Here is a 911,970-nt window from a genome sequence, read left to right as displayed (position 1 = left end):
CCCGAGGCACGCCGACCGCCGGCCCCGAACGTTGCAACGGATCGAACTGCAGGATGCTGAACGCCGGCAACGGCCGCATGTAGTTGGGCCACAACAGATGCATCAACGAATGGCTGAGCTCCGGCAGCTCGTCATCGAGCTTCTGCCGCAAACGCCCGGTGAGAAAGGCAAAGCCCTCCAGCAACCGCTCCACATCCGGGTCCCGCCCGGCCTGCCCGAGAAATGGAGCCAGGGCCGGACTACGCTCGGCGAAACGCCGCCCCAACTGGCGCAGCGCGGTGAGTTCGCTTTGGTAGTAGTGGTTGAAGGACATGGTTTACCTGCCTGGGATCACTGTTGAAGGGGCGAGCACATGAAAACCCTGACTGAGGTCATTGCTCAGATTCGACGCGTGTTACTTGAAACCGTAAAACGACCGCGTTCTACAGCCGGACAATGGCGCAGAAATTCAGATACCCAACGACTGATGATTTCAGCGCCCAACTTTAAGCAACCACTTTTCCAGCCAGATCCGGAGAAAAACCGCCAACATGATCAGCCCTCCCTCAAGTAGCGAATACACGATCGCGCGCACGGGATAACGCGGATAAAAATAAAAAAATATCGAAATCATCAACAAAAAAATCACCACAAGCTTCCACTTGAAACCTGAAATACAAAAAACTACAAAATTCATGAAAGCAAAGAGGTAAAACATCAAGCCACTGGTCATGGCGATAGCGATACCTCGGGACGTAAACCCTCCATAAAACGAAACATAAATACCGACAAGACAGTCATGCAAAAATATATAAATCACACAAAACAAAAGGTGTACACCAACGCCCAGACCTTGCCTGACACTCATCCCTGCCAAACTCCATACCCGCTATTGCATCCCTGGACCAAGACATAAAAGCATCCAGCCTAATCTTTAAATTGGGCACAAGGCGTAGTGCTTACAAATATATTCATCCAGCGTTCCCATTCCGGCATGAAAATGGCAATCAGCCTTCTCCATCAGCCAAACTTTATCCAGCCCCCTACCTCATGATCATTTTCAAATACCCGCAGAAAAAAGACTCTAAATGCCTTCCCCAACACAACAGCGACTAGAACTGTTCGGCGAAGCCTTTTACTCCGGAGCATATTTATCGTTGTGCTTAACGACACTCCGCGACAGTCCACCCCTCCCAACCCTCGGACCCAGGATATAGCGCGGAAGCACCATTAAATTCCGGAGCAATATTTTCACTTCCTTCTCTCATCCATAAATACCATTCCGACGTTCTAAGCATCTCCCCCTCCTTGGTATAAACCCGATAAAAATTCTTGCTGCTGAACAATTCAAAAACGCGTCCAACCAACCCCATCGATCGGTATTCCGGAATATATGTTGCTATATAGCATTTGCCCGACTCGTTCCAATCCTTCACTCTGGGTTGAGCCAGCCACGCACCTCTTAACTTGAGCCCTAGGGTGAGCAACAGTAGAAGCACAACTACCGAAACAATGAAAACCACTAACCCTCTTTTAGTTTTCAGCATGACTCACTCTATGAAAGCCCTCTCTGAATACCAAAATCCTCAACGACACTCTGTAACCGTCCAGTACTCCCAACCCTCAGTTCCCGGGTAAAGCACAGTAGCGCCAGAAAATTCGGGGGCAACCTGCTCATTTCCCTCCCTCATCCAGAAAAACCATTCGGATGTCCTAAGCAGTTCATCATCTTTGGTATAGACACGATAAAAATACCGACTACTCAATAACTCCAGCACCCTGCCAACCAGGCCGATCATCTTGTAGTCAGGCTCATACTTGGAGATATAGCAACTACCCGAATCGCTCCAATATTTTTTTAATGGCTGAGCTACCCAAGAGCCATATACCTTCAGCCCAAGCAGAAACATCAATAAAAGCCCAACGATCACAAACAAAATAGATCGCGCCACGCCAATAAATTTCCTCATTGAAAGCTACGCCCTTTGGGTCCGATGCAAGAACTCACCAAAATCGGCATCCGACAGATAGATGAGAATCGATACCGGGACCTTCTTCACGCTGGAGTAGACAAATAGGTCACCTCCTCTGCGATGCTGCGCCCGATAACAGTTAAAGCTATCGTTGGTCACTTTAAAATAACGCACCGACCCACGCACAACATATTCGGGCTCAGCCAGATACTCAATAGGATCTGGCTTAACAACACCTTGAGAGTTCCAATACCCTAACAGTTGATCTTCATCAGCATTCAAAAACTCATACGTATCACGCACATAACAACCAACTTCATGAATTTTCAATAACGCCGCACTCCCCTTGGTTTTGGGTAGCGTGGAAAACTTGGTTATTGCAATCTTTAGGGTAAAACCGCCCAACGCACCATAAACGTCGTCCAGCGGATTAAGGACTTTGTCGAGTCGGCCTGTAGAAATCTCCCTAAAATTTGCCTGTGTAGTAGTCTCCAGCCCAACGGCATTCAATTGACTATAGTCATGAAAACCGGCAATCAGATCCTGCCCCTCTACATCCAGAATATTGAGGTTTTGCATTCGCCGCATAAACTGCAAAAGCCCTTTTGTCAGTTGCTCTACCCCACCTCTCTTACGTCCAAAAATCTCGTTGTATTGGCTAGCACTGGATAGCTTCCCTAGCAGTTCGTCAACAAGAACTCCAGTGTGCGAGGAAGCACTCGATAACCAATCAAAATCGAGATCAACAAACAGTTTCTCTTGAGTAATTCTGTCTACTGCTAATCGTCCCCTTTTCTCCTCCGGACTCATGACGAAAACCTCGCCATCAAACCAGCGTTGCATGATCCGGGCAGCCTCCACCCAGCCGAGCGTGCGCATCACCGCAGGGATATCGGTGATCTGGAAATCCTCAACCGTCGTTTCTGCACACTTCATGTCGGCCGAGGCCGTGAGCTGAGCGGTTATCGGAGCCGAATCAGACATATGCATGCCTCACGCAATCACAAGAGAAGATTGGGGCTCAAACACAAGCGTGACGCTTTCAGCCGACTGCGCAGCAATCTTTGCGGTTTTCCCCTGCCCATCGGTAACCCCCTTGATCTCCTTGCCCGAGGCAGTGAGCAAGGTGTAGGCACGCCCTGTCAGCGGAGCTCCCGATCTAGAGCGCACCACGAACTGCTGGTCGAACGGCCAATTGATCTGCACCGGCAACGGCGCCACAAACGGTGCCGGGACATGGGTATCGCCAATGATCACCGTCCCTGATCCGCCTATCACCGTGTTGCCATGACTGCCCAGCGACCCCAGGGTGGCGGCTGGCCGACCATTGATGAACACGGTGCTGCTCAAGGCGCCGCTCAGGGCACCGCCACAGGCCGACACGTCACCTTGGCGAGCCGCCGGCAGGCCGTCGAACAGCACATCCGCCGAGCCACTGGCAATGGGATTGACCCCATGCCCGGGAATCGGACAGGCCGTTGGGTCGCTGAGCCGTGCCGCAGGTTTTCCAGACATCCTTGTTCACTCCTTACTTGATCCGTACCTGCCCGCTGCCATCCAGCCGCGCGGCGAAGCTCACCTGGCGCCTGACCCCTTCCACCTCCAGCAGGCCTTCGATGCTGAAGGCCAGCTTGAGGGGATCGTGGTCCCGAGGCAGTGGCTTGACTCGCACGTTGGACAGCCTGGGCTCATAGGTCTCGATAAAGCCTTCGATGGCCTCTCGCGCCTGACTCAACGCGTCGTGCAGGCTCAGGCGCATGTCGTTGAGATCCGGCAGCCCGTAGTCGGACAGTGTCTGCACACTGCCCGCCCGGGTGCTGAGCATCTTCGCCAGATGGGCAGCCACCGACGCCATGGCGGCCACTTCGCGACTCCAGCCGACGCGCTGTTCGGCCTCGCCACCGAGGCGTTCGAAAAGGCTGCCGTATCGACGCATGGCTCGGCTCCTGCCCTATTCCTTGTCCAGCTTGCCCACCAGCGACAGGGTGAAGTCCGCCCCCATGTACTTGAAGTGCGGCCGCACGTTGAGGCTGACCCGGTACCAGCCCGGTTCGCCCTCGACGTCGCTGACGATGATCTGCGCCGCACGCAGCGGACGCCGGCCACGCACTTCGCTGCTGGGGTTCTCCTGGTCGGCCACGTACTGGCGGATCCACTTGTTGAGTTCCAGCTCCAGGTCGGTGCGCTCCTTCCAGGAGCCCAGCTGCTCGCGCTGCAGCACCTTCAGGTAATGGGCCAGGCGGTTGACGATCATCATGTAGGGCAGCTGGGTGCCGAGCTTGTAGTTGAGCTCCGCGGCCTTGCCCTCGGCGCTGATGCCGAAGAACTTGGGTTTCTGCACCGAACTGGCGGAGAAGAACGCGGCGTTGTCGCTGCCCTTGCGCATGGTCAGGGAGATGAAGCCCTCCTCCGCCAGCTCGTACTCGCGCCGGTCGGATACCAGGACCTCGGTGGGGATCTTGGTTTCGATCTCGCCCATGCTCTCGAAGTGGTGCAGGGGCAGGTCCTCCACCGCGCCGCCGCTCTGCGGGCCGATGATGTTCGGGCACCAGCGGAACTTGGCAAAGCTGTCGGTCAGGCGGGTGCCGAAGGCGTAGGCGGTGTTGCCCCACAGGTAGTCTTCGTGACTGTTGGCAACGTTTTCCTTGTAGACGAAGGATTTCACCGGGTTTTCTTCCGGATCGTAAGGATTGCGCAACAGGAAACGCGGCAGGGTCAGGCCGATGTAGCGCGCATCCTCGGACTGGCGGAAGCTCTGCCACTTGGCAAATTGCGGGCCTTCGAAGTGGTCCTTCAGGTCCTTGAGGTCCGGCAGCCCGGTAAAGCTTTCCAGGCCGAAGAACTTCGGCCCCGCCGCGGCAATGAACGGCGCGTGGGACATGCAGGCCACGCTGGACACGTACTGCATCAGCTTCACGTCCGGCGAGCTGGGGGACATGAAGTAGTTGGCGATGATGGCCCCCACCGGCTGGCCACCGAACTGGCCGTATTCAGCGGTGTAGATATGTTTGTAGAGGCCGGCCTGCATCACTTCCGGAGAGTCCTCGAAGTCGTCCAGCAGGTCCTGCTTGGAGACGTTGAGGATCTCGATCTTGATGTTCTCGCGGAAATTGGTCCGATCCACCAGCAACTGCAGGCCACGCCAGGCCGACTCCAGCGACTGGAAGTCGGGATGGTGGAGGATCTCGTCCATCTGCTGGCTGAGCTTGGCGTCGATCTCGGCAATCATCCGATCGACCATGGCCTTCTTCACCGGCTCGCCGCTGTTCTGCGGTTTCAGCAACTCTTCGATAAAGGCCGAGACCCCGCGCTTGGCGATGTCATAGGCCTCGTCATCCGGGGTCAGGCGCGTCTCGGCAATGATGCTGTCGAGGATGCTGTATTCACTGCTGTCCTGGTGCTTCTGCTGTGCGGCACTGCTACTCATGTTCTAGCTTCCTTGGCGGTTGAGGGCTCAGTCTTGCAGGGCGGGGGCGGCGTTCAGACCCAGTTCACCCAGGACCCGGTCCCGGGACTGCTCATCGGCCAGCACGCCTTCGATGGCTTTGCGAAAGGCCGGCGCGTTGCCCAACGGCCCCTTGAGCGCCACCAGGGCGTCGCGCAGCTCCATGAGTTTCTTCAGCTCCGGAACCTGCTCCACCAGGCTTGCGGGATTGAAGTCCTTCATCGAATCAACCCGCAGCTGCACCGCCAGCTCGTCGCTGCCGCCGTCATCCTGCAGGCGATTGGGCACGCTCAGGGTCAGGCGCAGTTCCTGCTTGGCCAGGACCTCGTCAAAGGTCATCTTGTCGATGCTGATGGGTTTGCGATCCTCGACCTTGCGCTCGTCCAGGCGCTGGGTGTAATCGCCGATCGCCAGCAGTTTCAACGGCAGTTCGATCTCTTCCTGGGCGCCGCCGGTGGCGGGCTTGAACGTGACGTTGATCCGTTCCTTGGGGGCTACAGAGCCTTCTTTGGCCATGACACTTCTCCTTGGGTTGTTGGCCCTGGGGCCTATTCGAGTACCACCTCGAGATCGAGATGGCACAGCCTGCGATAAACCTCTTCCTTGCGTTCGCGCACCGCGTGGTTTTGCGGCAACAGCTCGCAGCAGTTGTGCAGCAGCTGCAGTACCTCCAGCGCCAGCTGCGGCTCCCAGGCCTGCAGGCCCGAGTGCTGCAGCTGCTGGTCGAGAGTCTCCAGCTGGGTCTTGGCCAGTTCGTACTTCTTGGCCGTGAAACACAGGCGCGCCAGGCTCAACTGCCAGAAGAACCGCACCCGCCCACCCTGGGCGTTCTGCAGTCCCTGCTTGAGCACCTGCACCGCGGCCTTGAGGCCGTCCTTGCGCAGGATCGGCAGCACCTCCTCCAGGGCCTCTTCCCAGGCCGGCAGCTGGCTGTCCGCTTCGACCTTGCGCGGCACGTCGGCACTTTGCAGATGGGGCAGGACCTGGGCGCTGACCCAGGCGCGGGTGGCCGGATCGGCAAAGGCCACGCCGTCATGGAAACGCAGCTCGATCAGCCCGGGCAGGCGTTGCAGCAGCAGGGCGAAATGGAACTCCACCTCGCGCATGGCCGACTCGGCATTGAGCTCCTGCAGGCACTCCCAGACCATGCGCTGACCGTCGAACCAGAACGGCGCCCGGGCCAGACTCGCCTCCAGCTCCACCAGCAGATCGGCGTACTGGCCCTGGGCGAAACGTTCCTGGTAGTGACGCAGCTTGTCCGCCGGCAGCCCGCGCAAGGCGGTGACCTGCTCGGCATTGCGCTCGGGCACCGCATCGATGGCCAGCCACATCAGGGTGCGATTGAGGCGCAGGGCCCGTTGATCGGTGGCCTTCTGCCGCAGCCACCAGGCGCACAGCGGCCGGGCGTTGTCCTGCTGGTCACGCAGGGCCTTGTGCGCATCCTTTTCGTTATCGATGGGTGAACCGGGGGTGAACAGCTGCGCCGCCGCCTGCTTGACCTGAGCCACCACGCTGCCCACGGCGCCGGGTTCCGGCTGCTGGTCCGCGGCCCGGGTGACCATGCCCTGCAGACGCCGGCAGATGGGCAGCAGCAAGGGCGCTTCGTCCCCCAGGTGCCCGGTCAGGATGCCGTCCAGCCCCTGAATCTGCTCCACCAGGCGGCGGAACAGCGGCAACTGCTCCTTGATCGGCACATCGTCGTCGAGGGCTTCCTGCAGGCGCGGCACCAGCCAGGCGACCGCCGCGGCACGGGTGCGCGGCTTGGCCGGATGCACCTGCTCCCAATGGTGTTCGCACAGGTGGCGCAACAGCCCCAGGCCCGCCAGCAGGCCTGGGAAAGACTCACGCTGATGCAGGGCCCAGGTCAGCCAGGCGGCGACCCGCAGATCCTTGGATTGATGATGCAACAGGGCTTCGCTTTGCTCCTGGACCTTCAGCCAGTCGACCTGACCGTTGGCATGCAGCGACTGGGCTTTGCCCAGCTCGTTTTCCAGGGCTTCGTACTCGTTGGAGAAGCGTACGTCTTCGCCGGCGAAACTGTGCTCGTGCACAGGGGACTGGGCGAGTTTGAGGTGATGGGAATACAACTTGCGGGAGTAGCTCATGGCTGGCCACTTTCCATGCCCGCCACGCCGCTCAGACAAAAGCGCTGATTACGCTCTTTGAAGAAAAGTCTGACAAAGGTGGGAAACAAAGTGCGCACTGGAACTACCGGATATCCATTCAGGTGGCAAAACCCTAACGGAACACCCCAGGCAAAAATATAGGATTTTTCCTATATAGACTGATAAACCTCTAATACAAATATATTTAAGTTCTTATGCGCAACTTCTTGCACAGTTGTATTCAGTTTTATGCAACAAGTGGTATTAATCGCGCCGCCCCGCCTGGCTCGCTCACCCCTGCCGCACCGAGCGCCGTCAATGGGCCGCCGACTTATCCGCGCTCAGCACTTTGCGCAATTGCAGGTAGATCACCCCATCGCCGTCGAATGCGAGTACTTCATTGACGCTCAAAGTTTCACCGTCGCGCCCTTCATATTTAAGCCAGCCCTCATCCCACAACTGACCACTGTCATAACGCACCTGCACAAAGTAATAAGGCGGCTCGGTGCGGGTGATTTCAATGTAATGCCCACCATCGGCCGCGCCCTGCCACAGGGCATTGGGGTGCTCGGCCAGCCCACGTGCCGGCGCCTTGGTGAAGTCCATCAAGGCCACGTACAGTGCAATCAGCACCAGCGCCAGCCCGCCCATCGCCATCAGAAAACGCTTCAACCAGATCAATCCCTAATCTCCAGCACATGGCCCATTCACCGGCGGCCCGGTCGGGCCGGGGGGCATTCTGTGCCCCTGCCGTGCAACAGCGCAATAAAAAGCCTCGGGCAACTTGCCAGGCGCTGCCGCTCCCTGCAGCCTTGTCGCCTGACCGGTCCATGGACCGCGCGCCCTTGCCTCTCGACAACGGAAACACCTGACATGCGCATCACCCTCACCGCCCTCCACAGCGACCCGTCGTCAGCATTGTGGGTCGACTTCAGCTGTGCTTTCGGTGAAGGCCGGGGCCAATGGCTGGGAGCCCCGCCCCAGGTTGCCCAGGAGCACGAGGTGGAGCTGAGTCTGGAGGATGAGTTCCGCTGGCAGCACAACCTGTGGGCCGGCACCGGGCCTGAGCCGCGAATGGCTCGGGACAAGGACGGACTGCACATCACCGGGCAATTGCTCCAGGTGGACGAGGACGGTGGCGCGGCCCTGGCCATGGGCGCCTCCATCATCCTGCTGAGCGTGCAGGGACGCACCCCGCCACGGCCGGGATTCGTCAGCCTGCTGGCCCGTCAGGTGAGTCTGCAACCGCTGGCACTTTGAGCGTCGCTCGGGCGAAACCGAAGAAGGCGCAAGCAAGGAAGGATGAAGCAGGAACATCGCCGAGCGCGACAGGGAAAGGTGTCCGCCCAGTGCTCTGGCCTTGGCAATCCATGCACCGGTAAAGAGCCCTTGCACCGGGCGAACGCTTGGCATTCTAGTGCAACTACCCGGGAATGTCCGTGGGCCGAATCTGAATAAAACTGCAGCGATCGGCACTGCCACCCGCCGCGCCGGCGCGAGCCGGCCACCCTCAATAGCCGGTCATCTCCAGATAGCCGCTGCCGCCGTGGCTGCCCTCCAGCGTGACCGGCCCTTCCCAGTAGGGAATGCTCAGTTGCATCCAGGACTGGGGATTCAAGGCCCGGGTCCTGATGTCCAGCCCCTTGTCGGGGATGTTCAATTGCCAGGCGATCGGCAGGCGCCGTCCCTCGACCAGGGCAGTGTCCAGCGCCGTCATGCGGATCTGCTCCCGTCCCAGGCTCTGGGTGCTGCCGTCGGCATTGATCCAGGTGCCGGTGATATAGGGCGCGTGACCGTCCTGCCGGACCCGGAACAGCATCAGCCGCTCGCCGCTGTCCAGATGCAGGGAAAACCAGTCCCAACCGCTCTGGTCGGCCGCCAGGGGCTGACTGCTCCACTCGCGGTCGAGCCAGGCCGGGCCGCTGACCTCGTAACGCTGGCCATCGATCTGCAACTGACCCGTGGCCTGGAAAAACGGCTGGCTGTAGTAATAGGACGCCTGCCCCTGATCGGATTTGCGGCTGTAGCCACCCTCGCCCTGCAGCACCAGGGGCCGGCTGCTGGACAGTTGCAACCGATAGGCAAACCCCGGTCCGCTGGCCTGCACCTGCATCCGTGCCAAGGGATTGTCGCTGCTGGACAGGCTGTCGAAGCGCCAGTCATCGATCCAGGCCTGGAACGGCTGCGCCGTGACCCCGGCCTGCCCCACCCCGCCCCGGGCATAACGCTCGGCGGCATGATGGCTGCTGGCCGAAGTGGCCGCCGCGTGCCCCAGCCAGACCAGCGGCGCACTCCAGCCGGGCTGCTCTGGCGCGGCGCGCAAGGCGCTGCGAAACAGCGTCCACTGCACACCGAAGCGTCGCCCCTCCGCGTCCTTGAGGTCGGCGGTGAGGTACCACCACTCGATGCGAAAACCGTCGTGGGGACCATGATCGGCAGGAAAGCTGAACCTGCGCCCCGGCAGCACCGGGGCGAAGGCCGCGGCCTCATTGCCCAGCCCGGCGAACCCCTGGGGCGCCGCGGCGTCCTGGTCGCAACCGGCCAAGGACAACACCAACCACAGCGCAAGCAGGCCGCGGCACACGGGCTCAGTCTTCATGGGCAAAGCTCCTCAGCAGATCCGCCGGTTGCGCACGGTACAGGCGAAGCAGCGGCCAGGCCGAAGCCAGCAGGGTCGCCAGCATCGCCAGCCCCAGCAATTGCAGCAACTGCCCGGGAAACACTCGCAACGGCAGGCGCCAGCCAAAGGCCTGGACATTGATCACGCTGTCCAGGCACCAGGCCAGGACGATGCCCAAGGGCAGCGCCAGGACCAGGGTGAGCAAGGCCAGCAGCCAGGTCTGGGCCAGGTTCAGCAGCAGCAACTGACGCCGCCCCACACCCAGGGCCCAGAGTGGCGCCAACTGGCCCAGGCGGCTCTGGCTCTGGGTCAGCAGGCTGATGAACAACGCCACCCCAGACACCCCCAGGGTCAGGCTGTTGAGGGCCGCAGTGGCGGCAAAGGTACGCTCGAAGACCTGTTGCGACCAGCCCTTGAGCCGGGCCTGATCGATGACCCGACTGTCATCCAGGTGAAATTGCCGTTGCATCTCGCCGATCAGCGCCGGCACCGCCGCTGGCGCAAGGCGCAGGTTGAAACGGTTTGGCGTCAGGTCCGGCCAGTGCCGCAGCAGGTGCTCGACGTTCACCAGCAGGTGCCCCCGGGGATTGCCGTAATCGGCGTAGATCCCCACCACCTGCGGTGCCCACTGCCCTTGCGGCACCGGCAGTTCCAGGCGATCGCCGACCCGCAGCCTGAGCCGCCGGGCCAACTGCTCGCTGAGCATCAGGCTGTCCTGGCTCGCCAATTGCGCCCAGGGATCGGCGCCCGCCGCCTCCAGCAACGGCCAGTGCTCACGGTAGCTGTCATGCTCGACCACCCCGTACAGGTCCGCCGGCCAGCCCTGGATCTGCAACGTCACTTGCCAGCTGGGCAACAGCGCCGTCACCTGGGGCTGCTGCGCCAGCCAGTCGCGCAGTTGCCGGGCCTGCTCGGGGGATTGCGGATTGACGTAGAGCTCGGCGCTCAAGCGCTGCTCCAGCCAGTCAGTGAAGGTCTGGCGAAAACCGGCGGTCATGCTGCCGGCGCCGATGTTCGCCGCCAGGGCCAGGAGCAAGGCCATCAAGGCTAGGCTCAGGGCTGGCAACTGCTGCCGGCAATCGGCGAGAAACCACTGCGCCAACACCCCGCGGCTGCGCCCCAGCAAACCGCCCAGCACCGCGTTGAGCAGCACCGGCAGGCCCAGGGCGGCCGCCAGCAGCAAGGCCGCCATCAGCACGAACCCACTGCCCAGACTGTCGCCCCAGCGCCACGCCAGCAGCGCCACCAGCAAGGCCAGGCAAGCGATCCAACCCTGGCGCCGCAACCAGCGAGCATGGGCCTGGTGCCAGGCCTGGGGATTGGCCAGGGCCAGCAGCGGCAGGCGCGCCGCCCGCAGCAGGCTGGCGCCACCGGCCAGCAAGGCGCCCAACAGACTCAGGCCGATACCGCTGAACCACCACCCGGGACTCAGGCTCAACTGCCCCGCCACTTGCGCGCCGTACAAGCCCCGCAGGCTGGCGGCCACGTCCGGCAGCAACACACCGGCCAGCAGGTAGCCGCTGACCACCCCCGCCACTCCGCCCAGCAGCGCCAAGCCGCCCAGTTCGACGCTCAGGCAGAGGATCAGCACACGCGCACTGACCCCGCAGGCCCGCAAGGTGCGCAGCAAGCCACGCCGCTGTTCCAGGGCCAGGCCGATGGCGGCATGCACAATAAACAGCCCGACCACGAAGGACAGGAACCCCAGGGCATCCAGGTTCAGGTGAAAGCTCTCGGTCAGGCGCGCCAGATCGCTCTGTGCCTGCCCCTGGCGCAACACCAGTTGCCCCCTCAGGGCCTCGGGCAACGGCGGCGCGCTGGCGGCAAACGCCTTGGGCAGCAACAGCCGGCTCAACTGCCCGGGCTGGCCCAGCACCTGCTGGGCAAAGCCGATGTCCATCAACAACACGCCCGGGGCCATGTCCGCCTGCACCCGCAGCGGCGGCAAGCGCTGGCCGTTGAGTGCCGAGGGTTGCTCGCCCGGTTGCCAGCCCAGGCTGGCCAGGGTCTGCGGCGCCACCCAGGTCATCCCTGGCGGGCTGATGAATTCGACCCTCTGCTGCAGCGCCAGCGTCTGCCCGGCCACCGCAGCACCGGCAGGCAGCGACAACGGCTCGATGCCCAGCACTTGCAGGGACAGGTCGTCATGTCCCGGCACCTGCAGGCGCCCCTGCAGCACCGGCGACACCGGCCAGCCGGCACGACGCAGGTCGACGAACCACTGCTGGGCGACACTGGCTCCACTGGGGCTGCTCAGGCTGGCCTGGGGCTCGCCGCCGATCAGCTGGCTGGCCCGCGCATAACTGTCCCGGGCCTGACTGTTGAGGGCCAGCACGCCGGTCAACAGGCTGGTGGCCAGCCACAGCCCGGTGAGCACGCTGAAGAACTGCACCGGATGCTGGCGCCAATGACTCAGCAACGCCTGCAGGGCCGTCACCAAGACCCGCATCTCAACCCCCGACCGGGTCGGCCAGACGGCCGCGATGCAGCACCACCGTCTGTTGCAGGCGGCTGGCCACTCGCTGGCTGTGGGTGACCATCAACAGGCTGGTGGGGCTGTCGGCCAACAGCTCCAGGAGCAAATCCAGCACCTCGTCGCTGGTGGCCTCGTCGAGGCTGCCAGTGGGTTCGTCCGCCAGCAGCAACCCGGGTTTCGCCGCCAGGGCCCGGCCCAGGGCAACCCGTTGCTGCTGGCCGCCGGAGAGCTGCTCCGGATAGCGCCGCAGCAGGTCCCCCAGGCCCAGGCGCGCCACCAGCTGCGCCTGCCACAGCGGATCGAGGCGCCCGGCCAGGCGCGCCTGGAAGCTCAGGTTGTCTTCCACCCGCAGGCTGCTGATCAGGTTGAACTGCTGGAACACCAGGCCCACTTCAGTGCGTCGCCAGTCGGCGCGCTGGCCCTCGGTCATCTGCTCCAGGTGCTGCCCGCCGATGCGGATGCTGCCGGCGTCGACCCGGTCGAGCCCGGCGATCAGGTGCAGCAAGGTGCTCTTGCCACTGCCCGACTCGCCCATCAGCGCCAGGCTGCTGCCGTGCCGCAGCTGCAGGTCCACGCCCTGCAGCACCGCCAGCGGGCCTTGGGGCGTGGGGTAACTCTTGAAGACGCCTTGTACCTGCAGCATGGGCTGATTCGTCCGAGTAGAGAGGGAGCCAAGGATAGCCTGAGCAGCACCGCCCCTATCGGCCCGTGCCGGTGAAATATAGTATTGCGCCACTTTCTTCATGGCAGGACGCACAGATGAACTACACCCAGGCCCAATTGAAGTACCGGCTGCAGATTGGCGCAGGCGCATTGATGTTCACCGGCGCACTGATCTCCACGCTGTTCTCCACCCTGAAAATGCTCCACTGGCGCCTGGACAGCTACACCGCCATGGCGAGCACCATCAACCGCCCGATTCAGCAGTTCACCCTGATGGTCTCGGAAAACACCCGGGCCCTGGACTGGTTCTGGGACAACAGCCCGACCCCCAGCTTCATCGACCTGAGCTACTCCTCCCACTGGAAATTCCTGGTGATCTACCTGCTGATCTTCGTCGGCGCCGCCCTGTTCGCCTCGGGCCGGACGCTGATGCGCAAGGTCGAGGCCGTGGAACCGCTGATCGAGGCCCAGCTCAACGCCCCGGTCGAGGACGGCGTGCCCGCCAGAACCCTGCAACAGCTGGAGGAGTCGACCCGGGTGGAGCCCGCGCCAGCGTTCTTCAGCCAGACCCGCCTGCTGGTGGTCTGGCCCCTGGGCGGCGCCGCGGTCTACCTGGGCCTACTGTGGATGCTGGGCATCATCTGAGCCCGGCGCCGGCTGATCGAGCAGCGCCTCGGCCACCGGGTACTTGACCAGCACCCGGTTGCGATACAGGCACTCCTGGCGCAGCAGCTGGGCGTCCTGGCCCTTGGTGCGAATGTCGCGCCAGATCTGGTTTTCGCGGTACACCCGGGCGCCCTCGCGCACAAAGCGATGGGCCCGCTGGTAGACGTGATAGCGATACTCCCGCGGCCGCTCGCAGAGCAGCTCGCCCTCCAGTTGCTGCGCGCCGACCAGCAGCTTGAGCTGCAAGGTCTGCGGCCCGGGGTTGTACAGCACCAGATCGATGTAGTTGTAGAAGATCGCCGCACCGGAACCGAAGGGCAGCACCCGGCCCTCGTCGGGGAACGGGTCGAAGCTGTGGTTGGCCCGCTCCACCACCTCAAGCGGCGAATGCAGCGCCATCCAGTGAATCAGGTTGCTCAGTTGGCAGATGCCACCGCCGATGCCGCTGCGGGCCTCGCCGAACGACAGCTCCATGCCTTCGACAAAACCGCGCCGGCGACTGGGTCGGCCCACCAGCTTGCAGAAGGAAAAATACTCGCCGGGGGCGATGCGCACGCCATCGATGCAGGCCACCGCCAGCTTGAGGTTGATCACCTTGTTGTGCTGCAGCGCCAGGTCGGAGTCGCCCAGGGTGCGGATCAGTTTCGAAGTGTGCTTGATCAACCGATGGGGCAAGCGCGGGCTGCCGGCCTCGGGCCGGGCGTAACGGCGCCCGGAACAGCGCCAGGCCAGGTGGCGCATCAGGCGCTTCTGGCGCACCCGCAGCCAGTACAGCAGCGGGTGATACGAGGACAGGGGTTTCATCGATGGGTCAACGGCGGCCCGGCGCGCTGGCGCAGGAGCCGGCTTCGTCCTTGAAAAAAAGAGCGGCATCTTAGCCGCAAGCCTGCCCCCATGCCAGAAGCCCCGCACCCGAGCGCCCCCTCCTCGGATGCCCCATGGAACCGGCCCGGCCCTAGCCCAGCAACTGGCTGAGCACGGCCCGCAGCTTGCCCGGCTTCACCGGCTTGTTGAGCAACGGCGCGCCCAGTTGCTGCAAGGCCCGGCGACACTGGTCGCTGCGGTCGGCGGTAATGATCACCGCCGGCAGCGGCTGCTGGAAGTGCTCGCGCAACTGCTGCACCACCTGGCAGCCGGTGACCCCGTGATCCAGGTGAAAATCCGCCAGGATCAGCTCCGGCGCCCGGCCCTGAAGCACCGCCAGGGCGGCCGCCTGATCGGTGGCGGTGAGCACTTCGCAGCCCCACTGCCCGAGCAGCGCGGCCATGCTCTCAAGGATGTTCAGCTCGTTGTCCAGCACCAGCAGACGCCGCCCCGGCAGCGGGTTGCCGGTGCCCGGCTGCGGTGCCTGCAAACTGATGGGCAATGGCACCCGGTCCGCCAGGGGCACCTCGATGCTGAACCGCGAGCCCCGCCCCGGCCGCGACTGCACCTGCACCCGGTAACCGAGAATCTTGGCGATGCGCTCGACGATCGCCAGCCCCAGGCCCACCCCTTTGCGGTCGGCGGCACGGCCCACGTCCAGCTGATTGAATTCGAGGAAGATCGATTCCAGGCGGTCGGCGGCAATGCCGCGCCCGGTGTCCCACACCTCCAGCCGCAGCTGATCGCCGCGACGCCGCGCCGCCAGCAGGATGCTGCCGCGCTCGGTGTAGCGGCAGGCATTGCTGAGGAAGTTGCGCAGAATCCGCGTCATCAGCCGCAGGTCGGTGAACAGGGCAAAGTCGCCAAAGCGCACCCGCAGCTCCAGGCCCGCCGCCTCGGCCACCGACTGGAACTCCGAGACCAGCGGCGCGAGCAACTCATCCAGGCGATAGACCGCAGGGTCCGGCTTGACCGCCGCCTGGTCGAGCTTGGAGATGTCCAGCAGATCGGTGAGCAGGTCCTCGGCGCCTTCCAGGGCCTGGTGGGTGCGCTCCACCAGCAGTTGCTCGGCCGCCGGCAGGCGCCGCTCGCGCAAGGTGGAGATCAGCAGGCGCGCGGCATTCAAGGGTTGCAGCAGGTCGTGGCTGGCGGCGGCCAGGTACTTGTCCTTGCTGCGATTGGCCGCCTCGGCGGCGTCCCGGGCCTCGCGCAGGTCGCGCTCGATGCGCTCGCGCCGGGCGATCTGCTGTTGCAGGTTGCGGTTGGCCTCCAGCAGCTCATCGGTGCGCGCCGCCACGCGCTGCTCCAACTGGTCGTTGAGCTGCTCCAGGCGCTGCTGGGCCAGCTTGCGTTCGGTGATGTCGGCGACAAAACCTTCCACCAGCCCATCCTGATCCGGCTTGAGCAGCAGGTTCATCAGCACGTCGATGCTGCTGCCGTCCTTGCGCCGCAACTGGGTTTCATAACCCAACAGGCTGCGCTGGCGCTGCAGCTGCTCGCCGATGGCGGCCAGTTCCGCGGCACCGCCCACGAACAGATTGCCCGCCAGGTCGGCCAGGGAGAACAGCACTTCCTGCGGGTCCTGATAGCCCAGCATGCGCGCCAGGGCCGGGTTGGCCGCGCGCAGGCCGGCCTGCAGGCTGGCCTGGAAGATCCCGTGCACCGCATGCTCGAACAGCCACTTGTAGCGGTTGCGCTCGGTTTCCAGGTCTTCCAGGCGCGCCGCCAGTTCCGGGTAGTGACTCTTGCGCGCCGAGTGATTGCCCAGCCCCAAAAGCCCCGCCAGGGCCCGTTGCTGTTCGTCAGAGGGCCTCGCCATACACCACCTCGACATCACGCTGGCTGGATTCGCGAGGGTTGGTGAGGATGCACGGATCGTCCATCGCATGCTGCGAGAGGAACGGAATGTCGCTGCTGCTGACCCCATGCAGGCTCAGGGTTTCGTGGAAACCGATGGCGTGCTTGAGGGCGATCAGGTGCTCCACCAGGCGCCCGCAGATCTGCCGCTGGTTGAGCCCGCGGCAGTCGATGCCGAAGGTCTCGGCAATTACCTTGAAGCGCTCCGGCGCCGAGCTGTAGTTGAAGGCCACCACATGCTCCACCAGCACCGCGTTGCACAGCCCGTGAGGCAGGTCGAGAAAGCCTCCCAGGCTGTGGGACATGGCATGCACCGCGCCGAGAATCGCGTTGGAGAACGCCAGCCCGGCCTGCATGCTGCCGAGCATGATCTGCTCGCGCAGGGCGATGTCGCCGGGGTTGGCGATCATCTGCACCAGGTTGCCGTTGATCAGGCGCATGGCTTCCAGGGCATGGGGATCGGTGAGCGGCCCGTGACCGGTGGAAACAAAGGCCTCGATGGCATGCACCAGGGCGTCGATGCCGGTGCAGGCAGAAAGAAACGGGTCCATGCCCAGAGTGGTTTCCGGGTCGATCAGCGACACATCCGGCACCACCGCCTTGCTGACGATGGAGAACTTCATCCGTTCCTGCTGGTTGGAGATGATCACGAACTGCGAGACGTCCGCCGAGGTGCCGGCGGTGGTGGGAATCATGATCAAGGGCGGGCTCGGCACGCGGATCATGTCCACCCCTTCGAACTCCAGGATGCTGCGCCCGTGGGCCACCACGATGCCGATGCCCTTGCCGCAGTCCATCGGGCTGCCGCCGCCGACGGCGACGATCACATCGCAGGCGTTTTCGCGGTAGACCTCAGCGCCCTGCATCACCTCCTCCACCCGCGGGTTGGGCGACACCTGGCTGTACAGGCAATAGTCGACACCCTGGGCCTGGAGACTGGCCTCGACATCGGCGACCCAACCGGCGGCGATCACCCCGGGGTCGCTGACCACCAGGACCTTGCGCGCGCCGAAGGTCTTCGCATAGTTGCCGACGTTATGCCGGCAACCGGCACCAAAGATGATTTCCGGAGACACGAACTTGCGCAGCAGACTGAGATTCTGGCTCATGACGGAAGCCTGTTTTCTTATTGTTCTGAAAGGAGAACGCCAGCCTAAAGCATCCGTTGCTGAAAGCAATCCGACCATCGGCGGACTTCGCAGCCTCGCAGGCCCTGTAGCCGCTGCCGCAGGCTGCGAACGGCACGAAGGGCCGCAGCGCCCTTGAGGCCGCTGCGGGTGTGGCGGGAGATCGCCAGGCAAGGTCCTGCGGACCTTTGCGCAGCTTCGCCGTGGCTCAGCAGCGGCTACAGGGCTACAGGGCCAGTGCCGATCCGAGGTTGGTGTAGCCGCTGCCGCAGGCTGCGAACGGCACGAAGGGCCGCAGCGTTCTTGAGGCCGCTGCGGGTTTGGCGGGTGATCGCCAGGCAAGGTCCTGCGGACCTTTGCGCAGCTTCGCCGTGGCTCAGCAGCGGCTACAGGGCTACAGGGCCAGTGCCGATCCGAGGTTGGTGTAGCCGCTGCCGCAGGCTGCGAACGGCACGAAGGGCCGCAGCGCTCTTGAGGCCGCTGCGGGTGTGGCGGGAGATCGTCAGGCAAGGCCCTGCGGGCCTTTGCGCAGCCTCGCAGGCTCGGCAGCGGCTACAGGGACCGGGTGGCGTCAGAGATGGATGTCCAGGCCGTCATGCGCCACTTCGATGCCGCGGCGGGTCAGCTCGGCGCGTTCGGCGGAGTCTTCGTCGAGGATCGGGTTGGTGTTGTTGATGTGGATCAGCACCTTGCGCGCCCGGGGAAAGCGCTCCAGCACCTCGAGCATGCCGCCGGGGCCCCTTTGCGCCAGGTGGCCCATCTCGCTGCCCAGCTTGTCGCCGACGCTACAGACGCGCATTTCATCGTCGCGCCACAAGGTGCCGTCCACCAGCAGGCAGTCGGCGCGGTCCATCCATTCCAGCAGCGCCTCATCCACCTGCCCCAGCCCCGGGGCGTAGAACAGGCTGGCGCCGCTGCGCCGGTCCTCGATGAACAGGCCGATGTTGTCCCCCGGGTGCGGGTTGCCACGGTGGGGCGAGTACGGCGGTGCGCTGCTGCGCAGGGCAATGGCCCGCAAGGCGAGGTCTGGGCAGGCCGGCAGGCTGAATTCGCGGCCATCGAGGTGGATGGGCTGCCACTGCAAGCCACCGTTCCAGTGGCTGAGCATGGTGAACAGGGGGAAGCCGCTGCACAGGTCCTGATGGACCATCTCGGTGCACCAGACCTGATGCGGGCAGCCTTCGCGCAGGCTGAGCAGGCCGGTGCAGTGGTCGATCTGGCTGTCCAGCAGGATCACCCCAGCCAGGGCGGTGTCGCGCAAGTGCCGGGCCGGTTGCAGCACCGGGAAGGACTCCAGCTGTGCGCGAATGTCCGGCGAGGCGTTGCACAGGATCCAGTCGTTGCCGTGGTCGCTCAAGGCGATGGACGACTGGGTACGGCGCTGGGCGCGCAGGCTGCCGTCGCGCACCCCGGCGCAGTTGCGGCAGTTGCAGTTCCACTGGGGAAAACCGCCGCCGGCCGCGGAACCGAGAATGCGGATATGCATGACGTGCTCCTGAAGGGCAAAAGACTCCGGCCAACACCAGGAGCGGCCGGAGCGGGACGGCTCAGCGGTTGGCGAAGTACATGGTCACTTCAAAGCCAATGCGCAGATCGGTGTACGCGGGTTTATGCCACATGGGGTCAATCCTCTTGTTGTGCCGGACGATTCCGGTAGAGGCATTAATGCACGGGGCGCGCGACGGCCGAATGCTACTTTGGGACGAGCCGGCGGGGTGCGTTGGTAGGGGCTGGGCGCACGTGTAGCCGCTGCCGCAGGCTGCGAACGGCACGAAGGGCCGCAGCGGTCTTGAGGCCGCTACGGGTTTGGCGGGGGATCGCCAGGCAAGGCCCTGCGGGCCTTTGCGCAGCTTCGCCGGGGCTCAGCAGCGGCTACAGGGCCGGTGTCGATCCGAGGTTGGTGTAGCCGCTACCGCAAGCTGCGAACGGCACGAAGGGCCGCAGCGTTCTTGAGGCCGCTACGGGTTCGGCAGGGGATCGTCAGGCAAGGCCCTGCGGGCCTTTGCGCAGCTTCGCTGGGGCTCAGCAGCGGCTACAGGGCCGGTGTCGATCCGAGGTTGGTGTAGCCGCTGCCGCAGGCTGCGAACGGCACGAAGGACCGCAGCGTTCTTGAGGGCGCTGCGGGTTTGGTGAGGGATCGTCAGGCAAGGCCCTGCGGGCCTTTGCGCAGCCTCGCCGAGGCTCGGCAGCGGCTACAGGATGGCGCAAGTTGAGGGGATCGGGGTCTCTAAAAAAAACGGCGCGACGTCCACCCAAGACGTCGCGCCGTTGCCACACAAAGCGGGGCAGCACCCAACTACCCCGCCCTTTCTTGCCCTTAGAAGAAGCCCAGGGGGTTGATGTCGTAGCTCACCAGCAGGTTCTTGGTCTGCTGGTAGTGGTCGAGCATCATTTTGTGGGTCTCGCGGCCCACGCCGGATTTCTTGTAGCCACCGAACGCGGCATGCGCCGGGTACAGGTGGTAGCAGTTGGTCCACACGCGGCCGGCCTTGATCGCCCGGCCCATGCGGTAGGCGCGGTTGATGTCGCGGGTCCACAGCCCGGCGCCCAGGCCGAACTCGCTGTCGTTGGCAATCGCCAGGGCTTCGGCTTCGTCCTTGAAGGTGGTCACGCCCACCACCGGGCCGAAGATTTCTTCCTGGAACACGCGCATCTTGTTGTGGCCCTTGAGCAGGGTCGGCTGGATGTAGTAACCGCTGGACAGGTCGCCTTCCAGGCGCTCGGCGGCGCCACCGGTGAGCAGCTCGGCGCCCTCCTCCTGGGCGATCTGCAGGTAGGAGAGGATCTTCTCGTACTGCTGCTGCGATGCCTGGGCGCCGACCATGGTCTCGGTGTCCAGCGGGTTGCCGCGCTTGATCTTGACGATCTTCTTCATCACCTCGGCCATGAACGGCTCGTAGATCGACTCCTGCACCAGGGCGCGGGACGGGCAGGTGCAGACTTCACCCTGGTTGAAGAACGCCAGCACCAGGCCTTCGGCGGCCTTTTCGATGAACTTGGGTTCGGCCTGCATGATGTCTTCGAAGAAGATGTTCGGCGATTTGCCGCCCAGTTCCACGGTGGACGGAATGATGTTCTCGGCGGCGCATTTCATGATGTGCGAGCCCACCGGGGTCGAGCCGGTGAAGGCGATCTTGGCGATGCGCTTGCTGGTGGCCAGGGCCTCGCCGGCTTCGCGGCCAAAACCCTGGACGATGTTCAGCACACCGGCCGGCAGCAGGTCGGCGATCAGCTCGGCGAAGATCATGATCGACAGCGGGGTCTGCTCGGCGGGCTTGAGCACCACGCAGTTGCCGGCTGCCAGGGCCGGGGCCAGTTTCCAGGCGGCCATCAGCAGCGGGAAGTTCCACGGGATGATCTGCCCGACCACGCCCAAAGGTTCGTGGAAATGGTAGGCGGTGGTCAGTTCGTTGATCTCCGCGGCGCCGCCTTCCTGGGCGCGGATGCAACCGGCGAAGTAACGGAAGTGGTCGGCGGCCAGGGGCACGTCGGCGTTGAGGGTTTCGCGCACCGCCTTGCCGTTGTCCCAGGTCTCGCTGACCGCGAGGATCTCCAGGTTCTGCTCGATGCGGTCGGCGATCTTCAGCAGCACCAGCGAACGGTCCTGGGCGCTGGTCTTGCCCCAGGCATCGGCGGCGGCATGGGCGGCGTCCAGGGCCTTGTCGATATCGGCGGCGCTGGAACGGGGGAATTCGGCGATCACTTCGCCGTTGACCGGCGAGGTGTTGGTGAAGTACTGGCCTTCCACCGGCGGCACGAACTGGCCGCCGATGAAATTGCCGTAGCGTGGCTTGAAGGACACGACGGCGCCTGGGGTTCCGGGTTGTGCGTAGATCATGCTGAGCCTCTGCTGGTCGAGGCCTGTCCGACGACAGGCGATGGACCGATGGTAGAGAGCCTCGGGGGCCGGACGAATGCATCGTTGGCAGGGGGGGCTCTCGTCATTTGGTCGTAGGTTGATTGCCCTGTGCGGGAGCCGGCTTGCCGATGAAGGCGCTCTTGCGGGCCTCTTCGCCAGCAAGCTGGCTCCTACGGTCGGCAGGGATATCCCGGGCTTTGTAGGAGCCGGCTTGCCGGCGAAAGCGGTCGTGCGGGCGCCTTCGCCAGCAAGCTGGCTCCTACGATTAGCGTTTGCTCACCAGGTCCTTGGGCAGCTTGAAGGTCCAGAGCATGCCGCCCTGGTTGAAGTCCTTGACCCGCTTGGCCACTTCGCCGCCCCACAGCGGCACCGCGCCGCCCCAGCCGGAGAGCACCGAGACGTACTGCTCGCCGTCCATTTCCCAGGTCACGGGCGAGCCCAGCACCCCGGAGCCGGTCTGGAATTCCCAGACCTTCTCGCCGGTCTTGGCGTTGAACGCCTGGAGGAAGCCTTCAGGCGTGCCGGTGAACACCAGGTTGCCCTTGGTGGTCAGTACCCCGCCCCACAGCGGCGCGAAGTTCTTGTGGCGCCAGACTTCCTTGCCGCTGATGGGGTCGATGGCCCGCAGCACGCCGATGTAGTCCTCGTTCAGCGGCTTGATGGTGAAGCCCGCGCCGAGGAACGCCGCGCCCTTCTTGTAGGCGATGCCTTCATTCCAGATGTCCATGCCCCACTCGTTGGACGGTACATAGAACAACCCGGTGTCGCGGTTGTAGGCCATGGGCATCCAGTTCTTGGCGCCGAGGAAGGCCGGAGCGACAAACACCGAACTGCCCTTGGCTTCGCTGCCCGGGGCGCCGGGACGGCTGGCCTCGTTGTAGATCGGCCGGCCGTTCTTATCCAGGCCGGTGGCCCAGGTGATCTTGTCGACAAAGGGGAAACCGCGGATGAACTTGCCGTTGGTGCGATCGAGCACGTAGAAGAAGCCGTTGCGGTCGGCGGTGGCGGCGGCCTTGATCTCCTTGCCGCCCTCCTTGTAGTTGAAGGAGATCAGCTCGTTGACGCCGTCGAAGTCCCAGCCGTCGTGGGGGGTGCTCTGGAAGTGCCACTTGATGGTGCCGTCGTCCGGGTTCAGGGCCAGGCGCGACGAGGAATACAGGTTGTCGCCAGGGCGCAGGTGGGAGTTCCACGGCGCCGGGTTGCCGGTGCCGAACAGCAGCAGGTTGGTTTCCGGGTCGTAGTAGCCGCCGAGCCACGGCGCCGCGCCGCCGGTCTTCCACAGATCGCCCGGCCAGGTCTTGCCCGCCTCGCCGCCGGAGATGCCGTTCTCGATGGCCTTGCCGTCCTTGTACACATAGCCCATGTGGCCTTCCACGGTGGGGCGCATCCACAGCAGCTCGCCGTTTTTCGGGTCGTAGGCCTGGATCTTGCCGACCACCCCGAACTCGCCGCCGGCGACCCCGGTGATCAGCTTGCCGTTGACGATCATCGGCGCCGCGCTGATGGAGTAACCCTCCTTGTGGTCGGCGACCTTCTTGCTCCACACCACCTTGCCGGTGTCCTTGTTCAGGGCCACCAGCTTGGCGTCCAGGGTGCCGAAGAACACCAGGTCGCCGTACAGCGCCACGCCGCGGTTGATCACGTCGCAGCACGGGCGGATGTCATCCGGCAGGCGCGCGTCGTACTGCCAGAGCTTCTTGCCGGTACGCGCATCCACCGCGAACACCCGCGAGTAGGAGCCGGTCATGTACATCACCCCGTCCTTGATCAGCGGCTGGGCCTGCTGACCGCGCTGCTTCTCGCCGCCGAAGGAGAAGGCCCAGACCGGCCGCAGCTCCTTGACGTTATCGACGTTGAGCAGGTCCAGCGGGCTGTAGCGCTGGCCCTGGACACCCAGGCCGTTGGTGACGATCTGCTGCGGGTTCTTCGGGTCCTGGAGGATCTCTTCATCGGTGACGGCGGCCAGGGCCGCGCTGGACAGCAGCATGGCGCTGAGCACCAGGCTCACGGCGAAAAAGGGACGACGTGGGGGTTGGGTCATGACGGCTACCTCGGCGGTTATTGTTGTTCCCGGGAAATTTTCCCGGTCTGCCGGGAATTCTTGGTCCCGGCCTGTTTGCCAACAATTGCCCGCAGTGCGGAGTTTTCTAGTTCCTTGGTACTGGAGGGGCAGAGGCAAGCTTCAAGCAACAAGCGGCAAGCAGGCGCCATGCCCCCGCACTGTAGGAGCTGGCTTGCCAGCGAAGGGGCCCGCAAGATCGCCTTCGCCGGCAAGCCGGCTCCTACAAGGCTCCACGCTATGTACCTGCCTCCCGTAGGAGCTGGCTTGCCAGCGAAGAAGCCCGCAAGATCGCCTTCGCCGGCAAGCCGGCTCCTACAAGGCTCCACGCGATGTACCTGCCTCCCGTAGGAGCTGGCTTGCCAGCGAAGAGGCCCGCAAGATCGCCTTCGCCGGCAAGCCGGCTCCTACAAGGCTCCAAGCGATGTATCTGCCTACCGTAGGAGCTGGCTTGCCAGCGAAGAAGCCCGCAAGACCGCCATCGCCGGCAAGCCGGCTCCTACAAGGCTCCACGCGATGTACCTGCCTCCCGTAGGAGCTGGCTTGCCAGCGAAGGGGCCCGCAAGACCGCCATCGCCGGCAAGCCCCCACAAGATCCCTCGCCACAAGGGTCAGTGATCGTCGATACGCTGCAGGCGCTGGCGCTCGTAACGCGGGTACAGGTGGCTGACGCTACGGATCAGCTCGTAGCGGGTCAGGCTGATGCCGGCAAAACGCTCGGGGATCGGGCGGCGGATCATCTCCGCCATGTCGTCGCCTTGGGCGGCGCCGTCGCGCATCAACCCGTCCAGCCAGCCCAGGTAGTCACGCATCTGGGCAAAGGGCCGGGCATCCGTCGCCACCGGGCCATGGCCTGGGACGATCAGCTTCCACGGCAGGGCCTGCAAGGTGTCCAGGTCCTTGAGCCAGACACCGAGCCCCGGGCTGTTGGGGGTGGTCAGCGCGCGTTCGTAGAACACCAGGTCACCGGCAAACAGCACCCCGGTGTTCTCATCGAGAATCGCCAGGTCGGCACCGGTGTGCCCACTCAAACTGAGCAGGCGCAAGCGATGCCCGCCTACCTCAAGCACCCCGGGCTCCAGCACCCGGGTCGGCAGCACCACCTCGGTGCCGCGCATCCAGTCGCCGACCATGCGGTACAGGTTCTCGGCCATGGCGTCCCCCTGCTGGCGCAGCAGGTCGGCTGTGCCGGCCAGGGCGCCGATGGGCACATCGCCAAAGGCCTGATTGCCCAGCACATGGTCGGGATGATGGTGGGTCAACAGCAGCTGGATCACCGGCTTGTCGGTGGTGGCGGCAATCGCCCGGCGCAAGGCTTCGCCGTAGCGTTTCGACGGCCCGCTGTCGATCACCACCACCCCGCTGTCGGTGACGATGAACCCGGTGTTGACGATGTTGCCGCCGTTGGCCTTGGCGAAATTGTCGGTGCTGCCTTCCAGCAGCCAGGTGCCCGCGGCAATCTGCCGGGGCTTGAGTTGATAGTCCAGGTCGGCCCGGGCCGGCAGGCCCAGGCATAGCAGCAACAGCAGGATCCAACGCATGGTGCGCCTCGGCTCGGGTGGGTCAAAGGATGCGCTCAGGGCAGCTTGGCCTCGAACTGGTTGCCGCTGTTGTCGCGCAACAGCAAGCGGGTCTGCCCCGTCCCCTGGATGTCGAACCCCAGGTTGGGGTTTTCGCTGACCGCCGGGAACAGTTCGAGGCTGGCCAGAAGCTGATCGTTCGGGTCGCGCAGTTCGGCGTGGTTGAGAAAGAACTCGGGGATGCCGCTGACCAGGCCGTTGTCCATCGGGTGGGACACTTGCAGGCGCAGACGGCTGGCATCACCCCGGGGGTAACGCCCGCCCAGCACCTCGCCGATGTGCTCTTCCCAGCCCGGCTGGGTGCGCACCACGCTGGGGGCGGTGCAGCCGCCACCGGCGGCATCGATCAGGGTCGAGCCCACGTGCCACAGGCCGTCGCGGGTCTGCACCGCGGCGCGCAGCGGCGTGGCCTGCTCGATGCGGATGCGGATCGACAGCCAGGGCAGCACCCGCTCCCCCGGCACGAAATCGACAATGCGCGGCAAGGGGTTGAGCTCGGCCCAGGCGAGGATGCGCACCACGTCGCCGCTGAAGGCCCGGGCGTCGATCTCCAGCGGCACCTGTCGCGCATCCTCGGCAAAGGGCGGCGCCAGCAGCTTGACCCGGTCATCGAAGACGAACGCGGCATCGCCCAGCAATTGCTTGTGGTAGAAGGCCCACATCACCGAGGGCACCGGGTCCGCGCCCGGGGCCTGGGGATCGGCGGCCAGCGCCGGGGTCGCCAAGGGCAGCCAGCACGCCAGCAGACAGGTCGCTCGCCAGTTCATCGCAGCTCCTATTGATACATCTCCGGGACCTCGTAACGCAGGCCATAACGGGCGTACAGCGCCTGCAGGCGACCGTCGCGGATCAGCCCTTCCAGGGCCTCCTCCACGGCATAGGCCAGCTGGCGGTTGCTTTCATGCACCGCCATGCCGATCTCCCATACCTGCTTGCCCATGTTCGGGTAGGCGTTTTCCGCCAGGGCCAGCTGCGGGTCGGCGGCCTGGTGCAACTGCCAGTCGATCTCGCCGCGCATGGCCATCACCGCGTCCACCTGCCCGGCCCGCAAGGCACCGAAGGCCTGCTGCACGCTGGGGTAATGATGGGTCTTGGCACTGAGCATGCCGTTGAACACCGAGGTCAGGTAGAACGAGGGCACGCTGTCCACCTCGACCCCGATCGGGTGCTCCTGGAAAACCGCGACGCTGGCCACCGAGTCCAGCCGGCGGCGGTCGAACGCCACCTGCCAGCGCTCCTCCTGATAGGGGCCGAACATCACCACGTGATCGTTGGCCAGCTCCCCCAGTTCGTTGCGCTTTTGCGCGTAGTCGTGGTCGTAGGGCACGCGCATCATCAGGTCGGCCAACTGCTGGTGGCGCAGCGGGCTGCCGCGCCAGATGTAATCCCGCAAGTCGTCGTCGAGCTTCTCCCCAGGGGGCGCCCAGATCAGTTGCAGGCGCACCCCCAGGGTCTCGGCCAGGGCTTGCGCCAGCTCGACGTCGACGCCCCGGGGCTGGCCCTGGTCCTCGAAGCTGTAGGGGGCAAAATCCTGGTACACCGCCACCTTCAGCTCACCGGAGGCGATCATCGTGTCGTAGTTGCGCACCCCGGCCTGCGCCGCCGCGCAGCACAGCAGCAAGCCACTGAGAAACAGCGCCAGGCGGCCCATGGCAATCACTCCTCGACGCGCACGCTGTCCAGGTAGGTGCGCACCGCCCACAGGGCTTCCTGGCTCAGGTAGTCGGCCATCTTCGGCATGTACACCCGGCCATCGCGCACCGCGCCGTGGCGCACCCGCTCGACGAACCATTCATCCCCGGCTTCACCGGCATCGAGCATGCGCAGGTCTGGAGCGATACCGCCGGACTTGGCTTCCAGGCCATGGCAGGCGGCGCAGTTCTGGTTGTAGGCCGAGGCACCGATTTCCACTGCCTTGTCGTGCTCGGGCGAGGTGCGGTACGGGTTGACCGAAGCCCAGCCGTCGCCATCGACGCTCACCCCGGCGTCCTTGATCGGCGTCAGGCCCTTGGTTTCCACCGCCTGGGGCACCACGTTGCCATGAGCCCATACAGCACCGGTGGCCAAGGCACCGGTCAGCAGCCCTACCGCGAGCAAGGCGTTGCGTTTTGTTGTCATTGTTATGCCCTCAAGATTGCACGCAAGACCTCGCTACAGAGGCCATGGCGCCATCTTAGGAACAGCCGGCGGACGGCCGTATGCTGCTTTGGTGGTCGCGCCCTACTCCCTTGGTAGTAGGGCTTGTGGCGCGGGCCTAAATCAGGTGCCGCCCGGGAACTATTCCCGGTAAGGGCGGGACTTTTTCCGTATCTCAACACCCGCCCCGGGGCAGACCCTAGTCAGGCCAAAACCTCCACTGGGAACTGCAACCATGACAATAAGATCGCTACCCGCCCTTTCCCCCCTGAGCCTTGCCGTCCAGGCCCTGCTGCTGGCCGGCAGCCTGTCCCTGGGCACGGCGGCCACAGCGGCCACCGCCCCGGCGGCACCTGCCAGCAAGAACGTCACCTGGGAAGACATCGCCAACGACCACCTGACCACCCAGGACGTGCTGCAGTACGGCATGGGCACCAACGCCCAGCGCTGGAGCCCCCTGGCCCAGGTCAACGACAAGAACGTGTTCAAGCTGACCCCGGCCTGGTCCTACTCCTTCGGCGACGAGAAGCAGCGCGGCCAGGAATCCCAGGCCATCGTCAGCGACGGCGTGGTCTACGTCACCGGCTCCTACTCGCGGGTGTTCGCCCTCGACGCCAAGACCGGCAAGCGCCTGTGGACCTACAACCACCGCCTGCCGGACAACATTCGCCCGTGCTGCGACGTGGTCAACCGCGGCGCGGCGATCTACGGCGACAAGATCTACTTCGGCACCCTCGACGCCCGGGTCATCGCCCTGGACAAGAACACCGGCAAGGTGGTGTGGAACAAGAAGTTCGGCGACCACAGCGCGGGCTACACCATGACCGGCGCCCCGGTGCTGATCAAGGACAAGACCAGCGGCAAGGTGCTGCTGATCCACGGCAGCTCCGGCGATGAATTCGGCGTGGTCGGCCAGCTGTTCGCCCGCGACCCGGACACCGGCGAAGAGGTGTGGATGCGGCCCTTCGTCGAAGGCCACATGGGCCGCCTGAACGGCAAGGACAGCACCCCCACCGGCGACGTCAAGGCACCGTCCTGGCCGGATGACAAGACCACCGAAACCGGCAAGGTCGAAGCCTGGAGCCACGGCGGCGGCGCCCCTTGGCAGAGCGCCAGCTTCGATGCCGAAACCAACACCATCATCGTCGGCGCCGGCAACCCCGGTCCCTGGAACACCTGGGCGCGGACCTCGAAAGACGGCAACCCCCACGACTACGACAGCCTCTACACCTCGGGCCAGGTCGGCGTCGACCCGAGCACCGGCGAAGTGAAATGGTTCTACCAGCACACGCCGAACGATGCCTGGGACTTCTCCGGCAACAACGAACTGGTGCTGTTCGACTACAAGGGCAAGGACGGCAAGGTGGTCAAGGCCACCGGCCACGCCGACCGCAACGGCTTCTTCTACGTGGTGGACCGCAACAACGGCAAACTGCAGAACGCCTTCCCCTTCGTCGACAACATCACCTGGGCCAGCCACATCGACCTCAAGACCGGCCGCCCTGTAGAGAATCCCGGCCAGCGTCCGGCCAAGCCGCTGCCAGGTGAAACCAAGGGCAAGCCGGTGGAAGTCTCGCCGCCGTTCCTGGGGGGCAAGAACTGGAACCCCATGGCCTACAGCCAGGACACCGGGCTGTTCTACATCCCCGGCAACCAGTGGAAGGAGGAGTACTGGACCGAGGAAGTGAACTACAAGAAAGGCTCGGCGTACCTGGGGATGGGCTTCCGTATCAAGCGCATGTACGACGACCACGTCGGCACCCTGCGCGCCATGGACCCCACCACCGGCAAGCTGGTGTGGGAACACAAGGAACACCTGCCGCTGTGGGCCGGCGTCCTGGCGACCAAGGGCAACCTGGTGTTCACCGGCACCGGCGACGGCTTCTTCAAGGCCTTCGATGCCAAGACCGGCAAGGAGCTGTGGAAATTCCAGACCGGCAGCGGCATCGTCTCGCCGCCCATCACCTGGGAACAGGACGGCGAGCAGTACATCGGCGTGACCGTGGGCTACGGCGGTGCGGTGCCGCTGTGGGGTGGCGACATGGCCGAACTGACCAAGCCGGTGGCCCAAGGCGGCTCGTTCTGGGTGTTCAAGATCCCGAGCTGGGATAACAAGACCGCCCAGCGCTGACCGACTGGTGGCGAGGCGCTGGCGCCCGCTGGGCCGCGCAGCGGCCCCGAACCCTGCCCACGCGATAGCTCAGGCCTACCGCGTGGGCCGGGTTCACGACGGCTACGCCCCCGGGGCGCCGGCCGGTCCAGCGGGCGCCAGCGCCCTCGCCCCACCCGCCTTCACTCCCGCCTGGAGAACCGCACCATGAACTACCTGCCCCTGGTCCTGCTGTTGGGCCTGTCTCCCGCCTTCGCGGTGAACGTCGACGACGACGGCAACGATGTACCCCTGACCATCAATGGCTGCCTGATTGCCGAATCCAGCCAATGCCCGGGCGCCAACCTGCGCGGCGCCAACCTGGCCAACCAGGACCTGCGCAAGATGAACCTGGCCGGCGCCGACCTCTCCGGCGCCGACCTGCGCCATGCCCAGCTGGACCTGGCCAATTTGGAAAAAGCCCGCCTGCAAGGCGCCAACCTGACCCGCGCCAGCCTGCAACAGAGCAACCTGCGGCTGGCGGACTTCAGCGACGCCAAGCTGATGGCCATTCAGGGCTGGGGCCTGTTTGCCCAGGGCGCGCAATTCGAGAACGCCAACCTCAGCGCGGCCTACCTGCAATTTGCCCGGCTGTCCGGGGCCAAGCTGCACCGGGCCAACCTGCAAGCGGCGGATCTGGAAATGGCCTGGTTGAACAAGGCCGATCTGCAAGGGGCCAATCTGAGTGATGCCAATCTGCAAGAGGCCAAGTTGGGTGAGAGCAATCTGGAACGCGCCGATTTGCGCGGGGCGCGGCAGCATTATGGGAATTTTCAGGATGCCAATATGGAGGGGTGCCAGGGGTGTCCGGGGACGTGGGATAAGTAGAGGGTTGGGGGCATAGCCGGTGCTGGGGGTGTGGCCACCTGGGGGGCGCTCTTTCAGCTAGTGGGACGGGGTACATATCCGTTGCTGCGGGTGCGGCCACTTAGGGTTTCGCTCTTACAGCGAGTGGGAGGGGGTACATATCCATTCCTGCGGTCACGGCCACTTAGGGTTTCGCTCTTACAGCGAGTCACTTTGAAACCCGGAATGCCGGCCAGCCCAAAGTAACCAAAGGCTCCTGCCCCTCCACTCGGTGCCTCGCTGGGGCTCGGCATGCCCGAACGAAGGCATTGATCCGTGGGCCGCCGCAATGGGCCATCCATGGCCCAGTGCGGCTAACCCGGCGTCCTGCCGGGTTACCCACGGCTCAATGCCTGCGTTCGGCCATCGTGTCTAAGGGGGCAGTAAGATCAAAAGCAAGATCAAAAGCAGAATCTGACGGCGGCCTACCGGCCGGCCTGTTTCATTGCCGTTCGCGTTAATGTAGCCGCTGCCGAAGGCTGCGACCGGCTCCGCAGGAGACGCTAAACCTGCCTCCCCGATATTCCTGACCTATCGCTCCGCCTGGTTTTGCGAGCGCGAGCGCTCGTTCGCAGCCTTCGGCAGCGGCTACAAGGAACCAGCCTGCGCACCTGGGTTTTGGCGTTGACTTTTGATCTTGATCTTGATCTTCCGGCCCCTTCCCAGCCGGCCGAGCGCAGGCGTTGCGTAGGGGGCAGCTCGGCATGGATGCCGAACTAGCCGCCACCCGGCCATGGATGGCCGGTTGGCGGCGGGCCCCCGGAGCAATGCCGGAGAGAGGGAACCCCGAGCCCCAGCGAGGGGCCCATGGAGGGGCAAGCGTTTTTGGTTCCTTTTTAGGCGTTTGTAAAAAGGGACTCGCCGTAAGGGCGAAACCATAAGGGGCCGTAACCGCAGCAACGGATATGTACTCCGTCCCCCATCGCCGTAAGGGCGAAACCCTAAGTGGCCGCACCAGCAGCAACGGATATGTACCCCGTGGCACAGCCCCCTAAAGACGAAACCACCAGCAGCCACACCCTCAGCAACGGATATACACCCCGCCCCTTCACCACAAAAAGCCCCCAACATCCCCCACCACTACCGGAAAACACCTTCAGCCAACCACTCAGGAAAGTCACGCATACCATGCAAAACCCGCCATACATCGATGTGGTCATCGCGTTCAACGTAGAACACCAGATAGGGATAGCGCTTAAGCGGCCAGCAAAGCACCCCCGGCAGATCCAGCTCGTGGGCGTAGCGAGACATACCCGAGGCCGGATGGCGGCCGATATGTAGATAGGGCTTTTCAAAGCATCGATAAAACCGAGCGCAGCCTGCTCGGCCTGTTGGTCAAGGTAGTAGTTGATAACGCCTTCCACATCCTGGCTGGCAAGGGCGCTTGGCATGACCGGCTTGGCTTTCATCTTCGCGCCTTGTGAACCCTGGCACGCAGGGATTCGAAATAGTCACCCTGCACAGCAGTGCCCGGCGCCGATTGAGCACCGGCCAACAACAGGCCACGCAGATGTTGCCGATCCTGATCCTTGCGAATCAGCTCACGCACATATTCACTGCTGGTGCTGTAGCCGCGCTGGCTGACTTGATCATCGACAAAGGACTTGAGAGCGTCCGGTAGGGAAATGTTCATGGTGCTCATGGCTTTGTCCGCCTTTGACAAAATTTGCCAAACCATACCCCCTCACCCCGCCACCCGCACCACCCCCATATCAATCCCCAAATGCACCAACTCCGCATGGGAGCTGACCTGCAGCTTGCTCTTGAGCAAGGTCAAATGGTTCGACACAGTCTTGGCGCTGATGCACAGCTGCTCGGCAATCACCCGCGCCGGGGTGCCCTTGGCCAGCATCACGAAGATCTCCAGCTCGCGCTGGGTCATGCTCTGCAAGCGCGGGTCGCTGGCGTTCTGCGCCGGGGTGCAGGCCAGTTGGGTGGCCAGGGGCTGTTCGATGTAGGCGTGTCCGGCCAGCACCCGGTGCACCGCTTCGATCAGCACCTGGGGCGCGGAGTTCTTGGTCAGGTAGCCCGAGGCACCAGCCTCCAGGGCCTGGCGCACCAGGGGCAGTTCGTCGTGCATGCTGAAAAACAGCACCCGCAGTTGCGGCAGGCGCTGGCGCAGGCGGCGGGTGGTCTCCAGGCCACTGATGCCCGGCAGGCCGAAATCCATGATCACCAGGTTCGGCACTTCTTCGGCGACCCGGGTCAGGGCTTCTTCGCCGCTGGCCGCTTCGCGCACCTGCATCGCCGGCAGCACTGCCCGCAGCAGGCTGGCGTAACCCTGGCGAACCACGGCGTGGTCATCCACCAACAAGATGTTCATCAGGCCTCCACGGGCATGTTCAGGGGCATGTTCAAGGCCAGCGCCCAACCGGCGCCGGGACGGCTGAGAATGTGCAGTTCGCCCCCCAGGCTGCGGGCCCGTTCGGCCATCGAGTGCAGGCCGACACCGGGGCGCTGGGGCTGGCGCGCGCCGCATCCGTTGTCGCGCACCAGCAGGCGCAGGCCCCGGGCGCTGCGTTGCAGGCGCACCCGCACCTGGCTGGCGCCGGCGTGCCGGGCGACGTTGGTCAGCGCCTCTTGCAGCAAGCGGTAGAGGTGGGTCTTGCTGGCGTCGGGCAACGCCGGCAGGTCGGCGCCGACCCGCAATTGGCAGTCGATGCCCTGGCTGTCCTGCCATTGGCTCACCAGCAGGCCAAAGGCTTCGGCCAGCGGCAGGTGCTGCAGCACCACCGGGTACAGGTCCTGCACCAGGGCGCGAAAGCCCTGCTGCAAGCGTTCGCAATTGAGTTCCAGGGCCTGGGCCGTGTGTTCCACCACCGTGGGCTGGCCGCTGACCATGCGCAGCAGGCAGACCTGGGCGCGGATGCCCGCCAGGTATTGCCCGAGGTCGTCGTGCAGGGTCTGCGCCAGGTAGGTGCGTTCGCGCTCCTGCACCGCCAGCAGGGCCTGGGTCAGTTGCGCGTTGTCGGCCCGGGTCTGCTCCAGGGTCGCGGTCATGCGGTTGAAGTGTCCGGCCAGTTGTCGCGCTTCTGGCAGGCCGGCCTCGCGCAGGCGCACCGCCAGTTGCCCGCCGGACACCTGCTGCAAGGCCCGCAGCAAATCATCCAGCAAGCCCATGCCCCGACGTACTGCCCAGCGGATGGTCAGCAGGCTCAAAAGCAGGGCCAGGCCGCACAGGCTCAACAGCTGTTGCAGGGAATCCCAGACTTCATCGATCTCATCCCGCGCGTCCACGGCGATCAGCACCCGGCGGCCGTCGCCCAGGTCCAGTTCGCGGGCGCTGTGGCGGCGGTCGCTGAACAGCTGGCGGCCAAGCCAGGCGTCCAGCCCGGCCTGCTCGGGCATGCGCGCCGCCTCGTCCGGCCCCAGCCAGTGCACCCGCACATGGCGCAGGCTCTGGGTGAGATGCGGTTGCAGGCCCGCCGGGTTGCGCTCGGCGCTGTCGCTCAAGTACTCCACCACCGCTTCGGCGGACTGCAGTTCACGCTCGACATCGGCCACCGCCTGATGCAGCAGCAAGCCGGCGCAGGCCAGGGTCACCACGGCAAAGAACGCCGTGACCCACAGGTTGATCCGCCACAGCGCCGACATGCCTAGCGCCCCGGAACCAGCGGCACCGCCAGGGGCACGACCGGGCGCGGGCCGTGCAGGCGATCGACGCCGATCAGGCTGAGGATCAGCAGCAAGGGCAGGAGCAGCACTTTGATGATGCGCATGGGCGTCGCTCTCAAGGTTCGGGCTCAGGGTTCGGGGCAGATTCAGGCCAGGATCGAGGCCGCTGGGACCATGCTAAGACCGCCGCGCCCGCGCCGGGTTACTACCTTGGTACTGCCCGGGCGCTACTTTCTGCATATTTCCCCGCCCCGACGCTGTTCCTATGCTGGCGCCACCTGCCGTGGAGCGCCCTATGCACAAGCCTGCCCCGCTTATCCCGACTTGCCTGCTGGTGCTGGCCTCGCTCCTGCTGCCCCTGAGCGCCAGCCAGGCCAGCGAGGACCCCTTGCAGGTGCGCATCGGCTACCTGGGCTATCGCCCCGACCCCGGCCCGCTGCTGTCCAACATCATCCCCGAGCCCACCGACGCCGGTCTGCAAGGCGCCCAGTTGGCGATTGTCGACAGCAACAGCACCGGGCGCTTTCTCAAGCAGCAGTTCCAGCTCGACAGCGCCAGCGTCGACAGCCCCGAGGCACTGCTGCAAGCCGCCAGGGCCCAGCACGACCAGGGCCTGCGGCTGTTCGTGGTGAATGCCCCGGCGGCCAGCCTGCGGGAGTTGTCGGCGGCCCTGCCTGACAGCCTCTTGTTCAACGCCGGCAGCCCCGACGACGCCCTGCGCAGCAGCCAGTGCCTGGGCAACGTGCTGCACAGCCTGCCCGGCCGGGCGATGCTGGCCGACGCCCTGGTGCAGTTCATGGTGCTGCGCAAATGGCAGCGGGCCTTGCTCATCGTCGGCCAGACCGAGGACGACCGCGCCTACGCCGACGCCTTGCGCCGGGCCATGCAGCGCTTCGGCCTGAAGATCGTCGCCGAGAAAGCCTGGAGCTTCGACAACGACCAGCGCCGCAGCGCCCAGGCCGACATGCCGCTGTTCACCCAGACCGCCGAATACGACGTGGTGCTGGTGGCCGACGAGCGCGGCGATTTCGGCGAATACCTGCCCTACCAGACCTGGTACCCGCGCCCGGTGGCCGGCACCCAGGGCCTGACCCCCACCGGCTGGCACAAGAGCGTGGAAACCTTCGGCGCCGCACAGCTGCAAAAACGCTTCGAAGCCCAGGCCGGGCGCTGGATGAACGACCGCGACTTCGCCGCCTGGATGGCCGTGCGCAGCGTCGCCAGCGCCGTGAGCAAACTGCGCCAGGCCGACCCGCGGGCCTTGCAGGCGCTGCTGCTCAGCGACCAGCTGCCGCTGGACGGCTTCAAGGGCCGCAAGCTCAGCTACCGGCCGTGGAACGGCGAACTGCGCCAGCCGATTCCCCTGGTGCAGCCCCGAGCCCTGGTCAGCACCTCGCCCCAGGACGGTTTCCTGCACCCCTTCAACGAAATGGACAGCCTGGGCTACGACCGCCCCGAAGTGACCTGCCGCTACCCCTGATCCGATCACCACAACAACAAGGAATCCGCCATGCGCCGCCCTCTTCTCTGCCGCTCTGCCCTCTGCGCGGCCCTGCTGCTCGCCGCCGGGCACGCCATGGCCGCCACGGCCTGGGTCTCCAACGAAAAGGACAACAGCCTGAGCCTGATCGACCTGCAGACCCTGGAAGTCACCCAGACCCTGCCGGTGGGCCAGCGCCCGCGCGGGCTGCTGCTGTCCCATGACAACAAGCTGCTGTACATCTGCGCCAGCGATTCGGACCGGGTCCAGGTGATGGACGTGGCCACCCGCAAGATCATCAAGGAGCTGCCCTCCGGCAAGGACCCCGAGCAGTTCGCCCTGCACCCCAACAACCGCTGGCTGTACGTGTCCAACGAGGACGATGCGCTGGTCACGGTGATCGACACCGAGACCGCCAAGGTCCTCGGCCAGATCAACGTCGGGGTCGAGCCCGAGGGCATGGCGGTGAGCCCCGACGGCAAGTGGGCGGTCAACACCAGCGAAACCACCAACATGCTGCACTGGATCGACACCAGCACCCAGACCCTGGCCGACAGCACCCTGGTGGATCAGCGCCCGCGCTTCGTCGAGTTCAACCAGGACGGCTCAAGGCTCTGGGCCTCGGCGGAAATCGGCGGCACCGTGACCATCCTCGACGTGGCCACGCGCCAGGTGCTCAAGACCCTGAACTTCAAGATCAAGGGCGTGCACCCGGACAAGGTGCAGCCGGTGGGCATCAAGCTCAGCGCCGACGGCAAGTACGCCTTCGTCGCCCTGGGCCCGGCCAACCACGTGGCGGTGATCGACGCCAAGACCTACGAGATCCTCGACTACCTGCTGGTGGGGCGCCGGGTCTGGCAGCTGGCATTCACCCCGGACCAGAGCCAGCTGCTGGCCACCAACGGGGTCAGCGGCGATGTCTCGGTGATCGATGTCAACAGCCTCAAGGTGCTCAAGTCGGTGAAGGTAGGGCGCTATCCCTGGGGCGTGGTGGTGACCCCATGAACGCTTTGGAGGTCAGCCAGCTGAGCTTCGCCTACGGCCCGCGCCAGGCCCTCGATCAGGTCAGCCTGAGCCTGGCTCCCGGGCGTTTTGCCGCCCTGCTGGGGCCCAACGGCGCCGGCAAGTCGACCCTGATCGCCCTGCTCACAAGGCTCTACGACCTGCAGCAGGGCGACATCCGCGTCGGCGGCTGCTCCCTGCGCAACGCCGCCCGGGCCGCCCTGCGCCAGCTCGGCGTGGTGTTCCAGCAAAGCACTCTGGACCTGGACCTGAGCGTCGAGCAGAACCTGCACTACCACGCCGCACTGCACGGCCTGTCGCGGCGCCAGGGGCAGGCGCGGATCGACGCCGAACTGGCGCGCCAGGGCCTCACCGAACGGCGCCGGGAGAGCGTGCGCGCCCTCAACGGCGGCCACCGCCGACGGGTGGAGATCGCCCGCGCCCTGCTGCATGAACCGCGCCTGCTGCTACTCGATGAAGCCAGCGCCGGCCTCGACCCGGCCAGCCGCCTGGCCCTCAACCGGCACATTCGCCAACTGTGCCAGGAACAGCGCCTGAGCGTGCTGTGGACCACCCACCTGCTGGACGAAGTGCAGGCCGACGACCAGTTGCTGATCCTGCATCAGGGGCGCCTGGTGGCCAGTGGCGTGGCCAGCGCCATCAGCCAGCAACAGGGCGGCGACCTGGGCATGGCCTTCTCCCTCCTGACCCAGAATCCCCAGCCGCGCCCGGCGCCGATCGGAGAACCGCTCGCATGAACGCCTACTGGCAGTGCCTGCGCGGCATCGTGCTGCGCGAATGGCTGCGCTTCGTGCTGCAGCGCACACGCTTTCTCAGCGCCCTGGTGCGGCCCCTGCTGTGGCTGCTGGTGTTCGCCGCCGGCTTTCGCGCCGCCCTGGGCATCGCCATCATCGAACCCTACAGCACCTACATTCCCTACGAGGTCTACATCGTCCCGGGGCTGGCCTGCATGATCCTGCTGTTCAACGGCATGCAGGGCTCGCTGTCGATGGTCTACGACCGGGAAATGGGCAGCATGCGCGTGCTGCTCACCAGCCCCCTGCCCCGGGCCTTCCTGCTGGCCAGCAAGCTGCTGGCCACCTCGCTGATCTCGCTGCTGCAGGTCTACACCTTCCTCGCCGTGGCCTGGCTGTATGGCGTGCAGCCGCCGGCCATGGGCCTGCTGGCCGCCCTGCCGGCCCTGCTGCTGGTGGCCCTGATGCTCAGCGCCCTGGGGCTGCTGCTGTCCAACGCCATCCGCCAACTGGAGAACTTTGCCGGGGTGATGAACTTCGTGATCTTCCCGCTGTTCTTCCTGTCTTCGGCGCTGTACCCGCTGTGGAAGATGCTCGAAGCCAGCCCCTGGCTGTACTGGCTGTGCGCCCTCAACCCCTTCACCCACGCCGTGGAGCTGGTGCGCTTCGCCCTGTATCAACGCCTCAACCTCCTGGCCCTGGCGGTGTGCCTGGGCCTGACCCTGGTGTTCTCCCTGCTGGCGGTACTGACCTTCAACCCGCAACACGCCGCCCTGCGCAAAAGCACCGCCTAAACATCTCCAGATAAAGAGCCTCTGTAGCCGCTGCCGAGCCTTGGGCGAGGCTGCGACAAGGGCCGAAGGCTCTTCCAGCGATGCAAAGACCGACACATAGCTGTGAAGAGAACCCGGAGGACTGTCCTGATGGACCGCGTCGGCAGGTCTGGCGTCTCCTCCGGAGCCGTTCGCAGCCTGCGGCAGCGGCTACACGGAACCTGGCGCGCCCTGCAATCCCTGTAGCCGCTGTCGAGCCTACGGCGAGGCTGCGACAAGGGCCGCAGGCCCTTCCAGCGATGCAAAGACCGGCACATAGCTGTGAACAGAACCCGATGGACTGTCCTGCTGGACCGCGCCAGCAGGTTTAGCGTCTCCTCCGGAGCCGTTCGCAGCCTGCGGCAGCGGCTACACGAAGCCCTGCAATCTCCGCAATCTCTGCTTCGCCTGTAGCCGCTGCCGAGCCTACGGCGAGGCTGCGACAAGGGCCGAAGGCCCTTCCAGCGATGCAAAGACCGGCACATAGCTGTGAACAGAACCCGGTGGACTGTCCTGCTGGACCGCGTCGGCAGGTCTGGCGTCTCCTCCGTCGGAATGCCGCCCAAGCCGTTCGCAGCCTGCGGCAGCGGCTACAGACAACTACAAGAGCGTCACCCAGCCAGGACCTACGACTTTGGTACTGCTTTTGCTGTCGATGGTCGCATTCACAAATGCCCCCGCGCTGGCATGTAATGGGCGCATAACAAGAAGGACAACTCCCTTATGCCCCGTGCCCTGCAGACCCTGGCCCTGCTGTCCCTGAGCCTGACCCTGGGAATGGCCCAGGCCGAGACGCCGCTGTTTTCCGCCGACGGCTATCGCACCAGCCTCTACCGCAGCCCGACGCCCACGCAGATCGAGGTCGCGCAGATCATCGACACCCAGGGTTTGCAGGCCCTGCTCCAGGCGCAACCCAAACCCCTGCTGATCGACGTCTATCGCCGGCAATGGCTGCAAGGCCGCTTCATCGACAGCGAGCCCCACGCCAACCTGCCCGGCAGCCACTGGCTGGCCAATACCGGCGACGGCGAGCTGAGCCCCGAGTGGCAAGGCTACTTCAGCCGCTACCTGCAGCAGCTCAGCGCCGGCAACCTGCAACAACCGCTGGTCTTTTATTGCCGCGCCGATTGCTGGCTGAGCTGGAACGCGGTAAAACGCGCCGCAGCCCTGGGCTATACCTCCCTCTACTGGTATCGCGACGGCCTGGACGCTTGGGAGGCCGCCGGCTTGCCCGTGGTGGCGGCCCAGCCGGAAGCCTTTCCCTGAAGCCGCCAGCGCGCCCCCGCACAATCACAATAACGAGGTGAAAGGCCATGTATAAAATTCTGATAGCCGACGATCACCCACTGTTTCGCGAAGCCATTCACAACGTCATCAGCGACGGATTTCCCGGCAGCGAGGTGATGGAAACCGCCGACCTGGACAGCGCCCTGGCCCTGACCCAGGAGCACGACGACCTCGACCTGATCCTGCTGGACCTGAACATGCCCGGCATGCACGGCCTCAACGGCCTGATCACCCTGCGCAACGAAGCGCCGACCATTCCGGTGGTGATCGTCTCCGCCGAGCAGGACAAGCAGATCGTGCTCCAGGCCATCACTTACGGCGCCGTCGGCTTCATCACCAAATCCTCGGCGCGCTCGCAGATGACCGAGGCCATCGAACAGATCCTCAACGGCAACGTGTACCTGCCGCCGGACATCATCCGCACCCAGAAAAGCCAACCGGGGCGTCGCAGCAGCGAGACCCCGAGCTTCCCCCCGGAACTGCTCCAGGCCCTGACCCGCAAACAGCTCCTGGTGCTGGAACGCATGACCAAGGGCGAGTCCAACAAACAGATCGCCTACACCCTGGACATTGCCGAAACCACAGTGAAGGCCCACGTCTCGGCGATCCTGCGCAAGCTCAACGTGCACAACCGGGTGCAAGCGATCCTCAGTGCCGGGGATATCGATTTCGGCGCCTACCTGCGCCGCTAACCCCTGTAGCCGCTGCCGAGCCTTCGGCGAGGCTGCGACAAGGGCCGAAGGCCCTTCCAGCGATCTGAAGATCGGCGCATTCATCCCGACCAACGCCGTGGCGGTGAATCGGGTCACGCGGGGTGTTCTGGTGGACCGCGTTGCCAGGTTTGGCGTCTCCTGCGGAGCCGGGCGCAGCCTGCGGCAGCGGCTACATGAAGCCTTCCGCGCCCTGCAGGTCCTGTAGCCGCTGCCGAGCCTTCGGCGAGGCTGCGACAAGGGCCGAAGGCCCTTCCTGCGATTCTGAAGACCCGCGCAATCATTGCGACCAACGCCGTAGCGGTGAATCGGGTCACGCGGGTTGTTCTGGTGGACCGCGTGGCCAGGGTTGGCGTCTCCTGCGGAGCCGGGCGCAGCCTGCGGCAGCGGCTACACGGGGGGCATCAGGAGGTGGCTGATGGCGGTCTTGAGTTTCATCGGGCGCACCGGTTTGTGCATCAGGGTGTGGCCCAGCTGCCGCAGTTGCTGTTTGAGGTCGTTGCTGTAGTTGGCGGTGATCATCATCGCCGGGATCGCCAGGGCACGGCGGGCGTTGATTCGTGCCACGGCGTCGATGCCGTTCTGCTGGTGGTCCAGGTGGTAGTCGGCAATCAGCAGGTCGGCGTCGGCGCGGTAGTCGTCGACCTGGCGCGCCAGGTCTTCTTCGGACAAGGCGGTGATCACCTGGCAGCCCCAGCCTTCGAGCAGGGTGCGCATGCCGGCGCAGATCGCCGCGTCGTTATCCAGCACCCAGATCCGCGCGCCGTGCAAACGTTCCAGCAGGGCTTCCCCCAGCTCCGGGCGCGACGCCGGCAAGGGCGCGCTGGCGCTGATGGGTACTTGCACGCTGAACACCGAGCCGCGTCCCGGCCAGGAGCGCACGCCGATGCGGTGGCCGAGGATCCCGGCAATCTTCTCGACGATGGCCAGCCCCAGGCCCAGGCCGCGATCCTGGTCCGGGCGCTGTTCTTCGCCGCGCTTGAATTCCTGGAAGATTTCTTCCAGGCGTTCGGCGGCGATGCCCATGCCACTGTCCCAGACTTCGATCGACAGCCAGTGCCCCTGGCGCCGGCAACCGAGCACCACGCGGCCCTGGCGGGTGTAGCGGATGGCGTTGCTCAGCAGGTTGCGCAGGATCCGCGCCAGCAGCTGGATGTCGCTGCGCACCAGGGCCGAGCAGGCCACGAAGTGCAGTTCCAGGCCTTCGCTGCGGGCCACCTGGGCGTACTCGGCGGCAAGGTTTTCCAACAGTTCGCTCAAGGCGAAAGGCGCGATGTCGGCCTTGATCACCCCGGCATCGAGCTTGGAGATGTCCACCAGGGTGCCCAGCAGGTTTTCCACGTCTTCCAGGGAGTTGCTGACATTGCGCACCAGGGCGCTGCTGGCCTGGGGGTCGCGGCGCTCCAGCAAGGCGCTGGTGAACAGCCGCGCGGCGTTCAGGGGTTGCAGCAGGTCATGGCTGACCGCGGCGAGGAACTTGGTCTTCGACAGGTTGGCTCGCTCGGCCTCGCTCTTGGCCTCGCGCAAGCGTGATTCGACCCGGCTGCGCTCTTCGATCTCGCGCAGCAGCTGCTGGTTGAGGGTGGTCAGTTCGGCGGTGCGTTCGCGCACCCGCAGCTCCAGGTTCTGGTAGGCCTGATGCAAGGCCTCGGCGGTGCGCCGGCGTTCGGTGATGTCGCGGATCAGCACGAAGATCCCCACCACTTCGCCATTGGCCAGGCGGTTGGGCACGTAGGAGCGCAGCATGTAGCGCTCCTGGTTGTTGACGTTGGTTTCGGCGAACTCGAAGGTCACGCTCTCCCCCGCCAGGGCCCGCTCCACATAGCTTTCCAGGCGCTGGTAGTGCTGTTCGCTGTGCACCTCGCGCAGGCTCTGGCCGAGCATCACGCCCCGGGGCCAGCAGTACCACTCCTCATAGACCTTGTTGGTGAACTCATACACCAGGTCGGCATTGAGGTAGGCGATCAGCGCCGGCACATGGTCGGTGATCAGGCGAATCCAGCGTTCGCTCTCGCTCAGGGCCTCGGCGTGCTGGTAGCGCTCGGTGATGTCGGTGAAGGTGTTGACGAAACCGCCGGTGGGTAGCGGATGGGTGCGGATCTCCAGGACCCGGCCGTCGCTCAAACGTTGCTCGCACTCGTGGATCACTCGGCCATTGCCGTCGCGGCTGGCGGGGGTCAGCAGGCTCAGCTCACTGTCGCCGATCACCTCGGCAAACATCCGATGGGCGGCCACCGGGGCCAGCCCGCTGAGCTCCAGGAAGCGCCGGTTCCACAGTTCGAGAATGCCCTCGGCGCTGACCATGGCCACGCCCTGGGACAGGTTGTCCACCGCCCGTTGCAGCAGGTGCGACTTTTGCGCCACCGCCTGCTCCCGACGCAGGGTTTCGCTGTGCTTGACCTCGGTGATGTCGGTGAACAGGATCACCCGCCCGCCCTCCCGGGTCGGCCGTTCGCTGACCTGCAGCCAGCGGCCGTTGTGCAGGCGATACAGCGGTTGTTCGTCGGCGCCGCTGCGCGGTTCCTCGCTGAACAGCCCGGTGCTGGTCATCAGCCGGCGCACTTCCGACAGGCGCATGCCGGCCATGATCCGCACCCGGCCGTGGGTCCAGAAGGCGCGGAAGCGGCTGTTGAACAGGACGATGCGCTGCTCCTGGTCGAACAGCACGAAGGCGTCGGAAATACTCTCGATGGCGTCGATCAGGTGCTGGTGCGCCGTCTCGGCCCGCAGCCGCGCCTCGCTGAGCAGATGGTTGCCGGCCTTGAGCTCGGCCATGGCCTGGTTCAGGGCGTCGGTGCGTTCGCGCACCTGCTCGGCCAGCACCACCGAATGCTGGAACGCCGCATAAGGGTCGTTGCCGCGGGTGATGCCGGATTCGACCCGTTCGATCAGCGCCTCGTTGATCCGCCGCAGCTTGCGGTTCTCGCGCTGCAGGCAGTCGAGCTGCGCTTGCAGCTCAGCGGCGGGCCGGAGTTCGACTGCGGGCAATGGCGACCCCGGTGAAGGTCTGGTTGATGTGCATGCCATTGAACTGTTCTCCGTAGGTGTTGAAACCCATCACCCGTTGATCCCGCAAAAAGGCCCCGATCTGGTCCAGGCTGCCGCGATCCTCCAGCTCCAGGCGACGCAAAAAGCAGTCACAGCCGATGGTCAGCAACAGGCTGCCCAGGCGCTGCTGCAAACCGTCGAACAGCTGTTGCAGGTTGGGCAGCAAAGGGCCGGGGGTCATGGCGGTGAGGACGATGCCGTTCTCCACCGCGCAGTAGAAACTCAGGCTCAGGTCCGGGTGCACCTGCTGCACCGCGCGCACGTAGTAGTGCTGGTTGATGCGCACCGCCAGCGGGTGGGCGGCGAACACCCGATGGTCGAGCTGCGCCAGGGGCACGCCGATCAACCGTGCGTACTCCTCGGCGGCCGGTTCCGCGTTCAGTTCATAGACCCGGCGCGAGGCGCTGTCGGCGCCGGTGACCACCAGTTTTTCTTCCCGGGGCTGGATGTGGTGGGTGGTGAACACCTCGAAATCCAGCCAGGTGTTGACCAGCACCACCACCGCCGCGCCGCTGTGGAACTCGCCGCCGTAATACACGTGGGTGTGGGTCAGGTAGTTGTCATCGCCGGCCGAACCGCCGAAATGGGGAATGTCCCCCAGGGCTGCGCTGAGGGCGGCCAGGACCATTTCCTCGCGGCTCGACAGGCCGTCCAGCAGGGTCAGGGCGAAGCTGTTGCCCTTGATCGGCGCCAGGGTGTTGCTGCGGCAGCGGCCCACCAGGCGTTCGACCATCTGCTGGGCGTCGATCAGGCTGAAGTGCTCCATCTGGTCGATCAGCTCGGCGGCGATGGAAAAGTGCCGGTGATCGAAGCCGATGGCGGTCACGCAATTGCGCCCGTAGCCCAGGGGGGTGATTTCCCCGGCGCTGGTACAGCCCACCAGGGGGATGCCGCCAAAGCTCTGCTGCAGGGCCGGGCCCAGGGTGTGCAGGGGGTATTCGGCGGAGCAGAAAAACAGCACGAAGCCCAGGTGCGGATGCAGCAACTGGCTGGCCAGGTCCTGGGCCACCTGCTGCGGATCGACGGCCTGGGACATGGCACTGACCACGCCCTCGCTCTGGGCTTGCTGCATCGTCGCCTCCGGCGCCGGTTGTCTGAGCAATGAGTGTACGAAGCCGACCCCGGGGCACGAATGCTACTTGGGTAGCGGGTAGCCGGTTCCATGGGCGTAGGAGCTGGCTTGCCAGCGAAGGCGTCATCCGGGCTGGTGCAAGGCTGGCGGGCCTCTTCGCCGGCAAGCCGGCTCCTACGGGGAAGGCGCCAATGCGGAAAATAGGCGGGGAATGCGGCGCGTCACCTCCGTAGGAGCTGGCTTGCCAGCGAAGGCGTCATCCAGGCTGGTGCAAGGCTTGAGGGCCTCTTCGCCGGCAAGCCGGCTCCTACGGGAAATGCGCCAATGCGGAAAATAGGCGGGGAATGCGCGGCACGACCTCCGTAGGAGCTGGCTTGCCAGCGAAGGCGTCATCCGGGCTGGTGCAAGGCTTGAGGGCCTCTTCGCCGGCAAGCCGGCTCCTACGGGAAATGCGCCAATGCGGAAAATAGGCGAGGAATGCGCGGCGCGACCTCCGTAGGAGCTGGCTTGCCAGCGAAGGCGTCATCCGGGCTGGTGCAAGGCTTGAGGGCCTCTTCGCCGGCAAGCCGGCTCCTACGGGACATGCGGGAGATATGGGGAATGGAGGGGGCGCCGGCCCGGGCGCGATGCGCACGCCAGGGCCGGCGCTGGGGTTACCAGGTCAGCACCGCACCCACGGCGAAGGTGTCGGTGTTTTCGTTTTGCGCATTAGTCTGGTGGCCGTCGATCTCGAACTGGTTGTACTCGGCCACCAGCTTGAGGTTGTCGTTGATGTCGTGGAACAGCGCCACGCCCCGGGTCTGGTAGTCGGCGCCGCTGCCGACCACGCCGTTGCCGTCGTCCTTCGTCTTGCCGTAGGACAGCGCCAGGCGGTTCTTGCCCAGTTTGTACGAGCCCTGCAGCAGGTAGCCCTTGCTGTCCACGTTGCGCAGGGTGGCTTCGCCGGCATTGTTGGTGAAGAACGGGTTGATGCCCTTGGCCTGAAACCCGGAGCCGGTCAGGGACAGGCCGCCCATCTTGGCCTGCAGGCCATAGCCCAGGCCCTTGGACGTCACCGACTGCACGTTGGGGTCGGTGTTGTCGGAAGTCTGGTAGCTGCCGTTGAGCCAGCTGTAGAACTTGGCCCCGCCAAGGTCGAACTGGTAGGTGATCTCGCTCTCGGTGCGCGGGTTCTTCTGGTAGGCCTTGCCCAGGGCGCTGCTGTCGTTGGTGTCCACCGGGTCGAGGATGCCCACCGCCACCCGCAGGCCGTCCATCATCGGGCTGCGATAAGTGATCTGCGAAGACGGAAAGGGATAGGGATAACCGCTGCCGATGTTGCCGAACGACACCCCGCCGCCGTCCACCAGCCCCAGGCTGTCGCTGACCTGGCCGTACCCGGCGAGCATTTCATCGAGCAGGATGTTGGAGCGGGCGAACAGGCCGAAGTCCTTGCCGATCAGCACCTCGCCCCACTCCGGGTTGGCCACGGTGCCATAGAACTGGCGCACGTCGATGGCGGTGTCGGTGCCGTTGGTTTCGCTGTCGTTGATGGTCACCCAGAACGAGGCCCGGGCGCCGAGCTTGAGGTCGTCCACCTGTTTGCCCATGTTGAAGCCCAGGTAGTTGGGCAGAAAGCCCATCTTCACCCGCGCCTGGCGGCGGTCGTACTGCTCGCCGGCGCGGTCGACCTTGCTGTTGACGTAGAAGGCGTTGATGTAGCCGTCGGTGGAAAAGGTGGTCTGGTCCTTGTCGTACAGCATGATCTCGGCTTCGGCGACAGTGCCCAGGCCAAGGGTCGACAGGCCGACGAGCAGGGCCGGAATCAGGGGGTACTGGCAGTTCTTATTGTTATGCATGGCGCGCTCCGCAAACGGGGGACGAAATGTCGGAGGCGATTATCGAAAGGGCCCCAGGGCACTGACAGGCTGCCTTGGAGGCAGATTGCCAGTGCTTTGGAGGGGCTGGCAGGGAGCGGCAAATCCGATCCACGACCGGCCCGCTACCGGGCCCACTACCTGGAGTAACACCAAGGGCTCATGGCCCCGGGTGCGAAGGGATGAAGTCCTTAAGTCGTCGGCCGTTCAGTCGTCGCCCGTCTTATCGTCGCCCGCGAGCGCGCGCAGCCGCGCCAGCTCGGCGGTAGCCAGGGGAATGCCGTGCTCCAGCGATTTGGTCCGGGTGCGGTAGCGCCGGTCCCCGGGCATGCGCTCCAGGCCCACGGCCTGCATCTGCCGCACCAGCTCGCCGCTGCGCTGGGCAAAATGCCCGCCGCCCAGGTGGTTGGGGTCGATGACGATCAGCAGCTGTCCGGTCCAGGGCGTTTGCGCCCCGGGGTGTTGCGACCAGTCGAACTCGAAGGAGAAGTTGCCGCCAGTCAGCGCCGCCGCCAGCAGCTCCACCATCATCGACAGCGCCGAGCCCTTGTGCCCGCCAAAGGGCAGCAAGGCGCCGCCGTCGAGAATCGCCGCCGGATCGCAGGTGGGCTGGCCATCGCGGTCCACCCCCATGCCCGGCGGCAGCTGCTGGCCCTGGCGCTTGGCGATCTGCACATCGCCGTGGGCGATGGCGCTGGTGGCCAGGTCGAAGACGATGGGCTCGGCGCCCTCGCGGGGGGCGGCGAAGGCAATCGGGTTGGTGCCGAACAGCGGGCGCTGGGCGCCATGGGGCACCACGCAGGTCATGCTGTTGACCAGGCTCAGGGCCACCAGGCCTTCTTCGGCGAAGGGCTCGACATCCGGCCACAGCGCCGCGAAGTGGTGGGAATTGCGAATCGCCAGCACCGCGATCCCGGCGCTGCGGGCCTTGCTCAGCAGCAGCGCGCGGGCCGCGGCCAGGGCCGGCTGGGCAAAGCCGCCGCCGGCGTCCACCGCCACCACGCCGGGGGCCACATCCTCCACTTGCGGCACGGCCTGACCGTTGACCCAGCCACTGGCCAGGGACGACAGGTAACCGGGGATGCGGAACACCCCGTGGCTGTGGGAGCCGTCGCGCTCGGCCCGGGCGCAGTTGTCGGCCAGCACCCGGGCCACCTCGGCAGAGGTGCCGTGGCGAAGAAAAATCCGTTGCAGCAAGTCGGTCAAGGCCGGCAGGTCGAGGTACTCGGCATCAGCCTGCGCCACGGTCGCGTGGTTCGCGTCGGTCATTGCAGCTCCATTGGAATTGTTATTGGAAGGGGCCTGACTATCGCGTCACGCCAGTTAACTGTCAAATGTTGACTTCATGACAGAAAACCTTCATTTTCCGTTTCCAGCGGTCAATAAAAACAAGGAGCGGCCATGAGCCAGCCCATCAAACAACGCCTTGAAAGCAGCTTGTCCAGCGCCACCGCGTCGGGCCGGGCAATTGCCAGCTACATGCTCGCCAACCTCTACGAGCTGCCCTTCCAGACCGCCGCCGACATCGCCGAAAAACTCGGCGTCAGCGAATCCAGCGTCGGCCGGTTCTGCCGCGCCATCGGCTACAGCCATTTCAAGGATTTGAAAAACGACCTGAAGAACGACCTAGGCGAAGGCCCGTGGCTGGTGGGCGACCGCCTGCAGGAATTTCGCCAGCAGCCCAACCCGGCGGCCCAGGGCCTGCCCCGCAGCTTCGAGCTGGAAGTGGCGGCGCTGGTCAAGGTCTACGAATACAGCCTGACCCCGGCCTGGCAGACCGTGGTGCAGCGCCTGGCCAGCCGGCGCCGGGTGTACGTGGCGGGGTTCCAGACCGAGCGCGGCATCGCCGCCTCCATGGTCCACCTGCTGCAATACCTGCGCGACGGCGTGCACCTGGTGGACGGCTCTGCCGGGCATTTCGCCGACGTACTGCTCAGCCCCGCCGAAGACTGCGCCCTGGTGGTGTTCGAGGCCCGGCGCTATTCGCGCCACGCCCTGACCCTGTGCCACAAGGCTCGCGAGGCGGGGATTCCGGTGACCCTGGTCACCGACACCTTCTGCGACTGGGCCGAGCAGAACGCCGACGAGGTGTTCCGCGTGCCCACCGAGTTCAACCTGTTCTGGGAATCCACCGCGGCCATGCTGTCGCTGGTTCACCTCTTGATCAACGAGGTGTGCAAGCACCTGGGCCCCGAGGTGGAAAAACGCCTGGAAGCCACGGCCGCCCTGCATAACGAATTTGTTGGCTACACATCGTCCACCCGCGCAAAACAATAAATAACCGAGGTGCTCCATGAACAACGTCGTCCGCTTCGCCAGTGCCTGCGCCCTGGTCTTCGCCGCCTCCGCGGCCCAGGCCGAAACCCTGAAGATCGCCACCGAAGGCGCCTACCCGCCCTTCAACTACGTGGACTCCAACAACCAGCTGCACGGCTTTGACGTGGACATCGCCAACGCCCTGTGCAAGCAGATGCAGGTCGAATGCCAGATCGTCGCCCAGGACTGGGAAGGCATCATCCCGGCGCTGCTGGCGAAGAAATACGACGCGGTGGTGGCCTCGATGATCGCCACCGACGAGCGCAAGAAAAAGATCGCCTTCAGCAACCACTACTACCGCACCCCGCTGTCGGTAGCCGTGGCCAAGGACTCGGACATCACCGACGCCCAGACCAACTTCAAGGGCCGCACCGTGGGCGCCCAGGCCTCCTCGACCCAGGCCATCTACGCCGAGGACCACTACGGCCCGGCCGGCGCCGACGTGAAGTTCTACCCAACCCTGGACGAAGCCAACAGCGACCTGGCCGCCGGACGCGTGGACGGGGTGATTGCCGACAAATTCCCGCTGCTGGCCTGGGCCGAAAGCGCCGGCAAGGACTGCTGCAAGATCATCGGTGACGTCAACGGCACCACCGCCGACGCCTCGATCGCCGTACGCAAGGAAGACAACGCCCTGCGCGAGCGCCTGAACAAGGCCCTGGACGCGATCGTCGCCGACGGCACCTACAAGCAGATCTCCAGCCGCTACTTCGCCTTCGACATCTACTGACCGCCCGCCTTTGCCGCTGCCGTTGCCCCGCGTTCCCCCGAGCGCGGCGGCGCCCTGCACGGTTCAATTTTCCTGAGGGTTCGCGCATGTTCGAACAGCTGTCACTCCTGTCCTTTGCCAGCGGCGGCTGGGGCTCGGCCCTGCTCGCCGGGGCCCTGGTGACCATCGCCCTGGCCCTGGCCTGCGTGCCCATCGGCCTGCCCCTGGGCTTGCTGGTAGCCCTGGCCGCGCGCTCGAAAAACCGCTGGGCGCGGGCCTGGGCCACGACCTTTTCCACGGTGTTTCGCGGCCTGCCGGAGCTGTTGACCCTGCTGATCATCTACTACGGCTGCCAGATCGCCGCGCAGAAGATCCTCGGCGCCCTGGGCTACCCCGGTGAAGTGGCGATCAACACCTTCGTCGCCGCGATGATCGCCTTCAGCCTGGTGTTTGCCGCCTTCTCCAGCGAGATCTGGCTGGCCGCGTTCAAGACCCTGCCCAAGGGCCAGTACGAAGCCGCCAGCGCCCTGAGCCTGTCGCGGCGCACCACCTTCAGCCGGGTGCTGCTGCCGCAACTGACCCGCATCGCCCTGCCGGGGCTTTCCAACAACTGGCTGTCGCTGCTCAAGGACACCTCCCTGGTGTCGACCATTTCCCTGGTGGACCTGATGCGCCAGACCAACCTCGCGGTCAGCGTGACCAAGGAACCCATGCTGTTCTACAGCGTGGCCTGCTTGGGCTACCTGTTCTTCTCGGCGCTGTCGGGGCACCTGTTCAGCTTTCTTGAACGGCGCTTCAACCGTGCGCAACGGAGCCTGCAACCATGAGCCTGGATGACCTGCTGAACCTGTTCCTCAACCAGGACCTGCTGGAACGCTACGGCCCGCGCTTTATCGACGGCCTGCTGGTGACCGCCAAGCTGGTGGCGATTTCCTTCAGCCTGGGCGCCGTGCTCGGCCTGCTGATCGCCCTCGGGCGGTTGTCCAGCAATCAGTTCCTGCGGCGCTTCACCGGGGCTTATGTGTACTTCTTCCGTGGCTCGCCGCTGCTGGCCCAGCTGTTCATGCTGTATTACGGCCTGGGCTCGTTCAAAGGCTTCTGGCAGGACGTGGGCCTGTGGTGGTTCTTCCGCGACGCCTGGTTCTGCACCCTGCTGGCCTTCACCCTGAACACCGCCGCCTACCAGGCGGAGATCCTGCGCGGCAGCCTGCTGGCCGTGGCCCAGGGCCAGCGCGAAGCCTGCAAGGCCCTGAGCCTGTCGCGCTGGACCGCGTTTCGCAAAGTGATACTGCCGCAGTCGCTGCTGATCGCCATCGGGCCTCTGGGCAACGAGCTGATCCTGATGATCAAGGCCAGCGCCATCGCCTCCCTGGTGACCATCTACGACCTGATGGGGGTGACCAAACTGGCCTTCTCCCGCAGCTTCGATTTCCAGATCTACCTGTGGGCCGCGGTGCTCTACCTGCTGATCGTCGAAGTGGTACGGCGCAGCCTCAAATACCTGGAAGGCCGCCTGGGCCGGCACCTGAACTGAACCCTTTAGCGGGCCGCCGCGCGGCCCCTGTCATAAGGACCGAAACATGCATTGCCAAACCTTAGTTCTGGGCGCCGGAATCGTCGGCGTCAGCAGCGCCCTGCACCTGCAGGCCCGCGGCCGCCAAGTCGTGCTGCTGGACCGTCAGCCTCCGGGCAACGGCACCAGCCACGGCAACGCCGGGCTGATCGAACGCGCCAGCGTGATTCCCTACGCCTTCCCCCGGGAAGTGACCAAGCTGGTGCGCTACGGCCTCAACCAGCAATCGGACGTGCGCTACAGCCTGCGCCACCTGCCCAAAGCCGGCCCCTGGCTGCTGCAATACTGGCGCCACTCCTCGCCCAAAGGCCTGGCTGCCGCCACCCGCGCCATGCTGCCGCTGATCGAACGCTGCGTCACCGAACACCTGGCCCTGGCCCGCCCGGCCAACATGCTGGAGCTGATCGCCGACGGCGGCTGGCTCGAAGCCTTCAACGACCAGCAAGCCTTCGACTTCGCCCAACGCGCCGCCGCCGACCTGCGGGACTACGAACTCAACTACCGGGTACTGGACCGCGCCGAACTCTTGGCCCTGGAACCCGGCCTGCACCCCGACATCGTGGGCGGCCTGCACTGGCTCGACCCCAAGACCGTGATCGACCCCGGCGGCCTGACCCGCGGCTACGCCGAACTGTTCAAGCAACGCGGCGGCCAATTCGTCATCGGCGATGCCCTGACCCTGACCCAGATCGAAGGCGGCTGGCAGGTGCAGAGCGAACTCGGCCCGATCACCGCCCAGGAAGTGGTGGTCGCCCTGGGCCCGCAAGCCAGCGGGATCTTCGAGCCCCTGGGCTACCGCATTCCCCTGGCGATCAAGCGCGGCTACCACATGCACTACGCCGCCCTGCCCGGCACCCGCCTGCAGCACCCGATCCTCGACCCGGTGGGCGGCTACGTCCTGGCACCGATGGTGGGCGGCATCCGCCTGACCACCGGCATCGAATTCGCCGACCGCGACGACCCGATCAACGAAATCCAACTGCGCCGCTGCGAAGCCCTGGCCCGCAGCTTCTACCCCCTGGGCGAACGCCTCGACGCCGAACCCTGGCTGGGCCGCCGCCCGTGCCTGCCGGACATGTGCCCGGTGATCGGCCCCGCCCCGCGCCACCCCGGCCTGTGGTTCAACTTCGGCCACGCCCACCACGGCCTGACCCTGGGCCCGGTGAGCGGCCAGCTGCTGGCGCAGCTGGTCACCGGCGAAACCCCGTTCACCGACCCCACCCCCTACCGCGCCGAGCGCTTCAACTGACCGACGGAGAACCGCCATGCAGACCCAGACCGCCCCGCTTCCCGCCGCCTCCCAAGCGCCAGCCCGCCCCGCTGCCGACCCGCGCGAAGTGGTGATCGATATTGCCGGGGTGAACAAGTTCTACGGTGCTTTCCATGTACTGCACGACATCGACCTCAAAGTGCGCCAGGGCGAACGCATCGTCCTCTGCGGGCCTTCCGGCTCCGGCAAATCCACCCTGATCCGCTGCATCAACCGCCTGGAGATTGCCGAAAAAGGCCAGATCCTGGTGGACCGCACCGACCTCTCGCAAAACACCCGCGAAGCCGCCCAGGTGCGTAGCCAAGTGGGCATGGTGTTCCAGCACTTCAACCTGTTCCCGCACATGAGCGTGCTGGACAACTGCACCCTGGCGCCGATGACCGTGCGCGGCTTGTCGCGGAAAAAGGCTGAAGAACTGGCCCGGGGGTTTCTGGCCAAGGTGGGGATCGAGAACCAGGCGGATAAGTACCCGAGCCAGCTTTCAGGTGGGCAGCAACAGCGCGTGGCGATTGCTAGGGCGTTGTGCATGGAGCCGAAGATTATGTTGTTTGATGAACCGACCTCGGCGCTGGACCCGGAGATGGTGAGTGAGGTGTTGGATGTGATGGTGAAGTTGGCGGGGAGTGGGATGACCATGTTGTGTGTGACCCATGAGATGGGGTTTGCGCGGCAGGTGGCGGAGCGGGTGTTGTTTTTGGATGGGGGGCGGATTGTGGAGGATGCTCCGCCTGAAGAGTTCTTTGGGGCACCCAAGAGCCCGAGGGCTAAGGCGTTTCTTGCGCAGATTGTGCATTGAGGTTGGGGAGCTGATTCGTTGCTGCGGGTATGGCGGCGCACTGCAACGAATCTGCTTGGAACGCCACAGTGAGCAAGGGGCTCAGCGAGCTTACTGTGGCGAGGGAGCTTGCTCCCGCTCGGCCGCGCAGCGGTCGTAAAACCTGAGTTTGCGGTCTTTTTTGTGTACATATCCGTTGCTGCGGTCACGGCCACTTATGGTTTCGCTCTTACAGCGAGTCACTTTGAAAAGCCCAAAGTAACCAAAGGCTCCTGCCCCTCCACTCGGTGCCTCGCCTAGGCTCGGCATGCCCGAACTCCGGCATTGATCCGTGGGCCGCCGCCACAGGCCATCCATGGCCTGGGGCGGCTAACCCGGCGTCCTGCCGGGTTACCCACGGCTCAATGCCTGCGTTCGGCCATCGTGTCTAAGGGGGCAGGAAGATCAAAAGCCAAGGCAACAGCAGACGGCGGCCTACCGGCCTGGTGCTGCGAACCCGGACTGTGCTTTGCAGGGGCAAATGACAGCGTTACTTGAGCTTACCGCGCAGCCAGCTCATTACCCGCATCAAGAGATTCAGCTTGTGATAGAAGCTATCCGCGTCGACCAAGAAGCCCAGTTTCTTGCGTAGCTGGGCCATTTCGCTCGTGACGGCCCTATGCGCTTCGGTGCCAACGAGGCCCGCTGCAACCATGCCCTGGTCACCCTCATGCAGTAGGTGGTACCAAGCAATATCGGCTGCGTGACGCTCGAAATAGCGGTGATTGAGCACACGGTGCTTACCGAGCAGAAACAGGTAAGCGCCAAAGCCCGCAAGAAAGATCTGCAACATACTGGTCTCCCCTCCCTGAGCGTTCAGAAACTGAGCGATTTGTGGGGTTCGCCAGCAACCGAGCGCGAACAAGGCAGGCCATAGGGCAATGGCGAACAGCGCTTCGTTCGTGTGGGGATAGCGTGTCATTTGAATAACGATGAAACGGAGACGGCTCATGGAAACTCCTGGTGGAAGGCTATCCTGGCACGAGGGGCCAGGACTCACTCAAGCTTCCGTTTTTGCCTAGGTTCGACGCAACTCAAGTGGATACATTTGGTATCCATCACCAAGAAGAAGGGCGAATTCAATAGCTAGTCAGAGCGACACTTCACCCTTGAGAGGCCAGCCCTCGGGGACCAACGCCGGAGGCTTGCTCCAAGGTACCTCGACCAGAGACTTCTGGAACCAGTTATCCCTTAGATTTGCGTGCTCCGTGACGATGATCTGGAAGCCTGGTACGTCTTCGACCGTGAACTGGTAAAGCAAGTTGAACAGCTTGCGTACCGAGTCCATGTCGGCATCGGATTGTTCAGTGTTCAATACCGTACCGTCGACCGCCTTGTAGCACTCCTCTGAGGGGAAATACACTTGGGTCAGCTGATCGATCACCAAGAAGCGCGGCATGGGTCGATTACTCTTGACGCAGTACCGACGCCTGTAAACTCCCGTTCAACGCTGACATCAGTAGACGGAGCTGGCTCGCAGTGTGGATTACCGCTCGATGAAGGGCTATACGACATCATGTTCCTCGCGCTCCCTGTTCCAGAACTTGCACTCCCAGGGGAGATATAGTCCTCTAGCCGCCGCTTGGAACGAACGCACGACGAATTTTTTGGCCACCGAAAAGGAAGGTTTGGTTTGGCGACAAGAGCTGGCTCTCATGCGGGACGTGGGTTCCGATATCAGGATGCAGTTGCGGTATGCCTTGCTGTGGGCAGCTTTGTCGGCAAGCTTGGGTACGGCAGCGTTGTCCCTGAAGGGGGCGACGATCTTGAGCTCCGGACGGCCAGCGCTAGAACATTTGCGCAGGTCAAGTCACGACGCGACCACATGGGCCCGTTTTCAGCTCGCTCAGTGGCAGGCTTCGTCATGAAAATGTGGGACGGAAAGGGGCTTCAACCTGACGATCAATTTATGCTGGTGCTCGAAAGCAATGTTGGTGAACGCCGCACTGCCATCCGCCAGCTGCAGGATCTTTCCGCCTATCCGAGCGTCGTAGTCCAGCTGAAGGGACGCAAGGGGCTGGATGGCCTCATTGCGCGAACCAAGGTGCTTGTGCTGCCTGACCCTCGCGGAAGTGCAGTGGCCCAGATTTCGGCCAGGCAGGCCTGCACCTCCTTCGAAGCCGAGATGTACTTCGCGGACCTCCTGGGTGTGGTGGGGCATCTTTCTGATGACAACGGCACACGTGCAGCGAATGCATATCTTGGACTTGCCGTATCTGATGTTCAGCAGCGGTTCGACGCGCTACAGCCGCTTTTGACATCAGCGGTAGTCGAGGCAGCGATAACCGAGGGTTTGTGTTCAGCTGTGGATTTCCTAACGCCCGATGAGGATCCGCTGTTCTACCTGGGTGTCGATGCGCAGGCATCGCACGTAGCCGCAGGACTCGTTGTGGAACGGCCTGAGCTCCGTGCAGCCGTTCTAGTGGGACTGGAGAATCGCAGAAACGCGCTCATTCACGGTGCTTCCGGCTCAGGAAAGTCAGCAGTCCTTTGGGAGGCCGCGTACGCCAGTCGCCACGCAGTGCGTTGGTTTCAAGTTCAACGCCTGCCGCCGACAGCCATTGCGTCACTTGTCCAGCTTGCGCGCTCCAGACGAGCGACTGCAGACGCGCCCGTCGGCTTCATCATCGATGACGTGGGTCGAGGGTTCTCGGAGGGTTGGACCGCGTTGACTGCGGAGGTAAATCGCACTCCCGGGCTGCTGCTCTTGGCATCTGTACGAGAGGAGGATCGCTATCCGCTGGTAGATAGCCGTCACGCTGCCCAGGTCAAGGTTGAGGGTGACGACACTCTGGCTGAACGAGTGTGGCGAGAGTTGAGAGATAGAGGGCAAACCGCTTGGCAAGGATGGCGAGAACCTTGGGCGCTGGCAGCTGGCCACCTGCTTGAGTACACCCACGTGCTTACCCAGGGGCATCGATTGAGCGAGACGCTGCACGCTCAGATTGCGGCGCGGATGAACGACGTTACTCGACACGACGAGCTGGATGTCTTGAGGATGGTGGCTTGTGTGAACGCCGCGGGTTGCGGTGCCGATGTGTCAGAATTGCCTCGCGTCTTGTCCAAGCCCCCAACCACGGTCTCGCTCGCGCTGACCAGACTCAAGGATGAGCACTTGGTTCAAGACGCACATGACGACAGGATCGTGGGGCTGCATGAGTTGAGATCTGCAGAGCTCCTTCGTCTATCTCACGAGTTCCCACCGCCCTTGTTGTCGACTACGACCGCAACTGCGGTTTGGCTGGTGCCGGCATCCGAGATGTCTCGGTTCCTCGAGCGCACGCTCTCTAGGCACGAGGGATGCGATGACGAGGTAATTGAAAGTCTGGCGCTTAGATTGGAGGCAGCACCGACACCGGCGCTCCTCAGCGCGATTCTGACGGGGCTGGACCGCACGAATGCGCATCGGGTGATCGAACGATGGCTCCAGACCGCCGAAGCACAAGCGATGCCAAAGTCATTGCAGGGAACGCCTGCTGGACTCGCGATTGGCGACATCGAGCCACCGGATATTGGTCCGATGGTACCTGCATCCCGACGCTTTACTGAAATCAGGACTGAGGTCATCACTTCAGGTTTGACCGCTCGCTTTTTGGCTCGGTTAGCTCCAAGCGATCTGCGCCGCGCGCTCCAGGCGGCGAGCAGCATGGGAGACTTGACCCGGCTCATGGCTTCGCTACTCGGTCAAGTCATCCCGGCTTCGCACTTGGGTGAGCTGTCCACGCTTTCCCCCCCGCTTATCGACGCGGACTTTCAATCCGTAGTTTCGCTACTCAAAGTCACAGCAAAGGTCGACAGGGCGCTGGCGATCAGCTGGGTCAATGCAGAAGGGCAAGAGGCGTTGTTCCAGCGCTTCTCCGACCATGTGGCTTGGGCTGAGGCACCGAGTCTGAGCCCATGTGAGGAAGGTCGAGAGGTTCACTCAGACATCTGGTTTGTAGCAACCTCCGTTCAGACCGACCTTAACCACGAGGTGTATCAGACTTGTGAGACCTTGCTGGCGCTGACACCTGCAGCAGATATTGTGTCCAGCAACGCGCTCGGAGCTGACGAGGCCATCGTCCCGTCCACAGTCGAAGACTACCCACTCGCTCGCAAACGCATGCCCAGGGCGAATGTTCCCGTACCCGAACAGGTCGCCCGCAATCGTGCGTGGCTGGCCATACTCAACGCGCACTTGGCTACTGAGAATTACACCGCCTATCTAGCGCAATGCTTGGATCTGCTCAATCTGCTCGTCCCGAACCTCAGAGCGCTTCTTGACGGGCAGTTCAGAGGGAAGACAGATACCACGGCGCTGAACGTCTTGGGGCGCGTATACGACGCAGCTATCTGCTTGGTGGCGCCACAGGAGGAGGAGCCAGCTGCTGAGGTCCAGAGGTGGTCGAGGCTGCCATCGATACTGTCCAGTTGCTCCACAGATCTCGTCCGGAGGTTTCTCGCGCTGCCGCAGGGTGCTCCGGCCTACATGGGCTGGCTTGCCGACATCCAGAAGAGCATCGCGACTGCTGCGTCCGAGGAGTCATGGGATGTGTTGTCGATCGAGGCACCAAAAGAGTTGGATGAGCTACGGCGCCTCGTGGAAATGTTGCAGACAATGGCCGGTGAGTCTGAGAAAAGAGGGCGGCAGCCGTTCCTCACCCACCGTTGTCGGACGGCACCAAAGGGGAGTGCACTTGGCAAGGCGGTACTCGCCGCGCGCCGATATCGCGAAGCCGAGTTCAACAACTTGGAAAGTAGACTAAGAACCGAGCTGACCGCAATTAGCCCTGGCATCGGCGTTCATCTGCTGGCTGAGGCCACCATTCCCGAGGTGTGGCCGCCTGCAGATGTGCTGGTCACCTTGCCTGTAAACACCGATGGAACAGGTGTGAACCTGGCGAGTGGCTGGCCAGCCTGGCGTGCTCTCGTTGAAGACGGGCGCAAGATTTGCGTCCTTCCCGTCATGAACAGGCTCGGATTGACGAACCTCGCTACATCTGGCTTCGACAGGCTGCTCCCGGTTCTACCAAATGAACTGGCGCAACCCTGGTGCGCCGCCGCAGGACTCGAGGCAGCTCCGCTGGACTCGCTAAACATATTTACTCGTCTCACCAACTCGTTGGCAGAGCTCCAGGGCATTGATGCGTACTGGAGCAGCAAGGGAACCAGAACACCCGAGGAGGAGCGCATTTATCGGGCGGTCTCCGAGACTCTCGACGAAGCGAGGGACGCTTGGAGCAACTTGGCGCTCACGGATGACATCAAGGAGGCTGCCCTGCAGCTCGTGGATGCCGCTCTTCAAGGCGAGTTCCCGATTGCGAATGCCGCCGCAAGGCTGCTGCACGGCGAGCGGATCCAAACTATCGAAGTCATCGAGTCATTCGTCCTAGGGCTTACCTTGTTCGACTGTCAGCGCACAGCTAAGCGCAGTGCAAAAACTCGGCAATGACAACCATGATCTACATCCACGTGCTCAAGGTGGGTGGTGGCGCGGCGGAGCCCTTTGGGTTCCTGCCCAGGACTGATCTGCCGCAAAGCAGCCATTGCTGAACTTCCGACTTCCGCCTTACCGCCTAAAGCTGTCGTCAGGAAGGCTGCACTGGAGGACTGCTTCTGGCCGATTTCCGCCGGTGGCTAACGATTTCTGGCATGTAGAGATTTAAAACATGAGGGTGATTAAAACCTCATCACATGCCTGCATGTGACCACTGCTATCGCCATGACACACCGCCTCAAATATCCTCACCGACACATGGTTGTACTGCGCAAACTCTCCCCTTATAGTTCGCCCTCGCGGCAAAATCCGCGAACGACCTTGGCCGGTCGAATTACAACGACGCATCAGCGTCCAAAACACCATTGCAGACGCTTTTTTTGTGCCTGCGATTCTGTGTTATGGCGGCTGTGTGCGGGACACCTTCGGGTGTGCCGGTGTCGTTGTAACCGGTCGGCCAACCCTCGCACAGCTGCCACCCTCAATTTGCTTGGCCGCAAACGGTGGAAGCTCTACAACGAGTAACGACCATGGACGATCAATCGATTTCCCGCTTCTCCCCCGTCGACACCCACGACGCAAACCAAGCCGTTTTCTACCTCGACACCCAAGCCTCTCTGAGCGATCTGGCCAGCAGTGCGGCCCATCGTTTCACCGTGGTACGGGATCTGATGGACACGCTGTCCACGCTTAACCTGAAAGACATTGCCGACTGCGACCTGACACGGGTCACCCGAGGGGTGCATCTGCTCACCCGGGAGGGTTGCGCGGTGCTGGAGGTGATTCAGTGGCGAACAGCGCAAGAGGCCTGAAGGCCATTGAACTGAAGACGCGCGTAAAACGCGCTTGGCTTTGCCCCAGCCGTTGATCTGCTTTGGCTTTGGCCTTTGATCTTGCTTTGGCTTTTGATCTGCCTGCCCCTTCAGGAGGCCGAACGCAGGCGTTGCGTAGGGGGCAGCTCGGCATGGATGCCGAGCTAGCCGCCCCAGGCCATGGATGGCCTGTGGCGGCGTGCCCCCGGAGCAATGCCGAAGTGAGGGAACGCCGAGCCTAGGCGAGGGGCCGGATGCGGGGGCGGGAGCCCTTTGCTTACTTTGGGCTGGGCCGGCATTCCGGCTTTTCCAAAGTGAGTCGCTGTAAGAGCGAAACCGTAAGTGGCCGTGACCGCAGCAACGGATATGTAAACAGAACCGTATGCAGCTAGGTGAAAAGCATCGGCAGGTTTGGCGAGGACTGCGTCCTCGTGCGCAGCCTCGCTGCGCTCGACAGCGGCTACAGGTTTCGAATGATGAGAGGCAGTGATCAACAAGCAGCTCATTCAACCGCGACACGGTACTCATCAACTACCCTCGCCCCTTTAACCTTGGGCCCATAGCCAGGGCCCTATTTGCAGCGATGCGCATGAGTAACGAAAGTAACGCAGCATCACCGAGCACCAAGGCTTTTCGTACAAAGCCTAGGGAAAGCGGACACTCGATCCAGAGGCTGCTGCCGACATGACCGCGTTACGCACGGGCAAAGGGGCTTGCTCGGGATGTTGCTGCAAAAAATGCCTGATCGCTTGATCCTGGCGATCCACCACGCATACGTTCACGTTAGGGCTAGGGACGGTGCATTCTCCAAGCGCGAGGGCCCCGCAGTTCAATACGCCGTACACCGCAGCCGGTTGCGCGACGGCCGAGCAGCCGTAGACCATCTCGCCAAGGTAATTGAGCTGCCCTTGGGTGACGGTAAAACGCAGCGGTTTGGAGTAAGCCCCCATGGCCCCGCGACGGTGACCCAGGCGGCTCACTTCATAGTCACCGGCAGGTAGCCATGCCGAGTAGTCATCCTTGGGCCCCCAGCCATAAGTCTTGCCGCTCTTGATATCGCGAAACTCAAGGTAGGTTCCGTAGGGGCCGCCTTCCAGCAGCGCGCCGACCACTAGGCCCGCGTTTTGCGCGTTGTAAACAGGCGAATTCAAGGCCATTTCAGTTGGCATTGACGAACAACCAGCCAGTAATCCGATCAGGCCAATTGCAAAGATGTTGCGCGAGCCAAACATTCCGCTACCTCGGTGGGAGACAAAGAAAATCCCCAGAAAATTCAGGGACGACAGGCGCGCTGGACGGCGGCGACTGCCTTCTTTAGCATGATGGCCTTTCGCCCACTCGTGCATCAAGGACGATCTATCAACATGTTCTGTTTTTCCCAATGGCGCGTGCGTGGCGCTGTAAGCATTGCTGCGCTGGTACTTGGCGGGTGCAGTTTCAATGGCACCTACCCGGACGCCAGTGCCCCCGATGCGGCGAAGCTGCGCTTTATCAGCAGCAGTGACAGCTCGACGCTCGACTTGTTCGATGCCGAACACTGCGGCGGCCAAACCACGGGGCTGCTCAATAACCTGTTCAGCGCCAATACCCGGCGACGGGCAGCCATGAGTGCCGCTGCCCCCGAGGATGCCAAGGCCTACTTGGAAGTGCGGCTGCAACCGGGCCATGAGCTATTCGCGCGAGCCAATACCTTGAGCACCGGCAGCGTGTGCACCGTGGGGTTCAACTTCACCCCGCAGAGCGGCGGCGAGTACGAAGCGGACTTCCGCAAAGTAGGTCGCACTTGCCAGGTCACCCTTAGCCGTCTGCGCCAGATCGATGGCAAGACTGTGCGCACGCCGATCGTGCTGACCAACAAAGGCCTGCCCGCCTGCGCCGGCCACAACCCTATTTTCCCCAAGCCCACCGAAGCACAACCGCAGTCAGCGGAGCGTGCAGCGCTGATCGCGCAGATCGTCGACGCGAGTGTCATCGCGAAAATGCAGCCCGACGCCGAGGACTCCCCTTCGGTCCAGAAAACACTGCTCGACAGATCCGTAGCGGAACGCAAACAGCGCCTCGACTTCAGCCTGCCCGATGCCTATTGGACTGAATATCAGCAGAACCTGGAGCAGTTCTCCAATGAGATGAGGGGCACCAAGGCCCGTTCATTGCAGTTGTACAAGGATTACTACACCAACCGTCTGGGCCTGCTCGACACCCCTGCGATCAAGGAACTTTTGCCCGACAGCGAAGCGGCCGACCGTAGCAAGGCGATGTCGACCAATAATGAAATGCTGGAGTACTACTACCGAGCCCAGCAAGCACTGCTGAAGGAAACACTGAGCGCACATCAGGCACGCATGGCCGATCTGGATCAGCGCTTTGAGGTGTGCAAGCGTTTCGCGGCCTGCTGGCAACGTTGAAGCGGAGTGCGGCTTGAAAATACTGGCCGACGCATGTATGCCGCCTTCGCCCTGAGCAGGGGGCAGCTGGGCATGGATGGCCTGTGGCGGCGTGCCCCCGGAGCAATGCCGAAGTGAGGTAACGCCGAGCCTAGGCGAGGCGCCGGATGCGGGGGCAGGAGCCCTTTGCTTACTTTGGGCTGGGCCGGCATTCCGGCTTTTCCAAAGTGAGTCGCTGTAAGAGCGAAACCCTAAGCAGCCGTGACCGCAGCAACGGATATGTCCACAGAACCGTATGCAGCCAGATGAAAAGTATCGACAGGTTTGGCGAGGACTGCGTCCTCGTGCGCAGCCTCGCTGCGCTCGACAGCGGCTACAGGTTTCGACGGCCAAATAGCTGCATCACCTGACTGCATTGAGACGACCAGTTACACCACAGTTCCAATCACGGGCTAGCTCTCTTTTGCTCCCTCTACTCAACCGAAAATGATGAGAAGTAAAATGACAACTTATTATCTTCAAGATCGACCAACTGATAACGCATCCGGTCAAAACCCGAATCCAACTGACTCACGGTCATATGCATCAACTGAGTCAATCCGCCACCAATATCACGGGACGCAAAATGACTGATATCAATAAATCTGATACACACGACATCAGCCCCTGTCTTTTCAGAGTCCGAAATTGATAGAGATAAATCATAAGCCACACCATCTTCGTTCAACTGAATACTAATGGCATGCAAGCAGTTGTGAGCGACGAGCAACTCATTCAGCCGCAGAACCCTAATCATTATTCTTCACTATCTCTTTTCCCTAGGGAACATAGGTGGCGCTTTTGGCGATGACAACGCCTTTGTCCAAATCGCACCACACTCATTTCGAACACGAGCAAACCTGCTCTAACTTAAACTCTTTATCAACGCAGCCTTGCAAGCTTCCACTGCATATCTGGCGCACAAATACTACTCAATACCCCTGAAAACCTTTCAATAAGCATATCTATATTTTTCTCATACCTATGAGGCAACAAGCTAAGCACATCCTCTAGTTCACAACATTCAAGTACAAGATCGCAAATAACAGAAGAGACACCTTTATCTCTTAAGACCTTCTCAGTTCTCGGTGTAAAAAGAATTTGCTCAGCCTCCTCTAGCGACATCAAGCCAGAGCGAACCGAAGCTAACAAACCAATGGACAGTGCAGAAATGACCCTGCAAACTTCATCAGCCCCAAAAACCTCTACAATCAACGAAAAATCTTTCATCAAAACATTACTCCTTTAGTTCTATCACCTCGTCCTATTGCAATCATATTTTTACACCGAGCAACTTACCACCTTCACTATTAAAATAGTGCACCGATAGCTTTTTTCAGTCCAAGAAGCCATCTTTGTAATCCTTCAGCCATTTGCCGGGCTCTACAGCGAAAAAAGCTTGATCGTCGTACTATTTAGGTTTTTACGAAAAATAGGTGTAGGTAGAATTGCTGCCATGATTGGCTGGCTAATAGAGAACTACAGAATAGACACCCGCTACGAAAACTGACCAAGAGCTTTGCAGCTAGGGTCACCTTGGCTTCCAAGCCTACGTTGAATACGGCAGTACTTTTCGTACAAAACCTAAGTTCCTCATGCTTAGTGGACCAGTTCTTGCCCCGCCACTTCTTAACCCAACTCCCAAATATTCTGCTTTTCGCAAAAGTTCAAGAATTGCCACTACAACATCAAAGCAACTAGCCCTCCCAACATCAAATATCTGTCCAATTCAATAACTTTTACCTGTTACCGCGCCCCCATAACGATTGGGCTCAACATTTCCGCAACCAGATTTTTACAGACCGTCTCTGACACTACCGCCGAAACTAGAAAACTCCTTTTCCCGATTTTAGCCAGACATTAATTTCTCTATAAAACTGACAGCCTCTAATTTAAAACCCCCACCACCAAGTTCATACTCCTCTCTTAAATCACTAGAATTATACATATCGATCGCAAAAAAACACTTGACAGATGCTCGCTTAGGCCGACCATATCCCTTTGAAGGAAATTATTATCGCGCTCTATTTTCCAAAACTCCATATATGCCTCAGCAAAAATTTCAGCAGATAGTCTTCCCGCCACAAATCACTTGGAAAACTCTAGAATAATAAAACCCGTCTCGATACACCATTTTAAAAAATTTAAGTTGCCGAGCATCTAGATGCCAACTTAAAACCCGCTACAAAGTTTCCAGCACTATCAAGAATAACCGCATTACTTCCAGCATAACTAAAGAGCACTTTCGAATCTCTTACAAATCCATACACCCCTTACTGAACAGTAAAAGACGATGTCATATACGTTTTGATTGCCGCTTGATACTGAGCAAGCGTTTGGGAGTTTTCTTTGTTGTCACCACATCAAAATCTGAAGCATGCTTGAATTTTTTATCCAACTTTTTCTGAGCAACCCCAGCTAGCTCCCCAGCAACACCAGCTCCTATTTTACCTAAATATCAGCGCCGCCCAGTTTCATATTTAAGCAAACCCTGCTCCTCACGCGCTTGTAAATAATTGGCCATGCATTGCGCTTCAATCCCATCAGAAAGGCTAAGTGCAAGCAGATTCTCTGAAGACCATTCCATTAATGGGTTCATGGTCTCAATCTCTAGCATCAATGCTTCGCGTGTAGCTTTATTATGGCCACCAAACCAGACCCTGAAGGTGGTTTGTCCTCCATGCTGAACAACTCGTTGGACTACAAAGTCAACATCCGTTTCTACTTCGTCGCCTAGAGCAATGTCTTGAGCAAAGAAAGGAATACAGCACAGAATGAATTTGTGAGTGGCTGTTTTCTGCCCCCATAACTGTTCCCATTCGTTACTTCCATCCTTAGTTCCAAGATGAGCGACAAATATGAAATTGGCACGATCACGCCAAACAGGCGCTTGATGAACAGCTTCATATTCTCCGGTCTGATACTTCATATATATCCTCTACTAATTCACCAGTGGGAAGGGGGCCATTCACCACGATACCCTGACGGGGGATTGACAGGAAAGTCTCGTGCGCCTTTTGAAGCATTGCAGTGTGGGCACGCCATTTGAGCATTTTCCAGTGTAGCGTCTCCCCCTCTAGCCTTTGGAATCGCATGATCAACTTGTGTTCCAGTTCCTTCAATACGACAGTACACGCATGTTGAGCGTGGATTCTCTGCTTTGGCAGCATCCTTTACAGATTGCGGGAAGGCCTTACCTGCTGTTTCACCACCGGCAGCGCCAGGCTTGATTTCAGGCACAGCATTTTTTGTACCAACAATTCCATTTTTTATTCCAGTTCCAACAGCTCCCGGTTTACCGACTGTCGATGAGAAGATATCCGCCCCAGGACTCAGTCCCCCCATCGCAAAGTCCGCAGCAGCGGCTGCAAGATTACCATCCGTCGACCGAACACCTTCCGAAATATTTATATAGATGGCTTGTTGATTTCTTTCCATTGTGGCCAGGTGCGCAATGGAACGTCCAAACTGATCTTTCGCACCCGACTTTCTTATAGTCTCCGCCAACTCCCAATTGGAGGCAGTCTCATCCCTGAGCCTTTCATAAATCTGTTCGCACATGGTTGGATTATTACGGCATAAATCTGGAAACGCCTTATTACGTGCGACATCCAACTTATCGTAATACTCTCGCACCCCTTGGCATTCATCTTCAGAAGTACACGCATTAAGCTTGCGTTCTTTCTCAAGGAGCTCTTCATGAAATAGGTAGTTGAAGGTAGTCGCTTTCTGTGCAATTACCGCACCGGTATTAAGATCACCCCCAACAGCAGCAGCTCCAACCAATCCCGTCAGTTGGGAAAAGACCAGATGCAACTCTTCATTCTTGCCGGCCATATCGGCCATGACATTAATCAAGGCTTCGTTCAGGCCAGCAGCGGCTGCACCGGTCTTGAAATCACTCCCTGTCAGCTCTGCCAATAGGCCGCCCATGATTGCGTGGGCAGCAATCTTTTGAACGCCTCCATTTGGAAAGGTGATTTGGTCTCCGACCCAGTTAAAGCCCGTGGCCATGGCCATATTGCCCGCCTCTCCCATCAGGGCGGCGTTGAAGTTACTACCGAAACTGCCGCCACCAATGGCAGAGGAAACGCCACTGGAAATTAGCGCTCGCCCTACGGTGCGAGTCGCCGCATCCGTTGCGTTGCTCCAACGGAAAATATCTTTGGATGAGTTGGCGGTGCTTAACGTTGAACCATCTGCAGGTTGAATCCCCTGAGTGGCGGTACTGGCACCCTCTGCTGCCGTAAACCAATTTTTGTCAGCATAATCCAGGAACCCAGCTGTAAATCCTGCAATCGCAGCGCTCTTCAGACTCCCCGTACTGAACGTATCTTTCACCGCCAGACCAAGGTTGCCCTTGTTATCAATGGTGCTAGTGACCGCAGTCGTGCTCAGGCTGGCAGCAACTGCCAGGTTTGACCCGCTCAACCCCAAACCAGCGGGGCCGAGGATGAAAGACATCAGAATAGCGATGGCAATCTTGGCGCCAGCGCCGAGGCCAGAAGACTCGTACTTGAAGCTGTCGTGAATTTCTTTGACTTGGCGCCAATCGATATCACCACGGGCCTCCGCCTGCTTCATCCAAGCCAGGTTGGGGTCCGCTTGCACCATCGCATCGATGGTTTGGCTAACGCTCTGTTGATCGACCTGCTTGATATCGATACGAATGCCTTCGGCAGCTTTGATCACCAGCTTGCCTTGAGCGACCAGGGCGCTTTGTCGAAGGGTCTCATCGGTTTTCCCTTCGCCCTTCATCTTGTACCAAGCCAAATCGCCCTTGCTCTTGGTATGGCTCTCGTCGTGGAAGTCCTTCACGCCCTCAAACACGATGCGGCCACCGCTGTCCAGCGTCAGGTCCTTACCGCTGTCCAGGGTTGCCACTTGGTAACGCTGGTCCCCGCCGCTCTTGAGCGTGAGATCACCGCCCGTCTTGATTTCACTGCCGACGTTAGTGTGCTGCGTCACTTCATCGCGTTTCGCCGCGTTGCTCCCCCAACTGCCTTTTTTGCTCATGTCGTAGAGGGAGTAGTCGCGGTTGAGCTCAGCCATCAAATTCAACTGCTTACCGGCCACCAGATAGGCCTCGTTACCGGCGTTGATTTTGCTGGCGACCATCGTCAGGTCTTGCAGCGCCGCAACCTTTACATCACCACCGGCCTCAATCGTCGTGCCCTGCTGGCGAACATGGTCTTCTTCCTGCTTGATCTTCTTGCCGCTGCGCTTATAGCGGTACTCACTTGATTCTTCGTTGGCAGCCGCAAGGAGGCTCACATCCTTGCCCGATAAATTGACGTCGCCGCCTGCCTTGACATGGCTGGCAACCATCGTCAAATCGTTCGTCGCCACAACATCAAGATTCCCACCGACCTTGATCTCACTGGCATGCTGCACCGTCTGGCTCTGCGCCCAGAAATGCCGTTTGTCCTGGCGCGTCGAGCCGGTTTCCTCGCGAGCCGCCGCAATCACCACGTCGTTACCCGCGCTCAGCTCAGCGTTCTTGCCTGCGGTAATGGCCCCGCCGACATTCAGCAAGTCCCGCGCTGCATGCATCGTCAGGTTGTTCTCGGCCTCAACCCGCGCGGCGCTATCGACGACTGCCGTCTTGGAGCTGAAGCCCTTCCCACTGTTTTCAATCGTGGTGATGGTCCGGTCATTGCGGATATCCCCAGTCAAGGTGCTCAGGTCAACATCCTTACCCTTGAGGATGCCGCCTTGCATGTTCACCAGGTCCTTGCCCGCCACCAGCTTCAGCTTTTCACCGGCCTGCGCGAGCCGCGTATTGACGAGGTTGTTCCCCGCTGCTGCCGAAAGGTTTTCGCTGGCGCGCAACGTACCGGAGTTCTTCAAATCCGCACCGGCAATCAAGGTGACGTCCTTGCCCTGAATCAACGCCCCATCCGCCGTCAGGCGGTTGTTCGCCTGGGCCATGTACAGCACGGGCACCAGCACGTGCTGGCCATTGATCACCTGGTCTTCCATCCAGACGATGTCATGGGTCAGTGCGGCGACTTGCTGCGAGGTCAAAGTCACGCCAACGGATAGGTTGAGTTGCTCCTTGCTGGCGATGGCGTTGTTCATCAGGTACTTGAACATGCCTTCGTCGGTGTTCTGGCCGGCGATAAAACGCTGACCTGTGCGCGCGGTGACGGCTTGTTGAATCAGGCGTTGTTCATAGAGACCATCACCCAGGCGCTTCCAGCTGGTTTCAGGGTCGTAGCCCAGCTTGCCCAGCAGGTAGTCCGAGCTCATGAACTGCTTGAGATCGGTGAAGGCGGAGTTGGTTTCGACCAGATATTTGGGGCCGACGAACACCCGGCTGGCGTCCGAGCCCTGGATGTTGGCTTGGCTCAGGTCCTGGCTGTTTTTGGCAACAGCGGCGCTGTCGACCACGTGAAACAACCCGTTCGTACCGCTCGGCAGGGCGAAGCCCGGCATGCTGGTCGGGTTGACTTGTTGCTGTGCCAGGTCCGGTGGCAGTTGCGGGTTCAGCACCACCACGGCGGGCTTGGTCACGGTCGTGGCGCCGCCCTTGTCCGCGACGGGCGTAGGCGGCGTGAACTGCACGATGCTGCTGTTTTCCAGCTGCTGGGTCGCCTGGATGCTGATGTTGCCGCCCGCCTGGATCACCGAGGCAATGGGATCGCCCGGGGTCACGGTGGTGGTGTCGCCCACCAGGTTGAAAGAGTTGAGCGCGCCCACCGGCAATACCTTGGGGTTGGGTTGGGCGTTGTAGGGGTAGATCCAGTTGGCGCGGAAGCGCTCATCCGTACCGTCGGTAACGCGGCCCGTGTTCCAGGTGCGTGTGCGTGTGCTGGTACCGGTGGTAGCGCCGATGTTGGCGAAGTTGTCGGCGGTGATCAGCAGATCCGCGCCCGAGGCCATGGTGCTGTATTTATTCAGCACGCTGGATCCATCGACGGTCAGCTTGGCCCCACTTTGGATAGATGAGCTGGCCGAATCTGTCGCGACCACACTTTTGGAGACTTCGTTGGCAATGTAATCGACGTTGTGGTGGTCACCACTGCAGTCGTAGCACCTCACATTCAGGCTGCCCGATACCAGTTGGTCGACAGTGCTGAACACGTCCTTGCGGTTGATTACGCTGTCGCTGCGCACCAGCACATCGTTGGCGGCTTCGATATGGCTGGAGATGTTTTCCAGTGACGCACTGCGAGCCACACCGTCGCGGGCCATCATGCTCAGGCCGCCGAGGCTGTAGATGTCGGCGTAGTAGTTGGTCAGGTTCTTGAAGCGCAGCGCCATGTCGGTGCCGCTGAAGATCAGACCGTGATCGTTGCGCACCGCTTCGGCGTTCAGATCGACCTTGCCGGCGCCGCCGAGGGTGCCGGTGTTGGTGACATTGGCGGCGGTCAGGGAGAACGCTCCGCCGCTGGTGATGCGTCCGGCATTGGTCCAGCTGTCGCCCTTGGCGGTGAAGCTTTGGCTGGCGGCAAGTTTGCCGGTGGCTGCCTGGTTGAGCTGGCCTACGGTGACATTCAGCACATCCGCCTGAACATCCGTGCTGTTGTCCCAGGTGGCGGCGTCGACGGTCAGCGTGCCGGCAGTGGCGACACTTCCGCCGATGTTGCTGAACTTCGCCAGATCGACCCCAAAAGTGCCCGTGCCGACGTGACGGACATTGCCGTCGGTGTTCTTGAAGCTGGCCATGCGCAACGAGACGTCATGGTTGGCGGCTTCGATCATGCCGCTCTGATTATCCAGCAACCGCGCGCTGGCTACGCTGGCGGTGCCCTGTTGACCGAGGGAGCGCAGTTTGCCGTTCTGGTTATTGATGGACGCGGCGTCAATCAGCAAAGCGCTGGCGCCTTCGACCAAGCCAGATTGGTTGTTCAGTTCGCCGGTCAGGCCAAAATCGATGGCATCTGCGGCAGCTCGGCCTTGGCTGTTGTTGAGATGGGTAGCGCGTACGTTCAGGGCTTGCTTGGCCAGCAATGCACCGTTCTGGTTGTCGAGGATCGTGCTGGTGATCTGGGTATCGCCGCTCAGGGCAGCAATCTGGCCGCCATTGTTCAGTAGCGATTGTTGCGCGCCCAGGTTGATCGACTGGGCCTGGATCAGCCCCGCTTCGTCAGCTGCGGTGAGCGATTTCCCGTTATCCAGCACGGTCGCCGAGGTGGCCTTGAGCTTTCCCGCAACACTGGCCAATACACCGCCACGGTTATCAACGTTGTGGGCTTCGATGGTGAGGTTTTCGGTCTGGGTGATGACGCTGCCATCTTGGTTATTCAGCCCTGCGCCCAAGGTCGCGGTGATGCCGCTCTGGCTGAGCAGGCTGCCCGTGGTGTTGTCCACCGCACCGCCGTTGATTGTCAGGCCCTGCTGGGTGCTGATGATGCCTTTACCGGTGTTGATCAGTTGCTGATGGGCAATGAGGCCCATGGCATTGACGGAGGCGATGTAGCCGTCGAGGCTGTTGTCGATCGTGTCAGCGGTCAGGCTGAGCTGGCCTTGGCTGATCAGTTTGCCGCCTTGCTGGTTGAAGGCTTTGGCGGTGGCGAGGATGTCACCCTGACTGGTGATCTGCCCCTTAGCGTTGTCGACGGTGGTGCCATCCAGGGTCAACGTGCTTTTGGCGGTGATCTTAGCGCCGCTGTTATCGAGGCTGGCCACGTCCAGGCCAAGGGTATCCTGGCTGCTGATGACCCCGTTGGTGTTCTTCACCGCTGCCGCTTTCAGTGTCTGCTCACCGCCGCTGGCGAGGGTACCGTTGGCGCGGTTATCGAGCTGACCACCGAGGGTAGTTTTGAGCGTGCCCTGGCTGGTCAGGGTGCCGCCGCGATTGTCGATGTCCTGGGCGTTGAGGGTCATCCCGGTGTTCGCCGACAGCGTGCCGGCGCGGTTGTCGAGGGTCTCGCTGACGGTTGCCTTGAGGTCGCGACTGGCGATGACGCTCTGGCCACGGTTGTCGATGTTCTTGGCGGTGAGGGTCACATCACCGGTTTGGTTGCGGGTGCTCTGTGGGGTGACACCGGCCTCGATCAAGCCAAGGTTGTTGAGCTGACCTTCACTGGTCAGCTTGACGCTGTCCCGAGCGGCGATGGAATGGCGGTTGGTCAGTGTGCCTTGGGTGGTTGCGTCGACACGGGTACCGGCATAGACCGCGCCCTGGGCATCCAGGCTCTTGGCATTGATGACAACCGCTTGCGCCGCCGTGGCCTGCGCCAGGCTCAAGTGACCATTGGCATCCAACTGCATATCGCCGCCACTGGCGAGCATGTTGCCGTCAAGCTTTACGCCGACACCGGCTTCACTGCTGACCAGCTTGATCGCCCCGGCGTACATGCCGCCCAGGGCCGAGGAGTCGATGGCCAGTTGAGGGGCCGTCGCCGGGTCGGTGGCACGCGCAGTCGCGTTCAGGGTCTTGGCATCAACATCATTGGCGCCGGCAATGATTGTCAGGTTCTTGGCCTGGATTTCGGCATTGAGCTTGGCTGAGCGGGTGATGATCTCGAAGCGGTCGATGTTGTTGACATTGAGCCCGGCCCCTTCAATAACAACGCTGCCCTGGTCCACCTGATACCGCTGAAGCTGGCCGTTTTCGAGCACAGGCTTGCCGGTGGTCAACGTCGCTTGCGGGGTGTTGATAAAGCCGCAGCCGTTGCAGGTAACACCATACGGGTTGGCCACGATCACATGGGCCGACTGCCCCGCCACTTCGGTAAAACCGCGCAGTTGGCTGGGGCTACCGCCGTTGACCTCGTTGAGGATCACCCTGGCAGCCGTACCGTTGAGATTCTGGTTGCCGAGGATGATCCCGCCCAACTGCGTGGACTGAGTGCGGCTGGTGGCGTTGTTGAGGATCACTCCCTGTTGGCCGACGTTGTAGTCCTGGAACTGGTTATGCGACAGCCCGCTGCCATTGGGTGCACTGATGTTGACGATAGGCACACCATTCGCCGCCTGGCCCAGGCTGGTGCCCGGTGCGCTGACCACAATCCCCTCCGCCTGCACCAGCAACGGTTGCCAGAACATGACGTTCGCCAAAACAAACGCCAACCCGCGTTTGGGCAAGCCCATGAAGTGGGAGCGGCTTTTCAGGGATGCAGAAGGTTGGCGCGCAAGGAAGGCGAGCTGTTGAACGTCCATGTCATGTCTCGATGCCCAAGGGCGGTAAAAATTTAGAGAAAGAAATCCAGGCGGAAATAGATCGGCGCTTCACGCTCAGTGATCGGCGCCGGTCGTTCCAAAGAGTGGGCAAAGGTCACGGTAGCGGCGACGTTCTGGCCACGTGCAAACAGCTCCACCGAGTTGCTGGTCATGCGCCCGTGCTGTTCGGCGTTATAGCGATCGCGGCGGATCACGCCCTGGTCATACCCCAGGCTGGTGCCGTACTCGCTGAACACCGGCTGCATCCAGTCCCAGGTCACCGGGCGGCTCCAGCGCAGGTCATTGCGCCAGTAACCGCCGCTGTCACCAGCCAGGCTTTGATCCTTGTAGCCGCGAATCGACGACTGCCCACCCAGGCTCATGCGCTGAGGGCTGAACAGAACATCTTCGCTGCGCTGGCCGGTCATCAGACTGCTGAAACTGAACGACTCGCCCCACAGCTTGAACGGGTACAGGTAGCTCAGGGTCGCGGTGTATTTGCGATAGCGCGCATCGGCCTGGCCGGGGCGTGGGTTGTGATTGGCCTGGGCGTCGAACGCACCGATGCCGTCCTGCATGCCCAAGTCGATGTTGAGGAATGAGCCTCCAATGCGGCGGCCATGGTTAATGCCGAACTGGGCTTCGCTGAGACGGTTGCTGCTCAACGCGAGCTTGCTGTCCTCGATGAAGTTGTTGGTGCGCAGGTACGCCACGCCGGTGCTGAGGGATGTTTTGCTCAGGGCATCGCGATGGATCACGCGCTCCAGGCGCAACTGATGATTTTGGCTGTCGCCCGATTGCTTGAAATTGAAACCGCTGGCCTGGGCCAAGGAGCGATATTCGGTTTCGCTGTAGGTGTAATTGAGGTTCCACCAGCCGAACGGCAGGCTGTAGTTGAGCATCGAGTTGCTCGAGTTTTTTTTGTGATCGCTTAGCGCATCGTGGCCGCCCCGCAGCGAGAGTTGATCAGCCAGGCCGAGAGGGTTATCCCAATCCAGACTGGCACCCCACTGCTGCTCTCCCGTGCTGCGCTGGCCACCGTTGTGGCGCGACAGGCCAACGCGCCAGGGCTTTTGTGGGGTATTTTTGACCAGCACTTCGCTGCCGCCAACGGCTTTGCCCGGTGCCAATTCCATCTGCGCCTGGTTGGAAGGCAAGCGGTTCAGTTGATCAACCATCTGCTCAACTTCCCGCAGATTGAGCAGATCGCCCGTTTTGCCAGGGAAGCTCATAAACAGCTGGCGGTCGGTGACACCACTGTTTTCTGCGCCCTTCATTCCCTCCAATCGACCCTCGACCACCTGCACCTTCAAGTTGCCGCTGGAAAGGTCTTGCTGTGGCAAGTACGCACGGCTGGTGACCAACCCTTTGGTCATGTATTGGTCGGTGATGACCTTGAGCAATTCATTGAGCTGGGGCACACCGAGGCATTGGCCGATGTAAGGCTTGAGCAAGTTGCTGCGCTCGCGCTCGGACAAGGCATCGGCACCACTGAGGTCGACGGTTTTGATGGTGAAGCAACGAGTGTCGGTGGGCGCCGCCTGCTGGCTAGGCGCTACGACTTTTCCGGGCAGGTCCTTGAGTTCTTCAAGGCGACGTTGTTGCTCTTCGAGCAAGCGATCCTGGCGGTCCCGGATCAGGTCGGTGACGCCTGGAGCATTCTGCAGGGGCGCGGACTCGGCCATCCCGACGGTGCCCAGGCAAAAAAAAGCGGACAGCAGGCTGAGCCTGGTCCGACGTACCAAACGCCACATTTCTAGATCCCTCTACATGGCTTTGTGCCATTAAACGGCGGCGATCTTAGGTTGGCGTTTTAATGACGTCAATTAAACGTATTGATTTATTTCAATCTTGGTACAAGCGCTATCACTTTTGCGCTCGTCGACAGTGAGTGGCCGTCAAGGCAAAACGGCCAACAGCCCACCACCTCACCCAGTAACCCGCCCCAACCGCACCGCCACACTCACCGCCTGCTCCGCACTGCCCACATTGGTAAACCCCATCACCAACCCCTGCCTCCCCCCATCCCCCAGATACCACTGCGACAACGGCTCCACAGCAATCCCCTCCCCCCGAGCCCGCCGGGCAATCTGCACATCGTCCCCCTCCCCCAGCCCAGCCACCACATGCATGCCCCCCGCCTGCGGGTCTATCTGCAAACGCCCACCCACCTGCTGGTGCAACGCCTCCACCAGCCATTGCCGCCGACGCGCATACAGGCCCCGCATTTTGTTCAGGTGCCGGGCAAAGTGCCCCTCGTTGAGAAAGGCCGCGACCGTCGCTTGCAGCAGGTGCGGGCAGTGGTTGTGCAAACGATCCGCCTGGCGGGCGAATGCTGGGGTCTGTTCGGCGGGCACCACCAGGTAGGCCAGGCGCAGCCCTGGAAACAGCACTTTGCTGAAGGTCCCGGTGTAGAGCACGCGGCCCTGCTGGTCGAGGCTCTTGAGGGCCGGCAAGGGCTTGCCCTGGTAGCGGTATTCGCTGTCGTAATCGTCCTCGATGATCCAGCTGCCTTGGCGGTTGGCCCAGTCCAGCAGGGCCAGGCGCCGTGGCAGGGACAGCGACACCCCCAGCGGGCTCTGGTGGGTCGGGGTGACCACGGCAAAGCCGGCCTCTGGGGCGTGGGCGATGCCTTGGGCGACGTCCAGGCCTTGATCGTCCACGGGCACCGGCACCAGCTGCGCGCCGGCTTCCAGCAGTGCGTTCCTGGCCATGAAGTAGCCGGGCTCCTCCAGCCAGCAGGTGGCGCCTGGGCGCATCAAGGTGTGGCTGATCAGGTCGAGGCAGGCGCGGTAGCCGGCGCAGACGAAAATCTGCTCCGGGTGGCAGGTGATGCCGCGGGAAATCCCCAGGTAGGAGGCAATGGCCGCCCGCAACGGGGCGTAGCCGCGCGCGTCCGGGTAGACCAGGCCTTCGACGCCCGCCTGGCGCAGTTGCCGGCCCGCCAGGCGGGTCCAGAGTTTGCGCGGAAAGGCGTCCAGCGCTGGCAGGCCCATTTGCAGTGCCAAGGGCGAGGTGCCGGCATGGGTGCTTTGGTGGGTCGTTGCAGCCATCGGGGCGCGCTGCGTGGGCGCGGAAATCGGCGCCAGTTGCGGGGTGACAATGGTCCCGGCGGCCCCGCGAGCAATCAGGTAGCCCTCGCCTATCAGCAGCTGGTAGGCGGCTTCCACGGTGCCCCGCGCCAGGTTCAGCTCCGCGGCCAAGGCGCGCACCGCCGGCACGCGGTCCCCCGGGCGCAGACGGCCATCGGCGATGGACTCGCGAAATCGCTGGTACAGCTGGCGATAGATCGGCGCCGTCTGGCTGCGGTCCAATTCGAAAGGAAGGATCATGGCCTAGTCATTTATGCATTTTTTGGCCCTGTAGCTTAAGCCATCGGCCTTCTACAGTGGGTCATCTCTTTGCAGCGGATGACGGACATGCCCTACACCCTTCAACACCTCGATAGCGAGGCGGCCCTGGCGGCCAGTTTCGACGTGATGCGTGTCTTGCGCCCGCACCTCACCCACCCGGCGGCCTATGTCGCCCAACTGGCCCGGCAAACCGAACAGGGCTACCGCTTGCTCGCCGCGTGGGACGCCGGGCGCATCGTCGGCCTGGCCGGTTACCGCGAGCTGGAAAACCTGCTCTACGGACGTTTCATCTACGTCGATGACCTGGTGGTGAGCCCGGAGCTGCAGCGCAGCGGCCTGGGAGCGCGGCTGTTGAGTGCGGTGCGGGATGAGGCCGTGCAGCGTCAATGCGATCACTTGGTGCTGGATACCGGCCTGCATATGCCTCTGGCCCAACGCTTCTATTTCCGCCAGGGGTTGCTGGCCCGGGGCATGCACTTCACCCAGCGGCTTCGCGGTGGGGAGCCGGCATGAACACTGTCCTGTTGATCAACGCCAGCCCCCATGGCCAGGTTTCCCAGGGGCACCGGCTGGCACTGGAGCTGCTGAGCTCCCTGCGCCAACGCTATCCGCAGCTCGAACTGGTCGAGCGCGATCTGGGGGCGCAGCCGTTGCCACCGCTGGGCCTGGACTACGCCCACGCCCTGACCACCGCCACGCCTTTCGACGCGCCGTTGTTCGAGGTGTCCGAAGGGCTGATTCGTGAGTTGGAGCGCTGCGATGTGCTGCTGATTGCCACACCCATGCACAACTTCACCCTGCCGGCGGCGCTCAAGCTGTGGATCGACTACGTGCTGCGCATTCACCGCACCTTCAGCTCCGGCCCGGAGGGCAAGGTCGGCCTGCTCAAGGACCGCCCCGTGCATGTGCTGGTGAGTTCCGGCGGCTTTCACCAGGGCCCGCGGGCACGCCAACCGGACTTTCTCACGCCTTACCTGCGCCAGGTGCTGAACACCCTTGGCCTGTTCGACCTGCAGTTCACTTATCTGCAGGGCTTGGTGTTCGGTGACGAAGCGGTGCGCGCAACCCTCGACGAGGCCCGCAGCGCACTGTCCTTGCAGCCCCTGTTCAACCCCCTCGTTTGTGCCTGATCACTTTTTTCCATATCGGAGTTTCACCATGAGCCAACTCAGACTGCCCTTTGCCACTTTGTCGCCGGCCGCCTATCAAGGCCTGCTCGCCACCAACACCGCCCTGGCCGCCAGCCCCCTGGGCCTGCCCTTGCTGGAGCTGGTGTATTTGCGCGTGTCGCAGATCAACGGCTGCTCGTTCTGCCTGGGCAAGCACTCACAGACCCTGCGCGAATGTGGAGTCGCCCAGGACAAACTGGATTGCCTCGCCGGCTGGCGCGTCAGCGAACTGTTCAACGACCGCGAGCGCGCCGCCCTGGACTGGGCCGAAACCCTCACCTACGTCCACGACAAGGGCGCGCCGGACGCACTGTACGAACCGCTGAAAGCGCACTTTAGCGAGGTCGAAATTTCCGACCTGACCTTGGCCGTGTCCTTGATGAACGCCTTTAACCGGCTGGCGGTGGGCATGAAGCTCTGAGAGTGAGGTCGCCGTTGACGGTGTTGGCTTTGCTTTGGACTTTGGCTCTTGATCTTCCTGCCCCTTCAGAAGGTCAAGCGCAGGTATTACGCAGGCGTCAGCCAGGGCGATGGATGGCTTGCGGGCCAATTCGCCGGCAAGCCGGCTCCTACGAAAGCGCGTACAACGCGCTTGGGCTTTTGATCTTGATCTTGCTTTTGATCTTTCTGCCCCTTCAGGAGGCCGAGCGCAGGCGTTGCGTAGGGGGCAGCTCGGCATGGATGCCGAGCTAGCCGCCCCAGGCCATGGATGGCCTGTGGCGGCGGGCCCCCGGAGCAATGCCGGAGCGAGGGAACGCCGAGCCTAGGCGAGGCGCCGGATGCGGGGGCAGGAGCGTTTTGCTTACTTTTGCGCTTTTCAAAAGTGAGTCGCTGTAAGAGCGAAACCGCCAGCCGCCGCACCCGCAGCAACGGATATGTAAACCAGCCGCCCCCAACTGCACTCGGTAAGAAGGTGCCTGCGCGTCATCGTTGGCGAGCTTCGCTGGCAAGCCAGCTCCTACAGGGGATCGGTTGCAGGTGGGCGATATCAGGTCGGTCGTGGGGTCGCCGTTTGGCACCCCCTCTCTTTATCCGAGGAAAGCTCCGGTGGCGCCAGCATCCGCCAACGCAAACAACAACCCCTCCACCGCTTCTCCAGGGGCCGACCCCAGATCAATCTTGACCCTGTACCCCTCCTCCGTGGCCTCCGGGTCCGACACGAAATGCACCACCCCTTGCAGCCCTTCTTCGGTTGGCGGGTTTTCATCTTCGCCATCGAACCACTCAAAGAACCACCCCCGAATAACCTCGCATGCCTGTTCCAGGCTCAACCCCCGCACCTCCAGCGGCAACCAGTCCCAGCCAAAGGGCGAGATCCCCACCGCCATCTGCTCGATCGCAAACCTCACAGGCTCAAAACCCAGCTCAGCTTCGGCATCGACCTGCACCGGCTCCCCGCTCTCGGCCGCGATCACATCCACCCGACAAGGCGTGCCCATGGCCCCTTCAACCGCCAGCGAACCATCGCTGTTGCGGTACGCGGGCTCGACATGCGCCGCCCCTTCTGCGGCAACACGCGCCAGGGTTTCAACATAGGGTTTACGAATGGCGACAAGCAGTTCGCTGACGGTCATGGATCTGATGACTTCCTTGGCATGAACCCGCCGATGGATCGGCCTTCGACGGGGGGAGATGGGTGACTGAAAATCCGCGGCCATAGTGCAGTGGCGGCAATGGCACGTCCATGAAAAACCGAGGGGACTTCTATGTAGCCTGCGACCGCCCAGCACACCGGGCCCTGCTGAACGACACCCCTTGATACATAACTCCAGACACACAATTCAACCTGCGTTATCATGCGCCTGGAGTTATAAAGCGCCTCTCACCCCGACAAGGAGATGGAGGTGCAAAGCAGACAGTTGATCAAGGAGCTTGAAGCCGCGGGATGGATGCTGGAGCGAGTCACTGGCAGCCATCATCTGTTCCAGCATCCCTACAGGCCCGACACCGTTCCAGTGCCTCACCCGAAGAAGGATCTGCCCCGGGGAACGGTCAGGGCCATCAGGAAACTGGCCGGGCTGCTTTAGCTCCCATCATTCTTCGCACCTGTATTGAGGAAATCCCCGTGCAATATCCCATCTGCATCGAGTGGGGCGACGAACACACCGCCACCGGCATCCAGATTCCCGACATCCCCGGCGCCGTCACCGCCGGCGACACCTTCGAGGCCGCCTACAGCGCCGCCATCGAGATTGCCCACGTCATGCTCGAAGAACGGGCCCGAGCCGGGCAGGCCATTCCCCTGCCCTCGCCCACCGGCAAACACCGCACCCACCCCGATTTCGCGGGCATGGGCTGGGGCATGCTGGAGATCGACATCACGCCTTACCTGGGCAAGACCGAGAAGGTCAACGTGACCTTGCCGGGGTATGTGATTCAGCAGATCGACCGCTTCGTCCGCGAGCACAACATCAAGAGCCGCTCGTCCTTCCTGGCCGATGCGGCAATGGAAAAGCTCGGGCGCTAAGCACAGGCTCAAGCGGGGAACAGGGCCAATGCAGAACGCCGTCAGGTTGGAGAATCGCCCCCAGGCCGCCTGTCGTAAGATGTTGAGTTGATCCGGCCCTGGTTTTGGCTTTTGATCTTCCTGCCCCTTTAGACACGATGGCCGAACGCAGGCAGTGAGCCGTGGGTAACCCGGCAGGACGCCGGGTTAGCCGCCATCCGGCCAGGGACGGCCGCTGGCGGCGGTCCACGGATCAATGCCGGAGTGAGGGCCTGCCGAGCATTAGCGAGGCACCGAGTGGAGGGGCAAAGCCCTTTGGTGACTTTGGGCTGGGCCGGCATTCCGGCTTTTCCAAAGTGACTCGCGGTAAGAGCGAAACCATAAGTGGCCGTAACCGCAGCAACGGATAGGTACGCAGAACCCTATGCAGCCAGGTGAAAAGCATCGGCAGGTTTGGCGAGGACTGCGTCCTCGTGCGCAGCCTCGCTGCGCTCGACAGCGGCTACAGGTTTCAACGGTCAGGGCCATAAGGAAACTGCTTGCTTTTGCGCTGTTCAAAAGTGAGTCGCTGTAAGAGCGAAACCGCCAGCGGCCCTGGCCGCAGCAACGGATATGTCCCCCACCCCGCGCCCTCATTGACAAGCTTCGCTGGCAAGCCAGCTCCTACGGAGGAACCAGACCACCGTAGGGCAAAAAACCGCGCTCAAACCTTGAACCGTGCCACCAGCCGGTTCAACTCGATCGCCAGATTGGCCATCTCCCCGCAGGCACTGGCCGTCTGGCTGGCCCCCGCCGAGCTCTGGATCGACAGCTCGCGAATGCTGGTCAGGTTCTGGTCCGCCTCGCGCGCCACCTGGGCCTGCTCTTCCGAGGCGGTGGCGATCAGCAGATTGCGTTCGTTGATCTGGGTGATCGCCTGAGCAATCTGCTTGAGCGACACATCAGCGTTCTGCGCCACCGAGATCGAGCTGTTGGCCATCTCCGCGCTGACATTCATGGCACTCACCGCCTGGGTCGAATCGGCCTGGATCGCGCTGATCATCTGCTCAATTTCCTGGGTCGACTGCTGGGTGCGGTGGGCCAGGGCCCGCACTTCATCGGCCACCACCGCAAAACCCCGGCCCTGCTCACCGGCGCGGGCGGCTTCGATGGCGGCGTTGAGGGCCAGCAGGTTGGTCTGCTCGGCAATCGCGCGAATCACTTCCACCACTTTGCTGATGTCCTGGGCCCTGCCGGACAGCGCCTTGACCTGCTCGCCGGTGCTGGCCACGTTGCCGGCCAGGCCTTCGATGGCCTTCAGGGTCTGGGCCACGTTCTCGATGCCGGAACGGGTGAACTCCATGGACTCGCGGGACGACTGCGCGGCCGCTTCGGCGTTGCGTGCCACCTCGTCCACCGCGGCGCTCATTTCAGTCACCGCGGTGGCTGCCTGGCTGACTTCATCGTTCTGCCGCACCAGCCCGCGGCTGGCGTCTTCGGTCACCGCGGTCATTTCTTCCGAGGCCGAGGCCAGTTGGGTCGAAGAGTCGGCGATGTGGGCGATGGTTTCCCGCAGGTTGCTCTGCATCTTGGCCAGGGCGGCCAGCAGGCGGCCGGCTTCATCGCGGCCATTGACCCCGATCTCCCGGGACAGGTCGCTGCCGGCGATGCGCTCGGCCACCGCCAGGGCATCGCCGATGGGCGCGGTGATGCTGCGGGTCAGCACGGTGGCCAGCACCACGGTGAGCACCACCGTCACCCCCATCAACACCAGCACCAGCGTCAGGCCGCTGTTGTACACCGACGAAGCGGTGATCCCCGCCTGCCTGGCGCCCTCGTCATTGAAGTCCGAGAGCTTGTCCATCTTCTCCTGCATGGCGTTGGTCATGGGGCTGATGCGGGTGTTGATCAAGGTGATGGCCGCGGCGTTGTCACCGCTGCGCAGCAGCGGCTCCAGCTCGTCCACCAGCTTGAAATAGGCCTGCACATCGGTCGCCACCGCCTGGTACAGCTCACGCTCCGCCGGCCCGGTGATCAGGGGGACGTACTGGCTGATGGTGTTCTGCAGGGTGCTTCGGTAACCGCTCAAGGAGGCGATGCGGGTCTGGCGCTGTTGTTCGTCGGTGGTCACGGTGATGCGGATGCTTTCCAGGCGCAGGCGCAAGATGCCGGTCTTCATCTTGCCGATCTCGCGAATGCTGGCCATCCAGTTGGTCTCGACATCCTGCTCGGAGTCTCGCAGCTTGCCCATTTGCAGCACCGCGACCATGCCCAGGGCGAACACCACCAGGACAATGAGCGAGAAAAAGGCGGCAGACCTTGGAGCAAGATTCATTGTCCTGACGTTCATGGTTTATCTCTCTAATAGAATGGTCGGTACTTCCCTGCTGTCATTCCACGCTATCGACTGAGTGTCAGAGAGCTACAAACAAGCCGACGACTGGGGTAGCGGCCCACTCGGCACGGCAACGTCGATACTCACTCGGGTCAATCCAGGCCTGTCGGGATTGCAGGCCACACTCCGTCCTCCTGCGCCCACGAACCGCCTCCCGGGCGGGTGAGCATCAGTTAAGTCGAATAACGCGGCCCGCGCTGTCTCGATGCTTCGGGGCAATGGCACCTGGAGCCCGGCGTCTATCCACCGGGGGGCCTAACAAGCCATAGCAGATGATGGCATTTTGTCACTGCCGTCGATCCGACCGCTCTTGAAAACCGCTCGGCCAGGTTGCGCCTGGACGGGGCAAAAACCGACTGCCCACTGAAGAATCCAGCCGCTACGGCATACAATCCCGCCCTCAACCGCCTGAAGGATCAGCCATGTCCATCACCAACCCAACAGTCATCGATATCTGGGCAATCCCCAAATCCGCGCCCGACAGCCTGCTGTTGATCATGGTCGACCCTCTCGAATGGGGTGACGAAGCGGCGCACAGCGAGCACCTGCTCCTGCTGCAGGAGAAGATCAACACCTACATCACCTTTATCGAAAGTGAGGAGATCTACAGCGAAATTCCCGATGCCCGCGGCAAGCAGCTGATGATCCGGGTCCTGGGTTTGCACGAGCTGCCCGGGCAGGTCGATTGGTTTTTCAAACGCATTGGCGAGATCCTCAACGAGCGCGGCATCGGCTTTGATTTCGAGCTGAAAGTGACCGAACAGGCTCCCGGCCTGTAGCCCGCCAGCTGCGCGCTGCCCCTCGGTCGAGCAGCGCGCAGCACCACTTTATGCCGGCAGGATCAGCGCCCGGTTAAGCGCAATGAAATCCACATGCCGCTCATGGGAAAAGCCCTCGATCACCTCTTGCAGGTGCACATGCTCCAGGCCATCGGCCGCCATGTCAGTTGCAGCCTTGATCAGGAACTCACCCAGCGCCCTGAGCGTGTCCGGCTCGGCGAGAATCGAGATCTCGTCCAGCTGGATGCTCTGCTCACTGCCCACCGCGGTTCCCTGAACGCTAAAGCGTTTCAACGTTGGCAAAGGTCGAACTCCTGTACCCGAAGGTCATGCTCAAATCGAGGTCATGAGCAAGGTTTGACCCATCCCCACTACTGCAAGGGCACATAAATATCCGTCAGCCACTGCTCCAGTGGGGTCTGCGGATAAATACTCAGGTATTCAAAGAACATCGGCTGATCCCGCAGTTCCTCGCCACTGCCCGGCAGCCAATCGCGGTAGATCGGGTAGATGCTTTCACCGATGTGATCCGGCGAACCCACATGCCGCACCACCGCATAGCGGCCACCGGCAATCTGCATCTCGCCAATACCCACCTCATTGGCCACCACCGCCTCATGAATCTCGCCGCAGATGGCAAAGCGGAATTCCTGCGGCGCCGTGGTATCGGGGTTGTTGAAGGGAATGCCAAAACTGCGACTCGATGCCACCGGCGACTGCCCGCTCTGCATCCGCCAATCGATAAACCTGCGCACGCTTTCATTGACCAGCTCGGCAGGCCCGCAGTGCTCCAGCGCTGCAACCCGGGTGTCGGCAAAGTCCACGATTCGTACCTGCATGATGATGCTCCTGGAAAAATGAGGGATGGCAAATACCGCATTCCAGACCTGCCAGTTCGGCTGCTTCCTGAACGCACTCGGGCTCATGCCGAACGCCCGCCTGAACGCCCTGGAAAACGCCTCGGGGCTTTCGAAACCAGCGCCGAGCGCGGCCTCCAGCACCGAGTAGTCCGCCCGGGACACCAGGCGATGGGCCGCACCGCGCAAGCGCATCAGTTGCACATAACGTGCAACCGGCACGCCGACGAAGGCGGTGAATTGCCGATGGAAGTGAAACTCGGAGAAGTTCGCCACCCGGCTCAACGTCCTCACCGACAGATCGCCTTCAAGGTTCTCATTGATGTAGGCCAGTACCGCGTTGAAGCGTTTGGCATAGGCGGCGTTGATCGACAGGTCAGGCACTGGGCAAAGGCTCCGGGAATAACGGTAGGCACAGGATCGGCTATCCCGGCAGGCACGCGCCTAGCCGCTCTTGCTCAAGGTGCACCCGGGTGGTTCGTGACAGCCGCCCGGGGAAAGGCCTTGAATCACCCCGCGCCGTGATTGTCCTCATCATTCGACAGCAAGCCAATGGCCTGGCGCGCCAGCAACACAGAGGCGCTCCTGTTTGATAACGGCAGCGGCGCCGACCGAGCGACCGCTTGACCTCACTGGCCACTACCCCACACCAGGCCGCTCGAATGATGGTTTATGGCGTCGCCGCCAAAGAACGGATATTTTGCAGCCCCCGTTCAGCGGGAGCTGTACTCACACCTCAACACAAGGACTTGCAATGGGCATCTCGCTCCCCCTCTGGCTCATTCTCACGGCAATGACCGCTTACGCGGCCAGTACACGTGGGCGCTCGGGGCCAAGATGGTTTGCAATCGGGCTGTTCTTTCCGGGTGTCGCCCTGCTTGCCCTGTGGTTGATGCCCCGGCTGGCAAAGACCGGCGTTGACGCGCTGGTGCATGAAGATCTGCGCCCTTGTCCTGCCTGCGGCCAGGACATCAAGGCCAACGCCTCACGATGCAAGCGCTGCGGTGCCGACGTGGAGCCTATCGCCTTGAGGGATCGCAGCGGATGGGTGGCCCGCATCACCCCGCAAACCGATGAAGACTTTGCGCGCATGGCGGCCCAGATGGGGCTCATCGATATACCCACGGTTCTCGATGAACCACCGCACCTTTTTGCCGGCCCCTTCGAAGAAAAGGCCGAGGCACAGAACACCCTCAACTACCTGAAGTCCGAGCATGGCCTGGAGGGGCTGGTGACCTGGCGCTCAGTGACCCGGTAAATGAAATGCTTGCCAGCCGACCTCGTTAAGGATCAGACGTGTCCATCACCAATCCAAAAGTCATCGATTTCTGGGGCATCTCCAAGGAGGCGCCCAACGACCTGCTCCTGGTCATTACCGACCACCTGGAATGGGGGAACAAAGCAGCGCAGGGCGAGCACTTGCTATTGCTGCAAGAGAAAATCAACGCCTACATCGCCTTCATCGAAGGTGGCCAGATCTACACCGAGATCCCCGGCGCCTATGGCAAGTACCCGATCATTCAAGTCACGGGCTTGTATGAACTGCCCGAGCAAGCCGAATACTTCATGGCCCGCGTGACCGAAACCCTGAATGACGTGGGCATTGGCTTCAAGTTCGAACTCAGGGCCGACGAGCGGATTCGCAACATGTAGCTAGGCCGAACAATGCGCTGCCTCAGGCAGGCTTGATCAGCGCCCGGTTGAGGGCAATCACATCTACATGCGCCTGGTGCGAGAAGTGCTCGATCACGTCTTGCAGGTGCACGTGCTCCAGGCCATCGGCCGCCATGTCAGTTGCAGCCTTGATCAGGAACTCACCCAGCGCCCTGAGCGTGTCCGGCTCGGCGAGAATCGAGATCTCGTCCAGCTGGATGCGCTGGTCACTGCCCACCGCGGTTCCCTGAACGGTGAATGTCTTCAGCTTTTTCAAAGGTTGAATGCCTGTACCCGTGGATCATTGTTGAGGGGGCCCGTCTGCAGCGAAAATCAGCACCTGCGGCCAAGGCCTTGGCCCTACTGCACCGGCAAGAAATTCATCAGCAACAGGCTCTGCGCATAATTGAACCCCACCCGCCGATAGCGCTCATCCAGAATCTGCGTCAGCAGATCCAGGCGCGCGACGATCTTGCCAAACTCCACGGCAAAACTCAGGTTGCTGCCCTCCTCGGAAATCTCGTTGGAGAACAGCAACAGCACGCCGTTGGCATCCTGGCGCTGGCTCAGCAGCCAGGTGGCTTTTTCAATATTGCGCGCCGCATTGCTGATGAACTGCGGATCGATGCTATCGGTCATGTAGAACTCGGTCCGCCCGCCATGGGCGGTCACCAGCATGCTGCCAATGGCATAGATAAAGGCACCGACCCGATCCCCCTCAAACTCCGGGCTCAAGGAATAACTCAAGGCCGCCAAATCACGACGATCGCCGAGGGCCGGCAATGGCTGGCGCTTTTCGATGGCGTTGCGGATCTCGCGCTGGGCCGTGGTGCCGTCGGGGAAACCAGACTTGCGCCACTGGCTGGGATTGCGCAGGTAGAGCTTGCCCATCAGCAGGTACAGGCTCTGCAGGTTGTCGCGCATGCCGATGGTGGCCATGCGATCGACACTGGTCTGGAAGAATTCGTCAGGCTTGCCTTCACGGAACTGTTTGGCCAGGTCGCGGCCTTGCTGCTGGGTGCAGGCCGTGGCGCCAAACAACAGCAGCGCCACCAGGAACAGGCGCGCAAAGCGGGTTTGCATCATGCAAGAAGAGGGAGCGTAGGCCATCGGCACCGGGTCGAAATTCACGGGCTGCGGCGGGGATCGGCGCGGCCAGGCCTGGTGATAGAACGCAAAACTGTAAAAAAGTGCGATGGCCGCCGCCGGCCATCGCCAAAGAGCGCCCCTTAAGGGCGTCGCAACTGACCGGGGGACACGATGATCTTGACGTTGTGCTCCTTGTTGTTGACCAGCTCCTCGAAGCCCTGGCCGACGATCTCTTCCAGCTGGATGCGCCCGGTCACCAACGGCGCGATATCCAGCCGGCCATCGGCGATAAAGGCGATCACATCGGCGAATTCACCGTTGTAGGCCAGGGCCCCGAGCACCTGTTTCTCGGTGGCCACCAGCTCGAAGAAGTTGAACTCGCTGGGCTCTTCGAAGATCCCCACCAGCACGCATTTGCCGGCCTTGCGGATCAGGTCGATGGCCAGCTTGGCGGTGTGCTTGTTGCCGATGCACTCGAAGCTGACATCGGCCCCCAAACCGCCGGTGAGACGCTTGACCTCGGCCAGGGCGTCGCATTCCTTGGGATCGAGCACGTGGGTCGCGCCCACCTCCAGGGCCTTGGCCTTGCGCGCGCCGGACATTTCCAGGGCGATCACCTGGGCCGCGCCGGCGGCCTTGGCGCACATGATGGTGCACAGGCCGATGGTGCCGGCGCCGACCACCACCACGTTCTGCCCCAGCAGGCTGCCGGCCTTTTTCACCGCGTGCATGCCCACCGCCAGCGGCTCGATCAAGGCCCCGGCCTCGGCGGGAAAGTTCTCCGGCAAGGCGTACAGCAGGTTGGCCGGCACGTTGACCAATTCGGCGAAGGCGCCGTTGTTCATCAGCCCGGTAAAGGCCAGATTTTCGCAGATGTTGTACAGGCCGTGGGTGCAGTAGTAGCAGGTGCCGCAGTGCTGGCAGGCGTCGGCGGCCACCGGCTGGCCGACACTGAACCCCTGGACCCCTTCGCCCAGGGCGACGATCTCGCCGCAGAACTCGTGGCCGAGGATGCACTGGCCCTTGATCCCGGTCAGCGGGTGCGGCGCGTCCACCGGAATGAACACCGGCCCGGCCACGTATTCGTGCAGGTCGGAACCGCAGATGCCGCACCAGTCGACGCGGATCTGCACCCAGCCGGCAGGCGGCGCGTCGGGCAGCGGTACGTCTTCGACGCGGATATCGTGGCGGCCATGCCAGACCGCGGCGCGCATGCTCGGAACGGACTTGAGGGAAACACTCATCTTGGCTTCTCCATATTCTTGTAGGACTGCGACGGCCCCCTGGCCGCCGCAGCACACCTCAGTGCTGGCGGATAAAGTCGAGGATCAGGCGGTTGACCTGCTCCGCCGCTTCCATCTGCAGCATGTGCCCCTGCCCCGGCAGCACCTCGATCTGCGCCTTGAGATCGGCACTGTGGCTCGCCGGAATGATCCGGTCGTCGCTGCCCCAGATCACCAGCACCGGCTGCGCGCCGTCCTGCACCACCGGGCGCAGGTCGGCCTGCTGGCGGCCGTCGGCAAACAGGTTGCCGGCCAACTGCCCGAGGGCGTCCTGCACCCCTTCCAGGCGCTTGTACTTGAGCATGTCGTCGAGCATCTGCCGGTTCACCAGCTCGGCGTTGGAGAACAGCTGCACCAGCTGCGGCTTCAGCGCATTGCGGTTGCCCGCCTCGACAAAGCCTTGCAGGTAGTCGCCGTTGATCTCGCGGCCCAGGCCGGCGCTGCCGATCAGGGTCAGAGAACGCACCCGCTGCGGCGCCAGCCGCGCGGTGTTGAGGGACACCGCGCCGCCCATGGAGTGGCCCACCAGATGGGCCACGGGAATCTCCAGGTGATCCAGCAGCGCCAGCAGCACCTCGCTCAACTCATCCAGGTCGCCCCGTTGCAGGGCCTTGGCCGATTCGCCGTGGCCCGGCAGGTCGAGGGCGATCACCCGGCGCCCGGCGGCCAGGGCCTCGTGGTTGAACAGCCAGTTGTTGAGGTCGCCGCCAAAGCCGTGCACCAGCAGCAGCGGCGTGCCACCTTCGCCGCGCTCGAAATAGCGGATCAGCCGACCGCCCAGTTCGACCTTCTGCGGCGCCGGGCCGCTGTCTTCGTCGGCGCTGTCACCGGGCACGAAGCTGGCCTGGAACTGCGCGATCACCGCGTCGATCTCGGCGTCGCTGGCCTCGCCTTCGACCACGATGCCCAGCAGCGCGCCCACTGCCAGGGTCTCGTCCTGGCGGGCGATCTGCCGGCGCAGGACACCGGAGAACGGCGCCTCGACACTGCTGGAGATCTTGTCGGTCTCCACGTCCAGCACTTCATCGCCCTTGCTGATGCTCTGGCCTTCTTCCTTGAGCCAGGCGTCGACCCGGCCCTCGGTCATCGACAGGCCCCACTTGGGCATGGTCAGGGTATGGATCTGGCTCATCAGCGGCTCCACTCAATCACGGTGAGCACGGCTTGTTCGATCTTCGCCGCGTCGGGGATGTACAGGTCTTCCAGGGCGTCGGAGAACGGCACCGGCGTGTGGGGCGCGGTGACCATTTCGATCGGTGCCTTCAGCGACGCGAAGGCTTTCTGCGCCACCAGCGCCGAGATGTCGGTGGCCATGGAGCAGCGCGGGTTGGCTTCGTCGATCACCACCAGGCGCCCGGTCTTCTCCACGCTTTCCAGGATGCTGTCTTCGTCCAGCGGGCTGGTGGTGCGCAGGTCGATCACCTCGCAATCGATGCCGCGCCCGGCCAGGCTGCGCGCCGCGTCCAGGGCGGTGTTCACCGTGCGCCCGTAGGACACCAGGGTCACGTCCTTGCCGTCACGCAGGAAGTTGGCCTCGCCGAAGGGAATCGCGTAGGACTCTTCCGGCACGTCGCCCTGCAGGCTGTAGAGCATTTTGTGCTCGCAGAAGATCACCGGGTCGTTGTCGCGGATCGCCTGGATCAGCAGGCCCTTGGCGTCGTAGGGCGACGACGGGCAGACCACTTTCAGCCCGGGGATGTGGGTCCACAGCGAGGTGAGCATTTGCGAGTGCTGGGCCGCGGCGCGCAGGCCGGCGCCGACCATGGTGCGGATCACCAGCGGGGTCTGGGCCTTGCCGCCGAACATGTAGCGAAACTTCGCCGCCTGGTTGAGGATCTGGTCCAGGCAGCAGCCGGCGAAGTCGACGAACATCAGCTCGCACACCGGGCGCACGCCACGGGTGGCGGCGCCGACCGCGGCACCGACGTAGCCGATCTCCGACAGCGGGGTGTCCAGCACCCGCCCGGGGAATTGATGGTAGAGGCCCTTGGTCACCCCGAGCACACCGCCCCAAGCGTCGTTGTCGCCGGGGGCGCCGGCGCCGCCCGCCACGTCTTCACCCATGATGAACACGCTGGGGTCGCGGCGCATTTCCTGGGCCAGGGCTTCGTTGATGGCCTGCTGGTAACTGATTTTTCTCGCCATGATGGTGATCTCTTGTTGTTCTATGGGGCGTTATGGGTAGGCGACGTAAACGTCGCTGAGCAGGTCGGCGGGGCTCGGCTTGGGATCGGACTTGGCCTTGCGCACCGCGTCCTCGATCAGCGCGTCCACGTCGGCATCGATCTGGTCCAGCTGGCTGGCCTGCACCCGGCCCGAACGGGTGGTGCGCTCGCGGAACTGCATCAGGCAGTCGTTGTGCTCGCGGTAATGCTTGACCTCGTCGGGGGCGCGGTAGGTCTGGGCGTCGCCCTCGAAGTGGCCGTAGTAGCGGGTCAGCTTGACCTCGATCAGCGACGGCCCCTCCCCGGCCCGGGCGCGCTCCACGGCGGCGCCGGCGGCTTCGTGCACGGCGAAGAAATCAAAACCGTCCACCGTCACCCCGGGCATGCCGAAACCGGCGGCGCGGTCGGCGATGTGGTCGCACGCCACCGACCAGTTGGAGGCCGTGGCCTCGGCGTAACCGTTGTTCTCGGCGATGAACAGGCACGGCAGGTTCCACACCGAGGCCATGTTCATGGCCTCGAACACCGCGCCTTCGTTGGAGCCGCCGTCGCCGAAGAACACCACCGACACGCCGTCGGTGCCTTGCAGCCGGGCGGCCAGGGCCGCGCCCACCACCAGCGGCGCCCCGGCACCGACGATGCCGTTGGCACCGAGCATGCCCTTCTCGAAATCGGCGATGTGCATGGAGCCGCCCTTGCCCTGGCAGACCCCGGTCTTCTTGCCGTAGATCTCCGCCATCATCCCGTAGACGTCCACGCCCTTGGCGATGCAATGGCCGTGGCCGCGGTGGTTGGAGGCGATGCAGTCGTCGTCGCGCAGGTGGGCCATGACCCCGGCGGCGGAGGCTTCTTCCCCGGCATAGAGGTGGACGAAACCGGGGATCTCGCCGGTGGCGAATTCCACGTGCAGGCGTTCTTCGAATGCGCGGATGGTGCGCATCACCCGGTAGGCGTGGAGCAACTGGTCAGTGGTCAGGGGTGTCGACATTTTTATTCTCCAGGGTGTCTTCGGACTGAAGGTTCACGGGGTGTTGCCGGTGATGGCGGTCGATGGCCAGCAGGCGCTGGCGCGCCGCGTGGGCCAGGACCACGTTGACGTCGATGCTCAGCGGGCCGCCGGCATCCAGGGTGACCGTGGGCCGGTCGTGGGGGTTGAATTCGATCTCGCGCTCGCCATCCAGGGCCAGGGTGCCGGCGCTCAGGCACAGCGGCTGGGGCTCATTGGGTTGCAGATAACCAGCCTCCAGCACCCCGCAGCCCTGCAGCAGGCCGGGGGCCAGGGGCACCAGCAGCGCTTCGGGGGATTGCGGGTCCAGGCGCATCCAGGCGCCGTGGGGGTCCTGGCGGGTCACCGGCAACCACAGCCCGCAGAGCGCGGAAATGCCGATGGACTGGGGTTCGGCGAAGGTCACGAAGACCTGCGCCAGGTCGCTGCCACGGCTGATGGCCCGGGCGCCGACGAAGGCCAGGGGCGACACCGCCACGTCCACCAGGGCCACCTCGCAAAGGCCCCGGGACGGTTCGCGCACCAGCAGGCGCTTGTTGCGCCGCAGGGCGATCTCGGCCGGCACCCGGCCGCTGGCGTAGAGCCCGCCGGCCAGCCCGGCGCTGGTGGCTTCGCGCAGCTCCGGAAAGGCGTTGTTGGTGCCGGTGGACAGGGTCAGCAGCGGGATGTCGCCAACCTCGGCGGCCACCGCCTTGTGGGTGCCGTCGCCGCCAAGCACGGCGATCAGCGCCACCCCGCGCTCGGCCATCCAGCGCGCGGCCTGGCGGGTGTCCTCGACGCTCTGGCGCAGGGTCAGGTCGAGGAACTCCAGGGCCGGCCAGTGCTGCTCCCGGGCCTGGCGGCTGCGGCTGTTCTTCTGCACCGCGGCGGCGATGCCGGTCATGTCGGTGGGCATCAGCACCTGCTCGATGCCGGTGGCGCCAAAGGCCGCCAGCAGACGCTGGATCACCGAGACCTTGTCGGTGCTGGAGAACAGCCCGGCATTGGCGGTGAGGCGGCGCACATCACGGCCCGAAGCCGGGTTGGCGATGATGCCGACGGTCAGGGGGCGGCGGTTCATGGGCTCACCGCGGGCGGAGCACAGGCAGGAGAAAACATTGGGCACCTCGTTCTTATTCTTCGATGGGCCAGTCGACGCGGGTTGCCGGGGACTGGTTGCCAAGGGCCAGAGCAAGGCCGGTGCCAGTTGTCGGAAAATCTCTGAAAAAGGCCGTTCCAGAGCGGCTGACAGGCTTGCTGCGACGCGTTGAAGCCAGCCGCCCGTGAGACGTCGCATGTCAGGCTGCACGGGGCCTGGGCGAGACCTTGAGACGTTGCGTCTCACTGCCGTCCCGGCGGCGTTCGGTGCTTGTCCAGGGCGGCGGATCGGCGCTTAATGCGCCGACAACGATAAGAAGCTGCAACCGGAGGCCTTCATGCTTTCCGCACATTCCAAAGCCCATGTGGACTGCGTCAGCCGGGTCCTGAAAAACGCCGCGCACCTGCCCCAGGCGCCGGTGCCGAGCCTGATCCTCGACTCCTGGCGGCGCTCCATGGAGCAGCACCAACTCGACCCCGGTTCGCTGCAGGGGCCGCGCATCCTCTCGGAAAACGTGCTCAAGGAATGCCGCGAGCGCTCCGAGTTGTTCCTGCGCATTGCCAGCGAAGAAGTGGCGCGCCTGCATGGCCGGGTGCGCGACGCCGACTACTGCGTGCTGCTCACCGATGCCCAGGGCCAGACCATCGACTACCGGGTGGAATCCACCCTGCGCAACGACTGCCGCAAGGCCGGGCTGTACCTGGGCACCTGCTGGTCGGAGGGTGAAGAAGGCACCTGCGGCGTGGCCGCGGTGCTCACCGCGCGCACGCCGATCACCGTGCACAAGCGCGATCATTTTCGTGCCGCCTTCATCGGCCTGACCTGCTCCGCCGCCCCGGTGTTCGATCCCCAGGGCGAGCTGCTGGGGGTGCTGGACGTGTCGGCAGTGCGCTCCCCGGATGACCGCCGTTCCCAGCACCTGATCCGGCAGATGGTGGTGCAGAGCGCGCGGGAGATCGAACAGGCGTTCTTCATGAACAGCGCCCAGGGCTACTGGGTGCTGCGGGCCCATGCCAGCCCGGGTTATGTCGACAGCCAGCCGGACTACCTGCTGGCCTGGGACGACGACGGCTGCCTGCGGGCCCTGAACCCGGCGGCGCGTCATTACCTGCTGCGCCGCTATGGCCAGTTGCCGCAGCACATCACCCAGGTGTTCGACCCGCAACTGTTGCAACGCGCCCGAGACGAGGTCCTGTGCCCGCTGTCCGCCGAGCTGCATGGCCGCTTGCAGGCGCCGCGCCGGCCGCCGAGCCGCCCGCGCCTGAGCCTGGCCGGCGAGTCGCTGGACCCGCGAGTGGAACAGAGCCTGCGCCTGGCGGTGCGGGTCAAGGACCGGCATTTGCCGGTGCTGATCCAGGGCGAGACCGGTTCCGGCAAGGAAGTCTTCGCCCGCCAGTTGCACCAGGCCAGCCAGCGTCGGGACCGGCCCTTTGTCGCGGTGAACTGCGCGGCGATTCCCGAGAACCTGATCGAGAGCGAGCTGTTCGGCTATGTCGCCGGAGCCTTTACCGGAGCCTCGAACAAGGGCATGCAGGGGCTGCTGCAACAGGCCGATGGCGGCACCCTGTTCCTCGATGAAATCGGCGACATGCCCCTGGCCTTGCAGACCCGCCTGCTGCGGGTGCTGGCCGAGGGTGAAGTGGCGCCCCTGGGGGCCGCGCAACGCAAGGCAGTGGACATCCAAGTGATCTGCGCTACCCACCGCGACCTGGAAGCCCTGGTGGCCGAGGGCAGCTTTCGCGAGGACCTGTATTTCCGCCTCGGTGGCGCGCGCTTTCAACTGCCGCCGCTGCGCGAACGCAGCGACCGGCTGGCACTGATCACCCAGATAGTCGAAGAAGAGTCCAAGCGCTGCGGCGCGCCGGTGCAACTGGGCAATGCGGCGCTGGAGTGCCTGTTGGGCTACCGCTGGCCGGGCAACGTGCGGCAACTGCGCCACGTGCTGCGCTACGCCTGCGCCGTGTGCGAAGGGCCGCTGATCCAACTGCATGACTTGCCCGAACAACTGCGCGGCACAGCAGCCGAAGGCGCCCTGCCCGCCCAGGAAAGCGCCACCAGCCCCGAACGCCAGGCCCTGCTGGATGCCCTGGTGCGCCACCGCTGGAAACCCGTGGCGGCGGCCAAGGCCCTGGGCATCTCCCGCGCCACCCTGTACCGCCGCGTGCAGCAGCACGGCATCCAGATGCCCGGCCGCAGCCCGGTCTAACCCCAATGAAAACCTGTAGCCGCTGCTGAGCCTGCGAAGCTGCGCAAAGGTCCGCAGGACCTTGCCTGGCGATCTCCAGTCGAATCTTCAGCGCCTTCAAAATCCCCGCGTCTCCTGCGGAGCCGTTCGCAGCCTGCGGCAGCGGCTACAGGACGCGGCCCTGCGATCCCTGCGGTCTGTGTAGCCGCTGCTGAGCCTTGGCGAAGCTGCGCAAAGGCCCGCAGGGCCTTGCCTGGCGATCTCCAGTCGAATCTTCAGCGCCTTCAAAATTCCCGCGTCTCCTGCGGAGCCGTGCGCAGCCTGCGGCAGCGGCTACAGGAACCGCCCCTGCGATCCCTGCGGTCTGTGTAGCCGCTGCTGAGCCTTGGCGAAGCTGCGCAAAGGTCCGCAGGGCCTTGCTTGGCGGTCTCCCGGCGAATCTTCAGCGCCTTCAAAATCCCCGCGTCTCCTGCGGAGCCGTGCGCAGCCTGCGGCAGCGGCTACAGGGTGGGGTTGAGGCGGGCGCGGTAGCGCCCGGGGCTTTCGCCGGTCCATTTCTTGAACGCGCGGTGGAAGGCGCTGGGCTCCTGGAAGCCGGTCAGTTCGGCAATCTCGCTGATGCTGACGTGGGTGCGGCGCAGCAGTTCGACGGCGACGCCGCGGCGCACTTCGTCCTTGATCTCCTGATAGGAGCCGCCCTCGCGCTCCAGGCGCCGGCGCAGGGTGCTGGCGCTCATCTGCACTTCGCGGGCAAAGGCTTCCAGGGTCGGCCACTGGCTGTAGTGGCTGCCCCGCAGGCGTTGGTGCACCTGGCGGGTCAGGCCGTGCTGGTTGCGAAAACGGATCACCAGCCATTGCGGGGCGCTGCGCAGGAAGACCTTGAGCGAGGCCAGGTCCTGGACCACCGGCAGGCGCAAGAAGCGGCTGGCGAATTCGATCTCGGTGCGCCCGGCATTCCAGCTCAGGTTGCTGCCCCACAGCAGCGCATCGTCGCTGAGGCTCAGGCGGGAATGGCGAAAGTCGGCGCGGTCGATGGGGATCCGCCGCCCACCCAGCCAGCACAGCAGGCTGATGATCAGCACCAGCAGGGTTTCTTCGGCGTAGTGGCCGCGCAGCGGGTCGGCGCAGTGGCTTTCAACGCTGATCACCGCGCGCTTGCCGCGCACGCTGAGGTGGGCGCCGACGTCCCGTAAAAACAGGCCAAAGTTGTTCAGGCACTGGCGCAGGGCCTTCTCCAGGTTGGGTTCCTGGATCAGTCCGCGGCAGATCAGGGCAAAGGCCCCCGGCGGCATGCCACGGGAGTCGAGCTGGAAGAATTCGTCCTGCAATTCGCGGATCTGGATCAGCCACAGCGCGGCAAAGGCGCTGCCGGGCACCCGCGCCCGAGGCTGGTCGAGCAGCGCCGGGTCGATGCCGGCCTCCCTCAGTACCGCCGCCAGCCGCTGCGGCTGCTCACGCAGGGCGTGGGTCATCACCCGGACAAAGTAGACCGCGACCGAATCCGTTTCACGCATGTAGAGGCTGTGCTCCCGTAGCAGGACCTATGGCAAAAAACGCCAGCACCCTTGACCGCTTTCGGCATAGGCCGGCCACCGTGTGCGGCTCTAGACTCGCGCTGGATAACGCGCTGGGCAAGGCAACCGCGCCATGCTCCGCGAAGGCCATGAACAAAGGAAGAGCTGAAGATGAATCTTGCGAATATCGGGGTGATCGGCGCCGGCACCATGGGCAACGGCATTGCCCAGGTCTGCGCCCAGGCGGGCTTTGACGTGACCCTGCTGGACATCGCCCAGGGCGCCCTGGAAAAGGCCCTGGCCACCATCGGCAAGAACCTCGACCGGCAGGTGAGCAAGGGCACCCTGAGCGAAGGCGACAAGCTCGCCGCCCTGGGTCGGATACGCATCAGCACCGATTACAGTGCGCTCAAGGACGCGCAGCTGGTGATCGAAGCCGCCACCGAGAACCTCGACCTCAAGCTCAAGGTGTTGCAGCAGATCGCCGCCCGGGTCAGCGCCGAGTGCGTGATCGCCTCCAACACCTCGTCGCTGTCGATCACCCAGCTGGCCGCCAGCGTCAGCGCGCCGGAGCGTTTCATCGGCCTGCATTTTTTCAACCCGGTGCCGGTGATGGGCCTGATCGAGGTGATCCGCGGCCTGCAGACCAGCGACGCGACCCACGCGTTGGCCATGAATATGGCCGAGCGCCTGGGCAAGACCGCGATCACCGCCGGCAACCGCCCGGGTTTTGTGGTCAACCGCATCCTGGTGCCGATGATCAACGAGGCGATCCTGGTGTTCCAGGAAGGCCTGGCCAGCGCCGAGGACATCGACGCCGGCATGCGCCTGGGCTGCAACCAGCCGATCGGCCCGCTGGCCCTGGCCGACCTGATCGGCCTGGACACCCTGCTGGCGATCCTCGAAGCCTTCTACGACGGCTTCAACGACAGCAAGTACCGCCCCGCGCCGCTGCTCAAGGAAATGGTTGCCGCCGGTTACCTGGGGCGCAAGACCGGTCGGGGTTTCCATCACTATGGCTGAGCGCTGCTCACGCTTTGCCGAAAGCCGCGACAAGGCCCTGGAGCTGTTCGCCAGCAAGGGCTTCGGCCAGGTCGGCATGCGTGAGCTGGCGAGCCATCTGGGGCTGACCCCGGGCTCGCTGTACCACCATTACCCGAGCAAGCAGCACCTGCTGCTGGACCTGATTGAAGAGTTCTTCGATGAGCTGCACAGCACCCTCAAGCGCCTGCAAAGGCGCAAGTTGCAGGGCGACTGCCTGCCGGCGCTGATTCGCGCCCACCTGAAGCTGCACCGGGAATTGCCGCGGCATTTTCGCCTGGTGGAACGTGACAGCGGCTGCCTCAATCCCGACCAGCAGGTGCGGGTCGGGCAATTGCGCGAGCGTTACGAGCAACAGCTGCTGCAACTGCTGGGCACCCCGCCCGGCCTCGGCCCGGCGGCCCAGCGCGCCGCCGCCCATGCCCTGGCCAACCTGCTCAACAGCGCCCCCAGCTGGTTCAGCGAGCAACCGCTGGCCGAGCGTGAACGTGAGGCGCTGCTGGAAAACCTGCTCAGCGGCGCCATCGAGCGCCTGCTGGGTGGCGCACCGCTGCACAGCGCGGTGGCATGAGCCTCAGCGCAGTTGCAGCGGGTCCACCAGGCCGGCGGCAATCGCCATGCCCACCAACTGCGGCAGGTGCTCGGCCTGCATGCGCTTCATCACCCGTGAGCGATACAGGTCGATGGTCTTGATGCTGACCCCCAGCTGTTCGGCGATCTCGCGGTTGCTGTAGCCCTGCACCAGGGGCAGCAGCACGTCCTTCTCCCGCGGCGTCAGGCTCTCCAGCAGCGCCTGCACCCGGGCCTGCCCGGCGCTCTGGTGCTGATGGCGGTCGGCGCGGCTCAGGGCCTGCTGCACGCTGTCCAGCAGCAGCTGTTCGTTGTAGGGCTTCTCGATGAAATCCACCGCACCGGCCTTGAAGGCACGGACCACGATGGGCACATCGGCGTGGCCGCTGACAAAGATCAGCGGCAGGTGGATATCGCGCTGGCGCAGCTCTTCCTGGACATTCAGGCCGCCCATGCCGGGCATGCGCACATCCAGCAGCACGCAGGCATTGAGGCTGGGGTCGCAGTGTTCGAGAAACTCCCGGCCGCTGGTGAAGGGCACGGCCTTGAGCCCCACCGACTCCAGGAGCCAGACGGTGGAGTCGAGCATGCCCGGGTCGTCGTCGACCACGTACACCAGCTGCTGCGCCTCACTTGTCATTGCCTTGCTCCTGTCGTTGCGGGGGAAGTTGCCTGGGAAGTTGCCGGGGGGTCGGCCGGGGCGCTGGCCGGCAGCCGGCAGCACATGCGCAGGCCCACCGCCTGGGGCTGGGCCTGCAAGTCGCCGCCAAAGCCCTCGACGATGCTGCGGCTCATGGACAGCCCGAGCCCCAGGCCGTTGGCCTTGCTGGTGTAGAACGGGGTGAACAGCTGCGGCAGTTGCTCGGCACAGACCCCGGGGCCCTGGTCGCTGACGCTGATCTGCACCCCGCCTTCGCTCCTCGCCTCGGCCGCCAGGACAATGTGCGAGCCCTGCTGCCCATGCACTTCACGATTGGCTTCAATGGCGTTGCGCAGCAGGTTCAGCAGCACCTGCTCCAGCAGCACCCGGTCGGCGTACACCGGCGGCAGATTATCCGCCAGGTGCAAGTCGATCGTCACCTGGCTGGCCTGGGCTTCCCAGGCACACAGGCGCACGGTTTCCCGGGCCACTTCGGCGAGGTCCAGGGCCTGCACCCGGCGCCCGCCCTTGCGCAGGAAGGCCCGCAGGCGCTTGATCACTTCGGCGGCGTGGGTCGCCTGTTCGGCGATTCGCTCCAGGCCCTGGGCGACCTTGTGCGCGGCTTCGGGCTGGGTGTCCAGGGCTTGCAGGTAACGTTGGCTGGCATTGGCGTAATTGACCACTGCGGCCAGGGGCTGGTTGATCTCATGGGCGATGCCCGAGGCCAGTTCGCCCAGGGTCACCAGCCGCGCGCTGTGGGCCAGTTCGTCCTGGTGATGGCGCTGCTGGGCCTCGCGCAGTTCGCGCTCGCTCTGGTCGTGGGCCACCAGGGAATAGAAGCGCTCGCCACTGGCCGCGCGGTGGGCCAGGAGCATCAGCGACACCGGCACCGAGGCGCCGCCGGCCGGCGGTTGCAGGCGCGCCTCGATGCTCCAGCGGCCGCTGCGCTCGGCGCGCTCCCAGCCCTCGCGCTGCAGGCTGTCCAGCACGTGCGCGCTGAGTATCGAGGCCAGGCCGGGCATCGCCTGATCGGCCGCCAGCCCCAGGGTGCGCCGCGCCGCCGGGTTGAGGTAGGTCACCGCGCCGCCGGGCTGGATGAACAGCACCGGGTCGGGGTTGGCCTCTACCACTTCGGCCAGGCGCCGTTTGTTCTCCTCGGCCTGGACCCGGGCGGTGATGTCCCGGGACACCGCCACCACTTCCACCACGGTGCCGGTGTAGGTGTCGCGGATGCCCCGGCAGGCGGTTTCGAACCACAGGTAATGACCGTCGCGATGGCGGATGCGGTAGGTCATGGTGTGGTAGCCGTCCTGCTCCAGGGCGTCGCGGGTGCGCTGCATCAGCCCGGCCAGGCCCTGGCTGTGGAACAGGCTGCGGGCCAGCAGGCCACGCAGTTGTTCGGGCCAGTAGCCCAACAGGGTCCAGGACGCCGGCGAGGCATCGAGGAAGCGGCCGTCCGGGGTGTGCCGGGAAATCAGGTCGGTGGTGTTCTCGGTGATCAGCCGGTACAGGCGCCGGGCCTGGGCCGAGTCGCGCTCGGCCTGGACCTGGGCGGTGGCCTCCTGACAGCGCGCCAGCACCCGCTGGTGCAGGGGGTCGGGAATGAAGCTCCAGAGCAGGATGCGTTCGCCCCACTGGGCTTCCACCTGTTCGATGGCACGCTGCTGCTCCAGGCAGGCGCGCACCAGGGCCGCATGGTTGATCGGCAGCAGCGCCGCGAGATCGCCAGTGGCCGCATCGTCCAGCCACTGGCGCAGTGCCGGATTGAGGTCCAGCGGCTGCGCCCGGGCGTCCAGCAGCAGGCTCGGCTGCGGGTCGTGGCCCAGCCAGGGCGAGTCCGGCAACTGGCCTTGGCGCTGTAGCTGCAACCAGCGGCTCAGGTGGGTGGAGGTGGGCATGGTCGATCAACCTGTGGGTGGCAACAGCGTTTTTTTTAATATAGTACAACTACTATACAACTCAGGTAGTACTTCCATATCAATCGACAAACAGTATATAAAAGACCCCGGATAAGTCACCGAGCTTTCGCTGGGTGTGCTGTGTACCTGTAAGGAACGCCTGATAAGGATCGCCTGACCGTAGGAGCTGGCTTGCCAGCGAAGGGGCCCGTAAGAGCGCTTTCGCCGGCAAGCCAGCTCCTACGGGCCAGGGTGTTCTTGAGATCGCCTTCGCCGGCGAGCCGGCTCCTGCAGTGGGTGTCCCTCAGGTACACAGCACGCGCCACCCAAGCCTCGGCCAATAGAGCTAATAATCAGCCACCGGGTACCCGAACCATGTCCATCTACGAGCAAGGCCTCGCGCCGTCTGCCGTCAACCATATCGCCCTCTCCCCCTTGAGCTTCATCGAACGCACCGCTGCGGTTTACCCCGAGTATCCGGCGGTGATCCACGGTTCGATTCGCCGCACCTGGGCCCAGACCTACAGCCGCTGCCGGCGCCTGGCTTCGGCCCTGGCCGGACGCGGCATCGGCAAGAACGACACGGTGGCGGTGATGCTGCCGAACATCCCGGCGATGCTCGAAGCGCATTTTGGCGTGCCGATGATCGGCGCCGTGCTCAATGCCCTCAACGTGCGCCTGGACGCCGAGGCCATCGCCTTCATGCTGGCCCACGGCGAGGCCAAGGTGCTGATCGCCGACCGCGAGTTCCACGGGGTGATCCACGCGGCCGTGGCCATGCTCGATCACCCGCCGCTGGTGATCGATGTCGACGATCCGGAATACGGCGAAGGCCAGGCGGTCAGCGACCTGGACTACGAGGCTTTTCTCGCCGAGGGCGACCCGGAGTACCCCTGGCAGTGGCCGGAAGACGAATGGCAGGCCATTGCCCTGAACTACACCTCGGGCACCACCGGCAACCCCAAGGGCGTGGTCTATCACCACCGCGGCGCCTACCTCAATTCCCTGGGCAACCAGATGATCTGGGCCATGGGCAACCACCCGGTGTACCTCTGGACCCTGCCGATGTTCCACTGCAACGGCTGGTGCTACCCGTGGATCGTCACCGCCCTGGGCGGGGTGCATGTGTTCCTGCGTCGGGTCGATCCGCAGAAGATCCTCAACCTGATCCGCGAGCACCAGATTACCCACCTGTGCGGTGCGCCCATCGTGCTCAATGCCCTGGTGAACATGCCGGAATCGGCCAAGGCGGCCATCGACCACCCGGTCAACGCCATGGTCGCCGGGGCCGCGCCACCGGCCAAGGTGATCGGCGCCGTGGAGGAGATGGGCATCAAGCTCACCCACGTCTACGGCCTGACCGAGGTCTATGGCCCGGTGACCCTGTGTGCCTGGCACGCCGCCTGGGACGAGCTGCCGCTGGAGCAGCGGGCGCAGATCAAGTCGCGCCAGGGCGTGCGCTACCCGACCCTGGAAGGGCTGATGGTGGCTGATCCGAAAACCCTCGACCCCACGCCCCGGGACGGCCAGACCATCGGCGAGATCTTCATGCGCGGCAACACCGTGATGAAGGGCTACCTGAAGAACCCCAGCGCCACCGCCGAAGCCTTCGAGGGCGGCTGGTTCCATACCGGCGACCTGGGGGTGACCCACCCGGACGGCTATATCGAAATCCGCGACCGGCTCAAGGACATCATCATTTCCGGCGGCGAGAACATCTCCACCATTGAGCTCGAAGGCGTGCTCTATCGCCACCCGGCGGTGCTGGAAGCGGCGGTGGTGGCCCGGCCCGACGAAAAATGGGGCGAAACCCCGTGCGCCTTCATCACCCTCAAGGCCGATCACCAGGACGTGGGCGAAGCCGAGATCATCGCCTTCTGCCGCGAACACCTGGCGGGCTTCAAGGTGCCGCGTACCGTGGTCTTCAGCACCTTGCCCAAGACCTCCACCGGCAAGATCCAGAAGTTCGTCCTGCGCGACCTGGCGAAAAACCTCTAGCCTGAATACACCGATCCAGCCCCCGTAGGAGCTGGCTTGCCAGCGAAGGCGCTCTCACCGGCCCATCCCTCGTAGGCGCTGCCCGGGCGGCGCTCCGCTTGCCAGCGAAGGCGTCGGCCAGGGCGATGCATGGCTTGCGGGCCTCTTCGCCGGCAAGCCGGCTCCTACAAGGGGGCGGGCTTGGCGTTTTCGATTCATGCGGCCACGGCCGCTCAACCTCCCCTTTTGCCCGAGGTTCCTGCAATGCCCGAATTCAATGCTCCGCTGCGCGATATGCGCTTTGTCCTGCATGAAGTGTTCAACGCACCCAAGCTCTGGGCGCGCCTGCCGGCCCTGGCCGACACCGTGGACGCCGACACCGCCGACGCGATTCTCGAAGAAGCGGCCAAGGTCACCGGCAATCTGATCGCCCCGCTCAACCGCAGCGGCGACGAGGAAGGCGCCAGCTGGCACGCCGGGCAGGTGCGCACCCCGGCCGGCTTCAAGGAGGCCTACCGCACCTACATCGAGGGCGGCTGGGTCGGCCTGAGCGGCAACCCGGCCTACGGCGGCATGGGCATGCCGAAGATGCTCGCGGTGCAGTTCGAAGAGATGCTGTACGCCGCCAATTCCAGTTTCGCCCTGTATTCGGCCCTGAGTTCCGGGGCCTGCCTGGCCATCGACGCCCACGCCAGCGAGGAGCTCAAGCAGCGCTACCTGCCACCGATGTACGAAGGCCGCTGGGCCGGTTCCATGTGCCTGACCGAGGCCCACGCCGGCACTGACCTGGGGATCATCCGCACCCGCGCCGAACCCCAGGCCGACGGCAGCTACCGGATCAGCGGCAGCAAGATCTTCATCACCGGCGGCGAGCAGGACCTGACCGAGAACATCATCCACCTGGTGCTGGCCAAGCTGCCGGACGCCCCGGCCGGGCCCAAGGGCATCTCGCTGTTCCTGGTGCCGAAGATCCATGTCGACGCCCACGGCCACCTCGGCGCGGCCAACGCGGTGAGCTGTGGCTCCATCGAACACAAGATGGGCATCAAGGCCTCGGCCACCTGCGTGCTGAACTTCGACGGCGCCAGCGGCTGGCTGATCGGCGAGGCCAACAAGGGCCTGGCGGCGATGTTCACCATGATGAACTACGAGCGCCTGTCCATCGGCATCCAGGGCATCGGCTGCGCCGAGAACTCCTACCAGAACGCCCGCACCTACGCCCGCGAACGCCTCCAGAGCCGCTCCCCGGCCGGCCCGGTGGCCAAGGACAAGATCGCCGACCCGATCATTGTCCACCCCGATGTGCGGCGCATGCTGCTGACCATGAAGGCCATGACCGAAGGCGGCCGGGCCTTCGCCAGCTACGTCGGCCAGCAGCTGGACCTGGCCAAGTTCGCCGACCAGCCCCATGAGCGGCACAACGCCGAAGCCCTGGTGGCGCTGCTGACCCCGGTGGCCAAGGCGTTCTTCACCGACACCGGGCTGGACAGCTGCGTGCTCGGCCAGCAGATCTTCGGCGGCCACGGCTACATTCGCGAATGGGGCCAGGAGCAACTGGTGCGCGATGTGCGCATCGCGCAGATCTACGAAGGCACCAACGGCATCCAGGCCCTGGACCTGTTGGGGCGCAAGGTGGTGGGCAACGGCGGCGTGGCCCTGCGCCTGTTCACCGGCGAGATCCGCGACTATGCCTACCTGCCCGGCGCCGCCTACGCCGCCGAGCTGCTGGACGCGGTGCAGCGCCTGGAAGACCTCAGCGACTGGTTGCGCGAGCAGGCGGCGCAGAACCCCAACGCGGTGGGCAGCGCCTGCGTCGAGTACCTGCAGCTGTTCGGCTACGTGGCCTACGCCTACCTATGGGCGCGCATGGCCCAGGTGGCCGAGCACCAGCGCTCCGAGGACGACGGCTTCTATGGCGCCAAGCTGGCCACCGCGCGGTTCTATTTCAGCCGCCTGCTGCCGCGCATCCTCAGCCTGGAGCAGAGCATTCGCGCCGGCAGTTCCTCCTTGTTCGGCCTGGACGCCGAGCACTTCTGAGCATCCGGGCAGGGCGCCTGCCGCCCTGCCCCGACTCCAGCGCCTAGCGCCAAGCGCCAAGCGCCAAGCTCAGGCAACAGCACACCCCACGGATGCAAAACCTCAAGCGGCCCGGCATACTTCGCACCCGGACACCGCCCAAGGAAGAAACGTGTTGGCCCCCGCCCTGATCGTCGCCAGCTCAGCCATCGTGCTGCTGCTCGGCAGCCTGCACCTGATCTACACCTTCGCCACCGACAAATTCCAGCCCCGTGATCCGGCCCTGGCCGAACGCATGCGCCAGGTGTCGCCAATGATCACCGGCCAGACCAGCCTGTGGCGTGCCTGGGTCGGCTTCAATGCCAGCCATAGCCTGGGGGCGATGTTGTTCGGCCTGGTCTATGGCTACCTGGCCTGGCTGCACCCGGCCCTGCTGCTGGAAGCCCGCGGCCTGCTGCTGATCGGCCTGGGCTTTCTCGCCAGCCTGTGGCTGCTGGCGATCCGTTACTGGTTCCGTATTCCCCTGGCGGGCATCAGCCTCGCCCTGGTGCTGTTCGCCGCAGGAACTACGCTGCTTTTCAGCTGACGGGTACCCGTTGCCCAACCGCTCCAGCCCTGCCCGACCTGAATAAATTCCGGAGTTCACATGGAACGTCAAACCCCCAACGAAGGCGCCGCCGCCCTGCGTCAACCCGGCAAACGCCCCTGGTATATCTACCTGATGGCGATCTGGGCCCTGATCGGCATCGGCGGCCCTCTGAGCCAGCTAGCGCGAAGGGTGTTCGCCGATGAGCCGCTGCTGTTGCAAGTCAGTTCGGTGCTGATCCTCGGCGGCGTACTGCTGCTGATCATCAACCTGATCAAGCTGAAACCGCAGTACATCGTGGCCTTTGGCGTGCTCTGCTGCCTGGAAGTGGGCCTGCAGCTGTTCGGCATCATCGACCGCCTGTACAGCGGCGACACCCTGGCCCACGCCGCGCTGCTGCTGATCTATCTGGTTCCGGCACTGGCCTTTGCCCTGCTGGCCCTGCGCACGAAACTGCTGAGCCGGGCCAGTGAGTACCGCCAATCGGTCGACCTGCAGAACCGAATCGCCTTTGCGATGAAACACAACAAACGCTGAACCTGCCGGCCTGGCGCCCAGTGGCGCCGGGCCGGATACCCGCTGCCCAATCGAGTCCCTTCATGTCCCGTCTGTACACCCTCTGTTCCTGGCTCTACCTGCCGCTGTGCTGGATCGCCGTGGCCGCGCCCCTGGCCAGCATGATCCATTGCAACCTGAACCTGATCGTGCCCCGGGAGGTCGGCGGCACCTTGTTCGGCGGCTCCATGGGCTTTGTGATGTACCTGGGCGGCTGGGTCCTCAGCGTCCTGGGCCTGGTGCTGGCGCTGCTGACCCGGGTGCCCGGCGCGCGTCTGGCCTGGATCGTCGCCGGGCTGGCGCAGTTGCTGCTGGGCCTGTGGTGGCGGATCAACTACCCGGATGATTTCGACGGCAACCTGCTCTTCAGCATCCAGCCCCGGGAGCTGGACTATGTGATGGTCTTCGGCTTTGCCCTGGTCTACAGCGGCATCTACCTGTTGCGTCAGCAACGGCTCAAGCCGCGTCCACCCGCCACTGGCAACCGGCTCGCGCTGCGCACCCTGTGGGCCCTGGTGCTGGGGGCGGCCTTCATCCTTCCACCACTGCAGGCCATCACCCGCAAGCCACTGCCCTATTGCGCCTTCGACCGGGCCGGCAATCAGTTGAGCGTATGCCTGGGCCCGGGCACCCGGGTGATTGTCGACTGAATGGCCCCCTGACTTCATTCCTCCTTTTCTTGACCTTGATGAGTGTGCCCATGTCTCGCCTGTTTACCCTGTGGTTGTGGCTGTACCGCCCCCTGTGCTGGATCGTCGTCGCCATCCCGCTGTCGGTGATGCTGTTGTGCGACGTGCAAATGATGCAACCGCGGGATGTCAGCGGCACGCTGTTCGGCGGCGCCATGGGTTTTCAGTTGTACCTGTTTGCCTGGGTGCTGTGCCTGATCGGCATGGTCCTGGCCCTGCTGACCCGGATGCCCGGCGCGCGCCTGGCGTGGCTGCTGGCCGGGCTCGTGCCCTTGCTGCTGGGGGCCTGGTGGCGGCTCACCTACCCGGATGATGAAGATGGCAGCCGCTCCTTCAGCCCCCAGGACTGGGAACTGGACTACATGATGGGCATCGTGTGCCTGTTCGTTATCAGCGGCCTGTACTTCTACTGGCGCCGACGCCTCGTCTCACGGCCCGCCGCCACCAGCGCCGATGTGCTGTTTCTGCAAACCCTGTGGGCGCTGGTCCTGGCGGCGGCGTTCATCCTGCCGCCGCTGAGCTTCATCAAGCAGCAATCCCTGCCCCGCTGTGCGTTCAACAAGGCCGGGGAGCAATTGACCGTGTGCCTGAGCGATGATCCGAACGAACCGGTCATTGTCGACTGACCCGGCGCTCGCAGCAGCCCGGACAGAAAAAAGCCCCGATCGGTCCGGGGCTTTTTTCTGTCGGCTGCTATCGATGTTGGGTGGCCGGTGATGCCCTGCGCACCGGCAAGGCGGCGGCGAAAGCCATGGCCTCTTCCCGGGTGCCGAAAGTGGCGAGCCGATCACCCGCCGTACAGACCTTCCAGGGCCCGTGGTTGACGCTCAATACCTGATAACCGTTGATCTGCAGCTTGTTCAGCAGCGGCGTACTCATGGACACCTCCCTTGTTCTCCGCGTGCCTGGGGCTTGGGCGTTTTACCTTACACCCGCAGAACCATCCGGCGACGGCCGCATGTCGGCGTGACGCGCTCATTTCCTCAGGTTGGCCAGAGGGTCGTAGGCCCGCGAGCGCTTGCGCCGGTGCTCGGGTTCCGGCTGATCCAGGGGCGCCCTGGCCGGCCCCACCGGATCGATCTGGGGATCGGCGAGGTCCGGCGAATCGGGGTCGAAACCCGGGTCGCGGTGATTCGAGGCGTGCTCGGACGAGCGCGGCCCCGTGGGGGTCTTGGCAGCCATGGTCAGCTCCTGTGCTAGCCCGCAAAAGGACGGGGACAGCCGTTGGATCGCGATCCGTTCCCAGGGTGCCGGCCAGCGGACCAATGGCCACCGGCAAATTGCATTGCACGGCGCAGCGTCGCAGGATGACGCCCTGATCCACAACCGCTGAAAAGGAAGTGCTGATGACGATTCGTGCCGTGGTTTTCGATTTTGGTGGCGTGCTGTTCGACTGGAGCCCGCACCACCTGTACCGCCAACTGATCCCCGACGACCAGCGTCGCCAGTGGTTCCTCGACACCGTCTGCACCCAGGCCTGGAACACCCAGCAGGACGCCGGCCGGCCCCTGGCCGAAGCCACCCGCAGCCTGGTGGCCGAGCATCCCGAGCATGCGCCGTTGATCGAGGCCTATTACGGACGCTGGCCGGAGATGCTCAAGGGGACACTGGACGAAGGCGTGGCCCTGCTGGAGGAACTGCACCAGGCGCAGATGCCGCTGTTCGGGTTGACCAACTGGTCCCAGGAAACCTTTCCCTATGCCTGGGAACACTACCCGTTCTTGCAGAAGTTTCGCGACATCGTGGTGTCGGGGCAGGAGCGGCAGATCAAGCCGGATGCCGAGATCTATCACACGGCCTTGGGGCGCATTCGCGCGCATGTGCCGGGGGTGGCGCCTGAGGAGCTGGTGTTCATTGACGACCATGCGCCGAATATCGTCGCGGCCAGGGCGTTGGGGTGGCGGGCGATTCATCATGTGGCCGCGGGGGAGACGCGGCGGCAGTTGGGGGAGTTGGGGGTGGTTTGAGGTTTTTTTTGGGGGGGGGTGGAGTGTACATATCCGTTGCTGCGGTCACGGCCACTTAGGGTTTCGCTCTTACAGCGACTCACTTTTGAAAATCCGGAATGCCGGCCCAGACAAAAGTAAGCAAAACGCTTCTGCCCCTCCACTCGGTGCCTCGCCTAGCGAGGCATGCCCGAACGAAGGCATTGATCCGTGGGCCGCCGCACTGGGCCATCCATGGCCCAGTGCGGCTAACCCGGCGTCCTGCCGGGTTACCCACGGCTCAATGCCTGCGTTCGGCCATCGTGTCTAAAGGGGCAGGAAGATCAAAAACCAGATCAAAAACAAAATCTGAATGCGGCCTGCCGGCCAACCTGTTTCATCGCCGTTCGCATTACATGTAGCCGCTGCCGCAGGCTGCGAACGGCTCCGCAGGAGACGCTAAACCTGCATCCCCGATATTCCTGACCTATCGCGCCGCCTGGTTTTGCGAGCGCTAGCGCTCGTTCGCAGCCTGCGGCAGCGGCTACAAGGAACCAGCCTGCGCACCTGGGTTTTGGCGTTGGCTTTTGATCTTGATCTTGATCTTCCGGCCCCTTCCCAGCAGGCCGAGCGCAGGCGTTGCGTAGGGGGCAGCTCGGCATGGATGCCGAGCTAGCCGCCACCCGGCCATGGATGGCCGGTTGGCGGCGGGCCCCCGGAGCAATGCCGGAGCTCGGGCACCCCGAGCCCCAGCGAGGGGCCGTATGGAGGGGCAAGACTTTTTGCTTACTTTTGTGTCGTTTGACAAAAGTGAGTCGCCGTAAGGGCGAAACCCTAAGTGGCCATGACCGCAGCAACGGATATGTACTCCATCCCACTCGCTGCAAGATCGAAACCCTAAGTGGCCGTGACCGCAGCAACGGATATGTACACCGCCCACCGCTGTAAGAGCGAAACCCTAAGCCACCGTGACCGCAGCAACGGATATGTACACCGCCCACCGCTGTAAGAGCGAAACCCTAAGCCACCGTGACCGCAGCAACGAATATGTACCCCGCCCCACTCGCCGCAAGATCGAAACCCCAAGCCACCGTTACCGCAGCAACGGACATGTACCCCACCCACCGCTGCAAAAGCGAAACCGCCAGCCCCCCCCTCTATCGCCATCCGCACTCACCTCCCCCTTGCATATCGCCCTTTGGAATTTCCACAAAATCAACCCCTTACCCCCGTGAATCCACCCGTCGGAAACCCACAAAATCAATGTGCCATTACCCCGCCAACTCCCCCCGCGCTGCTTAACTGCAAGGGCTGCCAAGTACCGCAGCCCCCCCTAAACCCCACGGAAGGCACACACCATGAGCCCCACCTCGCAACACACGGTTGTTCCCTACGGAGTCGCGATCCAGTCGGCCATCGCCGAAGGCCAGCTACCCCAGATGAAAGCCCTGCTGGCCAAGCGCGATCCGAAGGGCGACGAACCCAAGGATCTGAAAAGCGCCTACGAGCGGCTGGCCAAGGAAGTCGCCCGGCTGGAGCAGCACTGATCGCTGTTTCCCCGTCATTGAATGGAGGCAAAGCATATGTCCGGTTCCAATTCCCACGCCGAAGGTCTGTTCCCCCTGAGCTATCGCATCGGTACCGATAAGCCCGGGGCGCCCAGTCTGATTCTCAACCTGCTGGTCTACACCCCCGACCACAGTGTCCGCGGCGGTTCGACCATCACCCAGGCGCTCAACCCGCCACCCGACCTGCACAGCGATGTCTGGGGTCAGTACACCTACCTCACGGTCATGCACCCCACTACCAGCAAGATCCTCATCACCGCCCAGGGCAATCAGGGCGGCCCCGGCTCCAACGCCATCATCACCTTCAAGCTGCACCTGGTGGTCGGCGACGACTGGAAGGAAGGCATCGCCAACTACCAGTACTTCAACGGCCACGACTGGGTTTCGGTCAATCAGGCCCCCGCCCGCCTGCAGGAGACGGTGCAGTCCAGCAGCCTGTCGACGCCAGAGCACTCGGGCCACTACAGCGCGGTGAACAGCACCAGCGCCGCGCTGTACGGCGGGCCGATCCACGGCGCCATCGCCAGCGGCGATCTGGCCCAGATGAAGAACCTGCATCGGGTGGCCACCCAGCAACTGGAGCAGCTGCCGCTGATCCGCACCGCGCTGGACGCCGCCAAGGCCGAGATCAAGAAGCAGGAACGCCGCTGATCAAGGCCATTCATCGCACCTGATGCCTTCTATCCAGATAAGGAGTTGCAGCATGACAATCGGACTGTTCCATACCCGCATCATCGTCGCCAATCCTGTGATCGGAGCGCCGGTGCTGACCCTCGACCTGCTGGTCAACACCCCGCAGAAAAGAGTCAGCGGCGTGGCCCGGATCACCCAGAGCACCTCGCCACCGCTGCAGTTCCGGGCGGATGTCTGGGGCGACTACTCCCAGGTCAAGCTCGATCCGTCCAGCGAGGGCCACATCATCCTCAGCCTGGCCGGCAACCCCAGCGGTCCCACCAGCCAGATCGCCGAGACGTTCCATCTGCAGGGCATCCTCGGCCTCGACTGGGCCAGCGGCTTCGCCAGCTACAAGTACCAGTACCAGGGGCATTGGCATGTGGTGCAACACGCCGCCGTGAGCCAGGCACCGGTGGAGCAGAAACAAGGCGAACGCGCAGTCCAGGCCGGCCAGCCCGCCATGCATCCCCACCCGCTGTACGCGGTAGCGCTGCAGGAGGCCCAGACCAGCGGCGACCTGGCGCGGCTCAAGGCGCTGGTGGTCCAGGGCGAGCAGCAGCTGGCCAACAGTGAAAACCTGAGCCAGGCGGTGCAGCAGCTGCAGGCGGAAATCAGCCGCCTGGAGCGCCGCTGAGTCCAGGCCAGCGGGGCCGGCCGTCAGCGGACGGCCCCGACTTGGGCCAAACCGATCGCGCCCGTACCGCACACCCGAGGCGCGCCTGTTTCGATGGCTTGCTGCCGCGCACCGCTGGGTGCGCAAGGATCTTTCATGTCAGACCGTCTCCCCGCCCGCTACCTCAGCGAAAACGACCTCAAGCGCTATGTGCCGGTGCACGTGGTCTGGGAAATCACCCTCGCCTGCGACCTCAAGTGCCTGCACTGCGGCTCCCGCGCCGGGCACCGGCGCCCCGGGGAACTGAGCACCGAGGAATGCCTGGCGGTGATCGATTCACTGGCCGCCCTGGGCACCCGGGAAATCACCCTGATCGGTGGCGAAGCCTATTTGCGCAAGGACTGGACGCGACTGATCCAGGCCATCCACGACCACGGCATGTACGTGGCGATCCAGACCGGCGGACGCAACCTGACCCCGGCCAAGATGCAGGCCGCGGTGGACGCCGGGCTCGATGGCGTCGGCGTGTCCCTGGACGGCCTGGCGCCGCTGCACGACGCGGTGCGCAATGTGCCGGGCTCCTTCGACAAGGCCCTGGACACCCTGCGCCGGGCCAGGCAGGCCGGGCTGAAGATCAGCGTCAACACGCAGATCGGCGCCGCCACCCTGCCCGACCTGCCGGCCCTGATGGACCTGATCATCGACGCCGGCGCCAAGCACTGGCAGATCCAGCTGACGGTGGCCATGGGCAACGCCGTGGATCACCCGGAACTGCTGATGCAGCCCTACCAGCTGCTGGAGGTCATGCCGCTGCTGGCGCGCCTGTACCGCGAAGGCAACGAGCGCGGCCTGCTGATGAACATCGGCAACAACATCGGCTACTACGGCCCCTACGAACACATGTGGCGCGGCTTCGGCGACGACCGGGTGCACTGGACCGGCTGCGCCGCCGGGCAGACAGTGCTGGCCCTGGAGGCCGACGGCACGGTCAAGGGCTGCCCGTCCCTGGCCACCGTCGGGTTCTCCGGCGGCAACGTGCGCAACATGAGCCTGCACGACATCTGGCACTACAGCGAAGGCATTCATTTCGGCCGCCTGCGCTCGGTGGACGATCTGTGGGGTTATTGCCGCAGCTGCTACTACAACGACGTCTGCCGCGGCGGCTGCACCTGGACCTCGCACTCGCTGCTGGGCAAGCCGGGCAACAACCCCTATTGCCACTACCGGGCCCTGGACCTGCAGAAAAAAGGCCTGCGCGAGCGTATCGTCAAACTCGAAGACGCCGGCCCGGCGTCCTTCTCCGTGGGCCGCTTCGACCTGATCACCGAGCGCATCGACACCGGCGAAGCCGTGGCCAGCGTCAGCGACAGCGGTCAGGTGATCAAGCTGGCCTGGGTCAACCAGGGTCAGGCAGCCCCCGCCGAAGGCCGCATTCCGCCGCGCCTGGCCCTGTGTCGCAGTTGCCTGGAGTACATCCACGCCGTCGAGACCACCTGCCCGCACTGCCACGCCGATGTCGCCGCCGCCGAAGCCCGGCACCAGGAGGACCGGCTGCGCCAGCAGGCCCTGATCAACACCCTGCACCAGTTGCTGGGCCTGCCCCCGGAGCAGCCGCGCCTGTAATCACCGCCCGTTGCGCCGCCGCCCCCCCCGACGCGGCGGCGCTGATATCGATGCCGCCGCCCTGGCGCGGACGTTGCCCGCCGTCCACTGCGCAAGATTTTGCGCCTATCATCGAACAGCCGGCAGAACCCTGTACTAGGATACGAGGCGATCCTTTGTCGATCGGAACCAGAACGGAGATCAATCAGCGATACTCGAACTCGTTGCTATAACGCTGTCCTGCCACACCTTCACATTCATGGATGAAATGATGAACGCACAAGTATTGTTTCCACGCATCGGCAAGGTCATTGCCAGCACCGGCAGCCGCCATTTTCCACGCATGCTCCACGACCTGATCCTCACCCAACTGCCGGTGGACGCCACCCACATCACTCGACTGCCGGTGGACCCGCACCAGTCGCCCGAGCACAGCGAGCAGCCGCAGCTGCAGAGCCACTACCCGCTGCACAGCGACGCCCACTGCGGCGACGAGCCGCTGTTGCAGGCCGGTTTTCCCGAGCCGGCCGGCACGCCCGAGGCCCGGCAACTGCCGCCGCGCCGCGAGGGTTGCGCCGAGACGGCACAACTGCACCTGACCGGCCGCAAGGATGCCTACCATTACGTGCTCTCGGTGTACCGCAGCAATCAGGCCGAGAGTTTCTCCCCCCAGGAGCGCCTGCTGCTGGAGGACTTCTCGCCCCTGCTGTTGCCAATGGTGGAAAAGCACATCAGCGCCCTGCAGCCCCAGGCCGCCTCCACGGAGCAGGACGGCGCCACCCTCGAAGGCCTTCAAACCCTGCGCCTGCGCTTTAACGAGCGTCTGGCGCAGTCCGGGCTGAGCCTGTCCAACCGTGAGTTGGAAGTCTGTGTCGGGCTGCTGGCCGGGCGCACCGCGCCGCAACTGGCCGAACAGCTCAGGCTCAAGGTCAACACCGTCGAGAGCTACCTGAAACGCGCCGCCATCAAGCTGGGCATCAGTGGCCGCCATTCGCTGCTGCGCTGGATGTACTCGCCCCAGCCCTGAGCCGCGTCCCCAGGCCCTGGCGAGGCCTGTGTGTCCCGGTTTTCCCCTACAGACGCACAGAGCTCGCCCGGGCTTAAATCCAATGCCGGGAACCGCTACAGGTTCAAGGAGCCTCTGCCACGGACCGCCGTGGCAGTCGCGTTTCGAGCAGCGATTCGTCTCGATCAAGGATGATATGGATATGAATCAGACCCGCAGTATCGCCAACATGCCAACCTCGCATTTCTACTTCGAGCTGGGGCAGTTGATCTCCAGCACCGGCCATGCCCGCTTCGCCAAGGACATGCTGCAACTGGTGAACCAGCTGGTGCCGGTGAACCAGTTGCAGCTCAGTGAATGGACCCTCGACGAATGCCAGGCCAGTTCCCTGGAGATCACCCTGCTGGGACGCGCCGGGTTGCAGGATGACCTGCCCCTGCCGGAGCCCCCGCGACGCCATGACCCGCTGCTGCAAAAGATGCTGGAAATGGACGACTCGCTGCTGATTCAAATGAATGCCCAGGGCAGCCCCTCTCGCCCGACCCCGCACCAGTGCCACCTGGTGTCGCGCAAAGCCAGCCGGCGCTGTGTCATCGCCCTCTACCGCGACCCTGCCCAGGGCGGCTTCACCCTCAGCGAACTGTCATTTCTCAAGAGCCTGTCGGCGACCCTGCTGCCGCTGCTGGAACGCCACGCCCAGTTGCATCGGCAACAGGCGCTCAAGCACCTGCGCAACTGGAGCCTGCGACCTCTGGATGCGCGTCGGCAGACGCCGCTGCAACGGGAGTTCGACGAGCGCCTGTCACTGGGAGACATCAACCTCTCAGCCCGGGAGAAAGAGGTCTGCCTGGGGCTGCTGACCGGGGGCACGGTGCCGGAAATGGCCCAGCGCCTGAGCGTCAAGAACAGCTCCGTGGAAACCTACCTCAAGCGCGCCGCCGCCAAGCTCGGGGTCAGCGGCCGCCACGGGCTGGCCAAATGGATGGTGGGCGCCTGAGAGCGGCCCCAGGTCGCAGGTTCCGGGCCAGCAGCCTCCTCCCGCAGGGCACCTCCTCCGTCCTCGGCTGACCGCTGCCGCGCCACCCGGCCAGCGGCTTGCGCAGCCCCGGCTCAGGGCCGTGCCTCGGCGCGGTCCTGCGCGGTGACTGAGGTGAGGCGCGCCAGGCGCGGCGCCAGCCAGCGCTTCAGGTCGTCCATGCAACTGAAGACCACCGGCACCAGCACCAGGCTCAGCAGGGTCGAGGTGATCAGCCCGCCGATCACCGCCACCGCCATGGGGGCGCGGAACCCGGCGTCGGCGCCGCTGCTGAGCAGCGCCGGCACCATGCCCGCGACCATGGCGATGGTGGTCATGATGATCGGCCGGGCGCGCTCGGCCCCCGACTGGATCAGGGCCTGGTGCCGGGGCATGCCAAGGCGACGCTTCTCGAGGGTGAATTCCACCATCAGGATCGAGTTCTTGGTGACGATGCCCATCAGCATCAGCAGGCCGATGACCACCGGCATGTCGATGGCGGCGCCGTACAGCAACAGGCCGCCAATCGCCCCGCCGACGGACAACGGCAGTGCGCTGAGGATGGTCAAGGGCTGCAGGAAATCGCGGAACAGCAGCACCAGCACGGCGAACACCATCATGATGCCCAGGCCCATGACCACGCCGAACTTGTCGAACATTTCATTCATGTATTCGGCATCGCCGTACTCGACACGGCGCACGCCGTCGGGCAACTGCTGCAGCGCCGGCAACTGGCCGATGGCTTCCAGGGCCGTGCCCAGGGTGATCCCGGCCAGATCGGCATCCACCGACACCCGGCGCAACCGGGAGAAGCGCTCGATCCGCGCCGGCCCGCTGCCATAGCCGATATCGGCCACCGCGCTGAGGGGCAACACCGTCCCTCTGTCGGTGCTGACGCCGAGGTTGCTCAGGGCATTCAGGTCGCCCTGCTCGATGGCCGGCAGCAGCACCCGGATCGGCACCTGGCGGTCATGGAAATTGAAGCGCGCCGAACTGGCGTTGATTTCGCCCACGGTGGCGATCCGCGCCACGCTGCCGATGGCCTGGGCACTGACCCCGGCCCGGGCCGCTTCGTCCACCCGCGGCTGGATCAGCAGCTCCGGACGCGGCAGCGGCTCGTTGACCTGGACGTTGGCGATGCCCTGGAGCGCCCGCATGTCGCGTTGCACGGCATGGGCGGCGCGGCTCAACGCCGGCCCGTCGGGCCCCACCAGGATGATCGAGATATCCCGCGCCGCGGTTTCGCCACGAAAGGCGTAGCGCAGGTCGGCAAAGCCGTTGAGCAGCGGCCGCAGGGACTGTTCGAAGGCCTTCTGGCTGAGCTCGCGCTGGTCCGCCGGGAGCAATCGCACCAGCAGTTGGCCGGTGGCCACGTCGGTGGCCCCGGAGGCATCCTCGCCGCCGGCGGTGACGAACACCGAGAGCACCTCGGGCCGCTGGCGAATCTGCCGGGCCATGTCGGCCAGCACCTTGTCGGTCCGCACCAAGGGCGTGCCGGGCGGCAGGGAGACGTCGATGCGCGACAGGCTGAGGTCATTCACCGGCATGAACCCCGAAGGCAACAGCGGCACCAGGGCGAACGAGCCGACCAATAACAGCCCGGCCAGCCCCAGGCTCAGGCGCCGGTGCCGCAGCGCCCACTCCAGCAGCTTCAGGTAGCGCCCCAGCAGGCCGCCGGGCGCCATCGGCCGCGGCTCATGGCCCGCACCCGGGGCCTTGGGCTTGAGCAGATAGGCCGCCATCAACGGCGTGACCAGGCGCGCCACCAGCAGCGAAGCCAGCACCGCCGCCGAGACGGTGATGCCGAACGGGGTGAAGTACTGGCCGATGAAGCCACCGATGAAACTCACCGGCAGGAACACCGCGACCAGGGTGGCGGTGATCGCCACCACGGCAAAGCCGATGGCGTCGCTGGCGTCGATGGCCGCCTGGTAGGGACGCTTGCCCTGGTCCAGATGCCGTTCGATGTTCTCGATCTCGACGATGGCATCGTCCACCAGGATGCCGATCACCAGGGTCAGGGCCAGCAGGGTGATGCTGTTCAGCGAATAGCCGAACCCGGCCATGACGGCGAAGGTCGGCAGGATCGACAGCGGCAGGGCAATGGCCGCCACCAGGGTGGCGCGCCAGCTTCGGAGGAACACCAGGACCACCAGGACGGTCAGCAGCGCGCCTTCGACCAGGGTCATGATCGCCGCGTCGTAACTGGCCAGGGTGTAGTCCACCGAAGAGGAGATCTGGCGGATCTCCAGGTCCGGGCGCTGTTGCTGCAGACGCTGGATGACCGCCTCGACGCCGGCCGCCACCCGGGTGTCGCTGGAACCCTTGGCGCGAAACACCGCGAAGCCCACCACTTCCTCGCCGTCCAGACGCGCCTGGGAACGGGCCTGGCTGGCGCCGTCATGCACCCGGGCCAGCTCCCCCAGGCGCGCCCAGCGCCCCTCGCCCAGGGCAATCGGGGTCTGGCTCAGGGCCTCCACCGTCAGGGCGCTGCCCAGGGTGCGGATCGACTGTTCGCTGTGGCCCAGCCGGGTCCGCCCGCCGGGCACGTTGATATTGCTCTGCACCAGTTGGCCGTTGACCTGCTCGGCGGTGAGGCCCAGGGCTTGCAGGCGCTCGGCCATGAGTTCGACCTTGACCTCGCGCTCGACCCCGCCCAGGCGCTGCACCTTCTGCACCCCGGGCACCGCCAGCAGTTCGCGGCTGAGCTGGTCGTCGACGAACCAGGAAAGCTCCACCAGGCTTCGCGTGGTGCCCTTCACGGCGTAGTTGAGGATGGCCCCGCCCTCGACGTCGATGCGGGTGATCATCGGTTCCTCGATGGTCTGCGGCAGGTCGGCGCGGATCAGCGCGATGGCGTCGCGGATGTCGTTGGCGGCGCGCCCGGGATCGACTCCGAGCTGGAACTCCACGGTGGTCACCGAGATCCCGTCGGCCACCGTGGAGGTGATATGGCGGATGCCGGCCAGGCCGGACACCGCGCGTTCCACCCGCAGGGTCACCGCGTGTTCGAGCTCGGTGGGTGCCGCGCCGACCTGGGACACCAGCACCGTGATCACCGGGAACTCGACCCGCGGGTTGGCGTTGATCGGCAACTGCAGGAAGGACAACCAGCCGCCCACACTGAGCACCAGGAACAGCACCAGGGTCGGAATCGGTCGACGGATCGCCCAGGAGGACAGGCGCAGGCTCATGGTTCCAGCTCCTCGTCTTCAGCCGGCCGGACCCGGTCGCCCTCACGCACGAAGGCCGAGGCCCGGGCCACCACCCGCTCGCCTTCCGCCAGCCCGGACAGCACTTGCACCTGGATGCCGTCACGCCGGCCGACGCGAACCTGCCGCAGACTGGCCTTGCCCTCCGGGTCCAGCACCACCACCGCGGCCTGTTCGTCACTGGTGAACGTCAGGGCGCGCTGCGGCAGCACCAGGCTCGGGCCCTGGGCCGGCAGTTCCAGGCTACTGGTGGCAAAACTGCCGGCGCGCAGCTCGGGGTCGGCCGCCAGGGTAATGCGCACCCGACCGCGACGGCTCGCGGGGTCGACTTTCGTCGCCAGCAGGCGCACCTGGCCTTGCACCGGGGTCGGCAGGCCCGTTACCTGGACCGCCAGCCGGGTGCCGACCTGCAAGGCGCGCAGGGCGCTTTCAGTCACCTCGCCGTCCAGCTCCAGGCGGTTGTCGCGGATCAGCCGGAACAGCGGCTCGGAACCGGCGAGGGCGCCAACCCGGGCATGCCGTTCGGACACCACGCCGGCCACCGGCGCTCGCAGCGTGGCTTTCTGGCGTTGCGTCCGGGCGTCCGCCAGTTGCGCCCGGGCCTGGGCCTGCTCGGCCCGGGCCGCCGCCAGGGCAGCCTGGGTGGCGCGGGCCTGGGCCCGTTGCTGGTCGACTTGCTGGGCGCTGGCGGCACCGATGCCGCCCAGTTGTTCCAGGCGCTGATGGCTGGTCCGGGCCTCGACGCTCAACGCCTGCTGCTGACCAATCAACGCCGTCGCTCGCTCCAGCGCGGCCTCGGCCTGGTGCACCTGAGCATCCAGGTTGTGGGTTTCCAGCTCGGCGAGGACCTGCCCGGCACTGACCCGGTCGCCCTCCTCCACCCGGACCGAGGCCAGGCGCTGATCCTGCAGGGCGGTGCCGACGGCAATCTCTTCCTGGGGCACCAGGGTGCCGCTGATGAAGATGCGCTGCCCGACATTGCCGGTACGGACCTGCACGCTGCTGACTTTCAGCGCGGGCGGTGGTTCCTGGCCGTGGCTTGCCGGCAACTGGGTCTGCGGCAACCACAGGGCCAGCAGCGTGCCCACCAGGGTCAGCAGCGTCACCAGCAACAGCCTGGGGGTATGTTTGGCCAGGCGCCGCAAGCGCTGGCTGCGACATTGCTCGGGAGTGGGATCGATCGAGTTCATGTGTCGGGTACTCAAGGATTCATCGGCGCCCGGAACACGGGCACGCTGCCCCGGAGCCGGCAAGCGGCCCGAGACGCCATGACGCAAGCAGGGCAACGGCCACAGAGCCGTTGCAAGGAGGCAGTCAGCCGGGTTCGGGCTGCTGGGGACGCAGGAAGCGGCGAATGATCAGGCGCAGCATCGGCTGGTGGGCCAGGGCCTGGAAATCCGCCTCCATCACCACCCGGGCGATGGCGCCTTCCGTCAGCGCCAGCAGCCACACCGCGGCCATGTCCGGGTCCAGCTGCGGGTCGATCTGGCCGGCGGCCATGCCGCGCCGGAGTAACGCCGCCAGGTCGGCCTTGACCCGCGCTTCGTTGGCGGCGAACAAGGCCCCCATCTGCGGGTTGCGGGTGGCCTCGGCCGCCACCTCGATACTGATCCGCGCGTGCAGCGGCTCGCTGCAGGCCTGCATCATCGCCAGGGCGATGTGCTCGACGGCGTCCAGGGCGTCCTCGGCTGCGTCCCACTGGGAGAACAGGCGCGTCATGGCCTTGCGGTCTTCCTCGGCGATTGCGGCAATGATCGCCGCCTTGCTCGGAAAGTAATGGAACAGGTTGCCCGGGCTCATGCCGGCGGCCGCGCAGATCTGCGCGGTACGGGTGGCGTGAAAGCCGTTCCGGGCGAAGCAGGTCAGCGCCGCGTCGAGGATCTGCTGGCGCCGGGCTTCCATCTTGTAGGGGTCTACCGTTCTCATTGCCCACCCTGGCGCCACAGGCCTTGCCGGCGCGATTCATAGACTGACTGATCGATCCAGTATTGAGCCGCAGTCCGGTCACTGTCCGAAGCCGTCGAAGCGCTTCGATGCCGGTACATGCCGCGATCACAGGCTAGCGCGAGGGTTTTCCGAGAGCTGTAAATCTGTGTGAAAAATAGTGCAGGACTGCATAAGGCATCCAACCGGGTTCGGCGGGACGCGGGACGGATGCCGGAGCAATGCCTGGAGGGGATAGGAGCCAACCCGGCCAGCCAGGGGCAGTAGGCGGTACAACGAAGGCCGGGCGGGCGGATGCCGCGATGTTGCAGCCCGCCCTGACCAGGCACCGCCATGTTGCGGTTCACTGTGATACCTGGCCGGGCGAACGGGGGCCATTCTAGGCATCGGTCCGAACCGCGTATGTAAGAAAATTCTTATTCCTCAACGGCCTGAATCCCCTGCCCCACCAAGACGAAACAGGCCATTTTCAAGAACGCCGCGATCAACGGGTACCCGGCACCAGATCGAGAATCTCGTCGATGCCCAGGCAACGGGGCTCCACCTCCAGGGTCCTTCCGTGTTCGAGGATGCCCACCGCCACGTCGCGCATGGCCATGTAGGCGCTGCGCAACATGTGGTTGGCGTAGATCACCGCGTTGAAGCCGGCCCCTTCCAGCTCGTCGAAACTCAGGTGGGCATAGCTGGTCGGCACGCAGATCAGCGGCACCCGCGGGCAGTGGCGGCGGAACAGCCTGGCGAACTCGAGGATCTCCAGGCCGTCCTTTTTCCGGCTGTGAATCATGATCCCGTCGGCGCCGGCGGCGACATAGGCCAGGCAGCGTTCGATGGCGTCGTCCATGCCCTTGTCGAGGATCAGGCTTTCACAACGGGCGATGATCAGCAGGTCCTCGTGGCTGCGACTGCTGCAGCCGACGCGGATCTTGTCGCAGAACTCCTCGATGGAGTCCTGAAGCTGGCTCACGGCGTTGCCGAACAGCGAGTTCTTCTTCAGCCCGCACTTGTCCTCGATGACCACCGCCGACACCCCGGCCCGATCGAGCATCTTCACGTGGATCGCGAAATGCTCGGCCTTGCCGCCGGTGTCGCCGTCGAAAATCATCGGCAGCGAACAGACATCGAAGATCTCGCGAATGCCGTGCAAGCGATTGCTCGGCGAGAGGATCTCGATGTCCGGCAGGCCCTTGTGGGTCGAGTCGGTCAGGGAGCTGGACCAGATGGCGTCATAGCTCAGGCTGGGCCCGGCCCCGCGCTCCAGTCGGGATTGTTGGGCCAGCAGCGCCGAGATCGGGCTGTGGGCTTCAAGCACCCGCAGACAGCGCTTGCGGCGCAGCAACTGGCTGAGGTTGGTTCGGCGAATATCAGCGTCCTGCATGGGATTCACGCGCCTCTTGTGGTTGGGGAACTCCGGGTTCGCGGCGGCCGGGCCGCCTCAGGGGTGGGTCATGTCGAGGGCCACCACGTAACGGTCGAAATCCGCGGCCGAGACGTAGCCCAGCTGTTGCGCCACTTCCCGCAGGGACTTGCCCTGATGGTGGGCGGTCTTGGCGATGATGGCCGCCTTGTCGTAGCCGATGTGGCGGTTGAGGGCGGTCACCAGCATCAGGTTCTTCTCGATGTTGGCCTCGATCCGCGCCCGGTTCGGCTCGATGCCCAGCGCGCAGTGGTCGTTGAAGGCACGGCAGGACTCGGCCAGCAAGGTGATGCTTTCCAGCACGTTGTGCACCATCACCGGTTTGTAGACGTTGAGCTGGAAGTTGCCCTGGCTGCCGGCGAAGGCCACGCAGGCGTCGTTGCCGAAGACCTGGGTGCAGACCATGGTCAGCGCCTCGCACTGGGTCGGGTTGACCTTGCCCGGCATGATCGAGGAGCCCGGCTCGTTCTCGGGAATATCGATCTCGCCGATGCCGCAGCGCGGGCCGCTGGCCAGCCAGCGCACATCGTTGGCGATCTTCATCAGGGCCATGGCCAGGGTGCGGATCGCCGCCGAGGTGTTGACCAGCGCGTCGTGGGCCGAGAGCGCGAAGAACTTGTTGCTGCACGACTTGAACGGGTAGCCGGTGAGCTCGGCGATGACCCGTGCGCATTCGTCGCCGAACTGCGGATGGGAGTTGAGCCCGGTGCCCACCGCCGTGCCGCCGATGGCCAGGTCGTAGAGGCCGCCGAGGTTGAGCTGGATGGCGCCCAGGGCGTAGTCGATCTGCTCGACCCAGCCGCCAATCTCCTGGCCGAGGGTGATCGGGGTGGCGTCCTGCAGGTGGGTACGGCCGACCTTGACCACGTCGCGGAACTGCTCGGCCTTGTCGGCCAGGGTGTCGCGCAGGACCGCCACCCCCGGCAGCAGGGTTTCGTGGATCTCGCTGACCACCACCATGTACATGGCCGTGGGAAAGGTGTCGTTGGACGACTGCCCACGGTTGACGTGGTCGTTGGGGTGGATGGGTTTCTTGCTGCCCAGTTCGCCACCGAGCATCTCGATCGCCCGGTTGGCGATCACTTCGTTGGCGTTCATGTTGGACTGGGTGCCGGAGCCGGTCTGGAACACCACCAGCGGGAAATGATCGTCCAGTTGCCCGCTGATGACTTCGTCCGCGGCCTTGACGATCGGCAGGGCGATGGCTTCCGGCAGTTCGCCGAGCGTGAGGTTGGCCAGGGCCGCGGCCTTCTTCAGGATGCCCAGGGAGCGGATCATCGGCGCGCCCCACTGGAAGCGCGAACGGCCGATGGGGAAGTTGTGGATGGAACGCTCGGTCTGGGCGCCCCAGTAGCGGTTGGACGGTACGGCGATGGTCCCCATCGAGTCGGATTCATGACGCATGTTCAAGGTGCTCCAGTGGTAGGCGCAAAGCGCAATCAGGTCGGGGTTGCCGGGCAGGCGCGTCCTGCCCGGCGTGGTGCAGGGGCGCCCTACTCCTTGAGTACGGAGGCCATTTTTTCCAGGTGCGCGCAGGCCCGCACCACGTACTCGTCGGACAGCGCGGCGATGCGCCGGTAGTCGATCTGCTGGCCGGTGGCCTGGGTATAGAGCCGCAGGGCCTCGGTGGCGTGGCGGAAGTGCCGGGCCTCGACGGCGCCGCAGTGAACGCTGAGGAAGCCGGCGATGCGGTTGGCCTCCCCCGCCGGATGCCCGCAGGACTCGCGCAGCCAGTTCTTCCACAGCGGGGTCATGAGGTTGTATTCGCCGGTGTTGAACAGTTCGGTCAGGGCCATCATCTCCAGGGCCTCCACCAGGTTCGGCGCCAGGGGGCGCTTCTGCCCGACCCAGGTGGAGAACTCCTTGGTGATGGGGTTCAGGTACTTGTCCTGCAGGCGCCAGTTGTCCGAGCCGCAGATGGCCGAGGCCATGCGGTGATAGAGCTTGGAGTGATGGGGATGGCCATGCATTTCACCGAGGCCGACGTCCTCGACGATGATCTCGCCACAGTGCCGGGCGGCTGCCAGCAGCTTGAGCTTGTTGTCATCGCCGGGCAGCTCCGCGGACTCCTGCAGCAGCCGCACGATGATGCTCGACACCGCATGGGCGGCGCCGTCGGGGCTGCGCCAGCCGCAGAAAAAGGTGCACAGCGAATCCACGGACCAGCGGCGGGAAGTCATGCGCTGGTAGGTCAGGCAATAACCGTCCAACAGGCCGGGGTTGTTTTCAAAGCCGGTGAGCAGGGCTTCCACCAGATTCCGATCCTCGACATCCACCAGTGCCTGATGCACATAGCCGATGAACGCCTCGCGGGAACTCTCCATGTTTCTCTCCTGTAGTGACTCTTGGGTTCACGGACAACAAGCCAGGCGTCGCCACCCCGGGCCTCTGGACGGGCTCGGGAACCGGAACAACGCGGTGGCAGATGCGGGTGACGGCAGCGCTAATCCATGACGATCGCCGACATGAACTGGGCGAAGCGGCTCAGGCCTTCGATCAGCTCCTGGTACTCGACGGCGTAGGAAATGCGGATGCAGTGAGGGTCGCCACAACCGGAACCGGGGACCACGGCAATGTGCGCCTCGGTCAGCAGCAGGTCGGCGAGGTGGTCGACGTCGCGGATCGGCTGGCCGCGGTAGTAGCCGCCCAGGCGCGACGCGATGTCGATGTACAGGTAGAACGCCCCTTCCGGCGGCGCATAGCGGATGCCTTCCAGGCGATCCAGGTAGGTGCGCGCGGCGTGCAGTTGTCGCTGCAGGAACGGATTGACCTGGTCGGCGAACTGCGTCGAGTCGGCATTCAAGGTATTGAGCGCGGCGTATTGCGACAGGCTGCTGGGGTTGGAGGTGGTGTGGCCCTGGAGGTTGTGCATGGCCGCGATCACTGGCGCCGGGGCGCAGGCGTAGCCGACCCGCCAGCCGGTCACCGCCTGGCTCTTGGAGAAGGAATCGATCAGCACGGTCTGGGCCTTCAGCGCCGGGAACAGCGCCAGGATGTTGTGGTGCTCGTGGGGTTCGCGCACCAGGCCGCGATAGCACTCGTCGAACATCACCCACAGCCCGCGCTCGAAGGCCAGCTGGGCGATCGCCAGCAGTTGCTCCCGTTGATAGACAGTACCGGTGGGGTTGTTCGGGGTGTTGATGACGATCATCCGCGTGCGTTCGCTCAGCGCCCCCTGCACCGCTTCCAGGGTCAGCCGGTAGTCGTCGTCGCGGGTCTGCACCAGCACCGGGGTGGCGCCCGCCAGGCGGATCTGGGTGGGAAAGGTTTCCCAGTACGGGCTGGGCACTATCACCTCGTCACCGGGGTTGAGCAGCACCATGCAGGCGTTGTACAGGGCCTGCTTGGCCCCGGCGGTCACCGCCACTTCATTGGCCGCGAAGGTCACGCCGGTGCGCTGGCTGACCCGCTGGGCGAGCTTCTCCCGCAGCGCCGGCAGGCCGATGGGCGGGGTGTAGCGATTGCGCGCGTTTTCAATGGCTTCGATGGCCCCGGTGCGCATGTCCTGGCAGGCATCGAAGGACAGTTCACCGGCGGCGAAATTGATCACCTTGACCCCGCTTTCCTTCAGGGCGTTGGCTTTGCTGCGCATGCTGGATGTGCCCGGCGCGCTGAGGCCGAGGGCACGGTTGGACAAAGACAAGCGGCTTGCAGTGGCTTCGCTGTTATTCATGTTGTTACCTGCGAAAACGATCTGGAAGCAAGGCGCCCCGGAGTCGGGAAAACACCTTGCACAGCCCACCTGGCCAAGGCCCCCAGCCAGGTCTTCTTACATTCTGATGACAGTCGCAAACACCGGCCAATACCGTTTGCGTCGTGATTGATACTGGAAAAGTAAGAACTATCCGAAGGCGCCGCGAGCCGCGCACAGAATGCATCAGGCCCGGGCAGAACAGCCCCGGGCCTGATGGTTTATGGCTCGACAACGGTCTTCAGGCGGCGCCGGAGACTGACCTCGCGTCGGCGTCCATGCCCCGCTGCACGTACCAGGACAGGGGCAGCGTCAGCAGCAGCGTGGCGGACAGGGCCATCACCGCCAGGGGAATCCCGGTGACGTCACCCAGGCCACCGAACAGCACCGGAGCCAGGGCCCCACCGCCGATGGTGCCGGTGTAGAACAGCGAGAACGCCTGCTCGCGCTTGCCGGCACCGGCCAGGTCCGGCACCGCGCCGTACAGCACCGAGGACGTGCCATTCAGGGCCAGGCCCAGCAGCGGCAACATCAGCATCAGGCCGGCATAGGGCAGGAACACCGCCAGCACGATCAGGCTGGCGGTGGTGAACTCGGTGATCCACACGGTTTTCATCATGCCGATGCGCGCGCCGAGGTAACCGCACAGCAACTTGCCGAAGGCGCCGCCGACGAACAGCAGGGTCAGGGCCAGGCCGATACCGGCGGTGCCGGCGCCCTTGGCCTTGAGCAGGAACGGCAGGAAGGTCAGAAAGCCCATGCGCACCGCGCTGTCCAGGGTGCCGGTGAGGATCAGCGCACGCATCCCGCTGGCCGAGCCCTGGCCCTTGACCGTCTTGGGCGCTTTCTCGCTGATGGCCTTGGTCACGGCCCGGGAGGGAATCAGCCACCACAGCAGCACCGCGGCGGCCAGTCCCAGAAGGCCGATCAGGGTGACGCTGGCGCGCCAGCTGATCAGGGTCAGCAACAGGCCCACCAGGCCCGGGACCAGGGTCTTGCCGATATCCCCGGCGAAGTTGTACTGGGACAGGGCCTCCTTGACCCCGCCGCCGGCTTCATGGGTATCGGTGATCAGCGAGGAGGCCAGCGGGTGCTGGGTACTGGCCCCCAGGCCACCGAGCAGCAGGGCCAGGAGCAGCACGCCCAGGCCTCCGGCCTGCCCCGCCAACAGGTAGGCCAGCCCGGCCAGGGCGGTGCCGCCCACCAGCAGGCGCTCACGCCCCCAGCGCCGCGCGGCGCGACTGGCCAGCAGCTGGAAGCCGGCCATCATTCCGGAATAGACCCCGCGCAGCAGGCCGATCTGGGCATAGCTCATGGCGAACTGCGCCTGCCAGATCGGCAGCAGCACGTAGATCACGTCAGTCAGGCCGTCATGCACCGCATGGGCGCTGCAACCGGCGAACAGGGAGCGACGACGCACGCTGGCATCCGTCATCGGCGCGGCCTCCAGGGAGGCGCTGTGTTTCAGATCATTCATCGTCGGCCAGGTTGCGAGGTGGGAAAGGAAGCGGATCAGTCACAGGATAGGCAAGCCGGAGCCGGCCACAAGCCCCGCTTGCGGGGCCGGGCCGGCGACCCTCAGCGCAGCGCCTGGGCGCAGTCGCGCATCACCCGGGCCTTGCGCTGCAGGTATTCGGCGAAGATGTCCCGTGCGGCCTGCGGGTCGACCTGCACCTGCATGGCCTCGACGAACTCGTTGACCGCCGCCACGGCATGGGCGAAGTGGTTGCTCTCGGTGCCGCCGGTGTGCACGGTGACCCAGGCCACGGTGGTCCGGGCCTTCTCCGCCGGCACGCCCATGTCGCGGACGAACCACTGCTTGTACAGCGGGTGGATGTACTCCACTTCGCCGTGGGTATAGACCTCGTGGACCAGGGTGGTCAGCAAGCCTTGCAGCAGGTCCCGGTCGCGCAGGCGGCGGAAGTCGGTCCAGTCCTTGAACGCCTGCGCCGAAGGCAGGCAGTTTTCCTTGAGCAGCCACTGATCGTCACCGCAGATGGGCGTGGCCATGTTGTAGAACAGGTCCGAGTGCAGGGTGTTGCCCAGCGCGCCCAGGTCCTCGTCGGTGATCCGCTGCAGGCTGCCGCAGGCCCGGTAGAGGCCCTCGGCGGCTTCCGAACCCTGCTCGGAACGGGCCAGTAAGGTGATGCGGTTGGCCAGGCCGGAGACGCTGGTGGCGGAGTTGTTGGTCTTCGACCAGCTGGCGAAGAACTTGCGCAACACCGCAGGCGGGTGGCGGCGCGAGGTGAGTTTCTCGAAAGCATTCTCGATGTCCACCAGAGCGTTTTCCTCGCTCCAGAAGGCTTCGAACAGGGCATGCTTCAAGACACTGGCCGGCATGTCGTTCAACACAGGTTCGACGATCTTCAGCAATTGGCTCTGCCGGGTCAGTACGTTATTCATGGTCACCTCACGTATTCCTTGTTGGATGATGAATCAAGCGGGTTGAGCGGCCGCATGGCGGCCGGCGTTTCGGGTTTGAGGGGCTTCCAGCCGCCCCAGGCGATCAACAGCGACAGCAACTGGAAGACCACGATCAACGCCACGCAGCCCGGCCAGCCCCAGTGACTCCAGAGCAAGGCCGGGATTACGGCGCCGAAACTGCCTCCCAGGTAATAGAACGTCAGGTACAGCCCCACCGCGCCGGCCTTGTTGTGGCCGGCGGTGGCGGTGGTAAAGGAGTTGGCCGCGGCCTGGGCCAGGAACACCCCGGTGGAGCTCAGGGCCAGGCCCAGCACGATCAGCCATAGCGAGGGCAGCAGGGTCAGGGCCGAACCACAGACCCCGAGCAGGGCCGCGGCGACCAGCAGCTCGGCCTGGGGCCGGGACCGGCTCAGGCGGCCGGCAATCGGGATCACCACCAGCGCCAGGAGGAATACGCTGTAGATCGCCCCCAGGGCGGCGGCCCCCAGGTCGAACGGCGGCAGGCTGAGGTAAAGCCCGGCGTAGGTGAAGGTGGCGACTTGCGAGAACAGCACGCAAAAGCCCACGCCGTAAGCCGCCAGCAACGGCCGGCTGCACAGTTCGCGCAGGGCGCCCAGGCGGCTCGGCCGGCTTCTGGCAACCGGCGACGGGTTGGCCGGCAGCAGGTAGTGAATGGCCACGCCGATCAGCAGGCTCAGACCCGCCAGCAGGGCGAAGGCCTCGCGCCAGCCGACGTATTCGGTCATGAAGCCGGTGACGAAACGTCCGGCGAACCCGCCCAGCACGGTGCCGGCCACATACAGGCTGGTGACTTCGGTGACGGTGCCGCCACTCCAGCGATCACCGATGTAGGCCACGCTGGTGGCGAACACAACCGGGATCAGCATGCCTTCGATGAAGCGCCAGACCAGCAACTGGGCAAAGCTGCCGGCACAGGCCGCGAGCAGCGCCGGCAGCGCCAGCAACAGGGACGCCAGGACAATCACCGAGCGCTGCTGGAACCGGCCGGTGAACCGACTGACGAAGGGCGCGGTGATGGCCACCGCCAGAGTGGTCACGGTAATGCTCCAGCCGGCCTCCCTGATGCTCACCGCAAAGCTCTGGGAGAACTCCTGGAGAATCCCCTGGGTGGCATACAGGTTGAGAAAAGCCGCACAGCCACACAAAAACAGGGCAATGCGAGCACAATGCTGGCGCGAGTTCATGAAACCTCTCGTTTTCTGACGAAAGGCCTTTATAAAATACGCCGCCGATCCAAGACCAATACCGATTTACGACCGATCAATACCCAGGGAACCGGATGCTCGATCTACGCAGATTGCGTTACTTTTTGACCGTCGCCGAAGAGCTGCACTTTGGCCGCGCCGCCCTGCGCCTGCACCTTGCGCAACCACCGCTGACGCGGCAGATTTCGGCACTGGAAGCCGAGCTCGGGTTTCGCCTGTTCGATCGCACCAGCCGCACCGTCAGCCTCACCGCCCAGGGCCGGCACTTCCTGCCTTATGCCCGGGCGGTGCTGGAGCAGGTGGACCTGACCCAGGTCATGGCCGGCAAGCTGGCCAAGGGTTGCGCCGGACAACTGGCCCTGGGCTACGCCAGCTCCATCGCCCTGTCGGACCTGTTCAGCCAGGCGATCCAGGCCTTCGCCCAGCGTTTTCCCGACGTGCAACTGACCCTAGTCGAAGGCGCCTCGGTCAGCCAGTGGTCGCAGATTGTCGACGGCCGGATCGATATCGGCATGGGCCGGATGCGGCCGCCCTGCGAACAGAGCGAAATCCAGGCCCTGTCCCTGGGAGACGAACCCCTGGTGGCGGCCATCTCCAGCGACAGCCCCCTGGCCGCCCAGGATCAGGTGACCCTGGCCGAGCTCAGCGAGCATCCATTGATTCTGTTTCCCGCCGACTACGGCTCGGGGCTCAACGAAGCGATCGAACAACTCTACCGGCGCAACAGCCTGCCTCTGCGCCCCGGCCCCAGCGGTCGGCAGATCACCTCGATCATCGCCCTGGTGGCGGCCGGCCAGGGCATTGCCCTGGTGCCGCGCTGCACCCAGACCCTGGCCAAAAAGGGCGTGACCTACCGCCCGCTGACGGACCCCGGCGCCACCGCGCAACTGTTGGTACTGACCCGCAGGCAGGGGCGCAGCCAACTGGTGGAAGCCTTCATGGGGGTGCTCGACGAATTGCTGCAGGCGCAGCCGGAGACGGCCGGGCGCTAGTCCGGGCGCGCCGGGCCCGGGGCGGCCCCGAACCCCATCGGCCGCATGACTGGCGCTCGGCGCCGGCCAGCGCGCCGCTATCCGCCCCCGCTAGCGGCAGACCACCCGGGCCTCTGCCCTCCCCTGGGCAATCATCAGGTCGTTGCCGTTGGCGTCGTTGCCGACAAACTCATTGCTCTGGGCATACACCTGCCGATAGGCCTGGCCGTCGTAACGGTAGTAACTCAGGTATTGCTCCCCGGCACTGACCCGGGCCTGGGTCATCAGGTCCGGCAGGCCGTTGCAGGTGGTTGTCAGCACCGCCACCGGGCCGTCTTCGACCGCCAGCAGCGGCTCGGGAGGCGTCTTGCGCGCCAGGAACAGCCATTGATCCGAATTGACCTGATTGCCGCTCAGGCCACAGCTGACCAGCAGCATCGGGCCCTGGGGGCCGCGGCACGTCTGGGCATTGACCTCGCTCTCGGCACAGGTCGCGCTGATGGCCCTGGCGGCGTCGGCCCCCAGCAGCGCCAGTGCCTTGCTGGCGGGCGTCTCCCGCGGGTCGGCGCTGCACAGCCCCTTGCCGCTGGGCCATTGCCGCCGGGCACCGAGGTACAGCGGCGCCAGAACGGCAATCACCCGATCCAGCTCCCGCGCCAGGCACTGCGTATCCCGGCAGCGACCGATGGCCCGCTGCTGCCGGGCGATCTGCTCGTCGAGCTGCCACGGGGTGTAGACCACCGCGAGAGTGGCGTGCTGAAGAAACCGTGCCTTGAACAGCTTCTCCACCAGGGCCCCATCCTCACAGGTGCCCGCCGGCAGGGCCTGGCGCGCTTCCACGGCGCTGCGCTGCGCGGTCTCGTCGTCCGCGAACCCCAGCGCGTCGATATCCGCACAAGGCTTGAGCAACAACTGCGAGGAGAGGTAACCGCCAGTGGCTTGCTCACTGTGCGGTATCAGCCGCTTGCCGTCGGCCCAGGCCGGTGCGGCCAGCGCCAGCGCACAGGCCAACAACATCATGTTGCGTTTCATTGCGGCATTACCGTCCATTGATTTGACAAGCGCCTTGGCGCGGCTTGAACCGGCCCCGCGGCCGGGTGCCCGATGCAGCGGCGAGTGGCGGCTAGAGGCGCGTCAGCCGGGCAGCGAAGCGCCACCATCGAGTGTGCGAGCCAGGTCCAGGTGCGTGGCGAAGCATTCGCCGACATCGATCATCGCGCGGTGGCTGTGCTGGACCGAACCCTCCCGAGTCCAGAGAAACGGGTAGAAGGAAAAGCACTGATCGGCACTCAATGCCTGCACCTCAGCCTGCCAGCCATCCCAACGCAGGTCCTGGTAGAAAACGGCCAACTGGTCGCTCAGGGCCCAGGCGAGAAAGTCGCTGTAGCCCACCTCCAACGGCTCCCATTGCAGCGTATCGGGCGCCCAGTAGTACATCGCCCCCACATCAGCGCCCAGGCCGCCACCGTTGATGGCAAAGAACCCTCCTACGGCGTCATCAGCCACCAGCAAGGCCCCCTGTACGCGACCCTCATTCCAATCGGCAAGATTGCGCGACAAGTGCCCATGCCCCGAACCCAGCACCCGCAGCCAGCCGTGATCGATCAACAGCCCGCCGGTTTCGTAGGCCATCGCTCCCAAGGTTGATCGAGTCGTGACTTGCAGCGCAGACAGCACCCTGGCGTTTGCGCTGGATGGGGGCAGTAGCTGATGGTCCAGACGGGTTTCTTCCAGCATCGTCTTGATCAAAGGCAACGCAGAATCGCCGCTGTTTATCAGATCTTCCAAGCTTCTCATCGACCGTTCCCTGGAAAAAGGAACGGATTATATCCACCTGGATGCTAGTGCGGAGCGGGTCATTGCGCTGGGTTGTCGACGCGGCGCCAGCGCCTGGTGCCGATCTGCCCGCTCTCCTCGGCGGGCAGCCGTGCAAAGCATTTTTTGAAACCTTTCATCACTGCCCGGAATTGCCTGAAACTGCTTCAGGCGCTTGTTCAACTGCCTTTGGCGGTTTTGCGCCAACTGCCTCCGGCGCTTTTGGAGACTGCACAGGCACTTGCTCCTGCAAGACCCTGGCGCTCTTGCGCTGCTCCTGGGCTTCAATCCAGTAAGGCAGCGTCACCATCATCACCTTGATGGCCTCAAGCCCAGCCATCCCGCCCGCCAAGTGGACGGGTTGCTTGTCGACATCTTTCATCGCCAGTTTTTGCTGCTGGCGCTCTTGCGCCCTCACCTGCCGCAGATTCTCCCGGTAGTCCTTGTAGTCAAGCGAGTAAGGCAACGTCGCAAGTAGAAGGTTTGCAGAAGGCCAACCCGCAATCACAAGCATCAAGAGGCAGGCGACGAACATAGGCATACGACCACGAAAACGCAGGATCAACATTGAGATCGACATGAAACACAAGGTATAGAGCTGGAACGGAACGAGAAGAATGGCCAGGGATTCGCAACTTTCCCAATGGCACAAGACCCACAACGTCATTAACACCGATCACTCTCCATCATCTGAACACCACGTAAATCCAGAGACTGCCGGGCGGGCTGTTCCACCCAGCAGCAAGCATCAGTACGCCTTTCAAAGGGCAGGTACTGGATTCTGAACGTTGTGCATAAACGGCCGATCATTCCTTTTGATCTCCTTGCAATGGGCCGCGGATCTTAGCGCATCTGCAAAGCAGGCATCGGGCAGCTTGCAGCGCAAGACGCTTGTGAAGGCTGCACAGAGATGACACTCAACGTCAGAACTCCTTTAGCAGCTTGCCCTGGCGTCTACCACGCGGCGCGCCCGGTCGCACCGCCGCGGTTGCCCACGATCCCAATGCAGCGCAAATCTGCCCGCCGAAAGCCAAAACAGGCACAACCACAAGATCCGTGGACCCAGGTTGAACACTCAAAGGGGCCAGGAAGGCTTCTGATGGAATGATGAAGAGACGCGGGGATGACATGGACCCAGGGCGCAATCGTTGCACCTGTAGCCAAAGACCGGAAAGGATGATCAGAAAAGCGCGCGGATGCGCGATGGAGAAGGTAACGAGAAACGGCCGGAGGTCATCAGCCTGAAATCTTCGGCCCGGAGGCAGTTCCAGACCTGAACATCAGAGAAATCATCTGATCGCCTTGCGCGGATTTTGCGCATACCCAAACGAAAAAAGAGATCAAGCCGCTACGTGCTTGATCTCTCTTTGAAATATGGTCGGGACGGAGTGATTCGAACACTCGACCCCTAGCACCCCATGCTAGTGCGCTACCGGACTGCGCTACGCCCCGACTAGGCGTGAAACCTGTTTCACTTCTCATGAAACGTTGAGGAATATACCGCAAGCTTTTGAAAAGTGGAAGTATTTAAAACAGAGAATTACTTCTTAAGCACCACAAGCACGTCTTCCAATTCGGAAATCATCTGACGGATCAGTTGCTTGTACTGGGTGGTGTCGTCTTTGGCCTCATCACCGGATAGGCGCAAGCGCGCACCACCGATGGTGAATCCCTGATCGTAGAGCAGCGCGCGGATCTGCCGGATCATCAGCACATCCTGACGCTGATAATACCGGCGATTTCCGCGGCGCTTGACAGGGTTGAGTTGAGGAAACTCCTGCTCCCAATAACGCAGCACATGCGGTTTGACCGCACAGAGCTCGCTGACTTCACCGATGGTGAAGTAGCGTTTACCCGGGATCACCGGGAGCTCGTCGTTATGACTTGGTTCCAGCATATGCCTCAACTCGGGCCTTCAACTTCTGCCCTGGACGAAAGGTGACCACACGGCGAGCCGTGATCGGGATTTCTTCACCCGTTTTCGGGTTGCGGCCAGGACGCTGGCGTTTATCCCGAAGGTCGAAGTTACCGAAACCGGACAATTTGACCTGTTCGTTATCTTCGAGAGCATGCCTGATTTCTTCAAAGAACAGCTCGACCAATTCCTTGGCCTCGCGTTTATTCAGGCCTAGCTCTTCGTAGAGACGTTCGGCCATTTCAGCTTTCGTCAGAGCCCCCATACGTCACTTCCTTAACGTGGCGTTCAACCTTTGTTCGAGCGAGGTGAGGATATTTTGCGTCGTGGAGTTCACCTCATCGTCATTAAGAGTGCGCGATGGATGCTGCCAGGTCAAGCCGACGGCAAGGCTTTTTCTATGCGGATCAATGCCTTTACCCTGGTACACGTCAAATAGCCTGAGGTCTGTCAGCCATTCACCTGCATTTTCACGGATTACGTCCAGAACGGCGCTCGCCGCAACATCACGATCTGCCAGCAACGCCAGATCTCGACGCACTTCTGGGAAACGGGACAACTCGTGGAACTTCGGCAAACGCCCCTGAGCCACTTCGCTCAGAACCAGCTCAAACACATAAACCGGACGATCAAGGCCGAGGGTCTTTGCCAACTCTGGGTGAATCGCCCCCAAATAGCCGATCTCGCGACCATCGCGCTCGATACGCGCAGTCTGGCCAGGATGCAGCGCTGGATGCTTGCCCGGAACGAAAGTGAATGTATCCAGAGCCCCTGCAATCCCCAACACGGCCTCAACGTCCGCCTTGACGTCAAAGAAGTCCACGACATCGCGGCCTTGTGCCCAGCCTTCAGGCAAGCGACTGCCACAAACGACGCCCGCAAGCATTGGCTGCTGCTTCAACCCCTCCAACTGGCCAACGAAACGCAAGCCGCTTTCAAACAAGCGGACACGATCCTGTTGACGGTTCAAGTTGTGCTGAAGTGCCTTGACGAGCCCAGGCCACAAGGAAGAACGCATGGCCGCCATGTCGGCCGAAATCGGGTTCGCCAGCAGTAGCGGTTCGACACCCGGATTGAACAGTTCAAAGAGTTTTGGATCGATGAAGCTGTAAGTGATCGCTTCCTGGTAGCCACGAGCAACCAACAAACGCCGCAATGCGGGCAGATCACCTTGCGCTTCCGCCTTGGCCTGCGGAGCCAGACGAGCCTGCGGATAGCGAACCGGCAGACGGTTGTAACCATAGAGACGCGCCAACTCTTCGATCAAGTCGACTTCAAGACTGATATCGAAACGATGGCTCGGCACTTCAACACGCCATTGCCCTGCTCCATCGGCCGTCACTGCCAGGCCAAGCCCGGTGAGCAGACGCTCAACCTCAGAACCATCCATCGCCATGCCCAACATCTGGGTAATGCGTTCAGCGCGCAAGGTCACAGGCGCTACAGACGGCAAGTGCTGCTCACTGACTGTTTCAATGATCGGGCCGGCGTCACCGCCAGTGATCTCCAGCAGCAGACCGGTCGCACGCTCCATAGCTTCGCGAGCCAGCTGCCAATCCACACCGCGCTCATAGCGATGGGATGCATCAGTGTGCAGACCATAGGAACGAGCCTTCCCGGCAACTGCGATCTGATCGAAGAACGCGCTTTCCAGGAATACATCACGCGTGTTGGCGGTGACGCCACTGTGCTCACCCCCCATCACACCGGCGATTGCCAGGGCGCGGGTATGGTCAGCGATCACCAGGGTATCGCTACGCAGTGTCACTTCCTGGCCATCGAGAAGTACCAGCTTCTCGCCCTCTTCTGCCATGCGCACGCGAATGCCACCATTGATCTCAGCGAGATCAAAAGCATGCAACGGCTGACCCAGCTCAAGCATCACATAGTTGGTGATGTCCACCGCAGCATCGATGCTGCGTACATCGGCGCGACGCAGGCGCTCAACCATCCACAGTGGGGTCGGCTTGGAAAGATCGACGTTACGGATGACCCGGCCCAAGTAGCGTGGACAGGCGGCCGGAGCCAGGACTTCCACAGGGCGAACTTCCTCATGGGCGGCAGCCACTGCTTTCACTTCAGGGCGCTGGACTTTCGCCGCGTACAGCGCGCCGACCTCACGGGCCAAGCCGGCCAGGGACAGGCAGTCACCGCGGTTTGGCGTCAGATCAACCTCGATACTGGCATCGTCAAGATTCAGGTAGGCACGAATGTCTTCCCCCACCGGTGCATCAGCCGGCAACTCCATCAGACCGTCATTGCCTTCGCCGATCTGCAGTTCTGCCTGCGAACACAACATGCCGTTGGACTCAACGCCACGCAGCTTGGCTTTCTTGATCTTGAAGTCGCCCGGCAGCTCGGCGCCAATCATCGCAAATGGGATCTTCAGCCCTGGACGCACGTTGGGTGCGCCGCAGACCACCTGGAAGGTTTCCGCGCCATTGCTGACCTGGCATACACGCAGCTTGTCGGCATCCGGGTGCTGCTCGGTGCTCAACACCTCACCCACTACTACCCCACTGAAATCTCCGGCGGCTGGCGTTACGCTGTCAACCTCAAGACCGGCCATCGACAGACGAGCAACCAACTCGTCGCGACTTACTTGCGGGCTAACCCAGCCACGCAACCATTGTTCACTGAATTTCATCCTGCTCTCCTAATAGATTCGTTACGGACGCGCGACTAGCGAAATTGCGCAAGGAACCGCAAGTCGTTGTCGAAGAACAGGCGCAAGTCATTGACACCGTAACGCAGCATGGCCAGACGCTCGGCGCCCATGCCGAAGGCAAAGCCCTGGAACTCTTCCGGGTCGATCCCGGACATACGCAGCACGTTCGGGTGAACCATGCCGCAACCCATCACCTCCAGCCAGCCAGTCTGCTTGCAGACACGGCAGCCTTTACCGCTGCACATCACGCATTCCATATCAACTTCAGCGGAAGGCTCGGTGAACGGGAAGTAGGAAGGACGGAAACGTACGGCCAGTTCTTTTTCAAAGAACACCCGCAAGAACTCTTCAATGGTGCCTTTCAGGTCGGCGAAGTTGATATCGCGGTCGACCAGCAGGCCTTCGACCTGGTGGAACATTGGTGAGTGGGTGATATCGGAGTCGCTACGATACACACGGCCCGGGCAGACGATGCGAATCGGCGGCTGCTGCGATTCCATGGTGCGGACCTGTACCGGCGAGGTGTGGGTGCGCAACAACATGTTCGCATTGAAATAGAAGGTGTCATGCATCGACCGGGCCGGGTGATGGCCTGGGATGTTGAGCGCCTCAAAGTTGTGATAGTCGTCTTCGACCTCAGGACCTTCGGCAATGCCATAGCCGATATGGGTGAAGAACTGTTCGATACGTTCCAGGGTCCGTGTAATCGGGTGCAGACCACCGGAGGTCTGGCCACGGCCCGGCAGGGTTACGTCAATGCATTCGGCGGCAAGCTTGGCGCTGAGTTCCGCCTCCTCGAAAGCGGCTTTGCGCGCATTGAGAACCTCTGTCACACGCTCCTTGGCCACGTTGATCAGCGCACCGACTTGCGGGCGCTCTTCGGCAGGGAGATTGCCCAGGGTCTTCATCACCTGAGTCAGCTCGCCCTTCTTGCCAAGGAAGTGAACCCGGATCTGCTCCAGGGCATTGATGTCTTCAGCGTGTTGCACGGCCTCAAGTGCTTGAGAAACCAGCGCATCCAGGTTTTCCATGTACAGACTCCAGATACAAAATAGGGGAAGAGCTTGAAGGCTCTTCCCCTATTTATGACGTTTAACACCAGAGCCCACGATAGGTGAGCCCGGATGACTGTCGGGGGTACTTAAGCCAAGGTGGCTTTAGCTTTCTCGACAATCGCAGCAAACGCCGCTTTTTCGTTCACTGCCAGATCAGCCAGAACCTTACGGTCGATCTCGATGGACGCCTTTTTCAGGCCAGCGATCAAACGGCTGTAAGACAGACCGTTGGTACGAGCACCAGCGTTGATACGAGCGATCCACAGAGCGCGGAACTGACGTTTTTTCTGACGACGGTCACGGTAGGCGTATTGGCCTGCCTTGATTACCGCTTGCTTGGCAACACGGAATACGCGCGAGCGAGCGCCGTAGTAGCCTTTAGCAAGTTTCAGAATTTTTTTGTGACGTTTACGGGCAATGACGCCACGCTTTACACGAGCCATGAGTTACTTCCTCTATTCTTGATCCAAAAATTAACGAAGGCGCAGCATGCGCTCGACTTTTGCCACGTCAGACGGATGCAGCAAGCTGCTACCGCGCAGTTGACGCTTACGCTTGGTCGACATTTTGGTCAGGATGTGGCTCTTGAAAGCGTGCTTGTGCTTGATACCGTTAGCAGTTTTCAGAAACCGCTTAGCAGCACCACTTTTGGTTTTCATCTTTGGCATGTTCGGATACTCCGCATTCAGTTGATAAACATAATCAGAAGGCCTGCCGTGCCCTGTTGATTACTTCTTCTTTTTCGGGGCGATGACCATGATCAGCTGGCGTCCTTCCATCTTAGGATGCTGTTCGACCGAACCGTACTCTTGCAGGTCAGCTTCAACCCGCTTGAGGAGTTCCATCCCCAGCTCCTGGTGGGCCATCTCACGGCCGCGGAATCGCAAGGATACCTTGGCCCTGTCCCCGTCACTCAGGAAACGTACCAGGTTGCGCAGTTTTACCTGGTAATCCCCTTCCTCCGTCCCTGGACGAAACTTGATTTCTTTAACCTGAATCTGCTTCTGGTTCTTCTTCGCAGCGGCAATCTGCTTCTTCTTCTCGAAGATAGACTTGCCGTAATCCATCACCCGGCAAACAGGTGGGACTGCGTCGGCGGAAATTTCCACCAGATCCAGCTTGGCTTCTTCAGCTATACGAAGCGCTTCATCAATCGAGACGATGCCAATCTGCTCGCCGTCAGCGCCAATTAACCGAACCTCGCGTGCCGAGATATTCTCGTTGATCGGGGCTTTCGGTGCAGCTCGTTTATCTTGTCTCATATCACGCTTAATAATAATTACTCCGAATCTTGGCGACCACGCCGGGAAACCGCTTGTGCGAGGAACGCCGAGAATTGGTCCACAGGCATCGAGCCCAGGTCTTCACCTTCACGGGTACGCACAGCGACAGTCTGCATCTCGACCTCCCGATCTCCAATAACCAAGAGATAGGGAACCTTGAGCAAAGTATGCTCGCGGATTTTAAAGCCGATCTTTTCATTTCTCAAGTCGGACTTGGCACGAAATCCGCTTTGATTGAGTGTTTTTTCCACTTCGAGGGCAAAATCTGCCTGTTTATCAGTGATATTCATCACCACGGCCTGAATCGGAGCCAGCCACGCAGGGAACGCACCCTCGTAATGCTCAATCAGAATCCCGACAAAACGCTCGAAGGAACCGAGGATAGCCCGGTGCAACATCACCGGATGCTTGCGGCTATTGTCTTCGGAAACGTATTCAGCGCCCAAACGAATAGGCAGGTTGAAGTCAAGCTGCAAGGTACCGCACTGCCACACACGCCCCAAGCAGTCCTTCAACGAAAATTCGATTTTCGGACCGTAGAACGCACCCTCACCCGGTTGCAGATCGTACGGCAAGCCTGCGCTATCCAAAGCGGCAGCCAAGGCATTTTCGGCGCGATCCCACAAGTCATCGGAACCCACGCGTTTTTCAGGACGAGTGGAGAGCTTCATTTCGATGTCTTTAAAGCCGAAGTCGGCATAGACATCCATGGTCAGCTTGATGAAAGCAGCAGACTCGGCCTGCATCTGATCTTCGGTACAGAAGATGTGCGCATCGTCCTGAGTGAAGCCCCGCACGCGCATGATGCCGTGCAACGCACCTGACGGCTCGTTACGGTGGCAGGCTCCGAATTCGGCCAGGCGCATCGGCAGCTCGCGGTAGCTCTTCAACCCCTGATTGAACACCTGCACATGGCAGGGGCAGTTCATTGGCTTGATCGCGTAGTCGCGGCTTTCCGACTCGGTGGTGAACATGTTCTCGGAATAGTTGGCCCAGTGTCCGGACTTTTCCCAAAGGCTACGATCGACCACTTGGGGCGTCTTGATTTCCAGGTAGCCGTTTTCACGCTGCACCTTGCGCATGTACTGCTCAAGCACCTGGTACAGAGTCCAGCCATTGGGATGCCAGAACACCATGCCCGGCGCTTCTTCCTGGGTATGGAACAGGCCCAGGCGCTTACCGATCTTGCGATGGTCGCGCTTCTCGGCCTCCTCGATACGCTGGATGTAGGCGGCGAGCTGCTTCTTGTCCGCCCAGGCGGTACCGTAGACCCGCTGCAACTGCTCGTTCTTGGCATCACCACGCCAGTAGGCGCCCGAAAGCTTGGTCAGCTTGAAGGATTTCAGGAAGCGCGTGTTCGGCACGTGCGGGCCGCGGCACATGTCGACATATTCTTCGTGATAGTACAGGCCCATTGCCTGCTCATTCGGCATGTCCTCCACCAGGCGCAACTTGTAGTCTTCGCCGCGGGATTTGAACACTTCGATGACTTCGGCTCGCGGCGTAACCTTCTTGATCACGTCGTAGTCTTTCTCGATCAACTGCTGCATGCGCTGCTCGATGGCAGCCATGTCCTCAGGAGTGAAAGGCCGTTCGTAAGCGATGTCGTAATAGAAGCCTTCATCGATGACCGGACCGATGACCATCTTGGCAGTCGGGTACAACTGCTTGACCGCATGCCCCACCAAGTGAGCGCAAGAGTGGCGAATGATCTCCAGCCCCTCTTCGTCCTTTGGCGTGATGATTTGCAGGGTTGCATCGCTGTCGATCACATCACAGGCGTCGACGAGCTTGCCGTTGACCTTGCCGGCCAAGGTGGCCTTGGCCAAACCGGCACCGATGGATGCGGCGACCTCAGCTACGGAAACCGGGTGATCGAATGAACGTTGACTGCCGTCGGGAAGAGTAATAGTGGGCATGGCGCCTCCTCTCCTAGTGGTGACCCCTACCAAAGGTCACGTGGGTTGGGATGAGCCAGTACGCGATTCAGTCCAGCCGTTCTGTAACAAACGCCTGCCTCACAGTGGCAAGAGCCTTGCGGCCAACCGGGAAACCGAACCAGAGTGACTGGGGTTCACATCAAAAATTAATGAGGCATAGACTGCGAGGGAAGTGAGATACCCAAAGCTTGAAAACACCCAAGCCGGGCATGCTAGCACAGATAAATCCCAGCATCGCGCGGCATGTTTCACGCCAGCCACTTTCCAGCCTTTTGTCGGCAGGAAAGTGAACTTGCGATGTACGCCGAGCCTCAAATACATCGAGAATCGTCGTCCTAGCCATCGACCTCAGGAGAACCCGCCCCATGCGCCTCAACCAACTGCTCGCCCTCGCCGCCCCGCTTGCCCTGCTTCTGCCGTTGAGCGCCCAGGCTGCCTGGCCTGCCGGAGCTCGCGCCGACTACATGAAGGACTGCACCGCCGCAGCCAGCCAAAACATCGATGCCAAAAGCGCCGAGAAGCACTGCGCCTGCGGTGCAGACAAGCTGAATGAAAAATTCACCACGGAAGAAATCAAGGAGCTGATGAGCAAAACCAAGCAACCCAGCGCAGAACTCAGAACCCGAGCGCTGGACGCCATCGCCGCGTGCCGAGTGGTCAAATAACTCGCACGCGCCGGAAATAGGCCGTGTCCCGACTATTCAACGAGCTTGAAACGCGGCTTTTTTCACAATTTACACAGCTTTTACGGGTTTTTTTATCACCATTTGTTTTCCGCAAAAGCCGCTTAAACCGCGGCCTGCAGCCAACTTGGAGAGCAAAATACAGCGGCACACCAGGCAAAGAACTCCTACAGGGGGCTCCCAAGTCGAACATTTCGACTATGATAGCTCGGTGTGCCCAGTTGGCCTGAGCAGCACAGTACTACTGAAAATATATGTTTCTTGGAGATACACCATGTCTAATCGCCAAACCGGCACCGTAAAATGGTTCAACGATGAAAAAGGCTTCGGCTTCATCACTCCTCAAGGTGGCGGTGACGACCTGTTCGTACACTTCAAAGCTATTGAAAGCGACGGTTTCAAAAGCCTGAAAGAAGGCCAAACCGTTTCCTTCGTGGCTGAGAAAGGCCAAAAGGGTATGCAAGCTGCACAAGTTCGTCCTGAGTAATTTCTCAGCGAGCTAAAAAAACCCCGTACATGTGACGGGGTTTTTTGTGGGCGGGTAAAAAGCTACTCAGCCACAATTGACCCGATTCACCACCAGGCTAGCGTCCGTGTTGAGGTTCAAGCGGTCGGAGCGGTATTCCAGCGTGATCATGTCGTTCGGCTTGAGGAAGCGCGCATATTGCGCCCCAGAACGACTGCGAGCCTGCTCCAGCAGCTCTGGAGAAGCCTTCTTACCGATGGCGAATTCGGCAGCCGATGCTTCACAACGCGTGTGCCCGGACTCAGAGGCCACAGGTTCCTTTGTCGACCCGGCGGTGCTGCATCCACTGAGGACAACGGCGGCCAACAAGGTTCCGAATGAAGCGAGCTTCCAAGGCATGAAGCCTCCTTTTCAAAATTAAGCAGAGTTCGTGCGACAGTCGATTTCACGTTTGGTTTCAAAAACCAATGGCCTTTTGCCCTGCCCCACGGCTGGCGGACAAGTCTGCCTCAGCCATCGCCCCACTTTCACAGGACAATCGTCACTGAATATGAACGGCACTCAATAGATGTCGATATAGTCAAACGCCGGCTTCGGCCAGTTCTGCTTGAGCGCATTGAAGATCTGCATCACCCAGACCTCATCGCTGGCCGCCACGTTGCCGACATAACCGGATCCCGCCGCCCAGGTTTCCAGGCGAAACAATAGGCCCTCGATCTCGGCACCACCCACTACCCCCGAAGAGATGTAAGCAATTCCGCCCTTGGTGACACGCAACTGGGTATGCACGCTGTCACTGGCCGAAGCCAGAAGCTGACGCACCGCCTCCAGGGTCAGGGCATCAGGCTGGTTCAAATCGATTTGCACGGTGGCTTCCTTGAGCGCAGGAAAAGCGCCAGTGTCGCACAGCACCTGCCTGATGCCTAAGTCGCAGTGCCAAACACCCGGCAACATGCTTAACTCTGCGCCGTAGCAAACACCAGCCCAGGTCCGGACCTGAGGCCCGCCTTATCCGAATTCGTGAGACCTTCATGGCAACCGTGAGTATTGACGCCGACATCAAAGCCAAATGGCCCCAGGGCCAGTGCTCCTATAGCCCGGGAAGCCCGGAAGAGTTGGCAATCATTGGCATAGATCTGCTGGTCAAGGAGCTGGGAACCCAGTCCGCCCGTGCATTCATCGCGCAGGTATTCGAGAAGTACCCTGCCGACCACCTGGGCGCCCAGGCCCCGGAACGGGAATAGAGCCCCGCAGGTCACGCCTGCGGGGCGCGACTTACTTGAGACGGGCCAGACGCTCGGTGAGCAGATCGAAGAAGCCCTGAGCATCGCCATTCTCAACCCAGAACACGTTCTTTTCCTGCTTCAGGCCGTCGTACCAGTCGACGATGGTCTGGCCGAAGGTCGGCCCTTCGCGACTGTCGATGACCATGTTGGCCTGGCGCCCGGTGAACAACTCGGGTTTCAGGAGGTAGGCGATCACGGTAGCGTCATGCACCGGGCCACCTGGAATCCCGTAGTGCTCCATATCCCCCTTGACGTACTCGTTGAGGATATCCCCCACCACTTTGCTGGCATTGTTGTTCAGGGCCGCGATTTTCTGCAGCCGCGCATCACTGGTCAGCACCTTGTGAGTCACATCCAGGGGCAGGTAGGTCAACTTGACGCCACTCTTGAGCACCACTTCAGCGGCCTGCGGGTCGGCGAACAGGTTGAACTCGGCCACCGGCGTGATGTTGCCGCCGTTGAAATGCGCACCGCCCATGACCACCACTTCCTTGATGCCCTGGGTGATGTCCGGAGCCTGGATCAGCGCCAGCGCCAGATTGGTCTGCGGACCGAGCATGGCGATGGTGATGCTGTGAGGCTTGGCCGCGCGCAGGGTGTCGATCAGGTAGTTGACCGCATTGCCCTTGGCCAGCGGCGCCTTGGGCTCGTGCACGGTCACCCCGGAGATGCCCTCCTTGCCGTGGATATTCTCGGCGTAGATCGGCGTGCGCAGCAGCGGCTTGGGCGCTCCTGCATAGACCGGCACTTCATCACGCCCCGCCCACTCACGAGCCAGTCGGGCATTGCGCGAGGTCTTGTCCAGGCGCACGTTGCCCGCCACCGTGGTCAAGGCACGGATGTGCAGCTCTTCGGGCGAAGCCAGGGCGAACAGCAGCGCCACCACATCGTCGGCCCCCGGATCGGTATCGATGATCAGATCGATTTTTTCCGCCGCCTGAGCGCCGGTAGCAGTGAGCAGAGACAAAAGCAGCAGACTCCGGAACCAGTGATTGAATAGCTGAGCATAGCGGTGCATGGCGCACTCCTTGTGCAGGGTATGAAAAGGCCTAGAAGGTCACCCCGGCAACCAGGGCGATGTTGCAATAGGGCTGGCACTCTCCCGTGCGGACCACCGCCCGGGCCTGTCGACAGAGCACCTTGAAATCCTCATGACTGAGCAGTTTGCGCGCCCCCAGCTGGCCACCGAGGTTCAGCTCATCGAGCCCCGACAGAGGCTGCGGCCGCTTGAGCAGAATCTCCTCGGCCAGCACATGACTCTCCACCTGCATCTCACTGAGCAGCACCTTCAGCGTGCCGAGAAAATCGGGAACGCCATGGGTCAGGGCCAGGTCGATCAACTCGACGCCCGGAGGGACGGGTAAACCGGCATCACCGATCACCACGATGTCGCCGTGCCCCAGGGAGGCGATCAAGCGTGACAGGGCAATGTTGAGCAAAGGGGTCTTTTTCATGAGGGAACAAACGCCTGAACGTCGGACAGCGTGGGAATGGAAGGTTGTGCGCCAGCCCGGGTCACCGACAACGCCGCGGCGGCCTGACCAAAGCGGATCGCTTCGACCTCGCTCTTGCCGGCAGCCAGGGCCGCGGCAAAACCACCGACAAAGGTATCCCCCGCGGCCGTGGTGTCGACGGCCTTGACCTTGGGTGCCGGGAAATACTCACAGCTGCGGCCATCGGCAAACAGCGCGCCCTGCGCGCCCAAGGTAATGATGACCTTGCCGGCGCCGGCGGCGATCAAGCGCCCGGCCGCCGCCTCGGCGCTCTCCAGGGAGTCCACGGTCACCCCGCTGAGTGCCGAGGCTTCGCTTTCATTGGGAATCAGGTAATCGATCGAGCCATACCACTGGCCCGGAAGCGGCGCGCTGGCCGGCGCCGGATTGAGAATCACTGTCTTGCCCAGCTCGCGCCCGCGCTTGAGCGTGTAGCCCACCGTCGCCATGGGCACTTCCAACTGACAGATGATCACCTCGGCCTCCTGCAGCACCCGATCGAATCCTGCGACCTTCTCGGGACTGAGCAGACCATTGCCGCCAGCGACAATGACAATGGCGTTCTGACTGCTGTCATCGACCACGATCAGGGCCACGCCGCTGGAGCCCTCGACCACGCTGACGGCCTGGCAATCGATCTGCTCGGCGAGCAAGGCGCCACGCAGTTGCTCGCCATAGGCGTCATCGCCGACACAGCCGACCATCGAGACCTGCGCCCCGAGCCGGGCCGCGGCCACCGCCTGATTGGCCCCCTTGCCACCGGACACCGTGGCGAAGGACTTGCCAATCAGCGTCTCGCCCCCACGGGGCAGGCGCTCGGCCCGGGTAACCAGGTCCATATTGAGGCTTCCCACTACCACTACTTTTGCTGGCATACATCGATACTCAATCATTTGGGTTCAGCGGTATTCGGCAAAAGCGCCGCCAAGCGGCGCCGTCGATTCCCGCAAGACAATATTCGGCGTCACGATGCGCTGGTCGACCGGCAACTCCCGCGAGGCGATCCGGCGCAGCAGCAACTCTGCCGCGGTCTCGCCCAACTGCAGGATCGACTGGCCGACCGTGGTCAGCGCCGGGTAGACATAGCGACTCATGAGAATGTCGTCGAAGCCAATCACCGAGAGCTGGCCGGGCACGCGGATATTGCGCTCCGCAGCCGCCCGCAACACACCGATACCCATCATGTCGTTGCCGGCGAAGATCGCGCTGGGCCGGTTCGGGCTATCGAGCAGTTGCGCCGCCGCGAGATAACCGCCAGTGCTGCTGAAATCACTCTCCAGAAGGCGCGAGGCAGGGACTGCAACCCCCGCCTCGCCCAACGCCTGATGAAAACCCGCCAGACGCAACTGCGCCACGCTGGTCTGGGCCGGCCCGCCAATGCAGGCAATGTCACGATGCCCCAGGTCCAACAGGTGCCGGGTTGCCAGGTAGGCACCGTATTGGTGATCGATGCGCACCAGGTCGGCATCCACGCCCTCCAGCCCGCGGTCGACAATCACCATCGGCGTGCGCACCCCGGCCAGGCCCTGGGCCAGGCCGCTGTCGCCTCCGGCGGAGGTCACGATCAAGCCGTCGATGCGTTTTTCCAGCAACACCCGCAGGTAGTTGCGCTGCTTCTCCGGGTTGTCGTCGGAGTTGCAGAGAATCACGCAATAACCGTTGCGCTCGCAGTAGTCCTCGATCCCCCGCGCCAGCTCGGCGAAGTACGGGTTGAGGCTGTTGGGCACCAACAGGCCGATGGTCGCCGTGGTCTTGGCCTTGAGGGAGCGGGCCACCGCACTGGGCACGTAGTCCAGGCGCTTGATCGCCGCCTCGACCTTGACCCGTACCTCTTCACTGACCGGGCGCGTCTTGTTCAGTACATGGGACACCGTGGTGTAGGAAATCCCCGCCAGCGCCGCCACATCCTTGATTGTTGCCATGAATCAAACCCGCCGATTGGCGCGCTGGCTGCGATAGGTGTCCAGCACCACGGCAATCACGATGACTGCACCGGTGATGATGCGCTTGGTCGGTTCGGATGCGCCGATTTGCGCCAGGCCTGCAGCCAGCACGGAAATAATCAAGACGCCGAAGAAGGTGCTGATCACCGAACCGCGTCCGCCCATCAGGCTGGTGCCGCCGATCACCACCGCGGCGATGACCTGCAACTCCAGACCGGAGCCCGCATTCGGATCCGCCGCTTCCAGGCGAGAAATTTGAAACAGTGCGGCGATGCCCGCCAACAATCCCATCAGACTGAACACCAGAATCTTGTAGGGCTTGGGGTTGATCCCCGCCAGGCGCACCGCCTCTTCGTTGGTACCGATGCCGATCAGGTAGCGGCCGAACACCGTGCGCGTCAGCACCGCCTGGGCCAGAAAGATAATCAGCAGGGCAATGATAAACGACGGCGAAATGCCGAAGGCAATCGGATTCGACAGCCAGGCAAAGGCGTCGCCGATATAGGCCGTGCGCGAGCCGGTCATCTGGTAGGCCACGCCCCGGGCCATTTCCAGCACGCCCAGGGAAACGATGAACGACGGAATGCGCCAGGCCACGGTGATCGATCCGGTGACGGTTCCCGCCAGCGCCGCACACGCCATGCCCAGCAACGCCGCAGGCACCACGCTCCATCCCCAGCCGAGGATCGCCACACTGACCGTCGAGGCGGCCAGGGCCAGCACCGAGCCGACGGACAAATCGATGCCGCCGATGATCAGAACAAAGGTCATGCCCACCGCCAGCACCATCAGATCGGGAATCTGGTTGGCCAGGGTGCTGAAAGTGTCATAGGAGAGGAAGTGGCTGCTGAGCAGGGAGAACAGGACGATCATCCCCAACAAGGCCCCCGCCAGCCCCAGGTAAGTGCCGAGGCCGTAGTAATGGCCGCCTCGCTTGCCGCTTGCAGGTGCAGTTTTCATGGTGCATTCCTAGGCGCCGCTTCATTGAGCAGCGCATCTCGTTTCTGATAGCCGGCAAAAGCGGCGGCAAGCAATTCGTCCTGGGTCCAGCTGTCACGCTCGAAGGTGTCGATCAGACGTCCCGCAGACAGCACGCCGATCCGGTCGCAGATCAGCATCAACTCGCGCAAGTCGCTGGACACCACCACCAGAGCCTTGCCCTGGCGGGTCAACTCGCCCAACAAACCGTAGATATCGAACTTGGCTCCGACATCGATGCCGCGTGTGGGCTCGTCGAACAGCAGCACCGAACAGTCACGCTCCAGCCAACGACCGATCACCACTTTCTGCTGGTTGCCACCGGACAGTTCGCTGACGGGTTGCGCCGGGCTGGAACTGCGGATACGCATCGCGTCGATCTGCCGCTGGGCCAGCTGTTCCTCGTCCTGGCCACTGACCAGGCCGCGGCGGGAAATGGCCGGCATGTTGCCCAGGGCGATGTTGGCGCTGATCGACTGGGTCAGCAGCAGGCCTTCACCCTTGCGATCCTCGGTAATCAGGGCGATACCGTTGGCCACGGCATCCACCGGCGAGCGAATGCTCACGGGCCGCGCCGGGGTCCCCAGGGCGATGCTGCCGCTGTCGGCCAGGTCGGCGCCGAAGATCAGGCGCAGCAGCTCGGTACGCCCTGCCCCGATCAGCCCGGAAATGCCGAAGATCTCGCCACTGCGCACCTCAAACGACACATCGCGGACCTTGTCCGAACGGCAGAGGTTGCTCACGGTCAGCGCCGGAGCGCCGATCTTGCGCTCGCCCAGATCGATATGCTCGCCCAGCTCGCGCCCCACCATCAGGTTCACCAGCTGTTCGCTGTTGTAGTTGGCCATGGGTTCGACACAGACCAGGCAACCATCGCGCAATACGGCAATGCGCTGGGCGACCCGGGCCAGCTCTTCCAGGCGATGGGAGATATAGATGATCGATACGCCCCGGGCCTGCAGACGAGCGATCTGCTCAAAAAGCATCTCCACCTCGCGAGCCGTGAGCATGGCCGTGGGCTCATCGAGAATCAGCACATGGCAGTCGCCGATCAGGTTGCGCGCAATCTCCACCATTTGCTGGTGACCGATGCCCAACTCACCCACCAGGGTGTCGGGATCGATGGCGTCCAGGCCGACCTGGGCCATGGCCTCGATCGCCGCCTTGCGCAGTTGCTTGCGGCTGATCCAGCCGCCGTTACTGGGCAGGTTGTCGAGAAACAGGTTTTCGGCCACCGACAGGGTTGGCAGCAAGTTGAGCTCCTGCATGACCATGCGGATACCCAGGTCCTCGGCCTGGGTGCGGCTCGCGGGGCGATAGTCCTGCCCGTTGAACTGCATGTGCCCGGTGGTCGGACTGACCAGACCACCGATAATCTTCGACAGGGTGCTCTTGCCGGCACCGTTTTCCCCGGTCAGGGCCAGCACCTCCCCGCGCAGCAGCGTCAGGTCGATGCCGGTCAATACCGGTTGTGCATAGGTCTTGCCGATACCGCTGACCGAAAGGACAGCGTTCGCAGCGGAAACTGACATAGGAAACTCTCCATGCGCTCACCCTTGAGGGTGAGCGCCGTTGTGCCGTCGCAACGACTACTTGGTGACCAGCTCAACCGGAGTTTCGATCACGCCATTGGCACCGCTGTCGACCTTCTCGCCCTTGAGGATCTTCAACGCCGTCTCGATACCGAACACCGCCTGCTTGGCGGCGAACTGATCGGCAGTGGCCAGGACCCGGCCATCCTTGAGCATCGGCTTGATGGCGTTGATATTGTCGTAGCCCACCACCTGGACCTTGCCCGCCTTGCCGGCGGCCCGCACAGCGGATACGGCCCCTACCGCCATGCTGTCGTTGCCGGCCAGCAATGCCTTGAGATTCGGATACTCGCTGAGCATGGCCGAGGCGACGCGGTTACCGGCGTCTATCTCCCAATCGCCCGATTGCAGCGACACCACCTTGATCTGCGCGGCCTCCATTGCGTCCTTGAAGCCGGCGGTGCGCTGTTGCGCGTTGGTGGTGGTGGAGACGCCTTCGATGATGCCCACTTCATCCCCGGCCTTGAGTTGCTTGGCCAGGTACTCGCCCACCAGGCGTGCGCCCTTGCGGTTGTCGGGCCCGACGAATGGCACGCTGAGGTTCTTGCTCTTGAGCACCCCGGGATCGAGCTGGTTATCGATGTTGATCACCGTGATCCCGGCGTCCACCGCCTTCTTGATCACCGGCACCATCGCCTTGGAGTCGGCGGGCGCGATCACCAGGGCGTTGACCTTGGAAACAATCATCTGCTCGACGATACGGATCTGGTTGGCGGTATCGGTTTCGTCCTTGATGCCGTTGGACACCAGGTCGAAATCGCCGGAGTGCTCTTTCTGATAAGCCTTGGCTCCGTCTTCCATGGTCAGGAAGAACTCGTTGGCCAGGGATTTCATGACCAGGGCGACCTTGGGTTTCTGAGGGGTGTCGGCCAGAGCCGAAGAGAGAGGAAGGGCGGCGGATGCAGCGGCCAGAACGGCGACAGCGAGTAGACGTCCAGCAAAGGGCAGCTTCATGGGTTCACTCCGATCTTATGATTATTGTGAGCAGCGTTCGCCCGGCGGGGCCACCAGGTTTCCAGCGGCGCTGGCCGGCGCCATGCCGCGGAAAGATAGACGATCATCGCTTCCCGAGCACCGCGCAAACGTTTGCGTAAAACGAACTATGCGAACCTCGCCAGAGTTTGTCAACGCTGTTCAAAGTGCGATCAGAGAGAGTGAGCAGCCATCCGCAGCCGGCCGCTTGGAGAGAAACCTGCCCGGGAAATGCGCCCGGACAGGCTGATGGTTCAGGCGGTGGTATTCACCAGGCCACCGGAGGAGGACGACTCCTTGGCCAACTCCCGCACCAGGTTGCCCGAGACCTCTGCCAGGGCACCGTTGGTTTCGGCGATCTGCCCTTGAATGGCCATGACTGTCGTCTGCTTGGCCTCGGGGGTTGGGTAGTTGGCGGCCTGGGCGGCAGCCAGCTGCTGTTGCTGCTCCCGAAGTTGCTGCTGCAATTCCTGCATGCGCTTGAGCAGCATCTTGACCACGATGCTGTGGTTGTCTTCGCTTGCGCCTTCGCTTTCAGACTGTTCGGCCTGCTTGCTGGAACCGACCCGCAAAGCGCCCGACTCGTCGGTGCCCAGCGCGCTAGACGCCTGCTCGGCGGTGGCGTCGCTCAATGCATCGATGGTTGCGGGGGTCTTACCATTGATCAGAATGGCTCCTGCCCCTGGAAATCCGACTGACAGTGACATGGGAACTCCTGGTGAAAAATCCTAGAAGGATCATCGACCGCCGCAGAACATTCTTTAATGAAAGTGCAAGAAGCCGCGCCAGGACCGGCGACGAGCACTTTCGGATTGCCGAACACGGTGCTGCACAAATGTTCGGAAACCCGGACGCCGCTTGACTCAACGCGACCATAAACAGAAATAAAATTGATATAAATCAGTAACTTAAAATACTTATCCGACCAAGGTAGTGCTGGTACAGATCCTGCTCAACCCTCGCTGCCTCGGCGCAAACAGATCTGCCGCCGTGGTGTTTCTAGATGAACCTGCATCAGCACCGTCTCACTACTAGAGAGAAAATAATGAAATCTGCCTTCAAATCCTTCGCCCCGGGCGCTTTGGCCCTCCTCCTGCTTCTGCCTGCCGCCCTGCAGGCCAAAGAAGCTGAAACCCAGCAGAAACTCGCCAACGTCGTGGTCCTCGCCACCGGCGGCACTATCGCCGGTGCCGGCGCCAGCGCAGCCAACAGCGCCACCTATCAGGCGGCCAAGGTCGGCATCGAGCAACTGATCGCCGGCATCCCGGAATTGAACCAGCTGGCCAACGTGCGTGGCGAGCAGGTCATGCAGATCGCCTCGGAAAGCATCACCAACGAAAACCTGCTGCAACTGGGTCGCCGCGTTGCCGAACTGGCCGACAGCAAGGACGTTGATGGCATCGTCATCACCCACGGCACCGACACCCTGGAAGAAACCGCCTACTTCCTCAACCTGGTGGAAAAGACCGACAAGCCAATCGTAGTGGTCGGCTCCATGCGCCCAGGCACCGCGATGTCGGCCGACGGCATGCTCAACCTGTACAACGCCGTCGCCGTCGCCGGTAGCAAGAATGCTCGTGGCAAAGGCGTACTGGTGACCATGAACGACGAAATCCAGTCCGGTCGCGATGTCAGCAAGATGATCAACATCAAGACTGAAGCCTTCAAGAGCCCATGGGGCCCGCTGGGCATGGTGGTGGAAGGCAAATCCTACTGGTTCCGCCTGCCGGCCAAGCGCCACACCATGGATTCGGAATTCGACATCAAGAACATCAAGAGCCTGCCTGACGTAGAAATCGCCTACGGCTACGGCAACGTCAGCGACACCGCCTACAAGGCCCTGGCCCAGGGCGGCGCCAAAGCCATCATCCACGCCGGCACCGGCAATGGCTCGGTGTCTTCCCGTGTGGTCCCTGCCCTGCAGGAACTGCGCAAGAACGGCGTACAGATCATTCGTTCTTCCCACGTCAATGCCGGTGGTTTCGTGCTGCGCAACGCCGAACAGCCTGACGACAAGTACGACTGGGTCGTGGCTCATGACCTGAACCCGCAGAAAGCCCGCATCCTGGCCATGGTCGCCCTGACCAAGACTCAGGACAGCAAGGAACTGCAACGCATGTTCTGGGAATACTGACAGAACCCCGCTCGACCGGCCCCGGTCGAGCGGTTTTGCAACCACTCGCCCGCCCGGGCGGGTGGTCCCGATACCGCCTCCTTCCTCCCAGTAAAAATATCTGCTCGCCTCGTGAGACAAATGCGTAAAGCGTTGTCAGAGGAACTTCTTGAATTTTAAGCAGTTGCGAAATGTCTTACAGTTAAATACTGTATGCACGTACAGCTTAATAAGGAATGTTCCGTGGCCAACACTCAAACACCCCTCAGCTCCTACGAACGCCTGGGTGTACGCATCCAGAAAATCATCAACTCCCCCACCGCACAGAAAGCCAAGGCCGCGCTGATCTTCCGCCTCGCCGACGAACCTCAGGACGAGTGGGAGCGCCTGCTGGAAGAAATCGCCGAAAACGACAACGTCACCCTCGCCTATCGCGACGATGGCGGCGTGCAGATTTTCTGGGTTGTGCCGAAGGAAGACTGAGTCAATGAGTGTTCGTTGTTTTGCCCTGCTGTTGCTGTTTCTCGCCTGTACCGCCCAAGCCGATGCGCCCCGTACCTTCAGCGAAGCCAAGAAAGTCGCCTGGAAGCTCTATGCCCCCCAATCCACCGAGTTCTATTGCGGCTGCAAGTACACCGGCAATCGGGTGAACCTGGCGGCCTGCGGCTATGTACCGCGCAAGAACGCCAAGCGCGCCGAACGCATCGAATGGGAACACATAGTGCCGGCCTGGCAGATCGGCCATCAGCGTCAGTGCTGGCAGCAAGGCGGACGCAAGAATTGCACGCGCACCGATGCGGTCTATCAGCGCGCCGAAGCCGACCTGCACAACCTGGTACCGAGCATTGGCGAAGTGAATGGCGACCGCAGCAACTTCAGCTTCGGCTGGCTGCCGGAGCAATCGGGCCAGTACGGTTCGTGCCTGACCCAGGTCGACTTCAAGGCCAAGAAGGTCATGCCACGACCGTCGATTCGCGGCATGATCGCCCGCACCTACTTCTACATGAGCAAGCAGTACGGCCTGCGCCTGTCGAAGCAGGACCGACAGCTCTTCGAAGCCTGGAACAAGACCTACCCGGTGCAAGACTGGGAACGCCAGCGCAATCAGAGCGTGGCCTGCGTCATGGGGCGCGGCAATGAATTCGTCGGCGCGGTCAACCTCAAGGCCTGTGGCTGAAAGCAGATCGCCCGCTGAACGCGGGCGATCCTGGATCCTGTGCAAACAGGTTTATTGCGCGGCTTGATGCTCGATGACAGTGACGTCGATATCGCGCTTCTTGGCCTTGACCAGCTTTTCAATCACTTCATTCTTCTTGGCCTCGGCTTCGGCCTGGGAAGCAAACGGGCCGACCACCACCAGGCGCTTGCCCTCAACGGTCACCACGTTGGAAATGATCCCGTGCTCGATCAGCCAGCCGGTCAGATCGCTTACCGCCTGAGGCAACTCGCTGCCCACCAGCACATCCCACTGCGGTGCACTGGAGGCCTGAACCGGTTGGACCTGCGCTGCCGCGGTCTTGTTCGCTTCGACCCGTTTGCCTTCGCCGCATCCGGCCAAGGCCAACACCGCCATCATCATCGCTACTGTGCGCACAACCCACCCCTAGAAAGTCTGAGGCGGCGATTTTAGCACTCCAGCCACGAGAGACCTCGTCACAAAATCAGGCCGAAACAGGAAGAATGATATTTATTGCCTCTGTATAGTTGCGCCTTGGGAATTAATAGATCGTCTGCGCGTCAGAAAGAGGCACCCACTCAGTGGAACTTCGCACTAATCTATACCTAAGACCGACCTCTGCACTGTTTGAATCTGGTGCCCTACAAAGCTATCAAGGAGAAGATCATGCTGATACTCACCCGCAAAGTCGGTGAAAGCATAAACATCGGTGACGACATTACGATCACCATTCTCGGCGTCAGCGGCCAACAGGTCCGCATCGGAATCAACGCGCCAAAAAATGTCGCGGTACACCGTGAAGAAATCTATCAACGCATTCAGGCCGGACTCACTGCCCCGGACAAGCGCGAAACCCCTTGAACACAATCAGCACCCGCTCCTCGCCTGCACCCCAAGGCTGGTGTGGCGCGTGCCTTGTTCAACCCGAGCTTCTCCCACAGAACCTTCGCCTGTCCTCAATGGATAGCGGCTACAGCAGATTCCCGCGCACCGGATGTTCGTCACCCACTGACTAACGCCCCTTTCTGGCATCCCATCCTACCGCTGCCTCCCGGCACGCGGCGCCGCAGCAATGCAGGCGTCGCCCCCCGGGCACAGCGGTCAGGCGCCTGCTGACGGCTCCGCCGGCTTGAACCCCAAGTCCTCGGTAAACCGCAGCAGGTAGCCATCAGGATCCTGCACCAGCAGATTCAATTCACCATGCAGCAACTCATCATGGCGATACCAGCATTCCTGTATGTCCCTGCGCAAGGCGATACCGGCCTGCTTCAGCGACGCCGCCAGCTGGCGAATATCCGGGCACTCGATGGACAGGTTCATGCCGCGACCAAAGGGTGCCTGCAAGGGACCTACCCGCCACTCCGACTCCTCCCGATCATCCTGTTCCAGCATCAATTGCCCGCCGTTGAATGAAAGAAAGGCAAAGAAATGTTCGGGACGCTGATACTCCACCTTGAAACCCAGGGTATCGCGGTAAAAAGACAGACTGCGCTCCAGATGACTGACCAGCATTTCCGGAACCAGGTTATTCATTTGAAACATCGCGGGCTTTCCTTGCTCATGTAATCGAGCCGCGAGCCTACTACCAAGCCAAGCCCAAAAGCAGCATCGCTTACCAATGATTACAACTGAGCCAAGCTCACGCGGGGCAACAGACCGGCGGCGATGACCCGCACCAGCGTCTGCACAGGCGTGATACCAACCAACGAGGCAACCCGAGCAGCCCCGGAAAAACCCAAAAAGCGGCCCGCATTCGGATCGACAACATCCGCGCGGACCGCCCCATCATGCCCTCAGGCACTGACCTCTAGATCTCAAGCATGACGCTCCAGCAGCACCTTGCTCCACAGCGTGAATGCCACGGAAGGCGTCCACCCCGGGTTGGAGGTGTGCTCCTGAAGGCAGAGATAGCGATTGCCCTCATAAGTCACGCCCTCCTCCCTCCTATAGCGCTGGCTGGTACGCCACTCGGGAAAGCTCGGGTCGACCACGCCTCCCGCGGTCCTGACACTCAGGCTGCGACTGGGCAAGGATTCCCGGCCCTGGGTGTCTGTGGCCGTGACGAAGTAGCTGTACTGAGTATCCGCATTCAGCCCCTTGTCCTCATAGGCCGCAGTCGCGGTCTTGCCCACCGCATTGCCATCGCGGTACAGGGTATAGAACTCCACCGGTCGCCGGCCGCCGGAAGCCCCCCAACTCAAGCTGACACTGCTGCGAGTGGTCCCCTGCACCAGCAGATTGCCCGGCGCCCCGGGCCTCTCCGGCTCGCCGCCATCGCCATGGATCAACGGCGCATAACGGTTGCGGAACTCCCAGTCGTAATGCACGCCCTGCCGATTGATTCCGGCATCCCAGTTCACCGACCAGGTCATCAAGCCCTTGATGGCGTGCCCACTCTCCTGCAAACGCTTGAACGCATTGTTCAACGCCGCAGGCTCGATGACATAACCGGTGGCTGCCGCATCGACGTTGCTCGGCAAACCGATCACCAGCTTGTCCGCGACAATCCGGGTGTAGCCACGGGTACCCGAGGCCAGGCTGTCGGTCAGGTAGAACAGAAAGTCCTCCTTCATTGCGTCGTTGTTCTGGGCGATCCACGCCCCCTGCCCGCCATTGGCCTCCTGTACCCAGAGCCCATCGCCCCCCTGGTTGTAATACTGCGGCGCGACAAAGTCGTAGTAGCCCTCCAGGGCCTGCAGGTACGCCACGTATTTGCCATTGCTGGTCAGGTACGGAAACTCGGGCGCCATGCTGATGATGAAGTGCTTGCCCTGGCCGGCGTAATGATCCTTCACCAGCTTCAGCGCGGCCGGCAACACGCTCTTGTTGTCAGCGAAGTCGATAGCGCTCTGCTCCAGATCGATATCCAGGCCATCGAAACCGTAAGTCTCGACCAGGCGGATGATCTCGCTGGCCAGGGGTTGCTCGTTGCCCTTGTGCAATTCGATATGCGCATCGGCACCGCCCAGGGAGATCAGCACAGCCCGCCCCTGGCTGTTGAGCACGCCCACCTGACGCCGGAACTCTTCATCCGTCAGGTTGTAAGGCTTGAACGTAGGAATGCCGTGCCCCTTCATGAAGGCTACCGCCACCACGTTATATTCCTTGGGCACATCCAACAGATTGAGATTGGCAAACTGTCCCTGCTGGTAACCGTCAGCGGGACCGGCGGCCCAGTTGTGCCAGAAGCCCATGAGGATCTTCTTGCCGGCAATGCTCGGCATCAGGGATGCGGCATCCGCGGGCTGACTCTTGATCGATGTGAAGTCGATTTTATTCATGTTCTAATCCTTGAGAACGGATAAATAACTTTGCAAGCCCGCAACTTACTTGAAGTCCAGATCGAACGCCTGATAGAACCCATTGCCGGTATTGGCAACTATCCACACCAACACCACAACATGATGGCCTTTCTTGTTTTTCGGCAGTACAACTTCATGATGGGTCTTGGCCTTGAGCACCGAACCAAACTTGTCGAACGGGACTTCAGTATAAAAGTCCTGATAAAAAGCCTGGGGCTCCAGTTGTGCACGGCTGATACGCTGCTTCGGGTCCCAGCCATCTTTGGTGATGAACCAGCTGTAACCACGGGTGACGTGAGGCGCGGTGTATTCCCACTGCACGCGAAAGACCTGACCCGGATCGACACTGAGCAGCGGCCAGTTGAATGCACGGTTGAGCTTCTTCGACATCTCATCGTTGGTGAAGTTGATGCAGTCGCGCTCATCAACCTTGCCACCGCTGAGAATATGGCCGTCTGCGGGTGGTACGGCGCTTGCCACATCGCTGTCGTAGGGTTTCGGGAAGGGACCGGCGACCAGGGACGGGAAGTTTTTCCCCCCTTCCATCTCATTCACCTGCCAGGTCCCCAGCAGCCCCAGTTCCACCGCGACCGAGCCACGACTGGAAGGCGACACGATGCGACCATGTTTAAGTTGAGCTTGTGGCTTATTCATATCTTTCACTCCATTGATTAATTAAGTTCGCTCCTCGTTGAGCACCTTTAACTTAGCGCACTTTTATCGACTTGTTTCACGCACCCGCAAACTAACCAATCAGGACAATATGCAAAAGCCTGCGCCAGCCCTATTAAACCCTGGACTTTCCGATTTGAACTGACAACTTGAAGAGTCAATGTATTACACGCTTTTCTACAGCAGGACTTGTTCTTTCACTTTATGAAAAACCCCAAACAGCCCAACTAACACCGAAAAAGCGCCCAGCAGAAAAAACAAACCCGGCCATTGCCGGGTTCGTCCTGAAAAACACCTGAAGCCATCCATTGTCTATAGGCAGGTTGCCAACGCCGCGAGACGGCGCTTCGAGACCGCGTTGTCCTCGACTGCATAGTAGTGAATGGCGGTTCCAGAAGGCTCGACCTTGATGTCCACGAAGGATTCGGCGGCGCGGGTATACACCGTGTAGCCACCGCCCTTGCCCGGCTGCAGATAAGCCGCAGCATCAACACCGAAAACCGCTTCATCCTGCCAGGCGAACTGTACGCACTGCGCCACCAGTTGATCGGCCTTGGCCGAGCTCAGGGTCTTGTTGGGCGTTCTGGCCCGAGCGTCGTCCATGATGGAACCCGCACAGCCGGCCAACAAACCCGCAACCATCACCGCCATCAACACCCGCATGCTGCCACCTCGTCCATAAAACGCGAGAGTATCGCTCAGGCGACAGAAAAAAGGCGTCAGACAGAAGAAAAAACCTACTGCAAGGCAAGCGCCATCCTGACCGCCCTCAACCAAGGCCTGCAGCAACGGCCTCGCCCCCCAGGCCATGGCTTTAACGGCCCTGCCACAAGGACCGGCGTTGTTTATTCGGGACTCCCCATTGTCATGGTCCAGCCGAAGGTTTAACCTTCGCGCCCCTTCCCACACTTTTGCCAAGGAGATCCACCATGCAACAGCTGATCACCCCTTGCAGGACGTGCCTGGTTTAAACGCTGTATCCGCTACCCGCTAGCGCCTTCGCTTAATCCCGCTTCGTCCTGCCACTACCTGACTACTTTTTTTCCAATCAGGAATTGGACATGGACACTTGCATCCGTCATTTGTCGAACGGCGTCTCACTGATCGCCTCAGACACCACCTGGATCGAAGATAAAGCGCTCCAACAACTGCAAACCACCGCTCAACTGCCCGGCATGCGCCAGGTGGTCGGCATGCCGGACCTGCACCCAGGCCGAGGCTACCCCGTGGGAGCAGCATTCTTTTCCACCGAGATGGCCTACCCGGCCCTGGTGGGCAACGACATCGGCTGCGGCATGACGCTGTGGCAAACCGACCTCTCCTGCAGCCGCCTCAACCTCGACAAGCTGGAGAAGAAAATCGACAACATCGACCTCCCCCTGGATGAACAGTGGGATGAAGAGCGAGCGCAGTTGGGACTGCCCATCAACGGTCATGAACACTCACTGGGCACCATCGGTGGCGGCAATCACTTCGCCGAGCTGCAACAGCTCGATCAGGTGTACGACGCCAGCGCCCTGCAGGCCCTGGAGCTGAATCCCAAAGCCTTGTTGCTGCTGGTGCATAGCGGCTCCCGGGGCCTGGGAGAAGCCATCCTGCGGCGTCATGTGGACCAGCACGGGCACAACGGCCTGGTAATGGCCAGCGCCGCCGGCGCCCAGTACTTGCAAGAGCACGACGCCGCCCTGCGCTTCGCCGAGGCCAACCGGCGATTGATCGCCGAACGCCTGCTGTACAACCTGCGGGCCAAGGGACGCTCGATACTGGACATCAACCACAACCTGGTATCGCCAGCCAATGTCGACGGTGTTACGGGCTGGCTGCATCGCAAGGGCGCTACGCCGTCGGACCAGGGGCCGGTGGTCATCCCGGGCTCCAGGGGCGACTACAGCTATCTGGTTCATCCGATACCGGCCACTGCCAGCCTCTACTCCCTGGCCCACGGCGCCGGGCGCAAATGGCTGCGCAGCGATTGCAAGGGCAGGCTGGCGGCGCGCTTCAGCTTCGACCAGCTCAAGCGCACTCAACTGGGCAGCCGGGTGATCTGCGAAGACCGCGGATTGATGTACGAGGAAGCCCCTGAAGCCTACAAGAGCATCGACAGCGTGGTCGGCAGCCTGAGGGATGCCGGCCTGGTGCAGATCATCGCGCGGCTCAAGCCGGTGCTGACCTACAAACGCCGGGGGTGCTGCTGATGCTGCTGTTACAGCTGTCTTCCGCTCAGGGACCCGTCGAGTGCGAACTGGCGGTGACCAGGGCCCTGCAACTCTTGTATCGCGAAGCCGAGGCACAAAACGTGCGCGCCAGCCTCGTCGAGCAGGTGGCCGGCCAGGGCCGCGGCACCTGCAGGTCGGTACTGGTCAGCCTTGATGGGGAACAGGCTGCGGGACTGGCCGAACGCTGGACCGGCACCCTGCTCTGGACCTGCAAGAGCCCTTATCGCCCCGGACACAAACGCAAGAACTGGTATTTCGCCGGCCAACTGTTCAAGGCTCAAGAGGACAGCATGGACAGCGCCATCCGCTTTGAAGCCATGCGTGCATCAGGTCCGGGCGGGCAACACGTGAACACCACGGACTCTGCGGTGCGCGCCACGCACCTGGCCAGTGGCATCAGCGTGAAAGTGCAGTCAGAACGCAGCCAGCACGACAACAAGCGCGTTGCGCGCCTGCTGATTCTGCAACGCCTGGCTGAGCGGCAACAGCAATCTGCCGAGGCGCTGCGCCTGCAACGCCGCGATGCCCACCACAGCGTGGAGCGCGGCAACCCGGTGCGCAGCTTCCACGGCGACCGGTTCACTCCTCAGAACTGATCATCCCTCCCCGGGGAGTCGTGCCTGACCACGACTCCCCGGCGCGGAACTGACGAGCACAACGCTGAAAAGACCAGAGCGCACGTAAAAGATCTTCAACCCGCCCGGTAACCGGCTCCACAGCAGGACGGGCGCTTGCAACAGCGCCAACGACAAACAGCAGAACCTTTGAAGGCGAGGACCAACAGGAGTATCGGCAACCCCAGCTCCAACGCTTCGAAAGCGGCCGAGAATCAACGGCATAGAAACGGGTGGATCAACCCACAGGACAATCCACAAACGCCAGGATGGGCGCCGCATGAAAAGGCCTCTCTGAATGCACCGAAGGAACTGATGCGACGAGCAACCAGCAACATCGCCAAGCCGCTGATCAAGAATGGGTAGGCGTTCTGCCAAATGCCCTGACGCTTCATCCCCGACCTGGCCTGCGCACTCTGGCCTGCCCCGTGCTGAGTGGACACTGACTTAAGGTGGATAATCTCCACCGCAAGGAGTGTTCATGACCCAGACTAGACGACGTTTTCCCGAATCCTTCAAACGCGAGGTGGCAGACCAGGTGCTTGCCGGTACGCCGCTTCGTCATGTAGCCGAGACGCTGGGCATCTCTGAAAGCCTGTTGGGCAAATGGAAGCGCCAGTATGAGCAGCAAGGTGACGATGCCTTTCCGGGCAACGGCAAGTAGCGGGGCGAGAACGCGGAGCTTCGTCGCTTACGTCAGCAGTTGCCGCAGGTCACCATGGAACGCGATGCATTAAAAAGGCACTCGCATCTTCTCGCAGCCCACGAAGTGAAGCTTCGTGCCATTGAGGCGTTGGCCGGTCGCTATCCCGTAGCACCGATGTGCCGGCTGCTGCAGGTATCCCGCAGCGGTTTCTATGCCTGGCAGCAGCGGCTTCCCTCGGCGAGAGAGATGGCGAATTGGCGTCTGAGCAAGGAGATCCGCAGCATCCACCACGAGGTGAAGGGGATCTATGGCCATCGCCGAATCAAGGCAGAGTTGGCGGCCATGGGGCATGCGTGTGGCCGACGCCGAGTCGCTCGACGGATGCGCGAAGCCGGCCTGCGTGTTCGTTCGCGCAAGCGTTGGCGACTGGTTTCCAGCAGTCGTCATGCTCTGCCGATTGCCCCGAATCACCCGGATCGCCAGTTCGCCTCGGATCGCGCCAATCGGCACTGGGTCTCGGACATGACCTAAGTGCGAACGGCCCGAGGATGGCTGTATCTGGCCGTCGTGCTTGATCTCTATTCACGCGCTGTCGTCGATTGGGCGATGCACTACCGGATGCAGCTGGCCCTAGTGCATGCTGCTCTGGAGATGATTGTTGTACGCAGACAGTCGAAAGAACAAGTGTTGCTGCACTCGGATCGTGGCAGCCAATACTGCGCGTACGATTACCAGGCCTTGCTTCGGTGACATCGAATCGTGCCCAGCCATTCACGTCCTGGGAACTGCTGGGACAACGCCGCGATGGAGAGTTTCTTCCGTTCGCTGAAGGCTGATCGGGTGTACCTGACTCGCTACGGCAGCTACCAGGAGGCAAAAACCGACCTGTTCGACTACATCCGCTTTTACAATCACCGCCGTCGCCACTCGACGTTGGGCTATCTCAGTCCAATGGAGTTTGAGCTGCGAAATGCGAGCAGTAGCTCTTAATTGCCTGTCCATCAGGTCCGGGACATGCCACTTTTCTGTTACCTATGTGGTTGTCCCGTTCAAAGGGGTGCACCTATCGGTGAACCCCTTCTAGACCGCCCAGCAGAGCGGATTTTGTTTGGAAGGCGCGATTGGACTCGAACCAACGACCCCACCATGGCAATGTGAGTGCGGAACCTATACATGTGATTGATATAAAAGGAAGGCATATCCATTTCATCTGCCTCCGAAAACGCAGAATTTTTATAACAATCAATAACCTGGCGTTGGATAGTCCTACAGTATTTGCCGTACCCGCCGTCCCGCCAACAAACATCATTCCCAAATTTGACGCGCCTCGAACACTGCTTGTGCATACAGTATTCGAGTTAACCCATCATGAATATCGATGAAGAAACCTCCGCGTGGCGCGAATGTCTTACGCCCCTCAAAATTTACAAGTATTAGCGCGCCATACTCGAAGAAAAACTCACCTAGTATCAAGCGCAGTTGAACAATGCTCGAAAGAATATCGCTGGCATTGTCCAAATGAGCAATGCACTAGCCATAGGAAAAGCCTCCGCCAAGACAGCACTCAGAAAGGCGCTCGCCTATGTGTGGGCAGGCTCAACCGGCACAACTCAGAGTTGGATGCGGATAGATGGCCCGAGTCCGTACTGGATCAGTCTAATCAGACGCTCAGGGATTACCATCTGCTGCTGAGGGAGTTAAAGGGAGAACAATTAACCCGACATGAGCCTGGCACGCCCTTAGTGCGAGCAGTCCTTGGTAGCGGCAATAATTCGTTAAGTATGTACTGGGTCAAGTTTCGCTCACTCGACTCCATGAACCATGCCACAGATGCCAGGTCAGCAAGCATTTAGCAGCCAACAACTGAATCAGCGGCGTCGAGAAGGGTTCACAGGTGAGTATAAGAAGTGGCAAGGCGATCGAGTAGAGCACCCTGGTTGCATGATCATCGGGTAATTCGCTGGTGTGTTGTTGCTCCTGAACGCGAGCTATTGCTCGGTGGCACGGTGCTTTTCCTGCTCGACAAGCTTCGCGCCCGTGCGGCAATCCTGCACCACCAAAACCAATGGTATCGCTAGTAGTATCCTGACCAGGATCTGCCAGGGCGCCATTATTGCTCACACTCCCAACTGGACAGGTCAATGCCTAATACGCCAACTTGTGTGCGCAGTCACCGCGGAACTGAATGCGGCTATAGGTCGCGATCGAATGGCAAAATCTTGGGACGTCCGACCAGTTGTATCTTGACCAGAACGTACGGCGTAAATGTAGTAGCCTCAGTGCTTCAGTTTTACCCCCAACACACGCCTGAGCAGGCGACATTGGAAATGCCGCAAACCATTTCACCTCCCGGACACTCAAAAAAAGTCCCCTTCCTTGGCCTAAACCAGAATCCAACACCCGGAAAACCTGATAAAGCCCGTGCCGCTCACACCAGAACCTTCAATGCCCCCCGGTATAGCGCCTGGCGGTTGGCAAGGTCGTTGACTCCCTTGATACAGTAGTGATCTTAAGGAAGCCCCCTGGCCTACGTGCATGTTCTAGCGTTTCGTGGACCAAGCCAAACCGCCGACATCGGCGACTTACTAAGCAGCTCCAGGTTCAATACCCCTCTTCTACGCGGCGTAGTTCGTCCCGCTACTGATCTGGATCAGATTCCGACCACAATAGTTGGAGCCGTCCCCCATAAAAATGACTGATACGAATCATGTTCATGTGTACAATCCGAAAACCTGTGACTCGTCCACTTGAAATACTGAGTACAACTTATGCAAAGCAAAAATACTGTCTATCGACCGGATATTGATGGCCTGCGCGCAATTGCCGTCATTCTAGTCATTCTCTTCCATTATGAACTTGGAGTTCCAGGTGGCTTTATTGGAGTTGATGTATTCTTCATCATATCAGGTTTTTTAATCACCGATGTAATCATAAATGCGATAAGAGAAAGTAGATTTTCATTTTATGACTTTTATACAAAGAGACTACTAAGACTTCACCCAGCACTTATCGCAACTATATCTATTTCGCTAGGCGTCGGCTACCTGATAATGGACCCAGCATCGTTAAGCAACCTAGCCAGATCGGCCCAGCACTCAATCTTCGCAACATCCAACTTCTATTTCTGGCTAAATCAGGGATATTTCGATGCGGCCGCTCAGACTCAACCGCTACTACATACATGGTCTCTTGCTGTCGAATGGCAGTTTTACATAATCTGGCCATTTATGGTCTGGATGGCATTACGAGTGTCGGAAAAATTTTTCCTACGAGCTCTCCTCGCAACAACAATAATTTCATTAATCGCATCGCAACTAATGCTCCATCGCCATGCTTCCGCATCATATTTTATGATGCCCTTCCGTTTTTTTGAACTTTCCATTGGTGCAATTTTAGTTTTTTTCGTCCGACATCGAGCTAACAACGCCATTGAGTCGGCGATTACAATTTTCGGAATTACTCTAATTATAAGTGCCGCACTAACCTTTGATAGTAGCTCCCCTTTCCCCGGCCTGCGAGCATTAATTCCTTGCCTTGGAGCGGCGGCATGCATCTATGGCGCCCGTTCCAGAGTTGGGGCCGTACTGCGATCCTGGCCAATGGTAAAAATCGGTGTTATTTCTTATTCAATCTACTTGGTTCATTGGCCCATACTTGTATTTTACAAATATTACACTTTTGAAAAAATAGTAACAACAGAAAAAATATACCTCCTTTTTTTATCAATAGCTTTCGGAGCCGTATTATACACATCTATTGAACGCTTATTCATAAAAACGAAAGCCCGGATTAACCTCGCGGGCATTACAGCGATGATAACTTCAATAGCGCTGCTATCTTATGGAAACCACTTAATCATCGAAAGCAAGGGCGCCTCATCAAGGATACATAAAGAGCTTCTAACCCCAGGACTTCTAAAAGTGGTGTCAGACCCTATAGAATTTCATATCAATAATTACGGCGGGCACGGTTACGAGCTAGATAATACTTTAGGAGAAATAAGCGGTAAAAAAATTGCAGTCATGGCCGGAGATAGCTTCGGGCTTCAATATGCAAGCGGTATGGACAAAATTCTACATGATAGAGACGAGTACATATCCGGCTTTTTCAGGCATGGCTGCATAATGTCAACCAGATATACAAGATTAATGAATAACACCCCCAGGCAAGCCTGTAAAGACGCTTACAAATTGGCGTTATCCGAACTAAAAGACAACAATCTTCCACTAATACTAGCTCATAGTTGGGAGGACTACAGTAACATTATCGCCAACAGCGATGGCATTAATAGCCAACAAAATGGAACAAGCTATTTCGAAGTCATAGAAGACATACTGACAAGCGCCAGACATGAAATAGGCAATCGAAAATTATTTATAATTGGAAGCCAGCCATATATGCGCGCAACAATGGGCTCCGCACTTTGCATTCTGCGCCCAACCTACATTGCTCAGCCGTGTACAAAATGGCTAAAATACCCAATTGAACTCTCTACTGCCTACAAAACAAACAAGCTACTTAAAAAGTTTGCCGACACTCACCCAAATACGTTCTATATTGACGCGACCCCCACCCTATGCAAGGCTGGAATCTGTACTACCATACTAGATGGAAAGCTTATGTACTCGGACGCGAGTCACTTATCAATTGCTGGATCAGTCCTCACATCAAAGCAAATACTAGACAACATTAAAAATTCAAAATAAACACTAAAAAGTCATAAAAAATATGAACGCTATTTTTTAAGATAATGTAGCATACCACCAACAGTATGTCCTCGAAAAATTTTAGCGTATAAATATAAAGGCCTGACCTTATAACTCATGGGTATCACTCTCAAAAAATCTTCAGACCTTGTGATAATTTCTGGGAGCTCCGGCTGACTTTGAGTTCTACTTACTGTCACCCGGAATTACCTCCCAAAGCTTTAGATCGACGACACCTACATCAATTCAATAGGACCCTGTAGTAGCGTGATGCATATTGCTGCATTCGAAGAACAACTTATCAAAGTTTATTCGATATTCAACCAGCAGATTTTCTTTCGTTTGCGACAGAGCAATTACTTGGATAGGGGCGTTACCACAACACACGACCCCCTTTAAATTTTTTGCCAGATCAATTGATCTATGCTTCTCTCAACAGCGCAACTCATACACTATCCTCCTACCCCTCTTTGACAACCTGACCCGAACCAGAAGCAACATCTACCACCCAATAAATATTCAAGCATTCAAGTAGGATGCTAGAAAGTGTGATTTATGTGCCTATCCTGAATTACCCTAACCTGAGGAGGTTGCTGGATATCTGACATTTGGATACACCCCGGAGTTTGAGCTGCGGAGTGTCGATAATTTGGACCACATCATCTAAATTGCAATCACAGCTAGAGAAAGCACTGCGCAAGTAATGTTTTTTGCAATTGAACCACTTAAAAATAGGGCTTTACCCAATAAAAGCTAGGAAATCGAGCTCAGCACTGCGGTAATTTTGTAGCTCAGCCACTATCCGGGCCGCCCAATATAGCTCATCAGGTATTTATTGGCTGCAGCACACCCACCTCACCTAGCCAATCCCAGCCCTGCACCTATAACCAGAAGATATGATCGGTGCCTTAGAGCAAGGAGACAAAAGCGTAGATGTAGTAGTACCGTCCTATATCACCCTAACGCTGTAGCACGTGGAGATGGTTGAATCGCCCCGGTTTTTTTAGACACCCTGCAAGCTCATTGCGTAACGCTTTTCAAACTCTACCGGCGACAGCTGATTGTTGAAACCATGACGACGTTTCGCGCTGTAGAACATCTCGATGTAATCAAACACATCACTACGTGCACCTTCCCGTGTGGGGTAGATTTTCCGCTTGATCCGTTCCCGTTTCAGAAGCTGGAAAAAGCTCTCGGCCACGGCATTGTCATGACAGTTGCCTCGACGACTCATGCTGGCAACCAAATTGTTCGCCTTCAAAAAGCTGCGCCAATCGGAGCTGCTGTATTGGCTGCCTTGGTCGGAGTGAACCATCAGCTCCTGTTTCGGTTTACGCCTCCAAACCGCCATCAATAACGCATCAATTGCCAAATCACTGGTCATCTGCGACTTCATTGACCAGCCAACGACCTGACGAGAAAACATATCCAGCACCACTGCCAAATACAGCCAGCCTTCATACGTACGAATGTAGGTGATGTCGGTGACCCAAACCTTGTTGGGTTCTACGACATCGAACTGGCGCTTCAGCAAATTGGGTGAGGCTACCGCTGGCTTACCGCCGTACTTTCCAGGGCGACTTCGATACCCTGTCTGAGAGCGCAGCCCTTCAAGACGCATCAGCCTCGCCACACGATGGCGACCACAGTCTTCTCCGACCTCGCGCAGATCATCATGGATTTTTCGATACCCATAAACGCCGCCGCTCTCCAGCCATGAGTGCTTGATCAAACCCAGCAGTCGCTGATCGTCTTTAGCTCGTGCAGATTGCGGCTCAGACAGCCAGGCGTAATAACCGCTGGGATGGACTTTCAGCGTCAGGCAAAGCCGTCGAATCGAATAGTCGCCCGTGCGCTGTTTGATAAAGGCGTACTTCAGCCGCACTCCTTGGCAAAGTACGCGGCGGCCTTTTTTAATATGTCTCGCTCTTCAGTCACCCGCTTGAGTTCCGCTCGAAGACGACGCAGCTCAGCGTGCTGATCATCATCCTGCTGCCGTTCTTCTTGAGGTTTGCTGTAGCGCTTTATCCAGGCATAGAGGCTATGCGTCGACACGCCGAGACGAGCCGCTACATCAGCGACAGGCAGCTTCTTTTCGGTCACTTGATTGACCGCTTGGATTTTGAATTCTTCGGGGTAACGCGGGTTGCTCATGGCACCTCCTAATTGGCCTCAGTTTAAGGCAAAGAGGTGTCTAAGAAACCCGGGGCGATTCAACCACCTAGACAAGATAGTGAACGAGCCATGTATATCAATGGGTTAGGTAGAGTCGTTCACAAATCTGAGTGTGAATAGGGGGTAGATGCAAGTGTACGTTCACATTACCTATGTGTGAACGAAGCCTATAATTTGTGAACGTTTTCTTAGGCAAAGAAAAAGGGGAACCCTTTCGGATTCCCCTTCACACCGCCCAGCAGAGCGGATTTTGTTTGGTAGGCGCGATTGGACTCGAACCAACGACCCCCACCATGTCAAGGTGGTGCTCTAACCAACTGAGCTACGTGCCTGCTGTGAGGCGGCATTCTACGGAATTCCAAAGGGGTGTCAACACCTTTTTTGCAGCTAAGCCTATGAATATGCGAATTTTTTAATTTCGGCGCCCGGAAGAAGTTTTTCCTTCTGTCTGGTAGCGCTTTTACAACTCAGGTAGCATCGACGCACTCGTAAAATATATTAAACACATGAGGTCGCAGGATGGCGCATATTCCCTACCCACAGTCCTACTACGCCGCATCCGCCAATGCAGCTCCGGAACGCCCGCTGCTGCAAGGCGAAGTGGAAACCGATATCTGCGTGATCGGTGCGGGTTATACCGGTCTGTCCAGCGCCCTGTTTCTCCTGGAAAACGGCTTTCGCGTAACAGTGCTGGAAGCTGCCAAGGTCGGCTTTGGTGCCTCCGGGCGCAATGGCGGACAGATCGTCAACAGCTATAGCCGCGACATCGACGTGATCGAGCGCAGTGTCGGGCCCAAGCAAGCACAACTGTTGGGGCAAATGGCGTTCGAGGGCGGCCGGATCATTCGCGAGCGGGTAGCCAAGTACCAGATCCAGTGCGACCTGAAAGACGGCGGCGTGTTCGCTGCACTGACCAGCAAGCAGATGGGCCACCTGGAGTCGCAGAAGCGCCTGTGGGAGCGCTACGGCCACACTCAACTGGAATTGCTGGACGAGCGACGGATTCGCGAAGTCGTGGCTTGTGATCAATACAAGGGCGGCATGCTCGACATGAGCGGCGGCCACATCCACCCGCTGAACCTGGCACTGGGCGAAGCGGCGGCCGTGGAATCCCTGGGCGGCACCATCTATGAACAATCCCCGGCAGTACGCATCGAGCGCGGGGCCAATCCCGTCGTCCATACTCCACAGGGTAAAGTCCGCGCCAAGTTCATTATCGTCGCCGGCAACGCCTACCTGGGCAATCTGATCCCGGAACTGGCCGCCAAATCCATGCCTTGCGGCACTCAGGTGATCACTACCGAGCCCCTGGGCGACGAACTGGCAGCCAGCCTGCTCCCTCAGGACTACTGCGTCGAAGACTGCAACTACCTGCTGGACTATTACCGCCTCAGCGGCGACAAGCGCCTGATTTTCGGCGGCGGCGTGGTCTACGGCGCTCGCGACCCGGCCAACATCGAGGCGATCATCCGACCGAAGATGCTCAAGGCGTTCCCGCAACTGAAAAACGTCAAGATCGACTACGCCTGGACCGGCAACTTCCTGCTGACCTTGTCGCGCCTGCCCCAGGTGGGCCGCCTGGGCGACAACATCTACTACTCCCAAGGCTGCAGCGGCCACGGCGTGACCTATACCCACCTGGCGGGCAAAGTGCTGGCCGAAGCCTTGCGCGGCCAGGCAGAGCGCTTTGACGCTTTCGCCGACCTGCCCCACTACCCCTTCCCTGGCGGTCAGCTGCTGCGCACGCCATTCACCGCCCTGGGCGCCTGGTACTACAGCCTTCGCGACAAGCTTGGCTTCTGATAGCCCGAGTTTTTCGCAGCCACAAAAAAACCGCCGAACAGGCGGTTTTTTATGCTCAAACAACAGGTATTGCAAAAAGGCAAATTCCGAAAACAAAAAACCCCGGTCTTTCGACCAGGGCCTTTGCTATCGATGCGAACCAAGCCTGTAGCTTGCTTCGTTGCTTCAAGGCGTTCAGTGGTCCTTGAGGCTGATATGGCGCAGCGGACGGGACTCGAACCCGCGACCCCCGGCGTGACAGGCCGGTATTCTAACCGACTGAACTACCGCTGCGTATCGCTTGGACTTGCGTCCATGTGAATCGTTTAAATCGTCTGAAAGAAGAGCTTCGAGGCTTTTCGATCTCAAACCAGGCGAGCCTGGCTTGGAAAATATGGCGCAGCGGACGGGACTCGAACCCGCGACCCCCGGCGTGACAGGCCGGTATTCTAACCGACTGAACTACCGCTGCGCGTCGGTTGGAGGCTTCCGTGGAAGCTTCCGTCTTTCTTGCGAAAGACACTCAGGAATGGTGGGTGATGACGGGATCGAACCGCCGACCCTCTGCTTGTAAGGCAGATGCTCTCCCGGCTGAGCTAATCACCCTTTGCTTCGCTTAGGCCGCGAAATTTACGCAGGTAACGAAGCTAAGTCAATAGCAGGCTTGAAGTTTTTTTAAAAAAACAGCGGAAGCGCCCAACTGTCAGCTGCAAGAAAAAAGCGGCTGGCACGCAACCGCACTACCCACTTGCCGCTTAAAGCCTGGCGCAGCCCTAGGCCTGATAAATCATTTTCTTGGTCATGCCACCGTCCACCACAAACTCTTGGCCGGTGACAAAACCCGAATTACGCGACAGCAGCCAGGCCACCATGGACGCCACATCCTCCACCGTCCCTACCCTGCCCGCAGGATGCTGGGCGTGATCGGCATCGGATAAGGGCTCGGCACGCCGCACCGCGGGATCACGCGCGTCGATCCAGCCAGGGCTCACGGCATTGACCCGGATCTCCGGCCCCAGACTGATGGCCAGGGCATGGGTCAGGGCCAACAGACCGCCCTTGCTGGCCGCATAGGCTTCGCTATCGGGCTCCGATTGCCGAGCCCGGGTCGACGCCAGATTGACAATGGAACCGCCATGGGCGCGCAGATACGGCGCGCAATGCTTGGCCAGCAGCATGGGACCACCGAGATTCACCGCCAGCACCCGACTCCAGTAAGCCAGATCCAGGCTTTCCAAAGTGATGTTGTGCGGATCAGCCACCGCGGCGTTGCACACCAGAGCGTCCAGGCGCCCGAACTGCCCCAGCACCTCGGCCACGCCCTGCGCCACCTGCTCCTCATCCGCCACATCCATGGTGATGAACCAGGCATTCTCGCCCATCACCCTGGACACCTTGGAGCCGCGCTCCCGGTCCACATCGGTCAGCACCACCTGCCAGCCTTCGCTGATCAGCCAGGCAGCGATGCCCAAGCCAATGCCCCGTGCCGCACCAGTCACCAGCGCAACACGTCCGTTGCCGCCACCCTGAGGCGTGGACAACTCGATCACAAGGCTGCCAACCCACGAGCCAGGTCGGCCTGCAGATCAGCCACGTCCTCCAGGCCGACCGCAATACGGATCAGACTGTCGCGAATACCGGCCGCTTCACGCTCCTGCGGCGCCAGGCGGCCGTGGGATGTGGTGCTCGGATGGGTGATGGTGGTTTTGCTGTCACCCAGGTTGGCGGTGATCGAAATCAGCCGAGTGGCATCGATAAAGCGCCAGGCGCCCTCTTTGCCACCCTTGACCTCGAAGCTCACCACCGCACCGAAACCACGCTGCTGACGCTTGGCCAGTTCGTGTTGCGGGTGGCTGGCAAGACCGGCGTAGTGCACCTTCTCGACACCGTCCTGCTGCTCAAGCCACTGCGCCAGGGCCAGAGCATTGGCACAGTGGGCACGCATCCGCAGGCTCAGGGTTTCCAGGCCCTTGAGGAAGATCCAGGCATTGAACGGACTCAGGGTCGGCCCCGCAGTGCGCAGAAAGCCCACCACTTCTTTCATCTGCTCGCTGCGTCCAGCGACCACGCCCCCCATGCAACGACCCTGGCCGTCGATGAACTTGGTGGCCGAATGCACCACCACGTCCGCGCCCAGCTTCAAGGGTTGCTGCAGGGCCGGGGTGCAGAAGCAGTTGTCGACCACCAGCATCGCACCCTTGGCATGCGCCAGTTCAGCCAAGGCGGCGATATCCACCAGCTCGGCCAGCGGATTGGAGGGGGATTCGACAAACAGCAGCTTGGTGTTGCTCTTGATCGCCGCATCCCACCCGGACAGGTCCGCCAGGGGCACGTAATCGACTTCAACACCAAAACGCTTGAAGTACTTCTCGAACAAGCTGATGGTCGAGCCGAACACGCTGCGCGATACCAGTACGTGATCGCCGGCACTGCACAAACTCATGACCACCGAGAGAATGGCCGCCATGCCGGTGGCCGTGGCGACCGCCTGTTCAGCACCCTCCAGCGCCGCGATGCGCTCTTCGAACGAGCGCACCGTAGGGTTGGTGTAACGCGAATAGACGTTGCCCGGCACTTCGCCGGCGAACCGTGCAGCCGCGTCGGCGGCTGTGCGGAACACATAGCTGGACGTGAAGAACATCGGATCACCGTGCTCGCCTTCCGGCGAACGGTGCTGGCCGGCGCGCACCGCCAGGGTATCGAACGCTACGCCTTCAAGGTCGCTGTCCAGCCGACCGGCATCCCAATCCTGACTCATGCCGCCTACTCCTAATGTCTTCTTAAATGCTCTGGATCAGTTGTTGTACAGATCGATGATGGCGCTGACCGCCTGGGTCTTGGCCTTGGACGCATCGTTGCGAGCGTTCTCGATCTTGTTCAGATAGGCCTCGTCGACGTCGCCGGTGACGTACTTGCCGTCGAACACCGCGCAGTCGAAGTTCTCGATCTTGATCTTGCCGCCACCGACCGCCTCGATCAGGTCCGGCAGGTCCTGGTAGATCAGCCAGTCAGCGCCGATCAGGTCAGCCACGTCCTGGGTCGAGCGATTGTGAGCAATCAACTCGTGGGCGCTAGGCATGTCGATGCCGTAGACGTTCGGGTAACGAACTGCCGGAGCCGCCGAGCAGAAGTAGACGTTCTTCGCGCCGGCTTCACGGGCCATCTGGATGATCTGCTTGCAGGTGGTCCCGCGAACGATGGAGTCGTCCACCAGCATCACGTTCTTGCCGCGGAACTCCAGCTCGATGGCATTGAGCTTCTGGCGCACGGATTTTTTCCGCGCTGCCTGGCCCGGCATGATGAAGGTACGGCCGATGTAGCGGTTCTTGACGAAACCTTCGCGGAACTTGACCCCCAGGTGGTTGGCCAGCTCCAGCGCGGCGGTACGGCTGGTGTCGGGAATCGGAATCACCACGTCGATATCGTGCTGCGGACGCTCGCGCAGGATCTTCTCGGCCAGCTTCTCGCCCATGCGCAGCCGCGCCTTGTACACCGAGACACCGTCGATGATCGAGTCGGGACGGGCCAGGTAGACGTGTTCGAAGATGCATGGAGTGAGCTGCGGATTGGTCGCGCACTGGCGGGTGTAGAGCTTGCCCTCTTCAGTGATGTAGACCGCTTCGCCCGGAGCCAGGTCGCGAATCAGGGTAAAGCCCAATACATCCAGGGAAACGCTTTCCGAGGCGATCATGTATTCCACGCCCTCGTCGGTATGACGCTGGCCGAAAACGATCGGGCGGATGCCGTGGGGATCACGGAAACCGACGATGCCGTAACCGGTGATCATGGCCACCACCGCGTAACCACCGACGCAACGGTTGTGCACGTCAGTCACCGCAGCAAACACGTCTTCCTCGGTCGGTTGCAGCTTGCCGCGCTGGGCCAGCTCGTGAGCGAACACGTTGAGCAACACTTCGGAGTCGGAGTTGGTGTTGACGTGGCGCAGGTCGGACTCGTAGATCTCCTTGGCCAATTGTTCAACATTGGTCAGGTTGCCGTTGTGCGCCAGGGTGATGCCATAAGGCGAGTTGACGTAGAACGGCTGGGCCTCGGCCGAGGTCGAGCTGCCCGCGGTTGGATAACGCACATGACCGATACCCATGTGACCCACCAGGCGCTGCATGTGCCTTTGCTGGAACACATCACGCACCAGGCCATTGTCCTTGCGCAGGAATAACCGGCCATCATGGCTGGTCACGATACCGGCAGCGTCCTGGCCGCGGTGCTGGAGGACGGTTAGCGCGTCATACAGCGCCTGATTGACGTTCGACTTACCGACGATACCGACGATGCCACACATGCGACGCAACCCCTACTTAATGAAACTGAACTGAACCCATCTTACTGAGGCGTTTTGGCCGGTAAGAGGTGCTCCTTGAACGGTATTTCAGCGGGTACGCTGATACCGCTGGCCAGCCACTGACTGCTCCACCCCAGGATGAGGTTCTTGGACCAGTCTGCAACCAATAGAAATTGTGGCACCAGCCGCGACTGCTGCCACCAGGAATCCTGCTGTACCGGCCCCAGGCTCAAGAGCCCGACTGCCACGACCACCAGCAGCGCGCCACGCGCCGCGCCGAAGGCCATGCCGAGGAATCGATCGGTCCCGGAGAGGCCGGTGACGCGAATCAATTCGCCGATGAGATAGTTGACCATTGCCCCCACCAGCAAGGTGGCGACAAACATGATTGCGCAGCCCGCGATCACGCGAGCCGAGGGAGTTTCGATATAACCGCCGAGGTACTCGGACAGTGAGCCACCAAACATCCAGGCAACGACTCCTGCGATGATCCAGGTAAGCAACGACAAGGCTTCTTTGACGAAACCGCGGCTCAAGCTGATCAAAGCGGAGATGGCGATTATTGCAACGATCGCCCAGTCAACCCAGGTAAATGGCACAGTGCAGCCTACAGACGGATAAGGCGGCGCATTTTAACAGAGCGCTTGGCTGTCGGTAAGCTGCGATTCACTGTGCTTTTGAAATCAGCCAGATAGCCTCAGCCACGCTCCGGCTGGAAGCGCACCACAAACCCCTTTAGGTTGTGCTGACGACCCAACAGGTCACGCAGACGATCAGCCTCGGCCCGCTCGATCAGCGGCCCGACGAATACCCGGTTCTTGCCTTCGGCGGAACGGATATATGCGTTATAGCCCTGACTGCGCAGGGTTTTCTGCAGGTTTTCCGCACCTTCCCGACTCGACAGGCTAGCCAGCTGTACCGACCAGCTGATAGAGAGGCCATTGGCATCGATCCGGCTCTGACTGGTGTCAGGCTTGGCGGCGGCAATCGGCTGGGCTGGCGCCGGGGTCGGCACAGGCGCAGGCGCAGGCTTTGGCACCGGCTTGCTCGCCACGGCAGGCGCCGGAGCCACCGCCGGCGCACTCGGGGCAATCGGCATGGAAGGCGCAACCTGCTGCACCACCGGCTCCTCGACAGGCACCGGCTCCTGAGGCAAGGCCTTGGGCTCAGGAACCACCACCGGCTCAACCTGAACCTGCGGCATGGCCGAGGCCTGCGGCACAGGTGGCGCCTCAACTGCTACGTGGCGCTGCTCATCCTCGCGCGAAAACAGCATCGGCAGGAAGATCACGGCCAAGGCCACCAACACCAGTGCTCCAACCATTCGCTGCTTGTAGACGTTATCCAGCATTGCCATGTGCAGCTTCCTCCGTGGAGCGCCGGGCGAGCCACTCAAGCGCCTCGGCGACACAATAAAAAGATCCGAACAGCAGAATTTCATCATCCGCGGTCGCTTGCGCGCATTGCGCTTCCAATGCCGCTGCAACACTGGCGTAGGACGCTACCGAAGCGCCAAGGCTCTCCAGCGCGACCTGCAGATCCTGCGCCGGGCGCGCCCTGGGCGAATCCAGCGGTGCCACCGCCCAGCTCTGGACCGAAGACTGCAGACACCCCACCACCCCCGGCAGATCCTTGTCCGCCAGCAGGCCAAATACCACCAGGCGCCGACCGTTCAGCGGTCGACGTGCCAGGCGCTCGGCCAGATACTGCGCGGCGTGGGGGTTGTGCCCCACATCCAGCAGCAGGTTCAGGCGCTTGCCCTGCCATTCGATCTGCCGACGATCCAGACGACCGGTTACCCGGGTCCGCTGCAGAGCCGCGCCAATCTGCTCAGGCTGCCAGGGCAACCCGGTAAGCAGGTAAGCCTGCAAGGCCAGTGCCGCGTTCTCCATGGGCAGATCGAGCAGCGGCAGATCCCGCAGCTCGACCTGATGACCCTGGGCATCCAGGCCGCGCCACTGCCAATGCTCTTCGGTCAGCGCCAGATCGAAATCCCGTCCCCGGAGGAAAAACGGACACCCCAGTTCCCGCGCCTTATCCAGCAGCGGTTGTGGCGGATTCAGGTCGCCACACAACGCGGGTGCACCGGCACGGAAGATCCCGGCCTTCTCAAAGGCCACCGACTCCCGGGAGTCCCCCAGGTACTCGATATGATCGACACCAATGCTGGTCACCAGCGCCAGGTCGGCATCCACCAGATTGACCGCATCCAGGCGCCCGCCCAGACCGACCTCCAGCACCACCGCATCCAGCGCCGCCCGCTGGAACAGCCAGAACGCCGCCAGCGTGCCCATTTCGAAATAGGTCAGGGAAGTGTCACCGCGTCCCGCCTCTACCGCCGCAAAGGCTTCACACAGCTGCTGATCGGAAGCCTCAAGACCATTGATCTGCACCCGCTCGTTGTAACGCAGCAGGTGCGGTGAACTGTAGACCCCCACCTGCAAGCCCTGGGCTCGCAGCAGGGAGGCGACAAAGGCACAGGTAGAGCCCTTGCCGTTGGTTCCGGTGACCGTGATCACCCGAGGCGCCGGCTTGCCCAGCCCCATCCGGGCCACTACCTGTTGCGAGCGCTCCAGCCCCATGTCGATGGCCGAAGGGTGCAACTGCTCAAGGTAGGCGAGCCAATCGCCCAGGGTGCGCTGGGTCATAGGTTTGCTGGAGCCGGCGGAACCACAATAGGTTCAACGGGTGCCGCGACAAACTCGGGCGTCGGCAGCCCCATCAGTTGAGCCAGCAGATTGCCCAGGCGCGGACGCAACTCCTGACGGGAAATGATCATGTCGATCGCCCCATGCTCCAGGAGGAACTCACTGCGCTGGAAGCCCTCGGGCAGCTTCTCCCGCACGGTCTGCTCGATGACCCGCGGACCGGCAAAGCCCACCAGGGCCTTGGGCTCGGCGACAATCACGTCACCCAGCATGGCCAGGCTGGCGGATACCCCACCGTAGACCGGGTCGGTCAGCACGGAGACGAAGGGAATGCCCTCTTCGCGCAGGCGCGCCAGCACCGCGGACGTCTTGGCCATCTGCATCAGGGAAATCAGCGCTTCCTGCATCCGCGCACCACCGGAGGCGGAGAAGCAGATCATCGGGCAACGGTTTTCCAGGGCGTAGTTGGCCGCACGAACGAAACGCTCGCCGACGATCGCCCCCATGGAGCCGCCCATGAAGGAGAACTCAAAGGCCGAGACCACCACCGGCATGCCCAGCAGGGTGCCGCTCATGGAAATCAGCGCGTCCTTCTCGCCAGTCTGCTTCTGTGCCGCGGTCAGGCGGTCCTTGTACTTCTTGCCGTCACGAAACTTCAGGCGATCCACTGGCTCCAGATCGGCGCCCAGCTCGGCACGCCCCTCGGCATCCAGGAAGATGTCGATGCGCGCCCGCGCGCCGATACGCATGTGGTGATTGCACTTGGGGCAAACATCCAGGGTCTTTTCCAGCTCCGGACGATAAAGCACCGCCTCGCAGGACGGGCACTTGTGCCACAGACCTTCAGGCACCGAGCTTTTCTTCACCTCGGAACGCATGATCGAAGGGATCAGTTTGTCTACTAACCAGTTGCTCATGCTTTCTTTCTCCAGTACCGGCGGCCCGAACGCTCTGGTTCGCAACCCCGCGTATGCCCTTGAGCTAAATTCATGTGTGCGGCGATGTTCACTTCGCTACCGCGGTCAGCACCGGGCTCGACCTGCCTGCAACGAAACGTTCCTCAGCCATCCCGACAACCCGCAATAGAGCGGTTGCCACTCGATTCCGGCCTCGCCTGAAGGCGACGCCTGCCTGTTTTGTACAGTGGTGTTATGGACGGCGGCAGACTGCCAGCCGTCACATCGACTCACTGCTGCGACGCACGGCCTGCATAAATGCCCGGATCTTGGCCGGATCCTTGATGCCCTTGCCCTGCTCGACTCCGCCGCTGACATCCACCGCATAAGGACGAACCTGGGCAATGGCCTGGGCAACGTTCTCCGCACTGAGGCCGCCGGCCAGGATGATAGGCTTGCTCACTTCCCGAGGAACCAGTGACCAGTCAAAAGCCTCGCCAGTTCCCCCCGGCACGCCCTCGACATAGGTATCCAGCAGAATTCCGCTGGCCTGCGGATACGCCAGGCAGGCCGCGGCAATATCATCTCCGGCCTTGACCCGTAGCGCCTTGATATAGGGACGGTGATAGCCGGCGCAATCGGCCGCCGACTCATCGCCGTGAAACTGCAGCAGATCCAGCGGTACGGCATCGAGGATCTCCCCCAGCTCGCAACGACTGGCATTGACGAACAGCCCGACCGTGGTCACGAACGGCGGCAGGGCGGCAATGATCGCCCGCGCCTGTTGCACCGACACCGCCCGCGGACTTTTGGCATAGAACACCAGACCAATGGCGTCAGCCCCCGCCTCCACGGCCGCCAACGCGTCTTCTATGCGGGTAATCCCACAAATCTTGCTGCGAACAGCTGACATGTCGTGTGAACCTCGGGGGCAAATTCGGAAAGTTCCGGATGGTAGCAAATGCTTTTCCGGGCGTCAGCCGTCAAGTTCAGGCCAACCGGTAAGGAAATGTGGCCCGATGTAGCGTTCTGGCAGCGCAAACTCGTCCTTGTACTCGACCTGAACCAGGTACAGGCCAAAAGGATGGGCGGTGACCCCGCCCGCGCGGCGAACCCGACTCTCCAGTACTTCCCGCGCCCACTCCACCGGGCGCTCGCCGGCACCAATGGTCATCAAGACCCCGGCAATATTGCGCACCATGTGATGCAGGAAGGCACTGGCACGAATGTCCAGGACGATCATCTTGCCGTGCCGGGTCACCCGCAGGTGATGAATCTCCTTGATCGGCGACTTGGCCTGGCACTGCCCCGCCCGAAAGGCACTGAAATCATGGGTGCCCAACAGAAACTGTGCGGCCTGGGCCATGCGCTCGGTATCCAGGGGGCGATGATTCCAGGTGACCTCTTCATTGAGATGAGCCGGACGGATCTGATCGTTGTAGATCACATAGCGATAACGCCGGGCTATGGCCTTGAACCGCGCATGGAAATGCGCGGGCATTTCCTGAGCCCAACTGACGCTGATGTCATGGGGCAGGTTGATATTGGCCCCCATGACCCATGCCTTCATCGAACGCACGGCCTGGGTGTCGAAGTGCACCACCTGACCGCAGGCATGTACACCGGCATCAGTGCGCCCCGCACAGGACACCAGCACGGGAGAGTCCGCGACTCTGGACAAGGCTTTCTCCAGAGTTTCCTGGACGCTGGGCACACCCGTGGCCTGACGCTGCCAACCGCGATAGCGCGACCCCTTGTATTCAACACCCAGAGCAATGCGGGAAAAGCCTTCGGCTGCCATTTCGGCTGCCGGGTTATCTATATTTGCCAAGAACTTACAGCCTGCTGATATGCGCAAAGGCGCTCATTATAAGGCCGCCGGGGGCAGACGCCATGCACCGCCACGGTTTAGTTGAAGATTGAGCGCATCGACCGCCATTTCATCGCCCTCCTCGCTCAACACCGGACAAAGAGAGCAACGCCACGCCCGAGCAAAGCGCTCCGATTCGAACAGCCCAAAAAACGGCACCAACAAAAACGGCAGCCTCATCGGCTGCCGTTCTGGTCAAGCGGTATTGGCTTCAGGCCAGTCGCGCCAGCATTTCCTGGGCTTCACTCTTCTGCCCTTCACTGCCTTCGCTGAGCACTTCGCCAAGGATGTCCCGCGCGCCATCGTTGTCTCCCATATCGATATAGGCCTGAGCCAGATCGAGCTTGGTAGCCACTTCATCGCTGCCGGACAGGAAGTCGAAGTCGGCCTCTTCAGGCGCCGCCGCTGCATCTTCAGCCGTGAAACTCGGTACGGCCGGCTCAGGCTGATCCAGACTCTGAGCCAGACGATCCAGCTCGGCATTGACATCATCCAGCTCGGAAGCGAACGCATCCTTGGGCTCGGCGGCCGCATCCATCTCATCGGCCAGGGACAGATCGAAATCCGCCGACAAGTCCAGATCATCCAGAGCCGCCTCCGTAACCGTAGGCACATCGCCGGCCGGCACATCCTTGAGATCATCCTCAAGGCTCAGCAGGAAATCTTCATCGTTCTGGGTCGCCGCGGGCAGATCAGCCCCCAGGTCCAGATCGAAGTCCCCCAGGTCATCCAGGCTTTCCTGAGCGGCGGTCTGCTGCTCCAGTACCGAACCGAAACTCAGGTCGTCATCCAGCGGGAAGTCTTCCAGCTCGATCGCAGGCTCGGACGCCACGACCGCAGGCGAAGCCGCCTCAAGATCGTCCAGGCTCAGGTCGAAATCCGCATCCAGCCCCTCGACAGGCGCCGCAGGCTCAGGGGTTTGCGGCTCGTCCAGCAGCTCCTTGACGTACTGGGCATCCAGCTCAGCCGCCACCGCAGCCGCCGCCAGACCGGCCGTCGCAGCCACTGCGACCATCGCCGGGAAACGGCTTTTGAGTTGCTCGACCTGGGCATGGTTATCACCATTAGCCACCAGTTGCCGCTCCTCGGCGACAAAGGCGCTGCGATCACCCTGATGCGCGTAGACCTCCATCAACTTGAGGCGCAGATCACTGCGCTGCGGCTCCAGCTTGACTGCCTCTTCAAGCAGCGCAGCGGCCTGGTTCAGACGACCGGCGTCGATATGATTCTGTGCCTGGCCCAGCACGTCCGTGGCCCGCTCCACCGGTGCCGCCGGGATGGGTGCCACCACCGGAGCTGGAGCTGGAGCTGGAGCTGGAGCTGGAGCTGGAGCTGGAGCTGGAGCTGGAGCTGGAGCTGGAGCTGGAGCCAGCTTGACGCTGGGCGGTGGAACTTCAAGACCTTCGAAACTGCCTTCCGGCAATTCCAGCTCCTCGGTGAAGTCATTGCTTTCCTCGGACAAGGCCCGCGCCATGCGCAGGTGCTTTTCCGCTTCCTGCTGGGCCTTGCGGCGACGGGCAAGCAACAGCAACAGCAACAGCACGGCCGCTACCGCACCGCCGCCTACCAGTCCCAGCAGGATCGGATTGGTCAGCAGATCGCCATATTTGTCTTCGTCGGTCTTGGCCAGCTCATCCACTGCCGGAACGGCAGCCGGTTCACTGACTGGCGCCGCAGGAGCCACTGGCGCCACCACCGGGGCCGCAGCCTCAGGCTTGGCCACCAGCTCGGCCGGCATCGCCGGTACAGGCTGAGCAGCCGGCGCCGCGCCCTCGGCCTGCAGCTTGGCCAACTGGTTGTTCTTCAGTTCGATCAGACGCTGCAGCTTGTCCAGCTGACTCTGCAGATCCGCCATGCGCTCCTTGAGCTCGGCGTTGTCGCGACGGGTCGCGTCGAGACTTTCCTGGGTCACCGCCAGCTTGTTGTTCAGCGCCTTGCTGTCGCCTGCCGCCCCCTTGCCCCGCGCCTTGCCGCTTTCTGCCGAGACCAGGCTCAAGTTGTCCTTGGTATTGACCTGCTTGGGTGCCTTGTCGGCACCGGCACGACGGGTGGCATCCACCTGCTGCTGACTGCGGGCCCCGGCCCGACGCCCCTGGCGCCAGGCCGCGTTTTGCGCAGCCACCTCGGCAATGGCCTTGGGCTGTGCCAACGCAGTGCTCTGCACTACGTCAGGCAGACGCAGGACCCTGCCAGCCTTCAGTCGATTGATGTTGCCATCGATAAAGGCATCCGGGTTCAACGCCTGGATCGCGAGCATGGTTTGCTGGATCGAGGCGCCATTGCGATTCTTCGCGGCGATTTCCCACAGCGTGTCACGGGCCGCAGTGGTGTATTGCGCAGGCTTGCTGACCTTGTTGCCACGGGTAACCGGGGCATTCACCGCGGGACCTGCGACCGGAGCAACCTGGGCAGCAGCGGCGGCTTGCGGGGAAAACTTCGAAGGATCCAGCAGCACGCTGTAATCGCGCAGCAGGCGGCCGTTGGGCCACATCACCTGCACCAGAAACTTGACCATCGGCTCAGACAGCGGCTGACTCGAAGTCACCCGCAGCACACTCTTGCCGCCGGGATTGAGAACGGGGGTAAAACTCAGGTCATTGAGAAAGGCCTGGCGATCGACGCCGGCCTTGGCGAACTCTTCTGCCGGGGCCAGGCTGGGCACCACTTCAGCGGCAGTCAGGTCCTTGATATCGAGCAATTCGATTTCGGCTACCAAAGGCTGGTTCAGACTCGACTTCAGGGTCAGCTCCCCAAGCCCAAGCGCCTGCGCCATACCGGAGGACAGCGCCGAGGCGGCCGCTATTGCTAACACCAGTTTGCGAACTTGAACCATAGCCTCATCCTTTGTTTGAACTTTCCTCGGCCAGCGAGAAGGTTTTGTAGCGGCTGCCATAAGGCACTGCGCGGAGGCCACGACCACCACGCGGGATTATTTTCTGCATGCCCCGGGAGCACCTGACGGCCACTCACCTCCAGCAACTTGCCAAGCATAGCGCCCGGCTAGATTCATTCTGCAAATTGTTGCCAAGTATCTTTTACAGCAGGTCTTTTATCAACAATTCAGCCAGCTGCACAGCGTTCAAGGCCGCACCTTTGCGGACGTTGTCCGAGGTCAGCCACAGATTCAGTTCCGTCGCATCATCGATGCCGGAACGAACCCGCCCCACATAGACTACGTCCTGGCCCACGGCGTCACCCACAGCGGTGGGATAATCACCGGCTTCCACCAGTTCCAGGCCCGGAGCGGCCTCCAGCGCCGCGTTTACCGCCGCCAGATCGACATCGGCGCCCGACTGCAGAGTCACGCTATAGCTATCGCCAAAAAACACCGGCGCTTGAATGCAAGTGACAGAAATCTTTAATAAAGGCTGCCCCAGCACTTCACGCAGTTCCCTGACCAGACGCTTTTCCAGCAGGGTATGACCCTGGGCATCCGGCGCGCCAACCTGAGCCAGCAGATTGAAGGCCACCTGGCGGTCGAAGAAGCGCGGCTCCAGTGGACGCACATTCAACAACTCGGCAGTTTGTCGAGCCAGTTCGCTGACCGCCTCACGCCCCTGGCTGGAGATGGCCAGACTGGCGGTCAGGCTCACCCGCTGGATGTCCAGCAAGCCCTGCAAAGGTGCCAGAGCCACTGCCAAAGCGGTGGCCGCGGCACTGGGACTGCTCAGCTGCACGGGCTTGCTCAAACCGGCCAACACCTGGGCGTTGGCCTCAGGCACGACATTGGGCGCCTGGGCCGACGGCAAGGCGCCGGCAAGGTCGATCACTGCGCAGTTGGCCGCGGTGGCACGGGGCGCGAAACTCAGGGTGACCGCTGGACCTGCGGCAAAAAATGCCAGTTGCACCTTGCTGAAATCGAATTCGTCGACCTCACGCACACGCACGTTCTTGCCGCGAAACGGCACCGAATGACCGGCCGACTCGCTGCTGGCCAGCAGGTGCAGGTTGGCAATCGGGAAATCGCGTTCTTCGAGTACCTGCACCAGGGTTTCGCCAACGGTACCGGTGGCACCGATCACGGCAATATCAAAGGATGGAGTCATGGCGCTACCTCAGGTGAAACGGGGGAGCGGCACTTTACCCGGCACGGGGTGACGAGGCAATTCGCGAGGGCCAGCAGCAGGAACGGGCCTCTTCGCCGGCCAGCCTGCCCCTGCGAAGGCAAGCATAAAAAAACCCGCGTCCTGGTTCGGGCGCGGGTTCTTTCAACCACTCAGCGGATCAACGCTCCAGAAGGATCCGCAGCATGCGCCGCAGCGGCTCAGCCGCGCCCCACAGCAACTGGTCGCCCACGGTGAAGGCACCGAGGAACTGCGAACCCATGTTCAGCTTGCGCAGACGGCCAACCGGGATATTCAGGGTGCCGGTGACCTTGGTCGGGCTCAGCTCCTGCATGCTGATGTCACGCTGGTTCGGCACCAGCTTGACCCAGGGGTTGTGCTGACTGATCAGCCCTTCGATATCGGCGATCGGCACGTCCTTGTTGAGCTTGATGGTCAGCGCCTGGCTGTGGCAGCGCATGGCACCGATACGCACGCAGATGCCGTCCACCGGAATCGGGTTCTTGAAGCGCCCGAGGATCTTGTTGGTTTCGGCCTGGGCCTTCCACTCTTCGCGGCTCTGGCCGTTGGGCAGTTCCTTGTCGATCCACGGAATCAGGCTGCCGGCCAGCGGCACGCCAAAGTTCTCGGTCGGGTAGGCATCGCTGCGCATGGCCTCGGCCACCTTGCGGTCGATATCGAGGATGGCGCTGGCCGGGTTCGCCAGGTCATCGGCAACGGCCGCGTGAGTCGCGCCCATCTGCTTGATCAGCTCACGCATGTTCTGCGCGCCGGCACCGGAGGCCGCCTGGTAGGTCATGGCGCTCATCCACTCCACCAGGCCGGCTTCGAACAGGCCGCCCAGGCCCATCAGCATCAGGCTGACGGTGCAGTTGCCGCCGATGTAGTTCTTGGTCCCGGCATCCAGCTGCTGGTCGATGACCTTGCGGTTCACCGGGTCGAGGATGATCACCGCATCATCCTGCATACGCAGGCTGGATGCGGCGTCGATCCAGTAGCCCTGCCAGCCGGCTTCGCGCAGCTTGGGGAAGACTTCACTGGTGTAGTCGCCACCCTGGCAGGTCAGAATCACGTCGAGGGTTTTCAACTCTTCAATGCTGTAGGCGTCCTTCAGCGGAGCAATATCCTTGCCCACCGACGGCCCTTGGCCACCGACATTGGAAGTGGTGAAAAACACCGGTTCAATAAGATCGAAGTCCTGCTCTTCCAGCATCCGCTGCATGAGCACGGAACCGACCATACCGCGCCAACCGATCAGACCTACACGTTTCATCGCAACTACACCTTTACAAAAGTGGGCCACTGTCTATGCAGTGGGCCCGAAAGATTACAGATTCCGCAGCGCGGCGACTACTGCATCGCCCATTTCCTGCGTACCGACTTTGGTGCAACCGGCCGACCAGATGTCCCCGGTGCGCAAACCCTGATCCAGCACCCGGCTCACCGCCTGCTCGATGGCGTCCGCCGCCTCGGTCAGGTTGAAGCTGTAGCGCAGCATCATCGACACCGAGAGGATGGTCGCCAGCGGGTTGGCGATGCCCTGCCCGGCGATGTCCGGCGCCGAACCGTGGCACGGCTCGTACATGCCCTTGTTGTTGGCGTCCAGGGACGCCGACGGCAGCATGCCGATGGAGCCGGTGAGCATCGAGGCTTCATCGGAAAGAATGTCGCCGAACATGTTGTCGGTGACGATCACGTCGAACTGCTTCGGCGCACGCACCAGTTGCATGGCGGCGTTGTCGACATACATATGGCTCAGCTCGACATCCGGGTAGTCCTGGGCGACTTGCTCGACCACTTCACGCCACAGCTGGCTGGAGGCCAGGACGTTGGCCTTGTCCACCGAGCACAGCTTCTTGCCGCGCACACGGGCCATGTCGAAGCCGACCCGGGCGATGCGGCGGATTTCACTCTCGCTGTAAGGCAAGGTGTCGTAGGACTGGCGCTCGCCGTTTTCCAGCTCGCGGGTGCCACGAGGGGCGCCAAAGTAAATGCCGCCGGTCAGCTCGCGAACGATGAGGATGTCCAGGCCGGAAACGATCTCCGGCTTCAGGCTCGAGGCATCCGCCAGTTGCGGGTAGAGAATCGCCGGACGCAGGTTGCCGAACAGGCCCAGTTGCGCGCGGATCTTCAACAGGCCGCGCTCAGGGCGAATATCGCGCTCGATCTTGTCCCATTTCGGCCCACCCACCGCACCCAGCAACACCGCATCGGCGGCACGGGCACGATCCAGGGTTTCGTCAGCCAGAGGCACGCCATGCTTGTCGATGGCCGCGCCACCAATCACATCGTGGCTCAGCTCGAAGCCCAGGCCGTACTTGTCGTTGGCCAACTCCAGCACCTTGACCGCCTCGGCCATGATTTCCGGACCAATGCCATCACCTGGGAGAATCAGAATCTGCTTGTTCATGCGTTCCTCGTTTGCTCTGTCGGCCGGCCCCTGGGCGCAACCGGAAAAGTTCTATCGCTCGGCCCACAGCACCAGTACATCTGTACTGAACGAACCATCGGCCTCAATCTCAAAATATTCGCGCACTTCGTTGCCCATCGCCTGCTGCAGCTCGCGGATCGCCACCCGCAGCGGCTCGGGGGTGCGCATGCGTTCGACCCAGGAGTGGTACTCCAGGCGCAGTCTTTGTCGAGCGGTGCTGCGGGTGTGCAACCCGGCCTCGCTGACCTGGCGCAGCCATTCACCCGCCGAATAATCGCGTACATGACTGGTGTCACGCAGCACTTCGACGCTTTGCAGGTAAGTGTCCAGCAGCGGACTACCCGGCGACAAGACATCGATGAACGCCGCCACGCCACCGGGCTTGAGCACCCGACGCACTTCCCGCAGGGCCAGGCCCAGGTCGCTCCAGTGGTGAGCCGAGTAGCGACTGAAGACGAAATCGAACTCACCGTCGGCAAACGGCAAGCGTTCGGCAGCCCCTTTCACGCTGCGGATGTTGTGCAGATTACGCTCCTGGGCGGCTGCCGACACCACATCCAGCATCTGCTGGGAGAGGTCGTAGGCCACCACTTCCCTGACCAGCGGCGCGACATGGAAGCTGACATGGCCGGCACCGCACCCCAGGTCGAGGACCCGCGCCTGCTCCTGGCCCGCCACCTCGGCCTGTAGCAGGGCGAATTCGGCGCCTTGAGCGTGTACAGCGCTGCTCAGGTAGGCCGAAGCCTGTTCACCAAATTGCTTCTGTACTACCTGGCTGTGGGCGTTGCTGGTCATGGCACGATCCTTCTGGACAAGGGAAACAGCGTTCGCTGGCAAGCCAGCTCCTGCAAGGCCGGCACCTGCGCAATTTCGCAGGCACCGGCTTGCCGGCGGTCAGGCGTCGCGAAACAACCAGGGCTGGCTGGCCCGGTGCTTGGCTTCAAAGGCGGCGATGGCGTCGCCGTCCTGCAAGGTCAGGCCGATATCATCAAGACCGTTGAGCAGGCAGTGCTTGCGGAAGGCATCGATCTCGAACTTCAGCACCTTGCCGTCAGGACGGGTCACGGTTTGCGCCTCAAGGTCGATATGCAACTGGTAACCCGGGGTGGCTTCGACCTGCTGAAACAGTTCATCGACTTCCGCATCGCTGAGGATGATCGGCAACAAGCCGTTCTTGAAGCTGTTGTTGAAGAAGATGTCGGCATAGCTCGAGGCGATGATGCTGCGAAAACCGTACTCTTCCAGCGCCCACGGCGCGTGCTCGCGACTGGAGCCGCAACCGAAGTTCTCCCGCGCCAGCAACACGCTGGCACCTTGGTAACGCTCGGCGTTGAGAACGAAATCCTTGTTCAACGGACGCTTGGAGTTGTCCTGGTACGGCTGCCCCACATCCAGGTAACGCCACTCGTCGAACAGGTTGGGGCCGAAGCCGGTGCGCTTGATCGACTTGAGGAACTGCTTGGGGATGATCTGGTCGGTGTCGACGTTGGCACGATCCAAAGGCGCGACCAAACCATTGTGCTGGGTGAAAGCTTTCATGCTGCGCTCCTTAGATCAATTCACGGACGTCGACGAAACGACCGCTGACAGCGGCGGCGGCGGCCATGGCCGGGCTCACCAGGTGGGTACGCCCACCCGCGCCCTGGCGCCCTTCGAAGTTGCGGTTCGAGGTGGAAGCGCAATGCTCACCGGACTCCAAGCGGTCCGGGTTCATCGCCAGGCACATCGAGCAGCCCGGCTCGCGCCATTCGAAACCGGCCTCGAGGAAGATCTTGTCCAGGCCTTCCGATTCGGCCTGGGCCTTCACCAGGCCCGAGCCCGGCACCACGATCGCCTGCTTGATGGTGGAAGCCACTTTGCGGCCCTTGGCGATGACCGCGGCGGCGCGCAGGTCTTCGATCCGCGAGTTGGTGCAGGAGCCGATGAACACCCGGTCCAGCTGAATGTCGGTGATTGCCTGGTTGGCGCTCAAGCCCATGTATTTCAAGGCGCGGACGATGGAGTCGCGCTTGACCAGGTCCATTTCCTGGGCCGGATCCGGCACCCGCTGATCCACGGCCAGGACCATTTCCGGCGAGGTGCCCCAGCTGACCTGCGGCTTGATCTGCGCCGCGTCGAGCTCGACCACGGTGTCGAATTTGGCGTCGGCATCCGACACCAGATCCTTCCAGGCCTCGACCGCCAAGTCCCATTCGGCGCCTTTGGGGGCGAACGGACGGCCCTTGACGTAGGCCACGGTCTTGTCATCCGCCGCCACCAGGCCCACACGAGCACCGGCTTCGATGGACATGTTGCAGATGGTCATGCGGCCTTCGATGGACAGGTCGCGAATCGCGCTGCCGGCGAACTCGATGGCGTGCCCGTTGCCACCGGCGGTGCCGATCTTGCCGATAACCGCCAGAACGATGTCCTTGGCGGTCACGCCGAAAGGCAAGGTGCCTTCCACGCGCACCAGCATGTTCTTCATCTTCTTGGCCACCAGGCACTGGGTGGCGAGCACGTGCTCCACCTCGGAGGTGCCGATACCGTGGGCCAGCGCGCCGAACGCGCCATGGGTCGAGGTATGGGAGTCGCCGCAGACCACGGTCATGCCCGGCAAGGTGGCGCCCTGCTCCGGACCGATCACGTGGACGATGCCCTGGCGCACGTCGTTCATCTTGAATTCGACAATGCCGTATTCGTCACAGTTGTCATCGAGGGTCTGCACCTGCAGACGGGAAACCTGGTCGACAATCGCTTCGATCCCGCCCTTGCGCTCGGGGGTGGTCGGTACGTTGTGGTCCGGGGTGGCGATGTTGGCATCGATGCGCCAAGGCTTGCGCCCGGCCAGACGCAGGCCTTCGAAAGCTTGTGGCGAGGTCACTTCGTGGATGATGTGACGATCGATATAGATCAGCGCCGAACCATCGTCGCGCTGCTTGACCAAATGCGAATCCCAGAGCTTGTCGTAAAGCGTCTTACCGGCCATCGGACCATTCCTCATCAGCTTGTTTCTATGCCCCGGGCCCTGATCGCGAGCCGATCAATAACCCCTTGGCTTGTGAGGCTGATGCTATGGCGTTAGATTAAATAACTCAAATTCATATTTTTCATGCTTTGGATAACCAACTGGAATGTGACCATGGACCTGGCCAACCTCAACGCCTTTATTGCCATTGCCGAAACCGGCAGCTTTTCCGGCGCCGGTGAACGCCTGCACCTGACCCAGCCCGCCATCAGCAAACGCATCGCCGGCCTGGAGCAGCAGCTCAATGTGCGGCTGTTCGACCGCCTGGGCCGGGAAATCGGCCTGACCGAGGCCGGACGCGCCCTGCTGCCCCGGGCCTATCAGATCATCAACGTGCTGGACGACACCCGCCGCGCCCTGACCAACCTCAACGGCGAAGTCAGCGGCCGCCTGACCCTGGCCACCAGCCATCACATCGGCCTGCATCGCCTGCCGCCGCTGTTGCGGGCCTTTACCCGGCGCTACCCGCAAGTGGCGCTGGACATTCAATTCCTCGATTCAGAGGTGGCCTACGAGGAAATCCTCCATGGCCGGGCCGAGCTGGCAGTGATCACCCTGGCGCCAGAGCCCCACAGCCTGATCAGGGCCAGCGCCGTCTGGGACGACCCGCTGGACTTCGTTGCCGCCCCGGAGCATCCGTTGGTCAGCAATGGCCAGGTCAGCCTGGCGGACATCGCCCTGCATCCGGCGGTATTTCCCGGCGGCAACACCTTTACTCACCACATCGTCCAACGCCTGTTCGAAGCCCAGGGCCTGACACCGAACATCGCGATGAGCACTAACTATCTGGAAACTATAAAGATGATGGTGTCCATCGGCCTGGCCTGGAGCGTGCTGCCGCGCACCATGCTCGATGATCAGGTGGCGCGCATCCCTTTACCGGGCATACAACTGCGACGCCAGCTAGGCTATATCCTGCACACCGAACGGACGCTGTCGAACGCTGCGCGGGCTTTCATGGCCCTACTGGATGCACAAGTCGATTGGCCAGGGAACCCGGCATAGCTTTTCCGGGTAGTGCCCGTGCCACGCCGCACCGCCATGAGTTCCTCGCGTAAAACGAATGACTCAGCTCAAGGCCTGACCCCCATGCCAAAACCCGCTGATCGTATTCCACCCATGCCGCGCATCCATGCCATCGACCCAAAGGAGTCGGAGCAAAGCTGGGAAAGCGCGCCACAACTGCTTGCCGCCCTCAATGGTGCTCGATTGGGGGCCTGGTATTGGGATATTGAAAGCGGGCAGATCAGCTGGTCCCGGGGCACCCAGGCGCTGTTTGGCTTCGACCCGCGCCAGCCGCTGCCGGAAAACCTCGAATACCTTGACCTGTTGCCCATCGAGGACCGGGCCAGGACAGTGCGCGCCTTTCATTCGGTGCTGGCGGGCGCCCCGCTGGAACACGCCATGCACCACCGCATTCGCTGGCCCGATGGCAGCCTGCACTGGCTGGAGATCAACGGCAGCGTACTGCCGGACAAGCACGGCAAACCCCGCATGATCGGGGTGATCCGCGAGATCACCCACCAGCGCCAACGCGAGGAAGCCCTCAGCAACTCGGAAAAGCGTTTCGCCACCCTGTTTCACCTGTGCCCCAATACGGTGCTGCTGACTCGCCTGGAGGATGGCCTGATCAGTGAGGCCAACCAGTACTTCGAAAGCCAGTTCGGCTGGCCCGCCGAACATGTGATCGGCCGTACCACCCTGGAGATCGGCCTGTGGGTCAATCCCGAGCAGCGCGCCCAACTGATCAAGGCCGTCCAGAAGAAAGGCCAGGCCGCCAGCCTCGAAGTGCAGTTCCGCGCCAGCAACGGCCAGATCCACGACGGCATCCTCAGCGCGCAGAAGATCGAACTGGAAGGCAAGCCCTACCTGCTCAGCACCTTTCTCGACACCAGCGAGCGCAAAAGGGCTGAACAGGCGCTCAAGGACAGCCAGGAACGCCTCGACCTGGCCCTGGACTCGGCACAACTGGGCACCTGGGACTGGCACATTCCCAGCGGCATGCTGTACGGCTCTGCGCGGGCCGCGCAATTGCACGGCCTGGCCCCGGCGCCCTTCCACGAATCCTTCGAGGCCTTTTTCGAGGGCGTACCCACCGAAGAGCGCGACAGCATGCGCGATGCCTATCGCAGCCTGCGAGAAGGCCCGGCGGGCAACTACCAGCTGACCTACCGGGTGCAACTGGCGGACGGCAGCTCGCGCTACCTCGAAAGCCGCGCCCGCCTCTATCGCGACGACTCGGGCAATCCCCTGCGCATGGCCGGGACGCTGCTGGACATTACCGAGCAGGTGGAGCGCGAACAGCGCTTGATCACCTCCGAGGAGAAATTCGCCAGTCTGTTCCAGGTCAGCCCGGACCCCATCTGCCTGACCCTGCTGGAAACCGGCCAGTTCATCGAGATCAATTCAAGCTTCACCCAGACCTTTGGCTGGACCCAGGACGACGTGATCAACCGCAGCGCCGAGCAGATCGGCTTCTGGGAGGATCCTGCCCCGCGCCTGCGGCGGATCGAGCAGGTGATTCGCGAACAGGCGCTGAACAACGTGGCGGTGATGGTCAACCACAAGGACGGCCATTCGCTGACCTGCATCATTTCCAGCCGCCTGATTACCGTCGACAAACAGCCGTGCATCGTCACCACGCTGCGGGACATCACCCAGCAGCAGCGCTCCGAGGCCGCCCTCAAGGCCAGCGAGGAGAAGTTTGCCAAGGCCTTCCACTCCAGCCCCGACGCCATCACCATCACCGAACGCGAGACCGGCCGCTATCTGGAGGTCAACGACGGCTTCTGCCGCCTGACCGGCTACCGCACCGATGAAGTGCTCGGCCACACTATGTACCAGGTCGGCATCTGGGCCGAAGAAGGCCAACTCGCCACGCTGCTGGCGGAACTCAGACTCAAGGGGCGCGTGCACCACCTGGAAATGCTCGGGCGAAACAAGCGCGGGGAAATCCTCACCCTGGAGGTGTCGGTGGAGCCGATCATCCTCAACGAAACCCCGTGCCTGCTGCTCACCGCCCGGGATGTCAGCCTGCTGAAGAATGCCCAGGCGCAGATCCGCCACCTGGCCTACCACGACCCGTTGACCAACCTGCCCAACCGCGCCCTGCTGATGGACCGCCTGAGCCAGCAGATCGCCCTGCTCAAGCGCCACAACCTGCGGGGCGCCCTATTGTTCCTCGACCTGGACCACTTCAAGCACATCAACGATTCCCTGGGCCATCCGGTGGGCGACACCGTGCTGAAGATCATCACCGCCAGGCTGGAAGCCAGCGTGCGCATGGAGGACACCGTGGCGCGCCTGGGCGGCGATGAATTCGTGGTGCTGCTCAGCGGCCTGGAAGGCTCGCGCAACGAGGTCAGCGAACAGGTACGGCACCTGGCGGGAACCCTGCGCGAACTGCTCTCGGAACCGATGTTCCTCGACGGCCAGCGCCTGCAGGTCACCCCCAGTATCGGCGTGGCGCTGATTCCCGATCACGGCTCGACCCCCACCGACCTGCTCAAGCGCGCCGACATCGCCCTTTACCGGGCCAAGGACTCCGGGCGCAACACCACGCAGATGTATCACAACACCATGCAGAAGGCCGCCAGCGAGCGCCTGCGCATGGAAACCGACCTGCGCCTGGCCCTGTCCCGCGGCGAATTCAGCGTGCACTTCCAACCCCAGGTCGACGCCCGCGACAACCGCATCGTCGGCGCCGAGGCCCTGGTGCGCTGGCAGCACCCGGAACTGGGCGCCCAATCACCGACCGAATTCATCAAGGTGCTGGAGGACAGCGGCCTGATCCTTGAAGTCGGCACCTGGATTCTCGATGAAGCCTGCCTGGCCTTCAGCCAACTGATGGAAGAGGGTCTGGTGGATCCTTATCACTTCAGCCTGTGCGTCAACATCAGTCCGCGCCAATTCCGCCAGACCGACTTTGTCGAGAAAATCGAACACAGCCTGACCGAGTACGCTTTGCCCTCATCGCTGCTCAAGCTGGAAATCACCGAAGGCATCGTGATCCAGAACCTGGACGACACCATCAGCAAGATGCGCCGCCTGAAAAAGCTCGGCGTCAGCTTCGCCATGGATGACTTTGGCACCGGTTATTCGTCCCTGACCTACCTCAAGCGCCTGCCGGTGGACACCCTGAAGATCGACCAGTCCTTCGTCCGCGACGCCACCCATGACCCCAACGATGCGGAAATCATCCGCGCCATCGTCGCCATGGCCCGCAGCCTGAACCTGAAGGTCATCGCCGAAGGCGTGGAAACCCCGCAGCAACTGGAGTTCCTCCAGGGGCTGGAATGCCATCTTTACCAGGGCTACCTGCACAGCCGGCCGCTGCCTCTCGGCGAATTCAAGAAACTGCTGAAATGACGGGCACGAAAAAGGGCGCCACCAGGGCGCCCTTTTTTTGCAGCGGTCTTAGTGTTGCAGAGCCGGCTGCTGCGCACCGTTGATCGGGATGCGCTTTGGCTTGGCCTCTTCCGGCACAACCCGCAGCAGGTCGATGTTCAACAGACCGTTGCTCAGGGCCGCGGCCTTGACCTCGATATGGTCGGCCAGGCGGAAGGACAGCTTGAATGCACGCTGGGCAATGCCCTGGTGCAGGTAGGTGACACTTTCATTGGCATCACGCTTGCCACCGCTCACGGTCAACACGCCTTTCTCCACTTGCAGTTCCAGGTCTTCTTCCTGGAAACCGGCAGCCGCGATGACGATGCGGTATTGGTCGTCGGCGTGTTTTTCAACGTTGTAGGGTGGATAGCTGCTGCCCGGCTCATTGCGCAACGCCGATTCGAACAGGTCGTTGAAACGGTCGAAGCCAACAGAGGAACGGAACAGTGGAGCCAGGGAAAATGCAGTACTCATGGGTCTATCTCCTGATATTTCAGCGAGTGGTTATCTCCGCGACCCGAATTCGGCGTCGCGTACCCAAGAGATAGGGATCGGCCCTGGCATTTCAAGAGCCCTTTTTTGAATTTTTTTACGCCGCCTCGCTGCGCGGTACACCCAGCAGGCGCCCCACCTGGTCCAGGTCGGTTTCCCGGCGCAGAGCGGTAAACAACTCCACCGCCTCCGGGTAGTTGCGGGTCAGCATGGCCAGCCACTGCTTGAGCCGCCCCGGCGCCGAACGCGGCGTCAATTGCACCACCACCTGGGCCCAGAAGTCCTGGAGCAGGGGCTGCAGATCGGCCCAGGACATGGCCACCACCTCTTCGCCCGCCCGGGCAGCGGCGATCTGTCGTGCCAGGTCCGGACGCGACACCAAGCCTCGGCCGAGCATGATGTCCTCGACACCACTGATCTCCCGGCAGCGCCGCCAATCCTCGACGCTCCAGATATCACCGTTGGCGAACACCGGCACCTTGACCACCTCCTGGACCCGGGGAATCCACTCCCAGTGAGCCGGCGGCTTGTAGCCATCGACCTTGGTCCGGGCGTGAACCACGATATGCTCGGCACCGCCCTCGGCCAACGCGGTCGCACATACCAGCGAGCCGTCCGGACTGTCGAAACCCAGCCGCATTTTTGCCGTGACCGGAATGTGCGCCGGCACCGCACGCCGCACATGCTCGACGATCTGGTTCAGCAGCTCGGGCTCCTTGAGCAGCACCGCGCCGCCCCGGGACTTGTTGACGGTCTTGGCCGGGCAACCGAAGTTCAGATCGATGACCTCGCTGCCCAGCTCACAGGCCAGCGCGGCGTTCTCGGCCAGACACACCGGATCCGAACCCAGCAACTGCACGCGCAACGGCACACCGGCAGCGGTATGCGCACCGTGCAGCAACTCGGGAGCGAGCTTGTGGAAATAGGCAGGCGTCAGCAGACGGTCGTTGACGCGGATGAACTCGGTGACACACCAGTCGATCCCGCCAACACGAGTCAACACATCCCGCAGGATGTTGTCGACCAACCCTTCCATGGGCGCCAGGGCAATTTGCATGAAACACACTCAACGAAAAAACGGGCGAAAAAACGTCCGCCAGTTTACTGGGTTTCGCCCTTGAGCAGGAGTTTTGTAGGGGCCTGCAGGTCGCGAACGAGCCTTGGTGGACGCCTTCGTTACGCTACGGGCACAGGCAGGCGTCAGGCGCCTTGCAGGGCCGGGCCGTAGCCTTCGAGGAACTCGGCGGGCATGCGCTTGGGTTTGCCGCTGGACAGCTCGATGCAGACGAAGGTGGTCTGAGCCCGCAACAAGGTGCTGCCATCGCTCGGGCGAACCAACTGGAAACGCCGGGTCATCTTCAGACGCTGATCCCAATCGACGATCCAGGTGGCCAGTTGCAACTCATCCCCTTCGTAAGCCGCAGCCAGGTAGTCGATCTCGTGTCGCACCACGGCCATCGCCCGATCCAACCGGCGATACTCCGCCAGGTCCAGCCCCAGGCGCTGGGAGTGCCGCCAGGCACAACGCTCCAGCCACGAGACATAAACCGCGTTGTTGGCGTGCCCCAGTCCATCGATATCCTCGGCCGCCACCTGCAGATCGATGACGAATGGCGTTGCCAGATCCCAACTCATGCCCGACTCCCGGTCAGATTTTTGACCGGGGCAGTGTAACGGATGCTCAGGCGGATTGGCGCGCTTGCAGATGACGCCCCGCGACCAGGGCAATCACCGCTTCGACCACCCGCGGATCGGCCAGCACCCGCTGATGACCGCCCTCGCTCAAGCGCAACAGGCGACTGTCGAACCAGGCTTGATGGATCAGCTCCGACTCCTTGACCGGCACGAAGCGATCATCCTCCGCGTGAACGATCAGGCCAGGCATGTCCAGTTGATACTGGGCCACATCCAGGCTTGCCGCGCGCATGCCGACCTCTTTCTCCACCTGACGAATAAAGGCCGAACGCGCCCTGGGCGGCAAGCCCATGAATCGGGCGAAACCTCGCAATACGCCGAGGATGCGGGCGGGCGCGGCAATGCTGACCAGGGTTTCGCTACGCAGCCCCAATTGCACCGCGAGCATGGCGCTGGCCCCCCCCATGGAATGGCCGATCACTGCACGCAACGGCGGCAACTCTGCGGCGGCCTCCAACATCGCTCGGGCGAACAGCACCACATTGGCCTCATCCCCCGGAGAGCGACCATGGGCCGGCCCCTCCAGCGCCACCGCGGTATAACCGGCCGCCACCAGCGCCTCGATCAGGCTGGCGAACTGGGTGGGTCGCCCTTCCCAGCCATGCATCAGCATGACCGTTGGCCCCTGCCCCCAACGCAAGGCAGAAAGCCCAAAGCGCAGGGTCAGTCGCTCGGCGCGCTCCAGCAGCGGCAGCTCCCATTCCCGCGGCGGCAGCTCGCGAGGCGTCATGAACAGCTGGCGCATCCGATTCGCCGCCCATTGAGGCGCCACCCAGCCAAGGGTGCCGTTGACGCCACGAATCCAGCTCAATCCGTTCATCTCTCGCTACCTCGCAACCGAACTTCAGGTCATTGAATTGCCGACTTGGCGGCACGCAACAAACGATCGGACAACTCCCCCGGGCCCAGGGCCCGCGCCAGGGATAGCCCTCCCACCATCAACGCCATGTCCGCCAGAGCCTTGTCCGTGTCCTCCGGGCAAGTGGCCAACTGCGCCACCATCAACTCCATGTGTTCAGTCAAGGCCTTGCGGAAACTCTCGGGCAAGCGCCCAAATTCGCCCACGGATGCCGGAATCGGGCAGGCCTGCTCCGTGGAGTCGCGATGCTTGCGCGACAGGTAGAAAGCCGCCGTCAGCGCCCTGCGCTCCTCGCCACTGAGGCTTGAGTCCATCTCGTCGAGCAAGCCGCGACGATGGGAGAGCAATTGGGTGAAGGCTTCGAGCATCAACGCATCCTTGCTCTCAAAGTGCGCATAGAAGCCGCCCACGGTCAGCCCGGCCGCGCCCATGACTTCCCCCACACTGGGCTCTGCCGGGCCCCGCTGAATCAGCGCGGAACTGGCGGCCTGGAGAATGCGTTCGCGGGTTTGAGCTTTTTTGTCGTTCATCGTTGCCTCCGAATATTACGGAAAAAATATTATACTCATAATAATTTTCCGCAAGTCGCCAGTGTGACCATCGGTCAGAAGTACAGGTTCAGGAAGAAAGCGGGAGCTGGCTGGGCGCCAGAAAAACAAAAGGGCCATTCAATAATTGAATGACCCTTAAAAATCCCGCAGAGCGGGTAATCGTGGCGTCCCCTAGGGGACTCGAACCCCTGTTACCGCCGTGAAAGGGCGGTGTCCTAGGCCACTAGACGAAGGGGACACAAACCTTCTGACAGAAGACCAGCGCTGAGTACTGGTCGATTCAAGGCCGGTGTGGCCAGACCTTGAACTGTAAAATTGGTGGAGCTAGACGGGATCGAACCGTCGACCTCTTGCATGCCATGCAAGCGCTCTCCCAGCTGAGCTATAGCCCCGGATTTTCGCCTCGCGGCGCAGCGACATCTTGCAACATCGCTTGTGTGAAACTGGCGTCCCCTAGGGGACTCGAACCCCTGTTACCGCCGTGAAAGGGCGGTGTCCTAGGCCACTAGACGAAGGGGACGCAAACCCTTCTATACAACTGACCAGCGCTGAGTACTGATCGATTCAAGGCCGGTGTGGCCAGGCCTTGAACTGTAAATTGGTGGAGCTAGACGGGATCGAACCGTCGACCTCTTGCATGCCATGCAAGCGCTCTCCCAGCTGAGCTATAGCCCCTCGTCGGTGAGGACGGGGCGAATCTTAAGGGGGGATCTGAAGGCTGTCAATTTTTTTTCCGCTTTTTGAAAAAAAATTTGCCGGGATAACAACCACTTACCGCCCCGCCCCGAAAACCCTGGCTTTTGCGGCCTTGTCGACCCGCATCAACCCCCGCAAAAGGTTCGTTACAGGCCGACAGAAAACGCCAAGGGCGACGATCAAACCGTCTGCGCCTGGATTTCAAGCGTAGCCGAAAAGATCGCCGCCCTTGGCGCAACCGTCCCGCAAAGGCGTCTTAGCCGATGGCGCCCAGCAGTTTTTCCCATTCCTTGTTCTCTTTCTTCGACACACCACCGAGCAGATCGATGGCCTGACGCAGACGGAAACGCGTCAGGTCCGGCCCCAGAATCTCCATGGCATCGAGTACCGATACCGAACTGGCCTGGCCAGTGATGGCCGCGAACATCAGTGGCATGGCGTCGCGCAGCTTCAGTTCCAGGGATTCAACCACTGCCTGAATGGTCGCGGTGATGCTGTCTTTCTCCCACTGACGCAGGCTTTCGAGCTTCCACAGGATCAACTGCATCAGCTGCCGCACCTGATCACCCGAAAGTTTCTTGGATTCGAACAACTTGGCATCCGGGGTCACGCCACCCGCGAAGAAGAAGCCGGCCAACGGTGCGATCTGGCTGAAGGTCTCGACCCGGCCCTGCACATGGGGCGCGATCTTCATCAGGTACTCGGGGTTCAGCGCCCAGGTCTGGACCCGGCTGGCGAACTCTTCCACCGGCAGATCCCGCAGCCACTGGCCATTGAGCCAGGACAGCTTCTCGATATCGAAGATCGGCCCACCCAGGGATACCCGCGACAGGTCGAAGTTATCGACCATTTCCTGCAACGAGAACTTCTCGCGCTCGTCCGGCATCGACCAGCCCATGCGCCCCAGGTAGTTGAGCATGGCCTCGGGCATGAAGCCCATGCGCTCGTAGAAGGTCACCGAGGTCGGGTTCTTGCGCTTGGACAGCTTGCTCTTGTCCGGGTTGCGCAGCAGCGGCATGTAGCACAGCTGCGGCTGCTCCCAACCGAAGTACTCGTACAGCAGGATCAGTTTCGGCGCCGAAGGCAGCCATTCCTCACCACGCAGCACGTGGGTGATGCCCATCAGGTGGTCATCGACCACGTTGGCCAGGAAGTAGGTCGGCAGGCCGTCGGTCTTCATCAGCACTTGCATGTCCATGCGATCCCACGGGATCTCGACGTCGCCACGCAACATGTCCGGCACCACGCAGACGCCTTCGGTCGGCACCTTCATGCGGATCACGTGGGGCTCACCGGCCGCCAGGCGCCGGGCCACTTCTTCCTTGGACAACAGCAGCGCACGGCCGTCATAACGCGGGGTTTCGCCACGAGCCATCTGCTCGGCACGCATCTGGTCCAGCTCTTCGGCGGTGCAGAAGCACGGGAAGGCGTGGCCCAGGTCCACCAGTTGCTGGGCGTACTTCTGGTAGATGTCACCGCGCTCGCTCTGGCGATACGGGCCGTGAGGGCCGCCGACATCCGGGCCTTCACTCCAATTGATGCCCAACCAGCGCAAGGCGTCGAAGATCTGCTGCTCGGACTCGCGAGTCGAGCGCAACTGATCGGTGTCTTCGATACGCAGAATGAACTCACCGCCATGCTGCTTGGCAAAGCAGTAGTTGAACAAAGCGATGTAAGCGGTACCTACGTGGGGGTCCCCGGTAGGCGATGGCGCGATGCGCGTGCGAACGGTGGTCATGGCTGGTCTCGAACAGATAGAAAAACGAGGAATAAAACAGGGGGCGAATGGTAACAGGCGACACCAGCACCGCTCCAGTGAGGAGGGCATTTAAGCCAAGGTTGCGACTACAGGCCGCTGCCAGCCCGCTGAATGGCCAATAATCAACAAGCGGCATTTACCACCCAGTGGCTATATGCCAGATTCGCCGGCTGATAGATTTCCTTACACTTTTCTCGACTACAGTCTGCCCATGCCTGCCCAACTCAAGCGTCGCCTGTTTGTTTTTCTGTCTCTGGTCCTGCTGATCGCCCTGGGACTGCTCGCCCATTGGTGGTTCCACGGCCGTTTTTATGAAACCACCGACAACGCCTACGTCCAGGGCGAAATCACCCGGGTTTCCAGCCAACTCAGCGCACGGATTGAAGAAGTGCGCGTGCAGGACAACCAGCACGTAGAGCAAGGCCAATTGCTGATACGCCTGGAAGGTCAGGACTTCCAGCTGGCGGTGGACCGCGCCCAGGCCGCCCTCGCCACCCGCGAGGCCGAACGCCTGCAGGCCCAGAGCAAACTGACCCAACAAGCCAGCCTGATCGCCGCCAGCCAGGCCCAGGTGGCATCGAGCCAGGCCAGCCTCGGTCGCTCGCAGATCGACCTGTCCCGGGCCCAGACCCTGCGCAAGCCCGGTTATGTCTCCGAAGAACGGGTCACCACCCTTTCCGCCGACAACCACATCGCTCGCTCCCAAGTAGCCAAGGCTGAAGCCGACCTGCAAGGCCAGCGCCAACAGGTCAACGCCCTGAACGCCGAGATCAAGCGCCTCGACGCACAGATTGCCAATGCCCGGGCCGACCTGGCCCAGGCGCAATTGAACCTGAGCCGCAGCGAAATCCACGCCCCCATCAGCGGCATCATCGGCCAGCGTGCAGCGCGCAACGGCCAGGTGGTACAGTCCGGCGCCTACCTGCTGTCGATCGTTCCGGACCAGGACATCTGGGTTCAGGCCAACTTCAAGGAGACTCAGATCGGTCACATGCAACCCGGACAACAGGCCGAGCTGACCTTCGACGCCTACGGCGACACCCCGATCCAGGCCCGGGTCGACAGCCTATTCGCCGCGTCCGGCGCACAGTTCAGCCTGCTGCCACCGGACAACGCCACTGGCAACTTCACCAAGGTGGTACAACGCATTCCGGTAAAGCTGACCTTCGCCCCCGACAATCCCCTACAGGGCAAGATCCGTCCGGGCATGTCGGTCACGGTCAAAGTGAACGTCAAAGACCCTGTCGATGGCCGGTGATCAACTGCTGCGCCCGCTGGCGGAGCCCAGCCGGCGCGACTGGATAGCGGTCATGAGCGCCATGCTCGGCGCCTTCATGGCGGTGCTCGACATCCAGATCACCAACTCCTCGCTGAAGGACATCCAGGGCGCCCTCTCCGCCACCCTTGAGGAAGGCTCGTGGATCTCCACCTCCTACCTGGTGGCGGAGATCATCATGATCCCCCTCACCGCCTGGCTGGTGCAGCTGCTCTCGGCCCGGCGGCTGGCGACCTGGGTTTCGGTGGGTTTCCTGATCGCCTCCCTGCTCTGCTCCATGGCCTGGAGCCTGGAAAGCATGATCGTGTTCCGCGCCCTGCAGGGCTTTACCGGCGGCGCGCTGATTCCCCTGGCATTCACCCTGACCCTGATCAAGCTCCCCGAGCACCACCGGGCCAAGGGCATGGCCATGTTCGCCATGACCGCCACCTTCGCCCCTTCCATCGGCCCAACCCTGGGTGGCTGGCTGACGGAAAACTGGGGCTGGGAATACATCTTCTATATCAACGTGCCGCCGGGCCTGCTGATGATCGCCGGCCTGCTGTACGGCCTGGAAAAGAAGGAAGCCCACTGGGAACTGCTCAAAAGCACCGACTACACCGGCATCCTGACCCTCGGCCTGGGCCTGGGCTGCCTGCAGGTGTTTCTTGAAGAGGGCCACCGCAAGGACTGGCTGGAGTCGAACCTGATCGTGACCCTGGGCAGCATCGCCCTGGTCAGCCTGATCACCTTCGTCATCGTCCAGGTCTCCAAGCCCAATCCACTGATCAACCTGGGCATCCTGCGCAATCGCAACTTCGGCCTGTCGAGCATTTCCAGCCTGGGCATGGGGGTTGGCCTGTATGGCTCGATCTACCTGCTGCCGCTGTACCTGGCGCAGATCCAGAACTACAACGCCCTGCAGATCGGCGAAGTGATCATGTGGATGGGGATACCGCAGCTGTTCCTGATTCCGCTGGTGCCCAAGCTGATGCAGTTCATCTCGCCCAAATGGCTATGCGCCCTGGGGTTCGGCCTGTTCGGGCTGGCGAGTTTCTCGTCAGGCGTGCTCAATCCGGACTTCGCCGGACCGCAGTTCAACCAGATCCAGATCATCCGCGCCCTGGGCCAGCCGCTGATCATGGTCACCATCTCGCTGATCGCCACGGCTTACATACAGCCCCAGGACGCGGGCTCGGCGTCGAGCCTGTTCAACATCCTGCGCAACCTGGGAGGCGCCATCGGCATCGCCTTGCTGGCGACCCTGCTGGATGCCCGCACCAAGACCTATTTCGACTACCTGCGTGAAGCGCTGGTGCCCAGCAACCCGCAGGTGGCGGAACGCCTGGCGACCCTCACCGACAAGTTCGGCAGCGAGTCCGCGGCCCTTGGCAAGCTCAGCGAGATCACCCACCAGCAGGCGCAGATCATGGCCTACAACGACGCCTTCCATTTTGTCGGCATCGCCCTGGGCATTAGCATGCTGGCGGTACTTTTGACCAAGGCCCTGCCCAAGGGCTTGAAGGCAGGAGAAGCCCACTGACCCACGAATTGCCTGTAGGAGCTGGCTTGCCAGCGAATAGGCTCCCAGCCCTTGCACAGGATTTGAGGGCCTCTTCGCCGGCAAGCCGGCTCCTACGAGGGATCGAGCGTCGTTAGACGGTCAGCAGGCGCTCGCGCAGCTTGGCGATTTCGTCGCGCATCTGCGCCGCGGCCTCGAACTCCAGATCGCGGGCCAACTGGTACATCTTCTCTTCGAGCTGACGGATGCGCTTGCTGATTTCGCTCGGCGAACGCAGTTCGTTTTCGTAGCGGGCACTTTCCTCGGCCGCCTTGGCCATGCCCTTGCGCTTCTTGCTGCGCGAGCCCGGCACGGTGGCGCCTTCCATGATGTCGGCAACGTCCTTGAACACCCCTTTGGGGGTGATGCCATTGGCCAAGTTGAAGGCGATCTGCTTGTCGCGCCGACGCTCGGTTTCGCCAATCGCCCGCTCCATGGAGCCGGTGATGCGGTCGGCATAGAGAATCGCCCGGCCATTGAGGTTGCGCGCAGCCCGACCGATGGTCTGGATCAATGAGCGCTCGGAGCGCAGGAAGCCTTCCTTGTCGGCGTCGAGAATCGCCACCAGGGACACTTCCGGCATGTCCAGGCCTTCACGCAACAGGTTGATCCCCACCAGCACGTCGAAAGTGCCCAGGCGCAGGTCGCGGATGATTTCCACCCGTTCCACGGTGTCGATGTCCGAGTGCAGGTAGCGCACGCGCACGCCGTGGTCGGCCAGGTAATCGGTCAGGTCCTCGGCCATGCGCTTGGTCAGGGTAGTGACCAGCACCCGCTCCTCCAGCGCCACGCGCTTGGTAATTTCCGACAGCAGGTCGTCCACCTGGGTCAGGGCCGGGCGCACTTCCACTTGCGGGTCCACCAGGCCGGTGGGGCGCACCACCTGCTCCACCACGCGCCCGGCGTGTTCCGCCTCGTAGTTGCCCGGAGTGGCGGAGACAAAGATGGTCTGCGGGCTGACCCCTTCCCACTCGTCGAAGCGCATCGGCCGGTTATCCAGCGCCGACGGCAGACGGAAGCCGTACTCCACCAGGGTTTCCTTGCGCGAACGGTCGCCCTTATACATGGCGCCGACCTGGGGCACGCTGACGTGGGATTCGTCGATCACCAACAGCGCGTCCGCCGGCAGGTAGTCGTACAAGGTAGGCGGCGCGGCCCCGGCGGGACGGCCCGAGAGATAGCGCGAGTAGTTTTCGATACCGTTGCAGTAGCCCAGCTCGAGGATCATCTCCAGGTCAAAACGGGTGCGCTGCTCCAAGCGCTGGGCTTCTACCAGCTTGTTGTTGGAGCGCAGGTATTCCAGGCGCTCCTGCAGCTCCACCTTGATGCCCTCGATCGCATCCAGCAGGGTTTCCCGCGGCGTCACATAGTGGCTCTTGGGATAGAAGGTGAAACGCGGCAGCTTGCGGATCACTTCGCCGGTCAGCGGGTCGAAGGCGCTGATGCTTTCCACCTCGTCGTCGAACAGCTCGATGCGGATCGCCTCAAGGTCGGATTCCGCCGGATAGATATCGATCACGTCTCCCCGCACGCGGAAGGTGGCACGGGCAAAGTCCATGTCGTTGCGGGTGTATTGCAGGTCCGCCAGGCGGCGCAGCAAGGCACGCTGGTCGAGCTTGTCGCCGCGGTCCACGTGCAGAACCATTTTCAGGTAGGTTTCCGGGCTGCCCAGGCCATAGATGCAGGACACCGTAGTGACGATGATCGCGTCCTTGCGCTCCAGCAGCGCCTTGGTCGCCGACAGGCGCATCTGCTCGATGTGGTCGTTGATCGAGGCATCCTTCTCGATAAAGGTATCCGAGGAGGGCACATAGGCTTCGGGCTGGTAGTAGTCGTAGTAGGAAACGAAGTACTCCACCGCATTGTTCGGGAAGAACGCCTTGAACTCGCCGTACAACTGGGCTGCCAGGGTCTTGTTCGGCGCCAGTACCAGGGTCGGGCGCTGCACCTGGGCGATGACGTTGGCGATGCTGAAGGTCTTGCCCGAGCCGGTCACGCCGAGCAGGGTCTGGTGGGCCAGTCCGGCCTCGATGCCTTCGACCAGCAGGCGGATGGCTTCCGGCTGGTCGCCGGCGGGCTGGAAGCGAGTGACTAGCTGGAATTCGGACATATCTACCTCTGGGATCATTCATGCGCGGCCATACCGTACAGGAACGAGAAACACCGCGTACGACCCATGTCGCCGAGGAAAAAAACCGGAATGAGCTGGATGTGGAGGCAGATACCACGGCTTTCAAGGTAAAGGTCTTACACCCGTTAACACCCGGAAGGTTGCAATAAGACTAACGGTCGAAAAATAAAGCGAAAAACTTGTCGCAAAAGGTGAATCGGCTGTCGCCCCCCGCGATGATGGCCTCTATACTAGCTCCCCGTTTGTGCACCGCTCTAGTGCATTCGGCTGGAGCGCGACACGTCCCTCCACACTCCATTCAGAGCCGCCGTAAAAATGAGCCTGTTCTCCGCTGTCGAAATGGCACCACGCGATCCAATCCTGGGCCTCAACGAAGCATTCAACGCCGACACCCGTACCAACAAGGTCAACCTTGGAGTGGGCGTGTACTGCAACGAGGAGGGACGCATTCCACTCCTGCGCGCCGTTGTCGAAGCCGAGACAATTCGCGCCGCTCAACACGCTTCCCGTGGCTACCTGCCGATCGACGGCATTGCCGCCTACGATCAGGCTGTACAAAAGCTGCTGTTCGGCAACGACTCGCCACTGCTGGCCGCTGGCCGCGTGGTCACCACCCAGGCCGTTGGCGGTACTGGCGCCCTGAAAATCGGTGCCGACTTCCTCAAACAACTGCTGCCCAACGCCGTGGTCGCCATCAGCGATCCGAGCTGGGAAAACCACCGCGCACTATTTGAAACAGCCGGTTTCCCAGTGCGGAACTACCGCTACTACGACGCCGCCACCCACGACGTGAACCGTGCCGGCCTGCTGGAAGACCTCAACGCCCTGCCGGCCCAGTCGATCGTGGTGCTGCACGCCTGCTGCCACAACCCGACCGGTGTCGACCTGAGCCCGCAGGACTGGAAAAACGTCCTGGAAGTGGTCAAGGCGAAAAACCTCGTGCCATTCCTCGACATGGCCTACCAGGGCTTCGGCGACGGCATCGATGAAGACGCCGCGGCCGTGCGCTTGTTCGCCGAGTCGGGCCTGACCTTCTTCGTTTCCAGCTCGTTCTCCAAGTCGTTCTCGCTGTACGGCGAGCGCGTTGGCGCCCTGTCCATCGTCAGCAGCTCCAAGGAGGAAAGCGCTCGCGTGCTGTCCCAGGTCAAGCGCGTGATCCGCACCAACTACTCCAACCCGCCGACTCACGGTGCAACCATCGTCGCCGCGGTGCTGAACAACCCGGAACTGCGCGCCCAGTGGGAGCAGGAACTGGCGGAAATGCGCCTGCGGATTCGCGGCATGCGCACCCAGATGGTCGACTTGCTGGCCAAAGGCGCCCCTGAGCACGACTTCAGCTTTGTCGGTCGCCAGCGCGGCATGTTCTCCTACTCCGGCCTGACCGTCGAGCAAGTGACCCGCCTGCGCAACGAGTTCGGCATCTACGCCCTGGACACCGGCCGCATCTGCGTTGCCGCGCTGAACCAGAGCAACATCGAGGCAGTGACCAAGGCCATCCTCCAGGTGATCTGATCCGCACCCGTAGTAAAAAAAGGGAAGCCAGCCGGCTTCCCTTTTTTGTGGGCGCTCAGCTATTGCCCGGCCCTGCACCCTCTAGACTGTGACCTTGTTTCCCCTGCTGATCGAGAAACCGATGAAAAACGATGACCTGCGGGCCGACCGCGACGAACTTGAGCACTATCTGCCCCGCTCGCAGAAACGCGAGAAGAGCCTGGTACTGCAAATTGCCCTCGGCGTGTTTCTCGGCGGGCTGGCCCTGTGGCTGGTGCAACTGGCGGCCACGTCGCTGATGGCCAAACTGATGCTCGGCAGCCTGACCTTCGGCGGTTGAGCTGCCTCAGCCCGTCAGTTCAGCCAAGCGTTGACTGGCGGCATCATCAAACGCCACGTACAACGCCTCGGCCACCTGGCTCTTGATGGCCTTGGCGCTTTCCAGCCCGAGGACAAAACCTTCGGCCTTGCCGCCGGCACGCTGCAGATCGGGCGCCGACCCGGCCTGGGTGATGGCGTCCAACAGCTTGCTGGCCTGAGGCCCTACCCCTTTGGGCAGGCTGATCTGCTCGATGCTCATGACAGTACCCCGCAGCAAGGCGGGAACAACCGGGAAGGAACCTGGGATAAATCGAAGCGGATCATAAAGGCTTACCTGTGCGACTGGAGGCCGGTAGCGCGTGAAACCACTTCCGGGCAGCCATGGTAGCCCCTATCGGCTCACGTATCGGTCCGCCAGCCGATAAAACCCTCGAAGTCATGCCGGCAGTTGATTCAGATTCGCGCCGTGCTTAAAAAAATCTCCCAAGCTTGTTGACTTCCCTTTTTGAATCAGTAAGATACGGCGCATTCCGCGATAGCTCAGTTGGTAGAGCAAGTGACTGTTAATCACTGGGTCCCTGGTTCGAGTCCAGGTCGTGGAGCCATCTTCCTGCACTGATTTGCCTCACACCCAACAAGAGCGCCCTGCTCTTGCGGCAAATCAGACCAAGCGCATACCCCCTGTTAGTTTCCCGACCCGCATGTCAGTCCGGCATGCGGGAAAAGTGCGTTGCCGGACCGAATGTGTCATGCCAAGGTCTGGTTGCCTTGGCGCAATGGCCTGACGTAGGCTGTGCGCCTACTTTTCCGGCCAGTCAGACCACGATGTTCCTGCCAGCACAGTCCCCGTGCCTCTCCCCTTCGATGAGCCCTTCGGCAACCCTGGCCGTTGCCCAGCATGATTGCGCGATCAACCGTCGACGCCGCAGCGTCCTGTTCGCCTTCACCTTCTCCCCGCACCTGGGACGTCGCTAACCGCGATTGAGCCCGGTGCCGCCGGCCGAATCTGGCTGACCAGCAAAGACGTCTCGAAGTGCCCCCACTTCATTGAGCGCTTCGCCTGCAGCCGGCCCCGACGCCAAGGGCCCAGGCCCGGCTATCGCCCATATCTCGGCGGATGCTGTCACGCGGCATCCGCAACACCTGTATTTTTTCAGCGCCTGAAGTTGCCGGCGCAGGTCTTGAACATGAACAAAGCCTTGTTAGCCGCCCTGATCCTGGGCATTTCCATTGTCGGCCTGAGCATAGGTTCCACGGTGCCGATCCTTGCCCTGCGCCTGTATCAGGCCGGCGCTTCGAACAACCAGATCGGCATCATGTCGGCACTGCCCGCGGCGGGCATGATGCTCTCGGCCTTTCTGGTCAATGCCCTGGGCCAGCGCCTGACCCGACGCCAGATCTATCTGCTGTGCTTCAGCCTCTGCGCGCTGAGCGTGGCCGCCCTGGAACTGCCCGACGCCAGTCTCTACAGCCTGGGCCTGGCCCGGGTCGCCATGGGACTGGGTGCCGGGCTGATCATCATTCTCGGGGAAACCTGGGTCAATGAAATGGCCGAGGACACCAGTCGCGGACGACTGGTGGCGGTCTACACCACTTGCTTCACTTTCTTCCAACTGCTGGGCCCAGGGCTGGTGTCTTTGCTCGGCACCGAGGGGCCGGCGGTACTGGCGATCGTCAGCGTCGGCTACGCCATCGCGATTGCCGTGGTCTGGCTGACCCTGCCCCAGACAGACGCCTCGGACGTCCATGAGCAAAGCCGGAGCTTCTCGGTTCTGGGCTTTATCCGCATCGCCCCGGCCTTGTGCGTGGGCATCCTGTTCTTCGCCTTTTTCGACAGCGTGGTGCTGTCGCTGTTTCCGGTGTACGCAGCCGGCCACGGCTACAGCATCAAGCTGGCGGCGCTGATGGTGACCATCATTCTCCTGGGGGATACGGCGTTCCAGTTTCCCCTGGGCTGGCTCTCGGACAAGCTGGGACGCCCCGGCATCTACCTGGGTTGCGGCTGCATCGCCCTGCTGATCGGCCTATGCCTACCACTGCTGATGAGCGCCCCCGGCCTGCTCTGGCCGAGCCTGGTCATCCTGGGAGCGGCGGCAGGCGGTATCTACACCCTGGCCATCGTGCTGATCGGTCAATCCTTCAGCGGCGCGGACCTGGTCACCGCCAATGCCAGTGCCGGCCTGCTCTGGGGCATCGGCAGCCTGCTGGGCCCTCTACTCAGTGGCGCGGCCATGAGCGGTGGCAGCTATGGCCTGCCCCTGACCCTGTCGGTGGCCGCTGCGGTGGTCGTGGGGTTTGCCGTATCCCTGGTGCGCCAGGAACAACTCGATAACGTTGCGCAATAGCAGGACGGTCCTCTGCCGACGCGGCCCTGGTCATTCCCAGGCCGCGTTTTTGTCATTACCATCGCGCCCTTCGAATCCCCCCAACGGATAACCCTGCAATGGACCGAGCCCTGCGCCTCCTGCCTCTGTGTGGACTGCTGTCACTTCTGCCGCTGCCGGCCATGGCCAGCCCGCCGGTGGATTGCGCCGCCCTGAGTGACAACGCCTCCCTGGAGGCCGGCCAATACCGCCCACCCCTGGAGGCCAAGGTCATCGGTGAAGGACGGCTGCACTTGCACAGCGGACCAGACGCCGCCTGCATCAACAAGAAACTCTATGTGATCCCTGGCGACGGCCTGACGGTGTACGCCTCCAGCGACAGTGGCTGGGCTCAAATCATGTACATCGCCAAGGACGGCGAGGACTACAGCGGCTGGGTCGAGGAAAAGCGCCTGCAACTGGGCAGTCATTACGGCGGCCCACAACTTCCCGGCGAGGTCACGACCTTTATCCAGCGCCACGAGGATTGCCTGCACTTTGCCGGCGAGGAGGCCTACGACGAAGAGCGCCGGGCCGAACTGGAGAAGGCCGTCAATGAAGTCTGCGTCGGCCACGATCGCCAACTCGCCGCCCTGCGCAGCCAGTACCAGGACAACCCGGAGGTCCTGCAAGCCCTGGAGCCCCTGGAAAACCTCGAATAACCACGCCTCGATAAAAAACGGCGCCTTCAGGGCGCCGTTTCTTCATGTCGCGACACTGGCACTCAATGCGTGACCTCGGCACTGCCGCGGGCATGGCTTGGCGCAGAACCGTCTCCGGGCTGCGGCGATGACTGGCCGGCAACCTCAGCCACCAGCGGAACCTCATTGCCTTCGGCATCGTGCAGCTTGCCGCCGCTGAAATAGTCCCCTTCACGCAACGCAGCAATGTCCTGGAAGCGCAGGCTGCGCTCGGTGCCGGCAACGAACACCGACTGCTGGTCGGAGTTGCCTGCAGTGAAGTGGTTGAACGCCAGGTTGAGCACGATCGCCATGATCGCCGAGGAGCTGATGCCCGAATGGAAGATCGTCGCGAACCAGCTGGGGAAATGGTCGTAGAAGCTTGGTGCGGCAATCGGGATCATGCCGAAGCCGATCGAGGTGGCAACGATGATCAGGTTCATGTTGTTGCGGTAGTCGACCTTGGACAAGGTGCGGATGCCACTGGCAGCCACAGTGCCGAACAGGACGATACCGGCCCCGCCCAGCACCGAGGTCGGCACCGCGGCAATCACCCGCCCCATGAACGGCAGCAGACCGAGAACCACCAGGAACAGCCCGCCAGTGGCGACCACGAACCGGCTCTTGATCCCGGTGACCGCCACCAGCCCGACGTTCTGGGCAAAGGCGCTCTGAGTGAAGGAGCCGAAGATCGGCGCGATCATGCTCGACAGCATGTCGGCACGCAGGCCGTCGCCCAAACGCTTGGAGTCGACTTTGGTGTGGATGATTTCACCCACCGCAAGGATGTCCGCCGAGGTTTCCACCAGCGTCACCATGACCACGATGCACATCGACAGGATCGCCGCGACATGGAAGGTCGGCATGCCGAAATGGAAAGGCGTGGGCAGCCCGAACATCGGCCCCTGGGTGACGCCGGAAAAGTCCGCCATGCCCAGGAACACCGCGACCACGGTGCCGATGATCATGGCCAGGAGAATCGACAGCCGGGAAATCGCCGCACTGCCGATCTTGCTCAGCAGCAGCACCAGGGCCAGCGTCAGGGCCGCCAGGCCGATGTTCGACATGCTGCCAAAGTCCGCCGCGCGACTGTTGCCGCCCATGGCCCAGCGCGCCGCGACCGGCATCAGCGTCAGGCCGATGGTGGTGATGACAATGCCGGTCACCAGGGGAGGAAAGAACTTGGTGATCCGGGAGAACACCGGGGTGATCAGCAGACCGATGAGCGAGGCGGCGATCACGGCCCCGAGCACCGACTGGAAGCCGCCTTCCCCGGTACTGGTGACAATCGCCACCATGGTTGAAACACCCGCAAAGGACACCCCTTGCACCAGCGGCAACTTGCAACCGAAAAACGGCACGCCGAGGGTTTGCAGCAAGGTCGCCAGCCCCCCCGCGAACAACGAGGCCGCAATCAGCAGGCCGATCTCCGCCGGCGACAGACCGGCCGCCTGACCGATGATCAAGGGCACTGCAACGATACCGCCGTACATGGTCAGCACGTGTTGCAGGCCATAAGCCATATTCGCGCCAATACCCAAATTTTCATCTTCGGGCCGTTGCTGTGAAACCTGGGGCGTATTCATGGTGTGGGGTTCCCTGTTTTTGTTATGCGCACACTGTATGCAACATCCAAGACAACTGTCCATAGGATTGTATACAGTTTGCCCTTCAGGATTTCCGCCGCCCCCGTCAACGGGCAACCCGCGCAAAGCCCTCGACCGTCGCCCCTCCACCCGCCTGAAAAGCCGCCCCAGAGCCGTCGCTCAACTCAGCGCCGGCCAGGAGCGGCACCCGCTCGCAGGTTTTTTTCACGCCGTTCCAGGGATTGAAAAACAGCATGAAAAAAGCCGATCCGCTGGCCGGATCGGCTCGGGCCTCGCACCCGAGGAACAATTACTGGGCCGGAACCCGGATCTTGTACACATTGGGTGCGACACGAACCCACTGATCACTGACCAGTGGATAGACCTTGGTCCGCGCCGACAGGCGCAGCAATTGCGAGTTGATGGTGGCCAGGGTCTTGACGTTGCCATCACGCGTATAGCTCAGCATGTTGTCCCGCAGATTGACGATGGTGTTCCAGGTGTCCGTGTTGTTGATGATGTACTGGGCGTTGCGTTCAAACGCCTCGCCCGGGTCATCATTGCGGCCGTTTGGCCCGAGGAACAGGTTCCACGGCATCCAGGTGTAGAAACCGTGGAAGGTGTCCCAACCCAGGGGCCGTGGCGGCACGCCGGCGTTGGCCCGTACCACGCCCCGGCCGATCTCTTCAAGCAGGGTCTTGGCCTGGTCGTAGTCGGCCTGTACCGCCGGGGTGACATTGACCTGGTTGTCCCGTCCATAGCTGGGCAAGCGCCCGCCAAAACCGTCCCAGAACCCTTTCAGCTCCTTGAGGTGCCCGCGCTGCACCACGGACATGTAGAAATCCCGCAGTTGGTTGTAGGCAATGATGTGATGGCGACTGACCGGGACGGTATACGCCGCGCCAACACCGGAAGCCGTGAGATCGGCGTTGTAGTTGTTCGACGGTGGATAGGGTGAGCCGGCACGGGCGTCCATGCTCAGGTTGTAGTTGCCGTCGGGATTGGGTGCGGCGTAGCTGGCGCTGGAACACAGGCCGAGCACGACCAGCAGGGCTGCGAGCAGCCCTGCCTGGAATCGCCTCAGCGCGGCACCAGTGCTGTCGAACAGGCTTGAACGGGGTGTTTTGTGCATGATTCTCTCCTTGAGAAATGACCGGCTTGCCGGTGAAGTCTAAGGAGCAGGACCCTGCATATTTAACCGGGAATCGATTCCGCAGCGGCCCTGGCGGGCACCGTAAAGCCGGGAAAATCAGGACTCGAGCAATTGCCCGATCACCCGCGGCAACTCGGGATGGTTGGGCAGGCGCAAGGCGAACTCGTCCTGCAGCAGGCTCATCAGTTCCCCGGCCTCGGTGATCTCCCGTCGCTCGCTGGACTGTCCCATGCGATGCAGGGCGTAGCTGCCGTTGTTCAGCGTGCGGCGCACTCCCGGCCCTATCAGCGCCACCTTCAATTGGCCAAGGAAGGGTGAATCCGGGTGGGTGGAGACATACCAGTTGCCCATCTCGTAATCCACGTCGCCCTGCACCTGCAGATCGAAGACATAGAGAGCCCGCCATTGCTCCGCGACCTTGGCGCGCAGGGTGTAACTGCCCTCACGCCGGGTGATGCAATAGGGCTCATGGGGCGTGACCTGCTCTGCCTCGGTGTCCAGCAGCAAAGGCGTGGTGGGTACCATGCCGCCAAAGCCGACGTCGGCGATGTAGCGTTGCCCGTCCAGATGCAACAGGGTCAGCCGATGGCTGCGAGCGGTGAGCGCATCCTCCGGCCCTCCCATCACCACCCGCCCGGTGATGCCCCGGGCCTCGTAGCCCAGGTGTTGCAGCAATGCCAGGAAGCTCTGGTTGAGTTCGTAGCAGTAGCCGCCGCGGCCCTCGTGGAGAATCTTGCGCTCCACGGATGCCAGATCGATGGGCACCGGCACCCGCAACAGGGTCGAAAGGCTTTCGAAGGCAAAACGACAGACATGACGCCATTGCAGCTCCCGCAGGCTTTCCAGGGTCGGCGCCGGGGCGCGCAGGTAACCGAGTTGCTGCAGGTACAGGTCAAAGTTCATCAGGTGCGGCTGGCTCATGCACAAATCCTTGAAATGAGGGTCGCCCAGGGCCACAACCAACCCTGGCAGGTCGGGGTTATGTATAAGCCAGAAGCGGGGAATCCAGACAATGAATTCGCTCGATATTTTTTATTGCATTGGCCGTGGATTGGCCCTTGCCAGGCGCCTGGAACGCCCCTGTAATAGGCCCCCTTGGTGAGGCTGCGCAGCTTCTTCAACACCACCATGCCTTTGCACACATGGCCCCAGTGACGACACTCCGCCAGCACCTGCAACAACGCCTCAACCGATCCTGAACCCTCAATCCAGCCCCGTTTACAAGGATGTAGCCATGCCGGTCGATTTCACTCTACGCCACGCTGAGCGCGGGGATGCGCTGTGCATCAGCGGCCTGGCCACCCAGGTCTTTCTCGACACCTACGCCACCGATGGCATGCGCAGCGACCTGGCCGAGGAGGCCCTGAGCGTCTACGCCCCGGAGCAGTTCCGCCAGCGCCTCGAAGATCCCGCCAGGACCCTCTTGCTGGCTGAGCGCAACGGGCACCTTCTGGGGTTCGCCGAATTCAACCGCCAGGCCCGAGCGCCGCTCCCCGAGTTATCCGATGCCGTGGAACTGGTGCGCCTCTACGTGCAACGTCACGCTCACCGGCAAGGCGTTGGCCAGGCGCTTCTGCAACAGGTGGAAAGCCTGGTGAAAAACAGCGATACCCCCTGCCTGTGGCTCGCCGTGTGGTCAGAGAACCACCGGGCACAGGCCTTTTATCAGGCCCAGGGATATGCCTGCGTCGGCCACACCGCCTACGAGTTTGCGGGCAACGCCTACGCCAATCAGGTGTTCTGCAAGCGTTTCTAGCCCCCTCAACGATCGGAGCGCTGCAAGAGCTCCCCGGCGCGCTCCGCTGGCAAGGCCATGACACGGTTGCGGCCCATGGCCTTGGCCTGGTAGAGCGCCTCGTCCGCGCGCTCGATAAACATCTCGATACTGTCGCGCCCGGTGGGCACGAAGGAATAACAGCCCAGGCTGACCGTCACGCACCCCACCGGGGACCCGGAATGGGCAATGTCGCGCTGCATGACACTGCAGCGAATCTGCTCGGCCATGGCCAGCGCGCCATGGATATCGGTATCGGGCAGCAACACCGCAAACTCTTCACCGCCGTAGCGCACAGCCAGATCGGCCTTGCGCTGGCAGCAGCCCTTCAGGGCCTGGGCCACTTCCATCAGGCAGTGATCGCCCGCCACATGGCCATAGGTATCGTTGTAGCGCTTGAAATAATCGATATCGACCATGATCAGGCTCAACGGGCTGTGTTGCCGGGCACCCCGGCCGAACTCGATCATCAGGGAGCGCTCGAACAAACGTCGATTGGCCAGGCCGGTGAGGCTGTCATGGGTGGCGATCACCTCCAGCGCCTCCTGGGCATTGCGCAGGTCCGTCTCGATCCGCTCGTTGTTGCGCACCTGACTGACGAACACCCAACCGAACAGCCCCACCCCCAACAGCACCAGAGCGACGATGGCCGAGGATTGATAGGCCGAGGCGTACCAGCCCCTGAGAATCGAATCCTTGGAGTTTGCCGCAGCCACCACCAGCGGGTAGGCCTGCAACTGGCGATAGCCGTACAGGCGTGTCACCCCATCGACGATCGAGGTGATCATGGCATTGCCGGAAGTGGCCTCGGGCAGGTACTTGCTGAAGATCTCGCCGCGGGACAGGGACGCGCCGATCTGCCGCTCCTCGAATGGCCGCCGCGCAATCAGGGTGCCATCGGACAGGGCCAGGAACATCGCGCCCTGCTCATCGATATTGAAGCTTTTGAAGAACTGATCGAAGTACGCCAGCTTGATACCGGCCATCAGCACGCCCTGGAAATTGCCGTCCCGGTCATTGATCCGGCGCGAGATGGGGATGATCCACTCACCGTTGGCGCGACTGCGAATCGCCGGGCTGATATGGGCCTGCAGCGAGACGTTCTGCTGGTGAAAGCGGAAGTAGTCGCGATCGGCAACATCCTTGCCGTGGGGCGAATCGTTGAACGAACTGACCACCCACTGGCCTTGCTTGTCGTAGAGAAAGACCCCGCTCAACTGGGTCAGGGCCTGTACCCGCCGGGCAAAGATCTGCTGCAGGCGCGGGCGCTGCCGGGGCCCGTCCCCCAGGGCCTGGATCCACTCGGACAGGCTCATCAACACCAGGTCGGCCTCCATGAAGGTGTCCTCGGCCTGCTGGGCAATGGCCCGGGTCAGGTTGGTGGAGTTGACCTCGGCCTGAGCCAGGTCATGACGCCAGGACTGCTCCAACTGCAGGAACAGCAAACCGCACAGGCACAGGAATACCGTGGCAATGAAGGCGACCGCGGCCTTGAGCAGCGGCAGACGCTTGAGGTTGCCACCGGGGGCATGCTGAGGATCGTAGATGGGGACAGGCAATAGTGTCTTCCTGACGGGAAAGGCCTTTGCAACAAGGCACATCCCTGATTGTTTTCGAGACTGGCGCAACGGCCAGCACCCTGCGAAGCATCATTTGCGTGACGTTTGAACACAGGCAAGGCTCCGACGCAAGTGCATGTAGCCTGCCCCACGCAGGGGTTATCGGCCGCAAAGGGCGATGCATGAAGCGCGCAACGTCGACTGCAACAACATTCGATATTTCCCCGACACAGGACCGCCATCAGCGCCCGATCCGCCCTGAGCCCCCTGAACGCGCGAAACCGGGCATCGGACAGCGGCGGCGATATTACTCGGACAAAACCCGGCCAGCCGCCATGGGGGAGCACCGCGAAGCCTGATAGCCCCCCACGCCGAATGTCCGCAGAAGAGCGTAGTCGTAAGCTAGGCGACAAATACACGACTGCTTTTCAATGGCATTACCACTGGACGCGCGGCTAAACAGTTAGTACGACCAAGCCTTCCGTGCCGTAAAGGCCCGCATGAAGAAAAAGCAGAGACTCAAGGCATACGCAAATGCCCACAGTCCAGCCATGGCCTGGTGACATGGCGCTCCGGAATGAGATGGCAAGCAACCTCAATCGCACGTCCCCGACACAAACAACCTCAACGGCCGGTTTTCGGGCGAAGGTTTGAGTCTCTTGGTAAACTCGCGCCCATAGCAAACCACACTTGACTGTGCCGAATGGCCGACGCGGCCATCGGTGCGTTGGCGCCCCTGATCATGACAATCGCCTTGTAATACAAGCGAAAAGCCATTGCCGCTTGAACCAACGCCCTTCAGAAAGCGCCCACTTATCCCCTAGAACACGCCTTAAACACGTAGAGCAAAATGGTCCAGAATTCAGCTACAGCCCCAGTAAACTCAAGCCCTACGCTGTCCCGGCGGTTTAGCGTTGCACCGATGATGGATTGGACGGACCGCCACTGCCGCTACTTCTTGCGCCTGCTGTCCAAGCACACCCTGCTCTATACCGAAATGGTCACCACCGGTGCGCTGCTCAATGGTGATCATGAGCGTTTTCTGCGCTACCACCAGAGCGAGCATCCGTTGGCGCTGCAATTGGGGGGCAGTACTCCGGGGGATCTGGCGGCCTGTGCACGAATGGCCCAGGAACATGGCTATGACGAGGTCAACCTGAATGTCGGCTGCCCTAGCGATCGGGTGCAGAACAATATGATCGGCGCCTGCCTGATGGGGCACCCGGCTCTGGTGGCCGATTGCGTAAAGGCCATGCGCGATGCGGTGTCGATTCCAGTGACCGTCAAACATCGGATCGGCATCAACGGCCGTGACAGTTATGCCGAGCTGTGTGATTTCGTCGGCCAGGTCCATGAGGCCGGTTGCAACAGTTTTACCGTGCATGCGCGCATTGCGATCCTTGAGGGGCTGTCGCCCAAGGAAAACCGGGATATTCCGCCGCTGCGCTACGATGTGGCTGCGCAATTGAAGGCGGACTTCCCGCAGTTGGAGGTGATACTCAACGGCGGCATCAAGACCCTGGAGGCCTGCCATGAGCATCTACAGACCTTTGACGGGGTGATGTTGGGGCGTGAGGCCTATCACAATCCCTACCTGCTGGCCCAGGTGGACCAACAGTTGTTCGGCAGCGGCGCGCCGGTGATTTCCCGTGCCGAGGCGCTGGCGCAATTGCGGCCCTATATCGCCGAACATCTGGCAAGCGGCGGCGCCATGCATCACATCACTCGCCATGTACTGGGACTGGGGACCGGCTTCCCCGGAGCACGCAAGTTCCGCCAGTTGTTGTCGGTGGATATCCACAAGACCCAGGACCCATTGGGCCTGCTGGATCAGGCCGGGCAACTGCTTGAGGGACGTTAACCGTCAACCGGATTGAACCTGATGCGGCTTTTGATATCTGAATAACCTGAAATCTGTCCCGCATTCAGACAGCTGTTTTCAGGTCGCCGCCCCCGGCGGCACCACAAGCCTTTCGCGCCCTTGAGCGCCTGCCAGCGCTCGGGTAATGTCACCAGACCCATAGGACAGAGCACGCTCATGACTTCCAAGCTGGAACAACTGAAGAAAATCACCACCGTGGTGGCCGATACCGGCGACTTCGAGGCCATTGCCCGGGTCAAGCCGGTGGACGCCACTACCAACCCCTCGCTGCTGCTCAAGGCCGCGGCCATTCCTGGCTATGCCGATCTGCTGAACGCCTGCGTCAGCGATTGCAAAGGCGATGTCGGCCTGGCCAGCGATCGCTTTGGCGTAGCGGTAGGCCAAGAGATCCTCAAGGTCATTCCCGGCCGCATTTCCACCGAAGTGGATGCCCGCCTGTCGTTCGACACCGAGGCCATGCTCAAGCGTGCCCATCGCCTGATCGAACTCTATGAGAAAGCCGGTGTGGGTCGCGAACGGGTACTGATCAAGATCGCCTCCACCTGGGAAGGTATCCGCGCCGCCGAGCAACTGGAACGCGAAGGCATCCAGACCAACCTGACCTTGCTGTTCTCCTTCGCCCAGGCCGTTGCCTGCGCCGAAGCCGGCGTGTTCCTGATCTCGCCATTCGTGGGACGGATCTACGACTGGTACAAGAAAGCCACCGGCAACGATTACCTCGGCGCCGACGATCCTGGCGTGCAGTCGGTTACCCGCATCTACAACTACTACAAGGCCAATGACTACAAGACCGTGGTCATGGGCGCCAGCTTCCGCAACCTGAACCAGATCGAGCAACTGGCTGGCTGCGATCGCCTGACCATCAGCCCGGACCTGATCGAGAAGCTGGCCGCCGACACCGGCAAGCTGGAGCGCAAGTTGAGTCCGAGCAAGACCGGTGAGGCCCGTCAGAGCCTGAACGAAGCGCAGTTCCGCTGGGCTTCCAACGAAGACGCCATGGCCACCGAAAAACTGGCCGAGGGCATTCGCCAGTTCGCCCGCGACCAGGAGAAGCTCGAAGCCCTGCTGGCAGCCAAGTTCTGATAGCTTCGCAGCAATGCAAAAAGGGCGAACCCTCACAGGTTCGCCCTTTTTTCATGCGCGAGCGCCTCAGTCGATCAATGACGCTCCAAAGCGTTCACCAGATCATGGAACGCTTCGCGATTGGAGTCATTGAGGCCCATGAGGATCTTGTGCGCCTCCAGGACCTTGATCCGCACCACTTCCTCGGATTGGTCCTGGGACGGCAAGTCGGTCAGACATTCCGGGCAAGGTATCGGACGATCGACGATGTTGAACACCTGATCAAAGCCCATGGACTGCAACAGCCGGGTAATGTCTTCGTGGGTGGTGACGACAGTGGGCAACAGACCGACTTTTTGCCGTGACAGGATCGACAGCTTGGCCAGCAGGCCCAGGGTGGTGCTGTCGATGCTACGGGTTTCGGTGAGATCGATGACGATCGCCGAAAAATTCAGCGCAGTGAAAATCCGCTCAATAGTCGCATCCAGCGCCGAACACAGGGTCAGGCGCACTTCACCGATGAACTTCAGGACGAAGGTGCCATCCTGCTCGGCGAACTGGATTCTACCGGTACTCATTAAAGGTTCCTGCTCAACACTAACAGGGCGATATCATCCGGCATCTCCCCTAGCGTGGCCAATCCAAAAACTTGCCGCAGACCATCCAGGCTGCCGCCCGCCGCTCTCACCCGTTCGGGCAAGGCCGCTTCTTTTTCTTTGAGTGTAGGCTCGGACAAAAGGTCCAGAATCCCATCGGACATCAGCGTCAGGCTGAACACCGGCGGCAACTCCAGAACATGGTCCTCATAGGTCGCCTCGTTGAACAGGCCCACCGGCAAACCACGCCCTTCCAGATAACGCACACTGTCCGGGGTGTACAACACCGGCAACGGCAAATGCCCGCCAATGCTATAGGTCAACAAACCGGTCTCCTCGTCGATGACTCCACCGACCATCGTGACGTGTTTGCCCAGCTTACAGCTGATCAGGCCACGGTTGATATGGCCCAGCACTTCCGAAGGCTTGAATTCCGGCAAGGTGCCGTTGCGCTTGGATTCGAACAACAGCCGCGTGGTCATGAACTTCAACAGCACGGTGACAAAGGCTGATGAGGCGCCATGACCGGAAACATCCGCCAGATAGAAGGCGACGCGACGCTCATCGACACGGAAGTAGTCGACGAAATCCCCCGACAGGTACAGCGACGGGATGATCTGGTGCGCAAAATTGAACTCGTCGATCGACCAGGGGCTGGTGGGCAGCATGTTCATCTGCACTTGGCGACCGGCATTCTGGTCTTCCTGAAGCAAATTGAGGCTTGCTTCAAGTTCGCGATTAGCGGCTTCGAGCTTTTCCCGATAACGCTGGTTTTCCAGGAGCAGGCGCGCTCGATCAAGGGCCCGGCGCACAGAGTGCTCGAGCACGGCCAGATCTTCCAGCGGCTTGATCAGGTAGTCAGCCGCCCCCAGACGAAGGGCTTCGACTGCATCGTTCATCACGCCCGCGCCCGAAACCACAATCACCGGGGTTTGCGGAGACTGCTCGGTTACTTGACGGATCAGTTCGAGACCGCCCATCTGCGGCATGCGCAGATCGCAGATCACCAGATCGGGATGGTCGTGCTGGAATACCTGAAGACCCTGCTGGCCGTTGGCAGCCTGCAGTACGCTGAAGCCACTGTCTTCCAAATAGGCCGCGAGACTTGCGCGTACTACTTCGTCGTCATCGATTATCAGCAGCGTGGCACTGGTTTTTTGCATGTGGGCAAACGGCGCCAGAATTAGGTTGGCGTAGCTGGCTTGGCCTGGGGCCTGGCGCACGCTACTGGATTCGCTTTCTAGCCACTCTGGAAATGCAGCCAGGACCTTCAGCCCTGCACGCCCGCCTACCAGAGGTGCCCTTCTAAGGCGCAGACGGTACTCCCATCCGCGGGGCGTTTCAAGCTCATGCCGATGGTCGCCTGACGTCTTTACATCGCAAATCACCGGGAGTTATAAAAACCGCCAAAACCGCAACTCAATCGCAGGATGGAACCCATGAATCAAAACCAGCGTGACTACAGTGAAAAGCGCGATTACATCCGGATGCGGGTGGATGCCGAGGTCACGCTAATCCACCAGGGACAGGTGATTGAAGCGGTCTGTATCGACCTTTCCAGCAGCGGCATGCAGGTTCAGGCGCCCCGCTCATTCCAGGTCGGTGATCGCTTGAGCGTGCGTATCGACTCCGAACATGCAGCCTTGAGAGGACTGGAAGCAGAGACCGAAGTGGTCTGGGTCAATGGACTGGAGGGAGGCGGTCAGAAACTTGGGCTTACAATCCTTAAAATGAAGTAAAAGTCTCCCCCATGAAAAAGGCGGCCCAATGGCCGCCTTTTTAGTTGCTACCGGACAGCTGCTCGATCAGAAATCGTCTTCGACCTTACCGTCCTTGACCTTGAATTCACGATTCTGCAGGTAGGCATTACGAATGAACGTGTACTTGTCGCCACGTATCAGCTTGTCCGCGGACAGCAGACTGGCACGGGTATCGATGATGTCCACACCAATAGTGGTGTTACGCGCAGGGATATCATTCATGTAGCGATAGGGTTCGGTGTAGCTGTCGACATACTTGGCTGGCGCGTCACGCAAAGTGCTTGGGCCCAGGAACGGCAGCATCACGTAAGGGCCGCTGCCCAAGCCCCAGTAACCGAGGGTCTGGCCGAAATCTTCATCGTTGCGCTGCAGGCCCATCTTGGTGCCAACGTCAAAAAAACCCGCGACTCCCAGGGTGGTGTTCATCAACAGGCGCGCCGTATCCACACCGGCTGCACGCGGCTTGGCCTGAAGGATGTCGTTGGCCAGGTTGCCGACGTCACCGAGGTTGCGGAACATGTTGTGGATGCCGTCTTCAAGAAACTGCGGCGTGACTGCCTGGTAGCCCTGGGCCAATGGCTTCAGGGCATAAGTGTCGAGGGTATCGTTGAAGGTGAAGATGGGACGGTTGATGCTCTCCCACGGATCCTCTTCAGCCGCCTGGGCGACCAGGGGAGCCAGCGTCACACCGGCACTCATACATAGCGGAACTAGATAACGGCTCCAGCGCATAGCAGGAAACTCCTTGGGTTGTTCTCTCTTGGGGCTATGCCCTGAGGTTAGGCTCGGGAGTATAAATCGGATACGCCGGTTTAGGCAGCATCACTGCAATCAGGCTGAACGCGCCGGACCGCCAGTACCGCTCACGTTCACCCGACTGTCACCTGCATGTCATCTTGTCCCGCTAGCCTCGCCGGGTATTTCAAGGACGTTGATATGCCCCAAGCCGACGCCTCACCCCAGACTGCCACGCCCTTGACCGCCGTACTCTTCGGCCTCAGCGGCTGCCTGGTGGATTTTGGTGCGCGTACGCGCCTGCACAGCTCCAACAGGCCCGGCCCGGAACAGGCCCAAGCCACACCGGGCGCCCTGGCAACCCTGCAGCACCTGCAACAGCAAGGCATTCCCTGCGCATGGCTGGAGCAGCTACCGCCTGCCAGTACCCGCGAGCTAGCCGCAGCCCTGCCGGATTGGATCAAGCCCACCCCTGCCGTCCCCGCTCACTGGCCTGCACCCGATGCCTGCTGGCAGGCGCTGATGTCGCTCAAGGTGTCGCGCCTTGAGGGCTGCGTGCTGGTCAGCGGCGAACCACAGCTGCTGCAGTCGGGGCTCAACGCCGGCCTCTGGACCATAGGCCTGGCCTCCTGTGGCTCGCTGTGCGGCATGACGCCCAGCGAATGGCGGGCACTGAGCCAACAGGAGCGCGAGCTCAAACGGGGCAAGGCCACGGTGCAGCTGTTCGGCCTGGGCGTGCACTCGGTGATTGACCACCTGGGGGAATTGCAGACCTGCCTGGCGGACATCGAACAACGTCGACTCAAGGGTGAAAAGCCCTGACATAAGCCTGTTGATCAGGATCATGCACAGTGCCTGGTAGTGGATTACTCTAAGCCGTGGGCATGGATCTTTGCTTCAATCGCGCGGTCCATCCCTGTGCCTATCAATGAAGGGAGAACGCCATGCCTGCCCGCGAACTGCAAGAACAACTCGATACCCTGCGCGAGCAATTGGAGCAGAACCCACCGCTTTCGGAAGCAGAGCGCGCCAACCTGCATGACCTGATGCAGCAGATCGAGCTGCAACTCAAGCTGGAGACCAGCACCCATGACGCCAGCCTCGCTGACGGCGTCAATCTGGCGGTGGAGCGTTTCGAGCTGGAACACCCGGCCATCGCCGGAACCCTGCGCAACATCGTCCAGACCCTGGGCAACATCGGCATCTGAGCAGCGCCCGATAACACCCTCCCCTTGAAACCAAAGCCCCGCACGGTGTGCGGGGCTTCTGCTTACTGGCGAACCAGTCGCTGATTGGCGAAATCCGCCGTTTCAGTGCTGCGGTACGGGTTGATATCCAGCCCGCCACGACGCACGTATCGCGCGTAGACAGTGAGCTTTTCCGGCTTGAGCAGACGTTGCAGGTCCAGGAAAATCCGCTCCACGCACTGCTCATGGAAATCCGAGTGCTGACGGAAGCTCACCAGATAGGCCAGCAGGCTGGCGTGATCCAGGGCCGCTCCCCGGTACTCCACCACCACGCTGCCCCAATCCGGCTGGCTGGTCACCGGGCAGTTGGACTTGAGCAGATGGCTGTGCACGCTTTCCTCAACCACTCGCGAGGCATCACACCGCAGCAGCTCCGGACGCGGATGCTCATAGCTGTCGACGCTGATGTCCAGGTCGTCGATGCACACCCCTGGCAGAGCCACCACACCTTCCGCCTCGACCTCACCCAGGCTGCGGATACGCACAGCCACCGGCTTGCCTGCCGCGGCGGAAAGGTCCTCGCGCAAGGTCGCTTCAAGCGCCGCCCGATCGACGAACGGCGTCTGGTTCAGCGAATTGAGGTAGAGCTTGAAGGACTTGGACTCGATGATATTCGGCGAATCCGCAGGAATACTGAACTCACCGATGGCCACCACCGGCTTGCCCGACGGCAGCAGCCAGGACAACTCGAAGCAATTCCAGAAATCCACACCTTTATAAGGCAGGGTATCGGCGCTCAAGCCCAGCTCGGCCCATTTCGCCGCCCGAGGAATCGGGAACAGCAGGGACGGAGTGTATGTGGAGACGTATTCACTGGACTTGCCCAGCGGCGAATGTTCGGCTGCGGGATGCATGGCGGAAACCTGACTGAAGAATCAGCGGATTCTACCAGCCTTTGCTCCCGCCTTTGAGCCCCCGACCCTCAGGGAGTGACCGTCAGCTTGCCGACCATCCCGGCTTGATAGTGCCCGGGAATGTTGCAGGCGAACTCCAGGCTGCCGCTCTTGGTAAAGGTCCAGGTCAACTCGGCCTGCTTGCCCGGCTCCACCAGCACGCTGTTGGGATCATCATGCTGCATTCCATGCTCCATGCCCGCCATCGAACCGTGCCCCATGGCAGAGTGATCCATCGCCTGCATCGCGGTGGGCGTGAGCATCCCGCTTTGCTGCATCTTGAGCATTTCCTGCTGGTGCTCGGCATGCATTGCCGCATCACCCAGGTTGAACTCGTGCAGCAACTGGCCCTTGTTGATTAACACAAAACGCACGGTTTCGCCCGCCTTGACCGCCAGAGCCTTGGGACTGAACGACATATCGCCCATCACCACCTCGACGGTGCGGGTGGCCGTGGCTGCCGCTGCCGGCCGCCCAAAATCATAGGACGCCGCCGGCGAGGCCCAGAGCGGCGCACTCAACAACATCAGGCAGCCGCCGAGAATCGAGCGGCTTCGCAACAGCAGATTTTGCGCTTTCATTATCAGACTCCAAAAACCGGTTTGAGCATATGGCACACTCTGGCGAGCCACCGCTGCCAGTCAGCTGACAGCCAGATTACAACTTTGTCAGCTTGACCTGCCCGGCCTCCCTGCACGGTATAAAGCCCGGGTTCCATAAGCCATGAGTCGCGCCATGAAACTGCTGATCGTCGAAGACCAACCGAAAACCGGCCACTACCTGCGCCAGGGCCTGAGCGAAGCCGGCTTCAATGTCGAACTGGTGGCCGATGGCGACACCGGCCAGCACCTGGCGCTGACCGGGGACTACGCCCTGCTGATTCTCGACGTGATGCTCCCAGGGCGCGACGGCTGGCAGATCCTTCAGGCGGTACGCGGTGCCGGCCTGGAAATCCCGGTGCTGTTCCTGACCGCCCGAGATGCCGTGGAAGACCGGGTGCATGGCCTGGAGCTGGGGGCCGACGACTACCTGGTCAAGCCCTTCGCCTTCTCCGAACTGCTGGCCCGGGTCCGCAGCCTGCTGCGGCGCGGCAGCAGCGGCGCCCAGGAAACCGCCCTGCAACTGGCGGACCTGCGCCTGGACCTGATCCGCCGTCGGGTGGAACGCGGTGGCCAACGCATCGACCTGACCGCCAAGGAGTTCGCCCTGCTGGAGATGCTCCTGCGGCGCCAGGGCGAAGTGCTGCCCAAATCGCTGATCGCCTCCCAAGTCTGGGACATGAATTTCGACAGCGACACCAACGTCATCGAAGTGGCAATCCGCCGTCTGCGCCTGAAGGTCGATGACGACTACCCGAACAAGCTGATCCACACGGTGCGCGGCATGGGCTACGTGCTCGAAGAGCGCCAGGCCTGATGCGCCGCCTGTCGCTGAGCGGACGCCTGGCGCTGCTGTTCGCCGCCTGCACCGCGGCGGTGTCGCTGGTGGCCGGCGTACTGTTCAGCCGGGCCAGCGAGGCCCACTTCATCGAACTGGACCAGCAATTGCTGGACAGCAAACTGATCGCCCTGCGCAGTGTGCTGCAGGATGTCCAGCAGGCCGCGGACCTCCCCCGGCTGCAGGGCCGACTGCAACACGAACTGAGCCGGCAGCCGGACCTGGCGTTGCGGATCCACGGCGCCGACGGCCAACTCTGGTTCGACAGCGCCCCCGGCCTGCCCGCCGCTCCGGCCGACACCAAGGGCCTGCACAGCCTGAGCCGGGGCGACGCCGCCTACCGAGTCTACGAAGTAGCGCTGAGGCCCGAGCGCAGCGACTCGCCGCAACTGACCTTGCTGCTGGACATCACCCACCATCAGCACTTCCTGCAGCGCATGCAGTACCTGATCTGGCTCACCGTTGGCCTGTCGGCCCTGGCCACTGCCCTGCTGGGCGCCTGGGCGGCCCGCAGCGGCCTGCGGCCATTGCGGCGCATGAGCGCGGTGGCCGCCGGCGTATCGGCCAACTCCCTGACCCAACGCTTGCCCCAGGAACAGATGCCGGCCGAACTGGCAGAACTGGCCAGCAGTTTCAACGCCATGCTCGCGCGCCTCGAAGAGTCGTTCCAGCGCCTCTCGGCGTTTTCCGCCGACATTGCTCATGAACTGCGCACGCCGCTGTCAAACCTGCTGACCCACACCCAGGTCACCCTGACCCGACCCAGGCCGCTTGAGGATTACCGCGAAGCCCTGCACAGCAACCTCGAAGAACTGCAGTGGATGGCGCAATTGGTCAACGACATGCTCTATCTGGCCAAGGCCGACCACGGCCTGCTGAACCCCAGGCGCGAAGCGCTGGAGCTGGCTCAGGAGATCGACATGCTGCTGGAGTTCTATGCGCCGCTGGCCGAAGACGTCCAGGTCGAACTGACCCGCGAAGGCCATGCCGGCTTTGCCGGCGACCGCAGCATGCTGCGCCGCGCGCTGTCCAATCTGCTGGACAACGCCCTGCGTTTCACCCCGGCCGGAGGCTCGATCAAGGTGCGGATCGACGACAGCGCCCAGTACGTGAGCCTGAGTGTCGAGAACAGCGGCGAAGGCATTGCCCAAGAGGCCCTGCCACGCCTGTTCGACCGTTTCTACCGGGCCGACCCGGCGCGGCGCGAAGGCAGCAGCGAACATGCGGGATTGGGACTGGCGATCACGCAATCGATCATTCGCGCCCATGGCGGGCAGATTCGTTGCGAATCGGCGCTCGGTTGGACGCGCTTTGTGATCGAGTTGCCGAAAAGAGATTGAGGGCCTGTTCGCCGGCAAGCCGGCTCCTACACTCATCAGGCAGGAGCCGGCTTGCCGGCGACAGCGAATATCAGGAGTAGCGCAAGGCGTGGGCCGGCTCTACCTTGGATGCGCGCCAGGCTGGATACACGGTGGCCAGGAAGCTCAGGACAAAGCCGGCGCCGCAGATCAAGGCGACATCGCCGCCCTGCAACTCGGAAGGCAGGTTGCTGACGAAATACACGTCGGAGCTGAAGATCTGCTGACCGCTGATCCGCTCCAGCCAACCCACCAGTTCGCTGACGTTCAACGCCGCAATCACCCCCAGCACCCCGCCGATCAGGGTGCCGACAATCCCGATTACCGTGCCCTGGACCATGAAGATCGCCATCACCTGCCGCGGCGTGGCGCCGATGGTACGCAGGATCGCGATATCCGCGCCCTTGTCGTTCACCACCATGATCAGGGTGGCGATGATGTTGAACGCCGCCACTGCAACGATCATCAGCAACAGCAGGCCGATCATGGTCTTTTCCATCTTCATCGCGCTGAACAGGCTGCCCTGGGTGTGGGTCCAGTCATCGGCGCGGAAATCCGCGCCCAGGCCCTTGGCGATGTCCGCCGAAACCTGCGGCGCGGCATACAGGTCCTTGACCGCCAGGCGCACGCTCTGCACCTGGTTCGGCTGCCAGTGCTGCATCTCGGCGGCATCGGCCACGTGGATCAGGCCCATGGAACCATCCAGCTCGGCACCGACCTTGAACACACCGACAACGTTGAGACGCTGCATGCGCGGGGTAATGCCTCCTGGCGCGCTACTCACCTCAGGCACGATCAGGGTCAGTTTGTCGCCGACATTCAAGCGAAAGCGCCGGGCGGTGATCTCGCCAATGACCACACCGAACTCACCGGGCTTCAGGTCCTGCAGGCTGCCCTGGACAATGTGCTGGGTGACGATGGAGACCTTGCCTTCCTGGGCCGGGTCGATGCCGCTGATCTGGATCGGTTGCATCGCGCCCTTGTAGGAGAGCATGCCTTCCATCTCGGTGAAGGGCACTGCCGCGGTAACTTCCGGGTTCTTCAGGGCCGCTGCGGCCACCGGCTGCCAGTCGTCGATGGGCTTGACCCCGACGATGGTGGCGTGCGGCACCATGCCGAGAATCCGCGAACTCATCTCCCGCTGGAAGCCGTTCATCACCGACAGCACCACGATCATCGCCAGCACGCCCAGGGCGAGGCCGATCATCGAGGTCATGGAAATGAACGAGACAAAACGATTGCGCCGCTTGGCGCGGGTGTAGCGCGTGCCGATAAAGATCGATAAGGGTCTGAACATGGGCAAGGCACCCTGGAAAAATTAATGACCCGGCGTCGGCGGGCCAGCCGCCAACGCCGCGTGCGGCCGCATCAGATGGCGACCAGGTGACCTTCTTGCAGGTGCAGGACGCGGTCCATCTGCCGGGCCAGGTTCATGTCGTGGGTCACCACCAGGAAGGCGGTACGCATCGACGTGCTGAGTTCCAGCATCAAGTCCTGAATCCCCTGGGCGGTGTGCGAGTCGAGGTTGCCGGTGGGCTCGTCGAGCATCACCAGCCCCGGCTTGTTCACCAGGGCCCGGGCAATGGCCACCCGCTGGCGCTCGCCGCCGGACAGTTCGGCCGGTTTGTGTTCCAGGCGATGGCCAAGGCCGACCCGCTCCAGCAGCGCGGTCGCACGCTGACGGGCTTCGGGAATCGGTGTCCGGCCGATCAGCAGCGGCATGCAGACGTTCTCCAGCGCGGTGAACTCCGGCAGCAGGTGGTGGAACTGGTAGACGAAGCCCAGGGCGCGATTGCGCAACTGACCGCGAGCCTTCTCGCCCAGGGCCGAGAGCTCCTCGCCAGCCAGCCAGACGCTGCCCTTGGACGGCGTATCCAGGCCGCCCAGCAAGTTGAGCAAGGTACTCTTGCCGGAGCCGGACGTACCGACGATGGCCACTCGCTCCCCCGGATGCAGTTCCAGTTGCAGGCCGGACAGGACCACCACCGATTCCGGGCCTTCCTCGTAGGACTTGCCCAGGTCACGGCAGCTCAGGATTGCTTTTTCACTCATGCCCAACTCACTCATAACGTAGCGCCTCCGCAGGCTGGGTGCGCGCCGCACGCCAGGCTGGATACAGGGTGGCGAGGAAACTCAGGACCAATGCCGCGCCGCAGACCATCAACACGTCCTCGGCCATCAGTTGCGACGGCAGGTAGTCGATGAAGTACACATCGGCATTCAGGAATTTATGGCCGATCAGGCCTTCGAGGGCGGAGATCGCGGCACTGACATTCAACGCTGCGAGCATCCCCAGCACCGCGCCGATCAGGGTGCCGACCACGCCGATCACCGTGCCCTGGACCATGAAGATCGCCATGATGGTGCCCGGAGTGGCACCCAGGGTACGGAGGATGGCGATGTCGCCCTTCTTGTCGTTCACCACCATCACCAGGGTCGAGATGATGTTGAACGCAGCCACCGCGACGATCAGCAGCAACAACAGTCCGATCATGGCTTTTTCCATGCGGATGGCCTGGTACAGGTTGCCGTGGGTACGGGTCCAGTCGCGGGCGTAGAAATGGTTCTCCCCCAGCTGCTGGGCAATTTCCCAAGCGGTGCGCGGGGCCTGGAACAGGTCGTCGAACTTCAGCCGCAGGCCCTGGACCTGATCCGGCTTCCAGCGGTGCAGGCGGCCCAGGTCTTCCAGGTTGGTCAGGCCCAGGTAGCCGTCAATCTCGCCCGCGCCGACGTGGAAGATGCCCACCACGGTGAAGCGCTTCATGCGCGGGAACATGCCGGCCGGGGTCACCGTGACTTCCGGCGCGACGAAGGTCAGCTTGTCGCCGAGGCCGACGCCCAGCTTGGCGGCCGCCTTGTCGCCGATGACGATGCCGAAACTGCCGGGCGCCAGCGCATCCAGCTGCCCCTGCTGCATGAAGTGGTCGATGATCGACACCTGCCGTTCCTGCGCGGGGTCGATGGCATTGAGCAGCACTTTCTGCACCTGGCCGTTGTTGGTCAGCAGCCCCTGCATCTGAGTGAATGGCGCCACCGCCAGCACTTTCGGGTTCTGCCTGACCTTGTCGGCCAGGCTCTGCCAATCGCTGATGGGCTCGCCGGACTCGATGGTGGCGTGGGGCACCATGCCCAGCACGCGGGTGCGCATTTCATGATCGAAGCCGTTCATCACCGACAGCACCACGATCATCACGATCACGCCAAGGGCGAGTCCGATCATCGAGGTCAGGGAAATGAATGACACAAAATGATTGCGACGCTTTGCACGGGTATAACGCGTGCCGATAAAAGCAAACAGAGGTCTGAACATGTCGGGGCTTGTGCAGAGGAAAAGAAGACGTCCTTGTGGCGGGGCCTGGTAAGCAGCTTTACACTCAGACCACTGCCTCTACCATGGGTTCGCCATGTCGACATTAGATGAAGAAGATCGCCGCGAATACTACCGTATCGAGGACGCGATCGCACTGGAAATTAGCCCCTTGTCCGCCCACGACGCGGCGAGCAAGGAAGTGTTGCAGGATGAGTCCCCGCTGTTCAATCTGCTCAGCGAACTGCACCTGAGCGAATTCGAATCCCAGCACCTGCTGCGCCAGGTCAGCGAGCGGGATCGCACCCTGGCCAGCTACCTCAAGGCCATGAACAAGCGCATCGACCTGCTCAGCCAAGTGGTGGCACAGACCGTGTTCGGCAAGTTCGGCGAACCACAGCGAGTGATCCTTTCCGAGGGTGGCATCGAGTTCAACCACCACCTGAGCTACGCCAAGGGCAGCCACCTGGCCGTGAAACTGCTGCTGATGCCCCAGGCCCTGGGCCTGCTGCTGCGGGCCAAGGTCATCCACTGCGAGCCCCAGAGTTTCGGTACCTTCGAGATCGGCACCGAATTCGAAGCATTGACCGACGCCCAACGCCAGCTGCTGGCACGCTATATCCTGCAAAAACAGGCCCAGCAACGCCGCCAGGCCCGGGAGCAGAGCGACCCCGCCGCCGGTTGAGCAACACGCCCGCCCCACCTCTTGTGAAACAACATCCGTGAAGGAGCAATTGTGACCCTGATCTATGGCCATCGCGGCGCTAAAGGCGAAGCACCGGAAAACACCCTGACCAGCTTTCAGGAATGTCTCAAGCACGGCGTGCGCCGTTGCGAGCTCGACCTGCACCTGTCCATGGACGGCGAGTTGATGGTGATTCACGACCCGACCCTCAAGCGCACCACCGACCGGCGCGGCAAGGTGGTGGAGCATTCCGCCGCCGAGCTGGTGACCTACGACGCGCGCAAGGGCGGCCCGGGCTGGGTCAGCCCCTGCCCCATTCCACGCCTTGAAGAGCTGTTCGAGAAATGCGACTTCGAGCACTGGCAGCTGGAAGTCAAGAGCGCCTCGCGCACTCGCGCCGCCACCACTGTGCTGGCGATTCGGGAAATGGCCCAGCGCTTCGGTCTGCTGGACAAGGTCACCGTGACCTCAAGCTCGCGGGAAGTGCTGAAAGCCGCAGTCGAGCTGACCCCGGATCTGTCTCGCGGACTGGTCGCCGAGTACGCCTGGCTCGACCCGTTGAAGGTTGCCCAGAGCTACGGCTGCGAGATTCTTGCGCTGAACTGGACCCTGTGCACCCCGGAGCGTCTGCAGCGAGCACAGCGTCAGGGCCTGCATGTGTCGGTGTGGACGGTCAACGAGCCCGCGCTAATGCGCAGGCTCGCCGACTTCGGCGTAGATAGCCTGATTACAGACTTTCCCGGTTTGGCCAGCGCCACTCTCGAGAATTACTGAAATCGGTCTCCCCGGCCGGCTCAGGCCACCGGCCGGAGCCGCTCAAAAAAGCCGGTTGAGGCCGTCGTATGCCGCTACCCGATAGGCTTCGGCCATGGTCGGGTAGTTGAAGGTGGTGTTGACGAAGTACTTCAGGGTGTTGTGCTCACCCGGCTGACTCATGATCGCCTGGCCGATGTGGACGATCTCCGAAGCCTGGTAGCCGAAGCAGTGCACGCCGAGGACTTCCAGGGTTTCCCGGTGGAACAGGATCTTCAGCATGCCTTGCGGCTCGCCGGCGATCTGCGCGCGGGCCATGCCCTTGAAGAACGCCTTGCCCACTTCATAGGGCACCTTGGCCTGGGTCAGTTCCTGCTCGTTCTTGCCGATCGAGCTGATCTCCGGAATGGTGTAGATCCCGGTCGGCACGTCGTTGACGAAGCGCCAGCTACCGTTGTCGACGATGCTGCCGGCGGCGGAGCGACCCTGGTCATGGGCGGCACTGGCCAGGCTTGGCCAGCCGATCACGTCACCGGCACCGTAGATGTTCGGCACGCAGGTGCGGTAGTTCTCGTCGACCTCGATCTGGCCGCGGCTGTTGACCTTGACCCCGATGTTCTCCATGCCCAGCTTGTCGGTGTTGCCGGTCCGGCCGTTGCACCAGAGCAAGGCGTCGGCCTTGATCTTCTTGCCGGATTTCAAGTGCAGGATCACCCCGTTGTCGACGCCTTCAACCCGGTCGTATTCCTCGTTGTGACGCACGGTGATGTTGTTGTTGCTGAAGTGGTAGCTCAGGGCCTGGGAAATCTCCGAGTCCAGGAAGCTCAGCAACTGGCCACGGTTGTCCACCAGCTCCACCAGCACCCCCAGACCACTGAAGATCGAAGCGTATTCGCAGCCGATGACCCCGGCGCCGTAGACGATGAGTTTGCGCGGGGTATGGCCGAGGCTGAGGATGGTGTCGCTATCGTAGATACGCGGGTGGCTGAAATCGATGTCCGCCGGGCGATAGGGGCGCGAGCCGGTGGCGATGATGATGTGCTTGGCGACCAGCTTTTCCACCACGCCGTTGGCGCAGACCACTTCCACGGTCTGCTCGTCGGCGAAGCTGCCAGTGCCGAAGAACACGTCGACCCGGTTGCGAGCGTAGTAGCCGGTGCGCGAAGCCACTTGCTTGGAGATGACCTTCTCGGCGCTCTTGAGCACGTCCGGGAAGGAGAACCAGCGCGGCTCGCCGATGGCCCGGAACATCGGGTTGGTGTTGAACTGCATGATCTGCCGGACCGAGTGACGCAGGGCCTTGGACGGAATGGTACCCAGGTGGGTGCAGTTGCCGCCGACCTGGCGACGGCTATCGACCATCGCCACTTTGCGTCCTGCTTTCGCGGCGTTCATCGCCGCACCTTCTCCAGCGGGGCCCGAGCCCAGCACCACTACGTCGTAGTTGTAGACAGCCATGCGTACTCCTCAGAACAGGCCGAGATGCCCTTCTGGCATCTCCGGCTAAATCATGCCGCGGCCAGCGGCATGAAGGATCAATTTGGCTCGGTTACGAACCCGGGCACAGTCTATAGAAGCGTCAACGCCGCGCACATTAACCCTTGGTCGCGTCGTAGGCTACTTTTGCCTGCACTACAGCGTTCGTGAAGCGTGCCGGTTTATTGTTTTGCCCCCGCCGACAACGCATCGAAGGCCGGGTTGCTGCGTGTGACGAAGCCTGTATCGGCACGCATCACAAAAAATGCGGCGATCCGATGTTTTTCCGCGTACTCCCAACCCGCCTCGGGGCCGAGAATCAGCAACAGCGTCGACAGGCCATCGGCCATGAGCGCCGAAGGATGAATCACCGTCACCGACGCCAGCCTGTGGTTTATGGGCCTGCCGATTCGCGCGTCGAAGGTGTGGGAGTAGCGCCGCCCATCCTGCTCGAAGTAGTTACGGTAGTCGCCGGACGTGGATACACCATAACCATCCAGCGCCAACACCCGCTGGGCCACTTGCCGGTCATCCCGGGGCTCTTCCAGGGCGATGCGCCAAGGTGAGCCGTCCGGCTTGCGCCCAACCGCCTTGATTTCACCGGTGGCCTCAGCCAGGAAACTGTCGACCCCCAATTGCACCAGCCGGGCAGCAATACGATCCACGGCATAGCCGGCGGCGATGCTGTTGAAATCCACCTCCACTGCCGCGTCCTTGCACAACTGCCCAGCGTCGATATGCAGGTGGCCATGCCCGACCCGCTGCCGCACTTGCGCCAGCGCCGGGGCGCTCGGCACCTTTTCCTCGCGCCCCTGGGGACCAAAGCCCCAGAGATTGAGCAGCGGCTCCACGGTCAGATCAAAGGCGCCATCACTGTCACGAGACAACTGCTCCCCCACACGCACCAACTGCAGTACCGGCTCGGGCATCGGCTGACAGCTGTTGGCCGGCAAATCGTTGAAGCGCTCGATATCCGAGTCAGCGCGATAGGTGGACATCTGCCGATCGACCTCGGCGAGAATGCCCTCGACTTCGCTCTTGACCCGAGACGCCGTCGGGCCATTGGCGTGCCGCACATACTGCACCGAATAGGTACTGCCCATGGTCGGCCCGGAAACACTCTCCACGCGCTCGCCCCCACAACCGGCCAACAGCGCTGTCGCCGCCCACAACCCGGCGCCCCGCCAGAAATGGCTTGCCCACACAATCCGCTCTCCCAATCAAGTGCCCCGCAGGGCTACGTCACGATGCAAAACGCCATTATGTGACAGACGACGGCCGCCCACCCACCCGGAGCCCCGTCTCGCTCACGGCCAGAACCCCGTTCCAGAGCCTGCGCGGCCCAACCAAGAGATTTAGTTGCCTGACAGCCTTCATACACATATCGTTACAAAACTGTTCAGCGTGCAGCCTCGTGCCCCGACTTTGCAGTAAGGGACGCATAACGACCAGGGATTGCTAACAAGACAGCCAAAGTGAGTGAAAAAAATGTCCACGACCACGGGCAAAGGCAAGGCGATCTTTCGCGTTGTCAGCGGCAACTTCCTCGAGATGTTCGACTTCATGGTCTACGGCTTCTACGCCACGGCAATCGCCAAGACCTTCTTCCCTGCCGACAGTGCTTTCGCCTCGCTGATGCTGTCCCTGGCGACCTTCGGCGCCGGCTTCCTGATGCGCCCCCTGGGAGCGATCTTCCTCGGTGCCTACATTGACCGCCACGGTCGTCGCCAGGGCCTGATCATCACCCTGGCGCTGATGGCCGCAGGCACCGTACTGATCGCCTGCGTGCCGGGCTACGCCACCCTCGGCGTGGCCGCGCCCCTGCTGGTGTTGCTGGGCCGGCTGCTGCAAGGCTTCTCCGCGGGCGTCGAACTGGGTGGGGTATCGGTGTACCTGGCCGAAATCTCCACTCCGGGCCGCAAGGGCTTCTTCGTCAGCTGGCAGTCGGCCAGCCAACAGGCGGCGGTGGTGTTCGCCGGCTTGCTGGGTGTGGGCCTGAACCACTGGCTGAGCCCCGAGCAGATGGGTGACTGGGGCTGGCGCGTGCCGTTCCTGGTGGGCTGCATGATTGTTCCGGCGATTTTCATCATCCGCCGCTCCCTGGAGGAAACCCCGGAGTTCCAGGCCCGCAAGCATCGCCCTTCGCTGCAGGAGATCGTCCGCTCCATCGGTCAGAACTTCGGCATCGTCATCGCCGGCATGGCCCTGGTGGTCATGACCACCGTGTCCTTCTACCTGATCACCGCCTACACCCCGACCTTCGGCAAGGCCGAGCTGCACCTGTCGGATTTCGACGCCCTGCTGGTGACCGTGTGCATCGGCCTGTCGAACTTCTTCTGGCTGCCGGTGATGGGCGCGCTGTCGGACAAGGTCGGGCGCAAACCGCTGCTGCTGGGCGCGACCATCCTGGCGATCTTCACCGCTTACCCGGCGCTGTCCTGGCTGGTGGCCAACCCCAGCTTCAGTCACCTGCTGATCGTCGAGCTGTGGCTGTCCTTCCTCTATGGCTCGTATAACGGCGCCATGGTGGTGGCCCTGACCGAGATCATGCCAGTGGAAGTGCGCACCACGGGCTTCTCCCTGGCCTACAGCCTGGCGACCGCAACCTTCGGCGGCTTCACCCCGGCGGCCTGTACCTACCTGATCCACGTCCTGGGCAACCAGGCAGCTCCGGGCATCTGGCTCAGCGGCGCGGCGGTACTGGGACTGATCGCCACCCTGGTGCTGTTCCGTGGCAACCGCCACGAACTGCGTACCGCGCAAGCGGCTGGCGGCGCCTGAGACAAAGCGTCGCCGGCAAGCCGGTGCCGCCCCGGCTGACCGGCGAAAGCCACAAACAAAAACGCCCCGACGAGTCGGGGCGTTTTCATTTCAGCTATCGCTTAGCGTGGGAACGCTGGCGGGTTGACCCCGGCCATGTCTTCCATCACGCGCACGACCTGGCAGCTGTAACCGAACTCGTTGTCGTACCAGACATACAGAACAACGCGGTTGTCCTGAACGATGGTGGCTTCAGCGTCGACCACACCGGCGTGACGCGAACCGACGAAGTCGGTGGAGACCACTTCCTGCGAATTGACGAAGTCGATCTGCTTGTGCAGGTCGGAGTGCAGCGCCATGTAGCGCAGGTACTCGTTCATCTCTTCACGGGTGGCGGCTTTCTCGAGGTTCAGGTTGAGAATGGCCATCGACACGTTTGGCGTTGGAACGCGGATCGCGTTGCCGGTCAGCTTGCCGGCCAGCTCAGGCAGGGCCTTGGCAGCAGCAGTGGCAGCGCCGGTTTCGGTGATAACCATGTTCAGCGCGGCGCTACGGCCACGGCGATCGCCCTTGTGGAAGTTGTCGATCAGGTTCTGGTCGTTGGTGTACGAGTGAACGGTTTCGACGTGACCGTTGATGATGCCGAACTTGTCATTCACAGCCTTGAGCACCGGCACGATGGCGTTGGTGGTGCAGGAAGCGGCGGACACGATCTTGTCTTCAGCGGTGATTTCGTTGTGGTTGATACCGTGAACGATGTTCTTCAGCTTGCCTTTGCCAGGCGCAGTCAGAACCACGCGGTCGATACCCGGGCAGGCCAGGTGCTGGCCCAGGCCGTCGGCGTCACGCCATACACCGGTGTTGTCCACCAGCAGCGCGTTCTTGATCCCGTACTGGGTGTAGTCCACCTCGGTCGGGTTCTTCGCGTAGATCACCTGGATCAGGTTGCCGTTGGCAGTGATGGTGTTGTTTTCTTCGTCGATGGTGATGGTGCCGTTGAACGAACCGTGTACCGAGTCGCGACGCAGCAGGCTGGCGCGCTTGGTCAGGTCGTTTTCGGCGCCTTTGCGCACCACGATGGCCCGCAGGCGCAGGCCGTCGCCGCCACCGGTTTTCTCGATCAGGATGCGCGCCAGCAGGCGGCCGATACGACCGAAGCCGTACAGGACAACGTCAGTGCCTTTGCGGGCCGAAGCGTTTTGCTGGCCAACCACGTCAGCCATTTCTTCACGCACGAACTGCTCGGCGCTGCGGCCATTGCCTTCGTTGCGGAATTTGAACGCCAACTTGCCCAGGTCTACCGAAGCCGCGCCGAGCTTGAGCTCGCTCATGGCCTTGAGCAGTGGGAATGTTTCGTGGACGGAGAGTTCGCTGTCGTCGGAGGAGCGATGGCGAGCAAAGCGATGAGCCTTGAGAATCGCGATGACAGACTGGTTGATCAGGCTGCGGCCATAGATCGAGCTCACCACATTGTTATTGCGGTAGAGCTGACCGATAAGCGGAATCATCGCTTCTGCGAGTGCTTCACGGTCGATCCATTCACCAAGACACTGGTCGGGCTTCTGAGTCACGGGAACCTTCCACATGTAGGGGCAGAAAAAAGGGGCTACATTATGCCGCCCTGTTCTTGTCGTAGCAATGCGCGCCTGTCGTGCGGAACGTAACAAAAAGCCCTTGCAAAAAAACACCACTGTGCTGGAGGCCAGTAAAACCGCGGCTTCCAGCAGCGTCAATTTTTTGGACAGCTCAACAGGCTGTCTGTAACCCTCCGTAACACCAGCCGGATTCGGCACTACATTTGCGCCCAAAAAGCACATTTTGTTGTCATAGCCACTACATTTGCCCGGACCGGCGTAATAGACGCATCAGCCACTGACAGTGGCCACCCGGGGCCGTTACAATTACCGACTTTCGTCGCAACGCTTGGAGCTTGACCGTCCGTGCCCGTCCTGCGTCTACCGCTACTCCCCGCCGCCGCCGGTAAACAGCATTGGGGCAACCTGCCCGGTGCCGCCCTGAGCCTGGCCATCGCCGAAGCCGCCAGCGCTGCCAAGCGCTTTACCCTCCTGCTGACCGCCGACAGCCAAAGCGCTGACCGGCTGGAACAGGAGCTGAGCTTCTTCGCCCCGGACCTGCCGGTGCTGCATTTCCCCGATTGGGAAACCCTGCCCTACGACCTGTTCTCGCCGCACCAGGACATCATTTCCCAGCGCATCGCCAGCCTCTACCGGCTGCCGGAGCTGGAGCACGGCGTGCTGGTGGTGCCGATCACCACCGCCCTGCATCGCCTGGCGCCAACCCAGTTCCTGCTGGGCAGCAGCCTGGTGCTGGATGTCGGCCAGAAGCTCGATGTGGAACAGATGCGTACGCGTCTGGAGGCCAGCGGCTACCGCTACGTCGACACGGTCTACGAGCACGGCGAATTCACCGTGCGCGGCGCGCTGATCGACCTGTTCCCCATGGGCAGCAAGCTGCCGTACCGCATCGACCTGTTCGACGACGAAATCGAAACCCTGCGCACCTTCGACCCGGAGAACCAGCGCTCCATCGACAAGGTCGACTCGGTGCGCCTGCTGCCGGCCAAGGAATTCCCCCTGCAGAAAGAAGCGGTGACCCGTTTCAAGGCACGCTTTCGCGAACGCTTCGACGTGGACTTCCGCCGCTGCCCGATCTTCCAGGACCTGAGCAGCGGGATTACCCCGGCCGGTATCGAGTACTACCTGCCACTGTTCTTCGAAGAGACCTCGACCCTGTTCGACTACCTGCCCCAGGACACCCAGGTGTTCTCCCTGCCGGGCATCGAACAGGCCGCGGAAAACTTCTGGAACGATGTACGCAACCGTTACGAAGAGCGCCGCGTCGACCCTTCGCGCCCACTCCTGCCGCCGGCCGAACTGTTCCTGCCGGTGGAAGACTGCTTCGCCCGCCTGAAGAACTGGCCACGGGTGGTGGCCAGCCAGCAGGACATCGAAACCGGCGTCGGTCGCGAGCGCTTTCCGGCCCACGAACTGCCCAACCTGGCCATCGAAGCCAAGGCCAACCAGCCGCTGGCGGCGCTCTCGGGCTTCCTCGACGAGTTCCCCGGCCGGGTGCTGTTCACTGCCGAATCCGCCGGCCGCCGGGAAGTGCTGCTGGAGTTGCTGGAACGCCTCAAGCTGCGCCCCAAGACCGTCGACAGCTGGCCGGACTTCGTCGCCAGCAAGGAACGCCTGGCGATCACCATCGCGCCCCTGGACGAAGGCCTGGTGCTGGACGATCCGGCCCTGGCCCTGGTGGCCGAGAGCCCACTGTTCGGCCAGCGGGTGATGCAGCGCCGGCGCCGGGAAAAACGCGCCGACGCCAATAACGATGCAGTGATCAAGAACCTCACCGAGCTGCGTGAAGGCGCGCCGGTGGTGCACATCGACCACGGTGTCGGCCGCTACCTGGGCCTGGCTACCCTGGAGATCGACAACCAGGCCGCCGAGTTCCTGACCCTGGAGTACGCCGAGGGCGCCAAGCTCTACGTGCCCGTGGCCAACCTGCACCTGATCGCCCGCTACACCGGCAGCGACGACGCCCTGGCACCGTTGCACCGCCTGGGCTCGGAAGCCTGGCAGAAAGCCAAGCGCAAGGCCGCCGAGCAAGTCCGCGATGTGGCCGCCGAGCTGCTGGACATCTATGCCCGCCGCGCCGCCCGCGAAGGTTACGCCTTCGCCGATCCGAAGGCCGACTACGCCACCTTCAGCGCCGGCTTCCCCTTCGAGGAAACCCCGGACCAGCAGAGCACCATCGAAGCGGTGCGCGAGGACATGCTCTCGGGCAAACCGATGGACCGCCTGGTGTGCGGCGACGTCGGTTTCGGCAAGACCGAAGTGGCCATGCGCGCCGCGTTCATTGCGGTCCACGGCGGCAAGCAGGTGGCGATCCTGGTGCCCACCACCCTGCTCGCCCAACAGCACTACAACAGCTTCCGCGACCGCTTCGCCGACTGGCCGGTGACCGTGGAAGTGATGAGCCGCTTCAAGTCGGCCAAGGAAGTGAACGCCGCGGTGGCGGACCTGGCCGAAGGCAAGATCGACATCGTCATCGGCACCCACAAGCTGTTGCAGGACGATGTGAAGATCAAGAACCTGGGGCTGGTGATCATCGACGAAGAACACCGTTTCGGCGTGCGCCAGAAAGAACAGCTCAAGGCCCTGCGCAGCGAAGTCGACATCCTCACCCTGACCGCCACGCCGATCCCGCGGACCCTGAACATGGCAGTCTCGGGCATGCGCGACCTGTCGATCATCGCCACCCCGCCGGCCCGCCGCCTGTCGGTGCGGACCTTCGTCATGGAGCAGAACAAGAGCACGGTCAAAGAGGCCCTGCTGCGCGAACTGCTGCGTGGCGGCCAGGTGTATTACCTGCACAACGACGTGAAGACCATCGATAAATGCGCCGCCGAGCTGGCCGAACTGGTGCCCGAAGCCCGGATCGGCATCGGCCACGGGCAGATGCGCGAACGCGAACTCGAACAGGTGATGAGCGACTTCTACCACAAGCGCTTCAATGTGCTGATCGCCTCGACCATCATCGAGACCGGGATCGACGTGCCCAGCGCCAACACCATCATCATCGAGCGCGCCGACAAGTTCGGCCTGGCCCAACTGCACCAGTTGCGCGGCCGGGTCGGACGCAGCCACCACCAGGCCTACGCGTACCTCTTGACGCCACCGCGCCAGCAGATCACCCCGGACGCGGAAAAGCGCCTGGAAGCCATCGCCAATACCCAGGACCTGGGGGCCGGCTTTGTCCTGGCCACCAACGACCTGGAGATCCGCGGCGCCGGCGAACTGCTGGGCGACGGCCAGAGCGGGCAGATCCAGGCGGTGGGCTTCACCCTTTATATGGAGATGCTCGAGCGCGCGGTAAAAGCCATCCGCAAGGGCGAGCAGCCGAACCTCGACCAGCCCCTGGGCGGCGGGCCGGAAATCAACCTGCGCCTGCCGGCGCTGATTCCCGAGGACTACCTGCCGGATGTGCACGCGCGCCTGATTCTCTACAAGCGCATCGCCTCCGCCACCGACGAAGACGGCCTGAAGGACCTGCAGGTGGAAATGATCGACCGCTTCGGCCTGCTGCCCGAGCCGACCAAGAACCTGATCCGCCTGACCCTGCTGAAGCTCCAGGCCGAGACCCTGGGGATCAAGAAGGTCGATGGCGGCCCGCAAGGCGGGCGTATCGAATTCGCCGCGGACACTCCGGTAGACCCCTTGGCGCTGATCAAGCTGATCCAGAGCCAACCCAAACGCTACAAATTCGAAGGCGCAACCCTGTTCAAGTTCATGGTGCCGATGGAGCGCCCGGAAGAGCGCTTTAATACATTGGAGGCACTGTTTGAACGCCTCACCCCGAAAACTGCTTGAAGGACGCCCCATGCGCCTGTTCCGCTCCCTGACCCTGCTCCTGACCCTGGTCGCGCCCCTGGCTTTTGCCGACGACCTGTATCAGGTGGAAATGATCCTTGTCCGGCAGAACGCCGAGCCGCAGATCCTCAGCCGCGCCGCTCCCGAAGACTGGGCCGCCGGCGCTCAACACCTGAGCCCCGACAGCCAGCGCACGCCCGCCCTGGGCGGGATCGTCGACAAGCTCAACGCCAGTGGCAACTACAGCGTGCTGCTGCACAAGGCCTGGCAGCAGACACTGGGGGAAACCCCGGTCAAGGTGGCCCTCAGCGACGGTCCGGAACAGTTCGGCCAGTTCCCCATCGAAGGCACCCTGAACCTCAAGCTCGGGCGCTTCACCGATGTCGACGCGGACTTCTGGATCAACCAGATCGACAGCAATGGCCTGGTCACCCGCAGCGAACGCCTGAAACAGCAAAGCCACACCAAGAACGGCCAGCTCAACTACCTGGACAACGGCCATCTGGCCCTGCTGATCAAGATCACCTCGCTCACCGCACCGGCACCTCGCCCCGCTCCAACTGAAATACCGGACTGATCGAAGTCCCTATGAGCCCGCCCCTGACCAAACCCCTGGCCCCGTCCTGGGTCAACCGCTTCAAGGAACAAACCTTGGAGCGCGGCCGGCGTTATGCCCTGGAAAAGCGCGTGCGCATCGTCAGCGCCGCAGACAGCGCTATCACCGCCAGCTGCGAGGGTTCCAGTGGCAATGTCTACCGGCAGAGCATCAACTTGCGCGAGTCGAGCAAGGGCAGCCTGCTGCTGATCGACACCCATTGCACCTGCCCGGTACGCAGCAACTGCAAACATGTGGTCGCCGTCTTGCTGCAAGTGGAAGAAACCCTGGCCTACCCGGCGGCAGCCAAGGACGCCGAACTGCTGGAGAAACTCTCTGCCGTGCTCGACAGCCGTCGCCCCGCCGCCCTGCCCCAGGTGCTGCTGGAGGACGTGCGTCCAGTGCCGCGCCTGTGGCTGGCCAGCATCGAGTTCAGTGCCTTCGAACCGCGCAACGGCAAGATGCAGCGCTACATCCAGCACCGCGCCGCGCTGTCGTTCAACTACGGGGGCGAGTACGTCAGCGGCCCGAAGAATGCCGATGTGATCATCCGCCAGGAACACCAGAGCCTGCGCATCAAGCGCCAGCCAGAACTGGAGCAAGGCTGGCGCGAACAGTTGCGCAGCCTGGGCTTCAAGATCGCCACCCGGCAGAGCAAGGCCCTGCCGGAAAGCGCCGGCGAACTGTTCGAGATGGTCAACGACAGCGCCTGGCTGACCTTCACCCTCAATGAACTGCCCAAACTGCGCAGCCAGGGCTGGGAACTGCAGATCGACGATGGCTTCGGCTTCGACCTGACCGCGGTGGACGACTGGTATGCCAGTGTCGACGAAGCCCCCGGGCGCGACTGGTTCGACCTGGAACTGGGGATCATCGTCAATGGCGAACGCCTGAGCCTGCTGCCGATCCTGCTCAACCTGATGCGCTCCCACACCGAGATCCTCAACCCTGAACGCCTGGCCAAGCGCCGCGATGACGAGCTGATCCTGGTGAACATTCCCCACCGCCCCAACTCCTTGCACGGCACGCTGCAAGTGGCGCTGCCCTATGGGCGCCTGAAGCCGGTGCTGGCCACTCTGGGGGAGTTCTACCTGCAAGAGCCCGGCGAAACCACCCTGCGCCTGAGCAGCGCCGACGCCACCCGCCTCAACCCGCTGCAGGACCTGCCGCTGCTCTGGGAAGGTGGCGAGCATATCCGCACCTTTGCCCAGCGCCTGCGCGACATCAAGGACTACTCGGCGCCGGTGCCAGAGGGGTTGAATGCCACCCTGCGCCCCTATCAGCAGGAAGGCTTGAGCTGGATGCAGTCCCTGCGCCAGCTGGAAGTGGGCGGCATCCTCGCCGATGACATGGGCCTGGGCAAAACCCTGCAGACCCTGGCGCATATCCTCAGCGAGAAGAATGCCGGGCGCCTGGACCGGCCGTGCATGGTGGTGATGCCCACCAGCCTGATTCCCAACTGGCTGGACGAGGCGGCGCACTTCACCCCGCAACTCAAGGTTCTGGCGCTGTATGGCGCGGGGCGCAAGAAACACTTCGCGCAACTGGCCGACTACGACCTGCTGCTGACCACCTACGCGCTGCTGCCCAAGGACGTCGAACTGCTGGCCGCGCAACCCTTGCATGTGCTGATTCTCGATGAGGCGCAGTACATCAAGAACCCGTCGAGCAAGGCCGCCCAGGCCGCTCGCGAACTCAATGCCCGGCAGCGCCTGTGCCTGTCCGGCACGCCTTTGGAAAACCATCTGGGAGAGCTCTGGTCACTGTTTCACTTCCTGTTGCCGGGCTGGCTTGGCGATGCCAAAAGCTTCAACCGCGACTACCGGGTACCGATCGAAAAGCACGCCAGCGACGTGCGCCTGCAACACCTCAACGGTCGGATCAAACCCTTCCTGCTGCGCCGCACCAAGGAGCAAGTGGCCACTGAGCTGCCGCCCAAGACCGAGATCATCCACTGGGTCGAACTCAACGAGGCGCAACGGGACGTCTACGAAACCATGCGCCTGGCCATGGACAAGAAAGTCCGCGACGAAATCACCCGCAAGGGCGTGGCCCGCAGCCAGATCATCATCCTCGAAGCCCTGCTCAAACTGCGCCAGGTGTGCTGCGACCTGCGCCTGGTCAATGACTCGCCACCGGCGCGCGGCAGCTCCTCGGGCAAGCTGGACAGCCTGATGGAGATGCTCGAGGAGCTGTTTGAGGAAGGTCGACGCATTCTGCTGTTTTCCCAGTTCACCTCGATGCTGAGCCTGATCGAGGCCGAACTGAAACGACGCAACGTTGCCTACGCCCTGCTCACCGGCCAGACCCGGGATCGGCGCACGCCGGTGCGGGATTTCCAGAGCGGCAAGCTGCAGATCTTCCTGATCAGCCTCAAGGCCGGCGGCGTAGGCCTCAACCTGACCGAGGCCGACACCGTGATCCACTACGATCCGTGGTGGAACCCGGCGACCGAGAGCCAGGCCACCGATCGCGCCTACCGCATTGGCCAGGAAAAGCCGGTATTCGTCTACAAGCTGATCGCCCGCGGCACTGTGGAAGAGAAGATCCAACACCTGCAACAGGAGAAATCGGACCTGGCGGCAGGCGTGCTGGACGGGCGCACGGCCGGCGACTGGAAGCTGCAGAGCGAAGACATCGAAGCCCTGTTCGCGCCCTTGCCGGACAAGAAAACCGGCCGCTGAGGCCGGTCAATGCACGGGCACCGGGCAACATGCGGTGCCGTGCCATACCACCTCAATCGATCAACTGCGCGGCCTTCAGCGCTTCAAGAGCCGCGAGCCAGCGCGGGTCCTGCTTGTATTCGAGATTGGCGAACGCCTGGCCGCGCATCCGGGCCAGACGTGGCGACGGCTGCACCTTCAGGCGCTGGGCGGCGCTCAGGGCCAGCTCGGCCGCGGCGCGATCGTTGCACACCAGCCCCATGTCACAACCGGCCGCCAGGGCCGCCTCGATCCGGCTTGCCGCATCGCCGACGACATGGGCACCGGCCATGGACAGGTCGTCGCTGAAGATGACCCCGTCGAACTGCAACTCGCCACGCAGGATGTCCTGCAGCCAGCGTCGGGAGAAACCGGCCGGCTGCGAGTCGACCTGCGGATAGATCACATGGGCCGGCATCACTGCCGCCAACTGCTTGCTCAAGCGGGCGAACGGCAGCAGGTCCTTGGCGCGGATCTCGTCCAGGCTGCGCTCGTCATTGGGAATCGCCACATGGGAGTCGGCCTCGGCCCAGCCATGCCCGGGGAAATGCTTGCCGGTGGCCGCCATCCCGGCGCTGTTCATGCCGCGGATAAAGGCACCGGCCAACAGCGCCGCGCGCTCCGGATCGCCCTCGAAAGCCCGGCTGCCCACCACCGCGCTGCGCTGGTGATCCAGATCCAGGACTGGGGCAAAGCTCAGGTCCAGGCCCACCGCCAGGACCTCGGTGGCCATGATCCAGCCACACTGTTCGGCCAGGTACTCGGCATTCGGGTTGTCGGCCAGGGCACGCATCGCCGGCAGACGGACAAAGCCCTGACGCAATCGCTGTACCCGGCCACCTTCCTGATCCACCGCCAGCAGCAGGTCCGGGCGGATCGCCCGGATCGCCGCACTCAGTTCGCGCACCTGGCGTGGGTGCTCGATATTCCGAGCGAAAATGATCAGCCCGCCCACCTGCGGCTGACGCAGGAGTTGGCGATCTTCAGCCGTCAGCCAGGTACCGGCGACGTCCACCATCAAGGAGCCTTGCAGGCCAGCGGTCATAGAAATTCCTTAAGCACTACGATGCCTTCCAGGCAACGCCGACGAGGCCACACCCACGGGGATGCGGCCGGGGCAAGCAGCGTCGGCACAAGGAAGGCACGGGGATATGAAACGAGAATCGGCATGGGCGGCTAGCTTAGCGGATGTAAGCAGTCGCGCCCACCCGTGGGATCACGCCTTGGCAGCTGCCGGAGCGGTTTTGCTGCGCGGCTTGAGCTGGGCGCTGGCCATGGCTTCGTCGGTGACGCCAGTTTCGGCACGCATGCCGGCAGCGAGGAAAGGCACCATCAAGCGCATCACCTGTTCGATGGAGGTGTTGACCCCGAAATCGGTTTCGGCAATCGCCCGCAACGCCTTGATTCCGGACATGCTGAACGCCGCGGCACCCAGCATGAAATGCACGCGCCAGAACAATTCGATGGGCGGAATACGTGGCGCCGCCTCGTTGACCAGCAGCATGTAGCGGCGAAACACCTTGCCGTACATGTCTTCCAGATAACGCCGCAGATGCCCCTGGCTCTGGCTGAAAGCCAGCCCCAGCAAACGCATGAAAATCGACAGGTCGTTGCCGCTGCGTGGCTGCACCACCAACGCCTGCTCGACCAGGATCTCCAGTAGTTCTTCCAGGCTCGGCTTGCTGTCCGGCTTGGACTGACGCCGCTCCAGCTCACGATCGAGACTGACGCAGAACGGCCCGAGGAAGCGCGAGAACACCGCCTGAATCAGGGCCTTTTTGGAACCGAAATGATAGTTGACCGCTGCCAGGTTGACCCCGGCCTTGCTGGTAATCAGCCGCAACGAGGTTTCGGCAAAACCTTTTTCCGCGAACAACTGCTCGGCAGCATCGAGAATGCGTTCAACGGTTTCCGACTGGGCCATGGCTACTCCGCCTGACAAACACTTGTTTGAAACATACGTTTCAGGCTCATCAATGTCAAGTCCGCGCGCCCCTGCGAAGGCCGTCCGGCGCGCTATTTAATCATACCTGCCGCGGTCTGTAGCCAGCCTTGAGTGCTGGATTGCTACCCCGCAATGACAACCGCCCGGCTGACCACGGCAAATGGAGGATTGCCAAGCGACGTTCACTGTATATAATCCCAGTCACTGTATAAAAAGACAGAGCGATCGACATGCTAAAACTGACGCCACGCCAAGCTGAGATTCTGGCTTTTATCAAACGCTGCCTTGAAGACAACGGCTATCCGCCCACCCGCGCCGAGATCGCCCAGGAGCTGGGTTTCAAGTCGCCCAACGCCGCCGAAGAACACCTCAAGGCCCTGGCCCGCAAAGGCGCCATCGAGATGACCCCTGGAGCCTCTCGCGGCATCCGCATCCCGGGCTTCGAAGCCAAGCCCGACGACACGCTGCCCATCATCGGCCGCGTTGCCGCTGGCGCCCCCATCCTCGCCCAGCAGCACATTGAAGAATCCTGCAACATCAACCCGACCTTCTTCCATCCGCGCGCCGACTACCTGCTTCGGGTCAACGGCATGAGCATGAAGGACATTGGCATCTTCGACGGTGACCTGCTGGCAGTGCATACCACCCGCGAGGCCCGCAACGGCCAGGTGGTGGTGGCACGCATCGGCGATGAAGTCACGGTCAAGCGCTTCAAGCGCGAAGGCAGCAAAGTCTGGCTGATCGCCGAAAACCCTGATTTCGCCCCCATCGAAGTCAACCTGAAAGATCAGGAGCTGGTGATCGAAGGCTTGAGTGTCGGCGTCATTCGCCGCTAAAGGAGGCTCCATGCAGTTCCCCCATACACCACAGCAAGCCCAACTGCCGTTGTTTGAAGCGTTCCTGGCCCAGCCATTGGCGCCTGCGCTCAAAGAAGTGGCCGAGTCGCCCTGGAATAAAGATCCAGAGGCTTTCAGCGAACTGTCGTTACGCGGCGCCGCCGGGAACTGCCTGAACCTCCTGGCCCCCATCCTCAGAGAGTTGAGCCAGGAGCAGGACGCCCGGTGGCTGACCTTGATCGCCCCACCCTCAAGCCTGACCCAAAGCTGGCTGCGGGATGCCGGCCTGAATCGCGAACGCATCCTGCTGCTTCACCCCCGAGGCTCTCAGAGCCCACAGCAACTGGCTTGCGAAGCACTGCGCCTGGGGCGCAGCCACACAGTGGTCAGTTGGCTGAACCCATTGAGCACTAGCGCACGGCAACAGTTGATCAGCGCCGCACGCACGGGCGATGCGCAAAGCCTGAATATTCGCCTGGGATAAACACCGGGAAGTCACTGCACAATGCGCTTGAAAAGCACGAGGCTTCTCCAGGATTGAGAAGCCGAGAAAAATATGACGAACAACCGGAAGAAAACCGATAAACGGGCTTAGTGAAGAACCCGCGGACCGTCTTCCTTGTCGATTTCACCCTCCACCAGGCGTCCGGCCATCTGCACACCGACGCTCAACATGGCCTTGGCCACCTCGACATGCTGACCTTGCAAAAAGGCTTTGGCATCCTCGGAGAAATCCAAAGTAACCAGAGAACCCTCGTCCTCAGCTCTGCGCAGCTCGATACGGCCGTCTGGCAACTCGACAATTTCTAGAAAGGACGTTGGCATAAAGGTCTGGTCTCCACGAAAGGCGGGGATTATATCAGTCATCACCCCCGCCCCGCTCAGGATCTTGCACCAGACGTGGCGCCGTTCAACAGGCATGAGCCCCTGTTCCCTTCAAGAAATGCGGCACTTCAGCCCTCAAAACACCGTGCCAGCCCGCCTCAGAAATTCGGCTTGTATTCAAAACCCGCCGAAGCCTGGCTGTCGGAAAATGGCGTGATCAGCGACTTGTTCAAGCTCAACCGATTAACCAAGGAACCGGGGAACATCTGAATGGAGTTGTTGAAATGCTCCACATTCAGGTTGAACAGGGTGATGGCTCCGCCGATATTGCCTTCCTGCTCGGCAACCTCACGCATCAGGTTGCTCAACAGGGTGGCGGACTTGAGATCCGGATAGGCCTCAAACGCCAGGTTCAAGCCCCCCAACAGGGCTTTGCTGCCCTCGTCGACCGACTTCAACGCATCGCCATCGGCAGCAGATGGCAAGCTGCCAATGGCGCTACGCAAGCCAACGATCTTCTCCAGCAGTTGGCTCTCATACGCCTGAAAACCGGCCACTTGCGGTTCCAGCAGATCCAGCACCTTGATTCGCTGCCGCTGGTAGGTCAGCACGTCCGACCAGGCTCGCTGGGCGCGGTTGTGTGCGCTGACGATCTTGTTGTAGTGCACATAGGCCAGAACGCCCAAAGCGATCGCAATGACCAACAACAACTCCATACCCTATTGCTCCCTTTCATCAGCGACCTTCATCGGAAGGTCGAAATTGTTGTCATGCAATTCCGCCAGTTCATGCACCAGCGCCAGCACCGGAAACAGACCTGGCAACTCCAGTCCCTGCTTGATATTGGCGTAGAAGCCCGATAAGTCCTCGAAGGTTCCAGGATCCTTATAGGCCATGACCTCGGCGTCATCGAAGCTCAGGCACAGACGCCCCTCATTGGAAAATTCCAGGTTCACCTTCTTCAGCCGCCGGCACAGCCTCAGCAAAAAAGCCAGGGTGGTAGGGGTCGCGAACTTGGCACAGGCCAGCTCACTGTCCCCGGTAAAAATGAAGTTTCTGTTGAAGTCATCAGAAGTGGTCTCGAAGACTTTACGCTTTGTACGCTTTTTCTTCGGCAGATCACTGCACACCATCACGCCCGTGACCCAGGGAAAATCCACCACCAGGCTGAAACGATCGAAGCTCTCGTAAACCCGTTCACTTTCGCCATCGGATTTGGATTTGTAGTGGGAATTCACATAACGCAAGTGGTGAAAGACAAAGGGCAACTGATGGCGCGCACCCTGGTAGGTTCCCCCGGCGGAGTCCACGATGCGGCGGCTGTCGTTACCGCGTTCATAGTCCTCGAACTCGCCGCTCAGTTGCGTGAAACGCTCTTCAGCTGTTCCACCCGGGTCCGAAAGGCCATTACTGAGGAATGAACATCGGCGAGCGATCCTCATAGGCAACTCATCAACAGCGGCTTTACGACTCATCCAGATGATCAGACTGGCAACGCCTAAACACGCCGCGATGAACCACATCACCACCACGCCTGCCATGGCCGGGATCGCCGCAACAATCGCCAGCATCACCAGCACCAGGGGCTGGGCATGATCGAACTTCAAGCCGCCCTTGAAGGATTGGAGCCTGCCGATGACCTGCAACAGGTCGTCGTTGGTCCTGGCCCGCGCCACCTCGGCGTCGCAAGTGGCCAACAACCGGACCAGCTCGGCATCATGCTTGAGAAACTGCATCACTCTTCCTTGATCAATTCGCTGGAGTCCACAACCTGTGGGACGACAGCAGCAACAGCATGACCGTCGTGCTGCCAGGCCAGTCGCTCTATCAACCCCAACAGCGGATACAGCTTCGGCAACTCGATGCCCGCCTCGATCCGCTCACGAAAGACCGTCAGATCACTCAACGCCCCCGGATCGGCATGGGCCATGATGTCTTCGTTGTTGAAGCTCAGGCAGAGCCGTCCCTGGCCAGAGAACTCCAGATTGACCCCATGAAGCTGACGCGAAAGTTCCAGCAGCAGGTCCAGCGTCGCAGGCGTGGCGAAGCGTTCACAAGAGGCCGGGTCATTGCCGCGCAGCACAAAGGTCTGATTGAAATCCTCGCGATCGGTCTTGAAGGGCTGCCCCGACAGCTGTATTTCCAGGGGGCTGGATCGAAGTGCAATCTCTCTCACCCAGGGAAAATCCACCACCAGACTGTAGCGCTGGTAGTTCGTGTAAACCGTCTTGAGGTCTCCACCGGCCCCGCGCTCCCAACTGGAGATCACATATCGCAGCTGGTGATACTCGAATGCCAGCGAATGTCGCTCTCCTCGATATACTCCTTGGAGCGAGTCCAGGATACGGCGCCGCTCACTCTCGCTGCCCCGACGGTAATCGGTGAATTCATTGTCCAGTCTCTTCAGGCGCCAGTCGGCGCTACTGTCGAATTCCCTCAAGTCATTGCCAAGCATCATGCACTTGCGGGTAATGCTCGCCGCCAGATCGGTCGATACCCCAGAGATACCTTTGCTGACCCGATAGCTGAAGAAACACAAAGCCACAAACACCCAGAACATCCCGCCCATGCCGTCCATCAGCAACGCAGCCGCAAGCGAAGCAAACGCCAGCACCAGAAGCGTTATTGACTGCGCATGATCGAACGCCAGGCCGCCGGGGAATACCTCCAGCCGGTCAAGCACCTCAAGCAGGTCCGCCTTGGACTGAGCGTTGATGACTCGCATCTGGCAATCGCCCAGCAGGCGTACCAGCGCCTGGTCACGCAAGAAGAACAACATGCATCTTCCTTGATCAATTGAAGGCGCCGCCCGTCAAGCGACGCTCAGGCTCAACACTCGTTCAAGCCATCTCGAAAACGAATGGCCAGGGCCTTGAGATTCTGCCGCCAGCTCTCCAGTTCTTCCCGGCTCAGTTCCGGCGCCGGCTCCGGCTCGTCCAGATTAACCGCCACAATCAGCGGCTGGGTCACGTCACCCTTGGGCTTGTGCGGCGCTCGCGGCGGTTGAAACAGCTCGTTGTAAGCGGACAACAGTTGCGCCAGCCAGGTCTGTGGACTCTGCGCCAGCTCCAGCAGTTCCGCCAGTTCGGGAATGGCAATGCTGTCCAGCACCTCACGATTAAGGATCTGCTCGACCCGGGCAGCACTGGCCTGTGGCAGACGGTAGAACCCGGCGATCTCGTGGCATAGCCCCAGCAAGGCACCGTAGAGATGGAACAGCACCGACTCGCGCCCCGCCTGGACCAGCGCCTGGGCATTCATCGCCCGCCCCTCTTCGGCCCGAGCCAGGGCTTCGAGCGCCAGGCCGGCAAAGTAGATTTTCTGATTGGTACGGGTATAGAGCTCGTGGGCCATGTAGGCAGCCTCCACTACAAGAAGAGAACCAGATGCGGATGGCACAGTTTCAAGGATCACTCCCGCGCACCGCAAGGCAAAAAAAAGGCCGCATGACTCCCAGCGGAATCATGCGGCCCTGTACGGCGCCAATTCGAGGAGCAAGCAAGCCCCTCGACACAATCAGTGCCTAGCGCTTGTCTTCGACCTTCCAGGTGCCACCGTCGTAGAACGCGCGCCAGCCGGTAGGCTTGCCATCAACCTCGGTCTGCACGTACTGCTCCTTGGTCTTGCGGCTATAGCGCACCACCGCAGGACGCCCCTCTGGGTCCTTCTTCGGTGCTTCGCAGAGGAAGTGGTACTTCGGATCAATCTCGTCCTTGTGCGGGATCAACTCCAGCACCAATGGCGCCCGGGTTTCACGGTTTTTCGGGAACTGGCTGGCAGCCAGGAACAGGCCCGAAGCACCGTCGCGCAGGATGTAGGTGTCGTTGACCTTCTCGCATTTCAGCTCAGGCATCTTCACCGGATCCATCTTCGGCGGCGCCGCATCACCGCTTTTCAGCAGCTTGCGGGTGTTCTTGCAAGTGGCGTTGGTGCAACCGAAGAACTTGCCGAAACGACCGGTCTTGAGCTGCATCTCGCTGCCGCACTTGTCACATTCCAGGCTCGGGCCCTCGTAGCCCTTGATCCGGTAGCTGCCCTCTTCGATCTCGTAGCCGGCGCAGTCCGGGTTGTTGCCGCAGATGTGCAGCTTGCGCTTTTCATCCAGCAGGTAAGCGTCCATCGCCGTGCTGCAGATCGGGCAACGGTGCTTGCCACGCAGTACCAGGGATTCGGATTCGCCCTCGTCGTCCGCGGCGATCTCGTCGCCCGGCACCAGGTTGACGGTGGCCTTGCAACGCTCCTTGGGTGGCAGGCTGTAGCCCGAGCAACCGAGGAACACACCAGTGGAGGCGGTGCGAATCTGCATCGGCCGACCGCAGGTCAGGCATGGAATATCCGTCATGACCGGCTGGTTGGCGCGCATGCCGCTTTCGGCGCCCTCGGCCACTTCGAGTTTCTTCTTGAAGTCGCCGTAGAACTCATCAAGGACGTTCTTCCAGTCGCGCTCGCCCTGGGCCACGTCATCGAGGTTCTCTTCCATGCCGGCGGTGAAGCCGTAGTCCATGAGATTGGAGAAGCTTTCGGAGAGACGTTCGGTGACGATGTCACCCATCTTTTCCGAATAGAACCGACGGTTGTGCAGGGTTACGTAGCCGCGATCCTGAATGGTCGAAATGATCGCCGCATAGGTCGAAGGACGACCGATGCCGCGTTTTTCCATTTCCTTCACCAGGCTGGCTTCGGAATAGCGCGCTGGCGGCTTGGTGAAGTGCTGGCTTGGGTCGAGCTTGATCAACTTCAGCACTTCGCCCTGGGCCATGTCCGGCAGCACATCGTCATCACCTGGCTTGCTGATCTGCGGCATGACCCGGGTGTAGCCGTCGAACTTGAGGATGCGGCCCTTGGCGCGCAGCTCGAAGTCCCCAGCAGCCACGCTGACGGTGGTGGACAGGTATTGCGCCGGCAGCATCTGGCAGGCGACGAACTGGCGCCAGATCAGCTCGTAGAGCCGCTCAGCGTCACGTTCCATGCCCGACAGTTTGCTTGGATGGGTGTTGACGTCGGACGGACGAATCGCTTCGTGCGCCTCCTGGGCCCCTTCCTTGCTGCTGTAGACGTTGGGCGAGGCCGGCAGGTACTTGTTGCCGAACTCGTCTTCGATATAGGTCCGCGCCATCGCCACGGCATCAGCCGAGAGGTTGGTGGAGTCGGTACGCATGTAGGTGATGTAGCCGGCCTCATACAGACGCTGGGCCATCATCATGGTCTTCTTCACCCCGAAGCCCAGGCGGTTGCTCGCGGCCTGCTGCAGGGTGGAGGTAATAAATGGCGCTGACGGCTTGCTGCTGGTGGGCTTGTCTTCACGCTTGGCGACGCTGTAGGCCGAAGCCTTGAGCTTCTCCAGGGCAGCCATGGCCTGGGTTTCGTTGAGCGGCTTGAAGGCTTCACCGTTCTCGCGAGCCACTTCGAAGCGCACCTTCGAGCCCTTGGCAGTGCCCAGGTCGGCGTGGACTTCCCAGTACTCTTCCGGAATGAAGGCGCGAATCTCACGCTCGCGCTCCACCACCAGCTTCACGGCTACCGACTGTACACGACCGGCGGACAGGCCACGGGCAATCTTCGCCCACAGCAACGGGGAGACCATGTAGCCCACCACACGGTCAAGAAAGCGCCGGGCCTGCTGTGCGTTGACCCGATGAATGTCCAGCTCGCCCGGCTGGGAGAAGGCTTCCTGGATCGCCTTCTTGGTGATTTCGTTGAACACCACGCGCTTGTAGCGGCTGTCATCACCGCCGATGGCTTCCCGCAGGTGCCAGGCAATGGCCTCCCCTTCGCGGTCCAAGTCCGTTGCGAGATAGATGGTGTCGGCATCCTTGGCAAGGCGGCGCAGCTCTTCGATGACCTTTTCCTTGCCAGGAAGGATTTCGTACTTGGCCTTCCAGCCGTGCTCGGGGTCGACGCCCATGCGCGACACCAGCTGCTTGCGCGCTTTTTCCTTCGGCGACAGGGCCGCAGTTTCGCCCGCAGCGGCCTTGCCACGCTTGGCGGCCGGCTCTTTGGCGGCACTGGCCGAACCGCTGGTGGGCAGGTCTCGGATATGGCCGATACTCGACTTCACCACGTATTGGTTGCCCAAGTACTTGTTGATGGTCTTGGCCTTAGCCGGGGATTCCACAATGACCAGCGATTTGCCCATGGATCGGAAAATTCCTGAATTCGAGAAGAGAAAGGCGGTTGGCGCCTGACGCGGCCCCGCTATATATAGTGGCAACAAGGTGAGGTCAAGCGCAGGGTACTGCGCGACTGGCACTTATGCCGGTGAAAAAAGACTGGGTTCGGCCTGCACCAAAGCAAAGCGTGGGACCTGCTCGCCGTCAACTTCGACCGACTCCAGGAACATGCTCAAGGGGCGTACCCAAAAACCGTAATCCCCATACAGGGCTTGATAGAACACCACTTCTTCTTCCGTTTCCGAGTGCCGCGCCACGCTGAAAACGCGGTACTGCGGCCCCTTGTAATGCTGATAGAGCCCGGGTTGTAACTGCATGCTCTGGCCCTCGTGCAATTCTTTTCAAAATAAAAACAAATAAATCCGCAGAAAAACAAAAACCGGGGCACAGGGCCCCGGCTTCCATCCACCCAACGCTTAAACGCGTTCGAAGACGGTCGAGATGCCCTGGCCAAGGCCGATGCACATGGTGGACACACCGAAGGTGCCGCCATTCTGCTTCATGACGTTGAGCAGGGTCCCGGAGATACGTGCACCGGAGCAACCGAACGGGTGACCCAGGGCGATCGCGCCGCCGTGCAGGTTAACCTTCTCGTTCATCTTGTCGAGCACTTTCAGATCTTTCAGCACTGGCAGGGCCTGTGCGGCGAAAGCTTCGTTGAGCTCGAAGAAGTCGATGTCGTTGATGCCCAGGCCTGCGCGCTTCAGGGCTTTCTGCGTGGCCGGTACTGGACCATAGCCCATGATCGCCGGATCCACACCCGCCACGGCCATGGAACGGATCACCGCCATCGGCTGAATACCCAGATCCTGAGCCCGCTGGGCCGACATCACGATCATGCACGAGGCACCGTCGGTGATCTGCGACGAAGTACCGGCAGTCACGGTACCGCCCTTGGGGTTGAACGCCGGCTTCAAGGCCGCCAGGCTTTCCAGGGTGGTTTCGGGACGAATGGTTTCGTCGTAGTCGAACAGTTTCAGGAAACCGTTCTCGTCATAGCCCTGCATCGGGATGATTTCGTCCTTGAACTTACCTTCCACGGTCGCCTTGTGGGCGAGCTGGTGGGAACGCAAGCCAAAGGCGTCCTGCTGTTCGCGGGTAATGCCATGCATCTTGCCCAGCATTTCGGCAGTCAGGCCCATCATGCCCGAGGCTTTCGCCGCGTACAGGGACATGTGCGGGTTCGGATCGACACCGTGCATCATGCTCACGTGGCCCATGTGCTCGACGCCGCCCACGACGAATACGTCACCGTTGCCGGTCATGATCGCCTGCGCTGCAGTGTGCAGCGCACTCATGGACGAACCGCACAGACGGCTGACGGTCTGGCCAGCCGAAGTATGGGGGATCTGGGTCATCAGCGACGCCATGCGCGCGATGTTCCAGCCTTGTTCCAGAGTCTGGTTGACGCAGCCCCAGATCACGTCCTCGACTTCCGCCGGATCGACCTTGGTGTTGCGCTCCAGCAGTTTGCTGATCAGGTGCGCCGACATGTCTTCGGCGCGGGTGTTGCGGTGCATGCCGCCCTTGGAGCGGCCCATCGGAGTACGACCGAAGTCGACAATCACGACGTCTCTAGGATTCAAGCTCATATGTTCACTCTCGCTCTAGTGTGGGCGCTTAACCGAAGAAGCTCTGGCCGTTCTTGGCCATTTCACGCAGCTTCGCGGTCGGGTGGTACAGCGCGCCCAGATCGGCGTACTGGTCGGCCAGGGCAACGAACTGGGCAACACCGATGGAATCGATGTAGCGCAGCGCACCGCCACGGAATGGAGGGAAACCAATGCCGTAGACCAGGCCCATGTCCGCTTCGGCAGCGGTTTCGACGATGCCGTCTTCCAGGCAACGAACGGTTTCCAGGCACAGCGGGATCATCATCCAGTTGATGATGTCTTCGTCGGTGACTTCACGCTGCTCGTAGACAATCGGCTTGAGCACTTCCAGTACCGATGGATCGGCAACCTTCTTCTGCTTGCCCTTCTTGTCGGTTTCGTAGGCGTAGAAACCCTTGCCGTTCTTCTGTCCCAGGCGCTTGGCCTCATAAAGCACGTCCACGGCCGAGCGGCGGTCGTCCTTCATGCGATCCGGGAAACCTTCAGCCATGACGTCGCGACCGTGGTGGCCGGTGTCGATACCGACCACGTCCATCAGGTACGCCGGGCCCATTGGCCAGCCGAATTTTTCCATGATCTTGTCGATGCGCACGAAATCCACACCGGCGCTGACCAGCTTGGCGAAGCCGCCGAAATACGGGAACAGCACGCGGTTGACCAAAAAGCCCGGGCAGTCGTTGACCACGATCGGGTTCTTGCCCATTTTCTTGGCGTAGGCAACGGTGGTGGCAACGGCCAGCTCGCTGGACTTCTCGCCACGGATCACTTCCACCAGCGGCATCATGTGCACAGGGTTGAAGAAGTGCATGCCGACGAAGTTTTCCGGACGCTTGAGGGCCTTGGCCAGCAGGCTGATGGAAATGGTCGAGGTGTTGGACGCCAGGATGGTGTCTTCCTTGACCTGAGCTTCCACTTCGGCCAGCACGATCTGCTTGACCTTGGGGTTCTCGACCACGGCTTCGACCACCAGGTCGACGTTGCCGAAATCGCCGTAGGACAGGGTCGGACGAATGCCGTTGAGCACTTCAGCCATCTTCGCGGCGGTCATGCGACCCTTGTCAACGCGGCCCACCAGCAGTTTCGCGGCTTCCGCCAAACCCTGCTCGATACCGTGCTCGTTGATGTCCTTCATCAGGATCGGCGTGCCTTTGGACGCCGACTGGTAGGCGATGCCGCCCCCCATGATGCCGGCGCCGAGTACGGCGGCCTGCTTCACGTCCTTGGCGATTTCGTCGTAGGCCTTGGCCTTTCTCTTCAATTCCTGGTCGTTGAGGAACAGACCGATCAGGCTTTGTGCGGCCGAAGTCTTGGCCAGTTTGACGAAACCGGCTGCTTCCACTTCCAGGGCTTTGTCGCGACCGAAGTTGGCCGCTTTCTGGATGGTCTTGATCGCTTCGACCGGTGCCGGGTAGTTCGGGCCGGCCTGGCCAGCCACGAAGCCCTTGGCGGTTTCGAACGCCATCATCTGCTCAATGGCGTTGAGCTTGAGTTTTTCCAGCTTCGGCTGACGCTTGGCCTTGTAGTCGAACTCGCCGGAAATGGCGCGCTTGACCAGGGCCAGAGCGGCATCCTTGAGTTTCTCGGGTGCAACCACAGCATCCACGGCACCGACTTTCAGCGCGTCTTCGGCACGGTTTTCCTTGCCGGCGGCGATCCACTCGATGGCGTTGTCGGCACCGATCAGGCGCGGCAGGCGCACAGTACCGCCGAAGCCCGGGTAGATGCCCAGCTTGACTTCCGGCAGACCGATCTTGGCGCTGGCGGCCATGACGCGGTAATCCGCTGCCAGGCACATTTCCAGGCCGCCCCCCAGGGCGATGCCATTGATCGCGGCAACGGTCGGCACATTGAGGTCTTCGAAATCGCTGAAGATCTTGTTGGCTTCGAGGTTGCCAGCCACCAGCTCGGCATCCGGCAGCTTGAAGTTATCGACAAACTCGGTGATGTCGGCGCCGACGATGAACACGTCTTTGCCACTGCTGACGATCACGCCCTTGATCGAAGCATCTGCCTTGATGGTGTCAACAGCCTGACGCAGTTCGTTCAGGGTTAGACGGTTGAACTTGTTGACGGACTCACCCTTGAGGTCGAAATTCAATTCGACGATGCCACTTTCAAGAGCCTTAACCGTGATGGCTTTACCTTCGTAAATCATCAACTGATCTCCACGATATGGAAGCTGAACAGTACACGTCGGACGCTGACTTCTGGCTTGGCACTAACGTCACCGTCGATGCTAACGCCATTCCGCCAGGCACACCCGCCAACGCGATAGTCGGGATTCTGTACAGAGCCGCCTGCGATGCAAACGCTCATTTCATACGCCCGTTTGATTTGGGTACGCCACATTCAGGGAAAATCCGCCAATTGTCAATCGTACAAAACACTGTTTGAAACGCGACTTTGCGGTCACTTCATCGCTCCCCGGACCTTCAACACGGCCCCGCATTCAAGGCCATTCATAGGATCAATATTTAGAAAAATCGCCCTAAATCCCCCGACCTCAAGGAGCAAGTACGACTAAGCTGGGGATATATCTGAAGAAATGACCAGAAAACATTTATCGAATAAAGCCACTGCCCAGACAGCAAAAAGCCACCCGAAGGTGGCTCCAACCCGATTACCGGCCTGCCTGGCCATCCCGCCCGATGTTGAGTCGGGCTTTTTATTGCCCAGCGCCCAGCCCCACCCTGCCCCGGACGCGCGCCTCGAAGGCCTCAGGCCAAGGCCTTGAGCACCGAGGCGATGTTCTCCAGGACACCGACCTCGCCACGCTCGTTCCAGTACAGGGCAATCAGCTGCTTGTCCGCTTCAACCTTGAACACCCCGGACGGCAACGTCTGCAGGTGCTGGAGAAGCAGCTCGTCGACACAAGGCTCACGCCATTGATTGACCCAGCAACCGGGAGCTGTCTGCCAATAACTCCAGCAGGCCGATTGCGCGCTACGCCGCGGGCGGTGGTACTGCGGGCACGGATTGGGGGGCTCCTGCCCCAACCAATGTGGCCACTCCTGAGGCGCCAGCTGCATGGCCAGGCCCATGCGCCGCGCCTCCATGCGCAGGGCGATCAGGCCGCTCTGGCGGCGCGAGGGACGCAACCACGCCAGCGGACTCAGAACCACCGCAAGGATTGACACCACTATCCAGACCGTCATATCAGTACTCTCGATTTTTTGATGAGCGGGGCCTGGGCAAAACCAACCCGCTTGAAAGCAGCCATACTTGAAGCTATTGCAATCCTCAGGAGGAGCGCCTCATGTCCTACCACCATATTCTGGTCGCCGTAGATCTAACCGAAGAGTGCGATCCTGTTATCCACCGCGCTCGCGAGCTGTCGGTGAGCAATGGGGCCAAGCTGTCCCTGGTGCATATCGTCGAACCCATGGCCATGGCCTTCGGCGGCGATGTCCCCATGGACCTTTCGCAACTGCAGCAGCAACAGTTCGACCAGGCTCGGGAGCGCCTGGATCGACTGATCCACAAGTACCCGGAGCTGACCAAGGAATACAGCCACCTGACCTACGGACAGCCGCGCCAGGAGATTCACCACCTGGCCAAGGAGCAGGAATGCGACCTGATCGTGGTCGGTAGCCATGGCCGCCACGGCCTGGCGCTGTTACTGGGCTCCACCGCCAATGACGTTCTCCACGGCGCGCCTTGTGACGTGCTGGCGGTGCACCTGGTCAAGCGCTGAATACCGCCACCGGCACGCCAGCGGCCTCGACAAAAAGCCCGACTCTGAAGTCGGGCTTTTTTTATTGCTCAGCGGTCATTCAGGCATCCAGCTCGGCCCAGCGCTCGACCATCTGCTCCAGCTCGGCATTCAACTGCTCCAGCCGGGCGATGACCGCAGCGGTTTCCGCCACCGGGCGCTGATAGAAACCGGCATCGGCCATTTCCGCCTCGACCCCGGCAATCTGCTGTTCCATCGCTTCGATCTGCCCTGGCAACGCCTCAAGCTCGCGTTGCAACTTGTAGCTGAGCTTCTTCTTCGCCGCCGGAGCCTCCTGCGCGGGGGCCGGCGCCGCGGCTTGTACCGGCGCCACCACGGCGGAATTCAGCTCGGCCTTGCCGGACTTGTTCTCGGTCACGCCCAGCAACCGAGGCGAACCGCCCTGACGCAGCCAATCCTGATAACCGCCAACGTACTCGCGAACCTTGCCCTCGCCTTCAAAGACCAGGGTGCTGGTCACCACGTTGTCGAGGAACGCCCGGTCGTGGCTGACCATCAGTACCGTGCCCTGGAAAGTCAGCAGCACTTCCTCCAAAAGCTCGAGGGTTTCCACATCCAGGTCGTTGGTCGGCTCATCGAGCACCAGCAGGTTGGCCGGCTTGCTGAACAACTTGGCCAGCAACAGACGGGCACGCTCACCACCGGACAGCGCCTTGACTGGCGTACGGGCACGTTGCGGGCTGAACAGGAAATCACCCAGGTAGCTGAGCACGTGACGGCTCTGGCCATCGATCTCGATGAAGTCGCGACCTTCGGCGACGTTGTCGATCACGGTCTTTTCCAGGTCCAACTGGTGGCGCAACTGGTCGAAGTAGGCCACGTCGATCCGTGTACCCTCTTCCACCTTGCCGCTGCTGGGAACCAGGCCACCGAGCATCAGCTTGAGCAAGGTGGTCTTGCCAGTGCCGTTGGCGCCCAGAAGGCCGATACGGTCGCCGCGCTGCAGGACCATGGAGAAGTCCTTGACCAGGAACGGACCATCCGGGTGAGCGAAGCTGACGTTCTCCAGCACCATCACCTGCTTGCCGGACTTGTCTGCGGTTTCCAGCTGAATATTGGCCTTGCCGGTACGCTCGCGGCGCTCACTGCGCTCCACGCGCAGCGCCTTGAGCGCACGCACGCGGCCTTCGTTACGGGTACGCCGGGCCTTGATGCCCTGGCGAATCCACACTTCTTCCTGGGCCAGGCGCTTGTCGAACAGCGCGTTGGCGGTTTCTTCCGCCGCCAGCATGGCTTCCTTGTGCACCAGGAAGCTGGCGTAGTCGCCGTTCCAGTCGATCAGGCCACCGCGATCCAGTTCGAGAATGCGAGTGGCCAGGTTCTGCAGGAAGGAACGGTCGTGGGTAATAAAGAGGACCGCGCCCTGGAAATCCTTCAGCGCCTCTTCCAGCCAGGCAATGGCGCCGATGTCCAGGTGGTTGGTCGGCTCGTCGAGCAGCAGCAGGTCCGGCTCGGACACCAGGGCCTGGGCCAGCAGCACGCGACGACGCCAGCCGCCGGACAACTCGGCGAGGGTCTTGTCGGCGGGCAGTTGCAGACGGCTCAGGGTGCTGTCCACCAGTTGCTGCAGGCGCCAGCCGTCACGGGCTTCGAGGTCGTGCTGGACGTGCATCAGTTTTTCCAGATCGGCGTCGGTGACGATGTTCTGGCTCAGGTGGTGGTACTGGGCCAGCAGCTCGCCGACACCGTCCAGGCCCTGGGCAACCACGTCGAACACGGTCCGCTCGTCGGCCACCGGCAATTCCTGGGGCAACTCGCCGATCTTCAGACCGGGTGCGCGCCATACGGAGCCGTCGTCGGGCTTCTGATCGCCCTTGACCAGCTTCATCATGCTGGATTTGCCAGTACCGTTACGGCCGATGATGCACACCCGCTCACCACGGGCGATCTGCCAGGACACCTTGTCCAACAACGGCATGGCGCCGAAAGCAAGGGACACATCGCTGAATTTGAGCAGGGTCATGTTCTTCTCCAAAAACCGGGCGCGCATTCTACCTGACTTGAGCCCGCAGAAGGCCGGCTATTTCGCCGCCGGCCACCCCTGAGGCACTTTTGTTGCCAACTGATGCCAAGGGTTCGGCAAAGCTTTCACCGGTTGCTGGCAAAAGGCTAAGCTAGTGAGCAATCAGTGTTGGCCTTGTCGGCACTTGTCATGATTTCTCTGCCCGGATGTCTCATGCGCAGTCGCCTTTTCAGTGTTTTATCTTGCCTGCTTCTCACCGCCGCAGCCGTCCAATCCGCCCAGGCGGCAGACCTGACTCTACAACGCCAGTATTACGATGAAGCCAAGCGCGCCCTGGCCAAGGGTGATTCCGGCCCCTACTTCCGTTACGCCGATGCGCTGCGCGACTACCCGCTGGAACCCTACCTGGCCTATGACGAGCTGACTGCCCGGCTGAAATCCGCCAGCAACGCCGAGATCGAGAAATTCCTCGCCGAACATGGCGATCTGCCCCAGGCCAACTGGATGAAACTGCGCTGGTTGCGCTGGCTGGCCGAACGCGGCGATTGGGCGACCTTCACCAAGTACTACGACCCGAAACTCAATTTCACCGAGCTGGATTGCCTCAACGGCCAGTACCAGCTGGGACACAATCTCAAGGCCGAAGGCTACGCCGCCACCGAAAAGCTCTGGCTGACCGGCAAATCCCAACCGGCCGCCTGTGACGCCTTGTTCGCGCAATGGGCCGCCGAAGGCCAACTGACCGAACAGAAACGCTGGCAACGGGCCAAACTGGCGGCCGAAGCCCGCAACTATCCTCTGGCCAACAGCCTGGTGAAGAGTATGACCAGCCTGGCGCCTCAGGGTCGCCTGCTGGTCGACGTGGCGCAAAAACCCGAACTGCTGAGCCAGCCCTCGCGCTTCCAGCCGGCCGATGAGGCCATGTCCGATGTGGTCGGCCTCGGCCTGCGCCGACTGGCACGCCAGGACCCTGACAAGGCCATGGCCCTGCTGGACGGCTATGCCAGCAGCATGCACTTCTCCCGCGACGAAAAAGTGGCGATTGCCCGCGAAATCGGCCTGACCCTGGCCCGGCGCTTCGACAGCCGCGCCCTGGACGTGATGACCAAGTACGACCCGGAGCTGCGCGACAACACCGTGTCCGAATGGCGCCTGCGCCTGCTGTTGCGCCTGGCACGTTGGGAGGATGCCTATCAGTTGACCCGCAAGCTGCCTCAGGACCTGGCCAGCACCAACCGCTGGCGCTACTGGCAGGCTCGCAGCCTGGAGCTGGCCCAGCCGCAAAACCCTCAGGCCCAGGCGCTGTTCAAGGGGTTGGCCCGGGAGCGGGACTTCTATGGCTTCCTCGCCGCCGATCACGCCAAGGCCCCCTATCAGCTGAACAACCAACCGCTGATGCTGAGCCAGGCGGTCATCAACAAGGTCCGCAATACCCCGGGCGTGCGTCGCGCCCTGGAGTTTCATGCCCGAGGCCAGATCGTCGACGGGCGCCGCGAGTGGTACCACGTCAGCCGACACTTCAACCGCGACGAAATGGTGGCCCAGGCCAGGCTGGCCTACGACCTGAAGTGGTACTTCCCGGCCATCCGCACCATCAGCCAGGCTCAATACTGGGATGACCTGGACATCCGTTTCCCAATGGCTCACCGCGACACCCTGGTGCGCGAAGCCAAGGTCCGCGGCCTGCATTCCAGCTGGGTGTTCGCCATCACCCGCCAGGAAAGCGCCTTCATGGACGACGCCCGCTCCCACGTCGGCGCCAGCGGCCTGATGCAACTGATGCCCGGCACCGCCAAGGAAACCGCGCGCAAGTTCAGCATCCCCCTGGCCTCGCCCCAGCAAGTGCTGGACCCGGACAAGAACATCCAGCTGGGCGCCGCCTACCTGAGCCAGGTGCACAGCCAGTTCAACGGCAACCGGGTGCTGGCCTCCGCGGCCTACAACGCGGGTCCCGGGCGGGTGCGCCAATGGCTCAAGGGCGCCGATCACCTGAGTTTCGATGTGTGGGTGGAAAGCATCCCCTTCGACGAAACCCGCCAGTACGTACAGAACGTGCTGTCGTACTCGGTGATCTATGGGCAGAAGCTCAATTCACCGCAGCCGCTGGTGGACTGGCATGAGCGCTACTTCGACGACCAGTGACCCCGCCCCTCCACAAGCCCGCAACGATGCGGGCTTTTTATTGGGCCAGCTCCTGGCTCGCCCGCGAAGAAACCGTCGAACTGGGCGCCAGCCTGTTGGACGCTTTCGCCGGCAAGCCGGCTCCTACACCGCTGCCTGAGGGCCGTCGCTGAATTGCAGGGCCGCCAGGCGCGCATAGAGCGGACTGTTGGCGATCAGTTGCTGATGAGTACCCACCGCCACCAGCTTGCCCTGATCCATGACCGCAATGCGGTCGGCATTCTTCACCGTGGCCAGGCGATGGGCGATCACCAAGGTGGTGCGGTCCTTCATCAGGCTGGGCAAAGCCTGCTGAATCAGATGCTCGCTCTGCGCGTCCAGGGCGCTGGTGGCTTCATCCAGCAACAGGATCGGTGCGTCCACCAACAATGCCCGGGCGATTGCCAGGCGTTGCCGCTGGCCGCCGGAGAGCCCCAAGCCGCCATCTCCCAGATGGGTCCGGTAGCCATCGGGCATCTGCTCGATGAACTCGTGGGCATAGGCGATCTTCGCCGCGTCCTGAACCTCGGCCAGGGTCGCGTCAGGCTTGCCGTAGCGGATGTTCTCTTCGATGCTGCCGTAGAACAGCGCCGGGTTCTGCGACACCAGGGCAAAGCAGCGGCGCAGATCCTGCGGGTCGAGCTGGGTCAGGGGGACGCCGTCCAGCAGGATCCGTCCCCGCTGTGGATCGTAGAAACGCAGCAACAGGTCATAGAGAGTGGATTTGCCCGCGCCCGAAGGCCCCACCAGCGCCAGGGTTTCCCCGGCCCGCACCGTCAGAGTCAAACCGTCGACGGCATAGCGATCCGGTCGCGACGGGTAGGCGAACCCCAGGTCCTCCAGTTGCAGCTCACCACGCACCCGCGCCGGCAGGCTCACCAGCCCGCTGTCGGGCGGTTGGATGCGGCTGTCCGCCCGCAGCAATTCGGCAATGCGTTCCGCCGCCCCCGCGGCCCGCTGCAACTCGCCAATCACTTCACTCAAGGTGCCGAAGGCACTGCCGACGATCAGGCTGTAGAAGACGAACGCTGCCAGCTCACCGCCGGAAATGCGCCCGGCAATGACATCCATGCCGCCGACCCAGAGCATCACACCCACCGCTCCCAGGACCAGGACGATCACCAGGGTAATCAGCCAGGCACGCTGGACGATGCGCTTGCGCGCCGTATCGAAGGCTTCCTCCACTGTCACGGCGAAACGCTGCTCGTCCTGGGCCTGGTGGTTATAGGCCTGGACCGTCTTGATCTGGCCGAGGGTTTCCGAGACGTAGCTGCCAACATCGGCGATCCGGTCCTGGCTCAGGCGCGACAGGCTGCGGACCCGGCGACCGAAAATCAGAATCGGCGCCAGCACCAGCGGCAAGGCCACCACCACGATACTGGTGAGCTTGGGGTTGGTGACAAACAGCAAGACAATACCCCCCAGCACCATCAGCGCATTGCGCAGGAACAACGACAGCGAGGAGCCGATCACCGACTGCAGCAAGGTGGTGTCCGCCGTCAGCCGCGACTGGATCTCCGAACTGCGGTTGTTCTCGTAAAAGCCGGGGTGCAGGTAGATCAGGTGATTGAACACCTGGCGCCGGATGTCCGCCACACAGCGCTCGCCAATCCACGACACCAGGTAGAAACGCACAAAGGTGCCCACCGCCAGGGCCAGGACCAGCAGCAGGAACAAGCCAATGGACTGATTGAGCAAATGCGGCGACTGGGTCATGAAGCCCTGGTCCACCAACAGCCGGATGCCCTGCCCCATGGACAAGGTGATGCCGGCAGTGACAATCAACGCCAGCAAGGCGCCCAGCGCCTGCCAACGGTAAGGAGCAATGAAGCGGCTGGCCAGATGCAGCGCCCGGCGGTGACGAGAAGAGAGCATGCAGTTCATCCATTGACGCGCCGGCGACTGATCCGCTGCAGCGGCGGCAACGAGATGAATTCGCAGGAACTTTGCTAAATCACAATGAGTCAGGTTGATTATGACCGCTGACACTAGAGCCTAGAGATTATCGGTCTAATCTGTGGCTGGCACTCCCTGGACATTTCTGGTGGAGTGAAGTGGCCGGGCCAGTCCTGGTGGCGGTCTGTAACAGCTTGGTCACCCGGCCATTCTAAAGTAAGCACACAACCTGATGAGGAGACAGGCCATGTCCTTGCAACACAGCAGCAATGACAAGATTCAAGTGATCCGTACCCAGCCGAACCAGTCTCTAGGGTGTGCCATCATCGACGCTCAGGGTCGCGAAGTACCTATTACTGAAGACATGATCCAGAACGCCTGCCGCGAACTGGAAAAGCGACTGGTCAAGCCTGCTCGGCAAGATTGACACACAGCCTCACGTCCTCTTGACCCGGCCTTATGGCCGGGTTTTTTATGCCCGCGCCCTGACTGCGAACCGGGTTCAGACTTGGCTGGCGCCCAGGGCCCTGACGATCCGGCTCAGCACCGGCGACTCCCCTTGAATCCGCACTTGCAGGCCGTCAACTTCGCGGCGCTCCGGGTAATGCTTGCGCAAGCCATCAAAAGCACTGCGCTGCCGGGCGACATCGTCCACCAGGCTGCGGCGCAAATCCGCATCATCACGGCGCGGGTCGTACACCGCCCGACAGATCATCGCCAAGGCCCAGGCCGGGTCGGCATTGGCATTGAGGCTCACCTGCGGCACCCAGGGCGCCGGCAGCAAGCTGGCCAGGCTGACCTGTTCGGCCTGACCGAGGAAGCGGCAATAAGCCTGGTAGATCTGTGCCGTGCCACGCTGCTTGCCGTCCAGGCTGTAACCGGCGATATGGGGCGTGGCCAGCACGCACAGGTCCGCCAGTTCGCGGTCCACGGTCGGCTCCTCTTCCCAGACATCCAGCACCGCCTGCAAATCCTCACGCTCAAGCAGGACTTCACGCAGCGCCCGGTTATCCACCACCGGACCGCGGGCGGCATTGATCAGCCAGGTGCCCTGCTTGAGCCGGTCCAGGCGCTGCCGGTCCAGCAGGTGCCAGGTGGCATGCTCGCCGTGGCGGGTCAGCGGGGTATGCAGGCTGATGACGTCGCAACGCTCGATCAACTGCTCCAGGCTGACATAGTCGCCGCCTTCTGCCGCCTGGCGTTGCGGATCACAGACCAGCACCTGCCAACCCAGGCCGCGCAGGACCTTGATCAGGCGCCCGCCAACTTCACCGGCCCCCACCACGCCATAACAGCGTTGCGCCAGGTCCGCCCCTTCGATCTCGGCCAGGGTCAACAGGCTGCCCAGCACATAGTCCACCACGCCCCGGGCATTGCAGCCCGGGGCACTGGACCAACTGATCCCGGCTTGCTGGAAGTAGTCCAGGTCCAGGTGATCGGTGCCAATGGTGCAGGTGCCGACAAAACGTACCGGACTGCCTTCCAGCAGTTGACGATCGACCTGGGTCACCGAGCGCACCAGCAGCACATCGGCCTGCTCCACGGCCGCCCGATCGATGGCGCGCCCGGGGAAGCGCCGAATCTCGCCAAAGCCGGCAAAGAACTCGTCAATCAGGGGAATATTTTCGTCGGCAACAATCAACATGGCAGGCTCCTCGTGCGGAGCCGCAGTGTAGGCGCAGATGCCAGGGCGAGCCAGCACCGCTTGAAGTCCAGCGCCCGTTTGCAGCGCAGGCGCCCTTACAAATCCACAACACTGGATTTTTTCCTGACCACCATGTCAACGAGTAGACTGTCGCGTCCTGCGCAACACACCTATGGACGCTCCGCCCCGTGAATTCCGTGACCGACACCCCTTCCAACACCGCCATCAGCCGCCCTGCCCGGGTCGGCCGTGAACTGCGGGACCTGCTGCAACTGGCCCTGCCCATCATGATTGCCCAGGTGGCCACCACCGCCATGGGCTTTGTCGACGCTGTGATGGCCGGCCGGGTCAGCTCGCGGGACCTGGCGGCCGTGGCCCTGGGCAACTCGATCTGGATTCCGGTGTTCCTGCTGATGACCGGCACCCTGCTGGCCACCACGCCCAAGGTGGCCCAGCGCTTTGGCGCCGGCAAGCTGCACGAGATCGGCCCGGTGGTACGCCAGGCCCTGTGGCTGGCCGTGGTGGCCGGGATCTCGGCGACCCTGATGCTGGTCAGCGCCGAACCGATCCTGCACCTGATGAACGTCGATCCCGAACTGATCAAGCCCTGCATGGGCTATCTGCACGGCATCGCCAGCGGCCTGCCGGCGGTGGCGCTGTACTACGTGCTGCGCTGCCTGAGCGACGGCCTGGGGCGCACGGTGCCGAGCATGGTCATCGGCCTGTGTGGCCTGGCCCTGAACATCCCCATCAACTACATCTTCATCTATGGCCACTTCGGCGTGCCGGCCATGGGTGGCGTGGGCTGTGGCTGGGCCACGGCCATCGTCATGTGGGCCATGATGCTGGGCATGGCCGGCTGGATTGGCTGGGCGCAGGCCTATCGCAAGATCCAGCTGTTCAGCCAGTTCGATTGGCCGCAAGGGGCAGTGATCGGTCGCCTGCTCAGCGTCGGCCTGCCCATTGGTATCGCGGTATTCGCCGAGTCGAGCATCTTCGCGGTGATCGCCCTGTTGATCGGCAGCCTGGGAGCCACGGTGGTGGCCGGACACCAGATCGCCCTCAACGTCAGCGCCCTGATGTTCATGATCCCCTACTCCCTGGCCATGGCCGTGACCGTGCGGGTCGGCCAGTCCCTGGGACGCCAGCAGCCGCGTGACGCACGCTTCAGCGCCGGGGTCGGCATGGGGGCGGCCCTGGCTTATGCCTGCCTGTCGGCGAGCCTGATGTTTCTGCTGCGCGAACCCATCGCCTCGATCTACACCAACGACCCGCTGGTGATCCAGGTCGCCTCGATGCTCATCGTCTACTCGGCGCTGTTCCAGTTCTCCGACGGCATCCAGGTCACCGCCGCCGGCGCACTGCGGGGCTATCAGGACACCCGGGTGACCATGATCCTGACCCTGTTCGCTTATTGGGGGATTGGCTTGCCGGTCGGCTACGCCCTGGGCCTGACCGACTGGTTCGGCCCGGCGCGTGGACCGAGCGGCTTGTGGGAAGGCTTGATTGCCGGCTTGACCTGCGCCGCGCTGATGCTGCTGATCCGCCTGACCCGCAGCGCGCGCAAGCAGATCCGCATCAGCCGTTCGGCCGGTTAGTCGAGCTTCTTGCGAATCCAGTAGAGATAGGTCCCGGCCTCTTCCTGCTGCGCCACCAGTTCGTGGTCGAGAAACACACAGAACTTGGGAATGTCACGGCGGGTGGAGGGGTCGGTGGCGATCACTTTCAACAGCCCGCCTGCCGGCAGGTCACGGATGTGCTGATGCAGCATCATCACCGGCTCGGGGCAATTGAGGCCGGTGGCGTCAAGGGTGCCGTCGACCGGCGTATCGATGATTTGACTCATGGTTCACTCCTGAAACAGGCGGGCATTGTCGCGCAATGGCGCCATAGGGTCATCTGTTGCCGTCGTTCCACAGCCCCGGTCCGTAGGAGCTGGCTTGCCAGCGAAGGCATCCTCACGCCTTGCACAGCTGTGGGGCCTTTTTCGCCGGCCAGCCGGCTCCTACCTGGAAGCGGGCGGTGTTGCGGGTACTACGCCGACTTGGGCTTTTTCACATCCAGGCGCCGCAGGTGGCAGGTCACTTCCTCGCGGTCGTGATACAGCTGCTTGCAGCCAATCGCCACGCGAATCCCCCGGGCCTTGAAGCCTTCTTCGATCCGCTCCAGCAGACGCTTCACTTCGGCGTAACGCTGCTTCATCGGCAGCTTCAGGTTGACCACTGCTTCGCGGCAATGGCCCTCCCCGATCCAGGTTTCCAGCAGCGCCGCGTTGCGCGCCGGCTTCTCGACGATGTCGCAGACCATCCAGTCCACCGGCTGCCGTGGCTTGAAGGTAAAGCCGTCCGCCATCAAGTGCTGCACCAGGCCGGTATCCATCAGGCTTTCGGCCATCGGACCATTGTCGACGGCAGTCACCAGCATGCCGCGATTGACCAGTTGCCAGGTCCAGCCTCCCGGCGCCGCCCCCAGGTCAACCCCGGTCATGTCGCTGTGCAGGCGCTCGTCCCATTGATCACGGGGGATGAAGTGATGCCAGGCCTCTTCCAGCTTCAGGGTCGAGCGGCTCGGCGCTTCCCGGGGGAATTTCAGCCGCGGTATGCCCATCGGCCACATGGCCGAGTTGCCGGCATCCGCCAGGCCGACAAAGACCTCGCGACCGCTCTTGAAGGTCAGCAACAAGCGTGGCTTGGCGGCATCCTCCACCAGCTTGCCGGCGGCGCTCAGGGCCTTGCGCAGCGGCCCTTCGAACTTCTTGCAGAAGTTAGACAGCTCCTTGCCGTCATTGGTATCCACCACTTCCAGCCACAGGCTGCCGCACTGGGGAAAAGCGGCCAGATAGGCCAGGATCACGCTGATGCGGTCGGTTTCCGGCAACTCGATGAAGCCGCCACGGGCCCACTGCCGGGGAAAGATCAGTTCCGAGAAACGCAACCCCTGCATCAGGCGCTGGGCGCCGTCGTCCTCGGTGCAGATGAACTCGGCGCAGGCGCTGCTGGGTTTGGCCTTGGCGTAGCCGGCGACATTCAAGCGAGCGGCGTGATCGGCGATCTCGGAGCAGACCTCGCCCTCGAAACCGGGCCGGCAGTGGATAAACAGGGTGTTCATTGAATCTCCTGGGCAAATGGCGACGAATCGATGCGCAAACCTGCCCTGTAGCAAAGCCTGTCACGAAAACCGGCGCATCATAACCGAGTTCGGAACCTTGGACTTGCGCCAGCAGTCCAGTGATTAGCCATAAGCCCCAAACAGAGCTAGGTTAACTCTCTGTCCGTATCACAGGCCCGTAGCCGTGCGGGCCACAAGGAGTCATTCAATGCCATCCCTCGATAGCCTGAAAACCCTTAAGACCCTGAAGGTCGATGACAAGACCTATCACTATTTCAGCCTGCCGGACGCCGCCAAAAGCCTGGGCGATATCGATGCCCTACCCATGTCGCTGAAAGTCCTGCTGGAAAACCTGCTGCGCTGGGAAGACGACAAGACCGTCACCGGCGCCGACCTCAAGGCCCTCGCCGCCTGGCTCAAGGAGCGCCGCTCCGACCGCGAGATCCAATACCGCCCGGCCCGGGTGCTGATGCAGGACTTCACCGGCGTGCCGGCGGTGGTCGACCTGGCCGCCATGCGTGCCGCCATGGCCAAGGCCGGCGGCGACCCGCAGCGGATCAATCCGCTGTCGCCGGTGGACCTGGTGATCGACCACTCGGTGATGGTGGACAAGTTCGCCAGCAGCAGCGCCTTCGAACAGAACGTCGACATCGAGATGCAGCGCAACGGCGAACGCTACGCCTTCCTGCGCTGGGGGCAGAGCGCCTTCGACAACTTCAGCGTGGTGCCGCCGGGTACCGGCATCTGCCATCAGGTCAACCTGGAATACCTGGGGCGCACGGTCTGGACCAAGGACGAGGACGGCCGCACCTACGCCTTCCCCGATACCCTGGTGGGCACCGACTCGCACACCACCATGATCAATGGCCTCGGAGTGCTGGGCTGGGGCGTGGGCGGCATCGAGGCAGAAGCGGCGATGCTCGGCCAGCCGGTGTCGATGCTGATTCCGGAAGTCATCGGCTTCAAGCTCACCGGCAAGCTCAAGGAAGGCATCACCGCCACCGACCTGGTGCTGACGGTGACCCAGATGCTGCGCAAAAAGGGCGTGGTGGGCAAATTCGTCGAGTTCTATGGCGATGGCCTGGCCGACCTGCCCCTGGCGGACCGCGCCACCATTGCCAACATGGCACCGGAATACGGCGCCACCTGCGGTTTCTTCCCGGTGGACGACATCACCCTGGATTACCTGCGCCTGTCCGGGCGCCCTGCCGAGCTGGTGAAGCTGGTGGAGGCCTACAGCAAGGCCCAGGGCCTGTGGCGCCTGCCGGGCAAGGAGCCGGTATTCACCGACAGCCTGGCCCTGGACATGGGCAGCGTCGAAGCCAGCCTCGCCGGACCGAAACGGCCGCAGGACCGGGTGGCGCTGCCCAACGTGGCCCAGGCTTTCAGCGACTTCCTCGACCTGCAGTTCAAACCCACCAGCAAGGAAGAAGGCCGCCTGGAAAGCGAGGGCGGCGGCGGTGTCGCCGTGGGCAACGCCGATCTGGTGGGCGAAGCCGATTACCTGGATGCAGGCCAGACCTATCGCCTGAAAAACGGCGCGGTGGTGATCGCCGCCATCACCTCCTGCACCAACACCTCCAACCCCAGCGTGATGATGGCCGCCGGACTGGTGGCAAAGAAAGCCGTGGAAAAGGGCCTGCAACGCAAGCCCTGGGTCAAGAGCTCCCTGGCTCCTGGCTCCAAGGTGGTGACCGACTACTACAAGGCCGCGGGCCTGACGCAATACCTGGACCAGTTGGGCTTCGACCTGGTGGGTTATGGCTGCACCACCTGCATCGGCAACTCCGGACCGCTGCAGGAGCCGATCGAAAAAGCCATTCAGCAGGCCGACCTCACCGTGGCTTCGGTGCTGTCGGGCAACCGCAACTTCGAGGGCCGGGTCCATCCTCTGGTCAAAACCAACTGGCTGGCCTCGCCGCCGCTGGTGGTGGCCTATGCCCTGGCCGGTACGGTGCGCATCGACCTCAGCAGCGAGCCCCTGGGGCACGGCAAGGACGGCCAGCCGGTATACCTGCGGGACATCTGGCCCAGCAGCCGGGAAATCGCCGACGCCGTGGCCCAGGTCAACACCCGGATGTTCCACAAGGAATACGCCGAAGTGTTTGCCGGTGATGCGCAGTGGCAAGCCATCGAAGTGCCGCAAGCGGCCACCTATGTCTGGCAGGACGACTCGACCTATATCCAGCACCCGCCATTCTTCGATGACATCGCCGGCCCGCTGCCGCAGATCACCGATGTCAGCGGCGCCCGGGTCCTGGCCCTGCTGGGGGACTCGGTGACCACCGACCACATCTCCCCGGCCGGCAATATCAAGGCCGACAGCCCGGCTGGCCGCTACCTGCGGGACAAGGGCGTGGAACCGCGGGACTTCAACTCCTACGGCTCACGGCGTGGCAACCACCAGGTGATGATGCGCGGCACCTTCGCCAACATCCGCATCCGCAACGAAATGCTCGGCGGCGAGGAAGGTGGCAACACCTTGTACATCCCCACCGGCGAGAAGCTGGCGATCTATGACGCAGCCATGCGCTACCAGGCCGACGGCACGCCGCTGGTAGTGATCGCCGGCCAGGAGTACGGCACCGGCTCCAGCCGCGACTGGGCGGCCAAGGGCACCAACCTGCTGGGGGTCAAGGCGGTGATCGCCGAAAGTTTCGAACGGATTCACCGCTCCAACCTGGTGGGCATGGGGGTCTTGCCCTTGCAGTTCAAGCTGGATCAGAACCGCAAGAGCCTGAAGCTCACCGGCAAGGAAACCCTGGACATCCTCGGTCTGAGCGATGTGGAACTGACACCGCGGATGAACCTGCCCCTGGTCATCACCCGCGAAGATGGCAGCCAGGAGAAAATCGAGGTGCTGTGCCGCATCGATACCTTGAATGAAGTGGAGTACTTCAAGTCCGGAGGGATCCTGCACTACGTGTTGCGGCAATTGATTGCATCCTGATCCGCCACGAAAACAGACACCGCCTCCGGGCGGTGTTTTTCGTCGGGCTGTCGAACAAAACGCAGCTGGTTATACTTGCCGCCCGCCGGAACTGACCCACCGGTCGCAAAAACGACTACAGATCCGGCGCTGGACGACGTCTCTGCAATACCCATTCTTCGCAACAAGGATTCCACATGACCGCTCTGCCATGGATGTATCTGGCACTCCTTTCTATTGGCTACGCACTGGCCCTGAGCTATGGCCAATTGGGACTGCTGGCTGTCCTTTCGATCCTCCTTCTGCTCTGTGCCGGCCTTGCCGTGCGCCAGCAACGCAGCCGGGTCGGCCAGTATCTGGGCCACGGCCTGTTCGTGGTGCTCGCCCTGGCCCTGGCCATGCACTGGCTGCCCGGCTTCTACAACGGCCGGGCCATCGACCCGCAACGTTTTACCGATGATGCCGTGCCGTTTTCCATGTACCTGAACCAGGACAAGCCGCTGATCGGTTTCTGGCTGCTGCTGGTGTGCCCGTGGATCGTTGGCCGACGCTCGTTGCGCCTGTCGCTGTATGCCACCGCCGTGGCCCTGACCCTGTGCGCCGTGGCTGCGCTGGGTGGCGCACTGCTGCTGGGGATCATCAGTTGGGCGCCGAAATGGCCGGATCAGGCCTGGCTGTGGGTGCTCAACAACCTGCTGCTGGTGACCCTGGTGGAGGAAGCGCTGTTCCGTGGCTATATCCAGGGCGGTCTTAGCCGACGCTTCAAGGCGCTGCCCTACGGCGAGAACCTGGCGCTGCTATGCGCAGCCCTGCTGTTCGGCCTGGTCCACCTGGGCGCGGGGTGGCAATGGACCCTACTGGCGGGCATCGCCGGGGTCGGCTACGGTCTGGCCTATCGTTTTGGCGGCCTGAGCGCGGCGATTGCCACTCATTTCGGTCTCAATCTGCTGCATTTCGGCTTGTTCACCTATCCGATGCTGGCCGGATAAGCGGCCGGTTATTTAGCCAAACCAGTACTTCAGAAGTATTGACTGCCAAGGAAGAAGGTCAATGATTAGCCCCTCGCCAACGCCTGCTGAAACCCGCAGGCGTTTTTTGCAAGCGACACATTCTGCCAATAAGACCCAGAGCCGATTATTGAAAAATAATTTCAATAATCGGTTGAAGCGGCCGACAACCCATCAAAGCCTTGCGGATTGAAAAACCATGCGTAATAACCAGCCTGTCACTCAGCGCGAACGTACCTTCCCGGCTCAACAACGGTTGATTTCCACCACCGACGCCAAAGGCGTGATCACCTACTGCAACGACGCCTTTGTCGAGATCAGTGGGTTCTCCCGTGAAGAACTGGTTCGCGCACCGCACAACCTGGTACGTCACCCCGATGTGCCGGCGGCGGTGTTTGCGCACATGTGGGGCACCTTGAAACAAGGCTTGCCATGGATGGGCATCGTCAAGAACCGCTGCAAGACCGGCGACCACTACTGGGTCAACGCCTATGTAACGCCGGTGTTCGAAGGCAACCAGGTGGTGGGCTACGAGTCGGTACGGGTGAAACCCACCGCCGAGCAGGTACGCCGCGCCGAAGCCCTCTACCAACGCATCAACACCGGCAAGTCAGCCATTCCCAAGCGTGACAAGTGGTTACCGGTGCTGCAGGACTGGCTGCCGTTCATTCTGGTCAGCCAACTGAGCTTCATGATCGGCGCCTGGCTCAACTCCCATTGGGGCTTTGCCCTGGCTGCGGCGCTCTCGGTACCGCTGGGCCTGCTGGGCCTGAGCTGGCAGCAACGCGGCCTCAAGCGCCTGTTGCGCCTGGCCGAGCAGACCACTTCCGACCCGCTGATCGCCCAGATGTACACCGACAGCCGCGGCGCTCAGGCACGCCTGGAAATGTCGATCCTGAGCCAGGAAGCGCGCCTGAAGACCTGCCTGACCCGCCTGCAGGACACCGCCGAGCATCTCAACGAGCAGGCTCGTCAATCCGATACCCTGGCCCACAACAGCTCCAGCGGCCTGGAACGTCAGCGGGTCGAGACCGAGCAGGTGGCTACTGCGGTCAACCAGATGGCCGCCACCACCCAGGAAGTGGCCAGCCACGTGCAACGCACCGCCGACGCCACCCAGGAAGCCAATCGCCTCACCGGTCGTGGCCGGGACATCGCCGGGGAAACCCGCGAAGCCATCCAGCGCCTGTCGGTGGTGGTGGGCGAAACCGGCCTGACCGTGACCCAGCTGGCCAAGGACAGCGACGAGATCGGCGGCGTGGTGGACGTGATCAAGGGCATCGCCGACCAGACCAACCTGCTGGCATTGAACGCGGCCATCGAAGCGGCACGCGCCGGAGAAATGGGTCGCGGCTTTGCCGTGGTCGCCGATGAAGTGCGCCAGTTGGCCCAGCGCACCAGCGAGTCCACCGGGCAGATCCACACCCTGATCGCCAAGCTGCAGCAAACCGCCGCCACTGCCGTGCAGACCATGGACGCCGGTCATCGCCAGGCCGAAGAAGGCGTGGCCCGAGTCCTGGAAGCCGACCAGGCGCTGGTGGGCATCAGCGAAGCGGTCGCCAATATCACCGACATGACCACCCAGATCGCTGCCGCCACCGAAGAGCAAAGCTCGGTGGCCGAAGAGATCAGCCGCAATATCAGCACCATCGCGCAACTGGCGGACCAGACTTCGGAGCAGGCCCAGCACTCGGCCGCACTCAGCGAAGCCCTGACCCTCACCGCACACACCCAGTACTCGCTGGTGGAGCGTTTCAACCGTTAAGCCCGCCCGGGCTGGCGAGAAAAACCGCAAGCTCCGGCTTGCGGTTTTTTTATGCCCGCGAAGCCGCCCAACGACCGTGGGAGCGAACTTGCTCGCGATAAGTCTTCAGAGGTTCGAGGGCCGGGTTCGCGAGCAAGCTCGCTCCTACAGGATCAGGCCAGTGTTTGCAGGAACGCCGCGACCTTGGCCGACGCAGACTCCAGATGCTGCTCATGGGTGAAGCCTGAGGCCTTCAGGGGCTTGAGATCGTGATCAGCGGCCGCCAGCCAGTACAGCTCGATACTGGGCGCCAGCGAGTAGGCTTCGACCGCCTGGCGATTGCCCAGGGCATCACGCTCGCCCTGCACGATCAGGCTCGGCGTCGCCAGTTCGGCCAGGTGCGCCACCCGCGGCTTCTCCGGCTTGCCCGCGGCATAGAAGGGATAACCCAGGCACACCAGGGCGTCGGCCGCCAGTTCGTCGGCCAGCAGGCTGGCCATGCGCCCGCCCATGGACTTGCCGCCCAGCGCCAGGACCCCAGTGACATAAGGTCGCACCAGAGCATGCACCTCACGCCAGCATTCCAGGAGTTTGCTCGCCGGGTTGGGCGGCCGCTTGCCGCCGTCCAGGCGCCGCTGGGCCATGTAGGGAAACTCGAAGCGCAAGACGTTCACCCCATGCCCGGCAAGGCGTGCAGCGATGTCGTTCATGAACCCGCTGTCCATCGGCGCGCCGGCACCGTGGGCCAGGATCAGCGTCGGTGCTTGCAACGGGTCGGCAACAGCGGCGACCTCCCATAACCAGCCGCGCTCCTGCACGCACTGCGCCCATTGATCCCCGTCAATACTGGCCTTGTGCTCATTGCTCATGCTTGCCTCGCTTTTAGTCTGCCTATAACTCCAGACGAAGTGAGCGCGCCTTGCCGTGCGCAGTCGCTTTCACTTCAGCTGAACCGTGGATGGGGAACCATGAACACTTCTATCAGTACCGCCTACAACTACAAGGTGGTCCGCCAATTCGCCATTATGACGGTGGTGTGGGGCATCGTCGGCATGGGGCTCGGGGTTTTTCTCGCTGCCCAGTTGGTCTGGCCTGAACTCAACTTCGACCTACCGTGGACCAGCTTCGGCCGTCTACGTCCGTTGCACACCAACGCCGTGATCTTCGCCTTTGGTGGCTGCGCGCTGTTTGCCAGCTCGTTCTACTCGGTGCAACGCACCTGCCAGACTCAGCTGTTCGCGCCGAAAATCGCCGCGTTCTGCTTCTGGGGCTGGCAACTGGTCATCCTCCTGGCGGCCATCAGCCTGCCATTGGGCTACACCAGCTCCAAGGAATACGCCGAACTGGAATGGCCGATCGATATCCTGATCACCATTGTCTGGGTGGCCTACGCCATCGTGTTCTTCGGCACCCTGATGCAGCGCAAGACCAAGCACATCTATGTGGGTAACTGGTTCTTCGGCGCCTTCATCATCACCGTGGCCATCCTGCACATCGTCAACAACCTGGAACTGCCGGTCAGCTTCACCAAGTCCTACTCGGTGTATGCCGGTGCGACCGATGCGATGGTGCAATGGTGGTACGGCCACAACGCCGTGGGCTTCTTCCTGACCGCGGGCTTCCTGGGGATGATGTACTACTTCGTACCCAAGCAGGCCGAGCGTCCGGTGTACTCCTACCGCTTGTCCATCGTGCACTTCTGGGCATTGATCACCCTGTACATCTGGGCCGGTCCGCACCACCTGCACTACACCGCGCTGCCGGACTGGGCTCAGTCGCTGGGCATGGTGATGTCGCTGGTACTGCTGGCGCCAAGCTGGGGCGGCATGATCAACGGCATGATGACCCTCTCGGGCGCCTGGCATAAGCTGCGCAGCGACCCGATCCTGCGCTTCCTGGTGGTGTCCCTGGCGTTCTACGGCATGTCGACCTTCGAAGGTCCGATGATGGCGATCAAGACCGTCAACGCCCTCTCGCACTACACCGACTGGACCATCGGCCACGTACACGCCGGCGCTCTGGGCTGGGTAGCGATGATCTCCATCGGCGCCCTGTACCACCTGATCCCGAAAGTCTTCGGCCGCGAGCAGATGTACAGCGTCGGCCTGATCAACACCCACTTCTGGCTCGCCACCATCGGCACCGTGCTCTACATCGCCTCGATGTGGGTCAACGGTATCGCCCAGGGCCTGATGTGGCGTGCGGTCAACGAAGACGGCACCCTCACCTACTCCTTCGTCGAAACCCTGGTGGCCAGCCACCCAGGCTTCATCGTGCGACTGGTCGGTGGTGCGATCTTCCTCAGCGGCATGTTCCTGATGGCTTACAACACCTGGCGCACCGTGCGTGCCGCAGTGCCAGCCGAAGTTAACGCCGCTGCGCAGATGGCCTGAGGAGTCCGCAATGAAACACGAAACGATTGAAAAAAACGTCGGCCTGCTGATGCTGCTGATGGTCTTCGCGGTGAGCATCGGCGGTCTGACCCAGATCGTCCCACTGTTCTTCCAGGACGTCACCAACAAGCCGGTGGAAGGCATGAAGCCCTACACCGCGCTGCAACTGGAAGGCCGCGACATCTACATCCGCGAAGGCTGCGTACAGTGCCACTCGCAGATGATCCGTCCGTTCCGCGCCGAAACCGAACGTTATGGCCACTACTCGGTGGCCGGTGAGAGCGTCTGGGACCATCCGTTCCTGTGGGGCTCCAAGCGTACCGGTCCGGACCTGGCCCGAGTGGGCGGCCGCTACTCCGATGACTGGCACCGCGCGCACCTGTACAACCCGCGCAACGTCGTGCCCGAGTCGAAGATGCCGGCTTATCCGTGGCTGGTGAACGCACCGGTGGATAGCAGCCATACCGAAACCAAGCTCAAGGTCATGCGCACCCTGGGTGTGCCGTACACCGACGAAGACATCGCCGGCGCTACCGCCACGCTCAAGGGCAAGACCGAGATGGACGCCCTGGTGTCCTACCTGCAAGTGCTTGGCACTGCGATCAAGAGCAAGAGGTGAGCCATGGGTTTTGAACTCGATAGCGGCATGATCCGCGGGCTCGGGACCCTGGTGGTGATGATCGCCTTCGTCGGCCTGTCGATCTGGGTGTTCAACTCAAAACGCAATCCCGAGTTTGCCCAGGCACGCCTGCTGCCCTTCGCCGACGACCCGATGCCGGGTACGGCACCGGCCGGCAACACAACTGATGACGCTCAACCTCAAGAGCCTGCAACAAGGAGCATTCGGCCATGACCACCTTCTGGAGTACGTGGATCTGCGTACTGACCATCGGCAGCCTGATCGGCCTGACCTGGCTGCTGGTCGGCACCCGCAAGGGTGAAACCAAGGGCAGCGTGGACCAGACCATGGGCCACGCCTTCGATGGCATCGAGGAGTACGACAACCCCCTGCCGCAATGGTGGTTCCTGCTGTTCGCCGGGACCCTGGTGTTTTCCGTGGGCTACCTGATCCTCTACCCGGGTCTGGGTAACTGGAAAGGCATCCTGCCGGGCTATGAAGACGGCTGGACCCAGACCAAGGAATGGGAAAAGGAAATGGCCAAGGCCGACGTGAAATTTGGGCCGATCTTCGCCAAATTCGCGGCCATGCCCGTGGAAGAAGTAGCCAAGGACCCGCAAGCACTGAAGATGGGCGGACGCCTGTTCGCGTCCAACTGCTCGGTGTGCCACGGCTCTGACGCCAAGGGTGCCTTCGGCTTCCCCAACCTGGCAGACGACAACTGGCGCTGGGGCGGCAGTGCCGACACCATCAAGGCCACCATCATGGGCGGCCGCATGGCGGCCATGCCGGCCTGGGGTGACGTGCTCAAGGAAGCAGGCGTGAAGAACGTAGCGGCTTATGTCCGTCACGAACTGGCCGGTCTGCCCCTGCCTGCCGACAGCGATGCCGACCTGGTAGCCGGACAGCAAGCGTTCAGCACCACCTGCGTAGCCTGCCACGGCGCCAACGGCAAGGGCACCCAGATCATGGGCGCGCCCGACCTGACCCAGCCGGCCGGCTTCATCTACGGCACCAGCCTCGCGCAACTGCAACAGACCATCCGTCATGGTCGCCAGGGCCACATGCCAGCGCAGAGCGAATTGCTCGGCAATGACAAGGTGCAACTGCTGGCCGCCTACGTGTACAGCCTGTCCCACAACAGCAGCAACAAGCCACAAGCTGAAAGCGACAAGTAAGGGATCAACGGCAAGCTGCGAGATTTCACTTGCAGCTTGCCGCTTGAAACTTTCCCCCCGCCTCTTTGCGACCAAGTGTCGCACCCTCTCTCCCCCCTTCGTTTGCACTCATCCGATTCAGGTCTAAGCTTGCCCCGATGGGGACTGGCAAGGGCTGGTCACAGGCCAACGGTATCCGTGACGTTCGAAGCTTCTGCTCGATGACAGGCCGCAAAGGCTGGTTTATACCGGCTGTCGACTCGCTTACCGCCTGTCAGCTGATCCATCAGCTTCCACACACCCGGTTACAACCAACCTGACACCCCCCGAATCCTGTCCACTGCGACAGTCTGTCCGAGGGCATTTTTTGTCCCTACTCGGCATAGGGAAAGGCCGCAGAATCAGGCATGGAACGCATTGACCCAGGTCATGGCGCGTTGCAATGACCCCCTGCTTTCTCCATACTTGCGGCCGATTTTTATCCCTAATAAAACACCCAAACCGTGGAACCTTAGAATGAGCACAGCAATCAGTCCGACTGCTTATAACTATAAGGTAGTCCGCCAGTTCGCCATCATGACGGTGGTCTGGGGGATCCTTGGCATGGGGCTCGGTGTCTTCATCGCGTCGCAACTGGTCTGGCCGGAGTTGAACTTCGGTCTGCCATGGACGACCTTTGGACGCCTGCGCCCGCTGCACACCAACCTGGTGATCTTCGCCTTCGGTGGATGTGCATTGTTTGCCACCTCTTACTATGTCGTGCAGCGAACCTGCCAGACGCGACTGATTTCCGACAGCCTCGCGGCCTTCACCTTCTGGGGCTGGCAAGCGGTGATCGTCGGTGCGATCGTGACCCTGCCCCTGGGTTACACCACCACCAAGGAATACGCCGAACTGGAATGGCCCCTGGCTATCCTGCTGGCGATCGTCTGGGTCACCTACGGCCTGGTGTTCTTTGGCACCATCACCAAGCGCAAGACCAAGCACATCTATGTCGGTAACTGGTTCTACGGTGCCTTCATCGTGGTGACCGCGATGCTGCACATCGTCAACCACGCTTCCCTGCCGGTCAGCTTCTTCAAGTCCTACTCGGCCTACGCCGGTGCGACTGACGCGATGATCCAGTGGTGGTACGGCCACAACGCCGTGGGCTTCTTCCTGACCACCGGTTTCCTGGGGATGATGTACTACTTCGTACCCAAGCAGGCCGAGCGTCCGATCTACTCGTATCGCCTGTCCATCGTGCACTTCTGGGCGCTGATCACCCTGTACATCTGGGCCGGTCCGCACCACCTGCACTACACCGCGCTGCCGGACTGGGCCCAGTCCCTGGGCATGGCCATGTCGATCATCCTGCTGGCTCCGAGCTGGGGCGGCATGATCAACGGCATGATGACCCTCTCGGGCGCCTGGCATAAGCTGCGCACCGACCCGATCCTGCGCTTCCTGGTGGTGTCCCTGGCGTTCTACGGCATGTCGACCTTCGAAGGTCCGATGATGGCGATCAAGACCGTCAACTCGCTGTCCCACTACACCGACTGGACCATCGGCCACGTACACGCCGGCGCTCTGGGCTGGGTAGCGATGATCTCCATCGGCGCCCTGTACCACCTGATCCCGAAAGTCTTCGGTCGTCAGCAAATGCACAGCATCGGCCTGATCAACACCCACTTCTGGCTGGCTACCATCGGTACCGTGCTGTACATCGCCTCGATGTGGGTCAACGGCATTACCCAAGGCCTGATGTGGCGCGCCATCAACGACGACGGCACCCTCACCTACTCCTTCGTCGAAGCGCTGCAAGCCAGCCACCCGGGCTTCATCGTCCGCGCTCTGGGCGGTGCGTTCTTCGCCACCGGCATGCTGATCATGGCGTACAACGTGTTCCGCACCGTTCGCGCCTCGAACCCGGCTGAAGCTGAAGCCGCCGCTCAGATCGCTGTAGTTGGAGCTCACTGATGAAGCACGAAGTAGTCGAGAAGAACATTGGCCTGCTGGCCTTCTTCATGGTCATCGCCGTCAGCATCGGCGGCCTGACCCAGATCGTCCCGCTGTTCTTCCAGGACGTCACCAACAAGCCGGTGGAAGGCATGAAGCCGCGCACCGCGCTGGAACTGGAAGGCCGCGACGTGTACATCGCCAACGGCTGTGTCGGCTGCCACTCGCAGATGATCCGTCCGTTCCGCGCCGAAACCGAACGTTATGGTCACTACTCGGTGGCCGGTGAAAGCGTCTGGGACCACCCGTTCCTGTGGGGCTCCAAGCGTACCGGTCCGGACCTGGCCCGAGTGGGCGGTCGTTACTCCGATGACTGGCAGCGTGCGCACTTGTACAACCCGCGCAACGTCGTCCCCGAGTCGAAGATGCCGGCTTATCCGTTCCTCGTAGAAAACAAGCTCGACGGCAAAGACACCGCGAAGAAAATGGAAGTCTTGCGCACGCTCGGCGTCCCTTACACCGACGAAGACATCGCCGGCGCCAAGGATGCTGTGAAGGGCAAAACCGAAATGGACGCGCTGGTGGCCTATCTGCAAGGCCTGGGCACCATCATCAAAAGCAAACGGTGATCTAGATGGATATCGGGATGATTCGTGGCCTGGGCACCCTTGTTGTGATGGTGGCCTTCATCGGTTTGGCGCTCTGGGTGTTCAGCCCCAAGCGCAAGTCCGAGTTTGAAGACGCAACCTTGCTGCCGTTCGCGGATGATCCCGACGCCATCAAGCACGTCGAGCAAGCTTCTAGGAGTAACAAAGAATGACTACGTTCTGGAGTCTGTACGTCACAGTCCTCAGTCTGGGTACCATCTTCGCCCTGACCTGGCTGCTGCTGTCGACCCGCAAGGGCCAGCGCGCCGAGCAGACCGACGAGACGGTCGGCCACTCCTTCGACGGGATCGAGGAGTACGACAACCCGCTGCCGAAATGGTGGTTCATGCTGTTCGTCGGCACCATCGTCTTCGCCCTGGGTTACTTGGTGCTGTACCCGGGCCTGGGCAACTGGAAAGGCGTCCTGCCGGGCTACAACTACCTCGATAACGAGAAGCAGACCCCATTCGCCAACGGCCAGTCCGGCTGGACCGGCGTGCACGAGTGGGAAAAGGAAATGGCCAAGTCGGACGCCAAGTTCGGTCCGATCTTCGCCAAGTACGCTGCCATGCCTATCGAGGAAGTCGCCAAGGACCCGCAAGCCCTGAAAATGGGCGGTCGCCTGTTCGCTTCCAACTGCTCGGTCTGCCACGGCTCCGACGCCAAGGGCGCCTACGGCTTCCCCAACCTGACCGACGCCGACTGGCGCTGGGGCGGCGAGCCGGAAACCATCAAGGCCACCATCATGGGCGGTCGCCACGCGGTGATGCCGGCCTGGCTGGACGTGATCAAGGAGCAAGGCGTCAGCGACGTTGCCGCCTATGTCCTGACCAACCTTGATGGCCGCAAGCTGCCGGAAGGCATCAAGGCCGACCCGGTCAATGGGCAGAAGCTGTTCGCCGCCAACTGTGCGGTCTGCCACGGTCCGGAAGGCAAAGGCACCCCTGCGATGGGCGCGCCTAACCTGACCCACCCGGCAGCCTTCATCTACGGTTCGAGCTTTGCGCAACTGCAGCAGACCATTCGTTACGGCCGCCAGGGCGTGATGCCTGCGCAGGAACAACTGCAAGGCAACGACAAGGTTCACCTGCTGGCCGCTTATGTCTACAGCCTGTCCCACGGTGACAAGCAGGCCGACGCCGAGTAAGACCGACGCCTGAAAGCAACACCCGACGGCCCCGCCAATGAGAATTGGCGGGGCCGTTTTGTTTACGCCTTACATCGGTTTGCCCCGGCAGAAGATTGCTCCTGGCAGCAACCAGGTAGTAACGCTCCTACATTGAGTGCTTCAAGCAGGTGCCCGGCATGACCATCACCACCCTTTCCAGCCGCGAGTTCAATCAGGACACAAGCGGTGCCAAAAAAAGCGCGCTTACAGGCCCGGTCATCATCACTGACCGTGGCAGACCGACCCATGTACTGCTAAGCATTGAGGCGTACCAGAAACTCAGCGGCCTGAACCTGAGCATCGTCGAGATGCTGGCGATGCCGGAAGCCAAAGACATCGAGTTCACCACGGAGCACGCAGTAAACACTCCACGCGAAACAGATCTGTCCTGATGTTCCTGCTCGACACCCACGTCATCTCCGAGCTGTGCAAACCCAAGGCCAATCATGGGGTCAAGGCCTGGGCCCACGGCATCGCGACCACCAGCCTGTTTCTCTCGGCGATCACGGTGCTAGAGCTGGAAACGGACATTCTGCTGGTGGGGCGGCGCGACCCGGATCAGGGCACCCTACTGCGCAACTGGCTGGAGCGCCGGGTTCTTCCCGTCTTCGCCGGCCGCATCCTGGCCATCGACCGTGCCGTGGCCTTGCGCTGCGCCCAACTGCATGTCCCGGACCGCAGCAATGAATGCGCTGCACTGATTGCCGCAACCGCCCTGGTCCATGGCGTGACCGTGGTTACCCGCAACGTGAAGGACTTCAAGACCTGTGGCGTACGCCTGCTCAACCCATGGAAGAATTGAACGGCGCGACGTGCAAAAGGGTCCATAATCCACAAGTCAATTGATTCAAGTCATTACACCATCAGTTGATTTCCCCCAACGCGACCAAAGGTCGCACCCTTGCGCTAGAGCTACAGGCGTATCATTGCGCCACTGCAACACCTCTTTTGACCGCGGTCGGCATGTACTGACCGAGGCATTTTTCCACTGCCGTGGGATGCAATGATGAGCAACCAGATTCCCGTACAAGACGTTACCCCGCCTGCCAAAAACGCGACCAACAGCGTCGATCTCTACGCCTCCAGGGAAAAAATCTACACCCGCGCCTTCACTGGCCTGTTCCGCAACCTGCGCATGCTCGGCGGCGCCGGATTGTTCCTGCTGTACTTCGGTACCGTCTGGCTCAACTGGGGCGGCCACCAGGCCGTCTGGTGGAACCTGCCAGAGCGCAAGTTCTTCATTTTCGGTGCCACGTTCTGGCCCCAGGACTTCATTCTGCTCTCGGGCCTGCTGATCATTGCCGCCTTCGGCCTGTTCTTCATCACCGTCTATGCGGGACGTATCTGGTGCGGCTACACCTGCCCGCAGAGCGTCTGGACCTGGATCTTCATGTGGTGCGAAAAGGTCACCGAAGGCGACCGCAACCAGCGGATCAAGCTGGACAAGGCGCCCATGAGCGCCAACAAGTTCCTGCGCAAGCTGAGCAAGCACAGCCTCTGGCTGCTGATCGGTTTCGTCACCGGCATGACCTTCGTCGGCTATTTCTCGCCGATCCGCGAACTGGTCATCGACTTCTTCACCGGCCAGGCCGATGGCTGGTCGTATTTCTGGGTCGGTTTCTTCACCCTGGCCACCTACGGCAACGCCGGCTGGCTGCGCGAACAAGTGTGCATCTACATGTGCCCCTACGCGCGCTTCCAGAGCGTGATGTTCGACAAGGACACCCTGATCGTCTCCTACGACCCGCGCCGTGGCGAAAGCCGTGGTCCACGCAAGAAAGGCGCCGACTACAAGGCTCAGGGCCTGGGCGACTGTATCGACTGCACCATGTGCGTCCAGGTCTGCCCGACCGGCATCGACATCCGCGACGGCCTGCAGATCGAATGCATCGGCTGCGCCGCCTGCATCGACGCCTGCGACAGCATCATGGACAAGATGGAATACCCCCGCGGGCTCATCAGCTACACCACCGAGCACAACCTCTCCGGGCAGAAAACCCATAAACTGCGCCCACGCCTGATTGGCTACGCCCTGGTGCTGCTGGCCATGATCAGCCTGCTGATCAGCGCATTCTTCATGCGCTCGCTGGTGGGTTTCGACGTCAGCAAGGACCGCGTGCTGTACCGCGAAAACGCCGAAGGGCGGATCGAGAACGTCTACAGCCTGAAGATCATGAACAAGGACCAGCGCGATCACACTTATGTGCTTGACGCAGCCGGCCTGCCGGATCTGAAACTGCAGGGCAAACGCGAAATCCACGTGGCGGCCGGCGATATCGTCAGCATGCCGGTGGAGCTGTCGATTGCTCCGGATCACCTGCCCTCGACCACCAACGAGGTGAAGTTCATCCTTGAGGATGCCGACGACAGCAGCGTCCACGTTGAAGCCAAGAGCCGATTCATCGGCCCACAAATCCGTTAAGAGCCAAGAGAAGTGATCATGCCCGCAGCTACCGCCACCAGCCCCTGGTACAAACACCTCTGGCCCTGGATCATCATTGGCATTCTCGCCTGTTCGGTGACCCTGACCCTGTCTATGGTGACCATTGCCGTGAACAACCCGGACAACCTGGTCAACGACAACTACTACGAGGCCGGCAAGGGCATCAACCGCTCCCTGGATCGCGAGCTGCTGGCCCAGACCCTGAAGATGCGCGCCAGCGTGCATCTGGACGAGCTGACGGGCGAAGTGGAGCTGCGCCTGAGCGGCGACAGCCAGCCCAAGACCCTGGAGCTGAACCTGATTTCGCCGACCCAGCCGGAGAAAGACCGCAAGATCACCCTGGCCCGCAGCGAAAGCGAACACGGTCGCTACATCGGCCAGTTGAACGACCAGGTCGAAGGCCGACGCTTCGTCGAGTTGCTGGGCGTCGAAGGCGACAAGACCTGGCGTATGTTCGAAGAGGAACAGGTCAGCCACGACAAGGACCTGCTGCTGGGTGACGAGCCGCTGCAAGGCGCGGAAGACCTGAACTGATTCACCCCCGTCATCCATCGCCGGTCCGCCGCCTCCGACCCTTTTTCCAGGACTGGAGTCGAGCGGCCGGCGATGAGTTTTTCCCCGACCACAAAGATCGCCGATGACCACGCCACTGCCCTGCTACCACTGCGCCCTGCCGGTTCCCGCCGGCAGCCGGTTCACCGCCGTCGTGCTCGGCGAATCCCGGGAGTTCTGCTGTCCGGGCTGCCAGGCAGTGGCCGAGGCCATAGTCGCCGGCGGTCTGGAGCACTACTACAGCCATCGCAGCGAAGCCTCGGCCAACCCCGAAGCCCTGCCCGTGCAGTTGATTGACGAGCTGGCACTGTACGACCGTGCCGATGTGCAACAGCCTTTCGTCCGTCACCAGGGCGAACTGGCCGAAACCACCCTGCTCATGGAAGGCATCAGTTGCGCCGCTTGCGGCTGGCTGATCGAAAAACACCTGCGCAGCCTGCCGGCCGTGGCCGAGGCCCGTCTCAACCTGTCCAACCACCGCCTGCACGTGCGCTGGGCCGACAGCCAACTCCCGCTGAGCCAGGTGCTCAGCGAACTGCGTCACATCGGCTACGCGGCCCACCCCTACCAGCCGGACCGCGCTTCCGAACAACTGGCCAGCGAGAACCGCCTGGCCCTGCGCCAGCTGGGGGTCGCCGGGCTGCTGTGGTTCCAGGCAATGATGGCAACCATGGCCACCTGGCCGGAATTCAATATCGACCTGAGTCCGGAACTGCACACCATCCTGCGCTGGGTCGCGCTGTTCCTCACCACCCCGATCGTCTTCTACAGCTGCGCGCCCTTCTTCAAAGGCGCCATGCGCGACTTGCGCACCCGTCACCTGACCATGGATGTCTCGGTATCCCTGGCCATAGGCGGGGCCTACCTGGCGGGAATCTGGACCGCCATCAGCGGTGTCGGCGAACTGTACTTCGACGCTGTCGGCATGTTCGCCCTGTTCCTCCTCGCCGGCCGCTACCTGGAACGTCGGGCCCGGGAACGCACCGCAGCGGCCACCGCGCAGCTGGTCAACCTGTTGCCTGCCTCCTGCCTGCGCCTGGGCCAGGACGGCCAGAGTGAACGCATCCTGCTCACCGAACTGCGCCTGGGCGACCGGGTGCTGGTGCACCCCGGTGCGGTGCTGCCGGCCGACGGCAAGATCCTCGATGGCCAGTCGAGCATCGACGAATCCCTGCTCACCGGCGAGTACCTGCCACAGCCACGCAGCCTGGGAGATAGCGTCACTGCCGGCACCCTGAACGTCGAAGGCGCGCTGACGGTGGAGGTTCAGGCCCTGGGCCAGGACACCCGGCTGTCCGCCATCGTCCGCCTGCTGGACCGGGCCCAGGCGGAAAAACGCCGGCTGGCCGAAGTGGCCGACCGTGCGGCCCAGTGGTTCCTGTTGTTTTCGCTGATCGCGGCTGCGGCCATCGGCCTGCTGTGGTGGCAACTGGACGCCTCGCGAGCCTTCTGGATCGTCCTGGCCATGCTGGTCGCCACCTGCCCTTGCGCGCTGTCCCTGGCCACCCCGACCGCCCTGACCGCCGCCACCGGCACCTTGCACAAGCTTGGCCTGCTGCTGACTCGCGGCCACGTGCTGGAAGGCTTGAACCAGATCGACACAGTGATTTTCGACAAGACCGGCACCCTGACCGAAGGACGCCTGGCATTGCGCGCCATCCGCCCCCTGGGGCGCTTGTCCAGCGATGACTGCCTGAGTCTCGCTGCCGCCCTGGAGAACCGCTCCGAACATCCGATCGCCCGAGCCTTCGGCCGCGCCCCGGTGGCCGCGCAAGACGTCACCAGCAGCCCGGGCCTGGGCCTGGAAGGCCTGGTGGGCGAACAGCGCCTGCGCATCGGCCAGCCGACGTTCGTCTGCGAACTCAGCGGCTGCCCGGTGCCGAGCATGCCCGACGAAGCCGGGCAGTGGCTGTTGCTGGGGGACAGTCAGGGCGCCCTCGCCTGGCTGGTGCTCGATGACCGGCTGCGCAGCGACGCCCCCGCGCTCCTGGCCGCCTGCAAGGCTCGCGGCTGGCATACCCTGCTGCTGTCCGGAGACAGCTCGCCGATGGTCGCCAGCGTCGCGGCCGAGCTGCAGATCGATGAGGCCCGGGGCGGTCTGCGTCCGGACGACAAACTGCAGGTATTGCAACAACTGCATCAACAGGGCCGCAAAGTGTTGATGCTCGGCGATGGCGTCAACGACGTCCCGGTGCTGGCCGCCGCCGATATCAGCGTCGCCATGGGGTCGGCCACCGACCTGGCCAAGACCAGCGCCGATGCGGTGCTCCTGTCCAATCGCCTGGACGCGCTGGTGCAGGCCTTCAGCCTGGCGCGCCGGACCCGTCGGGTGATTATCGAGAACCTGCTCTGGGCCGGACTGTACAATGGCCTGATGCTGCCATTCGCCGCCCTCGGCTGGATCACCCCGGTGTGGGCCGCGGTCGGCATGTCCATCAGTTCCCTGACCGTGGTGCTCAATGCCCTGCGCCTGACCCGCATGCCGCGGTCGGCCGCCAGTGCCAGCACCCCCGAACCCCGCCCGTTGCCGGCCTGAGCCGCCGGGCCTGGAGTCCAGATGCCAGCTCTTTACGTGATGATCCCGGCCGCGCTGCTGATCGTGGCCATCGCCATCTACATCTTCTTCTGGGCCGTGGACAGCGGTCAGTACGACGACCTCGACGGTCCGGCCCACAGCATCCTGTTCGACGATCAGGACCCCAGCCACACCGCCGCGGTGGACGAAGCCAAGGGCCAGCCCGACGCCCCCACCGAAGCCACCCGCAAAACGGAACCACCCCATGCTTGAACTGGCGCCCCTGCTGGTTTCGGCAGTGATACTGGGCCTGCTGGGCGGCGGTCACTGCCTGGGCATGTGCGGCGGCCTGATGGGCGCCCTGACCCTGGCGATCCCCCGGGAGCAGCGCAGCCGGCGGTTTCGCCTGTTGCTGGCCTACAACCTGGGCCGCGTCCTCAGCTACGCCCTGGCCGGCCTGTTGCTGGGCCTGGCCGGCTGGGCGGTGGCCAACAGCCCGGTCGCGCTGTTCATGCGGATACTGGCCGGGCTGCTGCTGATCGCCATGGGCCTGTACCTCGCCGGGTGGTGGAGCGGCCTGACCCGCATCGAAGGGCTTGGCAAAGGGCTATGGCGGCATATCCAGCCCGTGGCCAGTCGTTTGTTGCCGGTTTCCAGCCTGCCTCGTGCATTGCTCCTGGGGGCGCTGTGGGGCTGGCTGCCTTGCGGCCTGGTGTACAGCACCCTGCTGTGGTCGGCGAGCCAGGGCAATGCCTTCGACAGTGCCCTGTTGATGCTGGCCTTCGGCCTGGGCACCTGGCCGGTCCTGCTGGCCACCGGCCTGGCGGCGGAACGGGTCACGGCCCTGTTGCGTCGACGCAGCGTGCGCCTGACCGGCGGCCTGCTGGTCATCCTCTTCGGCCTCTGGACCCTGCCCGGCCCTCACCAGCACTGGCTGATGGGCCACTGACCCCGGGGCACTGCCCGGCAACCGGGCCCACACGCCCCGCCGGCGCTAGCCCGGCAGCTCCCGAACACCCTTGATACAAGTCAAGATGGCCGCGCCCCTAACCTCCTAGACTCGCGAACACTGCCAGCCTATCCGGGGGAATTCCCGCATGCTCGACGCCATTCGTTGGGACACAGATCTGATCCGCCGCTATGACCTGGCGGGACCGCGCTACACCTCGTACCCGACCGCCGTGCAATTCAACAGCCAGGTCGGTGCCTTTGATCTGCTGCACGCCCTGCGTGACAGCCGCAAGGCCCAGCGCCCGCTGTCGCTGTACGTGCACATCCCGTTCTGCGCCAACATCTGCTACTACTGCGCCTGCAACAAGGTCATCACCAAGGATCGCAGCCGAGCCCTGCCCTACCTGCAACGCCTGGAACAGGAGATGCAACTGATCGCCTGCCACCTGGCGCCCAACCAGCGGGTCGAGCAGCTGCATTTCGGCGGCGGCACCCCGACCTTTCTCAATCACGACGAGTTGCGCCAGCTGATGGCGCTGCTGCGCAAGCATTTCAACCTGCTCGAGGATGACTCCGGCGACTACGGCATCGAGATCGACCCTCGTGAAGCGGACTGGTCGACCATGGGGCTGCTGCGAGAGCTGGGCTTCAACCGGGTGAGTATCGGTCTACAGGACCTGGACCCGGCGGTGCAGCGCGCCGTCAACCGCCTGCAGAGCCTGGAGGAAACCCGAGCGGTGATCGAAGCGGCTCGCACCCTGCAATTTCGCTCCATCAACATCGACCTGATCTACGGCCTGCCCAAGCAGACCGCGGAACACTTTGCCCGCACCGTGGAAGAAGTCATCAGCCTGCAGCCCGACCGGCTCTCGGTGTTCAACTACGCCCATCTTCCCGAGCGCTTCATGCCGCAACGACGGATCAACGGCAGCGAGCTGCCGGCGCCGGCGGAGAAACTGGAAATGCTGCAACGCACCATCGAGCAACTGACCGCCGCCGGTTATCGCTACATCGGCATGGATCATTTCGCCCTTCCCGATGATGAATTGGCGATCGCCCAGGAAGAGTCGACCCTGCAGCGCAACTTCCAGGGATACACCACCCACGGTCATTGCGACCTGATCGGCTTGGGCGTTTCCGCGATCAGCCAGATCGGTGATCTGTATTGCCAGAACAGCAGTGATCTGACGCACTATCAAAATGCTTTGGCAGGCGCACAACTGGCCACTAGTCGCGGCCTGGTCTGTAATGCCGACGACCGTCTGCGCCGTGAAGTTATTCAACAACTGATCTGCAACTTTAGTCTTAAATTCGAAGATATAGAGCAAGCCTTCAATATCGACTTTCGCGGCTATTTCAATGAACTATGGCCAGACTTGCAGGAAATGGACGACGATGGACTGATTCAACTAAGCCCCGAGGCCATCACCGTACTTCCGGCGGGACGCCTGTTGGTGCGTTCGGTATGCATGATCTTCGATGCCTACCTGGGGCAGCAGAATCGCCAGCGTTTTTCCCGGGTCATCTAGGATTTCATGAGCAAAGCAGAGGCTTTCACCACCTGCTCGGGACTCAAGCCGGCCTCCCTCATCGCCTTGGCCAATGAGGCGTTGGCGGTCAGCAATCCGCTGTTGAGGGCCGCCAGGGCCGATTGCAGGCTACCGATCCTGGCCTTGGCCTCCTCCGGCCCCAGGTGCTTGTCGGCCATGACGGCCTGAAGCTGAGCCAGCTTTTCAGCAATCTGTTGTTGCAATTTTCTGATCATTTTGAGGAGTTGTTGAATATTTTCGGGCAGGCCGCTTTCCTCGATGTCACTGTCATCGCCCGCAGCACTGGAGGATTTCTTCAGTCCGGCCCCCGACAGCGACACTTTGACGCCCTCTCCAACCATAGGTTCTGCAACTAACGGCGAACCCCTTAGTTCATCCGCATCGTTGCTTTTCGAAGATTCAGAAAGTGGCTGCAAGTTATTGCTGCCATTAGTAATACCGCCAACAAAGGACATAGTTGCGGCGCTCCAAGTTGTTTTCGTTAACAGGTTATCGACCCACAAAAGGATTGCTTTACGACTCACAGTTAATACGGCACGGACTGGCCGGAACCTCCTCCCGTGAGTTACCCTTACGGCTTATGTGTGTTTTCCCACAAGGATTCTAGAATGTCCGAGCCAGTTAAACTGCGCGCTCATAACCAGGCCCATTGCAAGGATTGCAGCCTGGCCCCTCTGTGCCTGCCACTTTCCTTGAATTTGGAAGACATGGACGCGCTGGACGAAATCGTCAAACGTGGCCGCCCATTGAAAAAAGGCGAATTTCTGTTCCGTCAGGGTGACGGCTTCGACTCGGTGTATGCCGTGCGTTCGGGCGCCCTGAAAACCTTCAGCCTCAGCGACAGCGGCGAAGAGCAGATCACCGGTTTCCACTTGCCCAGCGAGCTGGTGGGGCTGTCCGGCATGGACACCGAAAGCCATCCGGTTTCGGCCCAGGCCCTGGAAACCACTTCGGTGTGTGAAATCCCCTTCGAACGTCTCGACGAACTGGCCCTGCAACTGCCGCAACTGCGCCGTCAGTTGATGCGCGTCATGAGTCGGGAAATCCGTGACGACCAGCAGATGATGCTGCTGCTGTCGAAAAAGACCGCCGACGAACGCATTGCCACCTTCCTGGTCAACCTGTCGGCCCGGTTCCGCGCTCGCGGCTTCTCGGCCAACCAGTTCCGCCTGAGCATGTCGCGCAATGAAATCGGCAACTACCTGGGCCTGGCGGTGGAAACCGTGTCCCGGGTGTTCACCCGGTTCCAGCAGAACGAACTGATTGCCGCCGAAGGCAAGGAAGTGCACATCCTCGATCCGATCCAGCTGTGCGCCCTGGCCGGGGGCTCGGTGGAAGGCTGATCCACGGTGCTCGCGACTGAGCCAAGCCGCTCGGTCGCGGCTATACTGGCGCGGCCCAAATTGCCCGCCAGGACACCCGCAGATGGCCTTCGACTCCTTTGACATCAAATCCCTGATCCGCCCCGTCATCGACTTCCCGAAACCCGGGGTAATCTTTCGTGACATCACTCCCCTGTTCCAGTCTCCCCGGGCCCTGCGCCTGGTGGCCGACAGTTTCGCCCAGCGTTATGTCGAAGAAGACTTCAGCCACATCGGCGCCATGGATGCCCGAGGCTTCCTGATCGGCTCGATCATCGCCTACCAGTTGAACAAACCCCTGATTCTGTTCCGCAAACAGGGCAAGCTTCCGGCCGATGTACTGGCCGAGGGTTACCAGACCGAGTACGGCGAAGCCTTCCTTGAAGTGCATGCCGACAGCCTGTGCGAAGGCGACTCGGTGTTGATGTTCGATGACCTGATCGCCACCGGCGGCACCCTGATCGCCGCCGCCAACCTGGTACGACGCATGGGCGCGAAAATCTACGAGGCCGCCGCCATTATCGACCTGCCGGAACTGGGAGGCTCGCAGAAGCTGGAAGACATGGGCATCCCGACGTTCTGCCTGACCCAGTTCTCCCTGAGCGAACGCTAGAGCCCCATCTGCTTGCTGATGATTTCGTTCATCACTTCGCGGGTGCCGCCGCCAATGGAGAGGATGCGGTTATCCCGGTACAGGCGCTCCACCAGACTGTCGCGCATGTAGCCCATGCCGCCGAGTATCTGCACCGCATCGTGGGTGATGCGGTCGGCGGTGTCGGTGGCGAAGTTCTTGGCCATGGAAATCTCCTTGATCACGCTTTTGCCGGCAGCCATCTGTGCGGCCTGGCGATAGGTGAACTCCCGGGACACCTCCAGGGCCGTGGCCATTTCCGCCAGACGATGCTTGAGCACCTGGAACCTGGCGATGGGCTTGCCGAACGCCTCGCGCTCCCGGGCCCACTTCAGGCTCTCCTCCAGCGCCATCTGCGCGGTCATGTTGGCCATCAGCGCCAGGGCCAGGCGCTCGCTCTGGAAGTTGCCCATGATGCAGGCGAAGCCCATGTTCTGGGCACCGATCAGGTTGCCCACCGGCACCCGACAATCTTCGAAAAACAGCTCGGCGGTGTCCGAGGCCCACCAGCCCATCTTTTTCAACTGCCGGCCCACCGTGAAACCGGGACTGCCCTTCTCGATCAGTAGCAGGCTGATGCCGCCATAGCCCGGTTCTCCGGTACGCACCGCGACGGTGTAGTAATCGGCGCGCACGCCACTGGTGATGAAGGTCTTGCTGCCGCTGACCCGATAATGATCGCCGTCGCGCACGGCGCGGGTCTGCAGGTTGGCCACGTCCGACCCGCCACTGGGCTCGGTCACCGCCAGCGCGCAGATCTTCTCTCCGGACAGCACCTGGGGCACAACCCGCTCACGCACTTCGGGGCGGGCCCATTTGACGATCGGCGGCAGGCCGATATCCAGCGACCCCAGCCCTGCCACCAGGCCGCCGGAACCGCTGCGCATCAACTCTTCGCTGGCGGCGATCTTGGCGAACAGATCACCTTCGTGACTGCCGCCCAGGGCTTCGGGATAGCCGATGCCGAGAATCCCGGCGGCACCGGCCTTGAGATACAGCTCACGGGGAAAGCTTTCAGCCTCCTCCCACTGTTGGATCTCGGGGAGAATTTCGCGCTCGACGAAGCGTCGCACGCTGTCGCGGACCAACTGGTGGCTGGGGTCGAAGTATTCCTGGCAGGCAGACATCGGCAAGCTCCTCTGAAGGGTCGAGGGAACTTACCAAGCGCTTGCTTGGTTTTCAAGGCGATCCGTATCTCCGCCCCCGCCGGTACGCCGGCGCCGGCCCACCAACGCTACAGGGCTATGGGTTTGCGACCGGCAAAGGAGTGAGCAAGGGTGCCGCCATCCACCAGCTCCAGCTCGCCACCCAGCGGTACGCCATGGGCGATGCGCGAAGTGATCAGGCCTTTGTTGGTCAGCAGCTGGGCAATGTAGTGGGCCGTGGCTTCGCCCTCCACCGTGGGGTTGGTGGCCAGGATGACCTCGGTAAAGCTGCCCTGCTCCTCGATCCGCGCCAGCAACTGCGGAATGCCGATGGCTTCCGGACCCAGGCCATCCAGAGGCGACAAGTGGCCTTTGAGCACGAAGTAACGACCGCGATAGCCGGTCTGCTCCACCGCATAGACATCCATCGGACCTTCCACCACGCACAGCAGCGTGTCATCACGGCGTGGATCGGCACATTGCGGGCACAGTTCGTCTTCGGTCAGGGTCCGGCATTGACGGCAGTGCCCGACCCCTTCCATGGCCTGGCTCAGGGCCTGGGCCAGGCGCAAGCCGCCACTGCGATCACGCTCGAGCAGTTGCAAGGCCATGCGCTGGGCGGTTTTCTGACCCACGCCCGGCAAAGTGCGCAGGGCGTCGATCAGTTGGCGAATCAGGGGGCTGAAGCTCATGGGCAAAGGTCCGACAAAACGACGAGACGCGGTTTATACCCGCGCCTCGGGATAGCGTCAAATGCTCGCGTCCGGCGCAACCTTGACCACCAGCTTGCCGAAGTTGCGCCCCTCCAACAGACCGATGAAGGCTTCAGGGGCCTGCTCCAGGCCCTGCACCACGTCCTCCTTGAACTTGACCTTGCCTTCACGCACCCAGGGCGCCATGGCCTTGATGAATTCCGGGTGGCGGTCGCCGTAGTCGTCGAAAACGATAAAGCCCTGCATCCGCACCCGCTTGGTCAACAAGGTGCGCTGCAACAGCGGCAGGCGATCCGGCCCCGGTGGCAGCTCCTGGGCGTTGTACTGGGCTATCAGCCCGCACAGGGGAATGCGTGCCCGGGGATTGAGCAGGGGGACTACCGCATCGAATACCTGGCCGCCGACGTTCTCGAAATAGATGTCCACCCCCTTGAAGCAAGCCTGGGCCAGTTCGTCGGCAAAATCCGCACGCTTGTGATCGACACAGGCGTCGAAGCCCAGTTCTTCAACCACATACCGGCATTTCTCGGCGCCACCCGCCACACCTACCACCCGCAGCCCCTTGAGCTTGGCCACCTGCCCCACCACCGAGCCCACGGCGCCGGAGGCCGCGGCTACCACCAGCGTTTCCCCGGCCTGGGGCTGGCCGATGTCCATCAACCCCATGTAAGCCGTCATCCCGGGCATGCCCAGCACGCCCAGGGCCATGGAGGGACTGGGCAGGCCGGAAGGCACGGGAATCAGGTTGCGGCCATCACTGATGCAGTGGCTCTGCCAGCCGGTGGCGCCCACCACCAGATCGCCTTCCTGAAACTTCGGATTCAGCGAGCGCTCGACCCGACTCACCGCGCCACCGGTCATGACCTCATCGATTTCCACCGGAGCGGCATAGGACGGCGCGTCGCTCATGCGTCCACGCATGTAGGGGTCCAGGGACAGGTAGAGGGTCTTGAGCAGAACCTGGCCGTCGGCCAGCTCCGGCAAGGCCACCCGTTCCAGGCGGAAGTTCTCCGGGACCGGCGCGCCCTGAGGGCGCGAGACCAGCACCACGCGCTGGTTGAGGGTCAATGTTTGCGGCATCACAGACACTCCTGTTTCGAGGATGGAAGAGGACGGTATAGGGTGCAGACCCCGAAGGGACAATGACGTTCGATCTTTCCAACCAGGGGATGCCTGCACAGCGGGGCTGATCGACGGCACAAAAAAGCCAGGCTCGAGGCCTGGCTTGTGTGCGTCCATCCGAAGCGCCGGGGCGAATCAGAACGGCAGCTTCATGCCTGGAGGCAGTTGCATGCCGGCGGTCATGCCGGACATTTTTTCCTGGCTATTGGACTCGATCTTGCGCACGGCGTCGTTGACCGCCGCGGCAAACAGGTCTTCCAGCACTTCACGGTCATCTTCGCTGACGCCTTCGAGCAGGCTCGGGTCGATGCTCACGCGCTTGATGTCATGACGGCCGGTCATGACCACAGTGACCATGTCGCCGCCGGCCTTGCCGGTGACTTCAGCGTTGGCCAGTTCTTCCTGCATCTTGGCCATTTTTTCCTGCATCTGCTGTGCCTGCTTCATCAGGCCGGCCATGCCACCTTTCATCATGGGAATTACCTCAAAGTACGGGGATGGAAACAGCGCCCGGCCAGCGGCCCGGCGCCCTTTAAGCAATCAACCCTGCGCGGCCGGGGCCTCGACAGGTTCAATAGTATCGTGGCGCACCAAGGCGCCGAACTCCTGGACCATCTGCTGGATGAACGGATCACCGTGGATCGAATCCTCCGCCTCGCGCTGACGGTCGGCGCGGCGCCGTGAAGCCGCCTGGGCCGGGGTTTCCTGCTCGGGCTTGATCAGCTCGATGGCCAGGTTCAGGGTGCGGCCATGGTACTGGTTCAACGCGTCGTTGAGACGACGCTGCTGAGTGGCGTTGAACAGGGCGCTATGGGCCGGGTCCAGGTGCAGCAGCCAATTGTCGCCATCCACCGCCATCAGGGTGCAGTTGGCGGCGATGCTACCGGTCATGCCGGAAATCGGCAGCTTGGGAAACAGTTCCAGCCACTCCAGGGCCAGGCCGGTGGCCGGCTTGGCGGCGGGCTCCGGCTCGGGTTCCGGGGCCGGTTCGGCGGCGTGCTCGCTGGCCAGTTCGTCGAGGTAGCTGTAGGCCGAATCCATGTCCGGCTCGATGTAGTCCTCGTCCAGGGGCGGTTCGTCGTCCAGGTCGATTCCCGGTGTGGCGGCATCGACCTCGGCCACACTCGGCTCGGGCACCGGCGCACTGACCCACTCCGGCGCGTCCGGCACCACGCTGTCCGGCGCAGGAGTCGGCATCGGCGTCAGCTCGGGCTGTTCGGCAACCACGTCCAGCAGCGGCTCCACAGCGGCCTGCTGCTCGACCGGCGGCTCTACCGGATCATTCCAAGGCAGGTCGATCACTTCTTCAGCGACCGCCGGCTCAGGTTCAACGACCAGCGCTTGGGCCACCTCCGGCACGACAGGTGCTGGAGCGGCCGCCGGCGCTGGAACGGGCGCGGCAGCCGCAACCGGCGCGCTGGCAATCGGCGCAACGGCAGCCACAGGCACAGCAGGAGCTGGTGCCGCCACGGCTTGGGCGGAATCAACTGTGGCCTGGCTGATCCCCACTGGCTTTAGCGGCTGTCTCGGCGCATCCGCCGTATCCGCCGGGCGGAAGGCCAGCATCCGCAGCAGGACCATCTCGAAGCCCCCCCGCGGATCCGGCGCCAAGGGCAGGTCGCGGCGGCCGATCAGGCCCATCTGGTAATAGAACTGCACATCTTCGGCCGGCAGCGCCTGGGCCAGGGCCAGCACCCGATCGCGGTCGCCATGACCGTTGTCGACCCCTTCCGGCAGGGCCTGGGCGATCGCTACCCGGTGCAGCACGTTGAGAATTTCCGAGAGTACGCCGTTCCAGTCCGGACCTTGCTCCGCCAGATGACGTACCGCTTCCAGCAGCGCCTTGGCATCGCCATTGATCAAGGCATGCAGCACGTCGTAGACCTGGCCGTGATCGAGGGTGCCGAGCATGGCCCGCACATCGGCGGCCATGACCTTGCCCTCACCGAAGGCGATGGCCTGGTCGGTCAGGCTCATGGCGTCGCGCATCGAGCCGTCGGCGGCGCGGCCCAGCAGCCACAGCGCATCGTCCTCGAACGGCACGTTCTCCACGCCCAGCACATGACTGAGGTGCTCCACCACCCGCTCGGGGGTCATGTTTTTCAGGGAAAACTGCAGGCAGCGCGACAGGATGGTCGCCGGCAGCTTCTGCGGATCGGTGGTCGCCAGGATGAACTTGACGTAGGGCGGCGGCTCTTCGAGGGTCTTGAGCAACGCGTTGAACGAGTGACTGGAGAGCATGTGCACTTCGTCGATCAGGTAGACCTTGAAGCGCCCGCGGCTCGGTGCGTACTGCACGTTGTCCAGCAGTTCACGGGTGTCCTCGACCTTGGTCCGGCTCGCGGCGTCGATCTCGATCAGGTCGACGAAACGCCCCTCATCGATCTCGCAGCACACCGAGCAGGTGCCGCACGGCGTGGAAGTGATGCCTGTTTCACAGTTCAGGCATTTGGCAATGATCCGCGCGATGGTGGTCTTGCCCACCCCGCGGGTGCCGGTAAACAGATAGGCGTGGTGCAGCCGCTGGCTGTCCAAGGCATTGATCAGAGCCTTGAGCACATGGGTCTGGCCGACCATTTCGCGGAACGAGCGCGGACGCCATTTACGTGCAAGAACCTGATAACTCATCGAAAACCGTCGCAACTGGAAAGCGGAAGCCGGTAATGCTAGCGGAGCAAGGGCGAAATTGCATCCGGCGCGCTTGTCTAATCTGTCTAAGCTGCATTTTGCCAAGGATGGCTCGGCCGTTTGAACCGTGGGAGACCGTATGCGTTTGACTTGGGGCGCCCTGCTGCTGTTGAGCGCCAGCCTGGAAGCCGCCGAAGCGCCTTTGCGCTTTGTGATTGCCGACAGCTGGGCCATGCCGACCATCGAGATCGAGGACGAGCAACCCACCGCCGGCATCCTTTACGACACCATGAACAGCCTGGCTCGCCACCTGGGCACCCGCGCCGAGTTCCACGTCCTGGCCCGGGCCCGGGTGCAGAACGCCATGGCCCAGGGCGAGGTGGACGTACGCTGCTTCGCCGCCCAGGCCTGGCTGCCGAACCTGTCCGGGGACTATCTGTGGAGCGTGCCGCTGTTCGTGCAACGCAACCTGCTGGTGAGCGACCGCCCGCATCCGACACCGCTCAATCCCCAGGACTTGCCCACCCAGCACATCGGCACCGTGCTGAGCTACACCTACACCTCCCTGCAAGCACTGTTCGACAGTGCCCGGCTGATTCGTGACGATGCGCGCAACGAGGAGCAGGTCCTGCAAAAACTCCAGGTCGGGCGCTATCACTACGCAATCGCCAGCCAATGGACCCTGGACTGGTTCAACCAGACCCAGGCCTCCGGCAAACCGCTGTACCGCGTCGCCCTGCTGCAGGAGCAGGCCGTGAGCTGCTACGTGCGTAACGACCCGGCGGTGCCGGCCCGGCGCATCCTGCGCGCCCTGCTGCAGATGAAAATGTCCGGGGAAATCGACGCCATCGTCCAGCGCTACGTCGCACCGCCCTCCAGCGCCAGCACCTACGACGCCGCCGCGCCCTGAACTGCGCCCTGGCGCCATGCCTGCGGGGGCTGGAAAGCGCCCACCCACTGCAGCACCGCATCGGCCGGCATGGGCTCGGCGATGAAGTCGCCCTGAGCCACCTCGCACCCCAGATCCATCAAGCGCTCTCCGTGGGCCAGGCTTTCCAGGCCCTCGGCCACCACTTGCCGACCAAAGGCCCGGGCCAGCCCAATCAGGGCCTGGATCAGCGCCTGATCGTCCTGGTCGTGCAGCATGTCGCGGACAAACAGACGATCGATCTTGATGGTCTGGGTGCGCAGGCGCTTGAGGTAACTGAGGGACGAATGCCCGGTGCCGAAGTGCCCCAGGGAGAACTGCACGCCCAGGGCCTGACAGGCATCGAGGCAATCGCTGACCCGCTGGATGTTCTCGATGGCCGCCGACTCGACAATCTCCAGCTCCAGCAACGCTGGCGAAACCTGCGGGTATCGTTCGAGCATCTCCTTGAGCCGCTCGACAAAATCCGGGCGCTGGAAATGCCGGGCCGCGACGTTCAGGCTCACCGACCAACCATGGCCTGCCACCTGCCAGTCCTGCAGGCGCGTCATCACCTGATCCATGACCCATTCGCCGATGTCGACGATCAGGTCGGTCTCCTCCACCTGAGGCAGAAACTCGTGGGAGCCGAGCATGCCCCGTTGCGGGTGCTGCCAGCGCAGCATCGCCTCGAAGCCCACCACCGCGCCGCTGCGCATGTTGACCTTGGGCTGGAAGTACAGCTGCAACTCACCGGCGTTCAGCGCCTGGCGCACCTGTTCGACGGTCTGGTAGGTGACCATGACCTCACGATCCCGCAACACATCGAACAGATGGAAACGGTTGCGCCCGCTCTGCTTGGCCACGTACATGGCCTGATCGGCATGGCGCAGCAGGGTGTCGGCGTCGTGGTTATCGTTGGGAAACAGGGTCACGCCGATGCTGGCAAAGACATTGATGTCCTTGCCCTGGATCGAATAGGGCTGGGAGATGGTGGCCAGCACCCGTTGCAACGCCGCACGCAGCTCCAGCATGTCACGCACATAGCGCAGGATCAGCACAAACTCGTCGCCGGCCAGACGCGCCACCACATCCTCGCCACGAATGATCGAACGCAGACGTGCCGCCACTTCCACCAGCAGCAAGTCGCCACAGGCGTGCCCGTAGCCATCGTTGACGGCCTTGAAGCCGTCGAGGTCAAGCATGCACACCGCCAGGGGGATGTCCTCACGGCGGGAGAACTCCAGGGCCTGATGCAGCAGGTCGGAAAGAAAGGCCCGGTTGGGCAGGCCGGTGAGCACGTCATGTCCGACCCGCCATTGCAGCGAATGCAGCAACTGGCGCTTTTCGCTGACATCGAAGCGAATCGACACGTAGCGCATCACCTTGCCGGAACGCTGATCCATCAGGGGCACCATGGTGCTGTCGACCCAGTACAGGCTGCCATCCTTGGCCCGATTACAGATCTCGCCCTTCCACACCCGGCCCTGGGAGATGGTCTGCCACAGCTCGTTGAAGAACTCCGGCGGGTGCAGCCCCGAGCTGAGCATCCGGTGGTTGGCCCCGATCAGCTCATCGCGGCTGTAGCCCGAGATCTGGCAGAACAGGTCATTGACATAGGTGATGCTGCCGCCGAGATCAGTCTCGGAGAAGATGGCGGCGGCATCGACGGCCCTGCGATATTTCTCATCCATGAGTCGAGATCACTGTCGCTAGCGGTTGAACCGCTCGACCAGGGCACGCAGCCCGGAAGAGATGTTTTCCAGCTCGGTGCCGCGGACCACCCCGGCGCTGGCGTTATTGGCGGTGCGCTGCACCGTGGCGGCGACGCGGTTGATCTGTTCGGACACCGACTCGGCCACATGGGATTGCTCCTGGGAGGCCGCCGCCATCTGCTGGCTCATGTCGGTGATGCGCTCCACCGCAGCGCCGATGCCATGCAGGGCCTGTTGCGCCTGCAACACCTGCTGCACACCCTGCTCCGCCTCTTCGATGCCGAGGTTGGCGATCTGCACCGCCTCGTCGGCACCGGCCCGCAGGCTCTGGATGATGCCCTGGATCTGCTGGGTCGATTGCCGGGTCTTGCCCGCCAGGGCCCGCACTTCATCGGCCACCACGGCAAACCCCCGTCCCTGCTCGCCGGCTCGTGCGGCTTCGATGGCAGCGTTCAGGGCCAGCAGGTTGGTCTGGTCGGCAATCGCCTGGATCATGCTCGCCGCCACCATGATGTCCTGGGTCTGCCCGGCCAGGTCGCCCACCGCCTGGTTGATCTGGGTGACCGTGCGAGCCAGCAACTGGATGGCATCCCGGGAAGAACCCGCCACCTGGCTGCCTTCCCGGGCCAGGAGGTTGGCGGTGTGAGCCTCGCTGGCGGTGTGCTGCACGTGCTCGGCAACCTCGGTGATCGAGGCGGCCATCTGGGTCATGGCGGCGGCCGTCATGTCGGTCTCGGCCCTCTGCTCCAGCAGGGCGGTCTCGGTGCGGCTAGACAGCTGGCTGGAGTCGGAGGCAGCCGTGGCCATCTGCCGGGCCAGATCGCTGAGGCGCGTCAGGGCAGTTTTCAGCCGCGCCTCCTCACTGATCAGGATCATCTGTAATTGCCCCGCCGGCCCCAGCGCTTCGCTGTAGGCCAAGGCACAGATCGGATCGGCGAAGGTATTCGGGGTGCTGCTGAGGATGTGCTTGAGCTGCTGTCGCAAACGGCGCTGGGCCGACAGTCCGACGGCAATGAAACCGGCGACGGTCAGGCCCTGGGCCGCCAGCGTCGGCAGCCAGCTGAACGCGCCCAGGCACGCCACTGCCAGGGCCGCCGGCAACAGCAATGGCCGGGCTCCGGCCTCCAGCCGACGCCAAGCGCTGACCGGCGACTTGTTGGCGCGCATGCGGGCATACAAGGCTTCGGCACGACTGACCTGCTCCCGGGTCGGCTTGACCCGGACCGACTCGTAGCCCACCAGTCGCCCTTCCTCCAGAATCGGCGTGACATAGGCGCTGACCCAATAGAAATTGCCGTTCTTGCAGCGGTTCTTCACCACCCCCATCCAGCTCTGACCGGCCTTCAGATACCTCCACATCGACTCGAACACCGCCGCAGGCATGTCCGGGTGGCGCACCAGGTTGTGGGTGCTGCCGATCAGTTCGGCCTGGCTGAAACCACTCATTGCAGCGAACTCGGCATTGCAATAGGTGATATGGCTGCTGGTATCGGTGGCGGATATGAGCCGCTGCTGGTCGGGAAAGGTCTGCTCAACAGAGTTGACCGGCAAATTGAGACGCACTTTAGAACTCCATAGACAGCCTGCGATCAACAGTACCGGGAGGCCGGCAGCAGGCTGATTCGCGATGTACTTTCCTGGCGGTACGACTCAATCGGAAGGTTCGCCCTGATTGCAGCCGTACAGCGGTTTGCGCGGCAGATGACCGTCGATTCGACGAGGATCAACTAGGATCAGATAAGGCGTCAGGTGGGGACGGCGGACGGAGCGTTGGCGGGATTTACGAGACGTTCGAGCCTCTGCCAAGCCCTCGGTTTAGGTGAACAAGGGAAATGCAATGATTTCTTGTTTCATAAACCTGCCTGCTGAAACTAGATCACCAAATACCTGTCCGAAGCGCCGATTCTACGAAATGCATCACATTTTGCAAAGCAAGGTGATGAACCATGGTGTTGTCTAATGCCAATATTTATCGTTAAGTTCTTGATTCTAAATGGGAATTGAGCGATGCAAATTTCAAGTTTGGGTGCAGCCATCAAGCGTTATCGAAAGGTAGCGGGGCTTACTCAGGCTGAACTAGGTGAAAAAACCGGTTTTGACCCAAAAACCATCAGCCGCTTCGAAACCGGCACCTACACCCCCAGCGTTGAAGCTCTATTTCTGCTAGCCGAAGTACTGGGAGTGAAGCTGAAAGCCTTCTTCGCCGATCTGGGCGATGAAGAGGAACAGCGGGCTTATTTGTTCGGTGTCATTCACAAAGCCACCCCTAAGGATCTGGGAAAGCTGATAGCAGCGGTAGACCAGGCCTTGTCCAAGCCTTGAGCCCCGCAACAAATCAATCGGAAGAGGCCTGCTTATCGAACCCGACAAGCAGGCCTCTTTGTCCATTCACGACTCCTGACAGGATCTGACAGACCCGGCACATAAGCTTGTGCCCACAGCACACAGCCCTTTGGAGTCGTCATGACCAGCAACACCTACTTCCTGCTTTATGTAGACAGCCCGGCCATCAGCGCGCAGTTCTACAGTCGCCTGCTGGACAAGCAACCGGTGGAATCCTCCCCCACCTTCGCGCTGTTCATCCTCGACTCGGGGATCAAACTCGGCCTGTGGTCGCGCCACACGGTCGAGCCCAGCGCCCAGGCGACCGGCGGTGGCGGCGAACTGGGCTGGGCCTTGGACAGCCGCGAAGCCGTGGACGACCTGCACCGCCACTGGCAGAGCCTGGGCCTGACCATCGCCCAGCCACCCACTCAGATGGATTTCGGCTACACCCTGCTGGCCCTCGATCCGGACGGACACCGCCTGCGCGTGCTCTATCTCAGCGTCGACTGAACTTGCCTGCGCCGCCACCCCACAGAGAGAGCGGCGCTGTCACCAGCGCCCTCCTCGCTCCTGTTTTGAAATAAATAGAAACGTCTCATTGAGCCTCCAGGCACTCATCGCTATCCTGCCCGCCGACTTGTCACAATTTGTAAGGGAATACGATGAAGTACCTGCGTCTATTACTGGCGATGGCCATCCTCTGTGCCACGCCATTCTTTGCCTGCGCCGCCACACCGAGCCAAGGCAAGGACAGCGAACCCCAGACAGCCGAACAGTTTCTCGCCTCGCTCTCGCCACGCCATGGCCAGGTCAAGCTGCCCGGGGATATCGCCAGCCTCGACCTGAGCCAGGAGTTTTACTACCTCAACCCCAAGGACACCGAGAAGCTGCTCACCGAAGGCTGGGGCAACCCGCCCGGCTTCACCACCCTGGGCATGATCGTGCCCAGCGCCGTCAGCCCGCTGTCTGCCGAAGGCTGGGGCGTGATCATCAGCTACAAGAATGATGGGCACATCTCCGACGACGACGCGGCGAAGATCGACTATCAGGACCTGCTCAAGCAAATGCAGGAAGCCGACGAGCAAGACAACAAGCAGCGCAAGGAACAGGGCTATGGCGCCATCCACCTGCTGGGCTGGGCCGAGCAGCCCAGCTATGACGCCCAGACCCACAAAATGTACTGGGCCCGCGAACTCAAGGCCGAAGGCGCCGAGAGCAACACCCTGAACTACAGCATCCGCGTGCTGGGTCGCGAAGGCGTGCTGGAGCTCAATGCGGTCGCCTCCATGGACGACCTGGCCACCATCAAGCGCGAGATCCCCAAGGTGCTGGCCTTCACCAACTTCACCGACGGCAACCGCTACGCCGACTACAACCCAAGCACCGACAAGCTGGCGTCCTACGGTCTGGCCGCGCTGGTGGCCGGAGGCCTGGCCAGCAAGGCCGGGTTGTTTGCCAAGCTGGGGGTACTGCTCCTGGCCGGCAAGAAATTCATTGTCATCGGCGTCCTCGCCCTGGCCGCATTCGTCGGCCGGCTGTTCAAGAAAAAAGGCTGATCCCCGAGCGCAACGCCCCTGCCTGACGAGGCGTTGCACCTCACGAATCACCCAGCTTCACCCGCCCACCCCGCTCCAGCCCAGGCAGGATCCTCGATCGCCCGAGACGCCATTGCCGCCAGCGCCCCTCCAACTGCATCGCCATCACGCTCCCCAGCACCACCGCCGCCCCCAGCAGCACGGCAGACTGCACCACCTCCCCCAGCACAGTCGCCGCCAGCAACATCGCCACTGGCGGTATCAGGTACAGGGCCATCGACGCCCGACTGACCTCCACCCGCGCCAGCACATAGGCCCAGGCCAGATACGCCAGCGCACTGGGAAACAGCCCCAGCAACAGCACCGCCAGATTCACCCGCCACGGCGCCTGGACGACCTCCCGCGCCAATCCCGGCGCATACACCGACAACAGCAAGGTGCCGCCCCAGACCATGTAGCACACGGTGGTCAGCACCCCGTAACGCCCGGACAGACGCCGCTGCAAGACGAAGTACAGCCCCCAGGAAAAAGCCGCCAGCAACACCAGCAACCCGCGGGGCTCGATCGACCCCAGCCCCTTGTCGGCCACAACCACCAGCACGGCACCAAACAACCCCAGCACCACGCAGCCCCAGCGCCAGGCACTGACCGCCTCCCTGAGCCAGAAGCAGGCGATCAGCGTGCCAAATAACGGCGCCGTCTGTGCCAGCACGCTGGAAGCGCCGGCACTCAAGCCCTGCTGACCATAATTGAGGCTGACGTGATGCAGGGCGATGGCAAAGAACCCCAGCACCAGCAGCCCGGGCAAATCGCGCCAACGTGGCAGGGATATTTTCAGCACCACAGCCATCGCGGCCATCAACAGCGAGGCAACCAGGAAACGCAACAACGCCAGATGCCCGGGACTGTAGCCCTCAAGGCCAATGTGAATGCCCACCGGCGAATAGGCCCAGCACAAAATCACCGCAGCGGTAGCCAGCAACAGTTTGAATCCTGATGAATGTTTCACGGCACAGGCGCCCGGACAGAGAGAGGAAACCCAGTCTCTCGCCCTCCACAACTCACCACAACTGACCGATACTGAGGCCATTCCTCACTGGAAATGAGCAATGGAACTGAGCCAACTGAAAATGCTGAACGCCGTGGCCCGCACCGGCAGCATCGCCCGCGCCGCCGAACAACTGCATTGCGTGCCCTCCAACATCACCAACCGCCTCAAGCAGCTGGAAAGCGAACTGGGCACCCCGCTGTTCACCCGGGTCGGGCGCGGCCTGAAGATCAGCGCCGCTGGAGAAATATTCTTAGGCTACAGCGAACGCATTCTGGCGCTGGTCGATGAGGCCAAGCGCGCGGTGGACGACCAGGCGGAGCCCAGCGGCCTGCTGCGCCTGGGCGCCATCGAGTCCTGCGCTGGCGGGCGCCTGCCACCGCTGCTGGCGCAATATCACCGACGCTACCCCAAGGTGAGCGTGGAGCTGGTGACCGGCACCTGGTCGCAGCTCTTTACAGAGCTGCAACACCAACGCATCGACGGCGCCTTGGTGGCCATCGACACCTTGCCACCCAGGCTCAAGCAGACGGTGCTCTACCACGAGCCCCTGGTACTGATTTCCAGTGCCGGCAGCGCTCCCATCCACAGCGCCAGCGATCTGCAGGGGCAAAACCTGTTCATGTGGCCGCAGGGCTGCCCCTATCGCCGCGCCCTGGAAAACTGGCTGGCCAGGCACGGCCTGAACCTGCCCATTACCGGGTACGCCAGCTGGGGCACCATCATCGGCTGCGTCAGTGTCGGGGCCGGCGTGTCGCTGATTCCGGAGGGCGTATTGGAACGCTATGCACAGTCGGCGACCCTGAACATCCAGCGTTTCAGCGACCTGCTACCGGTGGACAACCGCTTCGTCTGGCATCAGGACGTACAGCGACACAACGCGCGGGATGCGTTTGCCCGGCTGTTGCAGGAGCATCTGGGAGCATGACGACCGCCTCGTCGAACCAGCGAGCGTTTAGGCACAATCCTCGAGCGCCACGGCACAGCACCCGGGTCTGCCCGCCCATAGACTGGCCCTTCATTCCCACCAGCCAGACCAACCCGCCATGAACAACCGTCTTTTTCTTAGCGCACTGTCCTTGAGCCTGAGCCTTGGCGCCCATGCCGCCGAGTTCAGCATCAGCAGTCACGACATCCGCGATGGCCAGCCCTTGAGTCAACGGGAAGTATTCCGCGGCTTCGGCTGCGAAGGAGACAACACCTCTCCTGAACTGTCCTGGAAAAATGCTCCGCCGGGCACCCGCAGCTTTGCCATCACCGTCTATGATCCGGACGCCCCCACCGGCAGCGGCTGGTGGCACTGGACCCTGGTCAACCTCCCCAGCACCACCCAGGGCCTGCCCAGGGGCGCCGGCAGCCCCAATGGCGAACAGCTGCCGCCGGGAGCCGTCCAGGGACGCACCGATTACGGCCAACCCGGCTTTGGTGGCGCTTGCCCGCCAACGGGCGACAAACCTCATCGTTACCAGTTCACCGTCTGGGCGCTGAAGGTGGATAAACTGCCCCTCGACACCCAGGCCAGCGGAGCGATGGTGGGCTACATGCTCAACGCCAACGCACTGGCCAAGACCACACTGACCGCCACCTACGGACGCTGACGATGAACGCACCGGCTGGCCTGCAGCATCACGAAAGCCGTATCGACGCTTGCGTCATCCGTGCCAGGCAAGCCCACGCCCTGCAACGAGTACCGATTTTCGTCAGCGCCCTGTGCCGGGTGCGCCAGGGCGAAAAACGCATGGCCTGGGACGATCGCGAAATGCGCGTGGGCGGCCAGCACCTGATCCTGCTGCCGGCCGGGCGCGAAGTGGGCATCAGCAACTCTCCAGGGGCGCAAGGCCACTACATCGCCGATGTCGTGACCTTCCCCGCCCCGGCCTTGCGCGCGTTCAGCCTGCGCTACCACCCACAGATCGTCGCCCGCCCCGGACGCAGCGGCGCAGACCTGTGCGTCCCCCTGGAGCGACACACGGCCCAGGCCTGGGACAACCTCCTGCAATGCATCGCCAGCGATGCGCCGGATGCCCTGCGCAACCACTACGGCGAGGCGGTGCTGCTGGCCCTGGCCCTTGGCGGCTGGGCCGGCCCTTTGTTGCTGGACCGTCACGACCCACTGTGCGAACGGGTGCAGCAGGTCCTCATGAGCAATCCGGCGCGGGACTGGACCGTCGCCTGCGTCGCCGAGCGCCTGAACCTCGGGGCTTCGACATTGCGCCGCCAGCTGGCGAACGAGAACGACAGCTTCAGCAACATTCTCGAAAACGTCAGGCTGGGCATGGCCCTGCAATGGCTGCAAACCACGCCACGCCCGATCGGCGAAATCGCCGCAGCCAGCGGCTATGCCTCGGCTTCTCGCTTTGCCGTGCGCTTTCGCAAGCATTACGGGCTGTCGCCCCGAGAGTTGCGCGCCGCGATCTAGCCCTGGCGCGCCATCACGGCATCGATGAAGGGAGCCTTCTGCGCGAGATACTCGCCAATCCCCCCGCGATTGTCGGCTTCAAGCGCCAGCTTCAGATCCTGGTATTGCTGGCGCAGATCGCTGTCTTGCCGCAGCAGATCGCGAAAAACCAGCATGCGCCCGATCTGCTCATGACCACAGATGCAGACATGCACTTTATGGGTGCGCACGCCCTCGACATCGCGGCGGTAAAAGTGATGCCCCGGGGATAGATTGCTGCCTCGGACATAGCCCAGGGTCGCCATGAAGGCATTGCGCGCCGCCTCATCCCGATGCTCCACGACCACCAGCAAAAGATCGATTTCCGGCTTGGCCGCCAGCCCCGGAACAGCCGTGCTGCCCACGTGATGAACAGCCATCAGCTCGTCGCCGAAGCCCTGGACGATGCGCGCTCGCTCGGCACTGAAGGCCGCAGGCCAGTGATTCTCGTAAGCACAGATTTTACTGGTCAGCGCCATTGGCACTCCGTCCCTGGTAGAAAAAGCGCGAGAGCTTAACCGCGATAGGCATTGGCGTACCACAGCTACGCCGCCGGAGTATTCATGAGGAACGCGAGACGCACGACGATTCGCCCGCTTTAGACCGGCTTGCGAGACAACAACAGATAGAAGAAGAGAAATCGACACGGCTGTCTCACGCCTTGTACCACCGCGTGGCAGCTGCTGCCCTCCGGATCTGACCAGGTTCACGGGTAATCGTTGCGGGGGGGGGGAGGACCGATGGGACCACCATAACGACGCTCGCCTGTCGGCTTCTACTAGGGCGCCACCGGATTCTTCACCATCACGCGAATGTGAATTTGGGTTCACTGTACGCTGGGTATAAGGATGCTTGGCCGGGTGTTTGCCTGCCTTTTGTACCACCTGAAGGCGCCCTCTCGACGAAATCCCCAGCAAACCCGGTCATCGCATGGGCAATGTGCTTTACAGACCGCCCGCTCTCTTTCGATCCCGAAAAAAGGAAGTATTCAGTGATGCGCTGGGCTACTGTTACTTGCGCAAAATACACCGACGCACCTATTCAAGGATTGAAATGAAAGCCACATTGCTTATGTTATCCGCCCTCTTCCTGCTCTATGGCTGCACCACGCCGCTCACCTCCGACATGTCTAGTCCGTCAATTGCCGACACCAAAACGGTGATGTTCGGCGGCAAGGCGTTCGTCCTGAAATTCCAAAAACCGGGCTTGTGGGAGTATTTCCCTGCCGAGGAAAGCATGGATGCCTGGAATGAAATGGTGGACTTTATCGTCGTGCCTCCCGAGATGAATCACATCAAACCCCTCGACCTCGCCAAACGCGCCATCCAGCTTCATCAACAAGAAAACCCGAATATGCCGGCAGTCCTGCTGACCGACAATAAAACCGGAATCGATTACGCGATGATGTTTCATCCCAATTCATTGCGTAAAGACGGGCAATTCTCGGAGATCAGCTATTTCAAGTATTACAAGGATGGCGCCTCCGGCCAGACCATCATCTTTCACTTCGCCCGGAATATTCCAAAACCGAGCAACCCCTCTGAAAGCGCAGCAGAGATAGGCCAGGAGATACCACCGCTAATGGAAGCATTCCCGCTTTATCGGCCGTAATGCCGCTAACCGGACTTGATTCGAATGGCTGAACAACCGCGGGCACTGCCACGACGGATGCCACAGCAGGAAGCTGAAGAGCACCTACGAACCGTTCTGGCGCTAGTGAAGGCACAGGAATCGCGGCACCTATCAACTGCTGCTGTCGCAGCCACGACGCCCAACTAGCGAGACGCTTTCCGCCCACTTCCCAGGCCCCGCGAATGAACTCAAGCGAGGGCCTAATCCCCTGGAACGCTTGCGTAAACAGCCCCTGGACTTGGGCCAAAATATCCCGCCCACGAATCAGTGCCTCCCGTTTGCAACGGGTTTGCAGGGAGCGACGAATTTCTCTTTGGGGGAACAACGGGCGAATGACATCCGGCACCACGATTCGGAAGTAATAGACCGAGTGGCGGGACAACAAAAGGTAGGACGGGATGGTCGACACGGATGTATCACTCCTTGTACCACCATGTGGCAAAGGGTGAAAAACCGTTAAGAATCAATCGCTTGAAAGATTGGAGGCAACCCCACCAGCCACACCCCGGCACACAATGTTCCCGCTGTGGCTGCTTCCTTCCGGATCTGACCAGGTTCACGGGTAATCGTTGCGGGGGGACCGATGGGGTCACCATAACGACGTTCGCCTGGGGCTTCCAGAGGAGCATCGCACGATTCTTCACCATCACGCGGATATGAATTTGGCGTCATTGTAGGCCGGGGCCATAGCTGCTCCGCAAGCCCCTATGTATCACCGACTTGTACCCCTTATGGACCACTTTTGTACCACTTGGAGCGCAGCCAAAGTCCCCCTGAACGGGCTGGGAGATAACGAAAAGATGTGGAAACAAAAAAGCATCGAACGCCGATACGATTACTTACTACCGGCCTTCAACACTACCGCTGTGACCGCTGCGGCAAAGATATCAGGACTAGATGCCTCTAGGATGATCAGCGGAATCCCGAGCTCATCGCACACTAGCTGCGCCTGAGAGCGCTCCGCTGCGATGAAGTTGACTATGTGGTCGAAATCCATATTCTGGCCATCCCGTTCCCGAATGCGGACTGCAATCGTATGAGCATCCGCCTCAAGAAGCACCACTCCATCGAGGTTCAGTGCCTTGAATACGTCCGTGCCCAGAGGTAAAAACTCGTACTGGGTATCCAGTAACACGAAATGCCCGTCTAGTAGTAACCGAGTGCCGGCCTTGTTATGGCGCTTGACTGCTTCTGCCAGTGCGACCTGATTAGCATCTACGTCGCTGACCCGCTTATCCGCCCCCCAGCTATGGAGCGCACGCTCCTCCTTTATCAGCTTGCTGGCTGAGGTGTGTATCAGACCTAGGGTTCTAGGTAGCTGAGAGGCCAAGTAGGTTTTGCCAACGCCGTGTACGCCGGCGACAAAGATATTCATACGGGGGCCTGCGATGGAAACATGGCGCACATTACGCGCGGGAAATCGCTCGGACCGAGATAAAGAAACGACTGAGGTGGAGTGAAGTTGGGGAAGATATCCTTGGGATTGACCTGAACCTCCGCAATCTTGACACGCTCAATCATCACACCGAAGGCGGTCCTTTTGCCTTTGACATAAGCCTTAAGCTCGTCATAGGTCACCCCGCCGCCGTTGGCGTCTGCCAAGATCCATAGGTTCTCGAAGTCGCATTCTTCGATTCGATCGATAAAAGCGACACCGACTAGCCTCTGTATCGGCGCCGACGAATACAACACCATCACACCAATATCGTTGGACGGCCAACTACGACGCAACTCTACGCGCTTCGTTCCTGCAAGGATCAGATCAGCGTATTTTGGCTTGATAGACAGCAAGACCGCCCTACCGCTCGGTTGCTCGGAGGATTCGGGAAAAAGACTCATCAGATATTTTCGTGATTGATTGAATGGGCCCCTTTACGATCCGCAAGCGTTTAAGCGTCGCATACTCTAGGGGGGGCTCGAAGTGGCATATCAGTCGGAACAGCATGACTTTTGTCTCTGCCTGCGCCATCTCCTCTATTTGTAGGTCAGAGTACACTGTTCTACGGCTAACGATCCGTGCGATCTTGTCGGCCGATCCCGACCACTCATAACTCTCAACTACACCCAGCGTCGTCAAAGCGCGCATGTCGCGACTGCGATAGAACAGTACGACATCACCGGCGCGGGGCTGTTTATTGGGTGTACGACAGAGGTAAGCCAGCTTGATCGCGTTACCGACATGGCGCTGAGGATGGTCATCAGGCAGTGCATGTCCTGGAGCCTGATAGTCCGGAAACAAAACGTCATGAAACTGTGGCTGAATCGGAACCAGAAACTTTTGGACGTCGTCGCCGCTAAGGTAATGTGGATAAAAGCGCTGAACATACTGGAACGGATCCATCAGCAGCGCAGGCGGATTAATTGGGTGAGCTTTCACATAGACGGCGTCTCCCCTGTAGACACCCAAGTTGCGAAAACCGAAATCCTCAATCAAGGTTGTCAGTTGCGTTTGCTGACCGTTATTTGCATGAAGGAAGACTGACTCGCATTGGTGGCTTGTTGCGTACTTAAAGGCCGCTCGAAGGAACAGCTCGCCGACCTTGCGTCCGCGCACGGCTTCGCCCACCTTGAATGTGCATAACTTCAGTGAGTCGCCGGCAAGCACCTCCCCGCTGTCTGTGACTACCTCGTCGGTCTGGACCGCGTAGATGCAGATGGCGGCTATCGCCTGCTCCGCACCATCGCGATAGACCCAAGCGCGGCGACCCTCCATGGCCTTGCGACGAAACCAGTCGTTAAAGCCATCGTAGCCTGCTCGTATGCTGTCGAAGAATGGTTCGGCCAGCTGGTGGGTCAGCGTATGTATCTCGACATCGTCAATGTTGGGTAGCAGTACATCGCCAGGCTCATGCAGTCGGCACAGCCAGTCATTGGCAGTCTGAATGAAATACACGCGGCTGCTAAGCCCGCGCTCACGTGCCTTCCGATGCAAACCCTGGTCTTCGGTCACCAGTGCATGCGCGGCATCGTTCTCCAAAGCGTAGAGAATCTCATTGTCGCACGCGTCGTTTACCGACGTCTGAGGCGTGTTCCACGGGCAGGCTGGCCCCGCTTGTAGCTGGGTGTACTGGCCGAGCCTAGCCAATGTACGATTGCGACGATCCTCGTTGGAATCACGCCGGATGTCCGCAACTGACGCGGGATGGTAAAGCAGTTGGTGGCCGTGCGAATTGCACAGCCTCACGAAGTTTGTGAGGCTGGGCTGCAATACCACCATTGAGTCCTGAAGAGGAATCAGGATATTGGTATCCAACAAAAAACGAAGACGCAGTGCCAAGGCTCCCTCCGGTTGGCGATCTCTTATATACGACATTCGCAGCCAAACGCGAGCTTACGCCCGTTGGCATTTCTTTCCCGTTCAAACCCGCCTGGTATCGCCACTGGACTGATGTGATTTAGCCATAGAGTCTATGCGGGGAGCCTGCATACCACAATGCAGATTGCTGCGGAGCTGCACAACCACCTAGACAGAACGGAGCTCAAGAGTTTCGACAACGGCCGCTTCGGGTCGTCTGCAGCCGGCCACCACTATCCGACGGCCCACCAAACAGCGTAACGACGCATAACAACCGAATGCAGTCGGCCGCCCAATCGAGGCAGCCCTCCCCATCTCAAAACTAGCGCCTTATTTGGTCCGAAAAATCTGAGCGGGCTTGTATAAGTAAGGAGCCGGCCGTCTTCCCCCCCTGGCCGGGCCTCGGCTTTCTATTCCCGCAGCAGAACTGGCGAAAGCACGCATCATCGTCTATGCCTGCACGGCAACAGCCCACCTCAGCAAGCGCGCGCCTGCATAGAGACCCAACTGATGCCCAACAGCAATAAAGACCTCCCAGGTGCCCTCTACACGCCAGGCCCTCCTTCCTCGCGAAGTGACTGGCGGATGAAGGCTTGCAACGGGATAGCTTATGTCGCCACCAACTCTGCTAATGGAAAGCAATACGTAGGCGTCACACGGCGAAAACTCAAAGAGCGAGTGAGTGCGCACCTCGATACAGCTCGCCGTGGAAAAGGCGGCCCACTTTCAATCTGGGAAGCCATTCGAAAGTACGGCATACAGGCGTTCAACTTCTACGAATTAGCCCGCGCTTCGACCTTGGGTGAACTTTCCGACATCGAGCGCGACCTCATCAGTCGCTTAGGCTCACTTGCACCTGACGGGTATAACCAAAACCGTGGCGGAGCAGTTGCTCCTTGCGGTGAAGTTTATTTTCTTGAGGGTCGCGAGTTTTGGGGGCTATCAGAGGTAGCGGATTACTACGGCCTAGTTGAAATCACGGTTCACGTCCGAGTGCGCGCTGGATGGAGCTTGGAGCAGGCCGCTGGAATAACACCGCCGCCGAAACGCACCAGAAGTGGTAAATCCTTCCAGGTTGCAGGGCTTACTTTCCCCTCAGAGAAGTCGTTGTGTGATTACTTCGGTGTAGACCCTTGCACCTTTCGTCAGCGAGTCCAATGGTGCAACTGGGGCGTGGACGAGGCTCTCGGACTCGTTGAGCGAGACAATCCACATAAGCTTGTACTCGCTGACCAAGAGTACGACGGCCTAGCCGATGCCTGTCGCTCACTGGGTAAACCCCTGGAAAAGGTCAGGTCGCGCCTAGCATCAGGGTGGAGTCATCTGGAGGCATTTGATCTGGAGCCCCGTGCCCCCCTTCAACAACAACCTGTAGTGCGGTCAAGACGCAAGGACGATTTTTTCCCGGTACTAATCGCTGGAGAACAGTTTTGCAGTGGAGTTCAAATCGCGAGACATTTTGGACTAGAGGTCGCGACTGTCTCGTACCGTATTCGCAGAAGCTGGACCCCAGAAGAAGTTGCAGGTATTCGACCCCGAGAGGCACTGAGCAGTAGATCGAAGCAAGTCGAAGTTGCTGGCGTACATTACCCTTCTATGGCAATTGCCTGTAGAACACTTAAGGTACAGCTAAGGACGGTCAACTCACGATTGCGCTATGGCTGGAGCATCGAAGCCGCGTTCGGATTTAAAGAACACGTTGTTATCCAACATGTTTATGTCATCACGCATCCAGACCAAAGCGAATCAGTGACGCATAATCTGGTTGATTTTTGCCGGACGTATGGCATTCCCAACCAAGGTAATCTTGCGCTAACGATCGATACTCCAGGCCGTCGGTGCTTTGGTTACAAGGCGCGACGCGCTTCAGTCGAAGAAGTTACTCGCTACGTCGACCGACTTCGTGAGTCTCCAGAGCTTGAAGTGGTCTATGAGAACGCCCCCCTTGCCTAACCCGTACCCCCCCTTGATGCACAGCTATCAGGCTGGCTCATAAGATACACCTTATGAGCCAGCCTCGCCGGCCATGTCCGTGGGTGGAGGAATGCGGCCTGTAGGGTGGATCGCAAGTGTTGACTTGATATGAGCCAGGCTGTAACTTTGCGAGCCTACATTGTGAGCCATGAAGCTTCGACCATGACCGCCATCATCGCCTACACCCGCGTCAGCACCGACGGCCAGTCCATCGAGTCGCAGCGCCACTCCATCGGCCACCGCTTCAACGTATCGGAAGATGGCTGGTTCACAGACGAAGCCACCAGCGGAACTACCAAGGCGATGCAGCGGAAGGGGTTCGCAGCCCTCTTTAGCTATGCCAGGAAAGGGGACACCGTTGTCGTCGCCGCCATCGACCGACTGGGCCGTAATACCATCGACGTCCTAGAGACAGTTGAGGCGCTGAAAGCGAAGGGTGTCACTGTCGTCTCGATGCGCGAGGGCTTCGACCTGTCCAATCCCACGGGGAAACTCATGCTGACACTATTGGCCGGTGTCGCGGAGCTGGAGCGGGAGAACATTAAGGCGCGGCAGATGGCGGGAATCAACAAGGCCAAGGCCGACGGTCGCAAGCTGGGCGCTCCCAAGCAGCACGACGACGCCGCTATTGCCGCGTGGAGGAAGGAGACCAGCTCCAGCATCAAGGCCACTGCTGACCACTGGGGTGTATCAACGGCCACCGTGAAGCGGGCCTGCAACGCAGTCCTGGATTGACTACTGACCAGCACCTGAACGTCGACCGTGGCGCCCTACCCCATGCTGCACGCCCATTTTTCAGCCCCGCCAACGCGCCTGTAACCCCTGGCCCTGCTGGGCTTGAGGGCTAAAAACCGTAATTAACGCCAGTCAGGGAGAAAGGCACCTGTCGCCTCCCCTCAAGCGGCGCCACGGGAATTACTGCCAGTCTTTGTATAACCGCACCCAACATCCCGTCAGGTGCGCCTCAAGCATCCCACTTCCTGCAACCCATCAACCCTGCCTGGGCAACCACGGCGGGGCATTTGCGTTTGCTATCACTGGACTTCAATCCCATGAAACAGCCCATGCGCCTTGTGCGCCTCAATCTACACCTACGTGCGGACCACCTTGACCGCCTGACCCAACTTGCCAGCGCCATCAGTCGGCGCAAAGGGCGTGACACAAGGCTTGCAGAAGCCCTAGAGCTGGCACTGGTCAGCGGCCTCACGTGGACCAACACCGACATGCTCGACCTTCTCAAATCTGACCTGGAGGTGCCTTGCTGGCTTGCCCTGGGCCCAGTCGTGCATCCAGGGGGGAACCGCCCGTGACTATCACTGTCGAGCAGGAGCAAGAAATACGCCGGTTGCTAACCGCTAATGTATCAGAGCGCCGTATTCAAGAAAGCGTGGGCGCTTCCCGTCGCCAGGTGCAGAACATCAAGAAGATGATCTCGAAAGAGGAAGACCATAACCCCCTTGCTTCTGACCTAGGACGAACAATGACTCGGACCGACGCTATCAAGGCATTGCTCGCTCTAAGTACTCGCCCTGAAGGTGTTCGCTACTCGGAAATGTGGCCGACTCTTCGAGCCTTGTTCGGCATGTGTAAAGACGACAAGACAGGAGTATTCAAGCTCAACATGACCGACGATCAACTTCGCTACTTGAAGAAGCAGACCGGAGAAGCAGCGGAAGCTATGGGCAAGGAGGCGTTATTTATCCCTGAGTGGCTTCCACGACAAGCACCAGTAGCTGCAAATGACATGTTGGTCATGCTAGCTGGAAACCTTCAAGACCGAGCCCAGGAGTACGCCTCTGACTTCATGTCATGCTTCCCCGACACCTCAAGCAAACACATCTTCAATGAGCTGATATGTTTGGCCTTCGCCAGGGCAACCCCTGAGCCAGTTGAGACCAGGTGTAATCGGAATGCAGCAACTGCCCAAGCACTTCAACAGCGTCTCGGGCACCGTCCTGGCTACCAAGTTGCCAATGAGCCATTCCCTGACATTCCTGAACTTGACCAGCTCTGCATCTGAACTCGCCCTTCTAGGGCAGGCGTGAGCCGGACAGTAGCGCAGCTGCTGTTTGGGTCCAGCGAGCCTGACCAATAATCCCGACCACATAAGGGGAAAAGGTTGTTTGTTTCCAACCAAAGTAAAAACTCAGTCTTTCTTTGTATGGGTTTGACTACGAACACTCACCTCTAAGAATTTATTACTTGTTGGTCGTCCTCGTTGGGCACCCGACAGCAGCTTCGCTACTGCCGTCTACCACGGCCGCCCCTGACTGCCCCCCCCCCCAACGACAACTTGGTCTTTCGCCATAGCGGACCACCTATACCTATGTCGGGAATTGGTCCGGTGCGCTTTGGCCCTCAATGCAAAACCCCTCGCTAGTAGCAATCGACCTCCCCGGTCGCTCCAAAACCCTATTATCAAAGGACATCAATCCATGACCACGTACATTGCTTACGTCGACGGCGCCTGCCCGAACAACGGTAAACCCAACGCCAAAGCCGGCTGGGGTGCCTACATCACTAACCCCGAGGGCAAGACACTGAAGCTTGCCGCTCCAGTCCCCATTGGCCAGCCCCAGACCAACAACAGAGCCGAGCTGCTGGCGGCCCTAGAGGCGCTGAGGCGGTGCAACAAGCCAACGCCTATCACGCTCTACAGCGACTCAGAGTTCGTGGTCAAAGGGGCAAACGAATGGCTCACCAACTGGAAGGCCAAGGGCTGGAAGAACAGCAAGAAGAAGCCGGTTGAGCACCGCGACCTGTGGGAGCAAATCGACCAGTTCATTCAGCAACGGGAAGTGACATTCATTTGGGTCGAGGGTCACACCGGCAACTTGGGCAACGAGGAAGCCGACACCCTGGCCTGCCGGGGAGCTAACGGTGAGTGCGTTTTTGAACTGACCATGGCTAACACCGCAAGCTAATAGCTGATGGGGTGGATGGAGCTTGTACATCCATCCCCCTGTCGTTTTAGCGGGTACTTCAGCAAACGGAGCCTCCGTATGAAAGCCTTCAACAACATCCTGAAGGGCTTCCAGAAGGTGGTCCAGCAGCTGGAAGACCTGGATGACCAGGCGAACGCCCTACGTGACGAAGCCAAAGCCGCCGAGAAGGCCGCAACCAACATTCGCGGGCTCCTGGAGGGCAAGGTATGAACCGTCGCACGGAGCAAATTCTGGAGCTGTTCCAGGAGCTGGCCATCAGAGCCCGGGCCGAACTGGAACTGGCCGGCGTCTTCCCTGCTACCATCGGAAAACAAGAACTGACCGGAGCTAAACATGCACCACATTGACTACGCCGAGCTGGAGGCCAATTTCGAGCAGTACGTCGAGCGGGCATACAACGGCGAAGAAGTTGTCGTCACCCGTGACGGGGAGCCGTTGGTGAAACTTGTCGCGTTCCAACCGACGTTGCCACGCATTGGTGCCTTGAAAGGTCAGCGCACCTTAGACGCCCAAGCCTCCAGCGCGATGGATAAAGAGCTTGAGGATCTGTTTTATGCTGGCGAAATATTCCCTGAAGGCAGCTCTGTCGCAGGGCCAGGAGCGGCCAAGTCCGGGGGTAGCGAAAACGACTGACAGTAGACCGGCTTCGCGGGCAATGCTCGGCAGACTTTCCAACTATTGGCGAAGCAAGGCTGCCCCTCCGAACTTGCGACTGCCTTATCGAGGCAATTCGTCGAGGCAAGCCAAGGGTTTCCGACAGTCAGTAAGTCGTCAAGAGCGCTATGGGATAACTACCAGGTTGGAAATCTAGGGACTGGCGTTTCCGGGTTTTCATTACGCGAACCCTCGAAGGCATCCTGAAGGGCTTCACCAAAGGCCATCCAGCAGATTGCGAATTCTTCGTGAGCAAACCGAGGAGGCAGTCGAATGAATTCAATCAGTAACCATGTGACTCGCGGAACCCCTGATAATTGTGGTACTCGATCCATTCCACCACATCGTAAGGAACGTAAAGCTGCTGCTTTGCGCGAGAGATTGCGATGTACACGGCACAGATTCTCTGATCGAACTCATAAGCATCCTTGAACTTCACGTTGGTGAGCAACTCAGGCGTCAGCAGGACCTGATTGAACTCCATCCCCCCCGCCTCTTCTGCCATCATCAACATGCAGCGCTTACCAGAGCGACCGACCATCCTGTTCAATCGGGTCAAATCAGCAACCTTAAAGCCTTTTTCCAGCTCAGCCTCCACCCATAGAAACGACTCATCGAACAGGTTGGCGACCCGTACCTGCTGCCAATCGGACATGTCGTTGAAGTAGGGGTGCGGCCCCATTTCACTGTGTTCAGGATTGTAGAAATCCGGCTTGAACAATGCGATAGCAGTGCTCATGAAATGCCTGAGATCGTCCTGTGCCTTTTTGTCCGACAAACTGAACGCGCAGTTGGAGTCGTGCAGGTGAATGGCCCACTTTGCCGTATCCCACGGAGACGCAGTCAGCACCACACAACCTTCAGGCGGCACGAAGCCCTCGGGATACATTTCAATGCCAACATCAGCATTACGAGCACCTTCAAAGGGGACCTTACCCTTCTGAGAATGCAAGGATATCAAGGGATTGAGTAGTCGCTCGACATTGCGCCCAGAGCGCACGGAGTAGCTGACATTACTTTGCCGAACGTCGCGCTTTCTTTGAACCTGCACACTGCCTGCTTGCTGATACTCGTCCCCCAGGGTTATCAACACCTGACGCCCCCGTTCGATAATCTGCAAAAGCGACTCGGGAACGTCCTGACTTTCGTCAATGAGTACATGCGTATAACGAGCAGGCACCACGCAGCCCGCTAGGCTCGCCCGCTTTATCGTTAGCAATGCCTCGAACCCGGTCTGGCTACCCCAACCTGGGTTTGCCTCAAGATAACTCCATAACCGGCTCGAATACTCAAGAAGCACCTTGGCATCTAGGTTGGATAAGGGCTGCTTGAAATGAGGCAGATGCTTGGCCGACAGACTATATCCCCTGGAGCGGCAAAAACCCTCGATCACCTTGAGGCAAACATCAAGGGTCGCTTGCGCGTCGTAGCTACGAAAACCGAGGATATTCAGCTCCTCCGCTAGCGTCTGCTTGCCTGGGATCCTGGCAGGCGTAATTGCGGGTTGAGTCCTGGGGCCATGCAGTAGTCTTTGCGCAAAGCTCCCAAACGTCCAACCTGCTTTCCTATCACGCGCCCCTCCCATGCGCTCACGGAGGGCCTCCAGTTTCCCGGGCGTGTGCGCCAGTAATAACGTTTTATCCGGCCGCAGATACTCCATTAAGGCACCAAGCATGTGGCTCTTGCCTATCCCCGCGTAACCCTGAACATGCAGGTCTTCGTCTAAATTTGCGCGAAAAATCCTGACCAGCTTGTCTTGCGCAGCGCTCAGCCAACGCTCGCGATGTATGGGTGTAACCACCTGCTCGCTGAATGGGTGATTACTTCTGCGATGGCGGACCTTGTACGCTACATCCCACTTACCATCTGGCAGCAGGTAATCCTTCGCCGATACTTCATCAGCTAGAAGAAAGCGCAGATTCAAGCCTTTGACGGCGTTCAGACCGAAGTACAACTTCCGTGGATCGAACAACCGCTGCGCTTCTGATAACAACCCTGAAGCCGCTGACCGTCGGGAATCGACCGCCCACGCAATGAGTTTGGACAAAACGGTCTCAGCCGCACCAGAGTTGAGGTCTTTCTCTGCTGCCTGAGCTAGATTCTGGATAACCAACACTGCCGCCAGTTCTGGATCAGTCAAGGCATTAAGTGCGCCTACACCCTCGATAGCCAACAAGCCAGCACAGGTTTCCTCTGTGATGGGCAAGAACACAGGGCCAGATAAATCAAAATGTTCCGGGAGCATAAAACCTCATAGACAAGAAAGAACAGGACTAATCACAAGATCAATCCCGGTCATACTCTTCGCTCATATCGGGGCCATCCCCTTCATCCTCCTCATCGGAATCCAGTGCCCACGGTGCAATCCTTTCAACTACTCGCCTGACATTATTCTGAATGGGCAAAGAGCTACGGACGTCGTTAAGCCAGCCCAACTCAACCAATCTGGAACGCACCAAAGATATAGGCGCACCGAGACTGATACTTAAATCCACGAGCAGCTGGTGCACAGTGGAGATGTTGCAATGCTGATGGTCGATATAGATGAGCCCGTGCCCACGGCATTTAACATCGTGATGCTTAAGCAGCGGTACCAAATGGTCCGCCAAGGTTTCGGCCGCCATCCATTGCAATTGCACAACCTTTTCTTCGCTTGCGTCACCCATTACTGAGCGCTCCCCTGAGGCCGGGCTGAAAGCAATAGCCATCCAATGCGCCCGACACACCTACAAAGTAGAACCTATGTTCGCCCATCAACACAGCCCCCATCACATCGACCAGTCCTTGAAACCCGATGACTGTCACTTCGAACAGTCTATGCTTGCCCCCCGCAACACTATACGCCAAGTTCAAGACCATCCTGTTCGACGGGATGTCCAACCCAAAGGTGTACTCCAAGGTCATCGCTCTGAAAGCTAGTCGATGACAGCAAGGGCATCTGACAGAACACACAAGCACATTTGAGCAGTATCCAACCAAAAGTGCTCTAGAATGACTCAAGGGTCACCAACTCAATTACAGGCGCCAATACATCAGGCCTGAAGTCCTTCCCATAGCGACCAAATGTGATCCCCCCCGTCTGATGCCCCAGCAACCCACCGACCAATGCCTCAGCAACGCCCTTTTGTTTCAGGTGGTCGGCCAAGGTGTGGCGGAAGCTGTGAAAGTCCTTCTTGGCAGCATCATCGCGGAAGCCTAATTGCTCACGTACCCGGGTGAACCACTTCGAAGGAGCCGCACTGTAGCCATGCTTTTTATGGCAGGTCAGCTCCGGGAATAAACGCTCACTCCCCGCCTCCCGGACCTTCTCCACATACACCAGGAACCCCAGCTCCAGAAGCTTGGAGTGAAGCGGTACAAGTCGTTCAGACGAAGCCGTTTTCAGCTTCTGGTCTGACCTTGTAGCTCGTATATGGATGCAGGCAATGCCGTCGATGGTCACTACGTCGTCGGTGTACAGCTGGCACAACTCGTTGAGCCTAGCGCCCGTGTAGAGCCCCAGGAGGGGCAGCCAATATTGATTCGGCTTTTGGCCGTGGGCCGGCGCATATGTCGCCCGGTTAAACAACAGCTTGAGGTCTTCCGCACTGAAAGCACTGCGCTCCTCGCTCACCTTACGCCGCTGACGCACGCGCAGACCATCAAACGGGTTGCGACTGCAGTAGCCCTCCCTGACCGCATACGAAAAGAAGGTCGTCAGGTTCTTCACGTAGTTGTTGAAAGTCGTCACGCTGATGGTCGTGGTCGCCTCCGCGATGGACTGCTCCAGTGGTTGGTCCGGCAACTGATGAAGTCGCGGCGGAAGCTTCAGCGCCGTCTCCCGGAACAGGTGTGCGTCCTTGCGGGTTATCTGGTCGATGGGCATGTCACCGATGATTCGGGTCAGCAGCACTGCTACCGCACGCTTGTCGTCCAGCGACTTGACCGCGACGCCCTCTCGGCGCTGCTGGACCAGTTGCTCATCCACCACAGCAAGGAAGCCGGGTGATTGCTGCACAGCCCCCTTTGCTATCACGGAAAGCGGGGCTGTAGGGGCATGTACGGTGACTGGGGGCGTTTCCCGCAAGACTTCAGGCAAAGGCATAGCGGCACCTATCAACTGCTGCTGTCGCAGCCACGACGCCCAACTAGCGAGACGCTTTCCGCCCACTTCCCAGGCCCCGCGAATGAACTCAAGCGACGGCCTAATACCCTGGAACGCTTGCGTAAACAGCCCCTGGACCTGGGCCAGAATGTCACGCCCACGAATCAGCGCCTCCCGCTTGCAGCGTGTCTGCAGGGAACGGCGGATTTCTCTTTGGGGGAACAACGGGCGAATGACATCCGGCACCACGATTCGGAAGTAATAGACCGAGTGGCGGGATAACAAAAGGTAGGACGGGATGGTCGACACGGATGTATCACTCTTTGTACCACCACGTGGAAAAGAGTGAAAAACCGTTATGAATCAGCTACTTAGGTAACTGGAGGCAACCCCACCAGCCACACCCCGGCACACAATGTTCCCGCTGTGGCTGCTTCCTTCCGGATCTGACCAGGTTCACGGGTAATCGTTGCGGGGGGACCGATGGGGTCACCATAACGACGTTCGCCTGTCGGCGAGCCGCGCCATTGTACCTATCTGAGTCGAACTTACAACCGCTCGTTGCAGATTAAAAAATCCGATGAGCTTCAAGCACTTGGATGTGTTCCGGGATACAAGCGCCATCCAACCGCCGCTACCGCCGAAGCACGCCGGTTCGCGGGGCAGGCGCTGCGCCGGATCAGGTACATCGCCCTGGCAAGCTCGCTCCTGCAGGACGGGGGATCATCCGTCCAGGGACAGCGCTTCTTCGGCGCGACCGCCTTCCTGCTGGATCACCAGGTGGATGAAGTGCAATTTGCCGATCACCGCCGGCGGCAGGATAAAGGGATAGAAATCCGGCTGTCCCATGCTGCGGGACAGTTCATTGAGCATGCCCGCCAGTTCGATCCAGGCATTGACGAAGGCCAGGAACGCCGGACCGCCGGGATGCTGCGGGTCGTAAAGACTGCTCAGGGGAAACGGCTGGTAATCGAGATCGACGTCTCGGGCACTCATGCCAAAGCCCAGGGCCGTATCCACCGCGTCCATCATGTGCAGGTAGTGAGCCCAGGTTTCCGCCCAGTCTTCCCAGGGATGCATGGTGGCGTAGGCGCTGATGTGGCTTTGCTGCCAATCACTCGGTGCGCCTTGCTCATAGTGGCGCTCCAGGGCCTGGGCATAGCTGCCTCGCTCATCGCCGAACAGGCGGCGAAACGGCTGCAGCCAGGAGCTGTCGGCAATCAGCCGATCCCAGTAGTAGTGCCCCACTTCATGTCGGAAGTGCCCGAGCAGGGTGCGATAGGGCTCACGCATCTGCGTTCGCACCTGTTCGCGATGGGCATCGTCGGCCTCCTTGATATCCAGGGTGATCAGGCCACCGGCGTGCCCGGTCATGGGCGCCCTGCCCTGGAGATCGACACCGATAAAATCGAAGGCCAGGCCCCGCTCTTCATCGTCACTCTTGGGCAGCAGTTGCAGCCCCAGGGCAAGCAACTGCGCCACCAGGCGACGCTTGGCGATTTCCACCTTGCGCCAGCGCTCAGGGTTCTCGGGGACGGACAGGTCGGGAATGGTGCGATTCAAGCGGCAGGCGATGCACAGGCTGCCTGTCAGGTGCGCGGGCAGCAGCCAGTTACAGGCCGCCGCCGTATGCAGATTGGCGCAGCGCTTGAACGCGCCGGCCTCGGGCCTGGCATCGAGCACCCAGGTTTGCGCCACAGGTCCCGGCCGCAGGGAAGACAAGCTGCCCAATTGCGGCGCATAACCGAGCACGGCCGCACAGGCCAGGCATTGGCTGTTGCGAAAGAACAGCGACTGCCCGCAGCGACAGGCCCAGAGCTTGCCGCTGCGTGAACGATCACCGACAAAGGGCGCGGCGATGCGGGAACTGAGCTGCTCGAAGAAACGGTACATGGCGCATCCTCCGTGGGGCCTGCCAAGACTAGATCATCCTGGCGGCCCCATCGTTCCCTCGGCCCGGCAGGAGCCCGCCGGCCGGTTTGCCATCACTGGCAGGTCGGCGGCCACGCATCACGCAGGGAGGGGGACACCATGCTCACTGAGAAAGGCCACGAAGGCAGCTTCGTCCAGAACCTTGAGCCCCAGCTCATTGGCCTTGGCCAGCTTGGAGCCGGCGCCGGGCCCCGCCACCACGCAGTGGGTTTTCGCCGACACGGACCCTGCCACCTTGGCCCCCAGGCTTTCCAGCTTTTCCTTGGCCACATCGCGACTCATCAGCTCCAGCGAGCCGGTGAGCACCCAGGTCTTGCCAGCCAGGGGCAGGCCTTCGACCACTTTCTTCTCACTCAGCCAGTGCATGCCAAACGCCGTGAGCTGGTCTTCAATGGCCCGGGCCAATTGGGCATTGGCCGGGTTGTCGAAGAACTCGCGCACCGCCTTGGCCTGCTTCTCCGGCAGGGCCTGGCGCATGTCCAGCCAGTCCGCGTCGATCACGCCCTGCAGGGAGCCGAACTTGTCCGCCAGCTTCTGCGCGGCTCCTGGGCCCACCGAGGGGATATTGAGCTTGTCGAGCATGCCGCCCAGGGTGGTACTGGCGGCGAACTCGGCCCCGAGCTCGCCCTGATCCTGCAGTTGCAGGCCACATTGGTCCGCGGCCAGCAAGGCACCGATCACCTGGCGGTTATGGCTGTCCTGGAAAAAGCTGTGGATCTCGTGAGCCACCTCCAGCCCCACATCCGGCAGGTAGGTCAGGACCTGCGGCAAGGCCTGCTGGACACGCTCAAGGGTGCCCAGGGAGCGCGCCAGGACCTTGGCCGTTTCCTCGCCGACATCGGGAATGCCCAGGGCATAGATGAACCGTGCCAGGGCCGGACGCTTGCTGTCCTCGATGGCCTTGAGCAGCTTGTTGCTGGAGACTTCGGCGAAGCCTTCCAGGTCGATGATCTGTTCGTACTTGAGCTGGTAAAGATCCGCGGGCGAAGCAATGAGCTGTTCGTCCACCAGTTGCTCGATGGTCTTGTCCCCCAGGCCTTCGATGTCCATGGCGCGACGGGAGACAAAGTGAATGATCGCCTGCTTGAGCTGGGCGCCGCAGGCCAGGCGACCGACACAGCGATACACCGCGCCCTCGCTCACGGTTTCCCGCCCCTTGCTGCGCTTGACCAGTTGGGTGCGCTCGACATGTGAACCACAGACCGGGCAGCTTTCGGGAATCTGCACCGGTCGGGCGTCCTGCGGACGGCGCTCGACGACCACCTGCACCACTTGCGGGATCACATCGCCGGCACGGCGGATGATCACCGTGTCGCCGATCATCAGCCCCAGCCGCGCCACTTCATCCATGTTGTGCAAGGTGGCGTTGGACACCGTCACGCCCGCCACTTTCACCGGCTTCAGACGGGCTACCGGGGTAACCGCACCGGTGCGGCCGACCTGGAACTCCACATCCAGCAGCTCGGTCAGCTCTTCCATGGCCGGAAACTTGTGGGCAATGGCCCAGCGCGGCTCGCGGGCACGGAAGCCCAGCTCGCGCTGGGAGGCGATGCTGTTGACCTTGAACACCACGCCGTCGATTTCATAGGCCAGCGCGTTGCGGCGGTCGCCGATTTCACGGTAGTAATCCAGGCACTCGTCGATGCCCTTGGCCAAACGCAACTCGCGGCTGATGGGCAGCCCCCACTGCTTGAGCTGCTGCAGATTGCCGATGTGGGTGTCGGCGATGTCGGCGCTGACCTGGCCCAGACCGTAGCAGCAGAACTCCAGGGGCCGACTGGCGGTGATCTTCGAGTCCAGCTGACGCAGGCTGCCCGCAGCGGCGTTGCGCGGGTTGGCGAAGGTCTTGCCGCCCGAAGCCAGTTGCGCCTCGTTCAATCGCTCGAAGCCGGCCTTGGACATGAAGACCTCACCCCGCACTTCCAGGGTCGCCGGCCAACCGCTGCCTTGCAGCTTGAGCGGGATGTTGCGCACGGTACGCACATTGACACTGATGTCTTCGCCCGTGGTGCCGTCGCCACGGGTGGCACCGCGCTCCAGCACGCCGTCCTGGTACAACAGGCTCACCGCCAGGCCATCGAGCTTGGGCTCGCAGCTGTACTCCACTGCGGCGCCAGCACCGAACAGGTCGCCCGCCGGCAGGTCCAGCCCCTCGACGACCCGACGATCGAATTCGCGCATGTCGACTTCTTCGAAGGCGTTGCCCAGGCTGAGCATGGGGATCTCATGGCGTACCTGGGTGAAGGCCGAGAGCGCCGCACTGCCGACCCGCTGGGTTGGAGAGTCGCTGGTGACCAGCTCTGGATGCTCGGCCTCCAGGGCCTTGAGCTCGTGGTACAGGCGGTCGTACTCGGCGTCCGGAATGCTCGGTTCGTCCAGTACGTGGTAGCGGTAGTTGTGTTGATCCAGCTCGGCGCGCAGCTCAAGAATGCGGGTTTCAGCGGCGGTCATGGGGTTCTCTCATAAAGCAAAAGAGCAGCCTAGGCTGCTCGATCTGAAATGGGGGCGTGGGCCTCGCTGGCAAGCCAGCGCCTGTACAAGCCAGCTCCTGAGGAAGGAGCTGGCTGTTGAAGCTTAGCGCTTTTGGGTCAGGGCGCGACGTTCGAACTCGACGATGCGCTGACGGTAGTGCTCGATGGTCTGGGCAGTCAGAACGCTGCGCTGATCATCCTTGAGCTCACCATTGAGCTCCTGGGACAGCTTGCGCGCCGCGGCCACCATCACATCGAACGCCTGTTTCGGGTGACGCGGGCCTGGCAAGCCGAGGAAGAAGCTCACTGCCGGGGTGCTGAAGTGGTCGATATCGTCCAGGTCGAACACCCCCGGCTTGACGGCGTTGGCCATGGAGAACAGCACTTCGCCGTTGCCGGCCATGCTTTCGTGACGGTGGAAAATATCCATCTCGCCAAACCGCAGGCCGCTTTCGAGGATGTTCTGCAGCAACGCCGGGCCCTTGAAACCGGCGGCATCACGGCAGATCACGCTGATCACCAGCACCTCTTCGGCTTGCGGCTGCTCTTTGTCGCCGTGACTGGCCGCCTTGTTGCCTTCCTCAGCCGGGAAGTCATCGTCGCGGCTGCTGAAGCTTGGGCCGTTGTCCAGGTCCAGATCCAGGTTGAGGTCGCCCTGGTGAGGCTCGCCGCCACGCTTGCCGCGCTTGGAAGACGAACTCTCCCGAGGCTCGCGGGCCGACATGCTCACCGACGGCAGGTCATGCTCGTCCAGTTGTGGCTCTTTATGAGTATCCAGCACCCGGGGCGGACCCAGGAGTTCGGCACTGCCTTCGTCATCCGGCAGGTTGGACAGACTTCGATCAAGACGGAACTTCAACTTCCCCTTGCCGCCGCGCATACGCCGCCAGCCATCAAAAAGAATACCGGCGATAACAATAATGCCGATGACGATCAGCCACTCGCGCAGACCGATTTCCATGTAATCCCGTGCCTCTATGAAAAATGCTGAAAAATAAGGGGTTTACAATCTGCAAACCGCTTTAAAACGTGGCGCCAACTCTATGTTCTGAATGGCGTTTTGCCCACGCATAGGAAAAATTGACATTAAACTAGCACGACCAAAGGCAACTTTACACCGTCTGTCGCAACGGTTACGGCCAATATGCCGGCTGGCCAGGTTGGCAAAAGGGAAAATTCCCCGACTTGCCCCCAACTAGCGCCTCAGTCGCACGGACTCAAGCGTCCACCATCGCCATCGCCTCCTCGACATCCACGGCTACCAGGCGCGAACATCCGGGTTCGTGCATCGTCACACCCATTAACTGATCAGCCATTTCCATAGCGATCTTGTTGTGGGTGATATAGATGAACTGCACTGTCTGCGACATTTCTTTAACCAATCTTGCGTAGCGTCCAACGTTAGCGTCATCCAGCGGGGCGTCAACTTCGTCGAGCATGCAGAACGGCGCCGGATTCAACTTGAAGATGGCAAATACCAGGGCCAATGCAGTCAATGCCTTTTCGCCACCCGAGAGCAAATGAATGGTGCTGTTCTTCTTCCCCGGAGGACGAGCCATGATCGTTACCCCTGTATCGAGTAGATCTTCGCCCGTCAGTTCCAAATAAGCGCTGCCCCCACCGAAAACTTTTGGAAAGAGTGCCTGCAGACCGCCGTTGATCTGATCAAAGGTATCTTTGAAGCGATTACGGGTTTCCTTGTCGATCTTGCGGATCACGTTTTCCAGGGTTTCCAGGGCCTCCACCAGGTCGGCATCCTGGGCATCCAGATAGCGCTTGCGCTCGGACTGCTGCTGGTACTCGTCGATGGCCGCGAGGTTGATCGCGCCCAGGCGCTGGATCCGCGCGGCAATACGCTCCAGTTCCTCTTCGGCGGCCTGTTCGCTGGCTTCCGCGGTCAGGGTCGCCAGCACGCCGTCGAGGTCATAGCCATCAGCCAGTAGCTGCTCCTGCAAGGTCTTGCGGCGCACGGTCAGGGCTTGCCACTCCATACGCTGCTGTTCCAGCTGACCGCGAATCAGCTGCGATTGCTGCTCGGCCTGGTTACGGCGCTTCTCGGCGTCACGCAGCTCGCGGTCGGCATCTTCCAGGGCGATCTGCGCAGTCTTGAGTTCGACATCCACGGTCATGCGCTTTTCCAGCAGCTCTTCGAGCTTGAGACGCAACTCCTCCAGAGGCGCCTCCCCCTCCTCCAGATTGAGGCTGAGCTGCTCGCGCTTTTCGGTCAGGCGCTCGGATTGCAGCTCCAGGCGCTCCAGGGCCTGACGAGTGGAGTCGTGCTGGGCTTTGAGGGAGCCCATGCGGACTGCCAGTTGATGAGCGTGATCCTTGTGCTGACGCGCCTCCTGGCGCACCCGATCAAGGCGCTCGCGCAGGCTGTCGCGCTGGGCCAGCAGCAGCTCACGCTGCTCGGTATCCAGGGCCATGCTGTCGAGGGCTTCCTGCAACTGCAGGCGCGCCTCGCCGACCTGTTCGTGCTCCAGCTCACGCTGCTCACCCAGCTCGATCAGCTCTTCATCAAGACGGGTGCGCCGCAGGTTCAGTTGTTCGGCCTTGGCCTTGCCGGCGGACAGCTTGGCTTTCAATTCACCCTGCTGGCGGGCTTCGTCCTGCAACAGGCGGCGCAGATGTTCACGACCGTTCTCCTGCTGACGCTGCTGGGCCCGCAGGTTGAGCAACTGGCTTTCCAGGGCCTCGACACTGGCTTCGCGCTCATCGCGCTCCAGAGTCAGTTGCTGGATTTCCTGGCCCCGCGCCAACACGCCACTTTCCGCTTCGCTGGCGCGACGCACCCGCAAAAAATGCCGGCCAACCCAGTAGCCATCACGGCTGATCAGGCTCTGTCCGGCACTCAGTTGCCCACGCAAGGCCAGGGCCTGTTCCAGGCTGTCCACCGGCTTGACCTGGCCCAGCCAGGGCGCCAGATCGACCTGGGATTCAACCTTGTCCAGCAGGCTGCCAGGCATGCGCGAAACATCCCCTTGCAGGCTCAGCAGACGCAGATCGCCCTGCTGAAAACCGGCCAGATCGATGCCGGAAAAATCGTCCACCAACACCGCTTGCAGATCGGCGCCTAGCACGGTTTCCACCGCCAGTTCCCAACCCGGTTCCACGTGCATGCCATCGGCCAGGCGCGGACGCTCGGCCAACTGCTGCTCGCGCAACCATTGCGCGGTACCGGTGCCCGGGTCGAGTGCCGCTTGCTGCAAGGCCTCCAGGGAAGCCAGGCGACCATTGAGCCGCTGCAGTTCACCCTGGGCCTGCTGCTGAGCCTGGGTGGCCTGCTGCAATTGCTGACGCAGCTGTTCCAGGCGCTCGACCTGTGACTCTTCGCTGGCCTGCAGGTCTTCCAGGGTCGCTTCGCTGGCGGCCAGTTGCTCGTTGAGTTCGAGAATCGCCGCATCTTCCGGGTCCGCCGAGAGCAGCTCGCGCTCCTCGGCCAGACGCCGCTGACGCTCGGACAGGCGCTCCATGCTGCCTTCGAGCTGCTGGATGCGCGACTGCTGCACTTCAGCCTGGCGTCGCGGCTCGGCGGAACTCAGGTTGAAGGCGTCCCACTGCTCCTGCCAGCCGTGCATGGTGGTTTCGGCTTCTTCCAGGGTCGCGGCTGCTTCCTCGGCCGCGGCGGCGGTGACTTCCTGCTCGGGTTCGAGCATGGCCAGCTCTTCCCCCAGGGTCGCCAGCAAGGTGCGGTCGTGGCCCAGGTGGGACTCGGTCTCCAGGCGCGCGCGCTCGGCTTCCTTGAGGTCGTCCTGCAACTGCCGCAGACGCTGCTGCCCATGCTGGATGCTCTGCTCGACCCGGGCGATATCGCCGCCCACCGAATAGAAGCGCCCCTGCACCAGATTGAAGCGTTCGGACAGTTCGTGATGCCCATCGCGAAAGCGCTCAATGGCGGCATCGGCGTTGCGCTGCTCGGCCACCAGCGCCTCGAAGCTGACTTCCTGGCTGCCGATCACCGACTCGCGCTGGCCCACCTGCTCATTCAATGCCTGCCAGCGCAGGGCCGACAGCTGCGCCTTGAGCTGACGCTCCTCGGCCTTGTATTCCTGATACTTCTCGGCGGCCTGGGCCTGGCGATGCAAGCGTTCGAGCTGGCGCTCCAGCTCTTCGCGCAGGTCGGTCAGACGGGCGAGGTTCTCATGGGTGCGGCGGATGCGGTTTTCCGTTTCGCGCCGACGCTCCTTGTACTTGGAGATGCCTGCGGCTTCTTCGATGAAGTTGCGCAGGTCCTCGGGCTTGGCCTCGATCAGCTTGGAGATCATGCCCTGCTCGATGATCGAGTAGCTGCGCGGCCCCAGGCCGGTGCCAAGGAAGATATCGGTGATGTCCCGACGGCGGCACTTGGCGCCGTTGAGGAAATAGCTGTTCTGGCTGTCGCGGGTCACCTTGCGGCGGATGGAGATTTCCGCATAGGCCGCGTACTCCCCCACCAGGGTGCCGTCGGAGTTGTCGAACACCAGTTCGATGCTGGCCTGGCTCACCGGCTTGCGGCTGGTGGAGCCGTTGAAGATGACGTCGGTCATCGACTCGCCACGCAGGTTCTTCGCCGAACTCTCGCCCATCACCCAGCGCACGGCGTCGATGATGTTCGACTTGCCGCAGCCATTGGGCCCGACCACCGCCGCCATGTTACTGGGGAAGTTCACCGTGGTCGGATCGACGAAGGACTTGAATCCCGCCAGCTTGATGCACTTGAGTCGCACGTTTACGCATCCGCCAACGCAGACACCACCAGATCGCTGCTGCGCTGGGCGTAGGCCGTCAACACCTGGCGGATCTCCGGCAGATCACGAGCCAGTACCGCAGCCAGCAACTGTTCGAACAGCGCCAGGTACTCGCTCATCGAAGCCTTGCGCTGCTCCAGTGCCAGGTAATAGGCCCGGCTCATCGCCGGCTGCAGGTTCTCGACGGTTTCCTGCAGGTACGGGTTGTTGGCAAAGGGATAGGCCGCCCGCATCACGCTGAAGCTGTCTTCGACGAAGGCGCGGATGTCCTGGCGCTCGTAGGCACTCTCCAGACGCTGCTGGATCTGCAGGAACGGCGCCATGTCGCTCTGCTGCACCCAGCCGCTAGCCACGGAATTGCCCAGCAGGATGTACAGCTCGCTCATCAGGGTGCACAGGCTGCGGACCTTGTGCTCGGTGAGCTCGGTCACATGCGCGCCGCGACGCGGCAGGATGGCGATCAGATGGCGACGCTCGAGAATCAGCAAGGCCTCGCGGACCGAACCACGGCTGACATTGAGGGCCAAGGTGACCTTCTGTTCCTGGATACGCTCCCCAGGCTTGAGATCCCCGCGAATGATACGTTCGGCGAGGTGGTGAGCAATCTGCTCGGCGAGGCTGTCCGGCGCCTTGAACGTCATGGTTTTCCTTCAAAATCTTTAAACGGCACAAGCGGCGAAGTGTAGCGCAATTGCTACATCATCGCGGAGTGCCTCGACAGGGGAATTTGGCATGAAACAAGCAGAAGGATGCCAATCAAGGGGTTTCTCGAATGCCGTTCATACTTGGAATGTTGAGCATGGAAAATTCCTGACCTGAAAGTCAGAAAATCGTTGACCGAAAAGTCAGACATGACTAAATTCGGCTCAGTTCGCTTAACAACAATAAAGAGTCTGCGAGGCCTTCCGTGATCCAGTTTTTATTCAACCAGGAACTCCGTAGCGAGCACGCCCTGGACCCGAACCTCACCGTGCTCAACTACCTGCGCGAGCACCTGGGCAAATCCGGCACCAAGGAAGGCTGCGCCAGCGGCGACTGCGGCGCCTGCACCGTGGTGGTGGGCGAGTTGCAGACGGATGCGCAAGGCCGCGAAAGCATCCGCTATCGCAGCCTCAACTCGTGCCTGACCTTCGTCTCCTCCCTGCACGGCAAGCAACTGATCAGCGTCGAGGGCCTCAAGCACCAGGGGCAACTGCACAGCGTGCAGCAGGCCATGGTCGACTGCCACGGCTCGCAATGCGGCTTCTGTACCCCGGGCTTCGTCATGTCGCTGTTCGCCCTGCAAAAAAACAGCAGCCAGCCCGACGCCCACAAGGCCCATGAAGCCCTGGCCGGCAACCTGTGCCGCTGCACCGGCTACCGGCCGATCCTCGCTGCCGCCGAGCAGGCCTGCTGCGGCGGGCAGAGCGACCAGTTCGACGCGCGCCAGGCCGAGACCATCAGCCGCCTCAAGGCCATCGCCCCCAAGGACACCGGCGAGCTCAACAGCGGCGACAAGCGCTGCCTGGTGCCGTTGACCGTAGCCGACCTGGCCGACCTCTACGACGCCTATCCACAAGCGCGGTTGCTGGCCGGCGGCACCGACCTGGCCCTGGAAGTGACCCAGTTCCACCGCACCCTGCCGGTGATGATCTACGTCGGCAACATTGCCGAGATGAAGCGCATCGAACGCTTTGACGATCGTCTGGAAATCGGCGCCGCCACCGCCCTCACCGACTGCTACGACGCCTTGTGTGCCGAATACCCGGACTTCGGCGAATTGCTGCAACGCTTCGCCTCGCTGCAGATCCGCAACCAGGGCACCCTGGGCGGCAATATCGGCAACGCCTCGCCCATCGGCGACTCGCCGCCGCTGCTGATTGCCCTCGGCGCGCAGATCGTTCTGTGCAAGGGCGAAGTGCGGCGCACCCTGGCCCTGGAAGACTATTTCATCGACTACCGGGTCACCGCCCGCCAGGAAAGCGAATTCATCGAGAAGATCATCGTGCCCCGGGCCAGCGCCGAGCGACTGTTCCGCGCCTACAAGGTGTCCAAGCGCCTGGACGATGATATTTCCGCGGTCTGCGCCGCCTTCAACCTGCGCATCGACAACGGCGTGGTCAGCGATGCGCGCATCGCCTTCGGCGGCATGGCGGCCATTCCCAAGCGCGCCCGTAGCTGTGAAGCGGCGCTGCTGGGCGCGCCCTGGAACCAGACCACGGTCGAACGCGCCTGTGCCGCGCTGGCGCAGGATTTCACACCGCTTTCGGACTTTCGAGCAAGCAAGGAATACCGCCTGTTGAGCGCACAGAACCTGCTGCGCAAATACTTCATCGAACTGCAAACACCGCACATCGAAACCCGGGTGACCGCTCATGTCTAATCATCACAAGGTCGAGAAGACTCAAGCCGAACTGACCGCCCTGTTTCAACAGGACCTGAGCACCGGCGTCGGCCGCAGCGTCAAGCACGACAGTGCCGACAAGCACGTGTCCGGTGAGGCCGTGTACATCGATGACCGCCTGGAATTCCCCAATCAGTTGCACGTCTACGCGCGGCTGTCTGACCGGGCTCACGCCAAGGTCATCAGCATCGACACCGGCCCCTGCTACGCCTTCGAGGGCGTGCGCATCGCCATAACCCACGAAGACATTCCCGGCCTCAAGGACATCGGCCCGCTGCTGCCCGGCGACCCGCTGCTGGCCATCGACACCGTGCAGTTCGTCGGCCAGCCGGTGCTGGCGGTTGCCGCCCGTGACCTGGAAACCGCGCGCAAGGCGGCCATGGCCGCGGTCATCGAGTACGAGGACCTGGAGCCGGTACTGGATGTGGTGGAAGCCCTGCGCAAGCGCCACTTCGTGCTGGACAGCCACACCCATCAGCGCGGCGACTCGGCCGGCGCCCTGGCCAGCGCCGAACACCGTATCCAGGGCACCCTGCATATCGGCGGCCAGGAGCATTTCTACCTGGAAACCCAGATTTCCTCGGTAATGCCCACCGAGGACGGCGGCATGATCGTCTACTGCTCGACCCAGAACCCCACCGAAGTACAGAAGCTGGTGGCGGAAGTGCTCGACGTGTCGATGAACAAGATCGTGGTCGACATGCGTCGCATGGGCGGCGGTTTCGGTGGCAAGGAAACCCAGGCCGCCAGCCCCGCCTGCCTCTGCGCGGTGATTGCCCGCCTCACCGGCCAGCCGACCAAGATGCGCCTGCCGCGGGTCGAAGACATGCTGATGACCGGCAAGCGCCACCCCTTCTACATCGAATACGACGTGGGCTTCGACAGCCACGGGCGCCTGCACGGCATCCAGCTGGAACTGGCCGGCAACTGCGGCTGCTCGCCGGACCTCTCGGCGTCCATCGTCGACCGGGCGATGTTTCACGCCGACAACGCCTACTACCTGGGCGACGCCACCATCAACGGCCATCGCTGCAAGACCAACACCGCGTCGAACACCGCCTACCGCGGCTTCGGCGGCCCGCAAGGCATGGTCGCCATCGAGGAAGTGATGGACGCCATCGCCCGCCACCTGCACCTGGACCCGCTGGCGGTGCGCAAGGCCAACTACTACGGCAAGACCGAACGCAACGTCACCCACTACTACCAGACCGTCGAGCACAACATGCTCGAGGAAATGACCGCCGAACTGGAAGCCAGCAGCCAGTACGCGGAACGCCGCGAAGCCATCCGCCTGTACAACGCCAATAGCCCGGTCCTGAAAAAGGGCCTGGCGCTGACCCCGGTAAAGTTCGGCATCTCCTTCACCGCCAGCTTCCTCAACCAGGCCGGAGCGCTGATCCACGTCTACACCGACGGCAGCATCCACCTGAACCACGGCGGCACGGAAATGGGCCAGGGCCTGAACACCAAGGTGGCGCAAGTGGTGGCCGAGGTGTTCCAGGTGGACATCGGGCGGGTACAGATCACCGCCACCAACACCGACAAGGTGCCCAACACCTCGCCTACCGCCGCGTCCAGTGGCGCCGACCTCAACGGCAAGGCCGCGCAGAATGCCGCGCAGACCATCAAGAACCGCCTGGTGGAATTCGCCGCGCGCAAGTATCAGGTCAGCGAGGAAGACGTGGAGTTCCACAACGGCCACGTGCGGGTTCGCGAGCAAATCCTGACCTTCGAGGAACTGATCCAGCAGGCCTATTTCGGCCAGGTGTCGCTGTCCAGCACCGGCTTCTACAAGACCCCGAAGATCTACTACGACCGCGCCCAGGCCCGGGGCCGGCCGTTCTACTACTACGCCTTCGGCGCCGCCTGTGCCGAAGTGATCGTCGATACCCTGACCGGCGAGTACAAGATGCTGCGCACCGACATCCTGCATGACGTCGGCGCCTCGCTGAACCCGGCCATCGACATCGGCCAGGTCGAGGGCGGCTACATCCAGGGCATGGGCTGGCTGACCACCGAGGAGCTGGTGTGGAACGCCAAGGGCAAGCTGATGACCTGCGGCCCGGCCAGCTACAAGATCCCGGCGGTGGCGGACATGCCTGCGGACCTGAGGGTCAAGCTGGTGGAAAACCGCAAGAACCCGGAAGACACGGTGTTCCACTCCAAGGCCGTGGGCGAACCGCCGTTCATGCTCGGCATTGCCGCCTGGTGCGCGATCAAGGACGCGGTGGCTAGCCTCGGCGACTACCGTCACCAGCCCCAGATCGATGCACCGGCGACTCCCGAGCGGGTGTTGTGGGGCTGCGAGCAGATGCGCCGCTTGCAGGTGAGCAGGGGCACGGATCAGCACGTCGAGCTGGCACCGCTGTAATGGCCGCCGCGGGCTGGCCCGCTCCTGCAACAGCCGTGGGAGCGGGCCTGCCGGCAAAAGACTCGGACAGACCACCAAGATGTCGAGGTGAACATGTACAACTGGATCAGCGCCCTCGCCGACCTGCAGACCCAGGGAGAGCCCTGCGTGCTGGTGACCATCATCGAAGAACTCGGTTCGACGCCGCGCAATGCCGGCTCAAAGATGGTCGTCAGCGCCACTCGGGCGTTCGACACCATCGGCGGCGGCCACCTGGAATACAAGGCCATGCAGATCGCCCGGGAGATGATCGCCGCCGGCAAGCAGGCCACCCACCTGGAGCGCTTCAGCCTTGGCGCCAGCCTTGGCCAATGCTGCGGCGGTGCCACGGTGCTGCTGTTCGAGCCCATGGGCCAGGTACAGGCGCAGATCGCCGTGTTCGGCGCCGGACACGTCGGCCGCGCCCTGGTGCCGCTACTGGCGAGCCTGCCTTGCCGGGTGCGCTGGATCGATTCCCGGGAACAGGAGTTCCCGGAACAGATTCCCCCGGGCGTGCACAAGATCGTCAGCGAAGAGCCGGTGGAAGAAATCGACAACCTGCCTCCTGGCAGCTACTGCATCGTCATGACCCATAATCATCAACTGGACCTGGAGCTGACCGCCGCCCTGCTCAAGCGCAACGACTTTGCCTATTTCGGCCTGATCGGCTCGAAGACCAAACGGGTCAAGTTCGAACACCGCCTGCGCGACCGCGGTTTCGACGCCGCCACCCTGCAACGCATGCGTTGCCCGATGGGCCTGGGCGAAGTCAAAGGCAAGTTGCCTGTGGAAATCGCCATCTCCATCGCCGGTGAGATCATTGCCACCTATAACGCCCATTTCGGCCAGCCCAGCGCCAGCGCCGAACCCATTGCCAAACTGCTGCCGGCTTCGCGCCGCAGTCAGGCTTCGAACTGAAACGCCACACACCGAGAATCCCCATGCCTTTAACTCGCAAAGCCTACCGAGCCGCCATCCTGCACAGCATCGCCGACCCGGCCGAAGTCGGCATCGAAGCCTCCTACGAGTATTTCGAAGACGGCCTGCTGGTGGTCGAGGACGGCCGGATCAGCGCCCTCGGCCACGCCAGCGAACTGCTGGCCAACCTGCCCGCCCAGGTGCAGGTCGAGCACTATCCGGATGCCCTGATCACCCCCGGCTTCATCGACACCCATATCCACCTGCCCCAGACCGGCATGGTCGGTGCCTACGGCGAGCAACTGCTGGACTGGCTGAACACCTACACCTTCCCCTGCGAAAGCCAGTTCGCCGACCAGGCCCACGCCGATGAAGTGGCGGACATTTTCATCAAGGAACTGCTGCGCAACGGCACCACCACCGCCCTGGTGTTCGGCAGCGTGCACCCGCAGTCGGTCAACGCATTCTTCGAAGCCGCCGAGAAACTCGACCTGCGGATGATCGCCGGCAAAGTGATGATGGACCGCAACGCCCCGGACTACCTGACCGACACCGCCGAATCCGGCTACCAGGAAAGCAAGGCGCTGATCGAGCGCTGGCACGGCAAGGGCCGCCTGCACTACGCCGTCACTCCACGCTTCGCGCCGACCAGTACCCCGGAGCAACTGACCCTGGCCGGCCAGTTGCTGACCGAGTACCCCGACCTCTACATGCAGACCCACATCAGTGAAAACCTGCAGGAAATCGAATGGGTCAAGGCACTGTTCCCGGAGCGCAAGGGCTACCTCGACGTCTACGACCACTACCAGTTGCTGGGTGAGCGTTCGGTGTTCGCCCACGGTGTGCACCTGTGCGACGAGGAATGCGCACGCCTGGCGCAGACCGGCTCGGCCGTGGCCTTCTGCCCGACCTCGAACTTCTTCCTCGGCAGCGGCCTGTTCAACCTGCCGATGGCGGAAAAGCACAAGCTCAACGTCGGCCTGGGCACCGACGTCGGTGGCGGCACCAGCTTCTCGCTGCTGCAGACCCTCAACGAGGCCTACAAGGTCATGCAATTGCAAGGCGCGCGCCTGAGCCCGTTCAAGTCGCTGTACCTGGCAACCCTGGGCGGCGCCCGGGCCCTGCGTCTGGAGGACAAGATCGGCACCCTGCACCCGGGCACCGACGCCGACTTCGTGGTCCTCGATTACCACGCCACACCGCTGCTCAGCTACCGCCTGAAGCAGGCCAAGAGCATCGCCGAAACCCTGTTCGTGCTGATGACCCTGGGGGATGACCGCACCGTGCTGCAGACCTACGCCGCCGGCCGGCAGGTGCACCAGCGCTGACCTTGCGAAAATGAAAATCCCCTGTTCGACAGCGTCGCACGGGGGATTTTTTGTCTGCACCCTGGAGCGGGTTGCACGGAACCTAGAAGGTCACTTCCAGGTTCAGGGTGGGCGCCGAGGTCCGCGTGCCACGTCCGCCGTCCACCCCGAACTTGTTATGCCAGTACTCGTAGCCAACCCCCAGGTACAGGTTGGGCTTGACGTTCTTGCCCGGCAGCACGGCCACCATCAGCGAACTGCGCAGCAGGGTTTCCGGAGCGGTGTCGCGGTAGTTGTAGTCGTGGCCCTTTTCCCCGGTGTAGTTGATGAAACCCTGGAACTTGGCCGCGTGACTGCCGACTTCGAAAGGTCGCATCCAGGCCAGGTTGAGCAGGTAGGTGTCATCGAAGGTGTGGTCCGGATCCTTGGCCCCGGGGATCCCCGAATGGTTGTTTTCCTTGTAGTACAGCAAGCTCAGGTCAAGGACGCCGACGGTGTTGAACTTGAGGGTCGGACCGAAGACCAGGGCGCGCTTCTTCGCCGATCCCAGGTTGTTGTTGCGGCTGGCGTCAAACCCCAGGGTCAGCGCGTAGTCCTTGATCAGGCCGGTGCCCAGAGGCGTATCCAGGACCCGGGAGGCAAAGAGCTGGTGACGGTAGACACCGTAGACTTCGCTGCTGCCCTTGTCGGTGCCCTTGCGCGGATCGTCGCTATCGGAAAGCAGCACGTCCAGGTGCAGGTAGTTGCTGCCGTACTGGTAGCCGCTGGCGTGGGTGAAGCTGTAGATGCGCTTGCTGATGTAGTGCGGGTTGTTCGGATTGGTGAACTCCTTGCCGTACCGAAAGCCGACGCTGTTGTTCATCCACTCCAGGGCGGCCGCTTCCCCTGCTCCGATCAACGTCATCAGCAGGGTTGCGCCTTGTAATGCCTTTTTCATTTTTATTATGTCCTGTGGCGGTGTGGCGTTAGGCAGCTTCGCTGGCTGCCGACGGCACGCAGTATCGGCACAAGCGCCACAGGGCCCAAAGAACAGAATATCGACCAGGGCGCTGCCAAAACGGCAACAGCGCCTGTAACCATGGACTCAGAGCACCGGCTGGCCAAAGACCCGCTCGGCCCGTTCACGAATGGCGATCTCTTCGCTGAGCAGATGGGCCAGCGCCTCCACCGCGCTGGGCAGTTCGCGCCCGCTGCGGGCGTAGAGTCCCAGGTCGCTGTAGATCCCGCCCTGATCGCTCAGGGGGATGTGCACCAGTTCGCCCTTGCTCAGATCGGCCTCCACCCCGACCCGGGTCTGGAACGCCACGCCCATGTTGTGCCGGGCCATCTGCCGCGCCAGTTCCATGGAGTTGCTCTGCAACGGCGGCTTGTCCAGCAGCCCCAGGCGCTTGTGCAACGGCGCCAGCAGGTGATGGATCGACAGCTCGCTCTTGGCCAGGATCAGGCCGTGCTCGGCACAGGTGGCGAAGTTGACGCTGCCCCGCTCGGCCAGGGGATGGTCGGGACTGACCAGGGCCCCCAGGCGAAAATGCCCGACACTCAACGGGCGAATCTCCGGGGCGCGGGGCAAGGCGAAGGCCAAGCCCAGGTCGGCACGACTGTTGATCAAGGCCAGGGGAATCGATTGCGACCCCTGCACCGTGACGCCGATGGTCACCTGCGGATAGTGCTCGCGCATGCGCTTGAGCACCGAGGGCAGCAGGTCCACGGTGGCGCCTTCCACGGTGGCGATCTCGACGTGCCCGCTGCGCAAGCCACGCAGAGCGTCGAACTCCAGGCGCACCCGCTCCAGGTCCTGCAACACCAGATTGACGTGGCGACTGAGGATCTCCCCGGCCAGGGTCAGGCGCAGGCCACCGGGCAAGCGCTCGAACAGCGGCGCCCCGATTTCGTCCTCGATCTTCAGAATCTGCCGGTTCACCGCCGAAGACGCGACATTCAGGCGCCGGGCCGCCTCGCGAATCGAATGGCAGCGCCGCACCATGTCGAAGTAATGGATGGCGGAGGAATGAATACGTAGCGTTCTGCCGCTCATGCCGCAGGCTCCTTGCGCAGGACCAGAGGCGCACGGACTCGCCTGCCATGCGCATTGAAGCAGGCACTGTATACAATACTTGCACAAAGTTAAAACAATCTGCCGGACGCGCCGGCCAACCTGAGGCCAAACAAAAATCCCCCGCTGCGCGAGCCGCGCGGCGGGGGATTTTCAGAGCGGATCCAGGCTTACAGCTTGGCGCTGGGCCGTCCCGGCTTCTTGGTCTGCAGCAGGTGCGAGAACACCGCGTGCAGGTCGTCCGAGGCGCTTTCCTCGTCGAGATTGAGCTTGCTGTCGATGTGATCCATGTGATGCATCATCAGGTTCACCGCCAGCTCGCCATCCCGGGCTTCGATGGCGTCGATCAGTTGAGTGTGCTCATCGTAGGAACAATGGGAGCGGTTGCCACTTTCATACTGGGCGATGATCAGCGAGGTCTGGGACACCAGGCTGCGCTGGAAGCTGATCAGCGGAGCATTCTTCGCCGCCTCGGCCAGCTTCAGGTGGAACTCCCCGGACAGGCGGATGCCGGCGCCACGATCACCCCGGGAAAAGCTGTCGCGTTCCTCGTTGACCATCTGCCGCAACTCCAGCAGTTGCTCGGCGGTGGCATGCTGCACCGCCAGCTCGGTGATGGCCCGCTCCACCAGGCGCCGGGCGAGGAATACCTGACGGGCTTCCTCGACACTCGGGCTGGCAACCACCGCCCCGCGATTGGGCCGCAGCAGCACCACGCCCTCATGGGCCAGGCGCGACAGGGCGCGACGGATGATGGTCCGGCTGACTCCGAATATTTCTCCCAACGCCTCCTCGCTCAACTTGGTGCCGGGCGCCAGGCGCTGCTCGAGGATGGCCTCAAAGATGTGCGCGTAGACAATATCGTCCTGGGTTCCGCTGCGACCGGCTTTGCCTGCTCGCGGTTGTTTCTTGAGAGGTTGCAACTGTTCGTTCATGGGCACTCGGGTCGGGAGGACTGCGGCGATTTCGGCGTGACTGTAATACGTCACGGTGGGTCGCTGGCAAGTATCGCGTTAAAACAGGGGCACATTGTACACAACCACTGGGGATCATTAGTAAAAAGTGTTAATGGCCCCCACACTCTTTCAGCGACTGTACGGCTATTTGTAGTCACGGCTGTATTGCAATGCAAAGTTGCTTTTAAGTTTAGGCTTGAACCCTGACCCCCTTCACCGGCCCATTGCTCGCGCATGATTCGAGCGATGTTCGCTGGACGTGGGTTTTGTGTCTTTCAAGAACAAGGAATAGCAGTAATGTCCGACGCCACACCCGCGCAATTACGCCCCCTGGCGGACACTTCGCCCTCAGCCATCGTGGCCGGTTTCATCGCCATGATGACCGGCTACACCAGTTCGCTGGTGCTGATGTTCCAGGCCGGACAAGCCGCCGGCCTGACCAGCGGTCAGATTTCTTCGTGGATATGGGCCATTTCCATTGGCATGGCGATCTGCAGCATCGGCCTGTCCCTGCGCTATCGCACCCCGATCACCATTGCCTGGTCGACACCGGGCGCCGCCCTGCTGATCACCAGCCTGTCCGGCGTCACCTACGGCGAAGCCATCGGCGCCTACATCACCTGTGCCGTGCTGGTTACCCTGTGCGGGCTCACCGGCAGCTTCGAGCGCCTGGTGAAAAAGATCCCGGCTTCCCTGGCAGCGGCCCTGCTGGCGGGGATCCTGTTCAAGATCGGCAGCGAGATTTTCGTCGCCGCCCAGCACCGCACCGGCCTGGTCCTGGGGATGTTCTTCACCTACCTGGTGGTCAAGCGCCTGTCGCCGCGCTACGCGGTGCTGGCCGCGCTGCTGATCGGCACGGCCCTGTCGGGCGCCATGGGCCTGCTGGACTTCAGCGGCTTTCACCTGGAAGTGGCGACACCGGTCTGGACCACGCCACACTTCTCCCTGGCGGCCACCATCAGCATCGGCATTCCCCTGTTCGTGGTAGCCATGACCTCGCAGAACATGCCCGGGATCGCCGTACTGCGGGCCGACGGCTACAAGGTTCCGGCCTCGCCGCTGATCACCGCCACCGGCTTTGCCTCGCTGCTGCTGGCGCCATTCGGCTCCCATGGCATCAACCTAGCGGCCATCAGCGCCGCCATCTGCACCGGGCCCCACGCCCATGAAGATCACGGCAAGCGCTACACCGCGGCGGTGTGGTGCGGGATTTTCTACGGCATTGCCGGGGTCTTTGGCGCCACCCTGGCCGCGCTGTTCGCGGCCCTGCCCAAGGAGCTGGTGCTGTCCATCGCCGCCCTGGCACTGTTCGGCTCGATCATCAACGGCTTGAGCATCGCCATGAGTGAAGTGAAGGAGCGCGAGGCCGCGTTGATCACCTTCATGGTCACGGCCTCGGGGCTGACGCTGTTTTCCATTGGCTCGGCGTTCTGGGGAATTGTCGCCGGGGTGATCACCTTGATGATTCTGAATTGGCGCAGTGCCTGAAGGGCTTTGCCGGCCAATAGCGCCCACGACGAAACCCGGGGCTGGCCCGTGGCAGTGGCGAGAAACACAAGGGAAAATTCGACAGGCCGCCCAAGCAGGACAGCAACGCATGAGCGGCCCGGACGGGCCGCTCATGCATGACATCACGCGACTGGGTTGATCGCGTTGTCCGGGTACCAGACGTCCAGCAGCGGGCTGACTTCAACGTTGGTCAGCTCGGTGCGTGCCTTGAGCCAGGCTTCAACGGTGGCGCGCTGCTCTTCGCTCACGGAACCGCGCTTGCTCAGGCAAACCAGACCGAAGTCGTCGCCGCCTACATAGCCCAGGCCGTTGGCTTCCATCGCTTCTTTGAGGAATGCGTCGAGGAAAGCGTCAATAGCTTCGTCAGCCAGATCTTCTTTGAAATCCAGGTTCAGCTCAAAACCCAGCTCCTGAAATTCATCTACGCAGAGTTTTTTGCGCAGACGGCGGGAACGGTTAGTGGCCATGGAACAATCCTCATAAGTAATAACGGGCGGCACTTTACCAGTTTAGGCGGGCGATTGCCTGACTCTATGAGGACGCGGTCGTGCCATTGGTAAAAAAAATACCGCCCCGGCGGGCCGTGGCACGGCACAAGCCGCTATACCTTGGGGCATAATGCCGACACTTTCATGACCACTGAGGGATTTTATCTGCATGCCCTCGCCTTTTTTCCCCTCGACTGCAGGGTTCAATTTCATATGATCAAATCGTTGCGTCCTCTTCTGCTGGCCAGTGTTTTCCTCCCCCTGGCCTTCCCCGCCTCCGCGGCCCCGGTCAACACCACCCTGACACCCAAGGTTCAACAAGCCCTCAAAGCCAGCAAACTCCCGGACAACGCCCTGTCGCTGGTGATGATTCCGCTGAACGGCCCGGGCACCCCGACGATTTTCAACGCCGATGTATCCGTCAACCCGGCCTCCACCATGAAGCTGGTCACCACCTACGCGGCCCTGGAAATGCTCGGCCCGACCCACCAGTGGAAGACCGAGTTCTACACCGACGGCACCCTCAGCGGCGGCATCCTCAATGGCAACCTGTACCTCAAGGGCGGCGGCGACCCCAAGCTGAACATGGAAAAGCTCTGGCTTTTGATGCGCGACCTGCGAGCCAATGGCGTGCAGCAAGTCACCGGCGACCTGGTGCTGGATCGCAACTACTTCGTGCAACCGCAACTGCCGGAATTCAATGACGACGGCAATGACGAGAACAAACCCTTCCTGGTCAAGCCCGATGCGCTGATGGTCAACCTCAAGGCCCTGCGCTTTGTCGCCCGCAACGATTCCGGGCGCGTACTGGTGTCGGTGGAGCCGCCGATCGCCAAGATCCGCATCGACAATCAGGTCAAGGCGGTCAACACCAAGCAATGCACCGGTGACGTGCGCTACAACCCGGTCACCCAGGCCGATGGCAGCGTAATCGTCACCGTCGGTGGCCAGTTGGGCGATGGCTGCAGCTCCCAGACCTACCTGTCGCTGCTGGACCACGCCACCTACACCGCCGGCGCGGTGCGGGCGATCTGGAGCGAACTGGGCGGCAGCATCCAGGGCCAGGACCGCCTGGCGGTGGTGCCCAAGGACGCCAAGGTGCTGGCCCGGGCCTTCTCTCCGGACCTGGCGGAAATCATCCGCGACATCAACAAGTACAGCAACAACACCATGGCCCAGCAGTTGTTCCTGAGCCTGGGAGCCAAGTACCGCAATGAAGCCGATGGCGATGACGCCAAGGCCGCCCAGCGCGTAGTGCGCCAGTGGCTGGCGAAGAAAGGCATCACCGCGCCGCACCTGGTGATGGAGAACGGCTCCGGCCTGTCCCGTGCCGAACGGGTCAGCGCCCGGGAAATGGCCGGCCTGCTGCAAGCGGCGTGGAAGAGTCCCTACGCCGCCGAGTTCATCAGTTCGATGCCGATTGCCGGCATGGACGGCACCATGCGCAAGCGCCTCAAGCGCACCGCCATGTCCGGTGAAGCCCACATCAAGACCGGCACCCTGAACACCGTCCGCGCCATTGCCGGCTACAGCCGCGATGACAACGGCAACACCTGGGCGGTGGTTGCCATCCTCAACGATCCACGGCCGTTCGGTGCCTCTTCGGTGCTGGATCAGGTGCTGCTGGATCTGTATCGCCAGCCCAAACTGGCCACCAGCGCTTCGCCGCTGTAACGCCCCGGGCCGACGGCGGCGGCCCCGCGTCGCCGTCGCCGTTCAGGGAAACTCGGCCTGAACCCGGTCGCGGCCGGCCTGCTTGGCGGCATAGACCCCGGAGTCGGCCCGCAACAGCAAGCCATCGGCCCCCTCGCCCTCGCGCCAGCTGGCGATACCGAAACTGGCGGTGACCCTGCCCACCGGCGCGATCGGCGAACTGCGCAAGCCTTGCCACAGCTCCTGGGCCAGGATCAGCGCCTGGCGGGCGCTGGTGTCCGGGCACAGAACCATGAACTCCTCGCCCCCCAGACGGCAGAACACATCGGTGCGTCGCAGCCGCCGGCCAATGCGCTCGCACAGCCCGCGCAGCACCTGGTCCCCCACGCCGTGGCCGTACTGGTCGTTGATCCGCTTGAAGTGGTCGACATCCAGCATGATCACCGCCATTTCACCGCCACCCCGCTCCAGGCGCTGCATTTCGCTCTGCAACTGCTCCTGGAAATAGCGCCGGTTGTGAATTCCGGTCAGCGAATCGGTGACCGACAAGGCCCGCAGTTCTTCCTCGACCCGCTTGAGATCGGAGATATCCGAGATATAGCCGTGCCATAGAACCCCACCACCACTCAGGCTTTCCGGGGTCGCCGCCCCGCGCATCCAGCGCAGCCCCCGTTGCGGCAGGCAGACCCGGTATTCCTCGCGCCATGGACTCAACTGCTGGGCGGAAATCCGGATCGACTCGCGTACCCGTTGCACATCCTCGGGATGGATCCGCCCAAACACCGCCTCGGCATCCTCCTGCAGCAACTGCGGCTCGATCTCGTAGATCTCGCGAATGCCATCGCTGGCGTAGGTAAAGCTGGCATGGCCATCGGCGTCCAGCTTGAACTGATAGATGCCGCCGGGAACATGGGCACTGAGCCTGTTCAGCAACCGGTTCCTGGCCGCCAGGGCTTCATGCACCCGCTTACGCTCGGTGATATCGATGCAGATCGCCAGGTGGCCGATCCACAGCCCCTGATCGTCCAGCACCGGGGTCGCCAGCATGTTCACTTGCAGGTGGCTGCCGTCGCGTCGCACCAGGGTCCATTCCCGGGCCTCATGCCCACCGGCCATGCCCTCTTCCACCAGCATCGCCCGGGACACCTCGATGGGCTTGCCATAGCGCTGGCTGAGGCTGTGGGCCCATGCTTCCAGCTCCTGGGGCAGGTGCAGGCTTTCCAGGGTCAAGTGGCCCACCGCCTCGCTGCTGCGGTAACCCAGCATCTGCTCGGCGCCGGCGTTGAAGGTGCTGATGACCCCGCGCAAGTCGGTGGCGATGATCGCCACCTGGGTGGCGGCATTGAGCACGCTGCGCAACTGACTGTGGGTCCCGCGCAGCTCCTGCTCGCGACTGCGCAGCTCACCGGTGCGCTGTTCGACCAGGGCCAGGGCCCGTTGCCGCTGACTCACCAGCACGTAGAGCAAGGCGCTGAGCAGCAGGCTGAGCAGGCTGCCGAGGATCACCAGGCTGGTCAATGAAGAATGATTGGCATGCAGGAACGCCGCGCTGGGGCGGATTTCCACTTGATAATCCCGATCCGCCAGCCGCAGCAGACGGCTGGCACTCAGGTGACTGGTGACCGGCAGGTTGTTCGATTCATACAGCACCTCATGCTGGCCCTCGGCGGACAGATCGAGGATCCGCACCGACAGGTTGTCACTGGCCGAGGCCGGCAAGCCGTCCGCCACCAGTTGCCGCAGGCTGATCACCGCCAGCACATAGCCATAGGGCCTGCCCTGGGGCGATGGGTCATCCAGGGCGCGCCTGACCGGCGCCGCCAGCAGCACCCCGCGGGCATAGGCCGGATCCACCGCCACCAGATGCATCGGCGGCGAAACCGCCAGGCCATTGAGCACCCGGGCACGCTCCAGCGTGGCCCGACGCAGCGGCTGGGCCAGCAGGTCATACCCCAGGGGCGAGCCCAAGGGGCTCTGGGTCTGGCTGTAGAGCACCGGCGCGTACTCATCCTGGTCACCGGCCGGCTCCATCTGCCCCGCCGCGTTCAGTTGCACGATGGCAAATCCCGGCTGTCCCTCACGGCGCACCGCCTGCTCGAAATCCGCCCGCTGGGCACGACTGATCAGCGGCGCAAAGGCATAGGCCTGAGTACGACGCAGCAGAGGCTTGGCGTACCCCTCGAAGTCTTGGCGAGTCACATGATCGGAATTGACAAAGAAACGCCGCAAACCGTCCAGGCGTTGCTCCTGGTCTTGAAAGCGCTCTTCGATGCGGCTGTAGCGTTCGCTGACCAGCAACTGAAAGCGCTGGCGCAACTGCTGCTTGTTCAGGTTGTAGGTGGACCAAGCCAAGAGTCCGGTGAGAATGCTGCCCGCGAGCAACACCAGCACCGCCACCAGCCAGGCCGAGACCTCTTCACTAATGAAACCCAGGATTTTCGGGCGTACCACATGCAACGGCATAAGTAGAACTCATCACGCCAGCGAGTTTGGGTGTCATCCGGATCAAGTGAGAGTTATAGCCATTAGCCATTAATTTGACCAGCGCTAAACAGCCTCCAAAGCCCGAAAAATCGGGCCTTGGGGGACTTATCCGGCCATCAGCGGGCGGTGATTTTCCAGGCCCGGTGAATCTTGCTGTTGCGGGCAAAATCCGGGTCGATGGTTTTTGCCGTGATCTCTTCGACCTGATAACGCGTCGCGAGGTTCTCATCCAACTGGAACTTGCGGAAGTTGTTGGAGAAGTACAGCACGCCACCCGGGGCCAGGCGCGCCATGGCCAGGTCCAGCAACTGCACCTGGTCGCGCTGCACGTCGAACACCCCTTCCATGCGCTTGGAGTTGGAGAAGGTCGGCGGGTCGATGAAGATCAGGTCGAACTCGTCGCGGCAGCTGTCCAGCCAGGCCATCACGTCGCCCTGCTCCAGACGGTTCTTGTCGGAGAAACCGTTGAGCGAGAAGTTGCGTCGCGCCCAGTCCAGGTAGGTTTTCGACAGGTCGACACTGGTGGTGCTGCGCGCCCCGCCCTTGGCCGCATGCACGCTGGCCGTGGCGGTGTAGCAGAACAGATTGAGGAAGCGCTTGCCGGCGGCCTCCTGCTGAATCCGCATGCGCATCGGCCGGTGATCGAGGAACAGCCCGGTATCCAGGTAGTCGGTGAGGTTCACCAGCAGCTTGACCCCGCCTTCGCGGACTTCGGTGAACTGGCCCTGGGCACTCTGGCGCTCGTATTGCTTGGTGCCGCTCTGACGCTCGCGACGCTTGATCACCACCCGGCTCTTGTCCACGTTCAGCGCCTGGGGAATCGCCGCCAGGGCATCGAACAGACGGGCCTGGGCCTTCTCCGGGTCCACCGACTTGGGCGCCGCGTATTCCTGCACATGCACCCAGTCCTGATACAGATCGATGGCCAGGGAGTATTCCGGCATGTCGGCATCGTAGACCCGGTAGCACTCGACGCCTTCGCGCTTGGCCCATTTGCCCAGCTGCTTGAGGTTCTTCTGCAAGCGGTTGGCGAACATCTGCCCGCCTTCGCTCAAGCGTGCCTGTTCGACCACCGGGGCCGGAGCCGGTGCCGGCTTGATCGGATTGCCATTCTTGTTGAACTGGCGCACTGGTGCCTCGTCCACGGCGGCCTGGGCCTGCTCGCGTTCCACCTGACGCTGTTCGGCGGTGCGCCGCTCGCCGGTGACGAACTGATCCGGCAGGACCTTGATCAGCAACAGCTTGCACGGCAAGGCGCCGTTCCAGAACGAGTACTGCTTGTGGCTGCGGATGCCCATGCGCTTGCCCAGGTCCGGAGCGCCGGTGAACACCGCCGCCTCCCAGTTGAGACAGGCCTGACGCAGGCGCTCACCGAGGTTCTGGTAGAGGTACAGCAGGCTGGCCTCATCACCCAGGCGCTCGCCGTAGGGCGGGTTGCAGATCACCAGGCCTTTCTGGTTCTGGTCCGGACGCGGTTCGAAGGTGCCGACTTCACCCTGATAGATCTTGATCCAATCGCTCAGGCCGGCACGCTCGACGTTGTTGCGACCCGGCTGGATCAGGCGCGGATCGGCCTCATAACCACGGATCCACAACGGCGGCCTGGCCAGGCCGGCCTGGGCCCGGGCCAGCGCTTCGTCATGCAGCTTGCGCCACAGCGCCGGCACGTGGCCGAGCCAGGCGGTGAAGCCCCACTGCTCGCGCTTGAGGTTGGGCGCGATGTCGGCGGCGATCATCGCGGCTTCCACCAGGAAGGTGCCGACACCGCACATCGGGTCGGCCAGGGCGCCGCCCTGGGCGGCAATACGTGGCCAGCCGGCACGGATCAGGATCGCCGCCGCCAGGTTTTCCTTGAGCGGCGCGGCGCCTTGCTGCAGACGATAGCCACGCTGGTGCAGGCTGTGGCCGGACAGGTCCAGGGAGAGAATGGCTTCGCCGCGATCCAGGCGCAGGTGGATGCGCAAATCCGGGTTGAGCTTGTCCACCGAAGGACGCTCGCCGGTCGGGGTGCGCAGTTTGTCGACGATGGCGTCCTTGACCTTCAACGCGCCGAAGTGGGTGTTGTCGATCCCCGAACCATGGCCGCTGAATTCCACCGCCAGGGTGCCGTCAGCCAGCATGTGGTCCTGCCAGTCGACGTCCAGCACGCCGTGGTAGAGGTCCTCGGCATCCTTCATCGGGAAGCGCTTGAGCACCAGCAGCACCCGGTTGGCCAGGCGCGACCACAGGCACAGGCGATAGGCCGTCTCCATGTCGGCCATGCCGCGCACGGCAGAAGTGTGCTCACGCGCTTGCTCAAGGCCAAGCCCGACGGCTTCCTCGATCAGCAGGCCTTCAAGGCCTTTGGGGCAGGTGAGGAAGAGTTCGTAACGATCCGACATGGGAGTACCAGGGCCTTTGGCAATAAGTGAACGGGCAACGCATCGCCCGCTCGGTTTTCAATCAAGCGCTTTTCTTCAAGAGCGCTCGTGTGGCACGAAACTGTGCCGTCCCACCCCGGCAGGCAGGCTTTCTTGCAGGGCAAAAGAGCTTTGAGGCCGGGACAGATAAAAAGTCAGGGCAACAAAATGACATAAGTCGACCCTTCGTCGAATAGTAGTTGAGTGCAACCGTTCGACATTCTCACTAAAGCATTAACCTCATCATCTAGTCAGAGGCTGATCACACCGGGCTTCGCCTGACAAACAGGCGACAAAACCACTCCCGGCTTATGGCCTGGACAGCAATATCGTTACGTCCTTATGACAAAACGATCATTCACTTGCTGTGACCTATTGGTTAGAACTCACCACAGGTTGACGCCGCAATGACGTCAACATCAAAGCTCGCCACGCCGGCAGCGAGCACCAACGGCAGAGACATTCTGCCCGACCTCAGAAGAAGGTCGACGGGACATAAAGCAGTCAACAAGTGAGGGAAACACCCTATGAGAAGACTAAAGCGTGATCCGTTGGAAAGAGCATTTTTACGCGGATATCAGTATGGCGTTAATGGCAAGTCCCGTGAGCTTTGCCCATTTACTCTACCGTCGGTACGCCAAGCCTGGATCAACGGCTGGCGCGAAGGACGCGGCGACAACTGGGACGGTATGACAGGCACTGCGGGCATCCACAGACTCAACGAACTTCGCGCTGTCGGCTGATCAGGGCACATTCCGACACCTACAACTTGAATAGATGACGACTTAACCACGCACGCCCCATCCGGGCGGCGGGCTTCGGCCCAGGGGCTCCTTCGAGGAGCCCTTTTTTATGCCTGCCGTCCTTCCCCTCTCAGCCCATGGCCGCGATAGCGTCCACCGACTCGCGAATCAACGCCGGGCCCTTATAGATGAAGCCCGAATACAGCTGCACCAGGCTGGCACCCGCGGCGATTTTCTCAGCCGCGTGCTTGCCTTCGGTGATGCCGCCCACGGCAATGATCGGCAAACGGCCGGCCAGCTCGGCGGCAAGCACCTTGACCGTGTGGGTGCTCTTGTCGCGCACCGGCGCGCCAGACAGCCCGCCCGCCTCATCACCATGCTCCAGGCCTTCGACGCCTTCGCGACTCAAGGTGGTGTTGGTGGCGATCACCGCATCCATGCCGGTTTCCAGCAAGGCCCGGGCCACTTCCACGGTTTCTTCGTCACTCATGTCCGGAGCGATCTTGATCGCCAGCGGCACCCGCTTGCCGTGGATAACCGCCAGCTCCTGCTGGCGCCGGCTCAGGGCCGCCAAAAGCTGCTTGAGCGACTCGCCAAATTGCAGGCTGCGCAGCCCCGGCGTGTTGGGCGAGCTGACGTTGACCGTGACATAGCTGGCATGGGCGTAGACCTTGTCCAGGCAGATCAGGTAGTCGTCCACCGCCCGCTCCACCGGGGTATCGAAGTTCTTGCCGATATTGATCCCCAGCACGCCCTTGTATGACGAAGCGGCAACCCGCGCCAGCAGGTTATCGCCCCCCAGGTTGTTGAAGCCCATGCGATTGATGATGGCTTCGGCCTGGGGCAGGCGGAAGATCCGCGGCTTGGGGTTGCCCGGCTGCGGACGCGGGGTGACGGTGCCGATCTCGACAAAACCGAAACCCAGCTGGGCAAAGCCGTCGATGGCCGCACCGTTCTTGTCCAGGCCGGCGGCCAGCCCCACCGGGTTGGCAAACTCCAGGCCCATGACCTTGACCGGCAACTGGGCCGGCGCCTTGCACAGCAGACCGTTAAGCCCCAAACGCCCGCCCGCACCGATCAGGTCCAGGGACAGATCGTGGGAGGTTTCCGGGGAGAGTTTGAACAGCAGCTGGCGGGCCAGGGTATACATGGGCGGGATGAACTCGGTTGGCGGCGAAATTGGCCGCCGATTATAGCCGCGCCCGGGGCTTGCAGGCGAGGCGCACAAGCAAATCCCCGGCAATGGCATATGCCTTGCACCCCTTTTGCGCATCAAACCCGAGCCAATGGCGGCCCGGGCTCAAGGACAACGGCGTCGTCACCTGCGCGGGCTTGGCCCGGCCTGCGGGTACGACGCTTTTTTATGCAAGGTGCCCCGTCATGACTGAACGCCCCAACACCCCGCTGGCCTGGGTCAACGGCAGCGATGCCCCGGAAAAGTCCGCCATCGACCTGGGCTTCATGGCCCTGACCGATTGCGCCTCGGTGGTGGTTGCCGCCACCCAGGGCTTCGCCCAGCCCTACGGACTGACCCTGAACCTCAAGCGCCAGAGTTCCTGGGCCAGCCTGCGGGACAAGCTGGTGAGCGGCGAACTGGATGCCGCTCACAGCCTGTACGGCCTGATCTACGCGGTGCACCTGGGCATCGGCGGGACCAGCCCCTGCGACATGGCGGTGCTCATGGGCCTGAACCAGAACGGCCAGAGCATCAACCTGTCCCGCGAGCTGCAGGCCCTCAAGGTGACCAGCCCTGAAGCACTCGACCGCCACGTGCACCAAAGCCGGGCGCGCCTGACCTTCGCCCAGACCTTCCCCACCGGCACCCACGCCATGTGGCTCTACTACTGGCTGGCCAGCCAGGGCATCCACCCGCTGCAGGATGTCGACAGCGTGGTGGTGCCGCCGCCGCAGATGGTCGCCCACCTGCAGGCCGGGCGCATCGACGGTTTCTGTGTCGGCGAGCCGTGGAGCGCCAGCGCGGTGCAGCAGGACCTGGGCTTCACCCTGGCCACCAGCCAGGCGATCTGGCCCGACCACCCGGAAAAGGTCCTCGGCTGCACCCGCGCCTTCGTCGAGCAATACCCCAACACCGCCCGCGCCCTGGTGATGGCGATCCTCGAAGCCAGCCGCTTCATCGAGCAAAGTCCGGAAAACCGCCGCAGCACCGCCCAGCTCCTGAGCGCCGCCGACTACCTGAATGCCCCGCTGGCCTGCATCGAACCGCGACTGCTGGGGGACTACGCCGACGGCCTGGGCAATCGCTGGCAGGACCCTCATGCCCTGCGCTTTCACCAGCACGGCACCGTCAACCTGCCCTACCTGTCCGACGGCATGTGGTTCATGACCCAGTTCCGCCGCTGGGGCCTGCTACGCGAGGACCCGGACTACCTCGGCGTCGCGCGCCAGGTGCAACAGCTGGAGCTGTACCGCGAAGCCGCTGGCGCGCTGGGCATCGCCGCCTGGGGCCAGGACATGCGCAGCAGCCAACTGATCGACGGCAAGGTCTGGGACGGTTCACAGCCTGCCGCCTATGCCCGCAGCTTCCGTCTGCACGCCCTCAACGACTCACCGTCCCTTGTCGCCCAGCGCTGACCGGAGCCCGCCACCATGCTGCGTATCCTGCTGATCAACGACACCGCGAAGAAAGTCGGCCGGCTCAAGGCTGCTCTGAGCGAGGCCGGCTTCGAGGTGATCGACGAATCCGGCCTGACCATCGATCTGCCCGGACGCGTCGAAACAGTGCGTCCGGACGTGATCCTGATCGATACCGAGTCACCCAGCCGCGACGTCATGGAGCAAGTGGTGCTGGTCAGCCGCGACCAGCCCCGGCCCATCGTGATGTTCACCGACGAACACGACCCGGGGGTGATGCGCCAGGCGATCAAGTCCGGGGTCAGCGCCTATATCGTCGAAGGCATCCAGGTCCAGCGCCTGCAACCCATCCTCGACGTGGCCATGGCGCGCTTTGAAAGCGACCAGGCCCTGCGCGCGCAACTCCAGGCCCGGGACCAGCAATTGGCCGAACGCAAGCGCATCGAACTGGCCAAGGGCCTGCTGATGAAAATGAAGGACTGCGACGAAGAACAGGCCTACACCCTGATGCGCCGCCAGGCCATGAGCAGGCAGCAGAAACTGATCCAGGTGGCGGAACAGATCATCGCCATGCAGGAACTGCTGGGCTGACCTGCGCCCCGTAGGAGCCGGCTTGCCGGCGAATAGGCCTCTGAACCTTGTGCCAGTCTTGAGGGCGCCTTCGCTGGCAAGCCAGCTCCTACAGCGAGCCTGCCCATGCCAGCCAACATGGCCGCCGGTTGGCTCGGCTCTTGCTGTCAAATCCACAACGGTAACCAACGGCGGTTGCCCACCTACGACAAAGACGTCGCGCGCCCTGCTCGCCCACCGCGAGCCGGACGCCGACGTCTTTGTCGTTCTGGCCCCACTGAACGGGGCCGGTGGCGCGGCTGCACGGCGCTCCACCTGCAAGCTCATGACGGCTCCAACGACCCCTATCAGCTGAGGTGCGCGATGAATTCAAGCTTCTGGAAATCCGGCCATACCCCGACCCTGTTTGCAGCCTTCCTGTATTTCGACCTGAGCTTCATGGTCTGGTACCTGCTGGGCCCTCTGGCGGTGCAGATCGCCGCCGATCTGCACCTGAGCACCCAGCAACGCGGCCTGATGGTGGCGACGCCAATCCTCGCCGGTGCGGTGCTGCGCTTCATCATGGGCCTGCTGGCCGACCGCCTGTCACCGAAAACCGCCGGCCTGATCGGCCAGGTGATAGTCATCGGCGCCCTGTTCGTGGCCTGGAAACTGGGCATCCACAGCTATGAACAAGCATTGTTGCTGGGGGTGTTCCTCGGCATGGCCGGTGCTTCCTTCGCAGTGGCCCTGCCCCTGGCCTCGCAATGGTATCCGCCGCAACACCAGGGCAAGGCCATGGGCATCGCCGGTGCCGGCAACTCCGGCACCGTGTTCGCCGCCCTGATCGCCCCGCTGCTGGCGGCGGCTTTCGGCTGGAGCAATGTCTTCGGCTTCGCCCTGATCCCGCTGATCCTGACCCTGGCGCTGTTCGCCTGGCTGGCGCGAAACGCTCCCGAGCGCCCTCGCGCCAAGTCCATCGGCGACTACTTCAAGGCCCTGGGCGACCGTGACAGCTGGTGGTTCATGTTTTTCTACAGCGTGACCTTCGGCGGCTTCATCGGCCTGGCCAGCGCCCTGCCCGGCTACTTCAACGACCAGTACGGCCTGAGCCCGGTGACCGCCGGCTACTACACCGCCGCCTGCGTCTTCGGCGGCAGCCTGATGCGCCCCCTGGGCGGCGCCCTGGCCGACCGCTTCGGCGGCATCCGCACCTTGCTGGCGATGTACGGCGTGGCCGTGGTGTGCATCGCCGCCGTGGGTTTCAACCTGCCCAGCTCCTACGCCGCACTGGCCTTGTTCGTCTGCACCATGCTGGGCCTGGGCGCGGGCAATGGCGCGGTGTTTCAACTGGTGCCGCAGCGCTTTCGCCGGGAAATCGGGGTCATGACCGGGCTGATCGGCATGGCCGGGGGCATCGGCGGTTTCGCCCTGGCCGCGGGCATGGGCGCCATCAAGCAGAGCAGCGGCAGCTACCAACTGGCCCTGTGGCTGTTCGCCAGCCTCGGAGTCCTGGCCTGGTTCGGCCTGCATGGGGTCAAGCGCCGCTGGAGAACCACCTGGGGCTCCGCTGCCGTCACCGCGGCACGGGTCTGAGCAGGTCATGGGCCTGCAACTGAGCCACGCCGAGGCCAGCGCCAGCGGCCCGCGGGCGGAGAACCAGGACGCCCTGCGCCGGGTCACCCCGGCGCCGGAGCTGGCCGCCAGCAAAGGGCTGCTGTTCGCCATCGCCGATGGCGTCAGCCAATGTGCCGATGGCGGCCTCGCAGCGCGTTCCAGCCTGCAGGCCCTGGCCCTGGACTACTACGCCACCCCGCAGACCTGGGCCGTGGCCGAAGCCCTGGAACGCCTGCTGAGCGCGCAGAATCGCTGGCTCCAGGCCAATGGCGGCGGCCAGCCTCTGCTCACCACCCTCAGCGCCCTGGTGTTGCGAGGGCAGCGCTTCACCCTGGCCCATGTCGGCGACTGCCGGGTCTATCGCTGGCACCAGCAGCAACTGCAACGCATCAGCCAGGACCATGTCTGGGAGCAACCGGGCATGCAGCATGTGCTCAAGCGCGCCCTGGGCCTGGACCAGCACCTGGTGGTGGATTTTCTCGATGGCGAACTGCGCCAGGGCGAATGCTTCCTGATGCTCAGCGACGGCGTCTGGGCCACCCTGGGCGACAGCGCCATCGCCGCCATCCTGCGCGACCAGCCGGACCTGGACCGCGCGGTGGCCACCCTGGTCAGTGCCGCGCACCTGGCCGGCAGCCAGGACAATGCCAGCGCACTGCTGGTGCGGGTCGACGCACTGGGGGAACGCAGCATTGGCGATGCCCTGCTGCACCTGCGGCAATGGCCCCTGCCACCGCCGCTGAAACCGGGGCAGCAGTTCGAGGGCTGGCAGGTCGAGGCACTGCTCAACCACAGCCGGCAAGCGCTGCTGTATCGGGTGCGTGACGAACAGCAACAGGCCTGGCTGCTGAAAACCCTGCCGGCGGCCCTGCACGACGACCGGGCGGCCTGCCAGGGGTTGCTCTCCGAGGAGTGGCTGCTGCGCCGCGTGGCCGGGCGGCACTTTCCCCAGGTGCACGGCGGCACGGCGCGCCAGCACCTGTATTACCTGATGCGCGAATACCCCGGGCGCACCCTGCAACAGCTGTTTCGCCACAGCGGCCCTTTGCCCCTGGACCAGTGGCAATCCCTGGCCGAGCGCCTGTTGCGGGCCGTTGGCCTGCTGCACCGGCGGCAGATCCTGCATCGCGACATCAAGCCGGACAACCTGCTGCTGGGGGACGACGGCGAACTGCGGATTCTGGATTTCGGCCTGGCCTACTGCCCGGGCTTGTCGGCGGACCCGGCGCACCTGCTGCCCGGCACCCCGGGCTACATCGCCCCGGAAGCCTTCACCGGCGAACCTCCGAGCCCGCAACAGGACCTCTATGCGGTGGGCGTCAGCCTGTATTACCTGCTGACCGGGCACTACCCCCACGGCGAGATCGAAGCCTTCCAGCGCCCGCGCTTCGGCACCGCGGTGCCTCCCAGCCGCTATCGCCCGGACCTGCCGGAATGGCTGGAGCAAAGCCTGGAACGCGGAGTCTGTGCCGACCCGGCCCAGCGCTATGAAACGGCGGAAGAATGGCTGCTGGCGCTGGAACAGGGTGAACGCCGCAGCCTGAGCCCCCGCCCGCGGCCCTGGCTGGAACGGGAGCCGCTGAAGGTCTGGCGAGGCATCGCCCTGCTCGCCCTGCTGCTGAACCTGATGTGGCTGCTGGCCCTGCTGCATCGCTGACGCCACCGGGTGGCGGGCACAACCTTTCAATCTCCCGATAACCTCCAGCGTACTCAGCCCCACCTACGCCTCCTGCGGAGCCGTTCGCAGCCTGCGGCAGCGGCTCCCCCCCTATTGGCAGCAGGTGTAGCCGCTGTCGAGCCAAAGCGAGGCTGCGAAACGCTCCGCAGGACTTGCCTGGCGCCCCCCCACCCAGCAGCCGCCGCAAAGAGCCGAAAGAGGGCGTGACGCCTCGATTCGGTGCGCCAGCCGGACTCGGTCGGCACAGAATCGTCACCAGGACCCGATAAAACCGCGCCCTCGACAACCTGGCACAAGCGCTGCATGACATCAGGCAACAGACATCAAGCCTGGCCTTCAACGACGAAGGCCGGCTTCCCGAGAGAACGGGATCGGACAAAGGCGTCCTCGTCAGGCCACTGACGGGACGCCTTTTTTGTTTGCGCGCAGTTTGTCGAGCCAGGCCCCACTGAACCTGCCTGGCCCCGGAGAAGCCCATGAAAAAACTCAAACTGGTGATGATCGGCAACGGCATGGCCGGGGTCCACACCCTGGAAGAACTGCTCAAGCTGAGCGACGAGTTGTACGACATCACCGTGTTCGGCGCCGAGCCCCACACCAATTACAACCGCATCCTGCTGTCGCCGGTGCTGGCTGGCGAGCAGACGTTCGAGGACATCGTCCTCAACGACCTGGACTGGTACCTGGAGCACAACATCAAGCTGCTGCTCAATCGCAAGGTGGTGGAAATCGACCGGATCAAGCGCCGGGTGATCGCCGACGACGGCAGCCAAGCCGAGTACGACCGCCTGCTGATCGCCACCGGCTCCACGCCCTTTATCCTGCCGATTCCCGGCAAGGACCTGCAGGGCGTGATCGGCTACCGCGATATCGCCGACACCCAGGCCATGATCGACGCCGCCAGGACCCACCAGCACGCGGTGGTGATCGGCGGCGGCCTGCTGGGCCTGGAAGCCGCCAACGGCCTCAAGCTGCGGGGCATGGACGTGACCGTGGTGCACATTGGCCAGTGGCTGCTGGAGCGGCAACTGGACCAGACCAGCGGCCAGTTGCTGCAGAGCGCCCTGGAAAGCCGCGGCCTGAAATTCCGCCTGAGCGAGCAGACCCAGGCGCTGATCGATGCCGGCAACGGCCGGGTCGGGTCGGTGCAGTTCAACAATGGCGACATCATCCCCGCCGACCTGGTGGTGATGGCTGCCGGGATCCGCCCCAACACCGAGCTGGCGGAACGGGCCGGCCTGCCGTGCAACCGCGGGATCCTGGTCAACGACACCCTGCAAACCTTCGACCCGCGCATCTACGCCCTCGGCGAGTGCGCCAGCCACCGCGGCATCGCCTACGGCCTGGTGGCGCCGCTGTTCGAGCAGGCCAAGGTCTGCGCCAATCACCTGGCCCAGCTGGGCTTCGCCCGCTACCAGGGCTCGGTGACCTCGACCAAGTTGAAGGTCACCGGCATCGATCTGTTTTCCGCCGGGGATTTCATGGGCGGCGACGGCACCGAAACCATCACCCTCGCCGACCCCATTGGCGGGGTGTACAAGAAGCTGGTGATCAAGGACGACGTGCTGGTGGGCGCCTGCCTGTACGGCGACACCGCGGACGGCGGCTGGTACTTCCGGCAGATCCGCGAGCAGCAGGCCATCGGCGAAATCCGCGATCACCTGATGTTCGGCGAGCAGGCGCTGGGCGATGTCGGCCATCAGGGCCAGGACAAGGCCATGAGCATGGCCGACAACGCCGAAGTCTGCGGCTGCAACGGGGTGTGCAAGGGCAGCATCGTCAAGGCGATTCAGGAGCACGGGCTGTTCAGCGTCGACGAGGTCAAGAAACACACCAAGGCCGCCAGTTCCTGTGGTTCCTGCACCGGCCTGGTGGAACAGATCCTGATCAATACCGTGGGTGGCGCAGCGGACGTCAAGCCGAAAAGCGAAAAAGCCATCTGCGCCTGCAGCGACCTGAACCACGGGCAGATCCGCCAGGCGATCCGCGAGCAGCACCTGCTGACCATAGCCAGCACCATGAGCTACCTCAACTGGCGCACCGCCAACGGCTGCGCCACTTGCCGCCCGGCGCTGAACTACTACCTGATTTCCACCTGGCCGGGGGAAGCCCGGGACGATCCGCAATCGCGGCTGATCAACGAACGGGCCCACGCCAATATCCAGAAGGACGGCACCTACTCGGTGGTGCCGCGGATGTGGGGCGGGGTGACCAATCCCTCCGAACTGCGGCGCATCGCCGACGTGGCCGACAAGTACCAGGTGCCCATGGTCAAGGTCACCGGCGGCCAGCGCATCGACCTGCTGGGCATTCGCAAGGAGGACTTGCCCGGGGTCTGGAAGGACCTGGACATGCCGTCCGGCCACGCCTATGGCAAGTCCATCCGCACCGTGAAGACCTGCGTCGGCAGCGAGTTCTGCCGCTTCGGCACGCAGAACTCCACCCAGCTGGGCATCGAGCTGGAGCACGACCTGTTCAACATGTGGTCGCCGCACAAGGTCAAGCTGGCGGTGTCCGGCTGCCCGCGCAACTGCTCGGAAGCCGGGATCAAGGACGTCGGGATCATCGGCGTCGATTCCGGCTGGGAGATGTACATCGGCGGCAACGGCGGGATCAAGACCGAGGTGGCGCAGTTTTTCGTCAAGCTCAAGACCGCCGAAGAAGTGCGCGAGTACAACGGTGCCTTCCTCCAGCTGTACCGCGAAGAGGCCTTCTACCTCGAACGCACCGTGCACTACCTGCAACGGGTCGGCATGGAGCACGTGAAAAAGGCCGTGCTGGAGGACCCCGAGCGGCGCAAGGCACTGAACGAGCGCTTGCAGTTCGCCCTGTCCTTCGAGCAGGACCCATGGCAACAGCGTCTGGCCGAGCCGCAGCTGAAAAAAGAGTACGAGTCGATCCCCGTGAAACAACTGGAGGTGCCGGCATGAACTGGCTGGATATCTGCGCCCTGGAAGAGATCAATGCCCTGGGCTCACGTGTGATCAAGGGGCCCCGGGGCGATATCGCGATTTTTCGTACTGGCGACGATCAGGTCTTCGCCCTGGACGATCGCTGTCCGCACAAGGGCGGCCCGCTGTCCCAGGGGCTGATCTACGGCAAGCGCGTGGCCTGCCCCCTGCACAACTGGCAGATCGACCTGGAGTCCGGCGAGGCCCAGGCACCGGACATCGGTTGCGCCCACCGGCATCAGGCACGGGTGGAAGCTGGCCGGGTGCAACTGATCCTGCGGGATGCCGGGTGATGTCGCGCCAGAGCACGGCCTCGACCTGTTGCTACTGCGGAGTCGGCTGCGGCGTGCTGATCGAGCATGACGGCCGGCAGATCCTCGGGGTCAGCGGCGATCCGACGCACCCGGCCAACTTCGGCAAACTGTGCAGCAAGGGCGCCAGCCTGCACCTGACCGGCGACCCCGGTGCCCGCGCCCTGTACCCGGAGCTGCGCCTGGGCAAGGATCTGGCCCGCAGCCGCTGCGACTGGGACAGCGCCCTGGAACATGCCGCCGGGGTATTTGCCCAAACCATCGCCGAGCACGGCCCGGACAGCGTGGCGTTCTACATCTCCGGGCAGTTGCTGACCGAGGACTACTACGCCTTCAACAAGCTGGCCCGGGCCCTGGTGGGCACCAACAATATCGACAGCAATTCGCGGCTGTGCATGTCCTCGGCGGTGGTGGGCTACAAGCGCAGCCTGGGGGCCGATGCACCGCCCTGCAGCTATGAGGACCTGGAACTGAGCGATTGCGTGATGATCGTCGGCAGCAACATGGCCTACGCCCATCCGGTGCTGTTCCGACGCCTGGAACAGGCCAAAAGCCGGCGCCCGCAGATGAAAGTGCTGGTGATCGACCCGCGTCGCACCGATACCTGCGACCTGGCCGACCTGCACCTGGCGATCCTGCCCGGCACCGACGTGGCCCTGTTCCACGGCCTCCTCCATTTACTGCTGTGGGAAGACTGGATCGACCGCGACTTCATCCGCGAGCACACCGAGGGCCTGGCCGAGCTCAAGGCCCTGGTCCGCGACTACACCCCGCCGATGGTGGCGCAGCTGTGCGGGATCAGCGTCGAGCAATTGCAGCAATGCGCGCAATGGATCGGCAACGCGACGAGTTTTCTGTCCCTGTGGTGCATGGGTTTGAATCAGTCCAGCGCCGGCAGCGCAAAAAACAGCGCGCTGATCAATCTGCACCTGGCCACCGGGCAGATCGGCCGCCCCGGCGCCGGCCCCTTCTCCCTCACCGGTCAGCCCAATGCCATGGGCGGGCGCGAAACCGGCAGCCTGAGCAACCTGCTCCCCGGGCACCGGGAGGCCGCCGATCCCGAGCATCGCGCAGAAGTCGCCGCCTACTGGGGCGTGGAGCAGTTGCCCGCTCGCCCCGGGTTGAGCGCCATCGAGTTGTTTGAACAATTGCGCAGTGGGCGGATCAAGGCCCTGTGGATCGCCTGCACCAACCCGGCGCAATCGCTGCCGGACCAGAATACGGTGCGGGCGGCGCTGCAAGCCTGCCCTTTCGTGGTCCTGCAGGAAGCTTTTGCCACCACGGAAACCGCGGCCTTTGCCGACCTGCTGCTGCCCGCCGCCAGCTGGGGGGAGAAAGAAGGCACGGTGACCAACTCGGAACGCCGGGTTTCTCACGTGCGCCAGGCGGTGCCCGCGCCCGGCGAGGCGCGGCCTGACTGGGCCATTACCCTGGACTTCGCCCAACGCCTGGAGCGCCGCCTGCGTCCCGGCCAGCAGAGCCTGTTTGATTTCAATTGCGCGGCCCAGCTGTTCGATGAGTACAAAGGCCTGACTCAGGGCCGCGATCTGGATCTGTCCGGCCTCAGTCACCACCTGATCGACCGCCTCGGCCCGCAGCAATGGCCCTTTCCCGCCGGTGCGACACAGGGCACGCCACGCTTGTATGGCGACGGCGTGTTTCCCACCGCCTCTGGCCGTGCACGCTTTATCGCCGATCCCTATGTGGCCGCCAAGGAACAGCGAGACGCGCGTTTCCCTCTGACCCTGATCACCGGCCGGCTGCGGGACCAGTGGCACGGCATGAGTCGCACCGGCACTGCGGCGCAACTGTTTGGCCACGTCAGCGAGGCGCTGCTGAGCCTGCACCCGGACGAGTTGCGCCGGCAACGCTTGCGCGAGGGCGATCTGGTGAGCCTGAAAAGTCGGCGTGGCGCTGTGATTGTCGCCGTCGCCAGTGATGACGGCGTGCGCCCCGGCCAGGCGTTCCTGCCGATGCACTGGGGCGATCGCTTCCTCAAGGGCGGGGTCAACGCCGTGACTCAACCGGCCTTCGATCCCCTGTCAAAACAGCCGGAGCTCAAGCACAGCGGCGTGCGCCTGGAACCGGTGCAGTTGCCCTGGCAGTTGTTCGCCCTGATCGAAGGCGAGGTACAGGCCCACTTCAAGGTTCTGCGCCCCCTGTGCGAAGCCTTTGCCTATGTCAGCTTCAGCCTGAGCGGTCGCGAGCGTCCGGCCCTGGTGATCCGCGCCGCCCACCAGGAGGCGCCGCAGCCGGCATTGCTCAAGCTGATCGACCAGCAGTTGGGGCTGGAAGGTGGGCCGGTCCTGGCCTACGACGATCCGCGCCGAGCCATCGGCAAGCGCGTACGTATCGAACAAGGACGGATCACCGCGATCCGACTGGCCGGGGAAACCCTGGCCCAGCACTGGTTGCAGCAGTTGTGGCTCGAAGGCCGCGCCGATGAGCAACTGCGCCGCTGGCTGCTGGCGCCGATGAGCGCCCCGCCGGAAGCCGGCGGCCTGGGCGGGACACGGGAACGGACCCTGTGCAACTGCAAGAACGTTGGTTATCGGGCGGTCTGTGCCGGTGTCGCTGAAGGCTTGAACCTTGAACAACTGAAACAGCAATTGGGTTGCGGTAGCCAATGTGGCTCCTGCGTGCCGGAGATCAAGCGCCTGCTGGCGGCGGCAGTGCAACCTGCCAGCGTCCCTGGGTGAGGAGTGAATATGAGTGCAAAAGTCTGGCTGGTTGGCGCAGGACCGGGTGATCCGGAGCTGTTGACCCTCAAGGCGGTGCGTGCCCTTGGCGAGGCCGAGGTGGTACTGATCGATGATCTGGTGAACCACGCCGTACTGGTGCACTGCCCCGGGGCACGGGTCATTGCCGTCGGCAAACGGGGAGGATGCCGCTCTACCCCGCAAGCCTTCATTCATCGCCTGATGCTGCGCTATGCCCGGCAAGGGCGCTGCGTGGTGCGCCTCAAGGGCGGCGATCCGTGCATCTTTGGTCGCGGCGGCGAAGAAGCCCAGTGGCTCAGGGAACGGGGCATCGAGGTGGAACTGGTCAATGGCATCACCGCTGGGCTGGCGGGCGCCACGCGCTGCGAGATTCCCCTGACCCTGCGCGGCGTCGCCCGGGGAGTGACCCTGGTCACCGCGCACACTCAGGATGACAGCCGCCTGAACTGGCAGGCCCTGGCGCAAGGCGGCACGACCTTGGTGATCTACATGGGCGTGGCCAAGCTGGCGGAGATTGCCGGGCAATTGCGTGAAGGCGGCCTGGCGGCCGATACGCCGGTGGCGATGATTGAAAACGCCTCGCTGCCTGAACAGCGGGAATGTCGCAGCGATCTGGCGGGGATGGAACGGGACGCCCAGCGCTTTGCGCTCAAAAGCCCGGCGATCCTGGTGATTGGGGCTGTGGCGGCCACGGCGTCCGCCCTTGAAGTCTGCGTCGGCCAAGCCTGAGTCGAGGCTCTGGGCGGACAAATCGCAGGCAAAGAAAAACCCGGCCTAGGCCGGGTTTTTCCAAGCTACAAGGCTAATTACTTAGCTTGAGCTTCAACCGAGGCTTCTACGCGACGGTTGATAGCGCGACCAGCTTCAGTTGCGTTGTCGGCAACTGGGCGGGACTCACCGTAACCAACGGATTGAACGCGGTTAGCGCCAACGCCGTACTGGTTGACCAGAACTTGTTTAACGGCGTTTGCACGACGCTCAGACAGCTTCTGGTTGTAAGCGTCAGGACCGACGGAGTCAGTGTGACCTTCAACAACGGTGGTGGTCTGTGGGTACTGCTTCATGAAGTCAGCGAGGTTCTTGATGTCAGCGTAGCTGTTAGGCTTGACGACCGACTTGTCGAAGTCGAACTTCACGTCCAGCTCAACACGAACAACTTCAGCAACTGGAGCTTCTGGAGCTGGTTCTGGAGCTGGAGCCGGTGCTGGAGCAGGAGCTGGAGCAACTTTGCCGCCGCTGCCACCGAAGTTCACACCCAGGCCGATAGTAGGAGCGTAGTCCCACTTGCCGTTGTCCAGCTTGTAGTCAGCTTCAACGCCGGCACGAGCGAACAGGTTGTCGGTGAAGTAGTACTTAACACCAGCGCCTGCAGTCAGGAAAGTCGACTGGTCGCGGCCGCTGTGACCGTCAGCGATCACGTTGGTCATGCTCTTGTGAGCAACACCGCCGGAAACGTATGGACGCAGAGCGTCACCCACGGTACCAAAGTGGTACTGAGCGTTCAGGCCGAAGTTGTCGCCTTTGATCTTCTGGTTACCAGTACCGTCGTTAGAACGGGTGTGGTTGGTCTTGTCGTAGGTAGCGTTCAACGACAGGTCGTCGGTCAGGAAGTAACCGATCGATGCGCCTGGGTTGAAGCCGTCTTCAACGTGATTAACGCTGTCGTTGTACTGTTTTTTGTAAAACAGTTCACCCTCGACCGCGCCTTGGCCTTGCGCCAGAACGCCGAACGAAGTCACGGCAACAATAGAACCAATGGCAATGCCCAAGGTGTTTTTCAGTTTCATCCGTTAAATCCCCATCTGGTGATTGTAAAGCAGTCCCACATACCGGGGGACAACTCGGCGGTAAGTCTATCAGAACTCACCTAGACGTAAGAGATATTTGCGCCGAACTAAGTTTCAGCAATGCCTGCAAATTTCTCACGCAATTTATCAAGAGCACGTTTGTAACGCATTTTTGTAGCACTCAACCCCATGTGCATGATGTCTGCGATCTCCTGGAACTCCAGCTCTGCGACAAATCGTAGCACCAGAATTTCCCGGTCAATCGGGTTCACATGCACCAACCAGCGGTCAAGTCCGCCCTTTTCCTCTGGTTTTGGCGCCTTCTCTTCAGAGGCCTCCTCGAGGGGGTCAAGACTTAAAGCGTCCATCAACCGACGCTTGCGCCGCTCCTTGCGATACTGCGTGATGCATTCGTTGTACGTGATGCTATATAGCCATGTCTTGAACTTCGATTTACCCTCAAAGTTCTTAAGGCCATACAGCACCTTCAACATCACTTCCTGACAGACATCATCCGCATCCCGATCGTTCCCCAGATAACGTGCACAAACATTAAATAGGGTCCTCTGATAGCGTCGCATCAACTCTTCATAGGCGCGTGTTACGTGAAACAGCTCCGTATGTGAGCGCGCAACCAACTCCTCATCAGAGAGCTCACGGGGGTCATAGCGCGTGGATAGCGATTGGGTTTTATTCAAAACGAGTCGTGCCGACAGTCAGGTCAATGTCCGCCGCTACCCGGTGAGGGCATTTTGCGGCGGCATACATTAGCAGGGTTTGCCGGGTTAGCGGCTACTTACATGCTGCTCCAGCAGGATCCGATTGGACAGAGAGACTAGCTCACCCTCCTCGGTCAGCAATGTAGTTTTAACCGTGCCAATCTCTTCGATCTGGCCTTCGACCTCACCAACACGTACTTGTTGCCCAACCTGGTACAACTCACGCACATAGATTCCCGCAAGAATCTGCCCGGCAATTTCCCGGCTTCCCAACCCCATGGCCAGCGCAACGGCCAGACCAACGGTAATCAATACGATGACGATCACATGGTTGAGCAGGTCGGTTTTGACCTCCAACTGACTGATCGCCACGGAAATACTGATGATGATCACCAGCCCCTGGGCAATGCGCCCCAGGCCACTGGCGTAATCCAGACCTACGCCTTCCGCTGCTCCGCGCACCAGGCCGTTGGCCAGTTGCGCCAACAGAACCCCCACCAACAGCACCAGTGCAGCACCGAAAACCTTCGGCAAATACAGCGCAAGCATGTCGAGCGTAGCCGAAACTCGCTCAAGGCCCAGGGATTCAGCAGCAGATACCAGAAATATAAGCAGGACGAACCAGTAGACAATCTTGCCGATCAAGGTGGAGATCGGCACCTGCAGTCCCGCGCGGGACAGCAATTTGGTCAAGCCGGTACCGCCCATCAGACGGTCCAGACCCAGCTTGGCCAGCAATTTCGACAACAAGGTGTCCAGCAGCTTGGCCACCACGAAGCCCAGCAACAGCACCACCAACGCGCCGAACAGGTTCGGAATGAAGTTCGCCACCTTGGTCCACAAGGCAGTCATCGCCGTGACGAGGCTCTGCGTCCAGAGATCAAGTTCCATATTCAATCAGCCTTATCAGCAGTGCGAGCAGAAGGTTTACGACGGGATACCGGCGCGATATGGGCCGATCCATTATTCAAGGCGATCATCAGCGCCGGCAGCCAGCGGCCCAGCAAGCTGAACAGATCCCCCGCCCCCACCTGGCGGTTGGCGGTTTTCAGTACGCGGCCCAGGCAGGCGTCATCATCGCGGCTCGATGGCGAGGCTTTGAGCATGTCACGCAAAGACTGTTCAAACGGATCGTGCATACGCACCTCTGGTGATGTCTGGAAAAGACGCGGTCAGTTTTATTCGGGTCACATGACGCATCATCACACCCAGCGCAAACGGCGGAACAACCACCATTGTCCGAGGGCCACCGCCACCAGCAGCAGGCAGGCGATGATGAATCCATAGGGGCTCGCGGAGAACGGAATCCCGCCGACGTTGATCCCCAGAAGACCGGTGAGAAAACTCATGGGCAGGAAGATCCCGGTGATGATCCCGAAGCGGTACATGGTGCGGTTCATGCGCACGCTCAAGCGCCGGTCTTCGGCCTCCAGCACAAGCCCCACGCGCTCTCGGGTCAGTTCCAGCTCTTCCAGGTAGCGGGTCAGGCTGTTGTGCAACTCATTCCAGTAGTCACCATCGTCGACGGCAAACCAGGGCAGTTTTATCCGACTCAACTGGGCAAAAATATCCCGTTGCGGAGCCAGGAACCGCTTCAGCCCGGCAGCCCGGCGTCGTATCTGCAAAATGCTGCCGTGCTCCGGGGTATACCGTTCGTCGGCATCCAGTTTTTCTTCTTCGACATCGACCACTTCAGACAAGTCGCTGACCAGATGCTGCACTTTATGGGTCAGATACTCGGCCATATAAAGGAGCAGTTCGGCAGCGGTTTTCGGCCCCTTGCCTTCGGTCAGTTGCAGCAAAAGCTCGTCAGTGGCGCGCAAAGGCCGCAGACGCAGGGAAATCACCCGCTGGGAAGAGGCGAAGATCCGCACCGACACCATATCCTCAGGCTCGGCCCCCGGATTGAGATTGATGCCGCGCAAGAACAGCAGCAACTCCGAGTCGGGCAAGGACAGCAGGCGCGGCCGGGTATTTTCCTCCAGCAGCAGATCACAGCTGAATTCGCTCAGGCCGCTGGAGCGGCGCAGCCAGGTCTGGGTTTGCGGATGACTGCGATCCCAGTGCAGCCACAGGCTTTCATGGGCCTGCAGCTGCAGATCGTCGAGCTCAGTCCGGGCTATCGAACGCGCACCACCTTCACCATCCAGCACCAGGGCATGCACCAGCCCCCATTGCGCGTTGTCTTCCTCGAACATCCTCATCCCTTGTCAGGCCAATGGTTTATTCAGGCATCTTCAGTGGGCTTGGCGAGACGATCACGCCGTTGTTGTCGGCGTAGACATATTCACCCGGACGGAAAGTCACACCGGCAAAGGTCACTGCCACATTGAGATCGCCGATGCCGCGCTTGTCGGTCTTCATCGGATGACTGGCCAGGGCCTGAACCCCGAGATCGGTCTGGGCGATGACATCCACATCACGGATGCACCCGTAGATCACCAGGCCTTCCCAGCCATTTTTCGCCGCCTTCTCGGCCAGCATGTCTCCCAGCAGCGCACGGCGCAGGGAACCGCCGCCATCGACCACCAGCACCTTGCCGTGTCCCTTGAGCTCCACTTGCTCCTTGACCAGCGAGTTGTCCTCGAAGCATTTGATGGTGACGATTTCACCACCAAAGGAATCGCGACCGCCGAAGTTGCTGAACATGGGTTCAACCACCTGCACCAGGTCCGGATAGGCGTCGCACAGGTCGGGAGTGAGGTAATGATTCATCGAGAAACTCCTGTAGCAGAAAGAACACGATCGAAGGTATCGGCCATTTCAGGGGGCCATTCTGGACATACGATTCCGGCAAGCCGAGGTTTAACCTGCCCCTCAAAGCAGCAGATCAGCCTGTCGCGCATCTGCAGCCCTGCCACCTGAACGGAAAGTCGACTCAATAACTGAATGTGACCAGAACAGCACAATGCGTCATATCTTAGCCGCAAGCGCTATCCAACGAAATGCCCTTGTCAGAGCCCTCGCTTCAAACCTCAGCCACCTGTTCGCCAGCAGAAGCCAGCAACGGCGTCTGCTGATCCTGGAGCCAGCGCGCCACCAATGGCCAGACCTCGGCCTGCGCCGGCTTGCTCACCAGCATCTCGACATGGCCGAAATTGCTACTGAACCCTAGCTCACGCCCCAGGCAGATAAATTGTTTCTGCTCACTGGCCAACTGATCGAACAACTTGCGACAGGCCCAGGTCGGATCCTGATGATCCCCGGCGGCACTGACCGCCAGTACCGGCACCGTCACCTGCGCCAGCCCGGCCCACCAGTCCTGGTCGGCATCGCCAAAGCGACCGAACAGGCCGTGCCAGCGCATGCTTTCCAGGGCCAGGCCAATAGGCTCGTCTTCCGGCCCGCGCTTGAGACGAGAACCGGACAATTGGGCAAAGCGCTTGATGAGCAGGCGCCCGCCCCATTCCACCATGGGGATTTTCAGCGGCCAGTAGGTCCGACTGATCTGGGTTCCGAAAAACGCCGCCGAAGCCACCCCCGCCTCACCCAGGTACTGCCCGCCCAGCGCCGCCGCCAGGGTAGTGCCCCCCAGGGAATGACCGATCCAGTGGGGAATCTGGGCGCTTTGCTCACGGACAAAGGCGGCAATCGCCGGCAGATCGTAGCGCGCATAGTCGGCCACCCGGTTCTTGCGGTAGTCGGCATTGCGGCGCGACAAGCCATGGCCGCGCATCTCGGGAATCCACACATCGAAACCGGCACGGGCCAGGTAGGCGCCAAGGCCCACGCCCTTGGGCGAATACCAGAAGCGCCGGTTGGAAAAGCTGCCGTGGAGCAGAACCACAGGCACGCCCCGGGCTTGCGGCTCATCCGCCAGCCCCAGGCGGGTCACGGCCAGTTCGACCGAAGGGTCCGGACTGTTGCCGGGTTTCAAGCGATAGACATCTTCGCTGAGGTCGCCTCGACGCTCGGCACTGATCAAGGCGACGGGAAATAGGTTGCTGCTGCTTTGCATATTCTTCTTGCACAAAAAAGGGCGGCATCCAGAAGAAGCACGCCCTGCTTGAATCTTCAAGAGCCGGTCCGCCCAGGGGCGCGACCGGCTCTTCGTTCACCGATTACGCCGCGCCCTGACCTTCGGCCAGGAAGAACCAGGTTTCCAGCACCGAGTCCGGGTTCAGCGAGACGCTTTCAATGCCCTGCTCCATCAGCCACTTGGCCAGGTCCGGGTGGTCCGAAGGTCCCTGGCCGCAGATGCCGATGTACTTGCCGGCCTTGTTGCAGGCGGCGATGGCATTGGCCAGCAGCTTCTTGACCGCAGGATTACGCTCGTCGAACAGGTGGGCGATGATCCCCGAGTCACGGTCCAGGCCCAGGGTCAGCTGGGTCAGGTCGTTGGAGCCGATGGAGAAACCATCGAAGTACTCGAGGAATTCCTCAGCCAGGATGGCGTTGGAAGGCAGTTCGCACATCATTATCACGCGCAGACCGTTTTCGCCGCGCTTGAGGCCATTTTCAGCCAGCAGATCAACCACTTGGCTGGCTTCGCCCAAGGTGCGCACGAACGGCACCATGATTTCGACGTTGGTCAGGCCCATCTCGTTGCGCACGCGTTTCAGCGCACGGCATTCGAGTTCGAAGCAGTCACGGAAGGATTCGCTGATGTAGCGCGAGGCGCCACGGAAGCCCAGCATCGGGTTCTCTTCTTCCGGCTCGTAGAGCTTGCCGCCGATCAGGTTGGCGTATTCGTTGGACTTGAAGTCCGACAGACGCACGATGACCTTCTTCGGAGTGAACGCCGCAGCCAGGGTGCTGATGCCTTCCACCAGCTTGTCGACGTAGAAATCCACAGGATCGTGGTAGCCGGCAATACGCTTGTCGACGCTGTCCTTGATCTCTTGCGGCAGCCCGGCGTAGTTCAGCAGCGCCTTGGGGTGCACGCCGATCATGCGGTTGATGATGAACTCCAGGCGGGCCAGGCCCACGCCGGCGTTCGGCAACTGGGCGAAGTCGAAGGCGCGGTCCGGGTTGCCGACGTTCATCATGATCTTGAACGGCAGTTCCGGCATGGCGTCTACCGAGTTCTGCTTGATGTCGAAGCCCAGTTCGCCTTCGAAGATCAAGCCGGTGTCGCCTTCGGCGCAGGAAACGGTCACGCCCTGGCCATCCTTGAGCAGCTCGGTGGCGTTGCCACAGCCCACTACCGCCGGAATCCCCAGTTCACGAGCGATGATCGCCGCGTGGCAGGTACGACCGCCACGGTTGGTGACGATGGCGCTGGCGCGCTTCATCACCGGCTCCCAGTCCGGGTCGGTCATGTCGGAAACCAGTACGTCGCCGGCCTGGACCTTGTCCATCTCGGAAACGTCCTTGATGATCCGCACCTTGCCGGCGCCGATGCGCTGGCCGATGGCACGGCCTTCCACCAGGACGGTGCCGGTTTCCTTGAGCAGGTAGCGTTCCATGACGTTGGCCTGGGTACGGCTCTTCACGGTTTCCGGACGGGCCTGGACGATGTACAGCTTGCCGTCGTCGCCATCTTTGGCCCACTCGATATCCATCGGGCACTGGTAGTGCTTCTCGATGATCATCGCCTGCTTGGCCAGCTCGCTGACTTCGGCGTCGGTCAGGCAGAAACGTGCGCGATCGGCCGCGTCCACGTCCACGGTCTTCACCGAGCGACCGGCCTTGGCCTCGTCGCCGTAGATCATCTTGATCGCCTTGCTGCCCAGGTTGCGGCGCAGGATGGCCGGACGGCCGGCTTCAAGGGTGTTCTTGTGGACGTAGAACTCGTCCGGGTTGACCGCGCCCTGGACCACGGTTTCACCCAGGCCGTAGGCACCGGTGATGAACACCACGTCACGGAAGCCCGATTCGGTGTCGAGGGTGAACATCACGCCGGCAGTGCCGGTTTCCGAACGCACCATGCGCTGCACACCGGCAGACAGGGCCACCAGCTTGTGGTCGAAACCCTGGTGTACGCGGTAGGAAATGGCGCGATCGTTGAACAGGGAGGCAAACACTTCCTTGGCGGCACGGATCACGTTGTCCACGCCACGGATGTTGAGGAAGGTTTCCTGCTGGCCGGCGAAGGAGGCATCCGGCAAGTCTTCGGCGGTGGCCGAGGAACGCACGGCCACGGCCATTTCCGGGTTGCCGGCCGACAGCGCGGCGAAGGCGGTACGAATCTCGGTGTTCAGGCGCTCGGGGAACTCGGCTTCCATGATCCATTGACGGATCTGCGCGCCGGTCTTGGCCAGGGCGTTGACGTCATCGACATCCAGCGCATCGAGGGCGGCATGGATCTGGTCGTTCAGACCGCTCAACTCAAGAAAATCACGATAAGCCTGAGCTGTCGTGGCAAAGCCACCAGGGACCGATACGCCCGCACCTGCGAGGTTGCTGATCATCTCGCCCAGGGATGCGTTCTTGCCCCCCACATGCTCAACATCGTGTTTGCCGAGCTTATCGAGGGAAACTACGTACTCTACCAAGGTGATCTCTCCACTAACTGTGTTGGAAAAGCTCAGAAGCCGGCTGCTCGGGGGAGCGTTTGCCCGCTATATGGCCTGGACCTGGAAAATAAGTGAGAATGCGGGCCATTCCCGGCCGACAAATCGCGCCTATCATATCCAAGAATCGTCACTAGCTTAAGGCCCAAGCCGCAAATGAAACGATCTGCTTTCTTTATTTCCGACGGTACCGGTATCACAGCGGAAACCCTCGGCCAGAGCCTGTTGGCGCAGTTCGAAAACATTACCTTCAGCAAATTCACGCGGCCGTACATCGACAGCATGGAAAAAGCGCGGGCCATGGTACAACAAATCAATATGGCCGCCGAAAAAGACGGCCATCGGCCGATCATTTTCGACACCATCGTCAATCAGGACATTCGTGAGATTCTCGCGACCTCCAATGGTTTCATGATCGACATCTTCTCGACCTTCCTCGCGCCCCTGGAACAGGAGCTCAGCGAGCACTCCTCCTACTCCGTCGGCAAGTCCCATTCCATTGGCCACAACTCCAACTACATGGAGCGGATCGAGGCGGTGAACTTCGCCCTGGACAACGACGACGGCGCCCGCACCCACTACTACGACAAGGCCGACCTGATCCTGGTGGGCGTGTCGCGCTGCGGCAAGACCCCAACCTGCCTGTACATGGCCATGCAATTCGGCATCCGCGCGGCCAACTACCCGCTGACCGAAGAAGACATGGAGCGCCTGCAACTGCCCAATGCCCTGCGCGCCCACAAGCACAAGCTGTTTGGCCTGACCATCGACCCCGACCGCCTCACCGCGATCCGCAACGAGCGCAAGCCCAACAGCCGCTACTCCAGCTACGCCCAGTGCGAGTTCGAAGTGCGCGAAGTGGAGAACCTGTTCCGCCGCGAAAACATTCCCCATATCAACTCCACGCATTTCTCGGTGGAAGAGATCTCGGCCAAGATCCTCGTGGAAAAAGGCGTGGAGCGCCGCTTCAAGTAGGCCGCGCCACGGCTTCAGCCCGCCCGATGTGGCAAGGAATCGTCCCTGCCACAAGGCTTGCCCCCATCACCCCGTCACCACCCCGGCAATCCGCGCTCCTGGCGTAACGCCGTCGCCAGGGCAGCAAAGCCCTCAGTCAGCTTCCGATCATCGGCCGTGGTGTTGCAGACACTGGCACGAATGAACTGCGGCACCGCCGCCTGACCCACGGCAAAGGTCTCGGCAGTGGCCACCAGATAGTGCTGCTGCTTCAGGTGCGCCTCGATCTCCGAGGCCCGCCAGGGCTCGGGAACGCGGATCCAGAAATGCGGGCAGGCCTCTGGACTGCGCCATTGCAACCCCTGTAGCAGCCCCGCCACCAACCCCTTGCGCCGGGTGATCTCGAGCATTTGCTGCTGACGCAGGCGTTCGGCAATACCGTTGTCGATCCAACCGGCAGCCAGCTCCAGGGCGAGCGGCGTGGCCATCCAGCAGGTCGCCCGCAGCGCGGCGGCCAATCGTCCCACCAGCGGCGCCGGCCCGCACAGGAAACCGACCCGCAACCCCGCGGCCACGGCCTTGCTCAAGCTGCTGATCAGCACCGTGCGCTCAGGGGCAAAATGCGCCAGCGGCGCCGGCCGCCGGGCCATCAGCACCGCGTGGGTTTCGTCCTCCAGAATCAACAGGTTGTGCCGCCGGCAGACGTCGGCGATCGCCTCCCGGCGCGCCGCGGTCTGCACCGCGGTGCTGGGGTTCTGCAAGGTCGGCGTGCAATACAGGGCCGCCAGCCGATGATGCCGGCACGCCTCTTCCAGCGCCTCGGGCAGCAGCCCCTGCTCATCCATGGGCAGGCCCAGCAACTTGATCCCCTGCATCCGTGCGGTACTGATCAGGCCCGGATAGGTCAGGTGCTCGGTGGCCAGGGTATCCCCGGCCTTGAGCAGCGCCAGCAGGGCGATATGCAAGCCGTGCTGGGCGCCGTTGACGCAAATCACCTGCGAGGCATCGACCTGCAACCCTGCCTGGGTCAGCCAGCGCGCGCCGGCCTCGCGATAGCGCGCCAGCCCGGCCTCCGGGCTGTAGCGAGCCACCTCCAGCAGCCCTTGGGGATCGTCCGCCAGCGCCCGCAGGCCCTGAGCGAGCAAACGGCTCTCCGCCCCGGGAATATGCGTATTGCGGCTCATGTCGAACAGCGCGGGCGACTCGTCCCCAACATGACGAAACCCGGCGTCGCGCGAACGCTGCAAGCCGTCCTGACGCACGTAGGTGCCATCACCGACCCGCGCCACCACCTGCCCCATGCGCTCCAGCTCGGCATAGGCGCGACTGATGGTGCCAATGGTCACCCCCAGTTGATCGGCCAGCTGGCGATGGGGAAACAGCTTGCTGCCAGGGGCCAGCAGCCCCTGGTCAATGCCCTGATCCAGTGCGTCGGCCAGGCGCTTGTACTTGGGCCCCGCCCCTTCGTGTAAGGCGGAACGCAACATTGACACCATGTCAATACTTACTTTGACAGCCATCATTTACCCCAATAACGTGCTTTACAGGTTCAATCACCGGAAATGACCCGCTCAATATAGGGGTCAATTACCGATCACGAAAGGAGTGTCAGCGTGACCACAACCACCACGGCAGCACCGACCGCTCAAGTGCCTGCGCGCCACTGGCTCGCCACCCTGGTGACCTGCACCCTGTTCCTGATTGTCTGCCTGAGCTGGGGCACCACCTGGCTGGGGATCAAGGTGGCCGTGGCCAGCACGCCGCCCCTGACCGCGGCGGGGCTGCGCTTCTTGATCGCCTTTCCGCTGTTTGCCTGCTTTGCCTGGCTGCGCCGCGAGCCGCTGATGTTCCCCAAGGGCAGCCGCGGTTTCCTGCTGTTCGTCACCCTGTGCTACTTCAGCCTGCCCTATACCTTGCTCAACTATGGCGAGGTGCACGTGTCCTCGGGACTGACCGCCCTGCTGTTCAGCTGCATGCCGGTGTTCATCCTGATCTTTTCCGCTCTGCTGCTGCGGGAAAAAATCCACCTGGCGCAGGTACTCGGCATCGCCGTCGGCTTTGCCAGCCTGTTCCAGATCATCCGCGGCCAGGGCCTGCTCAACGATCACAACGAACTCTCGGGAGTGCTGGCGATTCTCGGCGCGGCGCTGCTGCATGCCTTGTGCTACGTCGTCACCAAAAAACACGGGAGCGCCATCAGCGTCATCACCTACAACGCCCTGCCCATCGGCATCGCCGGCCTGCTGCTGTGCCTGGCCGGCCTGTGGATGGAAAACCCGGATTACTCGGCCATCAGCCCCCGCTCCTGGGGCGCCCTGCTGTACCTGGGACTGGTCGCCTCGGTGGGCGGGTTTATCGTCTACTTCTTCCTGCTCAAACGCCTGAATCCGGTGATCCTGTCCTTCGTCTTCATCATCTTCCCGGTGTTCGCGGTGATCATCGGCGCCTGGTACGAAGGCCTGAGCCTGTCCAGCGATCTGCTGCTGTATGCCTCGACCCTGCTCGGCGGCTTCGCCATCACCAAATTGCCGCTGGATAAATGGCTGTCCAAAACAGCCGCCCAACCCCAGGAAAATCCGTAGGAGCGTGCTTGCTCGCGATGCTTCTGAGGGCACCCCGTTCGCCCGGCAAGTCCGCGTCATCCTTGACATGCTTCGCGAGCAGGCTCGCTCCTACAAGGGAGGGAACGGCCTCAGATCACCAGCAGGTCGACGAACCGGTGCACCGGCGTCGCCTGCAGCCGTGCCGGGTCCTTGCACAGCTGGAAAATCTGCGTCGCGCGCTGGGCGGTGAAGCGCGTGGCCAGGTTGGCCTTGAACTTGTCTTCCAGCAGCGGGATGCCTTCGGCGCGGCGGCGCCGGTGGCCGATGGGGTATTGCACCGCCACCTGTTCGGTGCTGGAGCCGTCCTTGAAGAACACCTGGATCGCGTTGGCGATCGAGCGCTTGTCGGCTTCCAGGTATTCCCGGGTGTAACGCGGGTCCTCGACGATCTGCATCTTCTCGCGCAACTGGTCGATGATCGGGTGCGCGGCGTGAAAGTCGTCCTCATAGTGCTCGGCCACCAGGGTGCCGAAGGCCAGGGGCACGGCGGTCATGTATTGCAGGCAGTGATCGCGATCGGCGGCATTGGCCAGCGGCCCGACCTTGGAAATGATGCGGATCGCCGACTCATGGGTGGTGATGACGATGCGGTCGATTTCGTGCAGGCGATTGCGCACTTTCGGATGCAGGATCACCGCCGCCTCACACGCGGTCTGCGCATGAAACTCCGCCGGGAAGCTGATCTTGAACAGCACGTTTTCCATCACATAGCTGGCGTATTCCTGCGCCAGCTTGAACTGCCGCTGGCCCTCGGGCTTGAGCGCCAGGTCCTTGTTGGTATGGCTGAACAGCACGTCATAGAAGCCCCACTGCGGCGCGCTGAGCACCCCGGGAATGCCCATCTCGCCGCGCAGGGCGATATCCGCCAGGCGCACTCCGCGACTGGTTGCATCCCCCGCCGCCCAGGATTTGCGTGAACCGGCATTCGGCGCATGACGGTAGGTGCGCAGCGCCTGGCCATCGACGAAGGCCTGGGACAGCGCCGCCAGCAGTTGCTCGCGATCGGCCCCCATCAGTTGGGCGCAGACGGCGGTGGAGGCGACTTTCACCAGCAGCACATGATCGAGCCCGACGCGGTTGAAGGAGTTTTCCAGGGCCATCACGCCCTGAATCTCATGAGCCATGATCATCGCCTTGAGCACATCGCTCATGGTCAGCGGCGCCTCGCCATTGGCCACGCGCTTTTGCGACAGGTGATCGGCCACCGCCAGAATCCCGCCGAGGTTGTCCGAAGGATGCCCCCACTCGGCCGCCAGCCAGGTGTCGTTGTAGTCCAGCCAGCGCACGATGCAGCCGATGTCCCAGGCCGCCTTTACCGGGTCGAGGCGGTAGCTGGTGCCGGGCACCCGCGCACCAAAGGGCACCACGGTGCCTTCGACGAACGGCCCCAGGTGCTTGGTGCATTCGGGAAAACGCAAGGCCAGCAGGCCGCAGCCCAGGGTGTCCATCAGGCAGTTGCGAGCGGTGTCGAGGGCTTCTTGGGAGTCGATGGAATAGGTCAGGACATAGTCGGCGATGTCCTGCAGGACCTGGTCGTACTCGGGACGGTTGTTCAGGTCTACGTTGGCGCTCATGAGGGCTTCACTCCTGTTGCAAGGTTGTGGGTAGCGGTGATTCCTCAGGTACAGGTCAATAACGGCATCGCAGGTCTGCGCCTGCTCAGCGATTCAATAACAACGTCACGCTTGGCGGTGGTGGCGAGGGAGCTTGCTCCCGCTGGGTGGCACAGCCGCCCCAAAGGCGGTCCATGCGTTGCAACAGGTCAATCGCGAACTCAGGGCTTACGACCGCTGCGCGGCCGAGCGGGAGCAAGCTCCCGCGCCACCTTAAGCCCCGCCACCACCACCGACACGACTCTGCTTAGAAACTGTCGCCGGGCACGCGCACCCAGCCTTCCATCAGCACCCGCGCGCTGCGGCTCATGATGGCCTTGACCACGGTCCAGTCATCGCCGTTCCGGGTGGCTTCGGCGCCAACGCGCAAGGTGCCCGAAGGGTGGCCAAAACGCACCGCGCTGCGCGCACCACCACCGGCCGCCAGGTTGACCAGGGTCCCCGGAATCGCCGCCGCGGTGCCGATGGCGACTGCGGCAGTGCCCATCATCGCGTGGTGCAGCTTGCCCATGGACAGGGCGCGCACCAGCAGGTCGACGTCCCCGGCCTTGATCGCCTTGCCGCTGGAGGCCTGGTAATCCGCCGGCGGCGCGACAAAGGCCACCTTCGGCGTGTGCTGGCGCTGGGCGGCTTGGTCCAGGTGCTGAATCAGGCCCATGCGCAAGGCACCGTGGGCGCGGATGGTCTCGAACATCGCCAGGGCCTTGGGGTCGCCATTGATGTCGCCCTGCAGTTCGGTGCCGCGATAACCGATGTCCGCCGCGTTGACGAAGATCGTTGGAATCCCGGCGTTGATCAGGGTCGCCTTGAAGGTGCCGACACCGGGCACTTCCAGGTCGTCCACCAGGTTGCCGGTGGGGAACATCGAACCGCCGGCGCCCTCCTCCTCGGCCGCCGGATCGAGAAACTCCAGTTGCACTTCGGCCGCCGGAAAGGTCACGCCGTCCAGCTCGAAATCACCGGTTTCCTGAACCTCGCCATTGGTGATCGGCACGTGGGCGATGATGCTCTTGCCGATATTGGCCTGCCAGATACGCACCACCGCCACGCCGTTCTGCGGAATGCGTGCCGGGTCCACCAGGCCGCTGCTGATGGCGAACGAACCGACCGCCGCCGAGAGGTTGCCGCAGTTGCCGCTCCAGTCGACGAAGGCCTTGTCAATGGCCACCTGGCCGAACAGGTAGTCGACGTCATGATCGGCCTTGATGCTCTTGGACAGGATCACCGTCTTGCTGGTGCTGGAGGTGGCGCCGCCCATGCCGTCGATCTGCTTGTCATAGGGATCGGGGCTGCCGATCACCCGCAGCAGCAGGGCATCGCGGGCCGCGCCCGGCAGCTGGGCCGCCTCGGGCAGGTCCTTGAGGTTGAAGAACACGCCCTTGCTGGTGCCGCCACGCATGTAGGTGGCGGGAATCTTGATCTGCGCTACAAATGCCATGAATTTCAGGTCCCGATAATGACCGGGGGCGGTGCCTTGCGGCCCGCCCCCGGTACGTTGCTTAGCTGGCTACGGCCGATTCCAGGAAGTCCTGGGCGAAGCGTTGCAGCACCCCACCCGCCTCGTAGATCGACACTTCTTCGGCGGTGTCGAGGCGGCAGGTGACCGGCACCTCCAACCGCTCGCCATTGCGGCGGTTGATCACCAGGGTCAACTGCGCCCGTGGCGTGCGTTCGCCGATCACGTCGTAGGTTTCAGTGCCGTCGATGCCCAGGGTCTTGCGGTCGGTGCCTGCGAGGAACTCCAGCGGCAGCACGCCCATGCCCACCAGGTTGGTGCGGTGGATGCGCTCGAAGCCTTCGGCGACGATGGCTTCCACGCCCGCCAGGCGCACGCCCTTGGCCGCCCAGTCGCGGGACGAACCCTGGCCGTAGTCGGCGCCGGCAATGATGATCAGCGGCTGCTTGCGCTGCATGTAGGTTTCAATGGCTTCCCACATCCGCGTCACTTTGCCTTCCGGCTCGATCCGCGCCAGGGAGCCCTGCTTGACCTTGCCGTTTTCCTGGACCATTTCATTGAACAGTTTCGGGTTGGCGAAGGTCGCACGCTGGGCGGTCAAGTGGTCGCCACGGTGGGTCGCGTAGGAGTTGAAGTCCTCTTCCGGCAGGCCCATTTTCGCCAGGTACTCACCGGCCGCACTGTCGAGCATGATGGCGTTGGACGGCGACAGGTGGTCGGTGGTGATGTTGTCCGGCAGCACTGCCAGCGGGCGCATGCCCTTGAGGCTGCGCTCCCCGGCCAGCGCCCCTTCCCAGTAAGGCGGACGGCGGATGTAGGTGCTCTGCGGGCGCCAGTCGTACAGCGGCTCGACTTTCGGGCCGGTGTCTTCGTGGATGGCGAACATCGGGATGTAGACCTTGCGGAACTGCTCCGGCTTGACCGCTGACTTGACCACGGCGTCGATCTCTTCGTCGCTCGGCCAGATGTCCTTGAGGCGGATTTCCCGGCCGTCGGCATCCAGGCCCAGCACGTCCTTCTCGATATCGAAGCGGATGGTGCCGGCAATCGCGTAGGCCACCACCAGCGGCGGCGAAGCCAGGAACGCCTGCTTGGCATAAGGGTGGATGCGCCCGTCGAAATTGCGGTTGCCCGACAGCACGGCGGTGGCGTACAGGTCGCGATCGATGATCTCTTTCTGGATCACCGGGTCCAGGGCGCCGGACATGCCGTTGCAGGTGGTGCAGGCAAAGGCCACCACGCCAAAGCCCAGCTGCTCCAGCTCATGGCCCAGGCCGGCTTCTTCCAGGTACATGGCCACGGTTTTCGAACCCGGGGCCAGGGACGACTTGACCCACGGCTTGCGGGTCAACCCCAGCTTGTTGGCGTTGCGCGCCAGCAGGCCGGCGGCGATCACGTTGCGCGGGTTGCTGGTGTTGGTGCAACTGGTGATGGCGGCGATGATCACCGCGCCGTCGGGCATCTGCCCCGGCACTTCGGACCACTGCCCGGCAATGCCCTTGGCCGCCAGGTCGCGGGTGGCGACCCGAGCGTGGGGGTTGCTCGGCCCGGCCATGTTGCGCACCACCGACGACAGGTCGAACTGCAGGCCGCGCTCGTAACGCGCGCTCTTCAGGCTGTCGGCCCACAGGCCGGTGTGCTTGGCGTAGCTCTCTACCAGACGCACTTGTTCGTCTTCACGACCGGTGAGCTTGAGGTAGTCGATGGTCTGCTGGTCGATGTAGAACATCGCCGCGGTGGCGCCGTATTCCGGGGCCATGTTGGAGATGGTGGCGCGGTCGCCCAGGGTCAGGGCCGCGGCGCCTGCGCCGAAGAACTCCAGCCAGGCCCCGACCACTTTCTGCTTGCGCAGGAACTCGGTCAGCGCCAGCACCATGTCGGTGGCGGTGATCCCCGGTTGCAGCTTGCCGGTGAGCTCGACGCCGATGATTTCCGGCAGGCGCATCCACGAAGCGCGACCGAGCATGACGTTCTCGGCTTCCAGGCCGCCGACGCCGATGGCGATCACGCCCAGGGCATCCACGTGGGGGGTGTGGCTGTCGGTGCCGACGCAGGTATCAGGGAAGGCCACCCCGTCGCGCACCTGGATCACCGGGGACATTTTCTCCAGGTTGATCTGGTGCATGATGCCGTTGCCCGGCGGGATCACGTCGACGTTCTTGAAGGCCTTCTTGGTCCAGTTGATGAAGTGGAAACGGTCTTCGTTGCGCCGGTCTTCGATGGCGCGGTTCTTGTCGAAGGCGTCCGGGTCGAAACCGCCGCATTCCACGGCCAGGGAGTGGTCGACGATCAGCTGGGTCGGCACCACCGGGTTGACCAGGGCCGGGTCACCGCCCTGGTCGGCGATGGCGTCGCGCAGGCCGGCCAGGTCCACCAGCGCGGTCTGGCCGAGGATGTCGTGGCACACCACGCGGGCCGGGAACCACGGGAAGTCCAGGTCGTCGCGGCGTTCGATCAGTTGCCCGAGGGAGGCGTTGAGGGTCGCCGGATCACAGCGACGCACCAGGTTTTCCGCCAGTACGCGGGAGGTGTAGGGCAGGCTGTCGTAGGCCCCGGGCTGCAGCGCATCGACCGCCGCACGGGCGTCGAAATAGTCCAGCTGGCTGCCGGGCAGCGTCTTGCGAAATTCAGTGTTCATGGTCAGGGGACTCGATCACGGTAGTTTCAAAGGGAGCGTCCGGCACGGGGCTGAATGGGCATCCATCCCTTGTGGGGCGAGCTTGCTCGCGATGACTGAATCCGATCCGACATGGCTGTCGGCTGATCCATCGCGATCGCGAGCAAGCTCGCTCCAACAGGTGTGGAGCATTCAAGCCACAGCGCCGGCGCCCTCCCGGTCAGCGGCGTTCGATTGGCACGAACTTGCGCTGTTCAACGCCGACGTACTCGGCGCTTGGACGGATGATGCGGTTGTTGCCCCGCTGCTCGAACACGTGGGCGGCCCAGCCGGTCAGGCGCGAGCAGACGAAGATCGGGGTGAACAGCTTGGTGGGGATGCCCATGAAGTGGTACGCCGAGGCGTGGTAGAAGTCGGCGTTGGGGAAGAGTTTCTTCTGCTCCCACATGGTCTTGTCGATGGCTTCGGACACCGGGAACAGCACCTTGTCACCGACTTCGTCAGCCAGCTTCTTCGACCAGCCCTTGATCACCTCGTTGCGCGGGTCGCTGTCTTTGTAGATCGCGTGGCCAAAGCCCATGATCTTGTCCTTGCGCTCCAGCATCCGCAGCAGTTCGGCGGTCGCCTCCTCAGGGCTGTGGAAGCGCTCGATCAGCTCCATGGCCGCTTCGTTGGCGCCACCGTGCAGCGGGCCACGCAGCGAACCGATGGCGGCGGTGATGCACGAGTACAGGTCCGACAGGGTCGAGGCACAGACCCGGGCGGTGAAGGTGGAGGCGTTGAACTCGTGCTCGGCGTAGAGAATCAGCGAGACGTTCATCACCTTGACGTGCAAGTCGCTGGGCTTCTTGCCGTGCAGCAGGTGCAGGAAGTGGCCACCAATGGTCTGCTCGTCGCTGACGCAGTTGATGCGCACGCCTTCATGACTGAAGCGGTACCAGTAGCACATGATCGCCGGGAAGGCCGCCAGCAGGCGGTCGGTGACATCGTGCTGCTGGGAGAAGTCCTTCTCCGGCTCGATGTTGCCGAGGAACGAGCAACCGGTGCGCATCACGTCCATCGGATGGGCCTGGGCCGGAATTCGCTCCAGCACTTCCTTCAGGGCTTGCGGCAGATCCCGCAGCTTGCTCAGCTTGGCGCTGTAGGCGGCCAGCTGTTCCTGGGTCGGCAGGTCGCCGTACAGCAACAGGTAGGCGACTTCCTCGAACTGCGCATCGGCCGCCAGTTCGCGCACGTCATAGCCGCGGTAGGTCAATCCGGCACCGGCCTGGCCCACGGTGGACAGCGCGGTTTGCCCGGCGACCTGGCCGCGCAGACCTGCACCACTCAATACTTTTGCTTCGGCCATTGCTCTCTCCAATCTTGAATTTGTTAGGGACTTGGCAACTTCGTTGGTCGGGACTCACCCCGACACTGTAGGAGCGAGCTTGCTCGCGATCCAGGCCCGCGCGCCCCAGCGAGTCAGGGGCTGCGCGTCAGCGTTGACGGCCGTCGCGAGCAAGCATTCATTCAACCTTTCTTCTGTGCGAACAGCGCGTCGAGCTTCTGTTCGAAGCTGTGGTAGTCGATGCGCTCGTAGAGCTCCATGCGGGTCTGCATGGTGTCGATCACGTTCTGCTGGGTGCCATCGCGACGGATCGCGGTGTAGACGTTTTCCGCCGCCTTGTTCATGGCACGGAACGCCGACAGCGGGTACAGCACCAGGGAAACATCCACGGATTTCAGTTGTTCGGTGGTGTACAGCGGGGTCGCGCCGAATTCGGTGATGTTGGCCAGGATCGGCGCCTTCACCCGGTCGGCGAAGATCTTGTACATCTCAAGCTCGGTGATGGCTTCCGGGAACACCATGTCGGCACCGGCCTCGATGCACGCCGCGGCGCGCTCCAGGGCCGACTCCAGGCCTTCCACCGCCAGGGCGTCGGTGCGCGCCATGATCACGAAACTGTCGTCGGTGCGGGCATCCACCGCGGCCTTGATGCGGTCGACCATTTCCTGCTGGGAGACGATCTCCTTGTTCGGGCGGTGACCGCAGCGCTTGGCGCCGACCTGGTCTTCGATATGGATCGCCGCGGCGCCGAACTTGATCATCGACTTGACGGTGCGGGCCACGTTGAAGGCCGAGGAGCCGAAGCCGGTGTCCACGTCCACCAGCAGCGGCAGGTCGCAGACGTCGGTGATGCGGCGCACGTCGGTGAGGACGTCGTCGAGGCCGGTGATGCCCAGGTCAGGTACGCCCAGGGAGCCTGCGGCGACCCCGCCACCGGACAGGTAGATAGCCTTGAAACCGGCGCGCTTGGCCAGCAGGGCGTGGTTGGCGTTGATCGCGCCGACCACTTGCAACGGCTGTTCGCTGGCGACCGCATCGCGGAAACGCTGGCCTGGAGTGCTCTTGTTGGAACTCATGACTCACCTCGTGGAGTGGCTGTCTGATGGGCGCTGTCCTGGTAGTGACGCGCAATATTGCGTTTCGAGGCGCCGATGTGGCGGCGCATCAACAACTCGGCCAGTTCGCCGTCGCGATCGGCAATGGCATCGAGAATCCGGTGGTGTTCGGCAAAGGCCTGGTGCGGGCGGTTGGGGGTCGCGGAAAACTGGATGCGGTACATGCGCACCAGCTGATACAGCTCGCCACAGAGCATCTGCGTGAGGGTGCGATTGCCCGCGCCCTGGATGATCCGGTAGTGGAAGTCGAAATCCCCTTCCTGCTGGTAGTAGCCGACGCCGGCCTGGAACGCCGCATCGCGCTCGTGGGTATCGAGCACCCGGCGCAGTTCGTCGATCTCCTCGCCGGTCATGCGCTCCGCCGCCAGGCGACAGGCCATGCCTTCCAGGGATTCGCGGATTTCGTAGAGTTCGATCAGTTCGGCGTGGCTCAGGGACACCACCCGGGCGCCGACATGGGGCACCCGCACCAGCAGGCGCTGGCCTTCCAGGCGGTGGATGGCCTCGCGCAACGGGCCACGACTGATGCCGTAGGTTCGGGCCAATTCCGGTTCGGAGATCTTGCTGCCCGGGGCGATCTCGCCCTTGACGATGGCGGCCTGGATACGCCGGAAGACGTTTTCGGACAGGGTTTCAGAATCGTCCTGCGCCGGCAGCGGATGTTCCAGTTGATCCAGCATATTGTCGACACCTTGAAAATCAATGAGGCAAAAACTAGCCAATACCCCGAAAACAGTCAAAGGAAAAATTGAGATTGTCGACAATCGTCTAATAACCCTTTGCACCAAAACGAGACAAAAGGCCCGCCCCCAGCCCTGGCGCGGCAAAACCAGCATGCTAGAATGCCGCCCGCATTGGCCTGTCATCTTTTTATGGCACGCACACGAGGGAGCTTGCGCAGCAATGCCGGTCGCCTTGAATTGAAGAACCCATGCCCATCAGGATCTATGAGACTCAAGGCCCTCCCCCCCCTCCTCTGCCTGCTTGCCCTTCCCGGCATCAGCGCCGCCGCCGGCAAGACTGTCTACGGTTTGAATGAATACGCACGGTTGTCGGACATTGACCTGGAAGTCGCGGCCAAGCTCGACACCGGCGCCAAGACCGCGTCCCTGAGTGCCCGCGACATCAAGCGTTTCAAGCGCAATGGCGAATCCTGGGTGCGTTTCTACCTGGCCATCGACACCGCCCACAGCCACCCCATCGAGCGGCCTCTGGCCCGGGTCAGCAAGATCAAGCGCCGCGCCGGCGACTATGACCCCGATGAAGACAAGAACTACACCGCCCGGCCGGTGATCGCCCTGGATGTGTGCATGGGCAGCGCCTTGCGCAGCATCGAAGTGAACTTGACCGACCGCAGCGCCTTCCAATACCCGCTGCTGATTGGCTCCGAAGCCCTGAAACGCTTCGATGCCCTGGTCGACCCCAGTCTTAAATACGCTGCTGGCAAACCCGCCTGCGCCACCGACGCTCATACCGCAGAGTAATTCCAATGCGCTCTCTTACCCTTCATCTGAAAGTCCTGATCGCCATCCTGGTGGTGCTGGGCATTTCGATCACGGCCTATCAGATCTTCGTGCTGGGCATTCCAGTGACCGAAGACGCCACCGACGATCTGTGGAACATCGATGCCAAGGTCGAGTTCGTCGCCAACGGCAAGGACCCGATCAAGATCCAGATGTTCGTGCCGCCCCTGAGCCGCGACTACGTGAGCCTCAACGAGAGCTTCATCTCCAACAACTATGGGGTGGCGGTGAACCGCGTCGACGGCAACCGCAAGGTCACCTGGTCGGCGCGCCGGGCCAAGGGCAACCAGACCCTGTACTACCGCCTGGTGCTGACCAAGCGCTACAGCGCCGAGAAATCCAAGATCAAGGGCCCGACCTTCCGCGACAGCATGGCCGTGGAAGGCCCGGAAAAGATTGCCGCCGAAGCCTTGCTGGCGCCGATCCGCCAGCACTCGGCGGACGTCGAGACCTTCATCAGCGAAGCCATCAAGCGCGTCAACAACGCCAATGACGACAACGCCAAGCTGCTGCTGGCCGGCGACACGTCCAGCGCCAACAAGGCCAAGATCGTCGAGCTGCTGCTGTCCATTGCCCATGTGCCGATGGAGAAGGTCCACACCATCCGCCTGGTGGCCGACCAGCCGCAGACCCCGGAGCTCTGGCTGCGCAGCTTCAATGGCACCGACTGGCTGTACTTCAACCCGGAAACCGGCGAGCAGGGCATGCCCAGCGACCGCCTGCTGTGGTGGACCGGTGACGACAACCTGATCACCGTCGATGGCGGCAAGAAAGCCAACGTCACCTTCAGCCTCAACAACAGCGAAATGAACGCCATTCGCCTGGCCAAGCTGACCGACGAGAACACCGACGCCAACTTCCTCGAATACTCGCTCTACGGCCTGCCGCTGCAGACCCAGCAGACCTTCATGATCATGGTGATGATCCCCATCGGCGTGCTGGTGATCCTGGTGTTGCGCAACCTGATCGGCCTGCAGACCCTGGGCACCTTCACCCCGGTACTGATCGCCCTGGCGTTCCGCGAAACCCAATTGGGCTTCGGTATCGTGCTGTTCACGGTGATCACCGCGCTCGGGCTGTCCCTGCGCTCCTACCTGGAACACCTGAAACTGCAGATGCTGCCGCGGCTGTCGGTGGTGCTGACCTTCGTCGTGGTGCTGATCGCCGCCATCAGCCTGTTCAGCCACAAGCTGGGCCTGGAGCGCGGCCTGTCGGTGGCGCTGTTCCCGATGGTGATCCTGACCATGACCATCGAACGCCTGTCCATCACCTGGGAAGAGCGCGGCGCCGGCCATGCGATGAAAGTCGCCATCGGCACCCTGTTCGCCGCGTCCCTGGCGCACCTGATCATGAGCGTGCCGGAGCTGACGTACTTCGTCTTCACCTTCCCGGCGATGCTGCTGATCCTGGTGGGCTTCATGCTGGCGATGGGTCGCTATCGCGGCTACCGCCTGACCGAACTCGTGCGTTTCAAAGCCTTCGTCAAGGCAGACTCCTGATGTTCGGCCTGTGGAAGACCTGGAAAGCCCTGGAAGCGCGGGGAATCATGGGCATCAACCGGCGTAACGCCGACTACGTGCTCAAGTACAACAAGCGCAGCCTGTACCCCATCGTCGATGACAAGATCATCACCAAGGAGCGGGCGATCAAGGCCGGCATCCATGTGCCGGAACTGTACGGGGTGATCTCCACCGAGAAGGAAATCGACAAGCTCGACGCGATCATCGGTGAACGCAACGACTTCGTGATCAAGCCGGCGCAAGGCGCCGGCGGTGACGGCATCATTGTGATCGCCGACCGCTTTGAGGGCCGCTATCGCACGGTGTCGGGCAAGATCATCAGCCACGAGGAAATCGAGCACCATATCTCCAGCATCCTCACCGGCCTGTACTCCCTGGGCGGCCACCGCGACCGCGCGCTGATCGAGTACCGGGTGACCCCGGACCAGATCTTCAAGAGCATCAGCTACGAAGGCGTGCCGGACATCCGCATCATCGTGCTCATGGGCTATCCGGTGATGGCCATGCTGCGCCTGCCGACCCGCCAGTCCGGGGGCAAGGCCAACCTGCACCAGGGCGCCATCGGCGTCGGCGTCGACCTGGCCACCGGCCTGACCCTGCGCGGCACCTGGCTGAACAACATCATCACCAAGCACCCGGACACCACCAACGCCGTGGACGGCGTGCAACTGCCCTACTGGGACGGTTTCATGAAGCTGGCGGCCGGTTGCTACGAGCTCTGCGGCCTGGGCTACATCGGCGTGGACATGGTCCTGGACCAGGACAAGGGCCCGCTGATTCTCGAACTCAACGCCCGTCCCGGGCTGAACATCCAGATCGCCAACGACTGCGGCCTGACCCAGCGTACCCACGCCATCGAAGCCCACCTTGAGCAACTCAAGACCCGCGGCATCGTGGAAAGCGTCGAAGAGCGGGTGCGCTTCGCCCAGGAGCTGTTCGGTCATATTCCGCCGGTGGAAGGCTGATAACGGCTGCCGCGGGGTGCGAAGGCAACTTTCGCCGCCTGCGGCAGCGGCTACAGGTCGGTGAATGCGCCGTGAATCAGGCAATCGCCGACATCCCCTCTAGGAGCAACTCCTGCACAGGCATACAATCGCCAACCGCGCTCCGATGGCTGATTTGCCCCGCATGTTGACCTGTTCCGTACACCCGCTCCCCTATCGCGCCAACCCCGCCGAGTATTTCGCGGCAATCGAACACGCTCCCGGCGCCGTGCTGCTGGACAGCGGCCGGCCCACTGCCGAGCGCGGTCGCTACGACCTGCTCAGCGCCTGGCCGCTGGCCGAGCTGACGGTGGCCGCCGACGAAAGTGGCGGCGACTTCCTCCAGCGCCTGCGGCACAACCTGCAGCAACTGGGTCCGGCCCAGGTCCCGGCGCCCTATGAACTGCCCTTCGCCGGCGGCCTGATCGGCTACCTCAGCTACGACTTCGGCCGCCATCTGGAACGCCTGCCGAGCCAGGCCCGGGATGACCTGCACCTGCCGGACGCACGCTTTGGCCTGTACGCCTGGGCGCTGATCAATGACCACCAGGCAGGCACCAGCCAGTTGCTTTTCCACCCCAGCCTGGAAGAGGCAGAGCGTCGGCGCCTGATCCAGCTGTTCAGCCAACCGCCCGCCACGGCGGCAGGCTCGTTCACACTCAGCCGGCCCATGCAGGCCGACCTGAGTGCCGAGGATTACCGTCAGGCGTTCCAGCGCATCCAGCATTACATCCAGGCCGGCGACTGCTACCAGGTGAACTTCGCCCAACGCTTTCGCGGCCAGTACCAGGGCGAGCCGTGGGTCGCCTACTGCGCGTTGCGCGCGGCGTGCCCGACGCCCTTCTCGGGCTTTCAACGCCTGCCGGACGGCGGCGCGGTGCTCAGCCTGTCGCCGGAGCGCTTCGTCCACGTCAGCCAGGGCCGGGTGGAAACCCGGCCGATCAAGGGCACCCGCCCGCGCGGCCGGGATGCGGCCGAAGATGCGGCCAACGCCGCCGAGCTGCTGTCCAGCCCCAAGGACCGCGCGGAAAACCTGATGATCGTCGACCTGCTGCGCAACGACCTGGGGCGCACCTGCCGCACCGGCTCGGTGCGCGTGCCGGAGCTGTTCAGCCTGGAAAGCTACCCCAACGTGCACCACCTGGTGAGCAGCGTCACCGGCGAACTGGCACCCGGCAAGGACGCCCTGGACCTGATTGCCGGCAGCTTCCCCGGCGGCTCGATCACCGGCGCGCCGAAGATCCGCTCGATGCAGATCATCGACGAGCTGGAGCCCACGCGACGTGCCCTGTACTGCGGCTCGCTGCTGTACCTGGACGTGCGCGGAGAAATGGACAGCTCGATCGCCATCCGCAGCCTGCTGGCCAAGGACGGGCAGATCTGTTGCTGGGGGGGCGGCGGAATCGTCGCGGATTCGGACTGGCAGGCGGAGTACCAGGAATCCATCACCAAGGTGCGGGTGTTGCTGGAAACGTTGCAGGGGCTCTGACCCCCTGTAGCCGCTGCCGCAGGCTGCGATCGACTGCGAAGCAGGCGTCGCCCTTGAGGCCTTGAAGCCCCTGCGGGGCTTGTCGCAGCCTGCGGCAGCGGCTACAGGTGCGCTTTACAGACTCAGGGGGCGGTTGGAAGCCTTGATGAATTCCTGCTTCAACTCAGCAAAGCTGTGCACCGCGGGGAACTGCGGGAACTCGCGGATCACGTTGTCCGGGGCATGGAACAGGATGCCGGCATCGGCCTCGCCGAGCATGGTCGTGTCGTTGTAGGAATCCCCCGCGGCGATCACCCGGTAGTACAGGCTCTTGAAGGCCAGCACCGATTGACGCTTGGGGTCCTTCTGGCGCAGCTGGTAACCGGTGACCCGACCGCCGTCATCGGTGATCAGGCGGTGACACAGCAGGGTCGGGAAACCCAGCTGGCGCATCAGCGGCTGGGAAAACTCATAGAAGGTGTCGGAGAGGATCACCACCTGGAAGCGCTCGCGCAGCCAGTTGACGAACTCCACCGCGCCCTCCAGGGGCTTGAGGGTGGCGATCACTTCCTGGATGTCCGACAGCTTCAGGCCGTGTTCGTCGAGAATCCGCAGGCGCTGCTTCATCAATACGTCGTAGTCGGGAATATCCCGGGTGGTTGCCTTGAGGGATTCAATCCCGGTTTTTTCGGCAAAGGCGATCCAGATTTCCGGGACCAGTACACCTTCCAGATCGAGACAGGCAATTTCCACAAGACACTCCCATTGGTTCTGATTATTGACGTTGAGCGAGCAAAAGGACTGCCGAACTCTAGCGACTCGCCTGCGCAGGCGCAACGCAGAGGAGCGCGCCAGGGCCGGGTGGATTTTGTTAAGATCGCCCCCCTATAGAGCGCACAGCGCCACCGACCTGTAGGAAACCGCCCTGATGAACCCATCGTTCGACGTCGCTGAACTCGCCGCGACCTATGCCAACAAATCCGCCCAGGACATTCTCAAGCTGGCCTTCGCCCAGTTTGGTGACGACCTGTGGATCTCCTTCAGCGGCGCCGAGGATGTGGTGCTGGTGGACATGGCCTGGAAGCTGAACAAGAACGTCAAGGTGTTCAGCCTCGACACCGGGCGCCTGCACCCGGAAACCTACCGTTTCATCGATCAGGTGCGCGAACACTACAAGATCGACATCGAACTGATCTCGCCGGACCACAGCAAGCTCGAACCCTTCGTCAAGGAAAAGGGCCTGTTCAGCTTCTACAAGGACGGCCACGGCGAATGCTGCGGCATCCGCAAGATCGAGCCACTGCGACGCAAACTGTCCACCGTCAGCGCCTGGGCCACCGGCCAGCGCCGCGACCAGAGCCCAGGCACCCGCAGCCAGGTGGCGGTGCTGGAGATCGACAGCGCCTTCTCCACCCCCGAACGCCCGCTGTACAAGTTCAACCCGCTGGCGCAGATGAGCAGCGAGGAGATCTGGGGTTACATCCGCATGCTCGAACTGCCGTACAACAGCCTGCATGAACGCGGCTTCATCAGCATCGGCTGCGAGCCCTGCACTCGCCCGGTACTGCCCAACCAGCACGAGCGCGAAGGCCGCTGGTGGTGGGAAGAAGCCACCCAGAAGGAATGCGGCCTGCACGCCGGCAACCTCATCAGCAAAGCCTGACCTCCCTTCTTCTGCCGGCGCCAGGCTCCTCACCCCGAGGACGCCTTGGCTGACAAAGCGAACGCGCCCAGCCCACGCCAACAACAAAGATGTACACAGAAATGTCACCATCAGTGCCATTTTTGTGTGCACTTTCAGAACCCGCCGCCCCAAAAGGTTACAGGCCTTTCTCCCACCGGATTTCGTGGCATGCACTGTCGCGCCCGAGAAAAAATAAATACCTGTTCAATCGGTCAATTTTTAATCCCGCTGTTTCATGCAGTTAGGCGCAACTCATAACAAAACGAAATCAGCAGCCGATTTCATAGCTGCAAAATTGGCACAGAAGTGGCTTTAGTCGACTTATGTTTTGTATACAAAACAAGCAAAACATACATACACTAACCATCCGCACGCCTGACCCACGACTCAAGCTGCAGATGCCCCGAACCCAGTGATTCCTCCCCTGCGACGAAGATTGTCGAGCCTTGCGCTCAAGCACAGTCATCCAGGGCTGGAGTCAGGAGCATGCCGGAATGCGTACCAGCCCTTCCAACCACATCGCACTGGATCTGCCCTCCTCGCTGCATTCGCCCAACGCCCAGCACCCCGTCGCCGATCCCCACCCGCACCCTATTGTCCTCAGCCCGCGCCTGCACAACCGCGACCTGGCACCGACCAAGGTCGAGGGTCGGCGCTGGGGTGGCTACAGCATCTTTGCCCTGTGGACCAACGACGTGCACAACATCGCCAACTACTCCTTTGCCATCGGCCTCTACGCCCTGGGCCTGGGCGGCTGGCAGATCCTGCTGTCGCTGGGGATAGGCGCGGCGCTGGTGTACTGCTTCATGAACCTGTCCGGCTACATGGGGCAGAAGACCGGCGTGCCGTTCCCGGTGATCAGCCGCATCAGCTTCGGCATCCACGGCGCGCAGATACCGGCGCTGATCCGCGCGGTGATCGCGATCGCCTGGTTCGGCATCCAGACCTACCTGGCCTCGGTCGTGTTTCGCGTGTTGCTGACCGCGATCCATCCCGGTTTCGCCGATTACGACCACGACTCGATCCTCGGCCTGTCGAGCCTGGGCTGGGCCTGTTTCGTGGTGATCTGGCTGGTGCAGCTGGTGATCCTCGCCTACGGCATGGAGATGATCCGCCGCTACGAAGCCTTCGCCGGGCCGATCATTCTACTGACCGTGGCCTGCCTCGCCGGGTGGATGTACACCCAGGCCGACGGGCAGATTGCCTGGTCGATCCGCGAGCCGTTGAGCGGTGGCGAAATGTGGCGGCAGATCTTCGCCGGCGGCGCGCTGTGGCTGGCGATCTACGGCACGCTGATTCTCAACTTCTGCGACTTCGCGCGCTCCTCGCCGTGCCGCAAGACCATCAAGGTCGGCAACTTCTGGGGCCTGCCGGTGAACATCCTGGTGTTCGCCACCATCACCGTGCTGCTGTGCGGCGCGCAGTTCCAGATCAACGGCCAGGTCATCGAAAGCCCGACCCAGATCATCGCCTCGATCCCCAATACGCTGTTTCTGGTGCTGGGCTGCCTGGCCTTCCTGATCGTCACCGTGGCGGTGAACATCATGGCCAACTTCGTCGCCCCGGCCTTCGTCCTCAGCAACCTGGCGCCCAAGTACCTGACCTTCCGCCGCGCCGGGCTGATCAGTGCGGCGCTGGCGGTGCTGATCCTGCCGTGGAACCTGTACAACAGCCCGCTGGTGATCGTGTACTTCCTCTCCGGCCTGGGCGCCCTGCTCGGCCCGCTGTACGGGGTGATCATGGTGGACTACTGGATCCTGCGCAAAGCCCGGATCCACGTGCCGCAGCTGTACAGCGAAGACCCGCAAGGCGCGTACTTCTACAGCCGCGGGGTCAATCTGCGGGCGCTGGCGGCCTTCGTGCCCGCGGCGCTGATCGCCATCGTGCTGGCCCTGGTGCCGGGCTTTGCCAGCGTCTCGCCGTTTTCCTGGCTGATCGGTGCCGGTATCGCCGGCCTGCTGTACCTGATCATCGCCAAGCGCCAACCCGGGTACGCCGATGTCAGCGGCGAATCCATCGCCGTGGACAACGTCAGTCATTGAACCTGAACGGCCCGGTACGCCGGGCCTTGAACTGCCCAACCAGTAAGGAACCCCCATGCGCATTCTCGTGGTCAACGTCAACACCACCGACTCCATCACCCAAGCCATCGCCCGCCAGGCGCAAAGCGTGGCGGCGCCGGGAACGGAAATCGTCGGTTTGACCCCCTACTTCGGCGCCGAATCGGTGGAAGGCAACTTCGAAAGCTACCTGGCGGCCATCGCCGTGATGGATCGGGTGCTGGCCTACGACCAGCCCTATGACGCAGTGATCCAGGCCGGTTACGGCGAGCACGGCCGCGAGGGCCTGCAGGAGTTGCTGAATGTGCCGGTGGTGGACATCACCGACGCCGCTGCCAGCACCGCGATGTTCCTTGGCCATGCCTACTCGGTGGTGACCACCCTGGATCGCACCGTGCCGCTGATCGAGGACCGGCTCAAGCTGTCCGGCCTCTACGAGCGCTGCGCCTCGGTGCGGGCCAGCGGCCTGGCGGTGCTGGAGCTGGAGGAAGACCCGCTGCGGGCGGTGGAAGCCATCATGCGCCAGGCCGAATTGGCGGTAACCCAGGACAAGGCCGAAGTGATCTGCCTGGGCTGTGGCGGCATGGCCGGGCTGGATGAACAGATCCGCCAGCGCACCGGGGTGCCGGTGGTGGATGGGGTCACGGCGGCGGTCACCGTCGCCGAGTCCCTGGTGCGTCTGGGGCTGTCCACCTCGAAGGTGCGGACCTACGCGACGCCGCGGCCGAAACGGGTGGTTGGCTGGCCGCTGCGCCTGGGACGCTGAGGCCGGCGGCGCCCGGGTTCGCCGGTGAGCCGGCGGCTATAGGGCGCTGAAGGTTTGCGCCAGGCCTTGCTCGGCGAATTGCTCGATGACGAAGTCGACGAACGCCCGGGTCTTGCCCGGGAGCATCTTGTGCTCGGCGTAGTAGATCGAGGTGTAGCCATCATCCACGTACCAATCCGGCAAGACACGTTGCAGCGCGCCGGAACGCAGGTAGTTGACGGCAAACGGCATGCTCACCAGGGCCAACCCCAGGTCCTGGGCGGCCGCCACGCAGGCGGCTTCGGAATCGCTCATGGTCATGCTGGCCTTGAGCTCCAACGGGCGCACGCCACCGCCGCGCCCGCTGAGTTGCCAGGGACGGATGCGGCCGGTCTGCGGAGAACGGATCAGGATTCCCCGGCAATGCTGCAGGTCCTCCGGATCACGGATCGGCGCTCGCCCCGCGAGGTAGGCCGGGCTGGCCACCAGCACCCGATGGGCCGGGGACAGGCGCCGGGCGACCACCCCTTGCGGCAACTCGAAACCGCCACCGATGGCGGCATCGAAGCCCTGGCCGATCAGGTCCACCTGGCGATTGTCGAAATGCCAGTCCGGCTGGATATCCGGGTAACGCTGCAGGAAGCTGGCGAGCATCGGCACGATGTAAAAACAGCCAAATACCGTTCCCATGCTGACCTTGAGCGTGCCTGCCGGGCGCCCCTGGACGGTGGACAGGCTGCTCACGGCATTCTGGATGGTCTGCAGGCTGTCGCTGACTTCCGCCAGGAACAAGCGCCCGGCCTCGGTCAGGGTCAAACGCCGGGTACTGCGCTGGAATAGACGTACACCCACCCGCGCCTCCAGCTTGGCTACGCTTTTTCCCACCGCGGCAGGGGTCAATCCCAGGCGTCGCGCCGCCTCGGCAAAGCTGCCGACTTCAGCGCTGCGGACAAAACATTCGATACTGCCGAAAGCTTCCATCACCGGTCATTCCATACTTTTGGTTTACACAGAGTATAGGAATTACCCGCTACACAGCGGCCAATCGACAATCAATACTCGACGCCAAGCACAAGGCACCCGGCCTTGAACCTCTGGAGAAGCACATGAGCAAGCACAACCTCAGCGGCAAAGTGGCCTTGATCCAAGGCGGTTCCCGCGGTATCGGCGCCGCCATCGTCGAGCGCCTGGCCGCCGAAGGCGCCAGCGTCGCCTTTACCTATGTCAGCTCGGCGAGCAAGGCCCAGGCCCTGCAGGACAGCATCCTCGCCAAGGGCGGCAAGGCGTTGGCCATTCAGGCCGACAGCGCCGACGCCGACGCCATTCGGGAGGCCGTGCAACGTACCGCCCAGGCCTTCGGCGGCCTCGACATCCTGGTCAACAATGCCGGGGTACTGGCAATGGCCCCGCTGGACGAGTTCAAGCTGGAAGACTTTGACCAGACCCTGGCCATCAACATCCGCAGCGTGTTCATCGCCACCCAGGAGGCTGCGCGGCACATGGGCGAAGGCGGACGCATCATCAATATCGGCAGCACCAACGCCGAGCGCATGCCCTTCGCCGGTGGCGGCCCCTACGCCATGAGCAAGGCCGCGCTGGTGGGCCTGACCAAAGGCCTGGCGCGGGACCTGGGACCACGGGGCATCACCATCAACAACGTCCAGCCCGGCCCGGTGGACACCGACATGAACCCGGCCGACGGGGCCTTTGCCGAAAGCCTGCTGGATCTCATGGCCGTGCGCCGCTACGGCCGTGCCGAAGAGATCGCCGGTTTCGTGGCCTACCTGGCCGGCCCAGAAGCGGCCTATATCACCGGTGCCAGCTTGAGCATCGACGGCGGCTTCAGCGCCTGAAAACCGCGAGCAGAAAAAAGCCGGGCCACCCATCTGAGGTGGCCCGGCTCCCGAGCTTGCGGCTTGCGGCTGGAAACAACCTGGCAGTGCCTTATTCCAACAGGCGAACGCCGCTCTCGCCCGTTCAGTCCCAGATCAGATGGGGCAAACCACAGGTCGCAGGCTCGAAGCCCTTGAGCGAACGCAGAATCCTGTCGGCATGGGCAAACTTGGCATCGGCCATGGCCGGATCGGGGACCGCGATCACGCTCATGCCCGCGGCCCGGGCAGCGGTCACGCCGAACGGCGAATCCTCGAAGACCAGGCACTCCTGCGGCGCCACGCCCAAGCGTCGGGCGGCGGTGAGGAAGATGTCCGGCGCCGGCTTGGCCGCCGTCACTTCCGGATCATCGGCGGTGACGATGGTGTCGAACAGGGCGAACCATTCGCCATGGCGGGTGGTTTTCTCGCCAAAGGACATCTGTGACGAACTGGTGCCCACCGCAATGGGGATCCGGTGATCCTTCAAGTGGCGCACCAGTTGCTGGGCGCCCGGCATGGCTTCGGCGCGGGGAAAGCGCTCGCGCATCAACGGCTCGCGCATGACCAGGAACTCCTCGGCGCTGATGGGCAGGTCCAGGGCCTGCACCACGTAGCGCGCCAGATCAGCGGCCCCGCGACCGATGATGTTCTGCTTGATGGTCCAGTCGTAGGTGCGGCCATAACGCTCGGCGATCAACTGGGTGATCTCGGTGTAGATGCCCTCGGTGTCGAGCAGCAGGCCATCCATGTCGAAAATCACCGCCTTGATCGGCCCCAAATCATTCAACTGTGCATTCATCGCATCGGATCCGTTAGCAAAAGTACATTCCAGGGAGCGGCTCGGATACGGCCCGTGTTCTTGGCAACGCGTCAATTAAAGGGTTTGGCAGCATAGCGGCGGGGCTGGGTCAGGAGCAACCAAGGGGCATGGCCAGGGTTGCACGGGACGGCATCAGGCATCGTCCGAGGATTCGTCCTCCTGCGCTTCAGGTGCCTCTTGCAACGGCACTTGCGCATCGTCCATCAAGGAGCCCGGATCTTCGTTGCCCGGGTCGTTGATCACCTGCGGTTCGACGGAGGGTGGCTGGGTAGTGCCTGGAGTCTCGCGGGGCATGATCGTCTCCTGGGATATCGGGGCTGGCACTGTTGAGTATGGTGAAGCCAGAACCGACGCGCACAAAAAACCCGGCACAGGGCCGGGTTTCTTTGCAAACAACAACGATCAATGACGCTTCTTGTGGCCCATGCTGCTGCCCAGGGCTCCGCCCGCCGCGCCGCCGATACCGGCCCCCACGGTGGAACCGGTGCTGCCGCCCAGACGGTTGCCGATCAGCGACCCACCTGCCGAACCCAGGCCGCCGCCAATCGCCGCTTTGGCCCGGCTGCCCTTGCGCGCACCCGCTGCACTGCCGGCCGCCCCGGCCACACCGGCACCAATGGCTGCCCCGGTGCTGCCACCGAGCTGCTGGCCGACCACGTTGCCCAGCGCACCGCCGAGGCCGCCACCGATGGCTGCGGTGCCATCACCGGCCATGGCGCCTTGAGCCAGCAGAAGTCCCACAACCAGGGCAGGTAAAGTTGAACGCATGACTTGAACCTCAAAAAAAGACTGTGGAACCGACTTGTAAGACCAGCGCCGCGCCGCCCGAGATGCGGCGTCACGGCAACACCGGGTTGCTCTCCGGTGGCTTGGACAGCTGATTTTAAAAGAGTTTTATCACCGCGCAAAAAAAAGCCCGCTGGGGAACGGGCTAGGGGTATTGCGTTTAACGGATGGTTTGAGCGTACTCAGGCAGATGTGAAGATTCTGTGAAAAGACCCTACCGCTGGGAGCAACAGCGGCAGATCCTTCAACTCACAGATCCCGAGGCAACTTCAGCTCACCTGACTGAAGATGTTCAGGCCAGATCGGCAGCCCGCAGCCCCTTGGAAGACTGCCGCCGCACGATCCGGCCTCCACCCAGGACGCTCATGCGCAGCACGAATCAACGAATGCTGCGGATGTTGCCTTTATTGCCTTTGACCGTGACCGAGACTTTCTTGAAGACAAAGTAGTTTTCTTCGTTCACTTCATAACGCGGGGCAACGATCAGGTCGGCGCCCGACGACTTGACGGCCTTGTAGGCCGCAGCGGACTTGACCGAGCTGACCGGGTCCAGGCCCAGGCCACCCAATGCACCGCCACCATCACCGCCGTAAGCCACACCGTCAGCGAACTGGCTATCGCCGCCAAACTGCAGGAAGCCAAACAGGATGTTCACCGACGATTGACCCGAGATCGCCTCGCCCACTGCCACGTCCGCCTTCAGGTCAGCCTTGACCTGACTGTCGATAGGCGCCGATGGCTGGCTGATGTTGTAGCTGGTGCAACCGGTGGCAGCGGCTACAAGCGTGGACAGGGCGAGGAGTTTGAAAATAGCTTTCACGTTTATTTCCTTATCGCTTTTCATATAGAGGCATCATCGCTGGATGCACAGCCCCGCTTTAATCGGGATAAGGAACATATCGTCAGTTATAGCCAATTGAGATAAGAAGATTCCCAAATCACAACAGAACCTTCTTTACTGAACTCTTCGCACTGGCGATAAACAATTAATACGGCTACTCAAAATCAATCAAAAATTTAATACACAAACTGGCTCACCCCTGCCGCATGCTCCTGACCCGCAACACCACTGAACCCCACCTAACAATGGCACTTGCCCACGGCACCACAGCCCCCGGAAAACGCCGCCTGACCCCGGGAAACAGCTTATCCGCCCTGCCCTGGGCAACCTCGCGCCCTGAACACACTTGCCGTCCCCTCCATTGAAACGCCGGGCCTTCCAACATCTGTCATCGATAACCTGCGGACAATAAAAAACCCCGCATCTGGCGGGGCTCTTATAACTGAACTTTACTTTCTCTTCGGCAATGCCTTGGGGAAAAACATCGTATTACTGGCTACCGGCAGCGGTGCAGTTTTTTTCCTGTTACTCACGCTGACCCGGGATTGATCTTCCACTTCAAATGCGGCCTGACCGCAACGCACCAAGTTGTTGATTGGGAACTCATCCCCGTTGTCTTCGATATAGGCAAGACTCCTCATCTCCCAGCTCCCTCCAACAACCGATCAGTACCGGCAAGCTCCTGATTGCCTGGAAAATACTGATCGCCACGGCAGATCAGACTAGACAGTCATTTACCGACCTGCCGTTCAAAATCGCCAGACACCGACGAGCGGCCAAGGCACCAGGAGGAAAGCTGATCCAGGACAATCTTTCGCGCACAACCGGAGCGGCGGCAGAACCTGTCGACAAGACCCACAACAATCATCAACGGCCACAGGGCCTGATCAAGCCTGCACGCACCAGCCACAACAGGCACCGAGCCTAGGGTCAGAATGCAAAAAACCCCTGGCTTCTCGCGGAAACCAGGGGTTTTCTGTACATCGAATTTGGCGGTGAAGGAGAGATTCGAAACTACCCGCAAAGCTACTTTCATTATGCAAGTACACGGATTACAAGGGCTGCAGCTCGATTGCTTTCGTAAAAATCGAGGTTCGCCAGTCCCATGGCAGTCCCATGGGTTTGTCAGCCAGGATGCTGCGAGGGGCCAAAAATGCCATTTTCCCCGATTTATGTTGAGCCCTGGGAAAAAGGTAATTTTGGTAATGCGCTGTCAGAAACTCAAGAAAATTCAATAAAATCAGGTACTTATAGAATACCTCAAGAGGTAATAAAGAGGTAAGTAATTGGTTAGAAAATTACCTTCAGCCTGAGTAATGCCTGACAGCCCCAAACCCCAGCAAAATAAGGGCTTGAACAAAATATTACCTTTCTTATTACCTAAAATTACCCTCCAAGGTAATGTCTGAAAGCCACGTTCCATAAGGGCTCCAGCCCGTTTTGACCCATCGATTACCAAAATTACCTTTTTCCCAGCCCTCATCTGAAAAACGGTCCTGAATCATCAGTCCAGGTACTTTTTCACGTCTTCTATATAGGCCCTGCAAAGCACCACGCTCATGGCGGTGCTGTGCAATGCTGCAGAACATCAGATAGCCCCGCCGGCTGGGCCTCACAGCTGTTTTGATAACACGCTGGCCGGTGACTTATGCGCCCCTGGAGCGAACGACACCAAAAACGAAAACCCAACCTTCCGCGGCTTTTCGCAACTGACGTCCTTGTAAACTGGGCGTCTCCCCTCCCCGCCCAACTCGCCAGCCCCGCATACAACTGTGCAAGGCCGCTACACGTCTTCACAAAACCTTGCACACCGTGCAATCACCAAACACCCGACAGACCCCGCAGCGGGCCTGAGCGGGGGCATGGTTTGCACCACCACCTGGCTTTGCACAAAGAAGTGACGCAGAGCCCGTCGGCGGGAGGGGGATAAGTGCTTTTTTTCAAGTTTTTTCTTCAATGATCGTTGTTCGCACGCTGATTGAGATCATTGGAGTCAACAATCCAGCGCCTCGTGTGATACCACGCTCCGCAACTTTCCCGTGATTGATCAACACAGCCCTAACGTATCGCCTTGACGAGCTTCCTTTTAGGTAAGCTCGGGAACATGAGCCTAAGCATGGCCCTGATGGCTCCGTGTGAAAGGAGTTGAACTGTGAGCCATGGCACTGCTCAGCTAAAAACCCGGCTACTCTTCCACCTGACAAAAACTGCACTTCGATTAATAACCGAGTAAATAGCATGGGACCAGCTTTGGTGGAGGCACTTCTTAGCAAATTTCCAGACCATGAGGACGACGAATTCTCAAAGTTCATAGAAAACAATAACCACAATGGAAAGTGGTTAATTTCCTCGGACTTTTGTATCAATGCTCCCAACCATCCAAACAGAACTTGGGCGATTAGCATAATCCCAATGGATGACGATCCAGAAAAAATATCTGATCGTATAAGTCTCGCAATCCCCAAAGATTTGAAGCACGTAAAAAATATAAGTCAGCAAGCCATAGATCTATTCAAAAACACTCAAATGTTTCACTTCGCCTTCATACTGAAAGGGCATCAAAATATCATTCCTTATGCTACCGGAATTAAAGACCCCGAGGCGACCAAGAATTATATATCCTTATTAATTAGCAGCCTAAATAATTCAGATTGCCCGCGGGAAAGATTAAAGCCATTTAAACTCTTACTCGAAACATCAAGAGCAAAAGGATTCAACCACAAATTATTTGCCGACATGATAGCCACTGCCAGCTTACTAAGCTTTATCTCAGTCAAACTAATAAGAAGAGGCGCTCACCTGATTGGGCTTTTCCCAGACAGAGACAAAATGACTTCATGGTGTGATGGCGTATATTCAGATTTTGTACAACTGTATATAGCTGGCGTGCTCGAAAAACACAAAGAACAAACAAGCTGCTATGAAATAAAAAAAGCAGTCCCAGCGGCCACTCAAAACAATGGCACTTGGTATGATGACTTTGTCAGACTCCCAGACTACCTTGCGGGAGTCATTGCAAAATGGGATATCGACAGCAATATAATTGACAGCGAAAAACAAAAGTCATTTTTTATAAATAACATTGTTGACGCAAAAAACATAGCAACTATACGGATTACTTTCGATCGCGAGCTACTAATAGAAAAAATTATTGCGAAGCGCCGCTAACAAGATGGTTTTACGGCCCCATATCGAAGGATTGAAATAGTGACCACTATAAGCCCGAGCGAATTTAATAAAATCCCATACTTAGACACCGAGAACGTATGCGGCCGCATTTTTACCTGTCTTACGTTCTATGACGATGGCGAGTGGCGGTTATGGGTAGCAGCAGGAGAAAAATTACTAGAAATGAACGCCTGGCCTTGCGAAGCGTTTTACTTCTCAAAAGAACCGGCAGCTCCCGGAGACTTTTTTTCGCACTTTCTAAACTTTATGGTGCAGCGCGCCAGCTTTCCACAAATGATAAAACCTCTAAACGGCCTTCAAGACGACTTTTATAATTTGTCGGCCATATTTGGAAAGCTAGAAATTTTTCGAAAAATGAGTTTATCCACAAGAGATGGTTTGTCTCGCATTATCGTAACGGAGGTAGAATATCTATTCTCCGTTTGCAGAAGTATTTTTGATCTGCTTTACGAAATTCATAAGAAGATATGGAATAACATTTTAATAAACGGAGAGAAAAACAAGAAAAATCTTCCAACAAAACTATCCAAGCTAATGCTAAATGACACCAAACCTTCTAACGCAAAAATCATGATGGAAAAATACAACTTGCCTTTAGCTTGGGCACAGTTTTATGAAAGCCACTTAGAGTTCTTTCTATCCCTGAGATATTATCGAGACAATATTGTTCACCATGGCTCGCAGTTAAGTTCGATTTTCATAGGCGACGGCGAGCTATCCGTTTCCCAAAACAGCAGACCTTTTAATGAAATTAATATCTGGCACGATCACGAAGTAAAAGAAAACAACATAGTCCCGCTAGTTCCAGCGCTTGCATTTATCGTGCATCAAACACTAGCTGCCTGCGAGAACTTCACTGTAATGCTCGAATCCACTATAGAGTTCCCTCCTCCACTAGTACCTGACATGTTTTTATATGTTCGAGGAAATCATACCGAGCTATTTTTTGAAACCATATTAGACATCACAACTCGCCTTCGAGCACGGCAAGAAAATCTAGAAGGAAATCCACAGATTTAATATGTTACTGACTTCAACTTATTTGCGAGAGACAATACTTTTGAAGCATTAGCCGTAAATTGACCAGCATTCCCAGGAACAGGAGAGGTTCCATGCACGTGTGTGGCTAATTGCAAGTTCATTTTTTCCACAACATCCAGAAGTTCACAAAGTACCTGTAGGACGTTGACCGACTCCGACCCGAGCCAGGTCTTGGGCGCCTGCAGGCGCTGACTGATCCCGGCAACGCTCTTGCGTAGGCCGTGGATCTGCTCCTGCAGGTCGCCGCCCACTGTGGCGTTGAGCTTCTGCCCCACCACCAGGTTCAAGTCGCGGCCGGTGGCCTGGTGCAGGTCATCCACAGCCGCCAGGCTGGCGGAGCCGCCTGAAAGCAGCTTGAGCGCGCCCATGGCCTCGATCTTCTTAACCCCTCCCACTGACTCGGTCGAATGGTCGTCCACCGTCCTGGTGTGATTCTGGAAGCGCTCGGCGTTGTCCAGGGCTTCCACCTCGCGCTCGATCGCCTTGTCCTGGATCTTTCCATCGGTCTGGCGCAGCCAGTTGCCGTCGGCATCGACCCGCTGCTGGCAGGCCTCGCTGTGTTGCCACACCTGATCACCTCTCGGCACCCGGGGTAGGCTCAGGCCGTGCGGCAGGATCTGCTGGATGAATGGCTTGTGCGGCAGCCCGTAGGCGAAGCACACCACCACCGTGGTGTTTTCCTCGGGGAAGCCAAACATGCCGGCCTCTTGGCCGCCCATGGGCGCCGGCAGCGGCAGGCCCGCCAGGATCGGCAGATCCGGGTCGGGCTCGCCATCCGGCAGCAGTACCTGGACGTCCACGCCGTAGCGCGGCCGGAAGTCGTCGCACAGCCCGGGCGCCGCCGGCGCATCTGGCACCGCGACCACACGGCCGAAGCGTGGCAGGTGATAACCACCGGTGAGTTCGGGGAATTGCCGCTCTACGCTGCGGCGGATTGCGTCTTCCATTTGATGGCCATCTGATTGCCGGCGAGCGTCACGCTGGTGACCCGCTCGCCCTGGTTGAAGGTGGCGCCCGGGCGCAGTCCTGGAAGAACCGCGATCATGGCGCTCTGATTGCCCTGGTAGCCGTCGAACAGCTCGACGGGCAGCTGCATCGGTGCACGGGTGCCGAAGAAGCTATCCGCCCAACTGCCCACGAACACCTCGCCGTCGCCCTGCTGCTGCCAGATAAAGTCGGGGATGCTGAACACCTGGGCCAGGCTGTCCATGGCCAGGTATCCGCTGGCCAGGCTGTAGAAGAACGGGGCCTTGGTCTGGGCATAGGACTTTTCCGGCACCCGGAAGCGCAGCCCGGTCTGGCTGCTGATCGCCGCCAGGACGCCCCGCAGATCGACGTGGCGCAGGTTCAGCGGCAGCGGGTTGGCCAGGATCGCCGCCAGTTCGCGGCAGACCAGGATCTGCTGCACGCCGTTGACCGCGGTCGATCGCTCCACGTAGCCGATGAAATGACGCTGCAGTGTGCGCTCGTTGTAACCGATATCGAACGTCACCAGACCTTTGACCGGCGCCCCGGCCTGGACAGTGAAGGTGGCACGGCCCGGGCTCTTGGCGTCCAGCCGTACCTCGTCCTTGACCAGGTCGTAAGGCTTGCCGCCGATGGTCAGCACCTTGTGCAGTTTCACGACTTGCCCCCCAGGTAGTCGTCCACCCGTTTCAGAACCGATTCAAAGCCTGTCAGCTCCTGGCCAGCCTCGCCGCCGCCTTCGCCTCCCACGCCTAGCCCAGGCGCCGATTGCGCGCTGACGCCACTGCCTGCGCGGCGCTTCTCGACTTTCTCCGGGTTCGACAGTTTTTCGGACAGCGTGAACTGCACCAGCCAGGCGGCCAGCGAATCATCCTCGCGGGCGCTCACGCCTTCGGAGAACTGCACCTCGCGGATGCCGAAAGCAGCGGCCGTGTCGTTGACGATCCGGTACAGCTTGAGCCGCCCGCCGCCGGTGGTGGCCTCGGCCAGGCGCATCAGGTCGCGCAACTGGCCCTGGTTGACGTAGGGGATCATCAGGGCAACCGTCAGGGTCTTGGGCTTGAAGCCCTTGTGGGCGGTGTCGGTGTTACTGGTCTGCCCTGACAGGTCGTCGCTTTCGATCCGCAGGTTTGCGGTGATCTTCATACGCTTGCCCAGCACCTGCTGGCCATCGAGTAGCAGCGTCATAGGCCCACCAGTTCACGAACGAAGCTCAGGCCCTCCAGCGAGCCCACCAGCAGCACCCCGGCACATAGCACCCACTCATGCCCCGGTGCCTCGCCTTCCAGCAAGGCCCGCCGCAGGTCGCCCGGGCCACCCGGACCAAGCAACCGGACGCGCATGCTGTGATCGGCATTGCCACCGGCCAGCAAGGCTTTCAGGTCGTCCAGCTGCTGATCGCGGCCTTTCTGCTGGGCGGCCTTGCGCTTGGCCAGGGCCGCCAAGTCCCCCATGGGCGAGCTGTCGGCCGCGTAGCCCTCCAGGACGGCGATCTGGCCCGCCATGGATTGCTTGGCCGCCTTGATCAGGGTGCAACGCTCCAGGGGCAGATCCGCCCAGCGCGGCAGGGTGCCGGCCGTGGGCATCACCCACTTTTCCATCTCCAGCTTGGCCAGGTGATCGGCGCGGCGCTCAGCGCGCACCAGGTCAGGGATCGGCAGCAGTGCGTTGAAGCGTGCCAGGGTCTTGGCCAACTGCTCGTAGCGCGTGCCCAGGAACATCACCGACAGCGCGTAGTGCTGGCCGATCGGCAGGCCGCCGTCGGCACTGTCGCCCAGCTTGAGGGCCAGCTGCTGCAGCAGGTTGGGGGCCGAAAGGTAGAGCTGATTCCCCCGCCCAGTGCCCACGCCGCTTTGAAACGGCGTGACGGCCAGGCAGGCCGGCGCTTGTCCCATCTGGCTGGTAAGGGCAGCTCTGCCGGCGGCGATCGCCTGTTCAGCTGCAGCACCAACCGGCCCGGGGTTGGTACTGGTCATGCCATCCAGTCCCGCCAGGCGTTCGGCCGTGCTGGCCAGCTCGCCGCCGGCCAGCGCCTTGGCCGCTGACAGGTCCCCCATCCAGCGGGTGGCCTGCTCTGGCCAGCGCATGGTCACCGGTGCCCAGGTCATGGCTCTGCGCTCTCCCAGGTCACTGCCTCAAGCGCGACCAGGTCACCGCTGGCCAGAGCCTGGTCCAGCCGTTGCTTGAGCACGTTGGCGCGCTGCAGTGGCTGCAGCTTGAACACGGTGAAGTCATCACCCACCTTTCGGATCTGCTCGACGGTGTGTGCCCGAAACTCCTTGGCGCCGGCCTGGTCGCGGCAGGCATAGAGCGTGTCGAGGCCCGCGAGAATGACACCGGTCAGGTTCAGTTGATCATCCAGCTGGCTGCTGTACTTGTGAGGGGCGCCCAGGGCGCTGGACCAAAAGCCCCCGGTAATCGCCGCTTCACAGGCCGCGTTCACCTGCAGGGTGCATTCGGCGTGCCGGCGCTTGAGCAAGACCGGGATATCGTCCACCCATTCGCCGTTGCGCCAGACCTGACCAGGCCCCGGAACGCTCAGCGTGTAGCCAGACGGCAGTTCGCCCACCTGGTGGATCTGCAGTGGCTCACCGGTGGCCGTGCTGTAGGCCGTCAGCCCCTGGAAGGACCGCACCAACTGCCAGCGCTTGCCATTCCAGTGGGGCACCTGGTGTTGACCTGGTGCAGGTGGTTCAACCTCGACGCAGCCACCCGGAATCAGCCAGACGCCCGGTTCCAGGGGCGACTCGTCCGCTGTGACCGGCCCTATGTAGAGGCCGAATTGATCGGTTTGATAAACGGTTTTTGTCTTCATGCAGCACCTCAATACTTGATGCAATACAGCAGCGCGATGTTGCGGGGGCGCGCTTCAGCGCCGCCGGATGCATCGACGGTGATGGCGTGCGAGTGGGCGCCGTCCTGGGGCACAGTGACGCCGTGAGCGTGCGCCCCGGCGCTGTCGATGTTCAGGCCGTGGGTGTGGTCCCCGGCAGCTTGGATACGGTTGTCTGCCGTCCAACCTAACGCCGAGTAGTGCAGGGCCGCACCGACACCGGGCCGGTCCGCTGACGTCGGTGTATTGATGTGGTTAAACAAGTGGCTGTGATTGCCGTTCTGAGTGGTACTACCTGTGTGGGTGTGGGCACCATCTGAGGAAGTCGCAGCGCCTGGGTGGCTGTGCAGACCGCTTACAGCGGCCGACGCGGTATGTACGTGCGAGGCGTTCTGTCCTGCTTGAACAGAGCCCAGGCCACGGTTAGGGTCCAGGCCCCGGGCATCATCCCAACCCCGGACAAACTCACCCCGCAAGTCAGGCAGTCCGAAAGTCGTTACCCCGTCTCCGGCGCCATATCGCGTCCCGATGCGATCGAAGAGCTGGGCAAAGGCTTTGCGTGAAACGGCCGCGCCGTTGCACTTGAGCCAGCCTGCAGGCGCCGCGGGCATCGCAAACGGGGCGACCATGCCGGTCATTGAATCCCCGACTTGTTGTTTCAGGTTGTTCAGCGCGGCGGTCGTCGCCAGGATCTCGCTACTGTTGGTGCTCGGATCGTCGCTTTTGGCGTTGGGCAGGTTGCCCAGTTTCACGTCTTCTTTTGTCGTGGCCCGGGCCCGCAACTTCGCGTAGTCACCTACCCGGGCGGCGAAGTGCTCCACCAGGGGCCCGTCGATTGGTTCCGCATAGCGGGCATCCAACAGCGTGTTATCAAACCAGTTGGCCAGCATTACGCGGAAATGGAGCGCGCCGGCCTCATCGACGTGATCCGTTTTGTCCGGGTTGGTAATGAACTGCCAACTGGCAATCACGTTGCTCAGGTGCCGCTGCATCGACACGTCCAGCCAGAAGCTCGTTGGCTCAGCCGGCACAGGAAAGTCGATCGCCGTAGGCTGCACAATCCGGATGCCCTCAACGTAAGCGGTGCCGGGTTCCAGCCTGAAAACGTTGCCCACGCGCTTTAGGCTCATCGAAGGCCCGAAGTAGCAGGCGCGGCCGAACATCTCCCTGTTTGCCATACGCTGGCGCTCATCGATGCCGGCCAGCCTGACGGTGAAGTCATGCTGCCAGGTGCTGGCATCCACGGTGACCCCCGTCAGGGCCTTGGCCCCGTCGAACATCAGCAGGAAGTTACGGGTGACGTTGTTGCCGATCTGCTGCGGTAGCTGGTTCCGGCGTTTCTGCTGCAGGGGCACATAAGCCACCATCAGCAGCACGCCATCGACGGTTTCCAGGCCAATCCAGTTCCAATCAAAGTCCCCGATATCGCTGCCCAGCATCACGCTGTAGACGACCTGGTTAGGGTTTACATAGCCGGCCTGGGTCACGTTGAAGGCGCCGACGATCTGCGCCACTGGCGGCTTGCCGGCCGCACGATCAACAGGCTTTTCAGGGTCGAGCCCTGGCACGTTGGCCAGGATGAAGCGGGCGGCGTTGAGGATCTGCTTTGCAGCTTGTTTCTGTGCAATCAGGCTTTCGCCCGCCAGGGTGATAGTGGCCCCCATGGGGATCTCCTACAGAGAGGCAACCAGCGTTTGCTGGTCGTCGTTGAAATCAAGCGCAGCGACCTGCAGGGTCACCGGTGTGACACTTTCGAAGTCGTAGCGCCGGCAGGTCCGGCCGTACTGCTGCACCAGGACACGCAATAGATCCGCATTGACTGACAGTTGGGAGTCGGAAAGCCGCAGCAGGACTACGTCCCAATCGCGCCCAGGTTGGCGTTCCTCGATCTCGATGTAGCCGACCCCGAGGCGCTGCAGAATGCGTTTCATGCCGGCGGTACTGCCGGCGTCCACGGCGTTGATGAAGGCGTATTTCACCCGGAGCCGGAAAAGGCTCTCGGGCTCACCGACAAAGCGCGTCACGTCGCGTTGCCAGGCCCACAGCTCCAGGATGCGCAGGTGGCAGGTGTCGGGGTCGAGCTGGTCATAGGGCCACATCAGCCAGCCGCTGACGGTTTCCCACCAGCGCTGGGCAGCGGCCATCAGCTTGGAAAGTTCGGTGCCTGCGAGCCAGAACGGCAGCTTGAGCTTGATCATGTCACCGCCACCTGCAGGCTTTTGATACGGGGAATATCCAGGCCACTGAGCAAGTCAATGCGGGCCGAGAAGCGAAACGACTCGACGTCGAGGAACTGGCGGTGCAGTTCCTCGGTCAGCCGGCTGAAACTGAACCGCGACTGTGGATAAGTCAGGGTCGGTTTGTAGTCGCGGGACGTGCTTTCACGGAAGGCCGCGCGCACGAACAAATCGATCTCTTTCTGCAGCTCCGCTATGCGTTCGGCGCTGGTGTTGGCTCTGGTCACGACCACAAGCGAAAAGCTGTACTCCTTTTCAGGCATGGCCATCGCCACCAGGTCATCGCCATGGCCGTGGTTTCCCTGGTCGCGGATATGAGCGTTGATCTGATCCAGATAGGAGTCCGCTGGCACGCCTGCTTCAAACAGCACGTAGGCATTGGCAGTGCCTGGCCCACGCGGGGCTCCATGCTCGAAATAGACGCCATCCGGCCGCACACCCGGGAACGATGAAATCATTGCGCGATAGACCGCGTCGGTGTGCCACTGATTGACCGCCGAGAACTGGTTACGCACCCGCAGACGCAACTGTTCATCGGGCTCTGGATCCGCACCGGGCGATTCCAGCCAGCTTTCGGCGTTGATCACCTGGACAATGCCGGCAATGGGTTCCGGCAGGATGGCGTAGTAACCCGGGGCCAGGTTGTACCCGCTGCCGGTAGCGTCTGCCTCGATCGGCACGCTCAATTGCAGTTGGCCATCGGCGAAGGCCACGGCCTCGGTGGTGCGCAGCTGGTAGACGTGACCGTTAATCGGTGGCGACTGCACCAGGACACCCGCCGGCAGCTCCAGGGTGCCGGCGGTATTGGCCCGGGTGAACAGGATCTTGCCCTTGGCCCGGGTGGCGCCCTTGCGCTCGACGTTCACGGCCCAGGCCAGCATATCCAGCCACTTGCCGCCGGCGGTCTTCACAAAGAAGTTCGGCAGGACCGACTGGACGACGAAGTCCAGCAGCCACAGCACCGGCTTGGTCACCAGGGCAGTGACCACACGCCAGAACGGCGAATAAGCGCCGGTATTGCTCAGTTTGGCGCCCTGGGCGGCCACTTCCTTCTCCCAGGCCTGGCGCAGGCCGGCCTCGGTGGTTGGAATGCCGGCATCGCTCAGCGCCTGCTTGAAATCCACGTCGCTCACAGGGTCACCTCTACGTCACCGAATTTCAGGGTTTTGGCCGTGACCAGGTACTGCCCAGGCTGCAGCTGGGTGATCTGCGCCGTACCGGGCACCAGGCGTTCGTCGGCCTCCACCAGCAGCTCCAACCGCTGGATGCAGTCGCGTTGCTTCAGACGGTCGCGTTCGGCGACCAGGGTCACCAGCAGGCCGCTGTCGCGGATCATGTGAGCAATGTCCTGGGCGATGCTGGCCCGGTCGGCGATCAGCAGCGGCTGACGGGACGGGTCCAGCACCAGGTCGTTGTCGACGATCCATAGGTCTATGTATTCGCTCATCCGGACACCGCCATGCCCATCATGTTTTCCAGTTCCAACGGGGTCATGGCCTTGCCGGTGTGGATGTTCACGTTCTCCACATGGGTTCCTTTGTTCTGGTTGCTGGTGTTCTGAATGCTGGTCAGCAGGCCGCCAGGCGGCACCGCGTTAGGCCGCGTGGGAGCAATTGAGGGGATGGCCGCGCTGATGGTCTGTTGCGCCTTCTGCGCGGCGCTGGCGACGTCTGCGGCGTTGGTCGCCTGCTCGGCGCCGGGGATCGTCGGCATGTCGCCCAGGCGGGCCTCGATGTTCACGCCGGGGATCTTGTTGATCATCTCGATCAGGCTATTGATGGCCTTGTAGAACACGCCCACGATCGCGTCCCAGGCGCCCTTGGCCATGCCGGACCAGCCGCCCATGGAGTCGAACCAGGCCGACAGCGCCTGTAGCTTCTCCAGGACCCACTTGAAGGCCTCGGTGTTCATCAGGGCGCCGGTCCACTCGTCCCAGTAGTACACGGCGGCGATCACGATCGCGACCAGGGCGGCAATGCCCATCACCACTACGCCGATCGGGTTTGCGGTCAATGCCACGTTGACCAGCCAGATCACGCCCTGCCAGAGCATCATGGCCACGCGGATGATGCCCATGGTGGTATAGAGCACCATCAGGCCCGCCACGTAGACAGCGATCACCGCCGCCTGCAGGAGGAACCCGGCAATGGTACGCAGGTTCAGCAGTTGAACCACTTTCCAGACGGTAATGATGGCCATCCAGGCCATGCGGGACGCCCCGACTACAAACGTCAGCAGCGACATGGCGGCGATGATGGCCAGCACTCCCAAAGTGGCAATGCCCACCACTCGGGTGATGTTCGGGAACAGTTGAGTCCAGCGAGTCAGCGTGCCGGCAATGCCGGTTAGCTTGGCCATGAGCGGGGTTAGGATCGGGATCAACGCCTGGCCGAAAGCGATCCGCAACGCCTCGACCGCAGCCGCAAACTGCTGCCAGGGATCGACCATGGCCTGGGCCATCTTCTCGGCATCCTCAAGCCCGCGGACTTTGCCCAGCTTGTCCAGGCCCTGGCGCAACCGGTCGGTGTCCTTGGCCAGGGCACCGATCACCTGGGCACCTTCACCGCCGAAGGCTTCCAACAGCTTGGTGCCGGCCGAGGCGCTGGTTAAGTCGCCCAGCTTGCCCTGCAGCTTTTCCATGATCTGCAGCATGGGCAGCACCCGGCCCTGCTGGTCGGTGAACTTGAGCCCAAGCTTGTCCGAAGCGGCGCCGATGTTCTCGAAAAACGCCTTGTACCGGCCGCCGGCATCGCCGCCTTCCATGGTGCTGCTCAGCGAACCGATCACCGCGAACTGCTCGGCAATGTCCACACCGCCGGCGGTGGCGATCGCTCCCACCTCCTTGAATGCATCCTTGAGCTGGGCGCCATCAGTGCGGAACAGCTGCACCGCCAGGGCGGTCTGGCCGCCCAGCTTCTCGACCCACTCCGCCTTGCCCATTGCGTCGGCCTGGCCCTTGAACAGGTTGTACATGGTGCCCACGTAGGCGCCCATGGTGTCGGCGTCCGACTTGGTGGCCTTGGCCAACATGTTGCTGGTGTTGGTAAAGGTCGCCAGTTGGCTGCCCGTCAGGCCCTTAATGGCACCCTCAATGCTGTACGCCGAGGCGACAAAGTCCCGGGCGTTCTCGCCGTAGGCCACGGAGAACTCCAGGGCCTTTTGGTTGAGTGAGGTCAGCGCGTCTTCAGCTACGCCGAGGGAACGAACCTCGCCCAGGGAGCGGTTCATCTCCAGGGCGGGCTGCAGCGACTGGTTGATCCCAATGAAGGCGCCAGTGATCCCGCCCAGGCCCATGGCCATGGTCTTGTTGTTCTTCTCGGTTTGCTCGGCAAGGTCCGAAAAGCCCATTTTCACCTTGCCCAGGGGCGCGGTGATCTTGTCGGTCAGGGCCAGGATGAAGTCCAGGCGGGCGGCGCGGTCAGCCATGCTCAGTTATCCGTTCAACGCATGGGCAATGCCGTTGGCCACGGCAATCTCCATGCGTCTCCAGTGCTCGTTCTCAAGCCACTGCGCCGTCCCCATGTTCTCGATCGAAGGTTCAGCGCCAGGCAGCCAGCGGTTGGTGAGGGCCATCATCTGGCCCAGGCCGTCCTCGGTCAGGCGGTCAGCGTGTTCGAGGGCTTTTTTACGAGGATCTCAACGTCCGGTGCGTACTCCTCCAGCAGCGCGCCGGCGATCTGCATGGTCAACACCGGGTTGGCCAGCAGCTCGCGCAGCCCTGCCCGCTGCTCCTGGTTGACGGTGGTGCTCAGCAGGTTGAACGACGGCGCCACCTTGTTGGTTGCGGTCAAGGCGTTGAAGTACTTGGTCACGTCCTGGGGCGACAGGCTGAAGCTGAATTCCTTGTCGCCGACTTCCAGGGTGATCTCGCGGCTATTGGTGCTCATGGGGTGCGTATCCTTTGGCTCAGGGTTGAAAAGTGGGTGTCCAGTTGGGCGCGCAGGCTGCTTTCCAGCTTGTCCATGGCGCGCTCGATGTCGTTGTGTTGCGGGTAGTTCTTGGCGATCTCCACGCGCAGCTCCAGGTGCTCGCGTCGAGCCTCACTGACCTGGCGAAACAGGAAGGCCTGGAAGCCGATCACGGCGGTCAACAGCAGTTCAGGCAGCAAGGCCATCAGTCTCTCCAGCATTTCCATGTCAGGCGCTCCAGGTGCCACGGCCGCCGATCCGGACGGCCTGGTACATCAGCCAGGCCAAGGCGGTGTTCATGCCCTCCTCGCGTAGGGCGTCGTAGAAGATCCGGTCGGCCTCGGCCTTGGTGAATCGGTGGGTTTCGTGGGTGTAGATCCGGTCATGCACCACTGATGGCCGCCGCGCCGCCGGCGTCTGCGGGTCCACGATGCGCCGGGCCAGGTGTGGCACGCTGGCCAGGTCCGACAGGTAGCCCACCGGGACGGTGATCAAGCGGCCGTCCCGAGTGCGGTACTGCAGCACCCGGATCACCTCCCAGCGCGTGTGCCCTGGGCGGTGCCTCAGCTCCAGGTCACTTTCAAAGGGCATCGGCAGCACACTCCACGCGGACCCGGTTCGGCGCGGTGTCCTGGGCGATCTGCTCGCGCAGCAGCACCCGTGCCGGCATCGGCGCTTTGCAGTAGGTGGCCACCAGGGTGGAAGCGCTGCGCGCAACCACGGCGTGGGAATCGCTCAGCGCGCACCCGACCAGGACGACGGCGCCGAAAGCGGCACAAATCAGCAGGCGGTTCATGTCAGTAACTCCACAGTGCAGGGCTTGGGAGGCGTCCGCCGATCGGAGCCAGGCCCAGGTGCAAGAAACGGCTGTTGCCCTTCTGGCTCACGCCGATGCGGGTAAAGCCCAGGCCCAGGGCGAGCTGCAGCAGCTTCAGCGCGTCAGGACCGCGCACGGTCACGTCGACGGCCAACCCCATGTTGTGCTCGCCCGGTTCGGCCTTCCTGGCTTCCTCGGGGTGCCGGCGGCAGCGGTAGCCACTGCTCAGGGCCATGGGCTTGGCATACTGGTCGCGCAGCTGCTGCAGGCGATCCATGAACTCGGGCTGCATCTCGCTGCCGTCGCTGTTGCACTTGCCGCACTTGCAGCGCAGCTCCTTGGCCGAGAAGTTCGGCCAGCGGTTGGTGGTCATCGGCGTTGTCCTTGCTCAAAGGTGGATTGGCAGGGGGTGCAGCGGGTCTTGCCGCCCAGGGCTTGGCGCGCCTCGGGAATAGGTCCGTCGCAGTCCTGGCAGTGGGTGCGGCTCGGCCCGGTCGGTTGCACCGTGGCGAGCTGGGCGGCGATCGCTTGCTCCCGCAGACGCAGCTCCAGCGCCTGGGCGCGATCGAACGGGCAGACCATCAGCGCAGGCCCTCGATCTCGGCAGCCGCCAGGTACGGCACGCCGTTGACACGAATGAAGTCCGGACTGGTGACGTCGAACGGCACCTTGTGCCTGGTCTTCTCGCCGCCCTTCTGGTCAACACTGAGCAAGCTGGACACCTTCAACCGGCAGCCGAAGGCCTCGATGCGCAGTTCCTCCTGGCCCGCCTGGGCGAAAAACACCACGTCGAAGGGTTCCAACTGGCGGAAGCTGCCGGCGGTGCGGGCGGCCTCGATCAGCAGATTGAAATTGTTGCTGTCGAACTCGAACTCACCGCTGGCCGCCACATCGCCGTCCACGTAGCCATCGGGCACGCCTCGGGATTGCGCCACGGCAGTGTTGTCGGTGATATCCAGGGTGCAGCTCTCGACGTGCGCCTGGAGATCCCCCAGGGCAATGTCGAAGTTCTTGCCGCCAATGCGGGACATGGGGGGTTACTCCTAATCGTCGTTGGAAAGGTCCAGGGCGATGTTCGCCGTGAGGTCTTTCGGGCAGTTGAGGGGCTTGATCTTCAGGAACAGCTCCACGCTGGTTTTGCTCTTCCAGACCAGGACCACGTCGCCGTCCTTGGGCGATTCGATCTCACCGGGGAACACCTGGCCGGCAAAGGTGGTGGACTTCGCCATGGCGCGCAGGGGCTTCATGAAGGCGCTGACAGCAGCGGCCATGCTCGCCGGCGTTTTGTTCAGGCGCCGATCGGCGACCCGGCGAATCAGCAGCGGCCGGACCTGGCGGGCGGCCTTGTCTGCCAGACGCAGGTACTCGATCACCTGGTAGTCACTCGCCGGCGCGTCCAGCATGTTGCCGTCGCCCCAGTACACGCCCGGGTAATCCGGGTACGTCTGCGGCACCGAGTAACGGGCCTTGTCCAGCTCGGCCAGGATGGCGCTCGGCAGCGGAACGCCCTCTTTGTCCTGGGGCGTCTCGCCCAGGCCCATCAGGGCACCGGTGGCCACGCGCATGGGGCTGTCGGCGATGCTCACCGCCGCGTTGGCCAGACGGCCGGCCAACACGCCCAGGTCATTGCCATGCAACTGCGGAACGACCAGGACACGCGGCGCCAGTAAGTCCTTGGTCAGCGCCTGGCGCTCGCCCAGGTACTCGTTCCAGGTCTGTTGAACGGTGATGCCGGCGGCCGCCGCCAACACAAAAAAACGGCGTCCGTAGGTATTGCTGACCGCCACGGCCGCGTCATGCATGGCCGACAGTTCGGCGCCGGTGCTCACGGGCTTGGTGATAACCACGCCTTCGACTGAGAAGCCTTGCTGCTGGGCCTTTTCCAGGGCGGCGGTCCAGTCGCCGTCTGCAGCAATCGGCGCCGCCACGCAGGCCCAGCGATCGCCGCCGTTCTGGCGTGCGGCGGTGATCTGGGTTTTCAGATCGTTGGGGGGAATGCCCAGCTGGGCGTCCAAGTCGCTGTCGTTGTTCAGGGGGATCAACTGGCCGACGTTCTTAGCGCCGGGGCCGATGATCAGGAAATAGCGTTCAATCTCGGTCACGGCACCCTGGCCGAGGTTGAGGTTATGAACGCTGACTTTGCCGAGTGCCATGCTGTGCCTCGTTAGCGGGGAGAATTGAGGATTTGTTGCAGCACCTGGTTCACCAGCAGGCTGGTGTCCCGTTCGCTGCTGACGCCCAGGAACTGGCGCTTGGGCAGGGTGATCTCCCAGCTCTGGGCGCCGGTGCTTTCGGCTTTTTCGTCGGAAAGAATGCGGATCAGCAGGCCCGCCTGGGCGTACCCGACGTGTTCCTGAATCCAGGCCACGGGCGGCCGGGACAGGCCCTTCTTGCCCGCCTTACGAACCTTGAAGCCCAACCGGCGCAGGCGCTTGGCCTGCTTGTCGGTCGCGGCCAGGCCTTCGGGTACTTTGTTCCAGCGGCGCATCTGCGCAGCGGTTCGGCGTTCCGATACGCCGTTGTGCTGCTGGGCGGCGACCCAACTGGTGAGCCCGTTGCGCCAGCCCAGGCGGGCTTCATCCGGGCTCACCCGGGTCACCTGCAGCAGCTTGCCCAGGCCGGCTTCCATCTTCTTTTTGCCCTTCTCGGGGTTGCGCCGAGGGGCAAATGGGGAGCCGTCAAGGTTCTGCTGTTCGCGGATGCGCTTACGGGACATGGTCCGCACGCGCTTGGAAACGTTGTTCAGCAGCCGGCGGCGCAACTGCGGCGGCAGACTGAGCAAGGCCAATTGTTCGCGCACGCCCAGGTAACCCCGGGCGTCCAGTTCGAAGGTGCTACGCCCTGCCATGGCTGGCCACCTCGCCGTGCTCAGCAATCCACAGATCGAACGGCACAAAGGCCCAGGAAACGCCGAAGGCCTGGATCTCGCCTTCGGGGTCTTCGGCCAGGTACTGCGGTTCGACGAACTCCAGGCTGATCTCGACGTCGGCCAGGTCGTTGTCCAGCATCTCGATGGCGAACGCCGGCGCCGGCAGTTCGTGGCGGTCGCGGTCGGCGTCGTGGTTTTCCAGCCAACTGCCCAGCAACGCCATCAGCCGCCCCGGGTGATCAGCGAAACGCTCCAGGACGATCACGGCGCGATAACGCATGTTCGCCATGTGCAGGCCGTCAACATCAGGTTTCCAGATCAGGTCCAGGCTTACCTGCTCGGTCCAGCTGTCGAGCTGCTCGGGGGCCACCAGTTGGCGGTCGATCAGGTAGGCGGTCAACGCCTTGAGCTTGATCACAGCAGCGCCGCCGTGATGCGGCCACGGCCCTGCAGGGCGCGCACGGCCTGCTGGCTGAAAGCAAGGAAGGTTTCAGCCCGCTCCGGGGCTTCCTTGCCGGTGTTCTCGGCGCTTTCGCGGCGGTTCACCGTGGCGAACTGGGGCAGCGCCTGGGCCTTGGCGCGGTTGTAGACGGCGCGCTTGTAGAGCTTGGCTTTGAAGGCCCGTTCAGGCAGCAGCAGAGGGTCCGCGGTTTCCACGTTAGTGATGCCGACGGCTTGCCAGCGGGCCTTGCACTTGGCCAGGTCGTCATTCACCTCGACCATGGCCATGGTCAGGGTGTCGGTCAGCAGCTCCACCAGGTACTCCGCCGGCAGGCGCTGTTCCTTCTGGAACTCCGACAGCGAAAGGTCCGGCCAGAAGCCGTCGTTCTCGATCGTCAGGTCCACAAAGGTGGTGGGTTTCCCGGAAAAGCTCATCGCTGGCCGCTCAAATAGGGCGGGAAACACCGTTTCAACGGGGCGGGCCATAAATGGCTGACTCGTTTCACGGGTTCCCGCTGGGGGGGTAGTCGTTGGTTACTGGGCGCCGGTGGCGGCCTCTTGCTTGCGCAGGGCCTTGCGGCAGTTCTCGATCCGGGTGTCCACGCCGACCTTGGAATACAGCTGTTGGGCTCGCTCCAGGTGCTGCAGGGCGGTGGCCCATTCCTTGGCCTCCTGGGCGCGGATGCCGATCAACTTGTGGAACTTGGCCGGGATCTGTTCCGTCAGCTGCCATTCGCCATCCACGCGGGGCAGCAGATCGGACAGGTAGGGCTCAGGGCTACGGTTGGCCTTGTACTCGTCGTAGGCCCATTCACAGACCGCGTCCGCGACAAAGGTCTGGATGTCCCGGCGCTTGAAGCGCTCGGGCATCTGCTGGCCCTGGGCGATGGCGATATCTGCCAGCTCCAGGCCGTCCTCGAACTGGGCGGTATCGAACAGCCAGACGATCACCTGGACCAGCACGCGGTTGGCAAAGACCTGGCCGGACTCGATGTAGCGCTGGACGTACTCCTGGTACTTGGGCAGCAGTTCGCGGCGCTTGAGATCCTGGCGGGTGGCCAGGCCCTGAATCGCGCTCAGGCGCTCCAGGTCCTGGTCCAGGGCCGCTTCCATCAGCGCCAGGTGCTTGCGGGCGTTCGCTGGGCTGCTCAGCGCTTCCGCATGGGAGTACGCCACCGGCGCGGTTGCGGCAGTCGCTACTGCAGCATCTCCCAGGGCCAGGATGCGACGCTTGTGCGCCAGAGCCAGGCTCACTTCAGCAGCTCCACGTTCTCGGTCAGCGCGAACTTCTCCAGCTGCTCGATCACATAACCTTCGTTACGGCTGTTGTAGTCCTCAACGCGAGAGCGCTTCGGGTTGTCCACGGTCTGCTTGCGCCAGCTGGAGTCCTGGTAGTAGATCGACAGGTTGTCGAAGCTGGTGACCAGGACCGCGTTTACCGGGAAGAACGGCACGCTGAAAGAAGGCAGGCCGCCATAGGTAGCGATCACCTGGGCATCTTCAATGCGCTCTTTCTCGGTCGGCACGTCGCCCTGTTTGGCGTATAGCTTCGCTTTGTCAGCGGCCAACAGGTCGGTGCCGATGATTGCGACCAGGTCGCCGCCGTCGCGCAGACGCTCGTCCACCATCTGCTTGGTGTCGTGCACCAGGGCGTCGAGGTTGGCGTAGTCACCACCGGCGCCAAGCGTGACTTTTCCAGAGCCCTTGGCGCCCTCCTGGAGTACCTGAGCCGGGATCTGCTCGCGTGCCTGCTGCAGCCAGCCCTTGTTCACGTCCTGGAGCATTGGATACTTGGTGATATCGGTTTGCGGGGCCGCTTGCACGCCGTGAAAGCCGATCATCATCCGGTCCAGGGCGATCTGCTTTTGCACGGCTGCGGAATACTTCTGGTGAAAGTCCGGGAACTTGGCCCAGGCATCGATCTTCGCGTACGGCAGGCCCACGTCCGACTCGGTGGAGTGCAGTTCGTAGGTCGTATCATCCAAGGCGGAGACGTCTTTCGCCTCGCGATCGGTGGTCTTGGTGTTGGTGCGGCCGGTGACGGGGCCAGAGACACCAATGAACACCTTCTGCCCCTTGATCTCGCTCACACCGATAATGTTGATGCGCTCCAGGAAATCGGCTTTCGCGGTGATGGCGTCGTTCAGTTCTTGAGCGATCGACGGTTCCACGCTGAATTGCTTGCTGGGCAGCGCCACGCCGTAGGTTTCAGCGATCGCCAGTTGCAGCTCGGCATACATCTTGGCGCCGTAGGCGCTCAGAGACTGGGCCATGTCAGAGCACCTTCTTCTTGCCAGTGGCTACCGGGCCGGCATTGCGCGGCAACTGGCGACCGTTGGCAGTGTTCTGCAGTGCGGTGAACTGTTTCTGCAGGCTGCTGAGTGCGGCCAGCACTTTTTGGTTGGAGCCGCCTTTGCGACGGAACTCACGTTCTTCTTCAGCGGTGGAGACGATCTGATCGACTGCCGCGCTCACATCGTCGATAGGCTCCTGGTCCGGCTCCGGCGCATCTTCTGCAGCCGGTTCAATCACGGCCTGAATGCCGGCGGCGACAACCAGCAGCTGTTCCAGCAGGGCTTTCAAAGCCGTTGCGGTAGCTTCATCCATTGGGGGTTTGCTCTCGGTTGGGGTTGGGGTGGTTTCGGCGGGGGTGTCGTCGGCGCCAAAGCGCTTGAACAGGCCGGTAAGCAGGCCTATCAGCTTGCCCAGCTCGCCCTTGGGCTCATTGCTGAACGGGCCAAGCTCTTGCGACGCCGCAAAGAACGCGGCCTTGCTGGTGCGCCTTGAAAAATAGAGTTCTTGGGTGCCCAGACTCGCCGGCTCATCCGTTACGGCCAGGCCGGTCAGATAGGCTTTGCCGGTTTGGGCGAAGTTCGGGGTGATCTCGATGCTGGTGAACAGCTTCTGGCCCTGATCGTTCAGATACAGCAGTCGATCGTTGGGCTTGAGCTGGGCCTCAAGAGCAACTTGCCCAGGCTCCAGGTCTTCGCCCTCCTCAACCAGGCGAACGGCGTAGACGGTGCCGTGGGAACCGGTCCAGCGTTCGTGGTCGCACCAGATCACGGCGGTGTAGGTCGACGGCTTGTACGTCTCAGCAATGTCGCGCAGGTCCTGGGGCAGGATCTCGCGGCCATCACAGGTGGGGCCGCTGGTGGCAACACGTTTCCAGAACGAAACAAGGGAACGGGGCATGGGCGTTAACTGCGCTCAATCGGTTGAATTGCCGCCACGATAGGCAGCCGAAAGAGCCTCAACAAACGATTCAATTCCGCGTTATTCCTAGACCCACGTTATAGGTGGATCGCGGAAATTAACCCCGAGTTTGTCGCGTTTTCGCCGCATAGACTGCGGCCCCATGTACTACTCGACCGAAGTTAAAGAAGCCGCCAAACGCCTGTTCCTACGCCGCTGCAAGGCAAAGGAAATTCAGGCGCAGCTCAACCTGCCCAACATCCGGATCGTCTACTACTGGATCCGCCAGGGCGGATGGGAAGACATGCTGTCGGATGAAGAACCGCTGACCGCTGTCGGCCGGCGAATCACCCTCCTCCTGGACAAAGCCAGCAGCCTGTCCAAAGACGATCTGAACGAACTGGACCGGCTGACCACTGTTCGCGAACGGCTGCTGAAACAGGCTGCGAAGCCGGCGCCAGCGGTGCAGGCCGGCGACGATCAGAGCGAGCCCCAGGAACCCCGCCAACGATCGCGTGGCGACCGTTCCGGACGTAGGGAGGGTGGCGGCAAGAAACGGGAGAAAAAGGCCAAGAACGACGTCAGCGGCCTCACTGAAGTGGACTTCCTGGATAAGTTCATCTCCAAGATGTACCGCTATCAGCAGGAGCTGTTCGAAGCCAAGCAAAACCCGCTGACACGGCGAGTCCGGAACATCCTGAAAAGTCGCCAGGTGGGCCTGACCTACTACTTCGCCGGCGAGGCCTTCATGGACGCCGTGTTAAGCGGCGACAACCAGGTGTTCCTGTCGGCCAGCCGATCGCAGTCGGAGATCTTCCGCAGCTACATCATCCAGTTTGCCCAGCAGTGGTTTGGCATCGAGCTGACCGGCAACCCCATTGTGCTCAGCAATGGCGCGGAGCTGCGCTTTCTCAGCACCAACAGCAGCACCGCCCAGGGCTACCACGGGCACGTCTACGTCGATGAATATTTCTGGATCCGCGACTTCGACAAGCTCAGCACCGTGGCCAGCGCCATGGGCACCCACAAGAAGTGGCGGAAAACCTATTTCTCGACTCCCAGCGCGGTTTCGCACCAGGCCTACCCGTTCTGGTCCGGTGAAGAATTCCGCAACAGCAAGCGCGGCAAGAAAGCCGGCGGCGTCTGGCCCAGCGAATCGGCCTACACGCAGGGCGCCCTCTGTCCGGATGGCCAGTGGCGCAAGACCATCACCCTGGACGATGCGATCGCCGGCGGCTGCGATCTGTTCGACATCGAGCAACTGCAGCTGGAATACGACGAAGACAAGTTCCAGCAGCTGTTCTACTGCAAGTTCATCGACAGCACGCAGAGCGCGTTCGCCCTCAAAGACCTGGAACGCTGCTATTCCGATCTGACACTGTGGGACGACTACGACCCCGAGGCAGACCGCCCCTACGGCAACAGCCCGGTCTGGATCGGCTACGACCCAAGCCGCACGCGCGACGACGCCACATGCGTGGTCATTGCGCCACCGCTGGAAGCCGGGGCCAAGTTCCGGATCTTGGAGAAGCACAGCTGGCGGGGCCAGTCCTTCAAGTACCAGGCCGACCAGGTCAAGAAGCTCACCGAGCGCTTCAACGTCCAGCACATCGGTATCGACACCACGGGCATTGGCTACGGCGTGTTCGACCTGGTGCGCGACTTCTACCCCCGGGCGACCTCGATCCACTACAGCCTGGAGACGAAAAATCTCTTGGTACTCAAGGCCCAGGACACGATCCAAGGCAGCCGCATCGAATGGGACGCGGGCTGGACCGATATCGCCCAGGCCTTCCTCACGATTAAGCGAGGCACCACCGGCAGCGGCCAGGTGACCTACAGCGCATCCCGCACCGACGCCACCGGGCACGCCGATATTGCTTGGGCGGTCATGCACGCGCTGCACAACGAACCTCTAAACACCAACAAGCGGCGCCGTAGCCGCTACCTCACGAGTGATCACAGCAGCCATGGCCAGACGCAACAAGCACCAGGTAGCCCAGCGAAAACAGCAGCCGATGCGAACCTTCACGTTCGGGGAGCCCGAACAGGTGCTGTCGGGCAATATCGGCGAGTACGTGGGGGTATTTCCCAGCGACGACGGCGAGATCTACAAGCCGCCGGTGTCGCGCACCGGCCTAGCCAAGCTGCTGCGAGCCAACGCGCACCACGGCGCCATCCCGAAGTTCAAGCGCAACCTGCTGTTGCGTGAGTTTCTGCCCTCGGCGGGCTGCAGCGCCCGAACAATGGGCTGTGCGGGCCTGGACTACATGGTTTTCGGCGAGGCTTTCTTCTACCGCAACACAAACGCCTTCGGCCAGGTGCTGGAGCTGCAGCACGTGCCGGCGATCAACATGCGGGTAAAGGTGGACGGTGGTTATCGGGTGCTACTGCCCGACAGCAAGTTTATGGACTTCGACCAGGACGAGATCGAGCACGTCATGGACTACGACGTGGAGCAGACCATTTACGGCATTCCGGACTACCTGGGCGGCATGCAGGCGCTGCTACTCAACGAGGCCGCGACTCTGTTCCGCCGGCGCTACTACAGCAACGGCGCCCACGCCGGGTACATCTTCTACACCAACGACCCGGACCTGACCGAGGAAGACGAGGACGAGCTGCGCGCCCAGATCAGCGCGAGTAAGGGCGTGGGCAACTTTCGCTCGATGTTCGTGAACATCCCCAACGGCAAGGAGAACGCCATTCAGATCATCCCCGTGGGGGACTTCCAGGCCAAGGACGAGCTGGAGAAGGTCAAGAACATCACCAGGAACGACATCATTGCCGCCTGGCGGATGAACCCGGCACTGGCGGGGATCATTCCGGAGAACAGCGCAGGTTTTGGGGATATCGAGAAGATCGACAGGGTGTACACCAGCAACGAGATCAGACCGATCTGCCAGTTATTTGACCAGGTAAATGAGCACCTGCGGGAGGACAGAAGAATCAACTGGAACGACCCGAAAGGAACAGGAACCACCACCGAATAACAGGCTATTTGCAGTGATTGCCTGGAAAATCGCCGCCATAATGCTGCCATTCAAACACCCTGGGGAGGGACTAATGCGGATTTATTGCACGACTTGCGGCCACAAGGGGCGCATCAGCTCACGGGAAGAGGTAACCCGGACTTACGTGAAGCTGTACTGCCAATGTCTGGATGCAGAGTGCGGTCATACCTGGGTATCGACGCTGGCGTTTTCACACACACTTCGGCCTTCTGCGCAGCACCTGGACACGCTGCTACTCGACCGATTCAAAAGCCTGCCGGCAGACCAACAAAAGGCGCTGTTCGAAATGATGAAGGGCCAAGCCGTCGCTTGATGAGTACCGCCGGCCTCAGCACGGCGGCTTATTCACGAACTCAGGAGTCTGAGTCGTCCGGGTGCTTGGCCAACTGTTCAATCAGCCGTCGTACCAGGTAGCGATCGCGGTCCGTCATCTGACGAATGCGCCGAATCAACCGACGCTCATTCTCGCTCAGACATAACCACGAGGAATCGACCTGGCCATGACGCTCCTGCTCAGCTACTGCCACATCCAACATGCGCTAACTCCTTGATATGCAATGCGGAGTTTGCGTTATCGGGGCGAGACAAGCGCTTTACATGAGAAGACTGCGAAGGAAGGAAGACCTATTGGTCAACATCATCAAACATGGCTTTGAGGAAACGGCGAAGCGCCCGCTGATCCTCGTCAGGGATACGGCGGTACTGATCGACGATTTGGGACTCTATCCCACTCAGGCCAGCTCCTAACGATCTTGACCCGGTCAGTACGTAAGTCGCATCGACGCCTGCTGTTTCCAACGCGGTGACGTACTTGAGGTCCATTGCACCTACAGCAGTCCCCACCTCGTAGTTTTTTTGCGTACCGCGGCTGACCCCGACTAGGGCGCCAAAGTCCGATTGTGAAAGACCTAATCGCTCGCGCTCTTCCCTGAGCCTACTGCCCACTCCGTCAGCGATTAGCATTTTTTTGATCACCAAGCATTGACGTGAATAAATATTTGACCAAGAATCACCACAGACGAACACAACCAAACAGGAACAAACACTATGCCCGCGCCAGTTACGCCGGAGCAAGCCCGCGCAGCGCTTGATCGGAAAGGGATGAGTATTGCGGAATTCAGTCGGATTCATAGCTTGAACAAAAATTTGGTCAGTGACCTTCTCAACGGTCGTCGAAAAGGTCGCAGGGGGGAGGCACATCGCGCCGCAGTGCTGCTCGGTATCAAAGACGGCGTGATTTCACAGTAATGGTCAGCACTCCGAGGGAACAGCAGAAGATGAAAAGCCCGGTTCTAACTACACGTCGCGAAGTCGTCAGCGCGATCATCTGCAGTTATCCAGGTGGTCGCGAATGCGCCGCCTCACAGATCGGCCTGTCGCTGAAAAAATTCGACAACCACGCCTACGAGAACAACAACTGCCGGCCCCTGAGCGATGTACAGATCCACCAGTTGGAACTGAAAACAGGCACCCAGCACTTCGCCAACTACGTGGCCAAGATGTACGGCGGCATGTTCGTCCCCATGGCCGAGCCGGACCAACTGGACAACGTCGAGATGTATACCCGCTCCGTACAAACCTCAGCTAAGCGCGGGACCGTTGACCAGATCCTCGCCCAGGCACTCGAAGACGGTTCGATCACAGAGGACGAGGCAGACTTAATCCTCAACGCCCATACCCTGCACATGGCCGCACGCACCGCCGAGGTCTACGCCGCCATCGATCTCTATCGAGCAAAATCGGAGAACGCCAAATGACTGCCCTGCCTGCAGAAAAGGAATACCAGGACACTCTGCAGAGTGCCGCCCTTTCGTTCCTTGAACGGCACCAGGCCGAGCACCTGAACGATGATCAGCAGCTGTTCAACCGGGCCGTGCAACACCTGGTTGCGGATTACGATGTACTGACGCAGGTCGCTGAAAAAATCGTCCACCTGGCCAACAGCGCCATGCTCACAATCCGCGATCGGCAACGTCTGAACATCCAGAGCAGCACCTCGACCCACACCGTGATCATTGACCCGGTCACCGGTACCCAATGGGCTGTGCCTGTCAGCCTCATCTACGAGCGAATCATCAACGCGCCGGACATCGGGCGTTTTCGCTTAGCCAACTCGTAACACCCAACTCAATCAGTCGCACACCCCACGTGCCGTGGGTTTGGGTGAGCTGCGCCCAAAATCGAGGTTTAACGATGACAAACACCGTAATTGTCACCACTCAACTGCCACCGGCAGAGGCCGAAGCGTTGCTGGCCAACCTACGTGAACAGTATCGCTTGAGCCTCAACGAACACTGGTATGCCGACCAGTTCCGCTTTGTAGCGGACGGTCTGCGCCACGGCGCAATTCTCGCCCATGTCCCGGTAATGGCTGCGCAAAAACGCCTTATGGCAGCCCTGTCCCACAGCCTCAAAGCAGTGAAGTAACCCATGAAAGAAGATCTTCGCCACGAAGTGCTGCAACGCCTTCAGTCCGACTTCGGACTCAAGCACCGCTCGGGCACCGACTACATGCGCGGCGGCACCTGCCCCAAGTGCAAGAAGAAGGAGCTGTATTCCAGGTTTGATACGCCGTGGATGGTGATCTGTGGTCGACCTGAAAAGTGCGGTCACACCCTGCACGTAAAAGAGCTGTACGACGATCTGTTTGAAGACTGGAGCAAGCGAGCGCCCGCCACGGATCAGCACCCCAACGCCACGGCGCGGGCTTACCTGGAGTTCGCCCGAGGCTTTCGGTTTGAGCTGATCCAGGGTTGGTTCACGCAGGAGAGCTTCTACTCACCTGAACACAACGCCGGCAGCGCAACGGTGCGCTTTGCCCTGGAAAAAGGCGGATGGTGGGAACGCCTGATCGATCAGCCACACCGCTTCGGCAAGATGAAGGCCCGCTTCAAATCCAAGGACAGCTATCGCGGCGTCTGGTGGTGCCCGCCCTGTGTAGACCTTCTTGAGGTCAAGGAGATCTGGATCGTTGAGGGGATATTCGACGCCATCGCCCTGGTACACAACGACATCGCAGCCGTATCAGCCATGTCGTCCAACGCCTTCCCCGGTGACTCGCTTAAGACATTGATCAAGATCCGCGAGGGTGGAAAGTTGCCCAAGTTGGTGTGGGCTCTTGATAACGAGCCAAGCGCGAACGCATATACCAGGCGCTGGGTACGCGAAGCCCGAGCCCTGGGCTTCGTCTGCGAGTCAGCGCAGATCATTCAACGCGATGGCCGCAAGACAGACTGGAACGATCTTCATCAGCGCTGGAACTTCATCCAGGACGAAAGCAAACGTGCCGACCAGATCGCAGCCGATCTCAAGCAAGCCCGCCATCAAGGCGCCCTGCTGCTGGCCGAGAGCGCTGCGGAAAAGGCATTGCTGATGTACGACTGGAACAAGCGCGGGGAATTTCACCTCGGCTTCGGCAACCGCCTGTACTGGTTCAAGTTGGACATGGAGAAGTTCAACCGGGAGATGTCCGACATCGAGGACAGCGAAAATCATGACGATCAACTGCTGAACCAGGCGCAACAGCGCGAGAAGGCCCTGCAGCAATCCGGCAGTGTCGTAGAGATTGCCAACTGCTATCCCCAGGCCTTGTATTTCCAACGCAACGAAGTCACGGACGAGTCCTGGTATTACCTGCGCGTGGACTTCCCCCACGACTCTGAAAGCGTGAAGAACACCTTCACCAGTGGCCAGCTGTCGGCCGCGAGCGAGTTCAAAAAGCGGCTGCTTGGTATGGCTGCAGGTGCAATGTTCACCGGCAGCGGCCAGCAGTTGGACAAGCTCATGAAGGATCAGCTGTTCGGTATCAAAACCGTCTCCACGATCGACTACGTGGGCTACAGCAAGGAGTACGCCTGCTACGTCTACGGCGATATCGCAATCAAGGACGGCATCACCTACAAGGTCAACAGCGAGGACTATTTCGAGTTCGGCAAGCTGCGTCTCAAGACTCTGCAGAAAGGCGTGCCTATCAAGCTGCAGCGCGACGCAAAAGGCTTTGACGAAAAATGGGTTCCGCTGCTGTGGACTTGCTTCGGCGCACAGGGCTTCGTAGCCCTGGTGTTCTTCTTCGGTTCGCTGTTCTGCGAGCAGATCCGCGCTCGCTATCAGTCCTTCCCCTTCCTGGAAGCCACAGGTGAAGCCGGTGCCGGCAAAACCACGCTGCTGAACCTGCTCTGGAAGCTACTCGGCCGCGAAGGGTATGAAGGATTCGACCCTATGAAATCCACCAAGGCCGGGCGCTCTCGTTTGATGGGCCAGGTTTCAGGCATGCCGGTCGTGTTCCTGGAAGCCGATCGCCACAGCGATGATCGAGCACACGCAAAGACTTTCGAATGGGACGAGCTGAAAGACTTCTACGGTGGCGGCACTCTGGCCACAAAAGGCGTCAAGACAGCCGGCAACGAAACGTACGAGCCCCCATTCCGGGGAACCATTGCTATCAGCCAAAACGCTGCCGTGGTTGCCCACGAAGCGATCATGACGCGCATCGTAAAACTGCACTTTGTACGCCCAACGGTGACACCAGAAAGCCGCGCTGCAGCGGACCAACTCAACGCACTGAACGGTGACACCCTCAGCCACTTTTTGCTGCGAGCTGTGGGGAAAGAATCAGCGGTCCTTGAACTGTTCGCCCAGCGCATGCCCGAACACGAAGCCAAGCTACGCCGTTTACACACTCATTGCTTCGCATGCGGTACGGCCTACGTCAGCGATCAAGGCAACTGCGACAGCTGCGGCTACGACTTGCGCGGGTATATCCGCGTAGAGCGGATCAGCAAAAACCACGCTCAACTGCTTTCTCTGCTGGACGGGCTTCGCCTGGTCCTGAAACTGAGTGAACACCAGGTCGCTGCCACACAACGACAGATCGTGCGGATGGCCATCGAGCGCCAGGCTTCGATCAGTTCCGACCATGCAGCCGTGGCCGAGTTCTGGGAGGTCTACGACTACCTCGAATCCTTGAGCGAAGACCCTGTGGTGGACCACAGCAGCGACCCCGCCGTGATCGCAATCAACCTCAATGAATTCTGTGAGCGCGCCGCCGAGCACAAACAGAAGCTGGCCGACGTGGCCACCTTGCGCGATCTGCTCAAAGAGTCCCGCTCCCGCAAGTTCCTGGATAGCAACAAAGCCGTGCACAGCACCGTGCGCGCCGCATTCAACACCCGCAACCCATGTTCCATACCCCGGCCGACCACAGTGAAGTGCTGGACATTCAAGGCGTAAAGGAGAGTAAGACCGATGCAAATCCAAGTGTTTATGGGCAATGCCGGCGACGGCAAAACAAGCAAGCTGCAGTCAGTGCAGGACCGCCTGGACTTCACCGGCGAAAGCGCTCCCATCATCCAGGCCGGCGCCTATGGAGAGGATGGTTTGCTGGAGATTCTGGAAGTCCGGGCGGCAGCTGGCCAGCGGGAAATCCTGGTGGACGACTGCAGCAGGCAGCAGATCTTGAGGGTTCTGGAATGGCAATCATGTGTCGAACATGAGCCGAACTATGCGGGCCTGGTAATCCACCTGGCACGTAAGGACTGACCTTGTAAGAAACAGTGCCGAGGAGTTGCAGCTCCTCGACACCTAACCACTACCGAGGGCAATACCATGCAAGCACAGAACCTAAGCAGTAGCGCCGCGAAGGCTACCATACCGACGCGGCGCCTAGTGGCCACCGCGATCATCGGCGCGGCGGTCATTGGCTACCAGGTGCATAAAACCCCTGAATCACGAACCCGACTCGAAAGCCTGAGCCAGATGGCCAACACCTTGGGAGAACTGAGCGACGCAGACGCCGCTGTAGTCGCCCAACTGCTCGCCCACCCCACCGACGGGGGCAAGTCAGGCCATGCCTAACAACACCGCAACAACGCGCGAACGGCCCTTTCCCTGGAATATTGACTACACCAGCGTTTGCGACCAGTGCGGCAAGTGGCGCGCCCAGGGCAATCATAAAAAATGCAGTCGGCGACGCCAGTTGCTGAATGCCCATCTACGCCAACACAAGCCCAAGCCATAGGCCGCGTCCACCAGAAGATGCGCACTTAGATACTTGGCCCGGAAACGGGCCTTTTTGTTTTCGATCATCAGACTGTCGATACACCAGTACAGCGTTAGGGGTTTACATGAGCGGGGTCGAAGCTCGCGGAAATTCCGTGAGAATCTATTTTCAGTACAACGGGGAAAAGTGCAGGGAATCAATCCCAGGAGGCAACAAACCAGCAACCATTGCCCAGGCAAAGCGCCTGATCGACATCATCGAATACGAGATCCAGACCGGCACCTTTGATTACGCAAGGCACTTCCCCAATTCGTCCAAGCTGGTCGAAAACACTTTCGGCCACTACCTAGATCTGTGGTTGAAGATCAAAGCCAACAGCGTGGCAGCATCGAGCTATCGAGGTTACGCAAACAAGGCAGAGGTGCATGTCCGGCCACGCTGGGGAGCGGTGCAGATCAACGCGATTGATCACCTGGACCTGCAGGAGTGGATCCAGGGTACCCTGTCGAAGACACTCAAAAACAAGACCATCCGCGACATCATCAGCAACGTGCGACAGGTGTTCAGGCTATACCGCACCAGGATGAAAGTTGCGCACGACCCCACCGAGGGCCTGATGGTCCGCCTGCCAGATCCCGAGGCACCAGACCCATTCACCAGGGCGGAGATCAGACAGATCCTCGAAACCCCGACCAGCCGCACGCAAGAGCTGCTGATGGTTCAGTTCATGATTTGGGCTGGTCCTCGAGTATCCGAAACCATCGCACTGGCCTGGGAGGACGTAGACCTGGAGCAAGGCACCGTGACCTTCCGCAGATCAAAGGTCCGCGGAGCCTACCGAGTGACGAAAACGCGCCGATCGACGCGCAAGGTGCGCCTGCTCGCTCCTGCATGGGATGCACTGCGCAAGATCGATGCACTCAATAGAAAGAAGAAGGCGGAAACAGTCGAAGTCGTTGAACGGGACAACAAGACGGTCAGGAAACACAAACTGCACTTTGTATTCCTGAACACCAAAAGCGGCCTGCCGCACGTCAATGACTTCGTGGTGCGAGACAGGTTCTTCAAGGCACATTTGCTAGCGGCCGGGGTTCGCTATCGCGGCCCCGGCCAGTGCCGGCACACCTACGCCAGTCAGCTGCTGACGACCGGCGTGGCCTCAATCGACTGGATAGCCGAACAGATGGGACATACCAACGGGAACATGATTCGCCAGCACTACGGGACGTGGATCAATGAGGACGGGCCGGATGTCGTCGGGATGCTGCAGCTAGCATTGAAGATTTAGCAAACCAGACTCACCTGATCCGGTATACCAGTCTATGGGAGACTGGTATTCGCGGGGCAAACAAAAAGGCCCCCATACCTGACTCAGGTGTGGGGGCCTCTCTCACTTAAATGGCGTTATTGGTAACGCAATTACACTCGGCTGGCCTTTTCGCTCAGTTTGATCAGCTTGGCCTTTTTGGTATCCGACTTTTCATAACGAGCAAGCTCACTCAAATACGCCTGCGCTGCCTCGCCACCAGCCTCGGCAAGCGCTGCATAGATCGCGCTGCGTTCACGGCCGGTCATCGCGCGCTCGGCGCGGACGATCAAACTTTCCACGTCTACATCGCCTTCATTTGCCATAGGCACAGCTCCTTTTTAATGATGGCCCATTGTAAGCACGGCGGCCAACGCGATGGGGGTTCCTTTCCGCTGACCAGACGCTTTTTAGACAGTGCCCCATAACTCAGCTCAACAATAAAACCTCAAATTCGTCTATTGACGGCTGGCAACGCTGCTCGGTCATACGACAAAGCAAACGAGACAAGAGGCAACGGACCTCAATTATATGGTCGACAAGCATCTCGTCCGTCGTCGCCCCACCATGCACAGCTTTTGAGCGGTAATCGTAAAGGTTTTTGATACGACGGTAGAGGCTCACCCTCTCTGGCCCTCGATCCTCCAGATAGGCAGCTGCCAACAACGCAAGGCGAAAACGAAGCTCGGAATTAATTCCAAATAGGGCCTCAAAGCCAGACCAGAGGGCCGCGGCTGACATCCTTAAGTTGGCATGATGGTGATGCGTGGTCATTGCATCTACAGCCAGCCGGAAAGCGGGTCGCTCCAGCAAATTGATCCAACTTTTTAATTGAGCATTCACCCAGTCCAACGCATCAACTGATACGGCTTTCTGAACATCTAACCTGCGCGCTGCCGGCACGTCTTCAAGTAGCTGGATCTTGCAACCATCGGCTTCTACTGCGGGAATTACATCCCATGATACGTCCGCCACAGCCGGCACCAATATGTCAACTTGGGAACGCGTGCGAAGCGCTGAAATGATCCACCAACCGAGGTTCATGTTCGATTGATCGAATATTTCCCCATCGCACGCTACGGCAAGTTCATGAGTTACCGAGGGCATGTGGCGTGCTACTGCACTTAACAAAGACTTGCGGTGTAGAGCTTGTGCAAGTTCTATCTCACCTGGGGGTGCTTCCACCCTTCTCAGAACTGCAACGCGGGAGAAATCATATTTGTCGCACTCTACAGACAAGCCCGACACTGCGAAGCAAAGCTCCCGGGTACCGCCCAGCTCCGCCAAACGCTCTCTGGCGGAATCCTTCCTTTGACGAAAATGTTCTAGAACATCCATTTGATCCTCTCCCCCGTGGCTGGCAGCTCATCACGCAGCACCTTAAAAATAGGTACCTGTGAACTCGTCCGTCAGTGCCAACTTTTCGCACCAAAATAACGCACCAGTCCCATTACGGTCCCATGGGGCCATTTTTCGTACGCCAAAAACCACAAACCCCCGATTTTCTCTAGGAAAATCAGGGGTTTGCGTTTTCAGAATGTGGCGGTGAAGGAGAGATTCGAACTCTCGATACAGTTTCCTGTATACACACTTTCCAGGCGTGCTCCTTAAGCCACTCGGACACTTCACCGTATCTCGTCAAACCGATTCAGTCTGTCGAGGCGCGCTAATGTAGTCGATAGCTTTTCAGATGGCAAACTTTTTTTTCAGAATTTTCATGCGCTTAAGATCGATCCGTCGTTGCAGGGGGCTGGGAGCCAGCGGCAACAAGGCAAACCGGCCATTCTTCAGCCTTGTCTCTGGCTATATAGAAGAAAGCAGGCATGGCCGGCGGCGGCGTGCAGGCCAATGCCCGGCCTTACACCTGACTCATCAGTCAGTCACGGCGCTTTACCAGTTCGGTCGTGGTGGGTAACTTCTGCTGCACTTCAATACAAGGAATTGCGTCATGAGTGAGTTGATTTCCTACCATCTCGAAGACGGTATCGCGACCCTGACCTTGAGCAATGGCAAGGTCAATGCCATCTCCCCGGACGTGATTGCCGCTTTCAACGCTGCGCTGGATCAGGCCACCGCCGATCGCGCCGTGGTGATCATCACCGGTCAGCCGGGCATTCTCTCCGGCGGTTACGACCTCAAGGTCATGACAGCCGGTCCCAAAGAAGCCGTGGCGCTGGTAACCCAAGGCTCGACCCTGGCCCGCCGCCTGCTGTCCCACCCGTTCCCGGTGATCGTCGCTTGCCCGGGTCACGCGGTGGCCAAGGGTGCCTTCCTGCTGTTGTCGGCGGATTACCGTATCGGCGTCGACGGTCCCTTCAGCATCGGCCTGAATGAAGTGCAGATCGGCATGACCATGCACCATGCCGGCATCGAGCTGGCCCGCGATCGCCTGCGACGTTCAGCCTTCCATCGTTCGGTGATCAATGGCGAGATGTTCGACCCGCAAGGCGCGGTGGATGCCGGCTTCCTCGACAAGGTGGTGAGCGCCGAGGAACTGCAAGGCACGGCCCTGGCCGCTGCACGCCAGCTGAAGAAGATCAATATGCTGGCCCACAAGAACACCAAGCTGAAAGTGCGCAAGGCCCTGCTGGACACCCTCGACAACGCCATCATCCTCGACCAGGAACACATGGGCTGAATCGCCCGTGCTGAATGAATCGGCCCGACCTGTGTGTCGGGCTTTTTCTTGCCTGGCCGAAATGAACAGGCAAAGGCCTCTAGACCGCGGCTGGCACCAGCCTGCGGAAACATGTACTTAAACATCGCCCATCTCCCGGCTGAGAGCGGCAATTGCCGAAAACAGTGCACATCCGTACACTGCGCCACCTTTTGTCCCCGGTGGGCCGTTTAGATGCTGTATCTGTTTCGTATGTCGTTGATGGGCCTGCACTTTATCCTTGCCGGAAGCCTGGGCCTGCTGCTTGGACTGTGCCGCCCCTTCAACCCGGATAACAGTCGCCTGTGCGCCCGCCTCTACGCCTGGCCGGCCATGTGCATCCTGCGCCTGCGGGTCAAGGCCGAAGTCGGGCCGCTGATGGACAAGCCTGAGAGCTGCGTGATCATCGCCAACCACCAGTCCAATTACGATTTGTTCGTGTTCGGCAACGTGGTGCCGCGACGCACGGTGTGCATCGGCAAGAAGAGCCTGAAATGGGTGCCGCTGTTCGGGCAACTGTTCTGGCTGGCGGGCAATGTCCTGATCGATCGCGGCAACCCGCACAAGGCGCGGCGCTCCATGCTCACCACCACCCATACGCTGCAACACAAGGACACCTCGATCTGGGTCTTCCCCGAAGGCACCCGCAACCTCGGCGAGGACCTGCTGCCGTTCAAGAAGGGCGCGTTCCAGATGGCCATCGCCGCCGGCGTGCCGATCGTGCCGGTGTGCGTCAGCAGCTACATCAAGCACATGCGCCTGAACCGCTGGAACAGCGGCAAGATCCTGATCCGCTCGCTGCCGGCAATTCCCACCGCCGGGCTGACCATGGACGACATGCCGCGGCTGATCGCCCAGTGTCGCGAGCAGATGCGCGAATGCATCGCCCACATGGATCGCCAGCTGCAAGCCGCCTGAACCGCGAGCCCTCCCCCGATGCCAGCAAGCCCGCCCCGTGCGGGCTTTAATTTGTCTGCGAACTCCAGCTCCGGCAGTGACTCTGATGCTGCATTGCAGGCTAAGCTGCTGATTTGTAACCGCCCCATTGATAAGAAGAAGTGAAGCAGAGCCATGGGTAGAGTTGTTGCTGCCGCCGTGTACAGCGGCGGAAAGAAAGTCACCGATATCAGCCTTGACGAAGGGGCTGCCTGGGCCGCGAAACCCGGCCACTTCGTGTGGATCGGCCTGGAGGAACCCAATGCCCACGAACTGGCCAATCTGCAACGCCAGTTCAACCTGCATGAACTGGCCATCGAAGACGCTCTGGAGAAGCACAGCCGCCCCAAGCTGGAAACCTTTGGCGACGCCTTGTTCATCGTCACGTATTCGCCGGTGCGCACCGAGGGCAAGCTGGAGTTCATCGAAACCCACATCTTTGCCGGCAACGGCTACATCATCACCGCCCGCAACGGCCACTCGGCCTCCTATGGCTATGTACGCCAGCGTTGCGAGGCGCGCCCCCTGCTGCTGGAGCACGGCGAGGACTTCGTCCTTTATGCGCTGCTGGATTTCGTCACCGAGAACTACCAGCCGGTCAGTGAGGCCATCCACGGCGAGATCGACGAACTGGAACGCAACGTCCTGTGCAACTCGCTGAACGAACGGGATATCCAGAACCTCCACGGCCTGCGCCGCGACGTGCTGCGCCTGCGCCGCTATGTCGCGCCCATGGTGGAGATCAGCGAGGAGCTGCAGAAACTCAGCTTTCCGTTCATCGACAAGAACATGCGGCCGTATTTCCGTGACGTGCAGATTCACGTCACCCGGCAGATGGAGGACTTGTCGACCCTGCGCGACATTGCCAGCCAGACCATCGAGATCGGTGTACTGCTGGAGGCTTCACGGCAAAGCATCGTACAGCGCAAGTTCGCCGCCTGGGCGGCGATCCTGGCGTTTCCCACCGCGGTGGCGGGGATCTACGGGATGAACTTCCAGAACATGCCGGAACTGAGCTGGCACTACGGCTACTTTGGTGTTTTGGGTTTTATCAGTGTCGGCTGTATCAGCCTGTGGGCCAGCTTCAAGCGTTCCGGCTGGCTCTAGGGGACTGGGCCCCGGGCGCGGACGCCAGGGCCCTGCCAGGTCATGCGGCTTCGGGTTTGTGGGCGACGAAACGCATCATCCATTCCGCAACGGTGGTGCCGTGGTGCTCGTGCTCCAGACTGGCCAGGCCCTTCTGGTAGATCTTCTCGCCGAGAAACTCCTGGCGCAGGTCCAGCAGCGCCCGGGAGTAGTCGTGGATGAACTCGGGGTGCCCCTGGAAACACAGCACCTGGTCATTGATGTGATAGGCGGCATAGGGGCAGAAATCGCTGGAGGCGATCACTGTGGCGTTTTCCGGTAGCGCGGTGACCTGGTCCTGATGGCTGATCAACAGTGTCAGTTCCTCCACCACCGGGCTCATCCACGGCGCCTTGGCGGAAAGCTTGTAGCTATGGGTGCCAACGCCCCAGCCCTGAGTCGCCCGCTCGCTCTTGCCCCCCAGCAACAACGCCAGCAACTGATGGCCAAAGCAGATGCCCAGCAGCTTGTCACCGCGCTCGTAGCGGCCCAGCAGGTAGGTCTTGAGGGTTTGAATCCAGGGGTCGGTGCCGAAGGAGTCGGCCTTGCTGCCGGTCACCAGATAAGCGTCGAACTCCAGCTCGTCGCTGGGGTATTCGCCCTGGACCACGTTGTAGACGCTGAACTGGGCGGCAATGGGTTGCTGGGAAAACAGGCGCTGGAACATCTGCCCGTAACCCTGATATTGATCGACCAGTTCGGGACGCAGGATATCGGTTTCAAGAATGCAGATGCGTAGCGACATAAAAAATTCCTGACAAGGTGATGGCAATAATGAACAGCCCAGAGCCTGCCTTGAAATACCACGGCAAGGCAAGCCCCGGGGCCACTCATCGAGCGCCCGTCAACCTCAGAACAACTGCCCCTGGCGAGCCTTCTCCAGGAGCAGGGTCGGCGGGGCGAATCGTTCACCGTATTGCTGCGCCAGGTACTGCGCACGAGCGACGAAATCCTTCACCCCGTACTGGTTGATGAACTGCAGGGCGCCGCCGCTCCAGGCAGCGAAACCGATGCCGAAGATCGAGCCGATATTGGCGTCCGCCGTGGACTGCAGCACCCCCTCCTCCAGGCAACGCACGGTTTCGATGGCCTGGATGAACAGCAGGCGGTCGCGCACGTCCTGGGGCGAGATCTGTCCATCGGCGCGATAGAAGCGCGTGTGCAACTCGGGCCACAAGTGCTTCTGGCCACCGGCCGGGTAATCGTAGAAACCGCCGCCGGCGGCCTTGCCCGCACGCTTGTGGTCGTGGAGCAACTGGTCGATCACAGCAAACGCCGGATGCTTGATAGGCGGCTTGCCTTCAGCCTGCAGGTCCTTGGTGGTCTGCTGACGGATGTGGCTCATCAGGCTCAGGGACACTTCATCGGAAATCGCCAGCGGCCCGACCGGCATCCCGGCCTTGCGCGCCTCGGTTTCGATCATCGGCGCCGAAATGCCTTCGCCGAGCATGGCAATCCCTTCATTGGTGAAGGTACCGAACACCCGGGAGGTGAAGAATCCGCGGCTGTCGTTGACCACGATCGGGGTCTTGTTGATCTGCAGCACGAAGTCGAACCCACGGGCCAGGGTCGCCTCGCTGGTCTGTGCGCCCTTGATGATCTCCACCAAGGGCATCTTTTCCACCGGGCTGAAGAAATGCAGGCCGATGAACTTGTCCGGATTCGGCACCGCCGTGGCCAGTCCGGTGATGGGCAGGGTCGAAGTGTTGGAGGCAATCACCGCTTCTGCGCCGACCACCTGCTGCGCAGCCCGGGACACCTTGCCCTTGAGCTCGCGATCCTCGAACACCGCCTCGATGATCAGGTCGCAACCGGCCAGGTCGGCGTCCTCGGCGGTGGTACGGATTCGCGCCAGGGTCGCGTCACGCTGCTCGCGGCTCAATTGCCCACGCGCCAGCTTTTTCTCCAGCAGCGCCGCCGAGTGGGCCTTGCCCTTCTCTGCCGCCTCGACGCTGATGTCCTTGAGCACCACCTCGATGCCCGCCACCGCGCTGACGTAGGCAATCCCCGCCCCCATCATCCCGGCCCCCAGCACCCCGAGCTTTTTCGTGGTCTGCGGCGCGATACCTTGAGGGCGCGAGCCACCGGCATTGATTTCATTGAGCTGGAACCAGAAGGTGCCAATCATGTTCTTCGCCACCTGGCCGGTGGCCAGCTCGGTGAAGTAGCGAGTCTCGATCAGGTGCGCGGTGGCGAAATCCACCTGGGCGCCTTCGACGGCGGCGCACAGGATCTTCTCCGGCGCGGGGAAACAGCCCTGGGTCTTGGCTCGCAGGATCGACGGGGCAATGGCCAGCATCTGCGCCACTTTCGGGTTGGCTGGCGTGCCGCCGGGGATCTGATAACCGCGTACGTCCCAGGGCTGCTGGGGCGCCGGGTTGGCGAGGATCCAGGCCCGAGCCTTGGCCAGCAGCTCATCGCGATCCGTCGCCAGGGCGTCGATCAGGCCAGCTTGCAGCGCCTGCTGCGGGCGCACTTTCTTGCCTTCCAGCAGATACGGCAGCGCCTTTTCCAGGCCCAGCATGCGCACCATGCGCACCACCCCGCCGCCACCGGGCAACAGGCCCAGGGTGACTTCCGGCAGGCCGATCTGTACCGATTTATCGTCCAGGGCCACCCGGTGATGGCAGGCCAGGCAGATTTCCCAGCCGCCACCCAGGGCAGCGCCATTGATTGCAGCGACCACCGGTTTGCCCAGGGTTTCCAGAGCGCGCAACTGGCCCTTGAGGGCCTGCACCCGGTCATGAAAAGCCTTGGCTTGCGGCCTGTCGACCTTGATCAGCTCATTGAGGTCGCCGCCGGCAAAGAAGGTCTTTTTCGCCGAGGTGATGATCACCCCGGCAATCGATTGCTGCTCGGCCTGCAGGCGCGCCACGACGCCGGCCATGGCGTCGCGGTACACCGCGTTCATGGTGTTGGCGCTCTGGCCCGGCATATCGATGGTCAGGACGACGATCTGGTCCTGGCCCTTTTCGTAACGGATGGCATCGGTCATGAAGTTGATTCCTTGAAGTCGGGGCTCAGAGGCGTTCGATGATGGTGGCGATACCCATGCCGCCGCCGACACAGAGGGTCGCCAGGCCGTAGCGCTGGCGCCGGCTTTCCAGCTCGTCGAGCAAGGTGCCGAGGATCGCGCAGCCGGTGGCGCCCAGCGGATGCCCCAGGGCGATGGCGCCCCCGTTGACGTTGACCCGGGCCGGATCGATGGCCATGTCCTTGATGAACTTGAGCACCACCGAGGCAAAGGCTTCGTTGACCTCGAACAGATCGATGTCCTCGACCCGCAACCCGGCCTTGGCCAGGGCCTTGCGGGTGGCCGGCGCCGGGCCGGTGAGCATGATGGTGGGGTCGGTGCTGGTCACCGCCGTGGCCACGATCCGCGCCCGGGGCTTGAGCCCCAGCTCCCGGCCCTTGGCCTCTGAACCGATGAGCATCAGCGCCGAACCGTCGACGATGCCCGAACTGTTGCCCGGGGTGTGCACGTGGTTGATGCGCTCGACATGGCTGTAGACCCGCAGCGCGGTGGCGTCGAAGCCCATCTGACCCATCATTTCGAAACTCGGCTTGAGGCTGCCCAGGCCTTCCAGGGTCGAGTCGGCGCGGATGAACTCGTCATGCTCCAGCAAGACGATGCCGTTCTGGTCCTGCACCGGCACCAGGGACTTGGCGAAGGCGCCGCTGGCACGGGCCCGGGCCGCCTTCTGCTGGGATTGCAGGGCGAAGCGGTCGACCTCCTCGCGGGAGAAGCCCTCCAGGGTCGCGATCAGGTCCGCGCCAATGCCCTGGGGGGTGAAATGGCTGTGCATATTGGTTTCCGGGTCCAGCACCCAGGCCCCGCCATCGCTGCCCATGGGCACCCGGGACATGGACTCCACGCCACCGACCACCACCAGCTCCTCGAACCCCGAGCGCACCTTCATCGCACCGAGATTGACCGCTTCCAGCCCCGAGGCGCAAAAGCGATTGATCTGCACACCGGCCACGCTCACATCCCAATCCGCAGCCTGAACGGCGGTCTTGGCGATATCGGCCCCTTGATCGCCGATGGGCGTCACACAGCCCAGGACCACGTCGTCCACCTGGCTGGTGTCCAGCTCGCAACGCTGTTGCAGAGCCCGCAGCAAGCCGGCCACCAGGTTCACCGGTTTCACGCTGTGCAAGGCGCCATCGGCCTTGCCTTTGCCACGGGGCGTGCGTAACGCATCGAATATCAAAGCTTGGGTCATGACGTCCTCGAACCGCTGTGCAGGGGAAAATGTCGAGCCCTCACCTTAGGCGCGACAGCCGTGGATTCAATGACCGATGCGCTCAGCCGCCTTGACGGTGACGCTCAGACGAACGGTAGGCAGCTAAGCGATCGCCCGATGAAGGGTCGCGAGCTGTCTAGCCAAAGGGCGACCACCCGGTGTGTCAGTGGATTTATAGCGTTTTCAGGGATTGCAGCTATAACTTCATACGAATTGGATCTAAGCCAGAGGATACAAGGCCCCTAAGGTAGAAACTGTAGGAAGTCCCGGACGGATTCTGCATCGGGACAGGTCAAAAAAGGGACACATAACCGGCCCACAATGACATTCAGGACCGGCATGCATTGATGCTCAGGAATAACAACAAAAGGCATTCAGCCATGTTCAAACATTCGAAAGTACGTCAGGCGGGGCTCATCCTCTTCGCAACCACATTGCTGTTGATCTTGCCGAACCTCACCAAAGTGATCGGCTGATACGGGGTTGCTCGACCAACCGACCAGCACCTTGCCCCCCGGTTCTCGCCGGGGGCGGGCTGTCGCGTGTCCATCTTGCTGAGCAACGGCAAGCAGGAGGCTTCATGTCGCCACCGCCCCGTCCACGCAGGAAGGCCAAGACCCGCTAGCCAAGCGCGACTATTTCGGTATCGTGAACCACGCTGACCACGAAGAACGCCGGGATGCCTGGTCGACCCTGTGTCGCAACCGCAAGACCTGCAGCCCGATGACGCCTACCCACTGACGAAGATCCGACGGCCATCCATTGAAAGCTCTCCTCCTTTGCGCTGCCCTCCTGACGAGCAGCCCGCTATACGCCGCCCAACTGCTGATCGACCTGGGCTCCGGCAGCCGCACCTGGCAGACCGAAGAACTGCTCAAGCACCCCGCCGCGCGGACCATCCAGATCAAGGACGATGTGTCCTACCACCGCGACATGCAGTACCGGGCCGTGCCCATGGCGGCCCTGCTCCAGGGACTCAAGGCTGACGACCATCTGCAGGCCGTGGCCCTGGACGGCTTCGCCGCCGAACTGAGCGCCGCGCCTCTGCTCGACACCCAGGGCTCCCAGGCCTGGCTGGCCATTGAAGACCCAAGCCAACCCTGGCCTGCCCTGGCCGCGGACAAGCCCGGCGCCGGGCCTTTCTACCTGGTGTGGACGAACCCGCAAGCCGGGCATGTGAGCCCCGAGCAATGGCCATTCCAGGTGGCGCGCATCCAGCGCCTGGCGCCGGTGGCAGAGCGCTTTCCGGCCCTGGCTCCGGATCCGAAGCTGGCCAGCAATGATCCGGTCAACCAGGGCTTCATCCTGTTCCAGAAGAACTGCCTGGCCTGCCACCGCCTCAATGCCGCCGGTGACTCGCAGTTCGGGCCGGACTTGAACATTCCCTACAACCCAACCGAGTATTTCAGTGGCGACTTTCTCAAGCGCTACATCCGCGATCCGCAGAGCCTGAGGCGCTGGCCACAGGCCAAGATGCCCGGGTTCGACAGCACTGTGTTGCCGGATCAAGAGCTGGAGTTGTTGCTGGGCTATCTGCGACATATGGCGGGGCGCAAGCAGCTGCCTTGAGCTGATGCGGGTGTTATCTATCGCCTGGATAGCCAGAGTTGATTTCACGGTCCGGCCAGGCAGGCGGACAATCGCGTCCATCGAGCAAAGACTTCATCACGCCTGATGAAGTCGCTGCTGCAACCTTGATGACGCCGATGACAACCGGGTCCGGGCTCTCCCGACCGGTTCCCTCTCCTGACCGGTCTTCCCTTTTAGCCACCCTCCCGGGTGGCTTTTTTTTTACCTTTGAGCCCCCTGAAAACGCAATTGGCCGACCCGAGGGCCAGCCAATTGTCCATCTTGATGCGATGGCTCCGGGTTAAACCAGGCGCCCGCGAATCTCCTGCTTCACCCCCCATCCTTCAATGATGCCGCCCAGAGGCTCGACCACGGCCTCGAAGTCCTGTTCAAAATCCCCGATGCCGCCATAGGTGGCGTACATCACCTTGCTCAGTTCCAGATACCAGGCGCCGTCATCACGCACGCTGACCTGGGCGTTCAAGGATTCACCGCGAAACTGTCCTGCCGCCCTGCGCGCCCGCTCCTCATCCGGGAAAATGGCGTAGAACTCGATGGGATGGAATCGTGAAAAATCAAAACCGCCTTCTTTCATGCGGCGCAGCACACTGCTGCTGAGGTCTTCTTGAACGGCTGTGCTCATGAAACGTCCTCCTCAAACCGATGGATAGACTTTCCGTGCTTCCCGACTCGCCGGCCAAAGCAACCGGCATCACGACCCGGGGCGGGTCGTCAGGAAACAAGCATGGAGCTGACAAGATCAGAGCTAGGCGAAGAATTTGCTGATCTCGTTTGCAGATTAGCGCCAACGCCTGGGCGCCGCCAGAAATAGCTGCGCAAGCGATCTCTGTCGTCTCTAGATCGGCGTGATGCTGAGAATCTGAATGCTGTTCTGCTCTTTCAGGCTTTTGAGAGTGGGGGCTTCGATACGTCCGTCCAGATCATTCAGATCCAGTTCGGCACTGACCGGCAGCAGCTTGGCCCTAACCAGCTGCGCGGCCCGTTCCAGCGTCGGCTCCTGTTCGCAATCGAAGTCTTCGACGGACTGCACACCATGATCGTCCACGAAAGTGACTTGCCACTTTTGCATCAGCGCCTCCTCGATAGCCCTGTCAGTGGGCCTACAACATCTCGACCTTGAGCCAGAGGCAAACGTTCCGCGGCACGGGCGGGCCAGCCAACAAAAAGGCCGCCCGGAGGCGGCCTTGATCGAACCCTTGGACCGTCAGCCGATCACGGCTTTTCGGCACGGGCCTTGAGCGCCTTCAGAGTGTTGAAGGGCGCATCCACCACGAACTTGTTGGCCAGCCAGGACGGCACGCTGCCACCGGGCTCGGTGTGCACCTGATAGGTCACTTCGACCTGATCGGCACCTTTGGGCACGAACTTCCAGTAACCCTCGACCTGGGATACACGCACGAAACCTTTCTCTTCCGGGATGTAGGTCGGCACGCCTTCCAGCTTGCGGGTCAGACTGCCGTCCGCGGCTTCGCTGGTCGTGATGTGCAGCACCGAGTCACGCGCAGTGACCGGCCAAGGCGTGTTGAACTGGGTGTAGGTCCAGGTTTGATCGCCTTCGTGCTTGAGCAGTTTCTGGGTCTTGCACTCGTGGATCCAGGCGCAGGCACCCACCACGTCTTCCTGCAGTGCACGAAGCTTGGCGATGGAGGTCTTCATGGTGGTGACGCCACGGTAGGCCTTGTATTTGGAACCGGCCACTTCACTCAAGGAGATCTTGATGCCGTCTTCATCCTTAGCCGTCTGCCAGTCTTCGGCGTGGGCTGTTGCCGACAACAGCACGGTGAAGCCACAGAGCACAGCCATTCGATACAGCGAACCCATTGTCTTATTCCTTATTGTTGAAGTTCCGTTCATTGAGAACACTCTAAGCCGCTGTCACTTGTTCCCACCATCCGAGCAAGCGGATGGCATCTTCCCGGCTTTCGCCGCAAACCTCGGGATCTGCCTGAAACGCGCCGCACACCGCTGGCCGCTCCGGCCTACCGAACAAGCCACACAGGTGTTCGACAGACAGGTGCAGGCAACGTTCTCCCGCCGGCTTGCCATTGGGCATTCCGGGGATCGGTGAGCTGATGGAAGGGGCAATGCAGCAGGCGCCACAACCTTCACGGCATTTCATGACGAAAGCTCCTCGCGACAAGCATAGTGTTGAATGACGCCGCACAAGAGTAACCGCTAAAACAGCCGTTTAAAATTACTCAAAGAACGGATTTGACGCACAACCGTGCGTGACTGATCAGTCTCCGACAAAGCGTCGCTGCAGCCAGTCACAAACAGGTTGAAGAATTTACTGCTTGAATTCGAAATCCAGGGCCGCGCCTTCGATTTCACGACGCTCCTCATTGCGCAACTGCAACTGCATTTCGTTGCTCAGCAAGCGACCGTTGAGTTGGAACGGACTGCTTTCCTTGGGTTTCTCGCCAAACATCTGCGGCAGCAACGGTTCGCGCTTGGGCAATGGCACACTGCCGACAGGTTGCAGATGCTTGACCATTTCCGGCGGCAGGCTGAGGTCCAGCTTGGGGCTCTTCAGCGGCGTCTTGATGTCTTGATAGGCCCACTTGGATTTGGGCTTGGCTGCAGCCTTCTTGCTTGCCGGCTTGCTCTTGCCAGTGCTGGCCTGGGCCTTGGCCTTGCTCGCCGAGGCCTGCTTGGCGGTAGCAGGCTTGCTCGGATGGGCGCTGCTGGCGGCCGGTTTATCGGCGGCCGAGGCTGCCTGGACAGGCGTGACAGCGACAACTCCCAACAGACAGGCTGATAACCAGATGGCAGGAAAAAAGGCATTCATAAAGGCAGGTAGATCGACAAAAGGTGCCCTATGCTCGCTTGTTGCAAGCCCCATGACAAGCACAGGGCCGCATTGTTTAAAAACCGCCGGCCGCCTCCTGGCACAACTGGCTGGCGAGCATGCCCAGGGTCATCAAGGCCCGCTCGGCCTCACGGTTCCAGGGGGTGCCGCAATTGAGCCGCACGCAGTGGTTGAACTGCTCGGTGTTACTGAAGATCAACCCCGGGGCGATGCTGATGCCCTGCTGCAGGGCCCGCACATGCAATTCCTGGGTGTTGACCCGCCCCGGCAGGCTGACCCAGAGAATGAAGCCGCCGTTGGGCCGGGTGATCTGCGTGCCTTCCGGAAAGTACTGCTGCACCGCCAGTTGAAAGGCGCTGAGGTTCTTGCGGTACTCCTGGCGGATGTAGCGTAAATGCCGGTCGTAGCCGCCGTTCTCCAGGTACGCCGCAACGCCCATCTGCGTCACGCTGCACGCCGAATGAGTACTGAAGGTCTGCAGGCGCTGGATCTCCTGCTGATACTTGCCGGCGATCATCCAGCCGATGCGCACCCCCGGTGACAGGGTCTTGGAGAAACTCGAGCAGTAGATCACCCGGTCCAGGCGGTCATAGGCCTTGAGGGCCTTGGTGCGCCCTACCTCGAACATCAACTCGCCGTAGATATCGTCCTCGACCACCTGAATATCGAAATCCGAAGCCAGACGCAGCAACTGCTTCTGCCGTTCCTCCGGCATGGTGCCGCCCAGGGGATTGCTCAGACGCGTCGTCAGCACCAGAGCCTTGATCGACCACTGGTTGGCCGCCAGTTGCAGCGCTTCGAGGCTCATCCCGGTGGAAGGATCGCTGGGAATCTCGATGACCTTGAGCCCCAGCAGGTCCGCCAGTTGTAGCAATCCGTAATAGGTCGGTGATTCCGCGGCGATCAGATCGCCCGGCCGGGTCAGGACCCGCAGCGACATTTGCAGGGCATCGACGCAACCGTGAGTGATCACCACTTCCGAAGGATCGACCACCACCCCGGCGTCACGCATGCGAATCGCCACCTGGCGTCGCAGTGGCTCGAAGCCCGGACTGAACATGTAGCTGAACGCCCGGGGGCTGTGAAACCGCGTGACCTTGGCCAATTGCTGGTGCAAGGCCCGCACCGGCAGGTAGTCGACGCTGGGCACCGCAGCCCCCAGCGGAAAGACCCCTTCGCGACGGGACTCCACCAACACCTGCTGGATAATGCTGCTGCGGGTCACCAGCCCTGGACGCTCGACCCGGGCGATGTCCGGCGTGGGCGCGGTCAGCGCCGGCGTCTGGTGCACGTAGTAACCGGACTGGGGACGCGCGCGGATCAGCCCCTGGTCCTCGAGATTGGCGTAGGCCTGGAGCACCGTGGCGTGGCTGACGTTGAGCTGCGAGCTCATCTTGCGTACCGACGGCACGCGCTCCCCCGGCTGGTAGACACCACGGCGAATATCCTCAGCCAGTTGCTGAGCGATACGTTGATAGAGCAAGAGATTGGTCATGGCACAGCACTCGATTTCACGGCGTTTTATTCTTGTGTGAAACAATACCGGCACAGTTTAGAAGTGTACTGGGACAGTTCCTACAATAGTCGAGGACACCGGGCAGTGAAAAGTAGAACTGTAGGGTTTTTGTGAGCACCTTGGCAGACATAAAAAAACCCGACGCCTAGCGGACGTCGGGTTTTTCGGGGACAACTGGCGTTTCAGCGAGCGGCGCCAAGCTGGCCCTTTTCGTCGGAGAAGACGATTTCCACTCGCCGGTTCTGCGCCCGGCCACGCTCCGACGCATTGGCTTCCACCGGGTAGTCGTCACCGTAGCCTTCGACCTGGATCCGCTTCTCGTCGATCCCCAGATCCACCAGCACGTCCGCCACGGCCTGGGCCCGATCACGCGACAGCTGCAGATTGCTCTGACGCTCACCGGTGTTGTCGGTGTAGCCCTCGATGCGCACGACACGCTTGGGGTTCAGTTGCAGGAACTGCACCACCTTGAGCACTGTACGATTGGCCGAGTTCTTCAATTCGGCCTCGCCGGTGTCAAACAGCACGTCGCCCAGCGTCATCACCAGGCCCCGGTCGGTCTGGGTGGTCGCCAGGCTGATGATCTGCTCCTCCAGCCACTTGCCCTGCTGCTGCACGCTCAACAGTTTGGCCTCACGCAGGGCCAGTTGCAGGCGCTGTCGTTCCAGTTCGAGCTTGGCCGCGCGCTCCTGGTTCAGCGCCTGATCCGTGTGTTCCCGGGCAATTTCGCTGTAGCGCCGACTCAGGTAGGCATAGTGCTCCACATCGGCGCCGCTGCCCCAGTAGGTCGACAGTCGATCGGCACGGGCCAGGGATTCTCCGGCGCGTATCACGTCCTTGGGCGCGATACGCAACACGTTGGAGTCCTCCTTGACCTTCTGGAAGTCGGCACCGGCTTGCTGCAGGGCTTCCTCGCTGTGCTGGCCGGCACAGCCATAGAGACCCGCGCAGGCCAACAGCAACGCGCCACCAAAGATGCGGGTCGAAAGGCTCATTGGGCATCTCCCAGTTGCTTGCGCAGGCGGGTGATGCGGGTGTTGAGCTCGTTCACCTGTTCCTGGCTCTTCTGGTTCAGGACCTTGGCCTCGGCCAACCGGGCATCCAGTTCTGCCTGTTCGGCACGCATCCGCGCCTTCTTGTAGGACTCATCCTGCATATTGCCCTGAGCCCGGGAGAACTTGTCTTCGGCCAGTTTCAACTCAGGCATCGCCTCGGCCGAGGCCCCCACGGCCTTGGCTTGCTCCAGTGCCTGGGCAGTGAGGCGCATTTGCTCGGTGGGCGCCGGATCGGTTGCACAACCCGCCATGGCCAACAGGGCCAGGGCAGGGAAAAGAGGTCGAATAGTCACACGTGATTCCTACGGTTTTGGGCTGCTGACGGGTTGCTGCAACTGGGCCTTCCAGCGCTCCAGATTGCGCTGCAGCAAGGCCTCCGTCAGACCGGACGCGGGCAATTCTGTCATCTTTTTTGCCAGCTGTCCGCGCAACCATGGGTCATTGCAGGCGGAGTTATGGGACAGCGCGAGAAACAGTCCCGGTTTGTCGATGGCCTGGGGAAACGCCTGCAGGTCCGCCGCCATTCCCAGGGACTGGGCCATGGCCATGCCCGCATAGCGCGGTGCCAGAACATAGTCCACTTCCCCCAGCAGCAAGGTCTGGAAGACCTGGGTCAAGTTCGGCAGGCGCTTGAGCTGCAAGTGCTCCTTGGCCACGACCTGAAAGGGCTGGGTCAACCGGGCCTTTTCCGAAACCGCTCCCGGATGACCGGCAAGGTCCGCCACCTGGGTGTAGCTCAGGGTCGAGTCCTTGCGGGTCCACACCAGATAGTCGTTCTGCACCAGCGCCGGATGGATGTAGTCCAGAGACTCCAGCTCATTGAAGGTCAGTGGCGCATCGGCCAGCAGGTCCATGCGCCCGCTACGAACTTCATCCAGGGCTTCGGAACGTTTGCCGGCGTACAACAATTCGACCTTGAGTCCCAGCTCCCCCGCCACTTGCTGCAACAGATCGGCACTGGCTCCCATCAGGTGCTTGGGGTTCTGCGGGTCTTGCCACAGGTACGGTGGCGCGTCCGGGCTGCCGGTCACCACCAGACGCTCGCACTTGCCTGCTGCCAGTGACAGCGCTGGCGACAACGCCAGGCCCAACAGCGCTGCCCAGCCACTGATGCGATGCAGATCCATGGCGATACCCTCCCCCAACAAAAAACACCCATAAAAAAACCCGGCCAAAAGGCCGGGCTCTTTATAAGTGAAGACGCCGGATTAGACCAGCTTCTCCAACTCGGGTACGGCTTCGAACAAGTCCGCCACCAGGCCGTAATCGGCCACCTGGAAGATCGGCGCCTCTTCGTCCTTGTTGATCGCAACGATCACTTTGGAGTCTTTCATGCCGGCCAGGTGCTGGATCGCGCCGGAAATACCGACAGCGATGTACAGCTGTGGCGCAACGATCTTGCCGGTCTGGCCGACCTGCATGTCGTTGGGCACGAAGCCTGCGTCCACTGCAGCGCGGGAAGCGCCGACAGCGGCACCCAGCTTGTCAGCCAGGGCATACAGGTGCTTGAAGTTGTCACCGTTCTGCATGCCGCGACCGCCGGAAACGACGATCTTGGCAGCGGTCAGCTCAGGACGATCGGACTTGGCCAGCTCTTCGCCAACGAAGCTCGACTTGCCCGCATCGTGAGCGGCGCCAACCGCTTCAACCGCAGCCGAACCACCTTCAGCGGCAACGGCGTCGAAGCCGGTGGCACGCACGGTGATGACTTTCACCGCAGCCGAGGACTGCACGGTGGCGATGGCGTTGCCGGCATAGATCGGACGCTTGAAGGTATCGGCGCTTTCGACCGAGATGATCTCGGAGATCTGGTCAACATCCAGCTGGGCGGCAACCCGCGGCAGGATGTTTTTGCCGTTGGAAGTCGCGGCAGCCAGGATGTGGCTGTAGCCAGCGCCCAGTTCGGCGACCAGCGGCGCAACGTTTTCCGGCAGTTGGTGAGCGTAGGCGGCGTTGTCGGCCACCAGCACTTTGGCCACGCCAGCGACTTTGGCGGCGGCTTCAGCCACAGCACCAACGCCCTGACCGGCGACCAGTACATGAATGTCACCACCGATTTTGGCGGCGGCGGCAACGGTGTTCAGGGTGGCCGGAGCCAGCGCCTTGTTATCGTGTTCGGCGATTACCAAGATAGTCATGATCAGATTACCTTCGCTTCGTTTTTCAGTTTCTCGACCAGTTCAGCCACCGACTTGACCTTGATACCCGCGCTGCGTGCAGCCGGCGCTTCGACTTTCAGGGTCTTGTTGGTGGAGGCGGTGGAAACGCCCAAAGCATCAGGAGTCAGCGTTTCAAGCGGCTTCTTCTTGGCTTTCATGATGTTTGGCAGAGACGCGTAGCGCGGCTCGTTCAGACGCAGGTCGGTGGTGACGATGGCTGGCAGGTTCAGTGCAACGGTCTGCAGGCCGCCATCGATTTCGCGAGTGACATTGACCTTGTCGCCAGACACTTCGACCTTGGAGGCGAAGGTGCCTTGAGCGTAACCGCTCAGGGCCGCCAGCATCTGGCCGGTCTGGTTGTTGTCGCTATCGATGGCCTGTTTGCCGAGGATCACCAGCTGTGGCTGCTCCTTGTCGACCACAGCCTTGAGCAGCTTGGCCACGGCCAGGGAGTTCAACTCTTCAGCGGACTCGACGAGGATTGCGCGATCGGCACCCAGTGCCAGGGCGGTACGCAGTTGCTCTTGAGCAGTAGCAGGACCGATGGAGACGACGACGATTTCAGTCGCTACACCTTTCTCTTTCAGGCGTACGGCTTCTTCCACTGCGATTTCGCAGAAAGGGTTCATCGACATCTTGACGTTGGCGAGGTCGACGCCGGAGTTGTCCGCTTTGACGCGAACCTTGACGTTATAGTCGACCACTCGTTTGACAGCTACAAGAACCTTCATGGATTCCTCGTTACTCTCCGGTGAAAAGAAAGTCGCCTAGGCGAGAACCTGGCGGTTGATGCTCATCGGCACAAGGGCACCTCCAAAAACGCTGGCGTACATAAAGGATGACCTTGCTCACGGGAGTGATGACCGTTGGTCAGTGGTGACCGGCGAGTCATTCATTATCGCGGCGTGTAAACTGCGCACGTTCAAGCTGTGCGGCGCATCACCTTTACTGCCTTTGCCCTGTCTTTAGAGGTGCTCTTGAAACCAACAGTCAGCCTACGGCGAGCGCAAAACCGACCGTATCTTGACCGGAACGCCTTTTCTGGTCAATACGGCAAAATAGCCGTTTATAAGCCGCGCTTCTTTGATTTATCTGGGCTGCAGCAATTTCAAACAAACGTTTGTATTGGACGCTGAGAGTGGTGTAGATATAATGCGCCGCCCAGAGAGAAAGGTCGGCCATCCACCCCTCCTCCCCCCATTTGCGATGGGAGAAAGCGCGGATGCAACGCCAAACCTCCAATTAGAAAAAACCGTTGAGCCTTGAGTAGGAGATAGCCTAGTGGAACGCGAATACATGGAATTCGACGTGGTCATCGTCGGTGCCGGCCCCGCAGGCTTGTCCGCCGCTTGCCGCCTTAAGCAGAAGGCCGCTGAAGCCGGTAAGGAAATCAGCGTCTGCGTGGTCGAGAAAGGCTCCGAAGTCGGTGCTCACATCCTTTCCGGTGCCGTGTTCGAACCACGGGCCCTGAACGAACTGTTCCCGGACTGGAAGGAACTGGGCGCGCCGCTCAACACTCCGGTGACCCGCGACGACATCTATGTCCTGCGCAGCGGCGAAACGTCCACCAAGGTTCCGGACTTCTTTGTGCCCAAGACCATGCACAACGAAGGCAACTACATCATCTCCCTGGGCAACCTGTGCCGCTGGCTGGCCCAGCAAGCCGAGAACCTGGGCGTGGAAATCTACCCGGGCTTCGCCGCCCAGGAAGCCCTGATCGACGAAAACGGCGTGGTGCGCGGGATCATCACCGGCGACCTGGGCGTCGACCGTGAAGGCCAGCCAAAAGACGGCCTCTACACCCCCGGCATGGAACTGCGCGGCAAATACACCCTGTTCGCCGAAGGCTGCCGCGGCCATATCGGCAAGCAGCTGATCAAGCGCTTCAACCTGGACAGCGACGCCGACGCCCAGCACTACGGCATCGGTCTCAAGGAAATCTGGGAAATCGATCCGGCCAAGCACCAACCGGGCCTGGTGGTGCACACCGCCGGCTGGCCGCTGGACATCATGGGCAACGAGAACACCGGCGGCTCCTTCCTCTATCACCTGGAAAACAACCAGGTGGTGGTGGGCCTGATCGTCGACCTGTCCTACGCCAACACCTACCTGTCGCCGTTCGACGAGTTCCAGCGCCTCAAGCATCACCCGGTGCTCAAGCAGTACCTGGAAGGCGGCAAGCGCATCAGCTACGGCGCCCGTGCCATCTGCAAGGGCGGCCTGAACTCGCTGCCGAAGATGGTGTTCAAGGGCGGCGCGCTGATCGGTTGCGACCTGGGCACCCTGAACTTCGCCAAGATCAAGGGCAGCCACACGGCCATGAAGTCCGGCATGCTCGCCGCCGACGCGGTGGCCGACTCGCTGTTCGCCGGCTCCGAAGGCGCCGACGAGCTCAAGAGCTACGTCGACTCGTTCAAATCCAGCTGGCTGTATGAAGAGCTGTTCGCCAGCCGCAACTTCGGCCCGGCCATGCACAAGTTCGGCCCGATCATCGGTGCCGGCTTCAACTGGATGGACCAGAACATCTTCGGTGGCAAGCTGCCCTTCACCCTGCACGACACCAAGCCGGACTACGCCTGCCTGAAGCTGGCCAAGGACTGCACGAAGATCGACTACCCGAAACCCGACGGCAAACTCAGCTTCGACAAATTGAGCTCGGTGTTCATCTCCGGTACCAACCACGAAGAAGAACAACCGTGCCACCTGAAGCTGACCGACCCGAGCATCCCGCTGAGCCGCAACCTGCCGCTGTACGATGAACCGGCCCAGCGTTACTGCCCGGCCGGCGTGTACGAGGTGATCACCCAGGAAGATGGCGAGAAGCGCTTCCAGATCAACGCGCAGAACTGTGTGCACTGCAAGACCTGCGACATCAAGGACCCGGCCCAGAACATCACCTGGGTCACTCCGGAAGGCGCCGGCGGCCCGACTTACCCGAACATGTAACTCGCCGCGCGACACAAGAGGCCCCCTATATGGGGGCCTTTTTCATGCCCGGCATTCGCCGACCCGGCAGCCTGTGGAACCGGCCGCCGGCGAAAACGCGCCCTCAAGCCCGGTACCGGCTCAGGGGCATCTTCGCTGGCAAGCCGACGCCTGCAAGGGCATGGCTGCTCAGGCAGCGCGCTCTTCGCCGGGGTTGCGCTCGAAGTAGCGCTTGTACTCGCGACTGAACTGCGAGGTGCTCTGATAGCCCACCCGATGCGCTACCTGGGCCACGCCCAGCCCCTCCCCCAACAGCAGCTGCTGGGCCTTGAGCAGGCGCAGGCGCTTGAGGTACTGCACCGGCGAGAGCAAGGTGCTGCGCTTGAAATGCTCGTGGAAGGTCGAGGGGCTCATATTGGCGCAGCGGGCCAGGGTCTCGACGCTCAGGGGCTCGGTGTAATGCTCGTGCAGATGATTGAGCGATGCCGCGACCCGGGCGAAATGCCCCTGCTGCTCCACCAGTGCCCGCAGGGCATCGGCCTGGGGCCCACGCAGGGCAGCGAAAAGCAGTTCGCGCACCCTGGAGGCGCCCATGACCTTGCACTCCAGAGGATCGTGCAGACAGCGCAGCAGCCGCTCCACACAACCACGCATGCTGTCATCGAGCACCGCCGAGGTCATGGATTCCAGGGTCTGCGCCGAAGCGGCCCGGCCTTCGGTGATGCCCATGGCCAGCACCAGCTCGCTGAGGACTGCCCGGTCGATGGCGATGGAAATGCCCAGCAGCGGCGCATCGGGCATAGCGAAGGTTTCACATTCGAAGGGCACCGACAGGGCCTGGATCAGGTAGTGCCCGGCCCCATATTCCAGGGTCCGCGTCCCCAGATAGGCCAGTTTGCTGCCCTGGACAATGATCATCAGGCTCGGCTCATAAATCTGTGGGCCGCGCGCCACATCGCAGCTGGCTCGCAGCACCTGGACTCCAGGCAAGGCGGTAGCCACGAAACCATCTCGGCTGGCAAGGGGCCGGATCAGCGAAACCAGGGTGGCGTTGGCGTCCAGATGACGGGTCAGCAGCATGGGAAAAACTTCACGGAAAAAGGGATGAAAACATCATCGCAGGTCTGTCCGCCAATGCCGCGTAAAAACCGCCAATGACGGAGGAATAGGCATGACATGCCGAGGAATCGCCATGGTTGGCCGCAGGCCCGACGCCGAGAATGCCCCGCCTCAATCGTCAGCGTTTTCGCGAGGTCCATCATGTACACCGCTATCGGTTATGCCGCCCAGTCGGCCACCACTCCCCTCGCCCCCATGAGTTTCCAGCGCCGCAGCCCGCGCCCGGACGACGTCGCCATCGAGATCCTCTACTGTGGCGTTTGTCACTCCGACATCCACCAGGCCCGCAACGAATGGGGCATCGCCGTGTACCCGCTGATGCCGGGCCACGAGATCGTCGGCAAGGTCACCGCGGTCGGCGCCAACGTCAGCAAGCACAAGGTCGGCGACCTGGTGGGCGTCGGCTGCATGGTGGATTCCTGCCGCCACTGCGAGGCCTGCGCCGCGGACCTGGAACAGTACTGCCTGGAAGGTCCGACCATGACCTACGCCACCCCGGACCGGGTCGACGGCAGCAACACCATGGGCGGCTACTCCGACAGCATCGTGGTCAGCGAGCACTTTGTCGTGCGCATCCCGGAGAAACTCGACCTGGCCAGCGCCGCGCCGATTCTCTGCGCCGGCATCACCACCTACTCGCCGCTCAAGCACTACGGGGTCAAGCCCGGCGACAAGGTGGGAATCCTCGGCATGGGCGGCCTGGGCCACATGGGCATCAAGTTCGCCAAGGCCCTGGGCGCCGAAGTGACCCTGTTCACCCGCTCGGCGAGCAAGGCCGAAGAAGCGCGACGCCAGGGCGCCGATCACGTGATCGTGTCCACCGACGCGGCGCAGATGCAGTCGGTGGCCGGGCATTTCGACTTTCTGCTGGACACCATTCCGGTGCCCCACGACCTCAACCCCTACCTCGATACTCTGCGCTTTGATGGCGTGCACATTCTGGTGGGCCTGATCGAGCCGGTGGACCCGGCGTTGCACGCCGGCAAACTGGTGATGAGCCGTCGGGTGCTGGCCGGCTCACTGATCGGCGGCATCGCCGAAACCCAGGAGGTGCTGGACTTCTGCGCCGAGCACGGCATCACCTGCGACATCGAAATGCTCGACATCCGCCAGATCAATGAAGCCTTTGAGCGCATGATCAAGGGCGATGTGAAATACCGCTTCGTGATCGACATGGCGAGCCTGAAGGGCTGAATCCCCGCGTCATGCAGACCCGGCTTGGCGGTGGCAGGCGCTCCATGGAGCGGCCTTGGCCGGCAAGCCGGCTCCCGCCCAAGCCGGCGTCGGCGAACAGCGGCGGTGATCAGCCGCGGGCAAAGGCGCGCAGCACCTCACCGTCCATGCGGTACTTGACCCACTCTTCCTGAGGCTGGGCGCCCAGGGACTTGTAGAACTGGATCGCCGGTTCGTTCCACTCCAGCACGCTCCATTCGAAGCGTCCGCAATCGTTGTCACAGGCGATCTGCGCCAGGTGCCGCAGCAGTTGCTTGCCCGCCCCGCCGCCCCGCTGTTCCGGAGTGATGTAGAGATCCTCCAGGTACAGGCAGTTGCTGCCCAGCCAGGTGGAATAGCTGAAGAAAAACACCGCGAAACCGATCGGCTGTCCGTTGCGCAGGCAAATCAGGCCGTGGGCCGTGGCGCCCTCGCTGAACAGGCTGCGCTCGATGTCGGCGACACTGGCGATCACCTCATGACGTGCTCGCTCGTAGTCGGCGAGCTCGGTGATAAAGGTAAGAATCTGTGGGGCATCACTGGGCAGTGCGGGACGGATTTCGACGGACATCGACGGTTCTCATGGCGGAATCAGGCGGCCATATTAGAACGACAGTCGAAAGACTTGCACGGGCATTTATGGGAATCGGCCAATCACCGATCATGCAGCACACCGAACCGCATATCCTGGACCGCCGAATGCACTTTGCCCCCCTGCACGCCCTGGCAGAAACCTTGCTGCCCCACGCCCTCGAACCGACCAAGGACGGCTCCCACGACCTGTCCCACCTGCAACGGGTCTGGCACAACGTGCGACGCATAGTCGACGAAGAAGGCGGCAACCTCCGGGTGCTGCTGGCCGCCACCCTGCTCCACGATTGCGTGAGCGTGGAAAAAAACTCGCCGTTGCGCGCCCAGGCGTCACGTCTGTCGGCGGACAAGGCCCGCGGCATTCTTGCCGGGCTGGGCTGGAGCGACGCCGAGCGCGAAGCGGTAGCCCACGCCATCGCCGCCCACAGTTTTTCCGCCGCCCTCACCCCTGCCACCCTGGAAGCCAGGATCCTTCAGGACGCCGATCGCCTCGATGCCCTGGGCGCCCTGGGCGTGGCGCGGACCTTCTACGTCTCCGGCCGTCTGGGCCTGGCCCTCTACGATCCCGCCGATCCCACGGCCCGGCAGCGCGAACTCGATGACTCACGCTTCACCCTGGATCACTTCCAGACCAAGCTGCTGCATTTGGCCGAAGGTTTCCAGACGTCCTGCGGCACCCGACTGGCGCGGATCCGGCAAGAGCGCCTGCAACGCTTCAGACAGGAGTTGCTGGAGGAAATCGGCGAGTGAGCCGGCGGGCTTACTCCGCCGGCGGCTAACCCTGAGACCACCAGGAACACAACCAACCGGCGGCGGCGCCATGTTAGAAAGCCCGGCATGACTTCCAGCATGACGAGGCGCTTTCATGTCCACGCAGGCCAAGCCGCAATCCGAGGTGCCAGGCCCCTTGTTCGGGCTGTTGTGCCTGGGCAGCTATCTGCTGTCTCTGTCTTACGGCTCGACCTTTCTCCTGTCCCTGCTGATCAGCAGCCGTGGCGGCAATGAGCACGACGCCGGCCGCGTGATCGCAGCCGCGATGCTCAGCACCTTTGTCGCCGTGATCGGCTCCGGCCACCTCTCGGACTGGCTCGGCGCCGCCCGCTCGGTGGCGCTGTTCGGCTGTCTCCTGGTGGTGGCCAGCCTGGGGTTTGCCCTGACGCCGGGGCTCGGCCACAGCCTGCTGTGGTTCGGCCTGACCCTGGGCCTGGGCTGGGGGGTGTTCTACACCCTGGGGCCGATCATCGTGGCGACGCTGGTGCAGCCCGCACAAAGAGCGCGCTATTTCGCCCTGCTGTCGGGCAGCATGCTGAGCGGCATTGGCTCCGGCCCTCTCCTGGGCCGCTTGGCCAGCGCCCTCGACTACCCGTTGACCAGTGCCTTCTGGCTGGCGGCAGCAGCCAGCCTGATGGGGGTGCTGATCTTCTGGAAACTGGGCGCCAAGCTGCTTCGACAGACCAATCACCTGGGTGCCTCAGCGGCGAAAATCAGCTGCAACGGCGCGGCCCGCGTGCTCTCGTCCAAGGCACTGTTCCCCATTCTCATGGTGGGCCTGGGGGGCTGTGTCTTTGGTGGACTGTCGAGTTTCCAGACCAGCTACGGCCCCTCCCGAGGCGTGGATTACTCGCTGTTCTTCCTCGGTTTCATGAGTGCGGCCATCGCCAGCCGCCTGCTGCTGGCCGGCATCGTGGTCAGGCACGATCCCTATCGCGCCGCCTGCCTGCTCTCGGGACTGATGGTGATATCGATCCTGCTGTTGCTGTTCGCCGTGAACGGCAGCGCCAGCTACCTGCTGGCCGCCGCCGTCCTGGGTGTCGGCTATGGCCTGACCTATTCGGTGATCAATGGTCTGGCGGCCAACGAAGCGCCGAACGGCAACACGTCACAATCCCTGTTGCTGTTCAGCCTGTCCTACTTCATCGGGGTGTTCGGCTTTCCCTGGCTGGCCGGCAGGATCATCGTCGAGGCCGGTATCCAGGCGCTGCTGTTCAGCGTGTTGGCCATTGCCGTGCTGAACTGGCTGATCAGCCTCGCGCGCCTGGGGTGGCGCCGCTTGCAGGCACCCCAGATGGCCCAGGGGCCTGACACCGTTCGTCGGTCGTCAGGCACCAACCGCCAGGCAGCACAGACCAATATCAGGTAACGACTCTGACGAATGGAGGCGACACCATGATCAAGCTTCAACTGGCTGTACTGACCCTGGCCGGACTGCTGTCCACCTGTGCACTGGCCGGCGCCACCGGGCCGGACAATCCCGTGGACGGGCCGACATCCCCCGCGCCCAAGAACACACCCAAGATCAACATCAACCCGGCCCCCATGGACGAAGGTTCGCTGCCACCGGCCACCGGCACCGACCCGCGCACCCAGGGCAACGACAATGGCCGCCAAGGCGGCGCGGGCGCTCAACAGGCCACCCCGGACAACGGCAAGACCGGCACCGCCTCGAAAACCACCAGCGGCGGCTCCGGCTCCGAAGGCAGCAGCCAGTAAGGCTGGGCCGGGGTTCATTGCACCTGGCGCCGTTCGAGGCACCGCGCAAGCCGATGTCCGGCCTGCGCCGGGCACTTAGCGAGATTCCCGGGCCCGCATAAACGCGTCCACTTCAGCACGGCCCGGCGCGGTGGCCGGACCACGGCGGGTCACGGCAATGGCCGCTGCGGCATTGGCTCGACGGGCGGCCACCAGTGGCTCAAGCCCCGCCGCCAGCCCCGCGACAAAGACTCCGGCATGAGCGTCGCCGGCCCCGTTGCTGTCCAGCGCCTGGACCTTGAATCCGTCAACCTGCGCCTGTTGCCCCTGGGCGCCTATCCAACAGCCCCGAGCGCCGTCGCGCAGCACCAGCAAGGCCGTGGGTGACAGCCACGCACCAAGCCGCTGCAAGGCCAGCTCGATACTCGAACTGGCGGTAAAGCCCAAGGCTTCGGCGCGGTTGCTGCTCCAGATATCGATCCGCGGCAACAGGGCCGCCATCAGGGGGGAGTCGGGCGAGTCCACCAGCGGGCCCGGATCGAACATCACGGGCACCGAGCGCGGCAATGCCAGCAGCCAGTCGATCAGGGCCTGGGCCTTGCTCGCCTGCAGCAGGCTGTAGCCGCTGACATACAGATAGTCATCCGCCTGGACCCTGACCTGCGCCAGGTCCTGGGCCGAAAGCTCACCCTCGGCGCCGATATGGGAGATGAAGGTGCGCTCGGCCGAGGCATCGGTCAGGGCCACACAGACACCGGTATCGGCACCCGGGCTGGACGGCAGACTCAGGCCAATGCCTTCCGCCTGCATCGCCGCTCGGGCCAGGTCGCCAAAGCGCCCCTGGCCGTGGCGCCCCAGGTAGAGCACCGGCAAGCCATTGCGCGCCGCCGCGGCCATGACATTGAAGCCGCCGCCGGCCTCGAAGCTCGCCGACTGGGCCAGGACATCACCACCGGCAGCCGGCAGGCGGTCCACGGCCATCACCAGGTCGACGATCACCTGGCCGCTATGGAGCAACCTAGGCATTGGCATTCTCGACAAAAGCCCCACGCCGATCGCGGGCTCCGCCCAGCAGAGCGTACCCACCGCCAGCCACCAGGAAGGTGACGATCCAGCCCAGGCCGTTATGCCCCAGCCAGGAATCGGCCAGCGGCCCGGAGAACCAGACGTCCTCAGCGGTGGTGCCGATGCTGGTGAAACAGAAGCCCAGAATGATCGCCAGCACCCAGGCGCCGAAAGCCCGCCACTCGATCCCGCCCTGATACCAGTAGGCACTGCTGGGCCCGACATTCAACAAATCATCGGCGCTGTAGTAATGGCGATGGATCAGGTCCACCACGAAGATCCCCACCCAGGCAGTGATCGGCACCGCCAGCAGGGAAATGAAGCTGATAAAGGGCCCGTAGAAGCTGTCGGCAATCAGCATGAAGTAGATCGAGCCGAGGAAGATCGCCACGATATCCACCAGCACCGCGTAGACCCGCTTGACCTTGAGGCCCAGGGTCAGCGCGGTGAGACCGGCGGAATACACCGACAGGTTGTTGGACAGCAGCAAGCCGCCAAAGGCCGCGATCAGGTAAGGCACGGCCATCCAGGTGGGCAGCATGTCGCGGATCGCGATGATCGGGTCCACCGCCGAAGCCAGGTGATCGTTGCCCACCGACAGCAGGCCGCCCAGGGTGATCAGCAGCACCAGCGGGATACCGGCACCGAACGCCGCCGAGGCCACCAGGCGTCCTGCCGTCACCGAGCGATGCTGGTAGCGCGACATGTCGGCCCCGGAGCTGGCCCAGCCGATCCCGGTGCCGGCCGCCATGGTGCCGACCCCGATGATCATCGCGCTCATGGGGGCCGGTGCCGCATTGAACACCGCCGTCCAGTCGATGGTGGCGCAGAGGAAACCGCCCACCAGTACGTTCAGCGCGCCAAAACCGTAGGTGGCCCACTTCTGGATCACCAGCAAGGTGGCGTGGCCCAGGCCGGAGACGCTCAGGGTCATCAGTACGAAGATGCCGATGAACAGCAGGGTCAGCAGTGGCGCGTCCTTGGCCGAAGCCGGGGTCTGGAACAGGATCGAACTCAGCGACAGCAGGACAAAGGCTGCGGTGGTGGTGTTCACCGTTTCCCAGCCGACCCGCGAAAGCATCGACACCAGGGTCGGACCGATGTTGCCACGCACCCCGAAGATCGCCCGGGACAGGGTCAGGCTGGGGGCCCGACCGCGCCGGCCGGCCACCGAGATCAGGCCAACCACGGCGAACGAACCCACTGAACCGAGGATCGCCACCAACAGCACCTGCCAGATCGACAGGCCACGAAACGCCACCAGCGTCGCCCCGAGGGGCAAGCCGAGAATACTGATATTGGCCGCGAACCAGACCCAGAACAGCTGCAACGGATGACCGTTGCACTCCGCCTCGGGTACCGGTTCGATGCCGCGGGTTTCCAGTTGCCCGGCGCCTGAGCCGACCGTCGATGAACTCATGAATGAAACTCCTGTTGCCGTTATTGGGGTGTCTGGCAATTTCGGAAGTCACAGAACAGTCCGGCATTCCTGGCCGTGTTCCAGCTTTCCCTAGCGATCGGCAGTACGGCCGAAAGGTGTAGCGAGCCTGGGGCTCGGCACTGGGCGCGACGACTTAACGCAGCGCCAGCAACGCTTCTACCAGAGGCAGCAGGTCCAGTTCATTGACCTGTTGCACCTGATGGATCAACTCCGCGGGCCAGGCCTGCAAGCCCAGGCAGGCGCCCAGCATGGCGCCGAGAATCGCCGCGATGGTGTCGGTGTCGCCGCCAATACCGGCGGCCATGCACAGTGCCTCGAAGGCCTCAAGGTGCCCCAGGGCGACCTGCCGGGCCAGGGCGAAACTGACCACCACCGACTCTTGGGAGGCCACCGAGGTACCGATCAGTTCATACAGCATTCGAGCAAAGGCCTGCTTGTCGCCTTCAATCCTCAAGGTGCCGGCCCACTCCAGGCGCGCCGCGATAGTGGCCCCCGCCACCCAATGGCCATGAGCCTGTGCCTGGCGGGCAATCTGCGCCCCCAGGGGCAGGGCCTCGATCAACGCGGCGCCATTGATGCCGGCGGACACCACCGCCGCCACCGCTGCCGCGCTGGCGATTCCCAGACTGGTGTTATGCGTGACCTGACAGGCCTCGACCACCGCCTGGACAAAGCCTTGAGCGCCGGCGATATCGGCGGCGATGCCCACCGGCGTGATGCGCATGGCGGCGCCATTGGTGGTGCCATAGCGTCCGGCCTCCTCCACCGATTCACCGGCGAGGATCATTTCAATGGCGCGCTTGGTGGACGGGCCGAGCAGGTCCTGGGAGCCCTTGGCCTGCATCGCCGCCTCCCACTGGATCAGGCTCCGGGCCAGGGCCTCCGGATCGATCCGGCCTTGGCCCTGAACCAGCAGGCGCCCCACCAGGATCGCCTGTTCGGTGTCGTCGGTGATGGTCCCTGCGGGCAGGTTGGCAGCAATCGGCTGCTCGGGCCCTGCGTCTTCCAGGGTGCGGATCACGCCGAAACGCTGGTGGATCTGTTCATGACTCAAGGATTGGGTGGGCATGCCCAGGGCATCGCCCAGGGCCAGGCCATAGAAGGCGCCAAGTGCCCGCTGAAGCGGGCTCAACGCGACTCTCCGAATTGCAGGTGCATGCGGAAATGCTGTGGATCGAGCAGGCTCTCGACCTGCTCCATGAAACGCCCCTGGCGATCATAGGTGGTGCGCAGGGCCTTGAGAAACACATCTCCCGGCGCCCGCCCGAGCAGTTCGGCGTCTTCGGCGTTCAGGGGCTCGGCGCCGATCCACTGATCGCCGCGCTCGCCGATATAGCCGTAGGCGGCCAGGGTAATGGTCAGGGAATCATCGATCAGGCCGACCCGGGGCAAGCCTTCCAGCTCGCCGGAGGCCGGGATCAGGGAACGTTCGAGGGACAGCACCCTGCCGTCGGTGCTGCGCCGGCGGCGATCCAGGGCTATGAACTGGTCGGTGCCCAGGCGGTGCTTGAGCTCCGGTCGGCGCACGGCCTCCAAGCGCAGTACCTCGGTGTTGACCAGGGCGCCGCTCTCGGCCAGGGCCTGGGCCCAGCCATGATGCTGGTCCAGGGCCACGCCGTCGAAGGTGACGATGGACCCCACCCCGCTCTGCGTGGCGATGTAGTTGCGACGCTTGAGCTCGGCCAGGGCTTCACGCAAGGTGCCACGACTGACACCGAACTCCCCGGCCAACTGGTGCTCTCCCGGCAGTTGGAAGCCGTCTTCCAGCAGACCGCTTTCAATGCGCCGGATCAGCTCGTCGACCACTCTTGTTTTCTTATCGAATCGAACATGTTTAGGCATGTGCGGGTTGATACATGAAACCCGGGATCAAGATCAAGAAATATCTCGAAATCGAAATTGAAATGTCTTTAGGGCTCCAGGCCAATGGGGAAGAACACCCCATCACTCCACACTCCCAGCCAGCGCTGGCCATCCAGAACACGCGTCTGTGCCAGCTCCACCAACTGGTAGAAGACATTGCGATGGATCAGCGCCTCAAGGTTGTTTCGAACCAGAACATAAGGCGCAGGCTCCTGGGTCAGCAGGTCGATCACCACCCGCAGCGGATGCTCGAGGCTGGCAACCACCTGCTCGTCGACATTGCTGGTAAAGCGCAACAGTTGCCCTTCACCCTGCCCTTCGACCTCCAGGGTCACGGCGACGAAGGGAGCATCGTCGACCTTGATGCCCACCTTCTCCACCGGGGTGATGAGGAAGTAATCGTCACCATCGCGGCGGATGATGGTGGAGAACAGCTTGACCATCGGCTTGCGACCGATGGGCGAACCCAGGTAGTACCAGGTGCCGTCGCGGGCGATACGCATGTCGATATCGCCACAGAAATCGGGATTCCACAGGTGGACCGGCGGCAGGCCCTTCTCGGCCTTGGGAATCTGCGCCAACAGGTCGTTGGCCTTGCCTGGACCACTCATGTCGCTCTCCTCGTTCAATCAGTCGCTCAGGCCCAGCAAACCGCGGGCATATTGCTGCAACGGCGGGCCCAGCAGGTCCTGGGGCTTGTTGTCGTGGAACGTCAGTAATCCGCCACGACTGCGAATACGGGTCGTATCGATCAGGTACTGGGTACTGGTTTCGATCAACATGATCTGGATGGTGCTGGTATCGACGCCCAGGCGATCCACCGCCTCCTGGTCCAGCCACTCATCGGAGTTGCCGATACGGTCGTCGGCCTTGGCGAAACGAGCGTAGAGCAAATAGTGGGCGCCCGCTTCCCGGGCTTCGGCCATGGCTTCGTTCAAGCCTTCGGGAGCTTTGGCCCGGCGCACCATGGGGAAATACTCGACAAAGCCGTTGAAGGCCTCTTCGGCCACTACGTTGGGTCGCGGGTAAGCACCGCCCGGCGGTACAAAGTGCCCTTGGGCGATGAAAATGAACGAATCCGGCTGAATGCGGAATGAACTGGTACGACGGGTATCGCTGTGATCGAGCATCCCCGCATCGCTCAGGTGATAGCGCACCCCCTCGCCCATATCACTGACATTCATGCAGCCGCCGAGTGCCAAAAAGGCCAGCAGCAAAACCAGGCTACGCATCCTACCCTCCAAAAACCGGTGACGGAAAACCGGCGAATGGCCACGGGATGCAGCTTCCGCGCCAGCTAGGCAAATGGAGGACATTCCAGCGTCGGCCAAACTAGCCGCCGATGATTTTCATCACCGTGGCGCCGCCGGAAAAGGCCAGGTCCTGCTTGTCGCCCAGGGCCTTGACCAGCAGGCGCTGGAGCGCCGGCAAGGCTTGATGGCGCGGCTTGTCCAGCAGGTCGCCAACATAGTGGCGATTGCTTGACGACAGGCAGCCGTGCAGCCAACCGGTCGAGGACAGGCGCAGGCGCGAGCAGGTCCGGCAGAACGGCACGCTTTCGTTGGCAATCACCCCAAAATGACCGCGCCCGGGAATCTCGTAGCGCACGGCGGTCGCATCCAGCGGCGCGTCGGCCTGGAGGTACTCGTAGTGCTCGCCGATCATCTCCAGCAACTGTTGCAGGCTGACAAACTGCTGCAGGAAGGCATTGCCGTCGCTGGCCAGGTGCCCCATGCGCATCAGCTCGATGAAACGCAGCTCATAGCCTCGCTCCAGGCAGTAGTCGAGCAGGGGCATGACCTGATTCAGGTTCTGCCCGCGCAACGGCACCATGTTGACCTTGATCTTCAGCCCGGCCGCGCGTGCTTGCTGCATGCCATCGAGCACGCTGGCCAGATCGCCACCCCGGGCGATGCTGCGAAAAGCCGCGGCATCCAGGGTGTCGAGAGAAACATTGATCCGGCGGATCCCCGCGTCCACCAGCAATGGCAGCTTGCGTGCCAGCAACTGGCCGTTGGTGGTCAGGCTGATGTCCTCCAGCCCCATGCGTCCGACCGCGGCCATGAAGGTTTCCAGCTTGGGACTGACCAGCGGCTCACCACCGGTGATGCGCAGCCGCTCAATGCCGGCCGCTTCAATCAGATACGCCACGCCCCGAGCCATTGCCTCGGCCGACAACTCATCCTGGGCAGCCACCAGCCGCTTGCCGTTGGGCACGCAGTAGGTACAGGCGTAATTGCAGGCGGACGTCAGACTGATCCGCAAATTGCGAAAGCGCCTGCCTTGACGATCAACGATCATGGATGACTCCGGCGTAGGAAGGGAGAACCGGCCAAAACCTGACTCAAAAATCAGGTTCTGGCAAGTCCCATGCCTGAGTATATTCCTCGGACACTGCGCCATACAGATGGTCGATGGCGCAATACAACGGCTGAATGCCTTAGCTGTTCGAGGTGTCAGGGTCGCGCTTGCGCTTGTTGCCCATGCGCACGCCGATGTCCATCAGGAACTGGAAGAAGCCCTCCTGGTCCTCGAGCACATTGCTCCAGAACGGCGAGTGGTACAGTGCCACCGCGCCATGCACCAGCGCCCAAGAGGCGCAGTAGTGGAAGTAAGGCGGTACGTCTTCGAGCTTGCCTTCGCTGATACGGCCCTTGATCAGCAAGGTCAGGCGCTCGAAGTTGGAGGCGCGGATCTTGTGCAGTTCCTCGACCATTTCCGGCACCTGATTGCCCTTGACCACCTTCTCTTCCAGGCGGTCGAACAACCGGTAGCGCTGCGGGTCGCGCATGCGAAATTCGAAGTAGGCCCTGGACAGGGCTTCCTTGTCCTTGTCGACATCGGCCGAGTGCAGCAGCTCGTTCAGGTCACGCTCATAGTCGAGCATCAGGCGCAGGTAGATCTCCGCCTTGGACTTGAAATGCTTGTAGATGGTCCCTTTGCCGATACCCACGGCATCCGCAATCATCTCGACGGTGACACTGTCTTCACCTTGTTCGAGGAACAGCTTGAGCGCGGTATCGAGAATTTCTTGCTCGCGGCGACGAAACTCACGGACCTTACGAGGTTCTTTCTGCATAAGAAAAGGTCTGTTCGGGGTCAAAATCGAAGCCGCGTATTATGCCTAACTTGCGCCAAAATGCACGGATCATCCTTCGTTGCAGCTGTTTCTGGCGGAAAAGCCCACCTGACGCCAGCCCCTGAATGGGTCGCCGAAACCAGGAAAATCCCGTGAATACGGGGTCGGCGCGCGGTTCACATAGCAAACATCCAGGGCCTTCGAGCCTCGGATCAGACCGCAAAGTCTAGAGCTTTTCCATAACAGGGTCCCGACACCCGCCCACGCCCCCTACTCGACGAAAATACATTCACGAGTCGCAATGACGTCATTGCTTGTCAGCTTCGTTGCTTAATGGAGATTAGAAAAAACCCTGAAAAGCACCGAAAAAGACATCGAGAACGGACGAACATTCTGAAAATGCCGATGCCATTGATCAGGATCAGGCTGAGTGGAGGACTGAACTGCAACAGCTTGTGTGCAAAAAGCGCGGCAACAATCGTTGTTTTACGCCGCATTGCGCCAAAAACAGTGAAAAAGAGCGGAATTACAGGAAAAAATGCGGCGAACCTCGAAAAAATGAGAACTCAAGCGAAGCGCGCGTATTCCAAATTTGTTTAAAAACCAAGCAGGGGCAACTGGACTGAATGCAATAGTGATCAATACTTCAACTGTCGGCGGGACATCTCCCCCAAGTGAAACGCCGATTTAGGTACCGATGGACCGCGTGCCTTAGTTTTACTCCTAATGGTCTTAACCCGGATTCCCCCCCCAGAACCCGGGTTTTTTTTGCCTGAAATTCAAGCTTTCCACCACCGGATCAAGCCCCGCTCTTGACCCGAGCCAGGGGAAACAGGCGCTTGAAGTTGGCCGTGGTCTGTTCGGCAAAGGCCTCATAGGCCTCGCCGCGCAGCATCGCCAGGAACTCCGCCACTTCGCGCACGTACTGCGGCAGGTTGGGCTTGCCGCGATAAGGGATAGGCGCCAGGTACGGCGAGTCGGTTTCCACCAGCAGCCGATCGGCAGGCACCTGGCGAGCCACATCGCGCAAGGCATCGGCATTGCGGAAAGTGACGATGCCCGACAGAGAGATATAGAACCCCAGGTCCAGAGCCGCCTTGGCCATGTCCCAGTCTTCGGTGAAGCAATGCAGCACGCCGGCATTGGGCAATGCGGCTTCCCGCAGCAGCGCCAGGGTGTCGGCACGGGCACCGCGGGTGTGCACCACCACCGGTTTGCCGGTCTGCTGCGCGGCCTGCAGATGCAGACGGAAAGACTCCTGCTGCAGCTCGGCCGCTTCCGGTTCGTAGTGATAGTCCAGACCGGTTTCGCCAATGGCCACCACCCGCGGGTGGTTCAGCTCCTCCAGCAGCCAGTCCAGGGCCGGCGCCGCGCCGGGCTGCACGTCCAGCGGGTGCACCCCTACCGAGCAATCGACATCGTCGTAACGCTCGGCCAGGGCCTTGACGTCCGCGGCGTTGTCGGCACTGACGCCAATGCACAGGAAGTGCCCGACACCGCGCTGGCGGGCAGCGGCCAGTGCCGCATCCAGGGAACCGTCATGGGCGGCAAGGTCGAGACGATCAAGGTGGCAATGGGAATCTACGAGCATGGGAGCCTACAACTACATCCGATCAATGAAAGGGCCGGGCGTTGTCGTCCGACCGGATACCAGCCTGATTCAGGAGCAGGCCGCTCAGTGCCGGGACGGCAACGCCGCCCATTGCACCAACAGTGCCTCCAACAGCAACACGCGGTTGAGGTTGGCCTTGCTCAGGACCTTCTGTCGCTGGGCCAGGATCCAGTCCTGGATCGCCAGCACCTTGTCCTGGCCGGACTTCTGCGCCAGGTACTGCAACACCTTGCGCATGTCCGGCAGGCCCAGGCCGTCCTCGTCCTGGGTCAGCTGGTAACGCAGGACCAGGTTCGACCAGTCACAGAACCAGTCGAACAACAGCAACAGCGGGATGGCGTTCCAGGCCTCGGCCAGCTGGGTCGGCGATTGCTGCTGCTTGAGCAGTTTCTTCACCCCGTCCACCACCAGCGCCCGCTGCTCGCGAACCCCCTGGGCCTGCAAGCCGACAGCGGCCAGCGGTGATCCGGCGGCCAGGGTCAATAGCTCCAGGCGCTCCTCATCGGAACATTCGGGCAGGGCCCCGGCCAGCCATTGCTGGCTCATCGCCGCGCTGGGCAAGGGACACGCCTGCTGGACACAGCGACTCTTGATGGTCGGCAGCAAGCGGCTCGGCTGATGACTCACCAAGAGCAGCACGGTATCCCCGGAAGGCTCCTCAAGGCTTTTCAGCAAGGCGTTGGAGGCATTGATATTCATCGACTCCACCGGCTCGATCAGCACCACCTTGCGCCCCCCCAGCTGCGCGGTCTGCACCACGAAGCTCACCAACTCGCGCACCTGGTCGACCTTGATCGCCTTGTCCGCTTCTTCGGGCTCCAGCACGTAGTTGTCCGGATGACTACCGGCCTGGAGCAACAGGCAGGACTTGCACTGGCCACAGGCATCCAGCCCGTTCGGACGCTGGCACAGCAGACGCGCCATCAGGCGTTCTGCCAGGGCTCGCTTGCCAATGCCCGCCGGGCCGTGCAGCAGATAGGCGTGGGCATGTTGCGTGCGCCCGGCCAACTGCTGCCAGAGGCCGTCCTGCCAGGGAAAGACTTCAGCCACGGGCGCGCTCCAGCAATTGCGGGAGCAAGGCGTCCAGGGACTGCTGGACCCGGGCCAGGGGCTGCGCCGCATCCACCAGGCAATAACGCTGAGGAGCGGCGGCGGCGCGTGTCAGGTACGCCTGGCGCACCTTCTGGAAAAACGCCTGACCTTCCTGTTCGAAGCGATCCAGCCGACCGCGGGCACTGGCCCGAGCCAGGCCGACATCCACCGGCAAGTCGAAAACCAGGGTCAGGTCCGGGCGCAGCTCACCCTGGACGAAACGTTCCAGGGCCTCGATGCGCTCAAGGCTAAGGCCACGACCGGCCCCCTGATAGGCGTAGGTCGAATCGGTGAACCGGTCACACAAGACCACCGCGCCGCGAGCCAGTGCCGGGCGAATCACTGTGGCCAGATGCTGGGCACGGGCGGCAAACACCAACAGCAACTCGGTGTCGGCATTCATGACTTCCTCACCCGGCGTCAGCAGCACTTCGCGAATCCGCTCGGCCAAGGGCGTGCCGCCGGGCTCACGGGTCAGCACCACCTCGATACCCGCGGCGCGCAGGCGCTCGGCGAGGTACTCGCGGTTGGTGCTTTTACCGGCCCCTTCCGGGCCTTCCAGGGTAATAAACAAGCCAGTCACAGGCAGTCCTTAATCAAAGTCATTGCGGGCTTTTCGGCGCGGGCGCAGGTTCCACCGCAGCGGGAGCCTCGGCGGGCGCTGGCGACGCGCTGTCCGGGCTCGGGGTGACGGCAGGCGCCGGGCTCTCGGCCTCGGGCGTGGCCGGGGCGGCCAGCGGCGCCGGACTGGAGCGGTAGTCGGCGCGACGCTTGAGCTGGAACTCGCGCACCGCACTGTTATGGGCATCCAGGTCATCGGAGAACACATGGCTGCCATCGCCCCGGGCAACAAAATACAGGCTCTTGCCCGGCACCGGATTGAGGGCGGCGTGAATCGCCTCGCGCCCGACCATGGCAATCGGCGTCGGCGGCAGTCCGGCAATCACGTAAGTGTTGTAGGGCGTGGCTTCCTTGAGATGAGCCCGGGTCAGCTTGCCGGTGTAGCGCTCGCCCAGGCCATAGATCACCGTCGGGTCGGTCTGCAGCAGCATGCCGATCTGCATGCGCCGCACAAAAACCCCGGCGATCTGTCCACGTTCCTGGGGCACGCCGGTTTCCTTTTCCACCAGCGACGCCATGATCAGTGCCTGATAGGGATCGCTGTAAGGCGCGTCATCAGCCCGCTTGCTCCACTCTTTTGCCAGCACATCGTCCAGGCGATCGTAGGCTTTTTCCAGAAGCTCGGCGTCGGTCATGCCCTTTACAAAACGATAGGTATCGGGGAAGAAACGCCCTTCGGGAAACACCCCGCCGTGGCCGAGCTTTTCCATCACCTGAGTGTCGCTGAGGCCAGCCAGGGTCTGCTGCAGCTTGTCGCTCTTGGCCAAGGCATTGCGCACCTGGCGGAAGTTCCAGCCTTCCACCAGGGTCAGGCTGTACTGCACCACCTCGCCGCGTTGCCAGAGACCGATCAGGCCCTCGGCGGTCATGCCCGGCGTCATGCGGTACTCGCCACTGTGCAGAGGCTGGCCCTGAAGATTGAAGCGCCAGTACAGACGCAACCAGAACCCATCCCGGATCACGCCATCGGCTTGCAGACGATTGAAGGTGCCGGTGGGCGTCGAACCGGCGGGAACATCCAGCAACTGCTCCTGGGAGAGGTTCAGCGGTTGTTCCAGGGCCGAGTGCAGTTTCCAGGCACTCGCGCCCAGCAGCAGCCCTGCCAGGACCAGTCCGGTTTCCAGCAGGAGCAGTAATTTACGTCTCACGAATCAAGCATCCAGTAGTGCGCGGGTAATGCCCTGCAGTTTACGGGTGAGCGGTCCCGCCGACCAGCGCATCCCGGCACAGGCACGCACCGGCCAGATGCCATAGACGCTATTGCAGACGAAGACTTCGTCCGCCTGCTGCAACTGATCGAGGCTGATGTCCGTGACCTCCACGGAAATTCCCAGTGACGCGGCCTGAAACAGAATTTCCGCGCGCATCACCCCGGCCACCCCGCACCGGCTCAGGTCGGCTGTCAGCAAGCGCCCCTGGCTGACCAGGAACAGATTGCTGAACACCGCTTCGATCACTCGCCCGGCGCCATCGAGCATCAAGCCTTCGGCATGCTCGGCATCACGCCATTCGGCGCGAGCCAGCACCTGTTCCAGCCGGTTGAGATGCTTGAGGCCCGCCAGCAACGGCTGCTCGGATAAGCGCGTGGCACAGGGAAACAGCACAATGCCATGCTCGGCATTGGCCGGGGGATAGGCCGGCAAGGCAGCGCCCTGGAGAATGCGTCGCGCCGTGGCTGCCGGATCGGCGGCATAGCCCCGCAGACTGTCGCCGCGGGTCAGGATCAGCTTGAGCACGCCCTCCCCCAAGGCCGCCGCATAGGCCAGCACTTCGTGGCGAATCAGTGCCTGATCGGCATTCAGCGCCAGACGTCGACAACCTTCGGCCAGGCGCTGCAAGTGCCGCTCCAACAGTTGCGGCTGCCCGGATCTGACAGCGATGGTCTCGAACAGACCATCGCCATAGGCCAGGCCGCGGTCCTTGAGCGACACGGCGTCAGCCGGCCGACCGTCGACCCAGCAGTGCATCACTCGGAGAACCGGCGGAACACCAGGGAGCCGTTGGTGCCACCAAAACCGAAGGAGTTGGACAGCACCACATCAATGTCCATGCTGCGCGCAGTGTGCGGCACGAAATCGAGGTCGCAGCCCTCATCCGGCTCATCCAGGTTAATGGTGGGCGGCGCGACCTGGCTGTTGATGGCCAGCACGCTGAAGATCGCCTCGATCGCCCCGGCGGCACCCAGCAGGTGACCGGTCATGGACTTGGTGGAGCTGACTGCGAGCTTGTAGGCGTGCTCGCCAAACACGGTCTTGATCGCTTCGGCTTCTGCCAGGTCGCCGGCAGGGGTCGAAGTACCATGAGCGTTGATGTACTGCACCTGATCGACATTGAGCTTGGCGTCGCGCAAGGCATTGGCGATGCAGCGCGCGGCACCGGCGCCGTCGGCAGGAGGCGAAGTCATGTGATAGGCGTCGCCACTCATGCCGAAACCGATCAGCTCGGCGTAGATGGTGGCGCCACGAGCCTTGGCGTGCTCCAGCTCCTCCAGCACCAGGGCGCCGGCACCGTCGGACAACACGAAGCCATCACGCCCCTTGTCCCAGGGACGGCTGGCACGGGTCGGTTCGTCATTACGGGTCGACAGCGCACGGGACGCGCCGAAGCCGCCCATGCCCAGGCCACAGGCGGCCATCTCGGCACCGCCGGCAATCATCACGTCGGCTTCACCGTAGGCAATGTTGCGCGCGGCCATGCCGATGCAGTGGGTGCCGGTGGTGCACGCCGTGGAAATGGCGTAGTTCGGCCCCTGGACACCCAGGTGGATGGACAGGAAACCGGAAATCATGTTGATGATCGAGCCCGGCACGAAGAACGGAGAAATCCGGCGCGGGCCGGAATCGTGCAGGGTGCGGCTGGTTTCCTCGATATTGGTCAAACCGCCAATACCCGAGCCCATGGCCACGCCGATGCGTTCACGGTTGGCATCGGTGACTTCCAGACCGGCGTTGCGCACCGCCTGAAATCCGGCCGCCAGACCGTACTGAATGAACAGGTCGAGTTTGCGAGCCTCTTTGGCCGACAGGTACTCCTCGACATTGAAGCCCTTTACCGAGCCGCCAAAACGGGTGGAATAGGCAGAAAGGTCGGTGTGTTCGATCAGACCAATGCCACTTTGGCCAGCCAGAATGCCCTGCCAACTACTCGGCACATCCGTACCCAGTGGCGACAACATACCCATACCGGTGACTACGACGCGTCTACGCGACACAGCACTCTCCTTTTTCTAATGACGACACTTTGTATCAGGCCTAAAGAAAAAACCGCACGCCGTAACGGCAGTGCGGTTTTTCCATGACAGCAAAAGACGACTAAAAACGATTAAGCCTGGTGGCTGGTAACGTAGTCGATAGCTGCTTGAACGGTAGTGATCTTTTCAGCTTCTTCGTCAGGGATTTCGGTCTCGAATTCCTCTTCCAGAGCCATCACCAGCTCAACGGTGTCAAGGGAGTCGGCACCCAGGTCTTCAACGAAGGAAGCGGTGTTCACAACTTCTTCTTCTTTAACGCCCAGTTGCTCAGCAACGATTTTCTTGACGCGCTCTTCGATGGTGCTCATACCTTGTTTTCACTCCTAATGGACAAATTCAGGCAGCTGGCCAGTGGGTAAGTGTATAGAAAGGCTTTTCAGCTTTTCAACTGAAAGCTTCGTCCCTCAAACCCTTTGGCCATCTGCCTATAAATTGATTGCAGCTTTATAACGGATTTTAGACAGCTCGTATGACATTTTTTTGAAGCAATCCGTCACATTTGACTCACATATACATCCCGCCATTGACCGGGATTGTAGCCCCAGTAACGTATGCCGCACCGTCGGATGCCAGAAAAGCGACCACTTGCGCGATCTCTTGAGCCTGACCCAGACGACCCAGCGGAATTTGCGTCAGCAGGGCTTCACGCTGTGCTTCCGGCAACTCGCGGGTCATATCGGTGTCGATAAAACCTGGAGCAACCGAGTTCACAGTGATCGACCGCGAACCCACTTCACGCGCCAGGGCACGGCTGAAACCTTCCAGACCGGCTTTGGCGGCGGCGTAGTTTACTTGGCCGGCGTTGCCCATGGCACCCACAACCGAGCCAATACTGATAATTCGACCCCAACGAGCCTTGGTCATGCCGCGCAGAACGCCCTTGGACAGGCGGTACAAGCTGTTCAGGTTGGTATCGACCACGTCGTACCACTCGTCATCTTTCATGCGCATCATCAAGTTGTCGCGGGTGATGCCGGCGTTGTTCACCAGAATCGCCGGCGCACCGAACTGCTCAGTGATGCTGGCCAGCACTGCAGCCACGGACTCGTCGCTGGTGACATTGAGCTCAAGGCCGGTGCCCTGAATGCCGTTTTCCTTGAGGGTAGCGGCGATGCGCTCGGCACCGGAGGCGGAAGTGGCTGTGCCCACCACGATAGCGCCCATACGACCCAGCTCAAGCGCGATGGCCTGGCCGATACCACGGCTGGCGCCGGTCACCAGTGCAACTTTACCTTGCAGACTCATGCAAGCTTCTCCTAGTTCAGGCCAACGCTGCACGGGCGGCAGCGAAGGCATCTGGGGTATTCAGGTTAGAGGTCGACACGCCTTCGGCGCAGCGCTTGTTGAGACCGGCCAGGACCTTGCCCGGACCGCATTCCACCAGCTGGGTGGCGCCTTGGGCTGCCAGGGTCTGCACCGACTCGACCCAGCGCACAGGCTTGTACAGCTGCTCCAGCAGATCGCGTTTGAGAGTATCGAGGTCGGCCGCTACGGCGGCGCTGACATTCTGTACCAGAGGAATCTGCGGCGCCTGCCAGTTGATCGCCGCGATCGACTCGGCAAAACGTTCAGCCGCAGGGCGCATCAGCTCGCAATGGGACGGCACGCTGACCGGCAATGGCATGGCGCGCTTGGCTCCGCGCGCCTTGCAACCCTCGATAGCACGGTCCACCGCCGCCTTGGCACCAGCGATCACCACCTGGCCCGGGGAGTTGTAGTTCACCGCACTAACCACTTCACCTTGAGCCGCTTCTGCGCAGGCCGCCACGACATCGGCGTCGTCCAGACCAAGAATGGCCGCCATGCCGCCTTGACCTGCCGGCACGGCTTCCTGCATCAGCTGACCACGACGTTCGACCAGCTTGACCGCCTCAGCCAGAGTCAGGCTGCCAGCCGCCACCAGGGCGCTGTATTCACCCAGGCTGTGACCCGCAACGAAGGCCGGACGCGCGCCACCCTCGGCCAACCAGACGCGCCACAGGGCGATGGAGGCGGTGAGGATGGCCGGTTGAGTCTTGTCGGTTTGATTGAGCAGCTCTTCGGGACCTTGCTGGGTCAGAGCCCAGAGGTCGTAGCCCAGAGCATCGGAGGCTTCCTTGAATGTGTAGAGGATCAGTGGGTACTGCGCGCCCAACTCGGCCAACATGCCGAGGGACTGCGAGCCCTGTCCTGGAAAGACGAATGCGAGGGATGCAGACATGTAACAAGCCCCTAATGATCTTGTCGTCGGAGAATTGACGTCACACCGCAGTGGACGCAAGAAACTGACAGTTGGATGGCCAATTGAACTGAGCGGTCACATTTAAGCACTCCACAGGATAAACGCCTAAAGCAACAGATCTTCAAGGCGCCCGTGCAGGCGTCGCGGCAAGTCTTCCTGGATTTCGATCAGCGCGCGCTGAATTGCACTCTGAAACCCCTGAACACCCGCAGAACCGTGGCTTTTCACCACTATTCCCTGCAATCCGAGAAAGCTCGCCCCATTGTGCCGAGCCGGCGCCAGGTCCGCCTGCAATCGCCGCATGAGCGGCAAGGCCAGCGCACCGACAGCCCGGGACAACAGATTCCGCCTGAACAATGCCTCGATACGGGCAGCGATCATGGTGGCCAGCCCCTCGCTGGACTTGAGCAGGATGTTGCCGACAAAACCGTCGCACACCACCACATCTGCCTCGCCGCGATACAGTCCGTCACCCTCGACGAAGCCTATGTAGTTCAGACCCCGCGCCTGCTGAAGCAGGCTCGCCGCTAGCTTGACCTGCTGGTTGCCCTTGATGTCTTCGGTGCCGATGTTCAGCAAGGCCACTCTTGGCCGCACTATGCCCAGGCATTGCGCTGCAACCGAACCCATGATTGCGAATTGCAACAGGTGCTCGGCACTGCAATCGACGTTGGCCCCCAGGTCCAGCAACTGGCAATAGCCACGCTGAGTGGGAATCGCCGCCACCATCGCCGGACGGTCGATGCCGGGCAGGGTTTTGAGCACGTAGCGCGACAACGCCATCAGCGCCCCGGTATTGCCGGCACTGACGCAGGCCTGGACCTTTTCATCCCGCAACAGCTCAAGCGCCACCCGCATCGAAGAATCGGGCTTACCGCGCAGAGCCTGGGCAGGCTTCTCGTCCATGGTGATCACTTCACTGGCAGGAGCGATTGTCAGGCGCGCGCGATCCACAGCCGAATGGCCGGAAAGCAGATCTTCAAGAAGGGAGGGTTGACCCACCAGGGTCAGATGCAGCGAGGGGGTAGCAGACAGGCAAGCAATACTGGCCTGAACAATGCTGCGGGGACCGAAGTCCCCGCCCATTGCGTCAATCGCGATGACTTGAGCGGACAAGGATTACTCGTCAGCGCCCTTGTCGATCACTTTACGACCACGGTATACGCCTTCTGGCGATACGTGGTGACGCAGGTGAACTTCACCGGTGGTCTTTTCTACGGACAGAGTGCTTGCCTCGAGAGCATCGTGGGAGCGACGCATGTCACGGGCAGAGCGGGATTTTTTGTTCTGCTGAACAGCCATAATTGATTAACTCCTAAACGTTTGGGTCACGCTTTAACTGCGCCAATACACTGAACGGGTTGGACCGCGTTACCTCGTCCTCGCTCGGTTCGGGCTCATCGAGCCCCGCCGGCTGCTGGCATTCTTCCGGATGATGAGCAGGCACGATGGGCAAGGCAAGCAAAAGCTCCTCCTCGATCAACGCCTGCAGATCCAAAGGATCTTCGCCCAGTTCCAGCACGTCATAACCTTTCGGCAACGACTGGGTATTCGCACCCTCCTTCACCACGGCGTAACTGCACTCGCTGTGGATCGGCAGGGTGACCAGCTCAAGACAACGCTGGCAAACCATTTTGACTTCGACGTCGATGGAGCTGTGGATAACTACAGCTTTACGCTCGTCACGCTCGAAAACGAATTTAGCCTGCACCGTACCGACATTGTCGGAAAGCGGGTCGCAGAGTCTCTCCAAATCGGCCAGCAGCAGTTCACCTTGAAGGGTGGTGCCACGGTCAGCCAATTTGCGCGGGTCAACGTGAGGTGGAATCGGGTCATTCAACATAGGCGCAGCATTATAGGGATGCCCCCAGCCATGTCAAAGGAAATTCAGCCCTGTCCGTCACTTGCCAGCCCCGCTAGAATTCCCGCCCCACCCCAGGAGATGCGCATGCTGCCTTTATTACTCGCCTCGAGCTCGGTCTATCGCCGGGAATTGCTGTCCCGCCTGCAACTGCCCTTTACCTGCAGCTCTCCCGATATCGACGAAAGCCACCGACCAGGGGAGCCCGCCATGGCACTGGTGAAACGCCTGGCGGAAGAAAAGGCCCGCGCCCTTGCAGCCACCCACCCGGATCACCTGATCATCGGCTCGGACCAGGTAGCGGTACTGGGGGAACGCATCATCGGCAAACCCCACACCTTCGACAAGGCACGCCAACAACTGCTGGACGCCAGCGGCGCCAGCGTGACCTTCCTCACCGGCCTGGCCCTGCTCAACAGCCGGACAGGCCACTGCCAGGTCGACTGCGTCCCCTTCACCGTGCATATGCGCACCCTCGACCAGCAACGCATCGAGCGCTACCTGCACGCCGAGCAACCCTTCGACTGCGCCGGCAGCTTCAAGGCCGAAGGCCTGGGAGTCAGCCTGTTCCAGAGCACCACCGGCAGCGACGCCACCAGCCTGGTAGGCCTGCCATTGATCCGCCTGGTGGACATGCTGCTAGCCGAAGGCGTGGCCATCCCCTGACCAGACACTAAAAAGCCGGCACTCTGGCCGGCTTGGTTTGTTCAGCACCGCTCAATCAGCGCAAGGCCGGCCCCTGAAAGCCCATCCACATGGCGATCTGTTCGGCCACGCTGGCACCCAGCTTCTTCGAGAAGCGATCGAGTGGCGACTCCTGGACAGTGAAGTCCACCAGCTCTTTTTCACCAATCACGTCCCGCGCCACCGAGCTGGTATTACCCAGGCCGTCGATCAAGCCCAGTTGCAACGCCTGCTCACCGGACCAGACCAACCCCGAGAACAGCTCAGGATGCTCTTTATCCTTGAGGCGCTCGCCACGACCCTGCTTGACGCTGGCTATGAACTGACGGTGAGTGGTGTCCAGCACGCCCTGCCAGAACTGAGTTTCATCAGGTTTCTGCGGCTGGAACGGATCAAGGAACGACTTGTGCTCGCCGGAAGTGTAGGTACGGCGCTCGACCCCCAACTTCTCCATGGCGCCGACAAACCCGTACCCGGCCGCCGTAACGCCGATGGAGCCCACCAGACTCGCCTTGTCGGCATAGATCTCATCGGCAGCACTGGCGATGTAGTAAGCACCAGAAGCCCCCAGATCAGAGATCACCGCATAGACCTTGGTGTCCTTGTGCAAAGCCCGCAGACGACGAATCTCGTCATAGACGTAACCAGACTGCACCGGGCTGCCGCCAGGGCTGTTGATGCGCAGAACAATACCCTTGACCTTGGGATCATCGAAGGCGGTGCGCAGACTGCCGACGATATTGTCCGCACTGGCCGACTCCTTATCGGCAATCACACCCGTGACATCGATCACCGCGGTGTAGCTGCCGCCACGAGCCGCGTTCTTTTCCATGGTCATCAGCGGCGTGAACAAAGCCAACGCCACAAACAGATACACAAAGGTCAGCAGCTTGAAGAAGATCCCCCAGCGCCGCGAACGACGCTGCTCCTGAACACCGGCCAGGAGCGTCTTTTCCAGCAGCTTCCAGCTCTTGTCATCACTCTCTTCAGCGCCCGCCTTGCTTGGCGCTTTCCATTCGTCGCTCATGCCTGCTACCCCAGCAAAAACTTATTCGGCAGCCTGACTCAGCCAGGCATGCAATTGAGGAAAACGGTCGATGGACAAGCGCGGCTCGAAAGCCTGCAAAGCCTCGATGGACTGAGCACCGTAGCTCACAGCCACCGAATCCATGCCGGCATTGCGCGCCATCAACAGATCAAAGGAGGAATCGCCAACCATCAGAGCCTGCCTTGGCCCGACTCCGCAATGAGCAAGAATTTCCTCCAGCATCAATGGATGAGGCTTGCTGGCGGTTTCGTCGGCTGCCCGGGTGATATCGAAATATTCTTCCCAGCCATGGGCCTTCAGCACCCGATCCAATCCGCGCCGGGCCTTGCCCGTGGCAACTGCCAACCGATAACCCTCGGCCCGGAAAGCCTCCAGAGACTGCACCACGCCAGCAAACAACGGCGAAGGCTCAGCCTCCAGCGCGATGTAGTGATCCGCGTAATGCTGACGAAAGGCCACCAACTGACCCTCGTCGATTTCGGGATACAAGGTACGAATCGCCTCCGGCAAGCCAAGACCGATGATGCCTTTGACGGCAAAATCGTCACGCCGGGGAAAACCGGAGCGATCGGCCGACACATGCATCGACTCGACAATCCGACCAATGGAATCCGCCAGAGTGCCGTCCCAATCGAAGATCAACAGCTGGTAATCAGGGTGCACTCAAGCGCTCCACGGTCTTGGCCCACATTTCATCCACTGGCGCCTGCAGCTTCAGCTCGCCGCCATCAGGCAGCGGCACCGTCAACATATAGGCGTGAAGGAACAGGCGCTTGCCGCCCAATTCGCGAATCTCGCGGGTGAAATCATCGTCGCCGTACTTGCTGTCACCGGCAATGCAGTGCCCGGCATGCAGGGTGTGCACGCGAATCTGGTGAGTGCGACCAGTCACCGGCTTAGCCTCGACCATGGTGGCGAACTCGCCGAAGCGGCGCAGCACCTTGAACACCGTCAAGGCCTCCTTCCCTTCTTCATTGACCTCCACCATGCGCTCGCCAGAACGCAGGTTGCTCTTGAGCAAAGGCGCGCGCACCTGCTTCAGGGCCGTTGCCCAGTGACCACGCACCAGTGCCATGTAGCGCTTGTCCACACCATCACCACGCAGCGCGGCGTGCAGGTGGCGCAACATGCTGCGCTTCTTCGCGATCATCAGCAGACCGGAGGTGTCGCGATCGAGGCGATGCACCAGCTCCAGCTCCTTGGCATCCGGACGCAACTGACGAAAGGCTTCGATAACCCCGAAATTCAGGCCGCTGCCGCCGTGCACGGCAATGCCGGCGGGCTTGTTGATCACAATCAGCGCCTTGTCTTCAAAGACAATCGAGGCTTCCAGTCGCTGCAACAAGCCTTGAGCCAGCGGCACCGGTTCGTCACGCTCGGGCACGCGCACCGGCGGCACGCGCACCACATCACCGGCCTGCAGCTTGTACTCGGGCTTGATGCGCCCCTTGTTCACCCGCACTTCGCCTTTACGCAAAATGCGATAAATCAAGGTCTTGGGCACGCCTTTGAGTCGCGCGAGAAGGAAGTTATCAATACGTTGGCCGGCATATTCCGGCGAGACCTCAAGCAATTGAACGCCTGGAGTCGAGGGGGCAGTAGTCGTCATGGCGCGAATGATAACAATTTTTTATGGATTTGAAGCACTTAATGATTGCTGCTATAGTCGCGAACGCCGCCAAAAGCGGCTGGACAGCGGAACAGCGGCAACTAGCCGGCCCTGACCAACGCAATTCATAAGGACGCAAGGCCGTCCTACGCAGCTCTCGCTACATACCGGAAGAGTCTGACGTTGTAACAAGCGCAGGTGACATGAGGCCTGAAACCCGTAAAAAGCAGAGTTATCACTCGCCTTTTATGCAGCGATTAACGGCCAGTTCACAAAGTGCAGTCAGCGCCTGACAACCCCAAGCGAAGGTTGTGGAAACAACGCCTTTAGCCATGATGCGTGACCTCCCCTTTCGGAGTTCACGGTAAATGCCAACCCGCTGCGGATTCTGCGCGCGGCAGCACCCGAATTATCAGGGATACGTGTAGGGTGGAGATGCACAACCGTCGGACTGTGTAGCATTAGGCTTTATTCAAGACGCTTCATCTCGTCCACAGTCGCCGGTTGATTCCTCCTCCTGACAGACTTTTGCTTAAGCGGTGCCTTAGTCACCACAGCAAGCAGGACGCGTGAGTCGCGACTTCGTTCTTAGTTATTCGGACGAACCTCGCTAGACACTCGAGTGGTCAACCACTCCTGACGCACCTGACACCGACCGTGAGAAGTCGTGTGTGCCGAACGCCGTTTCCGGCAGCCCGGAAACCGACGGTACTACATGAAAAGAATGCTGATTAACGCAACTCAACCCGAAGAGTTGCGTGTTGCCCTGGTAGACGGCCAGCGCCTCTACGATCTGGACATCGAGTCCGGTGCACGCGAGCAGAAAAAGGCCAACATCTATAAAGGCCGCATCACTCGCATCGAACCAAGCCTCGAGGCTGCCTTTGTCGACTTCGGCTCTGAGCGCCACGGCTTCCTGCCCCTCAAAGAAATCTCCCGCGAATACTTCAAGAAAGCCCCCGAAGGCCGCGTCAACATCAAGGACGTCCTGAGCGAAGGCCAGGAAGTCATCGTCCAGGTCGAGAAAGAAGAGCGTGGCAACAAGGGCGCCGCCCTGACCACCTTCATCAGCCTCGCCGGTCGTTACCTGGTACTGATGCCGAACAACCCGCGTGCCGGCGGCATCTCCCGCCGCATCGAAGGCGAAGAGCGCAACGAACTGCGTGAAGCGCTGAACGGCCTGGTAGCTCCTGCCGACATGGGCCTGATCGTGCGCACTGCCGGCCTGGGCCGCAGCAGCGAAGAGATGCAGTGGGACCTGGATTACCTGCTGCAACTCTGGACCGCCATCAAGGAAGCCTCCCTGGATCGCTCCGCGCCATTCCTGATCTACCAGGAAAGCAACGTGATCATCCGCGCGATCCGCGACTACCTGCGCCAGGACATCGGCGAAGTGCTGATCGACAGCGTTGAAGCCCAGGACGAAGCCCTGACCTTCATCCGCCAGGTGATGCCGCAGTACGCCAGCAAGATCAAGCTGTACGAAGACAGCGTGCCGCTGTTCAATCGCTTCCAGATCGAAAGCCAGATCGAAACCGCCTTCCAGCGCGTGGTCGAACTGCCTTCCGGCGGCTCCATCGTCATCGACCCGACCGAAGCCCTGGTGTCCATCGACATCAACTCGGCTCGCGCCACCAAAGGCAGCGACATCGAAGAAACCGCCCTGCAGACCAACCTGGAAGCAGCGGAAGAAATCGCTCGCCAACTGCGTCTGCGTGATATCGGCGGCCTGATCGTCATCGACTTCATCGACATGACCCCAGCCAAGAACCAGCGCGCCGTGGAAGAAAAAGTCCGCGAATGCCTGGAAGCCGACCGCGCCCGCGTGCAGATCGGCCGCATCTCGCGCTTCGGCCTGCTGGAAATGTCCCGTCAGCGCCTGCGCCCTTCCCTGGGCGAAAGCAGCGGCATCGTCTGCCCACGCTGCAATGGCACCGGCATCATCCGTGACGTCGAATCGCTGTCCCTGGCGATCCTGCGCCTGATCGAAGAAGAAGCCCTGAAAGACCGCACCGCCGAAGTTCGCGCCCAAGTGCCGATTCCGGTCGCCGCCTTCCTGCTCAACGAAAAACGCAACTCGATCACCAAGATCGAACTGCGCACCCGTGCCCGCATCGTCATCCTGCCGAACGATCACCTCGAAACGCCGCACTTCGAAGTCCAGCGTCTGCGCGATGACAGCCCGGAAGCCAACACCAACCAGTCCAGCTACGAAATCGCCGCGGCCGCAGCCGAAGCCGAAGAAGTGCAGCCAGCCGCCGCCACCCGCACCCTGGTTCGCCAGGAAGCCGCGGTGAAGACCGCACCGGCCCGCGCCAATGCCCCTGTGCCGACCGAAGCCGTCGCTCCGGTTGCCGCTCCAGCCCCGGTTGCTGCCGAGCCAAGCCTGTTCAAAGGCCTGGTCAAGTCCCTGGTCAGCCTGTTCGCCTCCAAGGAAGAGCCGGCCGCTCCGGTCGTGGTCGAGAAGCCGGCAACCGAGCGCCCTGCCCGCAACAACGAAGAGCAGCGTCGCAACGGCCGTCAACAGAGCCGTAACCGCAACGGTCGCCGCGACGAAGAGCGCAAGCCACGTGAAGAACGTGCACCGCGTGAAGAGCGCGCACCACGGGAAGAGCGTCAACCTCGCGAAGTGCGTGAAGCTCGCGAAGAAGTCCAAGGTGTAGCCCGCGAAGAACGCGCACCACGTGCTCCGCGCGAAGAGCGTCAACCACGCGCCCCACGTGAAGACCGCAAGCCACGTGGCGAGCGTGAAGAGCGTGTTCGCGAACTGCGCGAGCCTCTGGATGCCGCTCCGGCCGCCGCCGCTGCTACCGCCGCCGTTGCCGTTGCCGTTGCCGAAGAACGCCCGGCTCGTCCGCCACGGGAAGAGCGCCAGCCGCGTCCGCCGCGCGAAGAGCGTCAGCCACGCGCCGAACAGGCTCAGGCCGCTGCCGCCAGCGAAGAAGAAGCACTGCCGAACGAAGAGCAACTGCAGGAAGAAGGCCAGGACAACGCCGACGGCGAACGTCCACGCCGTCGCTCCCGCGGCCAGCGTCGTCGCAGCAACCGTCGCGAGCGTCAGCGTGATGCCAACGGCAACGTGATCGAGGGTTCGGAAGAGAACGCCGAAGAGCCAAGCAGCGCCGATCTGGCCGCCGGCCTCGCGGTCACTGCCGCTGTTGCCAGCACCGCCATCAGCGCCAACGCTGAAGCACAAGCGCATCAGCAAGCCGAACGCGCGACCGCCGCTGTTGCAGAGCAGGCTCCGCAAGCACCTGTGGTCGAAGCCACTACTGAAGTGGAAGCGCCGGCTGCTCCAGCTGTTGAACTGGCCCCAGTTGAACAGGCCCCAGCGGCCGAAGTTGCTCCGGTTGTTGCAGAGCAGCCTCAGGTTGAAGTCGCCGCCGAACCCGCCGTGACTGTCGAAGCACAACCTGTGGTAGCCGAGCAGCCTGTCGCAGAACCTGCGGTCCAGGCGCCGGTGGTTGAGGAAACAGCCATCGAGCCTGCCCAGGAAGCTCCGGCCCCGGCCCCGGCCGCTGAACCTGTTGCCATCGAGCAGCCAGTGATTGCCCAGCAGCCTGCCCAGGCTGAAGAGCCTGCACCGGCTGTTGCCCCTGCCATCACCGAAGCCCCGGCTCCAGTGGTTGAAGCGGCTCCGGTGAGCGCCCTGACCAGCAACGGTCGCGCACCAAACGATCCGCGCGAAGTGCGCCGTCGCAAGCGTGAAGCCGAGCGTCTGCAGAAGGAAGCCGAGCTGGCTGCCGCTGCCGCCCCGGTTGAAGCGGTGGCTGCTGCCGAGCCCGCTCCGGTCGAAGCGCCAGTGGTGGTCGAAGCCGCTCCAGCGCCAGTCGAGGCGACTGAAGCAGCACCTGCGCCGGTCACCGAACCTGTGGTAGAGCAACCTGCCCCGGTGGTGGAAGAGGCACCGCACAACGTCGAGCACGCCGTTGAGCACGTAGACCACACCGAGGAAAAGCAGCACGAGCCTAAACCTCTCGCCTGACTCCATCGGCAATGAAAAAGCCCCGCCCGGGTAACCGGGCGGGGCTTTTTCATGCCCGCCATTCAATGCTCGCGAAATACCAGCGCTGCCGGCAGATCCACATCCCACACCACGCCCGGGTCGCTCAAGGGCACTTCGACCACCTTGCCCGCAGCAAACAGACACCTGGCGCCACGATCACCGGACAACCCCTGCAACGCAGCGGCATAAACCCGACCAAACCCCACCGGATGCCCCAGATCGTCCCCCAGCCGCGGCACGCTGATGTTCTCCTCGGTCAACCCCGCGATCACCCGCCTTATGCTGGCCGGCAGGATGAAAGGCATATCCCCCAGCAACACCACCCAGCCATTGGCGTCGGCACTGGCCGCCACCGCGGCTGCCAGGCTGTGCCCCATGCCCGGCGAGTCCAGCAACAACACCTGACAACCATAAGCCCGCCCCAGCTCCGCCACCCGCGGCCGTCCCGGCGTCGTGACCAGCACCCGCCGTACCACTTCGGCAGGCAGGTTGACCAGCACCTGCTCCAGCACCGGCCGCTCTACGCCATCGCGCCCCACACAAGGCGCCAGCAACTTGTCCTGTTCGTCTGCGAGCGCCTGCCGATAACGACTGCCCTGCCCCGCCGCCAGGATGATCGCGCAAGGCCAGGGACTCATCCGGCCACCTCGGCCACGCGCGCCACCGGCTGCTGCGACAGGGGCTCGACACCATTTTTCAGCGCCACGATCTGCGCCATCAGCGAAAGGGCAATCTCGGCCGGAGTATGACTGCCAATGTGCAGCCCCACCGGCCCGTGCAAGCGCTCGATGGCCGCGCTCGACAATCCCAGCAGGGCCAGATTGTCCCGGCGCTTCTGGCTATTGACCCGCGAACCCAGGGCGCCGACATAAAACGCCGGGGAATCGAGGGCCGTCAGCAACGCCATATCGTCCAGACGCGGATCATGGGTCAGGGCCACCACCGCGGTGCGCTCATCCGGCTCGATACTCAACACCGCATCGTCGGGCATGCCGGCGACCAGGCGTCCATCCTGCTCCTCCCAGCCATGCACGAACTCCTGGCGCGGATCACAGACCAGCACCTCGAAATCCAAGAGACGCGCCATTTGCGCCACATAACGAGACAGCTGCCCGGCGCCGATCAGCAACAGGCGCCAGCGCGGTCCGTAGATCGCCCGCAGGGTGACACCGTCAAACGCCAGCTCATCCCGCTTGCCCGCCGCCTTGAGCAGCACCTGGCCGGTGCTCAGGTTCAACTCCCGGGCCACGATCTGATGCGCCGCGCAGCGTTGCAGCAACTCGGCGACCCAGGACGGATCGCCGACCCGCTCCTCGGTCAAACGCAGGGTGCCGCCACAGGGCAGACCGAAACGCGCCGCCTCTTCCATCGTCACACCGTAGGTCACCAGTTGCACCGGCGGCCCCTGCGGTGCGAGACGCCCGTCCCCGAGGCGGCTGATCAGGTCGTCCTCGATGCAGCCGCCGGACACCGAGCCGATCACCACGCCGTCGTCGCGCAGGGCAAGCATGGCGCCCGGAGGGCGCGGCGCGCTGCCCCAGGTCTGGACCACGCTGTAGAGCAGCACCCCGCGCCCGGCACGGCGCCACTCCAGCACGCTGCGCAGGACATTCAGGTCGACACTGTCCATCAGGCACCCGCCTGCTGCCAGCCTTGCAACTGATAACGCACCGGCAGATTGCGGATGCGCTTGCCGGTAGCGGCGAAGATCGCATTGCACAGGGCCGGGGCAATCGGCGGCACGCCGGGCTCGCCAACACCGCCCAACGGCACCTCCCCCGGCGGCGTTACCAGGTGCACCTGCACCTGCTTGGGCGCCAGGGACATGCGCGCCACCTCGTACATGTGGAAGTTGTCCTGCTGCACCTTGCCGTCCTTGAAGCTGATTTCCCCCAGCACCGCATTGCCCAGGCCCATGACACAGGCGCCCTCGAACTGCGAGCGGATACGCTCGGGGTTGATCTGCGGGCCGCAATCCACGGCGATGTCGGCCTGGTGCACAATCAGCGTGCCATCGTCCTTGACCTCCACCTCGATCACCGCTGCCACATAGGTCACGAAGCTGTAGTGCATCGCCAGCCCCAGGCCACGCCCCTTGGGCAGCGAGCGGCCCCACCCGGCGGCCTTGGCCGCGGTTTCCAGTACCGCACGCATGCGCCCGGTATCGATCGGGTAACGCTCCGGGGACTCGCCGTAATTCCACTCTTCGCTCAGGGTTCGCGGATCGATCTGACGGTCCGGCCCCAGAAGCTTGAGCTGGTACTTCAGTGGGTCCTGGCCCGCCTTGTGGGCCAGTTCGTCGACAAAACTCTGAATGGCGAAGCCGTGGGGAATGTTCGACACCGAGCGATACCAGCCCACCCGGGTATGGGCCGCAGCTTCGGGGTTTTCCAGGCGCACATTGGGAATCGCATAGGCCATGTTGGTGAAGCCCATGCCCAGCTCGAAGGCGCCCTCGTGGTTCATCCCCGGGGCGAACAGCGCAGTGATGCTCGGGGCCACGGTGCGATGCAGCCATGCGGCGGGCATGCCGTCCTCGTTCAAGCCGGCCTTGAGGTACTCCGCCGACACGGTATGGAAATAGGAGTGATGGATATCGTCCTCCCGGGTCCACTGCACCCGCACCGCCTTGCCGGGAAAGGCCTTGGCCAGGATGGCCGCCTCCAGAATGAAGTCCGGCTTGGATTTGCGCCCGAAACCGCCGCCCAGCAGGGTGACATTGACCGTGACCTGATCAAAGCCGATGCCCAGGCGCTCGGCGATCCGCTCGCGGGTCACCTGAGGCGCCTGGCTCGGCGCCCAGGCTTCACAGCGCCCGTCGAGAAAGCGCGCCACCGCCACCATCGGCTCCATGGGGGCCTGGGCCAGGTGCGGCAGGTAATAAGTGGCCTCCAGACTGCTCTGGGCGGCGTTCATGGCCTCATCCGGATTACCGGTGCTGCGCACCACCTTGCCCGGCTTCTGTGCCGCCGCCTCCAGTTCCTTGCGGTATTCGACGGAGTTGTAGCCGGCATTGACCCCATCCTCCCACTCGATCTTCAAGGCGTCGCGGCCCTTGATTGCAGCCCAGGTATTGCTCGCCACCACCGCCACGCCCCCCAGGGGCTGGAACTCGGAAGGCAACGGACGACCATCGATGGGCATGACCTTGATCACCCCAGGCACCTTCAGGGCTGCACTGTCATCCACGGACTTGACCTTGCCGCCATAGACCGGGGGCCGCGCCACTGCCGCGAACAGCATGCCTTCAAAGTGCACATCGGCGCCGTACACCGCGCGGCCATTGACGATGTCCTGGCCGTCGATGGCGCGGGTCGCCTCCTTGCCGATATAGCGAAACTCCGACGGCTGCTTCAGGCGCAGGCCGTCCCGGGCCGGAACCGCCAGAGCCCCCGCTGCTGCGGCCAGAGCGCCATAGCCCAGTTCGCGCCCGCTGGGGGTATGAACCACCTTGTGCAACTGCGCCCGACATTCGCTCGGCGGTACCTGCCACTGCGCGGCAGCCGCCTGCTCCAGCATGGTCCGCGCCGCGGCGCCGCAACGCCGCATGGGTTCGTACCAATGGCGCATGCTCCGCGAGCCATCGGTGTCCTGATTGCCAAAACGCGCTTCGTCTCCGGGCGCCTGCCTGACCTTGACCTGGGCCCAATCGGCCTCCAGCTCATCCGCCACCACCATGCTCAGGCTGGTACGCACCCCCTGGCCCATCTCCGAACGGTTGCAGATCACCGTCACGCTGCCGTCGCCGGCAATGCTCACATAGACCTTGGGATCGTCGACCCAGCCGTGGGGCATGCCATCGGCGCCAAACTTCTGCTCTTCGGCAAACGCCTGCTGCCAGCCCCAACTGGCCGCCAGTACCAGGGCTCCGGTGGCGCCCACCCCCTTGAGAAAACCACGGCGACTGAGGTTGCAGAGGGCAAAATCACTGGGGAGCCGGTTCATGCCTTGGCCTCCTGCAGATGGTTGGCCGCCTGGCGGATCGCGGTCTTGATCCGGTTATAGGTGCCGCAGCGGCAGATATTGCCGAGCATCGCCTCTTCGATCTGTTCGTCACTGGGATTGGGATGGATCTTGAGCAGCGCCGTGGCGGACATGATCTGCCCGCCCTGGCAGTAGCCGCACTGGGCCACCGCCGTATCCAGCCAGGCTTGCTGCACCACCTGCCCCACCGGATCGTTGTGCAGGTAGTCGATGGTGCTGACATTCTTGCCCAGCACCGAGCCGACCGGGGTGATGCAGCTGCGCGCCGGGTCGCCGTCGACATGGACGGTGCAGGCACCGCACAAACCCATGCCGCAGCCGAATTTGGTGCCGCTGTAACCCGCCACATCGCGGATGGCCCATAACAGCGGCATGTCCTCGGTGACGTCCAGGGGATGATCTTGACCGTTGAGCTTCAGGGTAATCATGGGCACGCCCGCATTCTATGAGGTGATGGGGTCGAGCCATCTGCCACGGGGCAACGCGGCTGCGGTGCGCGCAGATCGGCTCAGGCTAATCGGGCTCTCTTGTGAAGACAGGGCTTCACCGGGCCTTTGGGGACGACAAATACTTACATTGTTAGCAAGCTAAGTTAAGCCGCCGGACATAAAAAAGCCTTGCAGGGTGTGCACCGTGCAAGGCCTTGGGCTCAAGCGCTGAGCTTAGTTCAAGAGTCGCCTCAATACAGATTCGGCTCCATCTCCAGCTCGACACTGAAACGCTCGGCGATATCGCGCTGGATCCGCCGGGCCAGCTCCAGCAGTTGCAGGCCGGTGGCCGTGCCGTAGTTCACCAGCACCAGGGATTGCAGGCGATGGACCCCGGCATCGGCTTCACGAAAGCCCTTCCAGCCCGCCTGCTCGATCAGCCAGCCGGCCGCCAGCTTTACCTGCCCATCGGCCTGGGGATAACCCACCAGCCCCGGATAGGCCTGCTTGATCTGCGCCGCCAGCAACGCCGGGACCACCGGGTTCTTGAAGAAACTGCCGGCATTGCCCAGCACCGCCGGGTCGGGAAGCTTCTCGCTGCGGATACTGCAGATCGCCCGACTGACGTCGCTGGCCGTCGGATGCTCGATGCCCTGCTCGTTCAGGCGCTGACGCACCGGACCGTACTCGAGGTGCAGATGATCGACGCGATTCAGGACAAAACGCACCCGCAGGATCAACCAGCGACCGGCCTCATGCTTGAACAGGCTATCGCGGTAAGCGAACTGGCACTGGTCCAGGTCAAAGTCGCGCAACTCCCCGGTTTGCCGGTCCAGGGCGGTCAGGCCGGCGAACACGTCCTTGATCTCCACGCCATAGGCGCCGATGTTCTGCATCGGCGCCGCGCCCACGGTGCCGGGAATCAGGCTGAGGTTCTCTAGCCCGGACAAGCCCTGCTCCAGGGTCCACTGCACGAAGGGATGCCAGGTTTCCCCGGCCTCGGCTTCCACCACCACCCGTTGCCCATCGTCGCTGAGCAGACGGATGCCGCGGCTGGCCATGCGCAGCACCAGGGCCCGGATATCCGCAGTCAGTAGCAGGTTGCTGCCACCACCGATCACCAGCAGGGGCAACTGCTGCGCGGCGCAATAGGCCAGGGCTTCGCGCACGTCGTCATCGCTGTGGGCCTGGGCAAAGCGCAGGGCCTTGACCTCGACTCCGAAGCTGTTGAACGGCTTGAGCGAGACATCGGACTGAATGTGCAGGGTCATAGCCGCCCCTTCAACTCGATCACCAGCCGGTCGCAGGCCTCTTCGATCAGGTCCAGCACCTGCTCGAAGCCCTGCTCGCCGTCGTAGTAGGGATCGGGCACCTCATCCAGGACCGACTCGTAACGGCGCAGGAACAGGTCCAGCTCGGCCTTGCCCCGGGCCGGCTGCAGGGCCTTGAGGTTGCGCAGGTTGCTCTGGTCCATGGCCAGGATCAGGTCATACACGGCGAAATCGGCACTGCCAACCTGCTGCGCCCGTTGCGCCGAAAGGTCGTAGCCACGGCGCAAGGCCGCCTGCTGGCTGCGTGAATCCGGGGCCTTGCCGATATGCCAGTCGCTGGTGCCAGCCGACGCGACCTGCACCTGATCGCCCAGGCCGGCGGCGCGCAACTTGTGGCGCAGCACACCCTCGGCAGTGGGCGAGCGACAGATATTGCCCAGGCAGACGAACAGAACCCGCATCAGGCCTCCAGCAGGCGCCGAACGCGCTCAAGGTCTTCGGCGGTATCGACGCCAGTGGGTGGGGCCTCCAGAGCATCGGCGACATGAATCCGCACGCCGTGCCACAAGGCACGCAACTGCTCCAGGGATTCGGTGTTTTCCAGCCAGCACGGGCCCCAGCTGACGAAGTCATGGAGGAAACCGGCGCGATAGGCATAGATGCCGATGTGGCGCCGGTAAGGCACGCCTTCCGGCAAGTGCTCATGACTCTTGGCGAAAGCATCCCGCGCCCAGGGCAAGGTGGCACGGCTGAAGGTCAGGGCCAGACCGTTGAGGTCCGTGACCACCTTGACCACGTTGGGATTGAACAGCGTCTGCACATCCTCGATCGGCTCGGCCAGGGTGGCCATGCGCGCCTCGGTGTGGGCCGCCAGGTTGGCCGCCACCTGATCGATCACCGAAGGCGGGATCAGCGGCTCGTCGCCTTGAACGTTGACCACGATGGCATCCGCCGCCAGGCCAAGCTGGCTGGCGACTTCCGCCAGGCGATCGGTCCCCGAGTTGTGGTCTTCCCGGGTCAGCAGCGCTTGCGCGCCAAAGCCCTGGCACGCCTCGACGATACGCGGGTCGTCGGTGGCCACCACCACACGCTCGGCGCCGCTCTTGCAGGCCTGCTCCCAGACCCACTGGATCATCGGCTTGCCGGCAATCAGTTGCAGGGGCTTACCCGGCAGGCGGGTGGAGGCAAAGCGTGCCGGGATGACCACGGTGAAGGCGCAGCTCATTTGTCCAGGCGCTCTTCGGTAGTCAGGGTACGGGCTTCGCTTTCCAGCATCACCGGGATGCCGTCGCGGATCGGATAGGCCAGGCCGGCGCCCTTGCTGATCAGCTCGGTCTTGTCGGCACTGAGTTTGAGCGGGCCCTTGCAGATCGGGCAGGCCAGGATGTCGAGCAGTTTGGTGTCCATGAGGTTTCCCTGGATAAAAGCAATTAAGGCAACAGACGATCAGGCAGCAGGCGCATCAGCTGGGTATCGAACCAGGCGATGAAGGCCGCGGACGGCACCGCATCCACCGCCAGGTACCACCAGTCGGCAGCCGCGAAGTCACGGCACTTGACCGCATCTTTCTCGGTCATGACCAACGGCAATGACGGGGTGAACGCCAGGGCCTGCGCACTGTATTGAGCGTGATCGGCAAATGCATGGGGGACAGGCCGCCAGTGTAGCGTTTCAAGGGTATTGAAGAAACGCTGGGGGTTGCCGATACCGGCCACCGCGTGCACCGCCTGCCCTGGCGCGAAGTGCTCCACCGGGCGGCGCTCGCCGCTCTGCAGATTGACCAGCGCCGAAGGCTTGAGATGGAAGGCAAAGCCGTCGGCGTGATCATCAAAGGCGCCGTTGTAGAGCAGTGCATCGACGCTCTGCAGGCGCTCCACCGGCTCGCGCAGGGGCCCGGCCGGCAAACAGCGGCGATTGCCCAGGCCGCGGGCCGCGTCGATCAGCACCAGCTCCAGGTCACGGGCCAGGCGGTAATGCTGCAGGCCGTCGTCGGAGAGAATCAGGTCCAGCGGTTCGGCGGCCAGCAAGGCCTGCACCGCGCGGCTGCGATCAGGGTCGATCATCAGCGGTACGCCACAGCGCTGGACGATCAGCAGCGGTTCATCGCCGGCCACTGCGGCGCTGTCATTGGCCGTCACCCGCCAGGGCAGTTGCGGCGGCTTGGCGCCATAGCCGCGACTGACCACCCCGACCCGCAGGCCAAGGCGCTGGCAGTGCGCCACCAGCCACAAGATCAACGGCGTCTTGCCCGTGCCGCCTACGGTAATGTTGCCCACCACGATCAACGGCACCGGCGGCTGATAGATCGCCCCCTCGCCCGCCAGAAAGCGCCGGCGCTTGCCCACCACCACTCGGCGGTACAGGTACTCCAGAGGCTGCAGCAGCTTCAGCGCGGGATGGCCGTTGTACCAGGCGGCGAGCAAACGATCGGAGAGTGCCATCAGGGTGCCGGCGCCGCCTCGACGGTGGTCATGCGCAGGTGGCTGAAACCGAGCTTGCCGGCCGCGTCCATGGCAGTGATCACCGCTTGATGTTGAGTCTTGCCGTCGGCGCTGATGGACAGCGGCAGATGGGTGTCCCCTGCCGACTCCTTCTGCAAGGCCTCCATCAGGGTAGCCAGGTCACTTTTCGGCAGGACCTGATTGTTGACCGAGAACACCCCGTCGGCGCTGATGGCGATATCCAGCTGCTTGACCTCCTGGTCTTCGGCGGGTGAGCCGCTGACCGCTTCCGGCAGGTCGACCCGCAACTGGGTCTCCCGGGTAAAGGTGGTGGTGACGACGAAAAACAGCAGCAGGATGAACACCACGTCAATCAATGACGCGAGGTTGATGTCCACGGTTTCCCGGGGTTTGCGACGGAATTTCACGCTTTGCCCTCGGCCAGGTCGACATCGCGGTCACCCTGGATCACTTCCACCAGCTTGATCGCCTCCTGTTCCATGCCCACCACCAGCTCATCGACCCGACGTTGCAGGAAGCGGTGGAAGAACACCGAAGGAATCCCCACCATCAGGCCCGCGGCAGTGGTGATCAAGGCCTTGGAAATACCGCCGGCCAGCACGTGGGCGTTGGTGGTCATGCCCGAGCCCATGAACGAACTGAAGATGTCGATCATGCCCAGCACCGTGCCCAAAAGGCCCAGCAGCGGGGCCATGGCGGCGATGGTGCCGAGGGCATTGAGGTAGCGCTCCAGCTCGTGGATCACGCGGGCCGCCGCCTCTTCAATGCATTCCTTCATGATCTCGCGACCATGCTTGGAGTTGGCCAGGCCCGCGGCCAGGATCTCCCCCAGGGGCGAATCGGCGCGCAGCTCCTTGAGCTTTTCCTTGTTCAGTTGCTTGTCCTTGATCCAGCGCCAGACCTGACCCAACAGATGGGGCGGGGTGACCCGGCTGGCCCGCAGGGTCCACAAACGCTCGGCAATGATGCCCACAGCCGCGATGGAACTCAGAATGATCGGCAACATCATCCAGCCGCCGGATTTGACCAATTCCCACACAGTGACAGTCCCCTCGAAAAAGTGCGCCACTCTAACATAGGGGCCGGACGCACCGAAGACCGTGATGTCGCATGCTCACAGGCTTTAATAACTCACGGTTATTTAAGGCATTAGTGCTCAATCGCGCCAGAAACGCCGCTGCGCGCGCAGGCTTTGCACGGGCCCGAAAGTCCCCAGGCGCAGTTTCAGCGCTCCTTGATCGGCGCTGTCATGCACAGCCACCCCCAGCCGTCGATAGCGCGCCAGTACCTCGGCGTGGGGATGACCGAAGGCATTGCCCCGCCCGCGGGAAATCAGCACCGCGGTCGGTCGCAGGCGTTGCAGCAGGGCCATGGACGAAGAAGTGCGACTGCCATGATGGGGGGCCTGCAACCAGTGGGTGTGAACCGCCAGCGGACTGGCGAGCAATGCCCGTTCGGCATGCACGTCGATGTCGCCGGTGAGCAACAGCCGCTCGCCCCGAGCCTCGACCTGCAACACGCAGGAAGCCTGGTTGCCATCGGCCGCCGCCGGCCATTGCCACAGCCGAAAGCGCACCCCATTCCATTGCCAGCCCAGGCCCGACTCGCAAGGCTGTGCTTGCAGGGCGTCGGGCAATGCCCCGGGCTCGCCGCTGCGCACCCGGGCCACATCGATTCCGCGCCAGACCGCCAGGGCGCCACCGGCATGATCATTGTCGGCATGACTGAGCAGCATCAGGTCCAGCTGCCTGATCCCCAGCTTGCGCAAGCTGGGCAGCACCACCCGCTCGCCGAGATCGAAATCCCCCACCCGGGCGCCGGCATCGTAGAGCATGGCGTGATCGCGGGTGCGCAGGAGCATCGACAGCCCCTGCCCCACGTCCAGTTGCCAGACCTCCACCTCACCCTCGGGCAGCACTTGCTCGGGCGGCCAGATGGCCAATAGCAACAGCGGCCACCCCAGCACCCGCAGCGGTACACCGCTGGGCAGGAGCAACAGCAAGGCCCCCAGGGCACTGAGCCCCCAAAGCCACCAGGGCAGCAACGGCGCCACCCAGGCCGGCCAGGCACCGGCGATCATCCCCAACAGGCGGAACAGCCCATCCAGCAGCCCCCCGGCCAGCCACAGCAACCCCTCGCCCACATGTGGCACCGGCAGCAACAGACAACCCAGCAGGGCCGGCGGCAGCACCAGCAGACTGATCCACGGCACCGCCAGCAGATTGGCCAGGGGACCGCTGAAACTGATGGGCAACCCCAGGGCCAGCAGCGGCGGCAGCAAGCCAATGGCGATCAGCCACTGCGCACGGCTCCAGGCCTGCCACCAGCGCCAGCGCCCCAGGCGCCCGGCGAAGGTAAGAAGCAGGATCGCCACCGCGGCAAAGGACAGCCAGAATCCCGGCTGCAGACTGGCCAGAGGCTCGAACAGCAACACCGCATTCAACGCCAGCAACCAGGGTCGCCAGACGCCCAGATGGCGAAAGCGCAGCCGCCAGAGCAGGACCAGGGCGACCATCACGCAAGCCCGTTGCACCGGCACATCGAACCCGGCCAGCAGGCCGTAGCCCAGAGCCCCGAGAAAGGCCAGGGCACAGGCCCAGGGCAGCCATGGCCGGCGCTCGGGCCAGATGCCCCAGCGGGCGAGCCCGGCCACCCCGAGGTAGATCACCCCGGCCAGCAGGCTGATGTGCTGACCGGAAATCACCATCAGGTGAACCGTGCCGGTGTCCTGCAGCACCTGCCAGTCCTGGCGCGTCAGCCCCGAGCCGTCGCCCATCACCAGTGCCGCCAGCCCGGCGCCACGCCCTTGTGCCTCGACACCCAGCAGGTGCTGGCGCAGCCCCTCGCGCCAGGCCAGGCGGGCGGGCCTGAGCAACTGCCCGGCCTTGACCGTGCCGGTGGCCCCGATGCGCCGCGCCAGCAGCCAGGCCTGGTGATCGAACCCCTGGACATTGAGCAGCCCGGCAGGACGCCGCAACGTGACCGCCAGGCGCCAGCGCTCGCCACTGTGCAGCGGCGGGGCGTCGTGCCAGGCCAGGCGTATCCGCCGCGGCAGGCGCTCGCGTCGCGCCTGGGCACCCTGCAGCTCAAAGCGCACCACGCCCTGGCCCTGCTCCGGCAAACCACTGACCTGCCCCTCCAGCCAGCGGGTCTGTCCTTCCAGGCCAGGAGCCAGGCGATCATTCAGGGCCCAATGCCCGGAAACGCAAGCCCAGGCGAAACCGAAGAGAAAAAATGCCACTGGATGTGTACGAAACGGCAGCAGCATCAGCCCCACGACCGCCAACGCCAGCAACAGCCAGACCGGCGGCAACACCGGTAGAAAACCCAGCGCCAGCAGCCCCGCGGCCAGTGCCAGCAACCCCGTCCCCATCAGCCAGCCCCTCCTTGGCAGTCCCTACTCTGGGCTTAGCCGAGGATCGGCGGCGCGGCTTTATCATTTGTCACAATGTCTGAATTTGCCCTGGCTAGAATCCGTTCATAATCGCGGCCTGATCCAACCGAGAAGCCTTATGCCCCGGCGCTTATTCAAACGTTACATGCCAGATCCGGCCAGCATCCGGGAACACAAGTCCTTACGCTTTCTTGGCACGCTGTTGCATGACGCCAACCTCTGGCACCTCAATCGACACTCCGTGGCCCGCGCCATGGCGGTGGGCTTGTTCGCCGCCTTCATCCCCATTCCGATGCAGATGCTGCTGGCGGCGGTGCTGGCCGTCTGGCTGCGGGCCAACATGCCCATCAGTGTCAGCCTGGTGTGGCTGACCAATCCCATCACCATGCCGCCGGTGTTCTTCTGCACCTATCAACTGGGGGCCTGGCTGATGAACGTGCCGGCCCGCACCCTGCCCGACGAGTTGACCTGGGAGTGGATCAGCGGTCAGCTCAGCACCCTGTGGCAACCCTTTCTCCTGGGGTCGGTGGTGGCCGGCCTGGTGCTGGGAGCCGTGGCCTATTGCCTGACCATGCTCTATTGGCGCTGGTGGGTCGCTCGCCAGTGGCGCAGGCGCAAGCAGCAGCGCCTATGAACAACGCAAACGGCCTCCCGAAGGAGGCCGTTTGCATCAGACGCGCAAGCCGTTCACTGACGCATGCCGCGCCCGCTGACCAGCAACCGGGCGCAACCGATGTACAGCACCACAGTGGCCACCAGCATGAACGTGATGGCCACGCTGATCCGGATGTCCGACACCCCGAGGATGCCGAAGCGGAAGGCGTTGACCATGTGCAGCACCGGGTTGGCCAGGGACACGGTCTGCCAGAACGGCGGCAGCAGGTTGATCGAATAGAACACCCCGCCCAGGTAGGTCAGGGGGGTCAGCACGAACGTCGGAATGATCGAGATGTCATCGAAGTTGCGCGCGAACACCGCGTTGATGAACCCCAGCAACGAGAAGATGGTCGCCGTCAGCACCACCACCAGCACGGTGACGCCCAGGTGATGCACCTGCAACGTGGTGAAAAACAGCGACAGCAGGGTCACGATGATCCCCACCATCAGGCCCCGCAGGACCCCGCCGAGGGTGTAGCCGATCAGGATGGTGTGCGGCGACACCGGCGATACCATCAGTTCCTCGATCGAGCGCTGGAACTTGCTGCCGAAGAAACTCGACACCACGTTGCCGTAGGAGTTGGTGATCACCGACATCATGATCAGCCCCGGCACGATGTACTCCATGTAGGTGAAGCCACCCATATCGCCGATCTGCCGCCCGATCAGGTTACCGAAGATGACGAAGTACAGGACCATGGTGATGGCCGGCGGCAGCAGGGTCTGCGGCCAGATCCGGGTGAAGCGGCGGATCTCGCGATAGACGATGGTGTTGAGTGCCACCAGGTTGGGTTTCAACTCCGAACTCATACCGCCACCTTCGACAGATTCTTCTCCACCAGGGACACGAACAGCTCCTCAAGTCGGTTGGTTTTGTTACGCAGGCTCAAGACCTCGATGTTCTGCAGGGCCAGCTGACCGAACAGCGCAGTGATGCCGACGGCCTTGTCCACCTGGACTTCCAGGGTGTGGCTGTCGACCAGCCGGGTCGGATAGCCGGCCAACTGCGGCGCCACGCTGAGGTCGTGCTTGAGGTCGAGCAGGAAGGTTTCCACATGCAGCTGACTCAGCAGCTGACGCATGCTGGTGTTCTCGACGATGGTGCCGTGGTCGATGATGCCGATGTTGCGGCACAGCTGTTCAGCCTCTTCCAGGTAATGGGTGGTGAGGATGATGGTGATGCCTTTCTGGTTGAGCTCGGTGAGGAAGGTCCACATCGAGCGACGCAGCTCGATGTCGACCCCGGCAGTGGGTTCGTCGAGGATCAGCAGGCGCGGCTCGTGGACCAGGGCCCGAGCGATCATCAGGCGTCGCTTCATGCCACCGGACAGGGAGCGTGAAGGCACATCGCGCTTGTCCCACAGGCCGAGCTGGGTCAGGTACTGCTCGGCCCGCTCCTTGGCGATTCTCGCCGGAATGCCGTAGTAGCCGGCCTGGGTCACGACGATGTCGAAGGTCTTCTCGAACTGGTTGAAATTGAATTCCTGCGGCACCACACCGATGCAGCGCTTGAGCGCCGCCGGCTCACGATCAAGGTCGTGGCCGAAGACATTGACGCTGCCGCTGGTCTTGTTCACCAGGGTCGAGAGAATGCCGATGGTGGTGGATTTACCGGCCCCGTTAGGGCCGAGCAGGGCGAAGAAATCACCTTCGGCGACGTCCAGATCGATACCACTCAGGGCCTGGAAACCGTTGCCGTAGGTTTTGGTTAGCTGCCGGATGGACAGAGCGGAACTCATATCGGATTCATGCACCAAGAAGGGGAATTGAATAAGTAAGGGCGGTCCGGTCGGATTGCAACGACGCCGGACGCACGCCATGGTGCGGGTCCAAGCCACGCAAGTACAGTCACGCTTGTTGATAGTGGGTATTAAGTCAAAGCGGTCATGACTGCCTGACGATAGGCCGGACGCTGCTTCAAACGCTCATACCAGGCTTGCAGATGGGGCATCGACGGCCGCTCGATGGGCATTTCAAACCAGGCATAGATGAAGCTGCCCAGCGGGATATCGCCGACCCCGATCTCTTCTCCCGACAGATAGGGCTGCCCGGCCAGCGTCTGCTCGACCCGGGCCAGCAGCTCGACGCAGGTTGCCTTGGCGGCATTGATCTGTTGCCAGTCCTGCTGCGCCGCCGGAGTGCGCAATATGCCCCAGAACAGATGGCGGAAAGGTTCGGCGAAGGTCGAGGTGGTCCAGTCCATCCACTTCTCGGCACTGGCCCGGGCCTGCACATCGGCCGGATACCAGTGGCTGTTGGCGGCATGCCGAGCAGCCAGGTAACGCACGATGGTGTTGGACTCCCAGAGCACGAAGCCGTCGTCTTCAATCAACGGGATGCGCCCGTTGGGGTTCAGCGCCCGGTAGGCCGGAGTGTCCACCACGCCAAAGGCGCCACCGGCATCCAGGGACTCATAAGCCAGCCCCAGCTCTTGGGCACACCACAACGCCTTCCTGACATTCGACGAGTTCTTGCGACCCCAGATCTTCAGCATGACCATCCCTCAGTTATGAATGCCGGGGCAGTCTACGCCGGATCAGCCGCGACTCAAATCACTGCGGATGTCCCCCTGCAGAACGCCTCCCTGCTCGCCGAACAGATGGGGATAGCATGCCTGCAGGTGGCTGAAGAACAGCGCCTGCGGCACATCGGCGAAGTGCCCATGGTCCACCAGGTACTCCATCGACTGGTCGCCCTGACGGTTGAAGGGGTGAAAGACACTGTCCTGCACCCCGTCAAACTCCAGCGGCGCCACATCGAACAGCTCGCACAGACTCTGGTTGAACGCCGGCGTGGCCTTGACCCAACGCCCCTGCAGGTACAGCTCGGTGTAGCCGTGCATGGCGAACACATCACTGCGCAACAGCTCCAGCAGACGCGGGGTCGACAAGTGATTGCGCACGTCCGCCAGGCCGATGCGCGCGGGGATCCCGCAATGCCGGGCACAAGCGGCCAGCAGAGTGGCCTTGGGCACACAGTAGCTTTCGCCGGCGGCCAGGGCATGACTGCCCCGCAGGGTTTGCGGATCAGGGCTGAAGGAATAGAAGTTGTAACGCACGGCCTCACGCACCGCGTAATAAAGGTTCACCGCCTGCTGCCGCGGATCGCCGCCGGCACCGCGATGAAATTCGGCGAACTCCACCACCGCAGGGTGGTCACTATCGATGAAGCGGCTGGGACGCAAGTACTGGTTCATGGGCAAAACCTCCAAGCGAAGCCTGGAGTCTATCGAGACGTCCGCCCTGGCGATAACGACGTTTCGGCCAAAGATCAGGGTCGGCCCGAGTACCACCAGCCGTTCGTCAAAGCCCCCGCTGGCCGGCAAAGTCAACCGTTGCACCCGCACCGCCGCGATCACCCGCTTTGTCGGAGGCCGACTAAGCTCTGAGGGTGATTTGGCCCCTGGCTTCATGGAGGATTGAATATGCTGTTGTTGTGGATACTGGTTTTGCTGGTCGGGGTCGCCTACCTGGCGCACCGTCGCACCGCTCCCCTGCCCGCCCTGGGCGCCGTCGCCGTCTACCTGCTGGCCATGGGTGCCTTCAGCCGGGCTCCCGGCTGGCTGCTGCTGGTGTTCTGGATAGTGCTGGCGGCCGTTGCCGCGCCGCTGTTGCTGCCCGACCTGCGCCGCAAGTACTTCAGCGCCCCGTTGTTCGCCTGGTTCCAGAAAGTTCTGCCGCCCATGTCGCAAACCGAGCGCGACGCCATCGATGCCGGCACCGTGTGGTGGGACGGCGAGCTGTTCAGCGGCCGCCCCGACTGGAACACCTTGCTGGCCTATCCCAAGGCCCAACTGACCGCTGAAGAACAGGCGTTCATCGACGGCCCCACCGAAGAACTCTGCGCCATGGTCAGCGACTGGCAGATCGGCCAGCACATGGACCTGCCTGCCGCGGCCTGGGCCCATATCAAGGAGCACGGCTTCTTTGCCCTGATCATTCCCAAGGAGTACGGCGGCAAAGGCTTTTCCGCCTACGCCCACTCCCAGGTGGCGATGAAACTGGCCACCCGCAGCGGCGACCTGGCCTCGACCGTCATGGTCCCCAACTCCCTGGGCCCGGCCGAACTGCTGCTGCATTACGGCACCGATGAACAACGCAATCACTACCTGCCGCGCCTGGCCCGCGGCGACGACATTCCCTGCTTCGCCCTCACCGGCCCGCTGGCAGGCTCCGACGCCGGCGCGATGCCCGACACCGGCATCATCTGCAAGGGTCAATGGCAAGGCGAGGAAACCCTCGGCCTGCGCCTGAACTGGGAAAAGCGCTACATCACCCTGGGCCCGGTGGCCACCCTGCTGGGCCTGGCCTTCAAGGCCCACGACCCGGACCATCTGCTGGGCGAGCAGGAAGACCTGGGCATCAGTCTGGCGTTGATCCCCACCGACACCCCGGGGGTGGAGATCGGCCGCCGCCACCTGCCCCTGGGCGCCGCCTTCATGAACGGCCCGAACTCCGGCAAGGACGTGTTCATTCCCCTGGACTACCTGATCGGCGGCCGGGAGATGCTCGGCAAAGGCTGGATGATGCTGATGAACTGCCTGTCGGTGGGACGCTCGATCTCCCTGCCGGCGGTGGGCACCGGCGCCGCCAAGTTCACCAGCCTGGTGACCGGCCAGTACGCCCAGGTGCGCGAACAGTTCAACGTGCCACTGGCAGCCTTCGAGGGCATCCAGGAAGCCCTGGCCCGCCTCGGCGGCAACGCCTGGCTGATGGACAGCGCGCGCATGCTCACCGCCAATGCCGTGGACCTGGGGGAAAAGCCCTCGGTGCTCTCGGCCATCCTCAAGTACCACCTCACCGAGCGCGGACGCGAGTGCATCAGCCACGCCATGGACGTGCACGGCGGCAAGGGCATCATCATGGGGCCCAACAACTACCTGGGCCGCAGCTGGCAGGGCGCACCAATCTTCATCACCGTGGAAGGCGCCAACATCCTCTCGCGCAACCTGATGATCTTTGGCCAGGGGGCGATCCGCTGCCACCCGTTCGTGCTCAAGGAAATGGCCCTGGCCGGACGCGAGGACCATGACCAGGCGCTGAAGGAGTTCGATGCCCTGCTGCTCCAGCACATTGGTTTTGCCGTGAGCAATGCCGCCAGCACCCTGGTGCTGAACCTGGGCCTGGGCCACTTCGAACAGGCCCCCGGCGACCCGCTCAGCCAGCGCTACTTCCGCGCCCTGAACCGCCAGGCCGCGGCCTTTGCCCTGCTGGCCGACTTTTCCATGATGCTCCTGGGAGGCGAGCTCAAGCGGCGCGAGCGGCTCTCGGCGCGCCTGGGCGATGTGCTCAGCCACCTGTACCTGGCCTCGGCGGCACTCAAGCGCTATCACGATCTGGATTCACCGGAGTACCTGCGGCCTCTGCTGACCTGGGCCTTGGAAGAAAGCCTCGGCCACTCCGAGCGCGCCCTGGACGAGTTGCTCAGCAACTTCCCCAGCCGCCTCTTCGGCTGCCTGCTACGGGTCTTGGTGTTTCCCTTCGGCCGTCGCCATACCGGGCCGTCGGACCGCCAGGATGCCGAAGTGGCGCAAATCATTGGCCGCGCCCAGGGCGACCCGGCCCTGGAAGCGGTACTCGCCGGCTGCTATCGCCCGCAATCCACGGACGATCCGGTAGGCGCCCTGCAGCACGCCTGCAACCTGCTGAGCGCGAGCCATCCACTGCAGAAAAAACTCCACGAAGCGCTGAAAAGCGGCCAGGTCAAACCGGCGGTCGGCGAATCGGCCATCGATGCGGCCCTGGAGGCCGGCGTGCTGCAAGCGGCCGAAGCCCAGAGCCTGCGGGAGGCCGAAGCGGCGCGACGCAAAGTTATCGACGTGGACGATTTCGCCAAGGAGGAACTGACCTTGAGCGAGGGCAAGATCCGCTAAGCCGGCCCCTCGGGGCAGGTCGATTATGAAACCGGGCGCTGGAGCTATATACTCCCGCGCCCGTTTTGCTCTTGAGGACCCTGTCATGTCCAACGTCGTCGCCGATCATCTCGTCCTCCTGGACCACCTGCGCAGCATCCTGGTGGCGGTGGGAGAAGCCGAACAGGTTCCCGAGGAAAGCCATGCGCTGTTCCTGGAGCGCTTCGACGAACTGCGCGCCTCGCTGCCGATCGACCCGATCGAAAGCCAGTACCTGGGCCAGGACCTGCTGTGCCAGATCATGCAGCGCTATCCACAGATCGCTCACCTGGTGCCTCGCGACCTGCTGTGGTTCTTCGCCGGCGACTGCCTGCACTACATGCCCGATGAAGAAATCGACCTGTACCAGGCCCTGGAAGAACGCCGCTTCGAAGCCGAGCAGAACGACGAGCCCTTCGACTGGAACCAGGAAAAACAGCTGCTGGCGCTCTCCGCCCAGGACAGCAAGCACTGATTGCAGCCCCTGGCGCCAGCAAGGCCCGCCCGGTTCGTCCGGCGGGCCTTTTTTGTGCCCGCCTTAGCGCGTCGTCCTCGTAGGAGCCGGCTTGCCGGCGAAGAGGCCCTTGGGTCTTGCATCGCCCTCAGAGACACCTTCGCTGGCAAGCCAGCGCCTACAAGATGCGTTCTCCTTTGCCGGGGCGGTTCAGGGTCGGCTCCCTGGCCAGGCACTCCACCAGATAATCGATGAACACCCGCAGCTTGGGCGGCAAGTAGCGGGTCGGCGAATGCAGGAGCCAGGCCCCGCCGTGGTAGGAGGCAAGAAAGGTCCACTCCGGCAGCACCTGGACGATCAGTCCCTGCTCCAGGGCATGACGCGCGGTGAAATACGGCAGGCTGCCGATGCCCAGATGCTGCAGCACCGCATCCAGGCGCACACCGGTGTGGTTGGCGGCGTAACGCCCGCGCACACCGACAGTCACCGCCTTGCCGCCCTGGGTGAATTTCCAGCGGGCGTCGCTGGGGGTTTCCCCGAGATAGATGCAACTGTGCTGACGCAGATCCTGTGGGTGCAACGGCGTGCCATGTTCCGCCAGATACTGCGGTGTGGCACACAGCAGATGATCGATGCGCAACAACTGGCGCCCGATCAAGCCCGGCGGCGGGCGATCGGTGATGCGGATCGCCAGGTCGACATTGTCTTCGATCAGGTCGATATCCCTGTCTTCATGCAGCAGTTCGACATCCACCTTCGGGTAGCGCCGCAGAAACTCCGGCATATGGGGATGCACCACGAATCGTCCCACCGCCTTGGGCACGCTGACCCGCACCACGCCTTCGGCCTCATGGGTGAACTGACCACTGATCTCCATGACCGAACGGGCCGCGCTGACCATTTCGCTGCAACGCTTGAACACCTCTTCGCCGCCGTCGCTCAAGCGCAACTTGCGGGTGGTGCGTTGCAGCAGGCGCGTGGCCAGGGCCTTCTCCAGGCGCGAAATGCTGCGACTGACGGCAGACGGCGAGGACCCCAACTGGCGCGCGGCTTCGGAGAAGCTGCCGGTTTCCACCACCCTGACGAAGATGGCCATTTCCGCCAGTAATGGCAGCGGTAGATTTATGCTCATGACGCAATAGTCCATTGAGTTTTGAACGGATTATCACGCAATTACCCAGGCCCCATAATAAAAAATCATTTGGATTCAGGGTTTGAGAAATGACGCTTCGCCTGTACTACGAACATGACCTGCTGACCGCCCAGGTCGAACTGCTGAGCTGCCTCCCCCGGGACGGGCTGTTTGCCGCAACCTTGCATGCCACGCCCTTTCACCCCCAGGGCGGCGGCCAGCCCAGCGACACCGGCTGGATCGGCGCGGCGCAGGTGCTGCGGGTCGCCCAGGAAGATGAGCAGATCGTGCATTACCTGAACCAGCCTCTGACACCGGGAAGCCATGCGGCTCGCGTGGATGAGCCGCAGCGCCTGTTCAACAGCCGCATGCATTCGGCCGGGCACCTGATCGGCCACTTTGTGCAAAGCCAGGGCTGGACGCCGATCAAGGCCCATCACTGGCCGGGAGAGGGCCGGGTCTCATTCAAACCGGGCGAACAACCTGGGGAAATCGACTGCGCCAGGGTGCAGAACGCCCTCGAACAATGGATTGGCGAGGATTTGCCCCGACATATTTCCCTGGCGGCCGGAACCCGCCAGGTCGGGTTTGGCCCGCTGCCCGCCTATGGTTGCGGTGGCACCCATGTCCAGCACCTGCAACAACTGGGACGGGTGAGCATCGACTCGGTCTCGCAGAAGAAAGGCATTCTCTCGGTCAGCTACAGCCTCGACTGAAAACGCCCGCGCCCTCCCCCCTCCAAACTGCTTTGCGGAGTCAGCATGCTGTCCAATTATCTTGGCGAGTTTCTCGCCCTGGCCCTGGTTCACTTCCTCGCCGTGGTCGCCCCGGGGCCGGACTTTGCCGTCACCATCCGCCAGAGCGTGCGCTTCGGCCGGATGACCGGGGTCTGCACCGCCCTGGGAATCGGCGCCGGTATTTCAGTGCACGTGCTCTACACCCTGCTGGGAGTCGGCGCCTTGATGCACGCGACGCCCTGGCTGCTGAGCGCCGCCAAACTGCTGGGCGCCGCCTACATTCTGTACCTGGGTGTCAGCCTGTTGCGCAGCAAGGCCAAGACCGCGATCCCGGGCGAAACCGCGCAGGATGAACCACAGCAGACCCTGCTGCGGGCCTTCACCACCGGATTCCTGACCAACGCCACCAACCCCAAGGCGACCCTGTTTTTCCTGGCGATCTTCACCACACTGGTCAGCGCCACCACGCCGCTGGGCATTCAGGCGGCGTATGGGGCCTGGATGTGCCTGGTCAACGCTTTGTGGTTCGTGATCGTCGCGCTGTTCTTTTCCAGCGCCCGGGTGCGCCTGCTGTTCATGCGCCTGGGGCACTGGTTCGAGCGCTGCATGGGACTGATCCTGCTGCTGTTCGCCGGACGCCTGTTGCTGTCGCTGTAAGCGCCCCATGACAAAGGCCCGCACAGTCGTCTGACTGGCGGGCCTTTTTTTGTCCAGGGCAGGACGAAGGGCTGAATCGCGGACAAACAAAAACGCCGCTCGATGAGCGGCGTTTTTGTGAATTTGGAGCGGGAAACGAGACTCGAACTCGCGACCCCGACCTTGGCAAGGTCGTGCTCTACCAACTGAGCTATTCCCGCAAATGGCGTCCCCTAGGGGACTCGAACCCCTGTTACCGCCGTGAAAGGGCGGTGTCCTAGGCCACTAGACGAAGGGGACACGCTACCCGGAACACATGGTGTGTGTTTCGGTGTCCAGACCCTAGCCCTAAGACTTCGGTTCTGGTTTCACTCGACCCTGCCCGAAAGCAGTGCCGTTTAAAATTGGAGCGGGAAACGAGACTCGAACTCGCGACCCCGACCTTGGCAAGGTCGTGCTCTACCAACTGAGCTATTCCCGCATTGGCGTCCCCTAGGGGACTCGAACCCCTGTTACCGCCGTGAAAGGGCGGTGTCCTAGGCCACTAGACGAAGGGGACACGCTACAACATTCACTGCTTTCAACGTTTCGCGCTTTGCTTTCCGTTGAAAGTGGCGCGCATTCTATGGATGCTTTGGGAGGCCGTCAACCCCTAGATATAATTTTATTTAAATCAATGACTTCGGGGCAGTTTCAGACCCGCTGCGGGGTTTTCTGTGGTCCAGGCTTTGACGCCTATATTCTGTCACTCGACAAGGCGTTATAGTCCTCCGCAGCCGGTAATGGCAATTTGAACCCGAGGTGCTGCCCGGACCATTGCCATCTATATAAGCAGTACCCGCCATGCCCGGCTCGTCGAGCGGCGCTATGCGCCTAAATGCCAAGCCACTACACTCGCACGCGAATCCTATAACGAGGTTTTAACGGTGACACCACTCATGATCACCCTGCTGGTAATAGCCGGGATCGCACTATTGATCGCCATTGGCTACATGAACCATGTGGTGGAAAACAACAAACTGGAAAAGGCCCGCACCAAGGTCGAACTCAATGACCGCCTGCGCCGCTGCGGCGAGATCACCGAAACCTTCCCCGGCCAGTTCATGACCCCGGCCCTCAAACTGCTGCTGACCCGCCTGGAGCTGAACGTGGTGCAGCGCATGCTCAGTCTCGACAAGACCGACAACGCGCTCAAGGCACGCCAGGCCGAGCTCAATACCCTGATTGGCCAGGGCGAATCGATTCCGGTGAACAACCCGCCGGCCCCCATCCAGACCGAAGCCAAGGCCAAGGATGTGCGCTTCCTGCTGGAGGCGATGCACGGCCAGGTCACCCGTGCCGCCCACGACGGTTTCCTGCAACCCAATGAGGCCAAGCGCTGGATCAAGGAAATCCGCCACATCCTGGTGCTGCTGCACATCGAGTTCTTCAACAACCTGGGGCAGTACGCCCTGCAACAGAACCAGCCGGGCCAGGCCCGCCTGGCCTTCGAACGCGGCGTGCAATACCTGCGCAAGCAACCGGATCCGGCGGTCTACAAGGAACAGCTGGAGTACCTGGACAAGCTCCTGGTTCGCGCCAACTCCATGGTGCTGTCGACCCTGGAGCCGGCGGAAGATGAGGTCAACGAGCTGACCCAGGGCCTGAAGACCGTGGAAGCCGACGCCGACTGGAAAAAGAAAGCCATCTACGACTGAAATAAAAAACCCTTGTCCGGCGCACCCGCGCCGGACAAGGGTTCGATAGCGCTACGCCCTCCCCGCCGCTACAAGCGGAAATGCCCCACCATCCCTTTCAATTCCACCCCCAACTGCGCCAGCTCGATGCTCGACGCGGCATTGCCCTGCATGGCCAGTGACGACTGATCGGCACTGGCACGAATGCTGGTCACGCTGCGGTTGATCTCCTCCGCCACCGAACTCTGCTGCTCGGCGGCGGCGGCGATCTGCTGGTTCATCTGCTGGATCAACGACACCGCCGCGGCAATGCTGCCCAGGGCGCTCTCCGTCTGCAGGGCATCACTGACCGCCAGCTTCACCAGCTCGCCACTGCTCTGGATCTGCTGCACCGAAGAATCGGCGGCGGCATGCAACGCCGTCACCAGGCGTGCGATCTCCTCGGTGGATTGCTGGGTCCGCTTGGCCAGGGCCCGCACTTCGTCGGCCACCACGGCAAAGCCCCTGCCCTGCTCCCCCGCCCTGGCTGCCTCGATGGCGGCATTGAGGGCCAGCAGGTTGGTCTGCTCGGCCACGCTCTTGATCACATCCAGCACACTACCGATGTTGTCGATCTCGGCGCTCAGGCTTTCGATGCCGCTGCTGGCCCGGGTCGCGGAGTCCGCCAACTGCTCGATCCGCTGCATGCTCTGGCGCACCACCTGTTGCCCGCTCTCGACCTTGTCATCCGCAGCCTGAGCCGCCTGGGCCGCTTCCTCGGCGTTACGCGCCACATCGTGCACCGTGGCGGTCATCTGATTCATGGCGGTGGCCACTTGCTCGGTTTCCTCTTTCTGGCTGCTGACTTCCAGGTTGGTCTGCTCGGTCACCGAGGACAGCGACTGGGCCGAACTGGCCAGTTGCTCGATCCCGGCCTGCAGGCCGCTGACGATACCGCTCAGGCCGCTGCCCATCTGCTGCATCGCCTGCATCAACTGGCCGATCTCGTCCCGCCGGGTCACCGCCACGCTGGCCGTCAGGTCCCCGGCAGCGATCTGCTGAGCCACATGCATCACGCTGCGCAGCGGCCGCACGATCAGGCGCGTGATGCTCAGGGCCGCCAACAGCCCCACCAGCAGGGCCAGGGCCGAGGAGCCGATGATCAGCAAGGAGTTCTTGTCCAGCTCGCCCTGCATCGCCAGGTCCTGGGCGACATAGGCCTGGTCGACCCGCGCCATCACCTGGGCCGCGCGCTCATGCAGCGTCTGATAGACCTGTTTTTCCTGAGTCAGCAGACCGGTGTATTCGTTGAGTTTTTCACTGAAGTTGCCGATGTGCCCCGACACCTCGTTGAGCACCGTCTGGTAACCCGCATCCTTGACGGCGGTCTTCAGCTGTTCGGCCTGAGCCAGCGCCTGCTCGGCCTGTTCGATCTTGCCCTGCTCGGCACTGGCCTGCTCATCGCCCTTGCGGTTCTGGTCCAGGCGCAACCGCGCTTCGTTCATGGCCTGCAGCATCAGGCGTGAAACCTGGCTGATCTGGTTGGCCTGCTCGATGAACTCCGCACCCTCCTTGCCCTGGGAATCCTTGAGGGTGTAGGCGCCGTCATCCGCCAGCCCGGCCTGCAGTACGTCAAGGTTGTTGGCCACGCTGGACACCGACCAACTGGCCATTTCCAGAGCCAGGTCCTTGGCCTGGGTCAGCTCGACGAATTCGTCGAAGGCCTTGCGATAGTCCGCCAGCGCCAACTCGACATCGGCCATCGCCGTCTGGTTGGCCGCCGACTGCCCCTTGAGCTGCTGGGCCAGCCGCAACAGCCCCTCCAGGCTCTCGTGCAGGCTGTCCACGGTCTGGCTGTCGCCATGCAGGGCGTAGTCCTGCTCCAGCAGCCGCACCTTGAGCACGCCACTGTTGAGCTGGGACATCTGCTTGAGGCCATCGAAGCGCTGGCTGATGGTCTGCAGCGACCAGACGCCAATGCCGGCCACCAAGGCCGTCAAGAGCAACACCAGGGCAAAACCGATACCCAGTTTCTTTGCCATGCCCAGGTTGGCAAAACGTCCACTCGCGGCCGAAGTCATGGTGCGCAGTCCCCTTCCAATCCCCAATGGCCATAGGGCCATCCGTCTGTGCGAAGGGTCGCAACGGCGTGCACCGACGCACAAGTCTTCACAGCAGGAATAATGGCAAAAAGCTACGCGGAGGTCGTTTTCAGGACACTGGAGGTCGATTCCATCCAGCCCCCGCGGCGACAGGCGCCGGGGGGCCGGCCGAGGGCTCAGATCGCGGTGGCACCACCATCCACTGCCAGCGCATGACCGGTAGTGAAGGCCGCGCCATCGCTGCACAGGTAAAGCACGGCGCTGGCGATTTCCTCGACCTTGCCGATACGCCCCACCGGGTGCATCGCCGCGGCGAACTCGGCCTTCTTCGGATCCGCTTCATAGGCCCGACGGAACATGTCGGTGTCGATGACCGCCGGACAGACCGCGTTGACCCGGATCTTTTTCTTGGCGTACTCGATGGCCGCCGATTTGGTCAGGCCGATCACCGCATGCTTGGACGCCGCATAGATGCTCATTTTCGGCGCCGCGCCCAGGCCCGCCACCGAGGCGGTATTGACGATGGCCCCGCCGCCCTGGGCCAGCAGCAACGGCAGCTGGTACTTCATGCACAGCCAGACGCCCTTGACGTTGACCCCCATGATGGCGTCGAACTCGTCCAGGCTGCCCTCTGCCAGGCGGCCCTTCTCGATCTCGATCCCGGCGTTGTTGAAGGCATAGTCCAGACGGCCATAAGCCTCGAGGGTACGGGCCATCAGCTGCTGTACATCCGCTTCCTGGGTGACGTTGCAGGGCACGAACACCGCCTCGCCTCCCGCCGCGCGGATCAGCGCCACGGTGCCTTCGCCCCCGGCCACGTCCAGATCCGCCACCACCACCTGCAAGCCTTCAGCGGCAAACGCCAGGGCCGTCGCCCGGCCGATTCCATTGGCCGCGCCGGTCACCAGGGCCACCTGGCCGGAAAACGTCATGCTCATTGCAAAGATCCTCGTTCAGATACGGGTCAGCTGTGGGGCCCATCTAGCCATAGCCGTCCCGGTCGGCGTCAGCATTATCAGAAGGCCGGTTGAGGTCTTATGCATCCCGGTGATGAAAATGCCGGGGCGTTCATCACCACACTGGATCGACACCCATTCGCTGAATCGGCAAACCTTGCGACAACCCACCTGAGGGTCTATCAACTAGGGCTTCATCCACCCCTTGAGTGCCTGCCATGACCAGCCTGACCAATCGCCAGTTCCTGCTCGCCAAACGCCCCGTCGGCCCGGCTACCCGCGACACCTTCACCTACCAGCAGGTAGCCGTGGGCGAGCCCGCCGCCGGGCAGATCCTGGTGAAGAATGAATACCTGTCCCTGGACCCGGCCATGCGCGGCTGGATGAACGAGGGCAAGTCCTATATTGCGCCGGTGGCCATCGGCGAAGTCATGCGCGCCCTGGGCGTGGGCCAGGTGATTGCCTCCAACAACCCCGGATTCGCCGTCGGCGACTACGTCAATGGCGCCCTCGGGGTGCAGGACTACTTCCTCGGCGAGCCCCGTGGCTTCTACAAGGTCGACCCCAAGCTGGCCCCTCTGCCACGCTACCTGTCGGCCCTGGGCATGACCGGCATGACCGCCTACTTCGCCCTGCTGGACGTCGGCGCGCCCAAGGCCGGCGACACCGTGGTGCTGTCCGGCGCCGCCGGTGCGGTGGGCAGCATTGCCGGGCAGATCGCCAAGATCAAAGGCTGTCGCGTGGTGGGCATTGCCGGCGGCCAGGACAAATGCAAGTTCCTCATCGACGAACTGGGCTTTGACGGCGCCATCGACTACAAGAGCGAAGACGTCAACGCCGGGCTCAAGCGCGAATGCCCGAAAGGCGTCGATGTGTATTTCGACAACGTCGGCGGCGACATCCTCGATGCCGTGCTCAGCCGCCTGAACGTCAAGGCGCGGGTGGTGATCTGTGGCGCCATCAGCCAGTACAACAACAAGGAAGCGGTCAAGGGACCGGCCAACTACCTGTCGCTGCTGGTCAACCGGGCGCGCATGGAAGGTTTCGTGGTCATGGACTACGCCGCGCAGTTCGCCGCGGCCGGGCAGGAAATGGCCGGTTGGATGGCCAAGGGGCAGCTCAAGAGCAAGGAGGATATTGTCGAAGGCCTGGAGACTTTCCCGGAGACGCTGGGCAAGCTGTTCAGCGGCGAGAACTTCGGCAAGCTGGTGCTGAAAGTCTGAACCTGCGGGAGCCGGCTGGCCGGCTCCTGCAGACCCGGGTGTTACAGGGCCAGTTCGGCGACCACGTCAGCCAGGGCCTTGGCCGGGTCGGCCGCCTGGCTGATGGGACGACCGATCACCAGGTAATCGGAACCGGCATCCAGGGCCTGGCGCGGAGTGAGGATCCGCCGCTGGTCATCCTGGGCACTGCCCGCCGGACGAATACCCGGCGTCACCAGTTGCAGGGTCGGATGGGCGCTCTTCAGGGCCTGGGCTTCCAGGGCCGAGCACACCAGGCCGTCCATCCCGGCTTTCTGCGCCAGCGCGGCCAGGCGCAGCACCTGCTCCTGGGGCTCGATGTCCAGGCCGATGCCGGCCAGGTCTTCACGCTCCATGCTGGTGAGCACGGTGACGCCGATCAGCAGCGGCTTGGGACCACTGCGCTGGTCCAGCACATCGCGGCAGGCCGCCATCATGCGCAGGCCGCCGGAGCAGTGCACATTGACCATCCACACGCCCATTTCCGCGGCGGCCTTGACCGCCATGGCGGTGGTGTTGGGAATGTCGTGGAACTTCAGGTCCAGGAACACTTCGAAACCCTTGTCGCGCAGGGTCCCGACAATCTCGGCGGCGCAGCTGGTGAACAGCTCCTTGCCGACTTTGACCCGGCACAGTTTCGGGTCCAGTTGATCGGCCAGTTTCAGTGCGGCGTCACGGGTGGGAAAATCCAGGGCGACGATGATAGGAGTCTGGCAGGCGGACATGAAGGGGCTCTCAGGCAAGTCGAAATCGGCGCGGATTGTAGCGCAAGCCGGGACGATCCGGGACCCGATCAGAGGTAAATCCTCCTCAACGGTGCCAGGGATCTTCGATCCGCCGGCAAATCCGCGGGCCGCCCCGGCATTTGTATCAACGCAGATACACTGACGACACGCCAGCAACAATACCCGGCGCTACCCTCGCCAGCCGCAACACCCTCGAACAGCACTTCCTGCCCCCGGGCCGGACGCCTATGCTGAAGCCATAACCTCGCCGTCGCCTCCTGATGGCCGGCAGCCTACCTGGCAGATGAACGCACCCATGCATAACACTCCAGCCCCTCTGAACGACGACTCCAAAGCCGTGGCCAATGGCGACGACAAGCGCTGGAACACTCGGGCCCTGATCGTCGATGACGACGTGCCGATCCGCGAACTGCTGATCGACTATCTGGCGCGCTTCAACATCCACGCCAGCGGTGTCACCGACGGTGCAGCAATGCGCCAGGCCTTGCAGGCCGAGCACTTCGACGTGGTGGTGCTCGACCTGATGCTGCCCGGTGAAGACGGCCTGTCCCTGTGCCGCTGGTTGCGTAGCGAATCGGACATTCCGATCCTCATGCTCACCGCCCGCTGCGAGCCCACCGACCGCATCATCGGCCTCGAACTGGGGGCCGACGACTACATGGCCAAGCCCTTCGAACCGCGGGAGCTGGTGGCGCGGATCCAGACCATCCTGCGCCGGGTCCGCGACGATCGCAGCGAACAGCGAGCCAATATCCGCTTCGACAACTGGCGCCTGAACAGCGTCCTGCGCCAGCTGATCTCCGCCGACGGGCTGGTGGTGCCGCTGTCCAACGCCGAGTTCCGCCTGCTCTGGGTATTCATTGAACGCCCGCGCCGAGTGCTGAGTCGCGAACAACTGCTGGACGCGGCCCGGGGCCGCTCCATCGAGGCCTTTGATCGCAGTATCGACCTGCTGGTGTCGCGCCTGCGGCAGAAGCTCGGTGATGACCCGAAATCGCCGCAACTGATCAAGACCGTGCGTGGCGAAGGCTACCTGTTCGACGCACGAGACATCGGCTGATGCGCGGGCGCTTCGATACGCTGTTCGGCCGGCTGTTTGGCCTCCTGCTGATCGCGATCGTGCTCGCCCACCTTCTGGCGTTTTTCTGGTTCCACCACTACGGACATCCGCCGCCGCCCCCTCCACCGCCACCGCCGCCGGTGGCCCTCGGCAATAGCCCTCCTGGGCCGCCGCCGTACTTCCCGCAACGTCCGCCACGCCCCTGGTTCGGCGGACCTTTGGTGCCTCTGACCTTCCAGCTGATCTCCCTGGTCATTGCCGCCTGGTACGGCGCCAAGCTGCTCTCGCGGCCGATCCAGCGCCTGAGCGACGCCGCCGAACGCCTGAGCGAAAACCTCGACAGCCCGCCCCTGGAAGAGGTCGGCCCGCGGGAAGCACGACAGGCCGCCAGCGCCTTCAACCAGATGCAGAAACGCATACGGGAACAGGTCCAACAACGCGGGCGCATGCTCGGCGCCGTGTCCCATGATCTGCGCACACCGCTGTCACGCCTGAAACTTCGCCTGGAACAGATCGAGGACAGCAAGCTGCAGGGGCAGATGCGCCAGGACCTGGACGACATGATCAAGATGCTCGACGCCACCCTCAGCTACCTGCATGAACAGCGCACCAGCGAGGCCGAGCAATGGATGGACGTGCAGGCGCTGGTGGAGTCGCTGTGCGAGAACGCCCAGGACCAGGGCGCCGATGCCCAGGCCCAGGGCCATTGCGCCCCGCTGCTGGTCCAGCCCATGGCCCTGCAGTCGTGCATCAACAACCTGCTGGACAACGCCCTGCGCTACGCCGGCCATGCCACTCTGGCCCTGGAAGACCATCGGGATCAGTTGCTGATCCGGGTCATCGACCATGGTCCCGGCATCGCCGCCGACAAACGCGAGGCCGTGTTCGAACCCTTCTTCCGCCTCGAAGGCTCACGCAACCGCAACTCCGGCGGCGTCGGCCTGGGCATGACCATCGCCCGCGAAGCGGCAGAGCGCATGGGCGGCCAGTTGCTGCTGGAAGAGACTCCCGGCGGCGGCCTGACTGCGGTGCTGCGCCTGCCCCGCCCCTGAGTCCCTTGTGTAGCCACGGGTACAAAGCGCCCATACCCTGGACAACTCCAGCCTTGAGGCTGCATGAGCCGGTGCCTCCACCGGATCCATTCATCCCAAGGAGCGAGTCCAATGATAGGTAGCGTCAGCAGCAACTATTCGAGCTATTACAGCTCCAGCAGCAGTGCCTCCAGCACCAGCCGCGGCCAACAATTGCAGAAGGACCTGTTCGCCAGGCTCGATAGCAACGGCGACGGCGAGGTGAACCAGGACGAGCTGAACAACGCTCTGTCGAACAAGGGCGACAAGGGTGTCCTGGTCAGCCTGAGCAAGAACTTCAGCGAACTGGACAGCGATGGCAACGCCAGCCTGAGCAGCGATGAAATGGCCGCCATGGCGCCACCGGCGCATCACGGCCAGGCGCCCGGCACCGAACTGGCGGACGCCCTGCTCAGCGCTCTGGACAGTGACGGCGACGGCGTCATCAACAACGACGAACTGAGCAGCGGCTTGAGCAGTGCCGGTAGCAGCGCCGACAGCAAGCAGCTCTTCTCGGCCCTGGACAAGAATCAGGATGGCAACGTCAGTGCAGACGAACTGGCCGCCAGCCTGACGCCGCCTCCACCGCCCCCGCAACAGCTCTCCGGCGAGCAACTGTTCGGCCAGCTCGACAGCGACGGCAACGGCAGCATCAGTGCCGACGAACTGAGCAGCGCCCTGCAGTCCGGCGACAAGAACTCGGCCAGCAACGACAGCAGTTCGGCATTGCTGAAAATACTCGACAGCGACAGCAGCGGCGGCATCAGCAGCGATGAGCTCAAGGCCGCGCTGCAGGCCGGACGCAACCAGGACAGCGAGACTCAGAACCCGCAGGCCAACCTGACCGAAGCCCTGGGCAAGATGATCGCCAACCTCAGCAAGCAGTATCAGCTGAACCCTGCCAGCAGCGTCGGCAACAGCGTCAACGTCGCCGCCTGATGGGTGCTTGCCGCTCCCCTGTCGAGCGGCAAGCCGCGGCTCAGCGCGGCTCCTGGGTCCGGGCCTGACTGGCGCTCCAGTCCAGCAGCAGGCTGTAGGCCACCGCCAGCAGGGTCGGACCGATAAACAGACCGATAAAGCCGAAGGCGATCAGGCCGCCGAACACCCCGAGCAGCACAATCACCAGGGGCAGGTTGCCACCGCGACTGATCAGGTAGGGTTTGAGCACGTTGTCGACGCCGCTGATGATGAAGGTGCCCCAGATCCCCAGAAACACCGCCATGCCGTATTCGCCCTTCCAGGCCAGCCAGGCCGTGGCCGGAATCCACACCAGGGGCGGCCCCATGGGAATCAGGCTGAGCAGGAAGGTGACGATCCCCAGCACCAGCGCCCCTGGCACCCCGGCAATGAGAAAGCCGATCAGCGCCAGCAGGCCCTGGGCCGCAGCGGTGCCGATCACCCCGTTGACCACCCGTTGCACGGTGCCAGCGACCAGATCGATGTAGTAGCCGGCCCGATCGCCGATCAACCGTTCCAGCAGCTTGTGTACGAACAACGCCAGGCGCGGACCGTCACGGTAGAAGAAAAACACGAAGACGATGCTCAGGGTCAGTTCGAGAATACCGCCGCCGATCTGTGCACTGCGGGCCAGTAGCCAGTTGCCCACCTGCCCCAGATACGGCTTGACGGCCAGCATCAGCGCCGCGCCCTGTTGATCGATGCTGTTCCACAGCCCGACCAGACGCTCCCCCACCAATGGCAGGCTGCCCAGCCAGGCGGGAGCCTCGGGCAGGCCGTCCACCTGCACATCCTTGATAAAGGCCGTGGCATCGCGCACGTGATCCGCCAGGTTGAGCCCGAGCCAGACCAGCGGCGCCGCCACCAAAACCATCCAGCCCAGGGTCAACAGGGCCGCCGCCAGAGACTCGCGGCCATTGAGCCAGCGGGTCAGCAAACGCATCAGCGGCCAGCTGGCAAAGGCCAGCACCGCGCCCCAGAACAGCGCCGACCAGAAAGGCGCCATCACCCAGAAGCTGGCACCGAACAACACCAGGAGCAGAATCTGCACCAGCAGGCGATCGTTATTGGGCATGAAATGTCTCGCACAAGGGTAAACGGAGAAGAGTAGGCGAACCCGCGAGTGCAGGCCGCCTGAAACAGCTTAACGCAGCAGTTCGAAGTGCAGCCCGGCCGCTTGGGTGTCGCCGGTTTCCATGCGCGTCGCCAGCACACCCTGGCCAATCAGGGCCTGGCGCCAGGCCTCGGCCTGCTGGCCGGACAGGCTGACCCGCAGCGTGGTGTCCAGGTTCAGCCCTCGGGAAAGCAGGTTGAGCCAGACGGGCTGGGGATCGGTCAGCTTGGGCAGGTCCAGCTTGCCCGTGTCCTTCAGTTGCCGCAGCAGGGTCGCCGAAGTGGGCAGCAAGTCGCCCAGGGCAGCGCTGGCGTCGAACTGCTCCACGTGCAGGTAGGCCCGGCGGTTACCCCGGGTAATGCTGTACAGGGCCACCAGGGAGTTGTCCTGGGGCGCCGCCAGGCGCAACAGCAAATAGGCTTGCTGCTCGTCGGCGCCAAACAGCTTGGCGTTGCCGAACACCTCATTGGCCCACAGGCTGCTCTCGCCACAATCCCGGGCCTGGCACCAGAACAGCAGCTCTGCCCCCTGTTTCTGCAGGGCTTCGCGAGCCAGGGTGAAGGCTTCGTTGGAAGTGCGTTCGGCGGGCAATTGGTAGGTGATGGCCGTGAGCTTGCCCCGGGCATTGACCTGACCGTCAAAGCGCAGTTGGCCGCTGATTCTGCGGATCGAGCCCAACGGGTAGACACGCTCCTGCTCCACTTGCGGACGGTAGTCGACGATTTGTGCATCGGTCAGACGGGGCACCAGGGGCAGGTCATGGCTGCCGGGCAGATCGGCGGCAAGGGCCAGGGTGCTAAAGAAGGACAAGCCCAGAACACTGAGTGAACGCATGGAAACTCTCATCGGATAAGCATGGCCTGGGCGCCCTTGACGACGCTGGCGTCGTCACTGCGTTGCGGAACCTGCAAGCCACGCTGGACCGCAGGCCGGGCCTCCAGGGCCGCCATCCAGCGTTGCAGGGCCGGCAAGCCCTGTACCGAAACACCGGACCACTCATGACCGCGCACCCAGGGGAAGGTGGCGATGTCGGCAATGCTGTAGTCCCCGGCCAGGTACTCGACCTGTTGCAGGCGGGTGTCGAGAACTTCATACAGGCGTCGGGTTTCATGCTGATAGCGATCGATGGCGCCCTGGAGCTTTTCCGGAAAATAGCGGAAGAACACGTTGGCCTGGCCCTGCATGGGCCCGATGCCGCCCATCTGGAACATCAGCCACTGCATGACGATCGAGCGGCCCTTGGCATCGCTGGGCAGCAGTTGGCCGCTGCGCTCGGCCAGATACACCAGGATCGCGCCGGATTCGAATACGGGAAAATCGCCATTGTCTCGGTCGACGATGGCCGGAATACGCCCATTGGGATTGATCTTCAGAAACGCCGGCGCCTTTTGCTCGCGCTTGTCGAAACTCAGGGCATGCACCGTGTAGGGCAATCCGAGCTCTTCAAGCAGGATGGAAACCTTGTGGCCATTGGGGGTCGCAGCGGTGTACAGATCTATCATGGTTGTCTCCCATTTCAACCCGCCCAGCCTCGACAGTTGACCCCGTCAAGTCAAGGAACGGCGAAAAACCGATTGAAACAGTCTGCGACAGAGGTTGCGCCGGCCTCATCGTTGAGGTGCAGATGATGGCCGCCCGGCAGCTGTTCCCGGCTAAAGGGTAGACGCTGCAGCAGGGACTCGTGCCGAACCAGCATGCCGTCGGCAGCCACCACCAGCTGCGTCGGGCAACTGACCCGCTCGACGAAGGACATGGCCTGCTCCTCGGTCAGGCGCAGCGGCGACGCCAGGGTCAGGCGGCTGTCGCTGCGCCAGGTATAGCCACCGGGCACCGGCATCAGACCACGCAGGGCCAGCAGCTCGGCGGCCTCGCGACTGACCGCCACCAGCCCCTTCATCCGCGCTTCGATGGCTCGCTCCAGCGTGCTGTAGACCGGCTTGCGCTTGTCCTGCAGGTCCAGTTGCGCCTGCAAGGCCATGCCCAGCCGCTCGGCGGCACCTGCAGCGCTGGCGGTCGGAGGAATCACGCCGTCGATCAGGGCCAGATGGCTGACCCGCTCCGGCAGCGCCGCCGCCAGCACCAGCGACACGATCGCTCCCAATGAATGTCCCATCAGGGCAAAGCGCTTCCAGCCCAGCTGTTCAGCCACTTGCAGCACGTCGTGGACGTAATCCCACAGGGCATAACCCGCGCCCGGCGGACGGTGCCCGGAATGCCCGTGACCGGCCATGTCCAGGGCCACGATGCGCAGGCCTTTGAGCTTGGGCGCCAGCCGGGCGAAGCTGTTGGCGTTGTCCAGCCAACCATGCAGGGCGATCACCGGCAAGCCGTCCTCGGGCCCGAACAGATGGGCCGCCAGCTCGATGTGGGGCAGGTTCAGGCGAACTTCCTCGACGACCTGGCTCATGCACAGCTCCGGCGCTGTTCCCAGCGGGTGAAGAGTTCCTTGAGCAGGGTGGCGGTGGCTTCGGGCCGCTCAAGAGGAAACATGTGGCCGCCGGGCATGGTCAGGGACTCGCCCAGAGGCATGCGCCCCACGGCACTGGTGTGATGCCGCATCACCACCCGGCTCTGCTGGCCGCGCACCACGGCCAGGGGCACCTTGAGCTGGCGAGCGCTGCCGGGGCTGGTGTGCGGTACGCCGCGATAGATGCTGATCTCGGTCGCCGGATCGAAACGCAGGCGCAAGCGGTCGCCCACCTGCTGCAGGCCATGCTGCAAGTACGCGTCCAGGCAATCGGGGTCGAAGGCTCGGAACAGCGTCTTGCGGGCAAAGTAGCTGCGCGCCGATTCGACATCGGTAAACTCCTCGCGGCGCCCCAGGGTTCGCCCGGCGGGAGTCAGGCGGTCGATGAAACCAAAGCGCTTGGCGGCGCGGATCACCCACTGGTCGGCCCGGGTGAGCACTGGCGAATCGAGCATCACCACCCCCCGATACAGCTCCGGGCAGCGCAGGGCCGCGTGCAGGTGCAGCACGCCCCCCAACGAGTGCCCCACGCCCCACACCGGCTGCGCCTGCTGTTGCAGGTGGTGGATCAGCTCATCCACCAGACTCTGCCAGTTGTCGTCCACCGGAAAGCGCGGGTCGTGGGCATGCTGCTGCAAATGAGCCACCTCGAACTCCGGCGCCAGGGCAGCAAACAGTTTGCCGTACGTGCCGGAGGGAAACCCATTGGCGTGAGCGAAAAACACCTGTTGCGACATACCGACCTATCCATCCACCAAACCAACACCGATTGTCCGCAGGCCCTTGCACCAGGGCAATGACCGTAACGGACAGGAATACTGACACCCAGGCTCAGCCTATGGCGCGCTCACTCATTGCGCCGGCGGCGTTTGCCCCAGAGGCACCACGGCCATGGTCAGGCGCGAAATACAGCTGGCCTTGCCTTCATCGCTGCTCAGGCGGATATCCCAGACATGGGTGGTGCGCCCGATATGAATGGCCCGGGCCACCGCCGTCACCCGGCCGCTGCGCAAGCCGCGCAGGTGATTGGCGTTGATCTCCAGGCCCACGCAATAGAACTTGCTGGCATCGATACACAGGTAGCTGGCCATGGAGCCGACGGTTTCCGCCAGCACCACCGAAGCCCCGCCATGCAGCAACCCGTAGGGCTGGTGGGTGCGATGGTCGATGACCATGCTTGCGCTCAGCGATTCCTCATCAAACGACTCGAAGCGAATATCCAGCACTTCGCCGATGGTGTTCTTCTGTGCCGCGTTCAGTTGCTCGATGTTCGGAGTGGTACGCCATAGGCTCATCGCTGCTTCCCTTCTGGGTGGTTATTGTCGATCAATCCTGCCACAGCACGGCTTCGCTGCGCTCGCTCCAGCGTTGAAAACTGCCGCCATAGGTGGCCTCGATCACATTGCGCTTGATCTTCAGGGTAGGGGTCAGAAAGCCGTTCTCCACGGCCCAGTTGTCCTTGACCACCACCAGCCGATGCAACCGTTCATGCTTGTCCAGGCCGCCATTGACCTGGACCAGCAGGTTTTCCAGGCTGCTGTGCAGCCCTTCCCGGGCGCTGCCTGCCGCGGCCTGCAAGCCCGCCGCCGAAAGCACGCACAACCCCAGAGGAGCGCTCAGACCGTCCCCCACCACGCACACCTGCTCGATATGGGCATGCACGGCCAGGCGATTCTCGATGGGTGCCGGGGCCACGTACTTGCCCTTGCTGGTCTTGAAGATTTCCTTGAGTCGGCCGGTCAGGCGCAGATTGCCGGCCGCGTCCTGTTCGCCCTTGTCGCCGGTGCGCAGAAAACCGTCCTCGGTGATGGTCTCGGCGGTCTTCTGCGGGTCCTTGTAATAGCCCTGCATGGTGGCCCCGCTGCGCACCTGGACCTCGCCCGCGTCATCAATACGCACTTCAACCCCGGGACAGGGCCGACCGATCCAGCCCGGCACCTGCTCCCCGGAACGGCCGATATGGGAATAACCGCAACTCTCGGTCATGCCATAGACCTCCAGTACGTCCAGGCCCAACCGCCGATACCAGTGCAACAGTGCCTGGGGCACCGGCGCCGCCCCGGACAAGGCCACCCGCAAGGCGTCCAGCCCAAGCCCGGCCAGCACCTTGTGACCGACGCGCTTGCCGATCAACGGCAGGCTCAAGAGAACGTCCAGGCGCCTGGCCGACACCTTGCTGTAGACCCCCATCTGGAACTTGGTCCAGATTCGCGGCACGCCGAACAGGGCCGTGGGCCGGGCCCGCCGCAAGTCCGCCAGGAAGGTATCGAGGCTCTCGGCGAAGAACACGGTCTGCCCGGTATAGATCGCCGCCATCTCGACAAACATGCGCTCGGCCACATGACACAGCGGCAGATAGGACAGCAGTCGATCCCCCGGGCCCAGGCCGAAGAGTTGTGTCCCGTGAGTGGCGGCAAAACCCAGATTGCCGAAGCTGTGCATCACCCCCTTGGGCAGGCCCGTGGTACCGGAGGTGTAGATGATGGTGGCCAGTTGCTCGGCCGGTGGACTCGGGCTGTCAGCCAACGGCTGACAGCCTTGCAGATCGTCCCAGGTGCAGTCGAAAGTGCCTTCGGGGGCCAGCGGCAGGCGCACGGTGGGCAGACCGGGCCTGATCCCCGGGGCCATGCCCGGCCAGTCATCGAGCTTGCCGATGAACACCAGGGCCGACTCGGAATGCTCCAGTACCTGGGCCACCGAATCGGCGGTGAGGTTGGGATACAGCGGCACCGACACATGCCCGGCCATCCAGATCGCCAGGTCGCTGATGATCCAGTGCGCGGAATTCTTGCCGATGATTGCGATGTGACTGCCGGGGGGCAATTGGCGCTCCCGCAGCCATTGGGCGGCGCGACGGGCCTGCTGGCCGACCTCGAACCAGCTCAGCTCCTGCACCTGACCTCCGGCGCTGGGCTGAACCAGAAAACACTGCTGGGGATGACGAGCCTCGCGCTCGTAGAACACTTGCAGCGGCAAACGAAAAGCAGCAGCCATGACTCGCTCCTTTGTTTTTATTCTGTTCGCGACACCAACCAAGCACTTGCTCGGTCGACTATTCCACGCACAAAGGAGGGCTGCAAGTTAAGAAATGTAGCGCCGCACAACCGGGTGTCGGTCACCCCGACGGACCGGCGGCGGCCAGGAACTGCCTGGCCGCCGTGGCGCTCTAGGGGTGCTTGACGCTATTGAGGGTCATCAGCCCCGCCAGCGGCCAGTCGCCTTCCAGCTCCGCCAGGCTGGCGGTATTCATGGGCTGGGGATCACGCAGATGACCGTGCTGCAACAGGCCGATCAGGTTGCCGACCAAGGGTTGGTGGCTGACCAGCAGCAGGTTGTCCGCACTGTCCAGATGCTCCAGCACCTGCAATGGGTTGGCCTCCGGGGTCAACCAGGGCACGGTGTGGATCTCGCCCTCGAAGCCCAGGGCCTGACGCACCAGTTGCGCCGTTTGCTGGGCCCGCACATAGGGGCTGGCGATGATCGCACTGATGGGCTGGCCAATCAGCTGCGCGGCGCTGCCCAGCACTTCCTGGCGGCCGTGGGCCGTAAGGTTGCGCAGGTCATCGCTGGCCGCATGGGATTCGGCCTGGCCGTGGCGCAGTACCCACAACTTCACAGCTTGGGCTCCTCGTCACGCACCGGGTGGGGCGCCGGCGGCACACTGTGGGGGGCCTCCCCTTCAGGTGCCCGCGGGGTCGGCCAATCGGCAAACGGCCAGGGTTTCTGCTCGGTGTGGAAGCTGCCGAACCGGCCAATCTGCGCCAGGAACTGGCTCAGGCTGTCGCCAAAGTTCATCAGCCCGGCATTCGGCGCGCCGTAGATCAGGCGATAGATCAGTTGCACCAGGACCAGGGCGCCCAGAAGAAACTGCGCCACCTGCCACACCATCACGAACACCAGCATCCACAGCACGCGCAGGAGGATGGATTCGTATTTGGCTTCGGAATTCGTATCGTTCATGTCTGGCTCCTGTGCTACTCAGTTGAATCCGCTGGTGGAGATAAAGTCGACGTCGGTTTTCGGCTCGCCACGCATCAGCAGCTCGATCACCTGATTCAGCGTCCGCCCTTCGAACAGAATCGCATGCAGGCCGGCGACCAGCGGCATGTAGACGCCCAGTTCCTGGGCCTTGGCCTTGAGCACCTTGAGGGTGTTGACGCCCTCCGCCACTTCGCCCAGGCGGGTCACCGCGTCCTCCAGACTCAGGCCCTGCCCCAGGGCAAAGCCCACCTGGTAGTTGCGGCTCTTGGGCGAGGAACAGGTGACGATCAGGTCGCCGACTCCGGCCAGGCCGAGGAAGGTCATGGGATTGGCGCCCTGGCTGACGGCAAAACGGGTCATCTCCGCCAAGGCACGGGTGATCAGCATGCTCTTGGTGTTTTCCCCCATGCCCAGGGCCACCGCCATGCCGGCGATGATCGCGTAGACGTTCTTCAACGCCCCGCCCAGCTCGACGCCAAAGCGGTCGGCACTGGCGTAGACGCGGAAGGTCCGCCCGTGCAATGCCGCCTGGACCCGCTGGCACAGCTCTTCGTCTTCACTGGCGACCACGGTGGCGGTCAGAGCATGCTCGGCCACTTCCCGGGCCAGGTTGGGACCCGACAACACGCCAATGCGCGCCGCCGGGGCTATGTCCTCGAGGATCTCGCTCATCAGCTTGAAGGTCTGGGCCTCGATGCCCTTGGTCAGGCTGACCAGCAGCTTGCCGCTCAGCAACTGCGCGTGGGGCGCCAGTACCGAGCGCAGGGCGCTGGAAGGCAAGGCGACGAAGCACAGGTCACAGTCATTCAGGGTGGCCAGCAGGTCGGTGACCGGCTCCACCGCCGGATGAATCTTGATGCCCTTGAGATAGCGCGGATTCTCGCGATTGACCCGAATGGCCTCGGCCTGCTCGGGATCACGCATCCATTGCCGCACCGGGTGACCGTTTTCGGCCAGCAGATTGGCCACGGCGGTACCAAAACTTCCGCCTCCCAGGACCGCAATAGGGCGCTGTTGTGTCATATGCAATCCGTTTATCCATAGCAGTGGCGATGGCGGCATTATACGGGGCGCTTTTCCCACCACCAGCCCCACCGGCCATTCAGGCAACCTGTCGGGAACACGCGCTGTCATTCGGGGAATGTCGGGCTTATCGACTGGAAAACTCGACTATCTCGGTTAACATGCGCGCCATCTTTCAAGATTCAAGGCTGTGCCGTGTCCGTTGGTCCCTCACCTCTTCGTCTGTCGCTGCTGCTGGGCATGCTCTTCGGCCACCCGGTGCTGGCCGACGATCTGTTTCTCGACGGCAGCGCACTGCCCGAGGTGTTGACCGCCACACGCCTGAAACAATCCCCCGCCGCCGTGCCGGGCAGCATGACCGTGCTCGACAACGAACTGATCAGGGCCAGCGGCGCCCGGGACGTCAGCGAGCTGCTGCGCCTGGTGCCCGGGATGATGGTCGGGGCCATCAGCGGCAACCAGGCCACGGTCAACTACCACGGCACCAACGCCAGCGAAGCGCGGCGCATGCAGGTGCTGATCGACGGGCGCTCGGTGTATCGCGCGGGCCTGGCCACGGTGGACTGGAGCGACATTCCGGTGGCCATGGAGGACATCGAACGCATCGAGGTGTTTCGCGGCCCCAACACCGTCAGCTACGGCGCCAATGCGCTGATGGCGGTGGTCAACATCATTACCCGCGCACCGGCCAACAGCCACGGCACCCGGTTCAAGGTGACCCGGGGCCAGCGCGGCATCAGCGACTGGTACGCCAGCCAGGGCACGGGCTGGGAAACCGGCGACCTGCGCCTGTCGTTGTCCGGACAGGAAGATGACGGCTTCGACCACAATCGCCTGGGCGCCGACTACCGCGACAGCAAGCGCTTGAACCGCTTCAGCCTGTCGGTGAGCCAGATGCTCGACGAGCAGCAGAGCATCGATTGGCAACTAAATGCCAAGGAAGGCACCAACCAGCGGCCTTATACCTATAAACCGGTGTTCTACGGCGTATCCCAGCAGGGCAAAGACTCCGATGTGATCGCCAAGGACTACGCCGGGTCACTGCGCTGGAACCTGGAGCTCAATGCGCAGCACAGCCTTTATATCCAGGGCTCGGCCCAGCACTGGGATCGCCAGCAAACCTGGCGCGCCTGTGACGCAGCCATTTCCTTCAGCCCCGAACTGACGCGCCTGTGGCAAATCAACCCGAATTACGCCGAGCGCCTGGCGCGCCACATGCCCGATTACTTGAGTGGGGCGCCTAGCGGAACCACGACGGAACAGGCGTTGGCCAACCAAGTCATCGATCAATGGAAAAACGGCGGAGGCAAGAATACCGTCTGCGGCAACATCGACCAGAGCACCCGCGAAACCCGTTACGACCTTGAACTGCAGGACACCCTAAGCCTCAGCGATAACCTGCGACTGGTCAGCGGCATGAACTATCGTTACGACCGGGCCGACTCCGAAACCTATTTCAACGGCACCCTCGACGACACCACCTGGCGCCTGTTCGGCCAGCTGGAGTGGCGAGCCAGCGAACACTGGCTGATCCAGGGCGGGGCTATGTACGAAGACACCCAGCTGACCGGCAACTCGCTGACGCCACGGATCGCCGTCAACTACCTGATCAACCCGCGCCACGGGCTGCGGGCGGTGTATTCGGAAGCCATCCGCTCCCCGGACATGTTCGAGAACAACGTCAACTGGAGCTATCGGGTCACCGGCCTGAGCAGCCCGGTCTACGGCCAGAGCAGCGCCCAGTACTTCGTCAAGACCCGGGGCCCGGGCAACCTCGATCAGGAACACATGCGCTCCCGCGAGCTGGGCTACAACGGCTACTTCGTCGACCAGGCCCTGAACCTCGACATCAAGCTGTTCTACGACGAAATCAGCGGCATGATCAGCGAGCCGCTGCGCAACAACCAATACATCGCCAGCAACAGCAATTCCTCACGCTTCTCCGGCACCGAAAGCCAGCTGGACTGGCAATTGAGCCACGCCGACCGCCTGCGCCTGACCTACGCCTATGTCCACGCCCAAGCCAGCAACCCCCTGGACCAGCGCCTGACCGCCAGCAACAGCGGCTCCGCCGGCTGGCTGCGCAATTGGGGCCGGGGCTGGTCCAGCGCGTTGTTCTATTACGCTGATAGCGCCCTCAACGGCTACCGCTTCGAACGCGTCGACACGCGCATCGCCAAGCGCCTGGCCCTGGGCAAGGCCAACCTGGAACTGGCGGGCACACTGCAACAACGACTCGACCACCAGCCCAGCACCTTCGCCGACAACCTCTACGACTCGCGGCACCTGGTCTATTTCAGCGCCGAGCTGGAGTTCTAGCGTGGCCCGGCAGCGGCCCTCGGGGGCCTTGGACTTGCGTCGCCGACTCGGCTGGGGCCTGTTCCTGCTGAGTCTGCTGCTGTGCGCACCGCTGCGCGCCGCCGACGTCTTGCTGACCGCCAGCGAGGACAACCCGGCGGTACGCACCTTCACCGCAGAGCTGGCCGCCCAACGCCCCCAGGACCAGGTGCGCTTCGTACCGCTGGAGCAACTGCCGGCGCCGGGCCAGTTGCCCAGCGCCACGCGCCTGATTCTGCTGGATCCGCAAAGCCTCGACTGGCGCCTGCAAGATCCCCAGGGCCCGGCCACCCTGGTCCTGCGCATCAGCCGCCTGCAAGCCGAACAACGCCTGCAAGGCCTGCACCACCCCGAGCTCAGCCTGCTCTGGAGCGATCCACCGCCGAGTCGTCAGTTGCATCTGATCCGCCAGGTCTTGCCCCAGGTGCGCCGGGTTGGCGTGCTGTACAGCGAGGACAGCCAGTTCCTGCTCAAGGAGCTGCGCGGCGCCGCGCAATCCCTGGGCCTGGAGATCGTCGCCGAAGCCTGGGACAGCACCCACGACAGCCGGCCATTGCAAAACCTGCTGCGCAACAGCGACGTGCTGCTGGGCCTGGATGACCCCAAGCTGTACAACCCGAAAACCGTGAAGAACCTGCTCCTGAGCAGCTACGCCCAACAGCGGGCGCTGATCGGCCCCAATGCCGGCTTCGTCAGGGCCGGCAGCCTGGCCAGCACCTACAGCGACCAGCAGGACTGGCTGCAGACCCTGGACAGCCTGCTTGAGCAGGCGCCGAATCGCTGGCCCCGGGCACTGTACCCGACGGCCTTCAAAGTACTGAGCAATCCACAGGTGGCACGCTCACTGGGCATCGAGGAAATCGACCCGCAAGCCGTCGCGCGCCAACTGAGTGAAGGAGAGCAACGCCCATGAAATTGCGTCGCCGATGGGACATCCACACCCGCACGCAGCTCATCAGCCTCGGCCCGGCCTTGCTCCTGACCCTGTTGCTGATCAGCTTCTTCACCTTCGTGCGCATTCAGGACCTGCGCCAGGAGCTCAACCACACCGGCCAACTGATTGCCAACCAGCTGGCGCCAGCCACCGAGTACGGCGTGATCTCCGGCAACAACGAAGGCCTGGAAAGCCTGTTGCAGGCCACCCTGGCCACGCCCCACGTGCACTTTCTGGAGGTCCAGGACAGCGCCAACAACATCCTGGTGTATGTCGAGCAACCGTCTGCCACTCATAAACAGGCGCAACAGATCAAGGTGTTCCAGGCGCCGGTGCGCTTGCAGCGCATCCAGGTGCATAACGACTTCCTGGAAGACGACCCGACCAGCCTCGGGCCCCAGGGCGACGGGTATCTGGGACGGGTCATTGTCGGCATGTCCAACGACGCCTTCAGCCAGCGCCAGCAGGAAATTCTCCTCAAGGCCGCGATCCTCGCCCTGTTCGCCCTGCTCTTCACCTTCCTCCTCGCACGGCGCCTGGCTGCCGGCCTGGCGCAACCCATCAGCGCCATGGGTAACGCGGTCAAGGCGATCCAGGAAGGCGACTTCAAGGCGCCGCTGCCGATTGTCGACGACGGCGAGCTGGGCAATCTGGCACGCCACATCAACAACCTCGCCGCCGGCCTGGAGCTGGCCAGCCGCGAGCAGCAACAGGCCATGTCGCAACTGATCCAGACCCGGGAGGAAGCGGAACGGGCGAACAAGGCGAAATCGGATTTCCTGGCGATGATGAGCCACGAACTGCGCACCCCGATGAACGGCGTGCTGGGCATGCTGCAGCTCCTGGAAACCACCGAGATGACCCAGGAGCAGAGCGAATACGCGGCGCTGGCTTCGGAGTCCACCGAACACCTGCTGAAGGTGATCAACGACATCCTCGACTTCTCGCGCATCGAACGCTCGGCCCTGGAGCTGGAACACATCCCGTTCAACCTCGCCGAACTGATCGGCAGCTCGGCCCAGGCCTTCCAGCACAGCGCCCTGCAGCGCGGCCTGGACCTGCAACTGCGCCTACCACCGGGCATGGAGTCGCTGCAGGTCAAGGGCGACCCGACGCGGATCCGGCAGATTCTGGTCAACCTGATCGGCAACGCCCTGAAGTTCACCGAACAAGGCAGCGTGATCATCGAGGCCCAGTGGCAGGCCCTGGATCATGAGCTCCTGTGGTTCACCTGTGCGGTGCGCGACAGCGGAATCGGTATCAGCCCCGCCAGCCTGGAGCTGATGTTCGATGCATTCCAGCAGGCCGACAGCAGTATTTCCCGGCGGTATGGCGGCACCGGCCTGGGCCTGCCCATTGCCCGCACCCTGGCCGAACGCATGGGCGGCACCCTGCGGGCCCAGAGCGAGGAAGGCCGTGGCTCGGTGTTCACCCTGGAGATCCCCCTGGCGCTGTTCCAGCAAAGCCTGCCGGTGCTGGCACCGCGCGTCAGCACCGCCGCTCACCAGGGCGAGGGCCGCAATGTGCTGCTGGTGGAAGACAACCCGGTGAACCAGACCGTGATCCAGGCCATGCTGCGTAGCCTGGGCTTCACCGTGAGCATCGTCACCGACGGGGCCCAGGCGGTGCGCAGCGCCGAGAGCCTGATTTTCGAGGCAATTCTGATGGATTGCCGACTGCCGCTGGTCGATGGTTATGAAGCCACCCGGCAGATCCGCCAATTGCCCGGCTGCGCCGATCTGCCGATCATCGCCCTGACCGCCAACGCCTTGCAGGGCGACCGCGAAGCCTGCCTGGCAGCGGGCATGAACGACTACCTGGCCAAGCCGTTCAAGCGTGCGGATCTGCAGCAGATTCTCCAACGTTGGGTGCAGTAACAGGCTATTTTCCAACAGGTGCGACTGGCGTGACGGGCGAAAGTGCGGCAGTCTTAGGCACCCGACGGGGCCCTGAAAAGGCCCTCAAAAAAAATTTCAGTGAACAAGTGTACTTTCATACCCTTGGCGCTGTGACTTTCACTACAACGCAATAGTCTATGAGTAGGCTGCCGGCTCGAGGCATGAACGCTTCGATCGGCCGGGAAGATTGCCCAACCCTGCCGCACGGGACTATTGAGGAGCTCGCATGACCAAACAAAACGCCTTTACTCGGGAAGACCTGCTGCGCTGCAGTCGCGGTGAGCTGTTCGGCCCAGGTAACGCGCAACTGCCCGCCCCCAACATGCTGATGGTGGATCGCATCACCCATATCAGCGAAGAGGGTGGCAAGTACGGTAAAGGTGAATTGGTCGCTGAGCTGGATATCACTCCAGACCTGTGGTTCTTCGCTTGCCACTTCGAAGGCGATCCGGTGATGCCGGGCTGCCTGGGCCTGGATGCCATGTGGCAGCTGGTCGGTTTCTTCCTCGGCTGGCAAGGCCTGCCGGGCCGCGGTCGCGCCCTGGGTTCGGGAGAAGTGAAGTTCTTCGGCCAGGTTCTGCCGACGGCGAAAAAGGTCACCTACAACATTCACATCAAGCGCGTGCTCAAGGGCAAGCTGAACATGGCCATCGCCGATGGCTCGGTCAGCGTTGACGGCCGCGAAATCTACACCGCCGAAGGCCTCCGGGTCGGCGTGTTTACCTCCACTGACAACTTCTAAGGGTTATCCGCATGCGCCGCGTCGTTATCACTGGTCTGGGCATTGTTTCGTGCCTGGGCAATGACAAAGAGACCGTCTCCGCTAACCTGCGTGCAAGTCGCCCTGGCATCCGCTTCAACCCGGAATATGCCGAAATGGGTCTGCGTAGCCAGGTTTCCGGCTCCATTGACCTGAACCTCGAAGAACTGATCGATCGCAAGATCTATCGCTTCGTCGGCCACGCGGCGGCTTACGCCTACCTGGCCATGAAAGACGCCATCGCCGACTCCGGCCTGAGCGAAGAACAAGTCTCCAACCCGCGTACCGGCCTGATCGCCGGTTCCGGTGGTGCCTCGACCCTGAACCAGATGGAAGCGCTGGACATCCTGCGCGAGAAAGGCGTCAAGCGCGTTGGCCCATACCGCGTCACGCGGACCATGAGCAGCACCGTTTCCGCCTGCCTGGCCACACCGTTCAAGATCAAGGGCCTGAACTACTCCATCGCTTCTGCCTGCGCGACCAGTGCTCACTGCATCGGCACCGCCATGGAACAGATCCAGATGGGCAAGCAGGACATCGTCTTCGCCGGCGGCGGTGAAGAAGAGCACTGGACCCAGTCGTTCCTGTTCGACGCCATGGGCGCCCTGTCCACCCAATACAACGAAACCCCGGAAAAGGCTTCCCGCGCCTACGACGCCAAGCGTGACGGTTTCGTCATCGCCGGCGGTGGCGGCATGGTGGTGGTCGAGGAGCTGGAACACGCTCTGGCCCGTGGCGCCAAGATCTACGCGGAAATCGTCGGCTACGGCGCCACTTCCGACGGCTACGACATGGTGGCCCCAAGCGGCGAAGGCGCTATCCGCTGCATGCAGATGGCCATGTCCACTGTCGACACCCCGATCGACTACCTGAACACCCACGGCACCTCGACTCCGGTCGGCGACGTCGCGGAAATGAAAGGCGTGCGTGAAGTGTTCGGCGACAAGGCTCCAGCCATCAGCTCCACCAAGAGCCTGTCGGGTCACTCCCTGGGCGCCGCCGGCGTTCACGAAGCGATCTACTGCATGCTGATGATGGAAGGCAACTTCATGGCCGGTTCGGCCAACATCGACGAGCTGGACCCGGAAGTGGCCGACATGCCGATCCTGACCAAGACTCGCGAAGACGCCACCATCAACACCGTGATGAGCAACAGCTTCGGCTTCGGTGGCACCAACGCCACCCTGGTGCTGAAGCGCTGGCAGGGCAAGTAAGCCTCGCCGCTTCGCGACATGAAAAAGCCCCGACCGGTTCGGGGCTTTTTTTTGCCTGCCATTTTCCGGCGCCAGCGGCTCAGACGGAAAAACGCGCCACCATGCTGTTCAGGTCCACCGCCAGCCGCGACAGTTCCTGGCTGGCCGCGCTGGTCTGATTGGCCCCGGCCGAGGTCTGCAACGCCAGGTTGCGGATGTTCATCAGGTTGCGGTCCACTTCCCGCGCCACCGCCGCCTGTTGCTCCGAGGCACTGGCGATCACGATGTTGCGCTCGTTGATCAGGGTGAAGGCCGAAGCGATTTCCTCCAGCGCCTGCCCCGCCGCCTTGGCCACTTCCAGGGTCGAATGGGCGCGGCTATTGCTCTGCTGCATGGAGCTGACCGCCTGATCGGTGCCCTGCTGGATACCGCCGATCATTTGCTCGATTTCCTGGGTCGACTGCTGGGTCCTATGGGCCAGGGCCCGCACTTCATCGGCCACCACAGCGAAGCCGCGCCCGGCATCTCCGGCCCGCGCCGCCTCGATGGCCGCGTTCAGGGCCAACAGGTTGGTCTGCTCGGCGATGGAGCGAATCACCTCCAGCACCTTGCTGATGCCGTAGACCTTCTGCGCCAGCTGTTCGACCTGACTGGCATTGGCTGTCACATCCTCGGCCAGCGACTCGATGGACAGCACGGTCTGATGCACCTGTTCGCGACCGTGCTGGGCGATCCGATCTGACTCCCGGGACGCTTCGGAAGTGGCCACCGCGTTGCTCGCCACCTCCTCCACCGCGGCGGTCATCTGATTCACTGCCGTGGCGGCCTGTTCGATCTCCTGGCTCTGCTGATGCAGGCCTCGGGTCGCATCCTCGGTGACGCAACTGAGCTCCTCGGAAGCCGAGGCAAGCTGGCTGGAGGAATCGGAAATGCGCCGGATAGTCTCGCGCAAGCTGTGCTGCATGGCCTTGAGCGCCAGCAACAGGCGCGCCGGCTCGTCCTTGCCGATCACCGTGATGTCTCCGGTCAGGTCGCCGCCGGCCACCACCTCGGCGACGCGCAAGGACTGCGCCAGCGGCAGGACGATGCTGCGGGTCAACAACAAGGCCAGGCCAATGGTCACCAGGGCCGCCACCACGATCATCGCCACCACCCAGACGCGCGACTGGCTGAACACTGCCTGAGCCAGATCCGTGGCCTGGGTCGCACTTTGCTTGTTCAAGTCGATCAGCTCGTGCAGTGTCGCGGCCATTTCATCGGCCAACTGGTTCATTTCACCGTTGACCACCTTGACCGCCTCCTCCAGCTGATTCTGGCTGGAGAAGGCCATGACCTGGGCCTGCCGCTGCAGGTACTGCTGCTCCACGCCCTTGAAGCGATCGAACAGGACCCGCTCCTGGGGCAGCACGATCAGCGACTCATAGCGCCCCTGGGCAACGCCCAGGCCACTCTTGATGTCCTTGATCTTGGCTTCGTTCTGGGCCAGGGCCTGGGGGTCGCGATTGATCAGCAGGCGCAGGGTCAGGGCGCGAAGACGCAACAGATCCTGGCTCATGTCGCCCACCGACATGACGCTGGGCAACCAGTTGCTTTCCACCTCATCGGACTGCTGGCGCATGTTGGCCATCTGCATCAGGGCAAATGCGCCGAGGACAAACACCATCAGCGCCAGCAAGCCAAAACCCAGGCTGGCGCGGGGGGCGATATTGAGACTTCTGAGACTCATTCCTTTGGCTCCTTCCTAGAGCGCTGCAAGAGCTTGCAGCAGGGTGCTCTTAGACGGTATCGGGCCGGCGGAAATTTGCGTAAGACAAAAACGTGATATCAAAACGCCCTATGACTTCGATACCTCAGAGTAAAACGATTCAGCTCACAGAAAATCGACATTTTCCGATCAAACAGTACAGCTTCCACCTCGAAACCCGCTGCGACGTCGCTGCTTGCACATTCATCGGCGTGCCACCGGGCCATCGGCTACCGCCAGTAAAAACCTGAACGCCTGCGCCGGCCGATGCTCTATAACTTCAGCACCTTTACCACCCGATCCGACATTCATCACTGCCTGAGGTTTGCCATGACCATTACCGTCAATACCGAGTCCAGCGAAGGTTTCCGCCACAGCATCCAGGTCGACGACCATCAGCTGTTCACCGACCTGCCCCAGTACGCCGGTGGCGAAGGCACCGCGCCCGAGCCCCACGATTATTTCGATGCCGCCCTGGGGGCCTGCAAGGCCCTGACCCTCAAGCTCTACGCACAGAAGAAAAACATCCCGCTCACCGGCGTCACGGTGGAGCTCAAGCACGACAACAGCCAGGAACAGCAAGGCAAGTACGCCCTGCACGTGAAGCTGACCCTCAAGGGCGTGCTCACCGACGCCCAGCGTGAGGAGTTGCACCGGGTGGCCGACCGCTGCCCGATCCACAAGCTGATGACCACCAGTGAAGTCAGCATCGAGACTCACCTGTCCGAAGGCGCCTTCAGCCAGTAGCGGCAAGGCTGGCATCCGGGGGTTATGCTTGCGGGCATACCCCCGGTCAGCCTGGAATCCGCCATGAATTCACCCCTAGTGATCCGCCCCCGCGTCGAGGACGTCGAAGGCCAGCCTATCCTCCGCCCCCTGCCTTCGGCACAGTGCCGCAGCGTCGGCCCCTTCGTATTCTTCGACCACATGCTGAGCACCTCCTACCCCGCCGGCAAAGGCATGAACATCCGCCAGCACCCGCATATCGGTCTGTCCACGCTGACCTACCTGTTCGCAGGACAGATCCGCCACAAGGACAGCCTCGGCTCGGACCAGATCGTCCTCCCCGGGGACGTCAGCTGGATGACCGCAGGCAGTGCCATCGCCCACGTCGAGCGCACGCCCGAGGCCTTGCTGAGCCAGGCTTTCACCCTGCATGGCTTGCAGGTCTGGCTGGCCTCGCCCAAGGAGCATGAACAGGGACCCGGGCACTACAGCCATCACCCCGCGGCCACACTGCCGGTGAGTGACAACCTCGGGGTCACGATCCGCATGATCGCCGGCAGCGGCTTCTGCCTGGAGTCGCCGGTGCCGGTGCTCTCCCCGACCCTGTATGCCGAACTGCACCTGCAGACCGCCACCAGCCTGCTGATTCCCACCGAGCATCAGCAACGCGCGCTGTATGTGCTGGACGGCGAGGCACAACTGGACGGCGAGCCATTGCCCCCGCACTCGCTGGTGGTGTTGCCGGAGGGAGAAAACGCCACGCTGTTCGCCGAGAGCGACTGCCATGCGGTACTGCTTGGCGGTGCGCCTCTGGACGGGCCGCGACGGATCAACTGGAACTTTGTCGCCAGCGACCCGCTGTTGATCGAGGCCGCACGCGGACGCTGGGCAGCCGGGGACTGGCCGCAAGTGCCGGGAGAAAGCGAGCGCATCGAACTGCCCGCTTCCCGCCACTGATCTGCAGGAGCCGGCTTGTCGGCGAACAGGCCCGCAGGCCTTGCATCGCCCACAGGCCCCTCTATCGCCGGCAGGCCGGCTCCTGGCGGATCAAGGGATGCCGTCAGCCCTGGAACACTTCGTCCAGCAGGTAGTACAGGGTGGCGAAGGCCCGGGCCGAGGTCTTGGCGTCATACATCATCTTGCCCGGGACATTGGCCTGGGGATCGCTGAAGGAATGCACCGCGCCGCCGTAGCTGACCAGTTGCCAGTCAACACCTGCGGCATTCATCTCCGCCTCGAAGGCCGGCAGTTGTTCCTTGGCCACCAGCGGATCGGCCGCACCGTGCAGCACCAGCACCGAGCCCTTGATGTTCTGCGCATCCGCAGGATCGGGCGTGTCCAGGGTGCCATGGAACGAAGCCGCGGCCTTGACTGGCGCCCCGCTGCGGGCCAGCTCCAGCGCGCAGCAGCCGCCAAAGCAGAAACCGAAGGTGGCCAGCCTGGACAGGTCCACCGCGGCCTCGGCCTGGCTCTGCAGGGCGCTGAAGGCCGCCTGCATCCGCCGACGCAACAGCGCCCGGTCATTCTTCAGGGGCATCATCGCCGCACCGGCCTGATCGGCGTCGCTGGGGCGTACCGACTGGCCATACAGGTCGGCGATCAGCACCACATACCCCTTGGCCGCCACCGACTCGGCGAGCTGCTGCGCGCCGGCGCTGACACCCATCCAGTTCGGCGCCATCAGCAACCCCGGGAGCGCGCCTTTATGGGCGGCATCAAAGGCCAGCAGGCCTTCATAGGGCTGGCCATCGATCTGATAGACCACGGAACGCACGGTGATTTGACTCATGACTCATCTTCTCCAGTAGGGGGACACCAGAATGAAAAAACCCGCCGAAGCGGGTTTTTCCTGCAACCTGGTTAAACCGACAGTTCAACCAGCAGCTTGTTCAGTCGGCGCACATAGGCCGCCGGGTCTTTCAAGCTGTCGCCGGCCGCCAGGGCCGCTTGATCGAAGAGGATGTGCGACAGGTCGCCAAAGCGCTCTTCGTTCTGCTCGCCGTCGAGTTTCTCGATCAACGGGTGAGTCGGGTTGAATTCGAAGATCGGCTTGGAATCCGGAACCTTCTGCCCGCTGGCTTCGAGGATCTGACGCATTTGCAGCCCCAGGTCCTGCTCGCCGATGGCCAGGATCGCCGGGGAGTCGGTCAGGCGGTGGGAAACCCGCACTTCGCTGACGCTCTCGCCCAGCGCGGTCTTGATCCGCTCAACCAGGCCTTCCTTGGTCTTGGCGACTTCCTCGGCAGCCTTCTTGTCCTCTTCCGAGTCCAGGTTGCCCAGGTCCAGGTCGCCACGAGCCACGTCGACAAAGCTCTTGCCGTCGAACTCGTTGAGGTAGCTCATCAGCCACTCGTCGATGCGGTCGGTGAGCAGCAGCACTTCGATGCCTTTCTTGCGGAAGACTTCCAGGTGCGGGCTGTTCTTGACCTGGGCGTAGGATTCGCCGGTGAGGAAGTAGATCTTGTCCTGACCTTCCTTGGCGCGAGCCAGGTAGTCGGCCAGGGACACGGTCTGCTCGCCGTCGTCGCCCTGAGTGGAAGCGAAGCGCAGCAGGCCGGCGATCTTTTCCTTGTTGGCGAAGTCTTCGGCCGGGCCTTCCTTCATCACCTGGCCAAAGTTCTTCCAGAAGCCCTTGTATTGCTCAGGCTCGTTCTTCGCCAGTTTTTCCAGCATGTCCAGCACGCGCTTGGTCAGCGCCGACTTCATCGAATCGATGATCGGGTCTTTCTGCAGGATTTCCCGCGAGACGTTCAGCGACAGGTCGTTGGAGTCCACCACGCCCTTGATGAAGCGCAGGTACAGCGGCAGGAAGGACTCGGCCTGATCCATGACGAACACGCGCTGTACGTAGAGCTTGAGGCCCTTCGGCGCTTCACGCTGGTACAGGTCGAACGGTGCACGAGCCGGCACGTAGAGCAGCGAGCTGTATTCCAGCTTGCCTTCAACCTTGTTGTGGCTCCAGCTCAGCGGGTTCTCGAAGTCATGGGCGATGTGCTTGTAGAACTCCTGGTATTCCTCGTCCTTGATCTCGGTACGCGGACGGGTCCACAGGGCACTGGCGCGGTTGACGGTTTCCCACTCCAGCGCCGGTTTCTCTTCGCCTTCGGCGGCAGCGGCTTCTTTGGGCAGCTCGATCGGCAGGGCGATGTGGTCGGAATACTTCTTGATGATGTTGCGCAGGCGCCAGCCATCGGCGAATTCGTCTTCACCGGACTTCAGGTGCAGGACGATGCGGGTGCCGCGTTCGGCCTTGTCGATGGTCGCAACCTCGAACTCGCCTTCGCCCTTGGACGACCAGTGCACGCCCTCGCTGGCCGGCAGGCCGGCACGGCGGCTGAACACTTCGACCTGATCGGCAACGATGAATGCGGAGTAGAAGCCCACGCCGAACTGACCGATCAGGTGCGAGTCCTTCTTCTGGTCGCCGGTGAGGTTTTTCATGAAGTCGGCGGTGCCGGACTTGGCGATGGTCCCCAGGTGGGTGATGACATCTTCACGGCTCATGCCGATACCGTTGTCTTCGAGGGTGACGGTCTTGGCGTCCTTGTCGAAGCTCACACGGATTTTCAGTTCGGCGCCACCTTCCAGCAACTCGGGCTTGGACAGGGCTTCGAAACGCAATTTGTCGACGGCGTCAGAGGCGTTCGAGATCAATTCGCGAAGGAAGATTTCCTTATTGGAATACAACGAATGGATCATGAGGTGCAGCAGTTGCTTCACCTCGGTCTGGAAGCCCAGGGTTTCCTTTTGAGTTTCCACACTCATGGTCATCAAACTCCAATCAGATGGCTGTGGTCGCGCTCCGGAAGCGGAGAACGGCGGGATGACATGGAAGTGGGGGTAGCTCGCCGGATTTCAAGGGGCGGGTGCCTCTTCGATCTTGAAATGTGCACGGGCGGTGGCAATCGGCTCGTCGGCGGTGCTCTGCCAGGCGGTGATCGCGACGTTGGCCACGCGCCGCCCCTGGCGCCAGACCTGGCAGCGGGCAAAGGTGTCGCGAAACTGCCCGGCACGCAGGTAATCCAGGGAAAAATCGATGATCTTCGGCACCCCGGGAGCGCCGGTAAAGATCAACAGATGCACAGCCGCCGCCAATTCCATGAAACCGGCGATTACTCCGCCATGCAGCGCCGGCAGCAAGGGATTGCCGATGTTGTCCTTGTTGGCCGGCAAGCGAAACAGCAACTCGTCCCCCAGCCGCGAGCATTCGATGCCGATCAGGGCGGCGTAGGGAATCTTCTGCAGCAAGGGACCGTAGTCGCCCTGTTGGTGAGCCTGCTCCAGCAACACCTTGAGATCTTCGCTCATGGACGCGCTCCCTTGAGGGCCGTGGCAAAACCCGGGGTGCCCTTGAGACCCTTGCCCATGCGCATGAACGTACCGACCACATGGGCTACCGGGCGCTGCGGATCGTCCTGATAGGCAAAACCGCGGGTAAAGATCACATCGGTGGTGACCCGGTAGCACTGGGCAAAACCATGCACGTCGTGATGAGGCACCGCCGGGTGCATGTAGTCGATGCGTAGGTCCAGGGTCGGGCAAACCTCGAACTCCGGCAGCACGCACAGCGTGGCCATGCCACAGGCCGTGTCCATGAGGGTGGTCAGGGCGCCACCGTGGATGATTCCAGTGTGGGGATCGCCGACGATCTGCGGGCTGTAGGGCAAGGTCAGGGTCATGCCCTGCGCTGATGCGCTATGCACGCTGATGCCCAGCACCTGGCAGTGTCGCAAGGCGGAAAGAAAGCGCAATGCACGCTCGAAAACAGGATTCTGCGCCATGGGTTATCTCTCTTGTTAGTGTCAGGAATCGATGGTTGGCCAGGGCGATAAAAGTTCCGTAGAACAAATACTTAATATATCTAGGAACCCCAAGGAACTTAAATCACAAGACCATGATCGAAAGGCCAGTAGATATCTTCACTAAGGAGAAACACCCCATGCGTAAGACTTTAGCTATTGCCCTGATGCTGACCGCTTCCCTCGGTCTGGCTGCCTGTGACAAAAAATCCGAGGACAAAGCTCAAGATGCCAACCAACACGCTGAGCAAGCTCAACAAAAAATGAACGAAGCTCAGGATAAAGTGAACGAAGCTGCCAAGGAAAACGCCGAAGCTGCCAAAGACCAGGCTGAATCCAACAAGGCCGCAGCCGAAGAAAGCGCCAAGGAAGCAGCCCCTAAAACCAACTAACTCGGTTTTAGCGCAAGATATAAATAAAGCCCGCCAAGTGCGGGCTTTATTGTGTCCGAAAGAAATGACTAGATCAGCAACCAGCGAAAAGTTGGACTAAGCATCAACAACAAGGAACACAAGATTCCCACCGCCCAGAACAGACTTCGCTGCCAGGTCAAATCCGCGAGATAGCACGCCAGATAGAAGACCCGGGCAATCACAAAGGTGATGGCCAGGACGTCGATCAACCAGCCTTGAGTCTGGGTGACATGGGCCATCAGCACCCCGACCGCAAACAGCATGAAGGCCTCGAAACTGTTCTGATGCGCCGCCAGGGCCCGCGCGCCCAGCCCGGTCAGTTGGGCCTGTTGCTGACGTGGCAGATGGTTGTTGTAACCGCCCTGCTCTTTCATGGCCTTGGCCACCGGAATGCGCGCAATGAAAATCAGCAACGCACTGATAAACACGCACCAGAACGAAATACTCATCAGCCTAGATCCTTGTTTGTCTCGGGCAATGGCGCCTCCGTAGGGGTATAGACCATCACATCCAGTACGTCGGAATGAAACTCGCGACGATAAAGCACCAGCACCACCCCCGCGCTCATCACCATGAACAGCCAGGGGCTGACAAACCAGGCCAGCATGCTCATGCCGAAGTAATAGGAGCGCAGGCCGAAGTTGAACTGGTTGGCAGCCATGGAAATGACCCGTGCCGCCCGCGAAGCGAAAGCCTTGCGCTCCTGCTCGGACACCTGGCGCTCACCGATCATTGGCGCCGAGCCCACCAGAATGGCGGCGAAGTTGTACTGGCGCATGCACCAGCTGAAGGTGAAGAAGGCGTAGACGAACACCAGCGCCAGACACAGCAGCTTGATCTCCGACATGCCCTGGGACGCCTGCTGGACCATGGGAATGTCCGCCAGCAGCGACACCGCGCGTTCCGAGGCTCCAAGCACGGTAAGAATGCCCGCCAGGATGATCAGGGTGCTGGAGGCGAAGAACGAGGCGTTGCGTTCCAGGTTGCCGATCACACTGGCGTCGGCGATACGGTTGTCACGCAACAGCATGCGGCGCATCCAGTCTTCGCGATACAGGTGCAGGACACTGGCCAGGCAGGCGGTGTCCCGCCCCTTCCAGGTGGCATAACGGGTATAGCCGCCCCAGCAGATGACGAACCACAAAGCGGCCAGTAAATGGATCAGGTTGGCTTGGACGAACGACATGCAAATTCCTGTAGGGCGTGGCAGAGGACACAGCTTCGACGCCACGCAAAGGAAAAAGGCACTGCCCGAGCCCCATAAAAAATGCCCCGTATCGATCGATACGGGGCATTGTTCTGGATGCTCATGAGCCGCTTGTGGCGACCCTGAGCCCTTGCCGACAGATCAAGCCAGCGCTTCGGCCGGCTTGCCCAGGATACGGTCGAAGATCACGGCAACCGCCAGGATGATCACCGAAGGCACCAGCCAGGCCAGGCCTTGCTCGCTCAACGGCAGGTGCGCCAGCTGGCTGGGCAGGCCATCGGCCAGGCCGGCGCCCTTGAGCGCATCGATCAGGCCGAAGACAAAGGACACCAGCATCACCGGACCGACGATGCGGCGCTGATCCTGCCAGAACTCCTTGCAGAAGCTCAGGGCCACCAGGGCAATGCAGGGCGGGTAGATGGCGGTCAGCACCGGAATCGAGAAGGCGATGAGCTTGGTCAGGCCAAGGTTCGATACCAACAGCGAGAAAACCGCGAGGATCACGACCAGCGTCTTGTAGGACAAGGGCGTTACGCGGCTGAAGTACTCGGCACAGGCGCAAGTCAGACCCACGGCGGTCACCAGGCACGCCAGGGAGATCAGCACCGCGAGGAAACCGCTGCCCAGGGAGCCGAAGGTGTGCTGCACGTAGGCATGCAGTACCGCTGCGCCGTTGGTGGCACCGGCTGCCACTTCATGGCTGCCCGAACCGAGGCGGAACAAACTGACGTACACCAGCGCCAGGCCAACCCCGGCGATCAGGCCGGCGATCACCGCATAGCGGGTGATCAGTCGAGGCGACTCGACTCCGCGCGAGCGAATGGCATTGACGATGACGATGCCGAACACCAGGGCGCCCAGGGTATCCATGGTCAGGTAGCCATTGATGAAGCCCTGGGAAAATGGTGCGGCGACATACTCGGGCGTGGCATCGCCAATGCTGCCGGCCGGCAGGGCGAACGCTGCGATCCCCAGCACCGCCAGGGCGATGATCTTCAGCGGCGCCAGGAAACGGCCAACGGTATCCAGCAGACGACCTGGATACAGGGAGATGAAGAACACCAGCAGGAAATACGCCGAACTGTAGAGGAACAGTGCCAGCGGGCTCTCGCCGGTCAGGGGTGCCAGGCCCACTTCAAAGGACACAGTGGCGGTGCGCGGCGTGGCGAACAGCGGGCCAACCGCCAGGTAGCAGACCGCCGCCAACAGACCGCCGGCGACTTTACCGATGGGGCTGCTCAACGCATCCATGGCGCCACCGACCTTGGCCAGGGCAACCACGGTGATCACCGGCAGGCCCACCGCAGTGATCAGAAAGCCCAGCGCCGCCATCCAGACATGAGGTCCGGACTGCAAGCCGACGATGGGTGGGAAAATGATGTTGCCAGCCCCGACGAACAGGGCAAAAGTCATGAAGCCGAGCGCCAGAATGTCCTGGCCTTTCAACACTTTCATTAAGGAAATACCACACTACTGAATCGGAATTTAGAGAGGGATTTCCCTTATGGGTGAGGGAAATGCTGTCAGTCCGTATAAGACTGACCCGTTTAGCGCGCCGATACCTTGTGGGCAGCAGACGCATAAAGAGGCGGCTAGCCTACCGAATCTGTAAGACGAACGCACCGGCGCAATGAGAATTTTCTGATATGCGACATGGGGATGTCGCCTTTTTGAAACTATTTTTCCACCGGAATGAATCCCCCCGCGCAGCCACCGCACAGCTGGCGCCTGCGTTGCCCAGAGCCTGGTTCGCCCAGGGGCCGACTCGTGTCGGAGCAGGCCCGCCAGCGCCGGCCTCGCCAAGGACAACACCCCGCGCACAGGCCCTTTCGCCGGCAAACCGGCTTGCGCCAGAAAGCACAAAGGCCACCCGAAGGTGGCCTTTGCTGGAAGAACTACAAGCTAAGCGCGAGGCTTACTTGACAGCCCAACCGGTCAGCTCGGCCAGGGCCTTGCCGATGTCTGCCAGCGAACGCACGGTTTTCACGCCTGCGTCTTGCAGTGCAGCGAATTTCTCGTCTGCAGTGCCTTTGCCGCCAGAGATGATTGCGCCAGCATGGCCCATGCGCTTGCCCGGAGGAGCAGTCACACCAGCGATGTAGGAAACAACCGGCTTGGTCACGTGAGCCTTGATGTAGGCAGCCGCTTCTTCTTCAGCCGAACCGCCGATCTCGCCGATCATCACGATCGCCTCGGTCTTCGGGTCTTCCTGGAACAGCTTCAGGATGTCGATGAAGTTGGAGCCCGGGATCGGGTCACCACCGATGCCGACGCAGGTGGACTGGCCGAAACCGGCATCAGTGGTCTGCTTGACGGCTTCGTAAGTCAGGGTGCCGGAACGGGAAACGATACCGACCTTGCCTGGCAAGTGAATGTGACCTGGCATGATGCCGATCTTGCATTCGCCTGGAGTGATCACGCCTGGGCAGTTAGGGCCGATCAGGGTCACGCCCAGCTCGTCGCACTTAACTTTAGCGTCCAGCATGTCCAGGGTAGGAATGCCTTCGGTGATGCAGACGATCAGCTTGATGCCGCCGAAAGCCGCTTCCAGGATCGAGTCCTTGCAGAAAGGAGCTGGAACGTAGATCACGCTGGCGGTGGCGCCAGTGGCCGCTACAGCGTCTTTCACGGTGTTGAACACTGGCAGGCCCAGGTGCTCGGTGCCGCCTTTGCCTGGAGTTACGCCGCCAACCATCTTGGTGCCGTACTCGATGGCTTGCTGGGTGTGGAAACTACCTTGCGAACCGGTAATGCCCTGGCAGATAACTTTGGTGTCTTTATTGATCAGGACGCTCATTATTTGCCCTCCGCAGCTTTGACAACTTGTTGAGCAGCGTCGGTCAGGCTGGTAGCAGCGATGATGTTCAAGCCGCTTTCTGCCAGTACTTTAGCGCCCAGTTCCGCGTTGTTGCCTTCAAGGCGAACAACAACCGGGATTTTCACGCCGACTTCTTTCACGGCGCCGATGATGCCTTCGGCAATCATGTCGCAGCGAACGATGCCGCCGAAGATGTTGACCAGTACTGCAGCGACGTTGGTGTCGGACAGAATGATCTTGAAGGCTTCGGTCACGCGCTCTTTGGTAGCACCACCGCCCACGTCGAGGAAGTTGGCTGGCTTACCGCCGTGCAGGTTGACGATGTCCATGGTACCCATGGCCAGGCCGGCACCGTTGACCATGCAGCCGATGTTGCCTTCCAGGGCTACGTAGTTCAGTTCGAACTTGGCAGCGTGCGCTTCGCGCGGATCGTCCTGCGACGGATCGTGGAAAGTCTTCAGCTTAGGCTGACGGTACATGGCGTTGGCGTCGATGTTGATCTTGGCGTCCAGGCAGTGCAGATCGCCGTCAGCCTTGATCACCAGCGGGTTCACTTCCAGCAGGGCCAGATCGTGATCCTGGAACAGTTTGGCCAGACCCACGAAGATCTTGGCGAACTGGGCAACTTGCTTGCCTTCCAGACCCAGTTGGAAAGCCAGCTCGCGACCTTGGAATGGCTGAGCGCCAACCAGTGGATCGATAGTGGCCTTGAGAATTTTTTCTGGAGTGTCGTGAGCGATTTTCTCGATGTCCACGCCACCTTCGGTGGAAGCCATGAACACGATGCGACGGCTCGAACGGTCAACGACAGCGCCCAGGTACAGCTCTTTAGCGATATCAGTGCACGATTCAACCAGGATCTTGGTGACAGGCTGGCCATTGGCGTCAGTCTGATAGGTCACCAGACGCTTGCCCAACCACTGCTGAGCGAATGCCTTAGCGTCTTCTTTGCTGCGAACCAGCTTAACGCCGCCCGCTTTACCGCGACCACCGGCGTGAACCTGGGCTTTGACAACCCACTCGGAGCCGCCGATTTTGTCGCAAGCTTCTGCTGCTTCTTCCGGGGTGTCTACCGCGTAGCCTTTGGATACTGGCAGGCCGTATTCAGCGAACAGCTGCTTACCCTGATACTCGTGAAGATTCATGCTTTTTACCGTCTTCGTTAGGTACTGCGCATTCGGCGCTGCGCTCAATATTGAGTGCCGCACCACCTGTGACCGCTACTCTCAAACCAGCGCCACACCCTGAACCCGGAGCCAGGGCCCCGATCCAGTGTGTGGCGCTACCTCAAGAGGTCGAGTCCAGCGGATATTCCGCGGTGAGTCTTGCGCACAAGGCTCACGACGGGCCAACCGCCGTGGTTTCTTATTATTGCTTAGCGTTTCTTGCGGTTGGCAATGTGGATGGCGCCGCCATTCACAGCCAGAGCTGCTTCGTGCAGGGCTTCGGACAGGGTCGGATGGGAGAAAACCATCATGCCCAGGTCTTCGGCGCTGGTGCCGAATTCCATGCCGATCGCACCTTGCTGAACCAGTTCCGCAGCGCTTGGGCCAATCACGTGGACGCCCAATACGCGGTCAGTCTTGGCATCGGCGATGACTTTGACGAAACCACCGGTGTCGTTGGCTGCCATGGCACGGCCGCTGGCGGCAAACGGGAAGGTGCCGACGTTAACTTCAACGCCTTCAGCTTTCAAGGCCTGCTCGGTTTTACCGACCCATGCAATTTCCGGGTGAGTATAGATAACCGAAGGGATCAGGTCATAGTTCATCTGGGCCTTGTGGCCCTTGATGCGCTCGGCAACCATGACGCCCTCTTCCGAGGCCTTGTGAGCCAGCATCATGCCGCGCACCACGTCACCAATGGCGTAGACGCCCGGTACGGTAGTGGCGCAGTGATCATCAACGTGCACGAAGCCGCGCTCGTCCAGAGTCACGCCGCAATCGGCAGCCAGCAGATCGGTGGTCACCGGACGGCGACCAACGGCAACGATCAGCTTGTCGAAAGTGATGGTCTGCTCGCCGTTGGCGTCGGTGTAGGTCACCACGACTTCTTCGCCGTTGACCTTGGAGCCGGTCACGCGAGCGCCCAGCTTGATGTCCAGGCCCTGTTTGGTCAGGGTTTTCAGCGCTTCCTTGGAAACAGCGGTGTCAGCTGCCATCAGGAAGGTGTCCAGTGCTTCGAGGACAGTCACTTGCGCGCCCAGACGCGACCAGACCGAACCCAGCTCCAGGCCGATGACGCCAGCGCCGATCACGCCCAGACGTTTTGGAACGGATTGGAATTCCAGGGCGCCGGTGGAGTCGACGATGACGTTCTGATCGACCGGAGCCGGTGGAATGTCGATCGGACGCGAACCTGGAGCCAGGATCACGTTTTCGGCTTCGATCACTTCAACCGAACCGTCCGGCTTGGTGACTTCGACCTTCTTGCCAGCCAGCAGCTTGCCGTGGCCCTGGATCGAAGTGACGCCGTTGGCCTTGAACAGGGTGGCAACACCGCTGGTCAGGCCTTTGACGATGTTGGCCTTGCGACCGATCATGGCCGGCACGTCCATGGTCACGCCAGCGTGCTGGATACCGTGGATGGCAAAACCGTCCTGCGCTTCGTGGAATTTCCAGGAGCTGTCCAGCAGCGCCTTGGAAGGAATGCAACCGACGTTCAGGCAAGTACCGCCGAGGGCCAGCTTGCCCTCTTTATCGGTGTACTTCTCGATGCAAGCAGTCGTCAGGCCAAGCTGTGCTGCCTTGATTGCAGCTACATAACCGCCTGGGCCCGCGCCAATCACTACTACGTCGAATTTCTGAGTCATAAAAAGGTTCCTTTTAACGGCAAGCTAGAAGCCGCAAGCCGCAAGCTTGAAGCCCCTCGCCCTAAGGGCTTGGAGCTTGTCGCTTGCAGCTTGCAACCGCTTTTTAGATGTCCAGAAGCAGACGCGCCGGGTCTTCCAGCAGGTTCTTGATGGTTACCAAGAATGTCACAGCTTCTTTACCGTCAATCAGACGGTGATCGTAGGACAGCGCCAGGTACATCATCGGACGGATTACTACCTGACCGTTGATCGCCATAGGACGTTGCAGGATGTTGTGCATGCCCAGGATAGCGGCTTGTGGTGGGTTGACGATCGGGGTCGACATCATCGAGCCGAAAGTACCACCGTTGGTGATGGTGAAAGTACCACCGGTCATTTCTTCCATCGACAGCTTGCCGTCGCGAGCCTTCTTGCCGAAGGTGGCAATGCCGCCTTCGATTTCGGCCAGACTCATCAACTCGGCATTACGCAGAACCGGAACCACCAGGCCACGGTCGCTGGACACCGCAACACCGATGTCGGCGTAGCCATGGTAAACGATGTCGGAACCGTCGATCGAGGCGTTGACCGCAGGGAAGCGTTTCAGCGCTTCGGTGGCGGCCTTGACGAAGAACGACATGAAGCCCAGGCGCACGCCGTTGTGGGACTTCTCGAACAGGTCCTTGTACTTCGAACGCAGGGCCATGACTTCGGTCATGTCGACTTCGTTGAAGGTGGTCAGCATCGCCATGTTCGACTGGGCTTCAACCAGACGCTCGGCAACCTTGGCACGCAGACGGGTCATTGGTACGCGCTTCTCGACGCGATCACCGGCAGCGAACACCGGAGCAGCGGCAGCCGGGGCCGGAGCCTTGGCAGGCGCGGCAGCCGGAGCGGCTTTCTTGGCGGCAACGGCAGCCACTACGTCTTCCTTGGTCACACGACCACCTTTGCCGGTACCGGCAACGGAAGCGATGTTGATGCCGTTTTCTTCAGCCAGCTTGCGCGCGGCAGGAGCGGCGATTGGATCGTCTTCGCCGTCAGCGGCAGCCGGGGCAGCAGCGGCAGCGGCCGGAGCAGCGGCAGCAGGAGCAGCGGTAGCGGCACCGCCTTCAACGATGGAGCCCAGAACTTCGTCGGACAGAACGGTGTCGCCTTCGTTCTTGACGATAGCGCCCAGCACGCCGTCAGCGGTGGCCAGAACTTCCAGCACAACCTTGTCGGTCTCGATGTCGACGATCAGCTCGTCGCGCTTGACGGCTTCGCCCGGTTGCTTGTGCCAGGTGGCAACGGTGCCATCGGCAACCGATTCCGGGAAAGTGGGGGCTTTGATCTCGATAGCCATTATCTGTGGTTCCTTAAATTCGGTTTCAGGTGCGCGAAGGCGTTAAACAGTGAAAGCATCTTGCAGCAGTTTTTCCTGCTGCTCGGCGTGCATCGACGCGTAGCCACAAGCAGGCGCAGCAGAGGCGTCACGGCCGGCGTACTCGAGTACGAGCGACTTGTCGTGATTGCCTACGATGCGACGCATGTGGTGCTGGCTGCAGTACCAGGCGCCCTGGTTCATCGGCTCTTCCTGACACCAGACCACGTGCTTGAGGTTGGTGTACGGAGCCAGGACTTCGTTCAGGTCGTCCTCAGGGAACGGGTACAGCTGCTCGATACGCACGATGGCGATGTCTTCACGACCTTCGGCACGGCGTTTTTCCAACAGGTCGTAGTAGACCTTGCCGCTACACAGAATCAGGCGCTCGACCTTTTTCGGGTCCAGTGCGTCGATTTCCGGAATAACGGTCTGGAACGAACCTTCGGCCAGATCTTCCAGAGTCGAGATGGCCAGCTTGTGACGCAGCAGCGACTTAGGAGTCAGTACCACCAGCGGCTTGCGCAGAGGACGGATCACCTGGCGACGCAGCAAGTGGTAGATCTGTGCCGGCGTGGTCGGCATGCACACCTGAATGTTGTGCTCGGCGCACAGCTGCAGGTAACGCTCCAGGCGTGCCGAGGAGTGCTCGGGGCCCTGACCTTCGTAACCGTGAGGCAGCAGCATGGTCAGACCGCAGAGACGGCCCCACTTGTGCTCGCCGCTGGTGATGAACTGGTCGATCACCACTTGCGCACCGTTGGCGAAGTCGCCGAACTGGGCCTCCCAGATCACCAGCGCGTTCGGCGTGGTGGTCGAGTAGCCGTATTCGAATGCCAGTACCGCCTCTTCCGACAGGAAGGAGTCGTACAGGTCAAAGCGCGGCTGCCCTTCGAACAGATGCTTGAGCGGCACATAAGTGCTGGCATCTTTCTGGTTGTGCAGAACGGCGTGGCGGTGCGAGAAGGTGCCGCGGCCGATGTCCTGGCCGGTCATGCGGATCGGGTGACCTTCGAACGCCAGGGTCGCGTACGCCATGGTTTCAGCGTAACCCCAGTTGATCGGCAGGCCGCCGGCTTGCATCTTCTGACGGTCTTCGTAGATCTTCGCAACCTGACGCTGAACCACGAAGCCTTCCGGCAGCTCCAGCAACTTGGCGGACAGTTCCTGCAGGGTCTTGAGATCGAAGGTGGTGTCGTGACGCGCGGTCCAGGTGTGGCCCAGGTATGGGCGCCAGTCCACGAACAACTCTTTGTTCGGTTCCTTGACCAGGCTCTTCACTACGTGCAGACCGTTGTCCAGCGCATTGCGGTACTCATCGACTTTCGCCTGAACACGCTCTGCGTCAAGCACACCGCTCTGGATCAGGCGATCGGCATACAGCTCACGGGTGGTGCGCTGCTTGGTGATCTGCTGATACATCAGTGGCTGGGTGCCGCTTGGCTCGTCGGCCTCGTTGTGGCCGCGACGACGGTAGCAGACCAGGTCGATCACCACATCGCGCTTGTACTGCATGCGGTAGTCGATGGCCAGCTGGGTCACGAACAACACGGCTTCCGGATCATCACCATTCACATGGAGGATCGGCGCCTGGATCATCTTCGCAACGTCGGTGGCGTACTCGGTGGAACGCGAGTCCAGCGGGTTGCTGATGGTGAAACCAACCTGGTTGTTGATCACGATGTGCACAGTGCCGCCGGTACGGAAACCGCGGGTCTGGGACATCTGGAAGGTTTCCATCACCACGCCCTGACCGGCGAATGCCGCGTCACCGTGGATCGAGATCGGCAGAACCTTGTCACCGGTCTGGTCGTTGCGACGGTCCTGACGAGCGCGCACCGAACCTTCGACCACCGGAGAAACGATTTCCAGGTGGGACGGGTTGAACGCCATGGCCAGGTGAACTTCGCCACCGGTGGTCATCACGTTGGACGAGAAGCCCTGGTGGTACTTGACGTCACCGGAGCCCAGCTCGACCTTCTTCTTGCCTTCGAACTCGTCGAACAGCTCGCGCGGGTTCTTGCCGAAGGTGTTGACCAGCACGTTGAGGCGGCCACGGTGGGCCATGCCGATCACGACTTCCTTGGTGCCGTAGGAACCGGAACGCTGGATCAACTCGTCGAGCATCGGAATCAGGCTTTCGCCGCCTTCCAGGCCGAAACGCTTGGTGCCCGGGTATTTGGTACCCAGGTATTTTTCCAGGCCTTCGCCGGCGGTGACGCGCTCGAGCAGGTGGCTCTTGATGTCGGCGGAATAGGTCGGACGGCCGCGCACGCTTTCCAGACGCTGCTGGAACCACTGGCGCTGCTCGGAGTCGGTGATGTGCGTGAATTCAGCGCCGATGGTGCGGCAATATGTCTGCTGCAACGCTTCGTGAATTTCGCGTAGGCTCGCTTCCTCTTTGCCGATGAACAGGTCGCCGGCACGGAAGGTCGTATCAAGATCGGCATTGGTCAAGCCGTAATGATTGATCGACAGGTCTGCAGGTGCAGGACGCTGCCACAGCCCCAGCGGGTCAAGCTGGGCTGCCTGGTGGCCACGCATCCGATAGGCCTGGATCAATCGCAGCACTTCAACTTGCTTCTTCTCGTGCTCACTGCTCACGCTGCCGGCGGATACCGGTTGGGCGCGGCGCTGGTTCTTTGCCAGCAAGACGAAATGATCGCGGATTGTCGAGTGCGAAACATCGATGGCAGTGCTGCCGTCGGTAGGCAACTTCTGAAAGTAAGTGCGCCACTCTTCTGGCACAGCGTTAGGGTCGTGCAGGTAGAGCTCGTAGAGCTCTTCCACATAGGCAGCGTTACTACCGGATAGGTAGGCGCTGTTCCACATGCGCTGCATCACGCTTTCTTGCATGCTTGGTCACCCTCGGTTAGGGGAACACCACCGGCGAAGACACCGAGCAAGCTTGCAGAAGTCCGAATGCAGCGACCAAAACAAGCCACTTAGGATCACGCTGATAGTCCGGGTACCAGCCCGGATGCCCCTGCTTGTCTCATTTCTTCAAAAATAAGAGCAGCCACTTTGTGAGCTGCTGCTCAGGTTAGAGCCATGACGCGGGTTGAAGCCCGCGCCTTGGCTTTTACGGGTACAGCGGTCCTACGGGTACAACAGCTGAATCACACGCCGCTCTGCAGCAGCATGTTACGAATGTGACCGATGGCCTTAGTCGGGTTCAGGCCTTTGGGACATACGTTGACGCAGTTCATGATCCCCCGGCAGCGGAATACGCTGAACGGGTCGTCCAGGGAAGCCAGACGCTCGGATGTCTTGGTGTCACGGCTGTCTGCCAGGAAGCGGTAGGCTTGCAGCAGGGCAGCTGGACCCAGGAACTTGTCCGGGTTCCACCAGAAGGACGGGCAAGAGGTCGAGCAGCAAGCGCACAGGATGCACTCGTACAGACCGTCGAGCTTCTCGCGCTCTTCCGGGGACTGCAGACGCTCGATGGCCGGAGCCGGCGTATCGTTCTGCAGGAATGGTTTCACCTTCTCGTATTGCTTGTAGAAGATGCTCATATCGACGACCAGGTCACGGATAACCGGCAGACCTGGCAGCGGACGAATAACCAGCTTGTTCTTCTTGACCACGGCAGACAGCGGCGTGATGCACGCCAGGCCGTTCTTGCCGTTGATGTTCATGCCATCGGAACCGCAAACGCCTTCACGGCAGGAACGACGGTAGGAGAAACCCTCGTCCTGCTCTTTGATCAGCGCCAGCACGTCCAGCACCATCAGGTCCTTGCCACCGGTGTCGACCTGGAAAACCTGGGTTTTCGGAGCCGAGTCGGTGTCTGGGTTGTAACGATAAACTTCAACTTGCAACATATCGATCACCCTTTAGTAAGTCCGGACTTTTGGTTCAAAAGTCGGAACAGTCTTCGGCGAGAAGTTGACCGCACGCTTGGCAACGCGCTTCTCACCCGGGAAGTACAGGGTGTGGCACAGCCAGTTTTCGTCGTCACGGTCTTCAAAGTCTTCACGGGCGTGAGCGCCGCGGGACTCTTTACGCACTTCGGCAGCGATGGCGGTGGCTTCAGCCACTTCCAGCAGGTTCTGCAGCTCAAGTGCTTCGATACGTGCAGTGTTGAAAGCCTGAGACTTGTCGTTGATCTTGACGTTGGCGATACGCTCGCGCAGATCGGCCAGCTGGGCGATACCCTTCTGCATGTATTCGCCAGTACGGAATACACCGAAGTAGTTCTGCATGCAGCTCTGCAGCTCGCGACGCAGGGTTGCAACGTCTTCACCGGTGGTGCGCTCGTTGAGCTTGGCCAGGCGGTTCAGGGCCACGTCGACGTCGGTGTCGCTGGCGTCGCGGTATTCGATACCGTCGGACAGCGCTTTTTCCAGGTGCAGGCCAGCTGCACGACCGAACACCACCAGGTCCAGCAGCGAGTTGCCGCCCAGACGGTTGGCACCGTGTACCGATACGCAAGCCACTTCACCCACTGCGAACAGGCCAGGGATGATGGTGTCTTCGCCAGCAGCGTTCTGAGTGATCGCCTGACCATGAATGTTGGTGGCAACGCCGCCCATCATGTAGTGGCAGGTTGGAACGACCGGAACAGGAGCAACCACAGGGTCAACGTGGGCGAAGGTCTTGGACAGCTCGCAGATGCCAGGCAGGCGGCTGTGCAGCACTTCCTCGCCCAGGTGATCGAGCTTGAGCATCACGTGGTCGCCATTCGGGCCACAGCCGTTGCCGGCGATGATTTCCTTGACCATGGAGCGCGCTACAACGTCGCGGCCAGCCAGGTCTTTGGCGTTCGGAGCATAACGCTCCATGAAACGCTCGCCGTGCTTGTTGATCAGGTAGCCACCTTCACCACGGCAACCTTCGGTTACCAGTACACCGGCGCCGGCGATGCCGGTCGGGTGGAACTGCCACATTTCGATGTCTTGCACCGGAACGCCGGCACGCAGCGCCATGCCTACACCGTCACCGGTGTTGATCAGGGCATTGGTGGTGGAAGCGTAGATACGACCTGCACCGCCGGTAGCCAGAACGGTGGCCTTGGAGCGGATGTAGGTGGTTTCGCCGGTTTCGATGCAGATAGCGATCACGCCAACAAAGGCGCCATCCTGGTTCTTCACCAGATCGACTGCGTACCACTCGTTGAGGAAGGTGGTACCGGCTTTCAGGTTGCCCTGATAAAGGGTGTGCAGCAGCGCGTGACCGGTACGGTCGGAAGCTGCGCAGGTACGAGCCGCCTGGCCGCCCTTGCCGTAGTCCTTGGACTGACCGCCGAAAGGACGCTGGTAGATACGACCGGTTTCGGTACGGGAGAACGGCAGACCCATGTGGTCCAGTTCGAAGACCGCAGCCGGGCCTTCCTGACACATGTATTCGATAGCGTCCTGGTCACCGATGTAGTCGGAACCCTTGACGGTATCGTACATGTGCCAGCGCCAGTCATCGTTCGGGTCCGCCGAGGCGATCGCGCAGGTGATGCCGCCCTGGGCAGACACAGTGTGCGAACGGGTCGGGAACACCTTGGTGATCACGGCAGTCTTGTGGCCACCCTGGGCCAGCTGCAGTGCGGCACGCATGCCGGCGCCGCCGCCGCCAATGATGATGGCGTCGAAAGAAATGGTTGGAATGTTAGCCATGAATCAGATACCCCAGAGAATCTGCACACCCCAGACGAAGTAAGCGAACATCGCGACGCCGCATACTGCCTGGAAAAGGAAACGCACTGCTGTCGCCGACTTGCCCAGCGCCATCGGCGTTAGGTAGTCAGTCGAGATGGTCCACATGCCGACCCAGGCGTGAGCGCCCAGGGCCACCATGGCCAGCAGACTGAAGATACGCATCCAGTTGTTTGCGAACAGGCCATGCCACTGGGTGTAGTCAATGCCCGGATTCGCTACGAGGTATCCGATCAGGAAAATGAAATAAGCCGCGAGAACGACCGCAGACACACGTTGTGCCATCCAGTCATAAAGGCCCGAACGCGACAGGTTCGTAACGCTGGTTACCATATCCAAACTCCCGCCAGAACGATTACCACCACGGATACGGCGATAACGATTTTCGAGCCCAGCTTGCCGCCTTCCAGCGTCTCACCGATGCCCATGTCCATAATCAGATGGCGTACACCGGCCACCAAGTGATACAGCAAGGCGGACAGGAGGCCCCATGCAACGAATTTGGCCAGCGGACTGGTCAAGCACGCCTTCACCTCGGCATAGCCTTCCTCGGAACCCAGGGATTTGCTCAATGCATAAAGCATGATGCCGATGCCCAGGAAGAGGATGATGCCGGAAACACGGTGAAGAAACGACGTAACGCCGGTGATGGGGAGTTTGATGGTCCTTAGGTCTAGGTTTACAGGTCGTTGGCTATTCACGGCTTTTTTTCACACTGAAGAGCCCCTAACAATCAGGGCAAAGTTGTTGGGGAGTGCACTGGTCAGGTAACCACTACCCAGGGAGTGCGACCCCCAATAAAGCGGGCCCAGAAGCCTACGGAGGTCGGTGGCCGAGTATAGACAGTTAGGCTACTAATGACAACGCAAACGCCTTCCCCTAATAGCTGATTGCGTTAGCCATATAAAAGGCGTAAATGGCGGTGAATTTCGCTAAAAAATCCCTCCCAAAGCCTTCTGGGACAAGACTTTAGGCAAATTGACATTCAGATTTATCTCACTATAGTGGTGCGGGCCCTGCGTGGGGGGTCTGTCTGATGATTTCAAGCATAAATAGGAGGCCACATGGCTGACAAAAAAGCGCAGTTGATCATCGAGGGCGCAGCCCCCGTCGAGCTGCCCATTTTAACCGGCACCGTTGGTCCCGATGTAATCGATGTTCGGGGCCTGACGGCCACGGGCCGCTTCACTTTTGACCCGGGTTTCATGTCGACCGCCTCCTGCGAGTCGAAAATCACCTACATCGACGGCGACAACGGCATTCTGCTGCATCGCGGCTACCCGATCGAACAACTGGCTGAAAAGTCGGACTATCTGGAAACCTGCTACCTGCTGCTCAACGGTGAACTGCCCACCGCCGAACAAAAGGCTCAGTTCGTCAGCACCGTAAAGAACCACACCATGGTTCACGAGCAGCTGAAGAGCTTCTTCAACGGCTTCCGCCGCGACGCTCACCCGATGGCGGTGATGTGTGGCGTAGTCGGCGCCCTGTCGGCGTTCTACCACGACTCCCTGGACATCAATAACCCGCAGCACCGCGAAATTTCCGCCGTGCGCCTGGTCGCCAAGATGCCGACCCTGGCTGCGATGGTTTACAAGTACTCCATGGGCCAGCCGATGATGTATCCGCGCAACGACCTGTCGTACGCGGAAAACTTCCTGCACATGATGTTCAACACCCCGTGCGAGATCAAACCGATCAGCCCGGTACTGGCCAAGGCAATGGACCGGATCTTCATCCTCCACGCCGACCACGAACAGAACGCCTCGACTTCCACCGTGCGCCTGGCCGGCTCTTCGGGCGCCAACCCGTTCGCCTGTATCGCTGCCGGTATCGCCGCGCTCTGGGGCCCTGCCCACGGCGGTGCCAACGAAGCTGTACTGACCATGCTCGACGAAATTGGCGATGTCTCGAACATCGACAAGTTCATCGCCAAGGCCAAGGACAAGAACGATCCGTTCAAGCTCATGGGCTTCGGTCACCGCGTGTATAAAAACCGCGACCCGCGCGCCACCGTGATGAAGCAGACCTGCGACGAAGTCCTGAAAGAGCTCGGCATCAACAACGATCCTCAGCTCGAACTGGCGATGCGCCTGGAAGAGATCGCCCTGACCGATCCGTACTTCATCGAACGCTCCTTGTACCCGAACGTCGACTTCTACTCGGGGATCATCCTCAAGGCGATCGGCATTCCAACCAGCATGTTCACCGTGATCTTCGCCCTGGCGCGGACCGTCGGCTGGATCTCCCACTGGAAAGAAATGCTCTCCAGCCCTTACAAGATCGGCCGTCCACGTCAGCTGTACACCGGCTACGAGTCGCGCGACATCACCAAGCTGGAAGACCGCAAATAAGACCCGCCTTGCGCACACGTCTTAGCTGCACCGAATACGGCCTCTAACAGAGGTCGTATTTGTTTCTGCCCTCCCCTGCCTACACAGCGCAGTAGCCGGCTTGCCGGTGAAGAGCCCCGCACTCCCTCCCCCCTCAAATACGCTTTGCCTGGCAAGCCCGCGTCTACGACCCTGCGCCCGAACTCCGCGCCAGTAGTACAGGACGAGCGGACACAAAAATGCCCCGGTCTCTCGACCGAGGCATTTCGCCATTACGCAGCTTCTATATAGAAGCCGATGCCACTCTCTCGCTTAGTGCGACACCGCCCCACTGGCACCCAGACCGGTCTGCGAACGCACGAACTGCGGGAAGAACAGGGCCCGCTCGTTGACTGCCGAAGCCGACTTGTCAGTGATGGAGAAGAACCAGATACCGATGAAGGCGATGATCATCGAGAACAGCGCCGGGTACTCATACGGGAAGATCGCCTTCTCGTGATGCAGGATCTGCACCCAGATGGTTGGACCGAGGACCATCAGCGCCACCGCACTGACCAGGCCCAGCCAGCCACCAACCATGGCGCCGCGGGTGGTGAGCTTCTTCCAGTACATGGAAAGCAGCAGTACCGGGAAGTTGCAGCTGGCGGCGATGGAGAACGCCAGGCCCACCATGAACGCGATGTTCTGGCTTTCGAAGAGAATGCCCAGGCCGATGGCCAGCACACCCAAGGCCACGGTAGTGATCTTGGAAACGCGGATCTCGTCCTTCTCGTTGGCCTTGCCCTTCTTGATCACGCTGGCATACAGGTCGTGGGACACCGCCGAGGCACCCGCCAGGGTCAGACCCGCCACAACCGCCAGGATGGTGGCGAAGGCCACTGCCGAGATGAAGCCGAGGAACACGCTGCCACCCACCGCATTGGCCAGGTGCACCGCCGCCATGTTGTTACCGCCGAGCAAGGCACCCGCCGCATCCTTGAAGGCCGGATTGGTGCTCACCAGCAGGATCGCGCCAAAGCCGATGATGAAGGTCAGGATGTAGAAGTAGCCGATGAAACCAGTGGCGTAGAGCACGCTCTTGCGGGCTTCCTTGGCATCGCTCACGGTGAAGAAACGCATGAGGATGTGCGGCAGGCCGGCGGTACCGAACATCAGCGCCAGACCCAGGGAGAAGGCCGAGATCGGATCCTTCACCAGGCCGCCCGGGCTCATGATCGCCTCACCTTTGGGGTGAACCTTGATCGCCTCGGAGAACAGGGTATTGAAGTCGAAGTTGACGTGCTTCATCACCATCAGCGCCATGAAGGACGCGCCGGACAACAGCAGCACCGCCTTGATGATCTGCACCCAAGTGGTGGCCAGCATGCCGCCGAACAGCACATACAGGCACATCAGGATCCCCACCAGGATCACCGCCACGTGGTAGTCGAGGCCGAACAGCAGCTGGATCAGCTTGCCGGCACCCACCATCTGCGCGATCAGGTAGAACGCCACCACCACCAGCGAGCCGCAGGCCGACAGGGTACGGATCTGGGTCTGCCCGAGGCGGTAGGACGCCACGTCGGCAAAGGTGTACTTGCCCAGGTTGCGCAGGCGCTCGGCGATCAGGAACAGAATGATCGGCCAGCCCACCAGGAAGCCGATGGAGTAGATCAGGCCGTCATAGCCGGAAGTGAACACCAGGGCGGAAATCCCCAGGAAGGACGCCGCGGACATGTAGTCACCGGCAATCGCCAGGCCATTCTGGAAGCCGGTGATCTTGCCGCCCGCCGCGTAATAGTCGGCAGCCGACTTGTTGCGCTTGGAGGCCCAGTAGGTGATGCACAACGTAGCCCCGACGAACACCACGAACATGGCAATCGCCGAAACGTTGAGGGGTTGCTTGTGGACTTCGCCTGTCAAAGCGTCTGCGGCCCAGAGGGCGGGAGCGAAAGCGGCAAGACCGAGTGCTGCGAATAGACGTCGGATCATTGCTGAGCCTCCTTCAGGATCGCGTTGTTCAGCTCGTCGAACTCACCGTTGGCGCGTCGCACATAGATGGCCGTCAGGACGAAGGCCGAGACAATCAAGCCGACACCAATGGGAATACCCCAGGTGATGGATGACGTCGGACTGAGTTTGGCGCCCAGGATCTGGGGCCCATAGGCGATCAACAGGATGAAACCCGAGTAAAGCCCAAGCATGATCGCCGAGAGAATCCAGGCGAACCGCTCTCGCTTGCTGACCAGCTCCTTGAAACGCGGGCTGTTTTGAATCGAGAGGTAAATGCTGTCGTTCATTGTTTTTATCCTCGCAGCACAGATTTTAGGTGGAACCTAGGGTCTGTTGGCGTTTGGTGACGACCGCGACGGTGATCCACTTGGTGCAGGGCAAGGCGCGAGGAGCGCAGTTTGGTTGTTCCAAATAAGCTCCGAGAAACGCAGCCCTGCACCAAGTGGACCCCATCCCTTCGGTTGCGTGCCAACTTGCGCGAGGCTGCGTTGCGGGATTTGCCAAGGGAGTAACCCTTGGCAGCATCCCGCGCCTTGCCTCGCACAAGCTGGCCCAGCAACGCGGCTCGCCACCAAGCGTCAACAGACCCTCATCCACTCTATGCGGCTATGGAGCAGGTTCCAGACGACCTTAGTATTAGAACGACATTAGCCAGCTCGCCAATTTTCCCCGCGAAAAAAACAAGGGCCGCCCGCTGCAAGCAGCGGGCGGCCCCGGGAGCCTCTATCTAGACGCCTGGCGGCTATTTAGCCGTCCACTCGGCAACGCGTTCCGGGTGCTTGCCAACCCAGTCCTTGGCCGCTGCCTCCGGTTTTGCGCCGTCTTGAATGGCCAGCATGACCTGGCCGATTTCATCCTTGGACGCCCACTGGAACTTCTTCAGGAACGCCGCCACTTCCGGCGCCTTCTTCTCCAGCCCCTTGCTGCCGATGCTGTTGACGGTTTCAGCAGCGCCGTAGACGCCTTTCGGGTCTTCAAGGAAACGCAGCTTCCACTTGGCGAACATCCAGTGCGGCACCCAGCCCGTCACGGCGATGGACTCCTGCTTTTCCTCGGCACGTGTCAGCTCGGCGATCATCGCCGCACCGGAACTGGCCTGCAGCTTGTAGTCCAGGCCGTAGTCCTTGATCGCCTGATCCGTCTTAAGCATCACCCCGGACCCGGCGTCGATGCCAACGATCTTGTTCTTGAAGCTGGTGTCGGTCTTGAGGTCGTCGATGGTCTTGGCCTTGACGTACTCGGGCACGATCAGACCGATCTTGGCGTCCTTGAAGTTGGGGCCATAGTCCACCACCTTGTCCTTGTTCTTGGCCCAGTACTCACCATGAGTCACCGGCAACCAGGCCGAGAGCATGGCATCGAGCTTGCCGGTGGCCACGCCCTGCCACATGATCCCAGTCGCAACCGCTTGCAGCTTGACGTCATAACCGAGCTTCTGCTTGATCACCTCCGCGGCCACATAGGTGGTCGCCACACTGTCGGACCAGCCGTCGACGTAGCCGATGCTCAGGGTCTTGCTGTCGGCACTGGCCAGAGTGGAGCTGATGGCAAGTACCAGTGCGGCACCTGCGCCTAAGAGTCGTCGCATCTTCATCGTTACTTCCCCGAATAGTGCAGTGCCAGGCGGCTGCCAGGCACGTCAACGTATGGTTATGGTGCACAGCGCCCCCATCACGCCTCACCGCGAACGCGTTCGATCATCAGCGGAGTACTGATGCTTCGATCATCAACCTGCCTTCGCCCGCGACCTGCTCTGTCTGCGACCTCAAGACAACCAGCAACGACATCAGATAGCCATTAACCGGCCCGCCGCCGATCCCATGCCGCAGGCCCGCCCGAACTTTGCATGGCTACAGCATGCCGACCACCAAGCCCCGGACAAATACGGGTAAGATGCCGGGCTTTGTTCTGCTATGGCCTGACCATGTCCGCCTCCGCCCGCTTCCCCTTCCCTGCTTATCTGTTTGCCTGCCTGATCGGCCTGCTGGCCCTTTGCGGCTACTGGTACGGCCTTGGCCAGCCAGTGCATCTGCCCGACGTCGCCAGCGCCAGCCACAAACTGCAATGTGCGTCCTACACGCCGTTCGACAAGGATCAGTCGCCCTTCGACCAGCCGTTCGCACTGCGCCCCGAGCGCATGGATGCCGACCTGGCGCTGCTGGCCACACGGTTCGAATGCATCCGCACCTACTCCATGACCGGACTCGAAGCCCTGCCCGAGCTGGCGCGCAAGCACGGCCTGAAGCTGATGATCGGCGCCTGGGTCAACAGCAACCCGGTGGACACCGAAAAAGAAGTCGACCTGCTGATCGCCTCGGCCAACGCCAACCCGGACGTGGTCAGCGCGGTGATCGTCGGCAACGAAGCCCTGCTGCGCAAGGAAGTCACCGGCGCCCAACTGGCGCGGCTGATTCTCAAGGTCAAGGCCGGGGTCAAGCAGCCGGTGACCTACGCCGACGTCTGGGAGTTCTGGCTCAAGCACCCGGAAATCGCCCCGGCGGTGGACTTCCTCACCATCCACCTGCTGCCCTATTGGGAAGACGACCCATCGAACATCGACGCCGCCCTCAACCACGTGGCCGAGGTGCGCCAGGTGTTCGGCAACCGTTTCGCCCCCAAGGACGTGCTGATCGGTGAAACCGGCTGGCCCAGCGAAGGCCGCCAGCGCGAAACCGCAGTGCCGAGCCGGGTCAACGAAGCCAAGTTCATTCGCGGCTTCGTGGCCCTGGCAGAGCACAACGGCTGGCACTACAACTTGATCGAAGCCTTCGACCAACCCTGGAAACGCGCCAGCGAAGGTGCGGTGGGCGGCTACTGGGGACTGTTCGACGCCGATCGCCAGGACAAGGGCATCCTCGCCGGCCCGGTTTCCAACCTGCCTTACTGGCCGCTGTGGCTGGGCGTGGGCGGCGTGATCTTCCTCGGCACCCTGGTGCTGGGCGGACCGGTCCGGACCCGGCGCGCGGCACTGCTGCTGCCGCTACTGGGGGCGCTGGCGGCCTGCGCCATCGGCACCTGGGCCGAACTGGCACGGGTCACCAGCCGTTTCACCGGGGAGTGGGTGTGGGCCGCCTTGCTGCTGGGCCTGAACCTGCTGGTTCTGAGCCACGCCGCACTGACACTGAGCCCTCGCCAAGGCTGGCGCCAACGGGCCTTCAACGCCCTGGAACAACGGGCCGGCTGGCTTCTGGCGGCAGCGGGCTTCGCCGCTGCAGTCATGATGCTGGAACTGGTGTTCGACCCACGCTACCGCAGCTTCCCCAGCGCGGCCCTGGTGCTGCCGGCGCTGGTCTACCTGTGCCGCCCGGTCCGCGTCCCGCGCCGCGAAATTGCCCTGCTGACCTTTATCCTGGGTGCCGGCATCGCTCCCCAGCTGTACCAGGAAGGCCTGGCCAACCAACAGGCCTGGGGCTGGGCCCTGGTCAGCCTGCTGATGGTGGCCGCGCTGTGGCGCAGCCTCAGGGCCCGTCTCGCCTGAATCTTGGCCTGTTGGCCGCGGGACGCCTGGATTGCGCCCGCGGCCGCCACTTCAGGATCGCGCAGCCCGCACCAGACGCAATGCGCCAATCACCACCGCGAACACCGCCAAGGTGGTGTTGTACAACGCCAGGGCCGGAATGCCGGCCAGCAACGCCAGCACCGCCAGCCACCAGCCGCTGCGCCCCGGCAGGACAAATGCCAGCAGCGCGGTACCCAGGGCGCTCCAGCCCAGCACCTTGAAGTGGATCATCCAGCCCAGGCTGGAACGCAGCGAGCATTCCCAGCGCGCGGCCTCCTCGACACAGGCGCCCACCCAGCGCGCATCCTCCATAAAGCCGTAGCGCAAGCCATAACTGGCGGCCAGCCACAACGGCAGGACGATGAGCAGCACGATCACGGGCAAGCGGCGAGACATGGAACACTCCGAACAGTCAAAACGGCGCCCAGCATAATCCTCCACCAACGCTTGGCAAGGGCGACGCACAGATAACTGTTCAGCAAATAGTGGCAACGTGTATCGTCCGCCTACCAGCAACCTTCGACACGCCTGCGGCAGGGGAAATTTGTGCCACCCCATGGCACTTCGGCAGCAGCGCGGTGGTCATAGCCTGCAAACCTCATTCGGCACCTTCCTTCTAGGGATACAGTCATGCTTCGTTCCTTGCGCTTCGCTGCCCTGCTTGGCGGCCTTATCCTGAGTGCGTCCGCGCTGGCGGTCGATGTCGACCCGGCCAGCTATGGCTACCCGCTGACCAACCCGTTCGAAGCCACCATCGCCACCACGCCGCCGGAGTTGCGCCCGGAACTGCCCGCAAACGAGGACATCCGCCAGTCGGACTACAGCCTGACCCTGCGCCCGGAACGCGAGTTCATCCTCCCGGACAACTTCTGGGCGGTGAAGAAACTCACCTACCGCATCGCCACCCAGGATCACGCCGCGCCGCTGATCTTCCTGATCGCCGGCACCGGGGCGCGCTATGACAGCAGCCTCAACGAATACCTGAAGAAGCTCTACTACAAGGCCGGCTACCACGTGGTGCAGCTGTCCTCGCCCACCAGTTTCGACTTCATCAGCGCCGCCTCGCGCTTCGCCACCCCCGGGGTGACCCAGGAAGACGCCGAAGACATGTACCGGGTCATGCAGGCCGTGCGCGCCCAGCACCCCAAGCTGCCGATCACCGAGTTCTACCTCACCGGCTACAGCCTCGGCGCCCTGGACGCCGCGTTCGTCAGCAAGCTGGACGAGACCCGGCGCAGCTTCAACTTCAAGAAAGTCCTGCTGCTCAACCCGCCAGTCAACCTCTACACCTCGATCACCAACCTCGACAAGCTGGTGCAAACCGAGGTCAAGGGCATCAACAACAGCACCACCTTCTATGAACTGGTGCTGGGCAAGCTGACCCGCTATTTCCAGCAGAAGGGCTATATCGACCTCAACGATGCCCTGCTCTATGACTTCCAGCAGTCCAAGCAGCACCTGAGCAATGAACAGATGGCGATGCTGATCGGCACCTCCTTCCGCTTCTCGGCGGCGGACATCGCCTTCACCTCGGACCTGATCAACCGTCGTGGCCTGATCACCCCGCCCAAGTACCCGATCCGCGAAGGCACCAGCCTCACGCCGTTTCTCAAGCGCGCCCTGCAGTGCGACTTCGACTGCTACCTGACCGAGCAGGTGATCCCCATGTGGCGCGCCCGCACCGACGGCGGCAGCCTGCTGCAACTGATCGACCAGGTGAGCCTCTACGCCCTGCAGGACTACCTCAAGGCCAGCCCGAAGATTGCCGTGATGCACAACGCCGACGACGTGATCCTCGGCCCTGGCGACCTGGGCTTCCTGCGCAAGACCTTTGGCGACCGCCTGACCGTCTACCCCCATGGCGGCCATTGCGGCAACCTCAACTACCGCGTCAACAGCGACGCCATGCTGGAGTTCTTCCGTGGCTAAACATCTCCTGCTTATCGCTGCGTTGTTCTGCGCAGGCTATGCCCAAGCCGACAACAGCAAGGCCAACACCCCAGTCACGCCCGATCCCGACGGCTTCACCGAGCCGTTGAAGAGGCTCAAGTTCAACCCGGGGCTGGACCAGCGCGAATTCGAGCGTTCAACCCTCAATGCGCTGAATGTCTACGACCCGCTGGAGTCCTGGAACCGTCGGGTCTACCACTTCAACTACCGCTTCGACCAGTGGGTGTTCCTGCCGGTGGTGGACGGCTACCGCTATGTGACACCTGGCTTCCTGCGCAGCGGAGTGAGCAACTTCTTCAACAACCTCGGTGACGTGCCCAACCTGGTCAACAGCCTGTTGCAGTTCAAGGGCCAGCGCTCGATGGAAACCACCGCGCGCCTGCTGCTCAACACCACCATCGGTGTCGCCGGCCTGTGGGACCCGGCGACCAAGATGGGCCTGCCGCGCCAAACCGAAGATTTCGGCCAGACCCTGGGCTTCTATGGCGTGCCCGCGGGGGCCTATCTGGTGCTGCCAATCCTCGGTCCGTCGAACCTGCGGGACACCGCGGGGCTGGCGGTGGACTACACCACCGAATCGGCGATCAACTTCCTCAACGTTTCGGAAGTCAGCAGCAATCATCCGGAAATCTGGGTCCTGCGCGGGGTCGACAAGCGTTACCAGACCAGCTTCCGCTATGGCCAGCTGAACTCGCCGTTCGAGTACGAAAAAGTGCGCTACGTGTACACCGAAGCGCGCAAGTTGCAGATCGCCGAGTAATCCCGCCTCGCCCCGCCATCCGGCGGGGCGACACATCCTCACAGCACAACCCACGCAAGTGCAGTTCACCGGGCATCGCGGGCGCCATCAATCGCTCTACGCCAAGCCGCCGGCTGTCATAACAGCCACGGGGTGAGTCAGGCCTCAGCCGCGCAGCGCACGCCAGCCCTTGCCAATCAGGCTCACGGCCAGCAGCACCACTGCGCCAGCAATAATCCCGGCCACCGCATTGAGCAGGGTCGGCATGATCACCGAGGCGCCGCCGATGAACCCGGCGCTGCGCTGGGCCAGACCTTCGATCAGATGATGCACGGCAGGCACGCCGTGGGTGAGGATGCCGCCGCCGACCATGAACATCGCCGCCGTGCCGATCACCGACAGGCTCTTCATCATCCAGGGCGCTGCCCGCAGAATAGCGCCGCCGATGCCCCTGGCCAGGGCGCCGGGCTTCTGCGCCAGCCACAGTCCCAGGTCGTCCAGCTTGACGATGCCGCCCACCAGGCCATAGACACCAATGGTCATGACGATCGCAATCCCCGACAGCACCACCACCTGCTGGCTCAGGGAAGCACCCGCCACCGTACCCAGGGTGATGGCGATGATTTCTGCGGAGAGGATGAAATCGGTACGGATCGCGCCCTTGATCTTGTCCTTCTCAAAGGCCACCAGATCCACCTGAGGGTCTGCCAGCGCCTGTAAGGTCTGCTCATGTTCGGCCGCATCGTCGCCGTGGGGCAGGTACTTGTGCGCCAGCTTCTCGAAGCCTTCGAAACACAGGTAGGCACCACCGACCATCAACAACGGCGTGACCAGCCAGGGCGCCAGGGCACTGATGGCCAGGGCCGCCGGCACCAGGATCAACTTGTTGCGAAACGAGCCCTTGGCCACTGCCCAGACCACGGGGAGTTCCCGCTCGGCGCGCACCCCGGAAACCTGCTGAGCGTTAAGTGCCAGATCGTCGCCCAATACGCCGGCGGTCTTCTTCGCCGCCATCTTGGTCATCAAGGCCACGTCATCGAGTACCGCAGCGATGTCGTCGATCAATACCAGCAAACTGCTTCCTGCCATGGGCCAGGCTTCCTGCATGAAAATGAGGCGCGCAGCATACCGCGCCACCGACCATGCAGCGAGCGCGCGCAAGCAGGAAAAGCGGGCCCTACCCGGCATTCTTGAGCCTCTCGCAAAGCCGGTGCTACCATGCGCAACCGCCCGAACAGGCAAGGAATCCCCCGGTTTATGAGCACCATCCGCGAGCGCAATAAAGAACTGATCCTGCGGGCCGCCAGCGAAGAGTTTGCCGACAAGGGCTTTGCCGCGACCAAGACCAGCGACATCGCCGCCAAGGCCGGATTGCCCAAACCCAACGTCTACTACTACTTCAAGTCCAAGGAAAACCTCTATCGCGAGGTGCTGGAAAGCATCATCGAACCGATTCTCCAGGCCTCCACGCCGTTCAATGCCGATGGCGTGCCCAGCGAAGTGCTCAGCGGCTACATCCGCTCGAAAATCCGCATCTCCCGCGACCTGCCGTTCGCCTCCAAAGTGTTCGCCAGCGAAATCATGCATGGCGCGCCGCACCTGAGCCCGGAGCAGGTGGAACAGCTCAACGCCCAGGCCAAGCACAACATCGAATGCATCCAGACCTGGATTGATCGCGGCCTGATCGCCCCGCTCGACCCCAACCACCTGATGTTCAGCATCTGGGCCGCGACCCAGACCTACGCCGACTTCGACTGGCAGATCTCGGTGGTCACCGGCAAGGCCAAGCTCACCGAAGAAGACTACGAGGCCGCGGCGCAGACCATCATCCGCCTGGTGCTCAAGGGCTGCGAACCGGATCGCTGATCGCGTTTGTGCCCCTTCCCGTGCATTTCTGTTGTTGCTGCAAACTGCGCGCAGAAATATCAAGACACCAGCAAGGTCCTGCGGACCTTTTCGCAGCCTCGCGGGCTCGGCAGCGGCTACAGGCCGGGGCCGGGCCCGCAAGGTTGAGGACTACGCGCTGACGCCGGCGTCCGCCGCCAGGCCCTGAGCTTCGATCGCGCTGATGGCGCATTGCTCGTCGATGTCCGAGGTATCGCCACTGATGCCGATCGCCCCAATCACCGCCCCCGCCTGATCCCGAATCAGCACCCCGCCCGGTGCCGGCACCACGCTGCCCTGCCCCAGGCCATTCAACGCACCGATGAACGCCGGGCGCTGCTGCGCGTCCAGGGCCAGCAGGCGCGACCCCTTGCCCAGGGCAATCGCGCCCCAGGCCTTGCCGATGGCGATCTGCGGACGCAGTAAGCTCGCGCCGTCCTCGCGTTGCAGGGTCACCAGATGGCCGCCGGCGTCCAACACGGCGATGGTCAGGGGCGCCGCGCTGATCTGGCGCCCCGCACTGATGGCCTGATTGGCCAGGTTGACTGCGACTTTCAAGGTTAAAGCGCTCATGGGTGCCGTCCTTATCTTGTTATTGAGAAAGCCCGAGGGAAGCTTCTTGTAGGAGAAGTCCGATACGACAAATAGAACACAATGGATTTGTATTTTGTATACAATAAATCGCAAAAGTCGGTACGTGCGACAAATGGACGCCGGTTTATCGGGGCTTGCGCAAAAGCAACTGTAGTTCAAGAAAATCAATTGACCTGCGTCGCTCGCCGTGAATACACTTTGCGGAAAGCCACTTGTATACAATTACAAAACGTAAGAGGCACAAAACCATGAGCAAAATGAGAGCAATCGAAGCCGCCGTTCTGGTGATGCGCCGCGAAGGGGTCGATACCGCTTTTGGCATCCCGGGTGCCGCCATCAACCCGCTGTATTCCGCGCTGCAGAAGGTCGGCGGCATCGATCACGTCCTCGCCCGCCACGTTGAAGGCGCCTCGCACATGGCCGAGGGCTACACCCGCACCAAGGCCGGCAACATCGGCGTGTGCATCGGCACCTCCGGCCCGGCCGGCACCGACATGGTCACCGGCCTGTACAGCGCCTCGGCCGACTCGATCCCGATTCTCTGCATCACCGGCCAGGCCCCCCGGGCCCGCCTGCACAAGGAAGACTTCCAGGCAGTGGACATCACCAGCATCGTCAAGCCGGTGACCAAGTGGGCCACCACTGTGCTGGAGCCGGGCCAGGTGCCCTACGCCTTCCAGAAAGCCTTCTACGAAATGCGCTCCGGCCGCCCCGGCCCGGTACTGATCGACCTGCCGTTCGACGTGCAGATGGCGGAAATCGAGTTCGACATCGACGCCTACCAGCCCCTGCCCCTGGCCAAGCCAAGCGCGACCCGAGTCCAGGCCGAGAAAGCCCTGGCCCTGCTGGACCAGGCCGAGCGTCCGTTGCTGGTGGCCGGTGGCGGCGTGATCAACGCCGATGCCAGCGAGCTGCTGGTGGAGTTCGCCGAGCTGACCGGCATTCCGGTGATCCCGACCCTGATGGGCTGGGGCAGCATCCCCGACGATCACCCGCAGATGGTGGGCATGGTCGGCCTGCAGACCTCCCATCGCTACGGCAACGCCACCCTGCTCAAGTCCGACGCCGTGCTGGGCATCGGCAACCGCTGGGCCAACCGCCACACCGGCTCGGTGGACGTCTACACCGAAGGCCGCAAGTTCATCCACGTGGACATCGAGCCAACCCAGATCGGCCGGGTATTCACCCCGGACCTGGGCATCGTCTCCGACGCCGGCAGCGCCCTGACCGTGCTCCTGGAAGTGGCCCGCGAGTGGCAGACCGCCGGCAAGCTCAAGGACCGCAGCGCCTGGCTGCATGACTGCCAGCAGCGCAAGGCCAGCCTGCACCGCAAGACCCACTTCGACAACGTGCCGGTCAAGCCGCAGCGCGTGTACGAAGAGATGAACCAGGTATTCGGCAAGGACACCTGCTACGTCAGCACCATCGGCCTGTCGCAGATTGCCGGCGCGCAGTTCCTCCACGTCTACAAGCCGCGCCACTGGATCAACTGCGGCCAGGCCGGCCCGCTGGGCTGGACCATTCCCGCGGCCCTGGGCGTGGTCAAGGCCGACCCGAATCGCCAGGTGGTGGCGCTGTCCGGCGACTACGACTTCCAGTTCATGATCGAAGAGCTGGCGGTAGGCGCCCAGTTCAACCTGCCCTACATCCATGTGGTGGTGAACAACTCCTACCTGGGGCTGATCCGTCAGGCCCAGCGCGGCTTCGACATGGACTACTGCGTGCAGCTGTCCTTCGACAACCTCAACGCGCCGGAACTCAACGGCTACGGCGTCGACCACGTGGCGGTCGCCGAAGGCCTGGGTTGCAAGGCCCTGCGGGTGTTCGAACCCAAGGACATCCAGCCGGCCCTGCGCCAGGCCCAGGAAATGCTCCAGACCTACAAGGTGCCGGTGGTGGTGGAAATCATCCTGGAGCGGGTGACCAACATTTCCATGGGCACCGAGATCAACGCGGTCAACGAGTTCGAAGACCTGGCGCTGGTGGGCAACGACGCCCCTACCGCGATTTCCCTGCTCGACTAACCCCTGGAGCCGCTGCCACAGGCTGTCATCGGGTTCACCGAACCTGCCGGGATTGCCCCGTGCGCCCTCTTGTCCAGAGAGGTCGCCGGGGCAGCCCGACTGCCACCTTGGCGCCCGCCACAGGCTTCACCGCTTCACAGGAGACCACCATGCCGCGTTTTGCCGCCAACCTGTCCATGCTGTTCACCGAACAGGACTTCCTCGCCCGCTTCAAGGCCGCCGCCGATGCCGGCTTCAGCGGCGTCGAATACCTGTTTCCCTACGAATTCAGCTCCGCCGAAATCAAGGCGCAACTCGATGCCCACGGCCTGACCCAGGTGCTGTTCAACCTGCCGGCCGGTGACTGGGCCAAGGGTGAGCGCGGTATCGCCTGCCTGCCCGATCGGGTCGAGGAGTTCCGTGCCGGCGTCGACCTGGCCATCGCCTACGCCCAGGTCCTGGGCAACACCCAGGTCAACTGCCTGGCGGGCATCCGCCCACAAGGCGCCGATGAAGCCCTGCTGGAAAAGACCTTCGTCGCCAACCTCAAGTACGCCGCCGACAAGCTGCAGGCGGTGGGCATCAAGCTGGTGATGGAGGCCATCAACACCCGCGACATTCCCGGCTTCTACCTCAACAACACCGCCCAGGCCCTGTCGATCCGCGAACAGGTGGGCAGCGCCAACCTGTACCTGCAGTACGACATCTACCACATGCAAATCATGGAGGGCGACCTGGCCCGGACCATGGCCAGCCATCTGAGCCAGATCAACCACATCCAGCTGGCAGACAACCCTGGACGCAACGAACCCGGCACCGGCGAGATCAACTATCGCTTCCTTTTCGAGCACCTGGACCGCATCGGCTACCAGGGCTGGGTCGGCTGCGAGTACAAGCCGCTGACCACCACCGAGGCCGGCCTTGGCTGGCTGAAAACCCACAACGCAATCTGAACCTGGACCTGCGTAGGAGCCGGCTTGCCGGCGAACAGGCCCGCAAGCCTTGCAGCGCCCTTGCGGCCACCTGCGCTGGCCAGCCAGCTCCTGCAAGGCCCCGTTGAATAGAGGATTTTTATCATGGCTAAAATCGGATTTATCGGCACCGGCATCATGGGTCACCCCATGGCCGCCAACCTGCAGAAAGCCGGTCACTCGCTGCTGCTCTCGGAACACCACGGCAAGGCCCCGGCCGACCTGATCGCCGCCGGCGCCGTGGCCCTGGCCTCGCCCCGGGAAGTGGCCCAGGAAGCCGAATTCGTCATCATCATGGTGCCCGATACGCCCCAGGTCGAAGACGTGCTGCTGCGTGCCGACGGCGTTGCCGCCGGGATCGGCAAGGGCAAGATCGTCATCGACATGAGCTCCATCTCCCCCACCGCGACCAAGGCCTTCGCCGCCAAGATCAACGAGAAAGGCGCACAGTACCTGGACGCCCCGGTGTCCGGCGGCGAAGTCGGGGCCAAGGCCGCGACCCTGAGCATCATGGTCGGCGGCGACAGCCAGGCCTTCGAACGCGCCCTGCCGCTGTTCCAGAGCATGGGCAAGAACATCACCCTGGTCGGCGGCAACGGTGACGGCCAGACCGCCAAGGTGGCCAACCAGATCATCGTCGCCCTGAATATCCAGGCGGTGGCCGAAGCGCTGCTGTTCGCCGCAAAGAACGGCGCCGACCCGGCCAAGGTGCGCGAAGCACTGATGGGCGGCTTCGCCTCCTCGAAGATCCTCGAAGTGCACGGCGAGCGGATGATCAAGGGCACCTTCGATCCGGGCTTCCGCATCAACCTGCACCAGAAGGACCTGAACCTGGCCCTCAGCGGCGCCCGCGAGCTGGGCATCAACCTGCCCAACACCGCCGGTACCCAGCAAGTGTTCAGCACCTGCAGCGCCATCGGTGGCGCCAACTGGGACCACTCGGCGCTGATCAAGGGCCTGGAACACATGGCCAACTTCTCGATCCGCGAGAAAAAATAACCCCCTATGTAGCCGCTGCCCCAGGCTGTACCAAGGTTCGCAGGTCACGCCTCACGGCGGGCCAGGGACCGGCCCTGCCGACCTTGTCGCCACCTGAGGTGGCGGCTACACCCGCTTCAAGCCCCCCATAACAAGAAATCCGGGAGCCCGCCATGTCGGTCGATCCGCAACAATTCCTTCGTGAGCTGTTCGCCACAGCCATCGACGCCGCCCATCCGCAACAGGTACTGCAAGCCCATCTCCCCAGCGACCGCAGCGGTCGAGTGATCGTCATCGGTGCCGGCAAGGCCGCGGCGGCCATGGCCCAGGTGGTGGAGCACAGTTGGCAGGGCGAAGTCAGCGGGCTGGTGGTTACCCGCTACGGCCACGGCGCCCCCTGCACCAGGATCGAAGTGGTCGAGGCCGCCCACCCGGTGCCCGACGCCGCCGGCCTGGCCGTGGCCAAGCGGGTGCTGGAGCTGGTCAGCAACCTGTCGGAACAGGACCGGGTGATCTTCCTGCTGTCCGGTGGCGGTTCGGCCCTGCTGGCCCTGCCCGCCGCCGGCATCACCCTGGCGGACAAGCAAGCCATCAACAAGGCCCTGCTCAAGTCCGGCGCCACCATCGGCGAGATGAACTGCGTGCGCAAGCACCTCTCGGCGATCAAGGGCGGCCGACTGGCCAAGGCCTGTTGGCCGGCCACGGTCTACACCTACGCGATATCCGATGTACCCGGCGATCTGGCGACAGTCATTGCCTCCGGCCCGACAGTGGCCGACCCGAGCACCTCGGCCGAGGCCCTGGCGATTCTCAAGCGCTACGACATCGACGTCCCGGCGGCCGTGCGCAGCTGGTTGCAGAGCCCCGAGTCGGAAACCGTCAAGCCCGGCGACCCGTGCCTGGAGCGCAGCCACTTCCAGCTGATCGCAAGGCCCCAGCAATCCCTGGAAGCCGCCGCGGTGAAAGCCCGCCAGGCCGGCTACAGCCCACTGATCCTCGGCGACCTGGAGGGCGAATCCCGCGAGGTGGCCAAGGTTCACGCCGGCATCGCCCGCCAGGTGGCCTTGCACGGCCAGCCGCTGGCGGCGCCCTGTGTGATCCTCTCCGGCGGCGAAACCACGGTCACCGTGCGCGGCAATGGCCGTGGCGGACGCAATGCCGAGTTCCTCCTAAGCCTTACCGACAGCCTCAAGGGCTACCCGGGCATCTACGCCCTGGCCGGTGATACCGACGGCATCGACGGCTCCGAAGACAACGCCGGGGCCATCATGACCCCGGACAGCTACGCCCGCGCCGCAGCCCTGGACCTGAGCGCCAGCGACGAGCTGGACAACAACAATGGCTACGGCTACTTCGCCGCGCTGGGCGACCTGATCGTCACCGAGCCGACCCGCACCAACGTCAACGACTTCCGCGCCATCCTGATTCTCGAGAGCCCCAAACATGACGCCTGACAAAAAGGTCAAAATCCTCGCCACCCTGGGTCCGGCCATCGACGGCATCGAGGACATCCGTGAACTGGTGCAGGCCGGAGTCAACATCTTCCGGCTCAACTTCAGCCACGGCAGCCACGCCGATCATGCGCAGCGCTATGAGTGGATTCGCCAGATCGAACGCGAACTGAACTATCCCCTGGGCATCCTCATGGACCTGCAGGGACCGAAACTGCGGGTCGGCACCTTCGCCGAAGGCAAGGTGCAACTGGTGCGGGGTCAGGCGCTGCGCCTGGACCTCGACCCGACCCCGGGCAACGCCGAGCGGGTCAGCCTGCCGCACCCGGAAATCATCGCCGCGCTGGAGCCGGGCATGGACCTGCTGCTGGACGACGGCAAGCTGCGCCTGCGGGTCATCGCCAAGCACGCCGACGCCATCGAGACCACCGTGCTCAATGGCGGCGAGCTGTCGGACCGCAAGGGCGTCAACGTGCCCCAGGCCGTGCTCGACCTCAGCCCACTGACCGCCAAGGACCGCCGCGACCTGAGCTTCGGCCTGGAGCTGGGGGTGGACTGGGTGGCGCTGTCCTTCGTGCAGCGCCCGGAAGACATCCGTGAAGCCCGCACGCTGATCGGCGACAAGGCCTACCTGATGGCCAAGATCGAAAAGCCTTCAGCGGTGACTCAACTACGGGAAATCGCCGAACTGAGCGACGCGATCATGGTGGCCAGGGGCGACCTGGGGGTGGAGGTGCCGGCGGAAAGCGTGCCGCAGATCCAGAAAACCATCATCGGCACCTGCCGCCAGCTGGGCAAACCCGTGGTGGTGGCCACCCAGATGCTGGAATCGATGCGCTTTTCGCCCGCGCCGACCCGGGCCGAGGTCACCGACGTGGCCAACGCCGTGGCCGAAGGCGCCGATGCGGTGATGCTGTCGGCGGAAACCGCCTCCGGCGAGTACCCGCTGGAAGCGGTGCAGATGATGGGCAAGATCATCCGCCAGGTGGAGAGCGGTCCCGACTACCAGACCCAACTGGATGTCAGCCGGCCCCAGGCCGAGGCGACGGTGTCCGACGCCATCAGCTGTGCGATCCGCCGGGTGTGCAGCATCCTGCCGGTGGCGGTGCTGGTGAACTACAGCGAATCGGGCAGCTCGACCCTGCGTGCCGCCCGGGAACGGCCATCGGTGCCCATCCTCAACCTGACGCCGAACTTGGCCACCGCGCGCCGCCTGACCCTGACCTGGGGCGTGCACTCGGTGGTCAATGACCGCCTGCGCCAGGTGGACGAGGTGTGTGCCACGGCCCTGGAAATCGCCCAGGCCCAGGGCCTGGCCAAGCGCGGCGATACCGTGGTGATCACCACCGGTGTGCCGTTCGGCCAGCCGGGGACCACCAACTCCCTGCGTGTCGAAACCCTTCTCTGACCCGCCGCCACTGCCGCCGCAGCGCACTCGACCTGCAGGAAGCCGCCCGAAGAGGCGGCCACTCGGAGCGAACGCTGCACGCGGTAGTCGCCGCATCCATCGATTTCCACCATGCCTGCACAGTCTTTCAACGCCTTCTGCCCCGACTGGGCCACTGCCTTGCTCAACGGTTTCAGTCAGATTTTCCTCCTGCGCCATCCGCTGTGCGGCCTGTTGTGCCTGCTGGCGATCCTGATCGGCGCCCCGGCCCAACTCGGGGGCGCCCTGCTTGGCGCCCTGGCCGGACTGCTCACGGCACAACGCCGGGGCTACGCCAAGGCCGACCGGCAAGCCGGGCTCTTCAGCTACAACGGTGTGCTCCTGGGTCTGCTGCTGAGCCTGTACCTGCCCTGGTCGGTGCTGCTGCCGCCGCTGATCATCGCCGCCGCCGGCCCCAGCGCGATCCTCACCCAGCAATGGCTCAAGCGCGCTCGCCAGCCGCGCAGCCTGCCGGCCTATACCGCGCCCTTCGTCGGCCTTGGCTGGCTGTTGCTGAGCCTGATGCAACCCCAGGCGCCCCTCCCCCCGGCAGTGCCCGAGCTGTCGCTGTCGAGCCTGCTGGGCGGCCTGCTCCAGGGCCTGGGCCAGATCATGTTTCTCGGCCAGCCGCTGGCCGGACTGCTGATACTCCTCGGACTGCTGCTGGCCAATCGCCGGGCGGCGATCTGGGCCCTGGTCGGCTCGGCCTGCGGCCTGGCCCTGGCACTGTGGCAGCAGCAACAGGGCCAGGCCCTGTTGGGCCTGGCCGGCTACAACAGCGCGCTGGCGGCCCTGGCCCTGGGCCAGCAGGCCCGTGCTCCGTGGCGCCCCCTGGCGGGGATATCGCTGGCACTGCTGATCACCCCCGGGATCGTCAGCCTGGGCCTTGCCCCCCTCACCGCGCCCTTCGTCATCGCCTGCTGGCTGGTGCATGCCGCCACCCGGATCCTGGATCGCACACCCCGGGACAACACACCTTGCGCTCCCCCGGCCTCTCCCCCTAGGCTGCGCTGATCTTTGATTCAGGCGACTTCCATGGGTAATAGCGACAACTGGCGCCAGCGCCTCTACGTGATGATCTTCCAGACCGATACGGTGGCTGGAAGGCGCTTCGACACCGCCCTGCTGCTGATCATCCTCGCAAGCCTGGTGATCGTGATCCTCGACAGCATCGACGAGGTACACAGCAACTACGCCAACGTCCTGGCCTGCATCGAATGGGGCTTCACCCTGATCTTCGCCATCGAGTACGGCCTGCGCCTGTACTGCTCGCCCAAGCCGCTGCGCTACGCCTTCAGTTTCTATGGCTTGGTGGACCTGCTGGCGATCGTCCCCGGCATCCTCGCCCTGTACTACAGCGACGCCCAGTACCTGCTGATCATCCGCATCATCCGCATGCTGCGGATCTTCCGGGTGCTCAAGCTGGCGCCCTACCTGAAACAGGCCCATTACCTGCTGGACGCCCTGCGCGGCAGCAAGCAGAAGATCCTGGTGTTCCTGCTCAGCGTCTGCACCCTGGTCACGGTGTTCGGCACCCTGATGTACGTGGTCGAAGGCCCGGAGCATGGCTTCACCAGCATCCCCAAGGGCATCTACTGGGCCATCGTCACCCTGACCACCGTGGGTTATGGCGACATCGTGCCCAAGACCGTGATCGGCCAGATGATCTCGTCCATGGTGATGATCACCGGTTACTCGATCATCGCCGTGCCCACCGGGATCTTCACCGCGGAACTGGCCAGCGCCATGCGTGGCGAACAGCTCAAGCATGACTGTCCGGTGTGCCGCAAGAACAGCCACGAACCGTCCGCGGCCTTCTGCTCGCGCTGCGGTAACGCGCTGTTCAAAAAACTGGAATAAGCAAAGTTCTTTTTAATCTTTAAAGAGATATAGCGCCCCGGCTATAGTCGGCGGCAAATTGCCTTCACTCTCGAACAAAAGGAATGTGCAGTGAAAAAACTCTTCAGCGCTTCGCTTCTGGCGGCCGGCCTGGCCCTGGGCAGCGTCGCCCAGGCCGCACCGACCCTGCTCAACGTGTCCTACGACGTGATGCGCGACTTCTACAAGGACTACAACGCCGCCTTCCAGAAACACTGGAAAGCCGAGCACAACGAGAACATCACCCTGCAGATGTCCTTCGGCGGCTCCAGCAAACAGGCGCGCTCGGTGATCGACGGCCTGCCGGCGGATGTCATCACCATGAACATGGCGACCGACATCAACGCCCTGGCGGACAACGGCAAACTGGTGCCGGACAACTGGGTGACGCGCCTGCCGGACAACAGCGCGCCCTTCACCTCGGCCACCGTGTTCATCGTGCGCAAGGGCAACCCCAAGGCCCTGAAGGACTGGCCGGACCTGCTCAAGGATGGCGTGCAAGTGATTGTGCCCAACCCCAAGACCTCGGGTAACGGCCGCTACACCTACCTCTCGGCCTGGGGTTATGTGCTGAAGAACGGCGGCGACGAGAACAAGGCCAAGGACTTCGTCGGCAAGCTGTTCAAGCAGGCGCCGGTACTGGACACCGGTGGCCGCGCCGCCACCACCACCTTCATGACCAACCAGATCGGCGACGTGCTGGTGACCTTCGAGAACGAAGCGGAAATGATCGCCCGCGAATTCGGCCGCGATCAGTTCGAGGTGATCTACCCGAGCGTGTCCGCCGAAGCCGAGCCGCCGGTATCGGTGGTGGACAAGGTGGTGGAGAAGAAAGGCACCCGCGCCGCGGCCGAGGAATACCTGAAGTACCTGTGGTCGCCGGAAGGCCAGGAAATCGCCGCCAACAACTACCTGCGCCCACGGGACCCGAAGGTGCTGGCCAAGTACACCGACCGCTTCCCGAAAGTCGACTTCCTCTCGGTGGAGAAGACCTTCGGCGACTGGCGCAGCGTGCAGAAGACCCACTTCAACGACGGCGGGATCTTCGACCAGATCTACACCAACGCCAAATGACCCCTCGCGGGTGAATGAAAAAAGCGACCCTGGCGGTCGCTTTTTTTATGCCTGCTGGCGAGTTCAGAGCGCCCGTGCCGGATTGAACAACGCCGCCGTGGCCACCTGATGCTGCTCCTCCAGCACCGCCTCGGCCTCGACCTCGATCAGCCACTCAGGCAGGGACAGGCCGCTGACGATGATCCACGAAGAGGCCGGCGGCTGGCTGGCAAAGCGCTCCAGCAGCACCGCGCTGATGTGTTCCTGCTGGTCGCGGGCGGCTTCGGCGATGTAGATCCGCAGCATCACCACATCCGCCATCTGGCCGCCCGCCGCGGCCAGGACGCTTGCGATGTTGTCGAAGGCCTGCTCGGTCTGCTCCCGCAGGCCGGGGCCGACCGTCCGCTCCTGCTCATCCACCCCCACCTGGCCGGACAGCAGCAGGCGTCGGCCGCCCCGCACTTCCACCGCCTGGCTGAAACCGTATTGCAGCGAATTGAACACACTGGCTGGGTTGAACGTCGACTTTTCCATAAGGCACTCCCGGCGCATTGAACGACCGGAAACCGTAAACCAAGGCTTTGGCGACTTCCACCGCAACCCGCGTGCTGCAACATTTGGCAATGCAAGCCTGGGCGGCGCAGAACCGGAGCGGAATCCTCCACCCCGCAGGCAACGGCCCTACATGGGCGGAGCCACCCCATCCTTGCCGGCGGAAATCGACTGCGCGGTGAGTTTGCCGTCGGCGCTCTGGGTGACGAACATCACCACCTTGACCCCGGCCTTGAGCAGGCTGCGATCCCCGGGGGTGAGATTGACGATGGGGACATCGTCCGGCACCAGGATCTTCTGCTGCCCGCCCTTGTAATTGACGGTCAGGGTACGGCCGTTGCTCACCACCAGATCCCCGACGCTGCCGTTGGTCATGCTGCTGCCCTTGGCCAGGTCGAAGGGCCGATGACCATCCCCGGTGCCGGCCATCTGCGCGGGAAAGACATGCACTTCCAGGGCCTTGAGAGTGCCGTCGGCCATGGGCAGTGCCGCCGAGCCGATGTAGCTGCCGGGCTTGATGTCCTCGATGTTGGCCAGGGTCACCCCGCGCACCTGGGTCTGTGGGGTCAGCTCGACACTGACGTTTTCACCGCTGTTGACATGCACCCGCACCAGGTCGCCGCTGATCCCGGTGATCTCGCCGCGCACGCCCATACGCATGCCCGGCGCCTCCTGGGCGCGGGCCGCAACCCCTACCAGGGTGAACGCCAGGACAACGCCCTGAGCGGCGCACAACCAACCACGCAAAGACCGATTCATGGGATGGATTCCTCTGTTGAAAAAGGGGCTCGGGCCACTCCGGGGCGAATGGCGAACATGAGCATGCTATCGAACAAGATGTAAGTAAATGTATCATCAGCCCTCGTCAGCGGCATCCGTCCCGGCCGGCAGCGCAACGCCTTGAATCGGTCATTTATTCCCCGCAGGAATGAATGCTATTGCCCCGCCCTCTCTACTGCGTTACCGCGCTGCCTCTTAACCTTGCCCCATCTTTTCGCCGCCAAGAGAATTCCGATGAGCTCAACGACCCAGGCGCTGCCCCTGCGCAGCGTGACAATGACCCGAGGCATGGTGCTGCTGTTCGCCTTCTGCTGCGGCGCCATCGTCGCCAACATCTACTACGCACAACCCATCATCGAGCTGATCGCCCCGGACCTCGGCCTGTCCAGTTCCCTGGCCAGCCTGATCGTGTCCCTGACCCAGATCGGCTATGCCCTGGGCCTGTTCTTCCTGGTGCCCCTGGGCGACTTGCTGGAAAACCGCCGACTGATGGTGATCACCACCCTGGTGGCCATCGCCAGCCTGCTGGGAGCGGCCTGGACCCAGCAGCCCAATGTCTTTCTCCTGGTGTCGCTGCTGATCGGCTTTAGCTCGGTGTCGGTGCAGATCCTCATTCCCCTGGCAGCGCACCTGGCCCCGGAAGAGTCCCGCGGCCGAGTGGTGGGCGGGATCATGGGCGGACTGCTGCTGGGGATTCTCCTGGCTCGTCCGGTGTCCAGCGTGGTAGCCGATCTGTTTGGCTGGCGCGCGATGTTCATTGCCGCCGCCGTGCTAATGGCGGCCATCAGCCTGGTCCTGATGCTGACCATGCCCAAGCGCCAACCGGCCCATAGCGCCACTTACGGCCAACTGCTGCGCTCACTGGGGAGCCTGCTGCGCCGGCAACCGGTCTTGCGCCAGCGGGCCTTCTACCAGGGCTGCATGTTCGCCAGCTTCAGCCTGTTCTGGACCGCAGCCCCACTGGAGCTGGCACGCCAGCACGGCCTGTCGCAGAGCCAGATCGCGATCTTCGCCCTGGTAGGCGCCATCGGGGCCATCGCCGCCCCCATCAGCGGACGCCTGGCGGATGCCGGCCACACCCGCATCGCCTCGCTGCTGGCCATGCTCCTGGCGGCCCTGAGCTTTGTGCCGACACTGATCCATCCCGCCTACAGCGTGATCGGCCTGGCGGTGACCGGGGTGGTCCTGGACTTCTGCGTGCAAATGAACATGGTGCTCGGGCAACGGGCGGTGTATGCCCTGGACGCCCACAGCCGCAGCCGCCTCAACGCGCTGTACATGACCAGCATCTTCATCGGTGGCGCCTTCGGCTCATCGATTGCCAGCGCGGTGTACGAACACGGTGGCTGGCTGGGCGTGGCGCTGGTGGGCAGCGCCTTTCCTCTGCTGGCCCTGCTGCGCTTTCTTTTGGTGGCGGACAACCGCCGAGCAGTGCGCGCCTAGGCGACTCGGGCTGAACCCGGTGATAGTGTCGGCAACCGCTCCCGGGGGCCCTGCTCCCCTCTCCTGCAAGGACAACCGATGGACCGCCTAGCCGCGATGGAAACCTTTGTGCATGTGGTGGAAAGCGGGTCCTTCTCCGCTGCCGCCCGCCGCCTGAACCTGGGCCAGCCCGCCGTATCGAAAACCATTGCCCAGTTGGAGGCCCATCTGCAGGTGCGGCTGTTGTTGCGCTCCACCCGCGGCTTGACCCCCACCGAGGCCGGCCTGGCCTATTTCGAACGGGCCCGGCGCACCCTGGAGGAGGCCTGCGAGGCGGAAAACGCTGCTCGCGGGTCGGCGGCGGCATTGCATGGCACCCTGCGCATCGGCGCCGCGGTGACCTTCGCCCGCATGCACATCGTGCCCCACCTGGGGGCCTTTCTTGATCGTCACCCGGGACTGCAGATCGACGTGGTGCTGGACGATCAGCACATCAATCTGGTGGAAGCCGGGGTGGATGTGGCGCTGCGCATGGGCCGCCTGGCCGACTCGACCCTCACCGCGCGCAAAATCGCCGAATGCCCGCGCCTGCTGCTGGCCACCCCGGAGTACCTGGCCACACATGGCGAACCCCGGCATCCGGCCGATCTGAGCGAACACCAGGCCCTGATCTACAGCCGGGGGCCCGGCCATCTCTGGCACTTTTTCCAGGGCGACCAAGAGCAGCAGGTGAGTGTCAGCGGCAGGATCCGGGTCAATGCCGCGGAGGGCTTGCGGGCGGCGGTCCTGGCACATCAGGGCCTGGCAACCGCCTCGCAATGGATGTTCGCCCCGGAATTGGCCAGCGGCGCGGTCAAGGCACTGCTGACCGACTGGCAGCTGCCACGGCAGCAACTGTGGGCGGTGTTTCCCGGCGGGCGCCTGGTGAGTGCCAAGGCCCGGGCCTTCATCGAGTACGTGGAGCAGTTGCTGGAGCGCCTCTGAGACGCGCTTCAGATGCGCTCGCGGACCAGCACCTCGATGTTCAGCGCCTCGCCCCAGCGCCGCAGGCGCTCGATCAGGCCCTGATCGGTTTCACCGACCAGGTACAGGATGTCGATGGTCTGGGTCGCGGCCCATTCGACGAACTGACTGCTGTCGAAGTCGGCCAGGGTCTCGAGCCGGAATTCGTTTTCATAGAACCCCGGGGCCACCGCCACCGGGGTGTCCTGGGGACTGGCCGCGGCGATGAAGTCACAGGACAGGTGCACCACGCCCCAACGGGCCACGCGCCAGTTCCTCAGGGCTTCGTCGAGTCGCGCCCGGGCACCGCGGACAAAGCCCAGGCCATCGAGCACCACGCGCCGGTTGACGATCAGCCACAGCCTGCGTCGCTGGGGGGCCTTGAGCAGCACCTCGCCCGTCACCTTGGAGGCGCGCAAGGCCAGGGCAATCACCAGCAACAGGGGTGCGCAATAGCCGTAGAGGCGTTCGGCCTGGCTGACCTGGGTCAGCCCATGCAGGCGCTGGACCTCGGCCCGCTGGCGCTCCAACTCCCCGAATGTCTGTCCCAGACGCTGCAACCATTGCTGCACCAGGGGGGCTGAATACTCGCCACGCAGATCATCCAGAGCCTGCTGCACCTTGCTCACCGCCAGGGTCGACGGACGCCCATCGGCGCTGCGTTCCAGCGTGCCAAAGCGCTCGCACAGGCTGCTGACCTGGGCCGCATCCTGGGGCTCATGCAGCTCAAGCGCTGCCTGACAGTGAGCGCTGCCGAGCATGTCGTCGATCTCGGCCAACACCCTGCGCTGCAGGCCGGCCTGCTGGCTTTGCGCCCATTGATAGTCGCTCTGGAACCAGTCCACGCGGACCGCCTGGGTAGCACTGATCAGCGCCAGGGAAGCCAGCAGCAGCCAGCCGTAGTCGACCTTCTTCCAGCCGATCTCGCCCAGGCGGAACACCGAGATCAGGCTCCAGCAGAAGAAGTAATACATGAAGGCGAAGGCCACCAGCAGGTACAGCGGTGCCAGGGACAGATAGATCAGTTCCGGCACGTCTGCCGGCCCCAGGCCATACAGCAACAGCAGGACACAGACCACGGCCAGCCAAAACACCATCGGCGCGACATAGGGTTTGTTCAGGTCATTCTTCATCGGGCGCTCAACGGCTGATACTCGGGAACACCCCGCTGTATCGGCCAGCCGACCCGAGGCTTAAATAATCCACCCCGGGCGCGGGCTCTGGCCTGCGCCTCTGCGGTTATCCGGCAGGCGCCGGAATTATTGAAACTGGCGGCCGAGGCCGGCGGGAACACCGTGGATATCGGTGTTTTCCCAAGGCCCGTCGGGGCTGATGGAACGGCTCCAACCGTTGTTCCAGCGGTAATAGGTGCGCTGGCGGTAGAACGTGTTGTTCTGGTCGTCCAGCACATAGACCCCGAGCCGGGCGTCCCAGTGGCTGTGCCCGCCCGGCGGCGGGGCAAAGCTGGCGGAGGTGCGAGGCAGGGGTTTGGTCGTGGGGATCGGCGCGCTGGGCTTGCCCGGGGCCGTGGACGGAGCCGGGCGTGTGCTCGGCCCCGCGGGCGGAATGGGTTCAGAGGAGTTGGGCTCCGGCCGCTGGACCGTACAAGCGCTCAACCCCAGGACCAGTGACAACAGGGTGATACGAGCGATGGCGGTCATGGCGGCTTCTCTGGTTATTGATCCGGACTGTCGATGGTCAGCTGTTGCGCGGCGGTGGTGCTGCTGGGCAATGGCTGGCTACGCCCAACCCACTCGCCGGACGTTGGCTTGCCGGCGCGGGAAATGCGCGCAACCAGTTGGACTTCAGGGAAGTTCGACAGTTTCAACTGCGGCATCATCGCGTCGCTATCGCCCAGCTCGACCGTAGCCGGCAGGTCGGCCACGGTCAGGCGCTTGGCCGCCAACGGGGCGGGCGGCCCCTGGGTGGCACGGGCGAAGATGAACACGCTGTCGCCCGGCTGGACCTTGTCCTTGAGCTGCGCAGCCAGATCGACGCGAACCTTGAGCAAGGCGCCCTTGGCCTGAACCGCCGGCTCGGTCGCGACCTTGCCTCCCGCGGCCACCAGCTTCTCGCCGGCCCGTTCGATCCCGCCCTGCAGCGCTGCGCGGGAATTGTCGTCCGGCGGCAGTTGCGCCTGCAGCCGTTTCCAGTAGTCGATGGCGTCCTGGTAGCGCCCGCCTTCGAAGGCGGCGATCCCCAGCAGCCCGAGGCTGGTGACTTCGTTGGGATCGGCTTTCAGCGCTTCGTCGGTCAGGCCCTGGACCTTGTCCGACCATTGCTTGTTGTCGGCGAAGTACTGGGCCTGGGCCCATTGCCCCAAGAGCTCGGGCTGGCGGCCGGCCACGGCCACGGTGCGTTCGAAGATCTTCGCCGCGTCCGCCGGGCGATCCTGGGCCATGTAGGTGCGCCCGAGGAAATACAGACCTTCGGCAGAGTCCGGCTGGGCCGCCACCGCGCGCTCCAGGCGCCGGGTCATTTCCTCCATGGACTGCGGCGCCTGGGCAAACTCCCGGGTCAGCTCGACCTTGTCGCTGGCGCCAAAATGCAGGTACAGCCCCAGCCCCAGCACCGGCACCAGCAGCGCCGCCAGCAACGGCAGCGGCTTGCCCAGGCGCGAGCTGCGCAGCGGAGCGCTGCCTTCGGTGTCCGCCAGCAGCTCGCGAGCCGCTTCGGCGCGTCCGGCGTCCATCTGTTCGGCACTGAGCACGCCTTCGGCTTGCTGACTGTTGAGCTCGGCCACTCGTTCTTCATAGAGCGCCACGTTCAGCGCGGTACGATCCTCTTCACGCTGGGCACGACGCTCGCGCAATACCGGGATCAACAGGAAACTCAGGGCGATCAGGAGCAGCAGGCCTGCTGCAAGCCAGAAATCAATCATGGGTGGTTTTTATCCAGCAGTTGGTCGAGGCGCTGACGCTCTTCGACGGAAAGCGTGTTCGGGCTGTCACGAAGCTCGACGCGACGACGCCGGACAATCACGGCAATGATCACCAGGCCGCCCAGCAGCAGCCCGGCGGGACCGAACCAGAGCAGCGCGGTCTTGCCGGTCAGGGCCGGCCGGTAGCGCACGAAGTCGCCGTAGCGGTCGACCATGAAGTCGATGATCTGCTGATTGTCCTTGCCCTCGCCGAGCATGCGGAAAATCTCTTTGCGCAGGTCGGCGGCAATCGGCGCGTTGGAGTCGGCGATGTCCTGGTTCTGGCACTTGGGGCAGCGCAGTTCCTTGGTCAGTTGGTGGAACCTTTCGCGGTCGGCGTCGCTGGCGAACTGATAGGTATCGATAGCGGCGTGGGCCACGCCGGCGATGCTCAGGCCCAGGATGGCGGCGGCTAACCAGCGCTTCATGGCTTGGCCTCATCGACCAGGGCCTGGTACTTGGCGGCCAGCTGTTCGCGCCACACCACTTCGTCGATCACCCCGACGAACTTGTCGCGGATGATGCCCTTGGCATCGATGAAGAAGGTTTCCGGAGCGCCGTAGACGCCGAGGTTGAGCCCCAGGGAGCCCTCTTCGTCGCGCACGTCCAGCAGGTAGGGGTTGTGGAACTCGGCCAGCCACTTCAGGGCGTCGGCGTTGACGTCCTTGTAGTTGATGCCGTAGATCACCACGCCCTTCTCGGCCAGCTTGTTCAGCACCGGGTGCTCGACCCGGCAGGAAATGCACCAGGTGCCCCAGACGTTGACCAGCGCCGGCTTGCCCAGCAGGTCGGCACGGGTCAGGGTCTTGTCGCCCTGCACCGACGGCAGGGAGAACTCCGGGAACGGCTTGCCGATCATTGCCGATGGCAGCTCGGCCGGGTCCAGGTACAACCCGCGATAGAGAAACACCGCCACCACCAGGAACACCGCCAGGGGCAACATCATCATCCAGCGTCTCATGCCGTAGCTCCTGTCATGCCCAGTGCTTCGCGCACGCGGCTTTTAACCTTGATCCGGTAACGCCGGTCCATGGCCGCCAGCAAGCCACCGAAACCGGTGAGCAGGCCGCCGAACCAGATCCAGCGCACGAACGGCTTGACGTGCACCCGCACCGCCCAGGCGCCTTCACCCAGGGGTTCGCCCAGGGCCACATACAGGTCACGGGTGAAACCGGCATCGATCCCGGCCTCGGTCATCATCGAGCTCTGCACGGTGTAGAGGCGTTTTTCCGGGTGCAGCACCGCCACCTCCTTGCCATCGCGCACCACACGCACGGTGCCCTTGTCGGAAGTGAAGTTCGGCCCTTCGAAATGCTTGGCACCCTCGAAGATGAAGTGATAGCCGGCCAGCTCCATGGACTCACCCGGTTCCAGGCGCAAGTCGCGCTCGGCGCTGTTCTGGCTCGACAGCACCACGCCCAGGGCACAGACGGCGATACCCAGGTGCGCCAGTTGCATGCCCCAGTAACTGCGGGTCAGGCCTGGCAGGCCCTTGATCAGGCCCTTGTGGCGGGTCTTGTCGAAGATGTCGCGTACCCCGGCCAGCAGCACCCAGGCCGCCAGCAGGAAGGTCGCCAGCACCGCCCAGTTGAAATCGCCGTAGGCAATGCCCGCCACCACGGCCAGGGCCACGCTGCCCAGCAACACCGGACCGAGCATGCCCATCAGCCATTTCACCGGGGTGTCTTTCCAGCGCACCAGCACGCCCACCGCCATCACCACCATCAGCAAGGCCATCAGCGGAATGAACAGCGCATTGAAGTACGGCGGGCCCACCGACAGCTTGGCGCCGGTCAGGGCGTCCAGCACCAGTGGGTACAGAGTGCCCAGCAGAATCATCGAGGCCGCCACCACCAGCACCAGGTTGTTGCCCAGCAGCAGGGTTTCCCGGGACCACAGGTTGAAGCCCACATGGCTCTTGACCACCGGCGCGCGCAGTGCGAACAGGGTCAGCGAGCCCCCCACCACGAACAACAGGAAGATCAGGATGAACACCCCACGCTCGGGATCCGCGGCAAAGGCGTGAACCGAGGTCAGGACCCCGGAGCGCACCAGGAAGGTCCCCAGCAGGCTCAGGGAGAAGGCCGCAATCGCCAGCAGCACGGTCCAGCTCTTGAATACGCCGCGCTTTTCCGTGACCGCCAGGGAGTGGATCAGCGCCGTGCCCACCAGCCAGGGCATGAACGAAGCATTTTCCACCGGGTCCCAGAACCACCAGCCGCCCCAGCCGAGTTCGTAATAGGCCCACCAGGAGCCCAGGGTGATACCGATGCCGAGGAAGGCCCAGGCGACGATGGTCCAGGGCCGCGACCAGCGGGCCCAGGCGGCGTCCAGGCGACCGCCCAGCAAGGCCGCGATGGCAAAGGCGAAGGCCACCGAGAAACCGACGTAGCCCATGTAGAGCATCGGCGGGTGAACGATCAGGCCGATGTCCTGCAGCAGCGGATTGAGGTCACGGCCATCGGCCGGCACCTGCGGCAGGATCCGCGCGAACGGGTTGGAAGTGACGATCAGGAACGACAGGAAGCCGGTGCTGATCAGCCCCATCACCGCCAGCACCCGGGCCAGCATCACCTGGGGCAACTGGCGCGAGAACACCGACACGGCGAAGGTCCAGCCACCGAGGATCAGCGCCCAGAGCAGCAGCGAACCTTCGTGGGCGCCCCAGACGGCACTGAACTTGTAGTACCAGGGCAAGGCGCTGTTGGAGTTGTGGGCCACATAAGCCACCGAGAAGTCGTCGGTCATGAAGGCATGGGTCAGGCAGCCGAAGGCGAATACCAGGAAGGCGAACTGCCCCCAGGCCGCCGGCTGGGCCAGGCTCATCCACAGCCGGTCGCCACGCCAGGCCCCCAGCAGCGGCAGCACGGCCTGGACCAGGGCAAAGCACAAGGCGAGGATCATCGCCAGTTGGCCGAGTTCAGGAATGAACAGTGCGGAACTCATGGCTTAACCCTCTTTCGCTGGTGTCGGTGCCGACTGGCCGCTGTCTTTCAACGCCTTGGTGACTTCCGGCGGCATGTACTTCTCGTCGTGCTTGGCCAGCACTTCATCGGCCACCACCACGCCGTCGGCGTTGAGCTTGCCCAGAGCAACGATGCCCTGCCCTTCGCGGAACAGGTCCGGGAGGATGCCACGGTAGGTGATGGTCACCGACTTGTTGAAGTCGGTGACCACGAACTTGACGTCCAGAGAGTCGGCGGAGCGCTCCAGGGAACCGGCCTGGACCATGCCTCCGGCACGAATCCGCGTGTCCAGCGGCGCTTCGCCGTTGGCGATCTGGGTCGGGGTGTAGAACAGGTTGATGTTTTCCTTCAGCGCGCTGAGGGCCAGGCCAACGGCGATGCCGACGCCCACCAGGATCGCCAGGATGATCAAAAGACGCTTTTTACGCAGCGGATTCACTTACCGTTCTCCCGGCGCAGACGACGCGCCTCTTGTTGCAGATAACGCTTGCGCGCCAGGATCGGCTCCGCCACGTTGATGATCAGGACTGCCAGGCAGATGCCATACGCCGACCAGACATAGAGGCCGTGATGGCCCATGGCGAGAAAGTCGCTGAAGGATGCAAAGCTCATCGAACAGTCTCCAGACAACCTTGGACTTCGGCCTTGACCCAACTGGCCCGGGCTTCGCGCTTGAGCACTTCCAGGCGCATGCGCAGCAACAGCACGGCGCCGAAGAAGCAGTAGAAGCCCAAGGCGGTGAGCAGCAGCGGCAGCCACATTTCCACCGGCATCGCCGGTTTCTCCGTGAGGGTGAAGGTGGCGCCCTGGTGCAGGGTGTTCCACCACTCCACCGAGTACTTGATGATCGGGATGTTCACCACACCGACAATGGCCAGTACCGCGCAGGCCTTGGCGGCGCTGTCACGATTGCTGATGGCGTTGCCCAGGGCAATCAGACCGAAGTACAGAAACAGAAGAATGAGCATCGACGTAAGTCGTGCATCCCAGACCCACCATGAGCCCCAGGTCGGCTTGCCCCAGATGGCCCCGGTCACCAGTGCCACGGCGGTCATCCAGGCACCGATCGGCGCCGCGCATTGCAGCGCCACGTCCGCCAGCTTCATCTTCCACACCAGGCCAACCACGCCGCAGACCGCCAGCATCACGTAGCAGGACTGCGCCAGCATGGCCGCCGGGACATGAATATAGATGATGCGGAAGCTGTTGCCCTGCTGGTAGTCCGGCGGCGCGAAGGCCAGGCCCCAGGCCACGCCGACAGCAATCAGCAAGACCGCCGCTACGCTGAGCCAGGGCAGCATTTTTCCGCTGATGCCATAGAACCATTTAGGCGAGCCGAGCTTGTGAAACCAGGTCCAGTTCATTCGTTGTTTCCATCACGGTTGCTCTTCGCTCTCACGAACAGCCAGGGTCTTTACTGGTCAAAAAACAACCAGACCTCATTATTCGCCGACGCTGATCTTCAGGCCAGCAGCTATTGCAAAGGGTGTAAGGGTCACTGCCAGGGCGGTCAGGCTCCCAAGCCACAGCAGATAACCTGTCGCCGGCATGCCCTGCAGTGCCGCCTGCAGGGCGCCACTGCCGAGAATCAGTACCGGGATGTACAAAGGCAGGATCAGCAACGCCAGCAGCAAGCCACCGCGCTTCAATCCCACCGTCAGTGCTGCGCCCACTGCGCCCAGCAGGCTCAGCACCGGAGTGCCCAGCAGCAGTGACAGCAGCAACACCGGCAGGCAGGCGGTAGGCAAGCCGAGCATCAAGGCCAGCAAGGGTGCAAGCAATACCAGTGCCAGGCCGGAAAAGGCCCAGTGTGCCAGTACCTTGGCCAAAACCAGAAGAGGCAGGGGGTGCGACGAAAGGACCCACTGTTCAAGGGATCCGTCCTCGAAATCACTGCGAAAAAGCCCGTCCAGCGAGAGCAGGACGGACAATAAGGCCGCTACCCAGACCAGCCCCGGTGACAAGGTTTGCAACAGATTTGTCTCAGGTCCCACGGCCAATGGGAACAGTGCAACGACGATGGCGAAGAACACCAGGGGGTTGGCCAGCTCCGCCGGGCGTCGGAACAGCAAGCGCGCCTCACGGGCCAGCAATTGGGCAAAGACGCTCATGCCGCCCACCGTCCCAGGTCCAGATCGCGGTAGCCCGACGGCATGCGGGTCAGACTGTGGTGAGTGGTCAGGACCACCATGCCGCCGCGTTCGCAATGATTGGCCAGGTGCTCCTCGAGCTGGGCCACCCCCTGTTTGTCCAGGGCGGTGAAGGGTTCGTCGAGGATCCACAGCGGCGGGCCGTCCAGATACAGCCGGGCCAGGGCCACACGGCGCTGCTGGCCGGCGGACAGGGTGTGACAGGCGACGTCCTCGAAACCGCGCAGGCCGACGGCCGCCAGGGCGTGCCAGATAGCCTCGCGCGTGGCCGGCTGGTGCAGGGCACAGAGCCAGTTGAGGTTTTCCTCGGGAGTCAGGACATCCTTGATTCCGGCGGCGTGGCCAATCCACAACAGGTTGCGCGCCAGTTCGGCACGCTGGCCATGCAAGGGCTGGCCATTGAGTAGTACCTGGCCAGCAGTGGGTTGCATCAGGCCGGCGAGCAAACGCAGCAGGCTGGTCTTGCCACTGCCGTTGGGACCGCTGATCTGCACCATGTCTCCGCCGGTCAGACGCAACTCCAAGTGTTCAAACAGCATCCGCCAGTCGCGCTCACAAGAGAGTGCTACGGCTTCGAGAAGAGGGCTGGTCAAGGGATGGTGGGCCTTCACGGGTTCAAGTCGGCAGTGGCGCGGCCGTTAAAGGGATGCAGAATAAATGCATTGGCGGCCTGTTCTAGAGAGCTGCGTCAAACATTTGCAATGTTTTCCCCACTCCCCCAAAGACGGGCGGCATTATACATGCGAAGCCCTACTCTCAAGAGGGCTAATTTCCACAGGTTGTGTCCGAATGACTGGCGAAATAAACATCCTGCCGCTGCCCCAGGCGCCCGCCCCCGGCCCCTCGCGCCCTCAGCCGATCAGCGGCGAACTGCTCAAGCTGGTGCCGCCCCTGGAAGGCTTGATTGCCGCCGGCCAGAGCGCCAAGGCCGAAGTGCTGTCGCTCAAGCAGACCGACCAGACCTTCCAGCTGCTGCTCAAGGTGACCCTGGACAATGGCCGGCAAACCACCGTGCAGGCCTCCAGCAGCCAGCCCTTGCCCCAGGGCACCAGCCTGGCGGTGATCCAGCCTTCGGCCGGCAACCTGGCGATCACCGTGCAGCAGGCCATTGCCTCCAGCGTCGCCGCCCTGACCCGCCTGGACACCAGCCAACTGCCTCCAGGCACCCTGCTCCAGGGCAAGGTCCTGACGAGCCAGCTTCTGCCCCAGGGCAGCAACCAGCCGGCGATCTACCGCTCTCTGGTCAGCCTGCTCAATACCGCTCAAAGCGGCGCCACCTTGAGCATCGATAGCCCGCAGCCGCTGCGTATCGGCAGCCTGCTCAGCGCCCTGGTCTCGGATGCGCAGACCCTGAACTTCGTCCCCCTGGGCAACCGCCAGGAACAACTGGCCATCGCCGCACAACTGGCCAGCCAGCAAAGCCGCCAGGGCTCCCTGAACGGACTGATCAACCTCCTGCAGAGCCTGCCCGCCGACAGCGAACTGTCCACTTCATCGACCGACCTGCGGGCCGCCGTGGAACGCTTGCTGGCCGGCTTGCCGGACCAGCAGCAACTGAGCAACTCGCGCGGAGTGGCCCAGGCCCTGCTGGGCAGCGGTCTGTTTCTGGAAGCCAAGCTGCTGGCCGGAGCCAATCCCGCTCAGACGCCCGACCTGAAGGCCGACCTGCTGCGCCTGATCGCCCAGCTGACCCCGGGACTGCCCTCCTCCAGCAGCTTCAACGCGATCATCGCCGCCAACACCCTGGCGCAATCGCTGCCGAGCTTCGTGCGCAGCGCCCTGGGCACCCTCGGCCAGGTCAGCGCCAAGACACCACCCGGCGGCTTCCCACTGCCGGAACGACTGCTGCAAAGCCTGGAAGGCGAAGGCGATCTGCAACATTTGCTGCGCCTGGCGGCGGCGGCGGTATCACGCCTGCAAAGCCACCAGCTGGCGAGCCTGGAACAGAGCGGCCTGACCGATGATGGTCGAAAACTGACCACCTGGCAGTTGGAGATCCCCATGCGCAACCTGCAGGACATCGTGCCCTTGCAGGTCAAGCTGCAACGGGAAGAAGCGCCGGATCCCGAACCTGAACCCTCGCACAAGCGTGAAGAGCGTCCGTCCAAGCAGGCGCTGTGGCGGGTCGACCTGGCGTTCGATCTCGACCCGCTGGGCCCGCTGCAGGTCCAGGCGCAACTGATTCAAGGGCGCCTGTCCAGCCAGCTGTGGGCCGAGCGTCCCTACACGGCAAGCCTGATCGAGAGCCACCTGGGCCACCTGCGCGAACGCTTGCTAGCCTCGGGACTGGATGTCGGCGATCTGGACTGCCACCTGGGCATCCCGCCCCGGGGTCCGCAAACCCGATTGGAACAACGCTGGGTCGACGAAACCGCATGAAAGACTCTCCACCACCGCGCCAGGCCATTGCCCTCAAGTACGACGGCCAGCAAGCGCCGACCCTCACCGCCAAGGGCAACGATGAACTGGCGCAAGCCATCCTGAAGATCGCTCGGGACTATGAAGTACCGATCTATGAGAACGCCGAACTGGTGAAGCTGCTGGCCCGCCTGGAACTGGGCGAGAGCATTCCGCCGGAGCTGTACCGGACCATTGCCGAAATCATCGCCTTCGCCTGGAACCTCAAGGGCAAGTTTCCGGCCGGACATGATCCGCAACAGGTCGAACAGGAGAAGGACATCACGGAGGGCAGCTACAAGCTGTAAGCCGCAAGCTTCAAGCTGGAAACTTGCAGCTGACGGCTTGCAGCTTGCCGCTGAAGCTCAACCTTTGTGCAGCTTGCTGACCAGTTCCGCCTCGGCCTGGGTCAGGCCGCAGGACTGGGTCAGTTCATCGACGCTGGCACCCATGCCCACCAGGCGCGCGGCCTGGGCGAAGGACAGGCTGGAGGGGTCGCGCTGCTCCAGCTGGGCCAGTTTGTCCGGCAACGGCGCCACCACCGCCCGCAGTTCATGCAGATCCTCGCCCATGCGCACCGTACCGTTCTGGTAATGGTCGACACGCTTGGCCAGCTCCTTGATCCGCTGATCGCGCACGGCATCGCCTTCGGCTTGCTGGGCGGCGATCTGCCGCTGATTGCGGGTGTACGACAGAAACAGCGCCACAGTGGCGACCCAGAGGATCGCCAGGACAATCACCGCTACCTCGAGGATCAATCAGATACTCTCCAGTTCCGACCATTCCTCTTCGCTCATCATCTTGTCCAGCTCGACCAGAATCAGCAGTTCGCCGTTCTTGTTGCAGACGCCTTGAATGAACTTGGCCGACTCTTCGTTACCCACATTCGGTGCGGTTTCGACTTCCGACTGACGCAGGTAAACCACTTCCGCCACGCTGTCGACCATGATCCCGACCACTTGCTTGTCGGCTTCGATGATGACGATCCGGGTGTTGTCATTGACTTCGGTGGGCACCAGGCCGAAACGCTGGCGAGTATCGATCACGGTGACCACATTGCCGCGCAGGTTGATGATCCCCAGCACGTAGCTCGGAGCACCCGGCACCGGAGCGATCTCGGTGTAGCGCAGCACTTCCTGGACGCGCATCACGTTGATGCCGTAGGACTCGTTATCCAGCTTGAAGGTGACCCATTGCAGGATCGGATCTTCGGAACCCTGTGCAGACGACGACTTATTCATACCCTGACCCCTCAAAAAACCGTTGAAAACGGCGTGTGTTCTGTGTGGCTGCGCCCAACGGACGCCGCCTGTGTTTGCTTCACTTCGGCTTGTGGGCCGCTTGACTGATAGCCAGCTGCTTGGCACCACCGGTGGCGATCAACTCCGCCAGTTCGGCCACGTCGAGCAAGGCGCACATGTGTTCGATCACGGTGCCGGCGAGCCACGGGCGTTGCCCACGATGACTGCGCCACTTGATTTCGTTGGGGTCCAGGCGCAACGAACGGCTGACCTGATGCACCGCCAACCCCCACTCATAGCCCTGGACCGAGATCACGTACTGCAGGCCCTGGCGGAAATCATCGCGGTAACGATCCGGCATGACCCAACGGGCGGTATCCAGCACTTTTAGGTTACCGGCCTGGCTCGGCAGGATACCGAGGAACCACTCCGGCTGACCGAACAGCGGCGTCAGTTCCTGCCCTGCCAAAGAATAGATCGACCCCAGGCACACCAGCGGCACCGCCAGGGTCAGCCCGGCGACATCGAACAACAGGCATTCGAAAGGCTCTGCCGCCCAGCTGGGACGGTCGCTGCCGGTGACCGGAGGCGGTGTATTGCTGGGTGGCAGGTGCACTTCGACCACCGGCGGCACCAGCGCCTGAAGCATCGGCACCACGGGGGAAATCGAAGTCAGCACCGGCGGCGGTGCTTCCAGAACGGCCGGCGCCGGCATCGACTCCGCCACCCGGGCGACGGGAGCCGCCTGCTGCTGAATCAGCGCATCCCGCGCCTGCTCTTCCAGCACTGCTGCCTGGAACTCGTCCAACACCTCAGTGCCGGCCTCGGGCGTGACCAGCGGAGCTGGCGGCGTGACCTCGACGGCAACCGCAACGGCAGGCTCCGGAGCCAGTTCTTCTTCGGTGGCGTCCTGCAGCAAAGCGTCCAGGTACGACTGCAGCGCCAGTTGGGGCCGGCTCTTGATATCCAGAGGACGGTTCATAAGGATACCCACGCGAAAACCTCGACACAGTGACCTGTGGAGGTTATCGGCCAGGCCGTCGGGCGACTTGAATAAGCCTTCACGTCAAGCCACCTGCGCCACGAGCTGCTGGGCCAGCAAGTGCTTGAGCAAGGCCTTGTAGGCCAGTACGCCGCGACTCTTGCCATCGAACTGGGAAGGAGTGACCCCTGCCCGGCTGGCGTCCCGCAGGCGGGTATCCACCGGGATGTAGCCTTGCCAGATTTCTTCGGGAAACTTGTCCCGCAGGATCCGCAGCGTGCCCAGGGACGCCTGGGTCCGTCGATCGAACAGGGTCGGCACAATGGTGAACGGCAGTGGCTGCTTGCGCGAGCGGTTGACCATCGCCAGGGTGTTGACCATGCGCTCCAGGCCCTTGACCGCCAGGTGTTCGGTCTGCACCGGGATCACCAACTGCTGGCTGGCCGCCAGGGCGTTGACCATCAACACACCGAGCAACGGCGGGCTGTCGATGACCGCATAGTCGAAATCCTGCCACAGCTGCGCCAGGCTCTTGGCGATCACCAGGCCCAGGCCGCTCTGCCCCGGCGACTGGCGTTCGAGGGTGGCCAGGGCGGTGCTCGACGGCAACAGGGAAATGTGTTCATGGCTGGTGCCCAGCAGCAGCTGGCCCGGCAGGTCCTGGGGCACGTTGCCCTTGTGCAGGAACAGATCGTAGCTGCTGTGCTCCAGGCTGTCCGGGTCGTAGCCGAAGTAGCTGGTCATGGAACCGTGGGGGTCGAGATCGACCACGACCACGCGCTTGCCCGCCTCGGCCAGCAAGCCGGCTAAAGCGATGGAACTGGTGGTTTTACCAACACCACCCTTTTGATTGGCGACTGCCCAGACTCTCATTCGGTTGGTTCCTCCCGCCCGGCCACAGCAGGGCGAGACATAGCGCTAAGTTATAAAGCGGGTGACGGAGAATTGACGGCGCTTCCCTGTACCGGCGTTTTGACCGGGGTTGGTGCAGTTTGTGTGCCAGCACGCTTGAGTGCCGCATCCGGTGTTGCATTGGCGGTGCCGGTGCCGGTCAGGCTGCGCCGCACATCGAGATTGCGCGACACCACCAGCACCACCCGCCGATTGCGTGCCCGGCCTTCGGCAGTGGCGTTGTTGGCCACCGGCTGGAACTCGCCATAGCCCACGGAGGCCATCCGCGCCGGATTGACACCCTGCATCGCCAACATGCGCACGATGCTCGCCGAGCGAGCCGAGGACAGCTCCCAGTTGGTCGGGTATTGCGCGGTCTGGATCGGCTGATTGTCGGTGAAGCCTTCGACATGGATCGGGTTGTCGAAGGGTTTGAGGATCTTCGCCACCTTGTCGATGATGGTGAACGCCTGGTCGCTGGGCATGGCGTCGCCACTGCCGAACAACAGGCTGGAGTTGAGTTCGATCTCCACCCACAACTCGTTGCCGCGCACAGTCATCTGGTTCGAGCTGATCAGATCGCCAAAGGCCGCGCTAATGTCATCGGCGATGCTCTTGAGCGGATCGCTGCCAGCGGAAATCCCGGCGTCGGTCTGCTCGCTGTCCTTGACCAGAGGCTTGGCCGGGGTCACGGTCTTGGGCCGCTCATCACCGATGGGAATCGGCTTGAGGCTGCGATCGGAGTCGGTAAAGACCCCGATCAGCGCCTCGGAAATCACCTTGTACTTGCCCTCGTTGATCGAGGAGATCGAGTACATGACCACGAAAAACGCGAACAGCAGGGTGATGAAGTCGGCGTAGGAAACCAACCAGCGTTCGTGGTTGACGTGTTCTTCTTGCTGGCGACGACGAGCCATAGTCAGTCCATGAAGCCTTGCAGCTTCAACTCGATGGAGCGGGGGTTTTCGCCTTCGGCGATCGACAGGATGCCTTCGAGCAGCATTTCCCGGTAACGGGACTGGCGCAGGGCGATGGACTTCAGCTTGGCGGCGATCGGCAGCAACACCAGGTTGGCGCTGGCCACCCCGTAGATGGTGGCGACGAACGCCACGGCAATGCCGCTACCCAGTTGCGACGGATCGGCCAGGTTGCCCATGACGTGGATCAGCCCCATGACCGCACCGATGATGCCGATGGTCGGCGCATAGCCGCCCATGCTCTCGAAGACCTTGGCGGCCTCGATATCACGACTTTCCTGGGTGTAGAAATCCACTTCGAGGATGCTGCGGATGGCTTCCGGCTCGGCGCCGTCCACCAACAGTTGCAGGCCCTTGCGCGAATAGGTGTCCGGCTCGGCATCGGCCACGCCTTCCAGGCCCAGCAGGCCCTCCTTGCGCGCGGTCAGGCTCCAGTTGACCACCCGGTCGATGCCGCCGGGCAGATCGACCCGCGGCGGAAACAGGATCCACACCAGGATCTGCATGGCTCGCTTGAAAGCGCTCAACGGCGACTGCAGCAAGGCCGCACCGATGGTGCCACCGAGCACGATCAGTGCGGCCGGGCCGTTGGCCAGTGCCGACAGGTGACCACCTTCCAGGTAGTTGCCGCCGATGATGGCGACAAACGCCATGATGATCCCGATTAGGCTGAGCACATCCATCAGAGACAGGCCTCGACCAGATGCCGGCCGATGTCGTCCAGGCTGTACACCGCGTCCGCCAGGTTGGCTTTGACGATGGCCATGGGCATGCCATAGATCACGCAGCTGGCTTCATCCTGGGCCCAGACCGCGCTGCCGCCCTGCTTGAGCAGGCGGGCGCCTTCGCGACCGTCGGCGCCCATGCCGGTGAGGACCACCGCCAGAACTTTGTCGCTGTAGGACTTGGCCGCAGAACCGAAGGTGATGTCCACGCACGGCTTGTAGTTCAGACGCTCATCGCCAGGAAGAATCTTCACCGCGCCACGACCGTCGATCATCATCTGCTTGCCGCCCGGCGCCAGCAGCGCCAAGCCTGGACGCAGGATGTCGCCATCCTCGGCTTCCTTGACGCTGATGCGGCAGAGCTTGTCCAGACGCTCGGCGAAGGCCTTGGTGAAGGCCGCCGGCATGTGCTGGATCAGCACGATGGGGGCCGGGAAGTTGGCCGGCAGCTGGGTCAGGACCCGCTGCAGGGCCACCGGGCCACCGGTGGACGTACCGATCGCCACCAGCTTGTAGGCCTTGCGCTTGGGCGCCGGCGATGCCGGACCTGGAGCCGCTGCCGGAGCACGGACCGGAGCCGGTGCTGGCGCCGGGCGCGCACCGCCGAAGCTCGACGGAGTCGGAGCCGGTGCAGCCGGTTGCGGCGCCGGAGCGCTGTAGCTGCTGAAACGACGATTGCTGCGCGAGATGCTGTGGACTTTCTCGCACAGCAGCTGCTTGACCTTCTCGGGATTGCGCGAGATGTCTTCGAAATTCTTCGGCAGGAAATCCACGGCCCCGGCATCCAGCGCATCGAGGGTCACTCGAGCGCCTTCATGGGTCAGGGAAGAGAACATCAGGACCGGCGTCGGGCAGCGCTGCATGATATGCCGTACTGCGGTGATGCCATCCATCATCGGCATCTCGTAGTCCATGGTGATCACGTCCGGCTTGAGCGCCAGGGCCTGATCGATCGCCTCTTTACCGTTGGTCGCCGTACCGACGACCTGGATATTCGAATCCGCTGAAAGAATTTCCGAGACGCGGCGGCGGAAAAAACCCGAATCGTCCACCACCAGGACTTTGACTGCCATAAACACTCCGTTAGGTGGGGCGAGGCCAACCGCCCCTCCCCGCCGAATCAAATACGCCGTGCGGCGTAACGCTTGAGCATGCTCGGAACATCGAGAATCAGAGCAATGCGGCCGTCACCGGTAATGGTGGCGCCGGACATGCCTGGGGTTCCCTGAAGCATTTTGCCCAAGGGCTTGATGACCACTTCTTCCTGGCCCACCAACTGATCGACGACAAAGCCGATCCGCTGGGTGCCCACCGAAAGGATCACTACGTGGCCTTCACGCTGCTCTTCATGAGCGGCGGAACTGACCAGCCAGCGCTTGAGGTAGAACAGGGGCAATGCCTTGTCACGCACGATCACCACTTCCTGGCCGTCCACCACATTGGTGCGGGACAGGTCGAGGTGGAAGATTTCGTTGACGTTGACCAGCGGGAAGGCGAACGCCTGGTTGCCCAGCATCACCATCAGGGTCGGCATGATCGCCAGGGTCAACGGCACCTTGATGACGATCTTCGAACCCTGGCCCTTGGTCGAGTAGATGTTGATCGAGCCATTGAGCTGGGAAATCTTGGTCTTCACCACGTCCATGCCCACGCCACGGCCGGAGACGTCGGAGATCTCGGTCTTGGTGGAGAAGCCCGGGGCAAAGATCAGGTTGTAGCACTCGGTGTCGCTCAGGCGGTCGGCGGCGTCCTTGTCCATCACGCCGCGCTTGACGGCAATGGCTCGCAGAACGTTGGGGTCCATGCCCTTGCCGTCGTCGGAAATCGACAGGAGGATGTGGTCACCTTCCTGCTCCGCCGCCAGCACCACTTTGCCGCCACGGGCCTTGCCCGAGGCTTCGCGCTCTTCCGGCGATTCGATGCCGTGGTCCACCGCGTTGCGCACCAAGTGCACCAGCGGGTCGGCCAGGGCCTCTACCAGGTTCTTGTCGAGGTCGGTTTCTTCCCCCACCAGTTCCAGGTTGATCTCCTTCTTGAGCTGCCGGGCCAGGTCGCGAACCAGACGCGGGAAGCGCCCGAACACCTTCTTGATCGGCTGCATGCGGGTCTTCATCACCGCGGTCTGCAGGTCGGCGGTCACCACGTCCAGGTTGGACACCGCCTTGGACATGGCTTCGTCGCCGCTGTTCAGGCCCAGGCGCACCAGACGGTTACGCACCAGCACCAGCTCGCCGACCATGTTCATGATTTCGTCCAGGCGCGCGGTATCGACCCGCACCGTGGTTTCCGCTTCGCTGGCCGGTTTTTCCGCTGGCGGCGCCGCTGCGGCACGAGCCGGTGCCGGCGCTGCAGCCGCAGCCGGTTTCGGCGCTTCGGCCTTGGCTTCGGGCTTCTTGGCCACGGGTTTGGCGACGGCGGCGCTGGTTGCTGCAGCCGGAGCCGGGGCAACTGCCGCTGCAGGTTTCGCCGCACCCGGGGCTTCAGAGAACTTGCCCTTGCCGTGCAGCTCATCCAGCAGGGATTCGAATTCGTGATCGGTGATCAGGTCGCTACCGGCTGCTGCGGCGCTGGGCGCCTGCGCGGCAGGCACCGCGGCCACTGCTGACTCCAGTGCGTCCACGGCAAAGTTGCCCTTGCCATGCAACTGGTCCAACAGGGCTTCAAATTCGTCATCGGTGATTTCGTCGCCAGCCGCGGCAGCACCAGCGGCAGCAGCAGGCGCTGCGGGAGCTACGGCATCGGGAGCGAACTGCCCCTTGCCATGCAGCTGGTCCAGCAGGGACTCGAACTCGGCATCGGTGATCTCATCGCTGGCAGGCTCGCCCTCGGCCACCGGTGCGGCAGCAGGCGCAGCCTCGGCGTCAGCCTTGGCGGCATTCAGCGAGTCGAGCAAGAGTTCGAATTCGTTATCGGTGATATCCCCTGATGAGGCCTCAGCCTCGGGCTCAGGCTCGGCAGCGACTTCGGCCACTTCTTCGACCGCCGGCGCTGCAGGTTCGGCACCGGCAGGCTCGGCCAGACGCGCCAACGCGGCCAGCAGTTCCGGTGTCGCAGCAGTGATTTCGGTGCGCTCACGGACCTGGCTGAACATGCCGTTCACCGCGTCCAACGCCTCGAGCACCACGTCCATCAGCTCCGAATCGACCCGTCGCTCACCCTTGCGCAGGATGTCGAAGACGTTCTCGGCGATGTGGCAGCACTCCACCAGCTCATTGAGCTGGAGGAAGCCGGCGCCCCCTTTAACAGTGTGAAAACCGCGAAAAATTGCATTGAGCAGGTCCGCATCGTCCGGTCGGCTTTCCAGCTCGACCAGTTGTTCGGACAGTTGCTCTAGAATCTCGCCGGCCTCAACCAGGAAATCCTGAAGGATCTCTTCATCGGCGCCGAAGCTCATTAATGGGTGCTCCTAGAATCCAAGGCTGGAAAGCAAATCGTCTACATCGTCCTGACCGGACATAACGTCTTCCCGTTTATCGGCATGAATCTGCGGACCTTCACCCTTGGCGAGATGTTTTTGCGGATCTTTTTCCGCGAGGATCGATTCACGGTCATGTTCGATACCGGCGAAGCGATCGACCTGGCTGGCCATCAAGACAAGTTTGAGCAGATTGCTTTCGACTTCAGTGACCAACTGGGTCACACGCTTGATCACTTGACCGGTCAGGTCCTGGTAATCCTGCGCCAGCAGAATGTCGTTAAGGTGGCCGGAAACGGTGCGGGTTTCCTGCTCGCTGCGCGTCAGGAAACTGTCGACCCGGCGCGCCAGTTCGCGAAACTCTTCAGCACCGACCTCGCGCCGCATGAAGCGCCCCCAATCTGCGCTCAGGGCCTGGGCTTCAGTGCTCAGGCCATTGACCAGCGGGGTGCTGCTCTCTACCAGGTCCATGGTGCGGTTGGCGGCGGCTTCCGTGAGCCGGACCACATAGGACAGGCGCTCAGTGGCATCCGTGATTTGTGAAACTTCCTCGGCTTGCGGCATGTGCGGGTCAATCTGGAAATTGACGATCGCGCTATGCAACTCGCGGGTGAGCTTGCCCACTTCCTGATACAGGCCGCGGTCACGGGTCTGATTGAGCTCATGGATCAATTGCACAGCTTCGCCGAACTTGCCCTTTTCCAGGCTTTCGACCAGTTCCAGCGCATGTTTTTTCAGGGTCGACTCAAAGTCGCCCAGTGAAGATTCGTTATGCTCCATAGCTCCCCCGTGGCGGAATGGCTACGTACATCAACCGATGCGTTCGAAGATCTTTTCGATCTTCTCTTTCAACGCCTGAGCCGTGAATGGTTTGACTACATAGCCGTTAACGCCGGCCTGGGCAGCTTCGATGATCTGCTCGCGCTTGGCTTCCGCAGTCACCATCAACACCGGCAGGTGCTTGAGCTTTTCATCGGCACGCACGTGGCGCAGCAGGTCGATCCCGGTCATGCCCGGCATGTTCCAGTCCGTTACCAGAAAGTCGATGCTCCCGCTGTTGAGTACCGGAATGGCGGTAGTGCCATCGTCGGCCTCGACCGTGTTGGTGAAACCCAGATCACGCAACAGGTTTTTTATGATCCGCCGCATCGTTGAAAAGTCATCAACGATGAGGATTTTCATGTTCTTGTCCAATTCGACCTCCAAGCAGTCTTAAACGCATCCAGCACCTGAACGCGCCATTCAATCAATTCGGCATAACACACAACGACTGCATGGAGCACATACTGCAAGACCGGCGCAGCGCTTGCCTTACCGGTCCCGATCGCAGTGTCCCCACACTGCCTGTCAGCGCGCTCGCCACTCCCCCAAACGCCCCCGCAAACGGGCCGCGCACTGGCTGTGTAACTGGCTGACCCGCGATTCGCTGACCCCCAGGACCTCACCGATTTCCTTGAGATTCAGTTCTTCGTCGTAGTACAGCGCCAACACCAGTCGCTCGCGCTCCGGCAAATTGGCAATCGCATCCGCCAAGGCAGCCTGGAAGCGTTCATCCTCCAGGTCCCGTGACGGCTCGAGATGAGCACTGGCGCCATCCTCATGCAGCCCTTCATGTTCGCCGTCCTGCAACAGGTCGTCGAAACTGAACAGGCGGCTGCCCAAGGTGTCGTTCAAAATCCCGTAATAATCGTCGAGACTCAATTGAAGTTCGGCCGCAACTTCGTGATCTTTAGCGTCACGACCGGTTTTAGCTTCAATTGCACGAATGGCATCGCTGACCATGCGTGTATTACGGTGCACCGAACGCGGTGCCCAGTCGCCTTTGCGAACCTCGTCGAGCATCGCCCCGCGGATACGGATACCCGCATAGGTTTCGAAACTCGCCCCCTTGCTCGCGTCGTACTTGGTCGACACTTCGAGCAAACCGATCATTCCGGCCTGAATCAGGTCTTCCACCTGAACACTGGCCGGCAACCGCGCCAGCAAGTGATAGGCAATGCGCTTGACCAGAGGCGCGTAGCGCTCGATCAATTCATATTGGCTGTCACGTGCCGACTTCTTGTAGAGGTTGTAGCCGCTGGCAGTCATAGCACCGGTCCCGCTGTTTGATGCACTAGGCGCTCGACAAAAAACTCCAGATGCCCGCGTGGGTTCGCCGGCAACGGCCAGGTATCGACTTTTTGCGCGATGGCCTTGAACGCCAATGCACACTTCGAACGAGGAAAGGCTTCATAGACCGCACGCTGCTTTTGCACGGCCTTGCGCACGCTTTCGTCGTAGGGAACTGCGCCGACGTATTGTAAGGCCACGTCCAGAAAGCGATCCGTGACCTTGGTCAATTTTGCAAACAGGTTGCGCCCTTCCTGAGGGCTTTGGGCCATGTTGGCCAGGACCCGGAAACGGTTCATGCCGTAGTCGCGGTTGAGCAACTTGATCAGCGCATAGGCATCGGTGATCGAAGTCGGTTCGTCGCAGACCACCAGCAACACTTCCTGGGCCGCGCGTACAAAACTGACTACCGAGTCACCAATACCCGCAGCGGTATCGATCACCAGCACATCGAGGTTGTCGCCGATGTCGCTGAAGGCCTGGATCAGGCCGGCATGCTGGGCGGGACTCAGGTGCACCATGCTTTGGGTGCCGGAGGCGGCCGGGACGATACGGATACCGCCGGGGCCCTGGAGCAGCACATCGCGCAACTCACAGCGCCCTTCGATGACATCCGCCAGGGTGCGCTTGGGTGTCAGGCCCAGCAGGACATCGACGTTGGCCAGTCCCAAGTCGGCGTCCAGCAGCAAGACCCGCCGGCCGAGCTCAGCCAGAGCCAGGGACAAGTTCACTGACACATTAGTCTTGCCGACGCCACCCTTGCCGCCGGTCACCGCAATCACCTGTACGGGATGCATGCTGCCCATGTTCTTTCTTTACCTTGTCTTACTTAGACGGGGCCACATAACTGGCTGCGCGTTCACCGTTGGAACAATGCATGGCAGACCATCGATGTAGATACACTGCAATCTTTTCATGTCTAACTCAGCCGACCCGCTTGGTCGGGCTGTGGTAGAGGTCAGCGAACATGTCGGCCATGGCTTCTTCGCTGGGTTCTTCCTGCATCTGCACGCTCACTGCGCGGCTCACCAACTGATGCCGGCGAGGCAGGTGCAAATCGTCAGGAATCCGCGGGCCGTCGGTCAGATAGGCGACCGGCAATTCATGACTGATGGCCAGGCTCAAGACCTCGCCAAGACTGGCTGTTTCATCCAGTTTAGTCAGGATGCAACCGGCCAGACCGCAGCGCTTGTAGCTGTGGTAGGCGGCGGTCAGCACCTGCTTCTGGCTGGTGGTCGCCAGCACCAGATAGTTCTTCGCGCGGATCCCGCGACCGGCCAGGCTTTCCAGCTGCATGCGCAATGCCGGATCGCTGGCCTGCAGGCCGGCGGTGTCGATCAGCACTACGCGCTTGCGCAGCAGCGGGTCCAGCGCCTGGGCCAGGGATTGGCCAGGATCAACATGGGTCACCGAGACATTGAGGATACGCCCCAACGTCTTGAGCTGCTCCTGGGCGCCGATACGGAAGCTGTCCATGCTGACCAGGGCAATGTTCTGTGCGCCGTACTTGAGTACATAGCGTGCGGCCAGCTTGGCCAGGGTGGTGGTCTTGCCCATGCCGGCGGGGCCGACCATGGCGATTACGCCACCTTCTTCCAGGGGCTCGACTTCCGGCGTCAGGATCATCCGCGCCAGGTGCGCCAGCAGCATGCGCCAGGCCTGACGCGGCTCGTCGATATCGGTGATCAATGCCAGCAGATCACGGGCCAGCGGACCGGACAGGCCGATGCGCTGCAGACGGCGCCAGAGGTTGGCCTGCTCCGGGCGACTGCCCTGCAATTGGCTCCAGGCCAGGGAACCGAGCTGCACTTCCAGCAGCTCGCGCAGGCCGTTGAGCTCGAAACGCATCGAGTCCAGCGCACGGGAATCCGCAGCCGGTGCGACTGGCGCCGGGGCCGGACGCGGACGCTCGGTCAGGGTCGGCTCGATCAGCGGTTCGGCAGCGGTCAGCGGCAGGCCGGCGAACAGCTGGCGATTGGTGATCGAGGCGTTGTCGCCCTCGCCCCGCAGGCTCAGTTCGGCCTGGGCGGTGACGATCCGCGACTGAGTCTTGCGCAGCTCGTCCTCAAGCTCCATGTTCGGAACCCGTGGCGACAGGGCCGACAACTTGTAATCCAGGGCAGCCGTCAGCTCGACCCCGCCGGCAATCCGCCGGTTGCCGATGATGGCAGCTTCAGCGCCCAACTCATCACGAACCAGTTTCATGGCCTGACGCATATCGGCGGCGAAAAAACGCTTAACTTGCATAACCCACTACCTCAGCCGTTGGGCCCTACTGTCGCAACGATGGTCACTTGCTTGTTGTCGGGAATTTCCTGGTACGCCAGCACATGCAAACCTGGAACGGCGAGACGCCCGAACCGCGAAAGCATGGCGCGGACCGGACCCGCTACCAACAGAATCACCGGTTGACCTTGCATCTCTTGACGCTGCGCCGCTTCGATCAGCGAACGTTGCAGCTTCTCAGCCATGCTTGGCTCCAGCAGAACGCCTTCTTCCTGGCCTTGTCCTGCCTTCTGCAAACTGCTGAGCAAAATTTGTTCCAACCTTGGCTCCAAGGTGATCACAGGCAGCTCAGACTCAGTGCCTACAATGCTTTGGACGATTGCACGAGACAGTCCGACGCGAACCGCCGCGACCAAAGCGGCAGTATCTTGACTCTTGGCGGCATTGTTGGCGATGGCCTCGGCGATGCTGCGGATGTCCCGCACCGGCACCTGTTCGGCCAGCAGCGCCTGCAACACCTTGAGCAGTTGTGACAGCGACAGCACCCCCGGCACCAGTTCCTCCGCCAGCTTTGGCGAACTCTTGGCCAGCAGTTGCATCAGTTGCTGCACTTCCTCGTGACCGATCAGCTCGCTGGAGTGCTTGTAGAGAATCTGGTTCAAGTGGGTGGCGACCACGGTACTGGCGTCCACCACGGTGTAGCCCAGGGACTGCGCCTGGGGCCGCTGGCTGATCTCGATCCACACCGCCTCCAGGCCGAAGGCCGGATCCCGGGCGGAAATGCCGTTGAGGGTGCCGTAGACCTGCCCCGGGTTGATCGCCAGCTCGCGATCCGGGTAGATCTCGGCCTCGGCCAGGATCACCCCCATCAGCGTCAGGCGATAGGCGCTGGGCGCCAGGTCCAGGTTGTCGCGGATATGCACGGTGGGCATGAGGAAACCCAGGTCCTGGGAGAGCTTCTTGCGCACCCCCTTGATCCGCGCCAGCAACTGCCCACCCTGGTTGCGATCCACCAGGGGAATCAGGCGATAACCCACTTCCAGGCCGATCATGTCGATCGGAGTCACGTCGTCCCAGCCCAGTTCCTTGGTTTCCATGGCCCGGGCCGGAGACGGCAGCAGGTCCTGCTGACGCTGGATCTCTTCCTGCGCCTTGACCTTGACCAGATTCTGCTTTCTCCAGACCAGATACGCCGCGCCGCCGGCCACCGCCGCCAGGCTCAGGAAGGAGAAGTGCGGCATGCCCGGCACCAGCCCCATCACCGCCATCAACCCCGCCGCCACCGCCAGCGCCTTGGGCGAGGCGAACATCTGCCGGTTGATCTGCTTGCCCATTTCTTCGGAACCCGAAGCCCGGGTGACCATGATGGCCGCCGCGGTGGACAGCAACAGCGATGGCAATTGCGCCACCAAACCGTCACCGATGGTCAGCAAGGCGTAGACCTTGCCGGCATCGGCAAAGCTCATGTTGTGCTGGAAGATACCGACCGCCATGCCGCCGATCAGGTTGATGAAGAGAATCAGCAGACCGGCGATGGCGTCACCGCGGACGAACTTGCTGGCACCGTCCATGGAGCCGTAGAACTCGGCCTCCTGGGCCACTTCCAGACGGCGCAGCTTGGCCTGGTTCTGGTCGATCAGGCCGGCGTTCAAGTCAGCGTCGATGGCCATCTGCTTACCGGGCATGGCATCCAGGGTGAAGCGTGCGCTCACCTCGGAGATCCGTCCGGCACCCTTGGTCACGACCACGAAGTTGATGATCATGAGGATCGCGAAGACCACGATACCGACCACGTAGTTGCCGCCGATCACCACCTCACCGAAGGCCTGGATCACCTTACCGGCGGCGGCATGGCCCTCCTGGCCGTGAAGCATGACCACCCGGGTCGAGGCCACGTTGAGCGCCAGGCGCAACAGCGTGGCCACCAGCAGGATGGTGGGGAACACGGCAAAGTCCAACGGCCGCAGGGCATACACGCAAACCAGCAGGACCACGATCGACAGGGCGATGTTGAAGGTGAAGAACACGTCCAGCAGGAACGCCGGCACCGGCAGCATCATCATGGCCAGCATGACCAACAGCAGCACCGGTACACCCAGGTTGCCTCGACCGAGGTCAGCCAGGTTACTGCGAGCCGTGCTGATTAACTGAGAGCGATCCACCGATTTACCCCGTTCCGTAAAGCAAACTTTTGACGCCTGAAGCGGCACGGGGCTGCTACTGCAAGAAGCCTTCCAACTTTGCCGCAGAGCGCGATCGCGCCCTGAACCTGAAGGAATCCGGGTGTCGACGGACAAGATCGCGAGGCCGCCCTCGTGGGCAAGAGGGACGACGCAGGTCGGCTGCAGGAGCCAGGGTTACAAGGCCAGATAATGGCAATTAGCCATTTTTCTGACTGAATCAGGTCCCGTTCGCCGATAAAGCCGCGCCCGGTCGATGCCCGCCCCTGAATCCCCGTACCTAGAGAGGCTCCACCGGGCCGCCGGGGGATTGCTTGCCGGACGTGTCACGCCGCAAGTCTGGCGGAATCGGCAGGTCCTTGAGCGGATCGGGGCGCTTGCCCTTGCCCGCGCGATGCTGGCGAATCTGGTAGACGTAGGCCAGGACCTGAGCCACCGCCAGGTACAGGCCCGCCGGGATCTCTTCCTCAAGTTCGGTGGAGTAGTAGATCGAACGCGCTAGCGCCGGGGATTCCAGCAGCATCACTTCATGGGCCACGGCAATTTCGCGGATCTTCAAGGCCAGAAAATCGCTGCCCTTTGCCAGCAGCACTGGCGCCCCGCCCTTCTCGGCGTCGTACTTGAGAGCCACGGCGTAGTGGGTCGGGTTGGTGATGACCACGTCGGCCTCGGGAATCGCGGCCATCATCCGCCGCTGGGACATCTCGCGCTGAGTCTGGCGAATCCGCTGCTTGACCTCGGGCCGCCCCTCCTGATCCTTGTGCTCGTCACGCACTTCCTGCTTGGTCATCAGCAGTTTCTTGTGGGCCTGATACATCTGCACCGGCACATCCACCGCGGCGATCAGGATCAGCCCGCACGCCATCCACAAGGTGCTCCAGCCCACCACCTGGACGCTATGGATGATCGCCAGCTCAAGGGGTTCATGGGCGATCCGCAGCAGGTCGTCAATGTCCGACGACAACACCGAAAGCGCCACGAACAGCACCAGGCCGAACTTGGCCAGGGCCTTGAGCAATTCGATCACCGCCGAGAAGGCAAACATCCGCTTGAGGCCGGCGGCCGGATTCATCCGACTGAACTTGGGCGCCAGGCTCTTGCCCGCGAACAGCCAGCCACCCAGGGAAATCGGACCGATGATGGCCGCCAGCAGCAAAGTCAAAAGCACCGGCTGCACCGCCAGGATGGCGATCTTGCCCGAGTGCAGCAGGTACTGCCCCATGGCTCCCGGACTGAGCAGCACCTCCCGGGGCAAGGAAAAATTCAGGCGCATGATTTCCAGCAGGTCCTGGGCCAGGCCACCGCCATACACCAGCAGACCGCCGGCCCCCGCCAACATGATCGCCAGGGTATTGAGCTCCTTGGAACGGGCGATCTCGCCCTTTTCCCGGGAGTCCTTCTTGCGCTTCTCCGTGGGGTCTTCTGTCTTGTCCTGACCGCTTTCGCTCTCGGCCATGGCTCAGCGCGCCTTTGCCAGTTCGCGTAAGAACTGCAGGGCCTCGGAGGCCAGCGGTTGATACTGGTTGAGAATGTCGGCCAGGCTGATCCAGACGATGGCCATGCCCAGCACCAGGGTCAGCGGGAAACCGATGGAGAAGATGTTCAACTGCGGCGCCGCCCGGGTCATCACGCCAAAGGCGATGTTGACCACCAGCAGGGCCGTGATCGCCGGCAGCACCAGCAGCAGCGCCGCTCCCAGCACCCAACCCAGCTTGCCCGCCAGCTCCCAGTAGTGATTGACCATCAGGCCGCCCCCCACAGGCAACGTGGTAAAGCTCTCGGTGAGCACCTCGAACACCACCAGATGGCCGTTCATGGCCAGGAACAGCAAGCTCACCAGCATGGTGAAGAACTGCCCGATCACCGCCACCGACACGCCGTTGGTGGGGTCGACCATGGAGGCGAAGCCCATGCCCATCTGGATCGCCACGATCTGCCCGGCAACCACGAAGGACTGGAAGAACAACTGCAGCGAGAAGCCCAGCACCGCGCCGATCAGGATCTGCTCGGCAATCAGCAGCAGGCCGCTGAGGTCCAGGGCATGCACCTCGGGCATGGGCGGCAGGCCCGGAGCGATGACCACGGTAATCGCCAGGGCGAAGTACAGACGCACGCGACGCGGCACCAGGGTGGTACCGAAGATCGGCATCACCATCAGCAGCGAAGTGACCCGGAACAGCGGCAGCATGAAGCTCGCCACCCAGGTACTGATCTGGGTGTCGGTCAACGCCAGCAGGGACATCGGCTCAGCCGATCAGCTGAGGAATACTGCCGTACAACTGACGGATGTATTCCATGAAGGTTTGCACCAGCCAGGGGCCGGCGACGATCAGGGTCACCAGCATCACCAGCAGGCGCGGCAGAAAGCTCAGGGTCTGCTCGTTGATCTGGGTGGCCGCCTGGAACATGGCCACCATCAAGCCCACCAGCAGGCTGGGCACCACCAGCACCGCCACCATCATGGTGGTCAGCCAGAGCGCTTCGCGAAACAGGTCTACCGCGACTTCAGGAGTCATTGTCGAGTACCCGCTAACAAGGTTTTAGACACCGCCGAAACTGCCCGCCAAGGTGCCGATGATCAATGCCCAGCCGTCCACCAGAACGAACAGCATGATCTTGAACGGCAGGGAAATGATCAGCGGCGAGAGCATCATCATGCCCATCGCCATCAGCACACTGGCCACCACCAGGTCGATGATCAGGAACGGGATGAAGATCATGAAGCCGATCTGGAACGCAGTCTTGAGCTCGGAGGTGACGAAGGCCGGCACCAGAATGGTCAGCGGCGCCTGGTCGGGACTGGCGATGTCGGTGCGCTTGGACAGGCGCATGAACAGCTCCAGGTCACTGCTGCGGGTCTGTGCCAGCATGAAGTCCTTGATCGGCACCTGCGCCTTGGCCACCGCATCCTGGGCGGTGAGTTTTTCCGCCAGGTAGGGCTGCAAGGCATCCTGGTTCACCCGATCGAATACCGGCGCCATGATGAACATGGTGAGGAACAGCGCCATGCCGGTGAGGATCTGGTTCGATGGGGTCTGCTGCAGGCCCAGAGCCTGACGCAGGATCGAGAAGACAATGATGATCCGGGTGAAGCTGGTCATCAGCATGACGAACGCCGGGATGAAGCTCAGCGCGGTCATGATCAGCAGAATCTGCAGGCTGACCGAGTATTCCTGCTGGCCGCTGGCGTTGGTGCCAAGGGTGATCGCCGGGATCGACAACGGGTCGGCGGCCAGCGCCAGTGGCGCCGCCAACATCAGTGCCAACGTCAAGATGATGCGCAACGGCATTACTTCTTATCCTTCTGATCCTTGCCCAACAGCTCCATCAGGCGCTGGGCGAACTCGGGCGTCGCCTGCTCGGCACTGGGCACCTGCACCGGCTCTTTGAGTACATGCAACGCAGTGATGGTGCCCGGGGTCAGGCCCAGCAGAACCTGCTCATTGCCCACCTGCACCAGCACCAGGCGATCCCGCGGCCCCAATGCGCGGGAGCCGATCAGCTCGATCACCTGGCCCTTGCCCGCAGGACCGGCCTGCTGCACCCGGCGCAACAGCCAGGCGAGGAAGAAGATCAGCCCGATCACCAGCAGCAGCCCCAGCACCAGCTGAGTCAGCTGGCCACTGACGCTGCCCACCGCGGGCGCTGCAGCCGCGGCACTCGCCACCGGCTCCGCAGCCAGGGCACTCAGAGGCAAACCGAGCACAACGCCAGGCAGCTTGTTCACTTAGCGCAGCTTCTTGATGCGTTCGCTGGGGCTGATCACGTCGGTCAGGCGAATGCCGAACTTTTCGTTGACCACCACCACTTCGCCGTGTGCGATCAGGGTGCCGTTGACCAGCACGTCCAGCGGCTCGCCGGCCAGGCGGTCAAGCTCGATCACCGAACCCTGGTTGAGCTGCAACAGGTTGCGGATGTTGATATCGGTGCTGCCCACTTCCATGGAGATCGACACCGGAATGTCGAGAATCACATCCAGGTTGGGGCCATCCAGAGTGACCGGCTCGTGACTCTTGGGCACGCTGCCGAACTCTTCCATCTGCAAACGCCCGGAACTTGACGCCGCCCCAGCATCGGCCGCCAACAGAGCGTCGATATCCGCTTGACCGGCATCACCGGTTTCTTCCAGCGCAGCAGCCCATTCGTCGGCCAGTGCCTGGTCGTCCTGGGAGTTAATTTCGTCAGCCATCATGGGTCCTCGACGGGCAAAAATTCATTGAACAGCAAACAGGTTGGAGCGCCGCTCAACGGCGCTCGATCGGCTCGATCACTTGCAGCGCCAGGTTGCCCTTGTGGGAACCCAGCTTGACCTTGAACGACGGTACGCCGTTGGCGCGCATGATCATGTCTTCCGGCAGCTCCACCGGGATCACATCGCCCGGCTGCATGTGCAGGATGTCCCGCAGGCGCAACTGACGACGAGCCACGGTGGCGCTCAGCGGTACGGCCACATCCAGCACGTCCTCGCGCAGGGCCTTGCTCCAGCGCTCGTCCTGGTCGTCCAGGTCGGACTGGAAGCCGGCGTCGAGCATTTCCCGGATCGGCTCGATCATCGAGTACGGCATGGTCACGTGCAGGTCGCCGCCACCGCCATCGAGCTCGATATGGAAGGTCGACACCACGATGGCCTCGCTGGGACCGACGATGTTGGCCATGGCCGGGTTCACTTCGGAGTTTATGTACTCGAAGTTGACCGGCATGATCGCCTGCCAGGCTTCCTTCAGATCGACGAAGGCCTGCTCCAGCACCATGCGCACCACCCGCAGCTCGGTCGGAGTGAATTCACGCCCTTCGATCTTGGCGTGACGGCCGTCGCCACCGAAGAAGTTGTCCACCAGCTTGAACACCAGCTTGGCGTCGAGAATGAACAGCGCCGTGCCACGCAGCGGCTTGATCTTCACCAGGTTGAGGCTGGTGGGCACGTACAGCGAGTGCACGTACTCACCGAACTTCATGACCTGCACGCCACCTACCGCCACATCGGCGGAACGACGCAGCATGTTGAACATGCTGATCCTTGTATAGCGGGCGAAACGCTCGTTGATCATTTCCAGGGTCGGCATGCGTCCGCGGACGATGCGATCCTGGCTGGTCAGGTCGTAGCTTTTGACACTGCCGGGTTCGGCAGCGTGTTCGGTCTGTACCAGACCGTCGTCGACACCATGCAACAGTGCGTCGATCTCATCCTGGGACAGCAGGTCCTGCACGGCCATGTCGTGTTCCTACTGCAGTACGAAGTTAGTAAAGAGCAACTGCTCGACCACCACTTTGCCCACCTCTTTCTGCGCCACTTCCTGGACGCTGGCCGTAGCCTTCTGGCGGAGCATTTCCTGACCGACCGGAGTCGCCAGGGTGTCGAAATTCTGTCCGGAGAAAAGCATTACCAGGTTGTTGCGGATCACCGGCATGTGCACTTTCAGCGCATCCAGATCGGCCTGGTTGCGCGCCAGCAGGGTAATGCTCACCTGCATGTAGCGCTGCCGGCCATTCTGCGTGTAGTTGGCGACAAAGGCCGGAGCCATGGGCTCGTAGATCGCCGCCGGCTTGACATTGCTGGCGGTTTCCGCGGCCGGCGCGGGCTTGCTCTGGGAGCTGTGCATGAAATACCAGGTGGCGCCGACCGACAGGCCGATGGCCAGCAACAACGCCAGGACAATCAAGAGGATAAGCTTGAGTTTGCTTTTCCCTGCGGTGGGTTTCTCTGCTGCTTCGCTCTTCGCCATGCCAATAATCCGTCACTATTCGGGGGTTCACAGTCGCACGGCAAGGCAAGAGCAAGTGTTATGCCAGATTTGTCTGGAATGCGGGGATGAGCTGCGGGGAGGGAGAAGCAAGGGCCATGGCGAGCGGATCGCCACGACCCCTTTGTCACTCAATCAAGCGTAATAGTCGACCGCGCTGGTACCAATGACCGTCTGCACGGGCGCGGCCACTTCAGCCACGCCATGGGGCAACTCCTCGTCGCCACCGTCCAGGCTTGTGCCGCGGGTGCTGGAGCCACTGCGACGGGCCTGTTCCTGCTGGGCCTGCTCCTGCCCCTGCCAGCCGCGGGACTGATCGGATACGTTGACGTCCACCTGCCCCAGCCCCTGCTGGTTGAACATGTCCCGCATGCGGTGCATCTGCCCTTCCAGGGCTTCGCGGACACCGGCATGGGCACTCATGAAGGTCACCTGGGTCTGCTGGTCGGGGATCATGTGCACGCGAATATCCAGGCGCCCCAGCTCCGCAGGCTGCAACTGGATGTCCGCCGACTTGAGGTTGGCACTGGACAGGTACATCACCCGGTTGACCACTTCATCGGTCCAGCCGCTCTGGTGCATGGCCAGGGGCTGGTTGACCGGCACCGCGTTGGCGGTCTTGGGCGTTGCCGCCTGAGTCAGAGCCGCCAGGCGATTGGCGAAATCATCCACCCGGGTATCGCTGGAAGCCCCCTTGAGGTCTTTCAGGCCATCGGCAATCAGACCGGTGAAGGCCTTTTCACCGCCTTGCTCAGTACCGCCTTTGCCGGCCTGCTGCTCCAACATGCCGACCATGGCATTGGCGAAGTTCTGCACCGACGCCAACTGCCCCTCAGTATTGGCGCTCGCCGGTGCGGCCTTGGGCTGAGCCTGACTGGAAGCCGAGACGTGACCGCCCTGCTCCATGGCCAGGCGCACTGCCGGCATGGCATCCAGAGGATCAGCCTCGGGGTCGAACACGGCCTTGGGCGGCTCGGCCGCAGGGGCCACCGCCGGCACTGCCGCGGCCACCACTGCCGGCGCCACCACGGGCACTTCAACCTGAGGTTGCGGCGCTGCCACCGGCGGCACTTCGGCAACCTGAGGCTGGGGTTGGATGGCCGGTAACAGACCAGGGTCCAGCGGTGCCGGATTTACCGAAGCATCGGCCTGGGAGTTATCGACCGACTGGCTATCAGCCGACTTGCTGTCGGCCGGCTTACTGTCGTCACTGGCGGCGCTGGCCGTTTTGCTGTCGCTGCTCGTCGACTTGTCGGCAGGCAAGGATTTGCCGCTATCGGCAACCACGGGCTGCGACGCGGCAGACTGATTGCTGGCGACATCTTTCTTTGGACTATTGTCGGCGCCCTTGTCACGCACCGGCCTGGGCGAGTTGTCGGCAAAGGTTGGCGACTTGCTCAGCGGCTGGCTCTGGGCCTCCTTGGCATAGAGCTGGGCGAAGCTGGACGCCTTGTCACCAGGCTCGGCAACGCTTGCCAGGGGGCTGGCAGGAGTCGCTTGAGTCTTGGACTTAGCGCTGGCCTGAGCGGTGGCCTGAAGAAGCGTATTAGGGGTAACAGCCATGGGACAGTCTCCGCTGCACGGGGATCGTAGGTACAGTCGGGAAACTTGATTGCAAAGGTCGAGCCAGTTTCGTCAACCCGCTGAAAAAATATTGCTCAACAGTGAAAGCGCTGCAGTTCCTGCTCGCACAAGCGCCGGACAATGGCGAACTCGCCATCAATCTCCCCTACCAGGCGAGCTATGCCGTCAGTGGCGGACTGCCCGGCCCGCAACTCCAGCTCATGGCAGAGTTCCGCCAGGCGGATGGCCCCCATATTGCTGCTGCTGCCCTTGAGGCTGTGAGCGGTGGCCACCAGTTGCAGAGCGTCCTCGGACTGGTGCAACAACCGCACCCGCTCCTCGGAATCGCAGACGAACGTGTCCAGCAGGACGGGGTATTCATCCTCCATGACTTCCTGCAATGCATTGAGCACCGTGTGGTCCAGATGGATCTCAGCCACTTGTTCACTCCTTGATCAAGAAACTTCGGGATTATGCCAGAGCGTCCCAGGAAAACTCCACGCAGACACTGCGCCCATCGTCCGACCACAGAGCCTCGCGGCTCATCTGTCGGATCAGGCTAACGCCACGCCCCGAAAACCGTCCGGCATCGTTGGGACGGGCCAGAACGGCCGCCACATCAAAGCCCTCGCCACTGTCTTCGACCCGCACCACCAGACGCCCTCCCGCCTCCAGCGGCTGTACCTGCAGGTGCACCCGGACAAACCCTTCCTGCAACTGCTCCAGCCGCGTCGCACGCTCGCGGTAGTAGCGGGTAAACCCCTCGGCATCGCGCTTGAGCCGGGAGTCGAGCTTGAGCACTCCATGCTCCAGAGCATTGGAATAGAGCTCGGCCAGGACACTGTAAAGAGCCCCGCTCTGGGAGCGCAGGCCGTGCACTTCGAGCAGCAGTTGCAACAGGTATGGCAGCGGATTGAAGCGCTTGAGGGTGGCCGCGCGAAACTCGAAACTCAACGACCAATCCAGTGGGCAAGACTGGCCGCTGTCGGAGTACACAGGGGCTGGCGGCGTCAACCTGGGAAACTCCGGCAACCCGACCTCGACCATGCTCACATCGTCCCGGGCACTGCCGCCAAAGCTCTCCAGGGCCTGCTGGACCTCCTCGAACAGTCGCTCCGGCTGGCGGTTGGCGGCGAACACCCGATGCAGTCGTTCCACGCCAAACAGCTCCTCCTCGGCATTGCAGGTGTCGATCACCCCGTCGGACAGCAGGAACACCCGATCTCCGGGCATCATGGAGAACACCTCGGTACGATCCTCGAACGCCTCGGCACTCAATATGCCAAGGGGCAGATGCCGCGCCACCAGGGGCGTGCGCGCATCACCGGCATGGCGATACAGGTAGCCCTCGGGCATGCCGCCGTTCCACACCTCCACCGACCGTCGCTGGTAGCTCAGGCACAACAGGGTCGCGCAACAAAACATGTCCACCGGCAGGATGCGCTTGAGCTTGGCGTTCATCTCCCGCAGGGTTTCCGGCAAACCGTAGCCCTTGGCGGTCATGCCATAGAACACTTCGGCCAGAGGCATCGCCCCGACGGCCGCAGGCAATCCGTGCCCGGTGAAATCCCCCAGCAGCACATGCATGTCCCCCGCCGGGGTATAGGCCGCCAGCAACAGATCGCCGTTGAACAGCGCATAAGGCGATTGCAGATAGCGGATGTTCGGCGCATCCAGGCAGCCGGAGTGGGCCACCTTGTCGAACACCGCCTTGGCCACTCGCTGCTCGTTGAGCAGGTAATCGTGGTGACGGGTGATCTGATCGCGCTGGGCCAGCACGGTTTCCTGCAGGCGGCGCAAGCGATCCATGGCGTTGATCTTGGCGCCCAGGATCACCGGGTTGTAGGGCTTGGCCAGAAAGTCGTCGCCGCCCGCCTCCAGACAACGGGCAAGCGCCTCGCTCTCACTCAGGGAGGTCAGAAAGATGATCGGTACCAGGGTCTCGCCCGCCAGGGCCTTGATCCGCCGCGCCGCCTCGAAGCCGTCCATCACCGGCATCAGCGCATCCATCAGCACGATCTGTGGCCGCTGCTGCTCGAACAGCGCCAGGGCCTCGGCGCCATTGCCGGCCACCAGTACCTGATGCCCCTGGCGCCGGATAATGCCGGACAGCAGCAGACGGTCCGCCGCGCCATCTTCGGCAATCAGCACACACAGGGGCTCGGCCATCGAGCGCAGCCCGCTCAACTGATATCGAAAAGCTTGTCGAAATTGGAGATGGCGAGAATCTTGCGCACATCCGAGTTGCTGTTGATCACCCGGACATCGGCATTGTCACCGCCGGCATGGTCACGCAGCAGTAGCAGCATGCCCAGGGCAGAGCTGTCGAGGTAGGTGGCTTCCTTGAGATCCACCACGATGGACTCCGGCGTCCGATTGAGCCGCTCATAGGATTCGCGAAACTCCTGATGACGCCCGAAATCAAAGCGCCCACGGATGGAGATCGTGAGTTTCTGACCGTCCGGGGATATTTCTGTAACGACCGACATGTGACTGCTTCCTTGTCATTGACGACGTTTAAAAGGTTTAGCACCCACCGGGCAGACGAACAACCTGCAGACGAAAAATGAGCGCAATCAGTAGGGATTCTGACGGGGCAGACGCTGGGAAAGTTCATCCAGCAACTTCTGTTCGCGCTTGTCCTCAAGCGCCCGAGCCTCGTCAATGTAGCGCTGCACCAGCTTGCGCAGCCCTTCCACCCGGGCATAAGCCTGCTGCCAGGCCTCCCGCGCGCGATCGAGGTTGTTCTGATGCCAGGCCAGGCTTTGCCGCTGCTGGGCCACCGCCGTGTCCAACTGACTGAGAAAGTACTGGTAGTTCATCAGCCAGTGACCGCTGACGCCCAGCTTGCCGCGCTCGACCCACTGCTCCTGGTAATCGCCGCGAAAGCGCTCCAGATCCCCCAGCTTGCTCTCGGCCACGCGCACCTGGCCATGGAAGTACTCCAGGCGCTGGGCAGCGGTACGCTCGGCGCTTTCAGCCATGTCCACCACCGGCGCCAGGCGCGCCGCACGGCTATCGGCCATGGCCGGTTAACCGCCCGCCGCCGGAGCGAAAAGCATCTCCAGATGGGTTTGGCTGTGGCCCAGGCTGACGTTGTCGTTCAGCCCCTGGCGCAGGTAGGCAACCATGGCCGGCTGCAGGGAAATCGCCGTGTCGGTGTCGCGATCACCGCCTGCCACGTAGGCGCCGACGCTGATCAGATCCCGCGCCTGCTGATAACGCGACCACAACTGCTTGAAGTACTGGGCCCGCGCCATGTTGTCGGGGCTGATCACCGCCGGCATGACCCGGCTGATGGAGGCTTCGATGTCGATGGCGGGATAGTGCCCTTCCTCCGCCAGGCGCCGGGACAGCACGATATGCCCGTCGAGCACGCCTCGGGCCGAGTCGGCGATAGGATCCTGCTGGTCATCGCCCTCGGACAGCACGGTGTAGAAGGCCGTAATCGAACCACCGCCGGCCTCGGCGTTACCGGCCCGCTCCACCAGCTTGGGCAGCTTGGCGAACACCGAAGGCGGATAACCCTTGGTGGCGGGAGGCTCGCCAATGGCCAGTGCGATTTCCCGCTGGGCCTGGGCGAAACGAGTCAGGGAATCCATCAGCAACAGGACATTCTTGCCCTTGTCGCGAAAATATTCGGCGATCCGCGTGCAGTACATTGCCGCTCGTAACCGCATCAGCGGCGCGTCGTCCGCCGGCGAAGCCACCACCACCGAGCGCTTGAGGCCTTCTTCGCCCAGGATGTGTTCGATGAACTCCTTGACCTCACGCCCCCGCTCACCGATCAGCCCGACCACGATAATGTCGGCCTCGGTGAAGCGGGTCATCATCCCCAGCAGCACACTCTTGCCCACACCGGTACCGGCGAACAGGCCAAGACGCTGGCCGCGCCCCACCGTCAATAAACCGTTGATGCTGCGAATCCCCACATCCAGCGGCTGACTGATGGGATCGCGCTTGAGGGGGTTGATGGTCGGACCATCCATCGGCACCCAGTCTTCGGCGCGCATGGAGCCCTTGCCGTCCAGCGCCCGACCGGCGCCATCCAGCACGCGCCCGAGCATGCTCATGCCCATGGGCAGGCGCCCGGTGTCGGCCTGAGGCACCACCCGGGCACCCGGCGCAATCCCGGCGACACTGCCCACCGGCATCAGGAACACCTTGCCTCCGGAGAACCCCATGACTTCGGCCTCGACCTGGACCGGGTGATAGCTGTCATCGTTGATCACCAGGCAACGAGTACCCATGGCGGCACGCAATCCTTCCGCTTCCAGGGTCAGGCCGACCATGCGCAGCAGACGCCCTTCCAGGATGGGCTGACCAGGCAGCTTGACGGCCTCGGCGTAGCCCCCCAGACGCTTGCCGAAACTGGTGCGTTCAAGGCGCATCAGCGGCTTCCGCAGGCTCGGGGTGCTCGGTGACGTAAGATTGCTCGGGATCGATATCCGCCACCGACGGCGTCCGCGGCCCCAGATCCAGGCTCAGGTCCGCAGTGCCCGGGTGCAGCGACTGCTCGTGCATCCGATCGAACAATTGATCCATGGCTTGGGTAATGCGGGTTTCGACGCTGGCATCGATGCGACTGTGCTCGGTTTCGACCCGACAGCCGCCAGGCAGCAGTGCCTCGTCCTCGACGATGCGCCAGCTTTCCTCATGCCGCTCGCGCAGGCTCTTGACCTGCTCGAAGTCCTGCGGATTGACGTAGAGACGCACATTGCCGACACCCAGGGGCAGCAGCTTGAGGGCTTCGCGCATGACGTGCTCGATCTGGCTGGAATCCATCGCCAATTCACGCTGGATCACCTCACGGGTGACATGCTTGACCAGTTCCACCAGGGTTTTCTCGATCTGCATGTCCTGCTCGGCAATCGGCTCGAACAGGTTGACCATCAGTTGCTCGAGGGCCTGCAACTTGGCGACCAGAGCGACTTCAGCTTCCTGCCGGACCTTGAGCGTAGTGCTGTGGAAGCCTTCTTTCTCGCCGGTGGCAAAACCTTCGTTATAGGCTTCCTGACGAATGCTCTCGAGCTCTTCAAGGGTCAGCGGCTGGACTTCCTCCAGCGGCACTTCCTCGATCTCTTCCGGAATCTCTTCAGGCTCCGGCTCCGGCTCGGGCGGCTCGGGATCGAAACTGGGCAGCGCCCAGACGTCAAAACCCTCGACGTCCCGGGCGCGAATCAGTTCGCTGTGGGACTCATCACTGCTGGACGACATAAAGCGACCTTAGATCATTTCTTCGCCGCCCTTCCCGCCGAGAACGATCTCTCCGGCTTCGGCCATACGGCGGGCAATGGTGAGGATTTCCTTCTGCGCCGTTTCCACGTCGCTGACGCGAACCGGCCCCTTGGCTTCCAGATCGTCGCGCAGCAGCTCCGCCGCACGTTTGGACATGTTCTTGAAGATTTTTTCCTTGACCCCTTCGTCCGACCCCTTGAGGGCCAGCACCAGCACGTCGGAAGACACTTCGCGCAACAGCGCCTGAATGCCGCGATCGTCGACATCGGCCAGGTTGTTGAACACGAACATCAGGTCTTCGATCTGGCCGGACAGGTCTTCGTCGACTTCGCGGATCGAATCCATCAACTGGCCTTCGATCGAACTGTCGAGGAAGTTCATGATGTCGGCCGCACGCTTGATACCGCCCAAAGTGGTACGGGAGGCGTTGGAGTTGCCGGAGAACTGCTTCTCGAGAATCTGGTTCAGCTCTTTGAGCGCCGCCGGCTGCACGGTATTGAGCGAGGAAACCCGCAAGATGATATCCAGTCGCGCCTTGTGGTCGAAGTTGCCCAGCACTTCACCGGCTTGATCCGGATCCAGATAGGCGACGACGATCGCCTGGATCTGCGGGTGCTCGTAACGAATCACGTCCGCCACGGCCCGGGGCTCCATCCACTTCAGGCTGTCCAGGCCGCTGGTGTTGCCACCCAGCAGGATGCGGTCGATCAGGCCGTTGGCCTTGTCTTCGCCCAGGGCCTGGGTGAGCATTTTGCGCACGTAGTCATCGGAGCCCACGCCCAGGCTGGTCTGATCGCCGACGATGTCGACGAACTCGCTCATCACCTGCTCCACCTGCTCGCGGTGCACGTTGCCCATCTGCGCCATGGCCACACCCACACGCTGGACCTCTTTGGGCCCCATGTGGCGCAGCACCTGCGCGGCATCGGTGGAACCCAGGGACAGCAGCAGAATCGCGGCTTTGTCGACCCGGGTCAGTTTGGCGGTAGCGGCTCGGTTATCACTCATCTGCGTTAATCCACTCTTTCACGACCTGAGCCACACGACCCGGGTCTTCAGCCACCAGACTCTTGATTGCGTTCAACTGAGCGTCATAGCCCTCGCTCGGGCTCGGCAGCAGGATGCTTTGCGGACCACCGAGGCTGACGCGATCGTTGGCCAACTCGCCATCCAGGCCGCCCATGCCGCCCAGCTCCACATCACTGCCAAGACCTGCCAATTGCTTGTCTTTGCCACCGCCGGTGATGTTGTTGAGCACCGGACGCAGGACGCCGAACACCAGCACCAGGATGAACAGCACGCCCAGGACCTGCTTGACGATGTCCCAGAACCAAGGTTGCGAATAGAACGGAATATCGGCGACCGCTTCTCCACGCTCGGCGGAGAATGGCACGTTGATCACACTGACGCTGTCGCCACGGCTGGCGTCGAAACCTACCGCGTCCTGCACCAGTCGGGTGAACCGCGCCAATTCGTCGGCGCTCCAGGGAGCACGAGTGGTTTCGCCATTGGCCGGATTGACCTTGACCTGATCGTCCACCACCACCGCTACCGACAGGCGATTGACCCGCCCCTGCTGCTGCTTGGTGTGGCTGATGGAGCGATCGAGCTCGAAGTTCTTGGTGGATTGTTGACGCTTGTCCGCCGGGTAAGGTGCCAGCATCGGCTGACCGGTGGCCGGATCCATGACCTGTTGGCCATTGGCATCCAGCAGCGGCTGGCCGGGTTGCACCATGCCCGCGGAGGCAGTCGCGCCCCCAGTGGTTTGCGGCGCCGACGCCGGTGACGGCGGTTGGTTGCTCAGAGCGCCCGGCACGCCTTGCGGGCCATTGCTGCTGGAGCGCTGTTCGTTGACCGATTGCTCGCTGCGCAGGGCCGGCTGATCGGGGTTGAACTGCTCGGAAGTGGACTCCACCGCGCTGAAGTCGACATCTGCCGAGACTTCAGCCTTGTAGCGATCGTTGCCCAGCACCGGCTGCAGAATGTTGTGCACCCGCTGGGTCAGCATGCTTTCCAGGCGACGGCTGTAATCGAACTGTTTGCCGGCCATGGTCAATGCGGAGTTTTCCGCCTGATCGGAGAGCAGGTTGCCCTTCTGGTCGACCACGGTGACTTGGGACTTGCTCAGCTCAGGAACGCTGGTGGCCACCAGGTTGACGATGGCCATGACCTGACCCGGCTCCAGAGAGCGACCGGAGTACAGCTCTACCAGTACCGATGCGCTGGGCTTGCGCTCGTCGCGGACGAACACCGAGCTTTTCGGAATCGCCAGGTGCACGCGGGCGCCCTTGACGTTGTTCAGGCTGGAGATGGTCCGGGCCAGCTCGCCTTCCAGGCCGCGACGATAGCGGGTCGCTTCCATGAACTGGCTGGTACCCAGGCCCTGGTCCTTATCGAGGATCTCGAAGCCGACGTTACCGTCTCCCGGCGCCACGCCAGCGGCAGCCAGCTTCATGCGAGCTCGGGACAGATCATCGGCCTTGACCAGCAAGGCACCGGAATTGGGCTCGACGGTGTAAGGAATGTCGGCAGAAGCCAGGGTATCCATGACCTGCTTGGCATCCATACCGGCCAGGCTGCCATACAGCGGCCGGTAATCGGGCTGCTGCGACCACAGCACCACGGCAAAGCCGATCGCCACGCTGGCGGCCAGGCCTACCAACAGGCCAACCTGACGCAGCATGGTCATCTGGGACAGGTTTTCCAGGAAGGACAGACCGAACAGCGGCGGTTTACCGTCTATCGGGGTGGCCTTGGCCGGTACGTTATCGGCGACTGCTTCTGCCATGACTCAATCTCGTCCTTAAACCGGCATCTGCATGATGTCTTGATACGCTTGAACCAGCTTGTTGCGCACCTGGGTCAAAGCTTGAAAAGACACGCTGGCCTTTTGCGAGGAAATCATCACGTCAGTCAGGTCGACGCCGCTTTTACCAATTTCAAAAGCGCTGGCCAGCTGATTGGAAGCCTGCTGAGTGTCATTGACCTTGTTCACGGCCTGACCAAGCATGTCAGCGAAGCTACTGCCGCCGACTTCTGCCACTGCGGCGGATTTAGGCTGCGACATCGCGTCCATCTGCATGGCCCGCATATCCAGCATCAACCGATTAAATTCAACACCTTGGCTCATGGTCTACTCTCTCTGACGACCCGCAATTTTTTGACACTCACTGTGCGGTTAGTGAGGTGTTAGCAACAAGGGTGCCAGCTCCATGGCCTTGCGCGACAAAAGCCTGTCCGAGGCTTCGTCCATGAACGATCAAGTGGCAAACAGATAGGCTTCGACATCCATTCCGGCGTCACGCATCTGCGCCAACTTGTAACGCAGGGTGCGCGGACTGATCCCCAATCGCTCCGCCGCCTCCTTGCGCCGCCCGCGCTCGGAACGCAAGGTATCGATGATCATCTGGAATTCCCGACGCCTTAGATCGTCGCCCAGGCCGCCCGACTCCTGGGGCGCCCCCTCCCCGGCATTGACCAGACCGCGCGGCACCGACTGACCGGCCACCGGCAAGGCCGGCAGCGGCGCACAGGCGACCGGCCCGGCCAGACAGAAGTCCTCCGGCTGGATCAGCCCCCCTTGCTGCAGGATCAGGGCTCGCTGCAAGGCATTGTCCAGTTCGCGAACGTTGCCCGGCCAGGGATAGGCCAGCAGGCAGGCCTGAGCCTCGGCAGAGAGTCTGGCGGCGGCATGCTTCATTTTATTGACGTGCTTGGCCAACAATCGCTCGGCCAGCGGCAGGATATCGGCGGTCCGCTCGCGCAGCGGGCGCCATGCCAGGGGAAATACCGACAGGCGATAGTACAAATCCTCACGGAAGCGCCCGGCCGCCACCTCACCCGCCAGATCGCGGTTGGTGGTGGCCACCACCCGGATATCCAGGGTGATGGGCTTGCGGGCGCCGACCCGCTCCACCTCGCGCTCCTGCAAGACCCGCAGCAACTTGGCCTGCAGCCCCAGGGGCATTTCGGAGATTTCATCCAGAAGAATGGTGCCGCCATCGGCCTGCTCGAACTTGCCGGGCTGGGCCGCAATGGCACCGGTAAAGGATCCTTTCTCATGCCCGAACAGGGTGGCTTCAAGCATGTTGTCGGGAATCGCTGCGCAGTTGATGGCAATGAACGGCTGGCTGGCCCGATGGGAATGCTGATGGATATAGCGCGCCAGCACTTCCTTGCCAGTGCCGGACTCGCCGGAGATCAGCACCGTGGAATCACTGCGAGCCACGCGCGCGGCCAACTCCAGCAACTGGGCACTGGCCGGCTCGAAAGCCACCGGCCCTTCCCCGTCAGCCGCCCCCAGACAGCCCAGGGCATGACGAGCCACCAGCTCCAGCAACGCCTTGGGCTCGAAGGGCTTGACCAGATAATCGGCAGCCCCCTGGCGCATGGCCTCCACGGCACGTTCGACGGCGCCGTGGGCGGTCATCAGCAACACCGGCAATTGCGGTTGCCGGGCACGCAACAGCCCCAGCAACTGATGGCCATCCATACCCGGCATGTTCACATCGCTGACCACCAGGCTGAAGGACTCGACGGCTACCGCTTCCAACGCCTCTTCCGCGCTGCCAACCGCCTTGTAGTCATGACCGGCCAGCAGCAGGGTATCTGCCAGGGCCTCGCGCAAAGCACGATCGTCTTCAACCAGTAGAACCTTGATTGCCATTGACTTCACTCCACTCCATGAGCACTGGAGAACAGAGGCAGTGTCACCAGCGCACAAGTACCGCGCCCAGGACGCGAACGCAGGGATAATTCTCCCTGATGAGCCCGGGCCACCGCCTTGACCACCGTCAGGCCGAGCCCGGTGCCGTTGGCCTTGGTGGTGAAAAACGGCTCGCCCAAACGCTCCAGAACCGCAGCGTCAATTCCGCTGCCACTGTCACTGATACACAACCTGAGGGTGTCACCCCGGGTATACAGATGCACTTTGAGTCGCGCCGCGCCAGCACTGGCCTGCACGGCGTTTTCGATCAGATTGAGCAAGGCGCCGACCAGGGTGTCGCGGTTGCACAGCAACTCCCCTTGATGACTGTCGCACTGCCAGCGCACGGCAACGTCCTGGACATGGGTCTGGGCCGCGGCCTGCAACGACTGCAGCAGCGACTTGGGGGACAGGCGATCGGTCAGGGGCAATTCGCCACGGGCGAATACCAGCATGTCGCGCACCTGATGCTCCAGCTCATGCAAGCGCTCTTTGAGCCGCCCAGCGAAACGCTGATGAGTGGCCAGTGGCAACTCCTGTTCGGTGAGGTGGCTGGCATACAGCAAGGCTGCCGAAAGAGGGGTGCGAATCTGGTGTGCCAGGGAGGCGACCATCTTGCCCAGGGAGGACAGGCGCTCGTGACGAGCCAGTTGATCCTGCAGATGACGGGTTTCAGTCAAGTCGTTGAGCAACACCAGTTGCCCGGGCTCGGCATCCAGCGAACGGGTAGCAATCGACAGGCGCCGACCGTCGCGCAGGGAAATTTCATGACCGTCGTCCTCGCGGGGCGCAAAGCTGCGGGCAATGATGTTGCGCCACAACTCCCCTTCCAGAGGCAAACCTAAAAGATCACAGGCCGCCGGGTTGGCTTCACTGACGATACCCTGGCCATCGATGACGATAACGCCGCCCGGCAACAGGTCGAGAAGGTTCTGCAGACGGTTGGCCAAACGCTCTTTTTCCGCCAGCTCCTGCATGCGCTGGGCGCTGACCACGGCCAACTCGCCCTTGAGTTCGGTCACCCTGGCCTCAAGCATGCTGTAGGAGTCAGTAAGTTGGCTCGACATCTGGTTGAACAAGGCGAAGGCCTGCTCAAGACCCTGCCGGCTTGCCTGCTCTACGGACGACGATGGCCCCGGCGCATCGGGGACAGGAGACATCTGGGCGGCTTGGGGCATCGTGCTCTCTCGCTTGGCTGACCGTCAGTTAAACGGAACGTTACAAGAGACTTAGCAATACCCGTGCCTAAAAAAAATACCCAGTTTTCAACGACTTGAAAAACAGGCGTCAATCATCCGCCTGTTCATCACCTTCACGACGGCTCATGCCGTACTTGCGCATCTTCTCCACCAGCGTCGTGCGACGGATGCGCAGACGCTCAGCGGCACGCGCCACAATGCCATTGGCGTCGTCCAGGGCTTGCTGGATCAATCCCTGCTCCAGGCTACCGAGGTAATCCTTCAGGTCCAGGCCTTCCGGCGGCAACATGGCGGTGGCGGCGAAGTCCGGGGCATGACCATTGATCGCTACCCGCTCTTCCAGATCGCTACGCAAGCTGTCCACCAGTTGCTCGTCTTCATCATCGACGTAGCGGAACTTCTTGGGCAGCTCGACCACACCGATCACCCCGTATGGATGCATGATCGCCATGCGCTCCACCAGGTTGGCCAGCTCTCGGACGTTGCCCGGCCAGCCATGCCTGCACAGCGACATGATGGCGGCGGAATTGAAACGAATCGAACCGCGCTTCTCGTGCTCCATGCGCGAAATCAATTCATTCATCAGCAGCGGAATATCTTCCACCCGCTCGCGCAGCGGCGCCATCTCGATAGGGAACACGTTGAGGCGGTAGTACAAATCCTCACGGAAGGTCCCGACCTCGATCATGCTTTCCAGGTTTTTGTGGGTGGCGGCAATGATCCGCACATCGACACCCTGGGTCTTGTTGCTCCCCACACGCTCGAAGGTCCGCTCCTGCAGCACCCGCAGCAGCTTGACCTGCATCGGCAATGGCATATCGCCAATTTCATCGAGGAACAGAGTGCCGCCATTGGCCAACTCGAAGCGACCGGCACGGCTGGTAATGGCCCCGGTGAAAGCCCCCTTCTCGTGACCGAACAATTCGCTTTCCAACAGCTCGGCAGGGATGGCTCCGCAATTGACCGGAACGAAAGGTGCATCACGGCGCTTGGAGTGATAGTGCAGATTGCGCGCCACCACTTCCTTGCCGGTTCCCGACTCCCCAAGGATCAACACACTGGCGTCGGTATCCGCGACCTGCTGCATCATCTGCCGCACGTGCTGGATTGCGCGACTGGTGCCTACCAGGCTACGGAACAGGTTGGGCTCGCGATGACGGCCGCGCTCGCGGGCCTGATCGTACATTTCACGATAGACCTGGGCGCGGTGCAGGGAATCAAGCAACTTGCTGTAGCTGGGCGGCATTTCCAGGGTAGAAAGCACTCGACGCCGCTGGTCTTCCGGCAAATCAATGGAAGAATTTTCGCCCATTAGCAAAACCGGAAGGAACTCATCCCAGGTTGAGAGTGTCTTTAGCAGACCCAGAAGCGCGCCCGGAGCATTTACGGTCCCAATGAGGACGCAAATTACTTCACGACTTGACGACAAAGAGCCGACAGCCTGCTGCCAGTCATGGCTACCGCAGGGTAAATTTTCTTCGCCGAGAAAATTTAAAATCACCGCCAGGTCGCGGCGGCGCACGCTATCGTCATCGATCAGCAGAATTTTGGTTTCACGCCACATGCAATAGCAACTTCCCTAGTCAACTCAATGCCCAGAATAAGGGGCAAGCTAGACGCGCTTGTAGGCATTTTCTGCCTTATAGACGCCTGAAATCTGAAAACAGCCACTAGTTAAGTCAAAAATGCGTGCACAGTCAAATTTATGGCGCGCAACGTTCGGATTAACTCAACATTAACCGAACAAATGGTAAACCTTTGCCGCGTTCTGCGCTTGGGTGATCTGCGACATCTCGTCGACTATCGCCTGACGCTCGCCGGTCGCCACCTCAAGCAGCTGTCGGTAAACCCCCAACAACTCCTCCAGATTGTCACGCAAAGCGACCTCATCAACCTGAGCTTCGCTGAGCACGTCCTCCATGCACGAACGACAAGCCAGATCCAACTCACCAATGGCCTGCCAATTGCGCTCAGCAAGGGCGTCGACCAATGCCTCGCGGGTTTCTTCGATACGTTGCAGGACAGCGCTCATGGTGTTCCTCCTCAGAACTGCGGACCCGGCGCAGCGATGGCATCCCAGCCATCCTTGACCGTACGCAGCAGACCGGCAACCTCATCAAGGATCTTCGGATCAGTCTTGATATTGGCTTCAGCCAGACGCTTCATCATGTAGGTATAAAGACTGTCCAGATCCCCCAGAGTGTCCATGGAGTTTTCCAGATCCAGGCCTTCGCGCAAGCCACCGATGATGCCGATGGCCTTGCCGATAAACACGCCCTTGTTGGCAACATCCTTGCGCTCCATCGCACCCTTGGCCTGAGCAATACGATCCAGGCCGCCTTCCATCAACATCTGCACCAGACGATGTGGACTGGCTTCGGAGGTCTGCGCCTGCGCACCGACCTTCTGATACTGCCGAAGGGCTAACATCGGATTCATGTGATACCTCTTCAAAACTCAAGGGTTCGTATAAGCATTGTATCGACGCAACGTCAAAAAACTTTAGGCCAAATACAAAAGCCCGGAGCGTTGAAAAACGCTGCCGGGCTTTTGGCACAGGCCAGATATTAACCTTTTTTCTGTGCGTTCAACGCTTCGAACATCGACGTGATGTTACTGGCGGTGGCCTTCAACTTGCCCACAAGGGTATCCATGTCGTTGTACTTCTTGGTCAGCACCGCCGTCAGTGTTGCTACTCGACGATCCAGAGCATCCTGCTGATCAGAAAGCTTTTTCTTAGTCAGATCCAGGGTCTTGCTCCGAGTGGTCAAGATCCCCTCTTTCATGCTGCCTACGCCCTCAGTGAAGGGTTTGATCGCCTTGGTCATGCGATCCAGCAAGCCCGGATTGGTGCCATCACCGGTAAACAGCTTCTGCACTTCACCACCGAGCTTCTTGTCGGTCATGGCGGCAGTGAACTTCTTGTCGTCGAAATCCAGCGCACCGGTCTTCTGGTTGGTGGTAATCCCCAACTGCGCCAGCACGGTGAGCTTATCGCCCGCGCCAGTTTCGGACAGCGGCGCGCGAATGGCTGCCAGAATCGAGCGAGGCAGCGAGTCACCGGTCAACTGCGCCGGAACTGTCGGCTTGCCGTTGTCATCCAGAGAAGGCTTGGTCAGGGTAGTGATACCGTTGGCCACAGCGTTGTAGGCATCGACAAATTTCTGGATCGAGGTTTTCAAACCCTCGGTGTTGGTGGCAACCGTCACCGTGATAGGGGTGCTAGCGGCGGTTGGAGCAACAAGATTGAGCTTCAGACCGGAAATGGCCTGGGTAACCGTGTTGGTTCTGCTGGTCAGTTGCATGCCGTCGACGGTGAATACCGCATCCTTGGCCAACCCTCCGATGTTACCGGACGAGGTTGCCGTGGCTGGATTGGTCTCACTCGACATAGACTGGGTGCCATCGATCTCCAGCCCGGCAATACCGCTGACCGAAATATCAGAGCCGGCGCCCGTCTTGTCGGATCCGATCACCAGTCGCGAACCGAACGAATCAGTCACGATGTTCGCGCTGAGCCCAGCCATGTTCATCTTCGAATCAGCGTTGATCGAATCGCGCACCGACTGCAGCGTCGCATTGGCGCCGATGGTCAGCGGATAGTTAATGCCATTTTGAGTGATGTTTAACGTACCACTCGGAATGGCACTGGTATTGCCTCCGGAAAAAGCCGCGCTGGCCACTTTTGAGGAGGTTGCAAGATTTTTAACAGTAACCGTGTATTTGCCGGCAACCGCATAGTTGTCTGCCGTTGCGTCCACGGTCTTGCTGTCGCTGGAGGTTGCAGCAAAGCCGGCAAAGGCAGGATTGACAGCACTTCCCAATCCGGCGACCGACAAGGTGCTCTGAAAGGTCGACAACAGCGACTGCAAGGTGCCGATACCAGAAATACTGGCGCTATTGGTGGTGGTCGCACGATCGATCTGACCCTGCTTGGCCGCTTTGTCAGCCGCCACGAGCGCCTTGACGATAGCACCCGTATCGAGACCAGAACCCAAACCAGTACCCGGTAGAATTGGACTTGCCATGTGTGTCTCCCTTCAGTGTGCCGCCAGTCTTTTGACCACTAACGCGCCCAAAAGAACACAGCAACAAGTTTCATGCCAGCTATCAGACTTTCGCGCTGAACAGCAGGCTACTGGCGTCATTCAAGCTGTGGGCCAATCTCAGCACTTCTTCGTTGGGGATCTGACGAACCACCTCACCCGAATCACTGGCAATCACCTTGACCACAACCTGGCCGGAGGGCTCATCAATCGAGAACTCCAGGTTACGCTTGACCGACTGGACGAATTTTTCAATTTCCTGAACGGCCATCTTCAACTTTTCCTGCTCGGTCCGAGCATCTTTTTTACTGTCCTGACTGGGGGTTTCGACCACAGCCGGGACCACCTCTCGAGGCTTCTCGACGGGCTTGTCAGCAACTGGCGTCACCGGCTTGGCCGCAGGATAAGACAAGTTCAGCTTCACGCTCATATCCATGTCCACCACCTCTTAAAGTAAAAAAGCGAGAGAGCACGACCAGCGCACTCCCCCGCCAAAGCTTAGTCAGCTATTACTGAAGCAGTTTCAGTACAGCGGATGGCAGTTGGTTGGCCTGGGCCAGAACTGCGGTCGAAGCTTGTTGCAGAGTCTGCTGCTTGGTCAGCTGGGCAGTTTCAGCAGCGAAGTCGGTATCTTGTACGCGACCCAGTGCAGCACTGGCGTTTTCGTTGATGTTCTGCAGGTTGGAGATGGTGCTGGTCAGACGGTTCTGGGCAGCACCGAGGTCGGCACGGCTGGAGTTGATGGTCGACAGAGCCTTGTCGATAGCGTCCATCGCAGCCTTGGTGCTGGTCTCGGCAGTAGCGCTGTCGTTACCGGTGATGCTGATGGTGGCAGAGTCAACGCCCAGGGTAGTAGCGTCGAAGCCGCTAGCCAGGGTGATGGTGATCTGGTTGGTAGCACCAGTGTTGGAGCCAACCTGGAAGGTCATGGTGCCAGCCGAACCGTCGATCAGGTTCTTGCCGTTCAGGTTGGTCGACTTGGCGATACGAGTCAGCTCGTCCGACATCTGAGCAAATTCTTTGTTCAGAGCAACACGGTCTTGAGTACCGTTGGAGTCGTTTCGCGACTGAACAGCCAGTTCACGCATACGCTGCAGGATGTTGGTGGACTCTTGCATCGCGCCTTCAGCGGTCTGGGCGATGGAGATACCGTCGTTGGCGTTTTTGATTGCCATGGTCTGACCACGGATCTGCGAGGTCATACGGGTAGCGATCTGCAGGCCGGCGGCGTCGTCTTTTGCGCTGTTGATTTTCAGGCCGGAAGACAGGCGAGTCATCGAAGTCGACAGAGCGTCGGAAGCGCGGTTCAGGTTCTTCTGAACGTTCAACGACGTGACGTTAGTGTTTACTGTTAAAGCCATGACGAATTCCTCGTTGGTTGGGTACTGCGGCTTCCGGCCCTGGCAACCGCCGGGTAATGGCCTAGAGAACCTTCGTAATAGTTATCGTCGTTAATGCAAGTTGCTTTAGGGCTTTTTCAAAAATATTTGCCATCACCCTGCCACCCCTTGAAAAACAAGGGGTTAAACCCTTGCCCAACTAAAAAATGACGCCAGAAAAACCCCACCAAAACCCGCCTGATGCGCCTAATCCTCAATCTCCAAATGCCATGGACAGCCACTCCACCAGCTCGTACTCCAGGTAGTCGGCCAGGCCCAGCCAATCCTGCGCCTCCTGACACTTGAGCATCAGACTCAGCAACCCGGACCACTCCTGCTGAACCGCCAGAGGGGCAACATCGACCAGGCCTTGCACCGGGTCGAACAGCTCGATCATGTTCACCGCCGCTTCGACCTCCCGTCCCAGGCGGAACAGATCGGCAACCTCCCGGGCACGGGCGATCAGAGACTCAAGCCGGCTCATTGGACAAAATCCTCATGGAAGGTGGTACCTGCGATCATGGCGCCGCTGCGACTGGTATTGAAAAACCTGACCTCGGGCCGACTCTGGATGTAGCGCTCCAACTCGCACAGGTAGCTGCGGAAATTGAGCTGGGTCTTGACTCGCTGCCCGTTGCCGTCCAGCACCCAATGCTTGGCGGCCTTGAGTTGCGGCCCCAGGTCGCCGTCCTGCCAGCCGGCATGGGTTCGATCCATCGGAAAGGCAAAATCCGCACCGAACAACGTGATCCGCCGCCCTCCCATCTTCACCGCCAGGTCCACCGCGGGATGGATCACGCTGCCTCCGGCATGCAACTGCGCCTTAGGCCATCGCTGACGCAAAGACGCAAAGACCGGGCTGGCCGAGTAAGCGACGTAACGTGGCCCCTGCCAGCCTTCAAGCACCCGCGGATCCGCCAGAGGCATGTACACGAGGGTCGTGCTGGCACTGTCCTGAGCCGGAAGATGCCGGCTGGAAATACGCTGATCGATACTCACCACCACATCCGGCTGAATGCCGTGGCGCTGCAGGGGCTGATACGCGGTGTCGACACAGATCAGCAACGGTCGTTGCGGCCGTTCGCGCAATGCCCGCAAGGCTGCAAAATGCTGCTCCAGGCTCGGACCGGTCGCGATCACAAAAACCTCGCGCCCGCTATCGCGGCCAAACAACTCGGCGACATCGGCATCAGCCCGCACCCACGGTTCGACGGCAGCCAAGCGCTCGGCGACACCCGCCTCCTCGGTGAACAGGCGGTTGTTGAACGTCACATGAGTCTCACTGACCAATCGGTCGCGAATCTTCGCGCTGTAATCATCGGCCAGCACCAACTCGGACGGCAGGGCAAAGAATGGCAGCTGAATCTCCGACAGGTCGCCGGCGTAGAGCAGCTCGACCCGCGGATCGGCCAACCAGAACTGCTGATCGAGCAACTGCAGCACCAGCTTGAACAGCGCGCCGTTGAGAATATGCACGTAAAGTCGCGTCAGCCCCGGTCGCTCAAGCAACGCCAGTTGCAGATCCCCCAGGCCGCAGCCATACAGATGCAGGACCGGCGCTTCGGGCAGACTGGCCGCCTGGGTACGAGCCTCGCGAGTGCGATCATGACGGCTGGTGAGCTGGATACCGGCGACGCTCAGGGTCGACCCCAGGCCTTCCACCAGATCCGCCTGCAATACGGCACTGTCCTCAGCCAACAGCCGCTCCAGCAGCGCCGGCCAGCGCTCCCTCAGTACCTGGGCATTGTGTTCCAAGCTATCGCTCATGCTGCCTCGCCTATCACTCGCGCAAAAAAATAGCGCTCAAGATTACACCTTGAGCGCTACATGTACCGCCGGGAACGGGAACTCAGGCGCGATAGATGATCGCCGAGCCCCAGGACAGGCCAACGCCAAAGCCACTCAAGGCCACGCGCTTCCAGCTGGAATCGAACATGTGTTTTTCCAGCAACAGCGGAATGCTCGAGGAAACCGTATTACCGGTTTCCACCATGTCCTTGATGAACTTGTCCGGATCGCCCTCAAAGCGCCGGGCCACGGCGTCGACAATGGCCGCACTGCCCTGGTGAATGCAAAACGCATCGATATCGTCCGGCTGCAAGCCCGACTCGGCCAGCAACTCATGCAGATGCGCCGGCACCTTGAGCAACGCGAAGTTGAACACCTGACGACCGTTCATGAAGAACACGCCATCGCTGACCTTCAGGTGCGGAGCGCCGGAACCGTCGGTGCCGAACTTGGCCTTGCCCAACTGCCAGGTCGCGCCCTCGCCCAGCCAGGTGGCAGTGGCGGCATCGCCGAACAGCATGGTGGTGTTGCGATCTTCGGGATCGACGATCTTCGAATAGGGATCGGCGGTGACCAACAGGCCGTTTTTCAGGCCCGCAGCCTCCATGAAACCCTTGATGGCATAAATACCGTAGACATACCCGGAACAGCCCAGGGAGATATCGAAAGCCGCGACGGTAGTCGGCAGGCCCAATTTGTCCTGCACGATCGCGGCGGTATGGGGCAACCCTTCCTCGTCTCCGTTCTGGGTGACCACGATCAATACGTCGATGGCTTCGCGCTTGAGCTCCGGGTTACTGGCGAACAGGGCATTGACCGCTTCGACACACAGATCGGAAGTCTCTTGCCCGGCGTCTTTGCGCGGCAGAAAAGCAGAACCGATCTTGCCCAGGATGAAGTCTTCATCCTTGGCGAATTTTGCACCTTGTGCGTAATTGTCCACGCCGGCTACAGGCACGTAGCTCGCAATGCTTTTTATGCCAATCATTACGGCTTCCCAATAATAAACAGCTCAATACCCCCGCTCAGTCACTGAGCAGGGGCTGCCGAAAGAAACACAGATACTTGCGCCGAACACAACGGCATCGGGAAGAACAAAGGGCTATCACGGGTCCTGTCACGCAGGGCTGGCGCCATCTTCCCGGGCAATACAATACAGTGAAGATGCACGTTATGACTCACAGGTCACGCCATTTTGCCGAATCAGCCACACAAAGGCCTATTCGACGAATGCCCAGTCCAGTGCGGTGCCGCGCTTGAGTGCCTGCCGCGCGCGGCGGCCGAGCAGCGCGTCGTAGTGCTTGGGAGCCAGCCCCAGCCCGGGACGGATCGCCCGCAGGTTGTCGGCGCTGAACTGCTCTCCGGCCTGCATGTCCCGGGTGACATACAACGACCGGCGGTACATCAGCGACTGTTTTTCCGCCTGGGTAGCGCCATAGCGCACCTGCCCCATGGCTTGCCAGGCACGCTCGGTCTCTACCACCAGACTGGCCAACTCCCCCGGCTCCAGGGAAAAACTGGCGTCGACCCCACCGGCCGAACGGTCCAGGGTGAAGTGTTTTTCGATCACCGTCGCTCCCAGGGCCACCGCCGCCACCGATACGCCAACCCCCATGCTGTGGTCGGACAGCCCCACTTCACAGCCGAACAGCTCCCGCAGGTGGGGAATGGTCAGCAGGTTGCTGTTGGCCGGTGATGCCGGATAGGTGCTGGTGCACTTGAGCAGCACCAGATCCCGGCAACCGGCCTGGCGCGCGGCCCGGACACTTTCGTCCAGCTCAGCGATGCTGGCCATGCCGGTGGAGATGATCAGCGGCTTGCCGGTGGCGGCGACCCGACGAATCAAGGGCAGGTCGGTGTTTTCAAAGCTGGCGATCTTGTAGGCCGGGACGTCGAGGCTCTCGAGAAAATCCACCGCGCTCTCGTCGAACGGGGTGGAAAACGCCAGCATGCCCAGCTCCCGCGCCCGGGCGAAGATCGGCGCGTGCCACTCCCAGGGCGTATGGGCACGCTGATAAAGGTCATACAGGGATGAACCGGCCCAGAGACTCTCCGGGTCCTTGATGAAGAACTCGCCCTGATCCAGATCCAGGGTCATGGTATCGGCGGTGTAGGTCTGCAATTTCAGCGCATGGGCACCGGCCCGGGCCGCGGCCTCGACGATCTGCAGGGCCACCTCCAGCGACTGATTATGGTTGCCGCTCATCTCGGCGATGATCAACGGCGCCGCACCGGCGCCTACAGAGCGCGAGCCGATCTTGAAACTAGTCATCCAGAGATTCCTTCAATACACGGGTGAATTCGCAGGGTGCCTGGCGGTAGCCGGCGCGGCGAAACAACGCCAGTGAAACCTGGTTTTCTGCCAACACACGGGCCCCCAGGCGTTGCACATCGGGCCAATGGCGCATCAGGCATGCCTCGCCCTGCTCCAGCAACGCAGCCCCCCAGCCCAGGCCCAGGCGCTCGGCAAACAGGTAGATCGACACCTCGGCCTGCACGCCTTGGCGGTCATAGCGCAGCACCCCCACCGGCCCCTCGGGCACTTGCGCAATCAGCAACAAACGCTGCGGATCCTTCAGACAAGCCTCCAGCCAGCGCAGATGGTCCGGCCACTCAAGCGTCCCGGGCTGCTGCGACCAACACCGGACAAGCTCGGCATTGCGCCCGTCGAACAGCAGGCGGGCATCATCCAGGGTCGCCGGACGCAAGCGCAGCGCGGCGGTGAACAAAGCCGCTGCCACGCGTTGCACGCCACGGCCATCCACCAGTTCACGGGCCCGCCGGGCCAGGCTCTGACGCAACCATGGATTGTCCAGCAGCAGGCTCACGGCCTGACGCACCTGCTCCACACTGACCTGCTCACAAGGCCCCAGATACAAGTGGGCACCGGTTTCGGCCAGCAAGCGCGCATTGAGCTCCTGGTTGCCGGCCACGGTGATGCACAGCGTGGGCACACCCAGCACCGCGCGCTCCCAACTGGTACCGCCCCCGGCGCCCAGGCACAGATCGGCCTCGGCCAGCAGAGCGGCAAAATTCTTCACATAGCTGTGCAGGCGCCAGTGCGGCCGCTCGGCGGCCAGGGCCTGCATGGCCTGCCAGTCCGGGTTGCCGCTGCCGGCGACGAAATCCACCTGCAACTGATGGAAATCCGCCAGCGCCAACATCGCCTTATGGGTCTGACCGGCGGCATCGAAGCCACCGAAGTTCACCAGCATCCGCCGCGGCTGGGGACGAATCGGGACCGCGGGACGTCGGAACTCTTCGCGCAGCAAGGCGAAATGCGGGCCGAACAGGGTCCGGCAGCGCTCGTCATGCAACCCGTCATAGGCCTGGGCGCTGCCGCTGAAATTCTGGTCCAGCAACAGGTCCACGGCATGCCTGCGGTTGGCCAGATCGTCGATGGCGGCGATCCTCGGCGCCCACTGCCGAGCCGCACTCTGCCATTGATGATCAAGGCCGTAATGGTCCACCAGCACCCAATCGAAGGCTGCTTGAGTGGCCAGCGCCTGCTGCAACGCGGCGATGTCCGCCTGCCAGGGCAAGGGCGTCTCGATCCCCAGTTCGGGATGCTCGTCGGCATAGCGATCCGGCAATTCGAAGGTCTGGAACCCCTCGGCCTGCAGCGCCTCCAGGCGATGCCCGGGCAGACGCCGACAGGCGAATGCCACGCTGGCGCCCTGGCGGCGCAGCTCCTGGGCCAGGGTCAGGCAGCGAGCCACATGGCCACTGCCGATGGCCGGCGAGGCGTCGGCGCGGATCAGCAGCCTCACTCCAGCTCTCCCCCGGCCTTGAGCGCGGCATACAGGTATTCAGCGCGGCGCCAGTCCTCTTCGGTATCGATGTCCTGCACCAGATGCCGGGGCAGGATCACCGGCAGGCTGCGAGGCGAGAACAGCACCTCGCCCTGCAGCCAGGCCTGGCTCCGGCCCCAATAGAACTGCGCCGCATCCTGATAGGCCGCGGGCAGATCCTGGGAGCGGCTTTGACGAAACTGCGGATACAGCGCATCGAGCGCCCCTTGCTCATCGAGGATCAACGCCCGCTGCACGGGAAAGCCGAAACCGCACACCGAAAAGGCGAATCCCTTGTCCGGGCGTCGCATCAACATCTCCAGCCCCTGACGCAGATAACGTGCCTGCAGCAAGGGCGCCGTGGCATAGATGCAACAGGCGTACTCGTATTCCCGCCCCTGTTCCCGCAACGCCTGCAAGGCATGGACAATCACCGCCGCAGTGCCAGTGAAGTCATCCGCCAGGGCCGGCGGCCGGATGAAGGGCACCTCGGCCCCACAGGCGAGCGCCAGCTCCGCGATCTCGGGGTCATCGGTACTGACCACCACCTGCCGGAACAACCCGCAGCTCAGCGCCTTGTCGATGGAGCGCGCGAGCATCGGCACGCCATCGAAGGCCTTGAGGTTCTTGCGGGCAATACGCTTACTGCCGCCTCGGGCAGGAATGATGGCAACCGCACTCACGATCCTGACGACTCCTGCAGCCAGCGTCGTACCTGCTGGACAATGAAATCCTGTTCGCTGTCACTCAACCCGGGATAAATCGGCAGGCTGATGGCTTCTGCGTAATAGCGCTCAGCCTCGGGAAAGTCCCCCCGAACAAAGCCCAGCGCCTGGTAATACGGCTGCAGGTGCACCGGAATGTAATGCAGATTGACCCCAACTCCCGACTCACGCAGCCCCTCGAAAACCTCTCGATGAGAGCACTTCAGTCCTTCGAGCTGCAATCGCACCACGTACAGATGCCAGGCCGACTGTGCATCGGCCTGGGCCTGGGGCAGTGTCAATGGCAGTCCCTGCAATAGGCGCTGATAGCGAGCAGCCAGGTACTGGCGGCGCCGCACAAAGTCATCCAGCCTGTTCAACTGGGACAAACCCAGCGCTGCCTGAAGATCGGTCATCCGATAGTTGAAGCCCAATTCCACCTGCTGGTAGTACCAGGGACCATGACTGGCCTCGCTCATCTGTGCCGGATCACGCGTCATGCCATGGCTGCGCAGGCGTCGCAGGCGTTCCGCCAGTTCCAGGCGATTGGTCAGAACCATCCCGCCCTCGGCGCTGGTAATGATCTTCACCGGATGAAAGCTGAACACGGTCATCGCGGCAAAGTCACCGCAGCCGACTGGCCGGCCCGCATAGCAGGCGCCCACCGCGTGGGAGGCATCTTCGATCACTGTGAAGGCATAGCGCTCAGCCAACTCCGCCAACCGGCGCATGTCGCAGCTCTGCCCGGAAAAAGCCACCGCCACCACCACCTTGGGCAACCGGCCACTCGCCTGGGCAGCCTGCAGCTTGTCGGCCAGGGCCTCGACATCAAGATTCCAGGTCTGCGGATCGATATCGACAAAGTCCACATCCGCGCCGCAGTAACGCCCACAGTTGGCCGAAGCCAGAAAGGTATTGGGACTGGTCCACAGCCAATCACCAGGCCCCAGACCGGCCGCCAGGCAAGCGATATGCAACGCCGCCGTGGCATTGCAGACGGCCACTCCATGGGCCGCCTCGCAGCGCGCGGCGATGGCCTGCTCAAAGGCTTCGATGGCCGGTCCCTGAGTCAGCCAGTCGGACTGCAAAACGGCCACGACGGCATCGATATCCGCCTGGTCGATACTCTGGCGACCGTAAGGAATCATGCCGAGATTCCGTCATGCAACTCGGCAATCTGCCCCACCGAGAGGAAATGCGGATTGGTATCGGAGCGGTACTCGAAATCCTCGGCGACCGAAACGCCCCGCTCCCCCACGCCATCAACGGCAAAGTCGACATTGACGCTGGTAAACCGAATGGACGGTTGAATCGTGTAGTGATCGGCAAACTCCAGGGTCATGCGCGCATCATCCAGCGGCACCATCAACTCATGGAGCTTCTCTCCGGGACGGATGCCGACCTGTTTCTGTGGCAGATGGGCAGCCATGCCCGACGCCAGATCGACAATACGAATCGAGGGAATCTTGGGCACGAAGATCTCACCGCCGTGCATGCGGGCGAAGCTGTCCAGAACAAACTGCACACCGTGATCCAGCGTGATCCAGAATCGCGTCATGCGCTCATCGGTGATCGGCAGTTCCCTGGCCCCCTCGGCAATCAGCTTGCTGAAGAATGGCACGACCGAACCACGGGAGCCGGCGACGTTGCCGTAGCGCACCACGGCAAAACGGGTTGCCTGCTCACCGGCAATATTGTTCGCCGCCACAAACAGCTTGTCCGACAGCAGTTTGGTGGCGCCGTACAGGTTGATCGGACTGGCCGCCTTGTCGGTGGACAAGGCCACGACCTTCTTCACCCCGTTGTCGATGGCTGCGGCAATGATGTTCTCGGCACCATTGACGTTGGTACGAATGCACTCGGTGGGATTGTATTCGGCGGCCGGCACCTGCTTCAGGGCTGCGGCATGGACCACATAGTCGATACCGCGCATCGCCTGGCGCAGACGCTCGGCATCACGCACATCACCCAGGAAGTAACGCATGCAGGGCGCATTGAAAGTCTGCTGCATCTCATACTGCTTAAGCTCGTCACGGGAAAACACCACCACCCGCTTGGGCTGATACTGCTCCAGCAGACGACGAATGAAATTGCGCCCGAACGAACCGGTGCCGCCGGAAATGAAAATCGATTTGCCGTTAAACATGACTGGCTCCTTATCCGAGCAACTGAGCCCAGTTCACCGCGCCAGCAACGCCCAGGGCAAAGCCCTTGCCGCTCAATGAAAGGTTCTGGTTATAGGCACTATCCTGGGCAAAGCGCGCCGCCCACTTGTCCTGCAGGGCCGCTGCGGCTTGTGAATCCTGCGCCAGGGTGCCCGGGTGCTGAATCTGCGCCTGGGGAGTCACTACGGTGAGGTAACCGGCATCGGCGACTTTCAGGCACAGGTCGACATCGGCGAAGGCTTGGTCGAAATGCTCTTCGTCCAGTCCGCCCACCGCCTCGAACAGCGCCTTGGCGATCATCAGGCAGGCACCGGATACCGCCGAGTAGTTCTTCTCCACCCACAGGCTGTTCATGTAGCCCGCGGCGTCCTTGGCCTCGCCGGCGAAGGCGGCGCCCAGGTGGCCGTCGAAGCCCAGGATCAGGCCGGCCTGAGTGGTCATGCCCCTTTCGTTCACCAGCTTGGCGCCGACAATCCCGACTTCCGGACGCTGGGCCTGGTTGAGCAGGCTCTCGATCCAGTTGGCGTTGACCACTTCGGCGTCCGTTGCCAGCAGCACCAGGTACTCGCCTCGGGCCTCAAGAGTGGCGGCGTTGTACAGGGCCGAGGAGCTCAGACGCCGCTCGCTGCGCAGTACACGAATACGATCGCCACGACGCTCCAGGCTGGCGAGCCAGCTGTCGAGTTCGGCGTTCTGGCTGTGATTCTCGGCGATCAGCACTTCGTAGCGCTGGTAGCGAGTACGCTGCAGCACGCTGACCAGGCAGCGTTGCAACTCGGCGAAGTTGTCCTGGCTCGCCAGGATGATCGACACCAGCGGACGCTCGGCGTGCTGATACTCGATCTGGTAAGTACCTGGCTGCGCCGAACTGACCTGAGCGCGATAACCCCGTGCCGCCAGGTGCCGAGTCAGTACCTGACGCTCCTCGGCGCTGGACTCATCTGTTGGCGCACGGCAGATCAGCAGTGGCTCAGCCAGATGGGCCAGGCCCGCAAGGCCGCCATCCTGGATCAGGCGCAACAACACGTCGAATTCCAATGCCTGCTTGAGATCGCTGGAGAAACCACCGATCTGCATCAAGGCTTCACGCTGCAGCAACCAGTGCCGGGCCATCAACCCGGGAGCGCACTGCAACTGGTCAAGGTTGAGCCCCGGGCGGAATACCGAGCTGAGGGTGAAATCACTCCGGCGCTGCACTTCATCCATCGCGACCGCACGGATGCCTTCGGCGCCCAGCAGCTCCAGGCTGGCCCGTAGCAGGCCGCTGGCGGTGAACTGGTCACCAGCCTCGGCCAGCAGTATCCAATCAGCGCGAGACTGGGCCAGAGCCAGATTGATCCGCTCCACATAGTTGCTCTCGGTGACCTTGACGAAGTGCAAGGTGTCCTGGGCGCGGGTGGTGGCCGGCAAGTCGCCGGTGGTCAATACCACCAGCTTGAAGGCTTTGAAATGGCTCGCCACCAGACTGTCGAAAGTGGCCTGCAGCTTGACCATGTCGGCATCGAGGTCGAGCAGCAGGATCTGCACCTGAGGACCGCCGCCATGACGCGCCAGATGCGCATTGATGGCGGTCAGTTGCGCAGGCTCCGGCGCACGAGCGTCCAGCCAGTTGAGCAGGCGACCGGACTCGGTGGCATCAAGCAGCACTCGACTGTCCGGCGCTGGTACGGAATCCAGGCGCTCGGCCCAGGCCTGCAGCTTGCGCGTCTCTTCCTGCTCGTCCGTATCGCGCATGGACTCGACCAGGCGCTTGACCACCTGGCGGTTGAACATGTTCAGGGTCAAGGCTTCCCATAGCCGACTGCGCAGGGTTCGCGCGGTGTCATTGGGGTGCACCCGCATCAGTTCCTCCTGGCGCAGCAGCACGCCTTCCAACTCCTGGAGCTGGAGCCGGCCCGCCGGCATCGCGTGCATGAGGAACTCGAACTGGGTCAGCAGATCGAACATCGGCTTGTTGTAGAACGGCATCTCGACGAACTGCTCGGCGCCGAACGAACGCACCGGCTCGGCACCTACTTCGACCCAGGCCGAACGGAAAATCATCGCGCCCTTGAGGGAACGTTTGGAAAGCAGGCAATCGGCCAAGGCCGTGAAACTGTCCAGGGCAATCTGCTTGATCTCTTGCGGATCCCGACCAGTGAAACCTGTGGGCAGCGAAGCGAGGAACTCGGCAAAGGCCTGCCGTTGCTCCACCGACCGGGCGTCCTGATACGCCAGCACGGTCAGCACATCGGTGTTGTGATCGGAGCTGCCGTAGTTGGCCTCGCGCACGGCAAAGGGAATCGGCAGGATACGCGCCTTGGCACAAGCCAGGAGGTAGAAGCTATGGCCGATTTCCTGCCACTCGAAATTGACCCCGGCCGGCAACTGGTTGTACCACTGGCGCAGCAGGTCCGTGCGGATCACTCCGTAGAACGGCGGCAGGAAGTTCTCCATGAAGCTCATGACCCGCTCACGCGGATCGTCGGAAGCATAATCCTCGACCACCCGACAATCGCGACGGTAGAAATTGGTCTCCGTCGCCCGTGCCACGTACATCATCCCGTAGCCGTGGCACAGACCGTAGTCCTGGTTCGCCTCAAGAAACTCCACCGATGCATTGAGCGCGTCATGAATCAGGAAGTCGTCATCGGCAGCGAACGCCATGTAAGGCGTGGTGACCAGATTGACACCGTAGGTCAGCTTGTCCTGCAAGCCCTGGTAGCCAAATTGCGGCAGATGCCGATAGTCGACCTCGGGATAGCGCTCGGCCAGAGACTCGTCCGCCTCCTGGGATGAATCCAGAACCAGGATCGAACAGGGGTAAGTGCTGTAGTACTGCAAGGTACGTTGCAGGAACGCCTTGCGGTTGTGGGTCATCACCACGAGGGTGAAACGTTCGCTCATCGGCGTTGCGCTATTGTTCATCACTTTGTCTTCACCCCACATAAAACCTTCCCCACCACCGGCCACACGTCCGGAACTGCAACCATTGATATTCAGCGAACCCGACGCAGGTAACCGTCCGGTGCCACGGTGATCAGCAACTTGTTCTGCATCTGATAGTCGATCTCGAAATCGCGGTTCTCTTCCAGATAGGCCCAGACCGCGGTTTTCGGGTTGTCGCCCGGACCCCACGGACGGTCCGGGAAGAACTCCGGCGGCATGTCCTCGACCACGGTGTCCATGACCACGCAGTAGCTGTCGACCGACACCAGCGGCGCATACAGGCGCAGCTCTTCGAGCACGTGCTCGTGGGTGTGGTTGGAGTCCAGGACCAGGATCACCTTCTTGCCCGCCGCCGCGGCCCGCACCTGCTCGGCAATGGCCGGATCGATGCTCGAACCTTCGATCATGCGGATGCGCTTGCTCATCGGATGCTGCTCGATGGCTTCGCGGTTGTGCGGGCGGATATCCAGGTCGATGCCCAGCACTTCGCCATGGCCCTGCAGCTCCAGCAGCGAGGCGTAGTAGATGATCGAACCGCCATGGGCGATGCCGCATTCGATCACCAGGTCCGGCTTGACCCGCCAGATGATCTCCTGCATCGCCATCATGTCCTGAGGCAGCTGGATGATCGGCCGGCCCATCCAGGAAAAGTGATAGCTGTACTTGTGCGCCGCTGACTCATTGAAAAAATCGCGGGCCAGGCCCTTGAGCTTTTCATCCTGGCCCTGGGCGCTGATCTGCGCCTGGCATTCTTGTTCAAAGGCTTGAATGACGTTGTGCTCGGTCATGTTCGGTTCTCAATGGCAAATTAGCTGAACGAAGCGCTATCGACGGCGTGATAGACGTATCGGCCGTCGGTCATGCGCTTGATTTCTTCGAGGTAGTTGGAATTCATCACGAACAGGTTGGCGCCCGCCGGCAGAGCCTCCATGGCTTCCTGGGGCGAGGACACGCGCATGCCGCTGAGCGGCAGGTAACGGCCCTGTTTGGCCGGGTTGATATCGACGACCTGATCCACTGCGACACCGGCACGCTGCAGGAACAGCGAATAGATCACGCCCTTGGAAGAGGCGCCCCAGATCCCGGCAGCGGTGTGCGGCGCCGACTGGATGATGCGCTTGGCACACTCGATGCTGGCGGTGAAATCCGCCGGCATCCGCAACGGCTGCAGCGGCGCCGGCAACGCCGACTGCAAGCTGCCCAGGTCCGCCACCACGTACAGGTACTGGCCGCCAAACAGATGCCCGGCTTCATGCACTGTGCCGAACATGCGCTGCAGGTCTTGGAGACGGAAGTAATTGACGTGCTCATAGAACACATCGAACCAGGCGCGATGCTCAAGGATCCAGTCGAAACACGGCACTTCGATGTAGATCTGCCCACCCTGGTTGGCATCGGCAATCTCCGCCAGAAAGGCCAGCGGGTCGGCAATATGCTCCAGCACATGACGCAGCACGATGGCCTCGGCCGCCAGCCCCAGGCCACGGGTGAACGGCGCCTTGATCACCTCGGGATTGGTCCCCTCATAGGCCGGGTCGATGCCGGTGATGGCATAGCCCTCGCTGCGCAGCAGCTCGAGGAAATAGCCCTTGCCGCAACCGACCTCGATCAGCTCACGCCCCTTGAAGTGGCGGGCGATGATGCCCTCCACGTCCATCAGGTGCTGCTGGAACTGCGCCGAGTGAGCCTGCTCGTTCTGATAGTCGCTGTCGTAGCTGAGCTTGTCGGCATCGAAGGCCTGATTGAAGATCAGCCCGCTCTGCAGGTCCTGCACCAGCACGATATCCGCAGACGCCGAGGCACGGGCACTCTGGGCATCGGCGAAGGTGCGGTTCTGCAGCACCGGCAAATCGGCGACCCGATACAACTCATGCGCCATGTTCGGCTCCTGTTATGTGCAGCAGGCGCTGGTTCAAGCCCCAGAACGCCATGGGTTCGTAGTCCGGGTACGGGTAATGCCCCAGGTTCAGGCGGATCGCCGCACCGCGCTGAGCGATACGCTGCTCCACCAGGGAGCGCACGGATACCGGCCGACCACTGGAGCAATTGACCACTCCGGAAAATCCGCGCTGGTCGAGCAGCGCCGCCAGGTGGCCGGCGGCGGCCTCGATGGCCAGATAGTCCCGCAGTTGTTCGCCGCCGGACATATTGAAAACCTCGTCACCGGCATCGATCGCTCGGTCCAGCGCCGCCAGCAGGCTCTTGGGGTTCTGCCCCGGGCCGTGCAGGTAGAACAGCCGTGCCCACTGCAAACTGAAGGGCAGCTGCTGCTGCAGGGCTTGCAGAAACAGGTGCAGGCTGTGCTTGGCCAAACCGTAGGGATTGCTCGGGCGCGCCTCGACCTCTTCACCCAGCGGCCCGCTCTGCATGCCGTACTCGAAGCAGGTGCCGGTGACCAGCACCTGGCTCACCCCGGCCTCGACCACGGCCTTGATAAAGCGGTAGTCGGCCATCAGGTTGTGTTCCAGATGAAACAGCGCCTGATAGTTGGGCAGCCCCGGCCAGGCCAGATGGGCCAAGGCATCGACGCCTTCCACCAAGGCCGCGACATCGAGCTGCGGGGCGTGCACGTCCAGGGCGCGAAACTCCACCGCGTCGAACCAGGGCAACTGCCGCGCGTTGTCCGCATCCCGCGCCAGCGCACGCACGCGGCATCCCCGAGCCAGCAAGGCCGCGACCAGATGCCGACCGACAAAGCCGGTGGCGCCGGTGACCAGCACCGTCATGCCCTTCACAGCAGCTTCAACTCGGGCACCGCGATCACGAAGCGCCCGCCCCATTGCCGTACCTGGGCCAATTGCTCGCTGACTTCGTCCAGCAGGTTCCACGGCAGTACCAGTACATAGTCCGGACGCTCCTGATCGATGCGCTCGGGCGCGACCACCGGGATCCGGCTGCCCGGCAGGTACTTGCCCTGCTTGTGCGGGCTGGCATCGGCAACCCAGGCCAACAGGTCGGGCTTGACCCCGGCGTAATTGAGCAAGGTATTGCCCTTGGCCGCCGCGCCATAACCCACCACGCGCTTGCCTTCGGCCTTGGCCTGGAGCAGGAAGCGCAGCAGCTCGTGCTTGATCCGCTCGGCGGCCGGCGCCAGGGTCTGGTAGTACCCGGGTGTGTTCACCCCGGCCTGCTGTTCCAGCCGCAACTGACGCGCCACGCTGTCCAGTACGTGACGGCGCTGGCCATCGACACGCTGCACGAACACCCGCAGCGAACCGCCATGGGTCGACAGGATTTCGACATCGAAGATTTCCAGGCCGTTGCGCTGGCACAAACCCTGGACCGCGGTCAGCGACAGGTAGGAATAGTGCTCGTGGTACAGGGTATCGAACTGCTGCCCGGCCATCAGGGTCAGCAGTTGGGGGAACTCGAAAGTCGCCACGCCCGTGGGCTTGAGCAAGGCGGCAAAACCACAGAGGAAGTCGTTGATGTCCGGCACATGAGCCAGCACATTGTTGGCCGCCATCAGGTCGGCGGCCCAACCCTCCGCCAGCAACTGCGCGGCGGTATCGCGGCCGAAGAACGACTCACGGATCAGCAGCCCCTTGTCCCGCGCCGCCTGGGCGGTACTGCGAGTCGGCTCGACCCCAAGGCAAGGGATGTCACGCTGGGCCACGTACTGCAACAAGTAGCCATCATTCGCCGCCACCTCCACTACCCGGCTTTGGGCATCCAGGCCGAAACGCTCGACCATCTGCGCCACGTAGTCCCGGGCATGCTGCAGCCAGGTGCTGGAAAACGAGCTGAAATAGGCGTAGTCGGCGTCGAACAGGTGGTCGGCGCGGGTGTAGTCCTCGGTCTGCACCAGCCAGCATTGCTGGCACACCTGGACCTTGAGCGGCACCCATTGCTCGGCCTGATCCAACTGCCCGGCACGCAGATAGGCATTGGACGGCGGCGAGGTGCCCAGGTCGATCAGAGGCAGGCTCAGGCATGCGCCACAACCGCGGCAATTCATAGACTCACTCCAGCGAAAGCGGCATCGAGCAAGGGGTGGCTGGCATCCCGGGTCGACAGATTATTGACAGGCAGCGGCCAGTTGATCGCCAGGCGCGGGTCCAGCACCGACAACCCGGCCTCGTGCTCCGGGGCGTAGTCGGCGCTGTGCAGATAGAGCAGTTCGGCATCCTCGCTCAGGGTCTGGAAACCATGGGCGAAGCCTGCCGGCAACAACAGGCTGCGGCCGTCGCCGCCGCGCAGGTGCTCGGCATGCCAATGCAGAAAGGTCGGCGACTCGGGGCGCAGGTCCACTGCCACGTCCCAGACCTCGCCGCGCAGGCAAGTGATGAGCTTGGCTTCGGGTCGGGCCGCGGTCTGGTAGTGCAGACCGCGCACGCTGCCGCGCTCGCGGGTGCAGGAATGGTTGATCTGACGGATATGGAAAGGCTGGCCAAAGGCACTCAGGCTGCCCTCGCAGAACAATCGGGAAAAATGTCCGCGCTGATCCTCGAAACGTTTGTGGCGCACCTCAAACAACCCGGCCAAGGGCAGCGCCAGCACCTGGAACTCGCTCACAGCGCCCCCCGATACAGGTTCAACTGCCCGAGGGTCACGGCGCGCATGTCCGCTCCGCTTTTCCAGGCCAGGTGCCAGTCCAGGGTTTGCACCAGGCATTGCTCCAGGGTCCAGCGGGGCATCCAGCCCAGCAACTGGCGGGCGCGACTGCTGTCCAGGCGCAACAGACCGGCTTCGTGCAACTCGCTGGGTTCGATCCGCAGCCCCGGGGCTTCGGGCCAGTGCCGGGCCAGCAACTCCACCACCTCACCGACGCTGCACATGTCTTGCTCGCCGGGACCGAAGTTCCAGGCCCCCGCGTATTGCGGACCTTGCTCATACAAACCAGCCGCCAGCTGCAGGTAGCCGGCCAACGGCTCCAGGGCGTGCTGCCAGGGGCGCACCGCCTGGGGGAAGCGCAGGGTTACAGGTTCATCGGCGGACCAGGCCCTGAGCACATCGGGAATCAGCCGCTCGGGCGCGAAGTCGCCCCCGCCCAGCACATTGCCGGCGCGGGCCGTGGCCAGGGCCAGGCCGTGCTCGGCGTAACGCTCGGCGGCAAAGAACGAGGAGGCATAGGACTGGGCCAGCAGCTCGCAACAGGCCTTGCTGCTGCTGTAGGGATCATGACCGCCCAGGGGTTCGTTTTCCCGGTAGGGCCACAGCCATTCCTGATTGGCGTAGACCTTGTCGGTGGTCACCAGGACGCAGGCGCGCACCCCACCGACCTGACGGATCGCTTCCAACAGGTTGAGGGTGCCCATGACGTTGCTTGAGTAGGTCCCCAGCGGATCACGGTAAGCCTCGCGCACCAGGGGCTGGGCCGCCAGGTGCAGGACGATTTCCGGCTCGACCTGGGCGATCAGCTCCAGCAGGCTGCCCAGGTCCCGCAGGTCGCCACGATGATCGTCGATCCCCTCGGCCACCCGGGCCAGCTCGAACAGGCTCGGCTCGGTCCCCGGATCCAGGGCGAAACCGCTGACCTCTGCGCCCAGGCTTTGCAGCCACAGGCTCAGCCAACTGCCCTTGAAGCCGGTATGGCCGGTCAGCAGGACCCGCTTGCCGCGCCAGAACTCCGGACTCAGTCCCACTGCTTCCACGGGGCCTCCCCGCTTTGCCAGAGCTGTTCCAGATGGTTCTTGTCGCGCAGGGTGTCCATTGGCTGCCAGAAGCCAGCGTGCTCGAATGCACGCAACTGCTGGTTCCTGGCCAGTTGCATCAGTGGCTCGGCCTCCCAGGTGGTGCTGTCGCCATCGATGTAGGACAGCACCTGGGGCGACAACACGAAGAACCCGCCATTGATCCAGCCGCCGTCGCCACGGGGTTTTTCAGTGAACCCCAGGACCCGGTCGCCATCACGTTCCAGTGCGCCATAGCGGCCTGGCGGCTGTACCGCGGTCACGGTGGCCAGCTTGCCGTGGGCCTGGTGAAAATCCACCAGGGCGCCGATGTTCAGGTCCGACACACCATCGCCGTAGGTAAAGCAGAACGCCTCTTCATCCTGCAGGTAGCGCCCGGCACGGCGCAGACGACCGCCGGTCATGGTTTCCTCGCCGGTGTCGATCAGCGTCACGCTCCAGGGCTCGCTGTAGTTCTGATGCACGTCCATGCGATTGTTGCGCATGTCGAAGGTCACATCCGAGGTGTGCAGGAAGTAGTTGGCAAAGAAGTCCTTGATCGCGTAGCCCTTGTAGCCCAGGCAAATCACGAAGTCATGAATCCCGTGGGCGGAATACTGCTTCATGATGTGCCAAAGAATTGGCTTGCCACCGATCTCGATCATGGGCTTGGGCTTGAGGTGGGACTCTTCGCTGATTCGCGTTCCCAGTCCACCAGCCAGAATTACGGCCTTCATCGCTGTCCTCTTGCTCTTCGTGGGCTGTATCAGCCCTCCTGAGACCTGGCTGAGCACCAGCCGCAGATCATTCATTCGCAGCCAGATCCCTTGCACAGCGTCGCTGCGAAGGTTTTATGGCGATATGCGAGGGACTTGCAGGAAGTGCGCCAATTGCGCAGGCGACGCCTTGGGACGCGCTAAAAGAAAGCCCCTGGCCGTTATCTGCGACAGGGGCTTGGCAGAGCAGCCGGTCACCGTACGGAACGTCCCGGCCAGCGATGGAATCAGTCCGGCAACCAACCCCACAACCAGTGCTGCAGGTTGTCGCTGCGCAGCATGAAGTCGCGATGCACCGCCTCACGCAACTCATCACCCATGCGATAGCTGGCTGCCGGATCGGCCAGGTGCATGCGGATCGCCTGCAACCACTCCTCGGTGCTATTGCTGCGGACCCGGGTACAAGGCAGGAAGCCACGATAAGCCTCAGTATCGGTGCAGATCACCGGATAACCGCAGGCCCCGTACTCCAGCAACCGAAGGTTGCTCTTGCAGTCGTTGAAGATATGGAACTCCAGGGGAGCCAGAGCCAGATCGAGGTTCAAGCTGGCCAGCTTGAAGGGATAGCCTTGCAGGCCAATCGCCGGATGGTACTCATGCACGTAGGGGCGCAACGCGTCCGGACACATGCCGAAGAACACCCACTCCACTTCATTGGCCAACTCGCGCACCACCTCGGCGATGATCTCCAGATCACCGGTGTGACTGGTCCCCCCTCCCCAACCGATACGCGGCTTGCTGGACGTGCCCCGCCGACTGGTGAGCGTCGCCCAAGGATCGGGCGAGAGCATATTGGGCACGACGCGGATGTCGCTGTGCATGCTCGACAGCGCATCAGCCAGTGGCTGGGTGGTGACCACCAAGCGATCGCACAGGGCGATCCCCTCGCGGAGCAATTGCTCGGTATTCTCCGGCTTGTTCCGCGCGTGGATATTCTTCTTCGGCGCACTGACGATGTAGTCATCGATCTCGAAAATGCGCAGTGCACTGGAGTACTTTTTCATCCGCAGAATATCGTCGGCCGCGCCTTCGCTGTACCGGCACTGAAGCACGATGGTATCGGGAGACAGACGCTCGATTTCCACCATCGTCGGCGACTCGTAGGCCACCCGCCCCATAACCCGTCCTGCCTCCTCCAGCGCATTCAGGGGCGCGGTGACCCGATAGTGACCGACCGCGCTGGTATTGACCGGCAAGCCCAATACCAGCGGCAAGGCACGACTGCAAAATGGATCCCAGTGGTTGCGCAAGGTCGGCTCGAGACTGAAGCTGGAGAAGCCCAGGCTCAGAGCCGGGTTGTATGCGGGGTCACGAGCGATCCTGGGCAGCCACTGAAGATAGAAGCTCTCGCACTCTGCCTCCCGCTCTGGACGCTGCTCGATTGCCTCCGGCTGCTGCTCGGCTGCACCCAGCATCAAGGTGGCATAGAGCGTCCAGACCACCAGATAGCCGTCACGATCGACCCGCAGGCACAGGTCCGCCGCACTGAGCTCGCCACTGACGTATTGCTCATCCAGGCCGCCGAGGGCGCAGAACACGTCCTTGCGCACCATCAGGCAGTCGCCACTGACTGAGCTCCAGTTTTGCACCACTTGCAGCCGCTGCATGTACCCGCGCACACCCAGCATCTCGCCGACATAAGGCGAACCCACGGGACCAGCCAAGCCCAGCACCTGCCCGGCATGCAGGATAGAACCGTCCATGTCCAGTATCCGCGCACCGACCACGCCGACTTCCGGGCGCTGAGCCTGGTTGAGCAGCTCATCCAGCCAATCGCCGGTACAGATCCGTGCTCTGGGGCTCAGCAGCAACAGGTACTCACCACGAGTCTGTTGCGCAACAGCGTTGACCAGCATCGCCTGGTTGTCCGGGCCCTCGTAGGGCAGCACCCGCAACATGCCGCCGCCCAACTGCGCCATGGCCGCCAGCCAGCCCGCCATGGCCGGATCGCGACTGCCGGCATCCACCAGCAACAGCTCGTAACGGTTGTAGGCGGTCTGCTCGATCAGGCCTTCGACACAGCGCTGCAGAGCCGACAGCGAATCACCGCAACTGACGATGATCGACACCAACGGCCGCGCCTGATGCAGATAATCGATGCGGTTGAGCAAGGGCAAGTCGTCATGCCGGATCCGGTGCTCAACGCCAATACGCCGCAGATGCGCAGCCACCAGCCCCTCACTGGCCTCGATCACCTGCGGCTGTGACAACCACTGAGCAAATGTAAATTCCGACTCCAGCTGGACATCGGCAATATGTTCGATGGTCTGCGGGCCTGCGCCTTCCACCAGTCGCCATAGCAAGTCTTGAGGCGCCAGTTCGCCATGGGCAGAATCGAAGCCGCCCTCGGCCATGAAACGCTCGCGGGAAAAAGCCAGGGCCCGGCCGACATAGGGATAAGAGCGCATCAGGTCGAGGTTGAAGTCGGGTTTGAAGACCGGCTCAACGGACTCTCCCTCCAGCAGCGCACCTTCATCGCTATAGGCACAGAGCATGCCCGGGGTGTTGGCGATGCGTTCGGCCAGCACCAGCAAAGCCGAGTCACGCAGACGGTCACCGGCCCGCACCAGATAGAACCAGTCGCAGCTCTCCAGTTGCGGCACCCACTCATTGAGCTGCCCGACCCAATCGGCACGCAGGGGTTGCTGCAGTACCCGCTCGCCGATCTCACATTCGGCATCGGACAGCACCACCACCGCCTGAGGCGCGTAGCGCTGCCCGGCCAGACTGTCCAGGGTCCGCTGGAGCGCTGCGCTATCGGCCTCGAAGTCGATAACCACGGGCACGATCTGCACCCGCCGCGGCCAACTGTCGATACGCTGCGCCATCAGCCGCTGTTCCGTCGCCGAGAACTTGCGCGCAGCCAGCCACTCTCGATAGAACTCCTCGTAGCTCTGACTCTCGCCACCGACCCGACCGTTTACCACGGTATTGCGATTGCCCAGTATCCGCACCACGAACAGTTCCTGCCACGGACGCGGCTGCTCATGGGCCTGGGACAGCTTCACAGTACGCACCCAACCTGAAGCCGGCGCGGGCTCACCACTGCGGACCGCCAGCATCTGCGCCAGCCATTGCCACTCGGCAGTGGCGAACTTGAGCATTTCCGGCGTGCCACTGAGACGTCCTGGGTAGAGTCGCTCACAACTCAAGACACTGGTCAGCGCGACCACATTGCCGCGACGCATCAGGCAGATAAACAAGGCCAGGTCGAGCAAGGCGAGAAATCCGGCGCCCTCCTGAATCAATGCAGGCAACAACTCGAGCACATCAGCGCGACGCATCAGAGCAGCACTGAAATTGCCCACGAAGTTTTTCGGCATGGTTTCAAAAACCGCCAACAGGTCATCACCCTTGAGCAACGTATCGCCCCGGGTAAAGCGACAGTTGTCGATACGCGACGGCAAGATGAAGTTGCCCGCGTCACTGAACACCCTTAACGCGAACACCAGGCTGACATCGGGATTGTCGAGCAATGCCGGTGCCTGCTCGGCGATGCTCGGCGCAAACAAGCGATCATCATCACACAACACCTTGATCAGCTCGCCACGCGCCTCTTCAACACAGCGCAGGACGTTCTTCTGCAGGCCCAGGCGCTGCGGGTTGCGCAGATAGCGCACAGGATGTGCAGGCTCGGCAATGGCTTCGACGATACGCTGGATCTGATCGTCGGCACTGTCGTCGCAAATGACGATTTCCAGGGGCTGGTAAGTCTGCGCCAGGGCACTGTCCAGAGCCTGACTGAAGAAACGCGGGTTGAAGGCGGGGATGACGATGCTGACTAGAGGGGCTTGGTTCACGGTTGCAAACTCTCGAGCGGCGAGCCCCGGCCAGAAAGACCGGGGCTGCAGGACCGCTTAAAAAAGACGGCTGACGGCTCGACGATCACGGCGTTCGAGGCGGAGCTCGAACGCCCTGTACTCAGACCTTGTTGAACAGGCCGAGCTGAGTGATCTTGCTGAAGGCCAACTGCGAGGCCTGCAACATGGTCTGCTGCAGGGTCAGACGGGTCATGACTTCGGCCGGATCGGAATCACTGATGGCCGAACGCGTGGTGACGTTGGCAGCCGCCAGACTTTCGTTGATTTCGTTCTGGGTGTCCAACGCCGAACCACGACCACCGATGGAGCTGATGCCGATGGACAACTGATCGACACCACTGGCCAGGTTGGCCATGCCCGAGGCGAGGTCGGCCAACTGCTTCTGGGTCGCCAGGAGGTTACCGTCGGTGGGTGTGTTCAAGGCGTTTTTCAACTGACTCACGGTGTCCAGGATGTTCTGGGTTTCGTGATTGTTGACCGCCACGCTGAACTGATCGTTGGCGGCCGGCGACGGAGCGCCCGTCAGGGTGAAGCTGACGCCTGCCGCAGTGGCAATATTGCCCGGACCGACCACCCCTGAAGACACTGGCTTGCTGTCGGCCGTCAGCGGTGCGGCATACAGGTCGAAGTTGGTGGCGCTGGTGAACTTGAGCACCGCGTTACCGCTCGGGAACGTCGAGTTGTAGGCCACCGGGTCCGTCACGCTGGTGGCTGAAACCTGAGTCATGCTCGGGTTGCCCGGAGAACGCGCAACGTTGAAGGTGTCCGGCTTCGACGCCAGGGTGAAGCTGTGGCCCGGCAGCACCGTGTTGGCGACATCGCCGGACTTGAGATTGACGTTCAGGTTCAGATCGATACCCCGGAAACTCACCGTCTGATTCGGCGAAGTACCGACCACGCCACCCTTGCTGGCTTCGGCGGTCACATCGTTGCCGCTGCCATCGAGGATCTGCAACTGGGTACCGCTGACGAACGACACGGTATAAGGCTCGCCAGCGCGGAACTGGCTGTTGTAGGCGCCACTGTTGCTCATCTGGCCATTGGACAGGGAAACCCGTCCATCATCCACCGCCGGCGAGGTCATGGTGACCTGGCTACGACTGGTGTTGAGCGCCTGCTGGAACACATCCCAACCGGTGCTGTTGGCGGCCATCATCATGGTGTCGCCCACCGGCAACTTCAGGCTGCTCTGGTCACCGTTGTAGCTGTAGGTGCCATCGGAGTTGCGGCTGAACGGCGGAACGTCGTCCTTGGAACCACCGAACAGGTACTTGCCGTTTTCGTCCTGCGAGTTCATCAGGCTCAGCAACTGCTCTTCGATCTGACCCAGCTCGGAAGCATTGGCCTGGCGGTCGGCATCGGTGTAACCGGCGCTGCCCGCGCCGACGGCCAGTTGCTTGGCGCGGTCCAGGACGTTGTTGATGCTGGTCATCACCGACTCGGCCTGGCCCAGGGAAGCCTTGATCGAGTTGCTGTTGGCTTTGTACTGATCAAGCAGGGAAGCCTGCTGACCCAATTGCAGCAGACGGGCAGCGCCCACCGGATCGTCGGCGGCGGTCTTGACCCGGACCAGGCTGCTGGACTCTTCGCCGCTCTTGACCGCGTTGGCGAAGTTCTTCTGATAGTTGGCAGCCGAAGTCTCGTAATACTGGGCGGTGGAAATGCGCATGGGCTACGACTCCTTAAAGGCTGTTGATCAGCGTGCTGAAGGTTTCCTGCGCAGCCTTGATGATCTGCGAAGACGCGGTGTAGTACTGCTGAAACTTGACCAGGTTGCCGGTCTCATCATCCAGGTTGACCCCGGACAGCGAGTCCCGGGCACCCTTGGCGTTGGCCAGGATGGAGCCGTTGGCCGCGGTGTCGAGCTTGGCCTGGCTGGCCTTGGCGCCGACGTTCTCGATCAGCTTGCCGTAGGCATCCACCAGGGTGATGCCCTTGCTCGCCGAACCGGTGTCCACGGTCTGTTTGGTCTGCAGACCCGACAACGCCAGACCGTTGCGGTTATCGGAAGAGCCGGCGCCATTCACCGAGATGCTCATGTTGTCACCGGCGTTGGGCGAACCGGCAACGGTCATTTGCACCGTGAAGGTCTTGGTCACGGGTGGCGTGCCGCCGTCGGTGATCGGGTTGCCGCTGGCATCGAGCATATTGACTTGCAGGTTCAGGACGTTGCTCTGCCCCGGCACGATGGAGCCGCTGCCCATCTTGGTGCCCTTGGCGTCAAAGTAATCGTATGTCTGGCTGCCGCCGGACGCCGCGTTGAACACCACCTTGACCGGGCCGGAGTTCTTGAGAGCGGTCTGCATCTCCAGCTTGCTGGCTACATCGTAGTTGTCGATCGGCACCGCCAGGGACGGCTGCGAAGAAATGCTCAGGGAGCTCTTGACCCCGGCACCCAGCTCGGCCTTCAACGGCGCGGCCAGAGCCAGGCGCTTGGAGTCGGTCATTTCCGTCTGGATGGTGGCTGCGGCATTGCGGGTCGGGATGATCTTGAAGCTGTCACCGGCGGCCACCGTACCAGTGAGGTTCAGCGAGAAGCCGTCGATCACCGGCGCCGGGCTGGTGGTCGTGCTGAAGCTGCCCAGGTCGGAGCCATCGGAACGCTTGACGCTGTAATCGGTGGCACTGCTGAAGGTCACCGTGTAGTCACTGGTGCTCAGCTTGCCGGTGTCCTTGATCGTCACATTGAAGTTGCCCGAACCGGCACTGTTGGTCGCGCTGGCCATGCTGCGCTGACTGATCATCCTGAGGCTGTTGATGTCGTTGAACAGGTTGCCGCCGAATTCACCGTTCTTGTCGATGCCCTGGGCCATCTGGCTGTTCATCTGGTCGGCTACCACCAGGGCCACGCGCCCCAGTTCATTCATGGCCGGGTCCAGCACTTCGCTGCGATAGCGCAACAGGCCGCCGATCTCGCCACCCGTGGTGACGTTGGTGATGTCCGCGGTACTGGTACCCCGGTTGATCTGCAGCATGGAGCGGGTCGGATCATTCTTGCCCTGCACCACTTCCAGGGTGTTGGCAGAGTTGCCCATCACCAGTGGCTGACCGCTGCCCAGGTACAGATCGAGGCTCGAACCGCGCTCCGATACCTGAACCCCGATGAACGTCGACAGCTGACGCACGGTTTCATTACGGGCATCCAACAGATCGTTGGGCATGCCGTTGCCGTTGGTCGACAGCTCGGAAATCTTCTGGTTGAGCTGAGCCACAGTGTTGGCCAGCTTGTTAACCTGGTCCGCCATGCTCGCCAGGTTGCCATTGATGTTGCTGTTCTGCTCGTTGAGCTGGCTGGACACCGAATTGAAACGGTTGCTCAAGGCCTGAGTGTCGCTGAGCAGCAACTGCCGGGAGGCCTCGTCGGTGGGCTTGGCGTTGAGGTTCTGCAGCGAGGCGAAGAACTTGGTCAGGGCGCCGTTCATGCCGGTGCCGTTGTCCGACAGCAACTGGTCGATCGGGCTGATCTGGCCCTGGTAGGCGGCCACGTCACTGTTGAGGGACGTGGCGGTGCGCAACTGGGCATCGAGGAAGCTGTTGTACACCCGGCGCACGTCGGCCAGGGTGGTACCGGTGCCGATGAAGACATTGCCGAATTGAGCGGAGGCCTTGGTGCCCTGCACGGTCTGCTGGCGCGAGTACCCGGCGGTGTCGGCGTTGGCAATGTTGTTACCCGTGGTCATCAACGACGTTTGGCTGGCGGCCAGCCCCGACATCCCGATATTGAGCAAACTCATGATTCAGACCTTATAAATTCGTGGAAACGCCCGCCGCAGCGTAGTTCTGGTAGTTCTTCATCTGCTTGGCTATCTGCGAAATCTTGCTAGCGTAATCCGGGTCCGTTGCATACCCGGCTTTTTGCAACTCGCGAACAAACTGTTCTGGTTTATCGGCCACCTTCAGCACTTCTTGATAGCGATTGTTGCTCTGCAACAAGGTCACCAGATCGTGGAAGCTGTCCTGATAGGAATCGTAGGAACGGAACGCCGCCGTCTCCTTGACCATCTGCCCATTGCGGAACTCACTGGTGATCGCCCGGGCCTGAGCACCCTGCCAGCTCTTGCCGGCCTTGATGCCGAACAGGTTGTGACTGCTGGTGCCATCCTGCTGGCGCATCACCGATTTGCCCCAACCGGTTTCCAGCGCGGCCTGGGCCACCAGATAGCGAGGATCGACGCCGATCCGCTGAGCCGCCTGCTGCGCCATTGGCAGCATGGTGGCCACGAAGTCGTCGGCAGAGCTGAAGGCGCGCTTGGCCGGCGCCAACGGCGGCTGGGCCATGGCCCGGCCATACACGCGCATCTTGCCCTGGGACGCGGCATAGCCCTGGTTGACCCGCCATTCGCCGCGCAGCACCGCATCAGCGGCCGCCGTGGTGCGACTCGGCGCAGGGTTCTGAGTGGTGGCATCGGCAACACCGCCGGCCGACGGCACGATCCCGGTCAACAGGCGATCGGTCAGCTTGCTTGGCAGCGACAGGCGACGCTGGTTGAGCAGGACCATGTCGTTATGGGCCACGGAGGTTCGCAACGGGTCATGGGCACGGGAGGCCCACAACGGCCGCTGGCCATTGGACCGGCTCAAGGGACCATCCTGGGCACTGGTGCCCGCGGCAATCGGCGTCGGTGTCGCCACCGGCGCAGCGGCCTGGGTTGGCGGCGTGGCGCCCGGCGTCGCCGGCTTGTTCTTCATCATCTGGCGCATCAGCACATTGGCCAGGCCGATACCGCCACCCTCTCGCGACAGGGACACCGCAAGCTGCTGATCGTACATGTCCTGGTATTGCTTGGCGGCCGGGGTATTGAGCGGGTTGTCCTGGGCAATGACATCCGTGGCCTTGCGCATGGACTTGAGCATTTCGTTGAGAAACAGCGATTCGAACTCCTGCGCCACCTTGCGCACGTTGGCTTCGCCGTTCTTGTCTCCGACCTTGAGTTGCTGCAGACGATTGAGGTCGGAATAGGACCCGGAATCGCCGCTGCCAATCAATCCGCTCTTACGTATATCCATGGCCGCCACCTCAAATCACGATCAAGTCGGCTTGCAGCGCGCCGGCCTGTTTCAAGGCTTCGAGAATCGCCATCAGGTCGCCTGGGGCCGCGCCCACCTGGTTCACCGCGCGAACGATCTCATCCAGGGTGGTGCCCGGGCCGAACTTGAACATCGGCTTGGCTTCCTGCTGCGCATTGACCCGCGAACGCGGCACCACCGCGGTCTGGCCATTGGACAGGGGACCGGGCTGGCTGACGATCGGGTCTTCGGTAATGGTCACGGTCAGGCTGCCGTGGGTCACCGCCGCCGGCGACACCTTGACGTTCTGCCCGATGACGATGGTGCCGGTCCGGGAGTTGATGATGACCTTGGCCACCGCCTGCCCCGGATCGACTTCCAGGTTCTCCAGGATCGACAGGTAATCCACGCGCTGGCTTGGGTCCAGTGGCGCGGTGACGCGGATCGAACCGCCATCGATGGCCTGGGCCACGCCCGGGCCGAGCATGTCGTTGATCTTGTCGACGATGCGCTTGGCGGTGGTGAAGTCCGAACGGTTGAGGTTCAGGGTCAGGCTGTTGCCCTGGTTGAAACCGCTGGGCACGGCTCGCTCCACCGAAGCGCCGCCGGGAATCCGCCCGGCCGACGGCACGTTGACGGTGATCTTCGAACCGTCGCGCCCTTCGGCGTCGAAACCGCCCACCACCAGGTTGCCCTGGGCGATGGCATAGACGTTGCCGTCGATCCCCTTGAGGGGCGTCAGCAACAGGGTGCCGCCACGCAGACTCTTGGAGTTACCGATGGACGAAACCGTGATATCCACCTGCTGGCCCGGCTTGGCGAAAGCCGGCAGATCGGCACTCACCGACACTGCCGCAACGTTCTTCAACTGCACGTTGCCGGCACCGGCCGGCACCTTGATGCCGAACTGCGACAGCATGTTGTTGAAGGTCTGCAGGGTGAACGGGGTCTGGGTGGTCTGGTCGCCGGTGCCGTTAAGCCCGACCACCAGGCCGTAGCCGATCAACTGGTTGGAACGCACGCCGGAAATACTGGCGATGTCCTTCAGCCGCTCGGCCTGAACGCCGAGGGAAGTGGACAGCAACAAGGCCGCCGCCATCAGGTGCTTGAAGTTGAACATGAGGCTTCTCATCACCTAGAAAGGGAACAGCGGGCTGAGGAAGAAACGGTCGAACCAGCCAGGCTGGTTGGCATCGGCAAAGGAGCCGGTGCCCGAATAGGTGATGCGCGCATCCGCCACTCGGGTCGAGGAAACGGTGTTGTCAGTGGCAATATCGTCGGCCCGGACCAGGCCGGCGATCCGCACCAGCTCGTCGCCGGTGTTGAGGGTCATCCACTTCTCGCCGCGTACCGCGATGATGCCGTTGGGCAGCACATCGGCCACGGTGACGGTGATCGAACCGGTCAGGCTGTTGCTCTGCGCCGCCTTGCTGTCGCCCTTGGTCGCGCGGTTGCCGCTGTAGCCGGCATTGAGGGTCAGGTCGCCATCGCCCAACGGGTTGTTGGTGTTGGGTACGGCACCGAACAGCGAGGTCAGGCCAACGCTGTTGGAGCTGGTCTTGGTCAGGGCCGAGTTGGCGCCCTTGCTGGCGTTGGTCCGCTCGTTCAGGGTGATGGTGATAATGTCACCGACCCGGAACGCCTTGCGGTCGCTGTACAGATTCTGCTCGAAGCCGGCCTGGTAAATCGAGCCATTGTTGGACGCGGAAGGCAGCGGTGTACGCGGCAATACTGGCGCGTAGTAAGGGTCATTGGGCTTGGGCGGCGGGGCAACACAGCCCGCAAGCACGGCACTCCCACTCAGCGCTAGAACACAAATAAACCGATTCATGACCCTTCCTCACGATGTTGCCGGCACGCCACATCAGACCTGTGGCGACCTCAAGACTTGATTACAGCTTCTGCGTTATGAACGAGAGCATCTGGTCGGCGGTGGAGATCACCTTGGAGTTCATCTCGTAGGCACGCTGGGTGGTGATCATGTTGACCATCTCCTCGACCGTACTGACGTTGGACGCTTCCAGAGTGTTCTGCAGGGTGGTGCCGAAACCGTTGAGACCCGGTGTGCCGATCTGCGGCGCGCCGCTGGCGGCGGTTTCCAGGAACAGGTTGTTGCCCTGGGCCTGCAGGCCGGCCGGGTTGATGAAGTCGGCGGTTTGCAGGTTGCCGATCACCTGGGACGCCGGGTTGCCGGCGATGGTGATGGATACGGTGCCGTCCTGACCCACGGTGAAGGTCTGCGCGTCGTTGGGCACGACAATCGCCGGTTCCAGGGCAAAACCACTGGCGGTGACGATCTGGCCATTGGAGTTGAGGTGGAAGGTGCCGTCACGGGTGTAGGCCGTGGTGCCGTCGGGTTGCAGGATCTGGAAGAAACCCCGGCCGTTGATCGCCAGGTCCAGCGGCTGCTCGGTGGTTTGCAGGCTGCCGGCGGTGAAGTTCTTCTGGGTGCCGACAATGCGCACACCGGTACCGACCTGCAGGCCGCTTGGCAGTTCGCTGTCCTGGGTCGACTGGGCACCCGGTTGACGCTTGATCTGGTACAGCAGGTCCTGGAATTCCGCGCGATCACGCTTGAAACCCGTGGTCGAGACGTTCGCCAGGTTGTTGGAAATCACACTCAGGTTGGTGTCCTGGGCGGACAGACCGGTTTTGGCAACCCATAGAGCCGGAAGCATTCGATTCTCCTCTCGCGCCTGTTTTACGGCGCTAGGTACTGGTAATTAGCTGATCTGCAAGACCCGAGCCATGGCCTGGTCGTCTTCTTTGGCGCTGTTCATCATCTTGATGTGCAATTCGAACTGCCTGGACAAGGCCAGCACTGCGGTCATCTCTTCCACGGCATTGACGTTGCTCGACTCCAGGAATCCCGACACCAGCTGGACATTGGCATCGGCCGGCGCCGGCTGGCCGTCCTTGGTCTTGATCGAGCCATCGAGCCCTTTGGTCAGGTTCTTGATGTCCGGATTGACCAGCTTGATGCGATCGACCTCGGCCATGACCCGCGGCCCCTCACCCATGGCACGGATGCTGATGGTGCCGTCCTGGCCCACTTCGATCTTCTGCTCAGGCGGCACGGCGATCGGACCGCCGTTGCCCATGACCGGCATGCCGTTGCCGGCACGCAGCACACCCAGAGCGTCGACGTTCAAGCTGCCGGTGCGCACATAGCTTTCGCTGCCATCGGGGCTTTGCACGGCGATCCAGCCCTTGCCGCTGACGGCTACGTCCAGGTCACGACCGGTTTCCACCATCGAGCCGGGAGTAAAGTCCGTGGCTGGCCGCTCGCCCATGGCAAAGGCCCGCGCCGGAAAACTGTCACCAAACACCGGCATCGCGCGCGCCTGTTCCAGGTCGCGCTGAAAGCCGTTGGTGGAGATGTTCGCCAGATTGTTGGCATGAGCCTTTTGCGCCAGTGCGTTCTGGCTGGCGCCGGTCATTGCCACATAAAGGTACTTGTCCACAATCGTTCCTCATCTGCCGGACGTTTGCCGCCCAACGCTGTACTGCGAAGCCATAAGCAATAAGCGCACCAAGTTTTTTCGAGAGGGTTTATCCCCAGGCGGAACAGGGCTTTGCCTCGTCCACAAGGCATTCAGCGAGCGGTAGCGGAGACGGAAAAACGGCGGCCTTATGCCGCAAACGGCAAGTAACGGCCCGGACACATGCCTGGTCGCCACCGCCGCTCAACACTGGGACTGGAATTACGGCTTGCCGACTTCGTATTCGCGCAACTTGTTGGCAATAGTGGTATGGGACACCCCCAGACGCTTGCCCAACTGCCGGCTGCTGGGATGCTCGGCATACAGGCTTTCCAGCACGGCCTTCTCAAAGCGCCCGACGATCTGTTCCAGGCCGCCCTCCAGGGAGAAATCCCCCAGGGGCTGACGGGCACCGTAGTCCGGCAAGCGGATGCGCTCGGCCTTGACCATGCCGCCATCACACAACGAGACCGCCTGGAACAACACGTTCTCCAACTGCCGGACGTTGCCCGGCCAGTGGTAGTGACTCAGGCGCTCCATGGCCGCCGGTGCCAGTCGCGGCAGCGGGCAGCCGATCTGCCGGCTGGCCTGATCGAGAAAATGCTCCACCAGCGGGGTCAGGCCATCGAGGCATTCGCGCAGGGGCGGTATGTGCAGCGACAGCACATTCAGCCGGTGATAGAGGTCCTGGCGAAACTCGCCCCGGGCACAGAGCTCCGACAGGTCGACCTGAGTCGCGCAAATTACCCGCACATCCAGATACACCTCTTCATCACTGCCCACCCGCCGGAAGCAGCCATCCTGCAGAAAACGCAGCAACTTGACCTGCAGACGCGGGCTCATCTCCCCCACGCCGTCGAGAAACAGGGTGCCTCCGGCGGTCAGTTCCAACAGTCCCAGCTTGCCCTCGGCCCGCGCCCCTTCGAAGGCCCCGGGGCCATAGCCGAACAGCTCGGTTTCGGCCATGGATTCCGGCAACCCGGCGCAGTTCAGGGCCATCAGTGGCGATTGCCCCCGCGGGCTGGCCAGGTGGCAGGCGCGGGCCAGCAGCTCCTTGCCGGTGCCGGTTTCGCCCTCGATCAACAGCGGCGCATCCAGCGGCGCCATGCGCCGTGCCTCACGCACCACCGCCGCCATGACTTTCGAACTCTGGAAAATACTGTCAAAACCGCGCAACTCCTGCTTGCGCACGTTGTAGATGCGCTCACCGACCCGATCCGCCCGATGCAAGGTCAATACCGCGCCGGCCATGGCCTCGCTGTCGTCGTGCTCGGATTGCAGCGGGGCGATGTCCGCCAGGAACACATCGCCCTTGACCTTGACCCGCAGCCCGTTGATCCGCGACTGGTTGGCCCGTACCAGTTCCGGCAAGTCGAAGTCCTCGGCATAGCGCGACAGGGGAATGCCCGGCACCTCATCCACCCGCACCCCCAGCAACTGCGCCGCCGCCCGGTTGGCGGCAACGATGGAGCCGCCCATATCGATGGACAGCACCGGGAACTCCAGCGCCCCCAGCAGCGCATTGAGCTCCATATGCCGACGTTCGCTGGGCATCAGCCCGACACGCTTGACACCGAAGACCCCGGCGATGGATTCGAACTTGGGGCGCAGCGCCTGGAACTGCAGATTGATCAGGTTCGGGCAGTGCAGGTAGATGGCGTTGCCATGCTCGCCCCCCACTTCGCCACGGGCCACGTTGATCCCGTACTCCACCAGCAGATTGAGAATGTCGCGCAGGATGCCGATGCGGTTCTGGCAGTGAACTTTGATACGCATAAAAGGAGGCCCGGAGCTGATGATAAAGGGCATAAACGCCGAAAACCGACGCTTTTGACGCCGGCCTTGGCAAACTTTCTGCAGGGTGACGCAGATAATCGTCAAGATTATGTGACAGCAAAGGGCTTTTTCAAAGCTGAAAACCCACAACACGGCGGCCATCCAGGCAAATTCGTAACGATTACTTTACAAATAGGCACCCAATAGCCCCTCACGCCCACCGAACGCCTGCTGCAAAGCGTCGCACCCTCGGGTAAGACTGGGGTCACACATAACAAGAACGCATCCCCTGGCAGGAGAGCAGCATGAAGCAGACGCAGTACGTGGCCCGCGAGCCCGACGCGCAAGGTTTTATCGACTATCCACCCGAAGAACACGCGGTGTGGAACACCCTGATCACGCGTCAGCTGAAAGTCATCGAGGGTCGTGCGTGCCAGGAGTATCTGGATGGCATCGAGAAACTCGGACTGCCCCACGATCGCATCCCGCAGTTGAGCGAAATCAACAAGGTCCTCGGCGAAACCACCGGCTGGCAAGTGGCCCGGGTGCCGGCGCTGATTCCCTTTCAGACCTTTTTCGAGCTGCTGGCCAGCAAGCGTTTCCCGGTGGCGACCTTCATTCGTACCCCAGAAGAGCTGGACTACCTGCAGGAGCCGGACATCTTCCACGAGATCTTTGGCCACTGCCCGCTGTTGACCAACCCCTGGTTCGCTGAATTCACCCACACCTACGGCAAGCTCGGCCTGCAAGCCACCAAGGAAGAGCGGGTATACCTGGCGCGCCTGTACTGGATGACCATCGAGTTCGGCCTGGTAGAAACCCCGGCCGGGCGACGCATCTATGGCGGTGGCATCCTCTCCTCGCCCAAGGAAACCGTATACAGCCTCTCCGAAGCCCCGGAACACCAGGCCTTCGACCCGCTGGAAGCCATGCGCACGCCGTATCGCATCGACATCCTGCAACCGATCTATTTCGTCCTGCCCAACCTCAAGCGCCTGTTCGACCTGGCCCATGAAGACATCATGGCCCTGGTCCACCAAGGCATGCAGCTGGGCCTGCACGCGCCCAAGTTCCCGCCAAAACCCAAGGCGGCCTGAGCGGTTCGCACTCGCGAGCCGCTGCGAAAGATAGTAACTTCCAACAAGAATCGAACTCAGGAACACACCATGACCGCTCTGAACCAAGCCCATTGCGAAGCCTGCCGCGCCGATGCTCCACAAGTCAGCGACGAAGAACTGCCGGTACTGATCAAGCAGATCCCTGACTGGAACATCGAAGTTCGCGACGGCGTGATGCAGCTGGAAAAAGTCTTCCTGTTCAAGAACTTCAAGTTCGCCCTGGCCTTCACCAACGCCATGGGCGAGATCTCCGAAGCCGAAGGTCATCACCCGGGCCTGCTCACCGAGTGGGGCAAGGTCACCGTGACCTGGTGGAGCCACTCGATCAAGGGCCTGCACCGCAACGACTTCATCATGGCCGCCCGCACCGACGAAGTGGCCAAGACCGCAGAAGGACGCAAGTAATGCATTTCGACGCCATCGGCCGGGTACCCGGCGACCCGATTCTCGGCCTGATGGGGGCCTACGCCAGCGATCCCAATCCGAACAAGTTCGACCTCGGCGTGGGGGTCTACAAAGACGCCCAGGGCCTGACTCCGATTCCGCGTTCGGTGAAGCTGGCCGAGCAGCGCCTGGTGGATCGCCAGGACACCAAGATCTACATCGGCGGCCACGGCGACGCGGCCTTCGGCAAGGTGATCAATGAACTGGTGCTGGGCAGCGACTCTGCGCTGATCGCCAGCCAGCGCGTCGGCGCCACCCAGACCCCGGGCGGCACTGGCGCCCTGCGCCTGAGCGCCGACTTCATCGCCCACTGCCTGCCGGGCCGTGGCGTGTGGCTGAGCGATCCGACCTGGCCGATCCACGAAACCATCTTCGCCGCAGCCGGAGTCAAGGTCAGTCACTACCCTTACGTGGGCAGCGACAACCGCCTGGACGTCGAGGCCATGCTGGCGACCCTGAACCGGGTGCCCGAGGGCGATGTGGTGCTGCTGCACGCCTGCTGCCACAACCCGACCGGCTTCGACCTCAGCCACGCCGACTGGCAACGGGTACTGGACGTGGTGCGCAGCCGCAAGCTGCTGCCACTGATCGACTTCGCCTACCAGGGCTTTGGCGATGGCCTGGAGCAGGATGCCTGGGCGGTGCGGCTGTTCGCCGCCGAACTGCCGGAAGTGCTGATCACCAGCTCCTGCTCGAAGAACTTCGGCCTGTACCGCGACCGCACCGGCGCCCTGATCGTTTGCGCTCAGGACGGCGAGAAACTGCTGGACGTGCGCAGCCAACTGGCCCACATCGCCCGCAACCTGTGGTCCACACCACCGGATCACGGCGCTGCAGTGGTTGCCACCATCCTTGGCGATGCCGAACTCAAGCGCCTCTGGATCGACGAAGTGGAAGCCATGCGCCAGCGCATCGCGCAACTGCGCGCCGGCCTGGTGGAGGCCTTGCAACCCCATGGCCTGGCCGAGCGCTTCGCCCATATCGGTGTGCAACGCGGGATGTTCTCCTACACCGGCCTGAGCCCGGCTCAGGTGCAGGCGCTGCGTGAGCAGCACAGCGTGTACATGGTCAGCTCCGGCCGCGCCAACGTGGCCGGGATCGACGCCACCCGCCTGGACCTGCTGGCCGAGGCAATCGCCCGGGTCGTCTGAAACATGTGTTTGCCGAGGCGGGTGTCTAAAGGACGCCCTCCTCGGCAAGGCATTTGCGGCGCAGCCCTGATCCTTTCATCCCAAAAAATCGCGATAAAAATCTTTTTGTCATTTCCAGTGCTGTATCCTGCCCAGGCTTTTTAAAAGCGCGGACCTACCCAGCGATTTAAAAAACAGACTTTGCGAGGAGCAACGACATGCATGAGATCCCGAATCTCCCCTTCCCAAGCCTGCACGAAACTGAGCAGACCACCCCGCCCCAAGCCAGTGCTGAAAAGCCTGTAGTGCAAGAAGCCGCCGACCGCCGCAAGGCCGACAGCGAAGACTGAAAAATGCTGTAACCAGACCGTGTGGAAAGCGCTACTCAAGCGCTTTCCACACCGCCTGAAACCTCCCTCCGAGCCTCACCCGACCATGACCGACTCCTTCAGCGAAACCCAGGCCAGCGTGCTGATCGGCACCGCGGAAAAAATGATCGAGGTGTGGAACCGCCTCAGCGCGCAGAAACAGGCCGCCCTGCTGGCCCGCTTCGGCACCCAGGAAAACGCCATCGCCGCCCTGGTCACCACTCACCTGCTGCAAGACCAAGACGCCTGAGTCAACACCCTGACCCGAAAGATCTGAACAACGCGTCGAATTCTCCCCCTGCATCAGCGTCCACATCGGTATCATAAGCAGCCTATCTATTTAGCTGTCGCCGTGGACCCATCCCCATGCCAGATTCCCAGCGCCCCTTGGCGGTCACGCTGCAAGTCGTCTCCATCGTCCTGTTCACCTTTATCGGCTACCTGAACATCGGCATTCCCTTGGCGGTGCTGCCGGGCTATGTGCACAGCGACCTGGGTTTTGGCGCAGTCATCGCCGGCCTGGTGATCAGCGTGCAGTACCTGGCCACCCTGCTCAGCCGCCCCTACGCAGGACGCATCATCGACAACCTGGGTAGCAAGCGCGCGGTGATGTACGGCCTGGCCGGCTGCGGACTGAGCGGTGTGTTCATGCTACTTTCGGCCTGGCTGCAACATCTGCCGACCCTGAGCCTGATCAGCCTGCTGACCGGCCGCCTGGTGCTGGGCAGCGCGGAAAGCCTGGTGGGCTCGGGTTCGATTGGCTGGGGCATCGGGCGAGTCGGCGCGGCCAACACCGCCAAGGTGATCTCCTGGAACGGCATCGCCAGCTACGGTGCCCTGGCCATTGGCGCGCCCCTGGGCGCGTGGCTGGTCGATCATCTTGGCTTGTGGAGCATGGGCTCGAGCATCATCCTGCTGGCCGTGCTCGGCCTGCTGCTGGCCTGGCCGAAAGTCGCCGCCCCCATCGTCGCCGGCGAACGCCTGCCATTCATCCATGTGCTGGGCAAGGTCTTCCCCCACGGCTGCGGCCTGGCCCTGGGCTCCATCGGCTTTGGCACCATCGCCACGTTCATCACCCTGTATTACGCCACTCAGCATTGGGCCAACGCGGTGCTGTGCCTGAGCCTGTTCGGCGCCAGCTTCATCGGTGCCCGCTTGCTGTTCGGCAACCTGATCAACCGCCTGGGCGGCTTTCGCGTGGCGATCGCCTGCCTGTCGGTGGAAACCCTCGGCCTGTTGCTGCTGTGGCAGGCTCCGGACGCCAACTGGGCCCTGGCCGGCGCGGCCTTGAGCGGCTTCGGCTTCTCCCTGGTGTTCCCGGCCCTGGGGGTGGAGGCGGTGAACCTGGTGCCGGCCTCCAGCCGAGGTGCCGCGGTGGGCGCCTATTCGCTGTTCATCGACCTGTCGCTGGGCATCACCGGCCCCCTGGCCGGGGCGATTGCCGCGGGCTTCGGCTTTGCCTCGATCTTCCTGTTCGCCGCCATCGCCGCCTGCTGCGGCCTGGTACTCAGCCTGTGCCTGTACCGTCAGGCGCCCCGGCAGCGCAAGGAACGCGCACTCGGCTAGAAGTCCACCTTGCCGCGACCGGCCTTGATGTTGCCGCGCTTGGCCTTGCTCTCCAGACGGCGCTTCTTCGAACCCAGGGTCGGTTTGGTGGGGCGGCGTTTCTTTTCCACCTTGACGGCACTGAGGATCAGCTCGGTGAGGCGCTCAAGGGCATCGGCACGATTCTGCTCCTGAGTGCGGTACTGCTGGGCCTTGAGAACGATCACGCCGTCACTGGTGATGCGACTGTCGCGCAGCGCCAGCAGGCGCTCCTTGTAGAAGGGCGGCAAGGACGAGGCCGGAATGTCGAAGCGCAAATGCACCGCGCTGGACACTTTATTGACGTTCTGCCCTCCCGCGCCCTGGGCGCGGATGGCGGTCAGCTCGATCTCGGCATCCGGCAGATGCACATTGTTGGAAATCACCAGCATGGAACAGGAATCCGTTTTCAGGGCCCACAGGATACCCCCATTACCTGGGCTCCGGCGGGCCTCTTCGCCGCACAGCACACACTTGCAGGCGGCCTGCCGGCGCACGCGATCCAAGCCCGCCAAGAATCACAGGCATGAAAAACCCGGCCGGAGCCGGGTTAGTCCTTACGGGGGCCGCGCTTACTTCAGCGAAGCACTGGCCGCCTGCAGCGGTTGCTGGGCACTGCGCTTGTTCTTGATCAGGTAGCAGACCCACATGAACACCACCCACACCGGGATCGCGTACACCGAGATCTGGATGCCCGGGATCATCAGCATGATGCCGAGGATGAACACCACGAATGCCAGGCAGACGTAGTTGCCATAGGGGTACCACAGGGCCTTGAACAGCGAGGTCTGGCCGGTGCGGTTCATGTGCTGGCGGAACTTGAAGTGCGAGTAGCTGATCATCGCCCAGTTGATCACCAGGGTCGCCACCACCAGGGACATCAGCAGTTCCAGTGCGTGCTGCGGGATCAGGTAGTTGAGCACCACGGCAACGAAGGTCACCACCGCCGAGGCGAGGATCGACATCACCGGCACACCGCGCTTGTCGATCTTGGCCAGGACTTTCGGCGCATCCCCCTGCTCCGCCATGCCCAGCAGCATGCGGCTGTTGCAGTAGGTGCCGCTGTTGTACACCGACAGCGCCGCGGTCAGGACCACGAAGTTGAGGATGTGCGCCGCAGTGTTGCTGCCCAGCATCGAGAACACCTGGACGAACGGGCTGCCGCTGTAGGCATCGCCGGAAGCGTTCAGGGTCACCAGCAGGGTGTCCCATGGGGTCAGCGACAGCAGCACCACCAGGGCGCCGATGTAGAAAATCAGGATGCGGTAGATCACCTGATTGATCGCCTTGGGGATCACGGTCTTCGGCTTGTCGGCTTCAGCTGCGGTGAAACCGAGCATTTCCAGGCCGCCGAAGGAGAACATGATGATCGCCATGGCCATCACCAGGCCGCTGACGCCATTGGGGAAGAAGCCGCCGTGGGACCAGAGGTTGCTCACCGAGGCCTGCGGGCCGCCATGGCCGCTGACCAAAAGGTAGCTGCCCAGGGCGATCATGCCGACGATGGCCACCACCTTGATGATGGCGAACCAGAACTCGGCCTCGCCGAAGACCTTGACGTTGGCCAGGTTGATGGCGTTGATCATCACGAAGAACACCGCCGCCGAGGCCCAGGTCGGAACGTCCGGCCACCAGTAGTGCACGTACTTGCCGACCGCGGTCAGCTCCGACATGCCCACCAGGATGTAGAGAATCCAGCAGTTCCAGCCAGAGAGGAAACCGGCGAAGCCGCCCCAGTACTTGTGGGCGAAGTGGCTGAAGGAGCCGGCCACCGGCTCTTCGACGATCATCTCGCCCAGCTGGCGCATGATCATGAAGGCGATGAAACCACAGATGGCGTAGCCGAGGATCATCGATGGGCCAGCGGATTTGAGTACCCCGGCCGAGCCCAGGAACAAACCGGTGCCGATCGCGCCGCCCAGGGCGATCAGTTGAATATGGCGATTTTTCAGGCCGCGTTTCAGCTCGCCCGAATGCGAGTTTTGTCCACTCATGAAAAGGTTCTCACGCAAGGTTTGATGATGTTTGCAAGACGTTGCCGCCCGATGAGGCTTAAGCGGCGCGGAGCAAACCCCAGCGCAGGCACCCGAAATTCAGCGTTTTTCTAACGGTCATGCGTCACCTGTTTGTTTTTATCTGTGACGAAATCGAACCCACCACGCTCGTGACGCGGCGGAGTGAACAAGGTGGATAACCTTGAGTTTATTGGCCCGGCAGCGCGGCTCCCAGCGCCCTCGGGGCAGGCTGAAACGCGCGACGCAGACGCAAAATGCGCGGGTACGCAGTTGGGTCACAGTTAAAACGCCGCGCATTGTACACCCCTGCCCCCCTGCCGCCAGACACCGCTGTATCAGCGTGCCGGTAACCGGGATCTTGCGGGGCCTGCTCGATGCTCGACATCGGCGGCGGAACATTGGACGGACCGCGTGGGGTCGTCGATGAAGGTGCGATGACCATCGCCCTTCGAAGGGTGTCGGTGAAAGTCGGTTACGGCGTTCATTGCGCCTCCTTCTTGTTATGCACCTGTACGCAGGCAGGTGTGCATCTCACCCGCCTTGGCGCTCCGGAACAAGCGGGCCAGAGCCTCGGCAAGCAGATGGCTCACGGTCCGCCGGCAGCTTTTCCTTACAGCGCCACGACCCGTGCCGTTTCAGGGCGCAACACGCAACATTTCGTCATTTTTTCTTTACAGCGCGTAACGTTAACTTGCCAAGACAGATCATCCGCCCCGGCGACTGCAAATTGACGCACCGACCGCGGCGCCGCCGGGAGTGCTTTAGCTTTTTGTTTTCAGGCGATAAATAGCTCGCGCAAAAATAGAAAATAAAGTTCAGTAGAAAATAATCTAAATATTTTTTTGCACTTCAAAATGCCCTGAACTAGGTTTCCAGCCACTTGCCGGATGCCTCGTCCGACAGGTACGAGGAGCGGCTGCGCAGCCTGTGCAAGCATCTCGTTCACCGCTGTTGATCCGCTCTGCCAATGGACTGCTATGCGCTATGTCATCTAGGAGAGTCACCATGCAAACACTGGAACAAGACCTGGAAACCGAACTGCAACTGGACGAGTGGTTCGAAGCGGCCACTCATGATGCAGCCGTGGAAATGATGCAGGCCGACGCCGTGGTGCCGTTCGGCACGGCGATGTGGCCAATGTAAGGCGCCCGGACCGGAGCAGGCCTTGCGCCTGCCCCGGTCACCTTTGTCCTCCAGGGAGGTTTTATGGACCAGACCCGCGCCATCCGCCATTTCCTGTACTACCTCGAACGCCACCCGGCCCTGAGCAACGCCCGAGCGCAGAAAGTGGTGCTCGGCCACACCGCCGACTACCAGGCCATGGTCAGTGCCATCCTCGAACAGGCGCGCCAGGCCACGCCGCTGACGCTCAGCGCCCTGCGCCTGGACCTGGAGCCGGCCGAACGCCTGGCCCGGGCGATCATCGACTGCGACCTGTACATTTTTTTCTACGACTCCTCGACCCTGGCCCAGCCTCGCCCCGATGGCCCGGAGTTCCTCCGCCCGCTGCACGGACTGATGGCCGAGCACTGGAAGAAGTCGCTGCTGTTCAAGGATTACGGCGAGTACTTCTACGACACCTTCAGCGTCGAGCCGCAGCGTATCGCCGACCTCAATGCCACCTTGATCCGCCGCCTGTCCCAGGCTTCCACCCTGAGCTTCAGCGACCCCCAGGGCTCATATTTCGAGACGCCCCTGAGCAACGTGAAGAAATGGACCGACATCAACGGCGTCGGCAACTACGACCTGGCACCCGGGGAAATCGCCACCCACAGCGAGGCCATCAACGGTCATGTGAAGTTTCTCGGCACCTTCCTCGGCACCATCCCTTTCGCCCGTAAATACGGGGTACTGCAAGCACCGCTGGAGCTGTGGATCGAGAACTCCAGCATCACCAGGGTCGCCACCGAGGTACCGGGGCTGGCCAACGACTTCAACAAATACCTGGATGCCAACCCGTCCAACCGGCGCATCGAGGAGCTGGGCATCGGCACCAACGAAGGCATCAGGTCCCTCTACGGGCGCAATTCCGGCTTCGAGGAGCGCCACTGCGGCCTGCACCTGGGGCTGGGAGGCGGCGCCAAGGGCAGCCACCACCTGGATCTGATCTTCAGCTCAGGGGTGCTGGCGGTGGACAACAAGCCGGTGTTCGACGGCCAGTTCGCCTTCTAGCGCAACCGCAGGCTGGTGGGTAGACGCTGGCTTTTCAGCGAAGACGATCATGCCCCAGGCCCAGGACTTGAGAGCCTGTTCGCCGGCAAGCCGGCGCCCACCAAGCACAGGGCAAAAAAAAACGCCAACCCGAGGGTTGGCGTTGTTGTCGGCTGGCCGACGCTTACTCCGGCTTGCGACGACCGAAGCCGGGACGCTGGCCGGCACCGGCCGGGGCGCCACGACGCTTGCCAGACGGCGCGTCCTTGTCCAGCACCGGGCTTGGACGCTTGGACTTCGGTGCCGGTTTGGCCGGACGCTTGGTGTCCGCCGGACGCTCGGCTACCGGCGTGCCCCGACCGCTGGCCGGACGCGGCGCGCGTGGCGCGCGCTCACCATCCTGACGGGCCGCCGGCTTGCGCCCTGGGCGCTCGCCTTCGATCTGCGGCTCGCGGGAAGCACGCGGGCTGGCCGGTGCGCCGGTGGCCGGACGCAGGGTGCGCACGCGCTCGCTCTTGCCCACCGGACGCGAGGATTTGCGCTGCATGCGCTCCAGCTTGTCCTTGGACTTGGCGTTGAGCTGCGGCAGGGCCACCGGGGTCAGGCCGACTTCGGCACTGAGCACGTCGACTTCGTACTGGCTCATTTCGCGCCAGCGGCCCATGGGCAGGTCGGAGTTGAGGAACACCGGACCGAAGCGCACGCGCTTCAGGCGGCTGACCACCAGGCCCTGGGATTCCCACAGGCGGCGCACTTCACGGTTGCGACCTTCCATCACCACGCAGTGGTACCAGTGGTTGAAACCTTCGCCACCGGGCGCCTGCTGGATGTCGGTGAACTTGGCCGGGCCGTCTTCGAGCATGACCCCGGCCTTGAGGCGCTCGATCATCTCGTCGTCGACCTCACCACGCACACGCACCGCGTACTCGCGGTCCATCTCGTAGGACGGGTGCATCAGGCGGTTGGCCAGCTCACCGTCGGTGGTGAACATCAGCAAGCCGGTGGTGTTGATGTCCAGGCGGCCGATGTTGATCCAGCGGCCTTCCCGCGGACGCGGCAGCTTGTCGAACACGGTCGGACGGCCTTCCGGGTCGTCACGGGTGCAGATTTCGCCGTCGGGCTTGTTGTACATGATCACGCGGCGCACCGATTCGGCGGCCTCTTCGCGCTTGATCACCTTGCCATCGATGGATATGGCGTCATGCAGGTCGACGCGCAGGCCCAGGGTGGCCTCTTTGCCGTTGACCTTGATCCGGCCCTGGCTGATCCAGGCCTCGACGTCGCGGCGCGAGCCGACGCCGATACGGGCGAGGACTTTCTGCAGTTTCTCGCCGGCTGGACGGATTTCCTGGTCGTTCTGATCGGTATCGCTCATCTGGGCACCTCCCGGTGTAGCGCTTCAGGCTAGAGCGGCCTGAAGACGTGAAAACAGGTTCTGTGGCGAAGGGATCGCCAAAGGGTCGCGAATCATACGCTCATGGCGGCGATTGCGCATCACAGACTAGTTGATAAGTCGCCGCCCGGGCTTTTTTCCGCCAACCGGTGACCGGCATCGCCGTGGGAGCCGGCTGGCCGGCACGTCATGCGCCGCACCGACTGACGCCTTCGCCGGCAAGGTCAGTCGTCCAGCAGGCGGCGTTCGTTCTCGATGGCTTCGGCCAGGGCCAGGGCTTCGGCTTCTTCTTCGCTCAATTGCGGTGGCGAAGGCTCCAGCGCGGCCACGGCGGCCAGCAATTTGGCCCGGGCCTCGGCGACACCCAGCACATCGTCCTCGGCTGCACCCTGCGGCTCTGCTTCGGGCTCGATCGCAAACTCATGGGAGTCATCCAAGTCGTCACCAGGGATGTCAGGCTCGGCTTGCACCTCCGGGTGATCGAACAGCGGCTCCGAGTTCCCAGGCTCAACCGCGCCATCGCGATGCAGGTCGTCGAAGTCGGTCTTGATCCCCTCCTCCATGGAGTCCAGCTCCAGCAACAGGGTATGGAAGCTGGTTTCTTCCTTGGGCTCCTCCTGCTCCGCGCTGGCGTCGGCCAGTTGCTGCAAGTGCTCGGGCACGGGGGCGTCATCGAACTCCAGCACCGGCTCGGCTTCGATCTCCCGCAGTTCGGCCAGCGGCGGCAGGTCGTCGAGGTTCTTCAGGTTGAAATGGTCGAGAAAGGCCTTGGTGGTGGCGAACATCGCCGGTTTGCCCGGCACATCACGGTAGCCCACCACCCGAATCCACTCGCGCTCCAGCAGCGTCTTGACGATGTTGCTGTTGACCGCCACGCCGCGCACATCTTCGATCTCGCCGCGGGTAATCGGCTGGCGGTAGGCAATCAGGGCCATGGTTTCCAGCAGGGCACGGGAGTAGCGCTGCGGGCGCTCCTCCCACAGGCGGCCGACCCAGGGCGCGAATTTTTCGCGGATCTGCAAGCGATAGCCGGAAGCCACTTCCTTGAGCTCGAACGCCCGCCCCTCGCAGGATTTGCCCAGCAGGGCCAGGGCCTTCTTGAAGACGGCCGGGTCCGGCCGCTCGGCTTCTTCGAAGAGCTCGAACAGGCGTTCCAGGGACTGGGGTTTTCCCGAGGCCAACAGAAAGGCTTCGAGCAGGGAGGCCAGCTCGCGGGGTTCATTCAGGTTCATGATTTAAGCTCGTTATTCGGCTCGCGCCCGTACGTGGATGGCCGCAAAGGGCTCATTCTGCACCAGCTCGACCAGGGATTCCTTGACCAGTTCGAGGATCGCCATGAAGGTCACCACCACCCCCAGGCGCCCTTCCTCGGCGGTGAACAGCTCGACAAAGGGCACGAAACCGCCGCCCTTGAGCCGTTCCAGCACATCGCTCATGCGCTCGCGGGTAGACAGGGCCTCGCGGCTGACCTGGTGGCTTTCGAACATGTCGCCACGGCGCAGCACCTCGGCCATGGACATCAGCAACTCTTCCAGGGCCACATCCGGCAGCAGCTTGCGCACCCGAGCCTCGGGCGCATCGAGCTTGGGCACCACCACGTCGCGGCCAACCCGGCTCAGGCCGTCGATGCCTTCAGCGGCGGCCTTGAAGCGCTCGTATTCCTGCAGGCGGCGGATCAGCTCGGCCCGCGGGTCGTCCTCTTCTTCCTCGACCTCGGCGGAACGCGGCAAAAGCATTCGCGATTTGATCTCGGCCAGCATCGCCGCCATCACCAGGTACTCGGCGGCCAGCTCCAGGCGCACCGACTGCATCAGCTCCACATAGCCCATGTACTGGCGGGTGATTTCCGCCACCGGGATGTCGAGGATATTGATGTTCTGCTTGCGGATCAGGTACAGCAGCAAGTCCAGCGGGCCTTCGAAGGCTTCGAGGAAGACCTCCAGGGCATCCGGGGGGATGTACAGGTCCAGGGGCATTTCCATGACCGCCTGGCCATAGACCATGGCGAATGGCAGCTCCTGTTGGGCACCGGCCTGCTCGTCGACGGTTTCTACTGCGGACATCTAGGCCTCGGCCATGAACGGCGCAGGGTCGCCGCAACCGACGCGGATCACTTCCGGCTCGCCATCGGCCAGGCTGATCACTGTGGACGACTCGGTGCTGCCAAAGCCGCCGTCGATGATCAGGTCCACCTGATGCTCCAGCAACTGGCGCATCTCATAGGGATCGCTCAGGGCCTCGGTGTCGCCGGGCATGATCAGGCTGACGCTCATCAGCGGTTCGCCCAGCTCGGCCAGCAGCGCCAGGGCAATCGGGTTGCTCGGCACCCGCAGGCCGATGGTGCGGCGCTTGGGGTGCAGCAGCAGGCGCGGCACCTCTCGGGTGGCATTGAGGATAAAGGTATAAGGCCCCGGCACATGGGCCTTGAGCAGGCGGAAGGTGCCAGTGTCGATCTTGGCGAACAGGCCCAACTGCGAAAGGTCGCTGCAGATCAGCGCGAAGTTGTGCTTGTCGTCCAGTTGCCGCAAGCGGCGCACCCGCTCGATCGCCGCCTTGTCGCCCATCTGGCAGGCGACCGCATAGGACGAATCGGTGGGATAGATCACCACGCCACCGCCACGGATGATCTCGACGGCCTGTTTGATCAGGCGCGGCTGGGGGTTTTCCGGGTGGATCTGGAAAAATTGACTCACTGTCTCTACCTGTTCAGGCGGCAATAATTGGCTCATGTTTGAAGCGACACCATAGCGGTGGCAGATCCTCGGGTACCGGGCGGTATTCGCCGATCTCGGACCAGCCTCCTGGACCATGAAAGTCACTGCCGGCGCTGACCAGCAGTCCGAATTCACGAGCAAGAATAGCCAAACTGCCCACTTGCTCCGCAGGTTGATGGCCATTGACCACTTCGATTGCATGACCACCGGCTTGAATATAGTCGGCAATCAGACGGCGACGCTTGCTGCGGGTGAAATCGTAGTGCCAGGGATGGGCCAGGCTGACCCAGGCACCGGCCTCGCGCAGGGTGCCGACCGTTTCCTCCAGGGTGGGCCAGTGCAGCTTGACGTCACCCAGCTTTCCCGCCCCCAGCCACTTGCGGAAGGCTTCGGCGCGGTCCTTGACGAAGCCGGCACGCACCAGGTAGTCGGCAAAGTGCGGCCGCGCCGGGGCGTTACCGCTGTCTCCCAGCTCCTGCTGGATGGCCCGGGCGCCTTCCAAAGCGCCCGGCATGCCCTTGAGGGCCAGCTTGCGGCTGATTTCCTCGGAACGCAGCCAGCGCCCTGCGTGAAGTTTCTCGATAGCTGTCACCAGGGCCGGGGCCCGGGTATCGAATCCGTAGCCCAGCACATGAATAGTGGCGCCGCCCCAGGTGCAGGACAGTTCGACGCCATTGACCAGTTGCATGCCCAGTTGCGCCGCTGCCTGACGGGCCTCGTCCAGCCCTTCGAGGGTGTCGTGGTCGGTCAGGGACAGGATTCGCACGCCTCTCTCGTACGCACGCGCAACCAGAACCGCAGGCGCCAGGGCGCCGTCGGAGGCCGTGCTATGGCAGTGCAAATCGACATTCACAGGATGTTAAAACCTCAAGTCAGCTGGCGCTTTCGCGACCAAGGATGTTTGTTATTATGCCGCCACATCCTGCTTCTGGCTGCCACTGTGAAACAATTCATCGACTTCATCCCGCTGTTCCTGTTTTTCATCGTCTATAAAATCGATCCCCGGGTCGTCGACCTGGCCGGGCACGAAGTCACCGTGGGCGGTATCTACAGCGCCACGGCGGTGCTGATCATCAGTTCCCTGGTGGTGTACGGCGCGCTGTTCATTTCCCAGCGCAAACTGGAAAAGAGCCAGTGGCTGACCCTGGTCGCCTGCCTGGTCTTCGGCAGCCTGACCCTGGCCTTCCACAGCGAAACCTTCCTCAAGTGGAAAGCCCCGGTGGTCAACTGGCTGTTCGCCCTGGCCTTCATCGGCAGCCATTTCATCGGCGACCGCCTGCTGATCAAGCGCATCATGGGCCACGCCCTGACCCTGCCTGATCCGGTGTGGACCCGCCTGAACATCGCCTGGATCGCGTTCTTCCTGTTCTGCGGCGCCGCCAACCTGTTCGTCGCCTTCACTTTCCAGAGCATCTGGGTCGACTTCAAAGTCTTCGGCAGCCTGGGCATGACCGTACTATTCCTGGTGGGCCAGGGCATCTACCTGTCGCGCCACCTGCATGACGCCGATCCCACTACCCCGAAAACCGAGGACTGACATGCTTTACGCAATCATTGCCACAGACGTCGCCAACTCCCTGGAAAAACGCCTGGCCGCACGCCCGGCGCACCTGGAGCGACTGCAAGTACTCAATGAGCAAGGGCGTGTGGTGCTGGCCGGCCCGCACCCGGCGATCGACAGCAACGACCCCGGCGCCGCCGGCTTCACCGGCAGCCTGATCGTGGCCGAGTTCGAGTCCCTGGAAGCCGCCCAGGCCTGGGCCGAGGCCGACCCCTTCGTCACTGCCGGCGTTTACGCCAACGTGCTGGTCAAGCCGTTCAGGCAATCGATGCCGTAAATCCTCCCCGACGCGATGAACCTTCAGGGTCCATCGCGTTCTCAATCGCTCATTATTCTCGTTTGACGGCCGACAACCTGCCCAACACTCGATTGGAATCAGGAGTTTCGATGCGCCAAGGTCCGCTGTGTCTGCTGTTGGTCATGTTGTCGATCGGGGCTCCGGCCCTTGCCGAGGAAACCCAGGAAACCGGCCATTCGACGCCGCTGTCCCTGAGCGCCGGCAGTCAGATCACCGAGTTGCAGCAACGCTTGAAAGAGAGCGAGCGCCTGCGAGAAGAGCTGAGCAAACAATTGCAAAGCGCCGACGCCGAACGGGAAAGCCCACAGCTGGCCCGCTTGCGCCAGGAGAACCAGCGCCTCAAGCTGCAGCTCAAAGAGGCCCAGGCCAACCCGGTGCCGCGACTGCTGACCGATCAGCAGCAATGGTTCGTCACTGGCGGCGGCGTGGCCCTCATCGCCCTGCTCTGCGGTATCTTCGCCAGTGGCGGGCATCGCAAGCGTCGACAATGGCTAAATTGAGTGATTCATGAGCGACCTGTTACTGATTGATGATGACCAGGAGCTGTGCGAGCTCCTGAGCAGTTGGCTCGGCCAGGAAGGCTTTCAAGTACGTGCCTGCCACGATGGCTTGAGCGCACGCCGGGCCCTGGCCGAAGCGGCCCCGGCAGCCGTGGTGCTGGACGTCATGCTGCCCGACGGCAGCGGCCTGGAACTGCTCAAGCAACTGCGCAACGACCACCCCGACCTGCCAGTGCTGATGCTTTCGGCCCGCGGCGAGCCCCTGGACCGCATCCTCGGCCTGGAACTGGGCGCCGACGACTACCTGGCCAAGCCTTGCGACCCTCGCGAACTCACTGCCCGCCTGCGCGCCGTCCTGCGCCGCAGCCACCCGGTGGCGGCTTCCAGCCAGCTGGAGCTGGGCGACCTGTGCTTCAGCCCGATTCGCGGCGTGGCCACCATTGACGAGCAGGACATCAGTCTCACGGTTTCCGAAAGTCGCCTGCTGGAGGCCCTGCTCAAGCAACCTGGCGAGCCGCTGGACAAGCAGGAACTGGCGCAGATCGCGCTGGGCCGCAAGCTGACCCTGTACGACCGCAGCCTGGACATGCACGTCAGCAATCTGCGCAAGAAGATCGGCCCCCACCCAGATGGTCGCCCGCGCATCGTTGCCCTGCGCAGCCGCGGCTACTACTACAGCCTGTAACCGCGTCCCGACGCCATTGTCAGGACGCCGGCCCGGCGTCTTTACCCAAGCTTTACCCTCCACTGACCGCCGCTGACCTTGATCTGGGTAACCTGAACTCATCCGGAACTTACCGGGAATGAGACAAGGAGACACACCATGCGCAAGACCCTGATCGCTCTGTTGTTCGCCGCCGCCCTGCCAACCGTGGCCATGGCCATGCCTGAGGGCAACGGCCCGATGGGGCCGATGGACGGTCCACGGCACAGCGAGCACATGCGCGGCAAAGGCCCCTTCGGTCAACTGGACCTGAGCCGTGAGCAACGCCAACAGATCGGCAAGCTGATGGGTGAGCAAATGCACGACCGCAAGGCCGTCGTGGAAAAATACCTGGAGAAACTCTCGCCGGCCGACCAGAAAGCCATGAAAGACGAACTGGCCGCCAAACAGCAGAAAACCCAGGCTGACATCCGCGCCCTGCTCAAGCCCGAGCAGCAGAAAGAATTCGACGCCATCGTGAAGAAACAAGAGGAACGTCGCGCCGAATGGGCCGAGTTCAAGGCCTGGAAAGCGCAACAACCGCAAAAAGCGCAATAATGCGTTAGCGTCCATCCCCCAGCCCAGTGGCCTGCGCCACTGGGCTTTCGCGTTCGAGGAGTCTCTGTGCGTTCATTGTTCTGGCGCATCCTGGCCAGTTTCTGGCTGGCCATCACCCTGGTTGCCGGGTTGTCGATCCTGCTCGGGCACATGCTCAACCAGGACGCCTGGATCCTCAGTCGCCATCCGGGGCTCAACAGCCTCACCGCGGAGTGGACGCAAACCTACGAAACCCAGGGCGAAGACGCCGCCCAGGACATCCTCCAGCAGCGCAAGCGCCAGTACCACATCGATGTCCAGGTCCTCAATGAGAGCGGCGACCCGGTGGTACGCGGGACTTTCCCGCGCCGCGCCGCCGCCTTCGAGGCCCGGCAGAACAACGACGACCGCCACCTGCCCTGGCGCCGCCTGACTGCGGAATACACCAGCCCGACCACCGGCGATACCTATCTGTTCATCTACCGCATCCCCCATCCGGAGCTGGATGCCTGGCACCGAGACAGCCTGACCTGGCCCCTCAGCGCCCTGGCCATTGCCCTGGTGGTGCTGACCCTGTTCAGCCTGCTGGTGACCCTGTCCATCACCCGTCCGCTGAGCCGCCTGCGCGGCGCCGTACACGATCTGGGCCAGGCCAGCTATCAGCAGAACAGCCTGGCGCGCCTGGCCAATCGGCGCGACGAGTTCGGCGTGCTGGCCCGGGACTTCAACCGCATGGGCTCGCGTCTGCAAAGCCTGATTGGCAGCCAGCGTCAGTTGCTGCGGGATGTGTCCCACGAACTGCGTTCCCCCCTGGCACGGCTGCGCATCGCCCTGGCCCTGGCCGAGCGTGCCGCCCCCGAAGAGCGGGAGCGGCTGTGGCCCCGACTGACTCGGGAATGCGATCGCCTGGAGGCGCTGATCAGCGAGATCCTGGTGCTGGCCCGGGTCGACGCGGACAACGCCAGCGCCGAGGACGTGGACCTCAATGCCTTGCTGCTGGCCCTGCAAAAAGACGCGCAACTGGCCTGCCCGGAGCAACAGGTGCAGATCGACGCCCAACCGCAGCTGAGCCTGCGAGGCTGGCCGACCATGCTGGAGCGGGCGGTGGACAACCTGCTGCGCAATGCCCAGCGCTTCAACCCCGCCGGGCAACCGATCGAGGTCCAGGCCCTGCGCCAGGGCGACAGGATCCTGATCAGCGTGCGCGACCACGGGCCCGGGGTGGGCGCCGAACACCTGAAACAGTTGGGTGAGCCGTTCTTCCGCGCGCCAGGGCAAAGCGCACCCGGCCATGGCCTGGGCCTGGCCATTGCTCGCCGGGCGGCGGAGCGTCACGGCGGCAGTCTGTTACTGGACAATCACTCCCAGGGCGGCTTCATCGCCACCCTGGAGTTGCCCCTGATGCCCGGCGCGCCAGCCCCCGCCTGAAACCAGCGCGGGCAAGCCGCTACTGCCAGGTCCGGCGGTAACGGGCTTGCCCGCGATGCAACACAGCGACCGCTGGTGTCGATCAGGCCTTGGCGCTCCAGGCGCTGACAAACTCGCTGGTATCGACTTTTGGTGCGACCCGAGGCTCGTTCAGCGGCGTCCCCAGGTACAGGAAGGCAATGATCTCTTCCCCCTCCGTCAGGCCCAGCCCCTTGGCCACGTGCGGCGAATAGGACAACTCGCCGGTGCGCCACACGGCGCCAATGCCCTGGGCATAGGCCGCCAGCAGGATACCGTGGGCTGCACAGCCCGCCGCCAGCAATTGCTCGGACTTGGGCACCTTGAAATGCTCCTGCAGCCGCGCCACGACCACCACCACCAGCGGTGCACGCAGCGGCATGGCCCGGGCCTTGTCCAGCGCGGCCTGAGTCACTTCGCCGCCTTGCAGCTGTACGGCTTCAACCAGCAGTTCGCCCAACTGATCACGGGCTTGGCCTTCGACGGTGAGGAACCGCCAGGGGCGCAATTGCCCGTGGTCCGGCGCGCGCAAGGCGGCGGCGAACAGTGCTTCGCGCTGCGCGGCGCTGGGCGCGGGCTCCACTAGGCGCGGCACGGAAACACGGTTGAGCAAAGCGTCGAGAGCCTCCATCGGCCACCTCCTGAAAAAAATGTCCGGCCATTCTAACGGCATCCGCCGCCGGGGTGCCGGTTTACATGCCCTGCCCCGCAGGTAGAATGAGCGCCCTTCACCTACCAGCCCGAGCGCAATACATGGCGTTGCCGACTTTAAGAATCATTGGCTTCATCATCGGCATCTTCCTCATCACCCTGGCCATCGCCATGGTGGTACCGATGGCGACACTGGTGATCTTCGAACGCACCGGCGACCTGCCGTCCTTCCTCTGGGCCAGCATGATCACCTTTATCGCCGGCTTGGCCCTGGTGATCCCGGGGCGCCCCGAGCACATCCACCTGCGCCCGCGAGACATGTACCTGCTGACGGTTTCCAGCTGGTTGGTGGTGTGTATCTTTGCCGCCCTGCCGTTCCTGCTGACCCAGCACATCAGCTACACCGATTCGTTCTTCGAAAGCATGTCCGGCATCACCGCCACTGGCGCCACGGTGCTCAGCGGCCTGGACAGTATGTCCCCGGGCATCCTGATCTGGCGCTCGATGCTGCACTGGCTGGGGGGCATCGGCTTTATCGGCATGGCGGTGGCGATCCTGCCGCTGCTGCGCATTGGCGGCATGCGCCTGTTCCAGACCGAGTCCTCGGACCGCTCGGAAAAGGTCATGCCGCGCTCGCACATGGTGGCGCGCCTGATCGTCGCCACCTATGTCGGTATCACCATCTTCGGCAGCCTGGCGTTCTGGTGGGCCGGCATGAACGTGTTCGACGCCATCAACCACGCCATGTCGGCAATCTCCACCGGCGGTTTCTCCACCTCCGACGACTCCCTGGCCCACTGGCAGCAACCGGCAGTGCACTGGGTGGCGGTGGTGGTGATGATCCTCGGCAGCCTGCCCTTCGCCCTCTATGTGGCGACCCTGCGCGGCAACCGCAAGGCGTTGATCAAGGATCAGCAGGTCCAGGGCCTGCTCGGCATGCTCCTGGTGACCTGGCTGGTGCTGGGCACCTGGTACTGGTGGACCACCGACCTGCACTGGCTGGACGCCCTGCGTCACGTGGCGCTGAACGTGACCTCAGTGGTCACCACCACCGGGTTCGCCTTGGGCGACTACAGCCTGTGGGGCAATTTCTCACTGATGCTGTTCTTTTATCTGGGGTTCGTCGGCGGCTGTTCAGGCTCCACGGCCGGAGGGATCAAGATCTTCCGCTTCCAGGTGGCCTACATCCTGCTCAAGGCCAACCTCAATCAGCTGATCCACCCCCGGGCGGTGATCAAGCAGAAGTACAACGGCCACCGCCTGGACGAGGAAATCGTTCGTTCGATCCTGACCTTCTCGTTCTTCTTCGCCATCACCATCTGCATGATTGCCCTGGCCCTGTCGCTCCTGGGCCTGGACTGGATGACCGCCCTGACCGGCGCCGCCAGCACCGTGTCCGGCGTGGGCCCGGGCCTGGGCGAAACCATCGGCCCGGCGGGCAACTTCTCGACCCTGCCGGATGCCGCCAAGTGGATCCTGTCCCTGGGCATGCTCCTGGGCCGACTGGAGATCATCACGGTGTTCGTGTTGTGTATTCCGGCGTTCTGGCGTCATTGACCGACGCCGGCAGCGCCAGCAGGCGTGCCCGATACTCACCCGGCGTGGTATCGAACCAGCGGCGAAACGCCCGGAAGAAATTGCTCGGATCGGCGAACCCCAACAGGTAGGCAATCTCCAGCAAGGTCATGCGCGGCTGCGCCAGATACTGCTCGGCCAACTCTCGCCGGATGTCGTCCAGCAGGGTCTGGAAGCTGGTGCCCTCCTCCTGCAGACGACGCTGCAACGTGCGCTGGGACAGGTGCAGGGTCTGCGCCACCACCTCGCGCTTGGGCTCGCCCTGGGGCAACAGACGGCACAGCACCTGCCGCGCCTTGTGCGTCACCCGGCTTTCAGAAAAGCGCGCCAGGTACTCGCCGGCAAAACGATCGTGCAGCAAGGCCATCGCCTCGTTGGCCGTGGGCAGTGGCGCCTCCATGTCGGCGCGTTCGAAGATCAGTGCATCAAAGGGCGCGGAGAACGCCAGCGGGGCATGGAACATCTCCTTGTAAGGCTGCAGATCCTCGGGCTGCTCGCCTTGCAGCAGTACCTTGCGTGGCTGCAGGGCCCGCCCGGTCAACCAGCTGCACAGGGCCAGTGCGCAGGCCAGCGAGGCCTCGGCACTTTGCCGGGTGGGCGGCAGATGGTCGCCATGTACCGTCAGGATCAGCGCATAACCCTCGGGTAAAAGACGAAAGCTCAGGTCGGCGCTTTCGGCAATGATGCGCTGATAGCGCACCAGACGCTGAAAGCCTTCGACCAGGGTACGACTCGACATCAAGGCGTAACCGGCCACATGAAAGGAAGCCGGACGCACCACCTTGCCCATGTTCAGGCCGATCGCCGGGTTGCCGGACAACTCGACGGCACGCTGCCAGAGCCGGGTCATCGAATCCTGGGGGAAGCGCGCGTCGGGGTCTTCGAGAGCGCCGTAGTCGAGCCCCAACTGCTCGAACAAAGCGCGGCAGTCCAGGCCATCCATCTCCAGAGCCTTGACTATTCCCAAGGCCCAGCTTGCAGAAGTCGTTCGTTCGCTCATGAGGGCTTCTTACATGACAAGCCGCATGCTACGGCCGATTGCCCAAGGATACTAAAGTGGCGCCTATTGTCACTGGCCAGCGCAACCAGGGACTCTAGACTCACATAAGCTCCCGCAGAACATCCGCCCGCACAACAACAAACAACCGAGATCGCGGCCATGGAAAACATCCGACAGTTCAGCAGCTTCGCCGAGTTCTACCCCTATTACCTGAGCGAGCACAGCGACAGCACCTGCCGTCGCCTGCACTTTATCGGCACCAGCCTGGTGATCTTCCTCCTGGCCCTGGCCATCGGCAAAGGGGCCTGGCTGCTGTTGCTGGCGCTGCCGCTGGCCGGCTACGGCTTTGCCTGGGTCGGGCATTTCTTCTTCGAAAAAAATCGTCCGGCCACCTTTCAGCACCCGCTGTACAGCCTGCTGGGTGACTTCGTCATGTACCGCGACATGATCCTCGGCAAGGTGCCGTTCTAGCGCCGACCGGCCATCCGTCCTCGCCACCCCGCGACCATGGCTATGACCATGGCCGGGCTCGGGCCCGATTTCCCCTGACAGCAAGAGGCCGAACGATGAAGGCTCACGCACGCTTCACCCACATGCAGGATGGCACCCAAGAGGACTGGGCGATCATCGCTGCGGATTTCAGCGCCTACGCCAGGCAACTGCCCGCCCGTATCCTGACCCACTTGCGACTGCTGGAAGGCGACTTCGGCGGTTTCCCGGTGGACCGTCTGACCCATTCACTGCAGACCGCCAGCCGCGCCTGGCATGACGGGCGCGACGAGGAGTACGTGGTCTGCGCCCTGCTGCATGACATCGGCGACACCCTGGGTTCCTACAATCATCCGGATATCGCCGCCGCCATCCTCAAGCCCTTCGTCAGCCCGGAGAACCTGTGGATGGTGGAAAAGCACGGAATCTTCCAGGGCTACTACTTCTTCCACCACCTGGGCATGGACCGCCATCTGCGCGAGCAATTTCGCGAGCATCCGCTGTACCAGCGCACTGCCGAATTCTGCGCCAAGTACGATGCCGCGGCGTTCGACCCCACCTACGCCAGCCTGCCCCTGAGCTTCTTCGAACCCATGCTGCAACGGTTGTTCGCCCAGCCCCGGCAGTCGCTGTACCAGGCGGCCATGGAACAGCCCCGCGCCGACTGAAGCCCGATGGTTCTCCGGCTCAGGCCGGCTCCGCCATTTTCGTGAGCGAGGCCTTGAGCTGGGCTTCCCGGGCCTGGGCGTCGGCCAGGCGATAGAGTTCGATGCTGCCGTCCCAATGCTCGATCAGGGCGGTACAGGACTCGACCCAATCACCGCAATTGAGGTAGTCCACCTCGCCGACCTTGCGGATCTCGGCATGGTGGATGTGGCCACAGACCACCCCGTGCAGCTCGCGCTTGACGCACTCGTGGGCAATGGCCTCCTCGAAGTCACTGATAAAGCTCACCGCAGTCTTGACCTTGTGCTTGAGGTAGGCCGACAGCGACCAGTAACCGTAGCCATAACGCGCCCGCCAGTGATTGAGCCAGCGGTTGAGGGTCAGGGTGAACTCGTAGGCCGAGTCGCCGAGAAAGGCCAGCCAACGGTGATAGCGGGTGATGACGTCGAACTGGTCGCCGTGAATCACCAGCAGATGGCGACCGTCCGCCGTGACATGCACGGCTTCGTCCACCAGTTGGATGTTGCCCAGAATCAGCTTGGAGTAACGGCGCAGGAACTCATCGTGATTGCCGGTGACGTAGATCACCTCGGTGCCGCGCTTGCTCATGGTCAGCAAGCGGCGGATCACATTGGTATGGGCCTGAGGCCAGTACATGCCACCGCGCAGCTTCCAGCCGTCGATAATGTCCCCAACCAGGTAGATGCGATCGGCCTGGTAGCCCTTGAGAAACTGCGCCAGGTGCTCCGCCTGGCAATCCCGGGTCCCCAGGTGCACATCGGAAATCCATAAGGTCCGTACCCGTTGCTTGCGACTGGGCTTGGCGAGTTCGACATGGGTCATGGACGCTCTCCTGGATTTTTTGCGAGCTTGCGCCCCAGCGATTAATAGCCCATGACAAAAATGCGGCAATGCGATGACAGCCCGAACCGCCCGACTGGCGGTGTAGACTGCGCCTCTGCCAAGGAGACCGTGATGGGATCTATCCTCACTCTGCGCCATTACACTCACGACCTGATCGCCCACAGCCACGAGCATGCGCAACTGGTGTTCGGCCTGCGTGGCCAGCTCGATTTCGAAGTCGAAGGCCGGGGCAGTCAGGTGCAGCAACAGAGCTTCGTGGTGGTACCGGCCGGCGCCCGGCATGTGTGCGGCAGCCCCAGTGGAAGCCATTGCCTGGTGCTGGACATACCCGGTGAACACTGGGTGCAACAATCTTTGGGCGAACACGCCGAGGCCAGCCGGCGCTTGCTCGACGCGCCCCGACATCGGGTCCTGGAGCCAAGCCAGAGCCGCCTGGTCAACTGGCTGGCGCAGAGCCCGGTGGACGACCCCCTGATTGCCCAGCAAGGCGCAGTCCTGCTGCTGGCCAGCCTCAACCACTCGACGCCGCTTCCTCCTGGCGAGCGACGGCTGCCCTACGCCGCCATGCAGGCCCACATAGAGCGCCACGCCGCCCATCCGCTGCAGGTGGCCGATCTGGCACGAATTGCCGGTCTTTCCAGCGCCCACTTGCACACACGGTTCATCGCCGAATGTGGCGAGACGCCCATGGAATACGTGCGACGACGGCGCCTGCACATGGCCCTGGAACTGCTGCGCGGCTCGACCCTGCCGGTCGGCGAGATCGCCAGCCGGGTCGGCTACAACTCACAGAGCGCCTTCGCCGCCGCCATGCTGCGCGAATTCGGTCACTCCCCGCGTCGGCTCCGGCAGGGAGCCCAGGCTAATCCCTCGACAAAAAAACCCAGGATCGCGACAGACGCCGGCACCGACCCTTCTTAAACTGAGCCGCAGCCCTTCAAGGCCATCACCGTCTTTTGCTCAAGGATCAAGATGACTCCGCGTACCGCCCTTGGCGCCCTGCATATCGGCGCCCTCATGTTCGGCCTGACCGGCGTGTTCGGCAAACTGGCCGTCGCCTCGCCTGCTGTTATCGTGTTCGGCCGTGCGGCCTTTGCCGTGCTGGCCCTGGCTGGCTTCGCGCGCCTGGCCAGCGCCACGCCCTGGCAGAAACTGGCCGCCACCGATTGGCGGCGCCTGCTGCTCAGTGGCCTGTTGCTGGCCGGACACTGGGTCAGCTTCTTCGTCGCGGTGAAGGTCGCCGGGGTGGCCATCGCGACCCTGGGCTTTGCCAGCTTCCCGGCCTTCACGGTCATTCTCGAGGGGCTGATCTTCCGCGAGCGGATCCGCCTCAACGAGATGCTGCTGGTGAGCCTGGTGAGCATCGGCCTGGTGCTGGTAACCCCGGACTTCGACCTCGCCAGCCAGGCCACCACCGGCCTGCTCTGGGCCGTGGGTTCGGGCCTGCTGTTTGCCCTACTGTCCTTGAACAACCGCGCCAGCTCCGGACGCATTCCCGCGGTGCAGGCGGCCCTCTGCCAGAACGTGGTGGTCGCCCTGTGCCTGTTGCCGGTGGCGGCCCCCGAGCTTGGCCAGGTGCGGGCCATGGACTGGCTATGGATCAGTCTGCTGGGAATCTTCTGCACCGGTCTGGCCCACAGCCTGTTTGTCGCCAGCCTGGCGGTGATCAAGGCTCGCACCGCGGCGGTGGTTTTCGCCCTGGAACCGGTCTACGGGATTACCGTGGCCTGGCTGCTGTTCGGCGAGAATCCGACGCTGCGCATGCTGATGGGAGGCGCCTTGATCATCGTGGCGATCGTGGTGTCGAGCCGACTCTCGACCCGTTCAGACAAGCCAGCCACAACGGCGTCGGCCGGCTCTCACTGAGCCCGATCGTTGTGTCCCAGGTCGCGCTCGGGGTCGATGCAGTCGCGAACCCTTTGCTTGAGCACCTTGGCTTCGGGAAAGCCGCCGTCAGCCTTGCGCTCCCAGATCTGCACGCCATTGCAGCTGATATGAAAGGTTCCCCCGGTAGCGGGCACCAGGGACACCTTGCCCAGGTCGTCGCTGAAGGTGCTCAGCAGCTCCTGGGCCAGCCAGGCCGCCCGCAGCAGCCACTGGCATTGGGTGCAATAGGTGATGATCACTTCGGGTTTACGTTCGGTCATGGTACGGCGGACTCCTGGGTGCAAGGGCGTCGCTATAATAGCCGGCTTTATCGCCCGTCCCGAGATCCACGATGCGCCGCCTGCTGTCCTGCCTGTTGCTCTGCCTGCTGCCCCTGATCGCTCAATCCAGTGAAGCACCGCGACCGAAAATCGGCCTGGTGCTTTCGGGGGGCGCGGCCCGCGGCCTGGCCCATGTCGGCGTGCTCAAGGCCCTGGAAGAGCAAGGCATCCGCATCGACGCGATCGCCGGCACCAGCATGGGCGCAGTGATCGGTGGCCTCTACGCTTCGGGCTACAAGATCGACGAGCTGGAGAAACTGGCCCTGAACATTGACTGGAAACAGGCCCTGTCCGATGCCCCGCCCCGGGAAGACGTGCCCTTTCGGCGCAAGCAGGACGATCGGGACTTTCTGGTCAAGCAGAAGCTCAGCTTCCGTGACGACGGCAGCCTCGGCCTGCCCCTAGGGGTGATCCAGGGCCAGAACCTGGCGTTGTTGCTGGAAAGCAAACTGGCCCACGCCAGTGACACCCGGGACTTCGACAAGCTGCCGATCCCCTTCAGGGCCGTGGCCACTGACATCGCCAGCGGCGAAAAGGTGGTGTTCCGCAAAGGCCACCTGCCCCAGGTAATCCGCGCCAGCATGTCGATTCCGGCGGTATTCGCCCCGGTGGAACTGGACGGGCGGCTTTTGGTGGACGGCGGCATGACCGACAACATTCCCCTGGATGTGGCCCGGGACATGGGGGTCGACATTGCCATTGTGGTGGACATCGGCACGCCGCTGCGCTCGCGCAAGCAACTCAATACCGTGGTGGATGTGCTCAACCAGTCCATCACCCTGATGACCCGACGCAACTCCGAAGAACAGCTGGCGACCCTGCACAAGGACGACGTGCTGATCCAACCTTCGCTGTCGAGCTTCGGCGTCACCGACTTCGGCCGCGCCCAGGAAGTGATCGACGCCGGCTATCGCGCCACCCGCATCCTCGACGCACGCCTGGCTCGCCTGCGCCCCGCCGAGCCGCAGGATGCGCAGTTGACGGCCGCGCGCCAGCCCAGCCAGCGCACGCCCATCATCAGCGCGATCAAGGTGGAGAACGACTCCAAGGTCAGCGATGAGGTCATTCGCTACTACATCCGCCAGCGGATCGGCGAGCCCCTGGACCTGGGCCGCCTGGAGACCGACATGGGCACCTTGTACGGCCTGGATTTCTTCGAGCAGGTGCAGTATCGCGTGACCCACAAGGGCCCGGACAACACCCTGGTGATCAGTGCCCGCGGCAAGCGCAGCGGCACCGACTACCTGCGCCTGGGCCTGAACCTGTCCGATGACATGCGTGGCGACAGCGCCTTCAATATCGGCGCCAGCTACCGCATGAACGGAATCAACAGCCTCGGAGCGGAGTGGCTGACCCGAGTGCAGGTCGGCGACCAGCAGGAAATCTACAGCGAGTTCTACCAGCCACTGGACGCCGGCTCGCGCTACTTCATTGCGCCCTTCATCGCCGCTGAAGCACAGAACGTCGAAGCGGTACTGGACAACGATCCGATCGCCGAGTATCGCGTGGAACGCTACGGCCTCGGCCTCAACCTGGGACGACAGATCGGCAACAGCGGCGAAGTCCGCTTCGGTATCGGCGAAGCCTGGGGCAAGGCCGATGTACGCATCGGCGATCACGACTTGCCCAGCGAGCACTTCAACGAAGGTTACTACCAGTTGCAGTACTCCTTCGATTCGCTGGACAACGTCTACTTCCCTCACTCCGGTGAGGACATCGGACTGACTCTGCGCCAGTTCGAACCAAGCCTGGGCTCGGACAACCGCTACCGTCAGTGGGAGTTCAAGCTGGACAAGGCCTTGAGCAGCGGCCCCAACACCTTCGTCCTGGGCGGACGCTACGGCCGGACCCTGGACAACGCCGAAGTGGTGACTTCCAGCTTCCTCCTCGGTGGCGCCCGACAGCTGTCGGGCTTCCGCCAGGACGCGTTGTCCGGGCAGAACATCACCCTGGCCAGGGCGGTGTACTTGCGTCGACTGACGCCACGCGCCTACTTGCCGCTGGATTTCCCGCTGTACCTGGGAGCTTCGCTGGAGCGTGGCCGGGCGTGGAACAACGACAACGCCTTTGACAGCGGCTATATCAATGCCGCGAGCATCTTCCTCGGGTTCGATACGCCGCTGGGGCCATTGAATTTCAGCTACGGCTTCAACGACGACAACCAGAAGGCCCTGTCGCTGAACCTCGGCCAGACCTTCTGACAGACGCGCAAGTGCCGCACCGGATGACGCAATCAGCAATATTCAGGGATAGGCGAAAACAGGACGAACCGGGGTCAGGCAACCCCGGCGGAAGGCGTCAGGATTTTTCCAGATTGGCCAGGATGCGCCCATGAACGCGCATGCAGACCCGCAGGTCTTCATCGTCGACGCCAATGAACAATTCATGGCGCAAGGCGGTAGCAATGGTTTCGATCTGTTCGATCAGGGGCCGGGCGGAAGGACAGAGCACGATCTTCTTCGCCCGACGATCTTCCATTACCGCCTGGCGTTGGACCAGGCCCTGGGTTTCCAGGCTGTCCAGCAGACGGGCCAGGGTTGGACCTTCCACGCCAACGCTTTGTGCCAGCTCACGCTGGGTTGGCGCGTCTTCGAAACGGGCCAGGTGCAACAGCACCAGCCAACGGGCCTGGGACAGGCCGAGCCCGGCCAGGCGGCGATCCAGTTCGGCACGCCAGCCGCGAGACATATGCGCCAGCTGCATACCAAAACGGTGTTCATCGGTTAACGGCATAAAACACTCATGATCAGACTGAAAATAAAGAAAACCTAATTATTAGTCAGCTAAGCATGCCCCTTGCCCGGAGGCAAGGCCTGTAAGGGACTGAATCGTTACAACATTGACGCACCCCCTCAAATTTCAAACTCCGACTGCAAGGCCGCACGCACGCAATACAAAACCCCTTCAGGCACGCGTCCGGCAAACAACTCGCTGATCTCGGCCACCGGCGGCAATTCGCCCTCACCGTCGAGGAAAGCATCCTGGATTTCTCCCAGCAGGTCTTCCGGCAGGTCCAGAGCCTGTTCCAGCGACAACTGCTGCTTGCCTATGGCTTCGGCCAGCAAGGTGTAGACATTCTTCTCCGTGCATTGCAGTTGCCCGGCGATCTGCACCGGGGTCATCCCGGCACGGGCCAGGGTGATCAACTCGTGACGGATATCGGCGACCACCTTCGGCGCCTCGACACCGCCGCCCAGCACTTCGAGGAAGGCCGCGCCATAACGCTCCAGCTTGCGCGCGCCGACGCCGCTGACCTCGGCCATCTCCGCCATGGAGCCGGGCTGGCTGCGCAGCATCTCCAGCAAGGTCGAGTCGGGGAAAATCACATAAGGCGGCACCCCATGCTCTTCCGCCAGCTTGCGGCGCAGGGCTCGCAGCGCTTCCCACTGCTCGCGCTCCTCGCCCCGTACCAGCTGACTGGCCTGACTGGTACTGCTTTTCGGGCTGCTCTGCGGCTTGAGATCGCGGCGCAGCTCCAGGGTCACCTCCCCCTTGAGCAAGGGACGACAGCTGTCGCTCAGGCGCAGGCCGCCGTAGCCTTCCAGGTCAATATCCGCCAGCCCGCGCGCCACCAACTGGCGAAACAGGGAGCGCCACTCGCCTTCGCTGCGAGCCTTGCCGACGCCAAACACCGACAGGTGCTGATGACCGAAACTGCGCACTTTTTCCGTGTCCTTGCCCAGCAGCACATCCACCAGGTGACCGACGCCATACCGCTGGCCGGTGCGATAGATCGCCGACAGTGCCTGGCGTGCCGGCTCGGTGGCGTCCCAGGTCTGCACCCCGTCGACACAGTTGTCGCAATGGCCACAAGGCTGGGGCATGTCCTCATCGAAATAGGCCAGCAATGTCTGGCGCCGGCAGCGGGTTTCCTCGCACAGGGCCAGCATCGCATCGAGCTTGTGCTGCTCGAGACGCTTGTGGCGCTCGTCGCCCTCGGAGTTCTGCAGCATCTGCTTGAGCATCAGCACGTCCTGCAGCCCGTAGGCCATCCAGGCATCCGCCGGTAGGCCGTCACGGCCGGCGCGGCCGGTTTCCTGGTAGTAGGCTTCCAGGGACTTGGGCAGATCCATATGAGCGACAAAACGCACGTTGGGCTTGTCGATGCCCATGCCGAAAGCGATGGTGGCCACCATGATCAGGCCCTCCTCGTTGAGGAAGCGCTTCTGGTGATAGGCCCGCAGCTCGTTGGGCAGGCCGGCGTGATACGGCAGCGCGGTAAAGCCCTGCTCACAGAGGAAGGCCGCCACTTCGTCGACCTTCTTGCGCGACAGGCAATAGACGATACCGGCATCGCTGCGCCGCTCGTTGAGGAACGCCTGCAACTGCTTGCGCGGCTGCTCCTTGGGCACGATGCGGTAGAAGATGTTCGGCCGGTCGAAGCTGGAGAGAAAGCGCTCGGCGTTCTGCAGGTGCAGGCGATTGACGATCTCTTCCCGGGTGCGCTTGTCGGCGGTGGCGGTCAGGGCAATGCGCGGCACGTTGGGGAACATTTCCGCCAGTTGCCCCAACTGCAGGTATTCGGGACGGAAGTCGTGGCCCCACTGGGACACGCAGTGGGCTTCGTCGATGGCGAACAGGGCAATGTCGAGGTTCTGCAGGAACGCCAGCATCCGCGGCTGAACCAGGCGCTCAGGAGCCAGATAGAGCATCTTCACCTCGCCGCGACGAATACGCGCCGCCAGGTCACGCTGCTGCTCGGCACTCAGGGTCGAGTTCAAGGCGGCAGCCGCGACACCGAGTTCCTCAAGGGTGGCCACCTGATCGTCCATCAGCGCGATCAGTGGCGATACCACCACCGCCAATCCTTCGCGAAGCAGGGCCGGGACCTGGAAACACAAGGACTTGCCACCACCGGTGGGCATCAGCACCAAGGCATCGCCGCCACTGGCCACGCGCTCAATGATCGCACCTTGGCGACCACGGAAACTGTCGTAGCCGAAGATGTCCTTGAGGACGCGTTGAGCCTGTTCGAGCATGAAAAACTCCAAAAATCACCGAATTCCCTGGGCGCAGACTGGCCGAAAAACCGGCACGCTTCACCGACAAATGCGTTAGCGGACTTGTCCGCAACTGCGTTCGGGCCTGCAGGGCATCACAAAACGCGGCAGTATACCCGAGCCCCACCTGACAGAGGGCGCGGACAAGGGACCGCTGGTAACCTTTAGAACCGCTCAAATCTGCCCCGTGGCTGGCTTGAGCGCGCAAGAAAGCCTAGAATTCAACATCGTTTATTCCCCAAGGTAGCCCGTCAATGTCCTTCGCTGAGCAACTAACCCGCCTGCAAGTCTTCCTCGACGCAGATGATCTGCACGACGAGGCGCTGGACTACGTGGCCGCTCACGGCTACCTGACCGCGCTGTCGATCTGTTCGGAAAGCGTTCCCGACCGTGAGTGGATCGACGCTCTCTTCGCCGAGGAGCCGCATTACCGCGACGACGCCGAACGCGAAGCCATCGAATCCACTCTGCTGGCCCTCAAGGCGCACATCGCCCGCCAACTGGCCTCCGACGAGGAGTTCGAACTGCCCTGCGAACTCGACCTGGGCGACGACCCGGATGACTCCGACCTGCGCGGCTGGTGCATCGGGTTCATGGAAGGCGTATTCCTGCGTGAAGCGGCCTGGTTCGAAACCGCAGAGGAAGAAGTCAGCGAGATGCTGCTGCCGATCATGGTCGGCTCCGGCCTGTTCGACGAGCAGCCGGAGTTCTCGGACATCGCCACCGATGCCAACCTGATGGACGACATGATCGTGCAGATCCCCGAAGCCCTGACTGCGTTGTACCTGCTGTGCAACGCCCCCGACGAAAAACCCGCGCTGCTCAAGCCTCGTCACCACTGAGTCGGCGCCTATGGCCAAGCCCATAGGCCAACGTCCCCGGGTATTGCGTTACGTTCTGCTGGCCATCGGCTGGCTGAGCGTAGCGCTCGGGGTCATCGGCATCTTCCTTCCGGTACTGCCCACCACCCCTTTCCTGCTGCTGGCGGCGGCCTGTTTCGCCCGCAGTTCGCCACGCTTCTACCAGTGGCTGGTGCAACACCCGCGCCTGGGTCCATGGATATGCAACTACCTGGATGGCAACGGCATACCGCTCAAGGGCAAGGTGTATGCGATCGGCCTGATGTGGCTGAGCATCGGTTTCTCCTGCTACCTGGTGCCGTCAATCTGGGCACGCAGCTTCATGCTGACCAGCGCGGTGCTGGTCAGCATTTACATCCTGCGGCAGAAAACCTTGCGAACCTGAGACGCTAGACGCCCCCTTGAAGTAGCCCGTTTACCGGGGAAAAGCACTGCAGCTTTGTCCCGTTTTCGCCCCTCTTACAGGGAGGAATTGGCGCCATGGTTGCGTTGGTAGGTGTCTTCGCCCATCGCGGCGATCTGCCCTTCGATCAAGGCCTCGAAGGGGCGCAGCAAGGGCTCGAAGGAGGTCGGCGCCTCCAGCACCTGCAACGCCTGGACAATCGCTTCCAGGGTCGACAGCGCACCCGGCCCCGGGGCCTTGCGCAGGCGATAGCGCGAAGGCGTGGCAGCGGCCAGGGTCACTCGCGGCAGGGCCGCCAGCAGCGGATTGAGGTGCAACAGCTTGCGCGCCTTGCGCCAGGTGCCGTCGGGCACCACCAGCAGCAACGGTTCATCCGTCTCGGCGTAGGCCTGCAATGGCTGGGCATCATCCGCCGGGAACAGCAGGCAGGCCCTGTATCCGGGCTGAGCGAGCAGCGCCGGCAAATCCTCGAACACCTCGCCCACCACCAACTCGGCGTTACTCAACCCCAGCGCGGCCAGCCGCGCCGTGTTCAGGGCATGGTTGACCTCGCTGGGGTGCTGCAACAGCAACACCCGGGTGCGACTGGACAACCGCGGGATCAGCGGGCACAGACAGTGGCCCGTAGGGCGCAGGCAACGCTCGCAGCGTGCTCGGGACATGGGAATACCTTATGACTGGTTGAGCTGGGCCTTGAGCAGGTCGCGGAAGGTCTGGATCAGCGGCTCACGGCCCCGGCCACGGCGCATGATCATGGAGAAGGGAGCCTGATAACCGAAGGTCGCCGGCAGCAACACCCGCAGGTCCCCCTTGTCGGCCCAGGCCTGGGCGTAGTGTTCCGGCAGGTAGCCGATGTAGGCACCGGACAGCACCAGGATCAACTGCGCCTCCATGCTCTCCACGGTCGCCGCACTGTGCTTGAAGCCGTGACGGGCCAGCTCGGCCTGGCTCCAGTAGCCGCGGCCCACCATGCGCTGCTGGGTGATGACCTGCTCGGGGATGCGCCGCTCGCTGTACAGCGGATGCCGGTTGCTGCAGTACAGCCAGTGCTGCTCGCGGTACAGCGGCATGTACACCAGGCCGCTCATGCGCGTGGAGAAGGCGCCGATGGCCAGGTCCAGGCGGTTGTCCTGCACCCCCAGTTGCAACTCGTGAGGACTCAGCACCGACAGGTGCAGATGCACCGCCGGATGCTCCTGACTGTAGGCGCCGATGGCCTCGGCGAACGGCAGGGCCTTGTCGCTGACGGTGGAGTCGATCACTCCCAGGTTCAGGGTGCCGCGCAACTCGCCCTTGAGGGCCGCCGCGTATTGCTCGAAGCCCTCCAGTTCCCCCAGCAAGCGCAGGGTTTCCTGGTGGAACAGCTCGCCCTTGCTGGTCAGGCTGAAACCGCCCCGGCCACGGTGACAGAGCACCAGTCCCAGGGAGGCTTCCAGCTGGCTCATGTAGGTGCTGATGGCCGAAGTCGAGAGATTGAGCTCGTGCTGGGCATTGGCGAACCCCTGATGGCGCACCACGCTGACGAAGATGCGCAATAGTTTCAGATCAGGTAAAGCGTTGGCCATGACAGGCTCCGATAACAGGCAAAACGACCACTTCCCTGTAACAAGTGCGCGTGCTCGTGCCGCGCGATGAAGCAGACCCGATGCCATCCATGCCCACGTTCAATCGCCCCCCGTCACCCGGATAACGCTGCTTGCACCAGCGGACGGGGGCAGGCTGCCACGCTTCGCAGGGCGTTGGCAGCAGCGCGAGAGTCTAGCGCGGCCCTGGTCATTAGTTTAGAAAAATCTGAACTAAGTATTTGTCCGTAGCGATTCTTTCCCCGAACTACATTTCGCAGAATCGGCCCACTCGGTTGATCGGGCGGCACCTGCTGCGCCCTCAACCTCATAAATATAAAACAACGATGAGGCCTATCCCGTGGACAAGATTCTCCACCAACCACTGGGCGGCAACGAAATGCCGCGCTTCGGCGGCATCGCCACCATGATGCGTCTTCCCCATCTGCAAACCGCTGCCGGCCTGGACGCGGCCTTCGTCGGCGTGCCCCTGGACATCGGCACCTCGCTGCGTGCCGGCACCCGGTTCGGCCCGCGGGAAATCCGCGCCGAATCGGTGATGATCCGCCCCTACAACATGGCCACCGGTGCCGCCCCGTTCGACTCCCTGTCGGTGGCCGACATCGGCGATGTGGCGATCAACACCTTCAACCTGCTGGACGCGGTACGCATCATCGAAGAGGCCTACGACGGCATCCTCGAACACAACGTGATTCCCCTGACCCTGGGCGGCGACCACACCATCACCCTGCCGATCCTGCGGGCCATCCACAAGAAACACGGCAAGGTCGGGCTGGTGCACATCGATGCCCATGCCGACGTCAACGACCACATGTTCGGCGAGAAGATCGCCCACGGCACCACCTTCCGCCGCGCCGTGGAAGAAGGCCTGCTGGACTGCGACCGGGTAGTGCAGATTGGTCTGCGTGCCCAGGGCTATACCGCCGAAGACTTCAACTGGAGCCGCAAACAGGGTTTCCGTGTGGTCCAGGCCGAAGAGTGCTGGCACAAATCCCTGGAACCTCTGATGGCCGAGGTCCGTGAAAAGGTCGGCAACGGCCCGGTGTACCTGAGCTTCGACATCGACGGCATCGACCCGGCCTGGGCACCGGGCACCGGGACTCCGGAAATCGGCGGCCTGACCACCATCCAGGCCATCGAGATCGTCCGTGGCTGCCAGGGCCTGGACCTGGTGGGCTGCGACCTGGTGGAGGTTTCGCCGCCTTACGACACCACCGGCAACACCTCGCTCCTGGGCGCCAACCTGCTGTACGAAATGCTCTGCGTACTGCCCGGCGTGGCCCACCGCTGAATCCCGGCCCTGGGAGGGCTGGTGCCGCGCTCAAGCACGAGCGCGGCCATGGATCCGTCATGCAAAGGAGCGCAACACCTTAGCCAACGTGATCGGAGCAGATCATGAATAACAATAAAGAAAACAGCCTTAACCACATGAACAACGGGGACGCGCAGATCCCCGCCCCGCGATGCAGCACCCTGTACGACCTCTCTCGAAACAGGCCGCCCTTGGCCTGAACTGCCCAGCAACCGCAATTCTTGCGATAGACCGGTCGCCACCGGTCGAACGGTTGGCCGTGCGCATCCGCAGGTGGCGACAACAATAAAAATTTGCTTTTGAGGACCCGAACATGGGCTTGGATATTCTCGTAGTACTGATTTATGCCGCTGGCATGATCACCCTGGGCTGGTACGGCATGCGCCGGGCCAAGACCCGTGACGACTATCTGGTAGCCGGCCGCAACCTCGGGCCGGGCTTTTACCTGGGGACCATGGCGGCCACCGTACTGGGCGGCGCCTCGACCATCGGCACCGTGCGCCTGGGCTACGTCCATGGCATTTCCGGCTTCTGGCTCTGTGGCGCCATCGGCCTGGGCATCGTCGGGCTCAGCCTGTTCCTGGCCAAACCCTTGCTGAAACTGAAGATCTATACCGTCACCCAAGTGCTGGAGCGCCGCTACAACCCCGCGGCACGCCATGCCAGCGGACTGATCATGCTGGTCTACGCCCTGATGATCGGGGCCACCTCGACCATTGCCATAGGCACCGTGATGCAAGTGCTGTTCGGCTTGCCGTTCTGGGTCTCGATCCTGGTGGGCGGTGGCGTGGTGGTGCTCTATTCGACCATCGGCGGCATGTGGTCGCTGACCCTGACTGACATCGTGCAGTTCCTGATCATGACCATCGGCCTGGTGTTCCTGCTGATGCCGCTGTCCATCGTCGACGCCGGCGGCTGGGACAGCCTGGTGGCCAAGTTGCCGGCCAGCTATTTCGACTTCACCGCCATCGGCTGGGACACCATCCTCACCTACTTCCTGATCTACTTCTTCGGCATCTTCATCGGCCAGGACATCTGGCAGCGGGTATTCACCGCCCGCAGTGAAGGCGTCGCGAAAATCGCCGGAACCGCGGCCGGCCTCTACTGCGTGCTCTACGGACTGGCCGGCGCCTTGATCGGCATGGCCGCCAAGGTGCTGCTGCCGGACCTGGACAACGTCAACAACGCCTTCGCCAGCATCGTCCAGACCAGCCTGCCCAACGGCATCCGCGGCCTGGTCATAGCCGCCGCACTGGCTGCGCTGATGTCCACCGCCAGCGCCGGCCTGCTGGCCGCTTCCACCACCGTGACCCAGGATCTGCTGCCACGCCTGCGCGGTGGTCGCCAGAGTGGCAACGGCGACGTTCACGAGAACCGTATCGCGACCCTGCTGCTGGGCATCGTGGTGCTGGGCATCGCCCTGGTGGTCAGTGACGTGATCAGCGCCCTGACCCTGGCCTACAACCTGCTGGTGGGCGGCATGCTGATTCCGCTGATCGGGGCCATCTACTGGAAACGCGCCACCACCGCCGGAGCCATTACCAGCATGTCCCTGGGGTTCATCACGGCCCTGTTCTTCATGTTCAAGGACGGCCTGGACGCCAACACCCCGATCTACTACAGCCTGGCCGTGGGCCTGGTGAGTTTCGTGGTGGTGAGCCTGCTCTCTCGGCGCCCGGCGCCGCTGGCCAACGCGATCTGACCTGACGTCGGACGCCTGAAGCTTTTCTTCGACGGGTGCGGCGTCGGTGGCCGCACCCGTTTTTTTTCGCCCACAAAAAAGTGCCCGGGCGCCGGGCGGGCAAAGCGGTTGAATGCTGCAGGAGCCAGGCAGAAGAGCGGGACTATAGAGGGTTGCACGAACACCCCGGGATCAGGCCCAGCGTCTCGTGGTGGGAAAAACCAGGCGCGAGACGGAGTCTGCACTCCGCACTCGCGGCAAGCTCAACGGCGACGTTGCTGACGGCGCCGCAGCTCTTCGTCGGTAGGAATCGGCACCGGTTGCAGCGGTGGCTCGATCAGGCCCAAAGCGACGCCAAGGTCGTGAAGCCAGCTTTGCAGTTTGTCTTTCATAGTGCCCCCTCAGGGTCGTGCCGAGCGGCGGTACTGCGCCGCCTCAAGCAGATAATAGTCCTAACTTTTCCTGCGCGCTGCCTCGCAATCGCAATGAACTGTTACTGGATTGAGACGAATCGGCCAAGGCTATTCAGCCATTGGCCCGCAGCACCGGCACCTGATGCCCGAAGGCACCCTGCTGCAGTTCGATCCAGGCATTGAGGTTGGCCCCCAGCATGCCCTTGCGCCACATCAGCCAGGTGGTGGTGTGGGCGAACGGCTCGGCCAGAGCATGCACCGCGACACTTTCCCGCCCCGGCAGGCTGTCGAGCATCGACTGGGCCATCAGCGCCACCCCGGAACCGGCAATCACGCAGGCCAGCATGCCCTGATAGGACTCGATCTCCATGGCCCGCCCCATGGCTGCGTGATAGTGGGCAAACCAGGACTCCAGGCGCATGCGATAGGAACAGCCCTGACGAAAGGTGAACACCGCCCGGCCCTCCACATCCCGGGCAGTGCGCACCGGAGGGTGATCGGCCTCACTGATCAGTACCAGGGTTTCGTCGCACAACGGCACGCCATCCAGCCCCGCCAGTTCCAGGGGACCATCCACCAGGGCGGCGTCCAGGCGTCCGGTGAGCAAGCCTTCCAGCAACTCGCCGCTGGGCCCGGACTGCACCTGCAGATTCACCGCCGGGTAGGTGCGGTGGTAGCGCGCCAGCAGCGCCGGCAGATGAATGGCCGCGGTGCTGTACATGGTGCCGAGGACGAAATCCCCGGCCGGCTGACCGCCTTGCACCGCGGCATGAGCTTCGTCGTGCAGGGCGAACAACCGCGCGGCGTAATCGAGCAGGACCTTGCCCGCCGGTGACAGTTGCAAGCGCTGGCGCTCACGCAGAAACAGCTCGACGCCCAGTTGTTCCTCCAGTTGCCGGAGCCGGGTCGAGAGATTCGACGGCACCCGGTGCAGGCGCTCGGCGGCCCGGGTGATGGAACCTTCCTCGGCCACAGCCTGGAAAATACGCAGCTGGCTGAACTCCATGACATTCTCCAAAACTGAACAGGTTTCTCACTATTATTCATTTTTAATGAAAGTCAATCCGCCCTAGCCTGACGGTCATTGTCCTTGCCGATGGAAGACCACCATGTCCCCCCTGCTGCGCCTGCTTGCCAGTTTCATTGCCCTGATGATGGCCATGGGTATTGGCCGCTTCGCCCTGACGCCACAGTTGCCGCACCTGATCAGCGAAGGCCAGGTCGACCTGACCGCCGCCGGACTGATCGCCGCCGCCAACTACCTGGGCTATTTCATCGGCGCTCTGGACGCCATGTTCGCCCGGCAGCCGGGCCAGATGCGGGCCCGCCTGCTGGGTGGGCTGTGGTTATGTGTGTTGCTGACCCTGGCTTCGTTCTGGGCTCGGGGTTTCTGGCCGCACCTGGCGCTGCGCTTCGGCACCGGCCTGGCCAGTGCCTGGGTGCTGGTGATGATCACGGCCCTGAGCCAGCCCCTGGCCCTGGCGGCAGGCCGGCCCCGCCTGGGAGCCCTGGTGTTCGCCGGCCCGGGGCTGGGGATCATGCTCACCGGCCTGCTGGCCCTGGGCGCCAATCGGCTGGGACAAAGCTCCGCCAACCTGTGGCTGCTGTATGGCGCCGTGGCCTTGCTGATGCTGCTGGTGATCCTGCCGATCCTGCCCCGGACCTCCAGCAGCCAGCGGCTCACCCCCCAGCCGACCGCGGAAAATGAGCAAAGCGTGGGCCGCCTGGGGCTGGTCTATGGCCTGTACGGCGTGGGCTACATCATTCCCGCGACCTTTCTCTCGCAGATGGCCAGCGCGCGCTTTCACGGCCAGTGGCAAGCCGATCTGTTCTGGCCCGGCTTCGGCCTGGCCGCCGCCCTGGGAGTCGCCCTGGTCAGCCTGCGCCGACAACGCCAGGACAACACTCGGCACTGGCTGATGGCGACCCTGTGGCTGCAGGCGGCGGGAGTCTTTGCTTGCCTGCTGGGCAGTGGCCTGGGCCTGGTGCTGGGAGTGCTGCTGTGTGGCACGCCGTTCCTGGCCTGCATGCAACTGGTCATGCAGCGCTCACGGGAACTGGCACCAGAGTCGGCCCAGCGCAATGCCGGGTTGCTCACCGCCTGCTTCGCCATGGGCCAGTTGAGCGGTCCATTGCTGGCGGCCCTGAGCAGTCATTTCAGTGGCAATCTGCAGCCGGCGCTGGTGGTCGCAGGCTGCGGCTTGCTGCTCGGCGCCAGCCTGCTCTGGCAACCGCGGTCCGCGACACAGCGCTGCCCGCTGGCGTCCTAGACAGCGGCTTACAGCAAGCGCTTGATCCGCCGACGCAACCATTGCTCGGCGCTGACAAAAGTGATGCCCAGCAGCACCAGCATGGCGCCGAGCACAAAGTTGAGACTCAATGGCTCACCCAGCAACAGCACGCCGAAGGTCACGCCGAACATCGGCGTCATGAAGGAAAACACCGCCAGGTTTGCCGCCAGATAGCGACGCAACAGCCAGAACCAGGTCAGGTAGCTGAAAAACGACACCACCAGCCCCTGGAACAGCACGCTGGCCACCGCCACCGGGGTCAGACTGACGTGGGTCACCTGACCGCTGAGCACGGCAATCAACAACAGGCCGACAAATCCGACGATCAACTGATAGAACAGGGTCAGGGTGGCAGGCGCCTCCGACAGCCGTGAAGCCCGCACCACCACCGTGGTCGCCCCCCAGGCCAGCCCCGCCAGCAATCCCAGCAGGTCGCCCAGGAGCATGCGCCGGTCCAGGTTGTCGAGGGAGATGCCACCGGCAAAGGCAATGCTGATGCCAATGAATGCGAGAACGATCCCCAGCCATTGCAAGGGCCGCAAACGCTCACTGGGCAGCAGCCAATTGACCCCCAGGGCGGTGAAGATCGGCGCGGTATAAAGAAACACCGACATGTGCGCGGCGCTGGTGAGCTTCAGGCCCTCGGCAATGAACAAAAACTCCAGGCCGAACAGGGCGCCGGCCAATAGACCGGCGCGCCAGGTGCCGGGAATCTGCGACCAGCCGCCCTTCCAGCACATCAACAGGGCCACCAGCAGCGCCGAAATCCCGGAACGGGCGGCCGCCTGCATCACCGGAGCAATGTCCGCCGCCGCCCACTTGATCATGACCTGCTGCACGCCCCAGATCAGGCACAACCCCAGCATCACTTGCAGGGCAAAGCCATCGGCGTTGCGCCGTTCGATGCTCACCACAGTGCCTCACAGTGTTTGAATGACATGACACCTACCCAAGATAAAAAAGTTACACCCCAGCGGGCTGAACAGCGGCGCAAAACCCAGTGGCAAACCCGCTCAGACTTGCGGCCCGCGTCCAGCACCAGGTGCCCAACGGCAGGCACAGAAGACGCCGAAACCACTGGCCAGGGCACTGACCAGCATGCCCCAGGCCATATCCAGCAGCGCCAGGGCGGCCGGCCAGGCCTGCAAGGTCGCCCAGTTGCTCAGATCATAAGTGCCGTAGGACACCAGCCCGAGCAGTGCCCCCAGGCGCGCAGCCCGACGCCAGCCACCCTGTTGCAGGGCGGGGCGTACCGCGAACAGCAGGCAACCAGTCACGTAGAGGAGGTAGAACAGAGCCGCCGGCAAGAGCCGTGGCTGTTCCAGCAGCAGCGAGCCCAGCTGGGCGCGGTAGGTGGGGCCCATCATCAGCCCCAGCCAAAGCGCGTCGAGCAGCAGGAACGCCAGCAGGGTGGCGAGCCAGGCGACCAGAGTGGTTTTCATGAGACTCGCCTGCAGCGTGAAGTGAGTGTCAGCTTAGCTCGATGCGATCTGCGTGGATGACAATCTGGCCCTGCTTATAAAGTGCACCGATGGCCTTCTTGAAGTTGCCCTTGCTGACCCCGAACAAACTGCTGATCAATGCCGGATCGCTCTTGTCGCTGACCGCCAGGGAACCATTGTTCTCCCGCAACTTGGCAAGGATCTTCGAGTTCAGACTGGTGGCCGCCTCTTCACCCACAGGTTGCAGGCTCAGGCTGATCTTGCCGTCGGCGCGGACTTCCTTGATGAAGCCTTTCTCTTGCATGCCAGAGCGCAGGAACTTGAACACCTCGTTCTTGTGAATCAGGCCCCAGTGCTTGTTATTGATGATGGCCTTGAAGCCCATGTCGGTGGACTCGGCCACCAGCAAGTCGACTTCCTGGCCCACCTTGTAGTTGGCGGGCGTCTTGTCCAGATAGCGGTCCAGGCGGGCCGTGGCGGTGATACGACGGGTGTGCTTGTCCAGGTAGACATGCACCACGCAGTATTCGCCGGCATTCATCTGGCGCTTTTCCTCGGAGTACGGCAGCAGCAGATCCTTGGGCAATCCCCAATCCAGAAATACCCCGATGCTGTTAACTTCGACAACTTTAAGACTGGCGAACTCGCCGACTTGAACTTTCGGCTTTTCAGTAGTTGCGATTAACTTGTCGGCACTGTCCAGATAAACAAAAACATTCAACCAGTCTTCATCTTCACTGGGAATATCCTTGGGAATATAACGATTGGGCAGCAAGATCTCGCCGTCCGCACCGCCATCCAGATACAAACCAAAGTTAGTGTGTTTTACCACTTGCAAACTGTTGTAGCGCCCGACTAAAGCCATTTCCAATACCCTCGTTACGTGGGCGGCATTCTACCTGTTTTCCACAGTGGCGTTGATGCTCCTGAGTCGCCCAGGGAAAAAATCCATGAACAGCCTTGATTTTTCCGGCCTTGGCGCCGATCAAGCGGCCACTCGTCAGGCAAAGGCGCACCTGCCCGAGCGGAATCCGCAGCGCCAAGACCGCCTCGCCCGCCAGTAGTCCTTATTTAAAACAGCCACTTAGGTAGATATCAGCGAGATCAACTTAGAAAAAAACACAAAAAGCCGCGCGTTATTCCAGAGGATATTTACCAAGCAATTGTCAAGTATTTCTGATAAGATGCCTGGCCAAATTAATTTTCCCGAAAGGTTAAATGGCCGACATGCGAGTAAAAGCCTCCAACAGCAAAGCAAAACCAGCTCCCGCCGTTGAAACCAGCGAATCGATCAACGAACAAATCGCAGCCTTCCTCAAGTCCGGCGGCGAAATCCAGCAAATTGCCAAAGGCGTCAGCGGCCAGACTTTCGGCCCGTCCAAGCAGATCAGCCTCGGTAAGAAGTAATTCCCCACGCTCTATCCTGGTCCCTTAGCGCTTTGCCCTCAAAGCGCTAGGACTGGCACCCCGCTCCCCGCCCAACGCCAGCAAAAATCGACGAACGGCCCTCATCCCCAGGCATTCGCCGGTATTCTTGCCGCCTTCCGGATAAATCGTTTCAGCCGACTTTCAGGTTGTCACTCCCCGCCGTTCAAGGAGTGCTGCATGCTCAAATCCGCCACACTGGCCCTCAGCCTGCTACTGGCCTGCCCCATCGCCCTGGGCCAGACAGTCCAGCGAGAACTGGGCGCCTTCGACCTCAAGCTGGGCACCAGCCCCAGCCGCAGCATGGCCCAGGGCCTGGTCAAACCCGCCTCCAGCGACTCCCTGCACGGCGGCCTCGACCTGAGCCACGACAGCGGCTGGTACTTCGGCCAATGGTCCCCCAGCATGGGCCTGAACCCCGCCAGCCCGCTTGAAGTGGACGCCTACCTGGGCTTCAAGCGGCCCTTCGACCAGACCCTGGGCTACGAACTGGGGATCATTCACTACAACTACCCGCAGCGGCGCACCCAGAACAGCCAGGAGTTCTACGGCGGCCTGAGCCTGCTGGGCAGCCGGTTTGGCGCCGCCCTCAGCAACGACCCGGCCATGCGCAACAGCACCCTGTTCGCCGACCTGGGCGGCAACTCGCCGTTCGGCATAGGCATCAGCGTCAAATACACCGCGTACCAGTTGACCAATGCTGTCGCCGTGGCCAACGGCAGTGAAGTGGCAGGCTTCAATGACTGGTCGATCAAATTCTCGCGGCCCTGGCGGGGAATCGATCTGAAGCTGATCTACAGTGATTCAAGCCTGCGCGGTAGCGACTGCAGTGCCTACACCGGGCACAACCCACAGTGCGACGGCCTGCTCACCTTCAAGGCCGAACGGACGTTTTACTAAGCACGGGCCTCTGAACTGTCAGCGGCCCGGCGGGTTCAGATACAGCAACCCGCACTCGCAAGGACTCGCCCATGGCCCGCCGCTGGCACCTGCTCATCCCGCTGCTGATCTGCAGCCTGCTGCTCGGCGCCTGCAGCCGGGTCGGCCTGGCTTATCGCAACCTGGATGTGATCATCCCCTGGACCCTCAACGACTACCTGGACATGAACCGCGAGCAGAAGAGCTGGTTCAACCAGCGTCTGCAGAAGCACCTGAGCTGGCATTGCACCACCCAACTGCCAGGCTACCTGGACTGGCTTGATCGCCTGCAAGCCATGGTGCAGAGCAATCAGGTCAGTGACCAAGCCCTGCAACAGCGAACCCTGGAAGCCAAGCAAGCCATCGCCGAAACCGCGCGGCAGATCGTGCCCTCCGCGGTAGAGCTGCTACAGGGCCTGGACGACGGACAAGTCGCCGAGATGAACAACGCCTTTGCCAAGGACCAGCAGGAACATCGCGAGCAATACCTCAAGCCCTCCCTGGCGCAGCAGATCGAACAGCGCAGCCAGCGCATGAGCAAACGCCTGAAATCCTGGATCGGCCCCTTGAGTCCCAACCAGCAACGACGCATCGAGCAATGGTCGGCGTCCCTGGGCGAACAGAACCAGCAGTGGATCGCCAACCGCATCCACTGGCAGGCACAGTTCAGCGCCGCCGTGGCGCAACGGCAAAACAGCGATTTTCCACAACGCATCGAGCAACTGCTGGTGAACCGCGAGCAGTTATGGACAGAGGATTACCGCCAGGCCTATGCCCGCACCGAACAGGCCGCCCGCCACCTGCTGGTGGACCTGATGGCCACCAGCAGCCTTGAGCAGCGCCAGCGCCTGCTGAAGAAGATCGACGGCGTACGCCAGGATTTCGCGGAACTCAAATGCCTGCAGAACGCCCGCCAGGACCTGCCCTGAGCTAGGCGATCTGAGCCTTGGAGGCCAACTCGTCGAAAGTTTCCGGCGCCAGGGCATCGGCCTGCTCATCCAGCACCTGACGGGGATGCTCATGACCCGGAATACTGCTGTCGAGCAGGCACAGCAGGCTGGAGCCCCGGGGTGTCAGGATGAAATTCTCACCGTTGCCACCCTCTTCCTCAGGCCGAGTTTCGATAAACCCCCGGTCCAGAAGCAGCTTTTCGTACTCGGTAGCAGTGACTTTCAGATCATCCAGGTTACCGGTGGGCTCACCTTCCGCCGCCTTGGCCGCCGCATGCTGCTCGGCGTAAGGACGGGGAGTGAAACTGTGGCCGGCGCCGTTCTGCACTTCGTGCAACAGCCGTTCGATCAGATCCCAGTTGTAAGTGCTCATCCTGATTCAACCTCCAGACACAAGAATGAAATGCCGTTCATAGGTTGTGACCGGCAGGCTTTTCAGCCGTTCAGGAAATCCACCCAGGCCAGCGCCCCCCAAGCGGAAAACCGCTGGGCGGTTTGTCGATCTGCCCCGGAGTCAAACGACTAGCGTGTGTAAGACGCTTCGCCCACTGCCAGAGGAGAAATGTCATGCCCGTTACCGATCATCCCGTAGTCTCCCGGGAACAATGGCTACAAGCCCGCAAACAGCACCTGATCCACGAAAAGGCCTTTACCCGCCAGCGCGACCAACTCAGCGCCGAACGCCGGGCGCTGCCCTGGGTAAAAATCGACAAGCCCTATCAGTTTCAAGGCCCCAATGGCCCGCTAAACCTCGCGGACCTGTTTGGCGACCACAGCCAACTGCTGGTCTACCACTTCATGTTCGGCGCCGGCTGGAAAGAGGGCTGCAAGGGCTGCTCGTTCCTGGCGGACCACTTCGATGGCGCCAACCTGCATCTGGCCCACCACGATGTGGCGCTGGTGGCGGTATCCCACGCGCCCTACGGCCAATTCCAAGCCTTTCGCCAACGCATGGGCTGGCATTTCGACTGGTACTCCAGCGCCGGCGGCGACTTCAACCAAGACTTTGGCGTGAGCCTCAGCGACGAGCAACTGGCCCAGGGAACCGCCAGCTACAACTACGAACAGGTCAGTGGCGACGAGCGGGAGCTACCCGGCCTAAGCGTGTTCTATCGCAACCCGCAAGGTGAAATTTTCCACACATATTCCACCTATGCCCGCGGGCTGGACCTGTTACTGGGGGCCTACAACTTCCTCGACCTGACGCCCAAGGGGCGCAACGAAGAACAGATCATGGACTGGGTTCGGCACCACGACCGTTACCAGAAAACACCCCGGAGCAAGGGCAGCAGTTGCTGCTGTGACAACTGACAGCCTGTTCGCCGACAGAAACCTCCCGTAGGAGCCGGCTTGCCGGCGAATCGCACACACAAATGGCACAAATCTGCGGCAGACTACGACGACCCTCACAGCCAACTAATCTGAAGACATGAGCGCCGCCTACCACAGCCTCCACGAATACACCCTGCGCATGAACCGGGTGCTGGAGTACATCGACCAACACCTGGACCAGCCCCTGGAGCTGACGGACCTGGCGCGGGTGGCACATTTTTCGCCCTACCACTTCCACCGCCTGTTCAGCGCGTGGGTCGGCGAGCCCCTGGGCGCCTACCTGCGTCGCCGGCGCCTGGCCTGCGGCGCCTACCTCATGGCCAGTCGCCCCGCAGCCTCGATCCTGGAAATCGCGCTGGAAGTCGGCTTCGGCTCCGGCGAAGCCTTCTCCCGAGCCTTCAAGCAACACTTCTCGGTCTCCCCCAGCACCTGGCGCGACACCGAACCGAAACGCTGGCACCGCCGCCTCGACGACATCCGAGAACGGCGCCTGCGTGAATTGAGCAATCCTGATCAGACCCACATTCCCGCCTTCGACGATCCTGACGCCTTCATTCACCTGAAGGAAACAGCGATGAACGTCACCCTGCAGCAGCTGCCCGCCACCCGCGTGGCTTACCTGCGCTACATCGGTGCCTACGGCCCGGGCATTGGGGTTTTCTGGCGCGAAACCGTCATGCCATGGATGCTCGAACACCGATTGTTCAACCGCGTGCGCTACGGCATCGGCCACGACGACCCGGACCTCACCCCGGCCGAAAAATGCCGCTACGACGCCTGCGTCGAAGTGCACGAAGACTTCAAGGCCGGCCCTCCCGCCGTGATCACCACCTTGCCCGGCGGCCTGTACGCCGTAGCGGCCTACCGCGGCCTTGGCCCGGACATCGGCGATGCCTGGATCGAACTGTGCCGCGACTGGCTGCCCAAGAGCGGCATGCAGTTCGACCCGCGCCCGGCGTTCGAACGCTATCCGGCGGATGCGTACTACGACATCAAGACCGGGGAGCTGGAGTGTGAGATTTGTATTCCGGTGAGGGCGCTATAAGCCAAAAGGCCGACTGATACATCCATACCCCATGTAGGAGCGAGCTTGCTCGCGCCTACCATCCAGCCACACACCTACTCAGCGCGAAGGAATGGCCTTGATATCACTGACAATGAACTTCGGCAGAGCGCGAATGTAGAAGTTCTCCACATCCGAATTACCGCTGTTGGTGATCGCCCCCAACATGGTCTTCATATTGCGCAACTGGCCCATGGCTCCGGCAGGCTGCAAACCGTTGCGCTCCTGAGCGAAATGCAACACCTCGGCGCCGTCGCGCTTGACCTGGACCTTGTAGCCGAAATCGACACTGGCCAGGATCGTATTGTCATCGACGACCATCGACACCAGCCCACCCTTGGAATCACTGAGCCGGCGCTTGTACACCGCATTCACATCCAGCAGGTAGTCGGCGCTGTCCTTGCTGGCGGCGTAGCGATTGGCATTACCCAATTGCCGGATCAACTCCATGCCCAGCTGCTGACGCAGCTTGTCCTCGGGCAGAAAGCGCTCGCTCTCGCCCACCAGTTGCAGGTTGAAGGTGTCGATCCAGTAAGTGGCGGTGGCGGGAATCTGCACCGGTTTGGGCGAGATGTAATAGTCCGGGGTTGAAGCACAACCGGCGAGCAGAACAAAGCTGAACAGCAGAGACAAAAGACGCATAACAGATCTTCCTTGAGAGGGTTTTCAACAACGCACCGCCACCTGAAAACCAACTGTGGCATGGCGATAAGCGGCGGCATTGTAAGCCAGGAAAATCGTGGCGGACCGGCTCGAAAAGATACTCTAGGCAAATTAGGAATTGCCTTACGGCAGAAGCAGACGATCCAGTAGGAATGGGGCTTTAAGGACAGGGGGAGCGTTGGATATAGTCGAGGGGTCGTTGAAAGGACGACCGGGTTTGGCGACCTGATTTACAGAGTCCTCAGTCAAACTAAAGAGGCTCAATAAATGACGCGTTATCAAGCTATAACCGGCCACGACTGCAACATTCCCTCCCTGCTGATCGATACCCGAGCTCCCATAGACGTCCTGCACGATGCAGCGGCTTACCGCATTCGCGCTGTGACTCAACTACTGGAAAACTTTGCGATTTCTGATGACGCGCCCAAGGGCGCAGTGGTGCTTCAGGAGCTGTCGCTGGTGTGCAGCATTTTGCTGCGCGATGGGTGTGATTTGATGGATGTGGCAGGGCGACGGATGCAAGGGCAGCTATCCGCATAAGCAGACAGGGGCATTATAAATCCACCTCCTTTAGCCAACCGCTGCGGGCGCTCTGCCAGAGACGCCCGCACTTTCAACTCCGGTCTTCCGCATTCGTGGCAGCCTTACCTCGATTTCTCTTAATTTCCTTATCAGCACAGCCCCCTAACAAATCACCAACAACCTCAGCTTAAATTCTGCGTCGATATCGCCGCCATATGCACACATCAACATTTTCAAAAAACCACTTACAACATCACTATCCTTCATTAGCTCGCTCACGCCGATCCTCCTCAGGGTTAGTCGACAACATCAAATCCATCACTATCGCCTTTCTCAAAGCCAAACCTTCTACTCCCGTCAGCTTGAAAAATTATAAACCTATCATTAACCACATCAGCTTTATGAAGGTAGTCACCTACAGCAACTTCAGTTTCAAAATTCTCAGCAAGATATTTCGCAAACCCAGCCAGAACCTCGCCAAAAACTTCAAAGCAGCAATAGAATATAGCCAAAGTCCTAAAACCCACATCATTATATTCCAACCTGATTCCGATAGATTTTTCCTGCACAACTTCTGACAACTCCCAAAAAGCATCGACACTTAGAGCATTCAAATCCGAAAACCCAAAAAAACAGGTCAGCGCAACCGAAACCTCCCTTATATTGATTTCTTTTCTGATCGAGACTTCAAATATTGAAATATTCATTTTTCGCTAAAAAAATAGCCTATTAATTTTTGACGAGACACTTCATTCAACGCGGCATTTTCCATACAAAATCTAATAAAGCGCCAAAAGTTAAAGTAGTGCCACAGGAAATGTCACTGGCGTGCAGAATTCTGCTGTGCGGCGGGTATGATTTGATGGATTTTACAACAAGGTGAATACAGGAGCAGATACTTCAGCAAGCAAAAATCGCGGCTTGAAAGTCGCGATTTTTCTCTCGTGCTCTTCGACGCTCAGTTCGCGACAAGATAGTTACTCTTATTTTCAGAAGCAACCCCTCTTCCAGCCAGCACAGTATCATCAACATCAGTTTCTTGACACCAAATACCAGTCAAGAAACATATTCACATCTAATATCAGAAAAACCAAAGCCACTCACAACTTCCTTAAGTCTAAAAACATACTCAGTAAAATCCGGCACAGCGCCAAAAACACAAATTCTATTTATTGAAATAGACAACGATATACAATCCCGACTAATTAAGAACTCCCCTCCAAACCTACCATCAAAAACCATAGCAATACCAATCCTCCCGAATGGCGAATGAGAGTCGAGAAATTCCTTTAAGTTGAAATGCTCAGCATACTCTTTCTGCCAATCATAAGAGTCAATATCTGATGACAACAAAAATAGAACATCCCCTTCAAAATCAAAACTCCACCCAGAATCAAGTAGTGCCATCACTATATCTTTTGGACTACAAGACCGAGACAGACTTACATCTACAGATGCTTGGCTACCCATATTAATACTCCTTAAAAAATATCCCTTATGAACTCAGCCACTCCTTGGCATGCTGAGGAATCGGTATATTGGAATGGACTTCAAAAGAAGCGCCATTATCTTTAGCTATTCGAGCATGCGCGCCGACATCTGACTTAAACTTATCAAAACCTTTAGATCCGGCTTGAGCATGATCCTCCCAGTATCGGCCAGATTTAGCCTCGTACCATATAGAGTTATTCGCTCCATAAGCCCCGTCAAACTCTCGTCCTTTCGTCGAAAAGCTTGGTTTCCACCCAGTTCTTTATAAAGATATTTTTCAAAATCCTGTCCGATTAAACCTTTTGCAGCTCCATCTTCACTATACATCACCCCCGGATTCAGCTTGTGCTCCGGAGTCACATAGGCACCATCCTTCTGCACTCCATCCAGCTGAGTACCGCCGGTATGCGGCGTTGTAATAACTCCGCCCCCTTCAGCGTAGCCCCCGCTGGCGGGATTCAGTCCTGATGCATCAACAATCGGATTGACCAGCTTTCGGTTTTCATCAAGCAGGTGAATTGGAAACGCAGTGAGTGTTATCAACTCTCAAAGGCCGATCAAAATTTTTAGCTGCCTCTGCACCTCTTCCTTTGCAACACCACCTACTTTTTAGCGCTCTCAACAACCGAGTTGTCTGTGTGTCCGGGATTAGTTGACCATTACAGCGAGATGGATGTGATTTGATGAATATAACGATGAGGCGGATGCTGGAGCAGGTGCTCCAGCAAGCACAAAAGCGGCGTGAAAGTTGTCTTTTTTATCGCATTTTATCGAATATCGATCAATGACTTAATCATCCTCTTTGACGATAGAATGACCACTACAACCAAAACGCACTACCACACATAAATTTCGCGCACTTATTCCGCGCATCTTCAATCACTTCAAAACCACAACATAGCCTTTCAACTCTGCCTTTAGCCGCTCAAACAGATGCTCTCCTTCTTTATTAAACTCTGCCTCATCCTCCTCGCTAGAAAATCCAGAGTCAGGAGGATATTCCTCATCTAATGTATCATCATACTTAAGCGCCCATGACATTAGATCAGCTTTGAGCTCTTGTGAGATCGGCAACTTCTCAGGATCAACATTCCCAATAGAGTCTGGCGACAAACTCCACAGCGGGAAACTTTGATAATCAGGCATCAGTTTAATAATTTTCATTCCACCCTCAAAATTAGTTACACCCTTGAGAGCAACTTTACTTTTATGATCCGATATAGATACCATCGGCAGGTCCAGGCGAGCTAATAGGCCAGTTCATTTTTTTAGCCACCACAGCAGCAAGCCCTCTTATTTCCTCCCAGTGGACAGAGTCGTACAAAGAATTTTTAGTCCAAATCTGCGAATTAGACTCACCACTAATAGATAAAATCTTCTCATCTAGATTTTGAATTGCCAATAGCGCGCCTGATGACACCAGCTCTCTAAAAATCTCAAGACCTTCTAAGACATCTTCCCAAATTAATGCAAGCTCATCTGCAACATTAACAAAAGATGGAAATAAACGCACCTGCTCAGATGCTGGAATAGCCAAGGCTTGAATTATCCATTTTAATTTTGACAACATCAAACTAACCTCCAGAAAAAATCTTTGCCTTTTCCCCAGGATTCGGCTTATACGTTCAAGGCTCAACTATCTTTATAGTTCCCTCTGTTGTAGTAGAGACTTTATAATAAGTTCCTTCATGCCGACCTCCACCAAGATGAACTTGAACCTGCGAAATTTGGGGATGCCCTTTTACCTCCACAATTGGAGTCTTACTGAAACCACGAGTGAATTTAGAATGAGGCCTGTTTAAGCCAATCATCCCTCAGACCCGTTAAAATATTCAAAACATTGGAATAACTCAAAAATGGCACCAAAAGAGAAAACCCAAAAGACTCACATTCAATATCTATAGGAAGATCAAAATCCTCTCTTTCACTAGAGAAAAAACTTGCATTCAAATGACTTTTTATAGCAACAATTTCCTCAAAAAGAACCTTGCAAACCTCATCTTTCTTCGAAACAAAAAATCCATCTACACATATATCTAAAACGCCGCTCTCAAGTTTTACAGAACAAAGAATCTGCCTTGCATCTGCAACCTCATAAAAACGCCCTCGACCCGATCCATCTAGCTGCCTCATTCTTTTTTCAAGGGTACGACGAATCTTCACTTCTCAAGCCCTTTTAAGAACCCTTTTAACCCTTCTCGGGTAGTGGGGAAACTGAAGGAAAAATTTTGCTTAACATTATCCACACTACCCGTACCCAACATCGCTCCTCCCTCAGTTGCATAGCGACCTTTTAAAGTAATTCTCTCTGCCCCTTGAGATTGAGCATAGTTGAGCATCTGTTTCAACGGACCAACCAACTCAGTTGCACCATCTGGCCCATAACCAAAATATACCTTTGAAGTACCTACAGAAAAGTCGTTAAATATTATCTCACCATTACTCAATACTAACCTTAGGAGAATAGATTGTTCCTATACCATTCGCTGCATCAAAAGAAGCAGAGCCCAAATTTTTAGAGGTATTTTTTGAACTATCTGATTCACTATAACTATACATCACTCCCGGATTCAGCTTGTGCTACGAAGTCACATAGGCACCATCCCTCTGCACTCCATCCAGCTGAGTACCGCCGGTACGCGGCGTTTTAATAACTCCGCCGGTGTTTAGTCAAACACTCCGCACCTACTACTCTACTTATCAGGGATCAACTCCCTCAAGGAGCTACAAAAATCATCTACTGCTGAAAAATCAATACTAGCTTCAAATCCGAAATACACATTTGAAGAATCTTCATCCTTCCCTCCAAAATTAAACAAAAATCCGATCCAAAAGCACCCCTCCTCCAAGCTATCAGCTTCTCCCGCCATAAACCTTATTTGAAAATCATTTTCCAACGGCATAAAAACCAACGTCCCGTCAACCTTATCGGCGAGCACTGACAGTTTATGCCTATAAAAATACTCCACGAGTCTTTTTATATCGTCAAAGTTCAAACTGCAAAAAAGTCTATCCGGAAGACAACCTGAAAATTTCTTATTCCAATCACAGACAATATCAAAATCAAAAAAATAATTCTTAGCCCCTGTACTCTTGACAAGAAATCTCAGCACCCCTGCCTCGGATTCAAGTTCAATCCTCACGCTACTTCCTCACTTAAAAAGGAAAACTTTCCCAGCCTTGGTTTCGGGCCATCTTTTGAACATCAAACCTATCAAAATTACGCATACCCCCTTCATCTTCAACAACCAAATTATACTTTTTCTTACTACCAGCTCTTACCTCCCCCCTCCAAAAAACAACAGCCCCATCATTTCCATGAACTTATGCGATGCATTATCAACCACATCACCAGACCGATTAACATTATTTAAAACATGATATTGCAAGCTTTCAACCGAGCAATTCTTCAGTACAGGCACATCAGGAATGTCAGATGATTTAAATATCACTCCCGAACTCAGCTTTTTCTCCGCAGCCACAGCCGATAAAACTTAACCCCTCATACAAACTTAACTATCCCACCACAAAAAAAAAGAATCCAAAAAACAACGATCACATGAGTAAAAGCAAGCCCAAACACACCAACCATGAAGACCATATTACATATAAAAAAACAACACTAAATCCGAAAACCCAATACTATCTACCCTCCAAAATTATAGCCCCGCAAAAAAACTAGCTGGATCCACACAAAAAGCAAAAACGTTAGACTCCTTTATCTTTTCCACAACTAATGGCAATTTTGACTCAACAACCTCACCACTACCAAACAGCACCAAACTACAATCAAACTCAGCGACAAGAACTAAAATCCCCTCTAGCAGAGATAAAGACAACCTCCTCAAATCCAGACAACATAAAACATCATCCTCCCAAAACTCTACTCGATCACCATCCTCACAACCAAACCTTCTTGCCTCACTAGTCCACGACTCAATTTCCGGAAGCAAACGAGAAATCCCAGCCAACAACAACTCAATATTTCCTATTACCAATAGTTAGGAAAACCGCCTAAAATCTCTTCAGCGCCCCCCTTCCCACTATATTCAGGCAAGCGCGTCACCATTTCCCCACATACACTTACTATTCCCTCATCAGGAACCAAAGCAAATTTAAAGTACCAAACAGCGATCACATCCCTCATCTCCATTTAGGCTACAGATATCTCCTATTGTATTCAGCACGTCACTTCCTATAGATCTTTACGCAGCAGCCATAACAAAATAGTTATTTTAGGAAAATCCTCCAATCAAGTTTCCCCCTCCAAAAGGTCGTCCCCTTCAACATAGTCATACAGCTGGATCTGCGAAAAGTCGTCATCATTAACGAATAGTAAATCATGCCCTTCATGCTGCTGAAAAAAGGCCTGAATAATATCCCATGCATGCTTATCATTGAGCCAGGCCCTTTCCTTGTCAGAGTAAACCCCCTGAACAACTAATCGCCCCCCTTCCTTCGCCAGCTTCTTTCCTAAGTTCAATGAAATTCGGCAAGTTTTGCAGCACAAATAATAATACGTACCCATTTACTTCCCCCTCACAATCGGCATTTGAATAACTCCATGCTGTGTAATTGCAAAAACCTGCTCCAACTCAGGACGCTTCAGCACCACGTTATTTAAAGCTCTATCCATATATCCAGCGACCTGCTTAGATGACAAAATCAACGCACACACATGAATTAACACCACATCTGAAAAGCCATTAAGTTGCGAGTTACCGGCAACGACTGCAACACTCCCTCACTGCTGATCGACACCCAAGCTCCCACAGACGTCCTGCACGATGCAGCGGCGTATCGCATTCGCGCTGTGACTCAACTGCTGGAAAACTTCGCGACTTCTGATGACGCGCCCAAAGGTGCAGTGGTTCTGCAGGAACTGTCGCTGGTGTGCAGCATTTTGCTGCGAGACGGGTGTGATTTTATGGATGTAGCAGGGCGACGGATGCAAGGTCAGCTATCAGCATAAGCAAAAAGGGGCGGTATTAGAGCCGCCCCTTTAGTCTGGGACAGAGAGTTCCCTTTCATAAAGATCAAGAACACCTCCCTCGCAATCCGCGCCCCCCCAGAAATGCCATCATCCAAACAGAGCACCCATAGACTAAATCACCCCTAACAGCCTGAGATCAGAACTGAACTCCACTGCTTCTTCTTGTGGCAACCCTTCTAAAATACTAGGAAGATCATTATCTCTTAATATTTCCTCAATAACAGCCCGATGATAATCATAAACCTTTTCTGAAGATCGCCCCCCCCTAAGCACCAGAGCAACAACTTCCAACATCAAAATCTCAACAGGCTTATCAAAACTCCCTTCAAGCTCTGCATATGCATAACCAGCCTCGCTCTCTCCTTCTACCCACAAACTTTTATGACGAAGCTTCACCCTACAATAATTATAATAGAGAGCTAAAAAACAAGCCCTAACCTCACTATAAGTTACTCGATCTTCCATTACGGAATTCTCCTTGGAGGTCGGAGCATAACCCCCTGATTATCTATAAAATTAACAGTGATATTAGGATATCTTTCATTAAATTGTTCTCCCGCCCCCAGACAACTCACACACGCTGGCTTTTCTGTAAATATATTTACAGCCCCACTTACCGCCCTATTACCACCTAACTGATCGGCGATATTATCAAGAATTTTATATTCAGAGTCTGTCCCTCGATAAACCGGATCTCCTGCTTTATTGGGGACAATTTGAGCTACAAAATTCCCACTTCCCTCACCAATAAATCCTCTACCTGCGACAGAAACCCCACTATGTGCAGCCATCTGCCTCGATACTCCTGGGATATCTATATCAGCAACGGCAACGTTACCACCGCGTCTCAAGTCAGAGGGTAGTCCAGCTCGAGCATCCATAACTCTTTGTGCAAGGATGGCACTATCAATGATAGTTGCATCACCTTTTCCTGTCCCACCCTCACTATACATCACCCCCGGATTCAGCTTGTGCTCCGGAGTTACATAGGCACCATCCTTCTGCACTCCATCCAGCTGAGTACCGCCAGTATGAGGCGTAGTGATAACTCCACCCCCTTCAGCGTAGCCCCCGCTGGCGGGATTCCCTCCTGACGTATCAACAATCGGATTGACCAGCTTTCGGTTTTCATCATCAAGCAGATGAACTGGAAACGCAGTGAGGGTTATAAACTCCCAAAGACCGATCGAAATTTTTATCTGATTCTGCATCTCTTCCTTTACAAAACCACCTGCTTTTTTAGCGTTTTCAACAAGCGAGTTGGCTGTGTTACGCATCCGTTCTTGACTTTCAGCCGTGCTCGCTTGATAAAGCATTGCACCCGCCAGGGCAATCATCACCCCTGAAGTAGCGACCCCCTGGACATAGTTATTTGCGCCTGCGGGAGAATCGTTGAGGCGACCGATGAGCGCTGTCAGTTCAACTGACTTCTCAGGACTCTGACGGGCAATTTCTTGCATTCGAGCGAGAAGAAGCTTTTCCCCGTCAGCTTTTGGGTCTCCGAACTTCTGCTTGAGTCGAAACTCAATAGCCTCCGCACGTCTGTTCTCATCCTTACTGAAGGCTTTTAGATATTTTTCGGTTTCTACCAGGACTCTATTAATGTCTTCGGATGTGCCCTGAAGATTATCTGGCGACGCAATTAGAACGCCCATGCTGCCCAAGAGGAGGGCTAGCTTTACCATCGTCTCCCGGCTTTTTTCCCCATACAACTCAACACTCTTCTTCCACTGTTCATACGCCTTCTTCGGGCTCGCCACCGCCCCAAGGGAAGAACTGCTCGCATACAAATCCGTACGCGACTCCTCATCCTTGGTGATCTCATACGCCTTGTTCACATCCCGGTTCAGCCCGGCCGTTGAATCGGCCCCGGTCTCGGCATCCTTGCGCACCACGATCTCGCCTGCCCCGACGGTGGCGCGCACGATCTGCTCGCGGTCCTTCTGGTAGTCCCAGCCGCTGACGCTCCAGCCGGTTTCACCTTCCTTGCCTTTACCCACCTGGCTGCTGTCTTGTGTGGTGCCACTACCGGAGCTGTAGCTGGCGCCCACGAACAGATGATCGCTTGATGCTAAACGGTGTCCTTTAGGTGCTTTGTTCTGGCGCTGCCTGGTGCGACATACCCGAGCGTTTCGCCCCCTGGTCAACGGTTTATCAACGTTTTCGTGACTGGCGCAATCGGGGAGCGTTTGACCAGGTGCTCAAACGGCTTCACATCAAGCTCAACGAGCAAGGGTTAATTGACCTGGAAACCTGGATGATTGACTCCACGGCAGTACGCGCAACACGAGCCTCTTCTGGTGCCGGGAAAAAAGGGGGCCTGAAGAACCACAAGATCACGCGCTCGGACGCAGCCGGGGCGGCCTGACGACCAAGATTCACATACTGTGCGATGCGAATGGTGTGCCACTGAAATTTCTATTGTCGAGCGGACAAGCCAGCGACATCGCTTACGCTCAGCCTTTGCTCAATGAGGCCTATATACCCAGCTTGCGCGGTCGCCCCTACAAACGCTGCCGATGGTTGCTAGCGGATAAAGGCTATGACGCCGAAGCATTGCGTCACTACTGTGATCGGTATCGGATGCAACCGGTGATTCCTCTGTGCAGCATGAAGCGCAAACCCAAGCCGGGGCTGCCGAGACTGTTTGATCATCCCAAGTACAGACAGCGCAATATCATCGGGCGTATGTTTGGCTGGCCTAAGGAGAACCGTCGCATCGTTACGCGTTTCGACAAGCTCGCGAAAATTTATGTCGCGATGGTCTCGCTGGCCTTGGCCATGCTGTGATTACGGCATTACTTTTCGTATAGAGCCCAGCATAGAAGCCGATGTCTTTCGGTTCCCTCGGTGATACTCATTTCCCCACCACCACTGTTGCGATTTCTCGTTAAGGAGCGAATGCTCAAGTCCTTGTTTGCATCGGAGGTTGGTATCGATATCAACGCTCAGTCCGAAGCCGAGCTGTTTTATAAAACAACCAAAACAGAAACCATTTACACCCCTCCAATCTCAACTTAAAAACCCAAACCGCCAATCAGAAACCTCAACTTTGCAAACTAGGAAAAACCTCAACACCATTTTTAAAAATGGATAAAACGCTACCCTCCCACCCATATACAATTAGTCCACCATCGAAATACTCAACCTCAAAAACACCATCAGCCACGCCTCCCTCACCTATCACTTCCACCGACTGACCAGGTTCAAGTAAATATTCTTCCGCCCACGGCTCGACAATAAGCAAAATTGCTTTTTTTGTTCCGTTTTTACATATCATATTCATACAATCTCTACTCCCAATTATCCAAAATCTTCTGCATCAATTCCACTCGATTTTTCGCAGTAATATTATTTTTATTTCTAGAAAATTCATTCGCATAAAAATCTTTCCACTCCGAAGCCATACTACGTGTAAGCCCTTGTTTTTGCATTGATGCGACCTCAGCAACATTAATGGTTTCGAGGCGTTGTAGCGCACCCTCGGGCCTTGCTCCCCACCCGACTACATCCTTGCCAAATTGACTTTGTGTCATTCCCTCAGGAATCGAAGGACGCCCTAATTTAGGCACCTCTGGATTAGTTACTCCTTTAGGAGTAACTGTATCGCCCGACGCAAAATCTGTTGTCCACGCGCTCAACGCCAGACGCGGCGCGGCTTCCCAGCGGGTGACACCCAGACGATGCTCACTCGCCGCATAAAATGGCCCAGACGCGGTTTTTGGCTCCATCACTTGCGCGCCCAGAACCAACCAGGCCAGCAACAGCAGGCCCAGCCAGAGAACCGGGTTATGGCGACTCAAGGTTTTCATGGCCACCGAGCTTAGCGGCGTAGCCGCCGGGACGGCCAGGGGCCAACAAGCGCAGCGCGTTAGGCTCTGGCTCTTCGAGGCCTGACACGTTCTCGGACCGGTCAAGGCTGCGCCTGCGCACCCGTAGGGCTTGGTCTTGACCGCACCTCGGCCAGAACAAGCTGGGTCGTGGGGTCAGCCGACCGCAGGGCGGCTTACCTCATGACAACACGCTTTGGCTATTGATCTGCTTTTGATCGGCCTCTGCTCTGGCTTGGGGGAGCCCCTTGGGGCGGACGGGAGCCGGGCAGACGTTGCGGGGAACGAGCAGCGAAGCGCGAGCCCGCAACGGCTGACCGGCGGGGCGGGCGGGGTAATAAACGCTTTTAGCCAGCCGGTGGCGAAGCCGGGCGTAAATGCAATTGCTTTGGCGTTTGATCTTCCGGGGGCCTGACATAGCGTGGAAGCTCACGCCCCAGCGGCGACACCTTGAAGCGTCTGGCCGATGCCCTGGATGTCAGCAGCGATTACCTGCTGGAAGGCGCAAGCGATGACGCGGCCAAGGCTAAGTTCGAGGATCGGGAATTGTTGCGGCAGTTTCAGGAAGTCGAGCAATTGCCCGAGGAAGACAAGAAGGTGGTCAAGACGTTGCTCGATGCCTTCTTGATCAAAAAACATTTGCAGACGCTGACCCGTTAGCTCTGCAAAAAAGACGCAGGCCTTGAGTGCGCTAACACCCAAGGCCCGCTAACCAAAAGCAGCTAAAGAGGAGCTGAATCATGGCTAAGGCCGATCATACGTCACCCGACCCCATCACTGAACGCCGATTGAAAATCGCCGCCGATTTCTACCCGGCCAATGACAAAGACAATGACTACGCCCGACCCGTGCCCTGGATCAGGCTGCGGGGGTTGTGGTTACGGCAGGCGGGGTTTGAGGTGAATGAGAACGTTAAAGTTAGGGTGATGAAGGGGTGTTTGGCGATTACGGCGGAGTAAGAAAATATCCCCGGCTAAGCCGGGGATTATTTCAAGCATCAGATTTTTTAAGACGACCGCTATGCAAGAGCTCAGATTAGGGGCTCGTCTTGGATGAGAAAAAAACCCTCCCGAAACAAAGCTTTGAGCTCAGCACGACGCCTAGAAAAAAGAGGGAAATTGTTCACAACATCTTGAATATTTTCTGTAACTCTTACCAAGTAACCGCTGCCTATTTTTTCAATAGGAAATCCTGAACCTGCAATTCGATCAACGTCAACTGCCTCAGCGAATTCTTCACCATAAAATACTGCCCAACCAATATTCGGTATCGTGCCACGATGTAGAACACCAGAAAGAAAATAGCTCTCCGAAGTCCCAGGCCTTACATTAACGGCTTCACTTTTATGAAAAACATGCATCAGAGCATAGCTTGCTCTCATAGCTAAGCATGTCTCTCGAAAAACACTTAACCAATCGACTTTACTATTAAATTTCGCTTGCACAATAAGTGAACCATCTATTTGCTCGCCCTTCATATTCCTATGTGTATGACTAATCTCCGCATCATACTTTGCTACTTTTTTTCTCTTCCAGCGGAGCCCTACAGGAAACTCAATTTTTGAACCCTGAACCTGCATTGTCGCCATTTGAGCCCAATGGGCCTCACAAGCAGGAACATTTTCAAAATCAGCAATTCGATTTTCCCATTGAAATAAGCTTTCCGGAATAAGCTTTGAATCCCTTTCTGAAAATGCCGAAAGAACCTGACTCCCAACAATCCAATTTGTAGTATCAAAATTTGTTATTACAGAGATGCGCAGCATAACTCACCAAATAAATTAAAAATCTGACAGCAATTTAGTAGAAGGATCATATCTGTATATACCTCCACCAACCTTACTTGTAACTGCATCTATCCTTGCCTTTAGTGGTACAGAAATACTCTGTATCCGTGGACTTACAACCAAATTAAATGGCTGCCCAGTCATTTCGGCTAGCTGCAACTGTGCGCGTAACTGGTCAGACATAGATAAATTTTTAACATTTTTGACTTCGAGTAACCCACCAGTATTTCTACCCCACATATCTGGGATTGTTGTTACCTGCTTTCCATTAGGGAGTTGAACAGTTACCAGAGTTGTATTTTTCGTACCACCCACATGACTGAACGCATCAACTACTTGTTTCTCAAATGCTGAGCCGTTCTGGCGGTTCATCGTGATTTGGGGAGTCTCTAACTTTCCGGCAGTCCCACCAGTTCCTTTTGCAGCATCAGCTCCAGAATTTCCACCACGTTCATTAATTCTGCCATCGTTAACAGAGACATGAGAATCCCCGTTCGCTCCCTTCTTACCCGGTAACGCACCAGTAAAGATGCTATAGATCAGCTCGCCACCGCCAATTATATAGGCATCTTCTTGAAAATTCGGGTATAACTCTGTCCCTTGAATAGCCTGTGCTGCTGCTTTTCCCGCGTAGGCTTCCACCTTACCCATATTTTCAGCAAACTTCTTACCAAACTCTGTTCCCTCAATAGCTTTCATCACCAGAAACTGCGCAACACCTTTAGGCCCCTGCGCAGCAGCCATAACATAGCCTACAGCTTCCGCTTGCTCTGGATTTTCCTTAATATATTTCTGAGCTGCCGCAAGACTCTCTAAAGTTCCCTGAAGCTCCAATATCCCAGTGGGATTAACCTGCGTTTCTTTCAGCACCAGCGAACCTTGGCTAGGAACGTTGTTACTGGGCTCTACGACCCTTTCAATTTCCTCCAGAACCTTCGGTTCGATACCATTTAATGAGGCGATACCAACAAGAACACCATCGATAAACTTTTGATCTCCCATCATCGCCATAGCTTCGCGGCGACTTTTACCGGAAAGAATCAGTGCCTCAAGTGTACTTTCTGCTAAGTCCTTCCCTGCCACAGCTTCCGCACGAGCATCCATGGGACGCCCTAAAATTTTATCCACGCGATTAATCATCACGTTGAGCGCTGACGCCGCCTTGTTAAAGTTATTCAGTGCAGTTTTGTCATAGTTGAGCAACCCATCAGACCATTGTTTCAGCGTTTCACCCGGTTTGAGTGCAGCGTCAATGGAAGAACTGCTCGCATACAAATCCGTACGCGACTCCTCATCCTTGGTGATCTCATACGCCTTGTTCACATCCCGGTTCAGCCCGGCTGTTGAATCGGCCCCGGTCTCGGCATCCTTGCGCACCACGATCTCGCCCGCCCCAACGGTGGCGCGCACGATCTGCTCGCGGTCCTTCTGGTAATCCCAGCCGCTGACGCTCCAGCCGGTTTCACCCTCCTTGCCTTTACCCACCTGGCTGCTGTCTTGTGTGGTGCCACTACCGGAGCTGTAGGTGCCGCCCACGTTCAGGTAATAGCCGTGTTCCTTGTCCTTGCCGGCGATATCGCTGAAGCCAAGGGTGCCGGTATCCAGCTTGAGGTTGCCGTTGTCAGCAGCGATCAGCGCACCGTCAATTTGGGTGTGGTTTTCGGTGCGGATATCGACCTTGTTCTTGCCAGTGATGCGGGTTTGCTCTTCAACCCAGTCGGTCTTGCCGGTGGTCTGGCCATAACCGACCGAGCCACTGAGCCCCGGAGCAGGACCAAAGGTGGCGGTGACGCTGATGTCGAATTCCTTGCCCTTGACCTTGCCGGTGTCGGCAACCGAAGCGACGTTCAGGTCCCCACCGACACGCCCGATCACTTCATCACCACGCAGGTTGGCACCCGCAATGTTGGTGTCCTTGCCACTGGTGAAGCCCAGACGGTCCCCGGCATAGAGATAGGCCTCTTGCTGGCGCTCGCCTTCACGTTCCAGATTGCCTTTGCCCATGCTGACGCTGACGTAGAAACCGACGCCTTCTGAACCAAAGGTGAAGCCCGCTTCCCCGCCACCACTGTTGCGGTTGTTCTCGCTGCTGTGGTCGTTCTGCGCGGCGCGGATGTTCAGGTCGTTGCCGGCATCCAGGTCGATGTTGCGTCCGGCCTGGGCCTGGGTCCCGATCAGGTTCAGGTCGTTGCTGGCCTTGAGGTTGATGTCGCGCCCGGCATCCAGTTGGGTGACGGTGGAGGAACCTTGGCTGCTCTCGGTGTTGGCGGTGCCGAAGCTGCCGCCGACGCCGATCTTGACGCCGCCACTGGTGCCGCCGTGGATGCCGCCCCACATCTCGGTGTTGCGGGTTTCCTCGCTGATGCTGCCTTTGGCCACATCCAGGGTGACGTCGCGCCCTTTGATGTTGATGTCGCGCCCGGCCCCCAGCTGGCTGCCCTTGACGGTCACATCGTTGTTGGCCGTGAGGTTCAGGTCGTTGCCGGCCTGCAGGGTTGAGGAGCGGTTGCTCTGCTCGATGATCTCCTGGCTGCTGCTTTGCTTGCTGTTGCCAAGCTTGACGTCGGCGGTCGGCCCGGCGAGGAACTGGCTGACCGCGTCGACGGCCTTGAGGGTGCTGGAGGCTTTGCTGGTGTTGTTTTCACCGTCGCCAGCGCCGTTGACCGCGTCCTTGGTCTTGCCGTAGTTGTGGTTGAGGGTGACGCCCAGGCCATTGCGCTCGCTTTCACGCTGTTGCTCGGTCACCCGCACTTCCCGGGCGGCGTCGATCTTGATGTCGCGGCCGGCCACCAGGTTGATGTCGTGCTCGGCCCGAAGGTCGGAACCAATCTGATTGATGTCGCGCTTGGCGTTGACCGACAGGTCTGCACCGGCGCTGATCTGGCTGGCGGCGGCGGTCTGGGTTTCGACGCGGTTCTTTTCCTTGTTGCGCTCGGCCCCGGCGAAGAGGCTGACACCGTTGTCGTCGCTGCTGACGCCTACGCCGACTTGCTTGCTCTTTTTCCAGTCCTGCTCCGCTGAGCTGTTCTGTGCTGCCACGACATTGACGTCACGGCCGGCGTCGAGGCTGACATTGCGCCCGGCGCTGATGCCGCTGCCCACCACGTTGATGTCGCGCTCGGCCTTCAGGCTCGCATCGCGATCGGCCAGCACCTGGCTGCCCACGCTGGTGCTGCTTTGCGCCTGGCGCCCGGACTCCTTGGCCGAGGCAAAGGAGACGCTGGCCCCGGAGGAGGACAGCCCGACCTTTTTCTTGTACTGCTCGCTGCGGCTGTAGGCGGTGTCGTTGGCCGAAACCAGGTTGATGTCACCCGTGTCCTTGACCAGCCCGGCGCGCAGTTCCACATCGTTACCGGCCGTGGCTTCACTGGCCCGCAAGCGGATATCGTTGCCCGCAGCCACCACCACATCGTTGCCGGCATTCAGCTCGCTGCCGACCTGGGTCGCGGTGGTTTGCAACTGGCTCTTGCCGCTTTTCGACAGGCCGAGGAAGCCGGACTTGGTCTTCTTGCTGTAGGAGCCGTGTTCCTCGACGCCGGAGAGGATCGCCACATCGCCGGTGGCGCCGACCATCAGGTCTGCGCCGGCCTTGAGCTGGCTACCGATCACCGTGACATCGCGGCCGCCGTTGATGCTCATGCCGCCATCGGCTTTCTTGCTGGTGTTGAGGGTCAGGTCTTTCCCGGCCTCGACCACAGAGGCGATGTTGGTGCTGTGGTAGCTCTCCTGCTGTTTGCTGCTGCTACGCCCAAAGGAGCCTTTGCTCTTCTTCGAGTAGAAAGAGGCGCTCTCGTCCTTGGCGGACAGCAGATTGAGATCGCGAGCGGCATCCAGCGCGACGTTTTGCTCGCCCTTCACCTGGCTGGCCACCAAGGTCAGGTCCTGACCCGCCTTGATCGACAGATCGCCGCCAGCGGTCACCGAGGATGCCTGCTGACGTACCTGATCGTTACTGCTGGTGACCTTCTTGCTCTTCGACGCGCGGTGGCTCTCATTGGCCGCAGCCTCGATGGAGACATCACGCGCCGCTGCCAGTGCCAGGCTGCCCTGGGCAGCGACCTTGCTGGCCACTATCTGCAGATCCTGGCCGGCCGCGGCGGAAAGATTGCCACCGACCTGCACTTCACTGCCGTGCTGGGTGGTCTGGCTCTGGCTCCAGCTGGTCTTCTTGTGGCGCCCGCTGCTGCTGTTCACTTGCTCAGTGGCCACCAACGCCAGATCACGTCCCGCCTTGAGACTTGCATCCCCCCCGGCCTGGAGCACGCTGCCGCTGTTACGGATATCCCGTCCGGCGTCGATATTCAGGCTGTTGCCCGCCTCGACCCGAGCCGCGCTGTTGAGGTAGTCGTTGTGCTGGATACCGCCGCCATAACGGGTGTCCTGGCTGACTTTCGAGCGCTCGTTGACGACGTCGCCCTGGGTCGCGACCAGGCTGACGTCCCGGCCTTTGAGAATCCCGCCCTGGGCGTTGCGGATGCTTTGGGTGGCCAGCAGCGACAGGCGTTCGTTGGCTTCCATCAGGCCGCTGTTGTCGATGTTCTGGGCGCTGGCTTGCAGTTGTGCACTGGCGCGCAGGGTGCCCTGATTGGCCAGGGTGCCGCCGGAGATCAGGTTCACATCGCGCCCCTGGATCAGCGCGCCATTGGGCGCCAGGCGGTTGTTGGCCTGGGCCATGTACAGCACCGGTACCAGGACCTTCTCGCCGTTGACCTCCTGTTCCTGCATCCAGACGATGTCGTGGGTCAGGGCCGCAACCTGGGCGGAGGTCAGGGCGACACCCGGTGACAGGTCAAGGGCGGTCTTGCTGGCGATCGCGTTGTCCATCAGGTGGCGGAACATCGCTTCGTCGCTGTCCAGCCCGGCAATGAAGCGCTGGCCGGTACGGGCGATCACCGCTTCGCGGATCAGTCGTTGTTCGTAGAGACCGTCGCCCAGGCGGCGCTGGGTCTGGTCGCTGTTGAAACCGATGCGGCTGAGCAGGTAGTCGGAACTGATGAACTGCTTGAGGTTGGCGAACGCCGGGTTGGTTTCGATCAGGTATTTGTGTTGCGGGTTGCGGCTGACCTTGAACAGGCCGCTGTCACCTTGCGGCAAGCTGAAACCGGGCAAGGCCAGAGGGTTGACCGCTTGTTGCTGCAGGTCCGGAGCGGCTTGCAGGTTCAGCTGTGGCAGGGCCTGAGTGCTGCTATCCACAGCAGTCATGCCAACCCGGCTGGCACTGGCGGCCACGGTTTCACCCGGACGAATCACGCTGTTTTCCAGCAGTTGGGTGCCGGTGATGTCCACCTTGCCGGCGCCCTGGATGACTGCCGCGGCGACTTCGCCACTGCCGGAGGTCTCAACCTTGCTGAAGCCGTTCAGGCTACCAAGGGCGATCGCTCCCAATGGCATCGCCGCAGGGTTGTAACTGGCAGAGTTGGGGTCGTTGTAGGCGTTGTAGCGCCCCATGTTGTTGATGAAGGTGTAGTAGGCGCCGTCGTCCTTGGTGTAGATCGAGTAAGCGTAATTGCGGATCTCGCCACCACCGGCACCGATGTTCTTCAGGCTGTTGCTTTGCAAGCTGATGTCGCCGGCGGCAGAAACGGTACTGAACTGGTTTTCGAAGCTGTCGCCCTTGAAGGTCAGCTCGGCGCCGGAAATCAGGTTACCGCGCTGGGAGTCCTCGGTGATTTTCGTGCCGTAGACCTCGGTCACCGAGTAGGAGGCTGCACAGTGCTTGCCCTTGCAGTTGTCGGTGAAGTGCAAGGTGATACGCCCGGAGGTCAGGGCCGGAATAAAGGCGAACTTCTCCTTGCGGTTCACCAGGCGATTGGCCAGCAACTGCATGCCATGGGCGCTTTCGATGGTGCCGGAAATGTTTTCGATCAGGCTGGCCGGTTGTTGTCCCGGGGCATTCACGTCCAGGCGCCCAAGGCTGTAGATGTCACCCTTGTCGTTGGTCAGGCTGCTGGTTTCCAGCTGCATGTCGGCGCCGCTGAAGATCAGCCCGCCCTGGTTGACCAGGGTCGGGGTTTCGATGTGCAGGGCATTGCCCGCCCCCAGGGTGCCCTGGTTGGTCAGGCTGTCGACCTTGAGTTGCAGGTCGCCGGCGGCCGTGAGCGTGCCGAGGTTCTGCAGGTGACTGCCGAGGGTGAAATCGGCGGCAGCACCGCTGCGCACCTCGGCCTCTTGGCCAAGGTCGGCGCGGGCGGCTGCAAGGGTCATGCGCCCCTGGCTCTTGAGAATACCGCTGCCTTGGTAGGAGCCACTGAGGATCAGCTTCAGGTCGCCGTCGGTTTCCAGGCCGCCATCGTTGATCCAATGATCACCACTAGCCTCGACCCCCTCGACCGAGACCAGCTTGCCAGTGCGTGTCTGGGTGAAGGTCCCGACCTTCAAGCCGATCTTTTGTGCCTGGATCCGGCTGGTGTTGCTCCAATCCGCCAGGTCCAGATCCAGCCGACTGTTGGTGATGAAACTACCGCCAGCATTGCCAGCGTCCGCCAGGGACAACACGAAGCCTTGTTGCCCCAGGTGGCGCACCAGCCCTTGCTGATTGCTCAAGCCCCCACTGCTCAGAATCAAGCGCTGATTGCCGATCTCCACCAGGCCCTGGTCGTTATCGAAACGACCACCGATGCTGAAGCGGCTCTCGCCCTGCTCGCCCAAGGCCCGCAAACGACCCTTGGCGTTGCTCACTGAACCGGCGTCCACCGCGAGGCTTTCCCGAGACTCGATCAGCCCCGCGTCGTTGTCCAGCTTGCCGGAAAGCGCCAGCCCGATGGTTTCGGCGCTGAGGCTGCCCTTCTGATTCTGCAAGCTGTCGACGGAGAGTTGCAGGTGCTTCTGGCTGGCGATCTCGCCCTCGTTGTTGCGGAGCTCGCCGCCCTTGAGCTGCAAGTCGCCTGTAGTGGACAGCACATGCCCCTGATCATTGAGCAGACGGGAACTGCTGCTGATCTCGACTGCCGCCCCGCGGGCCTGCCCCTGAGTGTTGTCGAAGGTCGCGCTTTTGACCTCAAGCTTGCCAGTCTGGGCGTTCAGTCGTCCTTGCTGGTTGCGCAGTTCATCGGCTTCCAGGCTCAGTTTTCCGGCACCCGTGAGGATCTTGCCGCCGCCGTTGTCGAGGACCTGTTTGACCCTGGCCTTGAGCTCGCCCTGGTTGGCTTGCAGGGTGCCCTGGCGGTTATCCAGGCTGTCGGCGTTCAGGGTCAAGTCTGCGCTTTTGCTGAGCAGCAGGCCCTGATCGCGGTTGTCCAGAGTGTCGAGTACCACCTTGACAGACTGCTCGGCGGCCAGGGTCCCGCCACGATTATCCAGACTGCTGCCCTCAACCTTGAGGGCTTGCTGGCCAATCAACTGACCACCACGGTTATCAACACGACCGGCCTTGAGGTGCAGATCACCCGCAGCCACCAGTTCCGCGTCCCGGTTATCCAGGCGCTCCAGATCAGTCGTGAGGCTGCCCCGGGCGTTGATAGTGCCGGTATTGGTCAGACTGCCGCCCTGAAGCTGCAGATGGCTGCTGGGATTGATGGTCTCGATAGCCTCTTGCCGCTGGAGCCCCGCATTAAGCTGACCACGACTGACCACCTGCCGGCCTTCGAGGTGCACGTTGCCGCCCGCTGTCAGGTTTTTGTCCACCGCCAGTTTTTCAGCAGCAACCACTTTGGCGTTCCGGTCCGCGTACACCGACTCGGTCAGTTGCACCTCTTGCGCCTTGAGTTGCAAATCGCCCAGGGCCTGAGCACGAGCCAGGGTCAATTTGCCATTGGCATCGATTTGCAGGTCGCCGCCGCTGGTGGCCATGTCCCCCGCCAACTTCACCCCCACCCCGGCTTCAGTGCCCACCAGCTTGATCGCCCCGGCGTACATGCCGCCCAGGGCTGACGAGTCGATCGCCAGTTGCGGCGCATCCGCCGGGTTGGCGGTGCGTGCCGTGGCGTTCAAGGTCTGGGCGTCGACATCGTTGGCCCCGGCGATCACCGCCAGGTGCTTGGCCTGGATCTCGGCGTTGATCTTGGCGCTGCGGGTGATGATTTCGAACTGGTCGATATTGCTCGCGTTGAGCCCCGCGCCTTCGATGGCGACGCTGCCCTGGTCCACCTGGTAACGCTGGACCTGACCGTTCTCGATCACCGGTTTGCCGGTGGTCAGGGTGGCTTTTGGGGTGTTGATGAAGCCGCAGCCGTTGCAGGTCACGCCATAAGGGTTGGCGACGATGACATGGGCTGATTGCCCGGCCACTTCGGTGTAACCCTTTAGCTGGCTGGGGCTCCCGCCATTGACCTCGTTGAGGATCACATTGGCCGCGCGGCCACCCAGGTTGGGGTTGCCGATGATGTAGCCACCCAACTGGGTGTTCTGCAGGTTTTGCGTGGCGTTGTTGAGAATTACGCCCTGCTGGCCGACGTTGTAATCACTGAACTTGTTGTGGGACAGCCCGCCGCCATTGGGCGCAGCAATGTTGACGATAGGCACGCCATTGGCCGCTTGCCCGAGGCTGGTGCCGCTGCCGTTGACCACGATGCCGTCGGCCATCGCCACCACCGGCTGCCAGAACATCATGTTGGCCAGGATGAACGCCAGACCACGCTTGGGCAGGCCCCAAAAGGACTCACGGGATTGCAGGGCAGCCGAAGGCTGGCGGGCCAGGAAGGCAAACTGACGAACGTCCATGTCGAAAATCTCAGGCAAAAAGCGGAATTAGAGGAACAGGTCCAAACGGAAGTAGATCGGTGCTTCCCGCTCACTCAGGGCATCTGGCCGCTCGAGGGAGTGGGCGAAGGTCAGGCTGGCGGCGAGGTGCTTGCCGCGGGCGAAGAACTCGATGGAGTCGCTGGAGACCCGGCCATGCTGCTCGGCGTTGTAGCGGTCGTTGCGGATCGCGCCGACGTCATAGCCCAGCCCGGTGCCGTACTCGGCGAACGCCGGGCGCAGCCAGTTCCAGGTCACCGGGCGACTCCAGCGCAGGTCGTTGCGCCAGTAGTAGCCGCTGTCGCCATTGAGGCTCTGGTCCTTGTAGCCACGGATCGAGGACTGGCTGCCCAGGCTCATGCGTTGCGAGCTGAACAGCACATCCTCGCTGCGCTGGCCGGTGACCAGGCTGCTGAACACCAGGGACTCGTCCCACAGCTTGAACGGCTGCAGGTAGCTGGCGGTGGCGGTGTATTTCCGATAGCGGGCGTTGGCCTGGCGATTGCCGTATCGGTCACGCTGGTTTTCGCGCTGGGCATCGAAGGCACCGATGCCGTCCTGCAGCCCCAGGTCGAAGTTGACGAAAGCGCCGCCGATGCGCCGGCCATGGTTGATGCCGAACTGGGCTTCACTGAGGCGGTTGCTGCTGTTGGCGAGCTTGCTGTCTTCGATGTAGTTGTTGGTGCGCAGGTAGCTCAGGCCGCTGTTCAGCGAGGTCTTGCTCACGGCGTCGCGGTGGATCACTCGCTCCAGGCGCAGTTGGTGGTTCTGGCTGTCGCCGGTCTGTTTGAAGTTGAAGCCCTGCCCCTGGGCCAGGGAGCGGTATTCGCTCTGGCTGTAGCTGTAGCTGAGGTTCCACCAGCCAAACGGCAGGTTGTAGTAGAGCATGGCGTTGCGCGAGGTTTTCTGGTGGTCGCTGATGGCGTCGTGGCCACCGCGCAGCACCAGTTGATCGGCCAGGCCCAGGGGGCTGTCCCATTCGAAAGAGCTTCCCCACTGTTGCTCGCCGGTGCTCTTCTGGCCCTCGTTGCTGCGCGACAGGCCGACGCGCCAGGGCTTTTGCGGGTTGTTCTTGACCAGGACTTCACTGCCGCCCACGGCCTGGCCCGGGGCCAGTTCCATCTGCGCCTGGTTCGACGGCAGGCGGTTGAGCTGGTCGACCATCTGCTCGATCTGCCGCAGGTTGAGCAACTCACCGCTGCTGCCGGGAAAGGCCATGTTCAGTTCGCGGGCGCTGAGCTTGCTGCCTTCGGCGGCCTTGAGGCCTTCGAGCTTGCCTTCCACCACCAACACCTGCAGGTGGCCGCTGGAAAGATCCTGTTGCGGCAGGTAGGCGCGGCTGGTGACCAGGCCCTTTTCGATGTAGCGGTTGGTGATGACCTTGAGCAGCTCGTTGAGCTGAGGCACTCCCAGGCACTGGCCGATGTAGGGCTTGAGCAGGCTCTCGCGCTCGCTGGCGGACAGCGAGTCGGCGCCCTTGAGCTGGATGTCCTTGATCGGGAAGCAGCGGCTGTCGGCGGGCGCGCTGGGTGCCACCGGCGTGGCGCTCTTGCCGGGCAGGTCCTTGAGTTCTTCGAGACGCCGCTGCTGTTCTTCCAGCAGGCGGTTCTGCCGGTCGCGGATCAGGTCCTGGTCGCCGGGGCTGAACGTCGGGGCCGGTAAGGGGGCGGCAAGGGCCGTGTGCAAGGGGCCAGTCAGCAGCAGGCAAGACAGCGCGCAGCACAACCTCATCCCGAGGGTGGAGAGAGACATATTCGATCCTTCGAAAGGGCAGCAAGGCCAAGACAGGGCGCGGATGTTAATGTGCCATCATCTTGACGTCAAATGAGCGCCGAGCAGGCTGAAAGACTGTGTAGTTCCCAAATAATCCGGGCCCTTCAGCGGATGCCGATACTAGATTTGCTCCAGTCACCGACACATCAGACATTTCTTAATCTTTAGGCCTCATTTCTTGGTGGCGGCCTGCAGGCCCAGCCCGGCCAGGGAGAAAACCCGCAAGCCAGGCAAAAAAAAAGCCCGGACCAGGTCCGGGCTTTTCATCGACAGCAGGCGGCGGGCTTACTCAGCCGCCGGCGCCTGTGGCTTGCGGCGCTTGAGCGGCGCCAGGCCGTCCTGGCTGACCAGGCTGTCGCTTTTCGGGCGGTTGGCGGTCTTGCGCTTGGTCGGCGACTTGGCCACGGACTTTTTCTTGTCGCCCTTGGCGTCAGTCTTTTTCTTCTTCACGCCAACGGCCTTGCCGGACGCCTTGACCTTTTTCGGGCCGCTGTAGGTGCCTTTGACCTCCTTGATGGTGCGGCGCTCGAAGCTCTGCTTGAGGTAGCGCTCGATGCTCGACATCAGGTTCCAGTCGCCGTGGCAGATCAGCGAGATGGCCAGGCCATCGTTGCCGGCGCGGCCGGTACGACCGATGCGGTGCACGTATTCGTCGCCGCTGCGGGGCATGTCGAAGTTGATCACCAGGTCCAGGCCGTCGACGTCCAGGCCGCGGGCGGCGACGTCGGTGGCCACCAGGATCTTGACCCCGCCCTGCTTCAGGCGGTCGATGGCCAGCTTGCGGTCCTTCTGGTCCTTTTCGCCGTGCAGGACGAACGCCTTGTAATCCTGGGCCACCAGGCGACCGTAGATGCGGTCGGCCATGGCCCGGGTGTTGGTGAAGACGATGGCCTTCTGGTAGGTCTCGTTGGCCAGCAGCCAGTTGACGATCTGTTCTTTGTGCTGGTTGTGGTCGGCGGTGATGATCTGCTGACGGGTGGTTTCGTTGAGCTGGCTGACGCTGTTGAGTTGCAGGTGCTCAGGGTTGTTGAGGACCTTGGCAACCATCTCCCGCAGGCCGGAGCCGCCGGTGGTGGCGGAGAACAACATGGTCTGCTGGCGGTTCGGGCATTCGTCCACCAGGCGCTGCACGTCTTCGGCAAAGCCCATGTCGAGCATGCGGTCGGCTTCGTCGAGCACCAGCACTTCGACTTCTTTGAGATCCAGGTTGCCGGCGTTGAGCTGCTCCAGCATGCGCCCCGGGGTGCCGATGAGGATGTCCGGCACCTTGCGCAGCATGGCGGCCTGGACCTTGAAGTCTTCACCGCCGGTGATCAGGCCGGACTTGATGAAGGTGAACTGGGAGAAACGCTCGACTTCCTTGAGGGTCTGCTGGGCCAGTTCCCGGGTCGGCAGCAGGATCAGGGTCTTGATGCTGACGCGGATCTTCGCCGGGCCGATCAGGCGATTGAGGATCGGCAGGACAAAGGCCGCGGTCTTGCCGCTGCCGGTCTGTGCCGTCACCCGCAGGTCACGCCCTTGCAGCGCGAGCGGAATAGCCGCTGCTTGCACCGGCGTCGGCTCGACAAATTTAAGCTCGGCCACGGCTTTGAGCAGGCGTTCGTGCAGGGCGAATTGGGAAAACACGGGTGCTACCTCGAAGATATGCAAAAAAACAGCTGCATAGGGTAACGGTTTCGAGCGCGAAGGCCGAGTTTCTTTGTGCAAACGGTGGCAAAGAGTTGGTTTTTTGTTAGCCGATTTGTCCTTAACCGTAACTTTGTCAGGGTTAAATGCTCTAATCCTCCCCTCGTGTCCCATAGAAGAATCGTTTTAGCCCATGGATTTCAAACAGCTCTGGCTCAATACCCAGGACCTCTGGGGAGCCCTCGATCAACACCCTCTCCTGCACGCCGGCATCGGCCTGGCCCTGTTGCTGGTGGTCGCCCTGGTGCTCGGACGAGTGGCCCGCTACCTGGTGCTGCACGCCATCAGGTTGCTGGGGCGCCAGCCGGCCCTGCACTGGCTCAATGACTTGCGCCACAACAAGGTGTTCCACCGCCTGGCGCAGATGACCCCGTCCCTGGTGATCCAGTTCGGCCTGCACCTGGTGCCGGAGCTGAGCAAGACCAGCCTGCTGTTCCTCGGCAACCTGGCCATGGCCTTCACCATCCTGTTCCAGTTGCTGGCCCTGAGCGCCCTGCTCAATGCCCTGCTGGACATCTACGCGCGCACCGAACACGCCCGCACCCGCTCGATCAAGGGCTATGTGCAACTGGCGAAGATGGTGCTGTATGTGTTTGGCGCGATCATCATCGTCGCCACCCTGATCGACCGTTCGCCGCTGTTGCTGCTCTCGGGCCTGGGTGCCATGTCGGCGGTGATCCTGTTGGTCTACAAGGACACCCTGCTGTCCTTCGTCGCCAGCGTGCAGTTGACCAGCAACGACATGCTGCGGGTCGGCGACTGGATCGAGATGCCCCAGGTCGGCGCCGACGGCGATGTGGTGGACATCACCCTGCACACGGTCAAGGTGCAGAACTTCGACAAGACCATCGTCTCCATCCCCACCTGGCGCCTGATGAGCGAGTCGTTCAAGAACTGGCGCGGCATGCAGCAGTCCGGCGGCCGGCGGATCAAGCGCAGCCTGTACATCGATGCCAGCGGCGTGCGTTTTCTGCATGACGACGAAGAGCAGCGGCTGAGCAAGGTGCGCCTGCTTACCGACTACATCGGGCGCAAGCAGGCCGAGCTCAAGAGTTGGAACGAAGCCCAGGGCAATGTCGCCGCGCTGTCGGCCAACCGCCGGCGCATGACCAACATCGGCACCTTCCGCGCCTACGCCCTGGCGTACCTCAAGAGCCACCCGGAGATCCAGCCGAACATGACCTGCATGGTGCGTCAGATGCAGACCACGGCCCAGGGCATTCCGCTGGAGATCTACTGCTTTACCCGCACCACCGCCTGGGTCGATTACGAGCGCATCCAGGGGGATATCTTCGATTACCTGCTGGCGGTGATGCCGGAGTTCGGCCTGAACCTCTACCAGCAGCCCAGCGGCACCGATCTGCGGGCCGGTTTGCTGCCGGCGGTCCTGGGGGCCAGCCATGTGCCCCAGCTCGAAAAACAGGCGCTGTAACTTCGTAGGAGCTGGCTTGCCAGCGAAAGCGTCGGCCCGTCAGGCGCCAAGCTTGCGGACCCTTTCGCCGGCAAGCCGGCTCCTACAGATCAGCGAAGGCGTCGGCCGTTCAGGCGCAGGGCTTGCGGGCCTCTTCGCCGGCAAGCCGGCTCCTACAGATCAGCGAAAGCGTCGGCCCGTCAGGCGCAAGGCTTGCGGCCCCTTTCGCCGGCAAGCCGGCTCCTACCGATCAGCGAAGGCGTTGACCGGTCAGACGCAAGGCTTGCGGGCTCTTAGCCGGCAAGCCGGCTCCGGCAGATCAGCGGCTCCTGCGGGTTATGGGATCAGGCGGGGCCGGGCACCGCGGCGGCTGATCCATACCGCGCCAAGGATCACCAAGCCGCCCAGCATCAGCCGCCCCAGGTCTTCGTGCTGGTTCCAGATCAGCAGGTTGATCAACAGCCCCACCGGCACATGCAGGTTGTTCATCACCGCCAGGGTGGCGCCGGTCACCAGGCACGCGCCCTTGTTCCACCAGTACATGCCCAGGGCCGTGGACACCAGGCCGAGAAACAGCAGCACCGCCCATTGCAGCGGCGCATCAGGCAGGTAATGGGCCTTGCCGAACAGCAGGAACGCCGGCAGCACCACCAGCAAGGCGCCCAGGTAGAAGTAGCCGAAGCGCCGGTAGTGCGGCAGGTCGCTGGGATGGCGCGCCACCAGGTGCTTGTACAGCACTTGCCCGGCGGCGTAGGTGAAGTTGGCCAGTTGCAGCAGCAAGAAGCCGATGAAGAAATCCGGATTGACGCTGTCGTAGCGAATCACCACCGCGCCCGCCACCGCCACCAGCGCCGCCAGCAGGCCCCAGGGGTTGAAGCGCCGGTTCAGGGCGTCTTCGATCAGGGTCACGTGCAACGGCGTGAGGATGGTGAACAGCAGCACCTCCGGCACCGTCAACACGCGAAAGCTCAGGTACAGGCACACGTAGGTGATGCCGAACTGCAGCGCTCCGATCAGCAGCATGCCGCGCATGAAGGCCGGCTCCACCCGGCGCCAGCGGGTCAGCGGAAGAAACACCAGCCCCGCCAGCAGCACCCGCACCAGCACCGCGAAGTAACTGTCGACATGCCCGGCCAGGTATTCGCCGATCAGGCTGAAGGAAAACGCCTGGATCAGGGTGACAAAAAGTAGATAGCCCATGTTCGCCTCATCTTGAATGGCGGCGACGATAGCGGTTTTGCCCGCGCAGATGAAATCCCGGGCAAAAAAAAGCCCGATCTCGCTAAGCGTGCAATCGGGCGTCGGCACTGAAGGAGCAACCAGTGCAAAGGGAGGTTCGATGCGCGAACCGGCTTGAAGGGGATCCGCAGGCGCTACTTCAACACCGGGGGATTATCTGCGGATTAACGGCGCCGCCGAGCCCCTGGCTGAGGGGCGCCTGGGCCCCAGCTCCTGGCTCAGGCCACCTGGGCCAGCTTGGCGTTGGCCTGGTTCAGGCCCTTTTCATGGAAGTCGCCCCCCAGGTTCAGGCCTTCGGCGTGGATGAACTCGACGTCGTGGATACCGATAAAGCCCATCACCTGACGCAGGTAGGGTTCCTGGTGATCGGCGCTGCTGCCGGCGTAGATGCCGCCACGGGCAGTGAGCACGTAGGCGCGCTTGCCGGTGAGCAGGCCCTGGGGCCCGGTGTCGGTGTACTTGAAGGTCACCCCGGCGCGCAGCACATGGTCCAGCCAGGCCTTCAGGGTGCTGGGAATGGCGAAGTTGTACATCGGCGCGGCCAGCACCAGCACGTCAGCGGCCAGCAACTCTTCGGTCAATTCGTTGGAACGCTGCAGGGACTCCTGCTCGGCGGCGCTGCGCTGCTCGGCGGGCTTCATCCAGCCCCCCAGCAGGTTGGCGTCCAGGTGCGGCACCGGGTGGCGGGCCAGGTCGCGGACCGTGATCGAGTCGCCGGGGTGAGCGGCCTGCCATTGCTGGATAAAGGTCTGGGTCAGTTGCCGGGATACGGAATCCTGCTGGCGGGCGCTGCTTTCAATGATCAGGACGCGGGACATGGCTGAAGCCTCCATCGGGGTATGCGTAAGTCGATGGAGCGCAGATTAAACAGAGTGATATCGATGAAAAAGCGCAAATAACTGCTATAACCAATCAATAAATTCGTTTATAAGCACAGCCGGCCCCTGTGCAATCCCCCTGGACCGGCCTGCTTCGATCACTTGGCCTGGCAGTTCAGTTCCAGGCGCAGCTTGATGATCTTGCGGTTGAACTTGGCGGTCACGTTCTTGCTCTGCCCCGCGGCGACTTCCACCTTGCGGGTGCGCGGCGACTCGGGGCCATTGCGAAATACCACCGAGCACAGGGCATCGCGCTTGCCGAAGTTGTTCAACTGGATGGAGCCGATGTCTTCATCGGTGTCGTAGGCGGTGTAATCGATGCTCAGGCCATTGAGCTGCTTCTCGACATCGATGGGATAGGCCCAGGCGCAGAGAGGCAACAACGCCAGCAACACACAACAGAATTTTCTCATTCGGCAGTCTCCAATAAGGAGCGCCAGCTTAGGACAAGAGGAGTCCCTCATGAAAGCGCCCCGCGTGACCCTGGATCAATGGCGCACCCTGCAGGCGGTGGTCGACCACGGCGGCTTCGCCCAGGCCGCCGAAGCCCTGCACCGCTCGCAATCCTCGGTCAGCTACACCGTGGCGCGCATGCAGGACCAGCTCGGTGTGCCGCTGCTGCGCATCGACGGGCGCAAGGCCGTGCTCACCGAAGCCGGCGGCGTGCTGCTGCGCCGCTCGCGGCAACTGGTCAAGCAGGCCAGCCAGCTGGAAGACCTGGCCCACCATATGGAGCAGGGCTGGGAAGCCGAAGTGCGGCTGGTGGTGGACGCCGCCTACCCCAACGCGCGGCTGGTGCGCGCCCTGACCGCCTTCATGCCGCAAAGCCGCGGCTGCCGCGTGCGCCTGCGCGAGGAAGTGCTGTCCGGGGTCGAGGAAGTGCTGCTCGAAGGCGTGGCCGACCTGGCCATCAGCAGTTTCAACATTCCCGGTTACCTGGGCACCGAGATGAGTTCGGTGGAGTTCGTCGCCGTGGCCCACCCGGAACACGCCCTGCACCGCCTGCAACGGGAGCTGCATTTCCAGGACCTGGAAAGCCAGCTGCAAGTGGTAATCCGCGACTCCGGCCGCCAGCAACCGCGGGATGTGGGCTGGCTCGGCGCCGAACAACGCTGGACCGTGGGCAGCCTGGCCACTGCTGCGACCTTCGTCGGCAGCGGCCTGGGTTTTGCCTGGCTGCCCCGGCACCTGATCGAACGGGAACTGCGCGAAGGCCTGCTCAAGGTCCTGCCCCTGGACCAGGGCGGCAGTCGCCACCCGACCTTCTTCCTCTATTCCAACAAGGACAAACCCCTGGGCCCGGCCACGCAGATCCTCGTGGAACTGCTGCGCACGTTCGACACCGCGCCCCTGGACGCGCCCTTTGCCGCCCCCGAACAAGCCTGACGTCCACTCACCAGAACAGGAGTTCTGCCATGGCCTATTTCGAGCATGAAGGTTGCACCCTGCACTACGAGGAATACGGCCGGGGGGATCCCCTGCTGCTGGTTCACGGCCTGGGCTCCAGCGCCCAGGACTGGGAAAAGCAGATCCCCGAGCTCTCGAACCGCTACCGCCTGATCGTCCCCGACCTGCGTGGCCACGGACGCTCCGACAAACCCCGGGAGCGCTACAGCATCCCGGGCTTCACCGCCGATATCGTGGCGCTGATCGAACACCTGAACCTGGGCCCCGTGCACTATGTCGGGCTGTCCATGGGCGGCATGATCGGCTTCCAGCTGGGCGTGGATCAGCCGCAGTTGCTCAAAAGCCTGTGCATCGTCAACAGCGCCCCCGAGGTCAAGGTGCGCAGCGCCAACGACTACTGGCAGTGGTTCAAGCGCTGGAGCCTGGCCCGGGTGCTGAGCCTGGCCACCATCGGCCAGGCCCTGGGCCAGCGGCTGTTTCCCAAGCCCGAGCAAGGCGAGTTGCGGCGGAAAATGGCCGAGCGCTGGGCAAAAAACGACAAACGTGCTTATCTCGCCAGCTTCGACGCCATCGTCGGCTGGGGGGTGCAGGAACGTCTGGGCCGTATCACCTGTCCAACCCTGGTCGTCAGCGCCGACCACGACTACACCCCGGTGGCGGTCAAGGAGGCTTATGTCAAACTGCTGCCGGATGCACGGCTGGTGGTGATCGAGGATTCCCGTCACGCCACCCCGCTGGACCAGCCGCAGCGCTTCAACCAAACCCTGCTGGACTTCACAACCACAGTCGACACCACCACCCAGGATCACTGAACCATGCTGAAAAAAATCGCCCTCGTCGCCGGCTCCGTGCTGTTCGCTGCCAACCTGATGGCCGCCCAACCGGCCAAGGCGCCCCACGTCCTGCTGGACACCAGCTTCGGCAAGATCGAAGTCGAACTGGACCCGGTCAAGGCCCCGATCTCCAGCAAGAACTTCCTCGACTACGTCGACAGCGGCTTCTACACCAACACCATCTTCCACCGGGTGATCCCGGGCTTCATGGTTCAGGGCGGCGGTTTCACCGCGCAGATGGTGCAGAAAGACACCCGCGACCCGATCAAGAACGAAGCCTCCAACGGCCTGCATAACGTACGCGGCACCCTGTCCATGGCCCGCACCTCCAACCCCAACTCGGCCACCAGCCAGTTCTTCATCAACGTCGCCGACAACGCCTTCCTCGACCCGGGCCGCGATGCCGGCTACGCCGTATTCGCCAAGGTGGTGAGCGGCATGGACGTGGTGGACCAGATCGTCAATTCCCAGACCACCACCAAGCAAGGCATGCAAAACGTGCCTGTGGACCCGGTGCTGATCAAGTCGGCCAAGCGCATCGACTGAATCCGCCAGCCTGTCCCGACGGCGGCGCCCCACCCGGCGCCCCGTCCGCTTTCAGAACAGGAGAGCCCGTACCCCGGGCTTCAAGCCCCCCATGCTCTTTCGTCGTTTTGAACAACTGATCGATATCTTCCGCGACGCCCCCAGCGCCACCCCGCCCAATCGGGTCCTGCCCTTCTACTTCCACTACATCAAGCAAGTCTGGCCGAGCTTCGTCGCCCTGCTGGTGGTGGGCCTGTTCGTGGCCCTGATCGAGGTGTCGCTGTTCAGCTACCTGAGCACCATCATCGACCTGGCCCAGGGCACGCCCAGCGCCCGGGTATTCACCGACCACGGCCTGGAACTGGCCTGGATGGCAGTGGTGGCCCTGCTGTTCCGACCCTTGATGGTCGGCCTGCACGACCTGCTGATGCACCAGACCATCAACCCCGGCATGACCAGCCTGATCCGCTGGCAGAACCATAGCTACGTGCTGCGCCAGAGCCTGAACTTCTTCCAGAACGATTTCGCCGGGCGCATTGCCCAGCGCATCATGCAGACCGGCTATTCGCTGCAGGACTCCTCGGTGCAGGTGATCGACGCCCTGTGGCACGTGACCATCTACGCCATCGGCTCCCTGGTGCTGTTCGCCGACGCCGACTGGCGCCTGATGATCCCGCTGCTGCTGTGGATCGCCGGCTTCATCGGCGCCATGCGCTACTTCGTGCCACGCATCCAGCAGCGCTCGGTGGACGCCTCCGACGCCCGCTCCAAACTCATGGGGCGGATCGTTGACGGCTACACCAACATCACCACCCTCAAGCTCTTCGCCCACACCCATTTCGAGCAGAGCTACGCCCGCGAGGCCATCGCCGAGCAGACCGAGAAAAGCCAGCTGGCCGGGCGCGTGGTCACCGCCATGGACGTGACCATCACCAGCCTCAACGGCCTGCTGATCGTCAGCACCACGGGCCTGGCTCTGTGGCTGTGGAGCCAGTCGCTGATCAGCGCCGGGGCCATCGCCCTGGCCACCGGCCTGGTGATCCGCATCGTCAACATGTCCGGCTGGATCATGTGGGTGATCAACGGCATCTTCGAAAACATCGGCATGGTCGAGGACGGTCTGCAGACCATCGCCCAGCCGCTGCAGCTCACCGACCGCGAGCAGGCGCCCAAGCTGGCCGTGGCCAACGGCGGCGTGCGCTTCGAGCATGTGGAGTTCCATTACGGCAAGGCCAACAAGGTGATCAGCGACCTCAACCTGGACATCCGTCCCGGGGAGAAGATCGGCCTGATCGGTCCGTCCGGGGCCGGCAAGTCGACCCTGGTCAACCTGCTGCTGCGCCTGTACGACCTGCAGGGCGGGCAGATCCTCATCGACGGCCAGAACATCGCCGAAGTGACCCAGGAAAGCCTGCGCGAACGCATCGGCATGATCACCCAGGACACCTCGCTGCTGCACCGCTCGATTCGCGACAACCTGCTCTACGGCCGCCCCGACGCCACGGACGAGGAACTCTGGGAAGCGGTGCGCAAGGCCCGCGCCGATGAGTTCATCCCGCTGCTGTCCGACGCCCAGGGCCGGACCGGTTTCGATGCGCATGTCGGTGAGCGCGGGGTCAAGCTGTCCGGCGGCCAGCGCCAGCGCATCGCCATCGCCCGGGTACTGCTCAAGGACGCGCCGATCCTGATCATGGATGAGGCCACCTCGGCCCTGGACTCGGAAGTCGAAGCGGCGATCCAGGAAAGCCTGGAAACCCTGATGCAGGGCAAGACCGTGATCGCCATCGCCCACCGCCTCTCCACCATCGCCCGCATGGACCGCCTGGTGGTCCTGGAACAGGGGCGCATCGCCGAGACCGGCACCCACGCCGAACTGCTGGCCCGTGGCGGTCTGTATGCACGCCTGTGGCAGCACCAGACCGGAGGATTCGTCGGCATCGACTGACCGGCGGCAACTGATCTGTAGCCGCTGCCGCAGGCTGCGATCGGCACCGCAGGGGCCGCAGAACCTGCATCCGCGGTTTGCCTGGTCAATCGCTCTGCGAGTCCTGCGGACTCGGTCGCAGCCTGCGGCAGCGGCTACAGGTTGCAATCAGTTGCAGAAGGTTGTGCCTCGCGATGCCAGGGCCCCGTTTCCAGGGGCCCTGGCGTTTTTTTGCGGACTGGAATTGCGCCGAAAGCCTGCTGTACTGACCCTAGGTTCCGGAGCGGAACCTGTAGTTAACCTGCGGGATGCATAACAGTTGTATCGCGTTGATAGGTTGACCTATCAAGGACTCACTCATGTCTTTGTTCAAACGTTCCGTTACCGAAATGCTCGGTACTTTCTGGCTGGTCCTGGGCGGGTGCGGCAGCGCCGTGCTCGCCGCGGCCTTTCCCAATGTCGGCATCGGCCTGCTGGGCGTCGCCCTGGCCTTCGGCCTGACGGTGCTGACCATGGCCTTCGCCATCGGCCATATCTCCGGTTGTCACTTGAATCCCGCCGTGTCCGTAGGGCTGGTGGTGGGCGGGCGCTTTCCGGCCAGGGAACTGCCGGCCTATATCGTCGCCCAGGTGCTCGGCGGGGTGATCGCCGCGGCGTTGCTGTACTTCATCGCCAGCGGCAAGCCCGGTTTCGAGCTGGCCTCGGGGCTGGCTTCCAACGGCTATGGCGCCCACTCCCCCGGCGGCTATTCGATGGCGGCGGGGTTTGTCTGCGAGCTGGTGATGACCTTGATGTTCGTGGTGATCATCCTTGGCGCCACCGACAAGCGCGCCCCAGCGGGGCTGGCGCCGATCGCCATCGGCCTGGCCCTGACCCTGATCCACCTGATCTCGATCCCGGTCACCAACACCTCGGTCAACCCGGCCCGCAGCACCGGCCCAGCGCTGATCGTCGGCGGCTGGGCGTTGCAGCAGCTGTGGCTGTTCTGGCTGGCGCCGATCCTCGGCGCGGTGATCGGTGGCGTGGTCTACCGCTGGCTGGGCAAGGAAGACAGCTGACGCAAAGGGGCGAGGGTCACGCCTGCCGATAGGGCAAGGCGTCCCTCGCCTCCTCGGCGTAGGCACGAATACCGCTGCGCTCCTGCTGCAGGAAATCCTTCACCGCGGCATTCAGGCCGGGGTGGCGCAGGTAGTGCCAGGAACGGGTCAGCACCGGTTCAAAGCCGCGGATCAGCTTGTGCTCGCCCTGGGCTCCCGCGTCGAAGCGTTGCAGCCCCTGGGCAATCGCGTACTCCATGCCCTGGTAGAAACAGGTCTCGAAATGCAGGCGGTCGAACTCCGCCAGGCAGCCCCAATAGCGGCCGTAGAAGCTGTCGCCGCCCACCAGGCTGAAAGCCATGGCCACCGGGCGCCCGCCCTGTTTGGCCAGGACCACGCGGATCGCCTCGGGCATGCGCTCGGCCAGCAGGCTGAAGAAGGTCCGGGTCAGGTAGGGCGACTGGCGCCGCACCGCATAGGTGTTGGCGTAGCAGGCGTAGACGAAGTCCCAGTGCGCCTCGTCCAGTTCATGGCCTTCGAACCACTGGAAATCAAAGCCCTGCCCCGCCACCTGCTCACGCTCCTTGCGCATCTGCTTGCGCTTGCGCGAGCTCAGGGCGTCGAGAAAATCCTGAAAGTCCCGATAGCCGCGATTCTGCCAATGGAACTGACAGCCCAGGCGCTGCAACCAGCCCGGTTGCTGTTCCAGGGCGGCGTCACTGAAGTCGTCGGTGAAGTTGATATGGGCGCTGGAAAGCCCTTCGCTCTCCAGGTAGCCGGGCAGGCTTTTCAACAGCTCGAAGGCATCCGCCTGGGTCGCCGCCAGCACCCGCGCGCCACTGACCGGGCTGAAAGGCACCGCCGTCAGCAGCTTGGGGTAATAGTCGATACCGGCCCGCGCGCAGGCATCGGCCCAGCCGTGATCGAACACGTACTCACCGTAGGAGTGCCATTTGCGATAGCTGGGCAGGGCCGCCAGCAGGCGGCCGTCCTCCACATGCAACAGGTGCTCGGCCTGCCAGCCCGAGCGCGGTCCGAGGCTGCCGCTGTCTTCCAGGGCACTGAGAAAGGCATGGCGCACAAAGGGTTGCCCATCCTTGAGCAGGCCATCCCATTGCACAGGATCGACGGCAGACAGACTGTTCAAGGATTGCAGCGGCATGGGGGTCCCCGGAATTCAGATCGAACGACCCGGCGAGTATCCCCCATCCCCGGACTCACCGAAACCGCCAGTACCCTGCCCCCCTCAATGCCCCAGGTGTTCGGCAAGAAAATCGATGAACACCCGGGATTTGCGCGGCAGGTGCGCGCTGTTGGGAAACAGCACATGCACCGGCTGCGGGGCCAGGCCGTACTGCGGCAGGACCCGCACCAGGCGGCCGCTGCCCAGATCGTCGAGGACCATCCACTCCGGCAGCACCGCCAGCCCCAGGCCCGCCAGGGCCAGGGCACGAATCGCCGTCGCCGAGTTGGATTCGTGCCCCGGACTGACCCTCACCTCCACCTCGCCGCGGCGCGGATGGCTGAAGGTCCAACCCGGCGGCCCGGCCAGGTTGCTGTTGCCGATCCACGGCAGCGCGCTCAGGTCCTCGATCCGCTGCAACTCCCGGCCCTGAAGCAGCGCCGGGCTGGCCACCAGGGCAATGGCGTAGTTCGCCAGCTTGCGTCCCTTGAACCCCGAATCCGCCAGGTGGCCGAGGCGAATCACCAGGTCGAGCTTTTCCGCCACCAGATCATTCAGCGATGAGTTGAAGTGATAGCTCAGGCGCACCTCGGGGTAGCGCGCGGTGAACAGCGGCAGGATCGGCAGCACGAACGTCTCGGCATACTCCGCCGTGGAGCTGATGCGCAGCTTGCCGCTGACCCGGTTGCGCCCATGCAGCACGTTGTCGAAGGCTGTGTCGATATTGGCGACAATCCCCTTGAACTCGTGGTAAAGGTCCTCGCCGGTTTCGGTCAGGGTCACCTGCCGCGTGGTGCGCACCAGCAAGGTACTCGCCAGTGCCTGCTCAAGGGTCTTTACATGCAGGCTGGCCATGGCCTTGCTGATGCCCAGGTATTGCGCGGCGCGGGTGTAGGAGCCGAAGTCGACCACTGCGAGGAAGGTCTGCACCCGGTGCAGCTGGCCGTGAAAATGATCGCTCACTGTCAAATCCTGTTAAACAATGCGTCAAGTATAGGCACCTCGACACGCCGCCCCCAAGCTCCCTAAGCTGCGCGCAAATAGGGAGACGGCATGACTTACAGATACAAAGTGGCGGTGGTATTTCTCCTCGGGTTCTTTATCGACTGCGTCAACATCTTCATGTCGGCGGTGGCCCTGCCCAGCATTGCCGGCCACTTGCAGGTGTCCAGCGCCGCCGTGGCCTGGGTCGCCAATGCCTACATCCTTGGCCTGACGCTGGTGATCGCCATCAGCACCTGGCTGGCCGGGCGCTTCGGCAACCGCCAGGTGCTCTGCGCCTCGATGCTGCTGTTCAGCGGCGCGGGGCTGATGTGCGGGCTGGCCGACAGCTTCATGTCGCTGGTGTTCTGGCGGCTGGTCCAGGGCATGGCCGGCGGCCTGCTGATTCCCCTGGGGCAGGCGCTGACCTTCAACCTGTTCCAGGGCGCGCAACGCTCGCGGATCTCCACCCTGGTGATGGCCGTGGCCCTGCTGGCGCCGGCACTGTCGCCGACGCTGGGCGGCGCGATTGTCGATCACAGTTCCTGGCGCTGGGTGTTCTTCGCCAGCGTGCCGCTGTCGCTGCTGGCGGCGCTGCTGTCCTGGTGCTGGATCGCCCCTGGCCCCTCGGCGCCCGCGGATCGCCCGGACCTGCGCGGCCTGCTGCTGGTGAGCGCGAGCCTCGGCGGCCTGCTGCTGGGCATGTCGCTGTACGGCAGCGGCTACCCGGCGTATCAGGCGGCCCCGAGCCTGATCGCCGGGCTGCTGTTGGCCGAGTGCTATCGCCGCCACTGCCGGGCCTGCGCCCGTCCGATCGTCGAACTGCGGCTGCTGAAAAACCCGCGCCTGGGCCTGTCGGTGGCGATCTATCACGCCATTCCGGGGATCTTCACCGGGGTCAATCTGCTGAGCCTGTTCTTCCTCCAGGAGCACCTGCACCTGAGTGCCCGGCACAGCGGCATGTTCATGCTGCTGTACGCCGCCGGCGCGCTGCTGGCGATGCTGGTGGGCGGACACTGCTACAACCGCCTGGGCGCCGCGCGGCTGTTCGCCATGGCCCTGGTGCTGCACAGCGCCGGCATCGCCAGCTTGTGCTGGGTCGACTCGGCCGCCGACCTGCCGCTGCTGATGATGGCCTACCTGCTGATGGGCCTGGGCGGCGGTGCCGGCGCCAACACCGCGCAGACCACTGCCCTGCTCGACTTCAACGGCGCCGATACACACCGGGCCAGCGTGATCTGGAACATCAACCGGCAGGTGGCGTTCAGCCTCGGCGCCGCCTGGTTGCTGATGCTCTACAACCTGCTGCTGGGGTACGCCGATGCCACCGGCGCCTACCACCTGAGCCTGTTGCTGGCCGCTGCGGCCGGTCTGCTGCCGCTGCTGACCCTGAACCAACTCCCCACCATGAAGGCCCCCCATGCCCAACTCGATCATTGAACAAGCGCAACACAGCGTGCAGCGTATTCACCAACTGATTCACAGCGTCTTCAGCAACCGGCAGGGGGACGGCGCAGCCTGCCTCGAACCCTTGATGGCCTTGCTAGCCGAGGACTTCCAGATGGTCACCACCGGCGGCGCCCTGGTCGGCCGCGAGCAGGTGCAACAGCTGTTTCACGCGGGCCTGGGCAAGCGCCCGGGGCTGGAAATCCGCCTCAGCGACCTGCATTGCGTGTGGCAGGAAGGCCCGTGTGCGGCGATCCGCTACAAGGAAGTCCACCGCCTGGACTCGCTGGAAACCGCGCGCCTGTCCCTGGCGATCATCCGTGTCCGGGACAACTCGGCGCAGTGGCTGTACCTGCACGAAACCACCTGCCCCTGACCCCGCCAGGCCCGAGCCCCAAGCTCGGGCCAAGCCGCCCGCCCCGCTTCTCTGACCTCTTGCGGCGCGACACCCGCCCACTGAACGGCGGCCGGTCGCCCCCGGCATCCCCCCTGCCCCGGCACCAACAACGCTCCTCGCCCAGGGGGCATTGCCGTCAGCAATCGTCATCTACACGCCATTACTTTGCCACCCCGCTGTCATAAACCATCGTGATACTGGCGCCTGTTTTTAGAGCGCCGGGTTCTACCCGACCACTGTTTTCCGATCTGCACAGGTCGGTTGTGTCCTGGATGGTTGAGCCATCCACTCTTACCTTCGGAGATTGCTATGCGTCTTGCTTCCACGAAAACCGCGGCGGCCCTGTGTGGCGGCCTGTTACTGGCCATGAGCGTTCCCGCCAGTGCTGCGGTCGACGCCAAACTGCTCGACATGCTCAAGGCCAACGGCTCGATTTCCCAGGCGCAGTACGTTGAACTGCAAGCCGAGCTGGCCAAGGATCAGAAGGCCCAGCAAATCGCTCAGCAAGCGCAGCAAGAAACCAACGAACAAGTGGCGGCGGCCGCCAAGAAAGCCAACGAGCTGAGCGCCTTCGACCAGAAGCTGGCCTGGGCGGCCAAGACTCAGTTCAAGGGCGACGTTCGGGTCCGCCAGGAAACCGTCAAGATCGACGGCGAATCCAACAACGGCGGCCGCGACAAGGATCGTCAGCGCATCCGTGCCCGCCTGGGCGCCTACAGCGAGATCAACCCGCAGGTGGACACCGGCATCCGCATCGCCACCGGCGGCGGCGACGATGCCCGCTCCACCAACCAGGACATGGACAACTACTTCGACAAGAAACAGATCTGGCTGGACCTGGGCTACATCGACTATCACCCGGACGCCGTCAAGAACCTGCACGTGATCGGCGGCAAGATGCTGCAACCCTGGGTCAGCATGGGCGATGTGATCTGGGACAGCGACATCAACCCTGAAGGCCTGGCCGTCACCTACAAGTACCCGCTGGGCGGCAGTGCCGAACTGTTCGGCAGCCTGGGCAACTACAGCCTCAAGGACAACGTCGACGGCGAAGGCGTGCAGTTCCGTCACGACCTGCGCCTGACCGCCGGCCAACTGGGTAGCCGCTTCGCCATCACCGACAATCTGAAGCTGACCGTCGGCGGCAGCGTCTATGCCTACCAGAACGACAAGGACAGCCGTTGCACCGGCACCTCCACGCCTTGTGCCCTGGCGGTCAACGGCAACTCGGCCGACAACCAGTTCCGCCTGTACGAAGGTTTCAGCCAGATCGACATCGGCGGCCTGCCGATGCCGCTATCGTTCTACGGCCAGTACGTGAAGAACAACGATGCGGTGAACGATCAGGACACCGCCTGGCTGCTGGGCGCCAAGTCGAAAGTGTTCGGTTTCAACCTCGACTACAACTACCGCGACGTGCAGCGCAATGCCGTGGTCGGCGCCTTTACCGACTCCGACTTCGCCAACGGCACCACCGGTTCCCGTGGCCACAAGTTCAAGGTCGGTTACGACATCGACAAGAACTTCGCCCTGGGCGCGACCTACTTCCTGACCAAGGCCGACTACTCCAGCCGCACCCAGCGCGACGCCAATACCAACACCCTGCAGCTGGACGCCGAAGCCAAGTTCTAAGCGACCTGCTCGTACACTGCAGAGGCTGCCCGCGCCAACCGCGAGCAGCCTCTGCCGGGTTTCAACAGTCCGGCGCGGGGCGACGCTCCTCCATCATCCGTTCGTCGTCGCCGCGCCGGCCTGTGTTTTTCCCTCTCAAACGTCCTTGCTGCGTTGCGTCGCCAGACGCTCGGCCAAGGCATCCAAGCCCTCCAGGGGCGGCTCCGGCAACACCCGCAAGGTGGCCTGGAGCAGGCGCATCTGCCGAATGAATCGCCGGCAATTGGGGCAGAACAGCAGGTGATGGCGCACCATCAGGCGCTCGCGAAAGCTCAACTGACCATCGAGATAATCGCTGGAGCGTGCCACTTGTTCCTTACAGGTCAGCATTGGCCGGTTTCCTCAAAATGCTCCACGGTGGCGAAGACCTTAAGACGTGCCCGATGCAACAGCACCCGGACATTGGAGAGCGTGAGCCCCAAAAGATTACAGATTTCTTCCAGCTCCAGGCCCTGGCGCTCACGCAGCAGCAGGACGCTGCTTTGCAGCTCCGAGAGGCTGAGCAGGGTGTGTTCCAGGCAGTCGCGCAGCTCGGATTCGGTGAGCAAGGCTTCGGGGGTGTCTTCGTGCCAGGCGAAAGGCGCCACCAGCCAGTGGCCATCCGTGGAGGAAAAACGCTCATCGCCAACCGTGCCATGGGGCGCGGGCAGGTCATCAAGCAACACTTCCCGGCGATTTTGCTTGTAGCGGCCCTTGGCTGCGTTGGCGGTGATGGTCAGCAGCCAGGTCTTGAGGCTGGAGCGCCCCTGAAAGCCCGCCAGATTGCGCACCACCGACAGCCAGGCATCCTGCACCACTTCGTCGGCATGGCGATTGCCGACAATGGCGTAAGCCACCGCGCGCATGGCGCTCTGGTAGGTACTGACCAGTTCCTTGTAAGCCTTTTGCTCACCCGCCAAAAGGCGCTCTAGCAGTTGCGCGTCATCTGCAGCAGCCATTCGTGCCTCGTTCAATCATGCAGGTTTGAGAGGGTGTGACGCGCCAATGCCGCCCGGCGCCACACCCGCATCAGCCTAGATCAACGCTTGCGCAGCAACACGCTGCCGATCGAATAACCGGCGCCGAAGGAGCTGAGTACCGCCAGGGAACCGCTGGCCAGGTCGTCCTGGTACTTGTGGAAGGCAATCACCGAGCCGGCCGAGCTGGTGTTGGCGTAGGTATCGAGAATCACCGGCGCCTCTTCCACCGACGCTTCGCGGCCCAGGAGTTTCTTGACAATCAGGTGGTTCATGCTGAGGTTGGCCTGGTGCAACCAGAAGCGCTTCACGTCGCCGACATTGAGCTGGTTCTCTTCCAGGTGCGCGGCAATCAGCTCGGCCACCATCGGGCACACGTCGCGGAACACCTTGCGGCCTTCCTGGACGAACAGTTTGTCGCGGCCACCGATGCCTTCTTGCGCAGCGCGGTTGAGGAAGCCGAAGTTGTTGCGGATGTTGTTGGAGAACTGGGTCAGCAGCTTGGTGCTGACGATCTCGAACTGGTGCTTGGAGGTGGCCAGGTCGGCGCGTTCGATGATCACCGCGGTGGCGGCGTCGCCGAAGATGAAGTGGCTGTCGCGGTCACGGAAGTTCAGGTGCCCGGTGCAGACTTCCGGGTTGACCATCAGGATCGCCCGGGCCTGGCCCAGCTGCACGCTGTTGCAGGCAGCCTGGATGCCGAAGGTCGCCGAGGAGCAGGCCACGTTCATGTCGAAACCGAAGCCCTGGATACCCAGGGCCGCCTGGACTTCGATGGCGATGGCCGGGTAGGCGCGCTGCAGGTTGGAGCAGGCGACGATCACCCCGTCGATATCAGCGGCGGTCTTGCCGGCCCGTTGCAGGGCTTGCTCGGCGGCGGCCACGGCCATCTGGCAGAGCACCGACCACTCGTCGTTGGAGCGCTCCGGCAGGTTCGGAACCATGCGTTGCGGGTCGAGGATGCCTGCCTTGTCCATGACAAAGCGGCTCTTGATCCCGGAGGCTTTCTCGATGAAGGCGGCGTTGGATTCGGTCAGGGCCTGCACTTCGCCCCGTTCGATAGCCGCCGCGTTGTCGCGGTTGAACTGCTGGACATAGGTGTTGAAAGACTCCACCAGCTCTTCGTTGGAAATGCTATTGGCCGGGGTAAACAGGCCGGTGCCGCTGATGACGACGTTATGCACGGTCGTTCCTCTAGTGTGATGAGGCAGAAGGTATTGGCACCGCCGTGCCAAACCACAAACGGACTGCCCCGCTGGTGGGAGCCTTCCTGGCATCGCTTTATTCCGATCCGCCCGCTTGCCTGGGGGGCCAGACAAGCGTGCCGGTATTTATGACGGCGGAGTTTGCCATAACCACCGGCATTTCGCCGCAATTGCCGCGCGCCCGGCAGGCACCGGCTTGCCAACGAGCCGGGTTGAGCCTTGCCGCGCCCTTGATCGCGCCTTCGCTGGCACGCCAGCGCCTGAGGGGGCGTCGGCTCAGGCGTCGACCTGGCTCCATTGCTTGTTCAGGCGCTTGTCGGAAATCGGCACCTTGGTCCCCAACTGCTGGGCAAACAGCGACACCCGGTACTCCTCCAGCCACCAGCGGTACAGCTCCAGTTGCGGATCACGCTTGCCTTCCTGGGCATGCTTCTGCGCCCGGGTCTGGTACTGGTTCCACAGGCCCGCAAGCTCGGTGCTCCAGACCCGATCCTTCTGCACCTGACTGCCGAGTTTCTCGAAACGCAGCTCCACCGCCTTGAGGTAGCGCGGCAGTTCCTTGAGCCACAGGGCCGGGGTTTCCCGGACAAAACCCGGGTACACCAGGTTCGCCAGCTGGGCCTTGATGTCGTTGAGGGCCACCGCCTGGGCCAGGTCGATCTTGCCCTTGAAGCGTTTTTGCAGGCCGTGCCAGAGCTTGAGGATCTCCAGGGTCAGGCGCGCCAGACGCTCGGCGTGCTCGGTCCAGGCGCCGCGCTTGCGCTCGGCCAGGGACGCCAGCCCCGCGCCATCCCGGGGCAAGCTGGCTTCGCCTTCAAGGATGCAGCTGTCGAGGCTGGCCAGCAGAATGTCTTCCACCAGCGCATCGACCCGGCCCAATTCGCGGTACAGCAGGCCTAGCTCGGTCAGCCCCGGCAACTTGCCACGCAGGAACTTGGCCGGCTCGGCCAGTTGCTGCAACAGCAGGCGCTGCAAGGCCCGGCGGTGCTGGAATTCGGCTTCGGCGGCAGTGGAGAAACGCCCTTCCTTGACCGTCCCGGCCTCTTCCACCAGGGCCGGATACACGGTCATCGACAGCCCGGCGATCTTCTGCTGGGTCTTTTCCGCGACCGCGGCAAACACACGGGCCTCCACCGGCTGCTGGCTCTTGGCGGTTTGCGGCACCGCCAGGGCAGCCTGGCTGGCTTCGGCGAAACGCGCGGTCAGTTCGGCCAGGTCACGGCCCTCGCCGAGGAACTTGCCCTGGGCGTCGACGATTTCCAGGTTCATCCGCAGGTGGCTTTCCACCTGTTGTTCGGCTTCGCTCCAGGCCTCGTCGCTGACCCGCGCGCCGGTCATGCGCAACAGCTCGCGGCCCAGGGCCTGGGGCAAGGAACCTTCGGCGAAGACCATGCGCTGCAAGGCCGCCTTGACGAAGTCCGGCACCGGCACGAAGTTCTTGCGCAGGGCCTTGGGCAGGTTGCGCACCAGGGCAATGCACTTGGCCTCGATCAGCCCCGGCACCAGCCATTCCAGGCGCTCGGCGGGCAGCGCCGGCAACAGGGGCGCCGGCACCCGCAAGGTCACGCCGTCGCGGGGATGGTTGGGTTCGAAGTGATAACTCAGGGCCAGTTCCAGGTCGCCGATATGCAGGGTGTCCGGGTACTGCTTGGCGGTGACTTCGCTGGCCTCGCGGGCCAGCACGTCTTCCTCGCGCATGATCAGCAACTGCGGGTTCTTCTGGCTGTGCACCCGGTACCAGCTGTCGAAGGTCGCGGTCTGATGGATCTCGGCCGGCAAGCGAGCGTCATAGAAGGCAAACAGGGTTTCCTCGTCCGCCAGGATGTCGCGGCGCCGGGCCTTGGCTTCCAGGGCGTCGAGCTGTTCCAGCAACTGGGTGTTGGCGCTCAGGCACTTGGCCTTGGACTGGATCTCGCCGCGCACCAGGGCCTCGCGGATAAACAGCTCGCGGGACACCACCGGGTCCACCGGGCCGTAATGCACCGGCCGGCGCCCGACCACGATCAGCCCGAACAGGGTGATCTGCTCGTAGGCCACCACCTGGCCGCGCTTCTTCTCCCAGTGGGGCTCGAAGTGGTTCTTCTTCACCAGATGGCCGGCCAGGGGCTCGATCCAGTCCGGCTCGATCTTGGCCACCATGCGCGCGTAGAGCTTGGTGGTTTCCACCAGTTCGGCGGTCATCAGCCATTGCGGGCGCTTCTTGCCCAGGCCCGAGGACGGGTGAACCCAGAAGCGCCGTTGACGGGCACCGAGGTAGTCGCCGTCCTCGGTCTTCTGGCCGATCTGGCTCAGCAGCCCCACCAGCACCGCCTTGTGCAGTTTCGGGTAGTCCGCCGGTTCCTTGTTCAGGCTCAGCTGCAGGTCGCGACAGATCAGGCTCAGTTGCCGGTGCGAGTCGCGCCATTCCCGCAGGCGCAGGTAATTCAGGAAGTTCTTGCGGCACCAGTTGCGCAACGGGCTGGCGGTCAGGGCCTGGCGCTGTTCTTCGAAGCCGCGCCACAGGTTGACCAGCCCGGCGAAATCCGAGTCCACGTCTTTCCACTGTGCGTGGGCCTGATCAGCCGCCTGCTGGCGCTCCGGCGGACGCTCGCGAGGGTCCTGGATCGACATCGCGCTGGCGACGATCAGCACTTCCTGCAGGCTGCCGAGTTTCGCCGCTTCCAGCAGCATGCGGCCCATGCGCGGGTCCACCGGCAGGCGCGCCAGTTGCCGGCCCAGAGGCGTCAGCTGGCTGTTGCGGTCCACTGCCGAGAGTTCCTGCAGCAGGTTGAAACCGTCGCTGATGGCCTTGCCATCCGGCGGCTCGATAAACGGGAATGCGGTGATTTCACCCAGGCGCAGATGGAGCATCTGCAGGATCACCGCCGCCAGGTTGGTGCGCAGGATCTCCGGGTCGGTGAATTCCGGCCGGCCGAGGAAATCCTCCTCGCTGTACAGGCGCACGCAGATCCCCGGCTCGACCCGGCCGCAACGGCCCTTGCGCTGGTTGGCGCTGGCCTGGGAAATCGCCTCGATGGGCAGGCGCTGGACCTTGGCCCGGTAGCTGTAGCGGCTGATGCGCGCGGTGCCGCTGTCGATCACATAGCGGATGCCCGGCACGGTCAGCGAGGTTTCCGCGACGTTGGTCGCCAGCACCACGCGCCGGCCCGGATGGGACTGGAAGATCCGCTGCTGTTCCGCCGGCGACAGGCGCGCGTACAGCGGCAGGATCTCGGTGTGCTTGAGCTGGGCCTTGCGCAGCATTTCCGCGGCGTCGCGGATCTCCCGCTCGCCGGGCAGGAACACCAATACGTCTCCGGGGCTGCGCCGTTCGCTGCGCTCGTAGGCGGCAATTTCATCCAGGGTGGCAAGGATCGCCTGATCCACCGTGAGGTCGTCCTCGACCCGGTTGCCCTCCTCGTCCTGCTCCAGGGTCAGGGGGCGATACCAGGTTTCCACCGGAAAGGTACGCCCGGAGACTTCCACGATCGGCGCGTTATCGAAGTGCTTGGAGAAGCGCTCCAGGTCGATGGTCGCCGAGGTGATGATGACCTTCAGGTCCGGGCGCCGTGGCAGCAGGGTCTTGAGGTAGCCGAGGAGGAAGTCGATGTTCAGGCTGCGCTCGTGGGCCTCGTCGACGATGATCGTGTCGTAGCGTTCCAGGTAACGGTCGTTCTGGGTTTCCGCCAACAGGATGCCGTCGGTCATCAGCTTGATCAGGGTGCTGGCATCGCTCTGATCCTCGAAGCGCACCTGATAGCCCACCAGCGAACCCAGGGGCGTGGCCAGTTCTTCGGCGACCCGGCTGGCAACGCTGCGGGCGGCAATCCGCCGGGGCTGGGTATGGCCGATCAGGCCGTGCTGGCCGCGACCGATTTCCAGGCAGATCTTCGGCAGCTGGGTGGTTTTCCCCGAGCCGGTCTCACCGGCGATGATCAGCACCTGATGCTTGAGCAGCGCCTCTTTGATCTCGTCGCGCTTGGCGGCGATCGGCAGGCTGTCGTCATAGCGGATCAGCGGCACGCTCGCGCGCCGCGCCGTCACCAGGTTGCACGATGCCTGCATCCGCTCCAGCCACTGGGCGAGCTTGGCCTCATCGGGCTTCTTGCGCAGCTCAAGCAACTGCCGACGCAAGCGGTGGCGGTCGGCGAGCATGGCGTGATCGAGGTTTTTCAGCAGTTGGTCAGTCATAAAAGCAGCGGCAAGCTTCAAGCGAAAAGCCGCAAGATTAACGCAGCTTCTGCTTTTTAGCTTGCAGCTTGTGAGGGGGCGCTAGCCGCTGCGGCTATTCGTCTTCCAGGCCTTTGCGCCGGTAAGGGAAGACATCGATGATCTTGCCGGCGCGGATGGCGTCCTGCAGGCCCTTCCAGTAGTCGGCGTTGTACAGCTCGCCGTGCAACTGGTCGAACAGCTTGCGCTGGCCGGCATCAGCGAACAGGAACGGCGGGAACTCCTCGGGGAACACGTCGTGGGGGCCGATGGAGTACCAGGGTTCGGACGCCATCTCGTCTTCCGGGGTGCGGGGTGCCGGGATGTGGCGGAAGTTGGCTTCGGTGAGAAAGCAGATTTCGTCGTAGTCGTAGAACACCACCCGGCCATGACGGGTCACGCCGAAGTTCTTCAGCAGCATGTCGCCGGGGAAGATGTTGGCCGCCGCCAGTTGCTTGATCGCCAGGCCGTAATCCTCCAGCGCTTCGCGCACCTGGTCCGGGTTGGCGTGCTCCAGGTAGAGGTTGAGCGGGGTCATGCGGCGCTCGGTCCAGCAGTGGCGGATCAGCACCGTCTGGTCTTCCACGGCCACGGTGGACGGCGCCACTTCCAGCAGTTCCTCAAGGCAGGCCGGATCGAACTTGCTCAGGGGGAAGCGGAAATCGGCGAACTCCTGGGTGTCGGCCATGCGCCCGACCCGGTCGACGCTCTTCACCAGCCGGTACTTCTCGATCACCGTGGCCCGGTCGACGTTCTTCGACGGCGAGAAGCGGTCCTTGATGATCTTGAACACGGTGTTGAAGCCCGGCAGGGTGAACACGCTCATGACCATGCCGCGCACACCGGGAGCCATGATGAAACGGTCGTCGGTACTGGCCAGGTGGTTGATCAGGGCGCGGTAGAACTCCGACTTGCCGTGCTTGTAGAAGCCGATGGAGGTGTACAGCTCGGCGATGTGCTTGCCCGGCAGGATGCGCTTGAGAAAGCCGATGAATTCCGCCGGCACCGGCACATCCACCATGAAGTACGAACGGGTGAAGGAGAAGATGATCGAGACATCGGCCTCGTCGGTGATCAACGCATCGATCTGGATGCCCCGGCCTTCGCGGTGCAGCAGCGGGATCACCAGCGGCCACTGCTCTTCATGGGTGAAAATGCGCCCCACCAGGTAGGCGCCCTTGTTGCGATAGAGCACCGAGGAAAACAGCTCCAGGGTCAGCTCCGGGTCCTTGCACACCCAGTCCGGCAGGTTCTCCCGCAATTGCGCCTCCAGGCGCCGCAGGTCGCCCGCCAGATCGGCATAGTCCTCGCTGAAACGGTAGTCGGCAAACACCTGTTCGAGCATCGCCGAGAGGTTGCCCTGGGGCTGGTAGCTGCGGGTCTGCGCGGCCCGGGCCCGGCGCAGGCTGGGCCGGGTGGTGTGGATGAACATGCAGCCGTCGCTGATCAGGTCGTGGCTGAACAGGCCGCAGAAGATCGAGTTGTACCAGGTCTCGGACAGCTCATCGTCAAAGCGCAGGTCGATCAGGCTGATGTAGGCGCTTTTCACCAGCGGCCACTGCGCCACATCCATCAACGCGTCGTCACTGAAGGCCTGATGCAGACCGGTCACGGTTTGCCCGACCTTCTCCTCATAGAGATTGATGCGCGCCGCCGAGGCCTTCTGCGCTTCCTGCCACTGCGCCTGCTCGAAGCGTTGCCGGGCACCGTCGGTGATCTGGCGGAAGTGCTCGCGGTAGTCGTCGAAGCCATCGAGGATCATTCGAGCGATATCGGCGGCGGGCCATGACTGCGGCATAAGTAGACCTCTGCGGGAATTTGCGATGCCAGAGCTTAGCCAGTGAAACGACCCGAGGAGAAGCGCATTTTTTCGCCCGATCCGCCGAGCCGGGAAATCTTTGCTGACGATTGCCGGCAATTTTTTTAAATCGACCGTTCGGTCAATAAAAAACCCTCTAGTCGGCAAAGCCCGGGCTTTATCGATTCACCCGCAGGCCTTCCAGTACGCGGCGTGAAGGCCTCATGAGCTGGGCAAGCTGGTCGCGAAAAAAGGGCTCCCGTTGCCGAAAAAACCCCATGACTATCGGGGAAAAGCCTCTATTCAGGGCCTTTCAATATGATGGCACTTTGCCATATAAAGCGCCCACCCTCCCCTAACAACAGCGCTAAATCAGCGAGGGCCGAATGTTTTTTTAATGTATTCAAGGAGCACATGATGTCGATCAGGAATATTCGAATCGGCTTGCGAGCCAGCCTCAGTTTTGCGGTTCTGGCCGCCTTGCTGGTGGCAGTCGGGCTGTTCTGCCTGGGGCAGATGGCAACCCTGCGCGAAAGTGCAAAAGTCATCGAGGCCTCGTGGATGCCCAGCATCGAGAACATCCATGACAGCGCCGCCAATATCGCCACCATCCGCCTGGAAGCGCTGCGACTGCTGGTCAATGACCAGCCTCTGAGCCGGGAAAAAAGCAAGCGCATGATCGCCGACGAACGCCTGGAGCTGGCCCAACGCCTGGAACAGCACAAGGCCCTGCTGACCAGCGAGCAGGAAGCGGCGCTGCTGGAACGGCTGAAAAACACCATTGCCCAGTACACGACCCTTCTGCAGGAAATCATCCAGCAGATCGATGGCGGCCTTAAGGAGCAGGCCTACACCCGACTCAACGTCGAATTGGCGCCCCTGGGCAGCCAGTTGGACAGCACTCTGGAAGAGCTGATCCAGTTCAACCAGAACGGCGCCGATACCGCCGCCGAAGAGGCCGCCAGGCTCTATGAGCGCTCACAGTGGATCGTCGGCATCATCATTGCCATCGCCCTGGCCAGCACCCTGTTCCTGGCCTGGCTACTGACCCGCAGCATCACCGCGCCCCTGGCCCAGGCCCTGGCGATCGCCCGGACAATCGCTGCCGGCGACCTGACCCAGGACGTCAATGGCCAGGGCCGGGACGAGCCGGCGCAACTGCTGACGGCCCTGGCCGGCATGCAGGACAACCTGCGCTCGACCATCCGTGGCATCGCCGAGTCGTCGCAGCAACTGGCCTCGGCCGCCGAGGAAATGAGCGCGGTGATGGAACAGAGCACCCGCGGCCTGCAGTTGCAGAACGATGAAATCGAGCAAGCCGCCACCGCGGTCACGCAAATGAGCGCGGCGGTGGATGAAGTGGCCGGCAACGCCGTCTCCAGCGCCGAGGCCTCCCAAGCCTCGGACCAGGACAGCCGCCACGGCCATCATCAGGTCAGCCAGACCATCGAGTCGATCCAGCAACTGGTCAGCGAAGTGCTGGGGGCGTCGGAACAGGCCCAGGGGCTGGCGTCCCAGGCCCAGGACATCAGCAAAGTGCTGGAGGTGATTCGGGCCATTGCCGGACAGACCAACCTGCTGGCGCTGAATGCCGCGATCGAGGCGGCCCGGGCTGGCGAGGCCGGCCGTGGCTTTGCCGTGGTGGCCGACGAAGTGCGTTCACTGGCGCAACGCACCCAGGATTCCACCGAAGAAATCGAACAGATGATCAACCGTATCCAGCACGGCACCGATGCCACCGTCAGCGCCCTGCAGACCAGCGCCGAACAGGCCGGGCAAACCCTGCAGCAGGCCAACGGCGCCGGCAGCGCGCTGGAGAAGATCACCGGGGCGATCTCACAGATCAGCCAGCGCAACCTGGTGATCGCCAGTGCCGCCGAGCAGCAGGCGCTGGTGGCCCGGGATGTGGACCGCAGCCTGGTGAACATCCGCGACCTGTCGACCCAGACGGCTGCGGGCGCCACCCAGACCTCCGCCGCCAGCCAGGAATTGTCGCGCCTGGCGGTGGACCTCAATGGGCTGGTCACACGATTTATCCTGTAGCAAGTGCGATAGGGTTTGCCATGAACCCAGGCTCTGGGCAACATCGCCGCCCTTCAATCAAGGAAATTGCCGTGAGACTTGTCGATCTCTTGCGCCTGTTGTCGCTGGCCGCCATCTGGGGCGCGAGCTTCTTGTTCATGCGCATCATCGCCCCGGTGCTGGGCAGCGTGCCCACTGCATTCTTCCGGGTGTCGATCGCCGCCCTCGGGCTGCTGGTGATGCTGGCGCTGATGCGGATCGACTGGAACTTTCGCGGCAAGCTCAAGACCGTGCTGCTGCTCGGCGTGATCAACTCCGGCATACCGGCCACCCTGTATTCGGTGGCAGCCCAGGTGCTGCCCGCCGGCTACTCGGCGATCTTCAATGCCACCACGCCCTTGATGGGGGTGCTGATCGGCGGACTGTTCTTTCATGAGCGGCTGAGCCTGAGCAAGATCGCCGGCGTCTGCCTGGGCCTGTTCGGCGTCGGCATCCTGACCCGCGCCGGCCCCGTGGCCTTCGACCATGACCTGCTGCTGGGCGCCCTGTCCTGCCTGATGGCCACCACCTGCTACGGCTTTGCCGGGTTCCTCGCCCGGCGCTGGCTGGATCAGGCCGGCGGCCTGGACAGTCGCCTGTCGGCCCTGGGCAGCATGCTCGGAGCCTGCCTGCTGCTGTTGCCGCTGTTCGCCTACAACGCCATCAGCCAGCCGCCGGCCAGTTGGGGTGGCTGGAGCGTGTGGCTGTCGTTGCTGGGGTTGGGGCTAGGCTGCACGGCCTTCGCCTACGTGCTGTATTTCCGCCTGCTCAGCGCCATCGGTCCGGTGCGCTCGATGACCGTGACCTTCATGATTCCGCCGTTCGGCGTGTTGTGGGGGGCCTTGCTGCTGGATGAGCCGCTGTCCATGGCGCACCTGTATGGCGGTGCGCTGATTGGCGTGGCGCTGTGGCTGGTGCTGCGGCCCGGGGCAAAATCGGCGGCCTGAAGCACTGCCGGGTTCTGATCAGCCTGCGACTCGGGAGGCCGCAGCTCCGAGTCGCAACGCTGGCGGTGGCCCTATGGAACGCTGAGGGTAATCAGGTAGGTGCCGGAGGTCACCGCCTTGCCGGACTGATCGACGAAGGCGTACTGCTGGTCGTAGTAGCGGCCCTGGGAACCACTGTCGGCCAGGAGCTTGAGCTTGACCGCAGAACGCTCCACCGCGCTGACACGGGTCCCGACTCGGGTCACGTCAATCGCCCCACCCCGTGAACCCTGAGGGCACTGGCGCAGGCTCAAGCCGGTGCTGGCAGCGCTGGACGCGCAATTGGACTCGACAATACTGCCGGTAAAACGGATGACGCCTTGCGCCACGGGAGCAGCGGCGAAGCAGCTGCTGGACAGTCCCAAAAGCAAACCGAAAGCGGTTGAAGCGAACGTTGCGTTCATACTGACTCTCCTTTGTTTAAGGACTATGTCGTCAGTCTAGGTACCGGCTTTAGTTTTTCAGGTTTGTCTGATGGACGAATTTGGAATACCAACAAAAAAGTCCAAGCATCTGGTTATCAAAAGAACCTTGAGGGTTCGCTTCAGTCGCTCATTAGGTGCACATGCAAGGTTTGAAATCAGACCTTTATTGACCGGCAAAGAACTACACGACGATAGTGGCATCTAGCCACTATTCTTGCTTATAGTCGATCATTAATTGAATCAATGATGGGCAAAAGCGACCGAGCATTGCGCTCGGCCGCACGCCTGGCGACCACCCTGAAGATCGTCGCCCGCAACGGTCAGGCGTTCTTACGGAACACGAAGACCAGGCCGACAATGATCAACCCCATGCCCATCAGGCTCAGCCAGGCCAGACGATTGCCGAAAAACACGAAGTCCATCAATGCGGTCACCGCTGGCACCAGATAGAACAGGCTGGTGACATTCACCAGGTTGCCCTGAGCGATCAAGCGGTACAGCAACAGGGTGGCCAGCACCGACACCACCAGAGCCATCCACAACAGCGGAATCACGAAGCCGGCGCTGTACTCGACGTGAAATGGCTGGAACGGCACGAACAGCGCGCACAGCAGCAGGCCCGCCAGGTACTGCACCGGCAGCGTGCCCAAGGGGTTGTCGGTGATGCGCTTCTGCATGATCGAACCGGCCGTCATGCTGACCAGGGCCAGCAGGCCGCAGAGCATGCCGGAGACGGATATCCCCGCCATCCCGATCCCCTGGTACACCACCATGATCAGCCCGGCGAGCCCCAGGCCGAGGCCGAACAGGCGGCTCCAGGAGCGCTGGCGCTCCATCAGCACCACGGTGAGGATCGGTTGCACCCCCATGATGGTGGCCATCACGCCGGGGGTGACCTTCAGGTCCAGGGCCAGGATGTAGAAGATCTGGTAGGCCCCTAGCAGCACCAGGCCGGTGGCCATGGCAACGCCCATGGCTCGGCGCCCCCGAGGCAGCCGCAGCTTGAGCAGGGGCATGAGCAGCACCAGGCCGATCAAGGCGAGGGCAAAACGCAACAGCAGGAAGGCAAAGGGCGAAGCATGGGCCAGCCCCCATTTGGAGAAGATCGCGCCACTGCTCCAGAGCAGGACGAACAGGCTCGTGGAAGCCGCCGCCAACGCGGATTTTTTGCAAATGAGCAACATGAATACCACCTGTAATCAGGCAAGAAGCCAATTCAGCCGAGGCTGAAGTTCAGTAGTGTTTGGTTCAGGCGGGAACCGGGAACAGCAGCGATGCCGATCAGCCCGAAAAGCCAACGCCCGGCGGTGATACGACTGCGTACACCGGCGTGCTACTGACAGGTGGGGGGTACTGACCGATCTGCACAGGCTGCTGATTCCCGCACGGCACGACGCCAGCGTTGACCGCTGAAAGCACTACCGCGTTGAGAGGGGAAAAAGCCATGTGCCGATGGTTCTCGAAGAGGAGGAACGTGAGTTGCAGGACTCACAGGGCGCCGACTATAACCAGCGCCCGAGAGGCGTTGCAAGATTTATCCGAACAACCACTTCCACAACAGGACCAGCACCAGCACCGCCAGCACCGGACGCAGAATGCGGTAGAGCTTGGGGTTGCGGCGCTTCCACTGCTTGACCACGCCACTGAAGCTGTCGCTGAAGCGCTTGCTCCAGGCGTAGGCCTGGTTGATTCCGCCGACGCGCTCGTCGTCGAGGTTCTGCGGCGCGGTGGCACGCCCCAACTGGGCGCTGACCCAGCGGTTGATGCGGGTCATCAGCGGGCTGCTCAACGGCCGCTCGATGTCGCAGAACAGGATCACTCGGGTGGTTTCGGTTTCGTTCTTCACCCAGTGCACATAGGTTTCGTCGAACATCACGTCTTCACCGTCGCGCCAGGCGTATTCCTCGCCATCGACGAAAATCCGGCAGGCATCGGAGTTGGGGGTCGACAGGCCCAGGTGATAACGCAGGGAACCGGCAAAGGGATCGCGGTGCGGGTTCAGGTGGCTGCCACCGGGCAGCAGTGCGAACATCGCGCCCTTGACGTTGGGAATGGCGCTCACCAGCTCGACGGTCTTGGGGCACAGGGCAGCGGCCGAAGGCAGCGGCTTGTCGTACCACTTGAGGTAGAAGCGCTTCCAGCCCTTCTTGAAGAACGAACCGAAGCCGGCATCGTTGTTCTTCTCGGCCGCACGAATGTAGCCCTCATCGAACAGATGCATGGCCTCTTCGCGGATCACCTGCCAGTTGTCCCGCAGGATATCCAGCTCGGGGAACTTGCTGCGATCCAGGTAGGGCTTGGAAGGCACCCCGGAGAACAGGTACATCAATGCGTTGTAGGGGGCGAACAGCGCCGAATGGTTGACGAACTGGCGCAGTACCGGCAGACGCGCCTTGCCGCGCAGATGCACGTAAAGGATGCTGCCGACGAACAGCGACAACACCGCGAACTTGGCGGCAAAGGAAAAGCTCATGCAACGACTCCTTGGAAATAGGCACCTGTGGGGAGTGTTCACCCGACCTGGCAGCCGGCAATGATAAACACTCCTGGACCCTGGAAAAACCCGCACGACTCAACATTCAGTGTTAACGGTCGTGCAACAAAGGCGCTTAAGTAGCACAAGCGACCAGGCCCTTGCCTAATGTGGATCAGCATTCGCCGGCACGTCGGTGCCTGCCGACGAATGCCCGGGGTGCGTTACTGCTGGTTTTCCTGCTCGGTGAACAGGTCGCTGAACAGCATGCTCGACAGATAGCGCTCGCCGGAGTCCGGCAGGATCACCACGATGGTCTTGCCCTGCATTTCCGGGGTTTCCGCCAGACGCACCGCCACCGCCATTGCCGCACCGCAGGAAATCCCGCAGAGAATCCCCTCTTCCTGCATCAGGCGCAGGGCCATGGCCTTGGACTCTTCATCGGTCACCAGCTCCACCCGGTCGACCATGGCCAGATCGAGGTTCTTCGGCACGAAGCCGGCACCGATGCCCTGGATCTTGTGGGGGCTGGGCTTGATCTCTTCACCGGCAAGCTTCTGGCTGATCACCGGCGAAGTCGCCGGCTCCACCGCCACCGACAGGATAGGTTTGCCCTGGGTCTTCTTGATGTAGCGCGACACGCCGCTGATGGTGCCGCCGGTGCCGACCCCGGCCACCAGCACGTCCACGGCGCCGTCGGTGTCGTTCCAGATTTCCGGACCGGTGGTTTTCTCGTGGATCGCCGGGTTGGCCGGATTGTCGAACTGCTGCGGCATGAAGTACTTGGACGGATCGCTGGCCAGGATCTCGGCGGCCTTTTCAATCGCCCCCTTCATGCCCTTGGCCGGCTCGGTCAGCACCAGCTCCGCACCCAGGGCCTTGAGCACCTTGCGCCGCTCGATGCTCATGGACGCCGGCATGGTCAGCATCAGTTTGTAGCCACGAGCCGCTGCAACGAAGGCCAGGCCGATCCCGGTGTTGCCCGAAGTGGGCTCGACGATGGTCATCCCCGGCTTGAGCTTGCCGCTGCTTTCGGCGTCCCAGATCATGTTGGCGCCGATCCGGCACTTCACCGAGTAGCCCGGGTTGCGCCCTTCGATCTTGGCCAGGATGGTCACCCCGCGCGGGGCGATGCGGTTGATCTGCACCAAGGGCGTATTACCGATGGAATGGGCGTTGTCAGCAAAAATTCGGCTCATGGCTGGGTCCTTATGCAGCAGTGAAGAAGTTCCCAAGGGTATGCCTGGTGCCCTTGAGCGTCCAGTCGCGCCGAACGACTGCGATCGCGGGCAGTCAATGCCTGTATACGGCCGGAGACTGCTGATCATGAAAGCTCGTTATCGTTGGCCCCTGTGGACCCTGGCAAGCCTGGTGGTGCTACTGGTGAGCCTGCACATTGCCCTGCCCTACCTGGTGCGCGACTACCTGAACGACAAGCTGGCGGACATGGGCGACTACCGCGGACGCATCAGCGACATCGACCTGGCCCTGTGGCGCGGCGCCTACCGCATCAACGGACTGGAGATCATCAAGGTCAGCGGCAAGGTGCCGGTGCCCTTCGTCAAGGCACCACTGATCGACCTCTCGGTGAGCTGGCATTCGCTGTGGTACGACCACGCCGTGGTGGCCAAGGCGCTGTTCGTCCAGCCGGAGCTGAACTTCGTCGACGGCGGCGCCGACCAGCAGGCCTCGCAGACCGGTGCCGGCACCGACTGGCGGGCGCAGTTGGGCAAGCTGCTGCCCATCACCCTCGACGAAGTGCGGATCGAGGACGGCAAGATCCACTTTCGCAACTTCAGCTCCACGCCGCCGGTGAACATCGGTGCCACCCAGGTCAACGCCAGCTTCTACAACCTGACCAACGTGGTCGACAGCCAGGGCAAGCGCGACGCGCGCTTCGACGGCAAGGCCTTGCTGCAAGGCCAGGCCCCCATGGAAAGCACCGCCACCTTCGACCCCCTGAGCAATTTCGAGGACTTCGAATTCCGTCTGCGGGCCCGGGATATCGAACTCAAACGTTTCAACGACTTCGCCTCGGCCTACGGCAAGTTCGACTTCAATGCCGGACACGGCGACGTGGTGATCGAAGCCCAGGCCGACAAGGGCCAACTGCATGGCTATATCAAGCCGCTGCTGCGGGACGTGGAAGTCTTCAACTGGCAGCAGGACGTGGAGAACCGCAACAAGAGCATTTTCCGCTCGGTATGGGAGGCCCTGGTGGGGGCCGGCGAAACCCTGCTGAAGAACCAGCGCAAGAACCAGTTCGCCACCCGGGTCGAGCTCAGCGGCAACGTGCACCGGCAAGATATCAGCGCGTTCTCTGCGTTTTTGCAGATTTTGCGCAACGGTTTCATCCAGGCCTTCAACGCCCGCTATGAACAGCCCAAGCCCTCGACTGACTGAGTCACCCCGTGACGCTCCATTCAGAGACTGAATGGGGCGTCTACGTTCACAGTCGACCGGGCGCCGCGTTATAGTCGCGCATCGCATCAATTCAACCGACCTGCCCCGGGCAGCTCGCCGTCACCGTTCGAGGAATTGCAGATGAAGTTCGAAGGCACCAGCGCATACGTCGCCACCGATGACCTGAAGCTGGCAGTCAACGCCGCCATCACTCTGGAGCGTCCGCTGCTGGTCAAGGGCGAACCCGGCACCGGCAAGACCATGCTCGCCGAGCAACTGGCCGAATCCTTCGGCGCCAAGCTGATCACCTGGCACATCAAGTCCACCACCAAGGCCCACCAGGGTCTGTATGAGTACGACGCGGTCAGCCGCCTGCGCGACTCGCAGCTGGGGGTGGACAAGGTCCACGACATCCGCAACTACCTGAAGAAGGGCAAGCTCTGGGAAGCCTTCGAATCCGAGGAGCGGGTAATCCTGCTGATCGACGAGATCGACAAGGCCGACATCGAGTTCCCCAACGACCTGCTGCAAGAGCTCGACAAGATGGAGTTCTACGTCTACGAGATCGACGAGACCATCAAGGCCAAGCAGCGGCCGATCATCATCATTACCTCCAACAACGAGAAGGAACTGCCGGACGCCTTCCTGCGTCGCTGCTTCTTCCACTACATCGCCTTCCCTGATCGCGCCACCCTGCAGAAGATCGTCGACGTGCACTACCCGGACATCAAGAAGGACCTGGTCAGCGAAGCCCTGGACGTGTTCTTCGACGTGCGCAAGGTGCCGGGCCTGAAGAAGAAGCCCTCGACCTCGGAACTGGTGGACTGGCTCAAGCTCTTGATGGCCGACAACATCGGCGAGGCGGTGCTGCGCGAGCGCGATCCGACCAAGGCCATCCCGCCCCTGGCCGGCGCGCTGGTGAAGAACGAGCAGGACGTGCAGTTGCTGGAACGCCTGGCCTTCATGAGCCGTCGCGGTAGTCGTTAGGCTCTGCCCAGAAGCTGCCTGCGCGTCGATCATGCTGCGTTAGAAACCGGTTCGGAATGCTCATTTAGCTCGCTAAACTCCGCCTCCTCAGCTGTTTCTGCCTTGCCTGATCGCCGCTCGGCGAGCTTTTGAACAGACCCCTAGATCATTAGAGAGCGATAGTCATGCTGCTCAACCTGTTCAATGAAATGCGCGCGGCCAAGGTGCCGGTGTCGGTGCGCGAACTGCTGGACCTGATCAACGCGCTCAAGCAGCGCGTGACCTTCGCCGACATGGACGAGTTCTACTACCTGGCCCGGGCGATCCTGGTGAAGGACGAACGGCATTTCGACAAGTTCGACCGGGCCTTCGGCGCCTACTTCAACGGCCTGGAAAAACTCGACGACCACCTGCAGGCGCTGATCCCCGAGGATTGGCTGCGCAAGGAATTCGAGCGTTCGCTGACGGATGAGGAACGGGCGCAGATCCAGTCCCTGGGCGGCCTGGACAAGCTCATCGAAGAGTTCAAGAAACGCCTGGAAGAACAGAAGGAACGCCACGCCGGCGGCAACAAGTGGATCGGCACCGGCGGCACCAGCCCCTTCGGTTCCGGCGGCTTCAACCCGGAAGGCATTCGCGTCGGCGACGCCGGCAAGCGCCAGGGCAAGGCGGTGAAAGTCTGGGACCAGCGCGAGTACAAGAACCTCGACGACTCGGTGGAACTGGGCACCCGCAACATCAAGGTGGCCCTGCGCCGCCTGCGCAAGTTCGCGCGCCAGGGCGCCGCGGACGAGCTGGACATCGACGGCACCATCGACCACACCGCTCGCGACGCCGGGCTGCTGAACATCCAGATGCGCCCGGAACGGCGCAACAACATCAAGCTGCTGTTGCTGTTCGACATCGGCGGCTCCATGGATGCCCACGTGAAGATCTGCGAGGAGCTGTTCTCGGCCTGCAAGACCGAGTTCAAGCACCTGGAGTACTACTACTTCCACAACTTCATCTATGAATCGGTGTGGAAGAACAACCTGCGTCGCGGCTCGGAACGCACCTCCACCCAGGACCTGCTGCACAAGTACGGCGCCGACTACAAGGTGATCTTCGTCGGCGATGCCGCCATGGCCCCCTATGAAATCACCCAGGCCGGCGGCAGCGTCGAACACTGGAACGAAGAGGCCGGTTATGTGTGGATGCAGCGCTTCATGGAGAAGTACAAGAAGCTCATCTGGATCAACCCCTACCCGAAGGACACCTGGGGCTACACCGCCTCGACCAACATCGTGCGCGAGTTGATCGAAGACCAGATGTACCCGCTGACCTTGCGTGGCCTGGAAGAAGGCATGCGTTTCCTGTCCAAGTAAGCGCGGCCTTGCGGGCCTTTTCGCAGCCTCGCCATGGCTCGACAGCGGCTACAGAGCCCCCTGTAGCCGCTGCCGCAGGCTGCGAACGGGCGCGAAGCGACCGCCTTCAGCCACTACCCAAACCTGCGCAAGAACGCCACCTGCTGCCGATGCGCCGTTTCCTGCACCACCGGTGTCAATCGCACCTCGCTGCCCGGCAAGCACTGCGCCAGCCGCGCCAGGGATAACGGGGTCAAGGCCCCCAAGCGCGGATAGCCGCCAATGGTCTGCCGGTCGTTGAGCAGGACGATCGGCTGGCCGTCCGGCGGCACCTGGATCGCCCCCAGGGGAATGCCCTCGGAAATCATCGGCCGGCCCTGATACTGCAAGGTCGGCCCGAGCAAGCGCGCGCCCATGCGATCGGCGCGGCTGTCCAGGGTCCAGGTGCTGTTGAAGGCATCGAACAGGCTCAGGCCGCTGAACTGGCCGATCTGCGCGCCGAGGATCACCTCCAGCGGTGCAGCGGATTGCCAATCCGGCAACTGCGCAGCCGTCAGGCTCTTGAGCGCCCCACCAGTGCCCGAATAGCTCAGTACCCCACCCTCGCTCAGCGCCCGGCCGTAACCGTCGAGCCCGCCAAGGGCCTCGCGCTGCACGCTGGCGCAACTGCCCAGGACCTTGGGCGCATCGAAACCACACGGCGCCGCCAGGTAGGCCCGAGCGCCCAGGAAGGGTTGGGTAAAGCGCAGGCGCTGGCCCTTTTGCAGGATGAAACTGCGCCCCGGGCTCAACGGTCGTTCATCGACATAAGCCCCCAGGTCGGCCCCGGCCAGGGCCAGCAGGCAATAGTCCTCGGCCATGAGGGTGAAGCCGCCCAGGGTGATTTCCACCACCGGCGCATCCAGGGCATTGCCCAGCAGCCAGTTGGCCCAGGACATCGACACCCAATCCAGCGCCCCGCCCTGGGTCACGCCCAAATGGCGCACGCCAAAGCGCCCGGCATCCTGCAGCAGGCACAGCGGGGTGCTGGCCTCGATCATCAAGCGGCTCATGCAGGCACCTCCAGCGGCGTGTCATCGCCCCCCAGGCGCAGGAACTCGCTTCGGTCCACCGCGGCAAAGCGCACCCGGTCCCCCGGCTGCATCAGGCTGTAGCCGTCGCGCTCGCGATCGAACAGGCGGCTCGGGGTACGGCCGATCAGGTTCCAGCCCCCCGGCGATACCACCGGGTAAGCGGCGGTCTGTCGCTCGGCAATCCCCACGCTGCCCGCCGCCACCCGCTTGCGCGGGGTGTTCAGCCGCGGCGTCGCCAGCGCTTCTTCCACCAGCCCCATGAAGGCGAATCCGGGCGCGAAGCCCAGGGCAAACACTTGATATTCACGCTGGCTGTGACGCTGGATCACCTCGGCCACCGACAGCCCGCTGCGGCGGGACAACAGCGCCAGCTCCGGCCCGACACTGGGGTCGTACCACACCGGCAGCACATGCTCGCGCCCGGCCCCGGTGGTGCCGGGCGCCAGATCGGTCAAGGCGACCTCGATCCGCTGCCGGGCCTCGGCCGGACTCAGGGCCAGCAGGTCGTAATGCACCATCAGCGTGGTATAGGACGGCACCAGATCGACCAGAGACTCGCCAAAGGCCCGCCGCAGCCCTTCGGCGGCGGCCAGCATCCAGGGCATGTTGTCCTCGGCGATCACCTCGAACAGGCGCACCATCAGGCAGTCGATGGCGACGACTTCAACCTGTGGTTTCATAGGCCGGACTGCTGGTTCAGGGCCTGGCGAATACGCTGCACCGCGGCCACCGAACTGGCGTTGTCGCCGTGCACGCACAGGGTGTCGGCCTGCAGCAGCAAGGCGCTGCCGTCGCTGGCGGTCAGGGGCTCGCACCGGGCAATGGTCAGGGCCTGGTCGATGATGGTGGCCGAGTCGTGGTGCACCGCCCCCGGCAGTTGCCGCGACACCAGGTGCCCGGCGTTGTCGTAGGCGCGATCGGCAAAGGCCTCGAACCACAGGGTCACACCGTATTCGTCGCCCAGGGCCCGGGCCGCGCTGTTGTCGCGGGTGGCCATGAGCATCAGCGGCAGCTGCGGATCATAGGCCGCCACCGCCTGGATCACCGCCCGCAACTGGGCTGGCTTGGCCATCATGTCGTTGTACATCGCGCCATGGGGTTTGACGTAGCTGACCCGCGCGCCCTGGGCCCGGCAGATGCCGTCCAGCGCGCCGATCTGGTAGTGCAGCAGGTCGCGGATTTCCTCGGGCGAATAGCTCATGGAGCGGCGGCCGAAACCGGCCAGGTCCTGATAGGCCGGGTGCGCGCCGATGCGCACGCCATTGGTCAGGGCCAGGGCCACGGTCTTGCGCATGATGCCCGGGTCGCCGGCATGAAAGCCGCAGGCAATGTTGGCGCAGTCGATAAAGGGCATGACTTCGGCATCCAGGCCCAGGGTCCAGTTGCCAAAGCTCTCGCCGATGTCGCAATTCAATAACAGGCGGCTCATGGTCGGTGCTCCTGTGGTTCTTGTTGTGGGTCAGCTGCAGGGCTGTCGCGCAATGCCCGCGCAGATTATCAGTTAGTGCGCCTCAAGTTCCTTGCCGCGGGTTTCCGGCAGGCTCAGGGCCGCCAGCACCACCACGCCGTAGGACACCGCGGCGAACGTGCCGATGGCCACGCTCAGGGGCACGTGCTGGCTGAGCAGGCCGATCAGCAGCGGAAACAGCGCCGCCAGCGCCCGGCCGCTGTTGTAGCAGAAACCCTGGCCGGAACCGCGGATGCGGGTGGGGAACAGCTCGGTGAGAAAAGCCCCCATGCCGCTGAAGATCCCCGAAGCGAAGAAGCCCAGGGGAAAGCCCAGCCAGAGCATTACCGCGTTGCTCACCGGCATCTGCGTGTACAGCAGGACGATGGTGAAAGACCCCGCGGCGAACAGCACGAAGTTCTTCTTGCGCCCGAGAATGTCGGTCAGGTAGGCGCTGACCACGTAACCCACATAGGAGCCGGCGATCACCATGGCCAGGTAGCCGCCGGTGCTCAGCACGCTGAGGCCGCGCTCGGTCTTGAGAAAGGTCGGCAGCCAGAAGGTGATGGCGTAGTAGCCGCCCTGGGCGCCGGCTGCCAGCAACGACGCACGCAGGGTGGTGCTGAGGATCCCCGGGGCGAAGATCTCGTAGAACCGCGCCGGGTTGCTGGGTTTCTCACGGGCGCGGGTTTCCCGGTAGACCTCGGGATCCTTGACCAGGCGGCGGACGAAGATCACGAAGATCGCCGGCAGGATGCCCAGCAGAAACAGCCCGCGCCAGGCGTCTTCCGGCGGTAGCCAGGAGAACAGCAGCGCATAGAGGATCGCCGTCAGGCCCCAGCCCAGCGCCCAGCCGGACTGCACCATGCCCACCGCCTTGCCACGGTTCTTGGCGCGAATCACCTCGCCGATCAGCACCGCGCCGGCGGTCCATTCGCCACCGAAGCCGAAGCCCATCAGGGTCCGGGCGATCAGCAACTGCTGGTAGTTCTGGGCCAGGCCGCAGAGAAAGGTGAAAAACGCGAACCACAGCACCGTGAGTTGCAAGGTACGCACCCGACCGATGCGGTCGGAGAGAATCCCGGCGATCCAGCCTCCCAGGGCGGAGGCCAGCAAGGTGCTGGTATGGATCAGGCCGGCTTCGGCGGAGGTGATGCCCCACAGCGCGATCAGGGTCGGGATCACGAAGCTGAGCATCTGGGTGTCCATGCCATCCAGGCCATAACCGATCTTGCAGCTCCAGAAGGTGCGGCGTTCCTGCTGGTTTATATCCCGGTACCAGTCAAACGGACCGGCGCGGCGCGGGGCCTTGGCGGCCAGGGTTTCGGGCGCACTCATGGCGATCTCCAGGGTGATTTATTGGTGTTGTTCTGGGCCCAGACGACGCATATCTTGGGTTGGCGCATTCTTCGACTCGGACGCCCGACGCGTCCAACTAATAAAAACCGCCCCAAGGCATAAGAAAAGTTGATCCCATGAATCTCAAGTTTCTCGAAACCTTCGTCTGGGTGGCGCGGCTCAAGAGCTTCAGCCTCACCGCGGAAAAACTCTTCACCACCCAGGCAGCGATCTCCAGCCGCATCGCGGTGCTGGAAGGCGAACTGGGGGTCAAGCTGTTCCTGCGCGATTCCCGGGGCGTCAGCCTGACCCCGCAAGGGCTCAAGGTGCTGGAGCACGCCGAGCAGATGCTCGACACCCTGCACCTGCTGAAACAGTCCATCGAGGCGCCGTCGAGCAAGGTCGGACGGATGCGCATCGGGGTCATGGACACGGTGATCCATACCTGGCTCAGCCCCCTGGTGACGGAACTGATGGACCACTACCCGCAAGTGGAAATCGAGCTGGTGGCCGACACTTCGCTGAATCTGTGCGACCAGTTGCAAAAAGGCTTCCTCGACCTGGTGCTGCAGACCGACCTGCTGCGCCAGGAAAGCATCCGCAGCCTGGAAGTGGCCAGCCACCCGGTGGGCTGGATCGCCGCCAGCAATTCGATCTACAACCGCGACTACGCCAGCCTGGCCGAACTGGCCCAGGAGCGGATCATCACCTACTCGAAGAACTCCCTGCCCCACCAGCAGGTGCTGAGCCTGATGCAGGCCAACGGGGTACTGGCGCCACGGCTCAATTGCGTGAACTCGGTATCGGCCATCACTCGCCTGCTGCGCGACGGCTTCGGCATTGGCGCCCTGCCGCCGGTGCTGGTGCGCGAAGAGCTGGCCCGCGGCGAACTGACCCTGCTGGCCATCGACCAGCGCCCGCCCAACCTGCAGGTGGTGGTGTCGTGGCGGGTCGGCGTGGAATTGGTGGAGGACATCGTGCAGCTGTGCCAGCGCGTGGTGCAGCGCTATGGGCAGCAGGTCGGCGAGGATTACCTGGTACTGATCGCCCCGCAGTAAACATCGCCCTCCCCCCCCTTCGCAGGAGCTGGCTTGCCAGCGAAAGCGATCTGCAGCCAGGCGCAGGACTTGCAGGCCCCTTCGCCGGCAAGCCGGCTCCTACAGAGGTCAGAGGCCCTTGAGGTCGCGTTCCTCGATGGGACGGCTCTGGCGCAGGCGCCGGCCACCCAGGACCACCCAATCGATCAGGCGGTACAGGCACTCAAGGCCGAAGGACAGCAGCATGGCGCCGCTCATGCCCCAGATCATCGCTTCCGGGGTCAGCAGGATCTGGTAGCTGTAGCCGTCCCAGGTTTCCTTGCGGATATCCGGGTCGGGCGCCAGGGCCACTTGCAGCAGGCGGATGTACCAGGGGCCCTGCATGGCCTGGTATTGCTTGTCCAGGGCCAGCTGGCGATGCAGCAAGCCGCTCAGACTCTCGGCATCGCTGCGAAACACCGGGTCTTCGCTGGCGCGGTAATGGGCCACCAGGGCATTCAGATCACCCTTGAAGAACTGCTGCGCGGTGCTCTGGAAGCCCCGCAGGCTGTTCTGCGACTCAATCAAGTGGGCTTCCACACGCTTGGCGTAATCGCTGATGAAACCCGGCACTTGCACACCGACCAACAGGCCGGCGGCGAACAACACCAGCCGCAGATAACTGAGCAACATAGAGATGTCCTTATTCGGTCTGGCCGTGGCTGACGCATTCACCGCGCCGCCACAGGCTCCATTGGCCCGGCTGATAGCGGGTCCAGGTTTCGTTTTCGGTCAAAGGTTCGGTGGCGATCACGGTCACTACGTCGTTGGGCGTGGTTTCCGCCTGGAAGTCGACGATCACATCGACATCCTTGAGCCGGGCCGGGCCGAACGGCGCGCGCCGGGTGATCTGCGCCAGCTTGGTGGAGCAGAAGCAGAACAGCCAGTCACCGTCACTGAGCAGCCCGTTGAACACGCCTTTGCTGCGGTATTCGCTGCAGGCCCGGATCAGGATCGGCAGCAGTTGCTCGACTTCCACCGGTTCGGGAAAGGCTTCGCGCACCCGGTTGAGCAAGTCGCAGAACGCCGCCTCGCTGTCGGTGTCCCCCACTGGGCGATAGAAGCTGGCCCGGGGCTGGAAGTCCGCCAACTGGCCGTTATGGGCAAAGCACCAGTTGCGGCCCCAGAGCTCGCGGACAAAGGGATGGGTATTGGCCAGGCAGACCTTGCCGACGTTGGCCTGGCGAATGTGGCCGATCACCACTTCGCTCTTGATCGGGTAGCGCTGCACCAGATTGGCCACTTCCGACTCGCAGCTGGCCGCCGGGTCCTGGAACAGGCGCAGGCCACGGCCTTCGTAGAAGGCGATGCCCCAACCGTCGCGGTGGGGACCGGTACGGCCACCACGTTGCATCAGCCCGGTAAAGCTGAAGACGATATCGGTCGGTACATTGGCGCTCATGCCCAATAACTCACACATGCTCGGACTCTCGCTTGAATGCCGGGGCCAGGTTACAGACGCGGCTCGACCCGCGTATTCAGGGGAGTGCCTGCGGCAGGCCGACCATAACGGTCGTTGCCGGCACCGCCAAAGGGCTGGTCATCCTCGACTTCGGCGGCCTTGGCCGCGGCTTTCGCCGCTTCATGACGCTCGCGGCGCTCCCTGGCGGCGCGCTCGATGGGCCAGCGGATCAGCACGAACAGCAGGTACACGCCGAAGGCGATCATGCCGTACATGAACAGGTCGGATACCGCGCGCCAGGCGTTGTTGCCCACCTTGAAGGCGATGTCCAGGGCCGTGATGGCGATGGCCGGGGCAAATTTATCCTTGACCGAGTCGATGATGGTGGGGCTGAACAGCAGCACCGCCATCAGCACACGCAGCGGCTCGCGCAGCCAGCGCCACATCCAGCGGGTCAGGCGCATCCACACCAGCAGGCAGCCCAAGGCGGCGAAGGCATAGAGCCCCCAGGCGATCAGATAGTCGTTCTCGGTCATGGTGTCCATGGCAAGGCAGGCAAAGAGGCGCTTATGATAACGACTTTTGCCGTGTCAGGCTGCAACGCCGTCTGCCCAGCCCTCATTTGTCATCGCCCGAGAGCCACCCATGCCCTTACCCGCCAACGACAGCAGTGCCCCGATTGCCCACAAGGCCGACGGCGCTGACCCGTATGCCTGGCTGCAGGAACGCGACACCGACGCGGTGCTCGATTACCTGAAGGCTGAAAACAGCTACCTCGACGCCCAGCTGGCGCACCAGGCGCCGCTGCGCGAGACGCTGTTCCAGGAGATCAAGGGCCGGATCCTCGAAACCGACCTGTCCCTGCCCTCGCCCTGGGGCCCGTACCTGTACTACACCCGCACCACCGCCGGTGACGAATACGCTCGCCACTACCGCTGCCCGCGCCCGGCGGACGACAGCCTGACGGTCGACGAAAGCCGCGAGCAACTGCTGCTGGACCCCAACGCCCTGGCCAATGGCGGCTTTTTCTCCCTGGGCGCCTTCAGCATCAGCCCCGACCACCAGCGCCTGGCCTACAGCCTCGATACCACCGGCGAGGAAATCTACACCCTGTTCGTCAAGGAGCTGTCCACCGGCAAGGTCAGCGAACTGTCCTTCGACAACTGCGATGGCAGCATGACCTGGGCCAACGACAGCCTGACCCTGTTCTTTGGCGAGCTGGACGACACTCACCGCCCGCACAAACTGTTGCGCTACCGCCTGGACGGCACGGCCGCCGAAGAAGTGTTCCACGAGCCGGACGGGCGCTTCTTCCTGCACTGCTACCGCTCAAGCTCCGAGCGCCAGTTGCTGCTGTCCCTGGGCAGCAAGACCACCGGCGAGACCTGGGTCCTGGACGCCGCGCGGCCGGAGCAGCCCTTTACCTGCATGGCGCCTCGGGTCGAAGGCCATGAATACGATGTCGACCATGGCCAGCTCGACGGCCAGTGGACCTGGTTCATCCGCAGCAATCGCGCAGGCATCAACTTCGCCCTCTACCAGGCCGCGGACAACGGCGCGATCCCCGAGCAAGACCACTGGCAACTGCTGGTGCCGCACAACCCCGAGGTGATGCTCGATGGCGTGACCCTCAACGCCGGCGCCATGACCCTGAGCCTGCGCGAAGGCGGCCTGCCGATCATCGAAGTGCACCCGCAAGGCCTGCCCGCCTATCGTGTGCAACTGCCGGATGCCGCCTACAGCCTGCATGTGCAGAACAGCCTGGAGTTTTCCAGCTCACGCATCCGCCTGCGCTACGAGGCGCTCAATCGCCCGGCCCAGGTGCGCCAGTTGCAACTGGCCGACGGCCAGCAGCAGGTGCTCAAGGAAACCCCGGTGCTGGGCCCCTTCGATGCCGACGCCTACGTCAGCCAGCGCCTCTGGGCCACCGCGGCCGACGGCACCCAGGTGCCCATCAGCCTGGTGGTCAAGCGCGAGTGCCTGGGCCGGCCGACGCCCCTGTACCTCTACGGCTACGGCGCCTATGGCGAGAGCCTCGACCCCTGGTTCTCCCACGCGCGCCTGAGCCTGCTCGATCGCGGTGTGGCCTTTGCCATCGCCCACGTGCGCGGCGGCGGCGAACTGGGCGAAGCCTGGTACCGCGCCGGCAAGCAGGAACACAAGCAGAACACCTTCAGCGACTTCATCGCCTGTGCCGAACACCTGATCGCCCAGGGCCGAACCAGCGCCCAACAGCTGGCCATCAGCGGCGGCAGCGCCGGCGGCCTACTGATCGGCGCGGTGCTCAACCAGCGCCCCGAACTGTTCCGGGTGGCCATCGCCGAAGTGCCCTTCGTCGATGTGCTCAACACCATGCTCGATCCGGAGCTGCCGCTGACCGTCACCGAATACGACGAATGGGGCAACCCCGAGGAGCCGGAAGTCCATGAGCGGATCAAGGCCTACGCGCCCTACGAGAACGTCCGCGCCCAGGCCTACCCGGCCACCCTGGTGATCGCCGGCTACAACGACAGTCGCGTGCAGTACTGGGAAGCGGCGAAATGGGTGGCTCGGCTGCGGGCCACCAAGACCGACGATAACCCGCTGCTGCTCAAGACCGAACTCGGCGCCGGGCATGGCGGCATGAGCGGTCGTTACCAGGGATTACGTGACGTAGCCCTCGAATATGCCTTTGTCCTGAACATTCTGGGCCTGGGCTGAGGAACTCTCGGCGGCGCTTCTGTCTTAACCCAGGACCGCCGCCGGCAAATGCCGGACCGGGCTCGCGCCCGCGCAACAGACACAAGAAAAAGACCCTGATCCCATGTCCGAACCCACCTTACTGAACAACGAGATCCGCGACTGGCTGATGGACTGCGGCCTGTTCGATCAACTGCTGCCCGCCGACTTCAACGCGGCGGCCGGCTACTTCAGCATCAGCAGCATCGCCCAGGGCCAGGCGATTTTCCGCGAGGGCGATGCCGGCAGCTTCATGTGCATCATCCACAGCGGCCAGGTGTCCGTGCAAAAGAGCACCCTGGACGGCCAGCCCCTGACCATCGCCACTCTGCGCAGCGGCCGGGCCTTTGGCGAGATGGCGGTACTCGATGGCGAACGGCGCTCGGCCACTTGCGTGGCGGCCAGTGATTGCCAGTTGCTCAACCTGGGCAAGGACTCCCTGGAGAAGATGCTCAACGAAGCGCCGAAGATCGCCGCCAAGATCATCCGCGCCCTGGCCGTGTCGCTGTCCAAGCGTCTGCGCATGGCCGACGGACAATTGCTCGCGCAACAGATCTGAGCCACGGGATACCCAACCTGTGGCGAGGGAGCTTGCTCCCGCTGGGTGGCGTAGCCGCCCCAAAGGCCACCACCCGGTTTCAACCGTCACAACGCGGACTCAGCTAATGCGGCCGCTACGCAGCCGAGCGGGAGCAAGCTCCCTCGCCACATAGGCCGGTTCAGGCATTAACCCTGGACCTTGGGCTTGTTGTCGTTCTGCTCCAGCCCCGGCAGGGTCTGGTCCTTGGGTGGCTTGGGCATGTCGATCGGCGGCAGCAGGGGCGCGCTGCCACTGCTGCCGGCTTTGGGCGTGCTGGGCGGGGTCACTTGCGGATAAGGCGTGGGCGTTGCGGTGCCCGGGGTGCCGAGGTTGGGCGTCGGGGTCACCACCGGGGCGCTTTGCGGCTCGTCGGCCAGGGCCGGGCCGGCATTCAGCGCCAGGGCGGCGGTCAGGGCGAGCGCCGCTTGGGCAATCACCGTTAGAATAGTGCGCTTCATCAATGGCTCCATTGCTATTGTCTGGCGTCAGGCTACTCCCAACCGGGAGGTTTTGCCTTCCTCAATGAGATCCCCATGAAACGTTTCGTACTGCTGGACACTACTCCGATTCCTGAAAGCGGCGGTGCCTTGTGCCTGTTCGAATACGGTGAGGATTTCGTCATCAAGATCCAGGGCGGCGACGGCGGCCAGTTGATGAACACCCGCATGCACGGCTCCGAGGACGCCCTGGCGCAGATCCCTTGCAGCAAGGTCGCCGGGCGCCCGAACTCGCGGGTGCTGATCGGCGGCCTGGGCATGGGCTTCACCCTGGCCGCAGCCCTCAAGCACCTGGGCCAGAACGCCGAGGTGGTGGTCGCCGAACTGGTGCCCGGGGTGGTGGAATGGAACCGCGGCCCGCTCGGGGAAAAGTCCGGCCGACCGCTGCTGGACCCGCGCACGGTGATCCGCCTGGAAGACGTGGCCAAGGTCCTGCAAGCCGAGCCCCAGGGTTTTGACGCAATCATGCTCGACGTCGACAACGGCCCCGAGGGCCTGACCCAGAAAGCCAACAGCTGGCTCTATTCCAGCACCGGCCTCGCCGCCTGCTCCCGGGCGCTGCGGCCCAAGGGCATCCTCGCGGTATGGTCGGCCAGCGCCGACCAGAAATTCTCCGAGCGCCTGCGCAAGGCCGGCTTCAAGGCCGAGCAAGTGCAGGTGTTCGCCCACGGCAATCGCGGCACCCGGCACACCATCTGGATTGCCGAGAAGCTCAAGGCCTGAGCTAAACTTCGTCCATTACCGTCATTAGTCCTTCTACAAAGGTGAACCCATGAGTTCGTCCACTCCCCCGTCCAACACCGCCAAGCTGGACCGTATCCTTGCCGACGCCCAGCGCGACCGGGAAATGGGCTACCGCGACAAGGCACTGAAGATGTACCCCCACGTCTGCGGCCGCTGCGCCCGGGAATTCTCCGGCAAGCGCCTGAGCGAGCTGACCGTGCACCACCGCGATCACAACCACGACAACAACCCCCAGGACGGCTCCAACTGGGAGCTGTTGTGCCTGTACTGCCACGACAACGAGCACTCGCGCTACACCGACCAGCAGTACTTCGGCGAAGGCTCGCTGAGCACGCCGAAAGTCGCCAAGGCGACCCACAACCCGTTCGCCGCCCTGGCCGGGTTGATGAAGAAAGACCCGGAGTGAGTGCCGGCAGCCGGGCCCTGCGCTAACGATCCCTGTATGGAAAACCCTGTGGCGAGGGAGCTTGCTCCCGCGGAGTCGCAAAGCGGCCCCAAAAACCGCCACCAGGGCTTTTCAGCCACTGCGCCAGTGCCGTCCTGGGGAGTGCTGCGCACTCCAGCGGGAGCAAGCGCCCTCGCCACAACAAGCCCCCGAGCGGTGGGCAATCTCCGTATAATCGCGCTCTTTTCCCCCAAGGCTTCCTGCTCGTGGCAAACAAAAGGTACAGCTGCATCGGTTTGTATAACCCCAAGTCACCGGAGAACGTCGGTTCGGTGATGCGTGCCGCCGGCTGCTATGGCGTCGCCTCGGTGTTCTACACCGGCAAGCGCTATGAGCGTGCCCGCGACTTCGTCACCGACACCAAGAAGGTCCACCAGGACATTCCCCTGATCGGCATCGACGACCTGAAGAAAATCCTCCCCCTGGGCTGCATCCCGGTGGCCGTGGAACTGGTGGAAGGCGCTCGCCCGCTGCCGGAATACACCCACCCGGATCGCGCGCTGTACATCTTCGGCCCGGAAGACGGCTCCCTCGACAAGGAGATCCGCGACTGGTGCGAGGACGTGGTCTATATCCCCACCACCGGCTGCATGAACCTGGCCGCCACGGTCAACGTGGTGCTCTACGACCGCCTGGCCAAAGGCAACAACACCCGCTCCGGGCCCAAGTTCTGAAGGCACGCCGGACAATTGGCGGGAACCCCCGTGCCCCAGGTGCAGTCAGCTGCATACCCTTATGTCCTTTGGAGACAGATCATGAGCGAGCGCAAACAGCTGCAAACCATCGAGCCGGCCCCGTTGTCCAGTCAGCCGACACAGAACGTCCAGGGTTGGGAACGCATCGGCTCCCTGGCGGGGGGTGTGGTGATGCTGGGCAAGGGCCTGCGCCGCGGCGGCCTGTTCGGCCTGATTCAGGTGGCCATTGGCGGCGTGGCCCTGGCCCGCGGGATCAGTGGCCACAGCTCGGCCAAGAGCCTGCTGGAAAAAGGCCGCCAGGACCTGCATCAGGTGCGGACCAAGATCGAGCGCGCCGGTGATGAACTGCGCAACCTGAAGGCCAATGCCGAGGCCGCCGGGCGCAATGCCAAGGCCGCCAGCAACGATGCCGTGAAAACGCCCAAGGCCTGAGCTTGCGCCGTCCGCTGCGGACACCCGGGACCGGCTCCCGGGTCCTGGCGGCTCTTCGGCTCAGTGCAGCAAGGGGCTGTCGAGCACCTTGGACGATTCCCCCAGCACGCTTTCGCTCAGCTTGATGAATTCGGCGGTGCTGACGCTCTGCAGGCGCATCGCCCCTTGCAGCACATCGTCCAGTGAGCGTTTGTTGCGGGTCTTGAGGCGGATTTCCCGGTCCAGTTCCTGCAACAGCAACACCGCCTTGGCCACCGTGGCGCTGTCCACCTGTTCGCCCCGCAGGCTGCTGACCTTGTGGCTGTCCTTGATCAGGTGCTGGTGCAGAACCTGATAACGCTCGTCACTGATGCCACCCGCGCGGCGCAGCAATTCAATGGCGTAGTACTCGGCCAGGCCTTCGCTGATCCAGTCGCTGCGCTGGCTGTCGTTGATGCGCGCCAACGACTGCACCAGCTCGCGCAGCAAAGGACTGCTGCCGCTCTCGCTGACCAGCGGCAGGCGACTGTGGAGGAACAGCGAATCGCGCCCGGCCAGGCTGCCCCGCCACATCGGATCGGCGGCACCGACAATCAGCAACTTGCCCGGCTGGCGGGGAAACACCGCCTGCACTTGCGGCCAGACAAAGGTCAGCAGCGTCAGCACATCCATGCGCCGCATGCCCTGGCCCAGGGGCGAGGCAACGCTGACCTCGGTGGCCCCCAGGCGCGTGCGGCGGCTGCCCAGGTTGCCGGCCAGCATCCAGCCGGTGGGGCGGTCGAACAGGCGCGAGGGGTTGTCGATGCGGAAGCGGTTCTTGCCGATGCGTGGCCAGGCGGTCTCGATGCTCTTCCAGCCGGCGGGCAAATCGAAGTCCAGACGCGACACCAGCTCGACCCCGTCCTGCTGGTCGATACGGGCCGGCGGCACCAGGGTTTCGCCGCGCAGCAGCGCCCAGTTGGCGCTGCTGCGGCTGTCGTAGCTGCCCTTCTTGATGCTGTGGCTCAGGCGCACCCGGTAGCTGAGGCTGGCGCTGCCACGGGCCGGACGCCAGATACCGCGCTGGCCCCCGCCATCGGCGGCGGCCGCCTGCCATTGACCGTCGGCCTTGAAGTCGCTGTAGTCGCCGTCCTGGCCCAGGTCGAAATCCAGGCTGCGCAGTGCCGAGCCCTCGGCCAGGGTCAGGCGCACTTCGGCCTGATCGCTCTGAGGCAGAAAACGCACGTGATAATTCAGATCGACCTTGTTCGCCGCCAAGGCCGATGCGCTCATCGCCAGCAGCGCCGCGACCAGCGCCAGCTTCGCCCCCACCCTCATACCCACTCCTTGCTTGGCAGGCTGCTGGCGCTCAAGCGAGCGTCGGCAGCATCCGAGGCCTGCGCAGCGAATCCTCAACCTGCGCGAAAAATCAGATGATCCTCCCAGTCCTCCTCCGCCACGCTGCCTTCGGCCAGCATGCGCCCGGACTGGGAAATACGTTCGTGGTGCACGGCATCGCGATCGCCACACACCAGGTGGTGCCAGAGCGGCAGGTCCTTGCCTTCGCTGACCAGGCGGTAGCCACAGGTGGGCGGCAGCCACTTGAACTCGTCGGCCTTGCCCGGCGTCAGCTGAATGCAGTCAGGCACCGACGCGCGACGGTTGGCGTAGTCGCTGCACTGGCAGGTTTTCAGGTCCAGCAGTTTGCAGGCGATGCGCGTGTAATAGACGCTGTTGTCGTCCTCGTCCTCAAGCTTTTGCAGGCAGCAAAGGCCACAGCCATCGCACAACGACTCCCATTCGTCCTGGTCGAGTTGTTCGAGGGTTTTGCGTATCCAGAAAGGTTCGACTTTGGCGGCCATGGCTCAAGCATCAGTATCCGAGGGTGAAAAGGCCGCCAGTCTAGTGCCGAAGCCCCCGCCGGCCAAGCGCTAGCGACTGCCGGTAGCCCGAGACTTGTCAGCAGGCCATGGGCACAGTAGCTTTGCCCCCCGGACCGCCCCGCGTCCGTGTGCCATGAACGCTCGACCGCGTTGCACCGGGCCGACCGCACGGGGGTCAGGAATACCCCTTCGCTCAGCTGATCTGCGCTTGCCGGTTTATTCCACTCTTCTCACTTGCTGCCAGGAGTTTTTCCATGAGCGCCAATCCTCGCGTTGCCGATTACGCCATCCACCCGCAGTTCACCCAGCGCTGGTCACCACGGGCCTTCACCGGCGAAAGCATCCCGGAAGAAACCCTGCTGAGCTTCTTCGAGGCCGCGCGCTGGGCACCTTCGGCCTACAACTCGCAGCCCTGGCGCTTTCTCTATGCCCGGCGCGACACGCCGAACTGGGAACGCTTCCTCGGCCTGCTCAACGAATTCAACCGTGGCTGGGCGCAGCACGCCTCGGCCCTGGTGATCGTGATGTCCAAGACCACCTTCACCGCCCCGGGCGCCACGGAAGAGTCCCCGGCGCTGTGGCACACCTTCGACACCGGCTCGGCCTGGGGCCACCTGGCGCTGCAGGCGAGCCTGAGTGGCTGGCACACCCACGGCATGGCCGGCTTCGACCAGGAACTGACTCGCAAGGAGCTGAAGATTCCCGAAGGCTATGCCCTGCATGCCGCCGTGGCGGTGGGCAAGCTGGGAGACAAGTCGACCCTGGCCGAATACCTGCAGGCCCGGGAAGAGCCAAGCCCGCGTCGCCCCCTGAGCGAAACCGTGGCCGAAGGCGACTTCAGCCTTTAAAGCAGCCCCAAGTCGGTAGCGTCAAGCTTGAAGCTGCCGGCTTGAAGCTTGGCGCTGGGTTCTAGTAGCCGCGAGCGAAATCCACTTCGCCGCGCAAGGCCTGCCTGGCCTCGTAGGCCCGCAGGTTGTCGACAAACAGCTGCACCATCAATTCCGGCGAAGTCGGCGCCGAACTGTGGCCGGTCAGCAGCAAACCCCAGGCGGTCCAGAACGGGTGCCGTTGCGGCAGCGGTTCCTGGCGGCAGACATCGATCACCGCCCCGGCCAGATGGCCATCCTTGAGGGCCTGCACCAGGTCCGCATCGACTACGGAAACGCCGCGCCCGACATTGATGAACAGCCCGGTGGGCTTGAACTGCCTGAACAGCGCGGCGTCATACAGGTCGTGGGTGCTGGGGGTGTTGGGCAACAGGTTGACCACGTAATCCACTTCCCCCACCAACCGTCCCAGGTCTTGCAGGCCGGCCACTTCGATAAAGGGCGCCTGCTCCCGGGCCTGGCCGGCGATGCCGTACAGCTTGACCCCGAACGGCACCAGGAACTGCGCCACGCTCTGGCCGATGTCGCCGGTGCCGACGATCAGCACCTTGCGTCCCACCAGGCTCTGGCCCAGGCGGTTGTCCCACTTGCGCTCCACCTGGCTGACCAGTCGCGCCAGCACTTCACGCTCATGGCCGAGGATGTAGGTCAGCACGTACTCGGCCATCACCTGACCAAAGATCCCCACCGCCCGGGTCAGGCGGTAATGCCGGGGCAAACCGTCGGCCAGCAGCGGAGTGATGCCGGCCCAGGTGGATTGCAACCACTGGGGCTGGTGCCCCTGGCGCAACAGGGTTGCCAGCAGGTCCGGCTGTCCCAGCCAGACCGGGCAATCGGCCGCCAGCCGCGACAGTTCGGCGGAGTCGCCGCTGGTCAGCACTTCCAGCTCCGGGGCCGCCTGACGCAACAGGCGGGCATAAACAGCGTGATCGTGTTCGGCAATCAGAACGCGCATGGCTCAAACCTTAAAAAACGGTGCAGGTCGCCGCCGACGGAGTTTCGCTCCATCGATCAAGGCGGCGGCCAGGTCAGTCAGTTTGCATCTAACAGCGGCTCAGGACCGAGCCGCTACGGGTCAGACCGGATCATTGCGACGCAGCAGCTCTTCGGGCAAATGCTCGATGTACTCGTCTTCGGCCGGCGGCATCTGCAGGTGATAACCCTGCTTCTCGAGGTTCTCCAGCACCTGGTGGATATCTTCCCGGGACAGCTTGCGCTCCGGGGTCAGGACCAGGTCGAAGGCATGTTGCGGCTTGCCGAAAGCCAGCAGCAGGTTTTCCGGCACGCGTTCCAGGGCCTCGCTCTTGAGGACGTAGAGGTACATCTCGTTCTTGCGCGGGCTTTTATAGATGGAGCAGATACGTTTCAAGGCTGTTCTCCGGCGGTGGCCAGGCTGTCCAGCAGCGCCTGGCCCATCAATTCGCGACGCCAGCCACGCAGCGAATCAGGCAATTGGTAAGGCCCGTTGGGGAAACCGCTCTTGAGCAGGCTTTCCAGGGTTTTCTTGCGCAGCATGACTTCCGGGGCGATGCCCAGGCGCTCGGCCTCGACCTGGCCCACGGCCTTGAGGCGCTTGAGCAGGGCCGCGGCTTCGATCGGCAACGGCTCGGGGACGGCCGGCGGCCACTGATCCGGGCCCAGGGCGGCGGTGCGCTTGATCAGGTCAAGGAGAAACTCGCCGTCCTGGCGCACGGTACGCGGGTGCATGTCTTCGATCTTGGCCAGCGCCGACAGGGTGTCGGGCTGGGTCTTGGCCAGGGGCCAGAGGGCGTGTTCACGCACGATGCGGTTGCGCGGCAAGTCCCGGGCACGGGCTTCACGCTCGCGCCAGGCACAGAGTTCGCGCAGCACCGCCAACTGGGCGCGGGACAGTTTCCAGGCCAGCTTGGCCTCGCGATAGACCTCGTAGGGGTCCACTTCACGGCGCAGGTTGGCCACCAGCTCGGCACCGTCTTCCAGCACCCAGCGGTACTTGTCAGCCGACAGTTTGGGGCGCAGCTCGGTAAACACCTGAGCCAGGTGCACCGCGTCTTCGGCGGCGTAGCTGACCTGAGTCTGCGACAGCGGGCGCTGCAGCCAGTCGGACCGGGTTTCGCCCTTGGGCAACTCAATGCCCAGGACTTCCTGCACCAGGCGCGAATAGCCCATGGAGAAACCCAGGTTCAGGTAGGCGGCCGCCAGTTGGGTGTCGAACAATGGCGCCGGCAGGCTGCCGGTCAGACGCAGCAGGACTTCGAGGTCCTCGCTGCAGGCGTGCACCACCTTGACCACGGCCGGGTTCTCCAGCAGGGCCGCCAGGGGCTGCCAGTTGTCGATGGTCAAAGGATCAATCAGGTAGGCGCGCTGTCCATCGCCGATCTGCAACAGGGCGGCGATGGGGTAAAAAGTGTCGACCCGCATGAATTCGGTGTCGAGGGCGACGAAGGGCAATTGCTGCCACTGGGCACAAAGCTGACCGAGGCTATCGTTGTCGCGAATCCAATGTATATCGATGGCCACACGGCTCTCCCTTGAAGAATGGCGCGCAGTATATATCGCCGCCGGAGATTTCTGAGCATTCGCCCGACAAGAGCAAGTGCGAAACCTTCTACCGGAGGGCAAGAATAGTCCGAGAGTTGCAACTAACTGTGTTTTCTGAGGACGTAGACCCGCAAGGCTCCAAAGCCGGGCAGCAGATCCTGATGGCCCAGGACCTCAAAGTCGGCCTGCTTGAACTCGCCTTCCAGCAGCCCCTTGCTCACCGGGCGCAAGGCCGCAGGCCCGGCCGACGCGGCCCCGCGCACGTTCACCAGCGGCTCGACCCGGGTGGCGATGATCACCGAGTCACGGCTGACCCGATGGAACTCCTGCAGCAGGGCCAGGCGGTCCTCGCTGTGACTCACATGGGCGAAGAGCTGCATGCAGATGATGCTGTCCACCGCATTGGCCGGCAGGCCGATGTCGAACGCCGAACTGTGGAAGGTCTTGACCCGTCGCATCAGGCTGGCCGGATGGTGGGTCTGGGCATGATTGAGCATGTCCTGGGAAGGGTCCGCCGCCAGGATCACCCGATTGCCATGCTCGGCCAGCACCGGCCAGTAGCGCCCGGCGCCGCAGGCCACGTCCAGAATCAGCCCCGGTTCCCCGGCCAGGTTCAGCGCATGACGGACCAGGCACGCCATACGCCAGTGCGCCAGACGTGCGCCAAGCCCGGCAGGCCGAGGCTCGCCGCAAACGCGCGCATGCTCCTGGTCGTAACGCCGAGCGAACTCCAGTTCGATGGACGGTGGGGGGTGGGACGACATGACTGGCGAGCTCTTGTGGGTATCCAGAGGTCACAGATTAACCAGTCGTTCGTGAAAAAAAGGTCGAAAGCCCGCAGACCTTTCTGTCCCGGTGCTGAACAACACCCTGCTTGCCCGCCCTCGGCCGGGCACCAATAATGCCCCGGCACCCTGCCCCGCCCGCCACTCAAGGATCGACCCCATGCTCCGCCGCTTCCTGCTCTGCACCCTGTTGGGCCTCAGTGCCCCCGCCCTCAGCTTCGCCCAGGACGCCAGCTCGCGCCTGGACCAGGTGCTCGAGCGCGGCCAGTTGAAGGTCTGCACCACCGGCGACTACAAGCCCTACAGCTACCTGCGCGACGATGGCCAGTACGAAGGCATCGACATTGACATGGCCCAATCCCTGGCCAAGAGCCTGGGGGTCCGGGTGAAGTGGATCAGCACCACCTGGAAGAGCCTGATGGCCGACTTCCACAGCCAGCAGTGCGACATCGCCGTGGGCGGTATTTCGGTGTCCCTGGAGCGGCAGAAAACGGCCTTCTTCAGTCAGCCCCTGGGCATCGACGGCAAGATTCCCCTGGTGCGCTGCCAGGACCTCAAGCGCTATGAAACCCTGGAGCAGATCAACCAGCCCTCGGTGCGCCTGATCGAACCGCCGGGCGGCACCAACGAAATCTTCGCCCGGGCGCACGCACCCAAGGCCAACCTGATCCTGTTCGCCGACAACGTGAAGATCTTCGATCAATTGCTGAGCCGGCAGGCCGACGTGATGATCACCGACGCCTCGGAGGCGCGCTTCCAGCAGAAACACAAGCCGGGGCTGTGCGCGGTCCATCCCGAGCGCTACCTGCAATACAGCGAGAAGGCCTTCCTCCTGCCCCGGGACGACATGGCCTGGAAAAGCTATGTCGACCAGTGGCTGCACCTGAGCAAGGCCACCGGCGCCTATGACCAGGTGGTGAATCAGTGGCTGGCGGCGCCTGCGCCCTGATCCAGCAGCATCTGCCGGAAGGCCTGGCTGGCGGCGCTGCGGTAGGCGCCACGGCGTCCCAGCAGCACCACGCGGCGCGGCGCCAGCGCTGACTGCAGCGCCAGGGTGCGCAGCCCCGGCTGCTCCCGGGCAATCGAGCTGGGCAGGATGGTCGCCAACTGCCCGTGCCGGACCATCTCGACTATCGCGCTGACCGAATTGGCTTCGGCGGCAATCCGCGGTGCAATGCCCTGCTGCCGGCAATACAGGTCGATATGCTGGCGGGTGGCGAAATCGCCACTGAGCAGCACCAGGGACTGACGGCCCAGGGCCTCGGCCGTCAGGGGCAGGCGGTCCGGCTGCGGGTACTGCGGGCCGACCATCAGGCTCAGGGTCTCGGTGAACAGCGCCTGGCTGTCGATCTCCGCCAGGTGCTCGCCGGCAAAGGCGATCGCCAGGTCCAGGCGGTCCTCGGCCAGGGCCGCTTCCAGGCGGTCCTGAGGCATTTCCTCGATGCTCAGGTCGATGCCCGGGTAGCGCTGCTGAAAGCGGCTGAGCAAGGGCCCGGCCAGGTAGGCGGTGAACGTCGGGGTCAGCGCCAGGCGCAACGAGCCGCGGCTCAGATCCTGCACATCGTGGATCGCCCGCTTGGCCGCTTGCAGGTCCTGCAGTGCGCGCCGGGCATAGGCGACATAGGCCTGGCCCGCGTCGGTGAGGCGCACGCTGCGCCCGGAGCGATCGAACAGCGCCGCGCCCAGCGCTTCCTCCAATTGCTTGATCTGCTGCGACAGGGTCGGCTGCGACACATGCAGCGCCTCGGCGGCGCGGGTGAAGTTGCAGTGCTCGGCCACGGCCAGCAGGTAACGGATATGACGCAGCAGCATGCAGGCTCCAACTATAGGCTGTACTTATGGGGAGCATAATAAGCCGGTCTTGGACGCTATAGCTGAAAACTTCCATCCTTGCCCCATCAGCGACGCAAGGAGAACCCCATGCAGACCATCATCGACGGCTTCCTCAAGTTCCAGCGCGAGGCCTTTCCACAACGCAGTGCCCTGTTCAAGCAACTGGCCAGCACCCAGAGCCCCGGCACCCTGTTCATCACCTGTTCCGACAGCCGGGTAGTGCCCGAGCTGCTGACCCAGCAGGAGCCCGGCGACCTGTTCGTGATCCGCAACGCCGGCAACATCGTGCCCAGCTACGGCCCCGAGCCGGGCGGCGTGTCGGCCACCGTGGAATATGCCGTCGCGGTGCTGGGGGTCAGCGACATCGTCATCTGCGGCCACTCCGACTGCGGCGCGATGACCGCCATCGCCAACTGCACATGCCTCGACCACCTGCCCGCCGTCGCCAACTGGCTGCGCCACGCCGAGTCGGCCAAGGTGATCAACGCCGCCCGCCAGCACGCCTCGCCGGCCGCCCACCTGGACGCCCTGGTGCGCGACAACGTGATTGCCCAGTTGGCCAACCTCAAGACCCACCCCGCGGTGGCCCTGGCCCTGGAACAGGGGCGGCTGAACCTGCATGGCTGGGTCTATGACATCGAAAGCGGCGCCATCGCCGCCCTCGACGGCAACCACCGACGCTTCGTGTCCCTGGCCGAGCATCCGCACACCTGTGCCCTGGCCAGCCAACCTTCCAGCGCTGCCTGAGCCGCTGCCCTTTCGTCACCCAAGAGGAATCACCCCATGCTGCAATCGCAATTTGCCCAAGCCCCACGCCTGGCCCTGGCCGACACCATCATCGACGCCAAGGCGCGCAAGAACCTGTCGTGGCAGGACCTCACCGACGGCACCGGGCTGAGCCTGGCCTTCGTCACCGCCGCCCTGCTGGGCCAGCATGCCCTGCCGGCCGCAGCCGCCGACCTGGTGTGCGACAAGCTCGGCCTGGACCAGGACGCCAGCCGCCTGCTGCAAAGCATCCCCCTGCGCGGCAGCATCGCCGGTGGCATCCCCACCGACCCGACCCTGTACCGCTTCTATGAAATGCTCCAGGTCTACGGTTCGACCCTCAAGGCCCTGGTCCACGAACAATTCGGCGACGGCATCATCAGCGCCATCAACTTCAAGCTGGACATCAAGAAGGTCGAGGACCCCGAAGGCGGCTCCCGCGCCGTGATCACCCTGGACGGCAAGTACCTGCCGACCAAGCCGTTCTAAAGGCAGCGGCAAGCTGCAAGCTGCAAGCTGCAAGTTCAAGCACCCCGCTTGCAGCTTATTTAATTTTTAAATAACACCGCAGACTTTCTGATTTGCGCCGTTTCTGAGCCGCACCGCCTAATCAGGCCCTGATTTCTTGAAGGTCTGGTTATGGAAAACGTTCGTGCAACTTCCCGCCCCGCGCTCTGGCTGATGGTCAGCGTGGTCCTGGTGGCGCTCAATCTGCGGCCGTCGATGGCCGCTGTCGGCCCGCTCTTGTCGGGTATTCGCGGTGACATCCCGCTGAGTTTCAGCCTCGCCTCGTTGCTGACCATGCTGCCGGTGATGGCCATGGGCCTGGCGATGTTCTTCGGCATGGCCGTCAGCCAACGCCTGGGCGAACACCGTACCGTGCTCCTGTCACTGCTGATCATCGGCCTGGCGACCGTTTCGCGGTTGTTCATGGATTCGGCCGCCGAGCTGATTCTCAGCGCGGTGCTGGCCGGCATCGGCATCGCCCTGATCCAGGCGCTGATGCCGGCGCTGATCAAGTCGCGTTTTACCGACAATGTCTCGCTGTTCATGGGCCTGTATGTCACTTCGATCATGGGCGGTGCGGCCATTGCGGCGTCCTTCGCTCCGCTGGTGATGAATCACAGCGGCAGCTGGCGCCTGGCCCTGGCGATCTGGGCCGCCCTGGCCCTGCTGGGGCTGGGGTTCTGGTACGCCCAGCGCCGCTCGCTGCCGAGCCTGCCCGCCTCTCGCGGCGCACGGGAATCCTTTGCCGGCAACCGCCGGGCCTGGCTGCTGGCGGTGTTCTTCGGCCTCGGCACCGCCTCCTACACCTGCGTACTGGCGTGGCTGGCGCCCTACTACGTGGAGAACGGCTGGAGTGAGCAGAACGCCGGCCTGCTGCTGGGCTTTCTCACCGCCATGGAAGTGATTTCCGGGCTGGTCACCCCGGCCATCGCCAACCGCAACCCGGACCGGCGCCGGGTACTGGTGGGCCTGCTGGTGCTGATCATCGCCGGCTTCTGCGGCCTGATCCTCAGCCCGCAGCACCTGAGCCTGCTCTGGCCATGCCTGCTTGGCCTGGGGATTGGCGGGCTGTTTCCCATGAGCCTGATCGTGTCCCTGGACCACCTGCCCGACCCGCGCCGGGCCGGCGGCCTGACCGCCTTCGTGCAGGGCATCGGCTACCTGATCGCCGGCCTCTCGCCGCTGCTGGCGGGCATCATCCGTGACCAGCTGGGCAGCTTCGAATGGGCCTGGTGGTCACTGACCGCGGTGATGCTGCTGATGCTGCTCATGGTGCTGCGTTTCGATCCGCGGCATTACCGCCAGCACATCCGCTGAGCCACCGGAGCCTGCCATGCATCCCGTGAATTTCACCCAGGCGCATCTCGGCATGCTGCTGTGGGCGGCGTTGATCGCCGCATCGTTCTTCGCCGCCGCCCAGGTCAACCAGGCCATCGACCCGGTGCTGCTGACCGCGCTGCGCCTGCTGTTCTCGGCCCTGATGTTCGCCCCCCTGCTGTGGCTCAAGGGCTCCTCGGCGATGACCCTGGCGGGGCTGCGGGCCCATGCCGTGCTGGGGCTGCTGCTGGCGCTGTACTTCGGCTCGCTGTTCGAGGCCTTGCGCTACACCTCGGCGGTCAACACCGGAACCCTGTTCACCCTGGTGCCGCTGCTGACCCTGGTGCTCGAAGGCTGGCTGCTGCCCGGCGATCGCCAGTCCCGGCGCTGGCCGGCGATGCTGGTGGCCGGCGCCGGGGCCCTGCTGCTGATCCTCAAGGGTGGCACCCCGGGGCAGTGGCCGTCGTTGTACGCCATGGGCGTCTATGGCCTGGGATGCCTGGCCATGGCCGCCTACTCGCCGCTGAGCCAGCGCCTCAAGACCAATAGCCTGCAAGGGCGCAGCCCGGCGGCCATGACCTTCTGGAACATGCTGTTCGGCGCCCTGTTTCTGTTTGCCGCCAGCCTGGTCGGCGGCGGCTGGCGCAGTGCAACCCTGCTGGGCAGCCAGGATCTGCTGTGGCTGCTGTACCTGGCACTGTTCGCCACCCTGGCGACCTTCTGGCTGCTGCACCGGGCGATTGGCGTCATCGCCCCGTCCACGGTGATTTCCTACATCTACCTCAGCACCCTGTTGCTGACGCTGTTCCATTGGCTGTGGCTGGGCCAGACACCGCGAACCGGGGAAGTGCTCGGCGCCGTGCTGGTGGCCCTGGGCATGCTCGGCCTGGTACGCGGCAGCCGTGCGAAGGCTGCCGCGGCCTGAAATTGCCCCGGGACAGGCAGCCGCCGGCTGAGCGAAAATGCGCAGGTCGTGTTATCGGAATTTAATGTCCCGATGCTGTCCGCGAATCCCCGCTCCGGGCATTTAATTAGGACGATCGTTCCGCTAGCATCGACCCGGTTTGCGCGCCACCGGCGCCAGGTGCCCAGCGGGATGGAACGGATGCTCATCAACAATGTGCTCAGAAAACTCGACATGCAGGACCTGATGGTCTTTGTCGCGGTGTACGAGCAAAGCAGTGTCACCGGGGTGTCGGAAACCCTGTGCGTCAGTCAGTCGACGGTCAGCTACTGCCTGAAGAAACTGCGCAACGGCTTCGAGGACGAGCTGTTCGTCCACACCCGCAACGGCATGCGCCCGACCTACAAGGCCACCAGCATGTACAGCCACGTGCTGAAGATCCTGGAGAGCATCAACCTGTGTCACAGCGGCGTGCCGGCCTTCGATCCGACCCGCCAGGCCGTGACCTTCAACCTGTGCGCTCCGGAGTACTTCGAGCTGTTGATCCTGCCCCGGCTGCTCAAGGGCTTCGACTACGCCGACCTGCCGGTGACGGTCAATGTGCAAAAACTGGAGAGCGATGTTCCCGCCGAGGAACTGCGCGACGGCAGCCTCGACCTGGTGATCTGTTTCGGCCCCCACTTCCATCGCAGCCACGCCGACCTGAAGTCGCAGATGCTGCTGGAGGACGATCTGGTGTGCGTCTTCGACAAGCGCGCGACGCCGCCCAAGGAGCCGCGCTTCAGCCTGCAGTCGTTCATCGAGCGGCGCCACGTGTTTCCCACGCCCTGGACCTCGGACAGCAACATGGTGGATGGCTGGCTGGCCCGCCAGGCCCACAAGCGGCAGATCGTCGCCCGCTCCAACAGCTACAGCGCGGCGTTGAAGATGATCACCGGCACCGACTTCATCCTCACCCTGCCGCGACGCATCCAGGGCCTGCTGGCCAACGAGGCGGTGTTCAGCCACTGCGAGGCCCCCAGCGGGCTGCCGGGGTTCACCCTGGATATGCAATGGAGCGAGCACACCGATCAGGACAGTGCGCAGACCTGGTTCCGTGAACAGGTGGTCAAGGTCTGCGCCGAACCGGGGCTGGTCTAGCCGTCAACGACCGATGGCGGCCTTGCTGTAGGAAGCGCGGTCGATATCGATGATCTCCACGCACAGTTGCACCTGAATGTCCGCCGGCCAGGGCGCCAGGTCCTGCAACACCGCCAGCAGGCTCTCGGACAAGTGCTTCTTGACCTCCGGCGAACGGCCGCTGAGCAAGGCCAGCTTGACGTGGACAAAGGCCCGCTCGCCCAGGCCCGTGCCGACCCGGAACGCCTCGACCTTGACCGCACGGCTCTTGATATCGAACTCGTCGGAGAACTGCCCGGACGCCACCAGCCCGTGGTTGAGTCGCAGCAGCGCCTTGTCGACGTCCAGTTGCGGCAGGTTGGCGGTGTATTCCATATGCAGGTGCGGCATGGCAGGACTCCTGGTCTGTCAGGGAAAAAGGCGCTCCATACTACACAAGCCGCAGCCGCCGACCGAACAGGTTGTTGGCCTCATTGCCCCGCCGTCGACCTCCGCTCACGCAGGGCCAGGGTTTCCCAGGCCGCCACGCCCACCATCACCAGCGTGCTCAGGCTGCCCAGGGCCAGGGCGGACAACAGCTGGCTGCCGGCCGCCGGCAACAACAGCAGGAGCACCAGCAACCCGGCCAGGTGCGACAGCGGCGGCAATGGCCGGTCGTTCATCACCCACTTGAACAGGGCGCAGCCCAGGAGAAACAGCCAGGGGCCGCCGACGATCACCAGCACCCCGGCCGGACTGGCGTGATCGGGGTGCATCAGCACCAGTTCATCGGCCACGGCGCTGACGATGATCCCGGCCACGATCAGCAGGTGCAGGTAGGTGTAGGCAATCCGCGCCTGGCGCCCCGGATCGGCGGAATGGGCGATACGGTGATGCGCCCGTTCGGCACCGCTGTCGAAGTACACCCACCACATGGCGATGCTGCCCAGCACCGCCGCCACGAAGCCCAGCAGGCCCTGGGCGCTGGTGGTCAGCTCGGCGAAGGTGGCGCCGGTCACCAGCAGCGACTCCCCCAGGGCGATGATCACGAACAGGCCGCAGCGCTCGGCCATGTGATTGCCTTCCACGTTCCAGTCGGCCAGGGTCGAGCGGCCCAGCCCCGGCACCCAGAAATACAGCGACGGCGACAGCACCTCGATGGCCAGGGCCAGCCCCCACAAGGCCAGCCGCTGCGGGCCCTCCAGCAGGCCGCCGGTGATCCAGAAGACCCCGGAGAACAGCAGCCACAACAGAATCCGCTGAAAATTGCGGGTCATGTTCAACGGCTCGCCGCGCACCGCCCACAGGGAATAGGCGGTGCGCCCCACCTGCATGAACACATAGGCGCCGGCGAACAGCAGGCCGCGCTCACCGAAGGCCTGGGGAATCGAGGATGACAGCAGCAGCCCCGCCACCATCAGCACGAACAGCCCGAGGCGGATCGGCAGGGTTTCCGGATCCAGCCAGTTGGTGATCCACGACGTGAAGATCCACACCCACCACACCGCCACCATCAGCAACGCCACCTGCACGGCACCGCCCAAGGACAGATGGGCCAGCAGGGAATGGGACAGCTGGGTCACGGCGAACACGAACACCAGGTCGAAAAACAGCTCGACCATGCCAACCTTGCCGCTGTCGTGGCGGCCACGCCCACGCAACAGGGAACGGGAACGACTCATGGGCACACTCCACCGATCAATGTTTCACCCGAAGACCTACACAGCAAAGCAGCCGCCCGCGCCAATGCCAAGCGGGCGGCCTCCGTTCACCGCGCCGCTGTAGCCGCTGCCGCAGGCTGCGACCCAGTGCGCAGGACTGGCAAGGCCGCCCACCCGATCCGCCGGGCATGCCGCATGGGGCAGGTTTCGGGCCCGCTGCGCGGTCCATCGCAGCCTGCGGCAGCGGCTACAGGGCATGTTGAGGGTCAGCTCGCCAGGGGCGCCCTTTCACTCATGAAGGCTTCCAGGCGCGAGCGCAGCCAGCGTTCCGCGGGATCGCTGTCGACGTGGCTGAGCCAGACCATGGACAAGTCCAGGGTCGGGGTCTTGAACGGATAGGGCTCGACAAACAGCTGGCCCGAGGCGGCCATGGCGGCCGCCGCATAGTCCGGCAGGCTGGCGAGCATGTCGGTGCCCGCCAGCAGCGCCGGCAACGAGCTGTACTGCGGCACCGACAGCACCACCTGGCGGGTGCGGCCGATTTCCGCCAGCCACTCATCGGCGAAACCGGCGACATTGGCGGTGTGGGACACCAGCACATGGGGCCGCGCGCAGTATTCGTCGAGGGTCAGCGGCGTATCGCTGGCATCGGCCCGCAACACGCTGGGCTGGATGTGCCGCAGCAACTTGCGCTTGGCATTGGCCGGCAGGCCGCGGGTCTGGCTGATGCCGACGGTGATGTCGCCCGAGGCCAGCAGATCGGGAATCCGCCAGTAGTCCACGTGCTGCACCACGACCACCACCTGCGGCGCTTCCTGGCGCAGGGCCCGCAGCAGGGGCGGCAACAGGCCGAACTCGACGTCGTCGGACAGGCCGATGCGAAAGGTCATGCTACTGCTGGCGGGATCGAAATCGTGGGTCAGGCTCAGGGCCGAGGACAGCGCGTCCAGGGCCGGCGACAGGTGCTGGATGATCTGCTCGGCGCGCGCTGTGGGCTCCATGCGATGGCCGACCCGGATGAACAGCGGATCGTTGAACATCGCTCGCAAACGGTTGAGGGCGGAGCTGATGGTGGGCTGGCCGAGAAACAGCTTCTCCGCCACCCGGGTGACGTTGCGTTCAAGCATCAACGCCTCGAACACCACCATCAGGTTGATGTCGGCCTTGCGCAGTTCATTGCGATTCATCGGTGCTCCCCCGGTCCCCAGACGGAGGTCAGTGTAGAAAGGCCTGTGGGCCGGCGTCCAGGTAAACACCCGAGGCCGGCGGCCGGTGCTTCAGTCGAAGGTGAAGTTGAACTGGGCGCTGCTGTTGGCTGCCCCCTCGGTGACGGGACCGGTGCGAATGTACTGGGCGCGAAAGCTGAAGCTGGCGCTGTCGCTGCCCAACAGGCGCTCCATGGCGTATGGAGTGCCATTGCAATGAATCCGCGGGATCTGTTCATTGAACATGACGATGCCAACGCCCTTGGCGACGGACCGCCCCTGATCCTGAGCCGATTGAGTCAGCCCCAGTATCCCTGTCGGGTCGCAGCGCGAGGCCGGTTCGGTGCTGAACGAAACCTTCGGCAGGCTGTTGAACGAGCAGTCGTTGACCTCAAGCCTGGCCATGGCCGAGGGCGGCGAGGTCGAGCCCAGCGTGGGAAAGTCATGGGCCGAGGGACTGCCCAGGCGCAGCGTGACGTTGCGGGTGACCACCTGGCACTGGGCGGTGAACTTGACGCCTTCGGAACCAAGCAGGTCGTGCTCGTTGAGCAGCAGTTCTTTCGCACAGCGTTCTCGGTTGTTATGCGGCGGTAGCTCCAGCAAGTGTTGTCCGACCTGGGCCACGCCCGCGTCCAGGTCCAGCGCATACATCGCCACCTGAACACCGGAGAGGCTGTTGACCTGCAGCGATCCCTTGGGTAACTCATTGGCGGGTCGGGTCAGAATCAGCGAATACACGTAGTTCATGAAGTCTTTTTTCAGCTCGCCGTTTGAGCTCTCCACCCTGTATTTTTTCAGTACCAAGGGATAGAAATTACCCGTCAGTCTCTGGGCGTCCGAGCCTGAAGGATAGGCCGTCACTTTAAAACTGATGCCATCGATATTGGTCGGAACGATGCCATCGAGAAACCTGATCCCCGGAAAATGCGCACCTAAAACCAATTCATGCGGCTCCTTGGTTACAGACTTCCCAGTGGTGTATTCAATGATCGGGTTCACCTGACGCTGTTTCAACACGGACCCCACCGGCGTGCTCCGGGTCAGTGGCGTGACCTCTACCCAGTCCTGGGCAGGGCTGTCATAGCTACTGAATGAGCACCCCTCGGCCTTGCCCTGGGTAACGGCGTACACCGGTGCGCTCGCCTGCACGCCCAACAGCATCAGGATGATCGCGCGCATCAACAGACCGCGCCGTCGCCCATCGGTGAGGAGCCTGGACCATGGATCACTCATCGGTCATTGCCTCTTTTTCCAAGCCGGCCCCAGGTGCACGCTGCGGTGCCCCGGGAGCCGGTCAATCGAAAGTGAATAGGTGGCAAGTGCCCGGCTCGCCAGGGGTAACCCTTGGCCGCCGGGCCGAGGTCTTGCCAACGCTCCTTAGTCCATCAGGCCGTTGGAAACCCGAGCCGAGGAGTAGGTGCCGTGGTTGACGCCGATCTGGTTACCGTAAGTCTGGAAGTAGGCCCAGACGGTATCGACCTTGCCGGTGGATTTCGAGCCTTGGATCCGCCCCTCGTTAACCCCCACCAGCCCACCCAGGGTGGCACGCCAGCCGCCACTGACGCGGCCACGGGATTCGGAGTTGACGATCCGCGACTGGTTGTCGCCGACCAGGCCCCCGACCTTGCTGTGCCAGGTTCCATGGACATTGCCCGTCGCCACGGCACGCTCGATCACGTGGTCGTAGTAATCGGCGTTGAAGCCCACCAACCCACCCACGGAGCTATAGGTATCGCCAAAGACCTTGCCGTGAGCCGCAACCGAGACCAGGTCACCATCGTTGTAGCCGACCAGACCGCCGATATTGCTCTTGGCGTAGCCCTCCACCGCGCCCAGCGCCTTGGCATCGTAGATCAGGCCGCCGATATTGCTACCGACCAGACCGCCGACGTTGGCCTTCACACCTCCTTTGACATCGCCCTTGGCCTCGACGTAATCGCGGATGGTGCTGTCGTCACTTTTTCCGATCAGGCCACCCAGGTTCGTGCCGAAGCGGTCAATCACATCGCCAGTCGCCTTGACGTTGCTCACCACGCTCTGGTTCTGCTGCGAGCCGATCAGCCCCCCAGCGGACTCGCTGCCCACCCCGTAAACGTTACCGCTGGCACTGGAACCGCTGATGGTGCCAGAGCGGTTGAACCCGACCAGGCCGCCAATATGACTACCCAGCGAGCCGTACACGGTCATCGAGGAACTGGAGCCGGTAATGGTGCCGTTCTGGTTGTTGCCCACCAGCCCGCCCAGGTTCAGTCCCTTATAGAGTGGATTGTAAGTACCGATGGTGCCCTTGCTCGACGAGTTGGAAATCACTGCGCCATTGTTGATCCCAACCAGTCCTCCGGCGCCGCCCATGGCCTGTTTATACATCTTGGTGGTGATATCGACATCACTGGCACTGCCGCTGATGAGACCGGTTCTGCCATTGCCGAAGCGGTTTTCCCCGGCCACGCCGCCGATGGCCGTGGTCAGGCTGCCGCCGTACAACGAACCGGCTACCGAAGAGTCGCTGATCGAGCCACCGTAGTTGACCCCCACCAAGCCGCCGACCTTGTTGCGCTGGTCGCTATTGGCAGAAACCTGCATATCGCGGGCACTGACCCGTTCGATGCTGCCGCTGTTGCGCCCCACCAGACCGCCAATTTCACTGAAGCCGTTGCGGCTGTTTTGTCCGTTGACGGTGATCGAGGCCAGCTTCAGATCGCTGATGCTGCCGGAGGACTGGCCGAACAATCCGGCATACAGGCCCGAGCTGTTGATGGTGAAGCCACTGATAGTATTGCCCAGACCGTTCAAGGAACCGGTGAACACCTGGTCGCCGCCAATCGAGTTGATGCTCCCCGAGCCCTTGATCTGATTGCCCAGCACATAGTGGTCATCGAGCTTGTTGCCGATGGCCTGCAACTGCTGGCTGTTCTGGATCACTTTGTGCTGCTTGCCATTGACGTCAAACCCGGCGCTCTTTCCAGACAAGGTCACCAGTCCCTTGTCGCCCACCACCAGTTGCTCGCCATGATTGACCCCCAGGCTGTTGTTGGCGCCGGTGAGGCTCACGTGACTGTCGAGCCGGACCGACTTGGCGGCATTCAATTGCAGACGCGAGTTGGTCCCCGTGGCGCTGATCCGTTGATTGACCTTGACGTCCTTGGCAGAGGTCAGGGTCAGTTGGTTGCCGCTTTTCCACTCGACCGCAGCGGCCACCGCTACATCGCCATCGCGGCTACGCAGATCAACGTTGGTGTTGTTCAGGTTCTGGGAGAGCGTGCTTTCGACCAGGGTCGGGTTGCCGGGCTCACCCGTGGAACCCACCTTGACCTCATTGGACTCGACGATCCAGGTGCCGGTACGACCGTTCCGGGAGCGGGTATCGACCTCGGCGTTGAGTTCGACCCGGGTGACCGCGCCCGAGGTTTGCACCGTACCGCCGTTGCCGTCGGTGGCTAAGGCGTTGGCCGTCAATTTGCCCCCCACATTGACCACGCCACGCTCGCCACCGTCCAGGACAATACGTCCTTCCTTGTTGGACAGGGTATTGGCCTCGATCACCCCCTGGTTGTTGACCACTGCCTGAGTCAGCGCATTGGTGCTCTTGGCCAGCATCAGCACCTGACCGCCATCGGCCTTGAGCACTGCGGTGTTCTGCGCCAACGCATTTGCGGCGGCACCGTTGATCTGCAAGTTGATCAGATTGTCGTTACCCAGGCTCAGGGTGAAGTCGTTGCCGGCCCCCAGGGCCACGGAGCCCTGATTGGCGACGATTTCGCCGTTGTTGCGCACCCGCGCGCCCAGCAGCGCCACGTAGCCGCCATCGGCCGCGGTGATCTTGCCGTCGTTGATGACTTCCACCGCCGATTTACCGGTGAACTGATAGCGACCGTTATTGAAATCATCGTCACTGATGCCACGGGTCGAGGCCACCAGGCCACCCACGTTGACCTGGGCGCCCTGACCGATCAGCACCCCGTTGGGGTTGATCAGAAACACCTGGCCGTTGGCATTCAGCACGCCCTGGATATTACTGCCCCTTAAGCCGGTCACCCGGTTCAGGGCGATGGACTCGCGTCCCGGCTGGTTGAAGGTCACCGATTGATTGGCGGCGATATTGAACTCGTTCCAGTTGGTGATCAGCTTGTCGGTCTTTTGATTGATCACCAGGTTGTTGCCATTGACGTCGTAATTGGCACTGCCGGAAACCAGCGTGCCGCCTTCGGGCAGCGCCATCGCCGGGCTCAGCCCACCCAGGGCAAGCAACCCCGCCGCCATCACCAGCAACCCCTTGCGCCCACCACTGCGACGCCGGCGCCGCGCGCCCTCGCAGGTTACGCTCCAGCGACCTTGGGCCTGGTTCCATACCAACGCATAAATCTTGTTCACGATGACTCCTTATTGACGTTTAAACGCCCTGCTGTTTTTCGCAGGGCGGCACCACTTCCAAAGCACACGCAGGCCTTCAGAAAAACTGTGTCGCGTTCACCCAGATCCGTGGGGTGCGCTCGGGACCGTCCCCGGCCTTCCGGTTATCCAGGGGCCAGGCACTGCTCAGGTTGAGTTGCCGCCGCTCGCCGCTCCAGCGCGCCCCCAGGCCCGCCGATTGCAGGCGCTGGGTGTTGATCTCGTTCGTCCAGGGCAGGCGGTTGACCTGCACGTAGCCCTTGTCGGCAAACAGGCTCAGTTGCCAGCCGGGTGCCAGGGCGTAGCCCAGCTCCAGGCCGGCCTGCCAGCCCTGGTCGCCGATGCCGGCGCTCAGGGGATAGGCGCGCACCCCATAGGGGCCGCCCAGTCCCATCTTTTCCGAGCTGTCGAGGTTGGCCGAGGTCCACTGGGCATTGACCTGGGCTTGGAGCTGGAAGCGGTCGCCCAGGCGCTGCAGGCGCGCGAGCTGCAGGTTGGTCTTGGCGAAGCCGCCGCCGGTGGCGGCGGTATAGCGATCCAGGCGCTGCTCAAGAGCATCATCGAAGGTCAGGCGACCCGAGCCGTAGGACAGGCTGAACTGGTTGTAGCCACCGCCGAAGAAGTGGTCCTGGCGGTTGCCGCCCAGGCTCAGGGTCCACAACTCGATGTGCTTGCGCTTGCTCAGCTCGAACAGGTCGATGTCGTCGCGCAGCTGCTTGTTCTCGTATTGCAGCTGCGCGCTCAGGTCGAAGGTCCGGCCCCGCAGGATCGGCTGGGCGAGGAAGACACTGTGGACACGGGCCTGGCCGTTCATCTGCAGCTTCTTCACACGCTTTCTGTTGAGCTCGTAGCTCATGTGCGAATAGGCCGCGCCGACCCGCGTCGACCAGGGCCCCACCGGCAGTTGATAAGCGCCGCGCCAGTAGCGCTGGTCCCGATCGCTGCCCAGCAGGCGCAGGTTGATCTGGTCCCCCAGGCCCAGGGGATTGTTCAGGTTGAAGCTGCCCCCCAGGCGAAACTCGCCAGTGTGGTAGCCACCGAAGTTGTCGGCCTCCAGGCTGCCACTGGCCCAGGGACCGGGCTGCGCCTGCACCAGCAGGTCGCTGGTACCGGGGACCTGCCCCGCCCGCAAGGTGCCGTTGACCCGGACCCCGGGCAGGTCGTTGAGCAGCAGCAGGCTGCGCTCGAGGTCCGCGCTGTTGACCGCCGCACCAGCGTCCAGTGCGGCCAGCGGCCCACGCAGTACGGCGTCCCGGGCACGGGACTGGTTGCTCAGCTCGACACATCCGTAGCGGCCTTCCATGACCTCGATGCGCACCACACCGCCATCGACTTCCTGGGCCGGCAAGAAGGCCCGGGCCAGCAGATAGCCCTGTTGCTGGTAATGGGCGGTGATGCGCTGCGCTGCGTCACGCAAACCGCCCAGGTCCAGTTCCTGTCCGCGCAGATCGTCCAGCAGCGGCTGCAGGTCCTGATCGCTGAACACCTGATTGCCCTCGATGACGAAGGCCTTGACCCGCAAGCGCACCCCCGAAGTGTCCGGGGCTGGGGTCGAACGCTCGGCCTGGGGCACCTCCAGCCGCACCTCATCGGTGGGCGGTGGCAGCGCCGGCTGGGTGGCTTCGATGTCCCGTATGGCCTGTCCGGCGCTGGGCACCTGAACCCGCATCTGCGCCTGCGCCAGCGTGGGCAACAGCAGCGCCAGCAACATCCCCGGACGCAGCGCCGACGGCACTCGCGCCGGCCCCGCACCTCGTCCCTTGCCTCCACCGGCCGGCCGCCCGGCCGCCGTACCACTAGGGGTGTATTTGCACACTTCCACTCAGCGTCTCCCCGCTGTCTAAAACCACTTGGTATCGAACGTCTGTCATGGCGTCGCGCAACGCCGGCGCCACGGGTAAAGGCAGGCGCACCGAGCCGAACGGCTCGACGGTGATGCCCTGCCAGGTGATGGGTGGCTGCAGGTCGCCCACGGCCAGCTGCGCCAGGGACACGTAGTACGGCGTCGGATTGCTCACGTTGAGCACCGCAGCCCCTGCCGCCTGCGCCGCCGTCTGCAGGTTCCAGCGCAGTTGGCGTACCGCTTGGTCGGCTCGCCCAGGCAGGCCCTTGGGGCGATACAGCAGCTTCATGCGCAAGCGATAGCTGACGCGCAGCTGGTTGCCGCTCAGGGGTTGCAGGGACGGCACTTCCAGAAAGTTGAGCCAGAACAGCGACTCGCGATCAGCGGGCAGCGGCTCACCGCTGTGACGCAGCGACAGGACGGCACTCTGCTGCGAATCAAGCCGCGACAACGGGGGCGAAAGCACGAACGGCACTGCCAGCCGGCTCGGATCCACCGAGGGATCCCCCTGGTCCAGCCAGGTCTGCAGCAGCAGCGGCGCCGAACCGAGATTGCCGGCCCGGATGCTCAAGGCCGCCAGCCCCTGGGGGTAGATGAAACGCGTGCCGACAATCGACAGGTCGGCCCGGGCGCCCTGACTGCACAGCAGCAGCGCCGTCCCCAGCAGGCACAGGTCACGCCCCACACGAACAAGCCAGCCCCTCAAGATGCAGGCTCCATGGCGCTGGCGCCCGACTGCGACAGGCCGCGGCACGGCAGGTCGAGTAGAAGCGAATCGTTGCCCGACCGGGTCGCGGGCGCCGGCAATACGTAGTCGATCAGGCACTGCTCGGCGGGGCCTTCGCCCCACTGCACACGGATGCGGCCGCGGTCCTTCTCGCTGCGCAGCACCAGGCGACTGCCCTGCCCCACCGCCCCCAGCTCCTCGCCACTGTCGGCGTCCAGGGCACTGGCGGCAAAAGGCAGCGGTGCACCATCGGCCTGCCGGCTGTCGACCAGAAACGCCCGGGCCTTGCGGGTCGGGTAGGACAGCCTGACCACCGCCCCCGCCCTGGGCGCGACGTTGCGTGAACTGACCTGCAGCTCGACATCCTCGGCCATGCCGCTGGGGTCCAGGTCCACGGTATTGAGCTGATAGGGCGCAAGACTCGGCAACACCGCATACCCCTGCCCGTCCACCTGCGCACCGGCATAGCCGACACTGGCGCCACTGGCATGGGGGGCATGCACCAGGGCCGCGGTTTCACTCAAGGTCTGGGACAGGGTCAGCCCCCCGGAATGCAGGAGCATGCCGCCGGAGGCGCCCAGCGACTGGGCCCGGTAGTCACGGCCCTGGGACAGGCTCGAACTTAAAGCCACCTGCGGCAGGTAGTAGCTCAGATTGGCGTTGGTCGAGGTTTCCCGCGGCTGGGCATCATGGGACACCGACACGCCATAGGAGGCGGTTTCACGCTCGCCCAGCGAGCCGGAAATGCCGCTGGAATAGTGGGCACCGGAATTCCGGTCGTGGCTGATGAAGGCGTTGGCCAGGGTGGAACGCCCGGCGACGCCCCCCAGGGGCAGCGACAGGCTCAGGCTCCACAGGGTGTTCTCGCTGCTGGTGCGCCGCCCCGAAAACTGGCTCGAACCCTGGGTCCGCTGGACGCTGAAGGCATAGCTGAGGCCGCGCCATTGGTGGTTGTAGCCCATGGAGTAGTTGCGCGCCCGACCGCGGCTGTTCCAGTAGTTGAGGGAGGAGCCGTTGAGGTAGAAGTCACCGCCGATGCCGTCCACCCGCTGGTTGATCGTCACATCCAGCCGATCGCGGACCCGGGCGAAGTCGTCGAACCGCGCCCCTCGGTTGACGAAGTCCTCCAGGTCGATGGCGTCCCTCAGGCTCAGATAGCCCCGGGTGGAATAGCGATAAGCCAGCAACGAGAACTGGGTGCCGCTGTCATGCAGGTTCTTGCTGTAGGAAAGACGCAGGCTGGAGCCCTGCAGGCTGCCGTTGCGCGGCACCTGGGTGCGGGACTGGGTCAGGTCGAGGCCGAAACCGCCGAACTCGGTGTTCAGCGCCGCGCCGATCAGGCCGGCCATGTAGCTGCCGGTGAGCGAGGCGCCGGCATAACCGGTGACCTGGTTGTCCAGCCCCCGTTGCAGGGTGCCCTGGGCCACGTACTGATGCTGGCCACGCCCCCCGGCCCTGATCACCTGGCCGCCGCTCAGGCTGTAGCGGGTATTCCCCGGACGCAGGTGGCGGGCCATGGTGGCAAAGGGCACGGTAAAACGCTGGGTGCGACCGTCGGCCTCGGTAAGGGTCACCTCCAGGTCGCCGCCAAAGCTGGCGGCCTGCAGGTCGGCAATCTCGAAGGGGCCCGGGGCGACGGTGGTTTCATACACCAGGTAACCGCGCTGATACACCGTGACCTTGGCGTTGGTATTGGCCGTGCCGCGCACCACCGGGGCGAAATAGCGCTGGGTGGTGGGCAGCATGCGTTCATCGCTGAACAGCTTGATGCCGCGAAACGACACCGAATCGAACAGTTCGGCATCGGTCACGCTCTCCCCCACCAGCAATTGCGAACGCCAGTCGGTCAGGTCGGTCTGGCCGTAGATATAGCCCCGTTGATAATCGCTGCCGCTGTCGGGCGACCAGGACAAGGTGCCGCTGTGACGCAGGCGCAGGTTTCCCAGGTTCAGGCCCATGTTCAATCCGGCATAGCCGTTGGTACTGCGCCGACCACGGCTCTGGGAGCTGAACAGGTTGGTGCTGTAGTTGAGCCGGGCCGCGTTGATGCCCCCGTCCCAACTGGCCGGATCGACGTAGCTGGAAGCGAGTTCAGGCAGCACGAACAGCTGGGGCACCGAGAGCTCCAGCTGCTGCTCGGCCATGTTGACCTTTGTCGTCACGTGGGGGATGTAACTGGCCAGGTCGCCGCAGAACACCCCGTCGCCCTGCAACGGATGACGGGCAGGCGCCAGCGCGGCGTCGACTTTGTTCAGGTCGATGCCCAGTTGCTTGAGCAAAGCGCGGTCGTAGCAGGGCTGGCTGCCCTGGGGATCATCGCTTTCGCGCAGTTCGATCTCGATCAGCCCGCGCCAGGCACCGCTGACCCGCACATCCAGCAGGTACTTGCCCGGTGCCACGTAACCCGGGCGCTCGAAGCGCTGGGTGTCGATGAGGGTTCCCGCCCCCTTGAACAGCATCTGGGTATCGAAGAACACCGGGCTGTTCTGAGACGCGTCGCCGGCCACCTCCGACGGCGTGGCCTGATCAGCGCTCGTCGGCTGGGCCGCCACAGGAGCCGCCAGCCCCAGCAGCCCGGCCAGCACCGACAGTACTCGCAAGAGCAGGGCCGTACCCTCGCCAGGACAGACTCGAGCACGCACAGGAAAACCCAGCCAGCAGGGCTGCACACCGAACATAATCGACACCAATGCACTCAGCGTCCAAAAACAACCTGGGCCAAGAGCGAAATTGAATTAACAGGGCAACTAGAGAAGGTTCTTTTCAAGCGGCACTCGGCCGCCGAAGTCATTGACCACTTCAAAGCGCACCGCCGCATTGCGAGGCGCTCTTTCGGCGTTTGCCGGCCAGGCGAAGGACTCCCGGGCAAAGGGCGCGACCATCCCGGCCCCCAGGTCGACGCTCCGCCCCTGCGCTTGCACCTCGACCTTGCTGAAGGACAGGTAATAAGGAGTCGGATTGGACACCTGGATGACCGGACCTGAGCTCATGTCCCTGGCCACTCCCGCGGGCTCGAACTTCCAACTGAGCTTGTCCACCGCCGAATTGACATTGACCTGCAAGTCCGTAGGACGAAAGAACAACTTGATCCGGTGGCGGAAGGTAAAGGCCAATCGGTTTTCATCCTGTTTCTGTTGTGGCGGAACTTCCAGGATATTCAGCCAGTACAGCGATTCACGATCAGCAGGCAATGGTTCTTTCGAATAACCAATACGCAGTACCGCCGCGGCATTGGGTTCCAGGCGACTGAGTGCCGGAGTCAGTTGAAAAGGCACTTTCATTTCTTCAGGCGCCTTACTGGCATCGCCATCGTCGATCCAGGCCTGTACCAATATGGGCATGCTGCCCGGATTATTCATTCTCAGTGTTACATCACGGGCATTCGCCGGATAAACCACACGAGTGCCATGAATAACTATTTCCGCATTGACTGCCGAGGAAAACAAAGCCAGAAAGATGGCGCCGATAACGAAAGTTTTAAACACATGCGCTTTCGGCGCCATGAGCAACTCCTTATATAACTGACGGACGTCAGTTGTACGTCACATCGAAGTTGATATTGGAGTCGGCGCGACCTTCGACGATCGTGTCGCTGACCGCCACATAGGAGGCCTTGAACTTCAGCACGGCCTTGTTGCCCACCACATCGGCCACCTGCTGATTGTTGTTTTCCGAGAGGTCGATTTTCCCCGGCGTGGCGCCGTTGTTGTGAATCTGGATCTGCACGCCCGACGCCGAACCGGAACCGCTGTCGATCAGACGCAGGTTGCCGGTGGCGTTGTCGATGAAACCGTCCTTGTGGAAGCTGACCGAGGCCTTGGAGCCGTCGGTGCAACCGCCGCCACTGAGGTTGATGTTGAATTCCTTGAATTCGGAGGCGGTGCCGATGCCGCCGGCGAAGACCGAAGGCAGGACGTTGCCGAACTTGACCGTGCCAGTGTTCGCTCCGGACTCGTTGGCATCGACCTGAACCTTGCAACTGACGCTGGAGATCAGGCCTTCGAACTTCACATTGCCGGAGTTGATACCGGTCTCTGCGTAACTCAATGCCGGAGTCAATGCCGCAAGCAGCAACCCGGAGGCCGCCTTGGATGCAAAAGATTTAAGTTTCATCTGATTCCCTATTATTAAAAACCGTCTAAGAGCACAGCATTCAAAACAACATCGCCCTCCCGAGACGTACAGCCTTGCTGAACTTCGAGCCAACGAAACATGAGTTGAACACCACAACAACCTCGATCAACTGCAATCGCCCACAATGAAATACATCTCGCCAACAGGCATCTGCGTTCCATCCAGAGCGACGATTACGATACCGATCGCACTCTTCTTTTAGAATAACGACCAATCTTCATATACCGAGGAGTGCTCCCTAAATGAACAAGATTTTTCTTGGGAACTTGTACTACTTATTAAAAAATGCCACTAAGCAGACGAACAACAACTCATAAATAAGACACTTCTTATATATGGTCTCGTACAGTGTAAAGTCGCGATAATCCGCAGGAATTGCGCCCTGTAGCGCGCGGATCGAATGACGGTCGGCCGGGTCCGGGCCGCAGCAGTGCTCGCACAATGAAACGCCCGGTGCAATGCACCGGGCGTTTGGTCAGACCTTGCGCCACCGCAGCCAGTGCTGCCAGCGCGCAACCCGCTTGATCGTCTGTCGATGCTTCACCTGGATAGCCGTCACGCGCCGGAAGTGGCCGGCAAGCACCTGGGATCCGGGGCCGCGCCCGCCATGCACCGGGGTACAGCCGCTACGCCATGGAGGCCCCTGACGTTGCGGCCAGCGCCCCCGCTATCGGCAGCGAACTCCCCGCGGTCAGCGGTCGACGCCCCTATCGTTGCCAGCCACCACCGGCAGGTTGCCGTAGGCGACGGATTGAGCAATGTCCCCCAGGTTCAACCCGGCCAGCCCACCCAGGTAGGCGGCATCGACCCCACTGACGTGGCTGCTGGAAAGCGAGTTGACGATCCGCGCGCCGTTCAGGCCCACCAGACCACCGACCACACTGTAGCTGCCGCCAGAGACGCTGCCCTTGGCCGACGCGCCGTCGATCAGCCTGTCCCTGTCGCCGCCATGGGCGCCCACCAGGCCGCCGACGAAGCTCTTGGAACCTGCGCTGACATCACCCAGCGCTTCCACGGAGCGCAGATCGCCGCTGTTGAAACCGACGAGCCCGCCGGCAAAGCTCTCGTCACCGGCGATGACGTTGCCCTGCGCCACCGCGAACTGGGCAAGGCCGCCGGTGTTATGACCGATGAGTCCGCCCACGCTCGCGGAGCTGCCGCCAAAGACCAGTCCCGAGGCCTGGGCCAGGCTGACCTCGCTGTCCTGGTTTTTCCCGATCAGGCCGCCGACATGGGTGCCGTCCTGAGCGATGACCGTGGCGCTGGCCTTGACGTTGCGCAGCACGCTGTCCTGGTTCAGGCCCACCAGACCACCGGCGTTGGCAAGACCGAACCCCAGCACGGCACCGCTGGCGCTCGAATCTGTGATCCGACCGGCGTCATTGCGGCCAACCAGTCCCCCGGCATTGTTGCCGCCATAGCCGACCACCACGGCCGAGGAGTGGGAACCCTCGATGCTCCCGCCCTGGTTGTAGCCCACCAGTCCCCCCTGGTTCAGGCCCACGTAGTAACGGTCGTCGCCCTTGCCGACCACGCCTGCGCTGGACGAACCGGCAATCAGCCCTTCGCGGTTGATGCCCACCAGCCCCCCCACGCCTCCCAGGGCATTGCCGGCCATGCTGCCGTTGACCTTGGCGCTGGCGCTGCTGGCGGTCACCGACCCTGCTCCTCCGGCTTGTCCCTTGGCGTTCAGCCCCACCAGGCCCCCTGCAGCCGAGGTCGAGGTGGTGCCAAGCACCGTGCCGCTCATTGACGACTGATCGATGGAGCCGCCGAGGTTGACTCCGACCAACCCACCAATGACGTTGTTGTGCTCGCTCGCGGCGCTCACCGTCAGGTCGCTGGCGCTGACGTTGACAATGCGCCCGCTGTTCTCCCCGACCAGCCCACCGACGGCACTGAAACCGGGAGCGGTGGCGCTGCCGTTGATGTTCATCGAGGCGAGCTTGAGGTTGCTGATGCTGCCGGACGAACGTGCGAAGAGCCCGCCATGGGCTCCGTCGCTGTCGAGGGTGAAACCGCTGAGGGTATTGCCCAGGCCGTCGAAGATCCCGCTGAACGACTGTTGCCCGCCAATGGACTGAAGATGCTCGCTGCCCTCGATCGAGTTGCCCAGGACATAGCGACCATCGAGCTCGTGATCGATCAGCTGCAACTGGTCGGCGTTCTGAATGACTTGATACTCGTGCCCGTTGGCCATGAAGCGGGCGCCGCTGCCGGACAGGCTGACCTGCCCGGTCTGGCCCAGGGCCAAGTCGCCGGCCTGATTCAGCCCGAGGCGGGTGTCGCGGCCGCTGAGCTCGATCTGGCTGTCGAGCTTGATGCTCCGCTTGGCGTCGAGTTCGATACGGGCCTGGTCCCCGGTGGCCTTGAGGCTGTCATTGAGGTGGATGTCCTGGGCCGACGACAGGCGCAACTGGTGACCGCTGTGCCAGGCAACCGCGCCCTCCAGGCTGATATCGCCCTTGCCACTGGCCAGCTCGATGTCAGTGGTGCCCAGGTTGCGCGACAAGGTGTCGGAGTGGACGGTGTTGCTGCTGGAGGTCATGGCCGAACCGACCTTCAGCGTGTCGCTGCCGATCTTCCAGGTTCCGCTCTGGCCCTCGCGAGCCTGGGTATTGACCCGGGTCGACAGCGACACCCGGGTGGTCGCGCCGCGCGTCTCGATCACCCCGCCATCGCCCTGGCTATCCAGGGCGTTGGCCACCAGGGCCCCACCGACGCTGACCACGCCCACCTCGCCACCGTCCAGGGTGATCCGGCCGGCTTTCTGCGACAGGGTATTGGCCTCGATGGCGCCCTGGTTGTTGACCACGGTCTGCAGCATGGAACCGGCGCTCCTGGCAGTCATCAACACCTGCCCGCCATCGGCCTTGAGCAGGCCGCCGTTTTGCACCAGGGCCTTGAGCGCGGCGCTGTCGATCTGCAGATCCAGCAGTGGGTCATTGTCGAAGCTGACGGTGAAGGCGTTGCCCGCCGCCAGGGCAATACGCCCGCCGCGGGCCTTGACCGTGCCCTCGTTGCGCACCTTGGCCGCCAACAGCGCGACACTGCCACCGTCAGCGGCGCTGATGCTGCCGTGGTTGACGATCTCGGCACCGGAGGTGCCGGCGAACCGGTAACTGCCGGCGCTGAAATCGGCATCGCTGAGGTTCTGGGTCGAGGCCACCAGGCCGCCGACATTGACCTGCGCCCGGCTGCCGAACACCACGCCATTGGGGTTGATCAAGAAGACCTGGCCATTGGCATTGATCCGGCCGTGGATCTGACTGCCGTTGACGCCGATGACCCGGTTCAGGGCAATGGAGGCACGGGTGGGCTGATTGAAGGTCACCGACTGATCGGCCGCGACATTGAAGTCCTTCCAGTTGGTGATCAGCTTGTCGCTGTGTTGATTGATGGACAGGTGCTTGCCCTGGGTCTGCATATCGGCACTCCCGGACACCACTTGCCCGCCGCTGGGCAAGGCCTGTGCCGCGGGCAAGGCGGCCAGCGCCAGCAGACCGGCAACGGCCACCACCAGCCCCTTGCCAGCACCCGAACGGCGCCGGCGACGCGCCCCCTCATGCGCCACGTTCCAGCAACCCTGGGCCTGGTTCCAGACCAACGCGTAAATCTTGTTCATGCACACTCCTTATCGATTGATCTACGCCCTGCAAACCTTTGCAGGGCGGCACAACAGCCGCATCCCCGTGGACGGCGGCATAGCTGTGTTGGGGGTACGAGGCACGGGCCTGTCAGCACGCCCGGACTCGCCGTGGCACGCGCCGAGAGGCTCGATGCCTGGTCGGGGTCAGGGAAAGGTGAAGGTGAACTCCGCAGCGCCATTGGCCTGGCCGGCGTCGATTTCGCCGTCGTTGCCGGTGCGGATGTAGCCGGCCCGCAGGGGGATCCTGGCGCCATCGCCGACACGCTGCATTTCGTAGCGCGTGCCGTTGTATTCGATGGGCAGGCGGGTCAGGTCATTGATCACGACGATGCCAAAGCCCTTGGCCGGCCGTCCGGAAGGTCCCGAGCCGCTGAGGCCGAGCACGCCGGGGATCGAGGAGCCTGCGGATTTGTCGGTGAAGCTGATGTGCGGCTTGGCATTGGCGGCACAGCGGCTCAGTTCGATGCTGAAAGGAACGGCGGCGGAAGTGTCGTTGACCTTGGGAAAATCCGTCAGGGCAAAGCGCCCCAGGGGAACGGGGATGGTCTTGTAGCCTTCCACCACGCAGGTGTTGGGAATCTCGATCGGGCCGCCACCGCCCATGCTGATCAGCTCGGGCCCCATCAAGGGATAGTTGTGCTGGCAGATGCCGGGTGGGCTGGTGTCCGTGGGCCATGTCACCTCGGAGCCCAGACTCGCCTGGTTGGCGGGCAAGTCGAATGCATACAGCATCAGGTTGGAACTGCCGACCACACGGTCGACGGTGAGCTTGCCGCTGGGCAACTGGTCCGGCGGCACGGTCAGGATCAGCGACTGGGTGAAGTGGGTGAGCATAGTGCCCTGGGGGCGGTTGCCGGTGTCGTAGGTCAGCTCGCTTTTCTCCAGGGCGATCAGCCCGGGGGTTTGCGTCAGGGTGATGGGCTGGCCGGAATCGGGCCGCACGGCCACCCGGAAGCCGATGCCGTCGACGTTGGTCGGCGCGGATTGAAAACGCTGGGGCGTGCCGCCACTCCAGTTGCCCACCGTGACCAGCTCGCGCGCCCGGCTTCCGGAGGGTACGTAGCGGTAGTTGGTGTAGAGGCTCACCGCCCGCTGCCAGAGCACGTCGCCCTCCTTGGCCCTGGCGTCCAGCGGTGTGACCGCCACCCAGGGCGTGCCGTTACCGTTGCTGAATTCGCAGTTCACCGCAAAGGCATTGACCTGGGCGGCCTGAGCGTCAACGCCAAGCAACCCTGAAAACATCCCGCTGAAGATCCACAGGGAAAGCCGCTTTCGAGTGGCGATCAGCCGCAGCCATTGGCGCATCATTTGTCATTCTCCAAGCCTGCGCCTGTGTGCCAGCGCCCACGCAACGGGCGGTGTCGCGCACAAACGCGAGGGATTGCCTGCACCGGCCGGCTGCTGCCGACCGTCCGGAAAGAGGCTAGGACCCGGGAGCAAACCGCCAGCCCGGCACGCCTTACAGTCATTCGGCGCGCCGGGCAGCGGCCCGTCCCTGGATCAGCCGGTGTTACTCATCAATCACGGATGACGCCCTGGTTCAGACCGACCTGTGGCACTTGGGTCGCCAGGCCCAGGGCGGTGTTGTAGGCCAGGGTTCCGTAGTTGACGCCGGCCAGGCCGCCGTAGGTCTGATAGCCACGGGGAAGGACGCTGATGTTGCCGTAGGCCACGGACTGGCGTACGTCGCCCATGTTCAGCCCAACCAGGCCGCCCAGGCGGGCATAGGTGCCGCCACTGACCTGACCATTGGCCAGGGAGTTGGTGATCCGCGAGTCGTTCTGCCCGACCAGGCCGCCCACGCTGCTCTGGCTGCCACCCACCACGTTGCCCTTGGCCGAGGCGGTATCGATGCGGTGGTCCACATAGTCGCCATTGGTCCCTGCCAGGCCGCCGACAAAGCTGTTGTTGCCACCGGTGACGTTGCCGCTGGCTTCCACCGAACTCAGGTCGCCGTCGTTGTAGCCCACCAGCCCGCCGATGTAACTCAGGGCGCCGCCGGTGACCTTGCCGCGCGCCACGGCGTACTCGGTGGTGCCGGCAAAGTTGTGCCCGATCAGCCCGCCAATGTTGCCGCTGCCGCCGCCCAGCACCTCGCCGGTGGCTTCAGCGGTGTGGATGTCGCTCTGGACGTTCTTGCCCACCAGACCGCCGACGTTGCCACCGGTGGAGTCGGCCACCCGGCCGGTCGCCTTGACGTTGTTCAGCACGCTGTTCTTGTTCAGGCCCACCAGGCCGCCAGCGGCCGCCGATCCGGTGCCGGTGACCGCACCACTAGCGCTGGAGTCAGTGACGGTGCCGTTGTTGTTGAGGCCCACCAGGCCGCCGATATTGCTGGCGGCAAACCCCACCACGCTGACCGAGGAGCTGGCGCGCTCGATGCTGCCGCCCTGGTTGTAGCCCACCAGACCGCCAAGGTTCGGGTCCTGGACGTAGCGGCTGAAACCGGTGCCCACGGAGCCGGCGCTCGAAGAGTCGGCGATGGTGCCGTTCTTGTTGACGCCCACCAGCCCCCCCATGCCGCCAAAGGAACTGATCTGCATGGTGCCCAGGACCTGGACGTTGGTGCTGCTGTTGGTGATGGAGCCAACGCCATCGATGCTGTTGCGGTTTTCCCCTACCAGTCCACCCACGGCCAGGGTATTGGCGTTACCGGTCACGGTGCCGGCCAGGGTTGCGCGATCGATGCTGCCGCCGGAGTTGACGCCCACCAGGCCGCCCAGGGTGTTGTTTTGATTGCTGTTGGCGACCACGCGCAGATTACTGGCGCTGACGTTGTTGATACTGCCGCCGTTGAGCCCCACCAGGCCGCCGATGTAGCCGAAGCCGGCGTTGGAGGTGGTGCCGTTAATGGTCATCGAGGCCAGCTTGAGGTTGCTGATGGCGCCCGAGGACTTGCCGAACAGGCCACCGTAAGGGCCGTCGGTGTTGACGGTGAAGCCGCTGACGGTGTTGCCCAGGCCATCGAAGGTTCCGGTGAACGTATTGCTGCCACCGATGGACTTGATGACGCCACTGCCGGCGATGTTGTTGCCCAGTACGTAGAGACCGTCGAGGTTGGCGCCGATCGCCTGCAACTGCGCGGCGTTCTGTATCACCTTGTACAGGTCGCCATTGGCGTCGAACCAGGCGCCGCTGCCGGAGAGGGTGACCCGGCCATTCGGGCCCAGGGCATAGGTGTTGCCGTAATCCAGGCCCAGGCTGCTGTTGATGCCGGTGAGCTCCACCGCGGCGTTGAGCTTGAGGTCCTGGGCGGCGTTGAGCTCGACGCGGGTTCCACCGCCGCTGCCCTTGAGGCTGCTGTTGAGCTGAATGTCCCGGGCCGAGTTGACGCTCAGCTGATTGCCGCTGGTCCAGTCTATGGCGCCGTCCACCGACACATCGCCGGTCTTGCTGCTCAGCTCGACGTTGGTGGTGGCCAGGTTGTGCGACAGGGTATCGGCGTACACGGTGTGGCTACCGGCGGTGGCCGTGGGGCTGACATTGACCTCGCTGGAGCTGATCTTCCAGGTGCCGACCTTGCCGTTGCCGGCCTGGGTGTTGACCCGTGCGGCCAGTTGCACCTTGGTGTTGGCGCCCTTGGTCTCGATCACGCCACCATCACCGATGGCGGTCAGAGCATTGGCGCTCATCGAGCCGCCGACGTTGACCACGCCCACGTCGCCACCGTCCAGGGTGATCTTGCCGGCCTTGCGCGACAGAGTGTTGGCCTCGATGGCGCCCTGGTTGTTGACCACGGTCTGCAGCATGGAGCCTGCGCTCTTGGCGGTCATCAGCACCTGCCCGCCGTCGGCCTTGAGCAGGCCGCCGTTGCTCACCAGCGCATTGATCGCGGCGGCATCCACTTGCAGGTCCAGCAGGTTGTTGCCATCGAAACTGACGGTGAAGGCACTGCCGCCACCCAGGGCCACGCGGCCCTTCTGCGCCTTGATGGTGCCTTCGTTGCGCACGCTCCTGCCGAGCAGCGCCACGTTGCCGCCGTCTGCCGCGGTGATGGAGCCGTTGTTGATGACCTCGGCCGATGAGGTGCCGGCGAACTTGTAGTTGCCGGCGTTGAAATTGTCATCGCTGATGTTCTGGGTCGAGGCCACCAGGCCACCGACGTTGACCTGGGCGTTGTTGCCGAATACCACGCCGTTGGGGTTGATCAGGAACACCTGGCCGTTGGCCTTGATCTGGCCCTGAATGTTACTGCCGTTGACGCCAATCACCCGGTTCAGGGCGATGGAGGTGGTTTTCGGCTGGTTGAAGGTCACCGCCTGGCCCTTGTTCACGCTGAAGTCGTTCCAGTTGATGATCACCTTGTCGGTGCTCTGGTTGATCGACATCTGCTTGCCGTTGTCGAACGGCAAAATGTCCGCCGCGCCGGCAACCACGGTGCCCCCCGTCGGCAACGCGAAAGCCGCGGGCAGCCCGCCCAGGCTCAACAGCCCGGTCGCCATCAGCACCAGGCCTTTGCGGGTCCCGGAGCGACGCCGACGACGCGCCCCCTCGTCGGTCACACTCCAGCAACCCTGGGCCTGATTCCATACCAATGCATAAACCTTGTTCACGTTGACTCCTCATCTATTGATAAACGCCCTGCAACCCTTGCAGGACGGGACAGCATCCGAAGCACACGCAAGCCTTCAGAAATACTGGGTGGCGCTGGCCCAGATGCGCGGGGTGCGCTCGGGGCCATTGCCTTCCTGGTTGTTGTCCAGCGCCCAGGCGCTGGTCAGGCTGATCTGCTGCGAAGGACCGCTCCACGTGGCGCCGACACCGGCGCCGGAGAGCTGGCGACGGTTGTCTTCGCGAGTCCAGGGCAGCTTGTTGAGCTGCACCGCGCCGTGGTCGACAAAGGCCTTGAGCTGCCAGCGCGGGGCCAGGGCGTAACGCAACTCCAGGCTGGCCTGCCATCCCTGGTCGCCGCTGCCGGCGCCCTGGGGATAGGCACGCACGTCGAAGGGGCCGCCAATGCCGAACTTCTCCGAACTGTCCAGGTTGGAGCCGGCCCACTGCGCGTTGAGCTGGGCATAGAGCTGAAAGCGCGGGCTCAGGTACTGCAGGCGCGCGCCGTTGAACGTGAGCTTCTGGAAACCGCCGGCCGCTGCGGCGGTGAAGCGATCGAGCCATTGCGCCTCGGCACCGTCGAGGCTCAGGCGACCGCTGCCATAAGTGAGGTAGAAGAAGTTCTGCCCGCCGCCGAACACCCCGTCCTGGGAGTTGCCGTTCAGGCCCAGGGTCCAGAGTTCCACATGCTTGCGGCTGCTGGTTTCGAACAGGTCGATGTCGTCCCGCAGCCGTTTGTCCTCGTACTGCAACTGGGCACTGAGATCGAAGCTGCGGCTGCGGATCAGCGGCTGGGTGACAAACACGCTGCCGATGCTGGCCTGGCCATGGGCTTGCAGGGGCTCGAAGATCCGGCCCAGCTCGTAGCTCATGTGCGAATAGGCCACGCCCAGGCTGGTGGACCGGGGCCCCAGCGGCAGTTTGTAGGCGGCGCGGTAGTAACGCTGATCCTCGTCGCTGCCCAGCACGCGCAGGTTGAGCTGGTCGCCCAGGCGTAGCGGGTTGTTGAGGTTGAGGCTGCCCCCCAGGCGATATTCGCCGGTGTAGTAGCCGCCGTAGTTGTCGGCTTCCAGGCTGCCGCTGGCCCAGGGCCCGGGCCCGGCATCGACCAGCAGGTCGGTGGTGCCGCGCTGCTCGCCGGCACGCAGGGTGCCCTTGACCCGCACCCCGGGAAGGTCGCTCAACAGCAGCAGGCTGCGTTCCAGGTCATCGCTGTGCACCGGGGCATCGCTCTTGAGGGCCGACAAGGGGCCTGCGATCACCGCGTCCCGGGCCCGGGAGCTGTTGTGCAGCTCGATACGCCCGTAGCGCCCCTCCAGCACTTCGATGCGCACCACGGCGTCTTCGATGTCCTGAGCCGGCAGGAACGCCCGGGCCAGCATGTAGCCCTGGCTCTGGTAGTAGCCGGTCAGGCGCTCGGCCGCGGCCCGCAACTGGTTCAGGTCCAGCTCCTGGCCTTGCAGATCCGCCAGCAGTGGCAGCAGCGTCTGGCTGTCGATCGCCCGGTTGCCGACGATTTCGAACCGCTTGACCAGCAAACGGAGACCGGAGCTGTCCGGCGCCTGGGCCGGGGCGCTCGGCGGCTTGACCGCGGGCAGGTCCAACTCAGGCTCCGACGACTCCGGCAAGGCCGGCTGCGTGGCCTGGATGTCACGCATCGCCTGTCCCGCATTGGGTACGTAGACGGCAGCAGTCGCCAGGCATGGCAGCATCAGCAGCAGACTCAAACAGCCTCTGGATACGCCTGGCCGGGTCCCCACGTAGCGACCGCAAATCGGCCCGCGCGCCCCCTTGTTCGAGGCCACTTCAGTCTTGTATCCGCGCACTTCCACTCAGCGTCTCCCCGCTGTCTGTTGCCACTTGGTAATGAATCACCGCCCGATCCGGGGTGATCGCCTGTACGTCGGGCAGGTCGATCCGCGTGGTGCCCAAGGGCGCCACGGTGATCCCCTGCCGGGTGATGGCTGGAGCGCCGCTGCCCAGGGTCAATTGGGCCAACGACACGTAATAGGGTGTCGGGTTGCTGACCAGCAGCGCGGCCTGGTTCCTGGCCTTGGCCGCGGCGCTGAAGCGCCAGCGCAGTTGTGCTACGGCCTGGTCCGCCGTGCCCGCCAGGCCCTCGGGGCGATACAGCAGCTTCATGCGCATGCGGTAGGCCAGGCGCAGGACGTTCTCGCTCGTCGGCAGCCGGGACGGCACTTCGAGAAAGTTGACCCAGAACACCGACTCGCGGTCGCCGGGCAGCGGCTCACCGCTGTAGCGCAGCACCAGGGCCGCCCGCTGCATGGGCTCAAGCCGGGAAATCGGCGGCGACAGTACGAACGGCACCGCCAGTTCGCTGGGGTTGGCCTGGGCATCGCCCTTGTCCAACCAGGCCTGCAACAGGATCGGCGCCTGACCGACGTTGCCGACTCGGATGGTCAGCGCCGACTGCCCGGCGGGATAGATGAATCGCGAACCGACAATCGACAGATCCGCCTGGGCCCCGGCACTGAAAGCAAGCAGCAGCCCCGCCAGTCGCCTGAGTCCCCGGCAGGCAAGGCTGCATCGGCATGGGTTACGCATCGGCAGCGCTCCCCGACAGCACGGAATCGGCATCACCAGGCGGCACCGCGCGGCAGGGCAGCTGCAGCAATTCGTAGCCGCTGGCGGACGCCGGATCGCGGGGGGGCAATCGATAGTCGATCAGGCATTGCTGGCCGGGCTCGTGGCCCCACTCCACCCGCAAGGTCCCCTGGTCCTGCTCGGAGCGCAGCACCAGCCGGCTGCCCTGCCCCACCGCCCCCAGCTCGACGCCGCTGGACACCTCGACCGCCAGGGCAGCGAACGGCAGTTGCTGGCCATTGGGCTGACGGCTGTCGATCAGAAAAGCCCGGGCTCTGCGGGTCGGGTAGTTGAGCCGCACCACGGCGCCCGCCAGCGGCGCAACATTGCGCGAACTGACCTGCAGTTCGACATCGTCGGCGATACCGTTGGGGTCGATGTCCACGGTGTTCAGTTGATAGGGGCTCAGGCTCGGCACCACGGCATAGCCGCGCTCATCCACCCGCGTCCCGGCGTAGCCGACCCGGGCCCCCTTGGCGTGGGGGGCGTACACCAGGCCCGAGGTTTCACTCAGGGTCTGGGAGAACGTCAGGCCGCCCTGGTGCAGGACCATGCCCCCGGAAGCCCCGAGGGATTGCTGGCGGTAATCGCTGCCCTGGGAAAAGCTCGAACTCAGGGAAACCTCGGGCAGGAAGTAGTTGAAGCTGGCGTTGGTCGAGGTTTCGCGCTGGCGTTGATCATGGGAGGCGGACACCGCATAGGTGGCATTACCGTCCTGGTCCAGCGCCCCGGAAATCCCGCTGGTGTAATGCGCGCCGGAGTTCCGGTCGTGACTGGCATAGGCGTTGACCGTCGTTCCCCGACGTCCCGCGCGCCCCAGGGGAATCGACAGGCTGAAGCTGAAATAGGTGTTGTCCGCGCCGGCACCGCGCCCAGGACCATTGCTGGTGGCGCGCATGCGCTGGGCCATGAACGAGTAACTGTTGCCTCGCCACTGATTGCCGTAGCCCAGGGAGAAGTTCAGGGCCTGGCCCTGGCGGTTCCAGTACTTGAGGCTGGAGCCGGTGACATAGAGCTGGCCGCCGCCCTTGCCCAGTTGCTGGTTGATGTTCACGTCCAGACGGTCCCGCACCCGGGAAAACGATTCGACCTGCGCGCCACGCTCGACATAGTCCTGCACGGCAATGGCGTCGTGCAGGCCCAGAAAACCGCTGGTGGAATAGCGATACGCCAACAAGGAAAACTGGGTGCCGCTGACCGGCAGGTTCTTGCTGTAGGAAAGGCGCAGGCTCGAGCCCTGCAGGCTGCCGTTGCCGGGCAGTTCGGTGCGGGCCTGGGTCAGGTCCAGGGCAAAGGCGCCCACGGAGGTGTTCAGCGCGCTGCCGATCAGGGCCGACATGTAACTGCCCGTCAGCGCGGTGCCGACATAGCCGGTCAACTGGTTGTCCAGACCGCGGTGCAAGGTGCCCTGGGCCACGTACTGCTCGGAGCCTCCCAGCCCCGGGTCCGTCACCTGGCCGAGGGTCAGGCTGTAGCGGGAAGTGCCCGGGCGCAGCAGTTGCACGGTGGTGGCAAAGGGCACGGTGAAGCGGCTGACCTGGCCATTGGCCTCGGTCACCGTCACCTCCAGATCGCCACCGAAGCTCGCGGCCTGCAGGTCGGAGATTTCGAAAGGCCCCGGCGCGACCGAGGTTTCGTAGATCAGGTAACCACGCTGGTACACCGAAACCTTGGCGTTGCTGTTGGCCGTGCCCCGGACTTGCGGCGCGTAGTAACGCTGGGTATCGGGCAGCATGCGCGAATCGCTGGCCAGCTGAACGCCGCGAAACGACACCGAATCGAACAGATCGGCATCCGTGACGCTTTCCCCCACCAGCAACTGCGAGTGCCAGTCCGGCAGCTCGGTCTGGGCGTAGATGTAGCCTCGCTGATAGCGGCCGCCCAGCTCAGGTGACCAGGTCGCGGTGCCGCTGTGACGCAAGCGCAGCGCCCCGACATTGAGCCCCAGGTTGAGTCCGGCGTAACCGTGGGTCTGGCTCTGCCCGCGACTCTGGGAGCTGAACAGGTTGCTGTTGTAGTTGAGTACCGCGGCGCTGATCCCGGGATCCCAACTGGCGGGGTCGACATAGGTCTTCGACAGGTTCGCCTGCAGGAAGTACTGCGGCACCGAAAGCTCGATCTTCTGCTCGGCGATATTGATCCGGCTGCTGGCCCCGGGGATGTAACTGTCCAGCTCGCCGCAGAACGCTGCCGCGCCCTGGAGCGGGTGGGTGGCTGCGGTTCCCAGGGCGGTGTCGGCTTTTTTCAGGTCGATGCCCAGCGTCTGCAACAGGCTCCGGTCGAAACACGGCTGGCTGCCCTGGGGCTCGTCACTGGCCCGGAACTCGATTTCCTGCAGCGCCCGCCACTGGCCGCTCACCCACAGGTCGAGCAGGTACTTGCCCGGCGCGATGTAGCCCGGATGTTCAAAGCGTGAGGTGTCGATGGGGGTCTGGGTTCCTTGAAACAGCATCTGGCTGTCGAACAGCACCCGCTGGCCCTGTTCAGGGTCGTGGTTCTCCTCGTTCGCCGTCAGGCCTGTGGAATTGCCCAGCAAGGTCGCGCCCAGACACAGAGCCCATACAAACGGAACAGAGCCCCGGCCGCACACAACCCCGGGGCGCGCGGATACACCGCGCCCTTGGCACTGAACACTGAACATAACGACATCCCAACGCGCCCAAGCATGGGCGACCTGATAAACCAGCGAAGTTGAATCAAGAAACCGACTAGAGCAGCGGGCGCTCAAGCAGCCGGCGGCCGCCGAAATCGTTGATCACTTCATAGTGAATGGAGGCCTTGCCCGGCTCCTGCGCAGCCGCTACCGGCCAGGCAAACGACTCATCGGCGAACGGCGCGACCATGCCGGGCTTGAGCGGGAACTGTCGCCCGCCCTGTACAACTTCCAGACGTCCGAAAGACACGTAGTAAGGCGTTGGATTGGAGACTTTCACCACAGCTACCGGCGCACTTTGGGCAGTGCTATTCAAGCGAGCCGCAGGGTTGAACTCCCACTTGAGTTTTTCTCCTGCCGTATCGACATTTCCTGCCAGATCGCGAGGACGAAAGAAGATCTTGATCCGTGTCCTAAAGGCAAACTGCAGTACGTTTTCTTCGTTTTCCTTACGCGGTGGAGTTTCCAGTACATTCAACCAGAACAATGTCTCGCGATCGGTTGCCAAGGGTTCCTTCGAATAAGAAAGACGCAGTACGGCAGCCCCGCCCGACTCCAGGCGACTGACCGCCGGTGCCAAGAGGAAAGGCACTTTTATTTCTTCGGGAGACTTATCGGCCTCGCCTTTATCAATCCAGCTTTGCGCCAAAAGAGGGACAGGCCCGGTATTAGTTATTTTCAAGGTAACTTCCCGGGCATCGGATGGATAAACCAAGCGGGTGCCTTGAAGAACTATCCCGGCCTGTGCAGTTACCGAGAACAGCCCCAGGAACATGACACCGAGAACGAGAGAATGAACAAAACGCGCTGTCGGCGCCATGACCTGCCCCTTAAAGACTAAAGGCTGTTACTGGTAAGCCAGGGTGTAGCGGATAAAGGAGATACCCGAACCGGCTCCGACCGAAGCAGCCGTGGACACATAAGCGGCCTTGTACTTGAGGGTGGCGGTATTACCGGAAACCTTTGCCACCTGTGGCGAGGTTTCGGCCTGGCCAAGGACGATTTTCTGCGGCTGGGCGGCGTTGTCGTTATAGATCTGGATCTGCACGCCGGTGGCCGGAGCGCTGCCGATCAGCTTGAGGTTGCCTGTTGCAGGATCGATGTTATTGACCTGGTCGAACTCGATGGACACCTTGGAGTCGTTCTTGCAGTTGGTGCCCGAGAGTTTCAGTTCAAAAGGTTTCAGGTCGGAAGTGGTGCCGATAGTTGCAAAGTGCGTAGGCAGAAAAGTACCCAGTTCAACGTTAGTTACGTTGTTTTCACCCGGGGCCTTGCCGTTGATCTCGCAGGTCACGTCTGTGATGCTGCCGCTGAAGTTCACAATACCATCGGTTGCCTGGGCGAACGTCGGGATCAATGCGGCCAACATCAACCCGGAAGTTGCCATTGAGACGAGGGACTTGCGTTTCATCTGATTTCCTTTTCCAATTAACTCAAAGGATGACGGGCAAGAACCTTCCTTATCTGAAAGTCGACAAAGTGCTTGTCACCACAGTAGAAAGAACACTCGCCCTACCCTGTTGAAAGTGTATGAGCGCTGCTGACTTCCAGTTTTAAAATCCCCCTATAGTTCGAAAGGCGGACCAGGCATGTCAGCAGCGACTACAATAACCAAGCACTGATTTTTTTAGATCAAGACCACACCGATTCGAATTACCGGAATACTCCCAGACAACACAGGGAAATTTCCCACAACAAGAACATCGGCCACGAGTTAGACCGTTATCAAGTCAATCAATAGCTGTTAATGCATAGGAACTGCCGGCGTTATTCATCGACCGCCACTTGAAAACAGTTGGCCAAGTACCGATGAACCTCGGCACTTGAATGTGCAGCGGCCACGTCAGGTTGTGGGGACAGGCAACGGATGAACAACACGGCTAAAGGCAGGGGTCATGGCCACCGGCGCCGAGCACCGGTGGCGCCCTGGAACAGGACGTGTCCGACGCGTTGGCAAAAAACGCAGGCAACAAAAAAGCCCCGGAAATCGATGATTTCCGGGGCTTTCATTTGTATGGCGGAGAGATAGGGATTCGAACCCTAGGTACCGGTGAAGGTACAACGGATTTCGAATCCGTCCCATTCGGCCACTCTGGCATCTCTCCAACGGCGCGCATCATAACAGCACATTTGCTCGAAGCGAAGCCCCTTGAGCGAATTTTTTCCGTGCTATCAGATGCTTGCGTCGATTACAGCGGTACGCCGAGGCGCTGGGCCACTTCTTCGTAGGCTTCGATGACATCACCGAGGCCCTGGCGGAAGCGATCCTTGTCCATTTTCTTCTTGGTGTCCTTGTCCCACAGACGGCAACCGTCCGGGCTGAACTCGTCGCCCAGGACGATGGAACCGTCGCTGAACACGCCGAACTCCAGCTTGAAGTCCACCAGCAGCAGGCCGGCGTCATCGAACAGCTTGCTCAGCACTTCGTTGACCTTGAGCGACAGCTCTTTCATCCGCGCCAGTTGCTCGGCGGTGCCCCAGCCGAAGGCCACCACGTGGGATTCGTTGATGAACGGATCGCCCTTGGCGTCGTCCTTGAGGAACAGTTCGAAGGTGTAGGGGTTGAGTTTCATGCCCTCTTCCACACCCAGGCGCTTGACCAGGCTGCCGGCCGCGTAGTTGCGCACCACGCACTCCACCGGAATCATGTCGAGCTTCTTCACCAGGCACTCGTTGTCGCCCAGCAGCTTGTCGAACTGGGTCGGAATGCCGGCGGCTTCGAGTTTTTGCATGATGAAGGCGTTGAACTTGTTGTTCACCATCCCCTTGCGGTCCAGCTGCTCGATGCGCTTGCCGTCGAACGCCGAGGTGTCGTTGCGAAACAGCAGGATCAAGCGGTCGGCGTCATCGGTCTTGTAAACCGACTTGGCTTTGCCGCGGTAGAGTTCTTCACGTTTTTCCATGATGGGCTCCGCTTGCTACGTAGGTGGGCTAGGCGATGTGACGCCAGTCGAGCCCTGAATCTTGATCGGCCAGTTGCAGCCAGTCCGGGTCGCACCCGAGGGTGTCGACAAAACATTGCCGGGCCAGCTGCGGCAGGTTGTTCTTGCTGCTCAGATGGGCGAGGACCAGATGCTGCAAGTCCTGCCATCCCAATTCGGCCACCAGGCTTGCGGCCTGATGGTTGTTCAAATGTCCCTGGTCGCCACCCACCCGCTGCTTGAGAAAGTACGGGTAATAACCGCGCGCCAGCAGGTCACGGCAGTGATTGGCCTCGATCATCAAGGCATCCAGGCCACGGTAGCCTTCCAGTACGCCGGCGCAGTAGGACCCCAGGTCGGTCAGCAGACCGAAACGCCGCTGGCCGTCACTGAAGACAAACTGGGTAGGCTCCAGGGCGTCGTGGGCGACGGCAATCACGTCAATGCGCAAGGTGCCGATCTGCAGTGGCTCGCCACCACGGACAAAACCCGCCGCCTCGACCGGCTTGCGCATCCCGCGCAGGGTTCCCTGACTGAGGTAGACCGGTAGATTGTAGCGCCGAGACAGCAAACCCACGCCATGCACGTGGTCGGCATGTTCGTGGGTCACCAGGATGGCGCTCAACTGCGAGGGATGGACTCCCAGGCGCAGCAGGCGCCGCTCGGTTTCCCGCAGGGAGAAACCACAATCCACCAGAATGTAAGTGTCAGCACTGGCGATCAGCGTGCCATTCCCTTGGCTACCACTGCCGAGAACGGCAAAACGCATCTGATCAGCCCAGGTTGTCCTGAATCACGCCCAACACTTTGCGCGCCACATCAGCCGGCGCCACGGTATTGATGTTCTTCTCGACGGTGACCTGGACGTTGTCGCCGACCTTGCTCAGGCGAACCTGATAACGCTCGGCGCGGGCTTCGATCTCTTCCTTGGCCGGTTTGCTGCCGAACAACTTGCCGAAGAAGCCCGGCTCGTCGTTTTTCTTCTCGGCTTTTTCCGCCAGGTTGATGTAGTACAGGCCCAGGCTGCGGTTGATGTCCTCAACCCGCCATTCACCCTGCTCCAGGGCACGGCCTACGCTGGACCAGGCGCGATCGAGGTCGGCGCCCAGGTTCAGCACCGGGTTGCCGCTGCCGTCTTCGCTGAGGCTGACCCGGCTTGGGGTATCGAAATCACGAGCCGCCAACAGGGACACCGAACCGCCTTTCTCGGCGGTACGGCTCATGCTGGCCAGCATGTCGTCCACCAGCGCCGCGTCCAGGCCGGTGTTGAGTGAACGGTTGGTGAACTCCACGTCGGCCGTGCTGCCGGCAGGACGCTCGGCGCTGACCACGTAGACTTCACTGGTATTGCGCTGCACGCCCGGCTCGATGCGCACCCGCACGCGGGTTTCGCTGTCGGCGGCAACGCCGGCGCTGCTCAGGCGCTTGGCCACGGCCGCGGAAAGCTCGTCGGAACGCTGCCAGCTGGTGGTGAATTCGCCGGTTTGCGGGCGCTGCTGATCCAGGCGGAAGCCGTTGTCCTGGAAGAACTGCACCGCCACTGGCCAGACTTCGGCCGGTGGATGCTGGGCCATGACCCAACGGGAATCACCGCTCTTCTGCAGGGTGTAGTCGCTGGCGTCGGCAATCGCCGACAGCGGCTGCGGACGAGGCACCTGGTACTCGCCCTTGACGTTGTCGTCCGCGACGTTGCGCGGGATCGGCAGCAATGGGTCAAGACGCTTGGAGGTCTGGACATCCGGCGGCAATTGCATCGGTGCGGTTTGTTGCGCTTGCAGGTAATCGCTACCCCGGTCACGGAAGTAGCCTTCCGGGCCCCAGATCCAACCGCAGCCACTGGTGCTGGAGATAATCAAGGCAAGTGCGGAAAGTCCGGCCATTCGCTTCATGCGTTGTACTTCCTCAATTAAACCAAGACGCCGGACTGGCGCATGGCCTGCCGCAGCGGTTCGTGACAGGCGGCACTGAGCCAGGTGAGCGGCAGACGGATACCGTCCGGCATCATGCCCATTTCGTGCAGGGCCCATTTCACGGGAATAGGGTTGGATTCGATGAACAGTGTCTTGTTCAGCGGCATCAGGGTTTCGTGGATCTCGCGGGCCTTGGCGGCGTCGCCGGCCATGGCCGCGGCGCACATCTGGCTCATGGCCCGGGGTGCGACGTTGGCGGTCACCGAGATATTACCCTTGCCGCCCAGCAGGATCAGTTCAACGGCAGTGGCGTCATCGCCGGAGTACACCAGGAAATCGCTGGGCACGCCGGCCAGGATCGCCTTGGCCCGCTGCAGGTCGCCGGTGGCTTCCTTGATGCCGATGATGTTCTTCACGCTGGACAAGCGGATCACGGTCTCGGCCTGCATGTCGCATGCGGTACGGCCTGGAACGTTGTAGAGGATCTGCGGAATGTCCACGGCCTCGGCAATGGCGCGGAAATGCTGGTACAGGCCTTCCTGGGTCGGCTTGTTGTAGTACGGAGTCACCAGCAGGCAGGCGTCGGCGCCGGCGATCTTCGCGTTGGTGGTCAGTTCGATCGCTTCACGCGTCGAGTTGGCGCCGGTACCGGCAATCACCGGAATGCGCCCTGCAACCTGGGCCACCACCCGACGAATCACTTCGATGTGCTCGTTGACATCCAGAGTGGCCGATTCACCTGTGGTGCCGACCGCCACGATGGCGTTGGTGCCCTCTTGCAGGTGGAAGTCCACCAGTTTGCTCAGGCTGTCCCAGTCGAGATTTCCCTGTGCATCCATGGGTGTGACCAGTGCCACCATACTGCCCGCAATCATGCAACCGCTCCTGCCGGAAAAAGAGAGCGGTAATGGTACTGGCGCCAAGTTCCTTGCACAAGCGAAGTCCCGCGCCGTGAGCATTCCCCTGAGCGATGGTTTTCGCTACCCTTCAGGCTTTGATCGCTACCGATAAGCGTGTAAACCGGGTTATCGCCTGCCTGTCGCTTCTCCAAAGCCCCATTCCTGCCTTGCCAGCCCCTGTTCCGGATGTTTCGGGACCTGTCGCCGGCTGGTGCTCCGGGGCCCTGAGAAGTCGCTGGCGACGCTTGCCCGGCACTGGCTTGTCAAAAGTATCGACCGCTCATCGCTTTAGGAATGCTGCATGTCCACCCCCACAGTTCGCGAACAATTCCTTGTCATCAGTGCCCTCGGCGCCAACCCCATGGAGCTGACCAACGTCCTGTGCCGCGCCAGCCATGAAAACCGCTGCGCCGTCGTGACCTCGCGCCTGACCCGGCATGGCGAGTGCAGCGCCCTGGTGCTGGAGATTTCCGGCAGCTGGGACGCCCTGGCGCGCCTGGAGAGCAGCCTGCCGTTCCTGGCCAAGAAGCACGCCTTCACCGTCAATGTGGTGCGCAGCGCAGCTCTGGAAAGCCGCCCTCAGGCTCTGCCTTATGTGGCTTATGTCAGCGCGGCGTACCGCTCGGACATCGTCAATGAGCTGTGCCAATTCTTCATCGACCACCATGTCGAGCTGGAAAACCTCACCTGCGATACCTACCAGGCTCCGCAGACCGGGGGCACCATGCTCAACGCCACCTTCACCGTGACCCTGCCCGCCGGCACCCAGATCAGCTGGTTGCGCGATCAGTTCCTGGATTTTGCCGATGCCATGAACCTCGATGCGCTGATCGAACCCTGGCGCCCACAGAACCCCATGTAAGGAAGCTCCCATGGCCGTTGCTATCGACCAACCCGTCGCCGATTTCCAGGCCCCTGCCACCAGCGGCCAGACCGTCAGCCTATCTGGCCTCAAGGGCAAGCAAGTGGTGATCTACTTCTATCCCAAGGACAGCACCCCGGGCTGCACCACCGAGGGCCAGGGCTTTCGCGATCAATACGCCGCCTTCCAGGCTGCCAATACCGAAATCTTCGGCATTTCCCGCGACAGCCTGAAGTCCCACGAGAACTTCAAGTGCAAGCAGGAATTCCCCTTCGAACTGATCAGCGACAAGGACGAGGCCGTTTGCCAGCTGTTCGACGTGATCAAGTTGAAGAAGCTCTACGGCAAGGAATACCTGGGCGTGGACCGCAGCACCTTCCTGATCGACAAGGACGGTGTTCTGCGCCAGGAATGGCGCGGGGTGAAGGTTCCAGGCCACGTCGACGCCGTACTGGCCGCGGCCCAGGCCCTGAACAAGGCCTGAAATGACTGGGGCGGCTGAATCAGCCGCCCCGCGTATCTAGAGTAAAGGCGCCACCACCGGGTCCTTTCTAGGCCAGGCATCCAGCACTGCCTTGAACAAGGTGGCCAGGGGAATCGCAAAGAAAATCCCCCAGAACCCCCACAGCCCGCCAAACAGCAGCACCGCACAGATGATCGCCACCGGGTGCAGGTTCACCGCACCGGAGAACAGCAGCGGCACCAGCACGTTGCCATCCAGGGTCTGGATGATCCCGTAGACCGCCATCAGGTAGATGAACTGGTCGCTCCAGCCCCATTGGAACAGCGCAATCAGCGCCACCGGCACCGTCACCACCACAGCGCCGACATAGGGCACCACCACCGAAATGCCGACCAGTAGCGCCAGCAACGCCGCGTAGTTGAGGCCCAGGGCGACGAAGGCGATGTAGGTGACGCCACCGCAGATGACAATCTCGATGACCTTGCCGCGGATGTAATTGGCGATCTGCCGGTTCATTTCGTGGGCGACCCGGGTAATCAGGGTCCGCTCCCGCGGCAGATAGCCGATGACCCAGCGGCTGATCATCGCCCGATCCTTGAGGAAGAAAAACACCAGGATCGGCACCAGCACCAGGTAGATCATGATGTTCACCAGCAACGGCAGGCTGGACAGGGAGAAGGTCAACGCCCATTGCCCGAACTTGCCGATCTCGCCCCTGGCCACCTCGATGGCCTGCAGCACCTGCTCGTCCGACACCAGGTGCGGGTACCGTTCGGGCAACAGCAGCAACAGCGATTGCCACTTGGCGAGCATCCCGGGCAACTCGTTGAACAAGGTGACGAACTGGTGCCAGAGCAACGGCACCACCACCAGGATGAAGACCAGCAACAAGCCCATGAACAAGGCAAATACCAGTCCCACCGCCGCGCCGCCCGGCAGGCGCAGGCGCTCCAGGCTCACCACCAGCCCCTGCATCAGGTACGCCAGGACCATGCCCGCCAACACCGGCGCCAGCATGCCGCCCAGGGTCAGCACCGCCGTAAAGGCCAGGAACAGCAGGACGGCGAGCACCACCGCCTCTTCATCCGAGAAGTAGCGCTGTATCCAGTCGCGTAGCACTTTGAACATCAATGATCCTTAGGTGAAATCGATGAGCGGCCGTCAGGCCTTTTTCAGCCAGTAACGATAGACCCCGGCATCGTCCTCTTCGTGCAGCAGGGTATGACCGGCCAGACGGGCAAAGGTGCGAAAGTCGCGCTGGGACCCGGCATCGGTGGCAATGACCTTGAGCACCGCGCCACTGGCCAGGCGATTGAGTTCCATCTTGGCCTTGAGCAGCGGCAGCGGACAATTGAGCCCGCTGGCGTCCAGCTCGGCATCATGGGCGACAACATCGGTCATTGAACTTACTCCGATCATGAATTCAGGCGCCTAGAATACCCTGCAAGCTCAAGCCCCCGGCAATAAACAAGCCTTGCCCCAAACACACACCGCTGTGACAAAGGGCTTATGGGGTAGACGCTGGAATTTGCCAGAAAGCACCTTGGATCCGCAGAGTTTTCACCGCCTTTGTCTGGTCCCCGGACCAGCGGCCAGCTACAGTAGAGCCTTTGTCGAATAAGGCTTTGTGCATGAATTTATTGCGCCCTACCCTGCTGACGCTCGCTTGCCTGCTCGCCTCACCGGGCTTCGCCGACGACCTGCCGTCACTCGGTGATGCCAGTTCAGCCATTGTCTCGCCACAACAGGAACACCAGCTGGGCCGCGCCTGGCTGGCGCTGCTGCGCAGCCAGGTCTCGCAGCTCAACGACCCGCAGCTCAAGGACTACGTCGAAACCAGCGTCTACAAACTGGTGGAAACCAGCCAGGTCAATGACCGGCGCCTGGAGTTCATCCTGATCAACAGCCCGCAGCTCAACGCCTTTGCCGCTCCCGGCGGGATTGTCGGAGTCAACGGCGGCCTGTTCCTCAACGCCCAGACCGAAGGCGAATATGCCTCGGTACTGGCTCACGAACTGGCGCACCTTTCCCAACGGCACTTCGCCCGCGGCGTCGAGGCCCAGCAACGCATGCAGGTGCCGATGATGGCCGCGCTGCTGGCGGGGATCGTGATCGCCGCCGCCGGTGCCGGGGATGCCGGGATCGCCACCATCGCCGGCACCCAGGCGGCGGCGATCCAGGAACAGCGGCGCTTCTCCCGACAGAATGAGCAGGAAGCCGACCGTATCGGCATCCTCAATCTGGAGAAGGCCGGCTACGATCCGCGTTCGATGCCCACCATGTTCGAGCGCCTGATGCGCCAGTACCGCTTCGATGCCAAGCCGCCGGAATTCCTTCTGACCCACCCGGTTACCGAATCGCGGATCGCCGACACCCGCAACCGCGCGGAACAGGCCAAGCAGGGCGGCACCGAAGACAGCCTGCGCTATCAACTGATTCGGGCCCGGGTACAACTCAACTATGAGGAGTCCCCGGGCCTGGCTGCCAAGCGTTTTCGCGCCCAGCTCGACGAGAACCCGAAGAACGACATCGCGCGCTATGGCCTGGCGATCGCCCAGATCAAGGGCAGCCAATGGAACGAGGCGCGGGAAAACCTCAAGCCGTTGCTGGCCAAGTCACCCAATGACATCACCTACAACCTGGCCCAGATCGAGCTGGACATGGCCAACAGCCGCCTGCCGGATGCGCAAAGCCGGGTCGAGCGAATGCTCAACCTCTACCCCGGCAACTATCCGCTGAACCAGGTCCGCGTTGACCTTCTACTCAAGCAGAACCGCCCGGCGGACTCGGAAAAAGCCCTGGAAGGCCTGCTGAAAAGTCGCCCGGATGACCCGGACGTCTGGTACCTGGTGGCGGAAACCCGCGGCCTGTCCGGCAACATCATCGGCCTACACCAGGCCCGGGCCGAGTACTTCGCTCTGGTCGGCGACTATCGCCAGGCCATCCAGCAACTGGACTTCGCCAAGCGCCGGGCCGGCAGCAACTTCCCACTGTCGTCGAGAATCGATGCGCGTCAGCGCGAGATGATGGATCAGGAGCAGATGGTCAAGGACATGATGCGCTGACCTGGAGCGTGACCATAAAAAAGCCCGCCTCATACGAGGCGGGCTTTTTATTGGGCAACCCTGAAGGCTGGCGGGTTATTCGGCCAGCTTGAAGGTAATGAAGCTGGCGCGCCCCTGACGCAGAACACGCATGGACACCGAACGATTCTTCGGCAGCGCCTTGGCGATTTCAGTGAACTCCTTCGCGGTGGTGATCGCCTGGTTGTTCAGGTGAGTGATCACGTCGCCCGGTTGCAGGCCGATCAGGGCGGCAGGACCATCCTGAACTTCCTTGATGACAACGCCCCCCTTGAGGTCGAAGGCTTTCTTCTGCTCATCGTTGAGTTCGACCACGGCCACGCCGAGACGGTTGCTGCTGCGCTCGACTCCGGACTTGGGCAGCATGCTCAGGTCCTTGTCTTCCTCGGGAATAGCACCGACGGTCAGCTCGACGTTCTTGCGCTTGCCCTCGCGGATCACTTCCAGATTGGCCTTGGCCCCGGCCTTCAGCGCGCCCACCAAGTGCGGCAGGTCCGCCGACATGACGATGGGCTGGCCATTGAGGCTGAGAATCACATCGCCCACTTGCAAGCCGCCCTTGGCTGCCGGGCCGCCGTCCTGAACCTGCGCAACCAGTGCACCGGCAGGTTTTTCCAGGCCGAAGGATTCAGCCAGGTCTTTGTTGACCTCCTGAATCACCACGCCCAGCCAACCACGACTGACCTTGCCACCGGTTTTCAGCTGATTGGAAACATCCATTGCCACGTCGATCGGGATCGCGAAAGACACGCCCATGAAGCCACCGGAACGGGTGTAGATCTGCGAGTTGATCCCCACCACTTCACCGGCCAGGTTGAACAGCGGGCCACCGGAGTTGCCCGGGTTGATCGGCACGTCGGTCTGGATGAACGGCACATAGTTTTCGTTCGGCAAGCTGCGACCGATGGCGCTGACGATGCCCTGGGTCACGGTGTGGTCGAAGCCGAACGGCGAACCGATGGCCACGACCCATTGCCCGGCCTTGAGGTCCTGGGATTTGCCCAGTTTCAGCACGGGCAGGTCCTTGCCATCGATCTTCAGCAGCGCCACGTCAGAACGCGGGTCGGTGCCGATCAGCTTGGCTTTCAATTCGCTGCGGTCGGCCAGGCGTACAAGGATCTCGTCCGCATCGGCAATCACGTGGTTGTTGGTGAGGATGTAGCCATCCGGGGAGATGATGAAGCCCGAACCCAGGGATTGCGCCTCACGCTGGCGATCGCCGCGCGGGGAGCGCTGCTGGGGCATGCCGCGCTCGAAGAACTCCCGCAGCATTGGCGGCAAGCCTTCCAGGTCGGGCATCTGCGCCGAGTTGGAAACCCGACGATCAGGCAGTTTCTGCGTGGTACTGATGTTCACCACTGCGGGCGAGGCCTGCTCGACCAGTTGGGTGAAATCAGGCAACTCGGCGGCCTGGGCAGACACGGCCTGCCCCAGCACCAGTACGGTGGCAAGAATGGTGAAGTAGGACTTCAAGCGTGGTATCGACATACGGCTCCCGTTACGACGAGCGTGGTTAAGCGATATGGAGCAGCAAATGCCGAAAAGACAGGGGCGGCACTTTTGCTCCAGGAACGACAAATAAGGTCAGAACCGAGGGGGTTCTGACCTATAAAAAAACTTTGTGGATTTTGCAAATGAAATTGCTCACCAGACATTTCATCTTCTCAATTGTGGGTGAGCCATGACTGACCTCTTACACAACCAATAAAGGTTCATTGCTGGGTGGCGGCATCGAAGCGCATGGACAGAGCAATACGTTCGGCGGTGCCAATGGGAATCTCCCCGACCACCGTGACCATCATTTCGCCTTCGGGGGTGGTCAGGCGCCGTGATACGGCAACCGTCGGCCCCAGCTGAGAACGAGTATCGGTGACCGCTTCGCCATTGAGCGGCTCGAGGAACACGGAAAAACGCGCAAAACCATCGTCATATAGCAGGCTGTTGACCACGGACTTGGTTTGCGGATCCTTGCGGGCGCTGCTGCTGGTCAACTCGAAACCCGGAGGCAACCAGTCGGAGTGCCAGGCCCGAGTGCTCTTGATCGCCGAGGCCTTGTCGCTGTCCAGAGCCACCGGCTTGCAGTCCGGGCCGGCGCGCAGCTCGTTGTCATCCGGGACATCTGCGGTGTCCAGACGGGTGAACTGAAAGCGCTCGAGCAGTTGCCCCTTGTCGTTCAACAACAGGGACTTGAGCGGCAAGCCGGTTTCCTGATCCAGGTGCAATTCGAAGCCGTAACGGTGCTGGTCTCGCGGGGTAACCGCAATGATCACCGCCTGGCGCCCGGCCACGCGCGACTTGCCGATAACGGCTAGCTCATACCAATTCTTGAGTTTTTGCGGATCCAGGGCACGCGCCGCAGAGTCCGGGGCATCCCCCAACCCTGCCACCAACGTACCGCTGACGCATTGGGTACGACCATCGACACGCACAACCTCTTGAGCGGATCCGTCAAGCTGGATCAACCGCTCACGGACGTTTCCATCCTGGACACGATGCCAGATGTTATGGGTAGAAAAACTACCATTGCGCTCGTAAACGAAGGTGCCCTGAAAGCTTTGCTGGCGTTCCGCTTGCCCAAGACGCTGCAACCAGTCCTGGGCTTCGTCGGCGTGGGCTGGAACCACAAACCAGCCACTGAGCAGAAGCGAGAGTAGAGGTATGGCGCGCATGATCCTCCTTAGCGGTTTTCCAGGCTCGCCGCACGGGCATAAGGCAGTGCGCTTTCAGTGCCTTTGAGTGCAGCTTGCTGAGCATGCTGACGCAGGTAACTTGGCAGGCGTTGGTCGTGCCAGCCGGGCTGACCTTGCAATACGCCATTGGCCATGGGACCGGTGGCTTCCGAGCTCTCATTGTAGCCGGCCAATACAGCAGGGCCTTTGACTTGTGGAGCAGCCAGGGTTGGCTGACCCGCTTGCTGAGCGAGCTCAACACCAGCAATCTCGTCATGGTTGTACAGACGTACGCCAGCAAGTACCGCTACGGTCACAGACGCAGCCACTGCCAGACGACCCAGGCTGCGCCAAGGTCCACGAGACGCTTTGGCCGGTACAGCTTCATCGGCCAGGGCTGCAGAAACGGCAGCGGCAATGTCCAGACGCGGAAGCAGCAACTCCTTGTGCATGGCCGCCCGGGCGATTTGATAACGAGCCCAGGTCTCACGGGTTTCCACTTCGTCGACGGCATTCAATACCCGACGCAATTCCAGTTCGTCCGCTTCGTTATCCATCACCGCGGACAGCGATTCCTGCAGGGCTTCACGACTCATGGCGGTTCCTCTCTTGGCTGTCGCCGCTGTCTCAGGTTTCCTGCAACAACGGCTGCAGGGCTTTATCGATGGCTTCCCGAGCGCGGAAAATCCGGGAGCGCACGGTACCCACCGGACACTGCATGACGCTGGCAATGTCCTCGTAACTCAGACCATCGAATTCACGTAAAGTTAAGGCTGTACGCAAATCTTCAGGTAGTTGCTGAATGGTTCGATGGACGGTGCCTTCGATCTCATCCCGCAGCAATGCACGTTCCGGCGATTCGAGATCCTTCAGGCCATGATCGCCGTCATAGAACTCCGCATCCTCAGAACTGACATCGCTATCCGGCGGCCGGCGGCCGCGTGAAACCAGATAGTTTTTCGCCGTGTTGATGGCGATACGGTACAGCCACGTATAGAACGCGCTGTCCCCCCGAAAATTACCTAGTGCACGGTAAGCCTTGATAAAGGCTTCTTGTGCGACATCCTGGGCTTCATGGGTGTCGTGCACGAAACGCACGATCAACCCGAGAATTTTGTGCTGGTATTTCAGCACGAGCAGATCGAACGCTCGCTTGTCGCCACGCTGAACGCGCTCGACCAGCTGCTGATCCTCTTCCTGGGTTAGCATGAACACTCCTCGATAAGCTCGGAGGAGGCTTGCATCACTAATCGATCAGGCTTGCAAACATAGACTCGGGCTTTTCGCAAAAGTTCTCCCCCTCCAAGCAAGTTTCCTGCGGGCTCTGATCCGGCACGCACGAAAAACGCAGCGCGGGCAAGGCCGGCTGCGCGAATAATCCTGTCGTCGATTTCCGTCACAAGGGACAGACTGCAAACCCTGGCCAGAACCGACGCTGTCCCTTCTTTCAGGCAACCTTCTATTGAGTTTGGGGCCTTGGCAAAAGTTCCCAATCTTTATAGCTGTGCCGAACGAAGATTGTGTAACGGTGAAGAGAAAAACCGCCTTACTTCTTCGATCAGCCCGCGCGGAAGCTGGAACGCCGCGAGTAGAGGCTGGCCGAGAGCAACGCTTTTGCTCAGCGAAGTCGCACAACGCCATGAAGGCGCGACTATTGTGCCGATCCCCCCCTCTATATACTAGTGGGCTGTGTGGCTGCTTTGACTCGCCGATTCAGGCGTCTTGCGCCAACCCCGTATTGGGTCGCTTTGAGCGGAATCCTTCAAATGAGCCAACAGTTTCAACACGATGTTCTGGTGATAGGCAGCGGCGCCGCCGGCTTGAGCCTGGCCCTTAACCTACCCAGCCACCTGCGTATTGCCGTTCTGAGCAAGGGCGACCTGGCCAACGGCTCGACCTACTGGGCCCAAGGCGGTGTAGCAGCCGTACTGGACGATACCGACACCGTCGAGTCCCACGTCGATGACACCCTCAATGCCGGTGGCGGCCTGTGCCATGAAGATGCGGTGCGCTTTACCGTCGAGCACAGCCGTGAAGCCATCCAATGGCTGATCGACCAAGGCGTGCCCTTCACCCGGGACGAAGACGCCGGCAGCGATGAAAGCGGCTTCGAATTCCACCTGACCCGCGAAGGCGGCCACAGCCACCGACGAATCATCCATGCCGCAGACGCCACCGGCGCGGCGATCTTCAAGACATTACTGGCCCAGGCCCGACAACACCCCAACATCGAGCTGCTGGAGCAAAGGGTCGCCGTCGACCTGATCACCGAAAAGCGCCTGGGCCTGGAAGGCGACCGCTGCCTGGGGGCCTACGTGCTCAATCGCGGCACCGGCGAAGTCGATACCTTCGGCGCGCGCTTCGTGATTCTCGCCTCCGGCGGCGCGGCCAAGGTCTACCTCTATACCAGCAACCCCGACAGCGCCTGCGGTGACGGCATCGCCATGGCCTGGCGCTCGGGCTGCCGGGTAGCCAACCTGGAATTCAATCAGTTCCACCCTACCTGCCTGTATCACCCGCTGGCCAAGAGTTTCCTGATCACCGAAGCCCTGCGCGGCGAAGGTGCTCACCTCAAGCTGCCCAACGGCGAACGTTTCATGCCGCGCTTCGATCCACGGGCCGAACTGGCTCCGCGGGATATCGTCGCCCGGGCCATCGACCACGAAATGAAGCGCCTGGGGATTGACTGCGTCTACCTGGACATCAGCCACAAGCCGGCCGAGTTCATCAAAAGCCACTTCCCGACGGTGTATGAACGCTGCCTGGAGTTTTCCATCGACATCACCCGGCAGCCGATCCCGGTAGTACCGGCGGCCCACTACACCTGTGGCGGGGTGATGGTCGACCAGCAGGGCCGCACCGACGTGCCCGGCCTGTACGCCATCGGCGAAACCAGCTTCACCGGCCTGCACGGGGCCAACCGCATGGCCAGCAACTCGCTGCTGGAGTGCTTCGTCTATGCCCGCTCGGCAGCCGCCGACATCCTTGAGCAACTGCCCCGGGTCTCGATTCCCGCCGCCCTGCCCGCCTGGGACGCGAGCCAGGTCACCGACTCCGACGAAGACGTGATCATTGCGCACAACTGGGATGAACTGCGGCGATTCATGTGGGACTACGTGGGTATCGTGCGCACCAACAAGCGCCTGCAACGGGCTCAGCATCGGGTGCGCCTGCTGTTGGATGAGATCGACGAGTTCTACAGCAACTACCGAGTAAGCAGAGACCTGATTGAGTTGAGGAACCTTGCTCAGGTAGCAGAGCTGATGATTAGGTCAGCCATGGAACGCAAGGAATCTCGGGGTCTTCACTACACGCTGGATTATCCAGAGATGCTGCCAGAGGCGAAGGATACGATCCTTACACCCGACAAATGAGGCACGTTAGGAGTCCTCAGCGTACACCGCTCGGCTGGGTTTTGTAACAGGTTTGGCGTACTTTTGTCCCAGTCTCTGGGGTCTTTATGGTGCGCTCGTGAGGGCCTATATGGCGCCTCTATGGACCTGCGCGACGGCCTACGGGGAAACCTCGGCCTGTAAATGCATTGAGGTGGTCACTCCCAAATTTTCTGTATTTTCTCATCGGGGTGTATGCATCCACGTCCACAGAACAAATTGGACAGCCACACAGACCATATAGGCAGCCTGTAAGGTGTCCATTCGGTGCTCCTGATGTGTTCGATTAGAGGGTTTAAGTTCACATGTCTGACTTCCATGATCCTGACATTGCTGCCATGAAGCTCTCGAAAGCAGAGAAGGATGGCTTGCAGGTTTATCGAAACTACTCACGCGCTTTTGAGCAAGACCGCGAAAAACGATTCTCGGCGTCTTTGGACACAGATGCTCAGGTCATTGCGGATCTCGAAACGGTATTGGCATTGATTGCGAGAGAGGAACCCCGCTCTTTACCCGTCATCGCCTGCGCCTTTGCTGATGATCAATTGAAGGCAATGTTTCGCAGAGAGGTTCCAGATGGCGTCCCCGGAGGGCGAAGCGAATTGCTTTCTGGCTTCGGCCCTCTGGCTCGCCTGTCTCAGCGCGTTCAGATGGCATACGCTTTTGGGTGGATCAGTAAGGACATCTTGATAGAGGTTGATCACCTCAGAAAAGTGCGGAATGACATCTCCCACAAATGGGATTTGAAAGTACTTGAGTCAAAGCTCTCCGTATTGGTTGCGCAAACTCAATCTCCAATTGAGGAGCATTTGGGGGACGGAGTGAGATTGCCCGAAGATTTCCACACCTCGTTGCAACCCATGCAAAAGCTTCGCGTCCGCCTTATCTGGCTGTTGGGTCGGTTGATGTACGAATCCCACCTTTGGGTCCCGGCTCTGAAAGCAAACCTTACTCCCGGCAATGTACTCTATGGACCAAATCAGCCAGCGATGCTTTCTCAGGTAGCTGCCGTTTGCTTGGCAATCACTCGCTCACATGTCGTCCGCGAACAGTCTGAGTAACCCCAAGGTCCGTTAAGTTGCAGGGTAGTGCTCAGCGCCCCTGCCGATCCCTCATTGGGTCGGCCTTACGGGGTTCTCATAAACTACTATTAATAACGGACTCAGAGGTGATCTTAAATGAGGGATCTTTAGGTATATCTCACAGGGGTCTGGAGATTGCTCTTAGCAATAGTGAGGGTGTCTATAGGTGTAGGGCTATTAACCCTTGCCTTCATGACCTTCCACTGAGGTGCCCCGATGACTACCCCGTGAGCATCCTTACGCGCACCATCACCGAGACCAGCTTCGCGGATTGCAGCAAGCCAGTGTTGAGCAGCTTTAGGGTTCTCAAAGACGGCCCGATGGGTGACTCCCCGGATGGTCGTCTTCCCAATGAATCGCTCGCCTTTGGTGTAATGCTTGTCTCTGGTCACGCCAACGGGAAGGTCAGTATCTTTCTTTGGCATCTTCCTGCCCTGAAGTCCCACGACACGGTTGCCCATGTTCTCGTGATAGGTCAGCGGTCGCAGATTGCTTGGATGATTGTTGTTTGGGTTACCGTCGATATGATCAATCACCAACGACTCATCGAACGGGCCATGAGCCATCCGGTAGACAATACGGGCCTTCTGGACACGGATCTTGTGTTTGGTGTCGCCGTCCATCCATATGACTTCAACTTGCTGTCGTAGCGAGCCATTGGTATACGAGCCCACAGAAGCCCCTTCTAAGGTTCCTCGACGGGTCTTACCGGGGATGAGCTTGAAGTCTCGCGCTACGATTCCTTCGTGGTCCTCAGCGAGCTTGTAGCGGGCCTCAAGGATCTCTATTGGTGGTAGCACGCAGGCCATTACGTTGGTGCCCTGAAGGCGGATCTTGGTTGGTGTCGTCATCATTGGTCTCCTGTGCTTGTTGATCGGTGACTGGGGGTAGTGGCAATAGTGAGGGTTTTAAATCCTACGACTACGGTCACAGTCATTCAGACCAACAAACACGGGGCCTTCGGGGCAGTTTTGGAATCCCAAGGTGCTCCTACGCCCAAAGAGCAAGGCTAAGCTGAAGCGAGTCTTTCATCTCACGCTGGTGCGCTTGTATGGGGCCAGTCACTTCTCACTTTATAGGTGATTGTCCGAGGGGTCGTCACCGGTGGGAACTCAGTCAGGACCGAGCATTCCCCTATTTTGTAGACAATATGCTTGAGAGGCGGCCATGTCTTATAGGCTGCGCAGTTGATCTTGAACGTCCCAAGCTTATAGCTTCCATGCTTATTGCTTAGCAGGTCTGAACTGAATTTTAGTTCGTAGCTTGTGACTTCAACGGATACTGTTTCTCCAGTTACGTAGGTAAGTTCCAGAGTCGGTGTTTCCATAGGATTTCCTTCCTCATATGGCATCGGCTTTACTCACTCGTACTCAGACATGCAATCGGCGCACAGATCATGACCGCCTACATCGGCAACCACCGGCCCGTTTCCGCAGTGATCGCACTCATCGCCAAAATCATCATCGCCATCCCGCTCATCATCCAGATCAAAATCGCTCATAGGACCTCCATTGAAACCTCGACGATATCACTTAGCTATCGAAAACGCCTTTGTAAGCCCTTCTGCCATCCGACCCACCTCGACAGATGCTCCAGCCCCATAAAGGTCGTAACTGATCGAACCTGAAGCATGCCCCAAGATTGACTCAGCGGTCCCCACAGGCACCTCAGCGGCCTTCAAAGCGCCTGCCAGAGAATGACGCAACGAATGGAAAGTTAGTGTCCGATCTGCCTTCAAATCCAAGACATCCCTGAGCATCCCATTGAGCAGCACAGAGAACTGACCACCGCCCAGCGTGAACAACCGAGAGTCGGCCTTATCTAAAAATTCAAGGAACGCCTGAAGATCAAACCCATAGGCCCCGTCGGTCAACGGAATGACCCTCAAAGCATTCTTGGTCTTGGCTGTCTTGCCATCATTCCTATTGATGTCGATCACCCAGACACCAGCGACCTGCTTAACGTCAGCCTTGGTCAACTGCCTGAGTTCTTCAATGCGGGTCCCAGTGATCACCCCAAGGGACAACGCCCAGCGTTGCCAAGCGTCGGCTGGAAGGGTCTTAGCGTGGGCCATTAGGGCTTTCACTTGGTCCTGAGAGAAAGCCTCACGAGCGCTATCAGCCCCTTTGGTAGGCTTCAGGCCATCAGTGAGAGACCTGGCGAGGTACTCGTTATTCACGCCCCAATCCATGACCGTGGATAGCCGGGTCAGGATCTTCCTCACAGTGGACGGCTTACGGTCCTCAAGTAGCTTTGCCCTGAGGTTCCTCATGTCTTCCCGTGTGTGGGTCTTCAAGTCCAGTTCCCCAAGGATTGCACCGATGCCCTCACAGGTAGACCTCACGTCCCTCATGGTGCTGGCCTGAACATTGTCCTTGAGTTCATCCATGTAGAGTCCTGAGAGAGTCTTGAAGGTGAGCGGCTCAGACGGCAATACAGATAGGGACGGAGACGGGGCCACAGACGTGCTACAAGCCTCTGCCTTCAGGTCCCTAACGATCCCCACCAGCTTCCCCGCCCTACCCTTCATTCGTTCCTGAGACGCCTCAATGATCTCCAATGCCTTACTGAGGGCCCGTTGCTGATTAACGCTCAGCGGGAGCTTGGCGCTGGCCTCACGAAGGGCCTCATGGTGCTCATCGTTGATCATCTCGTAGGCCACCAGCGAGCTATCACCGTGGGCCATCGTCAAACAGGACTCAGCGATGTCTATCAGACGCTCACGAAGTTCCTCCCAAGTGGCCTCAGGGTTGTCGAAGTGATACGCCCTGAGCGTCTTGAGGATGTCGTGGGAGATGGTCATTGCGGTGGCCTTGTCGGTAGTCCTGAGCGAGAGCGTGAAGAAACCCTTAGCGGTGCCTTGAGGGCGAAGGCGAAGGTAGTAGCGACCAGACCGACGATAGCGGTACGGCTTGGCGAGCGCAGTTTGTAACAGGTTTGTCCCAGTTTGGGAGCGTGGATTGATGGTCATCGGCTGAAACCCTTGTATCCATTGGGTTTAGCCTCATCACGTCGAGTTCTACAGCAACTACAAGGTCAGTCGCGACCTGATCGAGTTGCGCAACCTGGCCCAGGTCGCCGAGCTGATGATCCTTTCGGCCATGGAGCGCAAGGAAAGCCGCGGCCTGCACTACACACTCGACTACCCGCAGCTGCTGCCCGAGGCCCGGGACACTATTCTGCAGCCGCCCACCTACGTCGGCCGAACTTGAGCCGCACCCGCAGGCGCCGATGCACGTCGGCCGCCTGCGCATCCCGCGGGACACACAGAGAACGCACCCACGGCTCGCCGCGCACACGAAAACGCAGGACCACGATCAGCGGCAACGCCAGGCTGTCAGGGCGCAGCTGCACCGCCTGCCAACCCTTGGCCGGGCTCCACAACTGCCAGCCCTGTGCCGAATACCGCAAGCCGGTGAACGCCCGGGGGTGAGTCAGGAGAATCTGTCGAGGCAGCACCCAACCGGCATGCAACAGGCACAGCAACAATCCCAGGAACTGGGCGACAGGCGCGCACTGCAAAAGAAAAATGGCCGCCACGGCGAATGCCTGGGCCATCAGGTAGGCCGCCAGCAGTTGCCTTGAAGCACGCCAGCGGCACTCGAACAGGCTACTTGGGTTGGACACGGTCCAGAATCATGCGAACCATGCGCTGCAGCTCAGGATCCTCGGACTCGCTGCGCTCCATGAACCAGCCGAACATGTCCTGATCCTCGCACTCCAGCAGCTTGCGATAGCACTCGCGATCAGTCTCATCGAGATGCGGGTACACCTCCCTGACGAACGGCACCAGCAACACGTCCAGCTCAAGCATGCCGCGACGGCTGTGCCAGTAGAGGCGATTCAGTTCAACATCTTCAACCATGGAGCGCTCCTCAAATAGAGCGCAAGTATACAGCCCGGGGAACACGAGAACAGTCGGCTTTGGTCGGTCACCGGCTATCCTTTGTGAACTATCCATTTCAGGGGCGCCCCCTTATGATGTGCCCCAGACTTTTTACCCTGCGATGAACCATGGCTGACTCCGCTTTTTTCTGCCCCCTGTCCCACGAAGGCGTCCTCGCCGTCCGCGGCCCTGATGCCAGCAAATTCCTTCAGGGTCAGTTGACCTGCAACCTCAATTACCTCAGCGACAGCCAATCCAGCCTCGGCGCGCGCTGCAACCAGAAAGGTCGCATGCAGTCGAGTTTCCGCATCCTTCTGCAAGGGGACGGTTGCCTGCTGGCCATGGCCCGTGAACTGCTCGAACCGCAACTGGCGGACCTGAAGAAGTACGCCGTGTTCTCCAAGGCCACGCTCAGCGACGAAAGCGCCAGCTGGGTACGTTTCGGCCTTGCTGGCGGCGACGCCACCCTCGGCAGCCTGGGCCTCGCACTGCCCCAGGAAGACGGCGCCGTGATCAGGACCGAGGACCTGATGGCCATACGCGTGTCCAGCGACCGCGCCGAACTCTGGGTCCCGGCTGAACAGGCCGAGCACCGGGCCCGGCAATTGGCCGCGCAACTGCCCGAGGGCGAGCTCAACCAGTGGCTGCTGGGCCAGATCCGCGCCGGCCTCGGCCAGGTCATGGCACAGACCCGCGAGCTGTTCATTCCACAGATGCTCAACCTGCAGGCCGTGGGTGGCGTCAGCTTCAAGAAGGGCTGCTACACCGGCCAGGAAATCGTCGCCCGCATGCAGTACCTGGGCAAGCTCAAGCGCCGCCTCTACCGCCTCGCCCTGCCCGCAGGCGAGCTTCCCGTCCCGGGCACCCCGCTGTTCTCCCCCACCCACGGCAGCGCCATCGGTGAAGTGGTGCTGGCCGCCCAGGCGACCGATCAGGTGGAACTGCTGGCCGTATTGCAGGCCGAGGCGGTGGAAGACGGCAACCTGCACCTGGGGACACTCGAAGGCCCCGGTCTGCACTTGCTGGATCTGCCGTACGAGCTGGACCGCGATCGCGAAATCCAGCGCTGATCGACACCCCTTCCCTGCAACACCCTAGAGAACTGAAATGACTGAGCTGGCGCAAAAGGTCCAACGGGATTTGGTGGAGGCCATCGACAACGATGACCTGGTCCTGCCAACCCTGCCGGAGGTGGCCATGCAGATTCGCCAGGCCGCCGAAGACCCGGAAATCAGCGTCAGCACCCTGAGCAAAGTGATAGGCCGCGACACCGCGTTGTCGGCGCGACTGATCAAGGTGGTCAACAGTCCCCTGCTGCGGGCGACCCAGGAAGTCACCGACCTGCACACCGCGATCACCCGCCTAGGGGTCAACTACAGCAGCAACCTGGCCATCGGCCTGGTGATGGAGCAGATCTTCAACGCCCGCTCCGAAGTGGTTGCCCAAAAGATGCACGACGTCTGGCGCCGCAGCCTGGAAGTGGCCGGGGTCAGCTACGCCCTGTGTCGCAGCTACACCCAGCTCAAACCCGACCAAGCGGCCCTGGGCGGACTGGTGCACCAGATCGGCGTACTGCCGATCCTGACCTACGCCGAAGACCATTACGAACTGCTGTCCGACCCGGTCAGCCTCAACCACGTCATCGAGCGTATCCACCCGTTGCTGGGAGACAAGCTGCTGCGGGTCTGGGAGTTCCCCGAGCAACTGGTGGCAATCCCCGGGCAGTACCTGCACTTCGACCGCCAGAGCGCCGGGATCGACTACGTTGATCTGGTGCAGGTGGCGACCCTGTACTGCCACAAGGACACTGATCACCCACTCTCGCGGATCGACGCCTTCAGCGTGCCGGCCTTCAAGAAGCTGGGGATCGACCCGGAAAACCAGGCCGTGTGCAACGACCTGCAAGCATCCCGCTCAATGCTCTACTGATGCTCATCCGGCGATGAAGCTCACCCGCACCTTCAGCCCCGAAGGCTCGCCGTCATGCAGGCTGATCTGGGCCAGATGGGCGCGACAGATTTCCCCCACGATCGCCAAGCCCAATCCCGAACCGGCCACCTGCTGATTGCGTCGATAGAAACGCTCGAAGACCCGGTCCCGATCCTCCTGGGGAATCCCCGGTCCATCGTCCTCCACCTCCAGCACGCCCGGCGCAAAGACCCGCAGCACCACATTGCCGCCCGGTGGCGTGTGGGCCAAGGCGTTGTCCACCAGATTGCTCAGCAACTCGTTGAGCAAGGTCGGCTCGCCCTTGAGCCACACCGGCTCGTCGGCCTCCAGCGCCAGGGCCACGCCCCGGGCATGGGCCAGGGGCGCCATGGCCATGCCCAGCTCCCGAGCCAGCTGGCTCAGATCGAGCAACTGCGCACCGCCTTCGGCAATGGCCCGGGCGCCGTTTTCCACCCGAGCCAGGGACAGCAGTTGATTGGCCAGGTGAGTCAGGCGATCGGTGCCCTGGGCCGCGCTGTCCAGGGTCGAACGCCAGGTCTGCGGTTCGTCGGAGCGCAGGCCCAGTTCCAGGCGGGCCTTGAGTGCCGCCAGGGGCGTGCGCAACTCATGGGCGGCCTCGGCAATGAACTGCGCCTGGCGCTCGAACTGCCCGCGCAGGCGTTCGGTGAAATGATTCAAGGCCCGCACCAGCGGCCACAACTCGCGCTGCACCGACACCAGCGGCAGTGGCCGCAAGTCATCGGGCTGACGCTCCTCCACCGCACCGCGCAAACGCTCCAGTGGCCGCAGCGCGGCACTCACCGCAAACCACACCAGCAGCAACGCCCCGATGGCCAGCATGCCCAGGCGCAGCAAGGTATCGGCCATCAGGCTGCGGGCCATGGCGACCCGCGCTTCGTCGGTCTCGGCCACGCGGATTTCCGCCATGCCATTCATGTTCGGCTCGCTGACCGCCTTGAGCAGGCTCACCACCCGTACGTTCTGCCCCTGGTAAGTGGCGTCATAAAAGCGCGCCAGGGCCGGGTAGTCATCGGTACGCGGGGTGCCCGGCGGCGGACCGGGGAGGTTTTCGTAGCCGGAAATCAGTTGCTGGTGAATGTCGTTGACCTGGTAGTAGATGCGTCCGGCACTGTCGTAGGCAAAGGTATCCAGGGCCACATAGGGCACATTGGCGCTCAGGCTGCCGTCACGCTGGGACAGGCCGGCGGCGATGGTCCGCGCCGAGGCCAGCAGGGTCCGGTCATAGGCGGTGTCGGCGGCCTCGCGGCCGTTCCAGTAGGCACTCAAGCCGCTGGCCAGCATCAGCACCACCAGCAGCAGTGCCAGGTTCCACAGCAACCGCCAGCGCAGGCTGCTGGGCTTATGCATCGCGACTTTCCAGCAAGTAGCCCAGGCCGCGGAAGGTGACGATCGCCACCGCCTGGCCATCGAGCTTCTTGCGCAGGCGATGGACATAGATCTCGATGGCGTCCGGGCTGGCTTCCTCGTCCAGACCGAACACCTGGGACGCCAGCTGCTCCTTGCTCATCACCCGGCCAGGACGGGCAATCAATGCCTCCAGCACGGCCTGCTCGCGGGACGTCAGGGTCAGCAGTTCCTCGCCCAGGGTGAAGCGTCGGGTGTCCAGGTCATAGGCCAGCACCCCGCAGCGCTGCTGGCGTTCGCCACCCAGCACGCTGCGGCGCAACAGGGCCTTGACCCGGGCTTCCAGCTCGGTCAACTCGAACGGCTTGGCCAGGTAATCGTCGGCTCCCAGGTTCAGACCGTGAACCCGGTCCTTGACGTCGCTGCGGGCAGTGAGCATCAGCACCGGCAGGTTCTTGCCCCGGGCCCGCAAGCGCGCCAGCACCTCGAAACCGTCCATGCGCGGCAGGCCGACATCGAGGATCGCCACAGCGTACTCCTCGCTGCCCAGGGCCAGGTCGGCGGCCACGCCATCGTGCAGCACATCCACGGTCAGGCCGGTGCTCTTGAGCGCCTGGGCGACACTTTCGGCCAGTTGCAGATGGTCTTCGACGAGCAGGACTCGCATGGATGATTACCTCGTTTCAGGGGGGATCGACGCCGCTCTTTGGCGCGGAGTGTACCGCCGCATCCGCCGCTGTGAAGCCCGAAAACCGGGAAAATGCACTGAAAGGTTAGCGAAAGGTTGGCCCTTTAGAGTCCCGTTACGGACAGTCTCGACTGCCCTGGTCTCAACGACCGCTGACACGCAAAACGCCTCGAAGCGTTTTCGTCGACAATAAGAACAATAACGGAGTACCCCTGGATGCCGTCCACGCGCCCTCACGCCGTCACACCTGTGTTTTTTTCCCGTCTGACCCCGACCGCCCTGGCCTGTGCCGCGGCCCTCGCCGGTGTCGCGCCCTTCAGTCAGGCCGCCTTCTTCGAAGACAGCAGCGCCACCTTCGAAACCCGCAACATGTACTTCAACCGCGACTTTCGCGATGGCACCAGCGCCCAGCAGTCCAAGCGCGACGAATGGGCCCAGGGCTTCATGCTCAACCTGCAGTCGGGCTACACCGAAGGCACGGTGGGCTTCGGCGTCGACGCCCTGGGCATGCTCGGGGTCAAGCTCGACTCCAGCCCCGACCGCACCGGCACCGGCCTGCTGCCGACCCACGATGACGGACGCGCCGCCGACCAGTACTCCAAGCTCGGCCTGACCGGCAAAGTGAAGATCTCCGCCACCGAACTGAAAATCGGCAGCCTGATTCCCGAGTTGCCGATCCTCAAGCCCAACGACGGGCGCATTCTGCCGCAGACCTTCGAAGGCGGCCTGCTGACCTCCAAGGAGATCAAGAACCTGACCTTCACCGGCGGCCGCCTGGACAAAGCCAAGGACCGCGACGACAGCAACTACGAGGACATCCGCCTCAACAACAAGAACAGCCGCTTCGCCGGCACCGTGGCCGGCAAGCACTTCAACTTCGGCGGCCTGGACTACAAGTTCACCGACAAGATCACCGGCAGCTATCACTTCGCCCAACTGGACGACGTCTACAACCAGCACTTCCTCGGCCTGGTCGTGTCCCGCCCCCTGGGGCCAGGCACCTTCGCCAGCGACCTGCGCCTGGCCATCAGCGACGACCAGGGCCAGGCCCGGGGCGGCAAGATCGACAACAGGTCCCTCAACGGCCTGTTGAGCTACGCCCTCAACGGCCACAAACTCAGCGCCGGCTATCAGCACATGTCCGGCGACAGCGCCTTCCCCTATGTCGATGGCAGCGACCCGTACCTGGTGAACTTCGTGCAGATCAACGATTTCGCCGGTGCCGAGGAGCGTTCCTGGCAGGCCCGCTACGACTACGACTTCGCCAAGCTCGGGGTGCCCGGCCTGAGTTTCATGACCCGCTACATCAGCGGCGACAACATCGCCCTGAAAAACGGCGACACCGGCAAGGAGTGGGAGCGCAACACCGAGATCAAGTACGTGGTGCAAAGCGGCACCTTCAAGGACGTTGCGGTGCGCCTGCGCAACGCCACCTACCGCTCCAACTATTCGGCTCGCGACGCCGATGAAGTGCGCCTGCTGGTGAGTTACGCCGTAGCCCTGTGGTAAGCCCGCGCGCACGCCTCGTATCTCACCGTTTCAGCGTTTTGTAGGCGCTGGCTTGCCAGCGAAGAGGCCCGCCAGCCCGACACCCGGCTCAAGGGCTCCTTCGCCGGTCAGCCGGCCGCTGCGGAACAAGGGTCGGGGATGACCCGGACAGACCGATAACAACAACTCCTGTGGAGACAATCATGGACTTTTCACTGCGCAACCTTGCCCTCACCGCCGGCTGCATGCTGTTCGCCGGCCAGTTGCTGGCCGCATCCGCCGAGCCCAAGCGCCCGGAATGCATCGCCCCGGCCTCCCCGGGCGGCGGCTTCGACCTGACCTGCAAGCTGGCGCAAAGCGCGCTGGTCAACGAGAAGATTCTGACCAAGCCGATGCGCGTGACCTACATGCCCGGCGGAGTCGGTGCCGTGGCCTACAACGCGGTGGTGGCCCAGCGCCCGGCCGACGCCGGGACCCTGGTGGCCTGGTCCAGCGGCTCGCTGCTGAACCTGGCCCAGGGCAAGTTCGGCCGTTTCGATGAAAGCGCGGTGCGCTGGCTGGCGGCGGTCGGCACCAGCTACGGCGCTATCGCGGTGAAAAGCGACTCGCCCTACAAGACCCTCGACGATCTGGTCCAGGCTCTTAAGAAAGATCCAAGCAAGGTGGTGATAGGTTCCGGCGGCACCGTGGGCAGCCAGGACTGGATGCAGACCGCGCTGATCGCCAAGGCCGCCGGGATCAACCCCCGGGACCTGCGCTACGTCGCCCTGGAAGGCGGCGGTGAAATCGCCACCGCCCTGCTGGGTGGGCACATCCAGGTGGGCAGCACCGACATTTCCGACTCCATGCCGCATATCCAGGCCGGCGACATGCGCCTGCTGGCGGTGTTCTCCGAACAGCGTCTGGACGAGCCGGAAATGAAAGACATCCCCACCGCCAAGGAACAGGGCTACGACATCGTCTGGCCGGTAGTACGCGGTTTCTACCTCGGGCCGAAGGTCACCGACGAGGAGTACGCCTGGTGGAAAAACGCCTTCGACAAGCTGCTGGCCTCCGAAGAGTTCGCCAAGCTGCGTGATCAGCGCGAGCTGTTCCCCTTCGCCCTGACCGGCCCCGAGCTGGACACCTACGTGAAAAAGCAGGTGGCCGACTACAAGACCCTGGCCAAAGAGTTCGGCTTGATCCAGTGACCGTCCCTTGCTGACGGCCCGGCCCTCGCGCATCGAGGGCCGCGCCCGGGAGTTAACCATGCTCGTTCAACGTCTCTTCGCCGCGGTGTTGCTGCTGGCCTGTGCCGCTCTGGCACTGATGGCCTGGCCGTACCAGGCGGCCTTTTCCTACGAACCCGTGGGCCCGCGGGCCTTCCCTCTGCTGATGCTCGGCCTGATGGGCCTGGCCCTGCTGTACATGCTGGTGCGCCCGACACCGATCAAGCACAGCGAAGACGAACCGCCCCTGGACCGGGCCACCCTGAACAAGATCACGATCTGCGTGGCCTTGCTGCTGGTGTTCGCCGGCACCTTCGAACCCCTGGGGTTCATCGTCGCCAGCATCCTCATCGGTGTACCCATGGCCCGGCTTTACGGCGGCCGCTGGCTGCCCAGCCTGATCATCATCAGCCTGCTCAGTGTCGGCCTCTACTGGCTGTTCGACCGGGTCATGGACGTGCCTCTGCCCCTCGGCCTGCTCGACGTTCTGGAGAATTGATATGGATACCCTCAGTTACCTGGGCCAGGGCTTCGGCGTTGCACTGACCCCCTACAACCTGGTCACCGCCCTGTCCGGCACCCTGATCGGCACCGTGGTCGGGCTGCTGCCGGGCCTGGGCCCGATCAACGGCGTGGCGCTGCTGATCCCCATCGCCTTCGCCCTGGGCCTGCCGCCGGAATCGGCGCTGATCCTGCTGGCGGCGGTGTACCTGGGCTGCGAATACGGCGGCCGCATCAGCTCGATCCTGCTGAACATTCCCGGTGAAGCCTCCACCGTGATGACCACCCTCGACGGCTACCCCATGGCGCGTAAGGGCCTGGCGGGCGTGGCCCTGTCGCTGTCGGCCTGGAGCTCGTTCATCGGCGCCTTCATCGCCACCTGCGGCATGGTGCTGTTCGCCCCGCTGCTGGCCAAGTGGGCGATCGCCTTCGGCCCGGCGGAGTACTTCGTGCTGATGGTATTCGCCATCGTCTGCCTGGGCGGGATGGCCGGCGACCGGCCGTTGAAGACCTTCATCGCCGCGCTGATCGGGCTGTTCCTGTCGGCGGTCGGCATCGACGCCAACAGCGGCGTGTACCGCTTCACCGGGGACAACATCCACCTCACCGACGGCATCCAGTTCGTGGTGCTGGTGCTGGGCCTGTTCTCCATCAGCGAGATCCTGTTGCTGCTGGAGAAGACCCATCGCGGCCAGGAAGCGGTAAAAGCCACCGGGCGCATGATGTTCAACATCAAGGAAGCGGCCTCGGTGTTCGCGGTGAACATCCGCTGCGGCCTGCTGGGCTTCATCATGGGCGTGCTGCCCGGCGCCGGCGCGACCCTGGCCAGCGCCGTGGCCTACATGACCGAGAAGCGCATCGCCGGTGCCAGCGGCACCTTCGGCGAAGGCGACAAGCGTGGCCTGGCCGCCCCGGAAACCGCCATCGGCGCCTCGGCCTGCGGCGCCCTGGTGCCGATGCTGACCCTCGGCGTACCCGGCTCCGGCACCACCGCGGTGATGATCGGCGCCCTGTCGCTGTACAACATCACCCCCGGTCCGCTGCTGTTCCAGCAGCAACCGGACATCGTCTGGGGCCTGATCGCCTCGTTGTTCATCGCCAACATCATGCTGGTGATCCTCAACATCCCGATGATCCGCCTCTTCACCCGTATCCTCGCGGTGCCGAACTGGGCCCTGGTGCCGGTGATCGCGATCATTACCGGGATCGGCGTCTACGCGGTGCACGCCACCACCTTCGACCTGTTTTTGATGGTCGGTATCGGCATCTTCGGCTACATCCTGCGCAAGCTGGACTTCCCGCTGTCGCCGGTGCTGCTGGGCTTCATCCTCGGCGGACTGATGGAACAGAACCTGCGCCGGGCGCTGTCGATTTCCAACGGCGCCATGGAGATTCTCTGGTCGAGCCCGATCACGGTCGGGGTCTGGGTGCTGACCGTGATCATGCTGCTGATGCCGCTGCTGCGCATCTGGCGCAAGCGCGCGGCCCAGCAACGTGCCGTGGCCGATGTCTGACGCCCGCTTCCGGCAATGGTGGGGCACGCCCCTGGTGGGTCTGGCTGGCGGCTACCTGGCCAGCCAGATCGGCTGGCCGCTGCCGTGGATGGTCGGCTCGCTGCTGGCGATCATCCTGGTGCGCTGCCTGACGCCCTGGCAGTTGGCGGAGATCCCCGGCGGGCGCAAAGGCGGGCAATGGGTGGTGGGCATCGGCATCGGCCTGCACTTCACTCCGCAGGTGATGGAGCAGGTGCTGAGCCATTTCGGCCTGATCTTCTTCGGTGCCCTGGTCACCAGCCTGTCCAGCGTGGTCGGGGTCTGGTTGCTGCGACGCACCGGGGAAGACCGGGCCACGGCATTCTTCTCCAGCATGCCCGGTGGCTCCGGGGAGATGGTCAATCTCGGCGCCCGTAACGGTGCGGTGCTCAGTCGGGTAGCAGCCGGGCAGAGCCTGCGGGTGCTGACGGTGGTGCTCTGTGTACCGGCGGCGTTCAAGTACCTGCTGGGGGAAGGCACCCCGTCCCTGCAGGCAAGCAGCGTGGACTGGCAGTGGCTGGCCCTGCTGTTTCCGGCTGGAGCGCTGCTGGCCTGGCTCTGGCAACGCCTGCGCCAGCCCAATCCCTGGCTGTTCGGGCCCTTGCTGCTCAGCGCGACGGCGAGCATCGCCTGGGACCTGCACATCGGCCTGCCCGACGGCGCCAGCCAGATCGGCCAGTGGCTGATCGGCAGTGGCCTGGGCTGTCATTTCAACCGAGAGTTCTTCCGTCGGGCGCCCTCGTTCATGGGCCGCACCCTGATCGGCACCGCCCTGACCATGCTGATGGCCGGCCTCGCGGCCCTGGGCCTGAGTGTGTTGACCCGCCTCGATCTGCGGTCGCTGACCCTGGGCATGATGCCCGGCGGCATTGCGGAGATGAGCCTGACAGCGGAGGTCCTGCAACTGTCGGTGCCACTGGTGACGGCGATGCAGGTCATGAGGTTGTTGTTCGTGCTGTTTCTCGCCGAGCCCCTGTTCCGCCACTGGAACAAAGGCCCCCTGTAGCCGCAGCCTGCGCAGCGGCTACAGGATTGGCCTTACAACGGCGGCAGGCGCCACTCGATCGGCGTCTCGCCATTCTGCTCCAGGTACTTGTTGGTCCGGCTGAAGTGCCCGCAACCGAGGAAGCCACGGTAGGCCGACAGCGGCGACGGGTGCACCGAGGTCAGCACCAGGTGCTTGGTGGCGTCGATCAGTTTCTGCTTGCTCTGGGCATGGGCGCCCCACAGCAGGAACACCAGATGCGGCTGATGCTCGCTGACCACCTCGATGATCCGATCGGTGAAAAACTGCCAGCCCTTGCCCGCGTGGGAGGCGGCGTTGGCCCGCTCCACGGTCATGGTGGTGTTGAGCATCAGCACGCCCTGGTCGGCCCAGCTTTGCAGGTAGCCGTGGTTGGGAATGTCGATGTTCAGGTCGCGCTTGAGCTCTTTATAGATGTTCACCAGCGACGGCGGCGCCGGCACTCCGGGCTGCACCGAGAAGCACAGGCCGTGGGCCTGGCCCGGTCCGTGGTACGGGTCCTGGCCGAGAATCACCACCTTGACCTTGTCCAGCGGCGTCGAGTTCAGGGCGTTGAAGATCATCGGTCCCGGCGGATAGATTTCCTTGCCGGCGGCATGTTCCCGGCGCAGGAACTCGCGAAGTTCGCTCATGTAGGGCTGCTCGAATTCGGCACGCAGGGCCTCCTTCCAGCTCGGTTCGAGTTTGATACGATCGTCAGCAGTCATGGCCAGGCCCGTGAAAAAACAATGGCCGCACCCTAGGAAAGCCGACTTCGCTTGTCAATTGATCTGACACGGAACCGGCACTTTCCCTACCAGCGATCATACTGATCGCTTCTATTGCTCCTCGAGGTCACGATGAACCTGCACGTCGAAGAACTCACTGGCAGCGATGGCGCCCGCATCGCCATTGCCACCCTGGACGCGGAAAAATCCCTGAACGCCCTGTCGCTGCCGATGATCCAGCAACTGAGCGAACGCCTCGACGCCTGGGCCAAGGACCCGCAAGTGGTCTGCGTGCTGTTGCGCGGCAACGGCGCCAAGGCCTTCTGTGCCGGTGGCGAAGTGCGCAGCCTGGCCCAGGCTTGCCTGGATCATCCGGGTGAAGTACCGGCCTTGGCCGGGCATTTTTTCGCTGCGGAATACCGTCTCGACTATCGCCTGCACACCTACCCCAAGCCGGTGATCTGCTGGGGCCACGGCTATGTACTGGGCGGCGGCATGGGCTTGCTCCAAGGGGCCGGCATCCGCATCGTCACCCCCAGCAGTCGCCTGGCGATGCCGGAAATCAGCATCGGCCTGTATCCCGATGTCGGCGCCAGCTGGTTCCTTTCACGGATGCCCGGCAAGCTCGGCCTGTTTCTCGGGCTCACCGGGGCCCATATGAATGGCCGCGATGCCCTGGACCTGGGCCTCGCCGACCGCTTCCTGCTGGATGAGCAACAGGAAACGCTGATCGAAGGCTTGCTGCAGTTGAACTGGCAGGAACAGACCCCGCGGCAGCTCAACAGCCTGCTCAAGGCCTTGCAGCACGAAGCACTGGCGCAACTGCCCGACGCCCAGTGGCTGCCGCGCCGGGTGCAGATCGACGAATGGCTGGATGTCAGTGACGTGGCCTGCGCCTGGCGCGCCGTCAGCCAGTTGCAGCATCACGACGATGCCCTCTACCAACGCGCGGCCCAGACCCTCACCCAGGGCTGCCCGCTGACGGCCCACCTGGTCTGGGAACAGATCCGCCGCGCCCGCTACCTGTCGCTGGCCGAGGTGTTCCAGATGGAGTACACCCTGAGCCTGAACTGCTGCCGGCATCCGGAGTTTGCCGAGGGCGTGCGTGCGCGCCTGATCGACAAGGATCATCAACCGCACTGGCATTGGGCGGATATCAATCAGGTGCCCGAGGCCGTGGTCGAAGCGCACTTCCACAAGGCCTGGGAAGGTCGCCATCCCCTGGCGGACCTGACGGATTACTAAAAAGCCCGTAGCCGCCACCGGCGGCTACGGGCTCCAGGCCCCGGCACAATCAGTGGCCGCGCCCACCCCGTCCATGGTCGCCACGGCCACGCCCGCCGTGACCGCCCCAATCCTGATTGCCACCGTTGTCGTTGTTCCAGTTGCCGTGGCGCTCATGCCCGCCCCAACCCTGCGCGGGATAAGGTCGGTAGCCCGCCCGGGGGACCTGGTAGTAACGCGGAGCCGGTGCGTAATAACGCGGCGCCGGCTGGTAGTAGCGTGGGGTGTAGTAGCTGCGTCCGGTCGAGTAATAGGAAGCGCCGCCACCGTAGTAATAGGCCGGTGCCGGGGCACTGTAGACCTCGGAGCTGTAGTAGCTTGAGCCTCCATCGTAATAAGGGACACACGCGCCAAGACTCAAACCCAGTAATGCAACAAGCAGAAGTCGACGATACATGGCGGCCTCCTGGACCGCGAAGAAGCCACGCCAGCGACGCTGGCAGGCGGCAATCAGCAACAGGCTGACTGACGCAATATCTGACCGCAAAAATGCCTTCTGGTGCGATTCTGGCAACACATTGATACAAGTCATGCGACCGCTGGTAGGCTCCCGCCCATGGCGTCTCAAGGCCTGGGCCGGCGGCGGTGCAAGAAGTGTTTGCAACGTATCAATGCCCAGACAATTCCGTGCGCTGTTGAACAAGTCATTTGTCCGCCGTGCCACTAGAATGCGTCATCGGGCCACTATCACGGAATCGCCATGCCGCTTCGTTCTCCCCTGTATTCGCAACGTTCGCTGGTGCTGGTCCTGATCACCCTGCTGGGCAGTGGCTTCCTCGCCACCTCCCTGCTCAGCTACTACGCCTCGCGGGATTCGATCCGCGACAACATCGTCAACACCGAACTGCCGCTGACTTCCGACACCGTGTATTCGGAAATCCAGAAGGACCTGGTACGGCCGGTGCTCATCTCCTCGATGATGGCCCGCGACACCTTCATGCGTGACTGGGTGGTGGCCGGCGAGCGCGACCCCAGCCAGATGACCCGCTACCTCAACGAGGTCATGACCCACTACGACGCCTACACCGCCTTCTTCGTCTCCAACACCAGCCTCACCTACTACCAGGCCAAGGGCGTGCTGAAGAAGATCAAGGTCGATGAGCCGCGGGACGCCTGGTACTTTCGCGTGCGCAATATGGCGACGCCCTATGAAATCAACGTCGACCCGGACCTGGCCAATCAGGACAAACTGACCTTCTTCATCAACTACAAGGTCTACGACTACCAGGACCGCTTCATCGGCGCCGCTGGCGTCGGCCTGACGGTGGACGCGGTGATCAAGCTGATCGACAAGTACCAGCAGCGCTACCAGCGCAGCGTGTACTTCGTCGACACCTTCGGGCGCATCGTGCTGACCGGTGCCGATGGCGGTCCCCAGGGTGCCCGCAGTGGCCAGTCCCTGCATGATCTGGCAAGCCTCAAGGAACTGATGGCCCAACTGCCCAAGCCCCACAGCGGCAGCTATGAATACTCGACCCAGGGCCAGGGGCATTTTCTCAATGTGCGCTTCATTCCCGAACTGAACTGGTACCTGTTCGTCGACAAGCGCGAAGACGGCGCCCTCAACGGCATCCGCCAGTCGCTGTACCTGAACCTGCTGATCTGCCTGGTGATCACCGCCATCGTGCTGATCCTGCTCAGCGGCGTGGTGCGCCGCTACCAGCGCAAGATCGAAACCCAGGCCACCCTCGACAGCCTGACCCGTCTGCCCAACCGTCGCGGTTTCGACCTGCTGGCGGCCCAGGCCCTGCAAGAGGCGCGACGCGACTTGACGCCGCTCTGCGCCCTGCTGCTGGACCTGGATCACTTCAAGCGCCTCAACGATACCTACGGCCACCTGGCCGGGGATCAGGTGCTCAGCGGCTTCGCCCGGGACCTGCAGGACTGCCTGCGCCAGTCCGATATCGTCTGTCGCTGGGGCGGCGAGGAATTCATCGTCCTGCTCAAGGACACCGAGAGCGGGCCCGCCCTGCAGATCGCCGAAAAGATTCGTCTGCTGACCGAACGGCAGCGCTACTACTATGAAGGGCAACCCCTGCAACTGACCGTCAGTATCGGCTTGACCGCCCTGCAACCGGCAGACACCCTGCACAGCCTGCTGTCCCGTGCCGACCATGCGATGTATCGCGCCAAGCAAAGTGGACGTAATCGAACCTGCGTAGAAATGCCTCACTCCAGCCATGAATGAACCTGACCTTTGCCCGGCCTGCGGTGCCCGCAACGACTGCGCCCTGGCCGACCCACGCACGGCGGACCGAGCCTGCTGGTGCTACAGCGTGAGCATCGACCCGGCCATCATCGAGGCCCTGGCGCCCCAACTGCGCGACCGTGCCTGCCTGTGCCCGCGCTGCGCCGGGGTCGAGGCGCAGCTGCGCGCCGGCACCCTGCCCCGCTCCTGAAACCCGTCCCCGTCCACTGCCAGCGATTTCCCGCCATGCGCCTTGACCGTTTCCTCAGCAACCTGCCGCGCTTCAACCGCCAACAGGTGCGCCTGCTGCTGGTGCAGCGGCGCGTCCGCATCGACGGTCAGCCGGTCAGCGATCCCCGGGCCGAGGTCAGCGAATTCAGTCGGGTGGAGCTGGATGAGGAGGTGCTGCAGGCCGGCAAGCCGGCGCGCTACTTCATGCTGCACAAGCCCATGGGTTGCGTCAGTGCCACCCGCGATCCCGAGCACCGGACCGTGCTGGAGCTGATCCACGAGCCGGACCCGCAGGAGCTGCACATCGCCGGACGCCTGGACTACAACACCACCGGGCTGATGCTGATCACCAACGACGGCCAGTGGTCGCGACGCCTGACCCAGCCGCAGACCAAACTGCCCAAGCTCTACTACGTGGAAACCGAAGACGAGATTGGGCCCGAGTACATCCAGACCTTCGCCGAGGGCCTGTATTTTGCCTTCGAAGACCTCACCACCCTGCCCGCGCAGTTGCAGATCCTCGGTCCGCGCAGCGCCCGGCTGAGCATCGTCGAAGGGCGCTATCACCAGGTCAAACGCATGTTCGGCCACTTCAACAACAAGGTGCTGCGCCTGCATCGCGAACGCATGGGGCCGCTGCTGCTGGACGAACGGCTGGCACCTGGCGAATACCGGCCCCTGAGCGCCGACGAAATCCGCCTGATCTGAAGTGCCCCCCCTGCCCGGATGACCGCTGGGCAGAAGCTGTCGAACAATTTGTCCAATCGACTTGCAGGTTGCCGATTGCCCTGCTTGAATCACTCCGTCGGCCGAAATGTGACCGATGAGTCACGAACAGACATCTAAGAAACCTTTTGCCGGCCTGAGCCCTGCCTGCTCTGCATTTCCCCCGGCAAATCGCCCACCTATAACAACACCCGTCGACCTGCCTTACCGGATCGACATGGGCTCCCATTCCAGGCGTATGCCTACCTGTCACATTGCCCGTGCACACTCAGTGATGCGCGCATACCCGCTTGCCAGGAGTCTTATGACATGAGGCCAGAAATCGCTGTGCTGGATATACAGGGTCAGTATCGGGTTTACACGGAGTTCTATCGCGCAGATGCCGCAGACAAGACCATCATTCTGGTCAACGGCTCGATGGCCACTACTGCGTCCTTTGCGCAGACCGTGAAGAACCTGCACCCGCAGTTCAACGTGGTGCTCTACGACCAGCCCTACGCGGGCCGCTCCAAAGCCCACAACAAACACGAACGGATGCTCACCAAGGAAGTGGAGGGGCAGATCCTCCTGGAGTTGATCGAGCACTTCGCCGCCGAGCATGTGCTGTCGTTTTCCTGGGGTGGCGCCGCCGCCTTGCAGGCTCTGGCCCAGCGTCCGCGGCGCATCGAGAAGGCGGTGATCAGCTCGTTCTCGCCGGTGATCAACGAGCCGATGCGCGATTATCTGGAGCGCGGTGTCGATTACCTCGGCAACCTCGACCGCCATCGCGTCGGCCACCTGGTCAACGACACCATCGGCAAGCACCTGCCCTCGCTGTTCAAGCGCTACAACTACCGCCACGTCAGCAGCCTGGCGGAGCACGAATACGGGCAGATGCACTTCCATATCAGCCATGTGCTCAACGGCGACCGGCAGTGCTACTTGCGAGCGGCGAAGAACATCCAGGTGCCGGTGCTGTTTCTCAACGGTGAGTGGGACGAGTACACCTCGGCCAACGACGCCAAGCTGTTCGCCGACCATGTGCAGCAAGCGAGCTTCAGCACCATCCAGGCCACCGGGCACTTTCTCGACATGGAACACAAGGCCGCCTGCCGCGACAGCCGCCAGGCATTGCTGGGATTCCTCAAGCCGGGTCAGTACGACGGTCGAACGCGCGCGCACTGCGTTCAGCATCAGCATGCACGGGCGATCTGACAGTGCATCGTCACCGGTGGGCCAGCCGCCCTTGAAAAACCCTGTTTTTCCTGGCGCATGGCCCACCTGCGGCGAACAGCGATGACACGCAAGCGCAGGTCAGATAAAGAAAAACTTCAAATCTGCAGCCACATCTGGTACAAAGTCAGCCGTTCGAGCGGGTGTCGTATAATGGCATTACTCCAGCTTCCCAAGCTGATAACGAGGGTTCGATTCCCTTCACCCGCTCCACTTCCCCAATCTGCCAGTCAGCGCAGATCCGCAAAGCAGTTTCCCCGTCGTTGAACTCAGGCGACCTCTTCTCTTCCAAGCTTCAAGCCTGACGACTCGAGCCCCAGCCCTGTACCTGGCTCGGCCGAACGGGTCGCCTCGATGGTCGTGCCCATCACTCTCGCTTTGCCCATGAATCCTCGCAGGGTACAGGCCGCCAATCGGGACGCTTCAGTTGGCCTTGGCCGGCGCTTGTGCTCCCGACGATCGGCACGCACAACGCACCCGGCGATAGCCCGGCCTGGCAAATTGGCTATGATATCCGGCCTGTTTCCCTGCCCCCCTGCCCGGCCATCGACGATACCTGCGTCGCGCCCTTCGAGGGACAAGCCCCTCAGCCGCTTCTTTTGCATGATTCGCCCGACATCACGGGCTGCACACGAACCTGAAGGAACTGCGACATGACCCAGAACATTTACGACGACCCGACTTTTTTTCAGGGCTACAGCCAGCTAGGGCGCTCCGTCGGCGGCCTGGATGCGGCGCCGGAATGGCCGGCCCTGCAAGCCCTGCTGCCACCGATGAAAGGCCTCAAGGTGCTGGACCTGGGCTGCGGTTATGGCTGGTTCAGCCGATGGGCAAGCGAACAAGGGGCCCAGCAGGTGCTGGGCCTGGACGTTTCGGAAAAGATGCTGGCGACTGCCCGCGCCAGCACCTCGGCGCCCCATATCGATTATCAGCGGGCCGACCTGGAACACCTGAGCCTGCCCAACTGCAGCTTCGACCTGGCCTACAGCTCCCTGGCCCTGCATTACATCAAGGACCTGCGCGGCCTGTTCGCCCAGGTCTACGCAGCCCTGGTGCCCGGGGCGCGCCTGGTGTTCTCCATCGAGCACCCGATCTTCATGGCTCCACGCAATCCCGGCTGGCAGGTGGATGACCAGGGCCGCAAGTCCTGGCCCCTGGACAGCTATCAGCAGGAGGGCGAACGGATCACCCATTGGCTGGCCGAGGGGGTGATCAAGCAGCACCGTACCCTGGGCACCCTGCTCAACACCCTGATCGCTACCGGGTTCAACATTCGCCACGTCGAGGAATGGGGACCGAGCGCCCAGCAAGTGCTGGCGCAACCCGCCCTGGAAGAAGAGCGCGAGCGACCGATGATGTTGCTGGTGGCCGCCCAGCGCTGAGGCGGCCGCCGTTGCGCGGCCACCTCGGCAGGAGGGTCCCGCGTGGCTAGAAGCCCTGCTGCAAGGGAAAGCGCCGGGCGCCACAGCGGGCGAGGAACTTTTCCTGGGCCATGGGCCGGGCCAGGAAGTAGCCCTGGGCCTCGTCGCAACCAAAGGCCCGCAGCATCTGCAGACATTTGAAACTCTCGATGCCCTCGGCCACGGTGCGGTAGCCCAGTTCCCGGGCCAGGGCGATCACCGAGCGGGTGATCTTCTGGTGCTGGGCGCTGCTCTCAAGGTCGGTGACCATGGACTTGTCGAGCTTCACCACATTGGCCGGAATCTGGTGCAGGTAGGCGAAGTTGCTGTAGCCGGTGCCAAAGTCGTCGATGGCCACATCCATGCCCAGGCCGCGAATCTTGCTCAGCTGATCCAGCACCTTGGGATTGGAGCGCAGCCAGGCCCCTTCGGTGATTTCCACTTCCAGGCGCTGCGGGTCGATGCGATGGCGCCGGCAGGCATCGCGCAGCACATCGGCAATGTCCTGATCCTCGAAATCCTGGGGCGAGAGGTTGATCGACAGACGCTGCACGTCGCTGGAACTCCAGCGGTGCAGGCGCTCCAGCACGGCATTGATCACCCAGTGGGTCACCCGGTGGATCAGCGCATTGCGCTCCATGACCGGAATGAACTCCGCCGGTGAAATCGGCCCCAGCCACGGATGATCCCAGCGGATCAGTGCCTCGGCGCTCACCTGAGCACCGTCGGGCAGGGCGAAGCGCGGCTGGAACATCAGGTAGATCTGTCCGCTGTCCAGGGCTTCGCTGATGTCCGAGGCGAGGTTGAAGGCCCGCCGATAGGCCTGGTCACGCACCACATCGTAGGGCGCCCAGGTGCTGCGGTTGAGGGTCGCCAGCTCCAGGGCGAACATCGCCTTGCGCAGCACGTCGGGCACCGCGTCGCGGTCCGTGGAAAATTCCACCGTGCCCGCGCACACCGCCGGAATCATCGGCAGTTCCAGGCCCGGCGGCTGACGGCGCAGACGCCGCACCAGCCCGTCCAGAAAGCGCTCGATCCCGGGGGCCGCCGGCAGCAGGAACCCGAAGCGCTTGACCGACACGTGGTACACCCGCACATGCCGCCCCAGGTAGGCGAGCAGTTGCTGGGCCAGGAAGCGCACGATGGTTTCGAACGGCGCCAGGCCCATGGCCAGGGTCAGCTCATGGGCCACGGTCATGTCCACCGCATCCACCAGCACCAGCACGCGCCTTTCCCCCGGATTTTCGTCCGCCAGGTCGTACAGATCTCTCTGGAACTGTTCACGGTTGGGCAGGCAGCTCACCGGGTCGCGCCGGGTCAGGCGCTGACGCTGCTCGACCTGTTCCATCACCAGCGATGCCAAGTCGCGCAATTGCTGGCGCTCGGCGGCATTCAGTCGCTGGGGCTCTTTGTCGATGACGCACAGACTGCCAATCGCATGCCCGGTGGAAGTAATCAGCGGCGCGCCGGCATAAAAGCCGATGCCCGGATCATCAGTCACCAGGGGGTTGCGGTGAAAACGCACATCCTGGCGGGCGTCTTCCACCTCGAACACATCATCGGTTCTGATGGTGTAAGCGCAGAACGATTGCTCGATCGGGGTCTGTTCGACCGCGAACCCCACCCGCGACTTGAACCACTGCCGATCACGGTCCACCAGGGTGATCAACGCCGTGGGCACCTTGAAATACTCGGCAGCCAGCCGGCAGATGCGGTCGAAGCGCTCGCAACGGGCGGTATCCAGCAGTTCCAGGGCATACAGGGCAGCCAGGCGCTGCTCCTCGGCCAACGCCTTATCGGGCATATGCCGTCTCGGGCAGGATCAACACACTCATCAGAAACCTATCTCACCCACACGGGGATATAACGACGCCCGGAAAACCGGCCGAACCTTGAAGTAATGGCATTACGACATCCATCGACAGCATGACGCAGTGACTAGTGCTTGCCAATTCCATCCGTCGGACGAACGGTCGACGGCCAGCGCCCGAAGGCTGCGTTGAAACACTTGATCTAGAGCGATCCACCCTGGAAGGTAGCACCCAGCCAGGCCGTACTGCGACGCTACACCGCTGCCCTCTCCATCCGGAAAACCGCCCCATGCCAAGGCCCCATACGCTGCATCGTTGCCTGTACCTGTGGAGCGCGCTGGCCGTGTTCCTGCCGCTCCTTGCCCAGGCCGCCGAGCCCCAGCCCCCCAGCGCCGCCGACATTGCCTGGCTCAGGCGCGACGGCTTCGATCTGGACACCGCGCAACTCCAGCGCCTGCGCCACCTGGGCCGCGACGGATTGCTCGAGGCGCAACTGCAGGATCGCCTGCGCGAGCCGTTGCCAGCGGCAATCGACGCCCTGCTGCGCAGCTACCCGGCCCTGAACGACTCGACCCCGGCCTTGCTGCAGGAGTTCAAGCAGCGCCAGGAACAGCTCAAGGCCATGCCCGACGGCGATGCCCGCAACCAGGCCAGGCAAGACCTTCGCCAGCGGGCCAACCAGCTCGCCGAGCAGACCCAGTCCGCAGTGCTGCTGCAAGCCATCTATGGCCCCAACCAGCTCAAGGAGCAGTTGGTGCTGTTCTGGCTCAATCACTTCAGCCTGTTCCAGGGCAAGGGCCAGGTGCGACTGCTGAGCGCCGACTACGTGAACGAGGCGATTCGCCCCCATGCCCTGGGCCGGTTCAAGGACCTGCTGCTGGCCACCCTGCAAAGCCCGGCGATGCTCGAATACCTCGACAACAGCCAGAACGCCAAGGGCCGGGTCAACGAAAACTACGCCCGTGAGCTGCTGGAGCTGCACAGCCTGGGCGTGGCGGCCGGCTACAGCCAGGAGGACGTGCAGCAACTGGCACTGATCCTGACCGGAGCCGGATTGGCGCCCCGAGACGGTCGCGAACAACATTGGCCCCGGTCCTTGCAGCCGCGGGTGGTGCAACAGGGATTGTTCCAGTTCAACCCCAGGCGCCATGACTTCAGCGACAAGCGCCTGCTCGGCCACACCATCAAGGGCAGCGGCTACGACGAGATCACCCAGGCCATCGACCTCATCACCCGGCAACCGGCCTGCGCCCAGTTCATCTCGCGCAAGCTGGCCCAGTACTTCGTCGCCGACGAACCGCCGGCGGCCCTGGTGACCCGCATGGCCAAGACCTTCCGCGACAGCGACGGCGACATCGCCCAGGTCATGCGCACGCTGATGCAGTCGCCGGAGTTGCTGCAATCGACCGGCAAGAAATTCAAGGACCCGCAGCAGTTCGTGGTGTCGGCGCTGCGCCTGGCCTATGACGGCAAGCCTGTGGCCAACCCGCGGCCCCTGCTCAACTGGCTGAACCAGATGGGCCAGCCGGTGTTCGGCCGGATTACCCCCGACGGCTGGCCGCTGGTGGCCAGTGGCTGGTCGAGCTCCGGGCAAATGGCCAAGCGCTTTGAAATCGCCCGGGCCATAGGTTCGGGCAATAACCGGCTATTCACCGCCGAAGGCAGCACGGTTCCGGGGCCGGGTTTTCCGATGATCACCACCCCGATGTATTACCAGGCGATCGCGCCTCACCTCTCCAGCGCCACCCGCAACGCCCTGGAGCAGGCCGTCTCGCCCCAGGAATGGAACACCTTCCTGTTGTCCTCGCCGGACTTCAACAACCGCTGAGCACGCGCCAAAGGGCTGCGCGCCACCTGACCGGGAACCGCCATGAATCGTCGCCAACTGCTGATTGCCGCGGCCGCCGCAGCCGCCCTGCCCGGCCTGTCGTTTTCCGCCCGGCTGTTCGCCGCACCGGCCGCCGCGCCGCGAACCCTGCTGGTGTTCCTGCGCGGCGGTTACGACTGCAACAACCTGCTGGTGCCCTACAGCAGCGACTTCTACTACGAGTCGCGCCCAAGCCTGGCAATCGCCCGCCCCGATGCGCACAACCCGCAAAGCGCCATCGCCCTGGACAGCCACTGGGGCCTGAACCCGGTGCTGCGGGACTCGCTGTACCCGCTGTGGCAGCGCAAGGAAATGGCCTTCGTGCCCTTCGCCGGCACCGACGACCTGTCCCGCAGCCACTTCGCAACCCAGGACAGCATCGAGGCCGGACAGCCGAGCCAGCCACGCCGGCGCTACGACTCGGGCTTTCTCGCGCGCCTGGTCCGGCAAGTGCCCGACAGCGCGCCGATGGCTTTCACCGATGCCCTGCCCCTGAGCTTCCAGGGTGGCCGGGACATTCCCAACCTGTCCCTGCGCAGTGCCGGCAAGGCGCCCTTCGATGCGCGCCAGGCAAACATTCTGTCGTCCATGTACCAGCACACGCCCTACGCCGCAGCGGCCAGCGACGGCCTGGCCTTGCGCCAGAAAGTCTCGCAGGAGCTGCAGCAAGAGATGCTCGCGGCCAATCGCGGGGCCGCCAATGCGCAGAGCTTCGCCACCCAGACCCGGCGTATGGCCAGCCTGATGCGCGAGCAATATCGCCTGGGTTTCGTCGATGTCGGCGGCTGGGACACCCACGTCGACCAGGGCAGTACCCAGGGCCCGCTGGCCAACAACCTGGCCAACCTCGGGCAAGGGCTGGCGGCCTATGCCGAGGCCATGGGCGAGCACTGGAAGAACAGCCTGGTGATCGTGGTATCCGAATTCGGCCGGACCTTTCGCGAGAATGGCGCCAAGGGCACCGATCACGGCCATGGCACGGTGTACTGGGTGCTCGGCGGCGCTGTACGCGGTGGGCGCCTGGCCGGGGAGCAAGTGGCGGTGAATGCCCGGGGCCTGCTGCAGGACCGCGACTACCCGGTGCTCAACAACTACCGCGATCTGCTCGGGGGCTTGCTGGCCACGACCTGGGGACTGACGGGCGCCCAGGTGCAGGAAGTGTTCCCCAACTCGAGGCCCAATGCCCTGGGGCTGGTCTGAAGCCTCGACCAGGCAGCCGGATAAACACGAAAAAAAAGAGCGATCCGAAGATCGCCCTCGCAGCTTGCCAGCCGATGCATCGGGCCACTGGCCGCGACAGACGCTTGGCGATCTGCCGTGCATCCGCTGGAAGCCATTTGCCCCCTGTTACCGCCCCGCTCCTGCTTGGCGTGTTGCACTTTTTAACAGTTGGCCACTGTCTGTTTGCTGAACCCGGTGCAACCCGGCCCAGGACGCCTGAGCCCCCAGCGACCCGAAACCCTTGCCAAGCGGCGCAAAAAGCTCAAGCATGCGCCGCCCGCGCCCTGGGCGCCCCTCGCTCACGGAAGGAGCCGTACCTTGAAAAAACTGCTGTTCCTGCTCTCCCTCATCCTGTTGCTGATGCTCAATGTCGGTTACTACACCGAGCTGGAAGAGGCCGAAACCCACACCCGCTGGTTTCTCAAGCAAGCCCCGACCCTGCGCCTGGAGTTTTTCAACATCCACGCCAATGACGGCGATTACCGGCGCGTGGAAAAACTCAGCGACGAACAACGGCAGATGATCATCGACTACTGCAAATACCGCCTGGGCATCGACACCCAGGTCACCACCCAGGCCGACGTCGAGCGTTGCGCCAAGCTCTAGGACAACCCTTGGCGGGCACTCCAGGGCCCTCGCCCGCACCTTTGGTACTTGTCTCATGTTGGCCGGGCAAGCCCGAGCCTATGGTCGCTACAGCCCGGCTGCGGCCCGCCCCGCCTCCCGGGGTGGTATGGTGGCCGGCTGCCCTGCGTGTCGGGGCTCACTGGAGGAGCAATACGCTGAACGCCTGGTCGTGAAGCTTGAGGAGGTCACTGAAGAGATATGTGTAACGCCAAAGATATTTACACTGCGGGTTGGGTCCTGGTGGTCATGTCCGGGCTGGTGTCCCTGGTGATCCAGGTATACCTGGGCTATTTCAGGCTCGATGACATGGTCAAGCACCTGGCTCGCTGCCGGGTCATCGCCATCCGCATGCCGCTCCTGGGCAAGGATCCCCTGAGCCGCTTCTTCATGCTGCTGTGCATCGGCGCCATGTTCGCCATGCCCCACCTGTTCCTGCGCAACGGCGGCCTGAACGTGAAGGACTACCGGAAATTCCCCCTGGGCCTGAAGTGCCTGATCAATCTGTTCCAGCTTGCGGCCCTGGCCGCCGCGATCGCCTTCCTGGTGCTGTGGTGGGTCAGCCGTCACCTCTGAGGGCCATCATCGAGCATGGGGGCGCCGAACCACGGCGCCCCGCACTGGCATCCCCGCCTCAGCCGGCCGCCGTTTGCTGCCGGAAATCCTCACGGCTCATCGCAAAGAAGCGGCAAGGCAAGCCTTCAAAATCCGCATCGTGGGTGAAGCGAAAACCGATCTTGCGCGCCACCGCCAATGACGCCTCGTTATCGACATGGGCATCGACGACTATCCGTTCCACGGCCGGGTCGGCAAACGCATGGGCGACAATCCGGCGTGCGGCCTCGCTGGCATAGCCTTGCCCCCAGGCCCGACGCACCAGGCGCCAGCCCATTTCCAGCTCCGGTCCGACCGCGTCGAAGGGAATGAAGGACACCCAGCCCAGCAATTCATCCGGCGCCTGCTTGGCGAAGATCGCCCAATAACCGCAGCGCGGGCCAAAGTCCTGGGTCATGCGCGAGCGCAGGAAATCCTGGTGCCATTGACCGCCGTCCCAGGTGCCCGGAATGAAGCGCGTGACTTCCGGATCCTGGTCCATGCGCAGGCAGGCCTGGAAATGCTCGAGGGTCCGTGGTCGCAGCAACAGCCTGGGGGTTTCAAGGTGCAGGTTCATCCGTGAGTGTCCAAGAAGAAAGGGCCGTCCATGAAATCGCATCGGACGAAAAAACAGAAGAGCCAACGCTGCATACACGTTTCGATCCGATTGTTCAGATAAGTCTGATTGAATGATAAAAATTCGCACATGAGAATCGCTTCCAAATAAATGGAGGTCTTTTCTCAATGTCCAGTCCTGCCCGCCCACATTCATGGAAGTTGTGGTCCACATCCCTTGGTTTGATGGCAATTGGCGAAGCCAGCCTGGCCGCCGACGCCGACAACACCGAGCCCCCGCAGACGGCTCCGGTGACCCTCGCGCCCACGGCGGTACAAGGTATTCACCCAGCCGGTTACAAACGTGAAGCCTCGGACTCGGTGAAGTTCACCGCCCCGCTGCGCGAAACCCCGAAGTCGGTGACCATCATTACCGACACCCTGATGCAAGAGCGCGCCGTGTCCAGCCTGACCGACGCCCTGCGCAACACACCGGGCATCACCTTTGGTGCAGGTGAAGGCGGCACACCGCTGGGCGACCGTCCGTTCATCCGCGGCTTCGAAGCCAGCACCGACATCATGATCGACGGCATTCGCGACGTCGGGCGCATGAACCACGAAGTGTTCAACTACGAGCAAATCGAAATCGTCAAAGGCCCGGGCTCAGCCTACTCGGGGCGTGGCTCCACCGGCGGCACCCTGAACCTGATCAGCAAGGTGCCGCAGGCGGAAACCTTCGCCACCGGCAGCCTGACCCTGGGCACCGATCTATTGCGCCGCAGCACCGTCGATCTCAACCAGTACCTGCCCGAACAGAACCTGGCGCTGCGCCTGAACGCCATGAAGCATGAGGCCGATACCCCCGGGCGCGATCATGTGCAAGTGTCGCGCTGGGGCGTGGCACCGAGCCTGAGCTTCGGCCTGAACACCGACACCCGCGCCACCTTGAGCTACTACCACCTGCAGAGCGATGACCTGCCCGATCAGGGTCACCCGGTGTCGGAAATCACCGGCAAGCCGATCAAGGTCGACCGTGACAACTTCTATGGTTTCACCCAGCGCGACTTCCGCAATACCTCGGCGGACCTCGCCACCCTGCAGCTGGAACACGACATCAATGACCACCTGACCCTGCGCAACACCACCCGTCAGGGCCGCAGCATGCAGGACTACGTCATGAGCCGGCCGATCGCCCTGGCGCCCCAGGAACTGGCCAACCGGGTGCAACGCTCGGCGCGCGGGCGCAATGTGGTCAACAGCTCGCTGATCAACCAGACCGACATCTACGGCACGTTCGACACCGGCGCTATCGGCCACCGCTACAGCGCCGGCCTGGAATTCTCCCGTGAACGCATCGATGTCAAGAACCGCTACGCCAGCTCCAGGAGCCTCAACCTCGGCGACCTGCATCATCCCAATCCCAAGGATCCGTTCACCCCGGTGCTGCGCGACGATGGCCAGCACACTGTCACCCGACACAACAACCGCGCTGTCTATGTGATGGACACCCTCGCCCTGCACGAGCAATGGGACCTGAACCTGGGCCTGCGCTACGACGCCTATCACGTCCGCGACCCGGCCCAAAGCAACCGCAGCAACCTGTGGAGCTACCAGAGCGGCATCGTCTTCAAGCCCGTGCCCTACGGCAGCATCTACCTGGCCTACGGCACGTCCTTCAACCCCTCGGGCGAAACCGCCGGGCAATCAGGCAGGGCCGATGGTCCGGCGGGCGGCCGCTTGAGCAACCTGGCTCCGGAAAAGAGCCGCAGCCTCGAACTGGGCACCAAGTGGGACCTGCTCAACGAACGCCTGGCGCTGACCGCCGCCCTGTTCAAGACCGAGAAAGACAACGCCCGCACCTACGATCCGCTGACCGGCATCGCGACCCTGGACGGCAATGTCGAAGTCAAAGGCTTTGAAGTGGAAGCCACCGGTCACCTGACCGAGCGCTGGGAAGTGTTGGCCGGCTACACCCGCCTGGATGCCAGGGCGGTGAAATACGCCGCCGACGCCGAGTCCGTCCATAACGGCAATCAGCTGAAATTCATCGCCCCCAACAGTGGCTCGGTCTGGAGCACCTACCAACTCACCGAGCGCTGGAAGGTCGGCGCCGGCGCCAACTACGTGGGCAAGCGCTACACCAACGATGAGAACACCCACAGCCTGGACGCCTACTGGCGCTACGACGCCATGACCGCTTACCGCGTGAACAAGAACCTGGACCTGCAGTTCAACGTGCTCAACCTCGCCGACAAGACCTACTACGACGCGTCCCACGTTGGCCTGTTTGCCACCGTCGCGCCGGGGCGTTCCGCCGAACTGGCGGCCAACCTGCGCTTCTGACCCGAGCCGCAGCACTTGGGGGGCGATGGACACTCCATCGCCCCCCAGAGCGTCATGGCAGCAAGGCCTGGATATCGTTCCACAGCGCCCGAGGAACCTGCACCCCCCGCTCCAGGCTGCGGGCCCGGGCCTCAAAACGCCGCTGCGACGGCAACCGCGCGCCCTGCTGGGCAATGGCCGCAAACAACCCTTCCGCCCGCTCCAGCCCGGCTTGATAGCCCTCCCCCAGAAACACCTGGGAATCGAACGCCAGCACCAGTTCGCCATGGCAAGGCGTGGCCCCGACACCCTCATCGAAGGCCATGGATTCAGCACTGGTCAGGTCGCCAATCAGCGCCCCGGCCAGCAGTTCGATCATCGCCGCCAGGGCCGAGCCCTTGTGCCCGCCAAAGGTGCGCATCGCCCCTTGCAAGGCGGCCCGTGCATCGGTGGTGGGTTCGCCGTCGGCGTCGATCGCCCAGTGCTCGGGAATCGGCTTGCCCTGGCGCGCATGCAGCTCGATATCGCCCCGGGCAATGGCGCTGGTGGCGAAGTCGAAGACAAAGGGATTGCCCCCCGGACGCGGCCAGGCAAAGGCCAGGGGGTTGGTGCCGAACACCGGGTGGCGCCCGCCGGCCGGGGCCACCCAGCTGTGGCTGGGGTTCATCGCCAGCCCCACCAGGCCGTTGGCGGCCATCGCCTCTACCTCCGGCCACAGCGCGGAAAAGTGGAAGCAGCGCTTGATCATCATCGCCGCGATGCCCTGGCTGCGGGCCTTGTCCGCCAGCAACGGCAAGCCGGTGTAAAAGCCCAGCAACGAGTAGCCGTAATGGGCATCCACCTCCAGCACCGCCGGCGAGATGTGCCGCAGGCTGGGTTCGGCGCGCGGGTCGATCTTGCCCTCGCGCACCGAGCGTACGCAGCCCAGCAGGCGGTACACCCCATGGGAATGGCACTCGTCACGCTGACCCTGGGTAATGACCTCGGCGATGACCCGGGCATGGGCGTCGGACAGGCCGTGATGGCTGAGAACCCGATACGCCAGGACGTGGACGTCATCCAGGGACAGGCTGATGTGTTCAGACATGCTGCAACCTCTATGGCGGGTGGGGAACGCTCCTGTGGGAGAGTTTTTACCGATGGATTAAGCGAATGAAGGAGCAAGCGGGCCGACACTCCCCGGTGGAGCGCAGCCTCGCCTCAGGTCAAGCCGGTCACTGGCCGTCGAGCAGTTGCGGCACCCGCCACGGATTGGCGCTGTGCAGCTCGGCCGGCAACAACGCCTCGGGCAGGTCCTGGTAGGCCACCGGGCGCAGGAAGCGCTGGATCGCCAGGCTGCCCACCGAGGTGCTGCGGCTGTCGGACGTGGCCGGGAAGGGCCCGCCGTGGACCATGGCGTGAGCCACTTCGACGCCGGTGCCGAAACCGTTGGCCAGCAGGCGCCCGGCCTTGCTCTCCAGCAACGGCAACAAGGCCCGCACTTGCGGCTGATCGCCGTCGCTCAGGTGAACGGCGATGGTCAACTGGCCCTCCAGGCTCTGCAGGACCTGCTGCAACGCAGCGACGTCCTCACAGCGAACGATCAGCGAGGCCGGGCCAAAGACTTCCTCGCGCAATTCGCGGCACGCCACGAAGGCCGTGGCCGAGGTGGCGAACAGCGCCCCGCGCGCCTGCGGGCCCTGCCCTTCCGGGCCCAGGGCCAGGGTCTGCACCCGGGCATGCGCGGCGAGAATGGCCACGCCTTGGCAATAGCTGCGGTAAATGCCCGGCGTGAGCATGGTCTGCGCCGCCACATGGCCCAGGGCCTCGGCGGCGGCCCGCTCAAAACGCTGCAACGCCGATCCATCGACGGCCAGGATCAGCCCCGGGTTGGTGCAGAACTGCCCGGCGCCCAGGGTCAGCGAGGCAACGAACGCCGAAGCCATCGGCTCCGCGCGTTCCTCCAGGGCATGGGGCAACAGCAGCACCGGGTTGATCGAACTCATCTCCGCATAGACCGGGATCGGTTCGGGGCGCGCCGCGGCGATCTGCATCAGCGCCATCCCGCCGCTGCGCGAGCCGGTGAAGCCCACGGCCTTGATCCGCGGATCCGCCACCAGCCCCTGGCCGATGCTGCGGCCACTGTCGAACAGCAGTGAAAACACGCCCTCGGGCATGCCCTGCTGCCGGGCCGCCCGAGCGATGGCCCGGGCCACCAGTTCCGAGGTCCCGGGGTGGGCCGAATGCGCCTTGACGATCACCGGGCAACCCGCTGCCAGGGCCGAGGCGGTATCGCCACCGGCCACGGAAAAGGCCAGGGGAAAGTTCGACGCGCCGAACACCGCCACCGGCCCCAGGCCGATCTGCCGCAGGCGCAGGTCGACCCTGGGCAGGGGCTGGCGCGAAGGTTGCGCCGGATCGATCCGTACCCCGAGGAAGCCGCCATGGCGCACCACGGCAGCAAACAAGCGTAACTGGCCGACGGTACGTCCGCGCTCGCCCTCCAGGCGGGCGCGGGGCAGGCCGGTTTCCAGCTGGCAGCGCTCGATCAGCTCATCGCCCAGCTCAAGGATGTGGCTGGCGATACTCTCCAAAAATGCCGCTCGCTGCTCCAGCGGCAACTGCCGATAGGGCTCGAACGCCGCCTGGGCCAGGGCGCAGGCGCGCTCCAGGTCGGCCTGTTCGGCACCGCCAAAAGCCGGTTGCAACACCTCGCCGCTGGCGGCGGCCAGCCCGTGGATCCGCCCATTGGCGCCGAAGCTGGCGCGTTGGCCGATCAGCATCTGTCCAGTCACTGTCATGGCTTGCCTCGTCTGTTGGAAAATGCGCACGCTCATTCCACCTCATCGCCATCCAGCACCAGCTTGGCGCCGGGCACCCCGGTGTTGGCGCCCCAGGTGTAGATGCACAGGGCCATGAGGGTCACGGTCAGGGTGTCGAAGGGGTGAGCCAGGACGCCGATGCCGCCGAAGCTGCCCAGGTAGGAAATGACCATGGTCAGGGCATAGAAGGCGATCAGCCACAGCGACGAGCGCACCTGCTCGCCGATGCTCAGGTGGTCGGTCGGCACCAGGCGCCTGCACAGCAGGTAGATCACGAACATCAGGATCTGCAGTCCCAGCAGCCAGGACACCGTGCTCCAGCCGGACCAGTAGACGATCAGCGCCGCAATCACGAAGGACACCGGGCCGAGCAAGGCAAAACCGCGCACCCGGAACGGCCGCGGCATCTGCGGTGCGCTCTTGCGCAAGGCCGCGACACTGACCGGCGCCACGGCGTAGCTGAGCACCAGGGCCGCCGAGACCACGTTGATCAGCGCCTCCCACGAGGGAAACGGCAGGGTCCAGAACACCGACAGGCCGAAGGTCAGCCACAGCGCCGGGCGCGGGATGCCGGACTGCTCATCGATGCGGGTGAAGACCTTGAAGAAGGTCCCGGTGCGAGCCCAGCCATAGACCACCCGCGGCGTGGCGTTCATGTAGATGTTGCCGCAGCCGCTGGGGGAGATCACTGCATCGGCCACCACCAGATAGGCCAGCCAGCCGACCCCGAGGGTCAGGGCGATGTCGCGGTACGGCAGGGAAAATTCCTTGCTGATGCCGCTCCAGCCGTTGGCCAGCATCTCCGTGGGAATGCTGCCCAGGAAGGCCAACTGCAGCAGGCCGTAGATCAGGGTCGAGAGCAGCACCGAGAGAATCAGCGCGATGGGAATGGTGCGCTGCGGATTGCGCACTTCGCTGGCCACGGAAATGATCGGCGTCAGCCCCAGGTAGGCAAAGATGATGCCCCCGGCCGATACCGCCATCTCGATCCCCGACAGGCCGAACGGCGCAAAGCCCTGGATGTGGAAGTTGTCGGGCTTGAAGAAGGTGAACAGCACCACGATCACCAGCAAGGGCACGATGAACTTGAACAGGCTGATGAAGTTGTTGGACTTGGCGAAGGTCTTGACGCTGGAGTAGTTGAGCCAGAAGAACAGGCACAACAGGGCGAACTGCAGCAGCCAGCCGATGATCGTCGGGTTGCTGGAACCTTCGTGGGTCAATAGCGGGAACCAGGCCGCCGCATATTGCCGGGCCGCCACCACTTCGATGGCCACCAGGCTGGAAAAGGCGATCAGGGTGATGAAGCCCATCAGGTAGCCCAGCAGCGGGCCGTGGGAGAACACCGGGTAGCGCACCACGCCACCGGCCCGGGGCAGGGCCGCCCCCAGCTCGCAGTAGACGATGCCCAACAGCAGCACGGCGAAGCCACCCAGCAGCCAGGAAAAGATCCCGGCCGGCCCGGCAATCGCCGAAACGTGGCTGGCGGCGAACAGCCAGCCGGAACCGAAGATCGCACCCAGACCGATGAAGGTCAGGTCCACCAGAGAAAGTTGCTTCTTGAATTTGCCTTTGCCTGACATGGGGCTGCGCCTTTTTGGGGTTATTGGAATAGGCAGGTCGAATGTCACGTCGGCGGGGCCGCCCGACGCTTGCAGCACATGCGCTGTTACGCAAGCGGGCGCCCCGCCCGGGGCGCCCGGCAAGGGATTACAGGCCGACGTCCGGCAGGCTCGGCCGCGTGGCCAGGGCCTTGGCGACTATGGCTTTGACTTCGGCCAGGGTTTCCCCTTGCAGCGCCAGACGCGGCGGCCGGGTGATGGACGAACCGCGGCCCACCAGTTCTTCGCAGAGCTTGATGCACTGCACCAGATCCGGCCGGGCGTCCAGGTGCAGCAGCGGCATGAACCAGCGATACAGGGCCAGGGCCTCCTCGAAGCGTTTGTCCCTGGCCAGGCGGAACAGCGTCTCGCCTTCCCTGGGGAAGGCCACCGACATGCCCGAGACCCAGCCCTCGGCGCCCACCGCGACGCTTTCCACCACCACGTCATCGAGCCCGGCAAACAGCACGAAGCGATCGCCGACCGCGTTGCGCAGGTCGATGAAGCGCCGGGTGTCACCGGAGGAATCCTTGAAGCAGACGATGTTCTCGCAGTCCTGCAGGGCGATCAGCACCTCGGGGGTGACGTCGTTCTTGTAGATCGGCGGGTTGTTGTAAACCATCACCGGCAAATCGGTGCCGGTGGCCACGGCGCGAAAATGCGCCGCGGTTTCATGGGGCTTGGCCGAGTACACCAGCGCCGGCATCACCATCACCCCATCGGCCCCGGCCCTGGCGGCCTCGCGCACGGTGTTGCGGGCAAAGTCAGTGGTGAACTCGGCCACCCCGGCAATCACCGGCACCCGGCCGGCCGCGGCGTCCTTGGCGACTTCGATCACCGCGAGTTTCTCGGCGGTACTCAGGGAGGTGTTTTCCCCCACGGTGCCGCACACCACCAGGCCGGACACGCCATCGTCCACCAGCTTGCGCATGACCTGGTGAGTGGCCTGCAGATCGAGGGAGAAATCGGCTTTGAACTGAGTGGTCACGGCGGGGAATACACCGCTCCACTGGATGGCTTTACGGCTCATGGTCTTGTCCTTGTTTGAGGTCGGCCGGGCCGACTGGCGTTGGAGACGCTATCCAGAGTCGCCTTTTATCCCCCTTGCAGCTTGAAGCTTTTCACCCCCGCAGGAGACGAAATCGGCACATTCAGCGATCGCCTGCGCCGTACCTCCCCGAGCCCGGGTACGCACCGGCGACTGTGCCGATTTCGTCATCCGCGCCAGGGAAAACCCACAAGCGGCAGCCCCCTCGCCAGGGCCACTCTGTAGCTCTTTCCCCGCAGGTGCCGCCATGAAAAAAATAACCGTGATCGACTCCCACACCGGGGGTGAACCCACCCGTCTGGTCATCGACGGCTTTCCCGACCTGGGCCGGGGCTCCATGGCCGAGCGCCTGCAAACCCTGCGCAACGACCACGATCAATGGCGCCGCGCCTGCGTCCTCGAACCCCGGGGCAGCGACGTACTGGTGGGCGCCCTGCTCTGCGCGCCCCAGGCCAGCGATGCCTGCGCCGGCGTGATCTTCTTCAACAACAGCGGCTACCTGGGCATGTGCGGCCACGGCACCATCGGCCTGGTGCGCTCGCTGTACCACCTGGGGCGCATCGACTGCGGCGTGCACCGCATCGAAACCCCGGTGGGCACGGTGCAGGCCACCCTGCATGACGACCTGTCGGTGAGCGTGCGCAATGTGCCCGCCTATCGCTACCGCAGGCAGGTGGCGCTGCAGGTGCCGGGGCACGGCACGCTGCACGGCGACATTGCCTGGGGCGGCAACTGGTTCTTCCTGATCAGCGATCATGGCCAGCGCCTGGCCCTGGACAATGTCGAAGCCCTGACCCATTACACCTGGAGCGTGCGCGCGGCCCTGGAAGCCGCCGGAATTACCGGCGCCGGGGGCGGGATCATCGACCACATCGAACTGTTCGCCGACGACTCGCAAGCCGACAGCCGCAACTTCGTACTCTGTCCGGGCAAGGCCTACGACCGCTCTCCCTGCGGCACCGGCACCAGTGCCAAGCTGGCCTGCCTGGCCGCGGACGGCAAGCTCGCCCCGGGCCAGACCTGGCGCCAGGCCAGCGTCATCGGCAGCCAGTTCAGCGCCCACTACGAAGTGGTCGGCGACCGGATCATTCCCACCCTGCGCGGCAGTGCCCATATCAGCGCCGAAGCCACCCTGCTGCTGGACGACAGCGACCCGTTCGCCTGGGGCATCGGCTCGTGAAGGTGCAGGCCGAGGCCGATGTGATCGTGGTCGGCGCCGGCATCATCGGCGCCGCCTGCGCCCACGAACTGGCCCGCCGCGGTCTGCGGGTGCAGGTACTGGACGACGCCCGTGGCGGCGCCACCGCAGCCGGCATGGGGCATCTGGTGGCCATGGACGACAACCCTGCGGAGCTGGCCCTGAGTCACTACTCCATCGGCCTCTGGCGCCAGTTGCGTGCCCATCTGCCCGAGGCCTGCGCCTACCGCAATTGCGGCACCCTGTGGCTGGCCGCCGACCGCGCGGAAATGGACCTGGCCCGGACCAAGCAGCAGACCCTGGCCGCACAGGGCGTCACCGGCCAACTGCTCGATGGCCCGGCACTGGCGGCCCTGGAACCGATGCTGCGCCAGGGCCTGGGCGGTGCCCTGCAAGTCCCCGGCGACGGCATCCTCTACGCCCCGGCCACCGCCCGCTGGCTGCTCGACAGCCAGCCGCTGATCCGCTGTCTGCGTGCTCGGGTCCGCAGCGTCGCCGGCAACCGGCTGGAACTCGACGATGGCCGGGTGCTGCAGGCGCCCCAGGTGCTGCTGGCCAACGGCTACGGCGCCCGGGAGCTGCTGGCGGAACTGCCCTTGCGACCGAAGAAGGGCCACCTGCTGATCACCGACCGCTACCCGCAGCAGGTGGGGCATCAATTGGTGGAACTGGGCTATGCCGCCAGCGCCCACGCCAGCAACGGCACCTCGGTGGCGTTCAATGTCCAGCCACGCCCCACCGGGCAACTGCTGATCGGCTCGTCCCGACAGTTCGACACCCTGGAGCCCGAGGTCGAGCCCCAGGTGCTGGCACCGATGCTGCGGCGCGCGGTGGAGTACCTGCCGGCACTGGCGCAGCTCAACGGCATCCGCGCCTGGACCGGCTTTCGCGCCGCCACGCCCGACGGCCTGCCGATCCTCGGCGAACACCCGCAACAGCCGGGGCTGTGGCTGGCGGTCGGCCATGAAGGGCTGGGGGTGACCACCGCCCCCGGCAGCGCACGGCTGCTGGTGCAACAGATGTTCGGCGAATGCCCGGCGCTCGATCCGCGACCTTATCTGCCCGGGCGCTTCGCCCCCCTGACTGGAGAGTCCCCATGATCATCTACCTGGATCGACAGGCACTGGCCGTGCGCCCCGGCCTCACGGTCGCCGCCGCCGTGGCCGCCAGCGGCGACCCGCGGACCCGCACCGCCTGCAACGGCGGGCCACGGGCGCCGTTCTGCGGCATGGGCATCTGCCAGGAATGCCGGATGAGCATCGACGGCCTGCGCCAACTGGCCTGCCAGACCCTGTGCCAGGACGGCATGCAGGTGGAGCGCAGCCAATGAACCCCCGGCGCCTGCGCTGCCAGATACTGATTGTCGGCAGCGGCCCGGCAGGGCTGGCCGCGGCCCGAGCCGCCAGCCACAGCGCCCGCTCGATCGTGCTCATCGACGACAACCCGCGCCCCGGCGGCCAGATCTGGCGCCAGGGTCCGACGCCGCCGGCCGCGGACGAACGCTTCAAGGTTGTGCAGCACCCGGCGGTGCGGTACCTCGGCGCCACCCGCGTGATCGCCGCCCTGAGCTCCCACAGCCTGCTGCTGGAGGATGCCCGCCAGGCCTGGCAGCTGGACTTCGAACAGCTGATCCTGTGCTGCGGCGCCCAGGAACTGCTGCTGCCCTTTCCCGGCTGGACCCTGCCCGGGGTCACCGGCGCCGGAGGTCTGCAGGCCCTTGTGAAAAACGGCCTGCCCCTGCAGGGAAAAACCCTGGTGATCGCCGGCAGCGGCCCCTTGCTGCTGGCCACCGCCGCCACCGCACGCCAGGCCGGGGCGCGGGTGCTGCGGGTGCTGGAACAGGCGCCCGCCGCGGCGGTGCTGGGGTTCGCCAGCCAACTGTGGCGCTGGCCGACCAAGCTGATCCAGGCCATGCAACTGCTCACCCCGGCCTACCGCTGCAACGCCCACGTGGTGGAGGCCCTGGGCGACCAGCACCTGCAACGGGTACGCATCCGCCAGGGCCGGCACCTCAGTGAACTGCCCTGCGACTACCTGGCCTGCGGCTTCGGCCTGGTGCCCAACACCCGACTGGCCAGCCACCTGGGCTGTCGCCTGGAACAGGGGGCCATCGCCGTCGACGCGCAACAACGCAGCAGCCTGCCCCAGGTCCTGGCCGCCGGTGAATGCACCGGCATCGGTGGCAGCGAACTGGCCTTGATCGAAGGCGAGATTGCCGGCTGCGTGGCCAGCGGCCAGCGTGCCCGGGCCGCCACGCTGATCGACCGCCGCCGGCACTGGCAGGACTTTGCCGCACGGCTGCAACGGCACTTCGAACTGCAACCGCAGATCCTGCAACTGGCCCGCCCCGATACCCTGCTCTGCCGGTGCGAAGATGTGCCCTATGCGGCCGTAGCCGGCGCGGCGGACTGGAGCAGCGCCAAGCTGCACAGCCGGTGCGGCATGGGCGCCTGCCAGGGCCGGGTCTGCGCCAGCGCCGCCCGGCGCCTGTTCGACTGGCCCGAGGTGGCGCCGCGTTCGCCCCTGGTGCCGGCCCGGGTCGCCACCCTGATGCTCGACGCCCGCCCGCCGGACGCGGCAGACTAAAAACCGGCACCGGCCCGGGTCGGCACGCAGCCCCCGGCCCTTTGCCGGCCCTGGCTTTAGCGACACAGATCCATCCCCCAAGCCCCCCCAGAGAGAGGCCGACGATGATCGATAGCGCACAGCTCCACCATTTGCCCAGGGCCATCGCCGCCCAATCCCCCGGGGACATCGACAGCCTGCTGGCCAACATGGCACCCCTCGCCCCGCTGCTGGACTGCATCCCCAGCGCGGTGTTCTTCATCAAGGATCTGCAGGCCCGCTACCTGATCGCCAACCTGACCCTGGCCCAGCGCTGCGGCTTCAAGAGCATCCGCCCCCTGCTGGGCAAGACCTCCGCCGAGGTCTTTCCCGCGGTGCTCGGCCCGGTCTACACCGAGCAGGACCAGCGCGTGCTGCACCAGGGCGTGACCATCAAGGGCCAACTGGAATTGCACCTGTACGGCAGCCGCGAACCGGGCTGGTGCCTGACCCACAAGCTGCCGCTCTATGGTCGTGACGCCCGGATCATCGGCATGGCCGGCATCTCCCTGGACCTGCAGGCGGCCCATGACACCCATCCGGCCTATGAACGCCTGGCGGCGGTGGACCGGCATATCCGCGAGCACTACAGCGAAGCCATCCGCCTGCAGGACCTGACCCGCATCGCCAGGCTGTCCACGGCCCAGCTGGAGCGCTACTGCAAGCGCATCTTCCACCTCACGCCGCGGCAGATGATCCACAAGGTGCGCCTGGAACACGCCTCACAATTGCTGCTGACCCAGGAGCCCATCACCGAAGTGGCCCTGCAATGCGGCTACACCGACCACAGCGCCTTCAGCCGGCAATTCAAGGCCCTCACCGGGCTCAGCCCGCGGCAGTTCCGGCAGAACGCCGCGGCCCCGCTCATGCCTGACAGAAAGTGCGGTAGTCGAACAGGACATTGAAGCCGGCCTTGCGGTAGATCGACAGACCGTCGAGCGAGGCCTCCAGCACGCACCATCTGGCGCCCCGGCTCCGGGCGAAGCCGAGCACCGCGTGGATCAGCGCCGTGGCATAACCCCGCCCCTGGAAACCCTGCAGCGTGCCGATATCGTCCAGCCGCGCCACCTCCGGCCCCAGGGACAGGGTCAAGGCGCTCACCGGACGCTGATCGACGTACAGGCTGAAATGCCGCAAGGCCCGCCCGGCCTGCAACGCCGCCCGATGCCGCGCCAGGTACTGCTCGATGGCCGCATCCCCCGACTCGAAGGCACTCGCCACCGGCCGCGCCCAATCCTGCAGGTGCCGATCGGTGCAGCGCACATCCCTCAGCGCCGGCGCGGCCTGGGACGGGACGTAGGAAGCAAGATCGAGGGCCATGCACCGGGTCTGGTCCGCCGCCACCAGTTGCTGCTGGAGCAACTGCTGGCTGTAGCGCGCCGCCTGGGCCTGGGGCATCACCACACAGAACGGCACCCCGGCGCGCTCGAGAAACGCCACGCCCTCGGCCAGAGGCTCGGCGTTGTCGCGTTCGCTGCCCTGCATCAGCAGCAGGTTCAGGCTGCTGGCTGCAACGCCGGTGCAATAGGCGTTCACCTCGTCGCCAAAGCGGCGATAGAACTGCGAGATGGACAGGAAGAAATAATCCTCTGCCCGATGGTACAGATCGCTGATCGCAACGCGCGGTGCCTGCGCCATGTCCTGCCTCCTTGAGCCTCGCGGCGCCGGATCCGACGCCTGCAGCGGGCCACGTTAAGCCCACAGCCCAGGCAGCTCCAGCACAATCCTGTTTGATTGTGCGAAGCCATGTACCGAAGTGTAAGCAGGCGTGGGTGCTCGCCCGAGGTTCACCCCTCCAGCCGATCGATCGGGCGTCCGGCGCGGATCGCCCTGGCCATTTGCAGGTGGTTTTCCAGTTTCGGTAGGGTTTCCTCGGCGAACGCCTTGAGCTCGGGAAGCTCGCTGGTCTGCGCCTGTTGCCGGATCTGCCGGATCGCCGTCTGGGTGGCCTTGATCTGGTTCGTGGCGTAGACGCGGTCGCTATCCTCGCCTTCGGGAAGTGGCGGCACCCGGCGCTTGGCCTGGTCCAGCAGTTGTTCCCGGGGGGCCACCGGCAGGTCCAGCTGCCTGGCAATTTTCGCCAGATGCTGATTGGCCGTGGTGCGATCGTTGATCACCTGGATGGTGTATTCCTTGAGCGCCTTGGATGAGGTCAGCCGGTGCGCCTGGCGGCTGGCTTCGATATCGGCCATGGCTTGGGCCGAGGCATCGTCGATGAAGGCCGCAGGGGATTGGGCCAGGGCGCTGCCGGCACCAAGGCCCAGCAACAGGGCCAGGCCGGCGCGGCCAAGGACAGTGGCCATGCAGTTCATGGGTGGGTTCTCCTCTTGCAAATCCATCCGGCGGGAGCCAGCGCCCCCGCCTGCATTGGGAAAACCCTGAGCACCAAAGGTTTACCGGGAGCGGCGCCGAGACGACGAACGGCGACGCTTCCCGCTTGGGTCCGGGGGCTGGATCAGCGCGCCGGCCTCAGGCGCTGGAGCGGCTCTTGCGCTCGCGCTTGACCGCATACATGGCCTCGTCGGCGTACTTGAACAGCTGTTTTTCCTCCAGGCCATGTTCGGGGTACAGGCCGATGCCGATGCTCGGCAGGATGTTCAGCCAATGGCCATCCAGGCGCAGTGGCTCGTTTAGCGCGTGGCGAATTTTTTCCGCCACGTGCTGGGCGTCGTCAATGTGCTGCACGCTTTCCAGCAGCACCACGAATTCATCGCCGCCCATGCGCGCCACGGTGTCGGATTCGCGCACGCAACCCTTGAGGCGGTTGGCCACCGCTTGCAGCAGCATGTCGCCCACGGCATGCCCGCAGGTGTCATTGACCTCCTTGAACTTGTCCAGGTCGACGTACAGCAGGGCCATGCGTCCCGAGTCGCGCCGGGCCCGGGCCAGGGCCGAACGCAAGCGCTCGCGCAGCAGTTCGCGGTTGGGCAGATGGGTCAATTGGTCGTACTCGGCCATGTAGTGCAGGCGCGCATGCAATTGCGCACGTTCGATGGCCGCAGCCAGCTGGGCACTGACGTACTGCAGCAGTTCCAGCTCCGCCTCACCGTAGCCTTGGGCGCCGGGGGCGCTCTTGACCATGAGCACGCCGATGGTGCCCTTCTGCGAATTCAGCGGCACCCCCAGCCAGCAACGCGGGCCTTGGATGACCGCGAACTCGTCCCACAGATTCCGGCTCGACGGGCATGTGGGCGCCAGCAGCAGGGACTGGCCATGCTGCAGCACCTGGGCGCAAAACCGCCCGATCAGGGTTCCGGGCCGTTCCGGGCTGCTTTCGCAGTCGTCGACATGGTAGGGAAAGCTCAGGCTGTCGCTGCGCTCGTCGTACAGCGCCAGGGCGAAATTGAGCGCCGGCAGCCACTCGCCGATGATCCGGTGCACTCGCTTGAACAGCCCCAGCAGGTCTTCGGTGGCGTGGGCCGCCTCGGAGATGGCATACAGCGCGGCCTGTTTCGACTCGGCCAGCTTGCGCTCGGTGATGTCCCGGGCCACGGCAATGCGCAACTGGTCCACCTCCGACCAGCGCGCCGACCAGAGGATATGGGCCACGCGCCCGTCCTTGCGCAGGTAGCGGTTCTCGAAGTTGGGCTTGGGCACACCGCCCATGATTTCCCGGGCGGCCTGCAGGGTGCGTTCGCGATCGTCCGGGTGTACCAGCTCGATCATCCGCCGACCGATCAGCTCATCGGCGGTGTAGCCGAATACCCGCTCGCAGGCAGCGCTGACAAACACGAAGCGACCCTCGATATCCACGGCGCACACGGCGTCCAGGAGCAGGTCGATGAAACTGGCCAGAGGCGCGGAGTTGTTGGTTGCCATCAGAGAAAGCTACTACCCATGAAAAATGCACTGAGTACCCATCCCTTGAGCCTGTTCGGCCAGTGTCGAGCACCGGCCTTACACCCTCGCACCCCGCGAGCGGCGTTATGCCTTGTTGCCGATCAGTCCCGGTACCGCATGCAGCAGGGCATTGATCGCAAAACCGATGAACATCACCCCGCAGATCCGGGTGATTGCCAGTTCGTGGCGCTGGTAGCCATCGCGCACCCGACGCGCGCCGACAACGCCGATGAGAATAGCGTATGCCGCAAGCCCACCGAGGAAGCTCAGGGCAATCAGACCGGGCAGCATCGACCAGGTGAGCAGCTCGGCGCGGCTGGACAGCAGCGCGGTGAAGGTGGCCACGGCCACCGGGTATGCCTTGGGATTGGTCAGGCCGAAGAGAACGCCGTGCCAGAACGGATGGCGCGCGGCGCCCTGGGGCTCATAGCCGTTGCCGCGACGAGCGCGGATCGCGCGCATTCCCAGCCAGAACAGGTACAGGCCACTGAGCAGGCCGAGGATATTGAAAGCCTCGCTGCCGATTTCCCGGGCACCGACAATGGCGATCAGCGCCGTGCTGCACCAGACCACATCCCCCAGCATGTGCCCGCCAAGAAACCCGGCGCCGGCCTTGCGGCCTCGGGACGCACCGATGCCGAACACCGCCAGGACCCCGGGTCCGGGGGTGATGGCATAAATGAAACCCGAGGCGATAACGGCCAGCAACAGCGATGAGGTCATCGGCAAGACTCCAGAACGGATGCACCTCACGGTAACGCCAGGCACAGAACGAATCTGCCGGATTCTGCACGATCAAGGCACCTTGCCACCAGCGACTTTCGTCAGCTGCTTCCAGGCAGCGCAACCTCAGTCGGTGGGGTAAAAGCGCATTCCCGCGTAGGGACGTTCGCGACAGGCGCGTAATCGCGAGGCCAAGTCACCGACATGGACCTCCAGTCGATGGCCATCGGGATCGAGAAAATAAAACGATGCGCCCTCGCTGCGGTTGTCGCGCCACTCCTGAACCCGCGCCTCCCGCAGACGCTGTACCAGCGATGAAAAATCCGCGGCGCCGACGCCAAAGGCGTAATGGGTGTAATCGGCAACGGCCGGCGCCTGCCGTTGCGGGTCCAGGGACAGGCACAGCCACAGCCCCGGCAACGACAGATAGGCTCCGCACTCCCAGGTGGCCTCCAGGCGCAGTTGCAATAGCTGGTGATAGAAGGCCAGGCTGCGGGGCAAGTCGCTGACCGCCAGGGTCAGGTGATTGAGGCCAGTGAGCATGGATCACACACCTTTCAGGGCTTGGGGCAAGGGGTAGCGCTGACCGTCGTAGTGCAAGGTGACGCGGCTGCTCCTGGGCGCCAGATCACGACGCTCGCAACCGGCCGGGCCCTTGAAATGCTCGGTGTCGACGATTCGCGTACGCACCAGCAGGTCGACATGGCCATTGCGCTGGCCGTTGCCCAGCTCCAGGGTCCGCTGCAGGATCCGGCTGCGCCCGACACACTCACCGCCCGTGCCGAACTCGCCGCGGCGCTCATCCACCACCAGCCCTTCGAGCCTCGGCGGAAGGCCCTTGCCATCGCGCACGAACAGGGTCAGCACGGTTTTCTCATAGGGCCGGGTGCTGGAGGCGCGGAGGTAGTTCACCCGCAGGCCAAAGGCCCGCTCCTCCTCGCTCAACTGATAACGCCCGGTGTCGATCTGCAACCCCTGCAAGGCCAGGCCATCGGAACGCGGGGCCAGGTCCTTGTTGTAACTGGCCACGGCCCAACCGTTGTCGTCAAGCAGCAGCGCCACATCCAGGTTGTAGCGGGGTGCTTTGGCGTTGACCGGCCCCTGCATCGGCGTTGCTCGAACCCCGATATTCATGCCTTCTTCCGCCGGCCAGGGCTTGCAGACATGGAGTTCTCCCGGGGCATAGATTGAGTCGCTGCACTCGGCCAGCGCGGTCGTCGCCATGCCCAGCAAGGCGCACAGCAGCAGCCCTCGGGCCGATTGTTCAAGCCGTTTCATCAAGCGTCCTTATCGATTGCCGGTATCAGATACCGCTGTAGCCATTGGGCAGGACATAACGCTGGCCGTCGTAATGCAAAGTGACGAGCACCGGCTTGGCGGTCACCGACTTGGACTGGCACTCCTCTCCGACTATTTCGCTTCGGGTACTGACGCTGACCGAACGCACGATCAGGTCGGCATAACCATGGCTGCGGGTCTTGGCGATCTCCAGGGTACGGGTGGTTTTTGTCCCCTCCCCGGCACACTGGCCATCCCATTCGCCGTTGTAGGAGTGGGCCAGGAATTTCTCCAGCACCGGGCGCAGGGTGCTGCCCTCTCGCACATACAGGTTGAGCCAGACCTGACTGAAGGGGTTGACCCGGGACGAGCCTTCGAACCCGGCACGGACCCCGAACGCCCGCACCTGCGGCGTGAGTTGGAAGCGCCCGGTGTCGAGCTTCACGCTCTCCAGGCGAACCGCGTCGGAAACAAAGGCCGCAGGCTGTGCATAGCGCGCCAGGACCTGTCCGCTGTTGCGCTCCAGCACTGCCAGTTGCAGGTTGTAGGTGCCGTCACCGTTGCCGGTGTCGCTGGGGTCCGGAACCATCTCGGACAACAGGCTGATGCTCTGGTCGGCAAACGCCGGCCAGTCCTTGCACAGGGAAAAGCCCGGAACCTCGGCATTGCGTGGCGGCGGCAGGCATTGGGCCGCCACCGAGGTGGCGCCGGCCAGCAACGCCAGGCTGCCCAGCAGCGGGATCAGAGAAGAGCGACGGAACATTCACGACTCCTTGTGACAGGCGGATTCAGCGCGATTTCTGCTCGCACTATCCTCTGCCGCGCGGATGCTTTCAACGCTGGGAGCTGGTGCTCGGGAGTTGCCTTGTGACAACTCCAGACCTGACGAATGGCCGGGGCTGGGCTAGGGTATGACGAGATCGCCATGTCCATCATGTCCCTGCGCTTGCCCGATGAGCTCGCTGAAACCCTGGCCCTGCTGGCAAAGGCCACCGGGCGCAGCAAGTCGTTTCTCGCCGTGGATGCCCTGCGGGAATACCTGGCGCGGGAAGCCTGGCAGATAGAGGAAATCCAGAAGGCCCTGAACGAGGCCCACGCGGGTGACTTTGCCAGTGCCGAAGAAGTGGCAGCCATCGCCGGCAAGTGGACCGACAATGGGCATTGAATGGCTGCGCAGCGCCTTGAACAACCTGGATGCTGAGGCGCGTCATATCGCCCAGGACGATCCCCGGGCCGCTGCGGAATTCGTCAGGACGCTATTGGCCAGCATCGAGCAACTGGCCCGCCTCCCCTCAAGCGGCCGCGAAGGCCGCCTGCCCGGCACCCGGGAGTGGGTGGTACCGGGGTGGCCCTACCTGATTCCCTATCGGGTGCGGGGAGACCGGCTACAGATACTGCGAATTTTCCATACCCGCCGTCAGCCCCCGGCGCGTTGATGAACGCTTCACTTGCAGGAGCTGGCTTGCCAGCGAAACGGACCTACCCGTTCCTCAAAACGCGCTACGGAAGATCTCCTCGATCTGCCGTTGATCCGCCGGACGCGGGTTGGTCAGGCCGCAGGCGTCTTTCAGGGCGTTGGCCGCCAGCAGCGGAATGTCCTGCAACTTGGCCCCCAGTTCACGCAGGCCGGCAGGAATCTCCACATCCCGAGCCAAGGCACGAATCGCCGCGATTGCCGCCTGGGCCCCCTCCTCCGGGCTGAAACCACGGATGTCCGCGCCCAGGGCGTGAGCCACATCGGTCAGGCGGTCGGCGCAGACGCTGGCATTGAAACTCTGCACATGGGGCAGCAACACGGCGTTGCACACCCCGTGAGGCAAGTCGTAGAAACCGCCCAGTTGGTGGGCCATGGCGTGCACGAAGCCCAGGGACGCGTTGTTGAAGGCCATGCCGGCGAGGAACTGGGCATAGGCCATGTTCTCCCGCGCCAACAGATCGCTGCCGTCGTGCACCGCCTGACGCAGGTTGGCGCTGATCATGCTGATGGCTTTGAGCGCACAGGCATCGGTGATCGGGTTGGCGGCGGTGGACACATAGGCTTCGATGGCATGGGTCAGGGCGTCCATGCCGGTGGCGGCGGTCAGGCCCTTGGGCATCGCCACCATCAGCGCCGGATCGTTGACCGACAGCAAGGGCGTGACGTTACGGTCGACGATGGCCATTTTCACGTGGCGCGACTCGTCGGTGATGATGCAGAAACGGGTCATTTCGCTGGCGGTGCCGGCGGTGGTGTTGATGGCGATCAGCGGCAACTGCGGCTTGCTTGAGCGATCGACCCCTTCGTAATCGGCAATCTGTCCGCCGTTGGTGGCACACAGGGCAATGCCCTTGGCGCAGTCATGGGGCGAACCGCCCCCCAGGGAGATGACGAAATCGCACTGCGACTGCTGCAACTGCGCCAGTCCCTGCTCGACGTTGGCGATGCTCGGATTGGGCTTGGCGCCATCGAAGATCACCGAATCGATGTCCTGCATGGCCAGCTTCTCGGCGATCATCCCGGCCACCCCGGCCTTGGCCAGGCCGGCGTCGGTGACGATCAGCGCCTTGCGAAAACCATAGTTGCGAATGGCCTCCATGGCTTCGTCCAGGCAGTTGATACCCATGATGTTGACGGCGGGAATAAAGAAGGTGCTGCTCATGAGGAAGTCTCCGGGCGAAGGCCCAATGCGGGTGTCGATGCGGTGTATGCCCGACAGGATCGACTCATCGGTCACGGGCGATCTTGATCTGGCTCAAGGGTCGGTCGTGATAAAGTCGGCGCCCTGATCACCTACTGCCTTGAGACCAATGACCGCGATGACGGATTTCCAGGAATTTGACGCCGAACTTGAAGACTGGAACGCCCTGGGCACGAGCACGGCGTTCGGCGGCCTGCTGATCGGCAACGGCGCCAGCCGCGCCGTGTGGGAAGACTTCGCCTACGATTCGCTGTTCGAAAACGCCCGCACCGTCGAAGAAAAGCCCCTGAGTCCATCCGAACTCAGCGTGTTCGAAGCCCTGCAGACCCGCAGCTTCGAGCAGGTGCTGGGGGCCCTGAAAACCACCAGCCGGGTCAACAAGGCCCTGGCGGTCAGCTCGGCGGCGCCGCGCAATCGCTACTACGCGATCAAGGAAGCGCTGATCAACACCGTGCACGCGGTGCACATTCCCTGGCGCCTGATCCAGGCGCAGAGCCTGGCGGCCATCAACCAGGAACTGCGGCGCTACCCCACGGTGTTCACCAGCAACTACGACCTGCTCAACTACTGGGCCGTGCAGCATGACAGCCAAGGCATCGACGACCTGTTTCACGGCGCCGACCCGGCCTTCGCACTGGGCACCGCCCCCCGTGCCGCGACCCGCATCCTCTACCTGCACGGCGGCCTGCACCTGGTACGCAACCTCGATGGCAGCGCGCGCAAGCTGAGTGCCACCGAAGGCACCCTGCTGGGCAGCTTCGCCATCAACAACACCCTCAAGACCCTGGACGACGTGCCCTTGTTCGTCAGCGAAGGGCCGCTGGCGGACAAGCTCAAGACCATCCGCAGTTCGGACTACCTGTCGTTCTGCTACCAGCAGCTGCTGGATCACAACGGCGCCCTGTGCATCTTCGGCCACAACCTGGGGCCCCAGGACCAGCACCTGGTGCAGGCGATCCGCCAGTCGGCCGTCACGACCCTGGCGATCTCCATCTACCCGCGCAGCGCGGCGTTCATCCAGCACCAGAAGCGTCATTACGCCAAGCTGTTCGAAGGGTTGGAGTTGAACCTGCGCTTCTTCGATTCCAAGACCCACGCCCTCGGCAACCCGGCCCTGGCGGTGCCCGTCGAACACTGACCGCGCCGGGCGCGGGCGTCCTGGGGATCGTCGCGGGCCTGCGGCCCGTTCGCAGCCTGCGGCAGCGGCTACAGATGGGGACGCGCCAGGCTTGGTGTAGCCGCTGGCGCAGCCTGCGATAAGCACCGCCAGGGGCTTGGGCGCCCTGGGGATCGCCGCGGGCCTGCAGCCCGTTCGCAGCCTGCGGCAGCGGCTACAGATGGGGACACGCCAGGCTTGGTGTAGCCGCTGGCGCAGCCTGCGATAAGCACCGCAGGGGCTTGGGTGTCCAGGGGATCGCTGCGGGCCTGCGGCCCGTTCGCAGCCTGCGGCAGCGGCTACGGATGGGGACACGCCAGGCTTGGTGTAGCCGCTGGCGCAGCCTGCGATAAGCACCGCCAGGGGCTTGGGTGTCCTGGGGATCGCCGCGGGCCTGCGGCCCGTTCGCAGCCTGCGGCAGCGGCTACAGGAAGTGGTCGGGGTTCATTCTTCGTTGCTGTGTACCACCACCAGCAACTGCGCCTGCTCGTCCCCCAGGGAGCGAATGCGGTGGGGTTTCTGCGCGTTGAAGTGCAGTGCGTCGCCACGGTTGAGGATCACCCGTTCGTTCATGAAATCCACTTCCACCTGGCCTTCGTGGACGAACAGGAACTCCTCCCCCAGGTGCTCCTTGAAGGTCTTGTCACTGAACTCCCTGGCCGGGTAGATGATGAACGGCAGCAGGTTGCGCTCGCTGACCTGGTGGGCCAGCACCGCATAGCCCGGGGCCTGGTCGTTGGCCGCCAGCGACTGGCGCTGGTCGCTGCGCACCAGGCTGTAGCTGTCGAGGCTGATGCTGTCCTCGGCGAACAGCTCCTCGACCTTGACGTTCAGCGCCTTGGCCAGTTTCAGCGCCGCCGCGATCGACGGGGTGTTCAACCCGCGCTCGACTTTCGACAGATAACTCTTGGTCATCCCGGATTTTTCGGCCAGGGCCTCCAGGGTCACGCCAAGTTTTTTTCTCAGTAATTTCAAACGGATAGACATGTAGAGCGGTTAATCCATCTAGGAAACAACGATTGGCGCTTGCCAATGACACAAAGTGTCATATAGCCTTTTAAGTGTCATCACGCCTCACCCAACGACCTCGCAAGCAGCAGGTGAAGCGCAGATCCGACGTCCATTGCACTTCTCAAAGGACCTTCGACATGGCCAAGACATTAGCACTGCCCAAAGACCAGCTGGTCAAGCACGCCCTGACCCAGATGCAAAACACCCTGGCGGATAATACGTGGACCGACCGGCAAAAGCTGGCCCTGACCTGCCGCATCCTGTTCGAAAACGGCCATGACTCGGGCCTGGCCGGGCAGATCACCGCCCGTGGCCCGCAACCGGGCACCTACTACACCCAGCAGCTGGGCCTGGGCTTCGACGAAATCAGCGCCAGCAACCTGCTGCTGGTCAACGAAGACCTGGAAGTCCTCGAAGGCCACGGCATGCCCAACCCGGCCAACCGTTTCCACAGCTGGGTGTACCGCGCCCGGCCGGACGTGAACTGCATCATCCACACCCACCCGACCCACGTTGCCGCGCTGTCGATGCTCGAAGTGCCGCTTGAGGTGTCGCACATGGACCTCTGCCCGCTGTACGAGGACTGCGCCTTTCTCGAAGCCTGGCCGGGGGTGCCGGTGGGCAACGAAGAAGGCGAAATCATCTCCGCGGCCCTGGGCGACAAGCGCGCGATCCTGCTTTCCCACCACGGCCAGCTGTCCACCGGCGCCAGCATCGAGGAAGCCTGCGTGATCGCCCAACTGATCGAGCGCGCGGCCAAGCTGCAACTGCTGGCCATGGCCGCCGGCCGCATCAAGCCGATCCTCCCGGAGCTGGGCCGCGAAGCCCACGACTGGATCTCCAAGCCCAAGCGCCACGGCGCCGCCTTCAACTATTACGCTCGGCAAAACCTGAAAAAACACGCCGACTGCCTGAACTGATCCACCCCTTATGCCTTGCAGGAGTTGCACCATGCCTACCCCCAAGATCCACGGCATCATCGGCTACACCGTCACCCCCTTCGGCGCCAACGGCGAAGGCCTGGACCTGGACGCCCTCGGGCGCTCCATCGACCGCATGATCGACGCCGGCGTCCACGCCATCGCGCCCCTGGGCAGCACCGGCGAAGGCGCCTACCTCAGCGACGCGGAATGGGACCAGGTCGCCGAGTTCAGCATCCGCCACGTGGCCAAGCGCGTGCCGACCATCGTCAGCGTCTCCGACCTGACCACCGCCAAGGCCATCCGCCGCGCGCGCTTTGCCGAAGCCCAGGGCGCCGACGTGGTGATGGTGCTGCCGACCTCCTACTGGAAACTCAGCGAAGCCGAGATCCTCGCCCACTACCAGGCCATCGGCGCCAGCATCGGCGTGCCGATCATGCTCTACAACAACCCGGCCACCAGCGGCACCGACATGTCGGTGGAGCTGATCCTGAAGATCTTCCACAGCGTGGAAAACGTCACCCTGGTCAAGGAGAGCACCGGCGACATCCAGCGCATGCACAAGCTGCACCTGCTGGGCGAAGGCCAGGTGCCGTTCTACAACGGCTGCAACCCGCTGGCCCTGGAAGCCTTCGCCGCGGGTGCCAGCGGTTGGTGCACGGCGGCGGCGAACCTGATCCCCCAGCTCAATCTCGACCTGTACCAGGCCGTGCTGGAGCATGACCTGCAACGGGCCCGGGAACTGTTCTACCGCCAACTGCCGCTGCTGGATTTCATCCTCAAGGGCGGCTTGCCGGCCACGGTCAAGGCCGGGCTGGAACTGACCGGGCTGAACGCCGGCGAGCCACGCCGGCCGGTGTTTGCCCTGAACGCGGGCGGTCGACAACAGTTGCACACACTGCTGCAGACCCTGGGTTGAAGCCCTGACAAAAAAGCCCGGGCGGCTGACACCGTCCGGGCTTTGGCATGGGCCGCGTTCACGCGTGGCTCAGTGGCTGTTCAGCGCCACCGGGGCCGTGGCCTTGAACTGCGGGTCCTGCAGCATCTGCGCGATGAACTCGTCGGTGATGCGCTGCACATGCTGGTATTGGCCGCCATCGAGATTGGCCCAGCCGCGCCAGGAGCGGGTGTGGTTGCTGACCCGGTACTTGGCCAAAGGCTGGTCGCCACGGCTGACATGGAACATCACCTGGCTGTCCCAGGTGACGCGACCCGGCACGATAAAAAAGGTCATCGCGCTCAGCAGCCCCATGGGAATGTTCTGCCAGCCGAAGTAGTCACTGTCGGCCATCACGATCACGTTGTAGCCATCGGCAGTGAACCCCGACTGCACCTGTTCGAAGGTGCCGCGGCGGCGCAGTTCATCACGGATCAGGCCCCCGGGAATGGCGCCCATGACGCTGACGCTGATCGCCGGCAACGCCTGCTGATAATCCACCTCGGCCGGCTTGAGACTATGACTGGTCTGGCAACCCCCCAGCCCCAGCATCAACACCAGCAACACCCACAACCGCGTCCGCATCACAACTCTCCCGAGAGCATGGCCTTGAGCATCGAGGCCTTGGGCCCTTGCTCCTTGACGATCAACGGCGTCGCTTGTTCCATCTTCTCCAGGTCGACCCGTTGCAGGCTGGGCACGTGCGGGTACTTGGCACGCACCAGGGCGGCGTCGCGCTCCATATGGTCACTGTGCAAAAACACGCATTTGGCCCCCAGCGCCGACAGACAGGCCGCGCGGAAATCGCCGACGTAATAGGCCTTGCCGGCTTCCAGCTCCAAGGGGATGGAGAAGTCCTCGCGGCTCCAGGACTTGGCGTTGCCGCGATCGAAATGCAGGTTGTAGATCTCGTAGCGCCCAGGCTTGAGTGGCATGACGAACAGGCTGCCGATGCCGTGCCAGCTCTCGCGCACATCCCGTGGCGTGCGGCCGTAGATCTCGTTGTACAAGCGCGCCGAGGCGAACCCGTCACCGCCTCGTGGACGAATCAGCAGCATCTGTTCGTTGGCGGTGTGCACCGCCTTCGGCCAGATCCCGACCACCCCCACCACATAAGCCACCCCCGACTGCGGGTCGGGGTTCATGTTCTTGGCAATTTTCGTGGGTGACAGACTGTAGCAACCGCTCAGCGCCAGCAGCGCGGCGAGTAAAACGAAAGGGCGAATCATGAGGTCGCAGATCCCTTGGACAATGATCGAAAACGTCACCCAAGGTGCCAGGCATGCCGAGCGCCCGGTGACGGGCGCGGAGGATAAAACAAGTGATGGCATTTCGCCAGAATTCAGTCGCCAATCGGCTGGCGCCCGCCAGGGGCTCGAACCCAAGCCCGCCGCCATCGCGGGCGACCCGCTGCCACAGGGCTGATGGCGCTGCAACAAGGCCGCCTGGCCCCTGATCGGGCCAAGCGGCAAAGACCTTGTCGAACCGGGTTCAGGCGTCCGTCAGGTCCTTGATGTTGTGGCTCGGACCGTTGGCCTTGACGCTGGCGATGCCCTTGTCCCGGGCCGCCTCCGACGAATAGGTTTCACTGCTGCCGATGATCTGGTGATTGGCCGCCTTGAGATTGAAATAGGGCTTGCCGTCCTTGGCGCTCTTGCGCTCGTAGCGCTCCTCCAGGGGGCTGTTGGCCTGCACCGAGGCAATGCCGTTCTCGGCGGCCGCGCGCGTGGTGTACAGCTCGCTGGTGAGAATGGTCTCGGCGTTGGCCGCCTTGAGCAGGAAACGAAACTGGCCGCTGCTGCTTTTCTTCAACTCATACCATCCGGACATGCTGTTGCTCCTTGGGGTTTTCGATGGGCGTTGATCGATGGGCGTTGCGCCTTGAGAGTAAAGTCCCTTTCGGCGATTCAGCCATTGCCCCGCTGGCTGAAGAATCGGTTTGCCACCCGTTCCAGCCCCAGGTGTTCGCGCAGGCTGTGCCCCGTGTAGCGCTGGCGAAACAGGCCCCGGCGCTGCAGCTCGGGGGTGATCCATTGCACAAAGTCGTCGATGGCCCCCGGCAGGTGGGTGAACAGCACATTGAAGCCATCGGCGGCGTATTCCTCGTACCAGGTCGCCATCTCGTCGACGATCTGCCCCGGCGTGCCCACCAGCACCTTGTGCCCGCTGGCGGACAGGCTGCGCAGCAGTTGCGCCAGCGTTGGCCGTTCCCGGCGGATCAGCTCCACCACCAGTTGCCGACGGCTCTTGTGCCGTTCGGTGGGCGCCGCATCCGCCAACAGCGGCACCTGGGCGTCCAGGGGCAGGCTCGACAGGTCGATGCCCAGGTCCAGCAGGTAGGACAGCGCCTTGAGCTGGGCCTGCGGATCCTGCAACTCCTGCAATTGCTGGTACTTTTCCTCGGCCTCGTTGAGGCTGCGGCCCACCGTGGGGGCGATGCCTGGGAAGATTTTCAACTGCCCGGCCTGGCGGCCGTAAGCGGGAAGTCGTTCCTTGAGCCCGGCGTAGAACGCCTTGGCCTGCTCCAGGTCGGTCTGGGCGGTGAACACCAGCTCGGCGCAACGCGCCGCCAGTTCGCTGCCCGGGCCCGAGGAACCGGCCTGGGCAATCACCGGCCAGCCCTGCACCGGCCGTGGCGCGTTCAATGGCCCCTGGACCTGAAAGTGCTGCCCGTGGTGCTGCAACAGGTGCATCCGTTCCATGCGCAGCCACTGGCCGCTGGCCGGGTCCCGGGGGAAGGCATCATCGGCCCAGCTGTCCCACAGGCCACTGACCACGTCGAAAAATTCCTCGGCGCGGGCATAACGCTGGGCGTGGCTCATGGGCACGGGCTGATTGAAGTTCTCGCCGCCGATCAGCCCCGTCACCAGGTTCCAGCCGGCCCGGCCCTCGCTCAAGTGATCGAGCGAGGCAAACTTGCGCGCCAGGTTGTAGGGCTCGTTGTAGGTGGTGCTGGCGGTGGCGATCAGGCCGATGTGCCGGGTCACCACCGCCAGGGCCGGCAGCAGGGTCAGCGGGTCCCAGCGCAGGCTGTGGGAACTGCGGGCCAGCACCCGCGGATCGAGATCCCCCACCGCCACGTTGTCGTTGAGAAACAGCGCGTCGAAGCAACCTCGCTCCAGGGTCTGGGCGTAGTGCCGATAGCGCTGGAAATTCAACGAGGCATCGGCATCCGCCCGGGGATGGCGCCAACTGCCGCCGTGGGCCCCGGCGCCGGAGAGAAAGGCCCCCAGCCCCATCTGCCCGCCGCGCTCAGCCATGGCTGGCGCCCTCCTCGGCCGCCGCCACCGGACTCGGCGCGGCGCGCAGCAACAGGCTCACCGCAGCCCAGACCAACAGCGTCGCCAGCGCCAAGAACAGCATCACCCCGCGATAGCCATTGAGAAAGGCGCCCTGGGGGTCATCCAGCGGCGTGGCGGAAAAGTGGTGGAACAAGCCCACCCCCAGCGCCAGCCCGATGCCGCCGCCAACGTTGTGCAGGGTCATCAGCGAGCCCATGGCCACCGAGCCCACTGCCTGGGGCACCGAAGAAATGCCCAGCACCGTCGACGGCCCGAGAATGCTGGCCCAGCCCAGGCCCATGATGACGAAGGCGCCCAGCAGATACGCCAGTGACGTCTGGCGATCGAAGCCGGCCTGCAGCAGCGCCGACAGCACGAACAGCAGCAACCCGGCCTTGATCAACAGCGCCGGGCCCTTGCGGTCCACCAGCCGTCCCACCAGCGGCGACAGCAACGCCACCCCCAAGGTGGTGGGCAGCAACAGCAGGCCGCTGGCCTGCACCGATGCGCCACGGATCTGCGCCAGGTACAGCGGCATGACGAAGAACGCCACGCAATAGAACAGCGCCAGGCCGAAACTGGCCGCCACCCCGGCGACAAAGCGCCGGTTGGCGAACAGCTTGAGGTCGATGATCGGCGCCGCGACCCGTTTCTCCACCGCCAGGAACGCCACCAGGGCCAGCAGCGCCACGGCGATCAGGCTCAGGGTCAGGCGTGAACCCCAGCCCCAGGCTCCGCCCTGAACGATCACCAGCACCAGGCTCGGCAAGCCGATCAGCAACAGCAAGGCGCCCCAGCCATCCAGCCGCGCACCGGTCTCGGCCGAGCGCGATTCCTTAACGCTGACACTGCAGATGCCCAGGCTCAGCAGCACGAAAGGCACGTTGATCAGGAAGATCCACTGCCAGCCAAAACCACTGGTGATCAGCCCGCCCAGCACCGGCCCGACAGCCAGCCCCACGCCGTTGACCCCGAACAGCACGCCAAAGGCCTTGCCCTGTTCGGCGCTGTCGAAGGTGCTGGAGACAATCGCCCCGGAGGCGGTGTAGAGCACCGCGCAGGCCAGCCCCTGGATCACCCGGGCGCCGATCAGGGTGTCGATCTGCGTCGCCAGTCCGGCCGCCAGGGACGCCAGGCCGAACACGCTCAGGCCGATGAACAGCACCCGCTTGCGTCCATGCAGGTCGGCCAGGCGCCCCACCAGCACCATGAAACTCGACAGCGTCAGGATGAAGCCGTTGATCACCCACTGCAGGCTGTCCACCGAAGCCCCGAGATCGGCCTGCAGCGCCGGTAGCGCGGTGTTGACGATGGTGAAATCCACACAGCCGAGAAAACTGGCGATGCTCACACCGAGCAATGCCCACCACTTGCGTTGCTGTTGCGCAAAAACGCTCATGGAAACTCCTTGTCAGTCAAAAAAAACCGCTCTGCAGGCGCCCGCTTGCCGGCGAACAGGCCCTTGAGTCCTGCATCGCTGGCAAGCCACCTCCTGCATTGATCGCGGCGGGTCAGATGGCGATGGCGCCGCTGGTCCAGTTGGGGTGAATGGCGCCGGGCAAGGTGAACGGAATCGGAATCCCGCGCTTCTTGAACTTCAGCGGCAGCCAGCGCACCCGGTCCGGGCTGTGGGGTTCGATCAGCAGTTCGCGGCTGGTGGCCATGGCGCTGGTCATCTGCTGCGGATAGAGCACGTAGTGGTAACCCTCGTCGGCCCACAGCGGCAGAATGATCGGGATTTCCTCAAGGATGTATTCCCGGCACTGGGCCGCCGCCCGTTCGATGTCCGCCTGTTCATCGCGCAGGCGCAGGCGCTCGGTGAACACGTTGATGGTGCTGTCGATGGCCTGGCGCAATTCCTCGCGCTGCTGATAGATCTGGTCCAGTTGCTGGCGCAACTCGGCGTAACGGTCGCTGGCCAGCTCCTGGTTCCAGCGGGTGATGTGGTACGGCACCCGCAGGCCGTCGAGGATGCTCTGGTTGCGCGCCAGCCAGGCATCGCCGTCGCGGATCGACGCCGACAGCGCCTCGCCGGGGGATTTGCCGTGCTTGTTGTGACGTTGCAGGGTGTCGGCGACCACCACCTTGACGTGGCTGAAGCCGGACTGGTTGATCAGGTGGATGGTGGACCGCAGCTTCTGGTCCTCGTGGTATTCCTGGCCGACGCTGACCGCCAGGACCACGCGCTTGCCGTCGAATTCGTGCTCCTCGCCGCCCTTGTTGAAGTAGGCCTTGAGGTTGATTTCCTGCACCTTGCTCATGAGTTCAGCTCCAGTAGGCCAAAGGCTGGTGTTCGCCGTAGTAACCGATAAAGACCCCGAGGGTGACCCGGGTGCTGCTGGCCGAAGGGCGGACCGCGTGGATCAGCCGTGGGTTGAGCAGGATCAGGTCGCCGGGCTCGGGCTTGACCACGAAGTCCGGCGGCGGCAACAGGTGGCGCTCGATGCCGTAGGCCCGCTCGCCCTTGAGGCGGTTGTATTCGTCCTCGTCCGGCTCGATGCCCCAGATCTCCAGTTCACCGCCGTCCTCGGGGATCTCCAGGTAGATGTTGGTCGACAGCTGGGTCAGCAGCGGCGGGCTGTGGCCCTCGGGGGCATTGCGTTCGAGCTTGTCGGTGTGGGGCGTGAGATCGACCCCCGAGCCCTGGAAACGGGCGATGCCGACGAAGCATTTCTGCCCGTCCACCTGCAGCAGGTGCGCACCCTGGGGCCAGACCTCGTCGAGCAACAGGCGCAGCTCGTCGATGGGCGAGGCCAGGGGCCGGAACAGGTTGCGGATCTTGCGGATGTTGGGCAGGGCCAGGGCGTGGTATTCGGCCCGGCTCTGTTCATCCTGGATCTCGATATAGGCCTTGCCGATCCGGACAAACTCCTGCTGCTGGCTGAAGGCACTGCGCAGTTCCTGCCGGTAAAGATGCTCCCGCGCCACCTGCAAGGTATCCGGTGGGCAGAAACCTTTGAGCTGAACGCCGTAAGAGCGTTTTTCCACAACATCGAGGATATGCCGCGCTTCAAATTTGTCGGCAGTAGTGACTGTGAACATGCAAGCTCCCTTATTCCCTGGAAGTAGCGACGAAGTACAAGACTGGCAGAACGTAATAATTTGTTTCAGGGCCACCTTATGCAGTTGGCAAGACCTTGTGAAATACCCTTTACCTCTAATATCCAAACTTAAAAATGTATCGAAAATCAGGCAAATAGCGGCCATTACCGACAACTTCAACGGTCTTCGCGAACACTATTAAATTTGCTGATAGTTAAGTTAAACAGCGGACATTATTGAAGGGATATTTATTCATTCCTCCCGAGCTTAATTAATAAAAACGCCATCAATTCATTCAACTTCATTGAACTGTTCGTCCATGTAAGCCGCCGCATCGAACGACTTCTGGATGATGCCTTCCTCGCGATACAGATCAGCGGTGTGCTGCACGTCCGCCACCACCGACGGGCCCACGGCAATGCGTCGGGGCACGGAGTAGCGGTTGGAGCGTTCATGGACCTCTACCGGCAGGCCGCTGTAGCCGGCCTGGATGCGGGAAAACTCGGCCTGATGCTGATTGGCCCAGGCATAGGCGCGATCCAGGCGCCGGAGGAAATCGGCAATCTGTGCCGGCTTGTCATGGATCGCCTGATCATTGGCCACCAGCAGCATGTGCCCGGCGAACAGGCCCTCGCCACTGACCAGCACCCGGGTTCCACCGTCCATCTGCACCATGCTGGTGTAGGGGTCCCAGGTCGACCAGGCGTCGGCCTGACCGTTGCTCAGCAAACTGCGGGACTCGGCCGGCTGGAGAAAGATGAACTGCGCATCCGCGCCGTGCAGGCCGACCGAACGCAGCGCCGCCAGGGCCAGGAAATGGCCGATGGAGCCGCGAGTGGTGGTGATGCGCCGGCCCTTGAGGTCGGCGGCATCCCGAAGCGGCGAGTCGTCCCTGACCAACAGCGCCACCGCTGTGGGCGTGACCTTGAGCTTGATCACCCCCACGGTCTTGATCGGCGCCCCGGCGGCCGCGGCGAACACGAACGGCGCGTCCCCCAGGCTGCCGATGTCCACCGCCCCCGCGGCCAGGGCCTCGGCGGTGGGCGCAGCGGCGGCAAAGGACGCGAACTCGATGGGGTACGGCACCTGCTCCAGTTCGCCGGCGGCCTGCAATAGAATCTTCAGCGACTGCTTCTGGCTGGAGACCCGCAACGCCGGCTGCGCCAGGGCAGTGCCCAGCCACAAACACAACACCAGCCCTTGTAGGAGCCGGCTTGCCGGCGAATGGCCCCTCAACCCTGCACCCGTCATGCGGCCGCCTTCGCTGGCAAGCCAGCTCCTACGAGGTGGATGGCTGGCGTGCTTCAGAACACCAGGCTGACACAGCAGCCGTAGGAGCCAGCTTGCTGGCGAACAGCCCCTCAACCCTGCACCCCTCATGCGGCCGCCTTCGCTGGCAAGCCAGCTCCTACGAGGTGGATGGCTGGCGTGCTTCAGAACACCAGGCTGACACAGCGGCCGTAGGAGCCAGCTTGCTGGCGAACAGCCCCTCAACCCTGCACCCGTCATGCGGCCGCCTTCGCTGGCAAGCCAGCTCTTACGAGAGTCATCGTGGTCATGCTCAGAACACCAGGCTGACACAGCGGCCGTAGGAGCCAGCTTGCTGGCGAACAGCCCCTGAACCCTGCACCCGTCATGCGGCCACCTTCGCTGGCAAGCCAGCTCCTACGAGGTGGATGACTGGCGTGCTTCAGAACACCAGGCTGACACAGCGGCCGTAGGAGCCAGCTTGCTGGCGAACAGCCCCTGAACCCTGCACCCGTCATGCGGCCGCCTTCGCTGGCAAGCCAGCTCCTACGAGGTGGATGGCTGGCGTGCTTCAGAACACCAGGCTGACACAGCGGCCGTAGGAGCCAGCTTGCTGGCGAACAGCCCCTGAACCCTGCACCCGTCATGCGACCGCCTTCGCTGGCAAGCCAGCTCCTGCGAGAGTGATCGTGGTCATGCTCAGAACGCCAGGCTGACGCGGCTGTAGTAATAGCCACCGCCCAGGCCATAGGGCGAGAACATCCCGTATTCATAGGTCCCCGCCCAGGCCTTGAGGCCGATCTTGTCCGGGTACACGTCGAACAGGTTGTTGGCGCCCACCGCCACGGTGAGGTTCTGGGTCACGTCGTAGGCCACGTCCAGGTCGGTGATCCACTTGGCGCTGTAGGTGCGGTCGTTGGCCGGGATGTTCGAGCCTTCGGTGTACTCGCCAAAGCGGGTCAGCTGCAGGTTGGTGGTCCAGTCGCCGACCTTGTAGTTGGTGGACAGGATCCACTTGTCCTTGGGTGTGGATTTAGTCAGGTCGATCTGCTGCTGGCGGTCGAACAGCACATAGCCGGCCCCCAGGCGCGACAGCGCCGCCGGGGTGTCCGCCAGGTCGCGGATGGTGGTCTTGTTGTGGTTGTAGGCCAGGCTCCACTTGGCCGTGCCGTACTCGCCGAACGACTGGCTGTAGTCCGCCACCAGATCGACGCCCTTGGTCCGGGTGTCGGCGGCGTTGGTGTAGTACTGCCCGGCGAGGTTCGGCGACAGGCCGTTCTCCACCAGGATCTGCGACACCGCCGGGCCCTTGAGGATGCCGGTCTGGAGGATGCGCTTGTCGATGTCGATCAGGTAGAAGTCGGCGGTCAGGCGCAGGCGTTCGGTGGGTTCGGCGGTGAAGCCCAGGCTGTAGTTGCGCGAGGTTTCCGGCTCCAGGTCCTTGGCTCCAAGGGCAATGGCTTCCGGCGAGTTGGGGCGCATCTGCTTGGTGCGCACCGAGCTGGTGGTGCCGCCCGCGCCGAACTGGGTCACGGTGCTGGTGGTGGAGAACACGCTCTGGGCCAGGGACGGCGCGCGGAAGCCGTTGCTCACCGCCGCGCGCACCGCGTAGCCGGGGAGGAACTCGTAGCGCGTGGTCAGCTTGCCGCTGGTGGTATCGCCCACCCCGAGGTTGTACTTCTCATAGCGCGCCGCCGCGCCGACGTACCAGTTGGGGGTGATGTTCAGGCCCAGGTCCACATAGGCCGCCTCGCTGTGACGCTTGAGGCTGTAGGCGTCTTCCGGGGTGGTGCCGTTGACCGAGAACAGCCCCGGGTCCGGCACCACGCCGGCAAAGGGGCCGGTGGCCGGCACATAGCTGCCCTGGTTGTAGGAATTGGGTTCGCCCTCCTCCAGGGCGTATTTCTCCCAGCGGTATTCCACCCCGAAGGAGGTTTCCAGCGGGCTGCTCCAGCCGATGTCCAGGGCCCGGGAGAAGTCCAGGTTGTTGGTCCACTGGTCGAACACCAGATTGCCCAGGTGGAAGTCGTGCTGACCGTAGGGGCCGTTGGAGATGTTCAGGTTGTTGGCGGTGTCCAGCACCCCGCGGTCCTTGCCGTAGGTGCTGGACAAATCCCAGTCCCAGCCGCCCGCCAGGCCCTTGGCGCCGCCGGCGACCTGGAAGTCGGTCTCGCGGATTTCCCGCCGCGCCTGGCCGCCATTGGGGTACGGCGCATTGGGCACCCCCGCCAGGCTGGTGATGTCGGTGGGCTTGCGATGGCCCAAATCCTTGTTGCTGTTGCGGTAGCTCAGGGTGGAAAACGAATACAGCTTGAGGTCGTCGGCCAGGGGCAGCTCGGCGTTGTAGGCCAGGCTGGTGGTGCGGTCGCGGCCCAGGCCGTATTCGGTGCCCCAGCCCTGGCGATTGCTTTCTCGCGGGTCCGGCGAGCCGTCGGCCTGCTTGAAGTACAGCTGGCCGCTGGCGGCGCTGGAGCGCTCGTAGGGCTCCTGGATCTTGGCGTCCCAGGACAGGTTGAAGAAGCCGCCGTCCTCCCCCAGCTTGTTGCCCCAGTTGAAGGCCTCGTGGCCGGTGGTGCCGTCGCCGTCGTAGTACTGGCCCAGGGTGGTGTCCGAGGTCAGGCCCTCGGCGTTGCGCTTGAGGATGATGTTGATCACCCCGGCGATGGCGTCGGAGCCGTACTGCGCAGCAGCACCGTCGCGCAGTACTTCGATGCGCTCGATGGCGGCGGTGGGAATCAGGTCCAGGTCCACCGGCACCGAGGCGTTGCCGACCCGGGCCCCGTTGTTGATCAGCGCCGAGTTGTGCCGGCGCTTGCCGTTGATCAGCACCAGCACCTGATCGCCGCCCAGGCCGCGCATGCTCACCCCGCGCACCAGGAAGGCGGTGCCGCCGCCGTTGATGGTGGGCACGTTGAACGACGGCAGCAGGCGCCCGAGCATTTCTTTCAGGCCGTTCTGGCCGATGCTGCGCAGCTGTTCGCTGTCGATCACATCGATCGGCGCCGGGCTGTTGGTGACGGTGCGCTGCTGGCTGCCGCGCACGCCGGTGACCACTACGGTGCCGAGGGTTTCATCGGCGGCCAGCAGCTCCACCGGGGTTGCCAGGCTCAGCAGGCCAAGGCTCAGGGGCGCGGCGCCGAGAACGATTTTATGCAAGGACATACTCATGACTTCAGATCCTTTGACAGGCGCCTCAGCGCGCTCGGGCGGCGACGGTTTCGACTTCGATCAGGGCCCCGGGCAGTACCAGCCCCGCCACTTGCACCGTGGTCCGGGCGGGTTTGAGCGGCTGTTTCTCGGTGCCGAAAAACTCGCGAAAGGCCACTTGCAGGCCGTCAAAATCCAGCTTGCCGCCCAGGGCCGGATCGCCCACCAGGTAGATCCGCAGCTGCACCACATCCCCCAGGGTCAAGCCCTGGCCGGCGAGGATCGTCTGCACCTTGCGCAGCACCTCGCGGGCCTGGCTCTCGGTGTTGCCGGCGGCGTGGATCTGTTCCTTGGGCGCCTTGGGGTCCACCGGGTCCGGCAGCAGGCCGGAGAGGTAGGTCACCTCGCTGTTGGAGGGCAAGGTCACCGATTGCAGGATCGGCGAATGGGGATAGGTGGACGGCACGCGCTGGATCCCCGCGGCCCAGCTGCTGCTGGCGGCGCACAACAGCCCCAGCCCTACGACGGTGTTTTTCAAAGACATGCAAAGACGCTCCAAGGTTGTGTTTGCCAGCCTCGGAGGTCCGCTACCCGGCAATGGGTGACTACTGTTTTATGAGTGCTCGGCTTTTTCAGGCCGTTTGCTGTAGCGACGAGCCTTGCGCCCGTTGAAAAAGGTGGCGCACCACGCGCCGCGCGGCGCCGGCGGCGGCTTCCTGCCAGATGCCCACGCCGCTGTGGGCCAGGCCATCGCTGGTCAGGTAGACCCGGCCCTGGGGCTGGTTGAGCAGGCTGTAGTCCGGCTCGGCCACTTCATGGCTGATCCAGGGGCCGAAGTTGTAGGGGATCTTGCCCCAGGCAATCACCAGCGGCTTGCGCAGTTCATGGCCATGGCCGGGGTGCAGCAACTCCACCGCCTGACGGGAAATCTCGATCTGCTGGGCCAGGCTTTTCTCCCCGAAGCGTCGCGCGGTTTCACCGTTGTTGTAGGCCGCCACCAGCACCCCCTCGGCCTGGTTGAAACCGCCGCTGGGGTACCACAGCCCGGAAGCCTCCTGGTTGATGAACGACAGCCCGCCGTAGATCTGGTACTGGCTTTCCCAGAAGCGCCGCGACTGCCAGGCCACCTTGTTGGCGTAACCGAACTGCACCGCGCCGATGGCCTGACGCACCGGGGCGCTGAAGTTGTTCTCGACCTTGGCCAGCAGCGGCAAGGGCAGGGAGCTGATCACGTAGTCGGCCTTGAGGCTCTGGGTGCGGCCGCTGCGGCGATCCAGGTAGACCACCTCGGCACCGTCGGCCCGGTTGGTGATGGAACGCACCTCGCTGTGCAGCCGCAACTGCCCTTGCAGACGCCGGGCAAAGGCCTGGGGGATGCGATCCATGCCACCCACCGGCTGGAACATGGTGGGCGAGAATTCCGGGTATTCATCGATCATCAGCGCCGTGGTCAGCGCCGGGTTGAGCAGGGTCTGCAACGGCAGCGGGTCGTTCTTCTGCGCCAGCTGGTCACCGGCGCCGGGCCAGACCTTGTAGCCCGAGCGGGCCGATCCCAGGTATTCGAGCTTGTCGGAAAGGTCGCCCCAGGTTTTCAGAAAGCTCAGCAGGTTGCTGCGATCGGCAGCCGTCAGCTCCTGGTCCAGGGCATGCCGGTTGACCGCCTTGGCCAGCAGTTCGGAAAAATGCCCGCGGCTGTCGTTGACCGCCTGACGGATCTGCAACGCCGGCTGATTCAGGTCCGGCCGCACCAAGGCATTGCGGCTGGTGTTGACCAGCACCTCCAACTCCACCCCCAGCTCGCGGCAGTAGCCGAGCATCAACTGGTGATGGCTGGGCAGGCGGCCGGCCCCGGCATTCAGGTAGAAGCCGTCGTCGAACTCGGCGACCTGCACACTGCCGTCGCTGTACTCCACCCGATCGCCGCCGCGCACCGTCCAGTTGCGCCCGCCGACCCGGTCCCGGGCTTCGAGCAGCGTGACCTTGAACCCGGCCTTGTTCAGTTCATAGGCACTGACCAGGCCACCGATCCCGGCGCCGATCACCACCACCGAAGCGCCCTTGCCCACCGCCGCGCTGGGCAGCGACGCATAGTTCTCCTCGAAGGCCTCGGCATTGCCCGAGCCGCCGAACAGGCCCATGACCGCGCTCGCCGCCTGGACCCCGCCGACAGCGGCGATACGGGCGATCAATTGTCTTCTGGTCAGTGGCATGCCAGCGCTCCCTGCTGCGAATGGATAGTGCGTTCGGTTATAGCCCGCGGACTTATGCAGTCACTTGGGTCTATGGGAAGCCATCCTAGGGGCGCTCATTTAATAAGAGAAATACATTTTAAGCATATGCAAATATTACTTTGTTTCATATTCAGACACGCAAATACTGCACAAGACGCATGAACAACAGTGACTAGCCAGTCGCAGGACAATCCACCTCGGCCCGCGGGTCTACACCGGGAAAAACCGTTTGTAACGTATTTATTGAACAGTAACATTTTCAATGTTACCGTTCTTAAATCATGTTAAAAGGACACCGACCATGAACCCCGAACTCCAGCACAGGGCTCCCCAACTGCCTGCGCTCGCCTCCTACATCGAGACGGTGCTCGGCGATACCCCAAGCTTCAGCGCCTGGGATCAAGCCCCCAACCTTCCCTACTACCTCAACAGCCACTATTGCCTCCTGCACATGACCCTGCTCGGACAAGCCTGCGTGGTCTTGCTGGAGAACCCGCAGCAAGCGGCCAGCTTGCCGGACGTGAAAAAGCACATGGATACGCTGCGCAAGCTGACCCAGGCCCCCCTGATCTTCGTGGCAGAGGCCCTGGCCTCCTATGAGCGCAAGCGCCTGATTGACAAGGGCGTGCAGTTCATCGTCCCCGGCAACCAGCTGTTCATCCCCGAACTGGGGCTTGATCTGCGGGAGTACTTCCGCGCTCGACAGGAAAAAATCACGCTCATGAGTCCGGCCACCCAGGCCATGCTGATCCACCTGTTGATGAATCCCTCGCCGCCCTCGTTGCAGTTGTCCCAATCGACGCTGGGCTACCCGTTCAAGTACTCCAAGATGACCGTTTCCCGCGCCGTCAAAGAGCTGAAAGATCTGGGTTTGATCGTGGTACACAACGACCGGCAAGCCCATATCGAGATCCAGGTTTCGTCGCATCAACTCTGGGAAGACGCCAGGAAGCACATGCGCTCCCCCTTGAAAAAGACCCTGTGGCTGAACCAGATCCCGCACTTGAATCACACGCCACTGCTATTGGCAGGCGAGTCGGCGCTGCACGAGCACAGCCTGCTGATGGAACCCCGGCTGCCGGTTTACGCCTGCTCCAGTGAAACCCTGGCCACGCTCCTGAAGGACTGCCTGGCGCTGAGCGAAGTTGCCCCCGAGGACGCCGTCTGCGCATTGCAGATCTGGTCCTACGAACCCACCGTCTATGCTCGGACAAAGGATGGCTGTGTCGATCCTTTCTCGCTGCTCCTGAGCTTGCAGGACAGCAAGGATGAAAGGATCCAGATCGGCTTGAGCCAAGTGGAAGGAGACTTGAAATGGTAAGGGGGCTGGACCGCTTCCGTGAGTACTTCACCGACTACGCCGACCGCTACGTGATGATCGGAGGCGTGGCCGCCTACCTGAGCATGGAAGAAGCCGGCCAGGCGTTCAGAGCTACCCGAGACCTGGACATCGTCCTGATCATCGAAGCGCTGGACCCTTCGTTTGTCGCTCGGTTCTGGGAGTTCATACGAGCCGGCGGTTATCAGATCAAGCAACGCAATGACCAAAGGCCGATTTTCTATCGCTTCATGGCTCCGGCCGATACCCGCTTCCCTGTACAGATCGAACTGTTCTCACGCAGCCCGGAAGGCATCGATCTGGCCGAGGGCGCGACCTTGAGTCCTATTCCTGTCGACGAGGCCGTCTCAAGCCTTTCGGCCATCTTGCTCAACGACCAGTACTACGACTTTTTACTCGCAGGCATGCAGCAGATCGACGCTATCACCCACATCGGGGCGGACCGGCTGATTCCCCTCAAGGCCCATGCCTGGCTGAACCTGACCGAGCGCCAGGGCAAGGGGGAGCAGATCGACAGCAGGAACATTCGCAAACACCGTAACGATGTCTTGAGCCTCTCGGTCCTGCTTGCTCCCCACTCAACCCACCTGCCCGGCCCAATAGCTGAAGACCTGCAGCAGTTCCTGCGGCAACTGGCCGAACAAGCCGTGGATCCTGCCGCCATAGGGCTGACAGAAAGCCTGCAACAGATGATTTGGCGAATCAGACAAGCCTTTCATCTGGCCTGAAACAGTCAGCCTCCTAACCAGCGCTAGCGGCCTGCGCCGCAGCAAGCACCCGCAGCAGATTCCCACCCCAGATCTTCACCAGATCCGCTTCGCTGTAACCCGCCGCCAGCAGGCGTTCGGTGATTCGCGCCAGCTGCGTCACATCCTCCAGCCCCTGCACCCCGCCGCCGCCATCCCAGTCGGCACCGATGCCCACATGGTCCGGCCCCACCACGTCCAGGATGTGCAGCAGATGGCGCATGTAGTCGTCCAGGCTGGCCCTGGGCTGCGGGTAACGCGCCTCGACCTGGCGAATGCGCTCGGCCAGGTCCGCCACCTGCCCGGGGCTCAAGCTCGCCGCCAGGCGAAACTCGCGGTACAGCGGCCCCAGGGCCTTGTCGCGCTCGGGGTTGGGCGCGTGGTTGATCAGGTCGCTGGGGAAGCTGTTGACCTGCACCACTCCGCCCCTGGCCGCCAGCTGGCGCAGGCGCCGGTCATCCAGGTTGCGCGGATGGGCGGTGATCGCCCGGCTGCTGGAATGCGAGGCAATGATCGGTGCCGTGGACAGGGCCAGGACCTGGTCGAATACCTGGTCCGAGGCATGGGACACGTCCAGCAGGATGCCCAGGCGATTGGCCTCGGCCACCAGTTCGCGCCCCGCCGGGCTCAGGCCGTGCCACTGCGGCAGGGCGGTGGCGGAGTCGGCGAAATCGTTGTTGGCCGAGTGCACCAGGCCGAGCATGCGCAGGCCCTGGCGGTAATAGGTGTGCAAGCGGGCCGGATCGGCGGCCAGGGGCTCGGCGTTCTCCATGCTGATGAAGACCACTCGCTGGCCACGGGCGACGATGGCCGGAACATCGCTGGCCTGCAGGGCCAGGGCGAAATCATCGGGGTGGGCGGCGATCAGGTCGCGGATCCGCGCCAGCACCGCCAGCCCATGTTCGCTGGCCAGGGTCCGGCCCTCGGCGTTGAGCGGGCCCTGTGGGGTGAAGATGGCCCAGAACCCGCCGTCCAGCCCGCCCTCTTTCATCCGTGGCAGATCGACCTGGGACAGGTCGTCCCGATAGTCATGGCGCTGAGTGATGTCCCACCCGGGGCGGGCCAGTTGCATCGGGGTATCGAGGTGGCTGTCGAGCACCGTCAGGCGCTGGTGCAACGATGGCGCCGGGCTGGCGGCCAGCGCCCAGGGGCTGACCAGCGCCAGACACAGCAAGGTTCGAGAAAACATCGGGCCTCCTGGCCAATCAAAGAAATCGCCCCATCGGACCGTAGGAGCTGGCTTGCCAGCGAAGGCGGCCCCGAGATCATTGCAGGACTCAAGGGCCTATTCGCCGGCAAGCCGGCTCCCACGCAAATATCAGCATGGGCGTGTACCTGTAGGAGCTGGCTTGCCAGCGAAGGCGGCCCCGAGATCGTTGCAAGGCTCGAGGGCCTATTCGCCGGCAAGCCGGCTCCCACGCAAATATCAGCATGGGCGTGTACCTGTAGGAGCTGGCTTGCCAGCGAAGGCGGCCCCGAGATCGTTGCAAGGCTCAAGGGCCTATTCGCCGGCAAGCCGGCTCCTACAAGGGGTCAGGACCAGTGGAAGCTGCGGTCCCACAGCCCGGAAACATCCAGCTGCTGGGGCAGGACGCCGGCTTCGAAAAACAGGTCGGCCACGTCCTGCTGGGATTTCACCGCCGCGTCGTCCACCGGTTGCAACAGTCGTGGGCCGCTCTGGGCGCGGTATTGGGCCAGGAACACTTCCCGGGGCATGCCAAGAATCTTGGCGCTCTTGGTGGCCCATTCCTCGGGATGGCTGGCGATCCATTGCCAGGCGCGGTATTCGCGCAGGATGTAGTCGGTGATCGCCGCGTGCTTGAGCGGGTCGGCAATGCTGTTCTGGTTGGCGGCGATCACGTAGTTGCCGGACAGGTAGCCCTGGCCGGTCTTCAGCACCCGGGCCCCGGCCCGCAGTTCCGCCAGCTGGATGAAGTAGCCGAAGCTGACCCAGGCATCCAGGGCGCCGTTCTGGAAGGCGGCGAAACCGTCTTGCGGGGTCAGCGCCATGGGCACGATGTCGGCAAAACCCAGGCCCTGTTCCTTCAGTGCCTTGAGCAGAAAGTAGTGCGAGCTGGTGGAGCGGATGTAGCCGATGCGCTTGCCCTTGAGCTCGGCCACCGACTGCACCGCAGAGCCCTTGGGCACGATGAAGGCCTGATTATTGACGTCACCGGTGAGCACCGCGATCAGCTTCACCGGGGCGTGGTTCTTGATGCCGAAGATCGGCGGGATCTCGCTCATCGGCGAGATGTCCAGGGTGCCGCTGACCAGGGCCTCGAAGCTCAGGTTGCCGCCGGTGAACTCGGCGTACCTGACCTTGTAGGGCGGCGGCTCGATGCCCGCCTCGGCAAAGAAGCTCGGCGCCGCGCCCTTGTAGGTGGCGACATTCAGGGTGACTCCGGATAGATCCACGGCGGCCCCCAGGCCCAGGCGCGGCAAGGCGGCGGCCAGGCCGGCCAGGGCCGAGAGTTGGAGAAAGTGACGACGCTGCATGGGCAAGGGTCCTTAATCGAGAAAATCCGGTTCTTCACGCACGATCCGTTCGCGGTAAGGCTGGAAGCTGAACCAGCCGCCGAACTCGGTGCCGACCTGGCGCGCGGTGTGGCGCGCCACCTCGTGGGGAATGAGTCGCGGGGTGCCGGCGGCTTCCGCCAGCAGCTGGGTCTGGGCGGCGTTGTCCATGGCGATGAAGCGCCACACCGCCGCCTCGACGGTTTCGCCCACGGTCAGCAGGCCATGGTTCTGCAGGATCAGCGCCTTGTGCCCCAGCAGCGCGGCGGCGATCCGCGCGCCTTCGCTGGCCTCCAGCACCACCCCGGAGAAGTTGTCGAACAGCCCGTGCTTCTCGTAAAAGGCGCAGGCGTCCTGGGTCAGCGGGTCCAGCAGACGCCCCAGGCTCGACCAGGCCTTGCCGTGCAACGAATGGGCATGGGCCGCGGCCACCACTTCGGGATGGGCTTCGTGCAAGGCGGCATGAATGGCGAACGCGGCGAGGTTCAGCGCCCCCTCGCCTTCGATCACCGCGCCTTCGGGGTTGACCAGCAGCAGGTCCGACACCCGCACATGGCCGAAATACACCCCCACCGGGTTGACCCAGAAATGGTCCGGGCGCCCCGGGTCGCGCACGGTGATATGCCCGGCGCCCCCCATGTCGAAGCCCAGCCGGGCGAACACCCTAAAGGCCGCGGCCAGGCTTTGCTTGCGCTGCTGGCGCTCCAGCTCGACCGTGGCCTGCTGGGGCGGGTGCTCCCAGCGAAACACCGTATGGCCATCGCGGGGCAAGTCATACACCGCGGGACGAAAATGTGCGGTCATGTCCGCTCTCCTTGAAGTGGTCATCGATACCCTGCGCGCAAAGGCCCGCAGGGCCTTGCTTGGCAATCTCCCGCCAAACCTGCAGCAACCTTGAGAACCTCGCGTCCCTTCGGGCCGTTCGCAGCCTGCGGCAGCGGCTACACCTATCCCGGCCCGACATGGGCCCTGTAGCCGCTGCCGAGCCCGCGAAGCTGCGCAAAGGCCCGCAGGGCCTTGCTTGGCAATCGCCCGCCAAACCTGCAGCAACCTTGAGAACCTCGCGTCCCTTCGGGCCGTTCGCAGCCTGCGGCAGCGGCTACACCTATCCCGGCCCGACATGGGCCCTGTAGCCGCTGCCGAGCCTGCGAGGCTGCGCAAAGGCCCGCAGGGCCTTGCTTGGCAATCGCCCGCCGAACCTTCAGCGACCTCAAGCCCCCTGCGTCTCCTGCGCAGCCTGCGGCAGCGGCTACACGAAGCGCTGCAGGCCAAGGCTGGAACCGTGTATTAGTAGCCACGCTGGATCTCCACCGGGTTTTCCAGGGGTAAACCATCTCTCCAGCGCTGCAGATTGCGCCCCAGCAAGCGGGCGATATTCAGGTAGACCCGTGGCGAATTGGCCGAGGTGTGGGGCGACAGGCGAATGCCCGGGTGGCGATAAAAAGCGTGGCCCGCGGGCAGCGGTTCGGGGTCGGCCACATCCAGGCTGGCCAGGCCGATGCGCCCCGTCTCCAGGGCCTGCAACAGCGCCGACTGATCGATCAGCGCACCGCGAGCGATATTGATCAGGTGCAGCCCCGGCTTGGCCGACGCCAGGACATCGGCATCGATGATGCGTCGGGTCTGCTCGGTCAGGGGCACCGCCAGCAGCAGGTGATCGGCCCGGGCAAACAGCTGGTGCAGGTCGGCCACCGGTTCGACCCCGGGCACCTCGAAAGGCTGCGCCGAACGGCGCAGGGCCAGCACCTGCATGCCCAGGGCCTGGGCCTTGGGCGCCAGTTCGCGGGCAATGCTGCCAAAGCCGAACAGGCCCAGGGTGCTGCCGGCCACCGAGGCCAGCGGCCGTGGCTGCCAGTGTTCGGCGCGCTCGATCCACACCTGGGGCAATTGCTTGGCGGCGGCGAAGATCGCCGCCAGGGCAAACTCGGCAATGCTCTCGGCGGTGCTGCCCCGGGCGCTGGCCACCGGCAGATCCTGGAACAGCCAACGGGGGAAATAATCCAGGCCCGAGGTCACCAATTGCACGAACCCCAAGCCGAAGGGCCAGCCCGCGGGCGGCTCTGGCGCGTCACGAAAATCGGCATGGGGCGCCGCCAGCAGCACCTGAACATCCCCGGGCAGATCACTGGGCAGCCCTCGGGGCAGGCTCAGCACCTCGACGCCTGGCAGCGACTGGCGCAGTTGCTGGTTGAAGCCCTCGTCGAGCTGGCTGGCAATGCGCGTCACACCTGGGCTCCCCGGCTGGGCAAGGCAAAGGCGGCGCGGCCCACGGCGCCAAGGATCGCGTCGTTCTGCGGGGTGTGGATCCGGCTGCACAGCACATCACGGTAATGCCGCTCGATGGGGTTGCCCCGGGCCAGCCCGGGATTGCCGATGGCCTCGATGCCCAGCTCCACGGCGCTGATGGCGTTGCTGGTCACCAGGTACTTGATCTGGGTCGCCTCGCCCGGGGCGATCCGCCCTTCGGCGGCGGCATCGAGCAGCACCCGGTTGTTCAACAGCAAGGCGTCGATGCGCCCGATCAGCTCCTGGAAACGCGGCAGGCTCGACAGCGGCGCGCCGAGGTTGGCCGGGGCGCGCTGGGCCAGCCAGCCCAGCAGCCAGTCACGGGCGGCGCGGGCCACGCCGTCGTAGATCGCCGACAGCAGCACCGCCAGCCAGAGCACGCCCTTGCTGTCCAGCTCCGAGGGGCGCGGAACGTTGGCCGGCTGGATGTCCACCGCGTGCTCCATGGGCACAAACACTTCATCGAAGATCACGTCGTGGCTGCCGGTGGCGCGCATGCCCAGGTGGTCCCAGGTTTCCTCGACGCGGATGCCGGGGCTGTCGCGGTGCACCAGCCAGGTGCCGACCTGCGGCTGGGCATCGTCGCTGCGGGCCCAGACCGCCAGCCAGGTCAGCCCGGGAATGCCGGTGGAGTAGATCTTGCGCCCGCTGAGCCGCCAGCCGCCCTCGACCCGGCGCGCCAGGGTGGCCGGCAAGCCGCCCCGGGCCGGGGTGCCGAGGTCCGGCTCGACCCGCAGCGCATTGATCAGGGCGCCCTCTTGCACCGCCTCGCGCGCCACGCGCTGGCGCAGGTGCAGGGGCCAGGCGCTGTTCTGTTGCAGGCGGGTGTGCTGCAGGTACTGCATCACCAGCACCAGCGCGGTGGAAGGTTCGCCCCGGGCCACGGCGCCGATCACCCGCCGCGCCTGGGCCAGGGTCGCCTCGCTGCCGCCCAGGGCCCGGGGCACGGTCAGGGCCAGCAGGCCATGCTGGTGCAGGCGCTGCAGGTTGGCGTGGGGAAACTCGCTGTGGCGATCGTAATGGGCCGCACTGGCGGCGAACTCCTCGCTCAACTGCTGCAGCAGGTCGGCGAACTCGCTGGAGTCCGGATCAGGGACGGGACGGGACACGGACGAAGACGGTTGCACGCTGGAAAGGCTCATCGGCTGGCAGTCCTGCTCAAGGGGTGGGAGATGTCGACGGCCGGCTCGTCCTCGGTTTCCACGCCCAGCAGTTGCAGCAACCGCGCACGCAGCGGCTGGAACCCCGGGGCGGACACCTGACGCGGACGCGGCAGGCGGATCGGCAGTTGTTCGGCGATTTGCCCGTTGGCCAGCACCAGCACCCGGTCGGCCAGCAGCAGCGCCTCGTCGACATCGTGGGTCACCAGCAGCACCGCCGGGGTGTGCGCCCGCCACAGGCGGATGATCAGTTGATGCATGCGGATCCGGGTCAGGGCGTCGAGGGCGGCGAAGGGTTCATCCAGCAGCAACAGCTGCGGCTCGCGCACCAGGGCCCGGGCCAGCGCCACGCGCTGGGCCTCGCCGCCGGACAGGGTGCCGGGCCAGGCGCCCAACCGATGGGCCAGCCCGACCTCGCCCAGCGCCGCCTCGGCCCGCTCGCGGACCCCAGCCCCACGCACGCCCAGGGCAACGTTGCGCCACACGCGCTTCCAGGGCATCAGCCGTGGCTCCTGGAACACCGCGGCCATGGCCGAAGGCACCTGCAACCGGCCCTCGTCGATGGGTTCCAGCCCGGCCAGGGCCCGGAGCAAGGTGGTCTTGCCCGAACCGCTGCTGCCCAGCAGGGCGACGAACTCCCCCGGGGCGATGTTCAGGTCCAGGCTGTCGAGTACCGCCTGCCCGGCGAAACGTCGGGTCACCCCACGGCATTCGACGGCGGCGCGCACAGGGCCCGGCTGGGGCAATGACACAGTCATGGTCAGTTCCTGATAAAGGTCGGGCGCCAGGCCAGGGCGCAACGTTCGAGGCCGCGTACCAGCCCGTCGATGCCCAGGCCGAGCACGCTGTAGACCAAGAGGCAGATGACGATCACATCGGTGCGCATGAAGTCCCGGGCGTCGTTGACCAGGTAGCCGATGCCGGCGCTGGCGTTGATCTGCTCCACCACCACCAGCCCCAGCCAACTGATGCCGAAGGCGTAGCGCAGGCCGACGAAGAACGCCGGCAAGGCCCCGGGCAGGATCACGTGGACGATCAGTTCCCAGCGCTTGAGGCCGAGCAGGGTTGCCGCCTCCAGCAGCTTGGGGTCCAGGCTGCGGATGCCGGAAAACAGCGTCAGGTAGATGGGAAAGGTGGTGCCCAGGGCAATCAGGGCGATCTTCGGCGTCTCCCCAACGCCGAACCAGAGGATGAACAGCGGCACGATGGCCAGGAACGGCAGGGTGCGCAGCATCTGCATCGGCGAGTCGATGGCGATCTCGCCGCGCCGCGACAGCCCCGCCACCAGGGCCAGGACAGTGCCCAGGCTGACGCCGATGGCCAGGCCGCTGAGGGCGCGCTGGAGGGACACCCACAGGTGCCCGCCCAGCTCGCCGCTGCCGAGCATCTGCCACAGGGTGCCGCCGATGGTGCTGGGGGCGGCGATGATCCGCGCCGGCAACAGCCCGCTGCGCGACGCCAGCTCCCAGAGCAACAGCAGCAACAGCGGGCTGATCAGGCGCAGCGACAGATTGCCGAGGAACTTCACTCCGGGGCGCTCGGTCCAGCGGGCATACAAGGAGAGCGGGGCTTGCGCAGGCATTTCAACATCCCTATTTCAGCGCGTTCGAGCCCCATGCTAACTACATAAAAAACGTCCGTGAAATTCGTTTTGGTTCTAACGTAATATACAAAAAATGCATTCATCAAACAGATATATATGCAAATAAAGGATAACCCGTAGGCGCCGGCTTGCCGGCGAAAAGGCCGTAGAGCCTTGTGCCGCCTTTACCGGCACCTTCGCTGGCAAGCCAGCTCCTACCGCCGATTTGTGCCGCACCCGTGGCTAGCCGACACGAGCGGCGACCATTTCGCCGAACAGACTCACCGGCTCCTGCAGGTTGCCGAGAAAGCGCGGGTGGATCAGCCACAGGTCGATCACCGGCTTGAAGTCGCTGACCGGGACGATCTCCAGTTTGTCCCGGTGACTGCTGTTCTCCAGCAGCGGCAGCGGCACCAGACCGTAGCCCAGGCCATTGGCGATCAGCCCCAGTTGCAGCTCGGTGCCGAAGGTTTCCAGGTTGATCTGCAAGGTCAGGCCCTGGGCGCTCAAAGCCCGTTGCAGGCCGGCCCGAAAACCGCAGCCGTCGGGGTTCAGCACCCAGCCGCGCTGGTAACAGTCGGCCAGCTTGCACGAGCGTTTGCGCACCTCGCCCTTGGCCGCCACCACCACCAGATTCATGCTGCCCAGGGAGCGCCCTACCACCCCTTCGGGGAATACCTTGCCGGCGGGAAACAGCGCGGCCACCACGTCCAGTTCACCGTTCTCGACCTTGTTCAGCAGGTGGCTGCCCCAGCCGGTGGCTACCGAGGTCTGCAACTGCGGATAGAGGCTCTTGAGCTGGCTCAGGGCATCCAGCAGCACCACGTCGCCAATGGTCTGCGGCACACCGATGCGCAGGGCGCCGCTGGGGGCGCCGTCATTGGCCACCAGCTCGTTCAGGGCGTCGATGCTGCGCAGCACTTCCAGGCACTGGCCGTAAACCCGCAAGCCCATGCTGGTGGGCTTGAGCGGCTTGGTGTTGCGGTCCAGCAGTTCCACCCCCAGGGCTTCCTCGAAATTCTGCACCCGGCGGGTGATGGCCGGCTGGGTCAACTGCAGGGCATCGGCCGCCTGGCTGATGGTCTGGCAGCGGATCACCGCCACGAACGCGTTCAGATCATCTATCTTCATTCTTTTTTCGCATAATAAATGACTGGAAAAATGTTCGATAAGAATAATACCTTTTAGCTCGCCCGTGTAGTTCGCGTCCTTTGCCTTGTGTCCACGGAGGGAGCCCATGCCCCACAACGCCGCAACAGTCGCTATCGATACCCCCAACTTCGCCCGCCTGCGGGACTTCATCGCCGCCCTGGCCGAGCTGCTGGACGGCCATCCCGATGAGCCCCGGATACTGGAGCAAGGCGCCGACCTGCTGCAGCGCCTGGTGAGCCAGGACGACTGGCTGCCCGATGAATTCGCCCAGCCCGACCCGCAGCACTATCAGCAATGGCTGCTGCATGTCGACTCGCGCCAGCGCTTTTCCATCGTCAGCTTCGTCTGGGGTCCGGGGCAGCGCACGCCGATCCACGATCACCGGGTCTGGGGCCTGATCGGCATGCTCCGCGGCGCCGAGGATAGCCAGGGCTTCGAGCGCCTGGCGGACGGGCGCCTGCAACCTGCGGGGGCTCCGATTCGCCTGGTGCCGGGGCAAGTGGAAGCGGTGTCGCCACGCATTGGCGACATCCATCAGGTGAGCAATGCCTACGCCGACCGGGTGTCCATCAGCATCCACGTGTACGGCGCCAACATCGGCGCGGTACGCCGGGCCGTGTACACCGCCGAAGGTCACGAGAAGCCCTTTATCTCCGGTTATTCCAACCGCTTGCTGCCTAACCTCTGGGACTTGTCGAAGGAGCCCCCGCAATGACCGATTTCCCTACCCGCAGCCCGGCGCAGATCCGTCAGGCCCTGCTCGACCGCCAGGAAATGGCGCTGATCGACGTGCGTGAAGAGGCGCCTTTCGCCGAAGCCCACCCGCTGTTCGCGGCCAATATCCCGCTGTCGAAACTGGAGCTGGAGGCCTATGCGCGCATCCCCCGGCGCGACACCCCGATCACCCTCTATGACCAGGGCGAAGGACTGGCCCAGCGCGCCGCGAGCCGCCTGGGGCAACTGGGCTACAGCGACGTCGCCCTGCTCGAAGGCGGCCTGGACGGATGGCGCACCGCCGGTGGCGAGCTGTTCAAGGACGTCAACGTACCGAGCAAGTCCTTTGGCGAACTGGTGGAAGCCGAGCGTCATACCCCGTCCCTGGCCGCCGAGGAACTGCAGGCGCTGCTCGACCGGCAGGCCGACCTGGTGGTGCTCGATGCCCGGCGTTTCGACGAGTACCAGACCATGAGCATTCCCGGCAGCACCAGCGTGCCCGGCGCCGAGCTGGTGCTGCGGGTGCGTGAGCTGGCCCCCGATCCGCGGACACAGGTGGTGGTCAACTGCGCCGGACGCACCCGCAGCATCATCGGCACCCAATCCCTGGTCAACGCCGGCATTCCCAATCCGGTGGCGGCCCTGCGCAACGGCACCATCGGCTGGACCCTGGCCGGACAGAAACTCGAGCACGGCCAGAGTCGGCGCTTCCGGCCGGTCGACGAAGAGCGGCGGGCCGAGGCGCAAACGGCGGCACGGGCGGTCGCGGACCGGGCCGATGTGGCGCGCATCGACCTGGCCCAGTGGCGGCGCTGGCAAGCCGATCCCAAGCGCACCAGCTATCTGTTCGATGTGCGCACCCCGGAAGAATTCGCCGCCGGTCACCTGCCCGGCGCCCGTTCCACGCCCGGTGGGCAACTGGTGCAGGAAACCGATCACTTCGCCAGTGTGCGCGGTGCGCGCCTGGTGCTGGTGGACAACGACGGGGTACGGGCCAACATGAGCGCATCCTGGCTGGCCCAGATGGGCTGGCAAGTGGCGGTGCTCGACGGCCTGCGCGACAGCGACTTCAGCGTGCGCGGGCCCTGGCAGGCACCGCTGCCGGACACCGCGCCGGCCGAAGAAATCAGCCCGCGGACCCTGGCCGCCTGGCTGGAGCAGCCCGGCACCCTGGTGCTGGATTTCACTGCCAGCGCCAACTACGTGCAACGCCACATCCCCGGGGCCTGGTGGGTGCTGCCCAGCCAGTTGCAGGAATCCCTGGCCCAGTTGCCCCAGCCCGAACGCTATGTCCTGACCTGCGGCAGCAGTCTGCTGGCGCGTTTCGTGGTGCCCCAGTTGCAGGCCCTGACCCAGCGCCCGGTGTTCCTGCTCAGCGGCGGCACCGCGGCCTGGATCGACGCCGGCCTGCCCGTCGAGGAAAGCCGCCAGCAACTGGCCTCGCCGCGGATCGACCGTTACCGGCGCCCGTATGAAGGCACCGACAACCCGAAAGAAGCCATGCAGGGCTACCTGGACTGGGAATTCGGCCTGGTGGAGCAACTGCGTCGCGACGGCACCCACGGTTTCTTCGTGATCTGAGCCTTAGAGGGGGCTTTCGCTGGCACGCCAGCTCCTACAGGCCTGCTTCCCCTTGTAGGAGCCGGCTTACCGGCGAAGAGGCCGCAAGCCTGGCATCGCTCGCAAGGTCGCCTTCGCTGCAAGCCCGCTCCTGCGAGGAGGGGTATTTCGGACGCGTAGGCGGTGCCGGTTGATCGTCACTCTGCCAAAGTGACAAATAGCAATAATTCTCGATATCATTCGCGACCTTGTGCTCACCGCGTCGTCAAGAAGGATATCCATGTCTCGCTCCAAGCCCGACTCTGCACTGGCGGACTCTGTCCGCGGGTTCTATGCGGACATCCTGCATTTCCTGCGCAAACGCACGGACAACGCCAGCGACGCGGCGGACATGACCCAGGACGTGTTCACCCAATGGCTCGACTACCGGGACCGGGACCAGGTCGAACAGCCCCGGGCCTTCCTGTTCCAGATGGCACGCAACCTGCTGCGCGATCATTGGCGGCGCCAGCAGGTGCGCTCCAGGGTGCATCACCAGGTCCATCCCGAGTCAGGCTTGGACACTGAGCCCCTGGCCGACGAACAGCACGAGCCACTGCCCGCCGCCCAGCGCCTGCAACGCCTGGAACAATTGAAAGAAGTCCTCGCCCAGCTCTCGCCGCGGCGCCGCGAAGCCCTTATGCTGCACCGCTTCGAGGGGCTGAGCCAGACGCAGATCGCCGAGCGCATGGGGATTTCCGTGAGCATGGTGGAGAAACACATCGCCTTTGCCCTGCTGCATTGCAAGCAACACCTACAACGAGAAAATGGCAAGGAGCAGCCTGAATGACCCGCTTTTCCGGCCCCCAGGACGACCTCGACAGCGAGCAGATCGATGCCCAGGCCGCCAGTTGGTTCGCCCGTAACCGCAATGATCCGGACCGGGCCACGCGCAAGGCGTTCGACAGCTGGATCAGTGAACCGGCCCATGCCCGGGCCTATGCCGAGTTCGAGCAGTTGTGGGTCGATCTGGCGCAGTTGCAGCAGCTGAACCGCCCCGTGCCGCTCCCCCGGCGCAAGACGCCGCTCTGGCGGCCGGCCCTGGCAGCGGCGGCCGCGGTGCTGTGCGCGGTGCTGGCGCTCAACCTGGGGACACCCCAGGCGCCTTACCGGCAGCAGATCGCGGCACAGGAACAGGGCGCCCGAGCCTTCAAGCTGCCGGACGGCAGCACCCTCTACGTCAATGCCAATACTCAGGTGAAGGTGGATTTCAGCGCCCGGCAACGGGATATCTACCTGCAGCAGGGCCAGCTGTACCTGGAGGTCGCCGCCGACCAGGAGCGCCCGCTGTGGGTGCACAGCGGTGCGGCCAAGGTCCGGGTGGTGGGCACCGCATTTGACGTGCGCCGCGGTCAGCGCCAACTGGTGGTCAGCGTGGCCCACGGCCAGGTGGCGTTCAGCCCGGACGGCAAGCCCGGGGAACTGACCCTGCTGGGGGCCCGGCAGCAGGCGGTCTACGACCTGCACCAAGGCACCTTGCGCCAACAGTCCCTGGACCGCGACGAAGTGGCCGACTGGCGCAGCGGGCGCCTGGCCTTTCGCAACCGCGACCTGGCCAGCCTGGTGGACGAGCTGAACCTCTATCGGCGGCAGCCGGTGCAACTGGCCGAGGGCTCCATCGGCGCCTACAAGGTGTCCGGCAACCTCGACGTCAACGACCCGGATGCCCTGGTCAAGGCCCTGCCCGCCCTGATTCCGGTGAAAACCCGGGTCCAGGCCGACGGTCAGTTGAAGATCGAAGCCCGCTGAGCAATACATGAGAATATTTTGCATTCGCATATGAGGTATTTTTTCACTGCCGCGTCTTCCTCCTGTCTGCGCTCTGTCCGCAGCGCCTTTCTGGCCTTTAAGCCGCTCTGGGGGATGTCATGTTTCGCGCGTTCTTGCCTGTTCCGTTAGTCCGTACCCGCCCAACCCTGCTCGCCGCCTGCCTGGCCTTCAGCCTGCAGGTCCAGGCCGGGCCGTTGCATTTCCAGTTGCCGGCGCAGCCCCTGGCCGCGTCCCTGAGTCAGGTCGCCCAGCAGGCGAAGATCCAGCTGCTGTTCGATGAGCAATTGCTGCGCAACGCCAAGGCACCGGCCCTGCAGGGGGACTTCAGCCCCGAAGAGGCGATCCGCAGCCTGCTCCAGGGCGGCCCGTTCAATCTGCTGAAGGTCGACAACACCTACGTCGTGCGCCCCGCCGAAACCAGCGTCAGCAGCGGCTCGGCCCTGCAACTGGGGGCCATGAGCGTGATCGGCAACGGCACCGAGGTCGACGCCGCCAGTGTCGGCCGCTCGACCCTGAACCAGGCGGAAATCGATCGCCACCAGTCCAACAACGTGGTCAGCCTGATCGACACCCTGCCCGGCGTCAGCCTCGGCGGCTCGCTGAAACCCGGCGGCCAGACCATCAACATCTGGGGCCTGGGGGACGCCGAGGACGTGCCGATCACCGTCGACGGCGCCACCAAGAGCGGCTTCGAGCGCTACCAGCAGGGAGTGATTTTCATCGAGCCGGAACTGATCCGGCGGGTGGAAGTGGAAAAGGGCCCGCACTCGCCCAAGACCGGCAACGGCGGTTTCGGCGGCACCGTGCACACCGAAACCAAGGACGCCCCGGACCTGTTGCAGGACGGGCGCAACGCCGGCGCCATGGTCAAGTACGGCTACAGCAGCAACGACCATCAACAGGCCTACACCTCGGCGGTGTATGGCCGTTCCGACGATCATCGTTTCGATGCCCTGGCCTACTGGACCAAGCGCGACGGCGACGACATGAAGCTGGCCAGCTCCGTTCCCGACCCGCGCAATGAATACCTGATCAACCCCAAGCGCCAGCCCAACACCGCCCAGGACCTGGAAGGCGAGCTGTTCAAGTTCAACATGCAACTGACCGACGAGCAGCGCCTGGGCCTGAGCTACATGCGCTCCGACAGCGACATCTGG

General features: G+C 62.4%; 853 protein-coding genes, 17 tRNA genes, 2 other RNA genes and 10 pseudogenes (2 of these 882 cut by a window edge). 315 read left to right on the top strand and 567 right to left on the bottom strand.

Features of this window, described 5'->3' with window-relative positions; genetic code table 11:
- From tssF to PST29_RS11250, 10 genes are all read right to left on the bottom strand, one after another.
- On the bottom strand, positions 1–313 hold the start of the coding sequence (gene tssF, locus PST29_RS11295; RefSeq protein ID WP_060843091.1) for a type VI secretion system baseplate subunit TssF. It extends 1,475 nt beyond the left edge of the window; only the first 313 of its 1,788 coding nucleotides appear in the window; the start codon lies at positions 311–313; its stop codon lies off the left edge, out of view.
- 159 nt (positions 314–472) lie between these two features.
- Positions 473–847 (bottom strand): hypothetical protein, encoded by a 375-nt coding sequence (locus PST29_RS11290; protein ID WP_060843090.1) that lies wholly within the window; start codon positions 845–847, stop codon positions 473–475.
- A gap of 718 nt (positions 848–1,565) precedes the next feature.
- Entirely contained in the window at positions 1,566–1,949 is a 384-nt protein-coding gene (locus PST29_RS11285) for a hypothetical protein (protein ID WP_148659620.1), read from the bottom strand.
- A 6-nt stretch (positions 1,950–1,955) separates the two neighbouring features.
- Positions 1,956–2,936 (bottom strand): DUF6402 family protein, encoded by a 981-nt coding sequence (locus PST29_RS11280; RefSeq protein ID WP_060843088.1) that lies wholly within the window; start codon positions 2,934–2,936, stop codon positions 1,956–1,958.
- Between the two features lie 9 nt (positions 2,937–2,945).
- The gene (locus tag PST29_RS11275; RefSeq protein ID WP_060843087.1) at positions 2,946–3,467 is read right to left on the bottom strand and encodes a PAAR domain-containing protein; all 522 of its coding nucleotides are present in this window, start codon (positions 3,465–3,467) and stop codon (positions 2,946–2,948) included.
- A gap of 13 nt (positions 3,468–3,480) precedes the next feature.
- The gene (gene tssE / locus PST29_RS11270) at positions 3,481–3,888 is read right to left on the bottom strand and encodes a type VI secretion system baseplate subunit TssE (protein WP_060843086.1); all 408 of its coding nucleotides are present in this window, start codon (positions 3,886–3,888) and stop codon (positions 3,481–3,483) included.
- Between the two features lie 15 nt (positions 3,889–3,903).
- A complete protein-coding gene (gene tssC, locus PST29_RS11265; protein ID WP_016965107.1) occupies positions 3,904–5,379 on the bottom strand; it encodes a type VI secretion system contractile sheath large subunit in 1,476 nt (491 codons plus the stop codon).
- Positions 5,380–5,406: 27 nt separating this feature from the next.
- Entirely contained in the window at positions 5,407–5,913 is a 507-nt protein-coding gene (gene tssB / locus PST29_RS11260) for a type VI secretion system contractile sheath small subunit (RefSeq protein ID WP_060843085.1), read from the bottom strand.
- Between the two features lie 32 nt (positions 5,914–5,945).
- Positions 5,946–7,502: a type VI secretion system protein TssA gene (gene tssA, locus PST29_RS11255; protein ID WP_060843084.1), complete on the bottom strand. Its 1,557-nt coding sequence runs from the start codon at positions 7,500–7,502 to the stop codon at positions 5,946–5,948.
- 315 nt (positions 7,503–7,817) lie between these two features.
- Entirely contained in the window at positions 7,818–8,174 is a 357-nt protein-coding gene (locus PST29_RS11250; RefSeq protein ID WP_232513221.1) for a hypothetical protein, read from the bottom strand.
- A 201-nt stretch (positions 8,175–8,375) separates the two neighbouring features.
- On the opposite strand from PST29_RS11250, the gene PST29_RS11245 reads away from it, so the two are divergent.
- Entirely contained in the window at positions 8,376–8,762 is a 387-nt protein-coding gene (locus tag PST29_RS11245) for a hypothetical protein (RefSeq protein WP_060843082.1), read from the top strand.
- 250 nt (positions 8,763–9,012) lie between these two features.
- Here the strand turns inward: PST29_RS11245 and PST29_RS11240 are convergent, their stop codons facing one another.
- The 3 genes from PST29_RS11240 to PST29_RS11230 are packed head-to-tail and all read right to left on the bottom strand — an operon-like array spanning position 9,013 to position 13,241.
- The gene (locus tag PST29_RS11240; protein ID WP_060843081.1) at positions 9,013–10,101 is read right to left on the bottom strand and encodes a lipocalin-like domain-containing protein; all 1,089 of its coding nucleotides are present in this window, start codon (positions 10,099–10,101) and stop codon (positions 9,013–9,015) included.
- Positions 10,091–12,571 (bottom strand): ABC transporter permease, encoded by a 2,481-nt coding sequence (locus PST29_RS11235; RefSeq protein ID WP_060843080.1) that lies wholly within the window; start codon positions 12,569–12,571, stop codon positions 10,091–10,093. Before PST29_RS11235 ends, PST29_RS11240 begins: the two co-directional genes overlap by 11 nt.
- 1 nt (position 12,572) lies before the next feature.
- A complete protein-coding gene (locus PST29_RS11230; RefSeq protein WP_060838529.1) occupies positions 12,573–13,241 on the bottom strand; it encodes an ABC transporter ATP-binding protein in 669 nt (222 codons plus the stop codon).
- Between the two features lie 116 nt (positions 13,242–13,357).
- Between PST29_RS11230 and PST29_RS11225 the strand changes: the two genes are divergently transcribed.
- On the top strand, positions 13,358–13,906 hold the full coding sequence (locus PST29_RS11225) for a YniB family protein (RefSeq protein ID WP_060843079.1): 549 nt from the start codon (positions 13,358–13,360) through the stop codon (positions 13,904–13,906).
- Here the strand turns inward: PST29_RS11225 and PST29_RS11220 are convergent.
- From PST29_RS11220 to pedF, 11 genes are all read right to left on the bottom strand, one after another.
- Complete coding sequence (locus tag PST29_RS11220) at positions 13,880–14,731, bottom strand: VanW family protein (protein WP_060843078.1); 852 nt, start codon at positions 14,729–14,731, stop codon at positions 13,880–13,882. The genes PST29_RS11225 and PST29_RS11220 overlap by 27 nt on opposite strands.
- 151 nt (positions 14,732–14,882) lie before the next feature.
- Positions 14,883–16,610 carry a PAS domain-containing hybrid sensor histidine kinase/response regulator gene (locus tag PST29_RS11215; RefSeq protein ID WP_060843077.1) on the bottom strand — a complete coding sequence of 576 codons (1,728 nt, stop codon included), beginning with the start codon at positions 16,608–16,610 and terminating at the stop codon, positions 14,883–14,885.
- A complete protein-coding gene (gene ercA / locus PST29_RS11210; protein ID WP_060838525.1) occupies positions 16,594–17,757 on the bottom strand; it encodes an alcohol dehydrogenase-like regulatory protein ErcA in 1,164 nt (387 codons plus the stop codon). Before ercA ends, PST29_RS11215 begins: the two co-directional genes overlap by 17 nt.
- Positions 17,758–18,346: 589 nt before the next feature.
- Entirely contained in the window at positions 18,347–19,261 is a 915-nt protein-coding gene (gene pqqB, locus PST29_RS11205; protein ID WP_060843076.1) for a pyrroloquinoline quinone biosynthesis protein PqqB, read from the bottom strand.
- A gap of 61 nt (positions 19,262–19,322) precedes the next feature.
- Positions 19,323–19,394, bottom strand: a complete 72-nt coding sequence (gene pqqA, locus PST29_RS30915; RefSeq protein WP_011060521.1) for a pyrroloquinoline quinone precursor peptide PqqA — start codon at positions 19,392–19,394, stop codon at positions 19,323–19,325.
- Between the two features lie 698 nt (positions 19,395–20,092).
- Complete coding sequence (exaC, locus tag PST29_RS11200) at positions 20,093–21,613, bottom strand: acetaldehyde dehydrogenase ExaC (protein ID WP_060838523.1); 1,521 nt, start codon at positions 21,611–21,613, stop codon at positions 20,093–20,095.
- Positions 21,614–21,899: 286 nt separating this feature from the next.
- Positions 21,900–23,675, bottom strand: a complete 1,776-nt coding sequence (pedH, locus tag PST29_RS11195; protein ID WP_016967314.1) for a PQQ-dependent alcohol dehydrogenase PedH — start codon at positions 23,673–23,675, stop codon at positions 21,900–21,902.
- Positions 23,676–24,304: 629 nt separating this feature from the next.
- Entirely contained in the window at positions 24,305–25,234 is a 930-nt protein-coding gene (locus tag PST29_RS11190) for a quinoprotein relay system zinc metallohydrolase 1 (RefSeq protein WP_060843075.1), read from the bottom strand.
- Positions 25,235–25,269: 35 nt separating this feature from the next.
- Positions 25,270–26,040 (bottom strand): quinoprotein dehydrogenase-associated SoxYZ-like carrier, encoded by a 771-nt coding sequence (locus tag PST29_RS11185; RefSeq protein WP_060838521.1) that lies wholly within the window; start codon positions 26,038–26,040, stop codon positions 25,270–25,272.
- A gap of 8 nt (positions 26,041–26,048) precedes the next feature.
- Entirely contained in the window at positions 26,049–26,924 is an 876-nt protein-coding gene (locus tag PST29_RS11180; RefSeq protein ID WP_060838520.1) for a substrate-binding periplasmic protein, read from the bottom strand.
- Between the two features lie 5 nt (positions 26,925–26,929).
- Positions 26,930–27,391 carry a cytochrome c-550 PedF gene (gene pedF, locus PST29_RS11175; RefSeq protein ID WP_016967318.1) on the bottom strand — a complete coding sequence of 154 codons (462 nt, stop codon included), beginning with the start codon at positions 27,389–27,391 and terminating at the stop codon, positions 26,930–26,932.
- Between the two features lie 253 nt (positions 27,392–27,644).
- On the opposite strand from pedF, the gene exaA reads away from it, so the two are divergent.
- Both exaA and PST29_RS11165 read left to right on the top strand, forming a co-directional pair.
- Positions 27,645–29,540, top strand: a complete 1,896-nt coding sequence (gene exaA, locus PST29_RS11170; protein ID WP_060843074.1) for a quinoprotein ethanol dehydrogenase — start codon at positions 27,645–27,647, stop codon at positions 29,538–29,540.
- A gap of 186 nt (positions 29,541–29,726) precedes the next feature.
- On the top strand, positions 29,727–30,386 hold the full coding sequence (locus PST29_RS11165; RefSeq protein ID WP_060843073.1) for a pentapeptide repeat-containing protein: 660 nt from the start codon (positions 29,727–29,729) through the stop codon (positions 30,384–30,386).
- Positions 30,387–31,484: 1,098 nt separating this feature from the next.
- Here PST29_RS11165 and PST29_RS31710 read toward each other — a convergent pair.
- The 5 genes and pseudogenes from PST29_RS31710 to PST29_RS32510 form a co-directional block, all read right to left on the bottom strand.
- Positions 31,485–31,813, bottom strand: a pseudogene (locus PST29_RS31710) (type II toxin-antitoxin system RelE/ParE family toxin).
- Entirely contained in the window at positions 31,810–32,046 is a 237-nt protein-coding gene (locus PST29_RS11155; RefSeq protein ID WP_060843072.1) for a type II toxin-antitoxin system ParD family antitoxin, read from the bottom strand. Before PST29_RS11155 ends, PST29_RS31710 begins: the two are co-directional and overlap by 4 nt.
- Before the next feature lie 42 nt (positions 32,047–32,088).
- Entirely contained in the window at positions 32,089–32,727 is a 639-nt protein-coding gene (locus tag PST29_RS11150) for a response regulator (RefSeq protein ID WP_060838517.1), read from the bottom strand.
- Positions 32,727–33,998 (bottom strand): sensor histidine kinase, encoded by a 1,272-nt coding sequence (locus PST29_RS11145; RefSeq protein ID WP_060843071.1) that lies wholly within the window; start codon positions 33,996–33,998, stop codon positions 32,727–32,729. Before PST29_RS11145 ends, PST29_RS11150 begins: the two co-directional genes overlap by 1 nt.
- Before the next feature lie 2 nt (positions 33,999–34,000).
- Complete coding sequence (locus PST29_RS32510) at positions 34,001–34,123, bottom strand: hypothetical protein (protein ID WP_019092738.1); 123 nt, start codon at positions 34,121–34,123, stop codon at positions 34,001–34,003.
- 191 nt (positions 34,124–34,314) lie between these two features.
- On the opposite strand from PST29_RS32510, the gene PST29_RS11140 reads away from it, so the two are divergent.
- The 6 genes from PST29_RS11140 (at position 34,315) to PST29_RS11115 (ending at position 40,047) form a co-directional block, all read left to right on the top strand.
- A complete protein-coding gene (locus PST29_RS11140; RefSeq protein ID WP_060843070.1) occupies positions 34,315–35,499 on the top strand; it encodes an ABC transporter substrate-binding protein in 1,185 nt (394 codons plus the stop codon).
- A gap of 30 nt (positions 35,500–35,529) precedes the next feature.
- Positions 35,530–36,504 (top strand): YVTN family beta-propeller repeat protein, encoded by a 975-nt coding sequence (locus tag PST29_RS11135; protein WP_060838514.1) that lies wholly within the window; start codon positions 35,530–35,532, stop codon positions 36,502–36,504.
- Positions 36,501–37,259: an ABC transporter ATP-binding protein gene (locus PST29_RS11130; protein ID WP_060843069.1), complete on the top strand. Its 759-nt coding sequence runs from the start codon at positions 36,501–36,503 to the stop codon at positions 37,257–37,259. The genes PST29_RS11135 and PST29_RS11130 overlap by 4 nt, the downstream gene beginning before the upstream one ends.
- Positions 37,256–38,050 (top strand): ABC transporter permease, encoded by a 795-nt coding sequence (locus PST29_RS11125; RefSeq protein ID WP_060843068.1) that lies wholly within the window; start codon positions 37,256–37,258, stop codon positions 38,048–38,050. The genes PST29_RS11130 and PST29_RS11125 overlap by 4 nt, the downstream gene beginning before the upstream one ends.
- A 741-nt stretch (positions 38,051–38,791) precedes the next feature.
- Positions 38,792–39,334, top strand: coding sequence for a PQQ-dependent catabolism-associated CXXCW motif protein (locus PST29_RS11120; RefSeq protein ID WP_060843067.1), 543 nt, complete (start codon positions 38,792–38,794; stop codon positions 39,332–39,334).
- Positions 39,335–39,381: 47 nt separating this feature from the next.
- Positions 39,382–40,047: a response regulator transcription factor gene (locus tag PST29_RS11115; protein ID WP_011060504.1), complete on the top strand. Its 666-nt coding sequence runs from the start codon at positions 39,382–39,384 to the stop codon at positions 40,045–40,047.
- A 408-nt stretch (positions 40,048–40,455) separates the two neighbouring features.
- On the opposite strand, the gene nahK is transcribed toward PST29_RS11115, so the two are convergent.
- The 4 genes from nahK to PST29_RS11095 form a co-directional block, all read right to left on the bottom strand.
- Entirely contained in the window at positions 40,456–43,092 is a 2,637-nt protein-coding gene (gene nahK, locus PST29_RS11110; protein ID WP_060843066.1) for a hybrid sensor histidine kinase/response regulator NahK/ErcS', read from the bottom strand.
- A complete protein-coding gene (gene nosP / locus PST29_RS11105) occupies positions 43,022–44,185 on the bottom strand; it encodes a nitric oxide-sensing protein NosP (RefSeq protein ID WP_060843065.1) in 1,164 nt (387 codons plus the stop codon). The genes nahK and nosP overlap by 71 nt, the downstream gene beginning before the upstream one ends.
- Positions 44,186–44,838: 653 nt before the next feature.
- Entirely contained in the window at positions 44,839–46,023 is a 1,185-nt protein-coding gene (locus PST29_RS11100; RefSeq protein ID WP_060843064.1) for a porin, read from the bottom strand.
- A 225-nt stretch (positions 46,024–46,248) separates the two neighbouring features.
- On the bottom strand, positions 46,249–47,310 hold the full coding sequence (locus PST29_RS11095) for an Ldh family oxidoreductase (protein ID WP_060843063.1): 1,062 nt from the start codon (positions 47,308–47,310) through the stop codon (positions 46,249–46,251).
- A 132-nt stretch (positions 47,311–47,442) separates the two neighbouring features.
- Here PST29_RS11095 and PST29_RS11090 point away from each other — a divergent pair, with 132 nt between their 5' ends.
- From PST29_RS11090 to PST29_RS11065, 6 genes are all read left to right on the top strand, one after another.
- Positions 47,443–48,318, top strand: coding sequence for a MurR/RpiR family transcriptional regulator (locus PST29_RS11090; RefSeq protein ID WP_060838506.1), 876 nt, complete (start codon positions 47,443–47,445; stop codon positions 48,316–48,318).
- A gap of 16 nt (positions 48,319–48,334) precedes the next feature.
- Entirely contained in the window at positions 48,335–49,087 is a 753-nt protein-coding gene (locus PST29_RS11085) for a transporter substrate-binding domain-containing protein (RefSeq protein ID WP_060838505.1), read from the top strand.
- 86 nt (positions 49,088–49,173) lie between these two features.
- Positions 49,174–49,893 carry an ABC transporter permease gene (locus PST29_RS11080; RefSeq protein WP_060838504.1) on the top strand — a complete coding sequence of 240 codons (720 nt, stop codon included), beginning with the start codon at positions 49,174–49,176 and terminating at the stop codon, positions 49,891–49,893.
- A complete protein-coding gene (locus PST29_RS11075) occupies positions 49,890–50,600 on the top strand; it encodes an ABC transporter permease (protein ID WP_041117194.1) in 711 nt (236 codons plus the stop codon). Before PST29_RS11080 ends, PST29_RS11075 begins: the two co-directional genes overlap by 4 nt.
- 46 nt (positions 50,601–50,646) lie before the next feature.
- The gene (locus tag PST29_RS11070) at positions 50,647–51,888 is read left to right on the top strand and encodes an NAD(P)/FAD-dependent oxidoreductase (RefSeq protein ID WP_060843062.1); all 1,242 of its coding nucleotides are present in this window, start codon (positions 50,647–50,649) and stop codon (positions 51,886–51,888) included.
- Between the two features lie 16 nt (positions 51,889–51,904).
- Positions 51,905–52,705, top strand: a complete 801-nt coding sequence (locus PST29_RS11065) for an amino acid ABC transporter ATP-binding protein (protein WP_060843061.1) — start codon at positions 51,905–51,907, stop codon at positions 52,703–52,705.
- 508 nt (positions 52,706–53,213) lie between these two features.
- On the opposite strand, the gene PST29_RS11060 is transcribed toward PST29_RS11065, so the two are convergent.
- Complete coding sequence (locus tag PST29_RS11060; protein WP_060843060.1) at positions 53,214–53,675, bottom strand: hypothetical protein; 462 nt, start codon at positions 53,673–53,675, stop codon at positions 53,214–53,216.
- A gap of 138 nt (positions 53,676–53,813) precedes the next feature.
- A pseudogene (locus tag PST29_RS11055) lies at positions 53,814–54,128 on the bottom strand (DUF3732 domain-containing protein); the annotation flags it as partial.
- 459 nt (positions 54,129–54,587) lie between these two features.
- Here PST29_RS11055 and PST29_RS11050 point away from each other — a divergent pair.
- Together PST29_RS11050 and PST29_RS11045 are read left to right on the top strand one after the other, a co-directional pair.
- Positions 54,588–58,154 (top strand): hypothetical protein, encoded by a 3,567-nt coding sequence (locus PST29_RS11050; RefSeq protein WP_148659619.1) that lies wholly within the window; start codon positions 54,588–54,590, stop codon positions 58,152–58,154.
- A gap of 575 nt (positions 58,155–58,729) precedes the next feature.
- Positions 58,730–59,011, top strand: a complete 282-nt coding sequence (locus PST29_RS11045) for a hypothetical protein (RefSeq protein WP_060843057.1) — start codon at positions 58,730–58,732, stop codon at positions 59,009–59,011.
- 644 nt (positions 59,012–59,655) lie between these two features.
- On the opposite strand, the gene PST29_RS11040 is transcribed toward PST29_RS11045, so the two are convergent.
- Positions 59,656–60,357 (bottom strand): hypothetical protein, encoded by a 702-nt coding sequence (locus PST29_RS11040; RefSeq protein WP_232513220.1) that lies wholly within the window; start codon positions 60,355–60,357, stop codon positions 59,656–59,658.
- An 18-nt stretch (positions 60,358–60,375) separates the two neighbouring features.
- Between PST29_RS11040 and PST29_RS32390 the strand changes: the two genes are divergently transcribed.
- Entirely contained in the window at positions 60,376–61,416 is a 1,041-nt protein-coding gene (locus PST29_RS32390; RefSeq protein ID WP_232513219.1) for a hypothetical protein, read from the top strand.
- 451 nt (positions 61,417–61,867) lie between these two features.
- Here the strand turns inward: PST29_RS32390 and PST29_RS11030 are convergent, their stop codons facing one another.
- The 7 genes from PST29_RS11030 to pdxR form a co-directional block, all read right to left on the bottom strand.
- A complete protein-coding gene (locus tag PST29_RS11030) occupies positions 61,868–62,191 on the bottom strand; it encodes a hypothetical protein (protein ID WP_060838497.1) in 324 nt (107 codons plus the stop codon).
- A 125-nt stretch (positions 62,192–62,316) separates the two neighbouring features.
- A complete protein-coding gene (locus PST29_RS30885) occupies positions 62,317–62,664 on the bottom strand; it encodes a DUF3969 family protein (protein ID WP_082729208.1) in 348 nt (115 codons plus the stop codon).
- A gap of 696 nt (positions 62,665–63,360) precedes the next feature.
- Positions 63,361–63,477 carry a hypothetical protein gene (locus tag PST29_RS32385; RefSeq protein WP_232513218.1) on the bottom strand — a complete coding sequence of 39 codons (117 nt, stop codon included), beginning with the start codon at positions 63,475–63,477 and terminating at the stop codon, positions 63,361–63,363.
- A gap of 415 nt (positions 63,478–63,892) precedes the next feature.
- Positions 63,893–64,363, bottom strand: a complete 471-nt coding sequence (locus tag PST29_RS30875) for a DUF4265 domain-containing protein (protein ID WP_082729207.1) — start codon at positions 64,361–64,363, stop codon at positions 63,893–63,895.
- Positions 64,364–64,380: 17 nt separating this feature from the next.
- Complete coding sequence (locus PST29_RS11025) at positions 64,381–71,544, bottom strand: two-partner secretion domain-containing protein (protein ID WP_060843055.1); 7,164 nt, start codon at positions 71,542–71,544, stop codon at positions 64,381–64,383.
- Between the two features lie 32 nt (positions 71,545–71,576).
- Complete coding sequence (locus PST29_RS11020) at positions 71,577–73,298, bottom strand: ShlB/FhaC/HecB family hemolysin secretion/activation protein (protein ID WP_060838494.1); 1,722 nt, start codon at positions 73,296–73,298, stop codon at positions 71,577–71,579.
- A 174-nt stretch (positions 73,299–73,472) separates the two neighbouring features.
- Positions 73,473–74,876 (bottom strand): MocR-like pyridoxine biosynthesis transcription factor PdxR, encoded by a 1,404-nt coding sequence (gene pdxR / locus PST29_RS11015; protein ID WP_060843054.1) that lies wholly within the window; start codon positions 74,874–74,876, stop codon positions 73,473–73,475.
- 87 nt (positions 74,877–74,963) lie between these two features.
- Here pdxR and PST29_RS11010 point away from each other — a divergent pair, with 87 nt between their 5' ends.
- Genes PST29_RS11010 through PST29_RS11000 form a run of 3 tightly spaced genes read left to right on the top strand, consistent with a single transcriptional unit; the run spans position 74,964 to position 76,487 of the window.
- Entirely contained in the window at positions 74,964–75,410 is a 447-nt protein-coding gene (locus PST29_RS11010) for a GNAT family N-acetyltransferase (RefSeq protein ID WP_060843053.1), read from the top strand.
- Positions 75,407–76,027 carry an FMN-dependent NADH-azoreductase gene (locus PST29_RS11005; RefSeq protein ID WP_060843052.1) on the top strand — a complete coding sequence of 207 codons (621 nt, stop codon included), beginning with the start codon at positions 75,407–75,409 and terminating at the stop codon, positions 76,025–76,027. The genes PST29_RS11010 and PST29_RS11005 overlap by 4 nt, the downstream gene beginning before the upstream one ends.
- A 28-nt stretch (positions 76,028–76,055) precedes the next feature.
- The gene (locus tag PST29_RS11000) at positions 76,056–76,487 is read left to right on the top strand and encodes a carboxymuconolactone decarboxylase family protein (RefSeq protein ID WP_016968757.1); all 432 of its coding nucleotides are present in this window, start codon (positions 76,056–76,058) and stop codon (positions 76,485–76,487) included.
- Positions 76,488–77,094: 607 nt separating this feature from the next.
- Here the strand turns inward: PST29_RS11000 and PST29_RS10995 are convergent.
- On the bottom strand, positions 77,095–77,640 hold the full coding sequence (locus PST29_RS10995; protein WP_060843051.1) for a hypothetical protein: 546 nt from the start codon (positions 77,638–77,640) through the stop codon (positions 77,095–77,097).
- A gap of 270 nt (positions 77,641–77,910) precedes the next feature.
- On the opposite strand from PST29_RS10995, the gene PST29_RS10990 reads away from it, so the two are divergent.
- Together PST29_RS10990 and PST29_RS10985 are read left to right on the top strand one after the other, a co-directional pair.
- Entirely contained in the window at positions 77,911–78,093 is a 183-nt protein-coding gene (locus tag PST29_RS10990) for a type II toxin-antitoxin system HicA family toxin (protein ID WP_060845091.1), read from the top strand.
- Positions 78,094–78,131: 38 nt separating this feature from the next.
- Entirely contained in the window at positions 78,132–78,533 is a 402-nt protein-coding gene (locus PST29_RS10985; RefSeq protein WP_016968754.1) for a type II toxin-antitoxin system HicB family antitoxin, read from the top strand.
- Between the two features lie 682 nt (positions 78,534–79,215).
- Here the strand turns inward: PST29_RS10985 and PST29_RS32735 are convergent.
- The gene (locus PST29_RS32735; RefSeq protein ID WP_375136281.1) at positions 79,216–80,004 is read right to left on the bottom strand and encodes a methyl-accepting chemotaxis protein; all 789 of its coding nucleotides are present in this window, start codon (positions 80,002–80,004) and stop codon (positions 79,216–79,218) included.
- 66 nt (positions 80,005–80,070) lie between these two features.
- A pseudogene (locus tag PST29_RS32730) lies at positions 80,071–80,826 on the bottom strand (MCP four helix bundle domain-containing protein); the annotation flags it as partial.
- A gap of 482 nt (positions 80,827–81,308) precedes the next feature.
- On the opposite strand from PST29_RS32730, the gene PST29_RS10975 reads away from it, so the two are divergent.
- Positions 81,309–81,665 (top strand): DUF6572 domain-containing protein, encoded by a 357-nt coding sequence (locus PST29_RS10975; protein ID WP_060843050.1) that lies wholly within the window; start codon positions 81,309–81,311, stop codon positions 81,663–81,665.
- 48 nt (positions 81,666–81,713) lie between these two features.
- Here the strand turns inward: PST29_RS10975 and PST29_RS10970 are convergent, their stop codons facing one another.
- Positions 81,714–81,968, bottom strand: a complete 255-nt coding sequence (locus PST29_RS10970; protein ID WP_060843049.1) for an Imm32 family immunity protein — start codon at positions 81,966–81,968, stop codon at positions 81,714–81,716.
- A 68-nt stretch (positions 81,969–82,036) separates the two neighbouring features.
- Positions 82,037–82,906: an AraC family transcriptional regulator gene (locus tag PST29_RS10965; protein ID WP_060843048.1), complete on the bottom strand. Its 870-nt coding sequence runs from the start codon at positions 82,904–82,906 to the stop codon at positions 82,037–82,039.
- Between the two features lie 370 nt (positions 82,907–83,276).
- On the opposite strand from PST29_RS10965, the gene PST29_RS10960 reads away from it, so the two are divergent.
- Positions 83,277–83,780 carry a zinc ribbon domain-containing protein gene (locus PST29_RS10960; RefSeq protein ID WP_060843047.1) on the top strand — a complete coding sequence of 168 codons (504 nt, stop codon included), beginning with the start codon at positions 83,277–83,279 and terminating at the stop codon, positions 83,778–83,780.
- A 38-nt stretch (positions 83,781–83,818) separates the two neighbouring features.
- On the top strand, positions 83,819–84,175 hold the full coding sequence (locus PST29_RS10955) for a DUF6572 domain-containing protein (protein WP_060843046.1): 357 nt from the start codon (positions 83,819–83,821) through the stop codon (positions 84,173–84,175).
- 22 nt (positions 84,176–84,197) lie between these two features.
- On the opposite strand, the gene PST29_RS10950 is transcribed toward PST29_RS10955, so the two are convergent.
- From PST29_RS10950 to PST29_RS10920, 7 genes and pseudogenes are all read right to left on the bottom strand, one after another.
- Complete coding sequence (locus PST29_RS10950) at positions 84,198–84,452, bottom strand: Imm32 family immunity protein (protein WP_060838481.1); 255 nt, start codon at positions 84,450–84,452, stop codon at positions 84,198–84,200.
- Positions 84,453–84,535: 83 nt separating this feature from the next.
- Positions 84,536–85,261: a hypothetical protein gene (locus tag PST29_RS10945; RefSeq protein ID WP_060843045.1), complete on the bottom strand. Its 726-nt coding sequence runs from the start codon at positions 85,259–85,261 to the stop codon at positions 84,536–84,538.
- Positions 85,262–85,404: 143 nt separating this feature from the next.
- The gene (locus PST29_RS10940; protein ID WP_231979048.1) at positions 85,405–86,478 is read right to left on the bottom strand and encodes a 2,3-butanediol dehydrogenase; all 1,074 of its coding nucleotides are present in this window, start codon (positions 86,476–86,478) and stop codon (positions 85,405–85,407) included.
- A gap of 88 nt (positions 86,479–86,566) precedes the next feature.
- Positions 86,567–87,679 (bottom strand): acetoin dehydrogenase dihydrolipoyllysine-residue acetyltransferase subunit, encoded by a 1,113-nt coding sequence (locus tag PST29_RS10935; RefSeq protein ID WP_060843044.1) that lies wholly within the window; start codon positions 87,677–87,679, stop codon positions 86,567–86,569.
- Positions 87,679–88,692 carry an alpha-ketoacid dehydrogenase subunit beta gene (locus PST29_RS10930; RefSeq protein WP_060843043.1) on the bottom strand — a complete coding sequence of 338 codons (1,014 nt, stop codon included), beginning with the start codon at positions 88,690–88,692 and terminating at the stop codon, positions 87,679–87,681. Before PST29_RS10930 ends, PST29_RS10935 begins: the two co-directional genes overlap by 1 nt.
- Before the next feature lie 30 nt (positions 88,693–88,722).
- Entirely contained in the window at positions 88,723–89,700 is a 978-nt protein-coding gene (locus tag PST29_RS10925; protein WP_060843042.1) for a thiamine pyrophosphate-dependent dehydrogenase E1 component subunit alpha, read from the bottom strand.
- A 2-nt stretch (positions 89,701–89,702) separates the two neighbouring features.
- Positions 89,703–90,778: pseudogene (locus PST29_RS10920) on the bottom strand (ATP-NAD kinase family protein).
- Between the two features lie 355 nt (positions 90,779–91,133).
- Here PST29_RS10920 and PST29_RS10915 point away from each other — a divergent pair.
- Positions 91,134–93,002 carry a sigma-54-dependent Fis family transcriptional regulator gene (locus tag PST29_RS10915; protein WP_060843040.1) on the top strand — a complete coding sequence of 623 codons (1,869 nt, stop codon included), beginning with the start codon at positions 91,134–91,136 and terminating at the stop codon, positions 93,000–93,002.
- Positions 93,003–93,481: 479 nt separating this feature from the next.
- Here the strand turns inward: PST29_RS10915 and PST29_RS10910 are convergent, their stop codons facing one another.
- Positions 93,482–94,495, bottom strand: a complete 1,014-nt coding sequence (locus PST29_RS10910) for an AraC family transcriptional regulator (RefSeq protein ID WP_060838473.1) — start codon at positions 94,493–94,495, stop codon at positions 93,482–93,484.
- Positions 94,496–94,666: 171 nt separating this feature from the next.
- Between PST29_RS10910 and PST29_RS10905 the strand changes: the two genes are divergently transcribed.
- A complete protein-coding gene (locus tag PST29_RS10905; protein ID WP_060843039.1) occupies positions 94,667–95,518 on the top strand; it encodes a 3-hydroxybutyryl-CoA dehydrogenase in 852 nt (283 codons plus the stop codon).
- Positions 95,511–96,107: a TetR/AcrR family transcriptional regulator gene (locus PST29_RS10900; protein WP_060843038.1), complete on the top strand. Its 597-nt coding sequence runs from the start codon at positions 95,511–95,513 to the stop codon at positions 96,105–96,107. Before PST29_RS10905 ends, PST29_RS10900 begins: the two co-directional genes overlap by 8 nt.
- Positions 96,108–96,110: 3 nt before the next feature.
- Here PST29_RS10900 and PST29_RS10895 read toward each other — a convergent pair whose 3' ends face one another.
- The gene (locus PST29_RS10895; protein WP_060843037.1) at positions 96,111–96,746 is read right to left on the bottom strand and encodes a response regulator transcription factor; all 636 of its coding nucleotides are present in this window, start codon (positions 96,744–96,746) and stop codon (positions 96,111–96,113) included.
- Complete coding sequence (locus PST29_RS10890; RefSeq protein WP_060843036.1) at positions 96,743–98,644, bottom strand: PAS domain-containing sensor histidine kinase; 1,902 nt, start codon at positions 98,642–98,644, stop codon at positions 96,743–96,745. The genes PST29_RS10895 and PST29_RS10890 overlap by 4 nt, the downstream gene beginning before the upstream one ends.
- A gap of 375 nt (positions 98,645–99,019) precedes the next feature.
- Here PST29_RS10890 and PST29_RS10885 point away from each other — a divergent pair, with 375 nt between their 5' ends.
- The 6 genes from PST29_RS10885 to PST29_RS10860 all read left to right on the top strand — a co-directional run bounded on the left by PST29_RS10885 (position 99,020) and on the right by PST29_RS10860 (position 105,093).
- The gene (locus PST29_RS10885; RefSeq protein WP_060843035.1) at positions 99,020–100,642 is read left to right on the top strand and encodes an acyl-CoA synthetase; all 1,623 of its coding nucleotides are present in this window, start codon (positions 99,020–99,022) and stop codon (positions 100,640–100,642) included.
- 243 nt (positions 100,643–100,885) lie between these two features.
- Positions 100,886–102,658, top strand: a complete 1,773-nt coding sequence (locus tag PST29_RS10880) for an acyl-CoA dehydrogenase C-terminal domain-containing protein (RefSeq protein ID WP_060843034.1) — start codon at positions 100,886–100,888, stop codon at positions 102,656–102,658.
- Positions 102,659–102,809: 151 nt separating this feature from the next.
- The gene (locus PST29_RS10875; RefSeq protein ID WP_060838466.1) at positions 102,810–103,223 is read left to right on the top strand and encodes an LIC_13387 family protein; all 414 of its coding nucleotides are present in this window, start codon (positions 102,810–102,812) and stop codon (positions 103,221–103,223) included.
- Positions 103,224–103,283: 60 nt separating this feature from the next.
- Positions 103,284–103,760, top strand: coding sequence for a hypothetical protein (locus PST29_RS10870; RefSeq protein WP_060838465.1), 477 nt, complete (start codon positions 103,284–103,286; stop codon positions 103,758–103,760).
- 62 nt (positions 103,761–103,822) lie between these two features.
- Complete coding sequence (locus PST29_RS10865; RefSeq protein ID WP_060843033.1) at positions 103,823–104,428, top strand: hypothetical protein; 606 nt, start codon at positions 103,823–103,825, stop codon at positions 104,426–104,428.
- 50 nt (positions 104,429–104,478) lie between these two features.
- Positions 104,479–105,093 carry a hypothetical protein gene (locus PST29_RS10860; protein WP_060843032.1) on the top strand — a complete coding sequence of 205 codons (615 nt, stop codon included), beginning with the start codon at positions 104,479–104,481 and terminating at the stop codon, positions 105,091–105,093.
- Positions 105,094–105,160: 67 nt separating this feature from the next.
- Here the strand turns inward: PST29_RS10860 and PST29_RS10855 are convergent, their stop codons facing one another.
- A complete protein-coding gene (locus PST29_RS10855; RefSeq protein WP_060843031.1) occupies positions 105,161–105,346 on the bottom strand; it encodes a hypothetical protein in 186 nt (61 codons plus the stop codon).
- Between the two features lie 96 nt (positions 105,347–105,442).
- Complete coding sequence (locus PST29_RS32240) at positions 105,443–105,649, bottom strand: DUF6021 family protein (RefSeq protein ID WP_060843030.1); 207 nt, start codon at positions 105,647–105,649, stop codon at positions 105,443–105,445.
- Between the two features lie 164 nt (positions 105,650–105,813).
- On the opposite strand from PST29_RS32240, the gene PST29_RS10845 reads away from it, so the two are divergent.
- The 7 genes from PST29_RS10845 (at position 105,814) to PST29_RS10815 (ending at position 112,853) form a co-directional block, all read left to right on the top strand.
- Positions 105,814–106,434: an HAD family hydrolase gene (locus PST29_RS10845; protein ID WP_060843029.1), complete on the top strand. Its 621-nt coding sequence runs from the start codon at positions 105,814–105,816 to the stop codon at positions 106,432–106,434.
- A gap of 1,316 nt (positions 106,435–107,750) precedes the next feature.
- On the top strand, positions 107,751–107,939 hold the full coding sequence (locus PST29_RS10840; RefSeq protein ID WP_060843028.1) for a DUF1843 domain-containing protein: 189 nt from the start codon (positions 107,751–107,753) through the stop codon (positions 107,937–107,939).
- Positions 107,940–107,975: 36 nt separating this feature from the next.
- Positions 107,976–108,611, top strand: a complete 636-nt coding sequence (locus tag PST29_RS10835) for a DUF1842 domain-containing protein (RefSeq protein ID WP_060843027.1) — start codon at positions 107,976–107,978, stop codon at positions 108,609–108,611.
- A 52-nt stretch (positions 108,612–108,663) separates the two neighbouring features.
- Positions 108,664–109,269, top strand: a complete 606-nt coding sequence (locus PST29_RS10830; protein ID WP_060843026.1) for a DUF1842 domain-containing protein — start codon at positions 108,664–108,666, stop codon at positions 109,267–109,269.
- A gap of 135 nt (positions 109,270–109,404) precedes the next feature.
- Positions 109,405–110,871 carry a GDL motif peptide-associated radical SAM/SPASM maturase gene (locus PST29_RS10825; RefSeq protein WP_060843025.1) on the top strand — a complete coding sequence of 489 codons (1,467 nt, stop codon included), beginning with the start codon at positions 109,405–109,407 and terminating at the stop codon, positions 110,869–110,871.
- Between the two features lie 238 nt (positions 110,872–111,109).
- Positions 111,110–111,877 (top strand): helix-turn-helix transcriptional regulator, encoded by a 768-nt coding sequence (locus PST29_RS10820; RefSeq protein WP_442966399.1) that lies wholly within the window; start codon positions 111,110–111,112, stop codon positions 111,875–111,877.
- A gap of 181 nt (positions 111,878–112,058) precedes the next feature.
- On the top strand, positions 112,059–112,853 hold the full coding sequence (locus tag PST29_RS10815; RefSeq protein WP_060843023.1) for a helix-turn-helix transcriptional regulator: 795 nt from the start codon (positions 112,059–112,061) through the stop codon (positions 112,851–112,853).
- 113 nt (positions 112,854–112,966) lie between these two features.
- Here the strand turns inward: PST29_RS10815 and PST29_RS10810 are convergent, their stop codons facing one another.
- The 10 genes from PST29_RS10810 to PST29_RS10765 all read right to left on the bottom strand — a co-directional run bounded on the left by PST29_RS10810 (position 112,967) and on the right by PST29_RS10765 (position 126,761).
- Positions 112,967–116,065, bottom strand: coding sequence for an efflux RND transporter permease subunit (locus PST29_RS10810; RefSeq protein WP_060843022.1), 3,099 nt, complete (start codon positions 116,063–116,065; stop codon positions 112,967–112,969).
- The gene (locus PST29_RS10805) at positions 116,062–117,273 is read right to left on the bottom strand and encodes an efflux RND transporter periplasmic adaptor subunit (protein WP_060843021.1); all 1,212 of its coding nucleotides are present in this window, start codon (positions 117,271–117,273) and stop codon (positions 116,062–116,064) included. Before PST29_RS10805 ends, PST29_RS10810 begins: the two co-directional genes overlap by 4 nt.
- A 124-nt stretch (positions 117,274–117,397) precedes the next feature.
- Complete coding sequence (locus PST29_RS10800) at positions 117,398–118,009, bottom strand: TetR/AcrR family transcriptional regulator (protein WP_060838451.1); 612 nt, start codon at positions 118,007–118,009, stop codon at positions 117,398–117,400.
- 502 nt (positions 118,010–118,511) lie between these two features.
- Positions 118,512–119,402 carry a phosphoenolpyruvate mutase gene (gene aepX / locus PST29_RS10795; RefSeq protein WP_060843020.1) on the bottom strand — a complete coding sequence of 297 codons (891 nt, stop codon included), beginning with the start codon at positions 119,400–119,402 and terminating at the stop codon, positions 118,512–118,514.
- Positions 119,403–119,459: 57 nt separating this feature from the next.
- Entirely contained in the window at positions 119,460–120,845 is a 1,386-nt protein-coding gene (fumC, locus tag PST29_RS10790) for a class II fumarate hydratase (RefSeq protein ID WP_060838449.1), read from the bottom strand.
- A gap of 89 nt (positions 120,846–120,934) precedes the next feature.
- Positions 120,935–121,765, bottom strand: a complete 831-nt coding sequence (locus PST29_RS10785) for a hypothetical protein (RefSeq protein WP_060838448.1) — start codon at positions 121,763–121,765, stop codon at positions 120,935–120,937.
- A gap of 119 nt (positions 121,766–121,884) precedes the next feature.
- The gene (locus PST29_RS10780; RefSeq protein ID WP_060838447.1) at positions 121,885–123,114 is read right to left on the bottom strand and encodes a pyridoxal phosphate-dependent aminotransferase; all 1,230 of its coding nucleotides are present in this window, start codon (positions 123,112–123,114) and stop codon (positions 121,885–121,887) included.
- A 259-nt stretch (positions 123,115–123,373) separates the two neighbouring features.
- Complete coding sequence (locus tag PST29_RS10775) at positions 123,374–124,609, bottom strand: MFS transporter (protein WP_060843019.1); 1,236 nt, start codon at positions 124,607–124,609, stop codon at positions 123,374–123,376.
- 101 nt (positions 124,610–124,710) lie between these two features.
- Entirely contained in the window at positions 124,711–125,535 is an 825-nt protein-coding gene (locus PST29_RS10770) for a hypothetical protein (RefSeq protein ID WP_060838445.1), read from the bottom strand.
- 2 nt (positions 125,536–125,537) lie between these two features.
- Positions 125,538–126,761: an MFS transporter gene (locus tag PST29_RS10765; protein WP_060843018.1), complete on the bottom strand. Its 1,224-nt coding sequence runs from the start codon at positions 126,759–126,761 to the stop codon at positions 125,538–125,540.
- Positions 126,762–126,856: 95 nt separating this feature from the next.
- Between PST29_RS10765 and PST29_RS10760 the strand changes: the two genes are divergently transcribed.
- Positions 126,857–127,774 (top strand): LysR family transcriptional regulator, encoded by a 918-nt coding sequence (locus PST29_RS10760; protein ID WP_060838443.1) that lies wholly within the window; start codon positions 126,857–126,859, stop codon positions 127,772–127,774.
- A gap of 90 nt (positions 127,775–127,864) precedes the next feature.
- On the opposite strand, the gene PST29_RS10755 is transcribed toward PST29_RS10760, so the two are convergent.
- From PST29_RS10755 to thrS, 12 genes are all read right to left on the bottom strand, one after another.
- Positions 127,865–128,785: a hypothetical protein gene (locus PST29_RS10755; protein ID WP_232513216.1), complete on the bottom strand. Its 921-nt coding sequence runs from the start codon at positions 128,783–128,785 to the stop codon at positions 127,865–127,867.
- A 102-nt stretch (positions 128,786–128,887) separates the two neighbouring features.
- Positions 128,888–129,550, bottom strand: coding sequence for a DUF2625 domain-containing protein (locus PST29_RS10750; protein ID WP_060843016.1), 663 nt, complete (start codon positions 129,548–129,550; stop codon positions 128,888–128,890).
- A gap of 157 nt (positions 129,551–129,707) precedes the next feature.
- Positions 129,708–130,241 carry a hypothetical protein gene (locus tag PST29_RS10745; protein ID WP_148659616.1) on the bottom strand — a complete coding sequence of 178 codons (534 nt, stop codon included), beginning with the start codon at positions 130,239–130,241 and terminating at the stop codon, positions 129,708–129,710.
- Positions 130,242–130,943: 702 nt separating this feature from the next.
- A tRNA-Pro gene (locus PST29_RS10740) sits at positions 130,944–131,020 on the bottom strand.
- 88 nt (positions 131,021–131,108) lie between these two features.
- Positions 131,109–131,465, bottom strand: a complete 357-nt coding sequence (locus PST29_RS10735) for a MerR family transcriptional regulator (protein ID WP_007920509.1) — start codon at positions 131,463–131,465, stop codon at positions 131,109–131,111.
- Positions 131,446–131,748: an integration host factor subunit alpha gene (gene ihfA / locus PST29_RS10730; protein ID WP_002553164.1), complete on the bottom strand. Its 303-nt coding sequence runs from the start codon at positions 131,746–131,748 to the stop codon at positions 131,446–131,448. The genes PST29_RS10735 and ihfA overlap by 20 nt, the downstream gene beginning before the upstream one ends.
- Before the next feature lie 3 nt (positions 131,749–131,751).
- On the bottom strand, positions 131,752–134,130 hold the full coding sequence (gene pheT / locus PST29_RS10725; protein ID WP_060838439.1) for a phenylalanine--tRNA ligase subunit beta: 2,379 nt from the start codon (positions 134,128–134,130) through the stop codon (positions 131,752–131,754).
- A 35-nt stretch (positions 134,131–134,165) separates the two neighbouring features.
- Positions 134,166–135,182, bottom strand: a complete 1,017-nt coding sequence (gene pheS / locus PST29_RS10720) for a phenylalanine--tRNA ligase subunit alpha (RefSeq protein WP_011060419.1) — start codon at positions 135,180–135,182, stop codon at positions 134,166–134,168.
- A gap of 110 nt (positions 135,183–135,292) precedes the next feature.
- Entirely contained in the window at positions 135,293–135,649 is a 357-nt protein-coding gene (rplT, locus tag PST29_RS30855; protein WP_016963673.1) for a 50S ribosomal protein L20, read from the bottom strand.
- A gap of 30 nt (positions 135,650–135,679) precedes the next feature.
- Positions 135,680–135,874, bottom strand: a complete 195-nt coding sequence (gene rpmI / locus PST29_RS30850) for a 50S ribosomal protein L35 (protein ID WP_002553160.1) — start codon at positions 135,872–135,874, stop codon at positions 135,680–135,682.
- A gap of 60 nt (positions 135,875–135,934) precedes the next feature.
- On the bottom strand, positions 135,935–136,486 hold the full coding sequence (gene infC / locus PST29_RS10710) for a translation initiation factor IF-3 (protein WP_169893379.1): 552 nt from the start codon (positions 136,484–136,486) through the stop codon (positions 135,935–135,937).
- Positions 136,486–138,408, bottom strand: a complete 1,923-nt coding sequence (gene thrS / locus PST29_RS10705) for a threonine--tRNA ligase (protein ID WP_060843014.1) — start codon at positions 138,406–138,408, stop codon at positions 136,486–136,488. The genes infC and thrS overlap by 1 nt, the downstream gene beginning before the upstream one ends.
- Before the next feature lie 386 nt (positions 138,409–138,794).
- On the opposite strand from thrS, the gene PST29_RS10700 reads away from it, so the two are divergent.
- Both PST29_RS10700 and PST29_RS10695 read left to right on the top strand, forming a co-directional pair.
- Entirely contained in the window at positions 138,795–139,094 is a 300-nt protein-coding gene (locus PST29_RS10700; RefSeq protein WP_060838436.1) for a hypothetical protein, read from the top strand.
- 292 nt (positions 139,095–139,386) lie between these two features.
- On the top strand, positions 139,387–139,599 hold the full coding sequence (locus PST29_RS10695; protein ID WP_003179963.1) for a cold-shock protein: 213 nt from the start codon (positions 139,387–139,389) through the stop codon (positions 139,597–139,599).
- Between the two features lie 66 nt (positions 139,600–139,665).
- Here the strand turns inward: PST29_RS10695 and PST29_RS10690 are convergent, their stop codons facing one another.
- Both PST29_RS10690 and PST29_RS10685 read right to left on the bottom strand, forming a co-directional pair.
- A complete protein-coding gene (locus PST29_RS10690) occupies positions 139,666–139,977 on the bottom strand; it encodes an I78 family peptidase inhibitor (RefSeq protein WP_060838435.1) in 312 nt (103 codons plus the stop codon).
- Between the two features lie 162 nt (positions 139,978–140,139).
- Positions 140,140–140,445 carry a hypothetical protein gene (locus PST29_RS10685; RefSeq protein ID WP_060838434.1) on the bottom strand — a complete coding sequence of 102 codons (306 nt, stop codon included), beginning with the start codon at positions 140,443–140,445 and terminating at the stop codon, positions 140,140–140,142.
- Between the two features lie 164 nt (positions 140,446–140,609).
- On the opposite strand from PST29_RS10685, the gene PST29_RS10680 reads away from it, so the two are divergent.
- A complete protein-coding gene (locus PST29_RS10680; protein WP_060838433.1) occupies positions 140,610–140,822 on the top strand; it encodes a hypothetical protein in 213 nt (70 codons plus the stop codon).
- A 31-nt stretch (positions 140,823–140,853) separates the two neighbouring features.
- Here PST29_RS10680 and PST29_RS10675 read toward each other — a convergent pair whose 3' ends face one another.
- The 8 genes from PST29_RS10675 to PST29_RS10640 all read right to left on the bottom strand — a co-directional run bounded on the left by PST29_RS10675 (position 140,854) and on the right by PST29_RS10640 (position 148,549).
- On the bottom strand, positions 140,854–141,882 hold the full coding sequence (locus tag PST29_RS10675; RefSeq protein ID WP_060838432.1) for a nucleoside hydrolase: 1,029 nt from the start codon (positions 141,880–141,882) through the stop codon (positions 140,854–140,856).
- A 31-nt stretch (positions 141,883–141,913) separates the two neighbouring features.
- Positions 141,914–142,318, bottom strand: coding sequence for a D-ribose pyranase (gene rbsD, locus PST29_RS10670; RefSeq protein ID WP_060838431.1), 405 nt, complete (start codon positions 142,316–142,318; stop codon positions 141,914–141,916).
- The gene (gene rbsK / locus PST29_RS10665) at positions 142,315–143,232 is read right to left on the bottom strand and encodes a ribokinase (protein WP_060838430.1); all 918 of its coding nucleotides are present in this window, start codon (positions 143,230–143,232) and stop codon (positions 142,315–142,317) included. The genes rbsD and rbsK overlap by 4 nt, the downstream gene beginning before the upstream one ends.
- Before the next feature lie 24 nt (positions 143,233–143,256).
- Positions 143,257–144,279, bottom strand: a complete 1,023-nt coding sequence (locus tag PST29_RS10660; RefSeq protein WP_060838429.1) for a LacI family DNA-binding transcriptional regulator — start codon at positions 144,277–144,279, stop codon at positions 143,257–143,259.
- A 3-nt stretch (positions 144,280–144,282) separates the two neighbouring features.
- Positions 144,283–145,260 carry an ABC transporter permease gene (locus PST29_RS10655; protein WP_060838428.1) on the bottom strand — a complete coding sequence of 326 codons (978 nt, stop codon included), beginning with the start codon at positions 145,258–145,260 and terminating at the stop codon, positions 144,283–144,285.
- A complete protein-coding gene (locus PST29_RS10650; RefSeq protein WP_060843013.1) occupies positions 145,257–146,810 on the bottom strand; it encodes a sugar ABC transporter ATP-binding protein in 1,554 nt (517 codons plus the stop codon). The genes PST29_RS10655 and PST29_RS10650 overlap by 4 nt, the downstream gene beginning before the upstream one ends.
- A 57-nt stretch (positions 146,811–146,867) precedes the next feature.
- Complete coding sequence (locus PST29_RS10645; protein ID WP_060838426.1) at positions 146,868–147,824, bottom strand: sugar ABC transporter substrate-binding protein; 957 nt, start codon at positions 147,822–147,824, stop codon at positions 146,868–146,870.
- Between the two features lie 272 nt (positions 147,825–148,096).
- The gene (locus tag PST29_RS10640; RefSeq protein WP_060843012.1) at positions 148,097–148,549 is read right to left on the bottom strand and encodes a hypothetical protein; all 453 of its coding nucleotides are present in this window, start codon (positions 148,547–148,549) and stop codon (positions 148,097–148,099) included.
- A 338-nt stretch (positions 148,550–148,887) separates the two neighbouring features.
- Between PST29_RS10640 and PST29_RS10635 the strand changes: the two genes are divergently transcribed.
- The 3 genes from PST29_RS10635 to PST29_RS10625 all read left to right on the top strand — a co-directional run bounded on the left by PST29_RS10635 (position 148,888) and on the right by PST29_RS10625 (position 151,132).
- Positions 148,888–149,976 carry an asparaginase gene (locus PST29_RS10635; RefSeq protein WP_047303134.1) on the top strand — a complete coding sequence of 363 codons (1,089 nt, stop codon included), beginning with the start codon at positions 148,888–148,890 and terminating at the stop codon, positions 149,974–149,976.
- Positions 149,977–150,168: 192 nt separating this feature from the next.
- Positions 150,169–150,438, top strand: a complete 270-nt coding sequence (locus PST29_RS10630) for a DUF1654 domain-containing protein (RefSeq protein WP_060838424.1) — start codon at positions 150,169–150,171, stop codon at positions 150,436–150,438.
- A gap of 4 nt (positions 150,439–150,442) precedes the next feature.
- Positions 150,443–151,132: an endonuclease gene (locus PST29_RS10625; protein WP_016963688.1), complete on the top strand. Its 690-nt coding sequence runs from the start codon at positions 150,443–150,445 to the stop codon at positions 151,130–151,132.
- Between the two features lie 51 nt (positions 151,133–151,183).
- Here the strand turns inward: PST29_RS10625 and PST29_RS10620 are convergent, their stop codons facing one another.
- On the bottom strand, positions 151,184–151,534 hold the full coding sequence (locus PST29_RS10620) for a hypothetical protein (protein WP_060838423.1): 351 nt from the start codon (positions 151,532–151,534) through the stop codon (positions 151,184–151,186).
- Between the two features lie 264 nt (positions 151,535–151,798).
- On the opposite strand from PST29_RS10620, the gene csrA reads away from it, so the two are divergent.
- Entirely contained in the window at positions 151,799–151,993 is a 195-nt protein-coding gene (csrA, locus tag PST29_RS10615) for a carbon storage regulator CsrA (RefSeq protein ID WP_060838422.1), read from the top strand.
- A 240-nt stretch (positions 151,994–152,233) separates the two neighbouring features.
- Here the strand turns inward: csrA and PST29_RS10610 are convergent, their stop codons facing one another.
- The 4 genes from PST29_RS10610 to PST29_RS10595 form a co-directional block, all read right to left on the bottom strand.
- A complete protein-coding gene (locus PST29_RS10610; protein WP_060843011.1) occupies positions 152,234–152,674 on the bottom strand; it encodes a bleomycin resistance protein in 441 nt (146 codons plus the stop codon).
- 272 nt (positions 152,675–152,946) lie between these two features.
- On the bottom strand, positions 152,947–154,413 hold the full coding sequence (locus tag PST29_RS10605; RefSeq protein WP_060843010.1) for a carbohydrate-binding protein: 1,467 nt from the start codon (positions 154,411–154,413) through the stop codon (positions 152,947–152,949).
- Positions 154,414–154,458: 45 nt separating this feature from the next.
- A complete protein-coding gene (locus PST29_RS10600) occupies positions 154,459–155,088 on the bottom strand; it encodes a lytic polysaccharide monooxygenase auxiliary activity family 9 protein (RefSeq protein WP_060838419.1) in 630 nt (209 codons plus the stop codon).
- 330 nt (positions 155,089–155,418) lie between these two features.
- Positions 155,419–155,769 (bottom strand): hypothetical protein, encoded by a 351-nt coding sequence (locus PST29_RS10595; RefSeq protein WP_060843009.1) that lies wholly within the window; start codon positions 155,767–155,769, stop codon positions 155,419–155,421.
- Positions 155,770–156,167: 398 nt separating this feature from the next.
- On the opposite strand from PST29_RS10595, the gene PST29_RS10590 reads away from it, so the two are divergent.
- From PST29_RS10590 to PST29_RS30825, 7 genes are all read left to right on the top strand, one after another.
- Complete coding sequence (locus PST29_RS10590) at positions 156,168–157,301, top strand: RNA ligase RtcB family protein (protein WP_060843008.1); 1,134 nt, start codon at positions 156,168–156,170, stop codon at positions 157,299–157,301.
- Positions 157,301–157,918 (top strand): peptide chain release factor H, encoded by a 618-nt coding sequence (gene prfH / locus PST29_RS10585; RefSeq protein WP_060845090.1) that lies wholly within the window; start codon positions 157,301–157,303, stop codon positions 157,916–157,918. Before PST29_RS10590 ends, prfH begins: the two co-directional genes overlap by 1 nt.
- 499 nt (positions 157,919–158,417) lie before the next feature.
- Positions 158,418–158,600 carry a transposase gene (locus PST29_RS30845; protein WP_082729205.1) on the top strand — a complete coding sequence of 61 codons (183 nt, stop codon included), beginning with the start codon at positions 158,418–158,420 and terminating at the stop codon, positions 158,598–158,600.
- A 54-nt stretch (positions 158,601–158,654) separates the two neighbouring features.
- A complete protein-coding gene (locus tag PST29_RS30840) occupies positions 158,655–159,113 on the top strand; it encodes an IS3 family transposase (RefSeq protein WP_082729204.1) in 459 nt (152 codons plus the stop codon).
- Complete coding sequence (locus PST29_RS32725; RefSeq protein ID WP_082729203.1) at positions 159,114–159,332, top strand: DDE-type integrase/transposase/recombinase; 219 nt, start codon at positions 159,114–159,116, stop codon at positions 159,330–159,332.
- Between the two features lie 9 nt (positions 159,333–159,341).
- The gene (locus PST29_RS32720) at positions 159,342–159,572 is read left to right on the top strand and encodes an IS3 family transposase (protein WP_159426277.1); all 231 of its coding nucleotides are present in this window, start codon (positions 159,342–159,344) and stop codon (positions 159,570–159,572) included.
- A 1,778-nt stretch (positions 159,573–161,350) separates the two neighbouring features.
- The gene (locus PST29_RS30825; protein WP_082729201.1) at positions 161,351–163,288 is read left to right on the top strand and encodes an acyltransferase family protein; all 1,938 of its coding nucleotides are present in this window, start codon (positions 161,351–161,353) and stop codon (positions 163,286–163,288) included.
- A gap of 1,003 nt (positions 163,289–164,291) precedes the next feature.
- Here the strand turns inward: PST29_RS30825 and PST29_RS10570 are convergent.
- Positions 164,292–165,442 (bottom strand): IS3 family transposase gene (locus PST29_RS10570; protein ID WP_148659615.1). Its coding sequence is split into 2 segments (ribosomal slippage): positions 164,292–165,205 and positions 165,205–165,442, totalling 1,152 coding nucleotides; the frame shifts between segments, so codons are not numbered across the junction.
- A gap of 276 nt (positions 165,443–165,718) precedes the next feature.
- Positions 165,719–165,795 (bottom strand) — tRNA-Val (locus PST29_RS10560).
- Between the two features lie 187 nt (positions 165,796–165,982).
- Here PST29_RS10560 and PST29_RS10555 point away from each other — a divergent pair.
- Positions 165,983–167,266, top strand: a complete 1,284-nt coding sequence (locus PST29_RS10555) for an NAD(P)/FAD-dependent oxidoreductase (RefSeq protein ID WP_060838416.1) — start codon at positions 165,983–165,985, stop codon at positions 167,264–167,266.
- Positions 167,267–167,462: 196 nt separating this feature from the next.
- Here the strand turns inward: PST29_RS10555 and PST29_RS10550 are convergent.
- The 19 genes from PST29_RS10550 to leuC all read right to left on the bottom strand — a co-directional run bounded on the left by PST29_RS10550 (position 167,463) and on the right by leuC (position 186,422).
- Positions 167,463–167,539: transfer RNA gene (locus PST29_RS10550), tRNA-Asp, on the bottom strand.
- 101 nt (positions 167,540–167,640) lie between these two features.
- A tRNA-Asp gene (locus PST29_RS10545) sits at positions 167,641–167,717 on the bottom strand.
- Positions 167,718–167,775: 58 nt separating this feature from the next.
- Positions 167,776–167,851 (bottom strand) — tRNA-Val (locus PST29_RS10540).
- A 167-nt stretch (positions 167,852–168,018) separates the two neighbouring features.
- The gene (locus PST29_RS10535; protein ID WP_060843006.1) at positions 168,019–168,795 is read right to left on the bottom strand and encodes an SDR family oxidoreductase; all 777 of its coding nucleotides are present in this window, start codon (positions 168,793–168,795) and stop codon (positions 168,019–168,021) included.
- Positions 168,792–170,003 (bottom strand): O-succinylhomoserine sulfhydrylase, encoded by a 1,212-nt coding sequence (locus PST29_RS10530; protein WP_016968005.1) that lies wholly within the window; start codon positions 170,001–170,003, stop codon positions 168,792–168,794. The genes PST29_RS10535 and PST29_RS10530 overlap by 4 nt, the downstream gene beginning before the upstream one ends.
- A 36-nt stretch (positions 170,004–170,039) precedes the next feature.
- Positions 170,040–171,545: an amidophosphoribosyltransferase gene (gene purF, locus PST29_RS10525; protein ID WP_060838413.1), complete on the bottom strand. Its 1,506-nt coding sequence runs from the start codon at positions 171,543–171,545 to the stop codon at positions 170,040–170,042.
- Between the two features lie 41 nt (positions 171,546–171,586).
- Entirely contained in the window at positions 171,587–172,144 is a 558-nt protein-coding gene (locus PST29_RS10520; protein ID WP_016968003.1) for a CvpA family protein, read from the bottom strand.
- Between the two features lie 98 nt (positions 172,145–172,242).
- A complete protein-coding gene (locus PST29_RS10515) occupies positions 172,243–172,902 on the bottom strand; it encodes an SPOR domain-containing protein (RefSeq protein ID WP_060843005.1) in 660 nt (219 codons plus the stop codon).
- A complete protein-coding gene (folC, locus tag PST29_RS10510; protein WP_060843004.1) occupies positions 172,886–174,193 on the bottom strand; it encodes a bifunctional tetrahydrofolate synthase/dihydrofolate synthase in 1,308 nt (435 codons plus the stop codon). Before folC ends, PST29_RS10515 begins: the two co-directional genes overlap by 17 nt.
- Positions 174,190–175,110 carry an acetyl-CoA carboxylase, carboxyltransferase subunit beta gene (gene accD, locus PST29_RS10505; protein ID WP_060838410.1) on the bottom strand — a complete coding sequence of 307 codons (921 nt, stop codon included), beginning with the start codon at positions 175,108–175,110 and terminating at the stop codon, positions 174,190–174,192. Before accD ends, folC begins: the two co-directional genes overlap by 4 nt.
- 259 nt (positions 175,111–175,369) lie before the next feature.
- Entirely contained in the window at positions 175,370–176,002 is a 633-nt protein-coding gene (locus PST29_RS10500; protein ID WP_060843003.1) for a phosphoribosylanthranilate isomerase, read from the bottom strand.
- 63 nt (positions 176,003–176,065) lie between these two features.
- On the bottom strand, positions 176,066–176,890 hold the full coding sequence (truA, locus tag PST29_RS10495; protein ID WP_060838408.1) for a tRNA pseudouridine(38-40) synthase TruA: 825 nt from the start codon (positions 176,888–176,890) through the stop codon (positions 176,066–176,068).
- 280 nt (positions 176,891–177,170) lie between these two features.
- On the bottom strand, positions 177,171–179,792 hold the full coding sequence (locus PST29_RS10490; RefSeq protein ID WP_060838407.1) for a FimV/HubP family polar landmark protein: 2,622 nt from the start codon (positions 179,790–179,792) through the stop codon (positions 177,171–177,173).
- 202 nt (positions 179,793–179,994) lie between these two features.
- A complete protein-coding gene (locus PST29_RS10485) occupies positions 179,995–181,005 on the bottom strand; it encodes an aspartate-semialdehyde dehydrogenase (RefSeq protein WP_060843002.1) in 1,011 nt (336 codons plus the stop codon).
- Positions 181,006–181,183: 178 nt separating this feature from the next.
- Positions 181,184–182,296, bottom strand: a complete 1,113-nt coding sequence (gene asd, locus PST29_RS10480) for an aspartate-semialdehyde dehydrogenase (RefSeq protein WP_047303115.1) — start codon at positions 182,294–182,296, stop codon at positions 181,184–181,186.
- Between the two features lie 54 nt (positions 182,297–182,350).
- On the bottom strand, positions 182,351–183,433 hold the full coding sequence (gene leuB, locus PST29_RS10475) for a 3-isopropylmalate dehydrogenase (protein WP_060843001.1): 1,083 nt from the start codon (positions 183,431–183,433) through the stop codon (positions 182,351–182,353).
- A 51-nt stretch (positions 183,434–183,484) separates the two neighbouring features.
- Positions 183,485–184,249 (bottom strand): class I SAM-dependent methyltransferase, encoded by a 765-nt coding sequence (locus PST29_RS10470; protein WP_060838403.1) that lies wholly within the window; start codon positions 184,247–184,249, stop codon positions 183,485–183,487.
- Positions 184,250–184,348: 99 nt separating this feature from the next.
- A complete protein-coding gene (gene leuD, locus PST29_RS10465; protein WP_060843000.1) occupies positions 184,349–184,993 on the bottom strand; it encodes a 3-isopropylmalate dehydratase small subunit in 645 nt (214 codons plus the stop codon).
- 10 nt (positions 184,994–185,003) lie between these two features.
- Positions 185,004–186,422: a 3-isopropylmalate dehydratase large subunit gene (gene leuC, locus PST29_RS10460; protein WP_060842999.1), complete on the bottom strand. Its 1,419-nt coding sequence runs from the start codon at positions 186,420–186,422 to the stop codon at positions 185,004–185,006.
- Between the two features lie 153 nt (positions 186,423–186,575).
- Here leuC and PST29_RS10455 point away from each other — a divergent pair, with 153 nt between their 5' ends.
- Together PST29_RS10455 and PST29_RS10450 are read left to right on the top strand one after the other, a co-directional pair.
- Entirely contained in the window at positions 186,576–187,466 is an 891-nt protein-coding gene (locus PST29_RS10455) for a LysR family transcriptional regulator (RefSeq protein ID WP_060838401.1), read from the top strand.
- 84 nt (positions 187,467–187,550) lie between these two features.
- The gene (locus tag PST29_RS10450; protein ID WP_060838400.1) at positions 187,551–190,829 is read left to right on the top strand and encodes an EAL domain-containing protein; all 3,279 of its coding nucleotides are present in this window, start codon (positions 187,551–187,553) and stop codon (positions 190,827–190,829) included.
- 48 nt (positions 190,830–190,877) lie between these two features.
- Here the strand turns inward: PST29_RS10450 and PST29_RS10445 are convergent, their stop codons facing one another.
- The 10 genes from PST29_RS10445 to gltX form a co-directional block, all read right to left on the bottom strand.
- Positions 190,878–191,324, bottom strand: a complete 447-nt coding sequence (locus PST29_RS10445; RefSeq protein ID WP_060838399.1) for an Hsp20 family protein — start codon at positions 191,322–191,324, stop codon at positions 190,878–190,880.
- 115 nt (positions 191,325–191,439) lie between these two features.
- A complete protein-coding gene (locus PST29_RS10440; protein WP_060838398.1) occupies positions 191,440–192,399 on the bottom strand; it encodes a tRNA dihydrouridine synthase in 960 nt (319 codons plus the stop codon).
- Positions 192,400–192,542: 143 nt separating this feature from the next.
- Positions 192,543–192,977 (bottom strand): acyl-CoA thioesterase, encoded by a 435-nt coding sequence (locus PST29_RS10435; RefSeq protein ID WP_060842998.1) that lies wholly within the window; start codon positions 192,975–192,977, stop codon positions 192,543–192,545.
- A gap of 46 nt (positions 192,978–193,023) precedes the next feature.
- Complete coding sequence (locus PST29_RS10430) at positions 193,024–193,857, bottom strand: alpha/beta fold hydrolase (protein WP_060842997.1); 834 nt, start codon at positions 193,855–193,857, stop codon at positions 193,024–193,026.
- Positions 193,858–193,886: 29 nt separating this feature from the next.
- Positions 193,887–194,426, bottom strand: coding sequence for a TetR/AcrR family transcriptional regulator (locus PST29_RS10425; protein WP_060838395.1), 540 nt, complete (start codon positions 194,424–194,426; stop codon positions 193,887–193,889).
- Positions 194,427–194,609: 183 nt separating this feature from the next.
- Positions 194,610–194,685: transfer RNA gene (locus tag PST29_RS10420), tRNA-Glu, on the bottom strand.
- A gap of 78 nt (positions 194,686–194,763) precedes the next feature.
- A tRNA-Ala gene (locus PST29_RS10415) sits at positions 194,764–194,839 on the bottom strand.
- Positions 194,840–194,891: 52 nt separating this feature from the next.
- A tRNA-Glu gene (locus PST29_RS10410) sits at positions 194,892–194,967 on the bottom strand.
- A gap of 79 nt (positions 194,968–195,046) precedes the next feature.
- A tRNA-Ala gene (locus PST29_RS10405) sits at positions 195,047–195,122 on the bottom strand.
- Between the two features lie 277 nt (positions 195,123–195,399).
- The gene (gltX, locus tag PST29_RS10400) at positions 195,400–196,881 is read right to left on the bottom strand and encodes a glutamate--tRNA ligase (RefSeq protein WP_016965547.1); all 1,482 of its coding nucleotides are present in this window, start codon (positions 196,879–196,881) and stop codon (positions 195,400–195,402) included.
- Between the two features lie 232 nt (positions 196,882–197,113).
- On the opposite strand from gltX, the gene PST29_RS10395 reads away from it, so the two are divergent.
- Together PST29_RS10395 and PST29_RS10390 are read left to right on the top strand one after the other, a co-directional pair.
- Positions 197,114–198,160, top strand: a complete 1,047-nt coding sequence (locus tag PST29_RS10395) for an HlyD family secretion protein (RefSeq protein ID WP_060842996.1) — start codon at positions 197,114–197,116, stop codon at positions 198,158–198,160.
- Entirely contained in the window at positions 198,150–199,700 is a 1,551-nt protein-coding gene (locus tag PST29_RS10390) for an MDR family MFS transporter (RefSeq protein WP_060842995.1), read from the top strand. The genes PST29_RS10395 and PST29_RS10390 overlap by 11 nt, the downstream gene beginning before the upstream one ends.
- A 112-nt stretch (positions 199,701–199,812) precedes the next feature.
- Here PST29_RS10390 and uvrB read toward each other — a convergent pair whose 3' ends face one another.
- Entirely contained in the window at positions 199,813–201,828 is a 2,016-nt protein-coding gene (uvrB, locus tag PST29_RS10385) for an excinuclease ABC subunit UvrB (protein ID WP_060842994.1), read from the bottom strand.
- Between the two features lie 336 nt (positions 201,829–202,164).
- On the opposite strand from uvrB, the gene PST29_RS10380 reads away from it, so the two are divergent.
- Positions 202,165–203,361 carry an amino acid aminotransferase gene (locus PST29_RS10380; RefSeq protein ID WP_060842993.1) on the top strand — a complete coding sequence of 399 codons (1,197 nt, stop codon included), beginning with the start codon at positions 202,165–202,167 and terminating at the stop codon, positions 203,359–203,361.
- Between the two features lie 121 nt (positions 203,362–203,482).
- A complete protein-coding gene (locus tag PST29_RS10375; RefSeq protein ID WP_060841907.1) occupies positions 203,483–203,680 on the top strand; it encodes a hypothetical protein in 198 nt (65 codons plus the stop codon).
- A gap of 6 nt (positions 203,681–203,686) precedes the next feature.
- On the opposite strand, the gene PST29_RS10370 is transcribed toward PST29_RS10375, so the two are convergent.
- On the bottom strand, positions 203,687–203,920 hold the full coding sequence (locus PST29_RS10370; protein WP_060838390.1) for a hypothetical protein: 234 nt from the start codon (positions 203,918–203,920) through the stop codon (positions 203,687–203,689).
- Between the two features lie 270 nt (positions 203,921–204,190).
- On the opposite strand from PST29_RS10370, the gene PST29_RS10365 reads away from it, so the two are divergent.
- The 3 genes from PST29_RS10365 (at position 204,191) to PST29_RS10355 (ending at position 206,686) form a co-directional block, all read left to right on the top strand.
- Positions 204,191–204,266 (top strand) — tRNA-Asn (locus tag PST29_RS10365).
- 582 nt (positions 204,267–204,848) lie between these two features.
- Entirely contained in the window at positions 204,849–206,006 is a 1,158-nt protein-coding gene (locus PST29_RS10360) for an MFS transporter (protein ID WP_060842992.1), read from the top strand.
- Positions 206,007–206,104: 98 nt separating this feature from the next.
- Complete coding sequence (locus PST29_RS10355) at positions 206,105–206,686, top strand: SH3 domain-containing protein (protein WP_060838388.1); 582 nt, start codon at positions 206,105–206,107, stop codon at positions 206,684–206,686.
- Positions 206,687–206,748: 62 nt separating this feature from the next.
- On the opposite strand, the gene PST29_RS10350 is transcribed toward PST29_RS10355, so the two are convergent.
- The 4 genes from PST29_RS10350 to PST29_RS10335 form a co-directional block, all read right to left on the bottom strand.
- Positions 206,749–208,290, bottom strand: a complete 1,542-nt coding sequence (locus PST29_RS10350) for a nucleobase:cation symporter-2 family protein (protein ID WP_060838387.1) — start codon at positions 208,288–208,290, stop codon at positions 206,749–206,751.
- A gap of 106 nt (positions 208,291–208,396) precedes the next feature.
- Positions 208,397–208,546, bottom strand: a complete 150-nt coding sequence (locus tag PST29_RS32120; protein WP_159426276.1) for a hypothetical protein — start codon at positions 208,544–208,546, stop codon at positions 208,397–208,399.
- 54 nt (positions 208,547–208,600) lie between these two features.
- Positions 208,601–209,422, bottom strand: coding sequence for a hypothetical protein (locus tag PST29_RS10340; RefSeq protein WP_060842990.1), 822 nt, complete (start codon positions 209,420–209,422; stop codon positions 208,601–208,603).
- 117 nt (positions 209,423–209,539) lie between these two features.
- Positions 209,540–210,364: an arylamine N-acetyltransferase family protein gene (locus tag PST29_RS10335; protein ID WP_060842989.1), complete on the bottom strand. Its 825-nt coding sequence runs from the start codon at positions 210,362–210,364 to the stop codon at positions 209,540–209,542.
- 313 nt (positions 210,365–210,677) lie between these two features.
- On the opposite strand from PST29_RS10335, the gene PST29_RS10330 reads away from it, so the two are divergent.
- Positions 210,678–211,199 carry a GNAT family N-acetyltransferase gene (locus PST29_RS10330; RefSeq protein ID WP_060842988.1) on the top strand — a complete coding sequence of 174 codons (522 nt, stop codon included), beginning with the start codon at positions 210,678–210,680 and terminating at the stop codon, positions 211,197–211,199.
- Between the two features lie 5 nt (positions 211,200–211,204).
- Here the strand turns inward: PST29_RS10330 and PST29_RS10325 are convergent, their stop codons facing one another.
- Complete coding sequence (locus PST29_RS10325; protein ID WP_060842987.1) at positions 211,205–212,776, bottom strand: sensor domain-containing diguanylate cyclase; 1,572 nt, start codon at positions 212,774–212,776, stop codon at positions 211,205–211,207.
- Between the two features lie 850 nt (positions 212,777–213,626).
- Here PST29_RS10325 and dusA point away from each other — a divergent pair.
- Positions 213,627–214,637 carry a tRNA dihydrouridine(20/20a) synthase DusA gene (gene dusA, locus PST29_RS10320; RefSeq protein ID WP_060838375.1) on the top strand — a complete coding sequence of 337 codons (1,011 nt, stop codon included), beginning with the start codon at positions 213,627–213,629 and terminating at the stop codon, positions 214,635–214,637.
- A 177-nt stretch (positions 214,638–214,814) separates the two neighbouring features.
- A complete protein-coding gene (tal, locus tag PST29_RS10315; RefSeq protein WP_060842986.1) occupies positions 214,815–215,741 on the top strand; it encodes a transaldolase in 927 nt (308 codons plus the stop codon).
- 74 nt (positions 215,742–215,815) lie between these two features.
- Here tal and rssC read toward each other — a convergent pair whose 3' ends face one another.
- Together rssC and rssB are read right to left on the bottom strand one after the other, a co-directional pair.
- A complete protein-coding gene (gene rssC / locus PST29_RS10310; RefSeq protein WP_016968051.1) occupies positions 215,816–216,298 on the bottom strand; it encodes an anti-sigma factor antagonist RssC in 483 nt (160 codons plus the stop codon).
- Positions 216,298–217,479, bottom strand: coding sequence for a two-component system response regulator RssB (rssB, locus tag PST29_RS10305; RefSeq protein WP_060841906.1), 1,182 nt, complete (start codon positions 217,477–217,479; stop codon positions 216,298–216,300). Before rssB ends, rssC begins: the two co-directional genes overlap by 1 nt.
- A gap of 276 nt (positions 217,480–217,755) precedes the next feature.
- Between rssB and PST29_RS10300 the strand changes: the two genes are divergently transcribed.
- Positions 217,756–218,055 carry a PilZ domain-containing protein gene (locus PST29_RS10300; protein WP_060838373.1) on the top strand — a complete coding sequence of 100 codons (300 nt, stop codon included), beginning with the start codon at positions 217,756–217,758 and terminating at the stop codon, positions 218,053–218,055.
- 66 nt (positions 218,056–218,121) lie between these two features.
- Here the strand turns inward: PST29_RS10300 and PST29_RS10295 are convergent, their stop codons facing one another.
- On the bottom strand, positions 218,122–218,808 hold the full coding sequence (locus tag PST29_RS10295) for an MlaA family lipoprotein (RefSeq protein WP_060838372.1): 687 nt from the start codon (positions 218,806–218,808) through the stop codon (positions 218,122–218,124).
- Between the two features lie 204 nt (positions 218,809–219,012).
- On the opposite strand from PST29_RS10295, the gene PST29_RS10290 reads away from it, so the two are divergent.
- On the top strand, positions 219,013–219,633 hold the full coding sequence (locus PST29_RS10290; protein WP_060842985.1) for a phosphatase: 621 nt from the start codon (positions 219,013–219,015) through the stop codon (positions 219,631–219,633).
- Positions 219,634–219,755: 122 nt separating this feature from the next.
- A complete protein-coding gene (locus tag PST29_RS10285) occupies positions 219,756–220,019 on the top strand; it encodes a DUF4404 family protein (RefSeq protein WP_016968042.1) in 264 nt (87 codons plus the stop codon).
- A 62-nt stretch (positions 220,020–220,081) separates the two neighbouring features.
- Here PST29_RS10285 and queF read toward each other — a convergent pair whose 3' ends face one another.
- A complete protein-coding gene (gene queF, locus PST29_RS10280; protein WP_060838370.1) occupies positions 220,082–220,912 on the bottom strand; it encodes an NADPH-dependent 7-cyano-7-deazaguanine reductase QueF in 831 nt (276 codons plus the stop codon).
- A gap of 68 nt (positions 220,913–220,980) precedes the next feature.
- Positions 220,981–221,532 carry a copper-resistant cuproprotein CopI gene (gene copI, locus PST29_RS10275; protein WP_060842984.1) on the bottom strand — a complete coding sequence of 184 codons (552 nt, stop codon included), beginning with the start codon at positions 221,530–221,532 and terminating at the stop codon, positions 220,981–220,983.
- Positions 221,533–221,686: 154 nt separating this feature from the next.
- On the opposite strand from copI, the gene PST29_RS10270 reads away from it, so the two are divergent.
- Both PST29_RS10270 and PST29_RS10265 read left to right on the top strand, forming a co-directional pair.
- On the top strand, positions 221,687–222,367 hold the full coding sequence (locus PST29_RS10270; RefSeq protein WP_060838368.1) for a heavy metal response regulator transcription factor: 681 nt from the start codon (positions 221,687–221,689) through the stop codon (positions 222,365–222,367).
- Entirely contained in the window at positions 222,367–223,728 is a 1,362-nt protein-coding gene (locus PST29_RS10265) for a heavy metal sensor histidine kinase (RefSeq protein WP_060842983.1), read from the top strand. Before PST29_RS10270 ends, PST29_RS10265 begins: the two co-directional genes overlap by 1 nt.
- A 70-nt stretch (positions 223,729–223,798) precedes the next feature.
- On the opposite strand, the gene PST29_RS10260 is transcribed toward PST29_RS10265, so the two are convergent.
- The 3 genes from PST29_RS10260 to PST29_RS10250 all read right to left on the bottom strand — a co-directional run bounded on the left by PST29_RS10260 (position 223,799) and on the right by PST29_RS10250 (position 227,056).
- Complete coding sequence (locus tag PST29_RS10260; RefSeq protein WP_060838366.1) at positions 223,799–225,043, bottom strand: lipoprotein-releasing ABC transporter permease subunit; 1,245 nt, start codon at positions 225,041–225,043, stop codon at positions 223,799–223,801.
- 71 nt (positions 225,044–225,114) lie between these two features.
- Positions 225,115–225,798, bottom strand: a complete 684-nt coding sequence (gene lolD, locus PST29_RS10255) for a lipoprotein-releasing ABC transporter ATP-binding protein LolD (protein ID WP_015634822.1) — start codon at positions 225,796–225,798, stop codon at positions 225,115–225,117.
- Between the two features lie 7 nt (positions 225,799–225,805).
- On the bottom strand, positions 225,806–227,056 hold the full coding sequence (locus tag PST29_RS10250; RefSeq protein ID WP_060838365.1) for a lipoprotein-releasing ABC transporter permease subunit: 1,251 nt from the start codon (positions 227,054–227,056) through the stop codon (positions 225,806–225,808).
- 94 nt (positions 227,057–227,150) lie between these two features.
- Between PST29_RS10250 and PST29_RS10245 the strand changes: the two genes are divergently transcribed.
- Positions 227,151–227,738, top strand: a complete 588-nt coding sequence (locus PST29_RS10245) for a PilZ domain-containing protein (RefSeq protein WP_060838364.1) — start codon at positions 227,151–227,153, stop codon at positions 227,736–227,738.
- Between the two features lie 51 nt (positions 227,739–227,789).
- On the top strand, positions 227,790–228,512 hold the full coding sequence (locus tag PST29_RS10240) for a glycerophosphodiester phosphodiesterase (RefSeq protein ID WP_016967735.1): 723 nt from the start codon (positions 227,790–227,792) through the stop codon (positions 228,510–228,512).
- A 42-nt stretch (positions 228,513–228,554) separates the two neighbouring features.
- Here the strand turns inward: PST29_RS10240 and sthA are convergent, their stop codons facing one another.
- Together sthA and PST29_RS10230 are read right to left on the bottom strand one after the other, a co-directional pair.
- Entirely contained in the window at positions 228,555–229,949 is a 1,395-nt protein-coding gene (gene sthA, locus PST29_RS10235; RefSeq protein ID WP_016967736.1) for a Si-specific NAD(P)(+) transhydrogenase, read from the bottom strand.
- 200 nt (positions 229,950–230,149) lie between these two features.
- A complete protein-coding gene (locus PST29_RS10230) occupies positions 230,150–231,070 on the bottom strand; it encodes an FAD:protein FMN transferase (RefSeq protein ID WP_173664430.1) in 921 nt (306 codons plus the stop codon).
- 385 nt (positions 231,071–231,455) lie between these two features.
- Here PST29_RS10230 and PST29_RS10225 point away from each other — a divergent pair, with 385 nt between their 5' ends.
- Complete coding sequence (locus tag PST29_RS10225) at positions 231,456–232,748, top strand: MFS transporter (RefSeq protein ID WP_060838362.1); 1,293 nt, start codon at positions 231,456–231,458, stop codon at positions 232,746–232,748.
- 101 nt (positions 232,749–232,849) lie between these two features.
- On the opposite strand, the gene PST29_RS10220 is transcribed toward PST29_RS10225, so the two are convergent.
- Positions 232,850–234,313, bottom strand: a complete 1,464-nt coding sequence (locus PST29_RS10220; protein WP_016967095.1) for a glyceraldehyde-3-phosphate dehydrogenase — start codon at positions 234,311–234,313, stop codon at positions 232,850–232,852.
- A gap of 354 nt (positions 234,314–234,667) precedes the next feature.
- On the opposite strand from PST29_RS10220, the gene mfd reads away from it, so the two are divergent.
- From mfd to PST29_RS10205, 3 genes are read left to right on the top strand one after another with little or no spacing between them, the layout of a single operon-like run.
- Positions 234,668–238,117, top strand: coding sequence for a transcription-repair coupling factor (gene mfd, locus PST29_RS10215; protein ID WP_060842981.1), 3,450 nt, complete (start codon positions 234,668–234,670; stop codon positions 238,115–238,117).
- A 10-nt stretch (positions 238,118–238,127) separates the two neighbouring features.
- Positions 238,128–238,694 carry a CsiV family protein gene (locus PST29_RS10210; RefSeq protein ID WP_060842980.1) on the top strand — a complete coding sequence of 189 codons (567 nt, stop codon included), beginning with the start codon at positions 238,128–238,130 and terminating at the stop codon, positions 238,692–238,694.
- A gap of 11 nt (positions 238,695–238,705) precedes the next feature.
- Entirely contained in the window at positions 238,706–241,396 is a 2,691-nt protein-coding gene (locus PST29_RS10205) for a DEAD/DEAH box helicase (RefSeq protein ID WP_060842979.1), read from the top strand.
- A 52-nt stretch (positions 241,397–241,448) separates the two neighbouring features.
- Here the strand turns inward: PST29_RS10205 and nagZ are convergent, their stop codons facing one another.
- Together nagZ and PST29_RS10195 are read right to left on the bottom strand one after the other, a co-directional pair.
- The gene (gene nagZ / locus PST29_RS10200; protein WP_173655934.1) at positions 241,449–242,447 is read right to left on the bottom strand and encodes a beta-N-acetylhexosaminidase; all 999 of its coding nucleotides are present in this window, start codon (positions 242,445–242,447) and stop codon (positions 241,449–241,451) included.
- A gap of 183 nt (positions 242,448–242,630) precedes the next feature.
- Positions 242,631–243,338 carry a TetR/AcrR family transcriptional regulator gene (locus PST29_RS10195; protein ID WP_060838358.1) on the bottom strand — a complete coding sequence of 236 codons (708 nt, stop codon included), beginning with the start codon at positions 243,336–243,338 and terminating at the stop codon, positions 242,631–242,633.
- A 251-nt stretch (positions 243,339–243,589) separates the two neighbouring features.
- Here PST29_RS10195 and lexA point away from each other — a divergent pair, with 251 nt between their 5' ends.
- Positions 243,590–244,195 carry a transcriptional repressor LexA gene (gene lexA / locus PST29_RS10190; RefSeq protein ID WP_060838357.1) on the top strand — a complete coding sequence of 202 codons (606 nt, stop codon included), beginning with the start codon at positions 243,590–243,592 and terminating at the stop codon, positions 244,193–244,195.
- A gap of 10 nt (positions 244,196–244,205) precedes the next feature.
- On the top strand, positions 244,206–244,679 hold the full coding sequence (gene sulA, locus PST29_RS10185; RefSeq protein ID WP_060838356.1) for an SOS-induced cell division inhibitor SulA: 474 nt from the start codon (positions 244,206–244,208) through the stop codon (positions 244,677–244,679).
- 107 nt (positions 244,680–244,786) lie between these two features.
- On the opposite strand, the gene PST29_RS10180 is transcribed toward sulA, so the two are convergent.
- The 10 genes from PST29_RS10180 to PST29_RS10135 all read right to left on the bottom strand — a co-directional run bounded on the left by PST29_RS10180 (position 244,787) and on the right by PST29_RS10135 (position 255,958).
- A complete protein-coding gene (locus PST29_RS10180) occupies positions 244,787–245,020 on the bottom strand; it encodes a hypothetical protein (RefSeq protein ID WP_011060267.1) in 234 nt (77 codons plus the stop codon).
- A 158-nt stretch (positions 245,021–245,178) separates the two neighbouring features.
- Positions 245,179–245,736: a LemA family protein gene (locus PST29_RS10175; protein WP_060838355.1), complete on the bottom strand. Its 558-nt coding sequence runs from the start codon at positions 245,734–245,736 to the stop codon at positions 245,179–245,181.
- A 3-nt stretch (positions 245,737–245,739) separates the two neighbouring features.
- The gene (locus tag PST29_RS10170) at positions 245,740–246,756 is read right to left on the bottom strand and encodes a hypothetical protein (protein ID WP_060842978.1); all 1,017 of its coding nucleotides are present in this window, start codon (positions 246,754–246,756) and stop codon (positions 245,740–245,742) included.
- Positions 246,756–247,799: a hypothetical protein gene (locus tag PST29_RS10165; protein ID WP_060842977.1), complete on the bottom strand. Its 1,044-nt coding sequence runs from the start codon at positions 247,797–247,799 to the stop codon at positions 246,756–246,758. The genes PST29_RS10170 and PST29_RS10165 overlap by 1 nt, the downstream gene beginning before the upstream one ends.
- Positions 247,800–247,849: 50 nt before the next feature.
- Complete coding sequence (locus PST29_RS10160; protein ID WP_060838352.1) at positions 247,850–248,374, bottom strand: DUF6586 family protein; 525 nt, start codon at positions 248,372–248,374, stop codon at positions 247,850–247,852.
- Positions 248,375–248,543: 169 nt separating this feature from the next.
- Positions 248,544–251,156 (bottom strand): type I DNA topoisomerase, encoded by a 2,613-nt coding sequence (gene topA, locus PST29_RS10155; protein ID WP_060838351.1) that lies wholly within the window; start codon positions 251,154–251,156, stop codon positions 248,544–248,546.
- A gap of 114 nt (positions 251,157–251,270) precedes the next feature.
- The gene (locus PST29_RS10150; RefSeq protein WP_019093731.1) at positions 251,271–251,507 is read right to left on the bottom strand and encodes a DUF1653 domain-containing protein; all 237 of its coding nucleotides are present in this window, start codon (positions 251,505–251,507) and stop codon (positions 251,271–251,273) included.
- 99 nt (positions 251,508–251,606) lie between these two features.
- A complete protein-coding gene (gene fadA, locus PST29_RS10145) occupies positions 251,607–252,782 on the bottom strand; it encodes an acetyl-CoA C-acyltransferase FadA (protein WP_016964860.1) in 1,176 nt (391 codons plus the stop codon).
- 28 nt (positions 252,783–252,810) lie between these two features.
- Positions 252,811–254,958, bottom strand: coding sequence for a fatty acid oxidation complex subunit alpha FadB (fadB, locus tag PST29_RS10140; RefSeq protein WP_060838350.1), 2,148 nt, complete (start codon positions 254,956–254,958; stop codon positions 252,811–252,813).
- Positions 254,959–255,520: 562 nt separating this feature from the next.
- Positions 255,521–255,958, bottom strand: coding sequence for a hypothetical protein (locus PST29_RS10135; protein ID WP_060842976.1), 438 nt, complete (start codon positions 255,956–255,958; stop codon positions 255,521–255,523).
- Positions 255,959–256,059: 101 nt separating this feature from the next.
- On the opposite strand from PST29_RS10135, the gene PST29_RS10130 reads away from it, so the two are divergent.
- Positions 256,060–256,497 (top strand): universal stress protein, encoded by a 438-nt coding sequence (locus PST29_RS10130; protein ID WP_016964862.1) that lies wholly within the window; start codon positions 256,060–256,062, stop codon positions 256,495–256,497.
- 79 nt (positions 256,498–256,576) lie between these two features.
- Here the strand turns inward: PST29_RS10130 and PST29_RS10125 are convergent, their stop codons facing one another.
- Entirely contained in the window at positions 256,577–258,499 is a 1,923-nt protein-coding gene (locus tag PST29_RS10125; RefSeq protein ID WP_060838348.1) for an ATP-binding cassette domain-containing protein, read from the bottom strand.
- A 213-nt stretch (positions 258,500–258,712) separates the two neighbouring features.
- Here PST29_RS10125 and PST29_RS10120 point away from each other — a divergent pair, with 213 nt between their 5' ends.
- On the top strand, positions 258,713–260,641 hold the full coding sequence (locus PST29_RS10120; RefSeq protein ID WP_060838347.1) for a transglycosylase SLT domain-containing protein: 1,929 nt from the start codon (positions 258,713–258,715) through the stop codon (positions 260,639–260,641).
- A gap of 123 nt (positions 260,642–260,764) precedes the next feature.
- Here PST29_RS10120 and PST29_RS10115 read toward each other — a convergent pair whose 3' ends face one another.
- On the bottom strand, positions 260,765–262,543 hold the full coding sequence (locus PST29_RS10115) for an ABC transporter transmembrane domain-containing protein (RefSeq protein WP_162492866.1): 1,779 nt from the start codon (positions 262,541–262,543) through the stop codon (positions 260,765–260,767).
- Positions 262,544–262,802: 259 nt separating this feature from the next.
- Here PST29_RS10115 and PST29_RS10110 point away from each other — a divergent pair, with 259 nt between their 5' ends.
- A complete protein-coding gene (locus tag PST29_RS10110) occupies positions 262,803–262,982 on the top strand; it encodes a PA1571 family protein (RefSeq protein ID WP_011060254.1) in 180 nt (59 codons plus the stop codon).
- 75 nt (positions 262,983–263,057) lie between these two features.
- Here PST29_RS10110 and pdxB read toward each other — a convergent pair whose 3' ends face one another.
- Positions 263,058–264,200, bottom strand: a complete 1,143-nt coding sequence (pdxB, locus tag PST29_RS10105) for a 4-phosphoerythronate dehydrogenase PdxB (RefSeq protein ID WP_060838345.1) — start codon at positions 264,198–264,200, stop codon at positions 263,058–263,060.
- A 188-nt stretch (positions 264,201–264,388) separates the two neighbouring features.
- On the opposite strand from pdxB, the gene PST29_RS10100 reads away from it, so the two are divergent.
- Positions 264,389–265,798: an MATE family efflux transporter gene (locus tag PST29_RS10100; protein ID WP_060842974.1), complete on the top strand. Its 1,410-nt coding sequence runs from the start codon at positions 264,389–264,391 to the stop codon at positions 265,796–265,798.
- On the opposite strand, the gene tusA is transcribed toward PST29_RS10100, so the two are convergent.
- The gene (gene tusA, locus PST29_RS10095) at positions 265,795–266,046 is read right to left on the bottom strand and encodes a sulfurtransferase TusA (RefSeq protein ID WP_047302965.1); all 252 of its coding nucleotides are present in this window, start codon (positions 266,044–266,046) and stop codon (positions 265,795–265,797) included. The two genes, PST29_RS10100 and tusA, sit on opposite strands and share 4 nt — an antisense overlap.
- A gap of 188 nt (positions 266,047–266,234) precedes the next feature.
- Positions 266,235–267,308 carry a 23S rRNA (cytidine(2498)-2'-O)-methyltransferase RlmM gene (rlmM, locus tag PST29_RS10090; protein ID WP_060838343.1) on the bottom strand — a complete coding sequence of 358 codons (1,074 nt, stop codon included), beginning with the start codon at positions 267,306–267,308 and terminating at the stop codon, positions 266,235–266,237.
- A gap of 208 nt (positions 267,309–267,516) precedes the next feature.
- Between rlmM and acnA the strand changes: the two genes are divergently transcribed.
- From acnA to PST29_RS10075, 3 genes are all read left to right on the top strand, one after another.
- Positions 267,517–270,258: an aconitate hydratase AcnA gene (acnA, locus tag PST29_RS10085; protein WP_060842973.1), complete on the top strand. Its 2,742-nt coding sequence runs from the start codon at positions 267,517–267,519 to the stop codon at positions 270,256–270,258.
- A gap of 176 nt (positions 270,259–270,434) precedes the next feature.
- Complete coding sequence (locus PST29_RS10080; protein ID WP_060842972.1) at positions 270,435–271,226, top strand: CPBP family intramembrane glutamic endopeptidase; 792 nt, start codon at positions 270,435–270,437, stop codon at positions 271,224–271,226.
- Between the two features lie 217 nt (positions 271,227–271,443).
- Positions 271,444–273,009 (top strand): methyl-accepting chemotaxis protein, encoded by a 1,566-nt coding sequence (locus PST29_RS10075; RefSeq protein ID WP_060838340.1) that lies wholly within the window; start codon positions 271,444–271,446, stop codon positions 273,007–273,009.
- Between the two features lie 152 nt (positions 273,010–273,161).
- On the opposite strand, the gene PST29_RS10070 is transcribed toward PST29_RS10075, so the two are convergent.
- Positions 273,162–273,857 (bottom strand): alpha/beta family hydrolase, encoded by a 696-nt coding sequence (locus PST29_RS10070; RefSeq protein WP_060842971.1) that lies wholly within the window; start codon positions 273,855–273,857, stop codon positions 273,162–273,164.
- Between the two features lie 99 nt (positions 273,858–273,956).
- Here PST29_RS10070 and ccoN (PST29_RS10065) point away from each other — a divergent pair, with 99 nt between their 5' ends.
- The 16 genes from ccoN (PST29_RS10065) to hemN all read left to right on the top strand — a co-directional run bounded on the left by ccoN (PST29_RS10065) (position 273,957) and on the right by hemN (position 288,900).
- On the top strand, positions 273,957–275,381 hold the full coding sequence (gene ccoN, locus PST29_RS10065; protein WP_047302957.1) for a cytochrome-c oxidase, cbb3-type subunit I: 1,425 nt from the start codon (positions 273,957–273,959) through the stop codon (positions 275,379–275,381).
- Positions 275,382–275,391: 10 nt separating this feature from the next.
- Positions 275,392–276,000 (top strand): cytochrome-c oxidase, cbb3-type subunit II, encoded by a 609-nt coding sequence (ccoO, locus tag PST29_RS10060; RefSeq protein WP_016967270.1) that lies wholly within the window; start codon positions 275,392–275,394, stop codon positions 275,998–276,000.
- A 3-nt stretch (positions 276,001–276,003) separates the two neighbouring features.
- Positions 276,004–276,234 (top strand): cbb3-type cytochrome oxidase subunit 3, encoded by a 231-nt coding sequence (locus PST29_RS10055; RefSeq protein ID WP_047336150.1) that lies wholly within the window; start codon positions 276,004–276,006, stop codon positions 276,232–276,234.
- The gene (ccoP, locus tag PST29_RS10050; RefSeq protein ID WP_060842970.1) at positions 276,231–277,178 is read left to right on the top strand and encodes a cytochrome-c oxidase, cbb3-type subunit III; all 948 of its coding nucleotides are present in this window, start codon (positions 276,231–276,233) and stop codon (positions 277,176–277,178) included. The genes PST29_RS10055 and ccoP (PST29_RS10050) overlap by 4 nt, the downstream gene beginning before the upstream one ends.
- A gap of 495 nt (positions 277,179–277,673) precedes the next feature.
- Positions 277,674–279,116, top strand: coding sequence for a cytochrome-c oxidase, cbb3-type subunit I (ccoN, locus tag PST29_RS10045; protein ID WP_011060241.1), 1,443 nt, complete (start codon positions 277,674–277,676; stop codon positions 279,114–279,116).
- Complete coding sequence (ccoO, locus tag PST29_RS10040) at positions 279,116–279,724, top strand: cytochrome-c oxidase, cbb3-type subunit II (RefSeq protein WP_011060240.1); 609 nt, start codon at positions 279,116–279,118, stop codon at positions 279,722–279,724. The genes ccoN (PST29_RS10045) and ccoO (PST29_RS10040) overlap by 1 nt, the downstream gene beginning before the upstream one ends.
- Positions 279,725–279,729: 5 nt before the next feature.
- Positions 279,730–279,915 (top strand): CcoQ/FixQ family Cbb3-type cytochrome c oxidase assembly chaperone, encoded by a 186-nt coding sequence (locus PST29_RS10035; RefSeq protein WP_011060239.1) that lies wholly within the window; start codon positions 279,730–279,732, stop codon positions 279,913–279,915.
- Positions 279,912–280,889 carry a cytochrome-c oxidase, cbb3-type subunit III gene (gene ccoP, locus PST29_RS10030; protein WP_016966607.1) on the top strand — a complete coding sequence of 326 codons (978 nt, stop codon included), beginning with the start codon at positions 279,912–279,914 and terminating at the stop codon, positions 280,887–280,889. The genes PST29_RS10035 and ccoP (PST29_RS10030) overlap by 4 nt, the downstream gene beginning before the upstream one ends.
- A gap of 158 nt (positions 280,890–281,047) precedes the next feature.
- Complete coding sequence (locus PST29_RS10025) at positions 281,048–281,302, top strand: type II toxin-antitoxin system Phd/YefM family antitoxin (RefSeq protein ID WP_060842969.1); 255 nt, start codon at positions 281,048–281,050, stop codon at positions 281,300–281,302.
- Positions 281,302–281,712 carry a type II toxin-antitoxin system VapC family toxin gene (locus PST29_RS10020; protein ID WP_060842968.1) on the top strand — a complete coding sequence of 137 codons (411 nt, stop codon included), beginning with the start codon at positions 281,302–281,304 and terminating at the stop codon, positions 281,710–281,712. The genes PST29_RS10025 and PST29_RS10020 overlap by 1 nt, the downstream gene beginning before the upstream one ends.
- A gap of 204 nt (positions 281,713–281,916) precedes the next feature.
- Complete coding sequence (gene ccoG / locus PST29_RS10015; protein WP_060842967.1) at positions 281,917–283,332, top strand: cytochrome c oxidase accessory protein CcoG; 1,416 nt, start codon at positions 281,917–281,919, stop codon at positions 283,330–283,332.
- An 18-nt stretch (positions 283,333–283,350) separates the two neighbouring features.
- Complete coding sequence (locus tag PST29_RS10010) at positions 283,351–283,887, top strand: FixH family protein (RefSeq protein ID WP_060838334.1); 537 nt, start codon at positions 283,351–283,353, stop codon at positions 283,885–283,887.
- 103 nt (positions 283,888–283,990) lie between these two features.
- Complete coding sequence (locus tag PST29_RS10005) at positions 283,991–286,441, top strand: heavy metal translocating P-type ATPase (RefSeq protein WP_060842966.1); 2,451 nt, start codon at positions 283,991–283,993, stop codon at positions 286,439–286,441.
- A gap of 21 nt (positions 286,442–286,462) precedes the next feature.
- Positions 286,463–286,693: a cbb3-type cytochrome oxidase assembly protein CcoS gene (ccoS, locus tag PST29_RS10000; protein ID WP_060838332.1), complete on the top strand. Its 231-nt coding sequence runs from the start codon at positions 286,463–286,465 to the stop codon at positions 286,691–286,693.
- Entirely contained in the window at positions 286,686–287,369 is a 684-nt protein-coding gene (locus PST29_RS09995) for a sulfite exporter TauE/SafE family protein (protein ID WP_060838331.1), read from the top strand. Before ccoS ends, PST29_RS09995 begins: the two co-directional genes overlap by 8 nt.
- A 148-nt stretch (positions 287,370–287,517) precedes the next feature.
- Positions 287,518–288,900, top strand: a complete 1,383-nt coding sequence (hemN, locus tag PST29_RS09990) for an oxygen-independent coproporphyrinogen III oxidase (protein WP_060838330.1) — start codon at positions 287,518–287,520, stop codon at positions 288,898–288,900.
- Here the strand turns inward: hemN and PST29_RS09985 are convergent.
- On the bottom strand, positions 288,897–289,376 hold the full coding sequence (locus PST29_RS09985; RefSeq protein ID WP_060838329.1) for a hypothetical protein: 480 nt from the start codon (positions 289,374–289,376) through the stop codon (positions 288,897–288,899). The two genes, hemN and PST29_RS09985, sit on opposite strands and share 4 nt — an antisense overlap.
- 153 nt (positions 289,377–289,529) lie before the next feature.
- On the opposite strand from PST29_RS09985, the gene fnrA reads away from it, so the two are divergent.
- Both fnrA and PST29_RS09975 read left to right on the top strand, forming a co-directional pair.
- The gene (gene fnrA / locus PST29_RS09980; protein WP_011060230.1) at positions 289,530–290,264 is read left to right on the top strand and encodes a Crp/Fnr family transcriptional regulator FnrA; all 735 of its coding nucleotides are present in this window, start codon (positions 289,530–289,532) and stop codon (positions 290,262–290,264) included.
- Positions 290,265–290,346: 82 nt separating this feature from the next.
- Entirely contained in the window at positions 290,347–290,895 is a 549-nt protein-coding gene (locus PST29_RS09975) for an adenine phosphoribosyltransferase (protein WP_016966592.1), read from the top strand.
- On the opposite strand, the gene PST29_RS09970 is transcribed toward PST29_RS09975, so the two are convergent.
- The 5 genes from PST29_RS09970 to dnaX all read right to left on the bottom strand — a co-directional run bounded on the left by PST29_RS09970 (position 290,892) and on the right by dnaX (position 296,521).
- Complete coding sequence (locus tag PST29_RS09970; protein ID WP_060842965.1) at positions 290,892–292,040, bottom strand: acyl-CoA dehydrogenase family protein; 1,149 nt, start codon at positions 292,038–292,040, stop codon at positions 290,892–290,894. The two genes, PST29_RS09975 and PST29_RS09970, sit on opposite strands and share 4 nt — an antisense overlap.
- 107 nt (positions 292,041–292,147) lie before the next feature.
- Positions 292,148–292,750 (bottom strand): recombination mediator RecR, encoded by a 603-nt coding sequence (gene recR, locus PST29_RS09965; protein WP_016966588.1) that lies wholly within the window; start codon positions 292,748–292,750, stop codon positions 292,148–292,150.
- 57 nt (positions 292,751–292,807) lie between these two features.
- Positions 292,808–293,851, bottom strand: coding sequence for an NADP-dependent oxidoreductase (locus tag PST29_RS09960; RefSeq protein WP_060838327.1), 1,044 nt, complete (start codon positions 293,849–293,851; stop codon positions 292,808–292,810).
- A 177-nt stretch (positions 293,852–294,028) separates the two neighbouring features.
- On the bottom strand, positions 294,029–294,367 hold the full coding sequence (locus tag PST29_RS09955; protein WP_015634779.1) for a YbaB/EbfC family nucleoid-associated protein: 339 nt from the start codon (positions 294,365–294,367) through the stop codon (positions 294,029–294,031).
- Between the two features lie 66 nt (positions 294,368–294,433).
- Positions 294,434–296,521, bottom strand: a complete 2,088-nt coding sequence (gene dnaX / locus PST29_RS09950) for a DNA polymerase III subunit gamma/tau (protein ID WP_060842964.1) — start codon at positions 296,519–296,521, stop codon at positions 294,434–294,436.
- Positions 296,522–296,660: 139 nt separating this feature from the next.
- Between dnaX and PST29_RS09945 the strand changes: the two genes are divergently transcribed.
- On the top strand, positions 296,661–297,431 hold the full coding sequence (locus PST29_RS09945) for a substrate-binding periplasmic protein (protein WP_060842963.1): 771 nt from the start codon (positions 296,661–296,663) through the stop codon (positions 297,429–297,431).
- On the opposite strand, the gene PST29_RS09940 is transcribed toward PST29_RS09945, so the two are convergent.
- The 3 genes and pseudogenes from PST29_RS09940 to PST29_RS32715 all read right to left on the bottom strand — a co-directional run.
- Positions 297,410–299,122: a putative bifunctional diguanylate cyclase/phosphodiesterase gene (locus PST29_RS09940; protein ID WP_060842962.1), complete on the bottom strand. Its 1,713-nt coding sequence runs from the start codon at positions 299,120–299,122 to the stop codon at positions 297,410–297,412. The two genes, PST29_RS09945 and PST29_RS09940, sit on opposite strands and share 22 nt — an antisense overlap.
- An 18-nt stretch (positions 299,123–299,140) precedes the next feature.
- Positions 299,141–300,226: a methyl-accepting chemotaxis protein gene (locus PST29_RS09935; RefSeq protein WP_375136257.1), complete on the bottom strand. Its 1,086-nt coding sequence runs from the start codon at positions 300,224–300,226 to the stop codon at positions 299,141–299,143.
- Positions 300,227–300,424: 198 nt separating this feature from the next.
- Positions 300,425–300,706: pseudogene (locus tag PST29_RS32715) on the bottom strand (PAS domain-containing protein); the annotation flags it as partial.
- A 444-nt stretch (positions 300,707–301,150) separates the two neighbouring features.
- Here PST29_RS32715 and PST29_RS30815 point away from each other — a divergent pair.
- The 3 genes from PST29_RS30815 (at position 301,151) to PST29_RS09920 (ending at position 303,024) form a co-directional block, all read left to right on the top strand.
- Positions 301,151–301,465, top strand: coding sequence for a helix-turn-helix domain-containing protein (locus PST29_RS30815; protein WP_011060220.1), 315 nt, complete (start codon positions 301,151–301,153; stop codon positions 301,463–301,465).
- A gap of 141 nt (positions 301,466–301,606) precedes the next feature.
- Complete coding sequence (locus PST29_RS09925; protein WP_060842959.1) at positions 301,607–301,978, top strand: VOC family protein; 372 nt, start codon at positions 301,607–301,609, stop codon at positions 301,976–301,978.
- A gap of 152 nt (positions 301,979–302,130) precedes the next feature.
- A complete protein-coding gene (locus PST29_RS09920; RefSeq protein WP_060838320.1) occupies positions 302,131–303,024 on the top strand; it encodes a DUF2167 domain-containing protein in 894 nt (297 codons plus the stop codon).
- Between the two features lie 40 nt (positions 303,025–303,064).
- On the opposite strand, the gene PST29_RS09915 is transcribed toward PST29_RS09920, so the two are convergent.
- Entirely contained in the window at positions 303,065–304,012 is a 948-nt protein-coding gene (locus PST29_RS09915; protein ID WP_060838319.1) for a DMT family transporter, read from the bottom strand.
- Between the two features lie 100 nt (positions 304,013–304,112).
- Between PST29_RS09915 and PST29_RS09910 the strand changes: the two genes are divergently transcribed.
- From PST29_RS09910 to PST29_RS09900, 3 genes are all read left to right on the top strand, one after another.
- Positions 304,113–304,979, top strand: a complete 867-nt coding sequence (locus tag PST29_RS09910) for a LysR family transcriptional regulator (protein WP_060842958.1) — start codon at positions 304,113–304,115, stop codon at positions 304,977–304,979.
- Positions 304,980–305,097: 118 nt separating this feature from the next.
- Positions 305,098–305,649, top strand: a complete 552-nt coding sequence (locus tag PST29_RS09905) for a kinase inhibitor (protein WP_060842957.1) — start codon at positions 305,098–305,100, stop codon at positions 305,647–305,649.
- Positions 305,650–305,651: 2 nt separating this feature from the next.
- On the top strand, positions 305,652–306,470 hold the full coding sequence (locus PST29_RS09900) for a helix-turn-helix transcriptional regulator (protein ID WP_060842956.1): 819 nt from the start codon (positions 305,652–305,654) through the stop codon (positions 306,468–306,470).
- Here the strand turns inward: PST29_RS09900 and PST29_RS09895 are convergent.
- Positions 306,467–306,967 carry a GrpB family protein gene (locus PST29_RS09895; RefSeq protein WP_060838315.1) on the bottom strand — a complete coding sequence of 167 codons (501 nt, stop codon included), beginning with the start codon at positions 306,965–306,967 and terminating at the stop codon, positions 306,467–306,469. The genes PST29_RS09900 and PST29_RS09895 overlap by 4 nt on opposite strands.
- Positions 306,968–307,541: 574 nt before the next feature.
- Between PST29_RS09895 and PST29_RS09890 the strand changes: the two genes are divergently transcribed.
- Positions 307,542–308,099 carry a hypothetical protein gene (locus tag PST29_RS09890; RefSeq protein ID WP_060842955.1) on the top strand — a complete coding sequence of 186 codons (558 nt, stop codon included), beginning with the start codon at positions 307,542–307,544 and terminating at the stop codon, positions 308,097–308,099.
- On the opposite strand, the gene PST29_RS32585 is transcribed toward PST29_RS09890, so the two are convergent.
- The 5 genes from PST29_RS32585 to PST29_RS09870 all read right to left on the bottom strand — a co-directional run bounded on the left by PST29_RS32585 (position 307,984) and on the right by PST29_RS09870 (position 311,397).
- Positions 307,984–308,529 carry a DUF6538 domain-containing protein gene (locus tag PST29_RS32585; protein WP_332455312.1) on the bottom strand — a complete coding sequence of 182 codons (546 nt, stop codon included), beginning with the start codon at positions 308,527–308,529 and terminating at the stop codon, positions 307,984–307,986. The two genes, PST29_RS09890 and PST29_RS32585, sit on opposite strands and share 116 nt — an antisense overlap.
- 80 nt (positions 308,530–308,609) lie before the next feature.
- Positions 308,610–308,706, bottom strand: an RNA gene (ffs, locus tag PST29_RS09885) — signal recognition particle sRNA small type.
- Between the two features lie 249 nt (positions 308,707–308,955).
- Positions 308,956–309,495: an ATP-binding protein gene (locus PST29_RS09880; RefSeq protein ID WP_060842954.1), complete on the bottom strand. Its 540-nt coding sequence runs from the start codon at positions 309,493–309,495 to the stop codon at positions 308,956–308,958.
- Positions 309,492–309,959 (bottom strand): ASCH domain-containing protein, encoded by a 468-nt coding sequence (locus PST29_RS09875; protein WP_082729198.1) that lies wholly within the window; start codon positions 309,957–309,959, stop codon positions 309,492–309,494. Before PST29_RS09875 ends, PST29_RS09880 begins: the two co-directional genes overlap by 4 nt.
- Complete coding sequence (locus PST29_RS09870) at positions 309,919–311,397, bottom strand: GNAT family N-acetyltransferase (protein ID WP_198419650.1); 1,479 nt, start codon at positions 311,395–311,397, stop codon at positions 309,919–309,921. Before PST29_RS09870 ends, PST29_RS09875 begins: the two co-directional genes overlap by 41 nt.
- 528 nt (positions 311,398–311,925) lie before the next feature.
- Between PST29_RS09870 and PST29_RS31675 the strand changes: the two genes are divergently transcribed.
- The 7 genes from PST29_RS31675 (at position 311,926) to PST29_RS09845 (ending at position 316,967) form a co-directional block, all read left to right on the top strand.
- A complete protein-coding gene (locus PST29_RS31675; RefSeq protein ID WP_148659614.1) occupies positions 311,926–313,368 on the top strand; it encodes a GIY-YIG nuclease family protein in 1,443 nt (480 codons plus the stop codon).
- A gap of 183 nt (positions 313,369–313,551) precedes the next feature.
- A complete protein-coding gene (locus PST29_RS09865) occupies positions 313,552–314,124 on the top strand; it encodes a recombinase family protein (RefSeq protein ID WP_060842951.1) in 573 nt (190 codons plus the stop codon).
- Positions 314,125–314,695: 571 nt separating this feature from the next.
- Positions 314,696–315,409, top strand: coding sequence for a hypothetical protein (locus PST29_RS09855; protein WP_060842949.1), 714 nt, complete (start codon positions 314,696–314,698; stop codon positions 315,407–315,409).
- A gap of 415 nt (positions 315,410–315,824) precedes the next feature.
- Positions 315,825–316,313 (top strand): ribonuclease H family protein, encoded by a 489-nt coding sequence (locus PST29_RS09850; RefSeq protein WP_060842948.1) that lies wholly within the window; start codon positions 315,825–315,827, stop codon positions 316,311–316,313.
- A 78-nt stretch (positions 316,314–316,391) separates the two neighbouring features.
- The gene (locus PST29_RS32115; protein WP_159426275.1) at positions 316,392–316,544 is read left to right on the top strand and encodes a hypothetical protein; all 153 of its coding nucleotides are present in this window, start codon (positions 316,392–316,394) and stop codon (positions 316,542–316,544) included.
- Positions 316,541–316,681, top strand: coding sequence for a hypothetical protein (locus tag PST29_RS32110; protein WP_159426274.1), 141 nt, complete (start codon positions 316,541–316,543; stop codon positions 316,679–316,681). The genes PST29_RS32115 and PST29_RS32110 overlap by 4 nt, the downstream gene beginning before the upstream one ends.
- A complete protein-coding gene (locus PST29_RS09845; RefSeq protein ID WP_060842947.1) occupies positions 316,668–316,967 on the top strand; it encodes a type II toxin-antitoxin system Phd/YefM family antitoxin in 300 nt (99 codons plus the stop codon). Before PST29_RS32110 ends, PST29_RS09845 begins: the two co-directional genes overlap by 14 nt.
- 304 nt (positions 316,968–317,271) lie before the next feature.
- Here the strand turns inward: PST29_RS09845 and PST29_RS09840 are convergent, their stop codons facing one another.
- From PST29_RS09840 to PST29_RS09795, 9 genes are all read right to left on the bottom strand, one after another.
- Positions 317,272–319,233 (bottom strand): hypothetical protein, encoded by a 1,962-nt coding sequence (locus PST29_RS09840; RefSeq protein WP_060842946.1) that lies wholly within the window; start codon positions 319,231–319,233, stop codon positions 317,272–317,274.
- 40 nt (positions 319,234–319,273) lie between these two features.
- On the bottom strand, positions 319,274–319,696 hold the full coding sequence (locus PST29_RS09835) for a hypothetical protein (RefSeq protein ID WP_159426273.1): 423 nt from the start codon (positions 319,694–319,696) through the stop codon (positions 319,274–319,276).
- Between the two features lie 278 nt (positions 319,697–319,974).
- Entirely contained in the window at positions 319,975–321,381 is a 1,407-nt protein-coding gene (locus PST29_RS09825; protein ID WP_060842943.1) for a site-specific integrase, read from the bottom strand.
- Positions 321,382–321,461: 80 nt separating this feature from the next.
- Positions 321,462–321,558: signal recognition particle sRNA small type (gene ffs / locus PST29_RS09820), an RNA gene on the bottom strand.
- Positions 321,559–321,795: 237 nt separating this feature from the next.
- Positions 321,796–322,965, bottom strand: a complete 1,170-nt coding sequence (locus tag PST29_RS09815) for a zinc-binding metallopeptidase family protein (protein WP_060842942.1) — start codon at positions 322,963–322,965, stop codon at positions 321,796–321,798.
- A 117-nt stretch (positions 322,966–323,082) separates the two neighbouring features.
- The gene (gene ligA, locus PST29_RS09810; RefSeq protein ID WP_060842941.1) at positions 323,083–325,455 is read right to left on the bottom strand and encodes an NAD-dependent DNA ligase LigA; all 2,373 of its coding nucleotides are present in this window, start codon (positions 325,453–325,455) and stop codon (positions 323,083–323,085) included.
- 123 nt (positions 325,456–325,578) lie between these two features.
- Positions 325,579–326,436, bottom strand: coding sequence for a cell division protein ZipA (gene zipA, locus PST29_RS09805; protein WP_060842940.1), 858 nt, complete (start codon positions 326,434–326,436; stop codon positions 325,579–325,581).
- A 256-nt stretch (positions 326,437–326,692) separates the two neighbouring features.
- Entirely contained in the window at positions 326,693–330,181 is a 3,489-nt protein-coding gene (smc, locus tag PST29_RS09800; protein WP_060842939.1) for a chromosome segregation protein SMC, read from the bottom strand.
- 2 nt (positions 330,182–330,183) lie between these two features.
- Complete coding sequence (locus tag PST29_RS09795) at positions 330,184–330,843, bottom strand: GntR family transcriptional regulator (RefSeq protein WP_060838310.1); 660 nt, start codon at positions 330,841–330,843, stop codon at positions 330,184–330,186.
- Positions 330,844–331,109: 266 nt separating this feature from the next.
- On the opposite strand from PST29_RS09795, the gene xdhA reads away from it, so the two are divergent.
- From xdhA to guaD, 4 genes are all read left to right on the top strand, one after another.
- Complete coding sequence (gene xdhA / locus PST29_RS09790) at positions 331,110–332,564, top strand: xanthine dehydrogenase small subunit (RefSeq protein WP_060842938.1); 1,455 nt, start codon at positions 331,110–331,112, stop codon at positions 332,562–332,564.
- Positions 332,557–334,956, top strand: coding sequence for a xanthine dehydrogenase molybdopterin binding subunit (xdhB, locus tag PST29_RS09785; protein ID WP_060842937.1), 2,400 nt, complete (start codon positions 332,557–332,559; stop codon positions 334,954–334,956). The genes xdhA and xdhB overlap by 8 nt, the downstream gene beginning before the upstream one ends.
- Before the next feature lie 93 nt (positions 334,957–335,049).
- Positions 335,050–335,892, top strand: a complete 843-nt coding sequence (gene xdhC, locus PST29_RS09780; RefSeq protein ID WP_060842936.1) for a xanthine dehydrogenase accessory protein XdhC — start codon at positions 335,050–335,052, stop codon at positions 335,890–335,892.
- Between the two features lie 23 nt (positions 335,893–335,915).
- Positions 335,916–337,220 (top strand): guanine deaminase, encoded by a 1,305-nt coding sequence (guaD, locus tag PST29_RS09775; protein ID WP_060842935.1) that lies wholly within the window; start codon positions 335,916–335,918, stop codon positions 337,218–337,220.
- Positions 337,221–337,302: 82 nt separating this feature from the next.
- On the opposite strand, the gene PST29_RS09770 is transcribed toward guaD, so the two are convergent.
- The 3 genes from PST29_RS09770 to PST29_RS09760 all read right to left on the bottom strand — a co-directional run bounded on the left by PST29_RS09770 (position 337,303) and on the right by PST29_RS09760 (position 340,187).
- Positions 337,303–338,136, bottom strand: a complete 834-nt coding sequence (locus PST29_RS09770; RefSeq protein ID WP_060838305.1) for a hypothetical protein — start codon at positions 338,134–338,136, stop codon at positions 337,303–337,305.
- 147 nt (positions 338,137–338,283) lie between these two features.
- Entirely contained in the window at positions 338,284–339,234 is a 951-nt protein-coding gene (locus PST29_RS09765) for a LysR family transcriptional regulator (protein ID WP_060838304.1), read from the bottom strand.
- A 188-nt stretch (positions 339,235–339,422) separates the two neighbouring features.
- Positions 339,423–340,187 (bottom strand): GntR family transcriptional regulator, encoded by a 765-nt coding sequence (locus PST29_RS09760; RefSeq protein WP_011060203.1) that lies wholly within the window; start codon positions 340,185–340,187, stop codon positions 339,423–339,425.
- 318 nt (positions 340,188–340,505) lie between these two features.
- On the opposite strand from PST29_RS09760, the gene PST29_RS09755 reads away from it, so the two are divergent.
- Positions 340,506–341,696 carry a benzoate/H(+) symporter BenE family transporter gene (locus PST29_RS09755; RefSeq protein WP_060838303.1) on the top strand — a complete coding sequence of 397 codons (1,191 nt, stop codon included), beginning with the start codon at positions 340,506–340,508 and terminating at the stop codon, positions 341,694–341,696.
- A 143-nt stretch (positions 341,697–341,839) separates the two neighbouring features.
- Here PST29_RS09755 and PST29_RS09750 read toward each other — a convergent pair whose 3' ends face one another.
- Complete coding sequence (locus tag PST29_RS09750) at positions 341,840–342,184, bottom strand: YggL family protein (protein ID WP_047284881.1); 345 nt, start codon at positions 342,182–342,184, stop codon at positions 341,840–341,842.
- Between the two features lie 234 nt (positions 342,185–342,418).
- On the opposite strand from PST29_RS09750, the gene dacB reads away from it, so the two are divergent.
- Positions 342,419–343,879: a D-alanyl-D-alanine carboxypeptidase/D-alanyl-D-alanine endopeptidase gene (gene dacB / locus PST29_RS09745; protein WP_060838302.1), complete on the top strand. Its 1,461-nt coding sequence runs from the start codon at positions 342,419–342,421 to the stop codon at positions 343,877–343,879.
- Between the two features lie 42 nt (positions 343,880–343,921).
- On the opposite strand, the gene PST29_RS09740 is transcribed toward dacB, so the two are convergent.
- Together PST29_RS09740 and rlmKL are read right to left on the bottom strand one after the other, a co-directional pair.
- Positions 343,922–346,321: a sensor domain-containing diguanylate cyclase gene (locus tag PST29_RS09740; protein WP_060842934.1), complete on the bottom strand. Its 2,400-nt coding sequence runs from the start codon at positions 346,319–346,321 to the stop codon at positions 343,922–343,924.
- Positions 346,322–346,458: 137 nt separating this feature from the next.
- Complete coding sequence (gene rlmKL, locus PST29_RS09735; protein ID WP_060842933.1) at positions 346,459–348,723, bottom strand: bifunctional 23S rRNA (guanine(2069)-N(7))-methyltransferase RlmK/23S rRNA (guanine(2445)-N(2))-methyltransferase RlmL; 2,265 nt, start codon at positions 348,721–348,723, stop codon at positions 346,459–346,461.
- A 545-nt stretch (positions 348,724–349,268) separates the two neighbouring features.
- On the opposite strand from rlmKL, the gene rmf reads away from it, so the two are divergent.
- The gene (rmf, locus tag PST29_RS30805) at positions 349,269–349,484 is read left to right on the top strand and encodes a ribosome modulation factor (RefSeq protein WP_016965693.1); all 216 of its coding nucleotides are present in this window, start codon (positions 349,269–349,271) and stop codon (positions 349,482–349,484) included.
- Between the two features lie 130 nt (positions 349,485–349,614).
- Here the strand turns inward: rmf and PST29_RS09730 are convergent, their stop codons facing one another.
- Positions 349,615–350,634: a quinone-dependent dihydroorotate dehydrogenase gene (locus PST29_RS09730; RefSeq protein ID WP_060842932.1), complete on the bottom strand. Its 1,020-nt coding sequence runs from the start codon at positions 350,632–350,634 to the stop codon at positions 349,615–349,617.
- 230 nt (positions 350,635–350,864) lie between these two features.
- Between PST29_RS09730 and PST29_RS09725 the strand changes: the two genes are divergently transcribed.
- From PST29_RS09725 to cobA, 8 genes are all read left to right on the top strand, one after another.
- Positions 350,865–352,076, top strand: coding sequence for a CmpA/NrtA family ABC transporter substrate-binding protein (locus PST29_RS09725; protein WP_060842931.1), 1,212 nt, complete (start codon positions 350,865–350,867; stop codon positions 352,074–352,076).
- A 15-nt stretch (positions 352,077–352,091) separates the two neighbouring features.
- Positions 352,092–352,667, top strand: a complete 576-nt coding sequence (locus PST29_RS09720; RefSeq protein WP_060838297.1) for an ANTAR domain-containing response regulator — start codon at positions 352,092–352,094, stop codon at positions 352,665–352,667.
- Between the two features lie 342 nt (positions 352,668–353,009).
- Entirely contained in the window at positions 353,010–354,221 is a 1,212-nt protein-coding gene (locus PST29_RS09715) for a nitrate/nitrite transporter (RefSeq protein ID WP_060842930.1), read from the top strand.
- 7 nt (positions 354,222–354,228) lie between these two features.
- Positions 354,229–355,899: a bifunctional protein-serine/threonine kinase/phosphatase gene (locus PST29_RS09710; RefSeq protein ID WP_060842929.1), complete on the top strand. Its 1,671-nt coding sequence runs from the start codon at positions 354,229–354,231 to the stop codon at positions 355,897–355,899.
- A gap of 497 nt (positions 355,900–356,396) precedes the next feature.
- Complete coding sequence (gene nirB / locus PST29_RS09705) at positions 356,397–358,850, top strand: nitrite reductase large subunit NirB (protein WP_060842928.1); 2,454 nt, start codon at positions 356,397–356,399, stop codon at positions 358,848–358,850.
- Entirely contained in the window at positions 358,847–359,164 is a 318-nt protein-coding gene (gene nirD / locus PST29_RS09700; protein ID WP_060838293.1) for a nitrite reductase small subunit NirD, read from the top strand. The genes nirB and nirD overlap by 4 nt, the downstream gene beginning before the upstream one ends.
- Complete coding sequence (locus PST29_RS09695; protein WP_060842927.1) at positions 359,164–361,881, top strand: nitrate reductase; 2,718 nt, start codon at positions 359,164–359,166, stop codon at positions 361,879–361,881. The genes nirD and PST29_RS09695 overlap by 1 nt, the downstream gene beginning before the upstream one ends.
- A 9-nt stretch (positions 361,882–361,890) precedes the next feature.
- Positions 361,891–362,631, top strand: a complete 741-nt coding sequence (cobA, locus tag PST29_RS09690) for a uroporphyrinogen-III C-methyltransferase (RefSeq protein ID WP_060842926.1) — start codon at positions 361,891–361,893, stop codon at positions 362,629–362,631.
- Between the two features lie 77 nt (positions 362,632–362,708).
- On the opposite strand, the gene PST29_RS09685 is transcribed toward cobA, so the two are convergent.
- From PST29_RS09685 to ppsA, 8 genes are all read right to left on the bottom strand, one after another.
- Positions 362,709–363,689, bottom strand: coding sequence for an OmpA family protein (locus PST29_RS09685; protein WP_060838290.1), 981 nt, complete (start codon positions 363,687–363,689; stop codon positions 362,709–362,711).
- Positions 363,690–363,796: 107 nt separating this feature from the next.
- Complete coding sequence (sigX, locus tag PST29_RS09680; protein WP_011060195.1) at positions 363,797–364,387, bottom strand: RNA polymerase sigma factor SigX; 591 nt, start codon at positions 364,385–364,387, stop codon at positions 363,797–363,799.
- Between the two features lie 87 nt (positions 364,388–364,474).
- Positions 364,475–365,299, bottom strand: coding sequence for a mechanosensitive ion channel family protein (locus PST29_RS09675; RefSeq protein WP_016964357.1), 825 nt, complete (start codon positions 365,297–365,299; stop codon positions 364,475–364,477).
- A gap of 2 nt (positions 365,300–365,301) precedes the next feature.
- A complete protein-coding gene (locus PST29_RS09670) occupies positions 365,302–365,547 on the bottom strand; it encodes a hypothetical protein (RefSeq protein WP_060838289.1) in 246 nt (81 codons plus the stop codon).
- A 63-nt stretch (positions 365,548–365,610) separates the two neighbouring features.
- Positions 365,611–366,606, bottom strand: a complete 996-nt coding sequence (locus PST29_RS09665; RefSeq protein ID WP_016964356.1) for a zinc transporter ZntB — start codon at positions 366,604–366,606, stop codon at positions 365,611–365,613.
- Positions 366,607–366,631: 25 nt separating this feature from the next.
- Complete coding sequence (gene rraA / locus PST29_RS09660; protein ID WP_009042919.1) at positions 366,632–367,123, bottom strand: ribonuclease E activity regulator RraA; 492 nt, start codon at positions 367,121–367,123, stop codon at positions 366,632–366,634.
- 253 nt (positions 367,124–367,376) lie between these two features.
- Positions 367,377–368,366 (bottom strand): alpha/beta fold hydrolase, encoded by a 990-nt coding sequence (locus PST29_RS09655; RefSeq protein ID WP_060842925.1) that lies wholly within the window; start codon positions 368,364–368,366, stop codon positions 367,377–367,379.
- A 103-nt stretch (positions 368,367–368,469) separates the two neighbouring features.
- On the bottom strand, positions 368,470–370,845 hold the full coding sequence (ppsA, locus tag PST29_RS09650; protein ID WP_060838285.1) for a phosphoenolpyruvate synthase: 2,376 nt from the start codon (positions 370,843–370,845) through the stop codon (positions 368,470–368,472).
- A 174-nt stretch (positions 370,846–371,019) separates the two neighbouring features.
- On the opposite strand from ppsA, the gene ppsR reads away from it, so the two are divergent.
- The gene (gene ppsR, locus PST29_RS09645; RefSeq protein ID WP_016964354.1) at positions 371,020–371,838 is read left to right on the top strand and encodes a posphoenolpyruvate synthetase regulatory kinase/phosphorylase PpsR; all 819 of its coding nucleotides are present in this window, start codon (positions 371,020–371,022) and stop codon (positions 371,836–371,838) included.
- Positions 371,839–371,912: 74 nt separating this feature from the next.
- Here the strand turns inward: ppsR and PST29_RS09640 are convergent, their stop codons facing one another.
- A complete protein-coding gene (locus tag PST29_RS09640; protein WP_060845089.1) occupies positions 371,913–373,337 on the bottom strand; it encodes an aminotransferase-like domain-containing protein in 1,425 nt (474 codons plus the stop codon).
- 93 nt (positions 373,338–373,430) lie between these two features.
- Here PST29_RS09640 and PST29_RS09635 point away from each other — a divergent pair, with 93 nt between their 5' ends.
- Complete coding sequence (locus PST29_RS09635; protein WP_060838284.1) at positions 373,431–374,399, top strand: DMT family transporter; 969 nt, start codon at positions 373,431–373,433, stop codon at positions 374,397–374,399.
- A 110-nt stretch (positions 374,400–374,509) separates the two neighbouring features.
- On the opposite strand, the gene prpD is transcribed toward PST29_RS09635, so the two are convergent.
- The 6 genes from prpD to PST29_RS09605 all read right to left on the bottom strand — a co-directional run bounded on the left by prpD (position 374,510) and on the right by PST29_RS09605 (position 383,228).
- Positions 374,510–375,994 (bottom strand): 2-methylcitrate dehydratase, encoded by a 1,485-nt coding sequence (gene prpD, locus PST29_RS09630; RefSeq protein ID WP_060842924.1) that lies wholly within the window; start codon positions 375,992–375,994, stop codon positions 374,510–374,512.
- A 286-nt stretch (positions 375,995–376,280) separates the two neighbouring features.
- Positions 376,281–377,471, bottom strand: a complete 1,191-nt coding sequence (gene prpF, locus PST29_RS09625) for a 2-methylaconitate cis-trans isomerase PrpF (protein ID WP_060838282.1) — start codon at positions 377,469–377,471, stop codon at positions 376,281–376,283.
- A gap of 61 nt (positions 377,472–377,532) precedes the next feature.
- Entirely contained in the window at positions 377,533–380,127 is a 2,595-nt protein-coding gene (acnD, locus tag PST29_RS09620) for a Fe/S-dependent 2-methylisocitrate dehydratase AcnD (protein WP_060838281.1), read from the bottom strand.
- 199 nt (positions 380,128–380,326) lie between these two features.
- Complete coding sequence (gene prpC / locus PST29_RS09615) at positions 380,327–381,454, bottom strand: bifunctional 2-methylcitrate synthase/citrate synthase (protein WP_060842923.1); 1,128 nt, start codon at positions 381,452–381,454, stop codon at positions 380,327–380,329.
- Positions 381,455–381,615: 161 nt separating this feature from the next.
- Complete coding sequence (gene prpB / locus PST29_RS09610; RefSeq protein WP_011060181.1) at positions 381,616–382,509, bottom strand: methylisocitrate lyase; 894 nt, start codon at positions 382,507–382,509, stop codon at positions 381,616–381,618.
- Positions 382,506–383,228, bottom strand: a complete 723-nt coding sequence (locus PST29_RS09605; RefSeq protein WP_060838279.1) for a GntR family transcriptional regulator — start codon at positions 383,226–383,228, stop codon at positions 382,506–382,508. The genes prpB and PST29_RS09605 overlap by 4 nt, the downstream gene beginning before the upstream one ends.
- Positions 383,229–383,495: 267 nt before the next feature.
- On the opposite strand from PST29_RS09605, the gene rloA reads away from it, so the two are divergent.
- The 4 genes from rloA to pabB all read left to right on the top strand — a co-directional run bounded on the left by rloA (position 383,496) and on the right by pabB (position 388,063).
- Positions 383,496–384,032: a retropepsin-like aspartic peptidase RloA gene (gene rloA, locus PST29_RS09600; protein ID WP_060838278.1), complete on the top strand. Its 537-nt coding sequence runs from the start codon at positions 383,496–383,498 to the stop codon at positions 384,030–384,032.
- Positions 384,033–384,037: 5 nt separating this feature from the next.
- Positions 384,038–385,570 carry an osmotic stress tolerance membrane protein RloB gene (gene rloB / locus PST29_RS09595; protein ID WP_060838277.1) on the top strand — a complete coding sequence of 511 codons (1,533 nt, stop codon included), beginning with the start codon at positions 384,038–384,040 and terminating at the stop codon, positions 385,568–385,570.
- Positions 385,570–386,556, top strand: coding sequence for an alpha-L-glutamate ligase-like protein (locus PST29_RS09590; RefSeq protein WP_060838276.1), 987 nt, complete (start codon positions 385,570–385,572; stop codon positions 386,554–386,556). The genes rloB and PST29_RS09590 overlap by 1 nt, the downstream gene beginning before the upstream one ends.
- A gap of 163 nt (positions 386,557–386,719) precedes the next feature.
- Complete coding sequence (pabB, locus tag PST29_RS09585; RefSeq protein WP_060842922.1) at positions 386,720–388,063, top strand: aminodeoxychorismate synthase component I; 1,344 nt, start codon at positions 386,720–386,722, stop codon at positions 388,061–388,063.
- Between the two features lie 114 nt (positions 388,064–388,177).
- On the opposite strand, the gene thrH is transcribed toward pabB, so the two are convergent.
- Positions 388,178–388,795 carry a bifunctional phosphoserine phosphatase/homoserine phosphotransferase ThrH gene (thrH, locus tag PST29_RS09580; protein WP_060842921.1) on the bottom strand — a complete coding sequence of 206 codons (618 nt, stop codon included), beginning with the start codon at positions 388,793–388,795 and terminating at the stop codon, positions 388,178–388,180.
- A gap of 175 nt (positions 388,796–388,970) precedes the next feature.
- Between thrH and PST29_RS09575 the strand changes: the two genes are divergently transcribed.
- The 3 genes from PST29_RS09575 to PST29_RS09565 all read left to right on the top strand — a co-directional run bounded on the left by PST29_RS09575 (position 388,971) and on the right by PST29_RS09565 (position 392,552).
- Complete coding sequence (locus PST29_RS09575) at positions 388,971–389,705, top strand: phosphoadenylyl-sulfate reductase (RefSeq protein ID WP_016964342.1); 735 nt, start codon at positions 388,971–388,973, stop codon at positions 389,703–389,705.
- 515 nt (positions 389,706–390,220) lie between these two features.
- Positions 390,221–391,768, top strand: coding sequence for an NCS1 family nucleobase:cation symporter-1 (locus PST29_RS09570; protein ID WP_060842920.1), 1,548 nt, complete (start codon positions 390,221–390,223; stop codon positions 391,766–391,768).
- Positions 391,769–391,823: 55 nt separating this feature from the next.
- Positions 391,824–392,552: an aspartate/glutamate racemase family protein gene (locus PST29_RS09565; protein WP_060842919.1), complete on the top strand. Its 729-nt coding sequence runs from the start codon at positions 391,824–391,826 to the stop codon at positions 392,550–392,552.
- A gap of 36 nt (positions 392,553–392,588) precedes the next feature.
- On the opposite strand, the gene PST29_RS09560 is transcribed toward PST29_RS09565, so the two are convergent.
- Positions 392,589–393,512: a LysR family transcriptional regulator gene (locus tag PST29_RS09560; RefSeq protein WP_060842918.1), complete on the bottom strand. Its 924-nt coding sequence runs from the start codon at positions 393,510–393,512 to the stop codon at positions 392,589–392,591.
- A gap of 125 nt (positions 393,513–393,637) precedes the next feature.
- Here PST29_RS09560 and PST29_RS09555 point away from each other — a divergent pair, with 125 nt between their 5' ends.
- Positions 393,638–394,384, top strand: coding sequence for a 3-oxoacyl-ACP reductase family protein (locus PST29_RS09555; protein WP_060842917.1), 747 nt, complete (start codon positions 393,638–393,640; stop codon positions 394,382–394,384).
- 124 nt (positions 394,385–394,508) lie between these two features.
- Here PST29_RS09555 and PST29_RS09550 read toward each other — a convergent pair whose 3' ends face one another.
- The 6 genes from PST29_RS09550 to PST29_RS31670 all read right to left on the bottom strand — a co-directional run bounded on the left by PST29_RS09550 (position 394,509) and on the right by PST29_RS31670 (position 397,888).
- Entirely contained in the window at positions 394,509–395,204 is a 696-nt protein-coding gene (locus PST29_RS09550; protein WP_060842916.1) for an HAD-IA family hydrolase, read from the bottom strand.
- Positions 395,205–395,357: 153 nt separating this feature from the next.
- Positions 395,358–395,519, bottom strand: coding sequence for a hypothetical protein (locus tag PST29_RS32235; protein ID WP_164990755.1), 162 nt, complete (start codon positions 395,517–395,519; stop codon positions 395,358–395,360).
- A 108-nt stretch (positions 395,520–395,627) separates the two neighbouring features.
- Positions 395,628–395,993, bottom strand: coding sequence for a glycine zipper domain-containing protein (locus tag PST29_RS09545; protein ID WP_047302868.1), 366 nt, complete (start codon positions 395,991–395,993; stop codon positions 395,628–395,630).
- A gap of 397 nt (positions 395,994–396,390) precedes the next feature.
- Positions 396,391–396,831 carry a hypothetical protein gene (locus PST29_RS09540; protein ID WP_060838270.1) on the bottom strand — a complete coding sequence of 147 codons (441 nt, stop codon included), beginning with the start codon at positions 396,829–396,831 and terminating at the stop codon, positions 396,391–396,393.
- 470 nt (positions 396,832–397,301) lie between these two features.
- Positions 397,302–397,493 (bottom strand): hypothetical protein, encoded by a 192-nt coding sequence (locus tag PST29_RS09535; RefSeq protein WP_016964335.1) that lies wholly within the window; start codon positions 397,491–397,493, stop codon positions 397,302–397,304.
- Positions 397,494–397,582: 89 nt separating this feature from the next.
- The gene (locus PST29_RS31670) at positions 397,583–397,888 is read right to left on the bottom strand and encodes a hypothetical protein (RefSeq protein ID WP_148659613.1); all 306 of its coding nucleotides are present in this window, start codon (positions 397,886–397,888) and stop codon (positions 397,583–397,585) included.
- Between the two features lie 1,202 nt (positions 397,889–399,090).
- Here PST29_RS31670 and PST29_RS31665 point away from each other — a divergent pair.
- Together PST29_RS31665 and PST29_RS31660 are read left to right on the top strand one after the other, a co-directional pair.
- On the top strand, positions 399,091–400,020 hold the full coding sequence (locus PST29_RS31665) for a hypothetical protein (RefSeq protein ID WP_148659612.1): 930 nt from the start codon (positions 399,091–399,093) through the stop codon (positions 400,018–400,020).
- A gap of 39 nt (positions 400,021–400,059) precedes the next feature.
- Complete coding sequence (locus tag PST29_RS31660; protein WP_148659611.1) at positions 400,060–401,061, top strand: hypothetical protein; 1,002 nt, start codon at positions 400,060–400,062, stop codon at positions 401,059–401,061.
- On the opposite strand, the gene PST29_RS09525 is transcribed toward PST29_RS31660, so the two are convergent.
- The 25 genes from PST29_RS09525 to PST29_RS09410 form a co-directional block, all read right to left on the bottom strand.
- Complete coding sequence (locus tag PST29_RS09525) at positions 401,058–402,029, bottom strand: hypothetical protein (RefSeq protein ID WP_060842914.1); 972 nt, start codon at positions 402,027–402,029, stop codon at positions 401,058–401,060. The two genes, PST29_RS31660 and PST29_RS09525, sit on opposite strands and share 4 nt — an antisense overlap.
- Positions 402,002–402,706: a hypothetical protein gene (locus PST29_RS09520; RefSeq protein ID WP_060842913.1), complete on the bottom strand. Its 705-nt coding sequence runs from the start codon at positions 402,704–402,706 to the stop codon at positions 402,002–402,004. Before PST29_RS09520 ends, PST29_RS09525 begins: the two co-directional genes overlap by 28 nt.
- Positions 402,703–403,236: a baseplate complex protein gene (locus PST29_RS09515; protein ID WP_060842912.1), complete on the bottom strand. Its 534-nt coding sequence runs from the start codon at positions 403,234–403,236 to the stop codon at positions 402,703–402,705. The genes PST29_RS09520 and PST29_RS09515 overlap by 4 nt, the downstream gene beginning before the upstream one ends.
- The gene (locus PST29_RS09510) at positions 403,233–404,156 is read right to left on the bottom strand and encodes a hypothetical protein (protein WP_060842911.1); all 924 of its coding nucleotides are present in this window, start codon (positions 404,154–404,156) and stop codon (positions 403,233–403,235) included. The genes PST29_RS09515 and PST29_RS09510 overlap by 4 nt, the downstream gene beginning before the upstream one ends.
- Positions 404,153–404,863 carry a DUF4376 domain-containing protein gene (locus tag PST29_RS09505; protein WP_060842910.1) on the bottom strand — a complete coding sequence of 237 codons (711 nt, stop codon included), beginning with the start codon at positions 404,861–404,863 and terminating at the stop codon, positions 404,153–404,155. Before PST29_RS09505 ends, PST29_RS09510 begins: the two co-directional genes overlap by 4 nt.
- 8 nt (positions 404,864–404,871) lie before the next feature.
- A complete protein-coding gene (locus PST29_RS09500) occupies positions 404,872–406,545 on the bottom strand; it encodes a phage tail-collar fiber domain-containing protein (RefSeq protein WP_060842909.1) in 1,674 nt (557 codons plus the stop codon).
- Between the two features lie 9 nt (positions 406,546–406,554).
- On the bottom strand, positions 406,555–407,079 hold the full coding sequence (locus PST29_RS09495; protein WP_060842908.1) for a phage tail protein: 525 nt from the start codon (positions 407,077–407,079) through the stop codon (positions 406,555–406,557).
- The gene (locus PST29_RS09490; protein WP_060842907.1) at positions 407,076–408,251 is read right to left on the bottom strand and encodes a baseplate J/gp47 family protein; all 1,176 of its coding nucleotides are present in this window, start codon (positions 408,249–408,251) and stop codon (positions 407,076–407,078) included. The genes PST29_RS09495 and PST29_RS09490 overlap by 4 nt, the downstream gene beginning before the upstream one ends.
- Positions 408,248–408,565, bottom strand: a complete 318-nt coding sequence (locus tag PST29_RS09485; RefSeq protein WP_060842906.1) for a DUF2590 family protein — start codon at positions 408,563–408,565, stop codon at positions 408,248–408,250. The genes PST29_RS09490 and PST29_RS09485 overlap by 4 nt, the downstream gene beginning before the upstream one ends.
- A complete protein-coding gene (locus tag PST29_RS09480; RefSeq protein WP_060842905.1) occupies positions 408,562–410,544 on the bottom strand; it encodes a phage tail tape measure protein in 1,983 nt (660 codons plus the stop codon). The genes PST29_RS09485 and PST29_RS09480 overlap by 4 nt, the downstream gene beginning before the upstream one ends.
- A gap of 6 nt (positions 410,545–410,550) precedes the next feature.
- A complete protein-coding gene (locus PST29_RS32105; RefSeq protein WP_159426272.1) occupies positions 410,551–410,694 on the bottom strand; it encodes a DUF6890 family protein in 144 nt (47 codons plus the stop codon).
- A gap of 20 nt (positions 410,695–410,714) precedes the next feature.
- Positions 410,715–411,005 (bottom strand): putative phage tail assembly chaperone, encoded by a 291-nt coding sequence (locus tag PST29_RS09475; protein WP_060842904.1) that lies wholly within the window; start codon positions 411,003–411,005, stop codon positions 410,715–410,717.
- Positions 411,002–411,232 carry a hypothetical protein gene (locus PST29_RS09470; protein ID WP_232513214.1) on the bottom strand — a complete coding sequence of 77 codons (231 nt, stop codon included), beginning with the start codon at positions 411,230–411,232 and terminating at the stop codon, positions 411,002–411,004. Before PST29_RS09470 ends, PST29_RS09475 begins: the two co-directional genes overlap by 4 nt.
- 22 nt (positions 411,233–411,254) lie before the next feature.
- Positions 411,255–411,617, bottom strand: coding sequence for a DUF1353 domain-containing protein (locus tag PST29_RS09465; RefSeq protein ID WP_060842902.1), 363 nt, complete (start codon positions 411,615–411,617; stop codon positions 411,255–411,257).
- Entirely contained in the window at positions 411,607–411,822 is a 216-nt protein-coding gene (locus PST29_RS09460; protein WP_060842901.1) for a hypothetical protein, read from the bottom strand. The genes PST29_RS09465 and PST29_RS09460 overlap by 11 nt, the downstream gene beginning before the upstream one ends.
- A 1-nt stretch (position 411,823) precedes the next feature.
- The gene (locus PST29_RS09455; RefSeq protein ID WP_060842900.1) at positions 411,824–412,216 is read right to left on the bottom strand and encodes a D-Ala-D-Ala carboxypeptidase family metallohydrolase; all 393 of its coding nucleotides are present in this window, start codon (positions 412,214–412,216) and stop codon (positions 411,824–411,826) included.
- A complete protein-coding gene (locus PST29_RS09450; RefSeq protein WP_060842899.1) occupies positions 412,213–412,425 on the bottom strand; it encodes a TraR/DksA family transcriptional regulator in 213 nt (70 codons plus the stop codon). The genes PST29_RS09455 and PST29_RS09450 overlap by 4 nt, the downstream gene beginning before the upstream one ends.
- Entirely contained in the window at positions 412,425–412,874 is a 450-nt protein-coding gene (locus PST29_RS09445) for a phage protein (RefSeq protein ID WP_060842898.1), read from the bottom strand. The genes PST29_RS09450 and PST29_RS09445 overlap by 1 nt, the downstream gene beginning before the upstream one ends.
- 12 nt (positions 412,875–412,886) lie before the next feature.
- On the bottom strand, positions 412,887–413,996 hold the full coding sequence (locus tag PST29_RS09440; RefSeq protein WP_060842897.1) for a DUF2586 domain-containing protein: 1,110 nt from the start codon (positions 413,994–413,996) through the stop codon (positions 412,887–412,889).
- An 11-nt stretch (positions 413,997–414,007) separates the two neighbouring features.
- Positions 414,008–414,691 carry a phage virion morphogenesis protein gene (locus PST29_RS09435; RefSeq protein ID WP_060842896.1) on the bottom strand — a complete coding sequence of 228 codons (684 nt, stop codon included), beginning with the start codon at positions 414,689–414,691 and terminating at the stop codon, positions 414,008–414,010.
- Positions 414,678–415,130 (bottom strand): phage tail protein, encoded by a 453-nt coding sequence (locus PST29_RS09430; RefSeq protein ID WP_060842895.1) that lies wholly within the window; start codon positions 415,128–415,130, stop codon positions 414,678–414,680. The genes PST29_RS09435 and PST29_RS09430 overlap by 14 nt, the downstream gene beginning before the upstream one ends.
- On the bottom strand, positions 415,127–415,588 hold the full coding sequence (locus tag PST29_RS09425) for a head completion/stabilization protein (RefSeq protein ID WP_060842894.1): 462 nt from the start codon (positions 415,586–415,588) through the stop codon (positions 415,127–415,129). The genes PST29_RS09430 and PST29_RS09425 overlap by 4 nt, the downstream gene beginning before the upstream one ends.
- Before the next feature lie 99 nt (positions 415,589–415,687).
- Positions 415,688–416,407: a phage terminase small subunit gene (gpM, locus tag PST29_RS09420; protein WP_060842893.1), complete on the bottom strand. Its 720-nt coding sequence runs from the start codon at positions 416,405–416,407 to the stop codon at positions 415,688–415,690.
- On the bottom strand, positions 416,404–417,426 hold the full coding sequence (locus PST29_RS09415) for a phage major capsid protein, P2 family (protein WP_060842892.1): 1,023 nt from the start codon (positions 417,424–417,426) through the stop codon (positions 416,404–416,406). Before PST29_RS09415 ends, gpM begins: the two co-directional genes overlap by 4 nt.
- Before the next feature lies 1 nt (position 417,427).
- Positions 417,428–418,345, bottom strand: a complete 918-nt coding sequence (locus PST29_RS09410; protein ID WP_060842891.1) for a GPO family capsid scaffolding protein — start codon at positions 418,343–418,345, stop codon at positions 417,428–417,430.
- A 163-nt stretch (positions 418,346–418,508) separates the two neighbouring features.
- On the opposite strand from PST29_RS09410, the gene PST29_RS09405 reads away from it, so the two are divergent.
- From PST29_RS09405 to PST29_RS09395, 3 genes are all read left to right on the top strand, one after another.
- The gene (locus tag PST29_RS09405) at positions 418,509–420,557 is read left to right on the top strand and encodes a terminase large subunit domain-containing protein (RefSeq protein WP_060842890.1); all 2,049 of its coding nucleotides are present in this window, start codon (positions 418,509–418,511) and stop codon (positions 420,555–420,557) included.
- Positions 420,496–421,338 (top strand): phage portal protein, encoded by an 843-nt coding sequence (locus PST29_RS09400; protein ID WP_232513255.1) that lies wholly within the window; start codon positions 420,496–420,498, stop codon positions 421,336–421,338. Before PST29_RS09405 ends, PST29_RS09400 begins: the two co-directional genes overlap by 62 nt.
- Before the next feature lie 73 nt (positions 421,339–421,411).
- Positions 421,412–421,672 (top strand): ogr/Delta-like zinc finger family protein, encoded by a 261-nt coding sequence (locus PST29_RS09395; protein WP_060845088.1) that lies wholly within the window; start codon positions 421,412–421,414, stop codon positions 421,670–421,672.
- A gap of 40 nt (positions 421,673–421,712) precedes the next feature.
- On the opposite strand, the gene PST29_RS09390 is transcribed toward PST29_RS09395, so the two are convergent.
- A complete protein-coding gene (locus PST29_RS09390; RefSeq protein ID WP_060842888.1) occupies positions 421,713–421,895 on the bottom strand; it encodes a hypothetical protein in 183 nt (60 codons plus the stop codon).
- Between the two features lie 88 nt (positions 421,896–421,983).
- Positions 421,984–422,322 carry a helix-turn-helix domain-containing protein gene (locus PST29_RS09385; protein WP_060842887.1) on the bottom strand — a complete coding sequence of 113 codons (339 nt, stop codon included), beginning with the start codon at positions 422,320–422,322 and terminating at the stop codon, positions 421,984–421,986.
- Positions 422,323–422,406: 84 nt separating this feature from the next.
- Here PST29_RS09385 and PST29_RS09380 point away from each other — a divergent pair, with 84 nt between their 5' ends.
- The 8 genes from PST29_RS09380 to PST29_RS09345 all read left to right on the top strand — a co-directional run bounded on the left by PST29_RS09380 (position 422,407) and on the right by PST29_RS09345 (position 428,645).
- The gene (locus PST29_RS09380; RefSeq protein ID WP_060842886.1) at positions 422,407–422,607 is read left to right on the top strand and encodes a DNA-binding protein; all 201 of its coding nucleotides are present in this window, start codon (positions 422,407–422,409) and stop codon (positions 422,605–422,607) included.
- 29 nt (positions 422,608–422,636) lie between these two features.
- A complete protein-coding gene (locus PST29_RS09375) occupies positions 422,637–423,116 on the top strand; it encodes a YmfL family putative regulatory protein (protein ID WP_232513213.1) in 480 nt (159 codons plus the stop codon).
- Positions 423,113–423,478 carry a hypothetical protein gene (locus PST29_RS09370; protein WP_060842884.1) on the top strand — a complete coding sequence of 122 codons (366 nt, stop codon included), beginning with the start codon at positions 423,113–423,115 and terminating at the stop codon, positions 423,476–423,478. Before PST29_RS09375 ends, PST29_RS09370 begins: the two co-directional genes overlap by 4 nt.
- A gap of 74 nt (positions 423,479–423,552) precedes the next feature.
- On the top strand, positions 423,553–423,786 hold the full coding sequence (locus PST29_RS09365) for a hypothetical protein (RefSeq protein WP_060842883.1): 234 nt from the start codon (positions 423,553–423,555) through the stop codon (positions 423,784–423,786).
- Between the two features lie 3 nt (positions 423,787–423,789).
- Entirely contained in the window at positions 423,790–426,588 is a 2,799-nt protein-coding gene (locus PST29_RS09360; RefSeq protein ID WP_060842882.1) for a toprim domain-containing protein, read from the top strand.
- Positions 426,589–426,603: 15 nt separating this feature from the next.
- Positions 426,604–426,897 (top strand): hypothetical protein, encoded by a 294-nt coding sequence (locus tag PST29_RS09355; protein WP_060842881.1) that lies wholly within the window; start codon positions 426,604–426,606, stop codon positions 426,895–426,897.
- 66 nt (positions 426,898–426,963) lie between these two features.
- On the top strand, positions 426,964–427,212 hold the full coding sequence (locus tag PST29_RS09350) for a hypothetical protein (protein WP_060842880.1): 249 nt from the start codon (positions 426,964–426,966) through the stop codon (positions 427,210–427,212).
- Positions 427,213–427,481: 269 nt separating this feature from the next.
- Positions 427,482–428,645, top strand: coding sequence for an Arm DNA-binding domain-containing protein (locus PST29_RS09345; protein ID WP_060842879.1), 1,164 nt, complete (start codon positions 427,482–427,484; stop codon positions 428,643–428,645).
- 131 nt (positions 428,646–428,776) lie between these two features.
- On the opposite strand, the gene PST29_RS09340 is transcribed toward PST29_RS09345, so the two are convergent.
- The 3 genes from PST29_RS09340 to PST29_RS09330 form a co-directional block, all read right to left on the bottom strand.
- Positions 428,777–428,989, bottom strand: a complete 213-nt coding sequence (locus tag PST29_RS09340; RefSeq protein ID WP_060842878.1) for a hypothetical protein — start codon at positions 428,987–428,989, stop codon at positions 428,777–428,779.
- Positions 428,990–429,092: 103 nt separating this feature from the next.
- Positions 429,093–430,001: a HEPN domain-containing protein gene (locus PST29_RS09335; protein ID WP_060842877.1), complete on the bottom strand. Its 909-nt coding sequence runs from the start codon at positions 429,999–430,001 to the stop codon at positions 429,093–429,095.
- A 202-nt stretch (positions 430,002–430,203) separates the two neighbouring features.
- Positions 430,204–430,293: transfer RNA gene (locus tag PST29_RS09330), tRNA-Ser, on the bottom strand.
- Positions 430,294–430,611: 318 nt separating this feature from the next.
- On the opposite strand from PST29_RS09330, the gene PST29_RS09325 reads away from it, so the two are divergent.
- The 3 genes from PST29_RS09325 (at position 430,612) to PST29_RS09315 (ending at position 433,362) form a co-directional block, all read left to right on the top strand.
- Positions 430,612–431,301 (top strand): crotonase/enoyl-CoA hydratase family protein, encoded by a 690-nt coding sequence (locus PST29_RS09325; RefSeq protein WP_060838269.1) that lies wholly within the window; start codon positions 430,612–430,614, stop codon positions 431,299–431,301.
- 213 nt (positions 431,302–431,514) lie between these two features.
- Positions 431,515–432,237, top strand: a complete 723-nt coding sequence (locus PST29_RS09320; RefSeq protein WP_060842876.1) for a lysophospholipid acyltransferase family protein — start codon at positions 431,515–431,517, stop codon at positions 432,235–432,237.
- 153 nt (positions 432,238–432,390) lie between these two features.
- Positions 432,391–433,362: a magnesium and cobalt transport protein CorA gene (locus tag PST29_RS09315; RefSeq protein WP_060838267.1), complete on the top strand. Its 972-nt coding sequence runs from the start codon at positions 432,391–432,393 to the stop codon at positions 433,360–433,362.
- Between the two features lie 40 nt (positions 433,363–433,402).
- On the opposite strand, the gene PST29_RS09310 is transcribed toward PST29_RS09315, so the two are convergent.
- The 3 genes from PST29_RS09310 to PST29_RS09300 all read right to left on the bottom strand — a co-directional run bounded on the left by PST29_RS09310 (position 433,403) and on the right by PST29_RS09300 (position 437,606).
- Complete coding sequence (locus tag PST29_RS09310) at positions 433,403–434,125, bottom strand: amidotransferase (protein WP_060838266.1); 723 nt, start codon at positions 434,123–434,125, stop codon at positions 433,403–433,405.
- A 105-nt stretch (positions 434,126–434,230) separates the two neighbouring features.
- Positions 434,231–436,375 (bottom strand): 3-hydroxyacyl-CoA dehydrogenase NAD-binding domain-containing protein, encoded by a 2,145-nt coding sequence (locus PST29_RS09305; protein WP_060842875.1) that lies wholly within the window; start codon positions 436,373–436,375, stop codon positions 434,231–434,233.
- 25 nt (positions 436,376–436,400) lie between these two features.
- Positions 436,401–437,606 carry an acetyl-CoA C-acetyltransferase gene (locus PST29_RS09300; protein WP_060838264.1) on the bottom strand — a complete coding sequence of 402 codons (1,206 nt, stop codon included), beginning with the start codon at positions 437,604–437,606 and terminating at the stop codon, positions 436,401–436,403.
- A 783-nt stretch (positions 437,607–438,389) separates the two neighbouring features.
- Here PST29_RS09300 and PST29_RS09295 point away from each other — a divergent pair.
- Positions 438,390–439,196 carry a c-type cytochrome gene (locus tag PST29_RS09295; RefSeq protein WP_060842874.1) on the top strand — a complete coding sequence of 269 codons (807 nt, stop codon included), beginning with the start codon at positions 438,390–438,392 and terminating at the stop codon, positions 439,194–439,196.
- Positions 439,197–439,497: 301 nt separating this feature from the next.
- Here the strand turns inward: PST29_RS09295 and PST29_RS09290 are convergent, their stop codons facing one another.
- The 12 genes from PST29_RS09290 to PST29_RS31655 form a co-directional block, all read right to left on the bottom strand.
- Positions 439,498–439,839 carry a ribonuclease E inhibitor RraB gene (locus PST29_RS09290; RefSeq protein WP_060842873.1) on the bottom strand — a complete coding sequence of 114 codons (342 nt, stop codon included), beginning with the start codon at positions 439,837–439,839 and terminating at the stop codon, positions 439,498–439,500.
- Positions 439,840–440,052: 213 nt separating this feature from the next.
- A complete protein-coding gene (locus PST29_RS09285) occupies positions 440,053–440,286 on the bottom strand; it encodes a hypothetical protein (RefSeq protein ID WP_016964988.1) in 234 nt (77 codons plus the stop codon).
- A gap of 143 nt (positions 440,287–440,429) precedes the next feature.
- Positions 440,430–441,038 carry an START domain-containing protein gene (locus tag PST29_RS09280; protein WP_060838261.1) on the bottom strand — a complete coding sequence of 203 codons (609 nt, stop codon included), beginning with the start codon at positions 441,036–441,038 and terminating at the stop codon, positions 440,430–440,432.
- 43 nt (positions 441,039–441,081) lie between these two features.
- A complete protein-coding gene (locus tag PST29_RS30800; protein ID WP_082729197.1) occupies positions 441,082–441,336 on the bottom strand; it encodes a YkgJ family cysteine cluster protein in 255 nt (84 codons plus the stop codon).
- A 168-nt stretch (positions 441,337–441,504) separates the two neighbouring features.
- Positions 441,505–442,005 carry a hypothetical protein gene (locus tag PST29_RS09275; RefSeq protein ID WP_060838260.1) on the bottom strand — a complete coding sequence of 167 codons (501 nt, stop codon included), beginning with the start codon at positions 442,003–442,005 and terminating at the stop codon, positions 441,505–441,507.
- A 76-nt stretch (positions 442,006–442,081) separates the two neighbouring features.
- Complete coding sequence (locus PST29_RS09270; RefSeq protein WP_011060145.1) at positions 442,082–443,521, bottom strand: aminotransferase-like domain-containing protein; 1,440 nt, start codon at positions 443,519–443,521, stop codon at positions 442,082–442,084.
- Positions 443,522–443,724: 203 nt separating this feature from the next.
- A complete protein-coding gene (locus PST29_RS09265; RefSeq protein ID WP_060838259.1) occupies positions 443,725–444,537 on the bottom strand; it encodes an OmpA family protein in 813 nt (270 codons plus the stop codon).
- The gene (locus tag PST29_RS09260; RefSeq protein WP_060842872.1) at positions 444,534–444,890 is read right to left on the bottom strand and encodes a DUF4398 domain-containing protein; all 357 of its coding nucleotides are present in this window, start codon (positions 444,888–444,890) and stop codon (positions 444,534–444,536) included. Before PST29_RS09260 ends, PST29_RS09265 begins: the two co-directional genes overlap by 4 nt.
- Before the next feature lie 9 nt (positions 444,891–444,899).
- Positions 444,900–445,724 (bottom strand): substrate-binding periplasmic protein, encoded by an 825-nt coding sequence (locus PST29_RS09255; RefSeq protein WP_060842871.1) that lies wholly within the window; start codon positions 445,722–445,724, stop codon positions 444,900–444,902.
- An 81-nt stretch (positions 445,725–445,805) separates the two neighbouring features.
- Positions 445,806–446,735 (bottom strand): electron transfer flavoprotein subunit alpha/FixB family protein, encoded by a 930-nt coding sequence (locus tag PST29_RS09250; RefSeq protein ID WP_047302861.1) that lies wholly within the window; start codon positions 446,733–446,735, stop codon positions 445,806–445,808.
- 2 nt (positions 446,736–446,737) lie between these two features.
- Positions 446,738–447,487 (bottom strand): electron transfer flavoprotein subunit beta/FixA family protein, encoded by a 750-nt coding sequence (locus PST29_RS09245; RefSeq protein ID WP_015634720.1) that lies wholly within the window; start codon positions 447,485–447,487, stop codon positions 446,738–446,740.
- Between the two features lie 259 nt (positions 447,488–447,746).
- On the bottom strand, positions 447,747–447,938 hold the full coding sequence (locus PST29_RS31655) for a hypothetical protein (protein WP_016964459.1): 192 nt from the start codon (positions 447,936–447,938) through the stop codon (positions 447,747–447,749).
- Between the two features lie 99 nt (positions 447,939–448,037).
- Here PST29_RS31655 and PST29_RS09240 point away from each other — a divergent pair, with 99 nt between their 5' ends.
- Positions 448,038–449,702, top strand: a complete 1,665-nt coding sequence (locus PST29_RS09240) for an electron transfer flavoprotein-ubiquinone oxidoreductase (RefSeq protein ID WP_060842870.1) — start codon at positions 448,038–448,040, stop codon at positions 449,700–449,702.
- 168 nt (positions 449,703–449,870) lie between these two features.
- On the opposite strand, the gene PST29_RS09235 is transcribed toward PST29_RS09240, so the two are convergent.
- Complete coding sequence (locus tag PST29_RS09235; RefSeq protein WP_060838256.1) at positions 449,871–450,761, bottom strand: AraC family transcriptional regulator; 891 nt, start codon at positions 450,759–450,761, stop codon at positions 449,871–449,873.
- A gap of 180 nt (positions 450,762–450,941) precedes the next feature.
- Between PST29_RS09235 and PST29_RS09230 the strand changes: the two genes are divergently transcribed.
- Positions 450,942–451,994 carry an NAD(P)-dependent alcohol dehydrogenase gene (locus PST29_RS09230; protein WP_060842869.1) on the top strand — a complete coding sequence of 351 codons (1,053 nt, stop codon included), beginning with the start codon at positions 450,942–450,944 and terminating at the stop codon, positions 451,992–451,994.
- Between the two features lie 109 nt (positions 451,995–452,103).
- On the opposite strand, the gene PST29_RS09225 is transcribed toward PST29_RS09230, so the two are convergent.
- A complete protein-coding gene (locus PST29_RS09225; protein ID WP_060838254.1) occupies positions 452,104–452,583 on the bottom strand; it encodes a GNAT family N-acetyltransferase in 480 nt (159 codons plus the stop codon).
- A 128-nt stretch (positions 452,584–452,711) separates the two neighbouring features.
- On the opposite strand from PST29_RS09225, the gene PST29_RS09220 reads away from it, so the two are divergent.
- The 3 genes from PST29_RS09220 (at position 452,712) to PST29_RS09210 (ending at position 455,093) form a co-directional block, all read left to right on the top strand.
- The gene (locus tag PST29_RS09220) at positions 452,712–453,353 is read left to right on the top strand and encodes an HD domain-containing protein (RefSeq protein WP_060841903.1); all 642 of its coding nucleotides are present in this window, start codon (positions 452,712–452,714) and stop codon (positions 453,351–453,353) included.
- Positions 453,354–453,468: 115 nt separating this feature from the next.
- The gene (locus PST29_RS09215) at positions 453,469–454,743 is read left to right on the top strand and encodes an MFS transporter (RefSeq protein WP_060842868.1); all 1,275 of its coding nucleotides are present in this window, start codon (positions 453,469–453,471) and stop codon (positions 454,741–454,743) included.
- Positions 454,744–454,769: 26 nt separating this feature from the next.
- Positions 454,770–455,093: a hypothetical protein gene (locus PST29_RS09210; protein WP_060838252.1), complete on the top strand. Its 324-nt coding sequence runs from the start codon at positions 454,770–454,772 to the stop codon at positions 455,091–455,093.
- A 75-nt stretch (positions 455,094–455,168) separates the two neighbouring features.
- On the opposite strand, the gene PST29_RS09205 is transcribed toward PST29_RS09210, so the two are convergent.
- The 20 genes from PST29_RS09205 to PST29_RS09115 all read right to left on the bottom strand — a co-directional run bounded on the left by PST29_RS09205 (position 455,169) and on the right by PST29_RS09115 (position 473,159).
- Entirely contained in the window at positions 455,169–456,098 is a 930-nt protein-coding gene (locus PST29_RS09205) for a PfkB family carbohydrate kinase (protein WP_060842867.1), read from the bottom strand.
- Entirely contained in the window at positions 456,091–457,557 is a 1,467-nt protein-coding gene (locus tag PST29_RS09200; protein WP_060842866.1) for a purine-cytosine permease family protein, read from the bottom strand. Before PST29_RS09200 ends, PST29_RS09205 begins: the two co-directional genes overlap by 8 nt.
- Positions 457,558–457,711: 154 nt before the next feature.
- The gene (locus PST29_RS09195) at positions 457,712–458,710 is read right to left on the bottom strand and encodes an ADP-ribosylglycohydrolase family protein (RefSeq protein ID WP_060842865.1); all 999 of its coding nucleotides are present in this window, start codon (positions 458,708–458,710) and stop codon (positions 457,712–457,714) included.
- Positions 458,707–459,420 carry a GntR family transcriptional regulator gene (locus PST29_RS09190; RefSeq protein ID WP_047302846.1) on the bottom strand — a complete coding sequence of 238 codons (714 nt, stop codon included), beginning with the start codon at positions 459,418–459,420 and terminating at the stop codon, positions 458,707–458,709. The genes PST29_RS09195 and PST29_RS09190 overlap by 4 nt, the downstream gene beginning before the upstream one ends.
- 68 nt (positions 459,421–459,488) lie before the next feature.
- Positions 459,489–460,052, bottom strand: coding sequence for a DUF1285 domain-containing protein (locus tag PST29_RS09185; protein ID WP_060842864.1), 564 nt, complete (start codon positions 460,050–460,052; stop codon positions 459,489–459,491).
- A gap of 18 nt (positions 460,053–460,070) precedes the next feature.
- Positions 460,071–460,673 carry a DUF4823 domain-containing protein gene (locus PST29_RS09180; RefSeq protein WP_060838247.1) on the bottom strand — a complete coding sequence of 201 codons (603 nt, stop codon included), beginning with the start codon at positions 460,671–460,673 and terminating at the stop codon, positions 460,071–460,073.
- A gap of 100 nt (positions 460,674–460,773) precedes the next feature.
- The gene (locus tag PST29_RS09175) at positions 460,774–461,742 is read right to left on the bottom strand and encodes a GTP 3',8-cyclase MoaA (RefSeq protein WP_060838246.1); all 969 of its coding nucleotides are present in this window, start codon (positions 461,740–461,742) and stop codon (positions 460,774–460,776) included.
- A gap of 139 nt (positions 461,743–461,881) precedes the next feature.
- Positions 461,882–462,520, bottom strand: coding sequence for a TetR/AcrR family transcriptional regulator (locus PST29_RS09170; protein WP_011060125.1), 639 nt, complete (start codon positions 462,518–462,520; stop codon positions 461,882–461,884).
- A 799-nt stretch (positions 462,521–463,319) separates the two neighbouring features.
- Positions 463,320–464,111, bottom strand: a complete 792-nt coding sequence (locus PST29_RS09165; RefSeq protein ID WP_060838245.1) for a TatD family hydrolase — start codon at positions 464,109–464,111, stop codon at positions 463,320–463,322.
- Positions 464,112–464,195: 84 nt separating this feature from the next.
- A complete protein-coding gene (locus PST29_RS09160) occupies positions 464,196–465,182 on the bottom strand; it encodes a DNA polymerase III subunit delta' (RefSeq protein ID WP_060838244.1) in 987 nt (328 codons plus the stop codon).
- Complete coding sequence (gene tmk / locus PST29_RS09155) at positions 465,175–465,807, bottom strand: dTMP kinase (RefSeq protein WP_016968275.1); 633 nt, start codon at positions 465,805–465,807, stop codon at positions 465,175–465,177. Before tmk ends, PST29_RS09160 begins: the two co-directional genes overlap by 8 nt.
- A 19-nt stretch (positions 465,808–465,826) precedes the next feature.
- Positions 465,827–466,993 (bottom strand): endolytic transglycosylase MltG, encoded by a 1,167-nt coding sequence (gene mltG / locus PST29_RS09150; RefSeq protein WP_060838243.1) that lies wholly within the window; start codon positions 466,991–466,993, stop codon positions 465,827–465,829.
- 3 nt (positions 466,994–466,996) lie between these two features.
- Positions 466,997–467,812: an aminodeoxychorismate lyase gene (gene pabC, locus PST29_RS09145; RefSeq protein ID WP_060842863.1), complete on the bottom strand. Its 816-nt coding sequence runs from the start codon at positions 467,810–467,812 to the stop codon at positions 466,997–466,999.
- Positions 467,812–469,056, bottom strand: coding sequence for a beta-ketoacyl-ACP synthase II (gene fabF / locus PST29_RS09140; RefSeq protein WP_060838241.1), 1,245 nt, complete (start codon positions 469,054–469,056; stop codon positions 467,812–467,814). The genes pabC and fabF overlap by 1 nt, the downstream gene beginning before the upstream one ends.
- Before the next feature lie 110 nt (positions 469,057–469,166).
- The gene (gene acpP / locus PST29_RS09135) at positions 469,167–469,403 is read right to left on the bottom strand and encodes an acyl carrier protein (protein ID WP_003175607.1); all 237 of its coding nucleotides are present in this window, start codon (positions 469,401–469,403) and stop codon (positions 469,167–469,169) included.
- Between the two features lie 196 nt (positions 469,404–469,599).
- Positions 469,600–470,340: a 3-oxoacyl-ACP reductase FabG gene (gene fabG, locus PST29_RS09130; protein ID WP_047284730.1), complete on the bottom strand. Its 741-nt coding sequence runs from the start codon at positions 470,338–470,340 to the stop codon at positions 469,600–469,602.
- 16 nt (positions 470,341–470,356) lie between these two features.
- Positions 470,357–471,295, bottom strand: a complete 939-nt coding sequence (gene fabD, locus PST29_RS09125) for an ACP S-malonyltransferase (protein WP_060842862.1) — start codon at positions 471,293–471,295, stop codon at positions 470,357–470,359.
- 126 nt (positions 471,296–471,421) lie between these two features.
- The gene (gene plsX, locus PST29_RS09120) at positions 471,422–472,432 is read right to left on the bottom strand and encodes a phosphate acyltransferase PlsX (protein ID WP_082729196.1); all 1,011 of its coding nucleotides are present in this window, start codon (positions 472,430–472,432) and stop codon (positions 471,422–471,424) included.
- A 3-nt stretch (positions 472,433–472,435) separates the two neighbouring features.
- A complete protein-coding gene (gene rpmF, locus PST29_RS30795; protein ID WP_003179396.1) occupies positions 472,436–472,618 on the bottom strand; it encodes a 50S ribosomal protein L32 in 183 nt (60 codons plus the stop codon).
- 13 nt (positions 472,619–472,631) lie between these two features.
- Entirely contained in the window at positions 472,632–473,159 is a 528-nt protein-coding gene (locus tag PST29_RS09115; RefSeq protein WP_009047832.1) for a YceD family protein, read from the bottom strand.
- Positions 473,160–473,264: 105 nt separating this feature from the next.
- On the opposite strand from PST29_RS09115, the gene PST29_RS09110 reads away from it, so the two are divergent.
- Complete coding sequence (locus PST29_RS09110) at positions 473,265–473,843, top strand: Maf family protein (RefSeq protein ID WP_060838238.1); 579 nt, start codon at positions 473,265–473,267, stop codon at positions 473,841–473,843.
- 55 nt (positions 473,844–473,898) lie between these two features.
- Here PST29_RS09110 and sppA read toward each other — a convergent pair whose 3' ends face one another.
- Genes sppA through rluC form a run of 3 tightly spaced genes read right to left on the bottom strand, consistent with a single transcriptional unit; the run spans position 473,899 to position 476,518 of the window.
- Positions 473,899–474,888 (bottom strand): signal peptide peptidase SppA, encoded by a 990-nt coding sequence (sppA, locus tag PST29_RS09105; protein ID WP_060842861.1) that lies wholly within the window; start codon positions 474,886–474,888, stop codon positions 473,899–473,901.
- A 21-nt stretch (positions 474,889–474,909) separates the two neighbouring features.
- Complete coding sequence (locus PST29_RS09100; protein WP_060842860.1) at positions 474,910–475,572, bottom strand: HAD-IA family hydrolase; 663 nt, start codon at positions 475,570–475,572, stop codon at positions 474,910–474,912.
- Positions 475,562–476,518, bottom strand: coding sequence for a 23S rRNA pseudouridine(955/2504/2580) synthase RluC (rluC, locus tag PST29_RS09095; protein ID WP_016965316.1), 957 nt, complete (start codon positions 476,516–476,518; stop codon positions 475,562–475,564). The genes PST29_RS09100 and rluC overlap by 11 nt, the downstream gene beginning before the upstream one ends.
- A 715-nt stretch (positions 476,519–477,233) precedes the next feature.
- On the opposite strand from rluC, the gene rne reads away from it, so the two are divergent.
- On the top strand, positions 477,234–480,503 hold the full coding sequence (rne, locus tag PST29_RS09090; RefSeq protein ID WP_060842859.1) for a ribonuclease E: 3,270 nt from the start codon (positions 477,234–477,236) through the stop codon (positions 480,501–480,503).
- 62 nt (positions 480,504–480,565) lie between these two features.
- Here rne and PST29_RS09085 read toward each other — a convergent pair whose 3' ends face one another.
- The 12 genes from PST29_RS09085 to PST29_RS09030 all read right to left on the bottom strand — a co-directional run bounded on the left by PST29_RS09085 (position 480,566) and on the right by PST29_RS09030 (position 492,042).
- Positions 480,566–481,162, bottom strand: coding sequence for a nucleotidyltransferase family protein (locus tag PST29_RS09085; protein ID WP_060842858.1), 597 nt, complete (start codon positions 481,160–481,162; stop codon positions 480,566–480,568).
- The gene (locus PST29_RS09080; protein ID WP_060842857.1) at positions 481,159–482,154 is read right to left on the bottom strand and encodes an XdhC family protein; all 996 of its coding nucleotides are present in this window, start codon (positions 482,152–482,154) and stop codon (positions 481,159–481,161) included. Before PST29_RS09080 ends, PST29_RS09085 begins: the two co-directional genes overlap by 4 nt.
- Entirely contained in the window at positions 482,154–484,469 is a 2,316-nt protein-coding gene (locus tag PST29_RS09075) for a xanthine dehydrogenase family protein molybdopterin-binding subunit (RefSeq protein WP_060842856.1), read from the bottom strand. Before PST29_RS09075 ends, PST29_RS09080 begins: the two co-directional genes overlap by 1 nt.
- Entirely contained in the window at positions 484,466–484,936 is a 471-nt protein-coding gene (locus PST29_RS09070; protein ID WP_016968267.1) for a (2Fe-2S)-binding protein, read from the bottom strand. Before PST29_RS09070 ends, PST29_RS09075 begins: the two co-directional genes overlap by 4 nt.
- A 251-nt stretch (positions 484,937–485,187) precedes the next feature.
- Positions 485,188–486,207 carry a UDP-N-acetylmuramate dehydrogenase gene (gene murB / locus PST29_RS09065; RefSeq protein WP_060842855.1) on the bottom strand — a complete coding sequence of 340 codons (1,020 nt, stop codon included), beginning with the start codon at positions 486,205–486,207 and terminating at the stop codon, positions 485,188–485,190.
- The gene (locus PST29_RS09060) at positions 486,204–486,668 is read right to left on the bottom strand and encodes a low molecular weight protein-tyrosine-phosphatase (protein ID WP_060842854.1); all 465 of its coding nucleotides are present in this window, start codon (positions 486,666–486,668) and stop codon (positions 486,204–486,206) included. The genes murB and PST29_RS09060 overlap by 4 nt, the downstream gene beginning before the upstream one ends.
- The gene (gene kdsB / locus PST29_RS09055; RefSeq protein ID WP_060842853.1) at positions 486,668–487,432 is read right to left on the bottom strand and encodes a 3-deoxy-manno-octulosonate cytidylyltransferase; all 765 of its coding nucleotides are present in this window, start codon (positions 487,430–487,432) and stop codon (positions 486,668–486,670) included. Before kdsB ends, PST29_RS09060 begins: the two co-directional genes overlap by 1 nt.
- A complete protein-coding gene (locus PST29_RS09050) occupies positions 487,429–487,614 on the bottom strand; it encodes a Trm112 family protein (RefSeq protein ID WP_011060103.1) in 186 nt (61 codons plus the stop codon). The genes kdsB and PST29_RS09050 overlap by 4 nt, the downstream gene beginning before the upstream one ends.
- Positions 487,615–487,637: 23 nt before the next feature.
- A complete protein-coding gene (gene lpxK / locus PST29_RS09045; protein WP_060838228.1) occupies positions 487,638–488,648 on the bottom strand; it encodes a tetraacyldisaccharide 4'-kinase in 1,011 nt (336 codons plus the stop codon).
- The gene (locus PST29_RS09040; protein WP_060842852.1) at positions 488,648–489,076 is read right to left on the bottom strand and encodes an ExbD/TolR family protein; all 429 of its coding nucleotides are present in this window, start codon (positions 489,074–489,076) and stop codon (positions 488,648–488,650) included. The genes lpxK and PST29_RS09040 overlap by 1 nt, the downstream gene beginning before the upstream one ends.
- Positions 489,073–489,708, bottom strand: coding sequence for a MotA/TolQ/ExbB proton channel family protein (locus PST29_RS09035; protein WP_016968261.1), 636 nt, complete (start codon positions 489,706–489,708; stop codon positions 489,073–489,075). Before PST29_RS09035 ends, PST29_RS09040 begins: the two co-directional genes overlap by 4 nt.
- Before the next feature lie 117 nt (positions 489,709–489,825).
- A complete protein-coding gene (locus PST29_RS09030) occupies positions 489,826–492,042 on the bottom strand; it encodes a DNA internalization-related competence protein ComEC/Rec2 (protein ID WP_060842851.1) in 2,217 nt (738 codons plus the stop codon).
- 139 nt (positions 492,043–492,181) lie between these two features.
- Here PST29_RS09030 and PST29_RS09025 point away from each other — a divergent pair, with 139 nt between their 5' ends.
- Positions 492,182–492,697 (top strand): DUF2062 domain-containing protein, encoded by a 516-nt coding sequence (locus PST29_RS09025; protein WP_060842850.1) that lies wholly within the window; start codon positions 492,182–492,184, stop codon positions 492,695–492,697.
- Positions 492,698–492,750: 53 nt separating this feature from the next.
- Here PST29_RS09025 and PST29_RS09020 read toward each other — a convergent pair whose 3' ends face one another.
- The 4 genes from PST29_RS09020 to PST29_RS09005 form a co-directional block, all read right to left on the bottom strand.
- Positions 492,751–493,530: an ABC transporter permease gene (locus tag PST29_RS09020; protein ID WP_060838224.1), complete on the bottom strand. Its 780-nt coding sequence runs from the start codon at positions 493,528–493,530 to the stop codon at positions 492,751–492,753.
- Positions 493,527–494,459: an ABC transporter ATP-binding protein gene (locus PST29_RS09015; RefSeq protein ID WP_060838223.1), complete on the bottom strand. Its 933-nt coding sequence runs from the start codon at positions 494,457–494,459 to the stop codon at positions 493,527–493,529. Before PST29_RS09015 ends, PST29_RS09020 begins: the two co-directional genes overlap by 4 nt.
- Positions 494,460–494,590: 131 nt before the next feature.
- Positions 494,591–495,214, bottom strand: coding sequence for a glutathione S-transferase family protein (locus PST29_RS09010; RefSeq protein WP_060838222.1), 624 nt, complete (start codon positions 495,212–495,214; stop codon positions 494,591–494,593).
- Between the two features lie 42 nt (positions 495,215–495,256).
- On the bottom strand, positions 495,257–495,916 hold the full coding sequence (locus PST29_RS09005) for a transglutaminase-like domain-containing protein (RefSeq protein WP_060842849.1): 660 nt from the start codon (positions 495,914–495,916) through the stop codon (positions 495,257–495,259).
- A 228-nt stretch (positions 495,917–496,144) separates the two neighbouring features.
- Here PST29_RS09005 and PST29_RS08995 point away from each other — a divergent pair, with 228 nt between their 5' ends.
- Positions 496,145–498,592 (top strand): acyl-CoA dehydrogenase, encoded by a 2,448-nt coding sequence (locus PST29_RS08995; RefSeq protein WP_060842847.1) that lies wholly within the window; start codon positions 496,145–496,147, stop codon positions 498,590–498,592.
- Positions 498,593–498,677: 85 nt separating this feature from the next.
- Positions 498,678–499,085, top strand: a complete 408-nt coding sequence (locus PST29_RS08990; protein WP_016968255.1) for a PA2817 family protein — start codon at positions 498,678–498,680, stop codon at positions 499,083–499,085.
- Positions 499,086–499,242: 157 nt separating this feature from the next.
- On the opposite strand, the gene PST29_RS08985 is transcribed toward PST29_RS08990, so the two are convergent.
- Positions 499,243–500,196, bottom strand: coding sequence for a LysR family transcriptional regulator (locus PST29_RS08985; protein ID WP_060842846.1), 954 nt, complete (start codon positions 500,194–500,196; stop codon positions 499,243–499,245).
- A gap of 89 nt (positions 500,197–500,285) precedes the next feature.
- Here PST29_RS08985 and PST29_RS08980 point away from each other — a divergent pair, with 89 nt between their 5' ends.
- The gene (locus PST29_RS08980; protein ID WP_060838217.1) at positions 500,286–500,912 is read left to right on the top strand and encodes a hypothetical protein; all 627 of its coding nucleotides are present in this window, start codon (positions 500,286–500,288) and stop codon (positions 500,910–500,912) included.
- A 45-nt stretch (positions 500,913–500,957) separates the two neighbouring features.
- Positions 500,958–501,590, top strand: a complete 633-nt coding sequence (locus tag PST29_RS08975; protein WP_060838216.1) for a LysE family translocator — start codon at positions 500,958–500,960, stop codon at positions 501,588–501,590.
- Between the two features lie 124 nt (positions 501,591–501,714).
- Here PST29_RS08975 and PST29_RS08970 read toward each other — a convergent pair.
- From PST29_RS08970 to PST29_RS08955, 4 genes are all read right to left on the bottom strand, one after another.
- Positions 501,715–501,790 (bottom strand) — tRNA-Gly (locus tag PST29_RS08970).
- Positions 501,791–501,793: 3 nt separating this feature from the next.
- Positions 501,794–501,869, bottom strand: a tRNA-Glu gene (locus PST29_RS08965).
- 105 nt (positions 501,870–501,974) lie between these two features.
- Positions 501,975–502,050 (bottom strand) — tRNA-Gly (locus PST29_RS08960).
- A gap of 2 nt (positions 502,051–502,052) precedes the next feature.
- Positions 502,053–502,128 (bottom strand) — tRNA-Glu (locus PST29_RS08955).
- A 367-nt stretch (positions 502,129–502,495) separates the two neighbouring features.
- Here PST29_RS08955 and PST29_RS08950 point away from each other — a divergent pair.
- On the top strand, positions 502,496–503,266 hold the full coding sequence (locus PST29_RS08950) for a hypothetical protein (protein WP_016968251.1): 771 nt from the start codon (positions 502,496–502,498) through the stop codon (positions 503,264–503,266).
- 68 nt (positions 503,267–503,334) lie between these two features.
- Here the strand turns inward: PST29_RS08950 and PST29_RS32710 are convergent, their stop codons facing one another.
- The 3 genes and pseudogenes from PST29_RS32710 to PST29_RS08940 all read right to left on the bottom strand — a co-directional run bounded on the left by PST29_RS32710 (position 503,335) and on the right by PST29_RS08940 (position 506,264).
- Positions 503,335–504,198, bottom strand: a complete 864-nt coding sequence (locus tag PST29_RS32710; RefSeq protein ID WP_430523208.1) for a methyl-accepting chemotaxis protein — start codon at positions 504,196–504,198, stop codon at positions 503,335–503,337.
- Positions 504,196–504,420, bottom strand: a pseudogene (locus PST29_RS32705) (HAMP domain-containing protein); the annotation flags it as partial. The pseudogene PST29_RS32705 and the gene PST29_RS32710, both read right to left, overlap by 3 nt.
- A gap of 1,082 nt (positions 504,421–505,502) precedes the next feature.
- Positions 505,503–506,264, bottom strand: a complete 762-nt coding sequence (locus PST29_RS08940; RefSeq protein WP_060838214.1) for an SDR family oxidoreductase — start codon at positions 506,262–506,264, stop codon at positions 505,503–505,505.
- 236 nt (positions 506,265–506,500) lie between these two features.
- On the opposite strand from PST29_RS08940, the gene PST29_RS08935 reads away from it, so the two are divergent.
- Positions 506,501–507,505: an NADP-dependent oxidoreductase gene (locus PST29_RS08935; RefSeq protein ID WP_060838213.1), complete on the top strand. Its 1,005-nt coding sequence runs from the start codon at positions 506,501–506,503 to the stop codon at positions 507,503–507,505.
- A 41-nt stretch (positions 507,506–507,546) separates the two neighbouring features.
- On the opposite strand, the gene pyrF is transcribed toward PST29_RS08935, so the two are convergent.
- Positions 507,547–508,248 (bottom strand): orotidine-5'-phosphate decarboxylase, encoded by a 702-nt coding sequence (pyrF, locus tag PST29_RS08930; RefSeq protein WP_060838212.1) that lies wholly within the window; start codon positions 508,246–508,248, stop codon positions 507,547–507,549.
- A 316-nt stretch (positions 508,249–508,564) separates the two neighbouring features.
- Between pyrF and PST29_RS08925 the strand changes: the two genes are divergently transcribed.
- From PST29_RS08925 to xopAW, 3 genes are all read left to right on the top strand, one after another.
- Positions 508,565–509,329, top strand: a complete 765-nt coding sequence (locus PST29_RS08925) for a response regulator (RefSeq protein ID WP_047302778.1) — start codon at positions 508,565–508,567, stop codon at positions 509,327–509,329.
- Positions 509,329–510,381 carry a sensor histidine kinase gene (locus PST29_RS08920; RefSeq protein WP_060838211.1) on the top strand — a complete coding sequence of 351 codons (1,053 nt, stop codon included), beginning with the start codon at positions 509,329–509,331 and terminating at the stop codon, positions 510,379–510,381. Before PST29_RS08925 ends, PST29_RS08920 begins: the two co-directional genes overlap by 1 nt.
- 111 nt (positions 510,382–510,492) lie before the next feature.
- Positions 510,493–511,338 carry a XopAW family type III secretion system calcium-binding effector gene (xopAW, locus tag PST29_RS08915; protein ID WP_060842845.1) on the top strand — a complete coding sequence of 282 codons (846 nt, stop codon included), beginning with the start codon at positions 510,493–510,495 and terminating at the stop codon, positions 511,336–511,338.
- Positions 511,339–511,378: 40 nt separating this feature from the next.
- Here xopAW and PST29_RS08910 read toward each other — a convergent pair whose 3' ends face one another.
- From PST29_RS08910 to PST29_RS08865, 10 genes are all read right to left on the bottom strand, one after another.
- Complete coding sequence (locus PST29_RS08910; RefSeq protein WP_060838209.1) at positions 511,379–512,431, bottom strand: AI-2E family transporter; 1,053 nt, start codon at positions 512,429–512,431, stop codon at positions 511,379–511,381.
- 69 nt (positions 512,432–512,500) lie between these two features.
- Positions 512,501–513,304, bottom strand: coding sequence for a DUF4892 domain-containing protein (locus PST29_RS08905; protein WP_060842844.1), 804 nt, complete (start codon positions 513,302–513,304; stop codon positions 512,501–512,503).
- Between the two features lie 8 nt (positions 513,305–513,312).
- On the bottom strand, positions 513,313–513,972 hold the full coding sequence (locus tag PST29_RS08900; RefSeq protein WP_060842843.1) for a glutathione S-transferase family protein: 660 nt from the start codon (positions 513,970–513,972) through the stop codon (positions 513,313–513,315).
- Between the two features lie 50 nt (positions 513,973–514,022).
- A complete protein-coding gene (locus tag PST29_RS08895; protein ID WP_060838206.1) occupies positions 514,023–514,877 on the bottom strand; it encodes an alpha/beta hydrolase in 855 nt (284 codons plus the stop codon).
- Positions 514,874–515,674: an alpha/beta fold hydrolase gene (locus PST29_RS08890; protein ID WP_060842842.1), complete on the bottom strand. Its 801-nt coding sequence runs from the start codon at positions 515,672–515,674 to the stop codon at positions 514,874–514,876. Before PST29_RS08890 ends, PST29_RS08895 begins: the two co-directional genes overlap by 4 nt.
- Before the next feature lie 114 nt (positions 515,675–515,788).
- Entirely contained in the window at positions 515,789–516,232 is a 444-nt protein-coding gene (locus tag PST29_RS08885) for a hotdog fold thioesterase (RefSeq protein WP_060838204.1), read from the bottom strand.
- A 31-nt stretch (positions 516,233–516,263) separates the two neighbouring features.
- Positions 516,264–517,931, bottom strand: coding sequence for an AMP-binding protein (locus PST29_RS08880; RefSeq protein WP_060842841.1), 1,668 nt, complete (start codon positions 517,929–517,931; stop codon positions 516,264–516,266).
- A 172-nt stretch (positions 517,932–518,103) separates the two neighbouring features.
- A complete protein-coding gene (gene sixA / locus PST29_RS08875; protein WP_060842840.1) occupies positions 518,104–518,553 on the bottom strand; it encodes a phosphohistidine phosphatase SixA in 450 nt (149 codons plus the stop codon).
- Complete coding sequence (locus PST29_RS08870; RefSeq protein WP_060838201.1) at positions 518,550–518,897, bottom strand: DUF4389 domain-containing protein; 348 nt, start codon at positions 518,895–518,897, stop codon at positions 518,550–518,552. Before PST29_RS08870 ends, sixA begins: the two co-directional genes overlap by 4 nt.
- Positions 518,898–518,915: 18 nt before the next feature.
- Complete coding sequence (locus PST29_RS08865; RefSeq protein WP_016965784.1) at positions 518,916–519,941, bottom strand: NAD(P)H-dependent glycerol-3-phosphate dehydrogenase; 1,026 nt, start codon at positions 519,939–519,941, stop codon at positions 518,916–518,918.
- Positions 519,942–520,136: 195 nt separating this feature from the next.
- Between PST29_RS08865 and PST29_RS08860 the strand changes: the two genes are divergently transcribed.
- The 5 genes from PST29_RS08860 to fabB all read left to right on the top strand — a co-directional run bounded on the left by PST29_RS08860 (position 520,137) and on the right by fabB (position 527,084).
- Complete coding sequence (locus tag PST29_RS08860) at positions 520,137–522,260, top strand: TonB-dependent receptor plug domain-containing protein (RefSeq protein ID WP_060842839.1); 2,124 nt, start codon at positions 520,137–520,139, stop codon at positions 522,258–522,260.
- A 34-nt stretch (positions 522,261–522,294) separates the two neighbouring features.
- A complete protein-coding gene (locus tag PST29_RS08855; protein ID WP_375136248.1) occupies positions 522,295–523,191 on the top strand; it encodes an ABC transporter substrate-binding protein in 897 nt (298 codons plus the stop codon).
- Complete coding sequence (locus PST29_RS08850; protein ID WP_060838199.1) at positions 523,188–525,089, top strand: ATP-binding protein; 1,902 nt, start codon at positions 523,188–523,190, stop codon at positions 525,087–525,089. Before PST29_RS08855 ends, PST29_RS08850 begins: the two co-directional genes overlap by 4 nt.
- A gap of 247 nt (positions 525,090–525,336) precedes the next feature.
- Positions 525,337–525,852: a 3-hydroxyacyl-[acyl-carrier-protein] dehydratase FabA gene (gene fabA, locus PST29_RS08845; RefSeq protein ID WP_011060067.1), complete on the top strand. Its 516-nt coding sequence runs from the start codon at positions 525,337–525,339 to the stop codon at positions 525,850–525,852.
- An 11-nt stretch (positions 525,853–525,863) separates the two neighbouring features.
- Entirely contained in the window at positions 525,864–527,084 is a 1,221-nt protein-coding gene (gene fabB / locus PST29_RS08840) for a beta-ketoacyl-ACP synthase I (protein WP_016963486.1), read from the top strand.
- Between the two features lie 79 nt (positions 527,085–527,163).
- Here the strand turns inward: fabB and PST29_RS32700 are convergent, their stop codons facing one another.
- Together PST29_RS32700 and PST29_RS32695 are read right to left on the bottom strand one after the other, a co-directional pair.
- The gene (locus PST29_RS32700) at positions 527,164–528,027 is read right to left on the bottom strand and encodes a methyl-accepting chemotaxis protein (RefSeq protein WP_375136255.1); all 864 of its coding nucleotides are present in this window, start codon (positions 528,025–528,027) and stop codon (positions 527,164–527,166) included.
- A pseudogene (locus tag PST29_RS32695) lies at positions 528,019–528,789 on the bottom strand (MCP four helix bundle domain-containing protein); the annotation flags it as partial. The pseudogene PST29_RS32695 and the gene PST29_RS32700, both read right to left, overlap by 9 nt.
- Positions 528,790–529,137: 348 nt before the next feature.
- Between PST29_RS32695 and PST29_RS08830 the strand changes: the two are divergent.
- Together PST29_RS08830 and PST29_RS08825 are read left to right on the top strand one after the other, a co-directional pair.
- Positions 529,138–529,554, top strand: coding sequence for an OsmC family protein (locus PST29_RS08830; RefSeq protein ID WP_042942143.1), 417 nt, complete (start codon positions 529,138–529,140; stop codon positions 529,552–529,554).
- Positions 529,555–529,617: 63 nt separating this feature from the next.
- Complete coding sequence (locus PST29_RS08825; RefSeq protein ID WP_060842837.1) at positions 529,618–530,490, top strand: pirin family protein; 873 nt, start codon at positions 529,618–529,620, stop codon at positions 530,488–530,490.
- A 103-nt stretch (positions 530,491–530,593) separates the two neighbouring features.
- On the opposite strand, the gene PST29_RS08820 is transcribed toward PST29_RS08825, so the two are convergent.
- The 4 genes from PST29_RS08820 to PST29_RS08805 form a co-directional block, all read right to left on the bottom strand.
- Positions 530,594–531,322 (bottom strand): dienelactone hydrolase family protein, encoded by a 729-nt coding sequence (locus PST29_RS08820; RefSeq protein ID WP_060842836.1) that lies wholly within the window; start codon positions 531,320–531,322, stop codon positions 530,594–530,596.
- 71 nt (positions 531,323–531,393) lie between these two features.
- Positions 531,394–533,298: a molecular chaperone HtpG gene (gene htpG / locus PST29_RS08815; protein ID WP_060841901.1), complete on the bottom strand. Its 1,905-nt coding sequence runs from the start codon at positions 533,296–533,298 to the stop codon at positions 531,394–531,396.
- A 90-nt stretch (positions 533,299–533,388) separates the two neighbouring features.
- Positions 533,389–533,841: a PaaI family thioesterase gene (locus PST29_RS08810; protein ID WP_060838195.1), complete on the bottom strand. Its 453-nt coding sequence runs from the start codon at positions 533,839–533,841 to the stop codon at positions 533,389–533,391.
- The gene (locus PST29_RS08805) at positions 533,838–534,314 is read right to left on the bottom strand and encodes a PaaI family thioesterase (RefSeq protein ID WP_060838194.1); all 477 of its coding nucleotides are present in this window, start codon (positions 534,312–534,314) and stop codon (positions 533,838–533,840) included. The genes PST29_RS08810 and PST29_RS08805 overlap by 4 nt, the downstream gene beginning before the upstream one ends.
- Positions 534,315–534,472: 158 nt before the next feature.
- On the opposite strand from PST29_RS08805, the gene PST29_RS08800 reads away from it, so the two are divergent.
- Complete coding sequence (locus PST29_RS08800; RefSeq protein ID WP_016968094.1) at positions 534,473–534,724, top strand: hypothetical protein; 252 nt, start codon at positions 534,473–534,475, stop codon at positions 534,722–534,724.
- A 68-nt stretch (positions 534,725–534,792) separates the two neighbouring features.
- Here PST29_RS08800 and PST29_RS08795 read toward each other — a convergent pair whose 3' ends face one another.
- From PST29_RS08795 to sdhC, 12 genes are all read right to left on the bottom strand, one after another.
- Positions 534,793–535,194 carry an MAPEG family protein gene (locus tag PST29_RS08795; protein ID WP_060842835.1) on the bottom strand — a complete coding sequence of 134 codons (402 nt, stop codon included), beginning with the start codon at positions 535,192–535,194 and terminating at the stop codon, positions 534,793–534,795.
- A complete protein-coding gene (locus PST29_RS08790; RefSeq protein WP_060842834.1) occupies positions 535,194–535,931 on the bottom strand; it encodes a DUF599 domain-containing protein in 738 nt (245 codons plus the stop codon). Before PST29_RS08790 ends, PST29_RS08795 begins: the two co-directional genes overlap by 1 nt.
- A gap of 162 nt (positions 535,932–536,093) precedes the next feature.
- Positions 536,094–537,407 (bottom strand): branched-chain amino acid transport system II carrier protein, encoded by a 1,314-nt coding sequence (brnQ, locus tag PST29_RS08785; RefSeq protein WP_060838191.1) that lies wholly within the window; start codon positions 537,405–537,407, stop codon positions 536,094–536,096.
- A 460-nt stretch (positions 537,408–537,867) separates the two neighbouring features.
- Positions 537,868–538,749 (bottom strand): succinate--CoA ligase subunit alpha, encoded by an 882-nt coding sequence (sucD, locus tag PST29_RS08780; RefSeq protein ID WP_003223019.1) that lies wholly within the window; start codon positions 538,747–538,749, stop codon positions 537,868–537,870.
- Positions 538,749–539,915, bottom strand: coding sequence for an ADP-forming succinate--CoA ligase subunit beta (sucC, locus tag PST29_RS08775; protein ID WP_009047768.1), 1,167 nt, complete (start codon positions 539,913–539,915; stop codon positions 538,749–538,751). Before sucC ends, sucD begins: the two co-directional genes overlap by 1 nt.
- Positions 539,916–540,145: 230 nt before the next feature.
- Positions 540,146–541,582, bottom strand: a complete 1,437-nt coding sequence (gene lpdA, locus PST29_RS08770) for a dihydrolipoyl dehydrogenase (protein WP_060838190.1) — start codon at positions 541,580–541,582, stop codon at positions 540,146–540,148.
- A gap of 103 nt (positions 541,583–541,685) precedes the next feature.
- A complete protein-coding gene (gene odhB / locus PST29_RS08765; protein ID WP_060838189.1) occupies positions 541,686–542,906 on the bottom strand; it encodes a 2-oxoglutarate dehydrogenase complex dihydrolipoyllysine-residue succinyltransferase in 1,221 nt (406 codons plus the stop codon).
- 42 nt (positions 542,907–542,948) lie between these two features.
- Entirely contained in the window at positions 542,949–545,780 is a 2,832-nt protein-coding gene (locus PST29_RS08760) for a 2-oxoglutarate dehydrogenase E1 component (protein ID WP_016968088.1), read from the bottom strand.
- Positions 545,781–546,043: 263 nt separating this feature from the next.
- On the bottom strand, positions 546,044–546,748 hold the full coding sequence (locus PST29_RS08755; protein ID WP_022643104.1) for a succinate dehydrogenase iron-sulfur subunit: 705 nt from the start codon (positions 546,746–546,748) through the stop codon (positions 546,044–546,046).
- Between the two features lie 12 nt (positions 546,749–546,760).
- Positions 546,761–548,533: a succinate dehydrogenase flavoprotein subunit gene (gene sdhA, locus PST29_RS08750; protein ID WP_060838188.1), complete on the bottom strand. Its 1,773-nt coding sequence runs from the start codon at positions 548,531–548,533 to the stop codon at positions 546,761–546,763.
- A gap of 3 nt (positions 548,534–548,536) precedes the next feature.
- Positions 548,537–548,905 carry a succinate dehydrogenase, hydrophobic membrane anchor protein gene (gene sdhD / locus PST29_RS08745; protein ID WP_011060049.1) on the bottom strand — a complete coding sequence of 123 codons (369 nt, stop codon included), beginning with the start codon at positions 548,903–548,905 and terminating at the stop codon, positions 548,537–548,539.
- Complete coding sequence (gene sdhC / locus PST29_RS08740; protein WP_011060048.1) at positions 548,899–549,273, bottom strand: succinate dehydrogenase, cytochrome b556 subunit; 375 nt, start codon at positions 549,271–549,273, stop codon at positions 548,899–548,901. Before sdhC ends, sdhD begins: the two co-directional genes overlap by 7 nt.
- A gap of 363 nt (positions 549,274–549,636) precedes the next feature.
- On the opposite strand from sdhC, the gene gltA reads away from it, so the two are divergent.
- Positions 549,637–550,926 (top strand): citrate synthase, encoded by a 1,290-nt coding sequence (gltA, locus tag PST29_RS08735; RefSeq protein WP_011060047.1) that lies wholly within the window; start codon positions 549,637–549,639, stop codon positions 550,924–550,926.
- Positions 550,927–551,217: 291 nt separating this feature from the next.
- Here the strand turns inward: gltA and PST29_RS08730 are convergent, their stop codons facing one another.
- From PST29_RS08730 to PST29_RS08720, 3 genes are all read right to left on the bottom strand, one after another.
- The gene (locus tag PST29_RS08730) at positions 551,218–552,876 is read right to left on the bottom strand and encodes a cation acetate symporter (protein WP_060838187.1); all 1,659 of its coding nucleotides are present in this window, start codon (positions 552,874–552,876) and stop codon (positions 551,218–551,220) included.
- Entirely contained in the window at positions 552,873–553,184 is a 312-nt protein-coding gene (locus PST29_RS08725) for a DUF485 domain-containing protein (RefSeq protein WP_016968084.1), read from the bottom strand. Before PST29_RS08725 ends, PST29_RS08730 begins: the two co-directional genes overlap by 4 nt.
- Positions 553,185–553,639: 455 nt before the next feature.
- The gene (locus tag PST29_RS08720; RefSeq protein ID WP_060838186.1) at positions 553,640–554,491 is read right to left on the bottom strand and encodes a glycine betaine ABC transporter substrate-binding protein; all 852 of its coding nucleotides are present in this window, start codon (positions 554,489–554,491) and stop codon (positions 553,640–553,642) included.
- A 330-nt stretch (positions 554,492–554,821) separates the two neighbouring features.
- On the opposite strand from PST29_RS08720, the gene PST29_RS08715 reads away from it, so the two are divergent.
- Complete coding sequence (locus PST29_RS08715) at positions 554,822–556,375, top strand: glycoside hydrolase family 17 protein (RefSeq protein ID WP_060841900.1); 1,554 nt, start codon at positions 554,822–554,824, stop codon at positions 556,373–556,375.
- A gap of 51 nt (positions 556,376–556,426) precedes the next feature.
- Here PST29_RS08715 and PST29_RS08710 read toward each other — a convergent pair whose 3' ends face one another.
- Positions 556,427–556,792, bottom strand: a complete 366-nt coding sequence (locus PST29_RS08710; RefSeq protein ID WP_060842833.1) for a hypothetical protein — start codon at positions 556,790–556,792, stop codon at positions 556,427–556,429.
- Positions 556,793–557,026: 234 nt separating this feature from the next.
- Here PST29_RS08710 and PST29_RS08705 point away from each other — a divergent pair, with 234 nt between their 5' ends.
- Together PST29_RS08705 and PST29_RS08700 are read left to right on the top strand one after the other, a co-directional pair.
- Positions 557,027–558,325, top strand: a complete 1,299-nt coding sequence (locus PST29_RS08705; protein WP_060838184.1) for a serine/threonine protein kinase — start codon at positions 557,027–557,029, stop codon at positions 558,323–558,325.
- A complete protein-coding gene (locus PST29_RS08700) occupies positions 558,318–559,106 on the top strand; it encodes an MlaA family lipoprotein (RefSeq protein ID WP_060838183.1) in 789 nt (262 codons plus the stop codon). Before PST29_RS08705 ends, PST29_RS08700 begins: the two co-directional genes overlap by 8 nt.
- Before the next feature lie 144 nt (positions 559,107–559,250).
- On the opposite strand, the gene PST29_RS08695 is transcribed toward PST29_RS08700, so the two are convergent.
- Entirely contained in the window at positions 559,251–560,174 is a 924-nt protein-coding gene (locus PST29_RS08695) for a DUF808 domain-containing protein (RefSeq protein ID WP_060838182.1), read from the bottom strand.
- Between the two features lie 168 nt (positions 560,175–560,342).
- On the opposite strand from PST29_RS08695, the gene PST29_RS08690 reads away from it, so the two are divergent.
- Complete coding sequence (locus tag PST29_RS08690; protein ID WP_060838181.1) at positions 560,343–560,951, top strand: TetR/AcrR family transcriptional regulator; 609 nt, start codon at positions 560,343–560,345, stop codon at positions 560,949–560,951.
- A gap of 150 nt (positions 560,952–561,101) precedes the next feature.
- Here the strand turns inward: PST29_RS08690 and PST29_RS08685 are convergent, their stop codons facing one another.
- Positions 561,102–561,542: a GlcG/HbpS family heme-binding protein gene (locus PST29_RS08685; protein ID WP_016968076.1), complete on the bottom strand. Its 441-nt coding sequence runs from the start codon at positions 561,540–561,542 to the stop codon at positions 561,102–561,104.
- Positions 561,543–561,811: 269 nt separating this feature from the next.
- Here PST29_RS08685 and gcl point away from each other — a divergent pair, with 269 nt between their 5' ends.
- The 8 genes from gcl to PST29_RS08645 all read left to right on the top strand — a co-directional run bounded on the left by gcl (position 561,812) and on the right by PST29_RS08645 (position 571,344).
- Positions 561,812–563,587, top strand: coding sequence for a glyoxylate carboligase (gene gcl, locus PST29_RS08680; RefSeq protein WP_060838180.1), 1,776 nt, complete (start codon positions 561,812–561,814; stop codon positions 563,585–563,587).
- A 149-nt stretch (positions 563,588–563,736) separates the two neighbouring features.
- Entirely contained in the window at positions 563,737–564,519 is a 783-nt protein-coding gene (gene hyi, locus PST29_RS08675; protein ID WP_060838179.1) for a hydroxypyruvate isomerase, read from the top strand.
- A gap of 123 nt (positions 564,520–564,642) precedes the next feature.
- Positions 564,643–565,536, top strand: coding sequence for a 2-hydroxy-3-oxopropionate reductase (locus PST29_RS08670; RefSeq protein WP_060838178.1), 894 nt, complete (start codon positions 564,643–564,645; stop codon positions 565,534–565,536).
- A gap of 152 nt (positions 565,537–565,688) precedes the next feature.
- Positions 565,689–566,969: a glycerate kinase type-2 family protein gene (locus PST29_RS08665; protein ID WP_060842832.1), complete on the top strand. Its 1,281-nt coding sequence runs from the start codon at positions 565,689–565,691 to the stop codon at positions 566,967–566,969.
- Positions 566,959–568,374 (top strand): pyruvate kinase, encoded by a 1,416-nt coding sequence (gene pyk, locus PST29_RS08660; protein ID WP_060838176.1) that lies wholly within the window; start codon positions 566,959–566,961, stop codon positions 568,372–568,374. The genes PST29_RS08665 and pyk overlap by 11 nt, the downstream gene beginning before the upstream one ends.
- Before the next feature lie 111 nt (positions 568,375–568,485).
- A complete protein-coding gene (locus tag PST29_RS08655; protein ID WP_060842831.1) occupies positions 568,486–569,406 on the top strand; it encodes an urea transporter in 921 nt (306 codons plus the stop codon).
- A 21-nt stretch (positions 569,407–569,427) separates the two neighbouring features.
- Positions 569,428–570,252 carry an ion transporter gene (locus tag PST29_RS08650; RefSeq protein ID WP_060838174.1) on the top strand — a complete coding sequence of 275 codons (825 nt, stop codon included), beginning with the start codon at positions 569,428–569,430 and terminating at the stop codon, positions 570,250–570,252.
- A 90-nt stretch (positions 570,253–570,342) separates the two neighbouring features.
- A complete protein-coding gene (locus tag PST29_RS08645) occupies positions 570,343–571,344 on the top strand; it encodes a sulfate ABC transporter substrate-binding protein (protein ID WP_060838173.1) in 1,002 nt (333 codons plus the stop codon).
- 63 nt (positions 571,345–571,407) lie between these two features.
- Here PST29_RS08645 and PST29_RS08640 read toward each other — a convergent pair whose 3' ends face one another.
- Together PST29_RS08640 and PST29_RS08635 are read right to left on the bottom strand one after the other, a co-directional pair.
- The gene (locus PST29_RS08640; RefSeq protein WP_060842830.1) at positions 571,408–571,857 is read right to left on the bottom strand and encodes a RidA family protein; all 450 of its coding nucleotides are present in this window, start codon (positions 571,855–571,857) and stop codon (positions 571,408–571,410) included.
- A gap of 147 nt (positions 571,858–572,004) precedes the next feature.
- Positions 572,005–572,634: a DUF5666 domain-containing protein gene (locus tag PST29_RS08635; RefSeq protein WP_060838171.1), complete on the bottom strand. Its 630-nt coding sequence runs from the start codon at positions 572,632–572,634 to the stop codon at positions 572,005–572,007.
- A 255-nt stretch (positions 572,635–572,889) separates the two neighbouring features.
- On the opposite strand from PST29_RS08635, the gene PST29_RS08630 reads away from it, so the two are divergent.
- Positions 572,890–574,098 carry an MFS transporter gene (locus PST29_RS08630; RefSeq protein WP_060838170.1) on the top strand — a complete coding sequence of 403 codons (1,209 nt, stop codon included), beginning with the start codon at positions 572,890–572,892 and terminating at the stop codon, positions 574,096–574,098.
- Positions 574,099–574,176: 78 nt separating this feature from the next.
- A complete protein-coding gene (locus PST29_RS08625) occupies positions 574,177–575,061 on the top strand; it encodes a LysR family transcriptional regulator (protein ID WP_060838169.1) in 885 nt (294 codons plus the stop codon).
- A gap of 8 nt (positions 575,062–575,069) precedes the next feature.
- Here the strand turns inward: PST29_RS08625 and PST29_RS08620 are convergent, their stop codons facing one another.
- The 11 genes from PST29_RS08620 to ccmA form a co-directional block, all read right to left on the bottom strand.
- Positions 575,070–576,212, bottom strand: coding sequence for a hypothetical protein (locus tag PST29_RS08620; protein WP_060842829.1), 1,143 nt, complete (start codon positions 576,210–576,212; stop codon positions 575,070–575,072).
- 126 nt (positions 576,213–576,338) lie between these two features.
- Complete coding sequence (locus PST29_RS08615) at positions 576,339–576,740, bottom strand: hypothetical protein (protein WP_060842828.1); 402 nt, start codon at positions 576,738–576,740, stop codon at positions 576,339–576,341.
- Positions 576,741–576,754: 14 nt separating this feature from the next.
- Positions 576,755–577,960, bottom strand: coding sequence for a c-type cytochrome biogenesis protein CcmI (gene ccmI / locus PST29_RS08610; RefSeq protein WP_060842827.1), 1,206 nt, complete (start codon positions 577,958–577,960; stop codon positions 576,755–576,757).
- Positions 577,957–578,427 (bottom strand): cytochrome c-type biogenesis protein, encoded by a 471-nt coding sequence (locus tag PST29_RS08605; RefSeq protein WP_060838165.1) that lies wholly within the window; start codon positions 578,425–578,427, stop codon positions 577,957–577,959. The genes ccmI and PST29_RS08605 overlap by 4 nt, the downstream gene beginning before the upstream one ends.
- Positions 578,424–578,960, bottom strand: coding sequence for a DsbE family thiol:disulfide interchange protein (locus PST29_RS08600; RefSeq protein ID WP_060838164.1), 537 nt, complete (start codon positions 578,958–578,960; stop codon positions 578,424–578,426). The genes PST29_RS08605 and PST29_RS08600 overlap by 4 nt, the downstream gene beginning before the upstream one ends.
- Positions 578,957–580,945, bottom strand: a complete 1,989-nt coding sequence (locus PST29_RS08595; protein WP_060838163.1) for a heme lyase CcmF/NrfE family subunit — start codon at positions 580,943–580,945, stop codon at positions 578,957–578,959. Before PST29_RS08595 ends, PST29_RS08600 begins: the two co-directional genes overlap by 4 nt.
- Before the next feature lie 3 nt (positions 580,946–580,948).
- Entirely contained in the window at positions 580,949–581,404 is a 456-nt protein-coding gene (gene ccmE, locus PST29_RS08590) for a cytochrome c maturation protein CcmE (protein ID WP_016965417.1), read from the bottom strand.
- Positions 581,401–581,577 carry a heme exporter protein CcmD gene (gene ccmD, locus PST29_RS08585; RefSeq protein ID WP_060838162.1) on the bottom strand — a complete coding sequence of 59 codons (177 nt, stop codon included), beginning with the start codon at positions 581,575–581,577 and terminating at the stop codon, positions 581,401–581,403. The genes ccmE and ccmD overlap by 4 nt, the downstream gene beginning before the upstream one ends.
- Entirely contained in the window at positions 581,574–582,329 is a 756-nt protein-coding gene (locus PST29_RS08580; protein ID WP_060838161.1) for a heme ABC transporter permease, read from the bottom strand. Before PST29_RS08580 ends, ccmD begins: the two co-directional genes overlap by 4 nt.
- 78 nt (positions 582,330–582,407) lie before the next feature.
- Positions 582,408–583,076, bottom strand: coding sequence for a heme exporter protein CcmB (gene ccmB, locus PST29_RS08575; RefSeq protein ID WP_060841898.1), 669 nt, complete (start codon positions 583,074–583,076; stop codon positions 582,408–582,410).
- On the bottom strand, positions 583,073–583,708 hold the full coding sequence (gene ccmA / locus PST29_RS08570) for a cytochrome c biogenesis heme-transporting ATPase CcmA (RefSeq protein ID WP_060845086.1): 636 nt from the start codon (positions 583,706–583,708) through the stop codon (positions 583,073–583,075). Before ccmA ends, ccmB begins: the two co-directional genes overlap by 4 nt.
- Positions 583,709–583,904: 196 nt before the next feature.
- Here ccmA and fliK point away from each other — a divergent pair, with 196 nt between their 5' ends.
- Both fliK and PST29_RS08560 read left to right on the top strand, forming a co-directional pair.
- Positions 583,905–585,494, top strand: a complete 1,590-nt coding sequence (fliK, locus tag PST29_RS08565) for a flagellar hook-length control protein FliK (protein ID WP_060842826.1) — start codon at positions 583,905–583,907, stop codon at positions 585,492–585,494.
- Positions 585,491–585,820, top strand: a complete 330-nt coding sequence (locus PST29_RS08560) for an EscU/YscU/HrcU family type III secretion system export apparatus switch protein (protein WP_060842825.1) — start codon at positions 585,491–585,493, stop codon at positions 585,818–585,820. Before fliK ends, PST29_RS08560 begins: the two co-directional genes overlap by 4 nt.
- A 57-nt stretch (positions 585,821–585,877) precedes the next feature.
- On the opposite strand, the gene PST29_RS08555 is transcribed toward PST29_RS08560, so the two are convergent.
- From PST29_RS08555 to PST29_RS08235, 65 genes are all read right to left on the bottom strand, one after another.
- Positions 585,878–586,270, bottom strand: a complete 393-nt coding sequence (locus tag PST29_RS08555; RefSeq protein ID WP_016965424.1) for a DUF2802 domain-containing protein — start codon at positions 586,268–586,270, stop codon at positions 585,878–585,880.
- Positions 586,271–586,753 (bottom strand): chemotaxis protein CheW, encoded by a 483-nt coding sequence (locus tag PST29_RS08550; RefSeq protein WP_011060011.1) that lies wholly within the window; start codon positions 586,751–586,753, stop codon positions 586,271–586,273.
- Between the two features lie 79 nt (positions 586,754–586,832).
- On the bottom strand, positions 586,833–587,735 hold the full coding sequence (locus PST29_RS08545; RefSeq protein ID WP_060842824.1) for a CheW domain-containing protein: 903 nt from the start codon (positions 587,733–587,735) through the stop codon (positions 586,833–586,835).
- An 84-nt stretch (positions 587,736–587,819) separates the two neighbouring features.
- Positions 587,820–588,608, bottom strand: a complete 789-nt coding sequence (locus tag PST29_RS08540) for a ParA family protein (RefSeq protein ID WP_060842823.1) — start codon at positions 588,606–588,608, stop codon at positions 587,820–587,822.
- Between the two features lie 50 nt (positions 588,609–588,658).
- On the bottom strand, positions 588,659–589,543 hold the full coding sequence (motD, locus tag PST29_RS08535) for a flagellar motor protein MotD (RefSeq protein ID WP_060842822.1): 885 nt from the start codon (positions 589,541–589,543) through the stop codon (positions 588,659–588,661).
- Between the two features lie 2 nt (positions 589,544–589,545).
- A complete protein-coding gene (locus PST29_RS08530; protein WP_016963185.1) occupies positions 589,546–590,286 on the bottom strand; it encodes a flagellar motor protein in 741 nt (246 codons plus the stop codon).
- On the bottom strand, positions 590,286–591,401 hold the full coding sequence (locus PST29_RS08525) for a protein-glutamate methylesterase/protein-glutamine glutaminase (protein ID WP_060838156.1): 1,116 nt from the start codon (positions 591,399–591,401) through the stop codon (positions 590,286–590,288). The genes PST29_RS08530 and PST29_RS08525 overlap by 1 nt, the downstream gene beginning before the upstream one ends.
- A 47-nt stretch (positions 591,402–591,448) precedes the next feature.
- A complete protein-coding gene (locus PST29_RS08520; protein WP_060842821.1) occupies positions 591,449–593,722 on the bottom strand; it encodes a chemotaxis protein CheA in 2,274 nt (757 codons plus the stop codon).
- Positions 593,723–593,734: 12 nt separating this feature from the next.
- Complete coding sequence (locus tag PST29_RS08515) at positions 593,735–594,523, bottom strand: protein phosphatase CheZ (RefSeq protein WP_047284566.1); 789 nt, start codon at positions 594,521–594,523, stop codon at positions 593,735–593,737.
- 30 nt (positions 594,524–594,553) lie between these two features.
- Positions 594,554–594,925, bottom strand: a complete 372-nt coding sequence (locus PST29_RS08510) for a chemotaxis response regulator CheY (protein ID WP_003183998.1) — start codon at positions 594,923–594,925, stop codon at positions 594,554–594,556.
- A gap of 165 nt (positions 594,926–595,090) precedes the next feature.
- A complete protein-coding gene (fliA, locus tag PST29_RS08505) occupies positions 595,091–595,831 on the bottom strand; it encodes an RNA polymerase sigma factor FliA (protein ID WP_011060003.1) in 741 nt (246 codons plus the stop codon).
- On the bottom strand, positions 595,828–596,658 hold the full coding sequence (gene fleN, locus PST29_RS08500) for a flagellar synthesis regulator FleN (protein WP_016963180.1): 831 nt from the start codon (positions 596,656–596,658) through the stop codon (positions 595,828–595,830). Before fleN ends, fliA begins: the two co-directional genes overlap by 4 nt.
- A gap of 118 nt (positions 596,659–596,776) precedes the next feature.
- Entirely contained in the window at positions 596,777–598,099 is a 1,323-nt protein-coding gene (gene flhF / locus PST29_RS08495; protein ID WP_060838154.1) for a flagellar biosynthesis protein FlhF, read from the bottom strand.
- An 11-nt stretch (positions 598,100–598,110) separates the two neighbouring features.
- The gene (gene flhA, locus PST29_RS08490; protein ID WP_060842820.1) at positions 598,111–600,240 is read right to left on the bottom strand and encodes a flagellar biosynthesis protein FlhA; all 2,130 of its coding nucleotides are present in this window, start codon (positions 600,238–600,240) and stop codon (positions 598,111–598,113) included.
- 298 nt (positions 600,241–600,538) lie between these two features.
- Complete coding sequence (flhB, locus tag PST29_RS08485; RefSeq protein ID WP_060838152.1) at positions 600,539–601,714, bottom strand: flagellar biosynthesis protein FlhB; 1,176 nt, start codon at positions 601,712–601,714, stop codon at positions 600,539–600,541.
- A gap of 3 nt (positions 601,715–601,717) precedes the next feature.
- Positions 601,718–602,500 (bottom strand): flagellar biosynthetic protein FliR, encoded by a 783-nt coding sequence (gene fliR, locus PST29_RS08480; RefSeq protein WP_060838151.1) that lies wholly within the window; start codon positions 602,498–602,500, stop codon positions 601,718–601,720.
- Positions 602,501–602,504: 4 nt separating this feature from the next.
- Positions 602,505–602,774 carry a flagellar biosynthesis protein FliQ gene (gene fliQ, locus PST29_RS08475; RefSeq protein ID WP_011059988.1) on the bottom strand — a complete coding sequence of 90 codons (270 nt, stop codon included), beginning with the start codon at positions 602,772–602,774 and terminating at the stop codon, positions 602,505–602,507.
- 24 nt (positions 602,775–602,798) lie between these two features.
- Positions 602,799–603,548, bottom strand: coding sequence for a flagellar type III secretion system pore protein FliP (gene fliP, locus PST29_RS08470; protein WP_011059987.1), 750 nt, complete (start codon positions 603,546–603,548; stop codon positions 602,799–602,801).
- Positions 603,548–603,985, bottom strand: coding sequence for a flagellar biosynthetic protein FliO (gene fliO, locus PST29_RS08465; RefSeq protein ID WP_060838150.1), 438 nt, complete (start codon positions 603,983–603,985; stop codon positions 603,548–603,550). Before fliO ends, fliP begins: the two co-directional genes overlap by 1 nt.
- On the bottom strand, positions 603,986–604,447 hold the full coding sequence (gene fliN / locus PST29_RS08460; protein WP_042940599.1) for a flagellar motor switch protein FliN: 462 nt from the start codon (positions 604,445–604,447) through the stop codon (positions 603,986–603,988).
- 55 nt (positions 604,448–604,502) lie between these two features.
- Positions 604,503–605,471: a flagellar motor switch protein FliM gene (fliM, locus tag PST29_RS08455; RefSeq protein ID WP_011059984.1), complete on the bottom strand. Its 969-nt coding sequence runs from the start codon at positions 605,469–605,471 to the stop codon at positions 604,503–604,505.
- A 9-nt stretch (positions 605,472–605,480) separates the two neighbouring features.
- Entirely contained in the window at positions 605,481–605,981 is a 501-nt protein-coding gene (gene fliL, locus PST29_RS08450; RefSeq protein ID WP_060838149.1) for a flagellar basal body-associated protein FliL, read from the bottom strand.
- Between the two features lie 153 nt (positions 605,982–606,134).
- Positions 606,135–607,562: a flagellar hook-length control protein FliK gene (locus PST29_RS08445; protein ID WP_060842819.1), complete on the bottom strand. Its 1,428-nt coding sequence runs from the start codon at positions 607,560–607,562 to the stop codon at positions 606,135–606,137.
- Between the two features lie 95 nt (positions 607,563–607,657).
- A complete protein-coding gene (locus PST29_RS08440) occupies positions 607,658–608,002 on the bottom strand; it encodes an Hpt domain-containing protein (RefSeq protein WP_060838147.1) in 345 nt (114 codons plus the stop codon).
- A 31-nt stretch (positions 608,003–608,033) separates the two neighbouring features.
- Complete coding sequence (locus tag PST29_RS08435; protein ID WP_193790982.1) at positions 608,034–609,731, bottom strand: ATP-binding SpoIIE family protein phosphatase; 1,698 nt, start codon at positions 609,729–609,731, stop codon at positions 608,034–608,036.
- Between the two features lie 14 nt (positions 609,732–609,745).
- Positions 609,746–610,051 (bottom strand): STAS domain-containing protein, encoded by a 306-nt coding sequence (locus PST29_RS08430; protein ID WP_011059979.1) that lies wholly within the window; start codon positions 610,049–610,051, stop codon positions 609,746–609,748.
- A gap of 87 nt (positions 610,052–610,138) precedes the next feature.
- Positions 610,139–610,588 (bottom strand): flagellar export protein FliJ, encoded by a 450-nt coding sequence (fliJ, locus tag PST29_RS08425; RefSeq protein WP_016963162.1) that lies wholly within the window; start codon positions 610,586–610,588, stop codon positions 610,139–610,141.
- 6 nt (positions 610,589–610,594) lie between these two features.
- On the bottom strand, positions 610,595–611,953 hold the full coding sequence (gene fliI / locus PST29_RS08420) for a flagellar protein export ATPase FliI (protein ID WP_060842818.1): 1,359 nt from the start codon (positions 611,951–611,953) through the stop codon (positions 610,595–610,597).
- Positions 611,943–612,779, bottom strand: coding sequence for a flagellar assembly protein FliH (fliH, locus tag PST29_RS08415; RefSeq protein WP_060842817.1), 837 nt, complete (start codon positions 612,777–612,779; stop codon positions 611,943–611,945). Before fliH ends, fliI begins: the two co-directional genes overlap by 11 nt.
- Before the next feature lie 9 nt (positions 612,780–612,788).
- Entirely contained in the window at positions 612,789–613,808 is a 1,020-nt protein-coding gene (gene fliG / locus PST29_RS08410; protein ID WP_011059975.1) for a flagellar motor switch protein FliG, read from the bottom strand.
- Entirely contained in the window at positions 613,801–615,588 is a 1,788-nt protein-coding gene (gene fliF / locus PST29_RS08405) for a flagellar basal-body MS-ring/collar protein FliF (protein ID WP_060838144.1), read from the bottom strand. The genes fliG and fliF overlap by 8 nt, the downstream gene beginning before the upstream one ends.
- Before the next feature lie 15 nt (positions 615,589–615,603).
- Entirely contained in the window at positions 615,604–615,930 is a 327-nt protein-coding gene (gene fliE / locus PST29_RS08400; RefSeq protein ID WP_016963157.1) for a flagellar hook-basal body complex protein FliE, read from the bottom strand.
- A gap of 129 nt (positions 615,931–616,059) precedes the next feature.
- A complete protein-coding gene (locus tag PST29_RS08395) occupies positions 616,060–617,466 on the bottom strand; it encodes a sigma-54-dependent transcriptional regulator (RefSeq protein ID WP_060842816.1) in 1,407 nt (468 codons plus the stop codon).
- Between the two features lie 5 nt (positions 617,467–617,471).
- On the bottom strand, positions 617,472–618,665 hold the full coding sequence (locus PST29_RS08390; RefSeq protein WP_162492868.1) for a sensor histidine kinase: 1,194 nt from the start codon (positions 618,663–618,665) through the stop codon (positions 617,472–617,474).
- Positions 618,666–618,792: 127 nt separating this feature from the next.
- Entirely contained in the window at positions 618,793–620,268 is a 1,476-nt protein-coding gene (locus PST29_RS08385) for a sigma-54 dependent transcriptional regulator (protein WP_016963152.1), read from the bottom strand.
- 171 nt (positions 620,269–620,439) lie between these two features.
- Positions 620,440–620,736: a hypothetical protein gene (locus PST29_RS08380; protein WP_016963150.1), complete on the bottom strand. Its 297-nt coding sequence runs from the start codon at positions 620,734–620,736 to the stop codon at positions 620,440–620,442.
- A gap of 11 nt (positions 620,737–620,747) precedes the next feature.
- The gene (gene fliS / locus PST29_RS08375; RefSeq protein ID WP_060842814.1) at positions 620,748–621,143 is read right to left on the bottom strand and encodes a flagellar export chaperone FliS; all 396 of its coding nucleotides are present in this window, start codon (positions 621,141–621,143) and stop codon (positions 620,748–620,750) included.
- 128 nt (positions 621,144–621,271) lie between these two features.
- A complete protein-coding gene (fliD, locus tag PST29_RS08370; RefSeq protein WP_060842813.1) occupies positions 621,272–622,732 on the bottom strand; it encodes a flagellar filament capping protein FliD in 1,461 nt (486 codons plus the stop codon).
- An 82-nt stretch (positions 622,733–622,814) separates the two neighbouring features.
- On the bottom strand, positions 622,815–623,186 hold the full coding sequence (locus tag PST29_RS08365; protein ID WP_060842812.1) for a flagellar protein FlaG: 372 nt from the start codon (positions 623,184–623,186) through the stop codon (positions 622,815–622,817).
- 73 nt (positions 623,187–623,259) lie between these two features.
- The gene (locus tag PST29_RS08360) at positions 623,260–624,111 is read right to left on the bottom strand and encodes a flagellin domain-containing protein (protein ID WP_060842811.1); all 852 of its coding nucleotides are present in this window, start codon (positions 624,109–624,111) and stop codon (positions 623,260–623,262) included.
- 232 nt (positions 624,112–624,343) lie between these two features.
- Positions 624,344–624,613: a hypothetical protein gene (locus PST29_RS08355; RefSeq protein ID WP_060838137.1), complete on the bottom strand. Its 270-nt coding sequence runs from the start codon at positions 624,611–624,613 to the stop codon at positions 624,344–624,346.
- A complete protein-coding gene (locus PST29_RS08350) occupies positions 624,610–625,896 on the bottom strand; it encodes a motility associated factor glycosyltransferase family protein (protein WP_060842810.1) in 1,287 nt (428 codons plus the stop codon). Before PST29_RS08350 ends, PST29_RS08355 begins: the two co-directional genes overlap by 4 nt.
- Before the next feature lie 82 nt (positions 625,897–625,978).
- Entirely contained in the window at positions 625,979–626,905 is a 927-nt protein-coding gene (locus PST29_RS08345; protein ID WP_060838135.1) for a ketoacyl-ACP synthase III, read from the bottom strand.
- Positions 626,906–627,136: 231 nt separating this feature from the next.
- Positions 627,137–628,189 carry a pseudaminic acid synthase gene (pseI, locus tag PST29_RS08340; RefSeq protein ID WP_060842809.1) on the bottom strand — a complete coding sequence of 351 codons (1,053 nt, stop codon included), beginning with the start codon at positions 628,187–628,189 and terminating at the stop codon, positions 627,137–627,139.
- Entirely contained in the window at positions 628,182–629,687 is a 1,506-nt protein-coding gene (gene pseG / locus PST29_RS08335; RefSeq protein WP_060842808.1) for a UDP-2,4-diacetamido-2,4,6-trideoxy-beta-L-altropyranose hydrolase, read from the bottom strand. The genes pseI and pseG overlap by 8 nt, the downstream gene beginning before the upstream one ends.
- Positions 629,684–630,391: a pseudaminic acid cytidylyltransferase gene (pseF, locus tag PST29_RS08330; RefSeq protein WP_060842807.1), complete on the bottom strand. Its 708-nt coding sequence runs from the start codon at positions 630,389–630,391 to the stop codon at positions 629,684–629,686. The genes pseG and pseF overlap by 4 nt, the downstream gene beginning before the upstream one ends.
- Positions 630,388–631,560 (bottom strand): UDP-4-amino-4,6-dideoxy-N-acetyl-beta-L-altrosamine transaminase, encoded by a 1,173-nt coding sequence (gene pseC / locus PST29_RS08325; protein ID WP_060842806.1) that lies wholly within the window; start codon positions 631,558–631,560, stop codon positions 630,388–630,390. The genes pseF and pseC overlap by 4 nt, the downstream gene beginning before the upstream one ends.
- Positions 631,557–632,558 (bottom strand): UDP-N-acetylglucosamine 4,6-dehydratase (inverting), encoded by a 1,002-nt coding sequence (pseB, locus tag PST29_RS08320; RefSeq protein WP_060842805.1) that lies wholly within the window; start codon positions 632,556–632,558, stop codon positions 631,557–631,559. Before pseB ends, pseC begins: the two co-directional genes overlap by 4 nt.
- Positions 632,559–632,568: 10 nt before the next feature.
- Entirely contained in the window at positions 632,569–635,505 is a 2,937-nt protein-coding gene (locus tag PST29_RS08315; protein WP_060842804.1) for a TIGR00180 family glycosyltransferase, read from the bottom strand.
- Between the two features lie 50 nt (positions 635,506–635,555).
- Positions 635,556–636,293, bottom strand: coding sequence for a cephalosporin hydroxylase family protein (locus tag PST29_RS08310; RefSeq protein ID WP_060838129.1), 738 nt, complete (start codon positions 636,291–636,293; stop codon positions 635,556–635,558).
- 20 nt (positions 636,294–636,313) lie between these two features.
- Complete coding sequence (locus PST29_RS08305) at positions 636,314–637,384, bottom strand: class I SAM-dependent methyltransferase (RefSeq protein ID WP_060838128.1); 1,071 nt, start codon at positions 637,382–637,384, stop codon at positions 636,314–636,316.
- Positions 637,374–638,231 carry an NAD-dependent epimerase/dehydratase family protein gene (locus PST29_RS08300; RefSeq protein ID WP_060845085.1) on the bottom strand — a complete coding sequence of 286 codons (858 nt, stop codon included), beginning with the start codon at positions 638,229–638,231 and terminating at the stop codon, positions 637,374–637,376. The genes PST29_RS08305 and PST29_RS08300 overlap by 11 nt, the downstream gene beginning before the upstream one ends.
- A gap of 5 nt (positions 638,232–638,236) precedes the next feature.
- Complete coding sequence (locus PST29_RS08295; protein ID WP_060842803.1) at positions 638,237–639,463, bottom strand: class I SAM-dependent methyltransferase; 1,227 nt, start codon at positions 639,461–639,463, stop codon at positions 638,237–638,239.
- The gene (locus PST29_RS08290) at positions 639,460–640,020 is read right to left on the bottom strand and encodes a dTDP-4-dehydrorhamnose 3,5-epimerase family protein (RefSeq protein WP_060838126.1); all 561 of its coding nucleotides are present in this window, start codon (positions 640,018–640,020) and stop codon (positions 639,460–639,462) included. Before PST29_RS08290 ends, PST29_RS08295 begins: the two co-directional genes overlap by 4 nt.
- Positions 640,017–641,099 (bottom strand): CDP-glucose 4,6-dehydratase, encoded by a 1,083-nt coding sequence (gene rfbG, locus PST29_RS08285; protein WP_060842802.1) that lies wholly within the window; start codon positions 641,097–641,099, stop codon positions 640,017–640,019. The genes PST29_RS08290 and rfbG overlap by 4 nt, the downstream gene beginning before the upstream one ends.
- A complete protein-coding gene (gene rfbF, locus PST29_RS08280; protein ID WP_060842801.1) occupies positions 641,081–641,854 on the bottom strand; it encodes a glucose-1-phosphate cytidylyltransferase in 774 nt (257 codons plus the stop codon). Before rfbF ends, rfbG begins: the two co-directional genes overlap by 19 nt.
- A gap of 266 nt (positions 641,855–642,120) precedes the next feature.
- A complete protein-coding gene (locus PST29_RS08275) occupies positions 642,121–645,693 on the bottom strand; it encodes a glycosyltransferase (RefSeq protein ID WP_060842800.1) in 3,573 nt (1,190 codons plus the stop codon).
- Positions 645,694–645,814: 121 nt separating this feature from the next.
- Entirely contained in the window at positions 645,815–647,383 is a 1,569-nt protein-coding gene (locus tag PST29_RS08270; protein WP_060842799.1) for a flagellar hook-associated protein 3, read from the bottom strand.
- A 13-nt stretch (positions 647,384–647,396) separates the two neighbouring features.
- On the bottom strand, positions 647,397–649,448 hold the full coding sequence (gene flgK, locus PST29_RS08265; protein ID WP_060838121.1) for a flagellar hook-associated protein FlgK: 2,052 nt from the start codon (positions 649,446–649,448) through the stop codon (positions 647,397–647,399).
- A 10-nt stretch (positions 649,449–649,458) separates the two neighbouring features.
- The gene (flgJ, locus tag PST29_RS08260; RefSeq protein WP_060842798.1) at positions 649,459–650,721 is read right to left on the bottom strand and encodes a flagellar assembly peptidoglycan hydrolase FlgJ; all 1,263 of its coding nucleotides are present in this window, start codon (positions 650,719–650,721) and stop codon (positions 649,459–649,461) included.
- Positions 650,722–650,731: 10 nt separating this feature from the next.
- The gene (locus tag PST29_RS08255; protein WP_060842797.1) at positions 650,732–651,841 is read right to left on the bottom strand and encodes a flagellar basal body P-ring protein FlgI; all 1,110 of its coding nucleotides are present in this window, start codon (positions 651,839–651,841) and stop codon (positions 650,732–650,734) included.
- Positions 651,842–651,856: 15 nt separating this feature from the next.
- Positions 651,857–652,552, bottom strand: a complete 696-nt coding sequence (gene flgH / locus PST29_RS08250) for a flagellar basal body L-ring protein FlgH (protein ID WP_060838119.1) — start codon at positions 652,550–652,552, stop codon at positions 651,857–651,859.
- 61 nt (positions 652,553–652,613) lie between these two features.
- Positions 652,614–653,399 carry a flagellar basal-body rod protein FlgG gene (flgG, locus tag PST29_RS08245; protein ID WP_060838118.1) on the bottom strand — a complete coding sequence of 262 codons (786 nt, stop codon included), beginning with the start codon at positions 653,397–653,399 and terminating at the stop codon, positions 652,614–652,616.
- Positions 653,400–653,444: 45 nt separating this feature from the next.
- On the bottom strand, positions 653,445–654,185 hold the full coding sequence (locus PST29_RS08240; RefSeq protein ID WP_016965788.1) for a flagellar basal body rod protein FlgF: 741 nt from the start codon (positions 654,183–654,185) through the stop codon (positions 653,445–653,447).
- Between the two features lie 240 nt (positions 654,186–654,425).
- Positions 654,426–655,979, bottom strand: coding sequence for a sigma-54-dependent transcriptional regulator (locus PST29_RS08235; protein WP_060842796.1), 1,554 nt, complete (start codon positions 655,977–655,979; stop codon positions 654,426–654,428).
- A gap of 305 nt (positions 655,980–656,284) precedes the next feature.
- Between PST29_RS08235 and phhA the strand changes: the two genes are divergently transcribed.
- The 6 genes from phhA (at position 656,285) to PST29_RS08210 (ending at position 660,605) form a co-directional block, all read left to right on the top strand.
- Entirely contained in the window at positions 656,285–657,076 is a 792-nt protein-coding gene (gene phhA, locus PST29_RS08230; RefSeq protein WP_060838114.1) for a phenylalanine 4-monooxygenase, read from the top strand.
- A 69-nt stretch (positions 657,077–657,145) separates the two neighbouring features.
- Positions 657,146–657,502 carry a 4a-hydroxytetrahydrobiopterin dehydratase gene (locus PST29_RS08225; RefSeq protein WP_007930096.1) on the top strand — a complete coding sequence of 119 codons (357 nt, stop codon included), beginning with the start codon at positions 657,146–657,148 and terminating at the stop codon, positions 657,500–657,502.
- Positions 657,502–658,692, top strand: a complete 1,191-nt coding sequence (locus PST29_RS08220; protein WP_060838113.1) for an amino acid aminotransferase — start codon at positions 657,502–657,504, stop codon at positions 658,690–658,692. The genes PST29_RS08225 and PST29_RS08220 overlap by 1 nt, the downstream gene beginning before the upstream one ends.
- Positions 658,693–658,889: 197 nt before the next feature.
- Positions 658,890–659,021, top strand: a complete 132-nt coding sequence (locus tag PST29_RS32505) for a hypothetical protein (protein WP_256596728.1) — start codon at positions 658,890–658,892, stop codon at positions 659,019–659,021.
- An 85-nt stretch (positions 659,022–659,106) separates the two neighbouring features.
- Positions 659,107–659,289 carry a hypothetical protein gene (locus PST29_RS08215; protein ID WP_060838112.1) on the top strand — a complete coding sequence of 61 codons (183 nt, stop codon included), beginning with the start codon at positions 659,107–659,109 and terminating at the stop codon, positions 659,287–659,289.
- Between the two features lie 116 nt (positions 659,290–659,405).
- Entirely contained in the window at positions 659,406–660,605 is a 1,200-nt protein-coding gene (locus tag PST29_RS08210; protein WP_060838111.1) for an MFS transporter, read from the top strand.
- Here the strand turns inward: PST29_RS08210 and arfB are convergent.
- Positions 660,602–661,015: an alternative ribosome rescue aminoacyl-tRNA hydrolase ArfB gene (gene arfB / locus PST29_RS08205; protein WP_060838110.1), complete on the bottom strand. Its 414-nt coding sequence runs from the start codon at positions 661,013–661,015 to the stop codon at positions 660,602–660,604. The genes PST29_RS08210 and arfB overlap by 4 nt on opposite strands.
- A gap of 180 nt (positions 661,016–661,195) precedes the next feature.
- Positions 661,196–662,617, bottom strand: a complete 1,422-nt coding sequence (locus PST29_RS08200) for an amino acid permease (RefSeq protein WP_060838109.1) — start codon at positions 662,615–662,617, stop codon at positions 661,196–661,198.
- Positions 662,618–663,012: 395 nt separating this feature from the next.
- On the opposite strand from PST29_RS08200, the gene PST29_RS31645 reads away from it, so the two are divergent.
- From PST29_RS31645 to PST29_RS08195, 3 genes are all read left to right on the top strand, one after another.
- A complete protein-coding gene (locus tag PST29_RS31645) occupies positions 663,013–663,369 on the top strand; it encodes a hypothetical protein (RefSeq protein ID WP_129405520.1) in 357 nt (118 codons plus the stop codon).
- Between the two features lie 274 nt (positions 663,370–663,643).
- Positions 663,644–663,781 (top strand): hypothetical protein, encoded by a 138-nt coding sequence (locus PST29_RS32230; RefSeq protein ID WP_016964425.1) that lies wholly within the window; start codon positions 663,644–663,646, stop codon positions 663,779–663,781.
- Positions 663,782–663,844: 63 nt separating this feature from the next.
- Positions 663,845–664,810, top strand: a complete 966-nt coding sequence (locus PST29_RS08195; RefSeq protein WP_060842795.1) for a leucyl aminopeptidase — start codon at positions 663,845–663,847, stop codon at positions 664,808–664,810.
- 163 nt (positions 664,811–664,973) lie between these two features.
- On the opposite strand, the gene rluB is transcribed toward PST29_RS08195, so the two are convergent.
- The 5 genes from rluB to PST29_RS08170 all read right to left on the bottom strand — a co-directional run bounded on the left by rluB (position 664,974) and on the right by PST29_RS08170 (position 669,749).
- A complete protein-coding gene (rluB, locus tag PST29_RS08190) occupies positions 664,974–666,164 on the bottom strand; it encodes a 23S rRNA pseudouridine(2605) synthase RluB (protein ID WP_060838107.1) in 1,191 nt (396 codons plus the stop codon).
- 242 nt (positions 666,165–666,406) lie between these two features.
- Positions 666,407–667,414 (bottom strand): SMC-Scp complex subunit ScpB, encoded by a 1,008-nt coding sequence (scpB, locus tag PST29_RS08185; RefSeq protein WP_060842794.1) that lies wholly within the window; start codon positions 667,412–667,414, stop codon positions 666,407–666,409.
- Positions 667,415–667,426: 12 nt separating this feature from the next.
- A complete protein-coding gene (locus PST29_RS08180) occupies positions 667,427–668,125 on the bottom strand; it encodes a segregation and condensation protein A (RefSeq protein WP_173655933.1) in 699 nt (232 codons plus the stop codon).
- Positions 668,126–668,245: 120 nt separating this feature from the next.
- Positions 668,246–668,875 (bottom strand): L-threonylcarbamoyladenylate synthase, encoded by a 630-nt coding sequence (locus tag PST29_RS08175; protein ID WP_042941347.1) that lies wholly within the window; start codon positions 668,873–668,875, stop codon positions 668,246–668,248.
- Between the two features lie 13 nt (positions 668,876–668,888).
- The gene (locus PST29_RS08170; protein WP_016965852.1) at positions 668,889–669,749 is read right to left on the bottom strand and encodes a PHP domain-containing protein; all 861 of its coding nucleotides are present in this window, start codon (positions 669,747–669,749) and stop codon (positions 668,889–668,891) included.
- Positions 669,750–669,836: 87 nt separating this feature from the next.
- Between PST29_RS08170 and PST29_RS08165 the strand changes: the two genes are divergently transcribed.
- The 6 genes from PST29_RS08165 (at position 669,837) to PST29_RS08140 (ending at position 673,923) form a co-directional block, all read left to right on the top strand.
- Positions 669,837–670,433 (top strand): septation protein A, encoded by a 597-nt coding sequence (locus PST29_RS08165; RefSeq protein ID WP_060838105.1) that lies wholly within the window; start codon positions 669,837–669,839, stop codon positions 670,431–670,433.
- 1 nt (position 670,434) lies between these two features.
- Positions 670,435–670,734, top strand: coding sequence for a YciI family protein (locus tag PST29_RS08160; protein ID WP_060838104.1), 300 nt, complete (start codon positions 670,435–670,437; stop codon positions 670,732–670,734).
- Positions 670,735–670,844: 110 nt separating this feature from the next.
- A complete protein-coding gene (locus PST29_RS08155) occupies positions 670,845–671,255 on the top strand; it encodes a translation initiation factor 2 (protein WP_016965849.1) in 411 nt (136 codons plus the stop codon).
- Positions 671,256–671,262: 7 nt separating this feature from the next.
- Positions 671,263–671,940 (top strand): response regulator transcription factor, encoded by a 678-nt coding sequence (locus PST29_RS08150; RefSeq protein WP_016965848.1) that lies wholly within the window; start codon positions 671,263–671,265, stop codon positions 671,938–671,940.
- A 138-nt stretch (positions 671,941–672,078) separates the two neighbouring features.
- The gene (locus PST29_RS08145) at positions 672,079–672,516 is read left to right on the top strand and encodes an LTXXQ domain-containing protein (protein WP_016965847.1); all 438 of its coding nucleotides are present in this window, start codon (positions 672,079–672,081) and stop codon (positions 672,514–672,516) included.
- A 66-nt stretch (positions 672,517–672,582) separates the two neighbouring features.
- Positions 672,583–673,923 (top strand): sensor histidine kinase, encoded by a 1,341-nt coding sequence (locus PST29_RS08140; protein ID WP_060842793.1) that lies wholly within the window; start codon positions 672,583–672,585, stop codon positions 673,921–673,923.
- 82 nt (positions 673,924–674,005) lie between these two features.
- Here the strand turns inward: PST29_RS08140 and PST29_RS08135 are convergent, their stop codons facing one another.
- Positions 674,006–674,572, bottom strand: coding sequence for a nitroreductase family protein (locus PST29_RS08135; protein WP_060838102.1), 567 nt, complete (start codon positions 674,570–674,572; stop codon positions 674,006–674,008).
- 122 nt (positions 674,573–674,694) lie between these two features.
- Between PST29_RS08135 and PST29_RS08130 the strand changes: the two genes are divergently transcribed.
- Complete coding sequence (locus tag PST29_RS08130) at positions 674,695–676,149, top strand: TrkH family potassium uptake protein (protein WP_060842792.1); 1,455 nt, start codon at positions 674,695–674,697, stop codon at positions 676,147–676,149.
- On the opposite strand, the gene PST29_RS08125 is transcribed toward PST29_RS08130, so the two are convergent.
- The gene (locus tag PST29_RS08125; RefSeq protein WP_060842791.1) at positions 676,106–677,167 is read right to left on the bottom strand and encodes an AraC family transcriptional regulator; all 1,062 of its coding nucleotides are present in this window, start codon (positions 677,165–677,167) and stop codon (positions 676,106–676,108) included. The two genes, PST29_RS08130 and PST29_RS08125, sit on opposite strands and share 44 nt — an antisense overlap.
- 159 nt (positions 677,168–677,326) lie before the next feature.
- Between PST29_RS08125 and PST29_RS08120 the strand changes: the two genes are divergently transcribed.
- Positions 677,327–677,638, top strand: a complete 312-nt coding sequence (locus PST29_RS08120; protein ID WP_060838100.1) for a DUF962 domain-containing protein — start codon at positions 677,327–677,329, stop codon at positions 677,636–677,638.
- A 95-nt stretch (positions 677,639–677,733) separates the two neighbouring features.
- On the top strand, positions 677,734–678,324 hold the full coding sequence (locus tag PST29_RS08115) for an HD domain-containing protein (protein WP_060842790.1): 591 nt from the start codon (positions 677,734–677,736) through the stop codon (positions 678,322–678,324).
- A gap of 19 nt (positions 678,325–678,343) precedes the next feature.
- On the opposite strand, the gene PST29_RS08110 is transcribed toward PST29_RS08115, so the two are convergent.
- Positions 678,344–679,165 (bottom strand): UDP-2,3-diacylglucosamine diphosphatase, encoded by an 822-nt coding sequence (locus PST29_RS08110; RefSeq protein WP_060838098.1) that lies wholly within the window; start codon positions 679,163–679,165, stop codon positions 678,344–678,346.
- 132 nt (positions 679,166–679,297) lie between these two features.
- Here PST29_RS08110 and PST29_RS08105 point away from each other — a divergent pair, with 132 nt between their 5' ends.
- Both PST29_RS08105 and PST29_RS08100 read left to right on the top strand, forming a co-directional pair.
- Complete coding sequence (locus PST29_RS08105; RefSeq protein ID WP_060842789.1) at positions 679,298–680,107, top strand: helix-turn-helix domain-containing protein; 810 nt, start codon at positions 679,298–679,300, stop codon at positions 680,105–680,107.
- A gap of 51 nt (positions 680,108–680,158) precedes the next feature.
- On the top strand, positions 680,159–681,052 hold the full coding sequence (locus tag PST29_RS08100; RefSeq protein WP_060842788.1) for a DMT family transporter: 894 nt from the start codon (positions 680,159–680,161) through the stop codon (positions 681,050–681,052).
- Here PST29_RS08100 and PST29_RS08095 read toward each other — a convergent pair.
- Positions 681,046–681,333: a SelT/SelW/SelH family protein gene (locus PST29_RS08095; RefSeq protein WP_060842787.1), complete on the bottom strand. Its 288-nt coding sequence runs from the start codon at positions 681,331–681,333 to the stop codon at positions 681,046–681,048. The two genes, PST29_RS08100 and PST29_RS08095, sit on opposite strands and share 7 nt — an antisense overlap.
- A gap of 71 nt (positions 681,334–681,404) precedes the next feature.
- Between PST29_RS08095 and PST29_RS08090 the strand changes: the two genes are divergently transcribed.
- Positions 681,405–683,594 carry a patatin-like phospholipase family protein gene (locus tag PST29_RS08090; RefSeq protein ID WP_060842786.1) on the top strand — a complete coding sequence of 730 codons (2,190 nt, stop codon included), beginning with the start codon at positions 681,405–681,407 and terminating at the stop codon, positions 683,592–683,594.
- Between the two features lie 97 nt (positions 683,595–683,691).
- Here PST29_RS08090 and PST29_RS08085 read toward each other — a convergent pair whose 3' ends face one another.
- Together PST29_RS08085 and recQ are read right to left on the bottom strand one after the other, a co-directional pair.
- On the bottom strand, positions 683,692–684,126 hold the full coding sequence (locus PST29_RS08085) for a MarR family transcriptional regulator (RefSeq protein WP_016962630.1): 435 nt from the start codon (positions 684,124–684,126) through the stop codon (positions 683,692–683,694).
- Positions 684,127–684,245: 119 nt separating this feature from the next.
- Positions 684,246–686,372 carry a DNA helicase RecQ gene (gene recQ / locus PST29_RS08080; protein ID WP_060838093.1) on the bottom strand — a complete coding sequence of 709 codons (2,127 nt, stop codon included), beginning with the start codon at positions 686,370–686,372 and terminating at the stop codon, positions 684,246–684,248.
- 275 nt (positions 686,373–686,647) lie between these two features.
- Here recQ and PST29_RS08075 point away from each other — a divergent pair, with 275 nt between their 5' ends.
- Positions 686,648–687,235: a UPF0149 family protein gene (locus PST29_RS08075; protein ID WP_016962628.1), complete on the top strand. Its 588-nt coding sequence runs from the start codon at positions 686,648–686,650 to the stop codon at positions 687,233–687,235.
- Between the two features lie 10 nt (positions 687,236–687,245).
- The gene (locus PST29_RS08070) at positions 687,246–687,638 is read left to right on the top strand and encodes a YbaN family protein (protein WP_060838092.1); all 393 of its coding nucleotides are present in this window, start codon (positions 687,246–687,248) and stop codon (positions 687,636–687,638) included.
- 74 nt (positions 687,639–687,712) lie between these two features.
- On the opposite strand, the gene PST29_RS08065 is transcribed toward PST29_RS08070, so the two are convergent.
- Both PST29_RS08065 and PST29_RS08060 read right to left on the bottom strand, forming a co-directional pair.
- Complete coding sequence (locus PST29_RS08065; RefSeq protein WP_060838091.1) at positions 687,713–688,318, bottom strand: tRNA-uridine aminocarboxypropyltransferase; 606 nt, start codon at positions 688,316–688,318, stop codon at positions 687,713–687,715.
- A 9-nt stretch (positions 688,319–688,327) separates the two neighbouring features.
- Positions 688,328–689,221, bottom strand: a complete 894-nt coding sequence (locus PST29_RS08060) for a LysR family transcriptional regulator (RefSeq protein ID WP_060838090.1) — start codon at positions 689,219–689,221, stop codon at positions 688,328–688,330.
- Positions 689,222–689,579: 358 nt separating this feature from the next.
- Between PST29_RS08060 and speB the strand changes: the two genes are divergently transcribed.
- A complete protein-coding gene (gene speB / locus PST29_RS08055) occupies positions 689,580–690,530 on the top strand; it encodes an agmatinase (protein ID WP_060838089.1) in 951 nt (316 codons plus the stop codon).
- A gap of 334 nt (positions 690,531–690,864) precedes the next feature.
- Complete coding sequence (locus PST29_RS08050) at positions 690,865–692,253, top strand: sodium:solute symporter (protein ID WP_060838088.1); 1,389 nt, start codon at positions 690,865–690,867, stop codon at positions 692,251–692,253.
- 242 nt (positions 692,254–692,495) lie between these two features.
- Here the strand turns inward: PST29_RS08050 and PST29_RS32500 are convergent, their stop codons facing one another.
- Positions 692,496–692,624, bottom strand: coding sequence for a PA1414 family protein (locus PST29_RS32500; RefSeq protein WP_011059908.1), 129 nt, complete (start codon positions 692,622–692,624; stop codon positions 692,496–692,498).
- A gap of 133 nt (positions 692,625–692,757) precedes the next feature.
- Entirely contained in the window at positions 692,758–693,651 is an 894-nt protein-coding gene (gene ptrR / locus PST29_RS08045; RefSeq protein ID WP_060842785.1) for a putrescine utilization regulator PtrR, read from the bottom strand.
- Positions 693,652–693,754: 103 nt separating this feature from the next.
- On the opposite strand from ptrR, the gene PST29_RS08040 reads away from it, so the two are divergent.
- Positions 693,755–694,915, top strand: coding sequence for an MFS transporter (locus tag PST29_RS08040; protein ID WP_060842784.1), 1,161 nt, complete (start codon positions 693,755–693,757; stop codon positions 694,913–694,915).
- Positions 694,916–694,923: 8 nt separating this feature from the next.
- Here PST29_RS08040 and PST29_RS08035 read toward each other — a convergent pair whose 3' ends face one another.
- The 3 genes from PST29_RS08035 to PST29_RS08025 form a co-directional block, all read right to left on the bottom strand.
- The gene (locus tag PST29_RS08035; RefSeq protein WP_060842783.1) at positions 694,924–695,847 is read right to left on the bottom strand and encodes a DMT family transporter; all 924 of its coding nucleotides are present in this window, start codon (positions 695,845–695,847) and stop codon (positions 694,924–694,926) included.
- 102 nt (positions 695,848–695,949) lie between these two features.
- The gene (locus PST29_RS08030) at positions 695,950–696,378 is read right to left on the bottom strand and encodes a DUF2177 family protein (RefSeq protein ID WP_060842782.1); all 429 of its coding nucleotides are present in this window, start codon (positions 696,376–696,378) and stop codon (positions 695,950–695,952) included.
- 28 nt (positions 696,379–696,406) lie between these two features.
- A complete protein-coding gene (locus PST29_RS08025) occupies positions 696,407–697,243 on the bottom strand; it encodes a CvfB family protein (RefSeq protein ID WP_060838083.1) in 837 nt (278 codons plus the stop codon).
- Between the two features lie 353 nt (positions 697,244–697,596).
- Here PST29_RS08025 and PST29_RS08020 point away from each other — a divergent pair, with 353 nt between their 5' ends.
- The 3 genes from PST29_RS08020 (at position 697,597) to PST29_RS08010 (ending at position 699,650) form a co-directional block, all read left to right on the top strand.
- Entirely contained in the window at positions 697,597–697,785 is a 189-nt protein-coding gene (locus PST29_RS08020; RefSeq protein WP_173664403.1) for a hypothetical protein, read from the top strand.
- 198 nt (positions 697,786–697,983) lie between these two features.
- Positions 697,984–698,703 (top strand): TorF family putative porin, encoded by a 720-nt coding sequence (locus tag PST29_RS08015; protein WP_060838082.1) that lies wholly within the window; start codon positions 697,984–697,986, stop codon positions 698,701–698,703.
- Between the two features lie 71 nt (positions 698,704–698,774).
- Positions 698,775–699,650, top strand: a complete 876-nt coding sequence (locus tag PST29_RS08010; protein WP_060842781.1) for a DUF6279 family lipoprotein — start codon at positions 698,775–698,777, stop codon at positions 699,648–699,650.
- 1 nt (position 699,651) lies between these two features.
- Here the strand turns inward: PST29_RS08010 and PST29_RS08005 are convergent, their stop codons facing one another.
- Complete coding sequence (locus PST29_RS08005; protein ID WP_060838080.1) at positions 699,652–700,044, bottom strand: hypothetical protein; 393 nt, start codon at positions 700,042–700,044, stop codon at positions 699,652–699,654.
- A gap of 194 nt (positions 700,045–700,238) precedes the next feature.
- Between PST29_RS08005 and PST29_RS08000 the strand changes: the two genes are divergently transcribed.
- A complete protein-coding gene (locus PST29_RS08000) occupies positions 700,239–700,982 on the top strand; it encodes a DUF899 domain-containing protein (RefSeq protein WP_060842780.1) in 744 nt (247 codons plus the stop codon).
- 118 nt (positions 700,983–701,100) lie between these two features.
- Positions 701,101–702,048 (top strand): AraC family transcriptional regulator, encoded by a 948-nt coding sequence (locus PST29_RS07995; protein WP_060842779.1) that lies wholly within the window; start codon positions 701,101–701,103, stop codon positions 702,046–702,048.
- Positions 702,049–702,126: 78 nt separating this feature from the next.
- On the opposite strand, the gene PST29_RS07990 is transcribed toward PST29_RS07995, so the two are convergent.
- A complete protein-coding gene (locus PST29_RS07990; protein WP_060842778.1) occupies positions 702,127–702,708 on the bottom strand; it encodes a hypothetical protein in 582 nt (193 codons plus the stop codon).
- 288 nt (positions 702,709–702,996) lie between these two features.
- Between PST29_RS07990 and PST29_RS07985 the strand changes: the two genes are divergently transcribed.
- Positions 702,997–703,269, top strand: coding sequence for a hypothetical protein (locus tag PST29_RS07985; RefSeq protein ID WP_060842777.1), 273 nt, complete (start codon positions 702,997–702,999; stop codon positions 703,267–703,269).
- A 278-nt stretch (positions 703,270–703,547) separates the two neighbouring features.
- Here the strand turns inward: PST29_RS07985 and PST29_RS31640 are convergent, their stop codons facing one another.
- The 10 genes from PST29_RS31640 to PST29_RS07965 all read right to left on the bottom strand — a co-directional run bounded on the left by PST29_RS31640 (position 703,548) and on the right by PST29_RS07965 (position 709,270).
- On the bottom strand, positions 703,548–703,958 hold the full coding sequence (locus tag PST29_RS31640; protein ID WP_148659609.1) for a hypothetical protein: 411 nt from the start codon (positions 703,956–703,958) through the stop codon (positions 703,548–703,550).
- A 349-nt stretch (positions 703,959–704,307) separates the two neighbouring features.
- A complete protein-coding gene (locus PST29_RS31635) occupies positions 704,308–704,721 on the bottom strand; it encodes a hypothetical protein (protein WP_148659608.1) in 414 nt (137 codons plus the stop codon).
- 105 nt (positions 704,722–704,826) lie between these two features.
- The gene (locus PST29_RS31630; RefSeq protein ID WP_148659607.1) at positions 704,827–705,285 is read right to left on the bottom strand and encodes a hypothetical protein; all 459 of its coding nucleotides are present in this window, start codon (positions 705,283–705,285) and stop codon (positions 704,827–704,829) included.
- 336 nt (positions 705,286–705,621) lie between these two features.
- A complete protein-coding gene (locus tag PST29_RS07975; protein ID WP_060842775.1) occupies positions 705,622–705,906 on the bottom strand; it encodes a hypothetical protein in 285 nt (94 codons plus the stop codon).
- A 43-nt stretch (positions 705,907–705,949) separates the two neighbouring features.
- Positions 705,950–706,312 (bottom strand): hypothetical protein, encoded by a 363-nt coding sequence (locus tag PST29_RS31625; RefSeq protein ID WP_148659606.1) that lies wholly within the window; start codon positions 706,310–706,312, stop codon positions 705,950–705,952.
- A 212-nt stretch (positions 706,313–706,524) separates the two neighbouring features.
- Positions 706,525–706,905: a hypothetical protein gene (locus PST29_RS31620; RefSeq protein ID WP_148659605.1), complete on the bottom strand. Its 381-nt coding sequence runs from the start codon at positions 706,903–706,905 to the stop codon at positions 706,525–706,527.
- A complete protein-coding gene (locus PST29_RS31615) occupies positions 706,902–707,189 on the bottom strand; it encodes a hypothetical protein (protein WP_148659604.1) in 288 nt (95 codons plus the stop codon). Before PST29_RS31615 ends, PST29_RS31620 begins: the two co-directional genes overlap by 4 nt.
- Positions 707,190–707,435: 246 nt before the next feature.
- Positions 707,436–707,885 carry a hypothetical protein gene (locus tag PST29_RS07970; protein ID WP_060842774.1) on the bottom strand — a complete coding sequence of 150 codons (450 nt, stop codon included), beginning with the start codon at positions 707,883–707,885 and terminating at the stop codon, positions 707,436–707,438.
- A gap of 516 nt (positions 707,886–708,401) precedes the next feature.
- Positions 708,402–708,713 (bottom strand): hypothetical protein, encoded by a 312-nt coding sequence (locus tag PST29_RS31610; RefSeq protein WP_148659603.1) that lies wholly within the window; start codon positions 708,711–708,713, stop codon positions 708,402–708,404.
- A 281-nt stretch (positions 708,714–708,994) separates the two neighbouring features.
- The gene (locus PST29_RS07965) at positions 708,995–709,270 is read right to left on the bottom strand and encodes a hypothetical protein (protein ID WP_060842773.1); all 276 of its coding nucleotides are present in this window, start codon (positions 709,268–709,270) and stop codon (positions 708,995–708,997) included.
- A 183-nt stretch (positions 709,271–709,453) separates the two neighbouring features.
- On the opposite strand from PST29_RS07965, the gene PST29_RS32375 reads away from it, so the two are divergent.
- Entirely contained in the window at positions 709,454–709,714 is a 261-nt protein-coding gene (locus PST29_RS32375; RefSeq protein ID WP_082729194.1) for a hypothetical protein, read from the top strand.
- A 132-nt stretch (positions 709,715–709,846) separates the two neighbouring features.
- Here the strand turns inward: PST29_RS32375 and imm2 are convergent, their stop codons facing one another.
- Complete coding sequence (gene imm2, locus PST29_RS30785) at positions 709,847–710,200, bottom strand: Imm2 family immunity protein (RefSeq protein WP_082729193.1); 354 nt, start codon at positions 710,198–710,200, stop codon at positions 709,847–709,849.
- Positions 710,200–711,795, bottom strand: a pseudogene (locus tag PST29_RS32370) (deaminase domain-containing protein); the annotation flags it as partial. The pseudogene PST29_RS32370 and the gene imm2, both read right to left, overlap by 1 nt.
- Here PST29_RS32370 and PST29_RS30780 point away from each other — a divergent pair.
- Positions 711,780–712,525 (top strand): annotated as a pseudogene (locus PST29_RS30780) (IS5 family transposase); the annotation flags it as partial. The pseudogenes PST29_RS32370 and PST29_RS30780 sit on opposite strands and share 16 nt — an antisense overlap.
- 256 nt (positions 712,526–712,781) lie before the next feature.
- Here PST29_RS30780 and PST29_RS30775 read toward each other — a convergent pair.
- Positions 712,782–713,021: a hypothetical protein gene (locus PST29_RS30775; protein ID WP_080962975.1), complete on the bottom strand. Its 240-nt coding sequence runs from the start codon at positions 713,019–713,021 to the stop codon at positions 712,782–712,784.
- 7 nt (positions 713,022–713,028) lie between these two features.
- Positions 713,029–713,547: a DUF4951 domain-containing protein gene (locus tag PST29_RS31595; protein ID WP_148659602.1), complete on the bottom strand. Its 519-nt coding sequence runs from the start codon at positions 713,545–713,547 to the stop codon at positions 713,029–713,031.
- Positions 713,548–714,015: 468 nt separating this feature from the next.
- Here PST29_RS31595 and PST29_RS07945 point away from each other — a divergent pair, with 468 nt between their 5' ends.
- Together PST29_RS07945 and PST29_RS07940 are read left to right on the top strand one after the other, a co-directional pair.
- Positions 714,016–714,225 (top strand): hypothetical protein, encoded by a 210-nt coding sequence (locus tag PST29_RS07945; protein WP_016968536.1) that lies wholly within the window; start codon positions 714,016–714,018, stop codon positions 714,223–714,225.
- Between the two features lie 80 nt (positions 714,226–714,305).
- Positions 714,306–714,524 (top strand): SymE family type I addiction module toxin, encoded by a 219-nt coding sequence (locus PST29_RS07940; protein WP_060842771.1) that lies wholly within the window; start codon positions 714,306–714,308, stop codon positions 714,522–714,524.
- A gap of 71 nt (positions 714,525–714,595) precedes the next feature.
- Here PST29_RS07940 and PST29_RS31590 read toward each other — a convergent pair whose 3' ends face one another.
- The 4 genes from PST29_RS31590 to PST29_RS07925 form a co-directional block, all read right to left on the bottom strand.
- The gene (locus tag PST29_RS31590) at positions 714,596–715,330 is read right to left on the bottom strand and encodes a hypothetical protein (RefSeq protein ID WP_148659601.1); all 735 of its coding nucleotides are present in this window, start codon (positions 715,328–715,330) and stop codon (positions 714,596–714,598) included.
- A gap of 15 nt (positions 715,331–715,345) precedes the next feature.
- Positions 715,346–724,009 (bottom strand): hemagglutinin repeat-containing protein, encoded by an 8,664-nt coding sequence (locus PST29_RS07935; protein ID WP_082729191.1) that lies wholly within the window; start codon positions 724,007–724,009, stop codon positions 715,346–715,348.
- 27 nt (positions 724,010–724,036) lie between these two features.
- On the bottom strand, positions 724,037–725,779 hold the full coding sequence (locus tag PST29_RS07930; protein WP_060838068.1) for a ShlB/FhaC/HecB family hemolysin secretion/activation protein: 1,743 nt from the start codon (positions 725,777–725,779) through the stop codon (positions 724,037–724,039).
- A 306-nt stretch (positions 725,780–726,085) separates the two neighbouring features.
- Positions 726,086–727,426, bottom strand: a complete 1,341-nt coding sequence (locus tag PST29_RS07925; protein ID WP_060842770.1) for a DEAD/DEAH box helicase — start codon at positions 727,424–727,426, stop codon at positions 726,086–726,088.
- 193 nt (positions 727,427–727,619) lie between these two features.
- Here PST29_RS07925 and PST29_RS07920 point away from each other — a divergent pair, with 193 nt between their 5' ends.
- Complete coding sequence (locus PST29_RS07920; RefSeq protein ID WP_060838066.1) at positions 727,620–728,918, top strand: mechanosensitive ion channel family protein; 1,299 nt, start codon at positions 727,620–727,622, stop codon at positions 728,916–728,918.
- A gap of 315 nt (positions 728,919–729,233) precedes the next feature.
- On the opposite strand, the gene PST29_RS07915 is transcribed toward PST29_RS07920, so the two are convergent.
- The 3 genes from PST29_RS07915 to PST29_RS07905 form a co-directional block, all read right to left on the bottom strand.
- The gene (locus tag PST29_RS07915; RefSeq protein WP_060838065.1) at positions 729,234–730,097 is read right to left on the bottom strand and encodes a carboxylate/amino acid/amine transporter; all 864 of its coding nucleotides are present in this window, start codon (positions 730,095–730,097) and stop codon (positions 729,234–729,236) included.
- 257 nt (positions 730,098–730,354) lie between these two features.
- The gene (locus PST29_RS07910; protein ID WP_060842769.1) at positions 730,355–730,954 is read right to left on the bottom strand and encodes an FMN-dependent NADH-azoreductase; all 600 of its coding nucleotides are present in this window, start codon (positions 730,952–730,954) and stop codon (positions 730,355–730,357) included.
- A gap of 158 nt (positions 730,955–731,112) precedes the next feature.
- Positions 731,113–731,427: a hypothetical protein gene (locus tag PST29_RS07905; RefSeq protein WP_060838063.1), complete on the bottom strand. Its 315-nt coding sequence runs from the start codon at positions 731,425–731,427 to the stop codon at positions 731,113–731,115.
- A 49-nt stretch (positions 731,428–731,476) separates the two neighbouring features.
- Here PST29_RS07905 and PST29_RS07900 point away from each other — a divergent pair, with 49 nt between their 5' ends.
- The 5 genes from PST29_RS07900 (at position 731,477) to aqpZ (ending at position 736,761) form a co-directional block, all read left to right on the top strand.
- On the top strand, positions 731,477–732,400 hold the full coding sequence (locus tag PST29_RS07900; RefSeq protein ID WP_060838062.1) for a LysR family transcriptional regulator: 924 nt from the start codon (positions 731,477–731,479) through the stop codon (positions 732,398–732,400).
- A 29-nt stretch (positions 732,401–732,429) separates the two neighbouring features.
- On the top strand, positions 732,430–733,233 hold the full coding sequence (locus PST29_RS07895) for an alpha/beta fold hydrolase (protein ID WP_060842768.1): 804 nt from the start codon (positions 732,430–732,432) through the stop codon (positions 733,231–733,233).
- Between the two features lie 3 nt (positions 733,234–733,236).
- Positions 733,237–733,800 (top strand): peptidylprolyl isomerase, encoded by a 564-nt coding sequence (locus tag PST29_RS07890; protein WP_016967472.1) that lies wholly within the window; start codon positions 733,237–733,239, stop codon positions 733,798–733,800.
- A 91-nt stretch (positions 733,801–733,891) separates the two neighbouring features.
- On the top strand, positions 733,892–735,724 hold the full coding sequence (locus tag PST29_RS07885) for an ABC transporter ATP-binding protein (protein ID WP_060842767.1): 1,833 nt from the start codon (positions 733,892–733,894) through the stop codon (positions 735,722–735,724).
- 338 nt (positions 735,725–736,062) lie between these two features.
- Entirely contained in the window at positions 736,063–736,761 is a 699-nt protein-coding gene (gene aqpZ / locus PST29_RS07880) for an aquaporin Z (protein WP_060838059.1), read from the top strand.
- Positions 736,762–736,777: 16 nt separating this feature from the next.
- Here the strand turns inward: aqpZ and PST29_RS07875 are convergent, their stop codons facing one another.
- The gene (locus tag PST29_RS07875; protein WP_060842766.1) at positions 736,778–737,902 is read right to left on the bottom strand and encodes a GNAT family N-acetyltransferase; all 1,125 of its coding nucleotides are present in this window, start codon (positions 737,900–737,902) and stop codon (positions 736,778–736,780) included.
- 84 nt (positions 737,903–737,986) lie between these two features.
- Positions 737,987–738,892: a LysR family transcriptional regulator gene (locus PST29_RS07870; protein WP_060842765.1), complete on the bottom strand. Its 906-nt coding sequence runs from the start codon at positions 738,890–738,892 to the stop codon at positions 737,987–737,989.
- An 84-nt stretch (positions 738,893–738,976) separates the two neighbouring features.
- Between PST29_RS07870 and PST29_RS07865 the strand changes: the two genes are divergently transcribed.
- The 3 genes from PST29_RS07865 to PST29_RS07855 all read left to right on the top strand — a co-directional run bounded on the left by PST29_RS07865 (position 738,977) and on the right by PST29_RS07855 (position 742,379).
- Complete coding sequence (locus tag PST29_RS07865) at positions 738,977–740,344, top strand: MFS transporter (RefSeq protein WP_060842764.1); 1,368 nt, start codon at positions 738,977–738,979, stop codon at positions 740,342–740,344.
- Entirely contained in the window at positions 740,325–740,726 is a 402-nt protein-coding gene (locus tag PST29_RS07860) for a hypothetical protein (RefSeq protein WP_060838055.1), read from the top strand. Before PST29_RS07865 ends, PST29_RS07860 begins: the two co-directional genes overlap by 20 nt.
- A 330-nt stretch (positions 740,727–741,056) precedes the next feature.
- Positions 741,057–742,379, top strand: a complete 1,323-nt coding sequence (locus PST29_RS07855; RefSeq protein WP_060838054.1) for a putative porin — start codon at positions 741,057–741,059, stop codon at positions 742,377–742,379.
- Positions 742,380–742,514: 135 nt separating this feature from the next.
- Here the strand turns inward: PST29_RS07855 and PST29_RS07850 are convergent, their stop codons facing one another.
- From PST29_RS07850 to aceK, 5 genes are all read right to left on the bottom strand, one after another.
- A complete protein-coding gene (locus PST29_RS07850; RefSeq protein ID WP_060838053.1) occupies positions 742,515–742,748 on the bottom strand; it encodes an anti-sigma factor family protein in 234 nt (77 codons plus the stop codon).
- Complete coding sequence (locus tag PST29_RS07845) at positions 742,742–743,356, bottom strand: RNA polymerase sigma factor (RefSeq protein ID WP_060838052.1); 615 nt, start codon at positions 743,354–743,356, stop codon at positions 742,742–742,744. Before PST29_RS07845 ends, PST29_RS07850 begins: the two co-directional genes overlap by 7 nt.
- An 80-nt stretch (positions 743,357–743,436) precedes the next feature.
- On the bottom strand, positions 743,437–744,558 hold the full coding sequence (locus PST29_RS07840; RefSeq protein ID WP_060838051.1) for a beta-ketoacyl-ACP synthase III: 1,122 nt from the start codon (positions 744,556–744,558) through the stop codon (positions 743,437–743,439).
- A 297-nt stretch (positions 744,559–744,855) separates the two neighbouring features.
- Positions 744,856–748,749, bottom strand: a complete 3,894-nt coding sequence (gene hrpA, locus PST29_RS07835) for an ATP-dependent RNA helicase HrpA (RefSeq protein WP_060842763.1) — start codon at positions 748,747–748,749, stop codon at positions 744,856–744,858.
- A gap of 94 nt (positions 748,750–748,843) precedes the next feature.
- Positions 748,844–750,565, bottom strand: coding sequence for a bifunctional isocitrate dehydrogenase kinase/phosphatase (gene aceK, locus PST29_RS07830; protein ID WP_060838049.1), 1,722 nt, complete (start codon positions 750,563–750,565; stop codon positions 748,844–748,846).
- 318 nt (positions 750,566–750,883) lie between these two features.
- Between aceK and PST29_RS07825 the strand changes: the two genes are divergently transcribed.
- Together PST29_RS07825 and PST29_RS07820 are read left to right on the top strand one after the other, a co-directional pair.
- Positions 750,884–752,608, top strand: a complete 1,725-nt coding sequence (locus tag PST29_RS07825; protein ID WP_442966393.1) for a methyl-accepting chemotaxis protein — start codon at positions 750,884–750,886, stop codon at positions 752,606–752,608.
- A gap of 71 nt (positions 752,609–752,679) precedes the next feature.
- The gene (locus PST29_RS07820) at positions 752,680–753,573 is read left to right on the top strand and encodes a DMT family transporter (protein WP_060838047.1); all 894 of its coding nucleotides are present in this window, start codon (positions 752,680–752,682) and stop codon (positions 753,571–753,573) included.
- Positions 753,574–753,644: 71 nt separating this feature from the next.
- Here PST29_RS07820 and PST29_RS07815 read toward each other — a convergent pair whose 3' ends face one another.
- The 4 genes from PST29_RS07815 to cysK all read right to left on the bottom strand — a co-directional run bounded on the left by PST29_RS07815 (position 753,645) and on the right by cysK (position 757,709).
- Positions 753,645–754,016 (bottom strand): hypothetical protein, encoded by a 372-nt coding sequence (locus PST29_RS07815; protein ID WP_060838046.1) that lies wholly within the window; start codon positions 754,014–754,016, stop codon positions 753,645–753,647.
- A gap of 341 nt (positions 754,017–754,357) precedes the next feature.
- Positions 754,358–755,221, bottom strand: a complete 864-nt coding sequence (locus PST29_RS07810; protein ID WP_060842761.1) for a DMT family transporter — start codon at positions 755,219–755,221, stop codon at positions 754,358–754,360.
- 350 nt (positions 755,222–755,571) lie between these two features.
- Entirely contained in the window at positions 755,572–756,510 is a 939-nt protein-coding gene (locus PST29_RS07805) for an aspartyl/asparaginyl beta-hydroxylase domain-containing protein (protein WP_060838044.1), read from the bottom strand.
- A 224-nt stretch (positions 756,511–756,734) separates the two neighbouring features.
- Entirely contained in the window at positions 756,735–757,709 is a 975-nt protein-coding gene (cysK, locus tag PST29_RS07800) for a cysteine synthase A (protein ID WP_060838043.1), read from the bottom strand.
- 127 nt (positions 757,710–757,836) lie between these two features.
- On the opposite strand from cysK, the gene PST29_RS07795 reads away from it, so the two are divergent.
- The 3 genes from PST29_RS07795 (at position 757,837) to PST29_RS07785 (ending at position 761,243) form a co-directional block, all read left to right on the top strand.
- Positions 757,837–758,913: a DUF748 domain-containing protein gene (locus tag PST29_RS07795; protein ID WP_060842760.1), complete on the top strand. Its 1,077-nt coding sequence runs from the start codon at positions 757,837–757,839 to the stop codon at positions 758,911–758,913.
- Positions 758,914–759,054: 141 nt separating this feature from the next.
- Positions 759,055–759,900, top strand: coding sequence for an AAA family ATPase (locus tag PST29_RS07790; RefSeq protein WP_047284378.1), 846 nt, complete (start codon positions 759,055–759,057; stop codon positions 759,898–759,900).
- Between the two features lie 164 nt (positions 759,901–760,064).
- On the top strand, positions 760,065–761,243 hold the full coding sequence (locus PST29_RS07785; protein WP_060838041.1) for a vWA domain-containing protein: 1,179 nt from the start codon (positions 760,065–760,067) through the stop codon (positions 761,241–761,243).
- A gap of 113 nt (positions 761,244–761,356) precedes the next feature.
- Here the strand turns inward: PST29_RS07785 and PST29_RS07780 are convergent, their stop codons facing one another.
- The 4 genes from PST29_RS07780 to PST29_RS07765 form a co-directional block, all read right to left on the bottom strand.
- Positions 761,357–762,274: a biotin-dependent carboxyltransferase family protein gene (locus PST29_RS07780; protein ID WP_060842759.1), complete on the bottom strand. Its 918-nt coding sequence runs from the start codon at positions 762,272–762,274 to the stop codon at positions 761,357–761,359.
- Positions 762,271–762,975 carry a 5-oxoprolinase subunit PxpB gene (pxpB, locus tag PST29_RS07775; protein WP_060842758.1) on the bottom strand — a complete coding sequence of 235 codons (705 nt, stop codon included), beginning with the start codon at positions 762,973–762,975 and terminating at the stop codon, positions 762,271–762,273. Before pxpB ends, PST29_RS07780 begins: the two co-directional genes overlap by 4 nt.
- On the bottom strand, positions 762,972–763,724 hold the full coding sequence (locus tag PST29_RS07770; RefSeq protein WP_060842757.1) for a 5-oxoprolinase subunit PxpA: 753 nt from the start codon (positions 763,722–763,724) through the stop codon (positions 762,972–762,974). Before PST29_RS07770 ends, pxpB begins: the two co-directional genes overlap by 4 nt.
- Before the next feature lie 72 nt (positions 763,725–763,796).
- Positions 763,797–765,080: an MFS transporter gene (locus PST29_RS07765; protein ID WP_060842756.1), complete on the bottom strand. Its 1,284-nt coding sequence runs from the start codon at positions 765,078–765,080 to the stop codon at positions 763,797–763,799.
- A 137-nt stretch (positions 765,081–765,217) separates the two neighbouring features.
- Here PST29_RS07765 and PST29_RS07760 point away from each other — a divergent pair, with 137 nt between their 5' ends.
- The gene (locus PST29_RS07760; protein WP_060838036.1) at positions 765,218–766,138 is read left to right on the top strand and encodes a LysR family transcriptional regulator; all 921 of its coding nucleotides are present in this window, start codon (positions 765,218–765,220) and stop codon (positions 766,136–766,138) included.
- A gap of 108 nt (positions 766,139–766,246) precedes the next feature.
- Here PST29_RS07760 and PST29_RS07755 read toward each other — a convergent pair whose 3' ends face one another.
- Genes PST29_RS07755 through PST29_RS07745 form a run of 3 tightly spaced genes read right to left on the bottom strand, consistent with a single transcriptional unit; the run spans position 766,247 to position 768,103 of the window.
- Entirely contained in the window at positions 766,247–766,789 is a 543-nt protein-coding gene (locus PST29_RS07755) for a DUF2937 family protein (RefSeq protein ID WP_060838035.1), read from the bottom strand.
- Positions 766,790–766,799: 10 nt separating this feature from the next.
- Complete coding sequence (locus PST29_RS07750; RefSeq protein WP_060838034.1) at positions 766,800–767,576, bottom strand: class II glutamine amidotransferase; 777 nt, start codon at positions 767,574–767,576, stop codon at positions 766,800–766,802.
- A 32-nt stretch (positions 767,577–767,608) separates the two neighbouring features.
- Positions 767,609–768,103, bottom strand: a complete 495-nt coding sequence (locus PST29_RS07745; RefSeq protein WP_060842755.1) for a hypothetical protein — start codon at positions 768,101–768,103, stop codon at positions 767,609–767,611.
- A gap of 100 nt (positions 768,104–768,203) precedes the next feature.
- On the opposite strand from PST29_RS07745, the gene PST29_RS07740 reads away from it, so the two are divergent.
- Both PST29_RS07740 and PST29_RS07735 read left to right on the top strand, forming a co-directional pair.
- Positions 768,204–770,258, top strand: a complete 2,055-nt coding sequence (locus PST29_RS07740; protein WP_060842754.1) for a S9 family peptidase — start codon at positions 768,204–768,206, stop codon at positions 770,256–770,258.
- A gap of 103 nt (positions 770,259–770,361) precedes the next feature.
- The gene (locus PST29_RS07735; RefSeq protein WP_060842753.1) at positions 770,362–770,835 is read left to right on the top strand and encodes a cyclic nucleotide-binding domain-containing protein; all 474 of its coding nucleotides are present in this window, start codon (positions 770,362–770,364) and stop codon (positions 770,833–770,835) included.
- A gap of 167 nt (positions 770,836–771,002) precedes the next feature.
- Here the strand turns inward: PST29_RS07735 and PST29_RS07730 are convergent, their stop codons facing one another.
- Positions 771,003–771,314, bottom strand: coding sequence for a hypothetical protein (locus PST29_RS07730; RefSeq protein ID WP_060842752.1), 312 nt, complete (start codon positions 771,312–771,314; stop codon positions 771,003–771,005).
- Between the two features lie 75 nt (positions 771,315–771,389).
- Here PST29_RS07730 and PST29_RS07725 point away from each other — a divergent pair, with 75 nt between their 5' ends.
- The 4 genes from PST29_RS07725 to PST29_RS07710 all read left to right on the top strand — a co-directional run bounded on the left by PST29_RS07725 (position 771,390) and on the right by PST29_RS07710 (position 773,669).
- Entirely contained in the window at positions 771,390–772,076 is a 687-nt protein-coding gene (locus PST29_RS07725; RefSeq protein WP_060838029.1) for a spermidine synthase, read from the top strand.
- Positions 772,077–772,125: 49 nt separating this feature from the next.
- On the top strand, positions 772,126–772,503 hold the full coding sequence (locus tag PST29_RS07720) for a YajD family HNH nuclease (RefSeq protein ID WP_011059841.1): 378 nt from the start codon (positions 772,126–772,128) through the stop codon (positions 772,501–772,503).
- Between the two features lie 245 nt (positions 772,504–772,748).
- A complete protein-coding gene (locus tag PST29_RS07715; protein WP_011059840.1) occupies positions 772,749–773,216 on the top strand; it encodes an RNA methyltransferase in 468 nt (155 codons plus the stop codon).
- 81 nt (positions 773,217–773,297) lie between these two features.
- The gene (locus PST29_RS07710; protein ID WP_060838028.1) at positions 773,298–773,669 is read left to right on the top strand and encodes a YgaP family membrane protein; all 372 of its coding nucleotides are present in this window, start codon (positions 773,298–773,300) and stop codon (positions 773,667–773,669) included.
- A 60-nt stretch (positions 773,670–773,729) separates the two neighbouring features.
- Here PST29_RS07710 and PST29_RS07705 read toward each other — a convergent pair whose 3' ends face one another.
- Together PST29_RS07705 and PST29_RS07700 are read right to left on the bottom strand one after the other, a co-directional pair.
- Positions 773,730–774,965, bottom strand: coding sequence for a hypothetical protein (locus PST29_RS07705; RefSeq protein WP_060838027.1), 1,236 nt, complete (start codon positions 774,963–774,965; stop codon positions 773,730–773,732).
- Between the two features lie 74 nt (positions 774,966–775,039).
- The gene (locus PST29_RS07700; protein ID WP_016964444.1) at positions 775,040–775,489 is read right to left on the bottom strand and encodes a YcgN family cysteine cluster protein; all 450 of its coding nucleotides are present in this window, start codon (positions 775,487–775,489) and stop codon (positions 775,040–775,042) included.
- 275 nt (positions 775,490–775,764) lie between these two features.
- Between PST29_RS07700 and PST29_RS07695 the strand changes: the two genes are divergently transcribed.
- Complete coding sequence (locus PST29_RS07695; protein WP_060838026.1) at positions 775,765–776,358, top strand: nitroreductase family protein; 594 nt, start codon at positions 775,765–775,767, stop codon at positions 776,356–776,358.
- Between the two features lie 61 nt (positions 776,359–776,419).
- Here PST29_RS07695 and PST29_RS07690 read toward each other — a convergent pair whose 3' ends face one another.
- From PST29_RS07690 to PST29_RS07675, 4 genes are all read right to left on the bottom strand, one after another.
- Positions 776,420–777,352, bottom strand: coding sequence for a D-2-hydroxyacid dehydrogenase (locus PST29_RS07690; protein WP_060842751.1), 933 nt, complete (start codon positions 777,350–777,352; stop codon positions 776,420–776,422).
- Between the two features lie 120 nt (positions 777,353–777,472).
- Positions 777,473–777,766, bottom strand: a complete 294-nt coding sequence (locus tag PST29_RS07685) for a YcgL domain-containing protein (protein ID WP_016964446.1) — start codon at positions 777,764–777,766, stop codon at positions 777,473–777,475.
- A complete protein-coding gene (rnd, locus tag PST29_RS07680) occupies positions 777,763–778,896 on the bottom strand; it encodes a ribonuclease D (protein ID WP_060838024.1) in 1,134 nt (377 codons plus the stop codon). The genes PST29_RS07685 and rnd overlap by 4 nt, the downstream gene beginning before the upstream one ends.
- Before the next feature lie 122 nt (positions 778,897–779,018).
- Positions 779,019–779,681 (bottom strand): class I SAM-dependent methyltransferase, encoded by a 663-nt coding sequence (locus PST29_RS07675; protein ID WP_060838023.1) that lies wholly within the window; start codon positions 779,679–779,681, stop codon positions 779,019–779,021.
- A gap of 181 nt (positions 779,682–779,862) precedes the next feature.
- Between PST29_RS07675 and PST29_RS07670 the strand changes: the two genes are divergently transcribed.
- The gene (locus PST29_RS07670; RefSeq protein ID WP_060838022.1) at positions 779,863–780,651 is read left to right on the top strand and encodes a transporter substrate-binding domain-containing protein; all 789 of its coding nucleotides are present in this window, start codon (positions 779,863–779,865) and stop codon (positions 780,649–780,651) included.
- On the opposite strand, the gene cynR is transcribed toward PST29_RS07670, so the two are convergent.
- On the bottom strand, positions 780,624–781,514 hold the full coding sequence (cynR, locus tag PST29_RS07665; protein ID WP_060842750.1) for a transcriptional regulator CynR: 891 nt from the start codon (positions 781,512–781,514) through the stop codon (positions 780,624–780,626). The two genes, PST29_RS07670 and cynR, sit on opposite strands and share 28 nt — an antisense overlap.
- 108 nt (positions 781,515–781,622) lie before the next feature.
- Between cynR and PST29_RS07660 the strand changes: the two genes are divergently transcribed.
- The 5 genes from PST29_RS07660 (at position 781,623) to PST29_RS07640 (ending at position 786,168) form a co-directional block, all read left to right on the top strand.
- Positions 781,623–782,282, top strand: a complete 660-nt coding sequence (locus PST29_RS07660; protein WP_060842749.1) for a carbonic anhydrase — start codon at positions 781,623–781,625, stop codon at positions 782,280–782,282.
- 36 nt (positions 782,283–782,318) lie between these two features.
- Positions 782,319–782,789, top strand: a complete 471-nt coding sequence (cynS, locus tag PST29_RS07655) for a cyanase (RefSeq protein WP_060838019.1) — start codon at positions 782,319–782,321, stop codon at positions 782,787–782,789.
- 150 nt (positions 782,790–782,939) lie between these two features.
- The gene (locus PST29_RS07650; protein WP_060842748.1) at positions 782,940–784,124 is read left to right on the top strand and encodes a cyanate transporter; all 1,185 of its coding nucleotides are present in this window, start codon (positions 782,940–782,942) and stop codon (positions 784,122–784,124) included.
- 16 nt (positions 784,125–784,140) lie between these two features.
- A complete protein-coding gene (locus PST29_RS07645) occupies positions 784,141–785,049 on the top strand; it encodes a DMT family transporter (protein WP_060842747.1) in 909 nt (302 codons plus the stop codon).
- 180 nt (positions 785,050–785,229) lie between these two features.
- Positions 785,230–786,168, top strand: coding sequence for a LysR family transcriptional regulator (locus PST29_RS07640; RefSeq protein ID WP_060838016.1), 939 nt, complete (start codon positions 785,230–785,232; stop codon positions 786,166–786,168).
- A gap of 3 nt (positions 786,169–786,171) precedes the next feature.
- Here PST29_RS07640 and PST29_RS07635 read toward each other — a convergent pair whose 3' ends face one another.
- The 23 genes from PST29_RS07635 to dapA all read right to left on the bottom strand — a co-directional run bounded on the left by PST29_RS07635 (position 786,172) and on the right by dapA (position 819,248).
- Positions 786,172–786,537, bottom strand: a complete 366-nt coding sequence (locus PST29_RS07635) for a 5-carboxymethyl-2-hydroxymuconate Delta-isomerase (RefSeq protein WP_060838015.1) — start codon at positions 786,535–786,537, stop codon at positions 786,172–786,174.
- An 80-nt stretch (positions 786,538–786,617) separates the two neighbouring features.
- The gene (locus PST29_RS07630; protein ID WP_060842746.1) at positions 786,618–787,808 is read right to left on the bottom strand and encodes a low temperature requirement protein A; all 1,191 of its coding nucleotides are present in this window, start codon (positions 787,806–787,808) and stop codon (positions 786,618–786,620) included.
- A 245-nt stretch (positions 787,809–788,053) separates the two neighbouring features.
- Positions 788,054–788,974: a LysR substrate-binding domain-containing protein gene (locus PST29_RS07625; RefSeq protein ID WP_060838013.1), complete on the bottom strand. Its 921-nt coding sequence runs from the start codon at positions 788,972–788,974 to the stop codon at positions 788,054–788,056.
- A 90-nt stretch (positions 788,975–789,064) separates the two neighbouring features.
- Positions 789,065–790,225 carry a fimbrial protein gene (locus PST29_RS07620; RefSeq protein WP_148659600.1) on the bottom strand — a complete coding sequence of 387 codons (1,161 nt, stop codon included), beginning with the start codon at positions 790,223–790,225 and terminating at the stop codon, positions 789,065–789,067.
- A 144-nt stretch (positions 790,226–790,369) separates the two neighbouring features.
- On the bottom strand, positions 790,370–793,363 hold the full coding sequence (locus tag PST29_RS07615) for a two-partner secretion domain-containing protein (protein WP_060842744.1): 2,994 nt from the start codon (positions 793,361–793,363) through the stop codon (positions 790,370–790,372).
- 76 nt (positions 793,364–793,439) lie between these two features.
- On the bottom strand, positions 793,440–795,092 hold the full coding sequence (locus PST29_RS07610; RefSeq protein ID WP_060845084.1) for a ShlB/FhaC/HecB family hemolysin secretion/activation protein: 1,653 nt from the start codon (positions 795,090–795,092) through the stop codon (positions 793,440–793,442).
- An 85-nt stretch (positions 795,093–795,177) separates the two neighbouring features.
- Positions 795,178–795,930, bottom strand: a complete 753-nt coding sequence (locus PST29_RS07605; RefSeq protein ID WP_232513211.1) for a fimbrial biogenesis chaperone — start codon at positions 795,928–795,930, stop codon at positions 795,178–795,180.
- The gene (locus tag PST29_RS07600) at positions 795,927–798,410 is read right to left on the bottom strand and encodes a fimbria/pilus outer membrane usher protein (protein WP_148659684.1); all 2,484 of its coding nucleotides are present in this window, start codon (positions 798,408–798,410) and stop codon (positions 795,927–795,929) included. Before PST29_RS07600 ends, PST29_RS07605 begins: the two co-directional genes overlap by 4 nt.
- A 288-nt stretch (positions 798,411–798,698) precedes the next feature.
- On the bottom strand, positions 798,699–799,454 hold the full coding sequence (locus PST29_RS07595) for a fimbrial biogenesis chaperone (RefSeq protein ID WP_060842743.1): 756 nt from the start codon (positions 799,452–799,454) through the stop codon (positions 798,699–798,701).
- Between the two features lie 28 nt (positions 799,455–799,482).
- Positions 799,483–800,064, bottom strand: coding sequence for a fimbrial protein (locus tag PST29_RS07590; RefSeq protein WP_082729189.1), 582 nt, complete (start codon positions 800,062–800,064; stop codon positions 799,483–799,485).
- 712 nt (positions 800,065–800,776) lie between these two features.
- Positions 800,777–803,710 carry a two-partner secretion domain-containing protein gene (locus PST29_RS07585; RefSeq protein ID WP_060842742.1) on the bottom strand — a complete coding sequence of 978 codons (2,934 nt, stop codon included), beginning with the start codon at positions 803,708–803,710 and terminating at the stop codon, positions 800,777–800,779.
- 168 nt (positions 803,711–803,878) lie between these two features.
- Positions 803,879–805,042, bottom strand: coding sequence for a fimbrial protein (locus PST29_RS07580; protein WP_082729188.1), 1,164 nt, complete (start codon positions 805,040–805,042; stop codon positions 803,879–803,881).
- Between the two features lie 209 nt (positions 805,043–805,251).
- Positions 805,252–808,287, bottom strand: coding sequence for a two-partner secretion domain-containing protein (locus PST29_RS07575; protein ID WP_060842741.1), 3,036 nt, complete (start codon positions 808,285–808,287; stop codon positions 805,252–805,254).
- Between the two features lie 75 nt (positions 808,288–808,362).
- Complete coding sequence (locus PST29_RS07570; protein ID WP_173664428.1) at positions 808,363–809,997, bottom strand: ShlB/FhaC/HecB family hemolysin secretion/activation protein; 1,635 nt, start codon at positions 809,995–809,997, stop codon at positions 808,363–808,365.
- 94 nt (positions 809,998–810,091) lie between these two features.
- Complete coding sequence (locus tag PST29_RS07565; RefSeq protein ID WP_060842739.1) at positions 810,092–810,850, bottom strand: fimbrial biogenesis chaperone; 759 nt, start codon at positions 810,848–810,850, stop codon at positions 810,092–810,094.
- On the bottom strand, positions 810,843–813,341 hold the full coding sequence (locus PST29_RS07560) for a fimbria/pilus outer membrane usher protein (protein ID WP_232513253.1): 2,499 nt from the start codon (positions 813,339–813,341) through the stop codon (positions 810,843–810,845). Before PST29_RS07560 ends, PST29_RS07565 begins: the two co-directional genes overlap by 8 nt.
- Before the next feature lie 256 nt (positions 813,342–813,597).
- Entirely contained in the window at positions 813,598–814,362 is a 765-nt protein-coding gene (locus PST29_RS07555) for a fimbrial biogenesis chaperone (RefSeq protein WP_060842738.1), read from the bottom strand.
- Positions 814,363–814,389: 27 nt separating this feature from the next.
- On the bottom strand, positions 814,390–814,953 hold the full coding sequence (locus PST29_RS07550) for a fimbrial protein (protein ID WP_060838002.1): 564 nt from the start codon (positions 814,951–814,953) through the stop codon (positions 814,390–814,392).
- A gap of 604 nt (positions 814,954–815,557) precedes the next feature.
- Positions 815,558–815,647: transfer RNA gene (locus tag PST29_RS07545), tRNA-Ser, on the bottom strand.
- 84 nt (positions 815,648–815,731) lie between these two features.
- Positions 815,732–816,445 carry a phosphoribosylaminoimidazolesuccinocarboxamide synthase gene (gene purC, locus PST29_RS07540; RefSeq protein ID WP_060838001.1) on the bottom strand — a complete coding sequence of 238 codons (714 nt, stop codon included), beginning with the start codon at positions 816,443–816,445 and terminating at the stop codon, positions 815,732–815,734.
- 28 nt (positions 816,446–816,473) lie between these two features.
- Positions 816,474–817,232, bottom strand: a complete 759-nt coding sequence (locus PST29_RS07535) for an MBL fold metallo-hydrolase (RefSeq protein WP_060838000.1) — start codon at positions 817,230–817,232, stop codon at positions 816,474–816,476.
- Between the two features lie 4 nt (positions 817,233–817,236).
- Positions 817,237–818,352, bottom strand: coding sequence for an outer membrane protein assembly factor BamC (bamC, locus tag PST29_RS07530; RefSeq protein ID WP_047302471.1), 1,116 nt, complete (start codon positions 818,350–818,352; stop codon positions 817,237–817,239).
- 17 nt (positions 818,353–818,369) lie between these two features.
- On the bottom strand, positions 818,370–819,248 hold the full coding sequence (gene dapA / locus PST29_RS07525; protein WP_060837999.1) for a 4-hydroxy-tetrahydrodipicolinate synthase: 879 nt from the start codon (positions 819,246–819,248) through the stop codon (positions 818,370–818,372).
- 325 nt (positions 819,249–819,573) lie between these two features.
- On the opposite strand from dapA, the gene PST29_RS07520 reads away from it, so the two are divergent.
- Complete coding sequence (locus tag PST29_RS07520) at positions 819,574–820,134, top strand: glycine cleavage system protein R (protein WP_016963909.1); 561 nt, start codon at positions 819,574–819,576, stop codon at positions 820,132–820,134.
- Positions 820,135–820,144: 10 nt separating this feature from the next.
- A complete protein-coding gene (locus PST29_RS07515; protein ID WP_060837998.1) occupies positions 820,145–820,618 on the top strand; it encodes a peroxiredoxin in 474 nt (157 codons plus the stop codon).
- Positions 820,619–820,654: 36 nt separating this feature from the next.
- On the opposite strand, the gene PST29_RS07510 is transcribed toward PST29_RS07515, so the two are convergent.
- Both PST29_RS07510 and PST29_RS07505 read right to left on the bottom strand, forming a co-directional pair.
- Positions 820,655–821,725, bottom strand: a complete 1,071-nt coding sequence (locus PST29_RS07510; protein ID WP_060837997.1) for an AI-2E family transporter — start codon at positions 821,723–821,725, stop codon at positions 820,655–820,657.
- Between the two features lie 33 nt (positions 821,726–821,758).
- Positions 821,759–821,998 carry a sulfurtransferase TusA family protein gene (locus PST29_RS07505; RefSeq protein ID WP_060837996.1) on the bottom strand — a complete coding sequence of 80 codons (240 nt, stop codon included), beginning with the start codon at positions 821,996–821,998 and terminating at the stop codon, positions 821,759–821,761.
- Positions 821,999–822,228: 230 nt separating this feature from the next.
- Here PST29_RS07505 and PST29_RS07500 point away from each other — a divergent pair, with 230 nt between their 5' ends.
- Positions 822,229–823,662: a M48 family metalloprotease gene (locus PST29_RS07500; protein WP_060842737.1), complete on the top strand. Its 1,434-nt coding sequence runs from the start codon at positions 822,229–822,231 to the stop codon at positions 823,660–823,662.
- Between the two features lie 75 nt (positions 823,663–823,737).
- Here the strand turns inward: PST29_RS07500 and PST29_RS07495 are convergent, their stop codons facing one another.
- The 4 genes from PST29_RS07495 to rpoE all read right to left on the bottom strand — a co-directional run bounded on the left by PST29_RS07495 (position 823,738) and on the right by rpoE (position 827,558).
- A complete protein-coding gene (locus PST29_RS07495; protein ID WP_060837995.1) occupies positions 823,738–825,168 on the bottom strand; it encodes a DegQ family serine endoprotease in 1,431 nt (476 codons plus the stop codon).
- Positions 825,169–825,392: 224 nt separating this feature from the next.
- A complete protein-coding gene (locus tag PST29_RS07490; RefSeq protein WP_060842736.1) occupies positions 825,393–826,349 on the bottom strand; it encodes a MucB/RseB C-terminal domain-containing protein in 957 nt (318 codons plus the stop codon).
- An 8-nt stretch (positions 826,350–826,357) separates the two neighbouring features.
- Entirely contained in the window at positions 826,358–826,945 is a 588-nt protein-coding gene (locus PST29_RS07485) for a sigma-E factor negative regulatory protein (protein ID WP_016963902.1), read from the bottom strand.
- Positions 826,946–826,976: 31 nt separating this feature from the next.
- Entirely contained in the window at positions 826,977–827,558 is a 582-nt protein-coding gene (rpoE, locus tag PST29_RS07480; RefSeq protein ID WP_007930230.1) for an RNA polymerase sigma factor RpoE, read from the bottom strand.
- A gap of 557 nt (positions 827,559–828,115) precedes the next feature.
- On the opposite strand from rpoE, the gene nadB reads away from it, so the two are divergent.
- Together nadB and PST29_RS07470 are read left to right on the top strand one after the other, a co-directional pair.
- Positions 828,116–829,723 (top strand): L-aspartate oxidase, encoded by a 1,608-nt coding sequence (gene nadB / locus PST29_RS07475; RefSeq protein WP_060842735.1) that lies wholly within the window; start codon positions 828,116–828,118, stop codon positions 829,721–829,723.
- Positions 829,724–830,046: 323 nt separating this feature from the next.
- On the top strand, positions 830,047–830,802 hold the full coding sequence (locus tag PST29_RS07470) for a hypothetical protein (protein ID WP_060842734.1): 756 nt from the start codon (positions 830,047–830,049) through the stop codon (positions 830,800–830,802).
- Between the two features lie 128 nt (positions 830,803–830,930).
- Here PST29_RS07470 and PST29_RS07465 read toward each other — a convergent pair whose 3' ends face one another.
- The 3 genes from PST29_RS07465 to PST29_RS07460 form a co-directional block, all read right to left on the bottom strand.
- Complete coding sequence (locus PST29_RS07465; protein ID WP_159426271.1) at positions 830,931–831,674, bottom strand: HNH endonuclease signature motif containing protein; 744 nt, start codon at positions 831,672–831,674, stop codon at positions 830,931–830,933.
- A gap of 509 nt (positions 831,675–832,183) precedes the next feature.
- Positions 832,184–832,324 (bottom strand): hypothetical protein, encoded by a 141-nt coding sequence (locus PST29_RS32100; RefSeq protein WP_159426270.1) that lies wholly within the window; start codon positions 832,322–832,324, stop codon positions 832,184–832,186.
- A gap of 27 nt (positions 832,325–832,351) precedes the next feature.
- Complete coding sequence (locus tag PST29_RS07460; RefSeq protein WP_060842732.1) at positions 832,352–833,794, bottom strand: tyrosine-type recombinase/integrase; 1,443 nt, start codon at positions 833,792–833,794, stop codon at positions 832,352–832,354.
- 43 nt (positions 833,795–833,837) lie between these two features.
- Between PST29_RS07460 and PST29_RS30770 the strand changes: the two are divergent.
- A pseudogene (locus tag PST29_RS30770) lies at positions 833,838–834,035 on the top strand (L-aspartate oxidase); the annotation flags it as partial.
- On the opposite strand, the gene PST29_RS07455 reads toward PST29_RS30770, so the two are convergent.
- Complete coding sequence (locus PST29_RS07455) at positions 833,998–834,450, bottom strand: protein YgfX (protein ID WP_060837992.1); 453 nt, start codon at positions 834,448–834,450, stop codon at positions 833,998–834,000. The pseudogene PST29_RS30770 and the gene PST29_RS07455 overlap by 38 nt on opposite strands.
- Positions 834,434–834,688, bottom strand: coding sequence for an FAD assembly factor SdhE (locus PST29_RS07450; RefSeq protein ID WP_016963899.1), 255 nt, complete (start codon positions 834,686–834,688; stop codon positions 834,434–834,436). The genes PST29_RS07455 and PST29_RS07450 overlap by 17 nt, the downstream gene beginning before the upstream one ends.
- Positions 834,689–834,837: 149 nt before the next feature.
- Between PST29_RS07450 and ygfZ the strand changes: the two genes are divergently transcribed.
- Both ygfZ and PST29_RS07440 read left to right on the top strand, forming a co-directional pair.
- Complete coding sequence (ygfZ, locus tag PST29_RS07445) at positions 834,838–835,779, top strand: CAF17-like 4Fe-4S cluster assembly/insertion protein YgfZ (RefSeq protein ID WP_060842731.1); 942 nt, start codon at positions 834,838–834,840, stop codon at positions 835,777–835,779.
- A gap of 37 nt (positions 835,780–835,816) precedes the next feature.
- Positions 835,817–836,638, top strand: a complete 822-nt coding sequence (locus tag PST29_RS07440) for an HDOD domain-containing protein (RefSeq protein WP_060842730.1) — start codon at positions 835,817–835,819, stop codon at positions 836,636–836,638.
- Positions 836,639–836,641: 3 nt separating this feature from the next.
- Here PST29_RS07440 and PST29_RS07435 read toward each other — a convergent pair whose 3' ends face one another.
- Together PST29_RS07435 and PST29_RS07430 are read right to left on the bottom strand one after the other, a co-directional pair.
- Entirely contained in the window at positions 836,642–838,027 is a 1,386-nt protein-coding gene (locus tag PST29_RS07435; RefSeq protein ID WP_060837989.1) for a sensor histidine kinase, read from the bottom strand.
- Positions 838,020–838,691: a response regulator gene (locus PST29_RS07430; protein ID WP_060837988.1), complete on the bottom strand. Its 672-nt coding sequence runs from the start codon at positions 838,689–838,691 to the stop codon at positions 838,020–838,022. Before PST29_RS07430 ends, PST29_RS07435 begins: the two co-directional genes overlap by 8 nt.
- A 237-nt stretch (positions 838,692–838,928) precedes the next feature.
- Here PST29_RS07430 and PST29_RS07425 point away from each other — a divergent pair, with 237 nt between their 5' ends.
- The 5 genes from PST29_RS07425 (at position 838,929) to PST29_RS07405 (ending at position 844,447) form a co-directional block, all read left to right on the top strand.
- The gene (locus PST29_RS07425; protein WP_060842729.1) at positions 838,929–840,221 is read left to right on the top strand and encodes an OprD family porin; all 1,293 of its coding nucleotides are present in this window, start codon (positions 838,929–838,931) and stop codon (positions 840,219–840,221) included.
- 182 nt (positions 840,222–840,403) lie between these two features.
- Complete coding sequence (locus tag PST29_RS07420; RefSeq protein WP_060837986.1) at positions 840,404–841,390, top strand: Bug family tripartite tricarboxylate transporter substrate binding protein; 987 nt, start codon at positions 840,404–840,406, stop codon at positions 841,388–841,390.
- Between the two features lie 58 nt (positions 841,391–841,448).
- Positions 841,449–841,907 carry a tripartite tricarboxylate transporter TctB family protein gene (locus PST29_RS07415; RefSeq protein ID WP_060837985.1) on the top strand — a complete coding sequence of 153 codons (459 nt, stop codon included), beginning with the start codon at positions 841,449–841,451 and terminating at the stop codon, positions 841,905–841,907.
- Position 841,908: 1 nt separating this feature from the next.
- Positions 841,909–843,423, top strand: coding sequence for a tripartite tricarboxylate transporter permease (locus tag PST29_RS07410; protein WP_060837984.1), 1,515 nt, complete (start codon positions 841,909–841,911; stop codon positions 843,421–843,423).
- On the top strand, positions 843,416–844,447 hold the full coding sequence (locus PST29_RS07405) for an AbrB family transcriptional regulator (RefSeq protein ID WP_060837983.1): 1,032 nt from the start codon (positions 843,416–843,418) through the stop codon (positions 844,445–844,447). Before PST29_RS07410 ends, PST29_RS07405 begins: the two co-directional genes overlap by 8 nt.
- Before the next feature lie 32 nt (positions 844,448–844,479).
- Here the strand turns inward: PST29_RS07405 and ung are convergent, their stop codons facing one another.
- A complete protein-coding gene (ung, locus tag PST29_RS07400) occupies positions 844,480–845,172 on the bottom strand; it encodes a uracil-DNA glycosylase (protein WP_060837982.1) in 693 nt (230 codons plus the stop codon).
- A gap of 132 nt (positions 845,173–845,304) precedes the next feature.
- Between ung and PST29_RS07395 the strand changes: the two genes are divergently transcribed.
- Entirely contained in the window at positions 845,305–846,417 is a 1,113-nt protein-coding gene (locus tag PST29_RS07395; protein WP_060842728.1) for an enoyl-CoA hydratase/isomerase family protein, read from the top strand.
- 49 nt (positions 846,418–846,466) lie between these two features.
- Here the strand turns inward: PST29_RS07395 and PST29_RS30765 are convergent, their stop codons facing one another.
- The gene (locus PST29_RS30765) at positions 846,467–846,853 is read right to left on the bottom strand and encodes a hypothetical protein (protein WP_082729322.1); all 387 of its coding nucleotides are present in this window, start codon (positions 846,851–846,853) and stop codon (positions 846,467–846,469) included.
- Positions 846,854–847,156: 303 nt separating this feature from the next.
- Here PST29_RS30765 and PST29_RS07390 point away from each other — a divergent pair, with 303 nt between their 5' ends.
- From PST29_RS07390 to PST29_RS07365, 6 genes are all read left to right on the top strand, one after another.
- The gene (locus PST29_RS07390) at positions 847,157–848,644 is read left to right on the top strand and encodes a sensor domain-containing diguanylate cyclase (RefSeq protein WP_060837980.1); all 1,488 of its coding nucleotides are present in this window, start codon (positions 847,157–847,159) and stop codon (positions 848,642–848,644) included.
- A complete protein-coding gene (locus tag PST29_RS07385; protein ID WP_060842727.1) occupies positions 848,637–848,855 on the top strand; it encodes a cysteine-rich CWC family protein in 219 nt (72 codons plus the stop codon). The genes PST29_RS07390 and PST29_RS07385 overlap by 8 nt, the downstream gene beginning before the upstream one ends.
- Positions 848,856–848,890: 35 nt before the next feature.
- Positions 848,891–849,583: a pseudouridine synthase gene (locus PST29_RS07380; RefSeq protein WP_060842726.1), complete on the top strand. Its 693-nt coding sequence runs from the start codon at positions 848,891–848,893 to the stop codon at positions 849,581–849,583.
- A gap of 327 nt (positions 849,584–849,910) precedes the next feature.
- Positions 849,911–850,795: an alpha/beta fold hydrolase gene (locus tag PST29_RS07375; protein ID WP_060837977.1), complete on the top strand. Its 885-nt coding sequence runs from the start codon at positions 849,911–849,913 to the stop codon at positions 850,793–850,795.
- Between the two features lie 157 nt (positions 850,796–850,952).
- Positions 850,953–851,026 (top strand) — tRNA-Gly (locus PST29_RS07370).
- A 440-nt stretch (positions 851,027–851,466) separates the two neighbouring features.
- Positions 851,467–852,195, top strand: coding sequence for a class I SAM-dependent methyltransferase (locus PST29_RS07365; RefSeq protein ID WP_060842725.1), 729 nt, complete (start codon positions 851,467–851,469; stop codon positions 852,193–852,195).
- A gap of 46 nt (positions 852,196–852,241) precedes the next feature.
- On the opposite strand, the gene PST29_RS07360 is transcribed toward PST29_RS07365, so the two are convergent.
- On the bottom strand, positions 852,242–854,017 hold the full coding sequence (locus tag PST29_RS07360) for a putative bifunctional diguanylate cyclase/phosphodiesterase (protein WP_060837975.1): 1,776 nt from the start codon (positions 854,015–854,017) through the stop codon (positions 852,242–852,244).
- A 296-nt stretch (positions 854,018–854,313) separates the two neighbouring features.
- Here PST29_RS07360 and PST29_RS07355 point away from each other — a divergent pair, with 296 nt between their 5' ends.
- From PST29_RS07355 to PST29_RS07340, 4 genes are all read left to right on the top strand, one after another.
- Positions 854,314–855,852, top strand: a complete 1,539-nt coding sequence (locus tag PST29_RS07355; protein ID WP_173664402.1) for a DUF1800 domain-containing protein — start codon at positions 854,314–854,316, stop codon at positions 855,850–855,852.
- A 42-nt stretch (positions 855,853–855,894) separates the two neighbouring features.
- Positions 855,895–857,091: a DUF1501 domain-containing protein gene (locus PST29_RS07350; RefSeq protein WP_060842724.1), complete on the top strand. Its 1,197-nt coding sequence runs from the start codon at positions 855,895–855,897 to the stop codon at positions 857,089–857,091.
- Positions 857,092–857,430: 339 nt separating this feature from the next.
- The gene (locus PST29_RS07345) at positions 857,431–857,718 is read left to right on the top strand and encodes a hypothetical protein (protein ID WP_060837973.1); all 288 of its coding nucleotides are present in this window, start codon (positions 857,431–857,433) and stop codon (positions 857,716–857,718) included.
- A gap of 219 nt (positions 857,719–857,937) precedes the next feature.
- A complete protein-coding gene (locus PST29_RS07340; RefSeq protein ID WP_060837972.1) occupies positions 857,938–858,312 on the top strand; it encodes a hypothetical protein in 375 nt (124 codons plus the stop codon).
- A gap of 58 nt (positions 858,313–858,370) precedes the next feature.
- Here the strand turns inward: PST29_RS07340 and PST29_RS07335 are convergent, their stop codons facing one another.
- Positions 858,371–858,907 (bottom strand): GNAT family N-acetyltransferase, encoded by a 537-nt coding sequence (locus tag PST29_RS07335; RefSeq protein ID WP_060842723.1) that lies wholly within the window; start codon positions 858,905–858,907, stop codon positions 858,371–858,373.
- Positions 858,908–859,131: 224 nt separating this feature from the next.
- Here PST29_RS07335 and PST29_RS07330 point away from each other — a divergent pair, with 224 nt between their 5' ends.
- Positions 859,132–861,228, top strand: coding sequence for a TonB-dependent receptor (locus PST29_RS07330; protein WP_232513210.1), 2,097 nt, complete (start codon positions 859,132–859,134; stop codon positions 861,226–861,228).
- Positions 861,229–861,280: 52 nt separating this feature from the next.
- On the opposite strand, the gene PST29_RS07325 is transcribed toward PST29_RS07330, so the two are convergent.
- The 4 genes from PST29_RS07325 to PST29_RS07310 all read right to left on the bottom strand — a co-directional run bounded on the left by PST29_RS07325 (position 861,281) and on the right by PST29_RS07310 (position 866,639).
- Positions 861,281–862,294: an Ldh family oxidoreductase gene (locus PST29_RS07325; protein ID WP_060842721.1), complete on the bottom strand. Its 1,014-nt coding sequence runs from the start codon at positions 862,292–862,294 to the stop codon at positions 861,281–861,283.
- Positions 862,295–862,421: 127 nt separating this feature from the next.
- Positions 862,422–863,987, bottom strand: a complete 1,566-nt coding sequence (locus PST29_RS07320) for an aldehyde dehydrogenase (NADP(+)) (protein ID WP_060842720.1) — start codon at positions 863,985–863,987, stop codon at positions 862,422–862,424.
- Between the two features lie 32 nt (positions 863,988–864,019).
- Positions 864,020–865,591, bottom strand: a complete 1,572-nt coding sequence (locus tag PST29_RS07315; RefSeq protein ID WP_060842719.1) for an APC family permease — start codon at positions 865,589–865,591, stop codon at positions 864,020–864,022.
- A 127-nt stretch (positions 865,592–865,718) separates the two neighbouring features.
- Positions 865,719–866,639 (bottom strand): dihydrodipicolinate synthase family protein, encoded by a 921-nt coding sequence (locus tag PST29_RS07310; RefSeq protein ID WP_060842718.1) that lies wholly within the window; start codon positions 866,637–866,639, stop codon positions 865,719–865,721.
- A gap of 265 nt (positions 866,640–866,904) precedes the next feature.
- On the opposite strand from PST29_RS07310, the gene PST29_RS07305 reads away from it, so the two are divergent.
- The 5 genes from PST29_RS07305 to PST29_RS07285 all read left to right on the top strand — a co-directional run bounded on the left by PST29_RS07305 (position 866,905) and on the right by PST29_RS07285 (position 871,364).
- On the top strand, positions 866,905–867,837 hold the full coding sequence (locus PST29_RS07305; RefSeq protein WP_060842717.1) for a 4-hydroxyproline epimerase: 933 nt from the start codon (positions 866,905–866,907) through the stop codon (positions 867,835–867,837).
- Positions 867,834–868,955, top strand: coding sequence for an NAD(P)/FAD-dependent oxidoreductase (locus PST29_RS07300; protein WP_060842716.1), 1,122 nt, complete (start codon positions 867,834–867,836; stop codon positions 868,953–868,955). The genes PST29_RS07305 and PST29_RS07300 overlap by 4 nt, the downstream gene beginning before the upstream one ends.
- Positions 868,952–869,185, top strand: a complete 234-nt coding sequence (locus tag PST29_RS07295) for a 2Fe-2S iron-sulfur cluster-binding protein (RefSeq protein ID WP_060842715.1) — start codon at positions 868,952–868,954, stop codon at positions 869,183–869,185. Before PST29_RS07300 ends, PST29_RS07295 begins: the two co-directional genes overlap by 4 nt.
- The gene (locus PST29_RS07290; protein ID WP_060842714.1) at positions 869,182–870,441 is read left to right on the top strand and encodes an NAD(P)/FAD-dependent oxidoreductase; all 1,260 of its coding nucleotides are present in this window, start codon (positions 869,182–869,184) and stop codon (positions 870,439–870,441) included. Before PST29_RS07295 ends, PST29_RS07290 begins: the two co-directional genes overlap by 4 nt.
- A gap of 104 nt (positions 870,442–870,545) precedes the next feature.
- Positions 870,546–871,364, top strand: coding sequence for an AraC family transcriptional regulator (locus tag PST29_RS07285; protein ID WP_060837962.1), 819 nt, complete (start codon positions 870,546–870,548; stop codon positions 871,362–871,364).
- Here PST29_RS07285 and PST29_RS07280 read toward each other — a convergent pair.
- From PST29_RS07280 to PST29_RS07250, 7 genes are all read right to left on the bottom strand, one after another.
- Entirely contained in the window at positions 871,324–872,097 is a 774-nt protein-coding gene (locus PST29_RS07280) for a GNAT family N-acetyltransferase (protein ID WP_060842713.1), read from the bottom strand. The genes PST29_RS07285 and PST29_RS07280 overlap by 41 nt on opposite strands.
- Positions 872,098–872,246: 149 nt before the next feature.
- On the bottom strand, positions 872,247–872,771 hold the full coding sequence (locus PST29_RS07275; protein ID WP_060837959.1) for a DUF4142 domain-containing protein: 525 nt from the start codon (positions 872,769–872,771) through the stop codon (positions 872,247–872,249).
- Positions 872,772–872,928: 157 nt separating this feature from the next.
- Positions 872,929–874,278 carry a sensor domain-containing protein gene (locus PST29_RS07270; RefSeq protein WP_060837958.1) on the bottom strand — a complete coding sequence of 450 codons (1,350 nt, stop codon included), beginning with the start codon at positions 874,276–874,278 and terminating at the stop codon, positions 872,929–872,931.
- A 105-nt stretch (positions 874,279–874,383) separates the two neighbouring features.
- A complete protein-coding gene (locus PST29_RS07265; RefSeq protein ID WP_060842712.1) occupies positions 874,384–875,022 on the bottom strand; it encodes a LysE family translocator in 639 nt (212 codons plus the stop codon).
- Positions 875,023–875,148: 126 nt separating this feature from the next.
- Positions 875,149–875,565, bottom strand: coding sequence for a fosfomycin resistance glutathione transferase (gene fos / locus PST29_RS07260; protein WP_060837956.1), 417 nt, complete (start codon positions 875,563–875,565; stop codon positions 875,149–875,151).
- Positions 875,566–875,568: 3 nt separating this feature from the next.
- Positions 875,569–876,300 (bottom strand): hypothetical protein, encoded by a 732-nt coding sequence (locus PST29_RS07255; protein ID WP_060842711.1) that lies wholly within the window; start codon positions 876,298–876,300, stop codon positions 875,569–875,571.
- A 25-nt stretch (positions 876,301–876,325) separates the two neighbouring features.
- A complete protein-coding gene (locus PST29_RS07250; protein WP_060842710.1) occupies positions 876,326–877,063 on the bottom strand; it encodes a hypothetical protein in 738 nt (245 codons plus the stop codon).
- A gap of 162 nt (positions 877,064–877,225) precedes the next feature.
- Here PST29_RS07250 and PST29_RS07245 point away from each other — a divergent pair, with 162 nt between their 5' ends.
- Together PST29_RS07245 and PST29_RS07240 are read left to right on the top strand one after the other, a co-directional pair.
- A complete protein-coding gene (locus tag PST29_RS07245) occupies positions 877,226–877,465 on the top strand; it encodes a CopG family ribbon-helix-helix protein (protein WP_060837953.1) in 240 nt (79 codons plus the stop codon).
- Positions 877,455–877,736, top strand: coding sequence for a type II toxin-antitoxin system RelE/ParE family toxin (locus PST29_RS07240; RefSeq protein ID WP_060837952.1), 282 nt, complete (start codon positions 877,455–877,457; stop codon positions 877,734–877,736). Before PST29_RS07245 ends, PST29_RS07240 begins: the two co-directional genes overlap by 11 nt.
- 54 nt (positions 877,737–877,790) lie before the next feature.
- On the opposite strand, the gene yiaY is transcribed toward PST29_RS07240, so the two are convergent.
- Positions 877,791–878,939: an L-threonine dehydrogenase gene (gene yiaY, locus PST29_RS07235; RefSeq protein WP_060837951.1), complete on the bottom strand. Its 1,149-nt coding sequence runs from the start codon at positions 878,937–878,939 to the stop codon at positions 877,791–877,793.
- A gap of 157 nt (positions 878,940–879,096) precedes the next feature.
- On the opposite strand from yiaY, the gene PST29_RS07230 reads away from it, so the two are divergent.
- Positions 879,097–880,116, top strand: coding sequence for a DUF4917 family protein (locus PST29_RS07230; protein ID WP_060845078.1), 1,020 nt, complete (start codon positions 879,097–879,099; stop codon positions 880,114–880,116).
- Between the two features lie 462 nt (positions 880,117–880,578).
- Here the strand turns inward: PST29_RS07230 and PST29_RS07225 are convergent, their stop codons facing one another.
- A complete protein-coding gene (locus PST29_RS07225; protein WP_060837950.1) occupies positions 880,579–881,121 on the bottom strand; it encodes a helix-turn-helix domain-containing protein in 543 nt (180 codons plus the stop codon).
- Between the two features lie 161 nt (positions 881,122–881,282).
- On the opposite strand from PST29_RS07225, the gene PST29_RS07220 reads away from it, so the two are divergent.
- Together PST29_RS07220 and PST29_RS07215 are read left to right on the top strand one after the other, a co-directional pair.
- Complete coding sequence (locus PST29_RS07220; protein ID WP_060842709.1) at positions 881,283–882,065, top strand: aldolase; 783 nt, start codon at positions 881,283–881,285, stop codon at positions 882,063–882,065.
- 31 nt (positions 882,066–882,096) lie between these two features.
- Positions 882,097–882,984: a dihydrodipicolinate synthase family protein gene (locus PST29_RS07215; protein WP_060842708.1), complete on the top strand. Its 888-nt coding sequence runs from the start codon at positions 882,097–882,099 to the stop codon at positions 882,982–882,984.
- A gap of 69 nt (positions 882,985–883,053) precedes the next feature.
- On the opposite strand, the gene PST29_RS07210 is transcribed toward PST29_RS07215, so the two are convergent.
- Together PST29_RS07210 and PST29_RS07205 are read right to left on the bottom strand one after the other, a co-directional pair.
- Positions 883,054–883,587 carry a hypothetical protein gene (locus PST29_RS07210; RefSeq protein WP_060842707.1) on the bottom strand — a complete coding sequence of 178 codons (534 nt, stop codon included), beginning with the start codon at positions 883,585–883,587 and terminating at the stop codon, positions 883,054–883,056.
- Positions 883,587–884,231, bottom strand: coding sequence for a hypothetical protein (locus PST29_RS07205; RefSeq protein ID WP_047302337.1), 645 nt, complete (start codon positions 884,229–884,231; stop codon positions 883,587–883,589). Before PST29_RS07205 ends, PST29_RS07210 begins: the two co-directional genes overlap by 1 nt.
- Before the next feature lie 22 nt (positions 884,232–884,253).
- Between PST29_RS07205 and PST29_RS32095 the strand changes: the two genes are divergently transcribed.
- Positions 884,254–884,427 carry a hypothetical protein gene (locus PST29_RS32095; protein WP_159426269.1) on the top strand — a complete coding sequence of 58 codons (174 nt, stop codon included), beginning with the start codon at positions 884,254–884,256 and terminating at the stop codon, positions 884,425–884,427.
- A 66-nt stretch (positions 884,428–884,493) separates the two neighbouring features.
- Here PST29_RS32095 and PST29_RS07200 read toward each other — a convergent pair whose 3' ends face one another.
- The 9 genes from PST29_RS07200 to PST29_RS07160 all read right to left on the bottom strand — a co-directional run bounded on the left by PST29_RS07200 (position 884,494) and on the right by PST29_RS07160 (position 895,930).
- Complete coding sequence (locus PST29_RS07200) at positions 884,494–884,832, bottom strand: YegP family protein (RefSeq protein ID WP_060842706.1); 339 nt, start codon at positions 884,830–884,832, stop codon at positions 884,494–884,496.
- 77 nt (positions 884,833–884,909) lie between these two features.
- On the bottom strand, positions 884,910–886,262 hold the full coding sequence (locus PST29_RS07195) for an LLM class flavin-dependent oxidoreductase (protein ID WP_060842705.1): 1,353 nt from the start codon (positions 886,260–886,262) through the stop codon (positions 884,910–884,912).
- Positions 886,255–887,682: an MFS transporter gene (locus PST29_RS07190; RefSeq protein WP_060842704.1), complete on the bottom strand. Its 1,428-nt coding sequence runs from the start codon at positions 887,680–887,682 to the stop codon at positions 886,255–886,257. The genes PST29_RS07195 and PST29_RS07190 overlap by 8 nt, the downstream gene beginning before the upstream one ends.
- A 112-nt stretch (positions 887,683–887,794) precedes the next feature.
- Entirely contained in the window at positions 887,795–888,544 is a 750-nt protein-coding gene (locus PST29_RS07185; RefSeq protein ID WP_060837942.1) for a tRNA-dependent cyclodipeptide synthase, read from the bottom strand.
- 4 nt (positions 888,545–888,548) lie between these two features.
- On the bottom strand, positions 888,549–889,325 hold the full coding sequence (locus tag PST29_RS07180) for a 2OG-Fe(II) oxygenase (protein WP_060842703.1): 777 nt from the start codon (positions 889,323–889,325) through the stop codon (positions 888,549–888,551).
- A 291-nt stretch (positions 889,326–889,616) separates the two neighbouring features.
- Positions 889,617–890,705: an aliphatic sulfonate ABC transporter substrate-binding protein gene (locus tag PST29_RS07175; RefSeq protein WP_060842702.1), complete on the bottom strand. Its 1,089-nt coding sequence runs from the start codon at positions 890,703–890,705 to the stop codon at positions 889,617–889,619.
- Between the two features lie 567 nt (positions 890,706–891,272).
- Complete coding sequence (locus PST29_RS07170) at positions 891,273–893,741, bottom strand: TonB-dependent receptor plug domain-containing protein (RefSeq protein ID WP_060837939.1); 2,469 nt, start codon at positions 893,739–893,741, stop codon at positions 891,273–891,275.
- 25 nt (positions 893,742–893,766) lie between these two features.
- Complete coding sequence (locus tag PST29_RS07165) at positions 893,767–894,264, bottom strand: RidA family protein (RefSeq protein ID WP_060842701.1); 498 nt, start codon at positions 894,262–894,264, stop codon at positions 893,767–893,769.
- 88 nt (positions 894,265–894,352) lie between these two features.
- The gene (locus PST29_RS07160; protein WP_060842700.1) at positions 894,353–895,930 is read right to left on the bottom strand and encodes a flavin monoamine oxidase family protein; all 1,578 of its coding nucleotides are present in this window, start codon (positions 895,928–895,930) and stop codon (positions 894,353–894,355) included.
- Between the two features lie 322 nt (positions 895,931–896,252).
- On the opposite strand from PST29_RS07160, the gene PST29_RS07155 reads away from it, so the two are divergent.
- Positions 896,253–897,272, top strand: coding sequence for a MarR family transcriptional regulator (locus tag PST29_RS07155; protein ID WP_060842699.1), 1,020 nt, complete (start codon positions 896,253–896,255; stop codon positions 897,270–897,272).
- On the top strand, positions 897,266–898,018 hold the full coding sequence (locus PST29_RS07150; RefSeq protein ID WP_060842698.1) for a hypothetical protein: 753 nt from the start codon (positions 897,266–897,268) through the stop codon (positions 898,016–898,018). The genes PST29_RS07155 and PST29_RS07150 overlap by 7 nt, the downstream gene beginning before the upstream one ends.
- Before the next feature lie 13 nt (positions 898,019–898,031).
- Here the strand turns inward: PST29_RS07150 and PST29_RS07145 are convergent, their stop codons facing one another.
- The 8 genes from PST29_RS07145 to PST29_RS07110 form a co-directional block, all read right to left on the bottom strand.
- Positions 898,032–899,225 carry a dipeptidase gene (locus PST29_RS07145; RefSeq protein WP_060842697.1) on the bottom strand — a complete coding sequence of 398 codons (1,194 nt, stop codon included), beginning with the start codon at positions 899,223–899,225 and terminating at the stop codon, positions 898,032–898,034.
- Positions 899,226–899,569: 344 nt separating this feature from the next.
- A complete protein-coding gene (locus tag PST29_RS07140) occupies positions 899,570–900,532 on the bottom strand; it encodes an ABC transporter substrate-binding protein (protein ID WP_060837934.1) in 963 nt (320 codons plus the stop codon).
- 12 nt (positions 900,533–900,544) lie between these two features.
- Positions 900,545–901,354: a class II aldolase/adducin family protein gene (locus tag PST29_RS07135; protein ID WP_060842696.1), complete on the bottom strand. Its 810-nt coding sequence runs from the start codon at positions 901,352–901,354 to the stop codon at positions 900,545–900,547.
- Between the two features lie 483 nt (positions 901,355–901,837).
- Positions 901,838–902,776, bottom strand: coding sequence for a D-isomer specific 2-hydroxyacid dehydrogenase family protein (locus PST29_RS07130; RefSeq protein ID WP_060842695.1), 939 nt, complete (start codon positions 902,774–902,776; stop codon positions 901,838–901,840).
- Positions 902,773–903,978: an acyl-CoA dehydrogenase family protein gene (locus tag PST29_RS07125; protein WP_060842694.1), complete on the bottom strand. Its 1,206-nt coding sequence runs from the start codon at positions 903,976–903,978 to the stop codon at positions 902,773–902,775. The genes PST29_RS07130 and PST29_RS07125 overlap by 4 nt, the downstream gene beginning before the upstream one ends.
- The gene (locus PST29_RS07120) at positions 903,975–904,754 is read right to left on the bottom strand and encodes an ABC transporter ATP-binding protein (RefSeq protein ID WP_060842693.1); all 780 of its coding nucleotides are present in this window, start codon (positions 904,752–904,754) and stop codon (positions 903,975–903,977) included. Before PST29_RS07120 ends, PST29_RS07125 begins: the two co-directional genes overlap by 4 nt.
- 2 nt (positions 904,755–904,756) lie before the next feature.
- The gene (locus tag PST29_RS07115; RefSeq protein ID WP_060842692.1) at positions 904,757–905,578 is read right to left on the bottom strand and encodes an ABC transporter permease; all 822 of its coding nucleotides are present in this window, start codon (positions 905,576–905,578) and stop codon (positions 904,757–904,759) included.
- Between the two features lie 243 nt (positions 905,579–905,821).
- A complete protein-coding gene (locus tag PST29_RS07110) occupies positions 905,822–906,709 on the bottom strand; it encodes a LysR family transcriptional regulator (RefSeq protein ID WP_060837928.1) in 888 nt (295 codons plus the stop codon).
- 106 nt (positions 906,710–906,815) lie between these two features.
- On the opposite strand from PST29_RS07110, the gene PST29_RS07105 reads away from it, so the two are divergent.
- From PST29_RS07105 to PST29_RS07085, 5 genes are all read left to right on the top strand, one after another.
- Positions 906,816–907,445, top strand: coding sequence for a cysteine dioxygenase (locus PST29_RS07105; RefSeq protein WP_060842691.1), 630 nt, complete (start codon positions 906,816–906,818; stop codon positions 907,443–907,445).
- Positions 907,442–909,025, top strand: coding sequence for a rhodanese-related sulfurtransferase (locus PST29_RS07100; protein WP_060842690.1), 1,584 nt, complete (start codon positions 907,442–907,444; stop codon positions 909,023–909,025). The genes PST29_RS07105 and PST29_RS07100 overlap by 4 nt, the downstream gene beginning before the upstream one ends.
- Positions 909,026–909,284: 259 nt before the next feature.
- Complete coding sequence (locus PST29_RS07095; protein WP_060837925.1) at positions 909,285–909,833, top strand: RNA polymerase sigma factor; 549 nt, start codon at positions 909,285–909,287, stop codon at positions 909,831–909,833.
- On the top strand, positions 909,830–910,792 hold the full coding sequence (locus PST29_RS07090) for a FecR family protein (RefSeq protein WP_060837924.1): 963 nt from the start codon (positions 909,830–909,832) through the stop codon (positions 910,790–910,792). Before PST29_RS07095 ends, PST29_RS07090 begins: the two co-directional genes overlap by 4 nt.
- Before the next feature lie 119 nt (positions 910,793–910,911).
- Positions 910,912–911,970: the beginning of a TonB-dependent receptor gene (locus tag PST29_RS07085; RefSeq protein ID WP_060842689.1), read on the top strand. Its footprint extends 1,503 nt past the window's final position; 1,059 of the gene's 2,562 nt are visible here — the first part of the coding sequence; it begins with the start codon at positions 910,912–910,914; its stop codon lies off the right edge, out of view.

The sequence above is a fragment of the Pseudomonas sp. St29 genome, assembly GCF_001547915.1.
Taxonomy (GTDB): domain Bacteria; phylum Pseudomonadota; class Gammaproteobacteria; order Pseudomonadales; family Pseudomonadaceae; genus Aquipseudomonas.
Note: the sequence above shows the minus strand (reverse complement) of the source record. Positions and strands in the feature narration are given on the sequence as shown.

Bases quoted from the DNA above. Each gene is read 5' to 3' on its own strand.
- PST29_RS09795 (WP_060838310.1), bottom strand. From the start codon at position 330,843: ATGACGTTCAAGGCGCCGGACAGCCTCGCCGAGCAGATTGCTCACCAC.
- PST29_RS31655 (WP_016964459.1), bottom strand. From the start codon at position 447,938: ATGGCCGACCTTTCTCTCTGGGCGGCGCATTATATCTACACCACTCTC.
- PST29_RS08520 (WP_060842821.1), bottom strand. From the start codon at position 593,722: ATGAGCTTCGGCGCCGATGAAGAGATCCTTCAGGATTTCCTGGTTGAG.
- rplT (WP_016963673.1), bottom strand. From the start codon at position 135,649: ATGGCTCGTGTAAAGCGTGGCGTCATTGCCCGTAAACGTCACAAAAAA.
- PST29_RS09765 (WP_060838304.1), bottom strand. From the start codon at position 339,234: ATGAGCGGCAGAACGCTACGTATTCATTCCTCCGCCATCCATTACTTC.
- PST29_RS09730 (WP_060842932.1), bottom strand. From the start codon at position 350,634: ATGTATACCCTGGCCCGCCAGCTGCTGTTCAAACTCTCCCCGGAAACC.
- PST29_RS10330 (WP_060842988.1), top strand. From the start codon at position 210,678: ATGCCGGTCGATTTCACTCTACGCCACGCTGAGCGCGGGGATGCGCTG.
- PST29_RS10150 (WP_019093731.1), bottom strand. From the start codon at position 251,507: ATGCAGTTACAACCCGGGCTCTATCAGCATTACAAGGGGCCGCAGTAC.
- PST29_RS08090 (WP_060842786.1), top strand. From the start codon at position 681,405: ATGCGCCGCCTGCTGTCCTGCCTGTTGCTCTGCCTGCTGCCCCTGATC.
- PST29_RS10840 (WP_060843028.1), top strand. From the start codon at position 107,751: ATGAGCCCCACCTCGCAACACACGGTTGTTCCCTACGGAGTCGCGATC.
- PST29_RS10010 (WP_060838334.1), top strand. From the start codon at position 283,351: ATGCCCGCAGCTACCGCCACCAGCCCCTGGTACAAACACCTCTGGCCC.
- PST29_RS09555 (WP_060842917.1), top strand. From the start codon at position 393,638: ATGAGCAAGCACAACCTCAGCGGCAAAGTGGCCTTGATCCAAGGCGGT.
- PST29_RS07750 (WP_060838034.1), bottom strand. From the start codon at position 767,576: ATGTGTGAGTTATTGGGCATGAGCGCCAATGTACCGACCGATATCGTC.
- PST29_RS09685 (WP_060838290.1), bottom strand. From the start codon at position 363,689: ATGAAACTGAAAAACACCTTGGGCATTGCCATTGGTTCTATTGTTGCC.
- PST29_RS08105 (WP_060842789.1), top strand. From the start codon at position 679,298: ATGGGATCTATCCTCACTCTGCGCCATTACACTCACGACCTGATCGCC.
- PST29_RS09515 (WP_060842912.1), bottom strand. From the start codon at position 403,236: ATGACGCTGCTACTCGATGGCCAGCAGGTGCTGGGCAAGCGTATGAAG.
- PST29_RS31625 (WP_148659606.1), bottom strand. From the start codon at position 706,312: ATGTTGTCAAAATTAAAATGGATAATTCAAGCCTTGGCTATTCCAGCA.
- PST29_RS32105 (WP_159426272.1), bottom strand. From the start codon at position 410,694: ATGATGGCCCTCACCAACCGCTGGCTGCCTGGCGCTGAACCTTCGATC.
- PST29_RS10390 (WP_060842995.1), top strand. From the start codon at position 198,150: ATGGCCGGTGATCAACTGCTGCGCCCGCTGGCGGAGCCCAGCCGGCGC.
- PST29_RS32100 (WP_159426270.1), bottom strand. From the start codon at position 832,324: ATGAGCGATTTTGATCTGGATGATGAGCGGGATGGCGATGATGATTTT.
- PST29_RS11020 (WP_060838494.1), bottom strand. From the start codon at position 73,298: ATGTGGCGTTTGGTACGTCGGACCAGGCTCAGCCTGCTGTCCGCTTTT.
- PST29_RS11220 (WP_060843078.1), bottom strand. From the start codon at position 14,731: ATGAAACCCCTGTCCTCGTATCACCCGCTGCTGTACTGGCTGCGGGTG.
- PST29_RS07185 (WP_060837942.1), bottom strand. From the start codon at position 888,544: ATGAGCAAGGTGCAGGAAATCAACCTCAAGGCCTACTTCAACAAGGGC.
- fabG (WP_047284730.1), bottom strand. From the start codon at position 470,340: ATGAGTCTGCAAGGTAAAGTTGCACTGGTGACCGGCGCCAGCCGTGGT.
- PST29_RS31670 (WP_148659613.1), bottom strand. From the start codon at position 397,888: ATGAAAGTAGCTTTGCGGGTAGTTTCGAATCTCTCCTTCACCGCCAAA.
- PST29_RS32230 (WP_016964425.1), top strand. From the start codon at position 663,644: ATGCAAACACTGGAACAAGACCTGGAAACCGAACTGCAACTGGACGAG.
- PST29_RS09115 (WP_009047832.1), bottom strand. From the start codon at position 473,159: ATGTTGAATGACCCGATTCCACCTCACGTTGACCCGCGCAAATTGGCT.
- PST29_RS09345 (WP_060842879.1), top strand. From the start codon at position 427,482: ATGAGCGGGGTCGAAGCTCGCGGAAATTCCGTGAGAATCTATTTTCAG.
- PST29_RS32095 (WP_159426269.1), top strand. From the start codon at position 884,254: ATGATCGAAAACGTCACCCAAGGTGCCAGGCATGCCGAGCGCCCGGTG.
- PST29_RS08355 (WP_060838137.1), bottom strand. From the start codon at position 624,613: ATGAGCCGGCTTGAGTCTCTGATCGCCCGTGCCCGGGAGGTTGCCGAT.
- PST29_RS08010 (WP_060842781.1), top strand. From the start codon at position 698,775: ATGGCCCGCCGCTGGCACCTGCTCATCCCGCTGCTGATCTGCAGCCTG.
- PST29_RS08315 (WP_060842804.1), bottom strand. From the start codon at position 635,505: ATGTGGGGTGAAGACAAAGTGATGAACAATAGCGCAACGCCGATGAGC.
- PST29_RS10135 (WP_060842976.1), bottom strand. From the start codon at position 255,958: ATGACGGTCTGGATAGTGGTGTCAATCCTTGCGGTGGTTCTGAGTCCG.
- PST29_RS08940 (WP_060838214.1), bottom strand. From the start codon at position 506,264: ATGAGCATGACGTTTTCCGGCCAGGTGGCCCTGGTGACCGGCGCGGCC.
- PST29_RS09005 (WP_060842849.1), bottom strand. From the start codon at position 495,916: ATGAACCAGTACTTGCGTCCCAGCCGCTTCATCGATAGTGACCACCCT.
- PST29_RS07580 (WP_082729188.1), bottom strand. From the start codon at position 805,042: ATGATGCGCCAATGGCTGCGGCTGATCGCCACTCGAAAGCGGCTTTCC.
- flgJ (WP_060842798.1), bottom strand. From the start codon at position 650,721: ATGGATATACGTAAGAGCGGATTGATTGGCAGCGGCGATTCCGGGTCC.
- PST29_RS07500 (WP_060842737.1), top strand. From the start codon at position 822,229: ATGAATTTATTGCGCCCTACCCTGCTGACGCTCGCTTGCCTGCTCGCC.
- sucD (WP_003223019.1), bottom strand. From the start codon at position 538,749: ATGAGCGTCCTGATCAATAAAGACACCAAAGTTATCTGCCAGGGCATT.
- PST29_RS08300 (WP_060845085.1), bottom strand. From the start codon at position 638,231: ATGACGGTGCTGGTCACCGGCGCCACCGGCTTTGTCGGTCGGCATCTG.
- rluB (WP_060838107.1), bottom strand. From the start codon at position 666,164: ATGAGCGATACCGATCAGAACGACCAGGAAATCCGTCCAGCCGGCGAG.
- rloA (WP_060838278.1), top strand. From the start codon at position 383,496: ATGAGACTCAAGGCCCTCCCCCCCCTCCTCTGCCTGCTTGCCCTTCCC.
- sthA (WP_016967736.1), bottom strand. From the start codon at position 229,949: ATGGCTGTCTACAACTACGACGTAGTGGTGCTGGGCTCGGGCCCCGCT.
- ygfZ (WP_060842731.1), top strand. From the start codon at position 834,838: ATGGCTGACTCCGCTTTTTTCTGCCCCCTGTCCCACGAAGGCGTCCTC.
- PST29_RS11090 (WP_060838506.1), top strand. From the start codon at position 47,443: ATGAGCCAGCCCATCAAACAACGCCTTGAAAGCAGCTTGTCCAGCGCC.
- PST29_RS07410 (WP_060837984.1), top strand. From the start codon at position 841,909: ATGGATACCCTCAGTTACCTGGGCCAGGGCTTCGGCGTTGCACTGACC.
- PST29_RS07190 (WP_060842704.1), bottom strand. From the start codon at position 887,682: ATGAGCGTTTTTGCGCAACAGCAACGCAAGTGGTGGGCATTGCTCGGT.
- tssA (WP_060843084.1), bottom strand. From the start codon at position 7,502: ATGAGCTACTCCCGCAAGTTGTATTCCCATCACCTCAAACTCGCCCAG.
- lpdA (WP_060838190.1), bottom strand. From the start codon at position 541,582: ATGACTCAGAAATTCGACGTAGTAGTGATTGGCGCGGGCCCAGGCGGT.
- PST29_RS07940 (WP_060842771.1), top strand. From the start codon at position 714,306: ATGGCTAAGGCCGATCATACGTCACCCGACCCCATCACTGAACGCCGA.
- PST29_RS07625 (WP_060838013.1), bottom strand. From the start codon at position 788,974: ATGAATCGCAATGAACTGCGCAAGGCCGACATCAACCTGATGGTGGTG.
- PST29_RS10880 (WP_060843034.1), top strand. From the start codon at position 100,886: ATGCCCGAATTCAATGCTCCGCTGCGCGATATGCGCTTTGTCCTGCAT.
- PST29_RS07675 (WP_060838023.1), bottom strand. From the start codon at position 779,681: ATGTCGTCCCACCCCCCACCGTCCATCGAACTGGAGTTCGCTCGGCGT.
- PST29_RS09875 (WP_082729198.1), bottom strand. From the start codon at position 309,959: ATGAGTCTTTTTCCCGAATCCTCCGAGCAACCGAGCGGTAGGGCGGTC.
- PST29_RS11135 (WP_060838514.1), top strand. From the start codon at position 35,530: ATGCGCCGCCCTCTTCTCTGCCGCTCTGCCCTCTGCGCGGCCCTGCTG.
- sdhD (WP_011060049.1), bottom strand. From the start codon at position 548,905: ATGGTAACCAGCGTTACGAACCTGTCGCGTTCGGGCCTTTATGACTGG.
- PST29_RS07765 (WP_060842756.1), bottom strand. From the start codon at position 765,080: ATGAGTGCGCCCGAAACCCTGGCCGCCAAGGCCCCGCGCCGCGCCGGT.
- PST29_RS10500 (WP_060843003.1), bottom strand. From the start codon at position 176,002: ATGTCAGCTGTTCGCAGCAAGATTTGTGGGATTACCCGCATAGAAGAC.
- PST29_RS32115 (WP_159426275.1), top strand. From the start codon at position 316,392: ATGAAAGCCTTCAACAACATCCTGAAGGGCTTCCAGAAGGTGGTCCAG.
- fumC (WP_060838449.1), bottom strand. From the start codon at position 120,845: ATGCGTCATGAATCCGACTCGATGGGGACCATCGCCGTACCGTCCAAC.
- PST29_RS10355 (WP_060838388.1), top strand. From the start codon at position 206,105: ATGGACCGAGCCCTGCGCCTCCTGCCTCTGTGTGGACTGCTGTCACTT.
- PST29_RS08655 (WP_060842831.1), top strand. From the start codon at position 568,486: ATGCCTGCACAGTCTTTCAACGCCTTCTGCCCCGACTGGGCCACTGCC.
- PST29_RS07875 (WP_060842766.1), bottom strand. From the start codon at position 737,902: ATGCCGCTGCAATCCTTGAACAGTCTGTCTGCCGTCGATCCTGTGCAA.
- PST29_RS32240 (WP_060843030.1), bottom strand. From the start codon at position 105,649: ATGGCTGCCAAGACCCCCACGGGGCCGCGCTCGTCCGAGCACGCCTCG.
- odhB (WP_060838189.1), bottom strand. From the start codon at position 542,906: ATGGCTATCGAGATCAAAGCCCCCACTTTCCCGGAATCGGTTGCCGAT.
- PST29_RS10930 (WP_060843043.1), bottom strand. From the start codon at position 88,692: ATGGCGAGAAAAATCAGTTACCAGCAGGCCATCAACGAAGCCCTGGCC.
- PST29_RS09525 (WP_060842914.1), bottom strand. From the start codon at position 402,029: ATGGAAGACGCAATCCGCCGCAGCGTAGAGCGGCAATTCCCCGAACTC.
- PST29_RS08605 (WP_060838165.1), bottom strand. From the start codon at position 578,427: ATGAAGCGCTGGTTAGCCGCCGCCATCCTGGGCCTGAGCATCGCCGGC.
- PST29_RS07695 (WP_060838026.1), top strand. From the start codon at position 775,765: ATGAGCGCCAATCCTCGCGTTGCCGATTACGCCATCCACCCGCAGTTC.
- PST29_RS09110 (WP_060838238.1), top strand. From the start codon at position 473,265: ATGCTGCCTTTATTACTCGCCTCGAGCTCGGTCTATCGCCGGGAATTG.
- PST29_RS07585 (WP_060842742.1), bottom strand. From the start codon at position 803,710: ATGAACAAGATTTACGCGTTGGTCTGGAACCAGGCCCAGGGTTGCTGG.
- PST29_RS07120 (WP_060842693.1), bottom strand. From the start codon at position 904,754: ATGACTGTGTCATTGCCCCAGCCGGGCCCTGTGCGCGCCGCCGTCGAA.
- fliH (WP_060842817.1), bottom strand. From the start codon at position 612,779: ATGTCGTCCAGCAGTGATGAGTCCCACAGCGAACTGATTCGCGCCCGG.
- PST29_RS07365 (WP_060842725.1), top strand. From the start codon at position 851,467: ATGACCCAGAACATTTACGACGACCCGACTTTTTTTCAGGGCTACAGC.
- PST29_RS08040 (WP_060842784.1), top strand. From the start codon at position 693,755: ATGTCCCCCCTGCTGCGCCTGCTTGCCAGTTTCATTGCCCTGATGATG.
- fliR (WP_060838151.1), bottom strand. From the start codon at position 602,500: ATGTCCCTGCTGGCGTTGACCGACACCCAGATCAGTACCTGGGTGGCG.
- PST29_RS08150 (WP_016965848.1), top strand. From the start codon at position 671,263: ATGAGCGACCTGTTACTGATTGATGATGACCAGGAGCTGTGCGAGCTC.
- PST29_RS09380 (WP_060842886.1), top strand. From the start codon at position 422,407: ATGCCCGCGCCAGTTACGCCGGAGCAAGCCCGCGCAGCGCTTGATCGG.
- PST29_RS09960 (WP_060838327.1), bottom strand. From the start codon at position 293,851: ATGCCGCAAACATTGACCCTCAACCAGCGCGTGGTGCTGGTCTCGCGC.
- PST29_RS09835 (WP_159426273.1), bottom strand. From the start codon at position 319,696: ATGGCTATTGCTTTCAGCCCGGCCTCAGGGGAGCGCTCAGTAATGGGT.
- PST29_RS07845 (WP_060838052.1), bottom strand. From the start codon at position 743,356: ATGGCTGCTGCAGATGACGCGCAACTGCTAGAGCGCCTTTTGGCGGGT.
- PST29_RS07090 (WP_060837924.1), top strand. From the start codon at position 909,830: ATGACCCGCTTTTCCGGCCCCCAGGACGACCTCGACAGCGAGCAGATC.
- PST29_RS08580 (WP_060838161.1), bottom strand. From the start codon at position 582,329: ATGAACTGGACCTGGTTTCACAAGCTCGGCTCGCCTAAATGGTTCTAT.
- PST29_RS09265 (WP_060838259.1), bottom strand. From the start codon at position 444,537: ATGAGCCTTTCGACCCGCATCTTTGGTGGCGCGTTGCTGTTGGCCTGC.
- PST29_RS09880 (WP_060842954.1), bottom strand. From the start codon at position 309,495: ATGAATATCTTTGTCGCCGGCGTACACGGCGTTGGCAAAACCTACTTG.
- PST29_RS32110 (WP_159426274.1), top strand. From the start codon at position 316,541: ATGAACCGTCGCACGGAGCAAATTCTGGAGCTGTTCCAGGAGCTGGCC.
- rssC (WP_016968051.1), bottom strand. From the start codon at position 216,298: ATGAGTACCGGTAGAATCCAGTTCGCCGAGCAGGATGGCACCTTCGTC.
- PST29_RS07285 (WP_060837962.1), top strand. From the start codon at position 870,546: ATGATCGATAGCGCACAGCTCCACCATTTGCCCAGGGCCATCGCCGCC.
- PST29_RS07710 (WP_060838028.1), top strand. From the start codon at position 773,298: ATGAGCGAGCGCAAACAGCTGCAAACCATCGAGCCGGCCCCGTTGTCC.
- PST29_RS09370 (WP_060842884.1), top strand. From the start codon at position 423,113: ATGACTGCCCTGCCTGCAGAAAAGGAATACCAGGACACTCTGCAGAGT.
- PST29_RS07135 (WP_060842696.1), bottom strand. From the start codon at position 901,354: ATGACCGCACATTTTCGTCCCGCGGTGTATGACTTGCCCCGCGATGGC.
- PST29_RS08850 (WP_060838199.1), top strand. From the start codon at position 523,188: ATGAAATTGCGTCGCCGATGGGACATCCACACCCGCACGCAGCTCATC.
- PST29_RS11215 (WP_060843077.1), bottom strand. From the start codon at position 16,610: ATGGCGAGGCCCTCTGACGAACAGCAACGGGCCCTGGCGGGGCTTTTG.
- PST29_RS09385 (WP_060842887.1), bottom strand. From the start codon at position 422,322: ATGCTAATCGCTGACGGAGTGGGCAGTAGGCTCAGGGAAGAGCGCGAG.
- gltA (WP_011060047.1), top strand. From the start codon at position 549,637: ATGGCTGACAAAAAAGCGCAGTTGATCATCGAGGGCGCAGCCCCCGTC.
- PST29_RS08125 (WP_060842791.1), bottom strand. From the start codon at position 677,167: ATGAGCGAACGAACGACTTCTGCAAGCTGGGCCTTGGGAATAGTCAAG.
- PST29_RS10380 (WP_060842993.1), top strand. From the start codon at position 202,165: ATGAGCCTGTTCTCCGCTGTCGAAATGGCACCACGCGATCCAATCCTG.
- PST29_RS07415 (WP_060837985.1), top strand. From the start codon at position 841,449: ATGCTCGTTCAACGTCTCTTCGCCGCGGTGTTGCTGCTGGCCTGTGCC.
- PST29_RS07570 (WP_173664428.1), bottom strand. From the start codon at position 809,997: ATGCTGCCATGCCTGGCGACTGCTGCCGTCTACGTACCCAATGCGGGA.
- PST29_RS07385 (WP_060842727.1), top strand. From the start codon at position 848,637: ATGAATGAACCTGACCTTTGCCCGGCCTGCGGTGCCCGCAACGACTGC.
- PST29_RS08100 (WP_060842788.1), top strand. From the start codon at position 680,159: ATGACTCCGCGTACCGCCCTTGGCGCCCTGCATATCGGCGCCCTCATG.
- fadA (WP_016964860.1), bottom strand. From the start codon at position 252,782: ATGAGCTTGAATCCTAGAGACGTCGTGATTGTCGACTTCGGTCGTACT.
- PST29_RS09550 (WP_060842916.1), bottom strand. From the start codon at position 395,204: ATGAATGCACAGTTGAATGATTTGGGGCCGATCAAGGCGGTGATTTTC.
- pyk (WP_060838176.1), top strand. From the start codon at position 566,959: ATGACGCCTGACAAAAAGGTCAAAATCCTCGCCACCCTGGGTCCGGCC.
- rpmF (WP_003179396.1), bottom strand. From the start codon at position 472,618: ATGGCTGTTCAGCAGAACAAAAAATCCCGCTCTGCCCGTGACATGCGT.
- PST29_RS10170 (WP_060842978.1), bottom strand. From the start codon at position 246,756: ATGCAGTTTCTCAAGCATGATGCCGAGCTGGTCCGGTTGTTGGCCACT.
- PST29_RS32505 (WP_256596728.1), top strand. From the start codon at position 658,890: ATGCATGAGATCCCGAATCTCCCCTTCCCAAGCCTGCACGAAACTGAG.
- rbsD (WP_060838431.1), bottom strand. From the start codon at position 142,318: ATGAAAAAGACCCCTTTGCTCAACATTGCCCTGTCACGCTTGATCGCC.
- PST29_RS07145 (WP_060842697.1), bottom strand. From the start codon at position 899,225: ATGTTTTCTCGAACCTTGCTGTGTCTGGCGCTGGTCAGCCCCTGGGCG.
- cobA (WP_060842926.1), top strand. From the start codon at position 361,891: ATGAGTGCAAAAGTCTGGCTGGTTGGCGCAGGACCGGGTGATCCGGAG.
- prpD (WP_060842924.1), bottom strand. From the start codon at position 375,994: ATGAGCGCCAACGTAGACCTGAACAACCGTCCCGAGTACGACCAGGTC.
- PST29_RS10640 (WP_060843012.1), bottom strand. From the start codon at position 148,549: ATGTCACTGTCAGTCGGATTTCCAGGGGCAGGAGCCATTCTGATCAAT.
- PST29_RS09410 (WP_060842891.1), bottom strand. From the start codon at position 418,345: ATGCCCCGTTCCCTTGTTTCGTTCTGGAAACGTGTTGCCACCAGCGGC.
- ligA (WP_060842941.1), bottom strand. From the start codon at position 325,455: ATGACCGCCGCTGAAACCCGCATTCTTGAGCTGCGCGCCGAGCTGGAT.
- PST29_RS09185 (WP_060842864.1), bottom strand. From the start codon at position 460,052: ATGAGTGGTCCAGGCAAGGCCAACGACCTGTTGGCGCAGATTCCCAAG.
- PST29_RS08925 (WP_047302778.1), top strand. From the start codon at position 508,565: ATGCATAACACTCCAGCCCCTCTGAACGACGACTCCAAAGCCGTGGCC.
- PST29_RS09225 (WP_060838254.1), bottom strand. From the start codon at position 452,583: ATGTCCGTCGAAATCCGTCCCGCACTGCCCAGTGATGCCCCACAGATT.
- rraA (WP_009042919.1), bottom strand. From the start codon at position 367,123: ATGAATCATTACCTCACTCCCGACCTGTGCGACGCCTATCCGGACCTG.
- PST29_RS09900 (WP_060842956.1), top strand. From the start codon at position 305,652: ATGAACGCACCGGCTGGCCTGCAGCATCACGAAAGCCGTATCGACGCT.
- PST29_RS11025 (WP_060843055.1), bottom strand. From the start codon at position 71,544: ATGGACGTTCAACAGCTCGCCTTCCTTGCGCGCCAACCTTCTGCATCC.
- PST29_RS08255 (WP_060842797.1), bottom strand. From the start codon at position 651,841: ATGTTCAACTTCAAGCACCTGATGGCGGCGGCCTTGTTGCTGTCCACT.
- PST29_RS31590 (WP_148659601.1), bottom strand. From the start codon at position 715,330: ATGCTGCGCATCTCTGTAATAACAAATTTTGATACTACAAATTGGATT.
- PST29_RS10055 (WP_047336150.1), top strand. From the start codon at position 276,004: ATGGGTTTTGAACTCGATAGCGGCATGATCCGCGGGCTCGGGACCCTG.
- rpmI (WP_002553160.1), bottom strand. From the start codon at position 135,874: ATGCCAAAGATGAAAACCAAAAGTGGTGCTGCTAAGCGGTTTCTGAAA.
- PST29_RS08155 (WP_016965849.1), top strand. From the start codon at position 670,845: ATGCGCCAAGGTCCGCTGTGTCTGCTGTTGGTCATGTTGTCGATCGGG.
- PST29_RS31675 (WP_148659614.1), top strand. From the start codon at position 311,926: ATGCCCAACAGCAATAAAGACCTCCCAGGTGCCCTCTACACGCCAGGC.
- PST29_RS10630 (WP_060838424.1), top strand. From the start codon at position 150,169: ATGCACGTACAGCTTAATAAGGAATGTTCCGTGGCCAACACTCAAACA.
- aepX (WP_060843020.1), bottom strand. From the start codon at position 119,402: ATGCAGGACGCTGATATTCGCCGAACCAACCTCAGCCAGTTGCTGCGC.
- PST29_RS09015 (WP_060838223.1), bottom strand. From the start codon at position 494,459: ATGAGTTCCGCTCTGTCCATCCGGCAGCTAACCAAAACCTACGGCAAC.
- uvrB (WP_060842994.1), bottom strand. From the start codon at position 201,828: ATGTCCGAATTCCAGCTAGTCACTCGCTTCCAGCCCGCCGGCGACCAG.
- PST29_RS32500 (WP_011059908.1), bottom strand. From the start codon at position 692,624: ATGAAAGACAAACTGCAAAGCTGGCTTCACGACCTTGGCGTCGCTTTG.
- PST29_RS10890 (WP_060843036.1), bottom strand. From the start codon at position 98,644: ATGCCCACCTCCACCCACCTGAGCCGCTGGTTGCAGCTACAGCGCCAA.
- fliK (WP_060842826.1), top strand. From the start codon at position 583,905: ATGACTGGCGAAATAAACATCCTGCCGCTGCCCCAGGCGCCCGCCCCC.
- tusA (WP_047302965.1), bottom strand. From the start codon at position 266,046: ATGAGTCAAATCATCGATACGCCGGTCGACGGCACCCTTGACGCCACC.
- PST29_RS07225 (WP_060837950.1), bottom strand. From the start codon at position 881,121: ATGTCTATCCGTTTGAAATTACTGAGAAAAAAACTTGGCGTGACCCTG.
- PST29_RS09605 (WP_060838279.1), bottom strand. From the start codon at position 383,228: ATGCTGGATCAACTGGAACATCCGCTGCCGGCGCAGGACGATTCTGAA.
- dusA (WP_060838375.1), top strand. From the start codon at position 213,627: ATGGTCCAGAATTCAGCTACAGCCCCAGTAAACTCAAGCCCTACGCTG.
- PST29_RS07810 (WP_060842761.1), bottom strand. From the start codon at position 755,221: ATGTTGCTCATTTGCAAAAAATCCGCGTTGGCGGCGGCTTCCACGAGC.
- PST29_RS08050 (WP_060838088.1), top strand. From the start codon at position 690,865: ATGGGCTTGGATATTCTCGTAGTACTGATTTATGCCGCTGGCATGATC.
- PST29_RS31635 (WP_148659608.1), bottom strand. From the start codon at position 704,721: ATGGGTAGCCAAGCATCTGTAGATGTAAGTCTGTCTCGGTCTTGTAGT.
- PST29_RS09865 (WP_060842951.1), top strand. From the start codon at position 313,552: ATGACCGCCATCATCGCCTACACCCGCGTCAGCACCGACGGCCAGTCC.
- PST29_RS09460 (WP_060842901.1), bottom strand. From the start codon at position 411,822: ATGAACCGCCTGCTGATTTGTGCCGCTTTCGGCGCCGTCGTCCTGGTC.
- PST29_RS10780 (WP_060838447.1), bottom strand. From the start codon at position 123,114: ATGAATAACAGCGAAGCCACTGCAAGCCGCTTGTCTTTGTCCAACCGT.
- rbsK (WP_060838430.1), bottom strand. From the start codon at position 143,232: ATGCCAGCAAAAGTAGTGGTAGTGGGAAGCCTCAATATGGACCTGGTT.
- PST29_RS08880 (WP_060842841.1), bottom strand. From the start codon at position 517,931: ATGGCTGCTGCTTTTCGTTTGCCGCTGCAAGTGTTCTACGAGCGCGAG.
- PST29_RS11005 (WP_060843052.1), top strand. From the start codon at position 75,407: ATGAACACTGTCCTGTTGATCAACGCCAGCCCCCATGGCCAGGTTTCC.
- ccoN (WP_047302957.1), top strand. From the start codon at position 273,957: ATGAACACTTCTATCAGTACCGCCTACAACTACAAGGTGGTCCGCCAA.
- PST29_RS07905 (WP_060838063.1), bottom strand. From the start codon at position 731,427: ATGAGAAAATTCTGTTGTGTGTTGCTGGCGTTGTTGCCTCTCTGCGCC.
- pedH (WP_016967314.1), bottom strand. From the start codon at position 23,675: ATGACCCAACCCCCACGTCGTCCCTTTTTCGCCGTGAGCCTGGTGCTC.
- PST29_RS08790 (WP_060842834.1), bottom strand. From the start codon at position 535,931: ATGTCGTTCGTCCAAGCCAACCTGATCCATTTACTGGCCGCTTTGTGG.
- flhF (WP_060838154.1), bottom strand. From the start codon at position 598,099: ATGCAAGTTAAGCGTTTTTTCGCCGCCGATATGCGTCAGGCCATGAAA.
- PST29_RS09355 (WP_060842881.1), top strand. From the start codon at position 426,604: ATGCAAATCCAAGTGTTTATGGGCAATGCCGGCGACGGCAAAACAAGC.
- PST29_RS10765 (WP_060843018.1), bottom strand. From the start codon at position 126,761: ATGAACTCGCGCCAGCATTGTGCTCGCATTGCCCTGTTTTTGTGTGGC.
- PST29_RS10760 (WP_060838443.1), top strand. From the start codon at position 126,857: ATGCTCGATCTACGCAGATTGCGTTACTTTTTGACCGTCGCCGAAGAG.
- PST29_RS07160 (WP_060842700.1), bottom strand. From the start codon at position 895,930: ATGCCACTGACCAGAAGACAATTGATCGCCCGTATCGCCGCTGTCGGC.
- PST29_RS09245 (WP_015634720.1), bottom strand. From the start codon at position 447,487: ATGAAGGTTCTTGTAGCTGTCAAACGAGTGGTCGACTATAACGTCAAG.
- PST29_RS11070 (WP_060843062.1), top strand. From the start codon at position 50,647: ATGCATTGCCAAACCTTAGTTCTGGGCGCCGGAATCGTCGGCGTCAGC.
- PST29_RS09305 (WP_060842875.1), bottom strand. From the start codon at position 436,375: ATGACCGATGCCATCCGTTACGAAAAGGGCCAGGACCAGATCGTCGTC.
- PST29_RS10260 (WP_060838366.1), bottom strand. From the start codon at position 225,043: ATGTTCAGACCCTTATCGATCTTTATCGGCACGCGCTACACCCGCGCC.
- PST29_RS07340 (WP_060837972.1), top strand. From the start codon at position 857,938: ATGTGTAACGCCAAAGATATTTACACTGCGGGTTGGGTCCTGGTGGTC.
- PST29_RS08305 (WP_060838128.1), bottom strand. From the start codon at position 637,384: ATGGCGCATGAGTTGTATCGGGTCGCCGATTTGCCGGTGCTGCAGAAC.
- PST29_RS10845 (WP_060843029.1), top strand. From the start codon at position 105,814: ATGACGATTCGTGCCGTGGTTTTCGATTTTGGTGGCGTGCTGTTCGAC.
- PST29_RS11075 (WP_041117194.1), top strand. From the start codon at position 49,890: ATGAGCCTGGATGACCTGCTGAACCTGTTCCTCAACCAGGACCTGCTG.
- PST29_RS08720 (WP_060838186.1), bottom strand. From the start codon at position 554,491: ATGAAGATGCGACGACTCTTAGGCGCAGGTGCCGCACTGGTACTTGCC.
- PST29_RS10245 (WP_060838364.1), top strand. From the start codon at position 227,151: ATGTCGACATTAGATGAAGAAGATCGCCGCGAATACTACCGTATCGAG.
- PST29_RS07105 (WP_060842691.1), top strand. From the start codon at position 906,816: ATGCCCCACAACGCCGCAACAGTCGCTATCGATACCCCCAACTTCGCC.
- fliQ (WP_011059988.1), bottom strand. From the start codon at position 602,774: ATGACTCCTGAAGTCGCGGTAGACCTGTTTCGCGAAGCGCTCTGGCTG.
- PST29_RS09535 (WP_016964335.1), bottom strand. From the start codon at position 397,493: ATGAGGAGTCTTGCCTATATCGAAGACAACGGGGATGAGTTCCCAATC.
- PST29_RS08390 (WP_162492868.1), bottom strand. From the start codon at position 618,665: ATGTCTCCTGTCCCCGATGCGCCGGGGCCATCGTCGTCCGTAGAGCAG.
- PST29_RS07240 (WP_060837952.1), top strand. From the start codon at position 877,455: ATGGGCATTGAATGGCTGCGCAGCGCCTTGAACAACCTGGATGCTGAG.
- hrpA (WP_060842763.1), bottom strand. From the start codon at position 748,749: ATGACTGACCAACTGCTGAAAAACCTCGATCACGCCATGCTCGCCGAC.
- PST29_RS08200 (WP_060838109.1), bottom strand. From the start codon at position 662,617: ATGAGTGGACAAAACTCGCATTCGGGCGAGCTGAAACGCGGCCTGAAA.
- fliL (WP_060838149.1), bottom strand. From the start codon at position 605,981: ATGGCGAAGAGCGAAGCAGCAGAGAAACCCACCGCAGGGAAAAGCAAA.
- fliF (WP_060838144.1), bottom strand. From the start codon at position 615,588: ATGGCAGAAGCAGTCGCCGATAACGTACCGGCCAAGGCCACCCCGATA.
- PST29_RS07740 (WP_060842754.1), top strand. From the start codon at position 768,204: ATGCCCTTACCCGCCAACGACAGCAGTGCCCCGATTGCCCACAAGGCC.
- imm2 (WP_082729193.1), bottom strand. From the start codon at position 710,200: ATGGAAGATCGAGTAACTTATAGTGAGGTTAGGGCTTGTTTTTTAGCT.
- PST29_RS09235 (WP_060838256.1), bottom strand. From the start codon at position 450,761: ATGCTGCTGACCCGTCATCTGGACGCCAACGCCACCCTGGTTTCGCTG.
- fliI (WP_060842818.1), bottom strand. From the start codon at position 611,953: ATGCGCCTTGAACGCACCAGTTTCGGCAAGCGTCTGGGGGGCTACGCC.
- PST29_RS10290 (WP_060842985.1), top strand. From the start codon at position 219,013: ATGCCCCAAGCCGACGCCTCACCCCAGACTGCCACGCCCTTGACCGCC.
- PST29_RS11230 (WP_060838529.1), bottom strand. From the start codon at position 13,241: ATGCTGCAGGTACAAGGCGTCTTCAAGAGTTACCCCACGCCCCAAGGC.
- PST29_RS07335 (WP_060842723.1), bottom strand. From the start codon at position 858,907: ATGAACCTGCACCTTGAAACCCCCAGGCTGTTGCTGCGACCACGGACC.
- PST29_RS10870 (WP_060838465.1), top strand. From the start codon at position 103,284: ATGGAACGTCAAACCCCCAACGAAGGCGCCGCCGCCCTGCGTCAACCC.
- PST29_RS11155 (WP_060843072.1), bottom strand. From the start codon at position 32,046: ATGAGCACCATGAACATTTCCCTACCGGACGCTCTCAAGTCCTTTGTC.
- PST29_RS07490 (WP_060842736.1), bottom strand. From the start codon at position 826,349: ATGCGCGCCATACCTCTACTCTCGCTTCTGCTCAGTGGCTGGTTTGTG.
- PST29_RS10590 (WP_060843008.1), top strand. From the start codon at position 156,168: ATGGACACTTGCATCCGTCATTTGTCGAACGGCGTCTCACTGATCGCC.
- PST29_RS09920 (WP_060838320.1), top strand. From the start codon at position 302,131: ATGAAGTACCTGCGTCTATTACTGGCGATGGCCATCCTCTGTGCCACG.
- PST29_RS10165 (WP_060842977.1), bottom strand. From the start codon at position 247,799: ATGTTGTTCTTCTTGCGTGACCAGGCGCTGGTACGCCTGCTGGGCGAT.
- pheT (WP_060838439.1), bottom strand. From the start codon at position 134,130: ATGAAATTCAGTGAACAATGGTTGCGTGGCTGGGTTAGCCCGCAAGTA.
- PST29_RS07355 (WP_173664402.1), top strand. From the start codon at position 854,314: ATGCCAAGGCCCCATACGCTGCATCGTTGCCTGTACCTGTGGAGCGCG.
- dapA (WP_060837999.1), bottom strand. From the start codon at position 819,248: ATGATTGCGGGCAGTATGGTGGCACTGGTCACACCCATGGATGCACAG.
- rlmM (WP_060838343.1), bottom strand. From the start codon at position 267,308: ATGAACACCCTGTTTATCCACTGCCGGCCCGGTTTCGAGGGCGAGGTC.
- PST29_RS11165 (WP_060843073.1), top strand. From the start codon at position 29,727: ATGAACTACCTGCCCCTGGTCCTGCTGTTGGGCCTGTCTCCCGCCTTC.
- PST29_RS08525 (WP_060838156.1), bottom strand. From the start codon at position 591,401: ATGGCAGTCAAAGTCCTGGTGGTGGACGATTCGGGTTTTTTCCGCCGC.
- fnrA (WP_011060230.1), top strand. From the start codon at position 289,530: ATGTCCGAGCCAGTTAAACTGCGCGCTCATAACCAGGCCCATTGCAAG.
- PST29_RS10070 (WP_060842971.1), bottom strand. From the start codon at position 273,857: ATGAGCAATGAGCACAAGGCCAGTATTGACGGGGATCAATGGGCGCAG.
- pseI (WP_060842809.1), bottom strand. From the start codon at position 628,189: ATGACTAGTTTCAAGATCGGCTCGCGCTCTGTAGGCGCCGGTGCGGCG.
- PST29_RS10110 (WP_011060254.1), top strand. From the start codon at position 262,803: ATGTCCTTGCAACACAGCAGCAATGACAAGATTCAAGTGATCCGTACC.
- PST29_RS09365 (WP_060842883.1), top strand. From the start codon at position 423,553: ATGACAAACACCGTAATTGTCACCACTCAACTGCCACCGGCAGAGGCC.
- fliS (WP_060842814.1), bottom strand. From the start codon at position 621,143: ATGAATCCGATGTTAGCCCTTCGGCAGTATCAGAAGGTCGGTGCGCAG.
- PST29_RS09590 (WP_060838276.1), top strand. From the start codon at position 385,570: ATGTTCGGCCTGTGGAAGACCTGGAAAGCCCTGGAAGCGCGGGGAATC.
- PST29_RS07520 (WP_016963909.1), top strand. From the start codon at position 819,574: ATGTCCACCCCCACAGTTCGCGAACAATTCCTTGTCATCAGTGCCCTC.
- PST29_RS08270 (WP_060842799.1), bottom strand. From the start codon at position 647,383: ATGCGCATTTCCACCGCCCAGTATTACGAGACTTCGGCTGCCAACTAT.
- PST29_RS09945 (WP_060842963.1), top strand. From the start codon at position 296,661: ATGCGTTTGACTTGGGGCGCCCTGCTGCTGTTGAGCGCCAGCCTGGAA.
- PST29_RS08980 (WP_060838217.1), top strand. From the start codon at position 500,286: ATGACGCTTCGCCTGTACTACGAACATGACCTGCTGACCGCCCAGGTC.
- PST29_RS07660 (WP_060842749.1), top strand. From the start codon at position 781,623: ATGCAGACCATCATCGACGGCTTCCTCAAGTTCCAGCGCGAGGCCTTT.
- nirB (WP_060842928.1), top strand. From the start codon at position 356,397: ATGAAAAAACTCAAACTGGTGATGATCGGCAACGGCATGGCCGGGGTC.
- PST29_RS07915 (WP_060838065.1), bottom strand. From the start codon at position 730,097: ATGGGCTATCTACTTTTTGTCACCCTGATCCAGGCGTTTTCCTTCAGC.
- PST29_RS09970 (WP_060842965.1), bottom strand. From the start codon at position 292,040: ATGTCTGCCTGCCAGGAATACTTCGACCCCAGCCACCAGTTGGTCCGC.
- fabA (WP_011060067.1), top strand. From the start codon at position 525,337: ATGACCAAACAAAACGCCTTTACTCGGGAAGACCTGCTGCGCTGCAGT.
- PST29_RS07450 (WP_016963899.1), bottom strand. From the start codon at position 834,688: ATGGTTGAAGATGTTGAACTGAATCGCCTCTACTGGCACAGCCGTCGC.
- PST29_RS10815 (WP_060843023.1), top strand. From the start codon at position 112,059: ATGAATCAGACCCGCAGTATCGCCAACATGCCAACCTCGCATTTCTAC.
- PST29_RS07630 (WP_060842746.1), bottom strand. From the start codon at position 787,808: ATGAGTCGTTCCCGTTCCCTGTTGCGTGGGCGTGGCCGCCACGACAGC.
- PST29_RS10025 (WP_060842969.1), top strand. From the start codon at position 281,048: ATGACCATCACCACCCTTTCCAGCCGCGAGTTCAATCAGGACACAAGC.
- murB (WP_060842855.1), bottom strand. From the start codon at position 486,207: ATGACCCTGCACATTCAGTCCGATGTCTCGCTCAAGCCGTTCAACAGC.
- PST29_RS08065 (WP_060838091.1), bottom strand. From the start codon at position 688,318: ATGTCCCGAGCACGCTGCGAGCGTTGCCTGCGCCCTACGGGCCACTGT.
- sulA (WP_060838356.1), top strand. From the start codon at position 244,206: ATGCAGTTCCCCCATACACCACAGCAAGCCCAACTGCCGTTGTTTGAA.
- PST29_RS10775 (WP_060843019.1), bottom strand. From the start codon at position 124,609: ATGAATGATCTGAAACACAGCGCCTCCCTGGAGGCCGCGCCGATGACG.
- PST29_RS07460 (WP_060842732.1), bottom strand. From the start codon at position 833,794: ATGACCATCAATCCACGCTCCCAAACTGGGACAAACCTGTTACAAACT.
- htpG (WP_060841901.1), bottom strand. From the start codon at position 533,298: ATGAGTGTGGAAACTCAAAAGGAAACCCTGGGCTTCCAGACCGAGGTG.
- PST29_RS10130 (WP_016964862.1), top strand. From the start codon at position 256,060: ATGTCCTACCACCATATTCTGGTCGCCGTAGATCTAACCGAAGAGTGC.
- PST29_RS09375 (WP_232513213.1), top strand. From the start codon at position 422,637: ATGAAAAGCCCGGTTCTAACTACACGTCGCGAAGTCGTCAGCGCGATC.
- PST29_RS07295 (WP_060842715.1), top strand. From the start codon at position 868,952: ATGATCATCTACCTGGATCGACAGGCACTGGCCGTGCGCCCCGGCCTC.
- PST29_RS08350 (WP_060842810.1), bottom strand. From the start codon at position 625,896: ATGAGCGATAGCTTGGAACACAATGCCCAGGTACTGAGGGAGCGCTGG.
- xopAW (WP_060842845.1), top strand. From the start codon at position 510,493: ATGATAGGTAGCGTCAGCAGCAACTATTCGAGCTATTACAGCTCCAGC.
- PST29_RS10035 (WP_011060239.1), top strand. From the start codon at position 279,730: ATGGATATCGGGATGATTCGTGGCCTGGGCACCCTTGTTGTGATGGTG.
- fliM (WP_011059984.1), bottom strand. From the start codon at position 605,471: ATGGCCGTGCAGGACCTGCTGTCCCAGGATGAGATCGACGCACTGTTG.
- PST29_RS07985 (WP_060842777.1), top strand. From the start codon at position 702,997: ATGACGCGTTATCAAGCTATAACCGGCCACGACTGCAACATTCCCTCC.
- PST29_RS10865 (WP_060843033.1), top strand. From the start codon at position 103,823: ATGTCCCGTCTGTACACCCTCTGTTCCTGGCTCTACCTGCCGCTGTGC.
- PST29_RS10125 (WP_060838348.1), bottom strand. From the start codon at position 258,499: ATGACCCTGCTCAAATTCAGCGATGTGTCCCTTGCTTTCGGCGCCATG.
- PST29_RS07805 (WP_060838044.1), bottom strand. From the start codon at position 756,510: ATGAGCTTTTCCTTTGCCGCCAAGTTCGCGGTGTTGTCGCTGTTCGTC.
- PST29_RS11130 (WP_060843069.1), top strand. From the start codon at position 36,501: ATGAACGCTTTGGAGGTCAGCCAGCTGAGCTTCGCCTACGGCCCGCGC.
- PST29_RS10735 (WP_007920509.1), bottom strand. From the start codon at position 131,465: ATGCTGGAACCAAGTCATAACGACGAGCTCCCGGTGATCCCGGGTAAA.
- PST29_RS08025 (WP_060838083.1), bottom strand. From the start codon at position 697,243: ATGGCTTTAGTCGGGCGCTACAACAGTTTGCAAGTGGTAAAACACACT.
- PST29_RS10555 (WP_060838416.1), top strand. From the start codon at position 165,983: ATGGCGCATATTCCCTACCCACAGTCCTACTACGCCGCATCCGCCAAT.
- PST29_RS09325 (WP_060838269.1), top strand. From the start codon at position 430,612: ATGAGTGAGTTGATTTCCTACCATCTCGAAGACGGTATCGCGACCCTG.
- PST29_RS07470 (WP_060842734.1), top strand. From the start codon at position 830,047: ATGTCTGACTTCCATGATCCTGACATTGCTGCCATGAAGCTCTCGAAA.
- PST29_RS11190 (WP_060843075.1), bottom strand. From the start codon at position 25,234: ATGCGTTGGATCCTGCTGTTGCTGCTATGCCTGGGCCTGCCGGCCCGG.
- PST29_RS07230 (WP_060845078.1), top strand. From the start codon at position 879,097: ATGACGGATTTCCAGGAATTTGACGCCGAACTTGAAGACTGGAACGCC.
- PST29_RS10825 (WP_060843025.1), top strand. From the start codon at position 109,405: ATGTCAGACCGTCTCCCCGCCCGCTACCTCAGCGAAAACGACCTCAAG.
- fliN (WP_042940599.1), bottom strand. From the start codon at position 604,447: ATGGCTGACGAAATTAACTCCCAGGACGACCAGGCACTGGCCGACGAA.
- PST29_RS10120 (WP_060838347.1), top strand. From the start codon at position 258,713: ATGCGCAGTCGCCTTTTCAGTGTTTTATCTTGCCTGCTTCTCACCGCC.
- PST29_RS31645 (WP_129405520.1), top strand. From the start codon at position 663,013: ATGCTCGACATCGGCGGCGGAACATTGGACGGACCGCGTGGGGTCGTC.
- PST29_RS07705 (WP_060838027.1), bottom strand. From the start codon at position 774,965: ATGAGGGTGGGGGCGAAGCTGGCGCTGGTCGCGGCGCTGCTGGCGATG.
- PST29_RS10435 (WP_060842998.1), bottom strand. From the start codon at position 192,977: ATGAGTTGGGATCTGGCAACGCCATTCGTCATCGATCTGCAGGTGGCG.
- PST29_RS09300 (WP_060838264.1), bottom strand. From the start codon at position 437,606: ATGACCCAAGCTTTGATATTCGATGCGTTACGCACGCCCCGTGGCAAA.
- PST29_RS07735 (WP_060842753.1), top strand. From the start codon at position 770,362: ATGTCCGAACCCACCTTACTGAACAACGAGATCCGCGACTGGCTGATG.
- PST29_RS30800 (WP_082729197.1), bottom strand. From the start codon at position 441,336: ATGAAATGCCGTGAAGGTTGTGGCGCCTGCTGCATTGCCCCTTCCATC.
- fliE (WP_016963157.1), bottom strand. From the start codon at position 615,930: ATGAGCCAAGGTGTTGAATTTAATCGGTTGATGCTGGATATGCGGGCC.
- PST29_RS30765 (WP_082729322.1), bottom strand. From the start codon at position 846,853: ATGTATCGTCGACTTCTGCTTGTTGCATTACTGGGTTTGAGTCTTGGC.
- PST29_RS08600 (WP_060838164.1), bottom strand. From the start codon at position 578,960: ATGAGACGCTGGATGATGATGTTGCCCCTGGCGGTGTTCCTGGTGGTG.
- PST29_RS10625 (WP_016963688.1), top strand. From the start codon at position 150,443: ATGAGTGTTCGTTGTTTTGCCCTGCTGTTGCTGTTTCTCGCCTGTACC.
- PST29_RS10430 (WP_060842997.1), bottom strand. From the start codon at position 193,857: ATGAACGGATTGAGCTGGATTCGTGGCGTCAACGGCACCCTTGGCTGG.
- PST29_RS09510 (WP_060842911.1), bottom strand. From the start codon at position 404,156: ATGACCTGGGCACCGGTGACCATGCGCTGGCCAGAGCAGGCCACCCGC.
- sucC (WP_009047768.1), bottom strand. From the start codon at position 539,915: ATGAATCTTCACGAGTATCAGGGTAAGCAGCTGTTCGCTGAATACGGC.
- PST29_RS11060 (WP_060843060.1), bottom strand. From the start codon at position 53,675: ATGAGCCGTCTCCGTTTCATCGTTATTCAAATGACACGCTATCCCCAC.
- PST29_RS09940 (WP_060842962.1), bottom strand. From the start codon at position 299,122: ATGGATGAGAAATATCGCAGGGCCGTCGATGCCGCCGCCATCTTCTCC.
- xdhC (WP_060842936.1), top strand. From the start codon at position 335,050: ATGTACAACTGGATCAGCGCCCTCGCCGACCTGCAGACCCAGGGAGAG.
- PST29_RS09075 (WP_060842856.1), bottom strand. From the start codon at position 484,469: ATGAACCGGCTCCCCAGTGATTTTGCCCTCTGCAACCTCAGTCGCCGT.
- PST29_RS07595 (WP_060842743.1), bottom strand. From the start codon at position 799,454: ATGGCGCCGAAAGCGCATGTGTTTAAAACTTTCGTTATCGGCGCCATC.
- PST29_RS10910 (WP_060838473.1), bottom strand. From the start codon at position 94,495: ATGCGTGAAACGGATTCGGTCGCGGTCTACTTTGTCCGGGTGATGACC.
- PST29_RS08005 (WP_060838080.1), bottom strand. From the start codon at position 700,044: ATGAGCACTTACAACTGGGATCTGATCGAACGGCTGTTGCACGAAGTG.
- PST29_RS08670 (WP_060838178.1), top strand. From the start codon at position 564,643: ATGGCTAAAATCGGATTTATCGGCACCGGCATCATGGGTCACCCCATG.
- PST29_RS11245 (WP_060843082.1), top strand. From the start codon at position 8,376: ATGCGCATCACCCTCACCGCCCTCCACAGCGACCCGTCGTCAGCATTG.
- PST29_RS09270 (WP_011060145.1), bottom strand. From the start codon at position 443,521: ATGACCAATCTCTTGCTCTATCAACGTATCGCTCAGCAACTGGCTGAG.
- PST29_RS07890 (WP_016967472.1), top strand. From the start codon at position 733,237: ATGCTGAAAAAAATCGCCCTCGTCGCCGGCTCCGTGCTGTTCGCTGCC.
- cynR (WP_060842750.1), bottom strand. From the start codon at position 781,514: ATGCTGCTGCGTCATATCCGTTACCTGCTGGCCGTGGCCGAGCACTGC.
- PST29_RS10175 (WP_060838355.1), bottom strand. From the start codon at position 245,736: ATGGAGTTGTTGTTGGTCATTGCGATCGCTTTGGGCGTTCTGGCCTAT.
- PST29_RS07815 (WP_060838046.1), bottom strand. From the start codon at position 754,016: ATGAACGCAACGTTCGCTTCAACCGCTTTCGGTTTGCTTTTGGGACTG.
- PST29_RS08060 (WP_060838090.1), bottom strand. From the start codon at position 689,221: ATGGCCAACGCTTTACCTGATCTGAAACTATTGCGCATCTTCGTCAGC.
- PST29_RS07205 (WP_047302337.1), bottom strand. From the start codon at position 884,231: ATGATTCGCCCTTTCGTTTTACTCGCCGCGCTGCTGGCGCTGAGCGGT.
- nirD (WP_060838293.1), top strand. From the start codon at position 358,847: ATGAACTGGCTGGATATCTGCGCCCTGGAAGAGATCAATGCCCTGGGC.
- PST29_RS09755 (WP_060838303.1), top strand. From the start codon at position 340,506: ATGTCCGACGCCACACCCGCGCAATTACGCCCCCTGGCGGACACTTCG.
- PST29_RS09840 (WP_060842946.1), bottom strand. From the start codon at position 319,233: ATGCTCCCGGAACATTTTGATTTATCTGGCCCTGTGTTCTTGCCCATC.
- PST29_RS11235 (WP_060843080.1), bottom strand. From the start codon at position 12,571: ATGCGGGTCTTGGTGACGGCCCTGCAGGCGTTGCTGAGTCATTGGCGC.
- PST29_RS08690 (WP_060838181.1), top strand. From the start codon at position 560,343: ATGAGCACCATCCGCGAGCGCAATAAAGAACTGATCCTGCGGGCCGCC.
- PST29_RS09995 (WP_060838331.1), top strand. From the start codon at position 286,686: ATGCTTGAACTGGCGCCCCTGCTGGTTTCGGCAGTGATACTGGGCCTG.
- fabB (WP_016963486.1), top strand. From the start codon at position 525,864: ATGCGCCGCGTCGTTATCACTGGTCTGGGCATTGTTTCGTGCCTGGGC.
- acnA (WP_060842973.1), top strand. From the start codon at position 267,517: ATGCCATCCCTCGATAGCCTGAAAACCCTTAAGACCCTGAAGGTCGAT.
- PST29_RS10080 (WP_060842972.1), top strand. From the start codon at position 270,435: ATGACCGCTCTGCCATGGATGTATCTGGCACTCCTTTCTATTGGCTAC.
- PST29_RS07175 (WP_060842702.1), bottom strand. From the start codon at position 890,705: ATGAGGGGTGCAGGGTTGAGGGGCTGTTCGCCAGCAAGCTGGCTCCTA.
- asd (WP_047303115.1), bottom strand. From the start codon at position 182,296: ATGAAACGTGTAGGTCTGATCGGTTGGCGCGGTATGGTCGGTTCCGTG.
- PST29_RS10655 (WP_060838428.1), bottom strand. From the start codon at position 145,260: ATGAAAACTGCACCTGCAAGCGGCAAGCGAGGCGGCCATTACTACGGC.
- PST29_RS08075 (WP_016962628.1), top strand. From the start codon at position 686,648: ATGTCCTTCGCTGAGCAACTAACCCGCCTGCAAGTCTTCCTCGACGCA.
- PST29_RS09485 (WP_060842906.1), bottom strand. From the start codon at position 408,565: ATGAGCGAATACATAGACCTATGGATCGTCGACAACGACCTGGTGCTG.
- ppsR (WP_016964354.1), top strand. From the start codon at position 371,020: ATGAAACGATCTGCTTTCTTTATTTCCGACGGTACCGGTATCACAGCG.
- PST29_RS10675 (WP_060838432.1), bottom strand. From the start codon at position 141,882: ATGCACCGCTATGCTCAGCTATTCAATCACTGGTTCCGGAGTCTGCTG.
- PST29_RS09310 (WP_060838266.1), bottom strand. From the start codon at position 434,125: ATGTCGCTACGCATCTGCATTCTTGAAACCGATATCCTGCGTCCCGAA.
- prpF (WP_060838282.1), bottom strand. From the start codon at position 377,471: ATGGCATTTGTAGCGCAGATCAAGATTCCCGCCACCTACATGCGTGGC.
- ccoP (WP_016966607.1), top strand. From the start codon at position 279,912: ATGACTACGTTCTGGAGTCTGTACGTCACAGTCCTCAGTCTGGGTACC.
- PST29_RS07850 (WP_060838053.1), bottom strand. From the start codon at position 742,748: ATGCTGACCTGTAAGGAACAAGTGGCACGCTCCAGCGATTATCTCGAT.
- PST29_RS07250 (WP_060842710.1), bottom strand. From the start codon at position 877,063: ATGTTCCGTCGCTCTTCTCTGATCCCGCTGCTGGGCAGCCTGGCGTTG.
- PST29_RS08725 (WP_016968084.1), bottom strand. From the start codon at position 553,184: ATGAACGACAGCATTTACCTCTCGATTCAAAACAGCCCGCGTTTCAAG.
- brnQ (WP_060838191.1), bottom strand. From the start codon at position 537,407: ATGAAAGTGTTGAAAGGCCAGGACATTCTGGCGCTCGGCTTCATGACT.
- ccmB (WP_060841898.1), bottom strand. From the start codon at position 583,076: ATGAGCGTCTTTGCCCAATTGCTGGCCCGTGAGGCGCGCTTGCTGTTC.
- PST29_RS08360 (WP_060842811.1), bottom strand. From the start codon at position 624,111: ATGGCTTTAACAGTAAACACTAACGTCACGTCGTTGAACGTTCAGAAG.
- PST29_RS07510 (WP_060837997.1), bottom strand. From the start codon at position 821,725: ATGTTCAAAGTGCTACGCGACTGGATACAGCGCTACTTCTCGGATGAA.
- PST29_RS10425 (WP_060838395.1), bottom strand. From the start codon at position 194,426: ATGAACGACAAAAAAGCTCAAACCCGCGAACGCATTCTCCAGGCCGCC.
- purF (WP_060838413.1), bottom strand. From the start codon at position 171,545: ATGTGTGGCATCGTCGGTATCGTCGGTAAGTCGAACGTCAATCAGGCG.
- PST29_RS10250 (WP_060838365.1), bottom strand. From the start codon at position 227,056: ATGTTCAGACCTCTGTTTGCTTTTATCGGCACGCGTTATACCCGTGCA.
- rloB (WP_060838277.1), top strand. From the start codon at position 384,038: ATGCGCTCTCTTACCCTTCATCTGAAAGTCCTGATCGCCATCCTGGTG.
- tal (WP_060842986.1), top strand. From the start codon at position 214,815: ATGACTTCCAAGCTGGAACAACTGAAGAAAATCACCACCGTGGTGGCC.
- PST29_RS07560 (WP_232513253.1), bottom strand. From the start codon at position 813,341: ATGCTGTTTCAAGGAACCCAGACCCCCATCGACACCTCACGCTTTGAA.
- PST29_RS10285 (WP_016968042.1), top strand. From the start codon at position 219,756: ATGCCTGCCCGCGAACTGCAAGAACAACTCGATACCCTGCGCGAGCAA.
- PST29_RS10680 (WP_060838433.1), top strand. From the start codon at position 140,610: ATGGCAACCGTGAGTATTGACGCCGACATCAAAGCCAAATGGCCCCAG.
- PST29_RS08510 (WP_003183998.1), bottom strand. From the start codon at position 594,925: ATGAAAATCCTCATCGTTGATGACTTTTCAACGATGCGGCGGATCATA.
- PST29_RS08135 (WP_060838102.1), bottom strand. From the start codon at position 674,572: ATGGAGGCTCTCGACGCTTTGCTCAACCGTGTTTCCGTGCCGCGCCTA.
- PST29_RS07555 (WP_060842738.1), bottom strand. From the start codon at position 814,362: ATGGCGCCGACAGCGCGTTTTGTTCATTCTCTCGTTCTCGGTGTCATG.
- PST29_RS07210 (WP_060842707.1), bottom strand. From the start codon at position 883,587: ATGCGGACGCGGTTGTGGGTGTTGCTGGTGTTGATGCTGGGGCTGGGG.
- PST29_RS11030 (WP_060838497.1), bottom strand. From the start codon at position 62,191: ATGATTAGGGTTCTGCGGCTGAATGAGTTGCTCGTCGCTCACAACTGC.
- PST29_RS07690 (WP_060842751.1), bottom strand. From the start codon at position 777,352: ATGCGCGTTCTGATTGCCGAACACGATCACGCTGTTTATGCCCGCCTG.
- PST29_RS10975 (WP_060843050.1), top strand. From the start codon at position 81,309: ATGTCCATCACCAACCCAACAGTCATCGATATCTGGGCAATCCCCAAA.
- PST29_RS10020 (WP_060842968.1), top strand. From the start codon at position 281,302: ATGTTCCTGCTCGACACCCACGTCATCTCCGAGCTGTGCAAACCCAAG.
- leuC (WP_060842999.1), bottom strand. From the start codon at position 186,422: ATGGCCGGTAAGACGCTTTACGACAAGCTCTGGGATTCGCATTTGGTC.
- PST29_RS09395 (WP_060845088.1), top strand. From the start codon at position 421,412: ATGCGGATTTATTGCACGACTTGCGGCCACAAGGGGCGCATCAGCTCA.
- PST29_RS08795 (WP_060842835.1), bottom strand. From the start codon at position 535,194: ATGAGTATTTCGTTCTGGTGCGTGTTTATCAGTGCGTTGCTGATTTTC.
- PST29_RS11275 (WP_060843087.1), bottom strand. From the start codon at position 3,467: ATGTCTGGAAAACCTGCGGCACGGCTCAGCGACCCAACGGCCTGTCCG.
- PST29_RS08640 (WP_060842830.1), bottom strand. From the start codon at position 571,857: ATGGAAAAGTCGACGTTCAACCCAGCCAGTGTGTTCAATTCGCTGCAA.
- ercA (WP_060838525.1), bottom strand. From the start codon at position 17,757: ATGAGCCAGAATCTCAGTCTGCTGCGCAAGTTCGTGTCTCCGGAAATC.
- pabB (WP_060842922.1), top strand. From the start codon at position 386,720: ATGTTGACCTGTTCCGTACACCCGCTCCCCTATCGCGCCAACCCCGCC.
- PST29_RS10695 (WP_003179963.1), top strand. From the start codon at position 139,387: ATGTCTAATCGCCAAACCGGCACCGTAAAATGGTTCAACGATGAAAAA.
- ptrR (WP_060842785.1), bottom strand. From the start codon at position 693,651: ATGGAGTTCAGCCAGCTGCGTATTTTCCAGGCTGTGGCCGAGGAAGGT.
- PST29_RS10595 (WP_060843009.1), bottom strand. From the start codon at position 155,769: ATGCGGGTGTTGATGGCGGTGATGGTTGCGGGTTTGTTGGCCGGCTGT.
- PST29_RS07165 (WP_060842701.1), bottom strand. From the start codon at position 894,264: ATGTCTTTGAAAAACACCGTCGTAGGGCTGGGGCTGTTGTGCGCCGCC.
- PST29_RS11100 (WP_060843064.1), bottom strand. From the start codon at position 46,023: ATGCATAACAATAAGAACTGCCAGTACCCCCTGATTCCGGCCCTGCTC.
- PST29_RS09470 (WP_232513214.1), bottom strand. From the start codon at position 411,232: ATGGCCTTGCTGCCTGAACTGCTGTTGACCGCCGTGATCGGCTTCCAG.
- purC (WP_060838001.1), bottom strand. From the start codon at position 816,445: ATGGAAAAACGTGAAGAACTCTACCGCGGCAAAGCCAAGTCGGTTTAC.
- PST29_RS09390 (WP_060842888.1), bottom strand. From the start codon at position 421,895: ATGTTGGATGTGGCAGTAGCTGAGCAGGAGCGTCATGGCCAGGTCGAT.
- PST29_RS10645 (WP_060838426.1), bottom strand. From the start codon at position 147,824: ATGAAGCTGCCCTTTGCTGGACGTCTACTCGCTGTCGCCGTTCTGGCC.
- PST29_RS09250 (WP_047302861.1), bottom strand. From the start codon at position 446,735: ATGACTATCTTGGTAATCGCCGAACACGATAACAAGGCGCTGGCTCCG.
- PST29_RS08020 (WP_173664403.1), top strand. From the start codon at position 697,597: ATGGCCGACATGCGAGTAAAAGCCTCCAACAGCAAAGCAAAACCAGCT.
- PST29_RS09845 (WP_060842947.1), top strand. From the start codon at position 316,668: ATGCACCACATTGACTACGCCGAGCTGGAGGCCAATTTCGAGCAGTAC.
- rluC (WP_016965316.1), bottom strand. From the start codon at position 476,518: ATGACGACTACTGCCCCCTCGACTCCAGGCGTTCAATTGCTTGAGGTC.
- PST29_RS32510 (WP_019092738.1), bottom strand. From the start codon at position 34,123: ATGCGCATCATCAAAGTGCTGCTCCTGCCCTTGCTGCTGATCCTCAGC.
- sppA (WP_060842861.1), bottom strand. From the start codon at position 474,888: ATGAGCGACGAATGGAAAGCGCCAAGCAAGGCGGGCGCTGAAGAGAGT.
- PST29_RS08295 (WP_060842803.1), bottom strand. From the start codon at position 639,463: ATGAATTGCCGCGGTTGTGGCGCATGCCTGAGCCTGCCTCTGATCGAC.
- PST29_RS08110 (WP_060838098.1), bottom strand. From the start codon at position 679,165: ATGACCCATGTCGAACTCGCCAAGCCCAGTCGCAAGCAACGGGTACGG.
- PST29_RS07245 (WP_060837953.1), top strand. From the start codon at position 877,226: ATGTCCATCATGTCCCTGCGCTTGCCCGATGAGCTCGCTGAAACCCTG.
- PST29_RS10470 (WP_060838403.1), bottom strand. From the start codon at position 184,249: ATGACCAGCAACGCCCACAGCCAGGTAGTACAGAAGCAATTTGGTGAA.
- PST29_RS07780 (WP_060842759.1), bottom strand. From the start codon at position 762,274: ATGAGCCGCTTGATGATCGAGGCCAGCACCCCGCTGTGCCTGCTGCAG.
- PST29_RS11120 (WP_060843067.1), top strand. From the start codon at position 38,792: ATGCCCCGTGCCCTGCAGACCCTGGCCCTGCTGTCCCTGAGCCTGACC.
- ccoN (WP_011060241.1), top strand. From the start codon at position 277,674: ATGAGCACAGCAATCAGTCCGACTGCTTATAACTATAAGGTAGTCCGC.
- nahK (WP_060843066.1), bottom strand. From the start codon at position 43,092: ATGGCATGCACATCAACCAGACCTTCACCGGGGTCGCCATTGCCCGCA.
- PST29_RS10635 (WP_047303134.1), top strand. From the start codon at position 148,888: ATGAAATCTGCCTTCAAATCCTTCGCCCCGGGCGCTTTGGCCCTCCTC.
- PST29_RS09335 (WP_060842877.1), bottom strand. From the start codon at position 430,001: ATGGATGTTCTAGAACATTTTCGTCAAAGGAAGGATTCCGCCAGAGAG.
- PST29_RS08730 (WP_060838187.1), bottom strand. From the start codon at position 552,876: ATGATCCGACGTCTATTCGCAGCACTCGGTCTTGCCGCTTTCGCTCCC.
- queF (WP_060838370.1), bottom strand. From the start codon at position 220,912: ATGCATCCCGCAGCCGAACATTCGCCGCTGGGCAAGTCCAGTGAATAC.
- PST29_RS07745 (WP_060842755.1), bottom strand. From the start codon at position 768,103: ATGGACACCATGACCGAGAACGACTATCTGATCGCCTGGGGGCTCTAT.
- PST29_RS07395 (WP_060842728.1), top strand. From the start codon at position 845,305: ATGAACCTGCACGTCGAAGAACTCACTGGCAGCGATGGCGCCCGCATC.
- ccoO (WP_016967270.1), top strand. From the start codon at position 275,392: ATGAAACACGAAACGATTGAAAAAAACGTCGGCCTGCTGATGCTGCTG.
- PST29_RS11065 (WP_060843061.1), top strand. From the start codon at position 51,905: ATGCAGACCCAGACCGCCCCGCTTCCCGCCGCCTCCCAAGCGCCAGCC.
- PST29_RS32390 (WP_232513219.1), top strand. From the start codon at position 60,376: ATGTTCTGTTTTTCCCAATGGCGCGTGCGTGGCGCTGTAAGCATTGCT.
- PST29_RS07865 (WP_060842764.1), top strand. From the start codon at position 738,977: ATGACTTACAGATACAAAGTGGCGGTGGTATTTCTCCTCGGGTTCTTT.
- PST29_RS09455 (WP_060842900.1), bottom strand. From the start codon at position 412,216: ATGACCACCAACCGCTGGCCGAACTTCTCGGCCAAGGAGCTGCGCTGC.
- rne (WP_060842859.1), top strand. From the start codon at position 477,234: ATGAAAAGAATGCTGATTAACGCAACTCAACCCGAAGAGTTGCGTGTT.
- PST29_RS11290 (WP_060843090.1), bottom strand. From the start codon at position 847: ATGAGTGTCAGGCAAGGTCTGGGCGTTGGTGTACACCTTTTGTTTTGT.
- PST29_RS08220 (WP_060838113.1), top strand. From the start codon at position 657,502: ATGCATTTCGACGCCATCGGCCGGGTACCCGGCGACCCGATTCTCGGC.
- PST29_RS07935 (WP_082729191.1), bottom strand. From the start codon at position 724,009: ATGGACGTTCGTCAGTTTGCCTTCCTGGCCCGCCAGCCTTCGGCTGCC.
- PST29_RS09895 (WP_060838315.1), bottom strand. From the start codon at position 306,967: ATGGCGCTGACCAGTAAAATCTGTGCTTACGAGAATCACTGGCCTGCG.
- PST29_RS30775 (WP_080962975.1), bottom strand. From the start codon at position 713,021: ATGAATATGATATGTAAAAACGGAACAAAAAAAGCAATTTTGCTTATT.
- tssE (WP_060843086.1), bottom strand. From the start codon at position 3,888: ATGCGTCGATACGGCAGCCTTTTCGAACGCCTCGGTGGCGAGGCCGAA.
- PST29_RS08615 (WP_060842828.1), bottom strand. From the start codon at position 576,740: ATGACCGCCATCGCTCGTATCACCCTGTTGTCACTGGTCCTGGGGTTG.
- PST29_RS10960 (WP_060843047.1), top strand. From the start codon at position 83,277: ATGGGCATCTCGCTCCCCCTCTGGCTCATTCTCACGGCAATGACCGCT.
- PST29_RS09565 (WP_060842919.1), top strand. From the start codon at position 391,824: ATGCGCATTCTCGTGGTCAACGTCAACACCACCGACTCCATCACCCAA.
- PST29_RS08095 (WP_060842787.1), bottom strand. From the start codon at position 681,333: ATGACCGAACGTAAACCCGAAGTGATCATCACCTATTGCACCCAATGC.
- ihfA (WP_002553164.1), bottom strand. From the start codon at position 131,748: ATGGGGGCTCTGACGAAAGCTGAAATGGCCGAACGTCTCTACGAAGAG.
- PST29_RS07505 (WP_060837996.1), bottom strand. From the start codon at position 821,998: ATGACCGATGTTGTCGCCCATGATGCCGAGCTGGACGCCAGCGGGCTC.
- PST29_RS09215 (WP_060842868.1), top strand. From the start codon at position 453,469: ATGTCCACGCAGGCCAAGCCGCAATCCGAGGTGCCAGGCCCCTTGTTC.
- cynS (WP_060838019.1), top strand. From the start codon at position 782,319: ATGCTGCAATCGCAATTTGCCCAAGCCCCACGCCTGGCCCTGGCCGAC.
- PST29_RS09675 (WP_016964357.1), bottom strand. From the start codon at position 365,299: ATGGAACTTGATCTCTGGACGCAGAGCCTCGTCACGGCGATGACTGCC.
- PST29_RS09020 (WP_060838224.1), bottom strand. From the start codon at position 493,530: ATGAGTTCGGAGTTGAAACCCAACCTGGTGGCACTCAACACCATCGTC.
- PST29_RS08560 (WP_060842825.1), top strand. From the start codon at position 585,491: ATGAAAGACTCTCCACCACCGCGCCAGGCCATTGCCCTCAAGTACGAC.
- PST29_RS07180 (WP_060842703.1), bottom strand. From the start codon at position 889,325: ATGTTCACAGTCACTACTGCCGACAAATTTGAAGCGCGGCATATCCTC.
- PST29_RS10455 (WP_060838401.1), top strand. From the start codon at position 186,576: ATGGACCTGGCCAACCTCAACGCCTTTATTGCCATTGCCGAAACCGGC.
- PST29_RS08445 (WP_060842819.1), bottom strand. From the start codon at position 607,562: ATGGCTGTTACCCCTAATACGCTTCTTCAGGCCACCGCTCAGGCCAGC.
- recR (WP_016966588.1), bottom strand. From the start codon at position 292,750: ATGAGCTTCAGCCCCCTGATTCGCCAACTGATCGACGCCCTGCGCACT.
- PST29_RS08715 (WP_060841900.1), top strand. From the start codon at position 554,822: ATGTCCGCCTCCGCCCGCTTCCCCTTCCCTGCTTATCTGTTTGCCTGC.
- PST29_RS09175 (WP_060838246.1), bottom strand. From the start codon at position 461,742: ATGATCGTTGATCGTCAAGGCAGGCGCTTTCGCAATTTGCGGATCAGT.
- exaA (WP_060843074.1), top strand. From the start codon at position 27,645: ATGACAATAAGATCGCTACCCGCCCTTTCCCCCCTGAGCCTTGCCGTC.
- hyi (WP_060838179.1), top strand. From the start codon at position 563,737: ATGCCGCGTTTTGCCGCCAACCTGTCCATGCTGTTCACCGAACAGGAC.
- PST29_RS11240 (WP_060843081.1), bottom strand. From the start codon at position 10,101: ATGAAGACTGAGCCCGTGTGCCGCGGCCTGCTTGCGCTGTGGTTGGTG.
- PST29_RS07375 (WP_060837977.1), top strand. From the start codon at position 849,911: ATGAGGCCAGAAATCGCTGTGCTGGATATACAGGGTCAGTATCGGGTT.
- tssB (WP_060843085.1), bottom strand. From the start codon at position 5,913: ATGGCCAAAGAAGGCTCTGTAGCCCCCAAGGAACGGATCAACGTCACG.
- PST29_RS07360 (WP_060837975.1), bottom strand. From the start codon at position 854,017: ATGCCCGATAAGGCGTTGGCCGAGGAGCAGCGCCTGGCTGCCCTGTAT.
- aceK (WP_060838049.1), bottom strand. From the start codon at position 750,565: ATGCCGCAGTCATGGCCCGCCGCCGATATCGCTCGAATGATCCTCGAT.
- PST29_RS08705 (WP_060838184.1), top strand. From the start codon at position 557,027: ATGCTTCGTTCCTTGCGCTTCGCTGCCCTGCTTGGCGGCCTTATCCTG.
- PST29_RS09445 (WP_060842898.1), bottom strand. From the start codon at position 412,874: ATGTCCCGCATTGGCGGCAAGAACTTCGACATTGCCCTGGGGGATCTC.
- PST29_RS07265 (WP_060842712.1), bottom strand. From the start codon at position 875,022: ATGACCTCATCGCTGTTGCTGGCCGTTATCGCCTCGGGTTTCATTTAT.
- prfH (WP_060845090.1), top strand. From the start codon at position 157,301: ATGCTGCTGTTACAGCTGTCTTCCGCTCAGGGACCCGTCGAGTGCGAA.
- truA (WP_060838408.1), bottom strand. From the start codon at position 176,890: ATGGCAGCCGAAGGCTTTTCCCGCATTGCTCTGGGTGTTGAATACAAG.
- PST29_RS09050 (WP_011060103.1), bottom strand. From the start codon at position 487,614: ATGGACACCAAACTGCTCGACATCCTGGCCTGCCCGATCTGCAAGGGC.
- PST29_RS09815 (WP_060842942.1), bottom strand. From the start codon at position 322,965: ATGTACCGTTTCTTCGAGCAGCTCAGTTCCCGCATCGCCGCGCCCTTT.
- PST29_RS07975 (WP_060842775.1), bottom strand. From the start codon at position 705,906: ATGAAAATTATTAAACTGATGCCTGATTATCAAAGTTTCCCGCTGTGG.
- flgK (WP_060838121.1), bottom strand. From the start codon at position 649,448: ATGAGTTTGCTCAATATCGGGATGTCGGGGCTGGCCGCCAGCCAAACG.
- PST29_RS10940 (WP_231979048.1), bottom strand. From the start codon at position 86,478: ATGCGCGCCGCGGTCTGGCATGGCCGCCACGATATCCGCGTCGAAGAC.
- PST29_RS07095 (WP_060837925.1), top strand. From the start codon at position 909,285: ATGTCTCGCTCCAAGCCCGACTCTGCACTGGCGGACTCTGTCCGCGGG.
- PST29_RS07535 (WP_060838000.1), bottom strand. From the start codon at position 817,232: ATGCGTTTTGCCGTTCTCGGCAGTGGTAGCCAAGGGAATGGCACGCTG.
- PST29_RS08030 (WP_060842782.1), bottom strand. From the start codon at position 696,378: ATGAAAACCACTCTGGTCGCCTGGCTCGCCACCCTGCTGGCGTTCCTG.
- PST29_RS09955 (WP_015634779.1), bottom strand. From the start codon at position 294,367: ATGATGAAAGGTGGCATGGCCGGCCTGATGAAGCAGGCACAGCAGATG.
- PST29_RS09740 (WP_060842934.1), bottom strand. From the start codon at position 346,321: ATGCCGTTGCATGTGGTACGCCCGAAAATCCTGGGTTTCATTAGTGAA.
- PST29_RS30825 (WP_082729201.1), top strand. From the start codon at position 161,351: ATGCAAAGCAAAAATACTGTCTATCGACCGGATATTGATGGCCTGCGC.
- PST29_RS08885 (WP_060838204.1), bottom strand. From the start codon at position 516,232: ATGAGCCTATGGCGTACCACTCCGAACATCGAGCAACTGAACGCGGCA.
- PST29_RS09025 (WP_060842850.1), top strand. From the start codon at position 492,182: ATGCCCCGGCGCTTATTCAAACGTTACATGCCAGATCCGGCCAGCATC.
- acpP (WP_003175607.1), bottom strand. From the start codon at position 469,403: ATGAGCACCATCGAAGAGCGCGTCAAGAAAATCGTTGCTGAGCAACTG.
- PST29_RS10005 (WP_060842966.1), top strand. From the start codon at position 283,991: ATGACCACGCCACTGCCCTGCTACCACTGCGCCCTGCCGGTTCCCGCC.
- PST29_RS07645 (WP_060842747.1), top strand. From the start codon at position 784,141: ATGCATCCCGTGAATTTCACCCAGGCGCATCTCGGCATGCTGCTGTGG.
- PST29_RS08985 (WP_060842846.1), bottom strand. From the start codon at position 500,196: ATGAGCATAAATCTACCGCTGCCATTACTGGCGGAAATGGCCATCTTC.
- PST29_RS08800 (WP_016968094.1), top strand. From the start codon at position 534,473: ATGCGTAAGACTTTAGCTATTGCCCTGATGCTGACCGCTTCCCTCGGT.
- PST29_RS32735 (WP_375136281.1), bottom strand. From the start codon at position 80,004: ATGACCGCGGTGACCGAAGACGCCAGCCGCGGGCTGGTGCGGCAGAAC.
- PST29_RS10485 (WP_060843002.1), bottom strand. From the start codon at position 181,005: ATGACTCCATCCTTTGATATTGCCGTGATCGGTGCCACCGGTACCGTT.
- PST29_RS09750 (WP_047284881.1), bottom strand. From the start codon at position 342,184: ATGGCCACTAACCGTTCCCGCCGTCTGCGCAAAAAACTCTGCGTAGAT.
- PST29_RS08310 (WP_060838129.1), bottom strand. From the start codon at position 636,293: ATGACCGAGCACAACGTCATTCAAGCCTTTGAACAAGAATGCCAGGCG.
- PST29_RS07640 (WP_060838016.1), top strand. From the start codon at position 785,230: ATGCTCATCAACAATGTGCTCAGAAAACTCGACATGCAGGACCTGATG.
- PST29_RS10770 (WP_060838445.1), bottom strand. From the start codon at position 125,535: ATGAATAACGTACTGACCCGGCAGAGCCAATTGCTGAAGATCGTCGAA.
- PST29_RS09725 (WP_060842931.1), top strand. From the start codon at position 350,865: ATGACTGAACGCCCCAACACCCCGCTGGCCTGGGTCAACGGCAGCGAT.
- PST29_RS07650 (WP_060842748.1), top strand. From the start codon at position 782,940: ATGGAAAACGTTCGTGCAACTTCCCGCCCCGCGCTCTGGCTGATGGTC.
- PST29_RS09170 (WP_011060125.1), bottom strand. From the start codon at position 462,520: ATGCAGAAAGAACCTCGTAAGGTCCGTGAGTTTCGTCGCCGCGAGCAA.
- PST29_RS07405 (WP_060837983.1), top strand. From the start codon at position 843,416: ATGTCTGACGCCCGCTTCCGGCAATGGTGGGGCACGCCCCTGGTGGGT.
- PST29_RS07770 (WP_060842757.1), bottom strand. From the start codon at position 763,724: ATGAGCCGCCTGTTATTGAATTGCGACATCGGCGAGAGCTTTGGCAAC.
- PST29_RS10835 (WP_060843027.1), top strand. From the start codon at position 107,976: ATGTCCGGTTCCAATTCCCACGCCGAAGGTCTGTTCCCCCTGAGCTAT.
- PST29_RS10690 (WP_060838435.1), bottom strand. From the start codon at position 139,977: ATGCCTTGGAAGCTCGCTTCATTCGGAACCTTGTTGGCCGCCGTTGTC.
- PST29_RS10270 (WP_060838368.1), top strand. From the start codon at position 221,687: ATGAAACTGCTGATCGTCGAAGACCAACCGAAAACCGGCCACTACCTG.
- PST29_RS07290 (WP_060842714.1), top strand. From the start codon at position 869,182: ATGAACCCCCGGCGCCTGCGCTGCCAGATACTGATTGTCGGCAGCGGC.
- PST29_RS08805 (WP_060838194.1), bottom strand. From the start codon at position 534,314: ATGGCGCAGAATCCTGTTTTCGAGCGTGCATTGCGCTTTCTTTCCGCC.
- PST29_RS07315 (WP_060842719.1), bottom strand. From the start codon at position 865,591: ATGTCAGGCAAAGGCAAATTCAAGAAGCAACTTTCTCTGGTGGACCTG.
- PST29_RS08195 (WP_060842795.1), top strand. From the start codon at position 663,845: ATGGACCAGACCCGCGCCATCCGCCATTTCCTGTACTACCTCGAACGC.
- PST29_RS08235 (WP_060842796.1), bottom strand. From the start codon at position 655,979: ATGCGTATCAAAGTTCACTGCCAGAACCGCATCGGCATCCTGCGCGAC.
- PST29_RS08620 (WP_060842829.1), bottom strand. From the start codon at position 576,212: ATGAAGAATGACCTGAACAAACCCTATGTCGCGCCGATGGTGTTTTGG.
- ccmD (WP_060838162.1), bottom strand. From the start codon at position 581,577: ATGAGCTTTGCATCCTTCAGCGACTTTCTCGCCATGGGCCATCACGGC.
- PST29_RS10395 (WP_060842996.1), top strand. From the start codon at position 197,114: ATGCCTGCCCAACTCAAGCGTCGCCTGTTTGTTTTTCTGTCTCTGGTC.
- flhB (WP_060838152.1), bottom strand. From the start codon at position 601,714: ATGGCCGAGAGCGAAAGCGGTCAGGACAAGACAGAAGACCCCACGGAG.
- PST29_RS07310 (WP_060842718.1), bottom strand. From the start codon at position 866,639: ATGAGCCGTAAAGCCATCCAGTGGAGCGGTGTATTCCCCGCCGTGACC.
- PST29_RS07485 (WP_016963902.1), bottom strand. From the start codon at position 826,945: ATGAGTCGTGAAGCCCTGCAGGAATCGCTGTCCGCGGTGATGGATAAC.
- PST29_RS09425 (WP_060842894.1), bottom strand. From the start codon at position 415,588: ATGAGCTTTTCCGGGAAACCCACCACCTTTGTGGACCTGACGATCGAG.
- PST29_RS09985 (WP_060838329.1), bottom strand. From the start codon at position 289,376: ATGTCCTTTGTTGGCGGTATTACTAATGGCAGCAATAACTTGCAGCCA.
- PST29_RS10180 (WP_011060267.1), bottom strand. From the start codon at position 245,020: ATGCCAACGTCCTTTCTAGAAATTGTCGAGTTGCCAGACGGCCGTATC.
- sdhA (WP_060838188.1), bottom strand. From the start codon at position 548,533: ATGGCTAACATTCCAACCATTTCTTTCGACGCCATCATCATTGGCGGC.
- PST29_RS11095 (WP_060843063.1), bottom strand. From the start codon at position 47,310: ATGACCGACGCGAACCACGCGACCGTGGCGCAGGCTGATGCCGAGTAC.
- PST29_RS07610 (WP_060845084.1), bottom strand. From the start codon at position 795,092: ATGTTGCTGGCGCTGCTGTTGCCCACGCTGGCGCAGGCGCAGATGCGG.
- PST29_RS09320 (WP_060842876.1), top strand. From the start codon at position 431,515: ATGCTGTATCTGTTTCGTATGTCGTTGATGGGCCTGCACTTTATCCTT.
- ung (WP_060837982.1), bottom strand. From the start codon at position 845,172: ATGACTGCTGACGATCGTATCAAACTCGAACCGAGCTGGAAGGAGGCC.
- PST29_RS10265 (WP_060842983.1), top strand. From the start codon at position 222,367: ATGCGCCGCCTGTCGCTGAGCGGACGCCTGGCGCTGCTGTTCGCCGCC.
- PST29_RS09350 (WP_060842880.1), top strand. From the start codon at position 426,964: ATGCAAGCACAGAACCTAAGCAGTAGCGCCGCGAAGGCTACCATACCG.
- fliD (WP_060842813.1), bottom strand. From the start codon at position 622,732: ATGGCAAGTCCAATTCTACCGGGTACTGGTTTGGGTTCTGGTCTCGAT.
- PST29_RS07465 (WP_159426271.1), bottom strand. From the start codon at position 831,674: ATGACGACACCAACCAAGATCCGCCTTCAGGGCACCAACGTAATGGCC.
- fabD (WP_060842862.1), bottom strand. From the start codon at position 471,295: ATGTCTGCATCCCTCGCATTCGTCTTTCCAGGACAGGGCTCGCAGTCC.
- zipA (WP_060842940.1), bottom strand. From the start codon at position 326,436: ATGGAAATCGGTCTGCGCGAGTGGCTGATCGTCATCGGCATTATTGTT.
- PST29_RS09665 (WP_016964356.1), bottom strand. From the start codon at position 366,606: ATGTTCGAGGAAGACAACGCGCAATGGGGGCTGGTGCATGCCCTGGTG.
- PST29_RS08995 (WP_060842847.1), top strand. From the start codon at position 496,145: ATGCTGTTGTTGTGGATACTGGTTTTGCTGGTCGGGGTCGCCTACCTG.
- fliG (WP_011059975.1), bottom strand. From the start codon at position 613,808: ATGAGTGATAACCGAGCCGCTACCGCCAAACTGACCCGGGTCGACAAA.
- pqqB (WP_060843076.1), bottom strand. From the start codon at position 19,261: ATGCATATCCGCATTCTCGGTTCCGCGGCCGGCGGCGGTTTTCCCCAG.
- PST29_RS07170 (WP_060837939.1), bottom strand. From the start codon at position 893,741: ATGAGTATGTCCTTGCATAAAATCGTTCTCGGCGCCGCGCCCCTGAGC.
- PST29_RS10755 (WP_232513216.1), bottom strand. From the start codon at position 128,785: ATGAAACGCAACATGATGTTGTTGGCCTGTGCGCTGGCGCTGGCCGCA.
- PST29_RS07725 (WP_060838029.1), top strand. From the start codon at position 771,390: ATGAAACGTTTCGTACTGCTGGACACTACTCCGATTCCTGAAAGCGGC.
- ccmI (WP_060842827.1), bottom strand. From the start codon at position 577,960: ATGATTGATTTCTGGCTTGCAGCAGGCCTGCTGCTCCTGATCGCCCTG.
- PST29_RS10195 (WP_060838358.1), bottom strand. From the start codon at position 243,338: ATGGCCCAGTCGGAAACCGTTGAACGCATTCTCGATGCTGCCGAGCAG.
- xdhB (WP_060842937.1), top strand. From the start codon at position 332,557: ATGTCTAATCATCACAAGGTCGAGAAGACTCAAGCCGAACTGACCGCC.
- PST29_RS09720 (WP_060838297.1), top strand. From the start codon at position 352,092: ATGCTGCGTATCCTGCTGATCAACGACACCGCGAAGAAAGTCGGCCGG.
- PST29_RS07330 (WP_232513210.1), top strand. From the start codon at position 859,132: ATGGCAATTGGCGAAGCCAGCCTGGCCGCCGACGCCGACAACACCGAG.
- PST29_RS07125 (WP_060842694.1), bottom strand. From the start codon at position 903,978: ATGAGCCTTTCCAGCGTGCAACCGTCTTCGTCCGTGTCCCGTCCCGTC.
- prpC (WP_060842923.1), bottom strand. From the start codon at position 381,454: ATGGCCGAAGCAAAAGTATTGAGTGGTGCAGGTCTGCGCGGCCAGGTC.
- PST29_RS08225 (WP_007930096.1), top strand. From the start codon at position 657,146: ATGACCGCTCTGAACCAAGCCCATTGCGAAGCCTGCCGCGCCGATGCT.
- PST29_RS07855 (WP_060838054.1), top strand. From the start codon at position 741,057: ATGCGTCTTGCTTCCACGAAAACCGCGGCGGCCCTGTGTGGCGGCCTG.
- PST29_RS07795 (WP_060842760.1), top strand. From the start codon at position 757,837: ATGAAAGCTCGTTATCGTTGGCCCCTGTGGACCCTGGCAAGCCTGGTG.
- PST29_RS09415 (WP_060842892.1), bottom strand. From the start codon at position 417,426: ATGGCCCAGTCTCTGAGCGCCTACGGCGCCAAGATGTATGCCGAGCTG.
- PST29_RS09405 (WP_060842890.1), top strand. From the start codon at position 418,509: ATGTACTACTCGACCGAAGTTAAAGAAGCCGCCAAACGCCTGTTCCTA.
- PST29_RS07195 (WP_060842705.1), bottom strand. From the start codon at position 886,262: ATGGCTGAGCGCGGCGGGCAGATGGGGCTGGGGGCCTTTCTCTCCGGC.
- PST29_RS07495 (WP_060837995.1), bottom strand. From the start codon at position 825,168: ATGTCGATACCACGCTTGAAGTCCTACTTCACCATTCTTGCCACCGTA.
- PST29_RS10350 (WP_060838387.1), bottom strand. From the start codon at position 208,290: ATGAATACGCCCCAGGTTTCACAGCAACGGCCCGAAGATGAAAATTTG.
- folC (WP_060843004.1), bottom strand. From the start codon at position 174,193: ATGACCCAGCGCACCCTGGGCGATTGGCTCGCCTACCTTGAGCAGTTG.
- PST29_RS08625 (WP_060838169.1), top strand. From the start codon at position 574,177: ATGGACCGCCTAGCCGCGATGGAAACCTTTGTGCATGTGGTGGAAAGC.
- PST29_RS09070 (WP_016968267.1), bottom strand. From the start codon at position 484,936: ATGATTACCCTGAAGCTCAACGGTCAAGATCATCCCCTGGACGTCACC.
- PST29_RS08545 (WP_060842824.1), bottom strand. From the start codon at position 587,735: ATGAACCGTCCTCTGGATATCAAGAGCCGGCCCCAACTGGCGCTGCAG.
- hemN (WP_060838330.1), top strand. From the start codon at position 287,518: ATGCTCGACGCCATTCGTTGGGACACAGATCTGATCCGCCGCTATGAC.
- PST29_RS07600 (WP_148659684.1), bottom strand. From the start codon at position 798,410: ATGCTGTTCAAGGGGGCGGGAACCCTCATCGACACCCAGCGCTTCGAG.
- PST29_RS30815 (WP_011060220.1), top strand. From the start codon at position 301,151: ATGCAAATTTCAAGTTTGGGTGCAGCCATCAAGCGTTATCGAAAGGTA.
- PST29_RS30875 (WP_082729207.1), bottom strand. From the start codon at position 64,363: ATGAAGTATCAGACCGGAGAATATGAAGCTGTTCATCAAGCGCCTGTT.
- PST29_RS10205 (WP_060842979.1), top strand. From the start codon at position 238,706: ATGAGCCCGCCCCTGACCAAACCCCTGGCCCCGTCCTGGGTCAACCGC.
- PST29_RS08160 (WP_060838104.1), top strand. From the start codon at position 670,435: ATGCTTTACGCAATCATTGCCACAGACGTCGCCAACTCCCTGGAAAAA.
- pseC (WP_060842806.1), bottom strand. From the start codon at position 631,560: ATGATTCCTTACGGTCGCCAGAGTATCGACCAGGCGGATATCGATGCC.
- PST29_RS07435 (WP_060837989.1), bottom strand. From the start codon at position 838,027: ATGCATAAGCCCAGCAGCCTGCGCTGGCGGTTGCTGTGGAACCTGGCA.
- dnaX (WP_060842964.1), bottom strand. From the start codon at position 296,521: ATGAGTTATCAGGTTCTTGCACGTAAATGGCGTCCGCGCTCGTTCCGC.
- PST29_RS09905 (WP_060842957.1), top strand. From the start codon at position 305,098: ATGAACAACCGTCTTTTTCTTAGCGCACTGTCCTTGAGCCTGAGCCTT.
- copI (WP_060842984.1), bottom strand. From the start codon at position 221,532: ATGAAAGCGCAAAATCTGCTGTTGCGAAGCCGCTCGATTCTCGGCGGC.
- PST29_RS09200 (WP_060842866.1), bottom strand. From the start codon at position 457,557: ATGAGTTCATCGACGGTCGGCTCAGGCGCCGGGCAACTGGAAACCCGC.
- pedF (WP_016967318.1), bottom strand. From the start codon at position 27,391: ATGACAACAAAACGCAACGCCTTGCTCGCGGTAGGGCTGCTGACCGGT.
- pseB (WP_060842805.1), bottom strand. From the start codon at position 632,558: ATGTTTAACGGCAAATCGATTTTCATTTCCGGCGGCACCGGTTCGTTC.
- PST29_RS10905 (WP_060843039.1), top strand. From the start codon at position 94,667: ATGAATCTTGCGAATATCGGGGTGATCGGCGCCGGCACCATGGGCAAC.
- PST29_RS07720 (WP_011059841.1), top strand. From the start codon at position 772,126: ATGAGTTCGTCCACTCCCCCGTCCAACACCGCCAAGCTGGACCGTATC.
- PST29_RS09890 (WP_060842955.1), top strand. From the start codon at position 307,542: ATGAAAGCCACATTGCTTATGTTATCCGCCCTCTTCCTGCTCTATGGC.
- PST29_RS07965 (WP_060842773.1), bottom strand. From the start codon at position 709,270: ATGGGTACGTATTATTATTTGTGCTGCAAAACTTGCCGAATTTCATTG.
- lexA (WP_060838357.1), top strand. From the start codon at position 243,590: ATGCTAAAACTGACGCCACGCCAAGCTGAGATTCTGGCTTTTATCAAA.
- pabC (WP_060842863.1), bottom strand. From the start codon at position 467,812: ATGCACTGCTGGGTCGACGGTCGGCCGGCTGACGCCGTGTCGCTCAAG.
- PST29_RS09570 (WP_060842920.1), top strand. From the start codon at position 390,221: ATGCGTACCAGCCCTTCCAACCACATCGCACTGGATCTGCCCTCCTCG.
- PST29_RS09655 (WP_060842925.1), bottom strand. From the start codon at position 368,366: ATGCAAAGCAGCAGCAACCTATTTCCCGTCGCCTTGATCAGTGCCGAG.
- PST29_RS10915 (WP_060843040.1), top strand. From the start codon at position 91,134: ATGCTTTCCGCACATTCCAAAGCCCATGTGGACTGCGTCAGCCGGGTC.
- PST29_RS11150 (WP_060838517.1), bottom strand. From the start codon at position 32,727: ATGAACATCTTGTTGGTGGATGACCACGCCGTGGTTCGCCAGGGTTAC.
- yiaY (WP_060837951.1), bottom strand. From the start codon at position 878,939: ATGAGCAGCACCTTCTTTATTCCCGCCGTCAACATCATGGGTATCAAC.
- PST29_RS07885 (WP_060842767.1), top strand. From the start codon at position 733,892: ATGCTCTTTCGTCGTTTTGAACAACTGATCGATATCTTCCGCGACGCC.
- PST29_RS10370 (WP_060838390.1), bottom strand. From the start codon at position 203,920: ATGAGCATCGAGCAGATCAGCCTGCCCAAAGGGGTAGGGCCTCAGGCC.
- PST29_RS08820 (WP_060842836.1), bottom strand. From the start codon at position 531,322: ATGAGTCAAATCACCGTGCGTTCCGTGGTCTATCAGATCGATGGCCAG.
- exaC (WP_060838523.1), bottom strand. From the start codon at position 21,613: ATGATCTACGCACAACCCGGAACCCCAGGCGCCGTCGTGTCCTTCAAG.
- PST29_RS11000 (WP_016968757.1), top strand. From the start codon at position 76,056: ATGAGCCAACTCAGACTGCCCTTTGCCACTTTGTCGCCGGCCGCCTAT.
- PST29_RS09925 (WP_060842959.1), top strand. From the start codon at position 301,607: ATGACCAGCAACACCTACTTCCTGCTTTATGTAGACAGCCCGGCCATC.
- PST29_RS09230 (WP_060842869.1), top strand. From the start codon at position 450,942: ATGTACACCGCTATCGGTTATGCCGCCCAGTCGGCCACCACTCCCCTC.
- PST29_RS08920 (WP_060838211.1), top strand. From the start codon at position 509,329: ATGCGCGGGCGCTTCGATACGCTGTTCGGCCGGCTGTTTGGCCTCCTG.
- PST29_RS08015 (WP_060838082.1), top strand. From the start codon at position 697,984: ATGCTCAAATCCGCCACACTGGCCCTCAGCCTGCTACTGGCCTGCCCC.
- PST29_RS09205 (WP_060842867.1), bottom strand. From the start codon at position 456,098: ATGCCTAGGTTGCTCCATAGCGGCCAGGTGATCGTCGACCTGGTGATG.
- PST29_RS31640 (WP_148659609.1), bottom strand. From the start codon at position 703,958: ATGAATATTTCAATATTTGAAGTCTCGATCAGAAAAGAAATCAATATA.
- PST29_RS10895 (WP_060843037.1), bottom strand. From the start codon at position 96,746: ATGACAAGTGAGGCGCAGCAGCTGGTGTACGTGGTCGACGACGACCCG.
- PST29_RS08630 (WP_060838170.1), top strand. From the start codon at position 572,890: ATGAGCTCAACGACCCAGGCGCTGCCCCTGCGCAGCGTGACAATGACC.
- PST29_RS10945 (WP_060843045.1), bottom strand. From the start codon at position 85,261: ATGATGCAAACCCGCTTTGCGCGCCTGTTCCTGGTGGCGCTGCTGTTG.
- PST29_RS10660 (WP_060838429.1), bottom strand. From the start codon at position 144,279: ATGGCAACAATCAAGGATGTGGCGGCGCTGGCGGGGATTTCCTACACC.
- topA (WP_060838351.1), bottom strand. From the start codon at position 251,156: ATGGGCAAATCGCTGGTCATTGTGGAATCCCCGGCTAAGGCCAAGACC.
- PST29_RS07635 (WP_060838015.1), bottom strand. From the start codon at position 786,537: ATGCCGCACCTGCATATGGAATACACCGCCAACCTGCCGCAACTGGAC.
- PST29_RS09315 (WP_060838267.1), top strand. From the start codon at position 432,391: ATGGGTAGAGTTGTTGCTGCCGCCGTGTACAGCGGCGGAAAGAAAGTC.
- PST29_RS07350 (WP_060842724.1), top strand. From the start codon at position 855,895: ATGAATCGTCGCCAACTGCTGATTGCCGCGGCCGCCGCAGCCGCCCTG.
- PST29_RS31595 (WP_148659602.1), bottom strand. From the start codon at position 713,547: ATGAAAACCTTGAGTCGCCATAACCCGGTTCTCTGGCTGGGCCTGCTG.
- thrS (WP_060843014.1), bottom strand. From the start codon at position 138,408: ATGCCCACTATTACTCTTCCCGACGGCAGTCAACGTTCATTCGATCAC.
- pyrF (WP_060838212.1), bottom strand. From the start codon at position 508,248: ATGTCCGCCTGCCAGACTCCTATCATCGTCGCCCTGGATTTTCCCACC.
- tssC (WP_016965107.1), bottom strand. From the start codon at position 5,379: ATGAGTAGCAGTGCCGCACAGCAGAAGCACCAGGACAGCAGTGAATAC.
- PST29_RS09560 (WP_060842918.1), bottom strand. From the start codon at position 393,512: ATGGAAGCTTTCGGCAGTATCGAATGTTTTGTCCGCAGCGCTGAAGTC.
- accD (WP_060838410.1), bottom strand. From the start codon at position 175,110: ATGAGCAACTGGTTAGTAGACAAACTGATCCCTTCGATCATGCGTTCC.
- PST29_RS07280 (WP_060842713.1), bottom strand. From the start codon at position 872,097: ATGGCGCAGGCACCGCGCGTTGCGATCAGCGATCTGTACCATCGGGCA.
- PST29_RS08595 (WP_060838163.1), bottom strand. From the start codon at position 580,945: ATGAGTTCCGCACTGTTCATTCCTGAACTCGGCCAACTGGCGATGATC.
- PST29_RS07255 (WP_060842711.1), bottom strand. From the start codon at position 876,300: ATGAAACGGCTTGAACAATCGGCCCGAGGGCTGCTGCTGTGCGCCTTG.
- lolD (WP_015634822.1), bottom strand. From the start codon at position 225,798: ATGAGTGAAAAAGCAATCCTGAGCTGCCGTGACCTGGGCAAGTCCTAC.
- leuB (WP_060843001.1), bottom strand. From the start codon at position 183,433: ATGAACAAGCAGATTCTGATTCTCCCAGGTGATGGCATTGGTCCGGAA.
- PST29_RS32120 (WP_159426276.1), bottom strand. From the start codon at position 208,546: ATGCTGTTTTTCAATCCCTGGAACGGCGTGAAAAAAACCTGCGAGCGG.
- gltX (WP_016965547.1), bottom strand. From the start codon at position 196,881: ATGACCACCGTTCGCACGCGCATCGCGCCATCGCCTACCGGGGACCCC.
- fos (WP_060837956.1), bottom strand. From the start codon at position 875,565: ATGCTCACTGGCCTCAATCACCTGACCCTGGCGGTCAGCGACTTGCCC.
- PST29_RS11225 (WP_060843079.1), top strand. From the start codon at position 13,358: ATGAACTACACCCAGGCCCAATTGAAGTACCGGCTGCAGATTGGCGCA.
- PST29_RS08395 (WP_060842816.1), bottom strand. From the start codon at position 617,466: ATGGCAATCAAGGTTCTACTGGTTGAAGACGATCGTGCTTTGCGCGAG.
- PST29_RS07895 (WP_060842768.1), top strand. From the start codon at position 732,430: ATGGCCTATTTCGAGCATGAAGGTTGCACCCTGCACTACGAGGAATAC.
- PST29_RS09640 (WP_060845089.1), bottom strand. From the start codon at position 373,337: ATGGCTGTCAAAGTAAGTATTGACATGGTGTCAATGTTGCGTTCCGCC.
- PST29_RS10785 (WP_060838448.1), bottom strand. From the start codon at position 121,765: ATGGAGAGTTCCCGCGAGGCGTTCATCGGCTATGTGCATCAGGCACTG.
- PST29_RS10855 (WP_060843031.1), bottom strand. From the start codon at position 105,346: ATGAGTACGCCGCTGCTGAACAAGCTGCAGATCAACGGTTATCAGGTA.
- nosP (WP_060843065.1), bottom strand. From the start codon at position 44,185: ATGCAGCAAGCCCAGAGCGAGGGCGTGGTCAGTGCCATGTCCCAGGCC.
- scpB (WP_060842794.1), bottom strand. From the start codon at position 667,414: ATGAACCTGAATGAACCCCGCGAGCTGGCCTCCCTGCTCGAAGCCTTT.
- PST29_RS11040 (WP_232513220.1), bottom strand. From the start codon at position 60,357: ATGCACGAGTGGGCGAAAGGCCATCATGCTAAAGAAGGCAGTCGCCGC.
- PST29_RS09505 (WP_060842910.1), bottom strand. From the start codon at position 404,863: ATGAAGACAAAAACCGTTTATCAAACCGATCAATTCGGCCTCTACATA.
- PST29_RS08870 (WP_060838201.1), bottom strand. From the start codon at position 518,897: ATGAACGATACGAATTCCGAAGCCAAATACGAATCCATCCTCCTGCGC.
- PST29_RS08935 (WP_060838213.1), top strand. From the start codon at position 506,501: ATGACCAGCCTGACCAATCGCCAGTTCCTGCTCGCCAAACGCCCCGTC.
- PST29_RS11285 (WP_148659620.1), bottom strand. From the start codon at position 1,949: ATGAGGAAATTTATTGGCGTGGCGCGATCTATTTTGTTTGTGATCGTT.
- PST29_RS31665 (WP_148659612.1), top strand. From the start codon at position 399,091: ATGGGACCAGCTTTGGTGGAGGCACTTCTTAGCAAATTTCCAGACCAT.
- PST29_RS07590 (WP_082729189.1), bottom strand. From the start codon at position 800,064: ATGAAACTTAAATCTTTTGCATCCAAGGCGGCCTCCGGGTTGCTGCTT.
- PST29_RS30840 (WP_082729204.1), top strand. From the start codon at position 158,655: ATGGAACGCGATGCATTAAAAAGGCACTCGCATCTTCTCGCAGCCCAC.
- PST29_RS10375 (WP_060841907.1), top strand. From the start codon at position 203,483: ATGAAAAACGATGACCTGCGGGCCGACCGCGACGAACTTGAGCACTAT.
- PST29_RS07995 (WP_060842779.1), top strand. From the start codon at position 701,101: ATGAGCGCCGCCTACCACAGCCTCCACGAATACACCCTGCGCATGAAC.
- PST29_RS09465 (WP_060842902.1), bottom strand. From the start codon at position 411,617: ATGCCCTTTGAAAGTGACCTGGAGCTGAGGCACCGCCCAGGGCACACG.
- PST29_RS09910 (WP_060842958.1), top strand. From the start codon at position 304,113: ATGGAACTGAGCCAACTGAAAATGCTGAACGCCGTGGCCCGCACCGGC.
- PST29_RS08530 (WP_016963185.1), bottom strand. From the start codon at position 590,286: ATGGATGTGCTCAGCCTAATCGGGATCATCATGGCGTTTGTCGCCATC.
- PST29_RS08710 (WP_060842833.1), bottom strand. From the start codon at position 556,792: ATGTCTCGCCGCTTGCCCGTGATCGTGCTGCTCATCGTCCTGCCGTTG.
- PST29_RS09450 (WP_060842899.1), bottom strand. From the start codon at position 412,425: ATGGTCTGCCCGTTCGATCGCGCCCAGGCGCTGGAGCTGCGTCTGCGG.
- PST29_RS07110 (WP_060837928.1), bottom strand. From the start codon at position 906,709: ATGAAGATAGATGATCTGAACGCGTTCGTGGCGGTGATCCGCTGCCAG.
- PST29_RS11125 (WP_060843068.1), top strand. From the start codon at position 37,256: ATGAACGCCTACTGGCAGTGCCTGCGCGGCATCGTGCTGCGCGAATGG.
- PST29_RS07390 (WP_060837980.1), top strand. From the start codon at position 847,157: ATGCCGCTTCGTTCTCCCCTGTATTCGCAACGTTCGCTGGTGCTGGTC.
- PST29_RS10445 (WP_060838399.1), bottom strand. From the start codon at position 191,324: ATGAGTACTGCATTTTCCCTGGCTCCACTGTTCCGTTCCTCTGTTGGC.
- PST29_RS09475 (WP_060842904.1), bottom strand. From the start codon at position 411,005: ATGAGCACCAATAGCCGCGAGATCACCCTGGAAGTCGGCGACAAGGAA.
- PST29_RS10160 (WP_060838352.1), bottom strand. From the start codon at position 248,374: ATGGCCCACGAGCTCTATACCCGTACCAATCAGAAAATCTACTTTGCC.
- rlmKL (WP_060842933.1), bottom strand. From the start codon at position 348,723: ATGTCGGATCGTTACGAACTCTTCCTCACCTGCCCCAAAGGCCTTGAA.
- fadB (WP_060838350.1), bottom strand. From the start codon at position 254,958: ATGATTTACGAAGGTAAAGCCATCACGGTTAAGGCTCTTGAAAGTGGC.
- PST29_RS10830 (WP_060843026.1), top strand. From the start codon at position 108,664: ATGACAATCGGACTGTTCCATACCCGCATCATCGTCGCCAATCCTGTG.
- PST29_RS32700 (WP_375136255.1), bottom strand. From the start codon at position 528,027: ATGCAGCACAGCTTGCGCGAGACTATCCGGCGCATTTCCGATTCCTCC.
- PST29_RS10860 (WP_060843032.1), top strand. From the start codon at position 104,479: ATGTCTCGCCTGTTTACCCTGTGGTTGTGGCTGTACCGCCCCCTGTGC.
- PST29_RS30885 (WP_082729208.1), bottom strand. From the start codon at position 62,664: ATGAAAGATTTTTCGTTGATTGTAGAGGTTTTTGGGGCTGATGAAGTT.
- PST29_RS11185 (WP_060838521.1), bottom strand. From the start codon at position 26,040: ATGAACTGGCGAGCGACCTGTCTGCTGGCGTGCTGGCTGCCCTTGGCG.
- pdxB (WP_060838345.1), bottom strand. From the start codon at position 264,200: ATGTTGATTGTTGCCGACGAAAATATTCCCCTGATTGACGAGTTCTTT.
- PST29_RS08825 (WP_060842837.1), top strand. From the start codon at position 529,618: ATGAATTCACCCCTAGTGATCCGCCCCCGCGTCGAGGACGTCGAAGGC.
- PST29_RS09360 (WP_060842882.1), top strand. From the start codon at position 423,790: ATGAAAGAAGATCTTCGCCACGAAGTGCTGCAACGCCTTCAGTCCGAC.
- PST29_RS08760 (WP_016968088.1), bottom strand. From the start codon at position 545,780: ATGCAAGAAAGCGTGATGCAGCGCATGTGGAACAGCGCCTACCTATCC.
- pheS (WP_011060419.1), bottom strand. From the start codon at position 135,182: ATGGAAAACCTGGATGCGCTGGTTTCTCAAGCACTTGAGGCCGTGCAA.
- PST29_RS08695 (WP_060838182.1), bottom strand. From the start codon at position 560,174: ATGGCAGGAAGCAGTTTGCTGGTATTGATCGACGACATCGCTGCGGTA.
- PST29_RS09085 (WP_060842858.1), bottom strand. From the start codon at position 481,162: ATGAGTCCCTGGCCTTGCGCGATCATCCTGGCGGCGGGGCAGGGCAGT.
- PST29_RS07910 (WP_060842769.1), bottom strand. From the start codon at position 730,954: ATGTCCCGCGTCCTGATCATTGAAAGCAGCGCCCGCCAGCAGGATTCC.
- PST29_RS11145 (WP_060843071.1), bottom strand. From the start codon at position 33,998: ATGTCGGCGCTGTGGCGGATCAACCTGTGGGTCACGGCGTTCTTTGCC.
- PST29_RS07100 (WP_060842690.1), top strand. From the start codon at position 907,442: ATGACCGATTTCCCTACCCGCAGCCCGGCGCAGATCCGTCAGGCCCTG.
- PST29_RS10300 (WP_060838373.1), top strand. From the start codon at position 217,756: ATGAATCAAAACCAGCGTGACTACAGTGAAAAGCGCGATTACATCCGG.
- PST29_RS09190 (WP_047302846.1), bottom strand. From the start codon at position 459,420: ATGCCTAAACATGTTCGATTCGATAAGAAAACAAGAGTGGTCGACGAG.
- ccoO (WP_011060240.1), top strand. From the start codon at position 279,116: ATGAAGCACGAAGTAGTCGAGAAGAACATTGGCCTGCTGGCCTTCTTC.
- gcl (WP_060838180.1), top strand. From the start codon at position 561,812: ATGAGCAAAATGAGAGCAATCGAAGCCGCCGTTCTGGTGATGCGCCGC.
- PST29_RS09695 (WP_060842927.1), top strand. From the start codon at position 359,164: ATGTCGCGCCAGAGCACGGCCTCGACCTGTTGCTACTGCGGAGTCGGC.
- PST29_RS08830 (WP_042942143.1), top strand. From the start codon at position 529,138: ATGACCATTACCGTCAATACCGAGTCCAGCGAAGGTTTCCGCCACAGC.
- PST29_RS09850 (WP_060842948.1), top strand. From the start codon at position 315,825: ATGACCACGTACATTGCTTACGTCGACGGCGCCTGCCCGAACAACGGT.
- PST29_RS07825 (WP_442966393.1), top strand. From the start codon at position 750,884: ATGATGGCACTTTGCCATATAAAGCGCCCACCCTCCCCTAACAACAGC.
- PST29_RS10885 (WP_060843035.1), top strand. From the start codon at position 99,020: ATGTCCATCTACGAGCAAGGCCTCGCGCCGTCTGCCGTCAACCATATC.
- PST29_RS07270 (WP_060837958.1), bottom strand. From the start codon at position 874,278: ATGGCAACCAACAACTCCGCGCCTCTGGCCAGTTTCATCGACCTGCTC.
- PST29_RS10800 (WP_060838451.1), bottom strand. From the start codon at position 118,009: ATGAGAACGGTAGACCCCTACAAGATGGAAGCCCGGCGCCAGCAGATC.
- PST29_RS07325 (WP_060842721.1), bottom strand. From the start codon at position 862,294: ATGTCTGAACACATCAGCCTGTCCCTGGATGACGTCCACGTCCTGGCG.
- leuD (WP_060843000.1), bottom strand. From the start codon at position 184,993: ATGAAAGCTTTCACCCAGCACAATGGTTTGGTCGCGCCTTTGGATCGT.
- PST29_RS08540 (WP_060842823.1), bottom strand. From the start codon at position 588,608: ATGAGAGTCTGGGCAGTCGCCAATCAAAAGGGTGGTGTTGGTAAAACC.
- fleN (WP_016963180.1), bottom strand. From the start codon at position 596,658: ATGGGCAGCATGCATCCCGTACAGGTGATTGCGGTGACCGGCGGCAAG.
- PST29_RS32235 (WP_164990755.1), bottom strand. From the start codon at position 395,519: ATGCCCCGCGAGACTCCAGGCACTACCCAGCCACCCTCCGTCGAACCG.
- PST29_RS10935 (WP_060843044.1), bottom strand. From the start codon at position 87,679: ATGAGCCAGATCCATACCCTGACCATGCCCAAGTGGGGCCTGTCGATG.
- PST29_RS09080 (WP_060842857.1), bottom strand. From the start codon at position 482,154: ATGGACAGTGTCGACCTGAATGTCCTGCGCAGCGTGCTGGAGTGGCGC.
- lpxK (WP_060838228.1), bottom strand. From the start codon at position 488,648: ATGGCACTCTCCGATCGTTTGCTCGCCGCCTGGTACAACGGCCATCCC.
- PST29_RS09275 (WP_060838260.1), bottom strand. From the start codon at position 442,005: ATGAATGCCTTTTTTCCTGCCATCTGGTTATCAGCCTGTCTGTTGGGA.
- PST29_RS10340 (WP_060842990.1), bottom strand. From the start codon at position 209,422: ATGCACAAAACACCCCGTTCAAGCCTGTTCGACAGCACTGGTGCCGCG.
- PST29_RS07730 (WP_060842752.1), bottom strand. From the start codon at position 771,314: ATGAAGCGCACTATTCTAACGGTGATTGCCCAAGCGGCGCTCGCCCTG.
- fliJ (WP_016963162.1), bottom strand. From the start codon at position 610,588: ATGGCCGATAGCCGTGCGGCGCGCCTGGCGCCGGTGGTGGACATGGCT.
- PST29_RS11080 (WP_060838504.1), top strand. From the start codon at position 49,174: ATGTTCGAACAGCTGTCACTCCTGTCCTTTGCCAGCGGCGGCTGGGGC.
- PST29_RS08990 (WP_016968255.1), top strand. From the start codon at position 498,678: ATGTCCAACGTCGTCGCCGATCATCTCGTCCTCCTGGACCACCTGCGC.
- PST29_RS07380 (WP_060842726.1), top strand. From the start codon at position 848,891: ATGCGCCTTGACCGTTTCCTCAGCAACCTGCCGCGCTTCAACCGCCAA.
- PST29_RS08385 (WP_016963152.1), bottom strand. From the start codon at position 620,268: ATGTGGCGTGAAACCAAAATTCTGCTGATCGATGACGATAGCGTGCGC.
- PST29_RS11010 (WP_060843053.1), top strand. From the start codon at position 74,964: ATGCCCTACACCCTTCAACACCTCGATAGCGAGGCGGCCCTGGCGGCC.
- PST29_RS07425 (WP_060842729.1), top strand. From the start codon at position 838,929: ATGCCGTCCACGCGCCCTCACGCCGTCACACCTGTGTTTTTTTCCCGT.
- PST29_RS10925 (WP_060843042.1), bottom strand. From the start codon at position 89,700: ATGTCGACACCCCTGACCACTGACCAGTTGCTCCACGCCTACCGGGTG.
- PST29_RS07220 (WP_060842709.1), top strand. From the start codon at position 881,283: ATGGCCAAGACATTAGCACTGCCCAAAGACCAGCTGGTCAAGCACGCC.
- PST29_RS09210 (WP_060838252.1), top strand. From the start codon at position 454,770: ATGATCAAGCTTCAACTGGCTGTACTGACCCTGGCCGGACTGCTGTCC.
- cysK (WP_060838043.1), bottom strand. From the start codon at position 757,709: ATGAGCCGAATTTTTGCTGACAACGCCCATTCCATCGGTAATACGCCC.
- PST29_RS08810 (WP_060838195.1), bottom strand. From the start codon at position 533,841: ATGAGCGAAGATCTCAAGGTGTTGCTGGAGCAGGCTCACCAACAGGGC.
- PST29_RS07320 (WP_060842720.1), bottom strand. From the start codon at position 863,987: ATGACAGTGACTGGACAGATGCTGATCGGCCAACGCGCCAGCTTCGGC.
- bamC (WP_047302471.1), bottom strand. From the start codon at position 818,352: ATGAAGCGAATGGCCGGACTTTCCGCACTTGCCTTGATTATCTCCAGC.
- PST29_RS08650 (WP_060838174.1), top strand. From the start codon at position 569,428: ATGGGTAATAGCGACAACTGGCGCCAGCGCCTCTACGTGATGATCTTC.
- PST29_RS10230 (WP_173664430.1), bottom strand. From the start codon at position 231,070: ATGGGCAGTACCTATTCGGTGCAGTATGTGCGGCACGCCAATGGCCCG.
- recQ (WP_060838093.1), bottom strand. From the start codon at position 686,372: ATGCTCGAACAGGCTCAACGCGTCCTCAAGGACATCTTCGGCTACGAC.
- PST29_RS10750 (WP_060843016.1), bottom strand. From the start codon at position 129,550: ATGAGAAGCTTGGAAGATCTGATAAACAGCGGCGATTCTGCGTTGCCT.
- PST29_RS07930 (WP_060838068.1), bottom strand. From the start codon at position 725,779: ATGTCTCTCTCCACCCTCGGGATGAGGTTGTGCTGCGCGCTGTCTTGC.
- arfB (WP_060838110.1), bottom strand. From the start codon at position 661,015: ATGCTGGTGATTTCCAACAATGTGCATCTGCCGGATGCCGAGATCGAG.
- PST29_RS09285 (WP_016964988.1), bottom strand. From the start codon at position 440,286: ATGCAAAAGTGGCAAGTCACTTTCGTGGACGATCATGGTGTGCAGTCC.
- rmf (WP_016965693.1), top strand. From the start codon at position 349,269: ATGAGAAGACTAAAGCGTGATCCGTTGGAAAGAGCATTTTTACGCGGA.
- PST29_RS09500 (WP_060842909.1), bottom strand. From the start codon at position 406,545: ATGGGGGCCACTATCACCCTGGCGGGCGAAAGCCTGATTGCACAGAAA.
- PST29_RS08635 (WP_060838171.1), bottom strand. From the start codon at position 572,634: ATGAATCGGTCTTTGCGTGGTTGGTTGTGCGCCGCTCAGGGCGTTGTC.
- PST29_RS32710 (WP_430523208.1), bottom strand. From the start codon at position 504,198: ATGGGCAGCGGCCTGAGCGGTATCGTCAGCGGCCTGCAGGCCGGGATC.
- PST29_RS09710 (WP_060842929.1), top strand. From the start codon at position 354,229: ATGGGCCTGCAACTGAGCCACGCCGAGGCCAGCGCCAGCGGCCCGCGG.
- PST29_RS07785 (WP_060838041.1), top strand. From the start codon at position 760,065: ATGCTGCTCAACCTGTTCAATGAAATGCGCGCGGCCAAGGTGCCGGTG.
- PST29_RS09255 (WP_060842871.1), bottom strand. From the start codon at position 445,724: ATGGATCTGCATCGCATCAGTGGCTGGGCAGCGCTGTTGGGCCTGGCG.
- PST29_RS10820 (WP_442966399.1), top strand. From the start codon at position 111,110: ATGGATGAAATGATGAACGCACAAGTATTGTTTCCACGCATCGGCAAG.
- PST29_RS10530 (WP_016968005.1), bottom strand. From the start codon at position 170,003: ATGAGTCAGGATTGGGATGCCGGTCGGCTGGACAGCGACCTTGAAGGC.
- PST29_RS07670 (WP_060838022.1), top strand. From the start codon at position 779,863: ATGCTCCGCCGCTTCCTGCTCTGCACCCTGTTGGGCCTCAGTGCCCCC.
- PST29_RS08430 (WP_011059979.1), bottom strand. From the start codon at position 610,051: ATGTCGGTCGTTACAGAAATATCCCCGGACGGTCAGAAACTCACGATC.
- PST29_RS08910 (WP_060838209.1), bottom strand. From the start codon at position 512,431: ATGCCCAATAACGATCGCCTGCTGGTGCAGATTCTGCTCCTGGTGTTG.
- pxpB (WP_060842758.1), bottom strand. From the start codon at position 762,975: ATGAAACCACAGGTTGAAGTCGTCGCCATCGACTGCCTGATGGTGCGC.
- PST29_RS07565 (WP_060842739.1), bottom strand. From the start codon at position 810,850: ATGCGTAACCCATGCCGATGCAGCCTTGCCTGCCGGGGACTCAGGCGA.
- PST29_RS11045 (WP_060843057.1), top strand. From the start codon at position 58,730: ATGGACGATCAATCGATTTCCCGCTTCTCCCCCGTCGACACCCACGAC.
- PST29_RS07920 (WP_060838066.1), top strand. From the start codon at position 727,620: ATGGATTTCAAACAGCTCTGGCTCAATACCCAGGACCTCTGGGGAGCC.
- PST29_RS07200 (WP_060842706.1), bottom strand. From the start codon at position 884,832: ATGTCCGGATGGTATGAGTTGAAGAAAAGCAGCAGCGGCCAGTTTCGT.
- PST29_RS32385 (WP_232513218.1), bottom strand. From the start codon at position 63,477: ATGGAGTTTTGGAAAATAGAGCGCGATAATAATTTCCTTCAAAGGGAT.
- PST29_RS10075 (WP_060838340.1), top strand. From the start codon at position 271,444: ATGCGTAATAACCAGCCTGTCACTCAGCGCGAACGTACCTTCCCGGCT.
- PST29_RS10700 (WP_060838436.1), top strand. From the start codon at position 138,795: ATGCGCCTCAACCAACTGCTCGCCCTCGCCGCCCCGCTTGCCCTGCTT.
- PST29_RS10220 (WP_016967095.1), bottom strand. From the start codon at position 234,313: ATGTGGAAGGTTCCCGTGACTCAGAAGCCCGACCAGTGTCTTGGTGAA.
- PST29_RS08380 (WP_016963150.1), bottom strand. From the start codon at position 620,736: ATGAGCGCTGTCCTGCAACGTATCGAAGAAACCCGCGAGGCATTGGTC.
- PST29_RS07150 (WP_060842698.1), top strand. From the start codon at position 897,266: ATGGTAAGGGGGCTGGACCGCTTCCGTGAGTACTTCACCGACTACGCC.
- PST29_RS07140 (WP_060837934.1), bottom strand. From the start codon at position 900,532: ATGCAGCGTCGTCACTTTCTCCAACTCTCGGCCCTGGCCGGCCTGGCC.
- PST29_RS08120 (WP_060838100.1), top strand. From the start codon at position 677,327: ATGGAAAACATCCGACAGTTCAGCAGCTTCGCCGAGTTCTACCCCTAT.
- PST29_RS08000 (WP_060842780.1), top strand. From the start codon at position 700,239: ATGCCCGTTACCGATCATCCCGTAGTCTCCCGGGAACAATGGCTACAA.
- PST29_RS08905 (WP_060842844.1), bottom strand. From the start codon at position 513,304: ATGCGTTCACTCAGTGTTCTGGGCTTGTCCTTCTTTAGCACCCTGGCC.
- PST29_RS07790 (WP_047284378.1), top strand. From the start codon at position 759,055: ATGAAGTTCGAAGGCACCAGCGCATACGTCGCCACCGATGACCTGAAG.
- PST29_RS07155 (WP_060842699.1), top strand. From the start codon at position 896,253: ATGAACCCCGAACTCCAGCACAGGGCTCCCCAACTGCCTGCGCTCGCC.
- PST29_RS10805 (WP_060843021.1), bottom strand. From the start codon at position 117,273: ATGAACTCGATCGATCCCACTCCCGAGCAATGTCGCAGCCAGCGCTTG.
- PST29_RS09030 (WP_060842851.1), bottom strand. From the start codon at position 492,042: ATGGGGACGGGGTTGCTGGCACTGGCCGCGGGGCTGCTGGCGCTGGGT.
- PST29_RS09575 (WP_016964342.1), top strand. From the start codon at position 388,971: ATGAACCCATCGTTCGACGTCGCTGAACTCGCCGCGACCTATGCCAAC.
- ccoP (WP_060842970.1), top strand. From the start codon at position 276,231: ATGACCACCTTCTGGAGTACGTGGATCTGCGTACTGACCATCGGCAGC.
- PST29_RS07755 (WP_060838035.1), bottom strand. From the start codon at position 766,789: ATGTTGCTCAGTTATCTGCGGCTGGTGTTGTTCGCCGCCGGCCTGTTG.
- PST29_RS10995 (WP_060843051.1), bottom strand. From the start codon at position 77,640: ATGACCGTCAGCGAACTGCTTGTCGCCATTCGTAAACCCTATGTTGAA.
- PST29_RS07515 (WP_060837998.1), top strand. From the start codon at position 820,145: ATGGCCGTTGCTATCGACCAACCCGTCGCCGATTTCCAGGCCCCTGCC.
- PST29_RS10810 (WP_060843022.1), bottom strand. From the start codon at position 116,065: ATGAGCCTGCGCCTGTCCTCCTGGGCGATCCGTCGACCGATTCCGACC.
- PST29_RS08865 (WP_016965784.1), bottom strand. From the start codon at position 519,941: ATGACACAACAGCGCCCTATTGCGGTCCTGGGAGGCGGAAGTTTTGGT.
- rpoE (WP_007930230.1), bottom strand. From the start codon at position 827,558: ATGCTAACCCAGGAAGAGGATCAGCAGCTGGTCGAGCGCGTTCAGCGT.
- dacB (WP_060838302.1), top strand. From the start codon at position 342,419: ATGATCAAATCGTTGCGTCCTCTTCTGCTGGCCAGTGTTTTCCTCCCC.
- PST29_RS10440 (WP_060838398.1), bottom strand. From the start codon at position 192,399: ATGCAAATTGCCCTGGCGCCCATGGAAGGGTTGGTCGACAACATCCTG.
- PST29_RS08685 (WP_016968076.1), bottom strand. From the start codon at position 561,542: ATGAGCGCTTTAACCTTGAAAGTCGCAGTCAACCTGGCCAATCAGGCC.
- PST29_RS10210 (WP_060842980.1), top strand. From the start codon at position 238,128: ATGCGCCTGTTCCGCTCCCTGACCCTGCTCCTGACCCTGGTCGCGCCC.
- PST29_RS08070 (WP_060838092.1), top strand. From the start codon at position 687,246: ATGGCCAAGCCCATAGGCCAACGTCCCCGGGTATTGCGTTACGTTCTG.
- PST29_RS08145 (WP_016965847.1), top strand. From the start codon at position 672,079: ATGCGCAAGACCCTGATCGCTCTGTTGTTCGCCGCCGCCCTGCCAACC.
- PST29_RS09770 (WP_060838305.1), bottom strand. From the start codon at position 338,136: ATGAAAAAGGCATTACAAGGCGCAACCCTGCTGATGACGTTGATCGGA.
- ccoS (WP_060838332.1), top strand. From the start codon at position 286,463: ATGCCAGCTCTTTACGTGATGATCCCGGCCGCGCTGCTGATCGTGGCC.
- PST29_RS09670 (WP_060838289.1), bottom strand. From the start codon at position 365,547: ATGCACGATCCGTTTGAACAGTCTTTGCGTGACATGCTCAAAGCCTCG.
- PST29_RS10335 (WP_060842989.1), bottom strand. From the start codon at position 210,364: ATGAGCCAGCCGCACCTGATGAACTTTGACCTGTACCTGCAGCAACTC.
- prpB (WP_011060181.1), bottom strand. From the start codon at position 382,509: ATGAGTTCCAACAAGAGCACTCCAGGCCAGCGTTTCCGCGATGCGGTC.
- PST29_RS07860 (WP_060838055.1), top strand. From the start codon at position 740,325: ATGCCCAACTCGATCATTGAACAAGCGCAACACAGCGTGCAGCGTATT.
- PST29_RS10450 (WP_060838400.1), top strand. From the start codon at position 187,551: ATGCCAAAACCCGCTGATCGTATTCCACCCATGCCGCGCATCCATGCC.
- PST29_RS09545 (WP_047302868.1), bottom strand. From the start codon at position 395,993: ATGCGTTCAACTTTACCTGCCCTGGTTGTGGGACTTCTGCTGGCTCAA.
- PST29_RS08895 (WP_060838206.1), bottom strand. From the start codon at position 514,877: ATGAGCCAGGTCGTCGAGGAAGTTCGCCTGAACCTGCCCCACATCGAG.
- PST29_RS09290 (WP_060842873.1), bottom strand. From the start codon at position 439,839: ATGAGCACAGCCGTTCAAGAAGACCTCAGCAGCAGTGTGCTGCGCCGC.
- PST29_RS10515 (WP_060843005.1), bottom strand. From the start codon at position 172,902: ATGGCAATGCTGGATAACGTCTACAAGCAGCGAATGGTTGGAGCACTG.
- PST29_RS08975 (WP_060838216.1), top strand. From the start codon at position 500,958: ATGCTGTCCAATTATCTTGGCGAGTTTCTCGCCCTGGCCCTGGTTCAC.
- PST29_RS09715 (WP_060842930.1), top strand. From the start codon at position 353,010: ATGAATTCAAGCTTCTGGAAATCCGGCCATACCCCGACCCTGTTTGCA.
- PST29_RS07275 (WP_060837959.1), bottom strand. From the start codon at position 872,771: ATGAACTGCATGGCCACTGTCCTTGGCCGCGCCGGCCTGGCCCTGTTG.
- PST29_RS09180 (WP_060838247.1), bottom strand. From the start codon at position 460,673: ATGCGTAGCCTGGTTTTGCTGCTGGCCTTTTTGGCACTCGGCGGCTGC.
- PST29_RS07990 (WP_060842778.1), bottom strand. From the start codon at position 702,708: ATGCGTCTTTTGTCTCTGCTGTTCAGCTTTGTTCTGCTCGCCGGTTGT.
- PST29_RS08550 (WP_011060011.1), bottom strand. From the start codon at position 586,753: ATGAATAAGTCGTCGTCTGCACAGGGTTCCGAAGATCCGATCCTGCAA.
- guaD (WP_060842935.1), top strand. From the start codon at position 335,916: ATGCCTTTAACTCGCAAAGCCTACCGAGCCGCCATCCTGCACAGCATC.
- acnD (WP_060838281.1), bottom strand. From the start codon at position 380,127: ATGAACACTGAATTTCGCAAGACGCTGCCCGGCAGCCAGCTGGACTAT.
- phhA (WP_060838114.1), top strand. From the start codon at position 656,285: ATGAAGCAGACGCAGTACGTGGCCCGCGAGCCCGACGCGCAAGGTTTT.
- PST29_RS08345 (WP_060838135.1), bottom strand. From the start codon at position 626,905: ATGATTGGCATAAAAAGCATTGCGAGCTACGTGCCTGTAGCCGGCGTG.
- PST29_RS09975 (WP_016966592.1), top strand. From the start codon at position 290,347: ATGGCCTTCGACTCCTTTGACATCAAATCCCTGATCCGCCCCGTCATC.
- PST29_RS09010 (WP_060838222.1), bottom strand. From the start codon at position 495,214: ATGCTGAAGATCTGGGGTCGCAAGAACTCGTCGAATGTCAGGAAGGCG.
- fliP (WP_011059987.1), bottom strand. From the start codon at position 603,548: ATGCCGTTGCGCATCATCTTGACGTTGGCACTGATGTTGGCGGCGCCA.
- PST29_RS08215 (WP_060838112.1), top strand. From the start codon at position 659,107: ATGACCGACTCCTTCAGCGAAACCCAGGCCAGCGTGCTGATCGGCACC.
- PST29_RS09280 (WP_060838261.1), bottom strand. From the start codon at position 441,038: ATGGGTTCGCTGTATCGAATGGCTGTGCTCTGTGGCTTCACCGTGCTG.
- PST29_RS10900 (WP_060843038.1), top strand. From the start codon at position 95,511: ATGGCTGAGCGCTGCTCACGCTTTGCCGAAAGCCGCGACAAGGCCCTG.
- PST29_RS08890 (WP_060842842.1), bottom strand. From the start codon at position 515,674: ATGTCGCAACAGGTGTTTTTCGCTCACGCCAATGGGTTTCCCTCCGGC.
- nadB (WP_060842735.1), top strand. From the start codon at position 828,116: ATGAGCCAACAGTTTCAACACGATGTTCTGGTGATAGGCAGCGGCGCC.
- PST29_RS07550 (WP_060838002.1), bottom strand. From the start codon at position 814,953: ATGAAACGCAAGTCCCTCGTCTCAATGGCAACTTCCGGGTTGATGTTG.
- PST29_RS30845 (WP_082729205.1), top strand. From the start codon at position 158,418: ATGACCCAGACTAGACGACGTTTTCCCGAATCCTTCAAACGCGAGGTG.
- PST29_RS11085 (WP_060838505.1), top strand. From the start codon at position 48,335: ATGAACAACGTCGTCCGCTTCGCCAGTGCCTGCGCCCTGGTCTTCGCC.
- PST29_RS07760 (WP_060838036.1), top strand. From the start codon at position 765,218: ATGAATCTCAAGTTTCTCGAAACCTTCGTCTGGGTGGCGCGGCTCAAG.
- PST29_RS11180 (WP_060838520.1), bottom strand. From the start codon at position 26,924: ATGGGCCGCCTGGCGCTGTTTCTCAGTGGCTTGCTGCTGTGCTGCGCG.
- PST29_RS09340 (WP_060842878.1), bottom strand. From the start codon at position 428,989: ATGGCAAATGAAGGCGATGTAGACGTGGAAAGTTTGATCGTCCGCGCC.
- PST29_RS10115 (WP_162492866.1), bottom strand. From the start codon at position 262,543: ATGAACTGCATGCTCTCTTCTCGTCACCGCCGGGCGCTGCATCTGGCC.
- PST29_RS09165 (WP_060838245.1), bottom strand. From the start codon at position 464,111: ATGCTCGTAGATTCCCATTGCCACCTTGATCGTCTCGACCTTGCCGCC.
- PST29_RS08515 (WP_047284566.1), bottom strand. From the start codon at position 594,523: ATGGAGCATAACGAATCTTCACTGGGCGACTTTGAGTCGACCCTGAAA.
- PST29_RS07440 (WP_060842730.1), top strand. From the start codon at position 835,817: ATGACTGAGCTGGCGCAAAAGGTCCAACGGGATTTGGTGGAGGCCATC.
- PST29_RS11280 (WP_060843088.1), bottom strand. From the start codon at position 2,936: ATGTCTGATTCGGCTCCGATAACCGCTCAGCTCACGGCCTCGGCCGAC.
- PST29_RS09060 (WP_060842854.1), bottom strand. From the start codon at position 486,668: ATGCGGGTTCTGTTCGTCTGCCTGGGCAATATCTGTCGCTCGCCCACT.
- PST29_RS10360 (WP_060842992.1), top strand. From the start codon at position 204,849: ATGAACAAAGCCTTGTTAGCCGCCCTGATCCTGGGCATTTCCATTGTC.
- flgG (WP_060838118.1), bottom strand. From the start codon at position 653,399: ATGCTTCCGGCTCTATGGGTTGCCAAAACCGGTCTGTCCGCCCAGGAC.
- csrA (WP_060838422.1), top strand. From the start codon at position 151,799: ATGCTGATACTCACCCGCAAAGTCGGTGAAAGCATAAACATCGGTGAC.
- PST29_RS08115 (WP_060842790.1), top strand. From the start codon at position 677,734: ATGAAGGCTCACGCACGCTTCACCCACATGCAGGATGGCACCCAAGAG.
- PST29_RS07430 (WP_060837988.1), bottom strand. From the start codon at position 838,691: ATGCGAGTCCTGCTCGTCGAAGACCATCTGCAACTGGCCGAAAGTGTC.
- PST29_RS08755 (WP_022643104.1), bottom strand. From the start codon at position 546,748: ATGTTGCAAGTTGAAGTTTATCGTTACAACCCAGACACCGACTCGGCT.
- PST29_RS07305 (WP_060842717.1), top strand. From the start codon at position 866,905: ATGAAAAAAATAACCGTGATCGACTCCCACACCGGGGGTGAACCCACC.
- PST29_RS07420 (WP_060837986.1), top strand. From the start codon at position 840,404: ATGGACTTTTCACTGCGCAACCTTGCCCTCACCGCCGGCTGCATGCTG.
- flgH (WP_060838119.1), bottom strand. From the start codon at position 652,552: ATGAATCGGTTTATTTGTGTTCTAGCGCTGAGTGGGAGTGCCGTGCTT.
- PST29_RS07700 (WP_016964444.1), bottom strand. From the start codon at position 775,489: ATGGCCGCCAAAGTCGAACCTTTCTGGATACGCAAAACCCTCGAACAA.
- aqpZ (WP_060838059.1), top strand. From the start codon at position 736,063: ATGTCTTTGTTCAAACGTTCCGTTACCGAAATGCTCGGTACTTTCTGG.
- PST29_RS07620 (WP_148659600.1), bottom strand. From the start codon at position 790,225: ATGAGTGATCCATGGTCCAGGCTCCTCACCGATGGGCGACGGCGCGGT.
- ccoG (WP_060842967.1), top strand. From the start codon at position 281,917: ATGAGCAACCAGATTCCCGTACAAGACGTTACCCCGCCTGCCAAAAAC.
- PST29_RS10295 (WP_060838372.1), bottom strand. From the start codon at position 218,808: ATGCGCTGGAGCCGTTATCTAGTTCCGCTATGTATGAGTGCCGGTGTG.
- PST29_RS07215 (WP_060842708.1), top strand. From the start codon at position 882,097: ATGCCTACCCCCAAGATCCACGGCATCATCGGCTACACCGTCACCCCC.
- PST29_RS07115 (WP_060842692.1), bottom strand. From the start codon at position 905,578: ATGCCTGCGCAAGCCCCGCTCTCCTTGTATGCCCGCTGGACCGAGCGC.
- PST29_RS08365 (WP_060842812.1), bottom strand. From the start codon at position 623,186: ATGGATATGAGCGTGAAGCTGAACTTGTCTTATCCTGCGGCCAAGCCG.
- PST29_RS10600 (WP_060838419.1), bottom strand. From the start codon at position 155,088: ATGAATAAGCCACAAGCTCAACTTAAACATGGTCGCATCGTGTCGCCT.
- PST29_RS07900 (WP_060838062.1), top strand. From the start codon at position 731,477: ATGAAAGCGCCCCGCGTGACCCTGGATCAATGGCGCACCCTGCAGGCG.
- PST29_RS09760 (WP_011060203.1), bottom strand. From the start codon at position 340,187: ATGAACGAACAGTTGCAACCTCTCAAGAAACAACCGCGAGCAGGCAAA.
- PST29_RS09495 (WP_060842908.1), bottom strand. From the start codon at position 407,079: ATGATCAAGCTCAAGCTGCCGTTCTGGCTCGCAGGCACCGAACTTTCC.
- PST29_RS08435 (WP_193790982.1), bottom strand. From the start codon at position 609,731: ATGGCCGAGCCCCTGTGTGTGCTGATTGCCGAAGATGGCGCGGCGGAC.
- PST29_RS08085 (WP_016962630.1), bottom strand. From the start codon at position 684,126: ATGCCGTTAACCGATGAACACCGTTTTGGTATGCAGCTGGCGCATATG.
- PST29_RS10605 (WP_060843010.1), bottom strand. From the start codon at position 154,413: ATGAATAAAATCGACTTCACATCGATCAAGAGTCAGCCCGCGGATGCC.
- PST29_RS09435 (WP_060842896.1), bottom strand. From the start codon at position 414,691: ATGGCAGGGCGTAGCACCTTCGAACTGGACGCCCGGGGTTACCTGGGC.
- rssB (WP_060841906.1), bottom strand. From the start codon at position 217,479: ATGCAAAAAACCAGTGCCACGCTGCTGATAATCGATGACGACGAAGTA.
- PST29_RS09440 (WP_060842897.1), bottom strand. From the start codon at position 413,996: ATGGCACTCGGCAAAGTCAGCGTTCATAACCTCAACCTCGGCCAGGGT.
- PST29_RS11050 (WP_148659619.1), top strand. From the start codon at position 54,588: ATGAAAATGTGGGACGGAAAGGGGCTTCAACCTGACGATCAATTTATG.
- PST29_RS10620 (WP_060838423.1), bottom strand. From the start codon at position 151,534: ATGATGATGGCGGTGTTGGCCTTGGCCGGATGCGGCGAAGGCAAACGG.
- PST29_RS11115 (WP_011060504.1), top strand. From the start codon at position 39,382: ATGTATAAAATTCTGATAGCCGACGATCACCCACTGTTTCGCGAAGCC.
- rfbF (WP_060842801.1), bottom strand. From the start codon at position 641,854: ATGAAGGCCGTAATTCTGGCTGGTGGACTGGGAACGCGAATCAGCGAA.
- PST29_RS08210 (WP_060838111.1), top strand. From the start codon at position 659,406: ATGCCAGATTCCCAGCGCCCCTTGGCGGTCACGCTGCAAGTCGTCTCC.
- fliA (WP_011060003.1), bottom strand. From the start codon at position 595,831: ATGACTGCCAGCGGCTACAACCTCTACAAGAAGTCGGCACGTGACAGC.
- kdsB (WP_060842853.1), bottom strand. From the start codon at position 487,432: ATGAGCTGCGCCTTCACCGTGGTCATCCCGGCACGCTTTGCCTCCACC.
- PST29_RS10225 (WP_060838362.1), top strand. From the start codon at position 231,456: ATGTCCACGACCACGGGCAAAGGCAAGGCGATCTTTCGCGTTGTCAGC.
- PST29_RS08130 (WP_060842792.1), top strand. From the start codon at position 674,695: ATGGCGTTGCCGACTTTAAGAATCATTGGCTTCATCATCGGCATCTTC.
- pdxR (WP_060843054.1), bottom strand. From the start codon at position 74,876: ATGATCCTTCCTTTCGAATTGGACCGCAGCCAGACGGCGCCGATCTAT.
- motD (WP_060842822.1), bottom strand. From the start codon at position 589,543: ATGGCTCGTCGTCGCCAGCAAGAAGAACACGTCAACCACGAACGCTGG.
- PST29_RS08900 (WP_060842843.1), bottom strand. From the start codon at position 513,972: ATGATAGATCTGTACACCGCTGCGACCCCCAATGGCCACAAGGTTTCC.
- PST29_RS09480 (WP_060842905.1), bottom strand. From the start codon at position 410,544: ATGGCTGACCGCGCCGCCCGCCTGGACTTCATCCTGGCCCTGACCGAC.
- PST29_RS10650 (WP_060843013.1), bottom strand. From the start codon at position 146,810: ATGTCAGTTTCCGCTGCGAACGCTGTCCTTTCGGTCAGCGGTATCGGC.
- PST29_RS11140 (WP_060843070.1), top strand. From the start codon at position 34,315: ATGCACAAGCCTGCCCCGCTTATCCCGACTTGCCTGCTGGTGCTGGCC.
- PST29_RS09220 (WP_060841903.1), top strand. From the start codon at position 452,712: ATGCACTTTGCCCCCCTGCACGCCCTGGCAGAAACCTTGCTGCCCCAC.
- PST29_RS10610 (WP_060843011.1), bottom strand. From the start codon at position 152,674: ATGTTTCAAATGAATAACCTGGTTCCGGAAATGCTGGTCAGTCATCTG.
- PST29_RS08665 (WP_060842832.1), top strand. From the start codon at position 565,689: ATGTCGGTCGATCCGCAACAATTCCTTCGTGAGCTGTTCGCCACAGCC.
- PST29_RS10490 (WP_060838407.1), bottom strand. From the start codon at position 179,792: ATGGTTCAAGTTCGCAAACTGGTGTTAGCAATAGCGGCCGCCTCGGCG.